The following is a 922,746-nucleotide window of genomic DNA, read 5'->3' as shown; positions in this document are numbered from 1 at the left end:
TCTTTGCGATATAGGCGGTGTACCTATGTTTATCGCTACTGCTAAGCAAGTTTCGAGTGTGGATGAGGTTTGTATAGCAGTAGATGATGAAAAAGTGCTAGAAATCGCTAAAAGATATGGCTTTAACGCGGTTTTAACAAGTAAAAATCATGAAAGTGGCACAGATAGGATCAATGAAGCTTGTAAAAAGCTTAACCTAAAAGATGATGAAATCATCATCAATGTACAAGCAGATGAACCCTTTATAGAATGCGAGAATTTAGCCAAATTTAAAGAATTTGCTAATTCTTGTTTGAAACAAGAAGCTTTTATGGCGAGTTGTTATAAGGATATCAGTAAAGATGATGCAAGCGATCCGAATTTGGTGAAAGTGGTTTGCGATAAAAATAATTTTGCTTTATATTTTTCAAGAGCGAAAATTCCTTACGAAAGGGCAGACTATGAGGAAAGTTTTAAAGGACATTTAGGAATTTATGCTTATAGCGTTAAAGCTTTGCGTGAATTTTGCACTTTGGAAAATTCTGCTCTTGAAAAAGCTGAAAAACTAGAGCAATTAAGAGCTATTGAAAATGGCAAAAAGATAAAAATGCTTCAAATTAACACTGATAGCATGGGGATTGACACCCAAGAAGACTATGAAAGGGCTTTGCGAATTTATTTGGGAGAATAATTTATTCCAAAGTGGAACAAATTTTGCTTGTATTATTTATAAAATATATTTAGATTGAAGGCAAAAAAATCTAAATCAAGGAATTAATATGAGTATCTTTAGCATCAATGATAACTCAAACTATGGTTCTATACTTTCACAAGCAAAAGCTAATAAAGAAAGTAAAGAAAATTCTAAAATAAGTTTTGCTAATGCTTTTTTAAAACAAAATGCTAGTAAGTTAAATGAAATTCAAAGTGCAAATTCACAAACTTTAGCAAGAAGTGAAGTATTAAATTCTACTAATACAACAAATACTAGCAATAACACTAATTTTAGTATAAGTAGTAAAACAAGTTCTCCTAATTATGATATATCAAGTGAATTTAAAAACTCTATTTATACTCTAAAATACAAACAAGTAGATTTAAGCACTGATACAGCTTATGGTTATAGTGTAGATAAAGATGGCTATATGGGAAGTGATTTTAACAAAGCTGCGGGACTTCCTGAAGATTTTAAGATACATAAATCTACTTTGGACGAGATTAAAAAAGCTGCTGAAAACGATCCTGTTGCTTCAAGTATAAAAGAATACTTAGGCGTAAGCGAGTATTATACTAATATCGATATGGCTGAAACCATTAAACAATACTACAATCTTTTTTCTAATGCTTTAGAACAAAGTTTTCCAAATGATAAAACAAGTTTTAGTGAAGCAGATATAAATTCTATGCCTAAGGGGTATGCTATAAATGGAATAAAATCGATGGATTTTAATGATTCAAGCAATAGAATGAATATCACTCACCTAAGAGATTTTTCAAATTCTTTTATTACAAATATTTATCAAATCCCTGAACAAATGAAAGAAGCTGAAAGTTTATATATACAATCAGGATCTTTAATAGATGGCATAAATGGACATAGTTTTGGTTTATCTTTGGAAGAAATCAAAAATATTTCTAAAGGTGAAGATTGGCAATTTAATCCTGATATGTCAGTTTATCCACAAAATGAAGATGGAAATTATTCTAAAGAAACTTTATTTATGAGTTTTTTAAAATCATATGGTAGCGGACAACCTGTTGAGAGTTCAGAAACTACACTTAATCCAAAAGTAGAAGCTTACAATAGGGCTATGGCTAAAGAAAGTTTTAATGGTGATAGTATTGCTTTAAATGACATTATGACAGGTAAGGTTGATTTTGCAAGTTTATTAAAAGGCTATGCACAAGATGGTTGGCTTGATGCAGGTATTTATGCAATGGAAAAAGGAATTAAATGGCAAAATCACATAGGTTATGGTGGTGGAGCTTGGTTTGAAAGAGAGCTTAATCAAGCAAAAGCTAATGGTTGGAAAGCAAGTAGTGAAAGTATAAATTCTTATGTTGGATCTATAATGGATAGATTAAATAATCTTATAGGACAAACTAGGGTTTAAGGGTTATGGATAAGTAGGCTTAAAAACTTATTTATCTATATAAAAAAATAGAAAAATCTAAATCAAGGAATTAATATGAGTATCTTTAGCATCAATGATAACTCAAACTATGGTTCTATACTTTCACAAGCAAAAGCTAATAAAGAAAGTAAAGAAAATTCTAAAATAAGTTTTGCTAATGCTTTTTTAAAACAAAATGCTAGTAAATTAAATGAAATTCAAAATGCAAATTCACAAACTCTAGCAAGAAGTGAAGTATTAAGCAGTAACTCAAATTCTACTAATATATCAAATACTAGCAATAATACTAATTTTAGTATAAGTAGTAAGACAAGTTCTCCTAATTATGATATATCAAGTGAATTTAAAAACTCTATTTATACTCTAAAATATAAACAAGTAGATTTAAGCACTGATACAGCTTATGGTTATAGTGTAGATAAAGATGGCTATATGGGAAGTGATTTTAACAAAGCTGCGGGATTACCTGAAGATTTTAAGATACATAAATCTACTTTGGACGAGATTAAAAAAGCTGCTGAAAATGATCCTGTTGCTTCAAGTATAAAAGAATACTTAGGCGTAAGCGAGTATTATACTAATATAGATATGGCTGAAACTATAAAACAATATTATAATCTTTTTTCTAATGCTTTAAGCCAAAGTTTTCCAAATGATAAAACAAGTTTTAGTGAAGCAGATATAAATTCTATGCCTAAGGGGTATGCTATAAATGGATTTTATAATGGTTATGGTATTTTTCAAAATCCTGATCCTATAAGAAATAATGATATTGCTATTAAGAGTATAGCTGATTATTCTGATGTTTCAATTTCAAATGTGTATAGAAACCAAGAGCAATTTAATGAAGCAAATAGTATTTACTCTGATTCTGCAGGATTAATAAAGGGAATTAAACCCGAAACCTTAGGCTTATCCTTAGAAGAAATTAAAAATGTTTCTAAAGGTGATGATTGGCGGTTTAATCCTGATATGTCAGTTTATCCACAAAATGAAGATGGAAGCTATTCTAAAGAAACTTTGTTTATGAGCTTGATAAAATCTCAAGAAGGGCGTGTTTTATATAGTCCAAAAACAACACTTAATCCTATAATAGAAGTCCATAATAGGGCTATGGCTAAAGAAAGCTTTAGTGGTCCTGCAATTAACATTGATAGTATTATGACAGGTAAAAGTGATTTTAAAAGCTTTTTTAGATATTGGGCAGAGCGTGGCATAGCAGAAGGTGATTTATATATGTATGAAAATAACATTCCTAAAGAATCTGCTATGGGTAATTGGGCTTTAGACGCTGAAATTAAACAAGCTCTTGCTAATGGTTGGAAAGCAAGTAGCCAAAGTATAGATTCTTATGTTAATTCTATAATGGATAGACTTAATAATCTTTTAGGGCAGACTAGGGTTTAGGAAGTAAATAAAAAGAAATTAATATCGCTTAATTGCGATATTAAAATCCAAAATGTTTTATTTCAAAATTTAAAGATTTGGGTAAATTGAGTTTGTAATCTTTGAGTTGTTTTTTAGGATTAACAACTAAAGCAAATCCACCTTTATTGTATCTATCCCAAACACTATAAAATTCTCTTTTAGAACTGATATATTCCCCATAACTTGGATCAAGTATTTGCAAATAATTACCTTTATGATTTATAATCACTACAAAATGTGGAAAGCGTGGATCATCTTCAATTTTAACTAAAATAGGGACAGATATAATATTTTCTAAAATCTTTCTATCGACTTTATAAGATTTGCTTTCATAGCCAAGCTTTTTTACTGCATCATTTAAATCCGCAAAGCTTACCATATCTGTATAAAGTTTTTGTCCACTCATGGTTTTTAATAAATCTAATTCTGTTAAATTATTATCATCAAGTGTATTAATAAGCGTAGCCAAAGAAGCAGCACCACAAGATTCTTCATAATTTTGCCTTACAACTTTTTCATTTTTGATTTCAGCATAAGATTTGACTACAAATTCTGCCTTTAAAAACAAAGGCAAAAGAGCAACCATTAATGCTATTTTTAGAATTTTTTCCATAGATTGATACCAAAAATTGCATCAGGAGCAGCAGAGCTTCCACCTAGACTTGCACTGACTGAAACAGCAGTATCTTGATTTATGCTATAAGTAGAACCGCCACTAATTGTAGGAATTGATCTGATTTCTGAATTTTTTACACCATTGATTTTTTGTTCGGTTTGAAATCTTTGTTCTGCTCCTAAATCCAAAGTAATTTTAGGGCTTAAAATTATAGATAAATTTCCACCAAAGTAAATACTATTGCCATAATCTATTTTTGCGATTTTAAATTTTCTTTGGGCATTATAACCAAATCCTGTATAAATACTATATACCACTGGATCGCTATATCCTCTTAAACTTGCCTCTAGGTTTTGGGATTGAAAATAAAAGTTTTTAGTTTGCAAAACTGTTTTTTCTCTTTGAATGATCGCTGTTTGAAATTTAATCTGCGGAACAAAGTCAGCAATGCTTTCTCCTGTATAAATAAAGCCTATCCATAAAGAATCAAAATTTAAAGTATTTTTGCTTGTAAAAGCACCTGAAATAATATTGTTATACTCTTGTCTTGCATAATTTCCACCGCCTGAAATAAGTAAATCGAAATTAGGTGTAAGCGTATAAATAAAAGTTTGATTCAAATAAAGTTGCTTTGTATCATTCCAAACATTTAAATCTCCATTTACTCCAATATTTGGATAAATGTAATAAGAGTGAGGATTTCCTGTGCTAAGCAAGGATAAACTTGTAATGCTTCTTAAGCCTATTTGCTTTTTAAACAAATTGTCTATATTTAACTCATCACTAGCAAAAAGACAACCACTTAAAACTGCCAAAATAAGAATAATTTTTTTCATTTTTTACCTTTTAAAATATTGCTTTGAAAAATTAAGCAAGGAGCGTTCCAAATTTTTAGTATATTCTTTATATTTTATTCCTTTCTTTTATAAATTATCCATCTCTTTTAATCTCATTATTCCTAGCACTTGTCCATCGCAAGATATTATCGGATCGTCCTCGCTCTCCTTGCTGTAACTGATTGAGTGCATTGATGTGCAAAAGCATTTGAGTTCGTTTTGTGTTATGAACCATAGGCTGTTTGGACAATATTCGCATAGAGTTTCTTTAATCACATGTTTATACAAAAGATTTCATTGTCTTTAAAAATGATACGAGTGATCTAAACAAAAGCAGACAAGCAGAACTTGAAAGAAATTTTGAAAAGATTGTTAAAACCATAGCTGATGACTATCAAAAAGAATATAAGGTTTTGGAGTTTAAAGGATTGCTTGTAAGTGGAGAAAGAACAGATTTAAACACTCTTAATTTTTATGTGAGTACTACTGATGGTAAAACAATAATGGAGCCTGAAAATTTGATTTATAAAAGAGATGAAAAAACTTTTTTTAAATTGGAAAGTTATGTAAATTTTGGTGGTTTTGTAAAGAGATTAAACAATTTTTATAATGACTTAGAAAAATTTACTCAACTCAATAAAAATAAGATAGAAAATCTTGAAAAAGAAATTGTGGAGCTAAAAAGCATTACAGGAGATAACACTCCAAAATACAAAAGAAAGGATTATTTAGAGGCATTAAGAGAAGATAATCGCATTGTTATGGAAGAAATAGAAAAAATGAGTAAGCAAAAAACTACAAAAGTGATTTTGTGCCAAAATCTGCAAAGATTTTAAAAAATCTAAATAGGAATAATGAAACTAAACAACAAAATTGTTTTTAGATGAAAATATTAAATATATTATCCCATTTTCACATGCAAAACCAAAACAACTCAAAACCTTATAACTTATTAAAATCACAAAGGAAATTATTGTCATTAAATCCATTACCATAGGCAACACCTCCACTAATTTTTTAATTATAAATGTTTTTTCCTCGCTTTCCGTCCGTAGACCAACATTTACTTAGTGATCGGTTGCATGTGAAAACTAGAGGACCGAGGTAGAGTATTATATCATATTTTTAAATCATTTAATATTTTTTGAATATAACTTAAAGTATGAAAATCATTAGAAATTAATGAAGGAAGTTTTGGCAAATTATCAATTAAAAATTGTTCACCATATTGACATACTAATATTTTAAGCGAGACAGTGTCCAATAAACCTTTTTTTCTATGCAAAGTTTGAGACTTTCTTATATATGCATTACTCCTCAAGTTTTCAACAATTTCAACCAATTTAGGATCAAATAAACTAATTTTTGGAGAATTTTGTAAAATTATTGTATTTATTAAATTATTTTCAGGAATTATTTTAAAATCTTTAGAATTACTTAATATTTTACAATCATAAAATTTGCAATCTTTTATTTTAGATCTATCAAAATTAGAAGCTTTAATAATGCAATTTTTGAAAATTGCATTTATCAAATTACATTTTCTAAACAATGTTCCTTTAAATAGACAAGATTCAAATTTTGCTCCATAAAAACTACAAAATTTAAACTTTGTAGCAATAAAAGATGTATTCGCAAATAATGACCCTGAAAAATTAGTCTTGTAGCTTGATGACTTATTAAAATTTTTATTTAAAAATTTCCTGTTTTTTCTATCTTTATTTTTATAACTAAATGCTTTTTTATTTTTATCATTAACAGACATAATCCATCTCTTTAAGTTTGTTTATTATCTGTAATCTCGGCATTAAATATATTATTCTTTGTTTTCTTTGCTGTAGCTGATTTTAAAAAGTATATAAATAAAAACAAAAGAATAGTCTTGCAACTATTCTCGCTAAAAATGGATCCCATTTTTTTGTTCTATGTTAAAATTGTAATTAAATTATTCTTAAAAGTGACTTAATCATAAAGTTAAAGCTTGATACAATATGCTGATTATCAATAAAATATTGCTTCTTTTTTCTAGAACGCTTTATAAAATCAAATAATTTCTTTTTAATCTTTTTTAGCATTTTTGGTGGGCATAACTCTTTTATAAGAAATAATAAACATATACAATCATGTATAAGTGGATTTTCTAAATATGTTAATTTTTTATTTTTACTAACAATTGATAACTTTCTCATTTTGGTTTGCAAATGTTTTGTTGGTTTAAAGGAAAAATTTTCATAAGATCTAAGATTGTTTAAAATACAAAAATTGTGAGCTGAAGCATTTCTTAATTTGCTTATTTGATCAACAAAACTACAGCTTTGCATTTTTGTTATATTGCAATAAAATTGATAAAATTTAACGAACTCTGAAAAAGTCAATATCTCAATAAAATTCCATAAGGCAAAATGATTTTCCCATTTTCCATTATTTTCTATATAATACTTTTCTATATAATTTTTTTTGATATATGTTACACTTTCTTTGCTTTTTGTATAACATAAGAGCTGAAGGTTCTTTATTAGACGATAAAAAGTCTTTAACTATTTTATATCCATCTTGATTTTCATCATTGCTACAATGGGTATTAATTTGTGTTTTAAGCAAATGTTCACAAGTTAAACATAATTCTAATATAATATCTCTTAATAAAGTATCTATAATACTTATTTCCCTTAGATATGCAAAATCTAATCGTATATATTTATTATGTTGATCTTTATCATAATTTTTTGCAAAAACTTTAATTTTAAAAAAATAATTGCTTTCACTTAAAAATTTTTTTGCTTTTTCTTTATCAATAAGAACAAATTTTATACCTAGATTTTGCATATATTGTATTTGCTCATCTATATTTAACTTATGTTTATGCATTATATAAATCATCCTTAAAATTTATAGACATAAAAAAATTAATACAATAATTGTAGTACAAAATATATTTAAATGCAATATACTTTTATTATTCTTATTTTCTTACTTTACATCATTCTTTATTTATCTTTAAATTACTATATTTTGATATCATTGTTCTCTATAATTTACTCATCTCTTTCAATCTCATTATTCCTAACACTTGTCCATTGCAAGATTAATTGAGTTAAATTGTAATACAATATAAAAAATTATTTGTTTATATTTTAGATTAGCTTTATTACAATTTTATACATTTTTTTAAAAAATAAAAAACTTTCACAAATACCATAAAATCATTATATCTATTTTTCAAATATCTATAACATAGATACTTTGTTAAATTTGATTTAGGGCATTTATTATGATAAAATGAATTATATTACATTTTAAAACAAGGAGCTAAAATGTTTAAAAAACTATTGAGTGTTGTAGCTTTAGGTGCTTTATTCGCAAGTTCTGCTTTTGCAGAAGATATTCTTGCTAAAGTCAGTAATGGAGCAATTAGTGATAATAGTGCAGGTGTTAAAGTTCTTAGCCTTGATGAGATGAAAGAGGTTAAGGGTGGAACTTATTTTTATAGAGATCCAAGTTATGATTTTCATGGGGCTATTCCAAGTTATGCTTATGTAGCTACAGAGGGCGGATGGCATGGCGAAGAGGCTACTGCACAAAAAATAGGGATTGATTCTGGAAGAATAGTTCTTGGTAAAATTCGCTATGTAAATAATCAAAAAGATTATTATTTACAAAGTTATGAAAAAAGCACAGGAACTCTTCGTGATATTTGGGCTTGGAATGGAAGTCCTGCTTATGATGTTTTAAAAGATTTTAAAAATCAATACTAAACTATTTCCTCGTTCCACTTATCCAAAGTGGAACAAATTTTGCTTGTATGATTTTAATATATTTAGGTTGAAGGCAGAAAAATCTAAATCAAGGAATTAATATGAGTATCTTTAGCATCAATGATAACTCAAACTATGGTTCTATACTTTCACAAGCAAAAGCTAATAAAGAAAGTAAAGAAAATTCTAAAATAAGTTTTGCTAATGCTTTTTTAAAACAAAATGCTAGTAAATTAAATGAAATTCAAAATGCAAATTCACAAACTCTAGCAAGAAGTGAAGTATTAAATTCTACTAATACAACAAATACTAGCAATAATACTAATTTTAGTATAAGTAGTAAGACAAATTCTCCTAATTATGATATATCAAGTGAATTTAAAAACTCTATTTATACTCTAAAATATAAACAAGCAGATTTAAGCACTGATACAGCTTATGGTTATAGTGTAGATAAAGATGGCTATATGGGAAGTGATTTTAACAAAGCTGCAGGATTGCCTGAAGATTTTAAAATACATAAGTCTACTTTAGATGAGATAGAGAGAGTAGCTGAGAATAACTTTTATGATACAAAAACAAAAGAATATCTAGGTGTGGATAAATATTATGATAATATAGATATGGCAAATACTATCAAGCAATACTATGATAAATTCAATGATATTATTAATCATACTTTTAACGATACCAATAAAACAAGTTTTAGTGAAGCAGATTTAAATAGTTTGCCTAAAGGATATAGTTTAAATAATAAAAATTTAGAAATACCTTATCGTTTGGAAGATAAAACCATAACAAATTATTACAATACCCAAGAACAATACGATGAAATGGAACAATTAGGAACGATTGCACATATTAACGTGGGATTGCAGCCATTAAATTTTACTCCTCAAAGTATGCAAACTCAAAATTTAGATCAAGACAGTGCAAGAGATACTTTTAATCCTGATATGTCATTTTATCCAAAAAATGAAGATGGAAGTTATTCTAAAGAAGCTTTATTTATGAGTTTTTTAAAATCCTCTGGTGGTGCAGAAGTTTTAGCAGGTGGTGATACTAAAATTAACCCCATAATCCAATCTTTTAGAGAAGCTATGGCTAAAGAAAGCTTTGATGGATCATTAGCTTCCTTAGATGACATTATGACAGGTAAGGTTGATTTTGCAAGTTTATTAAAAGGCTATGCACAAGAGGGTTGGCTTGATGCAGGTATATATGCAATGGAAAAAGGAATTAAATGGCAAAATCACATAGGTTATGGTGGTGGAGCTTGGTTTGAAAGAGAGCTTAATCAAGCAAAAGCTAATGGCTGGAAAGCAAGCAGTGAAAGTATCAATTCTTATGTTGGATCTATAATGGATAGATTAAATAATCTTATAGGACAAACTAGGGTTTAAGGGTTATGGATAAGTAGGTTTAAAAACTTGTTTATCTATATAAAAAAATAGAAAAATCTAAATCAAGGAATTAATATGAGTATCCTTAGCATCAATGATAACTCAAACTATGGTTCTATACTTTCACAAGCAAAAGCTAATAAAGAAAGTAAAGAAAATTCTAAAATAAGTTTTGCTAATGCTTTTTTAAAACAAAATGCTAGTAAATTAAATGAAATTCAAAGTGCAAATTCACAAACTCTAGCAAGAAGTGAAGTATTAAACAATAGTTCAAATTCCACTAATATATCTAATTATTTTTCTAAAACAAGTTCTCCTAATTATGATATATCAAGTGAATTTAAAAACTCTATTTATACTTTAAAATATAAACAAGTAGATTTAAGCACTGATACAGCCTATGGTTATAGTGTAGATAAAGATGGTTATATGGGAAGTGATTTTAACAAAGCTGCGGGACTTCCTGAAGATTTTAAGATACATAAATCTACTTTGGATGAGATAGAGAGAGTGGCTGAATATAATGTTTCTGATATAAGAGAATATCTAGGTGTAGATAAATATTATTCTAATATAGATATGGCTGAAACCATAAAACAATACTACAATCTTTTTTCTAATGCTTTAAGCCAAAGCTTTCCAAGTGATAAAACAAGTTTTAGTGAAGCAGATATAAATTCTATGCCTAGTGGATATGCTGTAGGTGGAGATAAATGTATGAATTTTAATGATCCAAATAATAGAATGAATATTACTCATTTAACAGACTTTTCTGGAGCTTTAGTTTCAAATGTCTATCAAACATCAGAACAAGCAGAGAAAGCTGATGATCTTTGGGCTGATTCTGGAAATATGATTAATGGTTTAAAACCTGAAACCTTAGGTTTATCCTTAGAAGAAATAAAAAATGTTTCTCAAGCTAAATATGAATGTGATTTTAAACCTGATATGTCATTTTATCCAAAAAATGAAGATGGAACTTATACTAAAGAAGATTTATTTATGAGTTTTTTAAAAGCTCAAAATGGACAACCCGTTGAGAGTCCAAAAACTACACTTAATCCAAAAGTAGAAGCTTACAATAGGGCTATGGCTAAGGAGAGTTTTTCAACCACTAGCGTTGATTTGACTGATATCATGACAGGTAAGGTTGATTTTGCAAGTTTATTAAAATATGAACTTGATAGAGGTCGTATAGCTGGAGAGCTTTATATGTATGAAAAGGGCATGTCTCCTAAGCAAGCTTTAGGCAATTGGGCTTTAGACGCTGAGATTAAACAAGCTCTTGCTAATGGCTGGAAAGCAAGTAGTGAAAGTATAAATTCTTATGTTGGATCTATAATGGATAGATTAAATAATCTTATAGGACAAACTAGGGTTTAAGGGTTATGGATAAGTAGGTTAAAAACTTATTTATCTATATAAAAAAATAGAAAAATCTAAATCAAGGAATTAATATGAGTATCTTTAGCATCAATGATAACTCAAACTATGGTTCTATACTTTCACAAGCAAAAGCTAATAAAGAAAGTAAAGAAAATTCTAAAATAAGTTTTGCTAATGCTTTTTTAAAACAAAATGCTAGTAAGTTAAATGAAATTCAAAGTGAAAATTCACAAACTCTAGCAAGAAGTGAAGTATTAAATTCTACTAATACAACAAATACTAGCAATAACACTAATTTTAGTATAAGTAGCAAGACAAGTTCTCCTAATTATGATATATCAAGTGAATTTAAAAACTCTATTTATACTTTAAAATTCAAACAAGCAGATATAAGCACTTCTACCAATACAGCTTATGGTTATAGTGTAGATAAAGATGGTTATATGGGAGAAGATTTTAATAAAGCCGCAGGATTACCTGAAGATTTTAAGATACATAAATCTACTTTAGATGAGATAGAGAGGTATAATACAGATTTTAATGCTCATACAGCTAATTATTTAGGAGTAAGCAGTTATTATTCTAATATAGATATGGCAAATACCATAAAACAATATTATAACAAATTTGATGAGATATTAAATCACACTTTTAACAATGCGAATAAAACAAGTTTTACCGAAGTAGATTTAAATAGTTTACCTAAGGGTGTAAGTATGTCAGTAGGAGATTTTGATTTTGCTTCACCTTTAAATTTGGAAAGCAAAACTATAACAAATTATTACAACACCCAAGAACAATACAATGAAATAGAACAATTAGGAATATTAGGACATATTAATACAGGCTTGCAACCATTAAATTTCACTCCACAAAGTATGCAAACTCAAAATACATCAAACAAATATACTTTTAATCCTGATATGTCAGTTTATCCACAAAATGAAGATGGAAGTTATTCTAAAGAAGCTTTATTTATGAGTTTTTTAAAATCAACGGGTGCTGATGTTTTAAAAGGTGGCAATACCACAATGAATCCTATAGTTAAATCTCACAAAGAAGCTATGGCTAAAGAAAGCTTTGATGGATCATTAGCTTCCTTAGATGACATTATGACAGGTAAGGTTGATTTTGCAAGTTTATTAAAAGGCTATGCACAAGAGGGTTGGCTTGATGCAGATATATATGCAATGGAAAAAGGAATTAAATGGCAAAATCACATAGGTTATGGTGGTGGAGCTTGGTTTGAAAGAGAGCTTAATCAAGCAAAAGCTAATGGCTGGAAAGCAAGCAGTGAAAGTATAAATTCTTATGTTAATTCTATAATGGATAGATTAAATAATCTTATAGGACAGACTAGGGTTTAGGAAGTAAATAAAAAGAAATTAATATTGCTTAATTGCGATATTAAAATCCAAAATGTTCTATTTCAAAATTTAAAGATTTGGGTAAATTGAGTTTGTAATCTTTGAGTTGTTTTTTAGGATTAACAACTAAAGCAAATCCACCTTTATTGTATCTATCCCAAACACTATAAAATTCTCTTTTAGAACTGATATATTCTCCATAACTTGGATCAAGTATTTGTAAATAATTACCTTTATGATTTTATGCCGCAACAAAAATTTCAAGCTATATAAATTTATATTTTTATAAGTTTTATAAAACTTTTATTTTGATAAAGCTTATAGTTATTGTTTTTAAATAATATAAAAAATTTTATAATATTTTTTCTATTTATAATTTAATTTTATATGAAGTTAATTGATTAAACAATAAGCTAATTAATAGAATTCTTATCGGTATAAAGGTTTTATTTAGTTTTTATTTTTTTTAAATATAATAATCATTCTTATTATTAAATAATAAAGGAATGCTTTAATGATTGATTTTTCTTTATGCCAAGAAGAGTTTAATTTCTTGAAAAAAGAAGGCGGTATTTTAATTCTTGATACGCAAAACAATTTCGATATGGCAAAAATTAATAATGATGATTATTATGATGGTATTTTTTTTAAGGTTGACGCCTATAAAGAATTTATTAAAGATTGTGCATTTAAAGATTATAGGGTTGTGCTAGTTGAAACAGGAATTGATCAAATTTTATTATATAAATACAGGCATAAAATAGAAGATTTTTTAGATAGAGGTGGAATTTTTATTAGCTTTGCTGCCAATTTTTTAGAATGGTTGCCAGGAAATATGCTTTATAAGGAGAGTAAATATCCTATCAAGGATAGAGTGATACAGACGAATGGGCATGAAATCACTCGTGGGGTTAAAGATTATGATATTACTTATAGAAGAGGAGTGTGTGGTTTTTTTACTAGAGGATATTTTGAGCCACCAAAAAAATCAGAAATAGTCTTGAAAGACAATTTTAATCAGTGTGTCGCTTATATTGATTATGATACTACTAGCGGGGTTATAGTAAGCACAGCGGGTGCAGATTTGTTTAATTATGGCTTATTTGAACAAAGCACAGCAAAGAGAATAGGGTTTAATTTTTTGCTATGGCTTAGCAAAATAATTAAAAATGGCAAGCCAAAGGGGATAAAATGAAGCGAGCAATTATAACTGGTGGTGCATTTCATAATCAAAATTTTTTCAAGGTAAATAATGGAAAGTTTGGCGATATGTTTCAAGAAAGAATTTATCTTCCGGAATTAAAAGCTATAGATTTGATGGTTTATGATTATATTGTAATTGCTTCTAGGTTAAATGTAGGATTTTTACTTCAAAATAAAGATAAATTTTTAGAGTATCTGAAAAATGGAGGACATATTGTTAGTTTTGGGGATGTAAAGGCGGATTATTTGCCATATATTGATTTTGAAGAAACACAAGTAAATTTTTGGTGGTGGATACACAAGGGGGCTGATTTACCTTTGTATCAATACGATAAAAACAACAATATTTGGCAATTTTTAGATATCAAAGAGTGCAAATGGCATTATCATGGATTTTACAATATAAAAGAAGGTTGCGAAAAAATTATAGTAGATGAATTAGGTAGGAGTATTTTGTATAAAGATGCTACAAGTTTTAAAGGAAATATGTATGTTACTTCTTTAGATCCAGATTATCATATTGGACAGGGATTTATGCCCATTACTATCCCCTTTTTAGAAAAATTTATATCTTGGGTTGAGGAAGATATTCGGCATAAGTAGAAGATGTTTTCTATCTATAAAAATAATTATTGATTTTACAAGGATTTAGATAATGATTCATAAGATGGTTGTAATGTTTTTTGTGATGGTGAGTTGCGTTTATGGTGAACAAAGAGTGGCCATTATAGGAGGACTTTGGCCTCTTGCTTCTGTGGTGGCTTTTTGGACGGATGCTAAAATTGTATATATGCCAAAGGCCTCTTTTAATGCCATGGAGAACTCTTTGGCTTCAAAATATCATCAAGAATATAAACAAGCCAAAGTTGGAAATAGTGAAAATTTGGAAGAGTTAATAGCAATAAACGCAGATATTTATATATGTGGTGTTGCAAATATAAAGCTTTGCAGTGCACTAAGAAAAGCAGGCTTAAATGTTGTTGAGTTAACTACAAATGTGGATAATTATAATTCTAAAAAAACATTAGAACATTGGCTTGTTTCTTTAGAGAAGTATTTTTCTATACAACAAAACAATAAGAAATTACTAGATGAGATTACGCAAGTAGAAAATTTTATAGCTTCGCGTGTTGGAGAACATAGGATTAAAGCGATTATTATTCGCCAGATAGATAAAGGCAGTATTTTATCTGGAGTTTTTAGCCATTATTTGATTACAAAAAGTGGAGCTGAAAATCCTTTAGGAGAAATCTTAGGAAATAAAATCAATATAGAGGAGATTTACAAAAGCGATCCAGATGTAATCTATATTTCAAACTTTACCCCTTTAATGCCAGAAGATTTGTTGCAAAATAAAGAATGGAAAAATATGAAAGCGGTTAAAGAAGGGCGTGTTTACAAATTGCCTTTAGCCACCTATCGTCCTTTTGCTCCAAGTCTTGATTTGGCACCTACTTTAATGTTTATGGCGCAAAAAAATTATCCTAGTGCTTTTAAAGATATCAATATAGAGGAAATTTACAAGAAGCATTTTATGCAGTATTTTGGCATTTCTTTAGATGATAATGATTTACATAAAATTCTAAATCCTAGTCCTAATGCAGGTATTTTAAATTAATTTTTATACAAAGAAAGAAGAATATGAAAAAGTTTTTTTATATAAGTTTGATTAGTTCTTGTTTGTTGGCTCAAGAAGCTGATGTAAAAACTTATTCTCTTGATAAAATCGTTGTAGCAGGAGATGAGATAAACGATGATGTAGTTTGGGACATTTTGCAATTGGAAGAAGAGTTACCAACTAGAAGTGTAAGTGTTGTAAGTCAAAAAGATATTTTAAGTAAAGGTGGAAGTGGTGGAGTTCAAGGTTTGCTTGAATCAGTTCCTGGTATTATGTATTCTCGCTCGGGCGGAGTTGGGGGTCAATTAAGCGTAAGGGGAATGAATTCTAATAATTCTCGTTCTATTATCGCAATAGATGGGGTAAGAGTAACAGGAAGAAGCACTTTAGAGCTTAATATGATCGATCCTAATTCTTTAGAGGGCATAGAGGTAATTAGAGGATCAGCTTCTTCCTTATATGGCTCTAATGCAATTAATGGGGTTATCAATTTTAAGACAAGACGCTATAACGGCGATATAAATGAACCCTTTAAAATGGATGCTAAGATTAGAGCTTTAGAATTTAATAGTGTTAATGCAGGATTTGGAAGTAGGGCAGAATTATTAGGGGGCGGTGATGGCTGGGATATTTTACTAGGAATTCATGGGCGCAAGGGTAATGATTTTAGAACCCCAGAAGGCATTGCTAAAAATTCTAAATATCAATCCTATGGGACAGATTTTAACATAGGTTATACTAAGGATAATATTCGTTATTACACTCAAGGAAAATTTCAAAAAATTAATACTTATAATGCGGGTGGAATTCATGCAAAACCAGGTAGTTATTATGGGATTGTAAGAAACGAGGATCCAATGTATGAGTATTATATAAGAGGAGGTGTGGAAGTTTATGATCTAGAAATTGCAGATAAGATGGATGCTTATTTATATTGGAGGCATTATGATACAGATTTATGGATTGATAGGCGTAGCATAGGAGAAAGCTTTATTCATCAGCTTGTGCACAATACCAATCAAGTAGGAGGAGCATTAAATTTTAATAAAGAGATTGATAGGCATTCTTTAGGTTATGGTTTAAGTGTTTTAAGTGCAATATCTCCTACTCCAACAAAACAAATCAATCAAATTAGCAATCAAGAAGTTACTACTTCAAGATCGACTATTGATACAGAGATTGCTGCGTACATAAAAGATGATTATAGACTTAATGATAATTGGATATTGTCGAGTTCTTTGCGTTATGATTATATAATCACACAAATTGGCAGCAATAAATTTACAAATGAAACGCAAGATATGACGGATTTTTTAAATAGCCATAAAAAAAAGACTTCAGATGCCTTAACGGGAAGTATAGGTGCTTTGTATTATATTAATGATAAAATTGCATTGATAGGTAATGTAAGTCAGAATTTTAAAAGCCCTGGAACAACAGGTTTATTTCCTAGTGCCACTTCAGAAGCAAATCACGATTTAAAACCAGAATATGCACAAACTTATGAAATAGGTGGAAGATATCAAGAGGGTAGTCATTATGGTTCTTTGGTGTTTTTTAGAACAGATTATACAGATATGATACAAAATATAAACATAGGAGGAGGCAAGGTACAAGCTCGAAATATCGGTAAGGCTTATATTCAAGGGATTGAATTTGAAAGTCACCATAGAATTATGGAAAATTGGCTTGTTGATATTATAGCAGCCTATAATTATGGTCAAGACAAGACAGCTGATAAGCCTCTTGCATATATCGCACCTTTATATGGTAATTTAGCTTTAGGATATGAATTTAATTGGGGATATATAAAATGGATTCAAAAGGCATATCTTGGTAAAAATCGAATAGATTCTACTCAAGAAAGAGAAACAAGCAGTTATACAATTACAGATATTAATGTAGGGGTTGATTTGAAGCATTTTAACAAAGAATGGAAAGATATGCAATTGACTTTTGGAGTTGAAAATCTTTTTAATCAAAAAGGACGAAATCCTACAACAGCTGAAGATATAGCCTATGCTAGAGCTCTTACAAATCCTTTGTTGGAGCCTGGAATAAACGCGTTTGTTAAATTTGCATATAAGTATTAAGTCATGTTGAAGTATATTATAGGTTTTTTAATATTAGTGCTAGTAAGTTTTTATGTAATGGGTATTGGAAGATATGAAATTTCTTATATGCAGATGCTAAAGGTGATTTACGCGGTTGTATTAGATCAACCTTCAGTAGATGAAAAATTAGAATATATTCTTTTTAATGTCAGAATACCTCGTATTATTTTAGCAATTTTTGTAGGAGCTTCTTTGGGGGCTTCAGGAGCTTCTTTTCAGGCTATTTTTAGAAATCCTTTAGCAAGTCCAGATATCTTAGGAGTAGCTAGTGGGGCTGGATTTGGTGCAGCGCTTGCATTATTACTTGGGGCTAATGTTTATATGCTTACATTTTTTGCATTTGTGTTTGGGGTTTTAACCTTATTTTTAACTTTATTAGTCGCAAGAGATTATAGTAATAGAATAATGATTGTTTTGGGTGGGATTATTATCACAGCTTTTTTTCAAAGTCTTATATCTTTATTAAAATATATAGCAGATCCTCAAGATACTCTTCCAACAATTACTTATTGGTTATTAGGCTCTTTAAGTGTGAGTAATTTAGGACAATTGGTATTTTGTTGCATAGGAATGTTTATAGGGGGGCTTATCATAGTGATTTATAGATGGAAGCATAATTTATTAATGCTAGATGATAATGAAGCTAAAAGTTTAGGGCTTAATATTGTTCGTCTTAGGATTATTTTAATATTTGCTACAACTTTGATAGTTTCTTGTGTTGTTAGTATATGTGGAATTATAGGATGGGTAGGTCTTATTATTCCTCATATTGCTAGAATTATTGTAGGTAGCAATATGGCTAAAGTCATTCCTTTTAGTTTGATTATTGGCGCTTTGTTTATGATTGTTATCGACACTTTTAGTCGTTCTGTGAGTTCTGAAGAGATACCTATTTCTATTCTTAGTGCGATTATAGGGTCATTATTTTTTATGGCTATTTTATTTAAAATGAAAGGAGAGATGAGATTGTGAGCTTGTTTAGAGTAGAAAATGGAACTTTTATCCGCAACCAAAGGATAATTTTTAAAGGAATTAATTTTGCAATCGATAAAAGTGAAGTTTTGGCTATTCTTGGTAGAAATGGAGTGGGCAAAACTACTTTAATCCAATGTTGCATGGGATTTCTTAAATGGGCTGATGGAGCAAGCTATTTGCAAAATAGAGCGGTTGAAACAATATCACATCAGGAATTATTTTCTAAAATATCTTATATACCGCAAGCTAAAAATTTAAAGATCGGCTTAAAGGTTCTTGATATGATACTTTTAGGTTTTAACACTAAGATTACAACGATACCTAAAAAAGAGCATATTGATAAAGCTAATGAAATCATGGAAGATTTAGAGATAATGCATTTAGCTCAAAAAACTTGTGATTGTTTAAGCGGAGGAGAGTTGCAAATGGTGATTTTTGCTAGAGCACTCGTGAATGAACCTTTATTGATTGTGCTGGATGAACCAGAGTCTAATTTAGATTTTAAAAATCAAGATAGAGTTTTAAAAACTTTGGAATTTTTAAAAAAGAAAGGAAAAAGCGTTATTATCAATACTCACTATCCACAAAATGCTCAAAGACTTGCAGATAAAATACTTATTATGCATAAAAATAGAGATTGTATTATAGGAGATAAGCAATTGATAAATAAAAGGCAATTAAGCAAAAGTTTCGAGGTAGATCGTAGTTTTTTCGAATATATGGCAACTTTATAATATGAAATTTTTAATAAACTTTAACAATTTTAAAGGATTTAATATCACTTAATTGCGATATTAAAATCCAAAATGTTCTATTTCAAAATTTAAAGATTTGGGTAAAATAGATTTGTAAAATTTGAGATTTTAAATTCATTTTCTTTCTAATAACAAAATAAGATAAAATTTGTATAATTTTTAAAATCAATAAAGGAGAAAAAGTGAAAAAAATATTTTATTTTTTAACTTTGTTTTTTGCTCTAAATTTGGTTGCAAAAGACTTGGTTGTAGGTATGGAGTTGGGTTATCCACCTTTTGAAATGAGTGATAAAGACGGAAAAGCAAGTGGGATTAGCGTTGATTTTTTGGAAGCTTTTGCTAAAGAAAATGATTACAAGCTTATAGTAAAAAATATCGCTTGGGATGGGCTGATACCAGCTTTAAGAACGGGTAAAATTGATCTTATTATGTCTTCTATGACAATTACTGATGATCGTAAGAAAGCTGTTGATTTTAGCATTCCTTATGCGCAAGCTAATTTGGCAATTTTAACTCCCCTAAATTCAGATATTAAAAATATCAAAGATTTGGATCAAAAGGGTAAAATTTTGGCTTTAAAGAGAGGTTCTACTGGACATTTATATGCAAATAAAAATCTTAAAAACGCTACGATACATTTATTTGATAAAGAAAATGCAGCTATTTTAGAGGTTATACAAGGCAAAGCAGATGGATTTTTTTATGATCAGCTTACTATTTATAGAACTTGGCAAAAACACCAAGATACCACAAGAGCGATTTTAGCACCTTTTCAAGAAAATCCTGAATTTTGGGGTATAGCTATACAAAAAGGAAACAAAGAGCTTAAAAAAGAACTTGATGATTTTATCACTCAAAGTAAAAAAGATGGACTTTTTGATAGTCTAGGAGAGAAGTATCTTAAAGAAGTTAAAGATACATTTAAGAAAGAAAATTTGCAATTTTTCTTTTAATTAAAAAAGGCCTTGAGCCTTTTTTAAGTTACAAAACTTTCTACCAATCTTTGAACAAGTAAATTCCACCCATCTACAAGAACAAAAATCAAAAGTTTAAAAGGCAATGAAATCATAACAGGAGGAAGCATCATCATCCCCATCGCCATCAAAACCGAACTTACAACCATATCGATAACTAAAAACGGCAAATAAATCAAAAAGCCTATCTCAAAAGCAGTTTTAAGTTCTGAAATCATAAAAGCAGGAACTAAAACCGTAAGCGGAACATCATCAATGGTTTTAGGGTTGGGAAGGTTGCGTATGCGATAAAATAAAGCTAAATCTTTTTCGCGTGTGTTTTTAAGCATAAAATCTTTAAAAGGTTTTACACCTCTTGCAAAAGCTTCTTCATAGCCTATTTGCTCTGCTAAATAAGGCTTGATACCTTCATTATAAGACTTTGTAGCCACAGGTTCCATTATAAAAAAGGTTAAAATCAATGCCAAAGTTACTAAGATTGTATTAGGCGGCATACTTTGAGTCCCCATGGCTTGACGCAAGAATGAAAAAACTACGATCAAGCGCAAAAAAGAAGTCATAACAAAGACTATACTTGGAGCTAGTGCAAGTATGGTTAAGACTATGACTATATTTAGGGTTGTAACAAGTTGATTAGGAGTATCAGGAGCACTTAGGCTTAAATTTACCGTAGGAATTGTTGCTTCGGCAGCGAAAATAACGCTAAAAAAACCGCTGATAAACAATAATGTTAAAATTTTTTTCAAAAATAAACCTTGATTAAAAAATGAAACTTAATTTTAACTTTTACTCACTAAAAAAGAGTTTAACTTGCTTTAATTTAGAGAAAAATTTAACTTTAAAATGTTAAAATTAAAATAAAATTATCCTCAAAAGGCTTTTTATAATGAAAACTTCCATTTTGATTTTAGCAGCAGGGCTTGGAACAAGAATGAAATCTGAAAAACCAAAAGTATTACAAGAGCTGTGTCAAAAAAGTATGATTTTGCATATTTTAGAAAAAGCTTTTGCTATAAGCGAAGATGTGAGCGTGGTTTTATCTCATCAAAAAGAACGCGTTGAAAAAGAAATTTTAGAGCATTTTCCCAAAACGCAAATTTTAGAACAAGATTTGATTAATTTCCCAGGTACTGCAGGTGCTCTAAAGGGTTTTACGCCTAAAAATGAAAAAGTTTTAATTCTTTGCGGAGATATGCCTTTGGTTGAAAAAACAAGCTTGGAAGCTTTGCTTCAAAGTGAAGGTGAGCTTAGTTTGGCTGTTTTTAATGCAAGAGATGCTAAGAGTTATGGAAGAGTGATTATTAAAGATGATCAAGTGGAAAAAATTGTTGAATTTAAAGACGCAAATGAAGAAGAAAGAAAAGTGAGTATTTGCAATGCGGGTGTATATGTGATAGAGTCTAAGCTTTTAGCACAAATTCTACCCCTTATAGATAATCATAATGCCGCAAAAGAATACTATCTAACCGATTCTATCTCTTTGGCTAAAAAACAAGGTGCAAGTATCAAAGCTGTTTTTGTAGATGAAGATGAATTTATGGGGATAAATGATAAATTTGAGTTAAACATAGCACAAAATTTAATGCAAGAAAAGATTAAAAAACACTGGATGAAACAGGGTGTGATTTTTCATTTACCACAAAGCACTTATATAGGAATGGATGTGGAATTTGTGGGTGAGTGTGAAGTATATGAAAATGTTCGCATAGAAGGAAAAAGCAAGATTATTAATTCTATCATTAAAAGTTCAAGTGTTATTGAAAATAGTATTGTTGAAAATTCTGATGTAGGTCCTTTGGCACATTTGCGTCCTAAATGCGAGCTAAAAGACACTCATATAGGAAATTTCGTAGAATGTAAAAATGCCAAGTTAAATGGTGTAAAAGCAGGGCATTTAAGCTATTTGGGAGATTGTGAGATAGAGAGTGGGACAAATATAGGATGTGGAACTATAACTTGTAATTATGACGGAGTTAAAAAACATAAAACCATCATAGGAAAAAATGTTTTTGTAGGCTCTGATACTCAATTTATCGCGCCTGTAAAAATAGAAGATGATGTGATTATTGCTGCTGGAAGCTCTGTTGATTGCAATGTTGAAAGCGGAGTTCTTTTTATCAACCGCGCAGAAAAAAAACTTATCAAAGATTATTTTTATAAGAAATTTCAAAAATGAAAAAAACCATACTTCTAGCCATAAGTGGTAGTATAGCTTTTTATAAAGCTTATGAGCTTATATCTTTGTTTAAAAAAGAAGGTTTTAGGGTAAAAGTCTTGCTTTCTAATGGGCTTTTAAAATTCGCTTCTAAAATGAGCTTTGAGGCTTTAGCAGATGAAATTTTATGCGAAGAGAATGAGAGCTGGAAAAACTCAAATAATCATATCGCTTTTAGTAAAGATGCGGATTTGATTCTTTTTGCACCTGCAAGTGTAAATTCTATCAACAAACTAGCCTTAGGAATAGCTGATAATCTTTTCATACAAACCCTAATTGCTACAAACAAGCCATTAATCATCGCTCCTGCTGCAAATACCAATATGTATCATCATTTTAGCACCCAAAATTCATTAGCCTTACTTAAAAAAAATCAAGCTTTGATTATAGAGCCAATTTCAAAAATTTTAGCTTGTAAAGATGAGGGTATCGGAGCTTTGGCTGAAGTAAAAGATATCTTTAATATAAGCAAAAGAGAGCTTTTAAAGCAATCATTTTGGTGCGATAAAGAAGTTGTCATTAGTGGTGGAGGGACAAAAGAAAAGATTGATAATGTGCGTTGTGTGAGTAATTTTTCAAGTGGAAAAATGGCAAAGGCAATCGCTGATGCGTTTTATTTTTTAGGAGCTAAAGTAACGCTTTTAAGTTCGGTTTATTTTGATACTCCTTATCCTCTTAAGAGTTTTGAAAGTTCGCTAGAATTAAAAGAATTGCTAGAGCAAAATTCAAACAAAGATTATTTAATCATGGCAGCAGCTGTAAGTGATTTTATACCCGAATTTAAAAAAGGCAAAATCAAAAAAAATGAGCATTTAGAGGGTTTAAATTTGCATTTAAGATTAAATGAAGATCTGCTTAAAAATTTAAATTTTAAAGGTAAAAAGATAGGCTTTAAGATGGAATTTGACGCTCAAAATGCTTTAGAAAATGCCAAAAAATCGCTCAATGATAAAAAGCTTGATATGGTTTGTCTAAATATCTTAGAAGAGGAAAATTATTTTGGAAGTTCCAAGAATGAAATTCATTTTATTACAGCAAACAAGATTGAAAAAAGCGGTTTAAAAAGCAAGGAAGATTTGGCTTTTGATTTGGCTTCTTGGTGTGAAAAAATATGAATATGATAAACTCAACCCTACCTATACAAATGAAGGTTTTAGCAAAATCAGGCTATGCGCACTATACACTTTTACTCAATCATAGGAAAATTCAAACCAAAAGCATGATAGAATTAGAAATCGGAGCTGAGTATTTAGCCGAGCTTTATATAGAAAAAGGCGGTGCGATCGCATTTAAGCATTTATCCAAAAGACCTGAATTTTATCCTTTTGAAGAGGGATTATCTTTGATAGTTGAAATTTTAGAAGGCAGGGTTGATTATAAAAAATATATTATTTCAAATCTTTTAGAATGCAAAGACAAAGAGAAGTATCATGTTTTAAAAGAAATGCTTTTTGCAAGTTTTGAAAATATCTATCATATCCCTTTTATCTTTGAGGGTAAAGCTTGTTTGTTTCAGATGAAAAAAAGAGTTAAATTTTTAGAAGTTTATCTTTATTTTAGCGTCTTTGGAGCTTTGAAAATTCTGATCGATGAGGGTGGAATTTCGATATTTACCCCATTTTTTAAGGTGCAAAAATTTTTAAATGAACAATTGAAATTTAATGTTTTGCAAGATAAAAATATACAACCTTTATTTGTATTTAAAAAATTATTTGATTTTAAAGGGTAATAATGAATGAACTAAAACATCTTGCTGTTGTAATGGATGGCAATAGGCGTTGGGCTAAGGCAAAAGGCTTTTTAGCAAAGCTTGGATACTCTCAAGGTGTTAAAACCATGCAAAAGCTTATGGAAGCTTGTGTAGAAGAGGGAATTTCAAATTTAAGCCTTTTTGCCTTTAGCACTGAAAATTGGAACAGGCCTCAAGATGAGATTGAATTTATTTTTGAGCTTTTGGATCGTTGTTTGGATGAAGCCTTAAAAGAATTTGAAAAAAACAATGTAAGATTAAGAGCTATCGGGGATTTATCAAGACTTGATACACATTTGCAAGAAAAAATAGCCCTTGTGGAAGAAAAAACTAAGCATTGTGATTTGCTTTGTGTGAATTTAGCTATCAGTTATGGAGCAAAAGATGAAATCGTGCGTTCAGTTAAGCGCTTGATTGAAAAAGGCTTGGAAATCAATGAAAAAAATATAAGCGATAATTTAGACTTGCCTTTAGATGTGGATTTGATGCTTCGCGTGGGAAATGCCAAAAGATTGTCTAATTTCTTGCTTTGGCAATGTGCTTATGCAGAAATTTATTTTAGCGAAACCTTATTTCCTTCTCTTACAAAAAGAGAATTTAAAAAAATCATAAAAGAATTTAGAAAAAGAGAGAGAACTTTTGGAAAATAATCCTATAGCTTTTTTGATTTTAGCTATTTTAGGAGCGAGCTTGGGTTCGTTTTGTATGAGTATGACAATGCGTTTTTGTGAAAACAAACCCTTATTAAGCTTGCGTTCTTATTGCTTTTCTTGTCATCAAAAACTTAAGCCTTTGGAGTTAATACCTATTTTTTCTTATATTTTTCTTTGTTTTAGGTGTAAAACTTGCCATACTAAAATCCCTTTTTATGTTTTTTTGGCTGAAATTTTGGGGATTATTTTTGCTTGGATTGCTTATTTATTAAGTCAAGATATGGTGGAATTTATCCATTTATTGATTTTTTTATTTGTTTTATTTGCACTTTCTTGTATAGATTTAAAATTTCAGGCTGTACCTCAAAAATTGCTTTGGTTGATTTTTTTTGTTGCATTTTCTTTTGCTTTTAATAGTGATGAATTTATGTATTTTTTTATATTTGAGAATTTTCAAAATGGATTTATGGTTCAGGCTTTTATTTTTGCTGGTTTTTTATTTTTACTTAAAAATTTTATAGCATTTATAAAGAATTTTAGAACAAAAAATATACAAGAAAATTTAGGTGATGCAGATATTATCATCCTTGCTAGTATGGCAGGGATTTTTGGTTTTAAGGGTGCTTTTATAATTCTTTTTCTTGCTTCGTTATTGTCTTTGCCTTTTTTTGTCTATAATAAAAATATAAAACTAGCATTTTTGCCCTTCATCAATGCTGCTTTTGTGATGTATTTGATATATTTGATTGTTCAGGAATTAATATGAAACTTGCTTTAAGATATGTTTTAAATCAATTTTTAAGTACAAATTTATCGATTTTTTTTGTGCTTTTTACTATAGTTTCGATGGTTTTTTTTATACAACTTGCCAAGCTTACTTCTAGTATAGAGATTAATTTTGTAGATTTGCTTAAATTGTATGGCTTTATGTTGCCAAGAATTCTCATTTTTACCTTGCCTATAGCTTTTTTTATCGCTCTTGCTTTAGCTCTTTTTAGACTTTCTAGAGAGAATGAAAGTATAGTATTATTTACCTTGGGATTTTCACCTAAAATTTTGGCTAAGTTTTTTTTAAAAATTGCTGCTTTAGTAAGCGCACTGATGCTAATCATAGCTTTGGTTATGATACCTATAGTGTTTGAATTGCAAGATAATTTTGTGAATTTTAAAAAAACTCAGGTTAAATTTAATTACAAAACGGGCGAATTTGGACAAAGATTTCTTGAATGGATGATTTTTATTGAGAGACAAGAAAGTGATAGATATGAAAATATCATCATGTATCATCCAAAACGCAATATAGAAGACAAAGAGCAATTGATTATCGCAAAGGAAGCGATAGTGCAAAAAAATGAAGACAGCTTTGCTTTTAAGCTTTCTAATGGCAAAATGTATAATTTTGAAAATGATCAAACGCTTTTTATTGGAAATTTTGATAAGCTCATAGTCAATACTCAATTTGATAATCAAAATTTACAGACTAAAAAATTTTATGAGTATTGGAATGATTTAAATACAAATCCCCAACGCGCGAAAGAATTTGTAATTTATGTAACCATAGCATTATTTCCACTTGCAAGCACGCTTTTTGCTCTTTCTTTTGGCATAGTAACTTATCGTTATGAAAAAGGCTTTATTTATTTTGGTATGTTTGGAGTTATTGCTGTATATTTTGGGCTTTTAAGCTCTTTTTCACAGCCTCCGATTTTAGCTTCTGTTGGAATCTTTATCTTAAGTTTTATCGCGTCTATTGTTTGTTTTAAAAAGATGATTTTGAGTCGTTATTGATGAAATTAAAAATTGTTTTTTCCTATGATGGATCGAAATTTTTGGGTTCAGCTACCCAACCTCATAAAAAAAGCGTTCAAGATGCCTTACAAGATGCTTTAAGTCATCTTGGAATTTTTTCCGCTGTATTGATGGCTTCTCGTACTGATAAGGGGGTGCATGCAAGCTATGCTGTTGCCTGTGTGGAATGCGGGGAGCATTTTAGGGATTTGAACTATCTTAAAAAGCAAATCAATAAATTTTCTCATCCTTTCATACATGTTAAAAATTTAAAAATCATGCCTTCAAATTTTGAAGTAAGATACAATGTAAAAAGCAGAGAATATCGCTATATCTTTTATCACGGAGCTTATAATCCTTTTTTGGCTTCTTATGTTCATTTTTATCCTTTTATCGATATTTTAAAGGCTGATCTTATTTTGCAAAATTTTGTAGGTGTTAAGGATTTTAAATTCTTTTGCAAAAGCGGAGGGGATAATAAAACAACTATCAGGGAAATATTTTTAGCTAAAGCGTATTCTTATAAGGAATTTACTATTTTTCGTTTTAAGGCTAATGGTTTTTTAAGAGCACAAATAAGATTAATGGTTGCTAGTGTTTTAAAAGTTTTAGAAAATAAGATGAGCGAGGAAGAGCTAAAAGAGCAAATCGAAGCTAAAAAACAATACAATCATTTTTTAGCCCCGCCTTGCGGACTTTATTTGAGTAGAATTTCTTATTAGAAAGTTTCGTAAAAATCAAAACCTTTATCTTTTAAGATATTTCTAACTTCTTCTTGATGTTCTTTGCCTTTGGTTTCTAAGGTGATAGAAATCATAGCATCGCCATAATCAAGCTTGGTTGAAAACCTATCATAATCAATCTTAACTATATTTGCATTGGCTGATTTCAAGCTGTCTGTAAGATTGAGTAAAGCTCCTGGTTTATCGATTAAAGTAACATTGATTTGCATTTTACGATAAGCTTTAAAAAGACCTTTTTCTATGATGATGTTTAGCATTTGTACATCAATGTTGCCACCACTTAAAACAACGCCTATTTTTTTAGAATTCTTTATATCGATTTTTTGATGAAGTAGGGCGGCCACACTTGCAGCACCTGCGCCTTCGACTATGATTTTATGTTTTTCAAGTAAAAACAATACCGCATTAGCAATTTCTTCATCATCTACTTGAACAAATTCATCTACGCACTTAAGAATAATGCCTAAATTAATCGGATTAGCATCGCGTACAGCAATACCATCTGCTATAGTGCGCACACTTTTAGAGTTTTTAACCTCTTTTGCTTTAAAACTATCATGCATTGCAGGAGCTCCTTTGGCGCCTACTGCAATAATTTTGATATTGGGATTAATCTGCTTTGCAGCACTTGCTATACCGCTAATAAGCCCACCACCCCCAACAGGAGCTATGATAGTATCAAGATCGCTTATATCATCAAGCATTTCAAGCATAAGTGTGCCTTGTCCTGCCATCACAAGTTCATCTTCAAAAGGGTGGATAAAGCTCAATCCATTTTCTTTTGCATAGTTTGTTGCAAAGGCATAAGCTTCATCAAAATTATCACCCTTTAAGATGACTTCCGCGCCTAAATTTTTGGTAGCAGAAACTTTTAAGAGCGGGGTGGATTCGGGCATTACGATTATGGCTTTTGTGCCAAATTTCTTTGCACTTATAGCAACGCCTTGAGCGTGATTTCCAGCACTAGCAGCTATAACTCCTGCTTTTTTAGCTTCTAAGTCTAAATTGGCTATTTTGTTATATGCGCCGCGAATTTTATAAGCTCCTGTAATTTGCAAATTTTCATTTTTTAAATACACCTCACTTTTGCAAAGTTCGCTTAAAAAAGAAGAATGTATAAAAGGGGTTTTGCTTACAAAATCAGCAATTTTTTGTTTGGCTTGATAGATTTTATTTAGTTCTAGCATTTATTTATCCTATCTTGATAAAGTGGTAATTCGCGCATAATGCACTTATCTTGTATAAAATTAATCTTTAATTTTTCGCATTCTTTAGCAACTTCATTGTTGCAAATTCCAAGTTGTAGCCAAAAATTCTGAATTCCTTTCTGGATAATACTTGGCAATAATGAAGAAGCAAATTCACCTTTGCGAAACATTAAAACAAGATCTATTTTTTCATCGATATCATCTAAACTTCGATAAACGCGTTCGCCTAAAATTTCATCACATTTAGGATATATAGGATAAATTTTATAATTATTTTCTTGTAAAAATTGTCCTATCATAAAAGAAGGCTTGCTTTCATCGGGGCTAAGTCCTACTATGGCAATGGTTTTTGTATTGTTGAGTATTTTATCTATGATTAAATTTTCATCCATCGTTGTTACTTTATATAAAAATTTTAAAAATTTAATCATAATCTTATTTCGCTTAAAAATAGATTTTAATTTAAAAATATATTTATATAAAATTAACTAAAGTGAATTTTTTAAAAATCAAAAATTGCTACAATTATTAAAAGCTATTAAAAAAGGAGTGAAATATGGCTCAAGCTTATCCTTATATTTTAATCATTCATCTAATCTGTGCAATCTTCTTTGTAGGTTATTTATTTGTCGATATTTTTATACTCAATACAATTAAGAGAAAAAATCCAAATTTTGATAAAAATCTTTTTTCTTCCGTGGGTGTTAAGATTATGCCTTTTATCGTATTATTGCTATTTTTAAGTGGTGGTGCGATGATAAGTTTTCATCTTAATCCTTTAAATTTAATTTTTTTGATAAAATTGATTTTAGCCTTTAGTATTTTATCTTTAGTGGTGTTTTCTTTATTTTTTCATTTTGTGCTAAAGAGAAAAAATCCTTTAACGCGTTTTATACATCCTTTTGTTTTTGTGCTTTGTATTTTTATCGTGATTTTGGCTAAGTTGATGAATTATTATTTTTTATAATTTATCAACTTTCAAATTTAAGATTGTTTAGAATGCAAAGATTTTAAAAGTACTCCGCATTCTAAATGTGGAGTATTGACAAACTGATCAAAAAGTGCAAATTTTTCAACCCTGTGCGTAAGAGCAAGTTCTTTTAAATTCTCTTTCAAACTGATAGGATTACAAGAAATATAAATGATGTTTTCATAATTTTTAATTAAATCGATCACACTTTTATCAAGTCCTGCACGCGGTGGATCGACTAAAATATGAGAAAAGTTAAAATTATCTAAATCAATATCTTTTAAGCGAAAAAATTCTCTTTCTTTTTTTAAAGCTTGGGATAATTCCTCGCTTGAAAGCCTTGCAAAATGGATATTTGAAATATTGTTGATCTTGCAATTAAGCAAGGCAAAATTAATATTGCTTTTTGAAATTTCAGTAGCCAATACTTTATCGAAAAAAATTGCTAAGGCTAGAGTGAAATTTCCATATCCACAATAAAGCTCAAGCAAATCTTTTCTTTCTTGAGCTTGTAAATTTTCACATACCCAAGTTATCATTTTTTCATTGATAGAGGTATTAGGCTGTATGAAGCAATCATTGTTAAATTCATAAAATATTTTTCTACCCTGTATATCAAGTTCTTGTCTTAAATTTTCTTTTTTGAAAATAAGTTTTTTACCTTTGCTTCTTGCGATTAAATTTGCATCAAGTTCTAAGCTTAAATTATTTAAATCATCACAAATAAGCTCTATGTTTTTATGATAAAGTAGAGTGGTGCTCAACTCATTTTTAGTTGCTAAGAACTCTACACCGAAAAGCTTTTCTTTTAAATTTACATTACTACGAATTTGTTTTAAGAGTTTAGGCATAAAAGCGGTGATTTTTTCATCTGCAAAATCTAAGCTTTCTATGATGATCTTCTTTTTATTTTCAAACATCGCATAATAAATTTCATCTTTGTCATGATAAAACGAAAGCTCCGCTCTTGTGCGGTAATGTTTATCTTTAGAAGAAAAAAGCTCATAATTTCCTTGATAAAAATCTTTGAAAAATTCTTCTATAAAAAAAGCCTTTTCTTCTAAATTTGAAAAATTGCCAAATTCTTGGAGGCTCATGAAACTTTCTTTCCGATAATTCTAAGCAAAAATGCAATAAGAATTAAATTCAAAGGAAGAACCAACCATACACTAAGCCCTAAAGAAACAGGTATGTATCCAGCAAATAAAGAAATCACACAAATAAATAAAGCATAAGGAATTTGAGTACGAACATGCTCCATATGATCACATTTTGCACTCATTGACGAAAGGATTACATTGTCTGAAATAGGCGAACAATGGTTTCCAAAAATGGCTCCAGTTAAAACGCAACTTATATTAATCACCATATAATGATGTATTGCATCCATATCCATTGCATTTATTTGTGCAACTTTATAGGCTAAAGGCACTGCCAAAGGCATTAAAATACCCATAGTTCCATAGCTTGTTCCTATGGCAAAAGAAATAACTGAAGCAAAAGCAAAAATGGTAGCAGGTAAAATAAATTCAGGTAGTTTATCAGCTAGCAAACTCGAGATAAATTCTGGAGTTCCAAGCTCTTTTACTATGCTTGAAAGCGACCATGCAAACAAAAGTAAAACTATGGTAAAAATCATAGTTTTCCAACCATATATCCAAGTTTCAACTGCTTCTTTAAAATTAAAAATCTTGCGATACACCCCAATAAAAATTGCCACAATAGCAGCAAATAAAGCCGCTTGAAAAAGCACCACTGAAGAATTTGCGTTTCCAAAGGCTAGCCTAAAAGTTTCAAAAGACAAAGGATTTGCATTTGCTTTTATTAATTCTTCGCCTTTTAAGGTGCTCAATCCATTAAAATAAAATCCAAGTATGGCTAAAATAATTAAAGTCAAAATAGGAATCGTAGCATCTAATGCACGAATTTTAATACCTTCTTTTGGAGCTAAAAATTGATCTTCAAATTCTGCGGTATCTAGGGTACCTGATTTTGGTAAAGGAGCGATTTGTCCCGTGGTTCTTGCTCGAATTTCAGCCTTTAACATAGGACCAAATTCACGCCCCATAAGTGCAGTCATTAAGACAAAGAAAAGCATAAAAATATTGTAAAATCTATAAGGTATGGTTTCGACGAAAACCCCAAAAGCGCTGATATTGCTAATGCCTATATCCTCATAGGCATTTTTGATTAAAGATACTTCTAAACCTATCCAAGTAGAAATCACAGCAATCCCTGCGACAGGTGCAGCTGTAGAATCAATAACAAAAGCAAATTTTTCACGAGAAATTTTAAATTTATCCGCCAAAGGACGCATTATAGGTCCTACGATGAGCAAATTAGCATAATCATCAAAAAAGATTAGTAAGCCTAAAAACCAAGTATTTACTTGTGCTGATACTGCTGATTTTGCTCTTTTTGCAAATTTTAAAGCCACGGCTTTTGCACCGCCCATTTTTGTAATCAGTGCAACAAGCCCACCTATACATAAAATTTGCAAGATAATACCGGCATTTACTGGATCTGAAGTTGATTCTAAAATATAAGAAATAATTTTTGAAAAAGAATCTATCGCAGTATTATAAAAATGAATAAAACTTAAGCTATCGGCTTGAAAAATATTAGAAGCAAGACTGAGCAAGAAAGTTCCGCTTAAAACTCCTGCAAAAAGAGATAAAATCACATCTTTTGTAATAAAAGCTAGAGTGATAGCAACCAAAGGGGGTATAAGAGTAAAAACCCCAAATAAATTTGCATTTGCTGTAGCTTGATGTGTATTGGCAAATGCAATCAAAGGCAGTAAAAAAAATATTAAAAATCTCATTGATTTTGCTCTATATAAAAGCCATTCCAAGTTTGAGTAACGGGCATTAGTTCTATTTCATTGACATTGATATGGCTTGGCAGATTGATGATGGACATCACTACTTTTGCTATATCTTGCGCGCTTATGTATTGTGTCCCTTCATAAACCGCATCTGCTTTTGCCTTATCTCCTTTAAAACGCACTTCGCTAAATTCTGTTTTACAAAGACCCGGGGCTATATTTGTAACCTTGATATTTTCACCTCTTAAATCATTTCTTAAGGCTCTAGAAAATTGTCCTACAAATGCTTTGGTTCCGCAATATACATTACCACCAAAATAAGGATTTTTAGCGGCCACAGAGCCAAGATTGAAGATATAAGCACTTTTTTGTTTGCGAAGTGTAGGAATGATCGCTTTTGCTACATATAAAAGACCTTTGATATTGGTATCAACCATAGTATCTATATCTTCTATACTTAATTTATCAAATTCATCTATACCAAGAGCCAAGCCGGCGTTATTGAAAAGCACATCTATTTCTTTAAATTCGTTAGGTAAATTTTCAACAGCATTAAAGATTTCTTCTTGCTTTCTTACATCAAGACAAAGGATGTGAATTTGATCTTTGTATTTGGCTTTTAATTCATCTAAACGATCCTTTCTTCTTGCTAGTGCAATGACTTTGTATCCTTCTTGTATAAAAGCTTCAACACAAGCATATCCAAAACCAGAACTTGCTCCTGTGATAAATGCGGTTTTCATTCTAGACTCCCTCCATAAATTAAATTTTCATTTGCTTTTAAACCTAGGCTTTGTAAATAATCAGCATTATCTTTTTTATTAGCTGCTAAGGCAAAATCTAAAGCATTAAAACCTAAATCATCTACTTCGTTGATATTGGCACCTTTTGCAATAAGCATTTTTAAAATTTCCACATCTCCATAAGCGGCTGCGTGCATAAGAACATTTTTAGAAGTATGCTCTAAAGCACAAAAGGTGATAAAATAAGGAGTATTTCCACCTATATTTGCGCTTAGGGCTAATTTTTCATTATCGTTAATGTATTTTTTATTAACATCGGCACCATATTCTAAAAGCAATGAAACAATATCTTTGCGTTGAAATTCTATGGCATAAAATAAAGGTGTCTTACCAAAAGTATTGGCACTATTGACATTTAAACCCAATTCTAATAAAAATTTAGTATTATCATAGCTTTCTAGAGCATAAAATAAAGCATTTTCATAGCCCTCATCAATCCTAGCGCCCAAACGGATTAAAAGATTTAAAATATCTTTGTTGCGTTGGTTTAATAAGGCTGCTTGAAGTCCTATAGTAAGCTCATCTCGGTTGAGATTATTAGAATAAATAAAATCTTGGATATAGCTTATTGAATGATTTTTATTGGATAAAACTTTTGCCAAAGGACTTATATCTTTATGAATTTTAGTTTCTCCTACAGCCCAATTTAAAAATTCATTTAAAGCATTGGTGGTATAGTAAATATCGCTACCCTTATCAAATTTAAAATTATTTTCAAAATATTGCTCTAAGGGCTCTATGGCATTATTATATTCTTGCCAAAATTCTTGATAAAGTCTGAAATTTCCTATACTTTGATACGCCCAATACCTAAAATAAGATCTTAAAAGAGTGTATTTTTTTTCTAAATTTTCAGGAGTATCTAAACCTTTTTGATACTCTATGGGATCAATAGAAATTTTTAAAAGCAAAAAATCAAATTGTTGAAGTTTTGGAAAATATTCAACACCGCTACAAGCAGCATTTCCACCACGAATTTCATTGGCGAGTTGATAAAGTCTTTTAGTAAAAGCTTGATTTTTTAAAGAAAAATCACAAGTAGAAGCAATATCAAGATAGTCTTGTTTTGGACTATCTTGAAAAATTTGGGCTTTGTTATTTTTTATATAATCACAAGTAATTGAATTTTCGGCTTTTAAACCTAAAAAACAACAAAATAAAATAAATAATAATCTCAATTTTATCCTTTGAAAATTTTAATCTATAATTTTAACCCAAATCTGCTTTAAATTTGGATTAATTGTCTAGTTTAAAATTATCAATTTCATTAAAATTAAGATATTTGTAAATATTTGCTTTATGCGCATCGCTTAATTTATCGCTTACGATTTGCAAATATTCTTCTTTGCTTGGAATTTTACCTAAAATCGCACAAACTGCTGCAAGTTCAGCACTTCCTAGATACACCTTAGCACCCATACCCATACGATTGTCAAAGTTTCTTGTTGAAGTTGAGAAAACAACAGCGCCATCATTTACTCTTGCTTGATTTCCCATACATAGCGAACAACCTGGAACTTCTATTCTTGCGCCAGCAGAACCAAAGATACTATAATATCCTTCTTTGGTGAGTTGTGCTTTATCCATTTTTGTTGGTGGAACAACCCAAAGTCTAGTTTTTAACATACCTTTATCTTTTAGAATTTCTCCTAAAGCTCTATAATGTCCTATATTTGTCATACATGAGCCTACAAAAACTTCATCGATATTTTTTGGGCGATTAGCATCTGCTAAAATTTCACTTAAGGTCGCCACATCATCAGGATCGTTAGGGCAGGCTAGAATTGGCTCTTTGATATCATTAAGATTAATATCAATAATATATGCATATTTTGCATCTTTATCTGCTCTTAAAAGAGTAGGGTTTTTAAGCCATTCTCTCATTTTATCTGCTCTTCTAGCAAGAGTAGCTTTATCTTCATATCCTGCTTCTATCATCGCTTCTATAAGCGAAATGTTTGATTTAATATATTCGCTTACACTTTCAATACTTAAATCAACGCTACAAGCAGCAGCGCTTCTTTCCGCGCTAGCATCGCTTAGCTCAAAAGCTTGTTCTACTTTTAAATTTGGCAAGCCTTCAATTTCTAAAATTTTTCCTGCAAAAATATTCTTTTTATTTTTCTTTTCAACGGTAAGTTGTCCTTGTTTGATCGCATAATAAGGTATAGCATTTACAAGATCTCTTAAGGTAACTCCAGCTTGTAGTTCTCCACTAAAACGCACCAAAACACTTTCAGGCACATTTAAAGGCATAGAGCCAGTTACTGCGGCAAAAGCTACAAGTCCACTTCCTGCAGGAAATGAAATTCCTATAGGGAAACGAGTGTGAGAATCTCCACCTGTTCCTACTGTATCAGGTAAAACAAAACGGTTAAGCCAAGAGTGGATTACTCCATCGCCTGGTTTTAAGCTTACTCCACCACGACTTGTCATAAAATTAGGTAAAGTTTTGTGTAAATTTGAATCGCTAACCTTTGGATAAGCAGCAGTATGGCAAAAACTTTGCATTACAAAATCCGCATTAAATCCTAAGCTTGCAAGCTCTTTAATCTCATCTCTTGTCATAGGACCTGTGGTATCTTGAGAACCTACGGTAAGTGTACGAGGCTCTATATACATACCTGGACGCACACCTTCAACTCCACAGGCACGCCCTAGCATTTTTTGAGCTAAAGTATATCCACCGCTTGAAGCTTCAGGTTGTTCTGGCTTAGTAAAGATATTTTCATTTTCCATTCCTAAGAATTCTCTAGCTTTAGCACAAAGTCCACGACCTATGATAAGTGGAATTCTTCCTCCTGCTCTAACTTCATCTAAGATGGTATTTGGGCTGAGTTTAAACTCTGCGATAACAGAACCATTTTTTATAATCTTTCCTTCATAAGGATGAATTTCAAACTCATCTCCCATTTCTAGATTAGATACATCACAAATAATAGGCAAAGCACCGCTATCTTGAGCTGTGTTAAAGAAAATCGGAGCTATGGTTGAGCCCATTACTATACCACCACTATGTTTGTTTGGTACACCATCGATTTCTTTTCCTAAATGCCATTGTATAGAATTGATCGCAGATTTTCTACTTGAGCCTGTACCTACTACATCACCTACATATACGACTTCGCGACCACTTTTTTTGAGTTCTTTGATTTTTTCTAAAGAACCTGCTTGTCTTACTTTTAGCATAGCATTAGCATGTAAAGGGATGTCACTTCTTGTAAAAGCATCTCCAGCAGGACTTAAATCATCTGTATTGGTTTCTCCTGCTACTTTAAAAACTACGCATTGAATCACTTGAGGTAATTTTTCTTTTTTATTAAACCAATCTGCATTTGCCCAACTTTCCAAAACAGCTTTAGCATGCTTATTGCTTTTGCTAAGTTCTGCTACAGTATGGAAATTGTCATGGACAAAGATGATATTTTTAAGCACTTCTGCTGCATCACTTGCTATGCTTTCATCTTTTAATGCATCGATTAAAACTTTTACATTGTAACCACCTAGCATTGTTTCAAGCATTTTTAAAGCAAGCTTTTTATCTATGGCTGGAGCTTGAATTTTATTTTTTAAAATTCCATCTAGGAATTCACATTTTATCAAGGCTGCATCATCAACGCCTGGATTAACGCGATTTTGCAATAAAGATACTAATTTTTCATCATTTTGGGTTTTTAAAAGTTCACAAAGTTCTTTGGTTTGTTCTGCATTTAAAGGAAGGGGTGGGATACCCAAAGCTGCTCTTTCTTCAACAAGCTTATTGTAATCTTGCATAAAAGACATTTTTTACTCCTTAAATATTTTTTAGTATAATTTTAGCCATTTAAAGGATAAAATATGTTTAAAGTTTATTATAAAATACCATTTTGTTACTTATCTCTACATAGCAATGGAGATTTCTTAACAAAAATCGACTTTTGTGATCGCTTGGGTATTGAGAATACTTGTCCCCTGCTTGAATTTGCTAAAGAAGAACTCAGTCTTTATTTTGCCAAAAAGCTTCAAAAATTTCAAACGCCCTTATGGATACAAGGAAGTGAATTTGAACAAAAAGTATATAAAGAATTGATAAATATCCCTTATGCAAAGCTTGTTACTTACAAAGAAATAGCTATAAATATCAACCACCCCAAAGCTTTTCGTGCGGTGGGCAATGCAAACTCTAAAAATTTAATTCCTATTTTTATTCCTTGTCATAGAGTGGTAGCTAGCAATGGTTTAGGTGGATATAATGGCGGTCTTGCTATAAAAAGATTTTTACTAGAATGCGAGGGAGTTGATTTAAATCAGTTTAAAAATAAGCTTGGAGATTGATTTTCTTCATTTTTAAATTCACGCTCAAAAGCTTCATAATCTTCTAAAAGTAGGCAGTATTTAAAATTTTTTAAGTTTTTAAGATCTAAAAGTTTATCGTATGAAAAATCACAAAATAATGAATTATGCAAAGCGGTTTTAAAACCCTTTATATTTTTAAAATTTTCTTGCCAAAAATCAAAGGTATTTTGATTGCTTACGATGATAAATGCTCTTGCACTTGAGCCAAATTCAGAAATATTAAAATTTTCATCCATGAAATAAATTTTAAAATCATCTATTTTATTAAAATCAAAACTCATTTTTGTATTTTTTTCTTTGAGATAAAACATAATTTTTGCAAAAATTTTGGCATAAATAAAGGGAAGATTTAAGTTTTTAAAATACAAATTATCGCAAACTAGAGTCGTAAAAAAAAAGCTAGAGCGAGAAAGTAGGGTAAAATTTGCTTCTTTTAAGACTGTTAAAGATGCACAAATTTGAAGCAAATAATTCTCATCGCTAAAACAAAAAATTTCACCCTTTTTAGCCTTGATAAGTGAGTTAAAATCTACAAATATATTTCCTTTTAAAATGTTTAAAGAAAATGCTTTGCAAATTCCTAATTCATAAGCTTGTAGTGCTAAAAATTCACACTCTTTTTCTTCACATAAAAAACGCAAGAGTTTGGTTAAGGCTGATTCTAAATTATCCACCTGAAGATAATAAATTTCTTTATCATCAATACAAAGCTCATGCTCTGAAATAATAGCAAATGCACCTTTTTGCACTGCTTGGATTATCTCTTTTTGATTGTTACTAAAAAAAGCGAAACCATTTTTAAGCTCATGAAGACTTAAAGCAAAGCCTGTAACGCTTAAAACACTGCCTTCATTGAGCATATTTGCATGAATGAGTTCGCTTAGATTGCTAATATTCATCTTAGCCTACTAAAGAGCCGTTTTCTACAAGTTGTTCAGGGCTTATGAGCACAAGTTTATCTCCGCTTTTTGCAGAAAGTATCATACCATCGCTTTCATGCCCAAAAATCTTAGCTTTTTTAAGATTACTTATAACACAAACTTGCTTTCCTATCAAATCACTTGCTTTATAATACTTAGCAATACCTGAAAGCACTTGACGAATTTCTTTATTGTCAAGTTCGAGTTTAAATTTTAAAAGCTTTTCACTACCTTCTATATTTTGACAATCAATTACCTTAGCTACTTTGATCTCTATTTTTGCAAAATCATCGATTTTGACTTTAGGCTTTTCTTCTTTTTTAATTTCTTGCTTTTCTTCTTGAGATAAAAGAGGCTTTTCTATTTTTGGAAATAAAGCTTCGCAAGCATTAGCCTTAAAATCCAAAAGTTCATTTTGTAATATAAGTTTTTGATAATTTGTAGGTGAAATTTCAAAATTTAAAGCTAAACCTACCTTTTGACAAGATTTTGGCAAAGTAGGGCTTAATAAAAGACTTGTTTTAGCTAGAATATTTGCACAAAGTCCTATAAGAGCATTGGCTTCTTTGATTTTATTTGCTTTGATTAAATTCCAAGGTTCGTATTTGCTAATGGCTAAATTTGCAACACTTAAGGCTTTAAAAAGTTCTTCTAGATAGCGATTGCATTGTAGATTTTCTAAAAAATTTATAGAACTATCTAGGTGTTCTTTAGCTGTATCAAGTTCATTTTTGTAAAATTCTAAAACGCCTTCTTGAGAAATATTGCCTTGATTGTATTTTATACTCATTCCTATAATGCGGTTAAGCAAATTGCCAAATTCATTGCCTAATTCTGTATTGATTCTATTAATCAAAACGCTTTCGCTAAAATCACCATCATTCCCAAAAGGAACTTCTCTTAGCAGAAAGTATCTAAAAGCCTCTAAACCATAAGCATCTACCACTTCTTTAGGTTTTACAACATTGCCTTTAGATTTACTCATTTTTTCACCCTCTTTGGTCCACCAGCCGTGTGCGCCGATAAATTTAGGCAAAGGTAAATCCACGCTCATTAAAAAAGCTGGCCAATAAATCGCATGAAAACGCAAGATATCTTTGCCTACTAAGTGTATGTGAGCTGGCCAAAATTTAGCATTTTCTCCTTGGCTTTGATAATCAAGTGAGCTTATATAAATAAAAAGTGCATCAAGCCATACATAAATGATATGCTTATCGTCTTTAATTTCTTCTGGGATTTTAATACCCCAATCAAAGCTCGTTCGAGTGATAGAAAGATCTTTAAGTCCACTTTGGACAAAATTAATCAATTCATTTTTTTTATTTTTAGGTAAGATGGGATCTTCTTTATCATACCATTGAAGAATCTTATCTTGATATTTTGAAAGTTTAAAAAAATAACTTTCTTCTTTTAATAAAGAAGTGTCTTTGCCACAATCAGGACACCCACATTCGTTTATAAGTTGGCTTTTTGCGAAAAAACTTTCACATGAAATACAATAATGCCCCTCATATTCGTCCTTATAAATATCTCCTTTTTGCCACATTTTTAAAAACATAGCTTTAACAAAATCAACATGTCTAGCATCGGTTGTTCTTGCATATATATCATAAGTGATTTCAAACTCATCCCAAAGTTTTTTAAATTCAGAACTGATTTTATCAGCATATTCTTTTGGGGTTGAGTTTCTTATTTTTGCTGCTTGTTCTATTTTTTGTCCGTGTTCATCAGTGCCTGTTAATAATCGAGTCTCATGCCCTTGCAAACGATAAAATCTAGCCAAAGTATCTGCAATGATAGTAGTGTAAGCATGTCCTAAGTGAGGCACATCATTTACATAATAAATTGGAGTTGTAAGATAACGCATTTTATTCCTTTAAAAATCAAATCCGCCTTCGGTTTTACCCTTAGACATACTATTATAAACCGCATCTACATAATCTTTTCTCGTAGAGCAATTAAAAATTTCATCGCAATTATAGCAAGACTTTAAGCCTTTTGAGCTTTGACAAGAGCTTAAAATTTCTTTTTTTTTATCTAAATCCTGTTCAAACTCATCTCTTATTTCACTCATTATAAGCCTTTAAAAGCTCTGAAATTTCATATTTTGAACCAAAAAAGCAAGGTGTGGTTGCGTGAATTTCATCAAAATCAAGCTCTAGTAAAGAATGATTTTTTCCATTTGTGGTTTTACCTCCTGCTTTTTCTATAATAAATGCTAAAGGAAATACTTCAAAAAAAGCACGCAATTTACCCTTAGGTGCATCGCTGGTTGCTGGATAGCTAAAAAGCCCACCACCTTTAAGTAAAATTTGATTGATATCGCTTACCATAGCCCCTGAATATCTTAAACGATAACCCTCATCGAATAATTTTTTGATAAATTTAGCATGCTTTTCTTCCCAAAATTTTTGAGTACCGCCTGTGGCATTGATTTTACCTTTTTCTTGCATTTGAAGCTCTTTGACAAAAGCAAATTTATCGTTTTTATCAAGACGATAAAGTTTTGGCTTATCTTCGCAAATAACAAGTTCTAAACGAGCCCCATACATACTATAAAGCGCAGCTTTTAAATTTTTAGCACTTGCTTTTTCTTCATAAATGGCAAAAATAGAACCTATGGCAAAATTAACATCCATCAAGCTTGAGCCATCAAGTGGATCGTAAGCGACAACAAATTTCGCATTTTCATTGATATTTAAAATCTCATCTTTTTCTTCACTAATGATAGCTTTAATACTAGGGCATTGGCTTAAAGTATTTGTGATAATCTCATCGCTTAAAACATCAAATTTAAGTTGAGTATCGCCTGTGGAGTTTTGGTTTTGACTATAGCTTGTATCGGGAAATTTTAAAGCATTTGAAATTTCAATCACTGCTTTTTGTATATAGGAAATAAGTTCTTGCATTTTATAATTCTCCTTGTAAATTTTTTGCATTTTTTAAAATATAATTACAAATTCCTTGCACATCGTTTAAATCAAGCCAAGTTAAATTCGGATAAGAATCAATTTTTTCATAGCTTGCGATAGCATTAGAAAAAGCAAAATAGCTTTCATCAATTTCTTTATAAAAAACACTTATACGTGGCAAATCTAAGGTTTTTAATCCCTCAACTAAACATAAATCAAAATCAGGTGCTATTTTTAAAGCACTTAAAATATCTCTTTTTTCATGCGAGAAAAAAGTTGTACGAGTGGGGCTTAAAACCATCACTTCAGCACCACTTTGAAAAAATTTAAAACTATCCTTGCCATAGACATCAAATTGAGCTTTATCTGCAGGATCGTGTTTGATAATCAAAACTTTTAGGTTTTGTTTTATAAATTCATTTGCAATTTTTGTGATTAATGTTGTTTTGCCTGAATTTGAAGGACCGCTAAAAGCTATGATTGATTTTTTCATTACTATTTTCCTAAAATAAAATGTAAATTATAGTATTTTAAACCAAAAAATAGAGTTAAAAGGTTAAAATATAGAAAAAAATTAGGAAAAATATGAAGATTTATGCTTTAGCTCTTGCAATGTTAGTTTTTAGTGCTTGCTCTTTAAAGGAAGAAGCGATAGTAGATGCAAATTTAAAAACTCAAACTTTAATGTTTGCTCAAAAATACAAAATCACTCAAGATAAATTAAATGCTATAATTACTATGTCTTATTTAAATCCTATTTTAGATAAAGCCAGTCAAGATGATATCTTTGCTTTGACTATCACTCCTGATACTTTGAAGATAGAAAATTTAGAAATTTTTATCAATGAAAGAAAAGCTAAGATAGAAGAACTTGATGAAGAGTTTTTTAAATATTTAATACAAAATCGCTATACTCAATATCTAAAAATATCTCTTCCAAGTGTAAAAGAAGAAGGTAAAATTACAGCTAAGATTTGTTTGAACCAGCTGCCTTGTTTCGAGTTAAATTTTCAAAAATATCCGAAATCCTTATACTATCGTTCAGAAGACGTCGATACACAATATAATTAGCCAATACTTTTTTTCCATAAATTCGACTTTCTTGATAAGGAACAAATTCCATAGACAAGAAAGGCTCAAATTTACCTTGTTTAAACATATCATCTCTTGCAAGCATACGTTTGGTAAAGCCTATACCTCCATTATAAGCATAAGCGATAAAAAGAGGCGAATCTAAATGTTTTTCTAAATAATTTAAATGATGATTTCCAAAATAATAAGCATTTTTTGGCTCAAACATAAAATCTTGATCAAAATTTGGAATTTTTAACTCTTTCTCACCAATATAATTGGCTAAAAATGGCATAAATTGCATCATACCTAAAGCATAAGAAACCGATATAGCAGTAGGGATAAAACGACTTTCTTGTCTAGCAATAGCCAAAATAAGCGCTTGTCTTGGAGTATTATAATCTTTAATGTATTCATAATAAGGCATTATAAAATAATGGTTTTTAAATTTCGACTTTCTTTCTAAGATATAAGCATAGATAGGCAGAGTTTCTTTTGAGTCAAATTCTTTAGCCAATCTATCAAGTTCGCTTGCATTAGCTTCGCGAATTTGTTTGTTGAGTTTTTGCCATGCGAAAGGATCTTGCATATTGAAATTGTTTTTTTTCTTATTTGTAGAATCTATGACTTCGATTTTAAGAAATTCGGAATTTGTTAATTCTTTAGCATAAAGACTATAGATATTTAAAGAAGAGCTTTTAGCTAAAGTTTGCAAATCTTTATCATCTTTTTTAATCATCCACATCCAAAATATAGCATTATCTTTATTGCTTTGCATTTTAAAAGTTTGTGCTGCTTTGGCAAAGAAGTTGTAAGCCAGTTCCTCTTTATTATAAGCTAGGGCATTAATGCCTAAATAAAAAGCAGAATCCTCATTTACGAATGTTGGATCTATTTTTAGCATTGAAGCCCTAAATTTAGGATTTTCTTTTTTTATGATAATATTTTGTGCAAAATTCTTAAATCCTACATGAGTTGGCAGCTTATTAGCAAAACTAGCATTTAAATCAAAATCATATTTTTTAGAATAATTACGAAGTCTAAAAAAACCATTAACATCTTCTTTTTGAATGATATAAGCCATAGGTTCGGGAGTGTTAAAAGCTAAAAGTAAATTAGCCAAATCGCCTCTTTGATGACTGAGTTTTTGAGCTAAGGTGCTTCGGCTAGCATTATCAAGGCTTGCTATAAAAGCTATTGAGTTTAATCTTACACTTTGGCAAGTTTGATTTGCATCAAGTATATTAGCTTTGGTATAGTTGTAGCATGGAGCGTATTTAGGGTCGATGAAAATTTTTACAGGAATTATTTTTTCAAGTTCGGATTTGATTTTACCTACATAGCGGAAGATATGAGAATTTAAGCCTTCAGCCTCTTTTTTGCTTATTACTTTGTTTTCCAAAAGACGATAGATATAATAATCCTTAGCTATGGAATTTTCTTCTTGTTTTAGCCTTTCTAAGTTGTATTGCTTGGCATTTAAAAATGCCAAGCTTAAGCTAAGTAAGATAAATATTTTTCTCACAATAAGCTCCTTAAGATATTTCCAAGAAAAATACTAAGAAATTGTAAGGCTAAAACGATAATCAAAGGCGCAAGATCTATGCTTCCTATGCGTGTTGGAATTTTTCTCACTAAAGCATAAGCAGGAGAGCTTAGCTTATATAAAATTTGAACGATAGGATTGTAAGGATCAGGATTTACCCAACTTAAAAGCGCTGTGATGATGATAATCCAAGTGTAAATATTGATAATAATTTGAATCACTTGAAAAATAGAAATAATCAAAGAATCTACAACCATTATTTATATCCTTGCTAATTCATTAATATAATTTTTTATATAAGGGTAAAGATCGCTTAATTCAGGACCATGGGTATTTCCTGTTAGGATAATTCTTAGAGGCATAAAAAATTTTTTACCCTTTAATTGACTTTTTTCTAAGAGATAGCTTTTAAACTCTTCATAACTCTCAAAAGGCTCGATTTGACTCAAAAGATCTTTTAAAATTTTACATTCTGATTCAAATTCATTGAAATCTTTAGCGCCAAAGATGGCTTCTAGTTTTTCTTTGATTTCTTTGATGGTACTTGCTTCTTGGGTATAAAATTTAGCAAGTTGTGCTAGATCTTTGTTTAAATTTAAAGCAGTGTTGAGTTCTTCATCTGTCATCAATTTTATATGTTCGCGATTGATTTGCAAAAGTTTTTTAAGATCAAATCTTGCTGGAGCTTTAGAAATTTTGCCGATATCAAACCACTCAATTGCTTCTTCTAAAGTAAAAATTTCACGAGGAGTTTTATTTCCCAGCATGATAAGATAATTCGCGATCGCACTAGGTAAAATTCCACTCTCAAGCAGCCATTTTACTGAAGAATGAGCCTCTCTTTTACTCATTTTCACGCCCTCTTCATTTAAGATAATAGGCAAATGCGCATAAGTCATAGCTTTATCATAACCTAAACTCGCGCGAATATGTTCTTGTTTTGGAGTATTTGAAACATGATCTTCACCGCGTATGATACAGCTTACATTTTCAAGCATATCATCTACTGCGCAAGCAAAATTATAAGTAGGGGTTTTATCTGTTCGCATAATCACGAAAGAATCGATATTTTCAGGTTCAAAACTTAGTTCTCCTTTGATAAAATCTTTAAATTTCATAGCATGAGTAGGTTTTTTAAGGCGAATTACAAAGGGTTTTTCACATTCTAAAACATCAATATCTGCTAAATTTTGACAAGTGCCATCGTAGCGATATGCCTTGCCTTGCTTTTTGGCGAGTTCTTTTTTAGCTTCAAGTTCTTCTTCAGTACAAAAACAAGCAAAAGCCTTTTTTTCGCTTACAAGCTTTAAGGCCATTTGACGATGAAATTTTAAATTTTCACTTTGCACATAATAATGCTGCCATGAAATGCCAAAAAGATGTAAAATTTCTTTAATTTCTTCTTCTTTGCCTATTATATTTCTAGCCTTATCGGTGTCTTCGATACGCAAAATGAAATCCATATTTTTTTGTTTAGCGCATATATAATTAAATAAAGCCGCGCGTAAATTTCCTATATGCATATCGCCTGTTGGAGAAGGTGCAAAACGATACATTTGATAACCTTTGATTTTATTAAAAGCTTATTATAACAGAAAAATTTATATGGATATTTAATTTGCTTTGCTATAATTAGGATTATGATATTTTTTATTTTTTCTTTCGTTACATTATTGATTTTTGGTTTGGCAAATATTTATATTTATAAAAGATTAATTAAGAAAATTTTTATTTTTAAGTATCTTTATAAAATTTTTGCCTTTGTTTTTACTCTGCTTTATTTAGCTCAAGCAATATTTTTAATCTTTCGTAGAAATGAATACTTAAGTGATACTTGGTATGAATTTTTAGCTGCATTGTATGCACCGACTTATTGTTTATTTTTTATAACCTTAGCGCTTGATTTTATAAGGCTTATTTTAATGTTAATGGGTAAGACTCATATAAAATACAATCTTACCCTGCGTTCGCTTTTTGATTTTGCTATCATAACTTTAGCAGCAGTATCGATTTATACGAGTATAAATAATGCTATAAGAGTACCTGAAATTCAAAGCGTAGATATTCAACTTGCTAAACTTGATCGTGATTTAAAAATAGCTATGCTCACAGATATACATTTGGGTAAAAATTTACATAAGGATTTTTTAGATAAGCTTATTGTCGAGGTCAATTTGCAAAAGCCTGATATGGTGGTTATAGTAGGGGATTTGGTAGATACAAATCCTAAAGAATTGCAAAATTATATCTCAAGGCTTAATGATTTAAATTCTACCTATGGAACTTTTTATGCTTTAGGAAATCATGAGTATTATCATGGAATAGAAGAAGTTTTAGACTTGCTTAAAAAGTATACCAATATGAAAATTTTACTCAATCAAAATTTAGATCTAGGCTTTATAAATATCGCAGGACTTGGGGATTTAGCAGGGCTTAGTAAGGGTTTGTATGCTCCTGATTTAGCAAGGGTTAAGGTAGATTTAAATACAAGCAAACCTAGTATTTTACTTGCCCATCAACCTAAAACAGCCTTGCTTTATGATTTAAGTGATTTTGATCTTGTTTTAAGCGGTCATACGCATGGGGGACAGATTTTTCCTTTTATGTTCTTAGTAAAGCTTCAGCAAGGTTTTATACGCGGACTTTATAATTTGGGGGAAAATACTAAACTTTTTGTCAGTAGCGGGGTAGGATTTTGGGGACCTAGTCTTAGAGTTTTTGCTCCCAATGAAATTGCGATTTTAAATTTGAAAGGTGAAAAATGAGTTTTTCTAATGAGAGTTCAAGAATTTTTGGACTTATAGCAGGGATTAAATTTCCTAGTTTTATACAAAAAATAATCAATGAAAAATATGTTAATTATTTTAAGATCGATATGAGCGAATTTAAAGCTCCTTATGAGTATGAAAGCTTAAATGCACTTTTTACAAGATCTTTGCAAATTCCAAGAGAGATAAATGAGGGTTTTATAAGTCCAAGTGATGGGAAAATTTTAGAGTGTGGAAGTGCTTTTTTGGCAGATAATACACCTTTTGCTTTTTCGATCAAAGGGCATACTTATAGCATAGAAGAGCTTTTAAAAGATAGTTTTAAAAAAGAGGAGCTAGAAAATGGACTTGATTATGTTAATATCTATCTTTCTCCAAGAGATTATCACCGCTATCATAGCCCTTGCGATATGAAAATTTTAAGTGCGACTTATACAAGCGGGGCGCTTTATAGTGTAAATGAAAAGCATTTGGAGCGTATTAGCAATTTATATGTAAAAAATGAAAGAGTGAGTTTAAAATGTCAAAATGATAAGGGTATTTTTTGGCTTGTGTTTGTAGGGGCTCAAAATGTAGGAAAAATGCGTTTTAAGTTTGATGCAAGCATACAAACTAATGCGAAATTTTCTCATAATTTTACTAGAAAATACGACAATTTAGAACTTAAAAAAGGCGAAGAATTAGGCAATTTTGAGTTAGGTTCTACCATAGTTTTAATTTCTCAAAAAGGACTTTTAGATATCAAGCTTAAAGCAGGACAGAATGTTAAGTTTGGAGAAAAAATAGCGGATTAATTTTTAGGTGTTTTATTTGCCATTTGATAAATAAAAGCAAACACTTCAGCTACAGCTTTGTACATATTAGGTGGAATTTCATCTCCTAAATCTAATTTGCTTAAAATTTCTATCAAATCCTCATCTTCTTTGATAGGAACTCCATGTTCTTTAGCCAAGGAGATGATTTTAGCAGCACTTTCTCCTTTGCCACTCGCAAGAACTTTAGGTGCTGAATGTTTTTCTTTTTGATAGCCTAGAGCAACAGCTTTTTTGATAGATTTTTTTATCTTACTCATACTTTTTTATCCATACCCATTTCAAGATCTAAATTTTTAGCATTTCTTGTATCAAATTTACTCCTTATGATATCTCCTACAAAGAAATTTGCACTTAAAAGTCCTGCTTTGTTGATATTTCTTTTAAGTTCGTGGGCATTTTCATAGATGGTTTTTCTAAATTCAACATTTTCTGCCATGATATTGATATCTATATATTTTTCATTGTTTAAAGAGATAAGAATTTCCAAATCACCAAGCTTAGCAAATTCAAGTTTGATTTGAGCAAAAAATTTATCTTTTTTTCCACGCCTAAACATGATTTTAGAATCATCTAAATCCTCCCAAGAAAAGGGTAGGTAGGTATTGATAGAATCGTTAGCTAAAGACATGAGTTGATTGAGTTCAATTTGCGCCAAAAGACGATTGGCTTGATTATATACAGCTTCATTACCTTCGTTTTTGGCTAAATTTGAAATTTGTAAAAGGGTTGATTTTACATCATGGTGTAAGGACTCGGCTATATCTTGCTCAGTTTTTGGTTTAATTTGTGCTAAATCTTTTATGGATAAGTTTAATTTATGTTCTAAGGTTTTTAATTCTGCTTGATTGAGTTTAGCATTTTGAGTGTGGGGTTCGAGTTCTTTTAAGCTTTCATTGAGTTTTCTTGAAAGATTGCTTAAGCTTTTACTTAAATCCTGCACTTGTTCTAAGTCCAAATTCTCTACACTAAAGGCCAAATTTTTGACAATATTTTGTTTTATAAATTCTTGATTTTTTATGATGTTTTGAGTGGTTTGGTTGTTTAATTGTTGTGTGTTTTGAGGATTATTTGTATTTTGCGTATTGCTTGGATTATTGCTTGGATTGTGAGTGTTTGCTGAAGTTTTATTTTCTGTTTTTGTTTCGTAAAATTTAGGATTTTCTTTAGCGATATTTTCTTTAATTTTTTCTTGTTTTTCATCTTTAATCTTATCTTGGTTTGAAGTGGAATTTTTTGTATTATTTTCTGCTTGATTTTCTTCTGTTTTGTTTTTTGAATCTTGAGTATTGTCTTTACGATTTTCCGTTTTAGAATCCAAATTTTGATCCTCTTTTAGATGAAAGTCTTCTTGGGATTCTAAATTGGTCTCTTTTTTGATATCTTGCTTTACATCTACATCATTATCATCTAATACATTTTCTTTTTTCAGTGTTTGAGTGGGCTTTTCTTCACTTTCTCCTTTTTTTATATTAGAATTAGGACTTTCTTCCTCGGTATATTCATCATGTTTGACGATGTCTTCTTTTTGAGTCTTTGCATCTTCTTTGATATTTTCATTTTTAATAGGCTCATTTTTAATGTTTTCTTTGGAATTTAGAAGACTTTCTAAGATGCTTTCTTTTTGTGGTGTTTTGGGAAAATGATCGCCTAGTATATTTTTTAAGGTATTTTCTAATTTTTCAAAAGCCCAAGCGCTTTGTTTTAAGAGCTTGGTATCTTTTATCATTAAATTTTCTGGTCTGTTTAAGGCTTTAAAAAAATCATTTTTTATTGCACTTAATTCTTTTGCAATTTTACTAGCTATAGGAAGAATTTTTTCTTGAGTATGACTTGGATTTTTAGCGATATAGTTTTTAAAATTCTCTAGTTTTGAGCTTAAATTCAAAAGTGCTTTAAAAGAACTTTGATTTAAAATTTGCTTATTTTCATTTTTATTAGAAGAAATGATATTTTTTAATTCTTTTAAGGTGTCTTTAGGGCTTAAATTTGCGTTTGCAAGCTGAGCTATTTGTGTATTTAGCTTTTCACTACTAAGACTTTTGATTGTGCTTATAAGAGAGTGAAAGCTTTTGGGTAATAATTCTTCATTCAAAGCATCTTTTAATTTTGCTTCAAAAAATATACCCGAATTTTTTAACAATGGTGCTAAATTGCTATTTTTTATTTCACTTGCAGGTTTTAAAATTTGATTTAATTTGTCTAAAACTTGAGTGAAAGTATCGCTTTTTGCAAGCTCTGTGCTTAAGACTTTTAATTCATTGGCAAAATTAGGGGCTAGATTTAAAGTTTTTCCTTGTTTGAGCATGGGTGAATCAGGATTTTTTTGCGCATTGATTTGATCTAAGAGTTTATTGACAAGTTCTTTTAATTTTGTGCTTGTTTCATTTTGGACAAGACGGGTTAGCACCTCCTCATCGCTTGCATTTTTGTTTAGGCCTAAATTTTGTTTTAGAGCTTGAGAAAGTAATTCTTTAGGATTGTCTTTGGAATTTAGTTTGTCTTTGCTTATCCCACTATCTGTTTTTATGTCATTTTTTTGTGCATTTGCAATTTGGCTTGTAAGCTGGGTATTAATCATCAAGCATCACCATATTACCTGGTTTTTTCTTAAATTTCTTATTTAAAATATTGGGTTTATTAACTGCAAAAAGGATAAGAAATCCAAGAGAAGTTATATAAAACCAAACAAAACCATTTGTATTAAAATATTGTATTAAAAATCCTAAAATTAAAGGACCAAATAAAGAACCTAAGGAATAACAAAATAAAACCCCGCGGCCTAATTCAACGCCTTGATTTTTATTTGTTAGCATATCATTAGCCCTTGCAAGAGCTAAAGCATAAAGACAAAAAACTCCTATGCCAAGTAAAATACCTAAAAAATATTGTATATACAAATAAGGTTTGAAAAAAGCAAAGATAAGCATAGTGAAAAAACCTATGCTTGAACAAGTAATGATTGCAAATTTTCGTCCCATTTTATCAGAAATACTTCCTACTACAATTTGAGCTAAAAATCCACCCAGCACCCCGCAAAACATAAAATAAGAAACTTCTTGAGCTCCAAAGCCTTGTAAAAGTATAAATAAAGATGCCATAGAAAAAAATCCATTAATAAGCATTCCAGCTATAAAACTTGTAACGATAGCCAAAGGAGCTATGTCAAAAATTTTAGGTATGGAAATAGGACTTGGTGCGGGCAAGACGGGTTCTTTGATTTTGATTAAATTTAAAGGCAGTGATGAAAGCAAGATAAGCGCTGCGCTTAAAATAAATATATTATGTTTGCTCAAATCTAAGGCGATAATCAAAATCCCAATGCCAAATGCAAGATAAAAAACGATTTCATAAAAACCTAAAATTCTAGAACGAACAGCATTTTTACTTTTTTCATTAAGCCATGATTCTATCACCATTAAAAGTCCATAATAACAAATTCCTATAAAAAATCTTAAAACTGCCCAAAAAACGAGATTTTCACTAAGGGTATGAAGCATAGCAGAAATTCCAAAAACCGCACCAAATAAACCAAAAGATCTTATATGTCCTATGCGAGAGATGATTTTATGTGCTCCGATAGTGCCTATAAGGGCTCCTATAAAAAAGCAAGAGCTTACTACTCCAACAGCTAAAGAACTTTCTTTATTTTCTTTTAAGATAACACCTATGGAGCTTACTATCAAAGCGTTGCCTGCAAACAAAAATGTCATACTAGCAAAAAGTGCTGTCATGGATCTAATGATTTTTTTTGGACTCATATCTTCTTATATACAGCATAAAAATAAAAACACATACCAGCAAGGATGAAATTCCACATATATAAGATAAAATATCTAATTTATCTTGACGATGTAAAAATAAAAATCCTGCAACTAAAATCCCATAGGCTATCAACTTAAATAAAGCAAAAAACAAAGTAAAAAAGCGCAACCTATCTTTAAAATTTAGAGTTAAATCGTCTTTAATAGGAATAAATTTAACAATCCTAGGTAACTTTTCTATCTTTTTTATACAAAATAAGTTTGGATAAATAAAATCTTTTTGATGATTTTTTGCTTGGGTTAGGATAAAATTTTTATAATTAAAATAAGAAGTAAAAACGATCAATAAAATGCTAAAAAAAGCAAACTCATAGCTTAAAATTATATTTAAATTTATCCATTTAAAAATAACAAGAATGCAATAAAACAAGATGTGAATCAAGCACAAGATAATAAAAAAAGCTTTTTTATTTTCCATTATCTTGTTCTTTTTGACGAATTTTCTCTTTTATAAACTCATCTCTTTGTTCGAATTCTCCATAGCTTTTAACTTGTGATTTATAAGCTTTATAAACATTAAGTATTGCTGCTGCAACACCCCAAAATACACCCAGCCAAAAAAGCCAAGGGTAGGGTGTAAATTTTTTTAATAAATACCCCACGCCAATCCCGATTAAAATAGCAACCACCATAGAAATTCCAAGACTAAGTCCATCTGCGGCTTCTATAGTCTTGCGAATGATTTTTTGTCTTTTATTTGAGAAAGTATGATTAGAATTTTTACTCATAGTTTTTTAAAGCTTTCATATGTACTTTGTAGGGTTTTATCGATATGCTCTTTATTCATTTTAGCACAGATAAATCCTGTTTCAAATTGAGAAGGAGCTAGATAAATTCCATTTTTAAGCATATTTTGATGAAATTTAGAAAAGAGTTTAAGATCAGATTTTAAAGCATCTTTATAATTATATACTGGATCTTGTGTGAAAAAATATCCAAACATAGAGCCTATATAGCAAGTTTGTAAAGCAATACCTCTTTCATTTGCAAGCTCTTTCATTCCCTTAGTAAGCCTTTTGGCTAATTTTCCAAGTTTAGTATAAAGATCTTTTTTCTTTTTGGCTTTAGATAAACTAGCAATTCCTGCGGCCATTGCCAAAGGATTTCCACTGAGTGTTCCTGCTTGATAAACTCCTCCTAATGGACTTAAAATATCCATGATTTCTGCTCTAGCCGCAAAAGCTGCCGCAGGTAAACCCCCGCCTATAACCTTGCCAAAAGTAACGATATCTGCTTGTATATGATTAATACCATAAGAGCCAAGATATGAAGCTCTGTATCCACTCATCACTTCATCAAAGATAAGCAAGGTATCGTTTTCTTTACAAATTTTGGCAAGTTCTTCTAAGAAATCTTGCTTGCCAGGAACTAATCCCATATTTCCTGCAATAGGCTCAATAATAACACAAGCAATGTCTTTATTTTTCTCAAAAAGCTCTTTTACGCTTTCTATATCATTATAAGTTGCTACTAGGGTATGCTTTGCTACATCTGCTAAAACCCCTAAAGAGCTCGGTGAATTAAAAGTAGCAGCGCCACTTCCAGCACTTACAAGTAAAGAATCTGAATGCCCATGGTAGCAACCTTCAAATTTTAGAATTTTATCTTTTTTAGTAAAGCCGCGAGCAAGGCGTATGGCACTCATAGTCGCTTCTGTACCACTGCTTACAAAGCGAATTTTATCTAAATGCGGAAAGTCTTCTAAAACAAGCTCGGCTAGTTGTGTTTCTAGTAAAGTCGGTGCACCAAAACTTGAGCCCTTTTTTAAGGCTTCATTGCAAGCTTTTAAGATATCTTTATCACAATGCCCAAAAAGCAAAGGTCCCCAACTTTGCACATAATCAATATAGCCATTTCCTTCTATATCAAAAATATAAGCTCCCTTACCATGAGATATAAATCTCGGTTCGCTTTGTACATTTGCAAAAGCACGCACAGGAGAATTTACACCTCCTGCTATAAGATTGCAAGCTGTTTTAAAAGCTTTTTTGTTTGTCATTTTTGCTCCTTTTTAGATTGCTTGATGTAATTATATAAGGTTATAATTTCATCATTGGTTAATGAATAATTTGGCATGATTGATTTTGCATCTTTGCTTTGATTAAGAGAAGTTCGAAATTCTTCAAAACTAAGATTTTGAATGCTTGGAACTTTATAGGCTGTTTTAACTCCATTTTTCATATAAAAACCTAGAATTTGTTCGCTTCCATCGCTACCATGGCATTTTTTGCAACTAATACCCCTTGGATTTTCATAGAGCATTTTTGAATACTCTTTAAGTGTTATGAAATCAGAAGCAAAAAGATTTAAAATAGCTCCTAGAAATATTAAAACAGCTTTCAAAATTTCACCTTGTTAATGAAGTTTTAATATGATACAATTTTTACTTTAAAAAAGTGATAAATTTATAAAGGAAAAGAATGACTTTGCTTGATGGTAAAGCTTTAAGTGCTAAGATTAAACAAGAGCTTAAAGAAAAAAATAAAATTTTAAAAGAAAATGGAGTGCAGACTTGCCTTGCAGTAATTTTAGTAGGCAATGATCCAGCGAGTCAAACTTATGTTAATTCTAAAGCTAAGGCCTGCGAAGAATGTGATATAAAATCTTTAGTTTATCGTTTAGATGAAAATACAACTCAAAATGAGCTTTTAGCTCTTATCAACACTTTAAATCATGATGATAGTGTTCATGGAATTTTAGTTCAGCTTCCTTTGCCAAAGCATATCAGTAAAAATTTAATTTTAGAAAGCATTATCAGTAGTAAAGATGTGGATGGTTTTCATCCTATTAATGTGGGTTATTTAAATTTAGGCTTAGAAAGTGGATTTTTGCCTTGCACCCCACTTGGCGTTATGAAGCTTTTAAAAGCTTATGATATCAATCTTGAAGGACTAGATAGCGTTGTAATCGGTGCTTCAAATATAGTAGGTAGGCCTATGGCTACCATGCTTTTAAATGCAGGTTGTACAGTAAGTATTTGCCATATAAAGACAAAAGATTTGAGTGCTTATACTCAAAAAGCAGATTTGATTATAGTGGCAGCAGGATGTGTTAATTTGCTTCGTGCAGATATGGTCAAAGAGGGTGCTATTATAATTGATGTAGGAATTAATCGCCTTGAAAATGGCAAAATAGTAGGCGATGTGGATTTTGAAGAGGTTTCAAAAAAAGCTAGTTTTATAACCCCTGTTCCAGGTGGTGTAGGTCCTATGACTATAGCGATGCTTTTGGAAAACACAGTCAAATCAGCTAAAAATAGTTTAAAATCAGGAATATAAATGAATTTTTTAAAAAAACTTTATAAATTTTCACAATCATGGACAGGAACGGTTGTTATCGTTCTTTTAGTGATCTTTTTCTTCATACAAGCCTTTGTTATCCCTTCAGGTTCTATGAAAAATACCTTACTTGTAGGCGATTTTTTATTTGTTAAAAAATTCAGCTATGGAATTCCAACTCCACATATCCCATGGCTTGAAATTCCTGTTTTACCAGATTTTGATAAAGATGGACATTTAATCAAAGGACAAAGCCCTCAAAGAGGCGATATAGTGGTTTTTAGAAACCCTAAAAACGAAAAAGAGCATTTTGTAAAACGCTGTGTAGGAGTGGGTGGAGATAGAATTGTTTATGCTAATAAAACACTTTATGTAAGAATGCATGAGGGTGATGAATTTATGAAAGAACATTATCCTAATGATTTAGCAACCCTTGGAGGACAAATTTATGTTAAGGAGCCTTATAAACAAAAAGGGATTCATTATGATTTAAATAAAGACATAGAAGGTGATATTTTACGCTTTCTTGGTGCAGGTAATTTTGCTATGTCGCCAACCTATTTTAAGGAACTTGGAAATAATATAGGCTTTAGCGGTGGCAATGCCTATGTTTTTGATGTAGCCGAAGAAGAATATTTTATGGTAGGTGATAATAGAGATTATTCTTATGATAGTCGTTTTTGGGGTTCTGTGCCTTATCGTTTGATAGTAGGTAAGCCTTGGTTTGTTTATTTTTCATGGGATCAAGATAAAAATGTTCGCTGGGAAAGAATAGGGCGTTTTGTTGATACTTTAGAAAATGAAGAAGAATATATCCATGATTATGATGATGAGGATAAATTGAGTTGATTTTGTTTTCTGCATAAGCAGTAAATAAAATCACCTTGCTATTTTTTATTTATTTTTCACAATCACTACAAATACCTTTTATAAGCACGCTTTTAATCGTACCTTTGACTTTTGGCATTTGAACATCGCTAATTTTATGGCACATATCGCAAACAAAATGTGCCTTAGCATGATCTGCTAATTCATAAAAACTTTTGCGATTTAGCTCACTTTTACTAACAATGCCTTTTTTTTCAAAAAGTTCCATATTGCGGTAAAAGCTAGTTTTATTGGCTTTGATATTGAAATTATCGTAACTTAATGGAGCTTTTGCAAGAGATAAAATTTGTAATAATTCTATGCGCAGGTTTGTTATAGCTATATCATGTTTTTTTAATAATTCAAGAGCTTCCATAAAATTCACCTTTAAATATTTAAATTATACTTTATTGTAGCATAAAAAAAGCTTTATAGTTGCAACTTTATATTTAAGTTGCAACTAAGTTGCATTTTGTATAATTTTAAAAATATTTTACTATAAGGAAAATTTATGTTGAGAATTTTGTTATTAAGTGTATTGTGTGTTTTTGCTTTTGGAAAACCCATAATTAGCGTAAGTATCCCACCTCAAGCTTTTTTTGTAGAAAAGATAGCTAAAGACAGCGTTGAAATAAATATACTCATACCGCCAAATTCAGACGAGCATACTATGGAGTTTAAGCCTCAGGCATTGAAAAAATTAGAGCAAAGCAAAATTTATTTCTTAGCAGATTTAGAGCTTGAAAAAATCTTAGGAGAAAAATTTAAAAGTGTATTAAAAAATGTAAAAATTGTTAATATTAATGAAGGTATCCATCTTCTTGAAGGAGGACACGATCATAAGCATGATCATGATCACGATCATGATCACGATGGACATCATGCAGAAGAAGAGCATGATGAGCATAATGACCCTCATGTTTGGCTTGATCCTATTTTGGTTAAAAAATTGGCACAAAATATTACCCAAGCTTTGGTGCAAAGTTTTCCAAACAACAAAGAATTTTATGAAGCGAATTTGGCTAACTTTTTAAAAGAGCTTGATCAAATGGATGCTCAAATAGCAGAGAAACTTAAAAATATTAAAAGAAATGAATTTATAGTTTATCATCCAAGTTGGGCTTATTTGGCTAAAAGATACAATCTTGTGCAAATTCCTGTAGAGATTGATGGCAAAGAGCCTAAAAGCAAAGATTTGCAAAATCTTATCAAGCTTGCAAAAGAAAAAGATATACGCGTTATCTTTGTTCAACCTGGCTTTCCAGAAAATTCAGCAAAAGTGTTAGCTAAAGAATTAAATGCTCAAATTGTTTCTATCAATCATTTGGCTAGAAATTGGGATGAAGAACTTCTAAAAAGCATCCAAGCCTTAAGTTCGGCCTTGCAATGAGAGCGATTTTTGTTTTAATTTTTCTAGCTTTAAGCAACTTGTATTCTTGCGCCTTGTGCGCAACTTATACTCCAAATGTGAATGTAAATTTGGATTTTAATATAAGCAACGATAAAATCAAGCAGGTGAATATAAGTTGGGAATTTTCAGAAGAATTTTTTAATGTTTTACTTGAAAATTATGACTTTAATTATAATGATAAATTTGATCCTGATGAGCTTGAAATTGTAAAATACACACTTTTAGATTATATAAAACCTAAACATTTTCTAACCCAATTTAGCTTCAATGGTTTGGAAGAAAATATAAATATCAAGCAATTTAAAAATCCCAAACTGCATATACAATCTCCTCGTTTGTTATTTAGCTATCAAGTTGTTTTAGATATGCCCATTAAAGACAATAACACTTTTAGCGTGAAAATTCATGATGATGGAGGATTTTTTAATTTTAATATAATAAATCAAAATTCCATAAGCTTAAATTCGCAAAATTATATTATTTCTAGCATTGATTCAAATACTGCATCTTTTGAAATGTATCAAGGGCAATTACCTCAAGATGTATATATAGATAAAACTCCAACTTCATCTCTTTCAAAAAATTTTTTAGAAAAATTGATTGAATTTAACAATACACTTTTTGCTCATATTAAAGATATATTAAGAAAAGAATTTGATTTTAAATCCTTTTTTGTTTTATTGATGATTTCTTTTGCATACGGTGTTTTTCATGCTAGTGCTCCAGGCCATGCTAAAATGCTAACAAGTTCGTATTTTTTAACCCATAAAAGTACACCTTTAAAGATATTGTATTTTGTATCTAAGATAGGAGTTATTCACATATTGAGTGCGTTTTTATTGGTAAGTGTTGGAGTAGTTTTGCTTGAGCATTTATTAAAAGATGTTAATAATGAAGCTGGGTTTGTATTGACTAAGATTACGAGTTTGTTTATTATTTTTATTGCTTTATTTATGATCAGTAAAAAGATATTAAGCGATAAAAAGCAATGCTGCTGTACTCACCATAAAACTAATGAATGGGGTATTATACTTAGTGCTGCTTTAGTGCCTTGCCCTGGAGTTGTTTTACTTATAGTATTTGCTTATGAATTTAGTTTTTGGTATGCCTTAAGTTCGGCTTTATTTATTACCCTGGGAATGAGTTTGGTATTGTTTGCTTTTGCATTGGGGGCAAATCAATTTTACAAAAGCATTTCACATACAAAAATAAGAATCTTTTTAGAGTATTTTGGACTTATTGTTATGTTTTTATTTGGTTTGTTTTTATTTATCAATATAAAAACAAATGTGCTATAAAAAGAAATTTCTAGATAAAATGGGTAAAATATTTTTTATCTAAATCTAGATTTTTCAAATCATACATAATTAACAAGCAAGCATGTAGTTTATAAACTATGAAAAAATGCTTAGTGTTTAAAATCAATTCACATAAAAATTATTTTATAATATGCTTATTTTAAACAAAGGAGTATTAAATGAAAATCACAATGATAATTCTAAGCTTATTTTCTTTAGTATTTTTAAGTGCATGTGCTTTTAAAGAAAAAAGCAAGTGAAATAGAAACTCTTGCAAGTAATTATGGTGGAATTTATATCTTTGATAAAAAAATAAGAGAAGAGATATTGGAAAATGAAAGAAAAATAAAAGAATATAATCAATGGATTAATAATATATCTGCTTCTGATGAAGAATTAAGAGCTAATATTAAAAAATATGATATAGAAAAAAATTCCCCAAAATCCTTTCTAATGGTTGTAAATATTATCGTAATGATTATAATTATGATGTAAAAGACCCAGATTATGATTTTAACTTCGATGATAAACCCGAATTTGCATACTATGAAGATATATGGGTGAAGAAAACTATAAAAAATTAAAACCTTATTTGATTATGAGTAGCAACAACCCCCAAAGGCACAAAATATTTTAATGAAATCTTAGCTCCTAAATTTTATAATAAATACAAAGATTTAGAAGTAGAGATTGATGATAAGGGTAATGTGCTTAGGTGGATTGGAGAGATTAATAGATGAAAGATAAAAATGGCGATTGGTAAAGTAATTCATAAATACGGTTCGTTCTTTCCTGATTTTGATGAGATATTTTACAATTTAGGTTATGATGGTATTTGTTTTGATGAAAAATCAGATATAAAGCTTTTTCTACAAATTCCAAACCTTAAGAAAACAGATATTTTAGAATATTTTGAAGATCATTTTTTAGGATCAATTTTTGAGGATGCATGCGAATTTAATGACTTGGATTGTCCTTTGTTTTACACAGAAGATGAAAACTTAAAAAATTCCATAAAACCAAATTACAATAGCGAGTATGTAAGTATTATAGGGCAACTATTCTTAGCAGGATATATAGACTTTGGGATTACTCCAAGATCGGAAGATAAATATACAAGAACAGACTATCCTACTAATTTATCTTATTATAAAGAAGATAAATATCAAGCTTGGATATATTTTAGAGATAATTTCTTTTATACTAATGCATTTTTAAAAGGATATTATGACGATATTTTAATCTATAAAGGCAGAGAATATACAGCAAATACTCTACCCAAACTTAAAAAAGGAGAAACGATCCATAGTACAATGCATAGTGCTGCTTCTTGGGATATGCCAAGATATTGGAGTGGGTATAATATATGGGTAACAAGAACTCAAAAAGGCACGAAATATCTCCGTGAGATTTTAGAACCTAGAGTTTATAACAAATACAAAGATTTAGAAGTAGAAATTGATGATAAGGGTAATGTGCTTAGGTGGATTGGAGAGATTAATAGATGAATCTAAAAATTTTAGAATCAAAAACAAAAATTCACAATTTGAGAGATTTAAGATGAAATATAAAGTATTAAATAAAGAGCATATGAATTTTTATTTTTACGATATCCCTTATGAGTTAGGTAAAAAAATAAGTAAATACTATGAAATGCACCTTTTTCTACAAATTCCAAACCTTAAAAAACAGATATTTTAGAATTGTTTGAAATGACAATTTTGACAAGTTTTGATAACGAAGCAGAAATGGATGAAACAATTTTTGCTGATTATTTATTTGATTTTTCAAATTTATATAAATTAGCAAATCATTATGCGGATGATTATGTAGCTATTGTAGGACAACTTTTTTTAGATGATTGTATTGATTTTTGGCGTTGCACATACCATAAAATGGACAATGCAAATACAAAAACTCCTAATTTATCACAATACAAAAAAGAAAATAAATATGAAACTTGGAAATATTTTAGAGATAATTATATTTATTCTTATAATGATAATTTAGTAAATCATGCAACAAAAGGCGATTTTTGGGGGAATTTGGATAATTGGGATATGTATAATATCAATTGCTTTCGCACTCAAAAAGGCACAAAATACTTTAATGAAATCTTAGCTCCTAAATTTTATAACAAATACAAAGATTTAGAAGTAGAAATTGATGATAAGGGTAATATACTTAGATGGATTGGAGAGATTAATAGATGAGTTTATTTGGATTTTACATTGGATTTTACAAAGGATAAATAATGAGCGAAACTTATGAGATTTATACACCCAATGGGTTGATAATGGATGTATATAAAGATACTAATAAAATCATTTTTTCAGGAAATGCTAAACCCACAGGCAATTATACCGAAGAATATTCCAAAGCTTTGTTTGAAGCACACGACATTAAACGAAACTCCCCTACAAAGACTATAAACCAATATATCTAGATCCTAACTTTTATACAGGAGAGAAATCCACTTTACTTGAATTTAAAGATTGGCAAAGCATATATTTAAAAGATCCTATCAAAGGAGCTATAGCTCCTTGGACTAAAGCAGAAAAAGCTTATTATAAATCTTTAAAAACTAAAAGAGAAAGATGTAAGTATTTGGCAATAAGAAGTGGATTAAGATCTGTGGTTATAGATATACCCTATGATGCTTATTGTAATGTAGATGAAAAAGGATATTTAATCAATGAAGAATACGCCTATATTTATGATGAAGTAAGTTCTCATCGTGGAACATTAAAATCTTATTCTTTCTTTAATGAATGGGAATTAGCTGCTTTACTTCTAGGAGATATGAGAGCTAGTCCTACAGCCGCTGTAGGATTTAAAGCAAGACAACAAGCTTTATTTTTACAAGCTCAATTTGGAGATAAAAATGCTTTTAAGAGTTTAGGTTTAGCAGTATTGTGTTCTAATTCTTTTCTTACAGGGCAACATTGGAATAAGCTTAGAGCAAAAATGATTTACGATTTACACGATCATCATTATGAGAGTTTGTTAGATGAATTTGGTATGCTACCTTTTTTAGATGAGATTATAGGAGCAGATTGGACGATTGATTTAAATAAATATGATTTTGCCTATGATGAAGAAGGTAGAATCATTTGGGCTTTATATGATGATATTGAAAAAGGTAAATTAAAAGATCCAAGAGATGTGGATTCTACTCCTGAAAGCAGGAAAGAATTTGATCATTATATGGATGGATATGTAAATGGAATGGAAACTAGATTCGATGCTGATATTCCAAATGATTGGGGTGATCGACAAGCCACTTTATTCAAAGATACCCTAGTATTAAGTGCTAAACTCGCAGCCCTCACTCCTCCTCAAGGCTATCCTAATGCACCAAGATACTATAGCCCTGAAAGACTAGAAATTATTTATAAAAGACATAAGCTTGATAAACTCCTTGATCCAAGAATCCCTGCTATTTATAGATATAATTTCCCAAGGGAACTTAGAGCTAAGATACTCAAATTTGCTGAAGAAAATGGCATTAAAGATTAAAAAATCACTCAAAATCTTTAATATACTTTTCCAATGCTTTTAGGGTAAGATTCTCAAAAAGAATCTTATCTTCTTTGATATTGTTTTGTATGGCAGCTTCAAGATATCTTAAAAAGTAAAACTGCAGTTTAATTTTAATTTTTATAATAATGTAAAGCTTGATTACTTTTTAAATATGGATAAAATTTCATTTAGATATGTTTAAAATTAGAAAAATTTAACATATTTTTTGATACATTAGTTTTTGTTTGAATTTTTGACAAAAGGATTCTAAAATGAAAATACGCATATATTATGAAGATACAGATGCTGGAGGAGTAGTGTATCATAGTAATTATTTAAAATTTTGCGAAAGAGCAAGAAGTGAAATTTTTTTTGCTAAAAATGCACCGATTTTTGATGCTAACAAGGGACATTTTTTATTAACAAAAGCAAATTGTTTTTTTATAAAGTCAGCTAAACTTGGTGATATTATAGAGGTTAAAACAAAGCTTTTAAAAATAAAAAATGCTTCAGTTGATATTGCGCAAGAGATTTATAGAGATGAGATTTTGCTTTTTAAAGTTGAACTTACCCTTGCGTATATTCAAAATGAGAAGCCTGCTAAGATAGATATAGAAATTAAAAAGCTTTTCGAAGAATTATTTTAATTCTTCGAAACTAGCTTTAGTTCCTTTCATGAGGCGAACTTTATATAAAATTTGAGAATTTTGAATTTTTTCATCAAAAAGACTATTGCTTTCAGTATTTAAAAATTGAGTATAAAAATAATCCGTTCCTATACTCGTAGCATACGCTATCCAGTTATAATCTATGCTTTGATTAAAAATTTCATTTAGATATGATAAATTATCATCGTGATTATCGATAGAATTTGCAAGAATAAAATTTTTACGGTCTCCTTCTTGAGTAAGACTTAAAAATGTAGGATTATAATTGATTTGAGTTGATAAGAGTACAAAAGGTTGGATGTTATATACGCGTAATTGAGAGCTTATAAGTGCTGTTTTGATTAAAGGAGTGTTGAGAAATATTGAAGTATTATTTAAACTGCCTTGCGAGCGTAAGAGTCTATAAAAATCAAGTTTTTCTCCCTCAACACGATAAAATCTTGTATTTGCATTTTGTTCAAGTACGCGAGAATTTAAATTACTCGAAAGCATAGATCCATCGCTAAAAGCCGCTATATCGGAATTTGCTTTGTTTAAAAGTGCTAACACTTGAGCATCGTAATCTATGCTTCCAAAAATTATATTTTTGTTTAAATTTGAAAAAGAAACATTATTTTTATGAAGAGTAGGGATAAAAATTTTCATATTTCCCGAATAATCTTTTAATTGATTTACACCCTTAAGAGTCAGTGCAGCAATAGCGTATTGATAGCCTTGTGCTTGAACTTGTTCGAGTGTTGAACGAATTTTATCACCATCTTCTGTACCGGTTAAAAAAACCTTTACTTTAATCTCCGCCCTTTGACTTAAAAGATAGGCAATACTTGAGTTGATTATGGTATTAGAGTAACTTTTTATAGTTTTTTCAGGTATGATAATAGCAAGTTTTACAGAGGTAATTTTTTGTAAATTTTTATCGAAGTCTGTGATAGAATTTAAAAGCTTGGCATAAATATTTGATAAAAATTGATCATGTTGATCGACAAATTCGCTCAAAAAACTAAGATAAAGCCTTGCCTCTAAAAGTTCTAGTAGGCAGTTTGAGTCACATTCTTGTGTGCTTATTTTTGGATAAAAATTTTCAGCAGGTTTAACATCGACTAATTTTTGCTCTTTAGCAAAAATAATACCAAAACATAAACATAAGATTAAGAATATTTTCTTCATAAAAATCCTTTAATTTTTTTTAAATCTTGTATAAAAAATTTTTCACAGCTTGGATTTTTTTCTATAAATTCAAGCTCAAAACTTGCCATTATAAAGAAATTTTTATAAGCAAAGATTTCCCCTCTAAGAGCGTTAAAGTCTGTAAAACCTAAGCTTTTAAAAGGATACTCACCTAAACAAAGAATAATTTTAGGCTGGACAAGTTCTAATTCATTCCAAAAAAATGGCAAGCAAGATTGTAGCGAAAAATCATCAAATTTTCCATTAGAAAAACATTTAAAAAGATACGAAAAATAAAATTCTTTCTCGCAAAGTCCTAAAATTTCTTTGAGATAAAACTTTAATCTTTCTCCTTTTTTTGAATTTAATAAAACCCCTTTTTCATTTTCATTTTTATGTGCTAGCGTATCAATTATCATAAGAGAGGCATTTTTGATCTCTTTTTCCATGAGTGTAAAGCAACGCGATTTGGAAAAATGACACAGAGTGCATTCTTGGATATTTTTTCTTAAATCTTTAAAATTTTCTATTTTTGAATAGCGTTTTAAATTCTCATCCGTAAAATCATAACCCATGGCCTTTAGATAGTGTAAAGTTCTTATCATAACTTACAAAGTTTTTCTAAATTTTCCTCACTTAAGCGATAATTGCGCCATTGTTTTAAATGCTCTGCCTTTAGGCTTTCATAAAAATTTATACCCAAAACATTATCATTTAAACAAACCCAATCAAGTCTTTTTAAATTCTCTTTTTTGCATATTTGTCCCAAAAATTTAAAAACTGCTCGCCCATAACCTTTTTTACGAAAATTTTTTCTTATATAGATATCTTCTAAATAAATTCCACCACTTCCCCAAAAGGATGAAAAGGTATAAAAATAAATCATATAACCTATGATATTTTCATCTTCTTTAAGCAAAAATGCTCGGGCAAATTGATTGTCAAATAAAGAAGTTTCAAGTTTTTCTTTTGAGCATTGCAAAGAATTTTCCATTTTTTCGTATTGTGCAAATTCTCTAATCATTTCAAGTAAAATATCCAATTCTTCACGCTTGAGTATTTCGATTTCAAATTTTGGCATTTTTTAAATATTCCTTTGTTGATTTGATTTTGCAAATTTATCAAAATAAAATAAAAAATACTCTTAATTAAAAGCAATTTATAAGTAAGATTAAGATAAAATACAAGCTTATTTTATATTTTTTTAAGGAAAATTGAAATGAAAAGAACTTATCAGCCACATGGTACTCCAAGAAAACGCACTCATGGTTTTCGCGTTCGTATGAAAACTAAAAATGGTCGCAAGGTGATCAACGCAAGACGCGCTAAAGGTAGAAAAAGACTCGCTGTGTGAAAACTTTTGGTAAATTCAGCGAAAACGAAGAATTTTCAGCCGTATATAAAACAGGTAAAAAGTGGTATTGCGATGGCATTATCATCTTTTATCTTAAAAATAATGAGCAAAAAATGGCAGTTGTTGCTAGTAAAAAAGTTGGAAAAGCAGTGATTAGAAATCGCTCAAAACGTATTTTAAGAGCTTTATTTACTCAATTTGAAAACAAGCTTCAAAATGGAAAATATATTTTTGTTGCCAAAAGTGAAATCACTCAATTTCCTTTTTCTAGATTAGAAAAAAATCTAAAATGGGGATTAAAAAAACTAGAATGTTTAAAATAGTATGTTTAAAAACTCTTCGCTTTTATCAAAAATTTTTAAGCCCTTTAAAACCCTCTGTTTGTAGATATTATCCCACATGTTCAGAATACGCCTTTTGGCAATTTCAAAAAAGAAATTGTATTCTTGCATTTTTTTCAAGTTTTTTTAGAATTTTAAAATGCAATCCTTTTTTTAAAGGGGGATTTGACTATCCAAAAATTACTAAAAATATCACTTCTTGCAATTTATGTTTTAAGCCTATTTTTTTGGCGAAAAAACAGCTTTATTTTTTATATATACCCCACCATCAAGATAAAAGCTTTTATCTTGTTAAAATTATCTTTCAAAGGACAAATAAGTGAATAATTCGAATAATATTTTTCAGCAAAAACGCATTCTTTTGGCTGTAGTTATTTCTTTTTTATTTTTTGTTGTATATGATTATTTTTTTATACCTAAACAACAAATAAATTTAGAAAAAAATATTACTACCGCGCAAGCTGATTCTCAAAATGCAACCAATATCAACGCCCCACAGCAAAGCGCTCAAGCAAATTTAAATTTGACTGCAACTAGCAATATAATACCTCAAGATAAAATAATCGCTGATATTAAAAGTGAGCATTTTGAAGCACAGATTGATTCTTTAGGTAGAATCGTAAATTTTTATCTTCAAGATCAAAAATATCAAAATGATAAAGGCGAGCCTATCAATCTTATAAGCAAGGGAAATTTGCCTTATCCTTTAGAGATACGCTTTAGTGATCCTACTGTTAATGCTCAAGCATTCAGCATGCCTTATACTGCGGATATGAGTGAACTTTTTATCGATGAAAATGGTAGCAAGACGCTAAAACTGACTCAACAGCTCTCAGATTTACTTGTTGAAAAGAAAATAACTTTTTATTCTAAAGGTAATTATGATATTGAAGTTAAATTAAGTAAAAATATAAATTATTTTATAAGTCCAGGTTATCGTCCAAGTATAGCAGTGGATAGCTATACAGTTCATGGAGCTTTAGTTATGGATGATCAAGAAACCATCCATACTTATGAAGATGGCGATATGGATAAAGATGAAAATATAAAAAATGCTTGGATGACTTCAGCCTTTGATAGATATTATGCCACTTTCTTTTACAATTTTGATAAACCTTTAAATGTGACTATTAGCAAAGATGCTCAGGATAATCCTTTGGTATTTGCAATGAGTGATAATGAATTTAAAGCTGGTGGTTATATAGGCCCTAAAGAACATGTGATTTTAAGATCTATAGATCCGCGTCTTGAAGCTGTTGTAGAGTATGGTTGGTTTACTTTTATAGCCAAACCTATGTTTGAATTTTTAAATTTTTTACATAATCATATAGGAAATTGGGGTTGGGCTATTGTTATAATGGTTTTGATTATTCGTATAATCTTATTTCCATTGACTTATAAATCTATGATTTCTATGAATAAGCTTAAAGATTTAGCACCTAAAATGAAAGAATTAAGAGAGCGTTATAAAGGCGATCCTCAAAAAATGAATATGCATATGATGGAACTTTATAAAAAACATGGTGCAAATCCTATGAGTGGATGTTTGCCTATACTTTTACAAATTCCTATTTTCTTTGCTATTTATCGTGTATTGCTCAATGCTATAGAGCTAAAAGCTGCTCCTTGGGCATTTTGGATACATGACTTATCAGTAATGGATCCTTATTTTATTTTGCCTATTTTAATGGGTGTGACAATGTTTATACAGCAATTAATTACCCCTATGACTATACAAGATCCTATGCAGGCAAAAATCATGAAATTCTTGCCTATCATTTTTACCTTTTTCTTTATTACTTTTCCAGCAGGTCTTACCCTTTATTGGTTTATTAACAATCTTTGTTCTTTGGTACAACAATGGGTAATCAATAAAATGTTTGCAAAAGAGCATCATAAAAAACAAGCGGAGTAAAAAATGAGAATCGAAGCAAAAGATCTTCAAAGTGCATTAACAGAAGCTTCTAAAAGTCTTGAGTGCTCGGTTATAGATTTAGAATATGAAATCATCCAGCATTCAAAAAATGGATTTTTGGGTTTTTGGCGCAAGAATGCTATCATTGAGGCTAGAGCCAAAAAACAGCCTTATAGCAAAAAAAATTCTAGAAAAGATTTTAATGCGCATAAAAATGATATTCATAAGAGTCATGAAAAAACCTATCGCAAATTTGATGATAAAAATAGAATAGACAATAAAAAAGAATTTGAGACAGAGACTAGAGAAGTTAAACCTAAAGAGAAATATGTTGTCAAAAGCGATGAAATTTTTGATAGCTTTCATAAAGAGAGCAGAGAAACCCGTAATAGGGAAGATATTTTAGATGAAATTCGTATACAACTAGAACATTTATTAAAATCAACTTGCTTTAATATCTCTTTAGTAGAGTTAAGAATGTATGATGAAGAAAGTGTTTTTATACGTTTAGATGGTGATGATGCAGCCTTACTAATCGGCAAAGAGGCTCATCGCTATAAAGCTATTTCTTATCTTTTACATAATTGGATCAATCTTAAATACAATCTCTTAGTTCGCCTTGAAATTGCACAATTTTTAGAAAATCAAATTCAAGGAATGCAAATTTACCTTCAAGGTGTGATTGAAAAAGTTAAAATCAATGGAAGAGGTCAGACAAAGCCTTTAGATGGAGTTTTGATTAAAATTGCTTTAGAAAAATTAAGAGCCGAATTTCCAAATAAATATGTAGGCATTAAACAAAACAACGATCAAAGATATGTTGTAATTAACGATTTTTTTAAAAAAGATGAATGATACTATAGTAGCGATTGCAACTGCCCATGGAGTGGGTTCTATTTCTATTATAAGATTAAGTGGGGAAAGAGCGCTTGAATTTGCTCTAAAATTAATCAAAAAAAATGAACTTTTCCCCCGCTATGCAACTTTTACAAAGCTTTTTAATCAAAAAAATGAATTTCTTGATGAAGCTATTGTGATCTATTTTAAAGCCCCTTTTAGTTTTACAGGCGAAGAAACAGTTGAATTTCAAGTACATGGCGGATTTAGTGTAAGTGAAATTTTGCTTGAAGAGTTGATAAACTTGGGGGCAAGATTAGCTGAACCTGGAGAATTCAGTAAAAGAGCTTGTTTAAAGGGTAAAATGAGTCCTTTAAAGGCTTTAAATATACAGGATTTAATCTTAGCAAAATCTGCAAATGCGGCAAAGATTATCGCAAGAAATATGCAAGGAAGTTTAGGCGAACTTCTTGATAAAATTCGCACAGATTTGGTAAAAACTTTAGCTTTTGTAGAAACAAATATTGATTATGCTGATGATGATTTGCCTTCTGATTTATTAGAGCAAATTAGCACAATGTGCGAAGAAAATTCTAAAATTTTAAAAGAAATTTATACACTTTCAGAAAGCAAAAAAGGATTGATAGAGGGTTTTAAAATTGCTATTGTGGGTAAGCCTAATGTAGGAAAATCCTCTCTTTTAAATGCCTTACTTTCTTACAAAAGAGCCATTGTTTCTGATATAGCTGGAACGACTCGTGATACCATAGAAGAGAGTTTTAAGCTAGGTACGCATTTATTGCGTATTATCGATACCGCAGGAATTCGAGAAAGCAAAGATGAAATCGAGCAAATCGGTATAGAACTTAGCAAAAAGAGTATTGAGGATGCAGATATTATCTTGGCTATTTTTGATAATTCAAGAAAAAAAGATGAAGAGGATGAAAATATTTTTAAGCTTTTAAGTCAAAGTGATAAAAAGATTTTTTATCTTTTAAATAAAAGCGATTTAAAAAGTCAATTTGATAAGCCTTGTGATATTGATTTTATAGAACTTAGCGTTCAAAACGATATTCAAATTTTAAAAGAAAAGCTTGAAAAATATTTAAATTCACTAGATAGCGATGGATTTTTAGTTAGTTCTATTGCTCTTATTAATGCTTGCAAAATTTCAAGCGAGGCTATTTTAAGGGCTAAAGAATTACTCAGTGAAAATTCTTTAGAGTTGTTTGCCTTTGAATTAAATTTAGCTATTGGCGAACTTGCAAAATTTACTAAAGATTTCGATAGAAATGAAATTTTAGATGAAATGTTTGGTAATTTTTGTTTAGGAAAATGAAAGGATAAAAATGGACAAAGAAACAATAAAAGCACATAAAATAAGCGATGAAGAATATGAGCAAATATTAGAAATTTTAGGGCGTGAGCCAAATTTACTTGAGCTAGGTGTTATTTCTGCGATGTGGAGCGAGCATTGTTCTTACAAATCTAGTAAAAAATATCTCAATGGTTTTCCAACCAAAGCTCCTTGGGTGATTCAAGGACCAGGTGAAAATGCAGGGGTTATTGATATAGGTCAAGGCATGGCAGCAGTTTTTAAAGTAGAAAGTCATAATCACCCTAGTTTTATAGAGCCTTTTGCGGGTGCAGCCACAGGAGTAGGGGGGATTTTGCGTGATGTTTTTACTATGGGCGCAAGAGTAGTTGCAGGGCTTAATTCTTTAAAATTTGGCGATATCCATGATGAGAAATGTGGCAAACATCAAAAATATCTTGTTAAAGGCGTTGTAAATGGAATTTCTCATTATGGAAATTGCATGGGTGTGCCAACCATAGGTGGAGAGTGTGCTTTTGATGAATGTTTTAATGGAAATATTTTAGTCAATGCTTTTGCTTTGGGTATTTGCAAAAGTGAAGATATTTTCTACGCTAAGGCTGAAGGTATAGGAAATCCTGTGATTTATGTGGGCTCTAAAACAGGTCGAGATGGGTTAGGTGGAGCAGTAATGGCAAGCGATAGCTTCAATGAAGAAAGTAAAAGTTTAAGGCCTACCGTTCAAATTGGCGATCCTTTCAGTGAAAAACTTTTAATGGAAGCTTGTTTGGAGCTTTTTAAAACAGATTATATTGTGGGTATTCAAGATATGGGTGCAGCAGGACTTACTTCAAGTTCTTTTGAAATGGCAGGAAGAAGTGGTAGCGGTATGAAGCTTTATCTTGATAAAACTCCTATGCGAGAAAGCGGTATGACGCCTTATGAATTAATGCTTAGTGAGTCTCAAGAAAGAATGTTAATTTGTGCTAAAAAAGGCTATGAAGATAAGGTTATAGAAATTTTTAAAAAATGGAATTTGGACGCTGTGGTTATGGGTGAAGTAACAGATACTGGAAAAATGGAACTTTTTTGGCATGATGAGCTTGTAGGGCTTATACCTATCGATCCTTTGAGTGAAAAAGCACCGATTTTAGATCGTCCTGTAAGCGAGCCAAGATATTTAAATGAAATTAAAGATTATAGCTTTACGCTCAAAATGTCTCAACAAGAGCTTTTTGAAAAAATGCTAAAAAATGAAAACATTAACAATAAAGCCTTTATTTATGATCAGTTTGATTCTAGTGTGCAAACAAATACCATAAAAGCAGATGGAGCTTTAGGTGCGAGTGTGATACGCATTAAAGAAAATGGTGCAAGTGTAGCAATGGCTATAGAATGTAATTCGCGTTTAAATTATGTAAATCCTAAAACTGGAGCCGCTTTAGCAGTCGCAGCAGCAGGTAGAAAAGTAGCTTGCACGGGTGCAAAACCTTTGGCGATTAGCGATTGTTTAAATTATGGTAATCCTCAAAATCCTGAAGTGATGTGGCAATTTGCACAGGGTTGTGAAGGTATTAAACAAGCTTGTAAAGAATTAAACACTCCTGTGGTAAGTGGCAATGTCTCACTTTATAATGAAACCGAGGGCGTTAGCATATTTCCAAGTCCAACTATAGTTAATGTGGGCGTTTTAGAAGATGCAAATAAAACTCTAAAAGCAAATTTTGAAAAAGAAAATACCATGGTTTATCTTTTAGGTGAAAGTTTTGGAGAATTTGCAGCTTCAATGGCTATGAAAATACAAGATAAAAAGGTAGCAGGCGATCTTAAAGAGCTTGATTATAAGGCTGAACTTGCACTTTGGAATTTGCTTTATATGGCAAATCAAAACTCCTTACTTGAATGTGCTAATAGCGTGGGTGTAGGTGGTATTGCTATGACTTTAGCAAAGATGTTTGCTATTTCTAGCGTGGGTGCAAATTTAAACAGTGGCTTTAGTGATGAAAAAATGATTTTTGATGAAAGTGCTAGCCGTGCCATCGTAGGTCTTGATAAAGAAAATGAAGACGCATTTTTAAAGCTAGCACAAGAATTGGGTGTAAAAGCTACAAAACTAGGTTTTAGTACTAAAGAACAAAGTTTTAAACTTGATAATATAAATTTAAGTAAAGATGAGCTTAATAAGCTTTATTTTGATAGCTTTAAAGAGCAAATTCAATGATTTTTGTTTTAATCGTTTTAACTATCTTGGTGTTTTATTGGTATTATAAAACTTGGGGGAAGCAAGATTTTTTAAACTCAGCTACACGAGGAGCTAAAGGTTTTGCCAAAGGCTTTGCTCGTGGAGTCATGGAAGAGAGGATAGATGAATTTAAAAGGCGTATGAATTACTATGTTATCGCACTTTTGGCAAAGATAGCAAAAAGTGATGGTAGGGTAAGTGAAAATGAAGCGGAAATGATCAGCCAAATTTTAGATGCAAACGCCAAAGATGAAAGAGAAAGGGCTTTTTTAAAAGCAAGTTTTAATGAGCACAAAGAAAATATCCACGATGCTTTTTATGTGGCAAAAGATTTTTTAAAAGAAGTTCCTTTGCCGAAAAATGAACGCTTTAATGTGCTTCGTGTGCTTGTGTTTATGGCCTTGGTTGATGCAGATTTTAGCGCAAAAAAGCGTGAAATTTTAGAGCAGATTGCAAAAGCTTTTGATATTGCAAAAAGTGAGCTTGATAATTTTATCGCAAGTATTTCAAATTTAAAAAGTACCAAAAAAGAACTAAGCCTTGATGAGGCTTATCGTATTTTAGAGCTTTCAAATAATGCGGATTTAAACGCGGTAAAAAAACAATACAGAGCTTTAGCTAAAAAATATCACCCTGATATTTTAAATGCAAACAATGTCAGCGAAGAAGAGCTTAAAAAAGGTGTAGAAAAATTTCAAAAAATCAACGAAGCTTATGAAAAAATCAAAAAGCATTTAGAAAAATAAGGGAAATAAAATGAAAGCGTTTTTGTATGTGACTTTGGGTATAATTGTCACTATAATGCGTATTTGTGTTTTTGTTTATTGTATTGCTGGAGGATTGATTATCGCACAGCAAGCATATTACTTTAAGGGTGTTTTGGGTGAAATTTTATATTTTTTAGGTTTTGATAAAAAAAGTTTAGTTGCGGCTATTTTGGTTTTTTTTATAAGTGCTTGGCTAATTGCTCTTATTGGTAATGTTGTCATTTTTATCACTGAAGCAATTTTATCTAGGCTAATTGACAATATTTGGAAAATTCTTGGTTATTCTTTGGCTACTTTTATGTTTGCACCATATTATTTTACAAAGGCTTTTATATATTATCCTATAAAATGTAGTATAATAGTCTTTAAATATTTATCTTGGAATACTAAATTTTTTCTATCTTTAATATGGGTGACGCTTCTAACTATTTTATTTATTGTATTTTTTTATTTTGATGTTATCAATTTAATTGCGCATCAATTTAGTGGGTATTATAAAGAAATTACTAATATAAAAAGAATAAATTATAATTATATTTTTAATATTTTTGGAATTTGTATTGCTATTAATATTGTTAGCTTGGGAATGATTTTTTTATTTAAAAAAACAGAAAGTTTGCTTTATATGAGAGCTTATAAAATACTAAATCAAAACAAAGGATATGAAAAAAAACAAGGTAAAGATTTTTTTAAACAAGAGCAACTAGATAATTTTCAACAAAATGAACTTGATATACTGTTAAAAATCTTTGATTTAACACAAGAAACATTAAATAAGGAAAATTTAAAAAAACATTATAAAGAATTAGCAAGACAACTTCACCCTGATCTTGTGCCACCGCATAAGAAGAAAGAAGCACATAATCAATTTGTAGAATTGCAAAAGAATTATGATAAATTACAAAAGTATTTAAAGGAGTAAAAATGAGAGCATTATTAAGTGTGAGTGATAAAGAAGGTATAGTAGAATTCGGAAAAGAGCTTGAAAATCTAGGCTTTGAGCTACTTTCAACGGGCGGTACTTTTAAACTCTTAAAAGAAAATGGAGTAAAGGTTGTTGAAGTGAGTGAATTTACAAAAAGTCCTGAGCTTTTTGAAGGACGCGTAAAAACCTTGCACCCAAAAATTCACGGCGGAATTTTACATAAAAGAAGTGATGAAAATCATATCAAGCAAGCAAAAGAAAATGGAATTTTAGGCATTGATTTAGTTTGTGTGAATTTATATCCTTTTAAAAAGACCACTATAATGACAGATGATTTTGATGAAATCATAGAAAATATCGATATAGGCGGTCCTGCGATGATAAGAAGTGCGGCTAAAAATTATAAAGATGTGATGGTGCTTTGTGATCCGCTTGATTATGAAAAGACAATTGAAGTTTTAAAAAAGGGTGAAAATGATGAGAAATTTCGCCTAAATTTGATGATAAAGGCTTATGAGCATACAGCAAATTATGATTCTTATATTGCAAATTATATGAATGAGCGCTTTAATAATGGCTTTGGAGCGAGTAAATTTATAGTAGGTCAAAAGGTTTTTGATACAAAATACGGCGAAAATCCACATCAAAAAGGCGCTTTGTATGAATTCGATGCCTTTTTTAGTACCAATTTTAAGGCCCTAAAAGGCGAGGCAAGTTTTAATAATCTTACCGATATTAACGCAGCTTTAAATCTAGCAAGCAGTTTTGATAAGGCTCCTGCTATTGCTATTGTAAAACATGGAAATCCTTGTGGTTTTGCGATAAAAGAAAATTTAGTGCAAAGCTATACACATGCTTTAAAATGCGATAGTATAAGTGCTTATGGAGGAGTAGTTGCTATAAATGGAACCCTTGATGAGGCTTTAGCAAATAAGATCAATGAAATTTATGTAGAAGTGATTATCGCAGCCAATGTAGATGAAAAAGCTTTGGCTGTATTTGAGGGTAAAAAGCGTATTAAAATCTTTACTCAAGAGAGTCCTTATTTGATTAGAAGTTTTGATAGTTATGATTTTAAACATATAGATGGAGGCTTTGTATATCAAAATAGCGATGAAGTGGGTGAAGATGAGCTTAAAAATGCCAAGCTTGTAAGTCAAAGAGAAGCAAGTCAAGCAGAAATTCAAGATCTTGAGATTGCAATGAAAGTTGCAGCTCTTACAAAATCAAACAATGTTGTTTATGTAAAAAATGGCGCTATGGTAGCCATAGGAATGGGTATGACAAGCAGGATTGATGCAGCTAAAGCAGCTATTGCTAAAGCGCAAGAAATGGGTCTTGATTTACAAGGTTGTGTTTTAGCTAGCGAAGCCTTTTTTCCTTTTAGAGATAGCATAGATGAAGCAAGTAAAGTAGGGGTTAAAGCCATAGTAGAACCAGGTGGAAGCATAAGAGATGATGAAGTGATACAAGCTGCAAATGAGTACGGTATAGCGCTTTATTTTACAGGAGTGAGACATTTTTTACATTAATTGAGTGTGTTAAAATAAGATATAATTTATATTATTTAAATAATTTTAAACAAAAATAAAGTAAAATAAAATAAATTCTTAAAGAAAGAAAAAAAGATGTTTAGAACTATAGGTTTTAAAGTTTCTGCAGCAATTTTTGTTGTTTTGTTGTTAAGTTTTATTGCTATGCAATTGATTTTAAATTTAGACTTTAAAAATACCGCAGATAAGATGAGCAAATCTAATTTAAACACTGTTAGTTCTTCCGTCTTTCAAACCATGAGAATGGCTATGAATTTAGGAGATCCTGAAAAAATTCAAGAAGCTATTGAAGATGCTAAAACGATTGAGGGCATTAGTGATATTAAAATTTATCCTTCAAAAGAAACCATAGAGCTCTTTGAGATTAAAAATCCTAAAATTTCACAAGACAAACTTATTATAGATCAATTTACTCAACCTAATTTAATCTCTTTAGAGCAAAAGCTTGATAATATTAATCACCTAAGGCTTATCCGTCCTTTGATCGCAGATGAGAGTTGTATAGCTTGTCATGCTAATGCAAATTTGGGCAGTGTTTTGGGTGTTATGGATGTATATCATTCTTTAGAAAACATAGAAAAAGATATTGCAAAAACGAGCAGATCTTATATAGTGATTTTTACTATAGCTTTGATTTTTACGCTTATAGTGGTACTTTTTGTGCTTAAAATAGTTGTGGGAAATCCTATTATGGAACTTTTAAGTCATGCTAAAGAATTAGCACAAGGAAGCGGAAACTTAAGAGCTAGGATACGAGTTAAAGGGCGTGATGAAATCGCTAAAGCATGCGAGTATATTAACCAATTTATAGAAAAAACGCAAAAAACAGTAAGCAGCGCAAGTCTTAATTCAAAAAATGTGGAAAAACAAAGCATTCTTTTAAATTCTAATGCAATAGAACTTAATGAAATTTCAACTTCTAGCCATCAAAAGATAGATTCTAGCTTTAAGCTAGGTGTTGATATAGGGAAGGATTTAGATGAAATATCTAACCTTTCTAGTGATGCAAATAAAGCAAATGATAAATCTTACCAGCTTTTAGATCAGATGATACATTCACTTCTTGAAATCGATAAAAAAGTGAGTGATTTGGTGCAAAATGAAAATGATTTAGCACTAAAAATTGAAAATATGGTTAAATATGCACAAAATATACAAAAAGCCACACAAATGATGAGCGAAATAGCGGATAAAACCAATCTTTTATCCTTAAATGCCGGCATAGAATCTGCTAGAGCAGGTAGTTATGGTAAGGGTTTTTCTGTCATTGCTGAAGATATTAGAACTTTAGCTAACAATAGTGAGGAATTTTTACATAATGTAGAACTTATAATCAAAGAACTCTTAGAGAGTATACAAGAAGTTGCTAAAGAACTTAAGGAAAATTCTCATAGTATTTTTTCACTCAATGAAAATACCCATTTGCTTGCAAATAGTGCAAACGAAGTAAAACTTTGCAATCAAGATTCTAAAAATCTTGTGACTCAATGTACTCAGAGGATTAAAATTTCGCAAGAAAATATTCAAAATTTACTTATGCATATGCGAGAAAATGTTGAGGCAAGCGGTAAAAATGAGGAAATCTCTAAAATTTTACTTCAAGTCGCAGATGAGTTAAAAATAGTGTGTCATAATTTAGAAAGCGAATTGAGTCAATTTCAAATTTAAAGGAAAAATATGAAAAAAACTTTGCAAATTGTTTTAGCTGCAGCTTTTTTTGCCGGTTGCGCTAGCACTTCTGTAAATTCAAAATCAACTTCTAAAATCAGCAATGAATTTATGCAAAATCAGCTTTTTGAAATAGATAAAATTGTAGTCAATGGTAAAACCTTTGATCCTAAAAATGCTGAAGAAAATCCAAATATTAGCTTTGAAAATAATAAATTTTATGGTTATGCAGGATGTAATCGTTTCTTTGGTTCTTATCAAAGCAATGAAAATACTTTAGAAATTCAAGGAGATCGCGTTGCGTCAACTCAAATGCTTTGCCATCCTTTAGAAGTTATGGAATTTGAAAATGCCTTTCTTTCAAATTTTAAAGGAAGTTTTACAATTTCAAATAAAAATGGTAAATTAATCCTTAATAACGGTGAGATGGAAATATTCTTTAAATAACACACTACACTCCTAATATAGGAGTGTTTTTCTTCGGCTTGACAAAAAGCTAAAAAATGATACAATTATAATTTTATTATCAAAAAAGGTAGTTAAATGATAAAATCAATTCCCGAATGGAGTGAGCAAGAATATTTAATGCTTTCTTTACCTCATGAAAAGAGCGATTGGAAGCCTTATTTAGGAGAGATTATACAGGCTTATAAGGAATTTGTTAAGGCAACAAGTGAATTTCAAAAGGTTTTACTTATCGCTCCTAATAAAAGCGACTTTGCTCCATTTGAAAATATGACAAATGTAGAATTTTTTATATGCGATACTAATGATACATGGATACGCGATTTTGGTGCTATTGATGTTTTAGAAGACAATCATTTAAAAGCTCTTGATTTTACTTTTAATGCTTGGGGAAATAAATTTCAAAGCGAGTTGGATAATGAAGTAAATTCTAAACTTTTCAAAGAAAAATTTAACGAAAAGCTTACAAAAATAGATTTTATTTTAGAGGGTGGAAGCATTGATTTTAATGGCGAAGGTGTGATGCTTACAAGTTCTAATTGTCTTTTAAATGAAAACAGAAATTCTCATTTGGATAAAAGCCAAATTGAGGCAAGGTTAAAAGAAATTTTTGGCTTAAAGCAAATCATTTGGCTAGAAAATGGTTTTATAAAAGGTGACGATACAGATCATCATATCGATACTTTGGCAAGATTTATCGATAAAAATACTATAGCATATTCTATTTGTGAAGATGAGGAAGATGAGCATTATATACCCTTGCAAAAGATGAAAAAAGAACTTGAAGCAACAGGGTTTGATTTAGTAGAATTACCCTTGCCAAAGCCTTTATATTATGAAGGAAGAAGACTTGGAGCTACTTATGCAAATTTTGTTTTTGTAAATGATGCCTTGATTATGCCTTTTTATAAGGATGAAAATGATGAAATTATAAAGCAAAGATTGGCCAAAGCATTGCCTAAACGCAAGATTATAGGCGTAGATGCAAGAGTATTTTTACGCCAAAATGGCTCTTTGCACTGCTCTTGTCAAAACCGTTTCAAGGGCTTAAGATGAATTTGCAAAAAAAAGCAACACTTATAGCGAGTTTATGTGCCATAGTGTTAGCTTTGATTAAATTTGTGGTGGGATTAACGAGTGGCTCAGTGGCTGTGCTTTCAAGTGCGATTGATTCTTTGATGGATTTTGCAATATCGGCTTTTAACTTTTTAGCCTTAAAGAAAAGCTCTCAAAAGGCAAATGAGAATTATAATTTTGGTTTTTCCAAAATCGAAGCTTTGATGGGACTTTTAGAAGGTGCTTTCATCGTATCAGTAGGGATTTTTATTTTTTATGAAAGTATTTTAAAAATTTACTACAAAGAAGAAATTATTAATTTAAATGCAAGTATTTATGTAATGATCTTTGCTTTAATACTTACTTTTTTACTTGTGCTTTTTTTAAATTATGTGGTTAAAAAAACTAAAAGTTTGATTATAGAAAGTGATGCTTTGCATTATAAAACAGACTGTTTAACCAATGCTTGCACCTTAGCAGCTTTGGTTTTGATCTATTTTACAAATTTGCATATTATTGATGCGATTTTTGGTATAGTTGTAAGTCTTTATACTGCATTTTCTGCTTTTAAAATTATTAAAAAAGCTTTAGCTTTTTTAATGGATGAAGCTTTGCCTAAAGAACAAGTCAGTCAAATTTGCGCTTTAATATCTAGCAATCCTGAAGTTGTTTCTTATCATGAGTTAAAAACACGCAAAACTCCAAATTGCAATTATTTAAGCGTTCATTTGGTGTTTTGTCCTATAATTTCGCTTTTAAGCGCACACAAAGTTTCAGATGAGATAGAAAATGGCGTGCGCGAAATGTTTAATGGGGAGAAATGGGATATACAAATTCACCTAGATCCTTATGATGATGAAGAACAAGAAAGGCAAAGACAATGAAAATTGCACTAATTCAACAAAAATTTCACTCTACTAAAGAAAAAACTATAGAAAAAACTTGCGAATTTGTCGAACAAGCTGCTAAGCAAGGAGCCGAGCTTGTTTGCTTAGGAGAGCTTCATCAAAGCGAGTATTTTTGCCAAAGTGAAAATGTGGAATTTTTTGATTTGGCAAATGATTATGAAAAAGATGTGCAGTTTTGGTCGAGCGTAGCAAAGAAACACGGTGTAGTTTTACTTACTTCGCTTTTTGAAAAAAGAAGCGCAGGGCTTTATCATAATACTGCTGTAGTTTTTGAAAAAGATGGAAGTATAGCAGGAAAGTATCGCAAGATGCATATACCTGATGATCCTTGTTTTTATGAAAAATTCTATTTTACTCCAGGTGATTTGGGTTTTGAACCTATAAATACAAGTTTAGGAAAGCTTGGAGTACTTGTTTGTTGGGATCAGTGGTATCCTGAAGCGGCTAGACTTATGGCTTTAAAAGGAGCTCAAATTCTGATTTATCCTACTGCTATTGGTTGGTTTGACAAGGATGAAAAAGAAGAAAAACAAAGACAACTTGGCGCTTGGCTAGGGGTTCAAAAAGGACATGCTATTGCTAATGGTTTATATACCGTAGCAGTCAATAGAGTGGGCTTTGAAGAGGATAAAAGTGGTGTAGAAGAGGGGATAAGATTTTGGGGAAATTCTTTTGTTTTTGGGCCACAAGGTGAAGAAATTTGTATTTTAGATAGCGAAAATGAATGCGTAAAGCTTGTGGATATTGATTTAGAAAGAAGTGAAAATGTACGTCGTTGGTGGCCTTTTTTACGCGATAGACGCATAGAGTATTTTAGCGATTTATCAAAAAGATTTATTGATTGAAAAATTAAAAAGCTCTTTAATAAAGAGCTTTAAAAATTAATCTGCTTTATTTTTTAACTTTTCTAAGTAATTTGTAATTTGTTCTTTTTCTTCTTTATTTAAATAAATAAAACTCACTTCCTTAAGTCTTGAAAGCAATAAATTTTCTTTTGAAATTTCATCTTTTCCAATCTCTAAACTAGTAATAACACTCGAGCTTATAAGCAGTCTTTGGGTTTCATCTTTTCTTAATCCCCATATATTGTGTACAGCGACATTTTTATCTGAAATTTTTCCTGCATAAAGCATTATGTGACCAGGCAAATAGAGTAAATTTAAATAAGCTTTTCCAAAACGATCTAAGAAATCTTTTTTTTGAGAATTATCAAGAGTGCTTATATCAAAATGCGTAAAAGAATTTTTTTGTGCAGCTGAATTTCTTGGCAAATAAAGCCCAAAAGCTGAAAAGACATCGCGAGTAAGTAAAGAACAATCCCTTTCGAAATTATAACCGCCCCAGCCATAAGGTAAATTTAAAACTTCAGAAATTTGATTTTTTAAATTTTCATCATTAAAATTGAGAGGAAATTTACTTGCATTATCTTTAGATATCTTGTATTTTTTAGGGCCTATTTTTCCGTAAAAATAATTTTTATCTTCTTTATAATAAGGATAAAGCGCTCCGATTCTGCTTTCAAAGAAAAAATTTCCATCTTCATCTAAAATGGCTAATTTTTCTTTTAAAGGTGTAAGAAAGTTAAGTTTTTCATAAATTTGCGCCCTGCTGTCAGAAAAAAATTCTAAATCTTTACTTTCTATAAACCCCACTCCTGCTTCACTCAATACAAAAGCATAGCGTTTATCCTTGCTAAAATGCGAAACTAGGATAGGAGTACCTGCATTTAAAATGCTATCACTTGCATAATCAAAGGGAATTCCTTCGCTTTCAAGATAAGGATTTTTTAAAATCACTCTTTGCGTAGGGATATTTTTAACAAGGGTATTTTGTATAATTAATGCTTTTTTGTTGAGCTTGCCTAGTTCTTTGGTGTTTGCATTATCTATGGTTTTTTCAAACCAAGATAAGGGTATTACTTGCTTATTAAAGAAATAATAAATATTTTTAGGATTTGTATATAAAGAAAATGACCAAAAAAGATTTTGATTCTCTAAAGCTTTAAAAGAGCTGTGCCATGGGCTAAAAAAATGTTGCTTGTATTTTTGAGAATCAAAATTTATATTTTGATTCATTTTAGATAAAACACTGATATTTTGATCAAATTCGAGTTTTGCATAGTGCGAGTCTTGTTGATATTCAAAATTTGAAATACTCTGTGATGGGTTTGAATTTAACCCCGATTCTTTCAAAGAGCAAGCGGTAAAAAATAATGTTGCAAGACAAGGATATAGCCAAATTTTCATAATCAACCTTTTACAAAAAGTAGTTATAATTAAAGCTAAGGAAATATAATGCTTGATAAACTAGAGAAATTTTTAGCCTATGATAATGTTTTTTTAAGCGGTGGTGCAGGTGTTGGGAAAAGTTTTTTAACCAATGAACTCATACGCTCTTATAAAAGACAAGGCAAGATCGTTGTAGCTCTTGGTTCTAGTGCGCTTTCGGCATTTAATATAGCAGGAGTAACTCTACATAGCTTTTTTTGTTTGGGTTATTGTCAAGATATGGATATGCTTAGTGTTTTTGATCGCAATCAAAAACAAAGAGAAAGGGTTGTAAAATTAAAAGAAAGTCTTAAAAAAATTGATCTGATTATCATCGATGAAATTTCTATGGTAAGTGCTGATATTTTTGAGATGATAGGTTTTAGATTAAAAAATTCGCAATTTGATGGTAAAATTTTAGTTGTGGGTGATTTTTTTCAATTACCGCCCGTGATTAAAGAAAAAAAAGAAAATCTTTTTGCAAATTCTACTTATGCTTTTTCTTCCTTTTTTTGGAAGGAATTAAAATTTAAAAATATCAAACTAACTCAGCCAAAAAGAACGCATAATTTAGAATTTTATGGAAATTTATCCTTGATTAGACAAGGATTTTTAGATGATAAAATTTTAAATTTTTTTGAAAATTTATGTATAAATACAAAAGAATTAGAAGAATTAGATGATGATTATACCTTGCTTTGTAGCATAAATAAAAAGGTAAATGCTGTCAATGATGATAGATTAAGCAAGCTTGAAAGTCCACTTGTTTGCTTTAAAGCTGAAATTCGTAAAGAATGCAAAGATATAGACGAGCATAAAATTCAAACTTGGATAAAAAGTTTAAATATTTTAGATGAGCTTAAGATCAAAATAGGCGCACGCATTATTTTTTGTGTAAATAATTGGGATAAGGGATATTACAATGGCGAGCAAGGTATCATTGAAAGCATTACTTATGAAGAGGATAAAACTTATATTGGTATTATGAAAAGTAATGGTGTTAAAATCATGCTTGAACCCTATGTATTTTTCATGGAAGAGCTTGAGCAAAACAACAATGAAATGTTTATCAATGTGCTTGCAAGTGTAAGTCAATTTCCCATTAAACTAGCTTATGCTATTACCATACATAAATCACAGGGTATGAGTATAGAAAAATTAGTATGTGATATCGATCATATTTTTGAAAACGGACAGCTTTATGTGGCTTTGTCGCGTGCTATAAATCCTACTACTCTTAAAATTTATTTTACAAAAAGAATAAATTTTAAAGCCTATTTTGCTAGTATTTTAAAATTCGATACAAGCGTAAGAGAATTTTATCAAAATAATGATTTTTTAGATCTTGAATTAGAAAATAATATCATTTAAAAGGATGAGAATGAAAAAAATATTTTTACTTACTTTTTTATCTTTAAGCCTTAATGCACAAAGTCTAGAACTTGATAAAATAAGAACAGATTTATACTCAAAAAGCGGGGCAAATGTGCTTAAAAAAGTTGAAATTTCTTTAGAATTTGAAGGCGAGAAATTAAAAGAAAACGAAAACAAGCTTACAGATGCGGTAAATACCGTGATTTCTGGATTTTTTTATGAAGATATTTTTACAGAACTTGGAAAAAATAATTTTAAAAAAACTTTAGAAAAATTTATAGATAAAAAATACAAAATTAAAATCAACGAGATTTATATCTTATCTCTAAGCGGAGTAGAAAAATTTGATTTAGAAGAATTTAAGCGTTTCTTGGCAAGTACTGAAGCTAAGGAAAAAAATGTAGGCAGTGAAGTTAAAAAAGCTCTTGATAATTTAGAAATTCCTCAAACTCCTGCGGTTCCAAATATTTCCGATATAGAAACTCCACAAATAGATCAACTTTTTCAAGATGATAATACACAAAATCAATATGATAATGGAGAAATTGATATCAATACCCTTAACATCCCTAAAATTACAGATATAGAAGAGAAGATAAAGCGAGATTTGATCGCAAATCCACCGCAAATTTTTAAAGAAAATAATAACTCTAAAGAAAAAGGCTTTGAGTTGAATTTGGATACAAATTCAACTATGCCTTAAATCTTATCGAATCATATCGTAATGATTAGGAAATTTGGCTTTAAAAACTTCAGGATTGACAGCAGGGTTTTTGATTTGATGATTTAGAGTGATTAAAATATCGTTTTCAAATTCGTCCTTATAAGCAATGCTTTGAATTTCATTATCTTTGAGTGTGATAGTATAATTTATATTTTCATATTTTGCGATCAGTTGATTGTCGTTTAAATGTTTTGCTTTTTTAAAAATTTCATTAAGATTAGGGATATTATCAAGACGCGAAAAGACAACTTGTTCTAAATCATGTTCTACTAAAACAATTTGATTTTTATTAATATATATTTCTTTTTTGCTTGGAGTGTCATAGCTCCAATAAGCTTGTTCTTGACTTAAAATAAAATGCCCTGAGTATGAAAGGGTTGAATCTTTTGATTTTACTGACTGCGTGAAATTACTAGAATAGGTATTAAAATTAAGATCAATAGCTAAAATATGACTTAAACAAAAGAAAAATAAACAAAATATTTTTTTCATACGCTTGCCTTCTAAATTTATTTTGGAATTTTTATAACATTCTAGCTAATTTTAATTAAATAATCGTTATAATCATAGCTTGAAAAAAATATCAAAAGAGGTTTAAAAATGTTTTTAAATACCTTAAAAGCCGTATTTGGGACAAAAAATGATCGTGAGGTAAAAAAGTATCTTAAACGAGTAGCACAAATAAATGCTCTTGAGAGTAAATATCAAAATTTAAGTGATGATGAATTAAAGGCTGAATTTGGAAAATTTAAAGAGCAAATTCTAAGCGGAGAAAAAAAAGAAAATGATATTTTAAATGATGTTTTTGCCATAGTTAGAGAAGTAGGAAAAAGAACTTTAAATATGCGCCATTTTGATGTGCAGTTAATCGGCGGTATGGTTTTGCATGAGGGAAAGATCGCAGAAATGAAAACAGGGGAGGGTAAAACTCTTGTGGCAACCTTGCCTGTTGTGCTAAATGCTATGAATGGAAAAGGTGTGCATGTAGTTACAGTCAATGATTATTTGGCTAAAAGAGATGCCGAACAAATGAGCGCAATTTATAATTTCCTAGGCTTTAGCGTAGGCGTGATTCTTTCATCTCAAAATAGTGATTTAGAGCATAAAAAAGCCTATGATTGTGATATTACTTATGGGACAAATAATGAATTTGGCTTTGATTATTTGCGCGATAATATGAAATTTTCAAAGGCTGAAAAGGTGCAAAGAGAACATCATTTTGTTATCGTGGATGAAGTAGATAGCATTTTAATTGATGAAGCAAGAACTCCACTTATCATCAGTGGCCCTACAAATCGTACTTTAGATGGTTATATCAAAGCAAATGAAGTAGCTAAGCAAATGCAAAGAGGTGAGGCAGTTTTACCTCCTGCTAAGCCTGAAGGTGATTTTATAGTGGATGAAAAAAATCGCAATATCTTAATCACAGAAGCAGGAATTGCTAAGGCTGAAAAATTATTTGGTGTAGAAAATTTATACAGCCTTGATAATGCCATCTTAGCTCATCAGCTTGATCAAGCTTTAAAAGCACACAATCTTTTTGAAAAAGATGTGCATTATGTTTTAAGAAATAACGAAGTAATCATCGTCGATGAATTTACAGGTCGTTTAAGCGAGGGGCGTCGATTTAGCGAAGGACTTCATCAAGCTTTAGAGGCTAAGGAAAATGTAAAAATTCAAGAAGAAAGTCAGACTTTAGCTGATATTACATTTCAAAATTATTTTAGAATGTATGAAAAATTAGCTGGTATGACAGGAACAGCACAAACTGAAGCGACTGAATTTTCTCAAATTTACAGCTTGGATGTTGTTTCTATACCTACAAATATTCCTATTAAAAGACAGGATAAAGACGATTTGATTTATAAAACTCAAAATGAAAAATTTAAAGCTGTAATCGAAGAAATCAAAAAAGCAAATGCTAAAGGTCAGCCTGTACTTGTAGGAACTGCGAGCATTGAAAGAAGTGAAGTTTTTCACAATATGCTTGTAAAAGAAAAAATTCCTCATCATGTTTTAAATGCTAAAAATCACGAGCAAGAAGCTTTAATTATCCAAGATGCGGGTAAAAAAGGTGCAGTGACTATCGCTACAAATATGGCAGGTCGTGGCGTGGATATAAAAATCGATGATGAGATAAGGGCTTTAGGCGGACTTTATATCATCGGTACAGAAAGACATGAAAGCCGTAGGATTGATAATCAACTTCGCGGTCGTGCCGGAAGACAGGGTGATCCAGGTATTAGCCGTTTTTATTTGAGTTTGGAAGACAATCTTTTAAGAATTTTTGGCGGAGATCGTATCAAAAATATTATGGATCGCTTAGGGATACAAGAGGGTGAACATATAGAATCAAGGATTGTAACAAGAGCAGTTGAAAATGCGCAAAAAAAGGTTGAAAGCTTGCATTTTGAAAGTAGAAAACATTTGCTCGAATACGATGATGTGGCCAATGAACAAAGAAAGACTATCTATCGTTACCGTAATGAACTTTTAGATGAAGAATATGATATTAAAACTAAAATTTCACAAAATATTGCAGAATATAGCGCTTATATTATGAATGATTTTATGATTGAAGAAAGTGGAGCGGATTTAAATTTTGAAAATTTAAAAGCTAAAATTTTAGATGAATGTTCTGTTGAACTCAAGCAAAGTGATTTTGAAAATCTTAGCTTGATTGAAATGCAAGAAAAATTAAGTGAAGTTTTAGAAAAATCATACGATGAAAAAATGTCAAAATTAGATTCTAAGCAACTTCATCATATAGAACGTATTTTGTATTTACAAGTTTTGGATAATGCTTGGCGTGAGCATTTGTATCAAATGGATATTTTAAAAACAGGTATAGGACTTCGCGGATACAATCAAAAAGATCCTTTAGTGGAATACAAAAAAGAAAGTTATAATCTTTTTTTAGAGCTTGTTAATCGTATCAAATTTGATAGCATTAAGTTGCTTTTTAGCGTGAAATTTAGCCAAGAAGAAGCGCAGAATTTAGAAGAAAAAGCAAATCAAGAAAATGAAGCTTTATTTGAAAAATCGGTGGAAATGGGTGCTAGTGAGGATAATTTAGGCGAGGCTGAATTTAAAAAAGTTCCACGCAATGCTCCTTGCCCTTGCGGAAGCGGTAAAAAATTTAAAGAATGCCATGGAAAAAGCGGGCCTAAACAAGGAATTTTAGCTTGAAAAAAAGCGTTTTAAAATATCTACTTTTTAAATACTTAAGATTTGATAAAGAGCAACCCTTTATCAATCTCTCTATGCTTTTGGCTTTTTTAGGGGTTTGTGTAGGACTTTGTGTTTTGCTTGTGGCAATGGCTATCATGAATGGCTTTGATAAAGAATTTGAAAAGCGTTTTTTTGTGATGAATTATCCTATTACCATAGTGCCAAAATTTTATTCTCCTATGGATGAAGATTTGGTAAAAGAGCTTAAAAGAGAATTTCCCCATTTGCTTTTTAGTCCGTATATTAGCACTCAAGTTGTAGCAAAAGCAGATAATCGCTTTGAAGGAGGCGTCCTTTTTGGTGTGAATTTCAATGATGAAATTAAAATCAATGAAGTGGTGGCTAAAGCTTTAAAAGATGAGAATTTAAGTGGTTTTGATATACTTGTGGGTTCGGTGCTTGCAGATGAACTTAACTTACATAAAAACGACAAACTTTCACTTATCTTTTCAAATCTTAGTCCCAGTGGATTTTCTTTAGTTCCGCAAGCTAAACGCTTTGATGTGAAAGCGCGTTTTACTTCAGGGCTTATATTTTATGATAAAGCTTATATGTATACGGATGTAAATGCGCTTCGAAAAGTACTTGGTATCAGCAATCAGCAAAGTTATGATGGTGTGCATGTTTATAGTGAAAATGCATTTAAAGATGTAGAAAAACTTAAATCCTACCTAAAAAGTGATTATGCCGTTGTAGGCTGGTGGGAGCAAAATCAAAACTTCTTTTCTGCTCTTAAGCTTGAAAAAAGAGCACTTTTTATAGTTTTAATGCTTATTATTTTGGTGGCAAGTTTAAATATAGTGAGTTCTTTACTGATGATAGTGATGAATCGTCGTGCTGAAATCGCACTTTTGCTTGCCTTAGGTGCAAGTAAATTGGAAATAAAGAAAAGCTTTTTTGCCTTAGGCATGCTAATAGGTGGTGGCGGTATGATCATAGGAATCATACTTGCATTTTTTGCTTTGTGGCTTTTAGGAAATTTTGATATTATTACCTTGCCTGCAGATGTTTATGGTACGAGTAAATTACCGCTTGATTTATCTGTGATGGATTTTTCTTTAACCTTGGTGGGTGCTTTGATAATCATTGCTTTATCTTCTTATTATCCTGCTAAAAAAGCAACACAAATCAATGTTTTAGATACTTTAAGAAATGAATAAAAAAATGGAACAAAAATTTGACGAAAATAAATTCATGCAAGAATATGCTAGAAATCAAAGACTAAAATCTCTTACTTTAAAAGGTGTTTTGATTTTTATTATAAGCATAGCTTTGCTTATTCCTTTATTGATGTTAAAAACTTTAGTGGAAGATAGAAAATATAGTGCGCAAAATGTTGTTTCATTGATGGGAAAAGCTTGGGGTAGTGATGAGTTTTATACGCCAAGTTTAAATGAGAAAATTTTGCCTAATAAATTAGAACTTTGGGTGGATTTAAAATATCAAGAACGTACTAAGGGTATTTATAAAATTCCACTTTATACTGCTTTTGTAGATTTTAATGCAAGCTTTAATATAGAAAATTTAAGCAATTTTGATGAAAATTCTATCCAATTTTTTAAAGGAAAATTAAGGAATTTGCAATTTAATGTCTTAGAAGATATATTATGGGTAAGTGGAACTTTGCAATTAAAAGGTTATGGTTCTTTTGATGCTAATCTACAAGCTAAAGAAAATATCATACATATAAACTCAAATGCCACAAATCCTTCTTTTGAATATGCTTTACCTAATGATTATTCTGTTGATAAAAAAGGTTTTAGTGCTTTTTATGAATTTGAAAATAGTATTTTAGATGATAAAGTCGAGAAAAAAAGATTAAGCGTTGAATTTTATCAAGGGGTGGATGATTATCGCTTGATTGATCGTATGATAAAATATGGATATTTATTTATTATTTTAACCTTCTTGGTATTGTTTTTATGTGAGCTTGCCTCAAAGAAAAATGTTATTTTGCTTCAATATGCGATTTTAGGAGCAAGCTTGATAGTATTTTATCTTATGCTTTTAAGTTTTAGCGAGCGCGTAGGATTTAATTTTGCTTATCTTTTTTCAAGCTTGGCTATAATTATACCTTTATCACTTTACACTTTAAGTATCATGGGGCAAAAGCGTTTTGCTATAGTAATGGCTACGATTTTATTTATTTTATATTTATGCTTGTTTATTATGTTAAAGCAAGATGAATATGCATTATTGATAGGAACCTTTATAGCTATGTTTGGAATTTATGCAGCTATGTATTTTACTAGAAATTTAAATAAAGATTATCATCAAGGATGATTTTTTCTTAATGATAATCTTGTATCAGACTTTTTAAAATCACTCCATCAAGTCTTAATTCATAAGCTTTTTCAAGCTTGTGTAAATTTTCTACTAGGAGTAAAATTTTACTATCAAAGAGATAAAATTCTGCTACTTCAGAAGCAAAACGAGCTAAATTTTCATCATCAAAAAGTAAAAATTTAGCCCCTAAAGCATTGCTTAGAAAAATTTCATTTTTATCTTGTATCAAAATAGCAAAATCCAAATTTTCATTTTTTGCATTTTGGATGATTTCTTCATTGTATAAAAAGCAAGAAATTTGATCTTTTTTTAGTTTTTTGCTTTCATTAATAAAGCAAAAATTCGAATTTTGTGTTAATAAATAGTGTCCTAAAATCAACATTTTAGTTTCCTTATTTTGTTTTTATAATCATAGTTAAGTTTAACTTATAAAAAATTTTAAAATTAGAGCTTAATTAAATTTAATTAGACTTTGGCTAAAATATCTACAATAAAAAGGAGAAAACTTGTCTTTATTTATACAAAAATGTAAAAATTTCAAAATCCAAAAACCACTTTCTAAAAAAGTGATATTTTTTAATGCTTTAATTTTGATTTTTATCTTAAGCTTATTTTTTTATTTTAGCTTTAGTGTGAGCGCTTATCATTTTGATTTTACTTCTTTATTAGAATATAAAAATAAAATTATCTATGGTTTTTTTCAAACCTTATCTGTTAGTTTTTTTGCTTTAATGTGTAGCATAATTTTAGGGGTTGTAATTTGCTTTTTTTCTTTGAGTAAGATTATTATTTTGAGATTTTTTGCTACTTTATATGTAGAGCTTATCCGTGGAACTCCTTTACTTGTGCAAGTACTTTTGGTTTTTTATATCATTGCAAATAGTTTAGGATTTGACGATCGCTATGTTGTAGGGATATTTATCCTTTCAATGTTTTCAGCGGCTTATTTATCTGAAATTTTTAGAGCAGGCGTTTTAAGTGTGCCTATCATTCAAATAGAAAGTGCTAGAGCCTTAGGACTTAGTGAGAGGCAAATTTTTTTATATATCATTTTTCCTCAAGCTATTAAAAATATTTTAGCTCCTATTAGTGGGCAACTTGCCAATCTTATTAAAGATAGTTCTTTACTAAGCGTGATTGCGCTTAATGAGCTTACTCAAAGCATACAAGAGGTAAATTCGTATATCTTTGCAACCTTGGAAGGATATATCGTTTTGGCCTTTGCATATCTTATTTTAACCTTGCCCATAGGTATATTTTCGCGCTATTTGGAAAGAAAATATCAAAAATAGGCTAAATTTCCTTGACAAATTGGTATATATTTTGGCATAATCACATTTTCATTTAAAAAATGTCTCGTTAGCTCAGCCGGTAGAGCATCTCCCTTTTAAGGAGGGGGCCGTTGGTTCGAATCCAACACGGGACACCACTTATTTTTTAAGGTCGCTTAGCTCAGTTGGTAGAGCGCCACCCTTACAAGGTGGATGTCATAAGTTCGAGTCTTATAGTGACCACCATTAAATTATTACTTCTTGGGTGCAGCGGTAGTTCAGCTGGTTAGAATGCCGCCCTGTCACGGCGGAGGTCGCGGGTTCGAGCCCCGTCCGCTGCGCCATCTGTCTCGTTAGCTCAGCCGGTAGAGCATCTCCCTTTTAAGGAGGGGGCCGTTGGTTCGAATCCAACACGGGACACCACTTATCGGGTTTAGACCCTTTCGTCTAGTGGCCCAGGACAACACTCTCTCTGTGTGGAAACAGAGGTTCAAATCCTCTAGGGGTCGCCAAAAATTAAGGTCGCTTAGCTCAGTTGGTAGAGCGCCACCCTTACAAGGTGGATGTCATAAGTTCGAGTCTTATAGTGACCACCATTAAATTATTACTTCTTGGGTGCAGCGGTAGTTCAGCTGGTTAGAATGCCGCCCTGTCACGGCGGAGGTCGCGGGTTCGAGCCCCGTCCGCTGCGCCATCATTAAAATTTCAATTTTATTATACTTTTTTGCAGTGCTTCAAAGAAATAGTCAATATCTTCTTTTTCGTGAGTATAATGTAAACTAATTCTTAGCCAACCTGGTTTAGTTTTTAATTCTTCATTATCTTTTAAGCCTAGTAAATCATGCCCATAAGGACCAGCGCAAGCACAGCCCGCGCGTGTTTCTATGTGGTATTTTTTACTCAGCTCATAGGCTAAGTCAAAAGGAGAAATGTTTTTGATATTAAAAGCAAAGATAGGTAAGCGAGTTTTTATATTATTAGCATATAGGATTAAATGAGGTATAGCTTTTAGTTTTTCAAAGAAGTATTCTTTTAAAATTTCTTCTTTTTTTTCTATTTCTTCTATGCCTATTTCATCTTTTATTTTAAAAGCCAAGCTCGCACGAATTAGTTGTAAAATTCCAGGAGTCCCTCCTTCTTCTAAAGCCTCTTCATTGCAAAGATAACATTGAGAGGTGCGCGAAACATAACCCACAGTTCCTCCTGCGGCAAAGCTTGGTTTGTTTCCGCAAAGTTCTTTTTTGATTGCTAAAAGACCAGAGCCTCCTATACCCCCGATTAGTTTATGAGAGCTTATAAATAAAGCATCATAATACTTGCAAGCTATGTTTTTATAAGGGATAAAGCTTGATGCATCAAAAGCCACTATGCCTTTAAATTTACGCACTAATTTAGAAATGCGTTTATAATCACTTAATATACCTGTAACATTTGAAGCTAGGGAAAAACTAGCGATAATTTTTCTGTGTTGATTTTCTTTTAAAACTTTTTCTAAAATTTCAAAGTCTATGTTTCCTTTTTTATCTAGGGGAATTCTTATACATTCGCACAAACCTTCACGGAAGGAAAGTTCGTTAGAATGATGTTCATAAGGCCCTACGATAACTAAGGGTAGGGTGCTTTTATCTACCTTTTCAAAATATCTTTCTTTAACAAGTGGCGGGATATAAATTCCAAGTAATTCTTGAAATTTTTTAATAGCACTGCTAGAGCCTGATCCACAAGCAATAAGTGCAAATTCATCACTTAGATTAAGACTTGTTTTGATATCTTTGCGTGCTTGTTCGTAAATTTGTTGAGTTTTAAAAGAGTTTAAGGAGCTGTCAGAATGAGTATTTGCATAACTTGGTAGTATTTTTGCAATTTCTTTTTCTACACATTTTAATGCCAAAGCACTAGCGGTAAAGTCAAAATGCAAGGTGCCTTTTTTTAAAATTATTTCTTTTTTTAAATCTGAAATTTGCAAGCACAATCCTTTAAAAATTTGCTAAAATTATACTATAAAAATACTTTTAAAAAGGAAAAATATAAATTTTAATCATTTTGCAAAAATTTGCAACACTTCAGCTTTGGCTAAAATTTTTGATTTTTATAGTGTTTTTGAGGGTTTTGAGAGCTTGGATAGTTTAAATTTTGAAGAAGATGTATTTCACAATATAGAATATCTTTTGCTCAAAAACTATTTAGATATCAAGGATTGTTTTAAGCTCGATGAGACCGCTTCTTACGCTCTTAGCTTGCTAGCTAAAAACAATCGTAAGCGTTTTTCTATCAATAGAAAAATTCAGCATTTTAAGGCTTTATCAACTTTAAAATATCTTTTAAGAGCGGGGATTATAAAACTTGAGCATAGCAAAGAGGCGAAAAGGGTAAGAGATAAACGACAAAAACTTAAAAAAGAATTAAGATCTTATGTGATACAAGATAAAATTATCTTTGCCAATCAATTTACTCGTTTCTTTTTTTATTTTCTAAAACCCAATGAAAAGTTGATTTTGCAAAATCGCTATAAAGAAGTTTTAACTTTGATTAAAGAGAAATTTGAACTTTATCAAAGTTTTTGTTTTGAGCAACTTTCCAGAGAATTGCTTGAAAAAAAATTTCAAGTGAGTGGGGTGCAAAGTTATTGGGATAAAAATTTAGAACTTGATCTTTATTATAAAGATGACAAGATAAGTTTTATCGGCGAAGTTAAATTTAAAAATAAAAAAATTTGTAGAAATATTTTAAATCTTTTAGAATTAAAAGCAAAATCTTTAAAACTAGAGCCAAATAATTATATTATTATTTCAAAAAATGGTTTTAGTAAAGAATTTTATAAAATTTGTAAACAAGATTTGCTTTTATTGGATTTAAATGATTTTAAAATTTTATTAGAGGAAAATAAATGAATGAAAATATTTTAAAAAGTCTAGACTCAAGTGAAAAAGAAACCTTACAAAAAGGCTTACAAAGCCTTATAGAGCAAACTTATATTGTAGAAAACGAATATAAAATTTTAAACGAAAATTATAATTCTTTGCGTGCTATGGTAGATGAGATTATCGAGGTTTTGCCTAGTGCGCTTTGGATTTTAGATAAAGAAAAAAATATTATTTTGCAAAATCAAGAAGCTTTGAAAAAACCTAAATTGCTTGATATTATCAGTCTTGAAAAAAATCGTGATGAACTTGAATTTGAGAATAGATTTTATGCGGTTAAAATTATTGCTCATAATGAAAAAACCATAGTTTCAGCTACGGATATTAGCGATGAAAAACGCAATGAAAGACTTGCTAGTATGGGAAGTGTTGCGGCGCATTTAGCGCATGAGATAAGAAATCCCATAGGCTCTATATCCTTACTTGCCTCCACGCTTTTTTCTCGTAGTGAGCTTAAAAACAAACATATTGTGCTTGAAATTCAAAAGGCTATTGCTAGGGTAGAGCGTATTGTAAATTCTACTTTGCTTTTTACCAAGGGTGTGCATATCAATGCAAGCGAGTTTAATCTTTTAGAATTAACAGAAGAGTGTGAAAGTGCTATAAATTCTTATAATTACTCATCTCAAATTGATTTTGAAATTAATTTTTTAGATATGAAAATTTATGGAGATAAAGCACTTTTATCTTTGGTTTTGCAAAATTTGATTTATAATGCCATAGATGCGATCGAAGAAAGTGAGTGCGAAAATCCTAAAATCAAAATTCAAGCAAGCTGTGATGAACAAAATTTATACATTAGGGTTTATGATAATGGTTGTGAAATCAAAGATGAAAATTTAGTTTTTGAAGCTTTTAAGACTACTAAACTTAAGGGAAATGGATTGGGCCTATCGCTTTCTAAAGAAATCATTAATGCTCATAAAGGAGAATTAAAATTTGAAATTTGGCCTAAAAATTTTTATTTTGTTTTGCCTTTACATTATAATAGTTAATTTATGATAGGATTTGTTTTAATTTCTTCAAAGAATGGCTCTAAGTATGCAAATAGCAAATAAGCTAAATTGCATACTCAAGCTCAATTTATACCGATTTTACTTTGCATTTTTGATTTGACTGACAATTTTTTCGCACAGTTCTTTATATCCTGGGATAACTTTCTCTTCTTTTTTATTGGTTAGGTTTGTGGTAGGGTTTTTTGTTACTGTTTTGGGTTTTCCTATGGTTTGATATTCTAATTCTCTTATTTTTAAGGCTTCTTGTTTGACTCCTAAAGCATCTTTATTTAATATCATAAAATCTCTGATTATTGTTTTGTATACTTCCATCATTCCACGTTTGAAGTGAGGGATCGCTCTTTCTAGATTGGTATATCGTCCATCTTCTTTTAAGAAAACTGCACATAGATGCGACATACCATGATGAAACTCATCTAATGCTTGTATAGGGACGCAAGAGATTTTTTCTTCTTTATATGTTATTCCTCCCCTGCTTAAGCCAAAAAAACCATAGTGTTCTGATGCGCGATTTAACATTTCTATCGCTATCTTTTTTCTATTTTCAAATCCTATATTTTTTCTAAAGGTATTGTATAGATCAATTGAATTATAAAATTCTGCAATACATGAACTTAGTGTTTGAGAAAGATCTCTGTGTTGATTATCCATACAAATTATTTTTTCTCTATAGTGCACTTTCTCTGGTAATCTATCTTGGCAACGTATAACATTTATTATTTTTGCTACGATTTTTTGAGTATTGTTTTTATTTAATAAAGCTCTATAATAAAGTAAAAAACAAAACACAAGTTCATAGTTTCTTCCATAAAATAAGGATTCTTTGTCTATTTGTAAAAATTGACAATATAAAATATAATATTCAAAATCTAGTTTTATGGCACTTTTATTACCGACCCCTTCTTTTAAGAATTGATCTTCTAATTCAGTGAAAAAAGCATTTGTTTTTTTACTAAATGCAACATTTGTAGGAAATATCGCTATTCCTTTTGCTTCCATACCCCCCCCCCCTTTTTTTTTAGTTATTCGGTATATAGATCTTTATTTGTATTATGATTTTCTATGAAAAATAACACAAATGTTTCAGTTTAAATAACTATGACTTTTTAATTTTTTATTTAAACTTTTTTGATCGCGCGAACTATATCAAATTTTAGTTTAATTTAAGTTTAATCATACATTTTTAGTCTTATTTAAGAATATAGGGCTATTTTTATCTTATTTTAAGAGAGCGAGCTTATTGTTTTTAAATAATTTATAATTAAATATTTAACATAATTTAAAGCATATTTTATTTATATAAAAATATTCTTAATATCTATAAATAAATATTTCAGCTATTTTGGAAGTATTTTTTCGAGCAAATATAAACAATAAAATTTTTTTGGAATTTTATGATTTTAAGAAGCAATGGTGCCTGAGGTCGGGGTGTGATTTATTAATCAAATATCTAAATATCCATACTTTAAAAATTAAATATCTAAAAAACATATACTTTAACATATACTTTTAAATTACTCACTTATCAAAGCAAGCGAGCTTTTTATTTTTATGATAAGTAGCTAGCGCAACCCTATCTTTTCTGTTCATTTTGTTGACTTAGCCCCTGAGAGAATTTTAGCTATTTCTTCAATGGAGAATAATACAAAACGAGTTATATTCATTGATTTTATTTTTTATCTTTTGTCAATCTATCTAAAGTTTGCAAAGATATCCCAAGAATTTTAGCACATTCTTTTCTACTAAAAGTCATTTTGTTATATTTATTAAATAAAAAATCTCTCATTTTAACATGACTATCTTTTGCTATACTGCTCATTTTTTCTCTCCTTAATTATAATAAACCATCATTTTTCTGAAAATCAAGAATGGTTTCTTTTGACATATAAAATCCTTTGCCTAATTTCATACCTTTTAGAATTCCTCTTGAAATCCATAGGCGAACTGTTGTATGCGTTACTGAGTGCATTTGTGCAACCTCCTGAACAGAATAATAAACTTGCTCTTTGAAGCTTCCATCTTTTTGTAATTTTTTAATTATTTTCATTCTATTATTATCCTTTCTAAATTTTCTTGTATAAATTCTTTTTCGAGCAAGTAATCTTTGCTAATACTTAGAGAATTTTTGGCTCTTGTGATTGCCACATATAAAAGGTTTAATTCTTCTTTTGCTATGGTGATTTGATCCCTTTCTTCAAGTTCTTGCTTGATGTTTAAAAAATCATCAATAATTTCAACATTGTTCCATTCCAAGCCTTTGCTCTTATATCCCGTGCTTAAAATTAAATCAGCTTGTTCTTGTTTTTTTACGCTACTTTTTTCAATGGCTTTAATAAGCTTTATAATATCGCCATGCACATATTTGAAAAGAACAAAGATTTTTTGCTTTAAATCAACTTCTTTGGTTTCATTAATATATTCAAGAAGCTCCTTTAAATCAGCAAACTTTACTATAAATTGGTTTTTGATATATTCGTGTTTTTTAAAAAGAAGATTTTGTATGTCTAATAACTCATCAAAACTATAACTATTTATCCCTCCTACAAAAAATAATTTTTTATCTAAATTCTCTACGGCTATATCAAATAACTTAGCATTAGTTCTACACACTATGGCTTTTGCTTCGTTTTTGACATTTTCTTTGTAAAAAGCAGTTTAAAAAATCATTAGACGCATTAAAACAATGTGATTCATTTGCGTTTTTAAATTCATCAAAATAAATAAAAATATTAATAATGAGATTTTTCTCATCATTTTTCTTTTAAAGTATTAATATGTATAATATGATAATAGGGAAAATTGGCTATAGCGATTTAGTTTTTAGCAAAAACAACATTATAAAAAAATACTAATACTAATAAAAGGTGTTTTTAATGGAAAATACAAACAATATACAAAATAAAATAACAGATGATATACTTAATATAGATTTTAGTGGTTGTGAAAATATAGTTTTATTTAGCAACTTAGTAGATAAAATCAATGAAAATGAAAAAAAATATAATATATAAAGATAGCATTGATTTTTTATACTATTTTTATAATTATAATCCTAATTATTTTGAGTACAAATATAATGATTTTATATTAGAAGAAGAAGTTTTAGAACAACTTAATAATATAGTTTATGATGTGAAAAATCCTTTATTGCAATTAAAAATTGCAACATGCTTATTAATAGAATATAAAAATATAAAAAATAAGCCTGAAATAGCTAGGCTTATTATAAAAAATACTATTTTATTTTTTAATAAACTATTTTTAAAAGATTCTTATGGGTTAGAAGAAGGAGTATTGTTTGCACTTAATGTAAATTGTATCTTTGAATTAGAAAAAGAATATAAATATATGGAAAAACTAAAAGAAGCTATAAATAATTATTTACATAGTAAAGAATCTGAAAATATAGATTTTGCTTTTATAAAGTTATTTGAAAATTTAATTAAAAGATATAAAAATTTTTATACTAAAGATGAATTAAAAGTAATAGAATTAAAACTTTATGAAATCATTGAAATAAAACTTAAACATATCAATGAGATAAACCAAGATAATTATTTATTGTTAAATTCTGATATTGTATGTGGATTATATGAAAATTTACATTTAATAGATAAAAATAATGAAAAGGACAATTGTCAAAAAATAGTTAATATGTTTTTATTAATATTTTCAAAAATGAAATCACCTGATATAAAAATGGGAATTTTGCAAAATGCTTTATTTTATGCTCATAAAATAAATAACAAGGAAGAAATATCAAAAATTAATTTGCTAATACAGGAGAATAATAAAAAAATAATTTCAAATTTTAAACCTATAGAAATAAATATTTCAAAAGAAACTCAAGAATCAATAAAACGATTTGAAAATGACGTGGATATTTTTTTAAATTCTAATTTTAATTTATTTCAATGCTTTTATGGAATTTATCCATGCTTAAAAACAAATTTTAAAAAAATAGAAGAAAAGAATTCTATTGTGGATTTATTGAGCTGTGTGATGTATTTTGATAGTGATAATTTAAGAGAAAATATTGATAATTCTGGATTATTTAGGAAGTATTATAATTATATAGCCATATTTTATCCTTGGATTGATATTTTAAAATCAAAATTATTACAAAGATTTTATCCAAATAAAGAATATTTTTATTATTTAACTTGCGATAATAATATAATTCCAAAAGGATATGAGGAAATCATAGCTAGAATGTTTTGTGCTGGGATACACAAAGACTATATGGATTTTTTTATATATGCTTCAGTAAGCATTGAGGCTATATTAAGACATATAATAGGCGAAGATATTATAAAGAATGATAAAAAGAATCACCAAATACAAGAGTATGAAACTTTAGAAAATTTATTAGACAAAATTGAATCACAAAATCTTTTAGAGGAAGATACTGTAAAAGAATTGCGATTATTGTTTTGTAAAGAAGGTTTTAATATTAGAAATAAAATAGCACATGCAAGATTTTCACAAGATATTTTTAACGGGCATTATATGTTAGCTGATTATATGTGGTGTTTTTTGATGAATTTTTTTATTGGAAACTACTATTACAATAAAAATCTAAGATGAAACTTTTGCTTTTAAAATAAAAGTAATATGAGATTTTTATACTACTTTTATTTATACAAATTGATTTCTTGTTAAGTTTATATGAAATATAACAATATTTTAAATAATTATCTTATGTATTTTTATTATAATTTTACAAAATAAATATCATGATTCTACTCAATAAATGACAGGCAGAGAAAATGTTTTCCCGGCTAGTAAAACAACTGGTGGAAAAAGAAAATGCAACGGAAAAGCTTAAGGCTGAAAATCAAATGGAATGGGTTATAAAGATGAATAATATTCGTAACAAAGCAATGGAAACTGTAAATACCGAGATGATATTTTACTAATAATAAGTCGAGTACAGTTTATCTACAAGATAGATTGTATTCGACAAAAATTAAAAAAGTTGCTTATAAACGGTTGTCTTATAGTCCGTTTTCTTATATAATATAAAATGTCTAATTATATTGTTAGGAGCCTGCTTGCTATGGATAATACAATGATTACTGAAAGAGTTGGTAATAGAATTAGAGAATTACGCAGTCAAACAGGATTAAGCCAAGAGAAATTTGCGTTGAAAATTGGTATGGACCGCACTTATTTTGCGAGTGTTGAGTTAGGAAAACGAAATATAGCTTTAAAGAATATTGAAAAAATAGCAAACGGATTAGGCGTAACAATATCCGAATTGTTTGAAGGAATTTAATTGTTATATATAGTAAATAAGATTATGAAAAGAGGACAATGATGATGGCAACAGATAATGCAAAATTATATAAAACATCATTGATAAATAACCGAAGATATTTGGGAAACAAATATAAGCTCCTCCCTTTTATCACTAAGGTTGTTAATGAGGAATGTGAAAAAATTGAATCTGTTGCTGATATTTTTGCCGGTACAGGTGCGGTTTCATCAGCTTTTACGGATAAAATTATCACCACAAACGATTTGATGTATAGCAATTTTATTTGTAATCTAGCTTGGTTTGGCGCTCAGGAATATAATCCACAATTAATAATAGATTATATTGTTCATTACAATTCTTATGTAGATTTTGAAGCTAATTATATGACAGATAATTTTGCTAATACTTATTTTAGCTATAATGATTGCTCTAAAATTGGCTTCGTAAGAGAAGATATAGAAAAAAATTTCGTTGCTGGTAAGATTAACGAACGAGAACGAGCAATCTTGATAACTTCACTATTATATGCTATGGATAAGATTGCGAAGACTTGTGGACATTATGATGCATACCGCAAAGGTGCAGGGTTTAATGCTTCGCTTGAACTTTTCGTTCCTTTAGCAGAGGTTCATAATAATTCTAATAATAAATGTTTTAATAAAGACGCCAATGAGTTGGTAAAAGATATTACAGCGGATTTAATTTACATTGATCCTCCATATAATTCTCGCCAATATTGCGATGCATATCATTTGCTTGAGAATGTTGCACGATGGGAAAAGCCTGATGTTTATGGCGTCGCAAAGAAAATGGATAGAACAAAAATGAAGAGCAGATATTGTACTCAAAGTGCAACGGAAGCTTTTGAAGACTTGATTAAAAATATAAATGCAAGATACATTTTGTTTTCATATAACAATATGGCTACTAAGGGAAATGGTCGTTCAAATGCTAAAATTTCAGATGAAGATATAATGCGTATATTACAAAGCAAAGGAACAGTGAAAGTCTTTTCAGAAAACTATAAAGCTTTTTCAGCAGGTAAATCTAATATCTCAGACAATGCAGAGCGATTGTTTTTGTGTACTTGTTTCAATGAGGAGCAGTGATATGATTCAGTCTCCACTTAATTATACGGGCGGAAAGTTTAAATTACTATCTCAGATATTGCCATACTTCTCTGAAGATATTGATATTTTTGTTGATCTATTCTGCGGGGGTTGTAATGTAGGGGTAAATATTGATGCAAACACAATTATATACAATGATTTAAACCAAAACTTGCTATACCTTTACAATGCACTAAAGAATTTGGATAAAGAATCTACATTTGAATGGATTTATCAAATTATTGATAAATACCAATTATCTCTTGTAAGTAAAAACGGATATGATTATTACAAATGTGAAAGCAGTAAGGGGTTAGGTTCGTACAATAAAGAGAAATTCTTACAATTGCGAGCTGAATTTAACCAAAGAAAAGCTAATGGAAACTTTGACTATTACTACTATATAATGTTATATGTTTTAATTGTTTACTCTTTCAATAATCAAATTCGTTTTAATTCCTGTGGGGAATTTAATTTACCTGTCGGAAAGCGAGATTTTAATCGAAAAATGGCAGATAAATTATCTGCATTTATTGACAGAATAAAAGAACAAAATTGTATGTTCACTTGTAAAGATTTCAGGGAATTTGATATTTCAGAATTAGATAGTAATGATTTTGTATATGTCGATCCACCGTATCTTATTACTTGTGCGACTTACAATGAACAAGGCGGCTGGAATGAAGAATCTGAGCGTGATTTGTTAGCGTTTTTAGACACACTTTCCGAAAAAAATATTCGTTTTGCATTTTCTAATGTTCTTAGAAGCAAGGGCAAAGAAAATCATATTTTGATTGAATGGCTCAACAAAAATAGTGATAAATATAGACCTATATCGTTGAATTACAGCTATTCTAATTCAAATTATCAAACTAAAGATAGGATTTCCACTTCCGAAGAAGTCTTAATCTTAAATTATTAAGGAGGAGCTGTTATGAATATACCTTATAAAAGCTTTTGTTGGAGTTTGGGGACAACAAGCTTTAGAACAAAGAATTTTAACAAAACAATAGAAGAACAGCTTTCTCTTTTGAATGAGTTTTGGATTTTAAGGGAAAATCAAAATATTAACTGGTCTGGAAATAATGAGTTGCAAGCTCGTTATTATGACTTTATAAAACAAAAAGGATTTGTAGAAGGCAATGCAAAAAACAAACCGAAAGATGCCCGTGAAAAAACTTCGGGTTTAGTTGATATTGGTTTAATTAATGAAAACAGAAAGCTAAGTGACGCTGGCAAGGCATTGCTACATATTAGTTCTGAAAATGATTTCTCGTCAGATAATCAATTTCAAATTGCAAAAGATAGCTTTATTTATTTAAAACAGTTGTTGAAAACTTCTTATACAGTAGAGGGACAAACTGTAAGACCATTTTTAGTATTACTTTATTTATTAAGTAAAGTTGATTATTTGACACTTGATGAGTATACATATTTACTGCCTTTGTGTGTAGGTGCGAATGAAACGGATGAAATCATCGAGGGAATCAAAAAATTAAGAACTAATGATACCACGATTGATAACATTATAATAAATCGTCTAATGAATATGAATAACTATAACACGGCATTAGACTACTTTATTGAAAACGATGTTACAGAAAGCTTAATATGTGAAATCGGGCTGAACAGAAAAAGCCGACAGTACGACAAGCCATATTTTAAATTGTATGGAGCATTATATAGAGTTTTTGTGGAAGATGATATTGATAGTTTGCCATCTGTTTATTCTGCGACTAAAGACATAAAAATCGGGAAATGGTGGCGTAGTTACTTATTTGATACTACTTCTGAAACTGCAATCAGTAAATTTCCTTCAGATCATTTAAAAGTTACATTGTTTAATGGTGTTACTGGAGAAATTGAGTTTAAAAAGGCGTTTTTTAAAACAATGCATTTATTTAAAGCTAAGGCTACTCTTTCTGATTACCTTGATTTAAATCGTCGTTACATAAAAACTACTGATATTGTACTATTCGAAGATGATACAGTTAAATTAGATGTCGTTCCGCAATATTTTTTCAAATCTGTTATGGATCAACTGTATTCAGATATTTTTGTTAAGTCTGAATTACTTTATGAAAATTGCAGTATTGAAAGTATTTCGGCTTGCCTTGTTGTTAGTGACGATACGATTATTGATGGTATTAATGAGGAGCTCGGATTAAGTGTAACTACTATTGAAGCAGCTCGTGAAGCCTTAGAGGATAATCGTTATCAGAGATTGCAACACCTTATCGATACTAAATTTACTGATGAAAATTTGCTGTCATTGCTTGATTATTTTGAAGATAGAAACGATACTGAAATTAGAAATATGGTTACTGATAACGCTGATGTGCCTACCATTTTTGAGTATGTATTGGGAATCTTGTGGTATAAAGCAAGTGAAAGACAAGGAAAAATTCTTGATTATATGAAACTTTCGCTTGACGCTGATCTCCTTCCCAAAACACACGCTGCAGGCGGTGAAGCCGATATTGTTTATGAATATTGTGCAACTGAAGCTTATCCAGAACATACATTACTTCTTGAAGCGACACTTGCAGATAGCACGAACCAGCGCAGAATGGAAATGGAGCCGGTATCAAGACACTTAGGAAGACATTTAATACGCACAGGAAATCTTAATTCATACTGCGTTTTTGCAACTAACTACCTTGATATTAATGTAATTGCTGATTTTAGAGGTAGAAAATCAATGCCGTTTTATGATACTCAGGACTATTCTAAATCTGTAAATGGTATGAAAATTATTCCGTTGCAAACATCGGAATTAAAGAAAATTGTGTCTAACGGTAGAACATATAAAGAATTGTACCCGATTTTCGAGGAGGCATTCAATTTAGCACTCCCGCCACATATGTGGTATGATGGCTGTATAAAAAATTCAATTTAATTTACAAAGTAGGTGATTTTATGTATTTAAAGAGCGTACAAATGACAAACTTTCGAAAGTTCGGGATGGAATACAATACCGTTGAATTTGTTGATGCTGAAAGTTATGAAACCCAATTAAAGGAAGATGGCAAGATTAATGTGGCACCAACAACCACTTTAGTCGTAGGCAAAAACAATAGTGGAAAAAGCACAGTCATTCAAGTCTTAATAAAACTCATAAAATCCAACAAATTTATTTCCTCCGATTTTAATTTTCAGTATTTGAAACAATTATTGGCTTCATATTCGTCGGATAAAGACAATACACCCTCTATTGATTTTAAAATCATCATAGGTATAGATAAGAACAATAAAGATTTAATCACTAATTTAATTCCTTTTTTTACTTTGGATAATGTGAAAAAAGGCGAGTTGGTCATATTTGCAAAGTATGAAGTTGTCGATAAAATTTTGTTTGAAGATCACCTTAAAACGCTTGTTTTGCCGTTCGACGAAAGGACGCAACTAAAAAGAGTGTTGCAATTGATTGATAACGAGGATTTTTCTTTGAATTACTACAATTGCAATATGCAAAAGGTAGAGGGATTTAAATTAGGAAGTTTAATCGAAATCACACCAATTGCTGCAAACAATATCCATAGTGAACAGTGTTTATCGGAAGCATTCAATAAGATAGTTAAGTATAGATACGAAAAAGTAATTGATCCTACGAATCGAGAAATTATCCAAAGTCAGATAAATGAAATAAATAAAACATTAACTAAAACTGTAGACGATCAACACACCAGCTATATAAATACATCTCTTTCTAAAATTGTTTCCAAAGAAAAACTACAAGTATTACTATCAGCTGATCTATCCTTCAAAAAGCTGATGAGCAACTTGATAAAATACGAATATGTCGAAAAAGGCATGAATATTCCAGAAAATCAATTTGGCTTAGGATACACAAATCTGATGATGATCCTTGCAAGCTTAATTGATTATATGGAGAAATATCCGGATACATCTTTCAACAGCAAGGTGAATTTGATAGCCATAGAAGAACCTGAAACATATATGCATCCCCAAATGCAAGAGGTTTTCATTAAAAACATTAATGAATCTATTGCTACATTGTTTGAGGGTAAGCACAAGAATGTCAATAGTCAGCTAATTATTACTACGCATTCTGCCCACATAGTTAATAGTAAGATACATAGTGGAAACACATTCAACAGCATAAACTATATAACTATAAAAAACGGTTATTCCAAAGTAGTGGTATTGGATGATGATAAAATTGTTGAAGACAATGCTACGAAAGAGGAAAGCTTAAAATTCTTAAAAACCCATATCAAATTTAAAGTTTCAGAATTATTTTTCTCGGATGCAATAATTATGGTGGAGGGTGTTTCTGAGTATTCCTTATTGCCATATTATGTTGAACAAAACAAAGATTTGGATAAATTTTATATATCTGTTTTTAATATAAATGGTGCTCACGCCTTAGTATATACTAAACTTTTAAAATTGTTAGATATACCCGTGTTAATTATAACCGACTTAGATATAAAGAGAACAAAGGGAGAAAAAGATAAATACAAGCAAATATCAACTCTTGCAAATCGCAAAACTACAAATCAAACTATTAAGGCGTTTTATCATATAGATGAACTTCAATCTATTCCAGAGTTTTTAAAAGACGATAATATTTATGTAGCATACCAAACCAAGGTAGGTCGATATTTTCCAACAAGTTTTGAAGAATCGTATATTCTAACCAATTATGATAATAGTCTATTGAATGCAATTTTGAAGAATTTGAAACCACAATTATTTAAAGAGCGAATAAAAACAGATGTCAAAAATAATCAGAAGAATTCCTATTGGTGGCAAGTAAAATTGAGTGAGGATAAAAGTCAATTTTCAAATAACATACTATACAGCCTAATAGTTAGTGATGAAAAAAGTCTTCCTGCTTTGCCAAAGTATATTTTGAAAGGATTGGAGCATATTAAAAAGTCTTTAAGCGAGGATGAGTAAAATGTTATCAATTATTTCGGAAAGAAACAAAACCATCGAAAATAATATCAACAAAAAGATCTTTGCTTGCATAGATGATGATACGAGTTTTATTTTCAATGCAGGAGCAGGGGCCGGTAAGACATACTCCTTAGTGGAAAGCTTGAAATACCTAATCTCGAAAAAAGGTGAATCCCTAAAATATCACAATCATAATGTAATTTGTATTACATTTACTAATGTTGCGGCGGAAGAAATAAAACAACGATTAGGTAATTCCAGCTTAGCAACAGTTTCTACGATCCACGATAGAATGTGGGATGTAATTCAACACTATCAGCCTCAGTTAGTTGAAATACATTTTAACAAATTAAAAAGAGAAATCGCTATAATAGAAGAAAAAATATCAAACGATAGAAACTTTGTAAATTATCAAACATTATCAGAGGATAAAAAGAACGCTTTATTTGAGATTATGCTTTATAATAAGAATCTGTTTTATGGAGTATATAATAAACCCGCTGCGGAAATAAAGGCAAGTTTTTCAGATAAATTGTGTGATTATCCTTCTATACTACGCAATATTAAGAACTTCAAGAAAATTATTACATCATTATTTAAGCTTGATAATTACAGGAAATGCATAATAGCAATTGAGCAAAAACAGCGAAGATATGAAACCGTTGCTTATGATGCACGATACAATAATGATGCATTACATAAAATGCGAATTAGCCACGACACTTTGCTTGAATATGCACGAGAAATAGTTTTAAAATACGACACTTTAAAACAAATAATTATTGATAAATATCCTTATATTTTTGTTGATGAATATCAAGACACAAATCCGTATGTAATTGATATTTTATCTTCACTGATTGAATATTCGAAAGAGATTAATCATCCTTTTTGCGTTGGGTATTTTGGGGATAGTGCGCAAAATATTTACGATGATGGTATAGGTGACGAAATCAAAGCTCGACTCAATGGAATTGTGGTAATAAATAAAATCTTCAATCGCCGTTCTGCCAAGGAAATTATAACTATTGCCAATAGAATTAGGAATGATGAAATCAAACAACGTTCTATTTTTAGTGATAGCGCAGGAGGTAGTATAAAGTTTTATCAAGGAACATTGGAAGAAGTAGATGCGTTTTTGGAAAAATATAAGGAGCAATGGAGTATAAATAATAACAACAAACTGCACTGCTTTCTATTAACTAATAGTTCCGTTGCAGAATACAGTGGTTTTGGTGTTCTTTATAATGCATTTAAAGAAGCTGATATTTATAAAGGTGGTAATTATGATGTATTAAACACTGAGTTGCTCAGCGACGATATAAAAAAATTAGGAAATGCTCAATTGATATACTATAAGATCATGGACATACACTCTAAGCTTCGTGATCCGCAAACACAAATTGCGGAGTTTTTGCCGATCGAACTGAAACAAAAAATGAATTTAGGCGATCTTCGAGCATTTATATCAAACCTTAACCAAGCAGCCGGAAGCACATTTGTTGAGTATTTAAATAGTCTTATTAACATAGCAAATCAAGATTTTTCAGGGCATTGTACTACATTTTTGAAATCTATTTTGGATGTGGAAAATTTATCATTAACTGATGTAAAACAAAAAATTGCAGGAATTCTGTTTCCAAATGGAACAGAAAACCAAGAAGCTACGGAGAAATTAGAAGTAATACTTAATCTTGAAATATCAATTTGCGAATCGTGGCATCGATTTATCAAAAGAGAAACTAATGGGGATGTGGTTTATCATACATATCACGGAACAAAAGGTTTGGAATTTGATAATGTAATTATCATTATGGGAAATGCTTTTGGTAGAGATGGGAACTATTTCGATTATTATTTTTCTCATTATCAATGTCAGAATTTTCTAAACAACGAAAAAAAGGAGAAAATTACAAGAGTCAAAAATCTTTTGTATATGTCTGTTACACGAGCGATTAAAAATCTTCGTATTTTATATGTTGATAAAACTACGGATTTTAATCAGGGGATAAAAAATATCTTCGGGGAAATTCATAGTATCTCAGTATAGATTGCCGTCATTTCAATGGGAACATTTTGGCAACAAAAAATCGGATAGCGTATGCTTTACCGATAATACAAATAATGTAGATACTGCTTGCTAAATTACCCATACAAATCTGTTTAAGATTGATTTATGGGGAGCGAGTGGGATTTGGACTAATAAAGAAGAGGAATTTCAATTTGATAGTGAAGCCGAAGAGGAATGGTTTAAAATTCTTAGTAAAACAAAAGGCAAATGTTGTAAATTTATAGAAGTTGATGACGAAACAGTTTATTTATTTGGAAAAAATTTCATAGATAAATCAAATATTAAATTTGATTATTATCATACAAGAAAACACACAAGTTATCCTGATTTTATCTTTAAAGATAAGCAAAATAGAATTCATATTTTTGAAGTAAAAAGTGTAAATAAAAGTAGTTCTTCAAATATAGATGAGACTTTATATAAAGAAAAAATTGAAAAACTAAAAGAAGCTTATATTTATGCAAGTGAAAAAACAGGGTATATTTTTTACCTTCCTGTGAAGATCAATGATAAATGGAAAATATGGAAATGTGAAAATGGAGTGGTTGAGGAAAATATAAATGAAGAAATGCTTGTTGAATCTATGAGAGGTGAAAAGCAGGGTAGGTTGTTTTGATTTGATTGTTAACTATGCAATAGATGTTGCTAATATTGTTTAACAAAATATATTAAACAAGCTCTAAAAAAGGCTTGTTTTTAAAATAAAAACTTGAAAGGAAATCTACGATTGTATATTATTTTTTAATATATTCTTGCCAGCTTGCATTCGCTAAAATTTCTTTGTATTTTCTTTATTAGTTTTAGAGTATATTGTAGTAGTTTTGAATAATTTTTGTACAAGCTCAAGATTTGTGCCTTTATGCGAGGAGTATTTTAAAAAGAACATGTAATAACCCCAAATAATAGGCTTTTAAGTATATAAAAATAACTTTTTATCTTCCCTAATTTAAAGTGTAAAAAATCCCAAGTATCCCAAAATGTCCGCTTTATCTCAAAAAACTGATTAAATGCTGTTTAAAAGGCAGATAAATACGAGTTTTGATTTTAAATTTTATATCCCAAAAATGTTTTTAACCCTATAAGATAGTTACATTTTTACTTAAAGTATTCTTATGTTTTCTTAGTTATGTAGCTATCCTTATAAAACAGTATATAATCACATTTTAACTACTAAAAATAATATGTAACTATCTATAGCTTTAAGGTTTGAAGGATAGTTACATAAAAAACTTAGTTTTTTATTATATTTAACTTTTATAATATTTTTATAGTTTTTATGGAAAAATATTATAATTAAATTCAAAAAATAGGAGTAAGACTATGGAAACTATAGGCGATATTGTGAGTAAATATTCCTTGAAGCTAGAAGGTATTTTGAGAAAATATTTAAAGTGTCATTATACTGATTTTGGTATCAAAAATGAACTACTTTTAGGACAAAACTGGACAAATCCGATAAATTTTGTATTAGGAGTTAAATATGCTCATGCCACAGTTCAAAGAAAAAATGATATAAAATATTTTTTAGAAAATGAACTTAAAGGAGTGAATATAAAAGATCTGGTTGAGCATAGTGAGTATTATTGCTTAGGGAATGTGAATGGAGCGCTTGAATATATTTCACAAATAGTTGAAAAAATACAATATTTACTGTCTGATGAAATTCAATAAATCATGAAAATTAAAGACTTGTGATTTATCTTGTTACTTAATAAATAATAGTAGCTGTATTGTATTCTATAATACTATGATATAATAAAAGTAAAACTATAATAAGGAGTTAAGTATGCATGAAATAGTAACAAATGATTGATTTTTATTCGTAACTGGTATATGTAGTATACTAGGATTAATGGCAAGTATCTTAATTGTTAAAAAAGTTATTGGTATAAATTCTAAGATCGATATCAATAAGCAAACTATCAATGGAAGTAATAATTACACAGCTGGTAGAGATGTTAAAGTTAATAAATTTTACAACTTTAATTATCCAATAAAACATGAAATGTCTATAGGAAATATTTTAAAAAACATATCCGAATTTACTATTAACCTTCAATTTGAAAAACCAGACACTGGGGAATATACAATTGAAGAAAAAATTAACTATAATAATTTAGTACAATTTAAAGAATTCTTTCATGATTATATGGAAAATTATAATATTGTAAAAGAAAAAATTATGATTATTTCAGCAGAAGATGTTAATTTCGAACAGCGTTTGCTTAAATATGTAAAAAATAAATATATAAGGCTTTATGATAAAAATGATCCAAATTTAACTTTAAATAATATATTAGAAGAAATAGAAAACGATCTAAAGCAAAATACTGATTTAAGCATAGATGATATTAGCTGTACTCATTATATTGTATTTTATGTATTTGCTTTGTGCAAAATATTTGAAAAACCTATAAAAGGGCTATAATTTATGATTATTACAGAAAGAAATCCGAAGCAAAGCCTTTACTTTCTGGGTGCTGCTTTGCTTGAAATTTTAAAAAATAAAAACATAGAATATTCGCTTTTTGAATTATATGAACAATTTCAAAAAAAGCATAATGTTGAAATAAAAAAATTTATTTTGATTTTAGATTGGTTGTATTTAGCTAACTATATAGAGATTACTCAAGAGGGATTTATAATAAAATGTTCTTAGAATCTTTAATTATTAAAGATGTTTTTGGAAAAAATATACGAAGTGTAAAATTTAATCCCAATGGCTTAAATCTTATTGTTGGAATTCCTGACAAATACGGCTCAACGAATAATATTGGAAAAACAACACTAATAAGATGTATTGATTTTTGTTTAGGTGGAAAAATTGAACAATTATACAAAGATAAAGAATTTAAAACAATCAATGATGATATTTTTTCTTTCTTGACAAAAAAACAACCTTATTTTGAAATTATTCTTAGTAATTCTATACAAAAAAATATAAAATATAAAATTTTAAGAAAAATTATCTATAAACATGAAAGAAAAGATTTTTCAATCGAAGACTACATATGGTCAAATGATACACTTATGGAAGGAGATTTTAAACAAAAATTAAAAGAAATATTATTTAATAATCAAGATGAAAAACCAACATTAAGGCAACTTATTCCAAAATTTATTAGAAAAGATGATCAACAAATAAATAATGTGTTAAGATTCGTGCATCAAACAACTCCAAATGCCATGTATGAAAAAATACATTTATTTTTATTTGATTTTAAAGCAAAAAACTTATTGTTATTAAAGGGTGAATTAGAGCATAAATTAAATCATAAAATAGGCATAAAAAAGGCTTTAACTTCAAGATTTAGTATCATAGATTTAAAGCAAATTTTAGAAATTAATAAAAAAGAATTAGAAAAACTTTACCAACAAAGAGATAATTTTAAAATTGATGACAAGTATGAATTAGAAGAAAAAGAATTGGAAGAGATACATTTAAAACTCATGGAAGTAAAAAATAATATTTTTAATAATAATCTAAAAAAATCCATACTAACAAAGCAGCTTAATGAGCTTTGCGATAATATTTTCGATAGTGATATGCAATCATTAAAGTTATTATATGAAGAAGCTAATTTTTATCTAGATAATTTACATAAAAGTTTTAATGAAACAGTCGCTTTTCATAACAAAATGATTGCTAATGAAATAAATTATCTAAATAACCGATTAGATAAAATTGAAACAGACACAACACAACTGCTATGTGAAAAAAATATTTTATATAAACAATATTCAGATTTATTAGAAAAACTTTCGAAAATTGGATCATTGGCGGAATATACCAAATTAAACGAACAAATAGAAAAATTAATAGAAGAAAAAGGGAAAAATGAAAGTTTACTTAATGAATTAGAAAAGGTAGAAAAAGAAATAAACGATATCAACACTAAGTTATCAGAAATCAAAGAAGAGATAAATAAAAATTTGCATGATTTTGATGATAAATTAGCCATTTTTAATGAATCATTTAGTCGCTATTCTAAAATTTTATACGATAGTGATTTTTTCTTATCATATGATATAGAAAAAGATCCTATTTATTTTTATACTAAAAATGTTATGGGTAATGAAGGGAGTGGTAAAAAACAAGCTACTATATCAGCTTTTGATTTGGCATATATTGACTTTATAAACAAAGCAAATCTTAATTATCCGCATTTTGTGGCTTATGATAAGATTGAAGTAATAGATATTGAAAGAATTGATAAATTATTTGAAATATCAAATAATATAAATGGACAATTTATTGTGCCTATTATTTATGATAAAATTGAAAAATTTTATGAAAAATATAAGGATAATATAATTTTAGAACTATCCGATAGCGATAAATTTTTTGGATTTTAAATAAAATTTTTATTTTAAAAAATCAAATTATTTTGATTTTTATTATACAAAATCGTTTTGTTTAAAACTTTCATAATTTTAATTTACAACACGAAATTTATATCCATATTCTAATCTTTCAAAATAAAATCTTTTCATTGCTTTTTGCAATTTTTTGTTAATTTCTTTTAAATTAAAATAAAAGGATTGATCATGCAAATGCAAGAAGTGATTGAAAAGTTAAAAGATATATTAGCCAGTGAAGGCAAAAGAGAATTAAAGACTAAAGATATAGCTAAAGAATTAGGTATCCATCCTGATACTTTTAATTCTATGAAATTTAGAAACTCCATTCCATATCCACAAATCCTAAACTTTTTAAATCAAAGAAATATATAAGTATTAATTATTTCTTCTATGGAAGTTCCCCAAAAGATCAATTAGAATGTGAGGGTAAATATAAAATTTTAAAGCTTTATAAAACAAATGCGAGTTTAGGCGGAGGTGGAATAAATGACTTAATAGATTGCTCTGAACTTATTGTGGATGAAAAACTATTAAACTTTTTTGGTAGTAAAGAGTGTGAGTTTATCACTTGCTATGGAGAAAGCATGGAGTCATTTATAAAAGATGGAAGTATTTGTGTGATCAATGCTAGAGATGGACTCTTTATAAAACAAGTTTTAAAACTAGATGATGGAGTGATTTTACACTCTTTAAATCCTTTATATGAAGATATCTTTTATAAAAATGGAGATTTTTTGCTAATTGGTGTGGCAATTACAGACCTTCTAAGATGTAGCAGCACACATTCAGCCAAACGAAGCTAATATTTCCTTTGAAAACACTACTCTTTTTATCATAGCAAGAAAAATCGCAAACGAGAATAATTTAAAAATCAAAATATAGTAAGCATTTTACAAAATAATCAAAGTAATTTAGAATTTTTGTATAGTATATGTTTTGATTATGGTTTTATTTGCTGCGTCAAAGAAAGTAGATGGTAAGATTGGCGATAATGCTGCTAATATCACAAGCAAGAATGAAAATTTACCCTTATTTGAAAATAGCTTTAAAAGAATGTATTTCATTAGAAATTTCAGAAAGTGCTAGAAATGAATACTCAGCTGTAATAGCAGAATGGCAAGATATAAATGAAGCAAAGATAAAAAGCATAAAAGTAGGAAGTGGAGAAAATGTGTATAAAATCCAAAAAATGATAATGAAGCTTTTAAAAAAGCGCAAGCAAAACTCAATGAGCTTCAAAAAGGTGGATTAAATGGAAGATGTGAGCTTATTGGACGTGAAATAAGAGCAGGTGGAAAACTAAAGATTAAAGATATTAATATGGATCATTATGAATTTAGTATTAAAAGCGTGAGTCATAATTTTAATGACTCAGCTTATGTAATTAGCGTGGAGTTTGAGAGTTAAGTTTTTTAATTCTTATATCTTTTATAATGCCACTTTTAGCCATTTCATCTAAATTGGTTATATATTTTATAGCCTCACATGTTATTTCAACTTTAACAAAAGGATTTTCATCTATTGTTTTCACTTTGTTTTTGCAAATGGCTGTATATTCTATTGTGTGTAAAAGATGATTTCTATATTTTATCTGTTGTTGAAATTTATTGTCCTTATCTTTACTATTTTTAAAAGTCTTAAAAGCAACTTCATACCGAGTACTATTTTGAAACAAAGGACTAATATGCATTAAGGTATCGTTAAGACATTCTATACCGCTTTTGTTGTAGTCAAAAATATACTCTTGACAAATTTCTATTGACAAATAATTATTATTCATAATAATCCCTCATTTATTAAATTATAATTAATTTTAATTAAATCAATTATAATTTAATAAATATTAAAACAAACTTGGTTCCAAATTTTCTCTTAATTCTTTAGTGATTAAATACACGGCATTTAAACTTAAATTGTATTTTTTTAGCACATTCCACACTTGCATTTTTAGTGGTTAAACCTTGTTTTATAAGCGTTTTAAAATCTTCTTTTAATTCTTCATCTCTAAGTGGGGTTTTATAGCTTGGTATATAAATATTTACACCGCCAAATTCTTTTAAAATTTTTCTCTTATCACTGTTTTTTGCAAAATTAATAAAATATTTAAAGTATTCGTTATTGCTAAGCAATGCTAGTCCTATTTGAGTATTTTTCAGATTATGGTAAAAAAGTTAAATTTTGTTTTATGGATGTTTGTTTTCTAAGTTTTTAAGACCTAAGATGATTTCATTAGCATCTTCTACACTTATTAATAAACAAGATTTAAGACTTATGTTTAACATCCAAGGATTTTTAAAAATAGGTATTATCCCAGTGATAGGGGATAGTATGACACCCACTATAAAAGAAGATGAGATGATAATTTTTCAAGATGATGATTCTATGATTGAGGGTGGGATTTATGTGATAGAATATCAAAGTGAAGTCTTTGTAAAGAAACCAAGAAAGCGGCCTTTATCATTAATTAGTGATAATAAAGACTATCCGCCTATCATCATGAAAGAAGATGAAGAAATTAAAATTATAGGTAGATTGTAGGTATTTATAATTTAAGTTGCAAGAGATTGTAAAATGAAAATATTAAAATATATTTTAGGATTAGGATTTTTGTTGTTAGCAGGTTGCGAAAGCGGTGGGTATAACACAAACACTAATGTGCTAGATGTTCAAAATGATATTCATAAAGCTTTTTATAATAAAACCTATTCAGATAAAGCAAGGTTTTATGAAAAAATGCAAAAAACTATTAATGAAAATATAAGCATGGGAAACGCTATTATACAAGCTTCGAATATAGAACCAAAATTTGAAATTGATCCTATACGATTTAAAGAATGCGTGTTTTATGAAATATGGACTATAAAAAATCCTCAAAATACTTCTTATACACTTAGCGCAGAAAGATGCCAAGTCGCCTTTACCCTCAGCAATTAAAGAGTTAATAAATATGCGGATCCGAGCTTTGTGATGGGTAATTTTGGCAAAGATAATCAAGAAAATATATTGGGTATCAAGGCAGTCAAAGAAGAATTAACCAAACCCTCTTACGCAACAGATAAGTTTGTTAGTGATAAATATAAAATTTAGAGAATGGAAGCTATATCTATGATTTTGCAAAACTTCAAAGCAAAAAGCGAAATTTTGGGAGAATACTCTCAAAATGCCCACATTATTTTTGATAACAAAGGTAATGTGATCAAAATTGAATTAAACCAAAATAAAGAAATTAGCTTATATTAATTAAAATTACAATTTAAGTTTAAGATTGAAAGAAAGATAATTTGTTGCAAAAATGCGACATTTTATTTTTCCGTCGACATAATTTTATATAAATAAAAAGTTTTACCAATTTTTACAACAAAATCCTTTATACTATAAGTAAAAAATAAGTCTAGCTTTTTGGCTAGGCTTAGCGATGTCTAAATTATAGCCAACCTGCATCTCCTGTAATTTGATACATTGTAAAATTATTTCTTGATCTTTCTTGATCTTCTTCCATTCTTCTTTCAATATCTTCACTTATTTTCCCATGCTTTTTCTCATCATAGGGAACTATTTTTATATTTTTAGCAAGGAATAATACAAAAGCAATTACAAGGCTAGATACAGATAAAAGCCCTAAAATACCTATAAAGCTAGTGATAATTTTTAAATATACCAAAAGCAAAACAATAACTGCAACTCCGCAAGAAAGCCAAAGAGCAAGTATGAGTTTTTCGGTTATAGTCATTTTTGATTTTTTAAGTTTTACTTCTGCTTTATCCATTGTTATTCCTTTCATATTAACTTATTTATATAACATAATTATATTATATTTTAATAAATTTTTGTAAGTATTTTTGTTATTAAATACCTATTTTATAGGGTTTGAAGCGAATTTCTTTTATTTAAGAATTAAAATTTTCATCAATGGACTTGTGAAAATTTTGTAAAAAATCTTTTATAATAAAATCACTCTTTGTATTAATTTTATTATATTGAATTTGTTCTAATTTAATATTTTTTAATTTATTAATAATATCTTTTGGTTCGATATTGGTTTTTTATCTAAAATATCAAAACTTTTTTCAATATCTATTTTACTGTTTTTTAAAATCGTGTAAATATCAAACAAATCTCTTGGCTCGTCTCTTGAAATTGAAGTTTCTAGTTTATTTACAAAGATATTTTGTATACCGTCTATTATCAAACCATTTTCAAGTTTTACATAATCGTTTTTTTCGTGAAATACATAATCATTGACTAAATCTATTTTAAGGTTATTTTCTTTGATGTAAAGTTGAGTAAAATATTGATTGGAAACTTTTATTTCAAAATCTATATTATTATCTTTTGGCATGTTTGCAAAATCATTAAATTCTTTTGGAGTATGGTTTTTAATTCCATTGTTAATCAAGAAAAAATCCAAATCATCAGAAAATCTAAATTGATTATAGTGAAATCTTTGCAAAGCTGTTCCACCTGTAAGATAAAAATCTAATTTTTCTTTTGCAACTAGATCAAGAACTTTGTCTTGTGTTTTATACAATTGGATATACTTCTCTTCTTTTTCCTGCATCTTTTATCCCATAATGTGCGATAAGCTCGTCAAGCCTTTCTTCATAATAAAATCTTTTGTGATAGCCTAATCTTTGGTTTTGAGAAATGATGAATTCTTTTATCCATTCTTCATTATCGATAATCTTTAAATCTTCAAACATTGTAAGAGAATTTTGAAAAATAGCACTAAAAATTGTTCTTGCAAAGTCTTTATCGTTAATATGTTCTACTATAAAACTAGGTGTCATAGTAGTATTTCCCCAATAGCAATTTTGTAAAATGTGTTCTGCTATTTGCATTTTATCTTTTTTCATTAGAATTTTCCTTTTTTTGCAATTTTACTAAAATTATTTTTTGAAAAATAAGTGGATAATTTATTTTTGCAATGCTTTCTTAAAATATTTGCAGTTATCAAAAACCCTACGATCTACAGGATTAGTTAAAGCCACTACGGTTTCTTCTGAAGAAACAAAACCTTCTTGATGAATTCAAGTATTGCTTTTTGGAGAAAGACTTACTACGCTTTGTACAGCTTTATCTATATTATTTACAGTTAACATCATAAGTAGCTCCTTTCTCAATTAATATAACATAATTATATCATATTTTAATAAATTTCACGAGTAATATTAGTATTAAATACTATTTTATGGGGCTTTAAATGAATTTCTTTTTTTATCTGACTACACTTAACTTTAAATTGATTACAAGTTAATATGCAATAAATACTTTAATGCAGGAGATTTTAATAGTCCGCAAAATACTATGGGTTCTGTAGGTATGCAAAGCTATTATAGTCCTTCTGCAGCTTCTACAATCCATAAAGGTAATTATGGCACAGTAGATTCATCGGCTGTAGGATTTGGAAATAATTATGAAGCTGATAAGAAAACTATGGGAAATGGACACTTAGATTTCACAGGACAAAATACAGCTTGGGGACAAGGCAATTCACAAGGAACAGTGCAACAAGAAGTTCAAGGACAGGTTGCTAATGCGACAAATCAATTTAGCAAAGATGCCCCTAAAAGAACAGTGGATGATGGTGTTAAGGTTGCAGAAATGGCTGCTGATGGAGCAAAGGGTTCATTTAACAATACTGTAAATGCTTTAGGAACTGTAACTCAAACAGCCATAAACAATCCTTCGCAACTTTTTGATTCTAATTTTTGGACAGGTGCGAGAGATGCAAATGGAAATTTAATACAACCTTCAAATAGTGGAGGCAATAACTCTGCACCAAATTATGCTCCTCCTGCTCCTAAAATACCTTCAAATTAATAATATAAGCAAGCTAAATTTGGCTTGCTTATAAATATTGTTAAAATATGTTTTTGCTTTTTATTTGTGGAAATATTAAGTATGTAATAAAAATTTGAAAAATGTTTGCAAGAATGATAATTAGAATAAGCTAGAAATTTTTCTAGCTTATTGAGGAGATATCATTTAAGCATACTCATATTTGAGAGATCTAACGATTTTCCATTTAGTTGTTCGCTTGAATTAAACTCATCTAAGGCTTTTCTCGACTTAACTGTATCATCAACACAAGCATCTATTAAACCAAAGAAAAAAGAAAATGTTTTTTTGATGATCTTTAAAACCACTTTCACTAATTCATAAGGTAATTTTAAAATACCTATGAAAAGATTTTTAACTCCACTTTTAGAACTATCTTTTTTAATACTTTTTATGGTTTTTATCCACGCTAAAACATAATATAAAATGAAAGCAATCGCTATTAAGCCTATAAGTGTTTTTGTGAATATTTCATTCTTGCTTATAAATAAAATGCCTATATTTGCTAAAATCAATACAAGAAACACAATAAAAGTGATCTTTAATTTCATATTTGCTGCTTTATCCATTGTTATTCCTTTCATATTAACTTATTTATATAACATAATTATACCATATTTTAATAAATTTTGCAAGTATTTTTGCTATCAAATACCTATTTTATGGGGTTTAGAACGGATTTCTTTTTTTATCTGACTACAACTTAACTTCAAGTTGATTACAAGTTAATATGTAATTTTAATCTTTATTATAGTCCTTCAAGCGTAGGGATTAACAATGCCCATAATTCGATTAAGTGTTTTTTGGTAAATTGTCTTAAGCTTAGGCTGATCGTGGTTTATTTATAATTATTTCGGTTTTTTTAAGTGAGATAATCAACGAGCTTGATTATCTCGTTAATTGATTCTAAGACAAGAACTAAAAACTCAATGATCTTACTCATTATTCCTCCTTCTTATAATCGAAAGAGTAGTCATACCTAATACACTTTAATTATAGTATTTTTGAATGAATGTTTTAGCCTCTTGTTAAATGTTTGTATGATAAAATCATGATTGCTATTGATGATTGCTATTGATGGTTTTAGCCTCTTGTTAAATGTTTGTATGATAAAATGAAAATAAGAATGGTTTAGCTAAAAGCGGAGTTTTAGCCTCTTGTTAAATGTTTGTATGATAAAATAGACTTATTTTAAAAGCCTATTTTATCAATATTTTTATTTTCAAATGGTGTTTTTAACCCATTCAGATTCAACTATCGAAAGAACTCTTGCAGTTTTGTAGATATTATCATGCGGATTTAGTATAGTTCTTACAGCGTAATACTGCTCATTTTTTACTTCCTCTTTTTCAACTACAACTATTGTGTCAACTGATTCTTCTTGAAGTTTCAAAGGAATATATAAAACTACCTTTTGCTTATAAGCTGCAGGAATAATCATCTTTTGATGATTATAATTATCCTTGATGATTTTCAACTCACCATTGATAATGTGTCCTATGAACCTATCATTTAGTTTTTTTATTATTTCGGGCAATCGTTCTTTTCTCTCGAAGAGATGTAAATGGTTAATTCTAAAATCTAACTTGCTATCAAAGATGAGTTCATTTTTAAACGAATCAAAATCGTTCAAAGATTTGGGTATTTCCAAATCATCTAAAACTCTATCCCCATTAGAGCAAAATTTTCTAAAAATATATCCTCCATTTTCCTGCTTTTCAAAGTATGCAAATATTGGAAAAACACCTGTGCTATACAAACCTGTATTGAAACACGCCTTTGTTTTGTCTTTGTTATAAGTGATAATATCAGGATAGTTTTTATTTTCATGAATAAATTCAAAATATTTAAATAGATAGGAGAATAAAATATTATTTCCGCTCCCCCAAAATTCTTTTTGAGCTATATTAGAAAGCTCTTGAAGTGTATTTAGAAAATTTGGAAAATAGGCAAATTGGAATAATAAAGGCTTCTCTTCAACTTTGTTTTGAATTTGCTCACGATTTAAAGTTTTGTTTCTTGTGGTAACTTTTTTTACATAAACTAAAGAAGGTTCGTTCTCATCTTTTTCAAGATTAAATCCTGATTCTGTCAACGCCTTACTACAATTAATTTTCAAATCATATTTTCTTTTCAAATATTGACTAATATGTCCTGTAGTAACATGTTCAAATTTAGTTTTGCTATCTTCATAGGCTTCTAAAATTAATTTTTCTATGTTTTTTTCCACGCTAAAAACCTAATTGTCCTTTCTTATAATCTTCTAAACCTTTTAATAATCCAAAAAGCATATTAGAGTCAACCGCTCCTTCAATAGGGGTGCCTATTACTTTTCCTGTTGGAGTTAAAATATAAGTTGTTGGAGTCACTCCATTAAATAATAAGTCTTTAGGAATTAGTCCATCTGCATTCAAATCAGAGATAGCAACGGTAAAATTTTCATCAAGATATTCCATCAAATCTCTATTGTTTAGCACATCGTTCATGAGTTTGTGGCAATAATCGCAAGTGTTTGAAAGAACAAAGAAAACCATTAACTTTGCTTCTTTTAATGCTTGTTTTTGAGCAGCATATACATTATCATAGATTTTAGCCTCTAGCGTCATGGGGCTAAAGGCTAAAAAGATAGCTAAAAATAAAATTTTTATTTTTTTTAATATCATAAGATATCCTTTTTAGAACAATCCTGCAATTTGAGTTGCGATTTTGTTTTCCAAAATAGGGGTTGCTTCAGGAAGTTTTAGTCCTGTTTTTACAGCTTCTGCAAAAATAATTGAATTTTTTTCTATATATTTACCCTCATAGGTTTGTTGCGTACTATTAATTTGGTTTGAATTAAGCTGTCCTACTTTATCGCTACGAACACTTCCGCCAAAGCTATTTAAAAATCCTGATGCTCTTTGATCTCTAACGCTTGCTTGTCCACTTACATTTCCGCTAGAAGTTAAAACTTTACCATCGGCTTTTTGCTTGATATTAATGTCAACTTGCATTTGCCAAATAGTGTCTTCGGTAAGTTTTCCTAAAAGTCCTCCTACTAAAGCACCTGCTGCACCTGCTGCAACCATACCGCCTGCACCGCCTCCATTATATCCGCTAATTGCTGCACCTGTAGCACCTGCTGCTACAGCACCGCCTGCAACATTATTTTCTTGTTTTTTATCGCAATATAAAACATTAGTACTTAAAATATAAGTTGCTTTATCAGGATCATCTATAATTTTATACCCCTTGGTTTCTAATGCGCTTCTTAGTTTAGGTTCTAAATTAACTTCGTGTCCGCTTGTATTTTTAATATTTAAGAATACAACTCTTTTTTCTTTTGCCACGGGATCTAAAAAGATGCTTTGACTCATAGTTGCATTAGTTTGTAAAGTTGTTGTTAGACAACCCGTAAGCAAGCTTGCTGCCAAAATACTGCTTAATCCCATTTTTAAAATTGATTTATTTATTTTCATTGTTTTCCTTTTTAGTGAATATTTTTTCAAAAATTTCTTTAACCTGCTTTTTAAATTTTAGCACGACTTTCTTCCGTTTCGCCCGTTAGCTCATCCAAGCTTTTTTCTATAGCATTGAAAATTTTTTAAAATAATTTTTTTCTTGCTCTTTGGCATGATGTTTTGAAAATTCCTTAGAAATTTTAGATTCTAAATAAGTTCTAGAGAAATCTGTTTTATTTAAAATCACTTCTAAGTATACAGTAGCTTTCGCTTCTATGTTATATTTATTATTGACAAAGCTATCAACCAAAATTCAACTACATTCCTGTCCTTATTTGTTTTTATTCTCCTTTATAAAAATATATGTTATAGTGTTTAATTTTCTATATTTAAGTCCTGTTCCTCCTTTATTTGGTATAAACTATCATTTATATTTTGAATTAATTTTTCCAATACATCGTTTTTATCTAAATCTTTGGTAGATTTATATGCAAATAACGAAGAGCATAATAAAATAGAACCTATAATTTGTTTTTTCATTTTTTTAACCTTTCTTATTATTAATCTTTTCCAAGTTCTACCATTTTGTGGATAGGAGCTGTATTTTCAATGTGCTTAAATACAACCAAGCAGTCTTCGATAATAGTTTTTGCTTCTTCTTCGGTGATTTTTTCATCAAATAGTGCAATTAAATCTAATTTGATATATTCATTAAGTTCGGTGAAATCACCTTCATTAAAACTATTAATAATAGAAATTAGATATGCTTTGGCTTCATCATCTCTTTGTTTGAGTCTTTTAGCTACTCTACAAATAAATGAAGTAACAAAATGTAATTTTCTGTTTATTCTAAATAAGAAAAACAATCTTTCCCAAATCTCTTTGTTTGGCACAAGCGAAAGAATCTTCCCTAAGGCTTTATTTTCTAGTTCCACTATGATATTTTCTTCATTTTCATATAGAAATAATTCACTGATTAATTGACTCAATTCTTGTGAAATTTCATTTTTGAATGTATCTGTATTCAAATGAGGTTCTTTGCCAAAGAAAAGAAAGTTTGGATTAGCATTGAATCTTATAATTAATTTTGCAATAAGCTCGCAGGTTGGCTTTACTCTGTGTTTTTCATACATTGAGATATTTGTCTGTTTGATGCCTAATGCTTGTGCAAATTCTGATTGTGTCATGTGCAATCTTTTTCTAAAATCTCTTATATACATTAAACCTCACTTATTAAAATGCACAGCATTCTTTTTTCTTAAAAAGCATAAAGGTGAAATTATCTCCTGCTACAGGATAATTCTTAGCATAACTCCACAATATGCCACTTTGTCCTATTCCCATTCCCATAGGATGAGGAACAGGTGCTAAAATTTGCAATCTATAGGATGATTTTCTCCAAATAGGCATAGGATATTCTCCACAAAGTCCTAATTGCCCTGCGCTGATGCACTATCTGCCATACAAGCAAGATTTAAAATGGGATTACCAAATAGCAAAGCCTCAGGATTGATTAAAGCTGTTAATTCATCATCTTGCCACAAAGGATCTACTTCTGTCATATAGGCTATATCCACACCGCCTGTAATATTCATACATGCTGCATCAATTAAAGTTGCTATCATGCCTAGAACTAGGATGATATTTTTAATATAAAAAACTTTAATTAGAAATTTCTTGATAATTATATCATTTTTTAGAAAAAAATATATGTTTATTATATATATTTATAAATTTTTTTTATAAATATATATAATAAACATATAATAATTTTTATATTGAAGATATTTTAGATATAAAAATTCAATTGAAAAAAGTCAAAAACAAATGCTTTTTAAGTAATGAATTCTTTAGCATGAATTGAAAGTTTACCCAATTGCAGATAGCTATCATCAATTTGTAAAAATTCACTTTTAATCCTATAAAATAAGCATTTAATAACAAAAATACTTACAAAAATTTATTAAAATATAATATAATTATGTTATATAAATAAGTTAATTATGAAAGGAATAACAATGGATAAAGCAGAAGTAAAACTTAAAAAATCAAAAATGACTATAACCGAAAAACTCATACTTGCTCTTTGGCTTTCTTGCGGAGTTACAGCTATTGTTTTGCTTTTGGTATATTTAAAAATTATCACTAGCTTTATAGGTATTTTAGGGCTTTTATCTGTATCTAGCCTTGTAATTGCTTTTGTATTATTCCTTGCTAAAAATATAAAAATAGTTCCCTATGATGAGAAAAAGCATGGGAGATATGAAAGAAGCACAGGATTTATGAAAAGCGATTCTACTAAATTTGATTATATGTTTGGTTTTGCGTAAGATAAATAAGCCTAGCCAAAAAGCTAGACTTATTTTTTTCTCATAGCATCAAACAAGCCTTGAGCTTCTTTTGCAAGCTCATTGCCTGATTTGCTTGCATCTTGCATTATCAAAGAGCTAGGATTTACTCCCATTTTCCTATTAGCATCTTGTTCTATTTTACATATAATTTTACATATATAATTAAAAAATATATAAATTAAATATAAAAATTACTAAATATATTTAATAATTATGTAAAACATTATTCTATTTTTTCAAATATATTTTTAGATACAATCAGGGCTAATATTAACACACAAAACAAGGCAAAAAAGAATATTCAATGAAAAGATTATCTGTAAAAGGCAATAAGGGAAAAAACAAAAAAACTTATGATCAAATAATGGAAATTTTATCAATACAAGTAAAAGAAAATCTACCATCAAAGGTAGTAGCTTCTAGGTATGATATAACCTTGCAAACAGTATATAAGTGGAGAAAGAAATATACAAAATATTTAGAAAATTACGAAAAAGTAAAACAAGAAGCTGAAGAAAAAACTTTAAAAGAACCCGATTTAGAAAATGAACATATTCATATATCAGATTGTGCAAAAAGACTAAGAACTTTAAGAATAGCACTCAATCTAAGTCAACAGCGTATAGCAAATATACTTGGAATATCCCAAGCTCTTTATGTTAGATTTGAGAAAGGATATGGACAACTCAACAGCTTTATGATTAAAAAACTTTACAAAACTCTAGGAATCAATCCTATTTATCTAATTTGTGGAGAAGGCGATTGCTTTCTAATCAAAGACATTGATTTATTTGAAAGAATAAATAACGAACAAAAGAAATACAACAAAAATCAACTTGAACAAGAAAACATCTTAAACTATTAGATAAATTTATCTATATTAAATTAATAATATAAATTAATTCTCTTTTTTAAAATAAACCGATCTTTTAAATAATTTCTTAAAGAGCGTTATTATAACAGTTCCATTTTTTACCTAAGTAATTGAAAAAATGGGTGCAGTGAGGTTTTAAGACGAATACAGCGAAATTTTACTTCATTAAAACAAAAGGCTCAAAAATCTTTTTGCAAGGAAGATTGGTTTAAGAAAATTATACAGATAAGGAAGAAAAAAATAGAACAAGCTATAAGATTGCTGTTGAAACTATGAAGTTTTTAGATAGCAAGCCTGCTGATAATAATCAATCGGGTAATCCTTATGGCAATGTTCAAGCAACTCCTGAACCTGTGAATCAGTCTGTGCAAAAACAAGTACCTATTCATCAGTTTGAGGAACAACAAGGAGAAGATCTTCCTTTTTAACTCTAAGCATTTAACCCATAGTTGGGATATTTTTATCCCATTATGGGATATTAATACCCCTTGACTTTTAGCATTTTTTTGTTATAAGATAAGGAGAAGAAATATGAAAGATTTTTTCAAAAAACTATCGATATTTACAAAAATACCCACAAAAGCAATCTTAAGATTCATGGAATCTATTGCGTAGGATTATTTGTAAATAGTCTTTATGGTTTGCAAATGGGAATAGTAGAGCTTTTATTATTCTCATCGAAAGTTTGCTAATTTTGGCAATAGTTGCGCTATTATCGATCTTTCTTAAGGACTGATCTTTTTTTGAAAAAAGGAGAGAGAATGGACGGCTATGATATAGCTATTTTAATCGGTGCTATCACTCTTATTTTTGGTACATTGGCTTTAGTAGCTCACTATTTTAACGACAAACACACTAACGAAACTAAAAGCTAATTTTTAGCTTTTAGCTTAACACGCCCTATAAGTTGGGAATAGATTTTTTTATTCCCTTCTTGGGCAATATAAATTTCTATTCCTTTTTTATTTAAAAATACAAAAAAGGAAATAACAAAGAATACAAAAATCACAAACACTCAAAATCAAGCTGTTAGCACTTCATTCACACAAGAAAAAATTGAACTGATCAAAAAACACTTCTTTCTTGACAATGCTACAATTGCTGAAATGGAATATTGTCTAAATATTGCTAACAGGTACAATTTAGATCTGTTTTTAAATCTATTTAAGCAGAAATCCCAACTACTTTAGCGGTTGGGCTGAATGCCAACGAGCTTAGCGAGTTTTATCCTTGATTGTTTCAGGGTTTGCTTCGCCTACACTGCAAGCAAAAAATCCATCGGTCCAAAAAGTCTTTTTTTCAAAAATATTGTTTTAGAAATGGCTGAAATCCCTTGTCTTTTCAAACATAAAAAGTAGTTATTTGTTTTATCTTTTAGACAATATAGCTTATACTAACTCTTAGTAAGTATTGTATTATTAAATGGATATGGTCTATATCGCTTTCCATAGCTAAGATTATAAATTCTCCATTCTCACTTATTTCATCAATTTTAGCTTTTATAAAATTATTCAAATCACCTTTTAGAAGTTTCTTTCTATATTTAAAAACTAAAATTATATGTGTTTTTAGATTGTGCTTAGAGCGATTTGTAGAGATATATCCATGTAGTTCACAATTATTCTTTTTCATTTTTATACTCACATTTATATTTTTATGTTATTAACATAAAAACAAGGAATACTAAACTTTGCCAAGTGCTGTAAAGTATAGAATCTATCCTACAAAAGCTCAAAAAGAATTAATTCATAAACACTTTGGCTGTGTTAGAGTAATTTATAATGATTTCTTAGATTATCGCCAAAAACAATTTAGTAAAGGCATAAAAGAAACATACTTTACTATGCAAAAAGAGCTTACTATTCTAAAAAAGCAAGATGAATATAAATATCTTAATGAGTGTGCTTCACAATCTTTACAAATGGCTTTAAGACAATTAGTTGCTGTCTTTGATAATTTCTTTGCTAAAAGAGCAAAATACCCAAATTTCAAGTCAAAGAAAAACGCAAGGCAAAGTTATGCTATTCCACAAAATATTAAGCTAGATGATAAAAAAGTTTATATTCCAAAATTCACAGAAGGCATTAAAGCTAAAGTCCATAGAAAGCTTGATAAGGATTATATAATAAAACAAGCCTTTATTTCTAAAATAGCCGACGAATACTACATTACAATTTAAATCTTTACCTAAGCCGAAAGTAATAGGAAATGCTGTTGGTTTAGATATGAGTTTATCAAATCTTATTATTAGAAGCAATTGCATAATTTATAAAAATCACAATTCTTACAAGATAAAGAAAATAAACTCATAAAACTTCAAAGACAACTTAGCAAAAAAACAAAAAGGTTCAAATAATCGTACAAAGACTAAGCTAAAAGTAGCTAAAGCTCATCAAAAAATTACAAAAGTAAGAGATGATTATTTACATAAGATAAGCGATGAAATCACAAATTTATATGATTTTATATCTGTTGAAAATCTAAATATTAATGGTTACATACTTGATACTAGCTATCTATCGATGAAACAAGAAGCCCACTTGCTTTAGTGAGTGGATGATTCACTTTTGGAAATGAAAACACAAGTTTAGATTCATATAGCTTTATCTTTGTAGATGAAATACAATTTTTCAAGAAAGATTTTTTGGAACAAATTATCAATCTTTCAAGAAAAAAAGAAATAACTATAACAGTAGCAGGTTTGCTTAATGATGTAAAAGGAAATGCTTGGGGCAATGTGGAAACACTAAAGTCTTACGCAGATGAAATTTTGCATTTAAAAGCGGACTGCGATTGTTGTGATAGAAAAGAAAGTGCGGCTTTTCATGTGGGCGATGGTGGTATCAATAATAACTACTTTGTTTTTTGTGAAGAGTGCTATAAAATGTAGTTTATTTTGCACATAATTTGTGTTATAATTTGTGTATAAAATTACACGCAAGGAAAACACATGCAAAGAATTAATTTAACTCTCAACAATGAGGCAAGCTTAATGCTTGATAAATTAGCAAAGGAACTAAAAATGAGTAAAACTCAGATTTTAACAGACGCATTAAAGCAAATGCACGAAAATAAAAGAATAGAGCAAAGAAAGGCTTTATGGATAAAAAGCTTTGAAGCATTTAAAAATGATGAAGAGTACCAAAAGGAACAACTTGAACTTGCAGAAGCAGGAGTGGGTGATGGTATCATCTAAAATTGTTAAATATGGCGAACTTTGGATTGCTGATTTTGAACCACAAGTGGGCGAAGAAATTACTAAAAAACGCCCTGCATTGATTTTAAGCAATAATCTTTTTAATTCTAATCAAAAACTTGTTTTTGTTGTGCCTTTAACAACTTGGCAAGATAAATTCTATAAAGGAATTTGGTTTTTAAAGATTGACAAGAATGCTACAAACAATTTAAATGTAGACTCAGCCATAAATTGTTCTCAAATAAAGTCTTTTTCAAAAGATAGATTAATTGAAAAAATAGGTGAAGTTGATGAAAAGATTATGAAAGAAGTCAGGATAATACTTGATGAAATCTTAAGTCCACAATTCAACTCTTAATTTCTACTTTTTACACTACAACTACACAACACAATGTTCATTATTGAAATATGTTGATATAAGAATGTAGTGCTTACTTAAAACTCGCCTTTAGGGAATGCTTTTATTCCCTAAAGGGATTATTAGTATCTCTTATTGGCTAATCAATTAGGAGATGCAAAAATGTTAACTTATACAAACGAGCTTGTTGTAGCTAGGCTTGCAAGAGCTTTAGCTTATAAAGAAGCTAAAAAAGACAAGAGCAAAGTTGATTTTTTAATAAATCTTTTCAAGAAACAAATCCAAAACTGCATTAAAGCGACAGAGCATTTTATAGATCGTGTATCACAAAGTCGAAAACGATACATTATCAGTTGCTATTTCAAGAGCTATTAGAAACACCTCACCTTTACAACATGGTGCTGACTATCATATCGCAACAACTCAAAAATATCTTGATAAAGATAGCAATATTGTTGTCGTTCTTGAAAGACAAGGTGAGTTTGGAGCGGTTTTAGTTACCACATATAAAAGAGGACAATAAAATTTGCTTTCTGATGAAGAATTAGCTGATCTTAAAAAAAAGAGGAGTTTTGCAATGGGCATAATATGTATGTTTGGGATATTTAGTTTGGCTTATGTTTTAACTATCGCTTTAACGCCTGATTTTGAACAGTTTTTAGCGGAAAACCAAATTAAAAACAGTCAAGATTTTGCTGATAAATTTAGCGATACTCTTGATGAAAATCAATGCTTTGATTTTCCTAGAATTCTTTGCTATAAAGAAAACTTAAAAAACACACCTTTTGAGGATTACGATAACGAATACTTTGTATTTATTCCACAAAACAAAAATATCAATTTCGATAGTCTAAGTTATGCTACTAGCACTTTAAAGCTTTTAAACCAAAAAGAACTTTTAATTGAGACTATGAAGATAAAGATTGAAGAAGGTGAAATCAAATACATTAGCGAACTAATTCCTATTATTTTTGAAGGAAAGATAGGCAAAGATATAATAAACTTTTAAAAGAGAAATAGGCTGTCATACTTTCAAACATAATAGAATAGCAAGAATAGTATTAGTGGATATTTGCATAATGAAAAAAATGAAATTCTTAAAGAATTGAAATACTATATGCAGTAATTATGATATAATGAAAGAGAAATACAATGCAAGGTAATATAGTGAAAGATTGTTATATTTCAGAAGGTGTAAAAGCTTTATTTGCTGTTTATTTTAAAGATCAAACTGAGGAAAGTTTCTTTAAAGCTCTTAATGAGTTTGCTAAAGAAAATCAAATAGCATCTCAAAAAATAAGAGATAAAACCTCTAGAGAAATTAAAGAAGAGCTTTCAAAATTAGTAACTTCAGATCTTTTAAATGCTAAATTTGATAAGGTTGAAACTAGAATCGATAAGTTTGAAACCTCATTGAATGCTAAATTTGATAAGGTTGAAGCTAGAATCGATAAGATTGAAACTAAGCTAGATAGTTTTAGAACGGAAGTTAAAACATATGTAATTATTCTTGCTGTTTTAATGTTTATTTTACAGCCTACAATTTTTGATTTTATTATATCTATTTTTAAATAATTTTTTAAAGAAACAAGATTCTTATTCCTTGCTTGCTCAACCTTTTTTTATTTTAATTTTTTTACGAAGAATTTCAACTTCTAAAAATAAAAATTTATATTATTTTAAAGGATTTAACATGCAAAAAAATATACAAGACTGTGTGGTTAATGTTCATTCTTATGATCCAAATTCACCAAGCGGTTATAAGCAAGATTTGTTTGATATTTCAAATGAAGATTTTGTTAGAGAATATGAATTTGTAGATAGTTCTGATTTGGATGATATGGTAAAACACAAACAAAGTGATGAAGTTTTTAAAGTGTTTTATAAAAAAGATGGGAAAAATAAGACTTCTTAGAATTAGTAATATGCAGGCTTTAAATCATTTTGATCATCTTAAGGGTGTAATGACAAAAATAATTTTAGATAGTGGTTTTAAGCCTGATGAATAGAAAAGATTAATATGCGTAAAAATCAAGAATATGCAGAAGAAAGGTTTTATGGGCAAAAAAACTTTCAAAACATCTTTTAAAAGAAAAAGATACAGCAAGTATTTATAAAAATATTTATCTTTGGGATGAATGGGATAAAAAGGATGGGCAAGATTGTGGTATAGATTTAATCATCCAAACAAAAGATGATGATTATATTGCAGTACAATGTAAATTTTATGAAAGCTCAAAAGTAGATTTAAAAGATTTAAGCACTTATTTTAGCAAATGGCTATGTTTTTATTAAGTATTGAAATTTAAGCTTTATTTTGCTAAAATATCTACATTAAAAATAGAACAATAAAGGCGGTAAAATGGCAACTTCTAACGCAGAACTTGAAATCGTAAAACAGCTTTTTAGCACTCTAAGCGATGATGATAAAAAATCATTTCTAAAATCTATCAAAAACAAAGAAAAATCAGAGCAAAATTTAATACTCTCAAAAGAGATAAAAGCGTGTCCGCATTGCAAATCTACTAATTTTGTGAAAAATGGAAAAAAAGATGGCAAACAAAGATTTATGTGTATGGATTGTCATAAGACATTTACTGTTACAAATAACTCAATCTTTTTTAAAACCCAAAAAGACCTTGAAATTTGGCAAAAATATATCCATTGTATGATTGAAAAATACTCACTTAGAAAAACCGCTGAAATTTGTGGCATTGCACTATCTACTGCGTTTTTTTGGCGACATAAAATCTTAGACACATTGCAAAAAATGCAAGATGAAGTAAAACTTAATGGCATAGTAGAAGCAGATGAAACATTTATGCCTATCTCATATAAAGGTCATCACAAGGATTTTAACTTTCCACGCTTAGCAAAGAAAAGAGGAACTGCAAACACTAAGCGTGGCTTATCAAAAGAACTTGTTTGCATACCTTGCGTAGTAAATTTAAATGGCAAATCAATAGCAAAAATATCTAATCTGGGTAAGCCAAATATTGCTAGTTTATCCAAAGTAATACAAGGCAAAGTTGAGAAAGAAAGCGTATTTGTAACTGATAGCCTACGCTCATATTTAAAACTATCAAATGAAATGAGCCTAAACCATATCCGCATACCACGAAACAAACATAGTAACGGCTCGTTTAATATTCAAGTCGTAAATAACTACCATAGCAGACTTAAATCAATGCTTGTGTATAATTTTAAAGGCGTGGCTACTAAGTATCTAAATAATTATCTTGTCTATCACAACTTTGTAAATTTTGCAAAAGAGAGTAGAAAAGATAAAGAACAAATTTTGCTAAACCATATACTAAACACAAATTGCATAAGCCAAAGCATAAGCGTAGCAAATAGACCTGCCGTGCCGTTATTGGTAGCGTAAGCTGTAAAAAATTAAAAAAGGAATAAAATTGTCATATAAAAAATATTTAAACAATGTTACATTGGGTGATTGCTGTGAGCTAATGAAAAATATTCCTAATAATTATATTTCAGGCTGCATAACTGACCCACCATATAATTATGAATTTTTTGGTAGAAATTGGGATAATGTAGAAATAAAACGCAGAAAAAATAAAGCAAATAACAATAAAAATATATTGGTAAAAAATATACCTTATGGCAGTGGGTTAGCAGGAGGAGTTAAAAATGAAAGATGGTATAAAAAAAATAGGGATAATATTTTAGAATATCAATCTTGGGTGGAGCATTGGGGGAAAGAGTTATATAGAATTTTAAAGCCTGGTGCGTTTATAATGGTATTTAATAGCAATAGGAGTGTGGCACATATTCAAATAGCACTTGAAAACGTGGGTTTTTATACCAAAGATATGTTTATATGGATAAGAAATAGTGGTATTCCAAAAGGCTTAAATGCTTATGAAAAAATGAAAAAAGATGGATATGAATTGGCAGAAAATTGGAAAGGCTGGCATAGTGCAACAAGAAACAATTACGAGGCAGTATCTGTCTTGCAAAAACCAATAGAAAACAATTATGTAAACAATGTAAAGAAATACGGAGTAGGACTTTTAAAAACAGAAGGCTATATAAATCATAATGGCTTTCTATCAAATATATTTGAAGGCTATCAAAGAGATAAAAAAGATGATTTCAATAAGCATATAACGGTTAAACCAATAAAACTTATAGAAAAATTAGCAGAGATGATTGTTCCAAAACAAACAAATAATATTATAATTGACCCTTTTATGGGAAGTGGGACAACAGCATTAGCTTGTAAAAATTTAGGTATTCCATATATTGGTTTTGAATTAAATGAAGAGTATATTAAAATAGCAAATATGCGATTATCTTAAAAAATCATATTTGGCTTTTAAACAAGCCAAATATTGAACTATATCTATTCCACTATAGTTTATGATAAAATTAAAAGCATCTTTGTCAGAGATAATTTCCCAACCGCCGTTTATAGCAGCAGTAATAGCTGCTGGTAGGTTATCGTTTCTTAAAATCAGGAAAACTGGATTATATCCCATTTCTTTTAACATTTTTCCATATAATTTAAATTTTTTCAGCGTTCCACTATCGCCTGAACCAATTCGATATTTAGCATCAATTGCCAAATTACCTATGAAATAATCTACAGGGTGGTCTGTTCCAAAATCAACACTTTCTGGTGGCTTAAATAGTTTATTGGAAGTAAAAAGCTCTTTGGTTATTAATTCCCAAACTCTTCCAAGCTCTCTATTCCAATATTGCATATTTTGCATTTTTGTTTCATAAGTTATATTAAAAAAATCCATTAAAATATCTGAGTCAGAAACAATTGTGTCAAATTTCTTTGATTTAAAATTACTTTTATATTGCGACAAAATATCAATAACATTACGTTCTATTTGCTCTATAACTATATTCATCATTTTAGTAACTCCGACAAATCAGCTCCTAGAGCTTTTGCAATTTTATAAGCATTTATTAGGGTAATATTTTTCTCACATCTTTCTATACTGCCAATATAAGTTCTATGCAGACTAGATAATTCTGCTAACTTTTCCTGAGTAATATTTAGTGCTTGTCGTCTTTTGCGAACATTTTTTGCAAATATGTTTAAAATGGAAATCATAATTTATATTTTATAAATAAGTAACAAAATAAATCAACACTCTATTGATAGCATTTTTTAGAAATCAATACACTATAAAAACAGAGCCTAGCAAATTACAAAGTGGAGTAGGGGAGATTAAATTTAGCAAAGGTATTATCATAAGCACTAGCGATCTCACTCAAAACGCTAAAAAAGAAATAGAGCAAATTTCAAAAAATATACCTATAGAATTGATAACTTTAAAAGTAAAAACCATCACAACTAATATTTACACAGCTTCTCTTAAAGTCTTATCTTTTGTTTTAATAGGACTCAATAAAGTCTTTAAGCTTGTGGCTATTGGTATTAGAGTATTAAGCGTGGCCATGATGAGCAATCCTATTGGTCTTATTTTAGGAGGTATTGCAATAGTGGCTGGGCTCATCATTGCAAATTGGGATAGGGTTAAGTCATGGTTTATGTCTTTTATAGAATGGCTTAGACCTGTTTGGGAACCTATATACAATGTCATTAAAGCCGTGTTTAATAAATGCAGCAGTGTGATTGGCTATTTTAAAAACAATGCTTTAAATATCATCTTTCCTTTTGTGGGGATATTAAAATTTATTTGGAAACCCATTTATGAAGTTTTTAAATGGGTGTTTGATAAATGTGCTCTTGTATTTGCAAGTTTTAAAGATATTATTATGAGTATTGCTTCTCCATTAGCTGAGTTTTTAAATTCTATTTGGCAAGGCATTGGGGATTTCTTTTATAGTATTTTTGGTTCTTTGTTTGAATGGTTTGCCTCTAAGCTTTCTTGGGTAGGAGATATGATTTCATCCATAAGTGGCTTTATAAAAGATGCTCTTGATTTTGTAGGACTTGGAAACGATAAAGAAGTTAAGATAAGCCAAAACGAACAAACCAAAGAAAAAATCTTTGCCACAAATACTTATAAAGATGAATTACAAGCAAAAAGTATAAACCATACTCCAAGCTTTAATAATGGTAATATCAATGTAAGTGTTAATGGCACTTTTAACATAGCGACTAAAGATGGCAATTTTAATATGCAAGAATTTGCAAATACTATACAAAAAAGTGTATTCGACGCTTTAAGAAAGCAAGAACAAAACAAAATTAACACTACAATTTATGGATAAAATATGAGTGAATATATAGAGATTAAAGGGCTTGAAAACTTTTTTAAAGCTTGTGATAAATTAATAGATATGGATAAACACGGGCAAAGCATTATGGCGGGTACTGGTGAGAGTATAAGAAATAGCATTATAGATTCTTTTAAAAATGAACGCAGTATTTTTGATGGAAAATGGAAAAGCTTAAAACCAGCTACCATAAAGCAAAAAATAAAAGAAGGAAAGAATAAAGGAATTTTAAAAAGAGATGGAGAATTAAGCAATGCTTTAAATTGGCAAAGCGAACCTACTAAAAGTGGCGTAAAAGTCTTTAATAATATACAGAGCAAAAGTGGTTTTAAATATGGACTCGTTCATCAATATGGTAGTAGAAAGAAAAATATACCTGCAAGATCTTTTTTGCCTATAGATAATAATGTTTTACATCAAAGCATAAGAAGCGTGATTTATAAAGATACTAAAGATTTTATTGTAAAGATTGCCAAAAAATAATAGCAAGGAAAGCATAAGCTCTCCTTTTTCTAAAAACTAGCAAAAGCATTATAGCTTTATTTTTAAAAACTAGTTAATTAAATTTTATTTTGAAAGGAGTTTGTATGAAAATCAATACAGACAAATTTCTAAAAACTAGCCCATTAATTAAACCTACGCAAACTAAATTAAAAGCTCCATTTGCTTGGGTAGGTGGCAAAAACTATTTAGCTAAAGAAATCATCGCTTTAATGCCTGAGCATAAAAGCTATATTGAAGTTTTTGGAGGAGCTTTAAGTGTCTTTTATCAAAAAAGCCCTTCAAAAATAGAAGTCATCAACGACATTAACGACGAGCTTATTAATTTACATCTTTGTATAAGAAATAAACCTCAAAGCTTAACAAGCATGCTTCATTCTATGTTGGTAAGTAGAAAAATATTCCATATGCTTAAAAACAAAGAAGTTAAACCAAGAAACAATATAGAAAGAGCAGCTTTTTATTTTTATCTTATAAACACTTCTTTTGGTTCAAACATGGGGCAGTTTGCTATGAGTAAGCAAAGAGCACCCAAAAAACTTTATAGGGATTTTAGCTTACATACAAAAAGGCTTAAAAATGCTAGTATTGAAAATAAAAGCTTTGAATATATCTTAAAAGAATATGATTATAATGAAGCTTTGTTTTATTTAGATCCGCCTTATGTGGGTACTGAGAATTATTATAAAAACACAGGAGGTTTTGGGTTAAAAGAACATAAGCTTTTAAATGAATTGCTTAAAAATATCAAGGGTAAATTTATGCTTTCTTATAATGATTGTGAGCTTATAAGAGAGCTTTATAAAGATTTTAATTTTAAGGAGTTAAAAGTAGGTATTCTTTAAATAACAATGTTTTAAAAAGAAAAGAAAATAAAGAGCTTTTGATTATGAATTTTTAAAAGTTAAGAGAATATTTTTTATATTCTCTTTTATTTTAGTAAAGAGCTTAAAAACTTTAGGGCTTCTTTACTAAAATCTTTATTGCTTTCTTCTAGATACTCTTTATCTAAAATAGCTCCGTATTTTAATAAAAGCAAAATCGCTCCAAAATTATTGTGAGTTACTGCATAAAACATAGGCTCTTCGCCCATGCATTCTTTAGTAGCACTCATGCCATTTTTAAGATATTCTAAAACAAGTTCGTTGTTATGGTTGCAAATAGCGTTTATAAAAGTCTTGCTAAAACCTTTTTTGATATCTACTAATACTTTACTCATCCTGTCTCCTTTTGTTTTGATAAGACAACATTAGCTTGACAAGGCTTAATGTGTGCTGTTGTTTGGCTTCTTTTTAAAATTAATCTGCATTAACCCAATATTGCACTACATTTAATAAATGATTATAATCATTACTCATGGCTTCTTTTTGAAATTGACTTATTTCTTCTTTGCTTACACCTGCTTTTTTCAAAGCATTGCTTACTCTTGCTAAAATACTAAAAGCATTGCCATCTTCTCCTACTAATTTCACATAAACATTAGGGTATTTCATCTTTTCTCCTTAAAATTCACAAAAGGTGCTTTTTAGTTCATATCTTTGTTTTTCATTATTGTATTTAACCACAAATTTTCTACCTATAATATATCTTTCAAACAAAGGAACTTGTATAAGACTTTTATCTTCATTCATCTCAAGGTTTTTAGCGATTGAATAAGAGTTTATACCCATATTATAAATAGTCATAAGCTCTAATATATTATCCCTAGCAAGATAATCTTTCTCTTTTAAAAGTTTTTTGTACAAAATCCTAAATTCATCCTCTAAATCTTGCATAATTTTTTCTTTTAATTCTTTATCGGTGTAATTTTTGATATCTTTCATGTTTATCTCCTTTTTTGATAGAACAACCTTGTGTTTTATACTCTCTGTGAGATTAGCTTGACTTAGCTTATTGTGTGCTGTTACATCTTAGAAAGTTCTCCAATTACCACACCAATTAGCAAAAAATCTCCATTTTTATAAAAGATATCTTCATATAAAGGATTTAAAGAGTGTAAAATCACTCCATCATCTAGTTTTAAAACTTGTTTTATAAAGAGTCCATCTCTAGCATTGATCACACAAATACTTCCATCTTTTATAAATGACTCCATGCTTTCTCCATAGCAAGTGATAAACTCACACTCTTTACTACCAAAAAAGTTTAATAGTTTTTCATCCACAATAAGTTCAGAGCAATCTATTAAGTCATTTATTCCACCTCCGCCTAAACTCGCATTTGTTTTATAAAGCTTTAAAATTTTATATTTACCCTCACATTCTAATTGATCTTTTGGGGAACTTCCATAGAAGAAATAATTAATACTTATATATTTCTTTGATTTAAAAAGTTTAGGATTTGTGGATATGGAATGGAGTTTCTAAATTTCATAGAATTAAAAGTATCAGGATGGATACCTAATTCTTTAGCTATATCTTTAGTCTTTAATTCTCTTTTGCCTTCACTGGCTAATATATCTTTTAACTTTTCAATCACTTCTTGCATTTGCATGTTAAATCCTTTGATTTTAATTTCAAAGAAATTTAACAAAAAATTACAAAAAGCAATTAAAAGCTTTTGTTTTAAAAGGTTAATTTTTTAAGTTAAAATTATAAATTTATAAATAAAAATATACTTAATTTTGTATTAGAAATTAAAGTCAAAGAATAAAGCTTTGACTTTACAAAGCAACTTTAAAATTTTGACTAAATTAAAAAAATTTAGTTATTATTTTAATGAAATTTAATTATGTACTTAAAGGAATTTTAATGAAAATATTAAAAAATAAATATTTTATTCTATGGATGATCGGGTTTTTTGTAGTCGTATGTTTATGTTTATATTTTAATTTAGAAATTAAAATTATTGTATCTGCCATTTCTGCCTATGTGGTGTCCAGCTCATTGGCACTAAATGCTTATTCTATTTTTGAAAAAACAAGAGCGGATAAATTTAATTTAACAATGCAGTTATTATTTAAATGGGATGAAAAACATTTTATAGAGGCAAGAGATTATACAAGAGAGCAACAAAATATAAAAGAAAAAAAAGGAGATAAAGAAATATTAAAAGAAATTAAAGAAAAACCAGAATTAAAAAGATCAATTATAATGACGATGAATTATTTTGAAACACTTCAAACTTTTATTGAAAATAATAGGATAGATGAAGGTATTATAATGGAGCATTTTGCACATATGTTAAAAGATATCTTGGAAAGGTATGATTGTTACTTAAATAGCGATGATTTCAAAAAAAATAATCCCTTGGGATTCAAAAAACTTATAAAATTAAAAAATAGATGCGATACCTATATATTATAATTTAATTTAAAAAATAATATAGCTATATTTACAAACCTAAAACTAAATATAGCTATATATTTATATAAAAGTTAATATACCACTCTTTATATTTATCTTTTAAAAAACATTATAATTGGCAAAAGTTATCATCAAAGTTAAAAAATAAAATCAAAAATAAAAATAATTTTTAAATAAATTGAAGTAATCTTAGTCTATTATAAGATTACAAAAACCAACTAAATGTTTAAGTTTTCTATGTAACTATCCTCCAAACCTTAAAGCTATAGATAGTTACATACTATTTTTATATAAAAAGTGGTTAAAGTATGATTATATAGTGTTTTATAGAGATAGTTACAAGGTTAAGAAAATATAAGAATATTTTAAGCAAAAATGTAACTATCCTAGAGAATAAAAAACACTTTTGGGATATAAAATTTAAAATCAAAGCTCGTATTTATCCGCCTTTTAAACAGCATTTAATCAGTTTTTTTGGGATAAAACGGACATTTTAGGATATTTGGGATATTCTACGCTTTAGATTAGGAAAGATAAAAAGTTGTTTTTATATGCTTTAAAAGCCTATTATTTGGGATTTTTGCTAAAATTATTTAGGGATAGTTACATGTTCTTTTTAAAATACCCCTTACAGATAAATTTTTAAACACACACATATGCGAAATAAACTAGTCTGTGGTTTATTTTATAAACCTAAGAGATTCACTTTTCTTAGGTTTATTTTGTGATCGATTTAATAAATTATTGCTATAATGTACTACCGTCACGGCAAGTAAGATCCGTTCGGGCATGCCAAAATTACACAAATAATAACTAAAACATCATTTCCTTAACATAATCTAACAAAACAAGCTCATAAATCGATTTTAATTATTTAATACTAGGTTGATATTATTTTGTAGTAGATTTTTGGTTTTTTAAGTTTATTTTTGTCTATATTTTGTGGTATTTAATTGTAGTAAAATCTTTATAATATTTTCAAAATCTTCAACATCTTCATTTATAAAGCACATTTATTGCTTAATATGGTGTATTTACAAGCATTGATAATATCTAAATCAGGATTTTTTCTTGTAAGCTTTTTATTTTGTTTGATTGCTTTACTCTAGCAAGTTTTGATTTATAGAGATTTTTATATTTATTATAAAGTGAAGAGCTAATGCCAATTAAAACACCTTCATTTTTGGTTTCTTTAAAGACTCTTAAGGCGAATTTGATACATCCATTTTTTCTGTTAATGCGTCTTGTATCATAAGGATTTTTTAAAGAATATTTAGTGCAATTTGCTACCCAAGTGTGAATCGCTTTTTCTAATCTATTACTTTTGTTTTGTATAGGAGTTTCATCTAGTTTTATTTCATTTTTAGGATTATCAGCAGATACAGTTTTTTGAAAAATATATTTTTAAACACAGAATAACTTGCCCTTTTTAACAAAAATTTATAATATTTTATCATACAAAAATTATAAAATCATAACATTTTCATTTTTTTAAAAAACACAACAAATCTCAAAAAATCTCAAAAAAACACTAAAGGTAACTAAAACGGCATATCTGCTTAGCATGGAGTAATGATTGTTTTAAAATGGACTATTTTTTATAAATTTTAACTTATAAAACTCCAAAAATAAAGCTTTAAAATACAGTTTAAAATTTCCATTTCACTAGACTTTTTATCAAAACAAAAAAGGTAAGATTTTTTGAAAAAATTAACTTGGATTTTTTTGGATATTTTTTGTAACTTTTAAAAAATGAAGATATATTTTAAGAAAAAGATGAGAGTATTTTTAAGCTAGTGATCCAACTAAAATAAATTTTATTTTTACAAAAAATAAAAAAGATAAAATCAGATTAATTTTTATTTTAATATCAATCATGATTGCCTCCTTATAATTTAATAAAATATAAAAAGGATCACAGCTCAAGCTAATCGCTAGCTTAAAAATACTAAGTAAGATAATTTTGTAATAATTTTAAATTAAAATAATTTTTTTATATTTTTGATAAAAAGATTAAGATAATAGAATAATATTTGCTTAACCCTAAAAGCAAAAAAACCGAAAAAGCGGAGAAACCATTATTTTACCAATGCTAATAATTATAAAATTTCATATGTTTTAATGGTTTAACTAATTTTTAAGCCTTATGAATAAAATAAATAAATTAATGTATTTAGTTTATATGGAGTGTTAAAAATTAATTTTTGAGAAAAAACCGCTACCAAAACCGCTCCCTGAGTTTTTTAAAAACTTTAAAAAACACTTTGAAAAGCAATGGTGCCTGAGGTCGGACTCGAACCGACACAAGGTTGCCCTTACCAGATTTTGAGTCTGGCGCGTCTACCAGTTTCACCACTCAGGCTTTTGTAAAATTGTAATCATATCCATTTTAGACTAAAAAAGACTTTAAAAATATATAAAATATTTTAAAAAAATTTATTTTTAGGGAATTTTATAATGAAAAATATCAAAATTTTTTAAGGATAAAATATTATTAAATTTTTATTGATGTCGATATTGTAAAAATAAAATTGGAACAATTATTGCTTGTATTTACAAAGCAATGTTTGAAAAGATTTTTTAAATCAAAACTCCAAGGATGAATATGAGAATTACAAATAAGCTCAACTTTACAAATTCTATAAGCACTTCTATGGGTGCTCAAAGCTCCTTATATCAGATTTCACAACAACTCTCATCGGGGATTAAGATCCAAAATTCTTATGAGGATGCAAGTGTTTACATAGACAATACTCGCCTTGAATATGAACTCAAAACTTTAGAGCAAGTTAAACAAGCTACAAATTCGGCTAAAGAAATGACGCAAAATAGCATGAAAGCTTTACAAGATATGGTTAAGCTTCTTGAGGATTTTAAAGTAAAGGTTACTCAAGCAGCAAGCGATAGTAATTCTCAAACTTCAAGAGAGGCTATAGCTAAAGAATTAGAGCGCATTAAAGAAGGTATAGTTCAGCTTGCAAATACTAGTGTTAATGGACAATATCTTTTTGCGGGTTCACAAGTGGCCAATAAGCCTTTTGATTCTAGTGGAAATTATTATGGAGATAAAAATAATATCAATGTAGTAACCGGTGCGGGTACTGAAAGTCCTTATAATATCCCTGGATGGGATTTATTTTTTAAAGCCGATGGAGATTATAAAAAACAAATAAGTACCAATGTAAGCTTTACTGATAATCGTTGGAATCTTACAGAAAATCCTGATAAAACAGAATATCTCACAAGTAGTTCTAAATGGCAACAACTTATCGGTCAAGGTTATGTAAAAGATAATGGTTTAGATGTTGATAAAGATTTTGAATACAGTGATACTAAATTAAATTTTCCTCCTACTACACTTTATGTTCAAGGCACAAGACCAGATGGGACAAGTTTTAAAAGTGCTGTGCTTGTAAATCCTGAAGATACCTTAGAAGATGTGATGGAAAATATCGGAACTCTATATGGCAATACCCCAAACAATAAAGTTGTTGAAATAAGTATGAATGATAGCGGTCAAATTCAAATCACAGATTTAAAACAAGGAAATAATAAACTCGATTTTCACGCTGTGGCTTTCACACCACAGGCTGATGATAGTACGGAGTTGAAAAACATTATCGAAGCCGCTAATCAAGAAGGCATCACAATGGAAGAGGTTACAAATAGGGTGATGGCTGAAGCTACTGCAGCTCCTAGCGATGGAGATATTACAAATTTAAACAGCCCTGTAACTGTAACAATTAATAACCAAAACTTTACAATCGATTTAAAACAAACTGATTTTATTAAAAGCAAAATGACAGATACAGATGGAAATGCAGCCAATGGAGCTGATTATGATAATGTTTATTTTGAAAAAAATGGCAATACAGTTTATGGTAATGTTTCTCAAGTTATCAAAGGAAGTAATGCTTATGCTACTGAATCAACCAAACTTAGTGAAGTTATGGCAGGAGATAGTTTAAATGGCACGACTTTAAATTTAAAAGTCAATTCTAAAGGTGGAAATTCTTATGATGTAAGTATAAATTTACAAAATTCAACCGTAAGCTTCCCCGATCCTAATGATCCTACGCAAACCATAAGCTTTCCTATCATGCATACTGATCCTGCAACGGGAAATAGTGGGGTTATAACAGGAGCAAATGACATTACTTATGGGCAAATCAATGATATTATAGGAATATTTGCTGCAGATAAAATCCCTGCCGCAAGTATCAATCCAACCAATGGAAAAATAGATGCAGTAGATTATCAAAATATGCAACAACTCATGAAAGATTCTAATGCAACCGTAGATGTAAGTATGGACTATAAAGGTCGCATAAGTGTAACCGATAAACTTTCATCAGGAACTAATATAGAAATTTCTCTTAGTGACTCCCAAAGTGGGCAGTTTCCATTGCCTCCTTTTACCACAACTTCTAATGTGGAAAATGGTCCGAACTTTAATTTTAGCGCGAATAATTCTTTAACTATAGATGAACCAAATGTGGATATTATCAAAGATTTAGATTTGATGATAGATGCTGTTTTAAGTGGAAATATGAGGGCTGATTCTGAAAGTGAAGATCCAAGAAATACAGGAATGCAAGGGGCTTTAGAAAGGCTTGATCATTTAGCAGATCATGTTAGCAAGCTTAATACAACAATGGGGGCGTATTACAATACTATTGATGGAGTTAATACACGCACAACCTTTTTAAGTGTTAATGTCCAAAGTATAAAATCAAATGTGATCGACGTTGATTATGGTGAGGCGATGATGAATTTAATGCAAACACAGCTTGCCTATCAAGCTTCTTTAAAAGCTAGCACGACGATAGCGCAACTTAGCTTATTAAATTATATGTAAAAAAACTATGCTATAATGGCTTCTTAAAAAATTATTTTCAAGGAAAAATCATCAAAAAAGAAGCCATCTTTATAAGTTCTACTTTTGGTATCTTTTATTTATGTCTTTGTATGCTAGCTCCAGATATGGGGGTGTGGATTTATAAGGCGAATTTGTTTTTATTTGGAGAATTTGCATATTATTATCCTTTTTTCTTGTTTATTTTAAATTATGTTTATTATAAAAGAAATTACAAATTAGCTAATTTTACAAGAAGAGAGCTTTTTGGTATAGGATTTGCCTTTTTCTCAAGTTTACTTTTATTTGCAGTTTTTTATCCTAATTCTGGTTATATACTAGAGCTTTCTTATGCGATTTTTTCTATTATCTTGGGACATACTGGGAGCGGAATTTTTGCTCTTGTGCTCTTATTTTTTTCTTTTATTTTATTATTTCCAAAAACTACAAAAGAGCTTTTTAAGATCGAGCTCAATTTTAATATTTTACTTAGGGTAGAAAATGCATTAAAAGCGTTATTGATGAGGGTTTTTGGCGGGGAAAATGAAAAAGATGATTTAAGCAAGATAGAACCTAAGGCGCCTGTTGTTACCTTAGAAAAGAATACAGCTCCCATTCAGGAAAAAATTCAAGATGAGAATGAAAATTTAAACTTAAATCAAACAGAACAGCTTGTTAAATATAATAATATAAATGCAAGTAAAAATTCTATAATCACCGCAAAAGAGAATTTTGAAAAACTTAAAAACCAAATTTTAGATGAAAAAGTAGAGATAGATAAAGAGAGTATTAAAGAAGCTAAAAGTTTCATTTACGAAAACTCGCAACAAGTAAGAAATTTTGTCCAAAAAGCGAGCAGAATGAGTATAAAACTTGATGAAGATTTTAATTTTATTTCAGAAGAAGAGGTAGATATGATCCCAGAACGATTTTTAAAACCTAAAAAGCTTGACGATATTAAGCAAATCGATACAAATAATAAAAATTTAGATGAGCCAAGCTATAAAAGAAAAAATATTGAAATTTCTGTACCTAAACAAGAAATAAAGCCAAAAATTTTTACTAAAGAATTGGAACTTAGAGAAAATTTAATGAAAGAGGCAAAATTAGAGCAAGAATACAAAGCTTATCAAAATGAAATTTTAGAAAATAAAGTTCAAGAAGAAATTAAAGAATTAGAAAAAAAAGATAGCTTAGAACTTGATTTAAACCATATTATACAAGGAAGTAAGTATAATTTTGGCACACCTTTACAAGAAGTATCAAGCACAAAAGAAGAAGTAAAAACACAAAATGCACCAATTCCTTCTATCTTAGAAAAGACAAATGAGGTTGAAATTATAGATTTTGATGAAAATGAAATTGAAATCAAAAAAATGGAAAGTATAAATAAAAGTTTCCATGATTTTATACCTATAGTTGAAGAATTAGAACATCCTTATATAGAACCAACTCCTATTGTAAAAATTGAAGAGATAGAGCCTTTGGATAATCAAATAAATAAACAAATCCCAATTCAAGAGAAAAATGAAATCATAGAGCAAGGCAACAGCTTCATCAAGGAACAAATTTCACAAGAACCAAGCCAAGAAATCACTAGACAAAAAGCGATTTTAGCTAAAGAAATCGAGCTGAATAAAGCTTTACTTAGAGAAATAGAGCAGGGTGAAATAGAAAAACCCAAAGATTTTGAGCTTCCGCCGCTTGAGTTTTTAACAAATCCTAGCCATAACAAGCAAGAGATTAACGAAAGCGAGATTGATAAAAAAATTTATAATCTACTTGAAAAATTGCGTCGTTTTAAAATAGGGGGTGATGTTATAAGTACCTATATAGGGCCTGTTGTAACTACTTTTGAATTTCGTCCAAGTGCAGATGTAAAAGTAAGTCGTATTTTAAATTTACAAGATGATTTAACCATGGCTTTAATGGCAAAATCAATCCGTATCCAAGCACCTATTCCTGGAAAAGATGTGGTAGGTATAGAAGTACCAAACGATGAAATTCAAACTATTTATTTGAGAGAAATTTTAGAAAGCGAAGTCTTTAAAAACGCAAAAAGTCCTTTAACCATAGCTTTGGGTAAAGATATAGTGGGAAATGCTTTTGTAACTGATCTTAAGAAACTTCCACATTTACTCATTGCAGGAACCACAGGAAGTGGAAAGAGTGTGGGTATAAATTCTATGCTTTTAAGCCTTTTATATCGCAACTCTCCAAAAACTTTACGCTTAATGATGATAGATCCAAAAATGCTTGAATTTAGTATTTATAATGACATCCCTCATCTTTTAACTCCGGTAATTACCGATCCTAAAAAAGCAGTCAATGCTCTTTCAAACATGGTTGCAGAGATGGAAAGACGCTATCGTTTAATGGCTGAAGCAAAAACTAAAAATATAGAAAATTATAATGAAAAGATGAAAGAACTAGGAGAAGAAGAGCTTCCTTTTATTGTTGTGATTATCGATGAGCTTGCTGATTTGATGATGACTGCAGGCAAGGATGTGGAATTTTATATAGGTCGTTTAGCGCAAATGGCAAGAGCAAGTGGAATTCATTTGATTGTCGCTACACAACGCCCATCAGTGGATGTTGTAACAGGGCTTATCAAGGCTAATTTGCCAAGTAGAATTTCTTACAAAGTAGGGCAAAAAATTGACTCTAAAGTTATCTTAGACGCTATGGGAGCTGAAAGCTTGCTAGGCAGAGGGGATTGTTTATTTACTCCTCCAGGAACAAGCTCCATCGTTCGTTTACATGCTCCATTTGCAAGTGAATTTGAGATAGAAAAAATCGTAGACTTTTTAAAAGATCAACAAAGCGTAGAATACGATGAAAGTTTTTTAAAAGATCAGCAAAGTATGGGTGTAACAAGTAGCGAAAGTATGAATAATGGTGAGTATGATGAGCTTTATGAAGATGCCAAACGCGTTATACTAAGCGATGGAAAAACAAGTATTTCTTATTTACAAAGAAAGCTCAATATCGGATACAACCGCGCAGCAAATATCATCGATCAGCTTACAGAAAGCGGAGTGCTGAGCGAACCAAACACTAAAGGACAAAGAGAAATTTTATAAATCTTTGGTAATTTAAAAGATTAAAGAATGATCTGAAGATCAAGCCCTGAAAAAAAGGGCTTGTAAAATTTTATTTATCTCTGAGATTTAATTCTGTAATTAATTTACTATAAGAATTGTAATCTTTTCTTTTTAGATAAGCTAAAAGTCTTTTTCTTTGACCTACGAGTTTTAAAAGTCCTAATCTTGAAGAAAAATCTTTTTTGTAGATTTTTAAATGTTCTGTAAGTTCTGCAATTCTTGCACTTAAAAGTGCTACTTGCACTTCTGTCGAGCCAGTATCGCCCGCTTTTCTAGCGAATTTCGCAACAATTTCTGCTTTTTTAGCCGAATCCAAAGCCATGATAGACCTCCTGATTGGTGATTTTAAAAGCTAAAATTATATCAAATAAAACAAAAAATAAGCTGAAATTTATATTTTTACTTTAATCATCATTTTTTAAGCCATTTTCTAAGATTTTTTTATTATAATTAAAACTATTTTTTATTAAATAAAAGGAGAAATTCGTGCTATTTACCAAAGCTAGCGAATATGCTTTACTTTCTTTGATTTATATCGCTCATAAAGAAAATCCTCAAGATGTTGATTCTTTAGCATTAGAGCTTAATATTCCTAAAAGTTTTTTAGCGAAAATTTTACAAACTCTAGCTAAAGACAATTTATTAAAATCTTTCAAAGGTGCTAAAGGTGGTTTTGCTCTTATTAAAGAGCCAAGTCAATACAGCATAAAAGAAATTGTCAATAGTGCAGAAAAAAAAGAAGTAAGTGTTTTTGAGTGTAGTGGTGGAGTATGCCCTAATAACAAAGAAGAAAATTGTACTCTTATGCCAATGCTTGTAAATTTACAAAACAAAGTAGATGAATTTTTAGACTCCATTACCCTAGCGGATATTATGAACCATAATGGCAAAAAATAAATTAGTCGATCTTGTTTTTCCTTTTTTAGGACCTTTAATTGGTCCTGTATTAAGGGCTAAAAGTCTTACTATAGTCGGATTTATAGTATGTATTTTAGCTATTATTATCGTTCCTTTACCAAGTCCTATTTTGGACTTTTTCTTAGCTTTAAGCATTGCTTTATCAGTGCTTATTATTTTAATTTCTATTTATATCCCCAAGCCAACGGATTTAACCACTTTTCCAACTCTTATCCTGATTATCACGCTATTTAGACTTTCTTTAAATATAGCAACCACAAGAATGATTCTAAGCGAAGGACAAAATGGCCCTGCGGCGGTGAGTGAGATCATCGCAGCCTTTGGAGAATTTGTGGTGGGTGGAAATATGGTCATTGGGGTGATTGTATTTTGTATTTTGGTTTTGATCAACTTTATGGTTGTAACCAAAGGTAGTACAAGGGTTTCTGAAGTTCAGGCAAGATTTACCCTTGATGCGATGCCAGGAAAGCAAATGGCTATCGATGCGGATTTAAATGCGGGACTTATCGATGAGCAAACTGCAAGAGCAAGGCGTCAAGAAATTATCGCTGAAGCCAATTTCTATGGTGCGATGGATGGTTCTTCTAAATTTATCAAAGGGGATGCGGTCGCAGGTATTATTATAACCATTATAAACATTATAGGTGGTTTTTTAATAGGCGCTTTTCAACACGATATGGCCTTGTCCGATGCAGCTTCTACTTATACTATACTTACTATAGGTGATGGTCTTGTATCGCAAATTCCAGGACTTATCACTTCTACTGCAACAGCTATTATCATCACCCGTGCAAGCAAAGATGAAGAAAATTTTGCTGAAGGGACATTGACACAGCTTTTAAGCGAGTATCGAACACTTTTGATTGTGGGTTTTGTTCTTTTTATTTTTGCTCTTGTTCCAGGTTTGCCACACTTATCATTAGGTTTTATGGCTTTGGTATTCTTAGCACTTGGTTATCTAACCAAACAGGTAAAAGAGGGTAAAATCGAAGTCAATGCACCTAAAAAAGCAAAAGCAAGCGCAGCCAATGCTGCAAGTGGAGCGGGTGGGGCTGGTGGAGTTGCTGCTCCTGCTAAAAAAAGCGAAGAAGAAATTCTAAAAGAAGAAGAGCACAAAATAAACGATATACTTAAGGTTGAAATTTTAGAGCTTGAGCTAGGTTATGGCTTAATAAAACTTGCTGAAAGCGAATTAACTGAAAGAATTCGCTCTATGAGAAGAAGTATTGCTGAGAGCTTAGGCTTTTTAATGCCAAAAATCAGAATTCGAGATAATTTACGACTCAAGCCTAATGAATATAGCTTTAAGTTAAAGGGTGTATCCATAGCAAGTGCCGAAATTTATCCTGATAAGTATTTGGCTATGGATAGTGGCTTTATCACAGAAGAGATTGAAGGGATTGCTACAAAAGAACCTGCTTTTAATTCTGATGCACTTTGGATAGATTCAAATTTAAAAGATGAAGCAACTTTAAATGGCTATATAGTTATAGATCCAGCAAGTGTGATCTCAACGCATATGAGCGAGCTTATCAAAGCACATGCAAGCGAGCTTCTTACACGCCAAGAAGTACAAAATCTTCTTGATAAGGTTAAAAATGATTATCCAATCATAGTAGAAGGTGCTTTAGGTGTAGCTCCTGTAAGTCTTATCCAAAAAATTCTTAAAGACTTGCTCAAACACAATATACCTATTAAAGATATGCTGACTATTTTAGAATCTATAAGTGATATTGCTGAAGTAAGCAAAAGCTTTGATATGATTATAGAACATGTAAGAGCGTCTTTAGCTAGAATGATTACTAATATGTATCTTGATGATAAAGGAAATTTGGATATTTTCATTTTAGACTCTGCTAGCTCTGCGGTTTTAATGGAAAATGTACAATTTAGAGACGGTAGCTATCACCTACCTTTAAGTGTAGCACAAACAGGAACTTTAGTAGATACCTTAAGAGCTGAAGTTGCCGCAGTAGCAAATGGACGTATCAAGCCTTTTATACTTTGCGTTGAACCGCAACTTAGAAAATTTATCGCTGATATTTGTTATAATTTTAATATCAATATAGTTGTACTTAGTTTTGCAGAAATAGCAGAAAATACAAATTTTAATACCGAAGGTATTATTAGGATAGAACTTTAAGGAAATCAATGAAAATTTATCATCTTTCACATACCGATCTTGATGGCTATGCCTGTCAATATATAGTCAATTTTTATTTTAAAAATGTAAATTTTTATAATTCTAATTATGGTAAAGAAATCAATGAAAATTTCAACGCGATTTTAGCAGATATAGAAAAAGATAATAGCTTTGGGCAGGCTATTATTTTAATCACTGATTTGAATTTAAATTTAAATCAGTGTGAAGAATTTGATAAAATTTGCAAAGAAAAAAATATCAAAATCTTTTTATTAGATCACCATCAAAGCGGTGAGGAGTGTGCTCAAAAATATGCATGGTATTTACTAGATAATAAAAGATGTGCGACTAAAATTACTTATGATTTTTTCTCTAAAATTTGTACGCCTGATTTAGAACTTTTAAATTTCGCCCAAGTTGTAAATGCTGTTGATATTTGGTTAAGCGAGGATGCAAATTTTGAACTTGGAAAAGTTTTTTTGGGTTTGATTGCCAATGCAAAAGAAATCAATCGCGTGATGTTTAAAGAAGCTCAAGTTTTTTATATGTTTTTCTTGCTTGAAAGAGCGAGAAAATTTATAAATCAACCTAATTCACATATTTTGCTAGATAATGCTATCCATTTTATCAAAAAAGATTTTTTTGCTAAAGATCATGACGATACTCTTTCTAATCTCATCTCTTATTTTGTAGTAGAAAAATTGAGTGAGTTAAAAGAAGAATTCAGTATAGAGTATGAAGGCCATAAAGGAATTCTTACTTCAAATATAGGCAATACTTCTGTCATAGGTAATGAATTTTTAGTTAAAAATCCCGACTATGATTTTTTCATCGATGTAAGCTCTAGAAAAACCTTAAGTTTTCGTGCAAATGGTAAGGTTGATGTAAGCTTGATGGCTAAAAAGCTAGTAGGTGGAGGAGGGCATAAAAATGCTAGTGGTGGGCTTTTTGCGGCTTATAAAGATGGAGCAAATTATAACTATATCAAAGCTCAAATCGTTGATTTGATAAAAAGTAAAGAACTTAAAAAAGGAAATTCAGATGCCACAAACACACAATAAAAATTTAAAAAATGAATTAGAAGATCTAAGATATGAATTAAGCATAGTTTTAGAAGCTATGCTTTTATATGCAGGTGTTAAAAGAGAGAAGCTAGAAAGTGCTATAGAAGCTTATATAGACAATATAGATAGTGTCTTAGAAAATTCAAATAAAGAAGGAGTTGATGAAGTTTTAGAAGTGGTGGAATTTTTAAAAAATCAACATCCAGAGCTTTTTCAATGAAAAAAATACTTCCGATACTTATAGGCTTTTGTTCTCTATCGTTTGCTAATGTTTATGAAAAACTTAATGATTTTGCATATGAAAAAAAGCCCAATAAAGATTTTAAAATTCAAGAAGTGAAATTAGTGCAATTTTCACAAAATAATAAAAATTGTCTTGATCTTTTGATAGAAGCAGGGCAGGTGAGAATTCTTAAAAGCTATAATGAGTGTCAAAAATTAAGCAAGGATGCTGACTTTCAAAAATTTCTTAATGAGGATTTTTTAACATTGTATAAAAACAATGGATATTTTATCAATGAAAATTTACAAGATCTTAAAAAGGCTATGCAAGATGTTATGATATATTATAAATTGCGTTTTGCTTTTAGTAAAAATATACAAGATATGAGTAAAAATAAAAATTTAAGTATTTTAAATATAGACGAAAAAGAAGGGGGCACGCTTCTTTATAAAATCAACAATCAAACTTGTGTAGGTATAGAGCTTATAAGACATAATTCTAGAATGGCTATGAAAGTCTATGGGATGGAAAATTTAGACAAAGAATGTAAATTATTTATACAAGCTCCATCTTTTAAGAATATTTCTTTTACAAAAAATGATTTTAAATGGTATTATTTAGAATAAAAGAAAGTCTTTAATTTTAAAAGTATTTTTTTAAATAAAAGTACCAAAGCAGAAGGTTCTTTTTTGCCAAGAGTTTTGAAAACACAATTATCAAGATCTTTTTTTTCTTGAACGCTTAAATTTTTCATTAAAAACAACCTTTAAAAATATTGCGAGCTAATTATAGCTAAACAACTTTATTTTTGTATTAAAAAATTTAATTTAAATTTCAATGCATTATCTATCATAGACAATGCATTGCTCTGTTTTATGGCATATTGCTAAGTTTTTTAACGATGTCTTCTAAAGCTTGCATTGAACTGATGGCGCTAGGATTGATTTGATATTTGCCATTTACAACAAAAGCAGGAGTCCCATAAGTCCTAGCTATATCATTTGCTCTTTTAAATTCGTTTAAAATTTCTTTGGCTTTAGGAGTGCTTAAAAAATTCAATACTTCATTTTTATCAACATTCATAGCCTTTAAGCCTATATCATAAAATTCATCCGAGCTTGAAAAATTGTCCTGCTTGTTTATAAAATAAACTACAAAATAAACATCGGCAAGTTTGTGTGATAAACTATCACTATAACTAGCATCTTTGCCATTTTGTTCATCTTTAAACTGAGCAAAGGCAAAGAGTTCATTAAGTTCGTTTGCATATTCTCCATTCATAAGGCTTACAGGATAGAGTTTAAAATGCAAATTTGGAAAAGCCTCTCTAAGTTTTTCTAAGGTGCCAAATTTATGGTGATTGTAACAATGTATGCACTTATAGGAAAAAGCTTCCACAACAGAATTTTTAGAATCAGGCAAGGTTTCTGATAGGGTGATAAAATCATCTGCCATCGCAAAAGTGCAAACAAGACTCAAGCTTGTCAAAATTTTTGTCATTTTTTTAAACATAATTGCTTATCCTTAATTTGATATAAAAAGTAATTCTATTTAAAAAGGATAAACAAGTAAAAAATTTAATCTTTAAAAATAAGTATTTTTTAACCCAATATCTTAAGTGTTAAAACTAATCCTATGGTAATGATGGTAAAAACAATTTTTCTTTGACTAAAAACATAGCTTACAAACATTATAAAAAGTAAAATAAAAGAGCATAAAAATGCTATAAAACAGCAAGTAGCCATATTCATAAATTTCAAACTAGGGATTAGATACCAACCATTGCTATAAAGTCCATTTTTTCCTACAAAAAATTCTTGAAAAGCATTTAAATAAGCGGACTTTGGAACCATGGGAAAATCCATTCCGCATTGCCCTACGGGTTTAAACCAAGAAGGAAACCATTCGTGTAAAGGCAGATTAAAAGGGTAGAGTGGAATATCGCGACATCCATTAACACCGCTGAAAGGGTTTTCCGTGCTAATAGCTTCATGAATGCGATTTAAATTCAACGAATGTTCTAATCCAAGCCAAATTCCATAAAAAGCTAAAGTATAGGCAAGGATTTTAATAATGGTATTTTTAGGATTTATCAGTGCAATGATGCCTCCTAAAGCTATAATTAACATATCTAACCTTATATAAACACATTGTTCACAAGGTCTCATATAAAGATATTCTTGAAATAAAAAATGCGCTATTAAAACAAGGCTTATCATTATAATACTCATAATAAACCAAGGATTACGCATATCTTGCCATTTAGAAAAACAAGCAATCCAATATAAATTTTTCACCTTATTTTTTACTCCTTAATAATACACATAAAAGCAATCATTATAAAAATTTATAATAAATACATTCTTAAAAAATTTAAAATTTAGAAAATGTTTTGATATGTAAATTCAAAAGAATAGGGTATTTATTTTTATTTTATAAATTATCATTTATTATATTATTTTGATAAAAATATATAAGGAGATGTCAATGCATATTATCTTGACTATTTGAAAAAAGATAAATTATAGTTTTCAAATTACAAAATAAAATAATCATTTTTATACATTAAATTTTATGGATAAGTTATTAAAATACAAAAAGTAAATATGCTTATAATACCTATAATATAGCTTATACATTGGCATAAGACTTTATAGGATTAGAGTATAAATATAAAAGTTTGAAAATTATAGTTTTCAATACAAAATAATTAATTTTATGTATTTTTACCTTTTATCATACAATTATACAAATACCATTAAGAATTATTTAATATATTTTATATAAGGAATTTAAATTTATTTTTTAAAGTTAAAATGAGCTAGAAAAGCTTTTTTTACTAAGTTGATACTAAAATACCTTTTTTAGTTAAAATTGATTAAAAACAAAAATTATAAGATTTTAGGAAAAGTTTTTATGAAATATCCTTTAGATTGTGAAGAAAATTTTGAAAAGTCTTTTTTATTTTGGCTTGCAAAATATGTCAAATTTAAACTCAACTCTCTTTCCAATAAAGAACTTAAAAATCCAAAAGCCCTAGCAGAGGTTAATTTTGCACTCACAAAGGGTGTTAAAAATATAGAAGAGCTTGATGCTTTGGCTAAAAAAGCAAGAAATGCGGGCTTAAATGGTGTTAATACTTATTTTAATCCCTTAAAAAAAGTCTTTGAATATCTTAATTTTTATAAATTACACTCCTTAAAACAAATAGATGAAGAGCTTATAGTAGAAGTTTTAGCAAGCATTACCGGAGCTTTATCAGATGCGAGTAAAAAAAATTACCGCATTGCAGTGATTAATTTTTTTGACTTTTTAGATAAGCAAAATGAAGAGGATGAAAAGGCGCATATTTTTGATATTGTACTTAAAAATTGGGGAGGTATTACAGGAAATAAAGGGGCAAAACTGCCTGAATTTATGAACGAAGATGAGTTAAAAAAATTCCTTGAAGCCATAGAAAATTCAGATTTTAAAAACAATACCATACGCAACAAGCTCATTATAAAAATCATTATTTTTACAGGAATCCGCGTAAGCGAGGCTATCAATATCAAACTCAAGGATATTAGCGAAGAAAACGAACTTTACATTATAAGAATTCGCGCCAAAGGAAATAAATACCGCGTTGTGATGATAAAAAAAGAATTGATCGAGCATTTATTAAAGGATGTAAGGGTTAATTATTTAAGTGAAGATGGCTTACTTTTTGTCAATCGCAATGGAAAGGCTTTAACACAAGCTTATGTAAGTCGTATTGTAGAGCAAATTTTATTTCGCGCAGGAATTCGCAAGCAAAAAAACGGCGCTCATATGCTTCGTCATACTTTTGCCACCCTACTCTATAAAAAACAAAAAGATTTGGTTTTGGTGCAAGAAGCTTTAGGGCATGCAAGTTTAAATACTTCAAGAATTTATACACATTTTGACAATGATAAATTAAAGCTTGCTGCACAAGTAGCAAAGGAATTAAGTGAGCGCTGAAACAAAATTTGCCATTTTTGGTAAATATTTTTATTATGACTTAAAATTTGTTCTTAAAGCTTATAATAAAAAACAAAGCAAAAAATACTTTAAATTTGTGCAAAAACATAAAGATAAATATTATTTTTTAACTCTTGTAGATTATGAATTTTATAAATACTTACAAGATAAAAACTTCACTAGCAAAGAGGCTTATTTGAGCTTTTATGCTTATAAAAAAAGAAAAAACTTCACTACGATGAGTATTGATGAAGAAAATTTTATGCCTATTTTTAAAAATCATTTAGATTTTAAAAACTATGAAAAAAACTTTTTGCAAGTAAAATCCGCTATATCAAAAGGACGAAGCTATCAGGTCAATCTCACCCAAAGTTTTCATTTTGATAGCTTGCTTGATGGATTTTCCTTGTTTAATCTTTTATCCAAAAGACAAGATACTGAATTTAAAGCGTATATCAAAGACGAAGGACGCGAAATTCTTTCCTTTTCTCCTGAATTATTTTTTAAAACCCATAAAAGAAAAATAATCACCCAACCCATGAAAGGCACGAGTGCAAGATCTAAGGATTTAAATCAAGATAAGAAAAACAAACTTTTTTTGCAAAAAGATGTTAAAAATTTAAGCGAAAATGTAATGATAGTCGATCTTTTAAGAAACGATCTTTCAAAACTTATCGTTAAAAATAGCATAAAAACAAAGCTTTTTAAAATTCAAAGCTACCCTACTTTGCATCAAATGACTTCCATTATAAAAGGCAAGCTTAAAAAAGATATTGATTATTTTCAAATTTTCAAAGCTTTATTTCCATGCGGTTCGATCACAGGAGCTCCTAAACTTGAAACCATAAAACTTATAGAAGAACTTGAAGCAAGAAAGCGTGGAATTTATTGCGGTGCTATAGGTTATATCCATAAAAATAAAAGCAAATTTAGCGTCGCTATACGCACTCTTGAGAAAAAACAAGATTATCAATATAGCGTGGGAAGTGGCTTGGTGTGGGATTCTAAGCTTGAGGAAGAATTTAAAGAATTGGAGTTAAAAACTCAATTTTTAATGCCTAAGGACTTTTATCTTTTTGAAACTATGTATTATAAAAAGGGTAAAATTTTATTTTTTAAAGAACATTTACAAAGAATTTTAAATTCTGCTTTAAAATTAAATTTTAACACAGAAAAACTCATTAAAGATTTTCAAGAAGTGTTAAATTGCAAATCCAATTTAAAAGAATTTAAAAATTTTAATATCCAAGCTTTAAATGAAAAACTTTTTCATAAAAATCATAGCTTTTTTTATCCAAGCACCATTAAAAGTCATCACAAACAGGCTATTTTTAAACTTATCTTGCAAAAAGATGGCAGTTATACCATCTTAGAAAATCATATCAAAACAAGTGATAATAACATCTTACTTTTAAGTGATAAATCCTTAAATTCACAAAGTGATTTTTTATACCATAAGAGTTCTTTAAGGCAAATTTATGATGAAAAAGCTTTTTTATGGAAAGAAAATCAATGCTTTGATATAGCTTTTTTTAATGAAAAAAATGAATTATGCGAGGGCTCAAGAAGTAATATCATCATTAAAAAAGATAAAGTCTTTTACACCCCTACTCTGCAAAGTGGGCTTTTAAATGGAATTTATAGGCAATTTTTGCTTGATTTAGGACTTATAAAAGAAAAAAGACTTTTTAAAGAGGATTTGTTAAATGCAGATGAGATTTATTGTATCAATTCGGTTAGAGGATTGCAAAAAGTGAGTCTAAAATGAAAAAAATTTTACTCATAGATAATTACGATTCTTTCAGCTATACTATAGTTTTTTATCTTAAAGAATTGGGTTATCAATGTAAAATTATAAAAAATGATGAATTTAAAAAAGCCAAAGATTTAACTCGCTTTGATTTTTCTCACCTTATCATCTCCCCAGGTCCAAATTCTCCTGCTGAATCAAAATTAAGTTTAAAAGCAATTCAATACTTTAAAAAAGATAAAAAAATACTAGGAATTTGTTTGGGACATCAGTGTATAGGCGAGGTTTTTGGCGGAAAAATTACTCCGATGCCCTACCCTATGCAAGGTAAAATTTCAAGATTGCATCTTAAGAAAAATGCTAAAAAAAGCCTGCTTTTTAAAGGTATTGAAAATAAAAGTAAAATTTGTTTGTATCATTCTTTGCATATTAGCAAAATGCCAAAAAGTTGTGAAATTTTAGCCTTAAATGATGAAAATATCATCATGGCAATCAAGCATAAAAAATATGAGATTTATGGGGTGCAATTTCATCCTGAAGCAATTTTAAGCCAAAATGGCAAAAAATTACTTAAAAATTTTATGAAAATTTAACTTTTCTTGGCATTTAAAATCACGCTTAAGATAATCAAGGCAAAGGCAAAAAGATCTAAAAAGCTGTATCTTGTTCCTAAAAATAAAAAGCTCATAAAAGCAGCTGCTACAGGCTCGATACATGCTATCATGCTTGCTCTTAAAGCTCCTATGTATTCAACCCCTTTAAGATATAGACAAAAAGCCCCTATAGTTCCTATAAATATTATACCTGCTTGGGCTAAATACAAATTAAGAGCAAAATCATAATGCACTAAGCCTTCTTTAAATTCAAGTATCCCAAAAAGTATAAAAGAAGCGATTAAACTAGACCAACCCATAACAAAGAAAATTCCATATTTTGCAATGATTTTTCTTGCACCTAAAGAATAAAAAGCAACCCCAAAAGCTCCTAAAATGGCCCAAAAAATTCCCCATAAATTTAGGTTTAAATTGCTTATATCTCCACCGCTTGCAAGCAAAAATAGAGCTAGAATTATAAAAATTAAAGCCATACTTTCAAAAATTTTAGGCATTTTTTTATCTTTTAAACATACATAAATCATGATAAGCAAAGGAGCACAGTATTGTATCATGGTAGCAGTACCTGCATCGGTATAAAAAATAGCTTTAAAATATCCATATTGAGTCATCAATAAACCAAAGAAAGCAAAAATTAAAAAGGATAAAAGCTCATCTTTTTTAAATTGAAATATTTTTATTTTCTTTAAGCTATACAAAATAAGCACTATACCTGTGCAAAACAATCTATAAAAACTTACCCAATCTACCCCATAATTATTTTTAAATAAATACTCAGCTAAAACTCCGCTTATAGCCCAAAAAATTCCACCCAGTAAAACTAAAAAAACACCCATGATATTGCCTTGAAAAATAAAATATGTATGATTTTTTAATTTTAAAATAATACAATAAAATAACCAAACATGAAAAAATTTAAACTCTAAATAAATTGTAAATTTCAAAATGAAAAGCCCAAGTAATAAACTTTTACAAAGTTTAAAAAGGTATAATTAAGCTTTGAAATTTAAAATAAGGTTTATTATAATGACTTATTTAGAGATACAAGGCTCCCAAAAACTTCAAGGTGAAGTTACAATAAGTGGTGCAAAAAATGCCGCTTTGCCCCTAATTGCTTCTAGTATACTTGCAAAAAATGAGGTTAAAATAAATAATGTTCCTAATGTTGCAGATATCAAAACACTCATTTCCTTGCTTGAAAATTTAGGCGCAAAAACTGATTTTAAAGAAAATACCGCATATTTAAATACAACAACACTTGATAAAACCGTGGCTAAATATGATATCGTGCGCAAAATGCGTGCTTCTATCCTTACTTTAGGGCCTTTACTTGCTCGTTTTAATCATTGTGAAGTTTCATTGCCTGGAGGATGTGCCATAGGACAAAGACCTATTGATTTGCACCTAAGTGCTTTAGAAAAAATGGGCGCAAATATAGAAATAAAACAAGGTTATGTCGTAGCAAGCGGGAATTTAAAAGGAGCTCAAATTCTTTTTGATAAAATCACTGTTACAGGCAGCGAAAATATCATTATGGCAGCAGCCTTAGCTAAGGGAAAAACTAAGCTTGTAAATGTTGCTAAAGAGCCTGAAGTCGTACAGCTTTGCGAAGTTTTAGCTAATGCTGGACTTGATATAAAAGGCATAGGTACAGATGAGCTTGAAATTTATGGAACAGATAAAGAACTTTTGGATTTTAAAGAATTTAGCGTGATTCCTGATAGGATTGAAGCAGGAACTTATTTGTGTGCAGGAGCTATTACAAATTCTAAAATCACACTTAAAAAAGTAAATGCCGAGCATTTAGGAGCGGTTTTAACAAAACTCCATCAAATGGGTTTTGAAACTTCAGTAGATAATGATAATATCACTTTATTTCCTGTAAAAGAAATTAAAGCTACAGAGATCATGACTAGCGAATATCCTGGTTTTCCAACCGATATGCAAGCACAATTTATGGCTTTAGCCTTAATGGCAAAGGGTACAAGCATTATCGATGAAAGACTTTTTGAAAACCGCTTTATGCATGTAAGCGAGCTTTTAAGAATGGGTGCGGATATTAAATTAAATGGGCATATTGCTACTATAGTGGGCGGTAAAGAATTAAATGCTGCAGATGTTATGGCCACAGATTTGCGTGCTTCTTCGGCTTTGATTTTAGCAGCACTTGTAGCTAAGGGTACAAGCAGGATACATAGAATTTATCATCTTGATCGTGGTTATGAAAAATTAGAAGAAAAATTTAAAGCCTTAGGTGCTAAAATCACAAGGCTTGAAGAATGAAAAATATTTTTCAAACTTTAGCGCATTTACAAGATCAAATTACAGCTCTTAATGAATTTGAATTAATCAGTCTTGAAGAAGCTAAAGATAGGGTTTTGGCTAAAGATCTCTATGCTGTAAAAAATTTACCTAGCTTTGATAATGCCGCACTTGATGGCTATGCTTTTAATTATGCGGATATAAATCAAGCTTTAGATATAAAAGGCACGATTTTAGCTGGAGATAAAAACACTTATGAGATCTATAAAAATGAGTGTTTTAAGATCATGACAGGTGCAAAAATGCCTAAAAATGCCGATACTATTTTAATGATAGAAGATGAATGCATAGAAGAAGGCAAACTTATCATCAAAAAGCCACCTAAACAATACAACGCTTATCGTTATAAGGGCGAAGAATTAAAAAAAGATGAGCCTTTGTTAAAAAAAGGCACAAGGCTTAATGCTAGACATATCGCCCTGCTCTCCTCTCAAGGGCTTTATAAAATAGAAGTTGTAAGAAAAATTCGTATCGGAATTTTTTCAAGCGGAGATGAGTTAAAAGAACCTTGGCAAGATTGTGATGAGGAAAATATTTATAATGCCAATGCTTTGCCTTTGCTTGCTTTATTTGAAGATTGTGCTACAAGTTATCTTGGTATTATTAAAGATGATTTTAATACAACTAAAAAAGCTTTAGAAAATGCTAATTTTGATCTTTTAATCACTTCAGGCGGTGCGAGTGTAGGAGAAGCTGATTTTATGGAAAAGGCTTTAAATGAATTAGGCTTTGCTCCACTTTTTAAGGGTTTAAAAGCACGCCCTGCAAGACCAACTAAGCTTTATCAAAAAGATAAAACTTTAGTATTGATTTTACCAGGAAATCCTATGGCAGCTTATCTTTCTGCTTTTATCTTTGCTAGAAAAATCATCGCCTTACTTTGTGGGAATTTAGAAAATTCTTTACAAATTCAAGCTATCATGGGGAGTGATTTAAAAGTAAAAAGTGGAAGAAATAATCTTATCTTAGGAAATTTAGAAAAGGGTATTTTTTATCCTTTTAATGATAATAAATTTGGTTCAGGAATGATACTGCCTCTGATTCAAAGCGAATTTTTACTCATCAGTGAAGAAGAAAAAGCAGAATTTCAAAAAGATGAGAAAATCATGCTTTTTAAGCTTTAAATATAATTTTTTATAAGTTTATTAATAGCATTCTTTTTAAAAATTTGATTTATCTTAGAAGATGTTTTAAACAAATGGAAACAAAAATATATAAGAATAAATTTGCAATATGAAGTATGGAGCGGGAAACGAGATTCGAACTCGCGACCCCAACCTTGGCAAGGTTGTGCTCTACCCCTGAGCTATTCCCGCAATTTGAAGTCAAATTATAATAAAATTTAATAATTTTTGTCAATAAATTTTTATGTTTTATTTATAAAAATTTATAGATTTTCGCTTTTTTCTAAAACTTCAAAATACTCACTTTCTAGTTTTTCTAATTCTTTTTGTGCTTGCTCTAGCTCTTTATAAAGAGTATTTATGCCTATTTCTTGATATACACTTGGATTTGAAAGATCATCATTTAATTTGGAAATTTGTTTTTCAAGAATTTCTATTTTTTCGGGATGATTTTTTAAAATTTCATTTTCTTTATAGCTTAGCTTTTTACTATTTTTTTCTTTTTGTGTGTGAGTTTGCTCTTGTTGTAAATCAAGGCCTGAAATATAATCATCAAATTCTTGCATTTCTTTTTCATTTTCAAGGTATTCAGTATAAAGGGTGTGTAAAATATTGATCTTAGCACCACTTTCAAAAGCATAAAGTTTAGTAGCGATTTTATCTACAAAATATCTATCATGAGATACTAGCAAAATGGCTCCTTCAAAGCTAAGTAAATATTCTTCTAAAATATTAATAGTCGCTATATCAAGATCATTTGTAGGCTCATCTAGGATTAAAACATCATATTCTTCTGTAAAAAGCAAAGCTAAGGCGACGCGATTTTTTTCTCCACCACTTAAAACAGAAACACTTTTATCTAAAAATTCTTTAGGAAATAAGAAATTTTTTAAATATCCATAAACATGCATATTTTTTCCACGCACTTCAACTCTATCACCTCCATTAGGACAGAAAATTTCAAGCAAGGTTTTATCTGAATTTACAAGACTTCTAGCTTGATCAAAATATCCTATCTTGATCTCTCCACGCTTGATCTCTCCGCTATCTTGTTTTAACTCACCTAAAAGTATTTTTAAAAAAGTAGACTTTCCGCAGCCATTTTTTCCTACTATGGCAATGCGTTCACCTTGTAAAATACGACTTGAAAAATCTGTAAAAAGAGCTTTTTCTCCTAAATTTTTACTTACATTTTTAAGCTCAAAAAGCATTTTTTTGCGATTAGGAATTTTTTCTCCTGTAAAATTTAAAGCTGCTCTTGAAATTTCAAGCTTTAAACGCTTGATGGCACCAGGATTTTTTTTAGCTTCTTCACGCATTTTAAAAATACGCTCTTTGCGTCCTTCATTTCTTTTAAGTCTTGCTTTAACACCTCTTCTAAGCCATTCTTCCTCGCTTTTTAAATGCTTTAAAAGCGTTTCATGGCTTTTGGCTAAGCTTTCTAGAATTTGAGTTTTTTTCTCTAAATAATTCGCATAACCACCCTTAAATACACTGAGTTTGCCTTGATCAACTTCTACGCATCTATGTGCAATTGCATCTATGAAATACCTATCATGCGAGATAAAAATCACGCACATCTTTGAATTTTTTAACAAATCCTCTAAAAAGCTTGTCATATAAACATCAAGATGGTTTGTAGGCTCATCAAGCAATAAAATATCAGGATTTTTGAGCAAAAGTATACAAAGACCTACCCTACGAATTTCACCACCACTTAGAGTGCAAACCAAACGATCAGAGTAATCTAATAGGCTAAATTCTTTTAAAACGCGCGTGATTTTAGCTTCGATATTCCAAGCATCTTTGCTATCAATTAGAGCAATTGAATCATCTATTTGTTTTAAATAATCTTTATTCGTAGGCTCTTTTTCGAGTTTGCTTTGCAATGCTTCATATTCTTTTAAAGTATTATAAATTTCTTCAAGTTCGATTTTTATGGCTTCTTTGACACTTAAATTTGCATTAAAATCAACAGTTTGTGAAAGCATGGCTATGCTTTTTCCATTTTGCCTTACTACTCTGCCGCTATCTAAAGTTAAAGTGCCTAAAAGCGCTTTTAAAAGACTTGATTTTCCTTCTCCATTTTTTCCTATGATGGCTATTTTTTCGCCTTCATTGGCGCTAAAATTTGCCTCATTTAAAACAATTTTTTCTCCAAATTTTTTTGAAGCGTCGATTAAATCAATAAGTGCCATTTTTTTCCTTAGTAAAGTTTAAAACTGAATTTAGAACCCTGCGATACAGTGCTAGAAATTTCTAAATAGCTTTTGTGTATACTTAAAATTTTTTTTACTAAAAAGAGTCCAAGTCCGAAAGAATTATCACTTTTGGTATTAATTTTATAAAATTTTTTCGTAATAAGCTTTAATTGATCCTCTTCTATACCCTTGCCAAAATCCAAAACACTAATCTTTTGATCTTGTGCAATTAAAATAACTTCTTTTTGGCTGTATTTTAAGGCATTGGAAAGTAAGTTGATAATCACTTGTTCGATTAAAAACTCATCAGCTTTTACCTTAGTGCTTTTTCCGCGTAAAATCACTCTTTCAAAACCTGGGTTTTTAACAATTTTTTCACACAAAGCAAAAAGATCAAATTCTTGCATTTGTAAAGCTTCGTGGTTGAGATTAAAAACGAAATTAAGTTTATGTGTTAAAGCATTTAGCTTTAGACTTTGGCGTGAAATTTTTTCTAATAATTCTTTTTTGAGTTTTTCATCTTTTAAATTCTCATCCTTAAGCATTTCTAAACTAAGTTCAATTACACTTAAGGGATTTTTTAACTCATGAGAAATAGCAGAAATAACACTTGCTAATTGAGTATTTTTAAGAGCAATCTTGTCGCTTTGTTTTTTATTTTTTTGAGTATTTTTTAAGATTTTCTCTTTTGTTTTTAAAAGTTTTTTATTTAGCAAATTGAGCTCTTTAAAAATGCTATCTTCTAAAATAACAGATTTTGAATCATTGATAAAATTTAAAAATTCTAAAATTTTTTTAAAACTTTTTGCTAGTTTTCTTCCCATAAAAAACACCAAAATAAAAACAAGCATAAAATAAAGCCCAAAGCTTATGCTTATTTTTAACCAAAAATTTTGCAAATTCAAAAATCTTGGATAAACAATGATCATATATTTATAGTCTTTATAGGTAAAATTTTTTACAAGAATTCTTTTAGAGTTTAAATCATAAATTGTATTTTCTTTTAAATTTAAAAATAAATCCGCATTTAAAACAGAAGAAATCTCAAAATCATCTTTCAAAATAATAAAATCCGCCCTTGTATCTTGTGCGAATTCTTTGATATTATCAGAATTTAAATGTTTTAAAAGTGAAAATTTTAAAACATCATCAAGGCTTTTGATTTTTTGTTCGTATTGCTTTAAGAGTAAAAAATTCAAATAAGAATTTGTAAGTGTGTAAAAAATCACACCAAAAGATAAAATTAGTAGAACAAAAAAAGCTATAAAAATATTTTTAGTTTTTAGCATATCTTATAACCAATACCTCTAACGCTTATAATATACTCTTTAAGCTTTGGGAATTTGTTTCTTAGTCTTGTTAATGCTATATTGATTGTTTTATCGCTTGTAGTGTCATCTTTCCATACGCTTTCGCTTAAAAATTGTCGTGTTAACAAAGCATTGGGATTTTCAAAAAAGCATTTTAAAAGCTCATATTCTAAATTTGAAATATCTAGTTTTTCATTTTTATAGAAAAATTCATAATTGATTAAATCCAAAGAGAAATCTTTAAAAACCAATCTCTCTTCTTCTCTTTTATGACGCTTTAAGATGGCTTTAATGCGAAGCAATAATTCATTAAAATCAAAAGGCTTGCACATATAATCATCACAACCGCTTTCAAAACCTTCAAGCAAGTCTTGATGCAGGGTTTTAGCGGTTAGAAAAATCACCGCTTCTTTATAGCCCTGCTTTCTTAGCTCTTTAATCTTATCCAAAGAATCTCCACTTGGAAGATTTCTATCAACTATCAAAAGATCGATTTGCTCATTATCGAGCAAATCTTCAACTTCTTTAAAATCTAGCAAGGAAAAAATTTGATAATCACAAGCCTTAAGCCTCAAACTAAGCAAATCATTTAAATCTGTATCATCTTCTATGATAAGAATTTTAGATTTCGACATATTGTACAAATATACACGCCTCTAATTGTCTTAATTCTTCTAAAACTTCTTTTTGCACTTTTTCATCGATTAATACCACTGCTAAAGCATATCCAAAACCATCTCTACCCAATCTAAAATCAGCAATATTGATATTTTTAGATGCTAAGACAGAGCTGATTTTAGCAATAACCCCTGGGATATCTTTATTTTTGAAAATGATCATTTTTCCTTTTGGTTTAAAATCAGTTTGGAAGCCATTTAATCCAACTATGCGTTGTTCATTTTCGTTAAATACAGTTCCTGAAACATTGATATTTGAATTTTCTGTGATGATTTTAACACTAAGTTTGTTGTTATAACCACTATTTGGAAGAGTTTCGCAAGATAAGTCCACGCCTTTTTCTTTTGCAACAAATTCAGCATTAACATAATTTATTTTTTCACCTAAAATTCCACTTAAAGCTCCTACAGCAGCAAAAGTAAGCATTGAAGTAGCATATTCACCTATTACTCCTTCTGCTTCTAGTTTAATACTTTTTATAGGATTTTTATCGATTTGAACTGCTAAAAATGCCATCTTCGAAACAAGTTCTATATAAGGTGCTACAAAAGGCGGTAAATCCTCGGTTTTAATCGGTAGATTAAGAGCATTAGGGTATGCTACGCCTCTAGCTGCGCTGAGAGCTTGTTCACAAGCTTCTCTTGCAATATTATCTTGACTTTCTAGAGTGTTTGCACCAAGATGAGAAGTTACTGAAACATTTTCAAAATCTAAAAGAGGATGATTAGTAGCAGGCTCTTTTTCAAAAACATCGATACCAAGCCAAGCTATTTTACCACTTTTTAAGCCCTCACATAAAGCCTCTTCTGTATATAAACCTCCACGAGCGCAATTAATAAGTCTTATGCCATCTTTCATTTTTGCAATTTCATTTATGCCAATCATACCATTAGTTTCTTTGGTTTTTGGTGTATGAATAGTGATAAAATCGCTTTGAGTAAGAATTTCATCTAAGCTTTTTGCTTGCTCCATATCTAAGTCTGTGATTTTAGAAGCTGAAATATATGGATCATAAGCTAAAATTTTCATACCAAAAGCTTTAGCGCGGATGGCTACACGCGAACCTATATTACCAAAACCGATAACACCCAAGGTTTTACCCATAAGTTCTACGCCATACCATTTTTCTCTTTCCCATTTTCTTTCATTCTTTAAAAAATTATGCGCATTAACAAAGCTTCTAGCAGAACTTAAAAGATGTGCCATAGTAAGCTCTACTGCAGCAATAGTATTAGCAGTTGGGACATTCATTACTATAACGCCACGCTTAGAGCATTCAGGGATATCAACATTATCCACTCCTACTCCTGCGCGTATAAGAGCTTTGAGTTTTTTAGCATGGTTTAAAAAATTTGCATCCACATCAGTAGAACTTCTAGTAATAGCAACTTCTACATCTGCAAGCATATCCATTAACTCATTTTTCGGAACTTTAGCAGCTTCTATAAGCTCAATATCCTCAGCTTTTCTTAAAAGCTCTACACCTTTATCTAAAATTGCATCACAAACAATAATCTTTTTTTTCATAACCAAATCTCCTTCGCTTCTGTATGGATTTTATATTTTTTTAGTTCTTTGATGATATCATCAATTAAATTTTTATTGCCTGTATCTATAAAGATTTCAGGACTTTCTCCGGATTTTAATAAAAAATACTTCACATTAAAAGAATTCAAAGTCTGTCTTAAACAAAACATGGAGTAAATATCATACTTGCTAACAACAAGCTGATAGTATTTATTTTTTTCTTTAAGTTCGCTAGTATCTGCATCAAAATGTAGTGTAAATTGCTCCACAGCAGGAGTAAAATCTTTACTAGGCCATTTAGCTAATTCTTCTTGCCAACTGAGTTCTCGGGTTTGTTTTTTCTCAATCTGATGTGTATTTGTATCTTTAGCAAATTCGGGAATAAAATTAGAATTTGCTTTAAATTTCCAAAGCAGTACAAAAACGACAATAAGCAAAATGAGCAATAAAATACTCAAAATGCTTATAGTTGCATATTTTTTCATCATTAAGCTAACTGATCTTTAATGATATCACCTAAAGTTACTTTATCATCATTGTTGATTTCATTCAATACTTCTCGCTCTTTAATTTTAACCAAATTTTTAACACTTAGGCGAATTCTATTTTTCTTTTCATCAATGAATGCAATTGCTGCTTCAATCTCATCACCGATTTTTAAATTCTCAAGAGTTGAAGCACTAATATCTTCTTTATGGATAAGTGCATCCACATTTTTATTTAGCTCTACAAATACACCAAAATCTTTAATATCTCTGATTTTTCCTTTAACAATATCACCTACTTTATGATTTTTGGCATATTCTTGAACAGGGGATTCACTAAGTTCTTTGATACTTAAAGAAATTTTTTGCCCTTCTTCGTCGATTTTGATAATCTTAACTTTGATAATATCACCATTGTTAAATTTATCTTTACATTTTTCATTTCTATCCCAAGATGCATCTTCATTATGCAAAAGACCTTCTACAGAACCAATTTTCACAAAAGCACCAAAAGAAGTCGTTGAAGTTACTTCTCCTTCTATCACATCGCCGATTTTATGACTTTTCATAAATTCATCAAAAGGTTTAGAAAGTAAATTTCTCAAAGATACTCTTAAGCGTCTTTCGTCTGAATTGATTTCAATCACTTCAACATCAATTTCTTGACCCTTGCTTATGTAATCTTTTGGATTTTTTATATTTTTATCCCAAGAAATTTCACTGATATGCAAAAATCCTTCTATATCGTTACCAAGATCAACAAAAGCACCATATGGCTCTATATTTGAAACAATAACTTTGATAGTATCGCCCACTTCTAAGCTATCTTTAATCTCTCCCCAAGGATCAGGTAAGGCTGCTTTGATAGAAAGGGATAAATGTTTGCGATCTTTGTCGTATTTTACTACTTTAACAGGAACTTTATCTCCTTCTTTGTATAAGATACTAGGATTTACAGGTCCTTTGTATGAAATTTCGCTGTAATGAACAAGTCCATCAACGCCACCCACATCAACAAACATACCATAAGTTGTAATTTTTTTCACAACACCTTCGATAAGTCCTTCTTGCTGAGCGATATTATTAATAAGCTCCTTGCGTTTTTTTCTTTCATCATCTAAAGTTTTCTTTCTGGATACAATAATGCTTTGTTCCTCTTTATCAACTTTGATGATTTTAACTTTAAAGGTTTTACCTATAATATTATTATTTTCTTTAAAGCCGTATTGTGACTTTGGTAAGAAAAATTCTACATCATCATCATTTACGACAACAAGTCCGCCTTTATTTTTTCCCACTACTTTTACTTCAAAAATATACTCATCATCTTCTTTATAATTTTGAATAAATTCGATAACTTTTTCTTTTCTTAAAGCTTTTTTGTGAGAAAGTAAAGATCTACCACCACGAGAGCCTATAACAGCAACTTTAATGCTATCACCTACTTTAAATAACAAATTAGCATTCTCATCTTGAATTTCATTTAATGCTAAAATACCTTCTGATTTTCTACCTATATCTACATAGACTTCATCATTTTTAATCTCTACGATTACGCCTTCGGTTATAGTTTCTTCTCTTGACTTGTCAAAAGCTTCTAAAAGCTGACCAAAGTCTTCATCTTCAAGATAGTCCTCTAAATTGTTTTGAACTTTTTTGTTCACCTCGCTCATCATGGTCCTTTTGAAAAAAATTAAAATTTGACTGATTTTACCTTATTTTTCTTTAATTAGTGTTAAGAATTTTAATTTTTATTATTTTTTTTTAAATTGTAGTTTTATTTACTTTTTAAAAAAATAAAATATCACGATTTTAGCACTTAAATGATTCTATTTTAGCTATAACTTTTTTAATAATCCAATCAGGTGTACTAGCCCCAGCGCTAATTCCGCAATGCGTTTTATTTAAAAACCATTCTTTTTGCAATTCTTCTTCAGTTTCGATAAGATAGCTGTCTTCGCAATTTGCCTTAGCTATTAAAAAAAGTTGCTTGGTATTGGCTGAATTTTTACCTCCAACAACTATCATCACATCACTTTTAACCGAAAGTTCTTTGATGGCATCTTGATTTTTAAAAGTTGCATCGCAAATTGTATTAAAAACTCTTACCTCTTTAACCTTAAGAATTAAAAAATTGACTATTTCCATAAAATGCTCAGGTTTTTTAGTCGTTTGGCTAACAACTGCAATTTTATTAGGCAATTTAATATCTTCGAGTTCTTTTTTATCCAAAACCACATAAGCTTTTGTAGTCACATAACTTCTTACACCCTTAACTTCGGGATGATTTTCATCGCCAAAAATCACTACATCATAACCTTCAGCACTCATTTGTTCGCAAATTTGTTGTGGTTTGGTTACAAAAGGGCAAGTTGCATCAAAAATTTCAATATCTTTCTTTTTAAGTTCTTCTAAATCTTGCTTGGTGATTCCATGCGTCCTTATAATAGCCTTTTTTTCATCGCTTAAAGCCCTTATATTTTCTAAGGTTTTAACATTGAAATTTTTTTGCAAACGAGAAATTTCTTCATTGTTATGGATAAGCGGTCCTATGGTCGCTGCGTCTTTAATTTGTTCGGCTTTTTTAATTGCTCTTTTTACACCAAAACAAAAGCCATAATTTTTAGCTAATTCAATAATCAATTCTAGCTCCTATTTTTGCAAGAATATCCATAAAATTAGGGAAAGAAGTTTTAATGCATTCACCTTCATCAATTTCCATTCCACAAAGTAAGCCCAAAATCGCAAAACTCATAGCAATACGGTGATCTCCATAGCTTTTTATCTTAGCTTTTTTGATTTGAGAGCCTTCGATTTCAAAACCGTCTTCAAGTTCTTTAGCATTTACTCCACAAAGTTTTAAATTTTCAACCGTAGCAGCAATTCTATCGCTTTCTTTTACTCGAAGTTCTTTGGCATTAATGAGTTTAGATTTACCTTTTGCTAAGGCAAATGCTATGGCTAAAGCAGGTGCTTCATCTATAAGCCAAGCTATATTTTCTTTAACTTCTACCGCTTTTAACTCGCTTGAGCTTGCATGAATTTCGCCTATGGTTTCAAAATCATTTTGTGTAATTTTTATTTCAAGTTTTGCACCCATTTTTTGCAAAATTTTGTAAGCTTCAATACGTGTAGGATTGAGTAAAATATTTTTTAAAACTACTTTAGAATTAGGCAAAATAATCGCAGCTAAAGCAAAATAAAAAGCCGAAGAAGGATCGTTAGGTATAAGAATATCTTGAGCTTTTAAAGCTTGATTTAAAGGAGAGATTTCAAGACTTAAATTATCTTCACTGATTTTTAAAGGTGCATTCATAGCTTTTAACATATTTTCGCTGTGGTTTCTGCTTAAAGATATTTCGCTAAATTTGGAAGTTTTATCTGCTCTAAAAGCCGATAAAATCATAGCTGTTTTAACTTGAGCTGAAGAAATTTCACTTTTATAATCAAAAGCTTTTAATTTTTGTCCCTCTATGCAAAGTGGAGCTAAATTTGCCTGTTCTCTGCCGTAAATTTTCGCACCAATTTCACTTAAGGGTTTGCAAATTCTTTTCATAGGACGATTATTAAGATATTTATCACCGCTTAAAACAAAAAAGCCTGAAACACCTGCTAAAAATCCTATCATTAAGCGCATTGCAGTACCTGAATTTCCACATTCTAAAACACAATTAGGAGAAAGTATCACGCTAGGTGGCGTAATGCTTACATTAGAACCTTCTCGTTTGACTTTGGCTCCTAAATTTTCTATTATTTTAAGAGTATTTAAAGTATCTTCAGCTAAAAGATAATTTTTGGCTCTATTTTCACCTTGGGTTAAAAGCGAAAAAATAGCAAAACGATGAGATATGCTTTTATCTGCTGCTATATCAGAAATTTCGGTATTAAAGGATTTTAAAGCATTTATCTTCATCTTAATTCAAGCCCCATTTCTTTAAAGCTTTGCAAAATTTTATCCATATGTTCTGCAACTTGAGCCTCTTCTAAAGTTTTATTCATATCTCTAAAAACAAATTTAAGAGTTAAGCTATAAGAATTTTCAAGGCTTGCGTCGCTATACAAATCAACTAAGCGGAAATTTTCCAAATTTTCTAAATCTAATTCCTCTATGCAATTTTTAATTTTTTCGTATTCAAAACCCTTAGGTATGAGTATGCTAAGATCTCTGCTAATGCTTGGAAATTTAGAATAAGGTTTAGCCAATTTAAAATGCTGTTTAATTAAATTTAAATCAAGTTCGCAAATATATGTTTTTAGCAAATCTCTTTCATTTTCTATTTTTAAATGCAAGCGACCTGCAAAACCTATTTTTAAATCTTTTAAATAAATATCAGCTTGCTCATAAGGACTTAAAATATCATGTTTTGAAGCTTTTAATTTAAAATCTCCTATGATATTTTTAAGATCTAAAAGAAAATCATAAAAATTAGCTAATTCAGGTTTTGCTTTATTCGAAATTTTAGGCTCTTCTTTATAGCCTGAATGCACAAAAGCTATATGATTTAATTCTTCATTATTGCTTCCAAAAACTACCCCAAGTTCAAAAAGTTTAATGATTTTTTTAGAATTTTTTGCATTTAAACTTGCTGCGTTTAGAAGGTGGTTTAAAAGCGTTGTTCTTAGAGTGTTTAACTCTGCAGTAATTGGATTGATAAGTTTTAATTTTATAGGATTAAAACCAAGGGATTTTAACTCTTCTTCATTGTCCAAAACATAATGCAAACTTTCAAAATATCCATTAGCTACTGCTTTTTTTCTTAGCTCTACTAGCTCTTTATAATTTTTATAAGTGGAATTTAAACGATTTTTTTCTACAAATTCCAAACCTTTTGAAGCAATATTATCAATACCTATGATACGCACTACTTCTTCGCAAATATCAGCTAAATTTTTTATATCAGGACGATGCATTGGAGCTTTAACATTGACAAGTCCATCAGCAGAAATTATAAGCTCAAAACCTAATTTTTTAAGAATTTTTAAAACTTCATCTTTGTCCACTTCTTGCCCTATGGTCTTGCTAATACTTTCAATACTGATTGGTATATTAGGTAATTCCTTGCTTGTTATAACTTGCTGTGAGGAGCTGTAAATAATCAAATCTGGATTTTTTTCTAAAACACTTAATAAAAAATCCATACCTAAATTTAATTTAGGTTCACTACCTCTAAAACTTCTATAAATAGTTTGCTCATCTTGCTTTTTATAGGACATTTTAGCATCTGCAATAATCATTGGATCCGTATAATTTGCCTCAATGATAATTATCTTAGAATCTTCCTTGCACTTAAATTTCTCCTCTTGATAAATTCCACTCACGCTAAGAAGTTCATCTTGGCAAGAAATTTTGGTTTCGCCATGTATTTCTTTGACTAAATTGAAAGTAAATTCTTCGTTCTCTTTGCAAATAGAATTTAGATCATAAGCATTAAAAAGCACACCTGTAGAGTGCGTTGCATAATTTAATAAATTTTCTATAGGATTTTTTCCAAAATTTTCTACCTGTGCTAATCTTAAACTAATGAGTAAATTCGTTTGAATTTTTTCTTTTAATTCTATAGCTCTGTAATTATAAAGACTGTTTAATTCTTTTTCAGCACTCAAGCGTAAAATACGACCTATACCTAAAACATTCTCCCCTTCTTTGAAAGGTGGTTTTTCTTTTAGGTTTAAATTTAAAGCCACTGCTAAATCGCGTGCTATACCATAAATACTAAGACAATCTCCTCTATTTGGAGTTAATTCAACCTCGATCAAGCCATCATTAAAAATTTCATAAGAATTTAAAGCTTTTCCAAGCTCTAACTCCCCTATGCTATCATCTAAAAGCATGATGCCATCATTGATTTTTTCAAAACCCAATTCTGTGCTAGAACAAAGCATGCCACAAGAATCCACTCCGCGCAATTTAGCTTCTTTAATCTCCATACCATTTGGCATTAAAGCACCTTTTAAAGCTACTGCGACAAATTGTCCTTGTGCGACATTTTGAGCTCCGCAAACTATTTGCAAAATTTCACTTCCAACATCGACTTGACAAATACTCAATTTGTCAGAATTTTCATGCTTTATTTTTTCTTTTACAAAACCCACTACGATTTTATCTGGCACTTTTAAGGTGCAAATTCTATCTACTTCTATACCTATAGAATTTAATGTATGTGCTATATCATCTAAACTTTTATCTTCGAAATCTAACCAATCGCTTAACCAACTTTTAGTAATTATCATCTAAATTGCTCCAATAGTCTTAAATCGCCTTCAAATAAAGATCTTAGATCAGGAATTTGATGTAAAAGCATTGCAAAGCGTTCTACACCAAGACCAAAAGCATAGCCACTTACATCTTTATAACCTACAAAATTAAATACATTAGGATCTACAACCCCACATCCTAAAACCTCAAGCCAACCTGTTTGCTTACAAACCCTACATCCACAACCCTTGCAAAATACGCACGAAATATCAACTTCTGCTGATGGTTCTGTAAATGGGAAAAAGCTAGGACGGAAACGTACTTTTACATCCCCAAACATATAACGCAAAAAGTCCTCCAAAATACTTTTTAAATTTGCAAAACTTACCCTTTGTCCCTCTTCTACTACAAGTCCCTCTACTTGATGAAACATAGGAGTATGAGTGATATCAAAATCTCTTCTAAAAACCGCACCTGGAGCTATCATTCTAATAGGAGGTTTTTGCGCAAGCATGGTGCGAATTTGCACAGGAGAAGTTTGGGTTCTTAGAAGTCTTTTATCATCAAAATAAAAAGTATCTTGCATATCTCTTGCTGGGTGAGATTTTGGCAAATTTAGAGCTTCAAAATTGTGAAAATCATCTTCTATTAAAGGACCTTTTTCTATACTAAAATTTAAACTCACAAAATATTCTATAATTCTATCCATAGTACTCATAACAGGATGTAAAGCACCATTTGTAGGACTTTCATCAAAATAATTAAAATCAAGCGCATCTTGTTTCATTTTTTCTTCTAAAGCTAGATTCTCCAAAGCTTTAAATTTTAACAAATAAGCCTCATTAAAAGCATCTTTTTGAGAATTTAATTTAGCAGCAAATTCTTTTTTCTCTTCGCCTGCTAGATTTTTTAGCTTTGCAAAACTCTCCGTTAAGATACCCTTTTTTCCAAGAACGGCAACCCTAAGAGCTTCTAAGTCGTTTAAACTTTTACATTGTTGAATTTGTTCGATAAAATTTTGCAATTTTCTACCTTAATAAGTTATTTTTAGTTTTAATTTTATTAAAAACTATTTTAAATTCAGCATAAAAACTAAACTTTAAAGATATAATTGTATAAAATTAACACTAAAGAAGGATAAATAATGAAAGAAAAAACTGTTTTTGAACTCATTGTTGAAGGAAAAATTCCTTGTAATAAAGTACTTGAAAATAATGATTTTTTAGCTTTTCATGATATAGCTCCTAAGGCACCGATTCATATACTTATTATCCCAAAAAAACATTTCAAAGACTTTCAAGAATTTGATCCTAAACTTATGGAAAAAATGACAAGTTTTATACAAGAGTTAGCTGTACTTTTAGGAGTGGATAAAAGTGGATATCGCTTAGTAACAAATTGTGGTAAAAATAGCGGTCAAGAAGTTTTTCATTTGCATTTTCATATGCTAGGCGGCTTTAAACTTCCTAAAGAAAAAGATGAGAATGAAAATCCTCAAGCTTTATTTTAATTTATGATAGTGTTTTTGCACTATCATAAAAAATGCTTATTTTGTTAAAGGGATAAGTAAACCTTCATATAATGAATTATAAATTTCATCGCCACACAAATGCTTTGCAAGCTCTAGTCCAAATAAAATAGCTGTTGCAGGACCTGCACTTGTAATAACATTTTTATTTACAACTACAGCTTTATTAACTCTATTTCCTTTAAGACCTGCTTCGCAACTTGGGTAGCAAGTAAACTCACCTTCTAAAACTCCAGCAGCATTTAATACTATAGGAGAAGCACAAATTGCAGAAACAATCTTACCTTCGCTATGTAGTTTTTTAATAATGCTTAAAATTTCATTTGAATTTTTAAGATTATTCATACCATCAAAACCTCCAGCTAAAGCTATTGCATCAAGATTTTTAGTATCTACAGCTTCTAAAGAACAATCTGCTTTTATACTGATCCCATTTGCACCCTTTACTAAAAGTTCATTATCCAAAGAAGCGATAATAACTTCTAAATTTCCACTTAGTTCCGCAGCTCTTTTTAATACATCTGCTATACCTATAAATTCAGCTTCTTCAAATCCTTGAGCTAAAGGAATTAATACTTTTTTACTCATTTTTTCTCTCCTTGTTTTTAAATTTTTCTTCTCGAATTCTAGCTTTTTCATTCATTTGATAGTTAAATCCCACTATCAAAAATATCATAAAAAGCACAAAAGCTATGATTAAAACAAAATCCAAAACTATCATATCGCGAAACCTTTTTAAAAATTCTAGCATATTATTGCAAATCTTTAAAGAAAAATCAAACGATAATTTTATAGAATTTAAGTTAAAAATTTTTAAATAAAGGTTATGTTTTGAATCAAAAAAATGTAAGAATATTTGTATTTTTCGCCATCATTCTTTTTTGGGGATATTTTTCTTTTCCTATTGAAATTTTACAAATCAAAGAAGCTGATGGGACTATAAATTACGGATATACTCCAAACGCACAAGCTTACATAAAAAGTTATTTTATCACTCTTTTACTTACTGCTTGCTCAGCAATTATTGGCGTGGTTATTGGTTTTAGTCTTGCTATCTTACGTTTTTCAAAAATAAAAGTTTTAAATTTTATCATAGATGAATATATTGATATTATAAGAGGAACTCCTGTTATATTGCAACTTATGATTTTTGCTTTTGTAATTTTTACTTTTATCGATAATCTTTATGCTGCAATATTTGCACTAGGACTTAATAGTTCTGCTTATATAGCAGAAATCGTAAGAAGCGGGATTAATAGTGTTGATAAAGGACAAATGGAAGCAGCGCGTGCTATGGGACTTGATTATAAAACTTCGATGAAAGAAATTATATTGCCCCAAGCGACTAAAAATATTTTACCTGCTTTAGCCAATGAATTTATTTCTTTATTTAAAGAAACCTCTGTGGTTGGATTTATAAGTGTTATTGACATTACTATGCAAAGTCAAAGTCTTCAAGCGGTATTATATAATCCAAAACCTCTTATTTTTACAGGGCTTGTGTATTATGTGAGTGTAAAAATTTTTAGTTATTTTGCTAAAAAACTTGAGTTAAGGATGAGCAAAAATGATTGAGATTAGAAATTTAAGTAAAAAATATGGAAATTTAGAAGTTATTAAAAACATCAGTACAAAAATTTCCAAAGGTGATATTATATCCATCATAGGTCCAAGCGGGGGCGGAAAAAGTACTTTTTTGCGTTGTATCAACCGCCTAGAACTTGCAGATAGCGGAGAAATTCTTATCAATGGTTGTAATATTTTAAATGAACAAATTGATATTAACAAAATTCGCCAAAAAGTGAGTATGGTATTTCAGCATTTTAATCTTTTTGCCAATAAAAATGTATTACAAAATTTATGCTTAGCTCCTGTAAAAACAGGAATTTTAAATGAAGATGAAGCTATAAAAAAAGCTGAAATTTTACTTAAAAAGGTGGGATTATCCGATAAAAAAGAAGTAATGCCACACAAACTTTCAGGCGGCCAAAAACAACGCATTGCCATAGCAAGAAGCTTGATGATGAATCCTGATGTGATTTTATTTGATGAGCCCACTTCAGCACTTGATCCTGAAATGATAGGAGAGGTTTTAAGTATTATGAAAGATTTGGCTGCTGAAGGACTTACTATGATAGTAGTTACTCATGAAATGGGTTTTGCTAGAAATGTCGCTAATCGTATTTTTTTCATGGATAAAGGAGAGCTTGCAGTAGATGCAAGCCCTAAAGAAGTATTTGAAAATCCTAAAAACGAAAGATTAAAGGAATTTTTAAATAAAGTTTTAAATCACTAAAAAGCCTTAATTAAGGCCTTTTAATTAATCCCAACATTCAGCATTCTTAATGCCTAGCTTTGAAGCACTGAATTTTGGATTTATTTTAGAGTTTTGCTGATCATTGAAATCTTTCAATACTTTATTGACTATACCGCCTAAAAGAAGTAAAGAAATGATATTTGTAATCGCCATAAATGCCATAGTTAAATCGGCCAAACTCCAAGCAAGTTTTAAATTCATTTGAGAACCTATAAAAATCATTGCTACGGCAGTAATTCTAAATAAATTCATTAGCAATTTAGAATTTGTAAGGTATTTTACATTAGCTTGAGCATAGTAATAATTTCCTATTAAAGAAGTAATAGCAAATAAAACAATAGCTATGGTAATAAAATGAACTCCGAAACTACCATAATATTCGCGCATTGCTTCTTGTACTAAAGGCATTGCTGTTAAAAGAGGTTTTCCATCAGCTCCTACATTAAAATATGCCATAGAAAAAAGAACTAAAAAGCCCGAACTTGTACAAACAATAACATCAATCAATACCGAAAAAGCTTGTATTATACCTTGTTTTGCAGGGTGGCTTGTAAGAGCAGCTGCAGCAGCATTTGGAGCAGAACCCATACCTGCTTCATTTGAAAAGAGTCCTCTTTTGATTCCTATAACTAAAGCAGAACCAGCAAATCCACCAAAAATCGCTTTAAAATCAAAAGCACTTTCAAATATAAGCGATACCACAGAAGGAATTTTATCAAGATTGATCAAAACAGCTATAAGAGCAAGCAAGATATAAGCTAGCGCCATAAAAGGGACGATTAAAGAGCTTACTTTGCCTATTTTTGTATGGTGTGAGAAAAACATCCAAATTCCAAAAAGGGTTAAAATAATACCAATAATCATAGGCCAAGAACTTGAAGCAAAATCTGCAGTAGCATTAGGATTGAACATATCATAATAAACTTTAAAAGCTGAAGTCATAGTTTGACTTTGAAGTCCGTTAAATCCATAAGCATAAGTGATGATGAGAATAAAAGCAAAAAAAGCTCCAAAGAAATGAGAACCTAAAGCTTTTTTTATATAATAAGCAGGACCGCCTTTAAATCCTCCTGTATTGTCTTTAGACTTATAAATTTGTGCCAAAGTGCTTTCTGCAAAAGCCGAAGCTCCACCAAAAAATGCCATAAGCCACATCCAAAATAAAGCACCCGCTCCCCCTGCGGCAATTGCAATAGAAATTCCTGCAATATTTCCTATACCTACTCTAGAAGCTGTTGATATCATCAAAGCTTGAAAAGGAGATATGTGCTCCTTGGTATGGTTTTCATTTCTTTCGGTGAGAATTTTAAAAACAGATTTTAACATACGAAACTGCACAAATCTAGTTAAAAAACTATAATAAATTCCGCAGATTATCAGTAAAACCACCATTATAGTGTCAGTATAAGGCAAGACATATTCGAGAAATTTTAATATTTTTTCATCGAATGGGATTGAGGGATTTAAAGTTAAATTTTGTTCACCCATATTTCTCCTTTAAAAAAGTAAAATTCGCTACAACTTTAGCATATTTTTTATGAAAAAATATTGATAATTTACAAAATATTTAAAAAAATATAAAATAAAGAAGATTATAAACGAAAATGATCAAAATTTTGTCGCAAAGCTTCATAAGAAACAATACCAACACTCGTAGCCAAATTTAAACTTCTACCACAAGCTTTCATAGGGATTGTAATGGCATTATCCCAATTAAGCTGCATTAATTCCATCGGTAAACCATAGCTCTCGCTACCAAAAAATAAAAAATCATTTTCTTGAAATTTAGCTTGAAAATAAAATTTATTACTTTTTGTTGTCGCAAAGAAAAAACGATCTTTGTAAATGAGATTGTGTTCAAGAAAGATATCTAAACTTTCCCAAATTACAGGCTCAAGCTTTTCCCAATAGTCAAGCCCTGCTCTACGCACTGCTTTTTGAGAAATATCAAAAACTATAGGTTTGACAATATGCAATTTAAAACCCGCATTAAAACACATTCTACCTATACTACCAGTATTTTGAGGAATTCTAGGATGTACCAAAACAATATTAAACATAATTTACACCAACACTCTTGGGATATCAGGATGAAGTTTGACTAAAATTTCATAATTGATAGTCTTAAAAAAATCTGCCCAAATATTTGCATTATCAAATACACACACTTCTTCTCCAAAATCTTGACAAGAAAAGCTATCCATTGAAATTTTACCTAAAATTTTTTGTTTATTAGCTAGCAATAAATCTCCCTTGCCATTATAACGAAACAAACCATCTGCATAGCCCAAATCATAGGTAGCTATTTTGATTTTTTCTGTCGCACTAAAAGCTCCACCATAGCCTACACTTTGACCTATTTGTAATTCTCTGCAACTTAACCTATGAGCGTATAAGCTTAAAACCCTTTCTAAGCTTTCATCCCCATAGCCAAATTGCGCCAAACCCGTTCTGCAAAATTCATCTTCAGGTATTTTCATAGCTCTAAATAAAGCTGCAGAATTATGCGAGTGAAATATCAAATTTTTATAAATTTGCTTAGCAATATCTTTAGCCTTAGAAAATTTCTCTTTTTGAACAAAAAAACTTGCATCCATTTCATCTGCACCTGCAAAATGCGTAAATATACCTTCTAATTTCAAAGTGGAATATTTCATCTTTAACAAGGCTTCATTTAAATCTTCAACACAAATTCCATTCCGATGCATTCCTGTGTCTATTTTAACATGTATTCTTGTATTATTCTGATAAGCATTTATTTTACTTATATCATTTAAAGCATAAATAAATTTAGGATTTTCTTTGCCGTGTGGGTGATGAGAAAGGATTAAAATATTGTCAAAAAAATCTTCGAGCTCATAAGCTTCTTTTTCATTTTTAACTGCTATAAAATTAACGCCTAGGGTTTTAGCAAGCGGGGCTAGAATTTTCGCCCCATGTCCGTAAGCGTTATCTTTAAAAACACAAATCAATCTCGAAAAGCTACCTATTTTTCCAGCTATAGTTTTTAAATTACTTTCGTAAGCTTTTTGATTAATTTTAATTAAGGACATTATTGTTCTGCTAAGATTTTCATCTTTCCTTTGCTATCAATTTTAACATATAAAATTTTATCTCCTTTAAATTGATAGTTTTTGGTATAGTAATCCTCATAAAACGAAATTCTATACATAGTCTCATTTTCTACATTTGGATAAGGACTAATATTTATATCCGAAAATTTAATCTTTTTATCTTCTTTTCGAGAAAAAATGGACTTTTTCATAGAAGCAAATTGTTCAAATTTCATTTTATCAAAACGCTTAAATTGTTTTTCATCATAGAAATTTAAATAAGTATTTATATCACTATCTGTCCAAGCTAATTTCCAAGCAAAAAGATCTGCAAGCAAAGCAGCTATATCTTCTTTTTTAGCTCTTACTTTTTCTTTCTCTTCTGTCATCGCAAATACTTTTTTATCTTGCACTACTTTAGCAAATTCTTCAAGATTTTCATTAAACAAAGCTATGCAACCGCGTGTTTTAAATTCATCCAGTCTTGTTCCATCTAAAGGATAGCCATGTATCCAAATTCCACCACCTGTTTTACCTTGAACTTTATCAAGTAGATTTGGATAGGTTGTAGCAAATGCAAAAGGACCATAATAAGGATCTCCTGGATTAAATTTGCGCCCAAGTTCATAAAAACCTACTGGAGTTTTTAAATCTCCTTCAACTTCTTTATCTCCCATCAGTCCTGTAATAATAGCTTTTTGCTCAAAATCTTGCTTAATCTCCCCATTATTATAAGAATAGACACGAAGAATTTTATCTGTTTTATTTGTAAGCACGATAGAAACTTTATCATCATAATATCCAAGAGAGATATTTTTATCGCCTATTTCATCTAACCAAAATTCTTTATTAGTTAATTCCTTTTCAATCGCCGCACCCACAGCGTCCAAACCTTGATTTAAATAAATTTTTACCAAATCAGAAGCCCCAAGAGCCGAAACACATATAAAATAAAATGCTAAAATTTTCTTAAGCAAAGCTTTTTCCTTAATTGTATTTATAATATTTTTGAGAAAAAATGTCTGTGATTATATTATTTTTTTTCTTAAAAAATAGTAATTATATAAATTTTATTATGCTATAATCGTAGAATATCTCAGATAATGAAAAAATCAACTTTAAAAGGTGTTGTTTAATTTTATGAAAAATTTTTTTATAGTAGTAATGTTTCTGATTATATTTTTGTCGATCTTTTATATTTTATATGATAAAAAAAAGGATAATATCTTCAAGCTTAATACCTGCCTTCCATTAAAATGTGATTTAAATTCACAAGATTGCACCTTTTCATTTAATGGAAAACAAATTTTAGTATCTGCTTATCCTAAACCTATAAAAATCTTTAAAAATACCGCTATTAAAGTAAGTAATTTTCCCTTTAATCCAAATTTAAAAATTAAAATTTATAGTTTAAACTCATATATAGGAAATATTATTCCACAATTTACAAATACAAAAGATGCAATTATTATCAATTTTACAGGAAAAAGTGTTACAGATGATTCTCGTTTTAGGGTTGAGTTCTTAAACAATGATAAACCTACGGGTTTTTTCTTTGATTTTGATGTCACTTTGCAAAAAATATACAATAGTGCAATCTTACCTCAAAATTGAATTTTTACTAATTTTTTAAAAAACAATTGATTATTTTCTTTTGTTTTGATATAATTAATAATTATTTAATACTAAAATAATAAGGATAAAATATGAAAAAAATTATTACACTAGGTGCTTTATTTGCATTAAGTCTTTGCGCTAAAGATATAGAAATCAAAGATGCATTTATAAAACAAACTCCGCCTAATGCTGTTAACAGTGCTATATTTCTTACCATTGTTAATAATACCGATAAAGACATCTCTTTAATAGATGCAAAAACTGATATAAATCAAGTTAGCGAATTGCATACTCATGCTCATAAACACGGCATGAAAGCTATGATACAAATTCCAGAAATACCTGTTAAAGCACATTCTAGTACCGAGTTAAAACCTGGGGGTTATCATATCATGCTTTTTAAACTTAATCAACCTGTTGATAAAAATACCAAAGCAAATTTAACTTTAATTTTTGACAACAATCAAAGTTTAGAAGTCCGCGATATAGGATCAAAAGAGTTATAGATAATGAAAAAAGTATTTTTTATTTTGGCCTCAGGCCTATCTCTTTTAATTCTTTATATCATATTTGATTTTTATGTTTTAAAAGATAGAACGACATTAAATCAAACTGATGATTTATCGCCTTTAAGCTGTGATTTAAATATTGAAAATTGCGCTTATAATTTTAAAAATAGAGAGGTTTTAGTTTCCATGGATCCAAAGCCTCTTCAATCTTTAGAAATTACAAATTTAAAAATTAAAAATTTAGGAAATTATAAAAATTTAAAAATTAAAATTTATGGTTTAAATATGTTTATGGGAGATATAATGCCTAAAGTCAATAAAATTAATGAAACAGACTATGAGTCAAAATTAGTTTTAGCTGCATGTGTTCTTGAGGTTATGCGTTTTAGAGCTGAAGTTTTTGAAGATGATAAGCCTATAGGTTTTCATTTTGATTTCGATCTAAAAAGATGAAAAAAGTTTTTTTATTTGTGATCGCCCTTGTTGCGATAGGTATACTAGCTTTTTGTTTTGCAAATAAAAACCAATACGACTTTAATCTAAGATCTGCTTTTAAAGAGCAAACCACTTTGGAAGACTTTAAAGGTAAGAAGCTTATAGTTTATTTTGGTTATACTTTTTGTCCCGATATTTGCCCCTCTACCCTCTCTTTGATCGGCAAGAATTTAAGTTCCCTTAAAGACCCAAGAGCTCATGTTCTTTTTATTTCTTTGGATATTTCTAGAGATGGTAATGTAACTTCAACTAATGAATGGTTAAGGTATTTTTATCCTAGTGCAGATGCTCTTATTGCAAAAAATGATAGTGTTTTAAAGAAAGTAGCTAAAAATTATGGGGTTCAATATCAAAAAATAGATATTAACGATTCTGTGATGAAATATTCTGTTGCACATAGCAGTGAAATTTTTCTTATCGATGAAAACGGAAAGTTACAAAAAATCATTAGAGATTTAAATCCTGAAGAAGTCGCAAAAGAGCTTAAAAATTTTCTAAGCTCTAAGTAAAATTTTTAAGCAAAAAGATCGGTTGAAAGATATCTTTCAGCTGTATCATTTAGCACAGTAAGAATTTTTTTATCTGGGAATTTTTTAGCCAAAACACTTGCTGCAAATACATTTGCACCACTTGAAATTCCTACCATAAGTCCGTTTTTAGCGAGCTCTTTAGCTGTGTTTATAGCATCTTCATTGCTAACTGTAATGATTTCATCTATAACATCTTTATTTAAGATAGCAGGGATAAAATTTGCACCTATACCTTGTATCTTATGACTTCCAGCTTCACCCTTGCTAAGTAATGGAGAAGCTAAAGGTTCTACGGCAACGATATGAATTTTTTCCAATTTTTCTTTTAAAACTTCACCAACTCCACTGATGGTTCCACCTGTTCCAAAGCCCGCTACAAAAATATCAAGATCATTATCTAAATCTTTTAATATTTCCAAAGCAGTGGTCTTACGGTGTGCATTTTTATTTGCTAAATTTTCAAACTGCGATGGCATAAAAGAATTTGGAGTATTTTTTAAAATTTCATTAGCTTTATCCACTGCGCCTTTCATGCCCAAACTTGCAGGTGTTAATTCAAGTTTTGCTCCAAAAAGAGTCATCATTTTGCGTCTTTCTATGCTCATAGATTCTGGCATAGTAGCGACAAATTGAAGTCCTAGATCTGCACAGATCATTGCCAATGCAATACCCGTATTTCCACTTGTAGCTTCGACTATAACAGTCTTAGAATCGATTTTACCCTCATCTAAAGCGCTTTGAATCATTGCAAAAGCCGCTCTATCTTTGATTGAATGACTTGGATTTAAAAATTCGCATTTGGCAAAAAGATTTGCACCAAATTTCTCTAATTGTATTATAGGAGTATTGCCTATAAGTTCATTTACTTTTTTATAAACTCTCATAAAACCAACCTTTCAAAAATTTAGTTTCAAGTAAGTTTATAAAAATAAAGTAAATAAAGGATATAAATTGTCGGATTAATTTAAAAATTTTATTCGTTAAGGCTAGAAAAGCTTCTAGCCCTAATATTATTTTTTCTTTTTAGCTTTTGCAACAGCGTCTTTAAGGTTTTTACCCACTTTAAATTTAGCAACTCTAGTTGCAGGAACCTTAATGGTTTTACCAGTGCTTGGTACTCTTGCTTCTCTTGCAGCTCTTTCGGCTGTTGAGAAAGTACCAAAACCTATAAAGCTAACGCTATCACCTTTAGCCAATACATCAGTGATAGTAGAAATAACTGCGTCAGTAGCAGCAGTAGCATCTTTTTTTGTTAGCCCAGCGGTTTGAGCAACTTGCGAAATGAAATCTGCTTTAGTCATAAAAGCTCCTTTGTTTTATATTGAAACGCCTAATTCTAGCATATTTAGAAAACAATATCAAGTAAAAACAAGTTTTTTTAGGATTTTTTTTGCATTTTATAACGCTCAAATTCCCCACTATTGTCAATTTCATTGCCTATTTTTTCATATAAACTATAATAGAATTGAACAAATTCTTTGCATTCAGAATGAAGAGGCATAAAAATATCATTTTCTAAAATACAAAAACGATTTAAAAATTCTTTAGCATCAAGCTTTAAAGCATAATGCTTGGCTAAATCGTGGTAATTTTTTAAAGTTGCATCCTTAAATTTTTCATAATAATCTAGATTGAAATTAACATTTAATTTATTATTTTCAAATCTCAAAACTCCACTTTGAAACAATAGTGATAAATGAATAAGTCCCTCTGTATAATAAGGCTTAACCTCTTCCACTCTTTGCCAAGCTATCAAAGATACAGCTCTTTTAATAAGCTCATGAAAAACAGGTAATTTTAAATCCTCTTGTTCATGATAAAAGAAGTTAACAAGTCCACCACTTGTTGCCTTGTATTCTTCGATATTTTTAAAAAAGCCACTTTGATTCATAAGTTTTTCACTGTCTTTAGCGGTAAAAAATATATGACCAAATTCATGGCCTATAGTTGAAACCTCATAAACCCTTTTCCAAACTTTTTCTTTGAAAAATAAAATATCTCTTCCATAGTTCAAAAAATCTTTATCAAAAATTTCACTAGCAATTCTCATAAAAGGTTTTGTTTTTGCATTTTCATAAACGAAATTTAAAAAAGCAAAGATTTTTTTTCCTGCGATAGAACTTACAGATTCATCATTAGGAACAACTTGTGCAGAAAATAAACCCTTAAGTTCAGCTCCATAATAAATCATCGGTGCACAAATATAAAGCTGTGTTTTATCGATATTATGCAAAACCTCACTTTTGAGTTGCTCATCTTGAATACCAATATTTTCATATACACGCATAAAACTTTGTTTAATCTCTTTTGAAAATTTTAAGGTATCAAAATCACTCTCATCTTCTATTCTTATATCCCACTCCAAAGCTACAGCATGAGTGTAACTATCTTCATAATATTCTAAAGGATGTCCTACTTGCAATGGAGATTTGACTTTCATCCATGCAAATTCAGCTTCTTGCCATGCCCCTATAACCTTTTTTTCCTCCTTTTCGCAAAAAGCTAATTTTAACTTTTGAAAATATTCTATATAAGCTAGCTCGTCTTCATTTTTAGCTATTTGTTTTAATTTATCAATCATATCATCAAAAGCAAATTCGAGTTTTAAAATTTCATTTTCAAAAAATCTTGCATAAGGAACAAATTTCCATATATTTCCTATTCTTACCAAAACGCCGTAGCTTCTCTCGCAAATATCACCCTTTGGAGTTGTTTGATAGAGTTGATTTTTTCGTAAAAATTCCATTGCATCGTCTAAATTTGGAAATTGGGTTGCTAAAATTTTATTGTTTTTTTCTATAATCTCTTTAGTCCATGAAACTTCAAAAGCATTGATGACTAAGCCTATATTATGCACTCCTTGAATAAGATTTTGATAAAAATCATTTACAATTTTTCTTTCTTTGAGCTCATTAATTAGCTCTTGATGTTCTTTTTCATAAAATTTTCTTATCTCCTCATAGAATTTATGTTTAAGTTCAGTGATTTTTTCTTCTTTAAAATTATTTTTTTTCCACTCTTGTATTAAATTTTCTTCTTTAAGATCAACTAAGCGTCTTAATATAGCCAAAAGAGTTGTCTTGTCTCTTTTTAGCTCACTAAGAGCCAAAAGTCTCTCAAAATACTCATCCCATTGCTCAGAATCTAAAAGATTATAAAAAAGATTGATATTTTCCTTACGATTTCTTACAAGTTTTGCTAATTCTTTGAAATTATTCATACTTTTGTTCTCCTTTTTAACTTTATTAAATTATAATTCATTTTTTAAAATAAGGAGTAAAAAATGAGAAATATGGGAGAACCAAAATTAAAAATTGTCGCAATGCCAAGCGATACCAATCCTGCAGGTAATATTTTTGGTGGATGGATACTTTCGCAAATTGATTTAGCAGGAGCAATAGCAGCTAGAGAACTTTCTCCTGAGCGCGTCGTAACTATATCTATGGATAAAGTAGTTTTTAAAGAACCTGTTTTTATAGGCGATATTATTTCTTGTTATTCTAAAATTGTCAGTGTAGGAAAGACTTCCATAGGCGTAGAAGTAGAAGTTACTGCTCAAAGGGTAGATTCACAAGGCTGCACTTCTTGTATCAATGTAACCTCTGCCTTAGTTACTTATGTTAGTGTTACAAGAGAGGGAAAGAAAAAACCTATTAGTGAAGAATTGAAGAAAATTCATGGATTTGTAAATACTCAAGCTTAATTTTTTGTATGATAAAAACTTTATCCTTTTAAGCTTATCAGCATTTGTTTAAACCGCCGCTATTATATTTTTTATCTAAACATTCCTTGAAAAATTCTCCTCTAGTTTTTGGGGTTTTTTCAGGATGTTTATGTTTCATGTGTTCTAGATACTTATCATAACTCGAAAGTCCCACTAAGGGATGAAAAAACCTTTCGGCTTTTTCATAGTAATGTTTAAACTTTTTGAAATTCATTAAGTTTAATATATTTAGTTTCTTTTAGTGGAATTTTAATCTTACCTAGGCAAATTCCTATGCAAGAGAGTATGACAAGTAATGTTGCTAACATGAAAAATACGCAAAGAATTGCATTGATTAAATTTCCAATTTTGCTTTGAGTGGCTATAGAAATTTCTTTTTCAATTGCTGCAATTTCATTTTCATCTTTAGCATTGTTTAATTTCAATTCCAAATCTTGAATTTTTTGACTTTGTATAGTAACTGCTGCCACATGGCTTACAGCATTTCCTACTTTATTCCCTTCTTCATAAGGCATAATTTTTTGTATTCCTCCATATAAAGTTGCTACTAAAACAAATGTAGCAGGAACCAAAGTTACCCAAGTATATTTCGCCTTGCCCATTTTTACAAGTATGGTTGTAGCAAGAAGTAAAGCCATACCTGCAAGCATTTGATTGCTTACACCAAAAAGAGGCCAAAGAGTATAAATACCACCTTTAGGATCAATCGCACCTTGATAAAGGAAATATCCCCATCCTGCAACACTTAATGCAGTTGCTAAAAGTCCAGCTGGATAATTGTGAATATTTCCTAAAGGTTTATAAACGTTACCTAGTATGTCTTGCACCATAAAACGACAAGCTCTAGTTCCAGCATCCACAGCTGTTAAGATAAATAAAGCTTCAAACAATATAGCAAAATGATACCAAAAAGCCATTAGATCAATACCACCAAAAAGCTCATGTAAAATCAAAGCTACACCTATAGCAAAAGTCGGAGCTCCACCTGTTCTAGAAAGTATAGTGTATTCTCCTATATTTGTAGTTAAAGTAGAAATTTCTTCAGGAGTGATGCTAAATCCCCAGCTTGAAATAGCTTGTGCAGCACTTACAACATCAGATCCTATTAAAGCAGAACTTGAATTTATAGCAAAATAAAGTCCAGGATGCAAGATACAAGCACAAATTAAAGCCATAACCGCTACAGCACTTTCTGCAAGCATAGAACCGTATCCAACAGGTAGGGCATGAGTTTCATTTTCAAGCATTTTTGGAGTAGTTCCACTTGAAATAAGGGCATGGAAGCCACTAATAGCGCCACAAGCAATAGTTATAAACAAAAATGGAAAAATAGCACCCGCAAATACAGGACCTGTTCCATCAAAATACTGAGTATTAGTTTTTGGCATTTGTAAATCAGGTGCAACAATAATAATAGCTACAGCCATCACAACAATAACACCAATCTTTAAGAAAGTAGAAAGATAATCTCTTGGAGCCAATAAAAACCATACAGGTAAAACAGCTGCTATAAAACCATAAGCCATCATGATAATCGCTAAAGTTGGAGCTTCTAGGGTAAATATTTTTGCCCAATAAGGATCAGCGGCTATAACACTACCATAATGAATTGCTAAGATTAAAAGCACAAAACCTATAACCGAAGCCTCACCTACTCTACCTGGACGAATAAAACGCATATAGACTCCCATAAAAATTGCTATAGGAATAGTCATTGCGATTGTAAATAATCCCCAAGGCGATTCTGCTAGAGCTTTTACCACCACCATAGCCAAAATAGCGATAATAATGAGCATAATACCAAAGATTGCTACCATAGCAACACCTCCAGTAAAACTACCCATTTCATCTTTGATTATTTCACCTAAGCTTCTACCCCTTCTACGAGTAGATATAAAAAGCACAACAAAGTCATGAACTGCACCTGCTAAAACACCTCCTACTAAAATCCAAAGCATAGAAGGCAAATATCCCATCTGAGCAGCTAGAATAGGACCTACTAAAGGACCAGCACCTGCAATAGCAGCAAAATGATGTCCAAACAAAACCGTTCTATTTGTAGGAACAAAATCGCGTCCATCATTTTCTAAAACCGCAGGTGTAGCACGATTTTTATCAAGTTCTAAAACCTTATATGCTACAAAGCGTCCATAAAATCTATATCCTATTATATAGATACACACAGCAGCAACCACTAAATAAATTGCTGACACACTTTCGCCATTTTGTAGAGCCAAGTGAGCAAAACAAATAGCGCCTAAAACTGCAACAAACAGCCATAAAATTTTAGTTCCAAAACGAGCCATAGTTCTCCTAAAATAATAAAAATATTTCAAAGGATACCAAATTTATAAACAAACAAAACAAAATATTTGTTTAGTTTATTTACATCTTAGAAAAAAATATTCTTTTTGTTTCTTTAAGTGACATTTTTCAAAAAAAATAAAAATACAATCTATATTACTTTTTATAATTATTTTAATATTGATCTGATTAAAATAAGTTTTATTGTTTAGGATCAAAATATTTATATAATATTGCTTGATTTTATTTTTTATTATTAAAAATATCTTTTATTGTTTTAAGTAAATTATTGAAAACAAGAAAATTATAGAACTACCAATATAGATAGTTCTGATTCATTTTGTATTAAGATAGAATATTCTCAAAAAAATATAGTTAAATAAAAAGAGAATTTACACTTTCATTGTGGTAAACACGGCGTATTACTTCAGCAAATACAGGAGCTACGCTCAAAACTTTTATATTGGGCAATTGTTCTCTTAAAGGAATAGTATCGGTAACTACAAGCTCATCAAGTGCTCCTGAAGCAATTCTTTCATAAGCTTTACCACTTAAAACAGCATGCGTGCAACAAGCCATAACAGATTTTGCACCTTTATTTTTTAAAGCTTCAGCGGCCTTTACAATAGTACCTGCAGTATCAATAATATCATCAACTAAGATCACTTCTTTATCCTTGACATCTCCGATAATATTCATGACTTCACTCTCATTAGCCTTTTCGCGTCTTTTATCTACTATAACTATATCAAGTCCTAAATTTTTAGCTACACTTCTAGCTCTTGCTACTCCACCTATGTCAGGACTTCCAACAATAGCATTTTTAAAATGCTTGGTTTTAATATAGTCATTAAACACTATACTTCCATAAAGATTATCAACTGGTATATCAAAAAAACCTTGAATTTGTCCGGCATGTAAATCGATAGTAGCTACACGATCAATCCCTGCTGCTTCAATCAAATTAGCAACGAGTTTTGCAGTAATAGGTACTCTTGGGTTTGCCTTCCTATCTTGTCTTGCATAGCCAAAATAAGGAATAATAGCTGTAATAGAATTTGCACTTGAGCGTCGTAAAGCATCTGTTAAGATTAAAAGCTCCATCAAATTATCATTAGTAGGCACACAGGTACTTTGGATAATAAAAACATCTTTGCCACGTACACTTTCATCAATTTGAACGCTAATTTCTCCATCGCTAAAACGCTTTACTCCAGCATCGCTTAAGGGCAAAGAAAGATATTTAGAAATTTGTTTCGCAAATTCTACATTAGCCGAACCTGAAAAAATTTTATAACCGCGCATAAAAGACCTTTTATGAATAATATTAAAATAAGATTTTAATAAAATAAAATTTAAAAAATGCTGTAAATTTTCAAACTCTTAGATTAAAATACATATTTTTTACGAAACATAAGCGGTTTTTTTAGCATAATATCTTACAAGCATAGACAATGAAAAACATATAGCAAAATAAATAAGAGCGACAAAACCTATAGTGGCTAAAATTTCATCAAAACTCGTAAGTCTAGCTAAGATATTTTTAGAATTATAAGTAAGCTCTGCTATTTGTAAGCCTGCTAAATAAGCTGTATCCTTTACAGTAGTCACAATCTGAGAAAGCAAAGATGGAACAACTTTTCTAAAAGTTTGAGGCAAGATAATATAAAAAAGAGTAAAAAATTTACCAAACCCTTGAGAATAAGCTGCTTCAAATTGTCCTTTTGGAATAGAATTTAAACCACCACGTATAATTTCAGCCATAACAGAACTTGTATATAATGAAAATCCTATAGTTCCCCAAAAAGCTTGTGGCATTTGTGGAAAAAATGAAGGTAAAACAAAACAAGCAGCAAGCATCCATAAAAGCAATGGAGTATTCCTAAAAATATCAATATAGCAAGTTGCTAAAAATCTACTGAATCTATCCCCATAATTTTTAGTAATAGCTAAAAAAGTCCCAAAAACGATAGATATGATACAAGTTGCCAAGGCAATTTTAAGGGTAAGAGCTAGACCTTGCATTAAAAATTCAATATTTTGAGCATTAAAAACATTTTCCATACCAAACCCCTTATCTTGTTAAATGAGCTTTTTTAAGCTTGTCTTCATAAACTTTTGCAAAATACGCCAAAGGATAACAAATGATAAAATACAAAATTGCCGCAAAAATATATGCAGGAGCATAGTTTCCATAATCAGCAGCATAACTATCTGCAGAATGCATAAGTTCTGCTCCACCTATAATTAACAATACAGAAGTATTTTTAATCAAATTTACCATTTGATTTGTCATCGGTGGTAGGATTATTTTTATAGTTTGTGGAACTATAATATATCGCATCTGCTGAATATAAGTAAAACCTTGAGAGCTTGAAGCTTCAAATTGTCCCCTAGGAACAGATAAAATTCCACTTCTTACAACCTCACTTACATAAGCACCATGATAAGCACCTATACCCAAAACACCGATGGTAAAAATATCAAGATGGATTCCCAAGCCTGGTAAAGCAAAATACAAAAAGAAAATTTGTATCACCAAGGGAATATTTTGAAAAAGTTCAACATACACTCGAGTGTAGGCTCTTAGGATTTTAATTTTACTTGTAGCCATTACACCGCCTATAGTTCCAAAAACAATTGCTATAAGCAAAGCAAGAATACTCACTTCTAAAGTATAAATAAAACCGCTAATAAAAGCATCTCCATTATCCAAAGCGTCTACAAATTTCCAAATCGCAAAAGGATTTGTACTACTTTCATCATATAAACCCCAAGAACTAAGGAGTTGCCTTAATTTATCCACAAAGCCTACACTCTCATTCATTTTATAAACCCCATTTTTTAGCTAAAGCGTCGATTTCAGTTTTGTTTTGTTTTACAAATTCGTCAATATAATTTGAAAAATTTACATCATCTTTTTTTGTAACTATGCCATAGCTTTGAGGATCAAAACTATCAGGTAAAATTTCATTATTTTCATCTTTGTAGCCTAGCAAAATAGATTTATCAACTGAAAATGCGTCAATTCTTTTTGCATCCAGAGCTGCTTTTATACTAGGATAATCAGGAAATTCGCTGAATTTTACTTTAACGCCTATTTTTTTAGCTGCAGTATTGATAACTTTTTTAGTAGTTGCTGCTTGAGCTACACCTATAGTAGCACCATTCATATCTGCTAAAGATTTATAATTTTTCTCTTTTAAAACTAAAAGCCCTACAGCATCTTGATAATAAGGCTCTGAAAAATTATACACTCTTTTTCTCTCTGGAGTGATAGTGAAAGTTGCTATAACCGCATCAACACTACCATTATCAAGTAATGGACCTCTTGTTTTAGCATTTACCGCTACAAGTTTGATTTTCTTCTCATCTCCTAAAATACTTTTAGCAAGCATTTTAGCAACATCAACCTCAAAGCCTTTAATTTCACCCGTAGCTTGATCAAGTAGAGCATAGTGTGGCACATCATTTTTTACACCTACAACTAACTCTCCTTTGGCTTTAATAGCTTCGAGTTTTCCTTCAGCTGCATTTGCACTAGTAAAAGCCATACAAGCTCCTAAAGCAAGTGCTGCTAATTTCAATAAAGAATTTCTAAAAACCATATTATTTCTCCTTTCAAAATTTGGTTTAATTTTTAAGAATTTTTCCCAAAAAGAGTCTTGCTCTTTCGGTTTTAGGATTAGAAAAAAACTCACTAGGAACATTCTCTTCTACAATAGCGCCATCTTCCATGAAGATAATTCTATCGGCAACTTCTTTAGCAAAACCCATTTCGTGAGTTACCACAACCATAGTTGTATTTCTTTGTGTAGAAATTTCTTTCATTACATCCAAAACTTCTTGTATAGTTTCAGGATCAAGTGCTGAAGTAGGCTCATCAAATAAGATGTAAGGTTTTTTAGTGCATAGCGCTCTTGCGATAGCAACACGTTGTTGTTGTCCACCCGAAAGTGTGGCTGGGTAAACATTTGCCTTATCCACAAGTCCAACCACTTTAAGATATTGATAGGCTGTTTCTTCGGCTTCTTGACGCGATTTTTTTTGAAGTTTCATAGGAGCTAAAGTTAAATTTTGTAAAACAGTCATATGAGGATAAAGATTGAAATGTTGAAAAACCATAGCACAATATTTCCTACAAATTTCAATCTTATTTTTATGATTTAAAACAAGATTGTTTACAACAACTTCGCCAGAACTCACCTCTTCAAGTCCATTCATACAACGAATAGTGGTACTTTTTCCACTTCCACTAGGACCTATAATAACAAGTTTTTCGCCTTCTTTAACGCAAAGGTTAATATTTTTAAGAACATGATGGGTTCCATAATATTTATTTACATTTCTTAACTCTATCAAAATCTTTCCTTTTTTGATTAAACTTAAAAATTAATAATAATAGGGTTTATTATATTGACAATATTATAGCATTAAAATCAAAAATTTAAGCTAAAGATAGTAACTTTATTTTAATGAAGATATAAAAAAGTGTAACTTTTTGTAAAATTTAAGAAAATATAATCAAATTTTTTCATAGTACACACCTCTAGGTGAAAAAATTTTTTTGAAAAATGCAGTTTCAGGAATCAAATCAGCATTGCCCACATATAACCTGCCATTATCAGCTAAAATTTGATAAAAACGCTCCATGAGTTTAATTTTAGAATCATAATCAAAGTAAATCATCATATTTCTAGAAGCGATAATATCAAATTTTCCAAGCCTTAAAAATTTATCTTCAAAAACATTACACAGTTCAAATCTACATGTGCAAAGTTCGCTTTTATTGATACTAAATGTTTGGTCTCCAATATCTGTGAAAAATCTTCTTTTTTCGCTTTCACTTAGACGTTGTAAAGTTCTACCTTGATATTTACCCGCTTTTGCTTTTTCGATTACGCTTGAATTTATATCAATACCTAAAATCATCATATCTTTAAGGAAATTCTGAGCTCCTAAAATCGCCATAGAATACACCTCTTCACCGCTAGAACAAGGAGCGCTTAAAATATTTACTGTTTTTTCGAGGCTTTTAGCATAATAAATAATCTCTTTTAATTGCGACAATTCTCTTAAAAAATATGTTTCTCCTATGGTAACAAAATCTAAAGTATCTTGCCTAAGTTGTCTATTGATTCGAAGCTTGCTTAAAAATTCAGCAAAAGTTTTTACACCTGCATTTGAAACAAATTTTGATAATTTTAAAGCTAAAATATTTCTTTTTTCATTTAAATCTATACCACTAATTTCATTAACAATCTTGATAAATTCATTAAGTTCTAATTCACTAGGATTAATTTTTTCTTCCATAAATTCAAACCCTCATTCTTCATTTATAAAATTTAAAATTTCTTGTTTAATTTCTTTTAAACTCATAGGCCTTAATTTTGGATTTATGTCTTTTGCTCTTTTTGGCATACCATATACAATACTATCAGCCTCATTTTCACACAAACATTTTACCCCTACCTTATATAATTCAAACAACCCTTTAGCCCCATCATCTCCCATTCCTGTTAGTATTACAGCTAAAATTTTATTTGTCTTTATCAAAGGCACAGCCGAGTGAAATAACAAATCCACATTCGGTTTAAAGCTTGTAGCAACTTCTTTCCAATTTGCCATAAGATTTAAATTTCCTGATAAAATAGTATTTTTTTGGCAAATATAAATTTTATTTGTCAAAACTTCTTTATCGTTTAAAAGACTTACTTCGCTTAAGGCTTCTTTATTAAACTGATTTACAAAAGAAGGTATAAAACTTGCACTCATATGCTGAGCTATAACTACGCAAGTATTTTTTATATCCACATCTTTTAATAAAAACTTCAGTTGATTGGGGCCTCCGGTGGATGATCCTATCAATAGGAGTTTCATTTAATTTTCCCTCTATTTGTTAAAATGGATTAAAATTCTTAAAATATATATTGTAACATATATACAAAAAATAAAGCTTAGTTTTAAATTTATTTTGAAAACAAAAAGCTTTTTTTATGATTTGTTATGTTAATATAGACGCTTTAATTTTTAAAATTGTGGAATTTTTATGCTTAGAGAAAAAATTTATATTGCTAGCGATCATGCAGGTTTTATGCTTAAAGAAAAAATTTGTGCTTTTCTTCAAGAAAAGCAAATTCCTTTTGATGATCTTGGAACAAATAATCCTACAAGTTGTGATTATCCAGATTATGCACATTTGTTAGCCTCCAAAATAGATGAACAAAGTTTTGGGATTTTAATTTGCGGCTCTGGGATAGGAATTTCTATAGCTGCCAATCGTCATAAAAATATTCGCTGTGCCTTATGCAATGAAAGCTTGAGTGCTAAACTTGCTAGAAAGCATAACGATGCAAATGTTTTGGCTTTTGGGGGCAGATTGATTGGCATTGATGCGGCTATTGATATGATAGAAAATTTTATTCAAACACCTTTTGATCAAGGTAGACATGTAAAAAGAATTCAAAAAATTGAGGTAGATTGTTAATGTTTGCAAATTGGCTTATTTTTACTGCACTTATTTGTGCTACTATTTATTTGGTTGTTATGTTGTTTTATTATAAAACCCTACTCAATAAAGAAAAAACTTCAAAAGATTTTATAAAAAATAATCTTGATGATACTGAAATAGTCATTAGAAAACTCCAAATTCAACTTCAACGTAGCCTTGGAAATATCGATATTTTAACCGAAGAGCTAAATAAAATAAAAGCGGATTTAACTTCTTTAAGAACAAGAAATTCACAATACCGTTTAGAAAATGATAAACTAAGACAAAGAATTAAAGAGTTAGAAGCAAAAATTGAGGCATTATTATGACAAAACTTACACAAAACGAACAACAATTTTTATCAGAAAGCATACGCGTTATTCCAAATTTTCCAAAAGAAGGTATCATTTTTAGAGATATTACAACCCTACTTAATAATCAAAAAGCCCTATCTTTTCTACTGGATCATTTAAGTAAGCGTTATCAAAGTATGAATTTAGATTTTATAGCAGGAACTGAGAGTAGAGGTTTTATTTTCGCAGCAATGATTTGCGCTAAATTAAATTTACCTTTTGTTCCTATACGCAAACCCAACAAACTTCCTTCCAATACCTATTCTTGCGAATATGAGCTTGAGTATGGGACAGATAGAGTAGAAATTCATCAAGATGCATTTAGAAATATAAAAAATGCAAAAATTTTACTTGTAGATGATCTTATAGCTACAGGTGGGACAGCACTTGCTTCTTTTGAGCTTATTAAAAAAGCAGGAGGAGAATGTATCGAGGCTTGTTTTTTAATGAATTTGAAAAACTTAGGCGGTGAAGAAAAATTACAAAAGCATTGTTCTGTATATAGCGTTTTAGAATTTTAGGAGGGTGTGATGAGAAAATGGTTTAAATTTTTTATCTTTATCGTCTTAATTGCTCTAATAATCTATGTGATTCATGGTTTGGTTAAAAATGACTTTTCTTTGGAAGAATTTATTATAAGAATTTGGAACGAGCATGTTGAAACTTGGGGTTACTTGATACTTTTTTGCTGGAGTATTTTAGAAGGCGAGCTTGGACTTATTTTTGCTGGACTTGCAGCCCATGATGGAAAAATGCATGTAGTATTAGCTATATTTATAGCTGGATTGGGCGGCTTTGTTGGGGATCAAATTTATTTTTATATAGGAAGATATAATAAACGCTATATCCAAAAGAAACTCCGTTCACAAAGACGCAAATTTGCCGTAGCCCACTTGCTTTTGCAACGTTTTGGCTGGCCTATTATTTTTATACAACGCTATATGTATGGTTTTAGAACTGTAATCCCTATGAGCATAGGTATTACGCGTTATAGCGCTAAAAAATTTGCTATTATCAATCTTCTTAGTGCTTGGGTTTGGGCTGCTATTACCATACTTTTAGCTTGGCATTTTGGTAATTTAATCCAGAATTTTTTAACCTGGGCTAAAAATCATTGGTATTTAGCTGCCATTATGATAATATGCTTTTTATCTTTACTTGTTTTCACCTTTAAACAAATTGAAAAAGCTATACTTAAAGAAAAAAGGAAAAAAAATGATATTTGAATTAAGCGATAAAAAAATTCATAGTATAAAAGCAGATTTTGAACTTGTTTTTATACAAGATAAAAATTTAAAACCATTCGCAAACGAAAAAGATTTTTTTAAATTAAGCAACTATACAGGCGAGGGAAATTTACTCGATTTAAATAATAAAAGATTATTTATAGAGCTTAAAAGTTTAAATTATGAGGATATAAGATTAGCACTTTATACGGCTTATAAAAATTTAGAAAAATTAAATATTAAAAGTGTAAAACTTCCTAGTATATTAGGTGATTGCGTTGTAAGAAGTTTTGCTTCTTTAGTTGAGGGTGTACTTTTTGGAGCTTATAAATTTGACAAATACCAAAGCGAAAAAAAAGAAAGCACTTTGAAAAAAATTATAATCTCTACTGAAGAACTAAATGCTAAAAAATTTAATCTTGATGAAGCAAAAATAGGTCTTTTGCGTGGTGAAATTCTAGCTAATGCGACAAATTTTACCAAAGATATAGTCAACGAAATTCCTGAAATTTACACTCCTTTAAAAATGGTAGAAGATGCTCAAAATTTAGCTAAAGAAAATAAAAATATTACATGCAAAATTTATGATGAAAAATTTCTTGCTAAAGAGAAAATGAATGCATTCTTAGCTGTTAATCGTGCTTCTGCTCATCCACCGCGTCTGATCCATCTTAGCTACAAAGCTAAGAATGCTAAAAAGCGTGTAGTATTTGTAGGCAAAGGTTTAACCTACGATAGTGGTGGTTTAAGTTTAAAACCTGCCGATTATATGCTTACTATGAAAGCAGACAAAAGCGGAGCTGCAGCTGCGATGGGGATTATCAAAGCGGTTGCTGAACTTGCTTTAGAACTAGAAGTACATTGTATCTTAGGTGCAACTGAAAATATGATAGGCGGAAACGCTTATAAGCCAGATGATGTTTTAATTTCACGCGAAGGTGTAAGCATAGAAGTTAGAAATACCGATGCTGAAGGGCGTTTGGTTTTAGCTGATTGTTTATCTTATGCTCAAGATTTAAAACCTGATTTGCTTATTGATATGGCAACTCTTACAGGAGCTTGCGTTGTAGGTCTTGGGGAATTTACAAGTGGTATTATGGGAAATAATGAAGAATTACAAAACGAATTTTATTTAAGCTCTAAAAAAAGCGGAGAATATGCGACTATCTTGCACTTTAACCCATACTTAAAAGAGCTTATAAAATCTAATATCGCAGATGTTAGCAATACTGCTTCTAGTCGCTATGGTGGTGCGATTACAGCTGGATTATTTTTAGATAAATTCATACGCAAAGAATACAAAGATAAATGGCTCCATCTTGACATAGCAGGACCTGCTTACACGGAAAAATCTTGGGGCTATAATAGCTTTGGTGCCGGTGGAGCAGGAGTTAGAATGTGTGTTAATTTTTTAATTCATCTTTTAAGGAAAAATAAATGAGTTTAAGCGTCGGTATAGTAGGTCTTCCAAATGTTGGAAAGTCAACCACTTTTAATGCCTTAACCAAGGCACAAAATGCCCAAAGTGCAAATTATCCCTTTTGCACCATAGAACCTAATAAGGCTATGGTTGAAGTTCCTGATCTAAGACTAAATGAACTTGCCAAAATTGTAAAGCCTGAAAGAATTATGCATTCTTTGATAGAATTTGTAGATATTGCAGGACTTGTAAAAGGTGCGAGCAAGGGTGAAGGATTAGGAAATAAGTTTCTTTCCAATATACGCGAAACAGAAGTAATTTTACACATTGTGCGATGTTTTGATGAAGAAAATATTACTCATGTTGAAGGAGGTGTTGATCCTTTAAGGGATGTTGAGATTATCAATACAGAGCTTATTTTAGCAGATATAGAACAGCTTGGTAAAAAAATAGAAAAACTCAATAAAGAAGCTAGAGCAAACACAAAAGGTGCAAAAGAAAGTCTTGAGATGGCAAATTCTTTACTTGAACATTTAAATAAAGGTCTTCCAGCTAGCACCTACTCACAAAAAGAAGATGAGATTTTTCAAGCTTTAAATAAAGAATTAAGACTACTTTCTGCTAAAGAAGTGATTTATGGAGCAAATGTTGATGAAAATGGCATTGGCGAAGATAATGAGTATGTAAAAATCTTAAAAGACTATGCCAATAAAAACAATCATGAGGTCATCAAGCTTTGCGCCAAGATAGAAGAGGAATTGGTCGGCTTAAGCGATGAGGAAAGTGCTGAATTCCTAAGCTCTTTAGGTGTAAATGAAAGCGGACTTGATCAAATCATACGCACTGCTTTTTCTAAACTTGGACTGATAAGCTATTTTACAGCAGGAGTTTTAGAAGTGCGCTCTTGGACGATTAAGAAAGGTTGGAAAGCTCCAAAAGCTGCAAGCGTGATTCATAATGATTTTGAAAAAGGCTTTATCAAAGCAGAAGTGATTTCTTACGAAGATTTTATCGCTTATAAAGGAGAGAATGGTGCCAAAGAAGCAGGAAAACTGCGTCTTGAAGGAAAAGATTATATCGTTTTAGATGGCGATGTGATGCACTTTAGATTTAATGTTTAGGCAAACTAGCCTAAACTTTTAAGAAATCTTTCTAAAATTTGAATTTGTTTTTCTACACTAGCAACAGAGCTTGAACCCTCGCTTTGTTTAGAATTTAAAGAATTTTCAAAATCAAGCAATTTCATTGCTTTATCATCAAAAATAGGATCTATTTTTGAAAGATCTTCAATATCGCTTATATCAATCCCTTGTTTTTCAGCTTGCGCAACTACATTGCCTACTATAAAATGCGCTTTTCTAAAGGGAATATTTTTCTCTCGAACCAAATAATCTGCCAAATCCGTAGCTAGCAAATGTCCTTTTTTACAAGATTTTAACATATTTTCTTTATTGATTTTCACTTCTTTTAACATAGCATTTAAAATAATCAAACTATCTTTTGCTGTTTTAACACTATCAAAAAGCCCTTCTTTATCTTCTTGCATGTCTTTATTATAAGCTAAAGGAAGTGCTTTCATAATCGTTAAAAGAGAAATCAAATTTCCATAAACACGCCCTGTTTTTCCACGTATAAGCTCGCAAACATCAGGATTTTTTTTCTGTGGCATAATAGAGCTTCCTGTTGAAAAACTATCGCTTATAGTCAAAAATCCAAACTCTGAAGCAGAAAATAAAATCATCTCTTCGCAAAGTCTTGAGGTATGTGTAAAAATCACTGCTATATCATAAAGCAAATCGAGCGCAAAATCCCTATCGCTTACTCCATCCATAGCATTTGGCATAATGTCTTTAAAACCTAAAATTTGGGCACTAAGATTACGGTTAGTTGCATAACTAGTTCCCGCACACGCACAAGAACCTAAGGGAGAAAAATCCGCAAGCTCTAAACTATTTTGCAAACGCTTGATATCGCGCATAAACATAAAAGCATAGCTTAAAATATAAAAAGAAAAACTTATAGGTTGTGCATGCTGTAAATGCGTAAAACTTGGCATAATAGTTTTTTTGTGCATTCTAGCATGGGCAAGTAAAGTATGAATGAGATTTTTTAAAAGCATTATAAGCTCTAAATGAGATTTTTTTGTAAATAATTTAAAATCAGTTGCAACTTGATCATTACGACTACGAGCTGTGTGAAGTCTTCCTCCTATTTCACTCCCGATGAGCTCACTTAAACGCTTTTCTATAGCCATATGAATATCTTCATCTTCTATATTAAAAACAAAGCGATTTTGCTCTATCTCGATTCTAACTTGCTCCAAGCCTTTTACAATAGCCTCTAGCTCATCTTTTTTTAAGATTCCACAATTTTCAAGCATGGTAGCATGGGCGATAGAACCCTGTATATCCTCCATATACAAAGTTCTATCTATATTTAAACTTGCGTTAAATTCTTTTAAAAGCTCATTGCTTGCTTCACTAAAGCGTCCTGACCACATCTCATTTTTCATTTATACACCTTAAATTTTAGGTCCAAACTGGCTGTATTCTACACCCTCTTTTACATCCTCATAGCGTTTAAAATTATCACTAAACATTTTTGCCAATTTATTTCTAGTAGCGATAAATTCATCCTTATCTTGCCAAGTATTGATAGGATTTAAAAGGGAGCTTTCTACACCAGCTAAGGTTTTAGGAATAGCCAAATTAAATACATCAAAATTTTCAAATTCACATTGTGTAATACTTCCATCTAAAATAGCATTAATGCAAGCTCTAGTAGCTTTTATACTCATTCTTTTACCCACGCCATAGCTTCCACCGCTCCAGCCTGTATTTACAAGATAAACATTCACTTCATGTTTGTCAATTTTTTCTCCAAGTAATCTTGCATAAACTGTCGGATGCAAAGGCATAAAAGGCTCACCAAAGCAAGCTGAAAAGGTAGCTTGAGGCTCTGTAATCCCTCTTTCTGTTCCAGCTACTTTTGCTGTATAGCCACTTAAAAAATAATACATAGCTTGCTCTTTGCTAAGCTTGCTTACAGGAGGTAAAATTCCAAAAGCGTCTGCACTTAGAAAAATAATATTTTTTGGATGACCTGCTTTTAAGCTTGGTTCATGATTTTCTATATGTTCTATAGGATAAGAAACTCTAGTATTTTCAGTCTTTGAAGCATCACTATAATCTACACTTTTATCACTTCTTAAAACCACATTTTCCAAAAGTGCATTTCTCTTAATCGCTCCATAAATTTCAGGTTCACTTTCAGGATCGAGATTGATAGTTTTTGCATAACATCCACCTTCAAAGTTAAACACTCCTTCATCATCCCATCCATGCTCATCATCGCCTATAAGCCTTCTTTTTGGATCCGTAGAAAGAGTTGTTTTTCCAGTGCCACTCAGGCCAAAGAAAAGCGCAACATCGCCTTTTTCACCAACATTTGCGCTACAATGCATAGAAAGCTTATTTTCAAGCGGTAGCCAATAATTCATCATAGAAAAAATTCCTTTTTTCATCTCGCCGCCATACCAAGTTCCACCGATAACTGCGATATTTTCTTCTATGTTGAAAATCACAAAAACTTCAGAATTTAAACCATTCTTTTCATAGTCTTTATTGACACATTTGCACGCATTATAAACGATAAAATCAGCCTTAAATTCATCTAGCTCTTTATCATTAGGGCGAATAAACATATTTTTTACAAAATGTGCTTGCCATGCGATTTCAGTTACAAATCTTATAGCTTTACGACTTTTCAAAGAAGCACCACAAAAAACATCTTGCACATAAATTTCTTTATTGCTTAATTCTTTTCTAGCCTTCATTAAAAGCTCATCGAAAAGTTCCTTGGTGATTGCCTGATTTACTTTGCCCCAAGCTATATATTTGCTAGAAGGATCTTGCTTTACAAAATATTTATCTTTTGGACTTCTTCCTGTAAAAATTCCTGTATCTACAGCAAAAGTTCCATTATCCGTGCATTGTCCTTCTTCGTTTTTCTTTTCATGCTCATAGAGCTCATCAAAACTTAAATTATGATAAACTTTTTTTATATTTTCTAAACCCAAATTTTCGAATTTCTTCATTTGCGACCTCAATTATTTTTTATATATTGCGACTAAATTATTTTCGCTAACACTATCACCTGTTTTGACACAAATTTTTTCTATTATGCCATCTTTTGGTGCACTAACCTCTATCTCCATTTTCATGGCTTCCAAAACCATAACAACTTGTCCTGATTTTACCTCTTCACCTTCATTAATATAAATTTTAAATACATTACCAGAAATTCCAGCTTGTATACCTTCACTTGAATCCACATCTTGCGTAATATCCTCTTGAGTATCTGCTTTGCGAACACTTTTAATATTTACATCTTTATCAAAGCCAGCACTTACTTCTACATGATATTTATTTCCATTAACTGAAACTGTGAATTTATTCTCATCAACTCCGATAGAATTTGATTTTGATACAGGAGCATTTTTACGTACATTAACTTTAGCTTCGCCTTTTAAATATGCTATTCCTTTTTCTTTGCAAGCTGCAGCAATGAAAATATTTTCTTCGCTTACTGCTATGCCCTCTTTTTCAAGCAAGCTTTTAACATAAGCTATACTTTTAGTTTCATCTTTATCAGCTATATCAATAGCAAGTTCTGTGGTAGGTTCTAAATTTAACTGCTTAGCTGCAAGTTTTTTAACTTCAGCATCAGGCTCGACAGGAGTTTTACCAAAATACCCCAATACCATTTTTCCATAACCTTCAGCAATTTTTTCCCAAGGTCCAAACATAACATTGTTAAAAGCTTGTTGAAAATAAAATTGAGAAACAGGGGTTACAGAAGTTCCAAAACCACCTTTTTCTACAACTTCGCGCATAGCATGAATAACTTCTGGAAATTTATCGAGTATATTGTTATCTCTCATCATTTGAGTATTAGCAGTTAAGGCTCCACCTGGCATAGGAGAAAATGGAATTAAAGGACTTACCATTGTAGCTTCAGGTGGTAAAAAATACTCTCTTAAAGAATCTCTTAAAACTGCTTCATATTTTAAAATCTTTTCTTCTTCTAATCCACCCAAATCATAATCCTTGCCTTTTAAAGCATGCATCATAGTTAAAATATCAGGCTGTGAAGTACCACCACTTACAGGAGCTGCTGCTAAATCTATACCATCAACCCCAGCTTCCAAAGCTGCTAAATAACAAGCTATACTCACCCCTGCAGTTTCATGTGTATGAAGCCTTATATGCACATCTTGTGGTAAATTTTTTCTAGCCATTTTAATGGTTTCATAAATTTTATTTGGATTTGAAGTTCCGCTAGCATCTTTAAAGCAAATACTATCAAAAGGAATTTCAGCAGCCAAAATTTCTTTTAATATTCTTTCATAAAAGAATACATCGTGAGCACCTTGGCAGTTTGGTGGCAGATCCATTAAAGTGATTGTAATTTCGTGTTTTAAGCCATATTTTTTAATACATTCACCACTGAATTTAAGATTATTTACATCGTTTAAAGCATCGAAATTTCTAATTGTTGTAGTGCCATGTTTAGCAAAAAGCTTAGCATGCAAATCAATAAGCTCTCTACTTCCCGTATCCAAGGTAACAGTATTTACACCTCTTGCCAAAGTTTGCAAATTTGCATCTTTTCCTACAATTGAACGGAATTTATCCATCATTTCAAAAGCATCTTCATTAAGGTAAAAATAAAGGCTTTGAAACCTTGCTCCACCTCCAAATTCAAAATGAGTTATTCCTGCTTCTTTAGCCGCTTCTACTGCAGGAAAAAAATCCTGCATCAAGACTCTAGCTCCATACACAGATTGAAAACCATCTCTAAAACTTGTATCCATAACATCTATAAATTTTTTAGCCATTTATTTTCCTTATATGAAATAATTAAGAAATTTTAACAAAAATTTGATAACACATTATGCAAATAATTGCTATAGGTGATATAAAACGAATAAAAAATAGCCAAATTGTAAATATTTGACGATTTACAAATTTGGAAAATATTTTATAAATTCGCTTTTTATCCACAAAAAAACCTACAAATATAGAACTTACAATCGCCCCTAAGGGAAGTAAAATATTAGAGGTCACCTTATCTAAAAGAGTAAAAAAATCTTTTCCAAAAAAATTAAACAAACTAGAAAAATGAATATTTAAAGACAAAATACAACAAATTCCTAATACAAAAACAATAAAACCTATAAATAATAAAGCCTTAATGCGAGAAATTTTATAATTATTAACCACATAAAATGTTAAAGGTTCTATCATCGAAACTGCTGAAGTAATGCCTGCAAAAAAAAGAGCCAAGAAAAAACAAAAGGCTAAAACATAACCTAAAATTCCAAGCTCATTAAACAAACTCATCAAAGATACAAATACTATTCCTGCGCCTTGCACATTTGGATCTGCGCCAAATTCAAATATAAAGGTAAAAACTATAAGCCCCATGATAAATGAGATAAGAAGATTAATTAAAACTATAAAAATAGAACTTTTGATAAAATTTATTTTTTTACTTAAAGCCGCAGAATAAGTCACTATACAACCTATACCTAAACACAATGTAAAAAAAGCAAGCCCCAAAGCTTCAGCAATAGAACTTAATTTAAAATTTGAAAAATCAGGATAAAAAAGATAAGAAAAAGCCTGCTTAAAACCACTTTGAAAACTCATGCAATAAAACAACATAAAAACAAGCATGATAAAAAGACTTGGCATTATAAGCACATTTAATCTTTCAATACCTTTTATCAAACCCTTAGATACGATCAATAAGGTAAGAAAAAAAGATAAAGAAAAAAATAAAATGGAATTGCTTAAATCAACACTGATCAAAGTAGAAAAATCACTTCCTGCTTGCTCTAAATTTTTAGGTAAATAATAAAGACTGGTTAAAGCATATTTTAAAACCCAGCCCATAATTACCAAATAAAAAGAAAGAACAAAAATTCCACCCAAAGTGAAAATTCCACCATAACGCCATTTTTTGGCATGGTTTTTTGCAAGAGTATAATAAGCATTTGCTAAATCACTTCTGCTTAAACGTCCCATAGATACTTCAGCTAAAAAAATACTAAAGCCTATGCTTAAAGTAAAAAATAAATACAAAAGAACAAAAACAAAACCGCCGTTTTCTGCGCTTAGGGTCGGAAATTTCCAAGCATTTCCCAAACCTACAGCCCCACCTGCAACAGCTAAAATGAAACCTATTTTTGAAAAATATGTTCTCATTTTTAATCCGATTTTACTTTAAAAAAGCACTAATCATAACAACGATAACTGCCAAAGGCGAAATAAATCTTAAAAAGATATACCAAAGTTCAAAAAATATACCTTTCATATAAGGACCGAACAAAATTTGTAAAGCTTCTTTTTTGATTACAAAACCCACAAAAACAGCAGCTAAAATTCCACCCAAAGGCATAATAATCTTACTTGATAAAGTATCTAAAAGATCAAAAACACTAAGACCAAAAATTTTAAATGCTGTCGAATCCAAAGAAGACAAAATACATAAAATTCCCAAGGTGTAAACTATAATTCCTATCAAAATCAAAGCTTTTTTACGGCTCATTCCAAAGCTATTGATTAAGTAAAAAGCAAAAGGCTCTATCATAGAAACTGCTGAAGTAATACCTGCAAAAATCAAAGATATAAAAAAAGCTGCTCCTAAAATATGCCCAATAAGTCCAAGTTTTTGAAATAAAGTCGCTAAAGAAACAAAAATCAGACCTGGACCCTCTTTGCTTGCATCAAAACCAAACTCAAAGATAAAGGTGAAAACGACCAAACCCATTAAAAGTCCGATTAAAAGATTGATGAAAATGATATTTAGAGTACTAGTAATAAAATTTGTACGCTCAGGTAAACTTGCCGAATAAGTGATAATAGTCCCTACTCCTAAAGACAAGCTAAAAAAAGCAAGTCCTAAAGCTTCAAGAACGTTAGAAGTGCTGATTTTAGAAAAGTCAGGTACAAAAAGAAATTCAACCGCCATCATAAAACCATCTTTAGTCATTGCATAAATAAGCATCAAAACAAGTAAGATAAATAAAGCTGGCATCATCCAAACATTTAATTTTTCAATACCATTTTTTACGCCCTTAGATACTGTGTAAAAAACAATTAAAAAAATCAAAGTAAAACATATAAATTGACTTAAAAAATCGCTTGAGATTAATTTTCCAAATTCAGCAGAACTTGTATCAAGATCAGGATATAAATTTCCGCTAATGCTTAAGTATGCATATTTAAGTATCCAGCCAATTACTAAAGTATAAAAAGAAACAATTAAAATCGCTCCTATCATGGTAAAACCTGCGTAAGACCAAGCCTTTTTATTTGAAGGAGCAAGTTTTTCATAAGCATTAACAGGATCTTTTTCACTGATCTTTCCTATACTAAGTTCAGCCAAAAAGATAACAAATCCTACACCCAAAGTTAAAATAATATAAAGCAATATAAAAGCAGAGCCTCCACTTTGTCCCACTAAAGTAGGAAATTTCCAAGCATTTCCTAAACCTACAGCTGAACCAGCAACTGCTAAAATAAAACCTATTTTCGAAAATTTAGAATTCAAAATTTACAACCTTGTATTAAAAAATTATTTTAAAGTATTATTAAAGCAAAAAAAGTTTTAATCTTTAATGAAAGTGATAAAAATACTTTAAAAATGTGAAATTTAGTAAATTTCAATAAAATTAAAGATATTTTTTGATATATTTTCAACTTGATTTTAAATCTTAAGTAGGGATACGCAAGCCGAACTGGTTTAAAATTAAAACATTAAAAATCTCTAATCAAATTTTAAAGAAAGGTTGTAAAATGAAAAAAATCCTTTTTCTATTTTTAGCTCTTGCAGCAACTGCTTTCGCGGCTGAAGCTAATGCACCTGTTGAACAAGAAGCTATCAATGTATGGATCAAAGCGTTTTCTGTTTTAGCGGCAGGTTTAGGACTTGGTGTTGCTGCACTAGGTGGTGCTATCGGTATGGGTAATACTGCAGCAGCTACCATAGCAGGAACAGCTAGAAACCCAGGGCTTGGACCAAAATTAATGACAACAATGTTTATCGCATTAGCGATGATAGAAGCACAAGTTATTTACGCTCTTGTAATCGCTCTTATAGCACTTTATGCAAATCCTTTTATAGTTTTTGCTTAATCTATAAAAAAGCTCTATTTAATAGGGCTTTTGTTTTTTACTTTTTTGCGGTTATGGTGGAATTGGTAGACACGCCATCTTGAGGGGGTGGTGCGCTCCGCGTGTGCGAGTTCAAATCTCGCTAACCGCACCATTTATACTATGAATTAAACTTATCAAATATGTAAAATAGAATTTAGAACTATGCAAAGCTGAAATTAAAGTTCGCCCCATTAAAAAATTCATGTTAAAAAATTTTCCTAAATTTTTATTTCTACTCGAAAAAATTAGAAAAAAGTTGATATAAAGAATCTATTTTAATGTTATTAAAAGGATATTTTAAAGGATACATAACTCATATGGCTTTAAAAACTTAAATTACATAAATATTTTATAGGAGTGTATAGTGAATAAAATTGACAATATTGCAAATCTTTTAAATAACAATTCTAAAAAATGTTTGGCTATAAATGGTGCTTGGGGCATAGGTAAAACTTATTTATGGAAACAAGTTGAAAATAAACTTTCTGAAATAAATGCTGATAAAAAAGTTGTCTATATAGATCTTTTTGGTAAAGAAAGTTATAAGCAAATATTAGAAGAGATAGTTTTTAAATTATACGGAACTTATAATTCTTTTACAAAAAAAGCTTCTAATGTTGCAAGTAATCTTATAAAAAAAGCAAGTTGTGAGTTTATAAAAATAGAACCTGATACTATTTTTTCTTTTGCAAAAAAAGAAGACTTTAATAATATTATTGTGTGTTTTGATAATATAGAAAGAAGATCTAATAATCTTTCTTTAAAAGAAATTTTAGGACTTGTAAATTTACTCAAGGAAGACAAAGAATGTAATGTTGTTATGATTTTTCACGAAGATGAATTAAAAGAACAAGACAATAATTCAACCATAGATAATAAGAAAAAAGAAACCAAACAAGATCTTAATAGTTTACTTCAGGCATATGAATCAAAAGCTAAGGAAGAGCAAGCTAAGCAAAATAATAAAAACTGGTATCAAATATACAAAGAAAAAATTATTGACTGTGAAATAACCATAAGAAATAATGATGAAGTAGCAAAAGCAATTATAAAAGAGAAGATAAGCAAATATACCAAAACTACAAACGACATAAAGAATATTATTGAAAATATTATTTTTGAAAGATATAAAGAACAATGCAATGGCAATCTAAGGTTGCTATATCATATATTAGAACATATAGATTATTTTAACACGCAATGTTTTTTATTGTTTTGCAAGTATGATAATAAAAAAACATTTACAGATGCTCTAAAATTAAGTTACATCTCATTAATATTTCAAATTAAAAAATATCTTTCTATTGAAATAGAAGAAAACGACTTTTCTTCAAACTACTATCTTTATGAAAAATACCTAAAAAATATGTTTTATTTAAGCAAAGAAGAAAAATACCAACTAAGACGCGATTTTTATCAAACTTTAAAAATTGATCTTTATTACAAACTTCAAAACTGCAAAACGGAATATTTAGCAGGTAATTTAAACGATGAGGAATTTGTAAAAGATATTGAAAATTCACTCCTAAAAATAGACTTTTATTCAAAAAATGGAATGACACACTATTCTTATGGTTTTTATCAAGAATTACTTTCAATCTATGCACAAATTGCAAATACGCAAATTGCAAAGAAAAAATTAAGCGATATAGAAGAAAAAATTAATCAGTATTATATGGAAGCTCTTGTTGTAGAAGAATTAGAATTTGATTTTCGCGATGATTATAAATCCGATAAGAACCTTTTAAAATTATTAGGGAATAAAAAATGGAAGCGTTATTATGAAAAAACTAAAGAAAAACACAAAACAAATAAGTATGAAAATATTAATACTTTTATCAATAGCTATGAAAATATAGAAAGTAGTTTTAATTCTGAAGCAATCAAACAGTATAATTTTTTTAAAAAAGAAGAATTAATACAGCTATTTAAAGAAAATAACGATTTTTGTAAGAAATTTTTTATTCATTTTTCTAAAAATATGAATATAAAACATAATTTTAATGATGATTTAAACAATAATTTATTTCGAGCTTATTTGGATTTTTTGGATTTAGATGAAAATAAAATAAAAAAAAGTATTGTTTTAAAATATATAAATTCACGAAATAGTGTATTAAGAAAGCTACTAATAGAATAATTGCTAACTTTCAAAACAAAAGCTTTTCATTGCTTTTTGTAATTTTTTGTTAAATTTCTTTGAAATTAAAATCAAAGGATTTAATACACAAATGCAAGAAGTTGAATATACAGCAGAAGAACTGAGAACTAATCTTGATTTTTACTCTATAAAATTTAGAAACCGTATAAATCCTACTTAAGTAGAAGCAAGGATAAACAACTCTTGAATTATTTTCAATAAAAAGACTTTAAACTTTTTTAGCAGCAAAGAATGCGATCGATGATTTATCACAAAGAGGATATCAAACCGTAGTTTTATTTGGATAGAAGTTTAGATAATAAAAAAAATGTTTTAGAGTATGTATAATTTTACATATTTTAACCTACAATCAAATTCTTTTTGTTATTATTTTAAAATTAGATTATCAAGGAAAAACATGCAAGAAAATCCACTTGAAAAACAATTCTTAAATCATCCCCTATTTTCCAAAATTGAAAATTTGAAAAAAATTGAACTAAATTCTAAACTTTATTTAGAAGATAGTATCATCCTAAAAACAAACTCTCAAGCAGAAAATGAAATTTTAGAACTTGCAAAAGAATTAAAACCATGGAGAAAAGGACCTTTTAAAATAGATGATCTTTTCATCGATACAGAATGGCAAAGCTTTATTAAATTCAATATCCTAAAACCCTTTATGAAAGAAATTTCTCAAAAATGTGTTGCTGATATTGGTTGTAATAACGGCTATTATATGTTTAAAATGCTTGAATTTAATCCAAAAAAACTCATAGGCTTTGATCCTTCGATCAAATATCGCTTACAATTTGAACTCATAAATGCTCTTGCTAAAACTTCTATAAAGTATGAGCTTTTAGGCGTGGAGGATTTGCCAAAATATGAGTTGAAATTTGATGTGATTTTCTGTCTTGGAGTGATTTATCACAGAAGTGATCCCGTAAAAATGCTAAAAGATTTAAAAGCAGGCTTAAATAAAAATGGAACTGTATTTTTAGACACTATGTATATAGAAGATCCAAGAGAGATTGCTCTAGTTCCTAATAAAACCTATTCTAAAATTCCAAATATTTATTTTGTTCCTAGTATTAGTGCTTTAAAAAATTGGTGCGAAAGAGCAGGATTTAAGGAATTTGAAGTTCTAGCTACAAAAATAACAGATGAAAACGAGCAAAGAAAGACAGATTGGATTGATTCTTTTTCTTTAGAAAATTTTTTAGATCCAAACAATAAAAACCTTACCATTGAGGGTTATGAAGCACCCAAAAGAGTCTATGTTCGCATAAGGGTATAAATTTTTTATTTACTAAGCCGATATGGTATCAAGAAATGTTTTGAAGTAGATAATATAAAACACCAAAGGCACAAAAATGGCAAAAAAAGATACTTTTGAAGAATATGCACAGCTTGAAGAATATGTATCCGCCGAGGATATTTCTCGTGTAAGAGCTGAACTTTTAACTTGTCCGGAGCTCAACACCTCCTTAGCAGGAACCATCATAGAGCTTGATAAAAATTTTGCAAAGTCAATACTTATCACTACAAGCGATATGGTTGTAGATGAACAAGGTTTAGTTTTTGATGCTTTTATTTTTGCTGCTGCAAACTATGTCGCACAAGCTTCGATCAATAAAGAATTCTCTGTTGTTATCGGTTCAAAATGTTTCTTTTACGCTCCACTTAAATTAGGCGATGTTTTAGAACTTGAAGCTCATGCTTTATTTGATGAAACTTCTAAAAAGCGAGATGTAAAAGTTGTAGGGCATGTAAAAGAGATTAAAATGTTTGAAGCAACTATACAAGTTGTTAGCACAGATGAGCATATATTTAAACTCAAACGACCTCCTATTAACACAGTCAAAGCAGCAGAAAATTCTGATTCTCCAGCGAGCACGGTAAATCCCGAAGCCATAGGGTCGGCATTATCCGCATCCTTACGCAAATAAATCATCAAGGAGTCATTTTAATATCTACCCAATTTTTGGGGCACTCTTTGTGATAAGTTCCGCTTGCATCATAATACTCACGACAATCATCATAAAACCGATTTGAAATTCCTCTTTCATTTACAAAGCATCCTGATATTCCAAAAAGTAAAGCTAGCATTAAAATATATTTTCTCATTACCTGCCTTTAAAATCTATTTTGTTTGCGCCATTTATAAGGCTCTATTGGATTATCATCTTTCCAAAGACCTAGTTTATTTTTCTGAGCCTTTTCTTGCTCTTTAATATAAGCATTAGTATAATATGTATCCGCCCAAGCATATCCTTGGCTCACTAAAAATTGATTGATATCTATATCATTAAGCTTTACAATAGCAACAATTCTACCATAATTATCTTTGTCTTTAGAAAAAATATAAACTTCCTTGTCTTTTAAAATTTTATCAAGTGCCACTTTTGATTGCTTGCCAAAATTTTGCTTCAATTCAGGTGCATCTATGCCAAAAAATCGTATCTTGCTAGTTTTATTATTAACAATAACTTCAATAGTATCACCATCAATCACCCTAATCACTTGAGCTTTAAAACTAGGATTTTGTACTATATAATTTTGCACAAAAGCAATCATTAAAGCAAAAATCAAAAATGCTAAAAGTTTTTTAGGATCGCTTGCAATTTTTCTTAAATTAAATAATTTCTTATAATTTATTCTCATTGTTTCCTTGAATTTTGAAAAATATGCCATAATTTTAACAAAAAAAGGAGATGGAATGCAAAATGTTATAGCAAATTTTAAAAATTTATGCAAGATTCCACATTGCAGTTATGAAACAGGACAAATGAAAGAATTTTTAAGCTCTTATGCTAAAGATAAAGGTTTTAAAGTCAGTGTAGATAAGGCAGGAAATATTCATGCTATCAAAGGAAATCCTAAAATTTGTCTCCAAAGTCATTATGATATGGTTTGTATGGGAGAAGCTCCAAAGGTAGAAGTATATGAAGAAAATGGATTTTTAAGAGCTACAAATTCAAGTCTTGGGGCAGATAATGGCATAGGAATAGCCATCATGATGAGCGCTATGACTGAATTTGAAAATCTGGAATGTCTTTTTACAAATGATGAAGAAGTCGGATTAATGGGAGCAAATTCACTCGAGCACACTTTAAGCTCCAAAATGCTTTTAAATTTAGATCACGAAAGCGATGATGAAATCATGATAGGTTGCGCAGGTGGAGTGGATATAGAAGCTAAGTTAAACTTTAACACTTTTAAGGCAAGGGGTAAAATTTATAAACTTCAAGCGCAAAATTTTCAAGGGGGACATTCAGGGATTAATATCATACACAATGAAAAAAACTCTATCAAAGAAATGGCTAAATTTATCAAAGAAAACAAAGGAGAAATTATCTCTTTTGAAGGTGGAGAAAGGATAAATTCTATACCTAAACACGCAAAAGCTTTAGTGCATTTTAAAAATGAAGTAAAAGGCAATGAGTGGATAAAATGTGAATTTAAAGAAGAAGGCGAATTTGAAATTTGCGATCAAAGCAAAAAACTTTTAAATACCATCAATGCCTTTGCACATGGAGTTAGGGCTTATGATAAAAATTTAGATATAGTGCAAACTAGTATCAATCTAGCCATTTTAAAAATGGAAAATCAAGAAATCAAATTTGAACTTTTTGCAAGATCTAATATATTAGATGGTTTAAAACAAATAGAATTTGAAACCTTAGAATTTTTTAAAGCTTTTGATTATAAAGTAAAAAGTTTTAATTTTTATCCTCCTTGGGAAGGCAAAGCCAACGCACTTAGTGATAAGGTATTAAAAGCTCTTAAAAAAGTTTCGCCCAATGCTAGGGTTTCAACTATCCATGCAGGATTAGAATGCGGTATCATAGAAAAGAAACAAGAACTTTTATGTGCTTCTATAGGACCAAATATCCACAATCCTCACTCAACCGATGAACACTGTGAAATTGCTTCAGTAGAAAAAATATCTAGAGTTGTTTTTGAAGTGTTAAAAGACAACGCTTAGTTCTTTTGCTTCGCTCCTTGCAAAAATGCGCTTGAGTAAAAATACGCTAAACAAGGAGCAGCACCCTACCACTATAAGATAAACACCTATATATTCTTTATAAAAAGCATTGACTATAAAAGGAGTTAGAAAACCTAAAAGTGCATAAGAAATATTATAAGCAAAACTAAGTCCGCTGAATTTAAGTTCGCTTTTAAAAATTTGAGTCATAAAAACAGGAGCAAAAGTAATAATACCTTGAGCAAAACAAGCAAGTAAAAAATAAAATAAGAAATTTGCATCATAAAAACTAAAAAGCATGCCAAAAAACATAAAGGCTATACTAAAAATAGAACAAATTCTATAACTTCCCCATTTGCTAGCCAAAATTCCTTGAATCAGCGCTCCTAAAATAACAGCCAAAATAGCAAAATTTTGTATCCATAAAGCTGAAGTTTTATTTATCGATAATAGCTCTTCAAAATATTTTGGAAGTATCATTAAAGTCGCTACACCACTGGTTAAAACAACGGTCATTAAAAAGCATACTAACATACTTGTTTTATAGGTTTTAAGTGCATCTTTTAAAGGAAAATTTAAAAGCTTATTTTCTTTTTTTATTCTTTCAAATTCAGGAGTTTCACTGAGTTTTGTTCTCAAAAATAAAGCAAAAAATCCAAAAAATCCTCCTATGATAAAAGGAATTCTCCAAGCATATTCCTCAACCTCTTGTACGCTAAAATAAGATCTTATTCCTAAAGTGGCAAGATTTCCTAGCAATAAACCCACAGTCAAAGTTGCTGAAATAAAACCCAAAGCTAAAGGAATTTGACGCCCTCTAACAAATTCACTTACATACACCCAAGCTCCGCTTACTTCTGTCCCTACGGCTAAGCCTTGTAAAATACGAATTAAAAATAAAATCAATGTAGCAAGTATACCTATACTCTCATAGCTTGGTAAAAATGCCAAAGCAAAACTAGGCAAAACCATAAAAAGCATAGATATATAAAAAATATTTTTACGCCCATATCTATCACCAAAATGCGCCATAACAATAGATCCAAAAGGACGCGCCAAATAAGCAGCACCAAAGGCTATATAAGCATTTATTTGCATCCAAAAAGTATCATTTTGAGGAAAGAAAACTTTAGCAAAAATATCCAAAAAAAAGGCAAAAAGCACAAAATCATAAAATTCTAAAATTCCGCCTAAAGAGGCATAAATTATATTTTTGTATTTTTTTTGCATACTTTATCCTGATAGCTTTTATAAAAAGGGCAAAAGCCCTTTTTAATTAAATTTTACCACCTTCGATAACTACATCATCGGCTTTTACATCATCTCCAAAATGAGCTTTCAAAGTTTCATCATAAGCTTTATGGAAGAATTGTTCTTCTCCTAGTTTTACGATTAAGTTATCGATAAAATCTTTAAGTTCTTTATCGCCTTTTTTAACAGCAGGAGCAATTACATCTTTATTGCCCAATTCTTTAATAGCCATTTTAAATTCAGGATGTTCTTTTACCCATGCAAAAAGCAAGGTATTATCATGACTTAAAGCATCCCCTCTTTGATCTATTAAAGCAGCAAAAGTTTCAGTATTTTGATCATATTTTAATGCTTTAATATCAGGATATTCTTTTGTAAAATACGCATCAGCGGTAGTTCCTTTATTTAAAAGCAAGGTTTTATCTTTTAAATCTTCTACACTACTAATATTACTATCTTGAGGCACAGCCACGCCTAAAGCTACCTTCATATAAGGCAAACAAAAATCCACTTGCTCTGCTCTTTCAGGTGTTTGAGTAAAATTAGCTAAAATAATATCAACTTTATTTGATTTTAAAAATTCCACCCTATTTGCAGCTTCAACCAATACAAACTGCACCTTATTTTCATCCCCTAAAAGTTCTTTTGCTATACGTTTAGCCAAGACTATATCATAACCTTGATTTGCGCCTTTTTCATCTACATAACCAAAAGGCGGTTTATCTCCAAAAACTCCTATTCTTACTACTCCTTCTTTCTTGATTCTTTCAAGAGAATTTGAAGCATTAGAATCTGAATTTCCTCCACAAGCAGCCAAAAATACTGCAACAAAGGTCGTAAAAATACTTAAAAGCATTTTTTTCATACTTTTCCTTTCTTGGTATAAACCATAATTTATTTTGCAAAAAATGCAAAAGCATTATACTTTAAAAAAAGGCATATTTCAATTTTTTTAAGATAATTTTATCTCCTCTTGTGTAAAAAAGTAATATCAATATAAGCCATAAAAATTTAAGTATAAGATTGTTATAATTTACTTTTAAAACTATATTAAGGAGAAGATTTTATGAAAAAAAGTATTGCTCTAACTCTAGGCGCTATATTTTTCTTTTCGGCGTGCAGCAACTCGCTTGATAAAACTACGGTTGCAAAATACGAAGAACGTCTTAACGCTCAAATAAACGAAACTCTTAAAGATTTTCAACAAGATATGGGCGTAAAAATAGAAATTTCTAATTTTTCTTGCGAAGGTGATGGAATGTTTCTTAAATGTTCAAGTCCTAATTTTAGTGTTTTTGCAAAAGACAGCACTCAAACAGAGCAAAAACTCTTCGAAGCAAAAAATTTAGAAATTTATTCTAATGAAATTTACACAGGAGAGGAACAAGGCCTAATCTCTTTGAAGGATTATTATGATAATCTATTGAGTAAAAATAAAAACTTAAAAACAAATTTCACTTTAGAAGGATTTAAGCTTGGAGAAAAGGTAGTCAGTGATATTACCACAAGCTTATCTCAAAGTGAGCCAAAAATTAAAGATTATATCAGCAAACTTAGCTCGGGTGTCTTCACAATTTCATTTGAAAATTCACTTTTTATGAAAAATAGTGATTATAACAATAATTTCAATATGAAAATAAACAATCAAGACTTAAATTTCGATATGAATTTAAATTTTGATTACAAACAAAGCTTGCTTGATTTCTTTGAAAAAGCAGGAATCAAATACAACACACAAACCTATGCAATAGATGAAAAAGCTGTAGAAGAACTTCTAGATCAACGAGGATTTGCTCAACCTATACAAGAAAGTGTTACCTTAAATAATTTTAAAATCAATTCTTCTTTAGATACCCAAGGTGTTTTTGAAAATTATATCACAATCGCTAAAGGTGGCCTAGAAGCTCTTAAAATTCAAAGTCAAAACGAAGAACAAACCTTACTCATAGATAAAGCTTTATTGGCTCTAAATGAAATCACAAAAGATACAGTCTATAAGCTTGATTTAGAAGCTAAGTTTAAGCCTATTGCGTTAAGTGATTATCCTAAAGAGGGTATTAATGCGGTAGAAAAACTAACTGTTAATAATCAAGACTTTACAGAAACACTTAAAATACTTTTTGGTTTCATGATGATACCTATAATGCTTGGAGGCGCAACAGGTTTTTAAACAATATGGAGAGAAATCTCCATTACTCTTCACTTTTGATTTTATTTTAAGCCCAGTTTTATATATTTTTAGATACTTTTTTATTTCTTAATTTAAAGACTTAAAAAGGACGAAATTGAAGATTTTATTTTCTCCAAGCGAAAGCAAAAACGATACTTGCAAAGAAAAACCTATAAATAAAAATTCTTTTATATTTGAAAATTTATTTGATTTTAGAATGCAAGTTGTAAAAAAATATGAAGAATATATAAAAAATGCTGACTTGAAAGCTTTGCAAGAGCTTTTTGGGATAAAAAACGAAAATGAAATTTCTAATTTTCAAAGGGATTTAAAAAACTCTCCCACTCAAAAAGCCATAACGCTTTATAGTGGAGTAAGTTATGAGTATTTAAATTTTGATATTTTAGATAAAAAAAGTCAAGAATACATCCTCGAAAATACTCTTATTTTTTCAAATCTTTTTGGAGTAGTTAAAGCAAGTGATCATTTGCCTTTTTATAAATTTAAACAAGGTGCGAAAATAAATGATTTTGCTATAGAAAAATTTTACAAAGAGCATTTTAGCAAAGCTTTAGATGAATATTTAGAAAATGAGGAATTGCTCGATTTAAGAGCAGGTTTTTACGATAAATTTTACACCCCAAAGCGTAAATTTAGCACTTATAAATTTATAAAAAAAGGTAAAGTAGTCAGCCATTTTGCAAAAGCTTATAAGGGAATTTTACTTGCTCTTTGTGCAAAGATTAAAGCTAAAAATAATACTGATATTTTAAACCATCTTCCATCCAATTTAAGCCTTAAGGAAATTCAAAATAAGGGTTTAAAAGAAGAAATTGTGCTTGAAATTTTAGATTAGTTTTTAAGTGCAATTTATCCCACCCTGCCCTCTTATTTAAATAATAAATTTCAAAAAATATTGTTTCAATATAGATATAAATTTAAAAAATATTTGTTTTATTTTGTTTAATTTTATGAAATTAAAAATTAATACCTAAAATCATCTCTTTTTAAGAAAATTATTATAGTATTATAGGCGAGAATAAAGGAGAACAAGTGCAGTATTTTTTTGTATTTTTAATTATTGTGTTTTTATTTATTGTGTTTATGCTTATCATGCGTTATGAAAAAAAACTCGAGCTTTTAAACCAAAGTATACAAAACATAAAAGAAGAAGTTAATGGACTTAAAAACATCACTCAAAGTAATCGCTCTTTGATTGAAAAAAATCGCTCTGATATTGAAAATATCAATAAATAATTTCAAACAAAAAACACTTTAAGCTCATAAGCTAGCTTGTGATTTAACATTAAAACAAATGTCTTTTCACAAGCTAGCTCTTTTTTATTTTTATAAACGAAACTTTTTAAAAAATCAAGAAGTAAACAGCTTGTCATTTTCCCTTGTAAAATTATATACATGGTATTTTGAGAAATTCCATACTTATAACTTGCTCCGCTAGGAAAAACATCAAGATCAAAATTTACGCTATCATTATTAGCATCGTAATCCAAAATTTCAATTTTTACAAAGCTAGTGTTTAAATCTGTAATTTTTAGTGTTTCAAAAATATTCAATTTTTGATTTTTTTCCACCCTTATGCTTTCTTTTTGTTCGCAAGTATTTGGCATAAAAATAAAACGATCTTTGTTAAAGACTCTTGAAAAAGTATTAAAAGGGGTAAATTTTATATTATTTTTAAGAGCTTCATCATCTTTGATTACTAAAGGCGGAAGATCTACTCCTTCATCCTGTTTTGTTTGACTTGTTGTAAAAATTTCCTCCACTATGATAGTATTTTCTTCGTCTTCATCATACAAACATTTTAAAATTTCATCAAATTCAAAACTATGATCACTAAATTTTAAAAGCGTTACACTATCGGTTATAAAGTCAATCTTGTCTCGATTAGGAATTTTATCTTTGACTATAAATGCTCTATTGTAAAAATATGATTTTTCTATTTCATACTCATCACTTTTACCTTGAAAAAATATTTTCATCTATAAGGCTTTCGCTATAAGCTCCAAAGGACTTGCAAAAATCGCTTTACTAGAATTTTGCTCCAAAGCATTTGAAATTTGCATTCTACACGCTGAACATTCAGCACTGACTACACAGGCTTTACTTTCATCAATCATACTTGCCTTCTTAAGCCCTACACTCAAAGCCCTGTCATAATAATCCGTTTGCATACTTACCCCGCCAAAACCACAACATGCATTAGGATTACTCATTTCAACAAAATGATAATTTGCCTTTAAAAGCTCTCTAGGCTCTTTAAAAACCCCTTGCATTTTTCTTGCATGGCAAGGATCGTGATAGGTAATGCTATAATTAAGCTTTTTCTTGCTTTCTAAAAGCTCTTTTAAGTTTGTAAATTTATAAAAATACTCACTAGCCATATAAATACGAGAGGAAATCTTTTGAGCTCTTTTGGCCCACTCTGGCTCATTTTGCATATGAAAAAAATGTTCTAAATCTATTTTCAACATTGCCGAGCAAGTTGCCTCAGGAATGATAATAGCATCAAGCTTTTCTAATTTTTTTTCAAAATATTCTATATTTTTCTTAGCCAAAATTTCAACACTTTTAAAATCGCCTGTAAAAAATTGCGGTGCGCCACAACAAACTTGCTCTTTCATTAAATCTACATTGATTTTTACTTCTTTGGCAATCTTAAGCACAGCATTAGCTGTATCTATATAAAAGTAATTTGCCAAACAACCCACAAAAAAGCCTATGGTTTTTTCTCCACCATTGTTGATAAAATCAGGGTTTGAATTTAAAAAACTTTTTTTATTAAAACTTGTAAGCAATCTTCCTTTTTTAACAAAAGGCATAGAAAATTTAGCCTTCATGCCTACATTTTTACCTTGACCTTGAATTTTAAAAGCACAGCTTTGAAACACATAGCCTAATTTTGCAGCTAAATCTAAAATTTTACGCCTTCTTAGGAAAAAGAAGATAATTTTTTTATACCATGCTATACCGAATTTTTTAGCTATATCATAGCGCACTTCTTCGATAGCATTATCCACTCTTAATTTACTCGGGCAAACTTCGACACAATTAGTACACAAAAAACAGGATTCAAAAATCTTTTTAGCCTCTTTGTTTAACTCTAGTTTTTCTTCCTTATAGGCTGCTAAAAGATCTAAAAAACCCCTAGGACTTGTAGTTTCATCACGGTTTACTTCATGAATAGTACAAACTGGTATACATTTTCCACATTTAACACAAGCATCGCTTATTTGACTAAACTTCATTACCACCCCATTAAACTGTTTTAGAAAAGACTTTTTTATCTTCACTTATATTTTTCATATAAGCATCAAAACACATAGCTATATTTCGTATCAGCAAAACACCTGTTTCATTTACCAAAATAAAGTTTTCATTTAAATCAATAAATTCTTTGTATTCTTCCAAAGCTTTTAAATCTTCTTTGAAATACTCTTTAAAATCGATTTTAAATTCTTTCTCTATGGCTTTAATATCTAGTCTAAAATTTGCCATCAAATCCATAATTACAGCTTTTCTAAGCTCATCATCATAGCTTAACTTAACCCCTCTTTCAAAAGGCAATCTCCCCTCGCTAATAGCAGCTTCGTAGCTTGGCATATCTTTAAAATTTTGCGCATAATGACTTTGTCCTTCTCCTATACTAGTAAGTCCTATGCCGATCAAATCCGCACCACCCTTGGTAGTATAGCCTTGAAAATTCCTATGTAAAGTCCCATTTTCCAAAGCTTTAAAAAGCTCATCTTCTTCTTTGGCAAAATGATCCATACCTATCATTTTATAACCATTTTGAGTCAAAAATTTCTCACAAAATTCCAAAATTTCAAGCTTGACATCAGGACTTGGCAAAGTATTTTCATCAAATTTTCTCATATTTTTCTTTAGCCAAGGCACATGAGCGTAATTAAAAATAGCCAAACGATCCGGATTTAAAAGCATGGCTTTTTCTAAAGTTTTAGTAAAACTTTGCAAACTTTGAAAAGGCAGGCCATAGATCAAATCCATATTGACAGATTTTATCCCTCTATCTCTTACTAATTTTAAAGCGTTTTGTGTTAGCTCAAAGGGTTGAATTCTATGAATTTCTTTTTGTACTTTTTCATCAAAATCTTGTACTCCAAAACTGATACGATTAAAACCATTTTTGGTTAAAACATCAGCTTGCTCTTCATTTAAAAAACGCGGATCAATTTCACAACTGATTTCAGCATCTTTGGCGAAATTTCCGAAAATGGATTTAATTTTTAAAATCAAACTTTCTAGCTGTTTAGCACTAAAAAAAGTAGGTGTTCCACCACCAAAGTGCATTTGCACTACTTCTCTTTTAGTATCTATAAGGGTGCTTAAAATATCAAGTTCTTGAAAAAGATATTTTAAATATCTCTCCTTACTTTCTTCTTTGGCAGTATAAATAACATTACAGCCACAAAAATAACAAGCACTCCTGCAAAAAGGCAAATGAAAATAAAGCGATAAAGCTTTGTTTTGCTTTTTTAAAATTTCTATATATTCTTCGTATTTGAAATTTGTGTTAAATTCCACTGCAGTAGGATAAGAAGTATAACGCGGCCCCGCCTTAGAATATTTCACAAAAGCTTTATAATCTCTCATTATTCTTTACCCTTTCTACCATGGCTTGCATATCTACAAACAAATTTGGATGTTCTTTTTTGATATCTGCAAGCAATTTTTCAAGATCAATACTGATCTCCATAATACCCTCTTGTGCCTTGCGTTTTATCTCATCCATTGCCACTATCCACACGTCGCTAAAATCAATAGGAATTTGCTGATAAATCGCTTTTTCAAGACGAAGTTCGAAATTCTCTTTTTGAGCTTGTTTTAAATTTTCTAAAATATTTTTAAGACTATTTAAAGAAATAAGTGTATGAATTTGATCATTTTCATCCATTATAAACCAAGGTTCAGGAGAATCAAAACTACCATTTTTAAGCACCAAGCATTTTTCGTTTTCATTCTCACTTTGCTTCATTTCAAATATAGCTCTATCTTCTTTTTTCATGCCTAAATTTTGGCTAAATTCATCAATGCGTTTTAAGCAATTGCTATATTTTTCAAGTTCTTTCACTAAAAACTCCTTATCCTATCTTCTCTAACTTATGAAATTATATAAAATCTTGTTTTTCCTTGTCTAAAAAGCAAAGCAAGGCTTTTACCACATAAAGGCGATTTCTTGCTTCTTCAAAAATCACTTTTGAATGCTTTTCAAAGCTCTCTTCGCTTACTTCATAACCCCTATAAGCAGGCAAACAGTGTAATAAAATAGCATCTTGATTTGCCGCACTCATAGCCTCTTCATCAATAATAAAGCCATCAAAATCTTTAATTTTCTTTTCTTTTTCACTTTCTTCGCCCATAGAAACCCAAGTATCGGTAATAATCACATCTTTACCTTTTATGGCTTCAAATTTATCATGGGTTAAAAGAATTTTTGCTCCTGAAATTTTTGCTTTTTCTTTGGCAAATTCTAAAATTTCACTATTGATTTCATAATTTTTTGGCAATGCAACACTAAAATCAAATCCCAAAATTGCAGCTGCAATAAGCCAAGAATTGCACATATTGTTGCTATCACCCACAAAGGCTACTTTAGCTAGATCATCTTGCATTTTGCCACATTCCTTTATGGTTAACAAATCCCCTAAAACTTGTGTTGGATGATAAAGCTCACTTAAAGCGTTGATAACCGGGGCTTTGGAGTATTTTGCAAATTCTATTAAACTTTCATGCTTATTTACTCTCATCATCACAAAATCAACCATCGCCCCAATCACTCTAGCCGTATCTTTTATAGGCTCACCTCGGCTTAATTGCAAATCATTACTACTTAAAAATAAAGCTTTTCCACCAAGCTCTGTGATAGCAAGTTCAAAAGCCATTCTAGTTCTTGTAGAGTTTTTTTCAAAAATCATTGCTAAAGTTTTATCTTGCAAAAGCTTTTTAGGATTTTTTTTAAGCTCACTTGCATGCTCTACAAGGCTTAAAATTTCATATTTAGAAAAGTCTCTTAGTGTTAAAAAATGTCTCATTTTTCTCCTTTTAACATTTTGGCTAATTCTTTAGCGTGATAAGTGATAATCAGCTTTGCACCCGCTCTTTTAAAAGCTATCATTGTCTCATATAAAACTTTTTCATAATCAATCACCCCTGCACGACCCGCTACTTTTAGCATAGCATACTCACCGCTCACATTATAAACACACAAAGGCAAATTAGAATGAAGTGAAATTTCTTTCACCACATCAAGATAAGCTAAAGCGGGTTTTACCATTAAAATATCCGCTCCTTGTGCTTCATCTTCTAAGCTTTCTTCTAAAGCTTCTTTTCCATTTGCAAAATCCATTTGATAGCTTTTTCTATCTCCATAACTTGGCGTTGAATCTGCTACATCGCGAAATGGACCATAATAACTTGAAGCAAATTTAGTAGAATATGCCATTATAGGTAAATTTTCAAAACCTTCCTCATCTAAGGCTTTACGCAAGGTTTCTATAATACCATCCATCATCCCGCTAGGCGCTATCATATCAACCCCTGCTCTTGCATGGACTAAGGCTTGCTTGGCTGAAATTTCTAAAGTTGCGTCATTATCTACGCTTTTAGTTTTAGGATCAATTATCCCACAATGTCCATGATCTGTATATTCACAAAAGCAAAGATCGCTGATAATAAAAAGATTTGGAAATTCTTTTTTTATCTCTCTTATACTTCTTGCAATAAGTCCCTCATCATCCATCGCATCACTTCCGCAGCTATCTTTTTTATCATTTTCAAGAACACCAAAAAGAATAATCGCTTTTATGCCGAGCTCGCTTATGATTTTACATTCTTTTAAAATTTCATCTAAGCTCATTTGAAATACATCAGGCATAGATGAAATTTCTTTTTTAATTCCTTTGCCATTTACAACAAAAAGAGGATAAATAAGATCATTTACGCTAAGAGTGTGTTCTCTTACCATAGCTCTTAAACTCTCATTAAGTCTAAGTCTGCGGAATCTTTTAAACATTTTTTGTCCTTTTTTTGCTACAATGTTATCATAATTTTGATTATAAAGAGTAGTAAATGGATATAAAAATTTCAGAAATTGCAAATCTACCTAGCAAATGGGGTAGTTTTCAAATTCAAAGCTTCAAAGAAGGAGAAAAAGAGCACTTATGTATATTTAAAAACACTCCACAAGATATCCTAAATTTAAGAATTCACTCAGAATGCTTAACAGGAGATGCTTTAGGAAGCTTAAAATGCGATTGCGGGGAACAACTTGAATTTTCATTAAAATATATAGAAAAGCATGGCGGAATGGTAATTTATCTAAGACAAGAAGGACGCGGGATCGGACTTTTTAATAAAGTCAATGCCTATGCTTTACAAGATAAGGGTTTTGATACCATAAAGGCTAATCATCAATTAGGTTTTAAAGCAGATGAAAGAACTTATGAGATAGTGGAATTTATACTAAAACATTATAAAATCTCTAAGGTTAATTTACTTACTAACAATCCACAAAAAATTCATTCTATACAAGATAAGATTATGGCGCGCGTTCCTATACTCATAAACCCTAATCGCTTCAATGCAAATTATTTAGAAATAAAACAAAATCAAATGGGGCATTTACTTTGAATTTGGATTTTTTAAATTTAATTTTATCTGATTTTAACGAAGAAGATTTTAGAGCCAAGCTTAAAACCTATAAAGAGCTTCTAAATAAATTTAACCGCATTCATAATCTTACCCAATTAAAAAATATAGATGAAAATATTTTAGACAGTATTGAAATTCTTAAATATTTTGATTTTTCCAAAGCAAAAAATATAGTCGATATCGGTAGCGGTGCTGGTTTTCCTGCTATTTTTTTAGCCTTTATCTTGCCAAGTAATTTTCATCTTTTTGAACCCAATCCAAAAAAAGCTGCATTTTTAAGAAGCATCAAAATAGAATGCGATTTAACAAATTTAACCATACATAAAGAAAAAGTTGAAAATTACAAGAGTGCTTTTAAAGCAGATATTATTACCTCAAGAGCTCTTATGGATGTAAAACCTTTAATAAAGCTTTGTTTAAATATAAGTGATCAAAAAACAATTTTTATACTGTGGAAAGGCAGTGAAGTTTTTGACGAAGTAGAAGGATTGAAAGATTATGATATTTTTGAAAATGGCTTAAGAAGATATTGTGTTTTAAAAAATACTCAAAGTGGTATAAATACCACTTCGTGATTACTGCACTACATCGGCACTAAAGACAATATCTACTAAAGGCCATGAAATTCCACCATGTCCTGGTGCAACATCGCTTAGAGCTTTTAAAGCTTGAGAACTATTTTTAAAAGCATGTAAATCAAGCTGTCCTTTGGCTACAAATTTATTATTTTCTATAGTATAGCTTAAAGGTATCAGTGTACTCTTTTTGTCGATAGTTACTCTAGCTGAGATTACGCCTTTATTCTCACCTGCAACTACATCTTTAAAAACTACTTTAATATCTGAATTGCCAAGCAAACTAGGGAAAAACACTTTAGCAAGGTTATCTGTAATGATTTCATTGCCCTCACCCATAAAAACACTGCTTGGATTTACCACTGCTCTAGCACCTTTTAAATAGTTTGCCAAAGTGCTAGTATTTTTAGAAAATTTATATTTAACATCTTTAAATTCTCCACCTACTCCTACCATATCTTCAGTCTTATATCCTTCAAAACTAACTTTCAAGCTATCTTGATTGAAAGAAACAGCACTCAAACTTGTTGCAAGTATCAAAGAGGCTGCAATGCTATAAAACATTTTTTTCATTTTTTTATCCTTTTTTAATAAAATTTTGATTTGCGTGAGAATTATAGCATATTTTTATAAAAAAATAATTTTTTCTAAATAGTAATTTTTATTACCAAAGCATACCTCGAAAAAATAGGGTCAGAAAATATCCTCCAAAAACCAAAACCAATCCCAAAACAAAAGCTAAACCAAAAACTCTTGAACCACTTTTTAAGAATTTTTTAAAGTCGATTTGAAGTCCTAAAGCAGCCATAGCAAAAACAATACAAAGGGTGCAAAGCAATTTTCCAAAAGATATAATATCACTTGTAGAAATTCCAAGAAAATTTTCCTTGCTTGCTAAATAAGTGTTAATAACAATTACCCCTAAAAAAATGAACGCAAAATAAGGGATACTTATGCTTTTTGCTGTTTTTCCATTGCTTGAATGCTGATTTTTAGCAAAAAAATAAGTTACAATCAATAAAAAAGGCACAAGTAAAATCACTCTCATCATTTTTATAATAATGGCAATATTTGAAGCGCTTTGATCAAAATTTGCCATATCTTTTGCCATTTCAGCAGCTCCTGCAACATTAGCTACCTCATGTAAAGTTGCACCCATAAATATACCCATAGCACGCTGATCAAAATGAGGAAAAAGATCTAAAGAAAAAGCCATAGGATATAAAAACATAAAAACAAGCCCAAAAATTACTACTGTGCCAACAGCTAGAATTCCTTTAAATGGATCACTTTTTAGGCTTGACTCTAAAGCTAAGACAGCTGCTGCTCCACAAATAGCACTACCAGCACCTACTAGCATAGAAGTTTCTTTATCTAACTTAAAAACCTTTACACCTATAATCAAAGATAAAATAAAAATAAAAAATATAACTATCATAGAAAGCATAAATCCTTTTAACCCCACACTTAAAAGTTCGGTTAAAGTAATATTAAAACCATACAAGATAATACCCAGTCTTAAAAGTTTTTTAGCACTAAAATGCACTCCTGCTTGTAAATGATGTTGGTATTTAAAAAACCAAGGTGAAAGCAACGCTCCTATAATAATAGCAAAAGCAGCTGCTGCTAAATGGGTTGTATCTTTAATACTTTGAACACTTGAAAGATACATTGCAAAAACCACTATACAGGCTGTAAAAATCAAACCTTTAAAATTTGAAATCAGTATATTTTTATAATGCTCTATTTTTTTTATCATATTTTTTCTCCTTTAATTTGCAATTATAAAATTACAATTAAATATTTTCTTGCCATTATAGTCATTTTTATACTATAATAAAAATATATTATTTTAATTTTTATAATAAATTTTTTTTAATTAAAAAAGACGGATAAAAATCTCAATGAAAATCAAAGATATGGAAATTTTTTTAGATCTTTTAAATACCCAAAGCCCTACTCATACGGCCAATAATTTTGCCATTACTCAACCTAATGTTTCTATTATTATCAAAAATTTAGAACAAGACTTGGGCGAAGTATTGTTTGAAAGACTAGGAAAAAAGCTTTTACCCACTCCAAAAGCTTTATATTTAGGTAAAATTTGGCTAAAGCTAGTGCAGGATTATTACAGAAGCTTAGAAGAACTTAGTGATGAAAATACCCTTTTAGGAGAAATCAATATAGCAGCTACTCAAAGCATAGCTGAACATTTTCTTGCTCCTATTTTATTTGATTTTAAATCTGAATTTAGCAATGTTAAAATACATTTTCAAACGCAAAATTCAAAAGAATGTTTCAATTTATTAAAAAATGGAGATATAGAATTTGCCATCATTGAAGCAGAACTTAATCCTACTTTAATAGAGCATGAAGGATTAAAAATGCAATTTTGGAAAAAGGATGAACTTATAGTTGCTAGCAGTGATAAAAATTTAAGCCAAAGAGAATTTTATATCGATGAATTGCTTGACCAAAAGTGGATTTTACGCGAAACAGGCTCAGGACTTAGAGATAAATTTTTAAACGAAATAGGCAATGTGTCCAAAAAACTTAAATTCTTTCTAGAGCTTGATAGAATGTCTGCTATTAAAGAATTAGTCATTCAAAAAAATGCCATTTCTATTTTCTCTAAAAAAAGCATAGAAAAAGAATTAAAAAATTCAATTTTATATGAGGTAAAATTAAAAAATATTAATCTTTGGCGTAATTTTTATACCCTAAAAAGAAAAAATTATAATTTTAATAGAGCTTTGGAAAAATTTGAAAAAATATTCCAACAATAAAAACTAAATTTTATACAAATGTTAAGCAAAATTTAGATAAAATCCAAGGCTTATATAAAAATCAAGGAAATCTCAATGAATGCCAAAACCCAAGATATGGAACTTGAAGAGCTCTTTAAAGAAAATGAAAAAGATTATATCACTTATGAAAAATTAGTAAAATACTTCGGTAAGCAACCTAATTCAGCTACTGCTAAAAAAGTCCAAACTTTAATGAAAAAGTACAAAGTGCAATTATTTTCGGCTGCTGAAATTGCACAAATGAAAAATATAGAAGATGCAAAAAGATTGCAAGAAGAAAAACAAAAATTACAAGATACTAGCCTTGAAAACGAATTTGATTTAGCCAATGAAAATGATTTACTAGAATGGAGCAGATCAGATTCTCCTGTGCGTATGTATTTAAGAGAAATGGGACAAATTGCACTTTTAAATAAAGATGAAGAAATCGAAATTTCCAAAAAAATTGAACTTGGCGAAGATATTATCATAGATGCTTTTTGTTCTGTGCCTTATTTGATTGACTTTATTTTAGATTATCGTGAACCATTGATCAATAGAGAAAGAAGAGTAAAAGAACTTTTTAAAAGCTTTGATGATGAAGAAAAAAACGACGATAAGCTTGATGAGTTAGAAGATGAAGATGAAGAAAATGATGAAGAATTGGAAAATGAAGAAGAAACTCCTAAAAAAACAAGTAAAAAAGAGGATGAAAGAACTTTAAAAGTCATAGAAAAATTTAAAGCTTTAGAGAAGGCAAAAAAAGATTGGTTAAAGGTTTCTAAAGACAAAGAAAGCGGAGATGAAATTTTAGATAAACTTGGCATTGCTTTTAAGAAAAATATCCTAAAAGAAAAATTAATGGATCTGGGTCCAACTTCTAAACTCATCAGTGAAATTGTAAAATCAATGGAAACCGCCTTAAAAAGTGATGAGGAATTTGACAAAGAATTAAAACGCCTAGAATACCGCCTGCCGATGTTTTCCGAAGAATTGAAAAGTCGTCATGCCAATATCTTAAAAGATATTACAAAATTAAGCAAAGAAGAAATCACCGAAAGAGCACTTGAAACAACTATGGTAAGCACTTATATGGAGATAAAAAAGCTTTTTCAAACCAAAGAAGCAAGTGAAAAAAGTTTTGATTTGGAGAAGGAGCGTTTAAAAGAAATTTTAGAGCAAATCAAGCGAGGTAAAAAAATTTCTGATGAAGCTAAAACCAGAATGGCTAAATCAAATTTGCGTCTTGTTGTAAGTATTGCTAAGCGTTATACAAACCGCGGCTTACCTTTTTTAGATCTTATTCAAGAAGGCAATATAGGTCTTATGAAAGCGGTAGATAAATTTGAGTATAAAAGAGGATATAAATTTTCTACCTATGCAACTTGGTGGATAAGACAAGCTATTTCAAGAGCGATTGCGGATCAAGCTAGAACCATAAGAATACCTATTCACATGATAGAAACTATCAATCAAATCAATAAAATCATCCGCGAGCATTTGCAAAAAGATGGAAAAGAACCGGATGTAAGTGTTATAGCTAAAGAGGTAGGACTGAGTGTGGATAAGGTTAAACAAGTGATTAAAATCACCAAAGAGCCTATCTCACTTGAGGCACCTATTGGAAGCGAAGATGATGGCAAATTTGGAGATTTCGTAGAAGATAGAAATTCGCTCTCGCCTATGGATCATATTTTAAAAGATGATTTAAAAGAACAAATTGATGAAGTTCTTGATCAGCTAAACGATAGAGAAAAAGCTGTCATTCGTATGCGTTTTGGTCTAATGGACGATGAAAGCGATAGAACCTTAGAAGAAATAGGCAAAGAATTAAATGTTACACGCGAAAGAGTAAGACAAATAGAAAGCTCTGCGATTAAAAAACTTAAACATCCAAAAGTGGGTAGAAAACTTAAAAACTATATCGAGGGTTGGAAATAATTAATCCAACTCCTTTTCCTCTTTTAATTTTCTCACATGTTCAAAAAATATCACTTTTCCACTGTGCGCTTTTAAATCCTTAAAGTCTTCTATATCAAATTCTAAACAAAGCATAGATGAAGTAGGAAAAGAAGTTAAACATAAAGAACCTAAATATTCTCCAAGTTCCATTAAAGTAGGATTATGCCCTACTAATAAAACTTCATTATATTTCTTATCAATAGTTTGTAAAATTTGATATATTTTAGACAAATCAGCAAGATATAATTCATCTATAAATTGAATTTTTTCCTTGTCAAGGTTATAAAATTTGGCTATTTTTTTAGCTGTCTTAGCAGTGCGTTTAGATGGGCTTGAAAGTATAAAATCAAAATTTATCTTATGAAATTTTAAATTATAAAAAAGTTTCTCTAAATCTTCTTTACCTCTTTTACTTAACTTCCTATCAAAATCTTGTACTTCCTCATTTTTAACGGCCTTTGCATGCCTTAGTATATATATTTTCTTCAAATTTTTCTCCTTAACTTCCCTAAAAAATATCCACAAATAAAACCAAAAATATGTCCATACCATGCGACATTTACACCCATAAGTAATGGGGCAAAACTCATTAGTAAAATAGCGACTATAAGTCCTTTTGTGCTACTTTTATCAAGAAAAGCATAATACCCCATCAAAACACAAATCGCCCCACTTGCTCCTACAAGATTAATCATTTCGCTAAGCTGATTAAAGGAAAAATATACATAAAAGGCACTCAAAATTGAGCACATTATCCCACCTATTATATACAACAAAAAGAAGCGAAAAGCACCCAAATAAGGCTCTAAAATACGACCAAATTGAAATAAAACTATCATATTTAAGATAAGATGGGTTAAATTTCCATGTATAAACATCGAGCTTAAAATTTGCCAATAAGCTCCTTTAAAAAACAAAATATTTAACCCAAGTAAGCTATAATACTCATAAGGAATTGTAAAATAAAATAAAATATTTATAAGAATCAGTAAAATTACAACCAAAAATAACCTTTAAAATATTTATGTTATTGTCTTAAAATTCACATAAAATTCACATAAATTCATTAAAATTTAGTGTAAAATAATAAATAGGAAAAACTTTGAAAATAAAATTTTACGGCATTATAGCCATCTTATCTAGCTTTTTAAACGCTGATATGATAATATCTCCTAACGAGCTTCCAAGTATTTCTAAAGAATTTTTAAAAAATAATTTTCAAGCTCCCATAGGCATAGTACAAAGAGACAGGCATTCTTATGAAGTTTATTTAAGTGATGGAACGGAATTAGAATTTGAAAGTGATGGATCATGGAAAGAGATAGAAAGCAAAGTCTTTCCCTTTGATTTAAATTTTCTACCTCCAAATTTAACAAATATTATTCAAAACAAATTCCCTAACACCAAAGCTAGGGAGATCGAAAGAAAAATCAATTATTATAAAATCAAGCTTACTAACAATATAGAAGTGCATATTGATTTTAATGGTACGATTTTATATACAGAATACGATGATTGAAATTTTGTCCAAGTATTCCATATATAAAAATTTATATCTTTTAAGAAATCTGTTTTAAGCCAAAAGTTCTAGGATTATTAAATTCTAGAGCTTTTAAATTTGTATCACTTCTTTAACATCGCTATATTCAATTTTTTCTTTTTCGAGTAAAATTTTAGCAAGCATTGAAATTTTTTCTTTTAAAGGGAATAAAAACTCATCTAATTCCTTTTTAATTTCACTTAAATTTGGCTCTTCAAGCATATCAAAACTCATCATATAATCAAACAATTCTTTAACTTTTAAAAAATCATTCTGTGAGTTTGTATAGCTTTCATTATAAATCAAACCCATAGCTCTAGAACCCGCCAAATAAACTTTGATACGATTGATAAGTTCTGATTTTGAGCGAATGGCATGCTCATATTCTTTAAAACGATCTTCAATAAGGGTAATTTTTTCAAATCCTATATCAAAATAATACGCACTCAAAGCTTTCGCAGCTTGATAAGTCGCTTGTATAACCTTTTCTTCATCATTAAAACTTAGAATTTTTTTCTTTCCCAAAAGTACTTTATTTAATACAGCGTAAAAATCACTTTCTTCCACCAAAGCACTATTTCTTCTTAAGGCATTGATAGCTGCCTCATTGACCAAGGTTTCAAGTCCAGCACCACTAAAGCCTACGCTTGCTTTTGCAATTTTATTTAAATCGATATTGTTATTTTTACTTTTCATATAAATTTCTAAAATTTTAAGCCTATCTTTAAAATCCGGCAAAGATAAAAAAATGCGTCTATCAAAACGCCCCGAGCGAAGCAAAGCCGGATCCATTAATTCGATTTTATTAGTTGCAGCAATTACGATAACACCGCTATTATCTTCAAAACCATCCATTTGAGTTAAGAGTTGATTTAAAGTGCTATCTCTTTCGACATTAGACATTTCACCCCTTGCCTTACCCACTGCGTCAATCTCATCGATAAAAATAATACTTGGAGCCATCATTTTAGCTCTAGAAAAAAGCTCTCTTACTCTTTTAGCTCCCATTCCTACATAAATTTCAACAAAGCTTGATCCACTTTGATAAAAAAAAGGCACCCCTGCTTCACCTGCAACCGCTTTAGCAATCAAAGTTTTTCCTACCCCTGGAGGTCCTATCATTAAAACACCCTTTGGCATTTTTACACCAAATTCTTTATATTTTTTGGGATTTTGCAAAAAATCCACAAGTTCGCTAAGCTCCATTTTTACTTCATCAACACCCGCTACATCATTAAAAGTGATATTGGAAATCACAGGTTTTATATTAGAACTTTCTAAATTTGTAGTAGAAGCTTGAGCTTGAGTTTTATTAGATATAGGATACTTAGCCAATTCCTTTTTACGCGTAAAATAAACAAGGCTTAATAAAAGTGCGATAAGAAACACAAACAAAACAAAAAATGTCCATAAGGTATTGTCTTTTTTGATTTCCACGGGAACTTTTGATAAAAGCACTTTAATATCTATACCATCTTTTACGATCACATAACTCTCACCCTTAGCTTTAAGCCAAATTTCATCCTTGTCAATCACTGCTTTTTCGATTAAATTTTGGCTTAATAAACTTTGGTAAAGATTTTCATCTATGTATTTAGGTTCATTTTTAAAATATAAAATCCCAAAAAGCAAACACAAGATAAGAAAAGATATCAGTATAATTTTTTTATTTTTCATTTTTAGCCCTTTAAATCCGCAAAATTATGCTTTTCTTGCACTTCATATCGCTCTAATTTTAGCCATTCTTTTGCTATATCTTTACTGCTTTTAATTTTTATTTTATTAAAAAACTGATCATAACCCTCAAAAAAACCATCTTTTTGATTTTCAACCAAAATTTCAAGTGGAGTTTTAACCCTTTTTCTAAATTGATAATTATTGTTTTCTATAATAGCCTTTAAAGTGTTTAATCTTTCTTTAGCCACGGCACCATTTACAGTATCTTTCATAGTAGCTGAATGTGTATTGTTTCTAGGGCTAAAAATAAAAGCATGGATATGAGTAAGTGGGAATTCTTGAAAATGCTTTAAAGCCTCATCCCAAAGCTCCTTAGTTTCTCCTGGATGTCCCACGATAAAATCAGTCCCCAAAGCATATCCTTTGCTAGCTATGATATTAAAAAGCTTCAAGTCATTATCTGTATGCGATCTTCTTCTCATAATGCGAAGCATTTTTTCGCTTGTATGCTGCAAAGCTATATGCAAATGCCGCTCCATCCATTTTTCATCTAAAATTTCCAAAAAACTCTCATCAATTTGAGCGGGTTCTAGGCTACCAAGCCTTATGCGTTTTATGCCTGAAATTTGACCCATTTTTTGCAAAAGTTTGCCTAGTGTTGTTCCATTTTTAAGTCCATATGAGCCTATATTTGTTCCTGTTAAAACCACTTCGCTATAGCCATTTGCTCCTAAAATTTCAACCTGCTTTAACAAAGCCTTCTCATCAACACTTCTTGATTTTCCGCGCACACTAGGGATAATACAATAAGAACAAGCAAAATCACAGCCTTCTTGAATTTTAACAAAGGCTTTGGTGTGATTTTCATACTCACAAACTATATCTTTATCGATAAAATTTAAATTTCCAAGTTCATAGAAACTTGTTTTTAAACCCAAAAATTCATTGATTTTATCCTTGTTCGATGCTCCAAGCACACCAAAAATCTGTTTTTTATCCAAAAGCTCTTTACCTTTACTCACAGCACCACAACCCGTAAGTATAACCCTAATGCCCTTTTTTTGCATGGAGTTAATATAAGATTTTATCCCACTATCTGCACCATTAGTAACGGTACAAGAATTTACTACGATGATTTGTGCTTTTTCTTCATCATTTACGATTTCATAATCTTTTACATAGCTTTTTAAAAGTTCTGTATCGTATATATTAGTGCGACATCCAAAGGTTTTAAAAAAAACTTTTTCTTTCAATTACTATCCTTTGTATGAAAATGCGTAGAATTATAATGAGTCCCAAAAGGGGCTTGATTTAAATTTCCTAAATATAAATTTTGAGATGGGTAAGCTATTTTAATATCCTCATGCTTGTTAAATTCTTTGATAATCTCTTTGCTAATAGCGCTTCGAAGTATTAATGCTGCATAGGAATTTGTCATATACCAAGCAGATATTCTCATCCCCCAGTGTTCAAAAAAGACGAAAAATCTAGGCTCTACTTTAGGATTTCTTATGCTGTATTCATTTTGCAGTCTTTTCATTGTTTTTTTAGCTAGTTCAGTATAACCCTTTGCTAGGCGGTTGACAATTTCTTCAACTATAGCTTGCGCTTTTTCTACATTGGAATCAAAAGTAACACTAATATCTATACCATCTAAAATCGTTTTCATGCCATGATGAGTATAATTAGAAATTAGATTTGTAAAAACATAATTATTAGGTATGAAAACAATACGCCCTGCTCTACGATTTTTACTATAAGTTTCAAGTGTAATATCTTCATATAAAGTGATACGCAAAAAAGAAATATCTATAATATCGCCCACATAAGTAGTATCATTTTGAAAAACTTTCACACGATCTCCAACTCTAAAGCTTCCACCAAAAACAATCACACACCATCCAAGCATAGACATAAACATATCCTTCATGGCAATAGCCAAGCCCGCCGATGCAAAACCAAGTATAGTAACAAGATAAGTTATATTTTCTATATAGGCAAAAAGCAAAATAAGAAAAATGATATTAAGATTGATAAAATTGATAATCTTTGTTGCTGTATAATATCTTTCATTATCTTTTATGTATTTTTTAGCAACAAATTTTAACATAAAAGCAATAGCTACAACAATAACAATAGCTACGACTATATTAATCGCTCTTAAACCTTGCGCTTTGATTTCAGCACTTACTCTTGTGATTTCATCATCAATCTTTTTTTCATAGACAGAATAAGAAACGCTAGCAAATTTTAAAGCTTGATCAAACTCTTCAAGTTTTTTATCTGATGCTTTTAATGCTTCTATATTTTCGATATTTGATTCAAGATTGACTAATTCTTTAAGCTCTAAATTCTTTTCTCTAATTTTTTCTACCAAATTCTTAAAATCATTAAATTTAAAAGCATATTCTTCTTTTTCTCCTCTTAATTTTTTAATATGAGAAAAAGCTCCGATAATCGCCAAAGGATTAGTAAGTTTAGATAAAGTTTCTATATCTTCAGGCGCACTAAGACTATGAGCAAAATTTAATTCTTTATATTCTTTAAGCACATTGAGCTGTTCTTCTAAAGTTGCTATTTTTCGTTTTAATTCATCTTGCAAATGCGCATCTTCTATTTTTTTTAATTCTAGTTTTAAAATAATAAGCTCATCATTTATATCTTGGTATTTGATAAAATTTTCATAGCGTACATCCCAAATACTGGCTCCAATAACAGTGTCTAAATTGCTTATTTTTTCATTAATATTATTAATAATAGTGCGATTTATATCAGCAAAAGCAAAAAGACTAAAACAGAGCAAAAGAAGGATTTTTCTCATTGAAATTCTTTCAAAGTTTCCAATACCACTTCTTTAGCAATATCATCTTTTATCATCCCCTTGCCTAAAGAATTTGCAAGAATGAAATTTAATTTTTGATTAGAGCTTTTTTTATCCATGAAAAAAGCTTCATAAAACTCGTTGATATTTTCGATTTTATAATGCGTTGGTAAATTAAATTGAAGTAAAATTTTCTCTATTCTTTCACATTCTTCTTTGTTTAGCAATCCTAATTTTAAAGCCAAGCGATTTGCCATATTCATCCCAATAGCCACTGCTTCGCCATGTAAATATTGCTTATAGTCTGTAAAATTCTCTATCACATGAGCAAAAGTATGGCCATAATTTAAAAGCATTCTTAAGCCCGACTCTTTTTCATCACACTCCACAACTCTTGCCTTAAGCTCCACGCTTTTAGAAATGATTTGAGTAAAAATTTCGTTTTCGCAAGTCGCATTTAAAAAACTTTCTTCATCAATCGCTTCTATAAATCCAAGCAAATCTTTATCAAACATTGCAGCCATTTTGATAAATTCAGCCATCCCTGCGGCTAATTCTCTTCTACCTAAAGTTCTTAAAAATTCACTTTCACAATACACAGCTTTAGGTTGATAAAATGTGCCTATTAAATTTTTCCCAAAAGCATTATTTACCCCTGTTTTGCCACCTACTGCAGCATCTACACAAGCTAAAAGCGTAGTAGGGATATTGATAAAATCAATTCCTCTTTGGTAAATGCTTGCGGCAAATCCACCCATATCGCTAATCACTCCACCACCAAAGCTTATCAGTATACTTTTTCGGTTGAGTTTAGAATTAAACATTTGGTTTAAAATTTTTTCCAAAGTAACTAAATTTTTATATTCTTCACCATCTTCTATCGTCGCTATAAAAAGCTCTTTAGCTTTAATTTTAGACAATAATGTTTTTAAATGAAGTCCTGAAATTTTAGGATTTGAAAGTATAAAAACCTTAGTATCTAATTCTAAACTATCCAACTCATCTATATAAACCTTATAGGCATTTTCTTTTAAATCTACATTTATTTGCATTGTTCTACTTTTATTTTGAAATTAAATCTATTCTAGCAAATTAGGGCTAATCATTTTCTTAGTTCTAGGTTATAAAACTAAGAAAATTTAAAATAAAAATCTTTTTTGAAACACTAAAAATAAGCTCGCAAAAAACAGCGCTTTATTGCAAGCCTTAAATGATTTTCATTCTACAGGTATGAAAAGTTGATAATGTTGCCTCATTTTAGAATAATGCCTATTAAGATTGGTACTTAAACTCTTGCTAAATTCTCCATCTAAAAGCCCTTTTTCAAAACTCACAAACTGTAATAAATCTGCGCGGTAGGATAAAGATAAAATAGGATTTTCATCATTTTTACTGATAATCTGGATATTTTTATCATAAAGTTTAGATAAACTTCCAAAATACTCCTCCATATCCGTAGTATTTTGCAAATTAGGATTGTAATAATACAAAGTAACATCAAAATCAAGCTGCTTACTAAGATCTGTAATCACATTTGCATTATTTTCAAGTTCGGTTTCATCAGCACTTAAAATAACAGCATTTTGAATATTTTCAAATTTCCCCTCGCCTATTTTTAAAACAGGAATTTTCAACTCAAAAAAAGTTTTTTTCTCTTGTTCAAAATGTTTAAAATCTGTAAGAATAATACCTATGTCATTATTCTCTAAAAAAGAATTTAAATTTTTAAAATCCGTATTAAAAAAATCAAAAAATATACTTTCTTGCTCATCTGAAAGCTGCTTCATTCTATCGTATAAAGTGCCTAGCTTAGGATTGAGCACTCTTATGAAAAATTTCTTAGCATTGCTTCTTTTAACTAATTGTAATGTAGTATCTAATAATCTTTCTTGCACATCTTCACTCATTTTTTTCATATCAATAAGAGTAAAGATATTGCTTCCAAAAGGTAATGGAAATTGCCCTACTTTGCCTCTGATATTATGAAAAATGCTTTGAAGAACAACAGGATCACCTACAATCAAAATACTATCATTGGGCTGCAAAACAAAAGATGGCTTAACAAAATAAATTTTAGAATTCCTATAAATAAGCACTATACGCCATCTTTTTTGCTGAATGGAGCTAATATGTCTGTATGCAAAAATCGATCCTGCAGGAATTTTGACCTCCATAACTTCCCCAACACCCAATCCAACACAATAAGCCGTTAAAGCAATATCAGGCAACAAATCCATAAATCTTCGACTCAAAGTCATTCTAGCATCGGCTAAATTTGCATGGACATCGTTGATATTCAAACCCCAAAAATCCATTATTTCAATCTCTAAATTTGTATCTAAAGAACGCAAAGCTTCGTAAGTTTTTTTAGTTTCAAATTCATTTTGCATATAGATAAAAGCTTGTTTAAAAGATTTACTCATAAGAGTTTCAAGGCGAGCTGTGCTAGTAGGATCAAAATGATGAATTTCTATATATTCGTTATTTGTGCCCAAATTTATGCTTTCTTCATTTTGACAAACTATGGTAAAAAAATACCCCAAGCCTTTTTCAAAACAAAGCCTTTCTAAGAAATGCTTTGCTAAAATACCATCGATTATTATTAAAATATGATTCATTTTGCACTCCAAAAAGGAAATTATAACAAATGGAATTTAAATTAAAGCATAAAGACAACCTAGCTAGAGTATGTGAGATAACAACAGCTCACAGCACTTTTGAAACCCCTATTTTTATGCCAGTAGGCACAGTGGGCGCTGTAAAAAGCCTTGATGCTATCGATCTTAAAGAAAAGCTTAATGCAAAAATCATCCTAGCAAATACTTATCATATGTATTTACGACCCGGTTCTAAAATCGTAAAGCACTTTGGTGGCTTGCATGGCTTTACAAATTTCGATAGAAGTTTTCTTACTGATAGCGGTGGTTTTCAAGCTTTTTCACTTTCTGCTAATTCTAAACATTTTCAAGATGGTATAGAATTTAAAAGCCATATAGACGGTTCTAAACATTTATTTACTCCTAAAAGTGTATTAGACACCCAATATGATTTAAACAGCGATATTATGATGATACTAGATGATCTTATCGCTCTTCCTGCCACAAAAGAACGTATTAAAGTATCAGTAGATAGGACTATAAAATGGGCAAAAGAGGCGATTGATTATCACAAACAAATGCAAATTCAAGGACTAGGTTTAAAACAAAATATTTTTGGAATCATACAAGGGGGAATCGACTATGAAGAACGCAAGCGCTGCGCTTTAGCTCTCAATGAAATGGATTTTGATGGACTTGCTATAGGAGGACTTAGTGTAGGTGAAGAAAATGCTCTTATGTATGAAACTGTGGAAAATTTAAATCCTTTTTTAGATGAAAATCGCCCCCGCTACCTTATGGGGGTTGGAACTCCTGAGGATTTGGTTGAAAACATAGAACGAGGGGTGGATATGTTTGATTGTGTTATGCCTACTAGAAATGCTAGAAATGGGACTTTTTTTACAAATTTCGGCAAATTTAATATCAAAAGAGCTGAATTTATCAATGATCATGAAAGCATTGATAATGAATGCTCATGCTATACTTGTCGTAATTTCTCACGCGGATATTTAAATCATCTTTTTAAAGCCAAAGAATTAACCTTTTTTCGCTTAGCTAGCTTGCATAATTTACATTATTATCTAACCCTAGTAGCGCAAGCACGAGAGGCGATAAAAAAGTCTGAATTTAAAAAATTTAAATACGAATTTTACGCCAAAAGGCTAACTAATGGTATGTGATGAGAATTTAAGTAAATTTCTTGCAAATAAAAATTTAAATACCTTATATATGGATTTTTTAGGGCAAAAAATTTTGATTTTAAATTCTTACAACCCAAAAACTAAAAAGGGAAATTTTAGTGTTTTTGGATTTGAGGATGATAAAATATTTAAACTTGAAGATACTCAATTTAAACCCTTTTCTTTAAATGATTTTTTAAGTACCATTCGCACTATTTTAGAGGATTATAAAAATGAAAATACCCACTTTGAGTACATTCTAGAGCGCAAAGAAAATATACTTTTAAAGGGCAATTTGATTAAAAATTTTTTCAAGAAAAGCTTTATCCTAAAACAAAAAATCAATAAAAACTTAAAAAATATCTCCTTGCTTGATGAAGCTTTAAGCTCACTAGCGGGAACGAGTCCGCATAAAAAAGCTTTAAAGCCGATTAATTTTGCTGTTGGAATTGCATTAAAAAACAATAAAGAAATGATTACTAGACTGAATGAACTTCATTTACTAATGAGTGCGATTAAAAATGAAAAAATAAATCAAAGCTTATATTTTTTAAGCATATTATCTGCAATATTTTTACCTCTTAATCTAATAGTGGGTTTTTTTGGTATGAATACTAATGATTTGTTTTTAAGCAATGTCAAGAATGCAACTTGGTATGTTTTTGCTCTTATATGTTTTATTTTATTAAGTAGCTTGATTATTTATCGTAAAAAAAGAAAAAAAGAATTAGAATTTGAAGATAAGATCTTAAGCAAATAACCTAATTTTAAGAAAAATTTTTATATAATTACATCTTTAAAAATACAAAAAAGATGCGCTCATAGCTCAGCTGGATAGAGCATTTGATTGCGGTTCAAAAGGTCAGAGGTTCGAATCCTCTTGAGCGCACCATTACTTCTTAATATCATTCATTTCAATTTATCTCACTTAATAGCTTTTTATAAAAAAATCTAATTATATTACACCTGCTTAAAAAAGAATTGATATTTGTGTTTGACTAAAATTTAGCCCCTACTTCAAGTTTGGTACTAAAGTCTATATTATCTTTAAATTTTATGCATATAAGAGCCACACGATATTCTTCGGTATTGCCTAAACTATTATCCCCAAAATCTATATTGATGGCTATACTCTCTTTACCTGTGACTTTTAGTTCTCCATTGTGATCAATAACATGATCTTTTCCATAAGCGATTAGCAAAGTGTTAGAATAATCTCCCAAGGTATAAACCTTAGCACCATTGGCTACAATCAATTGGTTATTAGTTTCCTATGCGAATACCACTTACAGCTACACCACTAGATAAAATATCATGGTTTTGAGTGGCTGTGTTATTGCTACCATAGATATGCAAACCCACTCCGTATTCTGTAGGATTGTATTCTCTTATAAGCTATTTGCCATCTTTTCTAGCCATAATAACCATGATCGCTTTACCAGTTTTAAATATCGTTTTCATAAATAGAATCCCATAATAAAGTTTTCTATCAAAAACATAGCCTAAATCCTGAAGCAAGGCTAATTCTGCTTCCATATAGAAGTTATAATTACGCCAACTTTGGTGACTCATTAAAGAATTATCAAGCTCAATATGAGCCATATCTAAATAATCCCCTTTGCTTGGGTTTTAACTATTCTCATCTCCACTTGAGCTTTTGCTCATCATATACAAATGATCACTAAAAATGTTTAAAAAACCATCAATAAAACATTCTCCTAAATTTCCCTCACAATTACTGATTAAAGATAGCATACCCAAAGCATGAAAAAGCTCATGAGTGAAGGTGGAAAAAGTATCAAATTGATTTCCATTTTTAGGTAAAGCAGTAGGATAAATATTAATATGCCCTAAATATTCTACATCTTCTTTAGTAAAAAACCCTTCTGCTATATCTATAAATTCTTGTCTGATAGTATCTATACTTTCTCCTTACAATACCCTATTAAACACAGGATCAACTTTTCCCTTGATTTCATCTCTTTATAAATCTCTCCAAGAATGAATATGTATCTTATTTAAAAAACCTCTTAATCATAAGCCAAACCTACTTTTATTCATTAAAAAAAACAAAATAACAATTAAAGTATGCGCGAAAAACTTTTACATATAAATCTTTATCTTATAAATTCCTCTTGAGCGCACTACTTTAATTTTTTAGTTTATTATCCTCACCTCACCCTTAAATTCATCAACATTGAAGTAAGAGTATAAGCTTTATCCTTGTTTGACTTTAAATATAAAGTCTTAATATTATTTTGCGTTAAAGCTTCTAAAATCTTTATGAGTTCAAATTTATTTAAAGTCTTAAAATTATTAAGAAGTTTTAAATAAAGTCCTAAATTCATTTTAAAATCTAAATCCATGTATTGATTTTCAATATTTTGAATCTTTTTTTCATGGATATAAAAATGATTATCTTTAAAATAAAAATAAGAATTTAAATTTTTATCCTTCAATAAAAGATTATAAAAATTTAAAAGACTTTCTTTGCTGTTTAAGTCTATAAAATTAAGATAAAAATTCTTTTCTTCTAAAGCTAATTTTAAAGCATTAAGATTAGTAAAAGAAGTATTAAGATTTTCATCATTCTTTAAAGCATAAACGACATTTTCTTGTTCTTGTTTTTGAGTGATAGCATATTGTAATAAAGGGTTTTTATAGTATGTATCACTATTGATTAAAACATTGATATAAAAAGCTTCTTTGCTTTTTTGAGTTAATTGAAGTAAAGATAAAAGCGTAGAAGGGATATAAAAAGAATCAAGCTTTAAGTTTAAATACTTATCATAAGTATTTATATAAGTTAATTCTTGATTAAAATCTAAAGGCTGTTCTTTTAAATTTAAAAGCATTGTTCCGCCTAATCCTAATAAAGCTAGATTTTTAAAATTCTCTAAAGCTTTTCTTTTTTCTAAATCGATTTGAAGTGTTTTTTGCATTTGTTTTTCCTTTCTTTTGTGGTTTAATCTTTGATATTATGTTCTTTAGCATAAGCTAGTATCTTAGCTCTAAGTTCCCTTGGGAAATTATATCTATAAATAGCAGGGATTCTTGGATCAAGGAGTTTATCAAGCTTATGTCTTTTATAAATAATTTCTAGTCTTTCAGGGCTATAGTATCTTGGAGCATTAGGATAACCTTGAGGAGGAGTGAGGGCTGCGAGTTTGGCACTTAATACTAAAGTATCTCTATCTAAAGCAGCTTGTTGTTCACTCCATTCATTTGGAGTATCTACATCAAATCTAGTTACCATTCCATTTTCGTATCCATCCATAGCATCATCAAATTCTTTCCTGCTTTCAGAAGTAGAATCCACATCTCTTGGATCTTTTAATTTACCTTTTTCAATATCATTATATAAAGCCCAAATGATTCTACCTTCTTCATCAAGAGCAAATTTATATCGATTTAAATCAATCACCCAATTTACTCCCATAATCTCATCTAAAAAAGGTAGCATACCAAATTCATCAGGCTGTATAGTTTTAGCTAAATCTTTTACCAATTTAGCCCTTAAAGGATTTTTATGTATCCCTGCCATACCTATACCTATTTCTAAAAGATTATCAGCATAATTATAAATTCCTCTTTTTATACCTAATTCTTCATATCCTCCACCTGTGAGTTGAATATATAAAATAAAACATTGTATCATTCTAGCATTAAAGCCATGATTTTTAGAACGCACAAAATATTCAGGTTTTCCTAGTATTCCTGCTGCTATACCCCATTCTTGTCTAAAAAGAGAAGATTTTAGGGTTTCTTTATTATTGTTAACTTCATCATAAATATAGGCGTATTCTTCATTGATTAAATTTCCTTTTTCATCTACATTACAATATGCTTCATAAGGTATATCTATAACAGTACTTCTAAGTCCACTTCTTATAATTAAATATTTATATCTTTCTCTTTTAGTTTTTAAAGATTTATAATAAGCTTTTTCTGCTTTAGTCCAAGGAGCTATAGCTCCTTTAATGGGATCTTTTAAATATATGCTTTGCCATTCTTTAAATTCAAGCAAAGTGGATTTTTGCCCTGTATAAAAGTTAGGATCTAGATATATTGGTTGATAGTCTTTGTAGGGGAGTTTTTCATAATATAATAAGATTCAAAAACCGCTTTGGAATATTCTTGAGTATAATTGCCTGTGGGTTTAATATTTTCTTTAAATAGTATTTTATTGGTATCTTTTTCCACATCTAATGTTAATCCATTGGGTGTATAAATCTCATAAGTTTCGCTCATTATTTATCCTTTGTAAAATCCAATGTAAAATCCAAATAAACTCATCTATTAATCTTTCCTATCCATCTTATAATATTACCCTTATCATCAATCTCTACTTCTAAATCTTTGTATTTGTTATAAAATTTAGGAGCTAAGATTTCATTAAAATATTTTGTGCCTTTGGGGGTAATAATTGCATTAATATTATATTTATTCCAACTACTTGGAATATCCCAAGAAGCAATACAAAAATCATCTATATAAAAACACTCTTTATTGATATAATTATCTAAAAAATATTTCCAATTTTTATCTTTATCTTTAGTATAAGCTGATAATGTATTTTGTTTTTCATCGTTTATATAAAAATCAATTAAATCATGTAGAAATAATTTTGTAAATACTTTTACAAATTCACCTTGATAATCTTTTGTATAAAGGTTAAAAATCATAAAAAATTCTGCATAATCACTACATTCTAAGAAATCGCATAAAAAACTATACTCTATAATCTCTGTTATATCATTTTTATTTACTTGTTTATGTGTGGAAAATATATCAAGAAATGAATTTATATGCAAATCAAGCAAGACATCCCATTGTGGAAATAATTCTGCATTTATAGTTTCTAAAACTTTAAATTTCATTAAGGTTTTCCTAGGTTATTAATATGTATTTTATAATCTTTATTATTAATTTTAGTATCTATCGTGGGCATATTGTCACTTTTGTTGCTTGAATAATTTCTCAACATTAATCTTGTGTCATCTTCTAAAATTCTTATAATTCTAATTCTTTTACTATTTGTTTCCACTATTTCTTTTTGATAATTTTTTGTTAACTTGTCCCATAAAACCATCAATTCATTTATATCATCTACTAAATAAATTCTATTGTGAGATTTTTTTAATTTTTTAATTTCATTTAAAATTTCATCCTTTGTCAATGATTTTTTCTTAATAATATTTTTTGCATTTTTGGGATTTTTCACTGCGCCAAGCATTGCTAAGGTATCACCGATAATGCTGACATTTTCAAGTGAATTTGAAATATCTTCCACTATACCTTCTAATGGGGTAAATAAAGGCTTTATGGCTCCGCTTGATGATTTTTCCCATTCTTTAAATTCATCAAATACTATCTCGATAAACTCTCCACTGCCATCTTGTGTTTGTATTCTTATAACATTATCAGGGATGATTTCTTGAGTATTGTTATAGTTTTCATTGATGTGAGCTTGTGTGGTATTTGTATCATCTTTTATATTATCACTTATAAGCATATCTTTATTATTTGCGTTAAAATAATCCTTAGTATAAACATTAAAGCAACACACATTTTCATTATCAAGCCACTCATCTAAACCTTTTGCAATTTCAAAATCAATCTTTTGCATTTTAGAAGGAGTTAAAAAAGTTAAATGATATTCGTTTAATTCTTTCTTATCTTCTAAAGAATTTTTAATGATTTTATCATATTCATGTAGCTGTGTAAAATACCCTGCTCCTAGATCTTTGTTTTTAAATTCTTTATAAGCACTTTTATAAACTTTGGCAATGTTTTTGGGGATAATGAAATAAAGCTTGATTAAATTAGTATCAAAGCTAAGATTTAATTCTTTAAATTCATAATCTTTACTAAAGTCTTGTTTAAGAGTATTTAGTACATTAATATCATTTAAATTGAATAAATCATTTTTAGATAATTCTAATTTATCTAAACCTTGTTCGTTTTGATATAGGGTATCGTTTAGATATAAATTAGTGATTAAAAGATTGTCTTTTTGATATTTGTGTTCTTTATAATACATTCTTAATCTAGCTTCTTTTAACTCTATTTGATTTTTACTTTGTTCTCCTAAGCCCTCCTCAGGATCAAAGCTGTGAGTGATAGTAGTGCTTTAGGTGAAAAGCTCTTCTTCATCATAATTTACAGCTATGGAATTTTCACATTGATATAAGGCTTTTAAATATGTAATAGATGAATTTTTATTTATTTTATTTATTTCATCATTGTTTATAAATGCAAGTCTTGTTATAAATAATTCTCTATTCATTTTTTCTCTAAATATTTAAGATAAATAAATATTATATCAAATATATTAAATTTTTTGGTAGTCTTTAAAGATTTTAATACATCACATACACACCCGCCATTAATATAGGATTACACGCAAACCCTATAAACCAACTTAATTTTTTGCGTTTTTCTCCTGTGCTATAACATTTAAATAAATAAGCTTGTAATAAACAAGGGAGTATAAAAAAGTGATTGCCAAAAAAAACATAGTTGTAAAGGTTAAAAATTTAAAATAATTATGTGCTTTATATTCTTGTGGTGATAATTTTTCAACTTCTGGAGGACCAAGTAATACAAGTCCCCTAGAAGTTTCAAGATCATAAGTAAGATAAAATACGATAACAATAGCTGTAAAAAAGATAATAAAAGATATTAAAAAATAAGATTTTACAAATTCTTTTATATTAATCTTAATCCAATAATTTAAAATAGAAAAGACAATAAGCACAGATAAAGCTATAAGATAAAATTTTGTGATAACAGCAATGGATAGCAATGAACCTACAAAAATAGAAAGCGTAATACTATCTCCCATTTAAACTCCTATATTATAAAGCACATTATAAGCTTTATCTTTAAAATCAAGTTTATTTATATATTGTGTTTTTTATTTGCATATCGCCACAATGCACTTGCTCTCTTTTTAGTCCTAAGAACACATGAGGGTTTCCCTCACTGCCCATCATAAAGCCCCAATCATTAACATAGATTCCAAGAGAGTATTTGTAATTATATATCATTAATTCTCTTTCTTTTGTTTGAAATTAACTATTTGGCGATAAAGTGTATTATACTCATAATGATAAGGTGAATATCGTAAATATTCTTCTGTGCCTATATATTCTTTATTATCAAATGCCTTTTGTTCCATTATCTTAACATTTTCTTTCCAAGTTTTACCATAAAGCAAAGGCTCACATCTTATATATTTTTTAGAATCATCATGCATAGAAAAACTTTTTCTTGTCCAGCCTGTATAATATTCAAAACCAGCTATATGTAAGTAAAAAATTTCGTCTTCTCTTGTTGTAACATTTTCTATCAACATATACATATGTCTGCTTAAAGCAACACGTCTAACACTCGTAGAAGGCAAGTTAAACAAATCTTCCAACTTTATACCATGTTTTATAGGTCTTGCATATACTACCTTTCCTACTTCCTCTTTACATAATCTTTCAAACTCTTTATACTCGGAATCTAAGCTTTTTGGTATAAAAGCACGATAACTTGTAGGATAAAAACAACCTTTTACTGAAACAAATACAATCAAACCTAGAATAAAAGTCAATATAATATATTTCATACTTTATTGCCTTTTACTATGATTTTTTAGATTAGTTACCCCATCTGCATAAAGCCATAAAGGAGGAGTAAAAGCACTATCAAAAAAACCTTTTTCATCATTCTCATCGATTAAATCAAGCATTGCATAACTAGCATCTGCTATATTAGCATAGTCTTTGATTTGAGAGATAAGTTCTTTAGGGTTCATCAGTAACTTTGTCCTGTATATTTTTCATCACTTTTTATAAATTTACCATTAGTAAAATAATGAAAAGATCCTCCGCCTGCACTTTTACGACTAATGCTTGAAAAGCTAAATCCTCTTCCTTCATCTCCAAATAATCCATAATTTTTTACTTTATAATCTATCATGGTAGCAAAAACAACAGGATATTTTTTACCCTCACACACATAATAAGTTGTCATACCTAAATAAGGTCTTAATTTTTTATAGTTTTCTTCACCCATATATGCTTTAAATTGATCTTCATAGTATGCAAATTCGGGTTTATCATCGAAATTAAAATTAGATTCGCCTATTTTATAGCTATTAATATAATCATCACGATAATATTTACAACCATTAGAAAGGACTTGGGGGAATTTTTTCTTCAAATAAGAAAAATTCACAAAATGAGTTTCATTTCCTACTTTAATTTCACTACCCAAATACTTACTACGAAATTCTTCTCTTTTTTTCTCTAATTCCAATATCTCTTCTCTTATTTTTTTATCAAAGATATAAATTCCACCATAATTACTTGCAAGAGTTTCTATTTCACTTGCTTTTTTTTCTTTAAAAGCACATGCACTTAAAAATACTAAAGAAAATAAGCTTAGAATTATCATTGTGATTTTCATTTAATAATCCTTTGTTTAAAATAAGCATATTATAAAATAATTTTTATGTGAATTGATTTTAAGACATAAGGGCAAATTTAAAAAATTAATCCGGTTTTATTTTTCTTCTTTAATCTTTCTTTTTGCCAAGCCCATCTGCTCATAGGCATCGATTTCTTTTTTATAAGAAGCAGAAATTTTTTTAAGCTCTTGATTTAAAAAGCTTATAGTTTGAGGGCTAGCTTTAGGGTTAGCAGCTAGGGCGGATACAAATTCTAATTTATTTTTCGTTTTTTCATCTAGCTCTTTAGAAGTTTTAGAACCTAGTTTATGCGTTTGAACAAAGAGCTTTGCTAGCTCCTTTAAATCACTATCGCTATATTTTAAATCACTAGCTGCTACTATCATCTTATTTAAATCGCTATCAATTTTACGGGCTTGAACTGTATTTTCAGTGTTTTTTTGTTTTACATTTCTCTTTTTATCATCGCTGATAATCAAATAAGCTATCAAACCCAAAAAAAGGAGCAAAGCTCCAGAGGTGCAAACAATCACCCAAAATATATAACTCATTAAAGCTTGCCTACAAACTCACGCTTTCTTCTTGCAAGCAATGCTAAAACGATCATAATCGCAATTCCCCAATAAACATAACTAGGAATTTGAGCAGCTTCTCCTGCTGCATAAGAATGCAAACCTACTAAGAAATAATTTACCCCAAAATAAGTCATGATAACAACCCAATAAGCAAACATACTCCATAGTGCAAATGTAAATTGATTAGAGTATTTTGGAATCATTCTAATATGCAAAATAGCCGCATAAACCAAAATACTTACCAAAGCCCAAGTTTCTTTTGGATCCCAACTCCAATATCTACCCCAACTCTCATTGGCCCAAATTGCACCTAAGAAATTTCCAACAGTAAGTAAGCAAAGCCCAAAAATCATCGACATTTCATTGATACGAGTTGCCTCTGTGATATTTCTTAAAATACTTTGATTGTATTGATTGTTTTCTTTTAAAAAACACATCAATATTAAAGTAAAAATTCCAAGCAAAGAGCAAAGCCCTAAAAATCCATAGCTAGCAGTAATAACAGACACATGGATACTAAGCCAATACGAATTAAGCACTGGCATAAGATTTGTAATTTGTGGATTCATCTCACTTAAGTGAGCCACAGCTAAAACAATACCCGCAAGTATAGAAGTTAAAGATAAAGCAATCGGACTTTTTCGAGAAAAGAAAATTCCTGAAAGAGATAAAGCCCAAGCTATATAAACCATGCTTTCATATCCATTACTCCAAGGGGCATGATCTGCTAAATAAGCACGTAATCCAAGTCCTATGGTATGGATGATAAAGGCTAAAATATTTAAAATATAAATAATTTTAAATATAAGAGAAATTTTAAGCTTTGGTGCAACCATTTTAAGCAAAAGAACGATCAATAATAAAAATCCCGCGATCAAATAAACAGGAGCAAGCTTGACAAAAATTTCAGCCTTATTTGAAAAAATCTCCATCTCTACTTTCGTTTTATTAGGCATAACCTCATGCCCTATTTTCTCTTGATATTGCTTGATAAGCCCTAAAGCTTCATTAGCTCTTGTCCAATTTCCATCATGAAAAGCTGTATCTACGGAAGAAAAATAGTTTTTTATAAGCGCCAAAACAAACTGACCCTCTTCGCCCTTAAGTGTTGTAATAGCAGAAAAAGGAGCTAACCATGCATTATTGTCATGATTTTGTATAGGAATAAATTTAAAAAGTTCTCCACTAAAAACTAAATTTACAACATTTGCTCTTTCGTCTAGATTAATGATTTCTTTATCAAATACGCCTCTAGCATTCGGATTTTTGCGATTAGCATTTTCCACATATTTTTGAAGTTTATAGCGATTATTAGCATCAAAGAAATCCTTATATTTGACATATTTTAATTCTGGAGAAATTTCTAAAATTTCAGCGATGGCTTCACGAACATTTTTATTGCTTGGCATTAAGATAAAAGCTTCATTTTGCCATAAATCCACATTAATAAGCATTGAAAGCATTATAGCACTTGCTTCTTGTCCTTTATAGTCCGCACTCTTATGAATTTTTTCCAAAATTTCTCTAGCTAAAGTATCAAAAGGTATCATTCTACCATCTACAGATTTTTGCACGATAAGGGCTTTAAGCTCTTTAACATGTGTTTTATCTACTATAGGCATATTTTGCTCTAAGCTTATATTTAAATCTTGAGCAAGCATTTTATCTGCTCCAAATAAAGCTACAAGTAAAGCTAAAGCACTAGCAGTATGCTTTAAGGCATCTTTATTGATAAGTCTTGCTAGAGTTCTAAATCTTGAATGTGGGTTTAAGAAATTTAAAAACATACCCAAACAAAGCAAGAAATAACCTATGTATGTAGGAATTTTACCCGGGTCTTTATTGACCGATAATATCGTCCCTTTTTCATCCTGATCGTAAGAACTTTGATAAAATCTATAACCCTTATAATCTAAAACATTATTCATGAAAATCCTATAATCAAAAGTATCTTCATTGTTTTTAACTGTAATTTCACTTGCATAAGAAGCAGGAGACATAGATCCAGGATAACGATCTAAAACAAAATCTCTTAAATAAATTTCAAAAGGTAATTGCTCATATGCAAGCGCCCATGAGATAAAGAATTTTTGTCCAGCAAGTTCTATTACAGTAGGTTTATTGTATTCAAATACATAAAATTCTTTACTTTCATTCTTATAATCTAGTTGAAGTTTTAGCGCATGCGCTCCTTTTAATTCCAAAGCCTGATAATCTTTACTCATAGCAAATTCTTTAAAATTTGTAAGCCAAGAAGCTTTCCAATTTTGTGGTTCTCCAAAACTTGATATCATTACAGTTCTTGCAAATTCTAACCAAGCTGATTTAAACCATAGCCAAAAACTTTCATCTTGAGGCCTATTAACACCTTGAATTTCTTGAGTTCCATGCAAAGAGGCAAATTTCACTACAAAATTTAAATTATCTAAACTATACAATCTAAGATCTTTAGCATTTGCTTCTTCGCCGATTTTAAGAGTTGAATTTTCACCTTTTTTCATATTGAAAACATTTAAATTTTCACTCGAACTTAATTTTAAATTTTTATCTATTTTAATATAAGGCTTAGCTACATCATCATTCATAAAGGCAAAATTAATCCCATTGATATTTTGTACCTCTCCTGATCTAAATTCCAAATTTGCGCCTTGAGAATTTTTTTCAGAAACAGTCAAAACAAGCAAAGGTGAAGAAATATTGTCTTCTTTGTAAACATAATCCGCATCTAAAATTAAATTTTTGTATTTTAAGACAGCTTTTTCATCTCCCATATTTAAATTTAATTTAAAGGAATTTGCAAAAGGTAAATTTCCTATATAACGATCATTTACAGAAGTATAACGCTCTCCATCTTTAATGGTGGAAATTCTTAAAGAGGTTTTAGAACTTTCAACTAAGGCATTTTGAGTATGCTCGCGAATCGCTAGTAAACCTTCAAAACCACCATAACGAGTCATAGCAGAGCCAAGTAAGATAAAAAGAAAAGAAAAATGAAAAATCATCAAAGGTATTTTTTTTAAAGCAAACATCTTATAACGAAGCATGCCAAACAATAAATTTATACCCAATAAAAGCTGTATATACTCAAACCAAAAACTATCATATACCATTGCCCACGCAGTAGGCGTGCCATAGGCACTCTCTATAAAAGTTGCCAAACCACAGGATAAGGCAAAAAGCAAAAATAAAACTATAGAAATTCTTAAATCACCTACACTTTTGATAATATTTTTCATATCCCAACCTCTATACTATAATCCTAAATATTTTTTCCTAATATTGTCATCGCCTATGAGTTTTTTAGCCTCACCTTGCATTGCAATAAGTCCATTTTCTAAAACATAAGCATAATCACTTATCTTTAACGCAGAGTAAGCGTTTTGTTCTACTAAAAGTATAGTAATACCCTCTTCTTTTAAACGCACTATGATATCAAAAACCTCTCCAACTATCTTAGGAGCAAGTCCTAACGAAGGCTCATCAAGCATTAAAAGCTTAGGTTCACTCATCAAAGCTCTTGAAATAGCAAGCATTTGAGCTTCTCCACCGCTTAAATTCCCCGCCATAGCATGTTTTTTATTTGCAAGTCTTGGAAATAACTTATACATTTGTTCTCTTAAATGCTCATAATTTTCACTATTATTGTAAGCGCCTATTTTTAAATTTTCTTCAACACTAAGATTAATAAAAACGCGTCTTCCTTCAGGCACCAAAGCTATACCTTTTTGCACTAAAGTATGAGTTAGATGCCTTTTTGTGTCATAACCTAAAAAATTTACTTCTCCGGTGCGTTTTACTGCGTTTAAAAGCGCATTGAGAGTAGAAGTCTTTCCTGCTCCATTTGAGCCAATAAGAGAAACTATATGACCCGTTTCTACTTTAAAATCTATACCCTTAACTGCTTCAATCAAGCCATAATAAACATGCAAATTTTTAACTACTAGCATCAAAATCTCCCAAATAAGCAGCAATTACCTCTTTATGATTTACAGCATCACTTATTTTTCCTTCAAAAATAGTCTTACCATAATCAAGCACCAAAACTTTATCACAAAGCCTATTAACAAATTTCATATCATGCTCTATAAGCAAAACACTGATTTTATAGTCTTTTCTAAGCTTTAAAATAAGCTCTGCTAATTCATCGCTTTCGCTAGAATTCATACCTGCAGCAGGTTCATCAAGTAAAAGAAGTTTTGGATTTGTAGCCATAGCTCTTGCAATTTCAACCTTTCTTTGCTGACCATAACTCAAACTTGTAGCTTTCTCATCTGCAAATTCACTAATACCTAGTTCTTCTAAAAGCTTATAGGCTTTATTTTTAAATTCTTGCTCAACTCTATGAAAACGTCCTAAATGCAAAAAAGCTTCTAAGACACTATATTTCATTTGCTTATCAAAACCTATCATTACATTCTCAAGTACACTCATACTCGAAAATAATCTAATATTTTGAAAGGTTCTTGCTATGCCTAAATGTACAATTTTGTGAGGTTTTAAATCATTGATTTTCTTATCTTGAAAAAATACCTCTCCACTTGTTGGTTTATAATTGCCTGTAATGATATTAAAAAGCGTTGTTTTACCCGCACCATTAGGACCAATTAAAGCAAAAATCTCACCCTCTTTAATATGAAAAGAAGTTTCATTAATAGCTCTAACTTCTCCAAAATTCTTAGTGATATTCTTAAGCTCTAAAATCATTTTTTGCATCCTTTTTTAGAAGGTCTTTTAAAAAAGGAATTAAGCTCTTTATCACCAAAAACCCCTCGTCTTGCAAAAAGCATTACTAAAATAAGAATTAAAGAAAAAACTACCATTCTAAGCCCTGGCATAGAGCCCATATCGATACCTAAGAAATCGATTTTAATCTGCATTTCATCTAAAAATCTTAACCACTCTCTTCCGCCTATAATCAAAATAGCTCCCAAAATAGCTCCTGTGGTAGAACCTAAGCCACCCAAAACTATAATTATAAGCAACATAAAGGTAAATTCAAAACCAAATTGTTCTGGAGAAACAGAAGCAAGGAGACAAACCAAAAGTCCTCCACCTACACCCTCTAAAAAAGCAGAAGTTCCAAAAGCAAGAGTTTTAGTCCAAAAAGTATTTACTCCCATAGCACTTGCAGCATCTTCATCATCTCTAACTGCCTTCATTGCTCTACCAAATTTAGAATAAACCAAATTTAAAATCAAAACAACAGATATGATTGCCACTCCACCTGTCCAATAAAGATTTGAAAGCAAGGGAATGCCATTTAAACCCATAGATCCGTTTGTCCAACTTGGAAAATTAATCGCTAGTTTTTGAATGATGATACCAAAACCTAAAGTTACAATAGCTAAATAGTCTCCTCGCACACGAAAAACGGCAAAGGCAAGGATTAAAGATAAAACACAAGCACTAAAACCAGCAACTAAAAGCGCTAATACAAAAGAATTGGTGTGCAAAGCTAAAATGATAGGATTTGGATTTTCTAAGCTAAATAAATCTAATTTTTGCTCTGAGCTTAAAAGCACCAAAGCTGCAGCATAAGCACCTACTGCTATAAAACCATTTGGCTCCAAAGAAAACTGACCTGTGACTCCATTGATTAAATTATAACTCACTGCTAAAGTGATATAAATAGCAATTTGATTTAATATACCAATACCATAGCCATCAAAAAATTGTGGAGCAAGCATAATAAAAGCAATAGCCAAAATAATATAAACTAAAGCCGAAATTTTAATTCTTACCATTTTTAAAACCTACTCTTTTCAAAATTTATGCCCAAAATTCCCGTTGGTCTAAAAAGCAAGATAAACACAAGAAAAATAAAAGCAAAAGCATCTTTAAAGCCGGAAAGTTCTGGAAAGAAAGCCACAGCCATAACCTCAGTCAATCCTATAATAAGTCCTCCTAAAACTGCTCCTACCACAGAGCCAATTCCTCCTAAAACTGCTGCCGCAAAAGCTTTAAGTCCAACCAAAGTCCCCATGGTAGGATAAACAGAATAGTAATTGCTCGACCAAAAAATTCCCGCTAGAGCAGCCAAGGCAGATCCTAAAGCAAAAACAATAGCAATAATTCTATTTGCATTAATTCCCATTAAATTTACAGTTTGTATATCAAAAGCCAAAGCACGGATAGCTATGCCGTATTTGCTTTTATAAAGGATAAAAAGGACTCCAAGCATTACTATTAAAGTTACCAAAGGCACAAGCAGTGAACCTAAAGTTGTACTGACACTTCCTATACTAACTAAAGTTTCAAATATCGGCGGCGCTGGAAATTGCTGTTCGGTTGAAGTAAAAATCACATTAAAAAGATTTTGTAAAAAAAAGCTAATACCTATTGCAGTTATTAATAATGAAATTCTAGGAGCTTTTCTTAAAGGTTTGTAAGCAATTTTATCTATCAAGATCCCTACAATAGAAGAAAAGATCATAGAAGCTACAAGCGCAGCTACAAAAATAACAACTAGATATTTTCCAAGCTCATCACTGCCAAAAAAAGTTTGATTTAAATGATTGATAATTGGAGAAAAAAAATTTATCAACAAAAGTGCAATATAAGCACCCACCATCATAATATCGCCATGTGCAAAATTAATCAGTCTTAATACACCATACACCATGGTATAGCCCACGGCAATAAGTGCATACATACTGCCTAGACTAAGACCATTAACAAGTTGCTGTAAAAATAAAGTAGAGTCCATATTTTTCCTAAGGATTTATAGTATCTTTATAAGTTTGCTTTTGATTTTTAATTTCTTTCACTACTACAGAACGAGTTGCATTTCCACTTTTATCGATGCTAATAACCCCAGAAACTCCTTCATAATTGTTTGTTTGGTGAATTTTTTCATTGATACACTCACTTGTAAGTGTATTTTGGCAAGCATTCATAGCATTAAACATTACAAAATAAGCATCCGCGCCCATAGCTGTAAAATTTGGAACCTCTTTACTTTGATTTTCCTTTGCGTATTTAGCTATAAAATCTTTACTTAGCTGGGTTGTAGGATTATTTGCATCAAAACTATCTGTAAAAATATATCCTTCACTTGCATTGCCTGCTAATTTAACAAAAGTGGCATCTGCAACTCCATCAGCTGAACCCATTGGGGTGTTTAAACCTATAAGCTTTGCTTGTCTAACAAACAAAGAAGCTTCACTATAATAAAGTGGAAGGAAAATAAAGTCAGGATTTAAAATTTTAATTTGAGTTGCTATTGCCTTAAAATCTTTATCACCCGAATTTACTCTAAGGGTTTTTAAAATTTCGCCGCCCTTAGCCTTAAATTCTTTTTCAAAAGCCTTAGCAAGCCCTAAAGAATAATCCGTGCTTTGATCTACTACAATCACAGCTTTTTTGTGGTTTAATTTTTCAAAAGCATACTTTGCTAAAGATGAGCCTTGAAAACTATCCATAAAACAAACCCTACTTGAATACAATTTGTTTTCCAAAAGCTTATCTCCTGTTGCAGCAGGAGCAATAAGAGGGACTTTATTTTCTTCAGCTATACGCATTACTTGTAAAGTATTTGCAGTAACCATTTCACCAATAAGCCCTAGAACCTTATCTTGATTTACAAGACGGGTAGCAGCGCTTGCAGATTCAATTTTATCTCCTTTAGTATCTAAGACAACGAGATTAATTTTATCTCCATTGTCTAAAGTACTTTGCATTTCATTGGCTAATTTTATACCCTCTAAAGCACTTTGCCCATAAGCTGCTGTTGCCCCACTTAAAGGCAAAACAACTCCCAAATTTACTTCTTTTGCTTGTAAACTTAAAGCCAAAGCCGCTGCTAAGATTATTTTCTTTTTCATTGCTTTTCCTTATGGATTGATTAAAGTTTTATAAACTTGCTTGCCATCCTGTATTTCTTTTATAACAACAGGACGAACCGCATTACCACTTGCATCAATACTGATAATTCCGCCCACGCCTTCATAATTGTTTGTTTGGTGAATTTTTTCATTAATACACTCACTTGTAAGTGTATTTTGGCAAGCATTCATAGCATTTAGCATTACATAATAAGCATCTGCGCCCATAGCTGAAAAGGCTGGAAGATTTCTATTGCCTTTTATTTTTTCATACTCATTGATAAAAGTTTTACCGCGAGCAGTAGAAGGGTTGCTTGAATCAAAACTATCTGTAAAAATTACTCCATTTACAGCAGTTGAACCCAAATCTATAAAAGTTTGATTATTAACTCCATCTCCTGCAGCTAACAATTTATCAAAACCAATTTGTTTAGCTTGTCTAGCAATAAGAGCAGCTTCGGGATGATAAATTGGCATATAAACAAAATCAGGATTTAAGCTTTTAAGCTGTGAAACCACTGCTCTAAAATCTTTATCTCCTGAACTGATTGCAAGTTTTTTGATAACCTTACCACCATTTTCTTTTAAAGATTTTTCAAAAGCCTTAGCAAGTCCCAAAGAATAAACATTACTCTGATCTATAATAACAACAGCATTTTTAAAATTTAATTCTTTTGTAACATAATTTGCAAATTTGTCACCTTGAAAGCTATCGCTAAAACAAACACGAGAGGCGTATTTTTTATTGTCTAAGAGCTTATCTCCCGAAGCTACTGGAGCAATGAGTGGAATTTTTTTATCTTCTGCAATCGAAATAGCTTGTATAGTATTTGGTGTAGTAGCCTCTCCTATAATCCCTAAAACCTTATCTTGCGCTATAAGACGATTAACCGCACTTGTGGTTTCAAGCTTATCACCTTTAGTATCAATAACGATCAATTTTACTTCATCGCCATTATCTAACTTAGCATTTAGTTTATTGGCAAGCTCTATACCGTTAAAAACATCTTGCCCATAAGCAGCTACTGGTCCTGTCAATGGCAGCACTACTCCTAAATTAATTGTTTTTGCATACAAGCAATTTGCCAAAGCTAAGGCACTGAAAACTAAAGTAATTTTTTTCATCTTATCCATCCTTTCGTTAAATTAAACTCAATATCTTATTTTAAAAAAGTATTATGCTTCGTTTTTTGTGCTGGTTCTTCTTCTAATAAATCTTTTACTTGCAAATCAACAGCAAAATTTCCACCCTTAATATATGCAATGATATTATCCATATCATCATGGCTTAAATTTCTAGCATAAAAAGCCATTTGCGATGCATTTGCAGAAGTGCTACCATCAAGAGTATAGCCTACCAAGGCTGCTTTAATATCCTCAGGAGACATATCTTTTAATGTTCTAGAACCTACGACACTTTTTTCAGCATTATCTCCATGGCAAGTATTGCATTTATTCTTAAAATATAAATCCTTAGCCTGAACCATATCATATTGTTTATTTGCATCGAAAGTATAAGTGAAAAAAGATTTCAAATTTATACCAAAAAGTGCTACAACAAAAACTGAAAAAACTGCTAAGTAACGAAACATATCTTACCTCTATTTTATAGTGATTTCTGTGCGGTTTGTGACGTTGTGTTTTTTATTTTTATTATCCGTTTTCTTAACTCTTTGCGTCTCGTATCTATAACGCACAACACCTGAAACTTCAACATCTTTAAAAACTTCATCCAAGGGAGCCGCATAAGAAAAAGTTAAAACATTAATAACTGCCAACAAGATCAAAACTAGCTTTTTCATATATCACCCTTACAAACCAAAATTTCAATTATATCAAAAAAAGATAATCAAGTTTCAATGTCCGCCCTTGTGCAAGAAATAAAGCCCCACACAAAGAGCTAAAATAGATCCAGCAAGAAAAGCCATATCTGTAGGAGTGGCAAATTTCATTTGCAACACTCTTTGAAAAAAATTGACCACTAAAACCATGATAATCACTTTTGCAAGCTTATCTTTAAGCTGATCTAGACTATGTACTTCTAAGACTTTACTTTGTTTTGTTTGTTTAAATTCTTCTATCTCGCTAATAAAAAGCTCATAAACACCAAACGAAAAAATAAATAAAACCAAAGCCATAAGATAAAGATCCACAGCTCCTATAATCAAAGCTACCACATCTTCATGCAAATCAATCTTAACCGAAATGCTGAAAAAATATTGATAAGTATAAAGAATGACTTTTAAAACATCATAACTTGCGATAAAAAATAAAACAAAAGCACCCACAAGGCCAAATATTACGGGTAAAATTGTAACAATACGACTTTTAACAAGTAAGGATTCAAAAATTTTCTCTAACACTCTTTTACTCCTTTTATTTATTTTCCAGTTCTAACCATTTTTGAGCAATGCGCACTGCATTTGTAGCAGCACCCACACGAATTTGATCTGCTACACACCAAAGATGAAGTATGTTTTTATGTGTAACATCTAAGCGAATTCTACCTACATAGGTTTCATTCGTATCGCTAGTCATTAAAGGCATAGGATATTTTTTATCTTTTGGCTCATCCATAACAATAACACTCGGCGCATTTTGAAGTATATCTCTTGCTTTATTTACATCTACTTCTTTTGCAAAATGCATAGTAATTGCCTCACTATGGCTTCTTAAAACAGGAACTCTTACACAAGTAGCTGAAATTTCTAAATTTTTATGAAGAATTTTTTGTGTTTCATTGATCATTTTAAGCTCTTCTTTTGTATAGCCATTATCCATAAATACATCAATTTGAGGAATCAAATTAAGTGCTAGAGTATGAGGAAATGTTTGAGCTTCAAATTCGTCAAGCTTGAAAGCAAAAAAGCTTTGCATCGCACGAACTAATTCTTCCATACCTTCCTTGCCTGCTCCACTTGCAGCCTGATAAGTGCTTACATCAACACGCTTTAAATCAAAAGCATCATTTAAAGGTTTTAAAATATGCACCATTTGTATAGTCGAACAATTTGGATTTGCAATGATACCTGTTTTTTTCCATTCTTTAATATCTTCAGGATTGCATTCTGGAACAACTAAAGGCACATCTTTTTCCATTCTGAAATGGCTTGTATTATCAATCACCACAGCACCTGCTTCCACGGCAAATTTAGCATATTTTTCACTTATGCTTCCGCCTGCACTGAAAAAAGCTATGTCTACAGGATTTTCTCTAAAAACATCCTCAGTAAGTTCTTTTATCTTATAAGACTTACCCCTAAATTCTATTTGATTACCGGCACTTTTTGCACTAGCTAAAGGCAAAATACTTTCAACTGGAAAATCAAGCTCATCTAATACATTTAAAAGCTCTTCTCCAACCGCACCTGTTGCTCCAACTATAGCTATTTTTTGTTTTTTTGACATTATTTTTCCTTTATTTTGTATTGTTTAATTTTATTGTTTAAATTTTCTACACTCATTCCAAGTTCATTGCTTGCTTTTTCTTTATCAAATTCACATTGTTCTAAAATTTGCTCTAATAATTCTTTTTCTAAATTCTTTACATCTTTTTTTACACTTCTGGCTTCTAAAAATAAATCTTGCTCTGAAATTTCCAATCCCTCACTTAAAATACAAGCACGCTGAACTATAGAAATAAGCTCTCTTATATTGCCTGGGAAGTTGTATTCTAGTAAGGCTTTTTGAGCTTCTTGACTCAATTTTTTCATTTCAAATTCATATTCTGTGCATGTATTTTCTAAAACCTTTTGAGCTATACCCAAAATTTCTTCTTTTCTTTCTCTTAAAGGAGGTATATTAATAGGAACTGTGTTTAAGCGATAATACAAATCCGATCTAAATTCCCCCTTATCAATCTTATCTTGCAAATTTGCATTAGTCGCGCTAATAATTCTTACATCTATCTTAATACTTTTAGTACTTCCAAGTCTTGTAATTTCTTTTTCCTGCAAAGCCCTTAAAAGTTTTGCCTGAATTTCATAAGGCATTTCACCTATTTCGTCTAAAAATAAAGTTCCGTTATTTGCCATCTCAAAAAGTCCTATTTTGGTAGCATTGGCATCAGTAAATGCCCCCTTTTCAAATCCAAAAAGCTCACTTTCAATTAAATTTGAAGGAATAGCAGCCATATTAATAGCTACAAAAGGTTTTTGAGAGCGTTTGGAATTTTCGTGAATAAAACGTGAGAAAACTTCCTTGCCTACACCACTCTCGCCAAAAAGCATAACCGATGCATCTGTTTTGGCGGCTTTTTGACTCAAGTTTAAAACTTGTTCTAATTTATCAGAACTTGAGAAAAAACCATTTTCTTGGTTTTCTTCTTGCTTTTTTACTTTTTTATCCGCAGTTTTTTCTCGAATAACTTTTGCGCGCTTAATGGCTTCAACTAAAGTTTCTATATCAAAAGGTTTAGTTAAAAAATCCTTCACGCCCAAACGAACTGCTTCTATGGCACGATTTAAAGTCGCATTTCCTGTCATGATGATAAAATCATATTTATTTTCGCAAGCCTTGATAAATTCTAATCCATCGATTCCAGGCATATTAATATCCGTAATAATCAAATCCGTATCCGAATCAATTTTCTTTAAAGCTTCTGTGGCTGATTTGTAAGATTTTATTTGAAATTCTTCATATTCCCCAAGAGCTATTTCAAGGGATTTTCGCATATTGATATCATCTTCAACAATCACCAAATTCATAACTAGCCTTCGATTTTTTAGCAAATAATAGCAAAATACGGCTTAAATTTACTTTTTTTTAAGATAATAAATCAAAGCACTTCTTTCTCCAAATTCCACACTAAAACGCAAGGGTAAAATTTTAACATAGGTTTCATTCTGCGCCTTCAATAAATCTGTCTTAACTATATCCTTCACAGAAATTTTAGCACCCATAAAACAATCACCTAATTCATCTTTGTGAGCATTTAAAAAATCAAACTTAATAGCCTTGGGCATATCATCATCTATCATACCCAATTCTGTTCTTGGAAGTTTTTTTAAGTCATTCTCAGTATAAGAAATTTCGCAAGCAAATTCACTTATAGTATCTTTACTTCGCGTCATTGCAGGAGATAAATTTTGACTTTGATGAAAAAGGATTAAATTTTTATTAGAAAGTTCTGCCCAAAATATAAATTCATCTTGGGCAATTAGTTTAAAACTAAAAAATATTAATAAGCAAACAATTCTTTCCACTTGTCTGCATCAATCTTAAGTTCTACGTTAACTCTGTAAAGTCCTTGATTAAAATTCTCATCAATTATGCTAGCATTTTTGATTAAACCATTTACTTGCGCGGTTATAGTTGAGCTTCTAAGCATTGCATCTTTTACAGTGTCTTTACCATTAACTTTAACACCATAAAGTTTACTTGCAAGCTGTCTATAAGCATCTGTAATCGCAGCTCTTTTTGCCAATGCTAGAGCTTGAGCACTTGAAACAGTATTAAGAGGAGCAATTCCTTCTCCTACGGCACTAAAGCTAAGCTCGCTTTCACTTACATCAGGAGCTAGCATTTTTTCCTCTCTGATAATATCGCGAACATCATCCTTATCTACTTTTTGAACGACAATATCTGATGCTTGAGCCGAAGTGCTTGCATTGTTTGGATTTTTAGCTGTAGTATTGTTTGTACTCGCTGTACACCCTGCAAAAATTCCTGCTATTACTAGCATAAAATAAAATTTTTTCATATTTACACCTTCAAAATATTGTAATTATTTGATAAAAAAGCAAAAAGCGTTCCAACTCAAATAACTATTCTAAATTTAAATCTAAGTTTTCATCACCTAATTCATCCTCAAGCTCTTCTTTAGGACATTTAGCGATGCTAACCACCTCGTCATTTTCTACATTAACTACAATAACGCCACTAGTATTTCGCCCCGCTTTTCTAATACTTTGCATATCAACGCGTATCATTTTACCGCTGCTTGTTAGTGCCATTAAATCCATACTTTCATCTACAATTACAACGCTGATAAGCTCTTTAGTTTTATCGGTTAGCTTCATACAGATAACACCTTTTCCTCCTCTGCTTTGAAGTCTATACTCTCCAGCATTTGTTCGCTTTCCTATACCCTTAGCACTAATACTTAAAATCTCTTGCTCGTCGCTTTCTATAACAACAGCACCTACTAATTCGTCATTTTTCTCTTTAAACTTAATAGCTGTTACCCCACGACTTACGCGACCAATTTCACGCACCTTTGCAAGAGGAAATTTAATACACATACCTTTTTTAGTCACTGCAAAAAGCATTTTGCCCTTAATGGATTCAATTAAATTTTCATCAGAGTTTATATTTTCATCATTAAGACTGTCATCATCTAAAAGTCCTATTTCTTCATTCTCATCTCTTTGAACGATAATAGCAGTAACTAATTCATCATTTTCATCTAAGTTAATCGCTTTTACACCCACACTTCTGATATTTTGATATTCACTTAAATTGGTGCGTTTTACTATACCATTTTTAGTAAAGAAACATAGGGATTTATTTTCATCAAAATCAGTAGTCGGAATAATAGCCATAATCTTTTCATCAGCTTGTAAATTAATCAAATTAACAACCGCTTTTCCTTTAGCTGTTCTTGAGCCTTCAGGTATTTTATAAACCTTTAACCAATAAAGCTGTCCTCTATCAGTAACAAACATTAATGTATCATGGGTATTGGCAGTAAAGAAGCTTTCGATAAAATCATCATCATAAGTTGTTACAGCAAGCTTACCTTTTCCACCGCGTTTTTGTTTTTCGTATTGTTTACTTGGTACTCTTTTGATATATCCACGATGAGTAATGGTTACGACCATATTTTCATTAGGGATTAAATCTTCAATATCAATATCATCATAATCATCTTCTATTTGCGTAATACGCGGTACATCAAATTTGTTTTTTATCTCTTTTAATTCATCTCGGATAAGATTTTCTAGCAAAGTTTCGCTTTTTAAAATCTCATCAAGTCTTGCAATTTCTTTCATAAGCTCTGCAAGTTCATTTTCAATTTTTTCTCTTTCAAGTCCTGTTAAACGGCCCAATTTCATATCTAAAATCGCATTAGCTTGAAGCTCGGTAAGTCCAAATTTAGCCACCAAAGAATCTCTTGCTGTAGTATTATCAGGACTATTTTTAATCAAAGCTATAACTTCATCAATATTATCTAAAGCTATTTTTAAACCTTCTAAAATGTGAGCTCTTGCCCTTGCTTTTTGAAGTTCAAAAATTGTTCGTCTGATAATCACTGTTTTTCTATGGTTTAAGAAAAGATTTAAAAGTTCAATTAAAGAAAAGATTTTTGGCTCTTTGTTGTGAATAGCAAGCATAATCACGCCAAAAGTGCTTTCCATTGTGGTAGATTTAAAAAGATTATTAAGAACTATCTCGCTCATTGCCTCACGCTTGAGTTCGATTACAACACGAATTCCTTCTCTATCACTCTCATCTCTAACTTCTGAAATTCCTTCGATTTGCTTTTCTTTTACAAGCTCTGCGATTTGTTCTATAAGTCTTGCTTTATTGGTCTGATATGGAAGTTCATCTATAACGATAATGTCTTTATTGGCTTTTTTTTCTATGTGAGTTTTAGCTCTTATTTTTACCCTACCACGCCCCGTGCGATAGGCTTCGATAATACCCTTTTTGCCATAAATTATCCCACCAGTTGGGAAATCAGGACCTTTGATAAATTGCATCAAGTCTTCTAAACTCGCATCCTTATGATCAAGTAAATACAAAAGCCCATCTACGAGCTCATTAAGACTATGTGGAGGAATATTTGTCGCCATACCTACAGCGATACCACTAGAGCCATTTAATAATAAATTTGGCACCCTAGCAGGTAAAACATCAGGCTCACTCATAGAATCATCATAGTTTGGAACAAAATCTACCGTATCTTTATCTATATCACGCAAAAGTTCTTCTGCTAAAATTGTCATTCTAGCTTCAGTATAACGCATTGCAGCGGCGCCATCACCATCGATAGAGCCAAAGTTTCCTTGTCCATCAATACTTGGATAACGCATTGAAAAATCTTGTGCCATTCTTACCAAGGCATCATAAACAGCAGTATCGCCATGTGGATGATACTTACCGATGACATCCCCTACTATACGAGCAGATTTTTTATATGCACTTCTACTTCCTACCCCAAGATCATTCATAGCATAAAGTATTCTTCTGTGAACAGGCTTTAAGCCATCTCTAGCATCAGGAAGTGCACGACCGATAATAACGCTCATAGAATAATCCAAATAACTACTTTTAATAGAATTTTCTATATCTATAAGTTCAATATCAGAATCTTTATTAAAAATATTCTCCATCAATTTTCCTTCGCAATTTCAAACTATTATTATAGCACATTAAACTTTTGCATCAGCTAAAACAACCGCAAAAAGAACAGAAATTTTATTTTTTTCTAAAAATTGTTTAGCTTCAAGCAAACTAGAACCCGAAGATACGATATCATCTACTAAAATTACAGGATTATTAATCTTTTTTAAGAGTTTGAAATTTCTTTTATTATCTTGTCTAAATTTTAAACTTTTTCCAGAATATTTTAGATGATTTTGTGCATGTAAGGCACCAAATACAGGCTTAATAGATTCTGTCTTTAAATATTTTGCTAAGATGGCCGAATGAGAATAAAGCAAATTTTCAACTCTATCATCTAAAGGAATAACATTAATTTGCTCATTTACAGAAAAAAAATTTTTAAATTTAAAAAAACTTAATTTTGCCAAGAAATGAAATACAAAATAACCATAAAATTTATGTTTAGCGTGCAAAAGATGTTTAATCTCGTGATATTTATAAAAAGAGTAAACTTTAAAATCTTTTTCAAGTTCTCTTACGCCTAAAGAAAATTCCGATAATTCTTCAGCGCAATGATGACAAAAACAAAGCAGAGTAAAAACTCCGCAATTTAAACATTTCAAAGCTCTGAGATTATACTCGCTGCTTTATTTGCCATCTGTTTAATAAGTAAATGTGTGTAAAAACTGATATCTTTTAAATTTTCAAAACCTTGAACATCTTGTTTAGTACGCAAGGTGAATTTTTTATTTCTATTGATATCATTTAAGCTTAATACTCCAACAAGTCTTGAATGCAGCCCCAAACTATCTTGTTTTGCACTATAGCCAATAAAAGCAAGATCAATTTTAGTTACATAGGGAGAATTGGCTTTATTATCATCAAGGACGATAATACCTCTTGCTTCAAGCTCTTGTTTTAAATAAACATAGAAAACAGCATTAAAATCAAGATTTACAAATAATTTTTGTCCATTGGCATTAAGTACTTTTTGTTCTTCTTTTAAATCATAAAATCTATGCAAATAAACTTTTTTTAAAGCTACGCCTGTATCTAAAGTTCTTTTATTTGCACAACATTGTATCCCAATATCGCTAACATATAAAAGGCCTTTAATTTTTGCTTCAAAACCACTAGAACTCTCGCAAGGAACACACTCAGAAGCTTTAGAGAGTTGATTTACTTGAGTAAAAGTATTTTGTTTGCTCGCACAAGCATTTAAAAATAAAGCCAATGCTATAAAAAATAAAATTTTCTTATTCATCTTTTCTCCTTAAAAAATATTTTGAAAAATATTTTTCAAAATTGTATTAAAAATATAAGTAAATTTCAAGAGATATTTCAAATTTGATTAATCAATCTTAAGCACACTTAAAAATGCCTCTTGAGGCAAATTTACCTTACCTATAGCCTTCATTCTTTTTTTACCCTCTTTTTGTTTTTCCAAAAGCTTTCTTTTTCTAGTAATATCCCCACCATAGCATTTTGCGGTTACATTTTTACCCATAGACTTAACCGTTTCTCTTGCGATGATTTTATTGCCTATGCTTGCTTGAATAGCCACTTCAAAAAGCTGTCTAGGAACTATTTCCTTCATAGCACTCACCAATTCTCTTCCCTTGCTTTGTGCTTTTTCATTTGGCACGATAATACTTAAAGCATCGACATTTTCACCCGCTACTTTAATATCAAGTTTTACCAAATCCCCTACACGAAATTCAATAGGCTCATAATCAAAGCTCGCATATCCTTTTGTCAAAGACTTTAATTTATCATAAAAATCCATCACAATCTCATTTAAAGGTACATCATATTCTAATAAAACGCGCTCAGGAGTGATATAATCCATCTTAACCTGCACTCCCCTTTTTCGATTTAAAAGAGTGATTAAATTTCCTAAAAATTCACTAGGAGTGATTATAGTAGCTTTTACATAAGGTTCTTTGATATGATCAATCTTATTAACCGGAGGTAATTCGCTTGGATTTTGAATTTTTATAAGCTCTCCATCAGTTTGATAAATCTCATAAGTTACAGTTGGTGCTGTGGCGATTAAATCAAGATTAAATTCTCTTTCAAGTCTTTCTTTAATCACTTCCATGTGTAAAAGCCCTAAAAATCCTACCCTAAAACCAAAACCTAAAGCCAAAGAAGTTTCGGGCTCATAAGTGATGGAGCTATCATTGAGTTTTAATTTATCCAAAGCATCTCTTAAATCTTCAAATTTATCTGTTTCTATAGGATAAAGTCCCGCAAATACAAAAGCCTTAGCCTTTTCAAATCCCCCTATGGCTTCTTTGGCTTTATTTTTTACTAAGGTTATAGTATCACCTACTTGCACATCGCCTACGGTTTTAAGCCCAAGCACTACAACACCTACTTCACCTGATTGTAAAGATTGGGTTTTAATAGGGCTTAAAGGATGAGGATAAAAAAGATCTTGAACTATATGTTTTTTTTCTGTACTCATTACCAAAACTTCATCATTTTTAGTAATGCTTCCTTCATAAATTCTAACCAAAGCCAAAGCTCCTAGATAATTGTCAAACCATGAATCATAAATCAAAGCTTTAGTAGGTGCTTCATCATCTGTTTTGGGCGCCGGAATTTTAGTGATAATAGTCTCTATAAGTTCTTTAATGCCCACACCTGTTTTAGCGCTCACGCAAATTGCTTCCTTGCAGTCAATTCCTATAATATGCTCGATTTCGTGTTTTACTTTTTCAACATCTGCATTAGGCAAATCGATTTTATTAATCACTGGAATAATTTCAAGATTGTTTTCAAGAGCTATATAAACATTAGCTATGGTTTGAGCTTCAACCCCTTGGCTTGCATCTACTACTAGCAAAGCTCCTTCACAACTTGCCAAAGAACGACTGACTTCGTAAGAAAAATCCACATGGCCTGGAGTGTCTATAAGATTTAAAATAAAATTTTCATTATTAAATTTATAATTTAATCTCACAGATTGTGCTTTTATAGTGATACCGCGTTCTTTTTCTATATCCATAGTATCCATAACTTGTGAGCTCATTTGCCTATCGCTAATAGCTCCACATTCACTTATAATCCTATCTGCAAGCGTTGATTTTCCATGATCAATATGTGCTATAATGGAAAAATTTCTAATATTTTTTACCGACAAAATAATCATCCTAAATGTTTTTTTAAATTTTTGATAAGGATTTTAGCAAATTTTCTGTTTAAAACAAATAAATTTTTATTTTGAAAAAACTTCAATTGAAATTTATATAAAGCATATTAAAATATTAAATGTTTAAAAAATATTTAACTCTTATCCACAAAGCTATAATTTTGGTTTTTTTACCCTTATCATTGTCTGCTTCAAATCTGCGCGAATTTATAGCACTAAGTCAAACCAATGAACAATATCTCATTAAACAAATGCAAAGCGAGCAAGCAAGTTTATCAAGAAGTCAAACTTTTAGAAATTATTTACCTAGCCTTAGTCTAAACTCAGCCTATATAGCAAACAATAAAGATTATTTTATCATCAATCCTAAAGAAAGTTTATTTGCCAAGCTTTCTCTTAATCTTTTGCTTTATGATGGAGGTGCTAGAGAAGCGAATTTAAGAGCCTTAGAAAGCAAAGAAAAACTAAGTCTTTTAGATAAAGAACAAAGTAAAAATTATCTTGCTCTAAGTGCTATAACACTTTATTTTAATACCCTAAGTCTTGAAAAAATTTTACTAGCCAATAAACAAAAGGTTGAATTTTTAAGATCTACTTTTGAAAGATTACAAAAATTTCATGATGCAGGACTAAGCCCTAAAGATGAACTTGAAAGCATTAAAGCTAAATATCATTTAAGTTTGTTAGAATTAAGCCAAAATGAATTAAAACTCACTAGTATACAAAAAGAAATTAGAATTCTTAGCAATACAAATTTTACTCCTAGTGGTAATGCTTTTTTAGAAAACCCCGATCAAGAAAAAAGTCAAAGTTATGAAGTGTTAATAGCAAAAGAGCAAATCAATCTAGCCAAAGAAAGCGTAAATTTAGCTAAAGCTGAATATTTTCCTAAATTTTATATCCAAGATAATTTTGGCTTTTATAAAAATAATTACAGTCCAGAAATTCCAGTATATTATCAAAATGTAGCTGATCGATTTTTACAAAAATATTCTCAAAATAATCAATTTATCTTAGGCGTAGAGTGGAAAATTTTTGACTTTAATGCAAGAGCCAAAGAAGTAGAAAAAGAACGCTTAAATGTTCAAATCGCTAATGCCAATGCAAGACTTAGTGAGCGTAAAAACAAAGAAGAATTAAATTATATTGATCAAAGCTTAAAAGTCTTAAAGCAACAAATTTATACTTTAAATTTGAGTCTAAATGCCGCAAATTTAGCTTTTGAGAGCGTGGATAAAAAATACCAAGCAGGACTTGTTTCTTATGTAGAATATTTACAAGCCTTAGAAGCCAAATTTAAAGCGCAAAGTGATTTGGAATTGGCCCATAATGAATTTGAAATTACTAAGGCAAATTATTATTTTAATGCCGGTATAGATCTTAACTCAAAGGTTAGAGAATGAAAGTGATTGTATTTTTAATATTTATTTTTAATTTAGCTTTTAGTGAGGAAATTTACGCAAGTTTTAATGTAGAAGCTGCCAAGCAAAGCAAACTAGCCCTTGAAAGTATGGGTTTAGTAGAACAAATTCCTGTAAAGATCGGACAAAGGGTTAAAAAAGGAGAGCTTTTGCTTTCCCTCGAGCAAACAAGTGAAAAAATTTCATTGCAAAATGCACAAAATTCTTATAAACTTGCTCTTATAGAATTTGAAAATACTCAAAGTAAGATGAAAAAATTTAATGCAGTAGAAAATGTGATAGACAAACAAAGCTATGAGGATATGAAAGCTAAATTTGAAGCAGCAAATCTTAATTTAACCAAAGCAAAGATCAATGTAGAATATTATAAAAATATCTTAGCAAAAAAAGAATTACGCGCACCCTATGATGCCATAGTTTCAAATAAATTTATACAAATTGGAGAAGGAGTGGGCGGAGTAGCCCAACCCTTAATCGAAATTTTTTCATACCCACAAAGCAAGCTTGTTTTAAGCTTTGATGAGAGATATAAAGATCGAGTTAAAATAGGTGATGAATTTTTATACAAAATCGATCAAAGCAATACAGAATACAAAGGAAAAATCACTCTTATTTATCCAAGTATTGAAGTTAAAACAAGAAAAATTTATGCTGAAGTAGAGACACAAAATTTAACACCTGGGCTATTTGGCGAAGGTAGAATCATCACTAGAGATTAAAAAATGTTTAAACTAGCTATAAATCGACCTGTTACAATGCTAATGTTCTTTTTAGCTTTGATGCTTTTTGGGATGATTTCTGCTTTAAGTATGAGTGTAAATTTATTTCCTAATGTTTCCATACCGCTTATAAAAATCACAAGTAAAGTTAATGGGGATTTAAAATTTGTAGAATCTAAAATAACCAAAGAGATAGAAAATACCCTAAGTGAAATTGATGGAGTAAAAACTATCACCTCAGCGACATATGATAATTTTAGCGTAAGCGTTGTAGAGTTTAAACTAGGAAAAGATCTTGAAGTGGCTGCTAATGATGTGCGTGATAAAATCGGCACCCTAAGCCTACCCACCAAACCTGAAATCGAGAAAATCAGCTCTGATTCAGGTTCTGCTATTTCTCTTTTTGTATATTCTAAAGATAAATTAAATCTTATGCGCGAAATCAATGATAAAATCAAGCCTTTTTTACAAAGGATTGATGGGGTAGGAAAAATCGAAGCTAAGGGTTTTTTAGAGCCTCAAATTCGTATAGAATTAAAACCAAATGAACTTGAAAAATACAATCTTAACGCCTTAGAAATTGCCAATATTATCAAAAATCAAAATTTTAAACAAGCTTTAGGAGAGCTTAACAATAACCAAAATAACTATATCATCAAAGGCTATTTTGAAGCTACAAATTTAGAAGAACTTGCAAATCTCCGTATTAAAACAGGAGTTTTTTTAAGCGATATAGCCAATATCTCAAATCTCTATGAAGATGAAAAACAAAGTGCGATTTATAAAAACCAAGAAGGTGTGCTTTTAGAGTTAGGAAAAATCACAAATTTTAATACTCTTAAAATGATTCAAAATGTCAAAAACGCCTTGCCGAATTTAGAAAAACAAATTTCTAATGATATAAGTATAGAAGTGCTTTATGATAAAAGCCTAAATATCCACAAACACCTTTCTCAAGTTATTTTTGATATGGTTTTGGGAATTTTCCTTACTCTTGTAATTGTATTTTTATTTTTAAGAAATTTAAGTGCCACTTTAATTGCTTGCATAGCTATACCTACTTCTATCATCTCAACCTTTTTTATCATTGATCTTTTAGGCTATGATCTAAACCGCTTAACCTTTATCGCTCTTACTTTAAGCATAGGAATTTTTATCGATGATGCCATAGTTGTAATCGAAAATATCGCTAAAAAATTAAAGACTTATCCACCTTTGCAAGCTGCTTTTTTAGGCATTAGCGAAATAGGCTTTAGTGTTTTAAGTATCAGTATAGTTTTACTTTGCGTTTTTATACCTATTTCTTATATGAATTCTATTCCGGGTTTATTTTTTAATGCTTTGGGCATAAGTGTTGCAAGCGGTATAGTTATAAGTTTTTTAGTTTCAGTATTTTTAATCCCAAGTTTAAGTGCTAGATTTTTAAATCCAAAAGAAAGTAAATTTTATGAAAAAACAGAAGCATTTTTTGAAAAAATGGAACAAAAATACGAAAATTTACTTTATAAAATTTTGAAAAACAAGGCCAAATTTATCCTAGCTACTCTTATTTTTGTAGCTCTTTCTTTTGCTTTGGCTACGCGTATAGGGCTTGATTTTTTACCTATGGAAGATGATAGCGAAATTCAAGTTTTACTTGAAAGTAAAAAAGATTTAAGTTTAGAGGCCATGAAAGAAAAAAGTCTTCATTTGCTTGAAAAAATTCAAATGGAAGAAAATATAGCTTATGCTTTTTTGCTTTTAGCTTATGATGATGCTAAAGATAGCACAAAGGCTAAAATTTATATCAAGTTAAAAGGCTTAGAAGAAAGAAAACTAAGACAAAATGCCATTGTCAATTTATATCGGCAAAAATTCCAAGATGAGGATTTAAAAATCAAAATTCTAGAACTGCCTAAAATAGAAGGTGCGGGTATTGATGATCCTGTGCAATTCTTGGTTTTAGGAGAGGATTTAAAAAGCTTAAAAGAAGCAGCCTCGCGCGCTAAAGAAATTCTTGCAAGCAATACACGTATTGTAGATATTAATGATAATGCTGATATGATAAAATCCGAAGTGGCTCTACATATCAATAGAGAAAAAGCAAAGCTCTTAGATGTAGATCCTGAATACATAGCTGGAATTTTAGGATATTCTTTTGCACAACTTAGCATAGGAAGTATGGATAGAGGGAATTCAAAAGATGATATTATTTTAAGTTTTGCTCCACAATTTAAAAAAGATATAGAAGCTTTAAAGCGTATCAGTATTAAAAATAATAAGGGTTTAAATTTAGATCTTGCAAGCGTGATCGATTTTACTTATAGTGAGGATTTAAAAACTATCAATCGCTACAATAAAAATCGATCGGTTAAAATCACTGCAGGGGTAAATGATCTTTCTTTAGGAGCTGTTCAAACACTCTTGCTTGACAATATAGATACTATTTTAGGCGAAAATACAAACCTAAATTATACTTTTTCCGGCTTTATCAATCTTTTAGACGAAACCGTACAGGGCTTTATAGTAGCTGTTATTTTGGCTTTTGTTTTAATTTATCTTGTTTTAGCTGCACTGTATGAAAGCTTTATTTTACCTCTTATCATCATGATAACCATGCCTTTGGCTTTTGGCGGTACTTCCATAGGGCTTTTTATAAGCGGACATAATTTTTCACTTTTTGTTCTAATCGCCATTATCTTGCTTTTTGGAATGGTAGGTAAAAACGCCATCTTACTTGTAGATGTTGCCAATAAAAAATGCCACGAAGGCTTAGATCCTGACGAGGCTCTTTTAATAGCTGGAAAATCGCGCTTAAGAGCTATCTTGATGACTACATTTGCTATGATTTTTGCTATGCTACCTCTAGCCCTTTCAAGAGGGGCAGGATATGAGGCAAATTCACCTATGGCTATAGCTGTTATTTTTGGACTTATAAGCTCTACTTTACTTACCTTACTTGTAGTACCCGCACTTTTTAAATTCTGCTTTAAACTTGATACTAGATTAAGAAAAATTTATGAAAGAGAGAAGATAAACTAAAAGACTGATTATAAAGTCTTTTAGGTATTGTTTTTATAAAGAGCTTTTAAATTATCATAAGCAATTTGTATTTTTTCAAATTGTTCTCTTGCATAAGCTTGCTCTATGGCACTTTTGCCTTGATAAAAATCAGGATGATAAAGCTTTACCATAATCAAATATTTATGTCTAATCTCGCTAAGATCGTTTTGTGGGGTACATTCTAAGGTATTAAAATAATTACTAAAGAGTTTGGCTAGGGCATTAAATTTCCATTTCATATTTTCTTTATTATGAATATTTTGACGAAAATTTTTATACTCTTGACGATCAACTTCAAAATTAACACAATATTTTAAATGCTCACTCTCATCAGCAAAAGCTTCAAAAAATTCAAAAGTGCTTTCATTTTTATAATCTAAGATCAATATACGAGTCATTTCATTGTATTCTATACAATGCTCTTTAAAATAGTTTTTCATATAGGTAACAAAAAGTTTTTCATTTGAACTGAGCTTCATTAAAATCTTATCCCCAGCAAAATCAACCTTGATAAACAACATGGGTTTAAGCACATTGTTTTGTTCAAAATTAAGCCTAAAGGTTTTAAAATGCGCATCTTTTAAATTTTCTATGCTTTCGTTAGAACTTTTGCGATACTTTTGATCTAAAACTTTTAAAAAATAACGGCGTTGTGGAATTTCATTCTCTTCAAAAAAAGAAAAAATCTTATTTTTACGCCCTACCACCTTTGTGAAATTTTTGGTAATCAAGTCTTTAAAATACTGAAAAACATTAATATCATCGGTATTAACATTGATAGTTTCTAAAGTTTGCACGATCTGCATCTCATCTCTCCCATAAAATCTCATTCTCAAAAAGCTCTCTTGTGCCTTTTAAAATTTCATTGGGTGTATAATCGGCTTTATACGATAAAGATTGACACTTTTTTACAAAATATCCTAAATAAATATATTTTAATTTTTCTTTCTTGGCTATCTCTATTTCATTAAGTAGAGAAAATTTACCTAAAGAAAGATGAGAAAATTCTGGATCATAAAAACAATAAATACTAGAAATTCCATCTTCAAGTCTATCAATCAAATCCACACAAACAAGCTTATCCTCTACATAAAAAGCAAGCTCATAGCCAAAATTCATAAATCCATCAATATAAAGATTATAATATTGTCTGAAATTTAAATCGTATCTTTTCCAAGTTCTTTTCTCTTCCATAAAACGGTGATATTTATCATATAAAAACAAATGCTCATTACTTAGCAAAGGTTTTCTTAGCATAATCTTGGTATTTGCATTTTTATTGATCACTCTTCTTTCACTGCGTGAAAATTTATACTCATCTGCCAAAATTCTAAGACTTAAACACTCTTTACAATCCTTGCAAATAGGGCGAGAAAAATACCTACCAAAACGACGCCAACCACGCCTGATGAGCTTGCTATTAATTTCCTTGGAACAATTTTCTATATATTTGTACTCTATCCTAGAGCGCCTATCTTTTAGATAAGGACACTCATCTTCAAGAGTACAAAAACCAATCTCTAGCATTAAATTTTCTTAATATCTGCATTTTTAATAAATTCCAAAAACTCATCCTGCAATTTTTCTTGTTTTAAAAAAACCTCTTGCATTTCTTTATCCAAGCTCATCTCTTGTGGCTGTGTTTTTATCTCTTTATTGAAATGGCTCATATCCTTTTTATTTGAATTTTTAGGGCTTTTTTGTTCCTTAGAATGCGTTTGCATTTCTTTTTTTATGCTCTTTAGACTGTCAAAAAAATCCATTATTCTCTACTTTCGCGTATTTTCTTCAAAGTAGCCGCGATTGCAGCAATAACTTCTTCTTTGTTATCCTGATGGCGATCTTCAGTATTTTCTAATAATTCTTGCATATGTGTTTCTATAAAAGAAGTATCAAAATACCCTCTTCTAAATTCTCTTGTTTTAGTAATCGCAATCAAAAATGGTATGGTTGTTCTAATATCTATGATAAATTCTTTCAAAGCTCTTTCAAGTTTATTTACCGCTAAATCATAACTTGTAGCTTTTATGATTAATTTTGCAAGCATAGAATCATAATAAGGAGGTACAGTATAATCTTTATAAATATGGCTATCCACCCTTACAGATGGCCCAAGTGCTGGATAATACTCCCCTATCTTACCCGGACTTGGAATGAAATTTTTCCATACATTTTCAGCCGTAATCCTTGCTTCTATAGCAAAACCTCTTGGCTTGATATCACTTTGTTCTAAATCTAAAATTTCCCCACCTGCGATACGAATTTGACGCACGATTAAATCCACTCCTGTGATTTCTTCAGTTACAGGGTGTTCTACTTGAATTCTCGTATTCATTTCCATAAAATAAAAACGGTTATAATCATCAAGCAAAAATTCTATCGTTCCCGCATTAGTATATCCAACAGCCTTAGCAGCAGCCACAGCAGTAACACCCATAGTTTTTCTTAGATTATCTGAAATTCCAGGACAAGGTGCGATTTCAATCACTTTTTGATGTCTTCTTTGAATAGAACAATCCCTTTCGCAAAGATGGATAATATTTCCATAATTATCCCCTAAAATTTGAAATTCTATATGGCGAGGATTGACTACATATTTTTCCATAAACACTTCATCATTATTAAAATAAGTCAATGCTTCTCTTTTACAAGAATCAAAAGCATTTTCTAATTCTTCTTCTTTATGAACGACACGAATTCCTCTTCCTCCGCCGCCTCCTGAAGCTTTTAAAATCACAGGATAGCCTATCTTCTCTGCAAATACTTTGATTTCATCCATACTGTAAGTATTTAATTTTTCTGTTCCTGGAACGATAGGAATTCCATTTTGAGCCATTAATTTACGGGCTATGTTTTTATTTCCCATTTTATGAATAACTTCAGATTTTGGACCTATAAAAATAATTCCTGCTTCCTCGCAAGCTTTAGCAAAATCATAATTCTCACTTAAAAATCCATAACCAGGATGTATAGCATCAGCTCCACAAGCCTTAGCGATTTCTATAATTCTTCCTACATCCAAATAACCCCTTATAGCATCTGTACCTATGCGATAAGCCTCATCAGCAATTTTCACATGCAAACACTCACGATCAGGCTCTGTAAAAACCGCAACACTTTTAATATGTAAATCCCTACAAGCACGGATTACACGGACAGCTATTTCAGCACGATTTGCTATAAGAATCTTATGAATTTGTACCATAATTTGCCTTTATAAATTTTATTTACATATCTCATATTCTAGCAAAATATCCTTACAAAAACTTAGCAAAAAATTTAATTTATTTTAGTTATAATAAACTTTTAAATTATTCCGAAAGAAAAATTACAATTTTACATGATTGCCGATAAAAAATTATTTTATTTAAGCTGTATTTTGATAAGCATAGGTATAGTATTTTCATATTCTCTTACTGTTTTTACTGTACTTTTTTTTGATTATAGTGAATTTCACTTTTTTATACGCCAACTCTTTTTTGGGCTTAGCGGTATATTAATCATGTTTTTTATCTCTCGCCTTGATCCTGATAAAATACTTGCCAAAAGAATTATCCTAGCTATACTTATAGGCTCTTTTATATGTATTATTATCTTACCTTTTTTACCCTCTGCCTTAGCAACTGCTAGTGGGGGTGCAAAGCGTTGGATTCGTTTAGGACCTCTTTCTATTTCACCTGTGGAATTTTTTAAAATAGGACTGATTTATTTTTTAGCTTGGAGCTATACAAGACGCATTGATGATAGCAAAAAAGCAATTAAGCATGAAGTTTTGATTCTTTTGCCTTATTGTATTTTAGCTTCGATTGTAATAGGTTACATCTATATCACGCAAAATGACTTAGGGCAAAGCGTTATATCTTTCTTTTTAATTTTAGCTCTAGCTTTTTTTGCAGGTGCGAGTAAAAGACTTTTTGCTTTTGGAATTTTAATCATCATGATGATAGGAATAATGGTAATTTTTAGCAACCAAAGGCGTATCCAAAGGATAGCTTCTTGGTGGGGCAATATCCAAGATGCTTTCTTGCCTATGCTTCCTGATTGGATGGCAGATGCTTTAAGAGTAAGTGGCAATAGTGAGCCTTATCAAATTTCACACTCCTTAAACGCCATAGCCCATGGGGGAATGTTTGGCGAAGGACTTGGACTAGGTACTTTTAAACTTGGCTTTTTAAGCGAGGTGCATACTGACTTCGTTCTTTCAGGCATCACAGAAGAAATAGGGCTTTTTGGCTTGGGGGTTATTTGCTTTATCTATCTTTGGATGATTTTAAGAATTTTTAGAATCGCAGGAAGATGCGAAGAAAAACAAGATTTTATATTTTGTTCAGGCATTGCTTTGCTTTTACTCTTTTCATTCTTTATGAATGCTTTTGGTATCATTTCTCTTACACCTTTAAAAGGGGTTGCAGTACCTCTTTTAAGCTATGGGGGAAGTTCAATGTGGGCAATTTGCATAGGAATTGGATATGTTTTAATGATTTCAAAAAAGGTTAAGTTATGACAATAGTTCTAACAGGTGGTGGAACGGGTGGGCACCTAGCCATTGTGCGATGTTTATTAGAAAGTGCGATTAAAAAAAATATAGATTGCGTTTATATAGGAAGTCAAAATGGTCAAGATAGAGCTTGGTTTGAAAACGAAACTCGTTTTAAAGCGAAATTCTTTTTAAGCTCTCGTGGGGTTGTTAACCAAAGCAAACTTGGAAAAATCAATTCCTTGCTCCACACACTCAAGCTTAGCAAAGAATGCAAACAAATCTTTAAAGATTATGATATCAAAGCGATTTTTAGCGTAGGAGGATACAGTGCTGCTCCTGCTTCTTTTGCTGCTTTGTTTTCACACTTGCCTTTATTTATCCATGAACAAAATTCAAAAAGCGGTTCTTTAAATAAACTTTTAAAGCCTTTTGCTAAGCAATTTTATAGTGCTTTTGAAAAAGAAATCGTACCCTACCCTGTAGCAGATAAATTTTTCGACAAAGCAAGAATTCGCAAAGAATTAAAAAATATCATTTTTCTAGGTGGATCCCAAGGAGCTAAATTTATAAACGACTTAGCCTTAAACCTAGCTCCAGAACTTCAAAAAAAAGGAATTGGTATCATTCATCAATGTGGAAAAAACGAGCTTGAAAAGTATCAACAAGCTTATAAAGACTTAAATATACAAGCTGATGTATTTGACTTTAGTCCCCATTTAGAAGAAAAAATGCAAAATGCAGATTTGGCTATTTCGCGAGCGGGTGCAAGTACGCTTTTTGAACTTTGTGCCAATACCCTACCAAGTATTTTCATACCCTACCCTCACGCTGCTAAAAATCATCAGTATTTTAATGCTAAATTTTTACAAGATAAAGCCTTATGTCAAATTTTTATGCAAAATAATACCTATTCTGATGAAATTTTAAAAGCCATACTGAAGCTAAATTTAGAAGATATTTCTACAAGACTTAAAGATATGGCGCAAAAAAATGGTGCGGATATTTTGCTTGAAAAAGCATTAGAAACTATGAAATAACCTTGCTTTTATAAGCTAGATATCCAAAAATATTAACAAGTATGCCCACAATAAAAAGTATACAAATAGAGCTTGTAAAATTCCCAAACATATCATGGAAAATCCCTATGATCCATTGCCCTTGTGCTGCGATTAAATATCCAAATCCTTGAGCAAAAGCTGAAAGCCTTGCAGCTATTTTTGCATTAGAACTTTTTTGAGCAATAAAGAGCAAAGCGATGCCAAAAACACCACCCCAAGGAAACCCTACAATAAATGCAGCAAGTATAATCATAAACCGAGTATCAAATGCAAGTAAAATTCCAAAAGATACCACATACATCGCACACAATATAGCTATATAAGGTGTATGCAAACTCTTTTTAAGTTTTCCTAAAAGCAAGGGGCCAAAAAGAGAAACTGGAGCAGCTACAAGCTGAGAAAAAAGCACCATATCGGTTGCAAAATCTTTATCATAGCCTTTTTCTACGATTATTTGCACATACCAAAAAAACAAAGAATAAGCTAAAAAACTTTGAAAACCCATAAAAAGAGTGATTTTCCAAGTGGTTGGATTTTTTAAAAGATTGATTTTTTTACTCTCTTTTTTCTTAGTGCGAAAAAAACGGCCATTTTTAGCTTGAGGATAATAAATCATCAAAGCAATAAAAGAAAAAACCGACCAAAAAACCATAGCACCCGCTAAATCAAATATATTTAATAAAGGCATAGATAAAGCAATTCCTGCTATAGAAGAAATGCTCAAAACAAGACTATAAATTCCCATCATACTTGCCATTTTTTTAGGAAATTTTTCCTTAATAAAACTTGGCAATAACACATTAGCAATAGCTATACCACAACCTATGCCAAGCATTCCTAAAAATAAGCCATAAACACCTAAATAAGAACGAATAAGTTCTGCGATAAAAATAAGAAAAATTCCAACAATAATCGCACGAATAGGAGAAAAATAACCCACTATAAAAGAAATGCTACCAAAAGCTATCAAAGGAAGGCTAGTAAGCACACCTGCGAGAGTGGAATTAAGATTATACTCATCTTGGATAATATCGATCATGGGTCCTATCGCAGTAATAGGAGCCCTAAGGTTAAATGCTACAATTATGACAATAGCAACATTTAACCAAAAAATTTTTTTAAAAGAAAGCATTAAATCCTTAGTTTTTAAGTTCTACTTTAAGTATTTTACCCTCTACCATCTTAGGAATCCATAAAGTATCACCTTCTATGAAAATATCTGCAGGACCTTTGATAGAAGGTAAGTCAAGTTTTAATGCTTTATCATCTTCTAAACGATAAATCACCCCGTTTAAATTTTCACCCCAAGAACTTACAAGTAAGGCATTTTCATAAGGAACGATTCCATCATAAGCTTCTTTTTCATTTTTAATCACACTAAGTTCCTTATTTTTTAAATCATAACTCATCACAACACCGCCACTAGCACCATCTGGATGATATCCTGCTATAAAAAGCTTATCATTTTTTCTATCTAAATAAAGTCCATTAGGACCGCCAAATTTAGCGATATCAAGTTTTAATAACTCATCATATTTTTTCGCTTTTAAATCCACTTTTAAAACAAGTCCTGTGCCTGTATCACTTACTAAAAGTGTATCATCATTTAATTTTTCGATAGCATTTAGAAAAATTGCACCCTTTATAGGCAAATTAAACACTTCCTTTTTGCTTTTTAAATCAAAACCACGCACCACATCAATATCCACCACATAAAGTGTATTTGCAACTTCCATCATACCTTTTGGGGCATTTAGATTGCTTATAAATTTATGCTCAAGCACTTTACCATTTTTATCAAGCTTAGAGATAAAACCATCATTATCTTTTGCTAAAGGCTCAAGTTTTTCACCTACATTAGATACATACACAGAATTTTTATCTACAAAAATACTTTCAGGGCTTTTAAAACCATCAAATTCTTGATATTTCAACTCGCTTGCTCCAAGCAAACTTGCTCCAACAAGTGCTAAGCTTAAAACATATTTTTTCATACTTTTCTCCTTTTGTTAAAAATATTTATGCTGATTATATTGATTTAGATAGAAAAAGTGTGCTAGTTTTTTGATAAAAAATACAAGTTTTTTGATTTTTGATATTGCTTAGGGGTTTGATTGTATTTTTCTTTAAATCTCTCGATAAACCAAGCCACCGAAGAAAAAGCACATTCATTGGCTATTTCATTTACATTTTTTTTAGAAAATTCAAGCAAAACTTTAGCTTTTTGCAATCTTTTTTCATCTAGCCATTTTTTAGGACTTTGTCCGAAGCATTTTTTAAATTCTCTAGAAAAAGTAGCAAAATCAAGCTTCGCAAAATCAGCCATTTCACTCACGCTTATAAATTCTCTCCCACAATACTCAAAAAGCTGTGAAAGATCCAAACGAAATTCTTTTAAAATTCCAGCTAAAAAGCCTATGAAATAAGTATTTTTATTTAAAAGTAAATGTAAAAAAATCTCTTCAAATTTAAGACTGACTATGGGGTCTAAGATTTGCGTATTCTCATCAAAATGAGGAGTGAAACTCTCTAAAATTCCTTGCAAAATTTTATCATTTTTTACCCAAAAAATTTCACTTTCTCCGTTTGCTTGCTCTAGCTTAAAAAGATCTTTATACTTATAAATAAGCTCGATTAAAAAAGCATTGTCAAAGAAAAACAAATAAGCTTCATAAACACCACTACTAAGTCCTACATTGCTTAAAGTATAATTTCCAGCTTTTAAAAATAAGGTTTCATAAGAGTCTATTTTATAGTCTTTTGATGCAGTATGTAAAATTTTATATCCTTTTCTTACGAAGGTTAAAAGATGACTGCCTACATTGACAAAAGAAGAGTGCGAGGTACTTACTTGCGTGTATTTTGCAAAAGTACAGGATTTAAAATTTTTATAATCCACACCTTTTAATTGTTTTAAATCTTGTGGCAAAGAAAGAATTTGCTCCATTTTTCACTCTTCATCAAAGCAAGTTTCTTTTGCATTCTACAAGATATTTTTTCACATCTTTTTCGCGCATTAAAACCTCACGCATACAAACACCAGCTACATTAATATCTTTAAAACTTGCAATATTTTGTACATTAATTCCACCTATAGCATAAAGTGGAATTTGACTAAAAGAAAGTAAAGAATTTAAAAACTCAAGCCCTCTTGGCTCTAAATCTTTCTTGCAAGAACTCTCAAAAATATGACCCACAAAAGCATAATTTACCCCATAGTTCATCGCTTCTAAAAGCTCTTCCTTGCTATGTACCGAAGTGCCTATTATATGAAAATACTTACTCATCTTTGGCTCTTGTCTTAGCAATGCAAGTGGCGCATGAAAATAGCGGTGCCCTAACTTTAAGCACTCCTTATCAAAAAAATGCAAAAAACAAGTTGTTTTGTGTTTAGCGCAAATAGCTAAAACCTCTTTAGCCAAATCATAATACTCAAATTCACTCAAATCCTTCTCTCTAAGCACAAAAGCATCTATACCTGATTTAGCAAGCTTTTCTACTTGTTTTAGAAAGTCTATCTCGACACATTTTCTATCGCTTATAGCAATGATTTTTTTATCCCACATAAATACTATCGCTCATCACAGCTTGTAAATTTGAGTTTTTAAGCATAGCTAAAATTTCATCCACACCTCGATCGTCTGAAATTTCAAATTGTCCATCACCTTTTTTATCGCCCTTATGCTCTCCTATACCCACGCTTACTCCTGCGCTCATTTTTGTCGCTCCAAGTTTTACAACCTCATCTCTAAAGCCTACTCTTTCACGACTTGATATAGTAATACCTGCAAAAGGCAAAAAAAGTCTATAAGCACAAAGCACTTGCAAAAGGCGTTTTTCGCTTACATCTTTAGGGTGAATTTTAGCATTATTGATAATAGGTCTTAAACGAGGTACCGAAATAGAAATTTCAGCATGCGGATAAGCCTTTTGTAAAAAATACGCATGAAGAGCTGTTGCAAGCGCATCTTTTCTAAAATCATCAATCCCCAAAAGTGCTGCAAAAGCTACTCCTCGCATACCCGCTCTTAAGGCTCTTTCTTGCCCATTAAAACGATAAGGAAAAATACGCTTTTCACCCCCTAAATGAATTTTAGAATACTTTAAAGGATTGTAAGTTTCTTGAAAAATGGTTACATAATCACAGCCATTTTCATGCAAAATTTTATACTCATCCTCATTCATAGGATAAATTTCAACACCTACAACCTTAAAATACTGCCTAGCTATCTTACAAGCTTTTGCGATGTATTCTACGCTTGCAAACTCTCTTCCTTCACCTGTTAGCATTAGAATTTCTTGCAAACCTGTTTTAGCAATAGCTTGCATTTCTTCATGAATTTCATCTTCACTCAGCTTGGCTCTTGCGATTTTATTTCCTTTTTGAAAACCGCAATAAACGCATTTAGAATTACAATAATTTGACAAATAAAGTGGAGTAAAAAGCGAAATAGAATTTCCAAAATATTTTTGCTTGGTTTTAGCCGACTTAAAAGCTAATTCTTCTATAAAATCTTCAGCTGCACTTGAAAGCAAAGCTTTTAAATTCTCAATACTCAAATACGTAGCATTTAAAGCCTCTTGCACTTCTTTAGCGCTGTATTTTGTTTCATCATAATTTTGAATTTCATCTAAAACCTTAGATAAAATATCGCTTTTTAACTCTTGCATATGAGGTAAATACTGCATATAATCTTGCATGATCAATCCCTTAAAAAGCCTGTTAATGGAGAACTAGCCTTAGCCTCGCTCACGCTTGCTAAACCTGCTAAATAACCCGCTCTTCCAGCCTGTATAGCCAAAGAAAATGCTTTTGCCATCAAAGCAATATCCTTTGCTTCAGCTATAGCTGTATTTGCCATCACTGCACTTACTCCCATTTGCATAGCCTCGCACGCTTGTGCAGGGGTTCCAATACCTGCATCTACAATGATAGGCAAATCGATCTCATTAAGCAAAATTTGTATAAATTCCTTAGCACACAAGCCTTTATTACTCCCAATAGGTGCTGCTAAAGGCATGATAGCTGCAGCCCCTGCATCACGCATAGCTCTAGCTGCATAAAGATCAGCGTGCATATAAGGCAAAGGGGTAAAGCCTTCTTTTGCTAAAAGTTCACAAGCCTTAATGGTTTCATAATTATCAGGCAACAAATACTTACTATCACCTATAACCTCTATTTTTATAAGCTCTCCGCAGCCAAGCTCTCTAGAAAGTCTTGCGATACGCAAAGCCTCATCGGCATTTCTAGCTCCGGAAGTATTAGGCAAGAGGGTTATATTTTTAGGGATATAATCAAGTATATTAGCAATCTCACCCGTATTTGCACGGCGCAAAGCCAGCGTGATGATTTCTGCTTTGGCTTCTTCTATGGCTGATTTTATAAGCTCTAAAGAATACTTTCCTGATCCTAAAATAAATCTTGATTTAAATTCATATTTTCCTATTTTTAAGCTATCATTTTTTAAATTTTCTTGCATTTTTTACTCCTTATTTGCCAAAAGCTCTAAGACAAGATTGCTTTGATGTCCAGCGCAAATATTTACACGCGGTGCCATAAGTCCATTTCCCACTTTAGCACCATTTACCAAATCCCCACATACATAGAAATTTTTAGCGATTTTTCTTGTTTGTATGCTATTACTATCGCCATATCCTGCAAGCCCTGAAGCACAGATTAAAGTAGTGTCTTTATAAAATCTATGAAAATTTTGTGCTATCATAGCCTTTGCAAGCGCACCATCAAAAGCCTCGCAAACTATATCCATATCTTTAAATAAATCAGGCAAATTCTCTTCATCGATTTTTAAAGTGCAAATTTCAGTTTTAATATAAGGATTTATTTCACTGATTTGCTCTTTTAAAGCCTCGGTTTTAAATTTTCCCAAATCACTTACGCGGTAAGCTTGGCGGTTAAGATTGCTAGGCTCAACCACATCAAAATCAATCAGCTTTAAATACCCCACACCACTTCTTGCTAAATTTATCGCTATATGTGAGCCAAGCCCACCCAAACCACAAACCGCCACGCGCCCATTTTTAAGCTTATCGTGAAGTTTTGGAGTGTGTCTTGCCCTCATCATCGCATCTAGAGCATCTTTTGGAGGTAAGGTGTTTCTTTCTATACAAAAAAGCTCATCATTTTCGTGAATTTTTATATTTTCTTTCGTTGCAAAACCATTGATAATCCACACATCATTTTCATTTTTGCTTACACTTTTGAAAAAATCCAAACTGGTGCTAAATTCTGTATCTAGTTCTTTACCATTGAATTTAATTCTCATCAGCCACCCCCTACAAAACTCACGATTTCCGCTTTATCGTCTTCTTTTAAAATCAAATTTTCAAATTCACTTTTAGGTATAATCTCTCCATTTAATTCTAAGGCGATAAGTTCGATTTTAAAACCCTTTTCTTTGATAAAATCCATAAATTTAAGCTCTTTAAGCTCAAATTTTTCTCCGTTAATAATCATACTTTTCCTTGTATTTGCTCTTCTACTTTAATTTTTGCATTATCTAATAATTGTTTAGATTTTTTCCTTAAATTAAAACTTTCTTGTATATATTTTGCAATTTTTTCTTGAGTTGTAGGATCTATTTTAGGGATAAAAATTTTAGACAACTCTTCTTTGTTTATAGCGCAAAGTATTGTTCCGCTTGGAAATTTCTTTAAATATTCTTGAAATATTTGACTTTTAAACATTACAAGCAAAGTTTCACTATTTAATAATTTTGAATTTAATACAAAAAACCCTGTTGAGACTAAATGCTTGTCAAATTCTTGGGTAATCAAAGCACAGCTTGATAGGCTACCCTCGATACTTGAAATAATTACATCTCCATTGCTTACTATTCTTCTTGCTCTTGTGGGTAAATTTTTTCCCAAATCACTAATTGGCTCGTTAATATTACCATTGTTGCCTATATTTGCAAGTTCTATGTAATTATAATTTTCATTGTTTTTAGGTGTAAAATTTGTGTCTTTATTGTTTATAATGTTTAAAAAGCTATCATATCCATTTGAATAAGATTTTATAAAATTTTCTATGTCTTCATATTTACTTTGATAATATTCACTATCCAACCTTCCTGTTTTTAGAAAAGATTCTTTTAGGGTGCGTATAGAAATATTTGGTGAGTTTGTAGAATTATTTGTTTTAGAATTTAGTAAACTTTGCAATGGATTCTTTGGATCAAGTCCTAGTTCATTATATAAAATTTCCTCTGCTTTTTTATACAACTCTTTGCTTTCTTCTAATGCTTTATGAGAATCTTTTACCATTTTTTCAATTTCTAACTGAAATTCCATAGAGAAAATGGGAATTTTAAAATAATTAAAATCTCTAGGATAAATTTCAATTTGCCCGGAAGTTCCACTATAATATCTGATTATTTGAATCTGACCATAGTAACTTTGCAGAAAAATAGTCAAAAAATAAGGGTTTAAATATGTTTTATTTTTAACAACAATAATATTAATATGACTATCTATACTAAAATCAAAATCAAGTATATTGATAAACACTCTACCTAAAGTTCCTATACCTGTTGCATTTATTAATACAGATTCTTTTGGAACAATTTTTCCATACCCACTTTTTGCATTTTCATAGTCAATATATTCATTCCTAATATATTGACTATTGATAACTTTCATCTTACTTGTCTCGTCATATTTCGGTTGCGAATACCGAGAATTAAATTTCGTATTATCACTCAAATATTCAACTTGATTTAATTGTATGGTCTCCATAGCATCAAAATATTCTTTCTTGAAAAACTCAGAATCTATTCTTTTACTCTCATTATCCTTTTGAGCTTCACTAAGTTTTAATACGCTAATTTCTAAATGCGGGTATTTTTCCTGTAAAGTCTGATTATACATTTTTGTATCCTTGATTAGCAATATATTTTTTTATATTTTGTAAGTATTTGTGCAAATATATAACAATGCTCAAATATCTTTCCTTTAAACCTTCTATTGTTATGTTTTTACCAAAATCTTGAAAACTAATTTCGCCATGTGCTAGTTTATTTCTATCTTCAGTATTTATTTTAATTGTATCTTGAATATCAATTTTACAAAGCCTATTAAATTTATTAACATCAATATCACTTAATATAATTTTATTAAGAATATTAGATTTTATATTTTTACAATTTATTGATCCAGCACTAAAGGGGTTTTCATTGTTAAAATCATTTTTCAAATTGATTTCCACCATTTCATTGCCCAATTGCTTTATTACTTCAATTAAATCATTCGCAATAATGGCATTAAAATGTCTTTCTTTGTTTTTAATTTTTGCTTGGAGATAAATCTTCTTCATATTATCATGTAAATCATAAAAACTGATTTTATTTTGTTTAATATGATCAAAAATATCTTGCAAGCTTTGTACAATTACACTTTCTAACATTGTATAGAGCATAATCACAAACTTTGATTTTATTGATTGTGCATATTTATTGTAAAAGTTGTTATTGTTTTCTTTATCCATTACCTCCATATCTTTTAACAAATCTTTTAAAAAGCTTTTTTGTTCTTTATATATTGTCCAAGATTCCATAGCTTTATTGCTTTAAATTATTTAAGATTAATTTAATATTATCATTGAGAGTTTTTAGACTACTGTTGTTTGAATTGTTTATAAAATCTTGAGACCAAACATCAAAAGTTTTATTGGCATAGTTTGGGTCCTCTTTAATATAAATCGCAATCGCTAACATAATCGCCAAAAGCTTATCTTTTTTTCTTAGTTTGTAAGAATCATTTTCTGTAATCTTACATCTTTCTATAATCTTGATTACATTTTTAAATAATGTTAGAAGCTCATCTTTATTTTTATCATCATCATCAAAACTCTTATTTTTTTCTTTCATATAATTTTCAAGCACAGCATTTATAGTTTCATTAAATTCTATTTTGTTGCTTTTAATATATAAATCATAATAAGCAAAAAACTTAATAATAAGCTCTTGCTGATACCCCCTTAAAGAAGCTGTTTTTCCAAGTTTAGCTATATTTTCAAATTCTTCAGTAGAACATTCACTATAAATAAATTCAACAAATTTACCGTAATTTGATCCTTTTCTTACTTCCATAGCTGTAGCATTTGTTCCTTTTGTATTAATGCGCTCAAATATTTTGTTTGCAATATCCTTGGCATTTTCTTCTTCATTGGATTCTAATACAATAATTCTCAATGAACTATCTTTCATTTTTCGCTGAATCGAAGGTGGAAAATCTTCAAATTTCATACCATTAAAATCACCCAAAATTTCTAATTTATTTAATTTATGTTCATTGTTAAAAAATTTATCCAAAGCTCTTATTCTCTGTGATCCATCAATCACTTCAAGCAATCCATCATCTGTTTGCTCTAAAAAAATCAAAGGTAATGGTAATCCTAATAAAATTGTTTCAATAAGTTTAGATATTTGATCTGGTTTCCAGACAAAATTTCTTTGATAAAATGGTATATTAATTTCAGTTTGATTTTTTTCTGTCTGTTTATGAAATTTGCTTAATACTAACTCAATAGACCAATCTTTTGTATCATATTTAATATTTTTTTGTTTTTCTTTTAATATATTGGTTATTTCATCTGAACTTAACATTGATTTATTGCTTGCCATTATAACCTCCAAAAACTCAAATTTTCACTCTTTGCAAATTCAATAAAAGCTTCCGCTATGCCATCTTTTTGCAAGTCTTTGTATTTTTCCACATTTAGCGTATATTCTTGCATTCTTTTATCAAAATCTTCTTGGCTTTCATCTTTTTGTTTTATAGGTTCATCTCCTTCTAAATGCGGATGAAATAGATCATGTTTTACTACTAAATGATCATGAGAATCTAAAAGTGGATAATAAATCTTTTCGCCTGAATTATCCTTGCTGGGCTCACTCATCGTAGCAAAGAAGATATTATAGTCCTCACACTTTGGACATAATTTATCATCCCATTTTTGTAAAAATAATACACTGGTTTTTGTGCCTGTGTGTGGTTTAAAGACATTTCCATGAAGTCCTACAACTGCTAAGATTCTAGCCTTTTGTGCGATAAATTCTCTTATATATTTATCACTTGAATTATTAAAACGCCCTTGTGGCAAGACAATAGCCATTCTACCGCCAGGACGCAACATATCTAAATTTCTTTCAATAAATAAAATATCTCTTCCTACTTTACTTTGAGGTTTGCCATTTTCTTTTTTGCCTAGCTCATATCTGGCTAAAATTCTACCTTCTTTTATATCTCCTGCAAAAGGTGGATTTGCCATTAAAATATCAAAACTAAAATCTCTATTTTGATTTTTAGTAGCTCTTAAATTTTTTAAGCGTTTAAAACCTTCAAAATACACATCTTGCCAATCTTCATCATCTTTTACCCACTCATCCCATCTATCAAAGTCAATGGAATTTAAATACAAGACATTTGTATGCCCATCACCTGCAATTAGATTAAGCATTTTTGATACACGAACGCTTTTTTCATCAAAATCTATACCAAATACTTTTTCTTTTACATAGTCTTGACACTCAGGAATCTTTTCTTGAGCTGTAAAAAGATGGCTTGCTTCTATGCCTCTTTCCTTATAGATTGAACGCCACACATAAAAACAAGTATGTATCGGAAATCCACAACTTCCGCTTGCAGTATCTATCATGCTTTCATCTTTTTTGGGATTTAGCATTTTGACGCACATATCTATCACGTAACGCGGAGTAAAATATTGCCCTTTTTCACCTTTTGAAGATTTATTCACTAGATATTCAAAAGCATCATCAATAACTTCTAAATTAGAATTGAACAATTTTACATTTTGCAAAGATGATACACATACACTTAGGTGCGAAGGAGAAAGTTTGATCTTCTCATCATTATTAAACACACCTTCCCATTTTTTCTTTGCTTTATCAAAAAGTTTTTCTATTTTTTGTTTAAGTTCAGAATCTGATTCTCCATAGTTTCTAAACTCTAAATTTTTTGTTTTATCTCTAGAGGCTTCTAATTCATCAAAAAGTTTTATAAATATAAGTTTAAAACACTCTTCAAATACATCGACTCCAGCATTTGCTAATACCTCATCTTCCATTTCTAGGATTAAATTTTTCAAACTTCTTTTTTGATTCTTTAAGATATCTTCCTTGATTAAATCATCAAAGGTGAAATCTATTCTTAAAATTTCTGGCAAGGTTTGATTGGCTTTTGGGATATTTGGAATAGCTTCAAAATAATTTGGATCTTTTCTGTGATAATAGCTAATTTCTTTACCATTACACCATACAGCCATGGTTGCACCAGTAGCATTGCAATAACTTTTTAATTGTTCTTTACCGTCTTTTAATTTTGGTTTTTTTACTTCTATGATGATGTAGGGAGTTGTGATTTGGATTTTATCCATTATCACAATATCAGCCCTTTTTACTTCGCGTCCAAAATGCACACCAAATTCAATTTTTATCATATCTTTTGGATAATCATATTCATTTAAAAGCTTATCAATATAAAGCTGGCGTACGATTTCTTCTGGCGTAAGTTTAATTTCTTTGTCGCGGACAAGGCAATTAGTATAGTATATAATTTGATTATTTTTGTTTGTCTTAGTTATAATTTTAGTTTCTAATTCAGCAATAGCTTTTTTACTAAATAGATCTAACTTATAATCACTATCTTTTAAAATTTCTTCAATCATTTTAAACCCTTAAAAATTCTCCACCAAATCTCTAAAAACAAGACAAAGTTTTTCAAATTCTTCCACGCTCACTCTCTCGTCAATAGCGTGAATTCTATCATTACAAACGCCAAATTCAACCACCTTAACGCCGTATTTTGCAAAATACCTTGCATCACTTGTGCCGCCTTTGGTATTAAGCTCTGGTACCTCATGAGTGATTTTTTGCACACTTTCATTCATTTTTTGTACGATTTTATTATCAATGCTTGTTAAAAAAGGTTCGCTTGATTGTGTTAATTCTAGCTCATAATTTAAACCGTGGCAAATTTTTTCAACATAAGCTCTTACATCTTCTAAATTTGTATCAGGAGAATTGCGAACATTAAACATAAGTCTTAAATCATTTGGAGTGACATTGCTTACTTGCATACCCCCGCGAATATCGGTTATAACGATTTTTGAAGGGCTAAATTCAGCACTACCTGGATCAAGATCAAAACCTGCTAAAAGTTTTAAAACCGGTGCGAAATCATGCACAGGATTGATACATTTTTCAGGGTAAGCTGCATGACCTTGTTTTCCGCGTATCAAAAGCTTACCATTGATAGAACCACGACGCCCTATTTTGATACTATCGCCCATTTTTTTTACACAAGTAGGTTCAGCAACCACAGCATAATCAGGTAGCATATTTTTTTCTTTCATCCATTCTAAAACAGCTTTCGTTCCGTATTTTGCCTCGCCTTCTTCATCACTTGTTAAAATAAGGCTTAATCTTCCTCCCTTAAAGTTAACTTCCTTTACAGCATCGATAAAAGCAGCCACACCGCTTTTCATATCCTGCGCACCCCTTGCATAGATAAAACCTTCTTCTTCCAAAGGCTCAAAAGGATCATTTTTCCAACCCTCGCCCGCAGGAACGACATCTACATGCCCACCAAAAGCCAAATGCTCACCCTCATCGTTAAATTTCTTAGTAAGCAAAAGATTTTTAATCCCTTCTTTTTCTATAAAAAAAGCTTCAAAATCACTAAGTTCTAAGGCGATGAAATTTAAAGCACCATCATCTTCGGGTGTAATGGACTCAAATTTTAAAAGTTCGATCAATAATTCTTTTGCATTCATTTTTCTATCCTATAAAAGTTTTATATAATAAATTTAGAGCGAAATACTCTATAATCAAAGCTGAAACTATATTGATAATACGAATCACCTTTGCACTAAAAAGATAGCTGTATTTTGCGACAACAAAAGCTAAAGCAGCTATCCAAAAAAGAATAGCAACAACAAGCCCTAATATCGTAGAATAAGCGTGTTGATTGCTTAAAACTATGCCTGTGGCACTGAGCCAAAAACCTATCACATAAGGATTAGAGCCATTTAAAATGATACCCTTAACATAGCTTTTTAAAAGACTTTCTTTAAAATCTTTATGCTGATCTAAATGCAAATCTTCATTTTTCTTTTTTAACATCAAATAAGCCATATAGCTTAAAAAACAAAAACCAAAAATAGCCAAAGCACGCATAAAAATCACATTATCCAAGAAATTCAAAAGCCCAAATTGCAATAAAAGCAAATAGAGCAAATCCACACTAAATGCACCCAAGCCCACCGCTATGGAATTTTTAAAAGCCTTTAAAGCATAGGTTAAAATCAAAATATTTATAGGCCCAAAAGGAACACTTACCCCAAAACCCAAAAACAAACCATTTAAAAAAGAATCAAACATTGCCATCTTTCATAAAATTTTCAATATCCAGTGCGATTTTATCTATAGCACTGATTATATCTTCGGTGTAGATTTTATCAAAATATCGCTCCAAATTCACATCTTTTTCATAAATATTTAAAATACTTTTTTCACACATTGAAGCATATTGCCCCACAGGTAAAACCGCCCCGCTTGTGCCTATGCTAATAAATAATGAAGTTTGATGAAGCAAAGAATAAAGCGTAGCATAAGCAGGAGCCTGCTCTTCAAACATGACTATATTGTGTCTTAAATTTTGGCTTTTACATTTTGGGCATTGTTTATCAACGATTTTTTCATAGCCTATGTTAAAAATTTCATCACAAGATAAACAGCGAAGCTCGGGTAAAAAACCATGTAAATGTACCACATCTTTACAGCCTGCACGCTCTAGCAAATCATCAACATTTTGCGTAAGGATAAAAAGATTTTTACCCCATTTTTCTTTTAATTGTGCGATTTTTTCATGGGCATAATTTGGCTTTACACTTTGAAGTTGGACTCTTCTTGCGTCATAAAAATCAAGCACTTTTTTAGGATTTTTTCTAAAGCCTGTAGCAGAACAAACCTCCATTACATCATACTCTTCCCAAAGTCCATCGTTATCTCTAAAAGTTTTAAGCCCACTTGGAGCAGACAAACCCGCTCCGCTTAGTATCATAATGTTTTTCATTTTAAGCCTTGAATTTTTTAAAATTTAACATAAGCTATTACAACCTCACCACCTTAGCACCAAAGCCGCCTTGATTAATAGGTGCATCTTGAAAACTTTTTACACTCTTATGTGTTTTTAAAAATTCCCTTACTGCAAAAGCAAGCTTTCCTGTGCCTATGCCATGATAGATTAAAACCTCGTCAAATCCTGCTATCAAAGCATCTGAAATAAATTTATCAAGTCTAGCAATAGCCTCATCACTCCTAAGTCCATGTAAATCCAAACTCACACTTAGATTACTAGGCTTTGTTACACTGATACTTGTTTTTGCTACTTTTTGCTGTATCGCTCCGCTTTTTTTAAGAAGTTTTAAAGGCACGCGAAGTTTGATCCCATCGCTTTCAACCATGGCATCGTTTTTGGAGATGGCTACGATTTTTCCTTTGATTTTTTCATATTTTACAAAATCACCCACGCGCAATTCTTCATTTTGTTCCATACTCGGTAGAATGATTTCTTTTTTAAGCTCATTGGCTTTATTTAAGCTTCTTTGTTTTTCTTTTGTATCTTTAAGATGAATGGTTTTTTTAGCCTCTTCTATGGCTTTATGGAATTTAAATTCTAAATTTCTTAGATTATCACGAAATTCTTGCTCATTTTTTTCTTTTTGATCTTTTAAGGAAAGTAAAATTTCATCTACTTTTTGCTCTTTTTTTTCTACACTTTCAAGCTTGGCTTTAAGCTCTAATTCTAAATTGATATTTTTTCCCACAAGCTCTTCTAAGTTTTCTTTATCCTCTCCATAAAGTTTTTTAGCTTCACTGACTAAATTTGAAGGAATTTGATAACGCAAAGCTGTTTCAAAAGCATAAGATTTTCCTATGGTGCCTTTTAAAAACTCGTATTTTGGGCGCGAAAGCTCCTCATCATACAAGGCGGCGATAAGTTCAACTTGCTCATTTTTTGCTAAAAGCATGGCAAGGCGTTTATGGTGCGTGGTGATAACGATCTTAAGCCCACTATCTATCAATCTTGAAATAAGCACACTATACAAACAAGCCGCCTCTTCAAAATCTGTCCCAAGCTCTATCTCATCGATACCCAAAAGCAAGCTTTTTTTAGAAAAAAGCTTAGAAAAATGAAGCATTCTTCCTGCAAAGGTTGAAATATCATTTTTAACATTTTGCGGATCTTCTATAATGGCATCAAATTCCTTAAAAGAGCCTATTTTACTTTGGCTAGATTTTATCCGCATAGGCAAAAGATGTTTGGCTAAAAATGCCGCACTCAATAAAGACTTTAAAAGCATGGATTTTCCGCCCGCATTAACACCGGTGATAATCAAAACTTGCTTACTAAAATCCAAACTCACACTTTTAGGATTTTTTAAAGCAGGATGGGCAAAATCTTTAAGTATGATTTTATTGCTATTATCACATAAAACGAATTCATAGTCTTTTCTCTTAGCTAACAAAACCCTAGCACTATAATGATCAAAAAGATCAAAAGCATTGTTGATAAATTTTAAAAAAGCTAAATTTTTTGCTAAAAATGTAGAGAAATTTTTAGCATATTCATAGTAGATCTCTTCTTTTTGATTTTTGATTTTTTCTATGTCATTTTGCAAATTTTCAACACTAAGTGGAACGATGTAAAATCCTCCCCCACTACTTCTGCCTATGATTTTAGCTTTTATAGCGTGGTTAAAGCCCCCTCTTACAAGCAAGGCTTCAAGGCTGTTTATAAGATGCACTTGAGTATCGATTAGATAAGGCATTAAAGACTTTGTGTAGCAATATTTTTTAAATTCGGCTATGACTGCTTCATTTTTAAGTCTTAGAGCTGTATTGATATTTATCAATCTTTCATCTAAGCTTTCTTTTAACTCACCCTTTTCATCAAATTTTTCACAAAGATCTAAAATTCCATTAACAAATTCGATCTTTTCAAGCCATGAATTTAAATTGCTGCCCAAATTGAGCTTTTTGATCTTTTCAAAATAGCGAAAAATTTTTACGAATTCAAAAATCTCATCTAAATGCAAAACCCCTTGTTTGCTTAAATGCACCAAAGCCTTATCCAAATTTGAAAGCTCGGGCAAATTTGGAAATTCAGTCTCGCAAAGCTCATTGATACGCTTAAAATGAAGGTGAGAATCCCCCTGTAAAAAAATTTCTTTATCCCTTGCAAAGCAAGACTTAAATTCATGCAAATAAGTATTTAAATCAAGTTTTAAAAGTAATTCTTCTTTAATCTCATTCATCATTTAACCTACAATCTCTAATATCAATAATCAACGAATTAAAGCTTTGATTATTATCCTTTGATATAAAGCTTCCTGTCCCAAATTCGTAATTAAAATAAGCTTTAGAGATATTTATATCTTTACATAAAATATTTTTGTTTTGATTAAAAGCAACGATGATATCATTTCTTAAATGGCTTTTTTGTGAATTTCTTACTTCAAACAAGACAGCCAAAAAGATAAAAACTACAAGCAAAACACCAAACAAAGTTTTAGCATGCTTGCCTAATTTTTTACGCAAAGAAAATGCGATAAGTGCCAAAATGAGGATTATTAAGACATAAAGTAAAACTTTACTCATTTTGTTGCCTTAATTTATTGCTGATATCTCCCGCACCAAAACCTATAATCAAACCTTCATCAAAAACTTGCCCTTTAGAAGCGACTAAAAACTTTCCCTCTCTTTTGATATCTTCTATAAATAAAGCCTTAGGAAAAACTGCTTTTAAATCAAGCTCTATCTTTTCTTCTCCTGCACTATATACAGGTAAAATCACAAGCTCATCGACTCCTTCAAAGGCTTTAGCAAATTCATTTAAATTTGCAGCTAAACGCGTATAACGATGAGGCTCAAAAATAGCTACGATCTTTTTATATCCTGCTAATTTTGCGTATTCCTTAGCAGCTTTTAAAGTAGCTTTTATCTCGGTTGGGTGATGTCCATAATCATCGATTAATGCTAAGTTTTCATCAGCATGCAAGATATCAAAGCGTTTTTTAATGCCTTGGTATTTTTTTAAATTCTTGCGGATATTTTCTATATTTTCATAATTTAATGCCGCTAAAATCGCTAAAGCCGCATCGATAGCAATATGCTCCCCCATACCAAAAACACTAAATCTTCCAAAATTTTTCAACTCAAAGCTTGTAAAAGGCTTAAAATTTTCTATATGCATGGTAACATTTTTGATATCTTTACTCGGATAAAGCTTAATCGCCTCTTGTTTATATCCTTTCAAATACTCATCTTCTGCATTAATCACGCGAATTTTAGCCAAATCTAAAAAATCATCATAAGCCTTGTGAAGTCTGCAAACCTCATTACCATAATAATCCAAATGCTCTGCTTCTGCATTGGTAACAATAGCTAAAAAAGGATTTGAATTTAAAAAAGAGCTGTCACTTTCATCCGCTTCAAAAATCAAATTTTTGCTTTCTTTATAGATCATATTTGAGCCAAATTCTTTTAAAATCGCCCCGATAATCACAGAAGCGTCATTTATCAAGGAAGCTAAAATGCTTGAAGTGGTGCTTTTTCCATGTGCGCCTGCTACTGCAAAAACGCATTTATCTTCTAAAATCAGTGGCAAAGCTTCTTTTCGTGAAAGACATTTGATATTTAATTCTTTGGCGTATTTAAATTCAGGATTTTCTTCTTTGATAGCAGCAGAATAAATCACCAAATCCTTGCCCAAAATATTGTCTTTATGGTGTGGAATTTTTACCTCCACTCCTTCTTTTTCAAGTTCTTTGGTGATTTTGCTTTCTTTAAGATCACTCCCGCTTATGTTAAAACCTTTTTCTTTTAAAAATCTCGCTAAAGCGGAAATTCCTATACCGCCTATACCGATAAAATGGATATTTTGCATTATCTAAGCCTTTGTATTGTAAAGCCTAAATTTTAGCACTTTTTTACTAAAATAAAAATATAAAAAAGCTCTTAAAACTTTATAAAAAAGCATTATTTTTAAAAATTTATATATTCTTTATTAACTCCCAAATCATTTCACTTCTAAAAAAATCAATTTTTCATTTCCTTGTGTATTATTTTCATTCATCTTTTTTCTCTTTTCTGAGTTCCATTGCTTCTTTAAGGAAAGTAGTATCAATTTCGCTAAAACCGCTTACATGCGAAATGATTTTTTCAAATTCTTCATCACTTAAGCTTAATAAATAAGGCATTACATGAGGTTTTATAATGGCATTAATTTTTTCACAACAACCTTTTGTTGGATCATCGCCATCACTGAATAAACCAGGTTCAAGGTATTCTTTGACTTTATCTCCGAAGGTGTATATCACTATATGTCCTGGAGAAGGTGAATATGAAATTTGACGATAATATATAAAAAAAGTTCCTAAAGGAAAAACCAAATCATTTTTAATATAATACTCAATCACAAGTTTTTCTTTTGTGATATAAATTCTTTTAATATTTGCCATTTTATAGATCGCTCGTGCAAATGCATATATGCCTAAAAGAAATGTAAAAAAAACTATAAACCATTTATAATCTATTTCTTTGCTAGGATTAAATAATCTAGGAAATAAATAAAGAAAAAGACATAAAAGCACAATATATGTTATCCAAAAAAGCAAAAACGAAGGTATATGCTTTTTTCCTTCCCAAATGATTTCATCTTGGGTGTCTTGCTCTTTGATTTCTGTGTTATTGTTTGTTTCACTCATTTTTATCCTTTACTCTGCTTTTACTTCTCCACCTTTAACCACAAGTCCATTAGAATCTATAATCACTTCTACTCCACCTGCTTTAATTATAACACAATCTTTCTTGGTAACAATTTGAGTATCACCTACTTGATGGAGGATTTGATTGCCTGCTTTTACTTCACAATCTGTTTGAAAGTCAAAAGTAGAATTTTCTGATTCTAAAGAATATTGCTCTTCTATCTTTGTTTGCATGGAATTAGACTTTAAAGATGTGTTATCTTGTATATGGGCGGATAAATTTTGATGGACATTAAGGAAAAATTCTTTTTCTATTGTTTGGGTTAAAGATTTTTCTATTAATAATTTATTTTCTCCCTTCACATTCCTTATCTCATCTTTATGGATAATAGTATTTTGATTTGCACCTATTTCTATATCTTTGTTTTCTCCTACAAACTCATGAGAGTTTTTAGCTATTCTTACTTTATTATCTACTCCTACATTTAAAGTATTGCTTAATCCTACTAATTTTTCAAAAGCGGAAATTCCTATACCACCTAACCGATAAAATGGATATTTTTCATTATTTAAGCCCATATTAAAAAAGTTATTTATAATAAAAAATTTAAATTATAAATAAGCAATAAATATTTTGGTTTATAATTAACAAAAAACAAGAATTATAAAATTCACACTAAGCTTATTTAAATAAGCTTAGTGTGAATTCAATCTTTAAAGTCCTTTAACTATCTTATCAAAAGCCCAAATTTTTCTAGCTTCATCTGCTTTTTTAGGCTCTACAATAAGCATCTCCTCTTCAGAACCTAGCCTACTTTCTATTTCCCCAAAAGCATTGATAAGCATACTATCACCATAAAAATTCCATTCATCTTTTGTGGTGCCTATGCGATTTACTCTTAAGATATTTGTAGAATTTAAAAAAGCTCTTGTTTTTAAAAGCTCTTCCCATCTTTGCTTACTTTCAAAGGTGCAAGCACTAGGAACGATAACTAAATCAATCTTTTTAGCCATAATTTGTTGCCAAAAAATATCAAAATGCACCTCAAAACCAAAAAGTAAAGCACATTTTAATTTATCATAATTAAAAGTAAAAAGTTTTAAATTGCCCTTATTGGTTTTATTGCTAAAAAATTTTTCTTCATTCCAGTGATTATAAGGCATTAAAACTTGTTGCTCATAGGTTTTGATATGATTTGGAGCAACCTTTAAGCAAAGCTTTTTATATCCCTTGGTTTCTACACTGATATAAGGAGCGATGATTTCAAGCTCATATTTTTTAGCAAGCCTAATCAAGCTTTCTTTTTTGGCTTCGCTTTGCTCTTTAATCATAGACTTTGGCATGACCAAAAGCTCTGTAAAAAAGCTATTAAGCACATATTCGCCCAAAACGACTAAATTTGCTCCACTATCCTTAGAAGCTTTTAAATAATAATCAAGCCTTGATTCACTCAATGCCAAGGTTGGAAATTGCAAAGCAGCAATCTTACTCATCGATATGCTCCACTTCAAGCCTTGCTTTTTCAAGAGCAAGCCTTGCTTTTTCAATGCTTTTTAATCCTTCTTTGTAAATTTTCACACTTTCATCTAAGCTTAGTTCTTTATCATTGAGCTTTTCTAAGGACTCGTTTGCATTTTTTAAGTTTTCTTCAAAACTCATTGATTTACCTTATAATTTGGTGCTTCGTGGGTTATCGTTACATCGTGAACATGGCTTTCTTTAAGTCCCGCACTTGTGATTTCAACAAATTCAGCTCTTGCTTGAAAATCTTCTATATCTTTAGCACCCACATAACCCATAGAAGAACGAAGCCCTCCTAAAAGCTGATGTACGACATTTTTTATACTTCCTACATAAGGCACGCGTCCTTCTATACCTTCAGGAACTAATTTATCTTGTGCAGTTCCTTGCTGAAAATATCTATCCGAACTTCCTTTTTGCATAGCTCCTATCGATCCCATACCGCGGTAGGATTTGTATTGTCTTCCTTGATAGGTAAAAAGCTCACCTGGACTCTCATCTGTACCTGCTAAAAGGGAACCTATCATGATCGAACTCGCGCCCGCTGCCAAAGCCTTTGCAATATCGCCTGAATACTTAATCCCTCCATCAGCGATCACAGGAACACCATATTTTTTAGCTTCCATAGCACACTCATCAATAGCTGAAATTTGTGGCACCCCCACTCCTGAAACGATGCGCGTAGTACAAATACTTCCTGGGCCAATACCTACTTTAACAGCATCAGCACCTGCTTCACAAAGCGCTTTTGCAGCAGCTGCAGTAGCGATATTACCCGCGATTAAATCCAAATTTGGATATTTTTCTTTAACACTTTTTACTGTATCAATGATACCCTTAGAATGCCCATGTGCTGAATCAAGAACCACAGCATCTACTCCAGCTTCTACCAAAGCATCTACTCGATCCATTTGCCCTACTCCAATCGCAGCCGCTACGCGCAATCTTCCAAAGCTATCTTTATTTGCATCTGGATATTCTTTGCGTTTTTTAAGATCTTTTATGGTGATAAGTCCTTCTAAGCGTCCTTGCTCATCAACTATAGGAAGTTTTTCTACCTTGTTTTTGCTAAAAATTTTCTCTGCATCGTCTAAAGTACATCCTTTAGGAGCTGTGATTAAAGGAGCCTTAGTCATCACATTTTCAACCAAATTTGAATAATCATTTTCAAATCTCAAATCACGATTAGTAAGAATGCCTATGAGTTTTCTATCGCTATCTATCACAGGAACTCCTGAAATTCTATACTCTGCCATGATTTCCAAAGCCTCTGCTACACTTGCTTTAGGGCTTACAAAAATAGGATCTATGATCACCCCGCTTTCACTTTTTTTCACTCTTTTAACTTCTCTTACCTGCGAAGCTATATCCATATTTTTATGAATTACGCCAAGTCCGCCAAGTCTTGCCATCATGATAGCAGCTCTGTGCTCTGTTACTGTATCCATAGCAGCAGAGATTAAAGGCATATTTAAAGTGATGTTTTTAGTAAGCTTGGTATGAATTTTTACTTGTTTAGGTAAAACCTCGGAATAGCAAGGGCGTAAAAGTACATCCTCAAAAGTCAAAGCGCGCTTAATTATATTCATTTATTTTCCTTTATAATTTTTTCTAAACTTAAAGCTCCATCTAGCAAGGTTTGCTCATCATAAGCCTTGCAAATAAGCTGGGCTGAGATATTAAGCCCTTCTTTATCCTTGCCCACAGGCACACTAATACCCCCAAGCCCTGCCAAATTTAAAGAAATGGTATAAATATCTTCTAAATATACTTCCATAGGGCTTTTTTTTGCGTTGAATTCAAATGCAGTTGTAGGAGTTACAGGCATAAAAATAAGATCAGCATCTTGTAATATTTCTTCATATTTTGCCTTGATAAAAGCCCTAGCCTTTTGTGCTTTTATATAATAAGCATCATAATAACCACTGCTTAAAACAAAGGTTCCTAGCAAAATTCTTCTTTTTACTTCTTCGCCAAAACCTTCACTACGAGTATTGATATACATATCTTTAAGATTTTCTGTATTTTGTGAGCGTTTTCCATAACGCACTCCATCATAACGACTTAAATTTGCACTCGCTTCAGCTGTTGCGATGATATAATAAGCTGCAATATCAAATTTAGAATCAAGCATATTTTTATAAACAATTTCATGTCCATTTGCTTTTAACATCTCTATACTTTTTAAAAGCGCGGCTTTTACTTCAGTGCTTGCTTCATTGACATAATTTTCTATCACAGCAATTCTTAATTTTTTCTCTGCATTTAAATTAGGAGTAGTAGGTGTAAAATCTACTTTCGCACTTGTGCTATCCATTTTATCATAACCCGCAATAGCATCATAAAGAATAGCTGCATCTTCTACATTTTGCGTCAAAACGCCTATTTGATCAAGACTTGAAGAATAAGAAGCAAGCCCATATCGACTCACTCTTCCATAGCTAGGCTTAAACCCCACACAACCACAAAAAGCAGCTGGCTGACGCACTGAACCGCCCGTATCACTACCCAAACTAGCCAAAGCCAAACCGCCTGCTACAGCAGCAGCACTACCGCCACTTGAGCCGCCTGGAACGCGAGCAAAATTTAAAGGATTTAAGGTTTTTCCATAAAACGAAGTCGCACTCGAACTTCCCATAGCAAATTCATCCATATTGGTTCGCCCATAAGGACTAAAACCTTTAGATCTTAAATTCTTAATAGCAGTAGCATCATAAGGAGCTACATATCCTTGTAAAATTTTACTTGCACAAGTTAATTCCCAGTCTTTTACACTGATATTATCCTTAATCGCTATAGGTATACCTTCACCCCCATCGCTTAAGTCTTTACCTAAAAATTGCTCTATATAAGCACCTATTTTATTTTCTTTTTTAGCTTTATCATTGAGTTCTTTTTTTAGATTTTCAAGCTCTTCTTTAGAGTATTTCAAAGCTTCTTTTAAGGTTATCATTCTTTTTCCTTCTGTTTCTTTGCCAAATTTTTAATAAAAACAACCGCCACTGCACAAAAAACAGCGGTGATTGCTATAGTAGCGATAATAATGGAATTTGGGATAGGATTATCAAGCATGTTTTAAAACCTCAGCGCAACGCATGCAAGGCTCATCTTCTTTAGCGCTTTCTACTTTCCAACATCTAGGACATTTGCAAAGCGTGGCTTTTATGATCCTAAAGCTCTCATTCTCCACTTCAAATTCACACAAAACTTCACCTTGTAATTTTTCATCAAAACTTACCATAAACCAATCATTTAATTCTTCTTTAGGTATGGAATTTAAAAGTTTTGAATTCGTGTCAAGATTAAGTTCTAAAGTTGATTTGATCACTTTATCTTTTTTCAATATATCGATATTTTCAAAGAATTTCTCACGCACACTCAATAAAAATTCATCATCTATACTAAAATCATATTCAAATTTTTCTTCCAAGCTCAAATCAAATACATCTTTAGCATCGCCTTTTATCAAGCTATTAGCATGCTCTAAAGCCTCATCTACACTATAAGTTAAATTTGGAGCTAATAAATTTAAAAGTTCTCTAGCGATTAAAGCCATTGCCACTTGTGCGGATTTTCTGCGTTTGCTATTTTTAGCATCACAATAAAGTCTGTCTTTGCTTATATCAAGATAAATTCCACTTAAATCAGCGCTTAAAAAATTTAAAAGCACATTAAAGCCTTTTGCAAATTCATAAGCTAAGAAATTTTCTTTAGCACTTTTAAATACGCGTGTAGCACGAGTCAGTATCCATGTATCTATAAAACTAAATTCCTCTACTTCTAAATTTTCCAAGTCATTGGTATTTGCAAGTAAAAATCTTATAGTATTTCTTATTTTTCGGTATTGCTCGCCTACTTGTTTTAAGATATTATCTGAAATTTTTAAATCAGTAGAATAATCACTCAAAAGTATCCAAAGTCTTAAAATTTCCACCCCATAAGTTTTAGCTACATACTCAGGAGCTATAACATTACCTTTGGATTTTGACATTTTTTGCCCTTTTTCATCCGTGGTAAAGCCATGGGTTAAGATACTTTCATAAGGAGCAAATTCATTAATAGCTGTTCCTACAAGCAAAGAGCTTTGAAACCAACCTCTATGCTGATCGCTTCCTTCTAGATACATACTTGCTCTCTTCTCTCCTGCATCATAGATTCCGCTATTTAAAACTGCATTCCAAGTACTTCCACTATCAAACCAAACATCTAAAATATCATAAACTTTTTCCAAGTTGTCTGCGTTGTATTTTGAATTTTGCGGTATTAAGTCTTTAATTTCAAATTCCCACCAAGCATCTGCTCCATGTTTTTCAAATATATTTGCTACAAAATCAAAAAGCTCGGCATCAAAAATCACTTCTTTAGTGCTTTTATCTCTAAAGAAAGCTATAGGCGTCCCCCAATCTCTTTGTCTTGAAATACACCAATCAGGACGATTTTCCACCATAGAGCCTATTCTTTTTACTCCGCTTTGTGGATAAAATTTTGTTTTTAAAATTTGCTCTTTAGCACATTCTCTTAAAGTTTTACCCTTTAGTTTTGGCTCATCCATTAAAATAAACCATTGCTTAGTCGCTCTATAAATCACAGGTTTGTGGGTTCTCCAACAAAATGGATAGGAGTGTATGAATTTAGAAGAATGTAAAAGATGATTTCCTAAAAGCTCTAAAATTTTTTCATTAGCCTTGAAAATATGAAGTCCTATAAACTCATCAAGCAAATCAGATGGCAAGAGCCCTTTGTGGCGTAAAGTTTCATCATAACAACCTCCATCATCCACAGGCATGATCACTTCTATATCATATTTTAAACAAGCATAGTAATCATCCTCACCATGTCCTGGAGCTGTATGCACAAGCCCACTTCCACCTTCCATTAAAACATGTTCACCCATAATCAAGATGGATTTTCTTGAATTTAAAGGATTGATAGCTTCTAATTTTTCAAACTCTTTTGCATTAAGCTCTTTTTGAATTTCACCCTTTGTCAAACCTTTAGCGACCATACTTTCAAGTAAAGCACTAGCAAAAATCAATCCTTCTTTGGTAATCACATAGTTTTCATTTGGATTTAAAGCAATAGCTTGATTTGCCACCAAAGTCCAAGGAGTAGTAGTCCAAATCACTGCACTTGCTTTTGAAATGCCCAATTTTTGACAAGATTGCTCATCTAAGTCAAAAGCCACAAAAATAGAATAATCCTCTTTATCTTCATATTCTACCTCAGCTTCAGCAAGAGCTGATTTAGCCGCCCAACTCCAAAAAACAGGTTTAGAACGCTCACAAAGCAAACCTTTTTTAGCAATCTCGCATAAAGTGCGGTAAATCGCCGCTTCAAATTCAAATTTCATCGTAAGATAAGGCTTATCCCAATCCGCAATCACACCAAGACTTTTAAATTCATCTCTTTGGATATTTACGAATTCATTTGCATGCTCTCTACAAAATGATCGAATCTCTTTTTTACTCAAGCTTTTTTTCTTATCTCCAAGTTTGATTTCAACCTGTTGTTCTATAGGCAAGCCATGACAATCCCAACCTGGAGTAAAACGAATACTTTCTCCATTAAAATAATGCGTTTTGATAATCGTTTCTTTTAGAATTTTATTTAAAGCATGTCCTATGTGGATATGCCCATTAGCATAAGGAGGGCCATCATGAAGAGTAAAAGCTTTTTTCGCTTCCTTGCGTTTTGTTTTCATTTTTTCATAAGCGTAATTCTTGCTAAACCATTTTTCAAATCTTTTTGGCTCAAATTCTGCCAAATTAGCGCGCATTGCAAAAGTAGTATTTGGCAAAAGCAGGGTATCTTTATAATCCATTGTTCCACCTAGATGAAGTTTTTATAATCTTAAATTCTACTCAAAATAGTTTAAATTTTAGCTATAATTATATAAAAAAGGAAAAATTTATGAAACATTTGCTTTTTCTTATCGGTGATGAACTTATAATGAATGAAAATTTTAAGGATTATATTTATCGCAGCTATGAAAATAAATTTAAAGAAATTCATGAGACTCGTTTTCAAAATAAAACCGATAAAGAATTACCCTTTTTGCTTGAAAAATTATTAGACAAATATGATTTCATAACTCTTTTTACCACACCCAATCACTACGCTACCGTAGCAAAAATTTTAGCTACCCTAAGTGAAGATAATTTAGTCTTAAAAGAAGATAACTTAGTCCCTGATAAGGCTTATTTTGAAAAAGATAGCTTTATATGTGATTTTGTCAATTCAAAAGTCAATGTTATCAAAACAAACCCAGGGCAAAAACTTCCTCCTTTACTTGGAGATATTTTTCCTAATTTCGCTTATTTTTGTTTATTAGGCATAGATGATGAGAGCGCTGTTTTGCTACTTGATACCTTAACTAAATCTTATGAAGTCAGTATAAAATCAAGCAAATTATTAGAAAATCTTACTCTCATTAAAGCAAGTTGTGTCAATTTTGGCAAACTAGATGGTTTTTTAACGAGCGTAAGAAATCTTTTTGGACAAAAAGTATTTTTAGGTAAAGATCCTATACAATTTATCGTTTCAAAACTTTTAGAAAAGAAGATTAAAATTTCTTTTGCAGAAAGCTGCACGGGCGGACTTTGCGCAAGCACTCTTACAAAATTTAGCGGAGTGAGTGAAATTTTTGAAGGTTCTATCGTAAGTTATTCTAACAAAATCAAGCACGAATGGCTAGGTATAAGTGAAGGTGTTTTAGAAAACCAAGGTGAGTACAGCGAGCGTTGTGTGTATTTTATGCTTAAGGGTATCTTTAAAACTGCAAAACCTGATTTTGCACTAGCTATTAGCGGTGTTACAGGCGAACAAAATGAAGGATTGATAAAAGCAGGGACGGTTTATATAGGAGCGATGTTTAAAGATGGAACATTTATCCAAGAAATTCTTTATTTAAGTGGCGATCGTGAATTTATGCAAAAACAAGCTACCTTAGCGACTTTTTGTCTGCTTTTAAAATTAAAACCTGAATTGTTTGATTTTTAAAGAGTTTAACGATGAGAGAAATTAATTTAAAAGAAGACTTAGAAAAAATTTATCCTTTAATAAAACAATTAAGAAACAATCTGTCTTTAGAAGATTTTTTAGACAAATTTCAACTTGCTACAAAAACTCAACATTATAAACTTTTTGCATATGAAGACAAGGGAGTTTTCAAAGCAGCTTGTGGAGTTATGCCTTTTAATGTACTTTATCATAATCATTGTCTTTATATTTGCGATTTTGTTGTAGATGAAGCCCTAAGAGGCAAAGGCGTGGGTCAATCTTTCTTTAAAAAAATTCAAATTTGGGCAAAACAACAAGGATATGAAGAATTGGAATTAAGCTCAAGTTTTTTTAGAACACAAGCCCATGAATTTTATATCCAAAAAATGGATTTTGAAAAATCTGGCTTTGTTTTTAAGAAAAATATCAAACTATAATATTTTTTGATTAAGTTTTGCATTTTATAATTGATATTATTATTTTTAAATTAAGGATTAAATATGAATTTTAAAGAACTGATTTTAAAACGTAGAGCTTGTAAGCTTTTTAATGATAAAAAAATCAGCGAGGAAGATTTGCGTTTTATCTTAGAAAGTGGAATTTTAGCTCCTAGCTCGCATGGATTTGAACCTTGGAAATTTGTTGTATTAAACAAAAAAGAAGACAATCAAAAACTTGCCAAATTTTGCTTTAACCAAGAAAATGTAGCAAGCGCAAGCCACAATATCATCTTTCTAGCAAGAAAAGACTTGCAAAGCAAGGATGAATTTGCACAAAAACAGATTCGTCGTTTTGCGGGTTCTAAAGAAGAAAATTTCCAAAAAATTTTAAAGATTTATACCCACGATACTGATGCAATGGATGAAAAAGAACTTTATCATTTTGCACAACTTCAATGCTATCTTGCAATGATGCAAATGTCGCTAGCTGCGATGAGTTTGGGTATTGATTCTTGTATGATAGGGGGTTATGAAAAAGATAAGGTAGATGATTTTCTTAAACTTGAGTATCCTTTTGAAACCGCTGTGATCTTATCTTTGGGCTATCAAGCTCACGAGCCAAAATACCCTACTCAGCGTTTAAAATTTGATGAAGTAGTTGAATTTTATAAGGAGAAGTGATGAAAACAGAACTTGAAATTTTTAGCACAAGATATTCTTGTAGAAATTTTAAAAATGAAAAACTTAAAAAAGAAGATTTGGATACTATCTTAGAGATAGCAAGATTAAGCCCTAGTTCTTTAGGGCTTGAACCTTGGAGATTTTTAGTGGTGCAAGATGACAAGAAAAAAGAAGAGTTGGCTCAAATTTGCAACCAACAACAACATGTGAAAGATTGTGCGGCATTAATCATCATTGTTTCAAGGCTTGATTTTTTAGATTATTTTGAAGACAAACTTAGAAAAAGAGATATGAGTGAAGCAGAAATTCAAAAACGCCTAGACACTTATATGCCTTTTTTACAATCCCTTAGTCAAGAGCAAAAAATATCCTATGCAAGAGAACAAGCTCACATAGCACTTGCTAGTATACTTTATGGTGCCAATGCTTTAAATATAGCAAGTTGTACTATAGGCGGTTTTGATAAAGAAAAACTCGATTCTTATCTCTTACTTGATACCAAAAAAGAAAAATCTACCTTAGTGATAGCTTTAGGGTATTCCAATGATGAAAAAATTCCACAAAAAAATCGCTTTGATTTTGATAAGATAGTTCAATTTCTTTGATTTTTACCCTGCTCTTTTGAGCAAGGTGTTTATATTTTTTACATTATATTTCAAAAAAATATAAATTTAAATATTTTTTTACTAAAGCTTTGCCTAAATTTTATACAATTTCATCTAATTAGTTTTATCTTAATCTAAAATAAGGTTTTTTATGAATATACCTAATACTTTAGCTGTTTTAAGGATGATTTTAGCACCCTTGCTCTTTTTTTTATTGAGTTATAAATTTGATAATATACATCAAAGTTGGATTAATTATTTTGCTGCTTTGACTTTTGCTTTAGCAGCCTTGAGTGATTTTTTTGACGGCTTTATAGCTAGAACTTTACAACAAACCACAAAGCTTGGTGGAATTTTAGATCCTTTAGCGGATAAAATGTTAACCCTAGCAGCTTTTTTAGGGCTTCTTCTATCGGGAAAAGCTAATGAATGGATTGTTTATCTTATCTTGGTGCGTGAATTTTTCATCACGGGTTTTCGCGTGGTTATGGTAAGTGAAAATTTAAATGTAAATGCCTCTTTTACTGGAAAATTAAAAACAACTTTTCAAATGATAGCCATAGGATTTTTAACCATGGAATGGATAGGAGGGGATATTTTACTTTATATTGCTTTATTTCTTACGCTTTACTCGGGATTTGAATATATTTTTAGCTATATTAAACAAAGCAAGGGAAAATTACAATGAAATCTTTATTTTTTTTAGCTTTGATTTTAATTCTTGGTTTTAAATTTTACTCCATAGAATTTTTAGCAACCATTTTAGTTATTTCTTTTTTGATTTTCTTTCATGAACTAGGACATTTTTTAGCGGCAAAATCCTTGGGTGTTAAAGTAGAAGTTTTTAGCATAGGTTTTGGACAAAGTTTGCTTGAACGTGAATTTAAAGGCACCAAATATCGCTTGAGTGCTTTACCATTAGGTGGCTATGTTAAACTTAAAGGACAAGATGATATGCAACCTGGCTTAGAAAATCAAGATCAGGATAGCTATAGTATTTTAAGCCCTATAAAAAAAATTTATATTCTTTTTGCAGGACCTTTTTTTAATCTTTTCCTAGCCTTTTTACTTTACATAGCCATAGGAAATTTAGGCATACAAAAACTAAGTCCACAAATAGGAAATATCGCACCTAATTCAGCCGCAGCTTTAGCAGGACTTGAAAATAACGATACTATACTTGCTATAAATGGTATAAAAATTCAAAGTTTTGATGAAATTTCTGATCATCTAAGACTTGAACCTTTAAAAATTCTTATCGATAGAAAAGGAGAGAATTTAGAATTTATCATCACTACAAAATTAGGGCAAGCTTATAATGATTTTGGACAAATCATTCCAAAAGCTCAGCTTGGGGTAAGCCCTAGTGGAAGCACCGTTATAATCTATCATCAAGGCATGCAAAGTATAAATTATGCTTTAGATGAGAGCATGAAAGCTTCTACTCTTATAGTAAAAGGTATCATTAAACTCATAAGTGGTGAAGTAGAGGCTAAAAATTTAGGTGGTATCATCACTATGACTGAACTTACCTCAAAAGCAGCTGAAAAAAGTTTGGTTATATTGCTATTTATCACCGCTTTAATCTCTATTAATTTAGGAATTTTAAATCTCTTGCCTATTCCTATGTTAGATGGAGGACATATACTTTTTAATCTTTATGAAATGATTTTTAGACGCAAAGTTCCACCAAGAGCTTTTGAATACCTTAGCTATGGAGGAATGGCTTTACTTTTAAGCTTGATGATTTTTGCAACATTTAATGATATCATAAGAGTGATGCAATGAATCTATTTAATCTTTTCTATACTAAAAACTACCATAACTTACGCCTCATTGCTCTACTTATAGAATGTATCAAAATGCTTTGCGCATCTTTAAAACTCGATGCTACATTTGGAGTCTATGAAAAAAATCAAATCCGCTCTCAAAAAGGAGAGGATAAGGGCTATTTTGTTTGATTATCAAAAAATTTGGCTAGAAAATAGGGAAAGCTTGTCAAGATCAATAATCATTTATATTATGAACTTTCTCACAAGCGAAAAAATCTTGAAGAAATTCCAAGCAGCAAGCGTTCGGAGTACAAAAAACGCTTTGCTATGCTTGAAGAAATTAAACAAGCTTTAGATCAAAGCTTGTTTATATAATACTCTTTAGATATTTCACACTTCTTTCGCAACCCTCTTTTTGTAAAATTAAAAGTCTTTCTAGATGTTCTTTAGAAACTTCTTGAGGATAATAATACTGCATTGCTTTTAAGTCATCAAATAAAGGCTTTTCTATCTTGAAAGCTCCTTTGCCTAGCTCTTTAATCCCACCTGCACCCTTTTCTCTCTTAAAAGTGGCACAGTAAGGATAGCATTGTTCTACATTGATGCGATCTAGTCCAGCTTGTTTTAAAATTTCCACACAAGCCTTAATATCCAAATTTCCTTCACCCAAAGGCACGCCACATACATACTCAACACCATCCTCTACAAATACGATATGATCTTTACAATGTGTACTAAAAGTATGTTTAGCCATATTTTCACAAGCTTTATTAGGCTCTTCATAAGCCATCATTGAATTTCCAAAATCATATAAAAATCCTATTCTAGGATGATTAATCAAATTTAACAATTCAAGCAAATCATCAGAAGTTTGATATTCATGATTTTCAATAGCAAGCTTTAAATCATACTCTTCCAAAAGCGGAATTAAAGCCTTGATTTCATCTACTGCACTTAAAAATTCACTTTTATCAAATTTAGTCGTGATTTTAGAATCATCATAGGCTCCATCACTAGCATTTTCAACCTTTTTATTTTTATCTGTCAAAGGTACATAAGAACGAATAATTTTAGCTTCCAAAGACTGAGCCACCTTGGCAATTTGTTCAAATTTATTCTTATCAAAACCCTTAGAATCAATCTCGCAATACATCCCATACGCGTCTAATTTTTCTTTAATTTTTTCAATATGGCTTTTATCATTGCTTCCTAAGCAACCCCACTCCTCATCCAATCCAAAATCTTTAATTATGTTTATAATAACACCATCGCAACCTAGCTCCTGAGCAAAATCGATATAAGAGAATATATCCATTCTGCCATTTTGAAACCAAAGGTGCATACTTTCTGTTTCTAAACCAATTTTCATCACGCTACCTCTTGTAATGTTTTTTTCTTAGCTATCATTCTAAGCAAGATAGTTGTTATAACCACTCCGCAAATTGCAAAAAATCCCATTAAAGCAAAAACAATTTGATAGCCCAATAAACCTTTAAATTGATCAATAATAAAACCATAAAGTGCAAAACAAAAAAGCTGTGGAGAATATCCAAATATACAAGCTATACTCATCGCAGCACCACTAATCTCTCTTGGCATTTTAATCTCATCTACGGGAGCAAAAAATGTAGCACGCATAGTAAAAACAATAGCTGCAAAACCTAAAGTTAAACTCATTCCAAAATAAATATTTAACTTTTCATGTGGCATAAAAATAAAAATTAAAATTGCAATCGCAGCTAAAATAAGAGCAAAACGCAAGTATCTTGTAGAAGAACGGAAAGTCTTATCTGCCAAGTAACCACCAATTGGTCCTCCAACTAATTTTAAAGTATATTGATTGATAATACCATAAGCACCTACCAAAGCTACTGGCATACCATAAATATCTTTTAAAAAAGGTATAAAATATGTAAGCCCACAATACACCGAATAAATAGTAAAAATTGTCAAAGAAACAACCCAAATTTCAGGAGTTTTAACAGCTTTCATAACCCCATTCCAAGCGGCTTTATTTTTACTGATTTCATGTCCTTGCTCATCTTTTGTATTAATCTTATCATCTTCAAGTAGAAAATAAGCTAATATACCCGCGATAATTACACAAGTACTATAGAAAAGTATAGCAGCCTTTAGTCCACCTGCTCCAGAACCCAAAAGTAAAAAAATCCCTAAAGCGCTAAAAGCGACTACAGTATCTACAACCCCGCGCCCCGCCTCTAAGAATCCAAAAAGTCTTCCTTGTTGAGTAGAGTCTCCAAGCAAACGAATAGCTTTTAAAAGCACAGGCCAATACACTACTTCTCCGAACAAAGAAAGCAAGCCCCAAGCAATTAAAATTCCATAAAATGAAGGAAAGGTAGAAATATAAATCCCAACCAAACCGACACAAATCAAGGAAAAAGGAATGAGAATTTTTTTAGAAAATCTATCCGCTATATAAATAGATGCAAAATTTCCCACAGTCTGAACTATCCCGTACACCGAAAGCGCAAGTCCAATTTGAGTATTGCTAAGATTCATAAATTCTTGCATAGGCACATAAAAAGCATCTTTTAAGGAAGAAAGTTTAAAAACCGTTCCTCCGCCAATCACTAAAACAATAAAAGTAAACCATCGTATAGGTTTTGTATTTTGCATAAAGTATCCTCCCGCATTTTAATTATCTAGACTTAGGTACCATCAATGTAAATAATAACATAAAATTAAAATAAGCAAGCATATAAATATTAAATTTCTTTTAATATGTTGTAATTAAGTAACAATCAGTAATTATCTATAAAAGCCAAATTAAACATTTTCCATTAATACCCGAAAAGTAAAGATTAAGTATATTTTGGTATAATTAAATCTTGCATTGTAAAAACTTTGCAAAATCCTTGCCTGTGAAACACATAGGCTTAACATCCAAAAGGAGAATATATGAAACATTATGAGGTTTTATTTATTTTAAAACCAACACTTACCGAAGAGGAAGTGAATGCAAAGTTGGAATTCGTAAAAGAAGTCCTTGTAAAAAATGGTGCAGAAATTGAAACAGTTGTTCCAATGGGCACTAGAAAATTAGCGTATAAAATCAAAAAATACGAAAGAGGAACTTATTTTGTAATTTATTTCAAAGCTCCTACAAATTTAATTGCAGAGCTTGAAAGAATTTTAAGAATTACAGAAGAAGTAATAAGATTTTTAATTGTAAAATATGAAAATAAAAAAGAAATTGCAGCTTGGGAAAAACTAAGCCACGGCATCAAACAGTCTAAAAAAGAGATAAAACCTTTAGACGCGCCTGAAATTCAATAAGGAAAAAAATGTTTAATAAAGTTGTTTTGGTAGGTAATCTAACACGCGATATAGAAATGCGTTATGGCCAAAATGGAAACGCCATTGGAGCTTCAGCTATTGCAGTAACAAGAAGATTTACCACAAATGGAGAAAGACGAGAAGAAACTTGTTTTATCGATATTAGCTTTTATGGTCGTACTGCTGAAGTGGCAAATCAATATCTTTCTAAGGGTTCTAAAGTTCTTATAGAAGGGCGTTTAAGATTTGAACAATGGAATGATCAAAATGGGCAAATGCGCTCTAAACACAGCGTTCAAGTTGAAAACATGGAAATGCTAGGAAGCAATCCTCAACAAGGTGGAAATTTTAACAATGGTGGGAATAATTATGGAGCCAATAATAATTATTCAAATTACGAAAACCAAAGTTATGATCCTTATATGAGTGAAAATAATTTTAAAAAAGCTCCACAACAAGTGCAAACAAAAACACAAAACCCTAACCAAAACCAAGAAAAAATTAAAGAAATTGATGTTGATGCTTATGATAGCGACGACACCGATTTACCATTTTAAAGGATAAACTATGGCAGAAAAAAGAAAATACTCTCGCAAATATTGCAAATACACAGAAGCAAAAGTTGAATTTATTGATTATAAAGATACAGCTATGTTAAAACATGCTTTATCAGAAAGATTTAAAATTATGCCTCGCCGTTTAACAGGAACAAGCAAAAAATACCAAGAAATGGTAGAAGTTGCTATTAAACGCGCTAGACATGTAGCTCTTATTCCTTATATAGTAGATAGAAAAGAAGTTGTAAACAATCCTTTCGAAGGACTATAAACATAAAAAAGGCAAAATCAATATTTTGCCTTTTCTTCTTTGCTTTGGATTTTAAACCAAAGCGTATTTTAAAACCTCACCAAAATCTGCAACTCCGATGATTTTCATATTATCTTTAACCTCATCAGGAATATCTTTTAGATCTCTTTCATAATTTTTCTTTGGAATTAAAGCTATTTTAATATCAGCCTTATATGCTGCAATAAGCTTTTCTTTAAGCCCTCCTATAGGCAATACATTGCCCGCTAAATCTATCTCTCCAGTCATAGCCACATCAGAACGAACCTTTTTATCGCTAAAAACTGAAGCAATAGCCGTACTCATCGTAATTCCAGCACTTGGACCATCTTTTGGAGTTGCACCATCAGGTACATGGATATGCAAATTATAACTATCATAAACATTATTCTTAGGATCAATAATCATCTTTTTAGGAATTTTAATTTTTCCTTCATCAATTAAAACCTTAATCACGCTAAAAGCAATTCTAGCAGACTCTTTCATCACATCACCCAAGCTTCCGGTAAGAGTTAACTCTCCCTTACCTTTAATCTTAATCGCTTCAACCTTTAAAACATCTCCCCCTACACTAGTCCATGCTAGTCCATTAACTTGCCCTACGCGGTTTTCTCCATCATGCTTTTCTATCTCAAAAACTTTTTTATCTAAAAATTCATTTAAATTTTTAACATTAATGCTTACTTTTTTGATATTTTCTAAAAGTAATTTTTTAGCACTTTTACGGCAAAGCTCAGCTATTTTTCTGCGTAAATTTCTTACCCCAGATTCTCTAGTATATTCGCTTATGATAAGCTCTATAGTTTCATCATTGATATCTAATTCACTAGATTTTAATCCATGTTTTTTAAGCTCATCAGGAATTAAATATTTTTTAGTAATATGAAATTTTTCATTTGGAGTATAAGAGCTTAGCTCTATAAATTCCATCCTATCCCTTAAAGGAGCAGGTATATTGCTTATATCATTAGCCGTTGCTATAAAAATCACCTTACTCAAATCAAGATTAAAATTTAAATAATAATCTCTAAATTTAGAATTTTGTTCAGGATCTAAAATTTCTAAAAGAACCGCACTAGGATCACCTCTAAAGCTTCTGTTTAACTTATCAATTTCATCAAGCACAACTACGGGATTTATTTGTTTTGCTTCAATTAAGCCTTGGGTAATACGCCCTGGCATCGCACCTATATAAGTACGGCGGTGTCCGCGTAACTCATTAACATCTTCCAGTCCTCCTAAAGCTATACGAATAAGTTCTCTTTTTAATGCCTTAGCAACGGAATTGGCTAATGAAGTTTTTCCAACTCCTGGAGGTCCATAAAGACAAAGTATAACCTTAGCTCCATCTTTATCCGCTATACCGCGCTTTTCCAAAAGCTCACGCACAGCAAAATACTCTTCAATACGTTCTTTTGGTTTATTAAGCGCATAGTGATCATGATTTAACTGCTTAGCCACTTCTTTAATATCAAGTTTTTTCTTTGCTATTTTTTCAAAAGGTACATCTAAAGCGGTTTCAATATAAGTTTGTATCATAGAAGCTTCAGAATTATCCTGATGAATACGTTCAAATTTTTCGATTTGCTTTTTGATTTCCTTATAAGCATCCTCGTGCATAAATTTCTTTTTGCTTTCTAATTTTTTATAATAATCTCTAAGCTCATCTTCTTTTTGATTATCACTACCCAATTCTTTTTGAATTTGTCTAAGTTGCTCTTTTAAAAAATATTCTTTATTAACTTTATCAATACGAGAATGAACCTTGTTTTTGATTTCTTTTTGGATTTTATTTGCTTCTATCTCTTGAGCTATCAAGTCTATCAATTTTAAAAGCTTTTCTTCCAAATTAGTTAAAATGAAAAATTGATAAGCTTCTTGCTTTTTAATGCGAATAGTATTTAAAATCAAATCACAAATTCTAGAAGCATCTAAACCCTCATCTATAGTTCGAAGTAAATCAGGCGAAAAATAATGACTGACATTTGCCAAAACTCTAACTTTTTCTTTTAAAACATCTAGTAAGGCTTCTTTTTTTGCACCTTCTAAAAACTCTTCTTTAATTAGCTCTATTTTAGCTTCTAAAGGCTTGCTTGAAAGCGCTTTTACAATCCTAGCCTTAGCATAACCTTGAAAAAGTATTTTTACTCTACCATCAGGTAAAGGAACTTTTCTCATAATCGTCCCAACCACTCCACAATCATAAATTTCATCAAAAGATCTTCCGTTTTCAAGCTTTGAAGGAGCTACAAAAAGCATTGAATCGTTTTTAATTGCCAAATCCAAAGCTTTCATATTTGCAGAATCGCTAATAAAAATTGGAGTAATCATAAATGGATATAAAAATAATTCATCCTCTACTAAAATAGGTAAATCACTTGGATAATTTTGCATTTCTTCAATTTGCATCAGTTTCCCTTAAATCTAAAATTTTTCAAATATGCTTCTATACCAAGGAAGCTCTGGCTTAATAATGCTTTGATGATAAAACTCACTTTCTTGCAGTCTTCCTTGGTAAATTTCAGCACTTTGAGTATGTCCTGTACGCTCATATAAATCGCGTATTGTATCATTTAAATAAAATACTGCTAAATTAAATTTAGTCAACATAGTTTGCACCAAAGGCTCATATTCTGTATAGGGATAATCATTTAAAAAACTATCTATTTCTTTTTGGCTTTCAAGCATTAAAGCTTGATTGCGATTTGGCACAGCAAAGGCATCAAATTTGGCTTTGATTTTAAGATAACGAATATAATCTGCATTGCGTGAATTTCCAAATTTTTTATTATACTCATCCAAATAAAACTCTGCTAATTGATATTCTTCTTCATCCATATGCGCTTGCGCTAAGATAATTTGAGTTGTCTCCAAAAGCGGATCTGCTATATGCTCGCTCGCCATACCATTATAATGATCGTCAGCCTTTTCTAAATCTTTATCTTGTAAATCTTTAATAATCTGTTTATACCATTCGCTTGCACTTAAATTATACAATCCTTCATCATTTTTTGTACTGCAAGCACTGAATAAAATCCCCAATAAAATACATAGAAAGAATTTTTTTTTCATTAATTTTTGCCTTTTTTATTTTTTAAGTTAAATACACTATTTTAAATACTTTATGATTATTTCTAAATTAAAATTATAGTGAAATTAGATAAATAAATTTAAATTTTGGAACTAATATTGCTTATTTTGTGATAAAATATTTTATTATAAACTCGAGGAGAAAAAATGACACTAGCTGTTAAATGCCCTATATTAGGTTTTGAAGAAACCAAAAATATGGAATTTTCAACCATTGATGAAGTGTTTGTAAGACTTAAAAGTCTTGATGGGAAAGATTTTTCTTTTGTTCTTATTGATCCTTATCTCATAAGACCAGATTATGAATTTGAAATACCTACATACTACCAAGAATTACTTTCTTTGACGCCTGAATCCAATATGAAAATTTTCAATATAGTAGCAATTGCTAAAAGCATAGAGGAATCTACTGTAAATTTCCTAGCTCCTGTAGTTATTAATCTTGATAATAATTCTATGGTGCAAGTAATCTTAGATACCGTAGCCTATCCTGACTTTTTTCAAGCGGATCAAATTGCAAATTATATTAAGAAGTAATGAAAGCTGACTTATATATACTTGCTAATGGTGCGATGGCACAAGCTTTGGCTTATGGCTTAAAAGATTCTTATAATATCTATATAGTCGGTAGAAATTTAGAAAAACTTCAAAATTTAGAAAAAGAAGGTTTTAAAACTCTACTTTATAAAGACTTTGATATAGAAAATAAAAATATTATCTTAGCTTTTAAACCTTATGCTTTAGAAGGTGTTGCGGCAAATTTAAAAGGTAAAGCAAAAATTTTAATTTCAGTTTTAGCCAATACAAATTTTGATAAATTAAGACTCATCGAAGCTGAAAATTACGCAAGGATAATGCCAAATACAGCTGCCAAATATAAGGCTTCTACAACTCCTTATGTTTTAAAAAATTCAAATTTTAAAGATGAAATCATAGAAATTTTAAATACTTTTGGAAAAGCTTATGAGTTAAGCGAAGAAAAACAAATGAATGCTGCTATGGCTATAAGTGGTTGCGCTCCTGCTTTTTTAGCTTTAGTAGCTGAAAGCATTGCTAATGCTGGCGTATATGAAGGTTTATCAAAAGAACTGAGTTTAAATCTTACGCGTTCACTTTTTAAAAGCACCGCAGCCCTGCTAGAAAATGAGCACCCAGCTATTATTAAAGAAAATATCTGCTCGCCTGCAGGTGTTACCATAAAAGGGATTAGAGTATTGGAGCAAAAAGGCATTCGTGGAACTTTCTTTGAAGCTCTTAATGCTAGTGCAACATGAAAGTTGCATTTTCGCTTTTAGAATTAATTCTTTGTATTGTTATTTTAGGATTGATTTTTGCAAGTATTTCTAAATTGTTTTACCAGCTAAATAAAAATCATGAATATTTAAATTATTTTGAAAGATTATATACACTACAAGATAAACTTTATATCAATCCTCATCAAAAGGATATAAAGCTTCATGTGCAAAATTTAAAAACTCTTGATTTTAAAGAAAATTATGTAGACGATAAAATCTTTCAATTTAAAAAATTACATATTCAAGATCAAGATTACTCACTATATTTTTACAATGAATAAAGCTTTTAGTCTTTTTGAAACTATTCTTGTATTAATTCTAGCCGGATTTTTAGCAGTTTTTCTATCTAGGACATTGTGGGAATTTTATTATTTAAACAATCAGCAATTAAAAATGAAAGAGTTGATACTAAAAACTCATTTAAGTGTGTTAAGGTTGGAAAAATTGCTTCAAAGCTGTGTTGATATTACTCTTGAGTCAAATCATATAAGCTGTTTAATTAAAGATGATTTATTATATCTTGATGATAATAAAGCAAAATTACTCAATTCTAGCCTTATTTTAGAAAACAATACAAGCTTATATTCTCCCAATAGCAATTTCAAACTTCAACTTCAAAATCGAAAAGAACTATACAACGATAAACAAAACATCGTCTATGCTCTAGCAGGTAAAGAAATTAAAAAAATATTCATTTATTCAGAAAACAATATCACTACTTCTTTTAAGGGTAATTTTATCCCTATCCAAGCTAGAATAAAATTATTTCTTAAAGAAGATAAAATTCATTATGAGCTCTATCCTTATTTTGATAATCGACTTGAGCAATATTCCATCTTTATGGATAATGTGAGTTTATTTGAAATACAAAAACAAAATCTTAAATTATGTTTAAAAGAATATAAGCAAGAATATTGCCTTACAAAAAGGTTATTCATATGAAACGAGCTTATATTTTACTATCCTTGGTATTTTTAATCAGTGCTTTAGGAATATGGCTTAGTTTAAATATCACTACTTCAAGCTATACACCAAGATTTGTAAAAGATGCTTATTATTATTTACAAGCCCAAATTTTAGCCGATGAAAAACTTGCTAAATATCTACTTTATCAAGCCAAATTAGACGGAAAGGAATGTTTGGATTCTGTCACGCTTCATTATCCTAACTTAAACGATAAAATCAAAATACAATACCACTATCCCATAGCTCAATGTAAAAATTTCAAATTTCAAGCAATCAACAAAGATGCAAATTTAAGCCAAGATAGTATCATAATTGCACATATAAGCATAGCATTAAATACACAAAAAAATGTCAATGATGAAATTTTAATAAATAAAACCTTTATCTTGCACACAAAAGAATCATTTTGGAATCAAGCTAAATAAGACTTTTAGCCAATTTCACACACTCTTTTAAATCTTGCTTAGAACTTATAAAAAGATGATCTATATGGGTAAGTTTTTTTGCTGTACTCTGCCCTATTGCTATAACCTTATCTTCCTTTTCTAAATTATATTGTTTTAAAAAATTTTCCACACTTAAAGGAGAGGTAAAAATAAAAATAGCAGGATGAAGGATTGTTTGTTTGCTCTCTTTAAAAACATTCTTATATACAATGATTTCTTTTAAATCCACCCCATAAGATCTAAGATCTAAATTTAAAGTAGAAGCTATATTTTCAGCCCTTAAATAAAGGCATTTTTGGTTTTTTAATTCCTCTTTAAAATGATTAAATAGCTCGCTTCCATAAGATTTTGGCGCAAATTGAACCTTTTTAAAACCCATATCCTTAGCAAATTCAGCAGTGCCTTGCCCTACTGCATACACATTAATATCTAAATTTAAACTATTTTTTGTTTTTTTTAAAGCCTTTAGGGCATTTTTTGAAGTACAAATTAAAGCGTCAAATTCGTCTAAATTAACACTAAAATCATAAAAAATTATCTCATTTAAAACAAGATTTTCTACACCCTCAAAAGCGGTTTCATTTAAAAGATAAATTTTCATTCATTTCTTGCCTAAGTTCTTTAGCTGCCAAATAAGCATCTTGCGCATCCATTATGGCTCTAACTACTGCAATGCCACTTATTTTAATGCCCTTTAATTTTTTAATCAGCTCTTTATCAATCCCGCCTATTGCTACAACGCCCACAGGGCTTTTCTCGCAAATTTGACTCAAGGTTTCAAGACTTATAACAGAACTTTCTTTAGTTGGGGTAGCCTTAATCGCGCCACAACCTAAATAATCAACTCCCTCGATATTTTTTAATTGTTCTAAGTTTTTAAGACTTAAGCCTATGATTTTTTCTTTGCCTAGAATTTTTCTTGCAAGATATACTTCTAAATCCTCTTGTCCTAAATGTACTCCATCAGCATTTAAAGCTAAGGCGATATCGATTCTATCATTGATTAAAAAGGGTATTTGATATTCCTTGCAAAGCTTTTGTACTTTCAAGCCAAGCTTGTAAAATTCTCTTGAATTTAATTCTTTTTCGCGAAGTTGGATTATACTTACTCCGCCCTTTATCGCTTCTTCAAGCGTGTTTAAAAAAAGCTCGTCACTTTTTTTTCCACGACTTGCTACAAGATAAAGACTAAGATCTAAATCATTTTTCATTTAAAAACCTGAAAAAATGGTTAGTTGGCCCACAGCCCTTCCCTAAATTTAAAGAATAATAAATCGCATTTCTTACATATTCTTTTGCCTCACTTACAGCATTAAATAAATCTTTTCCCAAGGCTAAATTACTAGCAATTGCTGAAGAGAGTGTACAACCTGTACCATGAGTGTTTTTTGTTTCTATGCGTTCGCCTTTTAAAATAAAAATTTCATTACCATCAAAAAGCACATCATTAGCATTTTCTTCACTATGTCCCCCTTTAAGCAAAACAGCTTTTGCCCCTTGTGTGCATAAATATTTAGCCGCTTTTATCATATCTTTTTCATCATTTATTTTAAAATCGCAAAGAAATTCCGCTTCTGGGATATTAGGCGTAAGAATATCTGCAAATTTCACTATGGTCTTTTTAAAAAAATCACAATTTTCTTGTGGCATTAAAGCAAAGCCATTTTTTGCAAACATCACAGGATCGATAACTACATTTTGGGGTTTGAATTTTTCTAAATTTCTAGCCACGCACTCCATCAGCTCACAAGTTCCTATCATTCCTATTTTAGTAGCCTTTGGCACTATATCTTCAAAAACAGCAAGCATTTGCTCATCCACACTTTGAACGGGTATATCATGAACTGAGATCACTCTTGCTGTATTTTCAGCTACTACACTCAAAACAACACTCATACCAAAAAGATTGTGAGCACTAAAAGTTTTAAGATCAGCTTGTATGCCAGCCCCACCACTACAATCACTTCCAGCTATACTCAATACAGGAATTAAATCACTTCCTTTTGCTTTCATTATTCTTCCTTTAAATTTTGAATCAAATTTTCACCCTCTAAAGTCAATTTTGCTCCCTTAAAGGCAACTTTTCCAAAAGCAATAATCAGAGCATGGAAAATTTGATAAAGTTCAAAAAGCTCGTATTTTTTTTCTAAAATTTGACACAAATTTTCTTGCTCATTTTCTATGCCACTTTCAAAAAATTCTCTTAATTCTTCATAATTTTCAAATTCATAACCCAAATGCATAGCCAATCTTTGCGTATAGCTATCTACAACCAAAATTTCTCTTTTGCAAAGATAATTTAAAATACTATCCACACTTTCAAAACCCAAACCTTTGGTATTTAAAAGCCATTCTCGATCTACATTTTTCTTAAAATTTTCTATATCGCTGTAAGTATCTAAAATCTTATTTGCTAGTTCTTTTAAACGCTTGGCTTTGGTATTGTAAAATCCACTTGGTTTTATCAGTGTAGCAAGTTCTAAGTTGGATAAATTTAAAAGCTGCTCCAAGCTTGAAATTTGCGCATTTTTTAAGTTATTTAAAGCCTTTAAGACATTATCCCATTTTGTATTTTGGGTTAAAATCACAGAAATTAAAAGCTCAAAATCACTCAAACCTTGATTTTCAAGCCAATCAAATTCTTTAAAATCCAAATTGCAAGCAAGAAGTTTTTTAAAGATATCAGCACCATTCATTCAATACTTTCCTTAAAAGCTAAATAAAATTGCTTTGCAGTTCTTCCACTTCTACTTGCTCTTAAATTTGAAAATTCTTTTGCTTTTTTGTGTAAAAGTTCCTTATCACATTTTATATCTTTAAAATAAAAATCAACAAGTTTTAAATACTCGTTTAAATTCCCTTGATAAAAACTAAGCCAAAGACCAAATCTATCACTTAAACTCAATCTCTCCTCAGCCGCATCACTTGCATGAAGCTCTGCGTGAGCGACTTGAACACCTTGATTATCGCTGATACTTTCACTTAATAAATGACGTCTGTTAGAACTAGCATAAATAATAATATTTCGTGGAGGTGCTTCTATGCTACCCTCTAGCAAAGGCTTTAAAAATTTATAACTATCATCGTTTTTTTCAAAGGAAAAATCATCACAAAATAATATAAATTTAAAAGGCTGCTCTCTTAGCTCATCGATAATATCAACTAAAGCAAATAAATCATCTTTAGCTAATTCTACAAGTCTTAAGCCTTTGTCTTTAAATTCATTAAAAATAGCTTTAATTAAGCTTGATTTACCCGTACCCTTAGCACCCCATAAAAGTGCGTGATTTGCTCCTTTATCGTGGATAAAATTTAAAGTATTTTGATAAAGAGCATTTTTTTGCTCTTCCATGCCCAATAAATCATTCAAGCTGATATTATCAAGATCTACAATGGGCTTTAAATAATCCTTTCTAGATCTATAAATTGCCGCATAAGTTTTATCCCAATCAATCATTGTCTGTCTTTCCTTAAATATGTTAAAACTGCTTCTATAATATCATCATCATCTTTGCTTCTTGCTTTAATAAACTCTTTTTCATCATTGATTTTTACAAATTGTATATTTTGCTCAAAATTGCTTATGGTTTTAAATTTCCCTAAAGCTAAAATTTTAATTATAATCAGCATTAAAAACTGCTTTGTATAAAGATCAAGTTTTCCAAAGCGATCCTCTATCTCACCTTCAATCTCATAGACTTCATCTATGTTTTTACACTTACTAAGCCTACGATAAAGCTCTAATCTTAGACGATCTTCATTGATAAGTTCTGAATTTAAAAAAGCATTGATAGTAAGTTTTAAGTCTATTTTTTTCTCTTCAAAACTTTCCTTTTTAGTGAGTGCATTTAACTCATCTTCTAGCATTTTAAGATACAAACTAAGTCCGATTTGCTCTATATGACCGCTTTGATCGATGCCTAATAAATTTCCACCTCCGCGAATTTCAAGATCATGATAAGCTAAAACCGAACCTGCTCCCAAATAAGAATTACTCTCTAAAGAGATAAGTCGCTTCAATGCATCTTGAGTAAGCTCTTCTTTGTTTTCAACTAAAAAATAACAATACCCCTGCCTATCACTCCTGCCTACACGGCCGCGTAATTGGTGTAAATCAGCCATTCCAAACCTATCGCTTCTTTCAACTATCATAGTATTTGCATTAGGTAGATCAATACCGCTTTCAACAATAGAAGTACTTAAAAGTAAATCGTATTCTTTATTTTCAAATTTAAGCATTTCTTCTTCTTGAATCTTTGCGTCAATTTTAGAATGCAAAATCAAAATCCTTAAATTTTTAAATAAATCAAGTAAATGTTTTTTACATTGTTCTATACTTGCAATATGATTGTGTATATAAAAAATTTGTCCGCCGCGTCTTAATTCTCTTGTTATAGCTTCTTTTAAAAGCGCATCATCGTTTTCTTTCACAAAGGTTCTAACATCAAGTCTATCTTCTGGAGGGGTTTGTAAAACACTATAAGATTTTATGGAGCTTAAGGCTTGATTTAAACTCCTTGGTATAGGAGTAGCTGACATAGATAAAAGATGAGAATTTTGAGTTAATTCTTTTAATTTTTCTTTTTGCTTTACTCCAAATTTATGCTCCTCATCAATGATAACAAGGGCTAAATTTTCACACTCTACATTTAAAAGTGCATGGGTGCCAATCACCACACAGGCTTTGTTTTGCTCTAAATTCAACATTAAGGTTTTTTTCTCTTTGGTGCTTGTAAAACGATCCAGTTTAAAAACTTCAATATCAAAAGGCTCAAAACGCTTTTTTAAACTCTTATAGTGCTGATGAGATAAAAGCGTAGTGGGCGCAAAGAAAAAAGCACAAAAACCACTTTTTACCACAGGATAAATAGCATTCATCGCAACTTCGGTTTTACCAAAACCCACATCGCCACTTAAAAGCCTATCCATCACTTTACCATTTTCAAAATCGTTTAAAATTTCTTCACAAGCTTTGTTTTGATCTTGTGTATAAGAAAATCCAGCTTTTGAAACAAAATAAGCTTGATCTGCATAATCTATCTTGATTTCTTTTGGTTTGATCAAGGCTCTTTTAGCCGCCATAATAACAATCTCAGAAGCAATGGCTAAAAGCTTGGTTTTTAATCTTTCTTTGAGCCTGATAAAAGTCATTTTTCCTAAGCGATCTAAAAGCGGTATCCCTCCGCTTGCTCCTAAATACTTGTCTATCATATAAAGATTTTCAACCGGCAAAAGAAGCTTGTCACTATTTTGATATTCAATCGCAACAAATTCTTTCTTAGCTCCACTAATACTAATCATCTCAAGGCCTAAGAATTTACCTACACCATAATCCTCATGAACGATAAAATCGCCGATTTTTAACTCATCTATAATCAGATTTGCTTTACGCTTGTATTTTTGTTTTTCTTTATGATTTAATGAAATGATAAGCTCTTGATTGCTGATTAAATTAAGGATTAAATCGCTTTTTTGAAAAGAAATATTTTGTGTATTTTCAAGCTCTAAAGCTTTAAACAAGGCTTCATTTTTAGCCAAAATTATAATTTTTTTATTTTGATGCAAAGAAAAAAAGTCTTTATTGTAAGAACTTTTTAAATCCTTATAAACAGAAGCTTGGGGTATAATTTTAGCATTGATTTTACCAAGATCTTTATCCCATTCTTCTTGATTGAATTTTTTAATACTTATAAAATCAAGTTCTAAATAATCACAAAAATCATCAATGCACCAAAATCCTAAAGAATTAATATCATTGACCAAAACATCGCTATTGAAATTTTCTAGTTTGTCTTTAAAATCTTCATAATTTTCTTCAGAAAAATATGTCAAAAAAGGACAAATTTCAAGCTCTTCATATTCTTTGGGAAATGATTTTTGATTCATAGGATCAAATTTTCTAATGCTTTCTAACTCATCTCCAAAAAGCAAAACCCTAGTGGGTAATTCTTCATTAATACAAAATATATCGATAATCTCTCCGCGTATACTCACTTCACCCTTATCTTGGACCATATCCACAAATTCATATCCAAGCTTGATGAGTTCATTTTTAAATTCACTTAAATCAAAAGCATTCTTCTTGGAAAGATTATAGCTTTTTAAATGTTTTTGACCAGGTAATTTTTTAAGTATAGTAGATAAAGGGGAGATAAGAATTTTAGTATCTTTTTCCTTATGATAAGCATTTAAAACTTTGCAAAGCTCAAAAAGCTCTTTGGAAAAAGCTCTTAAATCATCCCCGAATTCAGCTCTAAAATCAGGCAAAACGAATGTTTTCAAACCCTTAAAAAGAGCAACTTGAGAAAGCAAAAAAGATTCTTTATCATCTTCGCAAAGTATCAATTGTGCTATATTTGAACCTTGCAAATACTCAAAAAAATTTGCTTGCATTATTCTGAGCTATTCTCTAACAACCTTACAGGCTCTTCCTGCTTTATCTTGCTTGTCCCATTAAAACGACCGCCATTTTCTATAGCCAAGTCTTTAATGCTAATATTTCCACTAACCACGCCGCCTGCTAATATTTCAAGGCTGTCAGCCTCTAAATCACCTTCAAAACAGCCATTAACAACTATCTTATCAGCCTTAAGCTCGCCCTTTAAATTCCCATTTTTTCCTATAACCACTATGCTTTCAGAATGCACTATACCATTAAGCTCTCCATCTACATGGAGCATAGAAGCAAAATAAAACTTACCCTCTATTCTCGCACCTGATGAAATTACTGTTGTTTCGGAACTGGAGCTAAGTGCTGTGCTGTTACCGCTTTTATTAAAGATTGCCATGGAACTCTCCTTTCTTGATTAAAAAATTCATTCATATTTTTTCTTTCTAAATTTAAAAAATATAAAGGCTCTAAGGTTTTATTAATAAACCTCACTTCATAGTGCAAATGCGGACCAGTTGAAAGTCCTGTATTGCCAGTATAACCTATCAATTGGCCCTTATTGACAAACTGACCCGCTTTGACAACGTCTTTTCGTACCATATGAGCAAAAACAGTTTTAAAGCCAAAATTATGCAATAAAATAACATTATAGCCATAACCATTATCGCTATATCCTGAAAACTCGACAACTCCGTTAGCAGGTGCATATATAGGCGTACCTACTGCTGCTCTTAGATCAATGCCTGGATGAAATTCTCTTCTTTTTAAAAGAGGATGCTCTCTCTATCCAAAATTCCCAGTAACTCCTTTGTTTTCAATAGGCCATCCATTGGGAATTTGCCCCAATATCCCAATCTGCTGCTCATTTGTAAGCTTTAAGTTATCAAGTCTATCTGTAATAGTAAGATTATTTTCAGCCTCTAGACCTAAAGCTTCTTCAAAAGAAGCGATCTTATCTTCTATGGCTGCATATTGCTTTGCCTTTTCTTCAACATTTTTTTGCATTTGCGCATTAGCAAGCTCTAACTCCTTGCTCTTTGCTAAAAGCTCTTCTCTTTTAGTACTGATATCGCTGAGTTTACTGTCAAGATATTTAATATAAAAACCGCTAAAAATTAAAAATAAAAATATAAAAGCTACTACATAAAGAACGATTTTTTTAATAATCTGATTTAAATAAAAATGCCTTGAACCATTGATATCTGTAATGGTGATGGTAAATTTATTTTTTATCACTCCACTCCTTTAAAAAACTTTCGACTAAGGCGAAAGAACCAAAAACTAAAGTTTTTTTCCTTTCATCTAAAGAAACAAATTCTTCACACCTAAGATTTAAATCATTGGCAACTTGATAAATTTCATCATTAGCCAATTTTCTTTCTAAACTAATATATTTATATATTTTTATTGTATCAATAATAGGCTTTAATGTTTTTAAAATCTCAAAAATATCTTTATCAAGATAAGAATTGTAGACTAAAACAAGTTTTTCACCTATAAATTTTTTACACAAGGCGTTAGCAGCCATAACATTATGACCCACATCCACATATAAATTAGACGCAACTTGCTCGCAGCGTCCTTTTAATTTTAATTTTCCTAATTTTAGCAAAGCTTGACTAAGTTTTTCTTTAGAAAGTAATATTTCTAATGCATTTAAGGCTAAAATTAAATTGTGTCTTAAAAATTCAGGTAGGTTGTATTTTTGAACATAATCATCAAGCTGCTCTAAAATTTCACCCTTAGGCTGCCATGAAAAATACAATTTTGTGTTTTTTAGAGATGCTATTTTTTGAGCCATTTGCAAAACTCTTTCGTCTTGCTCGTTTGAAATCAAAGCTTGTTTTGCCATAACTTTGAATTTTGTTCTAGCAATCTTTTCTAAAGTATCTCCCAAAATTTGAGTATGATCAAACCCCACCTTTGTAAAAATACTCAGTTTTTTATCAAAAACAGAAGTTGCGTCATATTCACCCCCTACCCCTGCTTCAAAAATCATATAATCACAATCTTTAAAGAGCTCCACCGCTAAAAAAGTGGCGTATTCAAAATAGCTAAGTTTTTTTAAATCCTCTTTAAAAATATCTAGCAAATTTTTATGTGCAAGCTCTAAATCATTTTCACTAACACTATCTCCATTTTTATAAAAGCGTTCACGAAATTCAAAAATATGCGGACTTGTATAATGCCCCACTTTAAAACCTAAACCTTCTAAAAGTTGAGTTAAAAATCTACCCGTACTTCCCTTTCCATTTGTCCCTATGATATGGATAATGGGTTTAACTAAGAAATTTGTTTTATATTTTTCATACATTCTAAACATAACAAAACGATCAATCTTGTCATAATTTGTACTCTTTTGTGCTAAAAATTCATCAACTTTACTGATCTTTTGCATCGTTTCTTTCATCTAAATTTGAAATTTCATTTATTAATTTTTCTAAAATATTGACATGAGGCATGCTTTGTTTATCCAAATAAGCTGTGATAATCTTTGGAGTAATAATATCTTTTTTGTAAATAAAACGAAAATTTTCAATAGTCTTTAAATTTTCTCGAACAAGTTGTGCGACTTTTTCTTTATTTCTTCCAGGCGATATAATAAGATAACTCTTTTCATCTAACATCCAAAGTTCATCAAATTCAGTACAACTTTCTTTTAAAATCTTTTTAAAACGCACAAAAATCTCATTTAAACTGCCCACTCCATATTTTTCCATAATAAAACGATAATTTTTTATAGAAAACAATGCCAAAGAATAATTAACCTTATACTTGTTGTAATTCTCATCCAATCTCTCAAGCTCTTTTAAAACACTCCAAGATTCGCGCTCTTCTAAATTTTGCGTAAATTCAATTTGTGCATTTAAAGAATTAATCTTCTCACTAAGCTGCATAAATTTTTGCTTTAAAAGTTCAAAACTAAGTTTTACTTCTCCTTTGTTATCGGGTTTTAAGGTGTTTATAAAATCTATATTTTGTTCATTGGACTTATTTAGCAATATAAAAAGCTCATAGATCTTTTTTAAATTATCATTAAAAAAATTTAAATTTTTTTGCACGTACATATTATCAACCATCACGCGACGATTGACAAATTCCAAAAGTTCATTTTTAAAACTGCTTTCACTTAAAAGAAAGGGCCTTTGAAGTAAATTTTGTGCAAAGCCGTGAATTTTAAGATCCTCAACTAAAGATGGATTTAAACAAGAGGTTAAAAGCTCAGCAAAAACTTCTAAACTTCTTTCTTCTAACTTATTTAAAAGTTTTCTAACCACCGTATCAAAATCATCATATTTTGCGATACCATATCTTCTTAGTTCGCCTTCTAAATCACTTTCATTATAGCTTTTTTCAAATTCTTTCCATTTTTTAGAAAGTAAATAAATACTTTCGCTGTCCATAGTTTTTGAAATTCTAATAGAAGTAATTTTAGCCAAGTCTCTGATTTTTTTATCCCTACTTACTTGTAAACTCTTGGATAAAGTAGCTAAAAAATCAAAAAATTCACTGAATTGTTTTCCATTTTGCCTATTTAAGGCGGAAATTAAAAAGCTTATTAATTCTTCTAAAGTGCGGATAGATTTAGAATTTAATTCTTGTTGATAGTTTGGCAAAAGCAAGGCTTTGTATTTTTCAAGCTTTGCTTTATTTGAGCTTATTAAGCCATATTTTTTAGAAAGTTCTTCAAAAATTTCTGTATAGTTTTCGGGAGTAGGACGAAGCTTTCTATCTTTGAGCGTAATTAAAGTTTCTTTTGCTATTTCATTAATATTGGGTAGCACGCTTTTGTCCCTTTATGGCTATTACTGAAATAAATTCATCAAAAGCTTCGCTAGAAGCTGCTCGTATAGCTTCATAACGCGCTGAATCACTGATAATACTATTAGGCGATATATCAAAATTATAGCTTCCGCTTGTATTAAAATGTTCAACAGTACCATCTTTAAATACCACTTTAAATTCTAAATTAAGTTTAGCTTTATAGCTTACAACATAACCATTTTGATCATAGACTAAAGGGATAAATTCAAGATTATTCATTCTAACATTGATCACATCATCTGCCTCATGTTTTAAAGCCAATTTTCGCCCTAATTTTGAAATAACCATCTCTTTAAGAGTATCGGCTACGAAAATACTATTTCTAGGATCTTGAAGGCTTAACTCCACATTGACATATACTTTATCATTAAAAATATTATCCGCTACTTTTGAGGTCGGAATATAACCGCACGCCCCCAAAAATAAAGCCACGATAAAAAATAAAATTCCTTTCATTTTATCACCAAATTTACCAATTTTCCCTCTACATAAATCTCTTTAACTATATTTTTACCCTCTAACCATTTTGAAACTTTTTGCTTTGCTAGTTCTAAAATTTCATCTTGGCTTGCTGAGCTTGAAACTTCAACTTCTCCGCGCTTTTTACCATTTACACTGATACCCAAATTCAAGCTATCTTTTATAAAAACTTCTTCTTTTAATTTTAAAACCTTAAAATTCTCACATTTAAAAAGCTTATCACTTAATTCAAAACACACATGAGGAATAATAGGCTCTAAAATATTTAAGATAATATAAAAAGCTTCCTGCTCTAAAGCTTCATTTTTGCAAACAGCTAAGGCGTTAAGCGCCTCCATACAAGCAGCGATTAAGGTATTAAAGGCGAAACTTTGAGTATAAACTTCAAAAGATTTTTTCAAAGCTTCATACACTTTCAATCTAGCGTATTTTTCTTCCTTATTCAAATCCTCATGCTTAAATTCTAAAAGCTCTCCAGCTCTAACATTTTGAGCCCTATCATAAAGCCTGCAAATAAATCTATAAGCTCCTTCAACCGCATCATCATTCCACTCAAGTTCTTTAGCAGGAGGTGCAGCAAAAAGAATAAAAAGCCTTGCTGTATCAGCTCCATATTTATTGATAATATCATCAGGATCGACTACATTTCCTTTAGATTTAGACATTTTAGCACCATCTTTTAAAACCATGCCTTGGGTTAAAAGTTTAGCAAAAGGCTCATTATCTTCCAAATACCCCAAATCTTTTAAAACTTTTTGGAAAAATCTTGCATAAAGCAAATGTAAAATCGCATGCTCTATACCACCTATATATTGATCAACATTCATCCAATATTTCACACTCTCTTTATCCAAAGCCTTTTCTTGCCATGTTTTCTCATCGCTTGCAAAGCGTGCAAAATACCATGAACTTTCAAAAAAAGTATCTAAAGTATCGCTTTCTTTTTGAGCCTCTTGTCCGCATTTTGGACAAGTGCAATTTTTCCAAGTGGGATGTTTTTCAAGCGGATTACCCTCTCCTGTGATTTGAATATCTTCAGGTAAGGTAATAGGTAAATTTTCAATTTTTTGAGGCACGATCCCACAAGCTTTACATTTTACCATAGGTATAGGAGCACCCCAATATCTTTGGCGAGAAACTCCCCAATCGCGAATTTTAAAATTAATAACCCTTTTTCCTAGTTTTTCATCTTCAAATTTTGAAATAATTCTTGCTCTTGCTTCATTACAATCAAGCCCATTAAATTCGCCACTTTGGATAAGCTTTCCTGTTTTTTGAACATAAGGAAGCTGTGCATCTTCGCACTCAATCACTTGTTTGATTTCAAGTTTATATTTATTAGCAAATTCAAAATCTCTCTCATCGTGAGCTGGAACAGCCATTACAGCTCCGCTACCATAATCAGCTAATACAAAATTTGCTACCCAAACAGGGAGTTTTTCTTGAGTCAAAGGATGAATAGCGTAAATTCCTAAAAAGCACCCTTGCTTATCAGCCATTTGTCTTTCTCTAGCACTTTGTTTTTGCATATTTTTAATTTGCTCTACTTTTTCATCATCTAAACAATTTGCCTGTATTAAATTTTGCACGATTTTATGTTCAGGCGCTAAAGCTACATAAGAAATACCATAAATAGTATCTGCACGAGTGGTAAAAACTTCAAAAGATTGCGTCTTTGTTTTTTCCAAGCTTTCTTTGTCTAAATTTAAAGAAAATTCCAAACCCTCACTTTTACCTATCCAATTTTCTTGCATGGTTAAAACCTGAGAAGGCCACTTATCTTTTAAATTCTCAAGCTCACTTAAAAGCTCTTCCGCATAGGCTGTGATTTTTACATAATACCCTGGCATCTTTTTTTGAACTACTTCATGTCCACAACGCCAACACTTTCCATCTTCTACTTGCTCATTTGCTAAAACAGTTTGATCTTGCTCACACCAATTTACATTCGCTTCTTTAGTATAAATCAAGCCCTTTTCATACATTTTGATAAAAAATTCTTGTTCAAATTTTGTATAGAGTGGATCAGAGGTCGCAAGCATTCTTTTTTTTGAAAAAGAAAAACCTAAAGAAAAAAGTTCATTTTTCATATAGGCTATATTTTCATAAGTCCAAGATTTTGGATGAATTTTGTGCTTAATAGCTGCATTTTCAGCTGGCATACCAAAACTATCAAAACCAATAGGATGCAAAACATTATAACCTATCTTGCGATAATATCTAGCAATAGCATCACCTATACTATAATTTCTTACATGTCCCATATGTATACGCCCGCTAGGGTAAGGAAACATGGATAAAATATATTTTTTAGGTAAGGTTAAATCATCTTTAGGTTCAAAATACTCATTTTTATCCCAAATTTCTTGCCATTTTTTTTCTATCAAATTTGCATCATAAGCCATAATCTTCCTTTAAACCGTTCCTTTTTCATACATTGCACGATTGCGTTCTTTTTCTTGCTTTCTTTTAAGTTTTTCAAGTTCTTTATTTCTAAAATCAATAACACTGAATTTAAACCAAAGTAAAGTTGGACTAGCTACAAAAATTGAACTTAAAGTTCCTACAACAATACCCACTATCAAAGCCAAAGAAAAACCTTGTATCATCTCTCCGCCAAAAAAATAAAGTATCACAACAGTAGCCAAAGTAAGTCCTGAAGTCAATACTGTTCTAGATAAGGTTGCTGAGACACTTTCGTTGATAATAGGAGCAAGTTCGCTTTTTTTACTTGTCTTAATCCCTTCTCTGATTCTATCAAAAATGATAATTGTATCATTTAAGGAATATCCAAGCACTGTTAAAACTGCAGCCAAAGTATCTAAATTGACATCAATTTTAAATAATGAAATCGCTCCCAAAGTAATCACAACATCGTGAATTTCGCTAATAATTGCTGCTAATGCAAAACGCCATTCAAAGCGTATTGCAATATAAATCAAAATAGCGACTAAGGATACAATGATAGCCATAATACCCTTATTTCTAAGCTCATCGCCCACTTTTGGACCCACGACATCAGCACGACGCACTTCAAATTTGCCCGTATCTTTTAAAAGAGTACTAATATGCTCACCTATATCACTACCTAAGCTATCATTACTTCCTAAAAAACGAATAGTAATCTCTTCTTTACTTCCAAATTCGGTTACAGATAAATTTTGGAAACTGCCTTGTTTTTCTAAAATTTCACGAATTTGAGGAATAGGAGCTGCTGTATCGTATTTAAGTTGGATTAAAGTACCCCCACTAAAATCAATACCAAATTGCAAACCTCTATCCCAAAGCAAATAAATAGAACCAAAAAATAAAACAATAGAAAGAGAAATTGCAGCAAAACGCATTCTCATAAAATCATAAATTTTCTTTTCGCTAAAAAACTGCATTATTTTCTCCTATAACCAAACCAAAATCTTGTATTATTACTTTTTTCAATGCGGCGCATAAAATAATCAAACATTCCATGCGTTCCCCAAATAGCAGTAATCATAGAAACAACAATACCAATCCCCAAAGTCACTGCAAATCCTTTAACAGCACCTGTTCCATAAGCATAAAGTGCTATGGAAGTTACAAGAGAAGTGATATTAGAATCTATTATCGCACTCATAGCATTTTTATAACCTTGCTCTATGCTTGCTTTGATATTTGCCCCTTCGCGCAAAAGCTCTCGAATACGCTCATTAATAATAACATTAGCATCAACAGCCATGCCCACAGTTAAAACAAGTCCTGCCATACCTGGTAAGGTCAAGGTTGCGCCAAACATTGCCATCACAGCCACAACAACCAAAACATTAACAAGCATTGCGATATTGGCAAAAATTCCTGCCATACCATAATAAAGCACCATAAATACTACGATAAAAATCGAAGCACCTATAAGAGCTATCATACTCATTTTGATACTATCAGCACCCAAAGATGGACCTATACTTCTTTGTTCTAAAAGTTTAACCGGTGCCAATAAAGCCCCACTTCTTAAAGCCACAGCTACATCTCGCGCCTCTTCTTGAGTAAAAGCCCCGCTGATTTGACCACTTCCACCACCTATGCGTTCATTAATCGATGGAGCAGAATATACTTTATTATCTAGCACGATAGCCAAACGCTTTCCAACATTTGCCCCTGTATAATCAGCAAATTTCTTAGAACCTTCAGCATTTAAAGTAAAATTAATAACAGGATAATTACTTTTATCACTAAGTCCTACTCTAGCATCTGTAAGCATAGAACCATCTAAAATAGGAATATTTTTTAAAGGATACTTTAAATTTGGATTTCTAGAATCAGGAACCAAAACAAGCCCATAACTCGCTGCTTCAGCATCGCTCATATTAGAAGCTTGACTCATTTTAGAATCATCTACCTCCATGAGTTGCAAATGAGCTGCTTTAGTAATGCGCTCTTTAGCTCTTAATTCATCTTCTTTGGTTTTAATTCCTGCTAATTCGACCAGAATTTTATCTTCACCTTGTTTTGCGACCGTCGGTTCTGCTAAACCAAATTGATCCAAACGATTTCTAATCGTCTCAACTGCTTGCAAAAGAGCAAAATTTTCTATACTTTTAACCTCTTCTGGGGTAAAAGAAACTATATAATGCATATCTTCTCTTTGCACATTAAGCCCATTAATTTCTTTGAGTAAATTTTCGGTCTTAACTATATCTGCATTATCCAATAAAGTAAAATCCAAACTATCATCGTGAATATTTAATCCATCATTTAAAATATTCTCTTTATTAAAAGAATAACTCAAAGAAGAAGCGACGGATTTGATTTTAGATTTTACAGCTTCTTGATTATCTACACCCAAAAGCATATAAAGTCCGCCTTGCAAATCAAGCCCTAAATTGATTTTCGCTCCTCGCTCGGATTGCAAAAAAGAAGGGAGCGAAAAAACAACTCCAAAAATAAATACCGCAATAAAAACAACTAATCGATAAGTGATTTTAGAATTACGCATCAATTTTCTTTGCTATAAATTCTCTTGAAATTTTTGCAGTAACATTGTCTTCATTAAGCTTAACTTTGATAAAATCGTCCTCTGGTTTTACGACTTCACAAATAAGTCCACCATTGGTGATAATCTTATCGCCTTTTTGAAGGGATTCTAGCATTTGCTTATGTGCTTTTGCTTGTTTTTGTTGTGGTCTTATAACCAAAAAATAAAAAATTGCAAATAGCACAACAAGAGGTAACAATGAAGTTAAAATTGAATTTTCTGCCATATTTTTCCTTTATTCCAAAAAAATTAAACACTAATTCTACCATTTTTAAAATAATAAAAGTCTTTTTTATAGCATTTTTACTTTCAAATTGTATTTATTTATCTTTTTTTGAAAATATTTTTACCCAAGCTATCAGTTCATTCCTCGCAATTTGGGGCTTAGTTTTACTTTTAAAAAGCAAAAGTCCTAAGCAATATTTTTGGATAGGATTTTTTGTAGGGGTGCTTTGGTTTTGGTGGATAGGGCTTTCTTCGATTTATTTTGATTTAAATTATTTAGTGCCTATAGTGATTATCCTTATAGGTATAGTTTATGGAATACTCTTTAGAATTTGTTATTTACTTAAATTTGATTTTTTACGCCTTTGTGGAATTTTTTGTTTAAGTTTTATTCATCCTTTAGGCTTTGATTGGCTTAATTGGGGAATTTATACTGTATATGGTTTTTTTGATCCTAGCTATCGTGGTATTATTTGTATTTTTTTACTAGCATATATTATTCATGAAAATTATATTTCAAGATATTATAAAATTGCTATTCTTTTGATTGTATTTTCTATAGGTTTTCAATACGATGAAAAAAAATCAGAAGATTTAAATCTATCCTATAAGCTTATTTCTACAGATATATCTCAAGATCAAAAATTCCTTCAAGAAAATGTATCTGTAAATTCAGATAATTTAATCAAGGAAATTATCCAAGCTATCAATGAAAAAAAAGAACTCATCATCTTACCAGAAACCGCTTTTGCATTTAACCTCAAAAATACCTCATACGAGAAAATGCTAAAAGAACTATCACATCAAATTATCATCATAACTGGAGCATTTAACATACAAGAGGGTAAAACTTACAATAGCACATATATTTTCAAAGGAGGCAATAGCTATATACTCAATAAACATTTTTTAGTACCTTTTGGGGAGGACATTCCATTTTTTAAAGAAACAATACAAAAATACTTTTTACCCAATATAGCAGAATTTGATCAAGGACCATTACAAAGCAAATATAAACTCAATGATCAAATCATTACCAATGCTATTTGTTATGAGGCTACAAAAGAACAAAATTATAAAAATTCAAAAATTATCATAGCTATAAGCAATAATGCTTGGTTTAATTATTCTAGTGAATACAAACTACAAAAACTACTCATGCAATTTTATGCAAGCAAACATGGAGTTAGCGTATATCATGCCACAAATGGCAAGGAAAGTGGCGTGATAAAACCTAAAGAAAAATTTGTGCAAAAGATTAAAAATTATTTTAACAAGCAAGATAAAAGTTAGAAATTTTTATCTTTGCACCAAAAATTAGAATAAATACTGTATGTACAAGAACTCTCAAAACGCCAATGACAAAAAGATTGTTTCAAAACTTTGACAACATTGCACATGATGAACCACAATGAAATAGCTGAACTGATTTATTTTTTAACAAGTCTAAAAGCAAGCTCTTTATAACTGGTGGATTTTATTTGATTGATGGTGGATTAACAGCAAAAATTCCTCATTAAGTATAATTTTTGCTTAATAAAAAATCATTTTTGCCGATTTATCTTGTAAATCTTATTTTTATAAGGTGGCAAAATGATTAATGGTATAAATTCTTATTCAAACTACAATTACACAAATACTTTTAGCAATAATACTTCAAATACAAAATCATCTAATACCATCAATGAAACTTCAAACCTTGTAAGCGATAAATCACAAGCGATAGATAAAATCTTAGGTTATGGTGTAGATAAAGATGGATTTTTTACAAGTGATTTTAACGAAGCTGTAGGATTACCGCAAGATTATAAAATTTATACTAAAGATGTTGAAAGTTTTGTGAAATTTCAAGAAAGCGGAGAGCAGTTTTTGGCTATGTATAGCAAAATTGATATAGCTAAAACATTTAAAAATGCCTATAAAGTTTTTTCTCAACTCGCTCCCCAAACTTCCAACTCTAGCTTTTCTGCAGAAGATTTAGCAAATATCCCTTTTGCTTTTAGTATGGATAAAAATTATAATGTAACTAAAATTTACACCAAAGATGAATACGAGAATATAACCTTAACAGCCGATAAAATCAATGTTAGCTTCAATGTATGGAATGGTTCGTATTTTGAAAATATTAACTCCGAAAATATTTTCAATAAAAATGGCGATGTTAATCTCTATAAAAATTTTTATACTAATACAGATGGTAGCGTAGATAAAGGTGGGGTTTTGATGGCATTTCTTAACTCTCAAAAATTTGGTGCAACCCATGACTTATTAGAGGGTGATACTAAGATACTTGGAAAAATTACATTTGATAAAAATATTAGTGATGAAGAGCGTGAAGCCTTTCAAAATTTTATGGATAAAAATCATATCAAAAATACATTTTTAGAAAATTCTAGCATAGGTGATACATATTGGGATATTTTCAGCGAACAACTTTCAATGCAATTTAATATTTTACGAAGTCAAAACACTGGAAATAAAGAACTTATAAAACTTGCTAGAGAATTGGCTAAAGAGCACAAAGAAATGATTAACTCTAATATGAGCCTAGATGAGTTTAAAGAAAAATATTTAGACTTCAAACAAAGACACGATGAGTTTGTAAAATCACTAGAAGAAGCAGAAAAGGCGCAAGGTATAGATTATAGCAATCCTTTAAAAAATATAAATAACAAAGAAACTTCAGAAGAAGACAAAGAAAAGCCTTTTAAACCTATACAAGGTGAAAGCAAAAGCGAAACCTACAAAGATGATAATAAAATGAATGAGCTTTTAAAAAAGCTACTAGAAAATAAATTTAGCACAAGCGATGAGTTAGAAATTCTTTTTGGTGCGAAATTTAGCAATGATGATACAGGGGAATTTAATAAAATTCTTTCTTTAAATTCTGCACCAAAAAGTATAGATATTAAGGCTTAAGAATTATTTTTATCAATCAAGCCTTTTAATATCCCTTGCATTTTTTTAGAATTTTTAACCATTTGACTATCAAGATAAAAATCTTTGGCTTTATCCTTTGCTTTTTGCAAGGCTTTTAAGTCTTTAAAATCTCTTGTTAAATATTTAAATAATCGCTTGTCTTCTTTTCTTTCAGCTATTACAAACAAGTTTTTTTTATCTTCTTGATATTCATAAGAAATGGACTATCATACCTTGTATCGTGGATACTTTTGCCTATATATTCTTTTACAATCTCAATAAGTCTATTGATAAAATTGTGGGTTAAATTGGTTTTGTATTAAAACAAATCTTGAAGTATGATAAGCCTTGAAAAACAAGGCTTATTTAATTAAAGTCTTAAATTGCTCCACAGCATCAAGTTTTTCCCAAGGATAATCCTTTTGTCCTACTTGTCCGCGAGCTGCTACATCAGCATAAAGAAAAGTGTCTTTGCTAGGTTTATCAAGACCAAATTTATCACGAATCCAATTTGGCGTCAAAGAGAAATTTTGCATTACAAAATCACTCAAAACATCATCATTTACTCCTGTATTAGTTCCTAAACAATCTACGCTTACAGAAGTGGGTTTAGCAACACCTATAGCATAGCTGAGTTGAACTATACACTTTTTAGCAAGTCCTGCTGCAACTATATTTTTAGCAAGCCATCTACCTGCATAAAGTCCACTTCTATCAACCTTAGTATAATCCTTGCTAGATTGTGCACCCCCTCCTATAGGAGCGTATCCCCCAAAACTATCTACTATAAGTTTTCTTCCGGTTAAACCACTATCATGCAAAGAAGAGTGATTGACATATTTTCCTGTTGGATTGATCAAAATCCTAGTTTTTTCAGGATTAAAAAGTTCTTTGGGTAAATCACTTTCTAGGATTAATTTATTGACCAAAGCTCTTAAATCCTCTATTTTCATACTTTCAACACAAGGCACAGAAACAACAATAGTATGAATACTTTGTGGTTTGCAATTTTCAAAATTCGCCTTTGTGCCATAATCAATAGTCACTTGAGTTTTAATATCTACACCCAGTTCTTGTGGATGAGCTTTTGCATAAGTATAAACCTTATCGCAAAGCGCTCTTGCATAGCTTATAGCTGCTGGCATATACTCTTTAGCTTCACAACTTGCAAAACCAAACATAATACCTTGATCCCCAGCACCTGTTTCGCCATCTTCTTGATCTACACCTTGATTAATATCAGGGCTTTGCTCATTTAAAAATACCATAACATCGACTTCATCAGGATGCAAACATTGTTCTTTACTAAAATATCCTGCTCCATCATAGCCTATATTTTTCAAAACATCTTTAACTAAATTATCGTAATCAGCTTTACTAAGCTTGTGATTTGATTTAACTTCTCCTCCTATCACAACCTTATTTCCTGCGACAAAAACCTCACTCGCCACCCTTGAATTTTTGTCATTTTTCAAGAGTATATCCACTATTGTATCAGCGATTATATCAGCACATTTGTCTGGATGACCTGCGCTTACGACTTCTGAAGTGAATAGATACATAAAAAGTCCTTTCATAAAAAATGAGTTACAATTCTAGCTCAAATAAATTTATTCAAGCTTAATGCTTTAAAAAATTCACTAAAATTAAGCAAAAGTTCGTTAAAATCAAGTCCGATATATTGCATCAAATTTCAAAATAATAAAGGTTCTTATGTTCTCAAAACTAGTTCAAAGCTACGCCAAAGGTAGTCTAATCCTTCAAATCTGCGCAGGTATAATTCTAGGCATACTCGTAGGAATAAGCTCTAAAGAAATGGCCGAAATTGTCAACTTGCTAGGAGTTTTATTTACCAATGCTTTAAAAGCTATAGCTCCTATTCTTGTCTTTATACTCATTCTAACTTCAATTTGCACGAGAGATTTTTCTCAAAGTAGTTCTAAGATAAGAAATATTGTCATTTTATATATTGTAGGAACTTTTTTAGCAGCAGCATGTGCGGTGATTGCAAGTTTTATGTTTCCTGTAGAATTAATCTTAGAAGGAGTTCAAAAAGCGGAAAATACTTCTCCTATGCATTTAAATGAAATTTTTAAGAATTTACTTTTAAATATAGTAGATAATCCTATCAATGCGCTTTCAAGTGGAAATTATTTAGGAATTTTAGCTTGGGCAATAGGCGGTGGTATAGCTTTGAAAAATTGCTCGCAAGAAGCAAAACAAATTTTTGTAGATATCAATGAAGGGGTTTTAAAAATTGTTAAATTTATAGTAAAACTCGCTCCTTTTGGAATTTTTGGTTTAGTGGCTAATTCTGTGGCGCAAACAGGAGCGCAAGGCTTATTAAGCTATGCAAAACTCTTGGTATTACTTGTGCTTACTATGCTTTTTGTTGCTTTTGTAATCAATGCCTTAATTGTTTTCATTTATACTAGAAAAAATCCTTTTCCTTTGATTTTTATCTGCTTAAGACACAGCGCTTTTTTTGCTTTTTTTACAAGAAGCTCAGCTGCAAATATTCCTGTAAATATGGCACTTTGCGCTAAACTTGGAATCAATAAAGAATTTTATAGTATCTCCGTCCCTCTTGGAGCAACGATAAATATGGCAGGTGCAGCAGTAACCATAGCTATATTAAGCCTTAGCGCCGCACATAGCGTTGGCATACAAGTAAGTTTTTTGCAAGCCTTTTTATTAAGTATTATCGCTACTTTTGCAGCTTGTGGCGCAAGTGGCGTAGCGGGCGGTTCGCTTTTACTTATCCCTTTGGCTTGCTCTTTATTTAATATAGACTATGATATCGCTATGAAAGTAGTTGCAATAGGGTTTATCATAGGCGTAGTACAAGATAGTGTTGAAACAGCGCTAAATAGCTCAACAGATGTTTTATTTAGTGCTATTTGTTCTAAAGATGAGTTAAATTACGATATAAGGTAAATACAATGAGGCATCTCATCACAACAAAAGATTTTACTAATGATGAAATAATGGAGCTTTTTGAAGAAGCAAGAAATTTTTTAGATGAAAAACCTAGAACCTTACTCGAAGGCAAAAGTGTTACAACGATATTCTTTGAAAATTCCACGCGTACACTCTCATCCTTTGAAAGTGCCGCAAGAAGACTAGGAGCTAGAATTTTACGCCTTGATGTTTCAAGATCGAGCTCTAGTAAAGGCGAAACACTCTATGATACAGCGGCTAATTTAGACGCTATGAGTCCCAATGCTATCATAGTAAGACATGCAAATTCAGGAGTGCCTCATATTTTAGCTTCTCATATGCATTGTCCTGTTGTAAATGGCGGAGATGGCAAACATGCACACCCTACTCAAGCTCTACTTGATCTTTTTACAATTTATGAGCATTTTAAAGGTGATATTAAAGGTAGAAAAATCTTAATTGTAGGAGATATTAAAAATTCAAGAGTTGCCTCTTCAAACACTGAACTTTTAACAAGATTTGGTTTGGATATCACCCTTGTAGCACCACCTCATTTTATGCCTCATTCACCTTTGAAAAAATCCTATTCTTTAAATGAAGATTTGATCTCAAAAGCCGATATTATAATGAGTCTAAGAACGCAAACAGAAAGACATAATAAAATCATTTATGCCTCTTTAAAAGATTATGCGAATGATTTTTGTATCAAACTTGATTTGATTAAAGATAAAAAACTCATTTTGCTCCATCCTGGCCCTGTACATAGAAATATTGATATAAGTGATGAAGTGATGGATGATGAAAGAGCTTTAATTTTAAAACAAGTTAAAAACGGCGTTGCAATCAGAATGGCTGTTTTAAAAAAATTAATCTTAGAAAACTGAAGGAAAAGCATGTTGACTTGGGACTTAGAGGTATTGTTTAAAAACGAAGATGAATTAGAAAATACAACACAAAACTATATTCAACAATCTAAAGAATTCAAAAAAAATTATTCTACTGCTTTAGATAAATTAAACCCTGATGACTTTCTCAACGCTCTAAAAGAATACGAGCATTTACACTTAATACTCTCAAAAATTATGACTTATGCTTATTTATGTTTTGCTAAAGATAGTTCTAAGGGTTCTTTTTATGCTAAATATGAACAAGAATGTAAAAAAATAGAAGAAAATTTATTATTTTTTGAACTAGAATTTTGCGAGCTTAGCGAAGAAAAAACTAAAGAATTGATTGAATTTTGCAAAGGTTATGATTTTTACTTACAAAATCTCATTCAAAATAAACACTACAATCTAAGCCAAAAAGAAGAACGCGTAATGCTTTATCTTTCAAATACAGGAGCAAATGCTTTTAGTAGATTGTTTGATGAAAGCATGGCTGCATTAAAAATTCCTTTCGAAGGCAATAAGCTTAGCGAGGAAGAAATTTTAAGCAAACTTTACAATAATGACAGAAAGATAAGAAAAAAAGCCGCTAAAAAATTTACCAAAGCCCTTGATAAAAATTTAAATTTGCTCACTTTTATTTTCAATATGATCAAAACAGAATTAAGCAATATTTGCAAATTACGCGGATATGAAAGCGCAGAAACTCCAAGGCACTTACAAAATCAAATCACCCAGCAAAGTGTTGATTCGCTGATTCAAACAACACAGAAACATTTTTACCTCGTATCTAATTTCTATAAAAGAAAAAAACAAATTTTAGGCTTTAACAAACTTAAAGATTATGATCGTTATGCACCCATTGGCAAAGAAGCAAAATTCAGTTTTGAAGAAAGTAAAAAAATCATTCTAAATGCTTTTTATGATTTCTCCCCTGTTTTTGGAGATATTGCAAAAGAAGCATTTGAAAAAGGTTGGATAGATGTTTATCCACAAGATAAAAAACAAAGTGGTGCTTTTTCACATTCAGCTACCCCAGATACTCATCCTTTTATCTTGTTAAATTATACAGATGGAAGGCGTGATCTTTTTACTCTTGCTCATGAATTAGGACACACTATACATCAAAAACTTTCTTATAGTGTTTCTTTTTTAAATCAAAATACTCCTTTAACTACAGCTGAAACTGCTTCAGTATTTGCTGAAATGTTGGTATTTGATTATGTTAAAAATAAGCTCAAAAAAGAAGAATTATTAGCACTTTATGCTGCAAAAATTGAAGATATTTTCGCCACTCTTTATAGACAGATTAATTTCACTTGTTTTGAAAGACGCATTCATGCTAATGAAAATGAGCTAAAAAGTGAAGAAATTTCTCAAATTTGGATGGAAGAATCTCAAAAAATGTTTGGTGAAAGCGTGGAACTGAGTAAAAATTATGCCCTTTGGTGGAGTTATATTCCTCATTTTATCCATAGTCCTTTTTACTGCTACGCTTATGCTTATGCCCAGCTTTTAGTACTTGCACTTTATGGGCTTTATAAGAGCAATACTTGCACCGATTTTAAAGAGCTTTACATAAAAATGCTTTCTCTTGGAGGAAGTGTAAGCCCAAAAGAACTTGTGGGAATGTTTGGGTTTGATATAGAAGATAAGAGCTTTTGGGAAATAGGTATAATAGAAATCAAAAAACTTATCGATGAATTTATGAGGCTAAAATAATGATAGAAAAAATTCTAGAAAATGAAAATTTTATTGCTTTAATGCAAAAAAATTGCTATGACTTACTTTCAATCTTAATCCAAGAAAATATAGAATTTTCCGTAGTGGCTAATACAAATTTTATTGATTTTGATCCTGTGCTGCCTGAAAATTTAGATGTCAAGCAAAATCCTTTTGCATTATTTGTCCTTGGAGGATATACTTTTGAGTCCATTCAATTAGAAAAAAATCATATACAATTTCATGCGGGTTTTGGTCCTGATGATTTTGCTAGCTATGTTAAAGTAGATCTTGGAGCAATTACTCAAATTCAAGTTGAAAATAGTGTTTTGTTTGTTAACTTTAGCTTTTACAAACGCAAAGATAATACAAAGTCACAAAAATCCAAAAATATCTTCTTAAGCAACCCTAAAAACAAAGACATTTTCAAAAAATGAATTTATTTACAGGTTTAAATGAAAGTCAAAAAGAAGCTGCAAGCCATATCGATGGCCCTATGCTTATACTTGCGGGTGCAGGTAGTGGTAAAACCAAAACAATCACAACGCGTCTTGCTTATATGATTGGGGAGGTTGGAATTCCTGCTATCAATACCCTCACTCTAACCTTTACAAATAAAGCTGCAAGTGTAATGAAAAATAGAGCCTTAAGCCTTCTTAATAGCAATGAAAATCCTTTACTTTGCACTTTTCATAAATTTGGTTTATTGTTTTTAAAACTCCATATAGAAAGACTGGGAAGAAAAAATAATTTTATTATCATTGATAATGATGATTCTAAAAAAATTCTAAAAGAACTCATTAATGATGATAAAACTAGCCCTCATCAAATTCTTCAGTTTATCTCGCATTTTAAAAATGAAAGCAAAAGCGTTCAAGATGTATTTAGTGATCTAGAATTGTTAAAAGATAATGAAATCAAACATCAAGCCTTGCAAAAAATCGCTATTTATTATCAAAATTATCAAGAATATTTACTCAAACACAATTTCGTAGATTTTGATGATCTTTTGCTTTTGACCAATACTCTTTTAGAAAATGATCAAAATTTCGCCAAAGAGCAAAGTTCTTTTTATCGTTATATCACGGTCGATGAATATCAAGATACCAATGCTTTACAATACAAAATTCTTAAAAATCTTTGCTGCATTCATGAAAACATATGTGTTGTAGGCGATGATGATCAAAGTATTTATAGCTGGCGTGGTGCAAAAATAGAAAACATTTTAAATTTTCAAAGTGAATTTTCAAATGTAAAACTTGTTAAATTGGAGCAAAATTATCGTTCTGTGGGTATGATTTTAAAAGCTGCTAACAATCTAATATCGCACAATAAAAAACGCCTTGGAAAAACCCTACTTTGCACAAAAGATGAGGGCGAAGATATTCAAATTCTAAGTTCGGATAATGAAAAAAACGAAAGCGCATTGGTGGCTAAAAAAATCAAAGAGCTTTTAAATTCGGGCATTTATGCTGGAGAAATTGCTGTTTTATTTCGTATCAATGCTCTTTCAAGATCCATAGAAGAAGCCTTTATGAAGGAAAAAATTCCTTATAAATTGCTAAGTGGAATGCGTTTTTATGAAAGACTTGAAATCAAAGATCTCATTTGCTATTTTAGAATTTTAATCAACCCTAATGATGATTTATCTTTTAAACGCATTATCAATAGACCTAAAAGAAGCATAGGTGAAAAAGCTTTACAGAATTTGGAAGATTATGCGCAAAAAAGAAAAATTTCACTCTTTGAAGCATTATGCGAAAGTGATGGTGGTGTGGGAATTTTTTCTCTTAAAAAAGCACAAAATGAGGCAAAAAAATTCATACAAAATATTTATAAACTTAAAGAATACTCTGATTTAAAAAAAATGATTGAAAAATTTGAAGAACTTTTTGCTCTTAAAGAATTTTACTCTCTTCAAGAAGATGGCGATGAGCGCGTATTGAATATTGATGAATTTTATGCAAGCATTAAAGAAAAAATAAAAGAAGAACCACAAACAACCCTAGAAGATATTTTAAGTGAAATTTCACTGCTAAGCGATCAAGATGGGATTGAGGGCGAATGTGTATATCTTATGAGTGTGCATGCGAGTAAGGGTTTGGAATTTGATCATGTATTTATCGTAGGACTTGAAGAAGGATTTTTTCCTTTAAATGAAAGCGATATAGAAGAAGAAAGACGCCTTGCGTATGTGGCTATCACTCGTGCTAAAAAATGTCTATCACTAAGCATTGCGAAATCTCGTTTTTACCGAGGAAGTCGCACGGAATTAGACTCTAGTCGTTTTTTAGAAGAAAGCCAATTAACAAAAAAATTCTCTGTAAGTAAAACCGAACAAGGATATCACAAAGGAGATCTAGTAAAACATAAAATTTTTGGCATAGGACGCGTTACTAGTGTCAACAAAAGTGCAAAAGAAGAAAAACTTACTATAAATTTTGGCGGAATAGAACGCATTATTATGGCAAGTTTTGTGGAAAAAGCCGTATGAATAAAATTTTTGTTGCTTTTAAACCCGCAGAAATGAGTTCTAATGCTTTTTTAGGCCAGATAAAAAAAAGATATAAAAATAAAAAAGCAGGCTATTCAGGAACCTTAGATCCCTTTGCTAAGGGAGTTTTAATAATTGCTTTTGGGCAATACACTAAGCTTTTTAGATTTTTAAAAAAAACTCCAAAAACATACCGAGCAACACTTTGGCTTGGGGTTAAATCTTTAAGTCTTGATAATAAAAACATACAAGAAATAAAACCTATAAAAGCTTTTGATATCAAACTCTTAGAACAAATCAAAATGGAACTTTTAGGAAAAGTTTCTTACACCCCACCTCAATTTAGCGCCAAAAGAATAGAAGGTAAAAGAGCTTATGAATTTGCCAAAAAAGGTGAAAATGTCGAGTTAAAATCTTGTATAATGGAAATTTTCTCTTGCAAAATCATACATTATACTCACCCTTTTTTACAACTTGAATTAAGCGTTAGTGAAGGAGCTTATATAAGATCTTATTGTGAGCTTTTTGCTAAAAAATTAGGTATTAATGCTACTTTAAGTTCTCTTGAGCGCATCCGCGAGGGAGAATTTTTTTATAATCACGAAAAAAGCTTAAATGTGTTAGAATATTTAAATTTAAAGCCTAATTTCATTAAAGATTTAACAAAACTTGAAAATGGCACTAAAATATCCTTAGAAGAATTAAAATTTCAAGATGAGGGCTTTTACTATATAGAAAATGAAAAATATTTTAGTATTATAAATATTAAAGAAAATAAAGTAGAATATCTTTTAAATAAGGTTGAAAAATGTTAATATTATCGCGAAAAGAAAATGAAAGTATTGTTATTGGTGAAGGAATTGAAATTAAAATCGTTCAAACTGGAAAAGGATATGCTAAAATAGGCATTGACGCTCCAAAATCTCTAATGATTTTAAGAAAAGAACTCCTTACTCAAATCAAAGATGAAAATTTACATTCTGTAGTAAAAAACGATGTTAAATTAGATGACTTAAGTAAAAAATTGATCCAATGAAAGCATACGCTAAAGCAAATATTTTTTTAAAACTTGTCGGATTTGATAAAAGACGATATCATCTTTTAGAATCTCGCTTTATACTTTTAAAAAATCTTTTTGATGAAATTTATATCGTTGATAAAAGCTCTAATTCTCCTAAAGGTTTTGAAATCATTAGCAATTTTAATTGTGAGGACAACATCATCACAAAAGCTTATTGGCTCCTTTGTCAAAATGGCTACCAAAATGAATTGGAAGAATTTTTTAAAACCAAAAGCCTAAAATTAATCAAAAATATTCCCGCATGTGCAGGACTTGGGGGAGGTAGCAGTGATTGTGCAAGCTTTTTAATGCTGATTAATGAAGAATTAAACTTAAAATTAAGCACTCAAAAACTTATAAAATTAAGCACTCAACTAGGCAGTGATATTGCTTTTTTCTTAAGTGGTTTTGAAAGTGCTAATGTCAGTGGATGCGGTGAAATTATAGAAGAATTTAATGATACTATACCGAGCTTAGAATGGATCTTTCCTGAAGTATCTTGCCAAACTAAAAAAGTTTATGATGAATTTGACAAAGGGGAAATTAATTTTGAAAAAAGCATTCTTGATGCTAAAATTTACAAAAATTTAAACACAAAAGAACTTCTAGAAACATTTAAAAATACCCAACTTAATGATTTATTTACTCCTTGTGTAACTTTATATCCTAAAATGTTTCTTTTTTTACAACAAGGTTTTTTTCTAAGTGGAAGCGGAAGTAGTGTTTTTAAGGTACATCGATGAAAATCATTGCTAGAAATAAAAAAGCTTTATTTGATTATAGCATTATAGAACGCTTTGAATCAGGGGTGGTTTTAAAAGGCAGTGAAGTTGTAGCATTGCGTGCTGGAAGGGCAAATTTAAAAGATTCTTTCGTGCGTATTATTAAGGGTGAATTATTTTTACTAAATGCTCACATATCACATCTTAATACTACACATTCTTACTATAAGCATGATGAAAGAGCCGCTAGAAAACTTTTAATGCACCGCAAGCAAATAGATAAGCTTTTGGGTAAAGTTAGTATCGAAGGATACACTTTAGTGGTATTGGATCTTTATTTTAATAACAAAAACAAGGTTAAAGCCACACTAGCTCTAGCTAAAGGAAAAAATCTACACGATAAACGAGAAAGTCTAAAGAAAAAACAAGCAGATATGGAAGCAAGATCTGCTATGAAAAACTACAAATAAAGGATGGGTATGAAAAAAAAAGCAATATTGTCATTTTTTATCTTTATAGGTTTTTTTATAAGTGCTTGCTCGCACCAAGAAGATATACAAAATGATTATATGTTTGAAGAATACAATAAGGGTGATAAAATTGTATTAAATAGTGTAAATGGGGGAGCTAAGACCCTAATTCGTACTGATAAAGGCTTTATTGTTGAGGGTGAGGAAAATAAAGTATTAATGATTGATTTTTTTGGAACTTTTTGCACCCCTTGTAAGGAAGAAGCCTTAGAGCTTAGTAAACTTTGGAAAAACAACTCAAATAAATTTATTATCATGGGACTAACACATTTTGAAAATGTAAGCGATGAAACGGTTAAAAAATTTGCTGATGATTATGGAGCTTATTATTTTTTAAGCAATGATTCGCAAAATGATCGCATAGTTGCTCAAATTTTAAAAGATATTAATTATCAAAGCATGGAACAATTACCCTTTAAAGTAGTAATGAAAAATGGAATTTATCAAAAACTTAGCAATTATTGGGATAATAATACTTCAACAAATTTTTATTTAGGTAAAATTCCAACAGATTACATACAAAATGATTTAAATAAAATTTATAAAGAAAAATAATGCCAAAGTTAAAAGTATTAGAAAAAAGTAAGCTTAAAGAGCCTAAAATGTTTAAGGTTATATTATTAAACGATGATGTAACCACGATGGATTTTGTTATTGAAATTTTAATCAATATTTTCTATCATGATTTCGAAACTGCTAATAAAATTATGTTAGAAGTTCATCTTAATGGAAGTGGAGTTTGTGGAATTTACACTCAAGAAATTGCGCTTTCAAAGCAAAAAAAAGTTTCTAATGCTGCTAAATTGGCAAATTTTCCTTTACAAACTAGAGTGGAAGAAGAATGAAATATCAAGAAAATTTACAAAAATACCTTGATAATGCTAAACACTTAAGCACTATCAATCGTCATGAATTTATAACTTGTGAGCATGTACTTTTTGCTATATTAAAACTAAGTTCAGATTTTAAATCAATATTTGAAGAGCTCGCAGATGCTGAATTTGAACTTTTAGAAAGTGAGCTTAAAAATTATATAGCAGAAAAAAATCAAAGCTTAGATCAAGAAATCGAACCTGTTAATTCTATAGTTTTAGATGAAATTCTTCATCATAAAAATGAAATAAAAATCATCGATTTTTTAGAAAAACTCATCCAAGATGATAGAACATATTCGAGCTTTCTTTTACAAAAACATGGTATGAATTTGGAAAAAATTCAAGATTTTAAACAAAATAGCGAGATGGAAAATTTAAATTCCTACGCAAGCGATTTAACGCTTTTAGCACAAAAAGGTAAAATAGACCCTTTAATAGGGAGAAAATTTGAGCTTGAACGCATCGTGCAAATTTTATCAAGACGTAAAAAAAACAATCCTATTTTAATCGGAGAAGCTGGGGTTGGAAAAACTGCCATAGTCGAAGGACTTGCATTAGCTATTGCTGAAAAAAAAGTTCCAAAAAATCTACAAAATGCTAAAATTTTTAGTCTAGATATAGCAGGACTACTTTCAGGGACTAAGTATCGCGGCGATTTTGAAAAACGAATCAAAGAAGTCTTAGAAGGACTTCAAAAACTTCCTAATGCTATTTTATTTATAGATGAAATTCATACCATAGTTGGAGCTGGAGCAACTGGAGAATCTCATACAGATTTTTCTAATCTTCTCAAGCCAGCCCTAAGCAATGGCACTTTAAAATGCATAGGTGCAACGACTTTCATGGAATATAAAAATACTTTTGATAAAAACAAAGCTTTAAGCCGTCGTTTTGCCAAAATCAATGTAGATGAACCAAGTCAAGAGGAAGCTTTTCAAATTTTGCAAGGCTTGAAAAGCAAATACGAGGATTTTCATAAGATTAAATTTAGTGATGAAATACTTCAACAAGCTGTTGTTTGGGGCAAGAAATTTTTCAGTGATAAATACCTTCCTGATAGCGCTATAGATCTCATAGATGAACTTGGAGCCTCTTATGTTCTTAATGCAAAAGCTAAAAAAAATGCTGATATTAAAGATTTAGAACAAGTTTTAGCCAAAATGACTCATCATCATAAAATGTTTGAATTTGATCAAAACAAAGCCTTGATGAATCTAAGTCTTAATTTAAAAGCAAAAATATTTGGCCAAGATGAAGTTATTGATAAGCTTGTTGCAACCTTAAAACAAAGTTTTGCAGGATTTAAGAACTTAAACACTCCACGAGGAGTATTTTTATTTACAGGATCTAGCGGGGTTGGAAAAACTGAACTTTGCAAGGTTTTAGCAGAATTTTTAGGCTTAAATTTAGAACGTTTTGATATGAGTGAGTATGCAGAAAAGCACAGCATAAGCAAACTCATAGGTTCTCCTGCAGGATATGTTGGATATGAAGATGGGGGACTTTTAAGCAATGCGGTTCGAAAAAATCCTTTCAGCCTTATCCTTTTTGATGAGATAGAAAAAGCTCACCCTGATTTAAGCAATACTTTCTTGCAAATCTTTGACAATGCAGAGCTTACAGACAATAGTGGCCTTAAAGCCGACTTTAAAAATACCATTATAATAATGACTTCAAATTTAGGACTTAAAGAAAGCAATGAGCTTGGATTCTTAAGTAAAAATGAAGAAAAAAGCAACCGTGCTATCAAAGATTTTTTTGCGCCTGAATTTATCAATCGTATTGATAAAATTCTTCATTTTAACGATCTAGATGACGCTGTACTTGTTAAAATCATTCAAAAAGAATTAGACGAAATTTCTAAAAATCTTAAAAATATCCAATTGGTTGCTGATGAAAAAGCTAAGCTATACCTAGCAAAAAAAGCTTACAATAAAGAATTTGGAGTAAGATTATTAAAACGCATTATTTCCGAAGAAATCGGAGAAAAAATCAGCGATGAAATTTTATTTGGCAAACTCAAAAAAGGCGGAATAGCTAAAATCAAGCTCAACAAAAATGGAAAGCTCGACCTTATATTCTAAACTAGTAAATGCGCCTAAAGACGCACCCGTTTTTTTAAGTCAAAAACTAGAACCTAATTTTATCTTAAAAGCCTATAATTTTGGGCTTTTTCCATGGACTAACAAACCCGTTACTTGGTGGTGTCCTGATCCTAGATGCATATTAAATCCTAGCGAAATTCATATCCAAAAAAATATGAAAAAATTTATCAATCTTTATCAAATCAAACTTGATTATGATTTTTTAAATCTTATCCATCTATGTCGCACTAAACGCCCTCAAAGTTGGATTGATGATGAATTTATAGAAAATTATTATGAGCTTTTCAAGCAAGGACATGTCCATACTTTAGAACTTTATGAAGATAAAGAATTGATTGGAGGAATTTATGGACTGATTATAGGCAAAGTTTTTTTCGGAGAAAGCATGGTAAGTCTTAGAAAAAATGCTTCAAAAATAGCCCTAATCAAACTTTGCGAGCTTCTTAAACCCTACGATTTTATCATAGATTGTCAAGTGTATAACAAACATTTAGAATTCATGGGGGCTAAAAATATTGAAAGAAAAGTATTTTTAGATATTTTAAAAGAAAAGTGTAATCAAGAAAGCGGATTTACAAATTTTAACGCCTTGATCAATCAAACATAATTTTTAACATCCTTTTGCGCTTGTTTGCTGATATTTATATTTTATATCAGCTTTTTATTGCTCTTCATCAAATATTAAATATATTCTTCACACCTATTATAATCATCTTACATCCCATCGCTACAATGAAAACTTGAGCTATACGAGAAAAAACATGCAAAATAAGCTTTCCAACAATTCTTTCAATTGTAGCAGCAAAATGAAAAAGTGCAAACATAAAAATAAAAGCTATTATCACACCTCCAAAAGCCACATCTAAACCACCGTCTTCTGAAATCACTATCACACTAGCTAAAGTTCCAGGACCTACAAGCATTGGAAAAGCCATAGGTACTAAGCTTTGACGTAAAATTTCTTTCTCATTCATTTCTTGATAAGAATCAAAACTTTGAGTTGCGAGTTTGGTTGAAAATAATAAATTTTTAATTGCCATTATAATTAAAACCAAGCCCCCAGAAACCCTCAAATCATCCAAAGAAACTCTAAAAATATAATTCATAAACAAAGGTCCTGAAAATAAAAAAGCAAGCACGATAGCCAATGCTGTATAAAGTATAGTTCTAAAAAGTTTCTTTCTAAGTGTTAAAGGTAGGCCATCGCTCATGGCTAAAAATTGCGTTAAATTACCAAAAGGATTTAACACAGCTAATAATGTTATGCCCGCAAAAAACATTAAATAAAGCTCAGAGCCTACACTTGAAAACATTTATTATTCACCTTTTACAAATTCTAAAGAGATAGAATTAACACAATGTCTAATATTTTTAGCCGAAAAACCCTCTCCTTCGAACACATGACCTAAATGGCCATCGCAATTAGCACATACAATTTCCGTGCGAATGCCATCTTTATCAGGAAGTCTTTTTACAGCTCCTTTAATTTCATCATCAAAGCTTGGCCATCCGCAACCTGACTTGAATTTATCCTCAGATCTATAAAGCTTAGATCCACATTGCTTACAAAGATAAATCCCTTTTTCGTAAAAATTATTATATTTACCACTAAAAGGAGCTTCGGTGCCTTTATTTAAAATAACCCTAGCCTCTTCTTCGTTTAATTTTTTCATGTTTTTTCCTTATCCAAATTATTCTAAAATACTACTTGAGAATTATAGCAAATTTTATTTTTATCAAAATGTATTATTTTCTAAAAAAGCTTCAGTTTGAAAAATTTTTATAGTAAATCGTTATAAAAATTTAGCTTTATATACTAAAATCAAAAAAATATTTTTAGAAAGATTGTAAAATGCAAAAAGAATTTTTTAACGAACTTGAAAAAATCCTATACGAGCAAAACACTGATAATAAATTTGAAAAATTTACCATATTTTATGATGATTTTAAAAGCCAAAAATTAATTTTTAATCATGAGCAAGGAAGTATTTTTAAGACAAATATTAACCCTAATTTGAAATTATTACACCCTACTCGTATAAGACGCCCCAAACTTGTAAATTCTACTCATTCTTTAGCAAAAATTATTCATTCTATTGCACATATAGAATTTAGCGCTATAAATTTGGCCTTAGATGCAAGTTATCGTTTTAAAAATCTGCCTCAACAATTTTATATCGATTGGTTAGAGGTTGCTGATGAAGAAATTAAGCATTTTAAGCTTTTAAACGCAGCATTAAATGAACTGGGTTACAAATATGGAGATTTTGCCATTCATGATAATTTAGAGGCTGCACTTGAAGCTACAAAGGATTGTTTAAATCTAAGAATGGGAGTGGTACACAGAGGATTAGAAGCCAAGGGACTTGATGCAAATCCCTTTGTAGTGGCAAAACTTGAAAGTTCAAACCATCCTATAAAAAGCCTCTTAAAAGATATTTTACACATTATCTTAAATGATGAAATAAAACATGTAAGAAAAGGAGATAACTGGTGGAAATTTTCTAATCAAAATAATTATGATTTTATAGAAATTTGTAAAATGTTTAATCAATTCTCTTTAGCAGGCAAAACACTCAATATGCAAGCAAGAATAAAAGCTGGATTTAGCAAAGCAGAATGTGAAGCTATAGCTCAATTTTATACTTAAGATTTTATCTTAAATTTAGAAAAAATAATAGTATAAATCGCTCTTACTATTCCATAAAGCACATATAAACTTGCTAAAATTACTAGACTTTCAAGTGGATAAAGATACAAAAAAGAAAAAACAATAATTAAGATAATCAAAACCTTTAAAACACTTGATCTATTAAAATCCAATTTTTTAAAGCTAGGATAGCGTATGTTGCTAACCATTAACAAGCCTAAAGCCGCCTGTAAGATTAAAAAAATGATTCCATAGGCTCTTAAAAAATCATAATAATAGTAACTATAAGTCCAAATAGCACTTACCACAGCAGCAGTAGGTATAGGAAGTCCTATAAAAACAGATGGTTCGTAAGTTCCTGTAGTGACATTAAATCTTGCTAGGCGTATTGCTCCAAAGACAACAAAAAAGGCTGTTATTAAAGAGCCATATCTTCCATATTCAGAACCAATAGCCATGTAAAAAAAGATAGCCGGTGCAGCCCCAAATGCTATTAAATCAGCCAAAGAATCAAATTCAATACCAAATTTAGAAGTGGTTTTTGTAAGCCTTGCTACACGACCATCAAGACCATCGCATATTAAAGAAAAGATAATATACAATAAAGCCATATAATAATTACCCTGTATAGAAGCAACAATAGAAATTACACCCAAAAATGCTGAGGCTGCTGTAAAAAGATTAGGTAAGATATAAATAAATTGTGATTTATTATTGTTCATTTTTTATCCTTAAGCTAGATAGCCTAATAAAGAACCTGATTTTAACTCATCTCCAAGTCCTACATGAATTCGTGTATCTCTTGGCAATAAAATACTTACAGTTCCATTGATTAAAAAGCCCATTTTATCTCCAACTGTCAAACTATGAGATAAATTATCAAGCTTCAATTTTCTATCAAAAGAGCCTGCATATATCCGTAAAACAACATTAGATCCACCACTTGATGCAAAAATGCTTACATTTTCATTCATCATTCTAGCACTTTTTAATTCACTGCATAAAAAAAGTCCATGTCTTAGCACAATATCGCTAATATCCATTTTAAAAGGAGTGTAAAAGGCCCCAGCATCATAAAATGCATTCTTAATGCTTATTTCAACACTTTCGCCTAAGTATTTATCAAAAACATTTTCTATTTTAGTCACCCTACCATCAATAGGTGATAATATGGCCTTACTATCGTTGCAAACTATTACACGATTTGGAATTCTAAAAATAAATAAAAGCACCAATAATAATAAAAAAAGAAGAACAGAAAAGCTATAAAATATCCAGCAAATAACAAACAAGATAAAAACTATAGCTATAAACCAATGTCCTTCTTTGGCAATATATTTTCCCATTACTCTGCTTGCTTACTTTCTTCTTTATGTTCTTCGTTTATTTCTTGCAAACGCGTAGGAAGATTGTTTTCATTTTCATAGGTTTTGATAATATCTCTTACCTTGGCACCTTCTATAGTTTCTTCTTCATAAAGTGCTGCAACCATAGTTTCGATCGCGCCCTTATAGGTACTTAAGGTATTCTTAACATCTTTATAACGCTCATCTAAAGTCTTTTTAACATAGTCATCTAAAGATTCTGCCATTTTTTCGGAATAATCTTTTATAGTTTGACCCCCTGTTAAGAAAGTATTTCTTTGCTTTTCAAGCACCATCAAACCTGCAATTTCACTCATGCCATACATTGAAATCATAGCCTTGATGATATCTGTTGCTCTTTCAAGGTCATTGCTTGCACCGGTAGAAATTTCACCTATAAACACTTCTTCCGCAGCACGCCCACCTAAAAGTACATCAACTTCAGCGATAAGCTCATGCTTTTGCATTAAAAATTTATTTTCTTCAGGTGTGTTGAGTGTATAGCCAAGTGCAGCAAGTCCTCTAGGAATTACAGAAACCTTACTAACACGTTTTGCACCCTTTGTGGTTTCAGCAATTAAAGCATGTCCACATTCATGATAAGTAACGATTTTTTTCTCTTTATCGTTAATACGACGCGATTTCTTTTCGAGTCCAGCTATAGCTCTTTCAACAGCTTCTACAAGATCATTTTGTTCTACATATTTTTTCGAATCCCTGCCCGCTAAAAGTGCTGCTTCGTTGATAATATTTGCAAGATCAGCTCCTGCAAGTCCTGCGGTTAAACGCGCTATATCTTCTACTTTAACCTTTGGAGAAATTTTAACATCTTTCATATGCACTTTTAAAATGTCGCATCTACCTTTAAAATCAGGTTTATCAACCAACACTTGACGATCAAATCTTCCTGGTCTTAAAAGAGCTGCATCTAAAACCTCAGGTCTATTAGTAGCCGCTAAAACAATCACTGGAGAACTTTCAGTTCCAAAACCATCCATTTCAGCCAAAAGCTGATTTAAGGTTTGTTCTCTTTCATCATTACCACCCATCATACCGCTTGCAGCACGACTCTTACCTATAGCATCAATTTCATCGATAAATATGATAGCTGGGGCTTCTTTTTTTGCATTTTCAAACAAATCCCTCACACGAGAAGCACCCACACCAACAAACATTTCTATAAAAGATGAACCTGAAACGCTAAAAAACGGCACATCAGCTTCTCCTGCCACTGCTTTTGCTAATAATGTTTTTCCTGTACCTGGAGGTCCTACAAGCAATAAACCTTTTGGAATTTTTGCACCAAGTTTAATATATCTTTCTGGATATTTTAAAAAATCTACTATTTCTTTAACTTCCTCTTTTGCTTCCTCTACACCCGCAACATCATTAAATTTAACTTTTGGTTTTTCCGAATTTACAAGTTTTTTAGAGCTGCCTATACCCAGTATAGAACTTCCCATATTTTTTTGCATACGGCTTGCCAAAAACATCCAAATTCCAAAGAAAATAAATACAGGCAAAACCCAAGAAAACAAGATATCTGTAAACCAATTTGTTTCAGAATAAGCTCCATAAGCAATATTCTTACTATCAAGCAAGCTTACAAAATCTGGATCGCTAACCTTTTTGGTTGTATAAACCGTATTTTGAGCACTAGAAACTGCTTTTATAGTAGTTTGTCCTATGCTTACTTGATTGATTTGACCGCTTTCAATAAGTTTTTTTAATTCAGAATAAGGTACATTTTTACTAACCTCGGTTCCGTTTAAAGCACCACCTAAAGATCCATTACCATCAAAAAAACCCTTAAAGACAATTATCATAACAATAGCAAAAATCGCAAAAATAAAAATTGGATTCTTGTTAAAAAAATTATTGCCCTGCGGATTACCCTTATTATTAGGAGCATTGTTGTTATTATTCATCATTTTTCCTTTATTTTATTTTTATATACCAAAGAGCACCATTCATTGATTTGCATTTCATCAATAAGCTCTAAATCCTGAAATTTTTCTTTTATTCTTGTTTTATACTTATCCAAAATTCCAGATAAGATAAGTATAGCATTATCTTCTAAATGTTTTTTAATATCTTTTTCTAAAATCAAAATCACATCGGCAATTATATTTGCAACTACTAAATCATATAACCCCTCTGCCTTATCCACAGAACCATGCCAAGCTTGTGCGAAATTTACATTATTCAACCTTGCATTCTCTAAAGCACTTTTAATGGCTAAATCATCAGTATCGCAAATTTCAACCTCACATCCTAATTTTGCCATAACAATAGCCAAAATACCGCTTCCACAGCCTATATCTAAAGATCTCAAATTATTTTTAGCAAATTTTTGTAGAAATTTTACACAACCATAAGTGCTTTCATGATGCCCAGAACCAAAGGCTAGAGCGGGATTAATTTTAATATTGAGATAATTTTCTTTTTCTTCTTGCCAAGTGGTATGAATATAAATATTATCAATTAAAATAGGTTTTATTCCTTTTTTATACTCTTCCACCCAGTCTTTATTTTCTTTTTTTTCGATACTTTTGCGAAGGAGAATATTTTCTTTTAAATTGAATTTTTGACTCAGTTTTTGGGCAAAAATTTCAATCGCCCAAGTAAGCTCTTCTAAATTTTCTTCCGAGCGTATATAAATACCATTGCCTTTTTCTTCTATAGCGTCTACGCCCAAATCGAAAACAAAATCAAGAAATAAATTTTTATACTGCTCTTGAATTTCAAGAAACAGTTCATAATAAAATTTTTGCATTAATTATTAAAAATTACTCAGCCTCAGAGTCTCCGTTGCCGGTACCTAAGACATCTTCAAGTTTTTCTTTTAATACTTGTGGAGTAAAAGGCTTAACTATATAATTGTTTACCCCTGCTTTTAAAGCAGTAATCACCTCAGCCTTACCCCCTTCAGTGGTAACCATAATAATAGGCATATCTTCATATTTTTTTTCTGCTCTTACTTTTTTAACAAGCTCTAAGCCATTCATCTCAGGCATATTCCAATCAGTAATTAGAATTTTAATATCTTCATTTTTTTCAAGCAAATCCCAAGCTTCAACTCCATGTTCGGCTTCAAGAACATCATTATGCCCAAGTCTTGTTAGGGTATTTTTTATAATCCTTCTCATAGTAGAACTGTCATCAACAACTAACAATTTCACAATTTCGTCCTTTCAAAATTTTCATAAATTTTATATATTGTATCCTTTTTAGCCTTATTAATCAAGTTTCTAAAAAATTTTAAAAGCGAATTATAGCATTTTTTACTATATTTTTGTTTAATTTTTTTTATAAAAATGATTGTTTTTTAATTTTTTATTCCAAAATTTCATAAAGAAATTCAGTAAAATCAAACTTTAATATATATTAAAATAATATTAATTACCATCTTTATTATGATTAAATTCAGGAACTATTTCTTTTAAAATTTCGGCTACATTTTGACAATCTTGCAATTTTTTAATATAGTCATTTAAAATTTGCACATCCATCTTTTCATTTTTAGCAACAAAAATACTCTCATATTCTGTCTTTGCATCATTCTCATCGATTAGCAATTCTTCAAAAAGCTTTTCTCCGCGTCTTAAACCTGTAATTTTTATCTCTAAATCTTCTCGGTTGGATAAAATAAGCATTTTTTTAGCCAAATCCATAATCTTAACCGGCTCACCCATATCTAACACAAAAAGCTCGCCCCCTTTTGCGATAGCTCCAGCTTGCAAAACAAGCTGCACCGCTTCACTTACCAACATAAAATAACGCACTATATCAGGATGAGTTAAGGTTAATGGCTCATTATTTGCAATTTGTGCTTTAAATTTAGGTATCACACTTCCACTTGATCCTAAAACATTTCCAAAGCGCACACAAGAAACTTCAAAATTTTCATCACTAGAATTTAAAGTATAAAGCTCGCATACTCTTTTAGTACATCCCATGATGTTTGTTGGACGCACTGCCTTATCTGTGCTTATCATGACAAATTTCTTGACTTTATTTTTTTTAGCTACATCACATAAAATTTTAGTTCCTATGATATTATTAAGCACAGCAGAATGCGGATTTTGCTCGCAAAGAGGCACATGCTTATAAGCAGCTGCATGCAAGATCAATTCAGGCTTATACTCCTTGATAATCTCATCTAAACTTTGCTCATCTAAAATACTAAGCAAAACAGGGGTAATTTTTTCTTTATATAAACTTAAATCTTCATTGATTTTATAAAGATTATATTCACTATGATCAAGCATTATAAGATGTTTTGCACCAAATTTAATACACTGCTTACAAAGCTCACTTCCTATAGTTCCACCTGCACCACTTACTAAAACCACTTTATCTTTTAAAAATGAAGCTACAGCACTATCATCTAAATCTTTGGGTTTTCTAGCAAGTAGATCTTCTATGCTAATATCCCTTGCTTCATTTCTTGTAAAAGAAAAGATCTTAACATCACTAATTCCATAAGCAATAAGCTCTTCAAACAAAGCCTTAAGCTCGGCTTGATCCAATTTTAAAGCTATAATAGCGGTTTTAATGCCTTCATCAACATAATCTTTTATTTTACTTTTATCTTCAACAATAAATTTATCACAATATGTTCCTATAAGCTCTCTTCTAGCATCCACAACACCCACAGGAAAAAGTCCTAAAGAACCTTCCTTTGCCCCTTTTAATAAATGCAAGGCCTTTGAAGTAGCACCCACCACTATACAAGGAGTTTCTTCTTCTTTTGCACGGGAAGGCTTAAAGTCTACAAGCATTCTTTTAGAAATTCTTAAAGTGCCCACAAACATATAAGAAAGAATAAGATCAATACCTATAACCGAACGCGGGAAAGGGTTGAAAAAATCATCATAAAAATAAAAAATCAACAAAAAACAAATTTCAGCTAGAGCCAAAGCAAAAAATATTTTTCTCGCTTCACTTAGAGAAAAAAACCGCCATGCTACCTTATAAATCCTAAAAATAAATAAAAAAGCTATTTTTAAAACCAGTAAAATAAGCCCCGCTTTAATCATACCCTCATAAAAAATACTAGGAATTTCCCCACTAAAACGCAAAGAAAAAGCTAAAAATATAGAGAGTATAAATAAAAATGCATCAAAACATAAGAAAAAAATCAGCCTTTTACTTTTATAAAAATCCATCATCAAGCCTTTATGCTCTTGATAATAAGTTCTGAAATTTCACGCACATTATCTTTACTCATCGCTGTACCACTTGGCAAACATATCCCTTTTTTAAAGAATAACTCACTATTGCCATTTATATAAGCTTTAGCACCTTTGAAAACCTCTTGAGCATGCATAGCTTTCCAAAGCGGGCGTGTTTCAATTTGCTCTTTTTGCAAATCTGCTATAAGTTTTGAAATTTTTGGATGCAAAATCAAGTCTTTTTGTGAAATTTCTATACATTTTTGGCAAGAATTAAGCTCGTTTTCATCAAAATCAATTAAAGCTGTGCTTAGCCAGCGATTGCTTCTTGAATTTTCAAGCTCATCTAGAAAGACAAAACTATCGCCTAAAAATTCTTTATACCACTCATAAATTTCTCTTTTTTTAAGTACTCTTTGTTCCAAAACTTCCATTTGCGCTACACCAATAGCACCTAAAACATTGCTTAAGCGATAATTATAGCCATAATCTAAATGCTCATAATGCAAACAATTTTCCCTTGCTTGAGTACTATAAAATCTTGCTCTTTCGATTTTTTGCTTATCTTTACCTATAAGCATACCACCGCCTGAAGTGGTAATGATTTTATTTCCATTATAAGAATAAGCTCCAAATTCTCCAAAAGTTCCTAAAGCTCTGCCCTTGTAAAAACTTCCCAAAGCCTCGGCAGCATCTTCGATTAAAATAATATTTTCTTTTTCGCAAATTTGGACAATCTCATCCATTTTGGCCGCATTGCCATAAAGATGAGTTAAAATCAAAGCCTTTGGTTTTTTCTCACTCTCTTTAATAGCAAGCTTTAATAAATCAACATCAATATTAAAAGTCTCATCACAATCGATAAAAACAGGTTTTGCCTTGAGATAACAAATAGGAGCAACTGAAGCAATAAAAGTAAAAGATGAAGCTAAAACAATATCATCTTGCTCCACTCCTGCTACTCTTAAAGCCAAGTGCAAAGCAGCCGTAGCTGAATTTAGCGCCAAAGCATTTTCGCATTGAGCGTAATCTTTAACACTTTCTTCAAAACGATTTACAAATTCACCCAAAGGAGCTATATAATTGCTTTTAAATACTTCTTCTATATATCTTAACTCATTGCCACCCATATGCGGAGGAGAAAGAAAAAACCTCATTTTTTATCCTTTATTATAAAAAGTGATTTTACTAAAATGATGTATTTTATCTAAAATAATTTACTAAGTATCAAACGCTAAAATTCTTTTTGCAATCAAAGTTTATTTTTATACCAAATTTTGAGTTTTTCTAAGTCTTCTTTTTTATACATACTTTCAAAACATATCATTTTTTTATATTTAGTTTTTACAATAAGAATGAATACCTCTTTTTTGCAAAATAATCAAATTTTATTGTTTTGTCAATTTCTAAATCTTCTCATTTTACAAAATGCATATAAAAAGATTAAATCGACCAACTATAAATTCCATCTTCGCAAATTACCATTAAATTTACAATAGAAAAAAAGCAATAAAAATATACCCTTTCATAAAAAAACCGATATCTGTAAACTCCAAAGCACTTTTGAATTTTTATGTTCTAACTCAAAAAAAAAGGGGGGGGGTGATAAAAGTCTTAAAAATTACACCAAATTCCTATTGATCCACCAAAAAAACATAGCAATGCCGGTATATTTTACAAGCTTGCTGGAGTTAAACTTTAAATTCACTTTAAGTTTAAAAAGTATTTTATGTTTGAGAGAATTTTTTAAAGCAAATATGTAACATACTAAACATATAGTTAGTAAATTTATAACAATCCACCCCAAAGGCGAAGGACTTGCTATATAATCAACAAAATCATGCTTAAACTCGTTTACATCCTTTTTGCAGGCACTCCTACAAAAACACCCTTTTCACTTTGACTTTTCACTAAAGTCGCCCCACCCCCTAAAATACTATCATCTGCCAAACTTAAATTCGGCAAAACGCAAGAACTAATCCCTAAAAAACAATTTTTGCCAATTTTGACATTTCCTGCACACTTAGCACCAACGCTTATATGGGAAAACTCGCCCACCACACACTCATGCTCAATCACACTTGAAGTATTTAAAATCACACCTTTTTCGATTTTTGCCTTTGCATTTACCACTACATAGGGCATTATTAAAATTCCTGCATCTTCTGCTATATCCGCACTTTGGCTAATAATCGCACTTTTATGGATAAGATTTACAATCTTAAAGCCACTTTGTGAAATTTGATGAAAAAGCTTTTTTCTTATTTCATTATTTCCAATGGCTATAAAAATATCGTATTTTGGTAAAGAACTTTCAAATTTTTTACCCTTAAAATCATCTAAAAAAACACATTCTTCATAACCCAAGCTCATGGCTACATCAGCACAAACAAGCCCATGTCCACTCGCGCCATAAATGTAAATTTTTTCAGTTCTTGCCATTGAATTTCTCCGTTGTAACATGCCCTTCTTTGCTTACTCCGCTTCTTTTTAAAACCTTTAAGGCTGTTAAGAACATAATTTTTAAATCCAACAAAAAAGAAATATTTTTTACATAATACACATCAAGTTCAAATTTTTTTTGCCAAGAAATCGCATTTCTACCATTTACCTGTGCCCATCCTGTGATACCAGGACGCACTTTGTGACGGAGTTTTTGCTCTTCATTATAAAGGGGTAGGTATTCTACCAAAAGGGGTCTTGGCCCCACAAAACTCATATCGCCCTTTAATACATTAAAAAGCTGTAAAAGTTCATCTAAACTTAAACTTCTAACAATTTTCCCAAAAGCTTTTAAACGCAATTCATCACTTAAAAGCTCACCCTTTTCATCTCTTTCATCACTCATTGTTTTAAATTTATAAATTTTAAAAATTTTTTCATTTAAACCTGGACGATTTTGAGTAAAAATCACGCTACCTTGAGTTATTTTTAAAAGTAAGGCAGTGATTAAAATAAGAGGCGAAAAAAGTACCAAAAGAAACAAAGCCAAAACAAAATCTAAAATTCTTTTTATCCATTTTTCATACATTTTTAATCACCTTATCATAAAGTTCTAAATAACGCTGTGTGATAACATTTTCATCATATTGCAAGGCATCCTTGGCTGCATTTTTGCCTAGATTGATTCTTAAGCTTTCATCCTCTAATAAAACTTGTATTTTTTCGCTTAAATCTTTACTATCTTTAGTTTTAGCCCAAAGCCCATCATAAGCATTTGAAATTGCCTCAACACAACCCTCACAATCACTCACTACAATAGCTTTGCCACAAGCTTTCGCCTCTAAAACACTTACTGGAAAACCCTCTTTATAACTGGGTAAAACAAAGATATCACAATTTTGCAAAAGTTCTACTATATCGCTTCTAGCACCCAAATAAAAAACCTTGCCTGAATTTAAAAATTCCAAACTTGCACAAGAGGGATTATTATCTCTTCCGCCTACTAAAACAAAATTTGCTCTATCTTTTAAATGCTCTGCACTTTCATAAAATTCTTTTACACCTTTATGCCATAAAGCTCTAGCTATCATCAAAACAATAGGTTTTTCATCAATTTTTAAATTTTGCCAAAAAGCTTTTTTGGTTTCTTGATTTACCCTCATAGGAAAGAATTTTTTAAGATTAATGCCTACAGATTTAATCACGCAAATTTTATTTTCCTTAAGTCCTAAATTTTGCATAAAATCCGCATTAGCTTGATTTACAAAGATGAAAGAATCAGCGATTTTAAAGCTAAGTTTATAAAGAGTATTGATAACAAAACGCACTAAATTTGCTTTAAAGCCCTTCTCTATATAAAAAGATCCAAGTCCTTCGACAAGCCCAATTTTATAAGGAATTTTGGCACATTTTGCAGCTATTAAGCCAAAGGTATTGCTTTTATGCGCCCCACTTTGCAAAAGATCCAAATTTAAGCTTTTTAAAACATTTTTAAGATGTAAAAAATTTTTAAAAACAATTAAAGGATTTAAACTCGCTCTTGAAAGCTCATAAACAACGATATTTAAATTTAAAGCCTTTAATTTTTCGGTATATTCATCTTGTGGGACTATGACAAAAACCTCATCTCCTCTTGCAATCAAAGCTTTAATTATAGGCAATCTAAAATGATATATGCTTGCTCCTGCATGAGTTAAAAAGCCTACTCTCATTGTAAAAACCTTTAAATTTTGAGTTTAAAAACTTTTGCATCTCTAGCATTAATCACTAAATCATACAAATTTTTATCATAATTTCCAAGGAAAAACATTTGCACATAAGCACTGTTAAACATGGTTTTATCCATTAAAATAAACTGAGCATAAGGTATGGTGCTATCTTTAAGATAGAAAATATAAAATTGAGCCGTATTATCAATAGGAGTAATTTTATATTCACCTTGCTTGATAGAATTAATCTCTATGATGCTATTTACAGATATAGTACTGTTATTTATTTTAAAACTTCTAAAATCATCGTTTAATACAATGCCATTGCTAAGATAAATTTCTCCATTTTTAACATCAAGTGGATAAGCCGCGCTAAAAGTAAAAGGTTTGCTTATCTCACCTGTATCTAAATCCACAAAAGAAAAACTAGCCACGGTTGAGAAAATCAAAGACATTCTAGCTGGCATATAAATATATATATCACGTGTTTTTGGTGTATTGATTTTAAAATCAGGCTTGGAAAGCGAAGCTAAAAACAAATCCACATTATTTTGATTATAATCTTTCATCATGGCTTGTAAAAGATCATTTTTTAAAATATCATTTGGAGCAGCATAAAAACTTTTTTCTGTGTATTCTACACTAAGTCTTGCCATATTTGCAGCAGCTACTTGATCTTTACTTAAGGCAAAAGATGGGAAAAAATTATCCTTGCCTAAATGCTTACCCCCATCAGCCAAAGTCTTAACATCGCTGTAATACCTAATAGGATATCCATAATCCCACCAAGCTACCACATAATCTTCTCTTTGTGCAATTTCTTTAAGTTCATCTAATTTCGTAGCCTCACTTTGAGAAAAAACTGTCGGCGCTTTGTAGTTGTTGATATGATAGAACATAGGAATTAAGCTTAAAAAAGTCAATATAAAGACTCCTATATTGGCCCACCAAAAGGTATTATTGTTTTTTTGCTTTCTTTCTTGTAAAAGGCTCATTAAAAAACCAAATCCAAGTGCTAAAACAGGTACTGCATAAATAGTAAAACGAAGCCCGCTCTTAAGTGCTAAAAATCCTAAAGCTAACATCGGTAAAGCTAAAATCATACTTTTATGTTTTCCAACAAGTAAAACAAAACCAACTAAAGATATAAAAAATACAAGGACACTTCCGCTAATCCTTTGCATAAAAATACTCAAATCTATACTTTCTACTTCTTGTATGGTTTGATTTACATTAAAATACATAAAACCTTGGGCTAAATTCGCACTCTCATCGCTTCTAAAAATATAAAATTTAAGCTGATAAAGTATAGGATCAACCCCGCCACTTAGTATCAAAAATACCAAAGTTGCCAAACCTAAAATCCCAAGCAAAGCAAAGCTAAAACGCTTATTTTGCAAAACAAAAAGACTAAAAAGTATGACAATGATAGCGCTTTGATAAAACCAAGCTATATTTGAAAGCGTGATAGAAGCTAGAATGATAGCCATATAAAGCATTTTTTCTTTTATATGAAAAACCAAGGTATAGATAAATAAAAGTCCTAGCAGAGCAACATTTAAAGTATAGCTTGATGGATACCACCAAAGATAAATTCCTACAAACAAAGGCAGCGCTATCAAAGACAATAAATCTTTTCTTAAAATCAGTCTTATCATAAAGAAAACTATCATCATCGCAAGAACTATAACAAGCATATCAGTATCATAATATCCGCTCATCGTGCGATTATAATAACTATTGGCTATACTGGCTAGCAATGCTGCAACAAATCCCATTAAAGGACGTTTATATTCATTAGCGATTAAAATCAAAGGTATAACCACCAAAGAAGATAAAAAAGTACTGATATATATAAAAATGCTTTCTAAAGAAAAGGGGGTTATTTTATAAAACCAATATGTAAGCGTTGAAAGCGAAGAACCATAATAACTCAAATCATTAGGCTGATGAAAACCCGCTATCATATCTCTTGCACCTTCTGCAAAAGCATATCCATCATTGGAGATAATCATAAGTTCGTTATTGAAAAAATATTCATTAAATTCACTTGCCCAAAAAATCCAATAAAACCTACATAAAACACTAAAGGTATACGCCAAAATTATAAAAGCAAATAAAATAAAAGTTGGGTTTTTAAAGTATTCTTTTTTTAACATATTTTATCCTAATAAATATTTTAAAGCATTGCGTGCTATTTTTACCTTATCAAAATCAAGAGCTCTATCCCTTGCCTTTTTTTTGTAAGCTTTTCTTAAATTTTCATCCTCAAGCATTGTTTTTAAGCCCATAAACATAGAATTTTCATTATTTACTTCTACCAAAAGTCCAAACTCATCGTCTCCAAAAAGCTCTCTTGCACCACTTCTATGATCAGTGCAAACTACTGCACAGCCACAGGCTAGACTTTCGATTAAAACATTTGAAAAACCCTCAAATACAGAAGCAAAAGCAAAAAATTCACACTTAGACATGTATTTATAAGGATTATTATCAAAACCTAAAAGCAAAACCTTATCTTCCAAATTTAAGTCTTTAATCAAAGCCAAAAGCTCATCTTTTAGCACACCTTCACCCAAAATCACAAGCTTTAAATCTGTTTTTAATCTCGCATAAGCACGGATAAGCAAGGCGTGATTTTTACCCTCATCAAGCCTTCCCACGCTTAAAATAAATTTATCTTTTAAACTTATATCTTCAAGTGCTTTTTGCTCTATTTTTTCCAAATCTATGGCATTGTATAAAATTTCACACTTTGCTTTGTTGATTTTAAAATTGCACAATAAATCTTCTAAATTTCCTTTAGAATTAGGCAAAATCAAATCAGCTTTTGGATAAAGCAAAGAAATCAAAAGTTTATTGGCTAAAGAATTGAAATTGTTTTTAGCATACATCACGCTTGGAGTGGTACATTCGTTGATTACAAGGCGAGTTTTATTGCCAAATATTTTTGCCATCAATGCGATATAATTAGGCCTATTTAAAAAAACAAATTCCGTATCGATATTTAATTTTTGGCAAAGCTTTTTATATTTTAAAGCCAAAAAAGGAAGTTTTAAAAATTTTAAAATAGGATTTTCACTAGGTTTTGAACGCTCTAAAAAATGGATTTTGCATTCAGAAATTTCATAAGAAATTTTATCATTCATTAAAATTAAATGCACTTCAAATTTCAAACTTAAAATCGGAAGTAAAGTTGCCACCACTCTTTCGGCACCTCCGCTTCCTAAAGAATAAATAAAAATCGCTAATTTTTGCATAAAGCCACCCGAATTTTTGATAGTTTTTCAATCATTTTATTTGGAATTATACTTAAAGTAAGTAATATCAAAGCAGGAGTATTGATTTTAATACTCAAACTTTTGAATAAACAATGATAAAGTGCTTTATAATTTGCACTTAATTTTGCATAATAAGCTGCCATTTTATAATAACTCGCACAAGTTTTCCTATAATCATCATCCCCAGAAGCTTTTAACTCATTTTCTAAAATTCTCGCAAGCTCTAAATACCCCAAATACACCCTATGAGCATTTTTACTCGCTCCTAGTGTAACGCTATCTTTTCTAAAAACACGATAAATTCTAAAAGCTTTATGGATATAAAAACTTTTTTCTTCGTATAAATTCACCCAAAGCGTGGCTTCATTGCCATAAAATTCCTCATTAAAACGCTTATTTTTAAGCAAAGAAGCCTTAAAAACAGAAAAAAATTCCCCACTAAAACGCTGCATTAAAAAATCTTTCTTAGAAATTTCACCCTCTTTTTCCAAACCTCTACCGCTAAACTCATCGCTTAAAATTCCTTCTTTTTCTATAAGGCAATTTCCAAAAACATGAGAATAACCCTCATCTGCTTTTTGCATTAAAACGCCCAAGGCATAGGGTAAAAGCTCATCATCGTCATCTAAAAAGGTTATAAATTCTCCACTGGCCTTATCTAAGCCATTGTTTTTATTGCCATTAGGGCCTTGTTTGTAATTTTGATTTAAAAAATACTTAATGCGTTTATCGCTTTTTTGCAAATTCTCTACAACACTTTTAGTATCATCGCTAGAATTATCATCACTTATAATGATTTCTAAGTCTTTAAAATCTTGATTTAAGATACTTTGAACTGCCTTTTGAAGCAAGGAAGAGCGATTAAAAGTAGGAACTATAACAGAAAGTTTAGGCATTTTTAACCTCATCAATAAGCTCAAGCCATTGCTTTTTAATGTGAGAAATTTCAAAATCTTCACATCTTTTTTTAGCATTCATAACGATGTTTTTTCTTAGTTGTTCATCTTTTAATACAAGCTCAAGCTTTCTAGCCAAAGCTATTTCATCATCACAGCCCACTAAAAATCCGTCCTCATTATCGCTAATTAAGTCCTTAGCTCCATTATAATAAGAAGTTGAAATTCTACACACTTCAAAATACAAACTCTCAATCAAAACCGTTGGCAAACCCTCAACAAAAGAGCAAAGACAAAGCACTTTGGCTTTTTCATAAAGCGCTTTTACATTCTCAACACGCCCTAAAAATTTCACTTTTACGCCTAAAGATTTTGCTTTGTATTCAAGCTCTTGTCTTAATTCTCCATCGCCAGCTACAACAAATTCATAATTTTCTTGTAATTTTTTATCTAAATGTGCTATAGCTTTTAAAAACATTTTGGGGTTTTTGTTTTGATCTAAACGACCTATAAATAGCACTAAATTTTCTTTTTCAAAATGCTCATTTAAAGAAATTTCTGTGCTAAAATGACAAGGATTAGGTAAAAGCTTTACTCTTTTTACAAATTTTTCATAATAAATCTTATCGCTACTTCCAAGCACACTCAAAGCATCGCAAAAAGGATAACTCAAGCGTCTTAAGAAACGCCAAATTTTGGATTTTAAATAAGCTTCATTACTATGTTCGCTTATAATTAATGGGGTTTTTAAGCCTATCTTGGCAAAAATACAAGCGATATTTGTCGTATCTAAAAAAGAGATAAAAACATCGCTTTCATTTTCTTTTAAAGCTCGTCTTAATGCTAGGTATTTTTTAAAACGGCTTGCGATTTTATGATACAAAGTGTCAAATCTAAATTGCTCTAAAGTTATAAGTTTGATATTTTCTTCAAGTTTATAAAAAGAATCGCCCGCATGAAATTTGATAATGCTTACTTCATACTGAGTACAAAGCGCATTTGCTAAAGTTGCTAAAACACGCTCAGCACCTCCTGAATTTAAAGTGGCTATGATAAAAGTTATCTTCACTTTTTATCCTCCTTGAAAAGTTTGCCGTTTTCTAAACGATAGATGCTATCACAACGCGTGATAGTTGAAAGACGGTGCGCGATAATAATCATGGTTTTATCTTTAGAAATCTTATAAATTTCATCCATAATCCTTGCTTCACTTTCCGTATCAAGTGCGGAAGTAGCCTCATCAAGAACTAGAATTTCAGGATCTAAATACAAAGCTCTTGCGATAGCTATGCGTTGCTTTTGTCCACCGCTTAAATTACTCCCGCCATCGCCTACTTTTGTTTGCGCTCCTTGGGGTAAATTTTTCACAAAATATTCTAAATTAGCTTGTTTGATCACTCTTTGAAGCTTTTCTTCATCTACCTCATCTCCAAAGCTGATATTCTTAGCAATGCTGTCGTTAAAAAGATAGATATTTTGCGGGATATAACCTATTTTTTGGCGATAATTCTTAACATTTTTCATATTTAGCTCATTTTCATCAAGAAGTACTCTACCCTCTCTAGGACTTAAAAGTCCTATGATTATATCTACTAAAGTGCTTTTTCCACAGCCACTTTCTCCTATAAATGCGATCTTTTCGCCTTTTTTTATGCTTAAATTTAAACAAGTAAATAAATTCTTTTTATCCTTGTATCCAAAAGTTAAATTTTCTAGCCTTAATTCTTTATCAAAATCAATTTTTTCTTCGCCCAAACTCTCTTCTTTTTGCTTTAAAATTTGATAAATAATATCCAAAGAAGAGCGATAATAAAGCAAATCATGATAGCTTGTAATGATACGATTTGCACTTGGCATCAAACGATAAAGCGCTAAAACAAAGATAGAGATAGTCGCTAAAATTCCAGATATATCACTTTGATTTTTAAATACTAAAAAAACCACTATGAAAACAAGTACGCAAAATCCAACTCCTTCAAGATAAATTCTTGGCATAGCACTTACACTTTCATTGGTGATATTTGCCCTAGCAAAGATCTCACTTTGAGTTTTAAAAAGATTTAAAACACCATCTTCTTTAGTTTTGAGTTTTATTAATTTAAAATTATTTAAATTTGTATTAAGAATTTCAAAAAAATTCTTCATCGCTTCCTCGCGTTTAAGACCTGCTTTTTTAACGATAGGACTAAGAACTTTGATCAAAATAAAAGCATTTATAATCATAAAAAGACTTAAAAATAAAGTGATTTTATAATTTACTAAAAGCATGAGAGTATAAAGCAAAAGCACGACAAAAATTTCGCTCATCATCAGCAAAAATGATGAAATCATGGTGCTTAGATTGTAAACTTCTCCGGTGATAGACTTTAGAATTTCGGATTGATTTTTTTGAGTAAAATTTTCATAATCTGTATTTAAAAATTTTGCAAAAACTTTATAAGCGATAGCATGATACCTACCCTTTGAAAAGCGGGCTAAGAGGTGAAAATAATAACTATTTAACAAAGCACGCAAAACATAAAAGACAATAAGCACCACGCCAAAATAAACTATAATCTCAAAAACAGGTAAAGCAAGATAGTCTTTAAGCTGGATTAAATACTTATTTTTATCAAAATAAGAAAAATCACTAGCCAAAGTGATAAAAGGCATCACTAAAGAAATAGCAAAACTTTCTATAAAAGAAATAAAAACCGAAAAAAGCAGTAAAGAGAATAAAAATTTTTTATCCTCTTTGCTTAAAATAAAAAATATTTTTTTTAGCACTGCTTTTCCCAATCAAATGCAGATTTGCAAATAAGATCCAAATCATCAAATTTAGGCTGCCAAGAAGTAAGATTTCTAATTTTGCTTGCATCAGAAATCAAAACTGAAGGATCGCCTGCACGGCGTGGGGCAAGCTCGACTTTAAAATCCACCCCACTTACTCTTTTCATCGCATCAATAACCTCTTTTACACTAAAACCATGACCATAACCTACATTAAAAATATTGCTTTCATTATTTTCTAGATAATCCAATGCCGCCAAATGAGCACTTGAAATATCATCTACATGGATAAAATCTCTTATACAAGTACCATCTTTTGTATCATAATCATCGCCAAATATAAAAAGCTTGTCGCGTTTTCCTGCTGCACATTCTGCGGCTACTTTGATAAGTAAAGTCGCTTTAGGATAGCGTTGTCCTAATTTATAATCCATACAAGCACCTGCAACATTAAAATATCTTAAAATGCAGTATTTAAATTCAGGATGAGCCATATTTGCATCACGCAAAACCTCTTCGCTCATAAGCTTGCTGCGCCCATAAGGATTAATAGGCGCTAAAGGACTACTCTCGCTTACAACAGGGGTTGTAGGTTCGCCATAAGTAGCTGCTGTAGAAGAAAAGATAAATTTACCTACCCCTGTTTGGATACAAGTTTGGATTAAATTGGTTGTATTGATTGTGTTATTCATATAATATTTTAAAGGATTTTGCATGCTTTCAAACACTTCAATACTCGCTGCAAAATGCACCACTGCATCAAATTTTTCCCTTTCAAAAAGTGCTTTTACACCTTCAAAATCACTTAAATCTTGCTCAAAAAATTTAAATTCTCTTATATTTTGCAAATCATCAATAGCAATTTTAGAACCCTTAGAAAGATTATCTAAAACGCAAATTTCATGATTTGTTTTTAAAAACTGCCTTAAAGTATGAGATCCGATGTAACCTGCACCACCACTAATAAGAATTTTCATTTTTTACCTCGATGATTTAAAATTAAAAATCAATTTTAATATATTTATTTTAACGATTAAATTTTCATTTTAGAAATTTCATTTTCGCAAGCTTTGCAAAAAATTTCCACATAGGCACGATTTGCTTTTTTTGCTTTTAAAAATTCACTCATAGAATTTAAAAAATAAACATAATCCTCATCGCTCACATTGCCCTTAATCAACTCGTATTTTAAAAAAAGCATATAAGTGTTTAAAACATCACTTTCGCAATACTCATGAATTTTTTCAATCTTATCTTCATAATAAAGCTTCATCACCTCATCACCATGTATATCGTATTTACCTGGTAAATCTGCCATAGCGCAAATCGTATCGAGCTTTAAACCCCTTGTCGAGCCAAAACTTTCAAATAAATCACAATGTTTTAATTCAGAAAATCTAGTTTTATAATTATTCCATTTATCGCTTTGCGTATCAAGGTAATTGGCCGCTTTGATGTTGTATTTTAAAGCTCTTAAGACAAGTAAAGGCATATCATAATTCTTACCATTAAAGCTGACCAATTTTGGCTCGTATTTTTCAATGAAAGCAAAAAAATTATGGATCATTTCTTTTTCATTTTCTCCATCGATTTTATTTACTTTTATAAATTTTCCATAATGATCACTAATAACTGCACAAATGCTTACGATCTTGTGATAAGGCAAGGGTAAAAACTCATTTCCGCTTTGCTCTTTTTGCCACTCAAGCGCTTTTAAGCTTACTTCTAAATCCTCTCCTTCAAAAGCCAAAGTTTTACGAATCAAATCCGTATCTGGAATGCTTTCGCAATCAAAAATGCAAATATAACCTTCATTTTTCATCATTATTTAACCTTTTTTCAAATAATTTTGCTAAAATCATAGCAAAAATTTAAAAATTTTAGGTTTTAATGAAAATAGCAATCATTCGTTTATCGGCTCTTGGAGATATTATCCAAAGTGCTGTGGTTTTACAATTTATCAAAAAATTTAAAAAAGATATAGAAATTCATTGGTTTGTGGATGAAAAATTTGAAGGTATACTCAAAAATCATCCTCTAATCGATAAACTTTATGCCTTGCCTTTAAAAGATAAAAAAATCGTTCAAAGTTTAAAAATACTTTTAAAAGCTAGAAAAAATAACTACAATGCCGTTATGGATCTACAAGGACTTGTAAAATCAGCTCTTGTAAGTAGAATTTTAAGTAGAAATAATTTTGGTTTTGATAAAAATAGCCTTAAAGAAAGCTTTGCGCATAATTTTTACAACCAAAAATTAAACATTGATTATAATGAAAATGTTTTTGTAAGATACCTAAGCCTAGCTTCTTTCACCCTTAATAAAGATTTTGATCCTAAAGATTTAGCTTTTAAGGAAGATGTTTTTAGCGTAGATGAAAAACTAAAACAACTCTTAAGCGAAAAATTGCAACTTGCAAAAAATAAAAAAAATATACTCATTCATGTGGGATCAAGTGAGGAAAATAAAATCTATCCTAAAACCAAACTTGCATTACTTTGCAAGCTGATCATCAAAGAATTTCCTGAAATAAAAATTTTCTTAGGCTGGGGCAATGTTAAAGAATATGAATTTGCAAAAGAAGTCATAGAGCTAGGCGCCATAAGTCAAGACAATATAGAAATAGCCCCTAAATTTAGCCTTGAAGAGCTTATAGTTTTTACAAAATCTATGGATTTGATCATAGGAAATGATAGTGGCCCAACCCATCTAGCCTTTGCTCTAAATAGGCCTTCTATAACAATCTTTGGTGCAACACCAAGCCACCGCAATGCCTTTAAAACAAATATCAATAAAATTATCGATACAGGCAAAAAAATCACAAACGCAAAACATCTTGATAAAAGTGACTTTTGCATAAGCACTATCGAGGAAGAAGATATCTTAAAACTTGTCAAGGAACTTTTAGGAGATGAATAAAGACTATCTTTACCTTAGCGCTTATTATATACTTAAATTTTTAGTCCATACTATGCCTAATTTTATTTTGAATTTTCTTGCTTTTTGTGTTTCAAAGATTGTCTTTAAACTCGATAAAAAACATAGAAAAATTATAGATATAAATTTAAAACTTTGCTTTCCTCATAAAAATGAAGATGAAAGAAAAGAACTTGCTTTTAAAATTTATAACAATTTTGCCAAATTTGGGATAGATTGCATTAAAAACCAAAATACAAGTAAAGAAAAAATTCTAGATAAAGTCGTCTTTGATAATGAAGAAATTTTAACCCAAGCCCTAAAAGAGCAAAAAGGGGTGATTTTTGCCACTGCTCATTATGGAAATTGGGAGCTTTTAAGTCTTGCTTATGCTGCTAAATTTGGGGCGATTTCCATAGTAGGTAAACAACTCAAAAGTCAAAAAATGACCGATCTTTTAGCTAAAAATCGCACCCAATTTGATATAGAACTTATCGACAAAAAAGGTGGACTTAGAAAAATGCTAAGTGCTATTAAAAACAAGCGCGCACTTGGTATACTTACAGATCAAAATTGCACTGATAATGAAGGAATTAAGCTTGATTTTTTTGGTAAAAGAGTAAATTATCAAGCAGGAGCTAGTATCTTAGCTCGAAAAACAGGAGCTTTGATCATACCTGCTTATATTTATCAAGGAGAGGATAAAAAATTTCATATTAAATTTTTCAAAACCCTTGATCCTTTAAATTCTAGCTTAGAAGAACTTACAAAATATCAAGCAAAAACTTGCGAAGAAATGATCCGATTTAAGCCTGATGAGTATTTTTTCTTTCATCGCCGCTTTGCAAGTTATGATGAAAAACTTTACAAAGGTATCAAATGAATCTTGAAAAAATAAGCGTTATCATCATAGTTAAAAATGCTCAAAATACCCTGTTTGAATGTTTAAACTCTTTAAAAGAATTTGGAGAAATCATACTTTTAAACAATGAAAGCACTGACGATACCTTAAAAATCGCTAAAGAATTTCAAAAAGAATTTGCGCATTTATACATTTACGAAAGCAAATTTATAGGCTTTGGAGCTTTAAAAAATCTTGCTTTAAGCCATGCTAAAAATGAATGGATTTTAAACATAGATGCAGATGAAATTTTAGAAAACGAAGCCAAAGAAGAATTAAAAAAACTTGAATTTAAAGAGCAAAATATCCTAGCTTTAACGCGCAAAAACCTTTACAAAGGAGAATGGATAAAAGCTTGTGGCTGGTGGCCTGATCATGTTTTAAGAGTGTTTAATAAAAAACATACAAAATTTAATGAAAATTTAGTCCATGAAAGCTTAATCTTACATCCAAATACTCAAAAGGTTTATCTTAAAAATGGACTAAAGCATTTTGCTTTTGAAAGTATTGATGACTTGCTTGACAAACTTCAAAAATACTCCAAGCTTTGGGCTTTGCAAAATTTACACAAAGAAAGTGGAATTTGCAAGGCTTTGGTGCGTGGGTTTTGGACTTTTTTTAGAAATTATGTTTTAAAAAAGGGAATTTTTTACGGATATAAAGGCTTTATCATAAGTGTATGTAATGGTTTGGGAGCTTTTTTTAAATATATGAAACTATATGAGCTAAAAAAGCAAAAACCAAAAACTTGTGCCCTAATCATCACAACTTATAATCAACCCAAACGCCTTGCTTTAGTACTCGATAGTGTAAAAAATTTAGATCCTTTGCCTAATGAGGTTTTAATAGCAGATGATGGAAGTAAAGAAGATACAGCAAAACTTATACAAGAATATCAAAAAAATTTTCCTTGTGTATTAAAACATATTTGGCAAGAGGATGATGGGTTTAGATTAAGCCAAATTAGAAATAAAGCCATACAAGCATCTAAAAGTGAATATATCATTGTCATTGATGGAGATATGATTTTGGAAAAAAATTTTATCGCCGATCATTTAAATTTTTCACAAAAAAAGATATTTTTACAAGGTTCTAGAGTGATTTTAAACCAAAAAGAAACTCAAGAGCTTTTAGATATAAATGACTTTAATTTGGCATTTAAGAAAAAAGGTTTTAAAAATCAAAGAAATATTTTTTTAGCCAAATATACATATAAGTTTTCAAAACTTGATAAGAAAATTTTTAAAAAAACACAACTTATTAAAGGCATAAGAGGATGTAATATGAGCTTTTATAAAAGTGATTTTGAAGCCATTGAAGGATTTAATGAAAAATTTGTTGGTTGGGGTAGAGAAGATAGTGAGTTTGTAGCTAGATTTTTATTTAATAATGGCTTATTTAGACGCCTTAAGTTTAATGCTTTAGCTTATCATATATATCATGAAGAAAATAGCAAAAATATGCTAGAAAGCAATCATCAAATTTATCTAGATACTATAAAAAATAAAAAAGTGACTTGGAGATGAAAATTTTATTACTTATTGGTGATATTACCATAGGAGGCGGTGCTGAAAGAGTTGTTATAAATCTAGCAAATGCACTTTTTGAACTCAAGTATGATGTTAAAATTTTTAGTTTTTATAAGCAAGGGCAAGATATTGCTTATGAGTTAAATGAAAACATTAAAATAGACTACTTATATCATAAATCAAAAACCGATGTAAAAAAAGAAAAGCCATTATATAAGCTTTATTACAAGCATTACGAGAGTTACATCTTAAAGCAAAAATATAAAGATATTGATGTAATGATTTTTAACAACTGTCCACATTTTCCTTTTTTTAAAAATAAAAATACAAAATATATTAATTTTATCCATATGAGTTTTAAAAAATATAGAAAAAGAAACAATTATTTTGATGCTCTAGTGATATTGTCTAATAAACAAATTGAACAATGGAAAAAATATCATAAAAATATTTGGGTTATACCTAACTTTTTATCTTGCAAATCTTTGCAAAATGCAAATTTGTGCAATAAAAATATTTTAAGCGTTGGAAGAATGGCTTTAGAAGATCAAAAAGGTTTTTTAAGACTTATTGACATTTGGAAAATGGTGCAAAAAAAAGAGGTGTATAAAGATTGGACTTTAACCATAGTGGGCGAAGGTGAGCTTAAACAAACCATAGAACAAAAAATAAAAGCATATGAATTAGAAAATTCAGTCATCTTAAAACCTTTTACAAAGGAAATAGAAAAAGAATATTTACAAGCTAGTATTTATGCAATGACTAGTTTATATGAAGGATTCCCCATGGTATTAGTTGAAGTTAGCTCTTATGGGGTTCCATTGGTTTCCTTTGATATTAATACAGGTCCAAGCGATATTATAGAAAATAAAAAAAGTGGTTTTTTGATAGAGGATGGTAATTTGCAAGAATTTGCAGATAAAATTTGTTTATTGATGGATAATGAAAAACTAAGAAAACAAATGGGGCAAAATGCTAAGGAAAAAATTCAAAATGAGTTTTCCAAAGAAATCATTATGCAAAAATGGATAAAACTTATAAATTCTTAATATCTCTTGATTTATGGGCATACTTTTCATACATTTTAATCATTTTATATGATTTTAAAATAATATTAATCACACCCTTTTTATGTTTTCTAGCATATAAAACCATTTCACCAAGCATACAATAAAGACCATATTTATCATCATTTAGTCCTTTTGCAAACTCTATGAGTTTTGCATCGTGCTCTGTTTGAAGAAGTTGTTTTATAGTGAATAATTGATATTTTTTACATAAATTATATAGAGTAAAACCAAGTCCTGCATAAAGTAAATAATCTTTTATATTCTCTTTTTGCCTCAATAGTTCTTCTTTAAAAATAGGCACTTCTTTAGCTATATCCCACCAATAATCACTGATATTTCTATTTTGCAAATCCACATAAGATTTTAAAAATTTCCAAGGTTTTTCACCATAATGCAAAATTTTTGGATTTTTAGCACTTTGGGTAAATTCTTCGCGGGTATAATTTAATCTATTTTTCTTTTCATCTTTGCATATCACATATAAAAGTGTGATAATATTAAAATTGTAAGCAAAGCTAAGTTTTAAAATTTTATCTTTAGGGATAACAGCATTAAGCAGATCCTGATCAGCTGCTTTAATATAAATACATTTTTTGGCTAATTCTTCGCATTTTTTTTCAACATTTGCCTTTTTATACTCTTTGGCATTTATAAGTAAAAAACCTGAATTAAAATAGTTTTCATCAAATTTTAAAACTTTTTTTGTGTTATTTTCTATAAATTTAATTTTTGATCTTTTACTTCCAGGATCTCCGACAACTCCTATTATTTTGCCTTGCAAATCTATAGCAAAAATCTCTCTTATATCACACATGCAAAGCATATCAGAATCCAAATATAAACACTTATCAACATTATCATCAAGCAAAGAAATAAATTTCAACCTATAGTAAGGCAATTTAGAATTTTGTGCCGCACCCGAGCTTGGAAAGTTTTCAAATCTATCATCACTCATGATATGAATTGATATTTCACAAGGATAGATTTTACTAAGTTCTTTTTTTAACTGCTCTAATTTTTCCCTTGTTTCCTCACTAACAAAATTGCTCAATATATGAAAACTATAAGACCTATTTTGAAAATGATTTTTTGGGTTGGTATTTTTAATAATACTTGTTATTAAAACAGAGGTATATTTAATATAATTTTCATCAGCACTAAAAATTATATGGTACATTGTTTTCCTTCTAAGATATACTTAGCCTTCTTAATTAAAATGTTTTTTTTAGATTTTAATTTTTTTCTATATATTCTTAAAATAAATTTATAAATAAAATTCTTAGCTATATTTTTATAGTATAAATCATATTTATGAAGTTGAAGGCAATTGATGATGTATTGACAAAATAAATAACAGTAAGCATTATCATAACTATAGGTAGAAATTTTTTGAATGCAATATTCCAAATCTTTTATATGATTTTTTATCTGATTAATGTTTTTTTGACTCGTAGCCGAATTAACATTTTCACAATTATAATTATATAAACATCTCTCAAAGGTTTTTACATTTTTTATATCTTTTATATAACTTGAAAAAATTAATGCGTCTTCAGCCATTGTAATTTTATCATTATTTAAATTAAGTTCTTTAAAGGCTTTTAATAATTTATCTTTTTTAAATAATTTGCCCCAAGCATTCCACGCAAAATTATCTTTTTTAATAAGATATGGAAAAAATTTTTCTATTGAGTAGGTATCGGTGAAGTAATTTTCAATGGGAATTTTTGCATTATTTATAATATATGCATTAAAGCAAATCATTTCGGTATTCTCGTCTAAAATTTTAACGCATTCCTCACACGCATCAAGTTCTAAATAATCATCAGAATCCAAAAATAAGATGTAGGGCGCTTTTGCTACTTTTACGCCCTCATATCTCGCTCTTAAAAGCTTCAAATTTTCCTCATTATGAATAATCTTAATTCTATTATCTTTAATAGCGTATTCTTTAGCTATTTCTATACTTTTATCATTGCCACAATCATCTACTACAATTATTTCTATATCTTTAAAAGTTTGATTTATGCAGCTATCTAGTGCTCTAGCAATATACTTTTCCACATTATAAGTTGGTATAATAATAGAAATTAAAGGATTATACATGTATATTTTCTCCTTAATTTAATTTTTTAGTATTTTAACAAAAAAAGGCTTTAATTTATAAAAATAAATAAAGTTATTATAAAGATTTTATCATCTCTAATATCTCTTAAAATATTCGATTTTGATAAAAAATCAAAGGACAAAAACTCTCCTTTGAATCCTTGGGCTTTTATAAGGGTTAAAAATGAAGCTATAACCTTAAGAGCCTCTCTTTAAAGCATATTGCCCGCCATACAAAGAGGTATTATAGGTTATAATGATTGTGATGATGGAAGTGAAGAAATCATTTTAGAATTTTGTAAACAATATCCATCTTTTATGCCTAAAAAATATCCACATAAAATTCAAATAGAAAATCCACAAAGTGAAAAAAATAAACTTTATACTTATTATAATAATGATTTTCCATACTTTTCATTTTAACAATAAATAAGATCTATATCGTTATTAAAAACATAATTTGATTTGCATCTTTTGAAACAGAACTATTAAATAATTTACTCTTAAAAAATTAAAAAGCTTTTGCTTAATTTGTCAAGCATATAAATAATAAATATTTAATACTGATTAAAGTATAATATCAGTTTTTATCTTAAAACAAAGATTTATTATGACGCTTTATCTTCACATTGGGACAATGAAAACTGGGACTAGCTCGATTCAAGATTTTTTATTTGTCAATCAGGATATTTTATTAAAACAAGGCTTTCTTTACCCTATAAGTATCAAAAATATATACCATCTAAATGATCACAATCCACTAATAGACTCATCGACAGAAGATAATATTTGCGGTAAACAATTGAGAAAATTAAAGAAAGAGTTAAATCAAGCTAAAGCAGATAAAATTATCATATCCGCTGAAAATATACAATGGCGTTTAAACTCTATAGAACAGATTCAAAACATGAAAAATTCTTTCCAAAAATTAGGCTTTAGTCAAATTTATATTATTTTATATTTAAGAAATCCTGTAGATTTATTTATATCAATGTGCTCTCAGTCATTAAAAGATAATCACTTTAACAATTTTTCTTCACTTTTGCCTCAACAAAATCAAAAAGCACTAATATTATGCAATCACAAGCAAACTATACAAAACTATGAAACGATTTTTGGAAGAGAAAATTTAAAAATTCGATTATTTGAAAAAGATGAATTTTACAAACAAAACCTACTTAAAGATTTTATTCAAGTCTTAAATCTTACTTGGAATGAAAATTTCTTAATACCTCAAAAACAAAATGAAACACTAAATCTTTTAGGAATGAAAATTTTACATAAAGTCAATTCAAGAAATATAACCTTACATTACAAGTCTAGATATATAGATATTGTCAATTTTTTTGATAAACATTTTTCAAATACAAAAGAGGATCGGTTAAAATTTTTACCTTCTCAAAAAATTTATCAAAGCTATCTTGATTATTTTAAAAATTCTAATGAGTGGGTTAGGCAAAATTATTTTGCTCACAGAAATACTCTATTTAAAGATAAAAATATATCTCAATATAAAGAAAATTACAAAATAAAAGAATTTAATATTTCCGATTTAGAATCAGTAATTAATTTTTCTTTAGATATCCTAAATTCTAAAAATAAAGAAATTAATACTCTTATGGAACTAATGAATAAAAAAGAAATGAAAATTGCAAATTTTATTTATAATATAAGACAAAATCTAAAAATATTTTTTAAAAAATATTCTCCCTTCTAAATCACCCTCCTCTTTCTCCAAAACCTCAAACAATCTTTTACAAAATTCATCGTTTTTTGATTTCAAAGAAAGCTTTTTTATAAGCTCATTGCTTCTTTTTTTGTCTTTGTAATTTTGCCACAAAATTTCTTTATTTTTGTTTTCATATCTACCCTTTTCATTAAATTCATAATGATAAATGCACTCTTTAAAAACACCCATTTTATCGCATTCTAAAAAATTCATATAGCAAAAAAGTACATCTTCTCCATAGCTCAAACGCTCGTATAAATTTATCCTTTCAAAGCTTTTTAAAATCAAATCTTTCCTAAAAAGCTTCGCCCAAACCGACCAACAAAAATGTCTTTGCTTGCCTAAAAATTCGAAAAATTCTTTTTGATTAAAAGCTTCATCTTGTTTAAAGCGATAAAATTGTTTGGTTTTGACTCTATGTACAAAAGCATCAAAACAAAGCAAATCAAAGCCTTGTTTCATCTTAGCTAAAGCCACCTCACAAGCATTTAAAGCCAAAAAATCATCACTATCTAAAAACATGATAAATTCAGCTCTAGATTTTAAAACTCCTAAATTTCTAGTCGCAAAAGTGCCTAAATTTTCATCATTTTGAAAGATTTTTACTCTCTCATCTTTTTTAGCAAATTCTAAGGCTATTTTTACACTCTCATCTTCACTTTTATCATCAACAACTAAAATTTCAATATCTCTTAAAGTCTGATTTATACAGCTTTGCAAAGCTCTTGTGATAAAATCACAAGAATTAAAAAGCGGGATTATAATAGAAAGTTGTGGCATATTTTCCCTAAATTTTGTTAAAATAATAAAAAGAATTTTATCAAATTTTAGGAAATCTATGAAAATTTTTATCCATCTTCCCACTTGGCTAGGCGATGCGGTTATGGCTTCATCTGCTTTATATGGAGTTTATCATCATTTTAAAAACGCTGAATTTATCCTTTATGGATCTTTTGTATCCACAGCACTTTTTAAAGAATTTCCTAATGCTAAAATCATTGTAGAAAATAAAAAATCACGCTACAAGCAAGCCCTATCTTTGCGTAAAAAACTTGGAAAAATAGATCTAGCCCTTTCTTTTAGATCAGCCCTTTCTTCCAAGATCATTTTGCACATCCTGAAAGCAAAAAAAAGATATTTTTTTAACAAGTATAATTTCAAAGAAGAACATCAGGTTTTAAAATATCTTTATTTTATAGAAAATTCACTAGATATCAAAGCTCATTCTAAGGATTTAAAACTCCCTTTTAGATTAAAATTTCAAAATCCTATTGTTTTAAAAAATGGCAAAAAAATCCTAGGCTTAAATCCTGGAGCAAGTTTTGGAAGTGCTAAAAGATGGGATGCGAGTTATTTTGCACAAGTTGCTTTAAATTTTAGCAAAACTCATGAAATTTTGATTTTTGGAGCAGGCAAGGCAGAACAAGAGCTCTGCGATGAAATTTTTCATATATTAAAAGAAAAAAATGTCAGGGTAAAAAATCTTTGCAATAAAACCACCATCAAAATGCTTTGTCAAAATATCGCAATTTGCGATATCTTCATCACAAATGATAGCGGTCCTATGCACATAGCTGCCGCTTATAAAACAAAAACCATAGCTATCTTTGGGCCTACTAAATTTACCCAAACCTCACCTTGGCAAAATCAAAATGCAAAATTAGTACATCTAAATTTAGCTTGTATGCCTTGTATGCAAAAAACCTGTCCTTTAAAACATCATCGGTGCATGAAAGATTTAAAACCGGAAAAAATTTTAGAAGCAATCCGAAATTTTACTTAAGATTTAATTTTTTCTTAATATAAAAAACATAGAGCAATCTTGAAACATCTCTATAAAGTCTAAAAATTTCTCTAATAATTTTTTTATAAAGCCTAGGCTTGATAAAAAGACGTCCAGCTTGAGAAATCATACTTTCCAATCCACAATCATGCTTTAACAATAAAGGTTTTTTCACAATATTTAATACCTTATGTTTATAAAACATATCCATATAATCATCCACAGGATAAATCCACCGCTTAGCGTATTTTATAAATTTCTTTGCAGCACTTGCTTTCAATATATAACCTTGAGTTCCTGCAAGTTTTTCAAAACTTAAAAGATAGTTGTTGTTTAAAGGATAAAATTTCTTATCAAACAAATAACAAAATCTTACATATTCATACTCACTCTTTGATAATTCTTCTATGTATTCTTCCCCATTATTTAAAAATTCATCGCTAAATTCCACATCATCTTCTAGGATGATTATAGGCTCATCAATTTTTACGCATTCTTGCCAAAGTTTATAATGGCTAGCAAAACAAGCCTTTTCTCCATCGCTAAGCTCTCTACCTAAAGCCCAAGAAGCCCACCAAGGAAAATGTTGTTTAAAATCTAAATATTCTTTATTTTTAGCATCAACGGCTTTAAAGAAAATAAATTCTAGCTTATTTTTTAGATCAGGGTTCTTTTCAAAAAGTTTTTGAATTTGCCTTTGCATGTACTCTTTTCTATCTAAAGAACGCTCTAAATTAATGATAAATGCCTTCATCAAAAGCTCTCATCTACTATCTGACAAAGTGTATGTATGATTAAGATATGCATTTCTTGAATTCTAGCTGTATCATCGCTTGGCACAACAAGATTATGATCGCAAAGCTCATTCATCTTTCCACCTCCTTTGCCACTAAGCCCCAAGCAAAGCATATTTAATTCTTTAGCTTTTTTAAATGCTTCTAAGACATTAGGACTTTTTCCACTGGTTGAAATGCCTATTAAAATATCATTTTCACTTCCCAAAGCTTCTACTTGTCTTGAAAAAACAAACTCAAATCCATAATCATTGCCTATGGCGCTAAGTGCTGAAGTGTCTGTTGTCAAAGCTATGCCCGCTAAAGCTTTGCGTTCTTTTTTATATCTGCCACTAAGCTCCGCTGCAAAATGTTGAGAATCCGCAGCACTCCCACCATTTCCACAAATTAAAATTTTTCCACCTTTTTTTAAACACTCACACAAAAGCTCGCCTACTTTTGCGATTTGCCCTTTTAAAATTTCACTTGCCTCGGCAACTTTTTGATGCTCTTGCCATTCTTTTTCTACTAAATTTATCATTTTTTATCCTTGATTTTTTCTATAATCTTACTTGTACTAAAACCCTCTTCAAAATCGATCAATTCAACTCTTGAAACCAAATTTGAACCCACTACAAGCTTGTCTTTATAATCAGCTCCTTTTACTAAAATATCAGGCTTTAAAAAGCTTATAAGCTCTAAAGGTGTATCCTCATCAAAAATCACTACAAAATCCACAAAATAAAAAGCCGCAAGCATGCAAGCTCTTTGAAATTCTGAATTTACAGGACGATCTTCGCCCTTGAGCCTTTTTACGCTTTTATCAGAGTTTAAGCCCACGATTAAAATATCGCCCAATCTTTTTGCTTTTTCAAGATATTTTATATGTCCAAAATGCACGATATCAAAACAACCATTTGTAAAAACGATCTTTTTATCACCTTGCTCTAAAATCTTTAAAAGCTCTTCTTTAGTCTTGATCTTTTTTTCAAAACCTACGCGTTTAAAGCTTTTCATCTCATCAAAGCTCACACTCACGCTGCCTATTTTACTCACTACGATAGCCGCTGCTTCATTTGCGATCTCACAAGCTTTAAAAATTTCCACTCCGCTAGCCAAACAAAAAGCCAAAACAGCGATGACGCTATCACCTGCTCCGGTTACATCATAAACTTCTAAAGCCCTAGCAGGAGCTATGCGCAAATTCTCATCAAAAAGAGCAATCCCTGCTTCTGAAAGCGTGATGATAGAATAACGCAAACTAAAATCTTCTTTTAATTTTTTAATACCTTTTTCTAAATTTTCACCCTCTAAATTCTCAAATTTCAAAGCTTCTAGAGCTTCTTTTTTATTGGGTGTTAAAAGTGTTGCACCGCTGTATTTGCTAAAATCATTTCCTTTAGGATCGATTAAGATAGGTATATTTAGTTCATTTGCTTTTTGGATAAAAGCTTTGCAGACTTTAGGTGTTAAAACTCCTTTTGCATAATCGCTTAAAACCACAGCTTTGAAATTGCTAATTCTTTTATTAAACAATTCTACAAGCTCATCTTCTAGTAAAATCGCACTCGTATCCTCTTCATCAAGTCTTAAAACTTGCTGATTGTGCGCCATAATACGATTTTTAAAAGGGGTTTTGCGTCCTTTTTGGATTAAAAATTCCCCTTTTAAATTTTCTTTTAGAAATTTCCCACTCTCATCATCACCCACGACACCAAGTGCAAAAACATCTGCTCCTAGACTTTTTAAATTTGCATAAACATTTGCCGCTCCACCTAGTCTTTTATCTTCTTTTAATGTTTTTGCTACTAAAACAGGAGCTTCAGGGCTTATACGCGAACAATCACACCAAGTGTAATTATCCACCATAAAATCCCCTATAATAAGAATTTTTGGATTTTGCTCACTTAAAAATTCAAGCATTTACTTCCTTTTCAAAAAGTCTTTTGATTTCTTCTAAATAATCCTTTATACCCTCTTCTAAACTGAATTTTGGCTTATAGTCCCAAGTTTCATCTAATTTTGCTTGAGTATGAAATTGATAAGATTTTGCATAAGGATTAGGGATATACTCGCAAGTTAAATTTGTATGAAGTTCTTTTTGTAAAATATCTACTATATCTTGAAAGCTTCTTGCTACTCCACTTCCTACATTATAAACCCCGCATTTTGATTCAAGAGCGATTTTATTTGCACTGATAACATCTTTAATATAAGTAAAATCTCTAAAAATTTGATCACTTCCCTCAAATAAACGCGGATTTTTTCCGGCTAAAATTTGATGAGCAAACTGCACCACCATCGAAGCGGTTTTGTTTTTATAAAATTCACCTTTACCATAAACATTAAAATATCTAAGTCCTACCAAATGGGCTTTATCGTAGTATTTTTTAGCTAGCTTATCCATCATAAATTTGGAAAATGCGTAAGGATTTTTAGGTTCTTCATCCTTACCTACGGTTTGTGGACTTTTTGCATCACCATAAACAGAAGCTGAGCTAGCATAAACAAGCTTTGCGTGAAGTTTTATGCTGAGCTCTATAAAATCTTTAAAAGTGTTAAGATTAGTCTGTAAAACCTTAGTTTGATCAAAAACTGTTGTATCTGAAATCGCTGCTTGATGAAAAATCACTTCGGGTTTAAAATCTTCGATTTTTCTTAAAACCTTTTCATCATTAATATCGCCCACAAAAAGTTCGCCATTAAAATCGAGTAAATTTTTAAAATGTCCAAAACTTTGCAAATTTCCATTTTCAAAAGTCTCATAACTACGCATTTTATCGATGATTAAAATTTCATGCTCATCTTGTAAATTTAAGGCAAGTTGTGAGCCTATAAAACCTGCGCCTCCTGTGATTGCTATTTTCATCTATCTTCCTTTTTTTTGAAAAAATCTAAAAGTTCATTTAAATTTTTAAATTGTCTAAAAAAATCACCTTCTTTTTCTTCTTCATTTACCAAACACAAAGTGCCAATTTGTGCGTTTTTTCCAGCTTGCATATCGCTAATATTATCCCCTATAAAAATAGAATTATCCATATCTATATCAAATTCTTCCTTAGCTTTTAAAAGCATTCCTGCTTTAGGTTTGCGACACTCACAACCCTCTAAATGAGGACAATGATAAATTTTATCAATTTTTATATTTTCTTTCATAAATTCATCAAGCATAAAACCACAAAGCTTCAAAAAATCTTCTTGGGTATAATACCCTCTTGCAATGCCTGATTGATTTGTAGCAACAAAAAGCAAGTATTTTTGTGCCAAAAAATATCTACAAAGCTCAAAAATTCCATCACAAAATTCAAAATCCTGAATTTTATAGACATATTTTTTATCTATATTTATAATGCCATCTCTATCTAAAAATAACGCTTTTCTTTTCATGGGTATATTATAATATAATTCAAATTAAAGAAAATAAACATTTTGATATTTTTAAGAAAAATGTTAAAGTTAAAAATATATAATTATTGTGTATTAAAACTTTTCAAGGAGAATATAATGAAAAAATTACTAGTAGTTTCTGCTTTAGCATGTCTTGGTGTATCAGCTTTCGCTGCAGATGGAGCTACACTTTTTAAAAAATGCGCAGTATGTCACGGTGCAAAAGCAGATAAAGTTTATCTAAACAAAGTTCCAGCATTAAAAAGCATCTCTTCAGCTGAAAGACTTCAATATATGAAAGAATACTCAGAAGGTAAAAGAAATGCCTATGGACAAGGTGCGATCATGAAAATCAACCTTAAAGGTTTAACTGAAGAAGATTTCAAAGCTATTGAAGCTTATATTGAAACTTTATAATTTTAAGGCTTTCAAATTTTAGAAAGCCTTTATTTTCTCTTTTTTAAAGCTTCCTTTTTTCTTTTTTCTAATTCTATAGCATCACGCAAAGCATCTTCATCATCATTTAAAGTAGTAAATTTATAATCATCATCAAATTGTTTAGTCCTTATCCCCCAAAGCAAAGTAGCCAGTATAATAAAAAAACCCAGTATTGAAACCCCTATCATCATCATGATTACACTATTCATTTTTTATCCTCAAAGCGTTTAAAATCACCATTATACTACTAAAAGACATAGAAAGTGCTGCGATTAAAGGATTAATTAAACCTAAAAATGCCAAAGGTATGGTAAAAGCATTGTAAGCTAAAGAAAGAATTAAATTTTGCTTGATAATTTTATAAGTATCCTTAGAAAGCTTAATGGCATATTTTAAAGAAAGCAAATCATTTTTCAAAAGCAAAATATCGCTATTTTCAATCGCCAAATCACTCCCCTCGCGCAAAGATATTGCCACAGCAGCATATTTTAAAGCCAAGGCATCATTGACTCCATCGCCCACAAATAAAACTTTTTTCTTATGGCTTAAATTTTCAATTGCTTGCATTTTATCTTGAGGCAAGCAAGATGCATAAAAAGAAGAAATTCCTAATTCTTTAGCAATTTTTTCAACCGCTTTTTCATTATCTCCACTTAAAATCATCGTATCAATCTTAGCTTGCTTAAGATAAGATATAAGCTCTTTAGCGCCCTCTCTTAGCACGCTTGAAAATTCAAAATAAGCAAGAATTTCATTATCGCGCGCAAAGATAAAATGAGAATTATTAAATTCTTTTTTGCATTTTATCCCATTATCTTCTAAAAATTTCGAACTTCCGCCCAAAAATAAAGCATTATCAAGATAAGCCTTGATGCCCTTTGCTTGGATATTGCTCAAACCCTTAAAATCCAAATTTAAAAGCTTTGCGTTTTTATCTTGTAAAAACTGCGCTACACTTTTAGCGATAGGATGATTTGAAAGCGATACAAAGCTATAAAACTCATCTAAATTTAGTTTTTCATCTAAAAAAACTTCAGCTATTTTTAATTGGGTTTGAGTAAGGACTCCTGTTTTATCAAATACCGCTATATCGCATTTTGAAAGTTTTTCAACCACACTAGAATCCTTAAATAAAATCGCTCTTTTTAAAGCCTGACCTAAAGCGATAAGATTGCTTACTGGAGTAGCTAAAGCTAGAGCACAAGGACAAGCGATGATTAAAACAGAAATTGCATGAACAAGTGAAATTTCAACACTTTCTTTATGATAAAACAGCCAAAAGAAAAAACAAAGCAAGGCAAGAGTTAAAATGGTGCGAGAAAAATAAGCAGAAATTTGAGAAACCAAGCTTTCAAGCCTAGCTTTTTTAGTACTAGCAAATTCCAAAAGTCTTATGATTTGATTTAATTTAGAATCCTTATAAAGCTTGCTTGCTTCGTATTCTATACTTCCATCTAGCACAATACAAGCTGAATTTACAATGCCACCTACACCTACAAAACAAGGCTCATTTTCACCACTTAAAGAAGAAGTGTCGATACTTGCTTCACCCTTTTTACAAATTCCATCTATGAGAATTTTATCCCCGCTTTTAAGTAAAATTCTATCTCCGATATTGACCTTTTGAACATCTTTAGGCTCAAAATCTTTGCCATTAAAAACCAAAACTTCATTTTGTAAAAAATCATTTAAGCCATCTACTGTATCCAAAGCGCGTTTTTTACTAAACATTTCAAGATACTTGCCTATAAAAACAAAACAAATAATCATAGCCACAGAATCAAAATACACCTCACCCACTCTAAAAAACATCGCCCATAAAGAGTATCCATAAGCCAAGCTTGCTCCGCTTATAACCAAGCTATCCATATTTAAACTACGCATTTTTAGGGCTTTAAAAGCGCTTTTATAAAAATTCGAACCCGTATAAAAAAGCACAGGAGAGCAAAGGATAAATTCAGCAAAATTTAAAATATCTTTAATATCCCTATCCATACCGCTAAAAAATCCCGCATATTTTGCTACTGCTATCCACATGATATTCATCACACAAGCAATGGCAACTATGAGTTTAGAATAAAATTCGCGCTTGATCAAATCCGCCTTTTTGGAATTTTTAGACGGATCATAAGCACTGGCTTTATATCCTATGCTTTCAATAAGATTTAAAATTTGCGCCAAAGAAACACTTTGCTCATCAAAAACAATGCGTGCTTTATGCGAAAGGTGATTGATATCTAACTCCAAAATTCCTTCTTGTTTAGTTAAAACTCTCTCATTAAGCCAAACACAAGCAGAGCATTCTATGCCGTGTATCATGAGATAAATTTCACTAAAACCCTCTTTGGTTTTGGTGATAAACTCATCATAATTTTTGTTAGAAAATTCCAAGCTAACTGGCTTTAGTGCATTATTGCCCAATCTTTCGTAAAATTCATCTAAGCCACTTTCATGTAAAATTTCCCAAACGCTCAAACAGCCCCTACAACAAAAAAATTTACCCTTAGCTTCTATCATTTGAGATTTTTGATAATCTAATCTACAATGTTCACATTTCATAATCATTCTTTAAAAAAATATTTTTTATAATTATAGACAAATTTGACAAAAAGTATATTTTTTTACTAAAATCACGGTTTTAATTTGCTACAAAATTACTGCTTTCTTGCGAGGACTTATGGAAAAAGAAAAAAAACAACATCAAAGAACCCACATTCCAGTGGAGGGTTATAAAATTGAAGATTTAAAATTGCTTGACTTAGAAAATCTAGTTAAAATAGCTAATGAATGCGAGATAGAAAATCCTAGAGAATTTCGTCGTCAAGAACTTATTTTTGAAATTTTAAAAGCTCAAACCAAAAAGGGTGGCTTTATCCTTTTCACAGGAATTTTAGAAATTTCTTCAGAAGGTTATGGCTTTTTAAGGGGTATGGATTCAAATTTAAGCGATAGTGTCAATGACGCTTATGTTTCAAACTCACAAATTCGCAAATTTGCCCTGCGCGTAGGCGATATAGTAACTGGACAAGTTAGAGAGCCTAAGGATCAAGAAAAATACTATGCTCTTTTGAAAATAGAAGCGATTAATTATTTGCCTTTGCAAGAAGCTAAAGAAAGACCTTTATTTGACAACCTCACTCCTATTTTTCCAACAGAAAAAATCAAACTCGAATACGATGCTATGAAATTAACTGGAAGAATTTTAGATCTTTTTACCCCTATAGGTAAAGGACAACGCGGACTCATCGTAGCACCGCCAAGAACGGGTAAAACAGAACTTATGAAAGAGCTAGCAAGTGCGATTGCTAAAAATCATCCTGAAATGCATTTAATCGTTCTTTTAGTCGATGAAAGACCTGAAGAGGTTACTGATATGCAAAGATGTGTAAAGGGTGAAGTGTTTAGCTCTACTTTTGATTTGCCTGCTTACAACCATGTTCGCGTAGCAGAGCTTGTTATCGAAAAAGCAAAAAGAATGGTGGAAACAGGCAAAGATGTTATCATTTTACTAGACAGTATCACAAGGCTTGCTAGAGCTTATAACACCGCAACTCCAAGCAGTGGAAAGGTATTAAGTGGTGGGGTGGATGCTAATGCACTTCATAAACCTAAACGCTTTTTTGGTGCAGCAAGAAACATAGAAAATGGCGGATCTTTGACCATAGTAGCAACTGCACTTATTGACACAGGTTCGAGAATGGATGATGTGATCTTTGAAGAATTTAAAGGAACGGGTAATAGCGAAATAGTCTTAGATAGAAATATTTCAGATAGAAGAATTTATCCTGCGATTAATATCATCAAGTCCGGAACTCGAAAAGAAGAACTTTTACAAGGAGTGGCAGAGCTACAAAAAATTTGGGCTATTCGCTCGGCGATTTCTCAAATGGATGATATTGAAGCGCTTAAATTCCTTTATTCAAAAATGTTAAAAACTAAAGACAATGTAGAACTTTTATCTATTATGAATGAGTAAAAATGCTTCAAGCCTTAGCGATTAAATACAGACCTAAAACCTTTGATGAACTCATAGGACAAAAAACAGTCAGCACGAGCTTAAAATATGCATTAAATCACAATCGCTTAGCTCATGCTTATCTCTTTTCAGGCTTACGCGGAAGCGGTAAAACCTCAAGTGCTAGAATTTTTTCTAGAGCCCTAGTTTGTGATAATGGCCCAAGCGATACTCCTTGTGGAACTTGTAAACAATGCCTTGCTGCACTCGAAGGCAAACATATAGACATCATAGAAATGGACGCTGCTAGCAATCGTGGGCTAGAAGACATACAAGCTCTTATTGAGCAAACCAAATACACCCCTTCTATGGCAAGATTTAAAATCTTTATCATCGATGAAGTACATATGCTAACACCTCAAGCTGCTAATGCACTTTTAAAAACACTAGAAGAGCCTCCAAGCTATGTAAAATTTATCCTAGCAACCACCGATCCTTTAAAATTGCCCGCTACCGTGCTTTCAAGGACGCAACATTTTCGCTTCAAGCAAATTCCGCAAAATGAAATTTTAAATCATTTAAAAGAAATTTTAAACAAAGAAAATGTCAAATTTGAAGAAGAAGCCTTGAAATTTGTCGCAAGAAGTGGAAACGGCTCTTTAAGAGATACTCTTACCTTGCTTGATCAAGCTATTATCTTTTGCCAAAACGATATAAGTACGAGCAAGATTACTGATATGTTAGGCTTTTTAGACCCTGCTAAAATCAAGGAATTTTACCATGCCATTTTAACAAAAAATAAGGATAGAGTTTTTGATTTTTTAGAAGAGCTTAAAGACTACGAAGCCTCGAGTGTGATCGATGAAATGCTTTTTTATTTAAAAGAAAGTTTTTTTGCAAAAAGTAGTGAATTTTCAACTCTCATTTATGAAAGATTTTTCCGTATCCTAGCAAGGGCAAAAAATCTTATCTGCGATGATGATGGCTTTACACTTTGCGTGATGGCTTTTATGATGATGGAAGCAAGTCATTTAAAAGAAATCGATACGCAAATTAACGAAATTCAAAAAAACCTCACAAATACAAATTCTAATCCAGAAAAACAAGAAATAAAAACCCCTATAGCAGTAGAAATTCAAAAATCTTCACCGATTAAAAATGCGTATGAAATTTTACTTGAAAAAATCTACGATAGGGATTATGAACTTGGAGAATGTTTTAAACAAAGCACTCAATTTATAAGTTATGAAAATGAAATTTTGACTATTGGCTCAAACGCACAAGGAAGCAATCGTGATAAGCTTAATAAGGGCTTTAAACTGATCCAAGAACTTTTTAGAAATCATTTTGGTTCCAATGCTAAAATTGCTGTACAAAAAGCAATCATTATAGATGAGAGCAAATTACAATCCTTAACCCAAGAACTACCTCAACAAAATAATGAAGCGCAAAGTCCTAAAAAAATAGATCTTCACTCTTCTTTTAATGAGCTAAAACAAGGGGCAAAGAAATTTGATCCTCAAGAGGATACAAAAGAAGCTTTAAGAGAATATTTTGGAGAACCCAAAATAGAAAACTAAAACTCTAAGGTTTAGACTTTTCTAAGCCTTAGAGAATTAAGCACTACACAAAGTGAGCTAAAACACATCGCAAGCGCTGCTAAATGAGGGCTTAAAGTGATAAAAGGCACAAAGCCTGCAGCTACGGGAATACAAAGAATATTATAAAAAAATGCCCAGAAAAGATTGAGTTTGATAATATTTTTTGTCTTTTTGGCAAGCTTAAAACACCAAGAAATAAGCCTTAAATCATCTTTCATAAGTATAAAATCTCCAGCATTTTTAGCCAAATCACTTCCTTCTTTAAAACTCATACTCACACTCGCCAAATTTAAAGCAGCCGCATCGTTAATCCCATCTCCTACAAAAAGTGAATTTTGCTTATGTTCTTTAATGATTTGCAATTTTTCTTCAGGCAATAATCCTGCCTTAAAATCAACAATACCCAATAAATTTGCGACACCCTGTACGCTTTTTTCATTATCTCCGCTTAAAATAATGCTTTGAATTTTTTGCTTTTTAAAATCCTCTATAAGCTCTTTAGCTCCTTCTTTTAGGGTATTTTTTAAAGTAAGCACCCCCAAGCACTCACCATTTTTAGAAAAATACACACAAATTAAGGCTTCTTCTTTTAAGCCTTGTAAAAATTCATCTGCCTTTTCTAAATTTTTCACCCCGCTCTCTTGCATGAATTTTAAATTTCCTAGCAAGTATTCTTCATTTTCTTCTGTGTATTTTACACCCTTGCCTATAAAAATTTCACTACTTCCTTTTAAAATTTGATCTTTTATCTTAGAAGCTTTAAAGATAGCCTTAGCGATAGGATGAGAACTTGAACTTTCGATTAAGGCTAGCATTTGAAAATCTTTAGCATTTAAATTATGCCTAAAAAGCTCTAGATTGTTTTGCGTTAAAGTGCCTGTTTTATCAAAAAAAGCTGTCTTGATTTTATTTAAATTTTCTAAAGCAGCAGGGTTTTTAATCAAGATAAAATTTTTCATCGCCGCACCTTGAGCGGTGATTAAAGCGATAGGAGTTGCAAGCCCTAAGGCGCAAGGACAAGAGATTAAAAGAACTGCGCAAGCGTGTAAAAAAGCCTCGCTTACACCTGCTTTAAAGCTCCAAAATACAAAAACTGCCAAGGCAAAAGCGATAATTGTAATGACAAAATATCTAGAAATTTTATCGACTGAATTTTCTAAAGGAGTTTTGATATTTCCTGCTTTAAAGACAAGATCTTTAATCTGCTCTAAAGTACTATCCATAGCTTTTTTACTTGCTTTTATATGCAAATTTCCATTTAAAAGTATAGAACCTGCTTTTATCTCATCATCAACCCTTACGCTACTAGGCAAAAATTCTCCACTTAAAAAACTCGTATCAATCTCGGCCTTACCTTGAATCACCACCCCATCAACTACTACGCTTTCACCCTCGCTTACTACTATAATATCTCCATTTTTAACAAAAGCACTTGGAATTTCGCTAAGCTCTCCTGCTTCGTTTAAAATTTTGGCCTTTTTTATATCAATTTCATTGAGTCTTTTTTGATAATTTAAAGCCTTAAATTTAGCATTTGTCTCTAAAAATTTACCCAAAAGCACAAAACTTATAATCATAGCTGCACCGCTAAAATAAAGATGCTTTTCATCTTCAAAAAGATTTAAATATATACAAAAAGAGTAAGTAAAAGCACTGATACAGCCTAAAGCGATTAGAGTATTCATATCTAAATTCCAATTTTTTAAACCCTTAATCGCATGAGAGAAAAAAGTCCTGCCGCAATAAAAAATTGCAAAAAAGCTTAGAAGCATTTGCATATTTTGGCTTAAAAAGCTTGTATCAAACATCTCAAAATACATAATCAAAGCACTTAAAACTATACTTAAAAGCAAATTTTTACGCAAAGCAATGAGTTCTTTTTTGCGGTATTCTTCCAAATTTTGCTCATTTTCTAAAATTTCAAAGCCAAGATTTTGAATTTTTTTAACCACATCTTGACTCCTTGCTTCATCTTCGAGCAAAAACACTCCGCTAGAATTCACATAAGAAACACTTGCATCACTCACTCCTTGTATTTTCTTGCAAGCGCGCTCTATGGCATTGGAGCAATTTACGCAAGTCATTTTACCTATTTTTACACGAAATTCTTGCATTATTCAATCTTTTCTAAAACTTCAAAACCAAGCTCACTGAGTTCTTTTTTAAACTCTTCTTCTCTTGAATTATCTAAATTTAAACTTAGCGTGCGTGGATTTGCATCAAGATCTATCTTGATCTCTCCAAAAATATCTTCTAAAGAATTTTTAATCAAATTTGCGCAATTTTGACAATTGATATTTGCAACTTTAAATTTCATTTTTACTCCTTAAAGGTTGAATGGTAATATGCCCTATTTCAAATCGGTGCAACAAATCATGCGATAAATCATAGGATAATTGTTCAAATTCTTTTAAATCATCGATATTAACTCGTAAATGCATAGAAGCTACTAACATTTTATTGGTAATTTGCGTGATATGTAAATCAATCACCTCTTCTACTTTAGAATTTAAAAGCAAAGCTTGTTTTACCTCTTCTATATCCACAGGAGAAGTTTCAAGTAAAACATTTACACTTTGCTTAAGAAGCGTTACAGACCATCTTAAAAGTAAGAGCGATAAAATAATAGCTAAAATCGTATCTATATAAACTATGCCGCTAAAATATACAGCAATACCACCTATAATCACCACCAAAGAACCCAACAAATCGCTCATCATATGTAAAAAGGCTGATTTCATATTGACATTTTCTAAATTTGCACCTCTAAACATCATAAAAGCATTTATAGCATTTACCAAAAAACCTAAAACAGCTACAATTATCATAGTTTTAGCATCAATACTGCTTGGATTTATAAGTTTTTCTATGGCTTCATAGATAATAAAAATCGCAGATAAAATGATGGTTAAAGCATTGATAAATGCGACCAAAATTTCTAAGCGAAAATAACCAAAAGTCTTTTGATGATCCTGCCATTTTTCTATAGCGATGATAGCTAAAAAGCTAAGTGTTAGGGCAAAAACATCTGAAAACATATGTAAAGTATCACTTAAAAGTGCAAGAGAATTAGAAAGTAAAGAATATACAAATTGAACCAACATCATTGAGAAGGTCATCAAAAGAGAAATTTTTAATATTTTCTTATCCATACTTCTTGCATCAGCGTGATGATGTTCATGGGAGTGATCTTCGTGATTGTGTTTGGAATTTTTATTTGCTAAGGGTTCGTGTAGTAAAAATTCATACATTTTATATCCTTTTTGCTTGATATTTTAAGATATTAAACTAAAAAGGATATAAAGATTTATATTTTTCATAAATTAAAAATCAAAAAGTTCGCCTAGCCAGCTTTCTCTTTTTTTCTTTTTATAATAATGATCGTGATTTTGGCTATAAGAATGATCGTTATATCTAGGTTCTTGTCTTGGAGCTTGATTAAAACTTGCTGTGTTAGGAGTGCTGCGTTCTATGATTTTATCGAGTTCTCCGCGATCAAGCCAAACGCCACGACATTTTGGACAATAATCAATCTCAACCCCACTTCTATCGCTCATTACTAAATCAACATTACAAACAGGACATAACATATATTTTTCCTTTTTTATAAAATTTTCAAAATTATAATAAGAAAAATTAAACAAAAATCAATGCTTTTTAGCATGCCTTGTCATCATAAAACTCTGCTCAAAAAATATAAGCAAAGTAACGCTCACTCCTATAGCCAAAGCCAAAGTTACCGAAAGTGTCGTAAAAAAATAATCAAAAAATTGTACCAAAAATTCAGACTTAGCCTTTAAATCATCACTGCGTATGAAAGAGATAAGGTATAAAATAGCCTTATAGGCATAAATACCTGGTATCATAGGAATAAGCGCAGGAAAAGCAATAACTTCAGCAGGAGTTTTAATAATCTTAGCCAAAGCAATACCCAAGCAACCCACACAAAAAGAAGCTATAAAGGTTGCAATTGCTAAGGTTTCAAAATGAAAATATTCTATCAAAGTAAAACGAAGTCCATGAGCAATAGCTGCCAAAAGTGCAGATAAAATAAGAGTTTTTAAAGGAGGATTGCAAGCATACGCAAAACCAAACCCAGCCATAGCAGCAAAAAACATATCTTTTAAGATAAATTCAATCATTGCAAAATCCCAAATTTTGAAATACTAAGAGTCATATAAATTCCAAGAGCAATGCAACAAATTAAAATAGCTACACTGATAATACGACTCAAACCCATTAAAATATGATCTTTTAATATATCGATTATAGAATTGATAAAAAATACCCCTGGTATAAGATATAAAATACTAGAACCAAGTGCTGCATCTGAAGTATTTGTATATCCCATATCCAAGCCCAAAAATACAAACCAAGAAGAAACAAAAGAACAAAGAATGTATTGAATTCTTAAATCTATTTTTATCTTAGTAAGGGCAAATCTTAAAAGCAGTCCCAAAAAAGTCGCAAAAAATACCAAAACTCCTGCACCAAAATCCCCACCAAAAAGCCTACAAAAGCCTGAATTAGCTATAGAAACAAATAAAAGATTTAAGATATAAGAATGTTTTTTTTGAATGCTTATAGTATTAAAAGCTAATTTTGCTTTTTCAAGTTCGTATTTATGATCATATATAGCCCAACTTAAAGCACTTAATTCAAAAATAAGCTTAAAATTGATATGTGCATGATGATTGGGTATTACATAGGTTCTTTGTATGGAATTATCTTCAATATCTACAATGTTTAAAGTAATATGATGAAAAAAGAAATTAATATTTATCTCATATCCATAAACTTGAGCTATCCTGCCAACACATTTAGCAACTCTAGCTGTGTAAGTTCCCGCACTTAAAAGTGTTTTCGTATAGTCGATTAGAAAATTTGTTAAACTTTGAATATCAGGCTTTTGCATATTTATAATTTCTTTAAATCAAATTTATATAATTATAACAAAATTTCAAAGCAAAGGAAATAAAATGTCAAAAATCGGTATTGTGGGTTTAGGTTTTGTAGGTGCAGCAAGTGCTTATAATATTGTTGTGCAAAATATTTGCTCCGAACTTTATTTATATGATATCAAACAAGATTTAGCCTTAGCACACGCAAGAGATTTAGAAGATATGTCTGCGATTCATTCTTCTTATACAAGAATAATTCATGCTACAAATTTAGAAAAACTAGCAAATTGCGATATTATCATCCTAGCTTTCAGAAAAGAAAATTTAAAAGAATTACCGAGTCGTTTGGTTGAGCTTCAAAACAATATTACCGAGCTTAAGGATATTGTTTTGAGTTTAAAACATGCAAATTTTAAGGGTAAATATATCGTTGCTACAAATCCAAACGATACGATTACTTACTACACTCAAATTCTAAGCTCTTTACCTAAAAACCATGTTTTTGGAAGTGGAACCAATCTTGATAGCTCTAGGCTTAAAAAAATTCTAGCCAAAGATTTAAATCTTAATCCCAAAGATATCACCGCTTATATGATAGGAGAACATGGGGATTCGCAATTTGCCGCCCTTTCTACTGCTAGCGTTTTAGGGCAAAATTTACTAACATTTTGCGATAAGATGGGTAAAAAATTAGATATAGAAAATATCGAAAAAGCAGTTGTTGATGAGGGGTATTTTATCTACAAACGCAAAGGAAGAACCGAATTTGGCATAGGAACTTCTTGTGCAAATTTAGCTAAAGCTGTTTTAGAAGATAGAAAAAGCTTGCATCCTGTAAGTGTGGTTTTTGATGATTTAGCATTTTCATTGCCTGCTATCATAGGAAAAAATGGAGTAGAAAAAATCTTTGAACTAGATTTTAATGAAAGAGAAAAAACGAAGCTAGAAAATTCAAAACTGCAAATTAAAAATGCTATACAAAGTGTAAGCGATAAAATTTAAGCTTTTTTAGCAAAAGGCTTTTTTATTTTTATATAAATTAAACTTGCCAAAATTATAAAAATAACTATAGCAATGAGAATTTGAGTCAGATAAGCTTTAATCAGCTCTTCATTTTCTCCTATATAATAACCCAAAAATGCAAGTATACTTACCCAAATAGCACTACCTAGTGCAGTAAAAAGCACAAAATTAACAAGTTTCATTTTAACCAAACCCGCAGGCATGGAAATATACTGACGAATTCCTGGCAAAAGCCTACAAGTAAAGGTGGAAAATTCTCCATGTTTATTAAAGAAATCTTCAAATTTTGCAAATTTGGCCTCATTGATACCAAAATATTTACCCCATCTAAGTACGAATTTTTTACCCCAAAAAAAGCAAATATAATAATTAATCAAAGCCCCTAAAACAGAGCCTAAAACCCCACTTAATATACAAAAAACTATATCAAGCTCACCCTTATGTGCTAAATATCCTGCTGGAATCATCACGATTTCACTTGGAAAAGGTATAAAACAACTTTCTAAAGTCATTAAAATAACAATACCTAAATATCCCCAATCACTAGCAGTTTCGATGATAAAATGAATGATTTCTTGCATATTAGCCTTATAGAAGAAAAATTTTCAAAATTGTAACTTAAAAAATTAAACAAATTAAAGCAAGTATTTAAAATCATATTTTCTAACTAAGATTTATACAAAAGCTATTTTAGCTAGTCTAATAAAAGACTAGCTTTATAGGTAAGATAAAAAATTAATGTAAATTAAATTTTATCACAGATTTTAATATCGATGATTTTATCACCCTGACGAATAGAATCTAACACTTCTAAACTTTCTTTATCTTCAGGATTAATTTGTCCAAAAACAGTGTGAACTCCATCTAAATGAGGCTGTGGACTGTGGCAAATGAAAAATTGAGATCCTCCTGTATCGCGTCCTGCATGTGCCATAGATAAAGTCCCGCGTTGGTGCTTGTGTGCTTGATCATCACACTCACAAATAATCTCATATCCAGGCCCGCCTATACCATTACCGTGTGGGCAGCCCCCTTGAATCACAAAATTTGGAATCACACGATGAAAATTTAAATCCTTATAAAAACCCTCATTTGCCAAATTTGCAAAATTGCAAACAGTTTGTGGAGCTTCATCACCAAAAAGTTCTAATTTCATTGTACCTTTTTCAGTTTCCACAAGGGCAAATTTATACTCATTAACCTTACTTGTATCAATTGTTTTTAACATTTTTTCTCCTTATTCTATATTCGTATAAACAGCTTGAACATCATCGTCATCTTCAAGTTTATCTAAAAGTTTTTCTATATCTCCAAGTTGCTCTTCGTTAAAACTTACTGGATTATTGGCTATATATTCAAGTCCTGCTTTTTTAAGAACCAAGCCCTTAGCTTCTATAGCGGTACTAAGCTCGCCAAAAGCTGTATAATCTCCACTAATTACTAATTCTTCTTCATTTTGCTCTAGTTCTTCAAGTCCTGCATCGATTAACTCAAGCTCTAATTCTTCCAAATCTCCATCAAATTTCTCAAGATGGAAAACCGCTTTTCTTGCAAACATAAAACCCAAAGAACCGTTTTGCAAAACCTCTCCGCCATTTTTACTAAAAATAGCTTTTACATTGGCTACTGTACGCGTAGGATTATCCGTCATACATTCTACTATCACCAAAGCTCCGTGAGCAGCCTTTCCTTCGTAATGGATATTTTTAATATCAGCACTGTCCTTACCACTGGCTCTTTTTATCGCTGCATCGATATTATCTTTTGGCATATTATTTGCCTTAGCAGTAGCTATAGCACTTCTTAGCTTAGGATTCATATCAGGATCAGCTCCACCCTCTTTGGCGGCTACTTGTATAGCTTTGGCAAGTTTAGGAAAAAGCTTGCTCATTTTATCCCATCTAGCTTCCTTAGATGCTCTTCGGTATTCAAATGCTCGTCCCATCAATTCTCACTTTCTTTAAGATTTCTAAAGTTAAAAGTATAAAATAAAAAGGCTAATTAAAGCTTTAAATGATATGATTTTGCCATTTATTTTTAGGAGGGCTTTCTTGAATTTAATAAAAAAAGAACTCTTTATAGCCTGGTTCTTTCTTATTAGCGCAATTGTTTTTGAAGTTTTGGGTACAAGTTTTTTAAAAATGGATAATCCTATTTTAGCCTATGGTTTTATGGCTATTTTTATAGCTTTTTCTTATTTCTTTATGGGAAAAGCGATTAAAAAAATTCAAGTAGGAATTGCTTATGCCGTGTGGGAGCTTTTGGGTATTATTCTTATACTTTTAGTTTCTTTTATACTTTTTAAAGAAAGCTTAACTTCGACTCAAATGCTAGGCATTGCTCTTTCTATCATCGGAATCATCCTAATCAATATAGGCGAGGTTAAAGAATAAATGTATATAGCAATTATAATTTTATCAGCATTCTTAGACATCGTTGCGAATTTATTATTAAAAAAATCTGATGGTTTTAGACATAAATCTTGGGGTATAGCTGCAATCATCAGTGCCATACTGGCCTTTTTTCTACTTTCTTTTTCTTTAAAATATGTTCCGCTAAGCATAGCTTACTCAACCTGGGGTGCTATAGGAATCATAGGAACTTGTCTTGGTGGGTGGATTTTATATAGAGAAAAATTAAACAAAATAGGAATTTTAGGTATTGTTATCGTAATTATAGCAGTATTTTTACTCAATCATTAAAACAGTAAAAATACTGTTTTAATGTTCCATTTTATTCTTAGCTTCAATTCCCATTAAAGCAAAAGCTGTCTTAATGCTAAGTGCAACCAAAGCAAAGAGTTTTAATAAATCATTTTCATTAACAGAGCCTACAACTTTGTTTTCATTGTAAAACTTATGGAAACTAGCAGCTAAATTTTTAAGATAATCAGGAATTTTTTGTAAAGCGCGCGCCTCAAAAGCATCGGTTAAAACAGCTTTTAAATTTAAAGCTTCAAAAAGCAAATTTACTCCATCTTGATTTAGACTTTGCAAATCTGCATCAATTACATCATCGATTTTTTTACCCGCTTTGCCAAAAACTTGATGAATTCTAGCGTGAGCATAATTAATATAAAACACAGGGTTAGAATTATCTTCTTTTTGTAAATCACTTATATCAAATTCTAAATGAGTGTCGCACTTCTTACTTAAAAAGATATAACGCAATGCATCACTTCCTATCTCTTCTACCACATCACTCATTAAGATAAAATTTCCAGCCCTTTTACTCATCTTATAAGGCTCTCCATTTTTAAGCAAAGAAACCATTTGTGCTAAGATAATTTCAAGATCATCAGCTTTAAAGCCTAAAAATTCCATAGCGGCTTTCATTCTAGATATATAGCCATGATGATCTGCTCCCCAAATATTGATACATTTATCATAACCCCTGCTCATTTTATCCTTATGATAAACTATATCTGCTGCCAAATAAGTCCCACGACCATCTTCACGGATAATAACACGATCTTTTTCATCTCCTTTTAAAGATGAAGCAAGCCAAATTTTACCCTCTTGTTCGTAAACACCCCCATGCTCTTTTAAAGCTGATAGCGTTGCCTCCAAAGCACCATAATAAGATCTTTCACTGGCATAAGCATCGATTTGAATATTTGCTTGACTTAAATTATCCTTAATCAAAATAAGCATTTTATCTTTAGCCCAATCCGCTAAAGCAGGGATATTTTCTTCAGTAAAAAAATCTTGAGGAAAGTGTTCATAAGCTTCTTTTGCAAGATCTATAATATAATCACCCTTGTAATACTGCTCAGGATATTCCACTTCTTGTTTTAAAATACTTTCTTTGATATTTAAGAAAATAGAAAGTCCTAGTAAATAAATTTGATTACCCGCATCATTGACATAATATTCGGTGTCAAATTTATACCCTAAATGTTTTGCAACGCGCGCTAAAGTATCGCCAAAAACCGCGCCTCTTGCATGCCCTATATGCAAAGGACCTGTAGGATTGGCGCTGACATATTCAAGTAAAAAACTTTCAGTTTTACCCTCTCCTTTGGAGAATTCATTTGGATTTTGTAAAGCTTTGTTTGCAAGATCATTTAAAAAGGTTTTTGATAATCTAAAATTCAAATACCCATTGAGCGCTTCAACCTTATCAAAATAGCTATGCTCTTGAAATTTAGCAGCTAGATCATTTGCTATAGCAATAGGTGATTTTTTTAATTCTTTAGCCAAAGAAAAAGCCAAAGGAGTAGCAAAGTGAGCTAGATTTTTATCCTTTGGATTTTCAAGCGCAAAATCACACTCTAAAATTTTTTTAACCTCATTAAAAATAATATTTTTCAAAAACTAAGCCTTAAGATTTTTTTACTTCATCTATATTTGCATCAGTGCTTGTATGATTGGTTGTATTTTGCTTTTCTTCGATTTTATGTGCATTTGCATTTTTTGCTGCTTCATCTTCATTGCTCATTTCATCTTTAAAAGTCTTAATACCTTTACCCAAGCCTTTTGCAAGCTCCGGTATCTTTTTAGCTCCAAAAAGTAATACAACAATTAATAAAATAATTAACCAATGACTTGGACTTGACCAACCACCCATTTTATTCTCCTTTATTCCAAATATTTTGAATTTGCTCTAGATTTTGCCCTTTAGTCTTAAACTTATGGGCGATTAAAATTGCTCTTAAGGCTTCGTAACTTTCCTCTAGCTTATCGTTAATGATCAAATAATCATACTCGTTAAGCTCTTTCATTTCATCACTCGCATTTTGCAATCTTTTCTCTAGTTGCAATATTGTATCAGTATTTCGCTTAATAAGTCTTTTTTTTAATTCATCTTTATTTTTTGTAGTGATAAAAACAGAAATGATTTTTTCAGCCATTTTCTCTTTAGCTATCTTAAAACCTTGCACATCTATATCAAAAACAACTATTTTGCCATCATTTAAAGCATTTTGTGTATGTTCAAGCGAAGTGCCATAAAAATTTTCATGTACTTTAGCCCATTCTAAAAACTGCTCTTTATCTATACCTTGTTGAAATTCATCATGTGTGATAAAATAATAATCCACCCCATGTTGCTCACCCTCTCTTGGCAAGCGTGTTGTTGAAGAAATAGAAAAATAAAGTTCTTCTTGAAATTCATCAAAAAGTCTTTTTAAAAGAGTAGATTTTCCTGCTCCGCTTGGCCCTGAAACCAATAATATAAAAGCACTCAATTTTTATCCTCGTTAAAACTAATGCTAATATTTATATTCATATTCATACCCTTAAGTGCTGCTTTTAAAGTATCATCTTTAATGCTTGAAGTGATAGCCCCTGCTATACTTTGACTCAATTCATTAACAATTTCTTCACCTGCTTCACTTGCTAGTTGATCTTCTTTGGTTTTTAATTTCTCGCTTTTATTATCTTCTAAAGTAGATATTTCTTCACCTAAGGCTTCTTGTATATCGCTTTCTTTTAAACTATCAAAATCGTTAATTTCTAATTTTGGAACAACGATTTCCTCATCATTAATCGGTAAATCTTTGTCATCTAAAATAGGCTCTTCTTTAAAATCCTCTAAAACCTTAATACTGTCATCACTGTCAATATCATATTCAAGTTCATCAAGTTGTGCTAACTCTTCTTTAATTTGATCTTGAGTGCTTAAATTACTCATCTCTTCAAATTCATCATGCTCATCTAAATTTTCTTGATCTTCTACAACAGGCAAGAAATCCTCTACAGCCTCATCCTCTTCTTTTGTTTGTCCTAAAAATTCAGCATCTTCTGGAATATCATCAAAATCAACTTTTGTTTCTTGTTCTTCAACGATAGGAAAATCATCGGTGATAAGATCTTGTGATTGAATTTTATCAAGACTTTCCTCTTTCTCTAATGCTTCAATTTTTGTTTCTTCTTTTATATCCAAAGCATCATTTGCATTTACTTCTTGACCTTCATCAAATTCACTATCTTTTAATAAATCTTTGTCTAATTTATCAGTTTGTTCTTCAAGCTCTTGAATATCTTCTATTTTATCTTGAATTTCATTTTGTTCTTCAAAATCTTGCTCTTGGTTTGTAGAATTTTCTTCACTAATTTTATCATCTAAAATATCATCTTGAGATAATACTTCTAAAGATTCTTGATCTTCATTTTTTTCTTCTAAATGATTCACTGTAGCTTCTGATGTATGATTCTTTTCTTGCTCTTCATCAAGACTTAAGTCATCTAAATTTAACTCTTTATCGGTATTTTCATGAGCTCTTGCATCCTCTTTTATATCATCTAGAGCTAAAGATTCTAAATTTTCTTCCATAGAGAGCTCATTTTCTTGTATATCTTCAGTTTTTTCATCAGGCAAATCATCTAAATTTAAATCATCTAAATCTAAACTGATATTAGCATAAGGATTTTCAGCTTCTTCGATTGGTAAAATAGCGTCATCCTCGATTTTAAGATTTTCTTGATTTAACAAATTTAAAAAGTCTGTAGGCAAAAATGGTTTATGTAAAATTAAAGCATCAACATCCACGCTTTGATTACGCGGGGCTAAAAAAATTAGTTTATCGCATTTTTCTTTAAGAATTTTCAAAGGAGCAGGCGTATCACTGTCGACTATAATTGCATCATAATGACCTAAATTTTCATCATAGGCATTAACTTCCTCAAAATCATAAGACATTTTTTTCGCACTCAAGCTTATAAGTCTTGATACAACAGGGTTTTCATTCAAAAGTAAAATTTTCATCACTTTAATCCTTAAAAATAATTGCTATTCTATAACATTTTCATTTATCCTTTGCTTAGGCGAAAAATAGAGTTTGCATATGAGTAAAAACCTCCAAAATCAAATCTTTAAAATATTGCATCATTACAAGTAAAATAGCTATTAACACTATAAATCCTAAAGCTATCTTAATGGGATAACCAATTACCAAAAGATTAAATTGCGGCATAGTTTTCATTAAAAGCCCAAAAATAGTATCTGCCAAAAGAGAAATTCCAAGTATTGGAAAACTCATCGTAAAACCTATAATAAAAATATTTAACATTCCCATATTTAGATAATGCATTAAATTTTCATGAGGATAAAAACCACCAAGACTAATATAACCCAAAGAATGACTTAAAAATAGAAGCATTAAATGATGACCATCAAATGCAAGAAAAAATAACAAAGCAATCAAATGTAAAATTTGTGAAGTAATAGGCATATTTGTTCCAGAACTTGGATCTAAAACACTAGCCATAGTAAATCCCATAGTAAAAGCTATCTGCTCACCCGCCATCATGATAATAGCAAAAATAATCTGCAACATAAGCCCAGCTATCATTCCAAAAACAATTTCACTTAAAAGCTGTATAATAAAAAAACTATCTAAATGTAAAATTTCAAGTTTTGCCAAAGGAAATAAATACATTGTTAAAAATAATGCAAAAGTCGTTTTGATAATTATAGGGATAGAATTATGAGAAAAAAAGGGAAAAAATACTATAAGTCCACTCATTCTAGCAAAGAGCAACATAAAGGTGGCTACATTTTTATCTCCTAAATAATTAACAAATTCCATTAGTATTTAAAATATAAGTCTTATCACAAAATTGAGCAAGCTTAGAATCATGAGTAACAAAAAATAAAGCGGCATCATTTTCTTTGGCATAAGAAACCAAAAGCTCTATAACATTTTTAGCATTATCAAAATCCAAATTTCCCGTAGCCTCATCAGCAAAAATAATTTTTGGTTTTTTGCAAAGCACTCTAGCTATGCTTACGCGTTGTTGCTGACCTCCGCTTAATTTACCTATTTTTTGTTTCAAAAGCTCATGAATACCTAGTTTTTTTAAGATTTTTTCATCTAAATCTTGGTTTGATAAAACACTAGCAAGTTCTATATTTTCTAAAGCTGAAAAACCTTTAAAAAGATAATGGGTTTGAAAAATGATGCCCAAGTCATAACGACGAATTTTCAGTCTTTCATTTTCACTTATCTTGTAAAGATTTTGACCCTTAAAAAAAACTTCGCCCTTATTTGGTTTTAATAAAGAAGAAATTATATGCAAAAGAGTGGATTTTCCGCAGCCACTACTGCCTTGTATAGCAATACAATCTTTTTGATTTAAAGAAAAATTTAAATTTTCAAAGAGCGGATAATCAAAGCTATGACCTAAATTTTCCGCTCTTAATAATTCCATTTTAATACTTTAAAGCTGTGCAGCAACTTCAGCAGCAAAATCTTCGGTTTTCTTTTCTAAACCTTCTCCCACTTCGAAACGAATGAATTCAACTATTTTGATTTTTCCGCCTAATTCTTTTTCTTTTTCAGCAATCACTTGTTCAATAGTTTTTTTATCATCCATTACATAAAATTGACCCATTAAAGTAAGTTTACTATCAAGTTGAGAATTATCCGCTATAAAGCTATTCATTTTACCAGGGATAATATTGTCCCAAATTTTCTCAGGTTTGCCTTGAGCCTTAAGCTCTTCTTTTATATTTTCTTCAGCTTCTTTTAAGATTGCATCGCTGAGCTGTTTACGGCTTGCAAATTTAGGAATTTTATGCTCTGGTTTGTTTGGATCTTTAAGTCTGCGTCTTTCTTCATTTTCTTTTTCAAGCTCTGCGACTAAAGCTTTATATTCATTTTCTACAAATTCCATATCCAAATCTTCATAGCTTAAATAGCTTGGCTTCATAGCAGCTATATGCATGCAAAGTTGTTTTAAGAAATCTCTTGATTTATTTGCTACTTCAGCATTATCACAAGCTGCAGCGATGATAACACCCACACGACCATTAGTATGGATATATCCATTTACCACACCATTTGCACCTGCTTTTAAACTAGCAAATCTTCTTACAACTAAGTTTTCACCGATAGTTGCAATTTGACTTTTTAAATATTCTTCAAATTTTACGCCATTGATTGTGCTAGAGTGAAGTTCTTCAACGCTTTGTAGGCTATTATTTTGTATATGTGCTGTCGTATCTTTTGTTAATGCGATAAATTGATCATTTTTAGCTACAAAATCTGTTTCTGAATTAATTTCACTTACCGTTGCACTTGTAAAATCATCACTTACTTTAACACTTACCAAACCTTCAGCAGCAAGTCTATCAGCTTTCTTAGCGGCTTTACCCAAACCCTTTTCTCTTAAAAGTTGAACTGCTTTGTCAAAGTCTCCATTTGTTTCACTTAAAGCATTTTTACAATCCATCATCCCCGCGCCTGTGCTTTCGCGGAGTTCTTTTACCATTGCAGCAGTAATTTCAGCCATTATTCTTGCTCCCCATTAAAATCTTCTTCGCTCATTGCTTCGTCTAAAACTTCTTTTTTCTCTTCATCTGTGATTTCTTTTTCTTCACTTGGTAAAGCTTCACCATCTTGTTCTCTTAATGCTTTTCCTTCATTGATAGCTTCAGCCATTTCTTGGCAAAAAAGTTGAACTGAACGAATTGCATCATCATTTCCTGGGATAGGATAAGTTACAAGATCAGGATCGCAGTTTGTATCTAGTGGAGCTACTACAGGAATTTTTAATCTATTTGCTTCTTGAACTGCAATTTTTTCTTTTACTGTATCTATAACGAAAATCATATCAGGTTGTGTTTTCATATAACGAATTCCACCAAGATAAGCCAATAATTTCTCTTTTTTTCTCGTAAGCATTAAAGCTTCTTTTTTAGTTAAAAGTTTAATACTTCCATCTTCTTCCATTTTTTCAATAACTTCTAATTTTCTAATTGATTGGCGAATAGTTCCAAAATTTGTCATCATACCGCCTAACCATCTATGATTTACATAAGGCATACCGCATTTTTCAGCGTATTCCTTAATCGCTCCACCAGCTTGCTTTTTTGTACCCACAAAAAGTATAGTTTTTCCTTCAGCAGCGGCATCACGAACGATATTGTAAGTATATCTAAAATATCTCAAAGTTTTTTGTAAGTCTATTACATAAATACCTTTTCTCTCACCAAAAATAAATTTTTTCATTTTTGGATTCCAGCGTCTTGTTTGATGTCCAAAATGTACACCACATTCCAATAAATCTCTCATACTAACCATGAGTTTCTCCTTATAATTTAGCTTTATTCCTCCGCATCCCTTAATTTATACAAGCTAAAAAGGATTGATGCGTGCGAAATGAAGCTAAGATTTTATCAAATTTAAGTTTAGTATTTACTTATAAATATACTCTTTAGTAAGACTAAGATTATTATTGATTTCTTTTGTAATTAAAAATTGAAACAAATCTACACTTCCAACGCGAAACGCAGAAGCACAAGAGCGAAGATATAAATCCCACATTCTTATAAATTCTTCATCATATTTTTTTCTTACTTGAGGTAATACTTGATTAAAATTATTACTCCACATATCTAAAGTTTTTGCATAGTGTATTCTCAAGCTTTCTGCTAAAAGAAGGTGAAAATCCCATTCGCTCATAGCACTTACAACCTCTCTTAATGATGGCAAATAGCCTCCTGGAAAAATATATTTATCTATCCAAGCATTAGTTTTTCCTTCAAACATTGCCAAAATTGAATGCAAAAGCATAGAACCTCCTGGTTTTAATACTTGTTTTGCTTTCATAAAATAAAGTCCTAAATTTTCTTTGCCTACATGTTCAAACATTCCCACTGAAACAACTTTATCAAAATAATCCTCAAATTCCAAATCTTGATAGTTTTGAAGTCTTATCTCTACTCTATCCTCAAGCTTAAGCTCTTTTACTCTTTCTTGGGCTTTCTTGCATTGTTCTTCTGAAATAGTAATTCCAACAACCTTAACTCCATATTTTTGTGCCGCTATAATAGAAAGCCAACCCCAACCACAACCTATATCTAAAAGCTTTTCATTGGGTTTTAAATCAAGCTTTTTAAGGGTATGCTCTATTTTATTGATTTGAGCTTCATAAAGAGTATCGCTAGAAGTCTTAAAATAAGCACAAGAATAACTCATTGTATCATCAAGCCAAAGTTTATAAAAATCATTACCTATATCATAATGACTTTTGATATTTTTACTTTCCTGTTTTTGGGCTATTTTACTCAAGATATCCTCTGTATTTTTTAAAAAACGCTTATTTGAAAAATAATACAAAACTTTAGCTATTTCATCATAATCACCTTCAATTTCTAGTTTAGACTCCATATAGTGTTTTGCAAAAACTAAACTCGTATCACTAAATAATTTTAAAAAAGGTATTTTTTCTTTGAAAATTAAAGAAAATTTAGCAGGCTGATTACCCACATGAAATTCTTCTTGATCCCAAAATACAATTCTAAAATTTCCATAATTCCATTTTGAAAGAATAAATTTAATCATTTGTTTTTCAAGCATGATATACTCCAATTAATAAAAATTATTATTTGATAGTATCTCTTAATTAGGTTTAAAATTTAATAAAATCGAAGAAAAGATAGAATTTTTGCCACAGATATAAAATAGTGGCAAAAATTTTATAATATTAATGTAGTTTAGACCAAACAGAACGCTTCCAGCCTATAGCAAAAATACTTAGAATTACAAAGAATATCATTACATAAATTCCTATGCTTTCTCTTTCTTCTTTTTTGCTATCACCCACTTTTTCAAGATAAGAAACAACTTTAGCTTGTGCATCTTCTGTTAGACCTACTCTTGGCATAGCAGTTCCTGGAAGAAGTTTTTGAGTATTATTGATAAAATCATGCAAGTATTGCTCTCCGCGAGATCTAATCATCATAGAAAGATCAGGTGGAACTGAACCTAAATAATTTGCCAAGTCATTATGATTAGATGGGGTAAAGAAATTATCATACTTAACATCATGGCAACGACCGCAAGCTTCTATAAAAGTACTTTTATCTTTAGCAAAAGCAATTTCTTTTTCAACCAAAGCTGATTTCTCATTAGCATCTTCAATTTTTGAGTATTTAAGCTCTGCCTCTTGTTTAATTGTAGCATTTTCTTTAGCTTCAAATTTAACACCTACTTCTTTTAAATAAGCAATAACATCAGCTATATTTGCATTTACAAGCTCTTCACTATCTCCTGAAGTTTCACTATTGTAAGCAGTCATGATAAAAGCATCGCCAAATTTATGATCTACTTTTAAAGCAAGAGCAGGATTCATGATCAAAGCGGCTAAAAATTTCTCATCAAAAATAACACCTGCTGAACTAAGATCAGGTGGGATTACACCCAAAGAAGAATCTGTAATATTTGCTGCTATATCATCTTCTTTAACGCCATGACATGCAAAACAATTATTATTAAAGAACTCCTTGCCTTTTGCGGCGTTTCCTTTAGTAAAATCAATTTTTGCAACATCTGCCCAAAGCTCTTCTACTTTAGCTAAATTTTCTTTAGCCTTATCTAGATCTTTTTGAGCACTTTCTATTCTTTTTGCATCATTTGATTTTTTCGCATCTTCTAAAGCTATTTCTTTTTCTGCTATGATACCTTTAGCATAAGCTGTATCTTCTGCTGCATAATCAAAATTAGCAGGAGCAACATGGGGTTTCATTACAGAGTGCGCATAAGGCTCAACTCCCCAATAAACAAGAGCAGTAAAAACCACTACTACTAAAAATATTTTTAGTTCTCTCATTACTTAGCTCCTTTTCTTTCCATGATAGTTATTACAGGTAAAACGACTATAAATAAAAGTAAAAATATTATAGAAGCATAAAAACCAACCCAAGCATTTACACCTGTTGGAGGTAATTTTCCATAAATAGTTAAAACGATGAGATCTATAAGCAATACCCAAAACCAAATAAAAAATAAAGGTCGTTCGTGAGCAGGTTTAACCACATCACTTCTATCAAGCCAAGGAAGTAAGAAGAAAATAACTTGTGCAATACCAAAAGCAGCCAAACCTATATCAAAAGCTTTAATACCTGCAATATCAAAGAAAAATCCTCTTAAAACTTCATAACTCCACAAGAAATACCACTCAGGATAAATATGTGCTGGAGTTTTAAGTGCATTAGCTGGATCAAAGTTGATAGGATCCATTGCAAAACCAAACTTAAAGCATACCAAATAGAAAAAGAAAATCATAAAAAGACAAATATACATGAAGTCTTTAGATAAAAATCCTGGCCAAAAAGGAATTACTTTAGAACCTTTTGTATCGCCTGCCATATATTTTTCAGCTTCTAAATCAAAGTCTAATTCTTCAGCGATTTCATTATTTACATGAGGAATTCTTAAGGAATAAAAGTGAAATGCTATGATAGCAATGATTACTATAGGAAGTAAACATACATGAAGCATAAAAAATCTTGTCAAAGTTGGATCAGAAACTGCATAATCACCACGAATCCAAATAACAAGCTCAGGTCCAATAAGTGGAATTCCACCAAAAAGATTAGTAATAACTTGAGCTGCCCAATAACTCATTTGTCCCCAAGGAAGCATGTATCCACTAAAAGCTTCAGCAGAGAATACTACAAAAAGTAGCATACCGCTTACCCAAATCATCTCTCTACCACGCTTATAAGAACCATAATAAATTCCTGTTAGCATATGAATATAGATAATTAAGAAGATAACCGAAGCGGCAACACCGTGCATATGACGCCAAAGCCAACCATATTCCACTTCCTGCATGATAGTTTTATTTACACTATCAAAAGCAAGAGCAGTATCAGGCTTATAATACATAACAAGCAAAAGCCCTGTAATAAAAAGCACAGTAAAAAGAGTAGTTAAAATAACTCCCATTGCCCAAAGAAAATTGATTTGCTTTGGAATCCAATATTTTACCATTAAAACATCAAGTAATTTATGTACTGCTAGTCTTTGATCAAGCCAATCCACTAGCCCATTAGCCTTTCTAATATGCGCCATATTAAGCTTCCTCCGTCATTTTTTTGTATTCTGGACCTTCTTCACCTAGAACAAGTTTGGTTCCATCTATTTTAAAAGGAGGTATATCAAGAGGTCTTGGAGGAGGCCCAAAGGTATTTTTTCCACTTGTATCAAATTCACCACCATGACAGGCACATTTAAAAAGTTGCTCACTTGCGTGATAAGCAGGAATACAACCCAAATGAGTACAAAGTCCTATAACAACAGTATATGCAGCATTATCTACCACAACATCTCGCTTTGTATCCTTTTCCATATTTGGATCTTTTTTTAAGATAAAAATAGGCTTTTTACGCCATTCTATAGTTCTAAGCTCTCCATCTTGCATTCCCGATAAATCTACTGTAGTAAAACCCGCAGCTTTAACACTTGGAAGCGGATCCCAAGTTTTTTTCACTGCAACGAGTGAAAAAACACCACCTACAGCAGCTACTGTTCCAAATGCAAAACCCATAAAGCTTCGTCTACTTTCAGATGTAGCCATAACTTCGTCCTTTCGTTTTTTATTTTAACCAAATCATTAGTGTATCTAAAATAAAATAAATTTTTTCTTTGTTTACTAAGTTTTATTTTAATATTGCAAAACAAGTGCAAAAAGCGAACAAATGAGCACTGGAAAAGTGATTAAAAAACCAAATTTACAATACTTCCAAAAAGAAATTTCTACACCTTTTTTTGTCAAAAGTCCCAGCCAAAGTAAAGTAGCTAAAGAGCCTATGGGAGTAAGTTTTGGTCCTATATTGACTCCTAAAAGGTGTGCATAAACCATACTTTGAGGAAAATTTTTCAAGGCTAAATCACCAATCAAAGTCATAGGTAGATTATTGAATATAGAAGAAAGAAAAGCCGAGATAAACCCTGTTCCAAAAATGGCAGTAATTTTATTTTGAGCTAAAACATCATAGATAGAAATTAAAATATTACTAATTCCAACCTTATGCAAGGCAAAAACTACCATATAGAGTCCAAAACTAAAAGCAAAAATACCCCAAGGTACATTTTTAATAATTTTTAATGCCTCCTTTTTCTTTAAAAAACAAACAAAAAACCAAAAGATCAAAGCACCGCTTATAGCAAAAAAGCTGACATTTAAGCTATAAAATTCTCCTATAAAAAAACTTGATACAAAAAATATTAAATAAACAACACAAAAAACAAAAAGTTTTACCGAAATACAATCTTTTGTTAAGATATTGATTTCAAGCTCCTTAGGTAATATTTTTGCAAAAATCAAAAATACCATTATAATAGTAGAAAACAACACAAATAAATTAGGCAAAAACATAGTCTTGGCAAATTCCAAAAAGTCAAGATCAAAATAATTAGCTGTAATAATATTTGTCAAATTTGAAATGATCAAAGCATTTGAACTTGCATCACATAAAAAAGAAACACTCAATAAAAATGCACTTAAGATAGCACTTTCTTTATAGTTTTTAAGAGTTGAAAAAAGTGCAAGTACAATGGGAGTAATAATCAAAATAGCCCCATCATTTCCAAACAAAGCCGAAAGACAAAAGACAAAAACAAGCATAAAAAGCATTAATTTTTTAGTATGGATTGTATGGAAATTTTTAACTTTTGAAAGGCGTAAAATTCTCACAGCAACAAAATTAAAAAATCCCAAAACCTCCAAACTAAAAGAAAGTATAATCAAACCCACAAGAGTTAAAGAACTATCCCAAACAAGATCAAAAACAAAAAAAGCGTCCTCTAAATTAACCAGCTTAAAAATAAATGCAAATAAAGCCCCAAAAATAGCAATCAACCATAGGGGCAAATTCCATGGGCGCCAAAAAAGTAAAATTAGAGTAATTAAGAAAATTACGCTAGCAAGCATTAAGCTTTTTTCTTTTGCATTTTTATATAAATTTGTAAGATATCTAAAGCTGCAGGGGTGATCCCACTGATCTCGCTCGCTGCAAAAAGTGTTAAAGGCTTATGTTTTTGTAGCTTTTCTACAACCTCATTGCTTAATCCACTCACACTTGTAAAATCAAAATCACTTGGAATTTTCATATCAATTAAATTTTTCATTTTTTCAACTTGCGATTTTTGCATAGCGATATAATGGTAATATTTAGCCTCGTTTAAAATTTCTCTTAAAGAATACTCATCCATATTTTCAAAAATCACATTTAATTTTTTTAGCTTTTCTATATCAAAACTCGATCTTGCAACAATTTTTTGCAAATTAACTATGGAGGTGATTTTTTCCTCTCCTATACTTGCTAAAAAGGTGTTATTTTCAGTATTTGGAGTAAATTCTTTTTCAAGAAGCAGTTCAAGTCCTTTTTGAGTATTTAAACGAATATTTTCTATAAACTGATAAGACTCATCTTCTAAAAGCCCCAATTCTTTGCCATATTTTCCAAGTCTTACAATGGCATTTTCTTCCCTTAAAAGCAATCTAAATTCAGCCCTTGAAGTAAACATTCTATAAGGCTCTTTTGTACCTTTAATAACTAGATCATCAATCAAAACGCCGATATAAGCCTCATCTCTACGCAAAATGAAAGGTTCTTTATTGTCCAAAGCTAAAACAGCATTCACTCCTGCCATAAAACCTTGAGCTGCAGCTTCTTCATATCCTGTAGTACCATTAATTTGTCCTGCACAATAAAGATTTTTAATCTTTTTAGTTTCTAGAGTATGATAAAGCTCTGTTGGTTCTATGTAATCATATTCTATAGCATAACCAAAGCGTGTAATTTTAGCCTCTTCAAAACCTTTTACCGAGCGCAACATTTGAATTTGGACTTCATAAGGTAAAGAAGTTGAAAAACCATTGATATAATATTCTGTTGCATCAATAGTTTGTGGCTCTATGAAAAGATGGTGGCTTTCTTTCTCGCTAAAACGATTAATCTTATCTTCAATAGAAGGACAATATCTTGGGCCTACTCCTTCAATTTGCCCTGTAAAAAGCGGTGCTCGGTAAAAATTGTTTTTAATAATCTCATGAGTATTTAAATTTGTCCTTGCAATATAACAAGGAAGTTGTTTAGGATTAAAATTTTTTGTTCTAAAGCTAAAAGCCTTAGGATTTTTATCACCATATTGAATTTCTAATACATCAAAATCAATACTCTTAGCATCTACCCTTGGGCAAGTTCCTGTTTTTAATCTACCCATTTTTAAATTAGTACTCAGTAAATTCTCACCCAATTTCACAGAAGCAAGTTCGCCCACTCTGCCCGCTGTAAGCTTATTTTCACCTATATGAATAAGTCCATTTAAAAAAGTACCCGTGGTTAAGATTACTTTCTTTGCTTTATAGCTATTTTGCAGGTTGGTTTTAACTCCTACAACGCTATCATTTTCATAAATCAATTCGCATACTTGTTCTTGAGAAATTTCTAAATTCTTAAGTTTTAAAAGCTTGTTGCGTGCAACGATACGGTATTTATCCATATCAATTTGTGCCCTACTTCCTCGTACTGCAACGCCCTTGCTTTCATTTAAAATGCGAAATTGTATCCCCGCTATATCCGTAATCTCACCCATCAAACCACCCATAGCATCAATCTCTTTTACGAGATGACCCTTCGCAAGTCCACCTATTGCAGGATTACAACTCGCTGCACCAATTTGCTCTATAAGTGTAGTTAAAAGCAATGTTTTTTTGCCCATTCTAGCGGAAGCAGCACTTGCTTCAATTCCAGCATGGCCACCACCTATGACAATAATATCAAACATAATTTACCCTAGAAAATTAATTTAAAGCGAAAGATTATATAATATCTAGGCTTAAAACAAACTCGCTTTAAGCCTTTTTTTACTTGGATTCTTGTAAAGAAAAAATCAATTCATTATAGCTTTTTCCAGCATTTTTGCAAAAATCATTCAGCAATTCTACACCCTTATTTATACTTTCTTTTTCAGCCCTAAGCAAATCACTATAAAGTTTTTCTATAGTATCTATCGCTTTTTTATTTGGCATACGACGCACAGAATAATATCCAATAATATTATTATTTGCATCTATAGAAGGTGTTACATTAGCAAAAACCCAATAATAACCATTGTCTTTAGTTTTATTTTTAACATAGGCAAAAATTTCCTTACCTTCTTTTATATAATCCCATAAAAATTTAAACACTGTACGAGGCATATCTTCATGTCTAACCACGCTATGAGGTTTATATAATACCTCTGCCATAGTATAACCTGCGTATTTTAAAAAATCATCATTTGCATAAACTATTTTCCCTTGTAAATCCGTCTTTGAAGTAATTAAGCTATCCTCTTGTAAAAAAATTTCTTTTGCCATTTATTTTTCCTTAAAGTTTTAACTTATCTAAAATATCAGCACTTTTTTGTTCTAACGCTTTAATATCACTTACAATATTATCATACACTTTTTGATCGATGTATTCAACATTTGCTTCTTTTATAGCCTTTTGAGCATTATCTTGAATAAATTCTTTAGCCAAAACCAAATCAGATTCTGATACAAGTTCATTAATCACATTTTTCGCTCTTTCATCTAAACAAAGATTTGATATAGGATCTGTACTTGCAAGATTGAATTTTTGAGCTCCATTGAGACTAAGATAAATATTTGATTTATATAAAATATGATCGATTTTAACAACAGATAAAATTAATCTTTTAGCAAAAGCTCCAAAATTTTTACCCAATGTCGAGCTATTTTCTTCTAGACCCCTAAATGCTTCAGAGAATTTATTAATCCTTTCTTCAGATTCGCTAACTATATTAAATACTTGTTCGCTACCACTTTGAATATTAACAAAATCTTGTTGCATGGTTTGAATAGCAATAGAAATCTCACTTGTAGATCTTTGCGTCCTTTCAGCTAATTTTCTAACCTCATCTGCAACAACTGCAAAACCACGGCCATGCTCACCTGCCCTAGCAGCTTCTATGGCAGCATTTAATGCAAGCAAATTAGTTTGATCAGCTATATCGCGTATAACTTCCACCACAGAGGTAATATTTTGCGAATTAGCAACAAAGGTTTGCACTGTTTCTTTGCTAGAATTTACCACTTCCATTAAAGACGCCATAGCATTTTGCAAAGAATCAACCTCAGAGCCATTCTCCGTAGCTACATGAGTAATGCTATCAACTGAATCATAAACATGTTTCATCGCGCTAATATCTTGGTTTAAGGAAGCTGAAATTTGAGACATATCTTTATTTTGATTGCCAAGACTTAAATCCATTAAAGTTCTTGATAATGCATTTTTAAATGTAGATTTTGCAGTAACTTCTATATTTGCTAAGGCTTTGTTAATAAAATCTATATTGCGTGCAAAAATCCCTTTTAAGCCTTCAGGTAAAGCCTTGCGATAAAATTCACCCTTTTGCGAACAAGAAATAGAAGTGTTGATTTCTCTTAAGTAAGCCTCTAAACCATCGATGGTATTATTAAGATCATCTGCAATTTCAGCTAGTTTCTTGCTTTTGGTCTTAATATACACTATTCTATTATCAAAATTTCCTTCTTTTAATTCTTTACAAAGCTTGTGTAATTTATCTATCATTATTTGCTCATCTTTATAATATAACAGAAGATAAGCCAATAAAGCAATAATTAAAATAAAAATTACTGCTCCAATATAAGCATGAACAAATATAGTCCCAAGTACACCTAAAAAACCCATAAAAATAGCCAATATAAACGCATTTTTCATATTGCATTTCCTTTTGTTTTTATATTTTAAGAATTTTATTCACACCTTGTAATATATATTACCTAAAAAATTTCGCAATTATATATTATTTATTATTAAGTATAGTTGAATTAGTTATTTTTTTGTAGATTAAAAATTAGATGATTATAATGAGTTTTATGTGAATTTACTATATCATCTAGAGTCTGAAGTCCTGCTTTAATCCCGCCTTGTTTTTCTTTTTCAAGTAGGATTTTATAAATTTCTTCTATAATGGGCAAAGCCTTGCGGTTAGGAGCACGTCGCACTGAATAATAATTTATAATATTGCCTTGTTTATCAAAAGAAGCCGTTATATTAGCAAAAACCCAATAATACCTTCCGTCTTTAGCTTTATTTTTTACAAAAGCAAAAATTTCCTTACCATTTTGTATATAATCCCATAAGCATTTAAAAACAGTGCGAGGCATATCTTCATGTCTGACTATATTATGAGATTTTAACAAGAGTTCATCAACTTCATAGCCTGCATATTTTAAAAAATCATTATTAGCATAAATAATATTTCCTTTAAGATCTGTTTTAGATGTAATAAGGGCATCTTTTGCTAAGAATATTTCTTCCATAATCTTAATTTTTTATATTCCTTTTTCTTAAAGTAATTATCAAAATATTATAAAGCATTTATAATAAAAAATAAATAAATAAATTATGATATTTTAAGATAAATAAAATCATAATAATTGAGAAATTTAGTAACACGATTTAAAAAATTAGTTTTACTAAAAACTTATTTTAATTATTTTTAAACTATGTTCTATTTATTTTTTGCTAAACTTTTAGAATTAGCTTAATCTCTAAAAGTGGAATTATAAGGAGTTATTTTGGAAACTTTAAGTCAAACCTTTGCAGAAAGAAAACCTCCATTATATAAACGCATGTTTAAAAGTTTGGGTTTTTGGGTTATTGTAGGTATTATTGCAGGCATTATACTTGGCTATGTAAACAAAGAAATAGCTATAGCGAGTAAACCTGGAGTTGATTATTTCATAAGCGCCTTAAAAGTTCTTATTGGTCCTATTATTTTTGTTACCTTGGTTTTAGGCATCATTAGCCTTGAAAGCCTTAAAAAAGTTGGAAGTATAGGTGCTAAAGCAGTTATTTATTTTGAAGTTGTAAGCACCTTAGCACTTGCTATAGGTATTTTTATGGCGAACATAATGCAACCGGGTCGCGGAATGAATCTTGATCCAAAACAACTTGATACTGCAAGTGTACAAAAATATATTTCTCAAACAACTGAGGTAAGTGCAAGTTCAGAGATCATGCACATTCTACAAGATGCTATGCCAAGGGATATTATAACTCCTTTTACCGAAGGCAAAACTATGCAAGTTTTAGTTATTGCTATTATTACAGCTCTTATTATTTCTTTAATGAGAATAGAAGATAGACAAGCTATCCAAAGAGTTCTTGAGGTAATTCAAAACTTTGTATTTAAAATTTTACAAGTCATCATGTATTTTAGTCCAGTCGCTGCTTTTTCGGCTATGGCGGTGCTTATAGCCCAATACGGCTTAGGCTCTTTGATCAATCTTGCATATTTATTATTGGTAATGCTTGTTTCTTGTCTTATTTTTATTTTTGGAATTTTAGGCTTGATTTGTTATTTTGCAAAAGTCAATATATTTAAATTTATGCGCTTTATTTCTAGAGAAGTGCTTATAGTATTTGCAACAAGCTCTAGCGAGTCTGCTCTTGCTCCTTTGATGAGAAAACTTGAAAAAGCAGGTCTTTCTAAGGCTACCGTCGGACTTGTTTTGCCAACAGGATATAGTTTTAATCTTGATTGTACTAATATATACCTAGCCATGAGTTTGATTTTCCTAGCTCAAGCTTTCAATGTAAATTTAAGCTTAGCTCATGAAATAAGCATTTTAATAGTCTTAATGATAGCTTCAAAAGGTGCAGTAGGTGTTACAGGTTCAGGATTTATTGTTCTTGGAAGTACCCTAGCAGCTTTAGGCAATATGGAAATTTCTGAGGCAAATGCAACCTTAGCACAAGTTTTACCTGTGGCTGCTATAGGAGTTCTTTTAGGTGTTGATAAATTCATGTCAGAAATGAGAGCGGTTGGAAATCTTTGCGGAAATTCGGTTGCAGCCTTAATCGTAGCAATATGGGATAAGCAAATTGATTGGGAAAAATTCCGCTATGCCCTAGATAATCCAGAAAAATTCCATAATGCTGGTATGCATTAACGCACTCTTTGCAAGAAGTCATAACGATTAACTTCTTGCAAGGCATTATCTTTTTTTCTAAGTTGCTTCATAAAACTTTCATCAAAATTAAAACTAAAACCCACCTGCAAAACAGTATCATCAATAGCTTCATTTGCACTAAAATCGCGGCGTAATATTTTTAAACTCAAAACGCTATAAGGTGAATACGATACTTGATAATTTATTTTCTCACTATCTTTACTTATATCAAAGATAAAAGCACTATAAGATGGGATAGCAAAGCTTATTCCGAATTGTAAATTTTCATCCGCTTCATTTGGAACATAATAATTGCTATAAGCTTTTATAAATTGATGATAACCCAATTCAGCTCCAAAGCTTTTGCTTTCTTTTTGTTCCTTTTGCCCATCGATGAAGCCATTTATACCCAATAAAAAATCATCTTTTTCATAACGATTAATCAATCCGCCTGAATAATTATAACTATCTTGTGTAGCGTAAAATTCTTTTTGAAAAAGCAAAGAATTATTCTCCCTCTCATAAAGCGAGTTTAAATTTTTAATTTGCACATTTTCATTTTGAAAATCTAAATTTCCATCGGTTTTATCAATACCATTTTTATTTTCCAATGTATTGGATAATATACCATTTAAAGCACTTTTAAAATCAATATTTTCTTCCTTTATTGTCGGCGCTTTTTTGGCAGCTTGATAATTAAATTTTTGCCATTGGTTTTGATTATTTTTTAAGGCATTATCTAGCTCATCAGCATTTAGCAAAGAGAAAAAAAGCATAAGTATATATAAAATACTTTTCATCGCTTTTCCTAAAATCATTATTTATTTTTCATTATAAAAAATTAAAATAAATAAAAATTAGCTATAAAGGATAAGAGCTGTAAAATTTGCAAATTCAGGATTATAAGGGTATAATTCAAGCTAAAAAAGGCTTAATTTTATGCAAAAAGATAATCTTATCGCATTTATCATTTTTACTATCAGTGTAATTGCATTTATCATTTGGGGATTTGGCTATATTTCCCAACACCAACTCATACTCTTTATACTCGCTTCTATCTTTGGAATATTTATGGCGTTTAACATAGGTGGAAACGATGTAGCAAATTCTTTTGGTACTAGCGTGGGAGCTAAAACTGTAACCATAAAACAAGCTTTGATCATAGCAGCTGTTTTTGAACTCAGCGGTGCCATTTTTGCAGGCGCTGAAGTGACTAAAACGATACGCAGTGGAATAGTTATATTTCCTGAACAATTTGATCCTATGCTTTTTGTTGCCATCATGCTAGCAGCACTTTTAAGCTCTGGAGCTTGGATTTTTATCGCCACAAAAAAAGGCTTACCTGTATCTACTACGCATAGTATCATAGGCGGTATAGTTGGAGCTAGTATTATGATGGGGCTTTTAAAATTTGATGGATCTCAAACCTTATCCATGGTTAAATGGAGTGAAATAGTAAGGATTGCTATATCTTGGGTTATTTCACCCCTCTTAGGTGGTCTTGTAGCTTATCTTATCTACTCCTATATAGACAAAAAAATACTCAAACCATCAGAAAAACTTAGCGAAGAACTAAAAAATTTAAAAAAAGATAGAAAAAAATTTAAAGAAAATTATTTTTTAAATCTTAAAACTAAAAGTATGGAAGAACAAATTAAAGAACTCTCAGCTATAGCCTTAGAAGATGAAGGACAAGAAAATAGCTTTTATAAAAATCAAATCAAAGAATTTAAAGAAAAAGAAAAAAGTATAGATATCTACTCTGTTTTAAAAACACATATGCCTATTATCGCTTGCGTTGGAGCTGCTATCATCACTGCTATGTTTTTATTTAAGGGCTTAAACAATGTTAGTACTTTAGATATTTTGCAAAATTTTTGGATTATAGGAATTATTGGAACTATTAGCTATATTGTAACTTTTGCTATAGTAAAGATTGTTAAAAAAACTGAATTAAACAAAACCACCGATAGACTTTTTGCTTGGTTTCAAATTTTTACCGCTTCTAGTTTTGCTTTCTCTCATGGAGCTAATGATATAGCCAATGCTATTGGCCCTTTTGCTGCGATCTTAGATGTTCTTAAAAATGGCACTATCAATGCAAATTCTCCTGTACCTTTTGCCGCTCTAGCTATGTTTGGAGTTGCCTTGGTTGTAGGGCTTTGGTTTTTAGGCAAAGAAGTTATTACCACCGTAGGTTCTAAACTAGCTTCCATACGCCCTACAACAGGATTTAGTGCGGAACTTGGAGCAAGTATAGTAATACTTTTAGCAACACAATTTGGAATTCCAGTAAGCTCTACGCACATTTTAATCGGTGCGGTTTTAGGTATTGGCGTGTATAATAAAAATGCAAATTGGATTATGATGAAACCTATAGGACTAGCTTGGATTATCACTTTACCGGCTGCTGGGATTATGGCAGCACTTGTATTTTTAGGATTTAAACTAAGCTTAGGACTTTAAGCTTAGTTTGAAATTATATTTTCGCCTTTTATAAGGTGAAGCTTAACCTTTCCAAAAAGTTTATCATTTGCATAAAGTGAACTTTTTGGAGCAGAAATTTCTTCGCTTTCATCAAAAAGAACTAAATTTGCTTCCTTTCCAACTTCTATTATTCCACTATTTAAACCCAAAAATTCGCTTGGATTTTGACTTGTTACCTTGCAAAGATTTTTCCAAGTTAAAAGGCCTTCTTTGATGAGAAAAGTGTAACAAAGGCTCATAAATTCACATATGCTATGAATTCCAAAAGCCGCTTCATCAAAAGCCAAATCTTTTAAGGAAATCGATTTTGCACTATGCAAAGAGCTCAAAAAGTCTATTTTTCCTTGTTTTAAAGCCTGCTTCAAACTTTCTTTATCTTCTTTGCTTCTTAAAGGTGGATTGAGTTTTGCTGCTGTATTAAATCCAATGCATGCATTGTCATCTTTGATTAGATGGTGTATGCTGATAAGTTTTAGATTTTCGTCCTCTAAAAGCTCTATAGAACGCTTAAGACTAAGCAAATCAAAAATCACTTTAACGCCATAAAATTTAGCTATTTCTTTAATCTTAGCCACTTCACTACTTTCAGCTACTGCACTCATACCCGCAAGGCCTAATTCAAAACTCATTTCACAATCATTCATCACGCCATTGTCATCAAAATTCTCATCATAACATTTTACAAAAATACTTTTTTCTTTCATTAGAGCATATTGCATACTTACACGCAAAATATTTGCATTACACGAACTCTTAAGCTCTAGAGCATGTGCGCCTTTATTTAAAAGTGTAGCTAAATTTTTAAGCTTGCCTTGTTTATCTAAGGTGCAAACACTAGGAAAAATTTGTATTTTTCTAAATTTTAAATTTTGCAAAAAAAGTGAAAAACTTTCTTCATCAAAATCCATACAATCACGCAAGATTATAGCGCCAACCCCTCCTCTTAAACACTCCTTTTCTAAAAGTTCTAGGTTGCTTAGGGAGAATTTATCATTTTTTAAATTTACACATAAATCCACAAAGGATGGCAATAAAGTCATTCCTTGAGCATCCAATACTTCATCGTTATCGTCTAAATTTGCGCCTATTTTTACTATCTTTCCATCTTTAATTAAAAGATCTTGTAAATTTTCACCATAAATTTTAGCATTTTTAATTAGCATTGAAACTCCTGATTATCCTTTGTTTTTAATAAATTTTGTACCGCTTGCTTGACATTTTTTCCTTGCAAGATCTGTACTATTTCGTTTACAATAGGCGTGTAAATTGCTTTATCTTTTGAAATCTTTTCTATAGCATAGGCTGTTTTTACCCCCTCTGCTACCTCGCCTAATTCCTGTAAAATATCATCAAGTTTTTTTTCTTTTGCCAAAGCCAAACCTACGCGATAATTTCTTGATAGCACGCTGGTTGCAGTTAAAAATAAATCTCCTGCACCCCCAAGTCCTAAAAAAGTTTCTTCCTTAGCTCCAAAAAATTTACCAAAACGATGCATTTCAATAAGACCTCTAGAAATCAAAGAAGCTCTTGCGTTATTTCCAAGTCCTAAACCATCGCTTATACCGCTAGCAATAGCTAAAACATTTTTATAAGCACCACAAATTTCAGCACCGCGCACATCATCATCTGTATATACTTTGATAAAATCTGGAAAAAAACTTGCAAATTCTTTACATAATTTTTCTTTTATCCCACTCACAACTAAAGCACAAGGAAGATTTTGCATTACTTCGGCTGCAAAAGAAGGACCGCTTAAAACACAAAGTTTATCCCTATCTACAAATTCGCTAAAAATTTCATCTAAAAACTTACAAGTTGAAGTATCTATACCCTTAGAAGCAATAAGAATTTTTTGACCCTTGTTAACAAAATTTTGTTTAAGCCAAGAATGAATTCCTTGAGAGCTTAAAGCAAAAACCAAATATTCACAATCTAAGGCCTGCTCTAAGCTCACAAAATAAGGCAAATCCCGCTGCGTGCGAGAAGTCATAAAACAAGTATTATTAATACTCAAAGCACTATATAAAGCACTGCCCCATTTTCCTGCACCGATGATTGCGATTTTGCTCATCAGCCCAGCTTTGCTTTTAAAATTTCATTGACCTTGCTAGGATTAAAGGCCCCTTTACCTTCTTTCATAGTCTGCCCCACAAAGAAACCAAAAAGCTTATCTTTTCCACTTTTATATTCTGCGACCTTATCGGCATTTGCATTTAAAATTTGCTCAATTACTGCTTCGATAGCTGAATCATCACTAACTTGCTTAAGCCCTAATTTTTCAATCGTCTCATCAATATCCATATCTGGATTTTCAAAAACATGGGCTAAAATATCCTTTGCCGCTTTTGCGCTGATAACGCCCTCTTCTATGCGTTTGATTAAAGCGCCGAGTTTAATTGCGTCTACGGGAGAATTTTCTATCGTTAATTCCCCTTTTAAAAGCCCCATAAGTTCAGTATTTAACCAATTTACACAAAGCTTAGGATTTAAATTTAAAGCAATCAAACTTTCAAAAAAACGACTCAATTCAAGCGATCCTATAAGCACCTCCGCATCGCTTTCTTTAATGCCAAGTTCATTTATATAACGCATTTTTTTCTCATCAGGAAGTTCAGGAATTTGAATATCTAAAAATTCATCTTTTAACAGCACAGGCAATAAATCAGGATCAGGAAAATAGCGATATTCTGCTGCTTCTTCCTTGCCGCGCATACTTCTTGTAACCAAATTTATTGTATCAAAAAGTCTCGTTTCTTGCACGACTTCTTTATCATAAACACCATCTTCCCATGCTTCGCTTTGTCTTTTTACTTCGTATTCTATGGCTTTTTGGATAAAACGGAAGGAATTAAGATTTTTAATCTCCACTCTAGTATAAAGTTTGGTATCGCCCTTCGGTCTTATGCTTACATTAGCATCGCATCTAAAACTTCCCTCTTGCATATTTGCATCAGAGATATCTAAAAAGCGTATGATAGAATGAAGCTTTTTAAGATACGCTACTGCTTCATCGCTACTTCTAAGTTCAGGTTCGCTTACAATTTCAAGCAAAGGAGTTCCTGCGCGGTTTAAATCTACTTTAGAATAATTATTTTCATGGATATTTTTACCCGCATCTTCTTCTAAATGTGCTCTTGTAATACCTATGCGTTTATTTTCACCATTTATATTGATAAAAAGCTCACCCTTTTCTACTATAGGAATATCAAATTGTGAAATTTGATAAGCTTTTGGTAGATCAGGATAAAAATAATTTTTTCTATTAAAAACACTTTTTTTATTTATGGTAGCATTTACCGCTTTTCCAAAAGCGATGGCCTTTTTTACCGCTTCTTCATTTAAAACCGGCAAAGCACCCGGTAAAGCCAAACAAGTGGGACAAACATTTGTATTTGGAGCTTCTCCAAAAGAAGTTGCGCATGAGCAAAATATTTTTGTTTTAGTATTGAGTTGAGTATGTACTTCAAGTCCTATGACTACTTCAAACATTGATTTTCCTTGAATTTTAATACTTTATTTTATCCTTTTTTCTTTTAGAAAGGCTTTAAATATTATTTTTAAATGTTATAATCTGTAAAATAATTTACACAAAGGAGTTAAAATGCCACTACTTGACAGTTTTAAAGTAGATCATACTAAAATGCCAGCGCCTGCCGTGCGTTTAGCTAAAACTATGAAAACACCAAAGGGTGATGATATTAGCGTATTTGACTTGCGCTTTTGCATACCTAATAAAGATATCATGAGTGAAAAAGGTACACATACTTTAGAGCATCTGTTTGCTGGTTTTATGAGAGATCATTTAAATTCGGATTCGGTTGAAATCATTGACATCTCGCCTATGGGCTGTCGTACAGGTTTTTACATGAGCTTAATTGGAACACCTGATGAAAAAAGTGTTGCTAAAGCTTGGGAGGCTGCAATGAAAGATGTTTTAAATGTGAGTGATCAAAACAAAATTCCTGAACTCAATATCTATCAATGTGGAACTTGCGCTATGCATTCTTTAGATGAAGCAAAAGAAATTGCACAAAAAGTTTTAAATTCTAGTATAGGCGTGATGAATAACGAAGAATTAAAACTTGAAAATATTTAAAAATTAATCCTTGAAATTTTCAAGGATTAAGCTTTTTTTAATATATTTTTTTTTACAATTCATAAAAATTAATTTTCCCAAGGAGAAAGAATGAAACTGATGTGCCAGATGTGTAGTATCTAGTGCGTCCTTTGGCTTTACGTTATGTTTCCAAAGGTCCAAAAAGGTGGATAAGGAGATATAATGTGTAGAAAAGTCAAAAGTTTTATTTTTTCAAAACACAACTTAAAATCCTAATTTTTAGTTAAATCCTACGAAACAAAATCTAAACATTAAGATATCTTCTTATCCTTAAATATAATTTTAAGGAGAGAAAATGAATTTACCTGTACTTGATTTAAAGATTTATGAAAAAGACAAAAGTACCTTTCTTAAAAATCTAAGAGAAATTACTTCAAATGTAGGTTTTTTTTATCTTATCAATCATGGTATCGATAAAAATTTAAATGAAAAATTATTTAAACTTAGTAAAGATTTTTTCAATCTTCCTAGAAGCTCTAAAGAACTTATCTCCATGGTGCATTCACCTCAATTTAGAGGTTATACAAGCGAAGGCTTTGAATATACTGCTGGAGAAAAAGATTATAGAGAGCAAATTGACATAGGCACAGAAAGAAAAGCTTTAAAATGGGATTTAAATTCGCCTCTATGGCAAAGATTAGAAGGTCCAAATTTATGGCCTGATGAAATTCCTGAACTTAAAGAAATATTTTTAGCTTGGCATGAACAAACAAGAAATGCTTGTTTAAAAATTTTACAAGCATTTGCTGAAGCTCTTGATCTGCCTAGTGATGCCTTTGGAAAACTCTATGGCGAAAATTCTTATGAACATTGCAAAATCATACACTATCCAAAAAGCTCCAAAGACGCCACTCAAGGAGTAGGACCACACAAAGACGGTGGGCTTATTACCTTTGTTTTTCAAGAAGAGCAAAACGGACTTGAGGCTTTTATTGATGATCAATGGATTAAAGTTCCCCCACTTGAAGGTAGTGTTGTGGTTAATATAGGAGAATTTTTAGAATTAGCTACTAATGGCTATTTAAAAGCTACCATACATCGAGTAAATTTAAGCCCGAAAGAACGCTTTAGCATAGCTTATTTCCTTGGAGTGCAACTCGATAAAGATATTCCTATTTTTCCATTAAATCCTGAACTTGCTCGAGAAAGCAAGGGTGTGGATACAGATCCAAAAAATCCGCTTTTAAGAAATGTTGCTAGTAATTATTTTAAAAGAATGATACGCTCACATCCTGATGTAGCGCGCATTTACCATAGCGATTTAATAGAAAAATTCAGTTTTGCATAAAAAGGAGAGATGATGACTATATTTGCAAAAGCTTTTTGCATAGCAACTCTTTTTACGAGCTTTGCTTGGGCCAATGAAGAACTTAAAGTGGGCTCTTCAGTTGTCCCACACGCGGACATTTTAAAGTTTATCAAACCTACTCTTCAAAAGCAAGGTTATGATTTAAAAATTTACGAATTTAATGATGGAGTGATTCCTAATATTATGGTGGAAAATGGCGAACTTGATGCAAATTATTTTCAGCATGAGCCTTATTTAAAAGAATTTAACCAAAGACAAGGTACTCATCTTGTAAAAGTTGCTAGTATTCATATTGAACCTATGGCAGTATATTCTAAAAAACATAAGGAATTTCAACCTAAAACAGGAGCAAGTATATCAATACCTAATAATCCTACAAATGAAAGTCGTGCTTTACGCATAGTAGCAAGTGCGGGATTGATCGAAATTAAAGATAGTGAACTTGTTACACCCTTAGATATTGTAAAAAATCCTAAAAATCTTAAATTTGTAGAATTAAAAGATGCTCAGCTTACAAGAAGTTTAGATGATGTAGACTACTCTCTCATCAATAGTAATTTTGCAATTTTATCGGGCTTAAACCCTATAAAAGATGGGCTTTATACAGAAAATAAATATAGTGAGTATGGTAATATCATCGCTGTTAAAGCAGGAAATGAAGATCTTGATAAAATCAAAGCTTTAGTCAAAGCTTTACAAAGCGATGAAGTTAAAAATTTCATAGAAGAAAAATATCAGGGTGCTTTAATCCCTACTTTTTAATTTAACAACAAAGGAGAACAACATGAAAAATTCAATCATTTCTTACCCAAGAATAGGTGCAAATAGAGAATTAAAATTTGCTATTGAAAAATATTTCAAAGCTCAAAGTTCTAAAGAAGAGCTTTTAGAAACTGCTAAAAATTTAAGAGCTAGACATTGGAAAGATATCCAAAATGCTGGGATTGATTTCATTCCTAGCAATGATTTTTCGCTATATGATAATGTATTAGATACAGCTGTGCTTTTCAATATCACTCCAAAACGCTATAAGGACTTAAATTTAGATCCTTTAGATGAGTATTTTGCGCAAAGTCGTGGTTATCAAGGAAAAAATGGAGATACTATAGCTCTAGCAATGAAAAAATGGTTTAATACAAACTATCATTATTTAGTGCCTGAGTGTGATGATGCAAGCATTATAGCTTTAAGCGGGGATAAAATTTTTAAAGAATATCTTGAAGCAAAAGAACTTGGCATAGAAACAAAACCTGTTTTGGTAGGAATTTTTACCCTCTTTAAACTCATAGCTTTTAAAGATGAAAACACTAAGCAACTTGCTAAAGACAAGCTTTTACAAGCATACATTGAACTTCTTAAAAAACTTAATTCATTAGGAGTAGCATGGCTAGAACTTGATGAACCTTATTTAGTTTATGATTTAAATCAAGAAGATATTGCTTTATTTGAAGAATTTTACAAAGAACTTTTAAAACATAAGGGAGAAGTTAAAGTCTTGCTTCAAAGTTATTTTGGAGATTTAAGAGATATTTATACTAAACTTCTAGAAAGTGATTTTGATGCTTTGGGGCTTGATTTTGTAGAAGGCAAAGAAAGTTTAAATTTAATCCAAAAATATGGCTTTGCTAACGATAAAATACTTTTTGCAGGTATAGTAAATGGTAAAAATATCTATGCTAATGATTACGCAAAAAGCTTAAAACTTATCAAAGAACTTCAAAAATACACTCAAAATATAGTTATAAATACCTCGTGTTCACTCTTGCACGTTCCTTATAGTACAGAATTTGAAACTAAATTAGATTCAAGTTATCTTAAACTTTTCTCTTTTGCAAAAGAAAAACTTAAAGAATTACAAGACTTAAAAGCTATCATAGATAGCAATGAAGAAAATCCTCTTTTTAAAGCCAATCAAGAACTCTTTAAAAATATTCCTAATCGTTTAGATGAAAAAGTAAAAGCTAGACTTCAAACTCTAAAAAAAGAAGACTTTGTAAGAAAGCCTGAATTTAAAGAGCGTATCCAAATTCAAAAAGAATTTTTAGAACTTCCTCTTTTACCAACTACAACCATAGGATCATTTCCTCAAAGTGCTGATGTGCGTTCCAATCGTCTTGCTTTTAAACAAGAAAAAATTTCAGCACAAAACTATACCGAATTTAACCAACAAAAAATTAAAGAATGTATCCAAATTCAAGAAGAAATAGGACTTGATGTTTTGGTGCACGGGGAATTTGAAAGAAATGATATGGTGGAATATTTTGGAGAAAACTTGAAAGGCTTTTTATTTACTCAAAATGGCTGGGTTCAAAGCTATGGAACAAGATGTGTAAAACCACCTGTAATTTGGGGCGATGTATCACGCACAAAACCTATCACTCTAGCATGGTCTAAATTTGCTCAAAGCTTGAGTAAAAAAATCGTAAAAGGTATGCTAACAGGTCCTGTAACTATACTCAACTGGTCTTTCCCAAGAGAAGATATCAGCCTAAAAGAAAGCACTGAACAAATAGCTTTAGCTTTAAGAGATGAAGTTTTAGATCTTGAAAATGCAGGCATTAAAATCATACAAATTGATGAAGCAGCCCTAAGAGAAAAACTGCCTCTAAGAAAAAGCGATTGGCATAGCGAGTATTTAGATTGGGCGATCCCTGCTTTCAATCTTGTACATAGCGGAGTAAAAACCAAAACACAAATTCATACACATATGTGTTATAGCGAATTTAGCGATATCTTAAAAGAAATTGATGCAATGGATGCAGATGTAATATCTTTTGAAGCTTCAAGATCAAATCTTAATCTTTTAGATACCCTAAAAGCTGTTAATTTTCAAACCGAAGTTGGACCAGGAGTTTATGATATACATAGCCCTAGGGTGCCTAGCGTGGAAGAAATAAGCTCAACCATAGAAAAAATTCTTAGCAAATTACCTAAAGAGCAAATTTGGATCAATCCAGACTGCGGACTTAAAACAAGGGGTTATGAAGAAGTTGTAGCCGCTCTTAAAAATTTAGTTATCGCCACACAAAAAATAAGAGAGAAATTATAAGGAGGTCTTATGTGTAGCTTTTCTTTTGAAATTTTTCCACCAAGAAGAGATGAAAACATTAAGAATCTTAATGCAATTTTAGATGATTTAGGACAATTAAGTCCTAATTTCATCAGCGTAACTTTTGGTGCTGGTGGCTCTATAAATTCAAAAAATACCTTAGAAACAGCAAGCTTAATTCAAGAAGAATATAAAATTCCTAGCATAGTACACCTACCTTGCATTCATTCTAGCAAAGAAAAAATTACGAGCATACTTCAAGAATGCAAAGAAAGACAACTTGATAAAATTCTTGCCTTAAGAGGGGATGTGTGTAATGATTTAGAAAAAAGTAAAGATTTTTCTTATGCAAGCGATTTGATTTCTTTTATCCGAAAACAAGGAGAATTTGAAATTTATGCAGCTTGCTATCCTGAAAAACACAACGAGTCTCGAAATTTTATTGAAGATATACACCATCTTAAAAATAAAGTCGACGCAGGCACAGACAAACTTATCACTCAACTTTTCTATAATAATGAAGATTTTTACACTTTTAAGCAAAATTGTGCTTTAGCAGGTATTAATATTCCTATTTATGCAGGCATTATGCCTATTACAAACAAAAGGCAAGTATTAAAAATTTCACAGCTTTGTGGAGCTAAAATTCCGCCTAAATTTGCCAAAATTTTAGAAAAATATGAAAACAATACTTTAGCTTTAGAAGATGCTGGGATCGCTTATGCGATAGATCAAATTGTTGATTTGATTACTAGTGGGGTGGATGGAATTCATCTTTATACTATGAATAAATCCAAAGCAGCTATCAAAATTTATGAAGCCGTAAAATATTTACTAAAAGAAGAACTTCACGCTTAAAAATAAAACTTACTTGCTTTTATCTTGATTGATTTTAAGTTTTAATTCATAATTTTCTATAAGACAAATAAAAACTAAAGATAAAAGCAAACCCGGAAGAAGCCCTAAGAAAAAATATAAAAAAGAATGAAATTTAAAAAAGAAAAAAAGTGCGCCAAAAAGCATTAAAGCCAAAGACGCACCCTTGAAGAATTCTAAGATATAAATCAATGACCTTCCTCAACTATCGTTGCACCCGCTAGATAAACATAAGTCAAAATCATAAAAATAAATGCTTGCAAAAATGCCATAAAAGTTAAAAGAACATACGCAGGAAGCGGAGCGATATAAGGGACAAGAGCTAAAATTACCATTAAAAATAAATCATCACCCTTGATATTTCCAAAAAGACGAAAAGATAAAGAAACAACACGAGAAAGGTGAGATACTACTTCTATAGGAAACATTAAAGGAGCAAGGAATTTAATAGGACCCATAAAATGAGCAAAATATTTTACAAAACCTTGAGTACGAATTCCTTCAAAATGATAATAAATAAATACGATAATAGCCAAAGAAAGTGTTAAATTTAAACTCGCTGTTGGAGCATGAAAGCCTGGTATAATACCGATGATATTACTAAAGAAAACTATAATTCCTAAAGTTGCTACAAGAGGAAGATATTTTCTCGCACCTTTTTCATCTCCCATGGTGTCGCGTCCCATTGACAAAACACCTTCTAAAAACGCTTCACCTAAATTTTGCATACCGCGTGGAACAAGTTGCATAGAACGAGTAGCCATTGAAGCACAAATGACAGCAATCAAAGCCACCAAACCTAAATGAAAAAAATAAGAAAAAGTATGACTTGAGTCAAGTAAAGAACTGAATAAAAATAAATCTTTCATAATTTCCTCGCTATTTTTTTAAACTCTAATTATATTATCATCTTGCTTATATTTTAATGAAAACTAACAAAATACTTATATGCGTTTAAATTAAGAAAATAAGCACCCTCACCTCACCCTTAAATTCATCAACATTGAAGTAAGAGTATAAGCTTTATCCTTGTTTGACTTTAAATATAAAGTCTTAATATTATTTTGCGTTAAAGCTTCTAAAATCTTTATGAGTTCAAATTTATTTAAAGTCTTAAAATTATTAAGAAGTTTTAAATAAAGTCCTAAATTCATTTTAAAATCTAAATCCATGTATTGATTTTCAATATTTTGAATCTTTTTTTCATGGATATAAAAATGATTATCTTTAAAATAAAAATAAGAATTTAAATTTTTATCCTTCAATAAAAGATTATAAAAATTTAAAAGACTTTCTTTGCTGTTTAAGTCTATAAAATTAAGATAAAAATTCTTTTCTTCTAAAGCTAATTTTAAAGCATTAAGATTAGTAAAAGAAGTATTAAGATTTTCATCATTCTTTAAAGCATAAACGACATTTTCTTGTTCTTGTTTTTGAGTGATAGCATATTGTAATAAAGGGTTTTTATAGTATGTATCACTATTGATTAAAACATTGATATAAAAAGCTTCTTTGCTTTTTTGAGTTAATTGAAGTAAAGATAAAAGCGTAGAAGGGATATAAAAAGAATCAAGCTTTAAGTTTAAATACTTATCATAAGTATTTATATAAGTTAATTCTTGATTAAAATCTAAAGGCTGTTCTTTTAAATTTAAAAGCATTGTTCCGCCTAATCCTAATAAAGCTAGATTTTTAAAATTCTCTAAAGCTTTTCTTTTTTCTAAATCGATTTGAAGTGTTTTTTGCATTTGTTTTTCCTTTCTTTTGTGGTTTAATCTTTGATATTATGTTCTTTAGCATAAGCTAGTATCTTAGCTCTAAGTTCCCTTGGGAAATTATATCTATAAATAGCAGGGATTCTTGGATCAAGGAGTTTATCAAGCTTATGTCTTTTATAAATAATTTCTAGTCTTTCAGGGCTATAGTATCTTGGAGCATTAGGATAACCTTGAGGAGGAGTGAGGGCTGCGAGTTTGGCATGAAGTATCAAAAGGTCATCAAATAATCTAGCCGATTCTTTACTTCTACTATCGCGAATATCAGAGGAAAAATTCATTCTATTACCAAAAGTATAAGCATTAGCTTCTTCATCGAATTCTTTCCTGCTCTCTGGAGTAGAATCTATATCTCTTGGATCTTTTAATTTACCTTGTCTTACTTTCTCATCTAAAGCCTTAACACTACCGCCATCACCATCATAAGCAAATTGATATTCATTCAAATCAATCACCCAATCCACTCCTATAAGTTCATCTAAGAAAGGTAGCATTCCAAATTCATCATAAGGAGGATTTTTAGCAAAGTCTTTTAGCATTTGAGCTTTAAGAGAGTTTTTGTGTATACCATCTGTTAAACCTCTATATGCATAAGAATCATAAAGACTTTTAAAACCTTGTTCATGTCCTAGTTGTATGAGTAAAAAATTTATTGCTTGAGTTCTTGCTTTAAATCCTGTCATGGAAAGTTGTAAGGCTCCTATAAATCCTTTTATATCTCCTAGTATTCCTGCTGCTAATTCCCATTCAGCGATAAAGAGCCAACCTTTATGCATATTAGCCATACCTCTATTAGCTTCTACTTCTTTGTAAAGTTCTTTATAGTCTTTATTGATTAAATTTCCTTTTTCATCTACATTACAATATGCTTCATAAGGTATATCTATAACAGTACTTCTAAGTCCACTTCTTATAATTAAATATTTATATCTTTCTCTTTTAGTTTTTAAAGATTTATAATAAGCTTTTTCTGCTTTAGTCCAAGGAGCTATAGCTCCTTTAATGGGATCTTTTAAATATATGCTTTGCCATTCTTTAAATTCAAGCAAAGTGGATTTTTGCCCTGTATAAAAGTTAGGATCTAGATATATTGGTTGATAGTCTTTGTAGGGGAGTTTTTCATAATATAATAAGATTCAAAAACCGCTTTGGAATATTCTTGAGTATAATTGCCTGTGGGTTTAATATTTTCTTTAAATAGTATTTTATTGGTATCTTTTTCCACATCTAATGTTAATCCATTGGGTGTATAAATCTCATAAGTTTCGCTCATTATTTATCCTTTGTAAAATCCAATGTAAAATCCAAATAAACTCATCTATTAATCTTTCCTATCCATCTTATAATATTACCCTTATCATCAATCTCTACTTCTAAATCTTTGTATTTGTTATAAAATTTAGGAGCTAAGATTTCATTAAAATATTTTGTGCCTTTGGGGGTAATAATTGCATTAATATTATATTTATTCCAACTACTTGGAATATCCCAAGAAGCAATACAAAAATCATCTATATAAAAACACTCTTTATTGATATAATTATCTAAAAAATATTTCCAATTTTTATCTTTATCTTTAGTATAAGCTGATAATGTATTTTGTTTTTCATCGTTTATATAAAAATCAATTAAATCATGTAGAAATAATTTTGTAAATACTTTTACAAATTCACCTTGATAATCTTTTGTATAAAGGTTAAAAATCATAAAAAATTCTGCATAATCACTACATTCTAAGAAATCGCATAAAAAACTATACTCTATAATCTCTGTTATATCATTTTTATTTACTTGTTTATGTGTGGAAAATATATCAAGAAATGAATTTATATGCAAATCAAGCAAGACATCCCATTGTGGAAATAATTCTGCATTTATAGTTTCTAAAACTTTAAATTTCATTAAGGTTTTCCTAGGTTATTAATATGTATTTTATAATCTTTATTATTAATTTTAGTATCTATCGTGGGCATATTGTCACTTTTGTTGCTTGAATAATTTCTCAACATTAATCTTGTGTCATCTTCTAAAATTCTTATAATTCTAATTCTTTTACTATTTGTTTCCACTATTTCTTTTTGATAATTTTTTGTTAACTTGTCCCATAAAACCATCAATTCATTTATATCATCTACTAAATAAATTCTATTGTGAGATTTTTTTAATTTTTTAATTTCATTTAAAATTTCATCCTTTGTCAATGATTTTTTCTTAATAATATTTTTTGCATTTTTGGGATTTTTCACTGCGCCAAGCATTGCTAAGGTATCACCGATAATGCTGACATTTTCAAGTGAATTTGAAATATCTTCCACTATACCTTCTAATGGGGTAAATAAAGGCTTTATGGCTCCGCTTGATGATTTTTCCCATTCTTTAAATTCATCAAATACTATCTCGATAAACTCTCCACTGCCATCTTGTGTTTGTATTCTTATAACATTATCAGGGATGATTTCTTGAGTATTGTTATAGTTTTCATTGATGTGAGCTTGTGTGGTATTTGTATCATCTTTTATATTATCACTTATAAGCATATCTTTATTATTTGCGTTAAAATAATCCTTAGTATAAACATTAAAGCAACACACATTTTCATTATCAAGCCACTCATCTAAACCTTTTGCAATTTCAAAATCAATCTTTTGCATTTTAGAAGGAGTTAAAAAAACTCCAGTTCCAAAACCCCAAAAACCATCATTGAATTCATTAGGCTCTTTGGCTTCATACCATTTTTGATCTATCTTGTCCCATTCTTTGTTTTTAAGATATTCTTGTCTTAATTCTTTATCTATTTTATCAAGTTCATCAGGACTTTTATCTTTAGTAAGTCCTAAAAAGGCGTGGGTAAAATCTTCCGCATTAATAAAATTTTTATTTTCGCAATCTAAAAAACATTCTACCAATGGATCAATATAAATTGTTGCATAATATTTTATTATTTCTTTCATTTTGAAATAGTCCCTTCTAAAAGTCCATAAGGTATGATTCCTATAAATATCGCAAATTCAAAACAAAAATACATCATTAAAAATAAAAATCTAAATTTTAAATGTAATTTAACAAAAAAGAGCCATATTGTTATTAATAAAATATTCATTACCACAAGATTTAAATAAAAATCATTAAAAATTATATTAAAGATATACATAAAAGAATAGCAAAAAAGATGAATAAAAAAGAAGTTTTTATAAAAACTTAAGAAAATAAACCAAAATATAGCAATATAAAATAGCAAGATAGGAAAGAAAAAAACAATATAAAGCTCAAATTCCAAATTCTTAAGTTTATATACAACAACAAACACGGCACATATTAAGGCAATATAGCCACTCCCTAAACACCAAGCAATTTGCCCACTTGATATATTGTCTATTCCTTTACTTTCTAGTTTTGCTTTGAGTTTAGAATAAATAGGAATTTGCAAATTTGCTCCTAATATAGATAAATTGTTTTATTATAAACTAATTTGCTTAAAATTTTTGTCTTAATTCTTTATCTATTTTATCTAACTCATCAAGACTTTTGCCTTTGGTAAGTCCTAAAAAGGCGTGGGTAAAATCTTCCGCATTAATAAAATTTTTATTTTCGCAATCTAAAAAACATTCTACCAATGGATCAATATAAATTGTTGCACAATACTTCATTTATAAAATCCTCCTAATAACTCAAATATATATACCATAGCCACTAAAAAAATATATCCGCATAAAAAAGTTATTAGAATTCTCCAAGCCCTTAAAAAGATAAGAATTATAGGTGCAAAAATAAAAAATAAAATTTTAAAATTATAGATAAACTCATGATATTTCATATATATAAATATCAATATTACAAGTAATAATAATGCAAAAAAATTTTTAGTATAAAGCATATTTAATATAAAAATAAATATCATAAAAAACAAAATAATAAATTGATTGTAATTGTTGCTAATATAAAGATACATCATAGGAATGATAAAAATACCCACGCTACACACAAACCAAGCAATTTGTCCGCTTGATATATTGTCTATTCCTTTGCTTTCTAGTTTTGCTTTGAGTTTAGAATAAATAGGAATTTGCAAATTTACTCCTTAGTTTAAAAGGTAAATATATTTAAGTATCACTCAATGTTTTTTATCTTTTTGCCTTTATTTAACCCATATACACCCTTGCTAGATGATAGTGGCTAGTTTACTTGCAAAATAGCATCACATCCATTCTAAAACTTGGGCAAGCTCTTTGGCTACAAAGCATTTAAGTCCTACATCTTCTAAAGGTTTAGATGGAATGATAGCATTTTTAAATTTTTGCATTTTGGCTTCTTTTAAACGAGTATCAAGACTAAAAACTTCTCTTATTTCTCCATTTAAACTCAATTCCCCTATAAAAACACAATCCTTACTCAAAGGACGATTTTTAAAACTAGAAATAATAGCCGCAACCACAGCCAAATCAGCCGCAGTTTCATTCACTCTTACTCCACCACTAATATTTATAAAGACATCATAATGTCCAAGTGGAATTTCTAATTTTCTTTCAAGTAAAGCTAAAAGCATGTCAAGGCGATTTTTTTCATAGCCTGTGGCACTGCGTTTAGGATAAGAACTCTCACAAACTAAAGCTTGCACTTCTAAAACCAAAGCACGAGAACCCTCCATTACAACACCTAAAGCACTGCCTGAAGTAGCCTTACCTCGTGTAAAAAAACGATTGGCTAAATCTTTTGCACTGATCAAACCTTTAGGAGTCATTTCAAAAATTCCCACCTCACTTGTGCCACCAAAGCGATTTTTAAAACCCCTTAAAAGTCTAATTTCTTTAGTTGCATCCCCTTCAAAATAAAGCACCACATCAACCATATGTTCTAAAACCCTAGGACCTGCTATGGCTCCTTCTTTGGTAATATGCCCTATTATAAAAGTGCTGATATTATAAGTTTTGCTTACTCGCATAAGTTCAAAAGTGATCTCACGCACTTGAGTGATACTTCCAGCCGCTGAAGCAATTTTGTTTGAATATAAAGTTTGTATGGAATCAATAATCAGAATTTCATAATCTTTCTTATGCAATTCTTCCAAAATATTTTCAAGACAAAGTTCTGTAAGTAAAAATAAATTAGGAGTATTAGCCTCAAGTCGATCCGCTCTTAATTTGATTTGCGCTTTGCTTTCTTCTCCGCTTACATAAAGAACTTTTTTATTTTTTTTAGCCAAATTAGAAGCAATCTTTAGCAAAAGTGTAGATTTACCTACTCCAGGACTACCACCTATGAGCACCAAAGAACCCTCAACAAGCCCTCCGCCTAAAACCAAATCCAGCTCATCATCATCAGTACTACATCTTGAAAAATGCTCAAGTTCTACATCTTCTATACAGATAGCCTCGCTTGCCCTTGTGCTTGCTTGTGCGATTTCTTTTAAAACTTTAATTTGTTCAGATTTTAATTCTATAAAACTATCCCAAGAACCACACTCAGGACATTTTCCAAGCCATTTGCTTTGCTGATTTCCGCAAGCTTGGCATTCAAAAAGAATTTTATTTTTAGCCATGATACTTCTTTAAAGAATATTTATTGCAATAATTTTTCACATTATAACCAAAATTAAATTAAAATTTAACAAAAAGTCAAATAAAATTAAGTTTTATATGATTATAATTAAATAAAATAAAAAAGGCTAGAGCATGCAAAAATTACTAAAAGTCGCCCTAATCCAATTTGCTCCAAAATCTTACGAGGTTCAAAACAATCTCGATAAAGCCTTAAAACTTGCCCATCTTGCATTGGAGCAAGGTGCTAGACTGATAGTTTTGCCTGAACTTTACGATAGTGCTTATTGCGTAGAAGATCAAGATGAAAAATTTAGCTTAAATTTACATCAAGCACATCCTAATCTTGATGCATTACAAAAATTAGCTAAAAACTATCAAGCTTATATCGTAGCATGCTCTATAGAAAAAGATACCCAACTTTATGATAGCGCTTACATCATTAGTCACAAAGGTCTTTTAGGTGTTTATAGAAAAATTTATCTTTGGGGTAATGAAAAAGAAAGATTTGCAAGAGGAGATAAATATCCTATTTTTGAACTAGAATTTGAAAATTTTAAACTCAAATTAGGTTTGCAAATTTGTTATGAAATAGGCTTTAGCGAAGGATCTAGATTTTTAGCACTTCAAGGAGCTGAAATCATTTGTTTTCCTTCAGCTTTTGGTAAAGCAAGGACTTATGTTTGGGATTTAGCAAGTAGGGCTAGAGCTTTAGAAAATGGTGTTTTTGTCTTAGCTGCTAACCGATCTGGAAGTGAAATTTCTAAGATAAATAATGAAACTTTAACCTTTGCTGGAAAATCAAAAATTATCAATCCTAAAGGAGAAATTTTAAAAGAAATCTTAGAAGAAGAAGGTTTTATCATAGCTGAACTTGATCTTGAAGAAGTTCAAATTCAAAGAAAAAATTTACCTTATCTTAAAGATTTAAATCTCAAATTAAATCAAGAAATATTAACAAACATCCATCTTAATACAAAGGAGTAAAAATGGCAAAAGAAATTCTAGTTGCTTATGGCGTGGATATTGATGCGGTAGCAGGATGGCTAGGAAGCTATGGCGGTGAGGATTCTCCTGATGATATTTCAAGAGGTCTTTTTGCTGGTGAAGTTGGTATTCCTAGGCTTTTAAAACTCTTTAAAAAATATAATATTCCTGCAACTTGGTTTGCTCCAGGACATTCCATAGAAACCTTTCCTGAACAAATGAAAATGATAGTGGATGCAGGACATGAAATAGGTGCCCATGGATATTCACATGAAAATCCTATTGCAATGAGTGCTAAACAAGAAGAAGATGTTTTACTTAAAAGTATAGAACTTATAGAAAAAATCAGCGGAAAAAAACCAAGTGGATATGTAGCACCTTGGTGGGAATTTTCAAATATCACCAATGAGCTCTTGCTTAAACACGGCATTAAATACGACCATTCTTTAATGCATAATGACTTCACACCTTATTATGTGCGTGTTGGAGACAAATGGACTAAAATTGATTATAGTAAAGATGCCAAAGAATGGATGAAGCCTTTGGTACGCGGACAAGAAACAGATTTGATTGAAATTCCTGCAAATTGGTATTTAGACGATCTTCCTCCTATGATGTTTATAAAAAAATCTCCAAATAGCTTTGGTTTTGTTTCCCCAAGAGATATAGGTCAAATGTGGATAGATCAGTTTGATTGGGTTTATAGAGAAATGGATTATGCTATTTTTCCTATGACTATACATCCTGATGTAAGTGCTAGACCTCAAGTTTTACTCATGCATGAAAGAATTATTGAACATATCAACAAACACGAAGGTGTAAAATGGGTAAATTTAAACGATATGGCGGATGATTTTTCAAAACGCTTTCCAAGAAAAAAATAAATTCGCAAGGCTTTTAGCCTTGTGAATTCAAAAGGATAAAAATGTGTATTTTATGTGGCGAAATGATAAGTACTTTGCATTGGAGCGAGTTAAATTTTAAAGAAGAAAAACACGAACTTAGTGTAGGTGAAGAACAAAAAGAAAGATTAAAAATAAGGCTTAAAAAAGTCAAAATTTTAAATGAAATTTTAGAATTTTATGGATTAAAACTTAAAGAATGGCAAAATTCAAAATACATATTAAGCAATAAAAAAGGTCGCGATATTATCGTTAATGATTTAGGCGATTTATGGATTAAAGCTAGCGAGCTTGAAAAAAAATCATTCGATGTGTTGGATGAAAATCTACTTCATTTTTTAAGAGCTAAACATGGCTAAAATTCCCGTTCATGTTGTTACCGGTTTTTTAGGAAGTGGAAAAACAACCTTTTTAAAAGAAATATTAAGCAATCAAACCCTGAATGATATTGCTCTTGTAATCAACGAACTAGGAGAGGTTTCCCTAGATCATAAACTTATACAAACAGATTTTATCGAGGAACAAACTTTATTTTTAAATGCAGGTTGTGCTTGCTGCAATAAAAGAGAAGATTTGCAAAAGAAATTTAAAGAATTACTTGACAGTTTTGAAAACAAGGGTAAAAGACCTCAAAGAGTTATATTAGAAACCTCAGGCTTAGCAAATCCTGCACCTATCATTTTCACTTTTCAAAGCGATGTGTTTTTAGCTAACCATTTTGAATTAGCCAATATTATCACTTGCATTGATGCTTTTGAAGGACTTAATCACTTACAAAATGAAGAAGCTTGCAATCAAGTATTAAGCTCTGATTTTTTAATACTTACAAAAAAAGATCTTAATCCCAATACCCAAAGCTTAGAGGAAAAGATAAACACTTTATATCCCAATATACAAATCATAAGCAAAGAAAATTTTAATTTCGATATGCTTTCTAGCCATCATAAAATTCAAAAAGAAATTAAAAATATAGAAATAAAAAGTCATAAAGATGATATAAGTTCCATAACTCTTATTTTTGACAAGGCTATAAATTGGAATATTTTTAGCATTTGGCTTAGCATGCTTTTGCATGAACACGGATCAAAAATTCTAAGAGTAAAAGGACTTATCAATACAGAGGAATCTTATCTAACCAACATTAATGGAGTAGGACATCTGATTTATCATCCTACGCATACTAAAATTTCGAGCCTAAACCATCCTTCGCAGTTAGTATTTATAGCAAAAAATTTAAAATTAGACAAGATTAAAGAATCTTTAGAAAATTTTTTAAAACTCGAGCAATTAAATTAATCAAAAACACCCTCTAAGAGTGTGTCTAAGAAATTTTGTGCATTAAATTCTATCAAATCTTGCATTTTTTCACCCACCCCTATATACAAAATAGGAAGTTCTAATTCACGCGCTATACTAAAAAGCGCTCCACCTTTTGCTGTGCCATCAAGTTTAGTAATAATAACTCCATCAAGCTGAACAAGCTCATTAAAAGCTTTAGCTTGTAAAATGCCGGCATTACCTTGAGTGCCATCAAGTACTAAAATTTTTCTATGCGGGGCATTAGGCATAGCTTTAGCTGAAATTCTAACGATTTTTTCTAGTTCGTTGGCTAAATTTTTTTGATTTTGCAAACGACCTGCTGTGTCAATGATAACTCTATCAAAATCCTTAGCTCTAGCCTTGCTAATAGTATCAAAAGCGACTGCCGAAGGGTCATGACCTTGTTGAGTTAAAACTATATCCACCCCTACTTTTTCAGACCAAAGCCTTAATTGTTCTATCGCCCCTGCCCTAAAAGTATCACAAGCGCCTAAAATCACTTTTTGACCTTGGCTTTTGTATAAATTAGCAAGCTTAGCTATGCTTGTGGTTTTGCCTGCACCATTTACTCCTAAAATAAGTTCTACAAAGGGTTTTTCATCTAGGAATTCTTTATTTTCATAAAGAAAATAAGAACCCATTACACGCTTTAAATCTTCTTTCTTAACCTCATCACTAGGTGGCAAATAATAAATAATTTCTTCTACAATCTCATATGCTACATCTGCTTCAAGTAAAATTTCCTCTAGTAAATCTTTGGTGATTTTTTTATTTTCACCTTTAACACCCACTATACTTTCAAGTGTTTTTGCAAGTCCTTTTTTAAAAAAATTAAACATTAAAGTATCGCCTTTTGTATATCAATTTCCAACATTTCTTCTGGAATCAATCCTAGATATTGATTGACAAGCTGGGAATTTTTATCATATAAAAACATAGTAGGAATTCCATTTACTCCGCCTAAAATTTTAGCCAAAAGATAATTATTTTCACCATTGGCTATTTTATATAAAATTTGATTTTCTTCAACAAAAGCCTTAAGCTCCTCATCACTCTTATCTTCAAGCAAAACGCCTACTATATTAAACTGCTCTTCATATTTTTCCTGAAGCTTGTTAAGATGAGGAATTTCTGCAATGCAAGGAGAGCACCAAGTGGTAAAAAACACAAATAAAGTCGCCTTATCCCCATCGGCAAAATTTAAATTTTCATTGTCTTTTTTTACAAAAACTGAATTTCCGTCTATTAAATTGAGATTAAATCTCAAGCTATCACTTTGGCTTAAGCTTGATTGAACGCTTGCATTCATATCGCTTTGATCTTTTTCTTTATCATTACTACATGCAACAAAAAAACTCAAGAGTATAGCTAGTGTAAATACTTTTTTAATTTTCATTCTATATTTTCCTTGTATCTTTGTAAAAAATGTTAAAATTATATCATAGTTAAGATAATAATTTTTAAAAAGGCACACGATGCAAAAAACATCTTTTAGGACTCTGCAAAAAAACCGCCTCGCACAACACAAAAAACTTAAATTTAAACAAGATTTTATAGTATTTAAGGAATGTTTTAACTTGATTAAAAAAACAAAAGCAAAAAATATTCTTATTTTTATTCCTCTGGGGTATGAGCCAAATTTACTCAAATTTAGACATATTTTTAGTAAAAATCATAAACTTTTTGTCCCATTTATGCAAGATAAAAGTTTAAAAATTGTAAAATTAAGATTACCTTTTGTTAAAAAAAGGTTTGGGGTATTAGAACCCATGGACTCCTTTTTGAAAACTAAAATTGATATAGCTATCATTCCGGTTATAGGAGTAGATAGAGAGTTAAAAAGAATAGGACATGGGCAAGGTTTTTATGATAGATTTTTTGAAAATTTAAACTATAAACCTCTTGTAATTTTTACTCAAAGTATCAATGCTATAAGTGAAAAAAAATTAACCCAAGAGCATGATATTGCGGGTGAATTTTATATCAACCCTTATAAAAAATATTACAAGAAAGACAACAAATATGATAGAATCACTTATCGCACTTATAACCGCTATAGTCGGTCTTGGAATAGGATATTTAGTTGCAAAAAAAATCAATGATGCCAAATATGAAATTTTTGTCGAGCAAGCAAAAGCGAAGGCAAAAGCCATAGAATATGAAGCCGAATTGATTTTAAAAGATGCCAAAAATTCAATCCTTAATGCCGAACTCGAAGTGAAAAAAAAATATGAGGATAAAACTCACAAAATTCAAAAAGAATTCAATCAAAAATTCGATGAATTATCCAAAAAAGAACAAAAACTTCAACTTCAAGAAGAAAGCTTAAAAGAGAATCAAGAAGAATTACTACGCTCCAAAAAACAAATGCTTGATTTACAATCAGATGCTGACAAACTCAAAAATCAATACCAAGAAAAACTCAATGATGTTTTAAATATTTTAGAACATTCAGCAGGGCTCACTCAAGATGAAGCAAAAAATATCATTCTTGAAAAAGTAGAAGAAAACTCACGCAATGAAATTGCCCATATTGTTAGGAGATACGAGGAGGAAGCTAGAAATGAGGCTAAAAGAAGGGCAAATTATATCATAGCACAAGCAACCTCTCGTTTTGCAGGAGAATTCGCTGCTGAAAGACTTATTAATGTTGTTAATATCAAAAACGATGAGTTAAAAGGGCGCATTATAGGCAAAGAAGGACGCAATGTTAAAACTTTAGAAATGGTTTTAGGAGTAGATATCATCATTGATGATACACCTGGAGCTATTATAGTAAGTTGTTTTAATCTTTATCGCCGTGCTATTGCTACTAAAGTGATTGAACTTTTGGTAGAAGATGGAAGAATTCAACCTGCGCGCATAGAAGAAATTCATGAAAAAGTATGTAAAGAATTTGATAATGCTATTTTAGAAGAAGGTGAAACTATACTGATGGACCTAGGACTTTCTAAGGTCCACCCAGAAATCACTAAACTTATAGGAAAGCTTAAATACCGCGCAAGCTATGGACAAAATGCTTTAGCACATTCTTTAGAAGTAGCTCATTTAGCAGGAATCATCGCTGCTGAGTGTGGAGGGGATGAAAATTTAGCACGACGCGCGGGAATTTTACACGATATAGGCAAGGCTTTAACACATGATTTTGAAGGCTCTCATGTGGATTTGGGAGCAGAGCTTTGCAAACGCTATAAAGAGCATCCTGTGGTTATCAATGCTATTTATGCTCACCATGGACATGAAGAAGCTACAAGCATAGAATCAGCAGCTGTTTGCGCAGCCGATACGCTCAGCGCTGCAAGACCGGGTGCTAGACGCGAAGTTTTAGAAGCTTTCTTAAAAAGAGTAAGTGAACTTGAAGAAATTGCCAAAAGCAAAGAGGGTATTAAAAACGCTTATGCGATTAATGCAGGAAGAGAAATTCGTGTCATTGCAAATGCAAAACTTGTAAATGATGATGAAAGCGTGCTTTTAGCCAAAGAAATAGCCGCTGAAATTCAAGAAAAAATGCAATATCCTGGAGAAATCAAGGTAAATGTCATACGCGAACTAAGAGCCATAGAATACGCTAAATAAGGGATCAGTATGCAAGATATGATAGATACCTTATTAAAATATGGTTATATAGTTTTATTTTTCTATTCTTTAGGTGGTGGAATGGTAGGTATTTTGGCTGCTGGAGTTTTAAGTTCTCAAGGAAAAATGGACTTAACTTTATGTATAAGCATAGCTTTTGTAGCCAATACCCTAGGATCCACCTTACTTTTTATACTTGGAAAATACTATAAAAAAGATATTATGCCTTATTTTAAAAATCATCGCCGAAAACTTGCCCTTGCTATGATGAAAACCAAACAGCATGGAGTCGTTTTGCTTATAACTCAAAAATTTGTCTATGGCTTAAAAACTTTTATCCCCATAGCTGCAGGTATAGCAAAATATCAATTTATTAAATTTTTCATCATCAATACTCTTGCTAGCTTGCTTTGGGCAGTACTTTTAGGATATAGCGCTTATGCTTTTGGTTTTGTTATAGAAGCAATTTTTAACAAATTAAGCTCTTATCCTTATATCGCACCTTTATTTTTAATCGTATTGGTTGGAATTATTTGGTTTTATTTGGCTAAATTTTCTAAGAAATAATGTCTTTTTGGAATTCTTTGTATTTAAACCTTAAAGAATTCCGCTATTTATTCCTATTTGGTCTTATCGTTTTTATTTTTAATATATTTTTAGAATACAATCATTTTTTAACCCTCAAAGAAAAGAAACATTATCTAGTAGAAAATGCCTTGCTTTTACATTATTATCCAAAATACAATAAAAATAATAAAAAATACTGGGTTTTAAAACTTAAAACAAAGGATTTTATCCTTTATAGTACAAGTTTTAAGGATTTAAATTTGAGTAAAAATCAGCTTTTAAATTTAAAAATAATTACAAACAATATTTCTTTTAAGGATTATCTTAGAAAAAGCTTTTATGCTCCTAGCTACGGTTTTGAAGCATCAGGATATTTTAAAAATAATGTTATCATTTCTTATTTTTTAAACCAACATACAAATGAAAAAATACAAGAATTTTATGGAGCTTTATTTTTTGCTTTACCCATCTCTTCGGAGCTTAGAAAAGATGTTAATTATTATGGTGTTGCTCATTTAATAGCAATCAGTGGTTATCATATAGGTTTGCTTTTTGCTTTGGTGTTTTTTATACTCACGCCCTTGTATAGTTTCTTTCAAAAAAGATATTTCCCTTATAGAAGCTTACGCTTTGATTTAAGCGTTTTTATTTTTATCTTGCTTTTTGCCTATGCTTATCTTATAGGTTTTGTACCTTCTTATATTCGCTCTTTAATCATGGCTCTTTGGGGTTTTTATCTACTTTGTAAAAATATAAAAATTCTAAGCTTTTTTACCCTCTTTATAAGCATATATCTTTGTATAGCTCTTTATCCTAGGCTTTTATTGAGCGTGGGATTTTTATTTTCTTGTTTGGGAGTTTTTTATATTTTTTTGTATTTACACCATTTTTCAAAATTCTTTCATAATTTCTTAAATATTGTTTTACTGAACATATGGACATTTTTTTGTATGATCATCCCTGTGCTTTATTTTTTTCCTCTTATTAGCTATCAACAATTCTTAGCTATTATTTTGAGCGGAATTTTTATAGTCTTTTATCCTTTGGTTTTATGTTTGCATTTTATAGCACATGGGAATCTTTTAGATACTGTATTGATTGATTTTTTTAATATTAAATTTTATGCTATAGATATTAAAATTCCAACTTGGATTTTAATATCTTATCTTACACTCTCTTTTATAGCTATGCGTTATAAAATTTTAGCCCTTCTTTGTGTTTTTGCGAATTTTATCCCCTTTATCATGATTATGATTTAAAAAATAATAAATTTTAATCCCAAAAAGATAAACAATCCAAGAAATATAAATCCAAATAAAGAAAAAAAGTATAGTAGAAAAAGAACCATAAACACTGGCATAGGTTTTATTATAAACTATATAATACACAAATAAATTCTTTCCTATATACCAAATAGCTCCCGCTGCAAAGGAAACTAGTATCAAACTCTTAAGAGTACCTTTATGAATAGAACTTGAATAAGATATAAAAAACAAACCCCAAATAATCACAAAAGGCAAAATTTCAAAAAAATTAAAACCTATTTTATAATCATCTAAAGCTTGCTGAATCAAACCCGATATATAAAAACTAAGTCCTAAGCCTAGTGGGACAAGAGTTAAAAGCGTCCAGTAAGAACTGATGCTTTGCCAAAGTCCTTTTGGCTCATTTTTTGTAATGCGATTGATTACAAAATCGTAGCCTGAAAAAAAAGCTAAAGAAGTAAAAGTCATCGCTATAAGGCCCACTATACCCAAATTTACACTATTGTTTAAAAACGTGTCAAGATAAGCAGCAACTATATCTTGTTGTGCAGGTATTAAAAAAGCAAAAATGATTTGTTTAGCTTTTTCATAATAAACCTTAAAGCTTGAAATTTGCGTAAAAACAGAAAAACACACAAATAAAATCGGTATTAAAGATAAAATAGTATAAAAACTAAGTGCTGCGGCATAATTTAAAATTTCTTTATCCCGCAAATTAGACAAAATAGCAAAAATTCTCTTCAATATTTTCCTTTTTAAAGTCCCATTTTAAAAGGATTAAGAATATTATTTGGATCAAAGGCTTTTTTAATATTTCTCATCAAATTCATTTCAGCATCAGAAAAAGCTAATTTCATAAAAGGAGCCTTAGAAAGCCCTATTCCATGTTCACCACTTAAGGTTCCTCCAAGCTCCACAGTAAGTTTAAATACTTCTTCTACTGCCTCATAACCTTTTTTCACTTGTTCTTCATCATTTTTATCAGGAACCATAACATTAGTATGCACATTTCCATCACCAGTATGACCAAAACAAGGGATTTTAAAACCATATTTTTTAGAAATTTCATCTATGCCTTCAAGTAAAGCAGGAAGTTTTGATCGCGGCACAGTAATATCCTCATTTAATTTTAAAGTCCCATACATAGCTATACTTTGAGAGCAATTTCTTCTAGCAAACCAAATATCTGCCGCCTCTTGTTCATCTTTAGCTATTTTAAATTGACTTGCACCTGCGTCTAAAAAATGCTCTCCTAAAATTTTTAAATCTTCATCAATAGCTTCTTTTACATTGCCATCTACATCAGCAATCAAAATAGCCCCTGCATCCACAGGCAAACCTTTGTTAAATTTACTTTCTACCGCTCTAATGCTAAGATTATCTAAAAATTCCATAGATACAGGATTAACCCCACTTGCAAGACTCTTATAAACTGCATTCATAGCACTTTTTACACTTGGAAAAATTCCAAAAGCTGTTTTCTTAAATTTAGGCAAAGCGATAAGTTTTAAAGTAAGCTCACTTAAAACCGCTAAAGAACCCTCACTCGCGATTAAAATACCTGCAAGATTATACCCTGCAACATCTTTGATGGTACGCTTACCCGCACGAATAATTTCTCCATTGGGTAAAACAGCCCTTAAAGCCATAACATAATCTTTAGTAATGCCATACTTTGCAGCTCTCATACCTCCAGCATTTTCGCTTACATTGCCCCCTAAGCTAGAATACTCCATACTAGCAGGATCAGGCGGATAAAAAAGCCCATGTTTGGCCACTTCTCTTTGTAAATGTATATTAATCACACCTGGTTGCACTACTGCGACTAAATTTTCAAGATCGATTTCTAAAATTTTATTCATATGCTTTTCAAAACTTAAAATCAATCCCCCATTGACAGCCAAAGCACCCCCTGTAAAACCCGAACCTGCTCCGCGAGGAATGATGATAATATTGTTTTCATTGCAAAATTTTAATATTTGAGAAATATCCTCTTCGTTTCTTGGAAAAAGTACTCCATCGGGCAAATAATGCTTTTTTGTAGCATCATAACTATAAGCACGCTTATGAATATCATCAAAATAGGCATTTTCACTGCCTAGAAGTTTTATAAAATATTGTTCAAATTCTTTTTTCATTGATCTACCTTAGAATATTAATTAAAGCATCATAATATTTATAATAATTACCCACTTCTTGAGAATTAAAATCAAAAAAATTACTTTTATAGCCACCTATACGAGAATAAAAAGGAACTTGTATACTACTTGGCTTAGGTATAGCTAATTCATAAAGCTCACTAAAATCTTGACAATCAACTATCTTTGCCTTATCCTCTAAAGCAAAAATCAAAATTCCCACAGCATTGTCTGCACAAAATTTTCTAAAATCACTACGCTTTGGAGCAAGAGATGAAGAACGGATGAGTTGTGCTCCTAAAATATCAATATGGGTAAAATAAATTTCTGGAAAGCTAGATACAAGTTCATTATAAGTTTGTTCATCTGGAGCGATCACCAAGCCTCTATCATAAAGAAAATTTAAAACCACCTCATCACCCTTTTGCGGCACAACATTGGGTAATGGTAAGGCATCTTGTTCAAGATCGGCAAAAACACTGAATTTTAATTTTGCCAAACCCTTTTCTTTAGCTATAACACTAGCTCTTGCTATAATGCTTTTTGAAGTTTGAAAACGCTGTATAACAACTCCGCTTGAGTTTAATTTAATATCAGGACTATCTTCAATATAACCATAAATGTCTTCAACCTTCAAAAGTTCCATTTTTACAGGCTTTAAATTTAAATCTACTGCAAAAAGACTGATGCTTAAGCTTAAAATAAATGCTAGAAATTTAAGCAAACTAACTCCTTAAAAAATCAATTTAATGTATTATAATCCTTTTTTGTTAAGCAATTGTAAGAATTATAAAGTAAAATATAGCTTTTGAAAATTTAAAAATCCTCGAAAAATAAGGTCTTTATATGAAAAAACTCTTACTCTTATTTACATTTGTTATTCAAAGTTTTGCTGCACTTAGTGTTGAGGAGCTTACTTGGGATAATGGCGATACTTTACTTAAATTCTTACAAAGAAATTCTATCCCTATATCTCTTTATTATGGGCTTGATAGAGAAGATCAAGAACTTGCTTCTGATATAGCCTATAAAGTAAAATACCAAGTTTTAAAAGATGAAAATAACAATATAGAACAAGTTTTGATTCCAATCAGTGATGATTTACAAATTCATATTTATAAAGATAAAAACAATCAATACACCCTTACCTTTACTCCTGTTTCTTATCAGAAAGAAGATAGAATTTTACATTTAACAATCGAAAGTTCAGCCTATCAAGATGTTTATGAAGAAAGTGGTAGTAGTACTTTAGCTCGTGCTATGGTGCGCTCTTTTCGAGGAAGTGTTAACTTTCGCAATATCCAAAAAGGCGATGAAGTTACCCTTTATTACGAGCAAAAAAGACGCATGGGAAGACTTTGGGGAGATATCGCTGTAAGAATGGCTACGGTAGAAATTAATAAAAATGCTCAAGAAGTATTTGCTTTTAATGATATTTTTTACGATCGTGACGGAAAAGAAGTGGAGGCTTTTTTATTAACTAAGCCTGTAAATTACACAAGAATATCATCAACTTTTAGCACCGCAAGATATCATCCTATACTCAAACGCTACCGTGCGCACCTTGGTATAGACTATGCAGCACCTACTGGAACACCTGTAAAAAGTGCAGGCAAAGGAACGATCACCTTTGTAGGAACTAAAGGAGGATATGGAAATGTCATACAAGTAAAGCATGATTCAGGCTATATGACTTTATATGCTCATTTAAGTCGTTTTGCAAAAATTAAAAAAGGTCAAAAAGTAAATCAAGGTCAACTCATTGGCTACGTAGGATCAACGGGTATGAGTACAGGTCCTCATTTGCATTTTGGTGTTTATCTAAACAACAAAGCCATCAATCCTGCTTCAGTAGTTAAAATTGCCAAATCAGAGCTAAGTGGTAAAGCCAAGGAAGAATTTAAAAACACCATAGTAAAATACAAAGGAATTGTAAACGAAGCTTTAGCTGCTAATAAGCCAAATCCTCCTAAAGAAGAAGATTTTGAAAATTATATAGAATTTTAAGGATTGCTAAGCAAAGCCTTATCTTTAGCCTCAATCAAGGAATTAAGAAGAATTATAAGCCCTTCTCTTTCCTTGCTTTCCATCTCTTTAAATTCAGCATTAACAAGCTGATTTACTAAAGCTTCATTAAGTAAATCCGCATCCCCAAACTCTCTAGCTTTTTGAATGATTTTCAATACTCTTAAATCCTTTTTTTCATACATTCTTAACCCTTTAAATAAACAACGCTCACAAAGCGTTTTGAAGTCTTATCACGACGATAAGAATAAAACGTCTTATCATCAAAACTACAAATATTACTATCTACGATATTTTTAATACCTAAATTTTGAGCCTGAAATTTTACTAAAGCTTTTAAATCAAGTCTTCTTTCATATAAAAAATCTTTAAATTCTACTTTTGCAAATTCTAAAATTTCTCCGTCTATTTCATAGTTTTTAGCACAAATACTAGGCAGGATAAAAAGATGAAATTTTTGCATATCTAAATTTGGATTTTTTGTATAAATTTTATCCACACACTCTTTTAAAATATTTTCAAAACTCCCTTTTCTTCCTGAATGAAGTGCTGCTATAACGCCACTTTCATGCCATAAAATCAAAGGCAAACAATCTGCGCTTAAAACACAAAGTGCGGTATTTTTCTCTATGCTTATCAAACCATCACAACTTAGATTTTTTAAATTCTCATCATAAATTTCAACTTTACTGGAATGAATTTGATCCATAAAAACACATTTATCAATATCCTTAAAACCTAGATGAGAAAATAAATTTTCTTTATGAACTTTAGCTCTAAAGATATTATAGTCTTTATCATAAGCGCAAAAAACACTGACTTTTTGATTATCTAGTAAAGATAAGTAATTCTCTCCACTTCTTCCCATGATAATCCTTTATTTTTATCTTGCATTTGTGCATAAATATAACGAGCAAGCAAATCGCTTTCTATATTGATTTCTCGGCCTATTTTATACTCTTTAAAAAGTGTTTCCTTAAAAGTAATAGGTATAATGGTTAGTCTAACGCCATTTTCTACAATTTCATTAATAGTAAGGCTAACTCCATCTATACCTATACTGCCTTTTCTTGCCATAAATTTCATTGCTTCTTTAGGTAAGCTTATATAAAAATCAATTCCATTTTCATCTTTTTCAATCTTTTCAAGCTTTCCGATAAAATCAATATGTCCTTGCATCAAATGTCCATCTATTCTATCTCCATACCTTAAAGCAGGTTCTATATGCACTTTATCTTTTAAATTTTGTACTGCTATGTGCTTACGACTCTCGTGTGAGAGTTCGAGTTCAAAACCATCACTATGAAGTTTAGTCACGCTCAAACAAGCTCCATTAACAGCTACACTATCGCCCAAATTAGGGCGATAATTTGCCTTTAAATTTAAAACATTATTTTGATAAGATTTAACCTTAGCAATCTCTCTTATAAGTCCGTTAAACATTATTTAACCTTAAAAAATTTTATTCAATAATTTATTGATACCCTCATCCACTTTTTCTCCTGCTTTTTGAACTCCATCTTGGGCTTTATCGCCTACAATATTTTTAATAGAATTTACTACACTACCCGCTTCAAGTTTAACTTGGGGCTTTTGTGTTGTTCCTGTTATATTGCCTTTAAAATTGGCTCTATCTATCTTGATATCAAAAGGCAAATTCAAGCTTCCACTTTTAGAATTCAGCATACCTGAAGAAATAAGGACATAAGAACGATCCGCTTGCATATTTAAATCAAGCTTGATATTTTCTTTGTTAATAAGTGCTTTAGCATTGGCAGTATGAAAAACATCAGTAGTGATATCTTTTAAGGTAATAAGCTTAAGAGCTGCAGTGATAGCATTAGGTTTAAGCTTACCCTCTTTCATATCTGCATTAACCTCTCCTTGCTCGCTTATAAGATTATACTTAACTTCTAAATTTGCCTTGCCTTGATATATATCTATAAAATCAAGTCCACTTGCCAAAGTGCTTAAATTTACACCCTCTAACTTTGCATTTAAAATATTATTTTTCAAAGTGCTATCAAGTTTTCCTTCAAATAAATTTTTACTCAATGCAGTAAAATTTAAAGTTTTATCAAAGCCGATATTTCCATTAAAGCTTGCTTTTCCCTTGAGCTTTCTATCGAGTAAGAAACCCAACTTTGAAAAATCAGCAATATCCAAAACATAATTCGAATTTAAAATCATTTTATTAATGTCAAATTTTCCTTTAAAATTACTAAGATTAGCCAAAGAAGAATTTAACACACCCTCAAAATCAGCAACATTGTTTTTTAAATCCGCTTTAACATTTAAGTCGTAATTTGTATTGTTTGGAAATTTTTTATCCATTAACTGACTTAAAACTGCAGCATTTAAAATACCCTTAGCATCTATATTTACCTTGCCATTAAGATTGTTAAAATTTATATCATCTAAACGCGCTTTTGCATTAACTATCCCGCTTGCATAATTTGGCATACCCACAATAGTAAAAACCTTAGAAAGATCAAGCTTGTTTATATCTAAGTCTAGTTTTTTTCCATTAGAATTTGCTTTGATTAAACCACCTGCTATATTTGCATCAGCGTTTAAATTCTGAACTTGAGCACCTATAATATGCGCTTTTGCATTAAGTTCTGCCTTGCCTTGTAAATTTTGCCCTGCTATAGCATTAAATTGAGATAAATCATCGATAAAAGCATTTAAATCCGTACTTAACTCCGCACTTTTAAGATCATAAGTTCCATTAAGTTTTTTAATATTGAGCAAATTAGATGCTAAGAGCGCATTATAAGATATATTGCCATTTTTAGCCTTGGCTTTAGCATCAAGACTAAAGCTCGTATTTGGAAGTTCAAGTTTGGCTATTTTTTTAATCTCAGCACTATTTAATTTTGCATTATTGATTTTTACATCCGCATTAAAATTTGCAAAGTCCAATCCCTCGCTCACAAGATTTGCATTTAAATTCCCAGAAACAATACCACCATAACCTATAAGAGCTAGTATTTTTTCTAAACTGGCATTACTTGCATTAAGATTTAATTGATTGTTTTTTAAATTTGCCTTCACTTCTCCGCCAAGCCCTATAACATTAGCATTTAAACTAGATAAAGCATTATTAGCCACACTCGCATCGCCTTTTACTTCCAAAGATCCATTTAGCTTTGTTTTGGTAAGTTTTTCAAGCTTTGCAAGATTAGGAACCGATAGATCAAAATCTGTATTTAGGGTATTTTGAATAAGATTATAAAGAGTTTTTTGAGTTTGTAAAGCTAAATAACTATTATAAATTTTACTCACTGTATAGACTGTATCATCTTTGATATTTGCTAAAATTTCAGCTTTAAGATTAGAATTCTCAGGTAAATCTATATTAAATTCTTTTTTGATTTCTGCATAATTTATATAAGTATTATCAAGTTTAATGATAGCATTTCCATCAGGTTTTAAATCTTTAGCAGAAATTTTACTTGCTATATCTATGGTTCCTTTAGCCAAATTTCCTCGTCCAAAAAGTGCGAGCAATTCAGAAATTTGAAGATCGTTAGCGCTTAAATTTAAAGCGATAGGAGAATAATCATAAATTCTAGCATCCAAAAGTACATTAGAGCCAAACAAATATCCCTTGCCATTGATCATAAAATCGCTCGATTTTCCATTAATCTTCCCTGAAAAAGCCAAATTTTGATTCAAATTTAAACCTAAATTTTTAGCATAATTTTTATCTAAATTGATGATATAATCAAGATCAAAACCGAGCTTAAAAAGACTCAAATTTCCTTCTAATTTTAAATCAGCCATATTAGCCAAATTTGCCTCAATATCAAGACTTGAAAAACGCAGAGTAAACTGAGTGATATTGGCATCAAGACCTGTACTTTGCTTGATTTTATCTTGGATAAAATTTGCGACTATATTATTACCAAAGCTAGTAAAAAGCAGAGTATAAAATGCTATCAAAAGCACTACAATAAAAGCCACTATTCCATAAAGAATTTTCTTCATTTAAACATCCTTTAGTTTTTTTAATTAATTATCTTTAGTCTTATTAACTAAAGTTTTATAAATATTTTTACTCAAAGTATTGACAAAATTCATTTTTTATAGTATGATATTATCACTCAAAATTAAAGAGTGCTAAAAATCAATATTTTTAAGGATGGACAAAATGAATTTTCAACCTTTAGGAAAGCGTGTTTTAGTAAAACGCGTAGAAGAAACCAAAACAACAGCTTCAGGTATAATTATACCAGATAATGCTAAAGAAAAACCACTCACAGGTGAAGTTGTTGCAGTAAGCAAAGAAATTACTGATATTGCAAATGGAGATAAAATCGTATTTGCTAAATACGGTGGAACAGAAATCAAACTTGATAATAGCGAATATTTAGTTTTAAATTTAGATGATATTTTAGGAATTTTAAAATAATTTATAAAAAAGGATAAACAAATGGCAAAAGAAATTATTTTTTCAGATGAAGCAAGAAACAAACTTTACGAAGGTGTTAAAAAATTAAACGATGCAGTAAAAGTTACTATGGGACCAAGAGGACGTAATGTTTTAATCCAAAAAAGCTTTGGTGCACCTACTATTACTAAAGATGGTGTAAGCGTAGCCAAAGAAGTAGAACTTAAAGACAGTCTTGAAAATATGGGTGCTTCACTTGTTAGAGAAGTAGCAAGCAAAACAGCAGATCAAGCAGGTGATGGTACAACAACTGCAACTGTTTTAGCACATGCTATCTTTAAAGAAGGTTTAAGAAATATCACAGCTGGGGCAAATCCTATCGAAGTTAAACGCGGTATGGACAAAGCTTGCGAAGCAATCGTAGCCGAACTTAAAAAACTTTCTCGTGAAGTAAAAGATAAAAAAGAAATTGCTCAAGTTGCTACAATTTCAGCAAATTCAGATGAAAAAATCGGAAATTTAATAGCAGATGCTATGGAAAAAGTAGGCAAAGATGGTGTTATCACTGTTGAAGAAGCAAAATCAATCAATGATGAATTAAATGTAGTTGAGGGTATGCAATTTGACAGAGGTTATCTAAGTCCTTATTTTATAACCAATGCAGAAAAAATGACTGTAGAGCTTTCAAATCCTTATATCTTGCTTTTTGATAAAAAAATTGCAAATTTAAAAGATTTATTACCGGTTTTAGAACAAATTCAAAAAACAGGAAAACCACTTTTAATCATTGCTGAAGATATCGAAGGTGAAGCACTTGCAACTTTAGTTGTAAACAAACTACGCGGTGTATTAAATATCTCTGCTGTAAAAGCTCCAGGCTTTGGAGATAGAAGAAAAGCTATGCTTGAAGATATAGCGATTTTAACAGGCGGTGAAGTAATCTCTGAAGAACTTGGAAGAACTCTTGAAAGTGCTACAGTACAAGATCTTGGACAAGCTTCAAGTGTAATCATCGATAAAGATAATACAACTATCGTAAATGGCGCAGGCGAAAAAGCAAATATTGACGCAAGAGTAAATCAAATCAAAGCTCAAATAGCTGAAACAAGCTCTGATTATGATAGAGAAAAATTACAAGAAAGACTTGCTAAATTAAGCGGTGGTGTTGCAGTTATTAAAGTAGGTGCAGCAACTGAAACTGAAATGAAAGAGAAAAAAGATCGCGTTGATGATGCTTTAAGTGCAACTAAAGCAGCAGTTGAAGAAGGTATAGTAATAGGCGGTGGCGCAGCTTTAATCAAAGCTAAAGCTAAAATCAATCTTGATTTAAAAGGCGATGAAGCTATCGGCGCGGCTATTGTTGAAAGAGCTTTAAGAGCACCTTTAAGACAAATCGCTGAAAATGCAGGATTTGATGCAGGTGTAGTTGTAAACAGCGTTGAAAATGCTAAGGATGAAAATACAGGTTTTGATGCTGCAAAAGGCGAATATGTAAATATGCTTGAAAGTGGAATTATCGATCCAGTTAAAGTAGAAAGAGTAGCTTTACTTAATGCAGTTTCTGTAGCTAGCATGCTTTTAACCACAGAAGCAACAATCAGCGAAATCAAAGAAGATAAACCTGCAATGCCTGATATGAGCGGCATGGGCGGAATGGGTGGCATGGGCGGAATGATGTAAGCCCTACTGCCAATAATCAGCAAATTTTTGCTGATTATTTCTTTTTAAACTGCCAAATTTTGTAAGATACAAAAAATAAAAAATTAAAATACGCATTAAAAATCTGCCAAGATACAATAAAAAACAATATCATGATCACGCCATAAAAATTTTCAAAGCGAGTCTTTTATCAGAAAATCTTCGCATTTATCAAAATATAATCTAAACATAAAAACGAAATTAAAATATAAAAATTGCTTAAATCATCATAGGTCAATGATCTCGCAAGAAATGATCTTCCTGTGTATGTTTACCCATACCAAGCCTTATTAAGTAGCAACAGACACAGCTATCCTCTTTGCTCTTTAGCATATTTACGAACAGCTTACATGGCCGTATAAGATAAATCAGCTTTTTTAATAAATTTATTTTATAGAAAAATAAATTTTTATTGATAATAACTATAAAATAAGAAAGTGTTTATAGAGCTTCAAGCAAGTGAATACAAAAATTTTATTATCCTTTTTCAGATCTTCTTTGTATCCCAACTTAACTTAAAAACACTGCCTTCATTTTCCACTGATTCGCAAATGATTTTAATATCATTATCATCGCAAATTTTTTTTACCAAAGAAAGCCCTATGCCAAAGCCTCCTTGATCAGTATTAAATCTCGCATACCTATCAAAAATGTGCTTAAGATTTGTCTTTGAAATTCCACAACCTGTGTCTGCAATGCTTAAAAAACCTGTTTTTAGCTCCACCAAAATCTCTCCACCTTTTTTGTTGTATTTGATTGCATTACTTAAAAGATTGTCTATGAGTTTAGAAATTTGGTTTTTAGAAGCGAAAATACTTGCTTGATGTAAATTAAGCTTTAGACTGATTTTCTTTTGCTCAAAAAATATTTTAAAATATTCTAGTCTTTCTTCAATCAATGCTTTTAAGTCAAGTTCTTGTTTATTAAGCTCTAAGGTATTAGGAAAATTATAAAAAACAAGATCTGAATACACTTGAGACAAACTTTTTGCAGCTAATTTTATCCTTGTAAATTTGGTATTATGCTCTAGTTTTTGATTTTCAAGTTGTTCTATACTCATCAAAATCACGCTTAAAGGGGTGTTAAGCTCATGGGTTGAATCTTTGATAAATCGGTTAAGAGTGATGATCTTATCTTCTAATGGTTTTAGAGCAATTTTTACTAAAATATAAGCTATCAAGCCCAATACACAAAAAGCCATGATGGCAAAAGAAAAAACTTTTACTCTAATCCAAACAAGATCCTTTTTAACGTCCTCGCCTTGGATTAAAATTTTCAATCCGCTTTCAGTATGTATATTATCTTCATTTGCATGCTTTAAAAAATAATTATCCGTATTCATACGATCAAGAAAAAATACTTTACCATCATAAATTCCCCTACCCTTAAGCTCAACCCTTGCTTTTCTAAAATCAAAATCCAGATTATCAAAAATAGCCTGTTTTTTATCAAAAATAGCAAATTTAAGTCCAGTGCTTTGGGCGATATTGCTAGCACTTTCATTCATGGGAACAAAACGAGAATTTAGGATATTTATAATGATATTTCTATGATTTTCCCTTAAAGAAGTACCTTTTACAACTACTAATTCTTCATATAATTTTTGATACCATAAAGTAAAAAAGATCGCTAAAAAAATACCTGTGGTAGTCAAATAAATCAATAAAATTTGCCTAATGACTTTTTTAGCCATAGCAATATCCTCTGCCCCTTTGATTGATAATTTTTTCTTTTCCTAATATTTTACGCAAATTTTTAATATACGCTCTTAAACTAAGTTCACTAGGCTCTTCATCATACTCCCAAAGTTCTTCAAAAATTCTTTCAGTGCTTAAAAAATTATTTTTATTTTTTAAAAGTAAAGATAATAATTTAATCTCTTTACTTGGCAAAGTTAAAGCTTTATCAAAATGGTAAAGAATTTGCGAGGTAAAGCTAAATTTAAACCCATTTCCTAAATCTTCATAATCTTCATTTTTATGAGAAAAAGCCCTCTTTAACAAAGCTTGAATGCGAATTGAAAGTTCTGCAAGCTCAAAGGGCTTGCGTATATAATCATCACAACCGGCATTATAACCCTCTTTTAAATCTTCTGTTGTATTTAAAGAAGTCATAAAAATAGCAGGAGTTTGTTTTCCACAATCTCTTAATTCTTTTAATAAAGAAAATCCATCGCCCAAAGGAACCTTAACATCTAATATCCATACATCAAAATGTTTTTCATAAGCGAGTTCTAAAGCCTCTTTAGCGTTGGTACATAAATAAACTTCATAGCCCTCATCAATTAAAAATTCTTCTATAATCTCACTTAAACTTAAATCATCTTCTAAGAGCAGAATTCTAGCTGCCACAAGATACCTTTCTTTGATATTTCTTGAAATTGTATCAAAAAATATTGAAAAAATGGTTTAATACAAATTAATTTATATTTAACTTATTTTTATGTTATAATCTTTAATGCAAATAAATTTTTCAAGGAGTCAAAATGCTTCCAAAATGGGACAGCAGTTTTAGTGTGCACAATGCCAAAATTGATGATCAGCATAAAAAACTTTTTGAGCTTGCAGCAAAGGTTGAAATTGTTTCTGATAGATCAGTAAGCAAAAATGAAGTAAAAGAGCTTTTAGCTGAATTTTTCAACTACATGAAAGATCATTTTAATGATGAAGAGAAATATATGCAACTCATTGCTTATCCAGCATTTGAAGAACATAAAAAAATTCATAAAGAAATTATACAAACCATGATTAATCTTATTAAAGATATCAAATCAACAAATGATCTTAAAGAAAAGCTTTATATTATAGCAAAAAAATGGCTCTTAGAGCACATACTCTATGAAGACATGAAAGTAGAAAAATGGAGAAGCTCTTCTTTAGCAACAGACGAAGGTAAAGATGTCAGCTTTGAAGCAGCGGATGATAGCGACGATGACAAGCCGCAATTTTATCTTTATAAATGCAATTGCCCAGGTAAAGTACATGATGTCCCTTATGGCATCCATCAAAAAATTGAATTACAAGGACACAAATTCACTTGCAAAACCTGTAAGCAAGCAATTACATTTTTTCAAAAACATTCCTAGAAAGGTTAAGTTAATGAAACAAGAAACTAGAAATTATTCCCTTAGAATGCCTTTAGAACTTAAAGAACGCTTAGATAATTTGAGTAAAAATCTTTCCAAGCCTAAATCAAGTATAGTTAGAGAGGCCTTAGAAGCTTATCTTAATGAAATTGAAGATTTTTCTTTTGCAGTCAATGCCTTAGAAGAACTAAAAGACGGAGATTATTCAAAAGCGAGTAAGAAGATAGATAAGGTTGTAGAAAATCTTCAAAAGGAATCAGATGATTTAGGTGATTTTGATTTTGCTATCGAAGCCTTAGAAGAACTAAAAGACGGAGATTATTCAAAAGCGAGTAAGAAGATAGATAAAATCGTTAAAAATCTCAAAAAACCAGAATAAACATTATAAATACTTTATCACATTGTGATAAAGTTTATTAAGTTATATCAATTAAAAAATATGATTTTATACAGAGTTAGAAGTGGCTCCGGATGTAGGATTCGAACCTACGACCAATCGGTTAACAGCCGACTACTCTACCGCTGAGCTAATCCGGAATATCTTAAAAAGTAAAATGTAATTATATTTGATTTTTAAAACTTTGTCAAGTATTTTTTCAAAAAAATGCAAAAAAATTCATTCTTTAACAATAATACTTTTTAAATTTCTAAAATAAAACAAATTCACACCCTCTTCATAATCATAATCAAGCTTCATTCCATGAGATTCTAAAATGGTATTAACTATATAAAGTCCAAGTCCAAAGCTTGATTTTTGCTTTGAGCCTCCTTGAGTAAAAGCTTGAGTGTAATACTCTAAAGTATTGTTTAATTCAGGACCTCTATTTTTAAAACAAATATAATCATCCATTATATCAATTTGTATAAAGCCATTTTCAGAATGCTTAATACCATTATCAATCATATTTTTAATCGCAGTGGTAAAAAGCTTGAAATCTACATTCACAAAAAAGCTCTCATCCATAAAAATGCGTATGTTATTATCATCTCGCATAGCGATTTCTTTGGCCTCATCTAAAACATCTAAAATATTATATTTTTTGCGGTTGATAAATGCTGCTCCGGAAGTAATTTGTTCTATGGCTGCAAATTCGTTGATAAGAATTTCAAGACGATTAAATATGCTTCCTAATCTTTCTTTGTATTTGTTATCCTCTAACATTTCAAGAGTGATAAGTCCTTTAGTAATCGGGGTTTTAAGCTCGTGCATAATATTTCTTAAGAAAAATTGACGCGATTGATTGAGCTTACGAATTTGAACGATTGCTTGATAAAAAGCTTCACTTACTTGAGAAATTTCATCCACTCCCGTGCTTACATCTTCTATATCATTAAGTTTTCCTTGAGCAAATTTATCAATTTGCCTCTTTAAAGCTTTTAGAGGTTTTAATTTTTTAAATATATAAATATAAAGCAATACAAGTATACAAATAACAGCTACGGCTATGGCTTTAATGATAAAATATCTATAAGTTTGATAATCTTGATCTTTATAAAGATTTACCTTGCCATCAAAAATAATATTTAAATACACTTGTCTATCATAAGAGATGATTTCAATCAAGCCATTATTGACCTCGACTCTAGCTAACACTTCTCCGCCAAATAGAATTCTACGAATTTGCCTAACCTCTACAACAGACTCCATTTTGTTATAGTTTTTTGTTTGCTCTTCAAATTCTTTTTCGCTAATTATCCCTGCAAAATTTAAAAGCCTTGCGTTAGCTATTAAAGAATACTTGGTATTTAATTCTCTAGTGTAATTTTGCTGATCATATTCTATGAGCCATAAAAAGCCAAGAATAACACTAACGCCAGCAAAAATAAAAATAAAAGTTATGGTATAGAAAATAGATGAACGATTCATTGAGTAAGCTTATAGCCTATACCTCTGATAGAATGGATATATTTTGGAGTTTTTGGATCATCACCCATTTTTTGACGAATGCGGCTAATAATTACATCGATACTTTTATTGCTCGAATCTTCACTGATTGAAGAACAATTATAAACAAGCTCTTCGCGACTGACAACACCGCCTTCTTTTTTGATCAAATAGCTTAAAATGTCAAATTCTGCATTGGTTAAAGTAAGCTCTTGACCCTTCATTGTGATAATGTGCTTGTATTGATCATAAACAAGATCTTTAACACTTTTTGCTATGGCACTTTTTGTATTTGAAATGCGTCTTAAGTGACTTTTGATGCGCGCTTGAAGTTCTTTAGGATTGTAAGGCTTTGGCAAATAATCATCCGCGCCCAATTCTAAAGCATTAACCTTATCTGTAATATCATGTCTAGCACTTGAGATAATAATAGGCGTATCATACTTTTTACGAATTTCTTCACACACTTCAAGCCCATCAAGTCCTGGTAAAGAAAGATCTAAAATTATAAGTTGATATTCTTTTAAAGCAAGCTTTGAAAGTCCTATATAAGGCTCATGTGCGATATCAACTTTCATATCAAATTTTTCTAAATATTCAGCCGTAATTTCAGCAAGTTCTAAATCATCTTCTATCATAAGGATATTTGTCATTGCATTCCTTTTACTATATTTAATCTCGGTTTTTAAATTTTAAACTAAAATATATAATGAAAGGGAAACCCTTTCGTAAAAACTATTTAAGTATCAACAAAGTTGCAAAACCATTGCGATAAACCCAAATTTTAGTAAATTCTTTTTTCTTTACTTGCTTTAAAGCTTGTTCTAAATCTTTTAAATTTTTAATTTCATTTTGTCCTACACCTATGATGATATCACCTTCTTGAAATCCTGAATCCTTAGCCCTACTCTTATCTTTAACACTTTCTACAAAAACCCCATTTACATCTTTTGGAATTTGCAAACGCTCTTTAAATCTTGGATCCAAATTCCTTAAAGTCATACCCTCAATCAAATCATTTTGAACAGTCTTAGGATTTTCTTTTTCTCCTTTGAGGGTAAAATCAACTCTTTTATTTTCCCCATCTCTTTCATAATCAAGTATAATTTTTTGACCTATCTCTAAAGTACCTATATAGTTTTTAAGATCACTTGGACTTTTAATTACTTTATCATTCACCTTAGTCACCAAATCTCCGCGCTTAAGTCCTGCTTCATCGGCACTTGAGCCTTTTTGCACATCAGTAATTAAAGCACCATCTTGATTTTTATAAGCTTTTTTAGTATCACCCTGTAAAGCAGAAATAGTTACACCCAAAAATCCTCTATCAATCCTACCTTTTTCAATGAGCTTTTTAGCTATATCTTTTACCATATTTGAAGGTATTGCAAATCCAATACCATTATTTCCACCCCCACGAGAAAGAATAGCTGAATTTATCCCTACTAAAAATCCACGACTATCCACTAAGGCACCACCTGAATTTCCAGGATTGATTGAAGCATCTGTTTGAATAAAGTTTTCATATTGGTTTAAACCTATATTGTCTTTATTTAAAGCAGAAATTATCCCACTTGTAACACTAAATCCAACACCAAAAGGATTTCCTAAAGCAAAAACAACATCTCCTTCCATTAAATCATCTGAATTTGTGAAAGTAATAGCCCAAAGATTATTTGCCTCTATTTTAATCACCGCTAAATCTGTCTTTGGATCCTTGCCTATAAGCTTTGCTTTATATTCTGTATCACTGCCTGGTAAACTTACGCTAATGGTATCTGCATCATCTACTACATGGTTATTTGTAACAATATAACCATCTTGCGAAATAATCACGCCTGAACCCAAAGAACTGACCACTTCTTTATCATTCCCTCCTCTTCTTTGTGGAAAATCAAAATCAAAAAATTGTTTAAAATAAGGATCATTAAAAAAATCATCCAAAGGACTTGGACGATTGACCCTTGTGATAGTTTTTGAAGTAGAGATATTTACAACAGATTTTTTAGCATCTTTTATCGAATCATGATAAGAAAGAATTGTATCTCCAGCCGCAGGATTAACACGATTGGTTGTTATGCTTGTTTCATTAAAATTGATATTTGCAGCAAATAAAGCACTTGCTAAACTCAATGATAAAATAAGCTTTTTCATTTTGCTTCCTTTTTTGTTTATATTATTCTTAAAAAACATATGATTTGTAAAATATTTTACGCATTTCATAAGTATAAAACCGAAAATTTACAAAATTGTAAATGAAAGCTTGAGTGATAAAAATTTATAAAACTTGATTGACTTAGGCTAAAGTTTTTGATATAATTTCTACTTAAATAAAACAATTATATATTTTTTAAGGAATAACATGAATAGCTTATATGAAACACTTGGAGTGTCTAAAAATGCTAGTGCAGATGAGATAAAAAAAGCCTATCGTCGTTTAGCAAGACAATATCATCCTGATATCAATAAAGAAAAAGGTGCCGAAGAAAAATTTAAAGAAATTAATGCTGCTTATGAAATTTTAAGCGATGAAAAAAAACGCGCACAATATGATCAATATGGAGACTCCATGTTTGGAGGGCAAAGTTTCCATGACTTCTCAAGAAATGCAGGTGGAGTCAATTTGGATGATATCTTAAAAGATCTCTTTGGCGGAGGTTTTGGAGGAGGCTCTTCTAAAGGAAGTCGTTTTAATGGTTTTTCATCAAAAGGCTTTAGTGCTGGATTTGGGGGTTTTGGTGGATTTGAAGAAGAAGATTTAGATTCTACTATAGAACTTAGCATTCCTTTTGAAAAAGCAGTAACAGGTGGAGAATATAGCTTTAGCCTTCAAGGAGAAACCATCAAATTTAAAATTCCACACGGAATCAAACAAGGAGAAAAGCTTAGAATTCGCAACAAAGGCAAAAAGGGGCGTAACGGAACACGCGGGGATTTAATTGTTGTAGTCAAATTAGGAGAAAGTGAAATATATCAAAGAGAAGATGATGACTTATATCAAAAAGTTGACATCTCTTTAAAAACGGCTCTATTTGGTGGAAAAGTTACCGTTAATACCCTTAAAGAAAGTAAAAAAGAAGCCACCATAACCATACCTGCAAATTCTAAAAATGGACAAAAAATTCGTCTTAAAGGCTATGGAGTACAAAATCGCAAAAGTGATATCTATGGAGATATGTACTTGGTATTAAATGTTGTTTTACCAAATACTGAAACCCTAGATGAGAAATTAATCGAAATGTTAAAAGAAAAACTATCATAAAAAAGGAGTAAAGTCATGGAACACCATTATGATGAACCCGTATATCTAATAAGCGTTGTAGCAAAAGTGTTGAGTATACATCCACAAACCCTAAGACAATACGAAAGAGAAGGCTTGATAGAGCCTAGTAGAACTGATGGAAAAATAAGACTCTATTCTCAAAGAGATATCGATCGTATAAAACTTATCTTGCGTTTAACGCGCGATATGGGGGTAAATCTAGCAGGAGTAGATGTAATCTTAAAGCTTAAAAATCAACTCCACGAATTTGAAAATTTAATCGATGAGTTACGCTTAGAGCTTAGTAAGCAACAAAATCCAAACGCAAGCTCGAAAGCGGTTGTAAAACATAAAAATAGCTTTGATTTAATTTTTTATGAAAAAAAATAGATGGGTAATTTTTTAGAAATTTTTTTAATTACAGCTGCCATAGCTATCGTTCTTAATGTTATTTTTAAGAAATTTGAAATTCCTACTATTATCGGCTACATTGCCGCAGGAGAGATTATTTCTGAAATTTATCATCTAAGCGGCAAGGGTGAGATTGCACATATTGCTGAATTTGGTATAGTATTTTTAATGTTTACCATAGGGCTTGAATTTTCTTTTAAGCATTTAATGGCTATGAAACAGGAAGTATTTTTAAATGGCTCCTTGCAAATGCTTACCTGTGGCTTTGTTTTTATGTTGCTAGCTATAGGAATTTTAGGACTTGGTGACAAAAGTGCAACCATAGTAGGTTTTGCTCTAGCTCTTTCTTCAACCGCTGTGGTGCTTAAAATTTTAAATGATAATGGCGATATCAATGAGCAATATGGAAGAAAAGCTTTAGGAATTTTACTTTTTCAAGATATAGCTGTTATTCCTTTATTATTGCTTGTAGATTTCTTCTCTTCAAACAATCAAAACATAGGACAATTATTACTCACAACCCTTCTTTCAGCGGCCATTTTAATTGCTCTGCTTTTCTTTATAGGTAAATACTTAGTCGATAGGATATTTAGGCTCATCATACGCGCCTCCTCACAAGAAATTTTTATCAGCACTATACTTTTTATGGTGATTGGAGCAAGCTTTTTGGCGCATTATTTTGGTTTTTCTTATTCTTTAGGGGCGTTTATTGCAGGAGCCTTGATAGCAGAAACTAAATACAAACACAAAATCGAAGCAGATTTAATCCCTTTTAGAGACTTGCTTTTAGGTTTATTTTTTATAACCGTAGGAATGCAAATTCAACCTAGCATCGTAGCGCAAAATTGGTTTATTATCTGTGTTTTAACTCTGCTCATAATGGGTTTAAAATTCGGCATAGTGTGTGGTTTTTTATTTTTATATACCAAAAAAAGAGTGGCATTAAAAACTGCCTTTTCCATTGCCCAAGTTGGAGAATTTGCCTTAGCGATCTTTTCGCTCTTGCAAGCAAAAAGCATGTTAGATGTTGAAACTGCTCAAATTTTGATTGTCGTTTCTATTATAACTATGATTATCACTCCTTTTGTATTAAACAATATAAGAAAAATAGCCAATGTAGTAGAAGATATGACTTTAAATACCAATGTCGTTCAGCAAAGCACTCACAGCACTCTAAAAAATCATCTTGTAATCTTTGGATATGGACGCTTAGGGCAAGAGATAGTGCAAAAAATCAAAAATACTGGTGTTCCTTATTTGGTTTTAGAAAGTGATTTAAATTTGGTAGAGCTTGGTATAAGTCGGGGCGAAAATGTCGTTTTTGCTAATGCCGCTCAAGAAGAAACACTCAAAATAGCCAACATAACAGAATGTGCAGTAGCAATCGTAACCATAACCAACGAAGCTAAACTCGAAATGATTTGTCAAGTCTTAGCTTCTTATCCAAAGCCTATTGACACAATTATCCATGTCAATGGTAGTCTTGAAAAGATGCTTTTTTCAAGCATTGATGAGAATATTCGCATTGTAAGATCTGAAAAAGTCATCGCAAGAAATTTGGTCCAAGAAGCTCTAGAATGCAGAATTCATAAAAACACTTAAAGGATAATATTGGCAAAAATTGATGAAAAAACTCTAAGAGTTAAATATTTAAGAGCTTTAGAAAAATTTGCAAATGCAGCTATTTCAGCTTTAAAAAAAGAAAATTTTGATAAAGAAAAATTTCAAGAAAGAATGGAAAAAAATAAAAAAATAGTTGAAAAATGCGAGGCAGTAAATTTAAATTCAAGCTATAATAAAACCTTAGAAAATTTTGTAAATAATTGCCTTGACTTCTCAAAACAAAAAGAAGAGCTTCTAAGCCTTGCAAATGCTTTGGATAAACTCAAAAAAGGCGAAAAAAAAGAAAAACATAAAACTTATTTGAAGGATTATTATGATTAATGTATTTTTTGATATGGACGGCACCTTAATCGACAGCGCAAACGCTATATCTTGTGCTGTTAATGAGATAAGAAATGAACTAAACTTAAGCCCACTTTCTAGGGAAAAAATTATGCAAACCATCAATACCCCAAATGTAGACTGGGCAAAAGAGCTTTATAGTATCGATAATTTTCATCATTCTAGCTTTAAAGATGGTTTTGAAAAATATTTCATCAAACACTATGAGCAAAGCGTAGTTTTATTTGAAGGGATTAAAGATATATTGGAATTTTTAAAAGAACAAAATTGTTTTTTAGCTATCGCTACTAATGCACCCCAAAGCTCACTTTCTAGTATACTTAAAAAACATGAAATCATTCCTTATTTTGATAAAATTTTAGGCGTAAGTCTTGGTATAGAACCAAAACCCCATCCTATGATGCTTGATCTTTTAAAGTCTGAAGCACCCCATAAAACAAGTATTTTTATAGGCGATAGTCAAAAAGATAGAGAATGTGCAAAAAATGCGAATATACCTTATTTTCACGCTAAATGGTATCAAAAGGATTTACAAGAAAATGAATTTAGCAATGCAAGCGAACTTAAAAACTTTTTAGAGAGATATTTATAAGTTTTTTAATGAAAATTGAGTTAAAATAAAATAAATTTTTAAAAGAGTAATATATGAGTGAATTATTAATAGAAATCGGAACAGAAGAGCTACCTGCTATTCCTTTACTAAAAGAATTAGCCAATATAGAAAAAAAATGGAAAGATGTTTTAGAAGATTATCGCTTGGTGAGTGATTTTAAATTTTACTACACTCCTCGTCGTTTAGTGATTTTTCATGAAAATTTCGCAAGCAAACAAGAAGATAGCTTTGCTGAATTTATAGGTGCGCCTAAAAATGTCGCTTATAAAGAGGGGCAATTATCAGCCGCAGGGCAAAGCTTTTTACAAAAAGCAGGTATTAGCGAAAGTGAGCTTTCTTTTAAAGAGATCAAGGGTAAAGAAGTCTTATATCATCAAAAAGCCATTAAAGGTTCGCAAAGTCAAGAAGTTTTAGGAGAAATGATTCATCAATTCTTAAAAAGCCTTAACTTTGGCAAAAGTATGCGCTGGGGTGCTAATTCTTTTGAATTTATCCGTGCAATCCGCTCTATAGTTTGTATTCTAGATGATAATTTAGTCGAATTTGAAAGCTATGGCGTTAAGAGTGCTAAAAAGACTTTTGTACATAGAAGTGTAAGCTATGACTTGCAAGAATTTAATAACGCAAAAGAGTATTTTAGCCTTTTAGAGAAAAATCATATCATCTTAGATCCGCTCCAAAGAAAAGAAAGAATACTCAAGCAATTTAAACTCCTAGAAAGCCAAAACAATATCCAAATAGGCGAAGATGAAGAGCTTTTGGCTGAAGTTATTGCCATCACAGAATATCCTAATGCACTTTTAGGAAGTTTTGAAGAAGAATATCTTCAAATTCCTAGCGAAGTTATCATTACTTCCATGAGAGAAAATCAACGCTATTTTGCAGTCTTTAATGAAAAAGGCCTAAGTAATCATTTTATCGTGGTAAGCAATGCGGTGTGCGAGGATTACTCAAAAATCATTCATGGCAATGAAAGGGTTTTGCGCGCAAGGCTTAGTGATGCAATGTTTTTCTATCAAAACGATTTGCAAAGTGGCTTAAATCCTGAAAAACTCGCTAAAATGACTTATCTTGAAGGCTTAGGAACAATGCAAGATAAAAGTCTAAGAGAGATAAAAATCGCTGAAGTTTTATGCCAAATGCTAAACAATGATAAAATCGCGAACATAAGTACTGCGATCAAATACGCAAAAGCTGACTTAGCAACGCAAATGGTCTATGAATTTACAGATTTGCAAGGGATTATGGGAAGCTATTATGCACAAAAAATGGGCTTAGATTATGAAATTTGTCTTGCTATAAAGGAGCAATACCTGCCAAATTCCGAACAAGCTCCACTTCCTAGCACTGAATTTTCAAGCATAGTTGCCCTTGCGAACAAGCTTGATACTCTCATAGGACTTTTTAGCATAGGCAAAATTCCAAGCGGTACGAAAGATCCTTACGCTTTAAGACGCGCTGCTAATGGGATAATCAAAATTGCCCTAAATTTAAACAAAGAATTTGACATTCAAGCACTACTAGAAAAACTAGCAAGCCACTATAAAAACTTTGATATGCAAATTTTAAAAGATTTTATTTTTGAAAGACTTTATACCTTTTATAGCGTTAACGCTTCTTTTATCAAAGCGGTTTTAAGTTCTAAAAATACAGATCTTATCCACATCAATCAAAGCGTAAAAGCCCTTATAGAATTAAGCAAAAAAGCTAATTTTCAAGAAAATTTCACTACCTTTAAAAGACTGGCCAATATCGCTAATAAAACTTCACACAAAGTCGATGAAAACCTCTTTATTGAAGAAGCAGAAAATAAACTTTATAAAGCCTTTAAGGAAAAAATTCAAGCACACTCTTTACAAGAAAAACTTGAAAATCTCTTTTCGCTTAAACCTTTTATAGATGAATTTTTCGATAAAGTAATGATCAATGCTGAAGATGAAAAACTTAAAAATAATCGCCAAGCACTTATCTATGAAATTTACGAAGAATTCCTAAAAATCGCTGATCTTAAAGAGTTAAGCCTATGAAAGCTTTTTGGCTTTTTCTAAGCCTTGCTCTTTGGCTTTTTGGTGCTCAAAATTTCGAGCTTATCAAAGGACAAGCTTTATTTTTGGAACTGGATAAAAAAGATTTTATTTCTTTAAAAAATGAGGATAAAATTTTAGCCACCTTTCCTCATCCTAAAAATCAAGAAAAAATTTTAGCTATATTTTCACTGCCTTATAAAAATCCACCTCAAAATACAAAACTGATTGCTCTTTACAAAAACAAAAAAGAAGAAATTTTTATAAAAACTTTAGAAGGCAATTATAAAAGTGAAAAATTAAGCGTAGAAAATAAAAAAATTTTTCCACCTAAAGCCGTTCAAGAACGCATTGCTAAAGAATTTAAAGAAGCTAATGCAATTTATAGCTCTTATACTCCAAAAGCTTTATTTGATGGCTCTTTTAATACTCCTTTAGATTCTTTTATCACAAGTGATTTTGGCAAAGCAAGAACCTTTAATGAAAAAGTTGCAAGCTATCACAGCGGAACGGACTTTAGAGCTGCTGTGGGAACTCCTATCTATGCGGCTAATTCAGGCATAGTAAAAATAGCAAAAGATCGTTATTTTGCAGGAAAATCCGTAGTCATTGATCATGGTTTTGGAATTTACTCGCAGTATTATCATCTTTCTAAAATCGAAGTCAAGGTAGGACAAAGGATTAAAAAAGGTGATTTTTTAGGACTGAGTGGGGCTACAGGAAGGGTTAGTGGACCACACTTGCATTTTGGTATTTTAGCTGGAGGCAAGCAGGTAGATCCTTTGGATTTTATCTCTAAATTCAATACACTTTTTCAATGAAATTCAGTGAATTTTTTCATACTTGGCTGCATGAAAGTTATTATAAAAACGCTGTTAGTATAGGTAAAAATGGAGATTTTTTTACCGCAGTAAGCGTGGGAAATCTTTTTGGCACTCTTTTAGCAAAGCATTTTTTAGATCTTGTAGATAAAAAAGTCTTAAAACTTCCCTTAGAACTCGTAGAAATAGGAGCCAATGAGGGCTATTTAAGCAGGGATTTTTTAGCTGCTTTACTTGAATTTAGGCCTGAAATTTTTTCCAAGCTTTCTTTTTTTATCATAGAACCTCATGAAAAATTAAGAAATTTACAAAAAAAGACCTTAGAAGGCGTGGAATTTACACATAAGAGAAGCTTAAAAGAATGTCATTTTGAAAATGCCTTTTTCTTTTGCAATGAGCTTTTTGATAGTTTTGCTTGTGAATTGATAGATAATGATAAAATGGCCTTTGTGCAAGATTTTAAACTTGTTTTTGAACCCATGGAGGCTAAATTAAAAGAAAAATGCGAAGTTTTAAATTTAAAAAAAGGCGAATTAAGCCTAGAATTGGAAGAATTTTTTAAAGATTTGGATAAAGCTTCTAAAAAATTTATCTTTGCAAGTTTTGATTATGGCGTGTTTAATCCCGAACAATTTAGCATTAGAATTTATCAAAAACATGAAGTTTTTAATCCTTTTGAAATCACTTTAAAAGATTTTTTTGGTAAAAGCGATTTAACCTATAATATTAATTTTACGCAAATTCAACAGCTTATAAAAGAACATGATTTTAAACTCTTAGCTCTAAAAAAACAAAACCAAGCCTTGATTGATTTTGGTTTTGAAGAATTATTAAAATACACCAAAGATAAAAATCTTAAGACTTATGAAAATTTTCTTTCACAAAGTAAAATTTTATTTTTTAATTTTGATGAAAAATTTCACTTCTTTGAATTTGCAAAATTCTAGCATTAACACTTCTCATAAAATAAAGCGTTGAAAGTTTATCTTTATAATTTTTTACATAAAAACAAGAATGATTAAAAATTTAAATCAGCCATACAAAGCCCCTCTCTTAAACCCTCATCAATCACTATAAGCTTTTCTCTCTCAAAAATGCTAAAAAGTAAAAAGCATCCCGCAACCAAATAATTTTTACGCGTATTTCCTACCCAAAAACTTGCTCTTTTTTCATCCATATACCAAAGTTTTTGCCCAAAATTTAAAAAATCATTGACATTTAATCTTGATCCATTGATTTTCTTCGCATCGTATGTTTCATAGTTTAATCCTTTTTTTAAAGCCGCTAGAGCCGTAGGAACGCCTGAATTTAAAACGATATTTTTCATCTTACTTTGTTTAAGCATTTTTTTTAATTCATTGCTTTGTTTAAAAGCCTCAAAAGCCATGGTTTTTAAAAAATTATCATGGATTAAAAAATGGATTTTTAGCTTTTTATCTTTAAATTTATAAGGAAAATCAGGATATTTTTGAAGTATTTTTTTAAAAGAAAAAGAATTTACGCTTCTTTTTATCTTGCATTTTTCATAAAAACTGATAATACCAAAATCAAAACTTTGAAAATTCTCTCTAAAAGAAAATTCACAAGATGCACCCCCTAAATCACAATATCCACAATCCAAATTTAAGCCTAAATTTAAAAGCCCCATTTTCATACCCAAAACACTGATTTTAGCTTCACTTTTGGCATCTATAACCTTAAAATCGATTTGAAATTCTTGCTTTAAACGAGTAAAAATTTCACTTGTATTGCTTGCCTTTCTAAAAGCTGCAGTTGCGGCTGCTTTTGCTTGGCTTAGATCGTATTTTTTAGCTATTTCTTGAAGTGCGTTGCAAAGTTTTTCTATGGCTTCATCGCTTATCTTTCCCGTTTTATCTAAATTTTTAGCCGAGCCTATGATAAATTCATATTCATCTAACTTTTCCAATTTTTCATTTATAAAAACCGCTCTTAAAGTATTTGAGCCAAGATCTATACCTAACATCGCTTTCCTTATTTAAATTTATAGTATAATAGCAAAAAAGTTCTAAAGGAAAAATATGCTTTTAGGTGTAAATATCGATCACATTGCAGTATTAAGACAAGCTAGAATGGTAAATGATCCTGATCTTTTAGAAGCTGCTTTTATAGCAGCCAAATTTGGGGATCAAATCACTTTACATGTAAGAGAAGATCGCCGTCATGCTCAAGATTTTGACTTAGAAAATATCATACGCTTTTGTAAAAGTCCTATTAATTTAGAATGTGCTTTAAATGATGAGATTCTAAACTTAGCGCTTAAATTAAAACCTCATCGCATCACCTTAGTGCCTGAAAAAAGAGAAGAGCTTACCACAGAAGGTGGACTAAACTTAAATCATGATAAAATTAAAGAAAGTATAGAAAAACTTCAAAATGCAGAAATTGAGGTTTCGCTTTTTATCAATCCTAGCTTAGAAGACATACAAAAATCATATGAGTTAAAAGCTGATTTTATAGAACTTCACACAGGGCATTATGCAAATTTACATAACGCACTTTTTAGCAATATCTCTCACACCGCCTTTGCCTTAAAGGAATTTGATTTAAGTAAAAAAATATTGCAAAATCAATTTGAAGAAGAATTAAGCAATATAGAAATTTGTGCTAAAAAAGGAGTAGAGCTTGGATTAAAAGTCGCTGCTGGGCATGGACTAAACTATAAAAATGTAAGCCAAATAGTAAATATCAAAGAAATTTGCGAGCTTAATATCGGCCAAAGTATTGTAGCAAGATCGGTTTTTGTAGGGCTACAAAATGCGATTTTAGAAATGAAAGCGCTGCTTCAAAGATGAAAAAATTAGCCATCAGTATAGGCGATATCAATGGCATAGGGCTTGAAATTCTAGCACGCTCACATGAAAAATTAAGCCAAATTTGCACTCCTTATTATTTTATCCATGAAAGCTTGCTCCAAAAAGCTTTAAAACTTTTAAATTTAGAGCTTTTAAATGCAAAAATCGTAGCTTTTAAGGATGCTAAAAATTATGAATTTACACTGCTTAAAAAGCATAATTCTCTTGAAATTTATTCTTTTGGCTTGCCTTTAAATTTAAAAGTGGATGAAAACTTTGACATTAAAGCAGGAGAGATAGATGCAAAAAGTGGACTTTATAGCTTTTTAAGCTTTAAGGCGGCAAGCTATTTTGTTTATAAAAACCACGCACACGCCCTACTTACTCTACCTATACATAAAAAAGCTTGGGAGAATGCGGGGCTTGAATTTAAAGGACATACTGACGCACTAAGATTCTTTTTTAAAAAAAATGCCATCATGATGTTAGGATGTAAAGAACTTTTTGTAGGACTTTTTAGCGAGCATATTCCCTTAGCAAAAGTAAGCAAAAAAATCACTTTTCAAAATTTAAGTATTTTTTTAAAAGACTTTTATCAAGAAACTCTCTTTAAAAAAATCGGACTTTTAGGCTTTAACCCGCATGCAGGAGATTATGGGGTAATAGGCGGCAAAGAAGAAGAACTTATGCAAAAAGCTATCGCTTTCGTTAATGCTTTTTTAAATTCTAAAAAAGATGAAAAATTCTTTAAAAAAGCTCTAAAAGATGAGAATTTGCAAAAAGAATTGCTTTTAAATTTTAATTCAAAAGGTGTTTATTTGCCCTACCCTTTAGTCGCAGATACAGCTTTTACAAAATCAAATTTAAAAGTATGCAATCGCTTGATAGCTATGTATCACGATCTTGGCTTAGCACCTTTAAAGGCTTTGTATTTTGAAAAAAGTATCAATGTGAGTTTAAATTTGCCCATTATACGCGTAAGTGTTGATCATGGCACCGCATTTGATAAGGCCTATAAAAATGCTAAAATCAGTACTAAAAGCTATTTTGAAGCAGCTAAATTTGCTCTAGAATTGCCCTCTAAAGCTTCAATTTAGCCTTATCATCGATCAAGCCCTCTTGGGCTAGATTATCTATAAAAATTTCCAAATCTATAGGATCTTGAATGCTTATTTGGATTAAATTTTCATACCTATCTACTTGATTATTAAAAATTTGCTTTAATCTTTCTTTGCTTTGAGTATCTTTTTTAGCTTTTTGCATAAGCTCTAAAAACGCTCTAGCATAAGTTTTTTCTATACAATCAGTCTTGTAAACAAAAGGCGATTGAGGATCTTGACTTGCTTGGATATAATCATTTGATGCGGCTTTAGTGCAATTTTTTCTTTCTCTAAACATTTTTTTAACAACCAATTTAAAATCTTCTTTTACATTTTCATTTGCATTTTTTAAAAGCTCTTGATATAAACTTATAAAGATATTATCCATCAAAGCAAGTTTTTTATTTTCAAATTCATTAATAGCACCTATTTTATTGCATATAATTAATTCATCATCATTTTTGCCATTATCTTTAACCTTAAAACAATCAAAGCTTGGTTTGACTTCATTTTTATATATAAGCTCATCAAAACTCAAGCCCCATAAGCTAAGAAAACTTAAAATTGTCAATAAAATTATCTTCATTGCCTCTCCTTGTTTTTTGTTTTATTGTAACAAAAATATTTTTAATTTTTTTAAAAAAATCAAAATATAAAATTTTTAACCATCACAATACGGATTTATTTTAAGAAAAATTAACAAAGCCATAAAAACTCTTTTTATCTTAATTTTTGATAAGTTATTCAAAATTTGCAAAAAAATCTTTTAAAAATTCTAAATTGGAATAAAAATTGCTTATCTAATTTAAAATCAACAACAAAGGAGGAGAAAATGGTGGTAAAAGATATCCAAACAACTTCAAGCTCTATGTTTAGTGCTACAACCAAAGTTAAGGAAAAAAGCACTTCAGCAGATGAATTTCAAGCTACTCTAAATGAAGTTAAAAACAAAGAAGATAAGGAAGATAAAAAGACAAGTTCAAGCGAATTTACTAATGAAGATCTTGATCTTAGTGCTGTTAAAGAAGATTTTAAATCTTACGCTTGGCAAAAAATGAGAGAAGATCAATACAAGAAAAATGAAGAAGATTTACTCAATAAACTTTTTGCAACCATCGATGCGGGAAATACTGCTAAAATATAAATTTAAACTTAAAATTTCATTGCGAGAATTTTCAATTCTCGTATAAATTTATAAAATACCAAAATAAGACAATCATAAATCTTTCACACAATAAAACACATTTATTTTTATCAATTTCTGTTATAATTTTATCAAAAAAACAAAGGAAAACTATGATTTTTATCGACGCTTGCTTTAAAAAACCCACACCTTATACACCCGTTTGGATGATGCGTCAAGCAGGAAGATATTTGCCTGAATATATGAAAGTTAGACAAGAGGCGGGAGATTTTTTATCTTTATGTAAAGACTACAAAAGAGCTTCGGAGGTTTCTTTACAACCTGTTGATATTTTAGGGGTTGATGCAGCGATTATCTTTTCAGACATTTTAGTAGTCCCTCTTGAAATGGGAATGAATTTACGCTTTGAAAAAGGCGAAGGACCGGTATTTCAAACACCTATTTCAACCCTAGAAGATCTTAACAAGCTAGATGATCAAAATGCTTCTAAAAAACTAAACTATGTTTATGATGCTTTAAAACTAACACGCGAAAAATTGCCTCTTGATAAAGCTTTGATAGGATTTTGTGGCAGCCCTTGGACCATAGCAACTTATATGATAGAAGGAAGTGGGAGTAAAAATTATGCAAAATGCAAAAAAATGCTTTATCAAAATCCAGAACTTTTGCATGAAATTTTAAATAAACTCACCCAAGTTTTAAAATCTTACCTAGAAGAACAAATCAAAGCAGGCGCGAATGCAGTACAAATTTTTGACAGCTGGGCGAGTGCTTTAGAATGTGATAAATTTTTTGATTTTTCATTTAAATACATGCTTGAAATTTCTGATTTTATCAAAAATAAATACCCTCACATACCTGTAATTTTATTTCCTAAAGGTATTAGTGGTTATTTGGATAAAATCGATGGAAATTTTGATGTTTTTGGGGTTGATTGGAGCACTCCTCTTGATCTAGCGCGCGATAAATTATCCCACCAATACACCCTACAAGGCAATATGGAACCTTGCAGACTTTATGATAAAAAAGCTATCAAACAAGGCGTAGAAAATATTCTTGAAATTATGCAAAATAAAGCCCATATTTTCAATCTAGGACATGGAATCTTACCTGATATTCCTGTTGAAAATGCAAAATACTTTATCCAGCTCGTGCAAGAAAGTTCAGCCAAATGAAAATTCTCTTTGGTCCCATCAATTCAAGACGCTTTGGAAGATCTTTAGGCATTGACCTAAGTCCTAGTAAGAAACAATGCAATTTTGATTGCGTATATTGCGAACTTGAAGCTCAAAAACCTCAAGCAAAGCAAGATGAGATTGTAAGCGTAGAAGAAATTATTTTAGAAGTTCAAAGCGCTCTTGAAAAAAATGTCTTATTTGACTTTCTTACCTTAACAGCCAATGGGGAACCAAGCCTTTATCCGCATTTAGATGAATTAATCTCATCCTTACGCAAGATCGCCAAAGATAAAAAATTGCTCATTTTAAGCAATGGCACTGCAGTTTTAGATCAAGATAAATTCAATACCTTGTTAAAGCTAGATGTGGTTAAATTCAGCCTAGATAGTGCTATTTCTAAAACCTTTTACCGTATCGATAGAGCTTTAAAAAATATCGATTTGGAAAAAATGATAGAAAAAATGGCAGAATTTAAAACCCAATTTAAAGGCGATCTTGTAATGGAAATCCTTGTCGTAAAAGATCTTAATGACAATGAAGAAGAATTTATCGCTTTAAATCAAGCTTTAGCTAAAATAGCGCCCTTAAGAGTTGATTTAAGCACTATCGATAGACCTCCAGCTTATGCGGTTAAAAAAATAAGCAAAGAAAGACTTTTAGAACTTTCTAAACTCATAACTTCCACTCCTGTGCTTTTACCTAAAAGGCATTATGAGGGCGAAAAGTTAAATTTTGGTGAAGAAGAATTATTAAAAATGCTTCATCTACGCTCGCAAAGTGAGATAGATATAGAAAATAAATTAGATAAAGCTTCCCAAGTTCTTTTGGATAAGCTTATAAAAGAAGAAAAAGTGAAGATTCTTAATCTAGCAGGAGTTAAATTCTATAAAGCCTAATTTTTAGGCAAATATTTTCTAATCAAAGCTATAAGATCATTTCTACTGATATCATTTAAAACTTCACTTACGCAATCAAAATCCCTCACTCTTTCTTTAGAAAAAAATATAATATGACTTTGAGGGTGTTGCTTTTTATAAGCACTAAGAATAGAACGCATCTGCTCAAGATCAAATTTAATCAATTCATAATCAAGCAATACTAAACGATAAGCTTCCTTTTTTAGTTCTTTTTTTAATTCGCTAAAAGAATTTACACGCATATTTTGAGAGCATTGTTTTTCTATGATATTGAAAAACAAAGTTGCATCAAACTCATTTTGTTTAAAAAGCAAAACATTATTTTGATAAGGAGTTTGAAATTTTAAAACACAAATTTTATCAAGTTTTCTTTGCAAAATATTTTCAAGCTCTTTTTTTTCAAAAGGCAAGCTTAAAAAATACTCATAATATAAGTTTTTACTACGCCCAAACACGATAAAATCATCGGCTTTTTTAGAACTTTGCTCTAAAATTTTATCCTTAATGAAAACCACATGAAAATCATTAATATCAAAACTCAAGCTCTTAAAAATAGTATTTTCTATACCAAAATAAGACAATAAATTGGCTAGCAAAAATGACTCAAGCTCATCATCGCTTACTATTGCAGCACTTGCTTCAAATTGCAAAACATTACCCTGTGCTACTCCTATGCTTTTATGATATTCTAAAGCTTGATTGAGTCCAAGTCTAATTTGTTCTTTTTGATGTTTTAATGCATTTAAAACAAGTGATTTGATTTCTCTACTTGCTTCTTCCTCATCTAAACATCTTACAACACCCTCGATATTGCCAATTTGATATAAACTATCTTCTAGCAATTTTGCGTAAGTTTCTTTTTCATGAGAAATCTTGAACAAGTCTTGATTTAAATGTGCTATTTTTTCCCGAATCAAATCCAAACTCGTTTCGATATCTATCTCTTTAGAATGTATAAATTCATTTTTAATTAATAAAATTTTTTGATCTTTCTTAGCCAAAGCTCGCTTTTGCCAAAAAAGGAAAAATATTAAAGTTAAAGACAAAATAAAAATACTAGCAAAAAAAGCAAGTTTAATTTGCTCAAAACTTTCATGAATTCTTGCAAAGTCTATACTTAAAAAAGCCAAAATAATATTAAAAATAAAAATAATCCAAACCAATAACAAATCAATCTTCCTTTATTTTTTGCGCTGATTTTTTTCCTACTAATTGGCACAATTCTTCAAAATTTGCCTCATAAATAGCTTCAAAACTTCCATAATACGCCAAAAGTTTTTGTATAGCTCCTGCACTAAGACCTGATTTTGCAAGCTTAGAGCTTGATAAATCTTGTTTTTTCTTAGTATTTTGATGAAAACTTATGGCAAAACGATGTGCTTCATCTCTTAATTTCTGTAAGAATTGTAATTTTTTATCGTTAATACTTAGGGCAAATTCTCCTTTTAAGGAATGAATTTTGTCTTTAGCCCCTCCTTTAGCACGATGAGCTTTAGCATCGATTTTTTCTTTTGAGATTGCTAAAATATCAACATTTGCCCCGCTACTTAAGATGATTTCCTTAGCTAAATCAAGCAAAGCCTTTCCCCCGTCTATAAGCCACAAATCAGGAGCAGGCATTTTATCAAAATCTAATGCCCTACGCGTTAAAACTTCGCGCATTTGCTCATAGTCATTTTTATATTTTAAATGAAATTTTCTATAATTTGACTTATCCCAAGCACCCATTTTATAGGCTACCATAGCTCCTACATTCGCCACACCTTGCATATGAGAATTATCAAAAACCTCTATATAATTTGGCAAATTTTCAAGCTCAAAATAATTTTTAAGTTCTTTTTGTATATTAAAATCACTATTTTTTTGCTCTTTTTGTATATTTAAACACGCATTTTGAAATGCCAAATCACAAATTCTTCTTTTTTCTCCTATTTTAGGAACCTTAATACTGATTTTTTTATCAAATCTTTGACTTAAAATTTCTTCTAAAAGCTCCCTATCTTCAAATTCTTCATAAACATAAATAGTATTTGTAACCAAGGGAATGTCTATGCTAAAATTTTCTAAAATAAGTTGTTTATAAATCTCATTTTTATCAAAATCTGTATTATTTTTAAGCGGGGTGATTTTAGAATTGGCACTGATGATTTTTCCATTTTGCACGACAAAACGCAAAGTTGAAAGCATAGAGCTTTCACAAGCTAAAGCAAAAATTTCAAAGTCTTCTAATTTAGCGATATCAATCTCAACTTTAATTTCCAAATCCCTTATCGTAGCGATCTGATCTCTTATTTTTGCCGCTTCTTCATAATTTTCATTTTGGGCTAAATGAAACATTTGTTTTTCCAAATTTTTCACTAAAATACTAGGACTTAAAAGGGCGTTAACAGCTTTATCTAAAATCAAACGATATTCTTCTTGAGTGATTTTTTTAGCACAAGGTGCAAGACAGCGAGAAATTTGGTAAAAAATACAAGGGGATTTACAACTTGCTTTTTGTTTTAATGGATAATACAAATAAAGTGCATCTAAAAGCTCTCTAGCTCCTTTAAAAAAGGGACCAAAATATTTAATTTTACTCTTTTTTACTAATTTTCTAGTGATTTCAAAACGCGGGAATTCTTCATTAAAATCTACATAAATATAAGGATAAGTCTTATCATCTCTTAGTAAAATATTGTATTTTGGATGAAGTTGCTTGATAAAAGAATTTTCCAAAATCAAAGCATCAGCTTCTGAATTTGTCGTAATAAATTCCAAATGCACTGCTTCTTCTATCATTTTTTGAATTCTTAAAGAGTTTTTTGGGTTAGCATGCAAATTCGGAGTAAAAGCAAAATAAGATCTTACGCGGTTTTTAAGATTTTTAGCCTTGCCTACATATAAAAGTTTTCCTTCGGCGTTAAAATACTGATAGACTCCAGCATTTGAAGGTAGAGTTTGAAGCTCTTCTTTGAGAGTGTTTTTAAGCAAAATTTCAGTCATTTTTTATCATTTGCCTTATTTCTTCAAATTTCTTTGCTAAAATTTTATTTTCAATTTTGTTTTCAAATTTTCCAAGGCTTAATTCTATGTAGGGTTTTTTAGCCGTGAAATTTTCATTATTTTTTATTATATTGTTATATTTTTGTGTGAAAATTTTTAAATCTTTTATATCTGAAAATCCACTCAAAGGATACATTTTTCCGTATTTTTTTATGAGAACTTTAATGTAAATTTTGCTATTATCGTGATTTAATTCTTGGTAAGCGGCTGAATTTAAAGTCACTATATTTAAAATATGATTTTTTATATAAATTCTAGCGATTAAACGCTGTTTGGCAGGCGGAAAAGAATTTAAAAAATCTTTACAAAAAAATAAGGTTTTTAAGGGTCGATAATGAGACTTACTCATCAAGTCATTAAGAATGGCGCTAGTATTTTTAATTATCTTTGGACTTTGAAATTTTTCCATAAGATGATTTTAGCATTTTTTTTCTTAATTTTTTTGTGTGCTTGTGGCTATAAGGGTAACCCGCAATACACTAGCTACGAACAAAACGGTTCAGTAAAAAACATTAAAAAATACGAACAATTAAATAGGTGGTAGAATGAAAAAAGCAGATATTTTAGTTTTGGATTTTGGATCGCAATATACTCAGCTTATAGCAAGAAGATTGAGAGAGCAAGGCGTTTATGCTGAGATTTTGCCTTTTAATGTAAGTTTAGCAGATATAAAAGCAAAAGAACCTAAGGGTATTATTTTAAGCGGTGGCCCTGCAAGTGTTTATGCAACAGATGCGTACTTTTGTGATAAAGAAGTTTTTAATCTAGGCTTACCGATACTTGGAATTTGCTATGGTATGCAGCTTATGGCTCATCACTATAAAGCCAATGTTGCTCCAGCTGGACACAAAGAATACGGCAAAGCAAGTATAGAAATTCAAAAAGATAGTGATTTGTTTAAAAATCTACCTAAAAAACAAATCGTTTGGATGAGTCATTCTGATAAGGTTGAAAATTTACCACAAGGTTTTGAAGTTTTAGCAACGAGTGAAAATAGCCCGTATTGTGTTTTTGCAAATGAAGAGAAAAAATTCTTTGCTTTACAATTTCACCCTGAGGTGCAGCACAGCGAATTTGGTAAAAGTATCTTGAAAAATTTTGCAAAATATGCTTGCAATTGCGAAAGTATTTGGAATATGGGATCTTTTGCAAAAACTCAAGCTGAAAAAATTCGCGAAGAAGTGGGCAATGATAAAGTTCTTTGTGCTGTAAGTGGCGGGGTAGATAGCAGTGTCGTAGCAGCCTTGCTAGCAAATGCGATCAAAGATCAAGTTATAGTAGTTTTTGTAGATAATGGACTTTTAAGAAGTGGTGAAAAAGAACAAGTTGAATTTATGTTTAAAAATACCTTAGGAATTAATCTTATAAGTATTGATGCGAGCAAGATTTTCTTAGATCGCTTAGCAGGAGTAACTGACCCTGAACAAAAACGCAAAATCATAGGCAATACCTTCATAGAAGTTTTTGAAGAAGAGGCTAAAAAGCATAAAGATGTGAAATTTTTAGCCCAAGGCACACTTTATACCGATATCATAGAAAGTTCGGTTATAGGTGCAAGTAAAACTATCAAAAGTCACCACAATGTGGGCGGATTGCCTGAAAAGATGAATCTTAAGCTTGTTGAACCATTAAAAGAAATTTTTAAAGATGAAGTGCGTGCCTTAGGTATCGAGCTTGGATTAAGCAAAGAAATAGTTTATCGCCATCCTTTCCCAGGCCCTGGTCTTGCTATACGCATCATGGGAGAAGTCAATCGCCCAAGCCTTGAATTATTACGCAAAGCGGATGTTATCTTGCTTGAAGAATTAAGAAGTACAGGTTGGTATGATAAAACTTGGCAAGCTTTTTGTGTATTGTTAAATGTAAAAAGTGTTGGCGTTATGGGAGATAACCGAACTTATGATAATACTGTTTGCGTTCGCGTTGTTGATGCAAGCGATGGAATGACGGCGACTTTTTCACATATACCTTATGAAATTTTAGAAAATATCTCGCGTCGTATTATCAATGAGGTTGAAGGCATTAACCGCGTAGTTTATGATATCTCAAGTAAACCACCTGCAACTATAGAATGGGAATAAAGTAAAAAATCTGAAAACCTGATAACAATACACAGGTTTTCAAGAATTTAAATCTTCTTTAGCGAATTTTTAATACTTAAAAAAGTCAACATGCAAAGCATGAAAAAAGACTATATCAAGCGTATTGGTTTTATTTTATAAAAAAAATCAAAAAATGTTATAAGTTTTGAGGGATATACAGATGGAAAATAGTATAAAAGATTCGTACAATAAAATTTGTAAAAAGTGGAGTGATTTTCGAAAAAGCACTTCAACCAATAAATGCATTATTGATTTTGCGAATGATTTGAAGTCAAATTCAAGAGTGTTAGATATTGGTTGTGGAACAGGATATCCTATTGCTTCGTATTTATCAAAACAAGGTTTTCAAGTTACTGGGATAGATATTTCAGAAGAAATGATAAAACAAGCACAAAAACTTAACTTACATAATGCTACTTTTTTAGTAGAGAATATTTTAAATTTCAAAACAGATAAAAAATATGATGCAATCATCGCATTTGATTCTATTTGGCATATTAGTCACGATAAGCAAGAATGTATTTATCAAATCATTTCTTCTTTGTTGACACCTGATGGATTGTTTTTATTTACCCATGGAAAAAATGATGGCGAAATTATCAGCACAATGTGGGGAGAATCATTTTACCATAGTGCTCTAGATTTAGAAAAAGTACATAAATTATTAAAGCAAAACGGATTTGATATCTTATCTTCCATAGAAGATTATATGGAAGAAACTACGGGTGATCGAGAATTGCTCATTATTGCTAAAAAGAAAGAATTATGATATAGCTTTACTCAAAAGAAGTAATCTAGAGCAATTACCAAGCTTAGCCCAAATTTTACAAAATCCAAATGCAATGTATGCGTTCTAAGATAATCTCATATCATAAAGCGTTAAATTATTTTTTAGCAAAAAATGGGTGTAAAATCTATTTCTTACAATAATACACCACAGCAGGTGGGAAATTTTGCCAAACAACTCTTGAAATTCTTACCTCTGAAAAAAAAGAAAATATCTTTTGACGGAATTTTAAACTTGAAAAAGTAGGCAATACATAAGCAAAAGTGCTAAAATAACCATTGGGTTTTAAGCTTTTATGAATGATTTTTAAAAGCTTTTCTTGCTCATGATCTTTAAGCAAACTCCACGGAATTCCACTAACAATCACATCTGCGTTAGCTATACTTCTTTGCCTTAAAAAATAAGGTAAATTTTCAGCACTTCCTATTTCTATATCCAAATTTGCAATTTTTCTTTTAAGTTTCTCTGCCATATTTTTATTGATTTCTATAGCAAAAAATTGCGCTTTTTTGTTTTTATATTTTAAAATATTTTCCGTAAAAACACCTGTGCCAGGTCCAATTTCTACGATATAGTTTGCTTGACGCAAATTAATATTTTGAGTCATAACAAAACCTAGTTTTTGGGAGCTAGAGCAAAAGGCACCGATTTGTTTTGGATTTTTAAGATATTCATAAAAAAACATTCAATTTTTCCTATAGTAAAAAATATAACTAAAAAAATTTTTAAAATCAAACATGCGATTTTATCCTTTTGCTTATAAAATTTTTATAAAAATAAAGCTAAAATTATCTTTTAAAAACTTTCAAGGATGAAATATGCATGGAAAAATAGCTATATATATGGATTCCACAGGGCGTGGAACTGTAACAAATTCGGCAAATACTTTTTTTGACTTTAGTCGTCAAATTTGGAATGATAAGAAAAGTATGCCCAGCGTTGGGATGCTTGTTGAATTTCGCACGCTCTCTAGTGATAAAAAAGCCGAAAATGGCGCTCCTGCACCTGTAAGCAAAACTATCACAGGGATAAAACCTTCCAAATTTCAAGAATTTAAAGAGGGTGATTTTATCACTGAACATGATTTTTGGAAAACCGATAGCGATGATGAGCTTGAAGATTTACAAAATTCTCGAAGAAGTGCATATATTACAGAACTTTATAGAAGCATTGATTTTGATTCTATAGAAAAAATTCCATTATCTTTTACCATTCCTCAAGCTATACAAAAATATTTTGCCCATGAAATTTTATCTGTTGAAGCTTTGCAAGCTAATTTACAAGATGAAAAAGATATTCCTTGTATTTTGGATTATCTTATCCTTAAAAGATTTTTATTTAAAGCTTATGATACTTTAATTTTTATGGATAATAGCATAGATCAAACCCAATTTAGCGCCTTAAAAAGCATTATGATGCACTTAGAAAATTCCTACAAACAAATGATAGCAGATAAAAAACCCAATATCACTAAAATATTTAATGAAACTTTCTTATCTTTACAATGTCATTACCAAGCTTTAATAGCTACCATAGATACAAGAAAAAACCGCCTTGCTTCACTTGAGGCACAAATGAAAGCTTTACAATCTGAAATTCAACTCAAAAGCAATGCGGCCAATACAGATCCTGAAAAACTCAAAGCAAGACAAGAAAAATTAGCAAAACTTCAAAAAGAAGCGGAGTATTATAGAACAACCCTTAAAAGACTGGGTGCTATACAAGAGGATTTTTATAAGAAAAATTATAATATTTTTGAAAATGCTTTCAAACTTTCACGCGAAAAACTCTTTAAAAAAATAATTACAGGTCTTAATTTATGTGCTACGATAATGGATGTTAAAATTTGGCACTTATCCTTAAAATCATCAGGGGTTAAAAATTCATATTTTACAATGAGCAATATAGAAAATTCCTTTTGTTCTCTTTCATTTGCAGAACATTATCTAAGTCGTTTAAACAAAGCAGCACTCAATCCTTTTGATCAAAAACTTTTAGTTTATATCCAAAAAATTACCAAAGAACAAAGAAAAAAATTTTTAGTCGTAACTTCGGATTTGGATTTGCTTTGCAAATTAAAAATAGAAACCTTTGCACAAAATCCCTATTTCATAGTAAAATACGCTCCTAAAAAAGTCAATTATCAATCCTTAATGCGTGATAATAGTTTTGATATAGTTTTTATCGATGAAAAGCATGTATGGGAAAGTGTAGCAGATATTATTTTAGAAGGAAAACATTTTGATAAAATAGGGAAAACCAAATTTAAACTGATTTAAACATAGAATTTTAAGCTAAATAAAGCTATAATTTACTTGCCTAAACAGTTCGTGATATTTAAAGTGATCCAACATATTTTTATTAACTGTGATTGTGCGATTTACCGTGTTCTGTGGCGTCGTTTGAGTTTCGAAAGAAGCGAGAAGTTGCAGCCTTTAAAAATTGCCTAGCGGTTTTCTTTGACTTTTTGGGGTCAATCTTTATTAAGCGGCTGTTTGGGTTTGATACAAGGAGAATAAATGAAAATAATGATTTTGGGTAGCGGCGCTCGTGAATATTCTATCGCTTTAGCTCTAAAGCGTGTGGATGAAAATTTAGAATTTTATTTTGCTCCTGGTAATGGTGCTACCGAAAGTCTTGGAACCAATCTCAACTTTAAAGATCCTGTAGTTTTAGCTACTTATGCAAAAGAGAAAGATTTTGATCTATGCATAGTAGGTAGTGAAAGTTTTTTAGCTGAAGGCATTGTAGATATTTTTAAACAACACAATATTCCTATTTTTGGCCCTACAAAAGCTGCGGCTATGCTTGAAACTTCTAAGTCTTTTATGAAAAGTTTTTTAAAAAAATACCGTATCAAAACGGCAAAATTTTTAAATACAAACGATATAGAAAAAGCAAAAAACTTTATATTAAGCTTAACGCCTCCTATTGTCGTTAAAGCCGATGGGCTTTGTGCTGGCAAAGGGGTAATCATTGCAAAAACCCATGAAGAAGCTATAGAAGAAGCATCTAAAATGCTTAGTGGAGAAAGTTTTGGTGAAGCAGGCAAGCTTATTGTGATAGAAGAATTTTTAGATGGTTTTGAGCTTAGTATTTTTGCAGTATGCGATGGTAATGACTTTGTGCTTTTACCTGCTGCACAAGATCATAAAAAACTTTTAGATGGAGACGAAGGACCAAATACAGGTGGTATGGGGGCATACGCTCCAAGCTCCTTAGCAAATGAAAGCTTGCTTAGAAAAATACAAAAAGATATCATTATCCCGACTCTTGCAGGTATGAAAAAAGAAGGTAGTGAATTTTGCGGGGTATTGTTTATAGGCATTATGGTTGTAGGTAACAAACCTTATGTTTTGGAATTTAATGTGCGTTTTGGAGATCCTGAATGCGAAGTTTTAATGCCTTTGATTGAAAATCCTCTAGAGCTTATTTTAGCCACTACGCAAAAACGATTAAGACATACTAAAATAAAAATCAAAAAAGACTATGCAGTAGGCGTAGTATGTGCGAGCGAGAATTACCCTTACAAAAGCTCTCCAAAAAGTGAAATTTCTATAACAAATATTCCTGAAAATACACATATTTCTTATGCTGGAGTAAGCTTAGAAGATGGCAAACTTATGGCAGATGGTGGGCGTGTATTAGTTTGTGTTGGTACAGGTTCAAGCATAGAAGAAGCACAGAAAAAAGCTTATGAGCTTTGCGAGAATGTTCATTTTAAAGGCAAACAATTTAGAAAAGATATTGCTCATCAGGTTATTCAATGAAAGAAGATTTGCTTACGCGTCTTGAGCGAGAAAATCTTACCATTGCTAGCTTTAACAAAAGGATATTGGCATACTTTATTGATAATCTTGTACTTTCGCTGATTGTATTTGTTATTTTTTACGACAAATTGCTTAATGCTAAAGATTTGTTTGATACAGCTCAAATTTTAGGTGATTTTTACTTAGGATTTTTATTGCTTCATATTACCTACCAAACAATTTTTACTTATTTATATGGAGCAAGTTTAGGAAAAATGGTGTGCAAAATCATTATTTTAGATGAAGATTTATTAGACAAGCCCAATTTAAACCAAAGCTGCATACGCTCAATCGTAAGACAAATAAGCGATATGGCATTTATGTTAGGCTTTGCTTGGGCTTTGAGCAATGATTTACGCAAAACTTGGGAAGATTATCTAGCAAGGACAATAGTAGTTAATGTGGCGTAAAATTTTATTTTTAAGCGCTAGCCTTACCTTACTCGATGCCGCCCAAGTGGATATTTATGCACTTGATGCTAAAAAACAAGGAGATATACTCACTGCAAATGAAGATGTAGTTATTTTTTCAGACTTTTATTTTATCACCGCCAATAAAGCTATTTACAATGAAAAAACCGGAGATTTAGAACTTTTTGGTGATGTAAATATATTAAGAGGCCAAAATGAACGCTCTCATTCTAACTACGCTAAAATCAATTTAAATTCAAACAAGGCCAATTTTAACAATTTCTTCTTTTCTAATAATAATCTAGAAGTATGGTTTCAAAGCAAAACAAGCTATTTAGATGAAAATATTTTCAAAAGCGAAATTTCAGCTGTTTCAAGTTGCAATGTTGAAGATCCTGATTGGGAAATTCGCTTTTCTGAAGGATGGCTCAATAGGGAAAATAATTTTGTCCATTTATATAATGCCAAGCTATATGTTAAAGATTTTCCTGTATTTTATTTGCCTTATTTTGGCTTTAGTGCGGATACTCATCGCCAAAGTGGACTTTTAATCCCAAAGATAGTCTTAAAAAACAGCGAGGGTTTATATTATGAGCAGCCTATTTATATAGCGCCTTATGAAAATTGGGATCTAGAATTAAATCCTCAAATCAGAACCAATCGTGGCTTTGGACTTTACTCCACCTTAAGATTTGTTGATTCTCCTTATTCCATGGGAGAGGTAAATTTAGGAGCCTTTAGGGAAAATTCATCCTATTATCATGATGAAAATTTAAAAAATCAAAGTCATTATGGTGCAGAATTAAAATATGCTAGAAATGATTTAATTAAAACCTTACTGGGTGATAATTTTCAAGAAGGCTTATGGGTAGATGCTACCTATCTTAATGATATAGATTATCTTAATCTTGGCAGTAGGGATTATCGTGATTTAAATTCATTGGTTACTTCAAAAATCAATTATTTTCTAGCAGATGAAAATAATTATTATGGGGCTTATGCAAAGTATTATATCGATACTTCTGCATTAAATAACGATAATACCCTGCAAGAATACCCAAGCTTTCAATATCATCGCTTTTTGAATAATTTTTTTGATGAACGCTTGCGTTATTCTTTTGATGCATCTTTTCATAATTTTTATCGTCCCGTAGGCCCTTATGCAAATCAACTGAATTTAAATTTGCCTATTTCTTACCATAATGCTTTTTTTGATGATTTCTTACATTTTACTTTTACTGAACGCTTTTATGCTTCATTTTTAAATTATAGTCATTATCCTGAAAAAGAGCATGAGCATTATTTTAGAAATACACATGATTTTAATCTTTATACTGATTTATCTAAAGCATATGATAATTTTTTTCACACTCTTAATTTTGGTTTAGGGTATATTCTTCCAGGAGCCAAATCAGGAAGTATTTCGGAGGATTATCTTGAAGAATCCAACAAAGAAGAAGAACACTTTGGCCTTTATACTACTCAATACTTTTACAATAATGAAGGCCAAAAAAAAATCAAACATAGACTTAATATTGATTATTTAAACAAGCAAGGCAGTTTTGATGAAATAAGCAATTTATTAAGTTATTATTATAATAACAATATCAGTTTTAATAGTGAGATTGTTTACTCTGATCTTCAAGATCGTTTTACAAATATCATCAGTCAAATGGAAATCAAACCTAATTCTAAATTTAATTGGAGCTTTTCGCACGCCTATCAAAATGATGAGTATGGAAAATATAGCTTTATAGGTACTCGTGCAAATTACCTTGCTAGTGCAAATTATCATTTATTTGGAGGAATTTGGTTTGATACCCAAAGAGCACATGCTAATATGTGGGAACTTGGATATACTTTTCAACGCAAATGTTGGAATTATTCTTTAATGTATAGAGAAAGAATTGATCCGCAACTTACAAGTGCGGGAATTACTGCTAAAAATCAAAGCGGTATTTATTTTATTTTTAACTTCTATCCTTTAGGTGGAGTTAAATACGATTTTTCTTTAGCAGAAACGGAGAGTAAAATTTAAAATTAAGGAATGAGATTTGCTAAATATTTTTAAAAGTTTGACAAATTTATTATATGGAAAAAAAGGACAAATTATGCAATACAGTATAGAAATTAATGGTAATTTAGAAGTATTTGATATAGAAAAAGTAGCTAAACAAGCTGCAGGTGCTGTACTTATGCGACAAGGAAAAAGTGTCGTTTTAGCTACAGTTGCAAGAGAAGAAAAGCCTGTTGAAGAAGACTTTTTACCTCTAACTGTTCAGTATATAGAAAAAGCTTATGCAGCAGGAAAAATCCCAGGTGGTTATGTTAAAAGAGAAACTAAACCAAGCGATGCAGAAACCTTAACTGCACGCATCATAGACAGAAGCTTGCGTCCACTTTTTCCAAAAGGATATGCTTACCCAACTCAAATTGTCGTAATGGTTCTTTCTGCTGATCCACAAGTTGATCTACAAGTTATGAGTCTAAATGCAGCAAGCGTAGCACTTTATCTTAGCGATATTCCTATGAAAGCTCCTGTTTGTGGAGTTCGCATAGGACGCATAGAAGAAAAATTTGTCCTAAATCCAAACAATGAAGAGCTTAAAAATAGCACCCTTGATCTTTATGTAGCAGGGGTTAAAGATGAACTTTTAATGATAGAAATGCGTGCTTTACCTAATCAAAAAGAGGATGAAATCTTTATCGAAGCACCTTATGCAGATGTTTTAACTCAAACAACTTCACAAAGCATGAATGAACTTAGCGAAGATGAAATTTTAGAAGCACTAAGCCTAGCTCAAAAAGCTATATTAAATGGCTCTAATGCTTACGAAGAAGCTTTTTTGAAACATAAAAAATCAAGCGATTTAAATTTCAAAGATGAAATAGAAAATTTCGAACTTCTCGCCTTTATAGAAAATAATTTTCACGATCAAATCGCACAAGCTATCAATCAAATGGCAAAAAGTGAAAGAGCGAGCGAATTAAATAAAATCGCTGAAAAAATATTAAATTTTGAAAGCGCAACAAAATGGGATGAAGAAAGCATTTTAAATGCTTTAGCAAAAGTCAAACATAAAATCGTTCGTAGCCAAATTTTAAATACAAAAAAAAGAGCGGATGGTAGAAATTTAAATGAAGTGCGTCCTATCACCATAGAAACAAATATTTTACCTAATGCACATGGCTCTTGCCTTTTTACACGCGGACAAACCCAAGCTTTAGTTGTAGCGACTTTAGGCAGTGAAAATGATGCGCAAATGGTTGATGTGTTAACCGAAAAAAATCCTATCAATGAACGCTTTATGGTTAATTATAATTTTCCAGGCTTTTCAGTAGGCGAAGCAAGTCCTATCAAAGCACCTGGAAGAAGAGAATTAGGACATGGAAATTTAGCTAAAAGAGCCCTTTATCCAAGCATAGATGAAAATTATCCTTATGTTATCCGTTTGGTAAGTGAAATTTTAGAAAGCAATGGCTCTAGCTCTATGGCAACGGTTTGTGGAGGGTCTTTAGCTTTAAGAGCAGCGGGGGTGCCTAGCTTAAAACTTGTAGCAGGAGTAGCTATGGGGCTTATTTTTGAAGGCGATCAATATGCTATTTTAACTGATATTATGGGCTTAGAAGATCATGATGGGGATATGGATTTTAAAGTAGCAGGTAGTAAAGACGGTATCACAGCTTTACAAATGGATATTAAATTGGGCGGTATTGATCAAAAAATACTCAAAGAAGCCTTGTATCAAGCTAAAGAAGGTAGAATTCACATCTTAAACATCATGGAAGAAGCACTTAAAGAAATCGTTGTTAATGAAGAGGTATTGCCAAAACTCGAACTTTTCAATGTTGATCCTTCAAAAATAGTCGATATCATAGGCCAAGCTGGAAAAACTATCAAAGAAATTATTGAAAAATTTGGCGTTTCTATAGATTTAGATCGTGAAAAGGGTGAAGTAAAAATTGCGGGCAATGAAAACGAACAAATCAAAGCTGCAAAAGATTATATTATCAATATCACAAGCTCTCAAAAAAATAACAAAAGAGGCTTTAAAGAAAAAGATCTATCAGACTTTGAAATAGGCGAAGAATTCGAAGGAAAAGTCAAAAAAATCACGAATTTTGGAGCCTTTATAGAACTTAAAAATGGAATCGATGGTTTGCTTCATAATTCTAAAAGTAAAAATCTCAATTTAAGCGAAAATCAAATTTTAAAAGTAAAAGTAAGTGAGATTAAAAATGGTAAAATCTCTGTGGATTTATGCGAGTGAGTGAGTTTTTAACTCATCCTTTTAAACCCTTTTTTGATAAGGATTCTAAAATTTTGATTTTAGGATCTTTTCCTTCAGTTAAATCAAGAGAAGATGGATTTTACTATCAGCATCCAAGAAATCGTTTTTGGCCTATATTAGAAACACTTTTTGATACAAGATTAGAAAATATAACAAAACAACAAGCGTTTTTAAAAGAAAAAAATATCGCCCTTTGGGATGTGCTTCAAAGCTGCAAGATTAAAAATTCAGATGATAAAACTATAAGTTACGCAAAAGCTAATGATTTAAATTTAATCCTTTCTCAAGCACAGATCCAAGCTATTTTTACCACAGGGAAAAGTGCTTACCAATTTTTCACTAAATTTCATCCTCATTTAAAAGCCATAGCCCTACCCTCAAGCTCTCCTGCAAATTTAAATTTTTCTTTTGAACAACTTTTGCAAAGCTATAAAATAATTAAAAATTTTATAAAATAATTTTTGATTACGTATGTAAAAAATACCCAAAAGCATATATAAAAATAAAATTATTTCACAAAAAAGTAATACATATAAAAACACACCTTCGCATATAAAAAATATAATTCCAAAAAAGACAAATAAAAATAAAGCTAAAGTTCCTAAAAACAATTTAGAAAGATCTTTAGCACAAAAAATCATATAATTTATAAAAAAATCAAACATTTTAAGATTTATGATATTCTTTGCAAAGTCTATTTTTGCTAGCTTCTATATAATAATTCATTTTTACTAGCATAAGTTTTATCTCCAACTCCTGGTGCATTACACCAAGTCCCATTCCAAACATCAAAGCAAAAGGTACACCTCTTTCTTGTTTTTACTCCAAATATTCGCAAAAAGCATTAGCACTACCATACAACAACATCGTTCCAAAAAAACATGCAATAATTTTATACATATAAGCCTCTTTTTAAGGAATGTTTTGTATCAAATTATAATCTTGTTTTTATAAATTTAATATTAATTATCAAAATAATTTTTATAAAAAATGAGCTTTTCTAATAAGCTTGTATTAATGTTTTCTATTTAAAATTATTAAAAAATATATAAAGGAGTTTTAAATGCCTTTTGTAAATATACGCATTACTAAAGAAAACGGCGAGCCTACAAACGAACAAAAACAAGAACTTATCGCAGGAGTAACGGATTTACTCGCTAGAGTTTTAAATAAAAACAAAGCCTCAACCGTAGTAATCATTGATGAAATCGATACAGATAATTACGGCTTAGGTGGAAAAAGTATCACCCAAGTAAGAAAAGAAAAAAGCTAGTTTATATCTAGCTTTTGAGTATTGTCCTTAAATTCAAACTCTACCTTTTTTGCTCCAAAACCTTTGGCTATAGCCTCTAAAGTATCTCTAGCGCTTTTGTGAATTTTACTTTCTAAATTTCTAATAAGATTTAATGACAATTCTTTAACCTCTTCTTTAGCTTCTCTTATGAGCTTATTTTTGTCATTTTCACTAAAGCTAAGTCCTGTGCTATTAATAGAATCAGGCAGCAAAAAAGGCAAAAATTTAGCATTTTTTTCATCATAAAATTTCATATCTATAATGCTGTGCTTGTATTTGCATTCAGGCATAATAATCTTATAATAATCATTATCTAAAACTATGATTTCAAAATTTTTATCTCTTAAATCATATAAAAATGTAATCTCAAATTCAAAAATCAAAGCAATCTGTCTTTCGCTTAAAGACCAACCCAAAATACTTTTCCAAATTCCGTTAAAAGCACTATCTTTTTTGGTAACAATTTCTTTACTAAAGACTTGAAAAACACTGAGTTCTCCTATGGATTTAAGCTGGGTAATATCATTGCTAATATGAATATCTTTCTCTTCTGTTTTAGAGCCATTTTTAAACTGCTTTATGATGACAAATACAAGCAAAATAACAATCAAACTAAGTAAAATGAGTTCCATAAAATCACCTTTCTAAATTATAAACCTTGATTAGAAAAAATATAATTTCTTTCAAATATCAAAAAAATTATAGCATTTAAAATAAAAATACAGCAAATAAAAGCAAAAACAAGTTCTACACTAAAATGCGCTGTTATCAATCCTCCTCCAAAAGCACCGCAAAAATTTCCTAAAAACTGACAAGTTTGATTAAAACCAAATACAAGGCTTAAATTTTTAGCACTAACACCTTTTTTAAGCAAAGCATTCACACAAGGCAAAAGCCCTCCAAGACCTATTCCTATGAGCAATCTTACAAAAATAAGTGCATAAACATTTGTAGCTAAGGATTGTAAATAAAAACAAATTCCACAAAATATCAAAGCACCAAAAATAATCTTACTAGGGCCGATTTTATCTGCTATTTTTCCAAGTTTGGGCGCAAAGAAAAGATTACTAATTCCGCTTGCAGCCACAACCACACCCGCCCAAAGAGCTAAATTTCCACCTTGATAAATTTGTTCTACATAAAGACTTAAAATAGGCATTACCCCAAAAGTTCCAAACTGAATAATAAAAGTTGTGATGAAAATAATAACAATAAGTTTTTTATTTTCCTTAAATTCTTGAGTATTCTTTTTTGCTTCTTTTTGAATTTTTCTCTCACGAATAAAAAGAAAAATTGTCACAAAAGAACAAGCAAGCAAAAAGGCTACCAAGTCAAAAACAGCACTAATACTAAAAATTTCTGCCACAACTCCGCCAAATAAAGGACCCAATAAACTCCCACTGATAGATGCAGTAGAAAGCGTACCTAAGGCGTAAGCTACTTTTTCTTTGGGTGCTATTACAGCAATAAAAACAACAGCTGCTGCGGTAAACCCTGATACAATGCCTGTTAAACCTCGTATCAAAACCACTTCCATAGCATCATGGGCAAAACTAAGCCACAGCGTTAAGGCCGACATTCCCAAGCTTGCTCGAAGTAGCATATTTTTATAGCCGTATTTTGCACCCAAATATGCCCACAAGGGCGAAAAAATAGCCATTCCAAGCGGTGTAATTCCAAAAGCTAATCCTGAGTAAAATGCGATTTCGCTAGTATTTGTATGTCCTAATTCTTTGATATATAAAGGCAAGATTGGAGCGATTTGGCTAAGTCCCATACTTGTAGTAAATACGCCAAACCAACATACCCATAAAGTCCTATTGAAATTTTCCATAAAATTATTGTATGATATTTTTTATAATTTTCAATTAAATTTCAAGGATGAAAATGAAAAAGATAGTTTTTGTATGTCTTGGAAATATTTGTCGTTCCCCCATGGCCGAATTTGTCATGAAAGATCTCATTAAAAAGGCAAACTTAGAAAAAGAATTTTTTGTAACCAGTGCAGGAACCTCAGGAGAGCATGATGGAGAAAATATGCACTATGGCACTCAAAATAAACTCAAAAGCTTGGATATAAAATATCAAAATTTTACAAGCAAAAAACTCACTCAAGTACTTTGTGATGAAAGTGATTTTTTAATTACTATGGATAATTCCAATTTCAAGAATGTTCAAAAAAATTATAAAAATACTCAAAATAAACTTTTAAAAATCACTGATTTTGCTTCTCATTTAGGATATGATGAAGTTCCTGATCCATGGTATAGTGGGAATTTTGATGAAACTTATCAAATCATTTCTTTAGCGTGTAAAAATCTTTTAAATCATCTACAAAAATAAATTATTTATCTTTGCAGTATTTAAATATATATCTTTCTAACATAGAGGAATTTCCAGAAATTCCTCCTTGGTGGATATAAAGCAAGGGATTTTTCCATTCTCTTTTTAAGGCTATACTCAATCCTAGCATATCATAAAGTAAATCAAATTCTACTAGACATTCTTGTTTTAAATCTTTATAAAGCTGATAAAATTCTAAATAAGGTTTAGCAAAATGATATTTTTTATCACTTTTTAGAATTTCTAAATTCGAAAAATCATAATTTTTAATAAGATTTAAAATTTGAGTTTTAAGGTAGTACTCATCTCCAACACAAGCACAAGTAAAAACTTTAAATTTGGAATTTTTAGCTAAAAATGCAGCCGAAGTTCCCGTGCCTGAGGGTAGAAAAATATCAAAATCTAAACCTAAATTTTTACTTTGACTTTCTATTTCCTTGGCCAGTTGAATATAACCTGATTCGGCATTTAAATTAGCAACTCCTTGCTCTATAAAAATATCATCTTTTTCACACAAAGAAAGCGCAAATGTTTTTAAGTCTTTATCGCTGTGATTTTCGATAAAATAAACATTGTTTTCTAAGGCTAATTTATAATTTCCACAAGGATTATTTCTTAGATAAGCAGGAATCTTTTCACAAGCATAAACAAGAATCAAATTTCTTTTAGTCGCAAATATACTAAGTGCTACCAAAGCATTACCTTGAATGCCACCATAACTTATAAAGCGTTGACCCTGATCATAGTTTTGAGAAAGATAAAAAGCAAGTTTTCTAGCTTTGTTTCCATTGATTTCTCCTAGCAAATCATCACGCTTGATATAAAATTCAAATCCTTGAAATTGAATTTTTTCTATGGGAGAAACTAACATTTAAAATTCTTAACGAAATTCAAAAAACTTTTCAACATCTTTTAAAGCATTGTCATTTTTAATACTGAATTTAATTTCTATGCGGCGGCTTTTGTCTTTATCCTCTACCCCATTAACAAGAACAGGATCAGAAAACGATCTACCACTTGCCATCAAAAGTTTTTGCAACCTTGTATCCTTATAAAAAGTATAGATAAAATTCATTACCTCATAAGCGCGTTTTTGAGATAAATCAAGATTATAAATATAAGATCCATCACTATCTGTATGTCCTTCGATGATGATATTTTCTATGTTAGATAAAATCTTTGGATCATTAATAATAGCATTAAAATACTCACTTAAAATTTTTCTTAAACTCGCCTTGGCTTCATTTTTAAGCGTGTAAGAATCTTTATCAAATAATACCTCAGAAGGTAGAGAAATAGATCCTGTTTTTTGATCTATGGTAATATTACTATCAAGTTTAGCTTGCAATTCTTTGCTTAAATTCTCGCGAATCAAACTTAAATTTTGAACCTTTTCTTTTGCCTTGTCAAAGCTTTCTTGCAAATTCCTAATTTCTTCATCTTTCTTTTCTAGCTGACCTAACAAAATCAAAATTTGCTTATCTTTGCTATCGATAGATGAATTAAGCTCTTTACTTAATTGTTCATAATTAGTGATATTTGCTTCAAGTTCTGCTTTTTGAGAATTTATAAGATTTAAAGCACTTGAAGCATTATTTAAATCAGAGCTTAATTTAAAAACAATAGCTTCTTTATTTCTAAGCTCTTCTTTACTTTCTTCTAAGCGTGCTTCTTGTTTGTTAAGATTATCTTTGATTTCTCTTAGATCACTTTGAGTTAAAACGTATTTAACTACAATAGCACCTATTAACAGGATAAAAACAAAAAGTAGCCCAGCCATCAAGTCAGCATAGGCTATCCAAAAATTACCTTCTTCTTGCTCATTTTTCATTTATCTTCTTTTTCTTCTTTATTAAAATTTTTATTAGAATCTAAAGTATCGCTATCGTTTTGTATTTCTTTAGTTTGTTCTGTATTTTCAGTTATCTTTTCGCTTGAAAGAATTTCATTTTCTATATTATCTTGCTCTTCTTGAGTAATACTAGGAGTTTTACCTATCTTAGCCATCACTTCATTTGTTTCTTCATTTAAATTCTTGATTTCTTGCTTTAATTTATCCATCATTTTGATTTTCGCATCGATACTTTTTTCTTCCTCATAAACTTCTTTAAATTTATGCATACCCTCAAAAAGACTTGTCTTAAAGCCTTCAAAAACCTTTTCTTGACTTTCTAAAATAGCTTTTTCATATAATTCAAAATTTTTACCAAAACGATCCACCTTTTCATCAAAAGCAAGCAAGGTCTTATCAAAATGCTGAATTTTTTCATTGCTGATATCAAGAAGACGGTTATATTGCTCAGACATTCGCATATTGATTTCTTTTAAATTTTGATTAAGCATTCCTATACCATTTAGCATTTCACCATACATTTTTCCAAGATCTCTTTGATCTCTTTGTGCCCTGCTTAACTCGCCCATAGTTTGCTTAATATGCTCCCCACTCAATCTTATAGCTTTTTCTTCTACATTGAGCATATCTTGAAAAATTCCAAATTTTCTATCTATAGTATGATCAAGTTCTGCAAAAAAATCTTGATTGCTTACTTGTTTAAAAATAGCACCGATTTTTTCAAAATGTTGCAAGCTTTCACTCAAATATCTTTGATCAAGTTCTTCTTTTGTCCAAAAAAATCCGCTTGTAGAATTTTTTTGGCGATTTAACAAACGCTCGATCTTACTCTTTCCAAATTTTTCAAAAAACATCCACCAAAGAGCTAGAAAAATACCATAAATTGAAACATAAAAAGCAGTCCCTACACCACTTAGTAAAAGAGCGATCTCTTGCTCTAAAGCCGCTGTATCACTAGAGCTAAAATTAGGCATAGATAATGCTATACTGATAAAGGTTCCTAAAATTCCCATCATAGGAAAAATAGCCGCACCAATACTAGCAAAATTTTCATTCCTTGAACCCTTAACATAAGCATAAGCAAAATCATCAAAACTTGCATTGGATTTTGTATCTTTACCTATGGTAAGAAAATGCTTCATAATATGTCTTTTTAAGGCTTGTTTAAATTCATCTTTTTGTTGTTCAAAAATACTATATGCATACTCAGAACTATGCCTTGCAAACACAAGGGCTGTGAAAAAAATAAAGCCTATCATAACAACAGTATGCAATTCGACTTTGAAATTTATAATATTATAATAACCCAATAAAATAAAAACATAAAGTAAAGCAGGTATAAAAATAATTTTTAAATAAACTAAATATCCTTTTTTCTCTTTACTTTCTGGCAGAATGAGTTCTGAAATTTCATCCGATCTTATATCCATAACACTAATACCCCATTAGCTAAATTCTATTTTAAAGATTATTATCAAGAAATTCAAAAAATCTTTAAAATAAAATTTAGGAAGATTAAGCCAAAGGCTTAATTTCTTCCTATACAATTTAAATCTTCAAAAGCAAGCTCTAAACGTTTTATCATACCTTCCTCACCGCTTCTTAGCCAAACACGCGGATCGTAGTATTTTTTATTAGGCTTATCATCGCCTTCTGGATTACCAATTTGACCTTGTAAATATGCACGATTCTTTGCTTCATACTCACGAACTCCATCCCAAAATGCCCATTGAGTATCTGTATCGATATTCATTTTTACCACACCATAACTCACTGCATCTTTGATATCTTTTAGTTCACTTCCGCTTCCACCATGAAAAACAAAATTGATCGGCTTATCAGCTTCTAGGCCAAATTTTTCTTTTACAAATTTTTGTGAATTTTTAAGAATTTCAGGCTGTAAGCTTACATTGCCTGGTTTATAAACTCCATGCACATTTCCAAAGCTGGCTGCTATTGAAAATTTATCGCTGATTTTTCCAAGTCTTTCATATGCAAGTGCTACATCTTCAGGCTGGGTATAAAGTTTAGAATTATCAATACCTGTATTATCCACTCCATCTTCTTCTCCACCCGTGCAACCAAGTTCAAGTTCGAGTGAAATTCCCAAAGAATCAAGTTTTTTAAGATATGTTTCGCAAGTGCTTAGATTGTCTTCTAAATCCTCTTCGCTAAGATCAAGCATATGAGAGCTAAATAAAGCCTGTCCATGAGTTTTTTTATATTCAGCATTTGCTTCTATAAGTCCATCTATCCAAGGCAAAAGTTTTCTAGCAGCATGATCTGTATGCAAAATCACTGGGATACCATAAGCCTTAGCAAGCAAATGCACATGCTTAGCTCCACTAATCGCTCCTAATACATCACCTTGCGGACAATTTTTCCCTGCATAAAATTTCGCCCCTCCATTAGAAAATTGGATAATAACAGGAGAATTTACTTTTTTAGCAGCTTCTAAAACAGCATTGATCGAATCAGTTCCCACTACATTAACAGCAGGGATAGCAAAACCTTGTGCTTTAGCGTATTCATAAACTTTATTAAGCTCATCTCCGCTAACAACCCCTGCTTTTACGATGTCTAACAAGCCCATTATTTGTATTCCACTTTAGCATTGTTTAACAAATCTTGACCTTTTTGATTGATCACTTTTTTAAATTCTTCAAATTTCAAACCATTTTCAATGCCTTTTTTAACATCATCAAATTTAATTTGTTCTTTTGCACGAGAATTTTCTTTTAAGATTACATGGTAACCAAAATTTGTTTTTATAGGAGTGGTTGTAATAGTACCATTTTTAAGTGCAAATGCTGCGTCAGTAAAAGGTTTTACCATTGTTGATTGATCAAACCAACCTAATTCTCCACCTTGATTTTTTGAACCTGGATCGATTGATTTTTCTTTAGCAAGTTGACTGAATTTATCATCTAAAGCTTTACCTTTTAAACCTTTGAGTTCTTTAATAATATCTTTAGCCTCTTCCTCGCTAGATACTAAAATGTGCTTAGCTTGAACTGCAGCAGGTTTGATATATTTTTCTTTATTTTGTTCATAAAATGCTTTAACTTTAGAAGAATCAATTTTAATAGAATTAAGAATTTTTTCTTGATAAACATTAATAAGTATGCTATCTTTTGCACGTTCTAATTCTTTTTTATAAAGAGGATCTTTTTCCAAATTTTGTTTTTTAGCATCTTGTAGTATCAAATCTTGCATGATGTATTGTTGCAAAAGAGCATTTTTTTGATGATCAGGCAAGCTTTTAAAATCCTCTCCTCTAAGCATCGGTGCAAAAAATTCACTCACTTCAGTATCGCTTATATTTTTACCATTTACAGTAGCTATAGTAGCTGCATTTAAATTTAAAGCTACACCTGCAATTAAAGCTGCGGCAATTAAAGAAACTTTTCTCATTTTAGACTTCCTTTTTTAATAAAATAGATTAAAATCAATTATATCTCAACTTGGTTTAAAGCTAATTAATTAAAATAAAAAAATGAAAAGAAATTCAGAAATCAAAGAACTTTTTTTAAAACATTTTGACAAGCCCACCACAGAATTAAAGTTTTCAAATCTTTATGAACTTTTAGTCTGTGTGATGCTTTCTGCGCAATGCACTGATAAAAGGGTTAATCTTATCACCCCTGAGCTTTTTAAAGCTTATCCTGATATCACAAGTCTTGCAAATGCAAATTTATCGAGCCTTAAAACCTATATACAAAGCTGTTCTTTTTACAATAACAAAGCTCAAAATCTCATCAAAATGGCTCAATCAGTCTGTGAAAATTTCAATGCCCAAATTCCATTAGAGGAAGAAAAATTAAAATCCTTAGCTGGAGTAGGGCAAAAAACAGCCCATGTGGTTTTGATTGAATGGTGCGGTGCAAACTGCATGGCAGTAGACACTCATGTTTTTCGCGTTTCTCATCGCTTAGGACTTAGTAAGGCCAAAACTCCCGAAGCTACCGAAGAGGATTTAACACGCATATTTAAAGATAATCTTAACTATCTCCATCAAGCTATGGTGCTTTTTGGGCGCTATGTTTGCAAGGCTAAAAAACCCCTATGCAAAGAATGTTTTCTAAACCATCTTTGCAAAAGTAAAGACAAGGAGCTTGAATGAAATTTATTATCTTTTTACTAGCATTTACACTTCATGTTTTTGCTTTAGAAGCCTATAAACCCGATAAAGATTTTGCATCTTATTTTAATCCTCTAAATTGCTCCGTTGTTTTGGATAAATTTTTTTATATCAATTGTTATGATTATAAACTCAAAGGCACCAAAGCCGTAGCTTATAAGGTAGAAGCGTCTAATCTGAAAGAAAAACAGATCAAAAAACGAGCTCGCTTTGAAGATGATACAAATATCCCTAAAAAATACCGTAGCACTTGGAGCGATTATAAAAATAGTGGCTATACCCGAGGACACATAGCTTCAAATGCCTCTTTTCGTTTTAGTAAAGCAGCACAAACATCAGTTTTTTTAATGAGTAATATCACTCCACAAAATGCACAAATCAACGCAACGGTTTGGAATGAAATCGAACAAAGAGAAAGAAGTCTTGCTTTTAAATTTCAAAGTGTTGAAGTGCTAAATCTAATACTTTATGGTAAAAATCCTAAATTCATTAAAAATGGTATCGCTATACCGAGTTCTTATATTAAGATCATCAAAACTCCTCGATTTAAAGAATGTTATGAGGTGCCAAATAACGATATCCAGAGTGAAGAAATCAATGATTATAAAATTTCTTGCAATAAATTCTAAGGGCTATCAATGGAAATTAGTGCTTTAACTATAACTATACTCTATATTATAGGAATTTCAGCAGAGGGCATGACGGGTGCTTTGGCTGCAGGCAGACATAAAATGGATCTTTTTGGAGTAATTTTCATAGCTTTAGTAACTGCCATAGGAGGCGGAAGCATACGCGATGTGCTTTTAGGTCATTATCCGCTTACTTGGGTTAAACACCCTGAATACATTGTTTTAATTTGCCTTTGTGCTCTTGTTGCTACTAAAATTCCACGCATTGTTAGTAGATTAGAAAGTTTATTTTTAACACTTGATGCCATAGGACTTGTAGTCTTTAGCATACTTGGTGCACAAATTGCAATAGAACAAAACCATGGCTTTATCATCGCAATCTCTGCAGCAGTAATCACAGGTGTTTTTGGTGGAATTTTAAGAGATATTTTATGTATGAGAATTCCTTTAGTTTTCCAAAAAGAAATTTATGCAGGAATTGCAATCATAGCAGGGGCGATTTATTACGCTTTAATGGTTTATCTTCAACTGCATGCTTTAATTTGCACGCTTGTAACGCTATTTGTAGGAGTTACAGCAAGACTTTTAGCAATCAAATATCAATGGTCTTTGCCTATTTTTTCCTATAATGAGGAAAAATAATGAATTGTATTTATAAAAATTTGCTAAGATAAAAAGAAGCGTGATAAAAGTTTAATTATGCTTTTTAAGGAAAATACTATGAATAAAGCAATACTACTTACCCTTATTGGTTTATTTTTTACAGCTTGTGAACAAACCAAAAGTGTAGAATACTACAAAGCTCATCCCGAAGAAGCCAAAAAAAGAAGTGATGAATGTCGCTTGAAATCTATCATCAGTCAAGATTGTGTAAATGCTCATAGCGTTGCCATCCCAAAAGAAGATTGGGATGAAGGCCATGATACACAAACAAGATAATTTTTATTTAAAGGCTATAAAGGTTTCAAAATTAACCCACTTAAAAACACTTTCTATTTTTTCAAATCCTGCATTTTTAAGCATATCTAAATTTTCTTTTTCACTATAAGGGATAAGAACATTTTCCAAAGCCTCCCTTTTGGCTGCAATTTCGATTTTAGAATAACCTTGTCTTTCTTTATAATCCGCATAAAGTTCTATCATATTTTTAGACAAAAAAGCATCTTCATAAAGAATTTTTTCGCTCATGATGAAAATACCACCTTTGTTTAAATTCTTATAAATTTCATTAACAAGTTCTTGTCTTTTAGGCGGACGAATAAATTGCAAAGTATAATTAGCCACAAATACATCACTTTGAAAAAATACAAAATCACACAAATTCGCTTCAAAAAATTCTATATTTAAGCCATAAGCTTGTGCTTTTGATTTGGCGATTTCAAGCATAGAAGGAGCATTATCCACACCAAAAAGCTTAAGATCTTTTCTTAAGCTGGCTAAAAAAATTAAAAAATTCGCACTAGAACAGCCCAAATCACAAACCTTTGCCCTCTCTTTAGTCAATTTTTTTATCAAATTTGCACAAAGTTCTAAATTTTCTTTATAAAAAGGCACAGAGCGGTTAATCATATCATCAAAAACACTTGCAACACTCTTATCAAATTCAAATTGTTTGGTTAATTTTTCTTTAAAAAGTTCATCTTTCATTCTCTATCCTAAACACGCTTTAGCTTGATTTATATCTTTTGAAATTTGTTCTTTAAGTTGGGCAAGGTCGTTAAATTTTTGATTTTCTCTTAGAAATTCTACAAATTCAAGCTCTAAAACTTCCCCTATAGCCAAGCTTTCATCAAATTTTTCTATAATATGACTTTCTATAGCAAATTGCATATCACTAGAGCGCACACCTACAAAACTGACGCTCTTATAGCATTTATCTCGAAAACTCACAATGCTAGCATAAACTCCATTTTTAGGTAAAAAATATTCCTCGCATTCTAAATTTAAAGTTGCAAAAAGTTCTTTTGAGCCAAGTCCTTGACCTTTTATAAGCTTGCCTTTGATTGCATAATTTCGCCCCAAGAAAGAATTTGCCTTTTTGATATCACCCTGTGTCAAATACTCTTTAATCAAGCTTGCATGAACACCCACTCCACCTAATCTAAATTCATCTATAATCGTTGTTTTAATCCCACTAAGTGCTTCTATATCTTTTGCTTTATAGCTTCTATTTTTTCCAAAAGAAAAATCAAAACCTACAACTATACGCTCCAAATTTACAAATTCTTCTTTTAAAGCTTGTAAAAAATCCTTACCATCTAAAGCCTTGATGCTTTCAAAATCAAGTTCTATAATCTCTTTTTGAGCTAGGAATGCTTTGTCTTGATTGGTGCAAAGTTTTTTACTCTTAAATTTATCGATAATCAAAAGAGCCCCCGAATCATCTAAGCATTCTATAAGTTTTTTATGCCCTAAATGAACTCCATCAAAACATCCTATGGCTAAGGTTTTAATATTATTTTTTAGTGTAGTAGTAAAAATATTCAACATTGCCCTCTTTTCCTTTGATTTTAGACTCTTCACAACATTGCAAGATCCAACCTAAACGCGCACAAGCATTTTCAAATTCTCTCATAGCTTTAAACACAGCCTTTTCATCTTTTAAAACACCTTTTTTATCTCTTTTTGCTTGCTTACCAACTTCAAATTGGGGTTTAAAAAGTAAAACTATATCTTTTAAAGCTAAATTATCAATATACGAAAGCAAATGAGTTAAAGAAATAAAACTGACATCACAAGTGATAAAATCAAATTTTTGTTCGCTTTTAAAAGTTCTTAAATCCGTATTTTCAATAACTTCAATCCTTTTATCATCACGTAAACTAGGATGGAGTTGATTATCGCCCACATCTAAAGCGCTTACTTTTAAAGCCTTGTGTTCTAATAAAATTTGCACAAAACCGCCTGTGCTTGAACCTATATCAAGGCAGGTTTTATTTGCTATATTGATATTATGATTTTCTAAAAAATATTTAAGCTTAAAAGCCGCACGAGAAACATAAAGCTCACCCAAAAGCTCTAAATTTAATTCTTTGGAATTTAAAAGTTCTTCTTGATCTGCTATCTTGTTTTTAAGCAGATTTTGCACATCAAAAGAAGCTTTATAAGGCTTGGAGTTAAGCAAAATTTCTTCATTTTCTATCAATTCTAAAGCTTTATTTCTGCTAAGATTTAAACGCTTTGCTACAAAAATATCATATCTCATTGAAGACTTTCATTTAAGGATTTTTGCAATTCTTCTTTATCTTTAGAAAACCACCAAATTCCTATTTCGAAGGCATTTTTATCCAAAAGTTCTTGCACTTGTTTTAAGTTTTTAACTAGTCTATCTTTATCATTTTGAAGCATACTTAAATTTTGCTCTTTTAAAAAAGAAAGATTATTCATCATCAAAACAAGCTCTTTTTGATAAGCTTTTGGATTTTGGTTTTTATCCTCTACGATAAAAAATGAAGCTAGAGCTACAAAAAATGAAAAGACAAAAACATAAGTTTTCTTTTTTGCCTTAAAAGCAAAATTATAAAGATAGGCCACAAAAGAGCAAAAAATAAAAAAATTAATAAAATCAAAAATAAAATTTAAAACCCTAAACCAAAAAAGACCCAAAGAATACAAAAAATACTCTTTTAAAGCATTTATAAGTGTTAAAATTTGAGAAATTAAATCAAAAACAAAAAACTTTGAGTTTTTATAATGAATAATACTTTGATTAAAATCTTCAAGATTAAAACTTTGTATAGGATTTACCACTCCATTAAAAATCGCATATAACAAAGCTAAAATCAAACTTGATAAAATGATTATTCTAAAATCATTATAGGCATTATCTAAAAACTGCAACTGAAGTTTTTGCTTGAAAAAAAATAAAAATAAAGGCAAGAGCACAAACAAAAAAAATCCATCTTGTTTTTCAAAACTGATCAAATTTAAAAACAAAGAAGCAAGCGCAAACAAAGCCATAAAAAAACTCAAGCTATAGATATAAAAATCTCCCGCACTCACACGATAAATCAAACTATTTTTAATCATCGTTGCTTCTTTTATGATATTTTTTCTAAGCCTTAAAAAATAAAAAAATTCCAAAAAAAATGCTAAAAAAATAGGGATTAAAAAAAGCGAAACCCAAGCAAATTTTTGCCAAAAAAATAAAAATGCAAAAATACTAAATAAAACAAATAGCTGAATATTATTTTTCAATAAGCTCATTAAATTCGTTCTCATCAATACATTTTACACCCAGCTCTTGAGCCTTATCGAGTTTAGAACCTGCTTCTTGACCAAAAAGTACATAATCAGTCTTTTTAGAAACCGATCCGCTAACCTTGCCTCCAAGGCTTTCTATTAGATTTTTAAACTCATCTCTAGGGCGCGAAAGCGTGCCTGTGATCACAAAAGTCTTGCCAAAAATAACACTATCTTCTTGAATTTGTACTTTTTGCTCTTTTAAATTTAAAAGCTTATAAAACTCATCAATTCTTGCGCTATTTACACGAGAAAACTCACACAAAGAAAGAGCCATTTGCTCACCAAAGCCTTCTAAATTGGCATAAGCTTCCAAACTTTGCTTGTGCCATTCTTTACCAAAACTTAAAGCTAGCTTTTTAGCAGCCACTTCTCCAATATGCTCGATCCCCAAAGCAGTGATAAAACGAAAAAGCTCACAATCCCTTGCTTGCTCAATAGCATTTAAAATATTATTGATCTTTTTTTCTTTAAAACCTTCTAGGCCTTCAAAATCACTAAATTTGAGATGAAAAATACTCTCAAGAGTGGTTATTTTTTTTTCTTTAAATAAAAGTTCGACTATACTTTCTCCAAGCCCATCGATATTTAAACATTTTTTAGAAACAAAATGAATGATAGAATTTACAAGCCTATCTTCACAATCAATATTTTGACATTTGATCAAAGTTCCCTCATCTAAAAGTTCGCTTTTGCAAGTAGGACAAAACTGAGGTCTAGCTATATCAAGCTCTAAGCCATCTCTACGCTCTTTAAAAACTTTAGTGATTTTTGGTATCACATCACCACTTCTTATCACGCTTACAAAATCATTGATCTTTGCATCAAGTCTTGCAATTTCATCAAAATTATGAAGTGTGGCAGATTTTACGATAACTCCATCTAAATTTACAGGCTCTAAAACCGCCACAGGAGTGATTACCCCGCTTCTTCCAACCTGCAAATTTACCCCTATTAAACGCGTAGTTTTTTCTAAGGCTGGAAATTTAAAAGCTGCCATAAATTTTGGAAATTTCACAGTATGGCCTAGCTCTTTACAAAGTGCAAGGTCATCTACTCTTACCACCATTCCATCCATCATCATAGGCTTTTTATCTCTTAGGCTTAAAAGCTCGTTATAAGCTTTTAAAACCTCATCTAAATTTGCACAAAGCTTTACAAAGTCATCTTTTAAAAAGCCAAGCTCTCTTATAAAACTCATAATCTCGCTGTGTTTGCTAAATTCAAGTGAGTTTTGCCCTACCCCCCAAGGATAAAATTTCAAATTTCTTTCTCTTGTGATACTTGTGTCAAGTTGTCTTAAACTCCCACTTGCGGCATTGCGTGGATTTGCAAATAAGCTTTGGTTTAAACGGGCTCTTTTTTCATTGATTTTTTCAAAATCATCTTTTAAAATCACCACTTCGCCGCGAATTTCTATCTTTTCTTTATAGTTTATAGTTTTTGGGATATTGTCGATTTCAAGCACATTAAGCGTGATATCCTCACCTATTTCCCCATCTCCTCTTGTCGCACCGCTTATTAGTCTACCATTATCATAAAGCAAATTTAAGCTTGCTCCATCAAATTTAGGCTCTATAAAAAAATTCTCTTCACATCTTGCACGCTTTGCCCATGCTCTAAGCTCGCTCTCATCAAAAACATCTTCCATCGACCACATACGACTTAAATGAGAAAGTTTTTTAAATTCGCTTTGTATAGTAGGGGCTATTTTTTGCGTAGGAGAATCAGGAGAAATTTCATTTTCATTTTGCTCTTCAAAAGCTCTTAATTCTCTAATCAAAGCATCATATTCTGCATCACTTGCTAAAGGCTCATCCTTTTCATAATACGCCCTCATCCAAGAAGCAGCCAAGGCAACTTTTTCTAAGTACTCTTTTTTTGTCATTTAAACTCCTATGCTTTGCATCGCATTTGCCATTGCAAAAAGCTGTTTATGCTCATATAAATCATGCACTCTTATGATACTTGCGCCATTTTCAAAAGCCTTTAAATGCAAATACAAAGTCCCCGCTAAGCGATCTTTAACTTCACTTTCATAATATGCATTGATCACACTTTTACGACTTGCTCCTACAAGCAAGGGCTTTTTAAATTGCAAAAAATGTTCTAAATGCTTGATTAAAATCATATTATGTTCTGCACTTTTACCAAAGCCAATTCCCACATCTAAAATGCTTTCTTTCACTCCTAAGGCATCTAAAATTTCAAGTTTTTCTTTAAAAAAACTACTCATTTCATCAAGTAAATCATCATATCTTGGATCATCTTGCATGGTTAAAGGATCATTTTGCATATGCATAAGGCAGTATTTTGCATTGTATTTACTTGCAAGTTTAGCTAAATTAAGATTTCTTAAACTGCTAATATCATTGATAAATTTAAAGCCCTTGTTTAAAGCGTATTCTAAGCAATATTCATCAAAACTATCCAAACTAAAAATGGCTTTTTTATAATAATTTTTATCATAAATTAAATCCAGCACATTTTTCAGTCTTCTAAACTCTTCTTCCTTGCCACAATACACGCTTTTTGGCCTAGAGCTTACCGCTCCTATATCAATATACTCAGGATTTAAAGCTAAAATTTCATTTAATCTTTCTTCAAAATCTTTATAACTCACCCTAGAATCAGCATTAAAGCTATCTTCATTGACATTTATAACTGCCATAAGCTCTGCTTGCTTTGGTTTTGAAAAATCATTTTCTAAAAATCTAGCTAAATTTTTAAGTCCAAAATCTTGAAGCTTTTCTTTGTTTATAAGTTTGTGAATTTGTTCTTTTGTAGCCATTAAAAGCGCATTAGAATGTGTGATTTTAGCAGTGATAACTTCCTTGTGTGTTATCAGCTCAGCTCCCACTCTTAAGGCGTCTTGTTTTAAAATATTTGCCGCAGGAGTAGTTATATCTTTAATCAAAATAAAATGAATTTGAGTTTTTTCACTCATAATTTTTTGCCCCATTTTATGAGGATTTATAAAAGAGCAAAGCAAGCTAAAATCAGTGTTTGGATTGATTTTAAAAAATTTCATTTTTCATTCTTTGTATAATAATTTAATAAAAGCGTAGCCAGTATCAAAGAGCTTTTGGAATTTAACTTTGCAAGCTCATAGCTTTCATAAAAAAATTCAAGCTCATCGGCATTAAAATCTTTAAATTTAACACTTTCTTCTGCAATCAGTGCAATTTTTTCCATTAATTCTGCTTTATCTAAATTTTCATTTTCTTGTAAAAACTCAAACAAAGTCTTTAAATCCATTTTATTAAGTTCTAAATTTAAAGTATTTTTAGCCTTTATTTTGTTGCGTTTTTCACAAATAAGACGCGATTTTATGGTGGGTAAAAGTAAATTTTTAGAAGGAACTACGATAAGAAATTTAATATTTTTTGGCGGCTCTTCAAGAAGCTTGAGTAAAAAATTTTGAGCTTCTATCCTAAAAGAATTTGCCATTAAAACAATGATTTTTTCACTTGTTTCTGCGATATAGCTTTCCTTTTCAACCGCTTTAGCATCATCGATTAAAAACTCACTTGCAACTTCTTTAGGTATAAAACGCAAAGAATTGGGATGAAATTGCTTTAAAAGTTCAGCCCTAATACCATCAAAATCATCGGTGATGATAATTTTACTTACAAACACTAAAGACTCACTTTGGAAAATAAAATCGCATCCAAACTCGTATCAAAAAGTTTATAAAGAGTGATGAGCTTGACATCTAAATCTTTATCTTTGGAATTCAAATAAAAACTATCTTGCAATTGCTCATCAAAAAGCCATAAAAGACTATCGTCGCGTGATTTAGCGATTAATGATTTCTTATCGCTTGCACTCCCTATATAAAAATAAATAAAGCCATTAGGAAACGAAATATCAAGTAAATCATTAAGCAAGGCTATATCTTCGATATTTTGTATCTTTTTTTTACATAAAGATTTTAAAGACACAAAAGGAAGCATGGGGCGAGTAGTTTTGGAATTTATATTTGCTAAAAAGTATTCTTCATACCAAGCCCTTTGTTCATCACACATTAAAACAAAGGTTCGCCCCTCTAAAAGGTATTTTAATCTTGCGGCCATTAAAGGAGCCCATTCTAAACGACGAGACTCCATCCAAGCCATAAATGTTCCGCCATTGCGGATATTTTCAAGCGTAAAACTTAAAAAATCGCTCATTTATTTATCAAGCCCATAACACTCATGCAAGGCTCTTACTGCAAGCTCGCCATATTTTTCATGCACAATCATTGAAATTTTAATCTCGCTTGTAGAAATCATGCCTATATTAATACCCTCATCTGCTAAAGCTTTAAAGGCTTTGCTTGCTACACCTGAATGTGATTTCATACCTACGCCCACTATAGAAACTTTAACCACAGCACTATCACTTTCTATAGTTGTTTTAGAGCCTAAAATTTTTTGCATAGCATTTTTTGCCAAATCAAGCTCATTTTGAGGCACAGTAAATCCTAAATTTGTAGCTCCATCTACTCCAACATTTTGTATAATCATATCTACATTGATATTTTCATCCGCTAAAACAGAAAAAATTTCAGCCGCGATTCCTGGTTTATCTTCTATATTTCTTAAAGTTACTCTTGCTTGATTTTTATCTAAAGCAATACCACTAACTAAAGCTTGTTCCATTCCATCTTCTTTTGTTATCATTGTACCCTCATTATCATTAAAACTACTTCTAGTAACTAATTTTACATTTAATTTTTTTGCAAGTTCAACCGAGCGATTTTGCAAAACCTTAGCTCCCAAACTAGCAAGCTCAAGCATTTCTTCATAAGAAATTTTATCAAGTTTTTTTGCCTTTGGTTCAATCCTTGGATCTGTAGTATAAACTCCATCCACATCGGTATAAATTTCACACAAATCCGCCTTAAGAGCTCCTGCAACAGCAACCGCACTCAAATCACTTCCGCCACGCCCTAAAGTTGTAACATCACCCTCTTTATCAACTCCTTGAAAGCCCGCTACAACGACTATTTTTCCTTCATTTAAAGCCTTGGTAATTTCTTGAGTGTCAATATAAGAAATTCTAGCCTTTGTAGAAACGCTATCTGTAACAATTCCTGCTTTTCTCCCTGAAAAAGCAAGAGAAGGATATCCTCTTTCATTGAGCGCAATAGAAAGTAAAGCACTCGTTACGCGCTCTCCACTACTTAAAAGCATATCCATATCTTTGCCATTAGGATTTTTGCTAAAGTATTCTGCTTGCTCTATTAAAGTATTTGTAACTCCACTCATCGCTGAAACTACAACCACAAGCTGATGTCCCTCTTTTGCACTTTTTATAACACGCTCTGCTACCGCATCAATGCGTTCTAAAGTGCCAACGCTTGTTCCGCCATATTTTTGAACTATAAGCATTAAATATAACCTTTCTCTTCAAAATATTTAATAACTTTAACATAAATATTTCTCTTGAAATGATTTATGGTTTCAAACACTTGTTTTACTCCGACAAATTGATAAGCATCAAATTCAGGATGTTTTGTATTAATATTAATTTTAGCACCGTGTTTTAATCGCACTAAAAAATATTTTTGGCTTTGCCCATCATAAGGATACATTTTTTTAGCAATCTTTTCTGGAAAGTCATAACTCAACCATTCAGGATGCTCAGCTATGATTTCCACTTCATTCGTGCCAATCTCTTCCTTAAGCTCTCTTAATACAGCACTTTTAGGGTCTTCTCCCTCATCGATACCACCTTGTGGAAACTGCCAAATATTATCCATATCGCTTCTTTTGGCTATAAAAAGCTTACACTCAAAAGGATAAGCACTTGATAAAACAATAGCAGCGACATTGGGTCTATACTTTTTTTCTTTTTCCACTTTTTTCCTTCAATTTTAAGCTTATAATTTTAACCTAAATGAAATCAAAATTTCATTAAAATAAGAAAATAACATTATAAAATTTAAGGTTTTTATGCATTTATATATTCATATCCCTTTTTGCGAAAGCAAATGCCATTATTGTGCTTTTACAAGTCTAAAAAAACATGATTATGAAAACAAATATTTTGAGGCTTTATATAAAGATATTTCCTTTCATTTGCAAAAATTAAATATTAAAAAAAATAGCATTAAAACCCTCTTTATAGGAGGAGGCACTCCAAGTGCTGTTAGTGCAAAAAATTTTGAGATGATTTTAACACTTATAGAACCTTTTTTAAGTAAAAATATAGAATTTTCAAGCGAGGCTAATCCCAATTCAGCCGATATAGACTGGCTTAAAACAATGAAAAATTTAGGCCTTAATCGTATCTCTTTTGGAGCGCAAAGCTTTCATCCTAAAAAACTAGAATTTTTAGGAAGAATTCATGATCAAAAAATGATTTTTAAAGCATTGGAAAATGCGAATAAACTGGGATTTAAAAAGATTAATTTAGATCTTATTTATGATACAAAATTAGATGATAAAAAAATGCTTCAATTTGAACTTGAACAATTAAAACAAATTAAAAATTTAATCACTCATCTAAGCGCTTACAATCTTACCATAGAGCCACTGAGTGCTTTTGCAAAAAAGGATCATTTTAAAAAAAATGCACCCTATTTGATGAAATTTTTTATCCAAGAACTTCAAAAGCTTGGATTTTTACAATACGAAATCAGTAATTTTGCCAAAAATAAAGCCCAAATTTGCAAACACAATTTAGCCTACTGGAAAGGTTTGGATTATCTAGGCTGTGGTTTGAGCGCGGTGAGTTGTTATAAAAATGAGCGTTTTTATACGGCTAAAAATTTAAAAGCTTATCTTCAAAATCCTGTCTTTAGGGATGTTGAAAAACTAAGTCAAGAAGATTTAAATTTAGAACATCTATTTTTAGGACTAAGAAGTATAGTGGGTATTGAAGAATGCAAATTAAGCGAAATTCAAAAAGAAAAAGCCAATTTACTTGTAAGAGAAAAAAAGCTTAAATTTGAGAAAGGGCGTTACTATAATCTTAACTTTTTAATTAGCGATGAGCTTGCCTTATATCTCTCATCTTAAATTCAACTTTTTTAAGTAAAATATTTCTTTTATAAAATTTCAAATATTTTAAGAGTATTGTTTATGAGTTTTGGTGAAATTATTGTAATTTTAATAGTAGCAATTTTAGTTTTAGGGCCTGATAAACTTCCTGAAGCCATAGTGCAAATAGCAAAAATTTTAAAGGCTTTAAAACGCAATATCGATGATGCAAAATCAAGCATAGAAAAAGAAATTCGTATCAATGATTTAAAGGAAGAAGCTAAAAAATACAAAGATGAATTTTCAAGTGCAAATGAAAACATCCGTAAAAAACTTAGTTTTGAAGAATTTGATGATTTAAAAAGAGATATTTTGGATAAAACTAAAGTGGATTTGACTTTTGATAGCAGAGAAAATTCCACCCCTAACCCAAACGAACAAAATCCAAATGAAAATCAAAAACCCAAACTCAATCCATTTGAAAATCAAGAAAAAGTAGAAAAATAAATGTTTGAAGAATTAAGACCCCATTTAATAGAACTTAGAAAGCGTCTTTTTATTAGCGTTGCTTGTGTGATTGTAATGTTTATAGTATGTTTTGCTTTTCGTAGCTATATCTTAGATGTGTTAAAAGCACCTCTTATTCAGGCTTTGCCTGAAGTGGCTAAACATGTCAATGTTATCGAAGTTCAAGAGGCTTTATTTACAGCTATGAAGGTAAGCTTTTTTGCTGCTTTTATTTTTTCTTTGCCTGTTATTTTTTGGCAATTTTGGAAATTCGTAGCCCCAGGCCTTTATGATAATGAAAAACGCCTTGTGGTGCCTTTTGTAAGCTTTGCAAGCATTATGTTTGCTCTAGGAGCTTGTTTTTGCTATTTTATTGTAGTGCCTTTAGCTTTTAAATTTTTAATCAATTTTGGTTTAAGTGAAGATTTTAATCCTGTAATCACCATAGGAACTTATGTGGACTTTTTTACAAAAGTAGTTGTTGCTTTTGGCTTGGCTTTTGAAATGCCTGTTATAGCTTTCTTCTTTGCCAAAATTGGACTTATTGATGATAGTTTCTTAAAGCGCCATTTTCGCATAGCTGTTTTAGCTATCTTTGTATTTTCAGCCTTTATGACTCCACCTGATGTTTTATCTCAATTTTTAATGGCTGGACCACTTTGCGGACTTTATGGACTTTCTATTTTAATCGTTCAAAAGGTAAATCCTGCTCCAAAAGATGAAGAAAAAGAAGAAAGCGATAAATGAAAGATTTACTTCTTTCAAGCTATGATTATACCTTACCCAACGAACTTATAGCTACTTATCCTGTGCATCCTAAAGAAGATGCCAAACTCTTAGTTTTTGAGCGAAAAAATAATCAAATTTCTCATACTACTTTTAAAAATTTACAAGATTTCTTACCCGATTGCACCCTCTTTTTTAATGATACTAAAGTCATTAAAGCAAGAATTTATGGGAATAAATCAAGCGGTGGAAAAATAGAACTTTTTCTACATCAACCCTGTTTAGGTTCGCAAGATTCACTTTTTTTAGCACAAATTAAAGGGCGCGTTAAAAAAGATGAAATTTTATCTTTTGAACAAAATTTAAAAGCTCAAGTTGTAGAACTTTTAGATGATGGCTTACGCAAGGTGCAATTTTTTCAAAATAATGAAATTTTAAATACTTTCAAACTTTATAAACTCCTTGATACAATAGGACATGTACCCTTACCTCCTTACATCAAAAGAAGTGATGAAAAAAGTGATTTAGAAGATTATCAAAGTATTTTTGCTAAAAATTTAGGAGCAGTAGCGGCTCCTACGGCTAGTTTACATTTTAGCGAAAATATGCTTGAGAATTTAAAAAAGAGGCATGAAATTTATCATTTGACTTTGCACGTTGGCGCAGGCACTTTTAAAAGTGTAGAATGTGAAAATTTAGAAAATCATAAAATGCACAGTGAATTTTTTGATATTCCTAAAAAAGCATGTGAAGTGATTGATTCTCAAAAAAAGATTTTAGGTATAGGCACTACAGTAACAAGGACTATAGAATACTACGCAAGAACTAAACAAAGCCAAGGCTTTTGTGATCTTTTTTTACATCCTCACAACCCGCCCCTAAGACAAGACTATCTTTTAACTAATTTTCATCTACCAAAATCAACTCTAATTATGTTAGTTTCAGCATTTATAGGAAGGCAAAATTGCCTTAAACTTTATGATATTGCCATAAAAGAAAAATATCGTTTTTACTCTTATGGCGATGCTATGCTTATTTTATAAATTTATTCTTTAAATTTCATAGCAATTTTTGCTTGAAGTTTAAGCCAATCTTTTTGAAGCATTATAGGAAAACCTCCATAAACTCTACCGCCTTCAAGATTTTTACTCACACCACCACGAGCTGCAATGGTACTAAAATCCCCTATTCTTAGATGTCCACTCGTTGCACTTTGTCCACCCATAACCACATTGCGTCCAAGCTCACTTGAGCCTGAAATTCCAGTTTGTGCAACGATGATACAATTTTGCCCTATATCACAATTATGCCCTATTTGGACAAGATTATCTACTTTTGTTCCTGCTTTGATGATAGTGCTATCAAACACTGCTCTATCTATTGTTGTGCAAGCTCCTATTTCAACAAAATCTTCTAAAATAACATTACCATTGTGATAGATTTTATAATGCTCTCCATTTTTATTGTGTGCATAACCAAACCCATCACTTCCTATTACGCAATTTGCAAGCAGATGGCATTTTTTGCCAATTTTGCTATCATTATAAATCACCACATTAGGATGGATAATACTCTCTTCGCCTATGCTGACATTATCTCCTATATAAGCTCCTGCCATAATAACAACATTTTCGCCTATATTGACATTATTGCCTATATAAACATTTGGCATGATTTTTGCACTTTTTGCTATATTTTGAACTTTTTCTTTTGCATTGCTAAATAAAGGCTTAGCAAAAATTTTACTCAAAAAAGCAAAGCACAAATGCGGACTTTGGGTAATAAGAGCCTTTGTATCTTTAGGCACTAAATTTTCATATTCTTTAGCGACCAAAATCGCTGCTGCTCCTGTGTTGGGTATATCTTTGATATTTCTTTCGCCATCACAATAAGTAAGCTCGGTAAAATTTGCTCTTAATAAAGAATTTAAAGCCGTTATTTCAATATCTTCGCCTTCGTATTCTAAACTTAAAAATTCCGCTATTTCTTTTAATCTCATTTAAGCTCCATTAAAACCGATCCACTACGAACAATATCGCTAGGATTGTATTTTTTAATTGTTTTTAGAAAATTTTCTATGCGGTTTGTATCATCAGCTACAAGTAAGAAAAGAAAATTTTCATTACTATTTGCAATAGTACCATTATAAGCTTTCAAAACGGCATCAAGTCCACCTAAATTTTCACTGAGTGGAATTTTTACAAGTGCCATTTCTTTTTCTATAAATTCATCTCTTTCTATTACTTTATAAGTAGGTATGAGTTTATGCAACTGCTTTACTATTTGCTCAAAAACACGCTCATCTCCAAAAGTTACTATATTGATACGAGAAAATTCTCCACCTGGCAAAGGAGCGACGGTTAAGCTATCGATATTATATCCCCTACCTGAAAAAAGTCCTACAATACGAGAAAGCACACCATGTTCATTTAAAACTATAACCGATAAAACACGTCTCATTGCTTATCCTTTAATTTTGGTAAAATCATATTATAAATAGCTCCGCCCGCTGGCACCATAGGAAGTACATCTTCAAAACGATCTATAAATACATTAAGCAAGCTTGTTTTATTGGACTCTAAAGCTTGCTTAAATGCTGTGTGAAATTCATCTTTTGTTTTTATATTATATCCTTCACATCCAAAACCTTCAGCTATTTTTATAAAATCTGCTTGCAAACTTAAATCTGTAGCCGAAAAATGCTCTTCATAAAACATACTTTGCCACTGGCGAACCATTCCTAAGAATGAATTGTTTAAAATAATATTTATGGTTTTAATACCATTTTCATAAGCTGTCATTAATTCTTGAATATTCATTAAAACAGAACCATCACCCACAAAATTTATAACAACTTCTTCTCCTACTGCAAGCTTTGCGCCCAAAGCAGCAGGTAAAGAATATCCCATTGTTCCTTGCCCACCACTGGTTGCAAGCTGTCTTGGATAATTAAAAGGATAAAATTGCGCAACCCACATTTGATGCTGTCCCACATCAGTAATTATCCTTGCATCTGGAGCAAGTTTTGCACACTCTTGTATTACCCATTGAGGTTTTAAAACCTCATCGCTATCTTCATAAGCTAAAGGATAAAGCTCATCGTAGCGTTTAAGAGTTTGTCTCCACTCATGGATATTTGACTTAAATTGATTTTTTTTCAATTCTTCCAAAAGCTCTTTAACAACTTCTTTGATATCTCCAACTATAGGGAAATGTGCATTGATAATCTTAGAAATAGAACTTGGATCTATATCAATATGCACTATTTTAGAATGCTTAGCAAATTCACTTGTTTTACCTGTAATCCTATCATCAAAACGCGCGCCTATTGCTACTAATAAATCACATTCACTTAAAGCCATATTAGCCGTATAGCTTCCATGCATTCCTGCCATTTTAAGATTTAGCTCATCATCGCTTCTTAAGGTTCCAAGAGCCATTAGGGTTTCAACGGCTGGAATTTGAGTAATCTTAACAAGCTCCCTGATCTCATCAGCCGCATTTGACGCTATACATCCACCCCCAAGATAAAAAAGAGGACGCTTGGCTTCTTCTAAATTTTCAGCCAATTTCTTAATTTGTTTTGAATTTCCTTTATAAATAGGCTTATAAGTTTTCATTGAAATTTCTTTTGGATAATCCCAAATGCCAAGTGCTGCGCTTACATCTTTTGGTACATCAATGTGCACAGGACCTTTTCTTCCACTTTTTGCTATGTAAAAAGCTTCTTTTAGTATTCTTGGAAATTCTTCTATACAAGTAACTAAATAATTATGTTTTACACAGGGACGAGAAATTCCTACAGCATCAATCTCTTGAAAAGCATCAGTGCCTATTAATGAATTTGCAACTTGACCTGAAATCAAAACCAAAGGTATAGAATCACTATAAGCTGTCGCAAGTCCTGTGATAGTATTGGTAAAACCAGGACCACTTGTAACAACAGCTACACCCACTTCACCGCTCATTCTCGCATAAGCATCAGCTGCATGCACAGCAGCTTGCTCATGACGCACCAAAATATGCTTAAAATACTTTTGTAAATAAATTTCATCATAAATATTTAAGGCTGCTCCACCAGGATAACCAAAAACTATCTTAACATTCTCTTCTTTTAAAGCTTCGCAAATCATTGCCGAACCGCTTATTTTTCTCATAAGGCCTCCTTTGAAAATCAAATTATAACAATAATTCAATCTTTTATTTAGATAAAATATAAAAAAGTTTGAAAATTTTAATTTAAAAGCTCTCTAAGTGTTACATTTAATCTTTTTCCATCCACTCTGGCTCCAAATTTAGCCTTTGCTTCCTTCATTACCAAACCTTGATCTTTTAAAGAACTAACCCCTAAATTTGCAATCAACTCTTTTAAGGCTGTTTGTAATTCCTCATCGCTTAATTGTTGAGGTAAATAACTTTCAAAAAGTGCTATTTCTTTTTGTTCTTTTTGCGCCAAATCTTCTCTTCCACCTTTGGAATAAAGCTCTATAGCATCTTTGCGCTTTTTAATCTCACTTGTGATAATTTTTAAAATTCTTTCATCATCTAATTCTATTCTTTCATCTACTTCAACCTGTTTAAACGCAGCATTTAGCGTTCTTAAAGTATCGCGTTTAAAATCATCTTTTTGCTTCATTGCTTCTTTAATATCATTTAATATCTGTTCTTTTAAAGTCATTGTATATCCTTTTATTTTAGTTAAAATTACAAATTTTAAGATTTAATCCAAAACCTTTTAAGCCTATATAATCCTTATCGCAACTTTGCGACATAAGCTTAATCTCTTCTATACCAAAATACCTTAGAATTTGCGCACCTATGCCATAATTTTTAAATTGAGTTGCGCTTGATTTTTCACCCTGCATAAAAACTATCACTCCTCCATTTTCACTTAAAAAACAAATTTGATCTAATAATTTAGAAAATTTATCAGAAGTTAAAAGCTCAAAATCACTTCCACTAATATGAAATTTAACATTTTCACATTTTTGAATTTCTTTGAATGCAAATGCTATATGTTGAGCATTATTATGATCTGTAAAAATAAATTTTTGCGCTTTAAAACCTGCTAAAATAGCATCACTTTTTTCTTGTAATTTAATAAGGCTTTCATTCTTTAAACGATATTCTATAATATCAGAAACGGCTATCATATTTAGATTATGCTTGGCGCAAAATTCCTCCAAATCACTTCTTCTTGCCATATCTCCATCATCTTTAACAATCTCACAAATCACACAAGCTTGTTTAAGCCCTGCTAATTGACAAAGATCAACCGTTCCTTCTGTGTGACCTGTGCGTTCTAAAACACCACCTTTTTTAGCTATCAAAGGATTTATATGTCCAGGGCATACAAAATCACTTGCTTTTGCATTATCATCTGCAAAAATTTTTATCGTCATATCTCTTTCATAGGCACTCACACCTGTGGTTGCATCTTTTGCATCCACTGTGATCGTAAAAGCTGTTTCATGATTTGAAGTATTTTTGGGTACCATTAAAGGAAGTTCAAATTTTCTTGCAAGCTCTTCTGCGAGTGCTACACATACAACTCCTCTAGCTTCTTTTATCATAAAATTTACCTTTTCTTTAGTGCTAAATTGAGCTGGAAAAATCAAATCTCCTTCATTTTCTCTATCTTCTGCATCTACCATTACAAGCATTTTTCCTTCTTGTAAATCCTTAATCGCTTGTTCAATGCTTACAAACTTCATTAATAATCCTTAAATATTATTTTTTTTAAAATTATAACTTTATTTGCTTGACAAATAAATTAAAATTGATTATAATCTCGTTTTTACTTTTTGAAAATTAAATCATTGGGGTATCGCCAAGCGGTAAGGCAACAGGTTTTGGTCCTGTCATTCAGGGGTTCGAATCCCTTTACCCCATCCACAAATCAAACTTCAAACACAAATTCAGTTGTCGCGAAGTAGAGCAGTGGTTAGCTCGTCGGGCTCATAACCCGAAGGTCGGGAGTTCAAATCTCCCCTTCGCAACCAAAATCTATCTACAACTTTAAATCCTAAATATACAAAAATTATTTATTTTAATTTTTTAGAATGTATTTTTTAATCAAAAAAGTCGCATTATAAAATAATAAAAAATAAATTATAGCTAACATGTTAAGATATAATATGAGATAAATTTTTAGATAAAATTTAAATGAATAACTTAGGAAGAAATTAAAGTCATTTTTAATAAAAAATAAAATGATGGTGGTTAGAGGCAGAATCGAACTGCCGACACGCAGATTTTCAGTCTGCTGCTCTACCGACTGAGCTATCCAACCAAATCATCTTTAAAAAATAAAGTGTAATTATACTTTTTTTCTTTAATTTAAGTTTAAATATAAAAATAAAATTTTATTTGCCTTAAAGTTTTAATCCGATAGAATAGTCGATTTAAAATCAAACAACCAAAGAGGATTTTTTGAAACAATTTGGCTTAGACAGACGAACTTTTAAAATTTTGCTAGCAGGATATATTGTGATTGCTTTACTTGGTGCTATTCTTTTGCATTCAAGCTGGGCTCATACAAGTCCTATTAGTTTTATCGATGCTTTTTTTACTAGTACTTCAGCCGTTAGTATGACTGGACTTATTGTTAAAAATACAGCAGTTGATTTTACCTTGGCAGGACAAATTATTATTTTAATTTTAGTTCAAATTGGTGGCTTAGGTTATATGAGTATAGGGCTTTTTGTTTACTTAATCATACGCAAAAAAGTAGGTTTTAATGGTAGAAATTTGCTTAAAGAATCTTTATTTTATCCTTCAATGGAGGGACTTTTTAAATTCTTTAAAAAAGTTTTACTATTTATTTTCACAATAGAACTTATAGGCACCATACTTCTTACTATGCGTTTTGCACTTGAAATGAATTTTGGCAAGGCCTTATGGTTTGGATTTTTTCACTCAATCAGCGCTTTTAATAATTCAGGCTTTACTATTTTTGAAAATGGACTTCTTGCTTACAAACACGATGTAGCTATTAATCTTATCTTTACTTCTCTTATTATCATTGGTGGGCTTGGGTATTTTGTCTTAGTTGAATTGTATTTTTTTCAAAGAAAAAGACTGCAAAATTTAAGCTTGCATACTAAAGTTGTTATTATGGCGACCCTTTTTCTTATTGTTTCTTCAACTCTTATTATTTTTCTTTTAGAATATGCTAATCCAAAATCCATAGGTAGCTTTTCTCTTTTTGATAAAATTTTAAGTTCTTATTTTATTGCGATCAATTACCGCACAGCAGGGTTTAATACACTCGATATGAGTGGTTTGCATGATGCGAGTTTGTTTTTTGGCTCTTTGTTTATGGTGATTGGAGGAGCACCGGGTGGGACGGCAGGCGGAATGAAAATCACAACTGTTGTAGTGCTTTTGTTTTATGCTTACTGGAGCATTCGCAATGGAAGAGTAAGAATTTTCAACCACGAAATTCCACAAGAGATTATTTCAAGAGCATTTATTATAGCAGTGGGTTCGGCTGTTTATATAGTTATAGCGGTTATTTTCCTTTCTTTGCTAGAATCAGAATTTAATTTTATTCATCTGCTTTTTGAAACCTCATCAGCATTTGCAACAGTAGGAATTTCAGTAGGAGATGGAGGAGATCTTTCGCTTTGTGCTTTATTTAGCAATCCAAGCAAAATTATTATTATTATTATGATGTTAAGCGGAAGGATTGGTGTTTTTGCATTTTTACTTTCTGTCTTTCAACAAGATAAAGCAATGCATATCAAATTTCCTAAAGGAAAAATCTATTTATAAAGGTTAAATATAATGAAAAAGCTTAGTTACGGGGTTATAGGACTTGGAAAATTTGGATCCGTAGTCGCAGATGAGCTTATTGCTGGAGGGCATACTGTAATCATAGCCGATAAAGATGAAGAAGCTTTAAAAAGCATACAAAATTCACCAAGCTATGCTTATATCTTAGATTCTACTAATATTTCAGCACTTAAAGAAGCAGGTTTTCATGATGTAGAAGTCGTGATTGTAAGCATAGGCGAAAATGTTGAAAAATCCATACTTACCCTAATGGCTCTTAAGGACATAGGGGTTAATAATATTATCGCAAAAGCTACTTCTAATATTCATGGGCAAATTCTATCCAAACTAGGAGCTACAAAAGTAATTTATCCCGAAAAAGAAAGTGCTAAAAAACTTGTAAAAGACTTTTTAACTAAAGATGCAGATTATGAAGTTTTTGATCTATCGGCTAATACCATCCGCGCTATTAAAATCACCATAGATGATAAATTAGCAGGAAATTCATTAAAACACATTGCGCAAAATATGAAAGTTATCAGCTATAAAAAGCTCAATACAGACTGGGAAATACTGCCTGATTTAGAAACAACTACTGTTTATGGTGGAGATGTTGTAATCTTACTTGGAACAGTTAAAGAACTTAGAGAATTTGAACATTAATCAAGTAGGATTTAAAGCCTTGCAAGCTTTTATAAAACGCTTTAAGGCTGCTTTTTCTTTGGTGGAAATTTTATAATATATAATTTCATCTAGATAATATCTCATATCTTTTATATCCAAATTTCTCGTTGTCGCATAATTTTGAAGTATATAATAAGGAATTTTAATCTTTGTTTTTGGAAATTTTTTTAAGATTTGTTTATATAAAGCTTTTTTTTGCACACAAGAAAATCTAGCAAAAACAAAAGGTAATCCTGTTTTTTCATGCCATTTTGCACACAAATCAATATACTTAGAAGGATCTTGCAGATAAAGCTTTAAAGCCTTATCACCTATAATCACCCTCCCCTCTTGTTTTAAAACCTTAGCTAAAGCATTAGAAGTTGCCGAGCTTGGATCTTTAGCATTGAGCGTATTTCTTTCCACTAAAACACTCAAAACTCTTTTATTGGCACAAATGCCCAAATCTAAATTTTTATATTTTTTTCTAGCACTTTCTATGCTTGAAACAATAGCAGCATCAACTCTTCTATAAAACAAATCCTTATTTAGCTTACTTGGCACACCTTTTTTGTATTCCATGCTTGCTTTATAACCATTGGGTAGTGGATACTTTTTAAGATAAATATGCAAAGGTAAAAGATTAATATAATCAATTTTTCCAAAAATCATTTTAATCCAAGGTATTAAAAACCCTATCTCCCGCATCCCCAAGTCCTGGAACTATATAACCTTTTTCATTTAAGCTTTCATCAATTGAGGCTACATAAAGTTCAACATCGCTGTGAATTTTTGCAAAATTTTCAAGACCTTGAGGGGCTGCGAGTATAGAAATGAATTTAATCTTTTTTACCCCTTGATCTTTTAAAAAATTGCAAGCATCTATGGCTGTACCACCTGTTGCGAACATAGGGTCTATAACAATAGCAGTGCGTTCTTTTGCATCTTTAGGAAGTTTTTGAAAATAAAAATCCGCCTTGAGCGTTTTTTCATTTCTAACAAAACCCAAAAATCCTACACTAGCATCAGGAATAAGTCTAAAAATACTATCAAGCATACCCAAAGCCGCCCTTAAAATAGGGCATATCATAATCTTTTCATCTAATCTTTTTACCTTGGCATTAGCAACAGGGGTTTGAATTTGTGTTTCTTTTAAACATAAATCTTTAGTCGCTTCAAAAAGCAAGAAAGTAGAAATCTCATCAATGAGCATTCTAAAATGAAAGGGTTTGGTTTCTTTATCGCGCAAAAATCCTAATTTATGCTCTATCAAAGGATGGCATATATGATGAATATTTTTCATTTTAAACTCTCAAAATATGCTTTTTCATCAAATTCTTTAAGCAAAGCTACCCCATCTTTTACAGCTGCAGCAGCCACTGCAGTACTTACAACAGCCTTAACTCTCTCATCAAAAGGTTTTGGGATAACATAATCTTTTCCAAATTCTAAGTGGCTTATATTGTAAGCATTTTTCACCGCATCGCTTACAGGTAGCTTTGCTAAATCCGCCAAAGCTCTTGCTGCAGCTACTTTCATATTTTCAGTGATTTTTGTCGCACGCACATCTAAAGCTCCACGGAAAATAAAAGGAAAGCCTAAAACATTATTGATTTGATTAGGATAATCACTCCTTCCTGTTCCTACAATAGCATCTTTTCTAAGTCTTGCTACATCTTCAGGCATCACCTCTGGAATAGGATTTGCCAAAGCAAAAATAACAGGATCTTTTGCCATAGACAAAATCATTTCATCATCTAGTATCTTTGGTGCACTCAGTCCCAAAAATACATCCGCATCTTTCATAGCCTCTTTTAAAGTATCTGCTTGTGTATCGCTTACAAATTCAAGTTTGTATTGATTTAAATCCGTTCTTTTTTTATTGACCACACCCTTACTATCTACAAGAATGATATTTTTAACACCTAAATTTCTATACATTCTAGCACTAGCAATACCCGCAGCTCCTGCTCCGCTTACAACAACTTTAATGTCTTCAAATTTTTTACCGCTTATCTCCATAGCATTCATAAGCCCTGCAGTTGAGATAATAGCAGTTCCATGCTGATCATCATGCATTACAGGAATTCCTAAATTTTGCAAAGCCGCTTCGATTTCAAAACATTTAGGCGCTGAAATATCTTCTAAATTGATTCCACCAAAAGTCGGTGCTATGGCTTTGCAAAAAGCAACAATTTCTTCAATGCTGTGTGCTTCGATTTCTAAATCATACGCATTTACATCAGCAAATTTTTTAAACAAGCAAGCCTTACCTTCCATAACAGGTTTAGAAGCTTGCGCACCGATATTTCCAAGACCTAAAACCGCAGAACCATCACTAACGATAGCTACTAAATTCGCTTTGTTTGTATAAGTATAAGCAAGCTCATTGTTAGAAGCAATTTCAATGCAAGGTTCTGCAACACCTGGGCTATAAGCCAAAGATAAATCATGGCTTGAATTCATAGGTTTTGATGGTTTTATATCTATCTTACCCCCTAAGTGGTATCTTAAAGCCTCTTCTTTTAAATTCATTATTTTCCTTTAAAATCTAAAAATTTTTCTATTCTTTTTTTACATTCATTGACCCCTAAAAACTCTAAAACTTCAAAAATGCTAGGACTAACCGCACTTCCTGTTAGAGCTATGCGTATAGGTTGAGCCAAATCTTTTAATTTTACCTCATTTTTTTGTAAGAATTCGTTAGTAAATTCTTCAAAATCTTTTGCACTTTTCTCTTCATTTAACTCATTTGCATAGTTTTGAAGCAGTAAAAGATTATTTTCATTTATAAATTTATTTATAGCATTTTCATCATAATTTTGTGGCGCTTCAATGATACTTTTAGCTCCGCTAATAATTTCAAGTAAAGTTTTTGCACGCTCTCTTAATAAATCCAGCAAAAATCCTGCTTTTGCATAAGCACTTAAATCAAAGCCTAGATCTTTTAATTGACGATTGATTTCTTCAAAAGGTAAAGTCTTGATATAATGAGCATTGAGCCATTCAAGTTTTTTAAAATTATAACAAGAAGCACTTTTGTTAATATGATTTGGATCAAAAAGCTTTTTAAGATCTTCTAAAGAAAAAACCTCATCATCACCGTGACTCCATCCCAAACGCACCAAAAAATTTAATAAGGCTTGAGGTAAAATTCCCATAGCCTTGTATTCCATCACATCGGTTGCTCCATGTCGTTTTGAAAGCTTTTTGCCATCTTCTCCATGTATCATAGCTACATGGTAAAATTTAGGAATTTCAAATCCTAAAGCCTCATAAAGCACGATTTGCTTAGGGGTATTTGAAAGGTGATCATCTCCTCTAATCACATCACTTACTCCCATTAAAGCATCATCAATTACAACTGTAAAATTATAAGTAGGACTTCCATCGCTTCTTGCTATGATAAAATCATCTAAAATATCTTCTACTTTAAATTTCACCTCTCCTTTAACACCATCTACAAAACAAATTTCACCCTCTTGAGGAGCTTTTATACGCACTACAGGTTCTATATTTGCTGGAGGAGTGCCTGTAAAATCTCTATATCTGCCATCATATCTTGGACGTTCTTTAGCTGCTTCTTGTTTAGCACGGAGCTCATCAAGTTCTTCTTTACTCATATAACAATAATAAGCCTTGCCCTCATCTAAAAGTTTTTGTATATATTTTTTATAAAGATCAAAGCGTTCAGATTGGTAAGTTACCTCGCCATCATAATCCAAACCGCACCATTTAAAGGCTTCTATGATAGCTTGCGTAGCTTCTTTAGAATTTCTTTTTAAATCCGTATCTTCAATACGAAGTAAAAAATTACCCTTGTTTTTTCTTGCATACAAATAGCTATAAAGAGCAGTTCTTAAACCGCCTATATGTAAATATCCTGTAGGGCTTGGAGCGAAACGAGTCGTGAGTTTTCCTGTCATTTTTTGCCTTTTCTTAAATTTTAATTGATATAATGCGATATTTACACTTAAATAAAGGTTTGAAATGAAGAAAATTTTACTAAGTTTTATATTTTTTATAAGCTTAACTCATGCAAATACTATAAATGCTATTGCCGTAGTGGTAGATAAAGAGCCTATTACAACCTATGATATAGAGCAAACCATGAAAGCTTTAAATATATCTAAAAATCAAGCTTTGGGAATTTTGATTAATGAAAAAATGGAACTTTCACAAATAAAACAATTTGGAATTTACACAAGCGAACTTGAGCTTGATAATGCTATTGATAAAATGTTAATGCAAAATAAAATTTCGCTTGAAGACTTTAAAAAAGATTTGCAAATCAAGGGGCAAAATTACGAACAATTTCGTAGTAATTTTAAAAAAGATTTCGAAAAAAGAAAACTCTATGAAAAAATTGCCAGCACCGCTAAAACCGATTTTAGCGATGAAGGAGCTAAAAATTTTTTCGAACAAAATAAAAACAAATTTACATTTTTTACCGAAATTAATGTAAATATCTATCGTTCTAATAACGCTCAAGATCTAGAAAATATAAGAGCTGCTATAAAAACTCCACTTAAAGCAGAAAAAGCTATTCTAACTCCTAACAATTCAGATCCAAGACTCCTAGGACTTTTATCACCTATCCCTTTAGGAGGCTTTTCTCCGGTTTTAAATTCACAAAAGGGTTATGAAATTTATCAAGTAAATGATAAATCTAAAGGGCAAACTCCAGAATATTATCAAATTAAAAATGAAGTGCTCAATGCCTATGTAAGCGAGCAAAGACAAAATTATATACAAGATTATTTTGATAAATTACGCTCAAAAATCAATATAGAATATTTAAGATAAAATCAAGATGGAAAAAATCCATCTTGATCAATGTCTAGCAAGATAGTTAGTATCGTAATTATTATTAATAAAATCAGGATTATCCATCATTGCAAGATGAAAATCTTTAGTGGTTTTAATCCCACCTATAATCAGCTCATCTAAAGCTACTTTCATTTTTGAAATAGCTTTGTTGCGATCTTCTGCCCAAACCACAAGTTTCCCTATCATAGAGTCATAATACGGTGGCACGCTATAGTCTTGATAGCAATGGCTTTCCATTCTGACATTGCGTCCTGCAGGTGGAACATACTTGATAATTTTACCTGGACTTGGCAAGAAAGTCTTAGGATCTTCAGCTGTGATTCTACACTCTATAGAATGTCCTTTTAATCTTACATTTTCTTGAGATGGTAAAGCATAGCCTTCAGCTACTTTGATCATTTGTTCAATAATATCAATCCCACTTACCATTTCACTCACACAATGCTCAACTTGCAAACGCGTATTCATCTCTATAAAATAAAAATCCAAATTTTTATCCACTAAAAATTCAAAAGTTCCTGCGCCCTCATAGCTTATAGCCTTAGCAGCTTTTACTGCTGTTTCATGAAGTCTTGCACGGGTTTTTTCATCGAGTAAAATTGCTGGAGATTCTTCTATAAGTTTTTGGTGGCGTCTTTGCATAGAGCAATCTCTCTCGCCAATATGGATCACATTTCCAAAACTATCTCCAATGATTTGAACTTCTATATGGCGTGGATTTTGTATATATTTTTCCATATACATAGTCCCATCACCAAAAGCTGTCATCGCTTCACTTTCAGCTGACCAATATGCTTTTTCAAGATCTTTTTCATGCTCTACTACACGCATTCCACGACCTCCGCCTCCAGCTGCTGCTTTTAAAATCACAGGATAACCGATCTCTTTGGCAAGTTTTTTAGCTGCTTCAGCGCCTGCTAAAGCCCCATCACTTCCTGGTATAACAGGAACTCCTGCTCTTTGCATCACTTGCTTGGCTTTTGATTTATCGCTCATCAAATTCATAGCTTCAACCGAAGGTCCTATAAATTTGATATTGTGTTTAGCACAAATTTCAACAAAAGTTTGATTTTCACTTAAAAATCCATAACCTGGAAAAATCGCATCCGCTTCTGCAATTTCAGCTGCTGAAATAATAGCAGGTATATTGAGATAGCTTTCAGAACTTCTTGCTTTTCCTATACAAATACTTGCATCTGCATATTTTAAATACAAAGCATCTTTATCTGCTTCAGAATAAACGCAAATTGCTTTTTTTCCCATTTCTTTAATTGTTCTTAAAGCTCGAAGTGCTATTTCTCCACGATTAGCAATTAAAATGCTTTTAATTTCCATTTTATAATTTCTCCACCGTAAATAAAGGCATACCAAATTCTACAGGCTGACCATCTGCAACTAAAATTTCTACTATTCTACAATCAAATTCAGCTTCGATCTCATTCATGATTTTCATCGCTTCGATAATAGCAATAGTATCGCCTTTTTTAACTGAACTACCCACTTTTACAAAAGGAGCTGCGCCTGGGCTTGGAGCCTGATAGAAAGTACCCACCATAGGGCTATTTATACTTGGTTTGTTTGACTTTGCACTTGAAGGCTGTGCTTCATTAACTACATTAACATTTATAGGTTGTGGAGCTGGAACGGGTGGACAAGCCAAAGGAGCTGGAACATCACAACACATATCTCTTTCAAGTTCGATTTCAAATCCATCTTGCTCTTTGATTTTTATTTTGCTGATATTAGCTTCAGCAAATAAATTTACTAATTCTTTAATCTCTTCTTTTGTCATATTTTCATCTCCTGATTTTAAGAACTTAATCTAGTATTATATTAAAAAACTTGAAATTTAACTTTAAAAAATAAAATTTCACGCTTAAAAGTTTCATAAAATATAAAAAATAAGCTATAATCCAAAAAAATTATGTTTAAAAAATAAAGGTATATTAAATGGGTTTAAAAGCAGACAATTGGATAAGAAAAATGGCACTCGAGCATCAAATGATAGAGCCTTTTTGCGAAGCAAATATAGGCAAGGGCGTAGTAAGCTACGGACTTTCAAGCTATGGTTATGATATACGCGTGGGGCGCGAATTTAAGATTTTTACCAATGTAAATTCTACCGTAGTAGATCCAAAAAATTTTTTAGAAGAAAATGTGGTGGATTTTGAAGGTGATGTATGTATAGTCCCTGCTAATTCTTTTGCACTTGCTAGAACTATAGAGTATTTTAAAATGCCTGATGATGTTTTAGCTATTTGTCTTGGAAAAAGCACCTATGCAAGATGTGGCATAATCGTAAATGTAACTCCTTTTGAACCAGGCTTTGAAGGGCATATAACCATAGAAATTTCAAACACTACCCCCTTGCCTGCAAAAATTTATGCTAATGAAGGCATTGCACAGGTATTGTTTTTACAAGGTGATGAAAAATGCGATACAACATACAAAGATAAAAAAGGCAAATATCAAGCTCAAACAGGCATAACCCTGCCAAGAATTTTAAAATAGGAACGCTTATTGCTTTAAGTTTTTTAAGTGATAATTTGGCAAAGGAAGGCAAAATGTTTAATGGAAAAAATATCTTAATTACTGGTGGTACAGGCTCTTTTGGAAAAACCTATACTAAGGTTTTATTAGAAAATTATAAGCCTAATAAAATCATCATTTATTCTCGCGATGAGCTTAAACAATTTGAAATGTCAAGCATTTTTAATGCTAATTGCATGCGTTATTTTATAGGCGATGTAAGAGATAAAGAACGCTTAAATGTTGCTATGCGCGATGTAGATTTTGTTATACATGCTGCTGCGATGAAACATGTTCCTGTTGCTGAATATAATCCTATGGAATGTATCAAAACCAATATCCATGGTGCTCAAAATGTAATCGATGCTTGTTTTGAAAATGGGGTAAAAAAATGCATTGCCCTAAGCACAGATAAAGCTTGCAATCCTGTAAATTTATATGGTGCTACCAAACTTGCAAGCGATAAACTTTTTGTTGCTGCAAACAATATAGCAGGCAATAAACAAACACGATTTAGCGTTACAAGATATGGAAATGTAGTAGGCTCAAGAGGCTCGGTAGTGCCTTTCTTTAAAAAGCTTATCGCGCAAGGTGCTAAAGAACTTCCTATCACAGATACTAGAATGACACGCTTTTGGATTTCTCTTGAAGATGGGGTAAAATTTGTATTGAGTAATTTTGAAAGAATGCACGGAGGAGAAATTTTTATCCCTAAAATTCCTTCGATGAAAATCACGGATCTAGCCCACGCTTTAGCTCCAAATTTAAGCCATAAAATCATAGGCATAAGAGCGGGAGAGAAACTTCATGAAATCATGATTTCAAGTGATGATAGCCATTTAACCTATGAATTTGAAAACTACTATGCTATAAGTCCTAGTATCAAGCTTGTAGATCAAGAGAGTGATTTTAGCATCAATGCCTTAGGCGAAAAAGGACAAAAAGTAAAAGATGGATTTTCTTATAGTTCAGATAACAATCCACAATGGGCGAGCGAAAAAGAGCTTTTAGATATCATCAATCATACTGAGGGTTTTTAAATGATTACTTATTCTCATCAAAATATCGATCAAAGCGATATAGAAGCGGTTTTAAACGCCTTAAAGGATGAAATTTTAACCGGTGGTAAAAAAATCGATGAATTTGAAGAAGCACTTTGCGAATACATAGGAATTAAGCATGCTTGTGTCTTAAATTCAGCCACTTCCGCTCTTCATCTTGCCTATACAGCTTTAAATGTCAAGGATAAAATAATCTTAACCACTCCTTTAACTTTTGCGGCTACAGCTAATGCAGCTTTAATGGCAGGAGCTAAAGTAGAATTTATCGATATTAAAAATGATGGCAATATAGATGAGAAAAAGCTCGAAGCAAGGCTTGTAAAAAATAGCACCGATATAGGAGCTATTAGCGTGGTGGATTTTGGAGGCAATAGCGTTGAAATGGATGAGATTTCAAATCTTGCTAAAAAATACAATATCCCTTTAATCGATGATGCAAGCCATGCTTTAGGTAGCGAGTATAAGGGTAAAAAAGTGGGCTCTATGGCGGATTTAAGTATTTTTTCTTTTCACCCTGTTAAGCCTATTACCACTTTTGAGGGTGGCGCTGTAGTAAGCAATAATGAAGAATTAATCTCCAAAATAAAACTTTTAAGAAGCCATGGTATCGTTAAAAAAAGACTTTGGGATAGCGATATGATGAAACTTGGCTATAATTATCGCTTGAGTGATGTTGCTTGTGCTTTAGGGATAAATCAACTTAAAAAACTAGATCACAATCTTGAAAAACGCGAAGAAATTGCAAGTTTTTATGATAAAGAATTTGAAAAAAATCCTTATTTTTCCACTATAAAAATCAAAGATTATAAAAAAAGTTCAAGACATTTGTATCCTATTTTACTCTTTCCAGAATTTTATTGCCCCAAAGAAGAAATTTTTGAAAATTTACTCAAAGCTGGGCTTGGAGTACAGGTGCATTATAAACCAACTTATGAGTTTAGTTTTTATAAAAAGCTCTTAGGAGAAATAAGACTTGAAAATGCGGATAATTTTTACAAAGCCGAACTTAGCATACCTTGTCATCAAGAAATGAGCTTAAAAGATGCAAAATTTGTAAGAGATACTTTATTTAGCACACTTGAAAAAGTTAAAAAGGACTATTGTGGATAAGCTAGACTTTAGACACAAAGACTTTGAACAAACAGGAAAGGCTATGCATGAACTTGCCAAGGAGCTTTTTCCTATCCCTCGAAGTATCACAGGACAAGGTTTTAGAGCTAGCTTAGAAATTTTAAATAAAACTCTGGGGGGGGGTATACTCAAATTTCATTCTATCAAAAGTGGTACAAGGGTTTTTGACTGGATAGTCCCTGATGAATGGAACGCTAAAGAAGCCTATATCATCACACCAGAAGGAAAGAAAATTTGTGATTTTAAAAAGCACAATCTACATCTTTTAAACTACAGCGAAGCCATAGATAAAGAAATAGAACTTGAAGAACTTGAGAAACATCTTTACTCCATAGAAGAAATGCCTGATGCCATCCCTTATGTGACAAGTTATTATAAAAGGCGTTGGGGATTTTGCATCACGCATAATGAAAGAAAAAATTTAAAAAAAGGGCTATACAAAGTCTTTATCGATGCAAAACACGATGAGAATGGAGTTTTAAATTATGCTGATTTTATAATCCCTAGCACTCAAAATTCAAAAGATGAAATTTTACTCTCAAGCTATCTTTGTCATCCTTCTATGGCAAATAACGAACTTAGTGGCCCTATAGTAGCTATTTTCTTAGCCAAATGGCTTTTGGGTTTAAAAGAAAGAAAATACAATTACCGCTTTGTTATCATTCCTGAAACCATAGGCTCTATAGTTTATCTTAGCAAGCATTTAGATCACTTAAAAAAACATGTTAAAGCAGGTTTTGTGCTTTCTTGCTTAGGAGATGATAATGCTTACTCGCTTATACATACTCCTAAAGAAAATACTTTAAGCGATAAAGTTGCCATGCACACACTCAAAAATAAGGAAAATTTTAAAGAATTTAGCTTCTTGGAGCGTGGGAGCGATGAAAGGCAATATTGCTCTCCTTTAATAAATTTACCGATAGCTTGCGTATGTAGAACTAGATTTGGGGATTATAAAGAATACCACACTAGCAAAGATGACTTAACTTTTATCAGCGCAAAAGGACTTAAAGGTGCTTTAAAAGCTATGCAGGAAGTTATCATGAATTTGGAAATCAATGAAATTTATCAAATCACAACCTTTTGCGAACCAAATTTAGGTAAAAGGGGTTTATACCATACCTTAAACCAAGGAATTACAAAAAAACCAATCTCTACCGATTTTTTAGCATATTGTGATGGAAAAAATGATGTATTAGATATAGCTTCAAAACTTAACATACAAGCTTATGAATTGAAAGAATTGATAGACAAAATAAAAATTTACGGACTAATAAAATGAAATATTTTTTAGAATATAATGATAAAAAATACTCTGATATAGATTTAATAGATACCTTTATTAAACTGGATATAAAAAAAGGTGATATTTTATGTGTACATACTGAACTTTTTAATTTTGGTATACCCCTGCTCTCTAAAAATGAATTTTTACAAACTATACTGGATTGTTTTTTTGAAACAATAGGCAAGGAAGGAACTTTAATCATGCCAACTTTTACTTATAGCTTTTGCAAAAATGAAATTTACGATAAAATCAATTCTAAAAGCAAAATGGGTATTTTAACCGAATTTTTTAGAAAACAAGAAGGAGTAAAGCGCACAAATGACCCTATTTTTTCTTTTGCTGTAAAAGGTGCTAAAGAAGAATTATTTTTAAAAGATACCACAAGTTGCTTTGGAAAAAATTGTGTTTATGATATTTTATATAAAAATAATGGAAAGTTTATTACTTTAGGCGGGATTGGACATACCCTAACACATTACGCGGAGGAATACTTCAATGTTGACTATCGTTATCATAAATTTTTTAAAGGAAAAATAATTGATGAGTTTAGAAACCTACAAGATGCAAAAATTGCTTATTATGTAAGAAGACTTGACAGAGATTCTATGCCAAATTTAGAAAACATTATTAGTATAGTCAACAAAAGTAAAAATCATAAAAAAATTCAATTTGGAGGAGAAATTATTAGTATTTATAATGCCAAAGAATATGTAGAAATACTTTGGCACGCTTTAGAAAAAAATAGCACTATTTTAATACATTCGTATTAAAATATTTTTCAAAAAAAGGATGTAATTATGGAAAAAAAATTTTATGAAATTTTAGAAAATATACTTGAAACCGAAGTAAATGAAAACACCAATATAAACATGGAAAATTGTAAAAGTTGGACTTCTTTAACTCATATTGATATTATCATGAGCTTAGAGGAAGAATTTGATATTAAATTTAATAAAGAAGATTTAAATAATTTAAAATCCCAGCAAGCCTTACTAGAAAAAATTCAAACCCTAAAGGTTACAAAATGAAAGAAAATATTGAAAAATTATTTGAAGCTATAGCTCGAAAAAATGCCATTCATTCTAAATATCTTAGAAAAATAGAATTTTGCCAAGAGGATGAGGAAGAATTTGATAAATTAATTTCGTATTATATTCAAGATCATATCAGCATCGAAGAACAATGTGATTGTTATTTATTGATACTTAATGATACTTTAGAAGAAACAAAATTTTTCATAGAAAATGGACATTATCGTTATTCTAGTTTTGATGAAATTAAAGATAAGGTTTATTTCAATGAAAACTATATGAAACAATACATGGTAGGTTTAGCTCTTTCTTCTTATATCTGGATAGCTCACATTAAAGTAAGAAAGTATTTCTCACAATATTTACAAGATTTTGCTCCAAAAACGACCTATTTTGAAATTGGTCCTGGTCATGGGGAATACTTTGCAAGAGCAGTTAAAAGCAATAAATTTTCTTCATTTTATGGACTTGATATATCTCCAACAAGCTGCGAACTTACGCAAAAAATGGTAAAGCAACAAGTAGGAAATTTAATCAAAAAATGTGAGTTTTTATGTCAGGATTTTTTTACTTATAACTTCAATAAAAAAGCTGATTTAATAGTTATCGGAGAAGTGCTAGAACATGTAGAAAAACCTCTTGAATTTCTTAAAAGATCCAAAGAGTTTCTTAATGAAGGTGGAGAAATTTTTGCAACCATTCCTATAAATGCACCTGCCATTGATCATATTTATTTATTTTCTCACCCCGATGAAGTTAAAGACTTGGTAGAAAAATCGGGTTTAAAACTTAAAGCCTATGAATGTTTCATGGCAAATGATTATAGCTTAGAAAAGGCATTGAAATTTAAAAATGCCATCACTATGGCGGTAGTATTAAATGCTTAATAAAACACTAAATTTGCCTATACATCATATAGGCGTAGCTTGTAAAAATTTAGAAAAAGAAAGGGAAATTTTTTTTAAGTTGGGCTTTTGCAAAGAAGCAGAATTTGTAGATGAAAAACAAGGTGTAAAGGGAGAATTTATCATTCCTTGCAATGAAATATTTCCACTATATAGATTTGAACTTTTGCAAAATTTAAACGACAAAGGTCCTTTGGATAGCTATTTAAAAAACAATACCAAAATGTATCATTTAGCCTATGAAAGTAAAAACATTAAAAAAGACTTGACTCTTTTGGAATCCAAAGGAGGAATTTGCATTGTTCCTATTATGGAAGCAAGCTACTTTTCCAAACTTTGCTTTATCATGATGCCTAATAGGCTTTTAATCGAACTTGTGGAGTTATAAAATGAACCTCTTTTCGCAAAATTTAAAACGCAATGAGCTTATAAAATATAGCAAAGAATTAGATTTTAGCAAAAATCAAGAAATTCTCATCAATATCCATAGAAATCATGCTTTTGAGGGAGTGCAAAGCATTATCACTCCTTTTTTACATTTTGCAAATTTAAAAGCGGATTTTAATTTTAGCTCTTATGATGATAGCCTAAGTTTTAATGGCTTTAAAAAAGCAAATTTAGAACTTTTATGGTTGGATTTAAAACGTTATAAAGATAATATACAAGATTTTTTAGAAGAAAGGCTTTTAGCATTAAGAAAAATTTCACAAAGCCCTATTTTGGTCCTTAGTTTGGGTGAATTTAAAACAGATAGAAAAATTTTAAATTGCGAAATTTTTAATGTAGAAAAACTCATAAAAGAGTATTTTAATCAAGATGATATTTTAGACTTAGATAAAGAAGAACTTAGCGGCACAAAATTAAGCAATAAAGCTCTAATTTTCTTAGCACAAATTTTAGGACTTAGTCTTATCCCAGCACTGATAAAACCCGCTCTTAAAGCTCTTGTGCTTGATCTTGATAATACCTTATATCAAGGAATTTTAGGCGAAGATGGTATGGATAATCTTAAATTAACCCCTTTGCACAAGACTTTACAAGAAAAAATTAAAAATTTTAAAAAGCAAGGATTTTTACTTGCCCTAGCCTCAAAAAATGAAGAAAAAGACGCAAAAAAACTTTTTGAAACTAGGAAAGATTTTATTTTGCAATGGGATGATTTTGATATTAAAATGGTCAACTGGGAGCCAAAAAGTGAAAATATCTTAAAAATAGCTAAGAAATTTAATATAAACACTGATGCTATGCTTTTCATAGATGATAATATCGCCGAACTTGAAAATACTAAATTTACAGGTATCAAAACACTTTTATGTGATGAAACCATACTTCACAAAATCAAACTCTTTCCTAATCTTCTCAAGCTTTCAAACACTCAAGAAGACCAAATTCGCGCCAAAGATATAGCAGCTAACGCTTTAAGAGAAGAGCTTAAAAGCTTAAGTGATGAAGAATATTTTAAAAATCTTGAAATTTGTTTACATTTTGTCAAAAACGACACCCAAAACATCTCTCGTATTAGCGAACTTTTAGGTAAAACCAATCAATTCATAGCCAATTATACACGCTTAAGCCAAGAAGAAGTACAAAAACACATGCAAGAAGAACTCATTGTAAGCGTTAGCATGAGCGATAAATTAAGCGATAGTGGGATTATCGCTATTTTTGTTTTTTCCTGCAAAGAAGAAAGATTATTTATCGATGATCTTTGTATTTCTTGTAGGGCCTTAGGCAGAAAGCTAGAAGCTAGGATGTTTTTCAAATCCTTTGAATTAGCTTTAAATTTCTTTAATCTTAAAAATACTGATATGATACTTTATTACAAAAAAGGCGAAAGAAACACACCTTTTTTAACTTTTCTAGAGCAAATTTCTAAAAAAATCAAAGAAAATTCGGCCCTTATTTCATTTCAAAATTTAAATTTCAAAGGACTTACAATCTATGAAAACTAAATTTGATAAAGTGAAAATTTCAGGCATTTGCGTAAGTGTACCTGAACATAAAATTTGTATCGATGATGAGCTAGAAAGTGTTTTTCAAAATGATACAAAAATTCTTAAGAGAATGAAAAAAGTCATAGGCTTAAACACCCGCTATATTTGCGATGAAAATACTTGCGTAAGCGATCTTGGAAAACATGCAGCTAATGCTCTTTTAAAGGGTTTAAACACAGATAAAAATAGTCTTGATGCGCTTATTGTAGTGACACAAAGCCCTGATTTTTTTATGCCTTCTACGGCTTGTTACTTACACCATCTTTTAAATTTGGATTCTAAAACCATAGCTTTTGATTTGGGGCAAGCTTGCGCAGGGTATTTATATGGTTTATTTGTAGCACATTCTTTGATACAAAGCGGTGCCATGAGTAAAATTTTGCTTATATGCGGAGATACTTTAAGCAAATTTATCCATCCTAAAAATATAAATACAGCTCCCATTTTTGGCGATGGAGTAAGTGCGACTTTGCTTGAAAAAACAGATTTTAATGAAGCATTTTTCAAGCTTGCAAGTGATGGCAAACATTTTGATAAGCTTATCATCCCAAAAGGTGCGATGAGAATACCTCATGCAAATATTTTCAACAACGACTCCCTCATGCAAACGGAAGAATTTAGGCAACTAGAAAACCTTTATATGGATGGGGCAAATATATTTAATATGGCTTTAGAGCATGAACCTAACAGCTTTAAAGAAATTTTAGAATTTTCTAAGATAAAAGAAAAAGATATCGCTTTTCATCTTTTTCATCAGTCTAATACATATTTAGTTGATTGCATCAAAGAAGAATTAAAACTTAATGATGATAAAGTTCCTAATTTCATCATGGAAAAATATGCTAATTTAAGCGCTTGTTCTTTACCTGCTTTACTTTGCGAACTAGATACTCCAAAAGAATTTAAGGCGAGCTTGAGCGCTTTTGGTGCAGGACTTAGCTGGGGAAGCGCTGTGTTGAATTTTAAAGATTTATACACAAAAGATATTTTAATTTATACAAAGGAGAAATAATGACAAAAACTGAATTTTTAGAAGAATTGAAAGAAGCTATGCATCGCGATGAAGATTTAAGCGAAGATATGTTGCTTGATGATATTGATGAATGGGACAGCTTGGCTTTTGTTTCCATTATGGTGCTTTTTAAGAATCTTTTTGAAATGAAAATCACAGGAGAAGATCTTAAAAATTGCCAAAAAGTAAGTGATTTGATAAATCTAGCAAAACTTGATTAAAACCTTTAAGGTTTTAATCTTTTATCTTAAGCTCAAATTTATCTCCCACATCTTTAAAAGTAAATACTTTATTTCTATATTAATTTTTTAATGATGTTTTCTAATAAGGTCTAAAAAAGAAATATTGGTATTGACACCTGCTTAAAAGAATTCATTTCAAAGGTTTGATCTGTAAGCATTTAAAGGCCTTTTTTATTAATTTGTAGATATTATATTACAAAAAACAAAAAGGTAAACTATGACCACCCATATCTACAACTTTTTAGAAAAAAGCCTTACTAATTTTAGCGACAAAACTGCTTTTGTAGAGCCTTTTGCCAAAGAAAGAAAAGAAATCACTTATAAAAATTTTGATCTTTTTTCTAAAAAAGTAGCCAGTGAAATTTTAAGAAAATTAGGAAATGACAATCCTACTCAAAGCCCTATTTTGATAATACTGCCTAAAGGAATTGATTGTTTGATTTCATTTTTTGGAGTGGCACTCAGTGGAAATTTTTATACACTTTTAGATGAAAAAAGTCCTAAAGAAAGAGTAGAAAAAGTCATAGAAATTTTAAAGCCTAAACTTTTTATCACTTCAAAAGAATTAAAATTTGATTTAGCTTTACCTACGCTTTACACAGAAGATTTTAAAAGCTTTGATACAGATGAAAACTTGATCCAAGTTGCCAAAGAAAAACATATCGATACCAATTTACTCTATGTTCTTTTTACAAGTGGAAGTACAGGAATTCCAAAAGGAGTAAGCATAGCACATAAAAGTGTGATTGATTATACTTTTTGGGTGTGTGAAACTTTTAAATTCGATGAAAATGAGATTTTAGCCAATCAAGCACCATTTTATTTTGACAATAGCATTTTAGATATTTTTTCAAGTGTAAAAGCAGGAGCAACTTTACACCTTTTACCCAATCATCTTTTTGCTTTTCCAAATAAAATTTTAGAATGTCTAGAAAAAGAAAAGGTTAGCACTATATTTTGGGTTCCTTCAGTGCTAATTTACTTTGCAAATACTAACGCGGTAAATGCTTCTACTCTAAAAAATTTAAAAAAGGTGTTATTTTGCGGAGAAATCATGCCTAATAAACAATTAAACATTTGGCGTAAACATTTACCCAATACACTTTTTGCAAATCTTTATGGACCTACTGAAATCACTGATGTGTGTTCTTTTTATATAGTAGATCGTGAATTTAAAGATGAAGAACTTTTACCCATAGGCAAAGCTTGTAAAAATACAGAGCTTTTGGTCTTTGATGAAAGTATGAATTTGATAAGTTCTAAACAAGTGGGCGTAAAAGGTGAGCTTTATGTGAGAGGAACTTCTTTGTCTTTAGGGTATTATAACGATAAAGAAAAGACACAAAAAGCTTTTATACAAAATCCTTTACACGATAACTACTTAGATCTTTTATATAAAACAGGAGATATAGTCGCTTATAATGAACGAGGTGAGCTTTTATGCTATGGACGCGCGGATAATCAGATCAAATACATGGGACACCGCATTGAACTTGGAGAAATAGAAAGCGTGATCAACTCTCATCCAAAAGTCAAAAATAGTGCTTGTATTTTCAAAGAAGATATTATTTGTTTTTATGAAGGCGAAGAAGAGATTAATTTTAAGGCCTTTTTAAAAGAAAAATTGCCTAGCTACATGATCCCAAAAAATTTCATAAAGCTTGATAATTTTAAGCTTAATCAAAATGGAAAAATTGATAGAAAGGTGTTGGGTGAAATTATTTAGACAAACATTTTATAATTTTAAAAATCAAAGGAGAAACAATGCAAGAAATTAAACAATTTTTTATCAACATAGAAAGAACAGATATTGATGAGAGTATGGATAATCTTGTAAGCGAAGATTTTATCGATAGTATTGACATCATGGCTTTGGTTGCCGAAATAGAAAAATTTTATAAAAAGCCATTAAAAGCAGAATTTATCACGCCTGAAAATTTTGAAAGCTTTGAAAATATCAAAAAAATGCTTGAAACTGCAATGAAAGACTAATCTTTTCTTGCAAATTCAAGTTGTTCTTTTAAGGAACTGATTATATCATTTTTAGAAACAATAATTTGTGCTATAAAATCTGCCACATCATCCCAATCTTTGCTCAATGTATGAGTTAAAGTATAATTTTCCTCATATTCTTCCCAATTTACAGGCGTAAAAAGAGAATTTTTATGTGGAAAATATTTATTTTTTACCCACTCAAGCGAAGGAGCAAAATAATCCACATAAGCCTTAGCAATATCTTTTCGCACTGCAAATTTTAATCTTTTCTCCCTAGTCCCTTCAAATTTTCTTCTTGCCATAAAGAGCAAAGAATTAAGATTATCTTGCTTTAAATCTTTTTGATTTAATCTTGACATAAGCTCCATTCCTAAAAGATTGAAACTTTCATTTTTGGTTTGCTTTAAAACAAAACTTTCATCCCATTGAAGTCCCAAATGATAAACAAAATCTTTAAGCAGGGTTCCTCCTATATAATCCTCTCTTAGAAGTCTTACTATCAAATTTTCTTCCCCAAACACCTCGGCATGAGTTTTACAAATCCACTCATAATCAAAAATATATTTTCTAGGATGATCTTGTGGAGCAAAATCAGCAGAATAATATCCCATATTGTTTTTATGATCTTGAGAGCAATGCGAATTTAAATAACCCAGAGTATCTCTAAAATACACAATGATATAAATTTGAGTAAAGCCTAATTCTCTCATAATCTTTTCTAAAATTTGTACATGTTTTTTGGTAGAAAAATCCCAAACTATACCCTCAGTCGAAAAAATAAATTTTTTATCCTTATGCAATGCGCTTTCGCTTTTAAAATTCTCTATAACCCTAAGAAGTCTTTCGTTTTTAATACAGCTTAAAACACTCTCTTTTTGCAAAATATCTTCTTTTTGAACTAGTTCCAAAACCATATCCACTAAAGCCCAATGCCTATTTGCCACTCTAAAGCTTTTTGGATAAATATAGCCTTTTTTAAATATTTGACGTTCATTTGCAACAAGAAAATTTTGTATACTTGTTGTCCCTGTTTTTGGTGTTCCTATATGTAAATATGCTATCATTATTTTACCTTAAGATGAATATTTATGCTATTATAACAGATAAATATCAAAGGATGTTAAAATGAAGCTTTCGTTAAACTCTCACAATATCAAAGCCATTAGCGTGGTGTTTCCAAAAAATTCCCTCACGATAGATGAAGAATTGCAATTATGTGGTTTAACAAAAAATAAATTTAAACTTCTTAAAAAAACTTCTAATTTTTCTTCTCATTATATAGCTGACAATAACACATTTGCTAGTGATTTAGCTACCGAGGCTTTGAAAACCTTATTTGAAAATAATATATGCTCAAAGGAAGAATTAGATGTAGTATTTCTTGCCACGCATACTCCTGATTTTTTTGCACCTCAAACTTCAAGTATTGTACATAAAAATTTAAATTTAGATAAAAAAACAATATGTATAGATACAACAACATTTTGCTCGGGTTTTTTACAAACACTTATGCAAGCTTATTTAATACTAGATAATCCTGATATTCACAAAGTAGTTATTCTTACAAGTCTGGTAAAAAGCAAAAAAACAGATATGAAAAATGATAAAATATCTTATCTTACACATAGCGATTGCGCATCTGCAATTTTAATTGAAAAATCTCAAAAATCGAATCAAAAAGCTTATTTTTCTCAAGAAATATACAGTCAATATGCCTTAGAAGAAACTTTACCCCTTAATGCTTACAACACAAACTTTAATGAATATTTATATATTAATAATACTTTATTTTTTAATTTCATGTCAGAAAACTATCCTGAATTTTTTAATGATTTTTTTAATTATTTTGACATTGATAAAACAAAAATATCAAATTTCTTTTTCCATACACCTAATGATTTTTTTCTTCAAAAAAATTTAGAAAATTTACATATGGAAAATTTTCCATGCTTTCACCAAACATTTAAAATCTATGCAGATTGTAAAATCAGCAATCTGCCTATAGAGCTTTGTCTTTATAAGCAAAATCAAGAAAAAATGTATTTAAAAATGGGGGGGGGGTGTTGAAAAATATATTTTATCGAGCTTTGGATCTGGAATTATCTTCAATATAATGGCCTTACATATAGATTTTGTTAATCTAAAAACCTTTATAAAAATTAAGAAATTTCCAATATAAATTTATCTCCCACATCCTTAAAGGTAAAAATTTTATCTCCACAAGGATAAGGGATAGAATTTTCTTGCATTAAAGATTTTCTTCCTTGTAGTTTTTCAAGCATTAAAGGAAGCTCTTTTTTAAATAAAGCTTTATCTGTAATTCTCATGCCATGATTTAAATCTTTAATAAACCTACCATCTATTTGACTTTCACTTTCTATTAGATGCAAAGTAGCATCATAGCCCAAAGCATTAAAAACTTTGTAAAGCATAACTTTATCTTTAGCTGGAGCTCCCATATCTTTAGCGCTATGATAACTTACAAATACAGTATCAATACGAACATTTGCTTGAATTTGAAGATGGCTTGAATTTAAAAGCGATCTTATTAAATAATTCTCATTACCAAAATAATAAGGAGAATTTGCACTCCTTGTCCAATATTTTTTTAAAAAGCAATATAAATTTAAATCTTTAAGACTAAAAACAAATTCAGGAACTCTAGATTCTCTTCCTAAAATCATTTTCAAAGGTGGTAAAGCCGGCCCCGAATTATCAATCACCCCATCCACATACCAAGGAGCTATCTTGGCTATCAGCAAAGAAAGATATCCTCCATATGACCCTCCTCCATAAATTTTTGGAAGATTTTTAAAATTTGGAAATTTTTTCACAAGATCTTTTAAAACATTAATATGATCAATAGCTGCCATAATGCCAAAATTTTGATAATCTCCATTAGGCGGAACAAAATCACAAAAAAGTTCTATTTTTTGACTTTCATAAACTAAACCCGCTTCTTTAATCTCTCTAGCTCTTTGCTCGATAAAAGGAATAATTTGTTCAAAATTATCCTTATTGGCAACTAAATGAGACAAGTTGATATTTTTTAAAATACTATTTATGCGCTCAAGATCCTCTTTATTGGGTATAAGTTTTGGGTTATATTTTTCATCAATACTTCTTCTAGCACAAAAACAATGATAAAAAACATGCACCACTACAACATCAAAATTTTTAGCAATATACTCTCTATCAAAATCTAAAAAAGAAATATTAGCATTAACACCAAACCCTCCTATGATAAAAACGATAGCTTTCATTTCTTTTTCATCATCATAACTTATACGATATTCAAGTTTTGAAGTTCTTTTAATACCCAATTCTACATCATCACAAGAGTCTATTTTAAAGGTTTGATTTATAAGCATTATTTTCCTATCTGTATTCTTTTATGTGTATTTAAAGACAATTATACTTGATTTTTGATAAAATAATTCCCAAAGAATTAAGGAAAAAAATGAAAAATCTTTGCATAATACCTGCTCGCGGGGGTTCAAAGAGAATTCCTAAAAAAAATATCATTGATTTTTTAGGAAAACCTTTGATCGCTTATAGTATAGAAAGTGCTTTAAATTCGGGTATTTTTGATGAAGTTGTTATTTCAAGTGATGATGAGGAAATTATAAAAATAGCTTGTCAATTTGGCGCTAAAGCTCCTTTTGTCCGTGATGAAAAATTAAGCGATGATTATAGTTCTAGCACAGCAGTGATTCAAAATGCGATTGAAATTTTAGCTAAAAAAGGGCAAGTTTATGACAATGTTTGTGCTCTTTATGCCACTGCTCCTTTAATTAGCGGTGAAATTTTAAAAAAAGCTTATGAAAATTTTCTAGAAAATGGAGGTAAGTTTTTATTTTCAGCTACCGAATTTGACTATCCCATACAAAGGGCTTTTTATCTAAATGAAAAAAATCAAGTTCATATGTTTGATGAAAGTTTTTACAACTCTCGCTCACAGGATTTAACCAAAGCTTATCATGACGCAGGAGCTTTTTACTTTGGCAAAAGCAAGGCTTGGCTAGAAAATGATTTTTTATTTAAACCCTATTCTAGCGTGTATTTACTACCACGAAATTTAGTTTGCGATATCGATACTTTAGAAGATTTAGAATTTGCAAAAATACTTTATAAGGTAAATTATGAAAGTTCTCTTTAGAAGTGATAGTTCTAGTCAAATAGGCTTTGGCCATATCAAACGCGATCTTGTCTTAGCTAAACAATACAGCGATGTAAGTTTTGCCTGCTTGGCATTAGAAGGCTCTTTGATCGATGAAATTCCTTACCCTGTTTATGAGCTTGAAAGTTCAAGCATTTATGAGCTCATCGATCTTATCAAAGAGCAAAAATTCAAACTTTTAATCATTGATCATTATGATATCAGTTGTGATGATGAAAAGCTTATAAAACTTGAAACAGGAGTTAAAATCTTAAGTTTTGATGATGAGATAAAAGCTCATCATTGTGATATTTTGCTCAATGTCAATGCCTACTCAAAAGCAAGTGATTATGAAGGTTTGGTGCCTTTTCGTTGCGAGTTAAGATGTGGATTTTCTTATGCTTTAATTAGAGATGAATTTTATAAAGAGAGCAAGATAAAAAGAGAGAAAATTTGGGATTATTTCATTTGCATAGGTGGCACAGATATCAAAAATCTTTCTATGCAAATTGCCTCTGATTTACCTAAAAACAAAAAAATTGCAATCGCTACAAGCTCGTCCAATAAAAATCTCAAAAAACTTGAAAAATTCACTCAAGATCATGAAAATGTAAAGCTCTTTATAGATGAAGAAATTTCAAAATTAATGAACGAAAGCACAAAGCTTATCATCAGTGCTAGTTCTTTAGTCAATGAGGCCTTGCTTTTAAAGGCTAATTTTAAAGCCATTTGTGTCGCTAAAAATCAAGAAAAACTAGCCAATTGGCTGGTTCAAAAAGGCTATGAAGTGGAGTATAAATTATGAAAATAGCCATACTTACCTCGCCTAATCAATGGTTTATCCCTTATGCTAAAGAACTTAACCAACAAATAGAAAATTCCAAGCTTTTTTATAATCATACAGAGATTTTTAATTTTGATATAGTATTTATACTTTCTTATCATAAGATAATAGATAAAAATTTTCTAAAACACAATAAACACAATATCGTCATCCATGCTTCAAATTTACCCCAAGGAAAAGGCTGGGCTCCACTTTTTCATCAAGTCATAGAAGGCAAAAATGAAATCACCTTTTCGCTTTTTGAAGCAGATGATAAAGCTGATAATGGTGACATTTATCTGCAAAAAAACCTTAAATTAAATGGCTTAGAATTATATGAAGAACTAAGAGAAAAGCAAGCTCGGTTTACTCTAAATATGTGTTTAGATTTTTTAAAACTATATCCCAATATACAAGCAAAAAAACAAGTAGGCAAAGAAAGTTTTTATCCTAAAAGAAGTCCAAAAGATAGTGAACTTGATATAAATAAAAGCTTAAACGAACAATTTAATCTCTTGCGCATCGCTAGCAATGAAGATTTTCCAGCATTTTTTTACAAAGATGGTAAAAAATTTATACTCAAAATTTATCTAGATTCTATGGGGGCGGGTAAAGCCTTAATTTTAATACTGCAAAATTATACCCATCTTTCAAATAAAATTAAAGAAAAACTAAGGCTCTATCGCAATCATTTAGGAGTCAAGAAATACCTCTATACAACGCATTATATATCAAAACAAGAACATAAAAAATTTATCCAAAAACTTAAAAAAACCAATAAAAAAAGTTATTTTTGCGTAAGTTGCAATAAGCAAATTTTAGGAAGTGTAAATTTTTTTACAATAAATAAAGCTGTAGAATTTGGGTTTTACGCCAATCCTTATTCTCATTTGAATGGATTGGGCAGAATTTTGGAACAAATTATAATTTATTATAGTTTTAATATCTTATATTGTAGCGATATATACCTTGAAGCTTTTCAAGAAAACTCTCAAATAATCAATTTGCATAAAAAATTTGGCTTCAAGGAAATATGTTTTAAAAATAAAGAAATTATTAAAATGAAATTAAATATAAAAGGATTATATAATGAAAGAAATTAATATTTTAGGTTTTGGAACTATGGGTAAACAAATTGCTGCTTTATTTCATCTTTTAGATTATAAAGTCAATATTTACAACAAAACTGAAATCAAACATGATGATTTTCTAAAACAAATCAAAATATTAGAAAAAAAATACTCTTTCAAATCAAATAATCAAGAGTTAAATTTTTATTTAGGATTTGATATAAAAAAAGATTTACTTACAATTGAAAGCATTGAAGAAAATTTACAAAATAAAAAAATCCTTATTGAGAATTTTAAAAAACAATTTTCTAGTCCGATATTTTCCAATTCAAGTTCCTTTTCATACAGCGATCTATCTTGTCCTTTAATACACTTTTTCAATCCTATTTATCTTAATTTAGTGGAAGTTTTTGATCCTAAAGATGAACTTTCTAGCATACTATTAGATCTACAATCTTTAAATTTTATTATTATTAAATCCAAAGGAAATAGAGGCGCTTTAGCCAACCTAATCTTATTTGGCGAAATTTCAAATATCTTTAAAATTATAGAGCAATTAAACTATTCTTACAAAGAATGTCAAGATGTCTATAATATCTTATATGAAAAAAGAAATATATTTAATATTATAAATACTATAGGAATAGATATTTGCGAGGCAATTTTCAAAAATATCAAAGAAAACGATCCTAGCTTTTACCATCCAAAAAGTTTTAAAAAAGCCTTAAGCAAAGGGATATTAGGAAGAAAAAATAAAACAAAAATAGAAGATCTTTTTACACTTTATTAAAATTTTTGCTATAAAGTCGATTTAAAAAATATTAAAATAAATTTTGGATCAAAATCATGCAAATAGGAAATTTTAATACCGATGAAAAAGTTTTTATCATAGCAGAGCTATCCGCAAACCACTCAGGAAGCCTTGAAATGGCACTTAAAAGCATAAAAGCAGCCAAAGAAGCAGGAGCAGATGCGATAAAAATTCAAACCTACACTCCAGATAGTCTTACGCTAGATTGTGATAAAGATGATTTTATCATCAAAGGGGGGCTTTGGGATCAGCGCAAATTTTATGAACTTTACGAAAGTGCCAAAACCCCTTATGAGTGGCATTCTCAAATTTTTGAAGCTGCACAGGATGCGGGCATACTTTGTTTTTCAAGCCCTTTTGCAAAAGAGGATGTAGAGTTTTTAAAACGCTTTGATCCCATCGCTTATAAAATCGCCTCCTTTGAAGCAAATGATGAAAATTTCGTGCGTATGATCGCCAAAGAAAACAAGCCTACCATTGTTTCAACTGGCATTGCAAACGAAGAAGAGCTTTTTAAAATATGCGAAATTTTCAAAGAAGAAAAAAATCCTAATCTGATCTTTTTAAAATGCACCTCAGCTTATCCAGCACAAATTTCTGATATGAATTTAAAAGGCATTATAAGTTTAAAAGAAAAATTTGGCGTTGAGGTAGGGCTTAGTGATCATAGCTTTGGACACTTAGCTCCTGTTATGGCGGTTGCGCTTGGAGCTAGAGTGATAGAAAAACATTTTATGCTTGATAAAAATATAAAAAGCGAAGATAGCAAATTCAGCCTTGATTTTGATGAATTTAAAGCCATGGTGGAAGCAGTAAGAGAGGCTGAAAGCGCTTTGGGCGATGGCTCTTTAGCCTTAGATGAAAAAAGTCTTAAAAACCGCGTTTTTGCTAGAAGTTTATATGCAAGCAAAGATATCAAAAAAGGTGAAATTTTTAGCGAAGAAAATGTAAAATCAGTGCGTCCTTCTTTTGGACTTCATCCTAAATTTTACAAAGAGCTTTTAGGAAAAACTGCCACTAAAGATATAGAATTTGGCACAGCTTTAAAACAAGGAGATTTTCAATGAAAATCCTAGTAACAGGTGCAGATGGTTTTATAGGCTCTCATCTTTGTGAGAGTTTGGTTCAAAAAGACTATAAAGTAAGAGCTTTAAGTCAATATAATTCTTTTAATTTTTGGGGACATTTGGAAAAAAGTCCGTATTTAAAGGATATGGAAGTTGTAAGTGGGGATTTAAGAGATAGCTTTTTTTGTGAAAAAATCACTCAAGGAATGGATGCCATTTTTCACCTTGGAGCTTTAATTGCCATTCCTTATTCTTACGAAGCACCGCAAAGTTATGTAGATACTAATGTAAAAGGCACTTTAAATATGCTAGAAGCTGCGAAAAAAAATGAAATTTCTCATTTTATACACACTTCTACAAGCGAAGTTTATGGCACTGCAAGATATGTGCCTATCGATGAAAAGCACCCTTTACAACCTCAAAGCCCCTATTCTGCTAGTAAAATCGCAGCGGATATGATGGCGCTTAGTTATTATAATGCTTTTAATTTAAATGTAAATATTGCTCGCCCTTTCAATACCTATGGACCAAGACAAAGTGCAAGAGCTATCATACCCACTATCATAACACAAATTTTAAGTGGGGCAAAAGAATTAAAGCTTGGGGATTTAAGTCCGACAAGGGATTTAAACTTTGTCCTTGATACTTGCGAAGGCTTTATCTCGCTTTTGAAATTAAATCATTTTGGAGAAGTATATAACATAGGCTCTGGGACTGAATACTCCATGCAAGAAGTGCTTGATCTTATACAAAAAATTCTAAATCAAAATGTAAAAATCATCCAAGATGAAAAAAGATTGCGTCCAAAAAATAGTGAGGTTTTTAGACTAAAATGCGATTCAAGCAAGCTTCAAAATGCAACCCATTGGCAAAGCAAAATAAGTCTTGAAGAAGGCTTAAAACTAAGCATAGAATATTTTAAAGAAAATTTAGCAAGTTATAAAAGTGAAATTTACAATGTTTGAAAATGAAATCGCTTTTATCAAAAAACTTTTCAATAAAGAAAAAATCGCTTTGCACGAACCTTGCTTTATCGGAAATGAAAAAAAATATCTCTTAGAATGCATTGATAGCGGTTTTGTTTCAAGCGTGGGTGAGTTTGTAACGCGTTTTGAAGAAGCTTTAAAACAAAGAACAAAAGCTCGATTTGTCATCGCTACAAATACAGGCACCGCCGCACTTCATATCGCTTTACTTGCAAATGGTATTGATGAAAATTGTGAGGTGATTACCCAAAGCATTAGCTTTGTTGCAACGGCAAATGCTATTGCTTACACAGGAGCTAGGGCTATTTTTTTAGATATTGATGAAAATACTTTGAGTTTAAGTCCTAAAGCTTTACAAAATTTTTTAGAAAATCACAGCTACCAAAAAGATGGCTTTACTTACAATAAAATCACGCATAAGCGCATCAAAGCTTGCGTTGTAATGTATACTTTTGGTCTTAGTGCTGACATAGAAAAGCTTTGCGAAATTTGTAAAAATTATAATATTTTTTTAATCGAAGATGCCGCCGAAGCTTTAGGAAGCACTTATAAAAACAAGGCTTTAGGTACTTTTGGAAAATGTGGAATTTTAAGTTTTAATGGAAACAAAATCATCACAGGTGGGAGTGGTGGAGCGATTTTATGCGATGATGAAAATTTGGCAAATCTTGCAAAGCATTTAAGTACTACTGCTAAAATACCTCATCTTTATGAATACGATCATGATATCATAGGCTATAATTATAGACTGTGCAATATAAATGCCGCAATTTTACTTGCGGGACTTGAAAAGCTAGATTTCTTCCTAGAAAACAAAAGAGAATTGGCACAAATTTATAAGGATTTTTTTACAAATCATAAAGCTTGTAAATTTATAGATGAAAGAAAAAATTCAAAAAGCAATTTTTGGCTCAATGCTTTATGTTTTAAAGATGAAAATTTAAGAAATATATTTTTACAAGAATGTTTAAAAAACAATATCTTTGCGCGTCCTGTATGGAAAAGCTTGCCTAGCCTTAAACCTTTTCAAACTTGGCAAAAAGATGAGCTTTTAAATACTCAAAAATTAGAAAAATGTTTGGTAAATTTACCTAGCAGTGTAAGATTAGATAAGGAATGATTTGTTAAAAGAGAAAATTTTAATTTCAATGCTCTAAACACAAAAGACTTTTAAAAATTGCTCAATTTAAAGGAGATATTAACATGCAAGAAAAATTCATGATATTTACCACCAATGAGCGGGGGGGGGGGATTTAAAATTTTACTTCTTCTTTTTAGGAGAAGTCTATGAAAAATGTTATTATTATAGGCTCTGGGGGTTTTGCTAAGGAGCTTTACTCTTATTTAAAAGATGCAAATTATAATATTATAGGTTATATCGATATACAAAAAAATGATTTTTATAATCTAAACTATCTGGGAAATGAGGATAATTTTGATCAAAATTTAATCCATAAAGCATTCTTTGCTTTAGGTATAGGGCAAATCAGCCTAAGGAAAAAAATTCTTTTAAAACTTTTAGACAAATCGTGTAATTTTCTTACTTTTATACATCCTAAATCTTTTGTTTCAAAAGAAGCTAAGATCGGACAGGGTGTAATTATCTGTCCTTTTGTAACTATTAATGCTGACTCTAATGTAGGAAATTTTACACTCTGCAATATTTATTCTAGCATAGCTCATGATTGTATAGTAGGAGAAGGGAGTATTTTGAGTCCTTATGCTACACTCAATGGAGGCGCTAAAATAGGAAAAAACTGCTTTCTATCAACTAGGGTAAGCTTACTGCCTCATGTCAACCTTGGTGATAACTGTATAATCAGTGCTGGAAGTGTCATCTCAAAAAATTATACTTCTGATCAGCTCATTTTTCATAAAAACATCATCAAAACAAGGAAAAAACAATGAAGCAAATTAACATCATAGGCTTTGGTTTAATGGGGCGGCAAATAGGTGCTTTATTTTATCTATTGGGTTATAAAGTGGGCATCTATAACAAAAGCGAGCCTAATATTGATGAATTTAATAAACAAGTCAAATTTTTAAAAAGAAAATTAGATTTTTCCAATTTTCAAACAGGAAAATTATTTTTTTATAAACAAATAGAAGATTTTAAAGATAGCTTAATTATAGAAAGTTTGAACGAAGATTTAGTCTTAAAAAAAGAAATAATTGAAAATCTCAAAAAGAAAGGCAATACAATTTTCTCAAATTCAAGCTCTCTTGGAGCCAAAGATTTAGCTTGCAATTTTATACATTTTTTCAATCCCATCTCTATTAAACTTATAGAAATTTACGGATTAAATATAAATGAATTTGATTTTCTTAAAGATCTTAAAGATTTTGGTTTTTACATTATACATAGCAAAGGAAATAGAGGTTCTTTAGCAAATTTACTTTTATTTAATGAAATTTCCTCTTTTTTTAAAATCATAGAAACATATAATTATAACATTCAAGATTGTCAATTAGTTTATGATCTTCTTTATGAAAAAAGAAATTTATTAAACATTATAGATACTATAGGCATAGAGTTATGTGATGAAATTTGTAGAAATCTTAAAGAAGAGGATGAAAATTTCTACCATCCTAAAATATTTCAAAAAGCTTTAAAAAATGGTATTTTAGGTAGAAAAAACAAAACACATATTTTAAATATATTATAAACATAAATTAAGAATGTATTAAATCAATAATCGATACAATCTAAACATTTTAATTTTAAATAAAATTGGAGGATTAAATGCTCTATTGCGATCATTGCGTTATGCCAAATACAAGACCTGGTATAAAATTTTTCAAAGATGAAAAAGGTAAAAACATTTGCTCTGCTTGTATCAACCATAAAAACAAAGAAAAAATTGACTATAAAGCAAGATTTAAAGAGCTTGAAAATCTATGTGATAAATACCGCAGAATGAATGGCAAATTCGAATACGATTGCGCCATAGCTGTAAGCGGTGGCAAAGACTCTCATTACCAAGTGCATATCATGAAAGAAAAATTAGGGATGAATCCTATACTTTTTAGCGTAGAAGACAACTTTACCATGACAGAAGCAGGCAAGAAGAACTTAAGAAATTTAAGCGAAACCTTTGGCTGTCATCTCATCAGTCTTAAGCCCGATATCAAAACACAAAAAAAGCTAATGCTAAAAACTTTTGAAAAATACGGCAAGCCTACTTGGTTTATAGATAGACTTATATATAGTTTTCCTTTTGGTATGGCTTTAAAATTTAATACCCCTTTGCTAGTTTATGGCGAAAATGTAAGCTATGAATATGGGGGAGGGGACGACAAAGAAACGCCTAGTGCAAAAGCGATCTTTGAAAATGGGGTTGCAAGCGATTTAGATATAAATGAATTTATTGATGATGAAATAAAAGAGGAAAATCTTCAACTTTTCTTTAACCCAAGCGCTGATGATCTTAATAAACTTGATCCGATTTATCTTAGTTATTTTATAAAATGGAATTCTTACTCAAATTATATCTTTGCTAAAAGTCGTGGATTTAGTGATTTGCAAAATGAGTGGGATAGAAGCCATTGTGCTGAAAATTTTGACCAAATTGATACCATAGGATACATACTGCACGCTTGGATGAAATATCCAAAATTTGGTCACGCAATGGCAAGTGATTACGCATCTCGTTTTGTGCGTTATGGAATGATGAGTAGAGAAGAAGCTGTAAAAATCGTGAAAGAAAAAGATCATAAACTAGACAATAAATGTATCGAAGATTTTTGTAATTTTACAGGCATTAGCAAGACTACTTTTTGGAAAATTGTTGAAAAGCATTACAATCTTGAACTTTTTTACAAAAATGAACTCAATGAATTTAAACTCAAAAATCCATTAAATTAAAGGAAATAAAATGCAAAACTCACTTCAAACTTATACTCAAAAATACGATGAAAACAATTACGGACTTTTATATCCTGATTCTCATGTAATTAGATTTTATGAAAGAATTTTAAAGTACAAACTTGGCATTACAAGCGGAAATTTACTTGATTTTGGTTGTGGCAATGGGGTTCATTCTAAGTATTTTTTAGACAAGGGTTTTAAACCTTTTGGTATAGATATTGTGCCGAGTTTACAAAAAAATTGGGATGCTAAAATCAAAACTTCAGGGGGGGGGGGATTGTAAAATCATAGAGCCAAATTCTAGTATCAAAGGGCTTTTTGATGAAAAAATGGATATTGTCTTTGCAAATCAAAGCCTTTATTATATTCCTAAAACAGAACTTAAACAAAATATCTTAGAATTTTATGAATGCTTAAATCAAGGTGGAATACTTTTTGCTACAATGATGAGTGAGAAAAATTACTATTTTTCTCATAGTGAAAAAGAAAATGAAAATGGATTGTGTAGAGTTAGCATACAAGGTCGCTTAAACGAAACAACTTATATTCATTTTGCTAAAAGTATCGATGAGTTACAAGAACTTTTTAAGCCTTTTGAAGCCTTATTTTTGGGGGATTATGATCCTATTAATTTTTATAATTTTGAAGGCTCGGCTCATCATTTTATTTACATTGGCATAAAAAGATAAAAATTTTTTGCCTTTATTGAAGGCAAAATAAAGGCAAAAAAATGAAAAAAGCTTTAATCATAGCAGAAGCAGGGGTTAATCACAATGGTGATTTAAATTTGGCCAAAAAGCTGATCGAAGTTGCTGCCAAAAGTGGAGCTGATTTTGTTAAATTTCAAAGTTTCAAAGCCGAACTTTGCGTGAGTAAAAATGCTAAAAAAGCAGCTTATCAGTTAAAAACCACAGCCAAAGATGAAAGTCAATTAGAAATGATTAAAAAACTAGAGCTTGACTTTAACGCGCACCAGCTTTTAATCTCTCATGCTAAACAATGCGGTATCGCTTTTCTTTCAACGCCTTTTGATTTAGAAAGCATTGAACTTTTAGATGATTTAGGACTTGAAGTTTTTAAAATTCCAAGTGGGGAAATCACAAATTTACCTTATCTAAAAAAAATTGCAAAATTAAATAAAAAAATCATACTCTCCACAGGAATGTCAAATTTAGGCGAGATAGAAGCGGCTTTAGAAGTACTTTGCAAAGAAGGCACCCAAAGAGCAAATATCACCCTACTTCACTGCACTACCGAATACCCCGCACCCTTTGATGAGGTTAATTTAAAAGCTATGCAAACCTTAAAAAATGCTTTTAATCTTGATGTAGGCTATTCAGATCACACCAAAGGTATACATATTTCTTTGGCCGCTATCGCCTTAGGGGCAAGCGTGATAGAAAAGCATTTTACCTTAGATAAAAATATGTCAGGACCTGATCATAAAGCCTCTTTAGAACCCGATGAACTTCAAGAACTTTGCACCAAAATCAGAGAAATCGAAAGTGCTTTAGGCGATGGCATAAAACAAGCAAGCAAAAGTGAAAGGAAAAATATCGAAATTGCAAGAAAAAGCCTAGTAGCTAAAAAGAAAATTAAAAAAGGAGAAATTTTTAGCGAAGAAAACCTTACCACAAAACGCCCTGCTAGTGGTATAAGTGCGATGCGTTATGATGAATACTTGGGCAAAAAAGCCAGTAAAGATTATGAAGAAGATGAGCTAATCCATGAGTAAAAGAAAAATTTGCATAGTCAGTGCAACAAGAGCTGAGTGGTATCTTTTAAAAAATTTATGCCTTGAAATACAAAATGATAAAGACTTAGAACTTCAAATTATCGCCACAGGAGCACATTTAAGCCCCGAATTTGGACTAACCTATAAAGAAATAGAAAAAGAATTTAAAATCGCTAAAAAAATTCCTATTTTACTCGCAAGTGATGATAAAATAAGCCTTTGTAAAGCTATGGCTTTGGCAAATATTGGCTTTAGCGAAGCATTTGAAAGCTTAAAACCTAATATCGTAGTAATTTTAGGCGATCGTTATGAAATGTTAAGCGTGGCCAGTGTGTGCTTGATGATGAATCTTCCCATAGCCCATCTTTGCGGTGGAGAGCTTACCTTAGGAGCCATTGATGATAGCATAAGACATAGCATTTCTAAAATGGCACATTTGCATTTTGTAAGCACCCAAACTTATAAAAATCGTCTTTTGCAACTTGGAGAAGAAGAAAATCGTGTATTTAATGTCGGATCTTTGGCAAGTCCTATTATAAAAAATATCAATTTTTTGGATAAAAACGAGCTTGCAAAAGTCTTGGAATTTGACTTAGAGCAAAATATTTATTTAATTACCTATCATCCTGTAACTTTAAATTTACAAAATTCTAAAAAAGAAATCGATATTTTATTAAAAACTTTAGATAAACTTAACAATGCAAGTTTGATTTTTACCAAAGCCAATGCAGATGAAAATGGGCTTTTAATCAATGAAATTTTAAAAGATTACTGCGAAAAAAATCCTAAAAAAGCTAAACTTTTTGACAATCTTGGCTCACAAAAGTATCTTAGCATTATGAAAATAGCCAAAGCCATGATAGGAAATAGCTCAAGCGGTATAAGCGAAAGTCCTTTCTTTAAAACCCCTTGTATCAATATAGGATCAAGACAAAAAGGGCGTTTAAGAACTCAAAATATCATTGATTGTGAATTTGAAAATTTAGATCAAGCTTTTGAAAAACTAGAAAGCAAAGATTTTAAACAAGCATTGTATCATTTTAAAAACCCTTACGAAAATGACAAAAATCCAAATATAATCATAAAAACTTGCCTAAAAAACGCGAATTTGGATACAATTTTACAAAAAAAATTCATTGATTTAAGGTAAAACCTTGGATATAAATAAACTCAAACTCACACCTGATTCTAGCATTGAAGAAGCCTTAAAAGTAGTAGGACAAGAACGCGTTCGCCTTGGAATCATTGTTGATAAAAAGGATAATTTCTTAGGTGTGATCAGTGATTCAAACATCAGAAAAGCTTTGATAAAGGGTAAAAATTTACAAAGCAAAATCAAAGACATCTATACTAAAAATCCTATTACCATCAAAGAAAATACAAGTAAAAATGAACTTTTAAAACTAAGCGCAAAGACTGATATTTATGATTTTCCTGTGCTAAATGACAAAAAAGAAGTCATTTCTATAAAATCCATTTCTTCCTTACTAAACCGCCAAGTAAATTCAAATTTTGTCATCATAATGGCAGGTGGACTTGGAACCCGTTTAAAAGAACTGACTAAAGATACTCCAAAACCTATGCTAAAGGTTGGAAAAAAGCCTATTTTAGAAAGTATAGTGCAAAGATTAAAAGAGCAAAATTTTGAAAATTTCATCTTTTGTGTAAATTATAAAAAGCAAATTATCGAGGATTATTTTAAAAAAGGTAAAGATTTTGGTATAAAAATTTCTTATATCAAAGAGCGCAAAAAACTAGGTACAGCAGGGGCTTTAAGTCTTATCAAGCAAGATTTTAAAGAAAGCTTTATCGTAATGAATGCAGATATTTTAACCGAGCTCGATTTTAACGAGCTTTTAAAAGCACATAAAGATTCTAAAGCTTTAATGAGCGTATGTGTAAGAGAATTTGAGCAGCAAATTCCTTTTGGAGTGATAGAACAAAATAAAGGCTTTATCACAAATATCACAGAAAAGCCGGTGCAAAAATTTTTAGTGAGTGCAGGAATTTATGTATGTGAGCCTGAAATTTTAGAACTTTTAAATAAAAACGAATACCTTGATATGCCAGAGCTTATTAAACTAGCTATGCAAAAAGGCAGGGTAAATACTTATTTAATCCATGATTATTGGATCGATATAGGAAGACTTGATGAGTTTGTCAAGGCAAATGAGGAATTTAAATGAAAGTTTTAATCATAGGCTTTGGAAGCATAGGAAAAAAACATTTTTTAGCCCTAAATGAACTTGGATTTTTAGTAGATGTGCTTTCAAAAAGCTATGAATTTTCGCATTTTGAAGGTAAAAACTTTAGACTTTTTAAAGATTTAGAAGAATTAAATTTACAAGATTATGACTTATTTGTCATCGCAAATATCACTACAAGTCATTTCAAAACTCTTGAATTTTTAGATCAAAATGTAAAAGAAAAAATCATACTTGTGGAAAAACCTTTATTTCAAAAGGATATGGAGTTTATTCCTAGCAACAATAATCAAATTTATATTGCTTATCTTTTAAGATTTCATCCTATGATTCAAGATTTAAAACAACTCATTGATGAAAAAGAAGTTTATTTTGCTAAATTTATTTGCAATTCTTATTTGCCTAATTGGCGAAAACTTGATTATAGGCAAAATTATAGCGCCAAAAAAGAGCTAGGTGGTGGGGTAATGCTTGATTTATCCCATGAGATTGATTTGGCTTTTTATTTTTTTAAAGAACTTTCTTTAAAATTTTCTCAAAATTTAAAAATTTCAGAGCTTGAAATAACAAGTGATGATTTTACTTTTTTGGCATTGAGTGCGAAAAATACTTCAATTCATATCGAGCTTGATTATTTTTCAAAATTAACTCAAAGAAAAATTCTTTTTCATACCAAAGAAAATAGCTTTGAAACCGATTTAGTTCATAATAAATTAAATATTTATGATAAAACTAACAATTTTAAAAGTAAAACTTATGAAAATGATACTTTTAAAACCTTGCAAAATATGTATAAAGCGATCCTAGAAAAGGATCAAAATTTATGCACTTTAGAAGAAGCAAGGAGGGTTTTAAGATTGTGTGATGAGGCAAGAAATGGGTGAAATTTTATGCACAATTTGTGCAAGAGGTGGAAGCAAAGGCGTTAAAAATAAAAACATACGCAAGATTAACGATCTTGAGATGATAGCTTATAGCATTATCCAAGCTAAAAATTCAAAGCTTTTTAAACATATCGTTATAAGCACAGATAGTGAGGAAATAGCCAAAATAGCGCTAAAATATGGCGGCGAAGTTTTTTTCAAAAGAGAAGCTCATCTAGCAAGCGATACAGCTGCTAAAATTCCTGTAATGCGTGATGCTTTATTAAGAAGTGAAGAGCATTTTAAATGCCAATTTGACACCCTAATCGATCTTGACGCTTCAGCACCGCTTAGATCAAGTAGTGATATCATAAAAGCTTTTGAAACATTTTGTCAAAATCAAAATGATAATCTAATCACCGCTGTTCCTGCTAGACGCAATCCTTATTTTAATCTAATCGAAGTGCAGGATGGAAAAGTTGTAAAATCCAAATCAGGAAATTTTACCACACGCCAAAGTGCACCTAAATGTTATGATATGAATGCGAGTATTTATATATTTAAAAGAGATTTTTTACTGCAAAATGACAGCGTTTTTGGTGAAAATACAGGGCTTTTCATCATGGATGAAAGCACTGCTTTTGATGTAGATAGCGAGCTTGATTTTAAAATAGTAGAATTTTTGATCAAAGAAAAAAACTTACAAGCAAAGGATTTTTAATGCTAGAAAATAAAATTATCTTTGTAGCAGGAGCTTGTGGACGCATAGGCAAAGCACTTTGTAAAAAGATATTGCAAAACAAAGGCATAGCCATTTTAGCCGATATCAATGAAAATCATTTATCCATATTAAAAACAGAACTTGAAAATGAGTTTCAAAAAGAGCTTTTAAGTCTTAGGCTTGACATTACTTCTAAGGAAAGTTTAAATTATGCTATCGATCAAGCCTTTGAAAAATACTCTAAAATCGATGGCTTTGTAAATTCTAGCTATCCTGTAGGAAAAGATTGGGGCAAGATAGCTTATTATGAGGCTTCATATGAGCAAATTTGCGAAAGTTTAAATTTGCATTTGGGGGGATTTATCTTAGCTTCGCAAGAATTTGTGAAATTTTTTAAAAAACAAAGCTATGGCAATATCATCAATCTTAGCTCTATTATGGGGGTTTTTGCGCCCAAATTTGAAAATTATGAAAATACCACCATGCAAAGTTCTTTAGAATACAGCGTGATCAAAGCAGGGATTAATCATCTTGGTGCTTGGCTCGCAAAAGAGCTTTTTAATACAAACATTCGTGTAAATACCTTAGCAAGTGGTGGAATTTTAGACAATCAAGCCAATATTTTTTTAGAAAAATACCGCAAATGCTGCGCAAGCAAGGGTATGTTAGATGCAGAAGATATTTGCGGAACCTTGGTATTTTTACTCAGCGATGAGAGTAAATTTATCACGGGACAAACCTTAGTTGTAGCTGATGGATGGGGACTTTAATGAATAATGAACTTTTCTTAAAAAATACTCAAGCACTTTTTGAAGTGGATCAAATTTTAGCTTATGAGTTAAGAAGAATTAAGCATTGTTTTAATTTCGCATTACAAGGCGATAATCTAGAAAATCTTAATATAATCCATCTATCTAGCAAAGAAAGTATTTATAAAAATCCTTATGAAGAATTAAGCAACAATTTAACTTTTTTCAAGCAAGAATACTCCAAATATCCTACTTTATTTTTTTATGGTTTGGGTAGCGGTGCGTTTTATAAAGCCTTGCTCACAAACCAAAATCACAAACAACTCATCATTTTTGAAAGCGAGCTTGAGCTTTTTTACTTGGCTTTTCATCTATTTGATTTTAGCAAAGATATTAGAAATGAAAGATTGATTTTGTTTTATACACCCAACTTAAATACCACCCAGCTTAATGCTTTACTAAATCATAAAAAAATTAAATTCAGCATTAAAACTTATGATTTTCATATTCATAGCGAATTTTATCTTTCTCATTATAAAGACATCATTCAAAATCTTAATCAAAGTCTTATTGAAATCATCAAATTTATAGTCCTAGCTTATGGTAATGATCCTAAAGATTCGCATATAGGCATTGAACATACTTTAAAAAACCTAAATACCTTAGTTTATGGGAGTGTTTTTCAACACTTTTTAAAATATAACCGTGCAAAATCCAAAAATGCCATCATCGTTTCAACCGGCCCCTCGCTTACAAAACAACTCTCTCTTTTAAAAGAATACGCCTCAAAAGCAACGATCTTTTGTGCTGATTCTTCTTATCCTATACTTGCAAGAGCGGGTATAAAGCCTGATTATGTCTTAAGTCTTGAAAGGGTAGCGGCAACAAGTGAGTTTTTTAATAATGATTTTAAAGAATTTGATAAAGATATTTTATTTCTAATCACATCAGTAACCCATGAAAATACCCTAAAATATCTTGAGAAAAATCATAGAAATTATATGCTTGTATTAAGACCTTTGCTTTTTTCTTCACATTTAAAATTAGATGATTTTGGTTATCTTGGTGTAGGAATGAGTGTTGCCAATATGGCTTATGAATTGGCTGTTGCTTTAAGACATGAAAATATCATTTTAATCGGACAAGATTTAGCTTATGATGATTTAGGACATTCTCACCCAAAAGATCATATTTATGGAGAACAAGGTGATAAATTTCAAGATAAACTTAGTGTTAGAGCCTATGGGGGCAAAGGACTTGTAAAAACTCAACTTTCTTGGCAACTTTTCAGACAAAGTTTTGAAAAAGATATACCTCTTGTTAAAGAAAAGCTACAAATTACTACATATAATTGCACCGAAGGTGGAGCAAGGATAGAAGGAAGTATAGAAAAACCTTTTAAAGAACTTTGTGAAAGTATACTTGATACAAATTTAGAAAAACCTTTTAAGAATGATTTTAAGTTAGAACCCAAAGAAGCGCAAAAAATTTTAGAAAAAACAAAAAAACACCTTCTAAATCAAGTAAAAATAAGTAAAAATTTAATAGAAGAAATTCAAAATAAACTCAAGACTTTGCCAAATATTTTAAACGAAAAAGATATCAATTTGGATTTTAAAAAACTTAAGAAATTAGAGCTTGATTTTCAAAGCTTGGCTACTAAAATGAAAAGCTATGGCCTTATGAGCGAGCTTTTACAAGCTTTAGTTTTTCATCAAGAGTGTGATCTTTTAAAACTAAAAGTACAGCCTTGCAAAAACCAAGAAGAAGAACAAAAACAAATTTTGCTTTGCTTGAAATATCATCATGAAAAATTCAGTGAATTGATTTTATATATGCAAATTCAAAACGAACTCATAGAAAAATACATCTAAAGGAGAGAAATATGACTTTTACAGAAGAGCAAAAAAATCGTTATAAAAAAAACTTCAACGCCCTATCTGATAACCTTATCCTTAAAAAAGATCTTGCAAAACTTTCTAAAAGTAAAAAATTTAAAATCCTACAAGGGCAAGATCCACTTGATATAAATCTTTTAAACACCTTTACCCACAAAAAAATTTACAACAAACCCTTAGAAGAGCTAAATGCTTTGCTTGCAAGCTATAATGAAAAATACATTCTATACCCTGTGCTTTATTTTTATGGTTTAGGCAATGGCATACTTTATAAGGCTCTTTGTCAAAACCCTAAATTACAACACATCATCATTTTTGAAAATGATATAGAACTTATCTTTACAAGCTTGCATCTTATTGACTTATCTCAAGAAATCAAAGAAGGAAAAATCCACATTCTCTCTTCTAAAAAGAACAAAGAGCAATTTCTTTCTATTTTTAATGTCCAGCCTTTTTTAAATTTTTTAAGGGTGTATTTTTTAGAACTTCATAGCGATTATTATGAAAGCGAACATGATGAAATCATCAAGCTCAATCAAAACATACGCCACGCCATTACAGAAGTAGTATGTGCACCTGGAAACGATCCAAAGGATGCCTTACAAGGCATAGAACAATTTGTTTTTAACTTGCCTAAAATGCTTACCCATCCTAACGCTAAAGAATTAATCAATACAAGAAAAGGCCTTGATAAAAATGCCATCATCGTTTCAACCGGCCCCTCACTTACAAAACAACTCCCTCTTTTAAAAGAATATGCCTCAAAAGCAACGATCTTTTGTGCCGATTCTTCCTATCCTATACTTGCAAGAGCGGGTATAAAGCCTGATTATGTGATGATGCTTGAAAGAACAGATGTAACAGCTGAATTTTTTAATCACGATTTTGGTGACTTTGATAAGGACATCATCTTTTGTGTTGCTGCTTTGGTACATCCTAAGGCTATTGAGTACCTAGAAAAGCAAAATCGAACCTATATTTTAATCGAAAAATCACTTCATTTTGAAAGCTATATGAAGCTACATTCTTTTGGTTATTTAAACCTAGTTTCAAGTGTGGCACATATGGCTTATAAGCTAGCCATAGCTTTAAAATTTGAAAATATCATTTTTATAGGACAGGATCTAGCCTATGCAAAAGATGGTTGTTCTCATCCAAAAGACTATCAAAACTCATCTACTTATGAAACAAATATGTATGAACATCTCTCAACCAAGGCTTATGGTGGAAAGGGCGAGGTAAAAACTCATTTTATATGGAATATATTTCGCACCATTTTAGAAAAGCATATCATCAACACTCCAAAAACTATCAAGGTTTATAATTGCACCGAAGGTGGAGCAAGGATAGAAGGAAGTATAGAAAAACCTTTTAAAGAACTTTGTGAAAATTTATTGACTAATGATTTAAATAAACCTTTTCCAAGTCTTAATCTTCCAAGTCAAGATAAGCAAAATGAAAGAATGTTAAAGGCCTTTTACAAAATTCAAAAAAGCATTCAAAATTGCGATAAATTAGAACTTTTTGTCCTAGAAAAACAACAAAGCATTCTAGAAAAAATCAACCAAGAAGAATTTAAAAACCTAAGCTATGATGATAAAGAATTAGCTCAAGGTATCATTGATGATATCGATACTTTAAAAAATGAAATAGAAAAAATCCACACTTTTTATCAAGATCTGGGTGAAATTTTACAACCCTTATATCATCAATTTGAGTTTAATTTGGCAAAAATTTATGTTTTAAATCCACTGACAAAAGAAGATTGGGTAAATAAAACTTTATTGTGGATTAAAGAGCATTTGGATTGGATTGCTTATATTTTAATACATCTAAAAGCTCAAAAACAAGCTTTACAAAGCAGTATTTTGCCTTTAGAAAATGAACTTTTACAAAGAAATTTTAAACACTTACTTGATCAAATCGAAAGGAAATCAAAATGAAAACAACAGATATATTTGAAAAAAATCTTCTTTCTCTTTCAGGAAAAGAATACGAGAATTTGGTTAAAAAACTTAAAAAAATCAAAGAAAGTAAAAAATTTTCTCCCCTTTTTGATGCTAAAGATCCGCTTAATTTAAACATCATAGAAAACTCCACCAAAGAAAAAATTTATCAAAATCCTTTGAAAGAATTAGAAAGCAAAATCGATCTCATTCAAAAAAAATACCTTAAATATCCCGTTTTATTTTTTTATGGCATAGGCAATGGCTTTTTATATAAAGCCTTATTACAAAACCCACATTTTAAACGCATTATCATTTTTGAAAAAGAAATTGAACTCATATTTCTTGCTTTAAATTTAGCCAATTTTACCCAAGAGCTTAAAAAGGGAAGATTGATTATCATTTTAAGCAGTGAAATGAATGATACTAAGGCGAATTCTTTATTTTCTTTGCCCGAAATAAAATTATTGTTTAAATCCTATTTTTTGGATTTGCATTCAGATTTTTATGAAAAATACTCAAAAGATATTATTAAAATCAACAATATCAATAAAAATATGATTATCTTCTCCTCTCTAAGACAAGGCAATGATCCTAAAGATGCTTTGCAAGGTGTGGATCAATTTGTAAGGCATATACCTCATATGATTACCCATCCAAGTCTTAGTGAGCTGATTAAAAAAAGATATAAAAAAGCTAAAAATGCCATCATTGTAGCTACTGGTCCAAGCCTTCAAAAACAAATTCCACTTTTAAAAAAATACCACAAAAAAGCTAGCATTTTTTGTCTTGATGCTTCTTACTCGATCTTGCATGAAAACGATATCAAACCTGATTATGTTTTAAGCCTTGAAAGAGTGGCTGCAACAAGTGAGTTTTTTAACAATGACTTTAAAGAATTTGATAAAGATATATTGTTTATCCTTTTAACACTTACCCATCCACAAACCATCAAATATCTAGAAGCTAATAAAAGATCTTATATACTTACACCAAGAGACTTGCCTTTTTCGCAAAGCATTAAACATTTAAAAGATTTCTCATCGCTTAATGGAATGAGTGTGGCACATATGGCTTTAGTTTTAGCTTATCATTTAGGGCATGAAAATGTGATTTTAATCGGACAAGATCTAGCCTTTGGGAAAGATGGATCCTCACACTCAAAAGGCTATGGCAGGGGTGAAGAGCTAGCTAAAAAAGAAACACAGGCTCTATCCCAAACTAAAGTAAAGGCTTATGGGGGGAAAGGTTTAGTTAAAACAACAACAGTTTGGGAGCTTTTTATTAAGGTTTTTGAAAACATAACTACTATCATCAATGCACAAAAAAATTGCACTATTTATAATGCTACAGAAGGGGGTGCAAGAATAGGTGGAACCATAGAAAAACCTTTTAAAGAACTTTGTGAAAATTTACTGGATAAAGAGCTTAAAAAACCTCTCACAAAGGTCAATAAATTAAGCAGAAAAGAGCAAAATCTTTTACTTTTAAAATCCTATAAACAAATCAAAACTTTCATCAAAAGAAGTGAAAAAATCGCAAAAGAACTTAGAAAAACCGGAAAGCAGATTAGAAATTTAACCCAAGAGATCAAGCAAAAATACAAATTAGAGCAAATCAGTAAAAATATAGATGAGATTAAAACAAAACTTGCAAGTAGCAATTATGCTTATTTGGCTGAAGTTTTAGGACCAAGTGTTTATCATGCAGAAAGCTCTTTGGGTGAGCTTTATTTGCAAAATATTAGCAATGAAAGCGATAAACAAAACAAACTCATTGCTTGGATTTATGCACATGAAGCTTGGATTGATGAAGTGCATAATTTAATCATCTTGCAAAATAGCGTTTTAAAAAATGCCATTATACCTTTAAGAGATATGGTAGAAAAAAGAAAGCTTGTGTAATCGCTCTAAAAAGAGCGATTTTTATTGTAAAAGTTTTAAAACATTTTGTTGTACAGCATTGGCCTGACTCATCGCATAAGATCCACTTTGAGCTAGGATATTGTATTTAGAAAAATTTGCACTCTCTGCAGCAAAGTCTACATCTCTGATGGTTGATTCAGCTGATTTAACATTTACTTGAGTTACAGTAATGTTGTTGATAGTAACTTGAAGTTGATTTTGCACCGAGCCTATATCTGCTCTTATTTGATCAAGATTGATTGTAGCAGTTTCAGCTATATCCATCACAGCCATAGCACCTTTTAGAGTTGTAACCCCTGCAGTTTTATCCGTTGAACCTAGTGCAGTAGCTTTCATTTGAGCAAATTGAGATTGCCCTGATCCAGCAGAAAAACCACTGCCTGCAGATACAGTATAAAAATTACTTAGCATAGATTGTTGAGTTCCAATAAAACCAACATTAGCGCTTAGCATTAAAGACATCTCTTTACCACTACCTACAGAAAAACCAGAACCAGCACTCATACCAGAACCATCTGAACTCATATATGTACTGATAGAAGAATAATCCGCTAAGAATCTTCCGCCACCTTCATAGTTGTTAAATCCCATAGCATCAGCAATTTGAGCTGAAATTTGTCCCTTAGTTTCTCTTAAAGATACTGAAGATTGAGAAATCATTTGACCATCTCCAAAACCTACTGCTGAAAGTCCGGTTCCTGAAATCGTTATATCTCTACCATCATTTTTAACAAGAGAAAGACGACCATAATTTTCTGCTTGTTCTGATAAAATACCCATACTTGGAGTAAAGCCACTGACTTTAATACCTCTACCCTCTCTTGAAGTAAGAACCAATCTTCCATCATCACTCAAAGAAGCCTCAACCCCAGTAGTATCTTTTACAGCATTGATAGAAGCTATCAAAGATCCGTTTTTATCACCTGTTTCAAATTCTATTTTACCAATTCTTACCCCATTGATTGTAAAATCATCCGCAGTACTTCCTTTTGTAATAGCCATTGCACCAACAGTTTGTACATTAAAACTAGCTCTAACGCCTGTTTTATCAGCATATTTATTGATCTCTTCAGCCAAAGCTCCAAGTCCTGTTCCTACTGAAGTAGAAATAACAACGCTTTGAAATGTAAAGTCTTCTATACCATTATAGTTTTTAATAGTAATTTGCGCAGTGCCACTGTCTGAAATCTGCGATCCCGTTTCAAATCTTGTTACACCGATTTTAGAAGACTGAGTCGCTCCGATGGTAGCTTTGATGGTTTGATTTGACTGTGCACCGATTTGGAATTCTTGATTGACAAAGCTACCACTTAAAAGTTGTTTACCGTTAAATGAAGTTGTATTTGCGATATTGTCAAGTTCTTCCATCAAACGATTGATATCTGCTTGAAGCATAGTTCTTGTTTTTAAACTTTGTCCATCTTGAGCTGCTTGAGTCGCTTTAGTCTTGATAGTATCTAAGATTTTAAGTTGCTCATCCATAGCCTTATCTGCAGTTTGCAAAATACCTATGGCATCATTACCATTGTTTATAGCTTGACCTAAAGTAGAAGCTTGTGAACGCAAAGAATCTGCTATCGCCATCCCTGAAGCATCATCTGCTGCAGAGTTAATTCTAAGACCTGAACTAAGTCTACTTAAAGACTTATCAAGCGCATTAGCATTAACAACTGAATTTGCATGTGCGTTTAACGCACCGATGTTGGTGTTTATTCTAAAACCCATTTTAAATCCTTTCAAAATATTGCATCAAAAGGACTAAAGCAAGAAGTGTTCCAAGTTTTGTTTGTGATTTGATTTTTAAATAAAAAAGCTCGGTATTTCTACCGAGCTTGGATTTGTATAAATTGCAGCATCCTTAAAAAGGATGAGATGATTTAAGTTACTATTGAAGCAATCTTAAAACATTTTGTTGAGAAGCATTAGCTTGTGCCATCGCATAAGATCCACTTTGAGCTAGGATATTTGCTTTAGAGTAGTTTGCACTCTCACTAGCAAAGTCTACATCTCTGATGGTTGATTCAGCTGATTTAACATTTACTTGAGTTACAGTAATGTTGTTGATAGTTGCTGAAATTTGGTTTTGTATAGAACCAAGATCTGCTCTAATGGTATCAAGATTAGTGATAGCAGTTTCAGCTACATCCATCACAGCCATAGCACCTTTTAGAGTTGTAACCCCTGCAGTTTTATCCGTTGAACCTAGTGCAGTAGCTTTCATTTGAGCAAATTGAGATTGTCCTGATCCACCAGAAAAACCACTGCCTGCAGATACAGTATAAAAATTACTTAGCATAGATTGTTGAGTTCCAATAAAACCAACATTAGCGCTTAGCATTAAAGACATCTCTTTACCACTACCTACAGAAAAACCAGAACCAGCACTCATACCAGAACCATCTGAACTCATATATGTACTGATAGAAGAATAATCCGCTAAGAATCTTCCGCCACCTTCATAGTTGTTAAATCCCATAGCATCAGCAATTTGAGCTGAAATTTGTCCCTTAGTTTCTCTTAAAGATACTGAAGATTGAGAAATCATTTGACCATCTCCAAAACCTGCTGCTGTAAGTCCGGTTCCTGAAATCGCTATATCTCTACCATCATTTTTAACAAGAGAAAGACGACCATAATTTTCTGCTTGTTCTGATAAAATACCCATACTTGGAGTAAAGCCACTGACTTTAATACCTCTACCCTCTCTTGAAGTAAGAACCAATCTTCCATCATCACTCAAAGAAGCCTCAACCCCAGTAGTATCTTTTACAGCATTAATAGAAGCTACTAAAGATCCGTTTTTATCACCTGCTTCAAATTCTATTTTACCGATTTTCACTCCATTGATTGTAAAATCATCTGTAGTGTTTCCTTTTGTAATAGCCATTGCACCAACAGTTTGTACATTAAAACTAGCTCTAACACCTGTTTTATCAGCATATTTATTGATCTCTTCAGCCAAAGCTCCAAGTCCTGTTCCTACTGAAGTAGAAATAACAACGCTTTGAAATTTAAAATCTTCTATACCATTATAGTTTTTAATAGTAATTTGCGTAGTGCCACTGTTTGAAATCTGCGATCCCGTTTCAAATCTTGTTACACCGATTTTAGAAGACTGAGTCGCTCCGATTGAAGCTTTGATGGTTTGATTTGACTGTGCACCGATTTGGAATTCTTGATTGATAAAACTACCACTTAAAAGTTGTTTACCGTTAAATGAAGTTGTATTTGCGATATTGTCAAGTTCTTCCATCAAACGATTGATATCTGCTTGAAGCATAGTTCTTGTTTTTAAACTTTGTCCATCTTGAGCTGCTTGAGTCGCTTTAGTCTTGATAGTATCTAAGATTTTAAGTTGCTCATCCATAGCCTTATCTGCAGTTTGCAAGATACTTGCTGCATCGTTACCATTGTTTATAGCTTGACCTAAAGTAGAAGCTTGAGTTCTTAAGCTATCTGCTATCGCCATCCCTGAAGCATCATCTGCTGCAGAGTTAATTCTAAGACCTGAACTAAGTCTTGCAAGCGATTGATCCAATGCTTTGCTATTTAGATCTGAGTTTGCTTTAGCATTTAATGCTGCAACGTTTGTGTTAATACGAAATCCCATTTTAAATCCTTTTAAATGAATTCAAACTCATCCATGAGCTTGTTACTCACTATATCGTTTAGAAAAAAAAATACTTTATAGTTTTTTGTAAAAAATTTATATCAATTTCTCATATTCTAACATTGCATCCCTTATAATAAAGGATTTCATCTCTAATTTCTCGATAAACTTTTCAAGCCATTTTTGATAAGCATGAATCAAACTTAAAAAATAATGTGTTTCATCCTCAAATCTTTTTTTTATAACTTCAGATAAAAAATTCCCACGATAGCCAAATGTTCCTCTTAAAACATCATCTTGTATAAAAGTGTTATTATCTAAAATAAAATCAAAATCAGCAATGCTTTTATAAATATTTTGTAAAAAATCTAAAGGTAAAGTTTTTTTCACATTTAATACATTTATCAAAGCATTATTTAACAAATGAGCATCTCGTAAAATATCTTGAGCACTTTGAAAATCGTTTTTTAAATGTAAAAAAATCTTAGACAAAAACTTAAGCGATCGATTATAGGTAAAGGGTTTGGGTATATTAAGAGAAGGTTTTTTCTGGGTAAAAAATTTTTCACAGCATTCTTTAAAACTTATATTTTTTGCAAAATTAATATAAGCACCCCCTTCTGTAGCATTATAAAATACTGCTTTATCATTATTTCTTGCAATAAGATATTCAAGCTTTATGCGGTAATCATTCCAAGCAATATGAGTTAAAACCTCACCTTTTCCTTCATAAGCTAGAACTTTTAGGGTTGGTATAGTTTTTTCTTCATTAAATTGTTCTCCATAACTAAACCCTTTTGAATGCGAATTTCCTTTTTCATCAAAGGCTAAATCTTGTCCTATCATAACGATATTTTTAAAACCTAGAGCTAGAGCCAAAGTATAAGAAAAATGACTTACATGAGTTCCTGTCTCTATATAACCAAAATCATCCAAGTAAAACTGCCTATATAAACACTCATTTCTTAATACAACGCAGCAAGGCAGTTTTGTTTGCACGTATTTTACAACATTAGGATGTGTATTTGCTGCTAAAACCGCTATGGTTTTAGAATAATCTAAAGATTTTGAACAATTAAAAAATTTCACTGCCAAATCTTCTATATCCAAATTCAATACATAGTCTGCAACAATACCCTCATTTTCAAGCATATTTAAAGCACCATCTGCACAAAAAATAACTACATTTTCTTGATATTGTCTTAACAAAGAAAGTTGTTTATGAAGACTAGGACCAGCTGAAACTACAACGGCTGTATCAAATTTGGCCTTACGTTCGCTTAAAAGTCTTTGAAAGGGTATATTTTGTAATAAATGGGGTATATTTTGCAAAAATTGCTTGTAACAAATAGTTGTTAATTGATCATTGGGATCAAAATTTCTAATAACTAAAAAAATATTATCTATACACTTTTTATCAGTTTTTGATATAGTATCTTGATAATACAATTTATAAAAATTACAATTTATAAACATCTCATAAAGATTTAACCATTCAAATATATCTCTTTGATCAAATAATATACTAAGCTGAAGCTCCATTTTTGGCTCACAAACATCCACAAGATAAATTTTCCCACTACAAAGCTCTTCACTCAAATCTAGTGCGCTTAAAGCTAAGATAAAAAGTTCTATCTCACTTTCAAATACAAAAAGATGTCTATAATGCTTAGCTAAGTTTTTGATAAGCAAGGCATTGCCTATACCATAGATACATATAAAAGGATATCTTAAAGTTTTTTCTAAAATGTTTTGATAAAAATAATTTAATTCTTCTAAGTTTTCATACATGAAAATATCATTGTTTTTATCATAGATATTTAAATTTCCATCCATACTAAAACGAGAGCAAGTCTTAGTTTGTATAAAATTTAAAAGTTTATTTCCTAAGGGTTCATTGACTCCGCTTAATAAAGCTTGTATGTTTTTTTCTAGGATACTCATGGAATTTCCTTAAGTTTTTGTGATATCTAGATTGATTTTATTGTCTTTTTCGCTAAAATGATATATCAAGCCATCACAAGGGTAGCTTATGCTTTTGTTTTTCCATTCTTTTCTAGAATTAGATAAAATTTTTTCAAGCATACAAGGAAGTTCTTTAGAAATCAAAGTTTTTATAGACATTCCCATACCATGATCTAAGTTTTTGATAAATTTACCATCAATTTGATCTGGATTTTTTATCATATGAAGCTCGGCATCAAAATCAAATTGCTTTAAATATTTATAAAGTTCTAATTTCTCATCGGGCGGAGCTATTTCTTTATCATAAAAAGAATGATAGCTTGCATAATAGGGTTTTGGATAATTTGCTTGATTTTCTATATGATTTGGCTCTAGTATGTATCTTATCATTCTTCTTGGTATAGAAAAAAAGTTATTTGAGCTTGAATTACTTGTCCAAAAAGTTTTATCCGAACAATAAATATGGATATGTTTAAAAAAAATAGCCGTTCCAAAACAATAGTATTTTGCAAAATCAATTTCCTTACCAAAACCTATAAGACGCCAAAGAAACTTAGCATAACTAGAATTATCTATCACACCATCTACAAGCCAAGGTGCAAATTTAGCTGCTAAATGTGCTAAATATCCTCCATGAGAACTACCTATCATGATAACGGGCATACCCCCCCCCATAGTGTTAAAAGGTGCATGAGCCTTAAGATAAAGAGCTGCATTTAATAAATCTTGCGCTTGCATTACTCCAAAATTTTGATACTCATTTTTAGCAGGCTGCAAACTTAAATGAATGCTTAGTTTAAAATTTGAAACAATTTTTCTTTGAGTTTTACGCTCTTCTAGGATTGTGTCTACTTTTTTAAGTGTAAAATTTAAATCTTCTAAAGAATTTAACTTATCTGGATTGATTTTTATGCCTAAAGTTTCACAACTCGTTTGCAAAATCAACTTATCTATATCATCTAAATAAAAAGTAGAACCTGTTTGGGGACGATTTCCTATACAATGATAATTTACGCTAACAACAGCTACACTAAATTCATTTGCTACAAATTCAGCTAAATGCTCACGATAATTTTCATTTGCATCCCCGCCAAGTCCAGGGACTATAAAGACCAAAGCTTTCATTTCTTTTTCATCATCAAAACAAAGTTTAAATTCAAGCTTTGATTCTCTTTTTATACCAAGTTCTACATCATCACAAGAATCAATTTCATAAGTTTTATTTACTATCATCAAATCCCCCTATCAAAATATAAGTTTGACTCGCTAAATTCTTAAAATTCTCATTTTTACTTAAGGCCACGCAAGCTTTATTTTTTGAGCTGCTTGTAAAGTCTAAGTTTTGAAATTCTTGTTTTGGGTTATTGGCTATGTTGATTATGGCATTTTTACTTGCTTCATTGCTAGAAATTCCCATCAATACAAAATCATTTTTATCAATGAAAATCAGCTTTATACACTCTTTATCCTCTCCTACCCTAAAATTTACTTCTTTTATACCTGTAAAATTTTTAAGATCAACATTTTCCACTCCGCTTACATTGCTCATAAAATTCATAGTGCTTAAATCACTATTTTTTAAGGCATAGATACTTATATCGTTGATTAAAGTTTTAAGATTGTTTAAGGATTTACTCACCTCAGCTTCATCTCTACTAGAACTGAATTTTGGCAAAGCGATTGCTGCTAAAATTCCTAAAATCACGATAACAAAAACAAGTTCCAATATAGTAAAAGCTCTTTTCACTTTTATATCCTTAAAAAATTTTTATTTTTTGGACTTAAAATCTCCTCTTCAAGTTCCACAAATTCTTTTCTTTTGTAAGTATCAACCCCAGCTCTTGCAATCATTAAAGCATTATCAGAGCAGTATTTTAAAGGAGCTAGTTTTAATTTGCTTTGATACTTTTCACATAAATTTTGCAAACGAGAACGCAAATTTAAATTCGCACTTGCTCCTCCTACAACACCAAAGGTTTTAAACTTGTAAAGATTAAAAATCTTTTCTAATTTATCCATGATATGTTCACATGCTGCATTTTCAAATCCATAAGCAATTTCTGCTTTTATATCTTCATCTAAATTTTCATGTTTTAAAATTTCCAAACGCACCGCATTTTTAAGCCCTGAAAAACTATAAGCAAGCTCTTTGGAGTGTTTTAAAGGGATATTAAAGTGGATATTTTTTAATTTGGCTTTTTGGGCTAAATTTTCTATAAGTACTCCGCCAGGATAGCCCAAATTCATCATCTTAGCTACCTTATCAAAACTTTCGCCAAAGCTATCATCGTTAGTTCTTGCTAAAATTTCTATTTTTCCATCTTTCCCAAGATAAAGAACCATGGTATGCCCGCCACTTACAAGCAAAATTCCCATATCAAGGCAAATTGGCTCTTCCAAAAAAAGACTATAAATATGGCCTTTAAGATGATTGATAGCCATTAAAGGCAAATTAAGACTAAGCGCTAAAGTCTTTGCCATACTTATGCCACTAAGCAAAGAAACACTAAGTCCAGGTTCATTTGTCACAGCTATGGCACAGAGTTTATCAAAATACCCCTTGCATTGCTCAAGTATCCTTGGCAAGGCTTCACTATGAAGTCTTGCTGCAAGCTCGGGCACTACTCCGCCATAAACATTGTGCTCCATTTCTTGAGAAATTTTTTTATGAAATTTACACTCTAAAGTATCTTTATCCATCACTGCTATAGAGCTATCATCACAAGAACTTTCTATGGCTAAAATAAGATTTTTCATTCAAATTCCACTAAAATAGAACCGATAAATTTATCTTTAGATCTTGCGGTTTTTAGAGTAGAAAGATCAAGAATTTTAGCATTTTTGATAAGCTTGCTTTCGACACTATCTTCTAAAAATTGTTGCAAATTAGCCCCTCTTAATTCATAAAATTCTACACGATAAATTTTTCCTGCCATATCTAAAGAATAAGGCTTTTGCATATTTTTTTTAGAAACTAACATATTGCTTTCATCTCTGCCATGATCAAAACCTATGATATTTACACGCACACCTTTAATCCTTGGCACAAGAAAATTTTCTTTAACTTGAAGTTTTGTTCCAAAATTAACTATAGTTTCATTGCCATCTACTTGTAGAGTTACTTTATCAAAAGGGTTGCTAAATTCAAGATATTCAGGATAAAGTCTTGTTTGAAATCGGTTGCCATATTGGATATAAAAAGAATTATTTTCAGCTATAACCGCAGTAAGCTCATTGCTAGTGTTATAATTTAATTCTTTGTTGATAGGAAAAGGTACATAATTGATAACTTGTCTTGGATTTTTTAAAGAAAGTAAAATTTTATCATCAAAAAGCTTGACTTCGAGCTCTTGATTGATAGCTTTATCAACACCTTGTGGGGTAAGCTCAAAAGTTCTAGTAAATTCAATTCCTGCTGTTTTTAGATAGTTTTCGATGGCCAAAAGATGGTAATAAGCCCTTAAATTTACAGGCAAATTTTTACTTGCTTCATTCGCAAAAGCGGCTTTGTGATTGGATATAACAAAATATGTTAAAGCTTTTAGCATTTCAGTATCGCCAAGCTCTTGAGTTTTGGTATTTTTAAGATGATAAGCATGTTTTGGATCAGCTAAGGAAGCATTGACACTATTTACAGTTTGAGTGGCTATACCTTCAAGATTGGGGTATTTACTAGCATTGATTTCACTTGTATCAATCACGCTTGAATTTCCCCAACGCTTAGGATTTTGCATAGCATCAATATATGTGGGCTTATAAAAACCCCAACCATCGTGAAGATTGATCACCATACTAACTTCAGGAAGCAAGATAAGCTCTTTAATGCGTTGAACTGTTTGATAATCAGGATCTTTTGGACTTAGACTTGCGAATTTGCGGTTTAAATCTCCATTATTTCCACGCGAGCGCTTGATAATACTATCAAAAGCCAAGTTAGGAGCAACTATGATTTTACCTTTAGTGATATTATAATCACTCAAAAGCAAACTTGCTGCGTGAAATCCACCAGGCTCATCACCTTGAATTCCCCCAAAAATCAAAACTGTATTATTATCATCTAAGCTTTTTCCATTTTCTCCTACACTAAATTCCAAATCCAAAGCAAAAAGTCCACTTATAAAAAAAATAATCGATATAAAAAATTTCATTTCATTCCCCTTAAATACTCTCTTGTTTTATAATCATACTCAAAAACTTCATCAATACTTGAAATTTTAGGCACGCCAAAATGATCCAATGCTTTAAAAATAACATGAGCAATATCTAAAAATTGTATTTTATTATCTAAAAAATTTTGTACCCCTATTTCATTAGCAGCATTGATAATCACGCCTAAATCAGGATTGTTTAAAAGCTCGTTTTTGAGTTTAAAAATAGGATATTTTTTTGTGCTGATTTTATAAAATTTTAAACTAGAAAGTTTAACAAAGTCAACAGGCTCTAAAATTTTACTATCATGCTTAGAAAAAATAGCCTCTGATATGGATAATTTCATATCTGCTCTTGAAAAATATGCCGTGCTTGCGCCATTTTTAAACTCGCACATAGCATGAACTAAAGATTTTGGTTCGATTAAAGCATCGATATTTTTAAAATCATACAAATGATAAGCTTCGATGATTTCAAAAAGCTTATTTGCCATTGTCGCACTATCTATCGTGATCTTTGAACCCATATTCCAATTTGGGTGCTTTAGAGCATCTTTAACACTCACATGGCTTAAATCTTTAATTTTATGCTTATAAAAAGCTCCACCGCTTGCAGTAATATAAAGCTTTGCTATATCTTTTTTACCCTCAAGCAAAAATTTCAAAGCCGAATGCTCACTATCTACGGGTAAAAACTTCGCCCCTTTTAGAAATTTTCCAGCAACTACCAAGCTTTCTTTATTGGCTAAAGCTATTTTTTTGCCAAGCTCCTTTGCTTTTAAGGTGCTTTTCAATCCTGCAAAACCCACAATAGCATTCAGTAGCAAATCATCTTCGCACAAACTTAAAATTTCTTCTAAGCCCTCTTGTCCTACAAAGATCTTATCGTGTTTTACTAAATGCTTATCTTTAGAGTTTTTAATCGCTACAAATTCGGGTTTAAATTGTTCTATTTGTTCATTTAAAAGGCTTATATTTTCCCCGCAAGCAAGAGCAGAAATCTTGATATTTTTTAAAGTGGCAAGTTTTAGAGCATTAAGCCCTATACTTCCTGTACTTCCAAAAACTATCATAAAAGAGCAACCATCACAAAAGCAGCGATAATCACCGCATCAATTCTATCTAAAATTCCACCATGTCCTGGTATAAGATCTCCGCTATCCTTTACACCCGCTTCTCTTTTAAAATAACTCTCAAGCAAATCACCAATAACTGCAAAAAATGCTACAAAAAACGAGCAAAGCAAAGAAAGCCAAAAACTATAAACAAAAATTCCTATCAAGGTACCCAAAATACTCGCACAAACAAGTCCACCTATCACGCCTTCTAAGGTTTTATTAGGACTGGTTTGTGAAAAGGGAGTTTTTCCCAAAAGCTTGCCTATAAAATAAGCTGCGCTATCGCAAATTGCAACAATAGCAATCAACCAAAACAAAGCAAACATTCCATCATCTAAATACACCTGCCAAAGCGCTAATACAGGCAAGCTCGGATAAAGATAAACCCAAACAGCCTTTAAGTTAGGAGCTTTTTTATATACAAGATAACCCAACACCAAAAGTGCTGCTAAAGCACCAAAAGCCAAAGGATTTTCACTAATGGTTCCAAGTATAAAGGCTAAAGCCAAAGGGATAATGCTTACATCTTCTAAATTAAATAATTTTTTTGCTTCATTAAAAGCTAGATACAATATAAACGCAAAAACAATAAAATTGATAATAAACTGATCGATTAAAGCAATGAGTATCACTGCTATGGCCATCACTACGCCCCAAATAATTCTTGCTGCATTAAACATTTTTTTCCTTATATGCTGATATCTATATGATGAATACTTTGTGCATTTTTAAAGCTTGCTTCTTCTGTTTGCTCTTCTAAGTTTTCATCCTTATCATCTTTTTTTGCTTCTTGTTTTTGTTTTTTCTTTTTTTCCTCTTGTTCGGCTTTTTCTTTAATCTCTTCTTTGATTTCTTGAGTTTCATTGACTTTTTCAAGCTTGTTTAAGGCTTTTTCTTTTTCATTAAAAGCTGCCATATTTAATGAAGCTGCAAAACCTTCCTTTGCAAGCTCATTACTTGCTTGAGTAGCAGGATAAGCCATATTTTGATTAACAAAATTCATATTTCCTATTGGGCTAACTGGCATTTTTAATCCTTTGTGATATTGATACTTTTAAAATTTGTATATTTTACAAACGCCTTTTGCTGAACCTTAACAAAATTCTTTAAAGTATAATCGACCCAATATGAACCTTTCTTTAATCCTGAAAAATTCACGCAAAGCCTCGCACTAAATTCTATCACTTCTTCGCTGATTTTTTGCTTGTTTGAAATAATCAAAACATGAGAGCTTGGAATATCCCTTACATGTAACCACAAATCATCTTTTTTTGCACTCTTTAGCAAATTTTCATTGCCTTTTTCATTTTTACCTACACAAATTTTAAACTCATTAAAATAAAAATTAGCTATGCCATTATCTTGCTTGTTTTCTTGATTTTTCTTAGTGCTTTTTTTAGGCAATAAAATTTCAAGCTCAAATTCATTTTTAGCTTTACTTAGCATTTCTTTTAAACCCTTAGCAAAGTCTAGTTTTTCTTTTAAATTTTCTCTTTGTAAATTTAAATTTCTAGCCTTTTGTTCTAATTTTTTAGCATTTTTATAAAATAAATTAGCACTTTCTTTTGGACTTAAATCAAGTTTAAATTTTACCTTTTTTCCTTCAAAATCATCAAGTTCAAATTCTCTTTCATATTCTTTTAAAATGCTTAAATTAGCAAATAAAATATCCGCTTGCTTTCTTAAATTTAAAGCCTGATCCAACAAAAGCTCTTCTTTATCCAAAGCAAGATAAAGCTCTTCTAAATTTTCTATTTTTTTATCAATTTGAGCGAGTTTAAGTGTTTGAATTTGTTTGATTTTATTTGCATGTAAAATTTCAAATTTTTGAGTAAAATAATCATTAAAATTTTTTATTTCTTCAAATTTTTCATCCATTTTATAAGGCTTTAAAGCCTCTAAAACCACATTAGGCTTAACAACGCGGTAACTTTTATCAATATGCCTTAAAGCCTCTATAATCAAATCTTTTTCATCTGTGATAATTACATTAGTATTTTTACCCGTAAATTCAAAATAAATCTTACTTTCATAGCTCTTATAAGCCTTATCAACCCTAACACTAAAACATAAAATACGATTGCCTTGAAGCAATTTCACTTCTTTGATAAAAGCATTGTTAAAGTATTTTTTTAGCATGAAATCAAAAGGAGCGTTATAATTTTTACTCATCAATTTTGCAGTATAAATAGCACTCATTCCACGAGTTAAATCAAAAATAAATCTTTGTTTATCAAAGCTTAGCTCTAAAATATTATCATTAACACGCTTGATAAAATCGATTTTTTTAAACTGGGAAAAAAATTTTTGTAATTGCATAAGTTCTGTGTATTTCATAAAAGAGATTATAAGATATTTTTGATGAATTTATGATAGAATTGAAATAAAAAAGGAAATTTTTGAAACTTGAAAATTTAAATTGTGTGATTTTATGTGGGGGTAAATCAAGTCGCATGGGAGAGGATAAAAGCAAATTGATTTTTAAAAATCAAACCTTAACCCAATTTCAAGTAGAAAAATTTTCAAAAATATTTAAAAATGTTTATGTGAGTGCTAAAGAGGACAAATTTGGAGCAAAATTTAAACTCATAAAAGATTGTCCTGAATTTGAAATTTACTCCCCCATGCTTGCGCTTTATTCTATACTTTCAAATTTTAAAGATGAATTTGTTTTTATTTTAAGCGTAGATAGTCCTAATCTAAGCGATAAAGAGCTTTTAAAAATGCTAGCCTTTTTAGAGCAAGATTATCAAATCATCATTGCCAAAACCCCCTCACACAAACATCCTTTATGCGGATTTTATCACAGCTCTGTAGCTTATCTTTGTAAAGAATTATTAGAAAAAAATGAGCAAAAAATCGCTTTATTGTTTTCTAAAGCGAAAACCCACTTTGTGGAATTTGAGGATGAAACTCCTTTCTTAAATCTTAATTTTTATCAAGAATATGAGCAATTTAAAAGCGAGTACGAGTGAAAAAAATTCTTTTTTTGATATTTTTTTATAGTTTAGTATTTTGTGATGATTTTGAACAAGCTTTAGAATTTGAGAAAAAAGGGCAATATGAAAAAGCTATGCAAATTTATAAAAAACTAGCCTTGCAGAATTCTTCTAAACAAGAATTCCAAGAAAATAATGCTTCTTTAAATTCAAACACAAAGCACGAAATGCAAGCTACCCAAAAAGCAGCTAGCACAAAAGAGGATTTTTCACGTATCGCTTTGGAAAATTATTTAGGAGAGGATTCAAGCTTTAATCCCCTTGGAATCAGCTCATATAAGATGAATTATTTTCTACCCTTTGCTTATAGCTTTGGCTCATTAGGCGGGGAAAATAGAAAAACTGAAATGAAATTTCAACTCAGTATTAAAAAAAGATTGTTTGAAGATTTGTTAGGATTGGGTGAAAAATATTATGTAGGCTATACTCAAACATCTTGGTGGCAAAATTATAAACATTCCTCACCTTTTAGAGAAACAAATTATCAGCCTGAATTTTTTGTAGATATTCCTTTGCATTTTGAAGAGTATAAATTTCTTAACAATCTAAGAGTGGGAATTTTGCATGAGAGCAATGGCAAAGGAGATGAGAATTTAGAATCACGCTCTTGGAATAGAATTTATGCTTCAAGCGTATTTTTATATCAGCGTTTTTTATTTGTTCCTAGAATTTGGTATAGAATTCCTGAAAACAGCGAAGATGATGATAATCCTGAAATCACACATTATATGGGAAATTTTGATATCAATATGGGATATTTAGGAAATGATTATTTTATCAATCTTATGCTAAGAAATAATCTTGATTTTCATGATAATAAGGCTGCGGTGCAAGTAGATATAGGATATGATATTTTTGATAATGGAATTTATTGGTATTTACAATACTTCAATGGCTATGGAGAGAGCCTCATAGACTACAACAAGCGCTTACAAAGACTTTCTACGGGATTTTTAATTTCATATTAAATTTAATTTTCTTTTTTATAAATTAAATTAAAACAATTGATTGAGATTTTACAAATTTTTATAGTTTTTTAAATTATTTTATTTTAAAATACGATTTTATTTTTGATAATTATTATTACTATAAGGAAAAAATTGCTTTTTAAACACTTGTTTAGTTTAAATATTCTTTTAATCTTACTTGTCATTTTTGGAATATTAAGCTTATTTATAGGGGTTATTCGTATCAATTTAGACGATATTTTTTCACTCAGCGCTACCCAGCTTGAAATCATTTTGCTTACAAGAATTCCACGACTTATCGCAATTTTACTCACAGGTATGAGTCTTAGTATATGCGGACTCATCATGCAACAACTCACACAAAATAAATTTGTTTCCCCAACAACTGCAGGGACTATGGATTGTGCTAAATTTGGTATATTGATTTCTTTAATATTTTTTGCAGGAGCCTCTTTTTTTACCCAAGCCCTCATCGCATCTATTTTCGCACTTTTAGGCTCTTTTATATTTATCCAAATTTTAAGAAAAATCAAACTCAAAGATGTGATTTTCGTGCCTTTGATAGGCTTAATGTTTGGCGGGATTATAAATGCTATAACCACTTTTTTTGCCTATGCTTTAAATTATATACAAAATATCCAAGGTTGGCTACAAGGCAGCATGGCAAATGTTATGCAGGGAAATTATGAATTGCTTTATATTTCTTTACCGCTTTTTATACTTGCTTATTTTCTAGCTCATAAAATCACTATAGCAGGTATGGGAGAAGATCTTGCTTTAAATCTTGGGGTTTCTTATAATACAATCTTATTTTTAGGTTTAATAATAGTTTCTATTATCACTAGTGTGGTGATTGTAAGTGTTGGAGTTATACCTTTTTTAGGTCTTATTATCCCTAATCTTGTTGCCATTTATCGCGGGGATAATCTTAAGAAAAATCTCATCTATATAGCATTATGTGGGGCTTTGTTTTTGCTTATTTGCGATATTATCTCAAGGCTTGTGATTTTTCCTTTTGAAATGCCATTAAGCATAACTGCGGGTGTTTTAGGATCTTTGATCTTTATTTTTCTTTTACTCAAAAGGAAAACTTATGCGTAAAAAAATCTTAATCTTGAGTTTTATAACTCTTATAATGGCACTTGTTTTTATATTTGCAGGTTTAAAAGATTTTGATGAATACGCATTAAAAAATCGCTCTTTGCAAATCGCAGCTATTGTTATAGTGGCTATTTGTATAGCTGTATCAACTATAATTTTTCAAACTCTTTGCAATAACAAAATTTTAACCCCTGCTATCATAGGCTTAGATTCTTTATATATGCTTCTTCAAAGCGCCCTTGTCTTTTCTTTGGGTTCTGCAAATTTGAGCGTATATAAAAATGATATTAATTTTTTAATCACTCTAGCTTGTATGGTTGTATTTTCTTTAGGGCTTTATAAAATTCTTTTTAGTAGCGACAAAAGTATTTATCTTATCATGCTTTTAGGCTTGATTTTTGGAACGCTTTTTAGCACCTTAAGCTCTTTTTTTGAAATTCTTATCGATCCTGATGAATTTATGGTTATCCAAGGAAGAATGTTTGCAAGCTTTGATAATGTAGCCTTTGATGTTTTAGCTCTTGCTTATATCGTTACTTTGCTTAGTTTTGTTTGGATTTTTCGTTATATGAAATTCTTAGATCCTTTAAGCTTAGGCAAGGATTTATCTATCAATCTAGGGATAAACTATCAAAAAATTTCAAAACACCTTATGATAATAATTGCTATTTTAACCTCTATTAGCACAGCGCTTGTGGGCCCTATCACCTTCTTAGGACTTTTGGTAGTAAATATCACTTACGAACTTTTCAAAACCTCTAAACATAGTATTTTACTACTTGCTTGCGTGCTCATTAGCATTTTAGCTTTGCTTGGGGGAGTGTTTTTTGTCTCTAGGGTTTTTGATTACAATACAACTATAAGCGTTATTATCAATTTTCTAGGTGGAATATATTTTATCTATCTTGTATTAAAGGGCAATAAATTATGATAAGATTACAAAATATCACTAAATGCTACGATAAAAAAGCTATTATTTCAGATCTTAGCATCGATTTTCACAAAGGAAAAATCACTTCTATTATAGGAGCAAATGGAGCAGGAAAATCTACTCTTTTAGCCCTTGCAAGCCGTTTAATCAAACCTGATAGCGGGCGAATCTATATCGATGGTATGGATTTAACACTATATAAAGAACAAGATCTTGCGCAAAAAATTTCCATTCTTAAACAACAAAATCATATCAATTTAAGATTAAAAGTTGAAGAATTAGTCGCATTTGGACGCTTTCCGCACTCTCAAGGAAGGCTCAATGCAAACGATAAAATAAAAATCGATGAAGCGCTTGAGTATATGGGACTTAATTCTCTAAGAAATGAATTTTTAGACAGCTTAAGCGGGGGACAAAAACAAAGAGCTTTTATAGCGATGATTATCGCTCAAGATACTGAATTTATCATGTTTGATGAACCTCTTAACAATCTTGATATGAAACACAGTGTGCAAATCATGCAACTTATGAAAAATTTAGTAAAAGACTTTAACAAAAGCATAGCTGTTGTGCTTCACGATATCAATTTTGCTTCGATTTATTCTGATGAAATTATAGCCCTAAAAAATGGAAAACTTTTAAAACAGGGATTAAAAGATGAAATTATCCACGAAGATGTTTTAAGACAAATTTATGATATGGATATCCCTGTAAGTCAGATTGATGGGAAAAAAATTTGTATTTATTTCTAAATAAAGGAGAATATATGAAAAAATCTTTAGTTTTTGCATTTTTTGCATTTTTTTTAAGTCTAATTTTAACGGCTTGCGATTCAAAATCTAATGAAAATAACGCAAGCGCCGCAACAAAAACTAGCACTACGGTAAAAGTTATACCTATTAGCATGAGTGATGAGGGCGATAGCTTTTTGGTAAAAGATAGTCTAGGTGAAAACAAAATTCCTAAAAATCCATCTAAGGTTGTGATTTTAGATCTTGGAATTTTAGATACTTTTCATGCTCTAAGACTTAACGATAATGTTGCAGGAGTTCCAGCTAAAAACTTGCCAAAATACTTACAACAATTTAAAGATAAACCTAGCGTAGGTGGGGTTCAGCAAGTTGATTTTGAAGCTATTAACGCTTTAAAACCTGATCTTATTATCATTTCTGGACGCCAAAGCAAATTCTATGAAAAATTAAAAGAAATCGCTCCAACTATGTTTGTAGGACTTGACAATGCGAATTTCTTAAGCTCTTTTGAAAATAATGTTTTAAGCGTTGCAAAACTTTATGGCTTAGAAAAAGAAGCTTCTGAAAAAATTGCAGATATTAAAAATGAGATAGAGCAAGCAAAAAGCATAGTAGATGAAGACAAAAGAGCTCTTATTGTTCTAACAAATTCTAACAAAATTTCTGCTTTTGGACCTCAATCTCGCTTTGGAATCATTCACGATGTTTTAGGTATTAATGCTGTGGATGAAAATGTAAAAGTGGGTACACATGGAAAAAGCATTAATTCTGAATTTATACTAGAAAAAAATCCTGATTATCTATTTGTAGTCGATAGAAATATCATCGTAGGCAACAAAGAACGCGCACAAGGTATACTTGATAATGCTCTTGTGGCTAAAACTAACGCTGCTACAAATAATAAAATCATTTATCTTGATCCTGAATACTGGTATCTAGCAAGTGGCAATGGATTAGAATCACTAAAAACCATGATTTTAGAAGTAACAAACGCCATTAAATAAACTATTTGTAAGAGGATAAACTCCTCTTACACCCTAACTAAATCTAACCAACATTAACAAATATTAAAATAAATTTAAGTTTATATCTACTATAAAAAATTCACTTTCGCTTCACATTCTTTTGTCAAAATACTATACAAATTGATAATCAAAAAGGAGAGAAAATGATTAACAAAAACAAATTATTTAGACAAATTCACATTTATGTGAGTTTATTTTTCTTACCCTGTGCTGTACTTTTTGCACTTACAGGGATTGTTTATATCTTTGGAGCCGATCAAGATACAGGCTTAAAGGTAGAAAATTATAAACTTGTAAAAAATATAGAAGTTGGTAAAGAAAAAGATGCACTCATCCAATACCTACAAGAAAACAATTTAAAAATTCCATCTAATACTGAAGTTATTGAAAGCAAAGATAAGGGTATAACCATAGGTGGAGCACATTATAGTGCAAATATAGCTCTTGTTACTCAAAACGAGTATGCAATAACTCTTAAAACTAGATCTTTACTAGGCGATATGATCATGCTTCATAAAGATAAAGGCGCTTGGTATTTTTCTGTGCTTAGCATAGGTTTTGGTATTGCTTTATTTTTGCTCTATATTTCAGGTCTTATAATTACTTTATTTGCTAGCAAAAAAGACAGACAAAAACAGCTCGCAACGCTTGGAGCTGGGGTTGTTATCACTATATTTTTAGCTTATCTTAGCCTTTAATTTTTTTATCTAGCTTTTTTAAGCTAGGTATTATCTAATTTTTTATATAATCACACTTTAATTTATTGGACAGATGGGTGAGCGGCTGAAACCACACCCCTGCTAAGGGTGCAGATCTTAATCGGGTCTCGAGGGTTCAAATCCCTCTCTGTCCGCCACTGACTTTCAAAAATTTATAATCCCATGATTTAAACACAATTTCAAATCAATGATCTTGATATTTTAAGCGGTATTTTTAATCTTTAATATTACTTTGCATAAAAATATCTAAAAAATTAAATTTTATCCCTACTTTAATCAGCTAAACAATATAGCATTTTAAAATTATAAAAACTCTTTATTGGAGCGTATTTAATTTTATATTTTACAAGATTAAGCTATTTATTTCTGATTTTAAAATGCTAAAAAATACATTAAAAATATAAGCTTAAATTATCTATTTTACATACTCTTATCTTTTTTTATAAAGCTTATACATGATAATGCTTTATAATCTAAAGCCAAATTGTAGATTAAAATTTTACTTTTATAAATATCGCATCACTTAAACACAGCGCATAAAAAAATATAGAATTTACTTGAAGGATATAAAAAGCCCTAAAATATAGGGCTTTTAAGAATTATTTTTTATCAATAACTTGATAATTATACGGAGCAAGGTTTTTATCGTGTTCTAAAAGTTCTTTTGGAGGATTGCCATTTACTTCTATTTCATCACCATAATAACGCTCCCCTGCTTTATGTCCATTAACATCTACTTTATAATAAAGCTCTCCAGGATTGAATTTTTGTATATCTTCAAAACCTAAATTTGAAGTTTTAAAATCATTAATGCCATTAGCATTAGCAATTTCTATAAGTTTAATTTGTCCTGTTTTAGCCATATCTACAGCTTGTAAAAGCATTCTTGAAGCCTCACGAGGATTGTGGAAACCTGTTGAATTTTCAGCATTAACAAAATCAGCTCTCATTTGAGATTTGCGGTGAAGTTCTAAAACTTCTTTAAGTTCTTCACTGATCTTGTTAGCATCAGCCTTACCATCAGTTTGGAATTTCTCCATATTTCCTAGCTCATCGCGTAATTTTTTAGTATCCATGATTAAGCTAACGATAGCATATTCAGCTGTTCTTTGATCGTGTGCTACGCTATTTTGTATATCACGAACTTGAGCTCTTAAATAATCCTCGCTTTGTTTATGGCAAGTTTTACAAGCAGAATTAATATCTCTTAATGGAGAAGTGATATTGTGTTGAGAAATTTTCTTAGCACCTTCTCTAACATAAGGCATATGACAATCAGCACAACTTACTCCATTAGCAGCATGTACACCGCCACTATAAAGCTCACTTTCAGGGTGTTGAATTTTAATGATTGGAGCACCTGTTAATTTATGAGTGAAATCTGCACCAAATACATTGCGAACTTTTTCATAATAATCATCTAGCATTTCAATTCTAAAAGGCTGACCTTTTTTCCATTCGCTCCATGGGAATGTTAACATAATACCATTAGCTTCAATTTCTTTTGGCTTGTTGCCATCTCTCCAAAATTCATATTCATCATAATTCTTTTGAGTACCATCCCACCATTTTTTAGAGCTATCATCAACAATGGTTTCACCCATTACTTTTACTTTTTCTCCTGTTGGTTTAAAATAATACTCAACATGGCATTGTGAACAAACTAAAGTTCTCATCTCTTCTCTTGTAGCTTTTACGCCTTGTACTGGATCTTTTTCATAGCCTCTAGCAACCAAAGCATTAATTGCAGCAGGACGAGTAAGTCTTAAACTCATATCATTTGGATTATGACAATCTGCACAAGTAACACCCATTCTTTTACCACCATGCGGTCCTGCATGCTCTGGAGAATTTTCTACTATACCATCAACAGCTGGAACATTTTTAATCATAGTCCAATAATTTGTAGAGTTAAATGCGACAAAATCTCCCTTTGCAATATTATTAATAAGCCATGGAGTCCATCCACTATGACAATTCATACAAGCTGCTGGCTGACCCTTAAATGCTTTAAGTCCGTGAGCATTAAGAAAATCTTTATTATTTCTTGCGGTTTTCATTTGATCTACTTGAACCCAAAAATGCCCTCTTTCTTCGTTAAAATCAAGACTGAAAGGATATCCGGCCCAAAGTATAGTTAATTGAGGAAAACGAATAAGTTTTGAATAAGATAAATTACCCCCAAATTCAGTAGCCTTAGGTTCTTCTTCTTCAACTGTTAAATACATTTTAAGTTGTTCTGGAAAAACTTTCCCCCATCTTTCAAAATTTGGATTATCATCGCTAAGTAAAGAAAAATCCGCATTTGCAGCAATGGCATTTTTATTTGCCTCGTCTTCTTTTTTTTGATTTATATCATTATTGAGCCATAAAACTCCCACTATAAGCAAAACTAAAACAACGATAGCTAAGCGTAAAAAATTTTTTTTCATTCAATTTCTCCTTAATTAAATTCCATGTTTGTGACCCACATCTTGATGACAAGAAGCACATTTTAAAGATTTGTCTGCGTGTGGATTTGTTGTAGCATTGATGGCTGTTTGAGCAAAATCAGCATGACAGCGAACACAATTATCTTGTATCATTTTTCTGCTTTTCTCAGTCGCACTCAAATTTGTAGGAAGCTCATCGAGTTTAAAAGTAAAAGCATAAGCATGATTTAAACCACTCTCTGCTTTAGCTATCCACTTAGCCAAAAAACCATGGGGTAAATGACAATCAACACAGGTTGCCCTAGCTTCTCCTTTTACCTTTTGTGCATGCGGTCCTGCCATATATTCATTATAAACCTCATTCATAATATGGCAATTATTACAAGATTCACTTGCATTACTTAAGTAAGATGTACCTTTTGCATTATAAAAGGTGTAAAATCCTACCGCAAAGAACACAAAAAGCAAAACAAGAAAAATACCAAAAAGATTCAAAGATTTTTTCAAAATTTTCCTCCTTAAACTTTCAGAATAAATGAAATTGTGATTTTAACATATAGCTTTTTAAGATAAATTTAAAGATATATTTACTCTTAATTAACCAGAATAAAAATTTTGAATTTTATTTCTATAAAAAACTCATTATTTTCAAAAATAAATGTTAAAATAACACCAAAAAAAGGAGTTTTAATGCAAACAAATCCGAATATGTTTTTAAATAGAGAACTTTCTTGGCTACGCTTTAACTCACGGGTACTAGACCAATGTTCGCGTCCATTGCCTTTATTAGAACGCCTTAAATTTGTAGCTATATATTGTACTAATTTGGATGAATTTTATATGATACGCGTTGCAGGATTAAAACAACTTTTCTCAGCTGGAGTTAATATAAGCAGCAGCGATGAGATGTCTCCTTTACAACAATTAAAAGCTATACGCAAATATCTTCACAAAGAAAAAGATCTTTTAGAGCATTATTTTAATGAAATTATAAGCGATCTTGAAAAAGAAAATCTTTTTATTAAAAGCTATGAAAATCTAGACAACAACCTAAAACAAAAATGTGATGAATATTTTTTCTCTACTATCTTTCCTGTTATCGTTCCAATCGCTGTAGATGCAACTCATCCTTTTCCACATTTAAACAATCTTTCATTTTCCTTAGCGGTTAAAATTTGCGATAAAACCCATCCTGAGCTTATCAAATTTGGAATGATTCGAATTCCAAGAGTTTTACCTCGTTTTTATGAAGTGAGTGCAAATGTTTATGTTCCAATTGAAAGCATAGTGGAAAAACACACAGAAGAAATTTTTCCTGGCTATAAACTCCTTGCTTCGGCTGCTTTTAGAGTAACTAGAAATGCGGATATGGTGATAGAAGAGGAAGAAGCTGATGATTTTATGATGATACTAGAGCAAGGCTTAAAACTTCGTAGAAAGGGTGCTTTTGTAAGATTGCAAATTCAAAAGGGCGCAGATGAACAAATCGTAGAATTTCTTAATACCCATATGAAAATTTTCCACAAGGATGTTTATGAGTATTCTATCTTACTAAATCTTCCTAGCCTTTGGCAAATTGCTGGCAATAAAACCTTTACTCATCTTTTAAGCCCGCTTTATGCACCCAAAACCTTGCCACCTTTTGATGAAAATTTATCCATCTTTGATGCGATAGATAAAGAAGATATACTCATCATTCAACCTTTTGAAAGCTTTGATCCTGTTTATAAATTCATCAAAGAAGCAAGCAAGGATCCTGAGGTTATTTCCATAAGAATGACTCTTTATAGAGTAGAGAAAAACTCTAATATAGTCCAAGCTTTAATCGACGCAGCAAGCGATGGGATACAAGTTACAGTTATGGTAGAACTTAAAGCCCGCTTTGATGAGGAAAACAATCTTCACTGGGCAAAAGCTTTAGAAAATGCTGGAGCTCATGTGATTTATGGAATCACTGGCTTTAAAGTTCATGCCAAAGTTTCTCAAGTTATACGCAAAAAAGGCGATAAGCTTAAATTTTATATGCATTTAAGCACGGGAAATTATAATGCAAGCAGTGCTAAAATCTACACCGATGTAAGTTATTTTACGAGCAAAGTTGAATTTGCAAGGGATACAACAAGCTTTTTTCACATACTTTCAGGATTTAGTAAAAATCGTCGCCTTCAAACCCTCTCTATGAGTCCAAATCAAATCAAGGAAAAAATTCTAGAAATGATAGCTTTAGAGGCAAGTAAGGGGAGTGAAGGAGTTATCATCGCAAAAATGAATTCTCTTGTAGATAGCGATATCATAAAAGCTCTTTATGGAGCTAGCATAAAAGGAACTCAAATCGATCTTATCGTTCGTGGAATTTGCTGCTTGAAACCTAATGAAGAATTCAGCAAAAACATACGCGTTAGAAGTATTATAGGAAAATATTTAGAACATGCTAGAGTGTTTTATTTTAAACACAGCGAGCCAAATTATTTTATATCAAGTGCGGATTGGATGCCAAGAAATTTAGAGCGTCGTTTAGAACTTATGACTCCTATATATGATGAAAGAAGCAAAGCAAAATTAGCACAATTCTTACGCTTGCAACTCAGCGATAATTTACTTGCTTACGAGCTTCAAAATGATGGAGAATATACAAAAGTTGCTAGCAATGAAAAAGTGATTGACTCACAACAAATTTTAGAAGAATATGTCAGTAAAATCTATAAAACTCTTAAAAAAGATGCTGATCAAAGTCGCGCAACTTATCTAGCCTCTAAGCTTTTTAAAGAAAACTGATAAAATGGTGGAAGCGAGGGGAATTGAACCCCTGTCCAAAAATAACCCCACAAAGACTTCTACATGTTTAGCAAAGGTGAAAACTTCATCTAGCTAAACTCACCTTCCAAAATTTCAGGCTAGACTAAGACTTTAACTTCGATTAAAAGTTGTCAATTTTCAATCTACACTATCAAAGATGACCAAAATTCAAGCTAGATAGTATCACTTGAGTTTCGGGCTCAACTGAACTTACGCAGCTTTAGCGTAAGCAGGAGCAAATTTAACGTTATTTGCGTTTAATTTTAATTTGGACTTTTTACGCTTTGTCCAAAGCGACATGCCATCTAAGCAGACTTACTCCTGTCGAAGCCAAGTCGCTCCCTTATTTAGAAATAATATTTGGAACATTAACAATTAAAGGATTAAAAACGGCTAAAACAGAATCATCATTTTCATACGAACGACAATATTTTTCAAACTGATCGCTCATTAAAAGCATCCAATCTGTAAATTCATCGCTAGCTGGCCCATTAAAACGATTTGCTTGAGCCATCATCTCTTCGCAAAATACACAAAAATCAGTTACTTCTTCAAGATTTAAACGCCTTGCTGCCCAAGCGGTATTATGCGCCAAAGTTTCGAGTTCTTTTATAGCTTCTTTATAACGCACACTATCGCTTCCAAGCTGTATGATTAAAGGTTCAAATCTATCGCACATTGTTCTAAAAAATTGTAAAAATTTTTCTATGTCGTCGATTTCGTAATCTAATTCTAATTTTGTTAAAATTCCCATTTTTAAACCGTATTGCTAAAGTTTAATGCAAATTGTAGCAAATTTTAGCTAAAATCTTATTTTAATTTTCCAAAGTGTAAGAATGAAAATATGGACAGAATAGTAGAAATAGAAAAATATTCTTTTGATGAAACTTATGAAACTTCTTTGCGTCCTTCAAATTTCGATGGCTACATAGGGCAAGAAAATATTAAAAAGAATTTAAATGTTTTTATTAGCGCTGCAAAAAAAAGAAATGAATGTTTAGATCATATACTTTTTAGTGGGCCTGCGGGACTTGGCAAAACCACATTGGCTAATATTATTTCTTATGAAATGGGTGCAAATATCAAAACAACCGCCGCACCTATGATAGAAAAAAGTGGAGATTTGGCTGCAATTTTAACCAATTTAAGCGAAGGAGATGTGCTTTTTATCGATGAAATTCATCGCTTAAGCCCTGCTATTGAAGAAGTACTTTACCCTGCAATGGAAGATTATAGGCTAGATATCATCATCGGTAGTGGCCCTGCGGCACAAACTATAAAAATCGATTTGCCTAAATTTACACTTATTGGTGCTACAACCCGTGCAGGAATGCTTAGCAATCCTTTAAGAGATCGTTTTGGAATGCAATTTAGACTCGAATTTTATAAAGATGAAGAGCTTGCTATCATACTTCAAAAAGCTGCACTAAAGCTCAATAAAACCTGTGAAAATGAAGCTGCGCTTGAAATTGCTAAAAGAAGTCGCTCTACCCCTAGAATCGCACTTAGACTTTTAAAAAGAGTGAGAGATTTTGCAGATGTTAATGACGAAGAAACGATCACCAAAGAAAGAGCTAAAGAAGCTCTAAATTCCTTAGGTGTCAATGAACTTGGTTTTGATGCAATGGATTTAAGGTATTTAGAACTTCTAACAGAAGCTAAAAGAAAACCTATAGGACTTTCTAGCATAGCAGCAGCTTTGAGCGAAGATGAAAATACTATTGAAGATGTAATAGAGCCTTATTTGCTTGCGAATGGCTACATAGAACGCACTGCCAAAGGTCGTATAGCAAGCACAAAAAGCTTTAGCGTGCTCAAACTTAATTATGAACAAACTTTATTTGATGAAAATTGAAGGAAAAAAATGCAAACTGGAAAAATTTTTCTCATCTGTTTTACTTTAGTAGTTTTATCTCTTTTGCTTTATCTTTTTAAAGATTTTTTACTCGTCATTATTATCGCAAGCTTGATGGCAGTTGCTACCTCAAATGCAAACGCTAAATTCTTAAGTCTGACAAATGGACGCAAATTTTTAGCATCTATGCTAACAACTGCATGTATGGTTTTGCTTTTCTTCGCTCCCTTTGTCTACGCAATGATCGAACTAGCTAAGGCTTTCAAAAACTTTGATATCAATCTCGTCACACAAACGCTCAATTATGTTAAAAATTATCAATTTACCCTACCTGAAAGTCTTAGCTTTTTAGAACCTAAAATAAAAGAATTTCTAGCTTCTATAGACTTAAATAGTATCTCTAGGCAAATTTTAAATTATGCTTCAAGTTTTACAAAATCAGGAGCTAAATTTCTTATAGATATGGTGCTAATCTGTATATTTTATTTTTTTGCCAATCTATATGGAACAGAACTGGTAATCTATATAAAATCTGTCATTCCTATTGACAAACAAGAGCTTGATGATATTTTAAGCGAAGTGGGTAATGTTATGGCTGTGGTGCTTTATTCTATGATCATTATCGCCATACTTCAAGGAGCACTTTTTAGTATCATTGCTATGTTTTACGGATACGATGCTATCTTAATGGGTGTAATCTTTGCTGTAAGCTCTCTCATACCAGCTCTAGGTGGAGCTTTGGTATATATCCCTATAAGTCTTTATGAATTTGCTTCAAGTGGTCTTGGTTCAGCACTTGTTATTTTTATTTATTCTGTTGTTGTTATCTCTTTTATCGCTGATACTCTAGTTAAACCTTTAATCATTAAATGGATTAATGAAAAACTCGTAAAAACACCGACTAAAATCAATGAGCTTTTGATTTTCTTAGCGATGATAGCTGGAATTTCAACATTTGGTTTTTGGGGTATTATTTTAGGGCCTGCAATTTTAACTTTTTTTATTTCAACAATAAGACTTTATATAATTTTAAAAGATAAGAATTTAATTTAAAATAAAAAATGTTTCTCTCGCACAAGAGAGAAACATCAAGTTAGACTTAAGCTTTTGGTCCTATCATTTTAGCAGGATCAACAAATTTAGCAAAGTCTTCTTCACTAACCAAACCTAACTCCATAGCACTTTCTTTCAAAGAAATACCTTTTTTATGTGCATTTTTAGCTACCTTAGCAGCATTTTCGTATCCAATATGTGGATTTAATGCAGTAACTAACATTAAAGAATTATGTAGATTGTATTCTATTTTTTCACGATTTGGTTCTATACCTACAGCACAATGAATATTGAATGAATGCATAGAATCAGCAAGCAAATCAAGACTTTGTAAGAAGTTATAGATAATCACAGGCTTAAATACATTGAGCTCGAAATTTCCTTGACTTGCAGCAAAACCTATAGCAGCATCATTTCCCATAACTTGAACCGCTACCATAGTAATAGCTTCACATTGTGTAGGATTAACCTTACCTGGCATGATGGAGCTTCCTGGTTCATTTTCAGGGATATTAAGCTCACCAAGTCCGCATCTAGGGCCTGAAGCTAACCATCTGATATCATTTGCTATTTTCATTAAATTTGCAGCCAAGCCCTTCATCGCTCCATGGGTAAAATTGATAGCGTCATGGCTTGTTAAAGCGTGGAATTTGTTTGGACTTGAAACAAATTTTGTACCTATAAGCTTGCTAAGCTCCTCACTCACTTTTTCGCTAAGCTCTGGATGTGCATTCAGTCCTGTTCCTACTGCTGTTCCGCCTATTGCCAATTCTCTTAAAGTTGGTAAAGAAGCGATAATTTGCTCTTTTGAGTGTAAAAGCATAGAAAGATAGCCACTGAATTCTTGTGCTAAAGTAAGCGGTGTAGCATCTTGTAAATGTGTGCGTCCTATTTTGATAATTCCTTCAAATTCTTTTACCTTTTTTTCAAAAGTAGCGATAAGTTCATCAAGCGCAGGAATAAGTTTTTTTTCTACTTGCTCTACTGCAACTATACTCATAGCAGTTGGGAAAGTATCGTTAGAACTTTGAGACATATTTACATGATCGTTTGGATGTACAAGTTTTTCTTTACGAAAATCTCCACCCATAATTTCAGTTGCACGATTTGCAATCACTTCATTCATATTCATATTGCTTTGTGTGCCTGATCCTGTTTGCCAAATTGCGAGTGGGAAATTATCATCAAATTTACCTGCGATAATTTCATCGCAAGCTTGAACTATAGCACTTTTTTTAGCATCATCTAGCTTGCCAAGTTTGTTATTTACCAAAGCCAAAGATTTTTTAAGATTTGCAAAAGCATAGATTAGCACCTTTGGCATCTTTTCGCAACCGATTTTGAAATTTTCAAAACTTCTCTCTGTTTGAGCACCCCAATATTTGTCATTTGGAACTTTAATTTCGCCCATAGTATCATGTTCTATTCTGTATTCCATTAGGTTTCCTTTCTAGAAAATTGTTATGCAATTATTTAAACAAAAATAAGCATAAAATTAGCTTATAATTTAAAATTTATTTATTTTTTTAGAATTTATGAGAGTTTATGTGCAGTTTTATAACTGCACGGGGTTTATTCAACGGTTACACTTTTTGCTAAATTTCTTGGCATATCTACATCATTGCCAAGTCTTATGGAAATTTCCATTGCTAGAAGTTGAGTGATTACCATCATTTCAAAAAATTCACACATATAGTGATCTTGCTCATTGGTTTTTATAAAATCATCGCTTAAATCAAAATCCAAAGGAGAAACACAAAGAACAGTAGAATCTCTAGCTATCAACTCTTCAACATTTGATTTGGTTTTTTCATAAAGCAGGGTTTTAGGCATTAAAGCTATGGTATAAAGTTTAGAATCAGCCAAAGCTATAGGTCCATGCTTCATTTCTCCTGCAGGATAACCCTCAGCATGCAAATAAGAAAGTTCTTTTAATTTTAAAGCTCCTTCTAAAGCCAAAGGATAGAAAACATCTCTACCTATAAAGAAAAATCCATGGCCATCTAAATAACGCTTAGATAAACGATGAATTTTTTCATGCAATTTAGTACTTACTGCAACACAATTAGGAGTGTGCAAAAGAGCTTTGATTTCGGCACTCATATCGATTTTTTTCTTTTGAGCAATAAAAATTGCCAACATCCAAAGTGTTAAAACCTGAGTTGCAAAAGCCTTGGTTGAAGCTACACCTTTTTCAATGCCTGCACGCGTTAAAAGGCTTAAATGTGCCAAACGGACTATATTAGAATTATCCACATTGCAGATGGCAAATGTTTTAGCTCCTTGCTCTTTTGCAATTTTTAAAGCTTCTAAAGTATCTGCAGTTTCCCCACTTTGAGAAATTACGATAAATAAAGAATTAGGCTTTACAATCGCTTCTCGGTAGCGAAATTCACTAGCAATTTCTACCTTAGCTTTAACCTTAGCTAAACGCTCAAACAAATACGCGCTTGCCATAGCAGCATGATAACTAGTTCCACAAGCACAAAGCGTGATTTCATCAACTGTACTCAAATTCTCATTTTCAAGCTCATCAAAAACCACTTCATCGCCATTAATGCGTCCCATCAAAACCTCGCTCATTACGCGGCTTTGTTCATAAATTTCTTTTTCCATAAAAAAGCGAAAGCCATCTTTTTTTGCATAAGCTTTATCGCCTGAAAGCTTGGTAAAGGAATTTTGTTTTAGTTGATTGTTTTCATAAATAACAAGTTCATTTTCACTAGCATAACCTAAACTTAAATCCTCAAGATAAATCACCTCATCACAAAGTCCTATCAAGGGTGTATCAGCGCTTGCAAAATAAAATTCACGATTTTTAGATTTTCCTACAATTAAAGGAGCGGCATTTTTAGCAAAAAATACACGAGTAGGATCTTTTTTACTCACTAAAAGTGTGGCAAAAGCACCTCTAAGCTCTTCTATCGTTTTTTTCCAAGCTTCAAAAACTTCCATTTTTTCTGCATAAAATTCAAAAAGTTGAACTATAACTTCTGTATCCGTTTGACTTAGAAAACTCACTCCTTGACTTTCAAGCTTATTTTTAATCTCTTTATAATTTTCTATAATACCATTATGAATCACACAAGAATACTGACCTAAATGAGGATGAGCATTGATTTCAGTAGGTTTTCCATGGGTCGCCCAGCGTGTATGCCCTATAGCAAAACCAAATTCTTCACTTGTAAAATTTGCGCATTTATTGGCCAAATTTTCAAGCTTACCTACGGCTTTAAAAAAATCAAGCTCTCCATTTTTCATCACCGCTAAACCCGCACTGTCATAACCGCGATATTCAAGTTCTTTAAGCCCACTTAAAATAGTATGTTTTTTTTCATTTTTTCCTATATAACCTACAATTCCGCACATTGTTTACTCACTTATTAAAGAATTTAATAGTTTTTCTTCATTTTTCTCTAAATTGTCATTTTTTTGAAAAATAAAGGTATTACGCGTTCTTTGGCGTATGGTTTGAATTTTTGCTGCAGATAAAACCAAACCCAACTCGTTAAAAATATTCATCATATATGCCATTAAACCTTGTTGATCTTTTGTATTCAAGCTAAGTTTTGCATAGATTTTAGAATAATTTAAATCCAATTTTAACTCATCTTTTTTAATGATTGGCTTTTTGATCTTTTTTGAAGAAAAACCGCTTAAATTTGAATTTAAAAGTTCGCAAAGTTTGATTTTTTGCTCGTCTGTAATGATATTATCATACTCAAATCTTAAATAAATTTTATCATCAAATAACTCAAACAAATTCATAAAAACCAAATTTAAATTTGCTAAAGCAGTTAAAACAATTTCTATTTTAAAATCCTTAAAAGCAACGATTTGAAGGCTTAAATTTGTACTATTGCTAAACCAAAATTTAAAATCATTTTCCTTTGCAAATCGTGCAATTTCAACAATATCTTCAAAAGTATTTTTAATGATAAAAAGATTGGATTTTATATGAGTGATTTTATCCTGTAAAATGGCATTTTGATCTAAGAAAAGCTTTGTTCTCTTAAGTGTTAATTCTTTTTTTACGCGCCTTGCAGTTTCATCGAGTAAATTTTCATCATCAAAACCTTGTTTGGCATTTTCTAAAATTCTATCTATAACCTTATAAAAAAATGGATTACGATTTAAAGCTTTTGCTTTTAACCAAGTAAGAGTATGCAAGAGCTCTAAGGTTTTTAAATTTTCAACCTTAGAAAGCAAAGCACATATAATGATAGGATTATAAACATCTTCTTTTTCAGCAAGCTCTTTTAAGGCATTGTGATTTTTAAAAATTCTAAGCCCAAGTTCAAAAATATCATTTTTTAAATTAAATTTAACACAATAAGCTCTATATATACTTGCTAAAGAAATTTCATTTTCATTATTAATAGCACTTAAAAGTATAACTAACTTTAAAATCATTTTCTCATCTGCATTTAAATTTTTCAAACTCTCAAGCTCGTCTTCGTATTTTTCAAATTCTTTTAAAAGCAAAAATGCTTGCTCATCAAAACTATAATCCCCCTCCTCATCGCTTAAAAAACGCACCATACCAAAAGGCTTACATAATTCTTTTAAAATTCCACTATCAAGCAAAAGTTTTAAGATGCAAAAACTATGTCTTTTAAAAAATATTTTTTCAAAAAGAGCTAAAGCTTTCTCTAAATCCTTTTTTCCATAACTTAAATTTTTAAGAGCAAAAACCAAATCTAAATCAAAGACAATATCTTGATCTTCTAAATCCAACAAAAAAGTCAATGCTTCTGCTAAATTTTTAAATTGGTATTGTTTTTGCGTAAGATTTTGCAATTCATTTTGGATTTTATAAGCTAAAAAATGAGTATAAAAACCTATGGTATGCATACTTTGCAAGGCTTTTTGCACTAAGATTTTTTCAGCATCTAGATTTTTCTTGCCCTTTCTATACATCAATTCTGCAATCTCGTGAATATTGCTAAATAAAAATTCATCTTGATCTTTATTACTTTGCAAATTTATAGCAGATTTTAAGGACAATAAAAAATCAGCCGCTAAGCGCAACTCGCTTAAATTTTTTTCATCTATAAAATTTAAAGCATAATTTTTAGGGGAGTTTTTAAAAAGAATCAACAAACTTTCCAAGGCTCGTAAGTGATCTAAGCCTCCAAAATCTTTTTTTATGTTAAATTCTTGCTTGATAAAAGGAAGGTTAAAATCTTTAAAATTTGCAAGTAAAATTTGGGCAAATTCGTTTTTATTTGCATGAAGTATGCTATCAAATTTTTCCTTGACTGATTTAAATAAAATTTTAGATCCACATATAAATCGAGCACCTATTATGGTTGTTTTAAGTTCATTACTGGCATTATAAAGCCCATTTAGCTCTAAAACCACATAATCAATTTGCAAATGCACATCATTTAATATTTCTATAAAAGCTTTAATCATAGGTTTTAAATGATAAGCTTTGATATCCTTATAAACAAAAATTAAAGAAATGCTTTCATTTGCACAAAGATTATTTTTTGCATATCCTTTACTTGCCAAAACACAAAAAGGTATATTATCGCTTGCAGGCAAAAAATTTTCAAAACATTCTTTTAATACTATATCATAAGTTTGCTTTAAAAAATTATCCATATTTTTCGAATGATAAAGACTAAATGATCCTTGTTTTAAAAAAAATTTTCTATAGTTTTGTGCATAAGTATTGAGATTTTTCTTAAAAAGTTCTAATTCTTTATTTAACAAATCTTTACTCTCTTTTAAAATTTTATTTATAAGATTTTAACAAAAATATCTTTTATTTTGGCTTTGCTATAAACTCTTTTTCAGTAAGCAAAATTTATAATGTTTTTTTAAAAATTCTAAAATTTTATAGAAGTGAAAATCAATGAAAAATCTACTTGAAAAACTAGAAAATGAAGAAAGATTAAACGAAAATGAGGCAAATGCTCTATGGGATTTAGATCTTTTTACCTTAGCTAAATTTGCTCACAAAAAACGCACTAAGCTTCATGGAAAAAAGGTGTATTTTAATATAAATCGTCATATAAATCCTACAAATATTTGTGCGGATACATGCAAATTTTGCGCCTTTTCGGCACACCGAAAAAATCCAAATCCTTATCTTATGAGTCATGAAGAAATTATGAAAATAGTTGATGATACTATCACTCGTGGCACTAAAGAAGTGCATATTGTTTCAGCACACAATAAAGACACAAGTTGGCAGTGGTATTTAGAAATTTTTAAAATGATTAAAGAAAAATACCCCCAAATGCATATAAAAGCCATGACAGCAGCAGAAATTGACTTTTTACATCGCCGTTTTAAAATGAGCTATGAAGAAGTGATAGAAAAAATGCTTGAATATGGCGTGGATTCTATGCCTGGAGGTGGAGCAGAAATTTTTGATGAAGAAATACGCAAAAAAATCTGTCATGGAAAAGTAAGCAGTGAAAATTGGCTCAAAATTCACAAACTTTGGCATGATAAAGGCAGACAAAGCAATGCTACTATGCTTTTTGGACATATCGAAGAAAGGCACCATAGGATCGATCATATGTTAAGACTTCGTGCTTTACAAGATGAAAGTGGAGGTTTTAACGCATTTATTCCTTTGGTTTGGCAAAGAGATAATAGCTATATACAAACAGATAAGATTATGGACAGTGAAGAAATTTTAAAAACCATAGCTATTTCTCGTTTGGTGCTTGATAATATCAAAAATATTAAAGCTTACTGGGCGACTATGACTTTAAATTTAGCTATGGTTGCGCAAGAATTTGGCGCAAACGATCTAGATGGCACCATAGAAAAAGAAAGTATACAAAGCGCAGGAGGAGCAAAATCTGCTAAGGGTACTAACCTAAAAACCTTTATCGAAATGATAAAAACAGCAAATTTAACTCCTGTAGAACGCGATAGTTTATATAATGAACTACAAACCTACTAAGGATTAAAAAATGGATTTTTTTAAACTCAAAGAAAATGGTACCAATGTTCGAACTGAAGTTGTAGCGGGGCTAACAACCTTTTTAGCTATGGTTTATATCATTCCTGTAAATTCAAGCATAGTAGGTAATACAGGTATGCCTATAGAAGCTTTAATTACCGCAACTGCTTTAATCACCATTGTCGCGACTGCTTTTAATGCCTTTTTTGCTAATACTCCAGTAGCCATGAGTGTTGGAATGGGTTTAAATGCTTATTTTACTTTTGCAGTTTGCTTGGGACAAAAAATACCATGGCAAAGTGCCTTAGGAGCAGTGTTTATCTCAAGTGTTATTTTTCTAATTCTTTCTTTTACATCCTTTCGTCTTTGGGTTATACGCAATATACCTAAAGATTTACGCTTAGCCATTTGCGCAGGGATTGGATGTTTTATCGCTTTTTTAGGTTTAAGCCAAATGGGCATTATAAGCTCTAATAAAGATACTTTAGTCAGTATAGGAAATTTTAAAAATCCCCATGTACTTTTTGGAATTTTTACTCTAATTTTAATTATATTTTTTTGGGCTATAAAACTAAGAGGAGCTTTTATTTTAGGTGTTTTAATAAGCTCTATTATAGCTTGGATTTTTGGGATTGATAATGCAAGCTTTCCTGAGCAAATCTTTTCCTTGCCTAATTTTAGTAATGAAAATGGCCTAGGAGCTATTTTTTTAGAACTTGATATCAAAAGTGCTTTAAATATCGCTATGATACCTATTATCCTTACTTTTTTTATCACTCAACTTTTTGATAGCATAGGCACTATTACAGGCATAGGCGAAAGGGGTAAAATTTTTGATGATGCAAAAAATGGAGAGAAAAAATTAGGCAAAACTCTCATGGCAGATGCTACAGGATCAGCCCTAGGTGCCTTAGGCGGAACTTCAACTGTGACTGCTTTTGTAGAAAGCACAACAGGGGTTGAAAGTGGAGGTAGAACAGGACTTACTGCTTTAGTTGTAGCTATTTGCTTTGCTTTTACACTTTTTTTGCTTCCACTTTTTAAAGCCATTCCTGCAAATGCCATATACCCTGTGCTTGTAATGGTGGGAATTTTAATGTTTATGGAAGTTAAAAATATAGATTTTAAAGACAGTGCTATTGCAGTAGCTAGTTTTTTTACCATCATTATGATGCCTTTTGCTTATTCGATTACCACGGGTTTTGCTTTTGGTTTTCTTTCTTATTTATTGGTTCGAATTTTTAAGAGAGAATGGGATAAGATTAATCTTGGCATTATAGTTTTAAGCTTAATTTCCTTAGGAAATTTCTTACTCATTGCTTTACAATAAAAAAAGGGGGACAAAAATGATTTTTTATTCTTATGAAGAATTTAAAGAAGATGTTAGAATTTTAGCTAAAGAAATCAAAGAAGATTTCAATCCTGATGCACTTTTAGCCATAGCAAGAGGAGGGATGAGCCTAGGACATTCTTTAGCAGTTGCTCTTCAAACACGCAATCTTTTTGCTCTAAATTCCATCCACTATGATGATACAAAAAAACTTGATACTATTGAGATTTTTAACATTCCTGATCTTAGCAAACATAAAAAAATTCTACTCATTGATGATATTGTGGATAGTGGGGAAAGTTTAGCTGAAATTAAAAAAGTTTTGCTTGAAAAATTTCCACATATCGAACTTAAAATTGCTACGATTTTTTATAAAAAAACCGCTCTTTTAGAGCCTGATTTTAAGATTAAAGAGGCTAAAGAATGGGTTGAATTTTACTGGGATATTCACATTGATTAAAATCTGCTATAATAGCGGCTTTTAATTTTTGGGAGTTTTATTTGAGATTAAAATTAATATCTTGTATTTTACTCTTTAGCACGATCTTTGCTTTTGCAAATGAGCTTGATTTAAATGATTTTGAAGAAGAATATCAAAGCTATAAAGTAAATGACCCGCTTTCTGGCTATAATAAAGCAATGACAAGCTTTAATGTAACCTTGTATGATTATGGTTTTCGCCCTATTCTTAAAGGCTACAATGCCATCACTCCTGAATTTATTCGCACGGGCGTAAGAAATTTTTTTGATAATTTATTTGCACCCCTACGCTTTGTAGGCAATGTCTTGCAATTTAAATTTGAAGAAGCAGGAGAAGAATTTAAAAGATTTAGTGCTAATACCATTATGGGTTTTGGTGGGATTATGGATCCTGCAAGCAAAATGGGACTTAAAAAACATCCTGCTGATTTAGGAACTGTTTTGGCACATTGGGGAGTAGGAAGTGGTTTTCATATCGTTTTACCCGTACTTGGACCTAGCAATCTAAGAGATATGCTAACCTTACCTGCAACTTGGTATGCAAGCCCAACAGCTTATATCGATCCTACTTGGGCAAGCATAGCTATAAGCGCCTATGGTTTTGGAAATGAACTTAGTTTTAGGCTTGATGAGATTGACGAAATTTATTATAATACTCCTAATTTATATCCATTTATACGCGATGCTTACGAGCAAAGACGCAATGAACTTAGCAAATAAAGGAAAAAAATGAAAAAAATATTTTTAATTTTAACTTTATCTTTAAATATTTTTGCCTTACAATTAGATGAAATTTCAGGCACTATGCAAAAAAATATCAATAAAAGCTTGCAACTTCTACAAAACAATAAAGAAGATAAAAAACAAGCTGCTGATGGAATTTTTCTAATTTTTGATCATATAATTGATTATAAACTCATGGCTCAACTGAGTCTTTCTAAAGATTATTCTAAATTAAATCCTAAAGAACAAGAAAAATTTACTAGTGCTTTTGAAGCAAGTCTTAAAAAAAGCTTTACCGATAAACTCAATCTTTATAAAGATCAAGTTTTAATGGTAAAAAATGGAGAATTAAAAAATGCAAAACGATATTTTTTAACCTCTTCAATGATAGTAGATGGAGAGGAAAAAAATATCATCTTTAAATTTTATAACAACAATAATGACTGGCTTATTTATGATATCGATGTTTTGGGTGTGAGTATAGTTCAAACCTATAGATCTCAATTTGGAGATATTTTAGCAAACCAAGATTTTGATACCCTGCTTCAAAAACTTGAGAATATAACTATAGAATAATGTTTGCGAAATTCTTAAAAATTTTTATTTATCATCCAAAAAGTACTTTTTTTACCACTCTTTTTATATGCTTGTTTTTAAGCTTTTTTGCTTCTAAATTAAGCGTAGATGCAAGTGCTGAGAGCTTGCTTTTGGAGGATGATAAGGATTTAAAAATTTTTAGAGAACTTTCTAAACATTACAAAAGTGATAATTTTTTACTTTTAGCTTTTAAACCCGAAGATGAAAATCCTTTTTCAAATAAAAATTTAAACAAATTAAAAAAACTTCATCAAGAATTAGAACAAGTTTCATTAGTTGAGCGTGTTTTTAGCATCATTAATGCTCCTTTGCTCCAAAGCTCTGAAAATACGGACTTAAAAGAACTTTTAAAAAATATCCCCAATATAGAAAGCAAGGATATCAACCTCACCAAAGCCCAAAATGAAATTTTAAACAGTCCTTTTTATAAAAACAATATCATTTCAAAGGATGGTAAAACAACAGGGCTTATCATCTATCTTAAACCCGATACAATCTATAACGAACTCATAGAAAAACGCGATCTTGGCACAGATGATAATGAAAAAGAACAAATTCGCCTAGCGATTAAAAAACATCAAGAACAACAAAAAGTCATTACAAAACAAGGCCTAGACACGATCAAAAATATCATCAAAAAATACGAAAAAGATGGAGATGGTTTCTATCTTGGTGGGGTAAGTATGATCGCTGATGATATGATAACTTATATAAAATCCGATCTCATACTCTATGGAATTTCTCTTGTGTTTTTATTGGCTTGTGCACTTTATTGTTTTTTTCGCTCATGGCGTTTTGTCTTTTTACCTCTCTTTATTTGTTTTATAAGCTTAAGTGCAGCAAGCGGTGTTTTTGCTCTTTTAAATTTTCAAATCACTGTTATTTCTTCAAACTATGTCGCCTTAGTCCTAATCATCACTCTAAGCGTAGTTATCCACCTCATCACACATTTTATAGAAATTAGCAAGCTTTATCCAAAAGCTAAAATTCAACGCCTTGTACTTCAAACCCTACTTGCAAAAGCAAATCCTAGTTTTTATGCCATTATTACCACCATGATAGGCTTTTTCTCTCTCATGCTTTCAAATATAGAACCTATTATCAAACTTGGTATTATGATGAGTATAGGCATAGGGCTTGCACTTATTTTTAGCTATTTGTTTTTAGCAAGTGCTTTGGTACTTCTTAAACCAAAAAAATACTATAAAAAAGAATTTAAATTTAATTTCTTAGCTTTTTGTGCCAAGACAAGTCTAGATCCTAAAAAACGCCCTATTATATACATACTCTCTATTGTTACCATTATCTTAGCTCTAGTGGGTATTTCTAAACTAAGGGTTGAAAATTCTTTTGTAAATTATTTTAAAGATGGGAGTGAGATCAAAAAAGGCTTATTGGTTATTGATAAAAATTTAGGCGGAACCTTGCCTTTAGATATCATTATTCGTTTTCCCAACAATGAAAACAACTCTAATTTGAATGATGTATTTGATAGCTTTGAAAGCGAATTTGATGCTCTAGCGACAAAGGATACTTATTGGTTTAATTCTCAAAAAACGCGTATTGCAAAAAAAGTACATGAATTTTTGGAAAATAAAGAATTTATAGGCTCGGTTCTAAGTCTTAATAGCCTTTTAAGCTTAGGAAAAAACATCAATGATGGCAAAGATTTAGATGATTTTACTCTTGCGTTTTTAAACGAAAATTTACCCCTAGAACTCAAACAAGAACTTCTTTCACCCTTTGTTAATATAGAAGAAAATGAGTTAAGATTTAGCATACGTATTATAGATTCTGATCCAAAACTAAGGCGTAATGAGTTTTTAACAAATCTCAAGCAAGAGCTCGAAACACTTTTAAAAAATGATGGTGTAGAAATTCAAATCACAGGCATTATGCTACTTTATAACAATATGCTTCAAAGCCTTTTTTCATCACAATTTGATACGCTTATTTTTGTTATCTTGGTTATCTTTGTATTGTTTATCATTATTTTTAGAAGTTTGAAATTTTCAATTATCGCCCTACTGGTTAATATCATTCCCCTAAGTATGGTCTTTGCTCTTATGGGAATTTTAGGCATACCTTTAGATATGATGAGTATTACCATAGCTGCTATAGCTATAGGCATAGGAGTAGATGATACCATACATTATATCTATCGTTTTAAAGAAGAGATTAAAACCAAAAGCGTAGAAGAAGCGATTTTAGCCTCACATCTTAGCATAGGATCGGCACTTTATTATACAACCATTGGTATAGTTTTAGGCTTTAGCGTTATGATGAGTAGTAATTTTATCCCTACGATTTATTTTGGAGTTTTAACTGTATTTGTAATGATTTTGCTTTTAAGTGGAAGTTTGTTTTTACTCCCAAGTCTTTTAATTACAATTTATACTAAGAAAACCAAAGCTTTAAACCCGTATAAAGTACATAAATAAAGACAACTACTAAAATATATCTGATGAAATTTCTCACTCTTTTCCTTTATTTAAAACTTTTAAAATAATCCTTGCAAGTTCCAAAGCTTTAAAGCGATGTGAGAGTTGATTTTTTTCATTATTGCTAAGTTCTGCTAAGGTTTTATCAAAGCCTTTAGGGATAAAAAGGCTATCATAGCCAAAACCGTTTTCACCCCTTTCTATATCGATCACATCTCCATGCATACTGCCATGTGTTGTCCATTCGCCACCTAAGCTTACTAAAGCAATGGCAGCCACATAATGGGCCTTGCTTGTTTTAAAACCCAAAGCCCCCATCTGTTTTACAAGCTCATCACGATTACTCTTATCATCTCCTTTGCCACTAAAACGAGCAGAATAAATTCCTGGCTTACCACCCAAAACATCAACACAAATTCCACTATCATCACTTAAAACAATGAAATCATTTTTTTGTTTATCGCTCAAAGCCTTAAAAACAGCCCTCGCTTTTATAAGAGCATTTTCCTTAAAACTATTGCCATTTTCTTCTATTTCAAAGGTGGTTAAAATTTCATCAAAGGCGTAAATTTCAAATTCTTTTAAAAGTTCTTTTAATTCTATAACCTTGTGTTTATTGCTTGTTGCTAATAAAATTTTCATTATCTTGCTCCAAAAATTGAATTATTTTCGCTAAATTATCATTTTTAATCCCTTGCCAAACTAAGAAAAAATCAAGTATATTCCATATAAAAAGAGCGATGATATTAAAAATCCATACTACAAGCATAGAAGATGAATCGAAAAAACCTGCGATAAGCAAACCTATAAAAATAAAAGCCCACATTGCCATTTTTACAAAACCAAGCCCCATGTCCCCTTTATAAAAACGATCAAAAGTAAGTCCCGATAAAATAAAAGCAGGTGTTACGCCTAAAATAAGTCCTATAATGGGATTTTTCAATTCCAAAGAACAAAAATAAAACATTGCCTCATCGCTTAAGGTTTCCAATTTATCCTTATAATCCATCAATAACTCCGAATTTACTTTACCTTCTGTCATTAAAGAAAAAGTTTGAAAACGATTCATAAATCTATCCTTTTAAAAAATTAAAATCTTACTTTTTTAAGCCTTTTAAAAAGATAAAATAAAAAACTTAACAATCCTTAATATAATTCATAGTAAAATTATCTTTTTTTGTAAAATTTAAGATTTTTAGGAAACCAAAATAATGTTAAATAATGTCTTACCCCTATCTTTTATCGTTGGAACAAGATTTTTTGGACTTTTTATAGTTTTACCTGTGCTTAGCTTTTACGCTCTTGAACTCCAAGGCGCAAATGAATTTTTAGTAGGACTTCTAGTGGGTGTTTATGCTCTAACCCAAATGGCTTTACAAATGCCTTTTGGAATACTAAGCGATAAAATTGGGCGTAAAAAAACTATGCTTATAGGGCTGATTATCTTTATAATAGGATCTTTAATCTGCTCTTGGACTGATAATATTTATACAATGCTAGTAGGTAGAATGCTTCAAGGTGCAGGTGCTATTGGCGCAGTAGCTACGGCAATGATTAGCGATTTTATCACCGAAGAAAATCGCGGTAAAGCTATGGCGATAATGGGATCTTTTATAGGACTATCTTTTGCAGCTTCTATGGTAATCTCGCCTTTAATGAGTGCTAAATGGGGGCTTTCTAGTCTTTTTGATCTTAGTGCTGCTCTATCGCTTTTATGTATCATCTTGCTTTATACTGTCGTTCCAAAAGAAAATAAAATCACTCATGAAAATACCAAAACTCCTTTTTTACATCTTATCAAACAAAAAAATTTAGCCCTAATGAATTTTACCAATTTCATGCAAAAAATGCTTATGAGTATAGCATTTTTAAGTATTCCTATCATTTTAGTAAAACATTTAGGCTTTGATGAGCATAAGCTTTGGATTGTCTATACAGCATCTATGATAGCAGGTTTTATCGCCATGGGATTTTCAGGAAGCTTGGGCGAAAAAAGAGGCTTAGCAAAGCAAATTTTACTTTTAGGGATAGCTTTTTTTATCCTTTCTTATATCTTTTTTGTTTTTTCTAATTCCATTACTTTTTTTATCGTTGCAGTTGTGATATTTTTTATAGGGTTTAACTTGCACGAACCCATTATGCAAAGCTGTGCTTCTAAATTCTGTAAAGTACATGAAAAAGGTGCTGCTTTAGGACTTTTTAATGCTTTTGGATATGGTGGAAGTTTTATAGGAGGTGTAATAGGAGGTATATTTTTACATCTTAACAAATTAGAATTGCTGGCTATTATTTTAGTAGCTTTGTCTATTGTTTGGTTTATAGCCCTATTATATTTAAAAAATCCTTCTGAATTTAAAAATATTTATTTGCCTTTAGAAACAACTTTAAATTTTAGCGAATTTAATAAAAATTTAGGTGTTGTAGATATTTATAAAAACTCAAAAAACCTAGTCATTAAATTTGATAGCAAGCTGACAAACAAAGAAGAATTAGAAAGTAAAATTTAAATCAAAAATAAAAAAAGCTTGAAATTTGATTTATAATTTTATTTTCTAAGGAAAGCTGACAACGCTTTTTATCACTAAGATAAGCCGTGCGGGCAAATAAGCTCGTTTTTTGTGGGGTATTTTTAGAGCTAATTTGTATATTTACTTGCATAGTATAGTAATTTTCAATATACCATTCCCCACTATTTTCAAAAGGATCAAAATCATAAAAAAATCTTCCCGAACTTGTAATTCTTTGGGCATAAGAATGCTTTTTAAAATCTACAAGATTGATCAAAATTTCATAATCAGCATTCAAAGATACTTCTTTTAATCCTAAATTTTTAAGCCTTAAAGCTAATTCATCTTTTAGAGCACTTTGAATTTTACTTGGATTTTGCAAAGTGATACTAAAACTTTGCCCTTGTTTGGCCTTTAAAAAAATGCCTTCATTGCTTGTTTGTATAGAGCTTTGAACAAAGGCAGACTTTGCACAAGCACTCAAAAAGAGTGCTAGAAATAAAACTGAAATTAAATGAATTTTTCTCATTATTTGATGATAGTTGGAGTAGCACTAAGACCTAAAGAACGATATTTTTCATAAAGAGAAAATACTTCTTTTAACTCGCTATCGCTCACCTTTGGATAAGATTTGATATTTGCGTCATAGTATTTATTTAAAATAGCTATTTTCTCATCATCACTCTTAGCTTTTTTGCTCTCTTTGTAAATCAATGCTGATTTTTCAAAAGCTGATTTACCATGCACTGGAGTTAAGATATAATTGACTTGATAATTTTTAAGCTCATCTTTAATCTGTGCTAAATGATCTCTACAATAAGGACATTCTGGATCTGAAAATACATAAATAGCAGGCTTGCTTTTATCGCCTAAAGCTATAAGCATTGTTTCTTCTTGAACTACGGGTTTTACATTTTTAGTGAAATTTGCCCTAGCCTCTTGGAATTTTTTCATTTCATATTCTTGAGCATAAGAAGTTTTAGTTTTTAAATCAATAATATCAGGAACGATAAGATTATCTTTTGTAAAAAGAATTTGCTCTTGCTTTTGTCCTTCAAGCGTTATCGTAACAATCACGCTTTCAAAGCCTGTATTTCCAACCTTTTGGCGATTACCTATACTCACTGTTGCATTTGGAAATTGTGCTTTAATGCTTTTAGAATAAAAATCACTGATTTCAGAATTGCTAGCAGCAAATAAAGACATTGAGCAAGCAAGGATTAAGCTTATTTTTTTCATTTATTTTCCTTAAAATCAAATATTAATGTTTTATTTTATAATGATATTCTAAATATTTGTTTTTAAAAATCTTTTTTCGTCCTTTTTTTGCACTCTCTCATCTTTATCAAGGTATTCTAAATAAGCTATGGCATATTTTCTTGAAAGATTAAAACGCTCTTTCATACTCTGTATATCAAGGCTTTGACTCTTTAAAATTTCTAGGCATTCTTGCATAAGTTTATCTAAGGCATTTTTTTCTATAAAAAGATTATGAGAAAGTCTTATGACGCGATTTTGCTTGGTAAGTTTTTTTAAAATTTCATCTCCACTTTTTCTGTCTAGTTCTAAAAATTCATATAAATTATAAGGGGCTTGAGGTTTTATGCCTTGTTTTTTAAGTATATTGTATAGCTCATCATTATTTCTTTCTCTAAGCTTTTCATAATCAATTCCTTTTTTAAAATACACCCCCTTTTCAAATTCAAGTAAATTTGATAGATTTTGAAGTCCAAACTCGCAAAATTCCGCACTGGCCCAAGGAAGTCTTAGGGCTAAAGAAGTTGCTGAAAGCATAGCATAAGGATTTTTTTCAAGTATAAAAGAAATGAATTTTTTAAGCTCATCTAAGGCTAAAAGATTATAAATATTAAGATTTTTTTCATCTATAAAAACTCCACTTAATTCTTTGGCTAAATTTAAAGCTTCTTCGTGACTTAACTTAAATCTTTGGTAACTTGAGAGCAAGCCAAAGCCATATTTATGCGTGTTTTTTAGAAATTCAAAAGCCTTTTTTAATTCTTTATTTTTCAAAAGCATTAAAAATTTATTTTTTTGTTCCTTTTTCAAAGGCTCGCTCACAGGATTTAAAACCTCTCCTCCGCCCACAACACGATTATTTTGCAATAAAATAAATTTTTCATTAAAACATAAAAAAAGATTTTTTTCAAATTCAAGATGAGCAAAAAATTCATTATTTTCCAACTCTTTTAAAATACTTATCTTACACTCTATGCTTTTTGTACCCACACAAAAAAGCATTTTTTCATTTTTTAATCTTTTAGCTTTAATCAAAACATCACATTCTTTAAAGCCCTTAAAAAAACCTTTTTTGCTTAAAACATAACCTTTTTTTAATTCTTTATAATCACAATTTAAGCTCAAAGCCACACGGTTAAAAGCTGAAATTTCATTAAAATTACTTTCGTGATTTTGTATATTTTTAACTACAAGTTCTTTTTGATTGTCAAGACAAATGATTTTTTCATTTAGGGAAATTTTACCTTCATTAAGGCTTCCAGTAACTATGGTTCCTATACCTTTTAAAGAAAAAACCCTATCGATATAATAACGAAAAACAAGATTTTCATTAGCATTCTTACATTCTAAATTTAAAAGATAATTTTTTAAGCGCTCAATGCTTTCTTGATCTTTTATCGAAGTATGAAACACTTTCATAGGTGTAAACTCAAGTGAGTTTAGAATTTTTTGCTCTTGCTCCTTGGGATTTTCACATAAATCGCATTTACTAAGCACTAAGATAATATCTTTCACACCTAAAAGTTCAAGTACTTCTAAATGTTCTATGCTTTGCTCTTTTAAACCCTCATTAATATCGACTACAAATAAACAAGCGCTAAAACCAAAAGCTCCACTTATCATCGTTTTAACCAAGTCTTTATGGCCTGGCACATCGATAAAAGAAAGGTGTTTTTGCTTATAATTTAAATTAGAAAAACTTAAATTAATCGTGATTTGTCTTTCTTTTTCCTCTTTTAAACTATCCCCTTCAAAACCATTTATAGCCTTAATCAAAGAAGTTTTTCCATGATCAATATGCCCTGCAGTACCGATTAGTAGCGAATTCATAAATTTTCCATAGTATTGATAATTTGAATTAATTTTGATAAATCTTTTTCTCTAATTGTCCTAAAATCTAGCACAAAAGCTTCATTTTCTATACGACCTATGATATTTTTTTCTCTAAATTTTTCTTGCAATTTTAAAGCATTGCCATTAAAAGCTAAAATACAAGTTTCTAAAGTTTTATCAGGCATAGAACCACCCCCTACTAAACTTTTACTCATTTTCAATTCACTTTTAATCTGAATTTTATTTTGCACTCTTAAAGCTTTTTCTTTAATATAAGTGATTTCATCATTTAAAAGCTTTAAACTTGTGATTTTTTCGTAGTCTTTTTCAAGATAAGCCTTAAGACTTTCATTTAAAAAAGCAAGTGTGATTTTATCCACTCTTAACATTCTTAGCAGTTGATTTTCTTTAATTTTATCAATCAATTCTTTTTTACCAAGTATAATTCCAGCTTGCACACTGCCAAAAAGCTTATCCCCACTAAAGCTCAAAATATCACAATGCTTTATCACATCTTTGACTTTAGGCTCGTTTTTTATCAGTTTTGGATTTAAATTCTCACACCAACCCGAACCTAAATCATAATAACTCAAAAGTCCTTTTTCTTTTGCCAAATTTCCTAAATCCTTGATGCCAACCTCACTATGAAAACCAATCAAAGCGAAATTAGATTTATGGGTTTTTAAAAGCATTTTAGTATTTTCATTTATAGCTTTTTCATAATCTTTTAAATGTGTTTTATTGCTCGTGCCTACTTCACAAAGCTTTACTCCTGCAGCTTTAATCACTTCACTCACGCGAAAACTTCCGCCAATTTCAACAAGCTCGCCTCTTGAAGTGATGAGTTCTTTATCAAAACAAAGAGAATGAAGCACCAAAAAAACTGCTGCAGCGTTGTTGTTTACAACCAAAGCATCTTCGCATTCAAAAAGCATTTTAAGCTTTTCAAGCACTAAAGCATAGCGACTCCCTCTTTTACCGTTTTCTAAATCAAATTCAATATTAGCATAATTGCAAAGCACATCTTTGGACTTTTCAAAAATACTCTCATCAATAACACTACGCCCTAAATTTGTATGAATGACCACACCCGTAGCATTAATGACACTTTGTAAATCTTTGCGTAAATGTTTTTGAATTTCTTGCTGTATTTTTTCTAAAATAGTATTTTTATCCCATGAATCTTCAGTTATATTCGCCTTGAGTTTAGCAACAACACTTTTGCAAAAATGAGATCTTAAATAAAAAGGATATTCTTTTAAACTCTCATCATCAATCAAGCTTCCAATTTGCGGAAAAGTTCTAAATTTGTTCATCTTAAGCCTTAAGAAAATATTTGGTTATTTTACCATAGAATTTGACAAATTGACAATCAAGGAAAATCAATGAAAGACTTTGTTTTCATACAAAATGAAAATCTTATTCCCTTGCCTGATGAGATAAATATTTGGGAAAAATGCAAGGATGAAGAAGTTTTAATTTCTAATGAAAAAGCACAAAAAGCACAAATTTATGCTCCAGAAATTAATTTTTATCTTAAAAATTCACAAGATGAAATTTTAGAAAGAAGTAAAAACATATTAAAGCTTTATGAAGCTAGAGCAAATGTCTATGATTTAGGACTTGATTTAGAACAAAACAAAGAAGTAAAAAACCGCATTATTTTAGTAGATTCTGATGATGCTATGGCTGATTTTTTAAAAAAACAAAATTTTAAAATCATAAGCTTAAAAAATGAAGAAATTCTAGCGGTATTTGGCAGTATAGGCGAGCTTTGTGCTGTAATTTTAAATCAAGGAGAAGAAGTAGAAATTGATTTTGATATTTTACTTTTTAATACAAATTCTAACGAAATTCGCAAGGATTTTACAAGACAAAGTGGTTGTTATAATATTAGCAATTTTAAAGATCAAGAAAGTTTACTTGAATTTTTACAAGATAAAAGTCCAAAATACACATATAAAACCTATATCACCTATGATTCTAGTGTGTGTCAATACCACGAAAGACGCAGTGAGCATTGTGCAAAATGTGCTGAAATTTGTCCTACGGTAGCCATTTTAAAAGATGATGAAAGCAAGCATTTAGAATTTTCTCAAGTAGATTGTCTAGGCTGTGGAGGCTGTATCAGCGTATGTCCTAGTGGCTCGCTTGATTATGCACCCATGCCTAGGGAAAGTTTTTTTGAACTTTGTGAATTTTATAAAGAAAAAAAGATTTTAATCATACCTAAAAAAATGTCTTTAGAAAATTTAAACATAAAACTACCCAAAGATGTTCTACCTTTTATGATAGAGGGTGAAAAATGGCTTTCTTCCATGCATTTTCTAACTCTTTTGCAAAGCAGTGGTGCAAATTTGGTTTTTTATACGGATTTTATTTCGCGAGGAAGTGCTGAAGCGATAGATCTTTTAAACACTTTTTTTGAAAGAAAATTCCAAAAAGAAGCTATTTTTACAGCCAAAGATGAAAAAGAATTGCAAAATGCTTTAGAAAAGCAAGAATTTATAGAAAATTTAAGTTTTGATTTTCACAATAACACTCTTACCACCAGAGAAAATTTTGCCAAAAGAATGCAAAATTTGATCCAAAATGATGATTTTGGTCTAAAAGAAAGTGGTGAATGGTTAAGATATGGAAAAATAGAAATCAATGCAAACACCTGTACTCTCTGCCTTTCTTGTGTAGGAGCCTGTAATGTAGGAGCTTTGATTGCCGATACTAAAGAAAATGCACTCAAATTTAATGCTTCATTATGCACCACCTGTGGATACTGCGAAGTAAGTTGTGCCGAAAAAGATACTCTAAAACTTACGCGTAGTGGAATGGAATTTAATCCAAGTTATTTTGAATACCAAACCATGGCAAAAGATGAACTTTTTGCTTGTATAGAATGCGGAAAAGAATTTGCTACCAAAAAAGCGGTAGAAAAAATTGCAAATTTAATGAAACCTAAATTTGGTAATGACGAGAGCAAGATAAAAACTCTTTATTGCTGTGCAGATTGTAAAGCAAAGGTGATGATACTTGCCATGCAAAAAAGATAAAATCGATTTTTGAGTGCGAATTTAATATTTTAATGGTGTATAAATTTCAAACCTCTTCTATATAAAAAGCAGTCTTTTATCTTTCTAAGCGGGTTTTGAAAAAAGTAGAATAATTAAAATATACTGAAATATCGGCAAAGAAAGCCGATATTTTTAAAAATTAAGCAAAATGAGCTTTGATTTGCTCTACCCAAGCGTCAATTCTTGCTTCAGTTTGATCTTCTTGATTGTCATTATCAAGTGCAAGACCTACAAATTTTCCATCAACAACTGCATCGCTTGATTCAAATGTATAACCATCAGTTGAAACTTCACCTACTAAATTTGCGCCTGCATTTTTTAAATTTTCTGCAAGTTTTCCCATACCGCCGCAGAAAGTGTCTGAATAGCTTTCACTATCACCCATTCCAAATACAGCTACAGTTTTTCCACCAAGGCTAAGACCTGAAAAATCAAAACCATCCCAATCATCTTGTAAATCGCCACTTCCCCAAGTAGAAGTTCCACAAATTAATTTATCATAAGAATTAATTTTAGCTGCATCAATATCTGCAACATTTAAAACATCACTAATTCCTAATTTTGAAGCAATTGTATTTGCTGCTCCTTCTGTATTTCCCATAGCACTTCCATAAATTACTGCTACTGACATTATTTTCTCCTTATAAGTTTATTTGTTATTGAATACGGGACTAATTTTAACATAGTTTTATTTAAATCGCATAAAAAATGTTTTATTTGAACAAAATGTGTGAAGTTTTTGTTACGCGGACAAACTATGCAAATTTGTTCAAATTGATTTTGATATATAAATTTAGATATTTTTTGAATTTCACTATCGATATTTAAATTTTGAAGATCTACTTCTTTGCAAAGAGGCAAAACCGCAATTTTATTATCTATGATAATCAAATTATCATTTTGAACAATGCTTCGATTTTGATTTTGATGAGAAATTTTATCATATACATAAAAATCAAATAAAACTTGTGAATCAAAGCAAATACCTCTAAAATAAGCCCTTAAAAGTCTTAAAATATCGACATTTTGAAATATTTTAGTCTTGAAAATCAAACTCTTTCTTTTTTGAAAATAAAAAATGTTCAAAGTAAGGTTTTTATCGATATTTTTTATTTTACCAAAAGGCATATGTATCGCATCTTGCAAGAAGTTTTGAAAAGGCTTTTTTAAATTTTTTGCACTTCTTGCATATGAAAGCGGGATTCTTAAAACACTATCAACACTAGCATTGTATTGAATCAAAAAAGTTTTGACAAGCTCTTGCTTACATAAAGAACTATAAACTTTAGGGATAAATTCTCTTTTATCTTCAAATCCAAATAGCATTATTCTGCCTTAGAGCAAGAAAATTCTTTATCTAAATTAAATATCTTACAATACTCACAATACACACAACTTACGCTTCTTTTTGCACAAACTAATGGAATTTTTCGTTTTTTAGCCTCATTTTTAATTTTTTTCATAGTATTGTGATTTAAAAAACTTGTAAGCATCACTATACATTCTGTATCACAAGGAATGGGTTTGCGATTGACTCTATTTTCATTGCGTGCATCCCAATGCTCTATTTTCTTTGCACCTAAATCATACAAAACAGCCTTAATAGGTGTTATTTCATCTGCACCAATAACCAAAACTGACATACGCTCTCCTTTGTGATTTTTATTTTAAATTATTTTGATAATTATTATTATAATATAATCAAACTAAATTTATTTTGAAATTTATTATCATTTATATTATTTATCGATTTATTGAGTTTAATTCAGTTAACTTTAATTTTTAATAGATATAATTTCTCAATTAATAAAAATTATTATTTAGGAGAAAATGATGAAAAAATTAACTAACGACTTCGGAAATATTATAGCCGATAATCAAAACTCTTTAAGTGCAGGCGCAAAAGGCCCTTTACTTATGCAAGATTATCTTTTACTTGAAAAACTTGCCCATCAAAACAGAGAAAGAATTCCAGAAAGAACAGTGCATGCAAAAGGAAGTGCCGCTTATGGTGAAATAAAAATTACAGCGGATTTAAGTGCTTATACCAAAGCTAAAATTTTTCAAAAAGGTGAAGTTACTCCATTGTTTTTGCGCTTTTCAACAGTAGCAGGTGAAGCAGGTGCAGCAGATGCTGAACGCGATGTTAGAGGTTTTGCTATTAAATTTTATACTAAAGAAGGAAACTGGGACTTGGTAGGAAATAACACTCCGACTTTCTTCATTCGTGATGCTTATAAATTCCCTGATTTTATCCATACTCAAAAAAGAGATCCAAGAACACATTTAAGAAGTAATAATGCTGCTTGGGATTTTTGGAGTTTGTCTCCTGAAAGCTTACACCAAGTAACCATTCTTATGAGCGATAGAGGAATTCCAGCAAGTTATCGTCATATGCACGGTTTTGGAAGCCATACTTATAGCTTTATCAATGACAAAAATGAAAGATTTTGGGTAAAATTCCATTTTAAAACCCTACAAGGCATTAAAAATCTTAGCAATAAAGAAGCCGCTGAACTTATCGCTAAAGATAGAGAAAGTCACCAAAGAGATCTTTACAATGCTATAGAAAATAAAGATTTCCCAAAATGGAAAGTTCAAGTTCAAATTCTTGCTGAAAAAGATGCTGACAAACTAGGCTTTAATCCTTTTGATTTAACTAAAATTTGGCCGCATAGCATAGTGCCTTTAATGGATATAGGAGAAATGATCTTAAATCAAAATCCACAAAATTATTTTAATGAAGTAGAACAAGCAGCTTTTAGCCCAAGCAATATAGTACCTGGTATAGGTTTTAGTCCCGATAAAATGCTACAAGCTAGAATTTTCTCATATCCTGATGCACAAAGATATAGAATAGGAACTAATTATCACCTTTTACCTGTAAATCGTGCTAGAAGTGAAGTAAATACTTACAATGTTGCAGGTGCTATGAATTTTGATAGCTATAAAAATGGTGCTGCGTATTATGAGCCAAACAGCTATGAAGAAAGCCCAAAAGAAGATAAAAGCTATCTTGAACCTGATTTAGTTTTAGAAGGCAATGCACAAAGATACGCACCTTTAGATAATGATTTTTACACTCAACCAAGAGCGTTGTTTAACATCATGAATCAAAATCAAAAAGAACAACTTTTTGAAAATATAGCAGCTTCTATGGAAGGTGTAGAAGAAAAAATCATTGCTAGAGCTTTAGGACATTTTGAAAAAATTTCACCTGATTATGCACAAGGTATTAAAAAAGCTTTAGGAAAATAATTTTTACTTGCCACTTTTTAAGTGGCAAACTAAAGATTATAAATAAAGGAAAAATGATGATAACACTTAGCTTAGAAGAAGAAAAAAGATTTGCCGAACTTTGCAAAATGGCTTTTAATTTTGCTAGAAACAATGAATACGAAAATCTTAAAATCATGATAGAAGCAGGATTGAATGTGAATTTAAAAACACATAAAGGAGATACCCTGCTTATGCTTGCAACTTATAATAATTCTTACGAATGTGCAAAAATGCTTTTAGAGAAGGGTGCACTTGTTGATGAAAAAAATGATCGTGGGCAAACACCTTTGGCAGGGGTTTGTTTTAAGGGCTATTTGCCTATGTGTGAGCTTTTGGTAAAACATGGAGCAAATATAGATGAAAATAACGGCCTAGGTATGACGCCTTATAGCTTTGCTATCATGTTTGGCCGTAAAGATGTGGCTGAGTTTTTACTCAAGAGCTCTAAAAAAAGCTTAAGCAAACGCCTTTCTTTAGGAATTTTAAAATTATTTAAAAAATAAATTCTATGATTTAAAATTCTTTAAATACCTATAAACACTAGGCTCTGAAATTTTTAAGAGCCTAGCCACTATAGGCACAGAACCCTTGATATTAAAAATACCCTTTTGATATAAAGTTTTTGTAATCTCTTCTTTTTGCGCTATGCTGAGTTGATAGTCTGAATTTAAATAATTCATATCAATACTTTGGGCTAAAATTTCTTCTATAGAATGACTTAGGGTTTCTATATTTCCTAAACTATCCACACTGGTATTATTTTCTTTATTTTGATTTAAAAATTCACCCATATCGTCTAATTTTTCTATATCTATAATCTTACAAACCAAATCTCTCATCATACTAGTATCGTGATTGATACATAAAATTCCCACTAATTCATCAGAATTTTTTATAAAAAATGTCGAACCTCTAACAAGTTTTGATTTTCCGATTAAAGCCTTATAATCACACAAAAAATCTTCTTTTAAATAAGCTTTATTTTGCACAAGCTCACTCGCAAAAGCACTCAAAGGAGACTCAAGAGTTCGGCCACTTACATGGCTGTTTGCAATAGCTGCTATATAAGCACCCTCTTTAGAAAGCACATGAAAAACTACTTCATACTGCTTGCCTAAAACTTGTCCTAAAAAATTCGTAAGCTTTACAAATTGCTCAATTTGTTTTTCGTCCATGAAAATATTCCTAAAAAAATAAATTTAGAATCCAAAGGTTAAATTTTAACTTTAATTTTTTAAAAACATTCTTAAAAATAATATTTTATTATTGTGATAATAAAATATTGACAAATTATTATTATCGTGATAAAATACATTTGTTTAATTTACATTAACAAAAAAGGAGAAAAAATGTCAAATTATCCAAAGGCTATCGGCCCTTATTCAGCTTATAGAGAAGCAAATGGCTTTCTTTTTATCTCAGGACAAATCCCTATCAATCCAGCATCAGGAGAGATAGAAAGCTCTGATATCAAAGAGCAAACCAAACAATCTCTAAAAAATATAGGAGCTATATTAGAAGAAAATGGAATTTCTTACGATCAAGTTATCAAGACAACTTGCCTTTTAGCAGATATTTCAGATTTTGCTGCCTTTAATGAAGTGTACGCACAATTTTTCAAATCTCCATATCCTGCAAGAAGTGCATTTGCAGTAAAAGATATACCAAAAGGAGCTAAAGTAGAAATAGAAGTTATTGCTAAAAAAGGATAAAACATGTTAGGTTTAGCTTTTTCTTTATTTAGCGTTTTTTTGCTTGTATTTATGCTTTATAAAAAAATCAATGCCCATATGGCTTTGCTTTTAAGTGGTTTACTTTTACTTTCCCTAGCTGCTATTTTTGGAATTTCACCACATATTGTTGAAAAAAATTCTTTAAATTTAGGTTTTTTTGACATCTTTCAAGTCTTTAACCAAACCATGTCAAATACTCTAGCAGGTTTAGGACTAACACTAATGGCTATAGCAGGTTTTTCTGCTTATATGGATCATGTTGGGGCTTCTTACGCACTCTTTAAAGTTTTTGAAAAACCTTTAAAAATGGTAAAATCCCCTTATATTTTACTTTTAGTTGCATATTTTATCGTGCAATTTTTGGTTCTTTTTATCCCTTCTCATGCAGGTTTAGGGCTTTTGCTTATGGTTACTATGTATCCTATATTGGTTCGCTCTGGAGTTTCTAAACTTTCAGCTCTAAGCGTAATTGGTATTTGTCAATATATTGATCATGGTCCTGGAAGTGGCAATGTAATCATGGCTTCAAAAGTAGCTGAAATTGATCCTGCTATTTATTTTGTTCATTATCAACTCCCTACAACCCTACCTATCATTGTAGCTGTAGGTATTGCTATATATTTTTGCAATAAATTCTTTGATAAAAAAGATAATTTTGTTTTTAATGCTCAAGAAGTAGAAAAAGAACTCAGTGAAAATAAAGATAAAGAAAATGAACTTAAAAAACCTCCAAAAATTTATGCTATCTTGCCTGTTATACCTTTAGTATTAATACTTGGATTTAGCTCTGTGCTTGATAGCATTTTGGTTTTAATGGGAATTAGCAGCGAAGAAGAAGTAAAAGCTGCAGCTAGTTCAGCTATTAAGATGAATGTTCCTGTGGCTATGGTGATTTCAACTTTTGTTGCAATTGCTTTTGAAATGATACGCTATAAAAGCGTAGTAGAAACACTTAATTCTATTATGATTTTCTTTAAAGGAATGGGACATTTATTTGTCATCACTGTTTCTTTGATAGTGTGCGGTCAAGTGTTTGCAAGTGGGCTTTTATCTGTTGGCTTTGTAGATACTTTAATAGATTTTTGTAAAAATGCAGGATTTGGAGTACTTGCTATCATCATCGCTGTTTCAATTTTGCTCGCAGTTTGTGCTTTCTTAATGGGTTCAGGAAATGCAGCATTTTTTAGCTTTGCCCCACTTATCCCAGATATAGCAAAACATTTTAGTATTGAAACTATTACCATGATAGCGCCTATTCAAATCATGACAGGTTTTGGAAGATGTGTTAGCCCTATAGCACCTGCTATTTTAGCTATCTCAGCTATTGCAAAAGTAAGTCCTTTTGCTGTGGTTAAAAGAACGGCTATTCCTATGCTTGTAGCGGCTATTGTAAATATTATTATGACTTATATTTATCTTTAAAAGGAGAAAAAATGAACTCAAAAACTAAACTTATTCATTGCGGTAGAGGCGATCAAAATGTTGAAGTAAGATCAGTTAATCCTACGCTTATGCGTGCATCAACCATACTTTTTAAAGATCATGCCACTTGGCAAAAATATAGAGAATTAAGAAAAACAGATCGTGTATTAAGCTATGGCGCTAGAGGAACGACAACCAACTTCGAACTCGAAAAACTTATCTGCACTTTAGAAGGTGGCTACAGAGCTCAGCTTTTCCCAACAGGACTTGCAGCACTTGCCATGGTGCTTTTAAACTATGCTAGCAAAGACGCACATTTTTTAATTACTGATGCAATTTATGGGCCTGTGAGAACAATTTGCGAATTATTTTTAGAAAAAATGGGTGTTGAAATTGATTTTTTAAAAGCCGATGCAAGCGATGTAGAAGAAAAAATCAAGCCTAATACTAAGCTCATTCTATGCGAAAGCCCTGGTTCTATACTTTATGAAATCATAGATTTACCAAAGCTTTGCAAAATTGCACACTCTCATAATATTCCTGTAGCTATTGATAATACTTATTCAAGCGGATACTTCCTAAATCCACTTGAGCTAGGCGTAGATATTTCGGTTATAGCTGCGACAAAATATCTTAGCGGTCACTCTGATGTTACTATGGGTGTAGTAGTTATCAATGAAAAAGAATGGAAAAATTTTGACAAACTTCCTGAAGCTTTAGGCTTTACAACAAGTCCTGATGATGCTTATTTGGTTCTTCGTGGTATGAGAACTTTAGATGTAAGAATGAAAGCTCATGAAAAAAGTGCAGATGAAATCGTAGAATTTTTACAAACAAGAAAGGAAATTAAAACTATTTTCTATCCAAAACTCAAAACCCATCCAAACCATGAAATTTTTATGCGCGATCATAAAGGTGCTAATGGTATGGTTACTATCGAATTTGCAGAGGGTTATAGTAAAGAAGATGCTATTAAATTTGTAGATGAGTTAGAATATTTTTCCATAGGTGCTAGCTGGGGTGGCTATGAAAGTTTAGCAACTGTAACTACTCCACCAAGAACTGCAACAGATTGGAGTCAAAGAGGTCCATTTGTAAGATTTCATATAGGGCTTGAAGATACTAAAGACTTGATTGCTGATTTAACTAAGGCTTTTGATAGCATTAAAAAATAAGGAAATAAAATGACTGGAATTAGCGTATTTGATCATAAATTATTAGCAGATTCATGGAGCACGCAAGATATGCGTGCTGTTTTTTGTGAAGAAAATCGCATACAAAAATGGCTCGATGTTGAAGCAGCATTAGCAAAAGCACAAGCAAAACTTAATATCATCCCTCAAGAAGCAGCAGATGAAATCGCAAAAAAAGCTTATTATAAATTTATGGATATGGATTTTATCTTTAATGAATTTAAAAAAACCAAACATCCCTTAGTTCCTACTGTTAGGGGCTTAGAAAAAGCTTGCGATAATAATTTGGGTGAATATGTACATTTTGGAGTAACCACTCAAGATATCATTGACACAGGACTTGTTTTACAATTTAAAGAAGCTATGACTCTTGTAAAAAGTGAATTAAAAGCCATTGCAAAAGCTTTAGCAAAACTTGCCAAAACACACAAAAATACTGCTATGATGGGAAGAACTCTTGCTTTACAAGCTTTACCTATCACCTTTGGGCATAAGGTAGCCATCTGGCTTAGTGAGCTTGATCGTCATTTTGAAAGAATACTTGAACTTGAAAAAAGACTTTATGTAGGTAGTATAGTAGGAGCTGTTGGAACTAAAGCAAGTTTAAGCGATGAATGCAATGAAGTAGAAAAGCTGACTTTAGAGAATTTAGGACTTGAAGTGCCTAATATCTCTTGGCAACCTGCACGCGATCGTTTTATAGAGCTTGGTTTTGTGCTAGGCAATATCAATGCAACTTTTAACAAAATCGCTCATCAATTACTCATACTCTCGCACAATGAAATCGATGAAGTAGCAGAACCTTTTGGCAAAGGGCAAGTAGGATCTAGCACTATGCCACACAAAAGAAATCCTGCGGTAAGTGAAAATGCTGTTACTGTAAGCAATGCCTTTAAAGCAAATTTAGCGATCTTAAGCGACATAGAAAGACACGAGCATGAAAGAGATGGGCAAGTTTGGAAAATGGAATGGAAGCTTTTACCTGAAATGTTTTTAATGCTTTCTGTGGTTTTAGCAAATATGAAATTTGCCCTTAGTGATCTAGAAGTTAAAAAAGATAAAATGCTTAAAAATCTTGACACCCTTAAAGGCTTTGTATTAGCAGAACGCGTTATGTTTGCGCTAAGTGATCATTACGGCAAACAACACGCCCATGAAATTGTTTATGAAAATGCTATGCTAGGTATTGAGCAACAAAAAACTTTCAAAGAAGTATTGCTTGCAGATACAAGAGTATCTCAAGTCTTAAAAGAAAAAGATATCGATGCTTTACTTGATGCAACAAGCTATGTAGGATATGCGCCTAAACTGGTAGATGAATTTTTAGAAAAAATTCAAAATCATGCTATTTTACAATAGGAAAAACGATGTTATATAGCGAAATTTTGGCGGATTTTATTTTCAATCTTCAGTATGAAAATATCCCTGATGCAGTCGTTCAAAGAGCTAAAGAGCTTATGCTTGATAGCCTTGGAACGGCCATAGCAGCAAGTAAGGAAGAATGTGTTTTAAACGCCTTTAAAGCTTTTGAAAATTTAAGCACAGAAAAAAATACCCCTGTATGGGTAAATGATAAAAAACTAGATCCTATTTATGCGGCCATGCTAAATGGCATTGCTTCTCACGCACTTGATTTTGACGATACGCATACAGAAGCGATTTTACATGCAAGTGCGATTTTAACTCCTCTTTGTTTAAATTATGGTTTTCATATCAGTAAAGATGCTAAAAAAATTATAAAAGCTTTTATTGTTGGCTGGGAAGTTGCTGCTAGAGTGGGCATTGCAAGCAAAGGAACTTTCCACAAGCGTGGTTTTCATACTACAGCTATCGCTGGAATTTTTGGAAGCGTGAGTGCAAGTGCGGTTTTACTTGATTTAAACAAGCAACAAATCATCAATGCTTTAGGACTTGCTGGAAGTTTTGCAAGCGGGATTAATGAGTTCTTATCTAATGGTTCTAATTCAAAAGTCTTGCATATAGCAAATGCTATTAAAAATGGAATTTTAGTCGCTAACTTTGCTAAAAATAACATGAGTGGACCTTTAAGCATTTTTGAAGGTAGAGATAATATCTTTAAATGTTTTGGTATAGAACAAGAATGCGATAAAACAGAACTTGATAAAGGCTTGGGTGAAATTTGGCAAAGTATGCAAGTTTCTATAAAGCCTTATCCAAGTTGTCATTTTGCTCATGGTCTTATTGATTGTGCTATAGCTTTAAAAAATGATGGCTTAAAAGCAGATGAAATCAAAAGTATTCGTTGTTTTGTAGATGAAGTTCCTATTTCTTTTATTTGCGATCCTTTAGAAGCAAAATATACTCCAAATAGCGCTTATGAAGCTAAATTTTCCATGCCTTTTTTGATGGCTTTAGGTTTTTTTGATGGTAAGATTACTCTTAAATCCTATCAGAATTTAAAACGAAAAGAAGTACTTGAATTTGCACAAAAAATCACTTATGAAAAAAGAAAATCTCAAGGTTTTCCAAAATATTTTCCTGGACATATGGAAGCTATTTTGCAAGATGGAAAAGTGATTTGCAAAGATGTTTTTATCAATAAAGGTAATTTTGACAATCCTTTAAGCTTTGAAGAATTAAAAGATAAATTCATCAACAACGCAAAAGAAAACCTCACCATGGATAAAATTCACGATATTTTAGAACAAATAAAGCATTTAGAAAAGCAAACTGATCTTTCATTGTAAGTCCTAAAAAGACTTACAATAACTCCTTACCTATTTCTTTTAGCTAAGTTTTAATCTATCGTTTTCTCTCTTGCTTTCATTTGTGATAATTAAAAAAGCATTCTTAAGTTAGCCCATAATCTTGCTTTGACATTGTGTTTTTCAAAGCTTAGAATGTTTTTTCATAGGCTTAGATGATTTTCAAATTCTTACGCACTTCATCACTAGTGCAAGAGTATTCATTTAAATGCGTAAGTTCTTTAGTGATGGTTTTAGCATTATCGTTGGTTCTATCATTGTGATTTAATGCAGGTTGTTTTTTAGGATTGCAATGAGCGGTGGCAATTTTTGGCATATTCTACAAATCCCTTTTCTTTGTATTCTGCTATTATCTCATCACTACTTAGATTATATGCACTCATTTTTACTAGCATAATAATATCTTCTTCATTTGCAAACATATCTTCAATAGCGTGTCCGCAAATGGTAGATTTAATTTCTTCATAGTCTTTTTTGCTTACATCATCTTTATATTTTTGAAGTATCGCAAGGCTTTCTTCTAAGCTATGCACTTCGGGATATTGTTTTTGCATTTTTGAATTTTTCCTTTTTTTAGTGTTTCAAAAGCTAATAAAATCAAAAAATCATTTATTGATTTTAGTTGATTTTTATTAGCGGGGTTAAGGGTTGCACCCTTACAAGCTCGATACTTGGCACAAGTGGCGGATAGCTTGTATCCTTCAATAAGATAATTATAGCAAATTTTTTACCTAATCCCATTCCTAAAAGTATCAATCATTTTAAAAAACTGCTCTTGGTTTTTAGCATTAAAGTGCATATGATTTCCAAAGTTTAAATTCTCATACTCATCTCTTATAAGCTCTACTGCAATAATTTTAAATTCATTAAAATCAAAATCGTTAAATTGCCAAAGCTTGTCATTATAAACAAAGCGGACTTGATTAAGTTTCATATTGTTTAAAATTTTTAAATATTTTTGCTCATCGCTCATTATTTTTTGGCTTTCATTTTCTAGCTTTTGCATTTCGATATTTTCAGGTTTGAAAGTAAAGGTAATACCTGAAACCTTGCCACCTTGCCCACGCCCTGCGGTTTTTTCTTTTTCATAGGCAAGATTTTTAAAAGGCACTCGCACTTGGTCGAAAAGATTGCGTTCTTTTGAAAGTTCTTTTATGGCAGGTTTTAAAATTCTTTTGTCAATTTCGCTTTGTCTATAATCTTGCGGTATATCCATAATCCTGCAAAATTCTTCCCATTCAAAATAAGCTTTTCCTGTACTTCTGTATTGCTTTAAAAGGCGGTAAAGTGTTTTAGCATATTTACCGCTAAGGGCAATAAATTCGCTAAGTTCAAAGGCTGTAAAATTAGCGCTTAGTTGATTTAAAATGTATTCAAATTGCGGATTAACTTGTATTTCTATACTCTCTAAATCTTTTGAGCTTGCATAAACATAAATTGCAAATTCTGTAAAAAGGTTTATTGTTCTGTGTGCTTCAACTTCTTTTTCCCCCTAGTTGTTTTTTCAATTATTGTAAAGTCAGCTTTAAAAAACTTTTCTCTTAAGGATAATGAAAATTCTAATAAACTCTCATTGGTATAATCACTTTTAAGAATGCTTCTTAAATCACTAGGATAAAATGTTACTTTATTTTTCTTCTTTAAGTTTTACCATTAAACCACATAATAAATCCTGTTCTATCTCATTAAAGCTAGATATAGGTATTGTCAATATTATTCACCCTCTTAATAGTTTAGATTCCCTGCTTTTTTTAATAGCATCTCTATCCCCTATAATATAAGCGTTTGAAAGTTCCCTAAAAATATAAAAAATAAAAAATCGCGTACGCGTACGCGCGAGAGAAAACAAAAAAGTTGAGTAATTTTTTTCAATGTTTAAGCAAATTTTTGTTTTTTCTGTTATTTAATATTAAATTAAGTTTTTACTTTTATAATTTTTTATATATCAGAATTTTAATCATAGAAAGGATTAAAATGAAAAAAATTATCTTAGGTTTAGCAGTTATTGCTTCATTATCTAGCCTTGCCTTAGCAAAATTACTGTATCACAACAGCCTATAGTTCAACCACATTATGAAGGTTGTGTTTTAGTTTATCAGTATGGAAGAGATTATAGCAAATGCAATAATCAAGATAATATTAACTATAAACTTTGCAAACTAAGAGGAGAGTATAAATGATACTTGTAACACCCTGTGGTGTTATAGACACCACTAATTTTGGCAAAAGTGAAGTAAATAGGCAAACTATAGATTTTTCTTTAAAATTTCAAGAAAAAAAAGAGAAAGTAGAAGCTGAAGCTAAAAAAGAAGAACAAAGTAATTCTACAAATACAGATAAAGCAGACAATAAAAAAGATCAGCTTTTAGATATATCCATTTAATTCTTAGCATTAGGGTGAGGGCTTGTCGTTCGCTCGTTTTAAACGAGCTTCGTGCCCTGACCCTACTTATAACAAATCATGGCACCTATTTAGGTGCAATTTGCTAAAGCTAATTAAATAGTGTTATTCTTAAAAAAGGGTAAAATATCGATTTTAGGGCTATTTTTATAATAAATCATCTTCTTATATTTTTTCATTATAGATTATTTTAGCTAAAGTTAGTTTTATTACAATAGAATTACCTAAATTTATCTATAATGACTCGGAGTAGTAAGACAGGAATTGCTATACAAATGCAAAGTTTTATCGCTAAAGCTCTAAAATAAGGACGCTAAAAAATAACTTGCAAACAAGAAAATATTTATGCAGGTTGTTTTTTTAGGATTGCAATGAGCGGTGGCAATTTTTGGCATATTCTACAAATCCTTTTTCTTTGTATTCTGTTAATATCTCATCAGCACTTAAACCATATACATTTTTTTTAACTAACATAATAATATCTAACTCGTTAAGGTAAATGCTTTCAATAGCGTGAGTTCCTATGTTTGATTTAATATTCTCGTATTGCTCTTTGGTTAAATCATCTTTATATTTTTTAAGTATTGCAAGGCTTTCTTCTAAGCTATGCACTTCTGGATATTGTTTTTGCATTTTTGAATTTTTCCTTTTTTGGTGTTTCAAAAGCTAATAAAATCAAAAAATCATTTATTGATTTTAGTTGATTTTTATTAGCGGGGTTAAGGGTTGCACCCCTTACAAGCTCGATACTTGGCACAAGTGGCGGATAACTTGTATCCTTTAAAAAATAACATTGTAGCATATTTTTAAGATTAAGCAGATATATCTAAAAGTTTGTTTATTTATTTTACTTTTAGCAAAATTTACGATGTCCATAACACCACAAGGCGTTACAAGTATCATTTATACTCTCCTCTTAGTTTGCAAAGTTTATAATTAATTTTATCTTGATTATTGCATTTGCTATAATCTCTTCCATTGATAAACTAAAACACAACCTTCGTAATATAGTTGAATTATAGTGAGTTTCATATTGTTTAAAAAGGCGGTAAAAAGTTTTAACAAGATATAAATTCTTCAAGCTCAAAAACTGTGAAATTAACACCAAATAGATAAAACAAGGTTTTCTTTTATATAGTATATTTCCATTGTTTCAAACAAATTTGCAAGACTTCTAAACATTTTTTTAGTGTATATTTTATACAATTGCATCAAAGGAAATATATCAATGACTCTCAATGAATTAAAAGATGGACAAAGTGCGATTATAAAAGAAATTAAAGCTTATAAAGAACTTCATTCTAGGCTTTTAAGTTTTGGTTTTATGAAAAATAAAACATTAAAAAAAGTACACTCTTCTTTAAAAAATGCAACCATTATGGTGGAATTTGAAAGCACTTGCGTGATTTTAAGATCAAATGAAGCTGAAACTATACAAGTGGAACCCTTATGAAAAAAATTACTATTGCACTAGCAGGACAACCTAATGTTGGCAAAAGCCTACTTATCAATACGCTTTGCAAGGCTAATATGAAAGTAGGAAATTTTAGCGGAGTTACTGTAGAAAAAGCCGTAGCGAAAACACGCTATAAAGGTTATGAACTTGAATTTATAGACTTGCCTGGGACTTATTCTTTAGATGGTTATAGCGAAGAAGAAAAAATCGCTCGTCATTTTCTAGAAAGTAAAAATTACGATATCATAGTCAATGTTTTAGATGCTACAAATTTAGAACGCAATCTTATCCTTAGTGCAGAACTTTTAAGTCTTAATAAAAAAATGCTTCTTGCTCTAAATATGTGCGATGAGGCTAAAAAAGAAGGCATAGAGCTTGATACTTCAATTTTAAGCAAAGAATTTCAAATCAATGTTGTTGAAATTTCAGCCAAAACAAAACAAAATTTAGAACTCTTACTTGAAAAAATCATTATTTTGTTCGAAAATAAATTTACACCCAAATCAAGATTTTCCACTCCACTTTGTGAAAAAAGCTTAGAAAAAGAAGATATACTAACCCTAGTGAATGAGCTTTCAAGAAAAGTTATTACTTATAAAAAAGAAGAAAGAAATCTTACTAAAAAAATTGATGCATTACTCATTCATAAGTTTTTTGGCTTACCTATATTTTTATTTTTAATGTGGCTTTTATTTCAGCTCACTTTTACCTTAGGACAAATTCCTATGGATTACATAGAATCAGGCTTTAATGCCTTAGGTGAGTGGGTTAAAAACAATATCCATAACACTTTCATCGCGTCAGCTTTAGCCGATGGAGCTATTGCAGGTGTTGGAGCTGTGGTGCTTTTTTTGCCTAATATCATTATTTTATTTTTAGGCATTGCTCTTTTAGAAACTACAGGCTATATGTCAAGAGTGGCTTTCTTATTAGATGGAATTTTGCATAAATTTGGTTTACATGGAAAAAGCTTCATTCCGCTCATCACTGGTTTTGGCTGCTCTGTGCCTGCTTTTATGGCTACACGCACGCTTAAAAATAAAAGAGATAGACTTTTAACACTTTTTGTCATTAACTTTATGAGTTGTGGGGCAAGACTTCCTGTTTATGTATTATTTATTGGTGCATTTTTTCCAAGCGAAGAAGCAGGAAATTATCTTTTTGGAATTTATCTTCTAGGTGCTATTTTAGGACTTATTGCAGCCAAAATCTTAAGAACAACTGCATTTCGTGGCATTGATGAACCCTTTGTAATGGAAATGCCAAAATACCGTATGCCAAATTGGCATTTAGTATGGTTTATGGTATTTAATAAAGCTAAAATGTATCTTAAAAAAGCAGGGACCTTTATACTTGTAGCTTCCTTGCTTATATGGTTTGCGAGTAATTTTCCAAACAATGAAAGCAATTTAGATGATTTTAGTGCTCAAGAAAGAGCCGTTGAGCAAAGTTATCTAGGGCAATTTGGCAAAACAATTGAGCCTATTTTTTCTCCGCTTGAGCTTGATTGGAAATTAAGCGTATCCTTAGTCAGTGGTTTGGCCGCAAAAGAAGTAATGATTTCTACCATGGGGGTACTTTATTCTCTTGGAAAAGAAGTAGATGAAACAAGCAGTGATTTAAAAGGCATTATCGCTAAGAATATCCCTTTGCCTAGTGCGGTGGCTTATATTTTATTTGTAATGATTTACAATCCTTGCTTTGCTGCAACCATAGTCTTTTCAAAAGAAAGCGGAAAAATAAAATATACTTTTTTCCTTTTTCTTTTTACTTGTATCAGCGCTTATATAGTGGCTTTTATAGGGTTAAATATTACAAAATTTGTAATCAATTAACCCGCTTTTTGTTTATTAAAGTCTATTACACTTTTGAAATTTTTCTCAAAAGCCTTCAAAACACTATAAGCAAGGGCTTCAAAATCAAGCCCTCCGCATAGATAAATCAAAGGCATACGAAAAGATTTACTCACATCAAGTTTTGATTTTTGCTCATTAAGAGTAAGTTTAAAATCATAAGGACTTGCATGCTTAAAGCTGTAATTTTGCGCCGCTTTTAAAAAGTCGTTTTTATCTTGTAAAAATTCACCCTTTGCTAAAATGAAATTGATCTCAAAATACTTCCAAATATCACTAGAAGGCATAGGATTTTCATCAAAATTTTGCTCTATAAAAATAAAGTTTTTTTCAAAAGATGTTTTATAGTTTTCTACAAGTAAAGCACCTAATTTATTTTTAGCGATATTTTGCAAGATAAGCTTTAAATTGCTTTCAAATTCAAAATCCATCAAAGACAAGATTTGGATTTGCTCTTCTAGGGCAAATTCTGCGCTAAATTCCTGATTTGTAAGCTTAGCATAAGAAAAAGGATTTGCCATAGGTTTTTCATAATTTCCAAATTCATCCCAAAAATTCTTTTCGCTACAAGCTATACAGCCATGTCCTGCAGCTACAGGCCAAGAAGTTTTAGCGTTAAATTTTACTTTAGGGCAATTATTATAAGTATAAGGACCTTTACAGCCTATTTTAAATAAACAAGCTCCACTTTTGGCTTTTTCATCATCAAAATGTTCTGCAAAAATTCCGCTCTCAAATTTAGCCTTTCTTTCACACAAATCATGCAAACACTTACCATAAGCCCAAACGGGACGATTTTGCTCATCAAGCTCAGGCAAAATTCCAAATAAGGCAAAATAAGTCAAAGTTACGATGATATTTACATCACTTGGAGGACAACCTGGGATATTGACTACTTTTTGGGTTAAAACTTCTGAAATACCACAAGTTTTACTTGGGTTTGGATAAGCAGCTTGAATTCCCCCATAAGAAGAACAGGTTCCCACAGCAAAAATAGCCTTAGCTCTAGCTGCTAATTTTTCCAAAATTTCATAACCACTCTCACCCTCTGCACCTATGGTAAGAAAAAATGTATCAATAGCAGCAACACCGCCTTCAACAGCTAAAACAAAGTCTTCTTTTAAAACATGCTCTAAAAGTTCTTCAGCTTTTGTCCCATTGGCTGCCATTAAAGTTTCATGGTATTCTAAAGAAAAAAAGTCAAAAACCAACTCATCAAAACTTGGCAAATCTGCACGCAATAAGCTCTCACTACAGCCTGTGCACTCACAAAGATGTAGCCAAACAACCTTAGTCTTAGGAGCAAGCTCGAAAAACTTTTGCGCAAGAGCTGGAATTTCATTTCCCAAAGATAAATGTTTAGCAAGAGCTTTTACGCTTTCTTCATTGATAGTTTTTTTATCTACCAAATCTGAATTTTCGATTTTTTCAATGCGTTTTATAAGTATATCTTTTAACTCTTCATTGCTGAGTTTTGCCATTATTATCCTTTTTGATTATCCCAACAAAGCACAGTATTTCCATTTTCGTCTTTTGTGACATCTCCCATTCCCATGATATTATATCCTGCATCAACATAATGCACCTCGCCCGTAACACCACGAGCTAAATCACTGAGTAAGTACATTGCTGAATTTCCCACATCTTCAATGCTTACATTGCGTTTTAATGGAGCATTGATTTCATTGTATTTTAATATCATTCTAAAATCACCTATTCCACTTGCTGCTAAAGTTTTAATAGGCCCTGCCGAAATCGCATTTACACGAATTCCTTTGATACCTAAATCTCTTGCTAAATAACGCACAGAGCTTTCAAGAGCTGCTTTTGCTACACCCATAACATTATAATGAGGCACATATTTTACCCCGCCAAGATAACTTAAGGTTAAAATTGCACCATTTTCTTTTAATACTGGTAATACTGCACGCGTTAAAGAAAGCAAAGAATACACAGAAGTTCCCATAGCTATATCAAAAGCCTCTTTTGAAGTCTCTAAGAATGAATTTTCTAAAGCTTCTTTTGGTGCATAAGCAACAGCATGCACTATAAAATCAATCTCTCCTAGATCTTTTTTAATTTTTTCGGCAATAGAATCTAAATGTTCGTTGTTGTTTACATCAAGCTCATAAACAAAGTTTGATCCAAATTCTTCTGCTATAGGCTCAACGCGCTTTTTTAATGCATCATTTAAGAAAGTAAAAGCTAAACTTGCTCCTTGTTCATAGCAAGCCTTTGCTATACCATAAGCTATAGATTTATTATTGGCTACGCCTACTATAAGGCCTTTTTTGCCTTTCATTATCATCATTTATCCTTTAATTAGTTTTATAAAATTTTCAGCTTTTAACGCAGCAGATCCTATTAAAACACCGCTGCAATGTTTTATATTTAAAATATCTTTGATATTGTCCTCATTTACACTTCCGCCATAAAGCAAAGGAGCTTGCGTAAGCGAAGAAAGAAATTCAAGCACTTTAGCAATATCTTCTTTTTTTGCACTTACGCCACTTCCTATAGAGTAAATAGGCTCATAAGCAATAATGAGATTTTTATAATCTAAGTCAATAACTTCAAGTTGTTTTTTTAAAAAATCTAAGGTTTGATTTGAGTTTTTAAGCTCTAAATCCTCGCCTATACAAAAAACGATTTTATAAGCATGCTCTTTAGCAAAATTAAATTTAGCTTTGATTAGATTTTCATCTCCTAAAGCTCTTCTTTCAGAATGTCCTATCAAAACACATTTGATTCCAAATTCATCCAAATGCTCTTTTCCAAGCTCCCCTGTAAAGGCTCCATTGATACAAGGATAAAAATTTTGCGCCCCTTGTATAAAATTTAATTCATTTTCTAAAAAAGCTATACTAGGCGGAAAAACGATGATATCATCGTTTTTTGCTTCTAAATACTGATTTAAAATATTTGCATAAAGTTTAAAACTTGATCTTGTGTGATTGCATTTTAAATTTGCAGCAAATATCATTGCGCTCCCCCACTTCTTAAAACTTTTACACCTGGCAATTCTTTACCTTCGATAAGCTCAAGCGAAGCACCTCCGCCTGTAGAAATAAAAGTCATTTCATCTGCATCTCCAGCACGCGCGACAACATCAGCCGTATCACCACCCCCTACAACAGTAGTAGCATGTCCATCGCTGATAGCATGGCTCATTTTTATGCTGCCTTTTGAAAATTTATCGATCTCAAAAACACCCATAGGTCCATTCCACCAAATAGTCTGTGCATCAGAAATAACCTCTTTAAAAAGTCTCACACTTGCAGGACCTATATCTAAGCCCATCCAGCCACTTGGAATTTCTTGCGAAGGTACAAATTTCATTGGTGATTCTTGAGAGCAAGCAGGAGCAGCAACTACATCCACAGGTAAGTAAATTTTAACGCCTAAATTCTTTCCTTTGGTAAGAATTTTATTGGCTTCTTCTAAAAGCTCTTCTTCTAAAAGTGAATTTCCTATATCAAAACCTTGAGCCTTTAAAAAGGTAAATGCCATACCTCCACCGATGATAAGTTTGTCAACTTTTGGAAGTAGATTTGTAAGAGCTTGAAGCTTTCCGCTTACTTTTGATCCACCCACAACAGCAACAAAAGGACGCGCAGGACGCTTGATAAGATTTTCAGCAAATTCAATCTCTTTTTGCAGTAAAAATCCCGCACCCTTATGATTTTCATCAAAAAATTTAGTAATAGCCTCTACGCTAGCATGCGCTCTATGACATACCCCAAAAGCATCGTTGATATAAACCTCGGCCATAGAAGCAAGTTCTTTAGCTAAATTTTCATCATTTTTAGTTTCACCCTTTTCAAAACGCAAATTTTCAAGCATTAAAATTTCACTTGCTTTTAAATTTGCTGCTTTGCTTTTTGCATCTTCACCTATAACATCTTTAGCCATAATCACTTCTTTATCTAAAAGCCTTGCTAAACGCTTAGCTACAGGCTCTAAAGAATATTTAGAACTAATCTCTTTTGGGCGACCTAAATGCGAAGCTAAAATCACACTGCAGCCATTATCTAAACAATATCTTATCGTAGGGATAGCCGATCTTATGCGTCTATCATCAGTGATGTTTAAAAAATCATCTTGAGGGACATTAAAATCACATCTTATAAAAACTTTTTTTTTGCTTAGATCAATATCTTTTATGGAAATAATATCACTCATTTTTAAGCCTTATTTGCAATATATACTGCCATATCTACTAGGCGGCTTGAGTATCCCCACTCATTGTCATACCAAGCAACAACTTTAACAAAATCATCTGCTATAACTTGAGTCAAATCACTTACTACAACTGCCCCATAAGAACAAGTGATAAAATCGCTCGATACTCTTTCATCATCATCAACCATTAAAATGCCTTTTAAATTTGTAGCTGCAGCTTTTCTAAAGGCTTCATTAAGCTCTTCTTTACTTACTTTTTTACTAAGCTGAGCGGTTAAATCCACACTTGAAACATCAATAACAGGTACACGCATACTTTGTCCATGAAGTTTACCATTAAGTTCAGGCATTACAAGCTTCATCGCTTTTGCTGCACCTGTAGAAGTTGGAATGATATTTTGAGCAGCAGCACGCGAGCGGCGTTTATCTTTAGTCTTTGCATCGATAATGCTTTGTCCATTTGTATAAGCATGTATGGTTGTCATAAGTCCTTTTTCTATGCCAAAATTATCTTGTAAAACACGACAAACAGGACCTAAGCAGTTAGTCGTACAACTTGCATTAGAGATGATATTTTCACCTTTATAATTTTGTGAATTTACACCTAAAACATAAGTAGGAGTATCATCTTTTGCAGGAGCACTCATGATCACTTTTTGCACTCCCATATCTAAAAACCCTTGGCATTTTTCTATTGTTAAATGAGCTCCTGTACACTCTAGAACAATTTGTGCACCATATTTTGCAAAATCAAGCTCTTTTATATCACGACTTTTAAATACTTTGATTTTTTTACCATTGATAATTAAATCATCTCCTTCATTTTCCACACTGCCTTCAAATTCTCCATGCACTGTGTCATATTTAAAAAGATATTTTGTAAGTTCGATATCTGTAGTATCATTTATCGCTACAAGTTCGATATCATCTCGTTTTGAAATAATTCTTGCTACACACCTTCCTATGCGACCAAAACCATTTATAGCAACTTTTACAGCCATTTTGTTTCCTTTTGCGAAGTTTTTTATGCTAATATTTTACTAAAAAAAGGTTAAAATTTTAATGAAAATTGCACTTTTTGGTGGCAGTTTTGACCCACCGCATAAAGGACATGACGCTATTGTCAAAGAAGCTTTAGCAAAACTTGATATCGATAAACTCATTATTATGCCTACTTTTATCAATCCTTTTAAGAAAGGATTTTTTGCTGATGAAAAACAAAGATTTGCTTGGGTAAATAAACTTTGGGGGAAACTAGAAAAAGTAGAAATTTGCGACTTTGAAACCAAGCAAAAACGCCCTGTACCAAGCATTGAAAGTGTAGAATATCTTTATAAAATTTACCATCCTAGCAAATTTTATCTTCTAATCGGTGCAGATCATTTAGAAAAACTTCATCTTTGGCATGAATTTGAAAAGCTTAATTCTTTGGTAGAATTTATCATCGCAAATCGCAATGATATAGAAATTCCTAAAAATTTTAAAGATTTAAAAACCGATATAAAAATCGCCTCATCTTTTATAAGGAGTACCCTAGATACACATGAGGTTTGCGATGAAATTAAAGATGAAGTGAAAAATTACTATGAAAAATTACAAAAAAACTGATACAATTTCAAAAATTTAAAGGAAAAAAATGCAAGAAAGAGTAGATTTAATCGTTAAAATTTTAGATGAAAAAAAAGCTGAAGACATAAAAACCTTTGATATGAGCGAACAAGATTATTTTGTAAAATACGTTATCATCGCAGCTACCTTGGGTGAAAAACATGCTTTATCTTTGATCGATGAGCTTAAAACCAAACTCAAAGCTAAGGGTGAAGAATTTTTAAATATAGAAAGCAGTGAAGAATGGAGCGTGATCGATCTAGGTGATATACTTATCCATCTTTTAACACCTGAACACCGAGGAATTTATAATATAGAAGAATTATTAGAAAGTCTTAAAAAAATCAAGGTATAAGTTTAAAATGCAAAAAATGCACTAAAAATTTCAAAAAATAAATAAATTTTATGATTTTTTTGAGCTTTCTAATGAGCTTTTTGTCCCCATTATAAAGCAAAATATCGTTTAAATTTCATAGCAAGCTTAATGGATAATTTATTCCGCCCATGTTTTTTTGGGCGGTTATCTCTTCTTTTTTGGTTTAATTATCTTATTTGGTTTATTTTGGGAATTTTTTAAATTTTTCCTTCCAATAAGAATAATTTTAATCCCACTTAGAGTAGTCTTTATCATCCTTGTGTCCTTTCATTTAGAAAATTTTTTTAGGCAAAACTTTTTATTTTTTAGAAAATCTTTTTTGTTTGGCATTTGCAATTTTGCTAATCGTTGCAATTATTATGCCATTTTTAGAACGAATCTCCAAAATATTTTTCTAAATATCCTATTATGTTTTTCAAGGCTTGGATATGTGGCAAAAATACCATCAAAGGCTTTCAAAAAAACATGTACATGCAATTTTGTTTAAGTTTTTTATCATAAAAGTGGATCTTTGGTGTATATTTTTGCTACACTCGCACACAAACAACGCGTTATATAAATGAGAAAAAGCTCTTGTTTTCGTGCTTTTCTCTAAATTTACAAATAAACCTAAAATGCTTATTAAACCGACTCTTTAATATCATTAAAAAGTTTAAATACTTTAGTTTCAAGCTCTTTTGCTTGCTCTAAAGAGCTTGCTTCAAAACGCGTGATAAGATAAGGACTGGTATTGGATGCACGAAGTAAAGCCCATCCGTAACCAAAATCAATCCTAGCCCCATCGATTTCACAAAGACTCTTCACCCCTTCTAGTGCACCCCTTTCTATCGCTTTTTTAAATTCATCTACAAGCTTGAATTTTTCTTCTTCACTCACTGGAATTTTAATCTCAGGTGTAGTATAAAGTTTTGGCAAGGCGCTAATCATACTCTCTAAATCAAAGCCCTTATAAACAAGCTCTAAAGCTCTTAAAAAGGCATAAATTCCATCGTCATATCCAAAATATCTGTGCTTAAAGAAAATATGGCCGCTTACTTCAGCTGCTAAATCAATATCTTTTTCTTTCATCATCTTTTTGATATTTGAATGCCCTGTTTTTCCCATAAAAATAGTACCAAATTTTGCCACCTCATCAAAAAGATTTTTAGAGCATTTTACCTCACCTAAAATTCTAGGATTAGGAATATTTTTCGCAAACAAATAACAAAGCTCATCTCCACAAAAAATATGAGTTTTACTTAAAGCCACCATTCTATCTGCATCACCATCAAAAGCAAATGCTAAAAGATATTCTTGATTTTCATTTAAAAATTTCTTTATAGCGTATAAATTTTTTTCTTCTGTGGGATCGGGTTCATGGTTTGGAAATTGTCCATCAGGATTTGAAAACATAACATGAGCTTTTAAATTTAAAGCTTTTACCAAAGGCTCTATCACAACCCCAGCAGCTCCATTGGAGCAGTCGATTGCAAATTTATAATTAAAATCCTTTAAAAAACTAAATTGCTCACACATAAAATTCACATAAAGACTTAAAATATCATATTTTTGAGCTTCTAAATTTTCTTCAATCTCATCGTCTAAATGCTTATAAACTTCTTTTGAAAATTCTTTAAGTTCAGCCCCAAAAAAACTTTCTTTACCTATAGTGATTTTAAAGCCATTGTAATCCTTTGGATTATGCGAACCTGTGATCATAATATTTGCATCAAATTTCATACCCTCATAAAGACTAAAATATCCAAGTGGAGTGGGGACAAGTCCTATGTTGTAAACTTGTATACCTGCTTTATTAAGCCCGCTGACTAGATATTTATAAAGCTCATCAGCACTATATCTTGCATCATAACCCACACTTACATTTTTACAACCTTTTGCAAGCATGGTTTGCCCCAAACAAAAACCTATAGCTTTAACACTTTTTTCGTTAAGTTCCTTACCATAAAGTCCGCGTATATCATACTCCCTAAAAATCACATCTAGCATATTTTTTCCTTAAGTCTTTTTAATAAATTTCTTTTTTATAATACAAAATTTGGATAGAAAAGAAAATTTTGCTACAATTTTACATTAATTTCACTAAATAAAGGAAAAATTAATGGATGAAGAATTAGAAAATAACGAAGAAAAAAAGAAAAAAGGCGGCTCGCTTGTTATCATTATAGTAATTTTACTTTTTGTCTTACTTCTTAGCATAATGGGTGTAATTGCATGGCTTATCTCAAGTAGCTCAAGCGATGAAAGCGAAGTCAAAGCAGCTCCAAAAGAAGAGGTAAAAGCCGATAAAGCTAAAGTTGCAGCACCGACACAACGCGGGAGTGATTTTGCAAATATAGGGCCTATGTATCCTCTTGATCCTTTTACTTTAAATTTACTTAGTGATAGTGGCTCAAGATATGTAAAATGCACTATAGAACTAGAGCAAAATACAGAGCTTTTAAAACCCGAACTTGATAAAAAAGTAGCAGTAATTCGCGATATCATTATCCATGCCCTAACTGCAAAAACCTTTGAGGAAGTTAGCACACAAAAAGGCAAAGAAAGACTCAAAGATGAACTTGTCGGAAAAATCAATGAAATTCTCACCGATGGCTTCATCAAAAATGTTTATTTTACTGATTTTGTAGTCTCTTAATGCGTATAGGTTGCGATATAGTTGCCATTTCTAGGATAGATACAATCTATCAAAAACATGGCAACGCCTTTCTTGATAAATTTCTAAACCAAAATGAGCAAAAATTGATAAAATCTAGCTCAACTTTAGCAGGTTTTTGGGCTGCAAAGGAAGCAGCAAGCAAAGCTTTGGGCGTAGGAATTTCAAAAGAATGTGGCTTTTTGGATATAGAAATTTTAAAAGATAGCAAAAATGCCCCTCATTTAAAACTCGCTTCTCATGTATTGGAAAAATTTAAGATCACTTCCACTTCCCTTAGTATCTCACATGATAATGGTTTTGCTATCGCTGTAGTTGCTTTGGATTAAATTTATCTTTTGCCTATAGTTTGCTTATCTAAATTTCTTGAAAGTATAAAATCAACAACAGGTTGCTCTCTTTTATTGGCTCTTTTGCAATGATCTTTTTGAAAGAAATCTGTGATTTTAATCACTACTTTTGCCCATTTTTTTCTATTTCTTTCGCGCCACGCATGCGAAGATACGCTTTCCCAAGCATAGCCATTAAACAAACTTGCATTTACAAAATGATCCAAGGCTCTAACACCTTGTCTTGCTCTAGCTGTATTAAAAAAAGTTCCTACTATCACTATGAACAAATATCCACAAATTGCTAAAGGCACTATAGCACAAAGCAAGATTGTCCCTGCTAATTTTTCTTTCAAACTGCCTTTTAAATTACGCTTAATGCGGTTGCGAAAATTGGCACGAATTCTTGCTTTGACTCTTTTCATGACTCTCTTTTGCTAAATTTGATCCTCATTCCATTTGCAGAGCGTATGGTTAAGCGACCTACAACATCTGGAACGAAACCTTCTTCAAGTTCTAATTTATATTTTTTCAAAATATTAGCCAAAATTAAAATAGCCTCTTGCATCGCAAAACCTTGACCTATGCAAATTCTTTCCCCTACCCCAAAAGGCAAATAAGCATCCTTTTTATACTCACCTTCAAAACGAGAGGGTTTGAATTCGTGTGGATTAGTCCAAAATCCTTCATGTCTATGTATCAGCCAAGGTGCTATAACAACTCCTGAACCTTTTTTAATCATCTTATCTCTTACTTTAGTATCTTTTTTTGCTTCTCTTGCAAAAAAGCCTACAGGTGGGTAAAGTCTTAAAGACTCTTTAAAAATATTGGTTAAATATTTAAATTGTTTTAAATGTGAAATTTGTATATCTTCACCTTGTAAAACTTGAATAATTTCTTTATAAGCTTTTTCTTGTTCATCAGGATAAAGACTAAGTAGATAAAGCGTCCATGTTAAAGAACTTGCTGTCGTTTCATGGCCTGCTAAGAAAAGCATAGCTACTTGATCTAGAATTTCTTCAAAAGAAAAACGCTGATTAGTCTGCGCATCCACCACCAAAAGCAAAGAACCCAAAATATCTTCAAAATCCTCTACTTTTCCACTACTTACCGCATCATATCTTGGCTTTATAATATCACTTAAAGCTTGCCTGATCACATCACCTGCTTTAGCACGCTTACGGTCACCCAACACATAAGAAAGCCATTTAGGGAAACGAAACATACGACGCATAGCTGTATGTACACTTTGCTCTTGAAAAGTCACAAAAGCATCTAGGATTTTTTTTCCTTGCTCTTCATCTAATTTAGAAGACATGATGGTGCGAAAAATAACGTCAGCAGTAACAAAAGTCATAGCCTCATCCACTTCGATAATAGAAGCATTAGGATATTTTTCAAAACGCTTCATCATATCGCTTACTGCTTCACTCATGAGATTGAAAACCTTTGAAATACGAGTCATTTCAAAACTTGGGCGTAAAAGTTCGCGTTGCTTTTTCCAAACTTCACCATTTGTTGTAAATATGCTCTCTCCCAAAAGAGGGCTTAAAAGTTCGTGCAAAAATGCACTTTTTGGAAATTCTTTAACCTCATCAACCATCATTCTTTTGACTTCTTTAGTATCGTTGATCACATAAAGATCAAAATTTGGCATTTTTACATAACCTGTTTGCATTTTATAGCTACGCTCATAAAGACCATCAAGCCATGATCTGCGTTTTAGTAAAAAGGTTAAAAGTGTTGAAGCTTTATTTTTATAAGGTTTGGGGAAAAATGGACATTGACTCATATTTTTACCTTTTCTTCTAAAAATTTAGGCGCTACAATAAAAGCAAAAAAATCATAACTTCCTTTAATATGAGGACTATAAAGATATAAAAAATGTGCTTTATTTTTATCTCTTTTAATTTTTTTATATTCATTTTTTTCATACAAGGTATGAAATTTAGCACTTAAAAATGGCGGAGTAAAGTTAGCTTTTACCCCGCTTGTACGGAAAAAATCCACTTGTGGAAAACACGCTCCATCGATTATTGAAGTATAATCATACCATTTTAAATCAAATGCAGAAACAAATTCAAGTTTTTTTCTAAAACCATCCGAATTTTTTTGATAGCTTGTTAAAGGAATACATTCTCCTAGTGTAAGAATTTTTAATTTATCCAATGCTTTTTTATCTAAATTTTGTTTTAAAATATGCTCTAAAACTTCTATGCAAACTATAGTTCCAACACTATGAGCGACCAAAATGAGTTCGTAATCTTGCTTGTTTTCATTTTGCTTTAAAGATTTTAAAATTTCATCTGAAAAAAGTTTTATTCTTTGCTCCATAGCGCCCAATCTTTTTTCTTTCCAAGTAGCACAAAAAGCACATATCCTTGCTATCCAAAATACGGCCAATTTTCTACCTAGCTTGAATAAAAAACGATTGAGTAAAAATCCTAGAACTATACCTATAATAATCGCCAAAAAAGAAGGGATATAATCTTGCAAAAAAACAAAACTTCCCAAAGCTAAGCATAAAGACAATAACAAAGAAAAAATAACATAAAAAAAAGGATAATAACCCGTAACAAGCTGATAAATCGATTCTTTACCAAATTTAAGAAAAAGGCCTGTGATGGTATAAATTCTAAAAAAACTATAACAATCCATCAAAGCATCTTTATAACTTTGAGACCAGTTTTTTTTAACTATATCATTCCAAGTTAAAAAATGATAGCGCGTTTGAGTATTTTCGCAATTTATCTTAAAAAATGGAAAGTTTCCATTTTTTTCAATACCACTCATCTTTGCTTTAAGATCAAATCTATGAGAGTAATCTTTTAAATTCTTCTTAAATAAATCATAATAAAATCTATAGCTCTTAGGATCATAGCCTGCTATATAAAATACTTCTCTATCCATAAAAATACATTTTCTTTTTTTCAAGGATTATAGCATTTTGTTTTAAAAGCTGTCTTAATCGGAGTTTTATCGACTTAAAAAAGAATTTTTGTAAAAATTGCCATTGAATTGATTTGTATTTAAAAGATAGTTTTTGAAATTTAAAACCAAGTTAGGATTGGGTTTGTAAGCATGAGCTTCGCGCCAAAAAAATTGAAGCTTTTTAGGATAAGCTAAGCCTTCAAAATCATAAAAAGCATTGCCACAAACCTTAGTAGGACAGCCCTCCAAAATAGCGCTTAAGCCCACAGTGGAATTAATCGTGATACAACCTAAAGCCCTTTTTAAAAGAGTAGGCAAGTAAGTATCATGCACATATAAAATTCTTCCTTCTACATGGTATTTTTGACTTAGCTCATTTATAAGTTTAGAATAATTTCTATATCCCCTATCCATAGGATGATGTTTAAAGACAAGATAAGACTTTGCTCTTGCGTGATTTGCAAAAGAAAGGATGGTTTCTTCTATAAATTCTTCTATGCTTTTTTTATAATGGTGCTTAATTTGCGTATCATTATAAACTTGCAAAATAGCTAAAAAATACTTTTTTTCAAGGCTATAAATTTTTTGATTGAGTTTTTTTTCTGTGAATTTATAAAGGTATTTTCTATATAAAGATCTAAACCAAAATAAAAATTCAAAAGGATATAAGGTGCGATGATGAAGCTTGTTGTTAAAAAAAGGAGCTAGCAGAAAAGAAAAAAGCCAATACAAAAAAGCACTAAAAGCCATAAATTTAAAACCACCTGGAATTTCTTTTATGCTTTCTTTTGTAGAAATATTGCAAGAAAGATAGAAATTTTTATCGCGAGGCAAAGAAGAATTTGCATTGACCCCATCTTTTTCAAAAGTGATACAATAAGGCCTTAAATACCCCTCTTCAAAAATCCAAATACCAATGCCAAGCTCCTTAGCTACTTTGATAGCTTTTGCATGGATCAAACGGCAATCATTATACATCACAATAGCATCTATCTTTTTTTCTTTAAAAAAGTTCTCATAAAAATTTTCAAGATCCTTTTCGTCGCACTTGCACCTTTTTCCACTTGGATAGAAAAGAAAATCCCCTCCGTTAAAATTAAGCTTAAAAACTTTGGTTTTATTTTTTTTCATCTTTATGGCAAGGCGGTGAAAAAAAGTACCCACAGGTCCTTGTAAAAGCAAGACAGTTTTACCGCTAAATTCTTTTTTAATCTTATCTCTAAATTTCATCTTTTTATAAAAACTTCACATATTCTTCTTATCTTTCTAAGCATAAAAATTCTAAAGTCGATTAAAATTTTTAGCCATCTTTTTGAAAAATAATCTTTTTGCAAAGCTAACATTATATCCAAAGCAAGCTCAACTTCACATAAATTTTTACTCTTTGGATGAATATATCTTGGATAAAGGATCAAAACTCCCGCCACAAGCTCTTCTAAACTAAGCACTCTTGTGCGTCTTGAGATGTGGTGCAAATCTTGAGTCAAACCCCAGCCCGCATAAAAAGGCTTTCCATAAACCACTACTTTCTTACCTCGCAAAAGTGCATCAAAACCGCTAGTAGAAGTGATGGTATGTACTTCATCGCATGCATTTATGGCGCTGTCTATGCTGACATTTTCTATGATCTCATCGCAGTATTTTAAAATGATATCCTTATCCTTTAAACCCTTGCGATTTCCACTTAAAACATCAGGATGAGGCTTAAAAACGACAAAGGCGTCTTTATTTGCAGCTCTTACGCTTTGTAAAAGCTTTAAGGTGTCAAAACCTACTCCACCTAAGATCATCGAAGCATCATCTTCTACTTGAGCGGGGATGAGAATGATTTTTTTATTTGTATTAAAGTCAAGTTTTTCATGCTTTAGGCCGTTGTACTTTGAAAATTTGTTTTGTGTTATAGTGGTGATGAGCTTTTTGGCTCTTTGTCTTAAAGTATCATCAAATTCATGATTTTGTAAAAGCTCTTCTAAATCGCTAGGGCGATTAGGATCTACATACAAACCCTTGCTATCTACTATCAAAGAAAAAGGACGCGTAAGGTCTGAACCCAAAAAAACCGAGCGCAAAAAGCCATCTTCTACTAAAAAAATTTCATTGTTAAAATCTTTGGCTAGCAAAGCTTTATCATACTTTTTACCCCAAATGAAGATTTTATCTTCGGAATTTAAATTCGCTTTGTAAAGTTCATTAAGTGAGTTTAAAAAAATAATTTTATTGTTTTTGGCCTTGAAAAATGGTTTCATAAACCAACGCTTCCACAAAGTAAAGCCTAAAAAATACAAAGTATGGGAATTTACCTGCTCTATCTTTTTGTATCTTGCTAGGGTAAAAATGGTATCAAAAATATCACTTTTTTGATTCAAATAAGGATTAAAATACTCGCTGTATAGGATATAAGCGGCACAAAAAACCTCTTCTAAAGATCTTTTTTTAACCCTTCTTTTACACTCTAGATTATCTTGAGTTAGCCCCCATCCTGCATAAAAAGGCATACCATAACATACGCATTTACATCCTAGCATCAAAGCTTCAAAACCCATGCCTGAAGTCTTAGTATAGACTTTTTTAAAATGGCTTAATAATTCTATGGGATTATAATTTTCTTTTAAAATCACACATCTACTGGGTAAATCTTGCATGCTAAAATCACTTTGTTTTTTACCACTTAGCACATCAGGATGGATTTTGATATATATTTTAGCATTTGGATTTTCTTTTAGGGCGTCATTTATGATATCTTGGGTCGAAAAATCACTTGCCAAACCAAATCGAAGTGAAGCGTCATTTGCCACTTGGGTAATAATCAAAACGCGTTCTTCATTGACACTGAAAAGCTCTTGGGGTATGCAAAGATTGTTATTATACTTGCTGAGTTTTTCTTTTTTGATAAGCTCTATGGCTTTTTTTGCCCAAGCTAGCTCTTTGGGGCTAAACTCATAGGTATTTAAAATATTTTCAAGCCTTGAAGGAGTGCTCGCATCATAATAAATCCCCACATCATCTTTGACTATAGAAAAACTCGGACTATTTTCTACGCCTAAATTTAATGAGCGTAAAAAGCCATCTTCTAAAAGCATAAATTTAGCATGATGTTTTTTGGCTAGAGCTATAGCTTTTAAACCTGAATTTTTTCTGCCCCAGCCTACAAAAACATCTTCTTTATCTATGCTTTTATAGGCCTTATACAAGACTATCTTGTAAAAATCTTTAACATTTTTTATAAGTTTTTTTGAAGTGGTGTGAAATTTCATAAATCTCTCTTTAATTTAAAAAGAGATTATATCAAAATTAGTCCCTCATTTTGCTTTTAGAAATATTATACCAATATTTATTTTCCAAATATTCATCTGGAGTTCCAAAAGAAAAATAATTATCAACAATTATATAGCCCACCTTATGTGTTTTGATTAATAATTCAAACACATTATCTATATAGAATTCGCCATTAGTTTTTATATCTTCTTGAAATATTTTATTTATATATTCTAACAATAAAGAATTTTCTTTAAAATAAAAGCTTCCTATCATTACTAAGTCTGTATCATTTGACCTATTTTTAACAGATATAGTATCCACCTTGCCATCTTTTCCATCTACCCAAGTAAAATAATGTGGATTATTCATATTATATCTAGAAGCTTGCGTAACAAATATAATAATTTCGTATTCTTTTTGCAAGCTTTTAAATTCCTCATTAATATGTTTCGCAATTAAGTCACAAGGAAGAATCAATACATCACCTTTTAAATCTCCACAAGACTCTTTATAAGAATATGCCGCACCAATTTTATTTGGCTTGACAAATCTTACCTCTTTGGATATATTTTCCCAATATTTTTCATGATCTTGTGCACCAACACATATGATATTAGTCTCGACATTTTTTAAAGTATTAATTATATTTTCTACGATAGTCGAATCACCAAGAGGTAAAAATGGTTTTGGTTGATTAAAGTTAAGATTTAAAAATCTTTCCCCTCTACCGGCAGATAATATAACAGTATTTTGTATTTTTATTTTTTCATTGTAGACATCTTGCGAATTTAATTTATCTTTTACATATTCAAAATCTTTTGGAGTACCAAATTGATAAAATTTTTCTATAAATGGATAACATAATACATTTTCTAAGTAATTATTGGTCACTGAGATATAATATTCTCCGGAAGTCATATCTTTAGCATCTATTTGTTTTTTTATTGCTCCCATAGCTAATTTTAAGCTTTTAAAATAATATATACCTGAGGAATAATACTCTTCAAATTTATTTTTAGAGTTGTATTTTTCTATAACTTCATAAACTTTATAAGTATCATCATACACCTTGCATGCAGCATACACATTTTCTAAAGGTATTAAGTGTGGATGATAACCAGTGTAGCAAGGGATTATCGCTTGAGCATCTTGATTTTCTTCTATAAATTGCAAAAAATCTTTATAATTCCACTCTTGTCCAAAATCACAATAGCTAATTATAACTTCCTCATTTAATATATCTTGCAATTGCGAAAATACCCCATATAAACTTCCAGCAGGTCCTAATTTTTCCCCAGTATAAATAATAACTCTTGCATTGATATTTCTAGATAAAATAAAATCTTCAAATTTGTTTTTTTCAGATTCTTGTATAATAAAATAAAAAGTATCATTCTGAATGTCAAAACATTCAATCACATAATCTAGAATAATCTTATCTTCCATAACTTTAATAAAAGGTTTTAAATCTTTATATCCAGCCTCTTTAAACCTTTTTCCTATGCCAGTCGCAGGTATTATAATATTCATCCTAAACTCTCACTTTCTATAATTTTTTTTCTATATTTTTCATCAGGCAAATTTAATAATTTATAAATTTCATTTGCTTTTAATGGGGCTAAGTTGATTTGTTTCTTTGAGGCAATATTTTCAATTGCATTTCTAAATAACCACAACTCCCCATTAGTCTTATCAACCGCATCATCTGGAGTATATGCAAAATCATTTTCCTCAAAAAAATCATTTTTTAATTGATTATACAACTCCGATACATCTTGAATTTGTTCTGCATAAATAACAACGCCATGATTTCGTAGCAATACTATACCTTTTTCTTCATAAATATAATTCTTACTTAACATCTCATATAAATCATTTCCAGGTAAAACAAAATCAATCACATTGTAATTTGTAAAATTATATTCTTTAGCACACAAATAAGGTAAAATATAAACAGGATGATAATGCGCTACATATTTATTTTTAAATACCCAATGCATTTTAATTTCCATAGATGGCTTTATAATATCCATAGAATAATCTTTATAATAACAAAAAGAATTAACATTATTTTTAAAAATAGAAATCTTATGTTCTTTTTTTAAATCTTCACCCGAAGCTTTAATGATGAAATATTCATTATCTTTGATAGAAATATTTCCACCCTTTGATGGTGCATCTAAAATATTTCCAAAAATCTTACATAGCTTTTGATAATCTTTAATACAACTATCTAGTCTTTCTCTATCATTAATCATTTTTTATTATCCACCGATTTCGTAAAATTAAACTAAAAATATCTTTGACAGTGTGAATTAAATCTTCATATTTACCAATATATTCTTTTTGTAAATAATCGTTTAATAGTATATCTTTTAATTGAATTTTAAAAATACCCTCTCTAATTAAAATCAAAAAGTTAGCGTTATCCTTTTGTTTTTCGAGATACTTCTTATAGTCCTCTTCTCGTTTTTGTATAGTGCTAATAATTTTTGAGTATTCGTAGTTTCTTTCCTTGCTATCCCTATTGATTTTTTGATTATCTGCTTCATCTGAATCAATATATATTTTTATTTTTACAAAATCACCTATTACCTCTTGATATAAAGTATGTAAACCTTCTATAATTACTATATCCAAATCTTTAACTTTAATCTCATTAGATTTAATAATCACTCCACTTTTATGATCATATATTGGTATATGCAACTTATTTCCGATATCTTGATAAATATGTTTTATATCTATAGCCAATTGAATAAGATTATTTGCTTTTGGATTATAATGCGTGATCCTCTCCCACATTTTAGAATGTCTTTCATATTTGTGATAGCCGTCCGTGCTAATAATAAAACTTTCATATATTTCATCAATAGCTTTACTTAAAGTGGTTTTTCCACTCCCACTTTTTCCAGAAATAGAAATCAATAATTTAGAGCAATTATAAGGATAGTAATTGATCCTACACCCTCTTCCCAAAAAGTTATCTACAACAGAATCTCCGATCATTACAATTTCTTCCTCGTCGATCAAATCTTTATATAACTCCAAGGCTCTGTTAATAAGAGCTTTATTTGGTTTTTCAAGCTCAAATTCTTCAGAACATACTAAATAATCGATCATATTTATAAGATTTGCGCACTTTAACTTATAAATTTGCTCTATAAAATAAAAATTAGTAATAGCTATAACTCTTTTATTTAATTTTTTTACACAAAATAAAAAATCAAACATTGTTTTATCTACTTTTAAATTTTTTATAAAAGCAGAAGTGTAAAGATTAAACATTTCACTAGCTTTTGAAAAATGAATATTTTTATTCTCACAAATGATTTTGAAATATAATTCTTTTTTATGATGGTTTGCTGATAAATTTCTTTTTTCAATCATCATTTTTGCTAGATTATACTCTTGCAGTGTAAAACCATATTGATCCATTACAGCTTCTAAGGCATTTTTGTGTGCAAAAGTATAATTAAATAAAGTATTATCAATATCAACCATAACAAGCTTATATTTTTCTGCTATATTTTTTAAATTAAACATAAAAACTCCATAATTCAGGTTTTTTGGTACATACAGAAAACCCTTTTGGTAGAATACTTTGAATAGGCTCTATAAACTCTATATATGATAAATCATACAGCTCTGGAGAAACTAATATGGGCTCAACCTGCTCTAGTTTTGGTTTGATACCGTAAATAAATTCTCGATAATTTTGAATATCGAAATTAGAAAATTGTGAATAATCTACCCAAACATATTTAGGTTTGACAACACTCATAAGTCTTTCATTATAAGACTCAACATCTGAAATTCTAATGATAAATTTACCTTGATATCCATTTTTTGATAACCTTAAAATATCTGGAATTTGAGAGTCTAAAAAATAATATTCAAAATTATCGCCAAGTAATTCTATGACCCTTTCTTCTAATCCTGATTCTTTTATATTACAAATAATAGGAATATTTTTCATAAATTGAATTTTTTCTTCAAAAAAGGGGTATAGAGAATTTTTTTCTAATAGATCATGGTTTAATACTAAATTTTCATTGTATCTCAAATCAATTTCTATACCATAATTTTCAATAGAAAACTCTAAATTATTTTGGCGATGTAAGAATATCATCTCATATCCTTTTTTGTATAAGATTCTCTTTTTAGCTTCCTAATCTCAAACCACAGTTTGATATACCCCCCCCCATACCAATTATTATTAGCTTTTATAAGAGCTTCTCCTAATTTATAAGTAAAACATTCTTTTTCTTTTAAAGCTTCTTTATAATCAGGATAAGATTCTAAAGGAGGTAGTTTTAAAGAAGGGTCTTTTTTTATTTTTTCTTGATAGATTTTTTGTTCTTGTTTATGTTTGTCTTTTATATAAGATAATACAAAAGGCATTCTTATATAACCTAGTAAAGATTTTGAATTTGCTATCATAGCTTGACCTAGTTTATAGGAAAGTTGATTTTGAATGCGAGATTTGGCAACATTTTGTAAAAAATACAAAGTTGGCTTTTTATCCTCATCCTGTTTTTCACGACTACACTCAAATCCAAAAGGTCTTTTAATATCACATTCTATACCTATACGATATTTTAAATAAATTTTCATTTTATCTTTATTTTCAGCATTTGGGACGCAAGAATTACTTGTTTTTGTAAACCACAAAATATCATTTGCTGGAGTCCATCTTGGATCATATAATGGAAAATTCTCTAAAATTCGAGAGGCACACATAATAAATTTCTCTGGCAATCCAATATTTTTTAATGGATTTTGCAAATACAAATTTAAATAGTAAGACAATCTAAATTCTTTAAAAAAAATAATATCCGGCCTAGTAAAAAGCAAATAATCATAATTAATATTATTTTGTCTTTCATATTCCTCCCTAAGCTCGTTTACCCGTCTAACAGTTATATGTAAACCATACTCTTCTTTTAATGTTTCGATGCTTATTTTTTTTGGATGATATATTTGATGAAGTTTTTCAATATCTATATTTGTTAATTTTCCTTCATTAAATTTATGTCTACCTCTATGCCAACTTCCCACCGAAGAACTAAAAACATCCCAAGTATGAATAAAAATATCAATTTCCCATCCATCTTTAACATTGGGGTTTATAATATAATCATAGAAACTTTCATATGTCATCTTATATGTTCTCAAATGGCCAAATAAATGTATTGCCAATCTTTTCACAATAATACTCCGTAAAAATAAATTTTATTATTTAAAGCAACTTCAAAATCATTAATGCTATCTCCAATTAAAATTGTTTCTTTATTTTTGTAATTATTATTTATTAGCAAATTTTTTACCAAAATTTCTTTCTTCGTAGGCGAACCGTGAATACTTAAAAAATATTGAGTCAAATCCAATCTTTTACAAATTTCAATCAAATCCTGTTCATCAGCACCCGAAGCTATATGCATATTGTAATGTGTTTGATTTTTCTTAATAAACTCAAAAGTTTCTTTTATAATATACTTAGGATTGCATAATTTTTCTTTTGTAAGTTGAGAATATAATTTTGCATAGTTTAAAATTTCTTTATCTGAAATTTCTTTACAAAGGATATTTTCAAAAAAATATTGAATTTTATGATATCTAGAAATACCGCCATTTTGTATATGGTATTTTATCAATTCTTGTACTTTATTTTTAGGAAATTCTTTAAAAAGCTCAGCAAAAGCTTGTGTTTTTAATTCTACAGAGTCAAGTATAACCCCATCAAAATCAAAAATAATATTTTTTATATTTTCTATATTTATCATATTTTACACTTTATCACAGTTTTTATCACATAAGAATCATTCACTATACTTAAGCCTGGCATATGCACATCTTCAGGATAAAAAACAGCAATATCATTCGTATTTAGAACTAAACTAGAAACTAAAAATTTAGGTTTTTTATATACAATTAAATCTTTAGTTTCGTCATACTCTTTTTCAATTTTAAATAATTCTTTATTACCAAATTCAATCTTCTCTTTGCCACTTACAATAAACTGAATATCCATATAATCCCTATGAGATTCAAAAAAAGCCTGACTTTCATTTTTGGTAAAATAAGTTTGCTCCAAAGCAAAAATATCTTCGGTAAGTTTGATTTTTTCAAATACTCCTTCTTTGTAAGCGTGCAACCTTGCAAATTCTTTACTGTCTGAATTAACACAACGCGACAAATAATTAAAAACTATATCAAAATCTTTTATATTATATCTACCAATATCTCTCAATTTGCAAAAAATAGCCATTACTCCACCTCCGCTATAACTGTACAAGGTAGTCCATCGGAATTTTTAATTCTTAATGGTGCAACTATAAGTTTTTTTATATTGGTCTTCTCAGAAAGATTGTTTAATTTCATATCTTCTAAAAGCAATATAGGTTTTTTAGGATCTAGAAAACTCTTATGCGCAACTCTACCTAATTCTCTATTTGAAAAACTTGAAACAGAAATGCTATCAAAACCAAATAATCTAACATTAGGAAAAAATTGTCTGATATAATCAGCTATGTTTGGGTGAAAACCAAAATTTTCTTTCCAATACACCTCTCGATCTCTTTTATAGCAAAGCCCTGTTTTAACAATAATAGCCTCAAATTTTATTTTATTTTCGACCTCTGACATTTTTTGTATTAAATTGTGATTAATGATAAGATCGCTAGAATCGATTTCGATAAATAAAACTCGGTTAAAAATAAAATCACTACAACAAAAATCTTCTATACTTTGCCCACTGGAAAAAAAATGCAAAGGCATATCAAGATGGGTTCCGTTATGAACACTTGTTGTCACTATAGTATGATTCGCAATATCACCACGCTCTATAGAACTTTTTTTTGCCAGCTTTATTTTTTCTTTGTTGCCGTAAGTAGGAGTCATTTGATCCAAAAAATAAGATAAGTATATAAAATTATTTTTCATAAATATTTCTTTTCTATATTTTTCATGCACTCCAAAATACCCTGCCCCATATCAATATGAGGATTTGCTATCAACTTTTTACTTCTTGCTGGATGAAATGAATATGGAGTAGTTTTATAATGATTATGATAGCCCGAAGCTTTGAGCGATATTTCTATTTCGCCTCCGAGCATCTCGTTTATCATTTCAAATAATTCTTTTCGTCGGATTCTTTCCGTACCAGTTAAAATCAAATGCTCATTTTCAAAATCACTATTTTCTATAATCTGCAGAGCCAACCTTGCAACATCGTAAACATGAATATATTCTCTAATTTCTTCACCATCGCCACTATGAGAAATCTTTCCAGTAAGCATTGCCTCTTTAACTAGATTATAAATATAATTATTATAATACTCCCTTTCCCCGTATACTGAACCATAACGGATAATAGTAAATTTTAACCCAAATTTTTTAAAATATTCCTCAATAAGTTTTTCGGATGTTAACTTACTAATACCATAAAAAGAACCTTTATCACTCATGGCATAAGCACTACTTGCGTAGATGTATCTTTTTATTTTACATTTTCTACACCCTTCTAAAATATGCATATTTCCCACAACATTTAATTCTAAAGTTTTTAAAGGATTTGCAATAGCATCATCTAAATTGGCAAAACCTGCAAAATTGAATACTATATCCGCATCCTGACATAAAAGCTCAACTTCTTTTTTTTGCATAATATCACATTTTCTAAAAAACTGCATTGGAATATTATCGCATGGATTTAAATCAGCATATAGTACATTGTAATTATTGGTCAATAACTCCTCTACAACATAGCTGCCTATAAAACCTCCTCCTCCAAAAACCAATACCTTTTTATTCATTTTCAAAAACCTCATTTTTTAAAGAAATGTTGTTTTTGTATCTTATTGCTTCTTCTACAGCTTGTGTCTCCATATCTGTTCTACTTTCTATAGTGCTAGCGCCCATATGGCAAGTTAAAACAACATTGTCAAGTTCTCTTAGCTTACCCTTATATGGTTCCTCTTCAAAAACATCCACAGCTGCACCTGCGATAATATTATTTTTTAAGGCCATATATAAATCATTCTCATTGACTATACCGCCTCTTGCTGTATTAATTAAAATAGCATGCTTTTTCATAACTTCTAATTCACTAAATGATAAAAAATTTGCAGTATCTATTTTTAATGGTAGATTTAAAGATACAATATCAGACTCTTTTAGCAATCTTACCTTATCCACCAATTCTATATTGTACATTTTTAAAAAAGCAAAATCTGGATTTGGTTCACACACCTTAAAGGAAACATTAAAAGAAGATAATAGTTTAATTAGACTTTTTCCTATTCTCCCCATCCCAACAATACCGATCGTTTTACCATAAAGTAACATACCCATATGTCTATTCCAAACGCCTTGTTTAAAGTTTACATCAGTAAAGCTAATTTTTCTTGCCAAATCAAGCATTAAACCTACGCATAATTCAGCCACAGCCATAGTAGGTGCATCAGGAGTATAAGCAACTCCTATATCATATTTACGGCATAACTCCAAATCAACACCATCCAATCCTATCCCAACTCTTGATATAAGTTTTAAATTTGGAGCATTTTTTAAAACCTCTTCTGTAATTTTTTCAGTACCCGCTATCAAAACTTCAGCATCTTTGATATCTTTAGCTAACTCTTGTGAAGTGATTTTTCTTCCATGATTATTTAATCTAACTTCAAATCCATTTACATCTAACAATTCCAATGGCTTCTTAGAAGTCTCTCCAAATGGATGAGTTGATACAAATACTTTCATTTAAATTCCTTTTTTGATAATCTCCATACCTTTCCTTGCGCTATCGCTTAAAAATAGAAAGTCCAAACTATAGGCCAAAAAAGTACAACCTTCATGTATTCTTTCCTGAAGTTTTTTTGGATCAGTTTCTATTACATGAAAGCCCGAAGGTATATTATACTTTTTACAACATCTTAAAACTCTAGCAATAGCCTCTTTTACCTCTATTCTATGATACTCCCCAGGAAAACCCAAACTCCCAGATAAATCATACGGACCTATAATAACTCCATCAATTCCATCGGTATTTACTATATCTTCTATATTTTCAACAGCCTCATAATGCTCTATTTGAGCAATGATAATGAGATTATCATTAACCCAATTTTTATATTCTTCAAATTTTGATCCATAACCTTGAGCCCTAAACAATCCTACACCTCTTTTGCCAATAGGGGGATACTTTGCGAATTCAACCGCTTCAATTGCATCTGCTTCACTCTTAATCATCGGAACTATAATACCGTCGGCTCCCATATCTAAAACTTTTTTTATAATTACCTCTTCATTTTTGCTTACCCTAACCAAAGCCTTAATGTTCTTAGACTGAATAACAATAATTAAATTTTGAACTGTCTCGTAATTCATAGAAGTATGTTCAAAATCTATCACAAGCCATTCAAAACCAGCATCTGCCATTACTTCAACAATACAAGCATGGCCGATACTAATCCAACTTCCTATAGTTAACTGATTATTTTTTAGTTTTTCTTTTAATTTCATATTATATCCCTATTTTTATATAGCAATTCTGCTAGAATAAAATCTTCTGGATTATCTATATCTATAGCTTCAAGCTTATTCATAGAAAATATCTGAGGTTTTAGACCAATTCTTTTTTTACCAGCCATATTAAATGAATTTTTAGAAAAAATATAAAAATTTGAATTCTCTTCATACATAGATTCTAAATCCTGTGTTCTTAGAAGCTCTTCGGGATTATGATTTATAGCTTTTGCATTTTTATCGTAAAATCTAGCCTGCACCCTCGTAACGCTAAATAAACTATCATATACATCTAGATTATCAAAAAACTTTTCAATAGCCAAATCAATAGTAGATGTTTTCAGTAAAGGATTTGTGCTATGCGTTTGCAAAAAATACTCTCCATTACACTGAGTCAAGTCATAAGCGATGATATCATTCATAGATACAAAATCACCTTGAATTTCCTTAGGTCTTTTAATGATAACAATACCATCCCCGAAACTTTTCTTCACATCAGAGGCTATAACATCACTATCTGTATTTATAAATATTTTATTTATATAAGAAGATTCCAATAAAGCTTTCATGATTGCATGATACAAAGGAAATCCATTAAAATCTTTCATATTCTTATTTTTTACTCTTTCTGAATTCCCTTTCATTGGCAATAATGCATTTATCTTCATTTTCCATCCCCCTATTTTCTTCTTTTATACTCTATAACAATTTTTATTAATTTATATAATAAAAATGGATTTTTATAGTTAGAAACAATGCACTTCCCTAGTCTATAGGAAAAATATTGTTGTATTTTTACAGCCTCAGGGTAATCACTATACTCTCTTAGATTTTTGCCAATATTGTTTTTATCTTTATTATGTTCTTTAACAATTCTAAATATTCTAAAAGGAAAATTAATTATATTCTTGAATTGCTTTGTATCATGAATAATAGCTTTTCCAAGTTTATAACTCAAATGCTTTTTAACCTGCTCTACAGCACCGGTATTTGGTATATTTGATTTTTTAAATATAGAATAATAATCTACTCTATCAAAAATTTCCAATTTTCCTCCAATAGTAGCATTATAAATTTTTCTCCCTGAACTTTCATAAATTAATTTCGCCATTTTATAGTTTTTTGCAACTTCATGAAGTTTTGGGTCATGCCAACTTTTACCCTTTCCAAAATAGTCTTTATGAAAATGGTTTGGATCATCTGTATCAGATACCAAAGTACTACCGACTCTTTTATGAGATTCTGGTATAATATAATGAAAATCCATTCCAATTAAATATACTTCTTCAAAACCCATAAAATAAGCTAATTGTAATGCGATATAAGTGACGCTTTGTCCGCAAAATAATTCTTCAGTTGCATCTAAAGAAAACCTTGGTATACGAAAATATCTAGAAGTTCCTTGATAGAAACCTAAATTCATTTTAAAAAAAAATTGATTTTGGGAAGGTTTTAATAATTCTTTATAATTTATAGGAAAAAACTTATACTGGACTTCATAATTTTCAATTTCCCTCAGCCTTTCTTTCATTACCAAACTATCTTCGACAATGTAAAAATTTGGCTTAAATTCATTTTTTTTATAAAAAATAGAGTTAAATCCAAAAGTAATCTCATTTTTCAATAAAAACAAATCATGTTTGTTTAACGAAGGTCCATTACCAATTATAAAACATCTTTTTTTTCTTTTAAATACATTTCTAAAATTGTTTATTTTATAAATATCATTAAAAGAAATCTGATACAATGATTCTCCATATTCCAAATTTTTACAATAAAAATCATTAGTTTTTGCTTGTTTTTGAAAAAAATATTGGCATAAGTTTCTTTTTTCAAACCGGTATAAATCTGCATCTCCAAAAAATTGTTTTTTTAATGAGCTATATTTTGCAACTTGCTCCTCATTAATTTTACAATCGTTTAAACAAATATTATTAAAAAGTTTTCTGCTCTCAAAATAACTATTCCCATACTTTTCTTTTAAAAATGTAAATCCAAAGTTATTTTGTAGTTCGTATTTTTGAGGCTTCCATAAACAAAAATAAGTCTCATCAGAAATTCTAATCTCGCTCTCTTTGCAGATGTACTTAAGTATCAAATTTGATATCTTATTTTCAATGTCAAAAGGCATATGCTGATTAAAGCCATTGATTTCTAAAAAAAAATTCCTATTAAATATACATAATCCATCTACAATAGATTTTAAAAAATTAGTTTTTTTTAACAAAGATATATTTTGAAGATTTGATTGTTTTTTAAAATTATATGAATTCATTTTATCTAGATAGTATATATATCCAAATGGTGAGGAGACTTTACATTTTTCTTGATTGCATAAATAAATTTCTTCTACAAAATTATCTTTTACAATAAAATCAAAATCATAAAAAACAATAGTTTTTGCACCTGAAAAATACCTTGCGGCAACATTTTTTCCCCAATTAAGATTAAATTCATAAGGATTATAGAGAAAGTGATATTTTACATTGCTATTTTCTTTACAATATCCTACTAATTTTTCTTTTAAAAATGGGACTATATCTTGCTCTACAATAAGAAATTCAAACAATACGCCATACTTGTTAAGCAAATCATTTAAGATAAACAAAAGATTATCTATTTTAATCTCGCTTTCAAATTTTAAATTAAATATAATAGAAGCTAAATATTCTCTTTTCATCGGTTTTCCTTTATATGTCTTACGATCTTATATATATCAAATGGTAATTTAAAAATTCCACCCTTGTACCAAACCTTACAATTATTTATTAAAATTTCACCCAACTTATAAGAAAGATAGTTTTCAACTTTTAATCTAGCTAGATATTCTATATATAAATAAACATCAGAATTTTTATCCTTAAAATCTATTTCTGAATTTGATATTATTTTTGACCGTCTTTTAATTTTATAATCTATTACTATCTTTAGTAAATTATATGGTAGCAAAATCATATTGATTGGTTTATTACTATTAAGTATTATATTACCTGTTTTGTACAAGAGACATCTTTTTTTCTCTTCAACCTTTTTTACAAAAAGCCTCTTATTTTCAAAATTCATGAAAGCCACTAAATCTTTCATATTTAAACAAAACAAAAGATCAATTTTGCAAGGATCTTCTTGTATATTCCTTTTTGCCATTATTGAAAATAGAGAATAGTTGCCAATCATTCTTTCTAAAAATTTTTTTTCTATATTCCACACCCTCTTTTCTTGCATATAATTTAAAAGTTGTAAAGCCATCATGCACCAGCTATATGATATAATATATTTCTTTGCTTTAATATTATCTCCATTAAATTTTTTATAAATACCAATCGTGTATGGATTGAAATTTTCATTTTTTATCTTTTTATCATGATTCATTATGCTATTTCCCCGTATTCTATAATTATACATTTTAACAGGAAAAATAAAAACATTCTCCAATTGCAAAAATAATAAAACACCAAAAGATTGATCTTCATAAATAATACCATTTAGAAATTTAAGTTTTATTGATTTTAAATATCCAAAATCAATCATGCCCATAACAGAAAACCAAAATTTCATTATATTTAACTCTAAAGATTTTGCTAGCCACTCTTTCCTACTTACAACTCCTTCATGCTGAAACTCATATAATTCGATTAAAAATTTAGGTATCACTTTTGGTTCATCTATCCCATCATAAAAACGCTTACGATTAAACCAAAGCACCTCTACCCCATCCATTCTAGGTACACATTCTTCTATGCAGTTTAATTCCCAATAATCATCAGAATCTAAAAAGATAATATAATCTATATTGGGATAAGTAAAATTTATTAAATCTTTTTTGTCATTAAAAGCTTTATAGCTTTTATATACAGTGTATATTTCATAAGGATTATTACCTTCTAGGTTAAATTCTATTAAAGAATTTTCTTTGATGGTTTGGGTTTTGTTTTTGAGTTTGTATTCTCCACTAAAATATTCTATACCTACATTTCTAGCACTGCTTAAACCACCATTTTTTTTATCAAAAAGAGTAATTCTTTTATCTTTTAAAGTATATTCTTTTGCTATGTTTAATGAGTTTTCATCTGTGCTACCATCATTTACAAGTATGATTTCTAAGTTTGTATAACTTTGATTGATAACACTATCTAAGCATTCTCTTAAATATTTTTCTACATTGTAGATAGGGATTACTACACCGACGGTTTTAATATTATTTTTCATTTTTCCAATACTCATAAATTTTTTTTATTTTAAATACGAAAGTTATAGGATTATCAATAAAAGCTTTACCTAACATATAAGATAAATGTTTTTGGACATATACAACATCTTTATAATCAGCATACTCTTCCAAAGACTGCAGCTTATTAGATGGATTCAGCTTTACTAAAAAATCATATAATTTTATTTGAATTTTATGAGATATATACAAAAACATAATCGTTGCAGGTAAAAAAATAAACTTTATTGGATTTTTTGCTTCTACTATAGCTGCACCCATTTTATAAGTAAGTTGTCTTTTAATCCTATCCACAGCTCCTTTTTTGGGAGATATTTTTGTATTTAACTTTTGATTACTCTTTAAAAAATATTCTAGCAACAACTTTTCATAAAATACAGTTTGTCTAGCATATTCCCACCATACTTCAGCTTTCTCTGCATCAATATTATCCCAAGGTTTTCTCCCTCCATTAAAATGCCATATCTTGATATTTTCATCTGGTTTTATATATTTCAAAATAATATCTTTTGACAATCTTGACAAATTTCCATTTATATTTTGCTGATAATTCCAATATAGCTTTGATAATTTTACCCTTCCTTCCAAAACACTATTAAGGACATCCTGATCACGCCAAACTGGATTTTTTAACTTTTTTAACTTCTCTAGTAGTTTTTTTTCCAAATCAAATTCTAAGCATTTCTTTATATCAAAAAGAATAACACCTGCATTAAAGTAATTTTTAGTATCTTTCATGCAAAGACAGTTACTAAAATATTCACTGCTCAACATCTGTTTTCCATTAAAAAAAACTTTAATCTTAGAATTTGCCAAAAAAGCAACATCTGGACATACGATAGCCAATTCTTTTTCCAATAACTCCTGCTCAAATAAATAAGAAATATCATTTAATACTAAAATATCCGAATCCAAATACAAAACCCTATCGCACTCTTTTAAGATTCTCGGAATAAAAAACCTATAATAAGTTTCCTTTGTTACGCGTTCTCCTTCAAAAAAAATAGAATCATCAATATTCATAAGATACTCGTTAAGATCTATGGCTCTAAAAGAACAATATTCTAAGTCCTTTAATTTCTCCAAATACTGTTTATATAGAACATTAAGATCTGTATAAAAAACAACAATCTCATAAAGATATTTTTTATTAATATTATTTAGTATAGATTGCACAGTAACAAGTAGATATAAAAAAAAATCATTATTAATAGAAAAGCAAATTGTTATTTTCTTTTTCATATATTTCACCCCTCTTGATAAATTTTATAAGCACATTGTATCATAATTTTATTTATTTTTATTCTTATAAATATCTACTATGTCAAATAATAATTTAAAAATACCACCTTTATACCACATTTTATAATTTTTTATCAATGCTTGCCCTAGCTTATAAGAAAAATAATTTTTAATTTTAATAGCATCACAATAATCAGGATAATCCTTTAAGCTAGGTGCAGCCAAAGAAGAGTTCTTCTTTAATTCTTCTTGATATATTTTTCTCTCTTGTCGATCTACAATTAAAGTTGATATTAAATAAACTGGCATTAACAATACCCCAAGAATACTCTTGGAATTTATTGTCAAAACTTTTCCTAATTTATAAGAAAGATGATTCTGAATTCTTAGTTTTGCTGTTCCATATTTCTCATAAAACATTATTAAATTGGTTTTTTTAATATTCATATATGCAATATCGGACATAAAATCAATTATTAACTCTAAATCGATAACCGGATCATTGGACATTGCACAAAATCTTTTTATTGTTAAAGATATAGCTTTATCCAAATATTTATCATTAAAATAAAGCAAATTATTTCTCCAATCTTTTAACTTTAAACAAAAAACTTTTTCGAATAAAGATATTCCATCTAAATATCTATTTTCTCGTATAAATTTAAATATCATTAATGCGGTTAAAACTTTACTAGAAAATATTACATATTGTTTATATAGAAAATAATTTTTATCAAAAATTTCATATGTAGTCTTATCATATTCTGGTATATATATGCCATTAGCACCATAATCCATGATACTATTTTGTCTTATGCGATAAAAATATAATTTTTTTGGCATTATATAAATAAAATTTGACTGAAAAAAAAGAATTTTTCCAAAATAATGATCTTCATAAATAATACCATTTAGAAATTTAAGTTTTATTGATTTTAAATATCCAAAATCAATCATGCCCATAACAGAAAACCAAAAAATATCTCGATTTATTTTTAACATTCTTGTAAAAAAATCTATTGAACTTTCTTTACAGCTAAAATTATATTTATGGTTCTCAAGAATAGTTGAAGATAATTTAAGATAATTTATATCATCATAATAAATATAATGATTAAACCAAAGCACCTCTACCCCATCCATTCTAGGCACACATTCTTCTATACAGTTTAATTCCCAGTAATCATCAGAATCTAAAAAGATAATATAATCTATATTGGGATAAGTAAAATTTATTAAATCTTTTTTGTCATTAAAAGCTTTATAGCTTTTATATACAGTGTATATTTCATAAGGATTATTACCTTCTAGGTTAAATTCTATTAAAGAATTTTCTTTGATGGTTTGGGTTTTGTTTTTGAGTTTGTATTCTCCACTAAAATATTCTATACCTACATTTCTAGCACTGCTTAAACCACCATTTTTTTTATCAAAAAGAGTAATTCTTTTATCTTTTAAAGTATATTCTTTTGCTATGTTTAATGAGTTTTCATCTGTGCTACCATCATTTACAAGTATGATTTCTAAGTTTGTATAACTTTGATTGATAACACTATCTAAGCATTCTCTTAAATATTTTTCTACATTGTAGATAGGGATTACTACACCGACGGTTTTAATATTATTTTTCATTTTATTGAGCGCTTACCTTAAAAATATATTCCTTCTTCAACTTTCCAATCTCAAACCACATCTTAACATACCCTCCCTTATACCAAGTTTTATTTGCTTTTATTAAAGCTTCTCCTAGTTTATAAGTTAAACACTCTTTTTCTTTTAGAGCTTCTTTATAATCAGGGTAAGATTCTAAAGGAGGTAGTTTTAAAGAAGGATCTTTTTTTATTTTTTCTTGATAGATTTTTTTCTCTTGCCTATGAGATAATAGAGTTGATATTATATATACAGGCATAAATAATATACCAAATATATTTTTTGAATTTATTATCATAGCTTGTCCTAATTTATAGGAGAGTTGGTTTTGAATTCTTGATTTGACTGTGCCGTATTGGGTTTGAAAAGATAATAAATTATCTTTATTTTGAATAGTTTGTTCTTTGAGTTTTATATTATTATTTAGATTTTGAATTTGAGTTAGATTATTTTGAATAGTTTGTTCTTTGAGTTTTATATTATTATTTAGATTTTGAATTTGAGTTAGATTATTTTGAATAGTTTGTTCTTTGAGTTTTATATTATTATTTAGATTTTGAATTTGAGTTAGATTATTTTGAATAGTTTGTTCTTTGAGTTTTATATTATTATTTAGATTTTGAATTTGAGTTAGATTATTTTGAATAGTTTGATTTTTGGTTTTGACGATATCGGCTATAAATTCAGCTATCCTATCCCAATACTCGGGTTTCATTTCTTTGAGCTCATAGTTTTCTTTATAATGATCTAAATCTTTCTTAAAAAATAAACTTTTCTTGAAAGGAAAAAATTCTTTTCTCACCCATTCATTTGATTCTTCAAAATATTTCTCATAGTAATAATATAAATTTTTTGATGGCTTAAAAGACAATTCTTTAACATCAGATAGAAAAAATTTACATAAATAACTAACAATATCTCCTCGTATTTTATTAATGGTTGTGCCTTGAATTAATGGAAGCGCTTTATTAATTCTACTTAATAATTCCATACCAATTAAATCTAAGCTTTCATTTTTATTTAAAGGTATTTTAAAACTTTCTTGCCATTCCAAATTTATACTTTTAGCAAAATCTTGCAACAAATCATGGTGATAGAAATCACTTCTATTAAATAATTTTACAACAATATTACTTTTTCCAAATACAGAGCTCCACATTTTTATAGTTCTAGCATGACTACATATAAAATTACACTCTTTATTAGCAAGGCTATTTTTTGAGTGTTTTAAATCATGCAAGGGATATCTTAATCTTTGATTATACAAAGAACTGAATGCATCAATAGGATTTCTTATATATATTAATATGTATACTTGTTTTATCCCCAAAGAATTAAGAATTGTTTTAAAATATTCAATTTCCTCTATCTTTGTTAAATAAACCTGAATACCTTCTGACGAAAAAATTATACTTTTATCTTTATGACAATTCAACTCATCTTTAAGCAATTGCATCTGTTTTTTATTATGCTCTCTTATTGAAAACATATCATTTAATCGATGGGCAATTGTATAAGCTTCATATTTATATTCACTATAAGCAAAAACTCCTAAGGGACTATGCTTATTTTGATAAAGTATACTCTTTGGATATAAAAATCCCTGCTTTAGCAATTCAGCGGAATTGTCAACAAAAAATTGTTGTATGGTTGTTGTTCCTGTTTTCATAGTTCCTATATGCACATAAGCAGTCATTTATATCTCCTATTTAAAAATCCTAAAATCATATCCACATTCTCATTAAGATCTTCTTTTGTTATGCGTATATGTGGATTTTTGGGTCTTTCATAAGGACTATCTATGCCTGTAAAGTTTTTAATCTCTCCTTGTCTTGCTTTTTTATAAAGTCCTTTTGGATCCCTTTTTTCACAAACTTCCAAAGAAGTATCGACAAATATTTCTATATATTCATCCTCTTCTAAAAGGTCTTTAACTAGTTTTCTATCTTTTTCAAAAGGGGATATAAAAGCACAAAGCACTATCATACCAGCATCCATAAAAAGCTTACAAAGCTCTCCTATACGCCTTATATTTTCTACTCTTGAAGCTTCATCAAATCCTAAATCACCATTAAGTCCATGGCGTACATTATCTCCATCTAAAAGATAAGTATGAAAACCTTGCTCAAAAAGCTTTTTCTCTACTGCATTGGCCAAAGTGGATTTACCACTTCCGCTTAATCCCGTAAACCACAACACACAAGGTTTTTGTTTTTTAAGTTTAGCTCTTTGAGCTTTAGTAATGCTACTAGCATGCCAAGTGAGATTATTGTCCATTTTTTAGCCTTAAAATTTAAAAAATATCGGAGTCATGATCAAAACCATAGCCGAATATGTCAAAGAAACTATCCAGCCAATCTTTACAAAATCAGTAGTTTTATATCCGCAAACCGATCCTACCATGAGATGAGTTTGATAACCATGAGGCATCATAAAACCACAACTTGCCCCATAAGCAACTGCTAAGATAAATGGAACCGGATTTACTTCAAGCGCTAAAGCTGTGCTATAAGCGATAGGAAAAGCTAGAGCTGCTGCAGCGTTATTGGTAATGATCTCGGTTAAAAGCAGAGTTAAAAGATAAATCCCCACAAAACTTCCATAAAGTCCATATGCTCCAAAAGTCCCTATAATCAAATCAGCAAAATCCTTAGCCAATCCACTATCGACCAAAACCTTTGTAATAGCCAAAGAAGATCCTACTATGATAAAAATTTCCAAAGGAAAGCGTCTTTTTATCTCATCAAAACTTATAAATTTAAATACAAACAAAAAGGCTAAAAATACTAGCAATGCTTTAAGCAAAGATACTATCTCTAAGACTGATAAAGCAATGATAGCCAAAAATGCAAATACCACTATAAAACTTTGGGCATTGCTTAGTTTTTGATTTTGAATAATATTTGAAATGATGTAAAAGTTTTTATTGATATTATCCCTTGAGTGAAAATCCTTACCCACACTTAAGATAAGTCTATCTCCAGCTTGCAATATGCTTTTACCTATCTTGGAAATATTTTGAGAGCCTCTTTTTAAAGCTACAATCCCCGCATCAAATTTAGCCCTAAAATTAGCCTCTTTTACGCTTTTACCTATCAAGCTTGACTCAGAATTTATCACCACATCTACCAAATTTAATGTTTCAAGCTTGATCTCTTGAGCACCCATTTGCAAGCCATCAAATTTTTTTAAGGTTTCTAGATGGGTTATGTCTCCACTAAAAATCAACACATCACCTTCTTTTATAATCTCATCATGGCTTACTGGAGAAATGATCTCATCTTGTCTTTGAATTTCAAATAAAAACAAAAACTCCAAATTTCTCAGACCATTTTCTTGTATGGTTTTTCCTATCAAAGAGCTATTTTTTAATACCTTAGCATTGATCAAATACTCATTGATCTCATTATCTTTTTCTTTATAATTAGGCAATAAAAAGCTAAAAATCAAAAGCACTATAAGCACGCTCACACTTATACAAAAACCCACTGCAAAAAAATCGAAAATTTTTAAACTCTCTAAACCATTTTGCACCACAAAAGAATTCACTATCAAGTTAGTTGAAGTACCTATAAGAGTCATCGTGCCACCGACTATAGAAAAATATGAAAGCGGGATAAGTAGCTTAGAAGGAGCTTGAAATTTATTGTTTTTTATAAGACTCATAAAGCTTGCTACTACTGCGGTATTGTTTAAAAATGCTGAAATGCTAGCCGTAATAACACCAAGTTTTAAAAGTGATAAATGATAATTTTTTCCTATGATAAATTTAGAACACCAAGCGATAACCACACTTTTTTCTATCGCTAGTGAAACCAATAAAAGCAATATAAGCACTATTAAAGATTCGCTCGTATAAGAACCTAACCAAGAGTTCAAATTTAAATATCCTAAAAGATAATAAAGCACAGCAACACTACCAAATAAAATAAAAGGTTTGATTTTATTGCTAATGAGCAAAACAAGTAAGCCCAATATGCTTAATGCAACAATGATTTTCATATCTTTTTACACTCCCATTCGGGGTAGTTTTTTCTTATATAAGCATTAAGCTCTATTTCAGCTTGAGTATAGACCCTTGCTTTATCTTCATGGGTTAAAATTTCTTCTACCATACCAGCGGCTAGAGTTTCGTTAGAATACCTATCTATGATGATAAAACTTCCTAAGGTTTTATTGTCCTTATAAGCTGCTAAAGCTGTCTTTTTGCTAAGTCTTAGAGTGCATTTGGCTATATCATTAAGCTTTAGCTCATCATTTTGAGACTCTTCAAAGGTATTGATATCTTTTTTAAAGTCAATCTTTTCAAATGTTATACTAGTGGTTAAATTGGCTATCTTTATAAGATAGTTTCCATTTAAACTAAACTCCGCTTCACTCATCCATATCATCATAGCTTTAAAAGAATTTGAAATTTTTAAACCATGGTTTTTAGAAACTATAACATCACCCCTTGAGATATCTATCTCATCTTCTAAAGTCAAGGTTATGGCACTTGGAAAACTTGCGTTTTTAGCACTTTGGATATTTTCATTTTTATCTAAAACTTTTAAATTTTTTATATCTGGCGTGATAATTTCTTTTATCTTACTTGTTTTTAATGAAGGCAAAATCATAATTTCATCACCAACACTTACCTTACCACTCGCGATACTTCCACAAAATCCCCTAAAATTTAAATGTGGGCGATTGACATATTGCACACTCATGATAAATTCGTCATTAAAATCAGTGGTTATAGGCAAGGTATCTAAAAGCTCGGATAAAGTTTTTCCATTATACCAAGGAGTATGGATACTTTTAGAAGCGATATTGTCTCCATCTAGAGCAGATATTGGCACAAAATGAGTTTGTATATTTTCATAGTTTTTCAAATAAGGCAAAATTTCTTTATAACTTTTGCAAATATCATCAAAAATATCTTGTCTAAAATCCACCAAATCCATTTTATTGATAGCAATGATAAATTGCTTTATACCAAGCAAACTTACTATATAAGAATGCCTTTTAGTTTGAGTTAAAACTCCTTTTCTAGCATCTATAAGTATGATGGCAATATCAGCTGTACTTGCTCCTGTGGCCATGTTTCTAGTGTATTGCTCATGACCTGGGGTATCTGCTATGATAAATTTTCTTTTTTCGCTTGTAAAAAAACGATAAGCCACATCTATAGTAATGCCTTGCTCACGCTCACTTGCAAGCCCATCTACCAAAAGTGCAAAATCAAGCTTTTCTCCTGCATTGCCAAGCTTTTTACTATCTTTTTCTAAAGATAAAATTTGATCTTCAAAAAGCATTTTTGAATCATAAAGCATTCTACCTATAAGCGTGGATTTACCATCATCTACACTGCCACAAGTGATAAATCTACAAAGCTCTTTATTTTCATGCTCTTGGAGATATTTTTCTATATTTGTTTGCATTAAAAATACCCCTCTTTTTTCTTTTTTTCCATGCTTGCTTCTTCATCAGTATCTATAAGTCTGCCTTGTCTTTCGCTTGTCTTAGAAAGCAAAAGTTCTTCGATGATTTCTAAGACATTACTAGCGTTAGAATTTATGGCTCCGGTTAAAGGATAACATCCTAAAGTCCTAAAACGAACCAATTCTTCTTTAGCATTTTTAGCAAGCTCTTTTGGCATTCTTTCATCATCGACTAAAATTTTAGCTCCCATATACTCTATCACTGGACGCTTTTTAGCAAAATAAAGACTTGGTATAGGAATATTTTCTTTATAAATATACTGCCATATATCAAGTTCTGTCCAATTGCTTAGCGGAAAAACCCTTATAGACTCACCTTTTTTGTGACGACCATTGTAAATGTTCCATAATTCTGGGCGTTGATTTTTAGGATCCCACGAGTGATTTTCATCTCGAAAGGAGTAAATTCTTTCTTTTGCGCGTGATTTTTCCTCATCTCTTCTTGCTCCGCCAAAAACTGCATCAAATTGATATAAATCAAGCATTTGTTTTAAGCCTTGAGTTTTAGAGATGTCAGTGTGCATAGATGAGCCATGTGTAAAGGGAGAAAGGTTTAATTCTTTAATCTTGGGGTTTTGATAAACGATAAGCTCCATACCAAGCTCTTTGGCTCTTTTATCTCTAAATTCTATCATTTCTTTAAATTTCCATGTAGTGTCTACATGCACCAAGGGAAGTGGTGGCACGGCAGGATAAAATGCTTTTTGTAAAAGATGAAGCATCACTGAACTATCTTTGCCTACGCTATAAAGCATAGCTGGTTTTTCAAACTCAGCTACAACTTCACGGATAATATGGATGGACTCTGATTCTAAAAAGTCTAAATGGGTCATTTTTCTACTCCAAAAAAACTAAACTATTGTCTTAAATATTTCATCAAAATCTTCTTTTGGCTTTCTAATAGCCTTAAAGATAACTTTTTTACTAGGAAAAAATTTATTTAATGAATTAATTAAAAGATCAAAATCTTCTAAACCATATACAGTATCATCAATCATGATATATTTATAATTTTGATTGTTAAAATAAACTCCTAAGATATACTCAGATTTATTAATTAAATCATACATTCTTTCAATTCTTCTATTTAGAATATCTTCTATACTTTTTATATTTTTTTTTGGCTCTGTAATACCTTTTGAAAGCCTTTGATCAGCAAATCTATGCCAATTATAATGAGCTAAAATAAATTTATGTTTCAAGCTTAAAGTATAATATCCAAAAGTGCTATCTAAAAGGATATTAATTGTTGGATCCTTTCTTGAAAGAGCTAATTCATTTATTTCTTCATATGATGAAATTTGAAACTTTATACCTAAACCAATATTTTCATCTTTATAATATTCATATTTCAAACACACAGAATGCCCCCCCCCATCAAGTTTTATTACCGGATTTTCAAATACACTCGCTACAGAAAAAGGAGAGAAAAATCCACTATCAAAAGGCAGGCTTAACTGTTTTATATTTATATTATTAAAAATCATTTGCTTAGTAAAACACCTAAAACCTAAAGGAAGAATGGCAATTTTATTGTTTTCATACAAATAAGAAAATTTTTCTTTGGGATTTTTACCAGATATAAAATATATTGTCTTGCATTTTTCTATAAAATTATTCTTAAACTTCAAGTATTTCATTTTCACTCCACAATAAAATAAGGGTTTAATAAATCTGCTTTGTTATAAAGCAAAGGTTTTTGGGTGTCAAAATCATAAGTCATTTTGCCCACTTCCCTAACTATAGCATCAGCGGCTGCAGTATCCCACTCCATAGTAGGGGCTAGCCTTGGGTAAATATCTGCTTCATTGCTAGCTACTAGACAAAGCTTTAAAGAGCTGCCCATGGAAACAAATTCTTTTTGCTTGGTCGTTTGGATACTATCGATAAAATCTTTTGTTTGCTCATTGAGATGGGATTTACTAGCGACTATTTTAAAAAAGTCATCATTTCTTTGCAGGGGTAATTTTACACCATTTTTAAAAGCACCTTCGCCTTTTTTAGCACTATATAAAAGCTCAAGAGCTGGAGCGTACACTACGCCTAATACTGGAGTATCTTTACAAACTAAAGCAATGTTTATGGTAAATTCTCCATTTTTGTTGATAAATTCTTTGGTGCCGTCTATAGGATCTACACACCAAAAATATTCCCAATTTTTTCTTTGCTCATAAGGTAGTGTTTTATTTTCTTCTGAAAGTATAGGGAGGCTAAATTTAGCAAGCTCTTTGCAAATAATTTCATTTGAGATCAAATCTGCTTCACTTAAAGGCGAATTATCATCTTTATAAGAAATTTTAAAATCTTGATTGTAAATTTTTAAGACACTCTTGCCTGCTTTTATGGCTATATCGTTTATATCTTTTAAGGTAATTTGACTAAGCATGGTTAGCCTTTTTTTTAAATTCTTTTTTTAGTTTCCTAATCTCAAATATAAGTTTAACATATCCACCCTTATACCAAGTTTTATTAACTTTTATCAAAGCTTCGCCTAGCTTATAGGTCAAACACTCTTTTTCTTTTAGGGCTTCTTTATAATCAGGATAAGATTCTAAAGGAGGTAGTTTTAAAGAAGGATCTTTTTTTATTTTTTCTTGATAAATTTTTTGTTCTTGTTTATGTTTATCATATATATAAGATAATACAAAAGGCATTCTTATATAACCTAGTAAAGATTTTGAATTTACTATCATAGCTTGTCCTAGTTTATAGGAGAGTTGGTTTTGAATGCGGGATTTGGCTGTGCCGTATTTAACCTGAAAAGACAAAGGATTAGCTTGTAAACTTCTCAAATATAATCTATCCCTTATGTCCATATACATTTTGCCAAAATCTAAATTTAAAATCTTTAAAAAGATACCAGAAAGAGTATTTTACAAATTAGAAAATCTTCAATATTTAGATTTTTATAGCTATAAGGAGTCCAACTGTTATGTAGCATTAACAACCCTGCTTTATTTTCTAAAACAAAATCATTATAATCATTTAAAAAATAGAATTCTTGATAATTTACAATCGCATTTCCTTCCTTGTTTTCATCTTTTGTTCTCCAAAAGGCTTCTATGATTACTTTATTCTTTACCCCATTAAAAATGGAAACCTCATTCTTATTATTTTAAATTTTTCAATATTAGGATTTAATGGTCCATTTCCAAGATAATAATAAGCTTCAAATTGCCTTAGGTCACCATTTAATTCTTTAATTTTTCTATAATTTAATATTCTTTTTTGGCATTCTTGAAACCAATTAAAGCAAATAATAGAACCTTTTTTGCTTTAAGCACACCTATGTGACTCAAAAAAATAGAAAAGTTGGTAGGATTCTCGAAAAAATATTTAATCTTGGAAGATGTAATAATTGTGTCAGTATCAAGCCAAATTCCACCGTATAAATATAGCACCGCTGCCCTAATGACATCTGCCTGCTTTGGAAGTGAAAAATTTTCATACAAGCTTTCACCATAAAAATCTTTTGGTAAGAAATTATACAAATTTGAATAGTCAAGCATAATAACCCTATAAGTCTGACATAAAAACTTTCCAAGTTTCTATGCAAAGTTTTACATATCTAGGCATCTTATCTTTAGGCTCCCAAAATGTCCAAATTGTTTTATCATTTATCATATTTTATTACCTTATAAATTCTTTCACAACACTTGCCATCTTTAAAAGCAAAAGTTGAATCTATATTATCCTTATAAATACCAAAAAGATTGCAATCATTCTGCAGTAAGTTTTCAAGCTCTTTTAATAAACTTTCTTCATCTTCCACAATAGGACCAAAACCATCTTTTTCATAATCAAAATATCCTTTTTGTAAAGTATGAGAATTAAAAAAATCCTCTCGATCAAATTGATAATAAATCACTGGTTTATTTAAATACGCCATCTCAAAAGCTACACTAGAATAATCCGTTATCATTAAAGATGAATTACAAAATAATTCTTGTAAGCTTTCATTGTGATTGGCTATTTTAATATAAGAAGGGATATTAAAGTCTTTTAAATAGGGGATAATATTGGGATGAGGATTGAAAACTATAGCATAATCATATTTTTCGCATAATTTTTGCAAGATATTGCTATTTAATAATAAATTCCATTTTCGAAAATATTCACTTTCTTTGAAATCATCTTTTAATCCTCTCACTCCAGAATTTATAGCAGTACCAACTATATTGACTCTCCAAGTCGGCATTACAAGGATTTGCTTAGTATTGGTTTTATTATTTTTTAATAAGACATCATGCCTTGCAAGACCTGTTAAAACCACTTCTTTTTTTCCAAATTTATAGTGATTATAATCATTTGCTATAGAGTCGTACTCGGCCTTTGTTGAAGTTATAAACAAATCTATCTTTTTGGAATTAAGCCATTTGGAAACATCATTCTGTGTAATACCGTGTTGCAAAAAAACAAATTGCTGTTTTAATGTAACATATCTCATCAAACACTCATCAACATGAGAACTAATCACTTTTGATGCTTTTTTTATAATCCTCTCAAACTCAAAACTTCCAAATTCTACTAGATTAAATCCTTCTTTTTTCAATCTTTCCCAATCTGAACTTTCTTTTCTTAATGCAAAAACTATTTCTTGTTCTGGATGATTTTGCATTATATATCTATATAAATGCTCTGCGTTATCATCTGCTTCATAGTCTCTATCAGCAAAAAGCCAAATATTACTTTTTGGTAATCTTTTTTGAAATTCTTGTCTGATATCTTTGATATTTATACTTTGATAGTGTTTACCATTAAAACTTATTTTACTTTGCTCTCCGTCGATAAAATTTTCCAACTTATCTTTAGCATTTTTTGGAATACAAACCCATAATCTTTTTTGGTAGCAAAACACTCTATCTAAAAAATCATATTTAACAATCTTTTCATAATCTACATATACTTTTTCCCCATCAGCAAGAATACTTTCTATATCCTTATCATCACCAGTATAATAAGTAAGTAAAATTTGTTCTTTATATGGATCATAATCTTCTATATAGGATATTTGAAATGATAGTTTTTCGTTTTTAAAGCAATTTAAAATTCCCACCTTATGAAAAAACCAGCAACTGACTAGAGGGAAATTGTCCACTATTTCTATTTCAATAAAAGAGAAAATTTTATCTAGCAAATTTAAGTATTCTTGCTGTTCACTTTCGTTTAAAATAGACAGTTTTTCAGGAGAATTAATAAGAGATTTAATTTGCCAACATAAATCATATAAAACTAAATTTTGTATAAATAAAGGAATACTCCTCTTGTTTTTTACACAATCACTTAAAATCTTTAAGTACCCATTTCTAGTTACATTCAAATAATAATCTTTTGATTTTAACTTTGAATCCAAAGTCGAGCTACCATCTTCCCTTTTTCTATAAAAATATTTTGCTTTTGGTAGAAAAGCGCTTTTTAAATCAATATTATCCAGCAAATATTCATTGATAAATTTAGCATCTTCAAAATTGGGTTTTAGTGTTTCATCAAATAATAATTTATCAAGATATCCAATATTCATAAAACAACTAGCGGCAGATAATTGTATAAAACTATCAAGATTATAATTTTCTTTAACTTCTACACCACTTTTGAATTTAAAATTTAATGGATGATTGTCTTTATGTATTTTTTGCTTTTCATAATAAAAAATTATATTACACCCTATCATGCAAATATCATCATCTTGGTGAGTTGCTAAAAACTTATCTACTTCATAAAAATAATTTCTATCCAAAAAATCATCTGGATCGGTGAAAGTAACCCAAGGGGTTTTATAATGATTTTCTTGCATATATTTTAAGCCTAAATTTCTAGCACTAGCTTGTCCGCCATTTTCTTTGTAAAGATAGACGATATTTTTAGGATATTTCTTTTGGTATTTTTTGATTATTTGTGCAGAATTATCAGTAGAGCCATCATCTACAAGTATCATAAAAATGTTTTTTTTAAAGTCAAGTCTTTGGTTTATTATGGATTTAAAATAATCGTCTAAATATTTTTCTACATTATATACAGCTGATATTATTACATACTGGGAAAAGCCTTTGTATTTTTTAGGAAGATATTTTTTATAAGTATTATTTAGCCAAAAGGATTTTTTTTCTATAGCATCTTTGAAAAATAGTTTTGGATTCGCTCTAAGTTTTCTTAACTTTTTAGAATTTAAAATCATATATCAGCCTTTTAATTTTAAGCTTACATTATGCAATATTTGAATCAATCTTTGATTTCTTAAACTTAAAGCCCTTTGATAATCCTTATAAAATTCCAAAGGCAATCTTTTATTTAAAACATCTCTTTTAATATCTTTTTTATATCTTCTCACTTCTTTTTGATGTTGTACAGATACCTTAACAACACTAAAAGCTAATGTTAATTTCATTATACTTTTTTTTCTAGAAATTTCTTTTGCAATTTTATAAGAAAGGTATTCTTTCACTCTGCTAACTGCACCTAAGGGTTGATTTTGTATATATATTTTTAAATTTTTGGCGTATTTTTTTAGATACAATGGATCTTTATCAAATTTTTGTAAAGTTAAAGCTTTATTGCAAACTACTGGTAAAAAATGCTGTTTAATTTCATCGCTTAAATGATGCTTAGAATGGATAAATTTTATAAATTCTAGTGCGATTTGCATCCAACTTGTAGTCTCATAATATAATCTTGTCTCATTCGAATTTTCAAAAATATCAATCTTTTTCAAATGCGAATCAGGATGTATCACCCATTTTTTACGGGTAAAATTCATAGAGCTTGATTCTCGTAAACGATAAATATATATTTGCTTTGGAAATATATAAATATTTTTACTCAAAGTAAACAATAACACCCCAAAATGACAATCTTCCGCAAATATCCCCTTGATAAATTTTAGTTTTATGTTTTTAAGAAAAGTAAAATTTACCATACCTTGCCAAGCAAACCAAAAATAAAAAAGTCTTCTTTCCTTAGCTCGATCAAGCCATTCTTTTGAAGTGATAATCACTTCATTTTTATAATCAAAGTGAGTCATTTGGCTAAGATGTTTTCTTTTGACTTTATCATACACCGCTCTATAATCAAACCAAACCACCTCTACTCCATCCATTCTAGGTACACATTCTTCTATGCAGTTTAATTCCCAATAATCATCAGAATCTAAAAAGATAATATAATCAATAATAGGATAAGTAAATTTTGTTAAATCTTTTTCATCATTAAAAGCTTTATAGCTTTTATATACAGTGTATATTTCATAAGGATTATTACCTTCTATGTTAAATTCTATTAAAGAATTTTCTTTGATAGTTTGGGTTTTGTTTTTGAGTTTGTATTCTCCACTAAAGTATTCTATACCTACATTTCTAGCTGTACTTTGACCACCATTTTTTTTATCAAAAAGAGTAATTCTTTTATCTTTTAAAGTATATTCTTTTGCTATGTTTAATGAGTTTTCATCTGTGCTACCATCATTTACAAGTATGATTTCTAAGTTTGTATAACTTTGATTGATAACACTATCTAAGCATTCTCTTAAATATTTTTCTACATTGTAGATAGGGATTACTACACCGACGGTTTTAGTTTGCATTGTTATGTCTTTTATAAAATTTAGAATCTTTAAAAAAATCCTTAGGATTAAAAAATAATTTTCTTGCTAAACGATAAAATTTAGTCTGCGAAATCAAACTTAATAAGAAATTTAAACCCAAAAATTCTAAAATTTTGGAAAAAAATCTCACCCTTTTTATCTCATACAAATAAGGCTTATAAACAAAAGATTTTAAAGAATAATACTCTTTGTCATAATTTCCCAACATAAGCATTTTTTTCTTATCAAAAATAATTTGATAAAAACCATCATTTTTAGCAAAACTATAAAGCTCATTTTTTAAATAAAAAACAATTTTATACAAATCATCATCTTTACTAAATCCTAATTTCTGGATAAAAGTAAGAATTTTCTTTTTTTCTTCAAATTTCAAAGAAGTGATGTAAGCTTGCATTTCTTTAATTTGTAATTTATCTAAATCAATATCCCAATACCTTCTATCATAAAGCTCATTGGCATCTTTATAAAACAACCAAGAATCAGGTAAAATTCCAAGCTCAAAATACACACAAAGATAGTTTTTAAAAATTTCGTGCAAATCTTCGTTGTATATATTTTTATCTAGTAAAATTTTATCGAATTTTTCTTCTTGTAAATAAATTTCAATTTCTTTTTTATTTTGATAAGCAAGCTCATCTAAGCTTTTATAAACGAACTTACCCAAATAAACGCTCAAAGCTCTAAAATTATATTTTTTATTTGCAATAACTAAAATTTTAGTATTTTTTACACTTGAAATTTGCAAAGGATCTATAGAATAATCTTTTATTTTTTTCAAGTGTTTGTAAAATAACTTATGATTTTTATGCTTTTTATCCATATAACCATTTTGATTTGGCTCTATATGCCAAAGATGGTACATATAAATTCCATAAAAACATAGCTCATAACCAAGTAAAGAAAACCAAGAACGAAAACCTTTAAAGCTATAAAAATTCCAATTTCTAGAATCATAATTTAAATTTAAAGGCACCTTCTCAAATTTTAAACAAGAGTTTAAAACTCTAGCAAAAAGATCAAAATCTTCATAGCCATGACCTATAAAATTTTCATTATTTCCGCCAATTTCTAAAAATTTATGTCGATTGATAATCAAACTCGAAGTCGAACTTGGAGCAAAAAACTTAACAAGAAAATTTTTTCCACTGATTAAATCTTCTTGAATCAATACATCCCATAAATCCATTGGGTATTCTTTTAAAATTTCACTAGCCTCTTGCGTTAAATATACTACGGGCAATACTAAAAGAGCATTGGGATTGTTTAAGATATTTTTGATTTTTATAAGTTTTAAAATTTTTTCAAGACTATCAAAAGAAATAAAACAATCAAGATCTAAAAATAAAAGTACACTAGCATTAGCATAACTAGCACCAAAATTTCGACATTTGCCTTGAGAAAAATACTCTTTTTGATTCTCATCTTTGAGATAAATATGATTGTTTTTTAGAATATATGTCTTAAGGTTATGCTCTTGCGAAGAATAACCCTCGACAAATATAAATTCTATCTTTTCATCGGTTTTAAAATACTGTGCCTTTTCATAAACTCTTTCCTGTATATAAGAGCGTTCTTTACTCAAACCAAAAGGTATTATCACAGATAATAAGGGCATAAATACTACACATTCCCTATCGCATAAAGCTGTATGATACCCACTACTTTATCTTCTTTAGAAACAACAATTTCTTTGATTTTATACTTTAGCATGATCTCTTCTGCCTCACTTGCCATAGCATCAGCATCGACCACTTTAGGATTTATACTCATGATCTCTTTAGCTTTAAAATCAAATCTTGGTTTATCATTAGCCTTTAAAGCACGGCGCAAATCCCCATCGGTTATAATGCCTACTAACTTTTCATTTTCAAGCACCAAACAAAGTCCTAATTTCCCACTTGTCATCACATCAACAAGATCATTAAATTCAGTATCAGGATGAACTATAGGAAGATTTTTAGATACCATGAGATCACTTACTCTAGTTAAAAGCTTTCTACCCAAACTTCCACCTGGATGAAAAAGAGCAAAATCATCAGGTCTAAAATTTCTAGCCTTCATCAAAGCAGCTGCTAAAGCATCGCCCATTACCAAAGTAGCAGTTGTCGAAGACATCGGAGCAAGTTGCAAAGGGCATGCTTCTTCTTTTACAGATATATTTAAAAAAATATCCCCTTGTTTTACAAGAGTAGAGTTTTTCTTTCCACACATGGCTATAAGAGGAATTTTGCGTTTTTTAATCGCAGGGATGATTTTTAAAATCTCTTCAGTCTCGCCTGAATTTGAAATAGCTATCAAAACATCATCAGGAGTAAGCATCCCAAGATCCCCATGCAAAGCCTCTCCAGGATGGATAAAAAAGCTTGGAGTTCCTGTGCTTGCTAAAGTCGCAGCTATCTTAGCTCCTATATGGCCTGATTTACCCATGCCACTGACTATGCAACGCCCCTTTGTATGGAGCATAAGTTCTATGGCTTTAGAAAAATTTTCATCCAAATTTAAAGCCAAATCTTCTATAGCCTTAGCCTCTGTCGCAAAAACTTCTTTAGCTATCTTTAAAGCATCCATTATCACACCTTAGATATTTAATACTACATTCGTTGCAACGGCAATTTGATATAAAATTTGCGTTAGCATAGAAAAAATTTGTAAATTCTCACTTTCGACCTTAGGCAAAACTAAGACAGAATCACCTGGCATCATATCAACACTTCCACTATATCTTTGAGCCTTGCCATTGTTGCGTATAACAAGTACTTTGGAGGTATCTGCTCTTTCTCCATAACCTCCTGCAAGATTGATATAGTATTTTAAATCTTCACCCTTATTATAAACAAAAGCTCCTGGTAAAGTAACCTCACCTTGGACTATGATAAGATTGTTTTTACTAGGGACATTGATGGTATCACCCTCTTCTAATATAACCTCTCCATAAGATTTTGGTTTATCGATGACAATTTGCCCCTTAGGCTCCAATTCTCTTGCTCTTTGGATAAACTCAAGTATCAATTTTGCTTGTTCTGCTTTGATAGCTGCACCCTGAGAAGTCACCGAAGGACTAGTTAAAGCAAGGGTTTCAAGCTCTTTAAGCTGAGCATTGATAAGATCTTTTTGAGTTTTAGCAACACTTTTTCTAAAAACTTGCAAGGCATTCATGTCCGATTGCCCATTTGCCACGATCAGTCTTGAAACATCCTCTAACGTCGTTCCTTTTCGAACTACCAAAGTTTTAAGCCCGCTATGCTCACCGTTGACTGTTATGCTGATATTTTGCGAAATGTATTCGGGATTAAACTGCACCTCATCACCCGTTTTTAATAAAACTTTAGAAAATTGCATTTTATTATAGGCACTTACTTCAAGCTTATGATCATTTCCATAACTTCTTAGTATCGCATTAGTTACTATAGGTTTTGCACCTGCTACGCGAGCTAAATCAAATAAAGTTTTAATATCATTTGCAAGCTCAAAGCGAAACGGCCTTTGCACATCTCCATTTACAAAAACATAACTTTGGACATTGCCCACCAAAACCACATCACCACTTCTAAAAGGAAAAAGATCCATTTGACCCTTAAGTAAAAAATCATACAAATCTATCTTTTTAATCACAGCATTATTGCGTAAAATTTGAATATCTCTAAAACTTCCGTATTCTAAATTTATCCCGCCTGCCTTATCAAGATACTGGATCACAGAATCCGAGCTAAGACCTTGATAAAGCCCTGGAGCATTAACACTGCCTGTGACAAAAACGCTAACATTTTGATAAGCATTCATATCCGCATAAACAAAAACATTATTTTTATAAATTTTATTTACCTGAGCTTTAATCACACTTACAAGAGCACTATTTTTTACCCCTAGCAAATTTACCGCTCCTACCTTAGGGATAAAAATATTTCCTTGAGAATCCACAACTAAAATTTGTTCAAATTCAACCGCACCCCAAATTTTAAGACTGATTTGATCGCCTACTGCGATTTTATAGTCAGGATTATAAACCCTTTGAGTGTAATTTTTGAAATTTCCATTAAATAATTCTGCACCAAATACAGGAATTTGAGCAGGGGCACTCTTGCTGATATTGTTTTCTATATTTTGAGAAGAGCTAGTTGTGCCAGAATTCCCGCTTGCGCTAATCTGTGAAACATCTATAGCTCCAAAACAAAAAATACAACTTAAAAATAAAATTAATATTTTTTTCATTTTAATACTTGTGCTCCTCTATAATCATTTTAACAAATTTAATCACCCCAAAAATCAAAGATAATACAATAAATGCTGTTAAGATATTATAAATTTTTTCAGGGTATTTTGCACTTTGGGGTACATCAGGGGTTTGAACGATAACTAGTTGTTTAATCTTTCTTAAAGCTTCTATCCTTGCACTTTCATAAGCTTTCAAAGCCGCCTCATAAGCACTTTGAGCAAAGCCTGCTTCTATGGTTAGATCTTGAAATTTAGCAGCTAGATCATTGAGTTTTTGAGAAGAATTATCGGCTGAAATTTTAGATCTTTCTTTAACTAATTGTTTTTTTAAAGCAGCGATTTCAGCCTTTAGGGTTACAATTTCAGGTGCGCTATCATTCATATAGCTTTGCATGGTTAAAAGCTTAGCTTCTCTTTGAGCGATATCTGATTCAAGTTGAGTTACTAAGCCGGCTTTAGCTTCTGCTTGTTTTAGAGGATCAAAAACTCCGTATTTATTTTGAAAGGCAATCAAATCATTTTGCGCTTTTTGATAGCGTTCTTTATATTTTACCAATTCTTCTTCCGCAAAGCTCATTTGCTCTCTTGCTGCCTTGTGTGAAATTTCATTGATAAATTTTTCACTTTCTTGCATAATGGTTTTGGCGATTAAATGCGCAGATTCTGGAGTAAATCCTTCAACCTCGACATTTAAAAGTCCTGTTTTATCATCCACATGTACTTTAACGCGGCTTTGATAATATTTTAAATAACTTTCTATAGAGCTAGAACTTGATAAGCTAAAAAATAAATCGATATATTGCTCATTGTAAAGTTTTTTTAGATGAATTTTTTCATCTAGAATCTTTAACATATCAAGCGATTCTATATAGCCTTGTAAAAACTTGATATCTTCATTAGTATTAGAAGTTGCGGTTAAAAGCGATAAAACCCCGCTTGCTTGAGTGCTTCCAGTAGTTGATTTTACACTCATGGTGATAGTACTTACATAACGATCAGCGGCAATTAAAATATAATAAATGATCACAAAAATCATCAAGATCCATACTATCTTGAAAGAATCAAAAATACTTAGATCTTTAATTTTATTAAAAAATGTATTTATTTTTGTCATTATTTTTTTCCTTGATAGACAGCTATGCCCTCATCTACATCATCATAAACAGTAGCTTTTCCATTTTCCATAAAGATAATTTTATCACACCATTCTTTAATTTCAGCCACATTGTGTGAAACCATGATCACTTTAGATTGGCTCAATCTTTCTTTATATAATTTATGGCTTTTTTCTCTAAATTTAGGATCTCCTACAGCTCCTGCTTCATCGATTAGATAATAATCAAAATCAAAAGCCATGCTAAGCCCAAAAGCTATCCTAGCACTCATACCCGAAGAATAAGTATTCATAGGCTCATCAAAAAATTTGCCAAGCTCTGCAAAATCTTCTACAAATTTGACTTTTTCATGAAGCTCTTCACCCTTATAGCCATAAACCCTAGCTACAAATTTAGCATTATCTCTAGCTGTTAAGGATCCTTGAAAAGCTCCACTTAGACCCAAGGGCCAAGAAAATTTTTTATTGGTGATGATTTTTCCTCTATCGGGAAGCTCAGAGCCACTTAAAAGCTTCATTAAAGTTGATTTTCCTGCACCATTTCTACCCATTAAACCTATACTACAATTTTCAGGAAATTCAAAAGTAAAATCTTTAAAAACATAATGCCTTCCGCCATTAAATAAAGGATAAGATTTGGTTAAATTTAAAACTTTTATCATGTTCTTCTCACTGCTGTTAAAGCTTGTCTATTGTAATAATATAAAAAAAGTCCCACAAAAGAAGTGCATATGATACAAAATATAGGATAAGTATAAGTATAATCATCTTGCAAAGGATAATTTTCAAAAAAATTAAATCTTAAAAGCTCCATAACATGAAGCAAGGGGTTATAATAAAATATATCAAGAATAGGTTTTGGCATAAGCCAAGTAGGAAAGATAACACCCGAACCCCAATAAAATACTATACTAAAATAATTAAGCAAAGTCTTTAAGGGCTCTAAAAAATATCCGATGATAGCAAAAACCATACCCAAAGCAAAACCCGAACACATAAGCAAAAATATACAAACCATCACGCTTAAAAAATGCCTAGGGATAACTTCTAATCTAAAAAACCAACCCACTATAAACAATACTGCTACAAATATAACAAAATAAATACAAAACTCAAGTAAAGTCCTAGCGATAAAAACATGTATGGGTTTTACAGGTTTGTAAGCAAAAAGAGCTAAATTTGCTCCTATACCATTCATAAGCTGAGTAACTATACTTCTAAACATAAAATAAGGAACTATACCCGAAATTAAAAACATAAAAATAGAAATCCCTTCAGGCATTAGTTGATGATGATATTCTCTGAGAATAGTCACAATGGTAGTAAGTATTAAAATGACACTCATAGGCTCGCCAATAACCCAAAAATAACCCAGATATTTATTTTTACCAAATCTAGTCTTTAATTCTCTAAAAAACAAAGCGTGAATTACATTTAACATTTATTTATATACCTAATTTTTGCATAAGCTATAATCATAACTCATTTTTTTAAACAAATCATAAAATTTTATCTTTATAAAATTCAAGCTTTTTGCCAAGTCCTAAAGCATTGTTTGTAAATTTCAGCCAATCAAGCTCTAAGGCATAAATTTTTGCACTCTTATCCAATTTTGCAAAAGGAAATTTTGAAAAATAAATTTTTATTTGCTCCTTGCTTGCGCTTTTAAATTTGGCCTTAGCTTGGATACCTTTTAAAAAAGCTATCTTGCTTTCTTTGGCTATATTTAGTGCTATGCTAGGATTTTCGCTAGCTAATTTTATATGCTTCGTATCTTCATGTGAGGCGATGATAAAAGCTAAATTTTTTTCATCAAAGACATAAAAAGCATTGGCTATATAAACACCTTTTTCATCACTCATAGCCCAAGATAAAAGCTGCTCATTTTTTATAAATTCTAAAATTCTTTCATCCATTGGGTAAAATTATACTAAATTTTTTTAAAAAATAACCGATTTTTCATTTTAAGCATATCAACACAAGGGGAGTAAAATGCAAATTGATGCGAGCAAAAATCAAAGTTTTTCAATGGACTATACAACAAAAAGTGGCAAACACCTAGCCTTGTCTATGTATGATAATCAAAGCTTAAGTTATAGCAATGATGAAGAAGGTAAAAGTCTTAATCTTAAACGCCAATATGGTTTTAGCTTCACTTTTGAAGGCTCTAAACTCACCCAAGCCGATCTTGATGAGATAAAAAATGCAATGAAAGAAGTCGAACCCATGATAAAAGACTTTTTGGCAAATTCTAAAGTAGGAGAATTAAAACCAAAAGAAATCATAGAATCAGCAATGCAAATGGCAAATGTATTGCCAACGCCAAATGATGAAAACCATCAAAATGCTATCATGAATAATTTTACAAATAAACTTAGTGATTTACTCAAACAAAATCAAAGCAATGATAAAGATATCAATGCATCCATGCTTGAAGATAGCAAAAAACTACTAGATGAAGTGTTAGAGCAAATGAAAAAGCAGCTTGAAAAACAGCAAGAAAAAGCTAAAGAAAATCAAAATAATGCAGAAAAAGGTTTAAATCTTTACGCTTAAATTTTATAATAAATCATAAAAAATTAAAAAAGGCACAAGATGAAAAATGTTGAAATTTTAGAAAATATGCTCAAGCTCCAACAAAAACTCAATGATGAAACTAATGGTTTAAATTGGGAAGAAGGTTATACCAAGGAAGGAAAACTCATCAGCTGGAGACGTTGTATTTATATGGAATGTGCCGAACTTATAGATTCTTTTGCTTGGAAACATTGGAAAAACATTTCAAGCCCTACAAATTGGGAAAATGTTCGTATGGAAATCGTAGATATTTGGCATTTTATCCTCAGTCTTTTACTTGAAGAATATACAAATAAAAATGATAAAAATTTCCAAGCTATAGCGAATGAAATCATCTCAGTTAGCGTTTTTCAAGATTTTTGTAAAGAAGAGGGCAATCCTAGCGAAAATGATCTTTATAGCATTTTAAACGACATAGAGCTTATCATTCATAAATGCAGTGGCTTTGGATTTAGCCTTGGAGAGCTACTTTCTAATTATTTTATCCTAGCGATTAAATGCGGACTTAATCTTGAAATTCTTTATAAAACCTACATAGGAAAAAATATTTTAAATATTTTTAGACAAAACAATGGCTATAAACAAGGTACCTATAAGAAAGATTGGAACGGAAAAGAAGATAATGAAGTATTGGCTGAAATTTTAGAGCAAGAGCTTGATTTTGATACTATTTATAAAAAATTAGAAGAATATTATAAAAAGGTGTAATTTGAAAATTTTAAGACTTGCTATTAAGGATTTTTTCACACTTCAATTTTTGAAATTTGCCTTAATTCCACTTACTTTTAGTTTTATTTTGATGATATTTTTGGCAATTTTTGGTTTTTCTTTTTTGCTTGATTATTTTAATTCTTTATTTAGTGTTGGAGAAGACTCGTTTTGGGCATGGTTTTACGCTCTTCATTTTGTTCAAATTTTAATTACGCTTATAAGTGTTTTATTTTCAGGCTTTGTTATAATTTTTGCTTCAGTTTTCCTAGCCCTTTTTATCACCTCTTTTCTTACTCCTCTCATCGTAAAACAAATCAATAACAAATACTATCATCACGAAGTACAAAACATCTCAAATATGTATATAATTTTTGAAATTTTCAAAATATTTTTAAAATTTATAGGAATTTTTTTACTTTGCACCTTGGCTTTGTTTTTGCCTTTTATCAATCTTTTTGTGTATTATCTTGCTTTTTATTATCTTTTTCATAAGCTTTTAATGCTTGATATAACAAGTTCGGTTTTGGATAAAGAAAATTTTAAAATTTTTAACGCTCAAGCATCTACCTTTGAATTTAAATTCAGCACTTTATGTTTTTACTTGCTCTCATCTATCCCGCTTTTAGGAATTTTTTTGCAAGTATTTTTTGTGATTTTTTTAACACATTTAGCTTATCAAAGAATTTTAAAATTAGAAGTTAAGGGATGAAATATCGATTTTGTGATTGTATAAATAAGCTCTTAAAAGTCTTGGTATTTTAGCGATTCTGCAAGCTTCTTTAAATTCTTTTGGCAATTTTTGACAAGTTTCATATTTAAAAACGATAGCCTTTTCATCCTTATACACGATGCCTATTTTTCCACCTAAAACACAATCGCCCTTCAAAAACTCTTTTCTTTGTGCTGCACTTAAAAGCAAACCTTTCATTTTTACAGCCTTAGCAATCAAACTTTCATTTTTAGGACAAATCATAAGACCTTGAATTTCTTTTATAGACTCCAAATCATAGAGTTTTTTTCTATCCTCATCAAGATAAGAAAAACTTCTTTTTAAACCTTGATGAAATTTACTCACAAAGGCATTGGAAAAATTTTTTCTTATATAATTTCTAAAATATTTTTCATTCTCATTGCTCTCATCTTGAAAATAAAAAATATCATTCTCTTTTAAATAACTTAAAATTTCATCCTTACTCGTAAAAAGCAAAGGGCGTAAAAGTGTATAATTTGAGCGTTTTTCACACTCTTGCATGCCTAAAATTTCGGCCAAACCCGCTCCGCGAGAAAGCTGCATTAAAAACCACTCCAATTGATCATTGAGATGATGAGCTAAGATAAGCTTGTCATAATTTTGCTCAAGACATATTTTTTCAAAAAAATCATAACGAAAATCCCTAGCTTCTTTTTCAAAATTCCCCTTTATCACAGGAGCACTTTTTATAAAAATTTTTTTATGAAATTCCAAGGCAAGCTCCTTGGCTTTTTGCTCTTCTAAATCGCTATTTTTTCTCGTTTTATAATTAATCATCACAAGATCAAAATCAATCTTTTTTTGCACTAAAAAATGAAAAAGTGCACTAGAATCACTTCCATAAGAAAAAGCGAGTAAATTTCTACCCTTTTTTAAAAAGGATAAAATTTCATCTTTAATTTGCATCTATTTTTCTTAAAGCCTTGGCTATGAGCTTTTTATCAACATTTTGAATGATTTCGCATTCATAAATTTGTCCCATTTCCAAATTCCCGCATTCGCTTTCATTGATAAGAATTTCTCCATCAATCTCTCTATCCCATCTTAAATCTTTAGCTGCGATAAAAAACTCACCCTCGCTACTCTCACCTGTACAAACAACTAAGCGCTTTTTTCCCACTTCTTTTTCAAAACTTTTTTCTATGACTTCATCTACAATTTTTTCTATGATTTTAAGTCTTTTATTGATCACTTTAAAAGGCACTTGCTCCATATCAAAAGCAGCTGTATCTTCTTCTTTAGAATACGCAAAAACACTCACTCTATCAAAACCAAAATCTTTGATAAATTCACAAAGCTCCTCAAAATCCACATCACTTTCACCTGGGTGCCCTACGATAAAACCCGTACGCAAAAAGCTATCAGGTGCACTTTTCATCAAATTTAACATTTCTTTCAATCTTGTGCTATTTGCTCCACGCTTCATAATCTTAAGCATATTGTCGCTAATGTGTTGCAAAGGCATATCAAAATAATTTACAAAAATTTTAGAAGCTATAATGCGTTTGATCAAAGCCTCACTCGCACTTGTAGGATAAAGATATAAAATTCTAGCTGCTTTAATACCCTCGATCTTTTCTACCTCATCAATCAAGCGTATAAGTCCATCTTTTTCACCCTTATCAAACAAATAAGAACTCGTATCTTGTGCGATAAAAGAAAAATCCTTATAACCCCTAGCCACCAAATCTTTAAGCTCGGCTATAATGCTAGAAATTTCACGCGATTTTAACTTACCCTTAAAACTTGGGATCGCACAAAAAGAACATTTTTGATTGCAACCTTCAGCGATTTTTATAAAAGCATGCGAATTAGAACCTGTGATGATGCGTTTGGAGTTTTCACCCTGCAAATAAGTCGAATTTGAAAATAAATTGGTTTTTTTAAGTATCATTTCATCGATTCTTTCATAATCACCCACACCAGTAAAAAGATCAACTTCAGGAAGTTCTTTCATAAGCTCTTCACGGTAACGCTGCATCAAACAACCCGTCACAACCAAAAGCGAATCTTTTTTTCTTTGCTCATGCAAATCTAAAATCGCATTGATACTTTCTTTTTTTGCACTATCTATAAAGCCACAGGTATTTACGATTAAAACATCAGCCTTACTTGGCTCATCGCAAAGCTCATAAGTGCTAAGACGCCCTAGCATAATCTCGCTATCGACTAAATTTTTATTACAGCCTAAAGACATAAGATAAAGTTTTGACATTTTTTTCCTATATTAAAGTTTTATTTTGATATAATCTTTGATTTTAAAAATATAATTATAGCAAAGAAATTTTATGGATAATTACGAATTTAGCGAACTTTTAAAAACTTTAAAAAACAAAGTCGGCAACATAGCCTCTATCATCAAGCCTGAAAACATCCAAACAAGGCTTAAAGAGATCGAAGAGCTTGAAAATTCTCCTTCTTTTTGGAATGATGTCAAGCAAGCAGGAATCATAGGCAAAGAAAAAACCAAGATTACCAATCTACTAAAAAACTACGAAAATGCTTTCAATGCTCTAAATGACGCAAGCGAACTTTTCGATCTAGCCAACAGCGAAAACGATACAGAAACGCTTGAAGCTTTATTTAATGATGCGCCAAAACTTGAAGATACCATCACAAGTCTTGAAATTTCCATGCTTTTAAGCGGAGAAAATGATGGCAAAAATGCTATTGTTTCTATTCATCCTGGTGCGGGTGGAACAGAGAGCAATGACTGGGCAAGCATACTTTATAGAATGTATTTAAGATTTTGCGAAAGAGAAGGCTTTAAAGTCGAAACTTTAGACTTTCAAGAGGGTGAAGAAGCAGGACTTAAGGATGTGAGCTTTTTGGTTAAGGGTGAAAATGCTTATGGGTATTTAAAAGCTGAAAATGGAATTCACCGCTTGGTAAGAACCTCTCCTTTTGATAGCGCAGGACGCCGCCACACAAGCTTTTCAAGCGTTATGGTAAGCCCTGAACTTGATGATGATATAGAAATAGAAATCGAAGAAAAAGATATAAGAATAGATTATTATAGAGCAAGTGGAGCGGGTGGACAACATGTCAACAAAACAGAATCAGCCGTAAGAATCACACATTTTCCAACCGGTATAGTCGTACAATGTCAAAATGATAGAAGCCAACACAAAAACAAAGCCACCGCTTTTAAAATGCTAAAATCTCGCCTTTATGAGCTTGAACTCATGAAACAACAAGATAGTGCTAATGCAGGTGAAAAAAGTGAGATAGGCTGGGGGCATCAAATCCGCTCTTATGTGCTTTTCCCTTATCAACAAGTCAAAGACAATCGAAGTGGCGAGGCTTTCTCTCAAGTAGATAATATCCTTGATGGGGATATTAAAAAAATGATAGAGGGTGTTTTGATTGCTTTAAAATCAGAGTAACAGGCTTAAAAAATAAGTAATTTCCGCAGAATGTCGGTATAAAAAAGAATTAGAAAGATAGCGGGATTTTCCCGCTTGTTTTATTATCTTGCATAAATTCTATAAGCATTAACCACAGGACAATAAATTCTTTTTTTAAGATCACTATCGCAATAAACATAAACAACTTTATAGTCTTTTTTATCGTTTGGATTTAATAAGAAAACATAGTTTGAGTATGGATATTTAGCTATTTCTAAATCACGCTTCATTTCTTTGATTTTACCTTCTGGATCTTTAAAATCACTAATTGCTCTGACTGAAGTATAATCATAAAGCTTATAATTTGGATATTCTTTCATAATCTCTTGATTACCTAAATCAAACATAGCTTGATCGTTGCCATTGTTTTTTAACTCGACTAAATCGCCATCGCCACAACCTATAATCAAAGTCATAACTCCCAAAGCCAAAGCACTTGTTAAAATTTTTTTCATTTTTGCTCCTATTTTAAAAATTAAATTAATATAATTGTACCTAAATTTAAAAATTTAAATATCATTTTTGTAATAAATTTTTAAAGTAAAAATCACATTAAAATTTAACTCGCAATCATTTCATTCAAACAAATTTTTATGCAAAATCTCTTCTAAAACCACAGTAGCATAAGAGCCTTTTTGCAAGAAAAACTCCATGCAAAAATGAGCTTTTTGCTCATCATAACGCCATTTAACATCTTCTAAATACGACCACATAAAGCGTCTTGAGCCTTGCATTTTAGCTTTAAATTCCAAAGCGTCTTTAAAAATTTCATTTTCCAAATTTAAAGCCAGTCCTTGACTTGCTTCATAGGCTTTAGTGCCGATTAAAAGCCCCATAGCGCTAATATCTCTTGCCTTAAAGCGTTCAAGCTCGGTATTTAAATCCTCGCATAAAAAGCATTTTCCAAAAGGATAATGCCCTAAAACTTCACCTTTTAAAAGCTTAAAAAACTGCTCTTGTTTTTTAAGCTCCTTAGCTTCTTCTTTAGAGATGTTATAAATTTGTGCTAATTCTTTTTCAGTAAAATCATTTGCAAAATGCGATAATTCCACTCTTTTGCTCAAATAACGATTAAAAAGCTCGCTTTGAAAAGCAGAGATTAAAAACTCCTTCATTTTGACATTTTTCATCTTTTTACCACGTAAAATTTCAAGCCCTTCTTTGTAATTGTCCCCAAATTTTCCAAAGCGTTGATAACCAAAATAATTTGCAAAACCCTGTTTATCTAAATTTATCAAAGCCTGCTCTAATTTTAAAGCATCACTAGGTAAAACTTTTTTTAAGCGTATAAAAAAGGAATTTCCTTTTAAATGGCCTATTCTTAATTTATTTTCATGAATAAAAGTTTCTAAAATTTTAAGCTTAGGATGAGAAAAATTAGCCAAAAAACTCTCGAATTTTTTAGGCATAGAAAGGTATTGAAAAGTAGAGCCTTGCTTGTCTTTAAGCCCAGCATAGCCAAAATCACGCATCTTAACCCCGCTTACTTCGCTTAAAATTCTTAAAGCTTCATTGGTGCTTAAATCTTTTTTATTGATATGCAAGATAAGATGTTCGCCCTTGCCACTAAATTCATACAAAGGCCTTTCACGCACCACAAAATCATCACTATTTTTACTAAAATACGCGTTAATAGGACTATGTTTTAAACTATACAAAGGCTTAAAAATGGTGTTCTCTTCCGCTAAATTCATACTTTCCTTTCACTGCTTTTCCAAAAATATTTATTTTTACGCCATGTTTTTTTGCAATTTTTTCTATCTTTGGATACTCTTTTTCATCAAATGCAAATAAAATTTCATATTCTTCCCCACTATAAAGCGCATAATCATCAAGTGTTTTAAACCAAGAAATACCGCATTTATTTTGCGCTAAAAGTCTTGATAAATCTTTACTTAAACCATCTGAAATATCCATAGCGCAAGATATAAAAGGTGCGATTTCATAAAAAAAATCAGGCCTTAATTTTGGTTTTATAAATACATGATTTGAATTTAAAGTGCCGCCATTTTGCAAAATTTCAAGCCCTCTTAAACTCTTACCCAAAACCCCTGTATAAGCAAGCAAATGTCCTTTTTTTAGTCCTTTTCTAAAAACAGCCTTATTTCTCACTTTAGAAATGATAGTAATGCTAATATCAATCTTATCATTACTAATCGTATCACCGCCTATAATTTTGATATTAAATTTTTTAGCTGTTTTTAAAAAACCTTTTTGCAAGGCTTTAATCTCATCTTCACCTAGGCTATTTGGCAAGGCAAGCCCTAAAAGTGCATATTTTGGCTTAGCATTCATCACGATAGCGTCTGAAATATTTACCAGCATTGCTTTTGTAGCAATTTGCTCTAAAGTAAGCCATTCTCTTTTAAAATGCACATTTTCAAAAAACAAATCCTTACTCAAGCACCATTTATCGACGATAGCACCATCATCGCCGTTTTTTTCATTTAAAAAAGCTTTGATTATAAAATCTTCCTTATTCATGAAAAGATTTTATAAAATTTCCTTTTAAATTCTAGTGAATTTTAAAAAAATTTTATATAATACTTATCAAAAGGAAAAAGCATGAAAAATTTAGAACTTAGAATTTTTAGATTTGATAAACAAAAAGATTATGAGGCTTATTATAAACCCTATGTTTATGATAATTATGAAAATTTTGCCACTCTTTATGACTTGCTTTTGCAAGTGCAAGATGATGATATTTATTTTGATTTTGAAAAAAATGATAAAAGCTATATCGTAGTCAATAAAGAATTTTTACCATTAGACACAGCTTTGGATATATTAGTCAAAAAGTATGATTTTAATCTTACCATAGAGCCGCTAAGCACCAAAAGATCGGTAAAAGATCTTATCATCAATAAAGATGATTTTTTAGAAAAATTTAAATACCTTGCTCCATTTGCAAATGAAGAAGATAAAAAGCTTTATGAAAAATATGATTATTTGTATTATTCAAGTGAAATTTTAGACTTTTTACCTGAATATATGGGCGATGCAGTGTTTTATCTGGCTTCAAAAATGATAGAAAAATATCCTAACAAAAAAATAAAAATTTTAAAGACAATTTGTGACACGCAAAAAGGTATCTTTTATCATCTGCCAAGTAAAAATGAAGATTTGGAAAATATCATCAAAAATTTACAAAAAGAAATCATAGATTTAAAACTTATCAATGAGGCTGCTTTAGAATTTGATTTACCAAAAATCAATGCTTTTGATAATGAAATCAAAGAGCTTGGTGAAGTAAAATATGATTTTGATAATTTTAATATCGCTTGTTATGGTTTTAAGATCAAAGATGATATAAAATCAAAAATCAAAGCCCATTTTATCTCTTATGAAAATAGCGATAAAAACAATGGATTTTCCCTGCTTCATCTAAATCCTGAACTTAGCTATAAAATGGCAGCAAATATTATCCTTGATGCTTACGATAGCGGTGCTGATTTTATAGTGGTAAATCAAGCAAAAGATTTTTATATGTTTGACACTTGCTCGAAAAAACTTATGCAAAGTAGCGGAAGAGAATTTAAGGATTTTTATGTTTTGAGCTATTTTGAATTCCTTTCCTTAATCCAAGGGATTAAAAATCCTTCTTTGCAAAATCATGACTTGAAAGTAAGTTTGATATGAAAATTTCTCTAGAATGTAAAGATTTGATCATCGAAAAAGCCTTAGAGCTTTTTTTAAAAGAGCATTTAGTGATGAAAAAAGATTGTGATTTTATTATAAGTGATGAGAAAATCTCTACTCAAAAGCCTTTATTTATTATCGCCAAAAACTCACCCTTTTTAAGTGTGCCTTTTAGCAAAGAAACTCTCATAAATTCCTTAAATGAATTCGATAGCGCCCTAAAAGCAACGGCTCAAAAGCTGGCTGATGAAAGAAGAAGGGTACTAGAAGCAAGGATAGATGAAATCGCAAATGAATTTAAAAAAGACTATCAAAGCAAGATAGATCTTGCTATCAGTGAGCTTAAAGATAAATTAGTTAAAGCTTTAATGTATGAATAATGAATTTGTAAGTGTTAAGGATTTTTTACAGGGTAAAAAAAATATCCATTTTAATGACTCTACCCAGCCCAACAAAAAAGAAAAAATCAAAAAAACTTTGCCTAAATTATATACAAGCATAGAAAGTGGCATATATAAAGGCAAAAAACTGCTTTTACCTAGTCTTCAAACCACAAGAAGCACTAAAAGTATTGTAAAAAAATGTGTTTTTAATGTCTTAAGATCAGATTTAAGAAATAAAATTTTTATCGAAGCTTTTGGAGGAAGTGCTTTAATGGCTGCTGAAGCTTTGAGTAATTACGCTCTTAAGGCTTATGCCATAGAACTTGATTTAAACGCTTATAAAATCGCTTTAGAAAATGCTAAAAATATAGATACAAATTTAAAAGTAATTCATGCTAATACTTTTGAAATGTTACCCAAACTTATAGAAGATTCTAAAGAAAATATTATTTTATATCTTGATCCACCTTTTGATATAAGAGAAGGTTTTAGTGGAATTTATGAAAAAATTTATAATTTCTTGGAAAAATTAAAATTAGATGCTTTATTTTGTATCATTTTAGAGCATAACTCCAAAATAAAAACTCCTGATAATATAGCAAATTTTACCAAAACAAAAGAAAAAAAATTCGGATCAACCAGTCTTAGTTTTTATCAAAAAAATATTCTAGAAGAATAAATTTTAATCTTGGAACACTTATTGCTTCTTTTATTCTAACTATCAGATTAAAGGAAGAATCGATGAGGGTTTTAACATTTTTTTTACTTTTGATGACAAGTGTTTTTGCAACACAAATAAAAGATATAGCCAATACCGTAGGTGTAAGAGATAATCAACTTATAGGCTATGGTCTTGTTGTAGGGCTAAATGGTAGCGGAGATGGAACAAGCTCGAAATTTACACTACAATCCATATCCAATCTTTTGCAGGGTATGAATATCAAAGTAGATCCTAACGATATCAAATCAAAAAATACAGCAGCGGTTATGGTAACAGCCAAACTTCCAGCCTTTGCAAAAAGTGGAGATAAACTTGATATCACAGTTTCATCTATGGGCGATGCAAAATCTTTGCAAGGTGGAACACTCTTACTTACCGCACTTCGTGGAATCGATGGGGAAATTTATGCTATCGCACAAGGTTCTATCTCAACAGGAGGATTAACTGCTAGACCAGGAGGAACAGGCTCTCACTCTACTGCTGCTACTGTGATGGGCGGGGCTAATGTAGAAAGAGAAATTCCACAAAATTTTAGCCAAATTGATGATTTAACCCTAAGCTTAAAAGTAGCGGATTTTAAAACAGCAAGTGATATAGAAAGAATTTTAAATACCATATTTGATGAAGAAGTAGCTAGAGCTATTGATTCTCGCACAGTAAAACTTAAAAAACCTGAAGATCTTTCTAATGTTGATTTTATGGCAAGAGTTTTAGAGCAAGATATTGCTTATACTCCTCAAAGTAAGGTAATTATCGATGAAAGAACAGGAACAGTGATCGCGGGAGTGGATATTGAGGTTGAGCCTGTTTTAATCACTCATAAAGACATTACCATAAAAATTGATCCAAACAATAATGCAGCAGCGGCTCAAAATGAAATCGATATGAAAGATGGTGGCTTTGTAGATCCTAATTCAAACACCCTAAGAATCAACAATGCCAAAAGTACAGTTGCAAACATTGCTAGAATGCTAAACAAACTTGGAGCAACGCCAAATGATATCATCGCTATTATGGAAAATTTAAAAAGAGCGGGCGCTATCAATGCAGATTTGGAGATCATCTAATGAAAGTAGATAATTTTTTAAGCACTTATAGTATGAATAATGCCTTGCTTGAACGTGCAGCTAAAGCAAGAAATTTAGAATCTGATTTTAAAATCAATAACAATGAGATAATAACAAAAACCAAAGAAGATGAAGCCTTAAAAGAGCAAACTGATGCTTTTGAAGCTTTTTTTCTAAAGCAAGTTTTAGATGTATCTTTAAAAACTCAAAATTCACTTTTTGGGAAAGATGCAAGTGATGAAATTTATTCATCTATGTATAATGATACCATGAGTAAGGCCTTAAGTGGCGGTATGGGATTTTCAAAATTATTATACGATTTTTTAAAAGAAAGGGGTTAAGTTTTTTAATTTTTAGCCGATATAGTTTGTAGAGGATTTATATAAAGATCAAAGGAGGCAGAAATGATCAATCCTATACAACAAAGTTATGTGGGGAATGCCACTTTAAATACAACAAAAACAGATAAAGAAACTAAAACAAACGATACTCAAAAAACAGAGAATGATAAAGCTGCGAGAATTGCAGAGCAAATCAAAAATGGTAGCTATAAAATAGACACAAAAGCTACAGCTCAAGCAATAGCGGAATCTTTAATTTGATTTCATTCTCCTTTTTTTGAGTTAAAAAGGAGAATGAAATGCTTAAACAAAGATTAGATGAAGTCAATGCTATCTTAACAAAACTCATAGAATTAACACAAGAAGATATAGAAAATATAAAAATTGCAAAGCATGATACGGTTGCTTCAAGTGTTGAAGAAAAAAACAAGCTTATTGCTGAATTTAGCGCTGCTAAAAAGCGACTTGATTCTGCTTTAGTTGAACTTAATAATAGCTCTACAAAAGGACTAAGCGAATTGCTTGATGAGGAAGATAAGCAAAAATTAGATCTACTTAAAAAAAATTTACAAACCCTTCATACCACAAATAAAGAATACGCGAAATTCGTTCTTATTGTCAAAGATTTTCTTGATGGCTTAGTAAATAAAATGTTTGATATGAATGATGGAACAAATAATGCTTATGGAGATAAAAAGACTACTCCAGAGTCAATTTTTAAAATCAATGTTTAAGGATTAAAGATGGGTATTTTTGGAACTTTATATACAGGAGTTACCGGTTTAAAAGCAAGCGAGGTGCAAATTGCAACTACAAGTAATAACATCTCCAATGCAAATGCAACCTTTTATACTCGTCAAAGAGTAGTACAAACTACAAATGGCTTTGTTACAACAGGTGGAGTACAAGTTGGAACAGGAACAGCCATAGAAAGCATAGTCCGCTTGCATGATGAGTATTCATATTATAAGCTTAAAGGTGCTTCAAATCAGTTAGAATATACAAAATATATGGCCTCAACTCTAGAAGAAATTGCCCAACGCTTCCCTGATTTGCAAAGTACTGGAATTTTACAGGACTTAGAAAATTATAATAAAGCATGGAATGACTTTGCTTCAAATCCAAATGAAAATGCTACTAAAATAGCCCTTGTAAAAGCTTCTCAAACCCTAACAGAAAGTGTAAATAACACCTTTGCCACCTTAGATAAAATCCAAAAAAAAGTAAATGATGATATCAAAAACACTGTGGATGAAATCAATAGAATCGGTGAAGAAATCGCTACTATCAATAAACAAATTTATGGTCAAGAAGCTCTACCAACAGATCATGCAAATGAACTTAGGGATAGAAGAGATGAGCTTGAGCTTACTCTTTCAAAATTGGTCAACGCAGTAGCAAGCAAAAACGAAATCAATCAAGACAATAGACTTGATACTACAATCATCGATCCAGGACATCAATACAATCTCAGCATAGAAGGTTTTAGCATAGTAGATGGTGTGAATTTTCATCCTTTAAAACTTGATTATGATGATAAAAATAAAGCCTATAGTATTTATTATGAAACTCCAGATGAAAAAGTTCGCGATCTGACTGCAAAAATCAATGGCGGACAACTAGGAGCTCAACTTGACTTACGCGGAAGAAATTATAGCAAGAGTGAAGGAAAATATAGCGATGGAATCATCCAAGGCTATATGGACTCTTTAAATACCTTTGCAAAAACCATGATCAATGAAACCAATAATCTTTATGCAAGCTCGGCAAAAAGCTCGGCAACTTCTGATTATCTTCCAGGACTTACAGAGGATATTCCTTTGGTAAATTATGACAGAACTATACAACCAGGAAGCTTTGATATAGTTATTTACGATGATAAGGGTGATAAAAAACTTACAAAAACCATTACTATTGATGTTAATACCACTATGGAAGATGTCATGCGTCAAATCACTGCTAACACAGATGATAATGGCAACAATAATGCAAATGACGATGTTGATGATCATATCAATGCAAGTTTTAGCTATGATGCAAAAACAGGAGACAGTTTATTTCAAATCAATGCAAAATCAGGCTTTAAAGTAGCCATAGAAGATAAGGGAACCAATTTTGCCGGTGCATTTAGCATAGGAGGATTTTTTAGCGGAACTAATGCTAGCGATATCAAAGTAAAAGATTCTATCTTAAATGATCCAAGCACGGTAAGAGCTAGCTTAAATGGTGTTGATAGTGGAAATGATATGGCAAATAAAATCATACAACTTCAATACAGTAAAGTGAATTTTTACAATGAAGATGGAACAATTGATAATCTTACTATGGAAGAGTATTACCGCAAACTTACGGGTAAAATAGGTTCTGATGGTGAGAATAACAATGTCGTAAATGCAAGCAATCAAACGCTTTATAACTCCGTTTATAGCGAATATCAATCTAAAAGTGGAGTCAATACAAACGAAGAATTAGCCGCTCTCATACAATGGCAATCAAGCTATGGCGCTGCAGCAAAAATCGTAACCACAGTAGATCAAATGCTAGATACCTTGTTAGGGCTTAAATCCTAAGCTCTAGCGGTATCAAGTGAAAAATTTTATCCAGCTTAAAACCAAACTCGATTCTTTAGTCAAAGAAAAAAATACCAACAAGGCTCTTTTTGAAAGTCCTGATCCTTTGCAGATTGCTAAATTTCATAATGATGAATTTATTGCTTTACTTTGTGCTTTATTTGCTTATGGAAATGCTAAAAATATAGTCAATTTTTTAAAAAAGCTTGATTTTTCTTTGCTTGATTTAAGCCAAAAACAAATTCAAAAAGAACTTCAAAATTTAAAATACCGCTTTCAAAATGAAAGAGATATACAAGAAATTTTTCTCACCTTTTCAAGACTTAAAAATGAAATTTCACTTCATGAGCTTTTTAGCACAGCCTATGAAAAAAGAGAAAATACCACCGATGCGATCTTAGCTTTTTTGCAAAAAATCAAGACTTTAAATTCGTATTCAAGTTATGGTTATGATTTTTTCTTTGGTAAAATTTGGCAAAATACTCCTACTTCACCTCTTAAGCGTTATAATATGTATCTAAGATGGATGGTTAGAAAAGATGAACTGGATCTTGGCCTTTTTACCAAAATTCACACAAAAGATCTTTTAATCCCACTTGATACACATACACATAAAATTTCCTTGACTTTAGGTCTTCTAAAGCGTAAAATATACGACTATAAAAGCGTTTTAGAACTCACACGTAATTTAAAAAAATTGGATGCAAATGATCCTATAAAATATGATTTTGCACTTTATCGTTTGGGGCAAAATAAAGAACTTAGCAAATTAAAGGAGTAAAAAAATGGGCTTTGAACATCTAGATACGATTTATTATTTTGTATTGTTTTTTGTGGCCCTTTTTGCAGGATTTATTGATTCTATCGTGGGTGGAGGTGGACTTATCACACTTCCTGCGCTTATAGCTTGCGGAATTCCTGCACATCTTTCTTTGGCAACCAATAAACTCCAAAGTGTCTTTGGCTCTTTTACAGCGACTTTAACTTATTTTAAATCAACCACCCTACCTCATCTTGCTTATGGTATTTTTTTCACAGCCTTAGGCGCAGCCATAGGAAGTTACAGCGTGCTTTTTGTAAAAGATGAGCATTTAAAACTTATCATTTTGATTTTCTTAACTTTAACTTTTTTATATACTGCTTTGCGTCCTAGCTTGGGCAAACACGAGAGTGAAGCAAAAATAAAAAATATCAAATTTTTTCATTTAATTTGTGGATTAACTTTGGGTTTTTATGATGGTTTTTTAGGGCCTGGGACAGGTTCATTTTGGATTTTTGCTTGTGTAATGCTACTAGGTTTTAACATGAAAAAAGCAAGTATCAATACAAAAATTCTAAATTTCACTAGCAATGTCGTTGCCCTTTTCATCTTTTTGTGGCAATATGAACTTTTGTGGATAGTGGGTTTGCTTATGGGTGTAGGACAAATTTTAGGAGCCTATCTTGGATCAAAATTAGTACTTAAAACCAATGGTAAATTTATAAAAACCCTATTTTTAATCGTAGTGGGTGCTACCATCATCAAGGTTGCTTGGGATTATTTTTCTTAAAAATTTACTCCTGAGCTAAGTTCCCATATCGGCAAAAAAATTCCAAGCGCTAAAAACAATACTAAAATCGCGACCCACAAGGTCATTATAGGCTCTAAAAAGCTTAAAAACTTATCCATTAAATTTTCACTTTTATTTTTGTAATACTTTGCAATCTCCTCACTTAAAAACTCAAGCTTAGAACTCTTCATAGCTATACTCAACATAGAAAAAACCAAAGGATCAAAAAGATCTACTTTTTTAAAAGCATAACTTATTTCAAGGCCAGAATCCATAAATGTTTTAACTTCTTGATAACATAATAATATCTTTTTATTATTTAGAGCCAAAGTGGCTAGTCTAAAAGCATCTAAAAGAGAAATTCCGCTTTTTAAAAGCAAGGAAAAAATCATAAAAAAAGAATAATTTTGCTGATAAATGATAAATTTAGACAATAAAGGAATTTTTAAAAGTAAGCTATCGCAAAAATATGAAAAGAAATAATATTTTCTATATAAAAATAAAGCAAGAAATAAAACAACTATGATTAAACAAAGCACAAGCAAAATATATTCGTCTAAAAAATTATAAATATAAATTATAAGCTCAGTTATAAAAGGTAGGGTTAAATTTAAATCCTCAAATAAATCTTTAAAATTAGGCACAACAAAAAGCATTAACAAAACAAAAGCTGCGCATACGCTTAAAAAAACAATCAAAGGATATCTTAAAGCTTTTTTGACTCTTTGTTCATTTTCTACATTATTTTGCCTTAGTTTTGAAATTTGCATAAAAATTTCACTTAATTTTCCTGTGTTTTGGGAAGTTTTAATAAGAGCTAATTCCGCATCAGTAAGCCCAAAATTTGCATTTTCAAAAGCAAGGCTTAAATTTTGTCCTAAATTTAAATTATCACAAAGCTTAGCAATCATTTTGTGAGAATATATTTTATTAAGCTCATTTAAAGCATCTTTTATGCTGATTCCTACTTCGCAAAGCAAAGATAATTCTTGAAAGAAAAGGATAAATTTCTCATTATCCAATCTCTTAAAACCCGCTTTTTGCATCTCTTTGATATTTAAAATTTCCCATTTTTTAGCGATAGCTTTTGCTTGAGCTTCATTTAAATTTCTAGCTCTTAAATGCTTTTTCTGTTTTGTTTTGTCTTTAAGAATTTCAAGCTCATAAAGCTTCATTAAGCACCCTTACAAGCTCATCTATGCTAGTTATGCCCTCTTTTGCTTTTTGCAAACCCTGCTCAAACATACTTTGAAAACCCTTTGCTTTGGCAAGCTCTAAAATTTTATTTTTATAACCACCCTCTCTAATAACTTGAGCTATTTCCTCATCGATATATAAACACTCGCTAATAAGCTCCCTACCTTGATATCCACTATGATGACAATGCTCACAACCTTTAGCCTCAAAAAAATCACCTTTTATTTCATAAATCTTAGTGCTTTTTTGCTTGCATTTAGGACAAAGTTTGCGCACTAAACGCTGGGCGATAATGATTCTTAAAGCAGAAGCGATCAAATAAGGCTTTGCATTCATATCAATGAGTCTATCTATGGTAGAGATGGCATTATTTGTATGCAAGGTACTTAAAAGCAAGTGTCCTGTTAAGGAAGCCTTAATCGCTATATCAAGACTCTCCTCATCTCTGATTTCTCCTATCATGATAATATCAGGATCTTGTCTTAAAATAGCTCTTAGGGCATTATTAAATTCAAGCCCTGCTTTTGGATTTAGCAAAATTTGCTGAACTAGAGGCATTTTATATTCTATGGGATCTTCCACAGAAATTATTTTCTTTTCTATACTTTTTAGCTCATTTAAACAAGCATACAAACTTGTACTTTTTCCACTTCCTGTAGGACCTGTTAGTAAAATCATTCCATAAGGGTTGTATAGGGCTTTTTTTAGAATTGCAAGATTTTTTTCACCCAAATTTAAATTTTCTAAATCCAAAATTTCTTCATTGTGTTTTAAAATTCTTATCACAATGCTTTCGCCATTTTGCAAAGGCAAAGATGAAATCCTAAAATCATATCTATTTTCTTTGATTTTAAGCTCAAAATTTCCATCTTGTGCCTTTCTTGATTCTGCAACATTAAGCTGTGATAAAAATTTAATATGAAAAACCAAAGCCTCATAAATATCTTTTTCAAGACAAGCAAATTCGCGTAAAATTCCATCCACTCTAAATCTTATCAAAGCATCATTTTCTCTTGCTTCTATGTGTATATCACTGGGATTAAATTCAAGAATTTCATCCAGTATAAAATCAAAAATTTGACTGATATAACTTTGCTCATTTTGGTATTTATTTTCTTTCCATTCTAACCTAAGATTGGCACTTAAATTTTGAAGCTTTTCCTTAACTTGAAGTTTATATAAAAATTTCATAATCTTAAATTCATTTGCGATCAAAACTTCTATATCTTTAGCTTCGTAAAAAATTCTAATTTCATCTAAAAGCTCTAAGGAACAGGGTTTAGAACTTGCTATATAAAGTGTATTTTCCTTACTCAAAATGGGTAGAATTTTAAATTTCAAAAGAAAACTACATGGAAATTTTTCACCCAAACTAAGATCAAGTTCTTCTAAAGTAGAATAAGAAATATTTTCATCGCTAGCTAAAGCTTTTAAAAAACTTTCACTATCGATTTTATGCTCGTGATAAATTTGCTCAAGGGTGATTTTATCATTGATATAATCTTGAAATAAAAATCGTTCAATCATCTATTTCCTTATCAAATTCAATCAAACCATAATAACTCACATAAGTATCCAAGGCTTGCTTAGCCTCCTCATCTTTTCCTAAAGCTTGTTTGGCCTTGGAAAATAAAATCCATGAAGATGAATTTTTTCTATCGATATCATTAGCCTTTAAAGACCAAAAAATAGACTTTTCATAATCTTTATTTTCATAATATCGAGCAGCTAAATTCATAGCCTTTTCATAACTTGGATTTTGGTAAAAATTTCTTTTTAAATCACTTATATTTAAAAGTTTAGAGTAAATATCGATTTGAGTTTTTAACTCCTCTTTTAACTCATCTTTGTTTTCATCCTTGGATAATCTTTCTTGCAAAATTTTATTTTTTTCATTTGCAATTTGTGCTTGTGCGATTTGATGATTGAGTGTTTTTTTATATTCTAAAGCCTCCAAAGCTAAGGCCTTTTGCTTGTAAAAATTTTGTATCGCAAAAAAGCTTATAACCATACACACCACCAAAGCAGCAAAGATAAATAAAAATTTGAAATATTTTTTCAATAAATATCTTTTGTATTTATCCTCAAGCTCACGCACTCGCTCTTCTATATTCATTTTAAAAACCCCTGCTCTAACGCGCTTAGTCTCAAAATATAATCTTGACTTTTGTTGTTGTTTAAATAAGCGTTTAACTCGCAAAAACTTTGAAGTATTTTGTCTAAATATCTTAAATTGCCTTGATAAATTTTCATAAGAAATTTTAAAGACTTTTGAGAAAGCTCTTGATCAAATTTCATTTTAATATAACTGCTTAATTCATTTATATCAGGCTTTTGAAGCCAAAACATAGCACTAAAACGACTTTTAAAATACTCCTTTTCAAAAAGATTGATTTTTTTATGTGAACTAAGTATAAAACTCATTTGATCACTATAAACCCGAATTAATTCTAATATATCAGGGTTATACATCCCCACTTCATCTAGTATGATAATTTTTCGTTTTTTATCTTGTATAAATTTATGAAAATCTTTTTCATCTGTAAAAATTTGATTAGTAAAATCCTCATTATAATGCAACGCAAGTCTTTGCAATAAAACACTTTTCCCACTACCGCTTTTACCCCAAAGTAAAATCAAAGCTTTGTTCTTTAATAAGGCATTGATTTGATTAAAACATTCTTGTCTAAAAGCAATTATATTATTCATTGTATTTAAATCCTAACTCCCTAAGACTAGGTATATGTGTATTATCTACTATGCTTGGGGTGATGATAAAAACAATTTCTGTGATATTGGAATTTTCATCTTCACTTCTAAATAAAGAACCCAAAATAGGAATTTTAGATAAAAAATTCACAGAATTATTGTTTTGTGAGCGATTATGAGAAATGAGTCCGCCCAAAATTAAAGTTTGATTATTTTCTACTTGTACCACACTTGAAAGCTTTTTTTGAATTGTATCAGGTGCGATAGTGCGGGGTTCTTTCTGTCTTTTATTGTCCTCTGGATACTTAAAATCACTCAAACTTGGATTGATTCTAAGCATGATTTTTCCATCATCAGAAATTTCGGGCAAAATATTAAGCAAAATTCCTATGAAAATAGAATAATTACTATAACTTTCACTTACTGTTGTACCATTTTCAGTGCCTTTAGAGCTTTCTTTTACTTGATAATTCACAGTATCGCCTATGGAAATAATGGCTTGTTGATTGTTTAAAGCCATTAATTTAGGATTAGACAAAACACTGGTTTTTCCACTTTGAGATAAAAAATTAACAATAGAATCAAAATTCAAATTCGCTCTTAAACCCAAATTTTTAACAAAACCTTGACCATTTTGTATTTGCATAAAAGAATTTGTATTATCACTTGTTTGAGAATTTAGTCCTATATTGAAATTTTGCCAATTGATCCCACTAGAATGATTTTTATTAAGATTTACAGCAAGTATGCTTACATCTATAATAACTTGTTTCTTAAGACGGCTTTCAAGCTTTTGCAAATAAGCTTTTACGCGTTGAAGCTGAGAATGCGTTCCAGTAACGATAACAAGTCCAGCATTAGGATTGACTATGGGTGCTTTTATGTCGTAGTTTTCATGCGAAGAGCTAAGTAAAATCATAATTTCTTTTTCTATATTTTGCCAAAAGTCAAATTTTTCCATACTCTTAATCATATTATCTTCATTATCTTCAAAAGCACTATAATACTCACTTTGCCTTGGTTTAGAATCCACTGAAGCTTTAGTTATGCTTTGTCCTTCTCTTACTGAAGTGATATAGTTGATTTTAAAAATTTTAGTTTGCAAGGCAGAAATTTTTAACACCTTGCCATCAAATTTATAAGCCAAATCTTGTTCTTCTATAAAAAGTTTAAAAATTTCATCTAAACTCATTTGGTGGATATTGATACTGCTTTGAACAGTTTTTAATTTTTCTTTAGCAATCGTATCTTTAACCACCATACTAAAAGAACAATAACTAGCAAGCTCCCTTAAGCTCTCTTCTATACTCAAATCTTCATTTATGCTTATATCAAATAAGCGCTTTTGGCATTCTATGGCATAAATGAGATTTGTAAAAAATAGAAATTTAATAAATATTAATCTTATCATTGTTTTTAAATGCTATTTTAAAATCCAAAGTATCGTATCTTAAAATAATTTCTTTTGTAGTAATATCAGTAATCACGGCCTCCCCTATCTTATCACCCTTTTTATACCATTTATTATTGATCTTTGCTCTATCAAGCATAATAGCAGTAATTTTTATTTCTTTGATTTTTTCAAAAGTAGGATTGAAGAATGGATTTTGAAAATTTCCAAGTTCTACACTCTGCTTTGTATTTAAAATCTTGAAATATTCTTCAAAATCCTCATATGATAACAAAGTGCAAAAGCACAATGTTATACTTAAAAAATATTTTATCAGCTCTCAACCTCATTGCTAAAATCAGCCATAGCAATTCTTTTAAGTTGTCTATAGCGACGCTGTGCATCTTTTTTATTGCGTTCAAATAATTCTTTTGCATGCTCTGGATTTGATTTTTTCAAAGAATTATAACGCACCTCATTCATTAAAAAGCTCTCATAAAGATCCCAATCAGGCTCTTTTCCTACCATAGTTAAAGGATTTTTACCCTGCTCTTCTAATCTTGGATCAAAAGTATAAAGAGGCCAATAACCACATTTTGTAGCAAGTTCGCCTTGCTCGCCTGAATACCCAAGTCCACCCTTAATACCATGAGCGATACAAGGAGAATAGCATATAATCAAAGAAGGACCATCATAAGCTTCAGCTGCCATAATAGCCTTAATTAAATGGCTATAATTTGCAGTAGAATTAACTTGCGCTACAAAAATATAACCATAAGTCATAGCAATCTGACCCAAATCTTTTTTCTGTATAGGCTTTCCTGCTGCTGCAAATTGTGCAACTGCACCTGTTCTTGAAGATTTTGAACTTTGACCCCCTGTATTTGAATACACTTCTGTATCAAGTACTAAAATATTTACATTTTCACCGCTTGCTAAAACATGATCAAGCCCGCCATAACCTATATCATAAGCCCAGCCATCACCGCCAAAAATCCAGTGAGATTTTTTACTTAGAAAATGTTTTAAATTTAAAATATCCTGAACAGCTTTAATATCAGTGTTTTGTTCTAAAATAGGTATCATCTTATCTTTGATTTCTACTGATTCTGCGCCTTTGTCTTTATTGGCAATCCATTCTTTAAACAATGCTGCTAAAGCGTTAGGTACTTTTTGCATATTTTCATTCATAATATTTTCAATACGATATCTTGTATTTTCAGTTGCAATTTTCATACCCAAGCCAAATTCAGCATTATCTTCAAACAATGAATTTCCCCAAGCAGGACCGTGTCCATTTTTCACGCTTTTTCTATAAGGAGTAGAAGGAGCCGAACCTCCATAAATCGAACTACATCCCGTAGCATTAGCGATAATCATTCTTTCGCCGAATAATCTTGTAATTAAAGTGATATAAGGAGTTTCACCACATCCTGGACATGCTCCATGGAATTCAAATAAAGGCTGAGCAAACTGCGCCCCTTTAGTGCTTTCTTTATTTAAGATATCATCTTTGTAAGTAATTTCTTTAAATAAATAATCTGCATTTTCTTGCTCACCAAAATCCATTTCTTCTTGAAGAGGAACCATAACCAAAGATTTTTCTTTAGTAGGACACTCATGCACACAAAGCTCACAGCCTGTACAATCAAGTGGAGAAACCTGAATTTTGAAACTTAATTTTTCACCTTTAGTACCTTTAGCTTCTAAAGCGTGATCTTTTACTCCTCTTGGAGCTTTAGCCATTTCTTCATCATTGATCAAAAATGGTCTAATAACCGCATGTGGACATACAGAAGCACATTGATTACATTGGATACAATTAGCCTCTATCCATCTTGGCACCATTACCCCAACGCCGCGTTTTTCATATTCAGTCGTTCCATGCTCAAAGCTTCCATCTTCATAACCCAAGAAAGTAGATACAGGTAATTCATCCCCTTTGGCTGCATTCATAGGTTTAACGATCTTTTCAACAAATTCGGTACCCTTGTAAGCATTGGTTTGTTCTTTTTCTTTGATTTCTAAATTTTTCCAGCTCGGATCAACTTCTACTTTTACAAGTCCATCTGCTCCTACATCAATAGCTTTGTAATTCATCTCTACAATAGCATCGCCTTTTTTGCTATAAGACTTATAAGCTAGCTCTTTCATATATTTTTGAGCATCTTCATAAGGAATGATTTTTGCAAGTTTAAAAAAGGCAGATTGCATGATAGTATTTGTACGATTTCCAAGTCCTATATCACGAGCAAGTTTTGTAGCATTGATAATATAAAAATTCACTTCTTTTTCAGCCAAAGTCTTCTTAACTGCATCTGGAAGTTGTCTTATGGTTTCTTCTGCATTCCAAATACTATTTAAAAGGAAAGTCCCTCCTTTTCGAATTCCTGCTAAAACATCATAAATTTCAAGATAAGCTGCTACCGAACAAGCGATGAAATGTGGAGTTGAAACAAGATAGGTTGAGCGGATCGGCTTTTTAGAAAATCTTAAATGGCTTCTTGTATAACCCCCTGATTTTTTAGAATCATAAGCAAAATACGCTTGCGCATAAAAATCTGTTTTATCTCCGATGATTTTAATAGAATTTTTATTAGCACCCACAGTACCGTCTGCACCTAGTCCATAAAATAAACATTCTATAGCACTTTCATCCCCTAATGAAATCTTTTCACCTGTTTGCAAAGAAGTGTGAGTAACATCGTCGATAATCCCAACTGTAAAACCATCTTTTGGATTATCAAGCTTAAGATTTTCAAACACCGCTATCATTTGCGCAGGATCAACATCCTTAGAAGAAAGTCCATATCTTCCTCCTACGATAATAGGAGCATTTTCTTTGCCATAGAAAGCTGATTTGATATCAAGATATAAAGGCTCTCCAAGACTTCCTGGCTCTTTAGTTCTATCTAAAACAGCTATTTTTTTCACAGATTTTGGCATAACATCAAAGAAGTATTTTAAACTGAATGGACGATATAAATAAACTTTTACAATCCCTACTTTTTCGCCTTTAGAATTAAGATGATCAACAACCTCTTCAAGAGTTTGAGTCACAGAACCCATAGCTATAACAATTCTTTCAGGCTCTTTGTGGCCATAATAAGTAAATGGTTTATATTCTCTACCTGTGATTTTTGAAATTTCTTGCATATATTCATTTACAACATCTGGTAAAGCATCATAAAAACGGTTGCTTACCTCTCTTGTTTGAAAATAAATATCATCATTTTGAGCCGTTCCGCGTGTTTTAGGATTTTCAGGATTTAAAGCACTATTTCTAAATTCAAGTAAAGCTTTACGATCTAATAATCTATCAAAATGTGCATAATCCATTACTTCAACTTTTTGAATTTCATGTGAAGTTCTAAAACCATCAAAGAAGTGTAAAAACGGCACTCTTCCTTTAATCGCACATAAGTGTGCCACTCCGGCTAAGTCCATAGTCTCTTGTACAGAATGTGAACAAAGCATAGCAAAACCAATCTGTCTTGCAGCATAAATATCTTGATGATCACCAAATATAGATAAAGCTTGCGCTGCTAAAGAACGCGCTGCTACATGGATCACACAGGGAAGTAGTTGACCTGCGATTTTGTACATATTTGGAATTTTTAGTAATAAACCTTGAGAAGCTGTATAAGTTGTGGTTAAAGCTCCTGTTTGTAGTGATCCGTGCACTGTACCTGCTGCACCTGCCTCACTTTGCATTTCAACGATTTTTACTGGAACACCAAAAAGATTTTTTTTACCCGCAGCTGCCCACATATCAGTGTAATCGGCCATGGGAGAGCTGGGTGTAATAGGATAAATACCGGCTACTTCAGTAAAGGCGTATGCAGCATATGCAGCGGCCTCATTTCCATCCATAGTTTTCATAATTTTACCCATAGAAACCTTCCTTTATTATTAATTGATAATTTTTATAATTTTTCGGCCACCAATTTACTATAAATTCTCTTAAAAGGCGTTTAACAAAAACTTGAAGTTAGTTTAATTATTTTTTATATATAAAACTGATTTATAAGCACTTGAAAATACCTTAGAATAGCGTTTTAACTCATCTTCATCTCCATAACCACAACTCAAAGCCAAAGGGGTAATATTTGCCGCCTTTGCTGCTTGGATATCTAAGATCGTATCGCCTATCATATAGGCATTTTCTTTAGTTTTTTGCATTTTTTCCAAGGCTAAAAGTATGGGTTCTGCATGAGGTTTTGGATTTGTTACATCTTCAAGTGTTATTAAAGTTTTAAAGAATTTTTTCACTCCTAAATGCTCTAACAACAATGGAGTAAATTTTCCACCCTTAGTTGTAACTATACCCAAATCTCCGATCTCAAAAGCTAATTCTAAAGCTTCTTTTGCTTTAGGTAAAAGAGTGGTTTGTTCTAAATAAATCTGTGAATAAATTTCACGATAAGCTAGAACAAATTCTTGACTTAAATTCGCCTTATCTTGATAAAGGAATTTGAACATATGCTCTAAAGGATGACCTATAAGATTTTTAATCTCTTCGTTATTTTTTGGAGTTAGCCCAAGGATTTTAAAAGCTCCTTGGAAAGAATTTAAGATGGCATCAGTAGAATCAATCAAGGTGCCATCTAAGTCAAATAAAATAGTTTTTTTCATTAGTTTAAAATAAATTTAGCCTCTACTCTTCTATTATCTGCTCTACCTTCTTTGGTATCATTACTTGAGCGAGGTTTATCTTGACCATAGCCAACCGTTTGGATACGACTTTTATCTACGCCAAATTTTTCAAGCTCTTTTGCAACACTTTCGGCGCGTCTTTCTGAAAGTTTTTGATTGTATGATCTTGAACCTGTATTATCAGTATGACCCTCTAAAATGGTATCATATCTTACATTTTCATCTAAAATTTTAGCAATTTCTTTGATTTTCTCTTCAAAGGCTGGATTGATATTTACTTTATCAAAATCAAAATGCCCTTCCAAATAAATTGTTTTTTCGCAACCATTTTCATCTAACAAAGCACCCTCTCTTGGTTCTGCAGGACATTTTGATTGTGAAACTACAGGAGCTGGAGCGGGAGTTACAACTTGAGGTTTGCTAACCACTTCTTTTGTTTGCTCCACTACAACTTTTTCTTGCTTAGCACCAAAACCAAAACTAACACCCAAAGTTGAAACCCAACTATGATCCGCATCATGGAAAGAAATTTGATCTCTTGTTTCAAGTCTTAAAGCTAAAGAATCACTAAGGCGAAATTTTAAACCTGCGCCATAATGACCAAATCCTCCACTTTTATTATCAAAGGCACCATGAGAAAAATCCTCGTATCCCCCACCAGCTAAACCATAAAAATAAAATTTCTCACCTAAATCAATGCCTTTAATAGCACTCAAATAAGTTCTAGTAATATCGGTGGTAAGAGTAGAATTTGTATATTTTACATCCGAGTAATGTTCTAAACCTAGTTCTAATTGATCAAGCCAAAAATCATCAAAATGATATCCTAATCTAATCCCTGGTGCATAGCGATTATCCATATCTAAATTACCTTCAAAATAATTGTAATTCAAAGTAGGAGTAATTTCAAATTTTACATTGTTATCTGCACCAAATAAAACGCTTGCCAACCCTAAACATAGTAATAACTTTCTCATCAAAAGCCTTTCATAGATAAATTCACTTAAGTAGTGCGAATTTCAATTATATCATAAAATATAAAAAAAATAAATAGTAAATAGAGATAAAATATAAAAAGCGGGAAAACCCCGCTGAAGATTAACGTTTAGAGAATTGTGGGCTTCTTCTTGCTTTGCGGCGTCCGTATTTTTTACGCTCAACAGTTCTGCTATCTCTAGTAAGAAGTCCTTTAGGTTTTAATAAAGCTCTAAAATCAGCATCCATAGCCGCTAAAGCTCTTGAAATTCCGTGTCTTAAAGCTTCAGCTTGAGCACTATAACCACCACCTAAAGTCGTTGCTTTAATATCCATTGAAGTTTCTTGTTTAGTTACAAGTAAAGGCTGAACTACTTTAAGTTTGATTGCTTCATGTCCACCAAGCCAAGTATTTAAATCGATACCATTAACGCTGATTTTACCGCTACCTGGTTTTACCCATACTTTTGCTATAGCAGTTTTTCTTTTACCTGTTGCATATGTTGTTGCCATGATTATTTTCCTTCTTTAGCAATTTGCGCAGTGTGTGGGTGCTCACTACCCGCATAAATTTTTAATTTTTTAAGCATCGCTCTACCCAAATTTGTTTTAGGAAGCATACCTCTAACTGCTAATTTGTATAATTTTGCAGGATTTTTTTCAAGTAAATCTCCGAATTTTTCGCTTTTTACGCTTCCAAAATATCCTGAATGTCTGTGATAAAGCTTATCTTCTGCTTTATTTGCACCTGTAAATACAGCTTTTGAAGCATTGATGATAATCACATAATCACCACAATCAACATTAGGAGTAAAGCAAGGTTTGTTTTTACCTCTTAAAATTGTTGCTACTTCAGTTAAAAGACGACCAAAGCGTTTGCCTTCTGCGTCTAAAACAATCCATTCTCGTTTAACTTCGTTTGGCTTTGTTATCTTTGTCATAATTCTTTACCTTTGCCAAAAATTTTTTGAAAATGAGATTATAATTATTTTTACTTAAATAATACTTAATTTAAGAATATTTAAAGTTTAAGTATTTTCTTGGATAATTGTAACCTATTCTTAAATACTTTATACTACAATTAAGGTATAAAATAATTTAGTTTAAGGTAGAATAATGTTAGATTTACTTATTAAACATAAAATAAAATTTACTATTGCTTTTTTATTGCTTATTTGTGCTTTTGCTTTCTATATTTATTATAGTGGAGAAAACAGCAAATTTTATATAAATAATCCAAACAAACAACACTCTCTTGAAAGTAACAATAATCATAAAATTTTGAAAGAAAAATGCAACAAGGGGGATAGCAAGGCTTGTTTTAATATATTTGCCTCTTACAATTTTACAAATGAAGGTTTGGCAATAATTGGTTTAAATGGTAAATATAGTTTTATGGATACAAATGGAAAAATGATAATTAACCCTAAATTTGATGGTGTGAGTTTTTTTAGAAATGGTTTTGCCGGAATTAAACTAAATAATATATGGGGCTTTATAGATAAAAATGGAAAATTTGTAATAGAACCCAAATTTGATGATGTTAATGATTTTAATGAAAATCTTGCGGGAGTTAAACTAAACGGAAAATGGGGCTTTATAGATAAAAATGGAAAATTTGTAATAGAACCCAAATTTGATGATGTTAATGATTTTAATGAAAATCTTGCGGGAGTTAAACTAAACGGAAAATGGGGCTTTATAGATAAAAATGGAAAATTTGTAATAGAACCCAAATTTGATGATGTTAATGATTTTAATGAAAATCTTGCGGGAGTTAAACTAAACGGAAAATGGGGCTTTATAGATAAAAATGGAAAATTTGTAATAGAACCCAAATTTGATGATGTATGTTTTACTATTGAAACAAGATTCGAAAACTCTTATATTCAAAATAAATTCTTTAAGCTTGCTATATACAAAAATATCTGCGATTGGAGTTTTAATAAGGGAATGACTAGAGTCAAATTAAATGGAAAATGGGGTTTTATAGATAGAAATGGAAAATTTACAACCAAGCACGAGTTTAATTCTGTCGATGATGAAAATCTTACAAAATTTGAAATGAATGGAAAATGGGGTTTTATAGATAGAAATATCGAATTTGTAATAGAACCTAAATTTGATGAAGTCAATAATTTCAATCAAGGAATTGCAAAGGTCAAATTAAATGGAAAATGGGGTTTTATAGATAGAAATGGAGAATTTGCGATAAAACCTATTTTTGATACAATAAGGTATTAAACCTCTATTATCTCCACCTTATCTTCTAAAACATAGACTAAAAAAGCTTGAGTTGATTTCTTAGCCAAGATCTTCTCGATAGCTTCTTTATAAAGCAAAACCTGCTCTTTGTGTTTGTTGAAATTCAAACCTGTTTTATAATCTATAATGATGGCTTCATCTTCACCCAAAGCAAGTAAATCAAGCTGTTTGATCTCACCTTGAAAACTCAAAGCTTGTTCTTTGAGTAATTTTTTATTTTCGATGAGTTTTTGAAATTGGGCATTAGCAAGTAAATTTTTTATCCTTTTAAAAAGCTTTTCAAAATCACCGTGATTTAAAAAATGTCTAAATTTACCACTCACTTTCTGACAAAGAATGTCAAAATTTTCTCCTTGTGGAAGCTTTAAATTCTGCATAAAAAAGTGAAAAGCATTTCCAAAATAAATTTCATCCGAGCTTGTATTTTCTTTTCTTTCTATATCCTGTAAAGGAATTTTTTCAAATTCCTTTAAGGCTTGAAAGCTTTCTTTTTGAGGCAAGTGGGTGTCATTGGTTTGAATTTCTATCTCGCCTAATTCTTGAATTTCAATATCAAGCATAGTGTTTAAATAGCTTGGATAGTTGCCATTTTGAAATGAAGCATTTCTTTTGATGATGATAAGACTGTCTTTTGCCCTTGTAAAAGCAACATAAAGCTTATTGATATCATCTTCGTAATCTGCTTTTGTGATTTTATCTATAAAAGCTTTATATTCGCTCTCTTGAGTCGCTTTTCGGTAGCTATCTTTTATGTGAAGCTCCCAACCTTGATCGATATCGTACTCAAGCATTATGGTTTTATTGTTGGGATTGTTTTTTGAAAGACTATCAAGTAAAATCACATGATCAAATTCCAAGCCCTTGGATTTGTGCACAGTCATGATATTTACACCTCTATTTTGCTCACTCATAATTTTTAAAGTGCAAGGCTCAAACAAAAGCTTTAAAAAATCATCCTTGCTTTTAGCGTATTCTATAAACTGAATCAAAGCCATATCATTAAGATCAAGTTTTAATTCTTTGATCAAATAAAGCACATTTTGCACAGCACTTTTTGCCAAATCAAGCTTTAATTTCAAAGGCTCAAAGCCTAACATTTCTTTCAAAAAATGCAAGTAAAATTCGTCGCCAAAAATGCAGTATTTAGCGTATTCTAAAAGCACTCTTACGCAGGCTTTATTTTCGAGTAAAATATTACTTTGAGTAAAGGCTGGGATATCTTGCTCGTGTAAAAAATCCAAAATCATATCCGCATCGTTATTTTTCCAGCACAAAATGCAAATATCATCATAAGCGATATTTTTACTTTTTAAAAATTTAAGCTGCTCTAGCAAAGCTTCTAGGGTTTTATCTTGAATTTCTTTAGCTTGATCTTTATCCACCTTTATTTCTTGCGACTCGATCACACGCACAAAGCCACCTTTTTTGCTTTCTAAAGAAAGTTGAGGGGTATAGTCTTTAATCTTACTTTGAAAGGTTTTATTGACAAAATCAACCAAAATTTGTTTAGAGCGGTAATTGATCGTGAGTTGATCTTTTTGAATTTGTTTAAATTCAGTTTGCAACAAATCAAAAAGTTCTTTTTTACCCTTTCTAAAACGATAGATACTTTGTTTTTTATCGCCCACATAAAAAAAGGTTCTATTTTTCTTCACGCCCTCGCCCGAAACAAGCTCGGCGATCAAAGGTCTTAAAATTTGATACTGCACCACGCTAGTATCTTGAAATTCATCGATTAATAAATGAGAAATATAGCCATCCAAGCGAAAATAAATCATATCTTTAAAATCACTTCTGATAAGATCTAGCACCCTTCGGCTAATATCACTAAAGCTTAAAGTATTTTTATCTTTTTGGATAATATCTTTAGCCTTGCTAAAATGGCTTAAAAGATTCATTAAATTTGCGATCTTATATTCTTCAAGCTCTTTAGCATAAGCATTTAAAGCTTTGATGAATGCTTTTCTTTTTTGGCTAAATTGGACATCGCTATCTTCTAAGTCTTGCAGGTATTTTGGAGCACCTGTTAAATTCAAAAGATCTGACTTTGCAAATTGGCTTAATTGAAGCACTTCATCTTTAAAATGCGTGCATAAATATTTATATCCTTTGACATGATCTAAGCTTAAACAATAAACCCTTAGTTCATCATAGGCTTGATTGATAGAAGCTTTTGAAGGATTAGGAATCCTTACACATTCTTTAAAATACGCATTTTCATAGAATTTCTCAAGCTCTTCAAAAAAATCATGATTATCTTCTAAACTCACTTTATAATAAGCCAAATCTTTTAATTCTTGACGATTGAGTAATTTTAAAAAAACAGCCCTAACATCAAGCTTTTCTTCACTTGTATCAAAATCGCTACTCAATCCCAAATTTAAAGCAAAAGCTCTTAAAATTCGACTAAAAAAAGAATCAAATGTACCTATCTTAAGCACTTGTCTTAAAAATTCTTGCTTTTTCTTATCTCTTAAAAGTATCAGCTCATCTTCTTCGCACCCTAAAAGCTCACAAAGCTCTTTACATTCGCCTTTTTTACTTTCTTTTTCCAAATTTAAAAAAGTATCAATAATCCTTTTTTGCATTTCATTGGCAGCTTTTTTGGTAAAAGTTAGGGCTAGAATTTCATTTATTTTTGCTCCTTGTAAAATAAGAGCCACAAAACGCACACTTAAAGCAAAAGTTTTACCGCTTCCTGCGCTTGCTTCTAAGGCTAAAAAAGGTTTAAATTTCATCTAAAATCCTTTTTGTAGATGATTTTATAAGGGCAATACTCATCTTTATCGTTTTCAAATTCAATCTCTTCTTCTCTTTGCTCAAGCAAATCTTTTAGACATTCTTTAAGCTCATCTAAGCTTTTAGCCTTTTCTTCAACAAATTGCATTTGATTTAAATCATAAAATTTTGCTTCTGCATTTTCATCGTATAAAGCCTTATAAAAAGCTAGCTGAAAGGATTTGCTAGGGACTTTTCCGCTTTTATAATCAATGATAAAATGTTTATCCTCAAGCTTATCGATACGATCAACAATACCCTTAAGCCTGATCGTATGATTTTGGATATTTAAAGTTTTATGGTGTTCCTCTTCTTGCTCAATCACCTTATAGCCTAATTTAAAATGCTCTTCTTCGTTTTTGGCAAATTGTATAAATTTTAATTTAAAAATTTCAAGCTCAAGTTCGCTAATGCCGTATTTTTGATATTCTTGCTCTAACAAATCATTGAAAATTTGTAGGTTGAAATTATTTTTAGAATAATTCTTATAATAAAGTTCGAGCATTTTATGGATAAAATTTCCTTGATTTTTAGCCCTGCTTTCATCGCTTAAGGCTCTAGCTTCAGGTAATTCTAAAATATAACGATAAAAATAAGTTCTTTTTTGATATAAAAATAAATTCAAACGACTAAACGATAATTCTTTTTCAAAAATATCGTGTTTTAAAACAGGTGCTTTTATAGGATTTAAATTTAATCTTACACCTTGATAGTCGAGTTTTAAAGCATTTAAATAGGCCTTAGAAGGTGTGGTTTTTTCTTCAAAAAAATTAAAATCAAGCTCATCTAAAAAACGCGACCTGGTTTGCTCTTCATTCTCCACAAAACTAATGCTAAGTTTTTTAGCATTTCTCATCAAATTTTCATAATAAAGTCTTTGTAAATTCTCTCTTCTTTCATAGCTTATAAGCCCTGCTTTTTTACGCACTTCATTGTTTAAAAACAACTCATTAATACTTCTTTTAGGAACAAAATCTTCATTAAAATCAAGTATGATAACACCATCAAAACTAAGCCCCCTGCTTTCTAAAAGTCCCATAACAGTAACTTTTCCACCACCAACATGACTTAATCTTATTTGATCTAATTGCATGAAAAAAAGTTGCATGAGTTCTTTAAGCTTTAAGGATTTGTTTTTGAGCAAATCTTTTATAAAATAAAGCTCTTTTTGCACCAAGTTCATAAGCTCTTGACTTTCATCTTTTAAAAAACTATGGATTAAATTTTCAAAATACTGCAAATCACAAATTTGATCAAAGCGGGCTCTAAAATCTTCAAATTGAAGTTCTAAATAATGCAACAAAGTATTATGATAATCAAAAATTATTTTTTCTTGCTCAAAATAATTCTCATCTGTCTTATAGATAAAAGCATCTGAATTTGCTCCATTATATAAAGCTTTGATCTTTTGATAAAACAAACTTTCTTTAATGCTTACTCCACTAGCAAAATTTAACATATTGTTTTTATCAAAAAGTTTTAAAAGCTCACAAAAACTTTCATCAGGAGTGATGACGGCTATCTTTTCAGGATCTATTCCCGCTCGGACAAAATTAGAAATTTCATCCATAACAAAAGCACACTGCAAAGATCTAAGCTCGAAGGCTTTTAATTTAACTAAAATGTCAGGATGTGAAAGTTTTTCTTGTTTTAAAATCTTTTTTTGTGAAAGATTGACTTCATAAAACATATCAAGTTCTAAGTGTATATCTTTTAAAAAGTCAAGTTCTAATAGGTATTCAAGATTAAATTTACTAGTTTTAAAGCCTATGATTGTATCTTTGATTTTAGAAATCTCACACAGCAAATCCTCTTCAAATTTGCTTAAAAAACCTTGCAAGTCATAATATATACTTTCATATTCATTTAAAAAATCCAAATTAAGCTTATAGTCTTGAGCTAAAGACAAATCATCGTATAAATTGTGTTGCTTAAGCAAAAGAAGATAATTTGTATAAACCTCGTCCAAAATTTCCAAATGCTCATTGTAGGTTGCATAATAATCATTGTTTTTAAGATCTTGTATGCTTTTTTTCTCTGAGCTTAATTCTTTAAAAAATGAAAAAAGATATTCATTGTTTTTTAAAAAATTAAAAAATTCGGCCGAAATGCCTAATTTTTTTTCTAAATCTTTACTTTTTAAACAAGCTTCTTGCATTAAAAGCAAACTCTCATAAGAGCTTGCTTTAAAAGAGTTGACTACACATACTCGATCTAAAAAATCTGATACAAGAAAAGCAGAATCAAGTAAAGCGTTTTTAGCCTTTGCTTTTTCTTGATATTCTTTAATCTTTCTTGAGGAACTAAATATTCTTAGTATCATTGAGCGTTTAACTCATAACTAAAAAAGCCTATGATTTCATCTTCTGTGCTGAGTTTGATTTTTAATTGCCATCTACCTTTTTCAAGCTGAGGCAAAGACACACTTAAGACTCCATCTTGAATTTGTCCTAAAAGTTTTTGATCAAATTCTCTTGTATGAGGTCTTGTAAGCAAAATTTCGCTCTTTAAATTTTGTGTATTTGCTTTATCACTTAAAGTTGTTATTTTAAATTTTGCCAAATAAGAATCTGCATCGATTGTATAACTTACAATTTTTCTTTTACCGATTAAATCAACTTTATCATTTTGAAATTCAATCTTAAACAAGGCATCAAATTGCTCTTGTTGTTTTTGGATAACATTAAAATTGTTTTCAACATTTTGATAAGAGTCAAAATAAAAATCATCCTCATATACAGGATAATTACTTGCTACCACAATAGTTGCTATACAAGCAACCACAATAGCAAAAATCGAAATTAAAATTCCATAAGGCCAAAAGGTTTTTTTGCTTTTAAGCATTTTTCTTCCTTTTCATTCTTCTTTGGGCGTAGTATAACAATGCAAAGCAAATAAAACCATAGATTAAAATTCTTAAAATATTAATAGTATCACGGTTTGCATTACCTATAGAATGTTGCAATTCAATCCCTCTAGCTTGCGCCAAACGATCAACTATATCTCCATAACCATTTAAAATAGCCGCATTATAAATATCACCCTTATTAGTCGCTAAAATAGGCAAAATAGAACCTGTCCCTGGATAAGGACTGAGTATGGCTTCTTTATCGATTAAAGCCAAAGCTCCTTTAGAACCTATGATGTCTACTTTATGTGAATTTTTAGATAAAACAAGTAAAACATAAGACTGTGGGAGTTGCTTGTGTAAGTCTAGTAAAGTTTGAAAATCACTCTTATCGCCGATTGCCACACCGGCAAAAATTCCGCTTTTTTCCTGAAGCTCTTTACCGATAAGATTAATTTCATCTACTACTTTTTGGTTAAGTACATTTTCATTAAAAATCACAGGCTCAAGTGCAAGAATTTGCACAGGTAAAAAGAATAAAAAGATGGCCAAAAAGCCATCTTGTAATATTTTTCTCATCCTATGTGAAGATGGTTTGCGGTTAAAACCGACCATGCAGTAATCGCAGCAGTCACAACTAATCCAATAACAATTAAATATTCTAAAGCTTTATTCATTGTGCTACTCCTCCTATGCTTTTATGATCTTGTTCTTTTGAGCCAAGCATTTTTACATTTTGGATATCTTTGAGACTATAGGGTTGTTGCATTACTTCTTGTTGAGCCTTAAGACCCCAAATAGTTAAGCCCACTAAAATTGCGAGCAATAAAACAGTAGCAATCAACATACCTGTAACACCTGAAAGAGAAAATACGCATCTATTAGTGTTTTCCATTATTCACCCCTTGAAAGAGAAATTACATATTCACCAACAGCTTCTTTTTGAGTATCATTCAATATAGAAAATGCTGGCATAGCTCCGATAAAGCCAGTTTTACCACTATGTAAAACATCTACAACAAATGCTGCTGAACCGTATTTTGTAAGATCAGGGAAAATTCCATCTTGACCTTTTCCATCTTCACCATGACAAGCTGCACAAGTTGCATAAGCTTCTTTTCCTTTGGCAACTAAATTTTCATTAGAAGTTTTTTTGATAGCAGAAAGCTCTTTTGCCACATAAGCAGCAATTGCAGGAATGTCTTCTTCAGAAATTCCCAAATCCGCAGCAGCAGGCATTTCTCCACCAGGGAAATTCATACCTTTTGCACCGTGTTTAATCGCATCTACTAAGCCTTCTTCACTACCCCAAATATTTAAATTTTGAGCTTTTCCATTGATACCATCGCCTGTAATTCCATGACAAGCAGAACATTGAACCAAAAAGATATTTTGTCCCATAGCTATCTTATCTTCAGTAGATAAGTTTTGGAATTTCTCTTCAAATTTAGCATTATAAGTCTTAACTTCTTCATTATACTCGCCTATACTTGAGTAAGAATTTAGAGGATAACCCCATAAAAAATACCAAATCGCCCATACTATGGTAAGAAAGAATACAACAGCCCAGCCTGTTGGAATAGCATTTTTATACTCTCCTATGCCATCCCAGCTATGCTCACTTAATTCCCCTTCACCTTTTTTTTCTTTCATATATTTAAACATTCTACCAACGACTACAAGAGTAATCAATATAATAAGAATCGCTCCAATGAAAGATAATAAATTAACATTATCTTGCAAATTTAACCATTGCATCAAGCACTCCTTTTACTTTCTAAAACACTATCATCGATATCATCGCTCAAAGCGAGATTTGCATATTTTTCATAATTTCTCTCGCCTTTTTTTTCTGCCCTATAAAGATGATACCAATAAGAATACAATACTATTGATAAAAACATTACAAATAGAAAAAATCCATAACCTTGAAAAATTTCCCATTCATGTTTTTGCACTGCTGATAAATTCAAAGTGACCAAATTTTTAATCACATTCCAAATAATCGCTAAATGTTCCATATTTTTACTTTAAGCTATTTAAATAAGCGATCAAGGCAACAATTTCCTTAATCTCGCCCCTAGCAAAAGCATCTTTCACTTCTTGATTTTTCATTTGATCAACTATAGCTTGTGCTTCAGCTTTTATTTCAGCTTGCGCTTCTTCCCAAGTACCTAACTTTGTTCCATTTTCAGTATCATAAGGAACATTAAATACTTTTTTAACAGTTAAAGCTTCTGCATAAGCAGTTTCCATATCAGCATTGTTTTTAAACATATGCTTATAAGCAGGCATGATAGAATTTGGAACAACTGAAACAGGATCCCACATATGGTTTTCATGCCAATCTGTAGTTCTATAATTTCCAACACGCATTAAATCAGGACCTGTTCTTTTTGAACCCCAAAGGAAAGGTCTATCATAAGCAAATTCACCACTAACAGAATACATACCATAACGATCGGTTTCAGATTTAAAAGGACGAATAAGCTGTGAATGACAAGCATTACAGCTATCTTTGATATAAATTTGGCGTCCTGCAAGCTGTAAAACCGTATAAGGCTTCTTTCCTTCTATAGGTCTTGCATTTTCTGCAAAATTTGGCAGCACTTCAATAATCCCCGCATAAGCAATCACAATAAAAACAGCGACAGCAAAAAAGAATGGATTTTTTTCTAACCAACTAAACATTTTCTCTCCTTTTTATGCAGCCATAGGCGAAGCGCTTTTTGGCTCTTTATCAAGCACTTTTCCACAAGCAATTGATTTATAAATATTATAAGTAAACATGAAAAATCCTATAAGATATAATAAACCACCAATTGCCCTAATCCAATAATAAGGTATAATAGCTACAACAGTGTCAATAAAGCTGTAAAGCAAGTTGCCGTATTCATCTGTAGCTCTCCACATCATACCTTGAGTGATACCTGCTATCCACATAGAAGCAAAATAAAGCACTATACCTGTAGTTTGAATCCAAAATTGTGCTTCCATTAAGGATTTGCTATAAAGCTCTCTTCTAAATATTCTAGGAGTCATATGATAAAGCGCTGCCATAGTCATAAAGCCAACCCAACCTAAAGTTCCATCATGAACGTGTCCTGGAATCCAATCTGTAAAGTGAGCTAGAGCGTTTACTGATTTGATCGAAAGAATTGGACCTTCAAGTGTTGAGAACATATAGAAAGTTGATGCTAAAATCATAAATTTAATCAAAGGACTTTCGCGAAGCTGACCCCATTCACCCTTCATAGTAAGTAAGATATTGATTGCTGAACCCCAAGAAGGCAAGATAAGTACGATAGAGAAAACTGAACCCATAGTTTGCATCCAATCAGGAACGGTAGAATAAATCAAGTGGTGTCCACCCGCCCAAAGATAAACAAACATTAAACCCCAAAACGCAAATAAAGAAAGTTTATAAGAGAAAATCGGCTGACCGCTTTCTTTTGGTAAGAAATAATAAATTTGAGCAATAATACCAACAGTAAATACAAAAGCAACCGCATTGTGCCCATACCACCATTGAACTAAAGCATCATTTGTCCCTGCATACATAGATACACTATGCCACCATTTACCCATTTCTGCAACGAAGTAAGTTGGAACCGCCATATTGTTGAAAAGATAAAGCATAGCGATACCTAAAAATGTAGCTATGTAATACCAAAGAGAGATATAAAGAGTTTTTTCACGGCGAATGCCGATAAGCCCAAAAATGCTTACACCCCATAAAACCCAAATAAGCACAACAAGAATATCTAAAGGCCATTCAAGTTCAGCATATTCTTTAGAGGTGCTAACACCCGCAAATAAAGAGATTACAGCTATAATCATGGTGATCATATAAAGCCAAAAATGAAGCTTGCCTATAGCCATTAGAAATTTGGATTCGGCCATACTCACTTTAAGAACACGCTGTCCTATATAATACCAAGTTGCCCAAATCCCTGAAAGCATAAAACCAAAAATCACACCAGAAGTATGAAGCGGTCTAAGCCTTGAAAAAGTAGCATATTCGCCTGCTAAATAATTTAGGTTAGGATATGCCATTTGAAAAGCTATAAGAGTTCCTATAGCCATACCTATAATCCCGAACAATATAGTCGCAAACATGAAATATTTTGCAACCGTATAGTCGTAATTTAATGCATTACCTGGGTGCATCGACTTTCTCCTTAAAATTTTTAAGATAACAAGTTTATATTATAAACTATTAATTATACATTTTTTCTTAAAGCCAATATTTTTGTTAATCATTTGTTATTTTTTATATTTTAAGGAAATTTTTTGTCCTAATTTTCTATATTGATTTTATACCCCAAACCTGGAACATTTTTAATAAATTTTTCCCCGACTTTATCTCTTACTCTTTTTATAAAGGTTCTAACAGCAGTATCGCTAACATGCTCGCCTATCCAAACATTTTTCTTAATATCTTCATGCAATACCAAAACCCCAGGCTGCTTTAAAAGCAATGAAATAAAAGCGAGTTCTTTTTTGGTTAAAACTATTTCTTTTCCTTTATAAATTAGCGTTCTTTTGGTTTTATTGAATTGATATTCTTTAGAAATATCAACAAGAGCATTAGCTTCTATCTTTTCACCTACTAAATAATCCAAAACTTTGAAAAGTTCATCTATATCCACAGGTTTGATTAGATATTTATCTATACCTATATCAATAGAGCGCAACAATCTTTCTTTTTCCGAAAAAGCACTAAGCACTACTATAGGAACATCATTTGCTATTTCTTTAATTTCCTTTGACATATCAAGTCCATCCATGATAGGCATAGCAATATCTGTAATAATCAAATCAGGCTTAAATTTTTTAAATTTCTTTAAACCTTCATCACCATTTTGTGCGCCTATTACCTTACTATAACGAGAAGATAAAACATTAACAAGTGATTCTCTAATCTTTACCTCATCTTCTACAACCAATATAACCAATTCTTTCATAAATTTAATTCCCCTCTTGCAACTTTAAATATATTTCAAAGCAAGCTCCATCTTTTATATTTTTGACTTGAATTTTTCCACCAAAACTCTCTACAATTTGCTTGCTGATATAAAGCCCCGCTCCTATACCTTGACTAGGATGTTTAGTTGTAATATAGGGTTGAAAAATTTTATCTAAAATATTTTCATCAACCCCGCCTGCATTGTCCCTAACCTTAACTTTAATATAATTTTTTCCGAATTTCGAAAAACTAAATATAATATTTTTTACTTTTTGAGTTTTAAACGCCTCTATGGAATTTATAATTAAATTTAAAAAAACTCTCATTAGGCCATTCTCATGTGCTACAACTCTATAATCTGTTTTTGAGATTATTCGAGTGTTAACTTGTTGCTTTTCTATGGTTTCAAAAGCGATTCCAATTACTTTATTTAAAATTTCTCTCAAAGAGACATGATTTTTTTCATTTTCATTGTTTTTAAATAAGGTTCTAAAAATATCAATTGTTTCTGACATATTTTTTATCGTACTTTTAGATTGTAGATAAATTTCAGTAAAACCCTTCTCATCTTGAACATTTTGCTTCATTTGAAACATAGCAATACCAAGCTCATTTAGAGGTTGTCTCCACTGATGTGCAATATCGCTAATCATCTGCTCTATAGAAGAATTTAAAATTTCTTTATAAATCTTTTTTGTATCTTTCTCATTTTTTTCTAAAGCAACTTTAAGCTTATACTCAAAATCTTTGCTTAGTTTTGCAAATTCTTCCTTGCGCTCTTTAGCTATCTTTTCAAGATTTACACTAATTTCACGCAATTTCGCATGATTTAATACAAGTTCTTCATTTAATTTAAAAGAATTGCTAATATCGTAAGATAAAGCAGCAATTTCATTTAAATTACCCTTTTTATCCACAATAGGAATTAAAAATGCGTCAAGATAAAAAGTTTTACCTAGTTTATCAATATTTTTAAAAACCACCCAATAAGCTTCTTTTTGCCAAAGCTTTTCCAAAAGCTGATTTATATAATCTTCTTTAACATCAGGATGCTTTAAAATAAAATGGTGCTTTCCAATCAACTCTTTTTTACTATAGCCACTTACCTTGCAAAATTTTTCACTTGCATCGATAATTATGCCTTGTAAATCAATTTTAAAAAAAATTATATTTTCTTCTATTGCTTTTAAAACTTGCTCGGCAGCTGAATTTGCCATTTAAAAAGCCTTAAAGCCCATATAAGCTAAACCTACTCCATAAGCAACAATAATGAAATAAGATACATAATTAAACACTTTTTTCAAAAATACACCCAAATATTGCGATATTTTAACAAAAAAAAGCATCGCTGGAAGGGTTGAAAGACCAAAAACTAACATAACTAAAATGCTTTCTGTAACATTTTGTCTACTCATTGCATTGGCTAGAAAAAAATACACCAAACCACAGGGAACAAACCCATTAGCAAAACCTAAAATCATTGCCGATTTTACACCTTTAAAACCCATAGATTTTTTAATAATCTTTTTTATAAAATACTCAAAAAAAGTGCGATTTTCGATAAAAGCAAGGATTTTACCTCTAAAAATTAAAGACAAACCTAAGATTACCATAAACACACCGAGTATAAAAAAGGATAAACTTTGAATTTTGGCATTTATAGCTAATAAATTCCCAAATATCCCAAAGATTATTCCTAATAAAATATAAGAAAAAATTCTAAATAATTGATAAATAAAAGTTAATAAAAACAAATTTTTGTGGGTCGAATTTAAATTCATAAAAGCTAAAATAAATCCCCCACACATAGAATAGCAATGCCCAAAGCTCGATAAAAAGGCTACGCTAAATATAGCCAAAAAGTCAAAATTCAAAGGAAGAAAGTTCACATTAAATTCATAAATTCTTTAAAAATATATTTACTTTCGTGTGGGCCTGACGAACTTTCAGGATGGTGCTGTACTGAAATAATAGGATAGTCTTTGTATTTTACACCCTCAACATTATCTCCAAAAAGATTTCTATGCGTAATAATCGCTACCTCACAAAGCTCTTCAGGGACATTATAGTTATGATTTTGAGCAGTGATTTCAACGCTTTTATTTTCTAAATTGATCACAGGATGATTAGCTCCGTGTTGTCCAAATTTCATTTTATAAGTTTCATAACCAAAAGCGTTGCTTAAAAGCTGATGCCCTAAGCAAATTCCAAGCATAGGAATTTTAGCCTCGGCTAATTTTTTAATTTCAGCAATCTCTTGTTTTAAAATTTTTGGCTCTCCTGGCCCATTTGAAAGAAATACACCTTGAATTTGACCTTTTTGATAAAGCTTGATAAGTTCTTCTGCCTTGGTATCATAAGGAAAAACTTCTACCTCTAAGCCCACTTCTACAAGCTCATTAAGGATATTTGCTTTCACACCATAATCAATAACAGCAACTTTTTTTGTATTTTTTTTAGCCTTGTTGTAACTTTGAGTAGTATTATTCCAAACTCCATGTTTGTGAGCGTAGGATTTTTTAGTGCTTACTTCTTTTACAAAATTGATCTCATCTATTTTTGCAGATTTTTCTAAAGCAGCTTTTAATTCTTCTTTATTAGAGATTTCAGTTGAGATAACCGCTCTTAAATTTCCGCTGTCTCTTAGCATTTTTACTAAATAACGAGTATCTAGTCCATAAACTCCTATTTTTCCATGCTCTTCTAAATATTCTTGTAGACTTTTTTGAGCGCGGAAGTTTGAAAAAGTAGGACTTAATTCTCTCATTAAAACGCCACTTGCAAAAATTTCTTTACTTTCATTGTCATTTTCATTGGTTCCTACAATGCCAATTTCAGGCATAGAAAAAATGATAAATTGTCCTGCGTATGAAGGATCAGATATTATCTCTTGATAACCCGTTAAAGAAGTATTAAACACAAGCTCACCGAAAAAAGTTCCACCCTTGCCAAAAGCCTTAGCAGTTAAAAAAATATCGTTTTCTATATAAATATAAGCTTTCATAATTTAAAACATTCCTTTTTTTCTAAGCTCTTCTTGGTAAAGTTTTTCAAAAATAAGCTCATACTCCTCACTACCTGGAACAGGTTTTGTTTTATAATTACTTATTTTTTCATAAACTTCATCTTCTAATTTTTCATAAATTTTAAGATAGTCATCTATACTAGAAAAAATCAAATTTTTTACTCTATTTTCACTTACCACAAAGTTAATATAATCATTTTCTATAAGTTCTTCTAAAATTCTATGTGCTAAATGATTATGTCTATCTTCGGAATTTAAAATCACACTAAATTCAGGGGCTAATTTTTTCTTAACAAGCCAAAACATATTCTTACGATCTACTTGCATAAGCTCCATTTCATCTTCTTGTTGTTCCAAAAGCTCTTTAACTCTTTCATCTAGCTTTCTTTCATTCATAAGATCATCTTCTAAAATTTGTTTAATGCAAGGGTTTAATTTTTCTATATTGTCTTTAATTTCAACAAAAGAGGAATGTGCAATGTCTAACATTATTTTATTTGTAATATAAGGTATATGTGGCAATTTTATACGCATTTTCAAGCCTTTTCACTAATAGTTTTGAAATAATAATATATTTTTGGTAAAAGAATGTTAAAAAAATAAATTTTTAATTGCTTTTATTATTATCCATATTTTTCAGCAATAAGGTCAATTCACTCGCTTTTGCAGGATCCATTTTAGAAAGCACTCCTGAAATTTTTCTAGACTCTAAAGATAGCATGATTTTACTCGCTTCCTCAGCGTCCATTTGAGTTAAAACATCAGCTATTGCAGTATCTTTCATTTGCGAATAAATTTCTTTGATCCTACCTTCTGTTTTTTCATTGATAGAATTTAAAATTTTTTGTTGCTCTTCTAAAAGTTTTGTATTTTGCTCTTTTAAACTCTCAATCTGTGCCAAAGTCGCATTTACTTCAGCCTCTCTTTGATTTAAGACTTCAAGCCTTTCTTTTTGCAAAGCTTCAAAAGAAGCTTTGTAAGCTTCCAAAGCTTGTCTTGCTTCGTCAAATTCTCTTGTTTGAAGTTCAAGTTGTGCCTTTCTAGCTTCAAAATATTGCTCACAATCTTGCTCAGCCCCCCAAGCTAAATTTATAAAAAAAGCCAAGAATAAAAGTTTTTTATACATTTTTTTCTCCTTTTAAAAAACGAGTGATAGCAATTTCATCTAAAATTTTTTCTTCGATTTTAGCAAGCTCTTTTTGCTTTTGTTTGATTTCTTCGGCTTCTAAAACTTTTATTTTTTCATAATCTAAATGGGCTTTTTGATATAAAAACTGGTAGTGATTTATCTCTTTTTTGGATAACTCAACCTTTTCTTTAGCCCTTGCTAAAGCATCTCTACCCACTTGAGCCATAGTTAAATTTGATCTTAATTCTGCAATAGAGCCCGAGCTAGGTAAAACAGATAAGCTTTCACATTCTTTACGCGAAAGCTCGTAAAGCCTTTCATTTTCAATCTGTCTTTGCTTTGCTGCATTAAGATTGCTTTGTGCTTTATCAAGTTGTTGTTTTCTTACTTTTGCAACGCTATTGTATTTACTTTTCATAAAATGATAGTATCATCTCTTTCAGGACTTGTTGAAATGTATTTTATTTTCACACCACAAAGTTCTTCCAATCTTGCGATATATTTTTTAGCATTTTCAGGCAATAAATCATAATCCTTTATACCAAAAACCTTATCCCATCCATCCATTTCTTCATAAATAGGCTTAACATTTTCTAAATCACTTGGAATATAATCAATTTCCATACCCTTATATTCATAAGCACGGCAAATTTTCACCTTTTCAAAACCATCTAAAACATCAAGTTTCATTAAAGATAAAGCATCTAAGCCGTTTAGTCTTGCAGTATATTTTACCGCAATAGCATCAAACCAACCACAGCGTCTTTTGCGTCCTGTGCTTACGCCTATTTCTTTGCCTATTTGAGCTATTTTTTCTCCACTTTCACCCTTATCTTCAGTAGGAAAAGCTCCATTCCCCACGCGCGTGGTATAAGCTTTTACTATACCTATGATAGAACCCACTTCTTTAGGATTTAGGCCAAGACCTGTTAGAGCACCCGCTGAAATTGTACTTGAACTTGTTACATAAGGATAAGTTCCATGATCTATATCAAGCATAGAGCCTTGTGCTCCTTCTAAAAGCACTTTTTTATCTTCATCCAAAGCTTTCCAAAGCATTCTTGTAGTATCTGTTATAAATGGGGTTAAAATCTCACTGAAGCGTTTTAAATCACTAAGCAATTCATCTGAATTTGGAATTTCAATCCCTAAAAATTCTAAATAATTTTTATTTGCTTCAAAATCTTTCATTAAAGCATTGTGAAGTCTTTGAGGATCTAAAAGTTCTCCTACTCTATGTCCGGTACGATTAATCTTATCTGCATAAGAAGGCCCTATACCTTTGCCTGTCGTGCCTATAGCATCCTTACCTTTGAGTTTTTCTTTGGCAATATCTATCAAAGAATGGTGTTTTAAATTTAAATGTGCTCTATCGCTAATATACAATCTACCTTTTAAATTTTCAAATTGAGCCATTTCAGCGATTAAAACTTCAGGAGATACCACAACTCCATTGCCAATCACATTGATACACCTTGAGTGTAAAACACCACTTGGCATAAGATGAAGTGCGTATCTTACGCCATTTACCCAAATGGTATGTCCTGCATTATGCCCTCCTGCACTGCGACACACATAGTCATAATTTTCACATAATTTGTCTACTACTTTACCCTTACCTTCGTCACCCCATTGAATTCCAACAATAATATCTGCTTTACTCATTATTTTCCTTAAATTTTACGGCGAGAAGATGAGAGAATCGAACTCCCCAAAGAATAGTCAACTACCCTTTCATCTGATTTGAAGTCAGTGGCGATCACCAGATACGCTAATCTTCCAAAGTTATAATTATAACTACTTTTAAATGAAAAACAAAATAAATTTTCAAATTTTATCAAAGCATCGCTAATTTTTGACTTTAGTTTAAAATTAAGTTATAATCTCACTCTTTTTTTCAGCATCAAGGTTTGATGATTACGATATTTAGGAACTTCTTTGAAATCTTTCAAACAAAAATACTTAATCAATTTTTGGGACAATTCCCGCGCTATGATAACGCTTGGAATTTTAAGTGCAGTATACTTTGGAATTTTTGGCGGTGTTTGGGCTGTTACAGGAGAAATGACGCGTTGGGGTGGAGAATTTTTAGAGCTTTTGGGTATGGATTTAAATGGATATTCTTATTATCAAAAGCAAAATTTAAATGGCACTCCTTTAACAAGAACTGATGGAATCATGCTTATAGGTATGTTTATAGGTTGTTTAATCGCTGCGCTTTGGGCTAATAAAGTCAAATTTCGCTTACCTGCTAGCAATATAAGAATCTTTCAAGCCATAGTAGGTGGAATTCTTTCAGGCTATGGTGCAAGACTTGCCTTTGGGTGTAACTTGGCAAACTTTTTTACGGGCTTGCCTTATTTTTCATTGCATACTTGGTTTTTTGGTGTTTTTATGGTTTTAGGAATTTATCTTGGTGTAAAACTTTGTAACACTTCCTTTTTTAAACCTAAAGCAAAATTAGAGTGTGTCAATAAAGAAAACATTCCTTTAGTCAAACAAAGCTCGCGTACGAAATTTCATTTTGTCTTAGGTAGTATTCTTTTTGTAGCCTTTTTAATATGGGTGTTTTATCTTGTGCTTGTTAATGGCAATATAAGCACACAAAGCAAACAAAGCCTTTTAGCTTTAGCACTCATTTTTGGCTTTGCATTTGGTTTTATCATCTCCAGAGGACAAATTTGCTTTACTGCTTGTTTTAGAGATTTATTCTTATTTGGTAGAGAAAATGCTATAAAAGGTGCTTTAATCGGTATGATAATCGCTTCTTTGATCGCTTTTGCTTTCATCTTACATGGACACAATAGCAAACTCATCGAACTCTCTCCCGCAGTGGCCATTGGGGCATTTTTATTTGGTTTTGGTATAGTTTTCGCAGGGGGTTGTGAATGTGGATGGACTTATCGTGCTTGCGAGGGACAAAGTCATTTTATGATAGTGGGTATTGCAAACATTATAGGAACGATGATTTTAGCTCTAACTTATGACTTTTTACCTAGTGCTTTTAAAGAGGGTGTAAAAATTAACTTGCTCAATGAATTTGGAAATTTAGGTGGATTTTTCATAAATCTAGCTCTTTTTATTTTAATGTTTGCTTGTGTTTTATTTTATAAAAAACACTTCTTTCAAAAACTAAACCCAAAAGGATAAAAAATGAAAATTACTTATACTTTAAATTTAGAAGGTGAAGCTTGTCCTTATCCTGCTATTGCTACGCTAGATGCTTTACCGCAACTTAAAAGTGGAGAAATTCTAGAAGTGCTTTGTGATTGTCCACAAAGTATCAATTCTATACCTCAAGATGCAAAAAATCGTGGTTTTAAAATTCTTGAAATCGATCAAAATGGTCCAACGCTTCGATTTTTGATCCAAAAGCCTTAAAATTTAGCTCTAGTTTTAATCTCAAAAACTAGAGCAAATAAAATTTCATCAATATAAATCAAATTTTTTCAAACATATCTTACTTACTAAAAAAGTTTTTGCAAATTTTATAAGTCAAATTTAGATAAAAAAGAAGCAGGAAATTTAGAGGATATTGAAACAAATATCCTCATTTTATAAAATAATCTTAAAGTTCTTTTAGCATTCTTTCATATGCAGCTTTAGTTCCTGGACGGACTTTAGTAAGTAAGCTTGTAATGATTATCACTGCTGAAGCAGCTATAAAACCTGGAACTATCTCATAAATAGGGAAATTAAAGAGTTCTGCTAAATAATTTTTCCAAAGAACAACCACAGCAGCTCCTGTTATCATACCTAAAATTGCCCCTATTCTTGTCATTCTGCTCCAAAATAAAGAGAAAAGCATTACAGAACCAAAACTTGCTCCAAATCCCGCCCATGCATAAGCTACGATACTTAAAACACTTGATTCTTTATCCGTTGAAATCACAAAAGCAACTAATGCCACCAATAAAACACCCATTCTTCCTAAATTCATCACGGTTTTATTAGATGCTTCTTTGTTGAAAATTCTTTTATAAAAATCCTCTGCTATGGTAGAGCTTGATACAAGAAGTTGCGAACTTGCTGTACTCATAATAGCAGCTAAAATAGCACTAAGTAAAATACCTGCTATCCATGGATTAAATAAAAGTTGCGACATTACAATAAAGATTTTTTCAGGATCTTGAAGAGTAAGCTCAAATTTATGCACATAAGCTATCCCTAAAAGACCTATAAAGCAAGCACCTATCAAAGAAATCACCATCCAAGAAATTCCTACAAATGTAGCCGTAGGAATATCCTTAGTAGAACGAATAGACATAAAACGCACCAAAATATGAGGTTGTCCAAAATATCCCAAGCCCCAAGCAAGCGCAGAAACTATACTTAACGCTCCTATACCCTCACCCATAGATAAAGCATTAGGCTTAATTTCTTCTATAACAGCCATAGCCTCACCAAAACCGCCTAAATGATAAAGCATAACAGCAGGAACAACGATCAATGCACCCATCATTAAAAGTCCTTGAAGCAAATCCGTCCAACAAACTGCTTTGTATCCGCCTAAGAAAGTATAAGCAACAATGATAAGTGTCCCTGTAGTAAGTGCGTATTCATATCTTATACCAAAAGTTGCTTCAAATAATTTTGCTCCACCCACAAGCCCTGATGAGACATAAAAGGTGAAAAATATCAAAATGACGATCGCACAAACTATACGCAAGATATGTTTATCATCATCAAATCTTGTTTCAAAATAATCAGGTATTGTAATCGAATTTGCAATCACACTTGTATAAATTCTAAGTCTTTTCGCTACAAAGCTCCAATTCAATAAAGCTCCAATACTAAGCCCTATGGCAATATAACTCTCTATAAGTCCACTTGCATACAAAGCCCCTGGCAAACCCATCAAAAGCCAACCACTCATATCAGAAGCCCCTGCGCTTAGTGCAGAAACTACTGGACCTAAAGAACGCCCACCTAGGAAATAATCCTCTGTATTTTTATTTTGTCTATAAAAATAAAAACCTATATAAAGCATTAAAGCGGCGTATGCCACAAACATTATCGCTATGGGGGTATTAATTTGAACTGTTTCCATTTTTACTCCTTGATTTAATGATGATTTAACGCTCTAATGCCTAAATTTCCATAACGATGGAAAGATATACTTAAAGCTTTTTCGTTGTGATAAAATAAAAGTTCAAAACGACCATTTAACAATGGCTTTTCTCTGATGATAATCTTAGCTTTTTTTGCGGCCTCTTGATAAATTTCATCTTCCATACTTACTTTTCCATGATAGCGGATTCTCTCAAAATTCTTCAATCTTGAAACAAATTTCGCCTTGCTTTCATTTGTGATTTCAAGATTTAGATTTATAGCTTTGCAAAGTTCTTTTACTAAAGAAATTTTAGCATTCTCTTCATAGCTTACGCTCAAAGGGATATTTAAGATATTGGCTGCGATGATAACTCCTAAAATATCTTGCAAATTATCATTCTCGCACACTCTAAAAGCTAAATTTTTAATTTTAGTATAAGAAAAGAGATTATCCTCACCGCGTATATTGACATAATCTTTTGAAACGCTAAATTCATTTCTGTGATGATATGCATAGGATTTTGCCATCAAAATAGCATTATTTAAGGATTTTTTATTTTCTTCATTTGTGCCAAGATCTATTTTTTCTAGAGTTTTTACGAGTTCATTGTTGAGTAAATTTTCATCGGCTTCATTTGTGTTTATATCCAAAAACTGGGTTATATAATTATAAATTCCCACTTTTCTACCAAAACCTATAGCGGATTTTTTCACTCCACCAAAAGGTTGGCGAAGCACTATAGCTCCTGTTGTAGGTTTGTTGATATAGATATTTCCTGCTTCTATATGAGTGTGAAAATACTCCCATTCTCTTTCATCTAAGCTCTCAAACCCTGCAGTAAGACCATAGCCTGTTGAATTGACTATCTCTATAGCTTCTTTTAAATCTTTTGCTTTCATTACACTTAAAATTGGTACAAAAAGCTCATTCATATGAGTGAAATCACCCTTTTTGGTGCCGTATTTTATCCCTGGAGTCATCAAATAAGGATTGTTTTCTAAAAATTGAGGTTTTAAAGCCCATTCTTCATAAGGGGCTAATTCATTTAAAGCTTTTTCTACTTTAGCACTAGGCTTATCTGCTAATGTACCTAATTTATTTTTAAATTCAAAAGGATTTCCCACAGCCATAGAAGCAGCTGCATCTACTAAAGTCTTTTTAAATTCTTCATCTTCATAAACTTCTTCTTCTAAAACAAGCAAAGAAGTAGCCGAGCATTTTTGACCGCTGTTGCTAAAAGCAGAATGGATAATATTTTTAATCGCGCTGTCACGATCTGCAAATTTAGAAACAATCGTAGCATTTTTTCCACCCGTTTCAGCACTTAAAAGCAAGGTAGGATTTGCTTTAAGCATAGCATAAGCCGTATCTTCTCCACCTGTAAGTATAGAGAATTTCACTGCTTCATCAACAAGTAAATATTTAGAAATATCACTTCCTTTTGAAGGCAAGAAAATCAAAGCATCTTTGCTAATTCCTGCATCCCAAAAACACTTACAAAGCATATAGCCTGTTAAGGTTGAAAGCGAAGAAGGCTTATAAATTACGACATTGCCCGCTGCTAATGGTGCTGCTATGGTTCCAACTGAAATACCTATAGGGAAATTCCAAGGAGCTATGGTTACTCCTATGCCTTTAGGGCTAAATTGAGTATTTTTATTTTGCTCTCTTAAAACCTTTAGAGAATGTGGATAAAATTCAGTAAAATCGATAGCTTCACTTACTTCTGGATCGATTTCTAAGAAAGTTTTTCCCACCTCAAGTGCGGCCAAACCTATCAAATCCCCACGACGCTCTCTCATCAAATTTGCAGCCTTAGCTAAAATAGCATGAATTTCATCAAAACTTGTATTTTTAAAATTAGAATTTTTAGCTACTTCAAGAGCTTTTTTAATTTCATTTTCACCTGCTAAATAAGCTTTTCCTATCACTCTATCTTTGATTTTATCTTTAACTTCTAAGACATTTAAAGCATTTTTATCAAATTCTAAATCTCCAATTACAGGCATTACATCATAATTTTCTAAATTTTCATATTTAGCCCTTATGACTTTAGCCCATGCTCTATTTTGTGGTAAAATAAAATCCGTATCGCTTTCGTTATTAAACACTCCACTTTCATAAGCACTTACTACATTTGGAGCTTTGTTTCTATCTTGGATGCGGTGTGTGCTATTATCAAGCGTTTTAATACCTTCTAAAGATTTTAAGAAAAGTTCTTTTTGTACATTCCAGTTATTATCTCCAACTTTGAGATTGAAAAAATATCTCATGAAATTATCTTCACTTGTATTTTCATCAAGGCGTCTTACAAGATAAGCAATAGCATTATTAAAATGCGCTTCATCGCAAACAGGTGCATAAAGAATTAAATCATGCATTTTAGATAATTCATAAGAACATTGTAAACTCATACCCTCAAGCATTTCAAAAGTAAAAGAATCAAGAGCTCCTGCCTCACTGATGCGTGTGTAAGCATAAGCGATTTCAAAGATATTGTGGCTTGCGATACCTATATTGATATATTTATAATTATCTCCCTCTAAAACAAAATCAAGCATTTTGTTGTAGTTACTATCTGTGTCTATTTTTTTATAAAAAGTAGGAAGTTCCCATCCTCTTTGACTTGCGATCGTTTCTTCACTTTCCATATTTGCACCTTTTACAAAGCGAATTTTAATAGGCTTCATTCCTTTTAAAACTCTTTCTTTTGAAAAAGCAAAAAGTTTTTTAAGATACTCATAAGAATCAGGTATGTAAGCTTGTAAAACAATACCCGCTTTAATATCAAATTTAGAAACACTTTCCATAAAGGCAGCAACGGTTAGTTCTAAATCTCTAAATTCTTCCATATCAAGATTGATAAATTTACTCACACCTTGCTTTTTTTCTTCTTCTAAGGCTAAAGCATAAAGATGATCAAGTCTTTTAACCACTTCATCCTTGGAGTATTCAAAGTCAATAATATTAATTTGTGAAAAAATAGTAGTGATTTTAATCGAAATATAAGTAATATAGCTTGATTTTAAAGCTTCTTCATATTTTTGAATGCGGTATTTGCTTTCTGCTTCGCCCAAAACCTCTTCACCAATCAAATTCACATTTAAAGTGATATTATCTTGATCCTTTCTTTTACGCATATGAGGTTCTAAAACACTAGGATTTGCATCCAAAACCATAGCTTTAGTATCTTCTCTTAAATGTTTTACAAAAAATGGAACGCTTAAATTAGGTGCAAATTTACCAAAATTTAAAAAACTAAAGAGCAAGAATTTCTCAAAAGCGCTAAAAAAATCTGCTATACCATACTTATTTAAAGTATGTTCGATAAGCTCAAAACTTGCTCTTTTATCCTTACATCTAAAAGAACGGTCAAGCAATTCGATCAGCATGACTTTATTTTCAGGATTATTAAGAAGCTTTTGCATTTTAGCATGGAATTCTTTTTCAGAATTTGAAATGTTTGCTTCTATTTTTCCTTGCAATTCTTCAGCTAAAGCTAAGGATTTTTGTATCATTTTTACATCTCCTAAGGATAAAATAATATTTTAAGTAAAAATAATATCATAAATAAAGTAAAAATAAGATTTTAAATTCAAAAAATGTATAAAAAAGGATTAAAAAATTTTTTACGGGTATATAAGTAACAAAAATTAAGAAAATAAAAATCTATCATCTTGTTTAGCTACTGCTTTGGCAACAATTTTAGCTTTAATATTTTCATCTTCTAAAGCTTTAAGGCATTCTAAAGCCTTTTTCTCTTCTATGGCGATTAAGAGTCCTCCTGAAGTTTGAGGATCGCAAAGCAGTAAATCTTCCTCATTTAAACTAGGATAAAGCTCTTGCATGAAATCTAAATTTTTATAAGCTCCACCAGGAATCAAACCCATATCAAAATATTCTTTCACACCCTCTAAATAAGGAAGCTCGTTTTTAAAAATCATAAATGAAATGCTATCATTTAACATTTCTCTTAAATGTCCTAAAAAGCCAAAACCTGTAACATCGCTCATCGCATTAACCCCAAAACGAAGTGCAATTTGACTGGATTTATAATTTAAACTCATCATACTTTCAAGCATACGATCTAAATGTTTTTCTTCTAACATTTGAGCTTTTAAAGCTGTACTTAAAATACCCGTTCCTAAAGGCTTGGTTAAAAGAATCAAATCCCCTTCTTTAGCGGTATTATTAGCTATAAATTTTTTAGGGTGCACTTTTCCTGTTACACTAAGTCCAAAGAAAAGCTCACTACTTTCTATAGTATGTCCACCAACGATAATGCCACCACATTCTTGAACCTTGTCATTTGCACCTTGCAATAATTCTTGCAAGATATTTAATTCATGATGGCAAGTATCAAAGCCTACTATATTTAAAGCATTAATCACCTCTGCACCCATAGCAAATACATCACTTAAAGCATTGGCTGCAGCAATAGCACCAAAATGATAAGCGCTATCTACTATAGGAGTGATGAAATCAAGCGTTTGCACTAAGGCTAATTCAGGACTAATTTGAAAAACACTTGCGTCTTCATTATTGCCGATATCACTGAGTAAAGCTGGGCTTGTTTGCATGAAATTTAAAATTGTTTTAAGACCACCCGGGCTTAATTTCGCTGCTCAACCTGCTGCTTTTACAAAGTGTGTTAGATTCTGGTTTTTGTATTCCATATTTTCCTTATAAAGTGATGATTTTTGCCTTGCCACAAAGCTCATTTAAAATCTCATAAGCATTACCAATGCTTCCTATCTTAAGCTCCTTGCTTTTTCCAAAAAATTCTAAACAAGCTCCACAGCTTATAATCTCAACACCTAATTTTTCAAGTTCTTTCATTGCCAAATGAGCTCTATGACTCTCATCTACATTGATAAAAACACTTTCATTGACACAAAGAATTTTACTCGGGATATTTTCTACATTTTTTAAAGTACTTAAAAAACCTACGAGTAAATTTTCTCCTAATTTGCCATCACCTACTTTGTCTGTCTTTAAAAATAAAACATTATATTCATCTGTACTGGCTTTGGAAAAATCAAGCTCTTGCTTTTTTACCCTTATATAAAATTCATTATTATTTTCTTCGATATCAGCGTGTAAATTCAAAGAAGCTAAAAATTTCAAAACATTATTTTTAGAAATAACAGAATTTAATACAATTTCTAAAATTTCATTATTTTGAAGATTTTGAAGTGCTTTTTTTGTCTCAACAATAGGCTTAGGACACTCAAGATTTCTACAATCAATTCTCATTATTTCTCCTTGATTTAATAAACAAAATAATAATACTTTCTTGCTTTTTTTGTCTTTAAATCAAAGAAATATGCAAGCTTATTAAATTGCTTGCATTTAAAAATTGAAAAAAACTAAGCTTAAAAATTATTTTTTATGTTTAAAAAACAATTCTTTAAAGCGCTTATTGGCATATTCTTCGATATCTTTTTGCAAAATAGCGTAATTTTCCATAAGCTCCATAGCTCTTGGCGTAAGCTTGGTGCCTGACTCCTTAGAACGACCCTGCCTTGAGCTTACTAAAATTTCTTGAGAATTTTTTTGTAAAACTTGCAAATGCATCCAAGCTTTTTTATAATTTATCCCCATAAGTTTTGAAGCATGAAGTAAACTTCCTGTTTGTCCTATGAGTTCTAAAAGCTCGGTTTTTCCTTTTCCAAAAAGCAAATCTCCGTCTGCATTTTCTATCCAAGTCTTAGTTCTAACTACAAACTGCTTACCTTTTTTTTCTTTAAAACAACCAAGTTGGCAATATTTCACATCAATTTTATATGCTTTTAAAGCAGAACGCATTGATTTTAATCCACAGCCCTCTTTGGCAATATCTCTTGCATCCTTGCAAAAAATTCTACGCTTTTCATCTAAACTAGGCTCTACCTTTCTTAAAACTTCTATTTTTGCTTTTTCAAAATCAAGATGACCAAATTGCCCAAGCTCGCAATTATCAATACGAATTCCATTGATATCTGCTATTTTACCTATCTCTTCTATGGCTACATCAAATTTCTTAGCGATTTTAAAAGCTGTTCCACAATCAAGCTTTTCATTGCTATTTAAAAGCTCTTTCATATAAGCTAGTATTTCTTTATTTTTATCCATTGATTCTATTTTCTCCACTATAAATATTGATATTTTCACCCCTTGCAAAGCCACAAAGTGTTAAATCAAATTTTCTTGCTATCATGACACCTAAACAAGTAGGGGCTGTACGCGAAATAAGAACAGGAATTTTGTGCATCACCGCCTTAGCCACCATTTCAGAACTAAGCCTTCCGCTAACCATTAAAAAACATTTGCCAAGCTCTACTCCCGCAAGTCTTGCCTTTCCTAAAGCTTTATCTATGGTATTGTGTTGGGCTATATCCTCACCTATAAAAAAAGTATCTTTATCGACAAAAAGTTTGGCTGTGTGTACACAACCTGTTTTTTCATAAAGATCGCATTGAGTATAAAATTCACTCATTTGTTTTAAAATTTCATCTTTATTAAATTTTACCGCACTTGTGATTTTACTTGCTTCTATACTTTGTGGATCAATATTGGCTGTATGAGCTCTACCACAACCGCTTATCACCACGCCTTCAGCATTCAGCTTGGCTAGATTTTCTTTATCAATCTTAGCTTTAATATGCACACTCATGCCATCATCTTTAGTTTCTATACTCTTTATATCAGATACCTTAGCAATGATATTTTCACTCATCAAATACCCCACCGCCAAAGCTTGCTCATCTACAGGAGTTGCCATTAAAGCGCCTACTTTTTCATCATTGATAAAAATTTCAAGTTTGATTTCACGCACTAAAGTATCATCACAAGTAAATAAATCTTTGCCTTTGTATTTTAAAATTTGAGTTGTAAATAAGGGTTCCATTATCATCTCTTTATCAATAAAATTATAAAAGTATTATATCAAAAAAATATAATTATAAGAAATATATGAAAATATAGGCATTTCATTTTATGCATTTTTGATAATTAAAAGTATTTTTTTATAAATTTTGGACTTCAAAATTTGTGAAAATCTCCTAAAAAATTTTAAGAGATTTTCACAGAGTAAAATTTAAATTTTTACATTAGGATCATAAGAAAAACTAGGTTCGATTTGTTTTTTATTGCTTAGTTCCTTATACCAATAGCTATGCAAAATATAAACCTCTTCTTCTTCTTTATATCCGCTTACCATAGAATGAATACTTCCTTTAATAGCAAATACCGCCATATAAATGTGAATTCCAAAGAATACTGCACAAATGATTCCTAAGAAATTGTGAATAATAGCTGAAAGTCTTAAAAGCTCGATTTGTGTTAAACCAAAAAGACCTTGAATGGCAGTAGAATTAAAATCAAGAAAATACATAAAGCCGCCTGTGATAATCATCAAAAATCCACCAAATACGGCAATATAATACCAAGATTTTTGCCCAAAATTAAATTTACCCGCAGGAACAGGGCGTTTTACTTTGCTTAAATAGCCACCCACTATCATCATCCATCTTATATCATAGCTAGCAGGAAGCATTCTTTTTATCCACCATAAAAACATAGGAATAATAGAAATGATAAATAAAATCGTTGCAAAAGCGTGCAAATTTTTACACACCCTTACAAACATACCGCCTCCAAAGGTTGCTCCAAACATCATCACAAAACCCGTAGGTACCAAAATCACCCACGAAATAGCCGCGATAAAATGGAAAATTCTTTCAAACAAAGAAAATGCATAAATTTTCTTTCCATCATGAGAAAATTGTTTTGGACCTATCACCATATAATGCAAAGCAAAAGCTGAAAAAACCGCAATCATCGCAATCAAAGCTATAGTAGCTATATACTCACCTTGCAAAGTAGTCCAAAGCTTGCCAAAAGTGTCATAATTTGGAATATTTGTAATACGATGAAAATCCCAAATTTGTGTATCTTGTCCCATTCGTTCACTGCCATAGGCAAACAAACTTACAAAAGTGCTTAAAAGTGTTATCAATATTTTTTTCATAAGCGTTCCTTTCCTATGTAAGCAATTTTCCATTCTATACTTTGCGAAGGATTAGCAATTCCATAACCCCTACTTTGCAATCTGCTATGATAAATTTCTTCTATCTTGGAGCTTTCACCTACTAAAAGTGCTTTAGTCGAGCACATAGCTGCACATACAGGTACTTTTCCTTCAGCGATACGATTTTGCCCATAAAGCTCTCTTTCTTTTTCTGAATTTGTACTTTCAGGTCCACCTGCACACATCGTACATTTATCCATGATGCCTTTGTTACCAAATACGCTATCTTTTGGAAATTGTGGAGCACCAAAAGGACAAGCATAAAGACAATAGCCACAACCTATACAAATTTCCTTATCGTGCAAAACAATACCATCTGCACGGATATAAAAACAATCCACAGGGCAAACTATAGCACAAGGTGCATCATCACAATGCATACAAGAAATCGAAGTAGAAACTTCTTTTCCTTGCACTCCTTCATTAAGGGTGATGACACGACGACGACGGATATTGATAGGAAGTTCGTGCGCTTCATCACAAGCTACCGAACATCCATTACAATCAATACAACGCTCATTATCACAAAAGAATTTCAAGCGTTCTTTTTCTAAATTTGCAAAATTTACCTTACTCATCTTTTACACCCCATCTTTTGAGATACGGCATAGGCCGCCTTTGGTTTCAGGAATTTGACACATAATGTCATAACCATAATTTGTAACTGTATTTGCACTTTCTCCACTTGCATAAGGTTTGGTTCCTTTAGGGAAATTATGCGTTAAATCCACACCCTGCATCACACCTGTAAAATGGAAAGGCAAGAAAATCATATCTTTTGCTACACCTGGATTGAGTTTTACCCTCACATGAATTTTAGTTCCTTCTGGAGAATGCACCCAAATCATATCTCCTGCTTTAATCTTTTGCTCATTTGCAAGTTCAGGATTTATCTCACAAAACATCTCAGGTGTTAAACGAGTAAGATACATCGAAGCTCTATTTTCCATGCCTGCACCATTTAAATTTACAAGCCTTGCTGTAACTAGGTTGAGTGGGAATTCTTTAGAATAATCCTTAGCCTTTTGCACAGAAACAAATTTCGTATCCACACGATAAAGCGCTTTTTGATCTTCAAAACTAGGATATTTTTGCACCAAATCATTTCTTGGAGAATGAAGCGGTTCACGGTGAAGTGGAATTTGATCTTTAAATGTCCAAACCACCGCCCTAGCTTTAGCATTTCCATAAGGCACTATACCTTTTTCTATACATTTAGTTGCTATGATATTGCTATCATCATAAGACCAAATTGCACCCATCTTTTCTTTTTCTTCAGCACTTAAGGTAATACCTAGAACTTTTTCTATATTATCTTTAGTGATTTGTGGATAACCTGTATCTATAGGTGAATTTATCGGAGCATTTTTAGCCAATAAATTTTCACCTTCATACTCAAGGCCAAAATTATTTCTAAATCCCATACCACCTTTTGCCACTTCGATATCGGTATTATAAAGTACAGGAGAACCTGGATGTTTATCACTCCAGCAAGGCCAAGGAAGTCCATAGTATTCACCCGCTAATTCATCTTTACCTTCTAAGGTTACCTCATCAAATTTATCCCAATGTAAAGTATGTTTTTTAAGTCTTTCAGGACTCCAACCATTAAGCCCTATGCTTCTAACCGATCTTGCGATTTCTCTTGTAGCATTTTCAGGCCAAACGATCTTACCATTTTCATCGCGTAAAGTTTTAGTAAAGTCCTCATAAAAACCTAATTTTTTAGCAAGCTCAAATAAAATTTCTTGATCTTCTTTGCTTTCATAAAGTGGATCTATAACCTTAAATCTCCATTGTCCGCTACGATTTGTAGCTGTTACACTTCCACTTGTTTCAAACTGCGTTGCAGCAGGTAAAAGATAAATTCCATCTTTTTTTTCTGCGATAATCCCTGCTTCATTGACAAAAGGATCAGCTAAAACCAAAAGTTCTAAAGCTTCCAAACCTTCTTTAACTTTAGCTTGCTGTGCAGTTGAAGTGATACCATTTCCCATTACCACCAAAGCTTTTAAAGGCGTTCCTGCATTATCCACTTTATCATTTCCATCTTTGCCATTTAAGGCTGCAGCCCACCACCTAGCAAGTGAAAGTCCGGTTTTATGCATCCAATCTTTGTTTACAAAATTTCCCAAAAGCCACTCATAATCAACACCCCAAATCTTAGCATAATATCTCCAAGTCGCTTCATTTAAAGGGTAATAACCTGGTAAATTTTCACTCAAGCACGCCATATCTGAAGCACCTTGCACATTATCGTGTCCGCGTAAAATATTTACCCCGCCACCAAATTTACCTATATTTCCCAAAACCATTTGCACTATAGGAGCCAAACGCGTATTTGAGGTTCCTACGGTGTGCTGTGTTAAACCCATAGCCCAAATCAATGTAGTCGGTTTATTTTTAGCTACTTCATGAGTGATTTGAATAAGAAGTTCTTTAGAAATTCCTGTTACATTTTCTACTTCTTCAGCAGTCCATTTTGCAGCTTCTTCACGAATTTTATCGATACCAAAAACTCTTTCATCAAGGTATTTTGTATCTTCTAAACCTTCATCAAAAATGATTTTTAACATTCCATACATGAAAGCAATATCAGTACCTGGACGAATTCTTGCATAAATATCTGCTTTTGCTGCACTCTTTGTAAATCTAGGATCTACAACGATAAGCTTAGCACCTTTTTCTTTTGCTTTTAAGAAGTGTCTAAAACCTACAGGGTGATTTACTGCTGGATTTGCTCCAATAATAATAATGCATTTACTTCTTTGAATATCTCCAAGATGGTTTGTCATAGCGCCATAACCAAATGTATTCGCCACACCGGCGACTGTTGCGCTGTGTCAAATTCTAGCTTGATGATCTACATTATTGGTTCCAAAAAATGCTGCGAATTTTCTTATATAATAAGCTTGTTCATTATTTAGTTTTGCAGAACCCAAAAACATAACGCTTTCTGGATTTTCTTTACGATAACCTGCTAATTTTTCTCCGATTTCACTTAAAGCTTGTTCGTAAGAAATGCGTTTCCATTCTCCATTTTCTTTTTTCATAGGGTATTTTAAACGCACATGAGAACGCACCATATCGATCATATCAGAGCCCTTACAGCAATGACCTCCGGAGCTAACAGGATGATCTTGTGCGATTTCTTGGCGTAACCACACTCCGTTTTGAACCTCTGCGATAATTCCACAGCCCACAGAACATGCGGTACATACACTCTTAATCTTTTGACTTCCTTCATAAGCTTCTTTTAATTCATCTGCATTTGCTTCTCTTAAAGTTTCGCTTCTAGCTAGCAACGGACTTGCCAAACTTGAAAGCGCAGCCATTTTAAGAAAAGAACGGCGATTAAGCTTGATAGTTTCATTCATACTTGACATTATTCAGCCCTCATATAATATTTTTCCCAATTAGCACTTCTTTGATAAAGTACTTCCTTTTTTTTGCTTTTGCCTCTAACAAGATCTTTTCTTTCTTCATCTTGCCCAAAAGCTACACTTGCACCGCCTAAAAGACTTGCAGTACCCAAAGCAATAGCAGATTTTTTAAGAAATTCCCTGCGATTTTTCACGAGACCTCCTTTGTTTATTTGCTTCTCTTCTTAAAAATTCAGAACGAGATAAATCATTTTGAACTTTTTTGGAAGGTTTTGTGGTAGGTTTTTCAAGTTCAAAACAATATCTTTCAAATTCTACAAACTGCACAGCAATATTTGCTATTTCTTTATAAAGCTTTGCTTTTGAATTTGAAAAAATAAGCATTAAAAATTCATCAATACCTTGATTGATGACTTTTTCAAACAATGCCTTAGCAAGTTCATCTTCCTTATTTTTTAGAAATTCACTCATCAAAATAAAACAAAATCCTACACTATCTTCAGCTTCTTTAAAAATTTTTTCATTGCGGCGGACTTTACTTTTAGCTAAAATCTGCCTTACATTAAGCAATGCTTTTGAATTTTCAAAACCTTCTTCTATATAAGAGAAAGTCATAGGAATAGTATTTTTAAGTGCTAAAAAAAGCTCGTCGTATTCTTTATAAAATGCTTGGAGATCTTGCGTATCTTTTAAATTAGAAAGTAAAATTTCAAAACTTGTTCTTAAACTTTCATCAAATAAACCCTCTTGCATAGCTTCTAAATAAGCTTTTAAATTGCATAATCTATTTTCGGAAAATGAAAAAACGAAAAGTTCTCCTAAGCACTGATAATAAAGACTTCTAGCTAATCTTAGTTTTTCTAAATCCATTTTTAACTCATTCAAATTTTTGAAGATTTGTCGTTAAATAATTTGCAAAATAATATTATGCAAATTACACCTAATTTTCCTTCTTAATCCTTATTTTTGACTGATTTATCTTAATATGATTTGTTTTAAAATAAACTGAATTTTTCTTAAAAATCTGCCTGATCTGAAAAAATATAATTTAGCTTTAAAAGCCTATAAAATAGCATTTTAATGGATATTTTTAAAAAAAGTTGCATAAAATATTTAAGCCTAAAAAACAAAACTTTCATTTTGTCATTTAAAAAATATTTTATGCTAAAAAGAAATAATAAAATTATTCTTCCAAAAAATTTTTAATTTCTTAAAGCATAATCCTTATAAGAAAATTCTCTTATCATTTCAAGTTCATTTTTGGAATTCAAAAGCATTAAATTTGGAAGTCTTATGCCATTAAAAGTTGTGTTTTTTACTATAGAGTAATGAATTTGATCTAAAAATACCACCCTATCTCCGCGTTTTAATTCCTCTTTAAAGGCGTATTCTCCCATCACATCTCCGGCTAAACAAGTATTTCCTGTAAGCAAATAAGCAAATTCATTTTCTTTTAAATCTGAAATTTTTTCATTTTCTCTTGTTGCTAAAATTCTAGCATTTAAAACCTCGCTTGTATAAGGCATGATGATAGTATCAGGCATATGAGCTTCGCTTGAAGTGTCTAAAATAGCAATTCTTTTCTCATTTTCAACTATATCCACTACACTTGCTACTAAAACCCCACTTTGCCAACCCACAGCTTCTCCTGGCTCAAGATAAACTTGCACGCCATATTTATCGCTAAATTTCTTACAAAGAGTGATGATTTTTTGGATATCATAGCCCTGTTTTGTGATATGATGTCCCCCGCCAAAATTGACCCATTTCATCTGTTTAATCCATTTGCCAAATTTCTCTTCAAAAACCTTTAAAACAGCTTCTAAAGCATCTGCACTCTCTTCGCAAAGTGCATGAAAATGAAGTCCTTCTACTCCACTTAAATCACAATTTTCTAAATCCTTGCTCAAAATCCCTAGTCTAGAATATTTCCCGCAAGGATTATAAAGCTCTTTAGGAGCAAAAGAAAATTCTAAATTACAACGAAGCCCTAAAGAGTTATTAGTACACAAGGATTTAAATTTATCAAATTGATACAAAGAATTAAAAACAATATGATGGGATAAATGAGCAATCTCACTCATTTCATCTTCTTTAAAAGCAGGCGAATAGGTATGAATTTCTTTATCCATGTATTCTTTAGCAAATTTTGCTTCCCAAAGCCCACTACAAGTACAGCCTTTAAGATACTCACCCACAATTTTCATCGCCCCTGAAAAAGCAAAACCTTTTAGAGCTAAAAGCACTTTAGCTCCGCTTTTTTCACCAACATTTGCTAAAATTTCACAATTTTTTCTTAATTTATCTTCCTCCAAAATATAAGCTGGAGTGTTTTTTAACTGATCTAAATAACTCATCACAATCATCCTTTAAATTAATTCTAAAATAATACCAAAAAAACATTTATTAAATAAGTTAACAATTGATCGTATTTACATAATAAAATATAACTTTTCTGTAATTTTAATGTAAAATATAAAAAAAGGAATAAAGACAAATAGAAGAATTTTTCTTAAATTTAATACCTTGGGTTTAACAAATTGCTAGATGTAATTATACTATGATCATTCTAAAATGAATACACGCAAACATGAGTCACTCAAGTCACAATACGCACGATATAAATACCTTTTAAAGAATTTACTCTAAAAATTAAAACTTCTAAATATTAATAAAATTTCAAACAGAAAAACCAACCCTTTTAGCCCTCGAAAAAATTCTTTCATAAGCCATAGAAATAGTAGTAAATGAGATAGAAATTACCAAATAATCCAAAATTCTTAGGCTCTGTAAGTTGCATCAAAATTTAACCATAAACAATAAAAAAGCGAAATAAAATTTTAAATTAGTTAAAAATGATGGTAAAAACCCCTATATTCTATCTATACTTAACTAATGCTAACATCAAAAATAGTACTAAAATATCTTAAAAATTTAAGATATTTTCAACCTTTAGAAGAGTTAAAGAATTTTAAAGAAATTACTTATAAATGAAAATCATCATAAAATACACAGCATTATAAAAAATAGATAAGAAATCAAAAGCGGATTTTTAGAACCTTAAAAGATGTGATTGAAATCTAAAATGATGAGTTTAGGAAATTTATTATTGATTTAATATTGCCCAAAAACTTAGAACTAAAAATATTAAATAAAATTTAAAATAAGTAAAAACACAAACTTACTTTTAAGCCTTTTTAGTAAAATACACCAAAAGTTTAAAGTTTGTAACACTTTGGCTCTAACCTGCTTTCACCAGAAAGAGAAAACATAAAACAAATTCCTCAAAACGAGTTAAAAAATACTTACGGAAAACCTCTTATTTTTCAAATTTTTGTAAAAATTATAAAAAATGAAATTTTTCCTTTTATGAAACTATTTTTAAGTTTAAATTTATGGGGGGGGGGTATAATAGAAATTTCATAATTCACCAATCTAAAGGAAAAACATTGAGATTAATTATTTGTTTTATTTTGCCTTGGCTCGGTTTTTTGACAATCAAAAGACCTTTTGCTGCTTTGATTTGTTTTCTTTTGCAAATCACTCTTATTGGCTGGCTACCTGCTATGATTTGGGCTATTTATGCTCTTAATCAATACAAAACAGACCAAAAAATCACAAAAGCTTTAAAAAAGTAAAATAAGGAGACTTAATGAAATATATTTTATGTATTTTTCTAACTTTTATTTTAAGTGCTTGCTATCAAAAAGGTTTAGAAGTCAAGCAAAATAAATTAGACACTATTGTTATAGGAAAAAGTACACAAGAGGATGTTGAAAAAATCATAGGCTATCCTGCAAGAAAGACAACCTTAGGTAACAAAGAAGTATGGTATTATGATTTTACCAGAATTACTTCACTTCCAGGGTTTAATAAGGATGAAAGCACAGTTTTTGAATTTAATAAAAAGGGTATAGTAGTTAAAAAATACAAAACTCAAGGTTCGAACAATAGCAATCCCTTACTGAATTAAACTACAATAATTAAAAAATAAACAAAAAATGCAAGTTTGATTCTAACAATATTCTTGCATTTTTTACAATCAAACTTAAGTTTACATATTATTTATATTTTCATCAATTTCACCGCTATTGCAAATTATAAACCTTATTATTAAAATAAAAAAATATCAATAGACTTTAAAACATTTATGTTATACTAAAAACATTTTTAAAAAATTGGAGTTATTATGGTTAGTGTAGAATTTTTAGGTCCTATCAATAAACCAAAACTAGAATTAAACATAAAAAATTTAAAAGAATTAAAAGCAATTTTACAAGAAGATGAAAGCTTAAAAGAATGGTTAGAGCTTTGCGCTGTATCTTTAAATGATGAAATCGTATTTGATGAAAACACTAGCTTAAAAGATGGTGATAAAATCGCACTTTTACCACCGGTTTGTGGGGGTTAAATGAGTGAATTTATATTGACAAATAATGCCTTAGATATTCCGCAAATTTATGCAAAATGGTATGAATTTGCTAAGGATAAAAATTGTGGTGCTTTGCTGACTTTTTGTGGTATAGTGCGCGAAGAAGGAGGCATTGAAGCACTTAGCTTTGATATTTATGAGCCACTTTTGAAAAAATGGTTTGATGAATGGCAAAAAAGAGTTGAAGAAGAAGGTGTGATCTTGCTTTTTGCACATTCAATCGGAGATGTAAAAACACATGAAAGCTCTTATCTAGCAGGAGTTTTAAGCAAGCAAAGAAAATTAGGGCTAAAACTCATCAATGAATTTGTAGAAGATTTTAAAGCAAGCGCGCCCATTTGGAAATATGATGTGATAGACAAGCAAAGAATTTACGCCAAAGAAAGATCAAGCAAACTTTGTGGAGCGGGGCTTTTAAAACCATAATTTAATTTTTTAAAATCAATCTTGACAAATGAAGGAATAAAAATGCTAATGTCTTATGAAGAAAGTCTAAAAATTTTACACTCTCATATCAAGCCTTTTTCAAGAGTGGAAAAAATAGCTCTTACTGAGTGTTTGGGGCGAATTTTAGCTCAAGATATAAAAGCGAGCAAAAATCAGCCTGAATTTTTAACCTCGGCCATGGATGGTTATGCTATCAAATTTGAAGATCAGGACAAACCTTTAAAAATTTTAGGCATCACACCTGCAGGGACTATGCCTGAATTTAAAGTAGAAAACGATACTTGTGTCAAAACCTTTACAGGATCGCTTATGAGCGAAGGAAGTGATACTTTAGTGCCTGTTGAAAATGTTCGTGTGGAAAAAGATACACTTTTTATAGAAAAAAAGGTTTCTAAAGGCTTTGCAGTTAGAGAAATTGGAGAAAATTATAAAAAAGATGAAATTTTACTCAAAAAAGGCACAAAACTAAGCTATAGCGAAATAGCTCTTTTGGCCGAACTTGGATTTTTTCACATCAGTGTGTTTATAAAGCCTATCATAGGAGTTTTAAGCAGTGGGAGCGAGATAAAAGATCTAGGAGAAGCCTTAGAAAATCCTGCTCAAATTCGATCTTCAAACCATATCGCCATAGCCAGCTTAGCTAAGAATTTAAATTGCGATACAAGGGTTTTTCCACTTTTAAAAGATGATGAAAAAGCTACTTTTTCTACCCTTGAAAGCGCATTGCAAAGTTGTGATATTTTGGTTACGACGGGCGGAGTTTCGATGGGAGATTTTGACTTTTTAAAAAAAGCTATTAAAGAGTATGAACTCATCATCGATAAAGCAGATATCAAACCAGGAAGACATATCAAGATAGCTAAGGCTAATGAAAAATTCATCATCGCTTTACCAGGTTTTCCTTACTCGGCTATGGTAATGTTTAATCTTTATGCAAGAGAGATTTTAAACTCTTGGCTACTTCAACCAAAAGACTATATTTGCAAAGCCTTTTTGCAAGGAAGTTATAAGAAAAAAACACCTTATTTGGAATTTGTTGCTTGCAATGTGGAATTTAAAAATGGACGCATTTTGGCAAATTTAGAAGGAAAAAAAGAAGGCTCAAGTGCGATCATAAATAATCTTAACAATAAAGCCGCACTGATGATAGCGCCAAAAGAATGTGAAATTTTAGAAAATGAAAGCTTGGTAGATATTATCTTCATGCCTTGAAATTTGTCAAAAAGGTTTAAATCGCCTTTTTGACTTCTTTTTGCCCTTTTAAACTAAGCCAAACGATTAAAAATGAAATGAAATAAGCAAGTGTAAATGAAATACTGATATAAAATATTATATCCACTATCGTTGCTTGTAATCTTATACTACCTAATAGCCCAATAAAAGTATAAAATATCTTACTTGCAATTTCACCACAAACAAAAAATGCAAAAACAAGATAGAAAAGTTTTTCTTTTGTAGCTTGAACTAAAGCTTTAAAGAAGAAAAAGGCGATGATAATGCAGACTATACTTATAATTTTATCCAAAATAAAATTTTCAATAAAAACATCTTCGCCCATTATTAATTTTAAAATAAAGCGCAAATTCCATCCAAAAATAACCAAAACCTGCCATATAAGAAAATAAATAAACATTTTATAAGTTTTTAGCTTTTTACAAAATAAAAACACACCTAATAAAGCTAAAAATGTTGCTATATGAACTAAAACATATCGAATATCAACAAGATTGTATATCAACTTATCATAATCCTCAAAATAAAAAAATCCTCTCCGTATGGATTGAAATATAATTCTTTGAGTAAATTTTAAACCAAAAATAACAAAAGACAAAACCAAAAACAAAGCCATTGTAATTTTAATCCATTTTAAATCAAAATCAAAAACCTTTTTTTGTGTTTTCACCGCCATTTCTTGCGAATGTGAAAATTCTTGCTTATCAAGTTCTTCAAATTTTATCCATGCGAAAATCCAAAAAATCAAACTTGCCAGTAAAAACACCAAACCTATGCCGATAATCAAAGTAAGAAGCCCTAAATAACAAGTATTAAAAGCATAAATGAAATACTTTTGCTTTGTTACTCTAGCAATTTCATAGTAAAAAGCTTTCAAAAAAGGAAAAATTAAAGCCAAAGTAATGATAAAAAGCACGCTAAAAGTGGTTATGGCTGAAAATATACTATCTTGATTAAAATAAAAGTTACCAAAAAAGTCAATTCTAGGCTTCAAAATCACAAATAAAGAACTTGTGCTAACAAGCGTACCAAAAAAGCTAATTCCGGTGGCAATAAAGAAATTTTTAAATAAATTTTTAGCACCGCCATAGATTTTTAAATCATAAAGCAAGATAAAAAATAAAATCCAACTCACAAGATTAAATAAAACCCCAAGATAAGGAATAATACTTAAAAATCCACAAACAATACTTGCTATAGCTTTAAAGCGAATTTCTTTTATCTTCTTTTGAAGTAAAATTTCATGTAAATTTTGCATTAAAATTCCTTAAAAAATTAAAAAGGATATTTTACTGAATTTTGTATAAAATGCAATCATTATATATAAAATATTTTCAACTTAAGCTATTTTGAGATTATTTTAATCATAACAAAATCTCTTACGATCTTCACACTGACGCTCTTATAAAATCTTATATATCAAACTTATCAAGATATCTTTTGAAAATATTTATAATGAAAATACGAAAAATAACTTTAATATAAGTTTATTTTTGTAACAATATTAATTAAATATTAATATATTAAAAATAGTCATGAAATTTAAGCATTAATTATAGGAGAAAACATGCCAGTTTTTATGATATGTTCTACACTTTTAGCAGTAATTGTCGTTGCTTATTATATACTTAAAAAATACAATCCTATTTTTGTATTTTTACTTTCAGGTATTATCTTGCTTATTTTTGCTTTTTATATCACAGGAGCACCTATACCCAAAGCCCCAAGCAGAGAACATGCAAGTTTTTTAGATGTTTTACTTGATAGTTACGCCTTTATCACGGAAACTTTTAAAAGTCAGCTTTCTGGGGTAGGACTTATTATCATGAGTGTAGCAGGTTTTGCTGCTTATATGAAACACATCAACGCTTCAGCTAAACTCGCTTTTTTAGCAAACAAACCCTTGGGGAAAATTAAAAATAAATATTTGATTTTAAGCGGGACTTTTGTCGTTGGAATGGCCTTAAAAATTGTTATTTCTAGTTATGCTGGACTTCTTTTACTTTTATTAGCATGTATTTATCCTGTTTTAATCTCACTTAAAATCCGTCCTATTACGGCTGTATGCGTGCTTTCTTTAATTGCACTTGATTATGGTCCAAAAGATGGAAATTCAATCAATATGGCAGATATGGTAGGACAAAGCGATAATGTCGTAGGACTTTTTTTAAATTATCAAATTTATAGCGTGATTGCTTATGTGGTAGTTATTGCCATCTTAATACCCTTTTATTTTGCTTGGGTAGATAAAAGAGATAAAGAAAAAGGAATTTTAAATGATGAAGTTGAAATTCCACCAATCATTGATCCCAAATGCCCTACTTTTTATATACTCTTTCCTTGGTTGCCTGTTGTATTTTTATTTATAGCATATTTTTTTACCATCAAGCTTGATGTTGTAACAGCAAATTTTTTAAGTATTTCCTTGGTTTTTCTTGTTGAATTTGCAAGACATAAAAATGCTAGAAAATTAGGTGAAGATATGATGGTGATTTTAAAGGCTATGGCTGAAATTTTCATCTCTGTTGTAAGTATTATAATTGCTGCTGGAGTCTTTGCTGAAGGCATTAAAGCTTTAGGCGGGATCAATATCCTTGCTAATGCTGTTTCAGATCTTGGGACAGGAAATTTTGCGTGGTTTGGCATACTTTTAAGTATAACTGTTTTAAGCTTTTTAGTTTATTTTGCTACAGTGATTATGGGAAGTGGGATTGCTGCTTTTAATGCTTTTGGGAAATTAGCTCCTGATATAGCTACAAAATTAGGCGTTGCGCCTATCACTTTTGTTTTACCTATAGAAATTGCATCTTGTTTAGGGCGCGCAGCCTCACCCATAGCAGGTGGGATCATAGCTTTAGCTGGATTTGTAAAAGTAGATCCAATGGATATTATAAAACGCACCACTCCACTTTTACTTATAGCCATGATAATCAATATAGCTGTTGCCTTTTATCTAGCACAAAGCAATCCTTTGCCTAAAGAAAATAATATAAAAACTCAAACCTTACTCAAAACAAATTGATAGATTTATATCTATCAATTATCAAAAATTACATTAAAAAGATAAGTTTTTCAAATTCTGTTCTGCTTTTTGGGTAAAAGTTTCGTAAATTTTTCTGTATTCTTTTTGCCAACCTGGTTTTACTATCAAATGATCAAATTTACCTCCATAGCTTCCACCACCAAACCTATATGCTGTAAGCTCTCTTGTAAAAGCCAAGGTAGGAATTTGTAAAATATCGCAAAGATGTAAATTACCCGTATCTATAGTAACTAAAAAATCTAGTTTTTTAGAAATACTTACTAAAGAAGCAATGCTAGCATTATTGACAAAGACTTTTAAATTTGAACTTGGATCGATATTATACTGAATAGAATTTTTATCATAATTTAAAAGCACAAATAGATACTTAGGGTATTTCAAAGAAAGCTGCCTTGCGAGTCCTATCCAATCCTTTATAAAAAAATTACATCCCACGTATTCACTATAATTTGAAAAAGCATTAATTCCTATAATTTTTTCATATTCTATATCTATTTTATCAAAAAAATCATCACTTAATTTTGTATCGTAAGGCAATAGATTTTTGACTTTAGAAAAATTAATTTTTGCAAAATTCTTATCAAAATGTTTAGCATTAATTGCTCTAACTAATTTTAGAACAATTTCACTCATATGCTTTTTAGCTCTAAAAAATGGAAAAGGTGTAGTAAATTTTTTAGAGCTTATGCTAACAAAATGAGGATACACTATGCATTTTTGAATATTTAAAAGTTTTAATTTTTTAAAATACGAACCCTGTCTTCTTGTGCTGATAAAAATTGCTGGATTTTTATTTTCAATTAGTTCAAAAAAATCATTTTTATAAATTAAAACCTCATCAATAAATGAGATTTTTTCTAAAAAACTGCCCTCCATCGCACCATCGGTCAACAAAGATAGTTTATATTCTGGATAAAGCTGTTTGATAGCATACAAAGCTTTAAAACAAACCAATAAATCTCCAAAACCATCTGCGTGAAATAGTATTTTCATTTTTATCGTCCTATTTATATTTATATAAAAATTTCGCTTTTGTTACCTTAACAAATTTTAGCATTTTTTTGCCCTTTTAAATTAAGCCAAACAATTAAAAATGAAATGAAATAAGCGACCTTAAAAAGCAATATGTAATTATCTATGATTGTTTTTATAGGACTTTTTGTAAAGATATAATAATTATCAACCATCATAAAAATAAATGAAGTTAATATTATCAAAATTTCTATACAAACAAAAAATACAAAAACAAGATAAAAAAGCTTTTCTTTTGTGATTTGAACTAAAGTTTTAAAGAATAAAAAGGCTAAAATAATATAACAAAGATTTAATGCCATCATCAAACTTCCATATGCAATTAATATATCATTTATTATCAAAGCAGGGATAAAAAGAAGATAGCTACCAAAAACACTTAAACCTTGCCATATGAAAAAATAAATAAAAAGTTTGTAATTTTTTATCTTTTTACAAAACAAAAACACACTAAGCAAAGCTAGGATTATGGCTGTGTAAAATAAAGTTTTTTTTGTGTAGTAAAACCTAAAATCTTCAAAGTCAATAATTTCTAATATAAACGAAAATGTTAAAACGAGCAAGTTTAAAATTATAAATGAAGCCATTGTGATTTTAATCCATTTTAAATCAAAATCAAAAACCTTTTTTTGTGTTTTTGCTAATCTTTCTTCTAAATTTGAAAGTTCTTGCTCATCAAATTCTTTAAATTTGACCCACGCTAAAATCCAAAAAACCAAACTTGCTAGCAAAAACACCACGCCTATGCCGATAATCAAAGTAAGAAGCCCTAAATAAAAGGTATTAAAAGCATAAATGAAATACTTTTGCTTTGTTGCTCTAGCGATTTCATAGTAAAAAGCTTTCAAAAAAGGAAAAATTAAAGCCAAAATAGCAAAATGTAATACTAAAAATATAGCAATAGCCATAAAAATATTATCTTGATTAAAATAAAGCCCACCAAAAATGCCAGTTCTAGGCTTTAGCATTGCAAATAAAATACTTGTATTAACAAGAATACCAAAAAATCCAATCCCTGCAATAATAAATAAATTTTTAAATAAATTTTTAGCACCGCCATAGATTTTTAAATCATAAAGCAAGATAAAAAATAAAATCCAACTCGCAAGATTAAATAAAACCCCAAGATAAGGAATGATACTTAAAAATCCACAAACAATGCTCGCTATAGCTTTAAAGCGAATTTCTTTTATCTTCTTTTGAACTAAAATTTCATTTAAGCTTTGCATTTTTATCCTTTATTTAATACATTCACACAAAAACATTTCGCTTTTATCATCTTTGGCAATTTTTTTATCAAAAGAAGAATAAATAAAAAAACGCTCAAATTCAAGTTCTTCTAAAATATTTTCAATTTCTTTTAAATCATAAAGATGGATTTTAAAGTCCATCTTTTCACTTTGCAAAAGTTTATCTTTATCGTATAATTCATAAATAGAAGGCGAAAATTGCGTTTTAGAAATTTCATCATAATGATTTTTATTCTTTAAAATGAGATCTAAATTTTGCTCTGTTTTGACTTTAATGCTTATTTTATAATCACTATCATCTTTACATCTTGTCATAATAGTATCAAGTGCAAAAACTAATTTTCCACCTTTTTTTAAAAAAGATTTTAAATTTCTTAAAAGCCTTTTGCACTCATTTATATCAGTAATCAAGCACAAAGAACCTGAACTGATAAAAATATAATCAAAATCTTCATCACTATGATAAGCCAAAACATCGCATTTTGTGATTTTTGCATTGGGGGCTTTTTCTTTTAATTTTTCCAACATACTAGTAGAATTATCCACCCCACTAACATCAAAACCACTTTCTATAAAGGGCAACAAAAACCGCCCACTTCCACACATTAACTCTAAAATTTTATCTTTCTTATTTGCATAAGAAAGATAAAAGTCTAACTCATTCTTAGGGGCTTTTGTGTGCAAAATTTCATACATTTTCGTGCATAAAAAATCATAATAATTTGTTTTCACTCCAAAACAACACCTTCGTTAATCGTGATTTCACCGATGATAAAAGCGTCTGAGTTTTCTAAAACCTTGCTTACATTAGATGGATCTACAACCATTACTAAACCTACACCCATATTAAAGCTTCTATACATTTCACTTTCTTCTACAGCTTGTCCTATGGTATAGAAAATTTCAGGGGTTTTAAGATGATGTTTGCGTATAGTTGCTCCCATTCCACGAGGTAAGACGCGTGGTAAATTTTCTACCAAACCACCCCCTGTGATGTGCGCTAAAGCATTGATATAAGGCTTTAAAGTAAGAAAATCGCGTACATAAATTCTTGTAGGTTCTAATAAAACATCGATTAAATTTTTACCCTCTATTTTATCATCAAATTTCAGTTTTAAACTTTCAAAAAGTACTTTTCTAGCTAAAGAATAGCCATTTGAATGAAGTCCTGAGCTAGGAAGCGCAAGCAAAATATCGCCATTTTTAACAAATTTACTTCTATCGATCTCATCTTCTTCAGCCATACCCACTGCAAAACCTGCAAGATCAAAATCATCTTTTGCATACATTCCAGGCATTTCAGCAGTCTCTCCGCCTATTAAAGCACAATTTGCCATTTTACATCCACTAGCAATACCTGCTACAACTGACTTTGCAACCTCTACTTCAAGCTTAGCCGTAGCGTAATAATCCAAGAAAAACAAAGGAGTGGCAAAATTACAAATCAAATCATTCACGCACATTGCTACTAAATCTTGCCCTATGGTATCGTATTTTTTTGCATCAATAGCCAAACGAAGTTTAGTCCCAACACCATCTGTAGCCCCCAAAATTACAGGATTTTTAAAGCCACTTGGCATTCTAAAAGCTCCAGCAAAAGAGCCTATACCACCTACAACTTTATCGTTAAAGGTTTCTTTTACCAAAGGTTTGATCGCCTCTACAAAGGCATTACCATTATCTATACTTACTCCAGCATCTTCGTATGAAATTTTCATTTATTTTCCTTTAAGAACTAAAAAGGTATTTTAACGAAAAAAGTTTTAATAAGGCATAAGATGAAAAATGCTTTTTTTGTAACCGCCTCGATAGCCTGTGGCAAAAGCACTTTTATAGAAATCGCAAATTCTTTGGGTTTTAAAAGCATTAGCGCAGACAGTATCGCTCATGAAATTTTAGATAAATATGCTTTGGAACTGGCTCAAATTTTTTCTAAATTTCACAAAAAAAATTTATTGAAAGCAGAAGGTAAGATAGATAGAAAAATTCTTGGAGAAATTGTTTTTCAAAATAAAGAAGCCAAAACCATATTAGAAAATTTCACCCATCCTAAAATTCGTGCTAAAATTTTAGAACAAATGCAAATTCTAGAACAAGAAAATAAACCTTTTTTTGTAGAAATTCCTCTTTTTTTTGAAAGCGGTGCTTATGATGGTTTGGGAAAAATTATCTTAATCTATGCTCCTAAAGAACTTAGCTTAAAAAGAATCATACAAAGAGATAATTTAAGCTTGGAAGCTGCAAAAGCGAGGCTTGATTCTCAAATGGATATTGAAGAAAAACTTAAAAAAGCAGATTTTATCATTAAAAATACTGGCTCTTATGTCGATTTTAGGCAAGAATGTGTTAAAGTAATACAAAATATTTCCAAAGGACAAATGTGAAGCTTTATAAATATTGTGCAAGTGGCAATGATTTTGCCATAATGAATGCAAATGAAAAAAAAGACAGAAGTGCTTTAGCTAAAGAACTTTGCAATCGTTATGAAGGCATAGGTGCAGATGGCTTTATAGTGATTTTACCTCATGAAAAATACGATTTTGAATGGGAATTTTACAACAACGATGGCTCAACAGCCTCAATGTGCGGAAATGGCTCAAGAGCAGCAGCACATTTTGCACATCATATAAACGGCATTAAGCCTCATATGGCTTTTCTTACCGGAGCAGGAGTTATAAAAGCAAATGTTGATAACAACAGCGTAGAAGTTTCTTTGGGTAAAATAAAAAATATACAAAATGCCTTTAATGAGTGCGAAAAAAGCTGGCAACTTTGCGATACAGGAGTTCCACATTTGGTGCATTTTTGTAAAAATTTAGATGAGTTTGACCTTAAGCTTTGTAAACAAATGAGAGAAAAATATAATGCAAATGTGAATTTTGTAAAAGTTGAAAACGACAATACTTTAAAAGTTCGCACTTTTGAAAGAGGTGTAGAAGATGAAACGCAAGCATGTGGCACGGGCATGGGAGCTTGTTTTTATCTTGCATTCTTAAACAAAAAAATCCACAATCAAGCTAGAATCATCCCAAAAAGCGGTGAAGAGCTGAGTTTTAAATTCGAAAATGAAGAATTATTTTTTAAGGGAAAAGTGAGATATTGCTTTGAAGCGGATTATAATTTTTCTTAGTTTTTATTTACTCCCTCTTTTTGGCGATAGCGAGCTTAAAAATGGTTTTGGAGAGGAGTATTATAAACTCAATGTAGAACAAAAAAGACAAATATTTTTCACCAAAATGAATGCAATGTTTGATAAAAGTTTTGAAGAAATAGCTAAAGAAAGAGCCTTTGTAGAAGCTTTTTTTTATGATGTATATAAAAATGGACTTAGACATTCAAACCAAAGCAATCTAGAAAAGCTGATCGATCTTAAAAACAGATACCGCGTTGAAAATCTTTATGATTTTACAGAATACAAAAAACGCATTCAAAAAATTCCAAAATCCATGGGTATGGCCCAAGCTTTGGTAGAAAGTGCCACGGGAACCAGTCGTTTTGCAAGAGAGGCAAATAATCTTTTTGGAGAATGGACTTGGGGAGAAAAGGGCTTAACCCCCGATCTAAGACATCCTGATAAAAAACATAAAATTAGAATTTTTGATAGCTTGCAAGATAGTGTGGATTCTTATGTGCTGAATTTAAATCGACACTTTGCTTATGAGGAATTTCGTAATAAAAGAGCTAAATTTGAAAGTGAAGGCAAAGAAATAACAGGACTAGAGGCTATCAAAACTTTAGATTCTTACTCCGAGCGCAAGGGCTATTATATCAATATCGTTACTAAAATCATCCAACGATACGATCTTGAGCGATACGATGTTTCAAATTCTTTTTAGCCTTAGCTAAAAGCCAAGTGAAAATTTATCAAAAGGTAAAACTTCAAATTTCACCCCTTGCTCAAAAAAGCTATCTTCGCTCGAAAGAGTGATGAAAACTACATGAAAAATTCCAAGTTCTAAACTCTTAGAAAGGATTTTTTTAGCGCGCAATTTGATCAAGTCTATATCCAATGTCGGACTGGAAATATATGCGATTTTTGAAGCCTTACTATAAAATGTAAAAAATTTATTGTAAAAAAATTCTTGTTTAAATTTAAAAAGCTCATTTAAAATAAGATTTTCAAACAAATGAGCAAAATCTTTTTGTATGCATAGATTGTTTCTTAAGCCAAAATCTCTAAAATAAATTTTTTGAAGCTTTTTTTCATCGTGGCTTATAGGATGAATAATATAGGTATTTTCAAGCTCTTTTATGGTGTGATAAACGCTATCTTTAGATGTTTTTAGCTTTTTTTTAAGCTCTAAAAAAAGCTTGGAAATACTGATTTGCTGTCCTAAATTTAAAGCTAGATATTTTAAAATTTCAAGCTCTAGGGTGTTGAAATTTTGCCTTAAAAGTATATTTTTTTCACCTAATTTACTACGCCCACTTTGTAAAAAAAGTCCCACTAGATTGTTTATCGGTAAGTTTTTTCTACTGATACTTACAAATTCTTCAAAGTCAAAATAATCAAGCTCAAGCTCTTGAAATCCTTCGATATGCAAATCTTTTTTATCTGTACTGATGATGATAGGAATTTTAATATCTTGTAAATTTAAGGCAAAATCAACATTATAAATACAAAGAAATTTTATCTGGGCATTTTTTTCTAAAAAATTTGAAAGATGTTCTAAGCTTTGGTTTTCAAAACGAGTATCATACAAATTTAAAAACAAAATTTCATTGGGTTTAAATTGGGACAAATAGTTAAAAATCAAGGTTTTTTTACCACTAAATTTTGGCCCTTTGATGATGATATTACAAAAAGGAATTTGCACCTTTCTTTCATAACTTGTTTCAAATTTGGGATGATTTTCATAAAAAAAATTCAATACCTTCAAATCTTATCCTTTTAAAAAGGAAAATTATAACATATTTAAAAGCTCATTTAATCACTAACCATTTGGCAATTTTCACAAATTTATCACTATCTTTAAACATAGAAAATAAATTTTTTAGACATTAAAAGTCCATTTTTATATTGTATAATTTTACAAATACCAAGAAAGGGTTGAAATGGCTTTAGTAGTTGATACTATACAAGAATACACTATCAAAAAAGGTACAAAGTCTTTTTGGATGTGTTTTAACACTCCAAACAATGATTTTCATGTCAATAACAAAATATGAAAATATTTTTGATAAAAACAAAACAGACTATAAGGCTAGAGATGAATTTTTAACTTTTATGAAAGAAAATTTCCCAAAAACAAAACTTATTAAGGTGTTTAATACAGCTTCGGTGGGGTGTTTGCTATATCCTTATTTAGAAAGCATTGCTGTTAATTGCGAAGAAGGATATAAAGTTTATAGGACTATAAGTGAAAAATACGAAGATGAAAACTGTATGCCAAAATCCATAAATGCTGTTTTTTGGGAAATGAGTTTTGAAGTAGCTCAAGAGCTACACGAGGCGAGGAAATTTGATTATGATAATCTTTAAAGGTTGAAAATGCAAATAAAAACTCATATAAAAGAAGCTCTAGACAAAGCAGAAGTGATCATTATTACAGCTGGAGCTGGCATGGGAGTAGATAGCGGTTTGCCTGATTTTAGAGGAAAAGATGGCTTTTGGAGAGCCTATCCGTATTTGTAAAACTAGGTATAGATTTTGAACGCATAGCCAATCTTAAAAATTTTTATGCAAACCCACAACTTGCTTAGGCTTTTTATGGACATAGGTTTAAGCTTTATAAAGATACTAAACCACACAAGGGCTATGAGATACTTTTAAAACCTGTAAAAAGCAAGCAAGATTATTATGTTGTTACGACTAATGTGGACGGGCATTTTAAAAAAGCTGGTTTTAATGAAAATAAAATTGATGAATTTCATGGAAGTATAAATTATCTACAATGTTTTAATTATGCGTGCAGTGATTTAATCTGGCAAATACAAGAAGAATTACCCATAGATATGGAGGAATTTAAAGCTTTATCTTTGCCAAAATGTCCTAGATGTCAAGGCTTAGCAAGACCAAATATCTTGATGTTTAATGATGGCACATTTAATGATAGTCGTTATTTTTTACAAAAACAAAATTATAAAAATTGGCTTAAGCCTCTAGAAGATAAAAATATCTTACTTATAGAGCTTGGCGCTGGCAAAGCTATACCTAGTATGCGTATGTTTGGCGAGGATTTTTGTAAAAAAAGTAAAACTAGAACACTTTTAAGGATTAATCCAAATGAGTGTAATTTTCCAAAGTTTTTTAAAAATGGTATAGGACTTAAAATAAAAGCTTTAGAAGCTTTGGAAATGATAGCTTGATATAATAAGCTTAAATTTTAAAAAGGTTATAAATGAGCGAAAAAAGTAGTAGAGTAAAATCATGCGTGGTAAGCTTGAAAGAGTTGGTGTGCGGTAAAATAGTTGATCAAAATGATCAAAAATCAGAGATATTTTCAAAAGATAGGTTTTCATTAAACATACCTGATTATCAACGCCCTTATACTTGGGGGATAGAGCAAGTTAAAATTCTTTTAAAAGATATAAGCGAACAAGTGAACAAAAACGATCAAAAATATCTTTTAGGAAGTTTGATATTGCATAAAAATAATGAAAATAAATTTAACATAGTAGATGGTCAACAACGCCTTACCACCTTGGCTTTGATTTTAAAAGTTTTATGCGGAAGCAATCAAGAAAGATGCAATGAATACAAAATGGGTAATTTTTTAGGCGAGATTAAATATTCTCATAATGAGTCAAAATATCATATCAAAGAAAATTACGAGTATATAAAAACTTATTTTGAAAGCTATAATGAAAAATATAAGTTTTTAACATATCTTTTAGACAATATAGAATTTATTTGCGTTTTAGCTCCAAGCGAAGATGATGCGTTTTTGTTTTTTGATAGTGCAAATTCAAAAGGCAAAGCTTTAAAATCTTATGATCTTATAAAGGCTTTTCATTTACATTCTTTAAAGAAAAGACAAAAAAATTATGCAATGTTTTTTGAAAATCTTGCAAAAGATGAAAAGAAAATCACTATTTTATTTGATGAGCTTTTAGCACCTGCTAGAGCATGGTTAAAGCACAAAAGCATTAATGCTAATAAGATTGAAGCATATGATGAATTTTGTAAAGAATTTTTTAGTGATAAATTTCTTTATAGTAGGGAAAATTTAGGAATTTTAAATAGCTTTGCTAATGGAGATGATTTTTTTAAGTATTTATATAAATATAATAAGTATTTTAATAAAGCTATAAAACAAAATCAAATCTATGAAAGTTTAAATATTGATACTTTTTTATATTGCAGATCTATTTATATAATTGCTTCGATGATTTATTTTTCTAAATTTCCAAATGGCAATAGTGACTATTTTTTGCTTTTACTTGCAAGAGCTGCTTTTGGTCCGAGATTTTATAATGTAAATATCACTAGAAGTATTCAAAGAGATTATGCTTTGGAATTTTTAAAGATTGTGTATTTTGTATCTTTTGAAGAGGAGTTAAAGCAAAATCTACTTGATTTTATCCAAGAAAAAATAATTTTAGAAAAAGAATTCTATGAAAAGAATGAGAATATGCTTGACAAAGCAAAAAGAATGTATTATTTGAATATTATTGAAGATAAATATAAAGAAAAAAATATTCCATTGCATTATGTGAAATATGAAGAGGATAAAGGAGTAAACAATGAATAATAAAGTAGAAATTAAAAGTATCAGCAATAAAGAAAAGTATATTGTTGCAAAAGATATCTTTTTTGAAATTCCGCCTTATCAAAGACTGTATGAGTGGAATAAAGAACAAATACAAACTTTACTAAATGATATAAAAACTAAATTTGAAGAAAATAAGAATGAAGAATACTTTATCGGTAATGTAGTAGTAAGTAAAAAAAATAATAAAAATAATCAACAAGATGTTAAATATCTACTCATAGATGGCCAACAACGCTTAACAACTTTATTTTTGATAGGATTTTATCTTTCTTATAAAATAAAAAATCCAAATAATGACTCAAATTGGAAAGAATTTATCATGCAAGGTGATAAACTTAGAATTTCTATGCCTATAAGAGAAAACGAAGAAGAAGTTTTAAAAAGATTTGCTAGATTTTGCAATGAAAGTAAAAGCAATGAAAAAAATAATTTATTTGTACGAGAGATTAAGAAATTTCCACAAGATATATGTCAAAACATATCTCAAGCTTTAGAAACTATAGCAAATTGGTTTGAAGAAAATGCTAAAGATGATATTGCAAATTTTTCTAATTTTATTTATAACAATGTAAAATTTGTTTTTGTAGAATTAGCTCAAAATACCGACTTAAATCGCTTTTTTATCCGTATGAATAACCGCGGCAAACAGCTAGAAAAACATGAAATTTTAAAAGCAAGATTGCTTAAAAATATCAGTGATGAAGAAAGAATTCTTTATGCTCATATATGGGATATTTGCTCGCAAATGGATAATTATATCTTTCAAAAAGCTAGCGATAGAAAGATTTCTAAATTAAATGAAAGCAATGAAAATACCATAGATACAATAGATACCATTATAAATAGATCACTTGGTAAACCAAATCAAGATGAAGAAAAACAAGAAAAATTCAAATCTATAGTAGATTTTCCTACTTTTTTATTGCATGTTTATAAAATTTGTAATAAACAAGATATTACTATAGATAAAAATAAGCTTTTAGAGATTATAAAAATAGAAGATAGTCAAAAAGAAAAAAAAGCTAAAGATTTTATCGAAAATCTTTTAAAATATAGAATTTTATTTGATTATTTTATTGTTAAAGGTAAAGATGATAAGGAAAATTCTTATAAGATTAGAAGATTAGATGAAGAAGGTAAAAAATTCAGTAAAGATTTTGATGATCTTGCCATGGTGCAAAACTATCTACGCGTAGCAAGAATTGGTCTATACAATAATTACCATCACTGGCTCACTCCATTTTTGAAATTTATAAACAATGATAAACTAAAAATTTCATATGAGAGAGTTAATAACGAAGACAAACCTGAGGAATTACAAATAAAAATAGGTGATTATAATATCACTACGGATTTTCAATGTTTTTTAAATAAATTAAATTTAAATGAAAAAGGATTAATTAATTTCCTAGAAAATTTAGATACAGCTTTAGCAAAAGAGCAAGCAAGTGCAGAAGAAATTAAAAAAGACTTGCTAGGCATTTCCAATGATATTCTGGATCAATTAAAAATTAAAAATGATCAAATAGATGCTGAAAATATATTTTTTATTGAAGATGAAAATGGTATTTCAGTGCTAGATCAAGGAACCGCGACTCCGCATTATTGGTTTTATCGTTTAGAGTATTATTTATGGAAGTATTCAAAAATAAAATATTATTTAGATGGGAAAAATTTAAAAGAAATAAAATTAAAAGATAAAAATTTTGGCGATATTGCTAACAATTTCTATTTTAGAAATTTAAATTCCATAGAGCATGTGCAAGCACAGAGTAAAGCAAATGAGAAAGATTGGGATGATAAAAATATAGATAATTTTGGAAATTTAGCTCTTATTAGCCCTAGTTTTAATTCATCTTTAAGCAATCTAGACACACAAGATAAATATTTATATATAAATAAAGATAATAATATTATATCTTTAAAACTTTGGCTAATTTATGCTTTAAGTGAGAAAAATCAGCTAAATTGGACTTTTAATAAAGCACAAGAACACAGAAGACAAATGTTAGAAATCTTAAAAAAATCTTTTAACAATGAGCATGATAAAGCTTAAAGCTTTATCTTTTCATAAATTTAGCAGCCTTATTTTTGCTTTTTATCTTGCAAAAATACTCTTTTAATAAGATACCTTTAAAATCTTATCGTTGTTATAGCTTAGATTGGCTTTTCATAGACGCTTTTAATCCATAAATTTCCGATACAATTTCACTTTACAAAGAAAGATGATGAGAAAAGCTAAGATTGTGATTGATGGTAATCTTGAGAAAGTTGGTGCGCGGTAAAATAGCTAATCAAAAATTTTATCGATATAATGGACATTAAAAGTCTATTTTACTATTGTATAATTTTACAAACACCAAAAAAGGGATAAAATGATTTTAGCAGTTGATATCATACAAGAATACAGAGAAAAAATTCGAAATAAAATACAAAAAGAAAAATTAGATGAAAAATTATAAAGGATATCATTAAAAGAATTTATTTAAAAAAATATCGATATTCTTTAAAAGCAAACGAAATTTTAAAAAGGAAGTCAATGAAAACTTATAATATTTTGTTAGAAAAATGGATGGATTTTCACAAAAATCAATGCAAAGAATTTATTCACCATGAGGTTTTTAATAATCACAATATCAAAGAAGCCTTAAAAGAAAATAAAAATTATCATTGTGAGATAAAAGCTATAGATGAGGAAATTAAACTAAATTCTGAAGCCAAAATTCATATTTTAAGCTTTAAGCTTAGCGATGATAAAAAACTAAAGTTTATTAAGCAAATTTTAGCCGATGATGCAGATATTTATTATGATATCTTTTATACAAATGAAAAAAATACATATGAAGTTCTAAAAATCGAATTTTAATCCATAGTTTAAACTATGGATTAAATATCTTCGAAAACACACTTTCAATAAGATATTTTCCAAAATACTAGTATATTTATATTTAAAAATTAGATAGAATTGATTATATTTTTTGAATTAAAATCTCATTGTTTTTTACAAGGATTATTATATCTTTATTTACTACAAGAATTTTTTCATATAAAAAATCAACAATCACTCTTCCATTTTTATCCAAAAGACCTGATTTTTTATCAAGTTTAGCTATAGCCAAACCCTTATAAAAATCCTCGACCTCATCATACTTAGCTTCTATAACCCAATTTTCATTTTTATCTATGAATCCGTATTTTTTATTTATCCTAGCCAAAGCCAAGCCTTCATGAAAACAACCCAAAATATTTTCTTTAGATAACAACAAACATAAACCGCGCTTTGAACCAAACATTACCATTTCATCATCTTTATCATCGATAAAATCATATTTAGCTTTTATGATGATTTTTCCTTTTTTATCTACAAATCCCCATTTATCATTTAAACAAACAGCGGCTACATTTTCTTTAAAATTCTTTATAGCTTCAAATTTAGCTTGGATTACAAAATTTCCTTTTTTATCTATAAAACCCCATTTGTTATCGATTCTAACCCCTGCTAGACTTTGAGAGAAATCCTTAACTTCATCATATTTCATAGCTATTGCTATCTTTCCTTTTTTATCTATAAAACCCCATTTATCATTTAAACAAACAGCGGCTACATTTTCTTTAAAATTCTTTATAGCTTCAAATTTAGCTTGGATTACAAAATTTCCTTTTTTATCTATAACTCCAAATTTACCATTAAATTTAACTATGGTTAAACCTTGTGAAAAATCATTAACCCAATCAAATTTAGCATCTATAATTAATTTTCCACTTATATTTGCAAATCCCATTTTTTTATCGACCATAACAGCGATTAAACCCTCATGGAAGTTTCTATGATCCAAACCATAGGGAAAATTTATTTTTACAATATTTGCGTTTTTATCTATAAAACTATTTTTATCGGTATTATTTAATCTTAACAAGCCATCGCAAAAACTACTACCGATACTCCCGTCCAATTCTTTTATAAATTTATTCTCTAAATTAAATAAAATTGTTTTAAAAACAAATTGTTCATATTGGCTATCACTTAATTTCAAATTTATATAAAATATTTCTCTTTCTTTCAATACACCAAAATTAAGAAAATCCATATCAATATTTTTATCTAATTTTATACTTATTTGATTCATATATTGTAGTTTTAAGTTATATTATATATACCGATTAAAAAACAAAATCTAATCCATAGTTAAACTATGGATTAACTCGCTATTTCTTCTAAATGCTTTAAGATTTTTACCATTGCCAAGGTATCAAGTTTACAATACTCTAACAAAGCTTGGCGATAGGCTTTTTTATCATCTTCACTCATATTTTGCATAGCTTCAAAACTTTGCATAGCTTCGCTTCCATTATGGATTAAATTCAAATCTTTATAGGCTTGTTCCATATCAGGAATTAAAGCAGGCAAAACTTTTTTTATAGAATAACTCCCTTGCATTTTATAATGATAGTAATCTTTATTTTGAAAAGGAATCATAAGATCCTTGATATTTTTTTCTATATTTAGCAAATGCTCGCTAAATTCAGGAAAAACAAGTGCTAAATTTTTTATCACACCTCTTTCAAAGCTAGCATTATAAGCAAGTACGCAAGCATCTTTTGGTATATCGTTGATCAAATTTTTTGCAAGTTCATATCTTGGATCAACGCCGCATTCACTTAAAAATTCTTTATGTTCTAATTTATCTTTATAATCTATATGCAAAGAGTATTGAAAAGGAATTTGCATATAAGGCTTTACACCTTTAAATTCAGGCACAGCTTGCATAAATGTTTCAAAGTCTAAATGATATATAGGATAAGTTAGAGTATTTAAAAACTCTTTGATTTTTTCCTTATTGATATAAATTTCTTTATTGAGTGAAGCTTGAATTTGAATTTGTTGATTTTTATTAAAGACAGATAGATCTTTTATATCTTTAAAACTGATTATATTTTTATAATAAAACTCGAATTTTTTATTAGAATTTAATCTTGAAATATTAAAAATACTATCCTTTTCACATAAATTTCTTTGTTTAATCCAACAATACTCATACCCATCACACTCATAAGGATCAAAACAATGTGTTCCTATATCTATGTTTGGTTCTTCTTTTTTGTTTAAAATATCTTCAAAATATTTTAAATTTTCTTTAACTTGCTCTTGTTTTTGAATAATTTCATCTGTTATGTCGTTTACCTTAAAAAGTTGATTTATATCAAGAAAATCATCTCTGTAATATTCACTATTTAAATGTATCAGATTAACTTGCTTGATTTTATAACCCAAATTTGATAAAACATAATACTGCAAAGAACAATCATCTATATAAACATCTTTTAAGGAAGTGGAACTTTTAACTTCATTGATAATAAATCCTTCTTTGGCATTTTGCAAAATATCTACCATAATCAAAATACCATCATAACAAAAAGTAGCTTCGTAAATGACTTCTTGGTTATTTTCTAGCAATTGTTTGGTTTGCTCACATTTTTCATCAAAAGTACTGCCTTCAAATTCTATTTTTACTCCATTTGGAAAAAGCTCACAGGCTAACTCCCCTACTTTATCACCTGCACTAAATCTAGCCAAGGTATTTTCATCAGGCATACTTAAAACATCTTTTTTATAAGTTTGCAACCAAAGTGATTTGGCACATTGCGTGCCTCTTGTGTATTTTGATTTTGAAAAAAAACATTATTTACCTTTCTTTGTATTTAATTTAATTTTTAACCTATTTTTATTTAAAAACAGTCTATTTAGCTATTTTTAAAAGACTTATCTTTAATTAAGTTATAGATCAATGTGCTTGAGATAGCAAAATGCACTAGTGAATTTTGCTTATCTTCTTTTCTTTCAGCTACCGTTTTACCTTCGCCCTTTTTTATAGCTCCAAAAAGACTAAGCCCAAACCACAATCCCAATATGATTTTTAAAGGTAATATTAAAATTACCAATAAAGGATTATAACGATTATCTTTGAGTGTTATATATGCAATGTATGATAAAACACTCATCCATATAAAAACCATGATACCTAGCGTTATTAAAGTAATACTTCTTTCTACTTGTAAAAAAAACATAGCAAGAAAAATTATCCAAACTATAGGTAGCGCAGCAAATAATGCAACACACAAACTTACATCTAAAAGATTTCTATACACTACAATCCTACCCTTGATACCATAAACCACAAGCACTATTGCAATGACTATGTAAACAATAGCTGCTATGATAATCGCTACATTAGTATGATTTTTAGAAGTGCTGTGAGTTGTGTTATTATCTATGGTTTTTTCTACTGCTATATCTTGCTGTGGTATAGCAGAGATTGGTTTGGCACCTATAAGATTGAACACATACATACCAACATCATAAGCATTAAAATTCTTTTTTTCATTTTTTCCTTTGTTTTTATTTTTATTTGATAATTGTATTTTATATTTATGGACTATATATGTCCATTTTATATTTTTGATTTCAATATAGTTGAAAATAAAAAATAAGCTATAATTTCAAAAAATTAAAATTAAGGAAAATAATGAGTGATTTAGAAAATAGTTTAAAGGGTTTTAAAGATAAAAATTTTGGTTATTATTTTGGTAAAGATAAAAAATGTTATATTTATCATACTAAATTTGGCAGAGAAAGAAGTATCGAGATTAATAAAAATACCGAAGGTTTTAAATTTGTTAATTTAAATGAAGATATTCAAGAAAACTTTAAAAGTTTTGATAACTACACAAAATTTATAGATGAGCATAAAGATAAAAACTTTAAAACTCTAGAAGAAATTTTTAAAGAGTATAAGAATTTTATATATATTTGTAATAATATAAATTTTGATATTTTAAAAAGTGCTTTTAAGGAATATTTACAATATTATAGCGATAAAGCTACTATCCATGTTAAATTTAATGAAGAAACTATCAATTCTAAAAAGGGGATTAAGGAAAAATTTGAAGAAATTAAAAAAATTGATGAAAACAACTCGCAAGAATGGATAAAAAAATTTAAAGAATTTTGGAAAAAAGAAAATATATATAGCGCTCAACAACAAGCTAATGCTTCAAATTTACTAAACAAAAAAAATCCCGAAGAATTACGCGCTGATCTTGATAAGATATCTAAAGTAGAATCATTAGAAGACTTATTAAATCTTGATATCACAGGCATGAAAGCCTCTGCTAGAGAGTTAGCATACTTATTAAATTTTGAAAATGATGATTTTCCATTAGTAAACGATGCTATGGCAAAGACTGCTGGATATATCTTTGAAATGCTAAATGAAAATACTTCAAATAATAAATTTGATTTTGCTTTAGACAAACTTGAAATAAAAGAAATAAAAGAAAAAATTGAACGTCTTCCAAAGTATTACATCCTAGATCAATTTTTAAATTTGATCGATAAGATAAAAAAGTCCGATTTAGCTTTAATTACAAAAGATAAACTACAAGATGGTGATATAAAAAATACAAAAAATGTAACTGAAAGTGTATATTATAAACTTTATCAAGCAGCTTATGATTTTGCAAATTTATGTGGCAAAGCAGATATAAAAAGCAATGATTTAGAAGGTTTTAAAGAGCTTTTAAAAACACATAAAAATATCATTTTTCATGGAATTCCTGGAACTGGAAAAACCTATACTATAGTAAATAATATAAAAAACATCATTAAAAATGAAAATCAAATGCTCATTACTCAATTTCACCCAAGTTTTTCCTATGAGGATTTTATAGAGGGTATTAAACCTGCAGGGATTGAAAATGGACAATTAAAACTTAAGCTTAAAAATGGAATTTTTAGAGAATTTTGCGATAAAGCAAAAGAAGAAGAAGAAAAGTTTTTGGGCGAGCTAGAAAAAGGAAATTTTAATGAAGCTTTAAGCGATTATGGGTATTTTTTCATAGCTGATGAGATTAACCGTGCGGAATTATCTAGAGTTTTTGGAGAATTACTTTATGCACTTGAGTATAGAGGAGAAAAAGGCAAGATAAAAACACAATATGCCTTTATGAGAAATGATGAGGATTTTTATGTGCCTGAAAATGTATTTTTCTTAGGGACTATGAATGATTTAGATAAAAGCATAGATAGTTTTGACTTAGCGCTTAGAAGACGCTTTATATGGCAAGAAATGACATGTGATTATGATGTAATAAAAAATGAAATTTATGCAAAAAATATCGAAGAATACGCACAAGCCTGCAAAAAATTAAACGATAAAATTAAAGATATAGGTGAAAAATATCAACTTGGGCATTCTTATTTTCTAAAAATTGAATTTAAAGATGATGAGATTAAAAATAACGATATGAAAAAACTTTTTAGCAACCGTTTTGAGGCGCTTTTAAAAGAGTATTTAAGAAGTGAATATAGCGAAAAAGACATACAAGAACACTTGGATGATTTAAAAAAACTTTTTGTTATAGAAAAACCCAAAGAAACAAAAACAAATGAAAAAAACCACAATAATAAAAACGACTGATAATAGCTGTATAGAAATAGATCAAAAATCTTCAAAAATACAAGATTTTGATCTGTATTTTGAAGATTTTATAAAAAATGGAAATTTCTTTTCTTTTTTCAATGATGATGAAAAAATTTTAAGCAAAAATGCTAAAAATCCCATCATATCGGTAAGAACAATTGATAAAGACAAAAAGCAAATTACTAGTGGAAATTATATAGGAAAAATTTTTTATGATAATTTGGAAGTTGAGATAAATTCTCGATTTGGCAAGAAGTTCTTAGAAAGAATGCTAAATTTTGCTAATGATGTATTTGTCGATGATGTGAGTATTTATCAAGATGTGAAAAATGAAAGCAATATAAGCGAGTTTATACTTTTTTACATCTTTGTGCAAAAACTTGAAAAAAGTTTTTTGATAGGTTTGCCTAAAAACTATCAAAGTAAAAAATACAACGACTTGCGTTTTAAAGGAAATATCGATATGGTTGAATTTATAAAACACAATATCCCTTTAAAAGCAAAGGTTGCTACAAAAACAAGAGAGCAAATAGAAGATGTGCATATCATAAATGTGCTTTACAAGGCTTTACAAGTCATAGAAAAGAAAAATTCAAGCTTTTTGAAAAATGTAAAGCATATAAAAACCTATTTAGTGCAAAATAAAAGCGAGCATTGCTTTATAAAAGAAAGTTTAAATAAAGCCTTTTCTAGTAAAGCCTTGAGAAATCAAAACTATCAAAACTACAAAGAGCTTTTAAAATATGCAAAAATGATCATAGAAAGCGAAAATTTCACTAGCAAAAATAAAAATGATCAAAAAAGCTATAGTTTTATCATCAATATAGCAGAACTTTTTGAAATTTATATAAGCAAGCTTTTAAGAAATAATTTCGAAGAATACATGCTTGATTCTCCAAAACTTGAAATTTATAAAAATAGCTTTTATAAACGCTATATAATACCCGATATTGTTTTATCTAAAGATGATAATTATATAGTCTTTGATACTAAATATAAAAAAATGACAATGGAAGGTAAAAGCCAAAATGGCATGGGAGATTTAGACAGAAATGACTTGTTTCAAATTCATACCTATATGGGATATTATCAAAAGATAGGCAAAGTACTTTTAGGCGGGCTTTTGTATCCTATGCAAAATTTTAACGAAGAAAAATGCCATAGTGAAAATTCTATCCTTTCAGATGAGTATCAATTTATAGTTGATGGAATTTTCCTTGAAGATGATCAAAATTCAGATAAAGAAATCACTCTTGAGTATATCATCCAAAAAGAAGAGCAATTTATAAAAAGGATAAAAAAGCTACTAAAATAATCTTTTAGTAGCTTATAAAAGAAATTTTTCTTTCTGTATCCTCATGAGTGATAGAGTCTATTTCTAGTTTATAGGGTTTAAAATTTTTCGTGCCAATGTTTGCAAATAAGATATCTAAACTCACATCTAAAAGCTTCTTTAAGCCTTTTGAAAAATCATAATCCTTTAAATAAAAATTATTTTTTATCAAATTTTCATTTTGTTTTAAAATTTCTAGCAATTCTTGTTCTTTTATGCAAAACAATCCTTCTATAAGTATATTTTGATAAGGTGAAATATTATTAATGTTTAATACTTTTTCATCTATCCAACCCTTTTTAGGAAAAGCATATGCACTTGCAAGATGATAAAGCTTATTCTTAGTATCTGCTTCTTTTGATTTATAGTGTATTTTTGTATTATGTTTTATAAAATCAACAACACAAAAATATTTAAAATCACCATAAGTTTGACTTAAGAAATTTTCAAAAGATATAAGCTTGCTTTGAACATTTATATCCAAAAAATGTCCATTTTCTAAATGATAACTTTGGCTTAGCAATTGTACATTTTTAATGCTTTGAATTCGTGCTTGAAATTTTAGCCCCTTATCACTATTTTCATATAATACCTGAATATCTTCTTTTGCTTTAACATCATTAAATCCGAACACAAAGCTTTTGTGTCCTGTTCCTTGAAGTGCTATATTCATAAATTTATCCTTTTTATATAAATCCCATATTGATTTCATTATCATTTGATTTTAACTTTGACTCATTTTCTAATTTTTGCAAGCAAATCTTCAGCAATGTGAGTTAGGATATGTTTCATGGTATTAAACATTTTTAATCCTTTATGAGTCATTTACAAGAATGATAACTAAAAAATATAGACATTAATAGTCCATATTTTTGTAGTATAATTTCAAAAATCATTCCAAAGGTTTAAAAATGCAAGATTTCATTGAAGAGTTATTAAAAGTTAGCGAAACATTTAAAAACAATGCTAAAAAAGGTATGAGCGATATCAATATTTTTGAGGCTTTGGGTGTTGAGCATAAGGAAAATTATCATTCTAAATTTATAGCTTATTTAATCAATCCACATGCTGATCATTACCAAGAACTTTTCGCAAATGAGTTTTTAAAAAAGCTCGGAGAAAGCGTACAGGCTAGCAATTTCAAAGAACTTACAGTTCAAGATATAGAAAGTGTAGAAACAGAAGCTTGCGTGAAAGATAATAGAAGGATCGATATACTCATAAGTTTAAAAGACAAAAGATATATCATCATAGAAAACAAACTTTATGCAAAAGATCAAAAAAATCAACTCAAAGACTATATAAACCATTTGAAAAATAAAATAAAAAGCATAGATAATTTTCATGAAAATATACTTACTATTTATTTACATATGGATGAAAATGCAGAGCCTAGTCAGATCAGCTTAGGCGCAAAAAATGGGTTTAAGATACAAAATAACTTTATACACGATAGCAGCAATAAAACAATGAGTTATTATTTTAAAATGGATTATAAGTGGATTAAAGAATGGATAAATTTATGTATCAGCACTTGCAAAGATAAATTTGAAAAAAATGAGATTGAAGAAGATTTTAAAGAAGATATGGAAAATGTGATTTTTACCCTAAACCAATACAAAACTCTTTTAAAATGGTATCTTACAGAAGAATTTGAAGCTAAAGATGATGTATTAAGATTCTTAAAAGAAAATTTAGAAAAAACTATGACTTTATACAAATACACAAAAAACAAAAATGATTTTAAAGATATAGAATATGATAAATACAAAAAAGCAAAAGATATCGTAAAAGATAAATGGGATGAGCTATGTAAAGAACTAGTAAGCGAATTCTTTCATGAATTAAAAGAAAAATTTGAAAAAGCACAATCCATAAACAAGCATGGACAATGGCTTGGATGTGAACTTGATGAAAATAGATTTAATTATGATTGGTTTGATTTTTATCCTGAAATTTATAAAGGTGAGGATGATGTACGGCCAAGTATAGGTGTTTATTTTGGAAAAAGCAAGTATAATCATTTTGGGTTAACCTTTAAAATAAACTATCTTGAAGGGGATGAGAAGTATAAACAATATATAAATTGTTTTCAAGAATTAACTGGAAAAAATACTGACAATATCTGCAGACATAACGAGCATTATTATTGTGATAAATTTGAGAATTTTAGTAATTCAAAAGAAGAATATGCTTTTATATATTGGCTAATAAATAATCATGGTGATTGGACAGCAGAATTTTCCAAAATTTTAGAAGAATTTCTAAACAAGGAAACTATAAAAAGCGCTTTAGAAGAAATCAATGAAATTTTAAAACCGAGCAAATAGGCAATTTATTTGCTTATTTGCTCAAGATAATCCTTAACCACTTCTTTGACTTTATCCGCTATAAAATCAGGCTCCAAAACCTTTATATAAGGTATATAATAATACACCAAAGGTAAAATTTCCATTTCATGATTGATTTCAAGTTCTATTTCTATAGAGCCATCTTTATCTTTACCGGTGATAATTTGTGAATTTAAAGGTTTTCTTTCAAAATATTTTCTCACAGGCTCTTCCACCAAAAGCCTTACTACAAAAGGCTTATCAAGACTAAACCATATAGAATTAACCTTTCGAAGTCTTGCTTCTAAAATTTCATCAGTTTGAAAAGATTCTTGAGTTAAGGTGATATTTTGTATATTTTTCAAATAAAATTTTTTAAAAATATCTCTTTTTTTCATATCAAAGGCAAGCAAATACCAAAATCCACTAAAAAAAGCAAGCTTTAAAGGCTTTACTTGAAAAAGCTTATTTTCATATTTAAAAACAATTTGCGTTTTGGTGCTAATAGCTTGTTCAAGAATTTGAAAATGATTCAAGTCTTTTTCTTCTAATTTTTCAGCATCTAAGCTAGTATGAATAGGATTAGAAATATTTTGAGAAAATCGAGAAAGCAAAGGATGAGCCTTAGCGTAAAAACTACTTCCAGCACTTTTTGCCATAGTATCAAGCACTTCAAGGATGATTTTATCATCTTGTTTTTGTGTATCTTTACTTGTATCAATGTACCATTTTTTACCATTTTTAACAAGTCCCATAGGCTCTAAAATCTCTTGCATATCTCTTTTTATGGTTTTAGTGCTTACATTAAGTTCTTGAGCTAATTCTTTTATCGTGATCCCGTTTTCGGATTTGACTAATCTATCGTATAAAATTTCAAGGCGTGTTAGTTTAGAATTGGCAATATATTTTTTAAAATCTTTCAAAGTTTTTCTCTACAATTTTTAAAATATTAACAAAAATTATTTTATAAATAAAGCCAAAGTAAGACAATAAGAATGTTTACTCTTGTTTTTACTAGTTTTAATCCATTCTTTTAAATATATAAGAAAGAAAAATTTACAACAATATTTTGATATTAAGAATATTTATTGCGGTTAAATTAAGATAATAGAGAAAATAAGAAATTTTATTTTAAATCATAAAGGGGCAAAAAGCCCCTTGAAATTACATTTGGCAAGTATTTTGCAAAGCTGAAGAAAGCATCCAAAGGCTTTTTTCGTATTTTGCTATATTTTCTTGAGCAAAAGCAGCTGTAGTAGTATCGCTAGCTTTTTCAGCTTCCTCGTTTAATTTTTTAAATTCTGCCAAAAGGTATTCATAATCTTTTTTGATCAACTCCATCACTTCAACTGGAGTGAAACAATCTTTTTCTACTTTTGGGCTTTTTGCATTTTCCATTAAAGTTTTTTGGCAGGTGATAGCTTTTTCACCAAGTTGTAAAGCTCTTTCTGCACAATCATCAAAAAGTTCTGCCATTTCTTCATAAGCTTTTTCAGTGTGCTCATGAATTGAATAAAACTGTAAACCTTTAACATTCCAATGATAATTGTGAAATTTAACCCATAAATGATGAGCATCTGCTTGCATTTGTAATAATTGTTTTGTTACTGACATGTTAACTCCTTTTTTTAATTTTTAAAATTATAACAAAAAATTCTTAAATAATAATTATTATTAGTTAAAAATTTTTATTATTAATTTTACTTATTTCTATTATACTCTTTTTATTTAAAATTTACTATGATTTTAAAATATTTTTTAAAATCAACTTCCCAACCTCAACCCCAGGCTGATCATAAGTATTAATTCCTAGCATTACCCCACAAGCCGAAGTAAAAAGCTCATAATAATACATCAAATATCCCGCATGCCACGCATCTAATTTTTCAAGTTCTATTATATCGACACTCAAATTTTCAGCGATCAAAGCATGCATTGTCGCATCGCATTGAGCATTTAAAAGATCGTGCAAATTGACTTTATTGCTCAAATCATCTAAAAATTTAAAATGGATATCGGGTATAACCGGAGCCTTTTGGCTATCTTTGATTTTTAAAAAAGTAATAGTTTTGTTTTTTGGCCCATCCATAATGAGTTGTAAAAAGCTGTGCTGATCCCTTGCTCCTATAAGAGCGATAGGGGTTAAACCTATGCGTTTATAGCCTTGTTTTTTACCCAAACTTTCAGCAATAAGCTGGATATACCATTCATTAAAACCCTTAAAAGCATCGCTGTAAGAAAAAAGTACATTGATATTTGCACTTTTGTGAGTACAATAATGATAAGCCTTTTGTAAAATCTCATCTTTTTTATGTATGAAAAAATCCTCAAAGCACGCTTTAGCTCCTTCTAAAAGAGCTTTAGCATTATAACCACAAAAACAAAGTGGCACTATACCCACAGCTGAAAGTATGCTAAAACGCCCTCCTACATTTGCAGGGATAAAAAAGCATTTAATGCCTAAATTTTCACCCTCTTTATGCAGTTTAGAATCCTTATCTGTGATGAAAACAAAGTATTTTTTTAACTCTTGCATATCAAGCTTAAAATGTTCAATAAGAAGCTTAAAAAGCGATACTACTTCTATGGTACTACCTGTTTTACTGATGATTAAAAACAAACTTTCTTCAAGCTTGATTTTTTCTAAAGTCTTATTAAAAGAATGCGAACTGGTATTATCAAGTATAAAAAGTTCTCTTTGATTACTTTTTTCATCAAAAAGCATATCACGCAGAGCTTTAACGCCACAACTTGAGCCACCCATACCCACTAAAACGATATTTTTTATATGTTCTTTATCTTGAATGAAATTTAAGCTTTCATCTATTAAAGTTAAACTTGTATCGATAAGATGATAATACCCTACATCTCCACTTTCTACTTCATCATTGATACGATTTGCATAAGAACTTATAGCGTGAATTTCACTTTTTTTAAAAAAAAGAGTATTATTTAACATTTACTTTTCTCATAAAAATAATTTGTCGCCTCTACAAAACCCTCTACGCTTCCGCAATCAAAGCGTTTTCCTTTAAATTTATAAGCTAAAACCATACCATTGGTTGCTTGGGTTAAAAGCGCATCTGTGAGTTGAATTTCTCCATTTTTTCCCGCTTTAGTATTTTCTAAAATTCCAAAAATATCAGGGGTTAAAATATATCTTCCTATGATAGCAAGATTACTTGGAGCTTCTTGAGGAGATGGTTTTTCTATCATTGAATTTACCATGATTAAATCCTCTTCTACAAAATTTCCTGCAATCACTCCATAACTTGATACTTGCTCTTTTGGAACTTCCATAACAGCTATAATAGTACAACGATATTTTTCATAAATTTTAACCATTTGTGCCATTACATTAACACCTTCTTCATTGATGCACAAATCATCAGCCAAAATCACACCAAAGGCTTCATCTCCTGCTAAAGGCTTGCCCTTTAATACCGCATCGCCAAGCCCGCGCATTTCATTTTGTCTTGTAAAAGTAAAAGTACAACGATGGATTAAAGAGCGGATATCTTTTAACAAATACTCTTTATTTGTACCCGAAATTTGATGCTCAAGCTCATAAGAAATATCAAAATAATCCTCCAAAGCTCTTTTTCCACGACCTGTAACAAAACCCATATTATCCATACCTGCTTCTAAAGCCTCGTCCACTCCATAATGAATCAAAGGTTTGGTAAGTATAGGCAACATCTCTTTAGGTAAAGCTTTGGTTGCGGGTAGAAACCTAGTCCCATATCCTGCTGCAGGAAAAATACAAGTTTGAAGCATAATTATCCTTTATTTGTTTTTGGTATTATAACCAAAAACTACAATTTTTAAATAAATCAAAACTAAGTTTAACGTGTATTTAAAAATAAGGCAAAGGATTTTTTGCCTTATTGAATTCCTGTTTTAGCTGCATCAATAATGCTTTGAACCACCCCTGAATCCTCAAGAGTTGAAATATCTTGTTTTAATTCCTCGCCCCTTGCTATGGTTCTTAAAATTCTTCTCATGATCTTACCACTTCTTGTTTTAGGCAAGCCTGTAGTATAAAGAATTTTTTCAATCTTAGCTATAGGCCCAATCTCTGCTCTTAAGATATCATTTAATTCTTTTAAGGTTTCTATAGCCCCTCCTAAATCACAACTTGAAGTTGGATTTAAAACCACAAAGGCAAACAAAGACTCACCCTTAATCGCATCAAGCACACTTACAACTGCTGATTCTGCCACACTTGGATGTTTAGCGATAGCACTTTCTATTTCAGCTGTTCCTATGCGGTGCCCAGCAACATTTACCACATCATCAGTTCTTCCTGTGATAGTAATATAGCCATTATCATCATAAAAAGCCCCATCTCCACTAAAATAAACCGGCTTTCCTTCTTTTTTTGCTTGCGAAAAATAGCTTTCTATATAGCGGTTTTCATCTCCCCAAATTCCACGAATCATTGAAGGCCAAGGCTTGGTAATACAAAGTAAACCATCTTCGGCTACATCTTTTACATTGCCCTCCTCATCGATAACCTCGGCAAAAATTCCTGGCAAAGGCAAGGTAGCACAACCTGGTTTTAAAGGAGTAGCTCCAGGTAAAGGTGTTATCATATGCCCTCCTGTTTCAGTTTGCCACCAAGTATCAACGATGGAGCATTTTGAATTTCCTATATTTTCATAAAACCACTGCCAAGCGCTAGGATTGATAGGCTCTCCAACAGTTCCAAGCACTTCAAGAGTGTTTAAATCATATTTTTTAGGCTCATCAGGAGCATCTGCATGAAGCATTCTTATAGCAGTAGGCGAAGTATAAAATTTGCTCACTTGATACTCTTCTATCATTCTCCACCAACGTCCTGAATTTGGATAAGTAGGCGTTCCTTCATGCATAATAGTAGTCGCTCCACATGCTAAAGGGCCATAAACAACATAAGTATGCCCTGTGATCCAACCCACATCCGCACTACACCAATAATTATCATAATCTTTTATATCAAATACCCATTCCATAGTCATTTGCGCCCAAAGTATATAACCTGCACTTGCATGCATTACTCCTTTTGGCTTACCTGTAGAACCTGAAGTATAAAGTAAAAATAACAAATCTTCACTATCCATAATTTCGGGCTCGCATTTATAAGATTCATTTTTTACTAGCTCATTATAGACATAATCTCTTCCTTTTATGTATTCTATAGGCTCATTATTGCGTATAACTATAAGCACTTTTTCTACACTTTCACAACCCTCACTTAAAGCCTTATCAACAGCAGGTTTTAACATATAAGGCTTGCCACGACGAAAAGCCCCATCGGCAGTAACTACAAGTTTGGCCCCTGCATCTATGATTCTATCTCTTAAAGCTTCAGGTGAAAAGCCTCCAAATACCACACTATGGATAGCTCCAATTCTTGCACAAGCTAGCATGATAATAGCTGTTTCTGGAATCATAGGCATATAAATTATAACTCTATCGCCTTTTTTAACACCAAAGCGTTTAAGCAAATTTGCTGCTTTACAAACTTCATGCAATAATCTACGATAAGTATAAACCTCATAATCACCCATTTCTCCTTCAAAAACAATAGCTGCTTTGTTGCGTCTTGTTTTCATATGGCGATCTAAACACTGATAGCTTACATTTAAAGTTCCACCCTCAAACCATTTATAAAATGGAGCTTTATCATCATTTAAAACACGAGAAAAAGGCGAAAACCAATCAATTTTTTCAAGAGCTTGTCTTTTCCAAAAGCCTTCGAAATCTTCCCTTACCTCGTCGCATAAATCATAATATTCACATAAATTTTTTATTCTTGCATTGCGAGAAAGTTGTTTGTTAGGTTTAAAAAGTCCTTGAGTATTTTGATAACGCATGAACACTCCTTCTTTAAGTTATTTATAAACATTATATAAGACTTTTTTTGTGTTTTATACAAATTTAAAAATAATTAATGAAGAAAATTACAAAAATGTGAATATTTGTAATAAATTAAAGAAAACATTTCTAAATTATGTTAATTTAAGAAACAAATAGCCTCTTCATCAAAAACCAAGCAAAGCTCTTGATACAAGCTTAGTTTTTCTTGTTTAAATCGCTTTGATTCTAGAGCAAATTCTAAAATTTTGCTCCCGCATTCTACTCTGATAAAAACAAATTCTTTTCTTGTTCTAAGTGCTATGATGATACATTTTTGAAGTATAAAATCAAATGTTTGTTTGGAAAAATCATCAGGATATAAAAAAGAAATTTTATAAGGATCGATAGCTATTTTGTTTGAAATTTCATCTTTGCAAATATAGTTTTTACACATACTAAAATCTACAAAATTACTAAAATTCACACCTTTATTTTCAAGTTCAAAAATATTTGTATTTTCAAATTCTAAAATTTCTCCTGCGTGTAAATAATACTTTTTTTGTGCCAAAGAGTCTAAGAAATTTTTATCATGACTAGCAATTAAAAAACCGCTTTTATATGTCTTTTGCATATATAAAATAGCTTTTTTAAACAATATCATCGTATCTTTATCCAAAAAAGCACTCGGCTCATCAAGCAAATAATACTTAGCTCTAGCACTTAAAGCCAAAGCAAATGCTATCTTTTGCCCTTGCCCAGATGAAAGCTCGCTAGGATATTTTTTTAACAAACTTCTATCAATTTCAAGCAAATTTAAAACCTCTTCAAGGCGTTTTTTAATTTCTTTGCTGTCTAATTTATAAGTTTTTAACAAAAAATAAAAATTTTTTTCTATACTGCGATTTAAAAAAACAGGCTCGGGAAATAGTAAGTAAATTTGGCGTTTTTCATCTGAATTTAAATGCTTATTTCCAAAATAAGTGATATTATCAAATTCTCCTTCAAGAAATTTCAGCACTCTTAAAAGTGTAGATTTTCCGCTTCCATTTGAACCCATTAAAATACTGATTTTATCAGTATCTAAACATAAGTGTTTAATATTTAAAATATTTTTTTGTCCATAATTAAATTTAAAATTACAAAGTTCTATCATCTAATATCTTTTGAGTTTATGTATAATAAAATTTAAAATAAAAGCGATGAAAATCAACACTAAAGCAAGAGCGATACCGCTAGCAAATTCGCCTTTGTTGGTTTCAAGAGAAATGGCTGTGGTGATGGTTCTTGTGTCGTATTTGATATTTCCACCCACTATCATCGCTACTCCGACTTCAGCAACTATCCTACCATAAGCTAAGGCTACAACGCTTACAAGAGCGAAGCGCAATTCATAAATGATAGTCATTACAAGTTTTAAAGGACTTAAATGTAAAGATTTGATAAGTAAAAAATGCTTTTTATTCATATTTTCTATCAAATTAGAAAAAAGTGCGATAACGATAGGAAGCGCTAAAACAAATTGCCCTAAAATCAATGCTTTTACAGTAAAAAGCAAGCCTAAATCCCCCAAGGGGCCCCTGCTTGAAATCAAAGCATAAAGTATAAGCCCAACCGCGACCGTAGGAAAAGAAAGGCTGGTATCGACTATAAGTTTTATAAAACGCTTCATTTTAAATTCAAAAAAACCTAAAGCAAAACCCAAAGGAAACCCTACAATCAAGGATAAAACGATGGAAATGCTGGAGCTAAAAAGTGTTGTTTTGATTGCAGAAATAACACTTTCATCAGCATTAAAAAGTAAAAATAGAGCTTGGGCAAAGCCTTCTAAGATATAATCCAAAAAGTTTCCTTATTTTAAATAAGTAATTTTAGCATAATTATGCTAAAATATTTTTTTAAGTAAAATTTTAACTAGGAGGCAAAATGAAAAAAATTATTTCTTTAGCTCTTGCTTTAGCCCTAAGCGCAAGCGCAGCAGAACTTAGAATGGCAACTACAACAAGCACCGATAATACAGGGCTTTTAGATGCTTTAAAACCACTCTATGAAAAAGAAAGTGGCAATACCTTAAAATGGGTTGCAGTAGGAACGGGTGCAGCTTTAAAAATGGGCGAAGATTGCAATGCTGATGTGCTTTTTGTGCATTCTCCAAAAGCGGAAAAAGACTTTGTAAGTAAAGGTTTTGGTGTAGATAGAACGCCTGTAATGTATAATGATTTTATCATTATCGCGGATAAATCTTTAGCTCCTAAATTTAAAGATAAGAATTTAAAAGAAAGCTTAGAGCTTATCAAAAATGAAAAACTTACTTTCATTTCAAGAGGCGATAAATCAGGCACTGATAACAAAGAAAAAGCTCTTTGGAAAGATCTTGGCGGCGTGCCTGAAAAAGAAAGCTGGTATCAACAAAGCGGACAAGGAATGCTAGCAAGTATCAAAATCGCAGAAGAAAAAAAGGGTGTGATCTTAACTGATCGTGGCACTTATATCAAATACGAAGCTAATGAAAAAGGCAATCCTAATTTAGTGATCGTAAATGAAGGCGATGACAATCTTAAAAATTTCTACTCTATAATCGCTACAAATCCAAAACATTGTAAAAATGTAAATTACACAGAGGCTAGCAAATTTATCAAATGGGTAACAAGCGATAAGACTTTAAATTTCATAAGTGAATTTAAACTTCTTAACAAACCTTTATTTATAGTGGATGCAAAAACAAGAAAAGATTAACTTCAAGCAAGGAATTTCCTTGCTTAAAAACTCATTTTATCTTTTTTCATTTTAAATACAGCGATGATGAAAAAGATGATACAAAGTATATCTGCATAAAACATAAAAGCTAAGATGTTTTTAGAATATGATTTAAAGTCAAATTCAAAAAAATAAATGATATTAAAAATTTCAGGTAATGTGGATGCGATAAAAGATAAAGAGGCTATTTTAAAAAGATTAATATGAATTATCTTGCTTAGTTTTAATAAAAATAAAACAACAAAAATGCATTTTATAGGAGCTATAATACCCTAAGAATACTAAAATCATCGCCGATAGGAACAAAAAAATACAAGGAAAATAAATCTATGATTAAAGCAAAAATAAAAACCGCATAAATAGAAAAAAATCCTAACACAAAATACAAAGTTAAAATCCATTTTTTTGTATTCTTGCAAAATAAAATCGTAGCTATAAAACCCAAAATCAACGAAATAGCCGTCACCAAAATTTGAGCAGTAGAATAAATTTCAAAAAAACTTTCATCTTTAAAATAAAATTCCAAGAGAAAGCTTCCTAAATATAGCACCAAAATTAAAATTCCTGCACTTATAAAAAGTGTTTTTACAAGATTAAATTGCCTTTATAAGTTTTATATGGTTCTAAAATTTGAGGAATTTCATTAGATAATTCTTCTAATTCTATCCAAGCCATAACAAAAAAATCATAGCGATAACACAAAACACCAAACCTATGATTATAGGCGCAAACAAAATTCCTATAAAAAAATACCAAAAAGCATTAATAAAGTATTTTTGTTTACTTACTCTAGCTAATTCATAATAAAAATTTTTAAGTGGTAAAAAAATGATACATATAAAAGTATAAAAATAAGCCAACTGAAATAAAACATTGGCTAGTTTTTTTTCTGATCTAAAAAAATAATGTTCTTCTATGGATTGAAAATTTTAAAAAAATCCTATGGATAATACAATATTGACAAAAAAACAATAAAAATATTCACAAATTTACTAATTTCATATTTATTACAATTTGTAATAAAGTTTATATTTTTTGTAAAATTTGCATTTTTTAAAAGGATATCATTCTTAGCCTAATTAAAAAAAAGATACAATAAAAGTTAAGATTATATTAAACAAATAAGGTAAAAAATGTTTAAGGTAGATTTAAATAGTGATCTAGGAGAAAGCTTTGGCGCCTATAAAATGGGTATGGATGAAGAAATTTTAAAATTTGTTAGCTCTGCAAATGTCGCTTGTGGATTTCATGCAGGCGATCCTTGCGTGATGGATAAAACCTTAAATTTAGCCAAGCAAAATAATGTTTGTATAGGAGCACACCCATCTTACCCTGATCTTTTGGGTTTTGGAAGACGCAATATGCAAGTAAGCTTTGAAGAAGCTAAAAATTATGCTTTATATCAATTGGGAGCTTTATTTGCTTTTGCCAAAGCAAAAGGTATGAAAATACAACATTTTAAAGCCCATGGTGCACTTTATAATATGGCTGCAATAGATGAAAATCTAGCTCTAGCACTTTGCGAAGCAGTGGCTAGTTTTGATGATGGTATTATTTTCTTAGGACTTAGTAATTCTGCTATGAATGAAGCTGCAAAGAAAAAAGGTCTAAAATACGCAAACGAAGTCTTTGCCGATCGTGCTTATAATGATGATGGTACTTTGGTTTCAAGAAAACTTGAAGGTGCGGTAATCACAGATGAAGATTTAGCGATAAAACGCGTGATAAAAATGATAAAAGAAAGCAAGGTTACAAGCATAAATGGCAAAGAAGTTGATTTAAAAGCTGATAGTATTTGCGTGCATGGAGATGGCATAAAAGCATTAGAATTTGTTAAAAAAATCAAAGAAAATTTAACAAAAGAACAAATTCAAATAAAAGCCTTAAATGATTTTATAAATTAAAAACTATAAGAAAGGATAAAAATGATAAACAAAACCGCTCTTTTGGGCGCTGCTTTTTTGATGGCAACCTCTGCCATTGGCCCTGGATTTTTAACCCAAACAGCAACATTTACAGGAAGCTTGTTGGCTAGTTTTGGTTTTGTGATACTTGTTTCTATTATTTTGGATATAGGAGCACAACTTAATATTTGGCGCATTATAGGGATAAGCGGAAAAAGAGGAACTGAAGTAGCCAATATGGTTTTACCTAATTTGGGCTATTTTGTAGCTTTTTTAATTGCACTAGGTGGCTTTTTCTTTAATATAGGAAACATAGCAGGAGCTGGACTTGGATTAAATATAGTATTAGGCATTAGCGTAGAAAACGCAGCAATTATTAGCGCCATTATTGCTATTGGTATTTTTATCTTTAAAAAAGCTGGGGAATTGATGGATAAATTCATCGTTTTAGCAGGTTTTGTGATGATTATCCTTACTGCTTATGTAGCCTTTGCTTCAAAACCTCCTATTGGCGAAGCTCTTTTTAGAACATTCATGCCTACACAAATTGATGTTATTTCTATAGTAACCTTAGTAGGCGGAACGGTAGGTGGATACATAGTATTTTCGGGCGCGCACAGACTTATAGATGCAAAGCTTTATGGAAAAGAAAATTTAAACTATATTAATAAAGCCGCAGTAAGCGGAATCATTATCACAGGAATCATGCGTGTGATTTTATTTTTAGCAGTTTTAGGGGTAGTTAGCTCTGGTTTCATACTGGATAAAGAAAATCCTGCTGGTTCGGTATTTCATCATGCTTTAGGAGATTTGGGCTTAAAAATCTTTGGCATAGTGCTCTTTTTAGCTGCTATTTCATCAGTTATTGGAGCTGCTTACACTTCTGTATCTTTTATAAGATCTTTTCATCCTTGGATTGAAAAATATAACCGCTTTGTGGTAATTTTTTTCATTATTGTTTCAACTTTAGTTTTTTATATACTTGGAAAATCTCCTGCAAGTATATTAATCATCGTTGGAACAATCAATGGTTGGATTTTGCCTATTACCCTATTTATAATGATAATTGCAGCACATAAAAAAAGCATAGTTGGAGACTATAAGCATCCCAAATGGATGAGTGCTTTTGGACTTTTGATCGTGGCTTTAATGTCTTATTTATCTATACTTTCTATGATAAAGTTAATATAAAATGTTTAGCATACATTTTAGTGGAAGCAAAGCAGTGCTTTTGCGCTTTAAACAAGAAATTTCGCCTCAAATCAACGCTTTGGTTTTAAGCACTGAGGCTAGAATTCAAAAAGGTATAAATGAAAATGAAATTTATGGCATAGATGAGCTTGTAAGTGCTTATTCTAGCTTGCTTATTTATTTTAATCCTTGCGTATTATCCTTGAATTCTTTACTCGATTTTTTAGAAAAAATCAAAAAGGATATTAAAATAACGGATAAAAAATCCAATCTTTGTATCGAAGTTCCACTTTGTTATGATGAAGAATTTGGGCTTGATTTAGAATTTGTATGCAAGTATCATAATCTTTCCAAGGAAGAATTGATAAATCTTCATACAAAGCCCTATTATCTTGTTTTTATGCTAGGATTTATGGCCGGTTTTCCTTATCTTGGAGGACTTGATGAAAGACTTTTTACCCCAAGACTCGCAAGCCCTAGAACCAAAATTGAGGCAGGAAGTGTAGGTATTGCCGATAAGCAAACAGGAGTTTATCCGATTTCAAGCCCAGGCGGTTGGCAAATCATTGCTAGAACTCCTTTAGAATTTTTCAATAAAGAAGACGAAAAAAATCCTACACTTTTAAAAGCAGGAATGTTTTTAAAATTTAAAGCCATTTCAAAAGATGAATTTTACGATATTAAAGAACAGGTTTTAAAAAAGGTCTATCAAAAGGAAATTTATGAGTATAAAAGTCATTGAAGCTTCTATAAATTCCACCATACAAGATCTTGGGCGTAAAAATTATGCTAAATTAGGCATAGCAAGAAGCGGTGTGATGGATGAACTTTCTTTAAGGATTGCAAATATCTTACTTGGAAATAAACAAGATGAAGCAGGACTTGAGCTTTGTTTAAAAGGTGGAAAATACGAATTTTTAGATGAAAGCTATTTTGTATTAAGCGGGGCAGAATTTGAAGCTAAATTAAACAATAAAAAAATTCAAACTTGTAAAGTTTATCAAGCAAAAAAGGGTGATGTTTTAGAACTTGGTTTAGCAAAAATAGGTTTTCGAGGCTATCTATGCGTAGCGGGTGGATTTAAGATAAAAAGCTTTTTAAATTCAAAATCAAGCGATGTAAAAATGGGTGTTGGGATATTTAATGGAAAAGCTTTACAAAAGGATGATGTATTAGAACTAAATAACAGCTTTATCCCTTTTAATCTATCAAAAAGAGAATGTGAAAATCCTGTTTTTCAGTTTGCTAAAGAACCCACTATCCGTGTTGTTTTAGGCACAAACGATGATGCTTTTACGCAAAATGGCTTAAATACCTTTTTAAATACTAGTTATAAGATAGGCTTAAAAAGCGATAGAATGGCAATCTATGCAGAAGCTCAAGCTATGATAGAACATAAAAATTCGGCCGATATTATTTCAGATCCTGCGGTTTTTGGAAGTATTCAAGTGCCAAAAAATGGCCTACCTATCATTTTAATGGCAGGAAGACAAAGCACTGGAGGTTATACAAAAATAGCCTCTGTTATAGAAAATGACTTGCCTTTGCTTGCACAAGCGAAATTAGGAACAAATTTTAAATTTGAAAACATTAGCATGCAAAATGCTTTAGAACTCTATAAACAAAAGGAAGAAAGATTTAAGATTTTGGATAAAAAAATCAATCTTGATTTTGAAAATTTGATTTAAGGATAAAAATGAATCCAAAACAACTAAGAGAAAAAATCGCAAAAGGTGAGATAAAAGAACAAACTTCAGGCATGGCCTTAGGCTACGCACAAGCAAATTTGGTTATTTTACCCAAAGAATATGCTAAAGACTTTGAAACCTTTTGTATACTTAATCCAAAACCCTGCCCGCTTTTAGAAATAGTACATGGTAAATTTACTCAAAAAATTGCCAAGAATGCAAATATTTACACTGACATTCCAAAATATTTTATCTACGAAAATGGAGTAAAAACTAAAGAGGCTTATGATATAAGCGAGTATTATAATGATGATTTGATAGGTTTTTTACTAGGTTGTAGCTTTTCTTTTGAAGAAGCTTTACTTGAAAAAGGCTTAGAAATAAGACATATTAGCAATAAATGCAATGTGCCAATGTATAAAACCAATATTGCTTGTAAAAGCGTAGGAATTTTTAGTGGCGAAATGGTTGTTTCTATGCGCCCCTTTACTCCTGATAATGCCAAAAAAGCTAGCGAAATCACTGCTAATTTTCCTTTAGTTCACGGAGCTCCTGTGCAAATTGGCAATGCTAAGGAAATTGGTATAAATAATGTTTTAAAAGCTGATTTTGGTGATGATCCTATTATAAAAGAAGGCGAAATTCCTGTATTTTGGGCTTGTGGCGTAACTCCACAAAATGTGATAATGAAAGCAAAATTGCCTTTTGTGATTACCCATGCGCCAGGGCATATGTTTATAAGCGATATTTTAAATTCATCTTTAAAATCTTAGGATTTTTTCTTACCATAAATATTGATAAAATATATAGCAAAAATCGCTAAAACACAGCCTATTAAAGTAAGTATAGTAGGTACTTCATCTAAGATAAAAAAGCTGCAAATCAAAGCACTTGCAGGAGTGATCAAAACAAAAGAATTTGCTTTTACACTTCCTAAAATGTGAATTCCATAATAATATATACTCGTACCTACCACCGTAGATAAAAAAGCCACCACAAAAAGATTGACCCAAAATTTAAAATCAAATTGAAAGATCTCATAACTTTTAAGATCAAACAACACCCATGAAAACATCAATAACGACATAAGGTTGATATAAAAATTAATCGCCAAAGGATGAGTCCCTTTTGCTTTATGAGTAAAAACAGCCATCAAAGCCCATATAAAAGCACAGCTTAAAAACAAAGCATTAAACTTACCCAAAAGCTCTTCCATAGAGCCTAAATTTAGCAAACAAAGCCCTGAAATCAAACCCAAAAATAAGCCTAGAATTTCACTCTTTGTGATCTTGTGAGTTGATTTTTTATCTTTTTGAAAGAATATCGCTATCATAAATATCAAATAAGAAAATATAGGAATCATAGTGGTTACTAAAACCCCTCCTTTACCTGCTAAACCATGCTTTATAGCAATAAAAAATACAAAGGCATAAAGTCCATTTAAAACTCCTGCTATCAATACCCATTTTAAGGCAGTTTTTTCAAGCCTAAGAGGAATTTTCAAGAAGCTTAAAACAAAAAATGAACCCAATACAACAAAGAAAAAACGCCAAAAGGTAATAATAGAAGTATCTGTATAATTTGCCAAAATCTTAGATGTCGGCCATGAAGAACCCCATAAAAACATAGCAATAACAAGCAAGATAAATAAATATTTTGAACGATCCATTTACTACCTTTTGAAATAAACAAGAATATTTTATGATATTAAAATGCTAGGCCAAATAATAACCCAGCATGAATTAATGTTTATTTAAAATCATCTATAAGATGGTGCAAATTTTGCACTTGCTATCTTGGCTTAGCTCCCAAACACTTTTTGCAAATGTGCTTTATAATCCTCGATATATTTTTCCACTTGTGGATTTTTCATCACATCATTACAAATAAAAGTTGCCAAAGGCTTCATACCCAAAAACTGATTTGCTTTGTGTAAATGCAAATACACTCCATCTACGCCCACACCTTCAAAAAACTGATCTTTATCTTTAAAGGCTTCAAGCGGTGCATTCCAAGTAAGGCTAAACATATATTTTTTATTATTTACAAGTCCGCCGCTGCCATATTTTTTACTTGCATCTTCTCTACTTCTGCCATCGTTTGCATAAAATTTTCCATGCCCTGCAGTAAAAACCTCATCGATGTATTTTTTCACTATCCAAGGCTCACCCATCCACCATCCTGGCATTTGATAGATGATCGCATCGGCATTAAGTATCTTTGCAACTTCATTTTCTATATCATAACCCTTATCGATATAGGTTTCATCGACCTTTAATCCCAAATTTAAAAGACTTTCTTTTGCCACTTCGTGCAAAGTATCATTTAGCTTGCCACCTGAATGTCCGAAGCTTTTTGCTCCATTTAATAAAAGTATGTTTTTCATAGTTTTCCTTTCATAATTTTTTGATAAAACAAACGATTCTATTTGCCTCACTAAAGCCCAAAGCTTTGTGAAAACTAAGACTTTTTTGGTTTTCTAATTCACAATCACTTGCGAATTCCTTTGCACCTTGCTTTTTTGCCCATTTTTCGCAAAACTCTAATAATTCTTTAGCAAAACCGCGTTTACGAAATTCTTCTTTTATAAAAATCCCTTCTAAATATCCTACAGGAGAGCTAGAAGATCCCTCTACATAATCATTTCTTAAACTCACATAGACAAAGCCTACTGCTTCTGTGCCTATGTATTTGAGAAAAATGGCAACTTTTTTAGAATCTAAAATTTCTAAAAATTCTTGCTCCAAATCTTTTAAATTATGATTTGGCCAAAGCAAAAGGGCTAAATTTGCTATTGTTTCATTATCATTTTTCTTAGCTTTTTTTACCATAATAAACCTAAATTTTCAACCTTTTATCTTCTAATCTCATTCTAACCAATACCAAAATAAGTCCTAAACCCACCATGATAATAGAACTTATCGCAATGTATTTAGTTTCTTTTATAGAAATGACTAAACCACAAAGAGTAGCACCCACACTGATAGAAATATTTGAAACGCTTATGAAAAGCCCATTAGTAAAATCTTTTGCCCTAGGGAAAGGAAAGGTGATGATATAATGCATTGCATTATTTAAAATTCCATTTAAAATTCCTAAAATCAAGCTCAATGTAAGCATGATTGCAAATTGCGCTGCATTTACAAAAATCAAAGCATATATCAAAATCATCGCCATAGAAGTAAATACAAGCGTTTGATTTGAATGATTGATCAAAGTTTTACCCGCGATATTATTGCCGATAATACTTGCAAAACCATAAATAAAAAGTGCTAAACTGATATTTGTAAAGCTCATTTTACTCACGCTAAATAAAAATTCAGAATAATAAGAATAAAAACCCAAATACCCCGTCGAAATACAAAAAACAGCAAGCATAGAAATCCACAAAAGCGCATATCTTAGACTTAAAAGCTGTTTTCCTACCTTTATCCTGCTTGTCTTTTTAAAATCAGGCATAAAAAACAAAGTGATAAAAAATGCTAAAGAATTAATCACCACATAAAAAGCCATCGCCATTTCAAAGCTGAAATTCCCACCAAAATAGCTACTCAGTGGCACCCCAAGAACCAACCCCGCACTAATAGCCATAAAAATCTTTGCAACTATATGAGGCACTTTACTTTTATCATCTGCTAAATTTGCAGCTGTGCTAAAAGCAAGTGCAAGATAAATAGGATGAAAAAAAGCAGGGATAGCTCTTAAAATCAAATGTAGCCAAAAATCATTTACAAACATGCTTGCTAAAGAGCTAAGAGAAAAAATAGCCAAGCAAAATAGCATAAGCTTTTTAGGATTAAAATTCGCACAAAGCATAGGCGCGATAGGCGCACAGCACATTACAATCAGTGCAAATATACTCACACTCCACCCCGCATCACTAACACTAACGCCAAATTTCTCCGATATAAGCGGTATAATCCCCATCACCCCAAGTTCCATACTGATAAGCCCAAACACACCTAGACAAAGCGTGATTAAGATCTTGATTTGATGAGTATTGTTTATAGTTATACTTGATTGTTGCATTAAAAAAACCTTTTTTCGAAAAATTAAACTCGCAATTTTAATTTATGCAAGTTATAATGTCAATACATAAAGTGATGGTTTAATCACATATAAAGGAAAGAAGGGGAGAGAAAAACAAAAGGAGGATACCATGATAGAACTTATAGGAGATGTTAATTTAGAAAAATATATGGGAACTTGGCTTGAGATGGCTAGAAAACCTGCATTTTTTCAAAAATCTTGCGTTCAGTCTAAAGCTGAATATCAACTAGAATACGAAGGCTCTACCCCTGTTGTAAAGATAAAAAATATCTGTGTTAAAAAAGATGGAGAGGTTTCGCAAGTGCAAGGCAAAGCCAAAGTAAAATCCCCAAGAGCTTTATCGGTGAAATTTAGCATTTTTATGAATTTATTTAATAAAACAAATTATGAAATTCTCTTTGTAGACACAGACTATGAAGTTGCTGTCGTTGGAAGTCCTGATAAAGAGTATCTTTGGATATTATCTAGAAAAATCATCGATAAAAAAGATATAGATAAACTCTTAGATATCGCCAAGCAAAAAGGTTTTGACATTAGCGATATAGTGTTTGATAAGTATTAAAATAATTTTTTTAGTTCAAATTCTAAGTTTTCAAAAAATATTTTTGCCTTAGATAAATCAAAAAAGGCGTGATGAAAATTAGCGTAAATTATCAACTCATCAACTTTTTTGTAAGTTGTAAAAATAGGCGCATAAAATTCATAGCCATTTTTTAAATGCAAAGAAAAAGAATTAAAATAAGATTTAAAACTTGATATATAAAAACTATTTTCTGGAGCTTGTTTTATACAAAAACATAAATCTTTTTTTAAAAATAATTCATAATCTTTTTCATAATTACTCAAAAAAATATTGAAATCATAATCAAATTCTGTAAAAGTATTGCAGATTTCATTATTTTTGAGTAAAACATAAGCAGGATTAATTTTATGAAATTGAATTGCTTCGTTTTCAATCACGCTTCTTTTTAACTCTTGTGTATCATTTACAATTTTACTTAAAGAATAAATAAAATGAGAATTTTTCATTTTATTTATTTTAAAACTATGACTTAGTTCAAATCTACTTAACGCCGTATTTGTATAGTGTTTCAACCTCTCTTTTTCATAGTTACTTAAGCTTAATTTTTTATACATAAATAATTTTATTCCTTTGTCATATCGATCACATAGCGGAATTTTGCTTTTCCTGAAGTGAGATTTTCATAAGCTTTGTCGATATCTTTTGAAGTGATGAGTTCAGTTTCAGGGTAAATTTTATGTTTGAGTGAAAAATCAAGCATTTCTTGAGTTTCTGCGATTCCGCCGATTAGCGAACCATAGACTTTTTTACCCGCTTTATGCACAAAGGTTATCACACTGATACTTGGAGCAACTTCGTGAGGTGGCAAACCCACTATCGCCATTTCACCGCCAAATTTAAGCAAATCCATATAAGCACTAGGATCATAAGGAGTTGGGATAGTAGAGATGATAAGATCAAAGCGTTCTTTTACAGCATTTTTATCTGTGCTTGTATAAAAAGAACTCACGCCCATAGCCAAAGCATCGGCTTTTTTGTTTTCATTTCTAGCAAAAACACTTACTTTTGCGCCCATTTTCACAGCATATTTAACCGCCATCATACCAAGTCCGCCAAATCCCGCTACCGCTACGCTTGAGCCTTCTTTGATATTTGAAAATTTAAGTGGAGAATAAGTGGTAATTCCTGCACAAAGCAAAGGCGCGACTTTTTCCATCGGTGCATCTTTTGGCACACAAACGGCAAATTTTTCACTTACAACTATGTTGTTTGAGTAGCCTCCATAGGTGTTTTCATTATCATGAAAAATATCGCAGCTATTGTAAGTATAGATGGTTTGTCCTTTTTCGCAAAATTGCTCTTGAGATTTTTTGCACGCTTCGCATTCTCCGCACGAATTTACCATACAGCCAACCCCTGCATAATCCCCTACTTTAAATTTGCTCACATTTTTACCCACTGCGATCACTTCTCCTGCTATCTCATGCCCTGGCACACAAGGATACACAGCTTCTCCCCACTCGCTTCTTGCAGTGTGGATGTCGCTATGGCAAATTCCTGCATATAAAATTTTAATCAAAATATCATTATCACCCACAGCGTGGCGTGTGAATTCAAAGGGTGTGAATTTCGCATCTTTGCTAAGCATAGCATAGCCCTTGCTTTGAATGCGACCATTTTCTAAAAAGATTTTAGAGTCCATTTTCTCTCCTTATTTTTTGATTTTTGAAATTATAAAACATTAGAGTAGCTATAAGTCAAGAGGGAAATTAAATTTTTTTAAAAAAATTATTATAAATGTTATAATTACAAAATTTAATTTCACTTTGGGGTAAAAATGCAAAATTTATATTCAGAAGATGATACAAGAGTTAAACTTATAGACACAAAGCTTTATGCTAGTTCTTGGGGTGAAGAAAATATCACGAGAAATTATTATTTTACCGATGGACGCAAACTCATAGGCAACAAAAGAGGTGAAAGAAAATTTGCGGATTATTTGCTCAAATTTCAAAATAACAATCTTGCCATCATAGAAGCTAAAAAACAAAACAAAGACGCCTTAGATGGCTTATCTCAAGGTATAGAATACGCTAAAACTTTAAATGTGCCTTTTGTTTATAGTACTAATGGCGATAAAATTTATGAGTATGATTTAAGGGTTTCAAGGGGCGAGTATATAGAAAATTTTCCAAGCCCTAACGAACTTTTTCAAAGAATTTATGGAAATTTAAAAGAATGGCAATACAAACTTTTAACCCAAAGAGAATTATACATACCTCAAAAAACATTAAGATACTACCAAAAAATAGCCGTAGATAAAGTCATAGAAGCTTTAATCAATGGTAAAGATAGAATTTTACTTACCCTTGCTACTGGCACAGGTAAGACGACCATAGCTTTTGCCTTGTGTTATCGCTTGCTTAAAGCAAGGTGGAATAAAGAAAACAAAGATCAAAAACCAAAGATATTGTTTTTATGCGATAGAGTGAGCTTAAGAGATCAGGCTTTGGGAGAATTTAACGCAGTAGAAAGTGATTGTAAAATAATCAGCGCAGAAGAGATTAGAAAAAATGATGGAAAAATCATCACCAACGCAAATGTTTTCTTTGGAATTTATCAAAGTCTAGCTGCAAATTCTAAAGATCAAGAAAATACCCAAGAAGAGCAAGAGGGTAAGTTTTATTTACAATATCCAAAAGATTTTTTTGACCTTATCATTATAGATGAGTGTCACAGAGGCGGAGCGAACGAAGAAGGAAACTGGGCGTGCGTGCTAGAGCACTTTTCATCAGCTACTCATTTAGGACTTACTGCCACACCTAAAAAGAGTGATAATGTAGACACTTACAGGTATTTTGGTGAAAGTGCGTATGAGTATAGCCTAAAAGAGGGTATAGAAGATGGCTTTTTAACCCCTTATAAGGTAAAACGCATCACCACCACACTTAGCGAAGGCTATGTGTATAATCCTGATGATCTCATAGAAGGAGAGCTAGAAAAAGGATTTTATAAAATGAGTGAATTTGAAAGAAATATCCATCTACCTCAATATAATGATTTTCTAGCTAAAGAAATTTTAAAACTTATAGATCCTATGGATAAAACCATCATCTTTTGTGCCAATCAAGCTCATGCAAGCGATATAAAAAGAGCTATTGATAAATTTAAAAGTGTTAAAAGAGATGATTATTGTGTAAGGGTTACGAGTGATGAGGGTAAGATAGGACTTGAGTATTTAAAACAATTTCAAGACAATGATAAAAGCTATCCTGTAATCCTTACAAGCTCTAAAATGCTAACCACAGGCGTAGATGCTAGAAATGTGCGCAACATAGTGCTTTTAGCAAATATAGGCTCTATCATAGAATTTAAACAAATCATAGGGCGAGGCACTAGAGTGTATGAAGGAAAGGACTTTTTTACCATCATAGATTTTGTGGGTGCGACAAAGTTATTTTATGATCCAAAATGGGATGGCGAACAAGTCAAAGATGAAGATAAAGAAGATAAAAGCGAAATTTGGGGCAAGCAAAATAAAAAAGAATCAGACAAAACAAAAGAAACAGAAAGCAAAAAAGTAATCACCGTGCATTTAAAAGGCACAAAACTCAAAGTGCTTGACATAAACACAAGCTATCTAGGAAGTAGTGGCAAACCGCTTAGCACTAAAGAGTTTTTAGAATTTTTGATAGGCAAGCTAGCAGAATACTACGACGATGAAGTAAAACTTCGTGAAATTTGGAGCAAGCAAGAAACTAGGCTGAATTTCTTAAAAACCCTTGAAAAAGATGGAGTAGATGAAAATGCCTTGAAAGATTTGGGTGAAATTTTTGATAAGAAGGATTGTGATATATATGATGTTTTGGCGCATTTGAGTTTTAATGCTGAGATCAAAACAAGACAAGAACGTGTTTTGCAAGTAGAAAAGAGTGAATTTTTAAAACGCTTCCAAAAAGAAAAAGCTCTCAAATTCATAGAATTTTTACTAGATAGATATCAGCAATACGGCATAAAAGATTTTGATAGAAGCTTGGCTCCTTTGATAGAGCTTAGCTCTTTAGGCAATGTAAAAGAAATAGTCAGTGAATTTGGCGGGGTGGAGAATTTAAAGCAAAGTGTAGATGATTTGCAAAGGGAGATTTATGCGAGGTGAAATCAAGATTATTTAATCTAGTTATGATAAAATTTTTATTATACAGATTATTAAAAAGAGAATTAAGATATCAATGGCTAGTATAGATATTAATTTTGATAGATTGAATTATTTGTTGGAATTGTTTGATTTTAATTCTATTGATGAATTTGCGAAATATATCGGGGTTGAAAAAATTCAAAATCCTTTAACAAAAGGTGATTTGCAAAAGATTGATGCAATTTTTAAAAGAGGATTAGATTTTTATACAAATCCAAATTCCATTGCAAATAAATCAAGTATTTTATTTAGAAAAAATAATATAAAAGAAGAATTAAGCATAGGAGATAAACAATTAATTTCTAAAATGGAACAAAATATTTCTTATATTACAGGTTTGGCTAAATTAACAAATTTTGACTTTACTTCACGAAAGTTAGAAAAATTTTCTATCAATGACAAGCCTTGTGAAGTTGCTACACAAATGCAATTTTTGTTAGATAAAAATATTAGTGATGATAAAAAATTTTTAAAATATTTTATAGATAATCTTGCAAAACATAATATTCTTGTAATAGAAGAAGTGCAACATTCAAATTTAAAATTTAAAAGTAATTTATGTGGTTTTTTTATGGAGCCAAATATTATAGTTTTAAGAAAACAACAATCTAGAAAAAGAGAAATTTTTACATTAGCTCATGAACTTGGCCATTATTTATTAACTCATGAACATATTGATAAAAATATTTTTGATGAAAGTGTGGATTTAGAAGAAAAATGGTGTAATGAATTTGCTTTTAATTTTTTAATAGGTAGTGAAATAGATGAATTAAATAATATTGCCAAGCATGATATAGATATCAATAATGAAATGATTTTAAAAATTTCCAAAAAAAAACATATTAGCAGACTTGCTATCTTTTATTATTATACTAATAACAAAAAAATTAGTTGGCAAAGATATCACGAGTTAAATAAAGAATTGGAAGATGATTATAAAAATAAATCAGAAATATCAAAATCAAAAGGAGCTATATACAGACCATCCAAACCAATTATTTCTTCTTTAAAAAAAGATATCTTCGTAGATGCATTTTTAAATGATGTTATTGATGAGTATACAATACGCACAGAATTTTCCAAAGAAATAAAAAATGATGATTTTGAAGGATTTATTTATGAATAAATACCTTTTTGATACAAGTTCTTTGATAAGTTTTGTTAGATACTACATTCCGTTCGATGAAGATTTAATATTGAGAGAATTTTTACTGAGTGGATTTAATGACAATAGTTTTTTATTATTAAACGAAGTTAAAATGGAGTGTAAAAGAGTATCATCTGGTTTAGTTTTTAAAGAATTTCAAGAATTAGGTAGAATAAAATCCCCAAAACAAAAAGATTTTATAATTGATGCAAAATGGCATAATTTAATTGATAATAATTTTGTTATAAAAGGAATGAAACAAAAATTAAATCAAGAGGAATATGAGCAACAAAAAATAAATTTCATAAAAAGTGCTGATTTTGCATTAATTTCTTATGCTTTAAGTAATAAAAACATAACAATAATAACAGAAGAAACGATAAATAGCAATGATAGTAAAATTTTTAAAAAGATTCCAGCAATATGCAATTTTAAAAATATAGATTGTATTAGTTTATCTCAGTTTCTTAAAAAACAAATAAAAATACAATATAACATTTTAGGAAGTCTTTTTTAAAATTTAATTTAACAAATGGGACAAAAATAAAATGATAAATTTACCGCAAGGTTGGGAATGGAAAAGCTTAGGAGAAATTTTTAATATTGAAAGAGGGGGCTCTCCTAGACCTATTAAAGAATTTTTAACAGATAAAGAAGATGGTATAAATTGGATTAAAATCGGCGATATAAAAAATCAAAAATATCTCTATAAAACAGAAGAAAAAATCATACAAGAAGGACTTAAAAAAAGTAAATTAGTCATTGAGGGAGATTTATTGGTTTCAAATTCAATGAGTTTTGGCAAACCTGTTATTGTAAAATTACAAAAAGGTGCAATTCACGATGGTTGGCTATTGTTAAAAGAAAAAATTAATCTAAATAAGGAATATTTTTACTATTTATTTTCTAGTAATTTTATGTATAACTTTTTATCCTACCAAGCCTCTGGTTCTACTGTAAAAAATTTAAATATAGATAAACTCAAACAAATTGAAATCCCCCTACCCACGCTCAAAGAGCAAGAAAGGATAGTGGGAATTTTAGATGAGAGTTTTGCAAAGATAGATGAGAGTATAAAAATCTTAGAGCAGGATTTGCTAAATTTAGATGAGTTAATGCAAAGTGCCTTACAAAAAGCTTTCAATCCCTTAAAAGACAATGCCAAAGAAAACTACAAACTCCCACAAGGTTGGGAATGGAAAAGCTTAGGAGAAATTTTTAATATTGAAAGAGGGGGCTCTCCTAGACCTATTAAAGAATTTTTAACAGATAAAGAAGATGGTATAAATTGGATTAAAATCGGCGATATAAAAAATCAAAAATATCTCTATAAAACAGAAGAAAAAATCATACAAGAAGGACTTAAAAAAAGTAAATTAGTCATTGAGGGAGATTTATTAGTTTCAAATTCAATGAGTTTTGGCAAACCTGTTATTGTGAAATTACAAAAAGGTGCAATTCACGATGGTTGGCTATTGTTAAAAGAAAAAATTAATTTAAATAAAGAGTATTTTTACTATTTATTTTCTAGTAATTTTATGTATAACTTTTTATCCTACCAAGCCTCTGGTTCTACTGTAAAAAATTTAAATATAGATAAACTCAAACAAATTGAAATCCCCCTACCCCCACTCAAAGAGCAAGAGCAAATCGCTTCGCATTTAGATGAGCTTTCTTCTCATGTAAAAAATTTAAAGCAAAACTATCAAGCACAGATAAAAGACTTACAAGAGCTTAAAAAATCATTGCTAGATAAAGCTTTTAAAGGAAATTTATAAATGTTAAAAATTTTTAGAAATTTTAACACATTAGCTAGATATGTTAAAAATTTTTGATTTTTTAACATATTCTTTTATAATGTTAAAAATTTTTAGAAATTTTAACACATTAGCTAGATATGTTAAAAATTTTTGATTTTTTAACATATTCTTTTATAATGTTAAAAATTTTTAGAAATTTTAACACATTAGCTAGATATGTTAAAAATTTTTGATTTTTTAACATATTCTTTTATAATGTTAAAAATTTTTAGAAATTTTAACACATTAGCTAGATATGTTAAAATTTTTTGATTTTTTAACATATTCTTTTATAATGTTAAAAATTTTTAGAAATTTTAACATATGGAAAAATCATGAAAGAATTCATACCCCCAAAACTACCTCTAAATATAGAATTAAATTCAAATATTTACAGCCTTATCATCAAAGCTTCAAGAAAATTAGCAGAACTCAACGGACTTAGCAAAAGTATCCCTAATCCAAACATTTTAATCAATGCTTTAATTTTGCAAGAAGCAAAAGATTCAAGTGAGATAGAAAACATAATCACAACCCATGATGAACTTTTTTTATCTCAAATCGATGAAAGCAAACTTACAAGAGCAGCAAAAGAAGTAAAAGACTATGAAAGTGCTTTGAAAAAAGGGTATGAGCTTTTAAAAAAAGAGCGTTTATTGAGAATCGCACACATTTTAGAAATTCAAAAAAGATTAGAAGGAAACAATGCAGGCTTTAGAAAACAAAGCGGCACTATGCTTAAAAACCCTATCACAGGAGAAATCAAACACATACCCCCACAAAATCATAGCGACATACAAGAACTTATGAGAAATTTAGAGCAATACATTAACGATGATACTTTAGATGAGCTTGATTTTTTAGTAAAAATGGCAATCATTCATTATCAATTTGAAAGCATTCATCCATTTTATGATGGCAATGGCAGAACAGGCAGGATTATAAATATACTTTATTTGGTTTATAAAGGCTTGCTTGATTTGCCTATCTTATATTTGAGTGCTTATATTGTAAAAAACAAAGGGGAGTATTATAGTCTTTTGCAAAAAGTAAGAGATGAAGGAGCGATTTTAGAATGGATAGAATACATACTAAAAGGCGTAGAACAAACTGCTATAAAAACTATTGAAACTATTACCACAATAGAAAAAATGATGCTAAATGTAAGCGAAATTTTGCAAAATAAAACCAATTTTTATAGTAAAGACTTTGTAGAGCTTTTGTTTTCTCATCCTTATACAAAGATAGATTTTTTGATAGAAAAATTAAATATTTCTAGGCAAAGCGCTTCAAAATATCTTAAAATTTGTGAAAATTTAGGGGTATTAGAATGTATTAAAATAGGCAGAAATCATTATTATATAAATATAGAACTTTTAAGACTTTTTAAAAAGGGAATTTTTTAAATGCAAAATAAAATCGACAAAATAACAGACATACTAAGACGCGATGATGGTATAAGCGGTGCGATGCATTATAGCGAGCAAATCAGCTGGATATTGTTTTTAAAATTTTTAGATGATTATGAAGAGGAATTAAAACTAGAAGCTATCTTAAATGATAAAGTATATAAAAGCATCTTAGAAGAAAAATTCAGCTGGAGAGTATGGGCAGCTCCAAAAACAAGTGAAGGCAAACTTGATGTAAAAAATGCTTTAAGCGGAGATGATTTGCTTAGCTTTGTAAATAACGAGCTTTTTGCATATCTAAAAAGCTTCAAAGATAATGAAAATTTCAAAAGCATAGAGTATAAAATAGGCGGGATTTTCGAGTTTATAGACAATCGCATAGCCAATGGACACACTTTAAGAGAGGTTATAAATTTAGTCGATGAGCTAAGCTTTAGTAAAGAAAGTGATGTATTTGCTTTAGGTGAAGTTTATGAAAAGCTTTTAAAAGATATGGGAAGCGATGGGGGAAATAGTGGAGAATTTTACACGCCACGCCCTTTGATAAGAGCTATGGTAGAAGTGATAGATCCTAAGGCAAAAGAAAGGATTTATGATCCTGCTTGTGGGAGTTGTGGGTTTTTAGTAGAAAGTTTTTTGCATATCTTGTATGAAGACAGGAGTAAAAACAAAAAAGCAAATTTGAGCGTAGAAGAGCTTGAATTTTTACAAAATGATGCATTATTTGGCAAAGAAAAAACCCCGCTAAGCTACGCAATGGGCGTGATGAATATGATCTTACACGAGGTAAAATCTCCAAACATCATCAAAACAAACACTCTAAATAAAAAAATCACAGACATAACCCAAAGCGAAAAATATGAAGTGATTTTGGCAAATCCACCCTTTGGAGGCAAGGAAAAAGAACAAATTCAAAACAACTTTCCCATAAAATCAAACGCTACTGAGCTTTTATTTTTACAACATATCTTAAAATCTTTAAACAATAACGGAAGATGTGCCATAATCGTGCCTGAGGGCGTGCTTTTTCAAAATTCAAATGCCTTTGTAAGTGTGAAAAAAGACTTGCTAGAAAATTTCAATCTCGAATGCGTTTTAAGCTTGCCAAGCGGAGTATTTTTGCCTTATAGTGCGGTAAAAACCAATGTGCTTTTTTTCTCAAAAGGAAAAAGAAGCATTTGCGGTGAAGATGATAAGGTGTATTATTATGAGCTTATACCGCCTTTTAAACTCACCAAAAACAAGCCTTTAGAATACGCACATTTTGAGGAATTTTTAAAAATCTATAAGGAAAGAAAAATCACTCCTCATTCTTATCTAGTCAGCATAAAAGAGCTTGAGGAAAGAAACTATGATATAAGTGCTAAAAATCCAAATTCCAAAGAAGAAAAAACCTTGCGTGAAGTAGAAGAGATCCTAAGCACTTTAAAGGCAAATCAAGAAAAAGCCAATGAGCTTTTACAAAAAATACAAAACATTATCTAAAGATAACCCTTAAATATAAGGGTTATCCGGCTTTATCCAAAACGCTTTAAGCTAAAATACTGCTTTATACTCGGATCTAGCTTTTGAGTCTGCAATGCTTTCACGCCTAAAAGTCCAAGTGCGGGAGCGAATTTAAACCCATGACTAAGCCCACCCATAAAAAAGAGATTTTCATCTAAAAAATCGATGATAAAATCATCATCAGGGCTTAAAGGATAAGTACATACACTGCCCTTGCTAAAATCTTTTAAATCAGGAAAAAATTCTTTGATATGCTTGCCTATATCAAGAGTATCTTGCTCATAAGATCCAAATTCCACGCGTTCTTCGCGGGTGCTAATGATCTCCCCTACTCTATCTCTACCTACTTTTAATCCATCTGCAAAATCAGGAAAACCATAAAAATAATCGTCTTCAAATTCGAGTATAAATGCTGGAAAACCTTGTGAGAGTTTATAAGAATCCGTATCAAACCAATTCACCACTTTGCGTCTAATGCCCACAGGCACTTTTGGCAAGTCAAATTCACACACGCTCAACACTTCATTGACATAACTTCCTGCACTGATTAGAATTTGTTTTGCTTGTATGCTAGAATTTTGCGTTTGTATTTTATACACTCCATTTTCTTTACATATACGCACGATTTCATCACACAAAGTATGCGCGCCAAGCTTGCAAGCAGCATTGATAGCACTTTTTACACTCAAATCACTATACACAAAGCCTGTATCTGTTTCTAACACGCCGAAAAAATCATCTGATACGCAAATATTATAATTTTCTTGCAATTCTTTGGCATTTAGAATTTTTGCTTTAAGATCATAATTTTTCACACTCGAAAGCACATTTTGCATAAAAGTAGAATTTGAGCCGATATTTAAAAGCCCACAACGCTCAAAAAGCTTGATATTTTGTTCCTTTTCAAATTCTCCCCAAAGCGTGTATGCCTCTTGTAAAAGCGGTATATACTTTTCACCCTCGCCATAAGCTATACGAAAAATCCTTGTATCGCCATGATAAGAACCTTGGGTATGGGGTGCTTGAAATTTATCGATAAGACAGGTTTTTAAACCCATTTTAGCCGCATAATACCCCGCAAAACTCCCCACACTACCACTTCCAATAACCGCTATGTCATAAGTCATTTTATCTTCCTTTGTGCTACCAATTTGATACATAAATTTAGGAAAAAATTATACTATAAATATTAGTTCAGTGTTTATAAAAAATACAAATTTATCCCTTACTTAGAAATTTTGAGGATTAAAATTTAATTAAAAAATTTAAGGCGATTAATCACCTTAAATTCAAGCTTTTTATATTGCTAGAGTTTTAGAAATTTTTTGTAAGTTGTAAGCATTTTCTTAAATTTATAAAAAGTATTTAAGAACACCCTGAATTTTGACTTATAGCGTCTTGATAAGCTTTTAAATCAAGCTTGTTTGCATTTGCACTAAAGATTGCAAAAGGCTTTAAACTCTTACATCCTAGATATTCAAATGTATAATAAATCGGCTTTAAAAGCTCTTCTAAAGTCGCACCATGATGCCCGTCATAACTCTCTTGTGCGCCACCTAAAGTCGTTACAATCTGAAATTTTTTATCTTTTAAAAGTTCTTTATTTTCTCCATAAAGAATTGCTGTTAAAACCCTATCTTGCCACTCTTTTAAAAGTGCTGGGGTGCTAAACCAAAAAAGTGGAAATTGAAAGATGATTTTATCGGCATTTTTCAACAAATCCATTTCTTTACTGACATCGATTTTGCCCTCTTTGTAAATTTCGCTAAGATTGTGAATTTGCACTTGTTTTAAATTTTTAATGCTTTCAAACAAAGCCTTATTTACCTTAGAATCTTCCCAAAATGTATGTGCGAAAATGATTAAAGTTTTCATTTTTTCTCCTTTTTTTTATATTTGTTGCATTATAAAATATAAGAGTAACAAAGCTTGCAAAATATAAAATATTGTATAATTAAAATCATTTTTAAGGGCATTGATGCAAAATCAAGATAAATTTTTAAAACAATTTAAAAAATTAGCACTTTTAGATAAAAACATACGCCTTGTTACACTTGAGGGATCAAGGGTAAATAAAAGAGCTATTCAAGATTGCTATCAAGACTATGATGTTTCATTTTTCATAAAGCACAAGAATTTAAGAAAATTTTTAAATTTAAAGAAAAACAAAGCAATCAAAAAGGCGAAATTACCTAAATTTATCAAAAAATTTGGAGAAATTTTACTTTATCAAGCACCAGAAGGCTTTGAATTTTATGAGGGTGACTTACCCAAAAATTGGGTGAGTTTTTTAGTAATTTTTAAAAATGGAACAAGGGTAGATTTTAAATTTATCGCCTTAGAAGCATTAAAATTTTACTATAAATTCGAGCCTTTAAGCAAGGTACTTGTGGACAAAGATAGAAAATTTAAAAAGCCTCAACATAAAAGTGCTTTTTGCATAAAAAAGCCAACAAAAAAAGATTTTGATGAGGTAAGTAATGAGTTTTATTGGACTTTTGCAAATTTAGAAAAAGCTCTTTTAAGAAAGCAATTGATCTTAGCAAATTCTTTGCTAAATTCTATGCGTGAGATACTTTTTGATATGCTTAGCTTTAAAGTGGGGCTTAAATTTGGCTTTGAAATTTGGCTAGGTAAGAAAAATACTGATATTTTAAAATTTTTAAAACAAAAAGAAGTAAAAGTTATTTTAAATTCTTTTAACACTGCTTCAATTAAACAAATCAAAAAAACAAGAAAAAAACTTGAAATTTTATTTCATAAAAATGCTAAATTTGTAGCAAAAAAGAATGACTTCAAGCTTTTTCCTTACCGAAAAAATGTGAAAAGGTATTGTAAAATTTTAGGAAAATTGTAATTATTTTCCTTTCTAGCTTTATCTTAATCTTTATGCTTGATTATATATTTTTCTAAAGTATTTTTTATCTTTATTGAAACCAATATTTAAATTTTTCCTTGAACAATTAATCTATAAAAACACAAAAACTAACATTTAATAGTGTAAAACTAAAAATTTACTAATTTTTTAATGTTTTTATATTTTGAATATTATTTTTAAATAAATGAAAATCTTTATTTATATCTTTGATTTTTAAAGATTTCAATATTTTATTTTCAGTTTCTGCAGACCAATATATTTTCAATTCTTTTTTAGCTCTGGTAATTGCTGTATAAAAAATATTATGTGTAACTTGTTCTTCAATTTCATCAGCTACAACAATAGAAACTTTATCATATTCTAAGCCTTGTGCTTTATGTATAGAAATAGCATATGCTACTTGAAAAGGAACGATATTGCTATTATCATCTTCTTCATCTGAATTTAAGCTTGCAACACTAAATTTAATTTCAGTACCTTTATCATCTTTAGCTACTATTTTAAAATTGTTATTTATATTTTGTATTATCTTGTTAATCTTAATAGTAAAATTTATAGTTTTCTCATCCTCTTCGATATTAGTTATAATTCCTTTAAGATTATTATGAAATTCTTCGCCAAAACTTGATGAATTTTCATTAAATAAAATTGGATCATTGACCTTATAAGATAATCCATTAAAATAAAATGATTTATGAGGATTATTTTCTTGTAAGAATTTATTTATATTATTTACTCCATATATACCACCATAATTCAAACATAAAATAATTTCATCATTTACACTTCGTGAAAAATTAAAATTTTGAATATTTTCAGAACTATTATTTTTTTCAATAGCCTCAAGCATGCTTTCATCAAGTGTTCTAACTCTTTCCCATAATAATTGCAATTTCTCACTTTTTGTTCTATAAATATGCTTTAACTCCAATTGAATATCTGAAAAAAATTTTTGAGCAAATAAAAACCAATTTCCAAACCTGATAGATTCAATTTGATATATATCGCCTACACAAATTAAAATTTCACACTTTAACTTTATATCATCTAAAACACTAAAAATATCTTTATTGCTAATAGTGCTACACTCATCAATAAATACAATATCAAATTTTTTCGAAATATTATTTTTATTTGCTATATATGAAGCAACAGTAGAAAAAGATGAATTTTGAATATCAAGTCTTTGTCTTAAATTGTTAACAGCCGTATTTGTATTGGCTAAATATAATTTATTCTTATCATGAAAAAAACTAGATATATGTTCTATTAATGTTGTTTTTCCAGTTCCAGCTGCTCCATATATCAATGCTAGTTTTGAATTGCAAAATAGATTGCTTAAATAATCCTTTTTTTCTTTGCAATCTAATTGATTACATTCTTTCAACCATTCGTTTATATTTTCTTTATAATGATCAAGACCACTTTTTGTAAAATTATTTAATAATTGAATTATCTCTATTAGTGTATCTTGATATTCATTTATAAATAAAAATTTATCATGAAGTTTTTTTATTGATCTATTTTTCTTATGTCCATTATATAATGCTGTATTATATTTTTCTATCAATACTTCAATATTATCTTCTTTAAAATCTTCCAAGCTGGTATACAAAGAACCATTTACCTCTGAATTATACTGAATCTTCCTAGCCAATAATTCGTATTCCCTATTATTTAAACTAATACATTCAAATAAAACATTTAATTTTGGAATATGTCCTGCCGGATTCGAACAAAACGGCATTTCATCAAATGGAATACTTTCATATTTTAAAAATAAATTTGATAGTTCTTGATTAGGTTCATAGCTATTTTTCTTTTTAATTTGTTTTTTAATAATTTGATTATTCATTGTATATAATATATAACTAAGAATATTTGTCCCAGATTTATTTTCTGAAATTATCTTTCTTGCTATATCCAAGCAAGTAAACAAATGCTTCAGATTAGCATCTCTGCTAAAATTATTTTTTATTTTATCATATTCTTGAGTTTTTAATTTTACAATATCGAGTAAATTAAACTCTCCCTTTGTGAGAAACTGCATAAAATATTCATAATTACGATTCCTTGCAAATTGTATATGTTTCTTATTGAATATTAAACAAAAATTAGTAAACTCACAAGGACGAATATCTATATTCCACTGAAGAATTAAAATAATAGGAATTTGCAAATTTAGTAGTTTTATATTTGTATAATACAAAGTTAATTTTGTGGAATAATTGCTAGGAATATAATCTTTTGAAAAAGCAATTAATTTATCAAATTTACTTACATTATCCCTTGCAATAGTAAAAGTTATTTCATAATATATCTCCTCATTAATTATAAATGGTTTAACTTTTTGAATATAAAATTTATCTGTTTTGGTATCATTAAATACACTTGTTTGTTTAATTTTATCAACAACACGCTCATAATATTGAAAACTTAATGTATCAAGATTTGCTGGAAATTCTTGTAAATTATCTAATATTTGGATATCCAAAAATTCTTTACAAAATTTCCTTATTTGAAATAAATAGAATAAATATTTCAACATTAATCTTTCAGCAGCTTCTTCATTAGGTGTATAATGAGATACCGAAATTTGAAGTAAATTATGAAAATTTTTTATATCTTTATATTTTCTTTTATCTTCAATGTGTTTTAAGCCTGATTGCAAGTTTTTATAAATACTATCTAATTGCTGATTCGTATCAATATTATAAATATATAAAGCTATATGTTCTAATAAATTTCTTAACTCATTTAAAATATTCTGAGATAAAAAACCTCTTTCTTCTTTATTCTTATTCTTAGCAATATTTTTATTAATATTGCGATCAATATCCAAAATCTGTGTCAGTATATTATTTTCCAAACCATTTTTTCTCAAATATGAAATTTACTTATAATTAAAAATTATATCAAAATCTTTAATTATTTTTTTGTATTTTATATAATTTTTATTTAAAATCAAGTTTTATTAAAATAATTTGTAGTTTTACAGCTCTCATTAAATTTAAGTAATTTCAAATCCTTCTTTAATATTATATTTTACCCAGTATCCTTCCCTTCCACTTCTACAATTACATAAGCTAAATTTACTTCTTTATAATCCTTACTTTAAAATCGCCTTTTTGCATTTTTAAAAACTCTAAATTTCCTTGTATTTTTCCTAAAAATACCAAATCTTCATTTGCATTTTGAAACTCATAAAAAATGCCTATATTTCCCCAAGGCACATAATAAAACAAATCCCCAATTTGCGGCTTATAAGCACTACTTCCTTTCGCATTTAATGCTTTGGGTAAATGTGCGATTTTTTCTTTTCCTATAAAATCACTAAATTCTAACTCCAAGGGCAAGGTGTTGTAAAACTGCCTTGAAGCCTCATTTTGCTCTAAATTTACAAGCAATTCCTTGCCATTAAAAAGTAATTTTATTTGCATTAAATCTCCCTTGTTTGATAAATCAGCAAAAGCAAGCATGCTACTTAGCATTATTACAAATAAAATCTTTTTCATCTCTTTCCTTATTTTAAATTTGCTTTAAAAAATTCTGCGATTTTGCTAAAAGGGATTTTATCTGCATTATCATACAAATCCACATGATTAGCATTTTTTACGATCAAAAGCTCTTTATTATCGCCTTTTAGATTTTTAAAAGCATCTTCGCTAAAATATCTGCTATGTGCATTTTCTCCATGTATCATAAGCACAGAAACATTTATCTCATCGCTGAATTCAAGAATAGGAGCATTGATAAAGCCAAGCGATGAGGTAGCATTCCACGCACCATTTGAGTTGATTGATCTTTTATGAAAACCTCTTTTGGTTTTATAATACTCCCAATATTCTTTGATAAATTGTGGCTCATTGCCGCTAAGTTTTTGTGGTAAAGTAGGCGCTAGCTCAAAAGTACCATTTTTAAAATCTTTTGTGCGTGCTTCATTTAGCTTTTTCTTTAACTCATATCTTGCTTGTTTGTCTAAGCTATCATTATATCCATAAGCATTAACCCTGCTCATATCATACATTGTAGAAGTTACGATAGCCTTTATCCTTGTATCCATAGAACCTGCATTTAAAGCAAAACCACCAAAACCACAAATTCCTAAAATGCCTATTTTACTAGGATCAACATTTGCAAGATTGCTTAAAAAATCCACCGCCGCACTAAAGTCTTCTGTGTTGATATCAGGACTTGCCACATTTCTAGGACTTCCTCCACTTTCTCCTGTAAAGGAAGGATCAAAAGCTAAAACAACAAAACCTGATTCGGCTAAAGTCTGCGCATAAAATCCTGAAGCTTGCTCTTTTACCGCTCCAAAAGGACCACTAATCGCAATTGCACTAAGCTTTTTGGATTTTGCATTTTTTGGGATATATAAATCCCCAACCAAAGTAATACCATAGCGATTTTTAAAAGTGACTTTTTGTATTTTTACCTTATCGCTTTGAGTAAAAACCTTATCCCAAGTAGTTGCATACAGCATATTTGCACCTCCAATCAATAAAACCATAAGCAATAATTTAAAAAAATTATTCTTCATTGTGAAGCTCCTTTTCAAAATTTTCACAATTATAAAAAATGAGAGTAGCTCTAAGTCAAGATAAATTTTAAATTTCTTTTAAAAAATTTTACCTAGGTTCTTATTTCATCTTAAAAATCATTGCTCTAAAAAACAACCGTCATCTAAATAAAACTTGTGCTAACTTAGATTTAGTCATTTTTTTATGTAAGAATTTAAAGGCTTATAGTAGGTTATTTTATTTAAAATATAAAGTTTCAGGATTTTTTAACATTATATGCAATTTATTAAATCTTTATATTTTAATTAATAATAAATTATATAAGTATTTTGCAAATTTTTTGCAAAATACTGCTAAATTATAAAGCTATAACACCAACACGAACATTTTCATAATTAGAATCTAATGCAATATCCATCATAGCGCTTGCATAATCCCTGTAACCTATTTTGCTTTCATTATTTGAATTCAGTTCAAATTCTTCACCTATGATTTTATAATGATTACTCTTTGGCAAAGCAGGCACAAACTCTGCAGATGGACTAACATACACCCATTTAAAGCCCTTTTCATCGCGTAAAAATGTAAGCACCTCTGCAGTTGCTTGCGCTACACCCAAATACTCTTTAGGAAAATCTGGCATATCCATCAATCTTGTCTTGTGGCTACTATCCATATATAAACTTCCAGCACCTCCTACAACAAGCACTTTAGCACGACTTCCTTGCAAAATTTTACTTAAAAATTCTATGTGCTTTTTATGCAAACTCAAATCTTGCCATTCCCCAAATGCATCAATGATTACATCAAAATGTTCTAAATCCTGCGAATTTAATAAGAAAAGATCCTTTTGTATTATTTGAACATTTTTTTCAAACTCACTCATTTTAGAACTATCGCGCACGAAACATACAGGATTTAAACCGCGATCTAATACCTCATTAGTTATTGCCTTGCCTGTTTTACCACTTGCGCATAAAATTGCTATTTTCATTGCTTATCCTTTAAAAGATATTCATATATAAATATGATATTAAAATTATAAATAAACTAACATTTAAAAATCAAGTAGGTATTATTTTATAATATAATACTTATTTTAGGAGTAATGTGTATATATAGTATCTTTATAAGGATAAAAAATTTAAAAAATATGTTATAATTTTTAAAAAATAAGGTTAAACTATGAAAAAATATCACTCCCCCTGTCCTGTTGAAACAACGCTCAATCTTATTGGCAACAAATGGAAAATTCTCATTATTAGAGAATTGCTAGATGGAGAAAAGAGATTTGGGGAACTAAGAAAAAATATTTCAGCTACAAAAAATCAAAACATCTCTCAAAATGTACTTACACAAAATTTACGAGAACTAGAAGAAGCTAAGCTATTAAAACGCAAAGTTTATGCGGAAGTTCCACCAAGAGTTGAATATTCGCTTACCTTGCTTGGCAGTAGCTTAGAATCTGTTTTAAAAAGTCTTGAAATTTGGGGAGATAAATACAAAAATATGAATTAAAACCTTAATTTCATACTTTGAATTTTATCTCTTAATAAAATCATGACAATTCCAAAGCTTAGTAAAATAACAGAACTTATAGCAATAAAACGCGTATTGCTTAAAGAAATGACAAGTCCACAAATAGCAGTGCCGATGCTAAGTCCTATATTTGCAACGCTTATAAAAAGCCCATTAGTAAAATCTTTTGCTCTAGGAAAAGGATGGCTTATTAAAAAATGGGTTCCATTATTCATCACTCCACCTAAAATACCCAAAATAAAAGCTAGTATCATTAAAATCATATTTTGATAATAAAAATTAAAAATAAGTACATAAATTCCAATCATCAACAAAAGTGTAAAAATCAAATTTAAATTAACATTTTTTATAAGCAGTTTTGGTGCAAGATTGTTGCCTATAATGTTAGCAAAACCATAAAGAGCAAGAATAATACTGATTAAATCAAAATTTATTTTCGAAATACTCAATAAAAAATCAGAAAAATAAGAATAAAATCCCCAAATTCCAGCATTGATACAAACAACACAAAGTATGCTTATCCATAAAAGCGGATACCTTAAAATAAGTAATTGCTTGCCTATTTTGACCTTATTTTCTTTTTTGAAATTCGGCACAAAAAATAAAGTAGCCACAAAGGATAAAAGATTTAAAAACACAAATAACAACATCGAAATTTCAAAGCCGAAATTTCCACCTAAATAGCTAGTAAGCGGTACTCCTAAAACCATACCTGCACTCACAGCTGCAAAAATTTTCCCTACATTTTTAGGAATATCTTTTTTATCCAATGCCAAATTTGCAGCCATGCTTAAAGCTAGTGCTATATAGATAGGATGAAAAAATGCAGGAATAGCTCTAAAAACAAGCAATTGCCAAAATTCACTCACAAAAGCAGCGATTAACGAGCTTAAGATAAATACAGCTAAACAAATAAGCATAAGTTTTTTGGGATTAAAATTTGCACAAAGTAGCGGGACAATAGGAGCGCAAAAAGTAATCACAAGTGCAAAAATACTCACACTCCAACCTGCATCTGAAATACTTACGCTAAAATTTTGAGAAACAATAGGAATTATACCCATCATCCCTAGCTCTGTGCTTAAAATCCCAAATACGCCTAAACACAGCACTAAAATAATTTTTATATCCGATAAAGAATTAGATTTTTCTTGATTCAAAGCTTGCATTTTTGCCCTTTATTTTAAAATTTTTGCAATTATAAAAGATGAGAGTAGCTCTAAGTCAAGTGGTAATTTATAAAATCAATATATAAATATATCTTGATATATTAATAAATTTATATTACACTGCTCTAAAAAATTTTTAGGAAAAACAATGCAAGTATTTTTTAGCACTTTTAAAGAGTTTTTGTATCTATTTGTCGAACTTTCTGTACTTTTTATAGGAATTTCTTTTCTTATTAGCATTATCAACCAAAAATACGAAGGAATGTTTAGAAAACAACTGAGCGGAGATAAAATTTCAAGCTATTTTAAAGCTATATTTTTAGGTGCTTTAACGCCTTTTTGCTCCTGTTCTACCATACCGCTTTTAAAAGCATTTTTAGAAGCTAGGGTAAAACTTAGCGTGTGCTTGGCTTATCTTTTTACCTCACCTCTTATAAATCCTATCATTTTTACCATGCTTTTTGTTACCTTTGGCTTGAAATTAAGTCTTGTGTATGTATTGTTTTTGGTAATTTTTATTTTTATAATTTCTCTTATTTTTTCAAAATTTAAAGAAGAGTATTTTTTAAAGCATACTCCTAAAAATTCAGCTCCAAGCATTTTCACACAAAATGCTAAAAACATAGGCAAAATAGTCTTTAAACCAAGCTCTTGTTGCACCAACACTCAAAACAAAGCTAACGATACAAAGATAAATTTCAAAAAACTTTTCAAAGAAAGTGTTATAAACTATAAAAAATTACTACCTTATATCGTAATCGCAGTGCTTATAGGGGCTTTGATCCATGATTTTATCCCTCAAGAAATTTTACAAAAATACCTAAGTGGCAATGAAATTTTAAGCATTATTCTAGCAGCATTTTTTGGAGTTTTACTTTACTTAAGAGTAGAAACCATTATCCCTATAGGCTTGATACTTTTGCAAATGGGAATTTCTCAAGGGGTGATCATGAGTTTTTTAATCGCAGGTGCGGGATGCTCTTTACCCGAGCTTGTTTTACTTAAGCAAATGTTTAAGATGAAATTTTTATTATTGTTTGTAACTATCATTTTAAGCGTAGCCATATCTTTTGGCATGCTTATAAATTTCATATGAGGAAAAATAAATGCAAAAGTTTTTAACCATTATTTCAGCGATCAATGATGAAAGCAGAGTGCTTATCTTATACCATCTTTTAAAATATCAAGAACTTTGCGTGTGTGATTTGCAAAAGCTTTTAAATATGGGACAATCAAGGCTTTCAAGACATTTAAAAATTTTAAAAGACGCAGGGTTTTTATATGTCAAACGCAAGGGGACTTGGGCGTATTATGGTATCAGTGATAAGCTTTTAAAACTGCATTCTGATCTTTTTGAAAATATTAAAAATCTAGATATTGACATTGTAGTTTTAGAAAACAATACTTGCGAGGATGATAAATGAAACTTGCATTTATTTGTATTCATAATAGCTGCCGTTCTCAAATGGCAGAAGCACTAGCTAGGCATAAAGCTGAAAAAATGGGCATAGATATCGAAGTATTTTCTGCAGGAAGTGACACTTCTAAGGGTGTAAATTTGCAGGCCATAAGACTTATGCGTGAAATTTATCAAATCGATATGAAAAAGCATTATTCTAAACTCATCGATTCCTTACCTCAAAATTTAGATATAGTTGTAAGTATGGGTTGTGGCGTGGCTTGTCCTAGCTTAAAATCAAGGTATTATTTTGATTTTGGATTAAAAGATCCTAGCGGAAGCTGTGATGATGAGTTTAAAAAAATAATTCAAATTTTAGATTCTAAACTGACAGCTCTTTTACAAGCCATAAAGACAAATTCTCTTAAGGACTTTAGATGTTAGGTTTTATCGATAGATTTCTAACGCTTTGGATATTTTTAGCTATTTTTTTAGGCTTGGTTTTGGGTATCATTTTCCCTGATATCGCTTTATTTTGGAATTTATTTGAATACAAGTCTGTAAATGTAGTATTGACTTTATGTCTTATTTTGATGATGTATCCGCCTTTAGCTAAGGTTGATTATGCGAAGCTTTCAAAGGTATTTGATTCTAAAAAAGTTATCTTGCTTTCTATGATTTTAAATTGGTTTATAGGCCCTTTGCTTATGTTTGTCTTAGCTTTTATTTTCTTAAAAGACGAGCCTTTATATATGCAAGGAGTTATCATCATCGGCTTGGCAAGATGTATCGCAATGGTGGTAGTATGGAGCGATTTAGCAAAAGGTGATAGAGAATACACCAGTGCTTTAGTAGCGATGAATAGCATTTTTCAAATTTTATTTTTTTCCACTTTGGCTTATATTTATCTAGATTTTTTACCAAAATTACTAGGTCAAAGCACTTTAGCTACAAGTTTAGATATAGATTTTTCGACTCTAAGTAAAAATGTTTTGATTTATTTAGGAATTCCTTTTTTAATGGGCTTTATAACAAGAACCCTACTTTTAAAATGCAAAAGCAAACAATGGTACGAAAATACCTTTTTACCTAAAATCAGCCCTATAACTCTTATCACCCTGCTAGTAACTATTATCATTATGTGTTCTTACAAAGCAAATGAAGTATTTCACCTGCCTTTAGAAGCTTTAAAAATAGCCTTTGTTTTGACTTTGTATTTTATCATCATGTTTTTTCTAACTTGGTTTATTTCTAAGAAAAATCATCTTTCTTATCCTAAAACTTGTTCTTTATGCTTTAGCGCAAGTGGAAATAACTTTGAATTGGCTATAATCATTTGCATTGCTACTTTTGGGCTTCACTCAGAACAAGCTTTTGCAAGCATTATAGGTCCTTTAGTAGAAGTTCCTGTACTTATCTTACTTGTAAAATGGGCATTGGGTAAAAGTTTAAATTCTAAAAAATGAATCAAGCCTCATGACTCTTTACAAAACTTATCGCAAGGTTGATAATCCTTGCTTTCTGGATTAAACCCATCAACTTCATTTGCAAGCATTTCTTCATAAATTTTTATCTTTTTACTTAAAACTTTTTCACTTTCTTTTAGAGTTTTAATTTGAGTTTGTAGCTTTTTCTTTGCTTGTTTTAACATATCTTGTCTTTCTTTGGCAGTTTTTATACCTAAAGAGCAAAGCTTTATATAGTGTCTGATTTGTTCGATTTGCATACCTGAAATTCTAAGCCATTCTATCCATTTTGCCCATTCTATATCGCTTTTTGAAAAATACTTCACTCCATTTTCATCTTTTTGCACAAAGGGAAATAAACCTTTTTTAGCCCAAAATCTTAGCGTATGCGAGCTTATTTTTGTTTCTTTTTCAACTTCTTTTATAGTATAAGCCATTTTATTTTCCTTTCAGTATAAAATTATAGAATATATAAGGTTAATTTAAAATAATCATTAGTTAGCTCTTTTTTAAAAGTAAAATTAAAGTATTACAATTAAAAAGCAATGATTAAATTATTTTTTGTTACACTTACAAGGTAAGTTTTTTAAAACTAACTTATATTTTATATCATAGGGGGTTCATTTTATGAATAGTATAAAAATAAAGCTTTCGCTTATTGCAAATTTAATTGCAATTTTCGCTTTAATTATTTTAGGTGTTGTAAGTTTTTACTTTACAAAAAATTCTTTATATGAAGCAACTTTTAGAGAACAAACTAACCTACTCAAAAGTTCACAAAATATAGTAGAAGACTTTAGATCTAAAAATATAGTTGTGCTTGAAAATTTAGCAAAAGATATTTTGAGTTTGCCTTATGAGGCTCTTAACTCGCAAGAAAATCTCATTCAATATGCAAGCCCGATGTTGAAAGACTATCGTCATACTATTAACGCTCTTGCAACCTTTATTGGACAAAGCAATGGTGAAAATGTCATCAGTGATGGAATCAGTGATCAAAAGGGCATAAACGCAAGAATCAATGGCAAAGCAAACAATTATAATGCAACTACAAGAGGTTGGTATCAAAGTGCTATGCAAACAGATACATTTGCCGCAAGTCACCCTTATATCGATGCAGTCACCAAAGAATTTGTTATCACTTATTCTAAAGCTCTTTATAAAGATGGTAAATTTATCGGGGTTCTAGGTATAGATGTTTTATTAACAAGCTTTCAAAATCAAATTGCAAAAACTCCAGGAAATGTTTTTGTATTTGATAGAGAAAATAAAGTATTTGCCGCAACCGATACTAAATTGCTTGATCCATCTATAGATTATTCTCCTGTTTTAAATGCCTATAAAGCAAATGGGGATTATAAATTTTTTGATTATACCCTAAACGGAGATGACAGATTGGGAATTTGTACAAAGGTATTTGCTTATCTAGCTTGTGCTACTGAAAGTGATGATGTTATTGATAAACCTATTGCAGAAACAGCTTTTGTCCAAGTTATAGCAGTAATTATTATAATAGCTTGTAGTGTGCTTTTACTTTATTTTATTGTATCATACTACCTCTCCCCACTCGCCTCTATCCAAGCAGGACTTAATTCTTTCTTTGGCTTCATCAACCATAAAACCAAAGATATTTCTACTATTGATGTAAAAACTAATGATGAATTTGGTCAAATCTCTAAAGCCATCAACGAAAACATCCTTGCTACTAAACAAGGTTTAGAACAAGATGCTAAAGCAGTAAAAGAAAGTGTTGAAACAGTAGGAGTAGTAGAAAGTGGTAATCTTACTGCAAGAATTACAGCTAATCCTAGAAATCCACAATTAATAGAACTTAAAAATGTTCTTAATAGACTTTTAGATGTTTTACAAACTAAAGTAGGATCAGATATGAATGCTATTCATAAGATCTTTGAAGAATATAAGTCTTTAGACTTTAGAAATAAACTTGATAATGCTAGTGGTAATGTTGAAATCACTACCAATGCTTTAGGAGATGAAATCGTTAAGATGTTAAAACAAAGTTCTGACTTTGCTAATCACTTAGCCAGTGAAAGTTCTAAACTTCAAAGTGCAGTTCAAAATCTTACTTCATCTTCTAATTCTCAAGCAGCTTCTTTGGAAGAAACAGCTGCTGCTTTAGAAGAGATTACTTCTTCTATGCAAAATGTTTCTGTAAAAACCAGTGATGTTATCACTCAATCTGAAGAGATTAAGAATGTTACAGGTATTATTGGAGATATTGCAGATCAAATCAATCTTCTAGCATTAAATGCTGCTATTGAAGCTGCAAGAGCAGGAGAACATGGTAGAGGATTTGCAGTTGTTGCAGATGAAGTTAGAAAGCTAGCTGAAAGAACTCAAAAGTCTTTATCTGAAATAGAAGCTAATACTAATTTATTGGTTCAATCTATCAATGATATGGCAGAATCTATTAAAGAGCAAACTGCAGGTATTACTCAAATCAATGAGAGTGTAGCTCAAATTGATCAAACTACTAAGGATAATGTAGAGATTGCTAATGAGTCTGCTATTATTTCTAATACTGTAAGTGATATAGCTAATAATATACTTGAAGATGTGAAAAAGAAAAGGTTTTAATTAGAGACTGATATATAAAATTTAGATTGATATGCGAGTATCAATCTAAAGATTTAATTCATTAACACTTTTAGTTGATTACTTGTTGATATCTTTAATTCATTATTCATTAATACCTAGGTAGATTGGGTTAGTTTGTTTTATATAGTTCTTTGTTTGATGATTTATTCTATATTTTTTGATATTATTGCTTTTGTGTATTAGTTGCGTATCTATTGAATTTATTTCTCATTTAGCTTAAAATAAATCGCCTTTTTTTGATTAAATTCCTTGCTTAACTTCATTTGTCTACTCTAAAAATTACTCACTTTATAAATTACTTAAACAGCTAACATACACTATATAACTTTTTGCTTGTTTGTAAATTTATGCATATTTATACTTAAAATTTTAAACTAACATAGAAAGGATCTATATAAGAAATAAAAAGGTTTTTACAAAAAAATATAGTGGAATTTTTAGAAAATAAAATATGATTTTGGTTTTTATTGCGATGATTTAAAAAATTCAAGCCATACTATACAATTAAAACAAAAACTATTTCAATACATATAGAAAATCAAATTAAGCTTATTGGGCTAAAATTTGATTTTTATCTCGACATAAATTTTGCCAGTTAGAAGTAGTTTTAAGCTCTAAACACTGCTTTAGACTTTCTTTTTGCGCCTGAGTATTTTGCATTCTTTCATAAGTCATACTTTGTATATATAAAGCTCTAGCCCTATCTTCATCTGAAAGCTTTAATTTTAACAAATCTATTAATACTGCTAAAGATTCTTCATTTTGATTGGTTTTAGCCAAGGTATCAAGATAGATAAACTCTAAATTTGGACTAAAGAGATTGATTCCTTTTAGGTTTTGATAGTCAATAGCCTTAGGTGCATAATTTAAAATCGTTGTTTGCATATTGTGATCGTTTGCGTAAATTAATAAATTATCATAAGCTTCAACCATTGTAAAATTCATAGGAAAGCTCTCTAAAATTTGTAAAATTTTGATAGCCATATTATAATCATCCATTTTCAAATAAGACAAAAATTGCAAATAATAAGCTTTAAAATTCTCCTCATCACTCTTTAAAATTCTAGAATTTGATATTTCTCGAGCTATATTTAAAGCTAATGGATATTGTTTATTATCATAAAGTATAGATGCTTTTTGCAAACCATAAAAAATAGAATCCTCATTATGATTTTTATCGATATAATCCATTGCTTGTTGCATATTTGAAGTTCTTATAAGACAAGCTAGCATTTGTTTTTTATTTTCTATCTTTTGTCCAATTTCATAGGAATTAAATTGTGTAAATATATTAACAGCATTGATACAATTATCGGCTTTTAAGTCATTATTTAGAAGCTGAGTAGCTGCTTGCTCTAACAACTTTGTAGAATTTGTTAATTTCTTATTTTCTATCTGATCTTTATAGGCTAACACTGCACTTAAATTACCCTCTTTATAATAAAGCGCGACATCCTCATCTAAGGCTTTATTTGCTATATTTTCATCTTTTTGAGCATATTCTTTCATTAAATTTGCATAACGCTGATGCAAAAATGTAGCATTATTATCCGCTAAAGCAAAGAAAACCTCATCATTTGCTTTTCTAATTTCATCTAAATATTTTCCATCTAAATAATTATCCATATACAAATCAAGATATTTTTTAGCATCACTTGATCTTGAAGTCATAGCTAATGTTAAAGCAAGATCCTTTAAAACTTGCTCATATCTACTATCAATTTTAGGCATTTTTAAAAAAACATCTTCGTAAATACTTGCACTTATGTCATATTGTTTGTGCTGATTAAAAAGTTTAGCAAGCTCCAAAGATCTAAACATATCCTTTGGAAAATATTCAGGATTAGCCTTTAAAATTGTATTGACATATTGCACAGCTTTATCGATTTGATTGTTAGCAAGATAATCTTTGATTAAACTCATCGCTGCTCTTGCTGCTAAATCTAAATTTTTAGTATTAAAATAAATATCCTCATAAATATCTATAGCTCTTTCTTTCTCATTTAAAGGATAGATATAATCAGCATAATCAAGTCTTGCTAGCTGAGTAAAATAACTATTGGGTTGTTCGTTATTTAAAATCGACATAATATATTCTATATCAGCACGCTGTGATAAGGCGATATAGGTTCTTAGCATAATATGCAAAACTTCTGGAAAATTCTTATCACTTGTAAAAGTACGATTCCAATTTTTAGCCTCATCAATCATTTTTTCCAAAACTTGCTGATCGCGCATACTTGGATCTTGAGTGTAAATTTGGCTTTGTGCTCTAAGCTTATAAAGTATAAACTCATTCATAAAAATACTACCACGATAACGATTGATGGCATTTTGAGCATCTGTAATCACTTGAGTATAGTTGGCCTTATCATACTCATTTTTTATACGCAAATAAGTATTGATATCAGCACTTTGAGGGATAATTACAGGATCTGAATTTAAATCCAAAGCTCCAACATAAGGCAAGCTTTCATGCGGGAAATTGATATTAAAATCAAGTCCATCATAATCTTTTACATGCTCTAATTCTGGAGTAAAAATAAAAGTAAAACTCTTGCTTTTATGCATGCTTGAAGAATTTAGCTCTTTATCCGCATAAATATTTTGCGATAGATCAAACATTCTTGCGCTTATTTTAGGTATAATAATCATTTTAATCTTTTGAGGCTCTTTGATAAATTTTAAATCAAAAGCAGTAAAGCTTTGATCACTTAGTTTATTATCCACTATACCCATAATCTCGCATTCAAAATGCATTTTATCTTCAATAATAATTTTTTGACAAGTAAAATCTAAGTCATTACTAGCATGTAAGACCGCAAAAGCTTGATTGTTCTCGCGGCCTGTATTTAGGGCTAATTCAAAAGAAAAAAGAGTGCAAATACTCAGCAATACCAAAAATATAATTTTCATACAATAATTATATTATATTTTAAGTAACAAAAATAAAGCAAACACACTAATCAAAGTGCAAAGAGTTAAAATAAAACTCTGAATAAAATTTAAATGCTCTGAAACTTTAGCTTGAGTTTTTATAAATAAAGCATGGATGATTAACTTCAAGTAAGCATAAAGCATAAGAAGTGATGCCAAAGCCATAAAAAGAGCTAAATACCAATAATCAGCGACAATTAAAGTTTTTAACACCATCACCTTGCCCCAAAAAGCACCAAATGGAGGAATTCCAGCTAATGAAAGCACACAAAAACTAAGCGATAATGCAATCAAAGGCTTTTTAAGCAATAAAGCATTAAATTCTTCAAATGAGCTTCCCTTAAAGGTGCTAAGAATCAAAAATACACCATAATTAGCAAAGCCAAAAAGCACCCAATAAACAAATATAGAATTTAAAACATCATCAGCCACATTTAACAAAGGAATACATGCTGCTAAAACAAAACTAGAATGCACTATAGAACTATAAGCAAACATTTTTTTGACATCTTTTTGGCTCAATGCGGCCAAAGCTGCAATAAGCATTGAAAATACTGCCAACACATTTAAAATATTTTCAAATCCTAAATGATTTAAAAAGCTAAAAAGTCTGATAACTACAACAAACATTGCTATTTTTGGGACAACAGAAATAAAAGCAACTAAATTTACATGCGCTGAAGAATACACATCTTTTAACCAAAAATGAAAAGGAGCTAAAGAAAGTTTGATAGCACATAAAACAAAAATCATAACTCCTGCTCCTAAAAGCATAGGATCTTTATCAAGAGCCAATTTCAAACCCAAATCCAAAGTACCTGTTCTAATATAAATCAAAGCCGATGCCATAACAAAAAAGCCCGAACCTACTGCCGCAACGCTAAAGTATTTAATAGCACTTGAAATGGCATTATTGCTTCCACGCATAGCAATAAGTGTATAAAGAGCCAAGGAAGAGCTTTCAAGTCCTATGAAAATCAAGATCAAATTTGAGCTTGAAACCATAAGCAAAAGCCCCGCTACCATAAATAAAAACAGACTATAAAATTCGCCTTGATTTTCTTCTTTTTGCATCAAAAGATACAAAAACGAAAAGCACAAAATAACCAAAGAAGCATACAAAGAAACAATATCATTATTTAGAGTTCCTAAAAATCCTTTTGCTTCTAAGCCTTGCGCAGCGATATTATTTAAAATTAAAAAAACACTCACAATCAAAGATAAAGAGCTAGTAGCCATATAAAAAGTTCGATGAAATTTCCAAAAACCCGAACAAAGTAAAAGCACGATAGCCACAGCAATCAAAAATGCAAAAGGATAGGATAAAGGGATATTTAAGCTGCTTAAATCGATATTACCTAACATTATTTTCCCCTTCTAAATGATTTAAAAATCGAATGGTTTGATCATCAATAGCTCTTTCTTTCATTTTTTCAACAATGAAATCTGCATCTTTATTTAAAGGATCTAAAAAAATCTTTGGTGCTATACCCAAATAAAAAATCAAAACCACTATAGGTATCAAAGAAAGAATTTCTCTTGCATGCAAGGAGCAAGTTTCAAGCTGATTCTCTTTTTGCATAAAAAACATTTTTCTAAATACATAAAGCATATAAATAGCACCTAAAATGATCACAAGTCCTGCCAAAAGAGCATAAAGTAAATTAAGTTTTGCAACACCTAAAAGAATTAAAAACTCTCCAACAAAAGATAGTGTAAGTGGCAAAGATATACTTGCAAGCAAAATCAAAGTAAAGAAAATAGTAAATAAAGGCGCTTTACTAGCTAAAGAATGATAATAAGAAATTTCAAGTGTGCCATATTTTTTATATAAAAGCTCAGCCATTAAAAACAAAGCTCCCGTAACAATACCATGTGCAAACATATAAAATACCGCTCCACTAAGCCCCAAAGCATTAAAAGAAAAAATACCTAAAATCATAACCCCAAGGTGAGAAATCGAACTATAAGCGATCAATTCTTTTAAATTTGAAGCGCGGTAAGCGATTAAGGCATTATAAATTATACTTACTATACACAAAGCTACAACTAAAGGCATAAAATACACACTCGCATCAGGGAAAAGCGGCAAGCAAAAGCGTAAAAATCCAAAAGGAGCCATTTTAAATGCTACAAGCATCATAGAAACTAAAATAGGCGAATTTGCATAAACTTTTGGCGCCCAAGTATGAAAAGGGAAAAGTGGTGCTTTAATAGCAAAGGCAACAAAAAATGCTCCAAAAAGTAAAATTTGCTCGTTAAAACTCATAGCCGAAGCGTTATTTTTCCAAATTTCTATATCAAAAGTGAAGATATTTAAAAGTTTGTAGGTCGCATAGGCTTGATAAATTAAAGCCAAAAGCATTAAAATAGAACCCGCAAAGGCATAAACAAAAAATTTAATCCCCGCTCTATAATCTTTACCATATACTCCCATAATATAAAGCAAAGGTAAAAGTGAAAATTCCCAAAATACATAAAAAAGTAAACCATCAAGCGAAGAAAATAATCCCATAATCGCAAATTCTAAAAAGAATATGCAAGACACCATTGCTTTTTGCTCAATCTTTAAAAATAAAAAACTTAAAAATATCATCAAAGAGCTTAAAAGCATTAAAATCAAAGCTATACTATCAGCGCCTATATGATAACTCATGAAATTTACTACCTTAAAAGGAAGTTGATATTCAAGGTTTATTCCATTTAAATAATCTTGCCAAATCTTGATATTTAAACCCAGCACCATTAAGCTCGCTATGACGCTAAAAACTTTTATACCACCACGATTTAAAACAAGAGTTACAAAAGCGGCAATTAAAGGAAAAAAGATTAGATAATTTAACATTTTACACCACCCATACCAAAATAAGCAAAATCACAAATCCTGCCACCAAAAATCTAAGCATCAAATTAAGACTATTTGTCATAATTATTTTTTGCGAAATCAAATTACAATAATAAGCAATTTTCTCCACTATAGCATCAAAAATATAAGTATCACAATGTTTTAAAACCGCACACAAGCTTTCGTATTTTGAAACTATAAATTCATGATAAAACTTAGGAATAAAATAATCATTGCTCAAAAGCTTATGGATTTTATTTTGCTCTATGCTATCTTTAAACCAAGAAGCCTTATAAGCTATAATAGCTAAAACTACACCCAAAACAGCTGCTACACTCGCACAAATCATTACAAGTTTATTTTGAGCATCGATAAAAATAAGTTGAGTGCTAAGATATTCAAAAAAACTATGCTCAAACAAGCCCGCAATAATAGCTAAAACCACCAAAGGACTCATAGCCAAAAGAGCTATTTTACTTGCTTCATGTGGATGTTTATCATGTCTAGAAGGAGTGAAAAATACCAACATTAAAAGTCTAAAACTATAAAAAGCGGTTAAAAAGGCTGAGATTAAAAGAATTAAGAAAATTCCATGATAATGAGCGATAAAAGAATAACCCAAAATCAAATCTTTTGAGAAAAAGCCTGCTAAAGGATAAATTCCTGCTAAAGCCAAAGAACCTATAGTCATAAAAATAGCAGTGATTTTTAAAGATTTAAAAAGCCCACCCATTTTTTTAATATCTAGTTGATCATCCATTGCATGCATAACATTTCCAGCACCTAAAAAGAGTAAAGATTTGAAAAAAGCATGGGTTACTAAGTGAAATAAAGCTATACCATAAGCTCCAAGTCCTGCAGCCACAAACATATATCCAAGCTGCGATAAAGTAGAATAAGCAATAATGCGTTTTAAATCCCTAGCCACCAAAGCCATGGAAGCTGCAAAAATAGCCACAAATGCTCCCAGCAAAGCAATAAAATAAGAAACCTCAGGCACTAAAGAGTAAATTTCTCCTGCACGAATAACCAAATAAACCCCCGCAGTTACCATAGTAGCGGCATGGATTAAGGCTGAAACAGGTGTAGGTCCTGCCATTGCATCTGCAAGCCAAGTATGAAGAGGAAATTGTGCGGATTTTCCCATAGCTCCGATAAATAAACAACTCGCAATCAAAACCAAAGCATTATGATCTAAATTTTGCGCTATGGCAAATACTTCATTGTATTTTAAAGTACCTGCTTGAATATAAAGCCAAAAAATTCCTAAAAGCATACCCAAATCCGCAATACGATTCATGATAAAAGCTTCATTAGCTGCAAAAGAATAAGTATTATTTTTATACCAAAAACCGATTAAAAGCCAAGAACAAAGCCCTACTCCTTCCCAGCCTACAAAAAGTCCTAAAAAATTATCACTCATTACTAAAAAAAGCATTGAAAATACAAAAAGCCCTAAATAAGCAAAAAATTTATTAAAATCTTTATCGTGAGCCATATAAAAAATACTATAAAAATGCACACAAGTTGCTACAACACCCACAACACTCATCATAGTAAGAGAAATAGCGTCTATGTTAAATCCAAAGCTTAAACCTATAAACCACTCAAATAAACTTACATTAAAAGCTTGATTGTTAAAAAGTAGATACAAAGAACAAAATGCACTTATGCCAATCAATAAAGAACATACATAAGCGACAAAAATTTTTCTTTCACTTAAAGCAAAACAACTTGCAAATAAAAAAGCTACAAAAGGGCTAAAAAGAGAAATCAAAGCTAAATTTTGCATTATCAAACCTCCTCTTTTAGGCTCTTTAATTCTAAAGTGCCTTTTCTTCTATACCAAAGCACACAAAATGCCACACCCACAGCCACTTCACAAGCAGCCACACCCATCACAAAAAGAGCAAAAACTTGTCCATTTAAATCCTGATGCATCTTAGAAGCTGCAACAAGGGCTAAATTTGCTGCATTGAGTAAAATTTCACTTGAAATAAAAAGCATAATGAGATTTTGTCTTTTTAAAATACCGATTAATCCTATAATAAACATTGCAATAGCTATAAAAAAATACTTTTCTACCATTATCTTTCCTTTGTAAGCTCTTTATGTGTAAGCACGATCGCACAAATTAAAGCGATTAAAAGCAAAATAGCTATAAATTCAAAAGCTAAAAGATATTTTGAAAAAATAGCAAAAGCAAGTTGCTTATTATAATCGAATAAATTTGGATCACTTAAAGCCAAATCACTCGCGATATTTTGGTGCTTAAAGCCCAAAAGCATAAATAAAAGTAAAACGGCACTTAAAATTACCAAAAGAAAAAAACTTTTCTTAGCTCTTAATTTTTCTTTGAATTCTTTGGAATTGTCAAAAAACATCATAGCAAAGCTATAAAGCCCAAGCACAGCCCCGCTATAAACTATAATTTGTATCACTCCTAAAAACTCTGCATCAAGTAAAAAATAAAAACCCGATAAAAAAACCATTCCACCCGCTAAAGCAGAAAGAGAATAAAGCATAGTTTTACTCAAAACTGCTACCAAGAAAAAGCCTAAAACCACTACACTAAAAAATGTAAAAGCTAAAATTTCTATCATTTAACTTCTCCTTGTGGAGCTAAATTTGGCAATGCACATTCTTCATCGGTGCATAAATTTTTTTCTCTTTCTTGTAAAACTTCATAATAATTTGGAGTTTTTTTCACAAGTAAATCCGCATCCTTTCTAAGACTACCCGCACCCTCAAATTCAACTTGATTTTTAAGCTTATCAATAGGGGTTAAAAAATCTTGCTTATAGCCAAAATAAGATCTTTGTTCAGCTGCATTTTCATATTCTGTACCATGGACTATAGCAAGTTCGGGACAAACTTCAGCACAAAAACCACAATAAATACAACGCCCCAAATTAATACTATAATTTCCCACCTTTTTACGAGCATTTTCATCTAAAGAAGTTTCCATCCTAATACAATTACTGATACAAATCTTTTCACAAAGCCCGCATCCTATACATCTTTCATTTTCACTTTCTATAAAACGCATAAGACGGTGTACGGCACGGTAACGGTTGTCAAGCTTTACCTTTTCAAAGGGATATTTTATGGTTGCACTATTATTTCTTTTTAGCATTTCACGCATAACCACCCACAATCCCACAAAAAGCTCTAATTTCACACTTCTTTTTAAAGCTTGTGAAATCTTCTGCCAAGTGCTAGTAGGAGTCTTTCTTTTTTCATCGATTAAATAATAATTTTTCATCACAAACTCCTATATAAGTACTGCAAAGGCAGTAATTAAAAGATTTAAAACCGCCAAAGGAATTAAAATTAAATAACACATTCTCATCACTTGATCAGGGCGAAGTTGTGGAAAAGCTGCTCTAGCCCAAAAATACCAAAAGAAGATAAAACTTGATTTTACTATCATCATAATCCAGCCAGGTATAAAATAAAAGTCATTAAAACCGCCTAAAAATAAAAGCGTAATTAAAATCGCTCCTGCTATCATAGAGGCATATTCTCCTATAAAAAACATACCCCATCTTAAACCCGAATACTCCGTACCATAACCCGCAACAATGTCAGCTTCATTTTCAGTTAAACAAAGTGGAGTTCTATTGGTTTCGATAAATAAAGCAATCACAAAAAGCGCAAAAGCTAAAGGCTGTTTAAAAATAAGCCATGAAAAAAATCCATCACTTTGATAATTATTAATATCTATCAAAGAAAAAGATCCTACAAGCATAACAATAGCTATTAAAGCAAGAGCTCCTACACTCTCATAAGAAATGATGGCTACAAGCCCTCTTGCAGCGCCTATGATTGACCATTTGTTGTTGCTTGCAAGCCCACCTAAAAATATAGCATAAAAACAAAGCCCCGAAGTTCCTATAACAAAAAGCAAAGCTACATTAATATCGGCAATCAAAGGCTGTATAGTGCGACCAAATAATGTAAATTCAGGAAGCATAGGAATAGCCGCTAAAGATACAAAAGCACAAATGGCCGCGATCAAAGGCGCTATAGCAAAAATCAATTTTTGAGAATTTGAAGGTATGATATCTTCTTTAGTAAAAAGTTTTATCATATCTGCTACAAGCTGAATAAGTCCAAAAGGTCCTACCATATCAGGCCCGATGCGTCTTTGAAAATAAGCCAAAACCTTTCTTTCTGCATAAGTTGCAAGTCCTGCTAAGGTAGCAAAAATTGCAATTACTATAATACACTTAATTAAAGCCTCTAAAGCAAAAAAAGCAAAATCACTCATGACTCGCTCCTAATTTTTCTAAATTTGCCACAATAAATCTTTCATCAAAAAAACTTAGCGTGTCGATTTTTTCATCAAAATAAGGTAAAAAAGCCCCATTTTTTATGTCTTTATCTATACGCACGCTAAGACTTAATTCCTTATCTTTGATCTTAAGTTTTACAAGATCTTTATCTTGCAAGTTTTTTTCTTTTGCCAAATTCTGACTAACCCCTAAAAAAATCGCTTCATTGATTGCACTTGCACGATTTGAAAATCTACCAAATTGATAACTAGGATTTGCACTGTAAAGCAAAATTTCATCTTCTTGTAAGGTTAAATTTTGCAAATGAGGAGCTATAAATTCATTCTTAGCGCTTTTTTTACAGCATTCTAAATTTAAATCATACCCTCTTTTGCATTCTCCACTGTTGGTATAAAAATTATCAAGACTATCAAATTCCAGAGGAGCTATAAATTCATTCTTAGCGCTTTTTTTACAGCATTCTAAATTTAAATCATACCCTCTTTTGCATTCTCCACTGTTGGTATAAAAATTATCAAGACTATCAAATTCCAAAGGAGAAAAACCTTTGTTAATAGGAAGTCTTTTGGTGTAATTGATCGTATACTCCTCATCAAAACCTAAAGCATTAGCTAAATCATTTAAAAAGTATCCATCAAATTCTAAAGCTGCATTGGTTGGAACTACTTTTTTATCATAATTTAAAAAAGTACCCTCTTGCTGATTTAAACTTGAGCTAGCTAAATTAGCATGTTCTTCATAAGAAAAGCTAAAATCTCCTCTTTCATTATAACCCAAAGTCTTACCTTCTTGCATACTCTCATCTAAATCACAAATCATAGCAACGCCTAAGGTATTTGTATGTGTAGGATTTAAAAAGACTTTAAAAGGTGTTGTATTTTGGATCAAAGCTAGTAATTTGGCTAATTTTTTAGCATTCTTGTGAAAATAAAAATCACTTCCTATAATCAAAGTAAAATTAGCCTTTTTAAGCAATAAATCTTCTAATTTATCCTCATCTATACCCAAATTTTTAGCAAAAACCGAGCGTTTTACTTCTATGGTTTTTTTCACTTTTTTAGGCACAACTTTTTTCACTTCTTTAGAAATTTCATTGCCTTCTTCATCTTTTTCTACAACTTGCTCTATAATTTCTTCATTAATACTTTCTTCTATTTCTTTATTTTCATTTATAAAAAATTCAGCCAAATTTGCCTTTATGTTTTCATCTTGACTGAATTTTTGAAGTAAGAAATATAAAATTTGCTCCTCATCTCCGCTTTTGTGAGTATGTGAAATGAAATTTTTAGAATACTTTGCAATGCCTGTATCTTCTATAGGGTGAAAATAAAGTCCTGAGCCTTTATTCATCACTAAGGCATTGTTGATTTTATAGCTAAGCGTAGGTGCATCGTATCTTAAAAGCGTTCCTGCAACGACTAAGAAATCGCTTTTTGTGATATCTTGAGTTGTAGCATTATAAAACTCACCGCTATTGCTTATAAATTCTTCCAAAAAGTCTTTAAATTTTAAAGCTTCGTTATTGATAAGATTTAAGCCAAATTTCTTTTTGAAATTTTGTAAAATCAAAGCTTCTTCGTTGGTAATAAAGCTATTAAATTTAATATTTTTAATCTCATTTTTTTCAAAAAGTTCTATAAGCTCTTTAAAAGCTTTTTCATCCTTACTTGCCTCATTTTGTGTATCAAAAGCAAATCTTGCAGCCTTATTTAAACTCGCAAAAGAAAAATCATTGCTTACGCGGTAAATTTTAGGTTTTTGATTGCTAATGCCGCTTTGTTTGATATCATAATACATAAGCTCACAATCACTTGAATGTGGATTTGAAGCAGGAATTCTTTTAAGCTCCCAAATATTAGAAGTATATTGAAATTTAGAGCCTATCAAAGCTCCTGTTGGACATACACTGGTACACTCTCCACAAAAAGAACAATCAAGCGTATCTCCGTTTGCAGGGCCTATCAAACTTTTTTGAAATTTCGTCCAAATCGCATAAGCGTCTTTACCCATACTTTCTTTAAAGCTATTATCTACACTATCGCCTCCACGAGGCACTGTTTTTAAAGCACTCTCGCCGATTTTATCCTTACAAACTGTGATACAACGCTCACATACTATACAAAGTGCAGGATCGTAATTGATCATTCCCCAATGTTTATGTGGTTTATGTGTATCTTTAATCCAATGTCTTTGGATATTTACACGGCTTTTGTGGGTGAAATTTTGCAATTCACATTCGCCTGATTTATCACAAACCCCACATTCTAAAGGATGGTTAATACAATAAGCTTGCATGATTTCATTTCTTTCATCCCAAAGATTTTGCAAATCACTTTCTACAACCATACCTTCTTTTGCTTTAGTATTGCAAGAATACACTTTTTTACCATCAGCCTCTACCATGCACATACGACAAGCCAAAGTCGGACTACAGCCTGAAAGATAGCAAATTGCTGGGATAAAAATATCATTTCTTCTTGCTATATTTAAAATATATTCGCCTTCTTCAAAGGCGCAATCTATGCCATTTATTTTAATTGTCATTTTGCTTCCTTTATGCGAATTGGAGTAAAATCAAAACCTTGATGATCGTAATTTAAAAAGGCTATAGTGCCCTGCAAATTTTCATCCAAACAAAGTGTAGTTTTAAAGCTAAAATCTTTAGCCAAAACTTCAACTTCACTTTTATCTTTACATTTTGCAATTTGCAAAAATTGCTTAGAACAATGTAAATTATCATCTTTTAAATTTGCTCTAAAAAGCACCAAGCCATCATAACTATCAAGCTCTTGTAAGGTACTCAATTTTGTATTTTTAAAATCACATTCTTTTTCACTACTATCTAAAATTTTAAGTTTGTATTTTTGGCTTAGAAAATTTAGAAAATATTTGATATTTTCACTGTCTTTGTAAAAATTAATATTTTCATCTACAATTAAGTATTTTGCATTTTCTAAAAAATCTAAAATTTCACTCGCCTCTTCTTCACCAAAACAAGATTCTGCACTCAAATATCCCTCATCTAAGTCTTGAAAATTATCCATTTCGCTCATCTTGCAAAGCAAAGCTAAAACATAACTCAAACTCGCAATTTCACATTTATAAAATTTCGCATTTAAATTCTTATCTTCAAGGCAAGAAATATAAATATTTTCACCTTGAATTTTTTCACATAAAATTTTATTTTTAAGACTTAGCATATCCACAAAACAAAGCGCTCTTTCGTAACTCATACGCTTTCCTTTTTAATCACTATAGTCCAATCCACTTGATTAAATTTCAAGGAATTTAAAAGCTCACAGCCTTGCTCTTTAACAAAAGAGAAGCTTTTCTCTACGGGTGAAAAGTCACCGATTTCAAAAAGCACCACCAAAACTTCTCCTTTTTGAGCTTCTTTTATGATTTGTGCTAAATCTTCAAAAAGCTCTTTACTCTTTCTTAAATCCACTCTTCTCATCGATCTATCTCACCTAAAACTATATTTACATTTCCCATAATGGCCACAACATCAGCCAAATAAGTCCCCACAAGCATTTCTTCAAAAAATGCACAATGCCAATAACTAGGCGTTCTAGCCTTTAAACGATAAGGCCTTCCCGTACCATCACTATGGATAAAAAATCCAAGCTCGCCCTTAGGACTTTCAGTTGGCACATAAACTTCACCCTTTGGAGGTTTTAAACCTTGAGTTATAAGTACAAAATGCTGCATTAAAGAATAATTTTGCGTTAAAATTTGCTCTTTTGAACTGCTGACATATTCAGGATGATTGGCCAAAATTTCAGGCGGAGTATCTTTGTAAAGCGCGGCACATTGTCTAAGTATTTTAAGACTTTCGCGAAATTCTTGCATATAAACTTTATATCTAGCATAAGAATCTCCTTGAGTTGCATAAGGCACGCCAAAGTCTATTTCATTATAAAGCAAATAAGGCTCTTCCTTGCGTATATCATATCTTACGCCACTTCCTCTTAACATCACCCCTGTACAGCCCCAATTCATCGCCTGTTCTTTGCTTACGACGCCTACATTTTCAGTTCTTAGGCGCCAAATTCTATTATCATCTAATAAAGCTTCATAATCAGCGATATCTTTAGGAAATTTATCGCAAAATGCCAAAAGCTCGTTTAAAAAACCTTCAGGCAAATCAAGCATAACTCCACCTATTCTCATAGAAGAATGTGTAAGTCTTGCCCCACAATATTTTTCTATCAAATCCAAAACATACTCGCGCTCTCTAAAACAATACAAAAATACGCTCATCGCCCCAATATCAAGCGCGTGAGTTGCAAGCCAAAGCAAATGCGATGCGATGCGATTAAGCTCTAAAAGTATCATTCTTATCACTGCTGCACGGCGTGGAATTTCTAAACCACAAAGCTTTTCAACGGCTGCGCAATAAGCATAATTATTAGCCGAAGCAGCGATATAATCCATCCTATCAGTTGTCGGGATAAACTCTTGATATATCATATTTTCAGCCATCTTTTCCATACCACGATGCATATAGCCTATGGTAGGGCGCGCTTTTACAACCTGCTCTCCATCAAGTTCTAAAATAAGGCGTAAATTTCCATGCGCTGAAGGGTGTTGTGGTCCTAAATTAATAATCATTTTTGAGTCTTCTTGCTCAAAAGCTATATTTTCATAATAAGGTTTTAACTTGCTAGGAATTTGCATCTTAACGCCTTTTGTCTAAAATTTTTGCTTCGTCGCGTTTGACTTTTTTTACAAAAGCAACGCCTCCATCTTCTTGGTATTCTTGTTTAAAAGATACCTCTTTTCTAGATCCACCTTTTGGTACTTCATGATACAATCTTGCAAAATTGAGTGTATCTTTATCATCTGCAAAACCTGGATCTCTTTGCTCGGCTCCTACGATTTCGCGGTATTCTTTACCAAAAATTTTATCGATTTCATACCACTGTGCAAATTCATCTCCTTTCAAAGGATAGGTTTTTAAAAGAGGATGGCCATACCAATCATCAGGCATTAAAATACGCTTTAAATTAGGATGATTTATGATAAAAATTCCAAACATATCATAAATTTCTCTTTCGCTCCAATTTGCACCTTTAAAAATATGCGCTACGCTTTGTAAGCGTTCTTTTACACCCACAAAAGTTCTAACACGCACCCTTAATCTTTTTTCTAAATTTAAAAGCTGGTAAAATACTTCAAAACCATTTTTATCGGCTACAAAATCAATAGCACTTGCTTCTGTAAAATTTAAATATCCTAAGGTTTGAAGCATTTGTAGGGTTTTAACATTGTCTTCTTTTTTAATTTCTATCACCCAAAAATCAAGTTCTATAAAAGAATTTACAATATCAACTTCTGTTTTTAAAACCTCATAATCTTGCTTAAATACACTCTCATTAACATCTAATTTTTGAGTATGGGGTGCATGATAAAATCTGTCTTTATAATAATTTTGCAGTTGGGCATTTTTTTTATCGCTATATTTTCTCATCACACCAACCTTTTTGGAGCCATTTTGCGACTGGCTTTTTCTTTTCGGATTTTTTTCTGCAAAATCATCAAAGCAAACTGAAAACTTTCAGGGCGCGGAGCACAGCCTGGCACATAAATATCAACTGGAATGATCCTGTCTACACCTTGAACCGTAGAATAAGTATTAAACATACCCCCTGTATTTGCACAGCTTCCCATAGAAATCACCCATTTAGGATCAGGCATTTGATCATATAGCCTTCTTGTAAATTCAGCGTGTTTCTTACATAAAGTCCCTGCGATGATCATCACTTCACTATGACGCGGAGAAGCTCTAAAAATCGTTCCAAATCTATCAAAATCATATCTTGATCCCCCTGCTGCCATCATCTCAATCGCGCAACAGGCGAGTCCGTAGGATAAAGCCCACAAAGAATTACTTCTCCCCCATTGAACAAGCTTATCTACGCTTGTTAAAACCACTGGCAAACCACTGGCATAATTTACTTGATGCTCTGCCATGCAAACGCTCCTTTTTTATAAGCATATAAAAATCCAACCCCTAAAAGTAAAATAAAAACAAATACTTCTAAAAGCCCAAACCATCCTAAATCTTTAAAAATCAAAGCCCAAGGAAATAAAAACACCACTTCTATATCTAAAAGAATAAAAATCAAAGCTACGATGAAGAATTGGGAATTAATCTTATTAGCTTGTTTTACTGGAATTGGACCACATTCATAAATTCCAAGTCCTAGTTTTTTACGATTTTTTGCAGCAAAATTATTACCGATTTTAGAAGCTAAAAAAACCAATCCAAAAAAAATAACACTAGCTAGCACTAACATTAAAAATATACCGAAATAAGGATGCGAAGCATCAATGTGGGACATTTTTTCTCCTTTTTTTAAACACTTTGAATCACTTCACAACAAAAATTAAAATTTACACTCTGTTCTATTTTACTCTAAACTTTCTATATTGAAACTTAATAAGAATAAATATTGTTTAAAGTTTCATTTTTTTACACTTAAAGTTAACAAAAAACTCATCTTGATGAGTGATAAAAATATAAGAAATCAAATTTTCTTGCTGATAATGATGTAAAAAATTTAAGATTTCTTTTGAATTTTTTACATCAAGACTGGAAGTAATTTCATCTAAAATAAGCAATCTTGGCTCTAAGATCAAAGCACGGATAAGTCCCACCCGAGTAGCCTCTCCTCCACTTAACTCATAGGGTTTTTGTTCTAAAATTTGTTTTTTTAAATTAAAGCAATCAAAAAATTCTAAAATCTTTTCTTGCTCTTTTTTTATATTGAAATTTTCTAGACCATCTTGGATAAGATTTTTGATTTTTTTATAGGGGTTTAAGGCTGCTTTTTGATCCTGAAAACAATACTGAATTTCTTTTCTTAAAAGTCTTTGTTTTGTTTTATCGAGCTTCTGGGGATTTAAATTTTTATATATAACTTCACCAAAACTTGGGTTTTCTAAAAAACAAAGTATCCTAGCTAAAGTGCTTTTTCCTGCGCCACTTTGCCCCAAAATCATCAAATTTTCATTCTCTTTTAAAGAAAAATTGACATTTTCAAAAATCAAATGTTTTTCTTTTTTTAAATACCAATGTTTTTTAAACTCGTAAAATTTACCTAAATTTTTAACTTCAAGCATGATAAATCCTTAAAAATTCATCTGCTTTAAAAAGCTGTGCTTGATTTTTTTCTAAAAAAAGCACCTCATCTGCTAAAGAATTGACTAAATTTAAATCATGCGTGATACAAACTAAGCCTAAAGTATTTTTTAACTCTTTTAATATTTGAATGATTTTTTGCACATTTTCTTTATCTAAAGAAGCTGTAATCTCATCACAAATTAAAATTTGAGGCTTGCTCAATAAAGCTAGAGCCAAACTCACTCTTCTTGCCATACCCAAACTTAACTCATTTGCATAAGAATGCCACAATAAATCTATATCATCAAAGCCTAATTTTTTAAGTAAATCAAAAGCATATCTTTTATAGTCTTTTTGATTTAATTTCGTATGAGTTTTTAAAATAAGATGAAATAAATTTCCTATGTCCAAATACGGATAAAGACTAAGCTCTGCATCTTGTAAAACAAGTCCGACTTTAGAACGAAATGCACGAAGCTCGTTTTGATTTAAATTTAGAACAGAAACTTCATTAAAGCTCCATTCATCTGCGTTGATTTCAAATTTAGAATCAAGCAGTCTGATTAAGGATTTTCCCAAAAGACTTTTTCCAACCCCACTCTCACCCACAATCATCAAACTCTTAGCTATTTTAATATCAAAACTTATATTTTCAAAGATCTTTTTTTGATTTAATTTTAAGCTTAAATTTCTTACTTTCAAGATCTTACTCCACCGATTTTTTGCAAATAATTTCCAAGCCATAAAAGGGGTAAGAATAAAAACATAAGAGCTAAAAGTGGAAACAATATCATCCACCAAGCACCTATAAAAATAGCTTTTGAAGATTCGTTTAACAAGGTTCCTAAAGTCGGTATATTAAAACCAAGTCCTAAGCCAAAAAAACTCAAAGTCGCTTCAGTAGCTATGGCATGAATGATATTAAATACAAAAAGAACAAATATTAAAGATTTTAAAGCTGGCAATAAATCCTTAAAAAAAGCTCTAAATTTAGTCCTTCCTAGCACCATACTTGCTTTATAAAAGTCTAAATTTTCTAATCTTTTTAGCTCGCTTTCTATAATCCTTGCTATAAAAGGCCAATGCACTAAAGCGATTAAAAAAATCATTAAAAATATATTTACACCCACAAAACTTTGAAAAAACATCATCAATAAAAAAGCAGGCAAAGCTAAAAAAAGATCTAAAATTCGCATCCAAAAAGTATAAAAAAAACATCTTGCTAAAAATAAATAAAAAAGAGCAAAAAATATAGACAAAAAAGAACTACAAATTCCTATAAATAAAGAGATTCTCAAAGCAAAAAGCAAACGCGAAAATACATCTCTGCCTAAAAAATCAGTCCCTAGATAATAAGTCAAATTAGGAGCTTGGTGCAAATGATTTAAATGACTTTCTAAAACATCAAAAGGAGCCAATAAAGGCGCAAACAAAGCACCTAAAATCAAAAACATTAAAGGCGTAAGAAAAAGTATTATCTTAAACAAATTTCAACCTTTTTAATCTTGGATTTAAAATCCAAGCAAAAACATCACTTAAAAATGTAAAAAAAGCAGCAAGTAAAACACTAAAAAATATCAAAGCCAAAGCCATAGGAAAATCTTTAAAAAGAATGCTTTCAAAAAGCAAACTCCCAAGACCCTCATAAGCAAAAACACTCTCAACCACATAAGTTCCCATCATAAAGCTTAAAGCACTGCCTCCAAAATAAGCTATAATAGGGCTTAAAGAATATCTTAAAACCAAAAAATAAATATCTTTTTCCCTTAAAGCTCTAGCGTATAAATTTTGAACAAAAATTTGTGAAAAAGTTTCATTGATACAATTTCTAGCTATGCGCAAAAACAAAGCTAAATGAGATAAAACGAGCACTAAAACAGGCAAAATAAGATGTTCTAAACGGTTAAAAAAATCATCTTCAAAACCTATATCACTAGTCCCTGTTATAGGCAAAACCTGCCAAAAAATTCCAAAAATCAAAACAAAAAATAAAGCCAAAACAAAAGGTGGTAAAGCAAAAAAATTAAAGGCTAAAAAAGTGATTAATTTATCTATAAAACTTTCTTTATAATAATGCCCCAAAAGAGCAAGAAAAACACTGAGTAAAAACAAAAGCACTAAGGCACTCAGGCTTAAAATCAAGGTATTTGCCATCCTTTCTTTAATGAGCTTTAAAACACTTTCCCCGCTTAAAAAAGAAACGCCCAAATCCCCTTTTAAAGCCTTAAAAAGCCAAATTTGATACTGCTCTAGCAAGGGCTTATCCAGCCCTAAATTTGCTTCTATTCTTTGAACCAATTCCTTGCTTTGAGAATTGACTTTATTTGCATACGCTACACTGCCTTTGCTAAAATAAAGCAAAACAAAGCATAAAAAAGTACTAAAAAATGCGATAAAAACACTAAAAACTAAGCGTTTTAGCACTATTTTTTACTCCACTCATAAATATTCCAAGTAAAGCCTACTCCATGATGGCCTAAATTTCTTGCTTTAATACCCTCAAGCTTAGCATTATAAACCAAGGCAAAATCAAGATAAGTTAGAAAAATAAAAGGAGGATTTTCATACAAAGCATCAATAAATTCTTTATAATACTTTTTACGCTCTTCCAAATTTAAAGTATTTCTAGCTTTTTGCAAGGCTATATCTACCTTTTTATCATGATAATGTCCAAAATTCCAACCCTCATTATTTAAGGCACTATCTTGCGAACTTTCAAACACTCTAAAGGTGTGAAAATCAGGATCTAAAGGACTTCCCCAACCCACTAAAAAACTATCTACTTTAGAATAATCAAAACTGCCCGCAGGCTTTGCCACAACCTTAGCTATAACCCCTATTTTTTTAAACTCACTTTGCAAAATTCCTGCCAAACTCACCCTTAAAGGATCATTACTCATAGTCCAAATTTCAAATTCTAAAATCTTGCCATCTTTTTCAAAAATACCCTCATCATTTTTCTTAAAACCTAAAGCCAAAATCAAATCTTGGGCTTTTTTAGGATTGTATTCATAAGTTTTAAAAGCTTTAGAATCCGCCCACGAACGCTCTAAAGGATGATTGGCTACAAAACCATAATCATGCAAAAGATTTTTAACTATACTTTGCTTATCAACAGCATAATTTAAAGCCTTTCTTATTTGAATATCTTTTAAAAATTCATTATCTAAATTAAACATTAAAGCTCTATAATCAGCAGATCTTTCACGCAAAATCTTAAAATTTTCATCCTTTTTAAAAATATTCAATAAAGAAACATCAATCAATGCCGCATCAATTTTGCCATTTTTAAGCTCTACACTTGCAACTGAAGGATCAAAAATATGTTTGATGATAAGCCTTGGAGTTTTTACTTTTGCAAGATAAAAATTCTCATTGGCTTTAAACTCTACATATTCACCCTTTTTCCATTTTACAAATTTATAAGGACCTGTGCCTATGGGATTTTGATTAAAAGAAGCAGTATTTAAGTCTTTATTACTAAGTAAATGCTTAGGAAGCATTCCTATACTTAAAGCGTCTAAAAATGCAGGAAAAGGTTTAGAAAGCGTGATTTTAAGATGATAAGGATTTAAAATTTCTATACTTTTAATGTCTTCAAAATTCACATAAACTGAAGAATTATTTTTAGGATTTTTAAAAGCTTCAAGACTGAATTTAACATCATCAGCACTAAATTTCACTCCATCGTGCCACAAAACATCTTCACGCAAAAAGATATCATAGCTAAGTCCATCCTTGCTAACATCCCACGACGTAGCCAAATCGGGCTTTAAGCTCATATGCTCATCAAAACGCGTAAGTCCTGAAAATACAAGATTAATCACCGCATCATGATCCTCGCTATATGCAGGATTTATCCTTGAAATTTCATTTTCCACAGCTACGATTAAAGTATCTTTTGGAATTTTAGCCTCAAGATTGAAAAACAATAAAAACAGCAAAACAAACCATCTAAGCACTTGTAACTCCTTGAAATTAAAGATTAAAAAATTATAAAATAAAAAACAAGAAGCCACAAGCCCTATAGGGGGATAATTTGCTTTAAATTGTGGAGTTTTATTTATTCTATGTTAAATTGCTTCACTGCATTCATCCAATAAATACGCTATATGCTGCCAAGATATACCCGTAGCATCACTTAATCCTATCTCGCAAGTGCTTGATGTACTAAATCCGCGCTTAATATTCGTTTTGGCATAAAATTTTTTAAAGCCCTTTGTAGCATTAATATTTAATTTAGGATTGAAAAAACCCTTATATCCAGCAAATCCGCAACAATAGGTATCATTATCTATTAATACTTTTCCATTTGTGCATAGCTTTGCAAGCTTGATTATATTTTCATTTAAGCCAAGTTTTCTAGCAGCACACATGATATACAATCCTACATCTTCATTGATTTTATCAATGCGTAACTTAGGGGCAATAAATTTTAACAAATACTCACTTAAATCATAAATTTCATACTTTGAATGATCGCTAATTAATTTAGCACTACAAGCACTATGATCTAGCACTATGGGTGAGTCTATATTGCTTAAAAAATCATTGATTTTTTGTATATTTTTATCTTGGATATCTTGAAAATTCTCATAAGCCTTACCACAACATAAATCGTTGGGTGCATAAATAATACCTATATTTGCTTTTTCGCACAAGCTCTCAAATACTTCTTGCAAGCTTCTTTTGTCATACATTTTTTCATTTGGTTTAAAGCTTTTATTAAGACAGCTTGTAAAATAAACCACATTATAAGCTCTTTTACGACTTTTTAACTCATAATCATTCACCTTAGGCAAATACGCCCTAGTTCTTGGTATAGCGCTAAGAAAATTGCTTGCTTTTTCAAGTTTATTATCAAGACTTAAATTATCAAATTTATTTGCGATACTTAATGAAAATTTAGCAATTTTTAGAGTTTTTTCATGGTTTTTATATGCTAGATTTCCTAAAATTTTAGACATAAATCCTATATTATTTTTTCTATATTTTAATGAAAAATCAGCAAAATTAATCCCCAAAGGGCACGAAAAAGAGCACACCCCACAAGCAGCACAAGAGCTATCTACTAAATGATTGTAATATTTTTTAATATCCTTTAATTTTGCTTTTGACTCATCATCATTTAAACTTTCAAGACGTTTTATCTCTCTTAAAATAGCAATTCTTTGTCTTGGAGTAATTGTATATTCATTCGATGGACAAAATCTTTCGCAAAATCCACACTCCATACAGGTATTTAATTTCTCATCAATCAAACTCGCTTGCTTGATATTTTTCTTATAAATATCTTTATCATCACTAATGATTACATCAGGATTAAATAAATTCTCTTTATCAAAAATACTTTTGATTTTTTTGTTGATTAGATAAGCTTGCTTACCCCACTCTACCTCCACAAAAGGCGCTACCATACGCCCTGTGCCATGTTCAGCTTTTATACTTCCACCATACGAAGCTACTATATTAGACATTTCTTTAACTAGATTTGAAAAATTATCAAATTCAAGCTTATTATTTAAATCCGGCGTAATGATAAAATGAATATTGCCCGCTAATGCATGGCCAAAAATGATTCCATTATCACTAAAACCATATTTATAAAACAATTCTTGAATGCTTTTAATTCCATCAGCTAAATCCTCGATATTAAAACACACATCTTCAGTAATCACCGTTGAACCTGCCTTTCTAAGGCTAGCTGCTATAGGCAAAAGCGCTTTTCTAATCTTCCACCATAAATCATATTCGGCCTTATTCTTGCTAAAATATGACTTATAAGCTAATTTTGAAATTTCTTTTATTTTATTTATATTTTCATCAAGCTTAAACTCATTACTATGCTCGCTTTGGATCAATACACAAGTATCACCCTCTTTAATATCAGCTAAAATATCTCTTAGCTCATCATAGCTTGAAGCAGCTTTTAAGCTTGCATAGTCCATGATTTCAGCAGAGCTTATAAAATCAACTTTAGCAAATTCTTTTATAGTGTTTGCGGCATTATTAATATTATCAAAAAACAATAAAGCACAGGCCTTAAATTCCAAATCATCTAAAACAGCAAGCTTAACTTCACTTACAAATCCCAAAGTCCCTTCAGAGCCAACAAGCAAATGTGCTAAAATGTCTATTTCATCATCATAATCAACAAAGGCATTAAGGCTATAGCCTGTGGTATTTTTGATTTTAAATTTTTTGATTATTAAATCTTTTAATTCTTTATTGGCATTAATCTCTTCTTTGATCTCTCTAAGCTCATTAATTAATTTTTTATTCTCATTTTTAAATTGAGCCACACTTAAAGCATCGCTAGTATCAAGTATGCTACCATTTGCCAAAATCACCCTAATGCTTCTTAAGGTTTTATAGCTATTATCCTTAGTTCCACAACACATTCCGCTTGAGTTGTTATTGATAATTCCTCCAATTAAAGCTGAATTTATAGTAGCTGGATCAGGTCCTATTTTTTTCTTTAAAAAAGCAAGACTTTCATTAGCATGAATGCCTACTACACCACATCCCAAAGTGATTTCACTAGCATCTTTGTTAATTTTTATTTTTTTAAAGGCAAATTTAATCACCACAAGCACTCCATCACAAGAACTTTGCCCACTTAAACTTGTGCCCGCTGCCCTAAATGATATGGGAGTTTTATAAGTATGTGCTAATTGAATAACTTGCTTAATTTCATCTTCATTTTTAGCAATAATCACTATTTTTGGAATATAAAAATAACACGACGCATCAATGCCATAAGCATAACATCTAGCATAATCATTAAAGATTCTATCCTTAAAAATATACTTAGCCTCATTATAAAAAGCTTTAAAATTTGCCATGATCCCTCTTTTTAATTTATTATCAATTATATAACTTAATAATTTAAAGACAATTTTAAATTTATATTTTTGAGCATAAATTTAACCGAAGTCAATTTTTTTATCTGGATTAAAAGTTAGAATACCCTCCATTTTAAAAATTTAAAGAACTAAAAGGAGAACTATGACACAAGAACAAATTCAAATTATCAAAGATTGCGTACCAATTTTACAAAAAAACGGGGAAGATTTAACAAAAGAGTTTTACAAAGTAATGTTTAATGACTATCCTGAAGTAAAACCTATGTTTAATATGGAAAAACAAGCATCTGGGGAGCAACCGAAAGCCTTAGCCATGGCTATTTTAATGGCAGCTAAAAATATAGAAAATTTAGAAAATATGAGATCATTTGTGGATAAAGTTGCCATAACTCATGTAAATTTAGGGGTTAAAGAAGAGCATTATCCTATAGTAGGAGCTTGTCTTTTAAAAGCTATCAAAAATCTTTTAAATCCTGACGAAGCAACACTTAAAGCTTGGGAAGTTGCTTATGGAAAAATCGCTGAATTTTATATAGATATAGAAAAAAAGCTATATGAAAAATAATAAAAGCCCATTTTTGGGCTTTAATCAAATTTCTCTACCAAATTTCTAGCCAATTCTTTGATATTTTCACCCTTTAATTCGCTGATATTTCCTTCTTCAGCCAAAAAAATTCTATCTGCACTATCAAAATACGCATCATCATGAGTAATTGCAAAAATCGTCTTACCCTGTTCTTTTAATAAAGGCAAAAGCTTTTTGTAAAAAAATCTTCTAAAAACCGGATCTTGATCTGCTGCCCATTCATCAAGCACTAAAATATCTCTTTCTTCAAGCAAGGCTATAAGCATTGCCAAACGCTTTTTTTGTCCTGTAGAAAGCTTGGTTAATACAAGCTCGTGATCCTCCACTCTAGTTTTACCCTTAAGCTCTAAAAATTCAAGCCAAGAAGCGATTTTTTCTTCATCTGCAAATTTCTCTTTCGCTAAAGTCTTAGTAAAGAGATGAAAATCACTAAACACAGCCGATACTAAAGACCTATAAATATCTAAATTATCATCATCAATTTTCATATCATCTACAAAAATTTCACCCTCACTTGGCTTAAAAAGCCCTGTTAAAAGCATACAAAAAGTAGATTTTCCGCTTCCGTTTTTTCCTATTAAAAATATCAATTCTCCTTTTTTAAGCTCCAAATTTACAGGATTTAGATGAAAATTATCATCATAAGAAAAACTCGTATTTTTAAAAGAAATTTGACGCCAATCCTTGATAAAATTGGTTTTTTCAAAATGCTCTTTATAATCATCAAGTTCTAGTTTTGCTATCTTATCTAGAGCGATTTTTGCTAAAAGCAAGGTAGGAAAAGATCCTATCATCGAAACCAAAGGGGTTCTTAAAAATAAAATTGACAATGCTATCGTTGTTGCTTCGGCTACACTCGCCCACTTAAATTCCAAGGCTAAATAAAATTCCACCCCTACTAAAGCTAGAAGTGCTACATTTGTAAAATTTGATGAAAGATTGTTAAAAAGATTGCCTAGGGTGTTATTTTTCTTTTTAGATCTTGCATTGTTTTCAAATTCATCTTCATAATAAAGCTTAGCGCGGTAGCGATTGATTAAAAGCTCTTTATGGCCATCTAATATATTTTGATAATTATTTTGCAAAGCATCATCATTTTCTCTTGCTTTGCGAAAATACGAATAAACTTTCATCATCAAAAAATTATTAATAGTAAAAACCACAATAATCCAAATCGCACAAAGGGTAAAAATTTGAGGTGAAAGATAGCACAAATAAACACTAGTGCAAAGTATCAATATACTTGATTGTAAAAAATCAGGCAATCTCAAAAGCCCAAAAGATACATTTCTTACATCACTGCCTAAAGAAGCTAAAATTCTTGCCTTACCTACTTTTGCGACTTTTAATAAAGGAGTATCTAGGATCTGCTTTACTACGCGTCTTTGCATCTTGAAAATGAAATTTTGACCAAAAACGCTTAATCCTAGCTCTACTATAGTAGAGCTAAGAAAAAACACTATAAGCAAAGCGATAAAGTATAAAATAGGGATATTTTGTGTATTTTTAAGCAAATAATCATTGATAAAAATTAGGGTTAAAACCCCTACAGCACTTGAGATAAAAGAAAAAAGCAAAAAAGAGATGAATTTAAATTTATTTTGTTTAAGCAATTCTAAAATAAAAGGCATTGATAAAAACTCCGAAAGTATAATTAAAAATTAATTATAGCATTTTAAGAGCGATTATCAAAATTTATTTTATCCTTTACAAGGAAAACAGCACAAATAGCCAATAAAGCTAGAAAAATCATATACATACTCATTCCATATAAAAATGGATTTTTACTTCTAGTAGCAAGGATATTGAGCCACAAAACAAGTTGAGGAGTAACTCCTCCTGCGATAGCATAAGCAATATTATACGAAAAAGAAATTCCTGAAAATCTTATTTTAGCTCTAAAAACTTCACTCATTAAAATAGGAGCAAAGACATTAATCCCACCTAAAAAACAAACACTTGTATATAAAATACAGGTTAAGACAAGATTTTTAAGATCATATAAAGCATAAAAATACAAGCAAGAAAAAAATGCAAAAACTAAAGAAAAGAAAATACAAATTTTAAACAAGCCTAATTTATCCACAAGATAGCCCATAAACACTCCGCCTAGTGTTATACCTAAAATTCCTAGAACTTGTAAATAACTTCCTTCAATCGCACTCAAGCCCAAAATACTTGGCATAAATTTAGGCATTAATAAGATAAGCACTACAACACAACCTGTTAAAACCCAAGTTATAAAGATAGACGCGAGCGTATTTTTGAAAATATTTTCTTCTTTAAACAAGTCCTTAAGTGGAAAAGAACTCAAGCTTCGTTCTTTTTGCATTTGTTTAAAAATAGGAGTTTCTTGTAAAAATCTACGCAAATAAATAGAAATAATCCCAAAAATTCCACCCACAAAAAAAGCAATACGCCATGCATAAGCTGCGATTTCTTCGGTGCTAAAAAAAGCATTAATCAGCAAAAATACCATACTTCCTAGTAAAATTCCCAAAGCCATAGCTGAATTTAAACAACTCAAAGAGAAAGCCTTTTGACCTTCTTTGCAATGTTCCCTCACAAAAACCCAAGCACCAGGTAATTCCCCACCTATAGCAATACCTTGAAAAATTCTTATAAGTATAAGCAAAAACGGCGCTAAAAAACCAAGAGTTTCATAACCAGGTATAAAAGCCAATGTAAAAGTAGGAAGCACCATAAGCAAAATACTTAACATAAACATATTTTTACGCCCAAATTTATCACCAAAATGCGCCATCACTATACCGCCTAAAGGGCGCGCTAAATAACCTGCAGCAAAAGCTCCATAAGTATTTAACAAAGTCCAAAATTCACTCATATCTTTAGGAAAAAATACTTTTGCGATATATTCAGCAAAAAATACAAAGATGATAAAATCATAAAATTCTAAAGTTCCACCTAGTGATGAAAGTCCTAAAATTTTAAATTCTTTTGTGCCTAGTTTTGATTTTTTCATTATTTTATACCTTAAAGAATTTTAAAAATAACCATTATACTACAAATATTTATAAAACAAACAATCATTTTCAATTTAATTTTTAATGATAAAAATCATAAAAATCAGCTTAAGCAAAATTTTTAATAATTTTTGATAAAATTAGCACTTTTATTTAAAAATTTAATGAGAGGAGAAAATTTTGGCAAAAGACGATGTGATTGAAATCGATGGCACAGTGCTTGAAGCATTACCTAATGCAAATTTTAAAGTTGAACTTGACAACAAGCATGTGATTTTATGTCATATAGCAGGAAAAATGCGTATGCACTATATAAGAATCATGCCAGGGGATAAAGTTAAAGTTGAACTTACACCTTATAGCCTTGATAAAGGGCGTATCACTTTTAGATATAAATAATATAAGTTATTTAAAAGCTAATTTTAGATAAAATTAACGTTTTTGCGACAAAATGTATCGAACTATATGAAGAGGTATTTTTAAAATTCACCACTTATTTTAAAAATAGTTGGTTATTCATAAAACCTGATGCAGTCGTAAATGAAGTGGAATTCATTTAAGGAGAACTCATGAAAGTGAGACCATCAGTTAAAAAGATGTGCGACAAGTGCAAAGTAGTTCGCCGTAAAGGCGTAGTTCGCATTATTTGCGAAAATCCAAAACATAAACAAAGACAAGGATAAACATGGCTCGTATCGCAGGTGTGGATTTACCAAAGAAAAAAAGAATTGAGTATGGACTTACCTATATTTATGGTATAGGACTTTTTACTTCAAGAAAAATCTTAGATAAAACAGGCATTTCTTATGACAAAAGAGTGCATGAACTAAGCGAAGATGAAGCAGCAGCTATCAGAAAAGAAATCCAAGAAAACTATATGGTTGAAGGGGATTTAAGAAAACAAGTTGCTATGGATATAAAAGCACTTATGGATTTAGGAAGCTTTAGAGGCTTAAGACACAGAAAAGGCTTACCAGTTCGCGGACAAAAAACAAAAACAAACGCAAGAACTAGAAAAGGTAAGAGAAAAACTGTTGGTGCAAAATCATAAGGATAAAAGATGGCAAAAAGAAAAATCGTAAAGAAAAAAGTAGTTAAAAAAAATATAGCAAAAGGTATTGTTTATATCAGTGCAACTTTTAACAATACCATGGTAACTGTTACAGATGAAATGGGAAATGCTATCGCTTGGAGCAGTGCGGGCGGTTTAGGATTTAAAGGTTCTAAAAAATCAACTCCTTATGCGGCACAACAAGCAGTAGAAGACGCTTTAAATAAAGCAAAAGAACACGGAATCAAAGAAGTAGGCATTAAAGTACAAGGACCAGGAAGCGGTAGAGAAACTGCTGTTAAAAGTGTAGGTGCTATGGAAGGAATCAAAGTAACTTTCTTAAAAGATATTACTCCATTAGCTCATAATGGTTGCAGACCGCCTAAGCGTCGTCGTGTCTAAGATATAAGAAAAAATTAGGAGAATTAATTATGGCAAGATATAGAGGACCAGTAGAAAAATTAGAAAGACGCTTTGGTGTTAGCTTAGCATTAAAAGGAGAAAGAAGACTAGCCGGAAAAAGCGCATTAGATAAACGCCCATATGCACCAGGACAACACGGAGCAAGAAAAGGTAAAATCAGCGAATACGGACTCCAATTAAGAGAAAAACAAAAAGCTAAATTTATGTATGGAGTAAGTGAAAAACAATTCAGAAGACTTTTTGCAGAAGCTGCTAGAAGAGATGGCAATACAGGGGTTTTACTTATCCAACTTTTAGAGCAAAGACTTGACAATGTAGTTTATAGAATGGGCTTTGCTACAACTCGTCGTTTTGCAAGACAACTTGTAACTCATGGACACATTTTAGTAAATGGAAAAAGAGTAGACATCCCTAGCTTTAGAGTAGAAGCAGGAGCAAAAATCGAAGTAATAGAAAAAAGTAAAAATAATCCTCAAATCACAAGAGCGATCGAGCTTACTGCTCAAACAGGTATCGTTGCTTGGGTAGATGTGGAAAAAGATAAAAGATTTGGAATTTTCACTAGAAAACCTGAAAGAGAAGAAGTTATCATTCCAGTAGAGGAAAGATTCATCGTTGAGCTTTACTCTAAGTAATAGGGGCTAAATCATGAGAAACATTACAACATCTGCTTATACGCCGACAGAATTCACTATAGAAAATATTAGTGATACTGTGGCTAAAATCAGTGCTTGGCCTTTTGAGATCGGCTATGGTATTACCCTAGCCCATCCTTTACGCCGTTTACTTTATACTAGCACTATAGGCTATGCTCCAACCGCTATTCATATCGATGGTGTGGCGCATGAATTTGATAGTATGCGTGGTATGCTTGAAGATGTAGCACTTTTTATCATCAATCTTAAAAAATTACGCTTCAAACTTAAAAGCGATTCTAATAAAGAAATCGTTGAGTTTAGTTTCAAAGGCCCTAAAGAAATTTATGGTAAAGATTTAAACAACGATCAAGTTGAAGTCGTAAATACAGATGCATATTTAGCAACAATCAATGAAGATGCTGAACTTAAATTTACTCTTATCATAGAAAAAGGCATTGGTTATGTACCAAGTGAAGAAATCAAAGAACTTATCAATGATCCAAAATTCATAGCTCTTGATGCTTTTTTCACTCCTGTAAGAGAGGCGACTTATGATATTGAGAAAGTTTTATTTGAAGACAATCCTGACTATGAAAAAGTAGTTTTAACAGTAACTACTGATGGACAAATCACTCCAAATGAAGCTTTTCAAAATGCTTTAGAAGCTATGTATAAGCAATTATCAGTATTTGATAAAATTACAAATGTTAGAAGCATCATAAAAAGTCAAGCTACAAGCAATGAATTAGAAAATACTAAACTATTGCAAAATATTACTGATCTCAATTTAAGTGCAAGAAGTTACAATTGCCTTGAAAAAGCAGGAATTGTTTATATCGGAGAGCTCGCTTTAATGAGTGTTAATGAACTTGCTGGACTTAAAAATTTAGGCAAAAAATCTTTAGATGAAATTAAAAGCATTATGGAAAGCATAGGCTTCCCTGTAGGTACTTCTAAGCTTAGTGATAATAAAGATTTGCTTAAGAAAAAAATCGATGAATTAAAAGCACAAAACGAAGGATAAAGAATGAGACATAAACACGGATATAGAAAACTTGGCAGAACTTCATCTCATCGTGCTGCCTTGTTAAAAAATTTAACTATAGCTTTAGTTAATAGCGGTAAAATCGAAACAACTCTACCAAAAGCTAAAGAATTAAGAGGCTATGTAGAAAGATTGATTACTAGAGCAAGACTTGGAGATTTTAACGCTCACAGAGCAGTTTTTGCTGCTTTACAAGATAAAAATGCTACAAACAAACTTGTTACAGAAATAGCTCCAAATTTCAAAGAAAGAAATGGTGGCTATACAAGAATTATCAAAACAAGAATTCGCCGCGGTGACGCAGCTGAAATGGCTTTTATTGAATTTGTAGCCTAAAAATTCCAGCTTAAGCTGGAATTTTAAAATTTTCTCCTTATAATTTTTTAACCTACTAACTTTTTACAAATCCAAAAAATTCAAAATCATATTTTTAAATCTAATTTCTAAAAAAAAAAAAATAAAAATTCTTAAATGATTATTTAAAAAATAATTTTTAGCCAAAATTTTAACTACTTATGCTAATATAATTTTTTATTTTTATAAATGCAAGGATATAAAATATGCAAGAAAATTCTCGTTTGCGTATAGCTATACAAAAATCAGGCAGACTCTCTAAAGAATCCGTAGAACTTTTAAACAAATGCGGAATTAAAATGCATATACATGAGCAAAGTCTCATAGCTTTTTCAACCAACCTACCCATAGATATTTTAAGAGTAAGAGATGATGATATACCTGGTCTTATCTTTGATGGAGTTGTAGATCTTGGCATTATAGGCGAAAATGTTTTAGAAGAAAACGAACTCGAAAGAAAGAGCTTGGGCGAAGAGGCAAATTACAAGCTTTTGACAAAGCTTGATTTTGGTTATTGTAGACTTTCACTTGCCTTGCCTCAAGAGAAAAAATTTGATAATTTGAAAGATTTTGAAAATTTAAGAATCGCCACTTCTTATCCACAACTTTTAAAACGCTTTATGAAAGAAAACAATGTTCATTATAAAAATTGTATGCTTACAGGTTCGGTTGAAGTAGCTCCAAGAGCAAATTTAGCCGATGCGATTTGTGATCTTGTTTCAAGCGGCGCAACACTACAAGCAAACAATCTTAAAGAAGTTAAAGTTATTTACCAATCTCGTGCTTGTTTGATACAAAAACAAAATACTCTAAGTAGTGAAAAACAGGCTTTGGTTGATAAAATCATGCTTCGCGTTGCAGGGGTAATGCAAGCAAGAGAAAGCAAATACATCATGCTTCATGCTCCAAAAGAAAAACTTGACAAAATCCAATCCCTACTTCCAGGTGTAGAAAAGCCTACTATCTTACCTTTAGCACATGATGAAAAAAATGTAGCCTTGCATATGGTAAGTAAAGAAAATCTTTTTTGGGAAACTATGGAAGCTTTAAAAGAAGAAGGTGCGAGTTCGATTTTAGTTTTACCTATTGAAAAAATGTTAAAGTGAGTAAAAAATGCAAATAATAAATTTTAACGAGTTAGACGAAAAACAAAAACAAGAAGTATTAAAACGCCCTGCAATAGCAGCAAAAGATGAAATTTCACAGATAGTGAGTTCTATCATCAAGGAAGTAAGAGAAAAAGGCGATGAAGCTTTGATAGAACAAGCTTCAAAATTTGACAAAGCCCAAATTTCAAGTATCAAAGTAAGCGAAGAAGAGCTTGAAAACGCAAGCTCACGCTTGGATAAAGACTTAAAAGAAGCGATTTTAATCGCTTATGAAAATATCAAAAAATTCCATGAGGCGCAAATTCCAAAAGAAGTAGCCATTGAAACCACCAAGGGTGTAAAATGCGAAGTTTTAACACGCCCTATTGAAAAAGTAGGACTTTATATACCAGGGGGTTTGGCGCCTTTATTTTCAACGGTTTTAATGCTAGCAATTCCTGCAAAAATAGCTCAATGTGAAAAAATTGTTTTGGCAAGCCCTGCAAAAATAAACGATGCTACGCTTTTTTGCGCTAAGCTTTGCGGAGTAGATGAAATTTATCAAATGGGTGGTGCAGGAGCTATAGCAGCACTAGCTTATGGAACCAAAAGCGTTTTAAAAGTAGATAAAATCTTTGGGCCAGGTAATGCCTTTGTTACTGAAGCTAAACGCCAAGTAAGCAGTGATATAAATGGAGCTGCTATAGATATGCAAGCAGGACCTAGTGAAGTTTTAGTCATAGCAGATGAGAAAGCAAATGTTAAATTTGTAGCAAGCGACTTGCTTTCACAAGCTGAACATGGTGCAGATTCTCAAGTGATTTTGGTATGCTTAAGCAAAGAATTTGCACAAAGTGCGAGTGATGAAGTAAGCCGTCAGCTTGAAAATTTACCAAGAAAAGAATTAGCGTCTAAAAGCATTGCAAATTCTAAAATCATCATTGCAAAAGACTTAGATGAAGCTCTTTTGATCTCAAATCTTTACGCACCTGAGCACTTAATCATACAAACACAAAATCCTCGTGAGCTTTTAGATAAAGTCAAACACGCTGGATCTGTATTTTTAGGTGAGTTAAGCCCAGAATCCATGGGGGATTATGCAAGTGGGACAAATCATGTCTTGCCAACTTATGGACTTACTAAAACGCATTCTAGCTTGGGCTTGGCTGATTTTAGCAAAAGAATGAGCGTGCAAGAACTTAGCAAAGAAGGCTTTTTAAATTTAGGAAAAAGTGTTGAAATTTTAGCTGCAAATGAACATTTAGATGCGCATAAAAATGCAGTAACTTTTCGCTTAGAAAGTCTAAAATGAGTGAAAAAATCCTTTTTATCGATAGAGATGGTACCATCATAGAAGAACCAAAGAGCGATTTTCAAATCGATAGCCTTGAAAAACTTCGTTTTGAAAAAGGTGCTATCCCTACTCTTTTAAAACTTAAAAATTTTGGCTTTAAATTTGTGCTTGTTTCTAATCAAGATGGCCTTGGGACTCAAAGCTTTCCTAAAGAAGATTTTGAAATAGCACATCAAAAAATGTTAGATATTTTACAAAGCTGTGGCATAGAATTTAAAGATATTTTCATTTGTCCACATTTTGAAAATGAAAATTGCGAGTGTAGAAAGCCAAAAACTGCCCTTTTAGATGAGTATATCAAGCACAATCTTTACAATAAAGAACAAAGCTTTGTGATCGGCGATCGAGATACTGATATGATCCTAGCTTCAAATTTAGGTGTTCGTGGGTTAAAATACAGCGAGAATTTGACTTGGAAAGAGATAGAAGAAGAAATTCTAAATTCCTTTCGCACCGCAAGCATTTCGCGTATCACTAAAGAAACCAATATCTATGTAAAAGTATGTTTAAATGGTGGAAAGATTGCTATTAATACAGGAGTTCCTTTTTTCGATCATATGCTCGAGCAAATCGCAGTACATGGGGGCATAGGACTTGAAATTTCTTGCAAGGGTGATTTAGAAATCGATGAGCATCATAGCGTTGAAGATGTTGCTTTAGCTTTAGGAAGTGCCATAAAACAAGCTTTAGGAGATAAGATAGGTATCACAAGATATGGCTTTGTCTTGCCTATGGATGAGTGTTTGGCAAGTTGTGCGATCGATTTTTGCAACCGTCCGCATTTAGTTTATAAAGCCAAATTTAAAAAGGAAAAATTAGGCGAATTAAGTACTGAAATGATAGAACACTTTTTTTACTCGCTAAGCTACTCAATGGGAGCGAGTTTACACTTAAAGGTTAAAGGTAAAAACGATCATCACAAAGCCGAAGGGCTTTTTAAAGCTTTTGCAAAAGCCTTGAAAATGGCTGTAAAAATCGAAAGTGAAAATTTAGCCAGCTCTAAAGGGGTAATATGAAACTGATCATCATCGATACAGCATGTGCAAATTTGGCATCTTTGAAATTTTGTCTTGATAGACTAGGCTTTGATGCTAAAATCAGTAGAGATTTAAAAGATTTAGAAAGTGCGGATAAGCTTTTTTTACCAGGAGTTGGAACAGCAGCAAAAGCAATGAGCAATTTAGAAAGCTTTAATCTAACAAATTTTATCAAAAATACCAAAAAACCCTTACTTGGAATTTGCCTAGGAATGCAAATTTTAGGGGATTTTTCAGAAGAACTAAATCAAGAAACTCTAGGCATTATACCTTTTAAAACTCAAAAATTTGAACTTCCAAAAGAGTATTCTTTACCGCACATGGGGTGGAATGAAGTTGCAAGCTCACACCCACTTTTTAAGGGTTTAAATGGGGCTTATTTTTATTTTGTACACAGTTATCATGTAGCATTAAATGACTATACCATAGCTACAAGTGATTATGGGGTAAAATTTAGCGCAAGTTTAGCAAAAGATAATTTTTATGGCGTACAATTTCACCCTGAAAGAAGTGGAGAAGCGGGGGAAATTTTAATATCAAATTTCATTAAGGATATAGCATGATAATCCCTGCACTTGATTTGATCGATGGACAAGTAGTGCGCCTTGTGAAAGGCGATTATGAACAAAAAAAAGTATACAAATACGATCCTTTAGAAAAATTTAGAGAATACGAAAACGCAGGAGCAACTTGGCTTCATTTAGTGGATTTAAGCGGAGCTAAAGATCCAAATAAAAGACAACTTACCCTGATAGAAAAATTAGCAAATGAAGTCAGTGTCAATTTGCAAGTGGGTGGTGGAATTCGCACCAAAGAAGAGATACAAGCTTTGCTTGATTGTGGAGTAAAGCGTGTAGTGATCGGCTCTTTGGCGATTACAAATCCTACGCTTTGTGTTGAAATTTTACAACATTTTGGAAGTGAAGCTATCGTTTTGGCACTTGATACAATTTTAAAAGAAGATTATATGATAGCTATTAACGCTTGGCAGGATACGAGCGATAAAAGACTTTTAGAGGTTTTAGAATTTTATAATATCAAGGGTCTAAAACACATACTTTGCACTGATATTTCAAGAGATGGCACCATGCAAGGAAGCAATGCTGAACTTTATGAACTCATCCATAAAAACTTTCCTAAAATTCACACTCAAGCAAGTGGAGGCGTAGCGAGCTTAGAGGATCTTAAAAAACTCAAGGGTATTTGTAGTGGGGTTATCGTAGGAAAAGCTTTATTAGATGGAGTTTTTAGCGTAGAAGAAGGGATAAAATGCTTACAAAACGCATAATTGCATGTTTAGATGTAAAAGATGGTAGAGTAGTAAAGGGAACACAGTTTAAAAATCATAAAGATATGGGAGATATCGTAGAGCTTGCAAAGCGTTATTCTCAAAGCGGGATTGACGAGCTTGTGTTTTATGATATTGCCGCAAGCGCTAGAAAGGAACGCATTTCAAGAGAATGGGTAAGCGAAGTGGCCAAAAATATCAACATCCCTTTTTGCGTGGCAGGCGGTATTAAAAGCGAAGAAGATGCAGCCGAACTTTTAGCCAATGGAGCGGATAAAATTTCTATCAACTCCCCTGCTTTAAACGATCCAGATCTTATCACTCGTTTAGCCAAAAGTTTTGGGGTACAATGCGTTGTAGTGGGCATTGATAGCTTTAAAGATGAAAATGGAAATTTAAAGGTTTTCAAATACACAGGTGATGAAAACACTAGCAAACATAGCGGGAAAAATACGATCGAGTGGATTAAGGAAGTACAGGATTTGGGCGCTGGAGAGATAGTTCTAAATATGATGAATCAAGATGGTGTTAAAAATGGCTATGATTTAGAGCAATTAAGCCTTGCAAAAAAAGAATGCAAAGTACCTTTGATCGCAAGCGGTGGAGCAGGAAAGATGGAGCACTTTTTAGAAGCCTTTAAAATCGGAGTAGATGGGGCTTTAGCAGCTTCTGTTTTTCATCAACAAATCATTGATATTAAAGAATTAAAAAACTACTTAAAAATCCAAGGTGTAAGTATAAGGATATAAAAATGCAAAATTTCCAAAATTTAAATGAAAAAATCAATTGGCAAAAAGTAAATGGGCTTATCCCTGTCATAATACAAGATGCAAAAAGCTGTGAAGTTTTAATGCTAGGTTTTATGGATGAGAAAGCTTTAGAAAAAAGTTTGGAAAGCAAAAAGGTCGTATTTTTTTCGCGTACTAAAAATCGTCTTTGGATGAAGGGTGAAGAGAGTGGAAATTTTTTAAATATCGTTGATTTAAGCCTTGATTGCGATAATGATACACTTTTAATTTTAGTTGATCCTATAGGAGCTACTTGCCATATAGGCAATATTTCTTGCTTTGAAAATGTATCTAAAAGTGCAGATTTTGTCTTTTTAGCAAGACTGGAAAAACTTATAAATTCGCGCAAGAATGCGGATGAAAATACTTCCTATACTGCAAAGCTTTTTAAAAAAGGAACAAAACGCATTGCACAAAAAGTCGGCGAAGAAGGTGTGGAAACTGCCTTGGCAGCAACTGTTAAAGATAAAGATGAGCTTATTTGCGAGGCGGCTGATTTGATGTATCATTTAAGTGTTTTACTTGCGGATGCAAATTTAAGTTTTTCAGATGTGATTGCCAAACTTAAAGAAAGACATAAAGAATAAATTGAAAAATATCATTTTAGGCTTTCTGATCTTTTTTATCTACCCTGCATTAATGATGTTTTTCATCTTAATATATAGAAAATATATTTGAAGTACCAATGTTAGGTTTTCATACAAACATGGAAATTTTTAAACGAGCGAGTATTTATTATTTTTATTTAGCAATTCATATCCCTTTATTTTTAGTGTGGAAAAAAGTTATTTCAAAGATATAAAGTTTAGATTTTATAAATACTTTTTATTTTGGGGTTGCTTTTGTCTTTGTGTGTTTTTCTTGCTTACCTTGCCTTTAGATGGGCATTTAAGCTTTAGTGCCTTTGCTGTGTGTTGTTTAGTTTTGTCTTTGTTTTTAAATTTATTTATTTTTGCTTTAAGAAAATTTCTTATTTTACTTGGAAAAAACTTATTTTTATAATAACTACATTACTAGGTATTTGTGTAGGTTTGGCTTATATCTTTTTTTTCCTTTATTATCAACTTTATATTTTTGACAATTACGATTTTTTAGGTAAATTTTATAATATCCCTTCTTATAAAAGACCTTTGAATTTTATATTTTAATGAAAAATAAACAAAAAAGCCTAATTTTAGGCTTTTGCTGATAATTTAGAGCGAATTAATGCAAAGCTTCGTTAAGCTTGATCGCTTTTTTATTTAAGCACACTATCATCGCTCCGCTGATAGAGTCTTGACGGAAATGAAGTCCATTTAAGCCCTTAAGCTCAATACCCTTATAAATCTCTTTACTAAAATCAAAATAAGGATTAAGTTTAGCAAGCTCTTCACGATCTTTAAGTAAAAATTTCGTTCCTTCAAGCACTGCAATTCCCGCATCTACGATACAATTATCACCCAAAGGAATTCCTGTTACTGAATTTGCACCTAAAAGACACGCCTTGCCTACACTTATAGCATTTCCACTTGTTCCGCTTAAAACACCTAAAATCGATGCACCGCCGCCCACATCAGAGCCTTCACCCACGATAGCACTCGAACTTATACGCCCTTCAACCATACAAGCCCCTGTTGTTCCTGCGTTAAAATTCACATAGCTTGCACCTGGCATGATTGTAGTACCCGCAGCCAAAGATGCACCCATTCTTACCTTAGAGCTTTCTAAAATTCTTGTATTATCTTCAGGGATGATATGTGCTAAAAATCTTGGGAATTTATCCACAAAATCGATTTTTGGATACTGATTGCTCATTTTTAAACGCATTTCGTTTTCTCTTAAATACTCAAGCTCGATAGGCTTATCATCACTCCAAGCTACATTACTTAAAAGCCCAAAAGCTCCATTTAAATTTAAACTTCTTAAAGGAACTTTTTTGGTAGAAAGCAAATAAAGTTTCAAATAAACACTTTCCACGCTCAAAGGCTCTTTATCTTCAAAAAGACAAACAAAAGCAAATTCATCGTCTTTAAATTTATCTTTGATAATCTTTAAAATATCGATATTTTTATGCCCCTCTTCTTCTAAAAAAGGTTTAAAGCAAGCAAGCGCATAATCAATATCCTCAAGCTTAAGAATTTGCACAAATTCACTTGCTTCAAAATCAATCTCAACACCCCTTTGCATAAAAGCTTCAAGCATAATCGCCGCAGAACCAAAATTTTGCTCATAATTTACCAAAGCAAAACTGGCTTGTAAAATTTTATTTTTATTAAGCTGACCACGATCAAGTCTTGCTATACCAAAAGCTTTAGGTTTTCTATATCCATTTTTTTGTTCAATTTGCTTAATTAAAAGTAAAAAATCTTCTTTAGTGTTAATAATCATTTTTTCTCCTTAAAATTTTAATGCGAACAAGCACTTTTTCCATTCATCACAGGTTGGATTGCAGAATTATCTGCACCGCCTTCATTATTGATTTTTTCTATAAATTGCCAAATTTTTTCAGCCGCCATTAAATAACGCTTTGCACTTACACTTTCAGGATGATAAAAACTTACAGGTTTTCCTTCATCTCCGCCTTCTCTTACTATCATCTCTATAGGAATTTGTGCTAAAACTTCACTCTTGTAAGCTTTTGCCATTTCCTCTGCAGTGCCTTTACCAAAAATATCATACTCTTTGCCATTATCAGGACATAAAAAGCCACTCATATTTTCTATCACACCGGCGATTGGAATGTGAAGTTTGTTAAACATATCTAAAGCTCTTTTACTATCATCTAAAGAAACGGTTTGTGGGGTGCTTACACAAACGCCTGCAGTAATTGGAATACTTTGTGCCGAAGTAATTTGCGCATCTCCTGTTCCTGGAGGCATATCTAAAAATAATACATCAAGTTCAGGCCAAATCACATCCGCAAGTAATTGCTCGATAGCTTTCATGATCATAGCTCCACGCCACATAAGCCCTTGACCTTCTTCGATTAAAACCCCCATACTCATCATATAAACACCATGGCTTAAAATAGGTTTTAATCTTTGCCCTACCACTTCAGGCTGAGTTTTAGTTTCGCCTAACATCCTTGGGATATTTGGCCCATAAATATCCGCATCTAAAATCCCTACTCTTTTTCCCATTTTAGCCATAGAAATAGCCAAATTTACAGTGGTTGTAGACTTACCTACTCCACCCTTTCCACTTGAAACCATGATGAAATTTTTTACTTGAGGGGCGATATTTTTACCACTTCTTGAATTGCTTTTTTCTTCAGGAATTTTTGGAGTAATGATATGAATTTGTAAATTCTTCAAATTTAAAGAAGCTAAAGCTTCATCAATATTTTTGCGTAATTCTTCGCTTACTTGCGGATTTGATGAAACAATTTCAAGCTCAACATTAACATTTTCATTTTCGATTTTTATATCTTTTACAAAATTAAAACTCACTATATCCTTATCAAAACCAGGATATTTTACACTTTTTAATTTCTCTAAAATTTGCTCTTTCATCTTTTTTCCTTAACTTTTAAAAAATCAATTTTACTAATAAAATGATAAAATTTAGCTTTTTATAAGTGTATAATATGGTAACATTATATATAAATTAATATTTATAACAAAGGGAAAAAATGGCTAATCTTAGCTTGATTATGCTAGCAGCTGGAAATTCTACTCGCTTTGATATGGGAGTAAAAAAACAATTTCTACGCCTTGGCGATGATCCTTTATGGCTTTATGCTACGCGGAATTTAAGCACTTTTTATCCTTTTAAAAAAATAGTTGTTACTTCTAGTAATACTTCTTATATGAAAAAATTTGCTAGAAATTATGAATTTGTTGAAGGTGGTGCCACTAGAGCAGAATCCTTAAAAAAAGCCCTAGAAACCATAGATAGCGAATTTGTAATGGTAAGTGATGTAGCAAGAGTTTTAGTAAGCAAAAGCTTGTTTGATCGTTTGATTGAAAATTTAGATAAAGCAGATTGTATCACTCCGGCTTTAAAAGTCGCAGATACTACGCTTTTTGAAAATGAAGCCTTGCAAAGAGAAAAAATCAAACTCATTCAAACTCCTCAAATTTCACGCACTCACTTGCTCAAACAAGCCTTAAATCAAAATTTAGATTTCACAGATGATAGCACAGCTATATCTGCAATGGGCGGAAAAATTTGGTTTGTTGAAGGTGAAGAAAATACTAGAAAAATAACCTTTAAAGAAGATCTTAAAAAGCTTGATTTGCCTCGACCAAGCAATGAAATCTTTTGTGGAAATGGTTTTGATGTTCATGAATTTGGAGAAGAACGCCCCTTGCTTTTAGGTGGAGTTGAAATTCATCCTACCATGGGCTTAAAAGCACACAGCGATGGAGATGTTTTAGCTCACTCTTTAACCGATGCGATTTTGGGTGCAGCTTGTTTAGGAGATATAGGCGAACTTTTTCCTGATACGGATGAAAAATTTAAAAATGCAAATTCTATGAATCTTTTAAAAGAGGCGTATAAAAAAGTTAAGGAGTTGGGCTTTGAACTTGTAAATATAGACATTTGCGTGATGGCACAAACTCCAAAACTTAAAGATTTTAAAGAAGCCATAGCCCAAAATATAGCAAATACTCTCAATATCGATGAATTTAGAGTAAATATAAAAGCTACTACTACTGAAAAGCTAGGTTTTATAGGGCGTAAAGAAGGTATGGCTGTTTTAGCAAGTGCGAATTTAAAATATTTTGATTGGACGAAAATATGAAAGTTTTAATTATAGAAAATGAAATTTATCTGGCTCAAAGCATAAGTATTAAACTTAGTGATGTGGGTTATAGTTGCGAGATCATCAATTCCTTTGATGAGCGTAACCCTGAAAAATATTATGATATTGTTTTACTTTCTACCAATACTAGCAATTTTTTAAAAGCAGTTACAGAATTTAAACATAGTATTATTATTTTACTTATTTCTTATATCAGCACAGACACGGTTTCAAATCCTTTAAAACTTGGTGCGTGCGATTATATACAAAAACCTTTTATGATAGAAGAATTGATACGAAAAATCAAACATTATCAAGACTTTAAAAAGCTTTCTATATTGAATAAAGCTTATAAAAGCTATATCAAATCAAGACTTGAAACAGTTAAAATTCCAGAATACAACTATAAAAAATTAAAACTCCCCGTAGTTTTAAAATCTAACAAACAAAGTTCAGCTGATGCCTTTGTGTTTAACTATATCAACGAATACGACATCACTCTTTCTTATGTTGATCTATCCGTGAGTAATTCAGTAGAAAAAGCGATGAAACTTCCAACAGAAAACAATCTTTTATTCTTGAGCAATTTTCAAGTTTTAAAACCGCTAGAGCGTGAAAAATTGCTTGAATTTATCAAAAATAAATCCGTTATTTTGCATACTAATTCAAATATAGAAGATTTAGAACTCCCGTGTATCAATCTTAATGATAATGAAAAAAATATCGATAGTAATCAAATTTTAACCATAGATGAATATGTTAAATATATCATTTTAAATTATCAAAATGTCTTTCCTGATACAGATCTTTCAAAGAAATTAGGAATTTCTCGTAAGTCTTTATGGGAGAAAAGGAAAAAATATGAAATCAGCAAAAAAAAATAAAAGTATCGTTATAGATAAAAATGAACTAGGCATTCTTTCTCTTATCAAAGAAGGTTTGCTTGGAAGTTGCACCCATTTAATGGATGAACATGAAACAAAACAAATTCTTAAAACGGGTAAATCCGATAAAGAAAGTTTTCCTTATCCTTTGTCCTTTGCTCCAAAAATTTCAGAAGAATTCATTAAAGACATTCGCATAGGAAGCAAAATCGATCTTATCCTTAATGATGAAACGGTGGGAAATATCACACTTAAAAGCAAATTTAAAAATGATAAAAATTTTTCCAATATCTTTAGCCCACATACTTGCTCTTTAGATAATATGGGTGAAATTTGCATCGGTGGAGAAATAGAAATTTATAATTCTACAATTCAAAAAATCAAAGAAGAATTTCATAAAACCAAAGAAAATCTTAATGCCCATAAAATTACTGCTATAGTTTCAAGCTTTGATCCTTTGCATAGAGCACATGAAAGAATGTTTCGCTGGACTATAGATAAGGCGGATTTGGTTGTTGTTTTTCTTGTAGAATCTTTTGACGCAAATGGCTTTGATTTTGATTTGAAACAAAATTATTTGAAAAAATTTATTCAAAATTATTTGCCACCGGATAGAATTTTCATCTTCCCGCTTAAAGATATCAATCTTTTTCACGCTCATTTAAATCCTAGTCTAGAAAGCATTTTAGCCAAGAGTCTTGGATGTACTAAACTTGTCGTAGGGCAAAATCACACAGGACTTGGAATGTTTTATGATGATAATCAACCTAAAACCATACTAGATGATTTTTCTAAAGATTATGATATAGAAGTGATTGTTTTACCTGAATTTGTATTTTGCGATGCGTGTCGTATGATAGTAAGTACTCGATCTTGCCCTCATGGATGCCATCATCATTTACATTATAATTCTCAATCCTTAAAAGAATTGCTAAGAGCAGGTATTATACCCCCTGCTGTTTTTATGCGAAAAGAAGTTTCAAGTATTATCTTATCTTCTATTTTTCCTAATCGATTTAAAAATTTGCAAAAAATCTATAATGATCTTTTCGCAACAGATGGAATTTTAGAATATAAAAGCGATGAAGAATTTTATCAAAAGCTTTTAGAAACTCATCAAATGTCTTATATGGTTTGAAAGGAAACAATGCAAAAACTTTTTTTAACTTTTTTTTACTCAGGATGTGCAAAAAAAGCACCAGGAACTTTTGGAACTTTAGCGGCTTTGATTCCTGCTTTTTTTATACTAAAATACTTAGGAATCACTACCTTATTTTTACTGAGTATTTTGATTTTTATTGCCAGTATAAGAGTGATTGATGATTATGAAAGAAAAACAGGGATTCACGATGATAAACATATAGTAATTGATGAAGTTGCAGGAGTTTTTCTAGCGTGTGCTATCGCTGCAAGTGGTGCTAATTCTTTACTGAATTTTTTTATGGCCTTTGTGTTTTTCCGTATTTTTGATATCACAAAACCTTCTATCATAGGAAAAATCGATAAAAAAACCAAAGGCGGACTCGGTGTTATGCTAGATGATATGCTAGCAGGATTGTTTGCAGGACTTTTAAGTGCAGTGATTTATGGTTTTTTACTTAAATTTGATTTAGTCTTTTGGGATAAAGACTTGATAAATTTATTTTGAAATTTTGCTTAAATTAATATATTTTTAAATTTTATTCTTATATAATTTAGTCTTTAATTTCAAAAAAGGAAAATAAATGGCAAACCATAAATCTGCTGAAAAAAGAGCAAGACAAACTATCAAAAAAACAGAAAGAAATAGATTTTATAGAACAAGACTTAAAAATATCACTAAAGCTGTAAGAGAAGCTGCTGCTAAAAACGATAAAAACGCTGCTAACGAAGCTTTAAAAATAGCAAACAAAAGCATTCACGCTATGGTAAGTCGTGGATTTCTTAAAAAACAAACAGCTTCTCGTCGTGTAAGTCGCCTAGCTCTTCTAGTAAATAAAATTGCATAATCTTTCATAATTTTTAATGTTAGCTAGTAAACTAGATCCTTTTTTAAAACGCTTTGAAGAGTTAAATTCTCTTCTTAGTAGTTCTGATATCATCAGCGATATCAGTAAAATGACTGCACTTTCTAAAGAACAAAAGAATTTAGAACCTATCGTCTTAAAAGCTAAAGAATACCTAAAAACTCTAGATAGCATAGAAGAAAATAAAACTCTACTTAATGATGCTGAACTTGGAGAGCTCGCAAAAGAAGAGTTAAAAAATTTAGAAGAGTTAAAGCCTAAGCTCGAAGAAGAACTTAAAATTTTGTTACTACCCAAAGATCCGAATGATGAAAGAAATATTTTTCTTGAAATTCGTGCAGGAACGGGTGGAGATGAGGCTTCTTTATTTGTAGGCGATCTTGTTAAAGCCTATGCAAGATATGCTGAAAATCGTGGCTATAAACTTGAAATCGTTAGCTCTAGCGAAGGAAGTGTAGGTGGTTTTAAAGAAATTATCATGCTAGTTAAAGGTGCGGGAGCTTTCTCAAGACTGAAGTATGAAGGTGGAACACATCGCGTTCAACGCGTTCCACAAACTGAATCTCAAGGACGCATACACACTTCTGCTATAACTATAGCGGTTATGCCTGAAGTAGATGATATAGAGATAGAAATCAACCCTAATGATCTTAAGATAGATGTTATGCGCTCTTCAGGACACGGAGGACAAAGTGTAAATACTACTGATTCTGCTGTTAGAATCACTCACCTTCCTACAGGTATAGTTGTAGTCAATCAAGATGGAAAAAGTCAACATAAAAATAAAGAAAGTGCTATGAAAGTCTTAAAAGCAAGACTTTACGAAATGCAAGAAAGCGAACGCTTGGCACAAGAAAGCGAAGCAAGAAAATCCCAAGTAGGAAGTGGAGATAGAAGCGAACGCATACGCACTTATAATTTTCCACAAAATCGCATCAGCGACCATCGCATCAATCTTACCCTATATCGTTTGGATGCTATTTTGCAAGATGGACTTTTTGATGAAGTTATCGAACCTTTAATAGCACACTATCAAGCAGAATCATTACAAGAGCAGAATTTATAATTTCATTAGTCTTGAAAACAAGACTAATGATTAGTGTTTATGCGGGAATTTATGTGGGCTACTATTTGCACCCACATGGGTTACATTTTCATTTTCTATATCATAAGCTTGTCCAAAACCTTTTACAAAACGACCCTTTTGAAATTCAAGTTTTACAAGATGAAAATCAAGCATATTGCGTATAGTTTTTATTCCACCTTCTCCACCTGTTTGTTTTTCAAACTCATCATAAATTTTATCAAACATTTCCCCACGCTCGATAAAACTAGCCTTAACCCTATAACGCAATCTTTTACGAAGTATAACAGAAGCTGCCTTGCTCTCATCCTCTAAAAACATTATTTCTATATTGTTTGGATTTTCTTTGATATTATTAAAATGCTCACTTACTTCACTGATATAAATATAATTTCCCCATGAAGTATTTACAAATGGCGCATAAGAACAAACCACTTCCTTATCCGCATTTAAAGTCGCTAAAGAAACCGAATTAAAGCTCAACATAAACTCTTTTGCTTCTTTTGCTACCCCACTAAGATCCTTTTTAGTCTTTGCACTCATACAAAGTGCAATAATAGCATCTTTAAGGGTTTCTTCATTTGCTTTTTTAGGAAATTCTATGCGTAAATTTTCATTATCATTATAAGCTATATCTAAGCCCTCAAAATCAACTCCGACCAATCTTACTTCTTTAGGATCTTTCACTGCTCCAAATTTTTTACAAAGATCGATCAAATTAGATTGATGGTGATCATTCATATGAGAAATAATACTTTCAAAACTCATTTTTTACCCTTTCTTTAATTTTTATAGAATAAAATATCAAGCTAAAAATGGTATCAATTATCAAATTAAAAAGGACTTAAAAAGATTAAAATCATTTAATTTTCAAAAATTTATTCTAATTTAAGTTGATAAAGGATAAATTTTCTCTTCAAATATTATGATATATATTATCATTATTTATTTTATTTAATAAGGAGTGAAAATTTGAATCCGAGCAAGAGAGTTTTGAAGCTATCTTTGCTAGTATTTTTATTAAATACTAGTATCAATGCACAAGAATTAAATGATAATATTCAAATGCAAAAAGTTGTTGTAAGTGCAACAGGATTTGAACAAGATGCGGATAATAACTTACGCAATGTGATTGTTATTGATGGCAAAGACTTAGAAAAAAGAGGATTTAATACCTTAGAACAAGCTCTAGAAAGAATTTCAGGCATTAGTTTTGTAAATTTTGGACTAGGACGCAATATCGATATGCGTGGACAAGGAAGCAAATCCAATATAGCTGTGAAAGTTATGGTAAATGGAAATGCTATCAATGTGCTTGATAATTCTCATGGTGTAACCCCTTTAGAAAGTATCAATCTAAACAATATAGAACGCATAGAAATCATACCAGGGGGAGGCTCTGTACTTTATGGAAATGGAACTAGAGGCGGTGTGATTAATATCATCACAAAAAAAGAAAAATCCGATGCTTTTGCTCTAAATCTTAAAGGCAGTAGTTACGATCATGGAAATTTAGGAGGAAATTTAGGGGTTTATGGGGCTAAAAAAATCAATGATTATCTAACATTTGGTTTTGATATACAAGGCTTTAACCGCGATGGCTATCAAGAAGGCTACAATCAAAAAGGCTATTTTGCCAATACAAAAGCCTATCTAAACACTAGTGATAATAGCGATTTAACCCTAAATTATAATTATTTTGAAAGCAAAAATACAAGCAGTGGATATCTCACAAAAGCACAAGTTCAAAGCGACCCAACCCAAAAAGGAAATAGTGATAATATCACTCAAATCAATAGACCTGAAATCGCTTTAGATTATCATCACTATTTTAGTGATTTATATGAAATTCAACTCGGAGCATTTTGGCAAAATCAAAAAATAAGATATCTAAAAGATGAAATTCCAATGATGGGCACCATAGCTTATCAAACTGGTAGTGGTTTTGAAGATACACTTACAGGTATCAATTTAAAAAATAAAATCAATTATAAAGATGATTCTTATTTTATCTTTGGCTATGAGTTTGCAAATCATGATGCCAAAAGAACAAGCATAGTTCATTATAATGTAAACACTCCAGCATTTCAAATGAGTCATACCATGACAACCCTAATGGATATGGATAAGCAAAGCCATTCTATTTTTGCTCTAGACTCTCATCAATTTAATGATATTTTTAGTATTTCAGGTGGGGCAAGATACGAATACAGTCTTTATGATACCCATAGAAATTACACAAGTAAAATGATAATGGGTGGTAGACCACTACCAAGCAATCCAGAGCTTTTTGACACTGATGATACAAGCAATAATTTTGCTCTTGAAATCACTCCAAATTTCAAATATTCTGATACTGGAAATATATATGCTAAATACGAAAGAGGTTTCATCTCTCCAACTCCTGCACAACTTGTCAATAAAGATCAAGTAACTCAAAAATATTACACTGCCAATTTAGATCCTGAAATTTTTGATACCTTTGAACTTGGGATTAATGATTTTTGGTGGGATTTTTATGGTTTTAATTTGACTTTCTTTTACACTCTAAGCAAGGATGAAATTTCTTATCTTGGAAATCCACATGCTACAGGAGGGGCATTTTGGAAATACTACAATATCGACCAAACGCGTCGTTTAGGAGCGGAACTAAACCTTCATCAATATTTGTTTAATGATAGCTTGATTATAAAAGAAAGCCTAAGCTATCTTGATGCTAAAATTTCTAAAGGTGTCAATGATGGACTTAGAATTCCTTATGTTTCAAAGATAAAAGCCACAGCCGGAGTAGAATACGCTTGGAATAAAAATTTCTCAAGCTATATAGATCTAAGCTATTTTTCAAGAGCAAAAGATGGCGGAGTTGTTGATGAAAATACAGGAAAGATGTCTAGAAATTCTTGGATTAAGGATTATTTTTTAACGGATATTGGTGTAAATTATAATTATAGAAATTTACAAATTTTAGCAGGCATTCGCAATCTTTTTGACAAGCAATATTACACTTATCAAGATAGTATAAATGATGAGTATCTAGCTGGAAATGGCAGAAATTACTATGTTGAATTTAAATATGCGTTCTAAAAATTTAGTGATTATAGGGCTTTTTTTAGCCTATATAATCACCTGTATCATCGCACTTTGTTTAGGAGATGAAAATTTAAGCCCTAAAGAACTTCTCTCCTATGCTTTTGGCGAAAATGAAATTTTGCGTCAAATCATCATAGATGGGCGTTTGCCTCGTATTATAATGGCTATTTTAATCGGTATGCTTTTAGCCAGCAGTGGAGCAGTAACGCAAAATGTATTTTCAAACCCCATAGCAGATCCTTATATTATAGGCATAGCTTCAGCGGCAACCTTTGGATCTGTTTTAGCGTATTTGTTAAAACTGCCTGATTATTATTATGGAATTTTAGGCTTTGTTTGTTCTGCTATTTTTTCATTAGCGATCTTTAAAGTATCTTCAAAAGCTTCCATAGCTACTTTACTCATCATAGGCATCGCAGCTTCATCTTTTCTAGGAGCTTTTACCTCATTTTTTACCTATCTTATAGGGGAAGATTCTTTCAAAATAGTCGCTTGGCTTATGGGAAATATAGGTTCAGCTTCTTGGTTTCGTATAGGAATTTTGATTTTGCCTTTGATTTTTTGTCTTTTGTATTTTTACGCACATAAAAATGAATTAAATATTATTTTAAGTGGAGATGATGAGGCAAGAAATTTAGGAGTTGATGCCCAAAAATTAAAAATCAATCTTTTAATAGTTTCTTCTTTAGCGGTTTCTTTTGCAGTAGCTTTTACAGGACTCATAGCCTTTGTAGGACTTATAATACCACATACCGTAAGACTCTTGCTTAGAAATTATGACAATGCTTTGGTTATTCCTTTTTGTACCGCTTTTGGAGGGCTTTTTTTACTCATTTGCGATACTCTAGCAAGAACTCTAATAGCCCCTGTGCAAATTCCCATAGGAGTTTTAACCGCATTCTTTGGAGCTCCTGTATTTTTATACTTAGCTTTAAGTGCTAGGAGATTTTTATGATATTAAAGATACAAAATTTAAGTTTTAGCTATCATAAAAAAGAATTGTTAAAAAATATCAATTTAGAGCTTCAAAATAAAGCTTTTATAGGTATTTTAGGGCCCAATGGTTCAGGTAAAAGCACGCTTTTAAAGCTTATACTTAAGAATTTAAATATAAGCAAGGGCGAAATATCGCTTTTTAATACCGATATAAAAAACTTTTCCCTTAAAGAATTTGCACAACTTTGCGGTTTTGTACCTCAAAATTCAGGTTTAAACACACCCTTAAAAGTTATCGATGTGCTTTTGATGAGCAAATTTACAAATTTAAAACATGCTTTTTGTGATTATTCTAAAGAAGATATTTTAGAAGTTGAAAATTTTGCAAAAACTTTAAAATTGGAAAACTTTTTAGAAAGAAATATACTTTCTTTAAGTGGTGGAGAATTTCAAAGAGTGCTTTTAGCAAGAGCCTTGCTTAAAAAACCCAAAATTCTTTTTTTAGATGAACCCACTTCAGCACTTGATTTAAACCATGCTATCGAGCTTTTAAGCCTTTGCGAAAGATTGATAAAACAAAACAATATCGCAGTTGTAGCGATTTTGCATGATTTAAATTTAGCCTCTATGTTTTGCGATAAGGTATTGTTTTTAAAAGAAGGAGAAATAAAGTATTTTGGAAGCACAAAAGAGCTTTTTACCAAAGAAATTCTAAAAGAAATTTACAATTTAAATTGCGAGATTGTCTATAAAGACTCAAAACCTTATATCTTAGCCTTAAAGGAAAAAATATGAAAAAAATTTTAATCATTATGAGTTTATTTTTAACCCTACTCAATGCCAAAGAACGCATTGTAGTGCTTGATCCTGCAAGCATAGAAACACTTTTTATGCTAAATGCACAAGATCAAATCGTAGGTATTGCAAATTTGCAACACTCAAATATCTACCCTGAAGAAAAAACTTCAAAAATAACTAGCGTAGGAACTTTTTCACACCCTTCTCTTGAAAAAATAGTTGCCCTAAAGCCAAGCTTAGTGATATTAAGCTCGTATTCTTTAAATTTAGAAGAAGGGCTTAAAAACTTTGGAATCAAAAGTATCAATTTAAAAGCCCAACGCCTTGATGAAATCAAAAACAATATACAAATTCTAGCAGAACTCACAAACAAAGAAGAGCAAGGCAAGAAACTTTTAGAAGAATTTGAACAAGGATTGCAAGAATTGCAAAAAAATCCCTTAAATAAAAGTGGAATTTACCTTTATTCTAGCAACCCACTCATGGCCTTTAATGATAATTCTTTAATAGCAGATATATTAAGACTCATAGGCATTAAAAACCTAAGCCCTCAAAGCGAAATAGCACGCCCTATAATATCAGCAGAATACATTCTAAAACAAAATCCTGATTTATTGATCTTAGGCATTAATGCAGATGGCAACATTTTAAATGCTAATGCTTTGTTAAAAAATACAAAAGCAGCCCAAATGGGACAAATTTATCACAATAAAAACACTCATGTATTGTTACGCTTAAGCCCAAAAATCATAGATAGAATTAAAGAATTTAAAACAAGATTAGAAAATCAAAATTTTTAATCACTCAATCTTGTTTTAAAAAATTCACAGCTTTGACAAAGCTTTTCTATACGCTTATTTTCTTCAAAGGCCTTTTTGATTTCTTGAATGCGTTTAGAATCAAGAAGGCTCTTAAATTCAGCATTAAAAACATTACCCAAAGATATATCACCCTGAGTATCCAAACAACAAGGCACGAGCGTGCCGTCACTTAAAATGCCTATTTGCTCTTTTAAAGCATGGCATTTTCCTTGAGTATAAAGGGGTTTATCTTTTAAACTTGGCCATTTAAAAAGCTTGTTTTGATGAAGTAAAATATGCCTTTGAAGACGATTTTTAGCCAAATGTGTAAGAATTTGAACTCCAAATTCTTTACTTAAAAATTCATAAATGGGCAAATTTTCGCTAGGGGCTTTAAAATCAGTATCTAAATTCCAAAGTCTAAGATTGATAAAGCTTGGTTTTTTATACTCTAAATGCTCTTTGCAAAACTCTAAAATAGGCTTAAAATATTGTTCCAAAGAAAGCTTATTTTGGCTTAAAAAAGCCATTAAAGAGATATTGATTTGATGGATATTGTCATATTTTAATAATAATTTAGAATTTTTAGGACTAAAATAAAAGCCACTTGTAGTAATTTCTAATTTCATTTGATGATTTTTAGCAATTTGCAAATATTCTTCTAAATTATTTAAAAGCAAAGGATCGCCCAAAAGATGAAAAGTAAAAATTTCGCTTTTATCCCAAATTTGCTTTGCGAGTTTAGAAAAATTTTCTACACTCATCACTCCACGCAAGGCTTTTTTTGAAGGACAAAAATCACATTTTAAACCACAAATATCGCTTAATTCTATGTATAATTTTTTAAATTTCATCATATATCCAAGAGTATTTTTTTAGCAATATTTAAAAAATAGATTAAAATAAGTAACATTTTATACATATTTTTATATATTTTTTAATTATTTTATATACTTTCAAAACTTTTAAATAAAATCCACATTATACTTGAAAAAATTAAAACTTTAAAATGAAGGAAATTTTATGCAAGAACTTACTCGAGCGAAAAAAATTCGTTCCATTGTAGCTGCAAGCAGCGGAAATTTAGTAGAATGGTTCGATTTTTATATTTATGCCTTTACAGCAACTTATTTTGCTCATACTTTTTCAACTTCTGATAATCCTATCGTGCAACAAATCAATGCTTTTGGAGTCTTTGCTGCAGGATTTTTCATGCGTCCTATAGGATCTTGGCTTTTTGGTTCTTTAGCTGATAAGGTGGGTCGTAAAAAATCCATGGTTGTATCTGTGGTTTTAATGGCTTTGGGCTCTTTTATGATAGCAGCTTTACCTAGTAAAGATGTGGTGGGGGATTTTGCTATTATCTTGCTTTTACTTGCAAGACTTATACAAGGACTAAGTGTAGGCGGAGAATACGGCATAGCAGCGACCTATCTTTCCGAACTTGCCACCGAAGGCAAGCGGGGTTTTTACTCTTCTTTCCAATACGTAACCCTCATAGGCGGACAGCTTTTAGCAGTAGCTAGTATCAGTATAATGCTTTTCTTTTTTAGTATTGATGAAATGAAAGATTATGCATGGAGAATACTTTTTGTTGTGGGTGGAATTTTAGCTCTTGGCTCTCTTCTTGTGCGTAAAGTGATGAATGAAAGCGCGACACAAATTCACAAACATGATGATAGAGGGACGCTTAAAGCTTTATTTACAAGCTCTTGGAAACAATTTTTAATGGTGCTTGGTATCACTGCAGGTGGATCTTTGGCATTTTATACTATCACTACCTATACCAAAACTTTTATGGAAAATTCAGGTATGGATAAAACACTGGTTAATAATCTTTTTTTAGGTGCTTTATTTATACTTATGATTATACAACCGCTTTTTGGATATATCGGCGATAAGATAGGACATAAGCGATCCTTGATCATCTTTTGTATTTTAGCCTTTGTAGGAATTTATCCTATTTTCAATCTTATATCAAGCAATGCTCAAAGCAATTCTTCTTTGGTATTTATCTTAGTAGTACTTTTATTTATTATTCTAAGTTTTTACACTTCAGTGGCTGGAATTTTTAAAGCCAAACTTTTTCCTGAACATGTAAGAGCCTTAGGCACGGGCTTGGGTTATGCGATATCTAATGCTATCTTTGGAGGATCTGCACCCTGGGTGGCCTTACAATTTAAAAATGCAGGAATGGAAAATGGCTTTTTTGTCTATATTGCTGTGCTTACTCTACTTATGTTTATAGCAACTTTGTGCCTACCTAAAAAATCAGAGCTTAATTAGCCTTAAAGCCTTTAAAGAAAGTATCGAAAGTGCGGTACTTTCTAATTCTTTTAAGCTTTTAAATTGATAATTTTTATTTTCCTCTTTTAAAATTTGATGATAAACTTTAATGTTTAATTTATACTTTGTATAATTATGTTTAAATTCTCCCAAAAATTTCATATTTTTAGAAATTTCACCCTCCTCTTCCTTAAAAAAAGGAAAATTATACATACCCTTATAAAGTTTATCTTGACTTTTTTGTATGGCAAATTTTTTGCCCCATTCAAATACAAAAAGATTTAAGCTTGCATTCTCGTAAGATATTTTTTTAGCCTTAGGATAAAGCTCTGTGTTAAATTTACCTTGGCAAAAATCATACAAGGGACAAATTCCACATTTTGCATTTTTGCTCACACATATCAAAGCACCTATATCAAGTAAGGCTTGGTTATGATTAAAAGCATCTTCCAAATTCAAAAGCTCCTTAGCCTTTCTTTCAAGCTCGCTCATTTTTGGATTTTCCAAGGCAAAAAGGCGTGAAAGCACGCGGCGTATATTGCCATCAACAAAAGAAACTTTTTGATCGTAAGCAAAACAAGCAATGGCACCTGCAGTATAAGCTCCTATGCCACTTAATTTTTTTAATTCATCAAGTTTTTTAGGCAATTTACCTTCAAATTTATCTACACATTCTAAGGCTGACTTTTTTAAATTTCTAGCACGAGTATAATACCCAAGCCCCTGCCAAGCTTTTAAAAGTTCGTCTTCATTTGCCTTAGCCAAACTTTGCAAGGTAGGAAATTTTTGTAAAAAAGGAAAATAAAACCTCTCTAAAACTGATTTTACTTGAGTTTGCTGGAGCATAATTTCACTGATATAAACCCCATAAGCTCTATCAATATCTTTTAATCTTTCATCACAATCTTTGCTTTGCAAATTACGCCATGGCAAATTTTTGCGTCCATTTTTATCATACCAAAGAAGTAGTTTAACTTGTAAGTCTTGAATCATTTGTTTTTGCATGAGTTAGAGTATAACAAAAATTGCATAAAAATTTACAATGTATTATAGTGATATTTTAATAATTAAAATCAAAAATCATTTTATAAATTTATATAAAAAATCCCATTTTACATACAATACAAAGCTATAAATAATAAAAATATAAAAATAAATATAACTTAAATATAAATTCAAATAAAAAATAAAAAAGCAAGACAATATCGTTATTTTAAAAGCTTTAATTTAGAATAAAATATTTAAAATACATTTTTAATTTTCAAAATTATATTCTTTGTTATAATTATTTAAATCAGTATTTTTAAACGCATTTAAAGGGCTAAATCAATGGATCATCACAAGCTAATTCCCCTTTGGGATGAGCGCTATAATATCAACCATCAAAAAATCGATACCCAGCACCAAAGACTCTTTGAACTTGCGGCACAAGTTGAAAATGCGGTTTTTAAATTTGTTAAACGCGATGAATTAAAAGAAATTTTAACCGAACTTTTTACCTACATGAAAGAGCATTTTCATGATGAGGAAGAATTTATGCAAGAAATTCGATATCCACGCCTTTATGAGCATAAGCAAATGCATAAAAATATCGTGCATGAAATGTCTCAATTGATACAAAATATAAAATCCACAAATGATTTAAAAGAAAAACTATACTCTATCATGTCCAATTGGCTCTCTAGGCATATTTTAAGCCATGATGTTATGATTATTGCTTGGGTAAATGAGAATTTAAAAAAAGATGAAAATAAAACACTTGAGTTAAATGATTTGCCACCAAAACAAATTCTAACACAGGAGGAAAATTTTGAATTTATCTATTCTTGTCCTTGCAAGATAGATCATAGGTTAAGTTTTAAAGAGCATGAAAGTATTGCTAATGAAGGCAAGATTATGAGATGTAAAAAATGTCAAGAGCTTTTATTTTTTATTAGAAGCCAAGAAAAAACTTATAAAGGATAAAGCTTGCTTCCAAAATGGGATAAAATCTATAGCGTTCATAATGGCAAAATAGACAATCAACACAAAAAGCTTTTTGAACTTGCAGCCAAGGTTGAACATATATTTGATAAGCCCGTTCATAGAGATGAAATTAAAGCCTTACTTACAGATTTTTTCAACTATATGAAATACCATTTTGATGATGAAGAAAAATATATGCAATTCATTCGTTATCCAGACTTTGAAAGGCATCGCCAAATCCACAAAGAAATCATCCAATCCATGATAAAAATTATTCAAAATATAAAAACCACCAATGACCTAAAAGAAAAACTTTATATTATGGTAAAAAAATGGCTTTTAGAACACATACTTTATGAAGATATGAGAGTAGAACAATGGAGAATAGGGTCTTTAAGTTCTGAAAATGGAGCCGATATCACTTTTGAAGAGATTAAAGATGATGAAGAAGAGGCTGTAATTTATTTTTATGCTTGTGAGTGCATAGGACAAATTCATGATGTGCCTTCAGGAATTCACAAAAAAATACAAAATGAAGGTGCAAAATTTAAGTGTAAAAAATGCAAATTTCCTTTAGAATTTTTCAAAAAAGGATATTAGTTTTTATATTTATTTTGCTACAATTATTTAATTTTTATTAAAGGATAAAGAAATGTTAGCATTTTTTAAAGGCTTAGGGATAGGATTTTTATGCTTGGTGCTTTTTATAGCTGGAGTGATTTTTAATGTAGAATTTTTAAATAAAAACAAAACTACTCAAACTTTAAATTTTTCAAGAAGTATAGAAACAAGTATGGAAGCTAAACCTGATATTTTTCGTGCAAATATCAACTTTTGGGCAAATGAAAATTTAAGCACTCAAACCTTTTTAAGTAATGAAGACAAAATTCAAATTTCCAATACTTTTAATCAAATTTTAGAACGCTCCAAAAAAGAGAATTTTTGCAGTGGTGGAAGTTTCTCGCTTGAACCTAATTTTTCTTATAAAGACGGAGTCCAAACTCCTAAAGGACAAAGACTTCATGCAAATTTAGAATGTGAGTTTAAAGCGGACAAGCTAGAGGATTTTAACAAACTTTTAAATGATTTAAACTCAATCATTGCAAAAAGTGAATTTATAGGTATTTCTACACCTGCTTTAGAGCCTAAATTCTCAAAACAAACCCTAAAAGACAATAAAGAAAAACTTTATAGCGAACTTCTAAAAAAAGCTTATTCTTATGAAAACATTTATTCTTTAGATCTTAACAAAACTTGTATATTAAAAAATCTAAATATTGAATCAATTCCAAATTTTTATCCAAGGGCTTTAAATAGTATGAAAAGTGCTGATAATATGGAGCTTTCCTTACCTATAATAAAAGATGAAGAGCAAAGCATTAGTGGCACTGCTTTATTTATTTGCAAGTAATCAAAGCAAAATAAACTCATTTTAAGTTTATTTTGCTAGAATTTCATCTTTAGCTTTCGCGGGAATAGCTCAGGGGTAGAGCACAACCTTGCCAAGGTTGGGGTCGCGAGTTCGAATCTCGTTTCCCGCTCCATTAATCACCCGCCCGGGTGGTGGAATTGGTAGACACAAGGGACTTAAAATCCCTCGGAATTTTTCTTCCGTGCCGGTTCAAGTCCGGCCTCGGGCACCACTTTTTCTAAAAAATTATCAGGGCGACATAGCCAAGCGGTAAGGCATGGGCCTGCAAAGCCTTGATCTCCGGTTCGAATCCGGATGTCGCCTCCAAAAAAGGCAATTAATTTTTACAACTTCAATTCGGGAGATGGCTGAGTGGTCGAAAGCGGCGGTCTTGAAAACCGTTGAGGGTCACACCTCCAGGGGTTCGAATCCCTTTCTCCCGGCCACTTTTTGAAATTTTTCATTAGTTTAACAAACTCTGTTATGATAAATTGATTTGATCTAAAATTAAGGAAATCAATTTATGAAAAAATTCATCTTAATCTCATCTATACTTTCATCTTTTTTTGTATTTACCCAAGCAAGCGAACTGCCAAGCGATGAAATCCAACCCGAAGTAAAAGCTATCAAAGAACATTTTAAGGACAAAGTAGAAAAGGTAGAATTTGAAGCATGGGCAAAAGGTATGGGTTTAAACTTCTCAACTCAAAAATATCTTAACAATCAAAACTATAAAAAATATGCTAAAACTATGGCAAAACTCATTAGAAAAACAAGAGGAGTTAAGGGAAAGGTTGAAATTTGTTATGAAGGAACGCCTCAAAAACGAGTTCATAAATGCAATAAATTTTAATTCCTGACTTAAATTAATATCATAAAAATTTTTAAGTTTTTTTCACTATAAAAAAGCTACAATTTCTTAATTATATATCATTAAGGAAAAGGCATGTTTAAAATTGTTTTGCTCATATCAATAATCTTTGGCTTAAATGCTTGCAAAGGAGATGATATGAATAACAATGAAGATACCAATAAAGATATTAAAACAGTCTATGCACCTAATGCTGTAGGTATAGACTTTAATACAAAAACCAATGAATTTTTATTCAGCAAACAAGATGATGAAACTGGCAAATACACCAAAGAATATTCTAAAGCCCTTTTAGAAGCTGTTAATATAGTCGATAATTCCCCTTATAAAAAATTTTATAAGCCTAAGTATTTAGATCCTGAATTTCACACAGGGCAAAAATCCACTCTAATAGAATTTAAAGAATGGCAAAGCATATATTTAAAAGATCCTGTTAAAGGAAACTTAGCTCCTTGGACCAAAGCAGAAAAAGCTTATTATAATTCTTTAGATGGAGAAGGAAGGTATAATTATTTAGTAAAAAGAAGTGGCTTAGTATGTACTCCTATAGATTTAAAAGATAGTGCCTTAATAAGACCTAAAAGACCTAAAGAAAAAAGATTTATAAATGCTTATAAAGAAGGTATGAAAGATTATAAAGAAGCTAAGAGACTAGATTATAAAGGATATGATCTTTTTCAAAAAGCCATTAAGAATTTAAGCTATGCTTATGAAGAGGGTAAAGATTATAAAGCAGGACTTGCTTTAGCAGAGCTTGGATATTCAAAAGATTATTTTAGAGCCATTATAGGTAAATTAGATCAAGATGAAAACAATGAAGCTTTACTCAATAAATTAATCAATGAATTTTTAAATGCTAATTATAGAAGCATAAGGATTTATGAAGAGCTTATAGAAAAGTATGACTTAGGGGATGCTTATTGGGGTTTATATGTTTATTCGCGTAAAATAGAAGATACAGTATTTGATGATAGATTTTATTTTGCCCAGCTTAAAGATAGCAGTGAAGAGCTTTATAAAAATGCTTTTGAACATGGAGCTTATGGAGCTTTTGGCGCTAAGGCAAATACTATATATTCTAATTTAATTGCAGGAGAATATCAACTTTGCTTAGGTATATTGGGTAATAAAAAGGCTTTTTATGATGCAGCCGTATATATTGGTGATGCAGGTTTAAAATCAAGAGCCTTTCAAGCTCTTTGGCTTGGAGTGCAATTAGGAGATGAAAAGTGTTTAGAAGGATTGTATCGCCCTTTATATGGAATACATGAAAATCCTTTAAAAAGACAACTCATGAAAGACTTTGCTAAAAATCCTCCTTATGATAAATACGGAATGCTTCCTTTTTTAGATGAGTTAATCTCTACAGAATGGATTATAGATCCAAATGAATATGATTTTATTTACGATATTGATAATGATGTAATGAGGGTAATGCTAAATGGAATCGATAAGGGTAAATATAAAGATCCAAGAGATGTGGGTTCTACTCCTGAAAGTAGATGGGAATTTGACCAAGAAATAGATGCTTATAAAAAAGGTTATGTAAGAAGTTATAGTTATGATTTGCCCAATCGCTGGAGCGAAGCAGATGTAGAAATTTATTTAGAAGAGCTTTATTTACATGCCAAACTCGCAGCCCTAACTCCTCCTCAAGGCTATCCTAATGCGCCTTATTATTTTTCTCCTGAAAGATTAGATTTTCTTTACAAAAAAGGAGATTTAGACGCTAAACTTGATCCTAGAATCCCTGCTATATACAGAGCTAACTTTCCTGAAGAGCTTAGAGCTAAGATAAGAGCTTTTGCTAAAGAGCATGGAATAGAGGAATGAAATGAAAAATTTTTATATGAATTTAGCATTAAATGAAGCTTGGAAATATCAGTTTTTAACCTACCCTAATCCTGCTGTGGGTTGCGTTATACTAGATAAAAATGAAAAAATTTTAGCCATAAAAGCCCATGAAAAAGCAGGATGTGCTCATGCAGAATTAAATGCTATAGCCCATGCTTTTACAAGTTTAAACCCTGAAATTTCATTACCTCAAGAAGCAAATGCGATGCATGAATTTATTTGCAAGAATCATAGAGGTATTTTTAAAGATAGCATAGCCTTTGTTACGCTTGAACCTTGCTCTCATCAAGGAAAAACACCTCCTTGTGCTAAACTTTTTAGCGAGCTTGGCTTTAAGAAAGTTTTTATCAGTGTTAAAGATGAGAATGAGATTGCAAGCAAAGGTGCAGATTTTTTAAAAAAACAAGGAGTGGAGATTGAATTTGGCGTGCTTGAAGATGAAGGAAAAAAACTTTTAAAACCCTTTTTAAAATGGCAAAAAGGGCAATTTAAACTTTTCAAACTTGCTCTTTCTATGAACGGCTCGCCTTTTGGCAAAATCGTAAGTAATGAGCTAAGTCGTACTTATGCACATAAAATTCGTTCCGTGATTGATTTACTTGTATTAGGAGGAGAAACGATAAGAAAAGATCGTCCTATACTTGATGCAAGACTTTGCAAAGGCAAGGCGCCCAATCTTTGTATCTTAAGTCATCACAATTTAGAAAATTTTGACAAAAGCATTCCTTTATTTAATGTACCTCATCGCCAAATTTATACTCAAATTCCTAATAAAGCTAAATTTTTAATGTATGAAGGTGGAGAAAATTTTCTAAAAAATTTCAAAGATGAAATGGATATGTTTTTGATTTTTCAAAGTTCAAGTTTAAATGATGAAAAAAATGTTACAATGTCTTTAAATTTTAAGCCACTTTATAGAAATTTTTTAGGGAGTGACACTTATGGCATTTATGAGCTTTAGTGGATTTTTTTATGCAAGAAATGATTTAAGATTATTTAAAATAGAAAAGAAAAGCGAAATCAAATCTTTTTTTTATAAAGATTATACGCTAGCAAGCTTCAAAGATGAGCTAAATTTAAACAACGAAATCTTTTTTTATCAAAGTTTGAAAGAAAATTTATTTAAAGAAAATGATGAAATTTTAATTTCAAATTTAGGCAAAAAAATCATACTTTTTAGAAATTTCACTCAAAATAGTGATAATTTTGCTGAAGCAAAATTAAAACAAGTCTTGCTTTTAACTTTTTTATTTTTAGCGAGTGTATTTTTTGCAAGCTTGGCTGCCATCAATGAATTTGGTGCCATCGATCTTGTTTTTTTGATGATTTGCTTGTTGCTTTTAGTTATGGGTATCATTAACCTTGGCTTACTTTTTAAACAAATTCGTATCTTAAAAAGTTTTAGCAAAGAAGAAATGAAGGAATTTTTAACCCAAAGAATGAAAAAATACACAAAGAAATAAACAAAATACCTTAAATTTTCTAAAAAATTTATCTATTAAAAGTGTGCGAAGTAAAATCTTAGCACACTGTTTTTAAATTTGTAGCAAGTCCGCCTAAAGAAGTTTCTTTATATTTATAATTCATATCCTTGCCGGTTTCATACATAGTTTCTATCACCTCATCAAGACTGACTATAGGAATGGATTTGCGTGTCATTGCCATTCTAGCTGCACTGATGGCTTTTATCGCTCCAAAAGCGTTTCTTTCAATACATGGAATTTGAACCAAACCCCCTACGGGATCACAAGTAAGTCCTAAATGATGCTCCATTGCCATTTCAGCAGCATTACAAGCCTTAAAAGCGTTAGCTCCTAAAACCGTAGCCATTGCTCCTGCTGCCATAGAACTTGCACTGCCTATTTCAGCCTGACAACCTGCCTCTGCCCCGCTAATACTTGCATTTTTCTTATAAAAAGAACCTATAAGCATAGCTACTAATAAAAATTCGATTGCCTTTTCATCATTAAAACCTATGGTATGATTTTTAAGATAAAGCATAACAGCAGGAATTACTGCACAAGCTCCATTAGTAGGAGCAGTTACAACCTTTGCTCCACTTGCATTCTCTTCAGCAATAGCAATAGCATATAAAGAGATAAAATCAATAATCCCCATAGGATCAGCAGTCATTGTAACCCTTTCTTTAAGACCCTTTGCTCTACGCTTTAAGTGAAGTTTTCCCGGTAAATAATCCTCGTTTGGATGTGTGCCATTGTAATACACTTCTTGCATCACTTCCCAAATTTCTAGACAATACGATCTTATTTCTTCTTTCGTATGAAATTGCAACTCATATCTATAAGAAAGTTCGGCCAAATCCCAATCTCTTTTTTCACAAAGTTCTAAGGCTTGCTTTGCATTATTAAGCTCTATATCTAGTTTTTTCTTTCTGCCTTGGGATATCCCTTTATTTCTCTTTTCCAATTCCGCAGCCGTTAAAACAAAACCACCGCCTATAGAATAGTAAGTTTCTTGATCCACGATCTCACCGCTAGCATTAAAAGCTTGAATTTGCATACCATTTTCATGCAAAGGCAAAAAATCTTTAGAAAAAATTAAATCTTTTTCATAATCAAATCGAAGCTCTTTTTCTCCGCATAGATTGATCTTCCCCTTGTCAGTGGCATTTTTATTAACTTCTTCTTGTATAGCTGCACTCAAATTTTTAGCTTCTAAAGCATTCAAGCCCCAAATAACGGCTTTATCACTTAAATGTCCTTTGCCTGTTAAAGATAAAGAGCCATAAAGAATGATTTGAATTTTTTCAATTTTTTCTAATTTTTTAGCAATTTTTTTACAAAATAAATTTCCTGCAAGCATAGGTCCTAAAGTATGCGATGATGAAGGACCTACACCTATTTTAAAAATATTTAAATTACTCATTCGCTACACCTTAAAAAGTATAAATTACGGTGATAATTGTTAAAACACCTGTAACAAAAACAAAAGCATCTAAAGCTTTATTTTGGAATTTTTTCATTTTTGAAACCGTATAAATTGCAATAATTGGCATTAAAAATAAGATTGCTGCGATAATTGGACCGCCTAAACTTTCAATAAAACCTAAAATACTAGGATTGATATAAGCAGTAATTAGCATAATAATATACATAACTAAAGTTGAATAAATAGCAATTTTTTTCAAATCAGGATTTTCACTACCTGCTAATTTGCAACATTTTCTTACTATACCATAAGCACCCTCTCTAGCACCAAAATAATGTCCAAAAAATGAACTAGAAATCGCTAAAAATGCAATCAATGGACCACCATAGGAAATAAAAGGATTATCAAGCTTATTTGCAAAATAAGAAAGCACAGGTATATTTTGTGCTCTAGCTTCATTAAGCTCTGCAGGACTTAAAGAAAGTACGCAAGATATCACAAAAAACATAACGAAAAAGAGTAGCATTGTAGAAGTTCTAAATAAAATTTGATCAGCTTTTTCTACGGCATGTTCTTTGTATTGTCTTTTTACACTTAAAGAAAAAGTAGAAATAGCGGGCGAGTGATTAAAAGAAAACACCAAAACCGGCAAAGTCAGCCACACTATAGTAATAAATTCTTTTACCCCAGGAATAGCACTAAAGCTTTCAAACGACCATTGTGGGATAAGATATAAAGAAAATATAAATAAAATAGCACACAAAGGATACACAAGCCATTCACACACTTTAGTAATCAATTCTTCACTAAAAAGCATGATAAGCATAAAAATACTTACTAAAATAAAAGCTAAAAGCAAGCGATAAAAAGGGAATAAACTCGCTACAACTTTTCCTTTATCATCTGCGCTTACCTCATACATAGCACGAATGATATCCGCAAATACACCCTCTGAATTTAAAAGAGGTAAAAATTGATGATAGATAAAACTTTCAAAAGTATTGGTTATACCCACACAATACGCTAAACAAATTGGAAAAATAGCAAAGAAATAAAGCACAGAAATAAAAATACTCACCCCTCTACCAAAATATTCCTCAGCAGCATGAGTAATGTCTTTATCATTACCATTTGCTTGGCTTACAAAACGACTTAAAGCTCTATGACTTAGATAAACCATTGGAAAAATAATCACAGCCATTGCAATAACCGGCCAAAAACCACCCACACCTGCCTTAATAGGCAAAAATAATATCCCCGCACCCACAGCGGTTCCAAAAAGAGATAAAACCCATCTCGTGTCATAACGAGTCCACTTAGGAGTATTCATACATTTTCCTTAAAATTTGATATCGCAAAATTAAGCTTATTTTAACACACTTACCAAGCAAAAAATCTAAATTCCTAGCATTTTTCTTTAATTTATGTAACATTTTGTAAAATATTAGTCTTATTAAAATTATATTTTAAGATTTAATTCAAGTAAATTTTGAAGATGGTTTTTTATATAAAAAACCATATTGGATTAACAAAGAGAAATTTTTAAACTCATTTAAAAATTTGGAAACATAAAGTCTCCAAATTTACATGCTTTTAAAATTAATAATCAAATTTTTGTCCTAAGATATTACCCTGTGCATCAGTATAAATTTTCAATTGATTGCTTAATTCAAATTTATATCCGTTGATTTCTTTGCTTACTTCTATGATTTGAGCATTTGACGAAGCACTGATTTTTGGCATAATATTTGGTAAAATGCTATTTGGTAGAGCTTTGTATTTTCCATCTACATCTTTCCACTCTCCAGTGATAATAAAGTCAATTTCTGTTCCATCATTTAAAGTCACATCATAAGAATCTATATCTTTTTTTACTAAAGCAATTTGTGCTGTTTTAAAATTCTTAGATATAAAATCTTGTGCATTTCTTGGAAGTTCACTCGCAGGAACAATTATATCTCTAGCAAAAAGCACCGTAGCACCCAATAAAGCCGCTAAACCTAATTTCAATTTCATTTTTTCTCCTTTTTGTTTGTGTTTTGGTTGAGAGAAGTTTAACTTATCTTTGTGAAGTGAATGTGAAACTAAAAAATAATTTTTAAACTCTCATTTTCAACGCCCATGCCTTGACTTTTCTTAAAAGAAAGTATTCTACCATCTTCAAATTTTAAAGTATCATTATCTTTTAAAGTTAAATCATAAGTTAAAATATGCAAAATAATGTCATACAAAGTGAAGAAAAGCTCTTTTTCTTCTATATTTGCATCACAAACCTCAAGCTCTAATTTATCGAAATTTCTAAGACCATAGGTATAGGCATTATTGCCATTATCACCTGGATAAACGCTTACATAAATCCAATTATAAACAGGCAAGCGATTATCTTCTAGCATTTTTGCATTTTCTATATAAAACTTAGGCTCTAAAACAACTCCTCCTGTATAAAATCCCAAAGCATGCTTATCTTGCAAACACACAGATGATATTTGAGTAAAAAGTTTAGCTTGATCTAATTTTGTTTCACTCTGACTTAAAACAGATATAAGAAGATGTGCTTTATGTTTTTGGGTTTGCTCTAAAGCATCTTTCCACATAAAGTTAAAATTAGCATAATATTCTGCTTCGTTGTTGGGTATGGGATTTTTAATCAAATTTAAAGTAATGAGCATATTTTTAAAAGAAAAAATCACTCCATCTTGAGTAAAATTTTCATCAGCAATCCATATATCAAAATCATCTTCGAGTATCTTTTTTAATTTCAAAAAATCAAACTTGGCTTCATCAAGAAGAACAAAAGAAATAAAATTATGATTTTCTTGCATGCTTTTCCTTAAGGGTTAAAGTATTTAAAAAATTATAACCTAAATTTTTAAGCCAAAGGCTTGTGAAATTATGATTATTTAAAAAATTATGATAATTAATATTAATTATAATTTTATTTTTATTGTAGTATAATCGCCAAAATTTAATCAAATTATGGAGTTAAAGATGGAATTTTTAAAAGATTATATTGATTTAATTATCTTTATAATTTTAGGAGTTATGGCATTTATAGCTTTTTGGTGCGTAATTGAAAGAGTATTATTTTTTAGAAAAATAGATTTTAAAAATTATGAAAATCAAGAGCAATTTGATGATGCAATTAGCGAGAATTTAACTACCATTTATATCATTTATTCTAATGCTCCTTACATAGGACTTTTAGGAACTGTTGTAGGAATTATGATCACTTTTTACGAAATGGGAATAGCAGGAAATATAGATGTTAAATCCATAGTCGTAGGACTTTCTTTAGCTCTTAAAGCCACAGCTTTAGGACTTTTAGTCGCTATACCTGCCTTAATGGCTTATAATGCCTTGCTTCGTAAGGTTTCGCTTTTAAGCAATGCTTATAAGGTAAGTAAAAATGCTTAAACTACCTAAAAATGAAGGGTTAAATATAGTTCCTTTCATAGATATAATGCTTGTTTTACTTGCTATCATTCTTAGTATTTCAACTTTCATTGCTCATGGCAAAATTGAAATCAATCTACCCGTTAGCGAAAATGCTCTAAGTCTTAACAATGATGAAAAAAAATTATCCATTAGCATTGATGAAAACAATATTTTCTATCTAGACGATAAAACTACAGATTTAAAAGGCTTAAGCGATGCCATTTCTTCGCTTCATAAAAAAACCATAGTGGAATTAAAAAGCGATAAAAATGCAAAATTTGAAAGCTTTGTTCAAATCATTGATTTATTAAAAGCTAAAGAGCATGAGAATTTCCAAATTATAACAGAGAAAAATAGATGAAAAATGCTTTGTCAAATCACAAATCACAAGCTTTTTATATATCCTTTTTATTTTTCTTACCTCTAGCTTTTTTACTTTTTAATTCTGCCAATTTTTTTAAAATAGAATTTAAAAGTGAAGATAGCTTTACTTTGGCGATGAAGCAATTCACTCAAAATCAACCAACCCAAACTCCACCTATACCGACAAATTCTGAGCCTATACAGCATCATAAACCCAAACCTATAAAACAACCTATTAAAAAAACTAAAAAGGTAGCCGAAAACCAAGTAAAACCTATACAAGCGATCAATCCTATACAAAAAAGTACACCATCCATAGCTCAAACCCCTACAACTCACAATCAAGCTTTAAAAAATTCCGATGCAAAGCCTACTCAACTTACCTATGGTAAAGATAATCACCCTGCATTAGAAAAAATTCAAAAAGCTATCATGGAACAAGCAAGAAAAAACTATCCAAGACAAGCAAGAAAAATGCGTATGCAAGGCGTTGTGGAAGTGGAATTTTTATGGAAAGAAAACAAAAGCTTAGCAGAATTAAAAATCATTCAAAGTTCTGGACACAATTTATTGGATAAAAGTGCTTTAGAAAGTATACGCAAGGCTTCGGCTTTTTTTCCTTATTATCAAAGCGATCTAAGGATAGTTTTGCCTATAGTGTATAATTTAAAAGCGTGATTTAAATCAATTTAGTAATTCTTAATATCTAATATTTTTAAATTTTTACACTCTTTTATCCACAAATATGGCTTCATTGTTACTTATTTGCACCATTAAATCTTTTTTTAAATTTTGCTCTAAATTCCCTAAAGACTTATTTTGAAGTTCTTCAAAAATTTGTGGATTACTTGCTTTAAGTTTGGCTTGCTCATCTGCACTTAGGGCACTTAGTCCTTTTTCTTTGGCGATTTCAAGCAAATCTTTAACGTCTTTTTCATCTTTTTTCTTTTTGATTTTTACCTCATCGTTTTCATCACTTTTTTGCGGATCTGTGATTTTGGTAGCATCCGCACTTCCGCCCGATGCATTTTTTATATCTCTTAAAATATCTGTTAAACTTTCTTTTTTTACATCAAATTCATTGATATTTCCATCAAAATTCACATCTTTTTCTATGGCAAAATTAAGTCTAGTTTGCAAATTTGCACTTAAGCTTAATTCATCTTCACCTTTAAAAGCTAAATTTTGCATACTTTCAAATAAGGTATTTTTATGAAATTTCACATTGATATGATTTGACTCTTCTTTATTATTTAATGAATTTGGATTAAAAAACTCGCTGCTTATTTTTTCAAACCAATTAGCAATAAATTCATTAGCTTCGCCATTAAGCCTTATAGCTCCATCATCTCTAGCGATATAATTTGTAAAAGAACCAAAATGACTTTGTAAATTTTTATAATTTTCATCACTGATTTTTAAAGCCATAAGTTCACCTTGTTTGCTTTCAAAAACCACTTTAAAACCTGAAATTTGATTATCTGAAATATCATTTACTTTGACTTTTTCTTGCTCTTCTTTTTTTAATTCTAAAATTTCTTTACGATTTGTAATATTTTGAGAACTTGGTAAAGAAACATTAAAATCATTTATTGTTAATTTATCCATAATAACTCCTTAGAAATTTTAAAATTGGACTTGTTTATTTTATTTACAAGCTGCAAATAAGCCCAAACGACACGCTTGTCTTTTATGTTGGGTAGGCAAAGAATTGCATTGTTTCAATCTTATTTCATAATCAACGCAAGAATTTCTAACCTGTGAGTTTTTATTATTATTCTCAGTTTTGCCATAAGCAAAAGAATTAACAAAACAAGCAACCAGTGCAATAAAAAGTAATTTTCTCATAGCAAAGCTCCAAAAAATAAAAATATTTTATAATCACAATCTTAAAATTATTTGATACAATTACAAATTTGATATCGACAAAAAATCAAATTTATTTATACTAAAAAAATTAAATTTAAAAAAGGAATACAAATGAAAGCATTAGCCCTTTTTAGTGGCGGACTTGATAGTATGCTTGCGATGAAACTTATCACTTCACAAGGCATTGAAGTAAAGGCTCTAAATATTAATATAGGCTTTGGAAGCACAAGCGATAAAAGTGAAATCATGAAAAAGCGTGCCGCAATGGTAGGTGCGGATTTTGAAATGATAGATGTAAGAAATTCGTATTTGCAAAAAGTGCTTTTTAATCCACAATACGGCTATGGAAAGCATTTTAACCCCTGTATAGACTGCCACGCTTTTATGTTTAAAACTGCACTTTCAATGCTAAAAGAAGAAAATGCAAGCTTTATCATAACAGGTGAAGTTTTAGGACAACGCCCTATGAGCCAAAGAGGTGATGCGATGGCTAAGGTTAAAAAACTGGCTTTAGATGAGGAAGACTTGATACTTCGTCCTATGTGTGCAAAAAATTTGCCTTTAACCAAGCCTGAAAGAGAAGGTTGGGTGGATAGAGAAAAGCTTGAAGGTATTAGCGGAAGAAGTCGTAAAAGACAACTCGAACTTGCAGCTAAATTTGGTTTAGAAGACTTTGAAAGTCCTGGTGGAGGATGCTTGCTCACACTTGATAGTTTTGCTAAGAAAATTCGCGACTTTATAGAATTTGATAAAGATATGCAAGTAAATGATGCACAACTTTTAAAATACGGACGCCATTTAAGACTGCCTAATGGAGCTAAAATGATCATAGGTAGAAATGAATTAGAAAATGAGCTACTAAGAAATTTAAAAACACCTAAATATGAAGTGATAGAACTTGGAGATTTAATCGGAGCTTATTCTTTACTTAGTGCAAATGCAGATGAAAAAGATTTAGAACTTGCCTTAAAAATCGCTCTAACTTACACCAAGCATGAAGCAAACAAAAGCTATGAGCTTCGATTTAAAAATCAAAACTATAAAAGCATAGCTTTTGAAGACAAAAAAGAAATCAATCCATTTTTCATTTCTTAAGCTTAGAAAAATACAGAAGCCCTGAGATAAATAGGAATCGTTTCGCTTGGCATATTAGAAGATTTATGCAGGGCTTTAGAAGCTGTTAAATTTAAAGAAAAATGATTTAAATTATATCTAAAACCAAAAGCGATACCAGCTAAAAAATCTTTATTGGGCAAAAGATAATCTCTACCATAACCCATATCCAATCCAACAAAAGGCTCTAATGCTCTTAGATATTTAGGTGCATTTAGAAATTGCAAATAAATTGTATTGTTACTATATGCTCCATAATCAAGAGCAGCGGAGCTTTCTTTAAATCCCCTAACTGTGTATTCATCACCGATTAAAAATTTATCAGCATACAATAAGGATTCATTAGAATAACTCGCACCCGAGCTGTTTTGATATAAAAATGCTAGGCCATCATTTGCATAAAAACTTTTTTGATAGCTTAAATTAAAATTGACTTTGTTAAATTCGATTTTATATAAAGAATCTTTAGAATCTTTTTTAGAACCCAAAAATGGAATTCCTTTTTCGTATTCTAAATTTAAAAACAAAAATCCACCAAATGCCAGCGTTGAATACTCAACCCCGCTAGCAATACTTGAATACCTGCCACTTGAGCTTTCTAAACGAAAATTATCAATCTCATTAACATCATCTTTAATGCCTAAATTGGCATAAATTGAAAATTTATCCTTACTTGTGCGATGTAAAATCTTTTTTAATATAATTTTATGTCTTAAGCTTGTATCTGTATTTTTTATAAAAGAATTATCATATCCCTCAATCATATTTATATTATCACTATATTGCATAGAATAAGACAATTGATAACTCTGTATAGGTAAGGTATAATTTGCTACATAAACATTTTCTCGCTCTTGACTCATATCTTTTAACAATCCTTTGATAAAACCAAAGCGTATGGAATCGTTTAGGTTGAAAATATTACTTAAAGAAAGATAAGCGCTAGCCTTATATTCTCCTTTAGCTTTATAGCCACTATTATCAAAGTCTAATATCAAATCAGGTGGCTTTGATTGAAGATTTATAAATATATCAGAATAGCCATAATTTTCACTGGCTTTAACAGCAATTTTAACATCTCTTGCGCCATTGTTTAAATTTTCTATGCCTGTATCTAAATCGTAAATATTGAATTTATCACCCTTTTTTAAAGGCATACCAAAATCTAATCTTGTTGTATTATTATCCCCATTAAGATATACCTCCCCTACAAAACCATATTTTAAATCAAGAAAAAGTATATCGCGTTCTTGATCAATCCCATCAATAGTTACGCTAGAAGTTGAATAACCCTTTGAAACGATAAAATTTGTAAGCTCTTTAATCATATTGTAGATATCACTGACACTTAAAGGCTGATTAATGTATTTTTTTAAAATATTATTCGTTTGCATAGTCAATGTATCGTTTTTCTTAAATTGAATTTGTTTGAAAATATAAATTTTATCTTCAGAATCTTGATTTTCTAAATACACATCCTTTTCTTGCCGTTGCTTTTTTTCCAATTCATCAAATTCTTTTTGTATATGTAATTGCTGTTGTCTTTTATCTAATAAATTAAGCGTTTTTGCAGAGTCATCTGCTTGCGATAAGCAGATAAAACTCATAAGCAAAAAAATAATTTTTAAAAATCTCACCTATAGCCTTGTAGTTTGTGTGCTTTCATTGATATAAGGCCCATCTGATTTAGAAGGTTGATTTGATGGTTGATTAGAAGTAGAATTAGATCCAGTAACCTTGCTTATCCCATTTTTTATTTTAGAGATTGAAGAATTAAGATTTATAGTACCTCCTGCCCAAGAATGATCTTGTGTATCTGTGGTATTTTGAGTATCTGTACTTATACCATGATTTTTGTTATTGTTTATATTGATATTGACTGCAGAATTTACACCGCCTGTCTTATCGATATGATCATCTATATCAACCACTCCCCCAAAGCTTTGATTTGTTCCACCGCTTAATCTTATCGTAGCCCCATCGCTTTTTTCATAGACACTTACTTTAGAATTTGTAACTTTTCCATCAACAAGTAAATTTCCTTTTTGACTATCAGAATTTAAAATTCCCCCTTGCAAATTTAAATTTCCATTAACATGGCCATTGATTTCATTTGCTGCACTGATACCACTTTGAGTTGTAACAGATGTTTTATCTGTTTTAGCATATCCTATGCCCAAAGTGCCTGCAACACTTCCTGTAACAAGATGATTGCTTGATAAGCCTCCAGTTCCTGACACATTTAATAAAGCACTATATTTTTGAGAATTAAGACTATCAGCTAAAGAATTTACTTCCAAATTTCCACCCACATTTAAAATAGCATCATTAGAAGCTTTAACATTGGCTCCATTGAGTGCAAAATCTTTACCTGTGTTGATATTGACATTATTTGCATTTAAATTCGTGTTAGTAAATTTCGTTTCATTTGTTTTAGAATGTGATGCACTTACAAAGCCCTCAATACCTTCACCCACAGTTCCACCATCAACTGCATGGTATCCTGCAGTTTGTTTGTTTGTTGCTGCAATTTCCAAAGAAGAACTAGAAGAAGAATTTTTAGATTTTGCAGCATTTAAGATAACATTATCTTTTGCCTCGATATTAATGCTATTAGCCTTAGCTTCCACTCCATTTAAAACAATACTTCCTTTTGTGCTTTCTAAATTTAAATTACCGCCTGCATTGATTTTAGAAATATTCTCACTAGAACTTTGGCTTTTATCTTGATTGAATTTAAAACCTAGAGTTTGATTAGAAGTAGTATTTATGAGATTGTTGCTAAATATATTAGCAGTGTTGGCTAAAGCTTGAGAAGCTACTATTCCATAATTTACACCTAAATTTTCATTTTTAGCAGCTGCATTTTGAGCTGATTGATTGATAGCAGAAGCTATAGGACTAGTAGCTTCGATTCTTTCTTTAATATACAAACCAAAGCCTGTACTGCTTTGTGTTTTAGTATCTTCATATTTAGTGCTAGCAATCTCTCCTGCTCTTAAATTAATATCCTTACTAGCCTCAAAATTAGCTCCGCCTATGTCTAAAGCATTGTTTGCATTGATATTAATATTTGAACCTTTAATTGTATTTGAAACATAAGAAAGCTCATCACTTATTTTTTCAGTTTTAGAAAATTCCAAACCAGCCTCTGCAGTTCCTAAAAGATCAGATCTTACTCCACCTTGTGTGATACTATTAGAGCTATTTGTGGTATTGGCATTTGCTTTATCTTGCACAAAACTATAATTTACAGCAACCCCATTTCCGGTTAATTCTAAATTAGCATTAGCAAAAACTCCAAAAGCTAATGAATCACTTTCTGTGTGGATTTTATTTTGTGCAGCTATAAAATCAACCTTATCAGCTTGAATATCAATCTCGCCTCCATTAAGCTCACTTCCTTTAATGCTTATATTTTTTTGAGCATTTAAATTCAAATTATCGGTTTGAATTTGCGATGAAGAAACCAAAGAAGCATCGGTATTTGCAGAACTTTGCTTATATCCAGCAATGGAACTTGTTGAAGAATGAGAAGAGCTTGAAATTTTATTTTCCCCATTTTCTATTGTGATATTTTCTCCATTTAAATTTGCAGATTTATCCGCTTGTAAAGTTGAGCCTGTGATTGCTATATTGCCATTGGTATTAATATTAATATCACCTTTTGAATTTAAAGTACTGCTTATTGATTTTGAAGTTTCTAAATTAGCACTTTCATAACTGATCTCTACGGGTTTTAAATACACACCATCGGTTTTAGTCTTGCTAAGCTCGTGTGCATCTTTAATATTAACATTGTTAGCATTGATATCTATTTTAGAATCAGCATTGATATTGCTAGCTATAATATTTACATCTTGATTGGAAACAATTCCTACATTTGCTCCTTTGATATTGGTGCTTAAAACCCCATCTATGCTCGTTGTGGTATTGGATTTTTGACTATCTGTATTAATTTGCTCAAATGAAGATGATTTAGAATAATCATTTTTGATATTTACATCGCCCTTTTGAGATATAAGAACAATTTTAGAATCATTCGCACTAGTAGAAATATCACTATTTTTTATGTTTAAATCATTTACCGAATCAATATTCACAACATTATTTGCTTTAATTTCTCCTTTTTGAATTGAATTATAAGAGCCTTTTTCATCTATACCTAAAACAGTGTCTATATTGACATTATTGGCACTTAAATTTATATTTTGCGCATTTAAATTAGAACTTTGCAAATTAATCTCATTGCCAGCATTGATATTAATCTGACCCTCTGAAGTTATACCACTTAATAAAGAATTAAATGATTGTGTATTAATATCTATGCCTGTTTTTCCTGTAAGATTTGATTTTATTTCATTATTTGCAATTGTCTCTTTAGAAAGATACAACATAGGGGCCATGATATTTTTACCCTTTTGTTTGATTGTTACATATAAAATCATATCTTGATCAACAGCTTGATTTTTAGCCAAGCCTTGTCCTAAATTTAAGCCATTTTCATTGGCGTATTTTGCTCCATTTTCAAGTAATTTTTTAATTTCTTCTTCGCTTAATTTAGTATTGGATTGTAGTGCATTTGCATACATTGCATTAATAAGCTGATTTTCAAAAAAAGGATCTCCTATTACTATAAATTCATCAAAATTCTTATTTTTAAATTGATTTAAAATGTTTAAAAATCCAAAATACTCGCTTTCATCTATGATGGAAGTATTTGTAGTGTATTCATAAGTAATGTTATTGTTTGTTTTATTTTCAAGAGTAAACAAACCCGAATTAATAAGATCAGGTATAGAATTTAAAATTAAATCCTGACTATTTGTAGCTTTTTTTAAATCCGAATCAACTAAGGCAAAGTTTTTATCTAAAGAACTGACTAAATCTTGATTGTATTCTTTAGCATTAAGATCTAATTTACCATTTGAAGCAATAGCAGCCTCGGATTTTGCTTTAAAAACAATCTTTGCATCAAGATTCCACTCTTTTTGATCAGGAACAAATCTTTTTGAAGCATAATCACTGCCAAACAATAAAGAAAAATATTGGTTTAAAGCTGAATTTTTAGCTGCTGCATCTTTAAGCGCATTCCACGCAGATTCTCTTTGATGATCTTTTGCTTGAGTGGTAGAAAAATATTTCAAAGCATCAAGCAAACTTTCACGATCTACAAAATAATAAGTTGAATTTGTATTCCAAGAACCAAGATATTCTTCGGCAAAAAATCCATTAACCCTAATTTGCTCTAAAACTTCCCTCACAGAAATTTCTTTACTTAAAGATTTATTGTCTATATTTCCAAAAGATACAATATTGCCTTGGGCAAGAATTTTTCCGCTGTTGTTGATTTGTCTAGCATTATCTTGTGATTGAGTATTGATATTTATATCTTTGCCTGCTTGGATAGAAGCTTGCTTGCTATCTAATAGGTTATTATATTTTACAATACCTGTAACCCCTACTTCCATATTCCATCGTTTAAAAGCAGTATCACCATATCCTACTTGACCAAAACCTTGAGCATACTCAGTCAAAATCTCTAAATTGCCTATTAAATTTGCATTATTATTTAGAATATTTGCTTCGATATTTAGATCTTTATCTGCAAAAATTAAAGCATTATTATGAATCGTATGGGCGTTTAAATACAAATTATTTAAGCTATTAAAAGTAGAATTATTTGTAAGTGTTGTAGCTTGGGTTCTAAGATCACTATTTGAAAATAAATAAGCATCATTTACAAGATTTTCATCCGCATGAAGATTTAATTCTTTTCCGCTAGCGACAAGATTTTTAACATAAATATTTTTCGCATCAAGATCTATTGAAGAAGCATTTTCGAGTTTTGAATTAATATTTAAATCATTCAAGCTTTTTATATGAAGTAAATTTTGTGCGTATAAATTTCCATGATTTAAAGTCAAATCTTTGTTAGCTTGTATTTGAATATCTTTTTGGCTTAAAATTTTGCCATTATTCACAAAAGCATCATCATTAAGCGTTAAGCTTATATCTTTATTTGCTGAAATTTCTCCTTGATTATCAAAAGAATTTGTATCAACTTTAATATCATTTAAAGCATTGATAAAGCCAAAATTGCTAGTTTTATCTAGGGTATTTAAAGCTAAATTATCTGCATAAATTTTTGAGTTTTCTTCATTTATATCAAAAATATCTTTTGTCTCTTGGCTAAAGTTTACTTGTTTTGCATTTTCAAAATTATTGGCATTGATTTGAATTTGCTTTCCTTTATAAAGTCCTTCATTAGTAACTTTTCCACTTGCTTTTAAATCAATATTATCCGCATTGATTAAAGAGGTTTTAATGTCTTTAGCATCTATTTTAACACTTCCATTTGAATTTACACCTATAGCTTGAAATTCAGCCTTATCTTTTACTTTTACTATAACATCTTCGATTCCGCGTATTACTCCACTATGTCTTACACCAACGCCCTCTTCTGTGCTAATAAGAGTAACTGTATTTGCATACATAGATCCCAAATACTTCCCATCAATACCATAGTCAATTTTTTCATCTTTTTGTTTTGAAGCAACAATTTTTGGTGCATTTGGGGTGCTTAAATCTACTTTGTTAAGTCCGGCTATAAAATTGATATCGGATAGGTTTTTACCACTTTGATAGTGAGCAATGCTACCTGCAAGATCAATCCCACGGCTGATTACATTAAAATAATCCCCATCAACCATTACCCCCTTTTCTCCAATGGCCACCCTGCCATTACTCGTTACTTCTGTAAAATCTCCATTAAATTTACCCGTACTAAGCGTAACCCCTTTAGTATTTAAAAAAGCTGCTCCATTTACACTAAAACCATTTTCATTAGCAAAAATTAAATTAGCACTTTTTCCAAATACCTCAACAGCACCATTGATACTAGAAGCTTGCTTGCTTGAAATTTCATTGATGATGGTATTAGCATTTTGTTTTAAATTTGGATTTTTCCCTACCCATCCACCAATTTGAGAATTTCCATCTTTTAAACTATTATTAAAAATTACTCCATCTTGGACACTGAATTCATCAAATTGATTGTGTGATACTCCATTTTGATTTGGATTTTTGATATTAATCACATCTGTTTTATTGCTTGATTGTGTAAGATCTGCTGTTCTTGAAACAATGACATTACCATTTCTTTGACGCAAATCTGCTGAGAACAATACGCAAGGAAATAAAGCGCCAAGAAGCGTTAAATTCAACGATAAACGAACAATTTTCTTTTTATTAAATTCCATCAATCCCTCCTTGTAATATTTTTAATCATTTTAATATTAAAATGGTAATTTTTCTCAATATTTTTAATTAATACTAAAAAATCCTAAATAAAAATTCCTTTTTTACACATTTAAAATAAAAATAATATTAATTTGTTTTTTTAAAATTACCAAAATATATAAAAATAAATGTTAAGAAATTTATAGAAGAGACGATATGGAGTTAAATCTTTTCAAAATATTGCAAATTAAAGCCCAAAAAAGGGCTTTAGTATTATTTTACTCCATAAGCATTTTTTAAATTGTTTAAATTAGCACTTGCATGAAGCAATAAACAATCAGCCAAAACCAAACGCACCATAGCACTCACTACTACACTACCTCTAACGCCTACACAAGGATCATGTCTGCCTTTGAGTTCAAATTCTAAATCATTTCCGAATTTATCCATACTGCTTTGCTTTAAAAAAATAGAAGGAGTGGGTTTAAAATAAGTCTTTAAAATAAGATCTTGTCCATTTGAAATACCTCCTAAAATCCCTCCGCTGTGATTGCTTAAAAACTCACCCCCTTTTAAAGCGTCATTATTTTGCGAGCCTCGCATTTTACTCGCATTTATACCCTCACCTATCTCGACAGCTTTTACAGCATTAATTCCCATTAAGGCATGAGCTAATTTAGAATCTAATTTATCATAAAGCACTTCTCCAAGTCCCACAAGCATTCCCTTAGCCCTAGTATAAACAGAAGCACCCACGCTATCTTTTGAATTTCTAGCACCTAAAATTTCATTTTTAAATTCATCTTCTAAATTAGGATCTAAGCAAAAAATCTCACTTTGTTTTGCAAATTCAAAATCCAATTCTTCCTCTTTTAAATTTGAAACAAATCTTCCTACTCCAAAAACCCCACTTTGGACACAAATACCAAATTCACGCAAAAGCATAGCAGCAACAGCACCCGCGGCCACTCTAGCAACACTTTCTCTAGCACTAGCTCTTCCGCCTCCTCTGTGATCTCTTATGCCGTATTTATGAAAATAAGTAAAATCAGCATGGGCAGGACGAAATAAATCTTTTAAATTATCATAATCCTTAGAATGTGCATTTTCGTTAAACACAACCATAGCAATAGGATGACCCGTAGTATAGCCTTCAAATACCCCGCTTAAAACCTGCACCTTATCGCCTTCTTTTCTTGGAGTTGCAAATTTGCTTCCGCCCTTACGCTTATCAAGTTCGCTTTGCAAAAAATCCTCATCAAATTTAACACCCGCAGGCATTCCATCGATCACGCAACCCACAGCCACTCCGTGAGATTCTCCAAAACTTGTAAATTTTAATCTTGTACCAAAAGTATTCACTATAAAGCTCCTAATTTTTCAAGTGTAATTTTTGCTGCCATTTGCTGTGCTTCTTTTTTATTTCCTGCAATGGCTCTTGCAAGCTCTTGTCCATTAAGGATTAAAGCGATTTCAAATTGTTTTAAATGATCAGGCCCAAAAGCACGCACGGTTTCATATTGTGGAGTTTGTCCTAATTTTGCTTGTGTAATTTCTTGTAATTTTGTTTTATAATCCTTGATAAGAATTTTTGCATCAATTTGTGGAAAGTTTTTTTCTATGAGTTTTAAAGCGATATTTTTTGCAAAATCAAATCCTGCTTCTAAATGTATAGCTCCTATAATCGCTTCTAAAGCATCAGAAAGTATAGATGGCTTTTCTTTGCCTCCATTGTTTTCTTCAGCCGCACTCATAAAAATAAAATCGCCTAAATTTAAACTATTTGCGATCTTTGCAAAAGATTTTTCATTAACTAAAGCCGCTCTTAATTTTGACAAATCCCCCTCAGCGTCTTTAGCAAATTTATGAAAAAGATATTCGCCCACAACCAAATCAAGCACCGCATCGCCTAAGAATTCCAAACGCTCATTATTGTAAGGTTTTTTAAAACTTTTATGAGTTAGAGCATGGATTAAAAGATCTTTATCTTTGAAATTATAGGCTAATTTTTGTTCTAATAATTCAATATTTTTCATCATTTTCCCTTGCAATTTTTAAAGCAGCTTCGCGCGCTAAAGTATCACACCTTTCATTTTCCAAATGCCCATTATGTGCTTTTACCCAATAAGCTTTTATCTTATGAGGTTTTACCACATTGATATACTCTTTCCATAAATCTACATTTTTTTTACCCTTGAAATCTTTTTTTATCCAATCTTCTAGCCATTCATTAATGCTTTGAACCATCAAATTAGAGTCTGTAAAAAGTGAAATTTCACAAGGTTCTTTTAAAGCTTTTAAAGCTTCAATAATCGCTTTTAGCTCCATTCTATTGTTTGTAGTATTAGCCTCTGCTCCAAAACCTTCTTTTTGATGTTGATTATAGCGTAAGATATAAGCCCATCCTCCAAAACCTGGATTTTTAAGACAAGAACCATCTGTATAAATTTCAATATGTCTCATTATTTTTCACTTCATAAATGATTTGACAAGTGTTAAATTCATAACAAACAGGACAATGATAAAAAAATAAAGGCATTACACTTTTACACTCTGTACAACGATATGAAAATTCAAGTCTTGCTTTAAAGGAATTGTCTTTTAAAATTTTTAACATTTTAAAATTGGAATTTTTAAAAACTATATCTTTAGGCTTTTCATCTTCTATCAAACCCAAAGCATAAAAAAATTCAAAATATTCTTTATTTTGCAAATTAAAAGCTTTATTTTCCTTATAAAGCAAATCACAAATACTCGAAAAATCTTGATTTAAAAAAATATGATATTTTTCAAAAACCAAGCGTCCTAGCATAGAATTATTGTCTATTTGTAGCTTTAAAATGTGTTCTTTTTTTTCTTCATCACTTAAACTAGAAGCAAGAAAATCCAAGGCTTTTAAAAATTCTTTTTCTTCTTTTACATTTTCTCCAAGTTCAAACAAACAGCCCAAAAGCTCCAAATTTTCCTTATGTTTTCTTAGTTTAAGATAAACAATTTTTAAAAGCTTTAGAGTTTGTATATTTCTGGGTCGAATTTTTAAAGCTTGCAACAAAACTTCCTTTGCACGCTCTAAAAACCCTGCTTTAAAATATACTTTTGCCAATGCGAAAAAGATAAATTCACGCTCTTGCTTGTCCTTACTTTTTTCAAGGGCGATAAGATAAATTTGCGTGGCTTTTTCAAATTCACCACTTTTGGTAAAAATTTCAGCCAAAAAACTCAAATTTCCAAAACTCAAACCTTCATTTCTCAACAAATCTTTATGGATATTATCCATCTCAAATTTTTTAATAAATTTTTCAAGCTTTTGCTCTTCATCTTTACTCGCAAATACTTTCCAAATATAATTTGCCACAGCTACAACGAAGATTAAAACAGTTAAAATTATAAGCCCCACTAAGGGATCTCTATATTCTACGAAGAAAAAATCCATCATCCTGCTCTAAAAAATTTTATGCCAAATTATAGCTAAATCTTTGTATAATTTTATTTAAGGTTTTAAAATGATAACTAAAGAAAGTATAGAAAATTTATCCCAAAGACTTAATATTGTTGATATTATTGAAAATTATATCGAAGTAAAAAAACAAGGCTCGAGCTTTGTTTGTGTATGCCCTTTTCACGCAGATAAAAACCCTTCTATGCATATAAATCCCACAAAAGGATTTTATCATTGTTTTGCATGTAAAGCAGGAGGAGATGCTTTTAAATTTGTAATGGATTATGAAAAATTAAGTTTTGCTGATGCAGTTGAAAAAGTCGCAAATCTTTGTAATTTTACCCTAAGCTACACCAAAGAAAGAAATGAAAACAAAAAAGAACTAAGGACCATACTACCTAGCCTCAATGCTTATTTTAAATCCAATCTCAAACACCATAAAGAAGCTTTGGATTATCTATATAAAAGAATGCTAAATGATCAAGATATAGCCAAATTTGAATTAGGTTTTGCAGGCTCAAGCGAGGATAGTATAAGATTGTTTCATAATGAAAAAATCCCTTTAGAAGATGCTATGAGTGTAGGTGCTTTAAAAAAGGATGAAAATAATGAATTTTATGCAAGTTTTATATGGCGTATCACTTTTCCAATTTATGATCATAAAGACTTATTAGTAGGTTTTGGAGGGCGTACTTTAAATCCTAATGTCGCAGCAAAATATGTGAATTCTCCCCAAAATATATTATTTGATAAAAGTAGAATTTTTTATGCTTTTAATATAGCCAAAGAAAATATAGCCAAAAAAAAAGAAATGATAGTATGCGAAGGCTATATGGATGCTATAGCTTTTCATAAAGCAGGTTTTAACAATGCCGTAGCAGTCCTTGGGACAGCATTAACTGAAAATCATCTGCCTTTGATCCGTCGTTATGAGGCTAAAGTGATTTTATGTTTTGATAATGATGAAGCAGGACTAAATGCAGCCACTCGTTCGGCTTTTTTACTTAGCACTCATAAAATAGATGGCAAAGTAGCCCTTTTAGAAGGTGGAAAAGATCCTGCCGAACTTGTTGCCAACAACCAAAGCGCAAAACTTCATACCCTACTTGAAAAAGGGATGGATTTAGGGGAGTTTTACATTAGACGCATACTTTCAAGCTTTTCTTTAAATTCCGCTCTAGATAAACAAAAAGCCCTTGAAAATATACAAAAATACACCTTTAGCCTTGAACCCTTGGTAGCTAGTTCCTATGTAAGTTTGGTTTCAAAACTCTTGGGTGTAGATGAAAAACTCATCGTTCTTAGCTCAAATCAAAAGTCAAATAAAACTATCGATTTTAACGCCTCTTTCCAGCAAACGCAAAATCATAATCCTAAATCCCACATCACCGAACTTGAACTCTTAAATTATTTAAAAAACAATCCTAACACACACGAGCTTTTTATAAAGATCAGCGATATTAGATGTTTTAAACATAAGGTATTATTAGAAAAAATTTTAGAACACAAAAGCTACGAAGATAGCGATATAAGAGAATTTGAAAGTAAAAATTTTAGTAAAGATTTAAGCCAAATTGAATTCTTGTGGGGAATTTGTAAGGTGAATCTAGCCTTTTTAAATCATATCAATATCACAACTCCTTATCTTGCTTTAAAAAAACAAATCTTTACTCTTATAGAAAAAAATTTTACTCTTCTTAGTAAAAATTTAAACGATTATGAGCTTATAGAGTTTTTAAAAGAGAATTTGTTTTTACTAAAAAATGAAAAAGATGAAGAGAAACTAGAAGCTTTATTTAAAAATTTGCATAGATTTTTTTCTGCTAAGAATTTGGATATTAAAATTTTAAAAAACAATTCTGAAAATGATTACAATGAAGAACCCTTTTAAGCTTCATTTAGAAAAATAACGAAAAAACTATCCGATTTACCTTTTTTTAAACACAATCACGCTAAAGTATAGAAAAATTTATTAAGGATATATTATGATGCCTTTTAGCGATGAAGAGCTTATAAATCCTGTAAAAGCAAGTTTAGATAAAAGTATGCCTATGTTAGAACGCGATGGAGGCGGTCTTGAATTTTTAGGGATTAAAAATGGTGTGGTTTATGTTCATTTAATTGGGGCTTGCAAAGGATGCGCTTCAAGTGGAACGACATTAAAATACGGACTTGAAAGACAACTTAAAATCGATATACATCCAGAAATTACCATAGTTAATTTAAATGGCGGAGCTGAAGATTTTGCAAAATTATAAAAAACTTGGAATCGAGCATTTTTTACGCAAAGACTTTAAAACAGCAAAAATATATTTTTCTTTAGCTTATGAAAAACGCAAAAACAAGCGTTTGTTTCATTTTATCACTCTTTGTGATTTAGCTTTAAAATCTCCAAAAGAAGCATTTTTACTTTTTGAATTTTATTTAGAGCATTATCAAATTAAAAATATTGATAAAGATTTAGAAGAAATTTTACACACCGTAGAACTTAAAAACGAAAAAAATGCCGATGAAGCAGAAAATGAAATTCAAGAAGCCCATGCTTTAAACTATAAAGATTTTCTAAAAAGTGAAGAGCAAATTGGCTTTAAAAAGAGTTTTGAAAATATTATACATAGCACAAAATTAGTCATTGATAATCGTGATGATTTCTTAGACTTTTTAGAAAAATTGCTTGATAATGGTTATAAAGATATAACTTTAAACTATATAGAAAGCGTTATGCCACACTTTTGGGCGAATGAACGCTTTATAAAACTTCAAGAAAAACTTATAGGATTTAAAAGTGAAATTAAAGCTTGATCACTCTTTTATCACCGACAATACCTTAGAATGCGAAAAAGATTGCTTTTTCTTAAAAACTGCACAAAATATGAATTTTTCTAGTAAAGCTCTAGAAAAAGGTGCAAAAATTATCGATGTAGAAGAATGCAAAAAACTCTTAAAGATCGATGAAAATATCAAAATCATAGGGATTACAGGAACCAATGGCAAAACCACTACCGCAGCGGCTATTTATTCGATTTTGCTTGACTTAGGTTTTAAGTGTGGACTTTGTGGCACTCGTGGAGCTTTTATCAATGATGAACAAATTGATGAAAAATCTCTAACCACTTCACCCATTTTAAAAACTTTAGAATATTTACAACTTGCCACGCAAAAAAAATGTGATTTTTTCATCATGGAAGTCAGCTCACATGCTTTAGTGCAAAATCGCATCGAAGGCTTAAATTTTGCAGCCAAAATTTTTACCAATATCACTCAAGATCATTTAGATTTTCATGGCAATTTTGAAAATTACAAAGCAGCAAAAGAGCTCTTTTTTACCGATGAGAGTTTAAAATTTATCAACAAAGATGCTTTAATGATTAAATTTAATGTGCGCAATGCTTTTACTTATGGCATAGAAAATCCTTCTTTGTATCAAGTTAAGGCTTATTCTTTAGAAGATGGCATCAATGCTATTGTGGCATTAAAAGATCAAAGTTTTCATATCGACTCTCCCTTACTAGGACTTTTTAATCTTTACAATCTTCTAGCCGCTAGTGCTTGTGTTAATGAACTTGTAAAGCCGAATTTAAAAGACTTAGAAAAAGCTATCAGTGGCTTTGGTGGGGTTTGTGGTAGGGTTGAGCAAGTGGCTAGTGGCGTGATCGTGGATTTTGCTCACACTCCTGATGGTATTGAAAAAGTACTTGATACACTCAAAAATAAAAAACTTATAGTGGTTTTTGGAGCAGGTGGAGATAGGGATAAAACCAAACGACCTTTAATGGGAAAAATCGTTGAACATTTTGCAAAAATAGCCATTATCACGAGCGACAATCCACGCAGCGAAGAGCCTAAAGATATCATGAATGAAATTCTATCAGGCTTTCAAAACCCTGATAAAGCTTTGATGATAGAAGATAGAAAAGAAGCTATAAATAAAGCTTTAAAACTTAAAGAAAAAGACGATTTAGTAGTTATTTTAGGCAAGGGTGATGAAAATACCCAAGAAATCAAAGGGGTAAAATACCCTTTTAGCGATAAAGCAATTGTAAATGAAATTTTAAAAAATCAAGGATAATAAATGTTTGAAAATATGGATTTTTCTAAGATGGGAGAACTTTTAAATCAAGTTCAAGAAAAGGCAAAAAATATCGAATTAGAATTGGCCAATCGAGAATTTAGTGCTAAAAGCGGAGCAGGACTTGTGAAAGTCAGTGCTAATGGCAAGGGTGAGATTATCGATGTTAGCATTGATGATTCTTTACTTGAAGATAAAGAATCTTTGCAAATTTTACTCATTTCTGCTATCAATGATGTTTTAGCTATGGTAGCGCAAAATCGAACAAGCTTAGCCAGTGATGTTTTAGGAGGATTTGGGAAATTATGAAATTTTTGTTTTTTTTAGTAGCCTTTTTAGTATCTCTAAGTGCAATCGAGCGTCCTAAATTTGAAGATTTTGCTGCAGGCTATGAAAGAAATAAAGCCAGCATGCTCAATTATGAAGGAATGCCCGCTTTTGCCCTGAGTGAAAATTTACTTGCGGTTTTAAAACAGCCTAATGCCAAACTCAATAAATATGTAAAATATGATCCATTTTTAAATCTTTATCTTGTAAGAACTGATTTTAGCTTAATCCCTACACCTATGGGCGATGAAGAAAAACTTACGCGTAACGATTGGATAGGAATTTGGGATCCTAATAGAGCCTATATAGGTCACATCAAATACCTTGCACAAAATATTGATGAAAAAGATCAGCTTGATTTTTCTACAAAAGTAGGACTTTTAGGCACTCCTTGCTGCGAAATGATGGGAATTGCGCTCAATAATAGCTCTTTTATAGGAAATCGCTATTTAAAACATTTTATGAAATATAATGATGTGTATTGGGGCGACATAGGGGTTGATTTTGCAGTGCGTGAAAATAAAATTTATGTGAATAATGTTCGAAAAAGTGGGCAATTTCTAATCAACGATGAAATCATAAGCGTAGATGGAACACCTTTTAAAGATATAAGAAAGCTAAATGAAAAAATTCTCTTTGCAGATCGCGGAAGCACGCTTTATTTTCAAGTATTGCGAGATAATGTGGATTTAAATATTTCTACTGAAGTTTTTGCCAAAGATTTGAGCAAATTCAATCTCCCAAGCAATAAACCAAAACCAAAACCAACAAGTTTTAGAAGCAATATAGGTCTAAGCGTCAATTCAAGTCTTATAGTTACAAGAGTTGATGCAGGCTCCAAAGCTGCTTTAGCAGGATTTATGGTAGGAGATAAAATTTTGCGCGCAAACAATGTGATATTAAAAGATTTTAAAGAACTTCAAACCCTACTTGGCACAGGAAATGATTTTAATATTTTAATCGAACGCAAAAGTGATAAACTTCCTTTATCAGGATTAAACAATGATTTAGGAGGAGTTCATTCAGGTGGAGATGGAAAATTTCAATTTTTCATAAGGCTTGTGAAGTGAAAGAACTCTTTATCAAACATTTAGAAAATCATCTGCCAAAAGTTCAAAGCTTCCATCCTTTTTTCAATGAAGCCTTAGCGGTGATGTTAAAGGCGGGCGGGAAGCACTTTCGCGCCCAACTTTTACTTGGCATTGTAGAAGCAAAAATGCCAAGTCTTATACCAAACGCTCTAAACGCGGCTTTGGCATTAGAATTTATCCACACCTACTCACTCATACACGATGATTTGCCTGCTATGGATAATGCAGATTTTAGAAGAGGAACTCCTACTTTACACAAAACTTATGATGAAACCACGGCTATTTTAGTGGGCGATGCTTTAAACACTGAAGCTTTTTTGCTTTTATCTAATTTAAATTTAAAAGAAAGCATTAAAATCAATCTGATTAGAACTCTAGCTTTTAACGCAGGGCTTAATGGTATGATTTTAGGCCAAGCAATTGATTGTTATTTTGAAGATAAGAAATTAAATTTAGAAGAACTTGAGTTTTTACACATACACAAAACCGCAAGGCTTATTGCAGCGGCTTTGAAAATGGGTTGTGAAATTTGCGAGCTAGATGAAAAAGAAAGCGAAAAAATTTATCAAATCGGTTTAAAGCTTGGACTTATTTTTCAAATCAACGATGATATCATCGATGCGACCATGAGTGAAGAAGAAAGTGGAAAGCCAACAAAGCACGATGAGCATAAAAATTCTTTTGTGAATTTATTAGGACTTAAAAATGCTATTCAAAGCAAGGAAGATTTGATTAATGAGTGTAAAAACGATCTTAATGATCTTGATACTAATTTAGCAAAAATGATTAAAAGCTTAATGATTAAATATTTATAAAGGTTACAAATGGATCTATCAATACTACAAGAACAAGCAAATACTTTAAGATTTTTAAGTGCAGATATGGTGCAAAAGGCTAATTCAGGCCACCCAGGTGCACCTTTGGGAATGGCTGATATTTTAACGGTTTTAAGTTATCATCTTTCTCATAATCCCAAAAATCCAACTTGGCTAAACCGCGATAGATTAATATTTTCAGGCGGACATGCCAGTGCTTTGCTTTATAGCTTTTTGTATTTAAGTGGATATGATTTAAGTTTAGAAGATCTTAAAAATTTCCGCCAACTTCATTCAAAAACTCCAGGCCATCCTGAAATTTCAACTCAAGGAGTAGAAATTGCTACAGGGCCATTAGGACAAGGTATAGCTAATGCTGTAGGCTTTGCTATGGCAGCTAAAAAAGCTCAAAACTTACTAGGAAAAGAATTGATCAATCACAAGGTTTATTGTCTTTGTGGAGATGGGGATTTACAAGAAGGAATTTCTTATGAAGCGTGTTCTTTAGCAGGGCTTCATAAGCTTGATAATTTAATCATCATCTATGATAGCAATGAAATTTCTATCGAAGGAGATGTAAGCTTAGCCTTTAATGAAGATGTAAAAATGCGTTTTGAGTCGCAAGGTTTTGAAGTTTTAAGTATCAATGGACACGATTATGAAGAAATTGATAAAGCTCTAAAACAAGCTAAAGAAGCCAACAAACCTTGTCTTATCATCGCAAAAACAACCATAGCAAAAGGTGCAGGAGAGCTTGAAGGAAGCCATAAAAGCCACGGTGCACCTTTGGGTGAAGAGGTTATTAAAAAAGCCAAAGAAAAAGCAGGATTTGATCCAAATTTAAATTTTCATATACCTAAAGCGGCAAAAATTCGTTTTGAAAGCGCTGTAGAACTTGGAGATTTAGAAGAGGCTAAATGGAAAGATAAACTCGAAAAATCAGAGAAAAAAGAACTCTTAGAAAAACTTTTAAATCCTGATTTTACCAAGATAAATTATCCTGATTTTAAAGGCAAGGATTTAGCTACAAGAGACAGTAATGGAGAAATTTTAAATGCCTTAGCTAAAGATTTAGAAGGATTTTTAGGCGGAAGTGCGGACTTAGCTCCATCTAATAAAACCGAACTTTATGGAATGGGTGATTTTGTAGAAGGAAAAAATATTCATTTTGGTATCAGAGAACATGCTATGGCTGCGATCAATAATGCCTTTGCAAGATATGGAATTTTCTTACCTTTTTCAGCAACATTTTTTATCTTTAGCGAATATTTAAAACCCGCAGCTAGGATAGCAGCTTTAATGAAAATCAAACATTTTTTCATTTTCACACATGATAGCATAGGCGTTGGAGAAGATGGACCAACTCATCAACCTATCGAACAACTCAGCACCTTTAGAGCTATGCCGAATTTCTTGACTTTTAGACCGGCTGATGGCGTGGAGAATGTTAAAGCTTGGCAAATAGCTTTAAATGCAGATATTCCAAGCGCTTTTGTGCTTTCACGCCAAAAGCTTAAAGCATTAAACGAGCCTGTTTTTGGTGATGTAAAAAATGGGGCGTATTTACTTAAAGAAAGTAAAGATGCTAAATTTACACTTTTAGCAAGTGGAAGTGAAGTTTCGCTTTGTTTAGAGAGTGCGAATGAATTAGAAAAACAAGGTTTTGCTTGCAATGTAATCTCTATGCCTTGCTTTGAACTCTTTGAAAAACAAGACAAAGCCTATAAAGATAGACTTTTACAAGGTGAAGTTATAGGGGTTGAAGCAGCGCATTCTAATGAGCTTTATAAATTCTGTGATAGGGTTTATGGCATAGAAAGCTTTGGAGAAAGTGGTAAAGATAAAGATGTATTTAAACATTTTGGCTTTAGCACTCCGCAAATTTTAAATTTCATTCTCGATAAATAAAGATGGAAGCAAATTTCAAATTTCAAAAAGAACAAAATAAAGTTTTTATTTTTGGAATTTGGGATAAAACGAGTGTATCTAAGATTAAAATCAAAGATCTATTGAGTCAAATTTCTCAAACAAATTGTATTTTTGATTTTAGTCAATTAAATGAAATTGATATGGCTGGAGTGAGATTTTTTCTTGCTCTAGAGCATGATTTGAAAAAAAATAATATCTTGATTTTAAGACAAGGATTAAACACACGCTTTAAAAGTCTTTTTGAACTTTGTGAAAAAAACTACCAAAGAATCGATGAAAAACAAGAGAAAAAATTCAATTTTACAGACTTTTTTATTTCTTTAGGAATTTTAAGTTTTGATCTTTTAAAAATTTTGCAAAAATTTATCAGCTTTACAGGTGCCTTTTTTACCAGTCTTTTTTTATGTGTAAAAAATCCCAAAAATTTCCGCTTTATATCTTTTTTATATCATATTGAAAATTCAGCTTTTAAAGCCTTGCCTATTGTTATTTTAACTGCTCTTTTAGTCGGTGTTGTACTTGCATACCAAGCTGCTTATCAACTTGCGCAATTTGGAGCTAATATTTTCATAGTAGATTTAGTAGGAATTTCAGCCACTAGAGAACTTGCTCCTTTGATAGCTGCGATAGTCATAGCAGGTAGAAGTGCAAGCTCTTATACAGCGCAAATTGGGGTTATGAAAATCACAGATGAGATCAATGCTATGAATACTATGGGCTTTCGCTCTTTTGAATTTATCATCATTCCGCGAGTTATGGCTTTGGTTATTGCTATGCCTTTAATCGTTGCCTTAAGCGATGCAATCAGCATATTAGGAGGAATGGTAATAGCAAAAATAAATCTTGATATATCTTTTGGAGAATTTTTAAGACGCTTTAGAGAAGCTGTGGCAATGAAACATATTATTATAGGGCTTGTAAAAGCTCCTATTTTTGGTTTTTTAATAGGACTGATTGCTTGTTTTCGGGGATTTGAGGTCAAAAATACCACTCAAAGTATAGGAATTTATACTACAAAAAGTGTTGTAAATGCTATATTTTGGGTAATAGCATTTGATGCTTTATTTTCTGTGGTTTTAACCATAATGGAAGTTTAAATGATTATAAAAGCGCAAAATATCATCACCCGATTTGGAAATAAAGTTGTCCACGATGGAGTAAGTTTCGAAATCAATAAAAATGAAATTTTTGGGATTTTAGGAGGAAGTGGAAGTGGTAAATCCGTACTCTTAAAACAAATGTTAATGCTTGAGCATTTTGATGAGGGAGAATATGAAATTTTGGGCTTTAAGCTAAAAAATATTAGCGAAGAAGATGCCTTAGCACTGCGTAAAAAATGGGGTGTAGTGTTTCAGTTTTCTGCACTTTTTAGCTTTTTTAGTGTTTATGAAAATATAGCTATCCCTCTTAAAGAATATACAAATTTAGATCCCATAGCTATAAAAGAACTGGTGTTGATGAAACTTAAAATGGTCGGACTAAATGAAAATGTTTTAAAGCAGCTTCCAAGTGAGCTAAGCGGTGGTATGCAAAAAAGAGTTGCCATCGCTAGGGCTTTGGCTCTTGATAGCAAATTGCTTTTTTTAGATGAACCAACTTCTGGACTTGATCCGCATAGTAGTCGTGAATTTGATGATTTGATACTAGAACTCAAACAAAGCTTTGATCTTAATATTGTTTTAGTAACACATGATAAAGAAAGTATGAAAAATCTACTCGAGCGTTTTATCATCCTAGAAGATAAAAAAGTTGCCTTTTGTGGAAATTATGAGGAGTTAAAGGCGCAAAATGAAAGACTTTTTAAAAGATTTATGGAGTAAAAGTGGAAAATAAAGCGAATTATTTTTTTGTAGGGCTTTTTGTTTTTGGAGTTTTTTTTGCTAGTATTGGCTTCATGCTTTGGCTTGGAGGATACTCAAAAGAAGAAAGTTTTGAATACTATGAAATTCATACACAAGAATCCGTTGCAGGCCTTGGAATCAAAGCTCCTGTAAGACTTTTGGGAGTAGAGATAGGAAATGTAGAAGATATCAGTATTTACGATAAAGAAAATTTAGGGGTAAATATTTTAATCAAAATCAAAAAAGGAACCCCTATAAAAGAAGATACTTTTGCAACTTTGCAACTTCAAGGTATTACAGGACTTAAATTTGTACAACTTCAAGGAGGTTCTAAAAATAGTCCAAAACTTCAAGCAAAAGATAAAGAAGAATTTCCAGTGATTCAGTTTAAAGAAAGTTTTTTTGCTGCCATAGATAGACAAAGTGAGCATATTTTTTCTTTGATAAAAAGAGCAGATGATAAATCAAAAGAACTTTTTAGTGATAAAAATTTAAAAAATTTAGAAATACTTTTAAATAATTTAGCACAACTAAGCGCTACTTTAAATGAAAATTCTAAAACATTAAATCACAATATCGCAAACACTAGCTTAAAACTTGGAGAAATGGCGGAGAATGTAAGCTTAAGTGCAAAAGGTTTTAACGCGAGCTTAAAGGATATCCAAGAAGGAGCTTTAGCACTTAGCTCTTTTGCAAAAAAAGCCAATGCTAAACTTGATTCTTATGATGACTTGCGACTTTCCTTAGATGAAAATTTAGAACTTTTGAAAAAAGTACTTTTAGAAAGTAACATTTTAATACAAAATTTACAAAAAAGTCCATCAGATTTAATCTTTAAAGAAACCAAACCCAAATTAGGACCAGGAGAAAAATAATGAAAAAATTTATACTCATAGCCATCTTAGCCCTTATATTTAATGCATGCTCGATTCCAACTAGCACCCTTGATAAAACGCAAAGTTTTATACTTAAAAATGATGGAATTCCTCTTCAGGCTAATTTTATTAAAAGCGATAAAATTCTTAAAATTCAAAACGCGTCTTTGCCTTTATATCTTCACTCAAGATCAATTATTTATATACAAAAAGGTGTAAGTGGAGCTTATGCGTATCATTATTGGGCGGATTTACCCAACAATCTTTATCAATCCTTACTCCTATCTAAATTTGAACAAAGCCAAATCTTTAAAACCCTACTTTCCCAAGGAAGTTCTATAGGAAGTGATTATATACTTGAAAGCAGAATAGATTCTTTTGAACAAGTGATCAATGAAAATGAAAATTATATTAGCATTTCTATTAGTGTGAATTTCATTGACGCAAAAGAAAGTAAAATTATTGCCCATCGCTTGTTTTCAGTCAAAGAAGAGCTTGATAAAATAGATATTTTTAATGTCTATCAATCCTTTGAAAAAGCTTTAAATTTTATAGGAAATGAAATAGTTTTGTGGATAAATACTACACTTGATGAAAAATAGGAACACTTTTTGCTTTTTAAACCTTTAGCAATATTTTTTGAAAGGTGTAAAATGAAAAATGAATTGGATGTTTTTAAGAAACACTTGGGCGAAATACAAGGCGTAAGTGAATTTAAAGCTACACAAATTTGTTCACAAATAAATGATGCAAATGATTTTATCGGTGCTCTACAAATACTTGATTTAACGCTTAAAAAAATTGAAAAAAGTATCACCGAAAGACTTGATGAGCAAAACGATGATTTACAAAAAAGAACCTTAGATGCAACGAGTTCTCAACTTATCCAAAACTGCTCTTTTATGGGTACAGCACTTTTTGGAAATATTTTCAATGTATATGTAGGCCAAAAACTTTTTGAATTTGAAATTTCAAATCCTCTTTTAGTTTTAGAAAAAGCAGGATATGAGGGTGTTTTAGCTTATGTTCAAGATAAAAGAGATGAAATTAAAGATATTTTATGCGAATTATCGAGTGCTATTACTATGGGAATAGGTATGGATAATTTGAATTTATCTAATTCTACTACAGACTTTAAAAATTTATTCAGATAAGGGTTAAAACTCTTATCGCTTTAAATGTATTCGTTAAAACAAATAATCTTAAGAAGTTTTTATATTTTAGCTTAAAGAGATATTCTACTCTTCTTTAAAGCTAGGTTGAAAAAAGGGGGAGGGAAGCAACCTAGCCTGTGAGATCTTTGAAGATCTCTTTAAACTAAAATATCAAATCATGTTTTGGCTTAATTTATAAATAGTTATTTTAAAAATGACATTTTAATTTAAATTTACTTAAATATTTATAAAAAAATAATTTAATAATTTAAATTATTAAATTATTGGAAAATTTTTGTAAAAATTTTCCAATTTTTACAAATAAAAACTCTTATAAAGTAGATAAAATTTCAGCACGCCCATTAATAATAGCCACACAATGTTCATAATGTGCACTATTAAGCTCATCCACACTTCCTGCATCCCATTTTCCATTAAAATGCTTTGGAGTTCCATCTTTTTGGCATATCATAGGTTCTATACAAAATACCATTCCATTTTTAATTTTTGGCCCACTTTTTGCATTTGCACCTTTTTCTAAATAATTTAAAATTTCAGGTTCTCCATGAGGTTTGCGTCCTATACCATGCCCGCAATATCCACGAAGCGGAACAAAACCTCTTGAATCTATAAATTCCCCTAAAGCTGCAGAAAGTTCTTTAAAACGCATTCCTTCGCGAATAATATCTATAGCATGATACAAAGCGTCCTTAGCACAAGAAATCAAAGCCTCATCTGTGGATGAAATTTTACCTATGGCTATGGTACGCGCCGCATCACCATAATACCCATCGATCAAACTTCCCACATCAAGTCCTAAAATGTCACCCTCTTTGATGATTTTTTCATCAGGAATTCCATGGATGCAAACCTGATTTAAAGAAGTGCAAATTGCACCAGGAAAACCATAAAGCCCTTTAAATGAAGGTTTTGCCCCAAGACTTAAGATAAAATCTTCTGCCATTTTATCGATTTGCTTAAGACTCATACCCGCTTTAATCTCATTTTCTAAAAAATCCAAAGTCTTAGCGACAATTTGATTTGCTATTCTTAATTTTTCTATTTCCGCTGGTTTTTTTAATTCTATCATTGTATTTCCTTATAAATTTAGCCAAATTTTAGCAGTATTTTCTAAAGACTTGACATCGCTCGAAGCATAAAAATGTAATTTTGCTTTTTTTTCTTTTAATAAAAGTTTTTGCCTTTGTTTTAAAAACTCCACTATAGCATCTCCTGAATGAATAAGCTTTGTCTTTGAACCAAAATAAGCACTCAAAGAATTTGCCAGCAAAGGAAAATGAGTGCAAGCAAGTATCAAAGCATTAGGAGTTTCAATCCCTTTAAAATAATGCCGCATAGCACTTTGCAAAAATTCTCCTTCAAAAATACCCTCTTCAACCATAGGTACAAAAAGACCTGTAGCTAAAGCATCTACATTAGTAAAACCTTGTTCTTGTAAGCGATTTTGATATTCTTTTGAATGAATTGTTGCCTTGGTGGCAATAACTAGAATTTTTTTATTTTTATCCAATAAAGCTTTTTTAGTAGCCTCAACACCCGCATCAATAACCCCATAAATAGGAAAATCAGCTCTTGATCTTAAAGCATCTAAAGCATAAGCACTAGCTGTATTGCACGCGATAATAAGCATATCGATATTAAATTTTGAAAAAAAATCTAAAGCCTCAAGGCAAAATTTGACTATAGTATCCTTATCTTTAACCCCATAAGGAACGCGAGCAGTATCTCCATAATAAATAATTTCGTCAAAAAGTCTTGCCTCGTAAAGCGATTTTAAAACGCTAAGTCCGCCTACACCACTATCAAAAACACCTATTTTCATCTTAATATCTTCTAGCACCTATATATCGATTTTTCCAATAAGAACTATTTAAATCCACTTCTCTTACTCCACCTTTTGTAGAAAGATGGATAAATTTACCCTTGCTCATATAAATTCCCACATGCATACCATTTGGACCTCTTCCTGTTTTAAAAAAAACAAGATCTCCTGTTTTTAATTTTGATTTAGAAACTTTTATACCCGAGCGTAGTTGCTTTGTTGTAGTACGCGGTATATGTGTATTAAACTGAGCTAAGGTACTTTGAGCAAAACCCGAACAATCAGCTCCTCTTTTTGTAGATCCACCCAAAACATAAGGAGTTTTTTTCCATTCATTAGCAATGGCTCTTAATCTTGTTTCTTTATCAACATTATAATTTATTTTAGTATGACTTGTATTTTGAGATAAACTACATCCACCTATACAAAAAGCAACCATAATAACAAAAAAAATAAATCTCATAAATTTTCCTAAGAACGCGCGGTAAAAAATTTAAGATAGATAAAACCCCAAATTCCAGAACAAAATGAAGCAATCAAAATAGCAAGATTATCTGCATAGTTAAAAATATCACTGACCTCATATGCTAAACCATCTATAAATAAACTCATAGTAAAGCCAATACCTGTTAAAATACAAACCCCATAAAGCTGCTTTAAATTTGCATTTTGAGGTAAGCTTGCTAATTTAAATTTGATCGCAAAGTATGAAAACAAAAAGACTCCCAATTGTTTTCCTATAAACAAACCCAAAAAAATACCTATACTAACGCCAGAAAAAATAGCATTTAAATCAATATTTGATAAATTAACCCCCGCATTTGCAAAAGCAAATAAAGGTAAAATAACAAAAGCTATCCAAAATTTCAAACTTTCATAAATTCCTTCTAAAAAATCTTCTCCATTTTTAGTTTGCATAGGTATAAAAAATGCTGTAATAATTCCAGCTAAAGTTGCATGCACCCCACTTTTTAAAACACTTACCCAAAGAATGATTGAACAAATAAAATAAAAAGATTTGCGTGTTATGCCTAAAATATTTAAAATCAACATCATAAAAATAGCAATTCCTGCGACTATAAAAGCAAATATTGAAAGTTTGGTTGTATAGAAAATTGCAATAATTAAAATCGCACCCACATCATCAAAAATAGCCAAAGAAAGTAAAAACAACTTAAGACTAGAGGGAATATGTTTTCCACACATCATCAAAATAGCCAAAGCAAATGCAGTATCCGTGGCTGTGGGGATAGCCCATCCTTTTAAAGTGTAAGCATCGCCTATATTGACTATAGCAAATATTAAAGCGGGTATAAGTATACCGCCTAATGCCCCCATAAAAGGTAAAACTATATTTTTAGGGTTTTTAAAGTCCCCGTGTAGAAATTCTTTTTTAAGCTCAAGGCCTATAGCGAAGAAAAATATCGATATAAGACCATCGTTAATCCAAAGCAAGAAAGGCTTGTTAAGCTCAAACTCACCCACACTAACTCCAACTTTTAAATTGAGTAGTTCGCGATAATGCTCACTTAAAGAACCATTTTGCACAAGTAGAGCAAGTATAGTACAAATTATGAGTAAAAATCCACCAAAGGCCTCATTTAATACTAAAGCTTTTAATTTTAATAAAACCTTATTCATTTAACAATTTTAAGATATATAAATCCAACAATAGCACTTAAAAAACTCGCTATCAAAATAGCTAGTTTATCCGCGTGCTCAAAAATATTGCTGTTTTTGTATGCCAAGCCATCGATAAATAAACTCATAGTAAAACCAATACCTGTTAAAATACAAATTCCGTAGAATTTTTTGTACTTAATATTTTCAGGCAGTTTTGCAAGCTTTAATTTTATAGCCAAATAACAAAACCCAAAAACTCCTAGTTGTTTTCCTAAAAATAAACCCAGCATAATTCCCATACTTACAGGTGAAACAATAGACTCAAAATGCATATCTCTTAAATCAATACCCGCATTTGCAAAAGCAAATAAAGGCAAAATAAAATACACCACCCAAGGGTTTAAATCCTTGTGCACTTCGTGAAGATAGGGTTTTTTATTTTTAGTATCAAGAGGAATAAATAAAGCTATGATTACACCCGCTAAAGTCGCATGAACGCCACTTTTTAACATAGCTATCCATAAAACCACTCCAACTAAAACATAAAGAGGCAAGTGAGTAACATGAAAATAATTCAAAACAAATAAAATAAAAACACATAAAAGACATACAATAATTGCTAAAGTAGATAATTGATCTGTATAAAATAAAGCAATGATAATAATAGCTCCTAAGTCATCAAAAATAGCTAAAGAAAGCAAGAATAACTTAAGACTAGAAGGAATTTTGCTTCCCAAAAGCATTAAAATACCTACTGCAAATGCTATATCCGTAGCTGTAGGGATAGCCCATCCTTTCATAGCAAATTCATGAGAATAATTAATGGCAGAAAAAATCAAAGCAGGGACAATCATACCCCCTAAAGCTCCAAATATAGGCAAAGAAACTGATCTTATATTTTTAAGTTGTCCGCGTAAAATTTCATATTTTAATTCAAGTCCTATACAAAGGAAAAAAATAGCAATCAAACCATCATTTATCCATAAATCCAAAGATTTAGCAATCTGAAAATGATCAAATCCTATAGTAAAATTAGCATGAAAAAAATCTGTATAAATAACGCTTAAGGAAGAATTTTTAAAAAGTAATGCTAAAAGAGTAAAAAATATGAGCAAAATGCCTGGGAAAGTTTCACTTAAAATTATTTTCTTTACAGCTTGCATTCACGCCCCTTGATTATAAATTCAATATGCTAATTATTATAACCAAAAAATATTAAAGAAATGATTATTTTAACAAGATATATCCTTATTTAGGGTGTAAAAACACCCTAAAATTTAAGATACTTAAGCATAAATATCTAAACCACTAGAGCTAGAAGCTTGTGGAGCAGAGGCTCCTGATGCACTCTCCATACCTTTGATAAGCTCATTCATCAACACCTCATTCGTATCCATTGATTTTTTCAAAACCGAAGTATTTACTGCTGTCAATAAATTAGCATTACTCATAGTTGCGTCTGAAATCATAACACCCTCCTAAGTATAATTTATGTATGAAGACTTAAGTAGTATCGGAAAAAAATTTAAACACTTAACCCTTTCAATAAAAAATTATTTTTATCTTTATTTAATATGATTCGTATTATACTTCTATCAATATTGATAATAAATATTATTTTTTATATTTTTAAGGAAATGAATGAAATTTTTTAAAATCTTGTTTGTTCTCTCTATGCTCTTTCTAGCAAATTCTGCTTTTGCTAGAGTTGATGATTATATAGCAGAAGCTAATACCATTAAAAACATACTAGAAGAGAGTATAAAAAGCTATAAAAAAGGCGATAATCTAAATGCTAAAAAACTAAGCGAAGATGCTTATTTTCAACATTTTGAAAATATGGAAGGTTCTATTGGACGAAATATAGGCAAAAAAGCCATCACCATGGAAAGAAAATTTACAAATTTGCGTCGCTTGTATAAAGATAAAGCACCCATAGAGCAAATTGATGCTTTAATTGAAAGCCTTTATTATGATTTAGATGAAGTTGCACCGATTTTGCAAAATGGCTATCGCTTAAAAGCAGAAGCAAGTGATACAAACTACGATAAAGCAGCAGCTGAAAAATCAAGCATGCAAGCCAATGCCAAGCGTGAAGCGGAAGCGGAAGCTTTAATTGCTCAAATGATGGGTATTGATAAGAATGATTTAGTAAAAACCAATTCCTCCTCTTTTGATACCCAAAACGAAACTACAGATGATAGTGTAAGTAGCGATTTGCAAGCGGCTGCAGCTATGGATGCAAGATTACAATTTATATTAGATAATATATCTACTAAATTCTCTCAAGCAGCTAATGCCTTTAAAAATAAAGATTATCAAGCAAGTAAAGATTTTTTAAATGATGCTTTATTTAATGATTATCGCAATACCAAAGTTGAAGTTTTAATCAACAAATTCACCAAAGCAGGTAATGATCAAAAAATCCAACAAGCCATACGAACTCTCATACGCCAAATCAACAACACAAATATTGATGAAAAAAACCTAAGAAATGATTTAGATTCGATAGAAGAACAGCTTTTTGATATCTTTTTACAAATTCCAAATTCAGAGCTTTCAAATTTAAAAATCGAAGGATTTAATGATGAAACAAAGGGTAAAGATTACGCTAAAGTTTCTGATGATATCAAACTTGCCTTAGATGAAATTTTAAAAAATTACGAGGGCTTTAGTGCTTCTATAGTAGATGATTTACAAGCAATTTATTTAGATATTTTTGAAGCCAGTGGAATGGAAAATAAGATCGGCGCTGTAGATAGTGCTTTAAAACTTAAAATCGAAAGTTTATTTTCCAAAAGCGTAGCTCTTATCAAAGCAAGTGCAGATAAAAAAGAGCTTGAAGCCACTTTTAACGACTTAGAACAACTGATTGCAAGTAGCGTGGATAAAATCCAAGATTCTTCGCCTTATTCGCTTTTTATATGGGCTTTGGGTATTATCTTGCGTGAAGGTTTGGAGGCTTTGATTATAGTTGTGGCTATAGTTTCTTATCTTGTACAAAGCGGCAACAAAAATCGCCTTAATATCGCTTATAGTGCCTTATTTACAGGTATTATACTAAGCTTCATCACTGCTTTTGGGCTCTCTTGGCTTTTTAAAGAAAATGCGGGACAAAGTAGAGAGCTTATAGAAGGCATTACCATGCTTATAGCTGTGTTTTTACTCTTTTATGTAGGCTTTTGGCTACTTTCAAATGCGCAAAATAAAAAATGGGTAAGTTTTATCAAACAAGGTGCTATTGATGCTATTTCAAACAATAGTGCAAAAACCCTTTGGTTTACAGTTTTTTTAGCAGTTTATAGAGAGGGTGCTGAAACCGTGCTTTTTTATCAAGCTTTATTTTTTGATGCTAAAACCAGTACTGATTTAAGTGCTATTTTTGGCGGGCTTGGGCTTGGAATTTTAGTGCTTATTGTCTTATATTTTCTTTTAAAAGCAGGCGCGATTCGTATCCCTATAAAACAATTTTTCTATATATGCTCTTATATTATTTTTTATATGATTTTTGTCTTTACAGGCAAAGGCATAGCCGAACTCATAGAAGGAAAACTTATCGTTCCTAGTCTTATATCTATGAATTTTGAACCTATTTTATGGCTTGGAATTTATCCTTATTATGAGACTTTAATCCCTCAATTTATAGTTTTAATCTTGCTAATTATTGGCATTTTATTAACAAAACAAATTTCAAAAAAAGGAGTAAAATCATGATAAAAAAATTTTTATCAGTAGTTGCTGCAGCTGCAGCCATCAGTACTAATTTGTTTGCAGGCGAAGTTCCAATCGGTGATCCTAAAGAGTTAAACGGCATGGAAATAGCTGCTGTTTATCTTCAGCCTATCGAAATGGAACCAAGGGGCATTGATTTGGCTGCGTCCTTAGCAGATATTCACTTAGAAGCGGACATTCATGCTCTTAAAAACAATCCAAACGGTTTTCCAGAAGGCTTTTGGATGCCTTATTTAACCATAGCTTATGAGCTTAAAAATACAGACACAGGCGCTATTAAACGCGGAACTTTAATGCCTATGGTAGCAGATGATGGCCCTCACTATGGTGCAAACATTGCTATGGAAAAAGATAAAAAAGGCGGATTTGGTGTAGGTAATTATGAGCTTACTTTTTATATTTCAAATCCAGAAAAACAAGGATTTGGACGCCATGTCGATGAAGAAACAGGTGTGGGTAAATGGTTTGAGCCTTTTAAGGTTGATTATAAATTCAAATACACAGGCACACCAAAATGATTTTACACTCGGATTTTCCGAGTGTTTAAATATTTTTATTTTTATTTTAAAATCAAAATAACAATGTTTAAAGAGTAAATTATGAGTATATATTTTGTGCATTTTCTTTCTAGCATCTTGCCTTTAAGTATTTTAATGGCTTTTATCACACCCAATAAAAAATATATTTTTAAAAGCTTTTTAGCTGTTTTTTTGGGCTTTTTGTTTGGATATTTTGCTTTTTTTATTGCGGCACAATTTCTAAAAACTGAGAATTTGATATTTAATTTCAATTTTATTTTTATAGCCTGTTTGCTTTTGAGTTTTGTGCTTTATTTTTGGCAAAAAATAGAAATTTTGAGTTTTATTTTACTAGGAATTTTGAGTTTTTGTATAGCTTTGCATTATTATAATTTAACTCAAGATTTTCCTATATTTAACGGTGTTTTAATCGATAGTGAAGCCATTTCTTCTTTGGGTTTTATTGCTTTAGCTTTATTAATTTGTATTTTAATTTTCTTCTTTTTAAAATGGCAAAAGAATATCAACAAAAAAGCAAGTTTTGTACTTTTTTTAATCCTTATTTTTATAGAAGGAGATAAGGTTTTAGCAAATATATTGCTTACACTGATGAGAAATTCTTTCATAGAAACTCATACTTTTTTAGTAAGTTTTGTTGGAAAAAGTAATTATTTTGGTGTTTTTGGAATTTATGTTTATTTATTTTTCATCATTTTTTTAGCATTTTTAAGTTTGCAAATTCGCAAAAAAAATATTGTAAAAAAGCAAATTTTAGATATTGCTTATCGCAAAAATGAAGCAAAAAATACTCTCATAAATCGCTATTTTTCTAGTGTTTTTATCTCTTGTATTTTGAGTTTTTGTATCATTTTATACTTTTTTATGGTAAGTTCTAAACCTTTAAGTATAGACGAGCCTACAGAGCTTTTACCTGATAAAAATGGCAAATTTATCTTTGATGTAGCCCTTTTAAGAGATAACAAACTTCATCGTTTTGCTTATATAAGCGAGCAAGGCAAAGTGATAAGATTTTTCCTCATCAATAAAAGAGAAGATAGGGATTCTCCTGTAGCTGTTTTTGATGCTTGTGCTATTTGTGGGGATATGGGTTATATTAAAAAAGAAGGGGAGTTAATTTGCATTTCGTGCAATGTGCGAATTTTTCTACCGAGCGTAGGAAAAACAGGCGGTTGTAATCCTATCCCATTAAAATATGATTATGATGGTGAAAAAATCACCATAGATGTTAAAGATGTTGTGGCAGGATCTAATTATTTTAGTCAAATCAAAGATATACAAGTGCAAGATCCTGTTTCAAAAGATAAGATCATTAACACTCAAGCACCTTTTTCTTACAGCTATAAAGGCATAACTTATTATTTTTCAAATGAAAAA

The 922,746-nt window shown here is 30.7% G+C and carries 903 protein-coding genes, 21 tRNA genes, 1 other RNA gene, 32 pseudogenes and 1 CRISPR repeat array (2 of these 958 only partly in view); of the genes and pseudogenes, 431 read left to right on the top strand and 526 right to left on the bottom strand.

The window, feature by feature from the left end:
* The 3 genes from kdsB to AAID94_05260 form a co-directional block, all read left to right on the top strand.
* Positions 1 to 670 carry the 3' portion of a 3-deoxy-manno-octulosonate cytidylyltransferase gene (kdsB, locus tag AAID94_05270; GenBank protein XAK23256.1) on the top strand. Its footprint begins 50 nt before the window's first position, so 670 of the gene's 720 nt are visible here — the last part of the coding sequence; its start codon lies beyond the left edge, outside the window; its stop codon occupies positions 668 to 670.
* A gap of 88 nt (positions 671 to 758) precedes the next feature.
* Positions 759 to 2,093, top strand: coding sequence for a hypothetical protein (locus AAID94_05265; protein XAK23255.1), 1,335 nt, complete (start codon positions 759 to 761; stop codon positions 2,091 to 2,093).
* 75 nt (positions 2,094 to 2,168) lie between these two features.
* Positions 2,169 to 3,521, top strand: coding sequence for a hypothetical protein (locus tag AAID94_05260; GenBank protein XAK23254.1), 1,353 nt, complete (start codon positions 2,169 to 2,171; stop codon positions 3,519 to 3,521).
* Positions 3,522 to 3,561: 40 nt separating this feature from the next.
* On the opposite strand, the gene AAID94_05255 is transcribed toward AAID94_05260, so the two are convergent.
* The 3 genes and pseudogenes from AAID94_05255 to AAID94_05245 form a co-directional block, all read right to left on the bottom strand.
* The gene (locus AAID94_05255; protein XAK23253.1) at positions 3,562 to 4,155 is read right to left on the bottom strand and encodes a cysteine peptidase family C39 domain-containing protein; all 594 of its coding nucleotides are present in this window, start codon (positions 4,153 to 4,155) and stop codon (positions 3,562 to 3,564) included.
* Positions 4,140 to 4,994 carry a hypothetical protein gene (locus AAID94_05250; GenBank protein XAK23252.1) on the bottom strand — a complete coding sequence of 285 codons (855 nt, stop codon included), beginning with the start codon at positions 4,992 to 4,994 and terminating at the stop codon, positions 4,140 to 4,142. Before AAID94_05250 ends, AAID94_05255 begins: the two co-directional genes overlap by 16 nt.
* A gap of 94 nt (positions 4,995 to 5,088) precedes the next feature.
* Positions 5,089 to 5,262, bottom strand: a pseudogene (locus AAID94_05245) (spore coat protein CotH).
* Positions 5,263 to 5,281: 19 nt separating this feature from the next.
* On the opposite strand from AAID94_05245, the pseudogene AAID94_05240 reads away from it, so the two are divergent.
* Positions 5,282 to 5,877, top strand: a pseudogene (locus tag AAID94_05240) (helicase).
* A 234-nt stretch (positions 5,878 to 6,111) separates the two neighbouring features.
* On the opposite strand, the gene AAID94_05235 reads toward AAID94_05240, so the two are convergent.
* Together AAID94_05235 and AAID94_05230 are read right to left on the bottom strand one after the other, a co-directional pair.
* Entirely contained in the window at positions 6,112 to 6,759 is a 648-nt protein-coding gene (locus tag AAID94_05235; protein XAK23251.1) for a pentapeptide repeat-containing protein, read from the bottom strand.
* Positions 6,760 to 7,415: 656 nt separating this feature from the next.
* The gene (locus AAID94_05230; protein ID XAK23250.1) at positions 7,416 to 7,862 is read right to left on the bottom strand and encodes an Abi family protein; all 447 of its coding nucleotides are present in this window, start codon (positions 7,860 to 7,862) and stop codon (positions 7,416 to 7,418) included.
* 446 nt (positions 7,863 to 8,308) lie between these two features.
* Between AAID94_05230 and AAID94_05225 the strand changes: the two genes are divergently transcribed.
* The 4 genes and pseudogenes from AAID94_05225 to AAID94_05210 all read left to right on the top strand — a co-directional run bounded on the left by AAID94_05225 (position 8,309) and on the right by AAID94_05210 (position 12,905).
* Positions 8,309 to 8,749, top strand: a complete 441-nt coding sequence (locus tag AAID94_05225; protein XAK23249.1) for a hypothetical protein — start codon at positions 8,309 to 8,311, stop codon at positions 8,747 to 8,749.
* Between the two features lie 120 nt (positions 8,750 to 8,869).
* A pseudogene (locus AAID94_05220) lies at positions 8,870 to 10,152 on the top strand (hypothetical protein).
* A 75-nt stretch (positions 10,153 to 10,227) separates the two neighbouring features.
* Positions 10,228 to 11,535 (top strand): hypothetical protein, encoded by a 1,308-nt coding sequence (locus tag AAID94_05215; protein ID XAK23248.1) that lies wholly within the window; start codon positions 10,228 to 10,230, stop codon positions 11,533 to 11,535.
* Between the two features lie 93 nt (positions 11,536 to 11,628).
* Positions 11,629 to 12,905 (top strand): annotated as a pseudogene (locus AAID94_05210) (hypothetical protein).
* A gap of 40 nt (positions 12,906 to 12,945) precedes the next feature.
* On the opposite strand, the pseudogene AAID94_05205 reads toward AAID94_05210, so the two are convergent.
* Positions 12,946 to 13,146 (bottom strand): annotated as a pseudogene (locus AAID94_05205) (peptidase C39).
* A 273-nt stretch (positions 13,147 to 13,419) separates the two neighbouring features.
* Here AAID94_05205 and AAID94_05200 point away from each other — a divergent pair.
* From AAID94_05200 to AAID94_05170, 7 genes are all read left to right on the top strand, one after another.
* Entirely contained in the window at positions 13,420 to 14,100 is a 681-nt protein-coding gene (locus AAID94_05200; GenBank protein ID XAK23247.1) for a hypothetical protein, read from the top strand.
* The gene (locus tag AAID94_05195) at positions 14,097 to 14,711 is read left to right on the top strand and encodes a hypothetical protein (GenBank protein ID XAK23246.1); all 615 of its coding nucleotides are present in this window, start codon (positions 14,097 to 14,099) and stop codon (positions 14,709 to 14,711) included. Before AAID94_05200 ends, AAID94_05195 begins: the two co-directional genes overlap by 4 nt.
* Positions 14,712 to 14,763: 52 nt before the next feature.
* Complete coding sequence (locus AAID94_05190; GenBank protein ID XAK23245.1) at positions 14,764 to 15,726, top strand: ABC transporter substrate-binding protein; 963 nt, start codon at positions 14,764 to 14,766, stop codon at positions 15,724 to 15,726.
* A 23-nt stretch (positions 15,727 to 15,749) separates the two neighbouring features.
* Entirely contained in the window at positions 15,750 to 17,819 is a 2,070-nt protein-coding gene (locus tag AAID94_05185; protein XAK23244.1) for a TonB-dependent receptor, read from the top strand.
* Between the two features lie 3 nt (positions 17,820 to 17,822).
* Entirely contained in the window at positions 17,823 to 18,812 is a 990-nt protein-coding gene (locus AAID94_05180) for an iron ABC transporter permease (protein XAK23243.1), read from the top strand.
* Positions 18,809 to 19,549: an ABC transporter ATP-binding protein gene (locus tag AAID94_05175; protein ID XAK23242.1), complete on the top strand. Its 741-nt coding sequence runs from the start codon at positions 18,809 to 18,811 to the stop codon at positions 19,547 to 19,549. Before AAID94_05180 ends, AAID94_05175 begins: the two co-directional genes overlap by 4 nt.
* A gap of 203 nt (positions 19,550 to 19,752) precedes the next feature.
* Positions 19,753 to 20,523, top strand: coding sequence for a transporter substrate-binding domain-containing protein (locus tag AAID94_05170; protein ID XAK23241.1), 771 nt, complete (start codon positions 19,753 to 19,755; stop codon positions 20,521 to 20,523).
* A 23-nt stretch (positions 20,524 to 20,546) separates the two neighbouring features.
* On the opposite strand, the gene fliP is transcribed toward AAID94_05170, so the two are convergent.
* Entirely contained in the window at positions 20,547 to 21,281 is a 735-nt protein-coding gene (gene fliP, locus AAID94_05165; protein XAK24785.1) for a flagellar type III secretion system pore protein FliP, read from the bottom strand.
* Positions 21,282 to 21,430: 149 nt separating this feature from the next.
* Between fliP and glmU the strand changes: the two genes are divergently transcribed.
* From glmU to truA, 7 genes are read left to right on the top strand one after another with little or no spacing between them, the layout of a single operon-like run.
* A complete protein-coding gene (gene glmU / locus AAID94_05160) occupies positions 21,431 to 22,720 on the top strand; it encodes a bifunctional UDP-N-acetylglucosamine diphosphorylase/glucosamine-1-phosphate N-acetyltransferase GlmU (protein ID XAK23240.1) in 1,290 nt (429 codons plus the stop codon).
* Positions 22,717 to 23,874 carry a bifunctional phosphopantothenoylcysteine decarboxylase/phosphopantothenate--cysteine ligase CoaBC gene (gene coaBC / locus AAID94_05155; GenBank protein ID XAK23239.1) on the top strand — a complete coding sequence of 386 codons (1,158 nt, stop codon included), beginning with the start codon at positions 22,717 to 22,719 and terminating at the stop codon, positions 23,872 to 23,874. The genes glmU and coaBC overlap by 4 nt, the downstream gene beginning before the upstream one ends.
* Entirely contained in the window at positions 23,871 to 24,488 is a 618-nt protein-coding gene (locus AAID94_05150; protein ID XAK23238.1) for a hypothetical protein, read from the top strand. Before coaBC ends, AAID94_05150 begins: the two co-directional genes overlap by 4 nt.
* Positions 24,489 to 24,490: 2 nt before the next feature.
* Positions 24,491 to 25,159 carry a polyprenyl diphosphate synthase gene (uppS, locus tag AAID94_05145; protein XAK23237.1) on the top strand — a complete coding sequence of 223 codons (669 nt, stop codon included), beginning with the start codon at positions 24,491 to 24,493 and terminating at the stop codon, positions 25,157 to 25,159.
* Positions 25,149 to 25,928 (top strand): prepilin peptidase, encoded by a 780-nt coding sequence (locus AAID94_05140; GenBank protein XAK23236.1) that lies wholly within the window; start codon positions 25,149 to 25,151, stop codon positions 25,926 to 25,928. Before uppS ends, AAID94_05140 begins: the two co-directional genes overlap by 11 nt.
* Entirely contained in the window at positions 25,925 to 26,950 is a 1,026-nt protein-coding gene (locus AAID94_05135; protein XAK23235.1) for an LptF/LptG family permease, read from the top strand. Before AAID94_05140 ends, AAID94_05135 begins: the two co-directional genes overlap by 4 nt.
* A complete protein-coding gene (truA, locus tag AAID94_05130) occupies positions 26,947 to 27,672 on the top strand; it encodes a tRNA pseudouridine(38-40) synthase TruA (GenBank protein XAK23234.1) in 726 nt (241 codons plus the stop codon). Before AAID94_05135 ends, truA begins: the two co-directional genes overlap by 4 nt.
* On the opposite strand, the gene ilvA is transcribed toward truA, so the two are convergent.
* Both ilvA and AAID94_05120 read right to left on the bottom strand, forming a co-directional pair.
* Positions 27,669 to 28,880 (bottom strand): threonine ammonia-lyase, encoded by a 1,212-nt coding sequence (gene ilvA / locus AAID94_05125; protein XAK23233.1) that lies wholly within the window; start codon positions 28,878 to 28,880, stop codon positions 27,669 to 27,671. The genes truA and ilvA overlap by 4 nt on opposite strands.
* Positions 28,874 to 29,293 carry a CoA-binding protein gene (locus AAID94_05120; protein XAK23232.1) on the bottom strand — a complete coding sequence of 140 codons (420 nt, stop codon included), beginning with the start codon at positions 29,291 to 29,293 and terminating at the stop codon, positions 28,874 to 28,876. Before AAID94_05120 ends, ilvA begins: the two co-directional genes overlap by 7 nt.
* A 164-nt stretch (positions 29,294 to 29,457) precedes the next feature.
* Between AAID94_05120 and AAID94_05115 the strand changes: the two genes are divergently transcribed.
* Positions 29,458 to 29,868: a copper resistance protein CopD gene (locus tag AAID94_05115; GenBank protein ID XAK23231.1), complete on the top strand. Its 411-nt coding sequence runs from the start codon at positions 29,458 to 29,460 to the stop codon at positions 29,866 to 29,868.
* Between the two features lie 17 nt (positions 29,869 to 29,885).
* Here AAID94_05115 and trmA read toward each other — a convergent pair whose 3' ends face one another.
* The 5 genes from trmA to AAID94_05090 are packed head-to-tail and all read right to left on the bottom strand — an operon-like array spanning position 29,886 to position 37,284.
* Positions 29,886 to 30,968: a tRNA (uridine(54)-C5)-methyltransferase TrmA gene (gene trmA, locus AAID94_05110; GenBank protein XAK23230.1), complete on the bottom strand. Its 1,083-nt coding sequence runs from the start codon at positions 30,966 to 30,968 to the stop codon at positions 29,886 to 29,888.
* Positions 30,965 to 32,695, bottom strand: a complete 1,731-nt coding sequence (locus AAID94_05105) for a Na+/H+ antiporter NhaC family protein (protein ID XAK23229.1) — start codon at positions 32,693 to 32,695, stop codon at positions 30,965 to 30,967. Before AAID94_05105 ends, trmA begins: the two co-directional genes overlap by 4 nt.
* The gene (locus AAID94_05100) at positions 32,692 to 33,441 is read right to left on the bottom strand and encodes an SDR family NAD(P)-dependent oxidoreductase (protein XAK23228.1); all 750 of its coding nucleotides are present in this window, start codon (positions 33,439 to 33,441) and stop codon (positions 32,692 to 32,694) included. The genes AAID94_05105 and AAID94_05100 overlap by 4 nt, the downstream gene beginning before the upstream one ends.
* Complete coding sequence (locus AAID94_05095; protein XAK23227.1) at positions 33,438 to 34,679, bottom strand: ankyrin repeat domain-containing protein; 1,242 nt, start codon at positions 34,677 to 34,679, stop codon at positions 33,438 to 33,440. Before AAID94_05095 ends, AAID94_05100 begins: the two co-directional genes overlap by 4 nt.
* Positions 34,680 to 34,737: 58 nt before the next feature.
* Positions 34,738 to 37,284 carry a bifunctional aconitate hydratase 2/2-methylisocitrate dehydratase gene (locus AAID94_05090; protein XAK23226.1) on the bottom strand — a complete coding sequence of 849 codons (2,547 nt, stop codon included), beginning with the start codon at positions 37,282 to 37,284 and terminating at the stop codon, positions 34,738 to 34,740.
* Positions 37,285 to 37,338: 54 nt separating this feature from the next.
* Here AAID94_05090 and AAID94_05085 point away from each other — a divergent pair, with 54 nt between their 5' ends.
* Complete coding sequence (locus tag AAID94_05085; GenBank protein ID XAK23225.1) at positions 37,339 to 37,815, top strand: methylated-DNA--[protein]-cysteine S-methyltransferase; 477 nt, start codon at positions 37,339 to 37,341, stop codon at positions 37,813 to 37,815.
* Here AAID94_05085 and AAID94_05080 read toward each other — a convergent pair.
* The 5 genes from AAID94_05080 to mobB are packed head-to-tail and all read right to left on the bottom strand — an operon-like array spanning position 37,788 to position 42,161.
* Entirely contained in the window at positions 37,788 to 38,735 is a 948-nt protein-coding gene (locus AAID94_05080) for a hypothetical protein (protein XAK23224.1), read from the bottom strand. The two genes, AAID94_05085 and AAID94_05080, sit on opposite strands and share 28 nt — an antisense overlap.
* A gap of 1 nt (position 38,736) precedes the next feature.
* Positions 38,737 to 40,623, bottom strand: coding sequence for a methionine--tRNA ligase (gene metG, locus AAID94_05075; protein XAK23223.1), 1,887 nt, complete (start codon positions 40,621 to 40,623; stop codon positions 38,737 to 38,739).
* 9 nt (positions 40,624 to 40,632) lie between these two features.
* Positions 40,633 to 40,830 carry a hypothetical protein gene (locus AAID94_05070; protein XAK23222.1) on the bottom strand — a complete coding sequence of 66 codons (198 nt, stop codon included), beginning with the start codon at positions 40,828 to 40,830 and terminating at the stop codon, positions 40,633 to 40,635.
* On the bottom strand, positions 40,823 to 41,665 hold the full coding sequence (locus AAID94_05065) for a class 1 fructose-bisphosphatase (GenBank protein ID XAK23221.1): 843 nt from the start codon (positions 41,663 to 41,665) through the stop codon (positions 40,823 to 40,825). Before AAID94_05065 ends, AAID94_05070 begins: the two co-directional genes overlap by 8 nt.
* 1 nt (position 41,666) lies before the next feature.
* A complete protein-coding gene (gene mobB, locus AAID94_05060) occupies positions 41,667 to 42,161 on the bottom strand; it encodes a molybdopterin-guanine dinucleotide biosynthesis protein B (protein XAK23220.1) in 495 nt (164 codons plus the stop codon).
* A gap of 92 nt (positions 42,162 to 42,253) precedes the next feature.
* On the opposite strand from mobB, the gene AAID94_05055 reads away from it, so the two are divergent.
* Positions 42,254 to 42,739, top strand: coding sequence for a hypothetical protein (locus AAID94_05055; GenBank protein XAK23219.1), 486 nt, complete (start codon positions 42,254 to 42,256; stop codon positions 42,737 to 42,739).
* On the opposite strand, the gene AAID94_05050 is transcribed toward AAID94_05055, so the two are convergent.
* Genes AAID94_05050 through gltX (AAID94_05040) form a run of 3 tightly spaced genes read right to left on the bottom strand, consistent with a single transcriptional unit; the run spans position 42,636 to position 45,841 of the window.
* Positions 42,636 to 44,267 carry a lytic transglycosylase domain-containing protein gene (locus AAID94_05050; protein ID XAK24784.1) on the bottom strand — a complete coding sequence of 544 codons (1,632 nt, stop codon included), beginning with the start codon at positions 44,265 to 44,267 and terminating at the stop codon, positions 42,636 to 42,638. The two genes, AAID94_05055 and AAID94_05050, sit on opposite strands and share 104 nt — an antisense overlap.
* Positions 44,261 to 44,542 carry a YggT family protein gene (locus AAID94_05045; protein XAK23218.1) on the bottom strand — a complete coding sequence of 94 codons (282 nt, stop codon included), beginning with the start codon at positions 44,540 to 44,542 and terminating at the stop codon, positions 44,261 to 44,263. Before AAID94_05045 ends, AAID94_05050 begins: the two co-directional genes overlap by 7 nt.
* Before the next feature lie 3 nt (positions 44,543 to 44,545).
* Positions 44,546 to 45,841: a glutamate--tRNA ligase gene (gene gltX, locus AAID94_05040; protein ID XAK23217.1), complete on the bottom strand. Its 1,296-nt coding sequence runs from the start codon at positions 45,839 to 45,841 to the stop codon at positions 44,546 to 44,548.
* Between the two features lie 84 nt (positions 45,842 to 45,925).
* Here gltX (AAID94_05040) and AAID94_05035 point away from each other — a divergent pair, with 84 nt between their 5' ends.
* Together AAID94_05035 and AAID94_05030 are read left to right on the top strand one after the other, a co-directional pair.
* Positions 45,926 to 47,050, top strand: a complete 1,125-nt coding sequence (locus tag AAID94_05035) for a metallophosphoesterase (GenBank protein ID XAK23216.1) — start codon at positions 45,926 to 45,928, stop codon at positions 47,048 to 47,050.
* Positions 47,047 to 47,847, top strand: a complete 801-nt coding sequence (locus tag AAID94_05030; GenBank protein XAK23215.1) for a phosphatidylserine decarboxylase — start codon at positions 47,047 to 47,049, stop codon at positions 47,845 to 47,847. Before AAID94_05035 ends, AAID94_05030 begins: the two co-directional genes overlap by 4 nt.
* Here AAID94_05030 and AAID94_05025 read toward each other — a convergent pair.
* From AAID94_05025 to AAID94_04995, 7 genes are read right to left on the bottom strand one after another with little or no spacing between them, the layout of a single operon-like run.
* Positions 47,844 to 48,125: a FlhB-like flagellar biosynthesis protein gene (locus tag AAID94_05025; protein XAK23214.1), complete on the bottom strand. Its 282-nt coding sequence runs from the start codon at positions 48,123 to 48,125 to the stop codon at positions 47,844 to 47,846. The genes AAID94_05030 and AAID94_05025 overlap by 4 nt on opposite strands.
* On the bottom strand, positions 48,122 to 50,446 hold the full coding sequence (locus AAID94_05020) for a flagellar hook-length control protein FliK (protein ID XAK23213.1): 2,325 nt from the start codon (positions 50,444 to 50,446) through the stop codon (positions 48,122 to 48,124). The genes AAID94_05025 and AAID94_05020 overlap by 4 nt, the downstream gene beginning before the upstream one ends.
* The gene (locus tag AAID94_05015; GenBank protein ID XAK23212.1) at positions 50,439 to 51,626 is read right to left on the bottom strand and encodes an MFS transporter; all 1,188 of its coding nucleotides are present in this window, start codon (positions 51,624 to 51,626) and stop codon (positions 50,439 to 50,441) included. The genes AAID94_05020 and AAID94_05015 overlap by 8 nt, the downstream gene beginning before the upstream one ends.
* Positions 51,604 to 52,107 (bottom strand): hypothetical protein, encoded by a 504-nt coding sequence (locus tag AAID94_05010; GenBank protein XAK23211.1) that lies wholly within the window; start codon positions 52,105 to 52,107, stop codon positions 51,604 to 51,606. The genes AAID94_05015 and AAID94_05010 overlap by 23 nt, the downstream gene beginning before the upstream one ends.
* On the bottom strand, positions 52,097 to 52,417 hold the full coding sequence (locus tag AAID94_05005; protein ID XAK23210.1) for an AtpZ/AtpI family protein: 321 nt from the start codon (positions 52,415 to 52,417) through the stop codon (positions 52,097 to 52,099). The genes AAID94_05010 and AAID94_05005 overlap by 11 nt, the downstream gene beginning before the upstream one ends.
* The gene (gene hemL, locus AAID94_05000) at positions 52,414 to 53,688 is read right to left on the bottom strand and encodes a glutamate-1-semialdehyde 2,1-aminomutase (protein XAK23209.1); all 1,275 of its coding nucleotides are present in this window, start codon (positions 53,686 to 53,688) and stop codon (positions 52,414 to 52,416) included. The genes AAID94_05005 and hemL overlap by 4 nt, the downstream gene beginning before the upstream one ends.
* Positions 53,685 to 54,032 carry a hypothetical protein gene (locus AAID94_04995; protein XAK23208.1) on the bottom strand — a complete coding sequence of 116 codons (348 nt, stop codon included), beginning with the start codon at positions 54,030 to 54,032 and terminating at the stop codon, positions 53,685 to 53,687. Before AAID94_04995 ends, hemL begins: the two co-directional genes overlap by 4 nt.
* A 77-nt stretch (positions 54,033 to 54,109) precedes the next feature.
* Between AAID94_04995 and folD the strand changes: the two genes are divergently transcribed.
* Both folD and lepB read left to right on the top strand, forming a co-directional pair.
* Positions 54,110 to 54,967 (top strand): bifunctional methylenetetrahydrofolate dehydrogenase/methenyltetrahydrofolate cyclohydrolase FolD, encoded by an 858-nt coding sequence (gene folD, locus AAID94_04990; protein XAK23207.1) that lies wholly within the window; start codon positions 54,110 to 54,112, stop codon positions 54,965 to 54,967.
* Positions 54,968 to 55,816, top strand: coding sequence for a signal peptidase I (gene lepB / locus AAID94_04985; protein ID XAK23206.1), 849 nt, complete (start codon positions 54,968 to 54,970; stop codon positions 55,814 to 55,816).
* Positions 55,817 to 55,865: 49 nt separating this feature from the next.
* On the opposite strand, the gene AAID94_04980 is transcribed toward lepB, so the two are convergent.
* The gene (locus AAID94_04980) at positions 55,866 to 56,210 is read right to left on the bottom strand and encodes a transcriptional repressor (protein ID XAK23205.1); all 345 of its coding nucleotides are present in this window, start codon (positions 56,208 to 56,210) and stop codon (positions 55,866 to 55,868) included.
* 135 nt (positions 56,211 to 56,345) lie between these two features.
* On the opposite strand from AAID94_04980, the gene AAID94_04975 reads away from it, so the two are divergent.
* The 8 genes and pseudogenes from AAID94_04975 (at position 56,346) to AAID94_04940 (ending at position 62,712) form a co-directional block, all read left to right on the top strand.
* A complete protein-coding gene (locus tag AAID94_04975; protein ID XAK23204.1) occupies positions 56,346 to 57,224 on the top strand; it encodes a zinc ABC transporter substrate-binding protein in 879 nt (292 codons plus the stop codon).
* The gene (locus AAID94_04970; GenBank protein XAK23203.1) at positions 57,221 to 58,543 is read left to right on the top strand and encodes a DUF1007 family protein; all 1,323 of its coding nucleotides are present in this window, start codon (positions 57,221 to 57,223) and stop codon (positions 58,541 to 58,543) included. Before AAID94_04975 ends, AAID94_04970 begins: the two co-directional genes overlap by 4 nt.
* Before the next feature lie 228 nt (positions 58,544 to 58,771).
* Positions 58,772 to 59,038, top strand: coding sequence for a hypothetical protein (locus AAID94_04965; GenBank protein XAK23202.1), 267 nt, complete (start codon positions 58,772 to 58,774; stop codon positions 59,036 to 59,038).
* A 254-nt stretch (positions 59,039 to 59,292) separates the two neighbouring features.
* A complete protein-coding gene (locus AAID94_04960; protein ID XAK23201.1) occupies positions 59,293 to 60,051 on the top strand; it encodes a hypothetical protein in 759 nt (252 codons plus the stop codon).
* Between the two features lie 52 nt (positions 60,052 to 60,103).
* Complete coding sequence (locus AAID94_04955) at positions 60,104 to 60,244, top strand: hypothetical protein (protein XAK23200.1); 141 nt, start codon at positions 60,104 to 60,106, stop codon at positions 60,242 to 60,244.
* 2 nt (positions 60,245 to 60,246) lie between these two features.
* On the top strand, positions 60,247 to 60,756 hold the full coding sequence (locus AAID94_04950) for a hypothetical protein (protein ID XAK23199.1): 510 nt from the start codon (positions 60,247 to 60,249) through the stop codon (positions 60,754 to 60,756).
* A gap of 41 nt (positions 60,757 to 60,797) precedes the next feature.
* Positions 60,798 to 62,062, top strand: a pseudogene (locus tag AAID94_04945) (hypothetical protein).
* Between the two features lie 275 nt (positions 62,063 to 62,337).
* The gene (locus AAID94_04940) at positions 62,338 to 62,712 is read left to right on the top strand and encodes a YbgC/FadM family acyl-CoA thioesterase (GenBank protein ID XAK23198.1); all 375 of its coding nucleotides are present in this window, start codon (positions 62,338 to 62,340) and stop codon (positions 62,710 to 62,712) included.
* Here AAID94_04940 and AAID94_04935 read toward each other — a convergent pair.
* Genes AAID94_04935 through AAID94_04925 form a run of 3 tightly spaced genes read right to left on the bottom strand, consistent with a single transcriptional unit; the run spans position 62,704 to position 64,981 of the window.
* Entirely contained in the window at positions 62,704 to 63,900 is a 1,197-nt protein-coding gene (locus AAID94_04935; GenBank protein XAK23197.1) for a hypothetical protein, read from the bottom strand. The two genes, AAID94_04940 and AAID94_04935, sit on opposite strands and share 9 nt — an antisense overlap.
* Positions 63,897 to 64,505 (bottom strand): uracil-DNA glycosylase family protein, encoded by a 609-nt coding sequence (locus tag AAID94_04930; GenBank protein ID XAK23196.1) that lies wholly within the window; start codon positions 64,503 to 64,505, stop codon positions 63,897 to 63,899. Before AAID94_04930 ends, AAID94_04935 begins: the two co-directional genes overlap by 4 nt.
* Positions 64,502 to 64,981, bottom strand: coding sequence for a GNAT family N-acetyltransferase (locus AAID94_04925; protein ID XAK23195.1), 480 nt, complete (start codon positions 64,979 to 64,981; stop codon positions 64,502 to 64,504). Before AAID94_04925 ends, AAID94_04930 begins: the two co-directional genes overlap by 4 nt.
* Before the next feature lie 138 nt (positions 64,982 to 65,119).
* On the opposite strand from AAID94_04925, the gene rpmH reads away from it, so the two are divergent.
* The 15 genes from rpmH (at position 65,120) to AAID94_04850 (ending at position 80,091) form a co-directional block, all read left to right on the top strand.
* Positions 65,120 to 65,254 (top strand): 50S ribosomal protein L34, encoded by a 135-nt coding sequence (rpmH, locus tag AAID94_04920; protein XAK23194.1) that lies wholly within the window; start codon positions 65,120 to 65,122, stop codon positions 65,252 to 65,254.
* Positions 65,251 to 65,577, top strand: coding sequence for a ribonuclease P protein component (gene rnpA / locus AAID94_04915; GenBank protein XAK23193.1), 327 nt, complete (start codon positions 65,251 to 65,253; stop codon positions 65,575 to 65,577). The genes rpmH and rnpA overlap by 4 nt, the downstream gene beginning before the upstream one ends.
* A complete protein-coding gene (gene yidD, locus AAID94_04910) occupies positions 65,574 to 65,918 on the top strand; it encodes a membrane protein insertion efficiency factor YidD (GenBank protein XAK24783.1) in 345 nt (114 codons plus the stop codon). The genes rnpA and yidD overlap by 4 nt, the downstream gene beginning before the upstream one ends.
* The gene (yidC, locus tag AAID94_04905; GenBank protein XAK23192.1) at positions 65,915 to 67,510 is read left to right on the top strand and encodes a membrane protein insertase YidC; all 1,596 of its coding nucleotides are present in this window, start codon (positions 65,915 to 65,917) and stop codon (positions 67,508 to 67,510) included. The genes yidD and yidC overlap by 4 nt, the downstream gene beginning before the upstream one ends.
* 3 nt (positions 67,511 to 67,513) lie before the next feature.
* Positions 67,514 to 68,365, top strand: coding sequence for a Jag N-terminal domain-containing protein (locus AAID94_04900; GenBank protein ID XAK23191.1), 852 nt, complete (start codon positions 67,514 to 67,516; stop codon positions 68,363 to 68,365).
* A complete protein-coding gene (gene mnmE / locus AAID94_04895; GenBank protein ID XAK23190.1) occupies positions 68,358 to 69,686 on the top strand; it encodes a tRNA uridine-5-carboxymethylaminomethyl(34) synthesis GTPase MnmE in 1,329 nt (442 codons plus the stop codon). The genes AAID94_04900 and mnmE overlap by 8 nt, the downstream gene beginning before the upstream one ends.
* Before the next feature lie 10 nt (positions 69,687 to 69,696).
* Complete coding sequence (gene purL / locus AAID94_04890; protein XAK23189.1) at positions 69,697 to 71,883, top strand: phosphoribosylformylglycinamidine synthase subunit PurL; 2,187 nt, start codon at positions 69,697 to 69,699, stop codon at positions 71,881 to 71,883.
* Entirely contained in the window at positions 71,880 to 72,650 is a 771-nt protein-coding gene (locus AAID94_04885) for a DnaJ family molecular chaperone (protein ID XAK23188.1), read from the top strand. Before purL ends, AAID94_04885 begins: the two co-directional genes overlap by 4 nt.
* 10 nt (positions 72,651 to 72,660) lie before the next feature.
* The gene (locus AAID94_04880; GenBank protein XAK23187.1) at positions 72,661 to 73,593 is read left to right on the top strand and encodes a J domain-containing protein; all 933 of its coding nucleotides are present in this window, start codon (positions 72,661 to 72,663) and stop codon (positions 73,591 to 73,593) included.
* A gap of 2 nt (positions 73,594 to 73,595) precedes the next feature.
* Positions 73,596 to 75,128, top strand: a complete 1,533-nt coding sequence (gene purH / locus AAID94_04875) for a bifunctional phosphoribosylaminoimidazolecarboxamide formyltransferase/IMP cyclohydrolase (protein XAK23186.1) — start codon at positions 73,596 to 73,598, stop codon at positions 75,126 to 75,128.
* 96 nt (positions 75,129 to 75,224) lie between these two features.
* Positions 75,225 to 76,817: a methyl-accepting chemotaxis protein gene (locus AAID94_04870; GenBank protein XAK23185.1), complete on the top strand. Its 1,593-nt coding sequence runs from the start codon at positions 75,225 to 75,227 to the stop codon at positions 76,815 to 76,817.
* Positions 76,818 to 76,826: 9 nt separating this feature from the next.
* Positions 76,827 to 77,264, top strand: coding sequence for an META domain-containing protein (locus AAID94_04865; protein ID XAK23184.1), 438 nt, complete (start codon positions 76,827 to 76,829; stop codon positions 77,262 to 77,264).
* 96 nt (positions 77,265 to 77,360) lie between these two features.
* Positions 77,361 to 78,338, top strand: coding sequence for an agmatine deiminase family protein (locus AAID94_04860; GenBank protein XAK23183.1), 978 nt, complete (start codon positions 77,361 to 77,363; stop codon positions 78,336 to 78,338).
* A complete protein-coding gene (locus AAID94_04855; protein XAK23182.1) occupies positions 78,335 to 79,222 on the top strand; it encodes a cation diffusion facilitator family transporter in 888 nt (295 codons plus the stop codon). Before AAID94_04860 ends, AAID94_04855 begins: the two co-directional genes overlap by 4 nt.
* Positions 79,219 to 80,091, top strand: coding sequence for an N-carbamoylputrescine amidohydrolase (locus AAID94_04850; protein XAK23181.1), 873 nt, complete (start codon positions 79,219 to 79,221; stop codon positions 80,089 to 80,091). The genes AAID94_04855 and AAID94_04850 overlap by 4 nt, the downstream gene beginning before the upstream one ends.
* Before the next feature lie 36 nt (positions 80,092 to 80,127).
* Here the strand turns inward: AAID94_04850 and AAID94_04845 are convergent, their stop codons facing one another.
* The gene (locus AAID94_04845) at positions 80,128 to 81,492 is read right to left on the bottom strand and encodes an SH3 domain-containing protein (protein XAK23180.1); all 1,365 of its coding nucleotides are present in this window, start codon (positions 81,490 to 81,492) and stop codon (positions 80,128 to 80,130) included.
* A gap of 48 nt (positions 81,493 to 81,540) precedes the next feature.
* Here AAID94_04845 and AAID94_04840 point away from each other — a divergent pair, with 48 nt between their 5' ends.
* On the top strand, positions 81,541 to 82,884 hold the full coding sequence (locus tag AAID94_04840) for a DEAD/DEAH box helicase (GenBank protein XAK23179.1): 1,344 nt from the start codon (positions 81,541 to 81,543) through the stop codon (positions 82,882 to 82,884).
* A gap of 10 nt (positions 82,885 to 82,894) precedes the next feature.
* Positions 82,895 to 83,590 carry a flagellar basal body-associated FliL family protein gene (locus tag AAID94_04835; protein XAK23178.1) on the top strand — a complete coding sequence of 232 codons (696 nt, stop codon included), beginning with the start codon at positions 82,895 to 82,897 and terminating at the stop codon, positions 83,588 to 83,590.
* 3 nt (positions 83,591 to 83,593) lie between these two features.
* Here the strand turns inward: AAID94_04835 and lolA are convergent, their stop codons facing one another.
* Positions 83,594 to 84,103, bottom strand: coding sequence for a LolA-like outer membrane lipoprotein chaperone (lolA, locus tag AAID94_04830; GenBank protein ID XAK23177.1), 510 nt, complete (start codon positions 84,101 to 84,103; stop codon positions 83,594 to 83,596).
* A 108-nt stretch (positions 84,104 to 84,211) separates the two neighbouring features.
* Between lolA and secA the strand changes: the two genes are divergently transcribed.
* The 3 genes from secA to AAID94_04815 are packed head-to-tail and all read left to right on the top strand — an operon-like array spanning position 84,212 to position 89,125.
* On the top strand, positions 84,212 to 86,800 hold the full coding sequence (gene secA / locus AAID94_04825) for a preprotein translocase subunit SecA (protein ID XAK23176.1): 2,589 nt from the start codon (positions 84,212 to 84,214) through the stop codon (positions 86,798 to 86,800).
* Complete coding sequence (locus AAID94_04820; protein ID XAK23175.1) at positions 86,797 to 88,002, top strand: ABC transporter permease; 1,206 nt, start codon at positions 86,797 to 86,799, stop codon at positions 88,000 to 88,002. Before secA ends, AAID94_04820 begins: the two co-directional genes overlap by 4 nt.
* Positions 87,995 to 89,125 carry an inner membrane CreD family protein gene (locus tag AAID94_04815; GenBank protein ID XAK23174.1) on the top strand — a complete coding sequence of 377 codons (1,131 nt, stop codon included), beginning with the start codon at positions 87,995 to 87,997 and terminating at the stop codon, positions 89,123 to 89,125. The genes AAID94_04820 and AAID94_04815 overlap by 8 nt, the downstream gene beginning before the upstream one ends.
* A gap of 7 nt (positions 89,126 to 89,132) precedes the next feature.
* Here the strand turns inward: AAID94_04815 and AAID94_04810 are convergent, their stop codons facing one another.
* Positions 89,133 to 89,510 (bottom strand): hypothetical protein, encoded by a 378-nt coding sequence (locus AAID94_04810; GenBank protein ID XAK23173.1) that lies wholly within the window; start codon positions 89,508 to 89,510, stop codon positions 89,133 to 89,135.
* A gap of 124 nt (positions 89,511 to 89,634) precedes the next feature.
* Here AAID94_04810 and AAID94_04805 point away from each other — a divergent pair, with 124 nt between their 5' ends.
* The 8 genes from AAID94_04805 (at position 89,635) to AAID94_04770 (ending at position 91,093) form a co-directional block, all read left to right on the top strand.
* On the top strand, positions 89,635 to 90,420 hold the full coding sequence (locus AAID94_04805; GenBank protein XAK23172.1) for an amino acid ABC transporter permease: 786 nt from the start codon (positions 89,635 to 89,637) through the stop codon (positions 90,418 to 90,420).
* Between the two features lie 61 nt (positions 90,421 to 90,481).
* Positions 90,482 to 90,557, top strand: a tRNA-Lys gene (locus AAID94_04800).
* Between the two features lie 12 nt (positions 90,558 to 90,569).
* Positions 90,570 to 90,645 (top strand) — tRNA-Val (locus AAID94_04795).
* Positions 90,646 to 90,666: 21 nt separating this feature from the next.
* Positions 90,667 to 90,743: transfer RNA gene (locus AAID94_04790), tRNA-Asp, on the top strand.
* 3 nt (positions 90,744 to 90,746) lie between these two features.
* Positions 90,747 to 90,822: transfer RNA gene (locus AAID94_04785), tRNA-Lys, on the top strand.
* A 13-nt stretch (positions 90,823 to 90,835) separates the two neighbouring features.
* Positions 90,836 to 90,911: transfer RNA gene (locus AAID94_04780), tRNA-Arg, on the top strand.
* An 8-nt stretch (positions 90,912 to 90,919) separates the two neighbouring features.
* Positions 90,920 to 90,995: transfer RNA gene (locus AAID94_04775), tRNA-Val, on the top strand.
* Between the two features lie 21 nt (positions 90,996 to 91,016).
* Positions 91,017 to 91,093 (top strand) — tRNA-Asp (locus AAID94_04770).
* Between the two features lie 3 nt (positions 91,094 to 91,096).
* Here AAID94_04770 and AAID94_04765 read toward each other — a convergent pair.
* The gene (locus tag AAID94_04765; GenBank protein XAK23171.1) at positions 91,097 to 92,371 is read right to left on the bottom strand and encodes an aminotransferase class V-fold PLP-dependent enzyme; all 1,275 of its coding nucleotides are present in this window, start codon (positions 92,369 to 92,371) and stop codon (positions 91,097 to 91,099) included.
* A 34-nt stretch (positions 92,372 to 92,405) separates the two neighbouring features.
* Between AAID94_04765 and AAID94_04760 the strand changes: the two genes are divergently transcribed.
* Together AAID94_04760 and AAID94_04755 are read left to right on the top strand one after the other, a co-directional pair.
* A complete protein-coding gene (locus tag AAID94_04760; protein XAK24782.1) occupies positions 92,406 to 93,290 on the top strand; it encodes a DUF234 domain-containing protein in 885 nt (294 codons plus the stop codon).
* Complete coding sequence (locus AAID94_04755; protein ID XAK23170.1) at positions 93,287 to 94,315, top strand: HAMP domain-containing sensor histidine kinase; 1,029 nt, start codon at positions 93,287 to 93,289, stop codon at positions 94,313 to 94,315. The genes AAID94_04760 and AAID94_04755 overlap by 4 nt, the downstream gene beginning before the upstream one ends.
* Positions 94,316 to 94,414: 99 nt before the next feature.
* Here the strand turns inward: AAID94_04755 and AAID94_04750 are convergent, their stop codons facing one another.
* The 4 genes from AAID94_04750 to AAID94_04735 form a co-directional block, all read right to left on the bottom strand.
* Positions 94,415 to 95,335, bottom strand: coding sequence for a hypothetical protein (locus AAID94_04750; protein XAK23169.1), 921 nt, complete (start codon positions 95,333 to 95,335; stop codon positions 94,415 to 94,417).
* Between the two features lie 670 nt (positions 95,336 to 96,005).
* On the bottom strand, positions 96,006 to 96,155 hold the full coding sequence (locus tag AAID94_04745) for a hypothetical protein (GenBank protein XAK23168.1): 150 nt from the start codon (positions 96,153 to 96,155) through the stop codon (positions 96,006 to 96,008).
* A gap of 15 nt (positions 96,156 to 96,170) precedes the next feature.
* A complete protein-coding gene (locus tag AAID94_04740) occupies positions 96,171 to 96,383 on the bottom strand; it encodes a helix-turn-helix domain-containing protein (protein ID XAK23167.1) in 213 nt (70 codons plus the stop codon).
* Positions 96,380 to 96,946 (bottom strand): 3'-5' exonuclease, encoded by a 567-nt coding sequence (locus AAID94_04735; protein XAK23166.1) that lies wholly within the window; start codon positions 96,944 to 96,946, stop codon positions 96,380 to 96,382. The genes AAID94_04740 and AAID94_04735 overlap by 4 nt, the downstream gene beginning before the upstream one ends.
* A gap of 263 nt (positions 96,947 to 97,209) precedes the next feature.
* On the opposite strand from AAID94_04735, the gene AAID94_04730 reads away from it, so the two are divergent.
* The 14 genes and pseudogenes from AAID94_04730 to AAID94_04665 all read left to right on the top strand — a co-directional run bounded on the left by AAID94_04730 (position 97,210) and on the right by AAID94_04665 (position 113,471).
* Positions 97,210 to 97,347 (top strand): hypothetical protein, encoded by a 138-nt coding sequence (locus AAID94_04730; protein XAK23165.1) that lies wholly within the window; start codon positions 97,210 to 97,212, stop codon positions 97,345 to 97,347.
* The gene (locus tag AAID94_04725; GenBank protein ID XAK23164.1) at positions 97,325 to 98,923 is read left to right on the top strand and encodes a DUF4209 domain-containing protein; all 1,599 of its coding nucleotides are present in this window, start codon (positions 97,325 to 97,327) and stop codon (positions 98,921 to 98,923) included. Before AAID94_04730 ends, AAID94_04725 begins: the two co-directional genes overlap by 23 nt.
* Positions 98,924 to 99,395: 472 nt before the next feature.
* Positions 99,396 to 99,614: a helix-turn-helix transcriptional regulator gene (locus AAID94_04720; GenBank protein XAK23163.1), complete on the top strand. Its 219-nt coding sequence runs from the start codon at positions 99,396 to 99,398 to the stop codon at positions 99,612 to 99,614.
* A 38-nt stretch (positions 99,615 to 99,652) separates the two neighbouring features.
* Entirely contained in the window at positions 99,653 to 100,705 is a 1,053-nt protein-coding gene (locus AAID94_04715; GenBank protein ID XAK23162.1) for a DNA adenine methylase, read from the top strand.
* A 1-nt stretch (position 100,706) separates the two neighbouring features.
* On the top strand, positions 100,707 to 101,627 hold the full coding sequence (locus AAID94_04710; protein ID XAK23161.1) for a DNA adenine methylase: 921 nt from the start codon (positions 100,707 to 100,709) through the stop codon (positions 101,625 to 101,627).
* Positions 101,628 to 101,639: 12 nt separating this feature from the next.
* Complete coding sequence (locus tag AAID94_04705) at positions 101,640 to 103,604, top strand: AlwI family type II restriction endonuclease (protein ID XAK23160.1); 1,965 nt, start codon at positions 101,640 to 101,642, stop codon at positions 103,602 to 103,604.
* Between the two features lie 20 nt (positions 103,605 to 103,624).
* On the top strand, positions 103,625 to 105,631 hold the full coding sequence (locus AAID94_04700; GenBank protein XAK23159.1) for an AAA family ATPase: 2,007 nt from the start codon (positions 103,625 to 103,627) through the stop codon (positions 105,629 to 105,631).
* 1 nt (position 105,632) lies between these two features.
* Positions 105,633 to 107,681, top strand: a complete 2,049-nt coding sequence (locus AAID94_04695) for an ATP-dependent helicase (protein ID XAK23158.1) — start codon at positions 105,633 to 105,635, stop codon at positions 107,679 to 107,681.
* A gap of 1,341 nt (positions 107,682 to 109,022) precedes the next feature.
* On the top strand, positions 109,023 to 109,373 hold the full coding sequence (locus tag AAID94_04690; protein ID XAK23157.1) for a hypothetical protein: 351 nt from the start codon (positions 109,023 to 109,025) through the stop codon (positions 109,371 to 109,373).
* Between the two features lie 181 nt (positions 109,374 to 109,554).
* Positions 109,555 to 110,130, top strand: a complete 576-nt coding sequence (locus AAID94_04685; GenBank protein XAK23156.1) for an ABC-three component system protein — start codon at positions 109,555 to 109,557, stop codon at positions 110,128 to 110,130.
* Positions 110,131 to 110,133: 3 nt separating this feature from the next.
* On the top strand, positions 110,134 to 110,361 hold the full coding sequence (locus AAID94_04680) for an ABC-three component system middle component 6 (protein XAK23155.1): 228 nt from the start codon (positions 110,134 to 110,136) through the stop codon (positions 110,359 to 110,361).
* A complete protein-coding gene (locus AAID94_04675) occupies positions 110,352 to 112,058 on the top strand; it encodes a DUF2326 domain-containing protein (GenBank protein ID XAK23154.1) in 1,707 nt (568 codons plus the stop codon). Before AAID94_04680 ends, AAID94_04675 begins: the two co-directional genes overlap by 10 nt.
* Before the next feature lie 192 nt (positions 112,059 to 112,250).
* Positions 112,251 to 112,867, top strand: a pseudogene (locus tag AAID94_04670) (S24 family peptidase).
* A 4-nt stretch (positions 112,868 to 112,871) separates the two neighbouring features.
* Positions 112,872 to 113,471, top strand: a pseudogene (locus tag AAID94_04665) (phage tail protein).
* On the opposite strand, the gene AAID94_04660 reads toward AAID94_04665, so the two are convergent.
* Both AAID94_04660 and AAID94_04655 read right to left on the bottom strand, forming a co-directional pair.
* Positions 113,449 to 113,844, bottom strand: coding sequence for a hypothetical protein (locus AAID94_04660; GenBank protein ID XAK23153.1), 396 nt, complete (start codon positions 113,842 to 113,844; stop codon positions 113,449 to 113,451). The pseudogene AAID94_04665 and the gene AAID94_04660 sit on opposite strands and share 23 nt — an antisense overlap.
* A gap of 63 nt (positions 113,845 to 113,907) precedes the next feature.
* Positions 113,908 to 114,193 (bottom strand): annotated as a pseudogene (locus tag AAID94_04655) (Mor transcription activator family protein).
* A 91-nt stretch (positions 114,194 to 114,284) separates the two neighbouring features.
* Here AAID94_04655 and AAID94_04650 point away from each other — a divergent pair.
* The 3 genes from AAID94_04650 to AAID94_04640 all read left to right on the top strand — a co-directional run bounded on the left by AAID94_04650 (position 114,285) and on the right by AAID94_04640 (position 115,304).
* Complete coding sequence (locus AAID94_04650) at positions 114,285 to 114,602, top strand: S24 family peptidase (protein XAK23152.1); 318 nt, start codon at positions 114,285 to 114,287, stop codon at positions 114,600 to 114,602.
* A 33-nt stretch (positions 114,603 to 114,635) separates the two neighbouring features.
* Complete coding sequence (locus AAID94_04645; GenBank protein XAK23151.1) at positions 114,636 to 114,998, top strand: hypothetical protein; 363 nt, start codon at positions 114,636 to 114,638, stop codon at positions 114,996 to 114,998.
* 156 nt (positions 114,999 to 115,154) lie between these two features.
* Complete coding sequence (locus tag AAID94_04640; GenBank protein ID XAK23150.1) at positions 115,155 to 115,304, top strand: hypothetical protein; 150 nt, start codon at positions 115,155 to 115,157, stop codon at positions 115,302 to 115,304.
* A gap of 184 nt (positions 115,305 to 115,488) precedes the next feature.
* On the opposite strand, the gene AAID94_04635 is transcribed toward AAID94_04640, so the two are convergent.
* The 3 genes from AAID94_04635 to AAID94_04625 form a co-directional block, all read right to left on the bottom strand.
* Complete coding sequence (locus AAID94_04635) at positions 115,489 to 115,830, bottom strand: hypothetical protein (GenBank protein ID XAK23149.1); 342 nt, start codon at positions 115,828 to 115,830, stop codon at positions 115,489 to 115,491.
* A 237-nt stretch (positions 115,831 to 116,067) separates the two neighbouring features.
* The gene (locus AAID94_04630; protein ID XAK23148.1) at positions 116,068 to 116,622 is read right to left on the bottom strand and encodes a nucleotidyl transferase AbiEii/AbiGii toxin family protein; all 555 of its coding nucleotides are present in this window, start codon (positions 116,620 to 116,622) and stop codon (positions 116,068 to 116,070) included.
* The gene (locus AAID94_04625; GenBank protein ID XAK23147.1) at positions 116,585 to 116,917 is read right to left on the bottom strand and encodes a hypothetical protein; all 333 of its coding nucleotides are present in this window, start codon (positions 116,915 to 116,917) and stop codon (positions 116,585 to 116,587) included. The genes AAID94_04630 and AAID94_04625 overlap by 38 nt, the downstream gene beginning before the upstream one ends.
* Positions 116,918 to 117,368: 451 nt before the next feature.
* Here AAID94_04625 and AAID94_04620 point away from each other — a divergent pair, with 451 nt between their 5' ends.
* Positions 117,369 to 117,884 carry a hypothetical protein gene (locus AAID94_04620; protein XAK23146.1) on the top strand — a complete coding sequence of 172 codons (516 nt, stop codon included), beginning with the start codon at positions 117,369 to 117,371 and terminating at the stop codon, positions 117,882 to 117,884.
* A gap of 161 nt (positions 117,885 to 118,045) precedes the next feature.
* Here the strand turns inward: AAID94_04620 and AAID94_04615 are convergent, their stop codons facing one another.
* From AAID94_04615 to AAID94_04580, 8 genes are all read right to left on the bottom strand, one after another.
* Positions 118,046 to 118,471, bottom strand: a complete 426-nt coding sequence (locus AAID94_04615) for a hypothetical protein (protein XAK23145.1) — start codon at positions 118,469 to 118,471, stop codon at positions 118,046 to 118,048.
* A gap of 445 nt (positions 118,472 to 118,916) precedes the next feature.
* Positions 118,917 to 119,084: a CRISPR direct-repeat array (repeat unit 36 nt; unit sequence GTTTTAGCCTCTTGTTAAATGTTTGTATGATAAAAT).
* A gap of 40 nt (positions 119,085 to 119,124) precedes the next feature.
* Positions 119,125 to 120,132, bottom strand: a complete 1,008-nt coding sequence (locus AAID94_04610; protein XAK23144.1) for a DUF3825 domain-containing protein — start codon at positions 120,130 to 120,132, stop codon at positions 119,125 to 119,127.
* Between the two features lies 1 nt (position 120,133).
* Entirely contained in the window at positions 120,134 to 120,565 is a 432-nt protein-coding gene (locus AAID94_04605) for a thioredoxin fold domain-containing protein (GenBank protein XAK23143.1), read from the bottom strand.
* Between the two features lie 12 nt (positions 120,566 to 120,577).
* The gene (gene traT / locus AAID94_04600) at positions 120,578 to 121,360 is read right to left on the bottom strand and encodes a complement resistance protein TraT (protein ID XAK23142.1); all 783 of its coding nucleotides are present in this window, start codon (positions 121,358 to 121,360) and stop codon (positions 120,578 to 120,580) included.
* 357 nt (positions 121,361 to 121,717) lie between these two features.
* Positions 121,718 to 121,882, bottom strand: a complete 165-nt coding sequence (locus tag AAID94_04595; protein ID XAK23141.1) for a hypothetical protein — start codon at positions 121,880 to 121,882, stop codon at positions 121,718 to 121,720.
* 20 nt (positions 121,883 to 121,902) lie between these two features.
* A complete protein-coding gene (locus AAID94_04590) occupies positions 121,903 to 122,562 on the bottom strand; it encodes a helix-turn-helix transcriptional regulator (protein ID XAK23140.1) in 660 nt (219 codons plus the stop codon).
* Between the two features lie 13 nt (positions 122,563 to 122,575).
* Positions 122,576 to 122,752 (bottom strand): TraU family protein, encoded by a 177-nt coding sequence (locus AAID94_04585; protein ID XAK23139.1) that lies wholly within the window; start codon positions 122,750 to 122,752, stop codon positions 122,576 to 122,578.
* Between the two features lie 20 nt (positions 122,753 to 122,772).
* Entirely contained in the window at positions 122,773 to 122,967 is a 195-nt protein-coding gene (locus tag AAID94_04580; protein ID XAK23138.1) for a TraU family protein, read from the bottom strand.
* A 393-nt stretch (positions 122,968 to 123,360) separates the two neighbouring features.
* On the opposite strand from AAID94_04580, the gene AAID94_04575 reads away from it, so the two are divergent.
* The 3 genes from AAID94_04575 (at position 123,361) to AAID94_04565 (ending at position 124,995) form a co-directional block, all read left to right on the top strand.
* Entirely contained in the window at positions 123,361 to 123,672 is a 312-nt protein-coding gene (locus tag AAID94_04575) for a hypothetical protein (protein ID XAK23137.1), read from the top strand.
* 325 nt (positions 123,673 to 123,997) lie between these two features.
* Positions 123,998 to 124,558, top strand: a complete 561-nt coding sequence (locus AAID94_04570) for a helix-turn-helix domain-containing protein (protein ID XAK23136.1) — start codon at positions 123,998 to 124,000, stop codon at positions 124,556 to 124,558.
* Positions 124,559 to 124,839: 281 nt separating this feature from the next.
* Positions 124,840 to 124,995: a hypothetical protein gene (locus tag AAID94_04565; protein XAK23135.1), complete on the top strand. Its 156-nt coding sequence runs from the start codon at positions 124,840 to 124,842 to the stop codon at positions 124,993 to 124,995.
* Positions 124,996 to 125,781: 786 nt separating this feature from the next.
* On the opposite strand, the pseudogene tnpA reads toward AAID94_04565, so the two are convergent.
* Positions 125,782 to 126,199: pseudogene (tnpA, locus tag AAID94_04560) on the bottom strand (IS200/IS605 family transposase).
* A 58-nt stretch (positions 126,200 to 126,257) separates the two neighbouring features.
* Here tnpA and AAID94_04555 point away from each other — a divergent pair.
* The 10 genes and pseudogenes from AAID94_04555 to AAID94_04510 all read left to right on the top strand — a co-directional run bounded on the left by AAID94_04555 (position 126,258) and on the right by AAID94_04510 (position 132,443).
* Positions 126,258 to 127,068, top strand: a pseudogene (locus tag AAID94_04555) (RNA-guided endonuclease TnpB family protein).
* A gap of 89 nt (positions 127,069 to 127,157) precedes the next feature.
* A pseudogene (locus tag AAID94_04550) lies at positions 127,158 to 127,457 on the top strand (thymidine kinase).
* 60 nt (positions 127,458 to 127,517) lie between these two features.
* Positions 127,518 to 127,763, top strand: a complete 246-nt coding sequence (locus AAID94_04545; GenBank protein ID XAK23134.1) for a hypothetical protein — start codon at positions 127,518 to 127,520, stop codon at positions 127,761 to 127,763.
* Complete coding sequence (locus tag AAID94_04540) at positions 127,750 to 128,121, top strand: type II toxin-antitoxin system PemK/MazF family toxin (protein ID XAK23133.1); 372 nt, start codon at positions 127,750 to 127,752, stop codon at positions 128,119 to 128,121. The genes AAID94_04545 and AAID94_04540 overlap by 14 nt, the downstream gene beginning before the upstream one ends.
* A 319-nt stretch (positions 128,122 to 128,440) precedes the next feature.
* The gene (locus AAID94_04535) at positions 128,441 to 128,644 is read left to right on the top strand and encodes a hypothetical protein (protein XAK23132.1); all 204 of its coding nucleotides are present in this window, start codon (positions 128,441 to 128,443) and stop codon (positions 128,642 to 128,644) included.
* Between the two features lie 54 nt (positions 128,645 to 128,698).
* Positions 128,699 to 129,130 carry a hypothetical protein gene (locus AAID94_04530; protein ID XAK23131.1) on the top strand — a complete coding sequence of 144 codons (432 nt, stop codon included), beginning with the start codon at positions 128,699 to 128,701 and terminating at the stop codon, positions 129,128 to 129,130.
* A 158-nt stretch (positions 129,131 to 129,288) separates the two neighbouring features.
* Complete coding sequence (locus AAID94_04525; protein XAK24781.1) at positions 129,289 to 129,696, top strand: hypothetical protein; 408 nt, start codon at positions 129,289 to 129,291, stop codon at positions 129,694 to 129,696.
* A 118-nt stretch (positions 129,697 to 129,814) separates the two neighbouring features.
* Entirely contained in the window at positions 129,815 to 130,036 is a 222-nt protein-coding gene (locus tag AAID94_04520; protein ID XAK23130.1) for a hypothetical protein, read from the top strand.
* A 447-nt stretch (positions 130,037 to 130,483) separates the two neighbouring features.
* A complete protein-coding gene (locus AAID94_04515) occupies positions 130,484 to 131,506 on the top strand; it encodes an IS1595-like element ISCaje5 family transposase (GenBank protein ID XAK23129.1) in 1,023 nt (340 codons plus the stop codon).
* 28 nt (positions 131,507 to 131,534) lie between these two features.
* Positions 131,535 to 132,443 carry a site-specific DNA-methyltransferase gene (locus AAID94_04510; GenBank protein XAK23128.1) on the top strand — a complete coding sequence of 303 codons (909 nt, stop codon included), beginning with the start codon at positions 131,535 to 131,537 and terminating at the stop codon, positions 132,441 to 132,443.
* Here AAID94_04510 and AAID94_04505 read toward each other — a convergent pair.
* Both AAID94_04505 and AAID94_04500 read right to left on the bottom strand, forming a co-directional pair.
* The gene (locus AAID94_04505; protein ID XAK23127.1) at positions 132,435 to 133,007 is read right to left on the bottom strand and encodes a hypothetical protein; all 573 of its coding nucleotides are present in this window, start codon (positions 133,005 to 133,007) and stop codon (positions 132,435 to 132,437) included. The genes AAID94_04510 and AAID94_04505 overlap by 9 nt on opposite strands.
* On the bottom strand, positions 133,004 to 133,210 hold the full coding sequence (locus AAID94_04500; GenBank protein XAK23126.1) for a helix-turn-helix transcriptional regulator: 207 nt from the start codon (positions 133,208 to 133,210) through the stop codon (positions 133,004 to 133,006). The genes AAID94_04505 and AAID94_04500 overlap by 4 nt, the downstream gene beginning before the upstream one ends.
* A gap of 215 nt (positions 133,211 to 133,425) precedes the next feature.
* On the opposite strand from AAID94_04500, the pseudogene AAID94_04495 reads away from it, so the two are divergent.
* The 3 genes and pseudogenes from AAID94_04495 (at position 133,426) to AAID94_04485 (ending at position 135,745) form a co-directional block, all read left to right on the top strand.
* Positions 133,426 to 134,337 (top strand): annotated as a pseudogene (locus tag AAID94_04495) (phage tail tape measure protein).
* Positions 134,338 to 134,340: 3 nt separating this feature from the next.
* A complete protein-coding gene (locus AAID94_04490) occupies positions 134,341 to 134,826 on the top strand; it encodes a phage virion morphogenesis protein (protein ID XAK23125.1) in 486 nt (161 codons plus the stop codon).
* A gap of 104 nt (positions 134,827 to 134,930) precedes the next feature.
* Positions 134,931 to 135,745 (top strand): annotated as a pseudogene (locus tag AAID94_04485) (DNA adenine methylase).
* A 30-nt stretch (positions 135,746 to 135,775) separates the two neighbouring features.
* Here the strand turns inward: AAID94_04485 and AAID94_04480 are convergent.
* The 4 genes and pseudogenes from AAID94_04480 to AAID94_04465 form a co-directional block, all read right to left on the bottom strand.
* Positions 135,776 to 136,063: a hypothetical protein gene (locus tag AAID94_04480; protein ID XAK23124.1), complete on the bottom strand. Its 288-nt coding sequence runs from the start codon at positions 136,061 to 136,063 to the stop codon at positions 135,776 to 135,778.
* Positions 136,064 to 136,142: 79 nt separating this feature from the next.
* Positions 136,143 to 136,337 (bottom strand): hypothetical protein, encoded by a 195-nt coding sequence (locus AAID94_04475; protein ID XAK23123.1) that lies wholly within the window; start codon positions 136,335 to 136,337, stop codon positions 136,143 to 136,145.
* A gap of 9 nt (positions 136,338 to 136,346) precedes the next feature.
* Positions 136,347 to 136,667 carry a hypothetical protein gene (locus tag AAID94_04470; protein ID XAK23122.1) on the bottom strand — a complete coding sequence of 107 codons (321 nt, stop codon included), beginning with the start codon at positions 136,665 to 136,667 and terminating at the stop codon, positions 136,347 to 136,349.
* Positions 136,668 to 136,747: 80 nt separating this feature from the next.
* Positions 136,748 to 137,337 (bottom strand): annotated as a pseudogene (locus AAID94_04465) (S24 family peptidase).
* Between the two features lie 257 nt (positions 137,338 to 137,594).
* Here AAID94_04465 and AAID94_04460 point away from each other — a divergent pair.
* Positions 137,595 to 138,149 carry a hypothetical protein gene (locus tag AAID94_04460; GenBank protein XAK23121.1) on the top strand — a complete coding sequence of 185 codons (555 nt, stop codon included), beginning with the start codon at positions 137,595 to 137,597 and terminating at the stop codon, positions 138,147 to 138,149.
* 2,275 nt (positions 138,150 to 140,424) lie between these two features.
* On the opposite strand, the gene AAID94_04455 is transcribed toward AAID94_04460, so the two are convergent.
* A tRNA-Leu gene (locus AAID94_04455) sits at positions 140,425 to 140,511 on the bottom strand.
* A gap of 243 nt (positions 140,512 to 140,754) precedes the next feature.
* On the opposite strand from AAID94_04455, the gene flgL reads away from it, so the two are divergent.
* A complete protein-coding gene (gene flgL, locus AAID94_04450) occupies positions 140,755 to 143,007 on the top strand; it encodes a flagellar hook-associated protein FlgL (protein ID XAK23120.1) in 2,253 nt (750 codons plus the stop codon).
* Positions 143,008 to 143,117: 110 nt separating this feature from the next.
* Positions 143,118 to 146,087, top strand: a complete 2,970-nt coding sequence (locus AAID94_04445) for a DNA translocase FtsK (GenBank protein ID XAK23119.1) — start codon at positions 143,118 to 143,120, stop codon at positions 146,085 to 146,087.
* A gap of 70 nt (positions 146,088 to 146,157) precedes the next feature.
* Here AAID94_04445 and rpsO read toward each other — a convergent pair whose 3' ends face one another.
* The gene (gene rpsO, locus AAID94_04440; protein XAK23118.1) at positions 146,158 to 146,430 is read right to left on the bottom strand and encodes a 30S ribosomal protein S15; all 273 of its coding nucleotides are present in this window, start codon (positions 146,428 to 146,430) and stop codon (positions 146,158 to 146,160) included.
* 164 nt (positions 146,431 to 146,594) lie between these two features.
* Between rpsO and AAID94_04435 the strand changes: the two genes are divergently transcribed.
* The 5 genes from AAID94_04435 to AAID94_04415 are packed head-to-tail and all read left to right on the top strand — an operon-like array spanning position 146,595 to position 151,082.
* Positions 146,595 to 147,005, top strand: coding sequence for an RrF2 family transcriptional regulator (locus tag AAID94_04435; GenBank protein XAK23117.1), 411 nt, complete (start codon positions 146,595 to 146,597; stop codon positions 147,003 to 147,005).
* Entirely contained in the window at positions 146,992 to 149,169 is a 2,178-nt protein-coding gene (gene flhA / locus AAID94_04430) for a flagellar biosynthesis protein FlhA (protein XAK23116.1), read from the top strand. Before AAID94_04435 ends, flhA begins: the two co-directional genes overlap by 14 nt.
* 8 nt (positions 149,170 to 149,177) lie before the next feature.
* Positions 149,178 to 150,230 (top strand): DHH family phosphoesterase, encoded by a 1,053-nt coding sequence (locus AAID94_04425; GenBank protein ID XAK23115.1) that lies wholly within the window; start codon positions 149,178 to 149,180, stop codon positions 150,228 to 150,230.
* Positions 150,211 to 150,453 (top strand): hypothetical protein, encoded by a 243-nt coding sequence (locus AAID94_04420; GenBank protein ID XAK23114.1) that lies wholly within the window; start codon positions 150,211 to 150,213, stop codon positions 150,451 to 150,453. The genes AAID94_04425 and AAID94_04420 overlap by 20 nt, the downstream gene beginning before the upstream one ends.
* Positions 150,450 to 151,082 (top strand): hypothetical protein, encoded by a 633-nt coding sequence (locus AAID94_04415; protein ID XAK23113.1) that lies wholly within the window; start codon positions 150,450 to 150,452, stop codon positions 151,080 to 151,082. The genes AAID94_04420 and AAID94_04415 overlap by 4 nt, the downstream gene beginning before the upstream one ends.
* Here the strand turns inward: AAID94_04415 and AAID94_04410 are convergent.
* The 3 genes from AAID94_04410 to dsbI form a co-directional block, all read right to left on the bottom strand.
* On the bottom strand, positions 151,070 to 151,210 hold the full coding sequence (locus AAID94_04410; protein ID XAK23112.1) for a hypothetical protein: 141 nt from the start codon (positions 151,208 to 151,210) through the stop codon (positions 151,070 to 151,072). The two genes, AAID94_04415 and AAID94_04410, sit on opposite strands and share 13 nt — an antisense overlap.
* 119 nt (positions 151,211 to 151,329) lie before the next feature.
* Positions 151,330 to 151,968, bottom strand: coding sequence for a thiol:disulfide interchange protein DsbA/DsbL (locus AAID94_04405; protein XAK23111.1), 639 nt, complete (start codon positions 151,966 to 151,968; stop codon positions 151,330 to 151,332).
* A gap of 89 nt (positions 151,969 to 152,057) precedes the next feature.
* Positions 152,058 to 152,753 (bottom strand): protein-disulfide oxidoreductase DsbI, encoded by a 696-nt coding sequence (dsbI, locus tag AAID94_04400; protein XAK23110.1) that lies wholly within the window; start codon positions 152,751 to 152,753, stop codon positions 152,058 to 152,060.
* Between the two features lie 619 nt (positions 152,754 to 153,372).
* Here dsbI and AAID94_04395 point away from each other — a divergent pair.
* Genes AAID94_04395 through AAID94_04385 form a run of 3 tightly spaced genes read left to right on the top strand, consistent with a single transcriptional unit; the run spans position 153,373 to position 156,780 of the window.
* Complete coding sequence (locus tag AAID94_04395; GenBank protein XAK23109.1) at positions 153,373 to 154,437, top strand: tyrosine-type recombinase/integrase; 1,065 nt, start codon at positions 153,373 to 153,375, stop codon at positions 154,435 to 154,437.
* On the top strand, positions 154,427 to 156,205 hold the full coding sequence (locus AAID94_04390; protein XAK23108.1) for a bifunctional anthranilate synthase component I family protein/aminotransferase class IV: 1,779 nt from the start codon (positions 154,427 to 154,429) through the stop codon (positions 156,203 to 156,205). The genes AAID94_04395 and AAID94_04390 overlap by 11 nt, the downstream gene beginning before the upstream one ends.
* Positions 156,202 to 156,780, top strand: a complete 579-nt coding sequence (locus AAID94_04385) for an aminodeoxychorismate/anthranilate synthase component II (protein ID XAK23107.1) — start codon at positions 156,202 to 156,204, stop codon at positions 156,778 to 156,780. The genes AAID94_04390 and AAID94_04385 overlap by 4 nt, the downstream gene beginning before the upstream one ends.
* Here the strand turns inward: AAID94_04385 and AAID94_04380 are convergent.
* Positions 156,777 to 157,637, bottom strand: coding sequence for a DMT family transporter (locus tag AAID94_04380; protein ID XAK23106.1), 861 nt, complete (start codon positions 157,635 to 157,637; stop codon positions 156,777 to 156,779). The two genes, AAID94_04385 and AAID94_04380, sit on opposite strands and share 4 nt — an antisense overlap.
* Before the next feature lie 190 nt (positions 157,638 to 157,827).
* Between AAID94_04380 and murA the strand changes: the two genes are divergently transcribed.
* Complete coding sequence (gene murA / locus AAID94_04375) at positions 157,828 to 159,084, top strand: UDP-N-acetylglucosamine 1-carboxyvinyltransferase (GenBank protein XAK23105.1); 1,257 nt, start codon at positions 157,828 to 157,830, stop codon at positions 159,082 to 159,084.
* Positions 159,081 to 160,247 (top strand): molybdopterin molybdotransferase MoeA, encoded by a 1,167-nt coding sequence (locus AAID94_04370; protein XAK23104.1) that lies wholly within the window; start codon positions 159,081 to 159,083, stop codon positions 160,245 to 160,247. Before murA ends, AAID94_04370 begins: the two co-directional genes overlap by 4 nt.
* A 117-nt stretch (positions 160,248 to 160,364) precedes the next feature.
* On the opposite strand, the gene AAID94_04365 is transcribed toward AAID94_04370, so the two are convergent.
* The 11 genes from AAID94_04365 to pheS all read right to left on the bottom strand — a co-directional run bounded on the left by AAID94_04365 (position 160,365) and on the right by pheS (position 173,668).
* Positions 160,365 to 160,439: transfer RNA gene (locus AAID94_04365), tRNA-Gly, on the bottom strand.
* A gap of 71 nt (positions 160,440 to 160,510) precedes the next feature.
* The gene (abc-f, locus tag AAID94_04360) at positions 160,511 to 162,445 is read right to left on the bottom strand and encodes an ABC-F type ribosomal protection protein (GenBank protein ID XAK23103.1); all 1,935 of its coding nucleotides are present in this window, start codon (positions 162,443 to 162,445) and stop codon (positions 160,511 to 160,513) included.
* 8 nt (positions 162,446 to 162,453) lie between these two features.
* Complete coding sequence (locus AAID94_04355) at positions 162,454 to 163,737, bottom strand: HAMP domain-containing sensor histidine kinase (GenBank protein XAK23102.1); 1,284 nt, start codon at positions 163,735 to 163,737, stop codon at positions 162,454 to 162,456.
* Entirely contained in the window at positions 163,731 to 164,393 is a 663-nt protein-coding gene (locus tag AAID94_04350; protein XAK24780.1) for a response regulator transcription factor, read from the bottom strand. The genes AAID94_04355 and AAID94_04350 overlap by 7 nt, the downstream gene beginning before the upstream one ends.
* On the bottom strand, positions 164,380 to 165,963 hold the full coding sequence (serA, locus tag AAID94_04345) for a phosphoglycerate dehydrogenase (protein ID XAK24749.1): 1,584 nt from the start codon (positions 165,961 to 165,963) through the stop codon (positions 164,380 to 164,382). Before serA ends, AAID94_04350 begins: the two co-directional genes overlap by 14 nt.
* The gene (locus AAID94_04340) at positions 165,960 to 166,448 is read right to left on the bottom strand and encodes a hypothetical protein (protein XAK24748.1); all 489 of its coding nucleotides are present in this window, start codon (positions 166,446 to 166,448) and stop codon (positions 165,960 to 165,962) included. Before AAID94_04340 ends, serA begins: the two co-directional genes overlap by 4 nt.
* A gap of 2 nt (positions 166,449 to 166,450) precedes the next feature.
* Entirely contained in the window at positions 166,451 to 168,121 is a 1,671-nt protein-coding gene (locus AAID94_04335; GenBank protein XAK24747.1) for a 30S ribosomal protein S1, read from the bottom strand.
* Between the two features lie 139 nt (positions 168,122 to 168,260).
* Positions 168,261 to 169,091 carry a 4-hydroxy-3-methylbut-2-enyl diphosphate reductase gene (locus AAID94_04330; protein ID XAK24746.1) on the bottom strand — a complete coding sequence of 277 codons (831 nt, stop codon included), beginning with the start codon at positions 169,089 to 169,091 and terminating at the stop codon, positions 168,261 to 168,263.
* Positions 169,081 to 170,361, bottom strand: coding sequence for a 3-phosphoshikimate 1-carboxyvinyltransferase (gene aroA / locus AAID94_04325; protein XAK24745.1), 1,281 nt, complete (start codon positions 170,359 to 170,361; stop codon positions 169,081 to 169,083). Before aroA ends, AAID94_04330 begins: the two co-directional genes overlap by 11 nt.
* Complete coding sequence (gene pheT / locus AAID94_04320) at positions 170,358 to 172,679, bottom strand: phenylalanine--tRNA ligase subunit beta (protein XAK24744.1); 2,322 nt, start codon at positions 172,677 to 172,679, stop codon at positions 170,358 to 170,360. The genes aroA and pheT overlap by 4 nt, the downstream gene beginning before the upstream one ends.
* Positions 172,676 to 173,668: a phenylalanine--tRNA ligase subunit alpha gene (gene pheS / locus AAID94_04315; GenBank protein XAK24743.1), complete on the bottom strand. Its 993-nt coding sequence runs from the start codon at positions 173,666 to 173,668 to the stop codon at positions 172,676 to 172,678. The genes pheT and pheS overlap by 4 nt, the downstream gene beginning before the upstream one ends.
* 120 nt (positions 173,669 to 173,788) lie before the next feature.
* Here pheS and AAID94_04310 point away from each other — a divergent pair, with 120 nt between their 5' ends.
* Complete coding sequence (locus AAID94_04310; GenBank protein ID XAK24742.1) at positions 173,789 to 174,154, top strand: histidine triad nucleotide-binding protein; 366 nt, start codon at positions 173,789 to 173,791, stop codon at positions 174,152 to 174,154.
* 36 nt (positions 174,155 to 174,190) lie between these two features.
* Here the strand turns inward: AAID94_04310 and AAID94_04305 are convergent, their stop codons facing one another.
* Both AAID94_04305 and AAID94_04300 read right to left on the bottom strand, forming a co-directional pair.
* The gene (locus AAID94_04305; GenBank protein XAK24741.1) at positions 174,191 to 174,760 is read right to left on the bottom strand and encodes a DJ-1 family glyoxalase III; all 570 of its coding nucleotides are present in this window, start codon (positions 174,758 to 174,760) and stop codon (positions 174,191 to 174,193) included.
* Entirely contained in the window at positions 174,753 to 174,893 is a 141-nt protein-coding gene (locus tag AAID94_04300) for a hypothetical protein (protein ID XAK24740.1), read from the bottom strand. Before AAID94_04300 ends, AAID94_04305 begins: the two co-directional genes overlap by 8 nt.
* A 110-nt stretch (positions 174,894 to 175,003) precedes the next feature.
* On the opposite strand from AAID94_04300, the gene AAID94_04295 reads away from it, so the two are divergent.
* Both AAID94_04295 and AAID94_04290 read left to right on the top strand, forming a co-directional pair.
* On the top strand, positions 175,004 to 175,747 hold the full coding sequence (locus AAID94_04295) for an amino acid ABC transporter permease (GenBank protein ID XAK24739.1): 744 nt from the start codon (positions 175,004 to 175,006) through the stop codon (positions 175,745 to 175,747).
* Positions 175,740 to 176,468 carry an amino acid ABC transporter ATP-binding protein gene (locus AAID94_04290; GenBank protein ID XAK24738.1) on the top strand — a complete coding sequence of 243 codons (729 nt, stop codon included), beginning with the start codon at positions 175,740 to 175,742 and terminating at the stop codon, positions 176,466 to 176,468. Before AAID94_04295 ends, AAID94_04290 begins: the two co-directional genes overlap by 8 nt.
* Positions 176,469 to 176,492: 24 nt before the next feature.
* Here AAID94_04290 and AAID94_04285 read toward each other — a convergent pair whose 3' ends face one another.
* The 4 genes from AAID94_04285 to AAID94_04270 form a co-directional block, all read right to left on the bottom strand.
* A complete protein-coding gene (locus AAID94_04285; GenBank protein ID XAK24779.1) occupies positions 176,493 to 177,881 on the bottom strand; it encodes a sodium:alanine symporter family protein in 1,389 nt (462 codons plus the stop codon).
* Positions 177,882 to 178,081: 200 nt separating this feature from the next.
* Entirely contained in the window at positions 178,082 to 178,549 is a 468-nt protein-coding gene (locus AAID94_04280) for a tRNA (cytidine(34)-2'-O)-methyltransferase (protein ID XAK24737.1), read from the bottom strand.
* Positions 178,550 to 178,552: 3 nt separating this feature from the next.
* Positions 178,553 to 179,542 carry an alanine racemase gene (locus tag AAID94_04275; protein XAK24736.1) on the bottom strand — a complete coding sequence of 330 codons (990 nt, stop codon included), beginning with the start codon at positions 179,540 to 179,542 and terminating at the stop codon, positions 178,553 to 178,555.
* Positions 179,542 to 180,519, bottom strand: coding sequence for a murein L,D-transpeptidase family protein (locus tag AAID94_04270; GenBank protein XAK24735.1), 978 nt, complete (start codon positions 180,517 to 180,519; stop codon positions 179,542 to 179,544). The genes AAID94_04275 and AAID94_04270 overlap by 1 nt, the downstream gene beginning before the upstream one ends.
* Positions 180,520 to 180,706: 187 nt before the next feature.
* Here AAID94_04270 and AAID94_04265 point away from each other — a divergent pair, with 187 nt between their 5' ends.
* The 4 genes from AAID94_04265 (at position 180,707) to AAID94_04250 (ending at position 182,672) form a co-directional block, all read left to right on the top strand.
* Entirely contained in the window at positions 180,707 to 181,156 is a 450-nt protein-coding gene (locus tag AAID94_04265; protein ID XAK24778.1) for a hypothetical protein, read from the top strand.
* A gap of 92 nt (positions 181,157 to 181,248) precedes the next feature.
* Positions 181,249 to 181,665, top strand: coding sequence for a copper chaperone PCu(A)C (locus AAID94_04260; protein ID XAK24734.1), 417 nt, complete (start codon positions 181,249 to 181,251; stop codon positions 181,663 to 181,665).
* A gap of 3 nt (positions 181,666 to 181,668) precedes the next feature.
* Positions 181,669 to 182,121: a hypothetical protein gene (locus tag AAID94_04255; protein ID XAK24733.1), complete on the top strand. Its 453-nt coding sequence runs from the start codon at positions 181,669 to 181,671 to the stop codon at positions 182,119 to 182,121.
* The gene (locus tag AAID94_04250; protein XAK24732.1) at positions 182,118 to 182,672 is read left to right on the top strand and encodes an SCO family protein; all 555 of its coding nucleotides are present in this window, start codon (positions 182,118 to 182,120) and stop codon (positions 182,670 to 182,672) included. Before AAID94_04255 ends, AAID94_04250 begins: the two co-directional genes overlap by 4 nt.
* Before the next feature lie 5 nt (positions 182,673 to 182,677).
* Here the strand turns inward: AAID94_04250 and cysK are convergent, their stop codons facing one another.
* From cysK to ciaB, 3 genes are all read right to left on the bottom strand, one after another.
* On the bottom strand, positions 182,678 to 183,577 hold the full coding sequence (gene cysK, locus AAID94_04245; GenBank protein ID XAK24731.1) for a cysteine synthase A: 900 nt from the start codon (positions 183,575 to 183,577) through the stop codon (positions 182,678 to 182,680).
* Between the two features lie 126 nt (positions 183,578 to 183,703).
* The gene (locus AAID94_04240; protein ID XAK24730.1) at positions 183,704 to 183,994 is read right to left on the bottom strand and encodes an HU family DNA-binding protein; all 291 of its coding nucleotides are present in this window, start codon (positions 183,992 to 183,994) and stop codon (positions 183,704 to 183,706) included.
* Between the two features lie 77 nt (positions 183,995 to 184,071).
* On the bottom strand, positions 184,072 to 185,913 hold the full coding sequence (ciaB, locus tag AAID94_04235) for an invasion protein CiaB (GenBank protein XAK24729.1): 1,842 nt from the start codon (positions 185,911 to 185,913) through the stop codon (positions 184,072 to 184,074).
* A gap of 63 nt (positions 185,914 to 185,976) precedes the next feature.
* On the opposite strand from ciaB, the gene AAID94_04230 reads away from it, so the two are divergent.
* The gene (locus AAID94_04230) at positions 185,977 to 186,396 is read left to right on the top strand and encodes an acyl-CoA thioesterase (protein XAK24728.1); all 420 of its coding nucleotides are present in this window, start codon (positions 185,977 to 185,979) and stop codon (positions 186,394 to 186,396) included.
* 37 nt (positions 186,397 to 186,433) lie between these two features.
* Here the strand turns inward: AAID94_04230 and kcuS are convergent, their stop codons facing one another.
* The 9 genes from kcuS to AAID94_04185 form a co-directional block, all read right to left on the bottom strand.
* Entirely contained in the window at positions 186,434 to 186,631 is a 198-nt protein-coding gene (kcuS, locus tag AAID94_04225) for a KCU-star family selenoprotein (protein ID XAK24727.1), read from the bottom strand.
* Positions 186,612 to 188,723, bottom strand: a complete 2,112-nt coding sequence (locus AAID94_04220; GenBank protein XAK24726.1) for a carbon starvation CstA family protein — start codon at positions 188,721 to 188,723, stop codon at positions 186,612 to 186,614. The genes kcuS and AAID94_04220 overlap by 20 nt, the downstream gene beginning before the upstream one ends.
* Before the next feature lie 373 nt (positions 188,724 to 189,096).
* Positions 189,097 to 190,026: a ribose-phosphate pyrophosphokinase gene (locus tag AAID94_04215; GenBank protein XAK24725.1), complete on the bottom strand. Its 930-nt coding sequence runs from the start codon at positions 190,024 to 190,026 to the stop codon at positions 189,097 to 189,099.
* Between the two features lie 99 nt (positions 190,027 to 190,125).
* Positions 190,126 to 190,785: an amino acid ABC transporter permease gene (locus AAID94_04210; protein ID XAK24724.1), complete on the bottom strand. Its 660-nt coding sequence runs from the start codon at positions 190,783 to 190,785 to the stop codon at positions 190,126 to 190,128.
* 10 nt (positions 190,786 to 190,795) lie between these two features.
* Positions 190,796 to 191,548, bottom strand: a complete 753-nt coding sequence (locus tag AAID94_04205; GenBank protein XAK24723.1) for an amino acid ABC transporter permease — start codon at positions 191,546 to 191,548, stop codon at positions 190,796 to 190,798.
* Between the two features lies 1 nt (position 191,549).
* Complete coding sequence (peb1A, locus tag AAID94_04200) at positions 191,550 to 192,329, bottom strand: bifunctional adhesin/ABC transporter aspartate/glutamate-binding protein PEB1a (protein ID XAK24722.1); 780 nt, start codon at positions 192,327 to 192,329, stop codon at positions 191,550 to 191,552.
* Positions 192,330 to 192,354: 25 nt separating this feature from the next.
* Complete coding sequence (locus AAID94_04195; protein XAK24721.1) at positions 192,355 to 193,083, bottom strand: amino acid ABC transporter ATP-binding protein; 729 nt, start codon at positions 193,081 to 193,083, stop codon at positions 192,355 to 192,357.
* A 162-nt stretch (positions 193,084 to 193,245) separates the two neighbouring features.
* A complete protein-coding gene (locus AAID94_04190; GenBank protein XAK24720.1) occupies positions 193,246 to 194,034 on the bottom strand; it encodes a CheR family methyltransferase in 789 nt (262 codons plus the stop codon).
* Between the two features lie 12 nt (positions 194,035 to 194,046).
* Complete coding sequence (locus AAID94_04185) at positions 194,047 to 194,601, bottom strand: chemotaxis protein CheB (protein ID XAK24719.1); 555 nt, start codon at positions 194,599 to 194,601, stop codon at positions 194,047 to 194,049.
* Between the two features lie 169 nt (positions 194,602 to 194,770).
* On the opposite strand from AAID94_04185, the gene rpiB reads away from it, so the two are divergent.
* The 6 genes from rpiB (at position 194,771) to ychF (ending at position 199,331) form a co-directional block, all read left to right on the top strand.
* Complete coding sequence (gene rpiB / locus AAID94_04180) at positions 194,771 to 195,208, top strand: ribose 5-phosphate isomerase B (GenBank protein XAK24718.1); 438 nt, start codon at positions 194,771 to 194,773, stop codon at positions 195,206 to 195,208.
* On the top strand, positions 195,208 to 195,540 hold the full coding sequence (locus AAID94_04175) for a hypothetical protein (protein XAK24717.1): 333 nt from the start codon (positions 195,208 to 195,210) through the stop codon (positions 195,538 to 195,540). Before rpiB ends, AAID94_04175 begins: the two co-directional genes overlap by 1 nt.
* Positions 195,537 to 196,085 (top strand): adenine phosphoribosyltransferase, encoded by a 549-nt coding sequence (gene apt, locus AAID94_04170; GenBank protein ID XAK24716.1) that lies wholly within the window; start codon positions 195,537 to 195,539, stop codon positions 196,083 to 196,085. The genes AAID94_04175 and apt overlap by 4 nt, the downstream gene beginning before the upstream one ends.
* A gap of 99 nt (positions 196,086 to 196,184) precedes the next feature.
* Positions 196,185 to 196,790, top strand: a complete 606-nt coding sequence (locus AAID94_04165) for a DedA family protein (protein XAK24777.1) — start codon at positions 196,185 to 196,187, stop codon at positions 196,788 to 196,790.
* Positions 196,780 to 198,231 carry a leucyl aminopeptidase gene (locus tag AAID94_04160; protein ID XAK24715.1) on the top strand — a complete coding sequence of 484 codons (1,452 nt, stop codon included), beginning with the start codon at positions 196,780 to 196,782 and terminating at the stop codon, positions 198,229 to 198,231. Before AAID94_04165 ends, AAID94_04160 begins: the two co-directional genes overlap by 11 nt.
* Positions 198,228 to 199,331, top strand: coding sequence for a redox-regulated ATPase YchF (gene ychF, locus AAID94_04155; GenBank protein XAK24714.1), 1,104 nt, complete (start codon positions 198,228 to 198,230; stop codon positions 199,329 to 199,331). The genes AAID94_04160 and ychF overlap by 4 nt, the downstream gene beginning before the upstream one ends.
* 5 nt (positions 199,332 to 199,336) lie before the next feature.
* Here the strand turns inward: ychF and argH are convergent, their stop codons facing one another.
* The 5 genes from argH to AAID94_04130 are packed head-to-tail and all read right to left on the bottom strand — an operon-like array spanning position 199,337 to position 206,829.
* Positions 199,337 to 200,722 (bottom strand): argininosuccinate lyase, encoded by a 1,386-nt coding sequence (argH, locus tag AAID94_04150; protein ID XAK24713.1) that lies wholly within the window; start codon positions 200,720 to 200,722, stop codon positions 199,337 to 199,339.
* Positions 200,723 to 200,731: 9 nt separating this feature from the next.
* On the bottom strand, positions 200,732 to 202,306 hold the full coding sequence (gene pckA, locus AAID94_04145) for a phosphoenolpyruvate carboxykinase (ATP) (protein ID XAK24712.1): 1,575 nt from the start codon (positions 202,304 to 202,306) through the stop codon (positions 200,732 to 200,734).
* A 12-nt stretch (positions 202,307 to 202,318) separates the two neighbouring features.
* Entirely contained in the window at positions 202,319 to 204,109 is a 1,791-nt protein-coding gene (locus tag AAID94_04140; protein XAK24711.1) for a biotin/lipoyl-containing protein, read from the bottom strand.
* 22 nt (positions 204,110 to 204,131) lie between these two features.
* Positions 204,132 to 205,481 carry a sodium-dependent transporter gene (locus AAID94_04135; protein XAK24710.1) on the bottom strand — a complete coding sequence of 450 codons (1,350 nt, stop codon included), beginning with the start codon at positions 205,479 to 205,481 and terminating at the stop codon, positions 204,132 to 204,134.
* 13 nt (positions 205,482 to 205,494) lie between these two features.
* Positions 205,495 to 206,829: a sodium-dependent transporter gene (locus AAID94_04130; protein ID XAK24709.1), complete on the bottom strand. Its 1,335-nt coding sequence runs from the start codon at positions 206,827 to 206,829 to the stop codon at positions 205,495 to 205,497.
* 245 nt (positions 206,830 to 207,074) lie between these two features.
* Here AAID94_04130 and AAID94_04125 point away from each other — a divergent pair, with 245 nt between their 5' ends.
* The 5 genes from AAID94_04125 (at position 207,075) to AAID94_04105 (ending at position 211,520) form a co-directional block, all read left to right on the top strand.
* Positions 207,075 to 207,413 (top strand): F0F1 ATP synthase subunit C, encoded by a 339-nt coding sequence (locus tag AAID94_04125; protein XAK24708.1) that lies wholly within the window; start codon positions 207,075 to 207,077, stop codon positions 207,411 to 207,413.
* A gap of 47 nt (positions 207,414 to 207,460) precedes the next feature.
* A tRNA-Leu gene (locus AAID94_04120) sits at positions 207,461 to 207,546 on the top strand.
* Between the two features lie 252 nt (positions 207,547 to 207,798).
* A complete protein-coding gene (locus AAID94_04115; protein ID XAK24707.1) occupies positions 207,799 to 209,574 on the top strand; it encodes a P-loop NTPase fold protein in 1,776 nt (591 codons plus the stop codon).
* A 418-nt stretch (positions 209,575 to 209,992) separates the two neighbouring features.
* Positions 209,993 to 210,868: a tRNA 5-methoxyuridine(34)/uridine 5-oxyacetic acid(34) synthase CmoB gene (gene cmoB, locus AAID94_04110; protein ID XAK24706.1), complete on the top strand. Its 876-nt coding sequence runs from the start codon at positions 209,993 to 209,995 to the stop codon at positions 210,866 to 210,868.
* Positions 210,869 to 210,944: 76 nt separating this feature from the next.
* Complete coding sequence (locus AAID94_04105) at positions 210,945 to 211,520, top strand: hypothetical protein (protein XAK24705.1); 576 nt, start codon at positions 210,945 to 210,947, stop codon at positions 211,518 to 211,520.
* 4 nt (positions 211,521 to 211,524) lie between these two features.
* Here the strand turns inward: AAID94_04105 and AAID94_04100 are convergent, their stop codons facing one another.
* Both AAID94_04100 and AAID94_04095 read right to left on the bottom strand, forming a co-directional pair.
* Positions 211,525 to 211,698 carry a hypothetical protein gene (locus AAID94_04100; protein XAK24704.1) on the bottom strand — a complete coding sequence of 58 codons (174 nt, stop codon included), beginning with the start codon at positions 211,696 to 211,698 and terminating at the stop codon, positions 211,525 to 211,527.
* Positions 211,699 to 211,707: 9 nt separating this feature from the next.
* Positions 211,708 to 212,235, bottom strand: coding sequence for a thermonuclease family protein (locus AAID94_04095; protein ID XAK24703.1), 528 nt, complete (start codon positions 212,233 to 212,235; stop codon positions 211,708 to 211,710).
* Positions 212,236 to 212,290: 55 nt separating this feature from the next.
* On the opposite strand from AAID94_04095, the gene AAID94_04090 reads away from it, so the two are divergent.
* Positions 212,291 to 213,559 carry a M20/M25/M40 family metallo-hydrolase gene (locus tag AAID94_04090; GenBank protein ID XAK24702.1) on the top strand — a complete coding sequence of 423 codons (1,269 nt, stop codon included), beginning with the start codon at positions 212,291 to 212,293 and terminating at the stop codon, positions 213,557 to 213,559.
* Here AAID94_04090 and AAID94_04085 read toward each other — a convergent pair.
* Positions 213,542 to 214,789, bottom strand: a complete 1,248-nt coding sequence (locus AAID94_04085) for an MFS transporter (GenBank protein XAK24701.1) — start codon at positions 214,787 to 214,789, stop codon at positions 213,542 to 213,544. The genes AAID94_04090 and AAID94_04085 overlap by 18 nt on opposite strands.
* Positions 214,790 to 214,835: 46 nt before the next feature.
* Positions 214,836 to 215,675 carry a cysteine ABC transporter substrate-binding protein gene (locus AAID94_04080; GenBank protein ID XAK24700.1) on the bottom strand — a complete coding sequence of 280 codons (840 nt, stop codon included), beginning with the start codon at positions 215,673 to 215,675 and terminating at the stop codon, positions 214,836 to 214,838.
* 201 nt (positions 215,676 to 215,876) lie between these two features.
* Here AAID94_04080 and AAID94_04075 point away from each other — a divergent pair, with 201 nt between their 5' ends.
* The 3 genes from AAID94_04075 to AAID94_04065 all read left to right on the top strand — a co-directional run bounded on the left by AAID94_04075 (position 215,877) and on the right by AAID94_04065 (position 218,237).
* Entirely contained in the window at positions 215,877 to 216,980 is a 1,104-nt protein-coding gene (locus AAID94_04075) for a JlpA family lipoprotein adhesin (GenBank protein ID XAK24699.1), read from the top strand.
* 115 nt (positions 216,981 to 217,095) lie between these two features.
* Entirely contained in the window at positions 217,096 to 217,836 is a 741-nt protein-coding gene (gene yaaA, locus AAID94_04070) for a peroxide stress protein YaaA (GenBank protein XAK24698.1), read from the top strand.
* A gap of 197 nt (positions 217,837 to 218,033) precedes the next feature.
* Positions 218,034 to 218,237, top strand: a complete 204-nt coding sequence (locus tag AAID94_04065; protein ID XAK24697.1) for a hypothetical protein — start codon at positions 218,034 to 218,036, stop codon at positions 218,235 to 218,237.
* Positions 218,238 to 218,239: 2 nt separating this feature from the next.
* On the opposite strand, the gene AAID94_04060 is transcribed toward AAID94_04065, so the two are convergent.
* Genes AAID94_04060 through hemB form a run of 6 tightly spaced genes read right to left on the bottom strand, consistent with a single transcriptional unit; the run spans position 218,240 to position 224,031 of the window.
* Positions 218,240 to 218,980 (bottom strand): DUF5416 family protein, encoded by a 741-nt coding sequence (locus tag AAID94_04060; protein XAK24696.1) that lies wholly within the window; start codon positions 218,978 to 218,980, stop codon positions 218,240 to 218,242.
* Positions 218,981 to 220,246: a (Fe-S)-binding protein gene (locus tag AAID94_04055; GenBank protein ID XAK24695.1), complete on the bottom strand. Its 1,266-nt coding sequence runs from the start codon at positions 220,244 to 220,246 to the stop codon at positions 218,981 to 218,983.
* A gap of 10 nt (positions 220,247 to 220,256) precedes the next feature.
* Positions 220,257 to 221,612, bottom strand: a complete 1,356-nt coding sequence (hemN, locus tag AAID94_04050; GenBank protein ID XAK24694.1) for an oxygen-independent coproporphyrinogen III oxidase — start codon at positions 221,610 to 221,612, stop codon at positions 220,257 to 220,259.
* Positions 221,599 to 222,090: a DUF2603 domain-containing protein gene (locus AAID94_04045; GenBank protein ID XAK24693.1), complete on the bottom strand. Its 492-nt coding sequence runs from the start codon at positions 222,088 to 222,090 to the stop codon at positions 221,599 to 221,601. Before AAID94_04045 ends, hemN begins: the two co-directional genes overlap by 14 nt.
* 37 nt (positions 222,091 to 222,127) lie before the next feature.
* On the bottom strand, positions 222,128 to 223,051 hold the full coding sequence (argF, locus tag AAID94_04040) for an ornithine carbamoyltransferase (protein XAK24692.1): 924 nt from the start codon (positions 223,049 to 223,051) through the stop codon (positions 222,128 to 222,130).
* On the bottom strand, positions 223,048 to 224,031 hold the full coding sequence (gene hemB / locus AAID94_04035; protein XAK24691.1) for a porphobilinogen synthase: 984 nt from the start codon (positions 224,029 to 224,031) through the stop codon (positions 223,048 to 223,050). The genes argF and hemB overlap by 4 nt, the downstream gene beginning before the upstream one ends.
* A gap of 56 nt (positions 224,032 to 224,087) precedes the next feature.
* Between hemB and ribA the strand changes: the two genes are divergently transcribed.
* Both ribA and rsmG read left to right on the top strand, forming a co-directional pair.
* On the top strand, positions 224,088 to 224,648 hold the full coding sequence (gene ribA, locus AAID94_04030; protein ID XAK24690.1) for a GTP cyclohydrolase II: 561 nt from the start codon (positions 224,088 to 224,090) through the stop codon (positions 224,646 to 224,648).
* Complete coding sequence (gene rsmG, locus AAID94_04025; GenBank protein XAK24689.1) at positions 224,645 to 225,244, top strand: 16S rRNA (guanine(527)-N(7))-methyltransferase RsmG; 600 nt, start codon at positions 224,645 to 224,647, stop codon at positions 225,242 to 225,244. The genes ribA and rsmG overlap by 4 nt, the downstream gene beginning before the upstream one ends.
* Here rsmG and AAID94_04020 read toward each other — a convergent pair whose 3' ends face one another.
* Together AAID94_04020 and AAID94_04015 are read right to left on the bottom strand one after the other, a co-directional pair.
* Positions 225,245 to 225,817, bottom strand: coding sequence for a hypothetical protein (locus tag AAID94_04020; GenBank protein XAK24688.1), 573 nt, complete (start codon positions 225,815 to 225,817; stop codon positions 225,245 to 225,247).
* A 91-nt stretch (positions 225,818 to 225,908) separates the two neighbouring features.
* Positions 225,909 to 227,003 (bottom strand): YeiH family protein, encoded by a 1,095-nt coding sequence (locus AAID94_04015; protein XAK24687.1) that lies wholly within the window; start codon positions 227,001 to 227,003, stop codon positions 225,909 to 225,911.
* A gap of 145 nt (positions 227,004 to 227,148) precedes the next feature.
* Here AAID94_04015 and AAID94_04010 point away from each other — a divergent pair, with 145 nt between their 5' ends.
* Positions 227,149 to 228,030 carry a LysR family transcriptional regulator gene (locus AAID94_04010; GenBank protein ID XAK24686.1) on the top strand — a complete coding sequence of 294 codons (882 nt, stop codon included), beginning with the start codon at positions 227,149 to 227,151 and terminating at the stop codon, positions 228,028 to 228,030.
* Positions 228,031 to 228,105: 75 nt separating this feature from the next.
* Positions 228,106 to 229,971 (top strand): RNA polymerase sigma factor RpoD, encoded by a 1,866-nt coding sequence (gene rpoD / locus AAID94_04005; GenBank protein XAK24685.1) that lies wholly within the window; start codon positions 228,106 to 228,108, stop codon positions 229,969 to 229,971.
* Here the strand turns inward: rpoD and AAID94_04000 are convergent, their stop codons facing one another.
* On the bottom strand, positions 229,972 to 230,481 hold the full coding sequence (locus tag AAID94_04000; protein ID XAK24684.1) for a histidine phosphatase family protein: 510 nt from the start codon (positions 230,479 to 230,481) through the stop codon (positions 229,972 to 229,974).
* Complete coding sequence (locus tag AAID94_03995; protein ID XAK24683.1) at positions 230,478 to 230,996, bottom strand: rhomboid family intramembrane serine protease; 519 nt, start codon at positions 230,994 to 230,996, stop codon at positions 230,478 to 230,480. Before AAID94_03995 ends, AAID94_04000 begins: the two co-directional genes overlap by 4 nt.
* Before the next feature lie 98 nt (positions 230,997 to 231,094).
* Between AAID94_03995 and AAID94_03990 the strand changes: the two genes are divergently transcribed.
* Positions 231,095 to 231,511 carry a PepSY-like domain-containing protein gene (locus tag AAID94_03990; GenBank protein ID XAK24682.1) on the top strand — a complete coding sequence of 139 codons (417 nt, stop codon included), beginning with the start codon at positions 231,095 to 231,097 and terminating at the stop codon, positions 231,509 to 231,511.
* Positions 231,512 to 231,604: 93 nt separating this feature from the next.
* Here AAID94_03990 and AAID94_03985 read toward each other — a convergent pair whose 3' ends face one another.
* The 5 genes from AAID94_03985 to AAID94_03965 form a co-directional block, all read right to left on the bottom strand.
* Positions 231,605 to 233,209 (bottom strand): ATP-dependent metallopeptidase FtsH/Yme1/Tma family protein, encoded by a 1,605-nt coding sequence (locus AAID94_03985; protein XAK24681.1) that lies wholly within the window; start codon positions 233,207 to 233,209, stop codon positions 231,605 to 231,607.
* A 2-nt stretch (positions 233,210 to 233,211) separates the two neighbouring features.
* On the bottom strand, positions 233,212 to 234,462 hold the full coding sequence (mtaB, locus tag AAID94_03980) for a tRNA (N(6)-L-threonylcarbamoyladenosine(37)-C(2))-methylthiotransferase MtaB (GenBank protein XAK24680.1): 1,251 nt from the start codon (positions 234,460 to 234,462) through the stop codon (positions 233,212 to 233,214).
* A complete protein-coding gene (locus tag AAID94_03975; protein ID XAK24679.1) occupies positions 234,459 to 236,030 on the bottom strand; it encodes a mechanosensitive ion channel domain-containing protein in 1,572 nt (523 codons plus the stop codon). Before AAID94_03975 ends, mtaB begins: the two co-directional genes overlap by 4 nt.
* Positions 236,027 to 237,082, bottom strand: a complete 1,056-nt coding sequence (gene aroB, locus AAID94_03970) for a 3-dehydroquinate synthase (protein XAK24678.1) — start codon at positions 237,080 to 237,082, stop codon at positions 236,027 to 236,029. Before aroB ends, AAID94_03975 begins: the two co-directional genes overlap by 4 nt.
* Positions 237,083 to 237,247: 165 nt before the next feature.
* Positions 237,248 to 238,648: a TrkA C-terminal domain-containing protein gene (locus AAID94_03965; GenBank protein XAK24677.1), complete on the bottom strand. Its 1,401-nt coding sequence runs from the start codon at positions 238,646 to 238,648 to the stop codon at positions 237,248 to 237,250.
* A gap of 29 nt (positions 238,649 to 238,677) precedes the next feature.
* On the opposite strand from AAID94_03965, the gene tgt reads away from it, so the two are divergent.
* From tgt to AAID94_03950, 3 genes are all read left to right on the top strand, one after another.
* Positions 238,678 to 239,808, top strand: a complete 1,131-nt coding sequence (gene tgt / locus AAID94_03960) for a tRNA guanosine(34) transglycosylase Tgt (protein ID XAK24676.1) — start codon at positions 238,678 to 238,680, stop codon at positions 239,806 to 239,808.
* Positions 239,798 to 240,568 carry a CorA family divalent cation transporter gene (locus AAID94_03955; GenBank protein ID XAK24675.1) on the top strand — a complete coding sequence of 257 codons (771 nt, stop codon included), beginning with the start codon at positions 239,798 to 239,800 and terminating at the stop codon, positions 240,566 to 240,568. The genes tgt and AAID94_03955 overlap by 11 nt, the downstream gene beginning before the upstream one ends.
* A 55-nt stretch (positions 240,569 to 240,623) precedes the next feature.
* Positions 240,624 to 240,700 (top strand) — tRNA-Arg (locus AAID94_03950).
* Between the two features lie 181 nt (positions 240,701 to 240,881).
* Here the strand turns inward: AAID94_03950 and AAID94_03945 are convergent.
* From AAID94_03945 to lepA, 30 genes and pseudogenes are all read right to left on the bottom strand, one after another.
* Positions 240,882 to 241,563 (bottom strand): annotated as a pseudogene (locus AAID94_03945) (hypothetical protein).
* 416 nt (positions 241,564 to 241,979) lie between these two features.
* Complete coding sequence (locus AAID94_03940; protein ID XAK24674.1) at positions 241,980 to 242,750, bottom strand: hypothetical protein; 771 nt, start codon at positions 242,748 to 242,750, stop codon at positions 241,980 to 241,982.
* A gap of 23 nt (positions 242,751 to 242,773) precedes the next feature.
* Positions 242,774 to 244,059 (bottom strand): annotated as a pseudogene (locus tag AAID94_03935) (hypothetical protein).
* Between the two features lie 41 nt (positions 244,060 to 244,100).
* Positions 244,101 to 244,688: a hypothetical protein gene (locus AAID94_03930; GenBank protein XAK24673.1), complete on the bottom strand. Its 588-nt coding sequence runs from the start codon at positions 244,686 to 244,688 to the stop codon at positions 244,101 to 244,103.
* Complete coding sequence (locus tag AAID94_03925) at positions 244,688 to 245,851, bottom strand: hypothetical protein (GenBank protein ID XAK24672.1); 1,164 nt, start codon at positions 245,849 to 245,851, stop codon at positions 244,688 to 244,690. Before AAID94_03925 ends, AAID94_03930 begins: the two co-directional genes overlap by 1 nt.
* A 90-nt stretch (positions 245,852 to 245,941) precedes the next feature.
* A complete protein-coding gene (locus AAID94_03920) occupies positions 245,942 to 246,097 on the bottom strand; it encodes a hypothetical protein (protein XAK24671.1) in 156 nt (51 codons plus the stop codon).
* Between the two features lie 135 nt (positions 246,098 to 246,232).
* The gene (locus AAID94_03915; GenBank protein ID XAK24670.1) at positions 246,233 to 246,655 is read right to left on the bottom strand and encodes a hypothetical protein; all 423 of its coding nucleotides are present in this window, start codon (positions 246,653 to 246,655) and stop codon (positions 246,233 to 246,235) included.
* Between the two features lie 52 nt (positions 246,656 to 246,707).
* Complete coding sequence (locus AAID94_03910; protein ID XAK24669.1) at positions 246,708 to 246,860, bottom strand: hypothetical protein; 153 nt, start codon at positions 246,858 to 246,860, stop codon at positions 246,708 to 246,710.
* Positions 246,860 to 247,426, bottom strand: coding sequence for a hypothetical protein (locus AAID94_03905; GenBank protein XAK24668.1), 567 nt, complete (start codon positions 247,424 to 247,426; stop codon positions 246,860 to 246,862). The genes AAID94_03910 and AAID94_03905 overlap by 1 nt, the downstream gene beginning before the upstream one ends.
* Before the next feature lie 3 nt (positions 247,427 to 247,429).
* Complete coding sequence (locus AAID94_03900; protein XAK24667.1) at positions 247,430 to 247,615, bottom strand: hypothetical protein; 186 nt, start codon at positions 247,613 to 247,615, stop codon at positions 247,430 to 247,432.
* A complete protein-coding gene (locus tag AAID94_03895) occupies positions 247,615 to 248,076 on the bottom strand; it encodes a tRNA 2-selenouridine synthase (GenBank protein ID XAK24776.1) in 462 nt (153 codons plus the stop codon). The genes AAID94_03900 and AAID94_03895 overlap by 1 nt, the downstream gene beginning before the upstream one ends.
* Positions 248,077 to 248,364: 288 nt before the next feature.
* Complete coding sequence (locus tag AAID94_03890; GenBank protein XAK24666.1) at positions 248,365 to 248,820, bottom strand: hypothetical protein; 456 nt, start codon at positions 248,818 to 248,820, stop codon at positions 248,365 to 248,367.
* Positions 248,820 to 252,080: a cytochrome c biogenesis protein CcsA gene (ccsA, locus tag AAID94_03885; GenBank protein XAK24665.1), complete on the bottom strand. Its 3,261-nt coding sequence runs from the start codon at positions 252,078 to 252,080 to the stop codon at positions 248,820 to 248,822. Before ccsA ends, AAID94_03890 begins: the two co-directional genes overlap by 1 nt.
* Positions 252,081 to 252,095: 15 nt before the next feature.
* A complete protein-coding gene (locus AAID94_03880; protein XAK24664.1) occupies positions 252,096 to 252,791 on the bottom strand; it encodes an ABC transporter ATP-binding protein in 696 nt (231 codons plus the stop codon).
* Positions 252,778 to 253,548, bottom strand: a complete 771-nt coding sequence (locus tag AAID94_03875) for an ABC transporter ATP-binding protein (GenBank protein ID XAK24663.1) — start codon at positions 253,546 to 253,548, stop codon at positions 252,778 to 252,780. Before AAID94_03875 ends, AAID94_03880 begins: the two co-directional genes overlap by 14 nt.
* Positions 253,545 to 254,588: a branched-chain amino acid ABC transporter permease gene (locus tag AAID94_03870; GenBank protein XAK24662.1), complete on the bottom strand. Its 1,044-nt coding sequence runs from the start codon at positions 254,586 to 254,588 to the stop codon at positions 253,545 to 253,547. Before AAID94_03870 ends, AAID94_03875 begins: the two co-directional genes overlap by 4 nt.
* Positions 254,589 to 254,590: 2 nt before the next feature.
* Positions 254,591 to 255,550, bottom strand: a complete 960-nt coding sequence (locus tag AAID94_03865; protein ID XAK24661.1) for a branched-chain amino acid ABC transporter permease — start codon at positions 255,548 to 255,550, stop codon at positions 254,591 to 254,593.
* A 7-nt stretch (positions 255,551 to 255,557) separates the two neighbouring features.
* Positions 255,558 to 256,667: an ABC transporter substrate-binding protein gene (locus AAID94_03860; protein ID XAK24660.1), complete on the bottom strand. Its 1,110-nt coding sequence runs from the start codon at positions 256,665 to 256,667 to the stop codon at positions 255,558 to 255,560.
* Positions 256,668 to 256,676: 9 nt separating this feature from the next.
* A complete protein-coding gene (locus AAID94_03855; protein XAK24659.1) occupies positions 256,677 to 257,792 on the bottom strand; it encodes an ABC transporter substrate-binding protein in 1,116 nt (371 codons plus the stop codon).
* A 35-nt stretch (positions 257,793 to 257,827) separates the two neighbouring features.
* The gene (locus AAID94_03850; GenBank protein XAK24658.1) at positions 257,828 to 258,259 is read right to left on the bottom strand and encodes a c-type cytochrome; all 432 of its coding nucleotides are present in this window, start codon (positions 258,257 to 258,259) and stop codon (positions 257,828 to 257,830) included.
* A gap of 9 nt (positions 258,260 to 258,268) precedes the next feature.
* Entirely contained in the window at positions 258,269 to 258,469 is a 201-nt protein-coding gene (locus AAID94_03845; protein XAK24657.1) for a mini-MOMP protein, read from the bottom strand.
* Positions 258,470 to 258,523: 54 nt separating this feature from the next.
* Positions 258,524 to 259,030 (bottom strand): YqhA family protein, encoded by a 507-nt coding sequence (locus AAID94_03840; protein ID XAK24656.1) that lies wholly within the window; start codon positions 259,028 to 259,030, stop codon positions 258,524 to 258,526.
* 13 nt (positions 259,031 to 259,043) lie between these two features.
* A complete protein-coding gene (locus AAID94_03835; GenBank protein XAK24655.1) occupies positions 259,044 to 260,075 on the bottom strand; it encodes an aspartate-semialdehyde dehydrogenase in 1,032 nt (343 codons plus the stop codon).
* Positions 260,075 to 261,373: a sigma-54 dependent transcriptional regulator gene (locus AAID94_03830; GenBank protein XAK24654.1), complete on the bottom strand. Its 1,299-nt coding sequence runs from the start codon at positions 261,371 to 261,373 to the stop codon at positions 260,075 to 260,077. Before AAID94_03830 ends, AAID94_03835 begins: the two co-directional genes overlap by 1 nt.
* Positions 261,374 to 261,421: 48 nt before the next feature.
* Entirely contained in the window at positions 261,422 to 261,871 is a 450-nt protein-coding gene (locus tag AAID94_03825; GenBank protein ID XAK24653.1) for a hypothetical protein, read from the bottom strand.
* On the bottom strand, positions 261,847 to 262,368 hold the full coding sequence (flgP, locus tag AAID94_03820) for a flagellar assembly lipoprotein FlgP (GenBank protein ID XAK24652.1): 522 nt from the start codon (positions 262,366 to 262,368) through the stop codon (positions 261,847 to 261,849). The genes AAID94_03825 and flgP overlap by 25 nt, the downstream gene beginning before the upstream one ends.
* A 64-nt stretch (positions 262,369 to 262,432) precedes the next feature.
* The gene (gyrA, locus tag AAID94_03815) at positions 262,433 to 265,003 is read right to left on the bottom strand and encodes a DNA gyrase subunit A (protein ID XAK24651.1); all 2,571 of its coding nucleotides are present in this window, start codon (positions 265,001 to 265,003) and stop codon (positions 262,433 to 262,435) included.
* A 39-nt stretch (positions 265,004 to 265,042) separates the two neighbouring features.
* The gene (locus AAID94_03810; protein ID XAK24650.1) at positions 265,043 to 265,618 is read right to left on the bottom strand and encodes a phosphoribosyltransferase family protein; all 576 of its coding nucleotides are present in this window, start codon (positions 265,616 to 265,618) and stop codon (positions 265,043 to 265,045) included.
* Complete coding sequence (mapA, locus tag AAID94_03805) at positions 265,615 to 266,259, bottom strand: outer membrane lipoprotein MapA (GenBank protein ID XAK24649.1); 645 nt, start codon at positions 266,257 to 266,259, stop codon at positions 265,615 to 265,617. The genes AAID94_03810 and mapA overlap by 4 nt, the downstream gene beginning before the upstream one ends.
* Before the next feature lie 87 nt (positions 266,260 to 266,346).
* Positions 266,347 to 268,143: a translation elongation factor 4 gene (gene lepA, locus AAID94_03800; protein XAK24775.1), complete on the bottom strand. Its 1,797-nt coding sequence runs from the start codon at positions 268,141 to 268,143 to the stop codon at positions 266,347 to 266,349.
* A gap of 128 nt (positions 268,144 to 268,271) precedes the next feature.
* On the opposite strand from lepA, the gene cmeD reads away from it, so the two are divergent.
* Genes cmeD through AAID94_03785 form a run of 3 tightly spaced genes read left to right on the top strand, consistent with a single transcriptional unit; the run spans position 268,272 to position 273,313 of the window.
* Positions 268,272 to 269,555: a multidrug efflux RND transporter outer membrane subunit CmeD gene (gene cmeD / locus AAID94_03795; GenBank protein XAK24648.1), complete on the top strand. Its 1,284-nt coding sequence runs from the start codon at positions 268,272 to 268,274 to the stop codon at positions 269,553 to 269,555.
* Complete coding sequence (locus AAID94_03790) at positions 269,552 to 270,292, top strand: efflux RND transporter periplasmic adaptor subunit (GenBank protein ID XAK24647.1); 741 nt, start codon at positions 269,552 to 269,554, stop codon at positions 270,290 to 270,292. The genes cmeD and AAID94_03790 overlap by 4 nt, the downstream gene beginning before the upstream one ends.
* 3 nt (positions 270,293 to 270,295) lie before the next feature.
* Positions 270,296 to 273,313 carry an efflux RND transporter permease subunit gene (locus tag AAID94_03785; protein ID XAK24646.1) on the top strand — a complete coding sequence of 1,006 codons (3,018 nt, stop codon included), beginning with the start codon at positions 270,296 to 270,298 and terminating at the stop codon, positions 273,311 to 273,313.
* Positions 273,314 to 273,333: 20 nt separating this feature from the next.
* On the opposite strand, the gene AAID94_03780 is transcribed toward AAID94_03785, so the two are convergent.
* From AAID94_03780 to AAID94_03765, 4 genes are read right to left on the bottom strand one after another with little or no spacing between them, the layout of a single operon-like run.
* Complete coding sequence (locus tag AAID94_03780) at positions 273,334 to 274,140, bottom strand: adenylosuccinate lyase (GenBank protein ID XAK24774.1); 807 nt, start codon at positions 274,138 to 274,140, stop codon at positions 273,334 to 273,336.
* Position 274,141: 1 nt separating this feature from the next.
* Positions 274,142 to 274,861 carry an arginyltransferase gene (locus AAID94_03775; GenBank protein XAK24645.1) on the bottom strand — a complete coding sequence of 240 codons (720 nt, stop codon included), beginning with the start codon at positions 274,859 to 274,861 and terminating at the stop codon, positions 274,142 to 274,144.
* Positions 274,861 to 275,097: a hypothetical protein gene (locus tag AAID94_03770; GenBank protein ID XAK24644.1), complete on the bottom strand. Its 237-nt coding sequence runs from the start codon at positions 275,095 to 275,097 to the stop codon at positions 274,861 to 274,863. Before AAID94_03770 ends, AAID94_03775 begins: the two co-directional genes overlap by 1 nt.
* Positions 275,097 to 276,539, bottom strand: a complete 1,443-nt coding sequence (locus tag AAID94_03765; protein ID XAK24643.1) for an acetyl-CoA carboxylase subunit A — start codon at positions 276,537 to 276,539, stop codon at positions 275,097 to 275,099. The genes AAID94_03770 and AAID94_03765 overlap by 1 nt, the downstream gene beginning before the upstream one ends.
* A 135-nt stretch (positions 276,540 to 276,674) precedes the next feature.
* Between AAID94_03765 and ftsW the strand changes: the two genes are divergently transcribed.
* Together ftsW and murG are read left to right on the top strand one after the other, a co-directional pair.
* Positions 276,675 to 277,838, top strand: coding sequence for a putative lipid II flippase FtsW (gene ftsW / locus AAID94_03760; GenBank protein ID XAK24642.1), 1,164 nt, complete (start codon positions 276,675 to 276,677; stop codon positions 277,836 to 277,838).
* On the top strand, positions 277,835 to 278,851 hold the full coding sequence (murG, locus tag AAID94_03755; GenBank protein ID XAK24641.1) for an undecaprenyldiphospho-muramoylpentapeptide beta-N-acetylglucosaminyltransferase: 1,017 nt from the start codon (positions 277,835 to 277,837) through the stop codon (positions 278,849 to 278,851). The genes ftsW and murG overlap by 4 nt, the downstream gene beginning before the upstream one ends.
* Here the strand turns inward: murG and AAID94_03750 are convergent.
* From AAID94_03750 to ileS, 27 genes and pseudogenes are all read right to left on the bottom strand, one after another.
* A complete protein-coding gene (locus AAID94_03750; protein ID XAK24640.1) occupies positions 278,841 to 280,004 on the bottom strand; it encodes a CynX/NimT family MFS transporter in 1,164 nt (387 codons plus the stop codon). The genes murG and AAID94_03750 overlap by 11 nt on opposite strands.
* A gap of 7 nt (positions 280,005 to 280,011) precedes the next feature.
* Complete coding sequence (locus AAID94_03745) at positions 280,012 to 280,866, bottom strand: ATP-binding protein (protein ID XAK24639.1); 855 nt, start codon at positions 280,864 to 280,866, stop codon at positions 280,012 to 280,014.
* A gap of 62 nt (positions 280,867 to 280,928) precedes the next feature.
* Entirely contained in the window at positions 280,929 to 281,819 is an 891-nt protein-coding gene (locus tag AAID94_03740; GenBank protein ID XAK24638.1) for an AraC family transcriptional regulator, read from the bottom strand.
* Positions 281,820 to 281,832: 13 nt separating this feature from the next.
* Complete coding sequence (locus AAID94_03735; GenBank protein ID XAK24637.1) at positions 281,833 to 282,438, bottom strand: thiamine phosphate synthase; 606 nt, start codon at positions 282,436 to 282,438, stop codon at positions 281,833 to 281,835.
* Entirely contained in the window at positions 282,428 to 283,573 is a 1,146-nt protein-coding gene (thiH, locus tag AAID94_03730) for a 2-iminoacetate synthase ThiH (GenBank protein ID XAK24636.1), read from the bottom strand. The genes AAID94_03735 and thiH overlap by 11 nt, the downstream gene beginning before the upstream one ends.
* Before the next feature lie 2 nt (positions 283,574 to 283,575).
* Positions 283,576 to 284,352: a thiazole synthase gene (locus AAID94_03725; GenBank protein ID XAK24635.1), complete on the bottom strand. Its 777-nt coding sequence runs from the start codon at positions 284,350 to 284,352 to the stop codon at positions 283,576 to 283,578.
* Between the two features lie 3 nt (positions 284,353 to 284,355).
* The gene (gene thiF, locus AAID94_03720) at positions 284,356 to 285,159 is read right to left on the bottom strand and encodes a thiamine biosynthesis protein ThiF (GenBank protein XAK24773.1); all 804 of its coding nucleotides are present in this window, start codon (positions 285,157 to 285,159) and stop codon (positions 284,356 to 284,358) included.
* On the bottom strand, positions 285,156 to 285,347 hold the full coding sequence (gene thiS / locus AAID94_03715) for a sulfur carrier protein ThiS (protein XAK24634.1): 192 nt from the start codon (positions 285,345 to 285,347) through the stop codon (positions 285,156 to 285,158). Before thiS ends, thiF begins: the two co-directional genes overlap by 4 nt.
* Complete coding sequence (locus AAID94_03710; protein XAK24633.1) at positions 285,344 to 286,759, bottom strand: restriction endonuclease subunit S; 1,416 nt, start codon at positions 286,757 to 286,759, stop codon at positions 285,344 to 285,346. The genes thiS and AAID94_03710 overlap by 4 nt, the downstream gene beginning before the upstream one ends.
* Positions 286,752 to 287,444: an MAE_28990/MAE_18760 family HEPN-like nuclease gene (locus tag AAID94_03705; protein ID XAK24632.1), complete on the bottom strand. Its 693-nt coding sequence runs from the start codon at positions 287,442 to 287,444 to the stop codon at positions 286,752 to 286,754. The genes AAID94_03710 and AAID94_03705 overlap by 8 nt, the downstream gene beginning before the upstream one ends.
* Before the next feature lie 4 nt (positions 287,445 to 287,448).
* Positions 287,449 to 288,513: a DUF262 domain-containing protein gene (locus tag AAID94_03700; GenBank protein ID XAK24631.1), complete on the bottom strand. Its 1,065-nt coding sequence runs from the start codon at positions 288,511 to 288,513 to the stop codon at positions 287,449 to 287,451.
* Positions 288,513 to 290,576 (bottom strand): N-6 DNA methylase, encoded by a 2,064-nt coding sequence (locus tag AAID94_03695; protein XAK24630.1) that lies wholly within the window; start codon positions 290,574 to 290,576, stop codon positions 288,513 to 288,515. Before AAID94_03695 ends, AAID94_03700 begins: the two co-directional genes overlap by 1 nt.
* A gap of 9 nt (positions 290,577 to 290,585) precedes the next feature.
* The gene (gene dapE / locus AAID94_03690) at positions 290,586 to 291,683 is read right to left on the bottom strand and encodes a succinyl-diaminopimelate desuccinylase (protein ID XAK24629.1); all 1,098 of its coding nucleotides are present in this window, start codon (positions 291,681 to 291,683) and stop codon (positions 290,586 to 290,588) included.
* Positions 291,684 to 291,687: 4 nt separating this feature from the next.
* Entirely contained in the window at positions 291,688 to 292,290 is a 603-nt protein-coding gene (locus AAID94_03685; GenBank protein ID XAK24628.1) for a LysE family transporter, read from the bottom strand.
* A complete protein-coding gene (locus AAID94_03680; protein XAK24627.1) occupies positions 292,283 to 292,984 on the bottom strand; it encodes an NAD-dependent deacetylase in 702 nt (233 codons plus the stop codon). Before AAID94_03680 ends, AAID94_03685 begins: the two co-directional genes overlap by 8 nt.
* A gap of 37 nt (positions 292,985 to 293,021) precedes the next feature.
* Complete coding sequence (locus AAID94_03675; GenBank protein XAK24626.1) at positions 293,022 to 295,232, bottom strand: endonuclease MutS2; 2,211 nt, start codon at positions 295,230 to 295,232, stop codon at positions 293,022 to 293,024.
* Positions 295,222 to 295,572 carry a hypothetical protein gene (locus tag AAID94_03670; GenBank protein ID XAK24625.1) on the bottom strand — a complete coding sequence of 117 codons (351 nt, stop codon included), beginning with the start codon at positions 295,570 to 295,572 and terminating at the stop codon, positions 295,222 to 295,224. The genes AAID94_03675 and AAID94_03670 overlap by 11 nt, the downstream gene beginning before the upstream one ends.
* On the bottom strand, positions 295,565 to 296,863 hold the full coding sequence (gene murC, locus AAID94_03665; protein XAK24772.1) for a UDP-N-acetylmuramate--L-alanine ligase: 1,299 nt from the start codon (positions 296,861 to 296,863) through the stop codon (positions 295,565 to 295,567). The genes AAID94_03670 and murC overlap by 8 nt, the downstream gene beginning before the upstream one ends.
* 178 nt (positions 296,864 to 297,041) lie before the next feature.
* The gene (locus tag AAID94_03660) at positions 297,042 to 297,434 is read right to left on the bottom strand and encodes a hypothetical protein (protein XAK24771.1); all 393 of its coding nucleotides are present in this window, start codon (positions 297,432 to 297,434) and stop codon (positions 297,042 to 297,044) included.
* Positions 297,435 to 297,482: 48 nt separating this feature from the next.
* Positions 297,483 to 297,680, bottom strand: a pseudogene (locus AAID94_03655) (hypothetical protein).
* A 9-nt stretch (positions 297,681 to 297,689) separates the two neighbouring features.
* Complete coding sequence (locus tag AAID94_03650; GenBank protein XAK24624.1) at positions 297,690 to 298,259, bottom strand: hypothetical protein; 570 nt, start codon at positions 298,257 to 298,259, stop codon at positions 297,690 to 297,692.
* Positions 298,260 to 298,394: 135 nt separating this feature from the next.
* The gene (locus AAID94_03645) at positions 298,395 to 299,174 is read right to left on the bottom strand and encodes a carbon-nitrogen hydrolase family protein (GenBank protein ID XAK24623.1); all 780 of its coding nucleotides are present in this window, start codon (positions 299,172 to 299,174) and stop codon (positions 298,395 to 298,397) included.
* Positions 299,167 to 299,340: an exodeoxyribonuclease VII small subunit gene (gene xseB / locus AAID94_03640; protein XAK24622.1), complete on the bottom strand. Its 174-nt coding sequence runs from the start codon at positions 299,338 to 299,340 to the stop codon at positions 299,167 to 299,169. Before xseB ends, AAID94_03645 begins: the two co-directional genes overlap by 8 nt.
* Positions 299,337 to 300,791: an IMP dehydrogenase gene (guaB, locus tag AAID94_03635; GenBank protein ID XAK24621.1), complete on the bottom strand. Its 1,455-nt coding sequence runs from the start codon at positions 300,789 to 300,791 to the stop codon at positions 299,337 to 299,339. Before guaB ends, xseB begins: the two co-directional genes overlap by 4 nt.
* Positions 300,788 to 302,155, bottom strand: coding sequence for an Asp-tRNA(Asn)/Glu-tRNA(Gln) amidotransferase subunit GatA (gene gatA, locus AAID94_03630; protein XAK24620.1), 1,368 nt, complete (start codon positions 302,153 to 302,155; stop codon positions 300,788 to 300,790). Before gatA ends, guaB begins: the two co-directional genes overlap by 4 nt.
* On the bottom strand, positions 302,152 to 302,274 hold the full coding sequence (locus AAID94_03625; protein XAK24619.1) for a hypothetical protein: 123 nt from the start codon (positions 302,272 to 302,274) through the stop codon (positions 302,152 to 302,154). Before AAID94_03625 ends, gatA begins: the two co-directional genes overlap by 4 nt.
* Entirely contained in the window at positions 302,267 to 305,023 is a 2,757-nt protein-coding gene (gene ileS, locus AAID94_03620; GenBank protein ID XAK24618.1) for an isoleucine--tRNA ligase, read from the bottom strand. The genes AAID94_03625 and ileS overlap by 8 nt, the downstream gene beginning before the upstream one ends.
* A gap of 89 nt (positions 305,024 to 305,112) precedes the next feature.
* Between ileS and AAID94_03615 the strand changes: the two genes are divergently transcribed.
* The 7 genes and pseudogenes from AAID94_03615 (at position 305,113) to AAID94_03585 (ending at position 310,074) form a co-directional block, all read left to right on the top strand.
* Positions 305,113 to 306,201, top strand: coding sequence for a CinA family protein (locus AAID94_03615; protein XAK24617.1), 1,089 nt, complete (start codon positions 305,113 to 305,115; stop codon positions 306,199 to 306,201).
* 11 nt (positions 306,202 to 306,212) lie between these two features.
* Positions 306,213 to 306,638: a GNAT family N-acetyltransferase gene (locus AAID94_03610; protein XAK24616.1), complete on the top strand. Its 426-nt coding sequence runs from the start codon at positions 306,213 to 306,215 to the stop codon at positions 306,636 to 306,638.
* 63 nt (positions 306,639 to 306,701) lie between these two features.
* Positions 306,702 to 307,322, top strand: coding sequence for an NAD(P)H-dependent oxidoreductase (locus AAID94_03605; protein XAK24615.1), 621 nt, complete (start codon positions 306,702 to 306,704; stop codon positions 307,320 to 307,322).
* A complete protein-coding gene (locus AAID94_03600; protein XAK24614.1) occupies positions 307,322 to 307,927 on the top strand; it encodes an NAD(P)H-dependent oxidoreductase in 606 nt (201 codons plus the stop codon). The genes AAID94_03605 and AAID94_03600 overlap by 1 nt, the downstream gene beginning before the upstream one ends.
* 151 nt (positions 307,928 to 308,078) lie before the next feature.
* Complete coding sequence (gene pgsA / locus AAID94_03595) at positions 308,079 to 308,615, top strand: CDP-diacylglycerol--glycerol-3-phosphate 3-phosphatidyltransferase (protein ID XAK24613.1); 537 nt, start codon at positions 308,079 to 308,081, stop codon at positions 308,613 to 308,615.
* Positions 308,612 to 309,715: an RIP metalloprotease RseP gene (gene rseP / locus AAID94_03590; protein XAK24612.1), complete on the top strand. Its 1,104-nt coding sequence runs from the start codon at positions 308,612 to 308,614 to the stop codon at positions 309,713 to 309,715. The genes pgsA and rseP overlap by 4 nt, the downstream gene beginning before the upstream one ends.
* A 20-nt stretch (positions 309,716 to 309,735) precedes the next feature.
* A pseudogene (locus tag AAID94_03585) lies at positions 309,736 to 310,074 on the top strand (DUF535 family protein).
* Here AAID94_03585 and AAID94_03580 read toward each other — a convergent pair.
* Positions 310,067 to 311,068 (bottom strand): sugar phosphate isomerase/epimerase family protein, encoded by a 1,002-nt coding sequence (locus tag AAID94_03580; GenBank protein XAK24611.1) that lies wholly within the window; start codon positions 311,066 to 311,068, stop codon positions 310,067 to 310,069. The pseudogene AAID94_03585 and the gene AAID94_03580 sit on opposite strands and share 8 nt — an antisense overlap.
* Positions 311,068 to 312,339, bottom strand: a complete 1,272-nt coding sequence (locus AAID94_03575; GenBank protein XAK24610.1) for an MFS transporter — start codon at positions 312,337 to 312,339, stop codon at positions 311,068 to 311,070. The genes AAID94_03580 and AAID94_03575 overlap by 1 nt, the downstream gene beginning before the upstream one ends.
* 282 nt (positions 312,340 to 312,621) lie before the next feature.
* Here AAID94_03575 and rpsF point away from each other — a divergent pair, with 282 nt between their 5' ends.
* The 3 genes from rpsF to rpsR are packed head-to-tail and all read left to right on the top strand — an operon-like array spanning position 312,622 to position 313,827.
* The gene (rpsF, locus tag AAID94_03570) at positions 312,622 to 312,999 is read left to right on the top strand and encodes a 30S ribosomal protein S6 (GenBank protein ID XAK24609.1); all 378 of its coding nucleotides are present in this window, start codon (positions 312,622 to 312,624) and stop codon (positions 312,997 to 312,999) included.
* Between the two features lie 8 nt (positions 313,000 to 313,007).
* Positions 313,008 to 313,556, top strand: coding sequence for a single-stranded DNA-binding protein (locus AAID94_03565; GenBank protein XAK24608.1), 549 nt, complete (start codon positions 313,008 to 313,010; stop codon positions 313,554 to 313,556).
* Positions 313,557 to 313,566: 10 nt separating this feature from the next.
* Complete coding sequence (gene rpsR, locus AAID94_03560) at positions 313,567 to 313,827, top strand: 30S ribosomal protein S18 (protein XAK24607.1); 261 nt, start codon at positions 313,567 to 313,569, stop codon at positions 313,825 to 313,827.
* 51 nt (positions 313,828 to 313,878) lie between these two features.
* Here the strand turns inward: rpsR and lon are convergent, their stop codons facing one another.
* Both lon and bamD read right to left on the bottom strand, forming a co-directional pair.
* Positions 313,879 to 316,254 (bottom strand): endopeptidase La, encoded by a 2,376-nt coding sequence (gene lon / locus AAID94_03555; GenBank protein XAK24606.1) that lies wholly within the window; start codon positions 316,252 to 316,254, stop codon positions 313,879 to 313,881.
* A gap of 15 nt (positions 316,255 to 316,269) precedes the next feature.
* The gene (gene bamD, locus AAID94_03550) at positions 316,270 to 316,917 is read right to left on the bottom strand and encodes an outer membrane protein assembly factor BamD (protein XAK24605.1); all 648 of its coding nucleotides are present in this window, start codon (positions 316,915 to 316,917) and stop codon (positions 316,270 to 316,272) included.
* 165 nt (positions 316,918 to 317,082) lie between these two features.
* Between bamD and fliW the strand changes: the two genes are divergently transcribed.
* From fliW to AAID94_03525, 5 genes are read left to right on the top strand one after another with little or no spacing between them, the layout of a single operon-like run.
* Entirely contained in the window at positions 317,083 to 317,472 is a 390-nt protein-coding gene (gene fliW / locus AAID94_03545) for a flagellar assembly protein FliW (protein XAK24604.1), read from the top strand.
* Entirely contained in the window at positions 317,472 to 318,209 is a 738-nt protein-coding gene (locus tag AAID94_03540; protein ID XAK24603.1) for a pyrroline-5-carboxylate reductase, read from the top strand. The genes fliW and AAID94_03540 overlap by 1 nt, the downstream gene beginning before the upstream one ends.
* Positions 318,206 to 318,511 (top strand): type II secretion system protein, encoded by a 306-nt coding sequence (locus AAID94_03535; GenBank protein ID XAK24602.1) that lies wholly within the window; start codon positions 318,206 to 318,208, stop codon positions 318,509 to 318,511. The genes AAID94_03540 and AAID94_03535 overlap by 4 nt, the downstream gene beginning before the upstream one ends.
* Positions 318,504 to 319,172, top strand: a complete 669-nt coding sequence (locus tag AAID94_03530; GenBank protein XAK24601.1) for a hypothetical protein — start codon at positions 318,504 to 318,506, stop codon at positions 319,170 to 319,172. The genes AAID94_03535 and AAID94_03530 overlap by 8 nt, the downstream gene beginning before the upstream one ends.
* The gene (locus AAID94_03525) at positions 319,169 to 319,621 is read left to right on the top strand and encodes a hypothetical protein (GenBank protein XAK24600.1); all 453 of its coding nucleotides are present in this window, start codon (positions 319,169 to 319,171) and stop codon (positions 319,619 to 319,621) included. The genes AAID94_03530 and AAID94_03525 overlap by 4 nt, the downstream gene beginning before the upstream one ends.
* Here AAID94_03525 and AAID94_03520 read toward each other — a convergent pair.
* From AAID94_03520 to yajC, 15 genes and pseudogenes are all read right to left on the bottom strand, one after another.
* The gene (locus AAID94_03520; protein ID XAK24599.1) at positions 319,614 to 320,243 is read right to left on the bottom strand and encodes a uroporphyrinogen-III synthase; all 630 of its coding nucleotides are present in this window, start codon (positions 320,241 to 320,243) and stop codon (positions 319,614 to 319,616) included. The genes AAID94_03525 and AAID94_03520 overlap by 8 nt on opposite strands.
* Positions 320,221 to 320,853 carry a thiamine phosphate synthase gene (thiE, locus tag AAID94_03515; GenBank protein XAK24598.1) on the bottom strand — a complete coding sequence of 211 codons (633 nt, stop codon included), beginning with the start codon at positions 320,851 to 320,853 and terminating at the stop codon, positions 320,221 to 320,223. The genes AAID94_03520 and thiE overlap by 23 nt, the downstream gene beginning before the upstream one ends.
* Positions 320,843 to 321,655: a bifunctional hydroxymethylpyrimidine kinase/phosphomethylpyrimidine kinase gene (thiD, locus tag AAID94_03510; GenBank protein XAK24597.1), complete on the bottom strand. Its 813-nt coding sequence runs from the start codon at positions 321,653 to 321,655 to the stop codon at positions 320,843 to 320,845. The genes thiE and thiD overlap by 11 nt, the downstream gene beginning before the upstream one ends.
* Positions 321,655 to 322,338 (bottom strand): 3-methyladenine DNA glycosylase, encoded by a 684-nt coding sequence (locus AAID94_03505; protein ID XAK24596.1) that lies wholly within the window; start codon positions 322,336 to 322,338, stop codon positions 321,655 to 321,657. Before AAID94_03505 ends, thiD begins: the two co-directional genes overlap by 1 nt.
* Positions 322,335 to 323,096 carry an ATP-binding protein gene (locus tag AAID94_03500; protein ID XAK24770.1) on the bottom strand — a complete coding sequence of 254 codons (762 nt, stop codon included), beginning with the start codon at positions 323,094 to 323,096 and terminating at the stop codon, positions 322,335 to 322,337. Before AAID94_03500 ends, AAID94_03505 begins: the two co-directional genes overlap by 4 nt.
* Complete coding sequence (locus AAID94_03495; GenBank protein ID XAK24595.1) at positions 323,096 to 326,035, bottom strand: DEAD/DEAH box helicase; 2,940 nt, start codon at positions 326,033 to 326,035, stop codon at positions 323,096 to 323,098. Before AAID94_03495 ends, AAID94_03500 begins: the two co-directional genes overlap by 1 nt.
* Positions 326,035 to 326,430, bottom strand: coding sequence for a polymer-forming cytoskeletal protein (locus AAID94_03490; GenBank protein XAK24594.1), 396 nt, complete (start codon positions 326,428 to 326,430; stop codon positions 326,035 to 326,037). The genes AAID94_03495 and AAID94_03490 overlap by 1 nt, the downstream gene beginning before the upstream one ends.
* Positions 326,367 to 327,269 (bottom strand): annotated as a pseudogene (locus AAID94_03485) (M23 family metallopeptidase). Before AAID94_03485 ends, AAID94_03490 begins: the two are co-directional and overlap by 64 nt.
* Positions 327,256 to 328,443, bottom strand: coding sequence for a Mur ligase family protein (locus AAID94_03480; protein XAK24593.1), 1,188 nt, complete (start codon positions 328,441 to 328,443; stop codon positions 327,256 to 327,258). Before AAID94_03480 ends, AAID94_03485 begins: the two are co-directional and overlap by 14 nt.
* On the bottom strand, positions 328,415 to 329,818 hold the full coding sequence (locus AAID94_03475; protein XAK24592.1) for a hypothetical protein: 1,404 nt from the start codon (positions 329,816 to 329,818) through the stop codon (positions 328,415 to 328,417). Before AAID94_03475 ends, AAID94_03480 begins: the two co-directional genes overlap by 29 nt.
* On the bottom strand, positions 329,802 to 330,314 hold the full coding sequence (gene lptE / locus AAID94_03470) for an LPS assembly lipoprotein LptE (protein ID XAK24591.1): 513 nt from the start codon (positions 330,312 to 330,314) through the stop codon (positions 329,802 to 329,804). The genes AAID94_03475 and lptE overlap by 17 nt, the downstream gene beginning before the upstream one ends.
* Positions 330,311 to 332,743 (bottom strand): leucine--tRNA ligase, encoded by a 2,433-nt coding sequence (gene leuS / locus AAID94_03465; GenBank protein ID XAK24590.1) that lies wholly within the window; start codon positions 332,741 to 332,743, stop codon positions 330,311 to 330,313. The genes lptE and leuS overlap by 4 nt, the downstream gene beginning before the upstream one ends.
* Positions 332,744 to 332,752: 9 nt before the next feature.
* Positions 332,753 to 333,724: a protein translocase subunit SecF gene (gene secF, locus AAID94_03460; protein XAK24589.1), complete on the bottom strand. Its 972-nt coding sequence runs from the start codon at positions 333,722 to 333,724 to the stop codon at positions 332,753 to 332,755.
* Complete coding sequence (secD, locus tag AAID94_03455; GenBank protein ID XAK24588.1) at positions 333,724 to 335,304, bottom strand: protein translocase subunit SecD; 1,581 nt, start codon at positions 335,302 to 335,304, stop codon at positions 333,724 to 333,726. The genes secF and secD overlap by 1 nt, the downstream gene beginning before the upstream one ends.
* Positions 335,297 to 335,569: a preprotein translocase subunit YajC gene (gene yajC, locus AAID94_03450; GenBank protein XAK24587.1), complete on the bottom strand. Its 273-nt coding sequence runs from the start codon at positions 335,567 to 335,569 to the stop codon at positions 335,297 to 335,299. The genes secD and yajC overlap by 8 nt, the downstream gene beginning before the upstream one ends.
* Between yajC and AAID94_03445 the strand changes: the two genes are divergently transcribed.
* Positions 335,542 to 336,861 carry an apolipoprotein N-acyltransferase gene (locus AAID94_03445; GenBank protein XAK24586.1) on the top strand — a complete coding sequence of 440 codons (1,320 nt, stop codon included), beginning with the start codon at positions 335,542 to 335,544 and terminating at the stop codon, positions 336,859 to 336,861. The genes yajC and AAID94_03445 overlap by 28 nt on opposite strands.
* A gap of 300 nt (positions 336,862 to 337,161) precedes the next feature.
* On the top strand, positions 337,162 to 338,487 hold the full coding sequence (locus AAID94_03440) for a hypothetical protein (protein XAK24585.1): 1,326 nt from the start codon (positions 337,162 to 337,164) through the stop codon (positions 338,485 to 338,487).
* Here AAID94_03440 and AAID94_03435 read toward each other — a convergent pair.
* Together AAID94_03435 and metK are read right to left on the bottom strand one after the other, a co-directional pair.
* Positions 338,484 to 338,666 carry a hypothetical protein gene (locus tag AAID94_03435; GenBank protein ID XAK24769.1) on the bottom strand — a complete coding sequence of 61 codons (183 nt, stop codon included), beginning with the start codon at positions 338,664 to 338,666 and terminating at the stop codon, positions 338,484 to 338,486. The genes AAID94_03440 and AAID94_03435 overlap by 4 nt on opposite strands.
* Before the next feature lie 183 nt (positions 338,667 to 338,849).
* Positions 338,850 to 340,049, bottom strand: coding sequence for a methionine adenosyltransferase (gene metK / locus AAID94_03430; GenBank protein ID XAK24584.1), 1,200 nt, complete (start codon positions 340,047 to 340,049; stop codon positions 338,850 to 338,852).
* A gap of 151 nt (positions 340,050 to 340,200) precedes the next feature.
* Between metK and sstT the strand changes: the two genes are divergently transcribed.
* The 13 genes from sstT to aat are packed head-to-tail and all read left to right on the top strand — an operon-like array spanning position 340,201 to position 352,429.
* A complete protein-coding gene (gene sstT / locus AAID94_03425) occupies positions 340,201 to 341,424 on the top strand; it encodes a serine/threonine transporter SstT (protein ID XAK24583.1) in 1,224 nt (407 codons plus the stop codon).
* 5 nt (positions 341,425 to 341,429) lie between these two features.
* Positions 341,430 to 342,311: an aspartate carbamoyltransferase catalytic subunit gene (locus AAID94_03420; GenBank protein XAK24582.1), complete on the top strand. Its 882-nt coding sequence runs from the start codon at positions 341,430 to 341,432 to the stop codon at positions 342,309 to 342,311.
* Between the two features lie 9 nt (positions 342,312 to 342,320).
* Positions 342,321 to 344,036: a M3 family oligoendopeptidase gene (locus AAID94_03415; GenBank protein XAK24581.1), complete on the top strand. Its 1,716-nt coding sequence runs from the start codon at positions 342,321 to 342,323 to the stop codon at positions 344,034 to 344,036.
* Entirely contained in the window at positions 344,036 to 344,473 is a 438-nt protein-coding gene (locus AAID94_03410; protein XAK24580.1) for a hypothetical protein, read from the top strand. Before AAID94_03415 ends, AAID94_03410 begins: the two co-directional genes overlap by 1 nt.
* On the top strand, positions 344,470 to 346,530 hold the full coding sequence (locus AAID94_03405; GenBank protein ID XAK24579.1) for a UvrD-helicase domain-containing protein: 2,061 nt from the start codon (positions 344,470 to 344,472) through the stop codon (positions 346,528 to 346,530). The genes AAID94_03410 and AAID94_03405 overlap by 4 nt, the downstream gene beginning before the upstream one ends.
* Positions 346,527 to 347,345: a tRNA pseudouridine(55) synthase TruB gene (gene truB / locus AAID94_03400; protein XAK24578.1), complete on the top strand. Its 819-nt coding sequence runs from the start codon at positions 346,527 to 346,529 to the stop codon at positions 347,343 to 347,345. The genes AAID94_03405 and truB overlap by 4 nt, the downstream gene beginning before the upstream one ends.
* Positions 347,339 to 347,566 carry a carbon storage regulator CsrA gene (gene csrA, locus AAID94_03395; GenBank protein XAK24577.1) on the top strand — a complete coding sequence of 76 codons (228 nt, stop codon included), beginning with the start codon at positions 347,339 to 347,341 and terminating at the stop codon, positions 347,564 to 347,566. The genes truB and csrA overlap by 7 nt, the downstream gene beginning before the upstream one ends.
* Positions 347,563 to 348,333 carry a 4-(cytidine 5'-diphospho)-2-C-methyl-D-erythritol kinase gene (locus AAID94_03390; protein ID XAK24576.1) on the top strand — a complete coding sequence of 257 codons (771 nt, stop codon included), beginning with the start codon at positions 347,563 to 347,565 and terminating at the stop codon, positions 348,331 to 348,333. Before csrA ends, AAID94_03390 begins: the two co-directional genes overlap by 4 nt.
* A complete protein-coding gene (gene smpB / locus AAID94_03385) occupies positions 348,330 to 348,782 on the top strand; it encodes an SsrA-binding protein SmpB (GenBank protein ID XAK24575.1) in 453 nt (150 codons plus the stop codon). Before AAID94_03390 ends, smpB begins: the two co-directional genes overlap by 4 nt.
* 9 nt (positions 348,783 to 348,791) lie before the next feature.
* Positions 348,792 to 349,397 carry a redoxin domain-containing protein gene (locus tag AAID94_03380; protein XAK24574.1) on the top strand — a complete coding sequence of 202 codons (606 nt, stop codon included), beginning with the start codon at positions 348,792 to 348,794 and terminating at the stop codon, positions 349,395 to 349,397.
* A complete protein-coding gene (locus tag AAID94_03375; protein ID XAK24573.1) occupies positions 349,397 to 349,687 on the top strand; it encodes an ATP-dependent Clp protease adaptor ClpS in 291 nt (96 codons plus the stop codon). Before AAID94_03380 ends, AAID94_03375 begins: the two co-directional genes overlap by 1 nt.
* Positions 349,684 to 351,801 carry an AAA family ATPase gene (locus AAID94_03370; GenBank protein ID XAK24572.1) on the top strand — a complete coding sequence of 706 codons (2,118 nt, stop codon included), beginning with the start codon at positions 349,684 to 349,686 and terminating at the stop codon, positions 351,799 to 351,801. The genes AAID94_03375 and AAID94_03370 overlap by 4 nt, the downstream gene beginning before the upstream one ends.
* On the top strand, positions 351,776 to 352,429 hold the full coding sequence (gene aat / locus AAID94_03365; protein XAK24571.1) for a leucyl/phenylalanyl-tRNA--protein transferase: 654 nt from the start codon (positions 351,776 to 351,778) through the stop codon (positions 352,427 to 352,429). Before AAID94_03370 ends, aat begins: the two co-directional genes overlap by 26 nt.
* 67 nt (positions 352,430 to 352,496) lie before the next feature.
* Here aat and AAID94_03360 read toward each other — a convergent pair whose 3' ends face one another.
* Together AAID94_03360 and AAID94_03355 are read right to left on the bottom strand one after the other, a co-directional pair.
* Positions 352,497 to 353,135, bottom strand: a complete 639-nt coding sequence (locus tag AAID94_03360; protein XAK24570.1) for a MarC family protein — start codon at positions 353,133 to 353,135, stop codon at positions 352,497 to 352,499.
* Positions 353,136 to 353,138: 3 nt separating this feature from the next.
* Positions 353,139 to 353,495, bottom strand: a complete 357-nt coding sequence (locus tag AAID94_03355; protein XAK24569.1) for a methionine-R-sulfoxide reductase — start codon at positions 353,493 to 353,495, stop codon at positions 353,139 to 353,141.
* Between the two features lie 179 nt (positions 353,496 to 353,674).
* On the opposite strand from AAID94_03355, the gene AAID94_03350 reads away from it, so the two are divergent.
* Positions 353,675 to 354,472 (top strand): ferritin-like domain-containing protein, encoded by a 798-nt coding sequence (locus AAID94_03350; GenBank protein XAK24568.1) that lies wholly within the window; start codon positions 353,675 to 353,677, stop codon positions 354,470 to 354,472.
* Here the strand turns inward: AAID94_03350 and pssA are convergent.
* From pssA to AAID94_03265, 17 genes are all read right to left on the bottom strand, one after another.
* On the bottom strand, positions 354,469 to 355,194 hold the full coding sequence (pssA, locus tag AAID94_03345) for a CDP-diacylglycerol--serine O-phosphatidyltransferase (protein ID XAK24567.1): 726 nt from the start codon (positions 355,192 to 355,194) through the stop codon (positions 354,469 to 354,471). The two genes, AAID94_03350 and pssA, sit on opposite strands and share 4 nt — an antisense overlap.
* A gap of 9 nt (positions 355,195 to 355,203) precedes the next feature.
* Positions 355,204 to 355,818, bottom strand: a complete 615-nt coding sequence (locus AAID94_03340; GenBank protein ID XAK24566.1) for a phosphatidylserine decarboxylase — start codon at positions 355,816 to 355,818, stop codon at positions 355,204 to 355,206.
* Positions 355,818 to 357,764: an ATP-dependent zinc metalloprotease FtsH gene (ftsH, locus tag AAID94_03335; protein ID XAK24565.1), complete on the bottom strand. Its 1,947-nt coding sequence runs from the start codon at positions 357,762 to 357,764 to the stop codon at positions 355,818 to 355,820. Before ftsH ends, AAID94_03340 begins: the two co-directional genes overlap by 1 nt.
* Positions 357,764 to 358,612, bottom strand: coding sequence for a 50S ribosomal protein L11 methyltransferase (locus AAID94_03330; protein ID XAK24564.1), 849 nt, complete (start codon positions 358,610 to 358,612; stop codon positions 357,764 to 357,766). Before AAID94_03330 ends, ftsH begins: the two co-directional genes overlap by 1 nt.
* Positions 358,613 to 358,625: 13 nt before the next feature.
* Positions 358,626 to 359,018 (bottom strand): chemotaxis response regulator CheY, encoded by a 393-nt coding sequence (locus tag AAID94_03325; protein XAK24563.1) that lies wholly within the window; start codon positions 359,016 to 359,018, stop codon positions 358,626 to 358,628.
* Between the two features lie 216 nt (positions 359,019 to 359,234).
* Positions 359,235 to 361,007 carry a UDP-N-acetylglucosamine 4,6-dehydratase (configuration-retaining) gene (pglF, locus tag AAID94_03320; protein ID XAK24562.1) on the bottom strand — a complete coding sequence of 591 codons (1,773 nt, stop codon included), beginning with the start codon at positions 361,005 to 361,007 and terminating at the stop codon, positions 359,235 to 359,237.
* A 2-nt stretch (positions 361,008 to 361,009) separates the two neighbouring features.
* Positions 361,010 to 362,170: a UDP-N-acetylbacillosamine transaminase gene (gene pglE, locus AAID94_03315; GenBank protein ID XAK24561.1), complete on the bottom strand. Its 1,161-nt coding sequence runs from the start codon at positions 362,168 to 362,170 to the stop codon at positions 361,010 to 361,012.
* A 697-nt stretch (positions 362,171 to 362,867) separates the two neighbouring features.
* A complete protein-coding gene (pglD, locus tag AAID94_03310; protein XAK24560.1) occupies positions 362,868 to 363,455 on the bottom strand; it encodes a UDP-N-acetylbacillosamine N-acetyltransferase in 588 nt (195 codons plus the stop codon).
* Positions 363,442 to 364,044, bottom strand: a complete 603-nt coding sequence (gene pglC, locus AAID94_03305; GenBank protein XAK24559.1) for an undecaprenyl phosphate N,N'-diacetylbacillosamine 1-phosphate transferase — start codon at positions 364,042 to 364,044, stop codon at positions 363,442 to 363,444. Before pglC ends, pglD begins: the two co-directional genes overlap by 14 nt.
* Positions 364,037 to 365,167 (bottom strand): N,N'-diacetylbacillosaminyl-diphospho-undecaprenol alpha-1,3-N-acetylgalactosaminyltransferase, encoded by a 1,131-nt coding sequence (pglA, locus tag AAID94_03300; protein XAK24558.1) that lies wholly within the window; start codon positions 365,165 to 365,167, stop codon positions 364,037 to 364,039. Before pglA ends, pglC begins: the two co-directional genes overlap by 8 nt.
* 11 nt (positions 365,168 to 365,178) lie before the next feature.
* Positions 365,179 to 367,323, bottom strand: a complete 2,145-nt coding sequence (locus AAID94_03295; GenBank protein XAK24557.1) for an STT3 domain-containing protein — start codon at positions 367,321 to 367,323, stop codon at positions 365,179 to 365,181.
* Positions 367,324 to 367,326: 3 nt separating this feature from the next.
* Entirely contained in the window at positions 367,327 to 368,424 is a 1,098-nt protein-coding gene (locus tag AAID94_03290) for a glycosyltransferase (protein XAK24556.1), read from the bottom strand.
* Positions 368,412 to 369,341 carry a glycosyltransferase family 2 protein gene (locus tag AAID94_03285; protein ID XAK24555.1) on the bottom strand — a complete coding sequence of 310 codons (930 nt, stop codon included), beginning with the start codon at positions 369,339 to 369,341 and terminating at the stop codon, positions 368,412 to 368,414. The genes AAID94_03290 and AAID94_03285 overlap by 13 nt, the downstream gene beginning before the upstream one ends.
* Complete coding sequence (locus AAID94_03280) at positions 369,334 to 370,410, bottom strand: glycosyltransferase (protein XAK24554.1); 1,077 nt, start codon at positions 370,408 to 370,410, stop codon at positions 369,334 to 369,336. Before AAID94_03280 ends, AAID94_03285 begins: the two co-directional genes overlap by 8 nt.
* On the bottom strand, positions 370,407 to 372,107 hold the full coding sequence (locus AAID94_03275; protein XAK24553.1) for an ATP-binding cassette domain-containing protein: 1,701 nt from the start codon (positions 372,105 to 372,107) through the stop codon (positions 370,407 to 370,409). The genes AAID94_03280 and AAID94_03275 overlap by 4 nt, the downstream gene beginning before the upstream one ends.
* Positions 372,101 to 373,087: a UDP-glucose 4-epimerase GalE gene (gene galE / locus AAID94_03270; protein ID XAK24552.1), complete on the bottom strand. Its 987-nt coding sequence runs from the start codon at positions 373,085 to 373,087 to the stop codon at positions 372,101 to 372,103. Before galE ends, AAID94_03275 begins: the two co-directional genes overlap by 7 nt.
* 56 nt (positions 373,088 to 373,143) lie before the next feature.
* A complete protein-coding gene (locus tag AAID94_03265; GenBank protein ID XAK24551.1) occupies positions 373,144 to 373,935 on the bottom strand; it encodes a 3'-5' exonuclease in 792 nt (263 codons plus the stop codon).
* A gap of 65 nt (positions 373,936 to 374,000) precedes the next feature.
* On the opposite strand from AAID94_03265, the gene waaC reads away from it, so the two are divergent.
* The 4 genes from waaC to AAID94_03245 are packed head-to-tail and all read left to right on the top strand — an operon-like array spanning position 374,001 to position 378,505.
* On the top strand, positions 374,001 to 375,029 hold the full coding sequence (gene waaC, locus AAID94_03260) for a lipopolysaccharide heptosyltransferase I (GenBank protein ID XAK24550.1): 1,029 nt from the start codon (positions 374,001 to 374,003) through the stop codon (positions 375,027 to 375,029).
* Positions 375,022 to 375,909, top strand: a complete 888-nt coding sequence (locus tag AAID94_03255) for a lipid A biosynthesis lauroyl acyltransferase (protein ID XAK24549.1) — start codon at positions 375,022 to 375,024, stop codon at positions 375,907 to 375,909. Before waaC ends, AAID94_03255 begins: the two co-directional genes overlap by 8 nt.
* Complete coding sequence (locus AAID94_03250; GenBank protein XAK24548.1) at positions 375,906 to 377,453, top strand: glycosyltransferase; 1,548 nt, start codon at positions 375,906 to 375,908, stop codon at positions 377,451 to 377,453. The genes AAID94_03255 and AAID94_03250 overlap by 4 nt, the downstream gene beginning before the upstream one ends.
* Complete coding sequence (locus AAID94_03245; protein ID XAK24547.1) at positions 377,450 to 378,505, top strand: glycosyltransferase family 4 protein; 1,056 nt, start codon at positions 377,450 to 377,452, stop codon at positions 378,503 to 378,505. The genes AAID94_03250 and AAID94_03245 overlap by 4 nt, the downstream gene beginning before the upstream one ends.
* Here the strand turns inward: AAID94_03245 and AAID94_03240 are convergent.
* Together AAID94_03240 and AAID94_03235 are read right to left on the bottom strand one after the other, a co-directional pair.
* Positions 378,492 to 379,703 (bottom strand): glycosyltransferase family 8 protein, encoded by a 1,212-nt coding sequence (locus tag AAID94_03240; GenBank protein XAK24546.1) that lies wholly within the window; start codon positions 379,701 to 379,703, stop codon positions 378,492 to 378,494. The genes AAID94_03245 and AAID94_03240 overlap by 14 nt on opposite strands.
* Entirely contained in the window at positions 379,691 to 380,632 is a 942-nt protein-coding gene (locus tag AAID94_03235) for a glycosyltransferase family 2 protein (GenBank protein XAK24545.1), read from the bottom strand. The genes AAID94_03240 and AAID94_03235 overlap by 13 nt, the downstream gene beginning before the upstream one ends.
* A 57-nt stretch (positions 380,633 to 380,689) precedes the next feature.
* On the opposite strand from AAID94_03235, the pseudogene AAID94_03230 reads away from it, so the two are divergent.
* Both AAID94_03230 and AAID94_03225 read left to right on the top strand, forming a co-directional pair.
* Positions 380,690 to 381,028: pseudogene (locus tag AAID94_03230) on the top strand (beta-1,4-N-acetylgalactosaminyltransferase).
* A 406-nt stretch (positions 381,029 to 381,434) separates the two neighbouring features.
* On the top strand, positions 381,435 to 382,349 hold the full coding sequence (locus AAID94_03225) for a hypothetical protein (protein XAK24544.1): 915 nt from the start codon (positions 381,435 to 381,437) through the stop codon (positions 382,347 to 382,349).
* Here the strand turns inward: AAID94_03225 and AAID94_03220 are convergent.
* On the bottom strand, positions 382,314 to 383,141 hold the full coding sequence (locus AAID94_03220; GenBank protein XAK24543.1) for a glycosyltransferase family 2 protein: 828 nt from the start codon (positions 383,139 to 383,141) through the stop codon (positions 382,314 to 382,316). The two genes, AAID94_03225 and AAID94_03220, sit on opposite strands and share 36 nt — an antisense overlap.
* Positions 383,142 to 383,199: 58 nt before the next feature.
* Between AAID94_03220 and waaF the strand changes: the two genes are divergently transcribed.
* Positions 383,200 to 384,144, top strand: a complete 945-nt coding sequence (gene waaF, locus AAID94_03215; protein XAK24542.1) for a lipopolysaccharide heptosyltransferase II — start codon at positions 383,200 to 383,202, stop codon at positions 384,142 to 384,144.
* Here waaF and AAID94_03210 read toward each other — a convergent pair.
* The 5 genes from AAID94_03210 to AAID94_03190 are packed head-to-tail and all read right to left on the bottom strand — an operon-like array spanning position 384,137 to position 388,304.
* Entirely contained in the window at positions 384,137 to 384,898 is a 762-nt protein-coding gene (locus AAID94_03210) for a glycosyltransferase family 25 protein (GenBank protein XAK24541.1), read from the bottom strand. The two genes, waaF and AAID94_03210, sit on opposite strands and share 8 nt — an antisense overlap.
* The gene (gmhA, locus tag AAID94_03205; GenBank protein XAK24540.1) at positions 384,898 to 385,458 is read right to left on the bottom strand and encodes a D-sedoheptulose 7-phosphate isomerase; all 561 of its coding nucleotides are present in this window, start codon (positions 385,456 to 385,458) and stop codon (positions 384,898 to 384,900) included. The genes AAID94_03210 and gmhA overlap by 1 nt, the downstream gene beginning before the upstream one ends.
* Positions 385,455 to 386,840, bottom strand: coding sequence for a D-glycero-beta-D-manno-heptose-7-phosphate kinase (gene rfaE1, locus AAID94_03200; protein XAK24539.1), 1,386 nt, complete (start codon positions 386,838 to 386,840; stop codon positions 385,455 to 385,457). The genes gmhA and rfaE1 overlap by 4 nt, the downstream gene beginning before the upstream one ends.
* Positions 386,833 to 387,786: an ADP-glyceromanno-heptose 6-epimerase gene (gene rfaD / locus AAID94_03195; GenBank protein XAK24538.1), complete on the bottom strand. Its 954-nt coding sequence runs from the start codon at positions 387,784 to 387,786 to the stop codon at positions 386,833 to 386,835. The genes rfaE1 and rfaD overlap by 8 nt, the downstream gene beginning before the upstream one ends.
* On the bottom strand, positions 387,783 to 388,304 hold the full coding sequence (locus tag AAID94_03190; GenBank protein ID XAK24537.1) for an HAD family hydrolase: 522 nt from the start codon (positions 388,302 to 388,304) through the stop codon (positions 387,783 to 387,785). Before AAID94_03190 ends, rfaD begins: the two co-directional genes overlap by 4 nt.
* 117 nt (positions 388,305 to 388,421) lie before the next feature.
* On the opposite strand from AAID94_03190, the gene AAID94_03185 reads away from it, so the two are divergent.
* Positions 388,422 to 388,721, top strand: coding sequence for a cytochrome c (locus tag AAID94_03185; protein ID XAK24536.1), 300 nt, complete (start codon positions 388,422 to 388,424; stop codon positions 388,719 to 388,721).
* Between the two features lie 29 nt (positions 388,722 to 388,750).
* Here AAID94_03185 and AAID94_03180 read toward each other — a convergent pair whose 3' ends face one another.
* Both AAID94_03180 and AAID94_03175 read right to left on the bottom strand, forming a co-directional pair.
* Entirely contained in the window at positions 388,751 to 388,951 is a 201-nt protein-coding gene (locus tag AAID94_03180) for a cbb3-type cytochrome oxidase assembly protein (protein ID XAK24535.1), read from the bottom strand.
* Positions 388,944 to 391,307, bottom strand: coding sequence for a heavy metal translocating P-type ATPase metal-binding domain-containing protein (locus tag AAID94_03175; protein ID XAK24534.1), 2,364 nt, complete (start codon positions 391,305 to 391,307; stop codon positions 388,944 to 388,946). Before AAID94_03175 ends, AAID94_03180 begins: the two co-directional genes overlap by 8 nt.
* Before the next feature lie 112 nt (positions 391,308 to 391,419).
* Between AAID94_03175 and rho the strand changes: the two genes are divergently transcribed.
* Both rho and AAID94_03165 read left to right on the top strand, forming a co-directional pair.
* Positions 391,420 to 392,718 carry a transcription termination factor Rho gene (gene rho / locus AAID94_03170; protein ID XAK24533.1) on the top strand — a complete coding sequence of 433 codons (1,299 nt, stop codon included), beginning with the start codon at positions 391,420 to 391,422 and terminating at the stop codon, positions 392,716 to 392,718.
* Positions 392,719 to 392,720: 2 nt separating this feature from the next.
* Entirely contained in the window at positions 392,721 to 394,277 is a 1,557-nt protein-coding gene (locus tag AAID94_03165) for a DNA polymerase III subunit gamma/tau (protein ID XAK24532.1), read from the top strand.
* A gap of 11 nt (positions 394,278 to 394,288) precedes the next feature.
* Here the strand turns inward: AAID94_03165 and AAID94_03160 are convergent, their stop codons facing one another.
* The 6 genes from AAID94_03160 to AAID94_03135 all read right to left on the bottom strand — a co-directional run bounded on the left by AAID94_03160 (position 394,289) and on the right by AAID94_03135 (position 399,213).
* Positions 394,289 to 396,412: a cation-translocating P-type ATPase gene (locus AAID94_03160; protein ID XAK24531.1), complete on the bottom strand. Its 2,124-nt coding sequence runs from the start codon at positions 396,410 to 396,412 to the stop codon at positions 394,289 to 394,291.
* The gene (locus AAID94_03155) at positions 396,412 to 396,615 is read right to left on the bottom strand and encodes a heavy-metal-associated domain-containing protein (protein ID XAK24530.1); all 204 of its coding nucleotides are present in this window, start codon (positions 396,613 to 396,615) and stop codon (positions 396,412 to 396,414) included. Before AAID94_03155 ends, AAID94_03160 begins: the two co-directional genes overlap by 1 nt.
* Positions 396,605 to 397,549: a CDF family cation-efflux transporter CzcD gene (gene czcD, locus AAID94_03150; GenBank protein XAK24529.1), complete on the bottom strand. Its 945-nt coding sequence runs from the start codon at positions 397,547 to 397,549 to the stop codon at positions 396,605 to 396,607. Before czcD ends, AAID94_03155 begins: the two co-directional genes overlap by 11 nt.
* A gap of 72 nt (positions 397,550 to 397,621) precedes the next feature.
* Positions 397,622 to 397,888: a zf-TFIIB domain-containing protein gene (locus AAID94_03145; GenBank protein XAK24528.1), complete on the bottom strand. Its 267-nt coding sequence runs from the start codon at positions 397,886 to 397,888 to the stop codon at positions 397,622 to 397,624.
* Positions 397,889 to 397,945: 57 nt separating this feature from the next.
* Entirely contained in the window at positions 397,946 to 398,440 is a 495-nt protein-coding gene (locus AAID94_03140; protein XAK24527.1) for a threonine/serine exporter family protein, read from the bottom strand.
* On the bottom strand, positions 398,437 to 399,213 hold the full coding sequence (locus AAID94_03135) for a threonine/serine exporter ThrE family protein (protein XAK24526.1): 777 nt from the start codon (positions 399,211 to 399,213) through the stop codon (positions 398,437 to 398,439). Before AAID94_03135 ends, AAID94_03140 begins: the two co-directional genes overlap by 4 nt.
* Before the next feature lie 64 nt (positions 399,214 to 399,277).
* Between AAID94_03135 and AAID94_03130 the strand changes: the two genes are divergently transcribed.
* A complete protein-coding gene (locus AAID94_03130) occupies positions 399,278 to 400,201 on the top strand; it encodes an NAD(P)-binding domain-containing protein (protein ID XAK24525.1) in 924 nt (307 codons plus the stop codon).
* On the opposite strand, the gene AAID94_03125 is transcribed toward AAID94_03130, so the two are convergent.
* From AAID94_03125 to AAID94_03115, 3 genes are all read right to left on the bottom strand, one after another.
* The gene (locus AAID94_03125; protein XAK24524.1) at positions 400,198 to 400,803 is read right to left on the bottom strand and encodes a DedA family protein; all 606 of its coding nucleotides are present in this window, start codon (positions 400,801 to 400,803) and stop codon (positions 400,198 to 400,200) included. The two genes, AAID94_03130 and AAID94_03125, sit on opposite strands and share 4 nt — an antisense overlap.
* A gap of 164 nt (positions 400,804 to 400,967) precedes the next feature.
* Positions 400,968 to 401,450 (bottom strand): peptidylprolyl isomerase, encoded by a 483-nt coding sequence (locus tag AAID94_03120; protein ID XAK24523.1) that lies wholly within the window; start codon positions 401,448 to 401,450, stop codon positions 400,968 to 400,970.
* A gap of 9 nt (positions 401,451 to 401,459) precedes the next feature.
* Positions 401,460 to 402,167: a YebC/PmpR family DNA-binding transcriptional regulator gene (locus tag AAID94_03115; protein ID XAK24522.1), complete on the bottom strand. Its 708-nt coding sequence runs from the start codon at positions 402,165 to 402,167 to the stop codon at positions 401,460 to 401,462.
* A 73-nt stretch (positions 402,168 to 402,240) separates the two neighbouring features.
* Between AAID94_03115 and AAID94_03110 the strand changes: the two genes are divergently transcribed.
* Positions 402,241 to 402,615, top strand: coding sequence for an SMR family transporter (locus AAID94_03110; protein XAK24521.1), 375 nt, complete (start codon positions 402,241 to 402,243; stop codon positions 402,613 to 402,615).
* On the top strand, positions 402,616 to 402,924 hold the full coding sequence (locus AAID94_03105; GenBank protein ID XAK24520.1) for a multidrug efflux SMR transporter: 309 nt from the start codon (positions 402,616 to 402,618) through the stop codon (positions 402,922 to 402,924).
* Between the two features lie 18 nt (positions 402,925 to 402,942).
* Here the strand turns inward: AAID94_03105 and argS are convergent, their stop codons facing one another.
* The 17 genes from argS to AAID94_03020 form a co-directional block, all read right to left on the bottom strand.
* Complete coding sequence (gene argS / locus AAID94_03100; GenBank protein XAK24519.1) at positions 402,943 to 404,535, bottom strand: arginine--tRNA ligase; 1,593 nt, start codon at positions 404,533 to 404,535, stop codon at positions 402,943 to 402,945.
* Between the two features lie 10 nt (positions 404,536 to 404,545).
* The gene (locus AAID94_03095) at positions 404,546 to 404,791 is read right to left on the bottom strand and encodes a twin-arginine translocase TatA/TatE family subunit (protein ID XAK24518.1); all 246 of its coding nucleotides are present in this window, start codon (positions 404,789 to 404,791) and stop codon (positions 404,546 to 404,548) included.
* A gap of 1 nt (position 404,792) precedes the next feature.
* Complete coding sequence (gene gmk, locus AAID94_03090) at positions 404,793 to 405,410, bottom strand: guanylate kinase (protein XAK24517.1); 618 nt, start codon at positions 405,408 to 405,410, stop codon at positions 404,793 to 404,795.
* Positions 405,407 to 406,930, bottom strand: a complete 1,524-nt coding sequence (locus tag AAID94_03085) for a hypothetical protein (GenBank protein XAK24516.1) — start codon at positions 406,928 to 406,930, stop codon at positions 405,407 to 405,409. Before AAID94_03085 ends, gmk begins: the two co-directional genes overlap by 4 nt.
* A gap of 55 nt (positions 406,931 to 406,985) precedes the next feature.
* Complete coding sequence (gene fliR / locus AAID94_03080; GenBank protein ID XAK24515.1) at positions 406,986 to 407,753, bottom strand: flagellar biosynthetic protein FliR; 768 nt, start codon at positions 407,751 to 407,753, stop codon at positions 406,986 to 406,988.
* Positions 407,740 to 408,375 carry an ABC transporter ATP-binding protein gene (locus AAID94_03075; GenBank protein ID XAK24514.1) on the bottom strand — a complete coding sequence of 212 codons (636 nt, stop codon included), beginning with the start codon at positions 408,373 to 408,375 and terminating at the stop codon, positions 407,740 to 407,742. The genes fliR and AAID94_03075 overlap by 14 nt, the downstream gene beginning before the upstream one ends.
* A gap of 9 nt (positions 408,376 to 408,384) precedes the next feature.
* Positions 408,385 to 409,458 (bottom strand): translation elongation factor Ts, encoded by a 1,074-nt coding sequence (tsf, locus tag AAID94_03070; GenBank protein XAK24513.1) that lies wholly within the window; start codon positions 409,456 to 409,458, stop codon positions 408,385 to 408,387.
* Positions 409,458 to 410,249 carry a 30S ribosomal protein S2 gene (gene rpsB / locus AAID94_03065; GenBank protein XAK24512.1) on the bottom strand — a complete coding sequence of 264 codons (792 nt, stop codon included), beginning with the start codon at positions 410,247 to 410,249 and terminating at the stop codon, positions 409,458 to 409,460. Before rpsB ends, tsf begins: the two co-directional genes overlap by 1 nt.
* Before the next feature lie 114 nt (positions 410,250 to 410,363).
* A complete protein-coding gene (locus AAID94_03060) occupies positions 410,364 to 411,527 on the bottom strand; it encodes a cyclopropane-fatty-acyl-phospholipid synthase family protein (protein XAK24511.1) in 1,164 nt (387 codons plus the stop codon).
* Between the two features lie 127 nt (positions 411,528 to 411,654).
* Positions 411,655 to 412,779 carry a c-type cytochrome gene (locus AAID94_03055; protein XAK24510.1) on the bottom strand — a complete coding sequence of 375 codons (1,125 nt, stop codon included), beginning with the start codon at positions 412,777 to 412,779 and terminating at the stop codon, positions 411,655 to 411,657.
* Positions 412,779 to 414,026: a cytochrome bc complex cytochrome b subunit gene (locus tag AAID94_03050; GenBank protein XAK24509.1), complete on the bottom strand. Its 1,248-nt coding sequence runs from the start codon at positions 414,024 to 414,026 to the stop codon at positions 412,779 to 412,781. Before AAID94_03050 ends, AAID94_03055 begins: the two co-directional genes overlap by 1 nt.
* Position 414,027: 1 nt before the next feature.
* Positions 414,028 to 414,531: a ubiquinol-cytochrome c reductase iron-sulfur subunit gene (gene petA / locus AAID94_03045; protein XAK24508.1), complete on the bottom strand. Its 504-nt coding sequence runs from the start codon at positions 414,529 to 414,531 to the stop codon at positions 414,028 to 414,030.
* 87 nt (positions 414,532 to 414,618) lie between these two features.
* Positions 414,619 to 415,887, bottom strand: coding sequence for an arsenic transporter (locus tag AAID94_03040; protein ID XAK24507.1), 1,269 nt, complete (start codon positions 415,885 to 415,887; stop codon positions 414,619 to 414,621).
* A complete protein-coding gene (gene mnmG / locus AAID94_03035) occupies positions 415,887 to 417,746 on the bottom strand; it encodes a tRNA uridine-5-carboxymethylaminomethyl(34) synthesis enzyme MnmG (GenBank protein ID XAK24506.1) in 1,860 nt (619 codons plus the stop codon). Before mnmG ends, AAID94_03040 begins: the two co-directional genes overlap by 1 nt.
* Before the next feature lie 79 nt (positions 417,747 to 417,825).
* Complete coding sequence (locus AAID94_03030) at positions 417,826 to 418,320, bottom strand: PAS domain-containing protein (protein XAK24505.1); 495 nt, start codon at positions 418,318 to 418,320, stop codon at positions 417,826 to 417,828.
* A 10-nt stretch (positions 418,321 to 418,330) separates the two neighbouring features.
* Positions 418,331 to 419,707, bottom strand: a complete 1,377-nt coding sequence (locus tag AAID94_03025) for a methyl-accepting chemotaxis protein (GenBank protein ID XAK24504.1) — start codon at positions 419,705 to 419,707, stop codon at positions 418,331 to 418,333.
* Positions 419,708 to 419,817: 110 nt separating this feature from the next.
* Positions 419,818 to 420,312: a PAS domain-containing protein gene (locus AAID94_03020; protein ID XAK24503.1), complete on the bottom strand. Its 495-nt coding sequence runs from the start codon at positions 420,310 to 420,312 to the stop codon at positions 419,818 to 419,820.
* A 258-nt stretch (positions 420,313 to 420,570) separates the two neighbouring features.
* On the opposite strand from AAID94_03020, the gene AAID94_03015 reads away from it, so the two are divergent.
* Positions 420,571 to 421,947: a cation:dicarboxylase symporter family transporter gene (locus AAID94_03015; protein XAK24502.1), complete on the top strand. Its 1,377-nt coding sequence runs from the start codon at positions 420,571 to 420,573 to the stop codon at positions 421,945 to 421,947.
* Here the strand turns inward: AAID94_03015 and AAID94_03010 are convergent.
* On the bottom strand, positions 421,944 to 422,747 hold the full coding sequence (locus AAID94_03010; protein XAK24501.1) for an inverse autotransporter beta domain-containing protein: 804 nt from the start codon (positions 422,745 to 422,747) through the stop codon (positions 421,944 to 421,946). The two genes, AAID94_03015 and AAID94_03010, sit on opposite strands and share 4 nt — an antisense overlap.
* A gap of 139 nt (positions 422,748 to 422,886) precedes the next feature.
* On the opposite strand from AAID94_03010, the gene AAID94_03005 reads away from it, so the two are divergent.
* The gene (locus AAID94_03005) at positions 422,887 to 424,413 is read left to right on the top strand and encodes an inorganic phosphate transporter (protein XAK24500.1); all 1,527 of its coding nucleotides are present in this window, start codon (positions 422,887 to 422,889) and stop codon (positions 424,411 to 424,413) included.
* A gap of 2 nt (positions 424,414 to 424,415) precedes the next feature.
* On the opposite strand, the gene AAID94_03000 is transcribed toward AAID94_03005, so the two are convergent.
* The 3 genes from AAID94_03000 to gatB are packed head-to-tail and all read right to left on the bottom strand — an operon-like array spanning position 424,416 to position 427,923.
* Entirely contained in the window at positions 424,416 to 425,597 is a 1,182-nt protein-coding gene (locus AAID94_03000; GenBank protein ID XAK24499.1) for a metal-dependent hydrolase, read from the bottom strand.
* Positions 425,591 to 426,505, bottom strand: a complete 915-nt coding sequence (locus tag AAID94_02995) for an NAD(P)H-dependent glycerol-3-phosphate dehydrogenase (protein ID XAK24498.1) — start codon at positions 426,503 to 426,505, stop codon at positions 425,591 to 425,593. Before AAID94_02995 ends, AAID94_03000 begins: the two co-directional genes overlap by 7 nt.
* A complete protein-coding gene (gene gatB, locus AAID94_02990) occupies positions 426,505 to 427,923 on the bottom strand; it encodes an Asp-tRNA(Asn)/Glu-tRNA(Gln) amidotransferase subunit GatB (GenBank protein ID XAK24497.1) in 1,419 nt (472 codons plus the stop codon). The genes AAID94_02995 and gatB overlap by 1 nt, the downstream gene beginning before the upstream one ends.
* Before the next feature lie 112 nt (positions 427,924 to 428,035).
* Here gatB and luxS point away from each other — a divergent pair, with 112 nt between their 5' ends.
* The 5 genes from luxS to metF all read left to right on the top strand — a co-directional run bounded on the left by luxS (position 428,036) and on the right by metF (position 433,767).
* Positions 428,036 to 428,530, top strand: coding sequence for an S-ribosylhomocysteine lyase (luxS, locus tag AAID94_02985; protein ID XAK24496.1), 495 nt, complete (start codon positions 428,036 to 428,038; stop codon positions 428,528 to 428,530).
* Between the two features lie 316 nt (positions 428,531 to 428,846).
* Positions 428,847 to 429,839 carry an isopenicillin N synthase family oxygenase gene (locus AAID94_02980; protein ID XAK24495.1) on the top strand — a complete coding sequence of 331 codons (993 nt, stop codon included), beginning with the start codon at positions 428,847 to 428,849 and terminating at the stop codon, positions 429,837 to 429,839.
* A gap of 12 nt (positions 429,840 to 429,851) precedes the next feature.
* Positions 429,852 to 430,622: a MetQ/NlpA family ABC transporter substrate-binding protein gene (locus AAID94_02975; protein XAK24494.1), complete on the top strand. Its 771-nt coding sequence runs from the start codon at positions 429,852 to 429,854 to the stop codon at positions 430,620 to 430,622.
* A 22-nt stretch (positions 430,623 to 430,644) separates the two neighbouring features.
* The gene (metE, locus tag AAID94_02970; protein XAK24493.1) at positions 430,645 to 432,909 is read left to right on the top strand and encodes a 5-methyltetrahydropteroyltriglutamate--homocysteine S-methyltransferase; all 2,265 of its coding nucleotides are present in this window, start codon (positions 430,645 to 430,647) and stop codon (positions 432,907 to 432,909) included.
* A 9-nt stretch (positions 432,910 to 432,918) separates the two neighbouring features.
* The gene (gene metF / locus AAID94_02965) at positions 432,919 to 433,767 is read left to right on the top strand and encodes a methylenetetrahydrofolate reductase [NAD(P)H] (GenBank protein XAK24492.1); all 849 of its coding nucleotides are present in this window, start codon (positions 432,919 to 432,921) and stop codon (positions 433,765 to 433,767) included.
* Between the two features lie 9 nt (positions 433,768 to 433,776).
* Here the strand turns inward: metF and AAID94_02960 are convergent, their stop codons facing one another.
* The 10 genes and pseudogenes from AAID94_02960 to radA form a co-directional block, all read right to left on the bottom strand.
* Complete coding sequence (locus tag AAID94_02960; protein XAK24491.1) at positions 433,777 to 433,977, bottom strand: hypothetical protein; 201 nt, start codon at positions 433,975 to 433,977, stop codon at positions 433,777 to 433,779.
* The gene (locus AAID94_02955) at positions 433,974 to 434,654 is read right to left on the bottom strand and encodes a F0F1 ATP synthase subunit A (GenBank protein ID XAK24490.1); all 681 of its coding nucleotides are present in this window, start codon (positions 434,652 to 434,654) and stop codon (positions 433,974 to 433,976) included. Before AAID94_02955 ends, AAID94_02960 begins: the two co-directional genes overlap by 4 nt.
* A gap of 108 nt (positions 434,655 to 434,762) precedes the next feature.
* Positions 434,763 to 435,533: a hypothetical protein gene (locus tag AAID94_02950; protein XAK24489.1), complete on the bottom strand. Its 771-nt coding sequence runs from the start codon at positions 435,531 to 435,533 to the stop codon at positions 434,763 to 434,765.
* Between the two features lie 23 nt (positions 435,534 to 435,556).
* Positions 435,557 to 436,833 (bottom strand): annotated as a pseudogene (locus tag AAID94_02945) (hypothetical protein).
* Positions 436,834 to 436,874: 41 nt separating this feature from the next.
* Positions 436,875 to 437,462 (bottom strand): hypothetical protein, encoded by a 588-nt coding sequence (locus AAID94_02940; GenBank protein ID XAK24488.1) that lies wholly within the window; start codon positions 437,460 to 437,462, stop codon positions 436,875 to 436,877.
* Entirely contained in the window at positions 437,462 to 438,511 is a 1,050-nt protein-coding gene (locus AAID94_02935) for a hypothetical protein (protein XAK24487.1), read from the bottom strand. Before AAID94_02935 ends, AAID94_02940 begins: the two co-directional genes overlap by 1 nt.
* Positions 438,508 to 438,987 (bottom strand): hypothetical protein, encoded by a 480-nt coding sequence (locus AAID94_02930; GenBank protein ID XAK24486.1) that lies wholly within the window; start codon positions 438,985 to 438,987, stop codon positions 438,508 to 438,510. The genes AAID94_02935 and AAID94_02930 overlap by 4 nt, the downstream gene beginning before the upstream one ends.
* Before the next feature lie 46 nt (positions 438,988 to 439,033).
* A complete protein-coding gene (locus AAID94_02925; protein ID XAK24485.1) occupies positions 439,034 to 439,207 on the bottom strand; it encodes a hypothetical protein in 174 nt (57 codons plus the stop codon).
* A complete protein-coding gene (locus AAID94_02920) occupies positions 439,204 to 439,629 on the bottom strand; it encodes a hypothetical protein (GenBank protein XAK24484.1) in 426 nt (141 codons plus the stop codon). The genes AAID94_02925 and AAID94_02920 overlap by 4 nt, the downstream gene beginning before the upstream one ends.
* Positions 439,630 to 439,755: 126 nt before the next feature.
* Positions 439,756 to 441,096, bottom strand: a complete 1,341-nt coding sequence (gene radA / locus AAID94_02915) for a DNA repair protein RadA (protein XAK24483.1) — start codon at positions 441,094 to 441,096, stop codon at positions 439,756 to 439,758.
* A gap of 133 nt (positions 441,097 to 441,229) precedes the next feature.
* On the opposite strand from radA, the gene AAID94_02910 reads away from it, so the two are divergent.
* From AAID94_02910 to AAID94_02895, 4 genes are read left to right on the top strand one after another with little or no spacing between them, the layout of a single operon-like run.
* Entirely contained in the window at positions 441,230 to 442,081 is an 852-nt protein-coding gene (locus AAID94_02910; protein XAK24482.1) for a carbon-nitrogen hydrolase family protein, read from the top strand.
* Between the two features lie 2 nt (positions 442,082 to 442,083).
* On the top strand, positions 442,084 to 442,965 hold the full coding sequence (locus tag AAID94_02905; GenBank protein XAK24481.1) for a polysaccharide deacetylase: 882 nt from the start codon (positions 442,084 to 442,086) through the stop codon (positions 442,963 to 442,965).
* Between the two features lie 41 nt (positions 442,966 to 443,006).
* Positions 443,007 to 443,342, top strand: a complete 336-nt coding sequence (locus AAID94_02900) for a hypothetical protein (protein ID XAK24480.1) — start codon at positions 443,007 to 443,009, stop codon at positions 443,340 to 443,342.
* The gene (locus AAID94_02895) at positions 443,335 to 444,279 is read left to right on the top strand and encodes a GTP-binding protein (GenBank protein ID XAK24479.1); all 945 of its coding nucleotides are present in this window, start codon (positions 443,335 to 443,337) and stop codon (positions 444,277 to 444,279) included. Before AAID94_02900 ends, AAID94_02895 begins: the two co-directional genes overlap by 8 nt.
* On the opposite strand, the gene ftsY is transcribed toward AAID94_02895, so the two are convergent.
* Together ftsY and AAID94_02885 are read right to left on the bottom strand one after the other, a co-directional pair.
* Positions 444,276 to 445,142: a signal recognition particle-docking protein FtsY gene (gene ftsY / locus AAID94_02890; GenBank protein XAK24478.1), complete on the bottom strand. Its 867-nt coding sequence runs from the start codon at positions 445,140 to 445,142 to the stop codon at positions 444,276 to 444,278. The genes AAID94_02895 and ftsY overlap by 4 nt on opposite strands.
* Positions 445,142 to 445,699 carry a TlpA disulfide reductase family protein gene (locus AAID94_02885; protein ID XAK24477.1) on the bottom strand — a complete coding sequence of 186 codons (558 nt, stop codon included), beginning with the start codon at positions 445,697 to 445,699 and terminating at the stop codon, positions 445,142 to 445,144. The genes ftsY and AAID94_02885 overlap by 1 nt, the downstream gene beginning before the upstream one ends.
* A gap of 79 nt (positions 445,700 to 445,778) precedes the next feature.
* Here AAID94_02885 and AAID94_02880 point away from each other — a divergent pair, with 79 nt between their 5' ends.
* From AAID94_02880 to AAID94_02865, 4 genes are read left to right on the top strand one after another with little or no spacing between them, the layout of a single operon-like run.
* Complete coding sequence (locus tag AAID94_02880) at positions 445,779 to 446,405, top strand: 5-formyltetrahydrofolate cyclo-ligase (protein XAK24476.1); 627 nt, start codon at positions 445,779 to 445,781, stop codon at positions 446,403 to 446,405.
* Entirely contained in the window at positions 446,326 to 447,879 is a 1,554-nt protein-coding gene (gene rny / locus AAID94_02875; protein XAK24475.1) for a ribonuclease Y, read from the top strand. Before AAID94_02880 ends, rny begins: the two co-directional genes overlap by 80 nt.
* Positions 447,880 to 447,888: 9 nt before the next feature.
* The gene (locus tag AAID94_02870) at positions 447,889 to 448,446 is read left to right on the top strand and encodes a DedA family protein (protein XAK24474.1); all 558 of its coding nucleotides are present in this window, start codon (positions 447,889 to 447,891) and stop codon (positions 448,444 to 448,446) included.
* The gene (locus AAID94_02865; protein XAK24473.1) at positions 448,446 to 449,705 is read left to right on the top strand and encodes a ComEC/Rec2 family competence protein; all 1,260 of its coding nucleotides are present in this window, start codon (positions 448,446 to 448,448) and stop codon (positions 449,703 to 449,705) included. The genes AAID94_02870 and AAID94_02865 overlap by 1 nt, the downstream gene beginning before the upstream one ends.
* Here the strand turns inward: AAID94_02865 and AAID94_02860 are convergent.
* The 3 genes from AAID94_02860 to AAID94_02850 are packed head-to-tail and all read right to left on the bottom strand — an operon-like array spanning position 449,649 to position 452,495.
* Positions 449,649 to 450,455: a YihY/virulence factor BrkB family protein gene (locus AAID94_02860; GenBank protein ID XAK24472.1), complete on the bottom strand. Its 807-nt coding sequence runs from the start codon at positions 450,453 to 450,455 to the stop codon at positions 449,649 to 449,651. The genes AAID94_02865 and AAID94_02860 overlap by 57 nt on opposite strands.
* Before the next feature lie 11 nt (positions 450,456 to 450,466).
* Positions 450,467 to 451,849 (bottom strand): FAD-linked oxidase C-terminal domain-containing protein, encoded by a 1,383-nt coding sequence (locus AAID94_02855; protein ID XAK24471.1) that lies wholly within the window; start codon positions 451,847 to 451,849, stop codon positions 450,467 to 450,469.
* A gap of 4 nt (positions 451,850 to 451,853) precedes the next feature.
* Positions 451,854 to 452,495, bottom strand: a complete 642-nt coding sequence (locus tag AAID94_02850; protein ID XAK24768.1) for a plasminogen-binding N-terminal domain-containing protein — start codon at positions 452,493 to 452,495, stop codon at positions 451,854 to 451,856.
* 200 nt (positions 452,496 to 452,695) lie between these two features.
* Between AAID94_02850 and AAID94_02845 the strand changes: the two genes are divergently transcribed.
* Entirely contained in the window at positions 452,696 to 453,856 is a 1,161-nt protein-coding gene (locus tag AAID94_02845; GenBank protein XAK24470.1) for a peptidoglycan DD-metalloendopeptidase family protein, read from the top strand.
* Here AAID94_02845 and AAID94_02840 read toward each other — a convergent pair.
* From AAID94_02840 to AAID94_02825, 4 genes are read right to left on the bottom strand one after another with little or no spacing between them, the layout of a single operon-like run.
* Positions 453,853 to 454,059, bottom strand: a complete 207-nt coding sequence (locus AAID94_02840; protein ID XAK24469.1) for a hypothetical protein — start codon at positions 454,057 to 454,059, stop codon at positions 453,853 to 453,855. The genes AAID94_02845 and AAID94_02840 overlap by 4 nt on opposite strands.
* 2 nt (positions 454,060 to 454,061) lie before the next feature.
* A complete protein-coding gene (locus tag AAID94_02835; GenBank protein XAK24468.1) occupies positions 454,062 to 454,742 on the bottom strand; it encodes a laccase domain-containing protein in 681 nt (226 codons plus the stop codon).
* Positions 454,706 to 455,317 (bottom strand): riboflavin synthase, encoded by a 612-nt coding sequence (gene ribE, locus AAID94_02830; GenBank protein XAK24467.1) that lies wholly within the window; start codon positions 455,315 to 455,317, stop codon positions 454,706 to 454,708. Before ribE ends, AAID94_02835 begins: the two co-directional genes overlap by 37 nt.
* A gap of 9 nt (positions 455,318 to 455,326) precedes the next feature.
* Positions 455,327 to 457,867, bottom strand: a complete 2,541-nt coding sequence (locus tag AAID94_02825) for a hypothetical protein (GenBank protein XAK24466.1) — start codon at positions 457,865 to 457,867, stop codon at positions 455,327 to 455,329.
* A 163-nt stretch (positions 457,868 to 458,030) separates the two neighbouring features.
* Here AAID94_02825 and groES point away from each other — a divergent pair, with 163 nt between their 5' ends.
* Entirely contained in the window at positions 458,031 to 458,291 is a 261-nt protein-coding gene (gene groES / locus AAID94_02820; GenBank protein XAK24465.1) for a co-chaperone GroES, read from the top strand.
* A gap of 21 nt (positions 458,292 to 458,312) precedes the next feature.
* Positions 458,313 to 459,950, top strand: a complete 1,638-nt coding sequence (gene groL, locus AAID94_02815; GenBank protein XAK24464.1) for a chaperonin GroEL — start codon at positions 458,313 to 458,315, stop codon at positions 459,948 to 459,950.
* Between the two features lie 34 nt (positions 459,951 to 459,984).
* Here the strand turns inward: groL and AAID94_02810 are convergent.
* The 3 genes and pseudogenes from AAID94_02810 to AAID94_02800 form a co-directional block, all read right to left on the bottom strand.
* Positions 459,985 to 460,206 (bottom strand): annotated as a pseudogene (locus tag AAID94_02810) (sodium:pantothenate symporter).
* A gap of 249 nt (positions 460,207 to 460,455) precedes the next feature.
* Positions 460,456 to 461,661, bottom strand: coding sequence for a HAMP domain-containing sensor histidine kinase (locus AAID94_02805; protein ID XAK24463.1), 1,206 nt, complete (start codon positions 461,659 to 461,661; stop codon positions 460,456 to 460,458).
* The gene (locus AAID94_02800) at positions 461,654 to 462,319 is read right to left on the bottom strand and encodes a response regulator transcription factor (GenBank protein ID XAK24462.1); all 666 of its coding nucleotides are present in this window, start codon (positions 462,317 to 462,319) and stop codon (positions 461,654 to 461,656) included. Before AAID94_02800 ends, AAID94_02805 begins: the two co-directional genes overlap by 8 nt.
* A gap of 134 nt (positions 462,320 to 462,453) precedes the next feature.
* On the opposite strand from AAID94_02800, the gene AAID94_02795 reads away from it, so the two are divergent.
* Both AAID94_02795 and AAID94_02790 read left to right on the top strand, forming a co-directional pair.
* Positions 462,454 to 463,053: a bacteriohemerythrin gene (locus AAID94_02795; GenBank protein XAK24461.1), complete on the top strand. Its 600-nt coding sequence runs from the start codon at positions 462,454 to 462,456 to the stop codon at positions 463,051 to 463,053.
* A 13-nt stretch (positions 463,054 to 463,066) separates the two neighbouring features.
* Positions 463,067 to 463,306 (top strand): annotated as a pseudogene (locus AAID94_02790) (ribbon-helix-helix domain-containing protein).
* A 209-nt stretch (positions 463,307 to 463,515) separates the two neighbouring features.
* Here the strand turns inward: AAID94_02790 and AAID94_02785 are convergent.
* The 4 genes from AAID94_02785 to AAID94_02770 form a co-directional block, all read right to left on the bottom strand.
* Positions 463,516 to 463,590, bottom strand: a tRNA-Asn gene (locus AAID94_02785).
* Between the two features lie 79 nt (positions 463,591 to 463,669).
* Positions 463,670 to 464,920 (bottom strand): ArsS family sensor histidine kinase, encoded by a 1,251-nt coding sequence (locus AAID94_02780; protein XAK24460.1) that lies wholly within the window; start codon positions 464,918 to 464,920, stop codon positions 463,670 to 463,672.
* The gene (locus AAID94_02775; protein ID XAK24459.1) at positions 464,917 to 465,591 is read right to left on the bottom strand and encodes a response regulator transcription factor; all 675 of its coding nucleotides are present in this window, start codon (positions 465,589 to 465,591) and stop codon (positions 464,917 to 464,919) included. Before AAID94_02775 ends, AAID94_02780 begins: the two co-directional genes overlap by 4 nt.
* 82 nt (positions 465,592 to 465,673) lie before the next feature.
* Complete coding sequence (locus AAID94_02770; protein ID XAK24458.1) at positions 465,674 to 467,092, bottom strand: DegQ family serine endoprotease; 1,419 nt, start codon at positions 467,090 to 467,092, stop codon at positions 465,674 to 465,676.
* Between the two features lie 208 nt (positions 467,093 to 467,300).
* Here AAID94_02770 and AAID94_02765 point away from each other — a divergent pair, with 208 nt between their 5' ends.
* The 8 genes from AAID94_02765 to AAID94_02730 are packed head-to-tail and all read left to right on the top strand — an operon-like array spanning position 467,301 to position 474,981.
* Entirely contained in the window at positions 467,301 to 468,200 is a 900-nt protein-coding gene (locus AAID94_02765; GenBank protein ID XAK24457.1) for a DnaJ C-terminal domain-containing protein, read from the top strand.
* Positions 468,201 to 468,215: 15 nt separating this feature from the next.
* A complete protein-coding gene (gene hspR, locus AAID94_02760) occupies positions 468,216 to 468,590 on the top strand; it encodes a heat shock transcriptional regulator HspR (GenBank protein ID XAK24456.1) in 375 nt (124 codons plus the stop codon).
* Positions 468,591 to 470,213, top strand: coding sequence for a cation:proton antiporter (locus AAID94_02755; GenBank protein ID XAK24455.1), 1,623 nt, complete (start codon positions 468,591 to 468,593; stop codon positions 470,211 to 470,213).
* Positions 470,214 to 470,222: 9 nt separating this feature from the next.
* Positions 470,223 to 470,555, top strand: coding sequence for a hypothetical protein (locus AAID94_02750; GenBank protein ID XAK24454.1), 333 nt, complete (start codon positions 470,223 to 470,225; stop codon positions 470,553 to 470,555).
* The gene (locus tag AAID94_02745) at positions 470,548 to 471,168 is read left to right on the top strand and encodes an HAD family hydrolase (protein ID XAK24453.1); all 621 of its coding nucleotides are present in this window, start codon (positions 470,548 to 470,550) and stop codon (positions 471,166 to 471,168) included. Before AAID94_02750 ends, AAID94_02745 begins: the two co-directional genes overlap by 8 nt.
* Positions 471,169 to 471,221: 53 nt before the next feature.
* Entirely contained in the window at positions 471,222 to 473,216 is a 1,995-nt protein-coding gene (gene glyS / locus AAID94_02740) for a glycine--tRNA ligase subunit beta (protein XAK24452.1), read from the top strand.
* The gene (locus AAID94_02735; GenBank protein XAK24451.1) at positions 473,213 to 474,034 is read left to right on the top strand and encodes a M23 family metallopeptidase; all 822 of its coding nucleotides are present in this window, start codon (positions 473,213 to 473,215) and stop codon (positions 474,032 to 474,034) included. The genes glyS and AAID94_02735 overlap by 4 nt, the downstream gene beginning before the upstream one ends.
* Positions 474,031 to 474,981: an SAM-dependent methyltransferase gene (locus tag AAID94_02730; protein XAK24450.1), complete on the top strand. Its 951-nt coding sequence runs from the start codon at positions 474,031 to 474,033 to the stop codon at positions 474,979 to 474,981. Before AAID94_02735 ends, AAID94_02730 begins: the two co-directional genes overlap by 4 nt.
* A 71-nt stretch (positions 474,982 to 475,052) precedes the next feature.
* On the opposite strand, the gene AAID94_02725 is transcribed toward AAID94_02730, so the two are convergent.
* Positions 475,053 to 476,018 (bottom strand): Ppx/GppA family phosphatase, encoded by a 966-nt coding sequence (locus tag AAID94_02725; protein XAK24449.1) that lies wholly within the window; start codon positions 476,016 to 476,018, stop codon positions 475,053 to 475,055.
* 55 nt (positions 476,019 to 476,073) lie between these two features.
* Between AAID94_02725 and AAID94_02720 the strand changes: the two genes are divergently transcribed.
* Together AAID94_02720 and pdxA are read left to right on the top strand one after the other, a co-directional pair.
* Entirely contained in the window at positions 476,074 to 476,847 is a 774-nt protein-coding gene (locus AAID94_02720) for a pyridoxine 5'-phosphate synthase (GenBank protein XAK24448.1), read from the top strand.
* Positions 476,844 to 477,944, top strand: a complete 1,101-nt coding sequence (pdxA, locus tag AAID94_02715; GenBank protein ID XAK24447.1) for a 4-hydroxythreonine-4-phosphate dehydrogenase — start codon at positions 476,844 to 476,846, stop codon at positions 477,942 to 477,944. Before AAID94_02720 ends, pdxA begins: the two co-directional genes overlap by 4 nt.
* On the opposite strand, the gene AAID94_02710 is transcribed toward pdxA, so the two are convergent.
* On the bottom strand, positions 477,928 to 478,533 hold the full coding sequence (locus AAID94_02710; GenBank protein XAK24446.1) for a hypothetical protein: 606 nt from the start codon (positions 478,531 to 478,533) through the stop codon (positions 477,928 to 477,930). The two genes, pdxA and AAID94_02710, sit on opposite strands and share 17 nt — an antisense overlap.
* A gap of 246 nt (positions 478,534 to 478,779) precedes the next feature.
* Here AAID94_02710 and AAID94_02705 point away from each other — a divergent pair, with 246 nt between their 5' ends.
* The 3 genes from AAID94_02705 (at position 478,780) to AAID94_02695 (ending at position 481,165) form a co-directional block, all read left to right on the top strand.
* A complete protein-coding gene (locus AAID94_02705; protein XAK24445.1) occupies positions 478,780 to 479,091 on the top strand; it encodes a hypothetical protein in 312 nt (103 codons plus the stop codon).
* A 152-nt stretch (positions 479,092 to 479,243) separates the two neighbouring features.
* Positions 479,244 to 480,266 carry a uroporphyrinogen decarboxylase gene (hemE, locus tag AAID94_02700; protein XAK24444.1) on the top strand — a complete coding sequence of 341 codons (1,023 nt, stop codon included), beginning with the start codon at positions 479,244 to 479,246 and terminating at the stop codon, positions 480,264 to 480,266.
* Positions 480,263 to 481,165, top strand: a complete 903-nt coding sequence (locus AAID94_02695; protein XAK24443.1) for a radical SAM protein — start codon at positions 480,263 to 480,265, stop codon at positions 481,163 to 481,165. Before hemE ends, AAID94_02695 begins: the two co-directional genes overlap by 4 nt.
* Here the strand turns inward: AAID94_02695 and AAID94_02690 are convergent.
* From AAID94_02690 to AAID94_02680, 3 genes are read right to left on the bottom strand one after another with little or no spacing between them, the layout of a single operon-like run.
* Positions 481,162 to 482,355, bottom strand: coding sequence for a hypothetical protein (locus AAID94_02690; protein XAK24442.1), 1,194 nt, complete (start codon positions 482,353 to 482,355; stop codon positions 481,162 to 481,164). The genes AAID94_02695 and AAID94_02690 overlap by 4 nt on opposite strands.
* Position 482,356: 1 nt before the next feature.
* Positions 482,357 to 484,159, bottom strand: a complete 1,803-nt coding sequence (gene uvrC / locus AAID94_02685; protein ID XAK24767.1) for an excinuclease ABC subunit UvrC — start codon at positions 484,157 to 484,159, stop codon at positions 482,357 to 482,359.
* A 4-nt stretch (positions 484,160 to 484,163) separates the two neighbouring features.
* Positions 484,164 to 484,640 carry a hypothetical protein gene (locus AAID94_02680; GenBank protein ID XAK24441.1) on the bottom strand — a complete coding sequence of 159 codons (477 nt, stop codon included), beginning with the start codon at positions 484,638 to 484,640 and terminating at the stop codon, positions 484,164 to 484,166.
* Positions 484,641 to 484,776: 136 nt separating this feature from the next.
* On the opposite strand from AAID94_02680, the gene guaA reads away from it, so the two are divergent.
* Together guaA and AAID94_02670 are read left to right on the top strand one after the other, a co-directional pair.
* Positions 484,777 to 486,312 carry a glutamine-hydrolyzing GMP synthase gene (gene guaA / locus AAID94_02675; GenBank protein ID XAK24440.1) on the top strand — a complete coding sequence of 512 codons (1,536 nt, stop codon included), beginning with the start codon at positions 484,777 to 484,779 and terminating at the stop codon, positions 486,310 to 486,312.
* Between the two features lie 181 nt (positions 486,313 to 486,493).
* Positions 486,494 to 487,102, top strand: coding sequence for a class I SAM-dependent methyltransferase (locus AAID94_02670; protein ID XAK24439.1), 609 nt, complete (start codon positions 486,494 to 486,496; stop codon positions 487,100 to 487,102).
* 145 nt (positions 487,103 to 487,247) lie between these two features.
* Here AAID94_02670 and AAID94_02665 read toward each other — a convergent pair whose 3' ends face one another.
* Complete coding sequence (locus AAID94_02665) at positions 487,248 to 487,805, bottom strand: methyltransferase domain-containing protein (GenBank protein ID XAK24438.1); 558 nt, start codon at positions 487,803 to 487,805, stop codon at positions 487,248 to 487,250.
* A gap of 133 nt (positions 487,806 to 487,938) precedes the next feature.
* Between AAID94_02665 and AAID94_02660 the strand changes: the two genes are divergently transcribed.
* The 7 genes from AAID94_02660 to AAID94_02630 all read left to right on the top strand — a co-directional run bounded on the left by AAID94_02660 (position 487,939) and on the right by AAID94_02630 (position 496,904).
* Positions 487,939 to 489,399, top strand: a complete 1,461-nt coding sequence (locus tag AAID94_02660; GenBank protein XAK24437.1) for a hypothetical protein — start codon at positions 487,939 to 487,941, stop codon at positions 489,397 to 489,399.
* A gap of 240 nt (positions 489,400 to 489,639) precedes the next feature.
* The gene (gene purD / locus AAID94_02655) at positions 489,640 to 490,890 is read left to right on the top strand and encodes a phosphoribosylamine--glycine ligase (protein ID XAK24436.1); all 1,251 of its coding nucleotides are present in this window, start codon (positions 489,640 to 489,642) and stop codon (positions 490,888 to 490,890) included.
* Entirely contained in the window at positions 490,887 to 491,339 is a 453-nt protein-coding gene (locus AAID94_02650) for an RDD family protein (protein ID XAK24435.1), read from the top strand. Before purD ends, AAID94_02650 begins: the two co-directional genes overlap by 4 nt.
* Complete coding sequence (locus AAID94_02645) at positions 491,329 to 493,377, top strand: LPS-assembly protein LptD (protein ID XAK24434.1); 2,049 nt, start codon at positions 491,329 to 491,331, stop codon at positions 493,375 to 493,377. The genes AAID94_02650 and AAID94_02645 overlap by 11 nt, the downstream gene beginning before the upstream one ends.
* Before the next feature lie 73 nt (positions 493,378 to 493,450).
* Complete coding sequence (locus AAID94_02640) at positions 493,451 to 495,610, top strand: polyribonucleotide nucleotidyltransferase (protein XAK24433.1); 2,160 nt, start codon at positions 493,451 to 493,453, stop codon at positions 495,608 to 495,610.
* Positions 495,607 to 496,089, top strand: coding sequence for a DNA-deoxyinosine glycosylase (locus tag AAID94_02635; GenBank protein ID XAK24432.1), 483 nt, complete (start codon positions 495,607 to 495,609; stop codon positions 496,087 to 496,089). The genes AAID94_02640 and AAID94_02635 overlap by 4 nt, the downstream gene beginning before the upstream one ends.
* Before the next feature lie 605 nt (positions 496,090 to 496,694).
* Complete coding sequence (locus tag AAID94_02630) at positions 496,695 to 496,904, top strand: 4-oxalocrotonate tautomerase family protein (protein ID XAK24431.1); 210 nt, start codon at positions 496,695 to 496,697, stop codon at positions 496,902 to 496,904.
* On the opposite strand, the gene AAID94_02625 is transcribed toward AAID94_02630, so the two are convergent.
* Together AAID94_02625 and AAID94_02620 are read right to left on the bottom strand one after the other, a co-directional pair.
* Positions 496,901 to 497,557 (bottom strand): DUF4230 domain-containing protein, encoded by a 657-nt coding sequence (locus AAID94_02625; protein ID XAK24430.1) that lies wholly within the window; start codon positions 497,555 to 497,557, stop codon positions 496,901 to 496,903. The two genes, AAID94_02630 and AAID94_02625, sit on opposite strands and share 4 nt — an antisense overlap.
* A gap of 17 nt (positions 497,558 to 497,574) precedes the next feature.
* Positions 497,575 to 498,759: an MFS transporter gene (locus tag AAID94_02620; GenBank protein ID XAK24429.1), complete on the bottom strand. Its 1,185-nt coding sequence runs from the start codon at positions 498,757 to 498,759 to the stop codon at positions 497,575 to 497,577.
* 53 nt (positions 498,760 to 498,812) lie between these two features.
* Between AAID94_02620 and AAID94_02615 the strand changes: the two genes are divergently transcribed.
* The gene (locus AAID94_02615; protein XAK24428.1) at positions 498,813 to 499,268 is read left to right on the top strand and encodes a low molecular weight protein-tyrosine-phosphatase; all 456 of its coding nucleotides are present in this window, start codon (positions 498,813 to 498,815) and stop codon (positions 499,266 to 499,268) included.
* 1 nt (position 499,269) lies between these two features.
* Here the strand turns inward: AAID94_02615 and AAID94_02610 are convergent, their stop codons facing one another.
* From AAID94_02610 to AAID94_02590, 5 genes are all read right to left on the bottom strand, one after another.
* On the bottom strand, positions 499,270 to 500,139 hold the full coding sequence (locus tag AAID94_02610; GenBank protein XAK24427.1) for a 1-aminocyclopropane-1-carboxylate deaminase/D-cysteine desulfhydrase: 870 nt from the start codon (positions 500,137 to 500,139) through the stop codon (positions 499,270 to 499,272).
* Positions 500,140 to 500,148: 9 nt separating this feature from the next.
* On the bottom strand, positions 500,149 to 501,099 hold the full coding sequence (locus AAID94_02605; protein ID XAK24426.1) for an OmpA family protein: 951 nt from the start codon (positions 501,097 to 501,099) through the stop codon (positions 500,149 to 500,151).
* Complete coding sequence (locus AAID94_02600; protein ID XAK24425.1) at positions 501,096 to 502,550, bottom strand: MotA/TolQ/ExbB proton channel family protein; 1,455 nt, start codon at positions 502,548 to 502,550, stop codon at positions 501,096 to 501,098. The genes AAID94_02605 and AAID94_02600 overlap by 4 nt, the downstream gene beginning before the upstream one ends.
* A gap of 98 nt (positions 502,551 to 502,648) precedes the next feature.
* Entirely contained in the window at positions 502,649 to 503,713 is a 1,065-nt protein-coding gene (fbaA, locus tag AAID94_02595; GenBank protein XAK24424.1) for a class II fructose-bisphosphate aldolase, read from the bottom strand.
* Entirely contained in the window at positions 503,713 to 504,534 is an 822-nt protein-coding gene (locus AAID94_02590; GenBank protein ID XAK24423.1) for a peptidylprolyl isomerase, read from the bottom strand. Before AAID94_02590 ends, fbaA begins: the two co-directional genes overlap by 1 nt.
* An 82-nt stretch (positions 504,535 to 504,616) precedes the next feature.
* Between AAID94_02590 and nth the strand changes: the two genes are divergently transcribed.
* The 4 genes from nth to AAID94_02570 all read left to right on the top strand — a co-directional run bounded on the left by nth (position 504,617) and on the right by AAID94_02570 (position 506,829).
* On the top strand, positions 504,617 to 505,243 hold the full coding sequence (nth, locus tag AAID94_02585; protein XAK24422.1) for an endonuclease III: 627 nt from the start codon (positions 504,617 to 504,619) through the stop codon (positions 505,241 to 505,243).
* Entirely contained in the window at positions 505,240 to 505,890 is a 651-nt protein-coding gene (locus AAID94_02580) for a DNA/RNA non-specific endonuclease (GenBank protein XAK24421.1), read from the top strand. The genes nth and AAID94_02580 overlap by 4 nt, the downstream gene beginning before the upstream one ends.
* Positions 505,891 to 505,899: 9 nt before the next feature.
* The gene (locus AAID94_02575; GenBank protein ID XAK24420.1) at positions 505,900 to 506,532 is read left to right on the top strand and encodes a trimeric intracellular cation channel family protein; all 633 of its coding nucleotides are present in this window, start codon (positions 505,900 to 505,902) and stop codon (positions 506,530 to 506,532) included.
* A 78-nt stretch (positions 506,533 to 506,610) separates the two neighbouring features.
* Positions 506,611 to 506,829 carry an EexN family lipoprotein gene (locus tag AAID94_02570; protein ID XAK24419.1) on the top strand — a complete coding sequence of 73 codons (219 nt, stop codon included), beginning with the start codon at positions 506,611 to 506,613 and terminating at the stop codon, positions 506,827 to 506,829.
* A 3-nt stretch (positions 506,830 to 506,832) separates the two neighbouring features.
* On the opposite strand, the gene cmoA is transcribed toward AAID94_02570, so the two are convergent.
* From cmoA to AAID94_02520, 10 genes are read right to left on the bottom strand one after another with little or no spacing between them, the layout of a single operon-like run.
* Positions 506,833 to 507,537, bottom strand: a complete 705-nt coding sequence (gene cmoA, locus AAID94_02565) for a carboxy-S-adenosyl-L-methionine synthase CmoA (protein ID XAK24418.1) — start codon at positions 507,535 to 507,537, stop codon at positions 506,833 to 506,835.
* Positions 507,538 to 507,540: 3 nt separating this feature from the next.
* Entirely contained in the window at positions 507,541 to 508,377 is an 837-nt protein-coding gene (locus AAID94_02560; protein ID XAK24766.1) for a bifunctional riboflavin kinase/FAD synthetase, read from the bottom strand.
* On the bottom strand, positions 508,346 to 509,095 hold the full coding sequence (locus AAID94_02555; protein ID XAK24417.1) for a TlyA family RNA methyltransferase: 750 nt from the start codon (positions 509,093 to 509,095) through the stop codon (positions 508,346 to 508,348). The genes AAID94_02560 and AAID94_02555 overlap by 32 nt, the downstream gene beginning before the upstream one ends.
* Positions 509,092 to 510,096, bottom strand: coding sequence for a hypothetical protein (locus tag AAID94_02550; protein XAK24765.1), 1,005 nt, complete (start codon positions 510,094 to 510,096; stop codon positions 509,092 to 509,094). The genes AAID94_02555 and AAID94_02550 overlap by 4 nt, the downstream gene beginning before the upstream one ends.
* Positions 510,077 to 512,020, bottom strand: a complete 1,944-nt coding sequence (gene ligA, locus AAID94_02545; protein XAK24416.1) for an NAD-dependent DNA ligase LigA — start codon at positions 512,018 to 512,020, stop codon at positions 510,077 to 510,079. Before ligA ends, AAID94_02550 begins: the two co-directional genes overlap by 20 nt.
* Positions 512,021 to 513,163 carry a dihydropteroate synthase gene (gene folP, locus AAID94_02540; protein ID XAK24415.1) on the bottom strand — a complete coding sequence of 381 codons (1,143 nt, stop codon included), beginning with the start codon at positions 513,161 to 513,163 and terminating at the stop codon, positions 512,021 to 512,023.
* Positions 513,160 to 513,771: a DNA polymerase III subunit delta' gene (locus tag AAID94_02535; GenBank protein ID XAK24414.1), complete on the bottom strand. Its 612-nt coding sequence runs from the start codon at positions 513,769 to 513,771 to the stop codon at positions 513,160 to 513,162. Before AAID94_02535 ends, folP begins: the two co-directional genes overlap by 4 nt.
* Positions 513,771 to 514,304, bottom strand: coding sequence for a HobA family DNA replication regulator (locus AAID94_02530; protein XAK24413.1), 534 nt, complete (start codon positions 514,302 to 514,304; stop codon positions 513,771 to 513,773). Before AAID94_02530 ends, AAID94_02535 begins: the two co-directional genes overlap by 1 nt.
* Positions 514,305 to 515,507 carry an aspartate kinase gene (locus AAID94_02525; GenBank protein XAK24412.1) on the bottom strand — a complete coding sequence of 401 codons (1,203 nt, stop codon included), beginning with the start codon at positions 515,505 to 515,507 and terminating at the stop codon, positions 514,305 to 514,307. It abuts the gene before it with no gap.
* A complete protein-coding gene (locus AAID94_02520; GenBank protein ID XAK24411.1) occupies positions 515,507 to 515,977 on the bottom strand; it encodes an RNA pyrophosphohydrolase in 471 nt (156 codons plus the stop codon). Before AAID94_02520 ends, AAID94_02525 begins: the two co-directional genes overlap by 1 nt.
* A gap of 94 nt (positions 515,978 to 516,071) precedes the next feature.
* Here AAID94_02520 and hemW point away from each other — a divergent pair, with 94 nt between their 5' ends.
* The 4 genes from hemW to queA all read left to right on the top strand — a co-directional run bounded on the left by hemW (position 516,072) and on the right by queA (position 519,376).
* Positions 516,072 to 517,139: a radical SAM family heme chaperone HemW gene (gene hemW, locus AAID94_02515; protein ID XAK24410.1), complete on the top strand. Its 1,068-nt coding sequence runs from the start codon at positions 516,072 to 516,074 to the stop codon at positions 517,137 to 517,139.
* Positions 517,140 to 517,202: 63 nt separating this feature from the next.
* Complete coding sequence (tatB, locus tag AAID94_02510) at positions 517,203 to 517,607, top strand: Sec-independent protein translocase protein TatB (protein XAK24409.1); 405 nt, start codon at positions 517,203 to 517,205, stop codon at positions 517,605 to 517,607.
* Positions 517,608 to 518,354 carry a twin-arginine translocase subunit TatC gene (gene tatC / locus AAID94_02505; protein ID XAK24408.1) on the top strand — a complete coding sequence of 249 codons (747 nt, stop codon included), beginning with the start codon at positions 517,608 to 517,610 and terminating at the stop codon, positions 518,352 to 518,354.
* On the top strand, positions 518,351 to 519,376 hold the full coding sequence (queA, locus tag AAID94_02500) for a tRNA preQ1(34) S-adenosylmethionine ribosyltransferase-isomerase QueA (GenBank protein ID XAK24407.1): 1,026 nt from the start codon (positions 518,351 to 518,353) through the stop codon (positions 519,374 to 519,376). The genes tatC and queA overlap by 4 nt, the downstream gene beginning before the upstream one ends.
* A gap of 2 nt (positions 519,377 to 519,378) precedes the next feature.
* On the opposite strand, the gene lpxD is transcribed toward queA, so the two are convergent.
* The 5 genes from lpxD to AAID94_02475 all read right to left on the bottom strand — a co-directional run bounded on the left by lpxD (position 519,379) and on the right by AAID94_02475 (position 524,047).
* Complete coding sequence (gene lpxD / locus AAID94_02495) at positions 519,379 to 520,332, bottom strand: UDP-3-O-(3-hydroxymyristoyl)glucosamine N-acyltransferase (protein ID XAK24406.1); 954 nt, start codon at positions 520,330 to 520,332, stop codon at positions 519,379 to 519,381.
* Positions 520,329 to 520,793 (bottom strand): acetolactate synthase small subunit, encoded by a 465-nt coding sequence (ilvN, locus tag AAID94_02490; protein ID XAK24405.1) that lies wholly within the window; start codon positions 520,791 to 520,793, stop codon positions 520,329 to 520,331. The genes lpxD and ilvN overlap by 4 nt, the downstream gene beginning before the upstream one ends.
* A complete protein-coding gene (locus AAID94_02485) occupies positions 520,790 to 522,490 on the bottom strand; it encodes an acetolactate synthase large subunit (protein XAK24404.1) in 1,701 nt (566 codons plus the stop codon). The genes ilvN and AAID94_02485 overlap by 4 nt, the downstream gene beginning before the upstream one ends.
* Positions 522,491 to 522,567: 77 nt before the next feature.
* Positions 522,568 to 523,011: a GatB/YqeY domain-containing protein gene (locus AAID94_02480; GenBank protein ID XAK24403.1), complete on the bottom strand. Its 444-nt coding sequence runs from the start codon at positions 523,009 to 523,011 to the stop codon at positions 522,568 to 522,570.
* Between the two features lie 16 nt (positions 523,012 to 523,027).
* Entirely contained in the window at positions 523,028 to 524,047 is a 1,020-nt protein-coding gene (locus AAID94_02475; GenBank protein XAK24402.1) for a bifunctional 3,4-dihydroxy-2-butanone 4-phosphate synthase/GTP cyclohydrolase II, read from the bottom strand.
* 106 nt (positions 524,048 to 524,153) lie between these two features.
* Here AAID94_02475 and AAID94_02470 point away from each other — a divergent pair.
* Positions 524,154 to 524,228, top strand: a tRNA-Gln gene (locus AAID94_02470).
* Between the two features lie 31 nt (positions 524,229 to 524,259).
* A tRNA-Met gene (locus AAID94_02465) sits at positions 524,260 to 524,335 on the top strand.
* Between the two features lie 214 nt (positions 524,336 to 524,549).
* On the opposite strand, the gene AAID94_02460 is transcribed toward AAID94_02465, so the two are convergent.
* Positions 524,550 to 524,625, bottom strand: a tRNA-Phe gene (locus AAID94_02460).
* Positions 524,626 to 524,765: 140 nt separating this feature from the next.
* Between AAID94_02460 and AAID94_02455 the strand changes: the two genes are divergently transcribed.
* Both AAID94_02455 and AAID94_02450 read left to right on the top strand, forming a co-directional pair.
* On the top strand, positions 524,766 to 526,109 hold the full coding sequence (locus AAID94_02455; protein ID XAK24401.1) for a TrkH family potassium uptake protein: 1,344 nt from the start codon (positions 524,766 to 524,768) through the stop codon (positions 526,107 to 526,109).
* Positions 526,110 to 526,121: 12 nt separating this feature from the next.
* Positions 526,122 to 526,772 carry a TrkA family potassium uptake protein gene (locus tag AAID94_02450; GenBank protein ID XAK24400.1) on the top strand — a complete coding sequence of 217 codons (651 nt, stop codon included), beginning with the start codon at positions 526,122 to 526,124 and terminating at the stop codon, positions 526,770 to 526,772.
* Here the strand turns inward: AAID94_02450 and AAID94_02445 are convergent, their stop codons facing one another.
* From AAID94_02445 to gltX (AAID94_02430), 4 genes are read right to left on the bottom strand one after another with little or no spacing between them, the layout of a single operon-like run.
* Entirely contained in the window at positions 526,773 to 527,444 is a 672-nt protein-coding gene (locus tag AAID94_02445) for a menaquinone biosynthetic enzyme MqnA/MqnD family protein (protein ID XAK24399.1), read from the bottom strand.
* Between the two features lies 1 nt (position 527,445).
* Positions 527,446 to 528,075, bottom strand: coding sequence for a uracil phosphoribosyltransferase (gene upp / locus AAID94_02440; protein ID XAK24398.1), 630 nt, complete (start codon positions 528,073 to 528,075; stop codon positions 527,446 to 527,448).
* Positions 528,072 to 529,307 (bottom strand): malic enzyme-like NAD(P)-binding protein, encoded by a 1,236-nt coding sequence (locus AAID94_02435; GenBank protein XAK24397.1) that lies wholly within the window; start codon positions 529,305 to 529,307, stop codon positions 528,072 to 528,074. Before AAID94_02435 ends, upp begins: the two co-directional genes overlap by 4 nt.
* Positions 529,307 to 530,698 carry a glutamate--tRNA ligase gene (gene gltX / locus AAID94_02430; protein ID XAK24396.1) on the bottom strand — a complete coding sequence of 464 codons (1,392 nt, stop codon included), beginning with the start codon at positions 530,696 to 530,698 and terminating at the stop codon, positions 529,307 to 529,309. Before gltX (AAID94_02430) ends, AAID94_02435 begins: the two co-directional genes overlap by 1 nt.
* Positions 530,699 to 530,762: 64 nt before the next feature.
* Between gltX (AAID94_02430) and AAID94_02425 the strand changes: the two genes are divergently transcribed.
* The gene (locus AAID94_02425; GenBank protein XAK24395.1) at positions 530,763 to 531,578 is read left to right on the top strand and encodes a hypothetical protein; all 816 of its coding nucleotides are present in this window, start codon (positions 530,763 to 530,765) and stop codon (positions 531,576 to 531,578) included.
* Positions 531,579 to 531,605: 27 nt separating this feature from the next.
* On the opposite strand, the gene AAID94_02420 is transcribed toward AAID94_02425, so the two are convergent.
* Together AAID94_02420 and accB are read right to left on the bottom strand one after the other, a co-directional pair.
* Positions 531,606 to 532,937, bottom strand: coding sequence for an acetyl-CoA carboxylase biotin carboxylase subunit (locus AAID94_02420; GenBank protein ID XAK24394.1), 1,332 nt, complete (start codon positions 532,935 to 532,937; stop codon positions 531,606 to 531,608).
* Between the two features lies 1 nt (position 532,938).
* Positions 532,939 to 533,394 carry an acetyl-CoA carboxylase biotin carboxyl carrier protein gene (accB, locus tag AAID94_02415; protein XAK24393.1) on the bottom strand — a complete coding sequence of 152 codons (456 nt, stop codon included), beginning with the start codon at positions 533,392 to 533,394 and terminating at the stop codon, positions 532,939 to 532,941.
* Positions 533,395 to 533,552: 158 nt separating this feature from the next.
* On the opposite strand from accB, the gene dcd reads away from it, so the two are divergent.
* The 13 genes from dcd to AAID94_02350 all read left to right on the top strand — a co-directional run bounded on the left by dcd (position 533,553) and on the right by AAID94_02350 (position 544,787).
* Positions 533,553 to 534,113 (top strand): dCTP deaminase, encoded by a 561-nt coding sequence (dcd, locus tag AAID94_02410; protein XAK24392.1) that lies wholly within the window; start codon positions 533,553 to 533,555, stop codon positions 534,111 to 534,113.
* 53 nt (positions 534,114 to 534,166) lie between these two features.
* Positions 534,167 to 535,171: a UDP-N-acetylglucosamine 4,6-dehydratase (inverting) gene (gene pseB, locus AAID94_02405; GenBank protein XAK24391.1), complete on the top strand. Its 1,005-nt coding sequence runs from the start codon at positions 534,167 to 534,169 to the stop codon at positions 535,169 to 535,171.
* Positions 535,172 to 536,302: a UDP-4-amino-4,6-dideoxy-N-acetyl-beta-L-altrosamine transaminase gene (gene pseC, locus AAID94_02400; protein ID XAK24390.1), complete on the top strand. Its 1,131-nt coding sequence runs from the start codon at positions 535,172 to 535,174 to the stop codon at positions 536,300 to 536,302. It begins immediately after the preceding gene.
* A complete protein-coding gene (locus AAID94_02395; protein ID XAK24389.1) occupies positions 536,295 to 537,605 on the top strand; it encodes a DUF4910 domain-containing protein in 1,311 nt (436 codons plus the stop codon). Before pseC ends, AAID94_02395 begins: the two co-directional genes overlap by 8 nt.
* A complete protein-coding gene (legH, locus tag AAID94_02390; GenBank protein ID XAK24388.1) occupies positions 537,602 to 538,381 on the top strand; it encodes an N-acetyltransferase LegH in 780 nt (259 codons plus the stop codon). Before AAID94_02395 ends, legH begins: the two co-directional genes overlap by 4 nt.
* A gap of 27 nt (positions 538,382 to 538,408) precedes the next feature.
* Complete coding sequence (locus tag AAID94_02385; GenBank protein XAK24387.1) at positions 538,409 to 538,639, top strand: acyl carrier protein; 231 nt, start codon at positions 538,409 to 538,411, stop codon at positions 538,637 to 538,639.
* Complete coding sequence (locus tag AAID94_02380) at positions 538,636 to 539,529, top strand: class I SAM-dependent methyltransferase (GenBank protein XAK24386.1); 894 nt, start codon at positions 538,636 to 538,638, stop codon at positions 539,527 to 539,529. Before AAID94_02385 ends, AAID94_02380 begins: the two co-directional genes overlap by 4 nt.
* A complete protein-coding gene (locus AAID94_02375; GenBank protein ID XAK24385.1) occupies positions 539,522 to 539,935 on the top strand; it encodes a VOC family protein in 414 nt (137 codons plus the stop codon). The genes AAID94_02380 and AAID94_02375 overlap by 8 nt, the downstream gene beginning before the upstream one ends.
* 1 nt (position 539,936) lies before the next feature.
* The gene (locus tag AAID94_02370; protein ID XAK24384.1) at positions 539,937 to 541,499 is read left to right on the top strand and encodes an HAD-IIIC family phosphatase; all 1,563 of its coding nucleotides are present in this window, start codon (positions 539,937 to 539,939) and stop codon (positions 541,497 to 541,499) included.
* On the top strand, positions 541,489 to 542,553 hold the full coding sequence (locus AAID94_02365) for a beta-ketoacyl-ACP synthase III (GenBank protein XAK24383.1): 1,065 nt from the start codon (positions 541,489 to 541,491) through the stop codon (positions 542,551 to 542,553). The genes AAID94_02370 and AAID94_02365 overlap by 11 nt, the downstream gene beginning before the upstream one ends.
* Positions 542,553 to 542,774 (top strand): acyl carrier protein, encoded by a 222-nt coding sequence (locus tag AAID94_02360; GenBank protein ID XAK24382.1) that lies wholly within the window; start codon positions 542,553 to 542,555, stop codon positions 542,772 to 542,774. The genes AAID94_02365 and AAID94_02360 overlap by 1 nt, the downstream gene beginning before the upstream one ends.
* A 238-nt stretch (positions 542,775 to 543,012) precedes the next feature.
* Positions 543,013 to 544,521, top strand: coding sequence for an amino acid adenylation domain-containing protein (locus AAID94_02355; GenBank protein ID XAK24381.1), 1,509 nt, complete (start codon positions 543,013 to 543,015; stop codon positions 544,519 to 544,521).
* Between the two features lie 38 nt (positions 544,522 to 544,559).
* Positions 544,560 to 544,787, top strand: a complete 228-nt coding sequence (locus tag AAID94_02350; protein ID XAK24380.1) for an acyl carrier protein — start codon at positions 544,560 to 544,562, stop codon at positions 544,785 to 544,787.
* On the opposite strand, the gene AAID94_02345 is transcribed toward AAID94_02350, so the two are convergent.
* Positions 544,784 to 545,854 (bottom strand): acyl carrier protein, encoded by a 1,071-nt coding sequence (locus tag AAID94_02345; GenBank protein ID XAK24379.1) that lies wholly within the window; start codon positions 545,852 to 545,854, stop codon positions 544,784 to 544,786. The genes AAID94_02350 and AAID94_02345 overlap by 4 nt on opposite strands.
* A 61-nt stretch (positions 545,855 to 545,915) precedes the next feature.
* On the opposite strand from AAID94_02345, the gene AAID94_02340 reads away from it, so the two are divergent.
* Positions 545,916 to 546,857, top strand: coding sequence for a 3-oxoacyl-ACP synthase (locus AAID94_02340; protein XAK24378.1), 942 nt, complete (start codon positions 545,916 to 545,918; stop codon positions 546,855 to 546,857).
* Positions 546,858 to 546,949: 92 nt separating this feature from the next.
* On the opposite strand, the gene AAID94_02335 is transcribed toward AAID94_02340, so the two are convergent.
* Positions 546,950 to 548,161 carry a DUF2920 family protein gene (locus AAID94_02335; protein XAK24377.1) on the bottom strand — a complete coding sequence of 404 codons (1,212 nt, stop codon included), beginning with the start codon at positions 548,159 to 548,161 and terminating at the stop codon, positions 546,950 to 546,952.
* 89 nt (positions 548,162 to 548,250) lie between these two features.
* Here AAID94_02335 and pseF point away from each other — a divergent pair, with 89 nt between their 5' ends.
* The 20 genes and pseudogenes from pseF to AAID94_02235 all read left to right on the top strand — a co-directional run bounded on the left by pseF (position 548,251) and on the right by AAID94_02235 (position 569,594).
* Positions 548,251 to 548,949, top strand: coding sequence for a pseudaminic acid cytidylyltransferase (gene pseF / locus AAID94_02330; GenBank protein XAK24376.1), 699 nt, complete (start codon positions 548,251 to 548,253; stop codon positions 548,947 to 548,949).
* The gene (pseG, locus tag AAID94_02325) at positions 548,933 to 549,754 is read left to right on the top strand and encodes a UDP-2,4-diacetamido-2,4,6-trideoxy-beta-L-altropyranose hydrolase (GenBank protein ID XAK24375.1); all 822 of its coding nucleotides are present in this window, start codon (positions 548,933 to 548,935) and stop codon (positions 549,752 to 549,754) included. The genes pseF and pseG overlap by 17 nt, the downstream gene beginning before the upstream one ends.
* Entirely contained in the window at positions 549,751 to 550,875 is a 1,125-nt protein-coding gene (gene pseH / locus AAID94_02320) for a UDP-4-amino-4,6-dideoxy-N-acetyl-beta-L-altrosamine N-acetyltransferase (GenBank protein XAK24374.1), read from the top strand. Before pseG ends, pseH begins: the two co-directional genes overlap by 4 nt.
* Positions 550,862 to 551,632 carry a 3-hydroxyacyl-CoA dehydrogenase NAD-binding domain-containing protein gene (locus AAID94_02315; protein ID XAK24373.1) on the top strand — a complete coding sequence of 257 codons (771 nt, stop codon included), beginning with the start codon at positions 550,862 to 550,864 and terminating at the stop codon, positions 551,630 to 551,632. Before pseH ends, AAID94_02315 begins: the two co-directional genes overlap by 14 nt.
* A gap of 56 nt (positions 551,633 to 551,688) precedes the next feature.
* Positions 551,689 to 552,720: a pseudaminic acid synthase gene (pseI, locus tag AAID94_02310; GenBank protein ID XAK24372.1), complete on the top strand. Its 1,032-nt coding sequence runs from the start codon at positions 551,689 to 551,691 to the stop codon at positions 552,718 to 552,720.
* On the top strand, positions 552,717 to 553,685 hold the full coding sequence (legB, locus tag AAID94_02305; protein ID XAK24371.1) for a 4,6-dehydratase LegB: 969 nt from the start codon (positions 552,717 to 552,719) through the stop codon (positions 553,683 to 553,685). The genes pseI and legB overlap by 4 nt, the downstream gene beginning before the upstream one ends.
* Positions 553,678 to 554,826: a LegC family aminotransferase gene (locus tag AAID94_02300; GenBank protein ID XAK24370.1), complete on the top strand. Its 1,149-nt coding sequence runs from the start codon at positions 553,678 to 553,680 to the stop codon at positions 554,824 to 554,826. Before legB ends, AAID94_02300 begins: the two co-directional genes overlap by 8 nt.
* A gap of 167 nt (positions 554,827 to 554,993) precedes the next feature.
* A complete protein-coding gene (locus AAID94_02295) occupies positions 554,994 to 555,614 on the top strand; it encodes a NeuD/PglB/VioB family sugar acetyltransferase (GenBank protein ID XAK24369.1) in 621 nt (206 codons plus the stop codon).
* Complete coding sequence (locus AAID94_02290; GenBank protein ID XAK24368.1) at positions 555,611 to 556,372, top strand: 3-hydroxyacyl-CoA dehydrogenase NAD-binding domain-containing protein; 762 nt, start codon at positions 555,611 to 555,613, stop codon at positions 556,370 to 556,372. Before AAID94_02295 ends, AAID94_02290 begins: the two co-directional genes overlap by 4 nt.
* Before the next feature lie 77 nt (positions 556,373 to 556,449).
* Complete coding sequence (locus tag AAID94_02285; protein ID XAK24367.1) at positions 556,450 to 557,571, top strand: N-acetyl sugar amidotransferase; 1,122 nt, start codon at positions 556,450 to 556,452, stop codon at positions 557,569 to 557,571.
* 10 nt (positions 557,572 to 557,581) lie between these two features.
* Positions 557,582 to 558,263 (top strand): annotated as a pseudogene (locus AAID94_02280) (methyltransferase domain-containing protein).
* 41 nt (positions 558,264 to 558,304) lie between these two features.
* Positions 558,305 to 559,309, top strand: coding sequence for a N,N'-diacetyllegionaminate synthase (gene legI, locus AAID94_02275; protein XAK24366.1), 1,005 nt, complete (start codon positions 558,305 to 558,307; stop codon positions 559,307 to 559,309).
* Positions 559,302 to 560,459 (top strand): GDP-N,N'-diacetylbacillosamine 2-epimerase (hydrolyzing), encoded by a 1,158-nt coding sequence (legG, locus tag AAID94_02270; protein XAK24365.1) that lies wholly within the window; start codon positions 559,302 to 559,304, stop codon positions 560,457 to 560,459. The genes legI and legG overlap by 8 nt, the downstream gene beginning before the upstream one ends.
* A 4-nt stretch (positions 560,460 to 560,463) precedes the next feature.
* Complete coding sequence (locus AAID94_02265) at positions 560,464 to 561,495, top strand: nucleotidyltransferase family protein (protein XAK24364.1); 1,032 nt, start codon at positions 560,464 to 560,466, stop codon at positions 561,493 to 561,495.
* A complete protein-coding gene (locus AAID94_02260) occupies positions 561,492 to 562,397 on the top strand; it encodes a Gfo/Idh/MocA family oxidoreductase (protein XAK24363.1) in 906 nt (301 codons plus the stop codon). The genes AAID94_02265 and AAID94_02260 overlap by 4 nt, the downstream gene beginning before the upstream one ends.
* On the top strand, positions 562,390 to 563,097 hold the full coding sequence (legF, locus tag AAID94_02255; GenBank protein XAK24764.1) for a CMP-N,N'-diacetyllegionaminic acid synthase: 708 nt from the start codon (positions 562,390 to 562,392) through the stop codon (positions 563,095 to 563,097). The genes AAID94_02260 and legF overlap by 8 nt, the downstream gene beginning before the upstream one ends.
* Complete coding sequence (locus tag AAID94_02250) at positions 563,097 to 563,867, top strand: oxidoreductase (GenBank protein XAK24362.1); 771 nt, start codon at positions 563,097 to 563,099, stop codon at positions 563,865 to 563,867. Before legF ends, AAID94_02250 begins: the two co-directional genes overlap by 1 nt.
* Positions 563,867 to 565,720, top strand: a complete 1,854-nt coding sequence (locus tag AAID94_02245) for a motility associated factor glycosyltransferase family protein (GenBank protein ID XAK24361.1) — start codon at positions 563,867 to 563,869, stop codon at positions 565,718 to 565,720. The genes AAID94_02250 and AAID94_02245 overlap by 1 nt, the downstream gene beginning before the upstream one ends.
* An 11-nt stretch (positions 565,721 to 565,731) precedes the next feature.
* Positions 565,732 to 567,687, top strand: a complete 1,956-nt coding sequence (locus AAID94_02240; GenBank protein XAK24360.1) for a motility associated factor glycosyltransferase family protein — start codon at positions 565,732 to 565,734, stop codon at positions 567,685 to 567,687.
* Positions 567,684 to 569,594 (top strand): motility associated factor glycosyltransferase family protein, encoded by a 1,911-nt coding sequence (locus AAID94_02235; GenBank protein ID XAK24359.1) that lies wholly within the window; start codon positions 567,684 to 567,686, stop codon positions 569,592 to 569,594. Before AAID94_02240 ends, AAID94_02235 begins: the two co-directional genes overlap by 4 nt.
* Positions 569,595 to 569,615: 21 nt before the next feature.
* Here AAID94_02235 and AAID94_02230 read toward each other — a convergent pair whose 3' ends face one another.
* From AAID94_02230 to AAID94_02180, 11 genes are all read right to left on the bottom strand, one after another.
* Entirely contained in the window at positions 569,616 to 571,340 is a 1,725-nt protein-coding gene (locus tag AAID94_02230) for a flagellin A (GenBank protein XAK24358.1), read from the bottom strand.
* A 160-nt stretch (positions 571,341 to 571,500) separates the two neighbouring features.
* Positions 571,501 to 573,225 (bottom strand): flagellin A, encoded by a 1,725-nt coding sequence (locus AAID94_02225; GenBank protein XAK24357.1) that lies wholly within the window; start codon positions 573,223 to 573,225, stop codon positions 571,501 to 571,503.
* Positions 573,226 to 573,321: 96 nt separating this feature from the next.
* Entirely contained in the window at positions 573,322 to 575,169 is a 1,848-nt protein-coding gene (locus tag AAID94_02220; protein ID XAK24356.1) for a motility associated factor glycosyltransferase family protein, read from the bottom strand.
* A gap of 9 nt (positions 575,170 to 575,178) precedes the next feature.
* Complete coding sequence (locus AAID94_02215; GenBank protein XAK24355.1) at positions 575,179 to 576,423, bottom strand: DUF2920 family protein; 1,245 nt, start codon at positions 576,421 to 576,423, stop codon at positions 575,179 to 575,181.
* A complete protein-coding gene (locus AAID94_02210; GenBank protein ID XAK24354.1) occupies positions 576,410 to 576,937 on the bottom strand; it encodes a prepilin-type N-terminal cleavage/methylation domain-containing protein in 528 nt (175 codons plus the stop codon). Before AAID94_02210 ends, AAID94_02215 begins: the two co-directional genes overlap by 14 nt.
* Positions 576,938 to 576,939: 2 nt before the next feature.
* Entirely contained in the window at positions 576,940 to 577,947 is a 1,008-nt protein-coding gene (gene tsaD / locus AAID94_02205) for a tRNA (adenosine(37)-N6)-threonylcarbamoyltransferase complex transferase subunit TsaD (protein XAK24353.1), read from the bottom strand.
* On the bottom strand, positions 577,944 to 579,338 hold the full coding sequence (locus AAID94_02200) for a M99 family carboxypeptidase catalytic domain-containing protein (protein ID XAK24352.1): 1,395 nt from the start codon (positions 579,336 to 579,338) through the stop codon (positions 577,944 to 577,946). The genes tsaD and AAID94_02200 overlap by 4 nt, the downstream gene beginning before the upstream one ends.
* Positions 579,335 to 580,411 (bottom strand): 1-deoxy-D-xylulose-5-phosphate reductoisomerase, encoded by a 1,077-nt coding sequence (dxr, locus tag AAID94_02195; protein ID XAK24351.1) that lies wholly within the window; start codon positions 580,409 to 580,411, stop codon positions 579,335 to 579,337. Before dxr ends, AAID94_02200 begins: the two co-directional genes overlap by 4 nt.
* A complete protein-coding gene (locus AAID94_02190) occupies positions 580,408 to 581,136 on the bottom strand; it encodes a phosphatidate cytidylyltransferase (GenBank protein XAK24350.1) in 729 nt (242 codons plus the stop codon). Before AAID94_02190 ends, dxr begins: the two co-directional genes overlap by 4 nt.
* An 8-nt stretch (positions 581,137 to 581,144) precedes the next feature.
* Complete coding sequence (locus AAID94_02185; protein XAK24349.1) at positions 581,145 to 581,483, bottom strand: hypothetical protein; 339 nt, start codon at positions 581,481 to 581,483, stop codon at positions 581,145 to 581,147.
* Positions 581,484 to 581,485: 2 nt separating this feature from the next.
* Entirely contained in the window at positions 581,486 to 582,793 is a 1,308-nt protein-coding gene (locus AAID94_02180) for an NFACT family protein (protein ID XAK24348.1), read from the bottom strand.
* A gap of 62 nt (positions 582,794 to 582,855) precedes the next feature.
* Here AAID94_02180 and AAID94_02175 point away from each other — a divergent pair, with 62 nt between their 5' ends.
* From AAID94_02175 to AAID94_02140, 8 genes are all read left to right on the top strand, one after another.
* Positions 582,856 to 583,431: a molybdenum cofactor guanylyltransferase gene (locus tag AAID94_02175; protein XAK24347.1), complete on the top strand. Its 576-nt coding sequence runs from the start codon at positions 582,856 to 582,858 to the stop codon at positions 583,429 to 583,431.
* Entirely contained in the window at positions 583,428 to 584,423 is a 996-nt protein-coding gene (locus tag AAID94_02170; protein ID XAK24346.1) for a phospholipase A, read from the top strand. The genes AAID94_02175 and AAID94_02170 overlap by 4 nt, the downstream gene beginning before the upstream one ends.
* A 132-nt stretch (positions 584,424 to 584,555) precedes the next feature.
* Positions 584,556 to 585,524 carry an ABC transporter permease gene (locus AAID94_02165; GenBank protein XAK24345.1) on the top strand — a complete coding sequence of 323 codons (969 nt, stop codon included), beginning with the start codon at positions 584,556 to 584,558 and terminating at the stop codon, positions 585,522 to 585,524.
* Positions 585,517 to 586,455, top strand: coding sequence for an iron chelate uptake ABC transporter family permease subunit (locus tag AAID94_02160; GenBank protein ID XAK24344.1), 939 nt, complete (start codon positions 585,517 to 585,519; stop codon positions 586,453 to 586,455). The genes AAID94_02165 and AAID94_02160 overlap by 8 nt, the downstream gene beginning before the upstream one ends.
* Positions 586,452 to 587,207 (top strand): ABC transporter ATP-binding protein, encoded by a 756-nt coding sequence (locus AAID94_02155; GenBank protein XAK24343.1) that lies wholly within the window; start codon positions 586,452 to 586,454, stop codon positions 587,205 to 587,207. Before AAID94_02160 ends, AAID94_02155 begins: the two co-directional genes overlap by 4 nt.
* Before the next feature lie 14 nt (positions 587,208 to 587,221).
* On the top strand, positions 587,222 to 588,211 hold the full coding sequence (locus tag AAID94_02150; GenBank protein XAK24342.1) for a siderophore ABC transporter substrate-binding protein: 990 nt from the start codon (positions 587,222 to 587,224) through the stop codon (positions 588,209 to 588,211).
* Positions 588,212 to 588,375: 164 nt separating this feature from the next.
* Positions 588,376 to 588,930: a hypothetical protein gene (locus AAID94_02145; GenBank protein ID XAK24341.1), complete on the top strand. Its 555-nt coding sequence runs from the start codon at positions 588,376 to 588,378 to the stop codon at positions 588,928 to 588,930.
* A 67-nt stretch (positions 588,931 to 588,997) separates the two neighbouring features.
* A tRNA-Ser gene (locus tag AAID94_02140) sits at positions 588,998 to 589,088 on the top strand.
* A 462-nt stretch (positions 589,089 to 589,550) separates the two neighbouring features.
* Here the strand turns inward: AAID94_02140 and AAID94_02135 are convergent.
* A complete protein-coding gene (locus AAID94_02135) occupies positions 589,551 to 591,383 on the bottom strand; it encodes an ammonia-forming cytochrome c nitrite reductase subunit c552 (GenBank protein XAK24340.1) in 1,833 nt (610 codons plus the stop codon).
* A gap of 15 nt (positions 591,384 to 591,398) precedes the next feature.
* Positions 591,399 to 591,890 (bottom strand): cytochrome c nitrite reductase small subunit, encoded by a 492-nt coding sequence (gene nrfH / locus AAID94_02130; protein ID XAK24339.1) that lies wholly within the window; start codon positions 591,888 to 591,890, stop codon positions 591,399 to 591,401.
* Between the two features lie 183 nt (positions 591,891 to 592,073).
* On the opposite strand from nrfH, the gene AAID94_02125 reads away from it, so the two are divergent.
* Entirely contained in the window at positions 592,074 to 594,158 is a 2,085-nt protein-coding gene (locus AAID94_02125; protein XAK24338.1) for an RNA degradosome polyphosphate kinase, read from the top strand.
* Positions 594,159 to 594,163: 5 nt separating this feature from the next.
* Here the strand turns inward: AAID94_02125 and ssrA are convergent.
* Together ssrA and AAID94_02115 are read right to left on the bottom strand one after the other, a co-directional pair.
* Positions 594,164 to 594,522: a transfer-messenger RNA gene (gene ssrA / locus AAID94_02120) on the bottom strand.
* Positions 594,523 to 594,933, bottom strand: a complete 411-nt coding sequence (locus tag AAID94_02115) for a histidine phosphotransferase (GenBank protein ID XAK24337.1) — start codon at positions 594,931 to 594,933, stop codon at positions 594,523 to 594,525. It lies immediately after the preceding tmRNA gene.
* A 90-nt stretch (positions 594,934 to 595,023) separates the two neighbouring features.
* Here AAID94_02115 and ruvB point away from each other — a divergent pair, with 90 nt between their 5' ends.
* Both ruvB and AAID94_02105 read left to right on the top strand, forming a co-directional pair.
* On the top strand, positions 595,024 to 596,034 hold the full coding sequence (ruvB, locus tag AAID94_02110; protein XAK24336.1) for a Holliday junction branch migration DNA helicase RuvB: 1,011 nt from the start codon (positions 595,024 to 595,026) through the stop codon (positions 596,032 to 596,034).
* Between the two features lie 9 nt (positions 596,035 to 596,043).
* Positions 596,044 to 597,087, top strand: coding sequence for an AI-2E family transporter (locus AAID94_02105; protein XAK24335.1), 1,044 nt, complete (start codon positions 596,044 to 596,046; stop codon positions 597,085 to 597,087).
* A gap of 46 nt (positions 597,088 to 597,133) precedes the next feature.
* On the opposite strand, the gene fumC is transcribed toward AAID94_02105, so the two are convergent.
* The 3 genes from fumC to AAID94_02090 form a co-directional block, all read right to left on the bottom strand.
* Positions 597,134 to 598,525 carry a class II fumarate hydratase gene (gene fumC, locus AAID94_02100; GenBank protein ID XAK24334.1) on the bottom strand — a complete coding sequence of 464 codons (1,392 nt, stop codon included), beginning with the start codon at positions 598,523 to 598,525 and terminating at the stop codon, positions 597,134 to 597,136.
* A gap of 134 nt (positions 598,526 to 598,659) precedes the next feature.
* A complete protein-coding gene (gene glmS / locus AAID94_02095; GenBank protein ID XAK24333.1) occupies positions 598,660 to 600,456 on the bottom strand; it encodes a glutamine--fructose-6-phosphate transaminase (isomerizing) in 1,797 nt (598 codons plus the stop codon).
* Between the two features lie 3 nt (positions 600,457 to 600,459).
* Complete coding sequence (locus AAID94_02090; GenBank protein ID XAK24332.1) at positions 600,460 to 602,808, bottom strand: nucleotidyltransferase; 2,349 nt, start codon at positions 602,806 to 602,808, stop codon at positions 600,460 to 600,462.
* Between the two features lie 142 nt (positions 602,809 to 602,950).
* Between AAID94_02090 and mqnE the strand changes: the two genes are divergently transcribed.
* Genes mqnE through AAID94_02060 form a run of 6 tightly spaced genes read left to right on the top strand, consistent with a single transcriptional unit; the run spans position 602,951 to position 609,586 of the window.
* Entirely contained in the window at positions 602,951 to 604,015 is a 1,065-nt protein-coding gene (gene mqnE, locus AAID94_02085; GenBank protein ID XAK24331.1) for an aminofutalosine synthase MqnE, read from the top strand.
* A 10-nt stretch (positions 604,016 to 604,025) separates the two neighbouring features.
* Entirely contained in the window at positions 604,026 to 605,345 is a 1,320-nt protein-coding gene (locus AAID94_02080; protein XAK24330.1) for an NCS2 family permease, read from the top strand.
* Positions 605,346 to 605,361: 16 nt separating this feature from the next.
* Positions 605,362 to 605,805: a phosphoribosyltransferase gene (locus tag AAID94_02075; GenBank protein XAK24329.1), complete on the top strand. Its 444-nt coding sequence runs from the start codon at positions 605,362 to 605,364 to the stop codon at positions 605,803 to 605,805.
* A 41-nt stretch (positions 605,806 to 605,846) separates the two neighbouring features.
* Positions 605,847 to 606,545, top strand: coding sequence for a VacJ family lipoprotein (locus AAID94_02070; GenBank protein XAK24328.1), 699 nt, complete (start codon positions 605,847 to 605,849; stop codon positions 606,543 to 606,545).
* A gap of 9 nt (positions 606,546 to 606,554) precedes the next feature.
* Positions 606,555 to 607,124 carry an ABC transporter substrate-binding protein gene (locus AAID94_02065; GenBank protein XAK24327.1) on the top strand — a complete coding sequence of 190 codons (570 nt, stop codon included), beginning with the start codon at positions 606,555 to 606,557 and terminating at the stop codon, positions 607,122 to 607,124.
* Entirely contained in the window at positions 607,124 to 609,586 is a 2,463-nt protein-coding gene (locus tag AAID94_02060; GenBank protein ID XAK24326.1) for an MMPL family transporter, read from the top strand. The genes AAID94_02065 and AAID94_02060 overlap by 1 nt, the downstream gene beginning before the upstream one ends.
* A gap of 33 nt (positions 609,587 to 609,619) precedes the next feature.
* On the opposite strand, the gene rdgB is transcribed toward AAID94_02060, so the two are convergent.
* Entirely contained in the window at positions 609,620 to 610,228 is a 609-nt protein-coding gene (gene rdgB, locus AAID94_02055; protein XAK24325.1) for an RdgB/HAM1 family non-canonical purine NTP pyrophosphatase, read from the bottom strand.
* Entirely contained in the window at positions 610,200 to 610,655 is a 456-nt protein-coding gene (locus AAID94_02050; GenBank protein ID XAK24324.1) for a TM2 domain-containing protein, read from the bottom strand. The genes rdgB and AAID94_02050 overlap by 29 nt, the downstream gene beginning before the upstream one ends.
* A 142-nt stretch (positions 610,656 to 610,797) precedes the next feature.
* Here AAID94_02050 and AAID94_02045 point away from each other — a divergent pair, with 142 nt between their 5' ends.
* A complete protein-coding gene (locus AAID94_02045; GenBank protein XAK24323.1) occupies positions 610,798 to 612,093 on the top strand; it encodes an MFS transporter in 1,296 nt (431 codons plus the stop codon).
* 1 nt (position 612,094) lies between these two features.
* Here AAID94_02045 and AAID94_02040 read toward each other — a convergent pair whose 3' ends face one another.
* The 4 genes from AAID94_02040 to selA are packed head-to-tail and all read right to left on the bottom strand — an operon-like array spanning position 612,095 to position 616,499.
* A complete protein-coding gene (locus AAID94_02040) occupies positions 612,095 to 612,577 on the bottom strand; it encodes a hypothetical protein (GenBank protein ID XAK24763.1) in 483 nt (160 codons plus the stop codon).
* 44 nt (positions 612,578 to 612,621) lie between these two features.
* The gene (locus AAID94_02035; protein ID XAK24322.1) at positions 612,622 to 613,332 is read right to left on the bottom strand and encodes a DsbA family protein; all 711 of its coding nucleotides are present in this window, start codon (positions 613,330 to 613,332) and stop codon (positions 612,622 to 612,624) included.
* Positions 613,333 to 613,380: 48 nt separating this feature from the next.
* A complete protein-coding gene (selB, locus tag AAID94_02030) occupies positions 613,381 to 615,180 on the bottom strand; it encodes a selenocysteine-specific translation elongation factor (GenBank protein XAK24321.1) in 1,800 nt (599 codons plus the stop codon).
* On the bottom strand, positions 615,177 to 616,499 hold the full coding sequence (gene selA, locus AAID94_02025) for an L-seryl-tRNA(Sec) selenium transferase (GenBank protein ID XAK24320.1): 1,323 nt from the start codon (positions 616,497 to 616,499) through the stop codon (positions 615,177 to 615,179). The genes selB and selA overlap by 4 nt, the downstream gene beginning before the upstream one ends.
* A 69-nt stretch (positions 616,500 to 616,568) precedes the next feature.
* Between selA and AAID94_02020 the strand changes: the two genes are divergently transcribed.
* Positions 616,569 to 618,230, top strand: coding sequence for a 4Fe-4S dicluster domain-containing protein (locus AAID94_02020; protein ID XAK24319.1), 1,662 nt, complete (start codon positions 616,569 to 616,571; stop codon positions 618,228 to 618,230).
* 160 nt (positions 618,231 to 618,390) lie between these two features.
* Here AAID94_02020 and fldA read toward each other — a convergent pair whose 3' ends face one another.
* From fldA to AAID94_02005, 3 genes are read right to left on the bottom strand one after another with little or no spacing between them, the layout of a single operon-like run.
* Positions 618,391 to 618,882: a flavodoxin FldA gene (fldA, locus tag AAID94_02015; protein ID XAK24318.1), complete on the bottom strand. Its 492-nt coding sequence runs from the start codon at positions 618,880 to 618,882 to the stop codon at positions 618,391 to 618,393.
* Positions 618,882 to 619,577, bottom strand: coding sequence for a hypothetical protein (locus AAID94_02010; protein ID XAK24317.1), 696 nt, complete (start codon positions 619,575 to 619,577; stop codon positions 618,882 to 618,884). Before AAID94_02010 ends, fldA begins: the two co-directional genes overlap by 1 nt.
* Positions 619,577 to 619,894: a DUF2325 domain-containing protein gene (locus AAID94_02005; GenBank protein XAK24316.1), complete on the bottom strand. Its 318-nt coding sequence runs from the start codon at positions 619,892 to 619,894 to the stop codon at positions 619,577 to 619,579. The genes AAID94_02010 and AAID94_02005 overlap by 1 nt, the downstream gene beginning before the upstream one ends.
* Before the next feature lie 190 nt (positions 619,895 to 620,084).
* On the opposite strand from AAID94_02005, the gene AAID94_02000 reads away from it, so the two are divergent.
* Together AAID94_02000 and AAID94_01995 are read left to right on the top strand one after the other, a co-directional pair.
* A complete protein-coding gene (locus AAID94_02000; protein XAK24315.1) occupies positions 620,085 to 621,509 on the top strand; it encodes a catalase in 1,425 nt (474 codons plus the stop codon).
* Positions 621,510 to 621,565: 56 nt separating this feature from the next.
* Positions 621,566 to 622,033 (top strand): Cj1386 family hemin-binding protein, encoded by a 468-nt coding sequence (locus AAID94_01995; GenBank protein XAK24762.1) that lies wholly within the window; start codon positions 621,566 to 621,568, stop codon positions 622,031 to 622,033.
* A gap of 3 nt (positions 622,034 to 622,036) precedes the next feature.
* Here the strand turns inward: AAID94_01995 and AAID94_01990 are convergent, their stop codons facing one another.
* Complete coding sequence (locus tag AAID94_01990; protein ID XAK24314.1) at positions 622,037 to 622,705, bottom strand: PAS domain-containing protein; 669 nt, start codon at positions 622,703 to 622,705, stop codon at positions 622,037 to 622,039.
* 174 nt (positions 622,706 to 622,879) lie between these two features.
* On the opposite strand from AAID94_01990, the gene AAID94_01985 reads away from it, so the two are divergent.
* The 5 genes from AAID94_01985 to AAID94_01965 are packed head-to-tail and all read left to right on the top strand — an operon-like array spanning position 622,880 to position 628,586.
* Complete coding sequence (locus tag AAID94_01985; protein ID XAK24313.1) at positions 622,880 to 623,242, top strand: RidA family protein; 363 nt, start codon at positions 622,880 to 622,882, stop codon at positions 623,240 to 623,242.
* 3 nt (positions 623,243 to 623,245) lie between these two features.
* Positions 623,246 to 624,685: a C4-dicarboxylate transporter DcuC gene (gene dcuC, locus AAID94_01980; GenBank protein XAK24312.1), complete on the top strand. Its 1,440-nt coding sequence runs from the start codon at positions 623,246 to 623,248 to the stop codon at positions 624,683 to 624,685.
* An 11-nt stretch (positions 624,686 to 624,696) separates the two neighbouring features.
* Positions 624,697 to 625,860, top strand: coding sequence for a PLP-dependent aspartate aminotransferase family protein (locus tag AAID94_01975; protein ID XAK24311.1), 1,164 nt, complete (start codon positions 624,697 to 624,699; stop codon positions 625,858 to 625,860).
* Between the two features lie 9 nt (positions 625,861 to 625,869).
* Complete coding sequence (gene purB, locus AAID94_01970) at positions 625,870 to 627,237, top strand: adenylosuccinate lyase (GenBank protein XAK24310.1); 1,368 nt, start codon at positions 625,870 to 625,872, stop codon at positions 627,235 to 627,237.
* A gap of 8 nt (positions 627,238 to 627,245) precedes the next feature.
* The gene (locus AAID94_01965; protein ID XAK24309.1) at positions 627,246 to 628,586 is read left to right on the top strand and encodes an MmgE/PrpD family protein; all 1,341 of its coding nucleotides are present in this window, start codon (positions 627,246 to 627,248) and stop codon (positions 628,584 to 628,586) included.
* Positions 628,587 to 628,755: 169 nt separating this feature from the next.
* On the opposite strand, the gene AAID94_01960 is transcribed toward AAID94_01965, so the two are convergent.
* The 3 genes and pseudogenes from AAID94_01960 to AAID94_01950 form a co-directional block, all read right to left on the bottom strand.
* Entirely contained in the window at positions 628,756 to 628,920 is a 165-nt protein-coding gene (locus AAID94_01960) for a hypothetical protein (GenBank protein XAK24308.1), read from the bottom strand.
* Positions 628,886 to 629,158: a hypothetical protein gene (locus AAID94_01955; protein ID XAK24307.1), complete on the bottom strand. Its 273-nt coding sequence runs from the start codon at positions 629,156 to 629,158 to the stop codon at positions 628,886 to 628,888. Before AAID94_01955 ends, AAID94_01960 begins: the two co-directional genes overlap by 35 nt.
* Positions 629,159 to 629,331: 173 nt before the next feature.
* Positions 629,332 to 630,321, bottom strand: a pseudogene (locus AAID94_01950) (RepB family plasmid replication initiator protein).
* 459 nt (positions 630,322 to 630,780) lie between these two features.
* Here AAID94_01950 and AAID94_01945 point away from each other — a divergent pair.
* On the top strand, positions 630,781 to 630,987 hold the full coding sequence (locus AAID94_01945) for a hypothetical protein (protein XAK24306.1): 207 nt from the start codon (positions 630,781 to 630,783) through the stop codon (positions 630,985 to 630,987).
* Positions 630,988 to 631,365: 378 nt separating this feature from the next.
* Here the strand turns inward: AAID94_01945 and AAID94_01940 are convergent, their stop codons facing one another.
* The gene (locus AAID94_01940; GenBank protein XAK24305.1) at positions 631,366 to 631,638 is read right to left on the bottom strand and encodes a hypothetical protein; all 273 of its coding nucleotides are present in this window, start codon (positions 631,636 to 631,638) and stop codon (positions 631,366 to 631,368) included.
* A gap of 595 nt (positions 631,639 to 632,233) precedes the next feature.
* Here AAID94_01940 and AAID94_01935 point away from each other — a divergent pair.
* Positions 632,234 to 632,458, top strand: coding sequence for a ferrous iron transport protein A (locus tag AAID94_01935; GenBank protein XAK24304.1), 225 nt, complete (start codon positions 632,234 to 632,236; stop codon positions 632,456 to 632,458).
* Positions 632,455 to 634,296, top strand: coding sequence for a ferrous iron transport protein B (gene feoB, locus AAID94_01930; protein ID XAK24303.1), 1,842 nt, complete (start codon positions 632,455 to 632,457; stop codon positions 634,294 to 634,296). The genes AAID94_01935 and feoB overlap by 4 nt, the downstream gene beginning before the upstream one ends.
* Here the strand turns inward: feoB and AAID94_01925 are convergent.
* The 5 genes from AAID94_01925 to gap are packed head-to-tail and all read right to left on the bottom strand — an operon-like array spanning position 634,293 to position 639,497.
* Positions 634,293 to 635,795: a hydrogenase small subunit gene (locus tag AAID94_01925; protein XAK24302.1), complete on the bottom strand. Its 1,503-nt coding sequence runs from the start codon at positions 635,793 to 635,795 to the stop codon at positions 634,293 to 634,295. The genes feoB and AAID94_01925 overlap by 4 nt on opposite strands.
* Before the next feature lie 2 nt (positions 635,796 to 635,797).
* Positions 635,798 to 636,622, bottom strand: coding sequence for an enoyl-ACP reductase FabI (fabI, locus tag AAID94_01920; protein ID XAK24761.1), 825 nt, complete (start codon positions 636,620 to 636,622; stop codon positions 635,798 to 635,800).
* A 3-nt stretch (positions 636,623 to 636,625) separates the two neighbouring features.
* Complete coding sequence (locus AAID94_01915; protein ID XAK24301.1) at positions 636,626 to 637,297, bottom strand: triose-phosphate isomerase; 672 nt, start codon at positions 637,295 to 637,297, stop codon at positions 636,626 to 636,628.
* The gene (locus AAID94_01910; protein XAK24300.1) at positions 637,294 to 638,496 is read right to left on the bottom strand and encodes a phosphoglycerate kinase; all 1,203 of its coding nucleotides are present in this window, start codon (positions 638,494 to 638,496) and stop codon (positions 637,294 to 637,296) included. The genes AAID94_01915 and AAID94_01910 overlap by 4 nt, the downstream gene beginning before the upstream one ends.
* A 2-nt stretch (positions 638,497 to 638,498) precedes the next feature.
* Positions 638,499 to 639,497, bottom strand: a complete 999-nt coding sequence (gene gap / locus AAID94_01905; GenBank protein ID XAK24299.1) for a type I glyceraldehyde-3-phosphate dehydrogenase — start codon at positions 639,495 to 639,497, stop codon at positions 638,499 to 638,501.
* Between the two features lie 61 nt (positions 639,498 to 639,558).
* On the opposite strand from gap, the gene nadD reads away from it, so the two are divergent.
* The 3 genes and pseudogenes from nadD (at position 639,559) to AAID94_01890 (ending at position 640,878) form a co-directional block, all read left to right on the top strand.
* Positions 639,559 to 640,104 (top strand): nicotinate (nicotinamide) nucleotide adenylyltransferase, encoded by a 546-nt coding sequence (gene nadD / locus AAID94_01900; GenBank protein ID XAK24298.1) that lies wholly within the window; start codon positions 639,559 to 639,561, stop codon positions 640,102 to 640,104.
* Positions 640,105 to 640,132: 28 nt separating this feature from the next.
* On the top strand, positions 640,133 to 640,459 hold the full coding sequence (gene rsfS / locus AAID94_01895) for a ribosome silencing factor (GenBank protein ID XAK24297.1): 327 nt from the start codon (positions 640,133 to 640,135) through the stop codon (positions 640,457 to 640,459).
* A gap of 157 nt (positions 640,460 to 640,616) precedes the next feature.
* A pseudogene (locus AAID94_01890) lies at positions 640,617 to 640,878 on the top strand (hypothetical protein).
* A 223-nt stretch (positions 640,879 to 641,101) separates the two neighbouring features.
* Here AAID94_01890 and AAID94_01885 read toward each other — a convergent pair.
* Positions 641,102 to 642,466, bottom strand: coding sequence for a phosphomannomutase/phosphoglucomutase (locus AAID94_01885; GenBank protein XAK24296.1), 1,365 nt, complete (start codon positions 642,464 to 642,466; stop codon positions 641,102 to 641,104).
* 112 nt (positions 642,467 to 642,578) lie between these two features.
* On the opposite strand from AAID94_01885, the gene fliL reads away from it, so the two are divergent.
* Both fliL and acpS read left to right on the top strand, forming a co-directional pair.
* The gene (gene fliL, locus AAID94_01880) at positions 642,579 to 643,115 is read left to right on the top strand and encodes a flagellar basal body-associated protein FliL (protein XAK24295.1); all 537 of its coding nucleotides are present in this window, start codon (positions 642,579 to 642,581) and stop codon (positions 643,113 to 643,115) included.
* The gene (gene acpS / locus AAID94_01875) at positions 643,115 to 643,462 is read left to right on the top strand and encodes a holo-ACP synthase (protein ID XAK24294.1); all 348 of its coding nucleotides are present in this window, start codon (positions 643,115 to 643,117) and stop codon (positions 643,460 to 643,462) included. Before fliL ends, acpS begins: the two co-directional genes overlap by 1 nt.
* Positions 643,463 to 643,464: 2 nt before the next feature.
* Here acpS and AAID94_01870 read toward each other — a convergent pair whose 3' ends face one another.
* The 39 genes and pseudogenes from AAID94_01870 to AAID94_01680 all read right to left on the bottom strand — a co-directional run bounded on the left by AAID94_01870 (position 643,465) and on the right by AAID94_01680 (position 686,618).
* Positions 643,465 to 643,887: a hypothetical protein gene (locus AAID94_01870; GenBank protein XAK24293.1), complete on the bottom strand. Its 423-nt coding sequence runs from the start codon at positions 643,885 to 643,887 to the stop codon at positions 643,465 to 643,467.
* Positions 643,884 to 645,254: a cytochrome P450 gene (locus AAID94_01865; protein XAK24292.1), complete on the bottom strand. Its 1,371-nt coding sequence runs from the start codon at positions 645,252 to 645,254 to the stop codon at positions 643,884 to 643,886. The genes AAID94_01870 and AAID94_01865 overlap by 4 nt, the downstream gene beginning before the upstream one ends.
* Positions 645,251 to 646,372, bottom strand: a complete 1,122-nt coding sequence (locus tag AAID94_01860) for a DUF829 domain-containing protein (GenBank protein XAK24291.1) — start codon at positions 646,370 to 646,372, stop codon at positions 645,251 to 645,253. Before AAID94_01860 ends, AAID94_01865 begins: the two co-directional genes overlap by 4 nt.
* 66 nt (positions 646,373 to 646,438) lie before the next feature.
* Positions 646,439 to 647,623, bottom strand: a complete 1,185-nt coding sequence (locus tag AAID94_01855; protein XAK24290.1) for a capsule biosynthesis protein — start codon at positions 647,621 to 647,623, stop codon at positions 646,439 to 646,441.
* A complete protein-coding gene (locus AAID94_01850) occupies positions 647,620 to 649,647 on the bottom strand; it encodes a capsular polysaccharide biosynthesis protein (GenBank protein XAK24289.1) in 2,028 nt (675 codons plus the stop codon). Before AAID94_01850 ends, AAID94_01855 begins: the two co-directional genes overlap by 4 nt.
* Positions 649,648 to 649,684: 37 nt before the next feature.
* Complete coding sequence (locus AAID94_01845) at positions 649,685 to 651,181, bottom strand: sugar phosphate nucleotidyltransferase (GenBank protein XAK24288.1); 1,497 nt, start codon at positions 651,179 to 651,181, stop codon at positions 649,685 to 649,687.
* Complete coding sequence (locus AAID94_01840) at positions 651,178 to 651,909, bottom strand: class II aldolase/adducin family protein (GenBank protein ID XAK24287.1); 732 nt, start codon at positions 651,907 to 651,909, stop codon at positions 651,178 to 651,180. The genes AAID94_01845 and AAID94_01840 overlap by 4 nt, the downstream gene beginning before the upstream one ends.
* The gene (locus AAID94_01835; GenBank protein XAK24286.1) at positions 651,902 to 653,197 is read right to left on the bottom strand and encodes an HAD-IA family hydrolase; all 1,296 of its coding nucleotides are present in this window, start codon (positions 653,195 to 653,197) and stop codon (positions 651,902 to 651,904) included. Before AAID94_01835 ends, AAID94_01840 begins: the two co-directional genes overlap by 8 nt.
* A complete protein-coding gene (locus AAID94_01830; protein XAK24285.1) occupies positions 653,190 to 653,783 on the bottom strand; it encodes a hypothetical protein in 594 nt (197 codons plus the stop codon). The genes AAID94_01835 and AAID94_01830 overlap by 8 nt, the downstream gene beginning before the upstream one ends.
* On the bottom strand, positions 653,780 to 654,814 hold the full coding sequence (locus tag AAID94_01825; GenBank protein ID XAK24284.1) for a hypothetical protein: 1,035 nt from the start codon (positions 654,812 to 654,814) through the stop codon (positions 653,780 to 653,782). Before AAID94_01825 ends, AAID94_01830 begins: the two co-directional genes overlap by 4 nt.
* A 44-nt stretch (positions 654,815 to 654,858) precedes the next feature.
* Positions 654,859 to 655,437, bottom strand: a complete 579-nt coding sequence (locus tag AAID94_01820) for an HAD hydrolase-like protein (GenBank protein XAK24283.1) — start codon at positions 655,435 to 655,437, stop codon at positions 654,859 to 654,861.
* Positions 655,434 to 655,922 carry a YhcH/YjgK/YiaL family protein gene (locus AAID94_01815; protein XAK24282.1) on the bottom strand — a complete coding sequence of 163 codons (489 nt, stop codon included), beginning with the start codon at positions 655,920 to 655,922 and terminating at the stop codon, positions 655,434 to 655,436. The genes AAID94_01820 and AAID94_01815 overlap by 4 nt, the downstream gene beginning before the upstream one ends.
* Positions 655,922 to 656,596 carry a cyclase family protein gene (locus tag AAID94_01810; GenBank protein XAK24281.1) on the bottom strand — a complete coding sequence of 225 codons (675 nt, stop codon included), beginning with the start codon at positions 656,594 to 656,596 and terminating at the stop codon, positions 655,922 to 655,924. The genes AAID94_01815 and AAID94_01810 overlap by 1 nt, the downstream gene beginning before the upstream one ends.
* Positions 656,593 to 657,468 carry an NAD(P)-dependent oxidoreductase gene (locus AAID94_01805; GenBank protein ID XAK24280.1) on the bottom strand — a complete coding sequence of 292 codons (876 nt, stop codon included), beginning with the start codon at positions 657,466 to 657,468 and terminating at the stop codon, positions 656,593 to 656,595. Before AAID94_01805 ends, AAID94_01810 begins: the two co-directional genes overlap by 4 nt.
* A complete protein-coding gene (locus AAID94_01800; GenBank protein XAK24279.1) occupies positions 657,461 to 658,414 on the bottom strand; it encodes a phosphoglycerate dehydrogenase in 954 nt (317 codons plus the stop codon). The genes AAID94_01805 and AAID94_01800 overlap by 8 nt, the downstream gene beginning before the upstream one ends.
* Entirely contained in the window at positions 658,415 to 659,176 is a 762-nt protein-coding gene (locus AAID94_01795) for an aldolase/citrate lyase family protein (protein ID XAK24278.1), read from the bottom strand. It lies immediately after the preceding gene.
* Positions 659,173 to 659,847, bottom strand: a complete 675-nt coding sequence (locus tag AAID94_01790; GenBank protein XAK24277.1) for an acylneuraminate cytidylyltransferase family protein — start codon at positions 659,845 to 659,847, stop codon at positions 659,173 to 659,175. Before AAID94_01790 ends, AAID94_01795 begins: the two co-directional genes overlap by 4 nt.
* A gap of 11 nt (positions 659,848 to 659,858) precedes the next feature.
* Positions 659,859 to 661,787 carry a 6-hydroxymethylpterin diphosphokinase MptE-like protein gene (locus tag AAID94_01785; protein ID XAK24276.1) on the bottom strand — a complete coding sequence of 643 codons (1,929 nt, stop codon included), beginning with the start codon at positions 661,785 to 661,787 and terminating at the stop codon, positions 659,859 to 659,861.
* Between the two features lie 68 nt (positions 661,788 to 661,855).
* Positions 661,856 to 663,400 (bottom strand): glycosyltransferase, encoded by a 1,545-nt coding sequence (locus AAID94_01780; protein ID XAK24275.1) that lies wholly within the window; start codon positions 663,398 to 663,400, stop codon positions 661,856 to 661,858.
* Complete coding sequence (locus AAID94_01775; GenBank protein XAK24274.1) at positions 663,375 to 664,646, bottom strand: glycosyltransferase family 8 protein; 1,272 nt, start codon at positions 664,644 to 664,646, stop codon at positions 663,375 to 663,377. Before AAID94_01775 ends, AAID94_01780 begins: the two co-directional genes overlap by 26 nt.
* A gap of 48 nt (positions 664,647 to 664,694) precedes the next feature.
* On the bottom strand, positions 664,695 to 666,278 hold the full coding sequence (locus AAID94_01770; protein XAK24273.1) for a glycosyltransferase family 2 protein: 1,584 nt from the start codon (positions 666,276 to 666,278) through the stop codon (positions 664,695 to 664,697).
* A gap of 1 nt (position 666,279) precedes the next feature.
* On the bottom strand, positions 666,280 to 667,992 hold the full coding sequence (locus tag AAID94_01765) for a hypothetical protein (protein XAK24272.1): 1,713 nt from the start codon (positions 667,990 to 667,992) through the stop codon (positions 666,280 to 666,282).
* Positions 667,989 to 668,573, bottom strand: coding sequence for an adenylyl-sulfate kinase (gene cysC, locus AAID94_01760; GenBank protein ID XAK24271.1), 585 nt, complete (start codon positions 668,571 to 668,573; stop codon positions 667,989 to 667,991). The genes AAID94_01765 and cysC overlap by 4 nt, the downstream gene beginning before the upstream one ends.
* A 9-nt stretch (positions 668,574 to 668,582) precedes the next feature.
* Complete coding sequence (locus AAID94_01755) at positions 668,583 to 670,298, bottom strand: SLC13 family permease (GenBank protein ID XAK24270.1); 1,716 nt, start codon at positions 670,296 to 670,298, stop codon at positions 668,583 to 668,585.
* Positions 670,295 to 671,719: a sulfate adenylyltransferase subunit CysN gene (gene cysN, locus AAID94_01750; GenBank protein XAK24269.1), complete on the bottom strand. Its 1,425-nt coding sequence runs from the start codon at positions 671,717 to 671,719 to the stop codon at positions 670,295 to 670,297. The genes AAID94_01755 and cysN overlap by 4 nt, the downstream gene beginning before the upstream one ends.
* Positions 671,719 to 672,612, bottom strand: coding sequence for a sulfate adenylyltransferase subunit CysD (gene cysD / locus AAID94_01745; protein ID XAK24268.1), 894 nt, complete (start codon positions 672,610 to 672,612; stop codon positions 671,719 to 671,721). Before cysD ends, cysN begins: the two co-directional genes overlap by 1 nt.
* Before the next feature lie 18 nt (positions 672,613 to 672,630).
* The gene (locus AAID94_01740; protein ID XAK24267.1) at positions 672,631 to 673,425 is read right to left on the bottom strand and encodes a hypothetical protein; all 795 of its coding nucleotides are present in this window, start codon (positions 673,423 to 673,425) and stop codon (positions 672,631 to 672,633) included.
* Positions 673,422 to 674,165 (bottom strand): 3'(2'),5'-bisphosphate nucleotidase CysQ, encoded by a 744-nt coding sequence (cysQ, locus tag AAID94_01735; protein XAK24266.1) that lies wholly within the window; start codon positions 674,163 to 674,165, stop codon positions 673,422 to 673,424. Before cysQ ends, AAID94_01740 begins: the two co-directional genes overlap by 4 nt.
* Positions 674,158 to 674,523 (bottom strand): annotated as a pseudogene (locus AAID94_01730) (hypothetical protein). Before AAID94_01730 ends, cysQ begins: the two are co-directional and overlap by 8 nt.
* A 471-nt stretch (positions 674,524 to 674,994) precedes the next feature.
* Positions 674,995 to 675,300, bottom strand: a pseudogene (locus AAID94_01725) (glycosyltransferase).
* A 92-nt stretch (positions 675,301 to 675,392) separates the two neighbouring features.
* Positions 675,393 to 677,954, bottom strand: a complete 2,562-nt coding sequence (locus AAID94_01720) for a CDP-glycerol glycerophosphotransferase family protein (protein XAK24265.1) — start codon at positions 677,952 to 677,954, stop codon at positions 675,393 to 675,395.
* A 3-nt stretch (positions 677,955 to 677,957) separates the two neighbouring features.
* Positions 677,958 to 679,355, bottom strand: coding sequence for a glycosyltransferase family 2 protein (locus AAID94_01715; GenBank protein XAK24264.1), 1,398 nt, complete (start codon positions 679,353 to 679,355; stop codon positions 677,958 to 677,960).
* Positions 679,345 to 680,991 (bottom strand): galactosyltransferase-related protein, encoded by a 1,647-nt coding sequence (locus AAID94_01710; GenBank protein ID XAK24263.1) that lies wholly within the window; start codon positions 680,989 to 680,991, stop codon positions 679,345 to 679,347. Before AAID94_01710 ends, AAID94_01715 begins: the two co-directional genes overlap by 11 nt.
* Positions 680,992 to 680,996: 5 nt before the next feature.
* Positions 680,997 to 681,944: a KpsF/GutQ family sugar-phosphate isomerase gene (locus AAID94_01705; GenBank protein XAK24262.1), complete on the bottom strand. Its 948-nt coding sequence runs from the start codon at positions 681,942 to 681,944 to the stop codon at positions 680,997 to 680,999.
* Between the two features lie 9 nt (positions 681,945 to 681,953).
* Entirely contained in the window at positions 681,954 to 683,585 is a 1,632-nt protein-coding gene (locus AAID94_01700; protein ID XAK24261.1) for an SLBB domain-containing protein, read from the bottom strand.
* A gap of 1 nt (position 683,586) precedes the next feature.
* The gene (locus AAID94_01695) at positions 683,587 to 684,702 is read right to left on the bottom strand and encodes a capsule biosynthesis protein (GenBank protein XAK24260.1); all 1,116 of its coding nucleotides are present in this window, start codon (positions 684,700 to 684,702) and stop codon (positions 683,587 to 683,589) included.
* A complete protein-coding gene (locus AAID94_01690; GenBank protein ID XAK24259.1) occupies positions 684,702 to 685,364 on the bottom strand; it encodes an ABC transporter ATP-binding protein in 663 nt (220 codons plus the stop codon). Before AAID94_01690 ends, AAID94_01695 begins: the two co-directional genes overlap by 1 nt.
* Entirely contained in the window at positions 685,361 to 686,143 is a 783-nt protein-coding gene (locus AAID94_01685; GenBank protein XAK24258.1) for an ABC transporter permease, read from the bottom strand. The genes AAID94_01690 and AAID94_01685 overlap by 4 nt, the downstream gene beginning before the upstream one ends.
* Before the next feature lie 58 nt (positions 686,144 to 686,201).
* Positions 686,202 to 686,618, bottom strand: coding sequence for a hypothetical protein (locus AAID94_01680; GenBank protein XAK24257.1), 417 nt, complete (start codon positions 686,616 to 686,618; stop codon positions 686,202 to 686,204).
* Between the two features lie 76 nt (positions 686,619 to 686,694).
* Between AAID94_01680 and ciaI the strand changes: the two genes are divergently transcribed.
* From ciaI to AAID94_01665, 3 genes are read left to right on the top strand one after another with little or no spacing between them, the layout of a single operon-like run.
* Positions 686,695 to 687,258: an intracellular survival protein CiaI gene (gene ciaI, locus AAID94_01675; GenBank protein XAK24256.1), complete on the top strand. Its 564-nt coding sequence runs from the start codon at positions 686,695 to 686,697 to the stop codon at positions 687,256 to 687,258.
* 39 nt (positions 687,259 to 687,297) lie between these two features.
* On the top strand, positions 687,298 to 687,987 hold the full coding sequence (locus AAID94_01670; protein ID XAK24255.1) for a dUTP diphosphatase: 690 nt from the start codon (positions 687,298 to 687,300) through the stop codon (positions 687,985 to 687,987).
* 1 nt (position 687,988) lies between these two features.
* On the top strand, positions 687,989 to 688,699 hold the full coding sequence (locus AAID94_01665; GenBank protein XAK24254.1) for an EI24 domain-containing protein: 711 nt from the start codon (positions 687,989 to 687,991) through the stop codon (positions 688,697 to 688,699).
* Here AAID94_01665 and tilS read toward each other — a convergent pair.
* Together tilS and rimO are read right to left on the bottom strand one after the other, a co-directional pair.
* A complete protein-coding gene (tilS, locus tag AAID94_01660) occupies positions 688,682 to 689,647 on the bottom strand; it encodes a tRNA lysidine(34) synthetase TilS (protein XAK24253.1) in 966 nt (321 codons plus the stop codon). The two genes, AAID94_01665 and tilS, sit on opposite strands and share 18 nt — an antisense overlap.
* Positions 689,637 to 690,956, bottom strand: a complete 1,320-nt coding sequence (rimO, locus tag AAID94_01655; GenBank protein ID XAK24252.1) for a 30S ribosomal protein S12 methylthiotransferase RimO — start codon at positions 690,954 to 690,956, stop codon at positions 689,637 to 689,639. Before rimO ends, tilS begins: the two co-directional genes overlap by 11 nt.
* 73 nt (positions 690,957 to 691,029) lie before the next feature.
* Between rimO and prfB the strand changes: the two genes are divergently transcribed.
* Positions 691,030 to 692,127: a peptide chain release factor 2 gene (gene prfB / locus AAID94_01650; GenBank protein XAK24251.1), complete on the top strand. Its 1,098-nt coding sequence runs from the start codon at positions 691,030 to 691,032 to the stop codon at positions 692,125 to 692,127.
* A gap of 164 nt (positions 692,128 to 692,291) precedes the next feature.
* On the opposite strand, the pseudogene AAID94_01645 reads toward prfB, so the two are convergent.
* The 3 genes and pseudogenes from AAID94_01645 to AAID94_01635 form a co-directional block, all read right to left on the bottom strand.
* Positions 692,292 to 692,603: pseudogene (locus AAID94_01645) on the bottom strand (hypothetical protein).
* A gap of 120 nt (positions 692,604 to 692,723) precedes the next feature.
* The gene (gene truD / locus AAID94_01640) at positions 692,724 to 693,842 is read right to left on the bottom strand and encodes a tRNA pseudouridine(13) synthase TruD (protein ID XAK24250.1); all 1,119 of its coding nucleotides are present in this window, start codon (positions 693,840 to 693,842) and stop codon (positions 692,724 to 692,726) included.
* The gene (locus AAID94_01635; protein ID XAK24249.1) at positions 693,811 to 694,632 is read right to left on the bottom strand and encodes a thiamine-phosphate kinase; all 822 of its coding nucleotides are present in this window, start codon (positions 694,630 to 694,632) and stop codon (positions 693,811 to 693,813) included. Before AAID94_01635 ends, truD begins: the two co-directional genes overlap by 32 nt.
* Positions 694,633 to 694,713: 81 nt before the next feature.
* On the opposite strand from AAID94_01635, the gene AAID94_01630 reads away from it, so the two are divergent.
* The 10 genes from AAID94_01630 to AAID94_01585 all read left to right on the top strand — a co-directional run bounded on the left by AAID94_01630 (position 694,714) and on the right by AAID94_01585 (position 702,419).
* Positions 694,714 to 695,787, top strand: a complete 1,074-nt coding sequence (locus AAID94_01630; GenBank protein ID XAK24248.1) for a DUF5644 domain-containing protein — start codon at positions 694,714 to 694,716, stop codon at positions 695,785 to 695,787.
* A complete protein-coding gene (locus AAID94_01625) occupies positions 695,784 to 696,167 on the top strand; it encodes a hypothetical protein (GenBank protein XAK24247.1) in 384 nt (127 codons plus the stop codon). The genes AAID94_01630 and AAID94_01625 overlap by 4 nt, the downstream gene beginning before the upstream one ends.
* Positions 696,160 to 696,849, top strand: coding sequence for a 16S rRNA (guanine(966)-N(2))-methyltransferase RsmD (gene rsmD / locus AAID94_01620; protein ID XAK24246.1), 690 nt, complete (start codon positions 696,160 to 696,162; stop codon positions 696,847 to 696,849). Before AAID94_01625 ends, rsmD begins: the two co-directional genes overlap by 8 nt.
* Positions 696,850 to 696,911: 62 nt before the next feature.
* Entirely contained in the window at positions 696,912 to 697,958 is a 1,047-nt protein-coding gene (locus AAID94_01615) for a flagellar basal body P-ring protein FlgI (GenBank protein ID XAK24245.1), read from the top strand.
* Positions 697,958 to 698,299 (top strand): rod-binding protein, encoded by a 342-nt coding sequence (locus tag AAID94_01610; GenBank protein ID XAK24244.1) that lies wholly within the window; start codon positions 697,958 to 697,960, stop codon positions 698,297 to 698,299. Before AAID94_01615 ends, AAID94_01610 begins: the two co-directional genes overlap by 1 nt.
* Before the next feature lie 63 nt (positions 698,300 to 698,362).
* On the top strand, positions 698,363 to 698,560 hold the full coding sequence (locus AAID94_01605; GenBank protein XAK24243.1) for a flagellar biosynthesis anti-sigma factor FlgM: 198 nt from the start codon (positions 698,363 to 698,365) through the stop codon (positions 698,558 to 698,560).
* 38 nt (positions 698,561 to 698,598) lie between these two features.
* A complete protein-coding gene (locus AAID94_01600; GenBank protein ID XAK24242.1) occupies positions 698,599 to 699,033 on the top strand; it encodes a flagellar protein FlgN in 435 nt (144 codons plus the stop codon).
* Between the two features lie 9 nt (positions 699,034 to 699,042).
* A complete protein-coding gene (gene flgK / locus AAID94_01595; GenBank protein ID XAK24241.1) occupies positions 699,043 to 700,869 on the top strand; it encodes a flagellar hook-associated protein FlgK in 1,827 nt (608 codons plus the stop codon).
* A gap of 16 nt (positions 700,870 to 700,885) precedes the next feature.
* Complete coding sequence (locus AAID94_01590; GenBank protein ID XAK24240.1) at positions 700,886 to 701,650, top strand: TIGR02757 family protein; 765 nt, start codon at positions 700,886 to 700,888, stop codon at positions 701,648 to 701,650.
* Between the two features lie 4 nt (positions 701,651 to 701,654).
* The gene (locus AAID94_01585; protein XAK24239.1) at positions 701,655 to 702,419 is read left to right on the top strand and encodes a TSUP family transporter; all 765 of its coding nucleotides are present in this window, start codon (positions 701,655 to 701,657) and stop codon (positions 702,417 to 702,419) included.
* On the opposite strand, the gene AAID94_01580 is transcribed toward AAID94_01585, so the two are convergent.
* The 11 genes from AAID94_01580 to rplM form a co-directional block, all read right to left on the bottom strand.
* A complete protein-coding gene (locus AAID94_01580) occupies positions 702,416 to 703,594 on the bottom strand; it encodes a type II secretion system F family protein (protein ID XAK24238.1) in 1,179 nt (392 codons plus the stop codon). The genes AAID94_01585 and AAID94_01580 overlap by 4 nt on opposite strands.
* Entirely contained in the window at positions 703,581 to 705,143 is a 1,563-nt protein-coding gene (locus AAID94_01575; protein XAK24237.1) for a GspE/PulE family protein, read from the bottom strand. Before AAID94_01575 ends, AAID94_01580 begins: the two co-directional genes overlap by 14 nt.
* A complete protein-coding gene (locus AAID94_01570; GenBank protein XAK24236.1) occupies positions 705,136 to 705,732 on the bottom strand; it encodes a transformation system protein in 597 nt (198 codons plus the stop codon). The genes AAID94_01575 and AAID94_01570 overlap by 8 nt, the downstream gene beginning before the upstream one ends.
* Positions 705,729 to 706,325 carry an ATP-binding protein gene (locus AAID94_01565; GenBank protein XAK24235.1) on the bottom strand — a complete coding sequence of 199 codons (597 nt, stop codon included), beginning with the start codon at positions 706,323 to 706,325 and terminating at the stop codon, positions 705,729 to 705,731. The genes AAID94_01570 and AAID94_01565 overlap by 4 nt, the downstream gene beginning before the upstream one ends.
* Positions 706,318 to 707,736 carry a pilus (MSHA type) biogenesis protein MshL gene (gene mshL, locus AAID94_01560; GenBank protein XAK24234.1) on the bottom strand — a complete coding sequence of 473 codons (1,419 nt, stop codon included), beginning with the start codon at positions 707,734 to 707,736 and terminating at the stop codon, positions 706,318 to 706,320. Before mshL ends, AAID94_01565 begins: the two co-directional genes overlap by 8 nt.
* Positions 707,714 to 708,025 (bottom strand): transformation system protein, encoded by a 312-nt coding sequence (locus AAID94_01555; GenBank protein XAK24233.1) that lies wholly within the window; start codon positions 708,023 to 708,025, stop codon positions 707,714 to 707,716. Before AAID94_01555 ends, mshL begins: the two co-directional genes overlap by 23 nt.
* Positions 708,026 to 708,048: 23 nt before the next feature.
* Positions 708,049 to 711,609 carry a pyruvate:ferredoxin (flavodoxin) oxidoreductase gene (gene nifJ / locus AAID94_01550; protein XAK24232.1) on the bottom strand — a complete coding sequence of 1,187 codons (3,561 nt, stop codon included), beginning with the start codon at positions 711,607 to 711,609 and terminating at the stop codon, positions 708,049 to 708,051.
* A 102-nt stretch (positions 711,610 to 711,711) separates the two neighbouring features.
* On the bottom strand, positions 711,712 to 712,350 hold the full coding sequence (locus AAID94_01545; protein XAK24231.1) for an HAD family hydrolase: 639 nt from the start codon (positions 712,348 to 712,350) through the stop codon (positions 711,712 to 711,714).
* Positions 712,350 to 713,348, bottom strand: a complete 999-nt coding sequence (gene cadF, locus AAID94_01540; protein ID XAK24230.1) for a fibronectin-binding outer membrane protein CadF — start codon at positions 713,346 to 713,348, stop codon at positions 712,350 to 712,352. The genes AAID94_01545 and cadF overlap by 1 nt, the downstream gene beginning before the upstream one ends.
* Before the next feature lie 121 nt (positions 713,349 to 713,469).
* Complete coding sequence (gene rpsI / locus AAID94_01535; protein ID XAK24229.1) at positions 713,470 to 713,859, bottom strand: 30S ribosomal protein S9; 390 nt, start codon at positions 713,857 to 713,859, stop codon at positions 713,470 to 713,472.
* A 2-nt stretch (positions 713,860 to 713,861) separates the two neighbouring features.
* Entirely contained in the window at positions 713,862 to 714,287 is a 426-nt protein-coding gene (rplM, locus tag AAID94_01530) for a 50S ribosomal protein L13 (protein ID XAK24228.1), read from the bottom strand.
* Between the two features lie 175 nt (positions 714,288 to 714,462).
* Between rplM and AAID94_01525 the strand changes: the two genes are divergently transcribed.
* Positions 714,463 to 715,590: a WG repeat-containing protein gene (locus AAID94_01525; protein XAK24227.1), complete on the top strand. Its 1,128-nt coding sequence runs from the start codon at positions 714,463 to 714,465 to the stop codon at positions 715,588 to 715,590.
* On the opposite strand, the gene AAID94_01520 is transcribed toward AAID94_01525, so the two are convergent.
* The 19 genes from AAID94_01520 to AAID94_01430 all read right to left on the bottom strand — a co-directional run bounded on the left by AAID94_01520 (position 715,587) and on the right by AAID94_01430 (position 732,141).
* Entirely contained in the window at positions 715,587 to 718,349 is a 2,763-nt protein-coding gene (locus AAID94_01520) for a RecB-like helicase (GenBank protein XAK24226.1), read from the bottom strand. The genes AAID94_01525 and AAID94_01520 overlap by 4 nt on opposite strands.
* Positions 718,346 to 720,712, bottom strand: coding sequence for a PD-(D/E)XK nuclease family protein (locus tag AAID94_01515; protein XAK24225.1), 2,367 nt, complete (start codon positions 720,710 to 720,712; stop codon positions 718,346 to 718,348). The genes AAID94_01520 and AAID94_01515 overlap by 4 nt, the downstream gene beginning before the upstream one ends.
* Positions 720,709 to 721,233 carry a FixH family protein gene (locus tag AAID94_01510; GenBank protein XAK24224.1) on the bottom strand — a complete coding sequence of 175 codons (525 nt, stop codon included), beginning with the start codon at positions 721,231 to 721,233 and terminating at the stop codon, positions 720,709 to 720,711. Before AAID94_01510 ends, AAID94_01515 begins: the two co-directional genes overlap by 4 nt.
* Positions 721,226 to 721,816, bottom strand: coding sequence for a hypothetical protein (locus AAID94_01505; GenBank protein ID XAK24223.1), 591 nt, complete (start codon positions 721,814 to 721,816; stop codon positions 721,226 to 721,228). Before AAID94_01505 ends, AAID94_01510 begins: the two co-directional genes overlap by 8 nt.
* A complete protein-coding gene (locus AAID94_01500; GenBank protein ID XAK24222.1) occupies positions 721,813 to 721,914 on the bottom strand; it encodes a hypothetical protein in 102 nt (33 codons plus the stop codon). The genes AAID94_01505 and AAID94_01500 overlap by 4 nt, the downstream gene beginning before the upstream one ends.
* Complete coding sequence (locus tag AAID94_01495; GenBank protein XAK24760.1) at positions 721,911 to 722,135, bottom strand: DUF4006 family protein; 225 nt, start codon at positions 722,133 to 722,135, stop codon at positions 721,911 to 721,913. Before AAID94_01495 ends, AAID94_01500 begins: the two co-directional genes overlap by 4 nt.
* Positions 722,132 to 722,995 carry a c-type cytochrome gene (locus AAID94_01490; GenBank protein XAK24221.1) on the bottom strand — a complete coding sequence of 288 codons (864 nt, stop codon included), beginning with the start codon at positions 722,993 to 722,995 and terminating at the stop codon, positions 722,132 to 722,134. Before AAID94_01490 ends, AAID94_01495 begins: the two co-directional genes overlap by 4 nt.
* A complete protein-coding gene (locus AAID94_01485; GenBank protein ID XAK24220.1) occupies positions 722,995 to 723,258 on the bottom strand; it encodes a cytochrome c oxidase, cbb3-type, CcoQ subunit in 264 nt (87 codons plus the stop codon). The genes AAID94_01490 and AAID94_01485 overlap by 1 nt, the downstream gene beginning before the upstream one ends.
* Positions 723,259 to 723,262: 4 nt before the next feature.
* Positions 723,263 to 723,928, bottom strand: a complete 666-nt coding sequence (ccoO, locus tag AAID94_01480; protein XAK24219.1) for a cytochrome-c oxidase, cbb3-type subunit II — start codon at positions 723,926 to 723,928, stop codon at positions 723,263 to 723,265.
* 12 nt (positions 723,929 to 723,940) lie between these two features.
* On the bottom strand, positions 723,941 to 725,407 hold the full coding sequence (gene ccoN, locus AAID94_01475; protein ID XAK24218.1) for a cytochrome-c oxidase, cbb3-type subunit I: 1,467 nt from the start codon (positions 725,405 to 725,407) through the stop codon (positions 723,941 to 723,943).
* A gap of 128 nt (positions 725,408 to 725,535) precedes the next feature.
* Positions 725,536 to 726,204, bottom strand: a complete 669-nt coding sequence (gene bumR / locus AAID94_01470) for a butyrate response regulator transcription factor BumR (GenBank protein XAK24217.1) — start codon at positions 726,202 to 726,204, stop codon at positions 725,536 to 725,538.
* Between the two features lie 4 nt (positions 726,205 to 726,208).
* Positions 726,209 to 727,423, bottom strand: coding sequence for a butyrate sensor histidiine kinase-like phosphatase BumS (bumS, locus tag AAID94_01465; protein ID XAK24216.1), 1,215 nt, complete (start codon positions 727,421 to 727,423; stop codon positions 726,209 to 726,211).
* A complete protein-coding gene (locus AAID94_01460) occupies positions 727,424 to 728,095 on the bottom strand; it encodes a sulfite exporter TauE/SafE family protein (GenBank protein ID XAK24215.1) in 672 nt (223 codons plus the stop codon). It lies immediately after the preceding gene.
* Positions 728,092 to 729,210 carry a glutamine-hydrolyzing carbamoyl-phosphate synthase small subunit gene (gene carA, locus AAID94_01455; protein XAK24214.1) on the bottom strand — a complete coding sequence of 373 codons (1,119 nt, stop codon included), beginning with the start codon at positions 729,208 to 729,210 and terminating at the stop codon, positions 728,092 to 728,094. The genes AAID94_01460 and carA overlap by 4 nt, the downstream gene beginning before the upstream one ends.
* 3 nt (positions 729,211 to 729,213) lie before the next feature.
* On the bottom strand, positions 729,214 to 729,765 hold the full coding sequence (locus AAID94_01450; GenBank protein ID XAK24213.1) for a DUF507 family protein: 552 nt from the start codon (positions 729,763 to 729,765) through the stop codon (positions 729,214 to 729,216).
* Between the two features lie 73 nt (positions 729,766 to 729,838).
* Positions 729,839 to 730,357 carry a MotE family protein gene (locus tag AAID94_01445; GenBank protein XAK24212.1) on the bottom strand — a complete coding sequence of 173 codons (519 nt, stop codon included), beginning with the start codon at positions 730,355 to 730,357 and terminating at the stop codon, positions 729,839 to 729,841.
* Complete coding sequence (locus AAID94_01440; protein ID XAK24211.1) at positions 730,350 to 730,778, bottom strand: flagellar export protein FliJ; 429 nt, start codon at positions 730,776 to 730,778, stop codon at positions 730,350 to 730,352. Before AAID94_01440 ends, AAID94_01445 begins: the two co-directional genes overlap by 8 nt.
* Positions 730,775 to 732,025: an adenylosuccinate synthase gene (locus AAID94_01435; GenBank protein ID XAK24210.1), complete on the bottom strand. Its 1,251-nt coding sequence runs from the start codon at positions 732,023 to 732,025 to the stop codon at positions 730,775 to 730,777. The genes AAID94_01440 and AAID94_01435 overlap by 4 nt, the downstream gene beginning before the upstream one ends.
* Before the next feature lie 21 nt (positions 732,026 to 732,046).
* Positions 732,047 to 732,141 (bottom strand) — tRNA-Sec (locus tag AAID94_01430).
* 157 nt (positions 732,142 to 732,298) lie between these two features.
* Here AAID94_01430 and yedE point away from each other — a divergent pair.
* Both yedE and yedF (AAID94_01420) read left to right on the top strand, forming a co-directional pair.
* Positions 732,299 to 733,510 (top strand): selenium metabolism membrane protein YedE/FdhT, encoded by a 1,212-nt coding sequence (gene yedE / locus AAID94_01425; GenBank protein XAK24209.1) that lies wholly within the window; start codon positions 732,299 to 732,301, stop codon positions 733,508 to 733,510.
* A gap of 3 nt (positions 733,511 to 733,513) precedes the next feature.
* Entirely contained in the window at positions 733,514 to 733,741 is a 228-nt protein-coding gene (yedF, locus tag AAID94_01420) for a sulfurtransferase-like selenium metabolism protein YedF (protein ID XAK24208.1), read from the top strand.
* Between the two features lie 187 nt (positions 733,742 to 733,928).
* Here the strand turns inward: yedF (AAID94_01420) and putP are convergent, their stop codons facing one another.
* The 12 genes from putP to nspC form a co-directional block, all read right to left on the bottom strand.
* A complete protein-coding gene (gene putP, locus AAID94_01415; protein ID XAK24207.1) occupies positions 733,929 to 735,410 on the bottom strand; it encodes a sodium/proline symporter PutP in 1,482 nt (493 codons plus the stop codon).
* A 14-nt stretch (positions 735,411 to 735,424) separates the two neighbouring features.
* Positions 735,425 to 738,931, bottom strand: a complete 3,507-nt coding sequence (locus tag AAID94_01410; protein XAK24206.1) for a proline dehydrogenase family protein — start codon at positions 738,929 to 738,931, stop codon at positions 735,425 to 735,427.
* A 135-nt stretch (positions 738,932 to 739,066) separates the two neighbouring features.
* On the bottom strand, positions 739,067 to 740,089 hold the full coding sequence (gene selD, locus AAID94_01405; protein ID XAK24205.1) for a selenide, water dikinase SelD: 1,023 nt from the start codon (positions 740,087 to 740,089) through the stop codon (positions 739,067 to 739,069).
* A 7-nt stretch (positions 740,090 to 740,096) separates the two neighbouring features.
* Complete coding sequence (gene yedF, locus AAID94_01400; protein XAK24204.1) at positions 740,097 to 740,669, bottom strand: sulfurtransferase-like selenium metabolism protein YedF; 573 nt, start codon at positions 740,667 to 740,669, stop codon at positions 740,097 to 740,099.
* 126 nt (positions 740,670 to 740,795) lie between these two features.
* Positions 740,796 to 741,527, bottom strand: a complete 732-nt coding sequence (locus AAID94_01395) for a winged helix-turn-helix domain-containing protein (protein ID XAK24203.1) — start codon at positions 741,525 to 741,527, stop codon at positions 740,796 to 740,798.
* Positions 741,520 to 742,302, bottom strand: coding sequence for a formate dehydrogenase accessory sulfurtransferase FdhD (gene fdhD, locus AAID94_01390; protein ID XAK24202.1), 783 nt, complete (start codon positions 742,300 to 742,302; stop codon positions 741,520 to 741,522). The genes AAID94_01395 and fdhD overlap by 8 nt, the downstream gene beginning before the upstream one ends.
* Positions 742,303 to 742,491: 189 nt before the next feature.
* Positions 742,492 to 743,424: a formate dehydrogenase subunit gamma gene (locus tag AAID94_01385; protein ID XAK24201.1), complete on the bottom strand. Its 933-nt coding sequence runs from the start codon at positions 743,422 to 743,424 to the stop codon at positions 742,492 to 742,494.
* Positions 743,421 to 744,062 carry a formate dehydrogenase FDH3 subunit beta gene (gene fdh3B / locus AAID94_01380; GenBank protein XAK24200.1) on the bottom strand — a complete coding sequence of 214 codons (642 nt, stop codon included), beginning with the start codon at positions 744,060 to 744,062 and terminating at the stop codon, positions 743,421 to 743,423. The genes AAID94_01385 and fdh3B overlap by 4 nt, the downstream gene beginning before the upstream one ends.
* A 3-nt stretch (positions 744,063 to 744,065) precedes the next feature.
* Positions 744,066 to 746,870: a molybdopterin-dependent oxidoreductase gene (locus tag AAID94_01375; protein XAK24199.1), complete on the bottom strand. Its 2,805-nt coding sequence runs from the start codon at positions 746,868 to 746,870 to the stop codon at positions 744,066 to 744,068.
* Complete coding sequence (locus AAID94_01370; protein ID XAK24198.1) at positions 746,870 to 747,061, bottom strand: twin-arginine translocation signal domain-containing protein; 192 nt, start codon at positions 747,059 to 747,061, stop codon at positions 746,870 to 746,872. The genes AAID94_01375 and AAID94_01370 overlap by 1 nt, the downstream gene beginning before the upstream one ends.
* The gene (locus tag AAID94_01365; GenBank protein ID XAK24759.1) at positions 747,036 to 747,737 is read right to left on the bottom strand and encodes a molecular chaperone TorD family protein; all 702 of its coding nucleotides are present in this window, start codon (positions 747,735 to 747,737) and stop codon (positions 747,036 to 747,038) included. The genes AAID94_01370 and AAID94_01365 overlap by 26 nt, the downstream gene beginning before the upstream one ends.
* A gap of 332 nt (positions 747,738 to 748,069) precedes the next feature.
* Entirely contained in the window at positions 748,070 to 749,224 is a 1,155-nt protein-coding gene (nspC, locus tag AAID94_01360) for a carboxynorspermidine decarboxylase (protein ID XAK24197.1), read from the bottom strand.
* 1,092 nt (positions 749,225 to 750,316) lie between these two features.
* Between nspC and AAID94_01355 the strand changes: the two genes are divergently transcribed.
* The 5 genes from AAID94_01355 to AAID94_01335 all read left to right on the top strand — a co-directional run bounded on the left by AAID94_01355 (position 750,317) and on the right by AAID94_01335 (position 752,958).
* Positions 750,317 to 750,505, top strand: coding sequence for a YqaE/Pmp3 family membrane protein (locus AAID94_01355; protein XAK24196.1), 189 nt, complete (start codon positions 750,317 to 750,319; stop codon positions 750,503 to 750,505).
* Between the two features lie 14 nt (positions 750,506 to 750,519).
* Positions 750,520 to 750,840, top strand: a complete 321-nt coding sequence (gene bamE / locus AAID94_01350; protein XAK24195.1) for an outer membrane protein assembly factor BamE — start codon at positions 750,520 to 750,522, stop codon at positions 750,838 to 750,840.
* 216 nt (positions 750,841 to 751,056) lie between these two features.
* Complete coding sequence (locus AAID94_01345) at positions 751,057 to 751,278, top strand: MoaD/ThiS family protein (GenBank protein XAK24194.1); 222 nt, start codon at positions 751,057 to 751,059, stop codon at positions 751,276 to 751,278.
* Entirely contained in the window at positions 751,279 to 751,725 is a 447-nt protein-coding gene (locus AAID94_01340) for a molybdenum cofactor biosynthesis protein MoaE (protein ID XAK24193.1), read from the top strand.
* A 42-nt stretch (positions 751,726 to 751,767) separates the two neighbouring features.
* Positions 751,768 to 752,958, top strand: a complete 1,191-nt coding sequence (locus AAID94_01335; GenBank protein XAK24192.1) for a molybdopterin molybdotransferase MoeA — start codon at positions 751,768 to 751,770, stop codon at positions 752,956 to 752,958.
* A gap of 16 nt (positions 752,959 to 752,974) precedes the next feature.
* Here AAID94_01335 and AAID94_01330 read toward each other — a convergent pair whose 3' ends face one another.
* Positions 752,975 to 753,379: an accessory regulator AgrC gene (locus AAID94_01330; protein XAK24758.1), complete on the bottom strand. Its 405-nt coding sequence runs from the start codon at positions 753,377 to 753,379 to the stop codon at positions 752,975 to 752,977.
* 1,167 nt (positions 753,380 to 754,546) lie between these two features.
* Between AAID94_01330 and dcuC (AAID94_01325) the strand changes: the two genes are divergently transcribed.
* A complete protein-coding gene (gene dcuC / locus AAID94_01325; GenBank protein XAK24191.1) occupies positions 754,547 to 756,001 on the top strand; it encodes a C4-dicarboxylate transporter DcuC in 1,455 nt (484 codons plus the stop codon).
* A gap of 33 nt (positions 756,002 to 756,034) precedes the next feature.
* On the opposite strand, the gene AAID94_01320 is transcribed toward dcuC (AAID94_01325), so the two are convergent.
* Genes AAID94_01320 through purM form a run of 4 tightly spaced genes read right to left on the bottom strand, consistent with a single transcriptional unit; the run spans position 756,035 to position 760,022 of the window.
* Positions 756,035 to 757,015 carry a hypothetical protein gene (locus AAID94_01320; protein XAK24190.1) on the bottom strand — a complete coding sequence of 327 codons (981 nt, stop codon included), beginning with the start codon at positions 757,013 to 757,015 and terminating at the stop codon, positions 756,035 to 756,037.
* 47 nt (positions 757,016 to 757,062) lie between these two features.
* On the bottom strand, positions 757,063 to 758,283 hold the full coding sequence (locus AAID94_01315) for a hypothetical protein (GenBank protein XAK24189.1): 1,221 nt from the start codon (positions 758,281 to 758,283) through the stop codon (positions 757,063 to 757,065).
* Between the two features lie 9 nt (positions 758,284 to 758,292).
* Positions 758,293 to 759,036, bottom strand: a complete 744-nt coding sequence (locus AAID94_01310) for a class I SAM-dependent methyltransferase (protein ID XAK24188.1) — start codon at positions 759,034 to 759,036, stop codon at positions 758,293 to 758,295.
* A complete protein-coding gene (purM, locus tag AAID94_01305; GenBank protein XAK24187.1) occupies positions 759,033 to 760,022 on the bottom strand; it encodes a phosphoribosylformylglycinamidine cyclo-ligase in 990 nt (329 codons plus the stop codon). The genes AAID94_01310 and purM overlap by 4 nt, the downstream gene beginning before the upstream one ends.
* Before the next feature lie 60 nt (positions 760,023 to 760,082).
* On the opposite strand from purM, the gene coaE reads away from it, so the two are divergent.
* The 3 genes from coaE to AAID94_01290 are packed head-to-tail and all read left to right on the top strand — an operon-like array spanning position 760,083 to position 762,140.
* Positions 760,083 to 760,688, top strand: coding sequence for a dephospho-CoA kinase (gene coaE / locus AAID94_01300; protein ID XAK24186.1), 606 nt, complete (start codon positions 760,083 to 760,085; stop codon positions 760,686 to 760,688).
* The gene (dapF, locus tag AAID94_01295; protein ID XAK24185.1) at positions 760,685 to 761,434 is read left to right on the top strand and encodes a diaminopimelate epimerase; all 750 of its coding nucleotides are present in this window, start codon (positions 760,685 to 760,687) and stop codon (positions 761,432 to 761,434) included. Before coaE ends, dapF begins: the two co-directional genes overlap by 4 nt.
* Positions 761,409 to 762,140 carry a glucosaminidase domain-containing protein gene (locus tag AAID94_01290; protein XAK24184.1) on the top strand — a complete coding sequence of 244 codons (732 nt, stop codon included), beginning with the start codon at positions 761,409 to 761,411 and terminating at the stop codon, positions 762,138 to 762,140. Before dapF ends, AAID94_01290 begins: the two co-directional genes overlap by 26 nt.
* Positions 762,141 to 762,146: 6 nt before the next feature.
* Here AAID94_01290 and AAID94_01285 read toward each other — a convergent pair whose 3' ends face one another.
* Complete coding sequence (locus AAID94_01285; protein XAK24183.1) at positions 762,147 to 763,184, bottom strand: ATP-binding protein; 1,038 nt, start codon at positions 763,182 to 763,184, stop codon at positions 762,147 to 762,149.
* Between the two features lie 269 nt (positions 763,185 to 763,453).
* Between AAID94_01285 and AAID94_01280 the strand changes: the two genes are divergently transcribed.
* The 6 genes from AAID94_01280 to AAID94_01255 all read left to right on the top strand — a co-directional run bounded on the left by AAID94_01280 (position 763,454) and on the right by AAID94_01255 (position 768,885).
* Positions 763,454 to 763,786 (top strand): hypothetical protein, encoded by a 333-nt coding sequence (locus tag AAID94_01280; protein XAK24182.1) that lies wholly within the window; start codon positions 763,454 to 763,456, stop codon positions 763,784 to 763,786.
* A gap of 9 nt (positions 763,787 to 763,795) precedes the next feature.
* The gene (locus tag AAID94_01275) at positions 763,796 to 763,939 is read left to right on the top strand and encodes a Sir2 family NAD-dependent protein deacetylase (GenBank protein XAK24181.1); all 144 of its coding nucleotides are present in this window, start codon (positions 763,796 to 763,798) and stop codon (positions 763,937 to 763,939) included.
* Between the two features lie 128 nt (positions 763,940 to 764,067).
* Positions 764,068 to 764,613: a Sir2 family NAD-dependent protein deacetylase gene (locus AAID94_01270; GenBank protein XAK24757.1), complete on the top strand. Its 546-nt coding sequence runs from the start codon at positions 764,068 to 764,070 to the stop codon at positions 764,611 to 764,613.
* 32 nt (positions 764,614 to 764,645) lie between these two features.
* Positions 764,646 to 765,998: a DUF262 domain-containing protein gene (locus AAID94_01265; protein XAK24180.1), complete on the top strand. Its 1,353-nt coding sequence runs from the start codon at positions 764,646 to 764,648 to the stop codon at positions 765,996 to 765,998.
* The gene (locus AAID94_01260) at positions 765,991 to 768,075 is read left to right on the top strand and encodes a DUF262 domain-containing protein (protein ID XAK24179.1); all 2,085 of its coding nucleotides are present in this window, start codon (positions 765,991 to 765,993) and stop codon (positions 768,073 to 768,075) included. Before AAID94_01265 ends, AAID94_01260 begins: the two co-directional genes overlap by 8 nt.
* A gap of 483 nt (positions 768,076 to 768,558) precedes the next feature.
* Positions 768,559 to 768,885, top strand: coding sequence for a hypothetical protein (locus AAID94_01255; GenBank protein XAK24178.1), 327 nt, complete (start codon positions 768,559 to 768,561; stop codon positions 768,883 to 768,885).
* 103 nt (positions 768,886 to 768,988) lie between these two features.
* Here the strand turns inward: AAID94_01255 and AAID94_01250 are convergent, their stop codons facing one another.
* From AAID94_01250 to AAID94_01240, 3 genes are all read right to left on the bottom strand, one after another.
* A complete protein-coding gene (locus AAID94_01250; GenBank protein ID XAK24177.1) occupies positions 768,989 to 770,107 on the bottom strand; it encodes a WG repeat-containing protein in 1,119 nt (372 codons plus the stop codon).
* Between the two features lie 110 nt (positions 770,108 to 770,217).
* Positions 770,218 to 771,474 carry a DUF2779 domain-containing protein gene (locus AAID94_01245; GenBank protein XAK24756.1) on the bottom strand — a complete coding sequence of 419 codons (1,257 nt, stop codon included), beginning with the start codon at positions 771,472 to 771,474 and terminating at the stop codon, positions 770,218 to 770,220.
* A gap of 287 nt (positions 771,475 to 771,761) precedes the next feature.
* Positions 771,762 to 772,367: a hypothetical protein gene (locus tag AAID94_01240; GenBank protein ID XAK24176.1), complete on the bottom strand. Its 606-nt coding sequence runs from the start codon at positions 772,365 to 772,367 to the stop codon at positions 771,762 to 771,764.
* A gap of 176 nt (positions 772,368 to 772,543) precedes the next feature.
* Between AAID94_01240 and AAID94_01235 the strand changes: the two genes are divergently transcribed.
* Both AAID94_01235 and AAID94_01230 read left to right on the top strand, forming a co-directional pair.
* Positions 772,544 to 774,496, top strand: coding sequence for an AAA family ATPase (locus AAID94_01235; protein ID XAK24175.1), 1,953 nt, complete (start codon positions 772,544 to 772,546; stop codon positions 774,494 to 774,496).
* Complete coding sequence (locus AAID94_01230; protein ID XAK24174.1) at positions 774,465 to 775,814, top strand: hypothetical protein; 1,350 nt, start codon at positions 774,465 to 774,467, stop codon at positions 775,812 to 775,814. Before AAID94_01235 ends, AAID94_01230 begins: the two co-directional genes overlap by 32 nt.
* A 4-nt stretch (positions 775,815 to 775,818) precedes the next feature.
* Here the strand turns inward: AAID94_01230 and AAID94_01225 are convergent, their stop codons facing one another.
* Complete coding sequence (locus tag AAID94_01225) at positions 775,819 to 776,505, bottom strand: hypothetical protein (GenBank protein ID XAK24173.1); 687 nt, start codon at positions 776,503 to 776,505, stop codon at positions 775,819 to 775,821.
* A 238-nt stretch (positions 776,506 to 776,743) separates the two neighbouring features.
* On the opposite strand from AAID94_01225, the gene AAID94_01220 reads away from it, so the two are divergent.
* On the top strand, positions 776,744 to 778,162 hold the full coding sequence (locus AAID94_01220) for a PD-(D/E)XK nuclease family protein (GenBank protein ID XAK24172.1): 1,419 nt from the start codon (positions 776,744 to 776,746) through the stop codon (positions 778,160 to 778,162).
* Positions 778,163 to 778,167: 5 nt separating this feature from the next.
* On the opposite strand, the gene AAID94_01215 is transcribed toward AAID94_01220, so the two are convergent.
* The 7 genes from AAID94_01215 to tupB all read right to left on the bottom strand — a co-directional run bounded on the left by AAID94_01215 (position 778,168) and on the right by tupB (position 785,843).
* Complete coding sequence (locus AAID94_01215) at positions 778,168 to 779,085, bottom strand: transcriptional regulator (protein ID XAK24171.1); 918 nt, start codon at positions 779,083 to 779,085, stop codon at positions 778,168 to 778,170.
* Positions 779,086 to 779,326: 241 nt separating this feature from the next.
* Positions 779,327 to 779,776, bottom strand: a complete 450-nt coding sequence (locus tag AAID94_01210) for a Dps family protein (GenBank protein ID XAK24170.1) — start codon at positions 779,774 to 779,776, stop codon at positions 779,327 to 779,329.
* Between the two features lie 124 nt (positions 779,777 to 779,900).
* Positions 779,901 to 781,121 carry a glucose-6-phosphate isomerase gene (locus AAID94_01205; GenBank protein XAK24169.1) on the bottom strand — a complete coding sequence of 407 codons (1,221 nt, stop codon included), beginning with the start codon at positions 781,119 to 781,121 and terminating at the stop codon, positions 779,901 to 779,903.
* Entirely contained in the window at positions 781,115 to 781,939 is an 825-nt protein-coding gene (gene galU / locus AAID94_01200; protein ID XAK24168.1) for a UTP--glucose-1-phosphate uridylyltransferase GalU, read from the bottom strand. Before galU ends, AAID94_01205 begins: the two co-directional genes overlap by 7 nt.
* A 107-nt stretch (positions 781,940 to 782,046) precedes the next feature.
* The gene (acs, locus tag AAID94_01195; GenBank protein ID XAK24167.1) at positions 782,047 to 784,020 is read right to left on the bottom strand and encodes an acetate--CoA ligase; all 1,974 of its coding nucleotides are present in this window, start codon (positions 784,018 to 784,020) and stop codon (positions 782,047 to 782,049) included.
* Between the two features lie 140 nt (positions 784,021 to 784,160).
* Positions 784,161 to 785,156: a tungstate ABC transporter ATP-binding protein TupC gene (gene tupC, locus AAID94_01190; GenBank protein ID XAK24166.1), complete on the bottom strand. Its 996-nt coding sequence runs from the start codon at positions 785,154 to 785,156 to the stop codon at positions 784,161 to 784,163.
* A complete protein-coding gene (gene tupB, locus AAID94_01185) occupies positions 785,157 to 785,843 on the bottom strand; it encodes a tungstate ABC transporter permease TupB (GenBank protein XAK24165.1) in 687 nt (228 codons plus the stop codon). It abuts the gene before it with no gap.
* Between the two features lie 83 nt (positions 785,844 to 785,926).
* On the opposite strand from tupB, the gene tupA reads away from it, so the two are divergent.
* Positions 785,927 to 786,736 (top strand): tungstate ABC transporter substrate-binding protein TupA, encoded by an 810-nt coding sequence (tupA, locus tag AAID94_01180; protein ID XAK24164.1) that lies wholly within the window; start codon positions 785,927 to 785,929, stop codon positions 786,734 to 786,736.
* Between the two features lie 283 nt (positions 786,737 to 787,019).
* Here the strand turns inward: tupA and AAID94_01175 are convergent, their stop codons facing one another.
* Positions 787,020 to 787,283, bottom strand: a complete 264-nt coding sequence (locus AAID94_01175; GenBank protein XAK24163.1) for a hypothetical protein — start codon at positions 787,281 to 787,283, stop codon at positions 787,020 to 787,022.
* A 607-nt stretch (positions 787,284 to 787,890) separates the two neighbouring features.
* Between AAID94_01175 and AAID94_01170 the strand changes: the two genes are divergently transcribed.
* From AAID94_01170 to AAID94_01150, 5 genes are read left to right on the top strand one after another with little or no spacing between them, the layout of a single operon-like run.
* Positions 787,891 to 788,661 carry a 5-oxoprolinase subunit PxpA gene (locus tag AAID94_01170; GenBank protein XAK24162.1) on the top strand — a complete coding sequence of 257 codons (771 nt, stop codon included), beginning with the start codon at positions 787,891 to 787,893 and terminating at the stop codon, positions 788,659 to 788,661.
* A gap of 21 nt (positions 788,662 to 788,682) precedes the next feature.
* Positions 788,683 to 789,852, top strand: a complete 1,170-nt coding sequence (locus AAID94_01165; protein ID XAK24161.1) for an NRAMP family divalent metal transporter — start codon at positions 788,683 to 788,685, stop codon at positions 789,850 to 789,852.
* Position 789,853: 1 nt separating this feature from the next.
* On the top strand, positions 789,854 to 790,594 hold the full coding sequence (gene pxpB, locus AAID94_01160) for a 5-oxoprolinase subunit PxpB (protein XAK24160.1): 741 nt from the start codon (positions 789,854 to 789,856) through the stop codon (positions 790,592 to 790,594).
* Complete coding sequence (locus AAID94_01155) at positions 790,575 to 791,540, top strand: biotin-dependent carboxyltransferase family protein (protein ID XAK24159.1); 966 nt, start codon at positions 790,575 to 790,577, stop codon at positions 791,538 to 791,540. The genes pxpB and AAID94_01155 overlap by 20 nt, the downstream gene beginning before the upstream one ends.
* Positions 791,541 to 791,548: 8 nt before the next feature.
* Positions 791,549 to 792,313: a putative hydro-lyase gene (locus AAID94_01150; protein XAK24158.1), complete on the top strand. Its 765-nt coding sequence runs from the start codon at positions 791,549 to 791,551 to the stop codon at positions 792,311 to 792,313.
* On the opposite strand, the gene AAID94_01145 is transcribed toward AAID94_01150, so the two are convergent.
* The 4 genes from AAID94_01145 to AAID94_01130 form a co-directional block, all read right to left on the bottom strand.
* Complete coding sequence (locus AAID94_01145; protein XAK24157.1) at positions 792,310 to 793,209, bottom strand: DMT family transporter; 900 nt, start codon at positions 793,207 to 793,209, stop codon at positions 792,310 to 792,312. The genes AAID94_01150 and AAID94_01145 overlap by 4 nt on opposite strands.
* A 132-nt stretch (positions 793,210 to 793,341) precedes the next feature.
* On the bottom strand, positions 793,342 to 793,926 hold the full coding sequence (locus AAID94_01140; protein ID XAK24156.1) for an NAD(P)H-dependent oxidoreductase: 585 nt from the start codon (positions 793,924 to 793,926) through the stop codon (positions 793,342 to 793,344).
* 10 nt (positions 793,927 to 793,936) lie between these two features.
* Complete coding sequence (gene aac(6'), locus AAID94_01135; protein XAK24155.1) at positions 793,937 to 794,371, bottom strand: aminoglycoside 6'-N-acetyltransferase; 435 nt, start codon at positions 794,369 to 794,371, stop codon at positions 793,937 to 793,939.
* 7 nt (positions 794,372 to 794,378) lie between these two features.
* Positions 794,379 to 795,569, bottom strand: a complete 1,191-nt coding sequence (locus AAID94_01130; GenBank protein XAK24154.1) for an MFS transporter — start codon at positions 795,567 to 795,569, stop codon at positions 794,379 to 794,381.
* Between the two features lie 130 nt (positions 795,570 to 795,699).
* Between AAID94_01130 and AAID94_01125 the strand changes: the two genes are divergently transcribed.
* Positions 795,700 to 796,152, top strand: a complete 453-nt coding sequence (locus tag AAID94_01125; protein XAK24153.1) for a lipocalin family protein — start codon at positions 795,700 to 795,702, stop codon at positions 796,150 to 796,152.
* Here AAID94_01125 and AAID94_01120 read toward each other — a convergent pair.
* Positions 796,149 to 796,727 carry a CatA-like O-acetyltransferase gene (locus AAID94_01120; protein XAK24152.1) on the bottom strand — a complete coding sequence of 193 codons (579 nt, stop codon included), beginning with the start codon at positions 796,725 to 796,727 and terminating at the stop codon, positions 796,149 to 796,151. The two genes, AAID94_01125 and AAID94_01120, sit on opposite strands and share 4 nt — an antisense overlap.
* An 8-nt stretch (positions 796,728 to 796,735) precedes the next feature.
* Entirely contained in the window at positions 796,736 to 797,815 is a 1,080-nt protein-coding gene (locus AAID94_01115) for an NAD(P)-dependent alcohol dehydrogenase (GenBank protein XAK24151.1), read from the bottom strand.
* Positions 797,816 to 797,950: 135 nt separating this feature from the next.
* On the opposite strand from AAID94_01115, the gene AAID94_01110 reads away from it, so the two are divergent.
* From AAID94_01110 to AAID94_01085, 6 genes are all read left to right on the top strand, one after another.
* On the top strand, positions 797,951 to 800,269 hold the full coding sequence (locus AAID94_01110; protein XAK24150.1) for a DEAD/DEAH box helicase family protein: 2,319 nt from the start codon (positions 797,951 to 797,953) through the stop codon (positions 800,267 to 800,269).
* 73 nt (positions 800,270 to 800,342) lie between these two features.
* Complete coding sequence (locus AAID94_01105) at positions 800,343 to 801,434, top strand: ImmA/IrrE family metallo-endopeptidase (GenBank protein ID XAK24149.1); 1,092 nt, start codon at positions 800,343 to 800,345, stop codon at positions 801,432 to 801,434.
* Positions 801,427 to 801,972 carry a DUF4411 family protein gene (locus AAID94_01100; protein ID XAK24148.1) on the top strand — a complete coding sequence of 182 codons (546 nt, stop codon included), beginning with the start codon at positions 801,427 to 801,429 and terminating at the stop codon, positions 801,970 to 801,972. Before AAID94_01105 ends, AAID94_01100 begins: the two co-directional genes overlap by 8 nt.
* A 31-nt stretch (positions 801,973 to 802,003) precedes the next feature.
* The gene (locus AAID94_01095; GenBank protein XAK24147.1) at positions 802,004 to 803,233 is read left to right on the top strand and encodes a restriction endonuclease subunit S; all 1,230 of its coding nucleotides are present in this window, start codon (positions 802,004 to 802,006) and stop codon (positions 803,231 to 803,233) included.
* A 356-nt stretch (positions 803,234 to 803,589) separates the two neighbouring features.
* On the top strand, positions 803,590 to 804,660 hold the full coding sequence (locus tag AAID94_01090) for a Fic family protein (protein ID XAK24146.1): 1,071 nt from the start codon (positions 803,590 to 803,592) through the stop codon (positions 804,658 to 804,660).
* The gene (locus AAID94_01085) at positions 804,661 to 806,148 is read left to right on the top strand and encodes a class I SAM-dependent DNA methyltransferase (protein XAK24145.1); all 1,488 of its coding nucleotides are present in this window, start codon (positions 804,661 to 804,663) and stop codon (positions 806,146 to 806,148) included.
* 32 nt (positions 806,149 to 806,180) lie between these two features.
* Here the strand turns inward: AAID94_01085 and solA are convergent, their stop codons facing one another.
* Both solA and AAID94_01075 read right to left on the bottom strand, forming a co-directional pair.
* Positions 806,181 to 807,296, bottom strand: a complete 1,116-nt coding sequence (solA, locus tag AAID94_01080) for an N-methyl-L-tryptophan oxidase (GenBank protein XAK24144.1) — start codon at positions 807,294 to 807,296, stop codon at positions 806,181 to 806,183.
* A 238-nt stretch (positions 807,297 to 807,534) separates the two neighbouring features.
* Positions 807,535 to 808,044, bottom strand: coding sequence for an NAD(P)H-dependent oxidoreductase (locus AAID94_01075; GenBank protein ID XAK24143.1), 510 nt, complete (start codon positions 808,042 to 808,044; stop codon positions 807,535 to 807,537).
* Between the two features lie 103 nt (positions 808,045 to 808,147).
* On the opposite strand from AAID94_01075, the gene AAID94_01070 reads away from it, so the two are divergent.
* Entirely contained in the window at positions 808,148 to 809,026 is an 879-nt protein-coding gene (locus tag AAID94_01070) for an aminoglycoside 6-adenylyltransferase (GenBank protein ID XAK24142.1), read from the top strand.
* A gap of 160 nt (positions 809,027 to 809,186) precedes the next feature.
* On the opposite strand, the gene AAID94_01065 is transcribed toward AAID94_01070, so the two are convergent.
* The 4 genes from AAID94_01065 to AAID94_01050 form a co-directional block, all read right to left on the bottom strand.
* A complete protein-coding gene (locus AAID94_01065) occupies positions 809,187 to 811,916 on the bottom strand; it encodes an AAA family ATPase (GenBank protein XAK24141.1) in 2,730 nt (909 codons plus the stop codon).
* Between the two features lie 223 nt (positions 811,917 to 812,139).
* Positions 812,140 to 812,562 carry a cyclophilin-like fold protein gene (locus AAID94_01060; protein XAK24140.1) on the bottom strand — a complete coding sequence of 141 codons (423 nt, stop codon included), beginning with the start codon at positions 812,560 to 812,562 and terminating at the stop codon, positions 812,140 to 812,142.
* 8 nt (positions 812,563 to 812,570) lie between these two features.
* Complete coding sequence (locus tag AAID94_01055) at positions 812,571 to 813,590, bottom strand: alpha/beta hydrolase (protein XAK24139.1); 1,020 nt, start codon at positions 813,588 to 813,590, stop codon at positions 812,571 to 812,573.
* Positions 813,591 to 813,928: 338 nt separating this feature from the next.
* Positions 813,929 to 814,564, bottom strand: coding sequence for an NAD(P)-dependent oxidoreductase (locus AAID94_01050; GenBank protein XAK24138.1), 636 nt, complete (start codon positions 814,562 to 814,564; stop codon positions 813,929 to 813,931).
* Between the two features lie 191 nt (positions 814,565 to 814,755).
* Between AAID94_01050 and AAID94_01045 the strand changes: the two genes are divergently transcribed.
* On the top strand, positions 814,756 to 815,088 hold the full coding sequence (locus AAID94_01045; protein ID XAK24137.1) for a helix-turn-helix domain-containing protein: 333 nt from the start codon (positions 814,756 to 814,758) through the stop codon (positions 815,086 to 815,088).
* On the opposite strand, the gene AAID94_01040 is transcribed toward AAID94_01045, so the two are convergent.
* The gene (locus tag AAID94_01040; GenBank protein ID XAK24136.1) at positions 815,085 to 816,278 is read right to left on the bottom strand and encodes an MFS transporter; all 1,194 of its coding nucleotides are present in this window, start codon (positions 816,276 to 816,278) and stop codon (positions 815,085 to 815,087) included. The two genes, AAID94_01045 and AAID94_01040, sit on opposite strands and share 4 nt — an antisense overlap.
* A gap of 148 nt (positions 816,279 to 816,426) precedes the next feature.
* Between AAID94_01040 and AAID94_01035 the strand changes: the two genes are divergently transcribed.
* The 4 genes from AAID94_01035 to acr3 are packed head-to-tail and all read left to right on the top strand — an operon-like array spanning position 816,427 to position 819,143.
* On the top strand, positions 816,427 to 817,374 hold the full coding sequence (locus tag AAID94_01035; protein XAK24135.1) for a permease: 948 nt from the start codon (positions 816,427 to 816,429) through the stop codon (positions 817,372 to 817,374).
* A 10-nt stretch (positions 817,375 to 817,384) separates the two neighbouring features.
* A complete protein-coding gene (locus AAID94_01030; GenBank protein XAK24134.1) occupies positions 817,385 to 817,702 on the top strand; it encodes a metalloregulator ArsR/SmtB family transcription factor in 318 nt (105 codons plus the stop codon).
* Positions 817,699 to 818,121, top strand: a complete 423-nt coding sequence (locus AAID94_01025) for an arsenate reductase ArsC (protein ID XAK24133.1) — start codon at positions 817,699 to 817,701, stop codon at positions 818,119 to 818,121. Before AAID94_01030 ends, AAID94_01025 begins: the two co-directional genes overlap by 4 nt.
* Positions 818,115 to 819,143 carry an arsenite efflux transporter Acr3 gene (acr3, locus tag AAID94_01020; protein XAK24132.1) on the top strand — a complete coding sequence of 343 codons (1,029 nt, stop codon included), beginning with the start codon at positions 818,115 to 818,117 and terminating at the stop codon, positions 819,141 to 819,143. Before AAID94_01025 ends, acr3 begins: the two co-directional genes overlap by 7 nt.
* An 8-nt stretch (positions 819,144 to 819,151) precedes the next feature.
* On the opposite strand, the gene AAID94_01015 is transcribed toward acr3, so the two are convergent.
* Positions 819,152 to 819,580 (bottom strand): MerR family transcriptional regulator, encoded by a 429-nt coding sequence (locus tag AAID94_01015; GenBank protein XAK24131.1) that lies wholly within the window; start codon positions 819,578 to 819,580, stop codon positions 819,152 to 819,154.
* A 190-nt stretch (positions 819,581 to 819,770) separates the two neighbouring features.
* Here AAID94_01015 and AAID94_01010 point away from each other — a divergent pair, with 190 nt between their 5' ends.
* Complete coding sequence (locus tag AAID94_01010; protein XAK24130.1) at positions 819,771 to 821,741, top strand: methyl-accepting chemotaxis protein; 1,971 nt, start codon at positions 819,771 to 819,773, stop codon at positions 821,739 to 821,741.
* 570 nt (positions 821,742 to 822,311) lie between these two features.
* On the opposite strand, the gene AAID94_01005 is transcribed toward AAID94_01010, so the two are convergent.
* The 21 genes and pseudogenes from AAID94_01005 to AAID94_00905 all read right to left on the bottom strand — a co-directional run bounded on the left by AAID94_01005 (position 822,312) and on the right by AAID94_00905 (position 845,816).
* Positions 822,312 to 824,678 (bottom strand): flagellar protein, encoded by a 2,367-nt coding sequence (locus tag AAID94_01005; GenBank protein ID XAK24129.1) that lies wholly within the window; start codon positions 824,676 to 824,678, stop codon positions 822,312 to 822,314.
* Positions 824,679 to 824,690: 12 nt separating this feature from the next.
* Complete coding sequence (locus AAID94_01000; protein XAK24128.1) at positions 824,691 to 826,064, bottom strand: NADH-quinone oxidoreductase subunit N; 1,374 nt, start codon at positions 826,062 to 826,064, stop codon at positions 824,691 to 824,693.
* Positions 826,054 to 827,544, bottom strand: a complete 1,491-nt coding sequence (locus AAID94_00995) for an NADH-quinone oxidoreductase subunit M (protein ID XAK24127.1) — start codon at positions 827,542 to 827,544, stop codon at positions 826,054 to 826,056. Before AAID94_00995 ends, AAID94_01000 begins: the two co-directional genes overlap by 11 nt.
* Position 827,545: 1 nt before the next feature.
* Positions 827,546 to 829,336, bottom strand: a complete 1,791-nt coding sequence (nuoL, locus tag AAID94_00990) for an NADH-quinone oxidoreductase subunit L (GenBank protein ID XAK24126.1) — start codon at positions 829,334 to 829,336, stop codon at positions 827,546 to 827,548.
* A gap of 2 nt (positions 829,337 to 829,338) precedes the next feature.
* Positions 829,339 to 829,632, bottom strand: a complete 294-nt coding sequence (gene nuoK, locus AAID94_00985; GenBank protein XAK24125.1) for an NADH-quinone oxidoreductase subunit NuoK — start codon at positions 829,630 to 829,632, stop codon at positions 829,339 to 829,341.
* On the bottom strand, positions 829,632 to 830,147 hold the full coding sequence (locus AAID94_00980) for an NADH-quinone oxidoreductase subunit J (GenBank protein XAK24124.1): 516 nt from the start codon (positions 830,145 to 830,147) through the stop codon (positions 829,632 to 829,634). Before AAID94_00980 ends, nuoK begins: the two co-directional genes overlap by 1 nt.
* Positions 830,144 to 830,809 carry an NADH-quinone oxidoreductase subunit NuoI gene (nuoI, locus tag AAID94_00975; protein XAK24123.1) on the bottom strand — a complete coding sequence of 222 codons (666 nt, stop codon included), beginning with the start codon at positions 830,807 to 830,809 and terminating at the stop codon, positions 830,144 to 830,146. The genes AAID94_00980 and nuoI overlap by 4 nt, the downstream gene beginning before the upstream one ends.
* Positions 830,810 to 830,818: 9 nt before the next feature.
* Positions 830,819 to 831,817 carry an NADH-quinone oxidoreductase subunit NuoH gene (gene nuoH, locus AAID94_00970; protein ID XAK24122.1) on the bottom strand — a complete coding sequence of 333 codons (999 nt, stop codon included), beginning with the start codon at positions 831,815 to 831,817 and terminating at the stop codon, positions 830,819 to 830,821.
* 427 nt (positions 831,818 to 832,244) lie between these two features.
* Positions 832,245 to 834,386, bottom strand: a pseudogene (locus tag AAID94_00965) (NADH-quinone oxidoreductase subunit G).
* Complete coding sequence (locus AAID94_00960; protein XAK24121.1) at positions 834,383 to 835,075, bottom strand: hypothetical protein; 693 nt, start codon at positions 835,073 to 835,075, stop codon at positions 834,383 to 834,385. The pseudogene AAID94_00965 and the gene AAID94_00960 overlap by 4 nt, the downstream one beginning before the upstream one ends.
* On the bottom strand, positions 835,072 to 835,299 hold the full coding sequence (locus tag AAID94_00955) for an NADH-ubiquinone oxidoreductase subunit E family protein (protein XAK24120.1): 228 nt from the start codon (positions 835,297 to 835,299) through the stop codon (positions 835,072 to 835,074). The genes AAID94_00960 and AAID94_00955 overlap by 4 nt, the downstream gene beginning before the upstream one ends.
* Positions 835,296 to 836,522, bottom strand: a complete 1,227-nt coding sequence (gene nuoD, locus AAID94_00950; GenBank protein XAK24119.1) for an NADH dehydrogenase (quinone) subunit D — start codon at positions 836,520 to 836,522, stop codon at positions 835,296 to 835,298. The genes AAID94_00955 and nuoD overlap by 4 nt, the downstream gene beginning before the upstream one ends.
* A gap of 1 nt (position 836,523) precedes the next feature.
* The gene (locus AAID94_00945; GenBank protein XAK24118.1) at positions 836,524 to 837,318 is read right to left on the bottom strand and encodes an NADH-quinone oxidoreductase subunit C; all 795 of its coding nucleotides are present in this window, start codon (positions 837,316 to 837,318) and stop codon (positions 836,524 to 836,526) included.
* Positions 837,315 to 837,818 (bottom strand): NADH-quinone oxidoreductase subunit B family protein, encoded by a 504-nt coding sequence (locus AAID94_00940; GenBank protein XAK24117.1) that lies wholly within the window; start codon positions 837,816 to 837,818, stop codon positions 837,315 to 837,317. The genes AAID94_00945 and AAID94_00940 overlap by 4 nt, the downstream gene beginning before the upstream one ends.
* Complete coding sequence (locus AAID94_00935; protein XAK24116.1) at positions 837,800 to 838,189, bottom strand: NAD(P)H-quinone oxidoreductase subunit 3; 390 nt, start codon at positions 838,187 to 838,189, stop codon at positions 837,800 to 837,802. Before AAID94_00935 ends, AAID94_00940 begins: the two co-directional genes overlap by 19 nt.
* Positions 838,190 to 838,304: 115 nt before the next feature.
* Positions 838,305 to 838,970, bottom strand: a complete 666-nt coding sequence (locus AAID94_00930; GenBank protein XAK24115.1) for an ATP-binding cassette domain-containing protein — start codon at positions 838,968 to 838,970, stop codon at positions 838,305 to 838,307.
* Positions 838,963 to 839,673 carry an ATP-binding cassette domain-containing protein gene (locus AAID94_00925; protein XAK24114.1) on the bottom strand — a complete coding sequence of 237 codons (711 nt, stop codon included), beginning with the start codon at positions 839,671 to 839,673 and terminating at the stop codon, positions 838,963 to 838,965. The genes AAID94_00930 and AAID94_00925 overlap by 8 nt, the downstream gene beginning before the upstream one ends.
* Positions 839,670 to 840,425: an ABC transporter permease gene (locus tag AAID94_00920; protein ID XAK24755.1), complete on the bottom strand. Its 756-nt coding sequence runs from the start codon at positions 840,423 to 840,425 to the stop codon at positions 839,670 to 839,672. The genes AAID94_00925 and AAID94_00920 overlap by 4 nt, the downstream gene beginning before the upstream one ends.
* Before the next feature lie 25 nt (positions 840,426 to 840,450).
* The gene (locus tag AAID94_00915; GenBank protein XAK24113.1) at positions 840,451 to 841,395 is read right to left on the bottom strand and encodes an ABC transporter permease; all 945 of its coding nucleotides are present in this window, start codon (positions 841,393 to 841,395) and stop codon (positions 840,451 to 840,453) included.
* On the bottom strand, positions 841,395 to 842,933 hold the full coding sequence (locus AAID94_00910) for an ABC transporter substrate-binding protein (GenBank protein XAK24112.1): 1,539 nt from the start codon (positions 842,931 to 842,933) through the stop codon (positions 841,395 to 841,397). The genes AAID94_00915 and AAID94_00910 overlap by 1 nt, the downstream gene beginning before the upstream one ends.
* Before the next feature lie 111 nt (positions 842,934 to 843,044).
* Positions 843,045 to 845,816, bottom strand: coding sequence for an FAD-binding and (Fe-S)-binding domain-containing protein (locus AAID94_00905; GenBank protein ID XAK24111.1), 2,772 nt, complete (start codon positions 845,814 to 845,816; stop codon positions 843,045 to 843,047).
* Between the two features lie 163 nt (positions 845,817 to 845,979).
* Between AAID94_00905 and cgb the strand changes: the two genes are divergently transcribed.
* Positions 845,980 to 846,402, top strand: a complete 423-nt coding sequence (gene cgb, locus AAID94_00900; GenBank protein ID XAK24110.1) for a single-domain globin Cgb — start codon at positions 845,980 to 845,982, stop codon at positions 846,400 to 846,402.
* A 20-nt stretch (positions 846,403 to 846,422) separates the two neighbouring features.
* On the opposite strand, the gene AAID94_00895 is transcribed toward cgb, so the two are convergent.
* Both AAID94_00895 and AAID94_00890 read right to left on the bottom strand, forming a co-directional pair.
* Positions 846,423 to 848,054, bottom strand: coding sequence for a multidrug ABC transporter permease/ATP-binding protein (locus tag AAID94_00895; GenBank protein ID XAK24109.1), 1,632 nt, complete (start codon positions 848,052 to 848,054; stop codon positions 846,423 to 846,425).
* Positions 848,055 to 848,098: 44 nt separating this feature from the next.
* Positions 848,099 to 849,406, bottom strand: coding sequence for an MFS transporter (locus AAID94_00890; GenBank protein XAK24108.1), 1,308 nt, complete (start codon positions 849,404 to 849,406; stop codon positions 848,099 to 848,101).
* A gap of 181 nt (positions 849,407 to 849,587) precedes the next feature.
* Between AAID94_00890 and infA the strand changes: the two genes are divergently transcribed.
* The 15 genes and pseudogenes from infA (at position 849,588) to AAID94_00815 (ending at position 859,621) form a co-directional block, all read left to right on the top strand.
* Positions 849,588 to 849,806, top strand: coding sequence for a translation initiation factor IF-1 (gene infA, locus AAID94_00885; protein XAK24107.1), 219 nt, complete (start codon positions 849,588 to 849,590; stop codon positions 849,804 to 849,806).
* A 170-nt stretch (positions 849,807 to 849,976) separates the two neighbouring features.
* Entirely contained in the window at positions 849,977 to 850,090 is a 114-nt protein-coding gene (gene rpmJ, locus AAID94_00880) for a 50S ribosomal protein L36 (protein XAK24106.1), read from the top strand.
* 2 nt (positions 850,091 to 850,092) lie between these two features.
* The gene (gene rpsM, locus AAID94_00875) at positions 850,093 to 850,458 is read left to right on the top strand and encodes a 30S ribosomal protein S13 (GenBank protein XAK24105.1); all 366 of its coding nucleotides are present in this window, start codon (positions 850,093 to 850,095) and stop codon (positions 850,456 to 850,458) included.
* Positions 850,459 to 850,467: 9 nt separating this feature from the next.
* Positions 850,468 to 850,860, top strand: coding sequence for a 30S ribosomal protein S11 (gene rpsK, locus AAID94_00870; GenBank protein ID XAK24104.1), 393 nt, complete (start codon positions 850,468 to 850,470; stop codon positions 850,858 to 850,860).
* A 29-nt stretch (positions 850,861 to 850,889) separates the two neighbouring features.
* On the top strand, positions 850,890 to 851,516 hold the full coding sequence (gene rpsD / locus AAID94_00865; GenBank protein ID XAK24103.1) for a 30S ribosomal protein S4: 627 nt from the start codon (positions 850,890 to 850,892) through the stop codon (positions 851,514 to 851,516).
* 13 nt (positions 851,517 to 851,529) lie between these two features.
* Positions 851,530 to 852,543, top strand: a complete 1,014-nt coding sequence (locus tag AAID94_00860; GenBank protein ID XAK24102.1) for a DNA-directed RNA polymerase subunit alpha — start codon at positions 851,530 to 851,532, stop codon at positions 852,541 to 852,543.
* Positions 852,544 to 852,546: 3 nt separating this feature from the next.
* The gene (gene rplQ / locus AAID94_00855; protein ID XAK24101.1) at positions 852,547 to 852,900 is read left to right on the top strand and encodes a 50S ribosomal protein L17; all 354 of its coding nucleotides are present in this window, start codon (positions 852,547 to 852,549) and stop codon (positions 852,898 to 852,900) included.
* A 224-nt stretch (positions 852,901 to 853,124) separates the two neighbouring features.
* Positions 853,125 to 854,024: an ATP phosphoribosyltransferase gene (gene hisG, locus AAID94_00850; protein ID XAK24100.1), complete on the top strand. Its 900-nt coding sequence runs from the start codon at positions 853,125 to 853,127 to the stop codon at positions 854,022 to 854,024.
* 7 nt (positions 854,025 to 854,031) lie between these two features.
* Positions 854,032 to 855,318, top strand: coding sequence for a histidinol dehydrogenase (gene hisD / locus AAID94_00845; protein ID XAK24099.1), 1,287 nt, complete (start codon positions 854,032 to 854,034; stop codon positions 855,316 to 855,318).
* A complete protein-coding gene (gene hisB, locus AAID94_00840) occupies positions 855,315 to 856,376 on the top strand; it encodes a bifunctional histidinol-phosphatase/imidazoleglycerol-phosphate dehydratase HisB (protein XAK24098.1) in 1,062 nt (353 codons plus the stop codon). Before hisD ends, hisB begins: the two co-directional genes overlap by 4 nt.
* Entirely contained in the window at positions 856,373 to 856,960 is a 588-nt protein-coding gene (hisH, locus tag AAID94_00835; GenBank protein ID XAK24097.1) for an imidazole glycerol phosphate synthase subunit HisH, read from the top strand. Before hisB ends, hisH begins: the two co-directional genes overlap by 4 nt.
* On the top strand, positions 856,957 to 857,685 hold the full coding sequence (gene hisA / locus AAID94_00830) for a 1-(5-phosphoribosyl)-5-[(5-phosphoribosylamino)methylideneamino]imidazole-4-carboxamide isomerase (protein ID XAK24096.1): 729 nt from the start codon (positions 856,957 to 856,959) through the stop codon (positions 857,683 to 857,685). The genes hisH and hisA overlap by 4 nt, the downstream gene beginning before the upstream one ends.
* Positions 857,667 to 858,434, top strand: a complete 768-nt coding sequence (gene hisF / locus AAID94_00825) for an imidazole glycerol phosphate synthase subunit HisF (GenBank protein ID XAK24095.1) — start codon at positions 857,667 to 857,669, stop codon at positions 858,432 to 858,434. Before hisA ends, hisF begins: the two co-directional genes overlap by 19 nt.
* Before the next feature lie 2 nt (positions 858,435 to 858,436).
* Positions 858,437 to 859,060: a bifunctional phosphoribosyl-AMP cyclohydrolase/phosphoribosyl-ATP diphosphatase HisIE gene (hisIE, locus tag AAID94_00820; GenBank protein ID XAK24094.1), complete on the top strand. Its 624-nt coding sequence runs from the start codon at positions 858,437 to 858,439 to the stop codon at positions 859,058 to 859,060.
* A gap of 1 nt (position 859,061) precedes the next feature.
* A pseudogene (locus AAID94_00815) lies at positions 859,062 to 859,621 on the top strand (hypothetical protein).
* 55 nt (positions 859,622 to 859,676) lie between these two features.
* Here the strand turns inward: AAID94_00815 and AAID94_00810 are convergent.
* Positions 859,677 to 860,837: a 2,3,4,5-tetrahydropyridine-2,6-carboxylate N-succinyltransferase gene (locus AAID94_00810; GenBank protein ID XAK24754.1), complete on the bottom strand. Its 1,161-nt coding sequence runs from the start codon at positions 860,835 to 860,837 to the stop codon at positions 859,677 to 859,679.
* 20 nt (positions 860,838 to 860,857) lie between these two features.
* Entirely contained in the window at positions 860,858 to 861,964 is a 1,107-nt protein-coding gene (locus AAID94_00805) for an Mrp/NBP35 family ATP-binding protein (protein XAK24093.1), read from the bottom strand.
* 119 nt (positions 861,965 to 862,083) lie between these two features.
* Between AAID94_00805 and AAID94_00800 the strand changes: the two genes are divergently transcribed.
* The 6 genes from AAID94_00800 to prfA all read left to right on the top strand — a co-directional run bounded on the left by AAID94_00800 (position 862,084) and on the right by prfA (position 867,155).
* Entirely contained in the window at positions 862,084 to 863,199 is a 1,116-nt protein-coding gene (locus AAID94_00800) for a bifunctional 2-C-methyl-D-erythritol 4-phosphate cytidylyltransferase/2-C-methyl-D-erythritol 2,4-cyclodiphosphate synthase (protein XAK24092.1), read from the top strand.
* Positions 863,196 to 864,083, top strand: a complete 888-nt coding sequence (locus tag AAID94_00795) for a response regulator (GenBank protein XAK24091.1) — start codon at positions 863,196 to 863,198, stop codon at positions 864,081 to 864,083. Before AAID94_00800 ends, AAID94_00795 begins: the two co-directional genes overlap by 4 nt.
* Entirely contained in the window at positions 864,061 to 865,221 is a 1,161-nt protein-coding gene (locus tag AAID94_00790) for a sulfate adenylyltransferase (GenBank protein ID XAK24090.1), read from the top strand. Before AAID94_00795 ends, AAID94_00790 begins: the two co-directional genes overlap by 23 nt.
* A 9-nt stretch (positions 865,222 to 865,230) precedes the next feature.
* Entirely contained in the window at positions 865,231 to 865,731 is a 501-nt protein-coding gene (locus AAID94_00785; protein ID XAK24089.1) for a phosphatidylglycerophosphatase A, read from the top strand.
* A gap of 76 nt (positions 865,732 to 865,807) precedes the next feature.
* Positions 865,808 to 866,071, top strand: coding sequence for a 30S ribosomal protein S20 (gene rpsT, locus AAID94_00780; GenBank protein XAK24088.1), 264 nt, complete (start codon positions 865,808 to 865,810; stop codon positions 866,069 to 866,071).
* A 16-nt stretch (positions 866,072 to 866,087) separates the two neighbouring features.
* The gene (prfA, locus tag AAID94_00775) at positions 866,088 to 867,155 is read left to right on the top strand and encodes a peptide chain release factor 1 (GenBank protein XAK24087.1); all 1,068 of its coding nucleotides are present in this window, start codon (positions 866,088 to 866,090) and stop codon (positions 867,153 to 867,155) included.
* 30 nt (positions 867,156 to 867,185) lie between these two features.
* Here the strand turns inward: prfA and AAID94_00770 are convergent, their stop codons facing one another.
* On the bottom strand, positions 867,186 to 867,941 hold the full coding sequence (locus AAID94_00770) for a HugZ family heme oxygenase (protein XAK24086.1): 756 nt from the start codon (positions 867,939 to 867,941) through the stop codon (positions 867,186 to 867,188).
* A gap of 204 nt (positions 867,942 to 868,145) precedes the next feature.
* On the opposite strand from AAID94_00770, the gene AAID94_00765 reads away from it, so the two are divergent.
* From AAID94_00765 to AAID94_00750, 4 genes are read left to right on the top strand one after another with little or no spacing between them, the layout of a single operon-like run.
* Entirely contained in the window at positions 868,146 to 870,257 is a 2,112-nt protein-coding gene (locus tag AAID94_00765) for a TonB-dependent receptor (GenBank protein ID XAK24085.1), read from the top strand.
* A complete protein-coding gene (locus AAID94_00760; protein ID XAK24753.1) occupies positions 870,232 to 871,218 on the top strand; it encodes an iron ABC transporter permease in 987 nt (328 codons plus the stop codon). The genes AAID94_00765 and AAID94_00760 overlap by 26 nt, the downstream gene beginning before the upstream one ends.
* The gene (locus AAID94_00755) at positions 871,218 to 871,994 is read left to right on the top strand and encodes an ABC transporter ATP-binding protein (GenBank protein ID XAK24752.1); all 777 of its coding nucleotides are present in this window, start codon (positions 871,218 to 871,220) and stop codon (positions 871,992 to 871,994) included. Before AAID94_00760 ends, AAID94_00755 begins: the two co-directional genes overlap by 1 nt.
* A complete protein-coding gene (locus tag AAID94_00750) occupies positions 871,991 to 872,797 on the top strand; it encodes an ABC transporter substrate-binding protein (protein XAK24084.1) in 807 nt (268 codons plus the stop codon). The genes AAID94_00755 and AAID94_00750 overlap by 4 nt, the downstream gene beginning before the upstream one ends.
* Here AAID94_00750 and AAID94_00745 read toward each other — a convergent pair.
* The gene (locus AAID94_00745) at positions 872,794 to 873,651 is read right to left on the bottom strand and encodes an SPASM domain-containing protein (protein XAK24083.1); all 858 of its coding nucleotides are present in this window, start codon (positions 873,649 to 873,651) and stop codon (positions 872,794 to 872,796) included. The two genes, AAID94_00750 and AAID94_00745, sit on opposite strands and share 4 nt — an antisense overlap.
* A gap of 169 nt (positions 873,652 to 873,820) precedes the next feature.
* On the opposite strand from AAID94_00745, the gene AAID94_00740 reads away from it, so the two are divergent.
* On the top strand, positions 873,821 to 875,083 hold the full coding sequence (locus tag AAID94_00740; GenBank protein ID XAK24082.1) for an MFS transporter: 1,263 nt from the start codon (positions 873,821 to 873,823) through the stop codon (positions 875,081 to 875,083).
* Here the strand turns inward: AAID94_00740 and mutY are convergent.
* Positions 875,069 to 876,088 carry an A/G-specific adenine glycosylase gene (gene mutY / locus AAID94_00735; GenBank protein ID XAK24081.1) on the bottom strand — a complete coding sequence of 340 codons (1,020 nt, stop codon included), beginning with the start codon at positions 876,086 to 876,088 and terminating at the stop codon, positions 875,069 to 875,071. The two genes, AAID94_00740 and mutY, sit on opposite strands and share 15 nt — an antisense overlap.
* A 324-nt stretch (positions 876,089 to 876,412) precedes the next feature.
* Here mutY and AAID94_00730 point away from each other — a divergent pair, with 324 nt between their 5' ends.
* The 11 genes from AAID94_00730 to AAID94_00680 all read left to right on the top strand — a co-directional run bounded on the left by AAID94_00730 (position 876,413) and on the right by AAID94_00680 (position 882,647).
* Positions 876,413 to 877,048, top strand: a complete 636-nt coding sequence (locus tag AAID94_00730; GenBank protein ID XAK24080.1) for a bacteriohemerythrin — start codon at positions 876,413 to 876,415, stop codon at positions 877,046 to 877,048.
* 3 nt (positions 877,049 to 877,051) lie between these two features.
* A complete protein-coding gene (locus tag AAID94_00725; protein XAK24079.1) occupies positions 877,052 to 877,648 on the top strand; it encodes a bacteriohemerythrin in 597 nt (198 codons plus the stop codon).
* A 52-nt stretch (positions 877,649 to 877,700) separates the two neighbouring features.
* A complete protein-coding gene (locus AAID94_00720) occupies positions 877,701 to 878,459 on the top strand; it encodes a hypothetical protein (protein XAK24078.1) in 759 nt (252 codons plus the stop codon).
* A 58-nt stretch (positions 878,460 to 878,517) separates the two neighbouring features.
* Positions 878,518 to 878,592: transfer RNA gene (locus AAID94_00715), tRNA-Gly, on the top strand.
* Positions 878,593 to 878,602: 10 nt separating this feature from the next.
* A tRNA-Leu gene (locus AAID94_00710) sits at positions 878,603 to 878,691 on the top strand.
* Positions 878,692 to 878,712: 21 nt separating this feature from the next.
* Positions 878,713 to 878,786, top strand: a tRNA-Cys gene (locus AAID94_00705).
* Between the two features lie 31 nt (positions 878,787 to 878,817).
* Positions 878,818 to 878,905 (top strand) — tRNA-Ser (locus AAID94_00700).
* 77 nt (positions 878,906 to 878,982) lie between these two features.
* Complete coding sequence (locus AAID94_00695) at positions 878,983 to 879,312, top strand: hypothetical protein (GenBank protein XAK24077.1); 330 nt, start codon at positions 878,983 to 878,985, stop codon at positions 879,310 to 879,312.
* A 93-nt stretch (positions 879,313 to 879,405) separates the two neighbouring features.
* On the top strand, positions 879,406 to 881,163 hold the full coding sequence (locus AAID94_00690) for a hypothetical protein (protein ID XAK24076.1): 1,758 nt from the start codon (positions 879,406 to 879,408) through the stop codon (positions 881,161 to 881,163).
* A gap of 1 nt (position 881,164) precedes the next feature.
* Complete coding sequence (gene ribD, locus AAID94_00685; GenBank protein XAK24075.1) at positions 881,165 to 882,145, top strand: bifunctional diaminohydroxyphosphoribosylaminopyrimidine deaminase/5-amino-6-(5-phosphoribosylamino)uracil reductase RibD; 981 nt, start codon at positions 881,165 to 881,167, stop codon at positions 882,143 to 882,145.
* Positions 882,126 to 882,647 (top strand): hypothetical protein, encoded by a 522-nt coding sequence (locus AAID94_00680; protein XAK24074.1) that lies wholly within the window; start codon positions 882,126 to 882,128, stop codon positions 882,645 to 882,647. The genes ribD and AAID94_00680 overlap by 20 nt, the downstream gene beginning before the upstream one ends.
* A gap of 58 nt (positions 882,648 to 882,705) precedes the next feature.
* Here AAID94_00680 and AAID94_00675 read toward each other — a convergent pair whose 3' ends face one another.
* The 4 genes from AAID94_00675 to AAID94_00660 form a co-directional block, all read right to left on the bottom strand.
* On the bottom strand, positions 882,706 to 884,070 hold the full coding sequence (locus AAID94_00675; GenBank protein XAK24073.1) for an L-serine ammonia-lyase: 1,365 nt from the start codon (positions 884,068 to 884,070) through the stop codon (positions 882,706 to 882,708).
* A 10-nt stretch (positions 884,071 to 884,080) separates the two neighbouring features.
* The gene (locus tag AAID94_00670; GenBank protein XAK24072.1) at positions 884,081 to 885,403 is read right to left on the bottom strand and encodes an aromatic amino acid transport family protein; all 1,323 of its coding nucleotides are present in this window, start codon (positions 885,401 to 885,403) and stop codon (positions 884,081 to 884,083) included.
* Positions 885,404 to 885,672: 269 nt separating this feature from the next.
* Positions 885,673 to 886,089 carry a PepSY-like domain-containing protein gene (locus AAID94_00665; GenBank protein XAK24071.1) on the bottom strand — a complete coding sequence of 139 codons (417 nt, stop codon included), beginning with the start codon at positions 886,087 to 886,089 and terminating at the stop codon, positions 885,673 to 885,675.
* A 68-nt stretch (positions 886,090 to 886,157) separates the two neighbouring features.
* A complete protein-coding gene (locus AAID94_00660; protein ID XAK24070.1) occupies positions 886,158 to 886,895 on the bottom strand; it encodes a DUF4261 domain-containing protein in 738 nt (245 codons plus the stop codon).
* Positions 886,896 to 887,061: 166 nt separating this feature from the next.
* Between AAID94_00660 and exbB the strand changes: the two genes are divergently transcribed.
* From exbB to AAID94_00645, 3 genes are read left to right on the top strand one after another with little or no spacing between them, the layout of a single operon-like run.
* On the top strand, positions 887,062 to 887,487 hold the full coding sequence (gene exbB, locus AAID94_00655; GenBank protein ID XAK24069.1) for a TonB-system energizer ExbB: 426 nt from the start codon (positions 887,062 to 887,064) through the stop codon (positions 887,485 to 887,487).
* Positions 887,480 to 887,869: a TonB system transport protein ExbD gene (gene exbD, locus AAID94_00650; protein ID XAK24068.1), complete on the top strand. Its 390-nt coding sequence runs from the start codon at positions 887,480 to 887,482 to the stop codon at positions 887,867 to 887,869. The genes exbB and exbD overlap by 8 nt, the downstream gene beginning before the upstream one ends.
* Entirely contained in the window at positions 887,866 to 888,549 is a 684-nt protein-coding gene (locus tag AAID94_00645; GenBank protein ID XAK24067.1) for an energy transducer TonB, read from the top strand. The genes exbD and AAID94_00645 overlap by 4 nt, the downstream gene beginning before the upstream one ends.
* A gap of 45 nt (positions 888,550 to 888,594) precedes the next feature.
* On the opposite strand, the gene AAID94_00640 is transcribed toward AAID94_00645, so the two are convergent.
* Entirely contained in the window at positions 888,595 to 889,479 is an 885-nt protein-coding gene (locus AAID94_00640; protein ID XAK24066.1) for a hypothetical protein, read from the bottom strand.
* Between the two features lie 39 nt (positions 889,480 to 889,518).
* A complete protein-coding gene (locus AAID94_00635) occupies positions 889,519 to 889,719 on the bottom strand; it encodes a hypothetical protein (protein XAK24065.1) in 201 nt (66 codons plus the stop codon).
* 132 nt (positions 889,720 to 889,851) lie between these two features.
* On the opposite strand from AAID94_00635, the gene AAID94_00630 reads away from it, so the two are divergent.
* The gene (locus AAID94_00630; GenBank protein ID XAK24064.1) at positions 889,852 to 890,835 is read left to right on the top strand and encodes an MnmA/TRMU family protein; all 984 of its coding nucleotides are present in this window, start codon (positions 889,852 to 889,854) and stop codon (positions 890,833 to 890,835) included.
* 2 nt (positions 890,836 to 890,837) lie between these two features.
* On the opposite strand, the gene AAID94_00625 is transcribed toward AAID94_00630, so the two are convergent.
* From AAID94_00625 to AAID94_00600, 6 genes are all read right to left on the bottom strand, one after another.
* On the bottom strand, positions 890,838 to 892,490 hold the full coding sequence (locus AAID94_00625; protein XAK24063.1) for a ShlB/FhaC/HecB family hemolysin secretion/activation protein: 1,653 nt from the start codon (positions 892,488 to 892,490) through the stop codon (positions 890,838 to 890,840).
* Complete coding sequence (locus tag AAID94_00620) at positions 892,491 to 898,115, bottom strand: hemagglutinin repeat-containing protein (GenBank protein XAK24062.1); 5,625 nt, start codon at positions 898,113 to 898,115, stop codon at positions 892,491 to 892,493. It abuts the gene before it with no gap.
* 253 nt (positions 898,116 to 898,368) lie between these two features.
* Positions 898,369 to 899,457 carry a chorismate synthase gene (gene aroC, locus AAID94_00615; GenBank protein XAK24061.1) on the bottom strand — a complete coding sequence of 363 codons (1,089 nt, stop codon included), beginning with the start codon at positions 899,455 to 899,457 and terminating at the stop codon, positions 898,369 to 898,371.
* Positions 899,457 to 900,131, bottom strand: a complete 675-nt coding sequence (rnc, locus tag AAID94_00610) for a ribonuclease III (GenBank protein XAK24060.1) — start codon at positions 900,129 to 900,131, stop codon at positions 899,457 to 899,459. The genes aroC and rnc overlap by 1 nt, the downstream gene beginning before the upstream one ends.
* The gene (rnhA, locus tag AAID94_00605) at positions 900,118 to 900,558 is read right to left on the bottom strand and encodes a ribonuclease HI (GenBank protein XAK24059.1); all 441 of its coding nucleotides are present in this window, start codon (positions 900,556 to 900,558) and stop codon (positions 900,118 to 900,120) included. The genes rnc and rnhA overlap by 14 nt, the downstream gene beginning before the upstream one ends.
* Positions 900,545 to 901,528 carry a hypothetical protein gene (locus AAID94_00600; GenBank protein ID XAK24058.1) on the bottom strand — a complete coding sequence of 328 codons (984 nt, stop codon included), beginning with the start codon at positions 901,526 to 901,528 and terminating at the stop codon, positions 900,545 to 900,547. The genes rnhA and AAID94_00600 overlap by 14 nt, the downstream gene beginning before the upstream one ends.
* Before the next feature lie 70 nt (positions 901,529 to 901,598).
* On the opposite strand from AAID94_00600, the gene dnaG reads away from it, so the two are divergent.
* From dnaG to AAID94_00535, 13 genes are all read left to right on the top strand, one after another.
* Entirely contained in the window at positions 901,599 to 903,425 is a 1,827-nt protein-coding gene (gene dnaG, locus AAID94_00595; GenBank protein XAK24057.1) for a DNA primase, read from the top strand.
* Positions 903,426 to 903,519: 94 nt separating this feature from the next.
* The gene (locus AAID94_00590) at positions 903,520 to 903,792 is read left to right on the top strand and encodes a NifU family protein (GenBank protein XAK24056.1); all 273 of its coding nucleotides are present in this window, start codon (positions 903,520 to 903,522) and stop codon (positions 903,790 to 903,792) included.
* The gene (locus tag AAID94_00585) at positions 903,779 to 904,336 is read left to right on the top strand and encodes a histidine kinase (GenBank protein XAK24055.1); all 558 of its coding nucleotides are present in this window, start codon (positions 903,779 to 903,781) and stop codon (positions 904,334 to 904,336) included. Before AAID94_00590 ends, AAID94_00585 begins: the two co-directional genes overlap by 14 nt.
* On the top strand, positions 904,320 to 905,603 hold the full coding sequence (locus AAID94_00580) for a UDP-N-acetylmuramoyl-L-alanyl-D-glutamate--2,6-diaminopimelate ligase (protein ID XAK24054.1): 1,284 nt from the start codon (positions 904,320 to 904,322) through the stop codon (positions 905,601 to 905,603). The genes AAID94_00585 and AAID94_00580 overlap by 17 nt, the downstream gene beginning before the upstream one ends.
* A gap of 3 nt (positions 905,604 to 905,606) precedes the next feature.
* The gene (locus AAID94_00575) at positions 905,607 to 905,912 is read left to right on the top strand and encodes a YbaB/EbfC family nucleoid-associated protein (protein ID XAK24053.1); all 306 of its coding nucleotides are present in this window, start codon (positions 905,607 to 905,609) and stop codon (positions 905,910 to 905,912) included.
* A complete protein-coding gene (locus AAID94_00570; GenBank protein XAK24052.1) occupies positions 905,909 to 907,000 on the top strand; it encodes a PDZ domain-containing protein in 1,092 nt (363 codons plus the stop codon). The genes AAID94_00575 and AAID94_00570 overlap by 4 nt, the downstream gene beginning before the upstream one ends.
* Entirely contained in the window at positions 906,997 to 907,836 is an 840-nt protein-coding gene (locus AAID94_00565) for a polyprenyl synthetase family protein (protein ID XAK24051.1), read from the top strand. The genes AAID94_00570 and AAID94_00565 overlap by 4 nt, the downstream gene beginning before the upstream one ends.
* A gap of 9 nt (positions 907,837 to 907,845) precedes the next feature.
* Positions 907,846 to 909,744, top strand: coding sequence for a transketolase (tkt, locus tag AAID94_00560; protein ID XAK24050.1), 1,899 nt, complete (start codon positions 907,846 to 907,848; stop codon positions 909,742 to 909,744).
* Between the two features lie 2 nt (positions 909,745 to 909,746).
* On the top strand, positions 909,747 to 910,862 hold the full coding sequence (locus AAID94_00555) for an ABC transporter permease (GenBank protein ID XAK24049.1): 1,116 nt from the start codon (positions 909,747 to 909,749) through the stop codon (positions 910,860 to 910,862).
* Positions 910,863 to 911,585, top strand: coding sequence for an ATP-binding cassette domain-containing protein (locus AAID94_00550; GenBank protein XAK24048.1), 723 nt, complete (start codon positions 910,863 to 910,865; stop codon positions 911,583 to 911,585).
* A 2-nt stretch (positions 911,586 to 911,587) separates the two neighbouring features.
* On the top strand, positions 911,588 to 912,481 hold the full coding sequence (locus AAID94_00545; GenBank protein ID XAK24047.1) for an MlaD family protein: 894 nt from the start codon (positions 911,588 to 911,590) through the stop codon (positions 912,479 to 912,481).
* A complete protein-coding gene (locus AAID94_00540) occupies positions 912,481 to 913,083 on the top strand; it encodes an ABC-type transport auxiliary lipoprotein family protein (GenBank protein ID XAK24046.1) in 603 nt (200 codons plus the stop codon). The genes AAID94_00545 and AAID94_00540 overlap by 1 nt, the downstream gene beginning before the upstream one ends.
* 51 nt (positions 913,084 to 913,134) lie before the next feature.
* Entirely contained in the window at positions 913,135 to 913,635 is a 501-nt protein-coding gene (locus AAID94_00535) for a flagellar FLiS export co-chaperone (protein ID XAK24045.1), read from the top strand.
* Positions 913,636 to 913,966: 331 nt separating this feature from the next.
* Here AAID94_00535 and map read toward each other — a convergent pair whose 3' ends face one another.
* The 6 genes from map to AAID94_00505 form a co-directional block, all read right to left on the bottom strand.
* Complete coding sequence (gene map / locus AAID94_00530) at positions 913,967 to 914,725, bottom strand: type I methionyl aminopeptidase (protein ID XAK24044.1); 759 nt, start codon at positions 914,723 to 914,725, stop codon at positions 913,967 to 913,969.
* Between the two features lie 9 nt (positions 914,726 to 914,734).
* Positions 914,735 to 915,478 (bottom strand): glutamate racemase, encoded by a 744-nt coding sequence (murI, locus tag AAID94_00525; GenBank protein ID XAK24043.1) that lies wholly within the window; start codon positions 915,476 to 915,478, stop codon positions 914,735 to 914,737.
* A 1-nt stretch (position 915,479) separates the two neighbouring features.
* The gene (locus AAID94_00520) at positions 915,480 to 915,941 is read right to left on the bottom strand and encodes an NlpC/P60 family protein (protein XAK24042.1); all 462 of its coding nucleotides are present in this window, start codon (positions 915,939 to 915,941) and stop codon (positions 915,480 to 915,482) included.
* 8 nt (positions 915,942 to 915,949) lie between these two features.
* Positions 915,950 to 917,119 (bottom strand): Na+/H+ antiporter NhaA, encoded by a 1,170-nt coding sequence (nhaA, locus tag AAID94_00515; GenBank protein ID XAK24041.1) that lies wholly within the window; start codon positions 917,117 to 917,119, stop codon positions 915,950 to 915,952.
* Positions 917,116 to 918,264 carry a Na+/H+ antiporter NhaA gene (gene nhaA / locus AAID94_00510; GenBank protein ID XAK24040.1) on the bottom strand — a complete coding sequence of 383 codons (1,149 nt, stop codon included), beginning with the start codon at positions 918,262 to 918,264 and terminating at the stop codon, positions 917,116 to 917,118. The genes nhaA (AAID94_00515) and nhaA (AAID94_00510) overlap by 4 nt, the downstream gene beginning before the upstream one ends.
* Before the next feature lie 123 nt (positions 918,265 to 918,387).
* A complete protein-coding gene (locus AAID94_00505) occupies positions 918,388 to 918,570 on the bottom strand; it encodes a YjfB family protein (protein XAK24039.1) in 183 nt (60 codons plus the stop codon).
* Between the two features lie 172 nt (positions 918,571 to 918,742).
* Here AAID94_00505 and AAID94_00500 point away from each other — a divergent pair, with 172 nt between their 5' ends.
* The 3 genes from AAID94_00500 to AAID94_00490 form a co-directional block, all read left to right on the top strand.
* Entirely contained in the window at positions 918,743 to 920,815 is a 2,073-nt protein-coding gene (locus tag AAID94_00500; GenBank protein ID XAK24038.1) for an FTR1 family protein, read from the top strand.
* A complete protein-coding gene (locus AAID94_00495; protein XAK24037.1) occupies positions 920,812 to 921,351 on the top strand; it encodes an iron transporter in 540 nt (179 codons plus the stop codon). Before AAID94_00500 ends, AAID94_00495 begins: the two co-directional genes overlap by 4 nt.
* An 81-nt stretch (positions 921,352 to 921,432) precedes the next feature.
* A protein-coding gene (locus AAID94_00490) for a Fe-S-containing protein (GenBank protein XAK24036.1) crosses the window boundary here: on the top strand, positions 921,433 to 922,746 show its 5' portion. The gene runs 90 nt beyond the window's last position; the window shows 1,314 of its 1,404 coding nt (coding positions 1–1,314); its start codon is at positions 921,433 to 921,435; its stop codon lies off the right edge, out of view.

It is taken from the genome of Campylobacter coli (assembly GCA_039516895.1).
GTDB classification, from domain to species: domain Bacteria; phylum Campylobacterota; class Campylobacteria; order Campylobacterales; family Campylobacteraceae; genus Campylobacter_D; species Campylobacter_D coli_B.
This window is presented reverse-complemented; position numbering and strand designations above follow the sequence as displayed.

Excerpts from the sequence above, each read along its gene's own strand:
- AAID94_01940 (XAK24305.1), bottom strand. The coding sequence starts at position 631,638 with ATGCAAAAACAATATCCAGAAGTGCATAGCTTAGAAGAAAGCCTTGCA.
- AAID94_03025 (XAK24504.1), bottom strand. The coding sequence starts at position 419,707 with ATGAAAAATGCGTTTATATTGGCTATTTTTATGGGTTTTTTAGGTGTA.
- AAID94_03410 (XAK24580.1), top strand. The coding sequence starts at position 344,036 with ATGATAGAAAAAATTCTAGAAAATGAAAATTTTATTGCTTTAATGCAA.
- AAID94_01105 (XAK24149.1), top strand. The coding sequence starts at position 800,343 with ATGGCTAGTATAGATATTAATTTTGATAGATTGAATTATTTGTTGGAA.
- AAID94_02425 (XAK24395.1), top strand. The coding sequence starts at position 530,763 with ATGAAGAAAATTTTACTAAGTTTTATATTTTTTATAAGCTTAACTCAT.
- AAID94_01100 (XAK24148.1), top strand. The coding sequence starts at position 801,427 with ATGAATAAATACCTTTTTGATACAAGTTCTTTGATAAGTTTTGTTAGA.
- serA (XAK24749.1), bottom strand. The coding sequence starts at position 165,963 with ATGAAAAAAAAGATTATTGTTTGTGATGCAATTTTAGATAAAGGTGTA.
- AAID94_01115 (XAK24151.1), bottom strand. The coding sequence starts at position 797,815 with ATGGACTCTAAAATCTTTTTAGAAAATGGTCGCATTCAAAGCAAGGGC.
- AAID94_04520 (XAK23130.1), top strand. The coding sequence starts at position 129,815 with ATGCAAAAAAATATACAAGACTGTGTGGTTAATGTTCATTCTTATGAT.
- AAID94_05035 (XAK23216.1), top strand. The coding sequence starts at position 45,926 with ATGATATTTTTTATTTTTTCTTTCGTTACATTATTGATTTTTGGTTTG.
- AAID94_01625 (XAK24247.1), top strand. The coding sequence starts at position 695,784 with ATGAAAATTTCTCTAGAATGTAAAGATTTGATCATCGAAAAAGCCTTA.
- tgt (XAK24676.1), top strand. The coding sequence starts at position 238,678 with ATGGAATTTAAATTAAAGCATAAAGACAACCTAGCTAGAGTATGTGAG.
- AAID94_01235 (XAK24175.1), top strand. The coding sequence starts at position 772,544 with ATGAGTGATTTAGAAAATAGTTTAAAGGGTTTTAAAGATAAAAATTTT.
- selB (XAK24321.1), bottom strand. The coding sequence starts at position 615,180 with ATGAATTCGCTACTAATCGGTACTGCAGGGCATATTGATCATGGAAAA.
- purL (XAK23189.1), top strand. The coding sequence starts at position 69,697 with ATGGACAAAGAAACAATAAAAGCACATAAAATAAGCGATGAAGAATAT.
- AAID94_00955 (XAK24120.1), bottom strand. The coding sequence starts at position 835,299 with ATGAGAAGAGTGGATTTAAGAAAGAGTAAAGAGCTTTTTGAAGATTTA.
- AAID94_04690 (XAK23157.1), top strand. The coding sequence starts at position 109,023 with ATGGAAACTATAGGCGATATTGTGAGTAAATATTCCTTGAAGCTAGAA.
- AAID94_04575 (XAK23137.1), top strand. The coding sequence starts at position 123,361 with ATGGATAAAGCAGAAGTAAAACTTAAAAAATCAAAAATGACTATAACC.
- tupC (XAK24166.1), bottom strand. The coding sequence starts at position 785,156 with ATGATAGAACTTTGTAATTTTAAATTTAATTATGGACAAAAAAATATT.
- AAID94_04630 (XAK23148.1), bottom strand. The coding sequence starts at position 116,622 with ATGCAGGAAAAAGAAGAGAAGTATATCCAATTGTATAAAACACAAGAC.
- AAID94_02575 (XAK24420.1), top strand. The coding sequence starts at position 505,900 with ATGGAAATTAGTGCTTTAACTATAACTATACTCTATATTATAGGAATT.
- AAID94_04285 (XAK24779.1), bottom strand. The coding sequence starts at position 177,881 with ATGGTGGTTTTACTGATAATCTGCGGAATTTATTATAGTTTTTTAACT.
- AAID94_02225 (XAK24357.1), bottom strand. The coding sequence starts at position 573,225 with ATGGGATTTCGTATTAACACAAACGTTGCAGCATTAAATGCTAAAGCA.
- AAID94_02020 (XAK24319.1), top strand. The coding sequence starts at position 616,569 with ATGAAAGACTTTGTTTTCATACAAAATGAAAATCTTATTCCCTTGCCT.
- dxr (XAK24351.1), bottom strand. The coding sequence starts at position 580,411 with ATGATAGTTTTTGGAAGTACAGGAAGTATAGGGCTTAATGCTCTAAAA.
- AAID94_03180 (XAK24535.1), bottom strand. The coding sequence starts at position 388,951 with ATGAATAGTGTAATCATGATGATGATAGGGGTTTCAATACTGGGTTTT.
- AAID94_01580 (XAK24238.1), bottom strand. The coding sequence starts at position 703,594 with ATGAAGCTTTATGAGCTTGAAATTCTTAAAGACAAAACAAAACAGAAA.
- AAID94_04125 (XAK24708.1), top strand. The coding sequence starts at position 207,075 with ATGAAAAAAATCCTTTTTCTATTTTTAGCTCTTGCAGCAACTGCTTTC.
- AAID94_01095 (XAK24147.1), top strand. The coding sequence starts at position 802,004 with ATGATAAATTTACCGCAAGGTTGGGAATGGAAAAGCTTAGGAGAAATT.
- solA (XAK24144.1), bottom strand. The coding sequence starts at position 807,296 with ATGACTTATGACATAGCGGTTATTGGAAGTGGTAGTGTGGGGAGTTTT.
- AAID94_03925 (XAK24672.1), bottom strand. The coding sequence starts at position 245,851 with ATGTATTATAAAGAACACAAATATCAAAAAGACAATCTTTTAATCACT.
- czcD (XAK24529.1), bottom strand. The coding sequence starts at position 397,549 with ATGTATGAATTTTTACTACACGAACCCTTAGCAAATAAAAATTCCAAA.
- AAID94_01840 (XAK24287.1), bottom strand. The coding sequence starts at position 651,909 with ATGATTAATGATAGAGAAAGACTAGATAGTTGTATTAAAGATTATCAA.
- gltX (XAK23217.1), bottom strand. The coding sequence starts at position 45,841 with ATGTATCGTTTTGCACCTTCTCCAACAGGCGATATGCATATAGGAAAT.
- AAID94_02045 (XAK24323.1), top strand. The coding sequence starts at position 610,798 with ATGTTAAATAATGTCTTACCCCTATCTTTTATCGTTGGAACAAGATTT.
- AAID94_01820 (XAK24283.1), bottom strand. The coding sequence starts at position 655,437 with ATGATAAATATAGAAAATATAAAAAATATTATTTTTGATTTTGATGGG.
- AAID94_04855 (XAK23182.1), top strand. The coding sequence starts at position 78,335 with ATGAATTTGCAAAAAAAAGCAACACTTATAGCGAGTTTATGTGCCATA.
- AAID94_00590 (XAK24056.1), top strand. The coding sequence starts at position 903,520 with ATGATGCCTTTTAGCGATGAAGAGCTTATAAATCCTGTAAAAGCAAGT.
- rpsT (XAK24088.1), top strand. The coding sequence starts at position 865,808 with ATGGCAAACCATAAATCTGCTGAAAAAAGAGCAAGACAAACTATCAAA.
- AAID94_05005 (XAK23210.1), bottom strand. The coding sequence starts at position 52,417 with ATGAGTAAAAATTCTAATCATACTTTCTCAAATAAAAGACAAAAAATC.
- AAID94_04700 (XAK23159.1), top strand. The coding sequence starts at position 103,625 with ATGTATTTAAAGAGCGTACAAATGACAAACTTTCGAAAGTTCGGGATG.
- AAID94_02245 (XAK24361.1), top strand. The coding sequence starts at position 563,867 with ATGAATAATGAACTTTTCTTAAAAAATACTCAAGCACTTTTTGAAGTG.
- petA (XAK24508.1), bottom strand. The coding sequence starts at position 414,531 with ATGGCTACATCTGAAAGTAGACGAAGCTTTATGGGTTTTGCATTTGGA.
- lpxD (XAK24406.1), bottom strand. The coding sequence starts at position 520,332 with ATGAGATTAAAAGAAATAGCGGAATTTTTAAGTTTAGAATACGAAGGC.
- AAID94_01995 (XAK24762.1), top strand. The coding sequence starts at position 621,566 with ATGATAACACTTAGCTTAGAAGAAGAAAAAAGATTTGCCGAACTTTGC.
- ribA (XAK24690.1), top strand. The coding sequence starts at position 224,088 with ATGGATATAAAAATTTCAGAAATTGCAAATCTACCTAGCAAATGGGGT.
- thiH (XAK24636.1), bottom strand. The coding sequence starts at position 283,573 with ATGCAAGATTATATGCAGTATTTACCTCATATGCAAGAGTTAAAAAGC.
- AAID94_03645 (XAK24623.1), bottom strand. The coding sequence starts at position 299,174 with ATGAGTAAGATTGCTGCTTTGCAATTTCCAACCTTGGCATTGAGTGAA.
- carA (XAK24214.1), bottom strand. The coding sequence starts at position 729,210 with ATGAAAGCTTATATTTATATAGAAAACGATATTTTTTTAACTGCTAAG.
- AAID94_04885 (XAK23188.1), top strand. The coding sequence starts at position 71,880 with ATGATTTTTGTTTTAATCGTTTTAACTATCTTGGTGTTTTATTGGTAT.
- AAID94_00550 (XAK24048.1), top strand. The coding sequence starts at position 910,863 with ATGATTATAAAAGCGCAAAATATCATCACCCGATTTGGAAATAAAGTT.
- AAID94_04960 (XAK23201.1), top strand. The coding sequence starts at position 59,293 with ATGGCGATTGGTAAAGTAATTCATAAATACGGTTCGTTCTTTCCTGAT.
- AAID94_02775 (XAK24459.1), bottom strand. The coding sequence starts at position 465,591 with ATGACAAATATCCTTATGATAGAAGATGATTTAGAACTTGCTGAAATT.
- bamD (XAK24605.1), bottom strand. The coding sequence starts at position 316,917 with ATGAAAAAAAAATTCTTTCTATGTATTTTATTGGGGATTTTATTCAGT.
- sstT (XAK24583.1), top strand. The coding sequence starts at position 340,201 with ATGTTCTCAAAACTAGTTCAAAGCTACGCCAAAGGTAGTCTAATCCTT.
- hisA (XAK24096.1), top strand. The coding sequence starts at position 856,957 with ATGATAATCCCTGCACTTGATTTGATCGATGGACAAGTAGTGCGCCTT.
- ciaI (XAK24256.1), top strand. The coding sequence starts at position 686,695 with ATGCAAATTGATGCGAGCAAAAATCAAAGTTTTTCAATGGACTATACA.
- AAID94_02115 (XAK24337.1), bottom strand. The coding sequence starts at position 594,933 with ATGGGAATTTTAACAAAATTAGAATTAGATTACGAAATCGACGACATA.
- AAID94_04505 (XAK23127.1), bottom strand. The coding sequence starts at position 133,007 with ATGATGAATATAGTTATAGAGCAAATAGAACGTAATGTTATTGATATT.
- AAID94_00645 (XAK24067.1), top strand. The coding sequence starts at position 887,866 with ATGAAAAATGCTTTGTCAAATCACAAATCACAAGCTTTTTATATATCC.
- AAID94_02160 (XAK24344.1), top strand. The coding sequence starts at position 585,517 with ATGCGTAAAAAAATCTTAATCTTGAGTTTTATAACTCTTATAATGGCA.
- AAID94_00745 (XAK24083.1), bottom strand. The coding sequence starts at position 873,651 with ATGAAATTTAAAAAATTATACATAGAATTAAGCGATATTTGTGGTTTA.
- purH (XAK23186.1), top strand. The coding sequence starts at position 73,596 with ATGAGAGCATTATTAAGTGTGAGTGATAAAGAAGGTATAGTAGAATTC.
- AAID94_04255 (XAK24733.1), top strand. The coding sequence starts at position 181,669 with ATGAAAAAAGTATTTTTTATTTTGGCCTCAGGCCTATCTCTTTTAATT.
- fdh3B (XAK24200.1), bottom strand. The coding sequence starts at position 744,062 with ATGAGTAAGGTAAATTTTGCAAATTTAGAAAAAGAACGCTTGAAATTC.
- rpmJ (XAK24106.1), top strand. The coding sequence starts at position 849,977 with ATGAAAGTGAGACCATCAGTTAAAAAGATGTGCGACAAGTGCAAAGTA.
- hisH (XAK24097.1), top strand. The coding sequence starts at position 856,373 with ATGAAACTGATCATCATCGATACAGCATGTGCAAATTTGGCATCTTTG.
- AAID94_03480 (XAK24593.1), bottom strand. The coding sequence starts at position 328,443 with ATGAAAGAAACGATGCAAAAGATCAGTAAAGTTGATGAATTTTTAGCA.
- AAID94_04935 (XAK23197.1), bottom strand. The coding sequence starts at position 63,900 with ATGAAGAAAATATTCTTAATCTTATGTTTATGTTTTGGTATTATTTTT.
- AAID94_02680 (XAK24441.1), bottom strand. The coding sequence starts at position 484,640 with ATGGAAAAATTTCAAAGTCCAAAGATAATTAAAAATACTAGCGCCATT.
- rnc (XAK24060.1), bottom strand. The coding sequence starts at position 900,131 with ATGAAAAATATTGAATTATTAGAACAAAAATTAGCCTATAATTTCAAA.
- AAID94_04410 (XAK23112.1), bottom strand. The coding sequence starts at position 151,210 with ATGAAAAATTTAAGCGTTCAAGAAAAAAAAGATCTTGATAATTGTGTT.
- AAID94_02625 (XAK24430.1), bottom strand. The coding sequence starts at position 497,557 with ATGGAACTCATTTTACTTAGTTTGATTGTTATTTTGCTTGTATTTGTC.
- glmU (XAK23240.1), top strand. The coding sequence starts at position 21,431 with ATGAAAACTTCCATTTTGATTTTAGCAGCAGGGCTTGGAACAAGAATG.
- ciaB (XAK24729.1), bottom strand. The coding sequence starts at position 185,913 with ATGAATAATTTCAAAGAATTAGCAAAACTTGTAAGAAATCGTAAGGAA.
- AAID94_02855 (XAK24471.1), bottom strand. The coding sequence starts at position 451,849 with ATGAAAAAAGAATTTGAACAATATTTTATAAAACTTCTAGGCAGTGAA.
- AAID94_03910 (XAK24669.1), bottom strand. The coding sequence starts at position 246,860 with ATGATATATAATTACAAATACTCTCTTGGAATCTATGTTAATGATTGG.
- AAID94_03835 (XAK24655.1), bottom strand. The coding sequence starts at position 260,075 with ATGTCAAAAAAACAAAAAATAGCTATAGTTGGAGCAACAGGTGCGGTT.
- AAID94_00670 (XAK24072.1), bottom strand. The coding sequence starts at position 885,403 with ATGAATACTCCTAAGTGGACTCGTTATGACACGAGATGGGTTTTATCT.
- AAID94_01125 (XAK24153.1), top strand. The coding sequence starts at position 795,700 with ATGATAGAACTTATAGGAGATGTTAATTTAGAAAAATATATGGGAACT.
- xseB (XAK24622.1), bottom strand. The coding sequence starts at position 299,340 with ATGAGTTTTGAAGAAAACTTAAAAAATGCAAACGAGTCCTTAGAAAAG.
- AAID94_04135 (XAK24710.1), bottom strand. The coding sequence starts at position 205,481 with ATGAGAACATATTTTTCAAAAATAGGTTTCATTTTAGCTGTTGCAGGT.
- AAID94_04380 (XAK23106.1), bottom strand. The coding sequence starts at position 157,637 with ATGGGTGTTTTTTTAGTTTTACTGGGTGGAATTTTTTGGGCTATAAGC.
- AAID94_01835 (XAK24286.1), bottom strand. The coding sequence starts at position 653,197 with ATGTTTAATTTAAAAAATATAGCAGAAAAATATAAGCTTGTTATGGTT.
- apt (XAK24716.1), top strand. The coding sequence starts at position 195,537 with ATGACAAAACTTACACAAAACGAACAACAATTTTTATCAGAAAGCATA.
- AAID94_05235 (XAK23251.1), bottom strand. The coding sequence starts at position 6,759 with ATGTCTGTTAATGATAAAAATAAAAAAGCATTTAGTTATAAAAATAAA.
- rseP (XAK24612.1), top strand. The coding sequence starts at position 308,612 with ATGAAATCTTTATTTTTTTTAGCTTTGATTTTAATTCTTGGTTTTAAA.
- AAID94_01705 (XAK24262.1), bottom strand. The coding sequence starts at position 681,944 with ATGGATGCTTTAAAGATAGCTAAAGAAGTTTTTGCGACAGAGGCTAAG.
- AAID94_04880 (XAK23187.1), top strand. The coding sequence starts at position 72,661 with ATGAAAGCGTTTTTGTATGTGACTTTGGGTATAATTGTCACTATAATG.
- AAID94_04415 (XAK23113.1), top strand. The coding sequence starts at position 150,450 with ATGAAAAAAATACTTCCGATACTTATAGGCTTTTGTTCTCTATCGTTT.
- pssA (XAK24567.1), bottom strand. The coding sequence starts at position 355,194 with ATGAACAATAATAAATCACAATTTATTTATATCTTACCTAATCTTTTT.
- AAID94_04240 (XAK24730.1), bottom strand. The coding sequence starts at position 183,994 with ATGACTAAAGCAGATTTCATTTCGCAAGTTGCTCAAACCGCTGGGCTA.
- tsaD (XAK24353.1), bottom strand. The coding sequence starts at position 577,947 with ATGAAAAATCTTATTTTAGCCATAGAAAGTTCTTGTGATGATAGCTCT.
- AAID94_03115 (XAK24522.1), bottom strand. The coding sequence starts at position 402,167 with ATGGGACGAGCATTTGAATACCGAAGAGCATCTAAGGAAGCTAGATGG.
- AAID94_01045 (XAK24137.1), top strand. The coding sequence starts at position 814,756 with ATGAAAAAATATCACTCCCCCTGTCCTGTTGAAACAACGCTCAATCTT.
- AAID94_03135 (XAK24526.1), bottom strand. The coding sequence starts at position 399,213 with ATGCAAAAGCCTGATATTCAAAGTTTAACAAATTTTCTAATCGACTAT.
- accB (XAK24393.1), bottom strand. The coding sequence starts at position 533,394 with ATGACAAAAGAAGAGATTAAAGAATTAGTAAATTTATTTGCTGAAGCT.
- AAID94_01690 (XAK24259.1), bottom strand. The coding sequence starts at position 685,364 with ATGATAAAAGTTTTAAATTTAACCAAATCTTATCCTTTATTTAATGGC.
- yajC (XAK24587.1), bottom strand. The coding sequence starts at position 335,569 with ATGGCAGAAAATTCAATTTTAACTTCATTGTTACCTCTTGTTGTGCTA.
- AAID94_04310 (XAK24742.1), top strand. The coding sequence starts at position 173,789 with ATGAAAGAAAAAACTGTTTTTGAACTCATTGTTGAAGGAAAAATTCCT.
- AAID94_00860 (XAK24102.1), top strand. The coding sequence starts at position 851,530 with ATGAGAAACATTACAACATCTGCTTATACGCCGACAGAATTCACTATA.
- AAID94_04755 (XAK23170.1), top strand. The coding sequence starts at position 93,287 with ATGAATGAAAATATTTTAAAAAGTCTAGACTCAAGTGAAAAAGAAACC.
- AAID94_04080 (XAK24700.1), bottom strand. The coding sequence starts at position 215,675 with ATGAAAAAAATGCTTTTAAGTATTTTTACGACCTTTGTTGCAGTATTT.
- AAID94_00695 (XAK24077.1), top strand. The coding sequence starts at position 878,983 with ATGAAAAAATTCATCTTAATCTCATCTATACTTTCATCTTTTTTTGTA.
- AAID94_05120 (XAK23232.1), bottom strand. The coding sequence starts at position 29,293 with ATGGATGAAAATTTAATCATAGATAAAATACTCAACAATACAAAAACC.
- AAID94_00760 (XAK24753.1), top strand. The coding sequence starts at position 870,232 with ATGTTGAATTTAAATATGCGTTCTAAAAATTTAGTGATTATAGGGCTT.
- AAID94_03605 (XAK24615.1), top strand. The coding sequence starts at position 306,702 with ATGAATTTTAAAGAACTGATTTTAAAACGTAGAGCTTGTAAGCTTTTT.
- AAID94_03705 (XAK24632.1), bottom strand. The coding sequence starts at position 287,444 with ATGGAATCTTGGACAATATATAAAGAACAAAAAAGCTTTTTAAAAGAT.
- AAID94_02000 (XAK24315.1), top strand. The coding sequence starts at position 620,085 with ATGAAAAAATTAACTAACGACTTCGGAAATATTATAGCCGATAATCAA.
- AAID94_01635 (XAK24249.1), bottom strand. The coding sequence starts at position 694,632 with ATGAATAAGGAAGATTTTATAATCAAAGCTTTTTTAAATGAAAAAAAC.
- AAID94_04185 (XAK24719.1), bottom strand. The coding sequence starts at position 194,601 with ATGAAACTCCTATTGATAGGATCATCCACCGGAGGCCCCAATCAACTG.
- AAID94_04420 (XAK23114.1), top strand. The coding sequence starts at position 150,211 with ATGCCACAAACACACAATAAAAATTTAAAAAATGAATTAGAAGATCTA.
- AAID94_00720 (XAK24078.1), top strand. The coding sequence starts at position 877,701 with ATGTTAGCATTTTTTAAAGGCTTAGGGATAGGATTTTTATGCTTGGTG.
- AAID94_04210 (XAK24724.1), bottom strand. The coding sequence starts at position 190,785 with ATGGAAAATGTTTTTAATGCTCAAAATATTGAATTTTTAATGCAAGGT.
- argH (XAK24713.1), bottom strand. The coding sequence starts at position 200,722 with ATGAAAAATGAGATGTGGTCAGGACGCTTTAGTGAAGCAAGCAATGAG.
- AAID94_03285 (XAK24555.1), bottom strand. The coding sequence starts at position 369,341 with ATGCCTAAACTTTCTGTTATAGTTCCTACTTTTAATCGCTCTTCCTTG.
- AAID94_05030 (XAK23215.1), top strand. The coding sequence starts at position 47,047 with ATGAGTTTTTCTAATGAGAGTTCAAGAATTTTTGGACTTATAGCAGGG.
- fdhD (XAK24202.1), bottom strand. The coding sequence starts at position 742,302 with ATGGAACCCTTATTTACAACTCAAATTTTAAAATACAAAGGCAAAGAT.
- AAID94_01450 (XAK24213.1), bottom strand. The coding sequence starts at position 729,765 with ATGCGTATAAAATTGCCACATATACCTTATATTACAAATAAAATAATG.
- AAID94_04475 (XAK23123.1), bottom strand. The coding sequence starts at position 136,337 with ATGAAATACCCTAATGTTTATGTGAAATTAGTAGGAGAAGATGGCAAT.
- AAID94_03745 (XAK24639.1), bottom strand. The coding sequence starts at position 280,866 with ATGAAAAAATATGTTTTAAGCTTAGCACTTGTTGGAGCAAGTTTGCTT.
- AAID94_03355 (XAK24569.1), bottom strand. The coding sequence starts at position 353,495 with ATGAAAAAATTAAACGAAGAAGAGGCTAGGGTTATTTTAAATAAAGGC.
- secA (XAK23176.1), top strand. The coding sequence starts at position 84,212 with ATGTTTTTAAATACCTTAAAAGCCGTATTTGGGACAAAAAATGATCGT.
- AAID94_02105 (XAK24335.1), top strand. The coding sequence starts at position 596,044 with ATGCAAACTGGAAAAATTTTTCTCATCTGTTTTACTTTAGTAGTTTTA.
- gyrA (XAK24651.1), bottom strand. The coding sequence starts at position 265,003 with ATGGAGAATATTTTTAATAAAGATTCTGATATTGAACTTATAGATATA.
- AAID94_04815 (XAK23174.1), top strand. The coding sequence starts at position 87,995 with ATGAATAAAAAAATGGAACAAAAATTTGACGAAAATAAATTCATGCAA.
- AAID94_03235 (XAK24545.1), bottom strand. The coding sequence starts at position 380,632 with ATGTATAATCCTTTAATTTCTATTATTATACCAACTTATAATGTGGAA.
- AAID94_03600 (XAK24614.1), top strand. The coding sequence starts at position 307,322 with ATGAAAACAGAACTTGAAATTTTTAGCACAAGATATTCTTGTAGAAAT.
- luxS (XAK24496.1), top strand. The coding sequence starts at position 428,036 with ATGCCACTACTTGACAGTTTTAAAGTAGATCATACTAAAATGCCAGCG.
- AAID94_03075 (XAK24514.1), bottom strand. The coding sequence starts at position 408,375 with ATGGAATTATTAAGAGCGGAAAATTTAGGTCATAGCTTTGATTATCCG.
- pxpB (XAK24160.1), top strand. The coding sequence starts at position 789,854 with ATGTTTAGCATACATTTTAGTGGAAGCAAAGCAGTGCTTTTGCGCTTT.
- AAID94_04275 (XAK24736.1), bottom strand. The coding sequence starts at position 179,542 with ATGTCCTTAATTAAAATTAATCAAAAAGCTTACGAAAGTAATTTAAAA.
- AAID94_01700 (XAK24261.1), bottom strand. The coding sequence starts at position 683,585 with ATGAAAAAAATATTAATTTTATTTTTAAGTTGTATTTTTTGTTTTGGA.
- AAID94_02555 (XAK24417.1), bottom strand. The coding sequence starts at position 509,095 with ATGAGATATGATATTTTTGTAGCAAAGCGTTTAAATCTTAGCAGAAAT.
- metE (XAK24493.1), top strand. The coding sequence starts at position 430,645 with ATGAAAAATTCAATCATTTCTTACCCAAGAATAGGTGCAAATAGAGAA.
- AAID94_01055 (XAK24139.1), bottom strand. The coding sequence starts at position 813,590 with ATGAAGAATAATTTTTTTAAATTATTGCTTATGGTTTTATTGATTGGA.
- AAID94_02370 (XAK24384.1), top strand. The coding sequence starts at position 539,937 with ATGAACCTCTTTTCGCAAAATTTAAAACGCAATGAGCTTATAAAATAT.
- AAID94_01935 (XAK24304.1), top strand. The coding sequence starts at position 632,234 with ATGACTCTCAATGAATTAAAAGATGGACAAAGTGCGATTATAAAAGAA.
- cysD (XAK24268.1), bottom strand. The coding sequence starts at position 672,612 with ATGACCCATTTAGACTTTTTAGAATCAGAGTCCATCCATATTATCCGT.
- nuoD (XAK24119.1), bottom strand. The coding sequence starts at position 836,522 with ATGCAAATTCCTAGCAAGTTAAAACCTTATTATGAAAATATAGCTTTT.
- AAID94_01610 (XAK24244.1), top strand. The coding sequence starts at position 697,958 with ATGAAAGTAGATAATTTTTTAAGCACTTATAGTATGAATAATGCCTTG.
- AAID94_04220 (XAK24726.1), bottom strand. The coding sequence starts at position 188,723 with ATGGCTCGTTTTGGAACTAAAATTTTATGGCTGTTTGTTGCAGTTTTA.
- AAID94_00795 (XAK24091.1), top strand. The coding sequence starts at position 863,196 with ATGAAAGTTTTAATTATAGAAAATGAAATTTATCTGGCTCAAAGCATA.
- AAID94_03445 (XAK24586.1), top strand. The coding sequence starts at position 335,542 with ATGAAGTTAAAATTGAATTTTCTGCCATATTTTTCCTTTATTCCAAAA.
- coaBC (XAK23239.1), top strand. The coding sequence starts at position 22,717 with ATGAAAAAAACCATACTTCTAGCCATAAGTGGTAGTATAGCTTTTTAT.
- pseF (XAK24376.1), top strand. The coding sequence starts at position 548,251 with ATGAAAAATCTTTGCATAATACCTGCTCGCGGGGGTTCAAAGAGAATT.
- rimO (XAK24252.1), bottom strand. The coding sequence starts at position 690,956 with ATGTCAAAACTTTATCTTATGTCTTTAGGCTGTAATAAAAATTTAGTC.
- tupA (XAK24164.1), top strand. The coding sequence starts at position 785,927 with ATGAAAAAAATTATTTCTTTAGCTCTTGCTTTAGCCCTAAGCGCAAGC.
- AAID94_02235 (XAK24359.1), top strand. The coding sequence starts at position 567,684 with ATGAAAACAACAGATATATTTGAAAAAAATCTTCTTTCTCTTTCAGGA.
- AAID94_02135 (XAK24340.1), bottom strand. The coding sequence starts at position 591,383 with ATGAAAAAAAATTTTTTACGCTTAGCTATCGTTGTTTTAGTTTTGCTT.
- AAID94_02705 (XAK24445.1), top strand. The coding sequence starts at position 478,780 with ATGGTGGTAAAAGATATCCAAACAACTTCAAGCTCTATGTTTAGTGCT.
- upp (XAK24398.1), bottom strand. The coding sequence starts at position 528,075 with ATGAAAAATATTCATCATATATGCCATCCTTTGATAGAGCATAAATTA.
- ruvB (XAK24336.1), top strand. The coding sequence starts at position 595,024 with ATGGACAGAATAGTAGAAATAGAAAAATATTCTTTTGATGAAACTTAT.
- AAID94_05260 (XAK23254.1), top strand. The coding sequence starts at position 2,169 with ATGAGTATCTTTAGCATCAATGATAACTCAAACTATGGTTCTATACTT.
- AAID94_03680 (XAK24627.1), bottom strand. The coding sequence starts at position 292,984 with ATGAAAAACATTATGATACTAAGCGGAGCGGGTTTGTCTGCTCCAAGT.
- mnmE (XAK23190.1), top strand. The coding sequence starts at position 68,358 with ATGAATGATACTATAGTAGCGATTGCAACTGCCCATGGAGTGGGTTCT.
- AAID94_02300 (XAK24370.1), top strand. The coding sequence starts at position 553,678 with ATGTTTGAAAATGAAATCGCTTTTATCAAAAAACTTTTCAATAAAGAA.
- AAID94_03695 (XAK24630.1), bottom strand. The coding sequence starts at position 290,576 with ATGATTGAAGAAATTTTAAAAGATAGTGATTATAAGTTAGATCTATTT.
- ligA (XAK24416.1), bottom strand. The coding sequence starts at position 512,020 with ATGACAAAAAAAGAGTACTTAGAAAAAGTTGCCTTGGCTGCTTCTTGG.
- AAID94_05025 (XAK23214.1), bottom strand. The coding sequence starts at position 48,125 with ATGAGTAAGATAAAAAAATCTATCAAAAAAGCTGTTGCTCTAGGCTAT.
- AAID94_02475 (XAK24402.1), bottom strand. The coding sequence starts at position 524,047 with ATGAAGTTTGTAAGCATTGAACAAGCGATTAAGGATTTACAAGAAGGA.
- AAID94_01365 (XAK24759.1), bottom strand. The coding sequence starts at position 747,737 with ATGGATTTAGAAAAACTAAGATTAGCTAGAAGTCTTTATTATCAGTGC.
- AAID94_01770 (XAK24273.1), bottom strand. The coding sequence starts at position 666,278 with ATGAAAAATAATATTAAAACCGTCGGTGTAGTAATCCCTATCTACAAT.
- murI (XAK24043.1), bottom strand. The coding sequence starts at position 915,478 with ATGAAAATAGGTGTTTTTGATAGTGGTGTAGGCGGACTTAGCGTTTTA.
- AAID94_05195 (XAK23246.1), top strand. The coding sequence starts at position 14,097 with ATGAAGCGAGCAATTATAACTGGTGGTGCATTTCATAATCAAAATTTT.
- yedF (XAK24208.1), top strand. The coding sequence starts at position 733,514 with ATGAAAATTACTTATACTTTAAATTTAGAAGGTGAAGCTTGTCCTTAT.
- AAID94_01615 (XAK24245.1), top strand. The coding sequence starts at position 696,912 with ATGAGGGTTTTAACATTTTTTTTACTTTTGATGACAAGTGTTTTTGCA.
- cysC (XAK24271.1), bottom strand. The coding sequence starts at position 668,573 with ATGGACAATAATCTCACTTGGCATGCTAGTAGCATTACTAAAGCTCAA.
- AAID94_01010 (XAK24130.1), top strand. The coding sequence starts at position 819,771 with ATGAATAGTATAAAAATAAAGCTTTCGCTTATTGCAAATTTAATTGCA.
- AAID94_02600 (XAK24425.1), bottom strand. The coding sequence starts at position 502,550 with ATGGATATAAGATCGGATGAAATTTCAGAACTCATTCTGCCAGAAAGT.
- uppS (XAK23237.1), top strand. The coding sequence starts at position 24,491 with ATGAATGAACTAAAACATCTTGCTGTTGTAATGGATGGCAATAGGCGT.
- AAID94_01140 (XAK24156.1), bottom strand. The coding sequence starts at position 793,926 with ATGAAAAACATACTTTTATTAAATGGAGCAAAAAGCTTCGGACATTCA.
- AAID94_02185 (XAK24349.1), bottom strand. The coding sequence starts at position 581,483 with ATGCCAGTTAGCCCAATAGGAAATATGAATTTTGTTAATCAAAATATG.
- galU (XAK24168.1), bottom strand. The coding sequence starts at position 781,939 with ATGCTTCAAACTTGTATTTTTCCTGCAGCAGGATATGGGACTAGGTTT.
- cmeD (XAK24648.1), top strand. The coding sequence starts at position 268,272 with ATGTTTAAAAAATATTTAACTCTTATCCACAAAGCTATAATTTTGGTT.
- hemE (XAK24444.1), top strand. The coding sequence starts at position 479,244 with ATGATTTTTATCGACGCTTGCTTTAAAAAACCCACACCTTATACACCC.
- AAID94_02725 (XAK24449.1), bottom strand. The coding sequence starts at position 476,018 with ATGTTAGGTATAGATCTTGGCTCAAATACTTTAAGAGCGGTTTTTATA.
- AAID94_01150 (XAK24158.1), top strand. The coding sequence starts at position 791,549 with ATGAATCCAAAACAACTAAGAGAAAAAATCGCAAAAGGTGAGATAAAA.
- fldA (XAK24318.1), bottom strand. The coding sequence starts at position 618,882 with ATGTCAGTAGCAGTAATTTATGGAAGTGCTATGGGAAATACAGAAGGA.
- AAID94_04500 (XAK23126.1), bottom strand. The coding sequence starts at position 133,210 with ATGATTTCCATTTTAAACATATTTGCAAAAAATGTTCGCAAAAGACGA.
- AAID94_03250 (XAK24548.1), top strand. The coding sequence starts at position 375,906 with ATGAATCTTGAAAAAATAAGCGTTATCATCATAGTTAAAAATGCTCAA.
- AAID94_02450 (XAK24400.1), top strand. The coding sequence starts at position 526,122 with ATGAAAAAGCTTAGTTACGGGGTTATAGGACTTGGAAAATTTGGATCC.
- AAID94_01680 (XAK24257.1), bottom strand. The coding sequence starts at position 686,618 with ATGGATGAAAGAATTTTAGAATTTATAAAAAATGAGCAGCTTTTATCT.
- AAID94_03850 (XAK24658.1), bottom strand. The coding sequence starts at position 258,259 with ATGTTTCGTTACTTAGCAGTTTTTTCAGTTTTTGTTGTAGCACTTTTT.
- metK (XAK24584.1), bottom strand. The coding sequence starts at position 340,049 with ATGTATCTATTCACTTCAGAAGTCGTAAGCGCAGGTCATCCAGACAAA.
- AAID94_04300 (XAK24740.1), bottom strand. The coding sequence starts at position 174,893 with ATGATAGTTTTGGATTTTGTTTTAATCATAGCTTTTGTGCTTTTTATG.
- AAID94_04870 (XAK23185.1), top strand. The coding sequence starts at position 75,225 with ATGTTTAGAACTATAGGTTTTAAAGTTTCTGCAGCAATTTTTGTTGTT.
- AAID94_01825 (XAK24284.1), bottom strand. The coding sequence starts at position 654,814 with ATGACATATGAAAGTTTCTATGATTATATTATAAACCCCAATGTTAAA.
- AAID94_01870 (XAK24293.1), bottom strand. The coding sequence starts at position 643,887 with ATGAAAAGAGTCAAAGCAAGAATTCGTGCCAATTTTCGCAACCGCATT.
- AAID94_05085 (XAK23225.1), top strand. The coding sequence starts at position 37,339 with ATGTTTAAAGTTTATTATAAAATACCATTTTGTTACTTATCTCTACAT.
- AAID94_01525 (XAK24227.1), top strand. The coding sequence starts at position 714,463 with ATGTTAGATTTACTTATTAAACATAAAATAAAATTTACTATTGCTTTT.
- AAID94_05115 (XAK23231.1), top strand. The coding sequence starts at position 29,458 with ATGGCTCAAGCTTATCCTTATATTTTAATCATTCATCTAATCTGTGCA.
- AAID94_04290 (XAK24738.1), top strand. The coding sequence starts at position 175,740 with ATGATTGAGATTAGAAATTTAAGTAAAAAATATGGAAATTTAGAAGTT.
- AAID94_00495 (XAK24037.1), top strand. The coding sequence starts at position 920,812 with ATGATAAAAAAATTTTTATCAGTAGTTGCTGCAGCTGCAGCCATCAGT.
- dapE (XAK24629.1), bottom strand. The coding sequence starts at position 291,683 with ATGAATGCAAAAGAATTATTGATCGAACTTTTAAAATTTGAGTCCATT.
- gltX (XAK24396.1), bottom strand. The coding sequence starts at position 530,698 with ATGACAGGAAAACTCACGACTCGTTTCGCTCCAAGCCCTACAGGATAT.
- AAID94_03255 (XAK24549.1), top strand. The coding sequence starts at position 375,022 with ATGAATAAAGACTATCTTTACCTTAGCGCTTATTATATACTTAAATTT.
- legF (XAK24764.1), top strand. The coding sequence starts at position 562,390 with ATGGGTGAAATTTTATGCACAATTTGTGCAAGAGGTGGAAGCAAAGGC.
- rpmH (XAK23194.1), top strand. The coding sequence starts at position 65,120 with ATGAAAAGAACTTATCAGCCACATGGTACTCCAAGAAAACGCACTCAT.
- AAID94_01060 (XAK24140.1), bottom strand. The coding sequence starts at position 812,562 with ATGAAAAAGATTTTATTTGTAATAATGCTAAGTAGCATGCTTGCTTTT.
- AAID94_03710 (XAK24633.1), bottom strand. The coding sequence starts at position 286,759 with ATGTATAATCAGACTTTACAGGAAAAATACCCGCATTTAGAAATTAGC.
- AAID94_02315 (XAK24373.1), top strand. The coding sequence starts at position 550,862 with ATGAAAGAAATTAATATTTTAGGTTTTGGAACTATGGGTAAACAAATT.
- AAID94_01775 (XAK24274.1), bottom strand. The coding sequence starts at position 664,646 with ATGAAAAAGAAAATAACAATTTGCTTTTCTATTAATAATGATTTTTTT.
- AAID94_04230 (XAK24728.1), top strand. The coding sequence starts at position 185,977 with ATGAGAAATATGGGAGAACCAAAATTAAAAATTGTCGCAATGCCAAGC.
- AAID94_04705 (XAK23160.1), top strand. The coding sequence starts at position 101,640 with ATGAATATACCTTATAAAAGCTTTTGTTGGAGTTTGGGGACAACAAGC.
- AAID94_01605 (XAK24243.1), top strand. The coding sequence starts at position 698,363 with ATGATCAATCCTATACAACAAAGTTATGTGGGGAATGCCACTTTAAAT.
- AAID94_03160 (XAK24531.1), bottom strand. The coding sequence starts at position 396,412 with ATGCAAGAATTTCGTGTAAAAATAGGTAAAATGACTTGCGTAAATTGC.
- AAID94_01035 (XAK24135.1), top strand. The coding sequence starts at position 816,427 with ATGCAAGTATTTTTTAGCACTTTTAAAGAGTTTTTGTATCTATTTGTC.
- rho (XAK24533.1), top strand. The coding sequence starts at position 391,420 with ATGGAAAAAGAAAAAAAACAACATCAAAGAACCCACATTCCAGTGGAG.
- AAID94_02230 (XAK24358.1), bottom strand. The coding sequence starts at position 571,340 with ATGGGTTTTAGAATAAACACCAACATCGGTGCGTTAAACGCACATGCA.
- AAID94_01440 (XAK24211.1), bottom strand. The coding sequence starts at position 730,778 with ATGAAAAGTAAATACAATAGCGTTGCAAAAGTAAGAAAACAACAACTT.
- AAID94_02215 (XAK24355.1), bottom strand. The coding sequence starts at position 576,423 with ATGATAGTAAATAAAACTTATGAAATTGATTCTTGTGATGATGTAGAA.
- AAID94_01110 (XAK24150.1), top strand. The coding sequence starts at position 797,951 with ATGCAAAATTTATATTCAGAAGATGATACAAGAGTTAAACTTATAGAC.
- AAID94_03905 (XAK24668.1), bottom strand. The coding sequence starts at position 247,426 with ATGAAATATATTATATTGACTTTTATTCTAGGTTTGATTGTATTTGTT.
- AAID94_04590 (XAK23140.1), bottom strand. The coding sequence starts at position 122,562 with ATGTATATAAGAGATTTTAGAAAAAGATTGCACATGACACAATCAGAA.
- AAID94_03685 (XAK24628.1), bottom strand. The coding sequence starts at position 292,290 with ATGTTTGATTCTTTTTTAAATGGTTTGTTTTTGGGTTTTGGGGTAAGT.
- acpS (XAK24294.1), top strand. The coding sequence starts at position 643,115 with ATGCGTATAGGTTGCGATATAGTTGCCATTTCTAGGATAGATACAATC.
- feoB (XAK24303.1), top strand. The coding sequence starts at position 632,455 with ATGAAAAAAATTACTATTGCACTAGCAGGACAACCTAATGTTGGCAAA.
- murA (XAK23105.1), top strand. The coding sequence starts at position 157,828 with ATGACTTATTTAGAGATACAAGGCTCCCAAAAACTTCAAGGTGAAGTT.
- AAID94_05200 (XAK23247.1), top strand. The coding sequence starts at position 13,420 with ATGATTGATTTTTCTTTATGCCAAGAAGAGTTTAATTTCTTGAAAAAA.
- AAID94_01280 (XAK24182.1), top strand. The coding sequence starts at position 763,454 with ATGTCAATAACAAAATATGAAAATATTTTTGATAAAAACAAAACAGAC.
- AAID94_05010 (XAK23211.1), bottom strand. The coding sequence starts at position 52,107 with ATGGAAAATAAAAAAGCTTTTTTTATTATCTTGTGCTTGATTCACATC.
- AAID94_04140 (XAK24711.1), bottom strand. The coding sequence starts at position 204,109 with ATGGCTAAAAAATTTATAGATGTTATGGATACAAGTTTTAGAGATGGT.
- AAID94_03505 (XAK24596.1), bottom strand. The coding sequence starts at position 322,338 with ATGAATGGTGCTGATATCTTTAAAAAACTTCTTGCTTGCAATTTGGAT.
- AAID94_03660 (XAK24771.1), bottom strand. The coding sequence starts at position 297,434 with ATGGCAAATATTAAAAGAATTTATATCACAAAAGAAAAACTTGTGATT.
- AAID94_02375 (XAK24385.1), top strand. The coding sequence starts at position 539,522 with ATGCTTAATAAAACACTAAATTTGCCTATACATCATATAGGCGTAGCT.
- queA (XAK24407.1), top strand. The coding sequence starts at position 518,351 with ATGAAAGATTTACTTCTTTCAAGCTATGATTATACCTTACCCAACGAA.
- AAID94_02335 (XAK24377.1), bottom strand. The coding sequence starts at position 548,161 with ATGCTTATAAATCAAACCTTTAAAATAGACTCTTGTGATGATGTAGAA.
- AAID94_05255 (XAK23253.1), bottom strand. The coding sequence starts at position 4,155 with ATGGAAAAAATTCTAAAAATAGCATTAATGGTTGCTCTTTTGCCTTTG.
- AAID94_04580 (XAK23138.1), bottom strand. The coding sequence starts at position 122,967 with ATGATAGCAACTTTAATTGATGCAGCATGTATGAATATTACAGGCGGT.
- AAID94_03650 (XAK24624.1), bottom strand. The coding sequence starts at position 298,259 with ATGGGCTTAAATAATGAAAAATATCCATTTTATCGGTTAGGTGGTATA.
- AAID94_03010 (XAK24501.1), bottom strand. The coding sequence starts at position 422,747 with ATGAAAAGTATTTTATATATACTTATGCTTTTTTTCTCTTTGCTAAAT.
- AAID94_01975 (XAK24311.1), top strand. The coding sequence starts at position 624,697 with ATGAACTCAAAAACTAAACTTATTCATTGCGGTAGAGGCGATCAAAAT.
- ribE (XAK24467.1), bottom strand. The coding sequence starts at position 455,317 with ATGTTTAACGGACTTATAAGAGAGATTGCTAAGGTTAAATCTTATCAA.
- tatB (XAK24409.1), top strand. The coding sequence starts at position 517,203 with ATGAGTTTTGGTGAAATTATTGTAATTTTAATAGTAGCAATTTTAGTT.
- AAID94_01515 (XAK24225.1), bottom strand. The coding sequence starts at position 720,712 with ATGATACTAAGAATATTTAGTTCCTCAAGAAAGATTAAAGAATATCAA.
- AAID94_02835 (XAK24468.1), bottom strand. The coding sequence starts at position 454,742 with ATGGGAAGAAGTGGAGAGAATTACTTATCTTTACTAGATAATCAAAAA.
- AAID94_03785 (XAK24646.1), top strand. The coding sequence starts at position 270,296 with ATGTTTAAACTAGCTATAAATCGACCTGTTACAATGCTAATGTTCTTT.
- hisD (XAK24099.1), top strand. The coding sequence starts at position 854,032 with ATGCAAATAATAAATTTTAACGAGTTAGACGAAAAACAAAAACAAGAA.
- AAID94_00800 (XAK24092.1), top strand. The coding sequence starts at position 862,084 with ATGGCTAATCTTAGCTTGATTATGCTAGCAGCTGGAAATTCTACTCGC.
- AAID94_04720 (XAK23163.1), top strand. The coding sequence starts at position 99,396 with ATGGATAATACAATGATTACTGAAAGAGTTGGTAATAGAATTAGAGAA.
- lon (XAK24606.1), bottom strand. The coding sequence starts at position 316,254 with ATGCAAATTGAAGAAATGCAAAATTATCCAAGTGATTTACCTATTTTA.
- AAID94_04645 (XAK23151.1), top strand. The coding sequence starts at position 114,636 with ATGAAAATATTAAAATATATTTTAGGATTAGGATTTTTGTTGTTAGCA.
- AAID94_02155 (XAK24343.1), top strand. The coding sequence starts at position 586,452 with ATGATAAGATTACAAAATATCACTAAATGCTACGATAAAAAAGCTATT.
- AAID94_01330 (XAK24758.1), bottom strand. The coding sequence starts at position 753,379 with ATGTTTATTTATTTTCTTATATGGCAGGTTTTGGTTATTTTTGGATGG.
- cysQ (XAK24266.1), bottom strand. The coding sequence starts at position 674,165 with ATGCTTAGTCAAATTACCTTAAAAGATATAAACGATATAGCCATAAAA.
- AAID94_02220 (XAK24356.1), bottom strand. The coding sequence starts at position 575,169 with ATGAGTATCCTAGAAAAAAACATACAAGCTTTATTAAGCGGAGTCAAT.
- AAID94_02745 (XAK24453.1), top strand. The coding sequence starts at position 470,548 with ATGATTAATGTATTTTTTGATATGGACGGCACCTTAATCGACAGCGCA.
- pseC (XAK24390.1), top strand. The coding sequence starts at position 535,172 with ATGATTACTTATTCTCATCAAAATATCGATCAAAGCGATATAGAAGCG.
- cgb (XAK24110.1), top strand. The coding sequence starts at position 845,980 with ATGACACAAGAACAAATTCAAATTATCAAAGATTGCGTACCAATTTTA.
- AAID94_02080 (XAK24330.1), top strand. The coding sequence starts at position 604,026 with ATGGATTTTTTTAAACTCAAAGAAAATGGTACCAATGTTCGAACTGAA.
- AAID94_03125 (XAK24524.1), bottom strand. The coding sequence starts at position 400,803 with ATGCAAGAAATCATTCATTTTATCATCGAAACTGCTAGTGATTGGGGA.
- AAID94_03290 (XAK24556.1), bottom strand. The coding sequence starts at position 368,424 with ATGCAAAAATTAGCGATTTTTATTTATTCTTTAGGAAGCGGAGGTGCC.
- AAID94_03930 (XAK24673.1), bottom strand. The coding sequence starts at position 244,688 with ATGAAATTTAAAGTTTTAGAAACTATAAATGCAGAATTATTTCCACAA.
- AAID94_01335 (XAK24192.1), top strand. The coding sequence starts at position 751,768 with ATGCTAATGTCTTATGAAGAAAGTCTAAAAATTTTACACTCTCATATC.
- AAID94_01500 (XAK24222.1), bottom strand. The coding sequence starts at position 721,914 with ATGAATAAAGCTTTAGAATATTTAATTGTTATTGGATTAGTTGTGACT.
- AAID94_03875 (XAK24663.1), bottom strand. The coding sequence starts at position 253,548 with ATGATTTTAGAGCTTAAGAATATCACTAAGAATTTTGGAGAAGTTAGA.
- AAID94_01025 (XAK24133.1), top strand. The coding sequence starts at position 817,699 with ATGAAACTTGCATTTATTTGTATTCATAATAGCTGCCGTTCTCAAATG.
- AAID94_01830 (XAK24285.1), bottom strand. The coding sequence starts at position 653,783 with ATGATATTCTTACATCGCCAAAATAATTTAGAGTTTTCTATTGAAAAT.
- cmoA (XAK24418.1), bottom strand. The coding sequence starts at position 507,537 with ATGAAAGATGAACTTTTTAAAGAAAAATTAACCAAACAATTTGAATTT.
- AAID94_02345 (XAK24379.1), bottom strand. The coding sequence starts at position 545,854 with ATGATAGCATATTTACATATAGGAACACCAAAAACAGGGACAACAAGT.
- AAID94_02480 (XAK24403.1), bottom strand. The coding sequence starts at position 523,011 with ATGACTTTAAAAGAACAGATATTAAATGATATTAAAGAAGCAATGAAG.
- AAID94_02895 (XAK24479.1), top strand. The coding sequence starts at position 443,335 with ATGGCTAAAATTCCCGTTCATGTTGTTACCGGTTTTTTAGGAAGTGGA.
- AAID94_02665 (XAK24438.1), bottom strand. The coding sequence starts at position 487,805 with ATGTTTTTTTATGAATATCTTAAAAATCCAAAACAAATCGGTGCCTTT.
- AAID94_05250 (XAK23252.1), bottom strand. The coding sequence starts at position 4,994 with ATGAAAAAAATTATTCTTATTTTGGCAGTTTTAAGTGGTTGTCTTTTT.
- AAID94_00500 (XAK24038.1), top strand. The coding sequence starts at position 918,743 with ATGAAATTTTTTAAAATCTTGTTTGTTCTCTCTATGCTCTTTCTAGCA.
- rpoD (XAK24685.1), top strand. The coding sequence starts at position 228,106 with ATGAATGCCAAAACCCAAGATATGGAACTTGAAGAGCTCTTTAAAGAA.
- AAID94_00805 (XAK24093.1), bottom strand. The coding sequence starts at position 861,964 with ATGAAAGAGCAAATTTTAGAGAAATTAAAAAGTGTAAAATATCCTGGT.
- pglC (XAK24559.1), bottom strand. The coding sequence starts at position 364,044 with ATGTATGAAAAATGGATAAAAAGAATTTTAGATTTTGTTTTGGCTTTG.
- AAID94_02975 (XAK24494.1), top strand. The coding sequence starts at position 429,852 with ATGACTATATTTGCAAAAGCTTTTTGCATAGCAACTCTTTTTACGAGC.
- AAID94_04090 (XAK24702.1), top strand. The coding sequence starts at position 212,291 with ATGCAAAATGTTATAGCAAATTTTAAAAATTTATGCAAGATTCCACAT.
- leuS (XAK24590.1), bottom strand. The coding sequence starts at position 332,743 with ATGGCTTATGATGCAAATTTGATAGAAAAAAAATGGCAAGAAATTTGG.
- AAID94_01685 (XAK24258.1), bottom strand. The coding sequence starts at position 686,143 with ATGTTAAATGTAATTCACGCTTTGTTTTTTAGAGAATTAAAGACTAGA.
- AAID94_01765 (XAK24272.1), bottom strand. The coding sequence starts at position 667,992 with ATGACTGCTTATGTGCATATAGGAACTATGAAAACAGGAACAACAACC.
- AAID94_03855 (XAK24659.1), bottom strand. The coding sequence starts at position 257,792 with ATGAAAAAAATTACTTTAGTTTTCAGTGCCTTAGCTTTGGCAAATTGC.
- AAID94_00935 (XAK24116.1), bottom strand. The coding sequence starts at position 838,189 with ATGTCCCACATTGATGCTTCGCATCCTTATTTCGGTATATTTTTAATG.
- nhaA (XAK24040.1), bottom strand. The coding sequence starts at position 918,264 with ATGCAAGCTGTAAAGAAAATAATTTTAAGTGAAACTTTCCCAGGCATT.
- AAID94_02885 (XAK24477.1), bottom strand. The coding sequence starts at position 445,699 with ATGAAAATTAAAAAAGTATTTACACTAGCTATACTCTTGAGTTTTTTT.
- AAID94_03005 (XAK24500.1), top strand. The coding sequence starts at position 422,887 with ATGCAAAAAGATAATCTTATCGCATTTATCATTTTTACTATCAGTGTA.
- AAID94_03725 (XAK24635.1), bottom strand. The coding sequence starts at position 284,352 with ATGCAAGAAAATTTAAAAAATGATAGCTTAAAAATAGGAAAATATGAA.
- peb1A (XAK24722.1), bottom strand. The coding sequence starts at position 192,329 with ATGGTTTTTAGAAATTCTTTATTGAAATTAGCAGCACTTGCTTTAGGA.
- AAID94_04660 (XAK23153.1), bottom strand. The coding sequence starts at position 113,844 with ATGAATAATAATTATTTGTCAATAGAAATTTGTCAAGAGTATATTTTT.
- AAID94_02380 (XAK24386.1), top strand. The coding sequence starts at position 538,636 with ATGAAAGAAAATATTGAAAAATTATTTGAAGCTATAGCTCGAAAAAAT.
- aroB (XAK24678.1), bottom strand. The coding sequence starts at position 237,082 with ATGCAAATAAATGTAGATTTAAAAGAAAATGCCTATAAGGTTTATATA.
- AAID94_02290 (XAK24368.1), top strand. The coding sequence starts at position 555,611 with ATGAAGCAAATTAACATCATAGGCTTTGGTTTAATGGGGCGGCAAATA.
- AAID94_01585 (XAK24239.1), top strand. The coding sequence starts at position 701,655 with ATGGGCTTTGAACATCTAGATACGATTTATTATTTTGTATTGTTTTTT.
- AAID94_04490 (XAK23125.1), top strand. The coding sequence starts at position 134,341 with ATGAGTGAATATATAGAGATTAAAGGGCTTGAAAACTTTTTTAAAGCT.
- AAID94_01755 (XAK24270.1), bottom strand. The coding sequence starts at position 670,298 with ATGAAAATCATTGTTGCATTAAGCATATTGGGCTTACTTGTTTTGCTC.
- AAID94_03360 (XAK24570.1), bottom strand. The coding sequence starts at position 353,135 with ATGTTTTCAAGTGTAGGCTCTGAGCTTTATTTAATGTTTTTTGCGGGC.
- AAID94_01715 (XAK24264.1), bottom strand. The coding sequence starts at position 679,355 with ATGCAAACTAAAACCGTCGGTGTAGTAATCCCTATCTACAATGTAGAA.
- AAID94_03765 (XAK24643.1), bottom strand. The coding sequence starts at position 276,539 with ATGGTACAAATTCATAAGATTCTTATAGCAAATCGTGCTGAAATAGCT.
- AAID94_04340 (XAK24748.1), bottom strand. The coding sequence starts at position 166,448 with ATGAAAAAATATGCAACTATAAGCATTTTGAGTATTTTATTGCTCATT.
- AAID94_01250 (XAK24177.1), bottom strand. The coding sequence starts at position 770,107 with ATGGATTTTCTTAATTTTGGTGTATTGAAAGAAAGAGAAATATTTTAT.
- mobB (XAK23220.1), bottom strand. The coding sequence starts at position 42,161 with ATGAAAAAATCAATCATAGCTTTTAGCGGTCCTTCAAATTCAGGCAAA.
- secD (XAK24588.1), bottom strand. The coding sequence starts at position 335,304 with ATGCGTAATTCTAAAATCACTTATCGATTAGTTGTTTTTATTGCGGTA.
- kcuS (XAK24727.1), bottom strand. The coding sequence starts at position 186,631 with ATGAATTTCAAAAAGTTTAAACATTACTATGAAAAAGCCGAAAGGTTT.
- smpB (XAK24575.1), top strand. The coding sequence starts at position 348,330 with ATGAAAATCATTGCTAGAAATAAAAAAGCTTTATTTGATTATAGCATT.
- rplQ (XAK24101.1), top strand. The coding sequence starts at position 852,547 with ATGAGACATAAACACGGATATAGAAAACTTGGCAGAACTTCATCTCAT.
- AAID94_04385 (XAK23107.1), top strand. The coding sequence starts at position 156,202 with ATGAAAAAAATTTTACTCATAGATAATTACGATTCTTTCAGCTATACT.
- AAID94_03380 (XAK24574.1), top strand. The coding sequence starts at position 348,792 with ATGAAAAAAAAAGCAATATTGTCATTTTTTATCTTTATAGGTTTTTTT.
- flhA (XAK23116.1), top strand. The coding sequence starts at position 146,992 with ATGGCAAAAAATAAATTAGTCGATCTTGTTTTTCCTTTTTTAGGACCT.
- AAID94_04740 (XAK23167.1), bottom strand. The coding sequence starts at position 96,383 with ATGAAAATAATTAAAAAATTACAAAAAGATGGAAGCTTCAAAGAGCAA.
- AAID94_04835 (XAK23178.1), top strand. The coding sequence starts at position 82,895 with ATGAAAAAAATATTTTTACTTACTTTTTTATCTTTAAGCCTTAATGCA.
- ccoO (XAK24219.1), bottom strand. The coding sequence starts at position 723,928 with ATGTTTAGTTGGTTAGAAAAAAATCCATTCTTTTTTGCTGTCGCTGTT.
- AAID94_02735 (XAK24451.1), top strand. The coding sequence starts at position 473,213 with ATGAAAGCTTTTTGGCTTTTTCTAAGCCTTGCTCTTTGGCTTTTTGGT.
- fbaA (XAK24424.1), bottom strand. The coding sequence starts at position 503,713 with ATGGGCTTGTTAGACATCGTAAAAGCAGGGGTTGTTAGCGGAGATGAG.
- AAID94_05100 (XAK23228.1), bottom strand. The coding sequence starts at position 33,441 with ATGAAAACCGCATTTATCACAGGAGCAAGTTCTGGTTTTGGATATGCT.
- map (XAK24044.1), bottom strand. The coding sequence starts at position 914,725 with ATGATAGAATTAAAAAAACCAGCGGAAATAGAAAAATTAAGAATAGCA.
- nuoL (XAK24126.1), bottom strand. The coding sequence starts at position 829,336 with ATGCAAAATTTAGCTTTGATTTCTCTTTTTAGCCCTTTTGTAGCTTTT.
- AAID94_03095 (XAK24518.1), bottom strand. The coding sequence starts at position 404,791 with ATGGGTGGTTGGTCAAGTCCAAGTCATTGGTTAATTATTTTATTAATT.
- AAID94_05265 (XAK23255.1), top strand. The coding sequence starts at position 759 with ATGAGTATCTTTAGCATCAATGATAACTCAAACTATGGTTCTATACTT.
- mqnE (XAK24331.1), top strand. The coding sequence starts at position 602,951 with ATGAAAAATCTACTTGAAAAACTAGAAAATGAAGAAAGATTAAACGAA.
- hspR (XAK24456.1), top strand. The coding sequence starts at position 468,216 with ATGGAACACCATTATGATGAACCCGTATATCTAATAAGCGTTGTAGCA.
- glmS (XAK24333.1), bottom strand. The coding sequence starts at position 600,456 with ATGTGCGGAATTGTAGGTTATATAGGAAAAAATGAAAAAAAACATACT.
- AAID94_03575 (XAK24610.1), bottom strand. The coding sequence starts at position 312,339 with ATGCAAAATACAAAACCTATACGATGGTTTACTTTTATTGTTTTAGTG.
- AAID94_01030 (XAK24134.1), top strand. The coding sequence starts at position 817,385 with ATGCAAAAGTTTTTAACCATTATTTCAGCGATCAATGATGAAAGCAGA.
- AAID94_04445 (XAK23119.1), top strand. The coding sequence starts at position 143,118 with ATGCTAGCTCCAGATATGGGGGTGTGGATTTATAAGGCGAATTTGTTT.
- AAID94_00520 (XAK24042.1), bottom strand. The coding sequence starts at position 915,941 with ATGAGATTTATTTTTTTTGTTATTATGGTTGCTTTTTGTATAGGTGGA.
- AAID94_03900 (XAK24667.1), bottom strand. The coding sequence starts at position 247,615 with ATGAACCCTAAAGAACTTATCTCTCAAATCAAAGACTATGCTAATATA.
- AAID94_02925 (XAK24485.1), bottom strand. The coding sequence starts at position 439,207 with ATGAAGTATTGTGCAACAATTTATATTGATCCATTGGTAGAATGTTTT.
- AAID94_04085 (XAK24701.1), bottom strand. The coding sequence starts at position 214,789 with ATGCAAAAAAAATACAAAAATATAATTTATGCCTCTTTAGGCGGAATT.
- exbB (XAK24069.1), top strand. The coding sequence starts at position 887,062 with ATGGAATTTTTAAAAGATTATATTGATTTAATTATCTTTATAATTTTA.
- AAID94_03625 (XAK24619.1), bottom strand. The coding sequence starts at position 302,274 with ATGCTTGATAATCCTATCCCAAATTCCATTATTATCGCTACTATAGCA.
- AAID94_04160 (XAK24715.1), top strand. The coding sequence starts at position 196,780 with ATGATATTTGAATTAAGCGATAAAAAAATTCATAGTATAAAAGCAGAT.
- AAID94_01345 (XAK24194.1), top strand. The coding sequence starts at position 751,057 with ATGGTTAGTGTAGAATTTTTAGGTCCTATCAATAAACCAAAACTAGAA.
- AAID94_03540 (XAK24603.1), top strand. The coding sequence starts at position 317,472 with ATGAAAGCTGACTTATATATACTTGCTAATGGTGCGATGGCACAAGCT.
- AAID94_01960 (XAK24308.1), bottom strand. The coding sequence starts at position 628,920 with ATGCCAAAAATTGCCACCGCTCATTGCAATCCTAAAAAACAACCTGCA.
- AAID94_04565 (XAK23135.1), top strand. The coding sequence starts at position 124,840 with ATGAAGTTTTTAGATAGCAAGCCTGCTGATAATAATCAATCGGGTAAT.
- AAID94_03245 (XAK24547.1), top strand. The coding sequence starts at position 377,450 with ATGAAAATTTTATTACTTATTGGTGATATTACCATAGGAGGCGGTGCT.
- AAID94_01230 (XAK24174.1), top strand. The coding sequence starts at position 774,465 with ATGAAAAAAACCACAATAATAAAAACGACTGATAATAGCTGTATAGAA.
- AAID94_02190 (XAK24350.1), bottom strand. The coding sequence starts at position 581,136 with ATGTTTAATGCAGCAAGAATTATTTGGGGCGTAGTGATGGCCATAGCA.
- AAID94_00740 (XAK24082.1), top strand. The coding sequence starts at position 873,821 with ATGCAAGAACTTACTCGAGCGAAAAAAATTCGTTCCATTGTAGCTGCA.
- AAID94_01710 (XAK24263.1), bottom strand. The coding sequence starts at position 680,991 with ATGCCCTTATTATCTGTGATAATACCTTTTGGTTTGAGTAAAGAACGC.
- truD (XAK24250.1), bottom strand. The coding sequence starts at position 693,842 with ATGAATTTAGCGGAAGAGAACACCATTTTTAAGCCTTTGTATAGTTTA.
- pseG (XAK24375.1), top strand. The coding sequence starts at position 548,933 with ATGAAAGTTCTCTTTAGAAGTGATAGTTCTAGTCAAATAGGCTTTGGC.
- AAID94_01630 (XAK24248.1), top strand. The coding sequence starts at position 694,714 with ATGAAAAATTTAGAACTTAGAATTTTTAGATTTGATAAACAAAAAGAT.
- waaC (XAK24550.1), top strand. The coding sequence starts at position 374,001 with ATGAAAATAGCAATCATTCGTTTATCGGCTCTTGGAGATATTATCCAA.
- AAID94_00600 (XAK24058.1), bottom strand. The coding sequence starts at position 901,528 with ATGGATTTTTTCTTCGTAGAATATAGAGATCCCTTAGTGGGGCTTATA.
- AAID94_03700 (XAK24631.1), bottom strand. The coding sequence starts at position 288,513 with ATGGCAAGCAATAAATCAATGTTAAGTTCAGATGAAATAACCAATATA.
- rnhA (XAK24059.1), bottom strand. The coding sequence starts at position 900,558 with ATGAGACATATTGAAATTTATACAGATGGTTCTTGTCTTAAAAATCCA.
- AAID94_01910 (XAK24300.1), bottom strand. The coding sequence starts at position 638,496 with ATGAGTGATATTATTTCCATAAAAGATATTGATCTAAGCAAAAAAAAA.
- pckA (XAK24712.1), bottom strand. The coding sequence starts at position 202,306 with ATGAAGAAATTCGAAAATTTGGGTTTAGAAAATATAAAAAAAGTTTAT.
- argF (XAK24692.1), bottom strand. The coding sequence starts at position 223,051 with ATGAGACATTTTTTAACACTAAGAGACTTTTCTAAATATGAAATTTTA.
- AAID94_00920 (XAK24755.1), bottom strand. The coding sequence starts at position 840,425 with ATGTTTTTGATTTTAGGTGCTTTGTTTGCGCCTTTATTGGCTCCTTTT.
- AAID94_00730 (XAK24080.1), top strand. The coding sequence starts at position 876,413 with ATGGATCATCACAAGCTAATTCCCCTTTGGGATGAGCGCTATAATATC.
- radA (XAK24483.1), bottom strand. The coding sequence starts at position 441,096 with ATGGCTAAAAATAAAATTCTTTTTGAATGCCAAGCTTGCGGAAATCAG.
- ccoN (XAK24218.1), bottom strand. The coding sequence starts at position 725,407 with ATGCACCCAGGTAATGCATTAAATTACGACTATACGGTTGCAAAATAT.
- groES (XAK24465.1), top strand. The coding sequence starts at position 458,031 with ATGAATTTTCAACCTTTAGGAAAGCGTGTTTTAGTAAAACGCGTAGAA.
- AAID94_03675 (XAK24626.1), bottom strand. The coding sequence starts at position 295,232 with ATGATGAATGAGATTAAAGAAGAATTACTTTTAAAACTTGATTTAAAT.
- AAID94_03770 (XAK24644.1), bottom strand. The coding sequence starts at position 275,097 with ATGGATTTTTTTGACAGTCTAAAGAGCATAAAAAAAGAAATGCAAACG.
- AAID94_01945 (XAK24306.1), top strand. The coding sequence starts at position 630,781 with ATGATACTTGTAACACCCTGTGGTGTTATAGACACCACTAATTTTGGC.
- AAID94_01985 (XAK24313.1), top strand. The coding sequence starts at position 622,880 with ATGTCAAATTATCCAAAGGCTATCGGCCCTTATTCAGCTTATAGAGAA.
- AAID94_02010 (XAK24317.1), bottom strand. The coding sequence starts at position 619,577 with ATGCTATTTGGATTTGAAGATAAAAGAGAATTTATCCCTAAAGTTTAT.
- AAID94_02770 (XAK24458.1), bottom strand. The coding sequence starts at position 467,092 with ATGAAAAAGCTTATTTTATCATTGAGTTTAGCAAGTGCTTTATTTGCT.
- AAID94_02720 (XAK24448.1), top strand. The coding sequence starts at position 476,074 with ATGCTTTTAGGTGTAAATATCGATCACATTGCAGTATTAAGACAAGCT.
- rpsM (XAK24105.1), top strand. The coding sequence starts at position 850,093 with ATGGCTCGTATCGCAGGTGTGGATTTACCAAAGAAAAAAAGAATTGAG.
- AAID94_04405 (XAK23111.1), bottom strand. The coding sequence starts at position 151,968 with ATGTTTAAAAAAATGACAAAAATTTTGACAAGCTTGAGTCTTGTTTGC.
- AAID94_04075 (XAK24699.1), top strand. The coding sequence starts at position 215,877 with ATGAAAAAAAGTATTGCTCTAACTCTAGGCGCTATATTTTTCTTTTCG.
- lptE (XAK24591.1), bottom strand. The coding sequence starts at position 330,314 with ATGAAAGGAATTTTATTTTTTATCGTGGCTTTATTTTTGGGGGCGTGC.
- rplM (XAK24228.1), bottom strand. The coding sequence starts at position 714,287 with ATGACAAAGATAACAAAGCCAAACGAAGTTAAACGAGAATGGATTGTT.
- dcuC (XAK24191.1), top strand. The coding sequence starts at position 754,547 with ATGCCAGTTTTTATGATATGTTCTACACTTTTAGCAGTAATTGTCGTT.
- AAID94_01575 (XAK24237.1), bottom strand. The coding sequence starts at position 705,143 with ATGATTGAACGATTTTTATTTCAAGATTATATCAATGATAAAATCACC.
- exbD (XAK24068.1), top strand. The coding sequence starts at position 887,480 with ATGCTTAAACTACCTAAAAATGAAGGGTTAAATATAGTTCCTTTCATA.
- AAID94_03525 (XAK24600.1), top strand. The coding sequence starts at position 319,169 with ATGAAACGAGCTTATATTTTACTATCCTTGGTATTTTTAATCAGTGCT.
- AAID94_03530 (XAK24601.1), top strand. The coding sequence starts at position 318,504 with ATGAATAAAGCTTTTAGTCTTTTTGAAACTATTCTTGTATTAATTCTA.
- AAID94_03210 (XAK24541.1), bottom strand. The coding sequence starts at position 384,898 with ATGAAGGCATTTATCATTAATTTAGAGCGTTCTTTAGATAGAAAAGAG.
- AAID94_04725 (XAK23164.1), top strand. The coding sequence starts at position 97,325 with ATGAAAAAAAATATAATATATAAAGATAGCATTGATTTTTTATACTAT.
- AAID94_01240 (XAK24176.1), bottom strand. The coding sequence starts at position 772,367 with ATGTATGTGTTCAATCTTATAGGTGCCAAACCAATCTCTGCTATACCA.
- AAID94_05045 (XAK23218.1), bottom strand. The coding sequence starts at position 44,542 with ATGGTTGTAGATTCTTTGATTATTTCTATTTTTCAAGTGATTCAAATT.
- AAID94_02910 (XAK24482.1), top strand. The coding sequence starts at position 441,230 with ATGCAAAAATTACTAAAAGTCGCCCTAATCCAATTTGCTCCAAAATCT.
- AAID94_02640 (XAK24433.1), top strand. The coding sequence starts at position 493,451 with ATGCAATACAGTATAGAAATTAATGGTAATTTAGAAGTATTTGATATA.
- AAID94_00960 (XAK24121.1), bottom strand. The coding sequence starts at position 835,075 with ATGAGTTACGAAAGAGCGCTTTGTTTTGTGGATATGCTAAGTCTTAAA.
- AAID94_02605 (XAK24426.1), bottom strand. The coding sequence starts at position 501,099 with ATGAAAAATGAGCAAGAAGAAGGTAATTTTTGGATAGCCTATGCTGAC.
- AAID94_02865 (XAK24473.1), top strand. The coding sequence starts at position 448,446 with ATGTCTTTTTGGAATTCTTTGTATTTAAACCTTAAAGAATTCCGCTAT.
- AAID94_03780 (XAK24774.1), bottom strand. The coding sequence starts at position 274,140 with ATGCAGATCGTGCAAACTTTAGAAACTATCAATGTTAATACCGATGAT.
- AAID94_05230 (XAK23250.1), bottom strand. The coding sequence starts at position 7,862 with ATGCATAAACATAAGTTAAATATAGATGAGCAAATACAATATATGCAA.
- AAID94_00770 (XAK24086.1), bottom strand. The coding sequence starts at position 867,941 with ATGAGTTTTGAAAGTATTATTTCTCATATGAATGATCACCATCAATCT.
- AAID94_02620 (XAK24429.1), bottom strand. The coding sequence starts at position 498,759 with ATGGAAAATTTCAATAGGACTTTATGGGTATGTTGGTTTGGCGTATTT.
- AAID94_03330 (XAK24564.1), bottom strand. The coding sequence starts at position 358,612 with ATGCAAAAATTTTATTATGAACTGTTTCTTGAAATTCAAGAGCAGTAT.
- AAID94_01790 (XAK24277.1), bottom strand. The coding sequence starts at position 659,847 with ATGAAGATAAATGCATTATTGCCAATGAAAGGGAATTCAGAAAGAGTA.
- hisF (XAK24095.1), top strand. The coding sequence starts at position 857,667 with ATGCTTACAAAACGCATAATTGCATGTTTAGATGTAAAAGATGGTAGA.
- AAID94_04100 (XAK24704.1), bottom strand. The coding sequence starts at position 211,698 with ATGAGAAAATATATTTTAATGCTAGCTTTACTTTTTGGAATATCAGGA.
- ileS (XAK24618.1), bottom strand. The coding sequence starts at position 305,023 with ATGGATTATAAAGATACCCTGCTTTTGCCAAATACTACTTTTGCAATG.
- AAID94_03265 (XAK24551.1), bottom strand. The coding sequence starts at position 373,935 with ATGATGAAAAATGAAGGTTATATTTGCATTTTTGATTGCGAAAGCATT.
- pdxA (XAK24447.1), top strand. The coding sequence starts at position 476,844 with ATGAAAAAATTAGCCATCAGTATAGGCGATATCAATGGCATAGGGCTT.
- AAID94_03880 (XAK24664.1), bottom strand. The coding sequence starts at position 252,791 with ATGCTAGTAGTTAAAAATTTGCATGTTTATTATGGCTTGATTGAAGCA.
- AAID94_02580 (XAK24421.1), top strand. The coding sequence starts at position 505,240 with ATGAAATTTATTATCTTTTTACTAGCATTTACACTTCATGTTTTTGCT.
- hisB (XAK24098.1), top strand. The coding sequence starts at position 855,315 with ATGAGTGAAAAAATCCTTTTTATCGATAGAGATGGTACCATCATAGAA.
- aroA (XAK24745.1), bottom strand. The coding sequence starts at position 170,361 with ATGAAGATAAATGCTTTAAAATCCTTTAATACCGAAATTTCTGATATA.
- putP (XAK24207.1), bottom strand. The coding sequence starts at position 735,410 with ATGGAAACAGTTCAAATTAATACCCCCATAGCGATAATGTTTGTGGCA.
- AAID94_02355 (XAK24381.1), top strand. The coding sequence starts at position 543,013 with ATGACCACCCATATCTACAACTTTTTAGAAAAAAGCCTTACTAATTTT.
- nadD (XAK24298.1), top strand. The coding sequence starts at position 639,559 with ATGAAAATTGCACTTTTTGGTGGCAGTTTTGACCCACCGCATAAAGGA.
- AAID94_03495 (XAK24595.1), bottom strand. The coding sequence starts at position 326,035 with ATGCAAGCAAATTTTTTTGAGTATTTGCAAGGTTCAAATATAGCACAA.
- AAID94_00895 (XAK24109.1), bottom strand. The coding sequence starts at position 848,054 with ATGCCTTTTATTTTAGAATTGCTTAAACAAAATAAATTTAAATTCATC.
- AAID94_03965 (XAK24677.1), bottom strand. The coding sequence starts at position 238,648 with ATGAATCATATTTTAATAATAATCGATGGTATTTTAGCAAAGCATTTC.
- AAID94_02955 (XAK24490.1), bottom strand. The coding sequence starts at position 434,654 with ATGAAAGATTTATTTTTATTCAGTTCTTTACTTGACTCAAGTCATACT.
- AAID94_04215 (XAK24725.1), bottom strand. The coding sequence starts at position 190,026 with ATGCGCGGTTATAAAATTTTTTCAGGTTCGGCTAATGTAGAATTTGCG.
- AAID94_00995 (XAK24127.1), bottom strand. The coding sequence starts at position 827,544 with ATGTTAAATTATCTAATCTTTTTTCCTTTAATTGCCGCTTTTGTAACT.
- AAID94_00555 (XAK24049.1), top strand. The coding sequence starts at position 909,747 with ATGGAAGCAAATTTCAAATTTCAAAAAGAACAAAATAAAGTTTTTATT.
- AAID94_01210 (XAK24170.1), bottom strand. The coding sequence starts at position 779,776 with ATGTCAGTAACAAAACAATTATTACAAATGCAAGCAGATGCTCATCAT.
- yedF (XAK24204.1), bottom strand. The coding sequence starts at position 740,669 with ATGAGAATTGATTGTAGAAATCTTGAGTGTCCTAAGCCTATTGTTGAG.
- AAID94_03040 (XAK24507.1), bottom strand. The coding sequence starts at position 415,887 with ATGCTTGCTAGCGTAATTTTCTTAATTACTCTAATTTTACTTTTTTGG.
- tsf (XAK24513.1), bottom strand. The coding sequence starts at position 409,458 with ATGGCTGAAATTACTGCTGCAATGGTAAAAGAACTCCGCGAAAGCACA.
- selA (XAK24320.1), bottom strand. The coding sequence starts at position 616,499 with ATGAACAAATTTAGAACTTTTCCGCAAATTGGAAGCTTGATTGATGAT.
- AAID94_02240 (XAK24360.1), top strand. The coding sequence starts at position 565,732 with ATGACTTTTACAGAAGAGCAAAAAAATCGTTATAAAAAAAACTTCAAC.
- fliW (XAK24604.1), top strand. The coding sequence starts at position 317,083 with ATGACACTAGCTGTTAAATGCCCTATATTAGGTTTTGAAGAAACCAAA.
- AAID94_03420 (XAK24582.1), top strand. The coding sequence starts at position 341,430 with ATGAGGCATCTCATCACAACAAAAGATTTTACTAATGATGAAATAATG.
- AAID94_01505 (XAK24223.1), bottom strand. The coding sequence starts at position 721,816 with ATGAGAAAAATATTACAAGATGGCTTTTTGGCCATCTTTTTATTCTTT.
- AAID94_03350 (XAK24568.1), top strand. The coding sequence starts at position 353,675 with ATGCAAAAAGAATTTTTTAACGAACTTGAAAAAATCCTATACGAGCAA.
- AAID94_02695 (XAK24443.1), top strand. The coding sequence starts at position 480,263 with ATGAAAATTCTCTTTGGTCCCATCAATTCAAGACGCTTTGGAAGATCT.
- ftsW (XAK24642.1), top strand. The coding sequence starts at position 276,675 with ATGATTGCCGATAAAAAATTATTTTATTTAAGCTGTATTTTGATAAGC.
- AAID94_03060 (XAK24511.1), bottom strand. The coding sequence starts at position 411,527 with ATGCTTGAAAAACAAATGATTAAATTTATTCTTTCAAAATGGAATTAT.
- AAID94_05020 (XAK23213.1), bottom strand. The coding sequence starts at position 50,446 with ATGATTAATACCCAGCTTACAAGCCAAATTGCAAATGCACAAAAAAAT.
- AAID94_03105 (XAK24520.1), top strand. The coding sequence starts at position 402,616 with ATGTATATAGCAATTATAATTTTATCAGCATTCTTAGACATCGTTGCG.
- AAID94_04840 (XAK23179.1), top strand. The coding sequence starts at position 81,541 with ATGCTTGATAAACTAGAGAAATTTTTAGCCTATGATAATGTTTTTTTA.
- AAID94_00675 (XAK24073.1), bottom strand. The coding sequence starts at position 884,070 with ATGAGTAATTTAAATATTTTTAAAATAGGTGTAGGTCCTTCATCATCG.
- AAID94_01445 (XAK24212.1), bottom strand. The coding sequence starts at position 730,357 with ATGTATAAAAAACTTTTATTCTTGGCTTTTTTTATAAATTTAGCTTGG.
- AAID94_02755 (XAK24455.1), top strand. The coding sequence starts at position 468,591 with ATGGGTAATTTTTTAGAAATTTTTTTAATTACAGCTGCCATAGCTATC.
- AAID94_04635 (XAK23149.1), bottom strand. The coding sequence starts at position 115,830 with ATGGATAAAGCAGAAGTAAAACTTAAAAAATCAAAAATGACTATAACC.
- AAID94_01860 (XAK24291.1), bottom strand. The coding sequence starts at position 646,372 with ATGGATAGAGAAGTATTTTATATAGCAGGCTATGATCCTAAGAGCTAT.
- AAID94_03165 (XAK24532.1), top strand. The coding sequence starts at position 392,721 with ATGCTTCAAGCCTTAGCGATTAAATACAGACCTAAAACCTTTGATGAA.
- waaF (XAK24542.1), top strand. The coding sequence starts at position 383,200 with ATGAAAATTTTTATCCATCTTCCCACTTGGCTAGGCGATGCGGTTATG.
- AAID94_01145 (XAK24157.1), bottom strand. The coding sequence starts at position 793,209 with ATGGATCGTTCAAAATATTTATTTATCTTGCTTGTTATTGCTATGTTT.
- AAID94_05190 (XAK23245.1), top strand. The coding sequence starts at position 14,764 with ATGATTCATAAGATGGTTGTAATGTTTTTTGTGATGGTGAGTTGCGTT.
- AAID94_05080 (XAK23224.1), bottom strand. The coding sequence starts at position 38,735 with ATGAATATTAGCAATCTAAGCGAACTCATTCATGCAAATATGCTCAAT.
- AAID94_02590 (XAK24423.1), bottom strand. The coding sequence starts at position 504,534 with ATGAGAAAAGTTTCTTTAATTGCCGCAGCTTTAATTGCAGGTGTAGCT.
- AAID94_04515 (XAK23129.1), top strand. The coding sequence starts at position 130,484 with ATGGCAACTTCTAACGCAGAACTTGAAATCGTAAAACAGCTTTTTAGC.
- AAID94_01220 (XAK24172.1), top strand. The coding sequence starts at position 776,744 with ATGCAAGATTTCATTGAAGAGTTATTAAAAGTTAGCGAAACATTTAAA.
- AAID94_04175 (XAK24717.1), top strand. The coding sequence starts at position 195,208 with ATGTTTGCAAATTGGCTTATTTTTACTGCACTTATTTGTGCTACTATT.
- tatC (XAK24408.1), top strand. The coding sequence starts at position 517,608 with ATGTTTGAAGAATTAAGACCCCATTTAATAGAACTTAGAAAGCGTCTT.
- AAID94_03030 (XAK24505.1), bottom strand. The coding sequence starts at position 418,320 with ATGGCAAAAGAAATTTTTTTACAAGAGGATAGCTTAATTACTTCAAAG.
- AAID94_03955 (XAK24675.1), top strand. The coding sequence starts at position 239,798 with ATGGTATGTGATGAGAATTTAAGTAAATTTCTTGCAAATAAAAATTTA.
- prfA (XAK24087.1), top strand. The coding sequence starts at position 866,088 with ATGTTAGCTAGTAAACTAGATCCTTTTTTAAAACGCTTTGAAGAGTTA.
- purD (XAK24436.1), top strand. The coding sequence starts at position 489,640 with ATGAAAATAATGATTTTGGGTAGCGGCGCTCGTGAATATTCTATCGCT.
- rpsR (XAK24607.1), top strand. The coding sequence starts at position 313,567 with ATGGCAGAAAAAAGAAAATACTCTCGCAAATATTGCAAATACACAGAA.
- AAID94_03860 (XAK24660.1), bottom strand. The coding sequence starts at position 256,667 with ATGAAAAAGAAAATAATCTTAGCAGCGGCTTTGGCTTTAAGTTTACAA.
- AAID94_02650 (XAK24435.1), top strand. The coding sequence starts at position 490,887 with ATGAAAGAAGATTTGCTTACGCGTCTTGAGCGAGAAAATCTTACCATT.
- AAID94_01915 (XAK24301.1), bottom strand. The coding sequence starts at position 637,297 with ATGATATTTGCTGCAAATTTAAAATGCAATCACACAAGATCAAGTTTT.
- AAID94_02050 (XAK24324.1), bottom strand. The coding sequence starts at position 610,655 with ATGAATCGTTTTCAAACTTTTTCTTTAATGACAGAAGGTAAAGTAAAT.
- AAID94_04970 (XAK23203.1), top strand. The coding sequence starts at position 57,221 with ATGAGAGCGATTTTTGTTTTAATTTTTCTAGCTTTAAGCAACTTGTAT.
- AAID94_03190 (XAK24537.1), bottom strand. The coding sequence starts at position 388,304 with ATGAAAAGAAAAGCGTTATTTTTAGATAGAGATGGCATTATAAATATA.
- AAID94_04190 (XAK24720.1), bottom strand. The coding sequence starts at position 194,034 with ATGGAAGAAAAAATTAATCCTAGTGAATTAGAACTTAATGAATTTATC.
- AAID94_01260 (XAK24179.1), top strand. The coding sequence starts at position 765,991 with ATGAATAATAAAGTAGAAATTAAAAGTATCAGCAATAAAGAAAAGTAT.
- AAID94_05215 (XAK23248.1), top strand. The coding sequence starts at position 10,228 with ATGAGTATCCTTAGCATCAATGATAACTCAAACTATGGTTCTATACTT.
- hemB (XAK24691.1), bottom strand. The coding sequence starts at position 224,031 with ATGTTTAAAAGATTCCGCAGACTTAGACTTAATGAGAGTTTAAGAGCT.
- rpiB (XAK24718.1), top strand. The coding sequence starts at position 194,771 with ATGCTTAGAGAAAAAATTTATATTGCTAGCGATCATGCAGGTTTTATG.
- rpsF (XAK24609.1), top strand. The coding sequence starts at position 312,622 with ATGAAACATTATGAGGTTTTATTTATTTTAAAACCAACACTTACCGAA.
- AAID94_01695 (XAK24260.1), bottom strand. The coding sequence starts at position 684,702 with ATGACAAAAATAAATACATTTTTTAATAAAATTAAAGATCTAAGTATT.
- AAID94_04540 (XAK23133.1), top strand. The coding sequence starts at position 127,750 with ATGGTATCATCTAAAATTGTTAAATATGGCGAACTTTGGATTGCTGAT.
- nuoI (XAK24123.1), bottom strand. The coding sequence starts at position 830,809 with ATGAAAAATTATTATTTAATCGATGAAAAAAGAAAGACTCCTACTAGC.
- AAID94_01340 (XAK24193.1), top strand. The coding sequence starts at position 751,279 with ATGAGTGAATTTATATTGACAAATAATGCCTTAGATATTCCGCAAATT.
- AAID94_05150 (XAK23238.1), top strand. The coding sequence starts at position 23,871 with ATGAATATGATAAACTCAACCCTACCTATACAAATGAAGGTTTTAGCA.
- AAID94_05225 (XAK23249.1), top strand. The coding sequence starts at position 8,309 with ATGTTTAAAAAACTATTGAGTGTTGTAGCTTTAGGTGCTTTATTCGCA.
- AAID94_04750 (XAK23169.1), bottom strand. The coding sequence starts at position 95,335 with ATGGAAGCAAAAGGAATAGCGATATTTCCTACAAATGTTGCATTTAGT.
- gmhA (XAK24540.1), bottom strand. The coding sequence starts at position 385,458 with ATGATAAATTTAGTAGAAAAAGAATGGCAAGAGCATCAAAAAGTTGCC.
- AAID94_04625 (XAK23147.1), bottom strand. The coding sequence starts at position 116,917 with ATGAAAAAAGATAAAATGCAAATAGCAGAACACATTTTACAAAATTGC.
- AAID94_04675 (XAK23154.1), top strand. The coding sequence starts at position 110,352 with ATGTTCTTAGAATCTTTAATTATTAAAGATGTTTTTGGAAAAAATATA.
- AAID94_00690 (XAK24076.1), top strand. The coding sequence starts at position 879,406 with ATGTTTAAAATTGTTTTGCTCATATCAATAATCTTTGGCTTAAATGCT.
- AAID94_02350 (XAK24380.1), top strand. The coding sequence starts at position 544,560 with ATGCAAGAAATTAAACAATTTTTTATCAACATAGAAAGAACAGATATT.
- AAID94_00905 (XAK24111.1), bottom strand. The coding sequence starts at position 845,816 with ATGGCAAATTTTAAAGCTTTTTATAATGAGGCTAAGTATATTTTTAAG.
- flgP (XAK24652.1), bottom strand. The coding sequence starts at position 262,368 with ATGAAAAAATTTTATTTTATGCTAGTAATAGCAGGAATTTTTGCAGGG.
- AAID94_01810 (XAK24281.1), bottom strand. The coding sequence starts at position 656,596 with ATGAAAAATAATTTTATATACTTATCTTATTTTTTGGATCAAATGACT.
- AAID94_04265 (XAK24778.1), top strand. The coding sequence starts at position 180,707 with ATGTTTCTGATTATATTTTTGTCGATCTTTTATATTTTATATGATAAA.
- AAID94_05065 (XAK23221.1), bottom strand. The coding sequence starts at position 41,665 with ATGCAAGAACTTATTTCCTATATACAAAAAGCAGTGATTGAAATTTCA.
- bamE (XAK24195.1), top strand. The coding sequence starts at position 750,520 with ATGAAATATATTTTATGTATTTTTCTAACTTTTATTTTAAGTGCTTGC.
- AAID94_02250 (XAK24362.1), top strand. The coding sequence starts at position 563,097 with ATGCTAGAAAATAAAATTATCTTTGTAGCAGGAGCTTGTGGACGCATA.
- folD (XAK23207.1), top strand. The coding sequence starts at position 54,110 with ATGACTTTGCTTGATGGTAAAGCTTTAAGTGCTAAGATTAAACAAGAG.
- dcd (XAK24392.1), top strand. The coding sequence starts at position 533,553 with ATGGGTTTAAAAGCAGACAATTGGATAAGAAAAATGGCACTCGAGCAT.
- AAID94_02420 (XAK24394.1), bottom strand. The coding sequence starts at position 532,937 with ATGGAAATTAAAAGCATTTTAATTGCTAATCGTGGAGAAATAGCACTT.
- AAID94_01545 (XAK24231.1), bottom strand. The coding sequence starts at position 712,350 with ATGAAAAAAACTATTTTATTTGACTTAGATGGCACCTTGATTGATTCT.
- AAID94_01155 (XAK24159.1), top strand. The coding sequence starts at position 790,575 with ATGAGTATAAAAGTCATTGAAGCTTCTATAAATTCCACCATACAAGAT.
- AAID94_02670 (XAK24439.1), top strand. The coding sequence starts at position 486,494 with ATGGAAAATAGTATAAAAGATTCGTACAATAAAATTTGTAAAAAGTGG.
- abc-f (XAK23103.1), bottom strand. The coding sequence starts at position 162,445 with ATGGCACTTATTGATTTAATCGACGCTTCAAAAAAATTTGGAGAAAAA.
- AAID94_05015 (XAK23212.1), bottom strand. The coding sequence starts at position 51,626 with ATGAGTCCAAAAAAAATCATTAGATCCATGACAGCACTTTTTGCTAGT.
- AAID94_01000 (XAK24128.1), bottom strand. The coding sequence starts at position 826,064 with ATGTTAGGTAATATCGATTTAAGCAGCTTAAATATCCCTTTATCCTAT.
- folP (XAK24415.1), bottom strand. The coding sequence starts at position 513,163 with ATGAAATTTTTTAAAATCAATCCAAACACTGATTTTAGCTTGCTTTGC.
- AAID94_01845 (XAK24288.1), bottom strand. The coding sequence starts at position 651,181 with ATGAATATTATAATACCTGCGACTGGCATAGGAAAAAGGTTTAAAGAG.
- AAID94_04570 (XAK23136.1), top strand. The coding sequence starts at position 123,998 with ATGAAAAGATTATCTGTAAAAGGCAATAAGGGAAAAAACAAAAAAACT.
- AAID94_03375 (XAK24573.1), top strand. The coding sequence starts at position 349,397 with ATGCCAAAGTTAAAAGTATTAGAAAAAAGTAAGCTTAAAGAGCCTAAA.
- AAID94_03870 (XAK24662.1), bottom strand. The coding sequence starts at position 254,588 with ATGGTAAGAATTAAAATTTCGGCTTTAGTTTATATTATTTTGGCTATT.
- nuoH (XAK24122.1), bottom strand. The coding sequence starts at position 831,817 with ATGAGTGATTTTGCTTTTTTTGCTTTAGAGGCTTTAATTAAGTGTATT.
- prfB (XAK24251.1), top strand. The coding sequence starts at position 691,030 with ATGGATAATTACGAATTTAGCGAACTTTTAAAAACTTTAAAAAACAAA.
- AAID94_02295 (XAK24369.1), top strand. The coding sequence starts at position 554,994 with ATGAAAAATGTTATTATTATAGGCTCTGGGGGTTTTGCTAAGGAGCTT.
- AAID94_01170 (XAK24162.1), top strand. The coding sequence starts at position 787,891 with ATGTTTAAGGTAGATTTAAATAGTGATCTAGGAGAAAGCTTTGGCGCC.
- AAID94_03830 (XAK24654.1), bottom strand. The coding sequence starts at position 261,373 with ATGAATTTGGTGATTGTTGAAGATGATATCAATATGCGAAAATCCCTT.
- AAID94_03535 (XAK24602.1), top strand. The coding sequence starts at position 318,206 with ATGAAAGTTGCATTTTCGCTTTTAGAATTAATTCTTTGTATTGTTATT.
- fliL (XAK24295.1), top strand. The coding sequence starts at position 642,579 with ATGGATGAAGAATTAGAAAATAACGAAGAAAAAAAGAAAAAAGGCGGC.
- AAID94_02125 (XAK24338.1), top strand. The coding sequence starts at position 592,074 with ATGCAAACAAATCCGAATATGTTTTTAAATAGAGAACTTTCTTGGCTA.
- gap (XAK24299.1), bottom strand. The coding sequence starts at position 639,497 with ATGGCTGTAAAAGTTGCTATAAATGGTTTTGGTCGCATAGGAAGGTGT.
- AAID94_02660 (XAK24437.1), top strand. The coding sequence starts at position 487,939 with ATGCATGGAAAAATAGCTATATATATGGATTCCACAGGGCGTGGAACT.
- AAID94_01955 (XAK24307.1), bottom strand. The coding sequence starts at position 629,158 with ATGCAAAAACAATATCCCGAAGTGCATAGCTTAGAAGAAAGCCTTGCG.
- AAID94_02935 (XAK24487.1), bottom strand. The coding sequence starts at position 438,511 with ATGAAAGAAATAATAAAATATTATGCAACAATTTATATTGATCCATTG.
- AAID94_05070 (XAK23222.1), bottom strand. The coding sequence starts at position 40,830 with ATGAGTGAAATAAGAGATGAGTTTGAACAGGATTTAGATAAAAAAAAA.
- AAID94_01165 (XAK24161.1), top strand. The coding sequence starts at position 788,683 with ATGATAAACAAAACCGCTCTTTTGGGCGCTGCTTTTTTGATGGCAACC.
- AAID94_03890 (XAK24666.1), bottom strand. The coding sequence starts at position 248,820 with ATGAGTTATATATTTTGGGTGATTGTTTGCACCTCTGGAGCTTTGCTC.
- metF (XAK24492.1), top strand. The coding sequence starts at position 432,919 with ATGTGTAGCTTTTCTTTTGAAATTTTTCCACCAAGAAGAGATGAAAAC.
- AAID94_01315 (XAK24189.1), bottom strand. The coding sequence starts at position 758,283 with ATGCAAAGCTTAAATGAAATTTTAGTTCAAAAGAAGATAAAAGAAATT.
- AAID94_04305 (XAK24741.1), bottom strand. The coding sequence starts at position 174,760 with ATGAGTAAAAAAGTATTAATTCCTTTAGCTCAAGGATTTGAAGAAGCT.
- AAID94_04810 (XAK23173.1), bottom strand. The coding sequence starts at position 89,510 with ATGTTGATTTTAGGACACTATTTATTAACACAAAATTCGAATTTTTGC.
- AAID94_02995 (XAK24498.1), bottom strand. The coding sequence starts at position 426,505 with ATGAGCAAAATCGCAATCATCGGTGCAGGAAAATGGGGCAGTGCTTTA.
- purB (XAK24310.1), top strand. The coding sequence starts at position 625,870 with ATGACTGGAATTAGCGTATTTGATCATAAATTATTAGCAGATTCATGG.
- AAID94_03020 (XAK24503.1), bottom strand. The coding sequence starts at position 420,312 with ATGGAAGAAATATTCTTAGCAAAAGATGCCCTTATTACATCTAAAACA.
- nhaA (XAK24041.1), bottom strand. The coding sequence starts at position 917,119 with ATGAATAAGGTTTTATTAAAATTAAAAGCTTTAGTATTAAATGAGGCC.
- AAID94_02385 (XAK24387.1), top strand. The coding sequence starts at position 538,409 with ATGGAAAAAAAATTTTATGAAATTTTAGAAAATATACTTGAAACCGAA.
- AAID94_03740 (XAK24638.1), bottom strand. The coding sequence starts at position 281,819 with ATGGAGCAAATTCTTTCTTTGCCACAAGATTTAAAACAATTAAAAGGT.
- AAID94_03865 (XAK24661.1), bottom strand. The coding sequence starts at position 255,550 with ATGGACTCTACTTTATTTTTACAGCAACTTGTTAATGGTCTTAGTCTA.
- AAID94_01130 (XAK24154.1), bottom strand. The coding sequence starts at position 795,569 with ATGCAACAATCAAGTATAACTATAAACAATACTCATCAAATCAAGATC.
- AAID94_02200 (XAK24352.1), bottom strand. The coding sequence starts at position 579,338 with ATGAAATTTTTTATATCGATTATTTTTTTTATAAGTGGACTTTTTGCT.
- AAID94_03790 (XAK24647.1), top strand. The coding sequence starts at position 269,552 with ATGAAAGTGATTGTATTTTTAATATTTATTTTTAATTTAGCTTTTAGT.
- truB (XAK24578.1), top strand. The coding sequence starts at position 346,527 with ATGAATAAAATTTTTGTTGCTTTTAAACCCGCAGAAATGAGTTCTAAT.
- AAID94_03390 (XAK24576.1), top strand. The coding sequence starts at position 347,563 with ATGAAAGCATACGCTAAAGCAAATATTTTTTTAAAACTTGTCGGATTT.
- AAID94_01395 (XAK24203.1), bottom strand. The coding sequence starts at position 741,527 with ATGGATAAAAATAAAGAAATACTAGCTTATATGAAAGAGCTTTTAAAT.
- hemW (XAK24410.1), top strand. The coding sequence starts at position 516,072 with ATGCATTTATATATTCATATCCCTTTTTGCGAAAGCAAATGCCATTAT.
- AAID94_04280 (XAK24737.1), bottom strand. The coding sequence starts at position 178,549 with ATGTTTAATATTGTTTTGGTACATCCTAGAATTCCTCAAAATACTGGT.
- AAID94_04900 (XAK23191.1), top strand. The coding sequence starts at position 67,514 with ATGAGAATCGAAGCAAAAGATCTTCAAAGTGCATTAACAGAAGCTTCT.
- AAID94_03520 (XAK24599.1), bottom strand. The coding sequence starts at position 320,243 with ATGAAAATTTATCTTTTAAATGAAACCGCTTTTGAGGGTGTAGAAAAT.
- AAID94_03110 (XAK24521.1), top strand. The coding sequence starts at position 402,241 with ATGATTTTGCCATTTATTTTTAGGAGGGCTTTCTTGAATTTAATAAAA.
- bumS (XAK24216.1), bottom strand. The coding sequence starts at position 727,423 with ATGGCAAATTCAGCTGCCGAGCAAGTTTTAAAAGCAATAGAAGAAAAT.
- AAID94_00630 (XAK24064.1), top strand. The coding sequence starts at position 889,852 with ATGAAAGCATTAGCCCTTTTTAGTGGCGGACTTGATAGTATGCTTGCG.
- AAID94_05090 (XAK23226.1), bottom strand. The coding sequence starts at position 37,284 with ATGTCTTTTATGCAAGATTACAATAAGCTTGTTGAAGAAAGAGCAGCT.
- AAID94_01090 (XAK24146.1), top strand. The coding sequence starts at position 803,590 with ATGAAAGAATTCATACCCCCAAAACTACCTCTAAATATAGAATTAAAT.
- AAID94_02950 (XAK24489.1), bottom strand. The coding sequence starts at position 435,533 with ATGCAAAAAACACTTCAAATCGATTTAGAAAAAAGAAAAGCTTTAGAG.
- AAID94_00660 (XAK24070.1), bottom strand. The coding sequence starts at position 886,895 with ATGCAAGAAAATCATAATTTTATTTCTTTTGTTCTTCTTGATGAAGCC.
- tkt (XAK24050.1), top strand. The coding sequence starts at position 907,846 with ATGGATCTATCAATACTACAAGAACAAGCAAATACTTTAAGATTTTTA.
- AAID94_01720 (XAK24265.1), bottom strand. The coding sequence starts at position 677,954 with ATGATTTTAAATTCTAAAAAGTTAAGAAAACTTAGAGCGAATCCAAAA.
- AAID94_01600 (XAK24242.1), top strand. The coding sequence starts at position 698,599 with ATGCTTAAACAAAGATTAGATGAAGTCAATGCTATCTTAACAAAACTC.
- AAID94_01800 (XAK24279.1), bottom strand. The coding sequence starts at position 658,414 with ATGAAAGTATTTGTATCAACTCATCCATTTGGAGAGACTTCTAAGAAG.
- AAID94_04695 (XAK23158.1), top strand. The coding sequence starts at position 105,633 with ATGTTATCAATTATTTCGGAAAGAAACAAAACCATCGAAAATAATATC.
- AAID94_03775 (XAK24645.1), bottom strand. The coding sequence starts at position 274,861 with ATGCTAGAGATTGGTTTTTGTACTCTTGAAGATGAGTGTCCTTATCTA.
- AAID94_01565 (XAK24235.1), bottom strand. The coding sequence starts at position 706,325 with ATGAATAATATAATTGCTTTTAGACAAGAATGTTTTAATCAAATCAAT.
- AAID94_01005 (XAK24129.1), bottom strand. The coding sequence starts at position 824,678 with ATGAAAATTATATTTTTGGTATTGCTGAGTATTTGCACTCTTTTTTCT.
- hemN (XAK24694.1), bottom strand. The coding sequence starts at position 221,612 with ATGAGAGATTATAAAGCTTTTGTGAAATATTCTAAGGCGGGGCCGCGT.
- rpsD (XAK24103.1), top strand. The coding sequence starts at position 850,890 with ATGGCAAGATATAGAGGACCAGTAGAAAAATTAGAAAGACGCTTTGGT.
- lepB (XAK23206.1), top strand. The coding sequence starts at position 54,968 with ATGAATTTTTTAAAAAAACTTTATAAATTTTCACAATCATGGACAGGA.
- AAID94_04730 (XAK23165.1), top strand. The coding sequence starts at position 97,210 with ATGGAAAATACAAACAATATACAAAATAAAATAACAGATGATATACTT.
- AAID94_02035 (XAK24322.1), bottom strand. The coding sequence starts at position 613,332 with ATGAAAAAAATAAGCTTAATCCTTGCTTGCTCAATGTCTTTATTTGCT.
- AAID94_04060 (XAK24696.1), bottom strand. The coding sequence starts at position 218,980 with ATGAAAATATTTTTTCAAGGTAAAAGTGATGAGTATGAAATAGAAAAA.
- AAID94_04395 (XAK23109.1), top strand. The coding sequence starts at position 153,373 with ATGAAATATCCTTTAGATTGTGAAGAAAATTTTGAAAAGTCTTTTTTA.
- murG (XAK24641.1), top strand. The coding sequence starts at position 277,835 with ATGACAATAGTTCTAACAGGTGGTGGAACGGGTGGGCACCTAGCCATT.
- AAID94_04615 (XAK23145.1), bottom strand. The coding sequence starts at position 118,471 with ATGGATAAAGCAGCAAATATGAAATTAAAGATCACTTTTATTGTGTTT.
- AAID94_02940 (XAK24488.1), bottom strand. The coding sequence starts at position 437,462 with ATGAAATTTAAAGTTTTAGAAACTATAAATGCAGAATTATTTCCACAA.
- AAID94_04260 (XAK24734.1), top strand. The coding sequence starts at position 181,249 with ATGAAAAAAATTATTACACTAGGTGCTTTATTTGCATTAAGTCTTTGC.
- AAID94_04980 (XAK23205.1), bottom strand. The coding sequence starts at position 56,210 with ATGGAAGCTCTTGAATTATTAAAAAAACATGATATAGCTATAACAAAC.
- AAID94_01965 (XAK24309.1), top strand. The coding sequence starts at position 627,246 with ATGTTATATAGCGAAATTTTGGCGGATTTTATTTTCAATCTTCAGTAT.
- ribD (XAK24075.1), top strand. The coding sequence starts at position 881,165 with ATGAAAAATTTTTATATGAATTTAGCATTAAATGAAGCTTGGAAATAT.
- AAID94_02730 (XAK24450.1), top strand. The coding sequence starts at position 474,031 with ATGAAATTCAGTGAATTTTTTCATACTTGGCTGCATGAAAGTTATTAT.
- AAID94_04865 (XAK23184.1), top strand. The coding sequence starts at position 76,827 with ATGAAAAAAACTTTGCAAATTGTTTTAGCTGCAGCTTTTTTTGCCGGT.
- flgK (XAK24241.1), top strand. The coding sequence starts at position 699,043 with ATGGGTATTTTTGGAACTTTATATACAGGAGTTACCGGTTTAAAAGCA.
- csrA (XAK24577.1), top strand. The coding sequence starts at position 347,339 with ATGTTAATATTATCGCGAAAAGAAAATGAAAGTATTGTTATTGGTGAA.
- dnaG (XAK24057.1), top strand. The coding sequence starts at position 901,599 with ATGATAACTAAAGAAAGTATAGAAAATTTATCCCAAAGACTTAATATT.
- pglF (XAK24562.1), bottom strand. The coding sequence starts at position 361,007 with ATGGATTTTTATAAAAGTAAAAGGCTGATTTTTTTCTTATGTTTTGAT.
- AAID94_01050 (XAK24138.1), bottom strand. The coding sequence starts at position 814,564 with ATGAAAATAGCAATTTTATGCGCAAGTGGTAAAACAGGCAAGGCAATA.
- AAID94_02550 (XAK24765.1), bottom strand. The coding sequence starts at position 510,096 with ATGAGCTTATTGAAAAATAATATTCAGCTATTTGTTTTATTTAGTATT.
- guaB (XAK24621.1), bottom strand. The coding sequence starts at position 300,791 with ATGAATATAATTAAGCGCGCTTTGACTTTTGAGGATGTACTTTTACGC.
- AAID94_04425 (XAK23115.1), top strand. The coding sequence starts at position 149,178 with ATGAAAATTTATCATCTTTCACATACCGATCTTGATGGCTATGCCTGT.
- AAID94_03750 (XAK24640.1), bottom strand. The coding sequence starts at position 280,004 with ATGCTTTCTTTTAAAAAAATTTTTTGGTTAAATGTTGCTATTGTCATA.
- AAID94_02435 (XAK24397.1), bottom strand. The coding sequence starts at position 529,307 with ATGAATTTAAAAGAAGAGGCTTTAAGATACCACTTAGGGGGTAAGATA.
- tilS (XAK24253.1), bottom strand. The coding sequence starts at position 689,647 with ATGCAAATTAAAGATGAAATTTTATCCTTTTTAAAAAAGGGTAGAAAT.
- AAID94_03370 (XAK24572.1), top strand. The coding sequence starts at position 349,684 with ATGAAATATCAAGAAAATTTACAAAAATACCTTGATAATGCTAAACAC.
- AAID94_04015 (XAK24687.1), bottom strand. The coding sequence starts at position 227,003 with ATGATAAAAAAAATAGAGCATTATAAAAATATACTGATTTCAAATTTT.
- AAID94_05180 (XAK23243.1), top strand. The coding sequence starts at position 17,823 with ATGTTGAAGTATATTATAGGTTTTTTAATATTAGTGCTAGTAAGTTTT.
- coaE (XAK24186.1), top strand. The coding sequence starts at position 760,083 with ATGAAAAATGCTTTTTTTGTAACCGCCTCGATAGCCTGTGGCAAAAGC.
- ilvN (XAK24405.1), bottom strand. The coding sequence starts at position 520,793 with ATGAGACGTGTTTTATCGGTTATAGTTTTAAATGAACATGGTGTGCTT.
- rfaE1 (XAK24539.1), bottom strand. The coding sequence starts at position 386,840 with ATGCTTGAATTTTTAAGTGAGCAAAATCCAAAAATTCTTATTATAGGG.
- purM (XAK24187.1), bottom strand. The coding sequence starts at position 760,022 with ATGAAAATTTCATACGAAGATGCTGGAGTAAGTATAGATAATGGTAAT.
- AAID94_03565 (XAK24608.1), top strand. The coding sequence starts at position 313,008 with ATGTTTAATAAAGTTGTTTTGGTAGGTAATCTAACACGCGATATAGAA.
- rpsB (XAK24512.1), bottom strand. The coding sequence starts at position 410,249 with ATGGTTAGTATGAGAGATTTATTGGAATGTGGTGTACATTTTGGACAT.
- legG (XAK24365.1), top strand. The coding sequence starts at position 559,302 with ATGAGTAAAAGAAAAATTTGCATAGTCAGTGCAACAAGAGCTGAGTGG.
- AAID94_04010 (XAK24686.1), top strand. The coding sequence starts at position 227,149 with ATGAAAATCAAAGATATGGAAATTTTTTTAGATCTTTTAAATACCCAA.
- AAID94_02525 (XAK24412.1), bottom strand. The coding sequence starts at position 515,507 with ATGCTTATAGTTCAAAAATATGGCGGAACAAGCGTTGGCACTTTAGAA.
- AAID94_04250 (XAK24732.1), top strand. The coding sequence starts at position 182,118 with ATGAAAAAAGTTTTTTTATTTGTGATCGCCCTTGTTGCGATAGGTATA.
- AAID94_03145 (XAK24528.1), bottom strand. The coding sequence starts at position 397,888 with ATGTTATGTCCTGTTTGTAATGTTGATTTAGTAATGAGCGATAGAAGT.
- AAID94_03055 (XAK24510.1), bottom strand. The coding sequence starts at position 412,779 with ATGAGAGAACTAAAAATATTTTTAGTAGTAGTGGTTTTTACTGCTCTT.
- AAID94_04585 (XAK23139.1), bottom strand. The coding sequence starts at position 122,752 with ATGCCTATTTGGAGAAAATCATCCTATAGATTGCAAATTTTAGCACCT.
- rfaD (XAK24538.1), bottom strand. The coding sequence starts at position 387,786 with ATGAAAATAGCAATCACAGGAGGCGCAGGTTTTATAGGCTCACAACTT.
- AAID94_03155 (XAK24530.1), bottom strand. The coding sequence starts at position 396,615 with ATGAAATTTAAAGTTGCAAATATCAATTGTCAAAATTGCGCAAATTTG.
- AAID94_01255 (XAK24178.1), top strand. The coding sequence starts at position 768,559 with ATGAAAACTTATAATATTTTGTTAGAAAAATGGATGGATTTTCACAAA.
- cysK (XAK24731.1), bottom strand. The coding sequence starts at position 183,577 with ATGAGAGTTTATAAAAAAGTAAATGAACTTATAGGCAATACTCCTATA.
- AAID94_01075 (XAK24143.1), bottom strand. The coding sequence starts at position 808,044 with ATGAAAACTTTAATCATTTTCGCACATACATTTTGGGAAGATTCTAAG.
- AAID94_03220 (XAK24543.1), bottom strand. The coding sequence starts at position 383,141 with ATGCCACAACTTTCTATTATAATCCCGCTTTTTAATTCTTGTGATTTT.
- AAID94_01320 (XAK24190.1), bottom strand. The coding sequence starts at position 757,015 with ATGAAAATACTATTTCACGCAGATGGTTTTGGAGATTTATTGGTTTGT.
- pglA (XAK24558.1), bottom strand. The coding sequence starts at position 365,167 with ATGAGAGTAGGCTTTTTAACTCATGCAGGAGCAAGCATATATCATTTT.
- AAID94_02065 (XAK24327.1), top strand. The coding sequence starts at position 606,555 with ATGAAAAAAATATTTTTAATTTTAACTTTATCTTTAAATATTTTTGCC.
- AAID94_03610 (XAK24616.1), top strand. The coding sequence starts at position 306,213 with ATGAGAGAAATTAATTTAAAAGAAGACTTAGAAAAAATTTATCCTTTA.
- dcuC (XAK24312.1), top strand. The coding sequence starts at position 623,246 with ATGTTAGGTTTAGCTTTTTCTTTATTTAGCGTTTTTTTGCTTGTATTT.
- AAID94_04860 (XAK23183.1), top strand. The coding sequence starts at position 77,361 with ATGATAAAATCAATTCCCGAATGGAGTGAGCAAGAATATTTAATGCTT.
- AAID94_04845 (XAK23180.1), bottom strand. The coding sequence starts at position 81,492 with ATGAAAATTTGGCTATATCCTTGTCTTGCAACATTATTTTTTACCGCT.
- pheT (XAK24744.1), bottom strand. The coding sequence starts at position 172,679 with ATGATAATTACTAAAAGTTGGTTAAGCGATTGGTTAGATTTCGAAGAT.
- rpsO (XAK23118.1), bottom strand. The coding sequence starts at position 146,430 with ATGGCTTTGGATTCGGCTAAAAAAGCAGAAATTGTTGCGAAATTCGCT.
- AAID94_01385 (XAK24201.1), bottom strand. The coding sequence starts at position 743,424 with ATGAAAAAAATATTGATAACACTTTTAAGCACTTTTGTAAGTTTGTTT.
- AAID94_04205 (XAK24723.1), bottom strand. The coding sequence starts at position 191,548 with ATGAATGAGAGTGTAGGCTTTGTGGATAAATTAAGGCAACTCCTTAGT.
- AAID94_02765 (XAK24457.1), top strand. The coding sequence starts at position 467,301 with ATGAATAGCTTATATGAAACACTTGGAGTGTCTAAAAATGCTAGTGCA.
- AAID94_02365 (XAK24383.1), top strand. The coding sequence starts at position 541,489 with ATGAAAACTAAATTTGATAAAGTGAAAATTTCAGGCATTTGCGTAAGT.
- legH (XAK24388.1), top strand. The coding sequence starts at position 537,602 with ATGAAATATTTTTTAGAATATAATGATAAAAAATACTCTGATATAGAT.
- legI (XAK24366.1), top strand. The coding sequence starts at position 558,305 with ATGAAAAAAGCTTTAATCATAGCAGAAGCAGGGGTTAATCACAATGGT.
- metG (XAK23223.1), bottom strand. The coding sequence starts at position 40,623 with ATGCGTTATCTTACAACTCCAATTTATTATGTAAATGATGTGCCTCAC.
- AAID94_04335 (XAK24747.1), bottom strand. The coding sequence starts at position 168,121 with ATGAGCGAGGTGAACAAAAAAGTTCAAAACAATTTAGAGGACTATCTT.
- AAID94_04975 (XAK23204.1), top strand. The coding sequence starts at position 56,346 with ATGTTGAGAATTTTGTTATTAAGTGTATTGTGTGTTTTTGCTTTTGGA.
- AAID94_02710 (XAK24446.1), bottom strand. The coding sequence starts at position 478,533 with ATGAAGATAATTTTATTGACAATTTTAAGTTTTCTTAGCTTATGGGGC.
- AAID94_00505 (XAK24039.1), bottom strand. The coding sequence starts at position 918,570 with ATGATTTCAGACGCAACTATGAGTAATGCTAATTTATTGACAGCAGTA.
- mnmG (XAK24506.1), bottom strand. The coding sequence starts at position 417,746 with ATGTTTGATATTATTGTCATAGGTGGTGGCCATGCTGGAATTGAAGCA.
- mutY (XAK24081.1), bottom strand. The coding sequence starts at position 876,088 with ATGCAAAAACAAATGATTCAAGACTTACAAGTTAAACTACTTCTTTGG.
- AAID94_04930 (XAK23196.1), bottom strand. The coding sequence starts at position 64,505 with ATGATAAGAACTTTACACTATCTAAAGGCCATGGGTTATGATTTTACG.
- AAID94_03845 (XAK24657.1), bottom strand. The coding sequence starts at position 258,469 with ATGAAAAAGCTAGTTTTGATCTTGTTGGCAGTTATTAATGTTTTAACT.
- aat (XAK24571.1), top strand. The coding sequence starts at position 351,776 with ATGGAAAGCTCGACCTTATATTCTAAACTAGTAAATGCGCCTAAAGAC.
- pglE (XAK24561.1), bottom strand. The coding sequence starts at position 362,170 with ATGAGGTTTTTTCTTTCTCCTCCGCATATGGGTGGCAATGAGTTAAGA.
- AAID94_01015 (XAK24131.1), bottom strand. The coding sequence starts at position 819,580 with ATGGCTTATACTATAAAAGAAGTTGAAAAAGAAACAAAAATAAGCTCG.
- AAID94_02360 (XAK24382.1), top strand. The coding sequence starts at position 542,553 with ATGACAAAAACTGAATTTTTAGAAGAATTGAAAGAAGCTATGCATCGC.
- rpsI (XAK24229.1), bottom strand. The coding sequence starts at position 713,859 with ATGGCAACAACATATGCAACAGGTAAAAGAAAAACTGCTATAGCAAAA.
- fliR (XAK24515.1), bottom strand. The coding sequence starts at position 407,753 with ATGGAATTTGTTAATTATTTAGGAGATAAAAATGTAGCCACCTTTATG.
- AAID94_04470 (XAK23122.1), bottom strand. The coding sequence starts at position 136,667 with ATGAAAGATATCAAAAATTACACCGATAAAGAATTAAAAGAAAAAATT.
- AAID94_02285 (XAK24367.1), top strand. The coding sequence starts at position 556,450 with ATGCTCTATTGCGATCATTGCGTTATGCCAAATACAAGACCTGGTATA.
- AAID94_00980 (XAK24124.1), bottom strand. The coding sequence starts at position 830,147 with ATGATAGAAATTTTAGCTTTTACATTTTTTAGTGTAGTGGTTTTAGGC.
- AAID94_02805 (XAK24463.1), bottom strand. The coding sequence starts at position 461,661 with ATGGCTAAAAAAGTCATTAGGCAAATTTTATTGATTTATTTGACTACC.
- rdgB (XAK24325.1), bottom strand. The coding sequence starts at position 610,228 with ATGAAAATTTTATTAGCAACAAGCAATAAACACAAGGTTATAGAATTA.
- AAID94_03490 (XAK24594.1), bottom strand. The coding sequence starts at position 326,430 with ATGGCAATCTTTAATAAAAGCGGTAACAGCACAGCACTTAGCTCCAGT.
- AAID94_02795 (XAK24461.1), top strand. The coding sequence starts at position 462,454 with ATGCTTCCAAAATGGGACAGCAGTTTTAGTGTGCACAATGCCAAAATT.
- AAID94_02150 (XAK24342.1), top strand. The coding sequence starts at position 587,222 with ATGAAAAAATCTTTAGTTTTTGCATTTTTTGCATTTTTTTTAAGTCTA.
- AAID94_04925 (XAK23195.1), bottom strand. The coding sequence starts at position 64,981 with ATGCCAAAATTTGAAATCGAAATACTCAAGCGTGAAGAATTGGATATT.
- AAID94_04530 (XAK23131.1), top strand. The coding sequence starts at position 128,699 with ATGGGCATAATATGTATGTTTGGGATATTTAGTTTGGCTTATGTTTTA.
- AAID94_02980 (XAK24495.1), top strand. The coding sequence starts at position 428,847 with ATGAATTTACCTGTACTTGATTTAAAGATTTATGAAAAAGACAAAAGT.
- AAID94_04105 (XAK24705.1), top strand. The coding sequence starts at position 210,945 with ATGGCAAAAAAAGATACTTTTGAAGAATATGCACAGCTTGAAGAATAT.
- AAID94_02005 (XAK24316.1), bottom strand. The coding sequence starts at position 619,894 with ATGTCAGTTTTGGTTATTGGTGCAGATGAAATAACACCTATTAAGGCT.
- thiS (XAK24634.1), bottom strand. The coding sequence starts at position 285,347 with ATGATTATTAACGGAGAAAAATTTGAGCTTAAAGAGCTTAAATTTATG.
- AAID94_01520 (XAK24226.1), bottom strand. The coding sequence starts at position 718,349 with ATGAAATTTAAACCTTTTTTAGCCTTAGAAGCAAGCGCAGGAAGCGGT.
- AAID94_03085 (XAK24516.1), bottom strand. The coding sequence starts at position 406,930 with ATGAAAATTTTACTTTTGAATGAAAACCCTGTTGTATCAAGACTTATA.
- AAID94_01510 (XAK24224.1), bottom strand. The coding sequence starts at position 721,233 with ATGCTTAAAAGCAAAAAAACCTTTTGGCCTTATGGAATTTTAATTTCG.
- AAID94_04940 (XAK23198.1), top strand. The coding sequence starts at position 62,338 with ATGAAAATACGCATATATTATGAAGATACAGATGCTGGAGGAGTAGTG.
- fabI (XAK24761.1), bottom strand. The coding sequence starts at position 636,622 with ATGATAATGAAAGGCAAAAAAGGCCTTATAGTAGGCGTAGCCAATAAT.
- secF (XAK24589.1), bottom strand. The coding sequence starts at position 333,724 with ATGCAGTTTTTTAGCGAAAAGAAAATTTATGATTTTATGAGAATGCGT.
- AAID94_04055 (XAK24695.1), bottom strand. The coding sequence starts at position 220,246 with ATGAAGTTTAGTCAAATAAGCGATGCTTGTGTTAAATGTGGAAAATGT.
- AAID94_01865 (XAK24292.1), bottom strand. The coding sequence starts at position 645,254 with ATGAGTCAATGTCCATTTTTCCCCAAACCTTATAAAAATAAAGCTTCA.
- AAID94_02845 (XAK24470.1), top strand. The coding sequence starts at position 452,696 with ATGAAAAAACTCTTACTCTTATTTACATTTGTTATTCAAAGTTTTGCT.
- fumC (XAK24334.1), bottom strand. The coding sequence starts at position 598,525 with ATGGAATACAGAATAGAACATGATACTATGGGCGAAATTAAAGTTCCA.
- AAID94_04095 (XAK24703.1), bottom strand. The coding sequence starts at position 212,235 with ATGAGAATAAATTATAAGAAATTATTTAATTTAAGAAAAATTGCAAGC.
- AAID94_01780 (XAK24275.1), bottom strand. The coding sequence starts at position 663,400 with ATGAGTATTGGAAAAATGAAAAATAATATTAAAACCGTCGGTGTAGTA.
- AAID94_01085 (XAK24145.1), top strand. The coding sequence starts at position 804,661 with ATGCAAAATAAAATCGACAAAATAACAGACATACTAAGACGCGATGAT.
- AAID94_04480 (XAK23124.1), bottom strand. The coding sequence starts at position 136,063 with ATGAGTAAAGTATTAGTAGATATCAAAAAAGGTTTTAGCAAGACTTTT.
- mshL (XAK24234.1), bottom strand. The coding sequence starts at position 707,736 with ATGATAAGATTAATATTTATTAAATTTCTATTTTTTACAAATCTCATT.
- AAID94_00540 (XAK24046.1), top strand. The coding sequence starts at position 912,481 with ATGAAAAAATTTATACTCATAGCCATCTTAGCCCTTATATTTAATGCA.
- AAID94_01070 (XAK24142.1), top strand. The coding sequence starts at position 808,148 with ATGCAAAATCAAGATAAATTTTTAAAACAATTTAAAAAATTAGCACTT.
- ccsA (XAK24665.1), bottom strand. The coding sequence starts at position 252,080 with ATGAAAAATATTATCAAAAGTGTAGGTGATTTAAGAATTTCTATAGTT.
- AAID94_04350 (XAK24780.1), bottom strand. The coding sequence starts at position 164,393 with ATGTCGAAATCTAAAATTCTTATCATAGAAGATGATACAGATTTAAAT.
- AAID94_04640 (XAK23150.1), top strand. The coding sequence starts at position 115,155 with ATGGAAGCTATATCTATGATTTTGCAAAACTTCAAAGCAAAAAGCGAA.
- mapA (XAK24649.1), bottom strand. The coding sequence starts at position 266,259 with ATGAATAAGAAAATTTTATTTTTTATAGCATTGGCTTTATTTTTAAAT.
- AAID94_02615 (XAK24428.1), top strand. The coding sequence starts at position 498,813 with ATGAAAAAGATAGTTTTTGTATGTCTTGGAAATATTTGTCGTTCCCCC.
- traT (XAK23142.1), bottom strand. The coding sequence starts at position 121,360 with ATGAAAATAAATAAATCAATTTTAAAAATGGGATTAAGCAGTATTTTG.
- thiE (XAK24598.1), bottom strand. The coding sequence starts at position 320,853 with ATGAAAAATGATTTAGATCTTAGTCTTTATCTTGTAGCAAGTCGTGGA.
- AAID94_03130 (XAK24525.1), top strand. The coding sequence starts at position 399,278 with ATGTCAAAAATCGGTATTGTGGGTTTAGGTTTTGTAGGTGCAGCAAGT.
- cysN (XAK24269.1), bottom strand. The coding sequence starts at position 671,719 with ATGCAAACAAATATAGAAAAATATCTCCAAGAGCATGAAAATAAAGAG.
- AAID94_01435 (XAK24210.1), bottom strand. The coding sequence starts at position 732,025 with ATGAGTAAAGCAGATATTATTGTTGGAATTCAATGGGGTGACGAAGGT.
- AAID94_01040 (XAK24136.1), bottom strand. The coding sequence starts at position 816,278 with ATGCAAGCTTTGAATCAAGAAAAATCTAATTCTTTATCGGATATAAAA.
- AAID94_03240 (XAK24546.1), bottom strand. The coding sequence starts at position 379,703 with ATGTACCATATAATTTTTAGTGCTGATGAAAATTATATTAAATATACC.
- hisIE (XAK24094.1), top strand. The coding sequence starts at position 858,437 with ATGCAAAATTTCCAAAATTTAAATGAAAAAATCAATTGGCAAAAAGTA.
- AAID94_03920 (XAK24671.1), bottom strand. The coding sequence starts at position 246,097 with ATGAATAGAGAATTATTTATAACAAGACTTGCATTTATAAACAATGAT.
- hisG (XAK24100.1), top strand. The coding sequence starts at position 853,125 with ATGCAAGAAAATTCTCGTTTGCGTATAGCTATACAAAAATCAGGCAGA.
- thiD (XAK24597.1), bottom strand. The coding sequence starts at position 321,655 with ATGAAAGCAAAAGGAAGTGATTTAATTCCTGTATTGAGTATAGCTGGA.
- AAID94_03340 (XAK24566.1), bottom strand. The coding sequence starts at position 355,818 with ATGGGAAAATATATTGCCAAAGAAGGACATTGGTTTATAGCTATAGTT.
- AAID94_01925 (XAK24302.1), bottom strand. The coding sequence starts at position 635,795 with ATGGCAAAACTCAGCAATGAAGAGTTAAAAGATATACTTATAAAACGC.
- AAID94_01990 (XAK24314.1), bottom strand. The coding sequence starts at position 622,705 with ATGGACGAAAAACAAATTGAGCAATTTGTAAAGCTTACGAATTTTTTA.
- AAID94_03915 (XAK24670.1), bottom strand. The coding sequence starts at position 246,655 with ATGGGAGATAGTATTACGCTTTCTATTTTTGTAGGTTCATTGCTATCC.
- AAID94_02610 (XAK24427.1), bottom strand. The coding sequence starts at position 500,139 with ATGTTAGTTTCTCCCATAGAAAAAATTCAATTTCAAGGATTTGAATTT.
- pseH (XAK24374.1), top strand. The coding sequence starts at position 549,751 with ATGAAAATAGCCATACTTACCTCGCCTAATCAATGGTTTATCCCTTAT.
- AAID94_05185 (XAK23244.1), top strand. The coding sequence starts at position 15,750 with ATGAAAAAGTTTTTTTATATAAGTTTGATTAGTTCTTGTTTGTTGGCT.
- AAID94_02145 (XAK24341.1), top strand. The coding sequence starts at position 588,376 with ATGATTAACAAAAACAAATTATTTAGACAAATTCACATTTATGTGAGT.
- AAID94_01485 (XAK24220.1), bottom strand. The coding sequence starts at position 723,258 with ATGGAACATTTAGCGATTATTTGGAATGTGATTAAAAATTTGGTCACT.
- acs (XAK24167.1), bottom strand. The coding sequence starts at position 784,020 with ATGCGTTATCAAAATACTCAAGGACTTTTTAAACCTAACAAACAACTT.
- AAID94_03985 (XAK24681.1), bottom strand. The coding sequence starts at position 233,209 with ATGAAAAATAAAAAAATTATACTGATATCTTTTCTTATCTTGTGTTTG.
- trmA (XAK23230.1), bottom strand. The coding sequence starts at position 30,968 with ATGAGCCTCCAAGAATTTGGCAATTTTTCAAATTTAGAAGAAAAGGCT.
- rny (XAK24475.1), top strand. The coding sequence starts at position 446,326 with ATGATAGAATCACTTATCGCACTTATAACCGCTATAGTCGGTCTTGGA.
- glyS (XAK24452.1), top strand. The coding sequence starts at position 471,222 with ATGAGTGAATTATTAATAGAAATCGGAACAGAAGAGCTACCTGCTATT.
- gatA (XAK24620.1), bottom strand. The coding sequence starts at position 302,155 with ATGATAACCTTAAAAGAAGCTTTGAAATACTCTAAAGAAGAGCTTGAA.
- AAID94_04020 (XAK24688.1), bottom strand. The coding sequence starts at position 225,817 with ATGAAAAAAATGTTTTATAGCATTGCAGCCTCTTTGATACTTGCAACA.
- AAID94_02825 (XAK24466.1), bottom strand. The coding sequence starts at position 457,867 with ATGAAGAAAATTCTTTATGGAATAGTGGCTTTTATTGTAGTGCTTTTG.
- ychF (XAK24714.1), top strand. The coding sequence starts at position 198,228 with ATGAGTTTAAGCGTCGGTATAGTAGGTCTTCCAAATGTTGGAAAGTCA.
- AAID94_04595 (XAK23141.1), bottom strand. The coding sequence starts at position 121,882 with ATGAAAAAACAAATTATAGGTTCTATTTTATTATGCTCTTCGTTATTT.
- cmoB (XAK24706.1), top strand. The coding sequence starts at position 209,993 with ATGCAAGAAAATCCACTTGAAAAACAATTCTTAAATCATCCCCTATTT.
- AAID94_03295 (XAK24557.1), bottom strand. The coding sequence starts at position 367,323 with ATGTTAAAAAAAGAATACTTTAAAAACCCAACTTTTATTTTATTTGCT.
- AAID94_00570 (XAK24052.1), top strand. The coding sequence starts at position 905,909 with ATGAAATTTTTGTTTTTTTTAGTAGCCTTTTTAGTATCTCTAAGTGCA.
- AAID94_03050 (XAK24509.1), bottom strand. The coding sequence starts at position 414,026 with ATGGCGCATATTAGAAAGGCTAATGGGCTAGTGGATTGGCTTGATCAA.
- AAID94_02570 (XAK24419.1), top strand. The coding sequence starts at position 506,611 with ATGAATAAAGCAATACTACTTACCCTTATTGGTTTATTTTTTACAGCT.
- pgsA (XAK24613.1), top strand. The coding sequence starts at position 308,079 with ATGAATATACCTAATACTTTAGCTGTTTTAAGGATGATTTTAGCACCC.
- AAID94_03120 (XAK24523.1), bottom strand. The coding sequence starts at position 401,450 with ATGTTAAAAACAATTGATACAAGTAAGGTTAATGAGTATAAATTTGCC.
- bumR (XAK24217.1), bottom strand. The coding sequence starts at position 726,204 with ATGAAAGAATTGGTTATATTGGTTGTAGAAGATGAGGTAAAGATTAGA.
- gatB (XAK24497.1), bottom strand. The coding sequence starts at position 427,923 with ATGTTTGAAGTAGTCATAGGACTTGAAGTACATACTCAACTCAATACT.
- AAID94_02340 (XAK24378.1), top strand. The coding sequence starts at position 545,916 with ATGAAGCTTTCGTTAAACTCTCACAATATCAAAGCCATTAGCGTGGTG.
- AAID94_02900 (XAK24480.1), top strand. The coding sequence starts at position 443,007 with ATGTGTATTTTATGTGGCGAAATGATAAGTACTTTGCATTGGAGCGAG.
- AAID94_04460 (XAK23121.1), top strand. The coding sequence starts at position 137,595 with ATGAAAATATTAAAAAATAAATATTTTATTCTATGGATGATCGGGTTT.
- AAID94_00890 (XAK24108.1), bottom strand. The coding sequence starts at position 849,406 with ATGAAAAAATCAAAACTAGGCACAAAAGAATTTAAAATTTTAGGACTT.
- AAID94_02445 (XAK24399.1), bottom strand. The coding sequence starts at position 527,444 with ATGATTTTTGGAAAAATTGATTATATTAATCTTTTACCTTTGCATATT.
- AAID94_00575 (XAK24053.1), top strand. The coding sequence starts at position 905,607 with ATGTTTGAAAATATGGATTTTTCTAAGATGGGAGAACTTTTAAATCAA.
- AAID94_02530 (XAK24413.1), bottom strand. The coding sequence starts at position 514,304 with ATGAGCGATTTTTTAAGTTTTACGCTTGAAAATATCCGCAATGGCGGA.
- AAID94_02850 (XAK24768.1), bottom strand. The coding sequence starts at position 452,495 with ATGGAACTTTTGAAGGTTGAAGACATTTATGGTTATATTGAAGATAGT.
- AAID94_04710 (XAK23161.1), top strand. The coding sequence starts at position 100,707 with ATGATTCAGTCTCCACTTAATTATACGGGCGGAAAGTTTAAATTACTA.
- AAID94_04685 (XAK23156.1), top strand. The coding sequence starts at position 109,555 with ATGGCAAGTATCTTAATTGTTAAAAAAGTTATTGGTATAAATTCTAAG.
- AAID94_00620 (XAK24062.1), bottom strand. The coding sequence starts at position 898,115 with ATGGAATTTAATAAAAAGAAAATTGTTCGTTTATCGTTGAATTTAACG.
- AAID94_03940 (XAK24674.1), bottom strand. The coding sequence starts at position 242,750 with ATGCAAAAAACACTTCAAATCGATTTAGAAAAAAGAAAAGCTTTAGAG.
- ftsH (XAK24565.1), bottom strand. The coding sequence starts at position 357,764 with ATGAATAATAACAACAATGCTCCTAATAATAAGGGTAATCCGCAGGGC.
- AAID94_01815 (XAK24282.1), bottom strand. The coding sequence starts at position 655,922 with ATGGCTATTTTTTGCAAATTGAGAGATATTGGTAGATATAATATAAAA.
- AAID94_00640 (XAK24066.1), bottom strand. The coding sequence starts at position 889,479 with ATGGATAAATTAACAATAAATGATTTTAATGTTTCTTTACCAAGTTCT.
- AAID94_00785 (XAK24089.1), top strand. The coding sequence starts at position 865,231 with ATGCAAAAACTTTTTTTAACTTTTTTTTACTCAGGATGTGCAAAAAAA.
- AAID94_05105 (XAK23229.1), bottom strand. The coding sequence starts at position 32,695 with ATGAGATTTTTAATATTTTTTTTACTGCCTTTGATTGCATTTGCCAAT.
- AAID94_03185 (XAK24536.1), top strand. The coding sequence starts at position 388,422 with ATGAAAAAATTACTAGTAGTTTCTGCTTTAGCATGTCTTGGTGTATCA.
- AAID94_00535 (XAK24045.1), top strand. The coding sequence starts at position 913,135 with ATGAAAAATGAATTGGATGTTTTTAAGAAACACTTGGGCGAAATACAA.
- AAID94_04370 (XAK23104.1), top strand. The coding sequence starts at position 159,081 with ATGAAAAATATTTTTCAAACTTTAGCGCATTTACAAGATCAAATTACA.
- cadF (XAK24230.1), bottom strand. The coding sequence starts at position 713,348 with ATGAGAAAGTTATTACTATGTTTAGGGTTGGCAAGCGTTTTATTTGGT.
- nspC (XAK24197.1), bottom strand. The coding sequence starts at position 749,224 with ATGAGTTATTTAGATCAGTTAAAAAACACTCCAGCTTATATTTTGGAG.
- AAID94_01570 (XAK24236.1), bottom strand. The coding sequence starts at position 705,732 with ATGAATATAGAAGAGCGAGTGCGTGAGCTTGAGGATAAATACAAAAGA.
- AAID94_03670 (XAK24625.1), bottom strand. The coding sequence starts at position 295,572 with ATGAGTAAAGTTTTACTTTATGTCTTAATAATCCTCATTTTGGCACTT.
- AAID94_03735 (XAK24637.1), bottom strand. The coding sequence starts at position 282,438 with ATGTGGGATAAAAAAATCATTGCTATAAGCGATAGAAAATGTGTCGAG.
- AAID94_02645 (XAK24434.1), top strand. The coding sequence starts at position 491,329 with ATGTGGCGTAAAATTTTATTTTTAAGCGCTAGCCTTACCTTACTCGAT.
- AAID94_00665 (XAK24071.1), bottom strand. The coding sequence starts at position 886,089 with ATGAAATTGAAATTAGGTTTAGCGGCTTTATTGGGTGCTACGGTGCTT.
- rpsK (XAK24104.1), top strand. The coding sequence starts at position 850,468 with ATGGCAAAAAGAAAAATCGTAAAGAAAAAAGTAGTTAAAAAAAATATA.
- AAID94_01795 (XAK24278.1), bottom strand. The coding sequence starts at position 659,176 with ATGAAATTAAAAGAAAAACTAAAAAATAATCAGTTAACTATAGGAAGT.
- ftsY (XAK24478.1), bottom strand. The coding sequence starts at position 445,142 with ATGTTTAATTTTTTTAAAAAAGGACTTGCAAAAACACTTGAAAGTATA.
- pseI (XAK24372.1), top strand. The coding sequence starts at position 551,689 with ATGCAAATAGGAAATTTTAATACCGATGAAAAAGTTTTTATCATAGCA.
- AAID94_01265 (XAK24180.1), top strand. The coding sequence starts at position 764,646 with ATGAGCGAAAAAAGTAGTAGAGTAAAATCATGCGTGGTAAGCTTGAAA.
- AAID94_04715 (XAK23162.1), top strand. The coding sequence starts at position 99,653 with ATGATGATGGCAACAGATAATGCAAAATTATATAAAACATCATTGATA.
- AAID94_02840 (XAK24469.1), bottom strand. The coding sequence starts at position 454,059 with ATGTATGAAAAAAAGGATTTAAGAGTATTGAAAATCATTCAAAAAGCT.
- AAID94_02870 (XAK24474.1), top strand. The coding sequence starts at position 447,889 with ATGCAAGATATGATAGATACCTTATTAAAATATGGTTATATAGTTTTA.
- AAID94_00790 (XAK24090.1), top strand. The coding sequence starts at position 864,061 with ATGAAATCAGCAAAAAAAAATAAAAGTATCGTTATAGATAAAAATGAA.
- AAID94_01855 (XAK24290.1), bottom strand. The coding sequence starts at position 647,623 with ATGAAATTTAGAGATAAGATTAAAAAAGAATTTAGCGGTAAAACTGTC.
- guaA (XAK24440.1), top strand. The coding sequence starts at position 484,777 with ATGAAAAAAGCAGATATTTTAGTTTTGGATTTTGGATCGCAATATACT.
- nifJ (XAK24232.1), bottom strand. The coding sequence starts at position 711,609 with ATGGGTAAAATTATGAAAACTATGGATGGAAATGAGGCCGCTGCATAT.
- AAID94_03175 (XAK24534.1), bottom strand. The coding sequence starts at position 391,307 with ATGATTATGAAATGTGAACATTGTAGATTAGATTATCAAAAATCTCAA.
- lolA (XAK23177.1), bottom strand. The coding sequence starts at position 84,103 with ATGAAAAAAATATTTTGTTTATTTTTCTTTTGTTTAAGTCATATTTTA.
- AAID94_04745 (XAK23168.1), bottom strand. The coding sequence starts at position 96,155 with ATGAGCAGTATAGCAAAAGATAGTCATGTTAAAATGAGAGATTTTTTA.
- AAID94_01670 (XAK24255.1), top strand. The coding sequence starts at position 687,298 with ATGAAAAATGTTGAAATTTTAGAAAATATGCTCAAGCTCCAACAAAAA.
- nth (XAK24422.1), top strand. The coding sequence starts at position 504,617 with ATGAAAAGAAATTCAGAAATCAAAGAACTTTTTTTAAAACATTTTGAC.
- AAID94_02780 (XAK24460.1), bottom strand. The coding sequence starts at position 464,920 with ATGAATCGTTCATCTATTTTCTATACCATAACTTTTATTTTTATTTTT.
- AAID94_00680 (XAK24074.1), top strand. The coding sequence starts at position 882,126 with ATGGCATTTATGAGCTTTAGTGGATTTTTTTATGCAAGAAATGATTTA.
- AAID94_02630 (XAK24431.1), top strand. The coding sequence starts at position 496,695 with ATGCCTTTTGTAAATATACGCATTACTAAAGAAAACGGCGAGCCTACA.
- acr3 (XAK24132.1), top strand. The coding sequence starts at position 818,115 with ATGTTAGGTTTTATCGATAGATTTCTAACGCTTTGGATATTTTTAGCT.
- AAID94_04850 (XAK23181.1), top strand. The coding sequence starts at position 79,219 with ATGAAAATTGCACTAATTCAACAAAAATTTCACTCTACTAAAGAAAAA.
- AAID94_01225 (XAK24173.1), bottom strand. The coding sequence starts at position 776,505 with ATGAATATAGCACTTCAAGGAACAGGACACAAAAGCTTTGTGTTCGGA.
- AAID94_02060 (XAK24326.1), top strand. The coding sequence starts at position 607,124 with ATGTTTGCGAAATTCTTAAAAATTTTTATTTATCATCCAAAAAGTACT.
- AAID94_01850 (XAK24289.1), bottom strand. The coding sequence starts at position 649,647 with ATGAAATTTCACACCACTTCAAAAAAACTTATAAAAAATGTTAAAGAT.
- AAID94_01410 (XAK24206.1), bottom strand. The coding sequence starts at position 738,931 with ATGATACAAAAATCCTTAGCTTTAGCTGAAGAATTGCAAGGAAAAATA.
- AAID94_05055 (XAK23219.1), top strand. The coding sequence starts at position 42,254 with ATGAAGATTTATGCTTTAGCTCTTGCAATGTTAGTTTTTAGTGCTTGC.
- AAID94_00635 (XAK24065.1), bottom strand. The coding sequence starts at position 889,719 with ATGAGAAAATTACTTTTTATTGCACTGGTTGCTTGTTTTGTTAATTCT.
- AAID94_00940 (XAK24117.1), bottom strand. The coding sequence starts at position 837,818 with ATGGCAGAGCATCAAGTAAATTATGCCAGTGGTTTGCCAGTGGTTTTA.
- AAID94_01805 (XAK24280.1), bottom strand. The coding sequence starts at position 657,468 with ATGAATAAAAAGGTATTGGTTTTTGGAGGAGGAGGTTTTATAGGCAGC.
- AAID94_00750 (XAK24084.1), top strand. The coding sequence starts at position 871,991 with ATGAAAAAAATTTTAATCATTATGAGTTTATTTTTAACCCTACTCAAT.
- AAID94_02180 (XAK24348.1), bottom strand. The coding sequence starts at position 582,793 with ATGAAATACACAGAACTTATGCAATTACAAAAATTTTTTTCCCAGTTT.
- nuoK (XAK24125.1), bottom strand. The coding sequence starts at position 829,632 with ATGGTAGAAAAGTATTTTTTTATAGCTATTGCAATGTTTATTATAGGA.
- AAID94_03615 (XAK24617.1), top strand. The coding sequence starts at position 305,113 with ATGAAACATTTGCTTTTTCTTATCGGTGATGAACTTATAATGAATGAA.
- groL (XAK24464.1), top strand. The coding sequence starts at position 458,313 with ATGGCAAAAGAAATTATTTTTTCAGATGAAGCAAGAAACAAACTTTAC.
- flgL (XAK23120.1), top strand. The coding sequence starts at position 140,755 with ATGAGAATTACAAATAAGCTCAACTTTACAAATTCTATAAGCACTTCT.
- AAID94_05135 (XAK23235.1), top strand. The coding sequence starts at position 25,925 with ATGAAACTTGCTTTAAGATATGTTTTAAATCAATTTTTAAGTACAAAT.
- AAID94_03975 (XAK24679.1), bottom strand. The coding sequence starts at position 236,030 with ATGAGAAAAATCCTTCTTTTGCTCTGTTTTAGTCTTTTTGCTTTTGCT.
- AAID94_00930 (XAK24115.1), bottom strand. The coding sequence starts at position 838,970 with ATGCTTGAAGTTAAAAATTTAGGTAAATTTTACGAGTTTAAAAAACAT.
- legB (XAK24371.1), top strand. The coding sequence starts at position 552,717 with ATGAAAATCCTAGTAACAGGTGCAGATGGTTTTATAGGCTCTCATCTT.
- AAID94_04545 (XAK23134.1), top strand. The coding sequence starts at position 127,518 with ATGCAAAGAATTAATTTAACTCTCAACAATGAGGCAAGCTTAATGCTT.
- AAID94_01120 (XAK24152.1), bottom strand. The coding sequence starts at position 796,727 with ATGTATAAAAAATTAAGCTTAAGTAACTATGAAAAAGAGAGGTTGAAA.
- AAID94_02880 (XAK24476.1), top strand. The coding sequence starts at position 445,779 with ATGCAAAAAACATCTTTTAGGACTCTGCAAAAAAACCGCCTCGCACAA.
- AAID94_01490 (XAK24221.1), bottom strand. The coding sequence starts at position 722,995 with ATGCAATGGTTAAATTTGCAAGATAATGTTAATTTATTATCTTTCATT.
- AAID94_04620 (XAK23146.1), top strand. The coding sequence starts at position 117,369 with ATGGGTTCTGTAGGTATGCAAAGCTATTATAGTCCTTCTGCAGCTTCT.
- AAID94_03415 (XAK24581.1), top strand. The coding sequence starts at position 342,321 with ATGTTGACTTGGGACTTAGAGGTATTGTTTAAAAACGAAGATGAATTA.
- AAID94_04605 (XAK23143.1), bottom strand. The coding sequence starts at position 120,565 with ATGATATTAAAAAAAATAAAAATTTTATTTTTAGCTATCTTTTTAGCC.
- AAID94_03000 (XAK24499.1), bottom strand. The coding sequence starts at position 425,597 with ATGCTAATTAAAAATGCTAAAATTTATGGTGAAAATTTACAAGATCTT.
- AAID94_03405 (XAK24579.1), top strand. The coding sequence starts at position 344,470 with ATGAATTTATTTACAGGTTTAAATGAAAGTCAAAAAGAAGCTGCAAGC.
- rsmD (XAK24246.1), top strand. The coding sequence starts at position 696,160 with ATGAATAATGAATTTGTAAGTGTTAAGGATTTTTTACAGGGTAAAAAA.
- AAID94_04955 (XAK23200.1), top strand. The coding sequence starts at position 60,104 with ATGAAATATAAAGTATTAAATAAAGAGCATATGAATTTTTATTTTTAC.
- AAID94_04680 (XAK23155.1), top strand. The coding sequence starts at position 110,134 with ATGATTATTACAGAAAGAAATCCGAAGCAAAGCCTTTACTTTCTGGGT.
- AAID94_02905 (XAK24481.1), top strand. The coding sequence starts at position 442,084 with ATGGCAAAAGAAATTCTAGTTGCTTATGGCGTGGATATTGATGCGGTA.
- AAID94_02075 (XAK24329.1), top strand. The coding sequence starts at position 605,362 with ATGATTTTTTATTCTTATGAAGAATTTAAAGAAGATGTTAGAATTTTA.
- AAID94_02485 (XAK24404.1), bottom strand. The coding sequence starts at position 522,490 with ATGAGAAAAATAAGCGGTTCGGCAATGATTTGCGAAGCTTTAAAAGAA.
- AAID94_01205 (XAK24169.1), bottom strand. The coding sequence starts at position 781,121 with ATGTTAAATAATACTCTTTTTTTTAAAAAAAGTGAAATTCACGCTATA.
- ilvA (XAK23233.1), bottom strand. The coding sequence starts at position 28,880 with ATGCTAGAACTAAATAAAATCTATCAAGCCAAACAAAAAATTGCTGAT.
- pglD (XAK24560.1), bottom strand. The coding sequence starts at position 363,455 with ATGGCAAGAACTGAAAAAATTTACATTTATGGCGCGAGTGGACATGGG.
- hemL (XAK23209.1), bottom strand. The coding sequence starts at position 53,688 with ATGACAAACAAAAAAGCTTTTAAAACAGCTTGCAATCTTATAGCAGGA.
- AAID94_04650 (XAK23152.1), top strand. The coding sequence starts at position 114,285 with ATGATTTCATTAGCATCTTCTACACTTATTAATAAACAAGATTTAAGA.
- AAID94_04355 (XAK23102.1), bottom strand. The coding sequence starts at position 163,737 with ATGCTAAAAACTAAAAATATTTTTATAGCTTTTTTTGTTCTACTAATT.
- AAID94_02260 (XAK24363.1), top strand. The coding sequence starts at position 561,492 with ATGAAAGTTTTAATCATAGGCTTTGGAAGCATAGGAAAAAAACATTTT.
- pseB (XAK24391.1), top strand. The coding sequence starts at position 534,167 with ATGTTTAATGGAAAAAATATCTTAATTACTGGTGGTACAGGCTCTTTT.
- AAID94_03440 (XAK24585.1), top strand. The coding sequence starts at position 337,162 with ATGATTAATGGTATAAATTCTTATTCAAACTACAATTACACAAATACT.
- AAID94_03140 (XAK24527.1), bottom strand. The coding sequence starts at position 398,440 with ATGATTGAATTTATCTTAAAAGATATGTTTTTTGCTGCTATGGCTGGG.
- AAID94_01275 (XAK24181.1), top strand. The coding sequence starts at position 763,796 with ATGCAAATAAAAACTCATATAAAAGAAGCTCTAGACAAAGCAGAAGTG.
- AAID94_03580 (XAK24611.1), bottom strand. The coding sequence starts at position 311,068 with ATGAAAATTGGTTTAGAAACAGAAAGTATGCACCTTTGGTTTCAAAAT.
- rsfS (XAK24297.1), top strand. The coding sequence starts at position 640,133 with ATGCAAGAAAGAGTAGATTTAATCGTTAAAATTTTAGATGAAAAAAAA.
- galE (XAK24552.1), bottom strand. The coding sequence starts at position 373,087 with ATGAAAATTCTTATTAGTGGTGGTGCAGGTTACATCGGATCTCATACT.
- AAID94_01885 (XAK24296.1), bottom strand. The coding sequence starts at position 642,466 with ATGCTAGATGTGATTTTTAGGGAGTATGATATACGCGGACTTTATGGT.